Consider the following 922,746-nt stretch of genomic DNA (forward strand, 5'->3'; position numbering starts at 1 on the left):
CACTGCGGCGCAGGGCGGCTTCGAGCCGGGTGGTGCCTTCGGTGATCGCCGCGGTGTCCCAGCGGGCGCGGTCCTGTTCGTCGAGCGGGACCAGGTCGCCGCCGGGGGTGACGCGGGTGTCGCGGCGGGCGTGTTGCAGCAACATCAGCGCCAGCAGCCCGGCGGCTTCGGGCTCGTCCGGCATGAGGGTGGCGAGCACCCGGGCGAGGCGGATGGCCTCGGCGGCGAGGTCGGGGCGCTGCAGGTCCGGGCCGGCGCTGGCCGAGTAGCCCTCGTTGAACAGCAGGTAGAGCACGCCGAGGACGGCGGCCAACCGCTCGGGCAGCAGATGCGCGGGCGGGACGCGGTAGGGGATGCCCGCGGAGCGGATCTTGCGTTTCACCCGGACCAGCCGCTGCGACATGGTGGACTCGGGCACGAGGAACGCGCGGGCGATCTCCGCCGTGCTGAGCCCGGCGAGGGTCCGCAGCGCGAGCGCGACCTGGGCCTCGACGGCGAGCGCGGAGTGGCAGCAGGTGAAGATCAGCCGCAGCCGGTCGTCCGGTACGCCGCTCTCGTCGGTGCTCTCGTCGGAAGGTCCCGGCTCGTCGGGGACGATCATGCGCGCGGCCTCCCGGAGCTTGCCCGCGCCCACTGTTTCGCGCCGGATCCGGTCGATGGCGCGGTTACGGGCGGTGGTGGTGAGCCACGCCCCGGGACGGGCGGGGACGCCGTCGCGCGGCCAGGTGCGCACGGCGAGGGCAAAGGTGTCCTGGACGCACTCCTCGGCGAGGTCCCAGTCGCCGGTGACCCGGATGAGCGTGGCCACGACCAGGGCCCGCTCCTCCCGGAACGCCAGTGCGACGGCGGCCTCGGCCGTGCGTCTGTCCGCTTCCACCACGGCTTCCACCACGGCTCCCCTCGGTGCCGGCTCATGCCTGCTCGACCAGCGGCACGACGGGAAACCGACACCCACAGTGAACTTAGCCCGGGGGACCGACAGTTTCCGGCTCGTCAGCTCCGGCCGACGAGCTGTTCGACGCCGTCGAGGATGCGGGCGAGGCCGAACCGGAAGTGGTGCTCGGGGTTGTCCGCAGCGCCGTGGGCCTGGCCGGCGGAGGTGCCGACGCGGCTCGCGCGCGGGTAGTTCGCGGGGGCGGCGGCGGGGATTCCGGCCAGGACCGGGGCGCTGCGCTCCCACCACTGGAGGTCGGTGAGGCCGCTGCGGCGGACCACGCGCGCAGCGTCGACCGAACCGCGCGCGGTGCCGCGGACGAACCCGGTGAGCAGGCTGACCACGGCGTCGAGTTCGAGGTCGGTGAGGCCGAGCCCGTCGAGGGCGGTCAGCTCGCGTTCGTACTTGGCGAAGGTGTTCGGCCCGAGCGGCGGGCGGCCGGTGGTGACGTGCAGCAGCCACGGGTGCCGGTGGTAGAGCCGCCAGAGGTCCTCGGCGACGGCGGTGGCCGCGTCCCTCCAGCCGGTGGCGGGCAGCTCGTCGGCCAGCTCGCCGTGGGCGCGGTCGAGCATCAGGTCGACCAGCTCGGCGTGGCTGGGCACGTAGGTGTAGAGCGACATCGGGGCGACGCCGAGGTCTTCGGCGACCCGGCGCATGGTGACCGCCTCCAGGTCGTCGGCGTCGGCCAGCCGGATCGCGGCCGTGACGACGTCGTCGACCGTGAGCTTGGGCTTCGGGCCGCGCCGCGGCGGTCCGGGCACGCCCCAGAGCAGCTCGATCGTCCGCCTCGGTTCGCCGGCGCCGGTGTACTCCGTGCTCATCCCGGACATTCTGCCCGTCACTTCCTCGTACGTCGTACAGAGTTCTGGTATCTTCATGGTACAACGTACGGAAATCATGGGGGTGGGCAGCTGAAGGCCGTGATCGTGGAGCCTGGCCAGGTCGTTTTCTGGGGCCCGGACGGTGGGGACCCCGGTGGGCCCGGTGCCGCCGGGATGGTGCGGCTGGTGCTGGCGGACGGGGTCCGTGAGGTGCCCGCGCGCCGGATGGCCGTCGAGGAGGCGGTGCCGGTACTGCTGGGGCTGCCGCCGGACGGCGACCCGTCGGCCGCCTTCTGGGCGCTGGCGGCGGAAGCCGGCACGCGGCTGCGCGAGGCCGGGTGGACGGGTCCGCTGGAGCCGGCCGAGGAGAGCTGGCTGCGCCGGCTGGCCGAGGCCATGCCGCCGCACGCCCACGCCGCCCCGGTCGCGGGTGACGACACCCGCCTGCCCGAGCCGTACCCGCTGCTGCTGCGGTTCCTCAGCGAAGTCGCGGGCCTGGCGGTCCGGGTGTCGCTGCGCGTGGAGGCAGACGACCTGGCCGGCGGCCGTTTCCGCGCGGTCGTGCAGGTGCACGGCGGGGCGGAGCCGCTGGTGGACGCCGCGCGGTTGTGGCAGTCCGGCGATCAGGAGGCGCGCCACGAGGTGGTGCTCGCGCTGCGCCGGGCCGCGGAGGTGTGGCCGCCGCTGGCGCCGTTGCTGTCGGCCGCGGTGCCGTCCGACCTGCCGCTCGGCGACGAGGAGGTGGGCGAGCTGCTGTCTGCCGGGGCGGGACGGCTGGCCGAAGCGGGCATCAGCGTGCACTGGCCCGCGGAGCTGACGAGCCTGACCGCGCGCGCCGTGGTGGCCGCCGGGGACGCGCCCGGCGACGTGCCGTCGTTCTTCGGCGGCGGCCGGGTGCTGGAGTTCGACTGGCAGCTCGCGCTCGGCGGCGCGGTGCTGAGCGCGGCGGAGCTGGACGAACTGGCTGAAGCACGGCGCCCGGTGGTCCGGCTGCGGGACCGCTGGGTGCTGCTCGATCAGGCGTCCGCCGACCGGGCCCGGCAGCGGACGCTGAAGCCGCTGACCGCCGTCGACGCGCTCGGCGCGGTGCTGGCCGGCACCACGGAGGTCGACGGCGAGCAGGTGGAGGTGGTGACCGGCGGCTGGCTGGAAACGCTGCGGGAACGGCTGTCCCAGGTCCCCGAGCCGGGGGAGCAGCCGCCAGGGCTGGCCGCGACGCTGCGCGACTACCAGCTGCGCGGCCTGCGCTGGCTGAGCACCGTGACCGCGCTCGGGCTGGGCGGCTGCCTCGCCGACGACATGGGGCTCGGCAAGACCGTCACGCTCATCGCGCTCCATCTGCACCGCGGTGGCGGCCCGACGCTGGTGGTCTGCCCGGCGTCGCTGCTGGGCACGTGGGAGGCGGAGATCCACCGGTTCGCGCCCGGTGTCGGCGTCCGCCGGTTCCACGGCGGCGAGCGGTCGCTGGACGACCTCGACGGGTTCGTCCTCACCACCTACGGCACCCTGCGCGCGGACCCTGAGCCGCTCGCGGCGGTCGAGTGGGACCTGCTCGTGGCCGACGAGGCCCAGCACGTGAAGAACCACCGGTCCGAGACAGCGAAAGCGTTGCGGCAGTTGAAGTCCTCGGCCCGGGTCGCGCTCACCGGGACCCCGGTGGAGAACACGCTGTCGGAGCTGTGGGCGATCCTCGACTGGACGACGCCGGGCCTGCTCGGCTCACACGCGGAATTCCGCGCCCGGTGGGCGAAACGCGTCGAGTCCGGTGCGGACCCGGCGGCGGCGGAACGGCTTTCCCGGCTGCTGCGGCCGTTCCTGCTGCGGCGGCGCAAGTCCGACCCGGGGATCGCGCCCGAGCTGCCCGCCAAGACGGAGACCGACCGGCCGGTGTCGCTGACCACCGAGCAGGCCGCGCTCTACGAAGCGGCGGTGCGGGAGCTGATGGCCGAGGTGGGCGCGAGCGACGGGATGGCGCGGCGCGGCCGGATCGTCAAGCTGCTCACCGCGCTCAAGCAGATCTGCAACCACCCCGCGCAGTACCTCGGCGAAGACGGCGAGGCGCCGCTGTCCGGCCGCTCGGGAAAGCTGGAACTGCTCGACGAACTGCTGGACACCATCCTCGCCGAGGACGGCGCGGTCCTGGTGTTCACCCAGTACGTGGTGATGGCACGCCTGCTGGAGCGTCACCTCGCCGCGCGCGGCATCGGCACCCAACTGCTGCACGGCGGCACGCCGGTGCGGCGGCGGGAGGAGCTGGTGCGCCGGTTCCAGGACGGGGCCGTGCCGGTGTTCCTGCTCTCGCTCAAGGCGGCCGGGACCGGGCTGACGCTCACCCGCGCCGACCACGTCGTGCACTACGACCGCTGGTGGAACCCGGCGGTCGAGGACCAGGCGACCGACCGGGCCTACCGGATCGGGCAGACCCGGCCGGTCCAGGTGCACCGGCTCGTCGCGGAGGGCACCGTCGAGGACCGGATCGCGTTGATGCTGCGGGAGAAACGGGCGCTGGCCGACGCGGTGCTCACTGGGGGCGAGGCGGCGTTCACGGAGCTGTCCGACGCCGAGCTGTCGGAGCTCGTCCAGCTGAGGAGGCACGGATGACCGAGCGGGTGCGGGGCTTCCCCGCGTTTCCGGCGCGCGCCGGACGGGGCCCGTTCGCGCGCTCCTGGTGGGGCCGCGCGTGGCTGCAGGCGATGGAGGACACGGCGCTGGACCAGCGGCAGCTGCGCCGCGGGCGGGGGTACGCGGTGGCGGGCCTGGTCGGCCCGATCGCGGTGAGCCCCGGCCGGATCGCGGCGACCGTGGACGACACCGACGGCGGCCCGTACCGCACCGCACTGCGGCTGGCCGAACTGTCCACAACGGACTGGGAGCTGCTGCTCGGCCGCGCCGCGGACCGGGCGGCCCACCTGGCCGCGCTGCTGGACCGGGACCTGCCGCCGGAACTGGCCGACGACGTCGGGCTGCTGCCCGGCATCGGCGACCTCGACCCGGAGTGCGACTGCCCCGGCTGGGAACTGCCGTGCCGGCACGCCGCGGCGCTGTCGTTCCAGGTGTCGTGGCTGCTCGACGCCGACCCGTTCGTGCTGCTGCTGATGCGCGGCCGCACCGAGCGGGAGGTGCTCGACGAGCTGGGCCGGCGCACGTCGCGCCCACCGGAGGGGGTGCTCGCCGCGGACGCCTACGCTCGCCCGCTGCCGCCGTTGCCGGATCTCGCGGAGTTCACCCCGGTGCCGCGGCGCTGATCAGGCACGGGCAGCCCGACCCTGCTCACCGATGCACCGCGACGAGGCCGACGCTGCCGATGTGTCCGAAATGGACAGTCCGCGGCTGCACCTGGACCTCGACGACGCCGCCCCCGCTCAGGTGTGGGTGCCGCCGTCGATGCGGATTTCGGTGCCGGTGATGAACTCGCCGTCGTCCGACACCAGCATCGCGACGACGCCCGCGACCGCCTCCGGCCTGGCCATCGGTGCGCCGATCTCGGCGGTGACGTCGGTGGGCAGGATCGGCAGCAGGCGGCCGAACAGCGTCCAGTCGACGTCCTGGGGCATCCAGGTGGCGGCGCTGTCGGTGATGCCGCTCTTGACGCTGCCCGGCGCGACGCTGACCACGCGCACGCCCTGCTTGGCGTACTCCAGCGCCAGTGAGTGCGTGAGCGCCTGGATGCCGCCCTTGCTGGCGGAGTAGGCGGCCATGTAGGGGTGGGCGAAGGTGGCCGAGGTGGAGCTGAAGTTCACCACCACGCTCTTGCCGGTGGCGATCAGCGCGGGCAGCGCCTCCCTCGTGACGAGGAACGTGCCGGTCAGGTTGACGGCGAGGATCCGGTTCCAGAACTCCAGCGACGTCTCGTGGGTGTGCGCGGCCCGCAGGATGCCGGCGGCGTTGACGAGCACGTCGAGCCCGCCGAGGCGCGCGATCGCCTCGGCGGTGCCGGCGACGACGGACTGCTCGTCGCCGACGTCCATCGGCAAGGTCGTCAGGTCCGTCTCGGCGTCGGCGAGCTCGGCGGTGCCCGCGAGGCCGTCGGCATTGATGTCGGTGGCGACGACGCGCGCGCCCTCCGACAGCAGCCGCAGCGTCGTGGCCCGGCCGATGCCCGAACCCGCGCCGGTGACCAGGATCCGGCGATCGCGCAAGCGTGTCATCGTCCTCCTTCAGCCGTTCTGATCACCGTAGGAGACTTCACCACTGCTGACCATGCCCCAACGCGGCCAGTTCCGGCGCCGACACGTGCCCGACGCGGTAGCGCACCGGGTCCTCGGCCGGCGCGGTGTCCTGCCACAGCGTGTACCGCACCAGCTCCCACGTCCGCGGGTCGATGACCAGGGCCGCGGAGTGCACGCCGTCGCGCCGCGCGTGGTCCCGCAGCGCCTCAAGCTGCGGCCGGACGACGTCGGCGGGCCGCGTCTCGTGGGGGATCAGGTCCGTGCGCTTCCCGGCCGCGCGCGGCGCTTTGCCGAAGGCGGGCCCGGGCTCGAACGCCAGCACAGTCCAGTGCTGCACCGGCGGACGGCCGAAGTCGTCGATGATGCCGCGGAACCCGCCGTCCCACAGGAAGGAGTGCATGCCCGCCGGGTCGTGCCAGAGGTAGAAGGGGGAGTACTGGTTCAGCTCCGACCCGTCGACGCCGCGCTCACGCACCCCGTACGCCTTGAGCCCGAGGCCCGGCAGATCGTCCAGCAGCGGCCCCGGGTCCGCACCCGGCGGTGGATCACCTCCATGTCGTAGTCCGCGGGCAGGGTGATCTCGTAGTGCATGGCGTGCACGGCGGCCCTCCGTTCGTCGCGTACATACTAGTAGGTACAGAGAGCGTCGACCCTGCCGCAGCCGGAACGCGCCCGCGGACCTTGACGAAGGTCCGCGGGCGCTGGTGACCCTGCTGGAGGAATCCGGCCGGGACGCGGTTGTGCTGGGCCCGGTTGAGTGAGATCGCGCCGATCGGCTCGCTCCGCGGTGGCCGGCGCGGGCTACCGGGGCTTTAACGGGTAGTCGGGCAAGGTCAGCGCGTCCGCCGGCGGGGTGGACCAGGCGGCGGCCTGGCCCTCCTGCGGGAGGGTCTGTCCCCGAAGTTCGGCCCACAGCTGCGCCCGCTGTTCCTTGGTGTCGGGGTAGAGCCGGCCCGGACGCCCTGGCGCGAGTTGCTGCGCCCGCTCGGCGAACGGGCGCATGACTTCCTCGTAGCGGGCGAACGCGGCGCGCGGATCGGCGTGGCCGAGGAGCTCGCCTGCCAGCACATAGGCTCCGGTGAGGGCCAGGGTCGTGCCCAGGCCACTGATCGGCGACGCGCAGTAGGCGGCGTCTCCGAGCAGCGCGACCCGGCCGCTGCTCCAGCGCGGGAGTCGTGCTTGGCCCAGCGCTTCGAAGTACAGGGGCGCGTCCTCGAGGGCGGCGAGAATTCGGGGCGTCTCCCAGCCCACGTCGGCGAAGGTCTCGCGCAGGACAACAGCGAGGTCGGCGCGGTCGAGCCGGTCGAGCCCGCGCACCGGGCTGTACATGCTCAGCGAGGCCCGTGTGGTGCCCACATTGTCCGGCCGCAGCCACGCCGCCCGTCCGCGATCGGAGATCAGCCATCGCCATCGGGTGTCGTCGGTATCGATGCGCGGAATCGTCAGGTAGGCCAGATAGAGGCCGAGCTCGTGCACCGGGGCGTCCTCCAGGATGAGCGACCGGGTGCGGGAACGCAGTCCCTCGGCGATGACCACCGCGTCGAACCGGCGCGCCGGGCCGCTGTGGAACTCGACGTCCACGCCGTGCCCGTCGTCGTGCAGCGTGGCGATCTGGTCCCCGAACACATAGCCGGCGCCGGGGGAGGAGATGTCGTAGAGGATGCGCCCCAGCTGCCCGCGCAGAATCTCCACCTCGGCGGTGCCACCCGAGCTGTCGTCGGTACCGGCGGCGTACGACACGACCAGCTGACCCTGCTCATCGACGAAATCCATCCCGGTTTCCCGCGTGTGGGCGGCGAGGACGGCCTGCTCGAGCCCCATCCGGCGCAGCACTTCGCGCCCGACGCCGCGGACATCGATGTTCTGGCCCTCGTCGCGGAGCTGGTCGAAGCGCTCCACGACGGTGACCTCCCACCCGGCCCGGGTGAGCCAGAAGGCGAGGGCCGGGCCCGCGATGCTGGCGCCGGAAATGAGGATGCTCGGACTGCTCATGGCGAGGACGGCCTTTCTGTCGCGATCACACTCAGGAAGACAGGCTCGACCAGTCTTCAAGAGGATCCGATGATCGTCCATGCCGCCTTTTGCCACGGGTCTTTCCGCGTAGCCGCTTCGTGGACGACGCCGACCTCAACCTGCTCGGGTTCAGACGACGGCCACCTGCAGCAGCAGGGCCTCGGCGAGCCGGCGCCAGTGCGGCATCGCGGACTGGCCGGGCTCGATGCCGATCACCTGGATGCCGACGTGGTCGGCGCCGGCGTCGAGGTGCTCGTTCAGCTTGCGGGTGATCGTGTCGAGGTCGCCCCAGAAGACGAGGTCGTCGACGAGCCGGTCGCTGCCGCGGCCGCCGTCGAGGTCGGCCTCGGTGTAGCCCAGGCGCAGGAACTTGGCGACGTTGTACCGCTGGGTGAGGTACACGTGCAGGTGCTCCCGCGCGATCGCGCGCGCCCGGTCCGGGTCGGTTTCGAACAGCACGGCGTGCTCGACGCCGAGGAAAGCCTTGCCGCCCAGCACTTCCCGGGCCTGGGCGGTATGCCCGACCGTCACGTGGTACGTGTGCGCGCCGTCGGCCCGGTCTGCGGCCAGCCGCAGCATCTTCGGCCCGTACGCCGCGAGCAGCCGCCGCATCGGGGTCTCCGGACGTGGGTTGGCGCTGGTCGTGGCGTCCAGCTCGTCGAGGTACCCGGCCATCGCCTCCAGCGGTTTGACCCCGGGGCGCGCGCCGCCGAAGCCGAGGCCGAGCAGGTGCCGGCCGGGGTAGGCGTCAGCGAGCAGCACGGCGGCGCCCTGGGCCCAGCGCGGCTCGCGGGACCAGATCTTCGCGATGCCGTTGACGATCCTGATCCGCTCGGTGGCGGACAGCAGGAACCCGGCGTGGGTCATCGCCTCGCGCCCGTCGCGCTCCGGGATCCAGAACGCCGGCCAGCCGAGGCCCTCCAGCTCCTGGATCGAGTCCCGCATCCGGCTCGCCGGCTGGTCCTCGAAGTCGAACGTCCAGATCCCGAAGCGCCCCAGGTCCATTCCGTCGATCGCGCCCATGTGTCCTCCAGCCGGATGGGTGACTCGAACGTATCGAAGTATCGCAGAACTTCGATATGAGTCAACCGCCCAGGTCAGAGCGAACGGCCGAGCGCGCCGACGATCCAGGAGATCCGCTCCTCGTCGCGCCGGTAGTGCGTCCACTTCCCGACGCGGGTGGAGCGGACCAGGCCGGCCCGCTGCAGCACCGCCATGTAGGCGGAGACCGTGGACTGCGCGAGCCCGGTCTTGGCCTGGATGTGGCTGACGCACACGCCGACCTCGTACGGGTCCGCGATCCGGTCCTCGGCGGGGAAGTGGCGCTCGGGCTCGCGCAGCCACTGGAGCAGCTGGAGGCGCACGGGATTGGCGAGCGCCTTGAACACGTCAAGCAGCTCGTCCGGCGAGGGTTCGGCTGAGGTCGTCATAGCTGATCACGGCCGAGTATAGGACCGTCCCGACGATTCGCGGAATGTCGATGCCGCGCCGGCGAGGGGGGTCCGGTCCATCGGGGAACACCCGGGCCAAGTCTTACCCGTCCTGACCAGGGCGTTCGCAATAGTCGATTTCGACTGGTAGATTTCGACCATGCCTCGTCGGACCCTGGACAACCCCTTGGTGCTCGCCGTGCTCGGACTCCTGCTGGAGGCGCCGAAGCACCCGTATCAGATGCACGCCGAACTGCGGGCCCGCAGTGAGGACCAGGCGGCCGTGGTCAACCGCGGCTCGCTCTACGACGTCGTGGAGAAGCTCGCCGACGCCGGCTGGATCGCCCCGCAGGAGCGCGAACGCAGCGGGAACCGGCCCGAACGCACCGTCTACGCGCTCACCCCGGCCGGCCACGAAGAACTCGTCACCCGCCTCGACCACCAGATCCGCACCCCGAAACGGGAACTCCCGCAGTTCCTCGGCGCGATCGGCTACCTCGGCGCCCTCGGGCCCACCGGCGCCGCCGACGCGCTGACCGAACGCGCCGGCCACCTCCGCGACCGCATCACCACCGACGAACACCGGCTGGGGGAGGCCCGCGAATCCGGCGTCCCGCGCCTGTTCGTGATCGAAGCCGAGTACGCGCTCTCACAAGTCCGCGCCGAACTCGACTGGGTCACCGCCATCACCGGCGAAATCCGCCAGGGCACCCTGCCCTGGCCCACCACCACTGGGGGACAACGATGAACCGCCTGCTCTTCGGCGTCTATCCGGGCGGTGCCACCGGCGACGACACCGGCGGCCTCGCCACCGGACCCGGCGACCGCCCGGACGAGATCACCGCCGCACTCGACCGTCTGCAGGGCGACCCGGCCCGCCCGTTCCTGGTCCGCGCCTACCTCGGCTTCGACGACGGCACCCACCTCGGCGGACCCCACCCGACCGCCACCCCGGCCGACGCCGCGCGGTACACCACCGGCACCCGGCGGCTCGACCTCGTGGCGCAGTACCAATCCCGCTCGGGCGACGTGGCCGGCTACGCCACCTTCGTCCGCGAGCTCGTCGCCCAGTACGGCGCCGTCACCGAAACCCTCCAGATCACCGAAGAACCCAACGTCGCGGGCAACGCCACCCTCGACGGCGACTACCCCCACGTGGCCGAAGCACTCGTCGCCGGGGTGTCCGCCGCCAAGGACGAGGCCCGCCGGCTCGGCCACGACCACCTGAAGACCGGCTTCAACTTCACCCCGCTCTTCGGCCCCGCCACCGGATTCGTCCGCGCACTCACCGATCTCGGCGGCCCGCGGTTCGTCAACGACCTCGACTACGCCGGCCTCGACTTCTTCCCCGACGTCTTCCGCCCCGTCAGCCAGGACGACCTCGCCGACGCCGTCGCCGGGCTGCTGGGCCACCACCGCACCGCCGTCCTCGAACCGGCCGGGCTCGGCCACCTGCCCCTGCACGTCACCGAACACGGCTGGCCCACCGGCCCCGACCGGACACCCCAGCGACAGGCCGAAGTCGTCGACACCGTCGTCCGCGCCATCGCCGCCCACGCCGAGCAACTCCGGCTCAGCGGCTACACCCACTTCGCCCTCCGCGACGCCGACAGCGCGAAACCCGGCCTGTTCCACCAGTTCGGCCTCACCACCGACGACTACCGGCCCAAGCCCGCGTTCGACGTCTACCGCAGCTTGATCCAGGAGCTCAGCCCTTGCGTGCCATCAAATACGCCTGCGGCGTCTTCTCGTGCGGCGGCTCCGGCTCCCGGACCAGGCGGGACTCGACCGTGAACCCGGCGTCCACCAGCAGCTGCCCGACCAGCTCCGGCCGCAGGCGGTACGCGTCGAGGGAAAGCCCGTCGTGGCCATACCCCTGCTCGATGTGCCGCACCTCGTCACCCACCTGGAAGGCCAGCAACAGCCGGCCGCCCGGCACCAGCACCCGCGCCAGCTCCGCGAACACCTCCGGCAGCCGGGCCGGCGGCGTGTGGATGATCGAGTACCACGCCAGCGCGCCCGCGAGCGACTCGTCCGCCAGCGCCAGCGCCAGCAGCGAACCCACCTCGAACTTCAGCCCCGGGTACGCCCGCCGCGCGACCTCCACCATGCCGGGGGAGAGGTCCACCCCGAACACGTCCAGCCCCAGCGACGCGAGGTACCCCGCGATCCGCCCCGGCCCGCACCCCAGGTCACCCACCGGACCGGCCGGGCCCACCAGCTCGGCGAACGCGTTCAACATCGCCCGATCCCAAACGCTCTCCGCGAGCAAGCCGTCCAGCACCTCCGCATAACTCGCGGCGACGGTGTCGTAGGCGGTCCGCGTCGCGGACACGAAACTGGGCTGGGCATCGGGGGAGCAGGTCATGACCGACGACCCTAAACCCTTGCCCCGCAACGTGTCCGCGAAACGCCGGAACTACACCCGAGCCCGGTCGACGATCGCCGACGTGTCCGTGCCGACCGGCAGCGTGCCGAACGCGATACCCCAGTCACCGGCGAACCGCGACGCGCAGAACGCGTCCGCCACCGCCTGGTCCCCGTCCCGCACCAGCAGCGAACCCTGCAGCACCAGCGCCATCGACTCCACCACCCGCCGCGCCCGGAACTCCAGACCATCCACATCGGACAGTTCCTTCTTCAGCCGGTCCACCGCGTCGTCCAGCCGCGCGTCCCCGCCCGAAGCCAGCTCGACCTCCGCGAAGTACGCCGCCACCGACTCCGGCTGCCGCCCCATCGCCCGCAGCGCGTCCAGCGCCGCCACGTTCCCCGAACCCTCCCAGATCGACATCAGCGGCGCCTCCCGGTACAGCCGCGGCATCCCCGACTCCTCGACGTACCCGTTGCCGCCAAAGCACTCCAGCGCCTCCGCCGCGTGCGCCGGCGCCCGCTTGCACACCCAGTACTTCGTCACCGCCAGCCCGAGCCGCCGGAACGCCTGCTCCTGCTCGTCACCCGTCCGGTCGCCCGCCGCCGCCAGCCGCATCGCCACCGTGGCCGCCGCGTCCGACTCCACCACCAGGTCGGCCAGCACGTTCGCCATCAACGGCTGGTCCACCAGCGTCTTCCCGAACGCCTGCCGGTGCGACGCGTGGTGCACCGCCCGCACCGCGCCCAGCCGCATCCCCGAAGCACTGCCCAGCGCGCAGTCCAGCCGCGTGTTGTTCACCATCTCGATGATCGTGCGGACCCCGCGGCCCTCCTCGCCGACCAGCCAGCCCACCGCGTCCTCGTACTCGATCTCCGACGACGCGTTCGACCGGTTGCCCAGCTTGTCCTTCAGCCGCTGCAGCCGGATCGGGTTCCGGCTGCCGTCCGGCAGCACGCGGGGGAGCAGGAAACACGACAACCCGCCCGGCGCCTGCGCCAGCGTCAGGAACACATCCGACATCGGCGCCGACGTGAACCACTTGTGGCCCACCAGCCGGTAGCTGCCGTCACCCGCCGGCCTCGCCGTCGTGGTGTTCGCACGGACGTCCGAGCCACCCTGCTTCTCGGTCATCGACATGCCCGCGATCAGCCCGCGCTTCGTGCTCGGCTCCCGCAACCCGAAGTCGTACTCCGTCGACGCCAGCAACGGCTCGTACCGCTCCGCCAGCTCCGGCGTCGCCCGCAGCGCCGGAACCGCGGCGTAAGTCATCGAGATCGGACACGTGTGCCCGGCCTCCACCTGACCCCACACGTACAGCTTCGCCGCCCGCGCCGCATGCGCCCCCACCCGGCTGTCCCGCCACGGCGCGGCCTGCAAACCGTGCGACACCGCCACACGCATCAGGTCATGCCAGTGCGGATGGAACTCGACCTCGTCGATCCGGTGCCCGTACCGGTCGTGCGTGCGCAGCACCGGCTCGTTCTCGTTGACGATCCGGCCCCACTCCTGCGCCTGCTCACCACCGGCCAGCCGGCCCAGCTCGTGCAGCTCGTCCACGGCCCAGCCGGCGTCCGCACGGCCCACCGCCGCCAGCAGCGCCGGATCGTCCGCGACGTCGTAAACCAACGGCGGCACCTGGTTGGTGACTTCATGCGTGACGGACATCCGAACCTCCCAAGGACCGCACGACAAACGTGCGCAACTCGACGACATCAGCAGTCCCGCCACTGGTCAGCGGGCCGATCAGCACCTCGGCCGCCGCACCCACCAGCGCGGCGGCGGTGATCTTCGCGTCCTGCGCGGGCAGCACCCCGGCCCGCACACCATCGGCGACGTGCCCCGCCACGACATCCCGGAACGCCCGCCGAAACTCCAGACGCTCCGCATCGATCAGCGCGTCTACCGGCTCGGCCAGCAGTGCGTACGCCAGCCGCGGCGCCTTCAACGCCCGCGCCGCGAACGTCTCGAACACCGCGACGACCCGGCCGGTGGCGTCCCCGGGCTGCTCCGACGCCGCGCGCACCGCCTCGACCTCGCGTGACACGACCTGCCGGAACACCCGAACGACCAGCTCGGCCTTGGTGGGGAAGTGGCGGTACACCGTCCCCACCGCGATCCCGGCCCGCTCCGCGACAGCGGCGACGGAACACCCCGCATACCCGTGCTCGGCCAGCTGCTCCATCGCGGCGACGACGATCGCGTCGCGCAACGCGTCCAGCCGTTCCTGCACCTTCGGGGTCCGTCGGTAGGGCATGTCAAGAAGTGAACCATCGATTCACATCTTCAGTCAACCGGCGTACTGGGCTCAACCAGCACCGTGAGGTGGGGCCCGAAATCGGCCTTGCCCAGCTCACACACCGGCAGCAGGGCGGGGTCGGGCAGGAAGTGGACGGTCGTCCCGGTCGGGCCGACAGCCGGGATTGACGCGAGGCCCGTGACGGGCGCACCCCGTTCGTACCGCTGCGTCCACGCGCCTCCGTCACGGCGATTCGTGTGCTCCAGCCACACACTCAGCGCGGCGACCACCGACATGCCGCGGCGCGGATGACCGTCGGGAAGGAGCGGCGGCGCGGGGGAGTCGAAGAACCGGAGATCCCGGGTTGCCATCACAGGTTTCCGGACGGCCCGGCCTTCCTCGTCGACCTGGGTGACGGTGCCACGACCTTCGTCGGTCACCGAGACGGAGCCGTCCGGGTGGAAGGTGACGAACGCGCGTCCCGAACCGAGGTCTTCGGCCTCTTCGGACGGATAAGCGAGCACTTCCAGCAACAGGTGCCGCGCACCGCCAGGAGCGAAGACGTCCGGGCGCCGGCGGATCGACTCGAGGTGCTCGACGTCCACCGTCCGGGACCAGTCATGGGAGCTGTTCATCGGAGGAGTCTCTCCAGAACGGCCCCAGCGTTCAACTTGACATAATGTACATTATCGGCGCTTGGATAACGTCCTGAAGGGAGCACTGGAGAGGGGCTCCAGGAAGCGATCTGAGCGGGTTTCTCCACCAAAGGCTTACGACGGTGGCGCCCACGCCGCCCTGAGTCCGGTCCCGTATCGCAGCCGCGCGCCCGCTGGCTGTCGCCCGCGTCGGCCGGCCCTGAGGCTGTGCGCCGAGAGATCTTCCGGGAAGAGATCCCCGAGTTCGGCACCTCCGACGTGCGATTACCCCGATTCATTTCGTCACCGTGACGAATTGGAGCTGAGTGGCTGGACGTACAGGCAGACCACCGGCAGAACACGTTGCGAAGTCGATCAACGTAGTTCGGCCAGACTCCAGGCACCCGGAAGGCCGTCAGCGACCGACTCGAACAGATGAACGCATGTCACCCACGGCGTCTCGATGTCACCAGAACGGCCTCAGCGAGCCGTTCGCGACGAGGTAGCCGGATCGAGAGTCCCCCGGAGTCGTGGGCCGCCCGATATCGCCGTTTCATGCATAATTGCTATTATGCATGAGTATGGATAGTCATCCGGGTGGCTGGATTGTCGGTGCCGTACGGTACAAGATCCAGATGCAGGTTTCCGAGGCGCAGCAAGCCTTCTTCGCGGCGCGGCGGCCGCGCAAGGATTCGCCGCACACCACTGCCGCTTATCGGCGCGACCTCGCCGGGATCACCACTCTCCTGCTGGCCGAGGCTGGCCGGTCCGAGGACGAGCTGGACGTCGAGCACCTGACTGCCCCGGTGCTGCGGGCGGCGTTCGGCGCGTTCGCCGACGGGCACGCGAAAAGCTCCGTGCTGCGGGCCTGGTCGACCTGGAACCAGTTCCTCACCTTCTGCGTGTCGGACGGGCTGCTGGCCGGCAACCCGATGGGCGCCGTGGCCCGGCCCAAGACTCCCCCTCTGACGCCGAAACCGTTGCGGGGTGAGGAAACCCCGGAGCGTCTGCTCGCCGCGGCGGCCGACGGTGCGCGGCGGGCGCGGGATCCGTGGCCGGAGCGGGACGTGCTGGTGCTCGCCCTCGGGCTGGTCGCCGGTCTGCGGGCGGCGGAGATGCGGGCGCTGGCACCGCGATCGGTCGTGGGCCGTGCGGGTGAGCTGCGGCTGCACGTCCACGGGAAGGGCAGCCGGGACCGGTCGATCCCGGTGCAGCCGGTGCTGGCGAAGCTGATCGAGGCGTACGTCGAGTCGTGCCGGCGGAGGTTTCCCCGGCAGCGGTTCTCGTCGTCGGAGCCGTTGCTGCGGGATCGCGCGGGTGAGCCGATCGGGCGCGGGGCGCTGGAGTACCTGGTGAAGTCGTGTTACCGCTGGGCCGGTCTGCACGACCGGGTGCCCACGGGGGCGAACCTGCACGCTCTGCGGCACACCTTCGCGACCCGGCTGGCGGAGGACGGCGCGACGGCGTCGGAGATCATGAACCTGCTGGGCCACGCGAGCCTGGCGACGAGCCAGAACTACATCGAGGCGACCGGGCGCGAGCAGCGGGCGGCCGCGGCGAGCAACCGGACCTACCGCGCGCTGGACGGGCTGGGCGCGCCGGAATGACCCGCTTGGTGAGCAAGCTGCAGTGGGGCCGTTCTGAGGACCGAGTCGCGAGCAGGCTGTCATGGGCCCGTTCCAGAGCTGGCTCCCGAGCGGGTCAGCGGAGTTGCTCGAGGTCCTTGGCCGCGTGCGCGATCTCTTCGGCGAGCTTCCGCAGTTCCCCCGCGGCGGCGCCGTCCTCGGCGGCCGTGACGATGTCCTCGGCGGCGCAGCGGAGCTGGAAGAGGCGGTCCTGCAGCGCGGCGATCTCGGTGTCGGACAGCACGACGGCGTCTTCGGGGAGGCCGCTGCGCTGCAGGGCGGTGCGGCGTTCGTACGCGCGCTGGCGGCAGGACTGCCCGCAGTAGCGGCGGCGCCGGCCGACGTTGCCGCCTTCGGGGAGGCGGCGGCCGCACCAGCCGCAGTGCTTGGGCGCGCTGGGGCGTCGCGGGACGACGAGCTCGTCTCCGGTCAGCGGGGCGTGTTCGGCCAGATCCCTCACCCGGCAGACCATAGCTGGCCATGGCTCGCTCATGCCGGGGCCATGCCGGAAGCGCACACTGGTTGGATGCGCCCACCGTTTCCGTACCTGGCCGGCCCGCTCCCCCGTGCGTTCGCCCACCGGGGCTGGCACCTCGGTGAGCTGGCCGGGATGGAGAACTCGCTGCCGGCGTTCCGGCAGGCGGTGGCCGAGGGTTACCGGTACGTGGAGACGGATGTGCACGCGACGTCGGACGGCGTGGTCGTGGTGCACCACGACGGCACGCTGGACCGGACCACGGACGGCGGTGGGGAGATCGCGTCGCAGACGTGGGCGCAGCTGAAGAACGTGAAGGTCGGCGGGCGGGAGCCGTTGTCGCGGCTGGAGGACGTGCTGGAGGAGCTGCCCGAGGCGCGGTTCAACATCGACGTGAAGGCGAACAACGCGGTGGAGCCGTTCGTGCGGGTGCTGGAGCGGACGGGGGCGCGCGGCCGGGTGGCGGCGGCGTCGTTCTCGGACGCGCGGCTGGCGCGGCTGCGGCGGCTGGCGGGGCCGGAGCTGCTGACGGCGATGGGTCCGCGGTCGGTGCTGGCGTTGTGGGCTCAGGGGTGGGTGCCGGTGCTGCCGGTCGGACGGCTGGCGAGTGGCTGGCTGGCGCAGGTGCCGGTGCGGCAGGGGCCGTTGACGGTGGTGGACCGGTCGTTCGTGAAAGCGGCGGAGCGCGCGGGGGCCGAGGTGCACACGTGGACGATCGACGATCCGGCGCAGATGCGGGAGCTGCTGGACCTGGGTGTGCACGGGATCGTGACGGATCGGCCGGACCTGCTGCGTGACGTGCTGGTTGAGCGGGGTGCGTGGCAGCAGGCCGAGTGAGCGCCGGCTGCGCTGACGGCTGACCAGCGCGCCGCGGCTGGCTCGCGCACGCCGTTAAGGACTCCTTACCGGCGTCCCACGCGGGTAAGGAGTCCTTAACGGCGGTTCTGCGCGCGGACCGGCAGCAGGCGGGTCAGCGGGGCGGTTTGCCCTGCCAGGCGGCTTTCCAGGTCTTGGGGCCGAGGCGGCCGGAGTCGTTGATGCCGTTGGCGCGCTGGAGGGCGAGGACGGCGTCGCGGGTCTTGTCGTAGTAGCAGCCGGTGCCGGTGAAGCCGTAGCCGAAGGCGTTCATGCGGAGCTGGAAGGTCTTGAGGGCGGGCGCGCAGTCGCCGTAGGCGTAGACGAGGCCGGGCCAGTCGGGCATCGCGCCGGAGGGCGGTGCCGGGGCGGGCTGGGGTTTCGGCGCGGGTGGGGCGGGGAGGCCGCCGCCGCCCATGTAGGCGGATTCGTCGTAGGAGGGGACGCGTTTGCTGCGGGCGTCGCCGTCGGCGGCGAGGCTGAGCATGCCGGCGCACTGCCAGGGCTGCCAGCCGCGCATGCGGTACAGGTAGAGCGCGCGGTAGTCCTGTTCGCGGGGGCTGGCCTGGTCGGGGCGGCCCTGTCCGCCGACGCTGCGCCAGGTGTCGAGGTTGAACTGGTAGGCGCCGAAGTAGCCGTTGCCGGTGTTGGTGTTGTAGCGGCCGCTGGCCTCGCACATGCGGAGTTTGGCCCAGGAGCTGGAACTGGGGTCCGCGGACGCGGCGCCGGTGACGGCGAGCTGCAAGCCCAGTACGGCCAGGGCGAGGATCAGGCATCTCGCCGCGAGCCGGTGAGCAGTGCGAACGCGGTTGGTCATGGGTGCACAGTAAGCAGGAGCCCCACTGTCCACAAGAGTCACACGACGAACACCAGTCTCACATGAACCATTGAAAAACCGGGTCAACGACACGCGCGAAACGCGATTCCGGCGACCATTCGGAGTAGTGCCGATGATCTTCGGCGACGAACCGGACACGGTTTCGCTCATTCGGCGGTGTCGCCGGTCGCCACCCCAGTAGTGTGCCGCCTGACCTGGAGGTTCGTGACCGACGAGGAGCCTGGATGACGCTGGCCGACACCCGTGACAGGAAGCGGGAACGGTGGGGCTGGTACTTCTACGACTGGGCGAATTCCCCGTTCTATTCATCGGTCACGACGGTGTTCGGCGCGCTCTACATGAGCACGATCGCGGCCGCGGACGCGAAGCAGAACATCACCCTTAACGGGGACAGGCCTTGTGTCGACGCCACGGGTGCGGACGACAAGCTGCAGAACTGCGACGTGTCGCTGTTCGGGCTCCATTTCCCCGCCGGTTCGATGTGGGGTTACCTGCTGTCGGCGGCGACGGTGGTGCAGGTGCTGGTGCTGCCGATCGCGGGCGCGGTGGCGGACCGGAGCCGGCACAAGCGGCGGATCCTGGGCGGGTTCGCGCTGCTGGGCGCGGTGGCGTCGGCGCTGATGTTCTTCATGGCCGGCTCGGACTGGCAGCTGGGCGCGGTGTTGTTCATCGTCGCGAACATCGGGTACGGCGGTTCGCTGGTCGTCTACTACTCGTTCCTGGTGGACATCGCGGAGCCGGACGAGCGGGACGACGTGTCGGCGAAGGGGTGGGCGTTCGGTTACCTGGGTGGCGGGGTGGCGCTGGCGTTGCAGCTGGTCTTCTACCTGAGCCGGGACTCGCTGGGGGTCAGCACGGAGACGGCGGTGCGGATCTGCTTCCTGACGTCGGGGCTGTGGTGGGCGGTGTTCACGGTGCCGACGTTGCGGGCGCTCCCCCGCGTCCACGTGCCGGTGGCGGTCGAGCGCGGGGTGTCGGTGCTGCGGGCGGGGTTCCGGGAGCTGCGGCAGACGCTGGGTGAGGCCCGGAAGTTCCCGCTGACGCTGGCGTTCCTGGGCAGTTACCTGCTGTACGCGGACGGGATCAACACGGTGGTGAGCGTGTCGGCGCAGTACGGGAAGGACGAGCTGCGGTTCTCCGACGAGGTGCTGATCGTGACGGTGCTGGTGATCCAGTTCCTCGCGTACGCGGGCGGGGTGCTGCACGGGCTGGTGGCGCGGCGGCTCGGCGCGAAGCGGACGATCCTGGGCAGCCTGGTGCTGTGGGTGGTGGTGCTGGTGGCCGCGTATTTCGTGCAGCCGGCGCAGCCGTTGCAGTTCTACGCGCTGGCGGTGGGGATCGGGCTGGTGCTGGGCGGCACGAACGCGCTGTCGCGGTCGTTGTTCAGCCAGCTGATCCCGGCCGGGAAGGACGCGCAGTACTACTCGCTCTACGTCGTCGGGGAGAAGGGCACGTCGTGGCTGGGGCCGCTGGTGTTCGCGGGTGTGGGGCAGGCGACGGGGTCGTTCCGGCTGGCGATCGTGGCGCTGGTGGTGTTCTTCGTGCTCGGGCTGGTCTTCGTGGCGCTGGTGCCGGTGCGGCGCGCGATCGTCGCCGCGGGGAACCGTCCGCCGGAGGTGCTGTGAGCCCCGATAGGGTCGAACGTCGTGACTGCGCTCAACGACAGCGGGCTCGACGCTCCCCCGCCCGCGGAAGACCCCACCGACGCCCTGTCCCCGGTTCCCCCGGCGGGCGCGCGGCGGAGCGCTGTCCCCGGTGGCCGGCTGAAGTTCTGTTACGGCCCGATGGACTGCGGGAAGTCGACGCTCGCGCTGCAGATCGACCACAACCACGCGCGGCAGGGCCGTCGCGGGCTGGTGCTGGTGCGCCACGACCGGTCGGGGGTGCCGCAGATCACCAGCCGGATCGGGATCACGCGGCGGGCGACGGAGGTCGGCACGGACACGGATGTGCGGGAGCTGGTGCGCGCGCAGTGGGCGCGGGGGCAGCACGTCGACTACATCATCGTGGACGAGGCGCAGTTCCTCTCCCCCGCGCAGGTGGACCAGCTGGCGGAGCTGGCCGACGAGGTGCGTATCGACGTGTACTGCTTCGGCATCGCTACCGATTTCCGGAGCCGGCTGTTCCCGGGGGCGGCGCGGCTGTTCGAAGTGGCCGACGACCTGCAGCCGGTGCAGGTGGAGGTGCTGTGCTGGTGTGGGCTGCCGGGCCGCTTCAACGCCCGGGTAAGAGATGACAAAATCCTCCGCGAGGGCGACACTGTTGTAGTAGCAGATACCGAACAATCCGTAGTTGAAACTTCAGCTTCGGTACGATCTGATGCCGAATCGGCTACGGTCCGTTATCAGGTACTCTGCCGCCGACACTTCCGTTCGGGCGACCTGGGTCCCGCGACCGAGCACCACGGTCAGTTACGGTTGTCGTGAACACAGGGTCAGTAGCCCAACTGGGGGATATCCGCACTAAGAAGGCGGTGACCGCGTCATGCCAGAGCGCGAAACGTCTCCTAGTAGTGGAAGCTGACGCCGAGGGGTGACACAGCTCATCGTGAGCAACGACATGATGTCCCGGGAATCCCTCGGACGCCAAGTTCGTTGCATAGGGTAAGCACCACCCCGGCTCCACCCGGAGCTGACTGAAAGGACTCCATCATGGCCGACCGTGTTCTCCGTGGAAGCCGGCTGGGAGCGGTCAGCTACGAGACCGACCGCAACCACGATCTCGCCCCGCGCCGCACCGTGCGCTACGCCTGCCCCAAGAACCACGAGTTCGAGGTGCCGTTCTCCGACGACGCCGAGATTCCGACGGTGTGGGAGTGCAGGCTGCACGGCAGCGAGTCCGAGATCGTCGATGGCGGGCAGCCCGAGCAGAAGAAGACCAAGCCCCCCAGGACGCACTGGGACATGTTGCTGGAGCGCCGCTCCATTCCTGAGCTCGAGGATCTGCTGAACGAACGTCTCGCCGAGCTCAAGGGACGTCGGACCAGCCGGTCCGCGTGAGTCTCGGCCAGTAGCTGGCTCCCACCACAGGAAAGCCCCCGTGACCTCCCCCCACGGGGGCTTTTCGCTGTCCTGGCCCGGTCGCCGGGGTGGCGGAAGCAGGCCCGATGACCCCGGTTCGGCAGCGGCCGCCGGGGTGGGAAAGTGGGGTGATGACCTCCCTGCCCGAACAGCTGGCCCGCACGCGGCGGTTCACCCTCGGCGCGCCGGACCGGTTCGCCCTGGCCCGGGGCGGGGCGGCGGTGCTGTTCGTGCGCGGCCGTGACGGTGAAGACCCGCTGGACTGTCTGTGGGCGCTGGACCTTGATTCGGGGACCGAGAGGCTGCTGGCGGATCCCGCCGAGCTGTCCGGCCCGACGTCTGTGGGTATCGGCGCCTTCGCGACGGGCGGCTCGCTGGTGGCGTTCGCCCACGGCGGGAGCTTGTGGACGGTCGACGTCGGCGGCGGGCCCGTGCGACGGCTTCCGGTCGAAGGCCCGGTCACCGACCCGCGGCCCGACCCGAGCGGCACGCGCGTCGCGTACGTCCGTGACGGCGCCCTGCGGGTGGTCGAGGCCGACGGGACCGGCGACCGGGCGATCCTGGTGCCCGGCTCCCCCGGCGTCGCGTTCGGCGTCGGCGAGCACACGGACGACGGCTACTGGTGGTCGCCGGACGGGTCGCGGCTACTGGTCACCCGCGTGGACGCCGGCGAGGTGGCGCTCTGGCACACCACCGACCCGACACGGCCGGACCTGCCCGCGCGAGCGTTCCGCTACGCCGCGGTCGGCCAGGCCAACGCCGACGTCGCGCTGTGGATCGCGGGACTGGACGGCACGCGCGCCGAGGTGCAGTGGGACCGGGGCGCGTTCGAGTACCTGGTCGACGCTTCCTGGACTACCCACGGGCCCAGCGCCCTCGTGCAGTCGCGAGACCAGCAGACCGTCCGGTTCCTCGGCATCGACGCGGTCAGCGGGGCGACGACCGTCCGGCACGAGCAACGGGACGCGTGCTGGGTGCAGGTCGTGCCCGGCCTGCCCGCGCGGACGGGCGCCGGTGCCGTCGTGGCGCACGCCGATGAACCCGGCACGCGGCGGCTGACGGTGGACGGTGTGGCCGTCACGCCGCCGGGGCTGCAGCTTCGGGCCGTGCTGGACGTCGACGGCGACGACGTGCTGTTCACCGCGTCCGACGAGCCCACCGAAACCCACCTCTGGCGCTGGCGGGCCGCGGACGGTCTCCGGCGGCTCAGCTCCGGGCCGGGCGTCCACTCCGGGGTACGGCGCAGCGGCACGCTGGTTCAGGTCGCCCACGGCCCGGAGTCCCCCGGCGGCCGCGTGACGGTCGTGCGTGAGGGGAAGCCGCCGGTGCCGCTCGCGTCGCTGGTGGCGCGGCCGGTGCTGGACGTCCACGCGACCCAGCTCGTACTCGGGCCGCGCGAGCTGCGTGCGGCGCTGTACCTGCCGTCGTGGCACCGCTCAGGTGACCGCTTGCCCGTGCTGCTCGACCCGTACGGCGGAGCGGCACGGCAGCGCGTCACGACTGAGCTGGATTGGCGTTCGCTGGTGGCCCAGTGGTTCGCGGAGCAGGGTTTCGCCGTCCTGGTCGCCGACGGCGCCGGCACCCCCGGGCGCGGGCCCGCCTGGGAGCGCGAGGTGCGCGGTGACCTGCTCGGCCCGGTGCTGGACGACCAGGTCACCGCGCTGCACGAGGCCGCGCGCCGGTATCCCGAGCTCGACCTGGACCGCGTCGGCATCCGCGGCTGGTCCTTCGGCGGCTCGCTCGCGATGTTCGCCGTCCTGCGGCGGCCGGACGTCTTCCACGCGGCGGTCGCCGGCGCGGGCGTCACCGATCAGCGGCTGTACAACGCCCGCTGGCGTGAACGGTTCCTCGGCCACCCCGCCGGCTTCCCCGATCGGTACGACGCGCTGTCGCTGGTGAGTGCCGCGCCGTCGCTGACCCGGCCGCTGCTGCTGATGCACGGGCTCGCGGACGACAACGTGCACCCGGCGAACACCGTGCGCCTGTCCGCCGCGCTACTGGCTGCCGGGCGTCCGTACGAGGTGGTGTTCCTGCCCGGCGCCGGGCATCAGGTGATGGGGTCGCCGTTCACCGTGGGCGTGCTGCGGCGTCAGCTCGGGTTTCTTCAGCACCATCTGGCGTCACCGGCCAGGTCCGGAGATATCGACCGATTCGCGGCGAATCCGCATATTGTGGGGCGATGACTGAGCCCAGACGTGGCGGTTCCCGGAACTCCGACGGGCCCGACCGGACTCCGGAGGAACTGGCCCGCCTGCTGCGGGCCAAGGCCAGGAGTGCCGCGGCCTCGGCGTTGCGCGAGGGGCTGGAGGAGATCGAGGACCGCTACGGCCAGCACGTCGCGGACGACGTGGCCGGCCTGGCCGACGTCGACGAGGTGTTCGCCGGGCTGGCGGACCGCGAAGCCGAGGCGCGCCGGGACGACGATGGGCCGTGGGAGTTCAAATCGCTGCCCGCGGTGTGACCGGGGATCCGTTCCGGCGACCGGAAGGCCCGTGGGTCACTTCCGCCAGTCGTAGCTGAGCACGGGCGGGTGGTCGGATCCTTTTGTGACCTTGAGGTTCTCCTCGGGGTGCGCGGCGGCGTAGCGGGTCATCTCGTCGTACATCCGGTCGCGCATGGCCGGGTCCCGCACCTCGATCGTCGCCCGCTGGCCCAGCTGGTCGGGGTGCACGCCGGCTTCGGTGCGGATCCCCAGGTTCCAGAAATGCCGCTTGTCGGTGCCGTCGGCGCCCTGGCCGTCGTTGGTGAAGTAGACCTTGCCGCTTTCCTTGTCGTAGATCTGCTGGGTCACCTTGATCTGGTCGTCGCCCTGGGCCGCGGAGAAGTAACCGGAATTGTTCTTGGAGTCGCTGGTGTAGAAACCGACCTCGCCACCGAACGCCCCGCCGAATCCGTAACTGCCCTTCCACAGTTCCAGCCGGTACTGTTTCCCGGTTTTCGGGTCGGTGAACTCCATGTTGTCGCCCTGGGCGCTGGTGCGGTCGAGATCCGCGCCGATGACCTTTTCCAGCTTGTCGTAGATGTCGTGCCAGCCGAGGTAACTCTGCACTGAATGCTCGCCGGTGGTGTAGAAGTCGCCGTCCTTGACGTACTTGAAGCCGAAATAGTCGTAGATCTTCTGCGCGACCTGGCGGTCCTGCATGATCTTGTCCCAATCGCCCGTGGCCAGGGCGAGCCGGAGTTTCGGGTTCTTCGCGACCAGCGCGGCGATACCGGGGATTTCACGGAGGATGATCGCGCCAATTTCGGCGATATTGCGTTTTTCGGAGCCCGCCAGCTCCCACACCCGGCCCGTTTTGCTGCGGATCTTCAGGCCCTCGGCGAGCAGAATCGCGTCGTAGGTCTTGATCACCAGCTCCAGGTCGGCCAGCAGGGCCAGCCCCTCGGCCTTGGCGATCTTGTCCTTCGCCCAGGCGAACACGACGTTGCCCTTGCCGTTCCCGAGGTCTTTCCAGACGTTGTCGAGCTTCTCCTGCAAAGCCTTGGCGTCCGCGCGCTTGTTCCTGGCCTCCTGCTGGGCCTTCGCCAGCGCGTCGCGAACCACCTCGAACGACCGTGCCGACTCTTCGAGGTCCTCGGCCTGTTCGTCGCGGTTCTTCTTGAAGTCTTCCAGCGAAGACAGCGCCGCCTCTCCGGCCCCGCCGTGCCAGCCTTCGCCCAGCTCGGTTCGGACGCTCTCCACCAGGGACTTGGCGTCCTTGACCGCCTCCTTGGCGGTCCGGCAGGCCCGGGCCCGGTCCTCGAGCTCGGCCGGGTTGCCCTTCTCGACCTTGTCGGCGAGCTGGTAGATCTTGTCGAACACCGCGGTCACCGATCGATCCGCTCGAAGTCGCCGTCCAGGGCTTTCAGGAAGACATCGCGCGCGTCGTCATCGGAACGGTCGTAGCCCTTCGCGGCGAGCCTGATGCCCTCCACCAGGCTCGCGGCCTGTTCCTGCGCGGCCTGCAGGTCTTCCTGCCGGGTCAGGAGCCAAACGTCGTAGTCGCCGGCGTAACCGCCGGCCCGATCCGTGCCGCCGACGTTCGGCGCCCCCGCGGCGGCCAGCGCCGGCGGCTTCCCCGCAGCGAGCCTGGTCGCCGCCTTGCCGATGTTCTCGACATTGACCTCGAAGCCCACAGAACTTCCTCCCCCAGCAGTCCCGAGTGACACTCCTCACCGGGAATGTAACACTCGTGTCGCTTTGGGACGTCGAAGTTCTACTTTTCACTCCCTGTCCGATTCACCGGGCGAGCCCGGACAGCCGTCGGCCCGGTCGTGCGGGACACGACCGGGCCGACGGTTTGCTCTATCGGACTCGCTCAGCCGCGCCCGAGCAGCCGCTTCACCTGGTCCACCCGGCGCTTCGCGCCCCAGGCCGCCACGCGGAAGAACGCTTCGCGCATGATGTCGCTGCTCATCTTCGACTGGCCGATCTCGCGGTCGGTGAAGGTGATCGGGACCTCGACGATCTCGAAGCCGGCGTCGGCGGTACGGCGGGTCAGGTCGATCTGGAAGCAGTAGCCGTGCGAGGCGATCTCGTCGAGCTCCAGCTTCTCCAGCACCGGGCGGCGGTACGCGCGGAAGCCCGCCGTCATGTCCGCCACCTTCAGGCCCATCGCGATCCGCGAGTACAGGTTCGCGCCGCGGGAGAGGACCTTGCGGCTCATCGGCCAGTTCACCGTGCTGCCGCCGGGGACGTACCGGGAGCCGATGGACAGGTCGGCGTCACCGACGGCGTCCAGCAGGCGCGGGAGGTCCTCCGGGGCGTGCGAGCCGTCCGCGTCCATCTCCACGAACGTCGCGTAGCCCTTCGCGAGGCCCCAGCGGAACCCGGCGATGTAGGCCTTGCCGAGGCCGGCCTTCTCACTGCGGTGCAGCACGTGGACGCGCTCGTCGCCGTCCGCGCGCTCGTCGGCCAACTCACCGGTGCCGTCCGGGCTGCCGTCGTCGACGACGAGCACGTGAACGTCCGGGAGTACCTTGTGCAGGCGGTCCAGAACCGGGCCGAGGTTTTCCCGCTCGTTGTAGGTCGGGATCACCACCAGCACCGGCTCGATTCCTTCGGCCCCCCGCGGCGCCTGCGCCATCCGTTCTCCTCCGAATCCGCGGGATTCAGCCCGCCGCTTCCCCTGCTGTCGTGCCGGCGCTCGCGCGCCGGGTGCGAAAACGGAGCACGAACCCGCCGGCGACACCGGCGATCGCCAGTGTCAGCAGTCCGTACTCCGTCCATGCACCGAGTCGATCCGACAGCGTAGTCTGCGTCCGCAGCGGGACGCGGCCGACCAGGGCATCTGCCGTGAAAAGGCCGGTTGAGCTGGTGATCGTCCCGTCGGGGGCCACGATCGCGCTCACCCCGGCCGTGGCGGTCACCACCACGGCGCGGCCGTGCTCGACCGCCCGCAGCCGCGACATCGCGAGCTGCTGGTAGCTCATCTCGCTGCGCCCGTACCACGCGTTGTTGGTCGGCACCACGAGCAGCTCGCCGCCGGCGTCGGTGGCCTCGCGGGCCGGGTAGTCGAACGCCGTCTCGTAGCAGATGAAGATGCCGACCTTGGTGCCCGCGACCGACAGCGCGGTGTTGCTGCCGTCGCCGGTGGTCATGTCGCGGGTGTCGTCGACGAACGGGGTGACCAGCCGGGCGATGGCGCGGGCGGGCACGTACTCGCCGAACGGGACCAGCTGCTGCTTGGCGTAACGCTGGCCGGGGCCGGTGCGCGGGTCCCAGACGACCGCCGAGTTCTGCGCGTTGCCGTCGGGCAGGCGCACCAGCGCGCCGATGATCGCGGGGACGCCGTACGCGGACACCATCTGGTCGATGCCGGGGTCGTCGCCGTCGTAGGAGGTCGCGGTCTCGGGCCACAGCAGCAGGTCGGGCTTCGGGACCTGGCCGGACTGGATCTGGCCAAGCAGTTTGGCGCTCTCGGCGAGGTGGTTGTCGCGCAGCACGTAACGCTGGTCCTGCAGCGCGATCCCGATGTCGGGGGCGTTGCCCTGCACGGCGGCGACGGTCAGGGAGCCGTCCTGTGCGGCGGTGCCGATCGTCGGCCACAGCGCCAGCCCGGCGACGACGGGCACCACGGTGAACACGGCGGGCCACACGAGCCGGGCGTCCCGCGCCTTCCGCGCGGACCACAGCCGGGCGAGCAGCGCGGCGAGGCCGAAACCGGTCAGCACCACGGCCAGCCCGACCAGCGGGGCGCCGCCGATCGACGCGAGCGGCAGGAACGCCCCCTCGGGCTGGCTGAACGCCACCCGCCCCCACGGGAAGCCGCCGAGCGGGAACCACGCCCGCGGCGTCTCCAGCGCGACGAACACCAGCGCGCCCCACAGCGGCGCCAGCGGCAGCCGCGAGACGACCGTGATCAACCAGCCCGCGAGTCCGAAGTAGAGCGCCAGCACGACCGACAGGCCCAGCCACGGCCACGGGCCGAAGTCGCGGCCGAGGAAGTCCTGCAGCCACAGCAGCTGGGTGAGGAAGAAGACGACCCCGAACACGAAGCCGTAGCCGAACCCGCCGCGGAACGTCCGTCCACGAAGGACCAGCGCGAAGGCGGCGAACGCGATCGGCGCGAGCCACCACAGCGGGCGCGGCGCGAAGCTCAGCTCGTAGCCGTAGCCCGCCACCGCGGCGGCAGCGAGCCGCAGCAGCCCGGCCCGCGTGAATCGGCGTTTTTTCGCGGTATTTCCCTCGGAGGTCGCTTCATCCGGGACGCCCGGTTCGGGGTCTGCGACTTTCACTGGCACGCGTCGAACTCTAGGCGGCGGGTGTGAACTCGTCGTGGATGACCGCCCCGTCGCGGACCGTGCGCAGGCAGCGCGGCAGCGGCGTCTCCCCGTCCAGGCGCGGCAGCGGGGGCACGCCGGAGCGCGGGTCGGTGGACCAGCGCTGCACGCGGGCGTCGGCAGTGGCGACGACGAGCTCGGCCGCGTCCCAGATCGCGTAGTGCGCCGGGGCGCCCGGGACAAGGCTGCCGGTGACGCCGTCGTGCACGCCGGCGGCGCGGTGCCCGGCGCGGGTGTGCGCGGTGAACGCGGCCCGCGCGGACAGCCGCGCGCCCTGGGTGTGATGGTGCGCCGCGGCCCGCACGGAGGCCCACGGGTCGAGCGCGGTCACCGGTGAGTCGGAGCCGAACGCGAGCACGACGCCTTCCGCGGCGAGAGTGGCGAACGGGTTGAGGTCCGCGGCCCGGGCAGCGCCGAGGCGGTCGGCGTACATCCCGGCTTCGCCGCCCCAGGCCGCGTCGAACAACGGCTGCGCGGACGCGACGACGCCCCAGCCGGCGAGCGCGCGGGCCTGGTCGGCGGTGACCATCTCCAGGTGCTCGAGCCGGTGGTGGCGCGCGGCGAGCGCGCGCTGGCCGACCTCCTTCTCAGCGAGCCGGAAGCCCTCCACGACCGCGGCCGTCGCCGCGTCGCCGATCACGTGGAAACCCGCCTGCAGCCCGGCTTCGGTGCAGGCGGCAAGGTGATCGGCGATGGCGGTGGCGTCGAGGTAGAGCGAGCCGGACGTGCCGGGGTCGTCGGTGTACGGCGCGGTGAGCGCGGCGGTGCGGGAGCCGAGGGCGCCGTCGACGAACAGGTCGCCGCCCACGCCGTGCGCGCCGAGTGCGCGGGCGGCGTCGAGGCCCGCCTGACCGGGCTCGCCCCAGTAGCCGACGACCTCCGGGGACCCGGGCTCGGCCGCGAGCGCGAGGAGACCGGCGAAGTCTTCGCGGCCGGCGATGTCCGGGCCGCCGCACTCGTGCACGGAGACGATCCCGCGGGCGGCGGCCGTGGCGAGGAAGGCGCGCTGCGCGGCCGTGCGCTGCTCCGGCGTGATCGCCGCCTGGGCGGCCGAACGGACCTCGTGGTGGGCGTCGCGGGTGAGCGGGCCGTCGGCGGACCAGCCGACGGCGTCACGGGCCGCGGGTGCCAGCTCGACCAGCGCGGTCGACACGAGCGCCGAGTGGACGTCGACCCGGCTCAGGTACACCGGCGTCGCGCCGGCGGCCGCGTCCAGCTCCGCGCGGCTGGGCAGGCGGGGCTCGGCCCAGCTCGACTCGTCCCAGCCGTGCGCGAGCAGCACGCGCCCGGGGACCGCGGCCGCACGCACGGCGGCGAGCAGGGCGGCGGCGCTGCGGACGCCGGTGAGGTCCAGCCCGGTCAGGTGCAGGCCGGTCGCGGTGGCGTGGACGTGCGCGTCGACGAAGGCGGGGGCGACGAACGCGCCACCGAGGTCCACGACCCGGGCGTCCGGGTGCAGCGCGCGGGCGGGGGCGTCCTGGCCGGCCCAGACGACCGTGCCGCCGGACACCGCCATCGCGGTCGCGTCCGGCGAGGAAGGGGTGTAGATCCGGCCGCCGAGCAGGAGCGTGGTGCTGTCGTTCGTCACGGTGTACGAGTCTCCCCCGGCGTTCCGAGTCCGCTTTGCCGGGGTGCGGGCACCCGGATCCCGCCTGGTCGCCGTAATCGCCCCCCTGTCACTGTGCAGGAAGATTTACGCTGTGAGAATGTTATGACAGGATATTTTAACGCGATACCGACGACTAGGAGTACAAGTGACTGCGATCCAGGAACCTGTGACGCCTGCCGCCGCCCAGGATCAGCCCTATGACTACGCCCGCGCCGAGCTGGTCGAACCCGACTGGCGCAGGTTCCCCGGCTGGCAGGACGTCACCGACGCCGAGTGGCGCGACGCGCAGTGGCAGCGAGTGCACTGCATCCGCAACGTCAAGCAGCTGCGGGCCCTGATGGGCGACCTGCTGGAAGATCGTTTCTACGAAGACCTGCTCGCCGACCAGCGCGAGATGGCCACGATGTCGATGCTGCTGCCCCCGCAGATGCTCAACACCATGGCGCCGACGGCCGGCACCGACCCGGCGAAGGTCACCGAGGCGTTCTACGCCGACCCGATCCGCCGCTACATGGTGCCGGTGCGCAGCGACCGTGACGAGGTGTGGCCGAGCCACCCGCACTCCGAGCGCGACTCGCTGCACGAGGCGGAGATGTGGGTCGTCGAGGGCCTCACCCACCGGTACCCGACGAAGGTGCTGGCCGAGATGATCTCGACCTGCCCCCAGTACTGCGGGCACTGCACCCGGATGGACCTGGTCGGGAACTCGACCGAGCAGGTGGAGAAGCACAAGCTCGCCCTCAAGCCGGTCGACCGCCAGGACGCGATGATCGACTACCTCAAGCGCACCCCCGGCGTCCGCGACGTCGTGGTCTCCGGCGGCGACGTGGCCAACGTGCCGTGGCCGCAGCTGGAGTCGTTCCTGATGCGCCTGATGGACATCGAGACCGTGCGCGACGTCCGGCTGGCCACCAAGGCGCTCGCGGCGCTGCCCCAGCACTGGCTCCAGCCGAAGGTCGTCGAGGGCCTCGAGCGCGTCGCCGTCACCGCGCAGCGCCGCGGGGTGAACCTGGCCATCCACACGCACGTCAACCACGCCCAGTCGGTGACCCCGCTGGTCGCGGAGGCCGCGCGGACCGCGCTGGAGGTCGGCGTCCGCGACGTGCGCAACCAGGGCGTCCTCATGCGCGGGGTGAACGCGACCCCGGCCGCGCTGCTGGACCTGTGCTTCGCCCTCCAGGGCGAGGCGAACATCCTGCCGTACTACTTCTACATGTGCGACATGATCCCGAACGCCGAGCACTGGCGGGTTTCGGTGCACGAGGCGCAGGAGCTGCAGCACTCGATCATGGGGTACCTGCCGGGCTACGCGACGCCGCGGATCGTGTGCGACGTGCCGTACGTCGGGAAGCGCTGGGTGCACCAGCTCGCGGAGTACGACCGTGAGAAGGGCATCTCGTACTGGACCAAGAACTACCGCACGGGCATCGAGCTGGACGACCCGGAGGCCTTGCAGCGGAAGTACCCGTACTACGACCCGATCCAGACGCTGCCCGAAGCCGGCCGTCGTTGGTGGGCGAACCAGTCCGACTGACGTCGACGCGCCGGCCTTCGAGAGGCGTACAGAGGGGGTGCCCGGGGCCTGATCGGGGCTGCGGGCACCCCCTCAGCCGCCTGTTTTCGTCATCGCCGCGTACTCCCGGCTGAAGAAGAACTCCCGTTCGCCGAAGGCCGGCCGCAGGGCGTCGAACCAGGTGGCGTCGGGGTCGTAGGCCGCGAAGAAGGGCTGTTGTGTCCAGCGGGGGTTGCGGGCCTGGATGAACCGCAGGACGAACACCCGTTCGCCGTGGGCCTCGGCGACTCCCTGGATCTCCACCTTGCCCGGACCGCAGCTCATGCTGGGGCCGCGCGCGGTGCGAGCCAGGCCGGACACCGCGCTGACGGCGTCGGCGTAGATCCGCCACGTGCGCACCAACGGGACCTCGAAGTGGTTGCGTGCTCCGGTGTCGCGCTCGACGAACATGTAGTACGGCACGATGCCCAGTGCCACCTGCCGTTTCCACATCCGGGACCACACCCGCGGATCGTCGTTGACGTGCGCGAGAACCGGTGCCTGGCTGCGGATCACGGCCCCGGTCTCCCGGATCCGCCGGACGGCTTCGGTGAACAGCGGGTTCTCCATTTCCCGCCAGTGGTCGAGGTGGGCCATCACCGCGAGGTGCCGGCCGCCGTCGACGATCCGCCGGAACAGGGCCAGGAGCTCGTCGGCGTCGTCGTCCAGCACGAAGCGGTGCGGCCAGAAGGTGAGCGCCTTGGTGCCGATCCGGATGGTCCGCACGTGCTCCAGCCCCGGGTCCGACAGGAGCGGGTCCAGGTACCCGGCCAGCCGGTGGGTCCGCATGACCATCGGGTCGCCGCCGGTCACCAGGACGTCGGACACCTCGGGGTGCGCGCGCAGGTAGGCGCGCAACGCGGTGCTGTCCGACGCGGAAAACCGGTCTTCGGCGCCGACGAACTGCGGCCAGCGGAAGCAGAAGGCGCAGTACGAGTGGCACGTCTGGCCCGCGGAGGGGAAGAACAGCACGGTGTCGGCGTACTTGTGCTGCATCCCGGGCAGCGCGTCGCCGTCGAGCGACGGCACGTTCAGGGTCTGCTGCCCGGCGGGGTGCGGGTTGAGGTCGTCCCGGATCTTCCGCGCCAGCGCCTGGATCTCCGCGGGCGGCGCGCCCAGCCGCACCAGTCCGGACATCGCGTCGTAGTGCTCGGGGGAAAGCATGTCCCGGTGCGGGAACAGCAGCCGGAACAGGGGGTCGGCGGACGGGTCCGCCCAGTCGATCAGTTCGTTGAGGACGAAGTCGTTGATCCGGAAGGGCAGGATGTGCGACACGACCTCCATTTCGAAGCGCAGTTCCGCCGGCAGCTTCGCCAGCAGCTCGAGCCGGCTCGCCTGGCTGAACCGGTAGGCCTTGAACCGCGCCGGGCCCGCCGGTCCGGGCCGGACGCGCGAGCTCGTCAAGGTCGCGCCCGGGAGAAGTGCTGCGCGAGCGTGATCAGCGGCGGGAGCCCGGCGAGGATCCGCTCCGCGCCCAAGCCGAAATCGACCAGGCACGCGATTTCATCCACGCCCGCCGCCGCGAAGCGCTCGACCACGTTGCGGCAGCTTTCCGGGGAGCCGATCAGCGATCCGTCGCGCAGGTAGCGGTCGCAGGTCAGGTCGAGCAGGTCTTCGACGACGTCGTCCGGCAGATCCTCCCCCGGCATGCGGTGACCGCCGCTGATGGTGCCGCCGCCCTTCGCCGCCTTGGTTTCCAAGGAAACCGCAGACCGGAGGTACTCGCGGAACGGTGTTCTCGTCGTCGCTTTCGCTTCGGCTTCATCGTCGGCCAGGTGGGTGTGCAGCATCAACGAGACGACACCGGTAGCGGGATCGAGCCCGGTCCCGGCCCGTGCCTCGCGGTACAGCTTGATCTTCTCCGTGAGCTGATCGACGTCCTGCCCGATCAGGTGCGTCAGGACGTTCGTGCCGCGGGCGCCGGCGTCCACGAACGTCTGCGGGTTGCCCGACGAGGTCAGCCAGATCGGCAGCTCCGGCTGGACCGGCCTGGGGAACAGGCTCACCGGTACCGGGCGCCCCAGCCCGTTGGGCAGTTCGAGCGCCTCGCCGCGCCACAGCCGCCGCAGGTCGTCGAGCTGCGCCAGCATGACGTTCCGGCGATCGGCGTAGGCCTCCGGGCTCAGCACGAAGTCGTTGACGTTCCAGCCCGCGCCGAAGGACACCGCGGCCCGGCCGCCGGAGAGATTGTCCACAACGGACCACTCTTCGGCCATCCGGACCGTGTTGTGCAGCGGCGAGATCAGGCTGCCGGCGCGCAACTGCAGCGAGTCCGTCTTCATGGCGAGCGCCGCGCTCGTCAGCGCTGGGTTCGGGAAGACCCCGCCGAACTGGTCGAAGTGCCGTTCCGGCGTCCAGACGGCGCTCAGGCCGCCCTGGTCGGCCAGCTTCGCGGCGGCGAACATGGTGTCGAAGGTTTCGGAGGCGGCCGCACCATCGGGAGCGGCGAAGAACATGATGCCGAAGCGCATCGGGATTTCCCTTCGTGGTGGGCGGGGGCCGGTCAGGCGGCGACCGGGTCGGACGGCTGCTTGCCGTCGCCGGGCAGCACCGGCGGGTGACGCAGCGCGGGCACGATGGTGCCCACCAGCGCGACCAGCACCAGCCAGCCGAGCATCACCAGCACGGTCGTCGTGCTGCCGTAGAACTGCAGGAGCAGCCCGGCCAGCAGCGGGCTGAGCGGGGTGGCCGACTGGCTGATGAACCGGCAGGCGCTGTCGACCCGGCCCAGCAGCTCGTCGGGGACGAGCACGATGCGGTAGGTGGAGAGCACCGAGTTCCACAGGGGCGCGGCCGCGAGCATGAGCCCGAACACGACACCCATCACGACGATGTTGCCCGCGACCAGCAGGATCGGCAGCAGTGCCGCCCACACCCACGGGAACCCGATGACGATCCAGGACGCGGGTATCCGGTCGGCCGCCCACGCCGCGGCGAACGACCCGAGCAGCCCGCCCACCGCGGCCACCGTCAGCACGGTGCCGACCAGCGCGGCCGGCGTGCCGGACTCGTGGCCGATCACGACGAGCAGCGTGGGCATGCCGTTCCCGACGAGGTTCGTGGCCGCGACCATGAGGGCGCTGCCGCGCAGGAAGGGCTGGCGGACAAGCCAGCGAAGCCCGTCACGCACCCCCGAAATCAGCGACAGCGCCTTCGTGTCCGACACCGGCGCCGACCGGAACCGGGTCTTGATCATCGACACGGTGACGTAGGAGACCAGGTACGACAGCGCGTCACCGAGGAACGGCAGCAGCGAGGCGATCGAGAAGAGCGTCCCGCCGATGGGCGGGCCGGCCAGCATCGCGCCGTATTCACGGCTTTCGTTGCGCGCGGTCGCAGCGCGCAGCTGGGACGCGGGCACGACGTGCCGCAACGCCCCCACCTCCGCCGGTGAGAACAGCACGGTGGCCGAGCCTTCGATGAGCGCCACGATGATGATGTGCGGGTACGTCAGCCAGCCCGTCGCGAGCCCGCCGACGATGCTGGTGAGAGCGACGAACCGGACGAGGTCGCACGTCAGCATGAGGCGCCGGCGGTCCCACCGGTCCGCGAAGAACCCGGCCGGGAGACCGAGCAGCCACTGCGGCACGCCCCGCGCCGTCGCGACCAGGCCGGCGAGCACGGGCGACCCCGTCAGCGACAGCACCAGCAGCGGGTAGGCGACGTAGGACATCCGGCTGCCCAGCACGGACGCCAGCTGGCTCACCCAGAGCAGCCTGAAGTCGCGGTTGCGGCTCAGCGGCACCGGGATCTCCGCCGGGCCGGCCGCCTCGGGCGCGGCCGCCGCGGGTTCTTCGCGAGCGGTCATTCCGCCGCCTCCAGCCCGGCCCGGAACACCGAAACCACCTGGGCGAGCTGGGGTTCTTCGAGCACCGACAGGTGCGTGCCCGGCACCTCCAGCAGCTCGGTGCGCGGCGCGTGCTCGCGCCACGCTTCGAACCAGGGCCACGACCAGTTGCCTTCGGTCGCCTTGAGCACGGTGAGCGGGACGTCGGCGGGCCGCGGCCGGTAGTTGCGCTTGGCCATGCGGAAGAACCGGTTGCGGCGCAGCACGCTCTCCAGCGCGTCCTTCCCGAGCCCGATCTGCTCCTCCCGGAAACCGGCCTGCCGCAGCAGTTCCGTCAGCCGGCGCGGGGCGAGGCCGGTCCAATCCGCTTCGGAGATGTCCTCGGCCACGGCGATCATCTCGTCGAGCAGCCCGTCGAGGAGATGCCGCTGGCGCGTCTCCGGTGCCTGGACGACGGAGTCGACCAAGCCGACCCAGCTCACCTCGGCGCCCCCGCGGATCAGCTGGGCCGCGGCTTCGTAGGCGACGATCCCGCCGAACGACCAGCCGCACAGCCGGTACGGGCCCGCGGGCTGCCACCGCCGGATCCGCTCGACGTAGACCTCGGCCATCGCCACCACCTGGTCGGGCGCGGAGGCCGTCACGAGGGACTCGTCGAAGTCGAGCCCGACGAGCGCGAAGTCCGGCTCCAGCGCCCGCGCCAGCGCGTAGTACCCGGTGACGCTGCCGGTCCCCTCGTGCACGCAGAACAGGGTGCGGTCCCGGGGGCCGGTGTTCAGCGGTACCAGGCCCGGCTCGGCCACCGCCGGCCGCTCGGCCGCGGCCGGCCCGGCCAATTCGGCCAGCCGGGCGACGGTCCGCGCCTCGAAGACCGCCCGCAGCGGCACCTTGACGTCGTGCCGGGCGCGCAGGCGGGCGACGACGTGCGCGGCGAGCAGCGAATGCCCGCCGAGGTCGAAGAAGTCGTCGAACACCCCGACCCGGTCGACCCCGAGCACCTCGTGCCAGATCCCGGCGATGACCGTTTCCAGCTCGGTGCGCGGGGCCGAGAAGCCCGACCCGAGTTCCGGGCGCGCCGAGTCGGGATCCGGCAGCGCCAGCCGGTCGATCTTCCCGTTCGCCGTCTTCGGCAACGCGGGCACGAGCACGAACCGGGACGGGATCATGTACTCCGGCAAGGATTCTTCGAGCGACGCGCGCAGTTGCGAGACCGCGGTGCCGGTGCCGGTGGGTACGACGTAGGCGACCAGCCGCTGGTCTCCCGGCTCGTCTTCCCTCGCCACGACGACGGCTTCGGCCACGGCCTCCAGCGCCCGCAGGTGCGTCCCGATCTCGTCGAGCTCGACCCGGAACCCGCGGATCTTGACCTGGTGGTCCGTGCGGCCCAGGTGTTCGAGCACCTGGTGCGGTCCCCAGCGGCAGAGGTCCCCGGTGCGGTACAGCCGGCCGCCGCCGAAGGGGTTGGGCAGGAAGCGCTCGGCCGTCAGCCCGGGCCGGTGCCAGTAGCCGCGGCTGACCCCGGCACCGCCGATGTAGAGCTCGCCGGGGACACCCGCCGGGCAGGGCGACATCGCCTCGTCCAGGACGTAGACCTCGGTGCCGGCCATGGGGCCGCCGACGGGGTAGGTCCACGACGACCCGCCGCCGGCCGGGACCCGGATCCGCGTCGCGGTCATCGTGGTTTCGGTCGGGCCGAACTGGTTGACCACCTTGCCCGCGAGCCAGGCGCAATCCGCCAGCCGCTCGGCGTAGAGGTGCTCGCCGCTGCACAGGACGAGGCGGACCGCGGCCAGGCCGGCCTCGGGCACCGGCTGCGCGGCCAGCTCGTAGAGCAGGGTGGGCACCACGCTGAGGATCGTGGTCACGCGGTGCCCGGCGAGCAGGGCCACGACCGAGGCCGGGTCCTTGGCGGCGTCCGGGTCGGTCACCACCAGCTTCGCGCCCGCCGACAGGGCGACGAAGATCTCGCGCACGGAGGCGTCGAAACCCCAGCCGGACAGCGTGATCCCGGTGTCGGCCGGTCCGATGCCGTACTCGTCCCGCAGGTAGCCGATCCGGGCCAGCGCGTTGCCGTGGGTGGCGACGACACCCTTGGGACGCCCGGTCGAGCCGGAGGTGTAGACGACGTACGCGGCGTTGCCGGGGTCGATCGCGGCGGGCAGGACCGGCCGTGGCTCCGCCGCGGCGTCGTCCTGGTCGATCAGGAGCACTTCGCCCCGGAACCCGGTGAGCACCCCGGCCGCGGTGGCGGCGTCGGTGAGGACCAGCTCGGTGCCGGTGTCGTCGAGGATGAACGACACCCGGTCCTGCGGCTGGTGCCCGTCGATCGGGACGAACGCCGCCCCGGTCTTCGCCACGGCGAGCGCGCAGATCACGGCTTCCGCACTGCGCGGCAGGCAGATCCCGACGAACACCTCCGGGCCGGCACCGCGCTCGCGCAGCCGTGCGGCCAAGGCGTTCGCCCGCCGGTCGACCTCCGCGTACGTCAGCTCGGCTGCGCCCGCCAGCGCGACGGCATCCGGGCGGGCGGCCGCCTGCTGCTCGAAGAGCCGGTGCAGCCCGGTCACCCCGGCGGGCACGTGGCTGGTCCGGTCGGCGTTGCGGCCGTGCACCAGGCTTTCGTATTCCGCCTCGGACAACGGGGACAGCTCCGAGAGCCGGGCTTTCGGAGCGGCGACGACGGCCGCGAAGATCCGCTGCACGTGCTCGCTCAGCCGGTGCACGCGCTCGGCGTCGAACAGGGCCGTGCTGTACCGGATGCCGGCGAGCAGGCCGCCGGGGGTGTCGGCGAAGGCCAGCGTGAGGTCGAACTTCGCCTGGTTGGTGGTGAAGCCGTGCTCTTCGGCGTGCACGCCCGGCAGCTCCCACTCGCCGGAGGGCACGTTGTTGACCGACAGCATCACCTGGAACAGCGGGGTCCTGGCGAAGTCCCGCTCGGGCTGGAGTTCTTCGACGAGCCGTTCGAAGGGCAGGTCCTGGTGCTCGTAGGCGCCCATCGTCACTTCGCGCACCCGGTCGAGCAGCTCGGCGAACCGCGGATCACCGCCGAGGTCGGTGCGCAGCACCAGGGTGTTGACGAAGAAGCCGATCATCCCCTCGACCTCACGCCGGTTGCGCCCGGCGATCGGCGTGCCGACGGCGACGTCGTTCTGGCCCGCATAACGGCCGAGGACGAGCTGGACGCAGGCGAGGATGACCATGAACAGGGTCGTCCGGTGTTCCCGGGCGAGTCCGCGCAGACCCGCGGCGAGTTCGGCGGGCACGCTGAATTCCAGTGACGCGCCTTCGGTCGAGCGGACCGCGGCGCGTGGCCGGTCCGTCGGCAGCTGCAGCGGCGGGACGCCGGTGAGCTGGTCGCGCCAGTAGCCGAGCTGCTCGTCGAGTACGTCGCCGCGCAGCCAGTTCCGTTGCCAGACGGCGAAGTCCGCGTACCGGACCGCGGGAGCGGGTGTTTCGGGCTCGACGCCGTGCAGCGCGGCCCGGTACCCCTCCCCCAGTTCCCGGACGAGGTTCCGCGCGGACCACGCGTCCATCGCGATGTGGTGGGTGGCGAACAGCAGGACGTGGTCGTCCGCCGCGACCCGGAACAACGCGGTGCGCCAGACCGGGCCCGCCACCAGGTCGAACGGCTTCGTGGCCAGCGCGCGGATGACGTCGTCGAGTGCTTCGCCGCCGACGTCGATGATCGGGATCCCGACCGGGCCGGCGGGGTGGATCCGTTGTCCCGCTTCGGTTTCCCCGCCGGCGAACGTGGTCCGCAGCACCTCGTGCCGGGCGATCACCCCGCCGAGCGCGGTTTCCAGGGCCGCGACGTCGAGGGCGCCGGTCAGCCGCCAGGCCAGCGGGACGATGTATTCGGTACTGCCCGGTTCGAGCTGGTCGAGCAGCCACAGCCGTTGCTGGGCGAACGACAGCGGGAAGAGGTCGCCGTCCCCGGCCACCCGCTCGATGGGCGGGATCCGCCGGCCGGTCCGCCGTTCGTCGAGCAGCCGGGCCAGATCCGCCACCGTCGGGTTCGCGAACAACGCCCGCAACGGCACCTCGGCGCCACCGAGGCGGCTCAGCCGGGACACGACCTGGGTCGCCAGCAGGGAATGCCCGCCCAGCGCGAAGAAATCGTCGAGCACGCCGATCTCGTCGATCCCGAGCACGTCGGACCAGACGCCGGCGACGAGCTCCTCGGACGGCGTCCGGGGCCGGACCGGACCGGCCGCCAGGCCGGGCCGGGCACCGCCGGGCGCGGGCAGGCCACGCCGGTCGACCTTGCCGTTGCCGGACAACGGCAACGCCGGCAGGAACACGAACGCGGCGGGCAGCATGTAGGCGGGCAGCACCGCCGCGACCCACTCGCGGACGTCGGGCTCGGTGAGGTCGCCGTCCGCGACGAGGTAGGCGACCAGCCGGCGGTCCCCTGGGGTGTCCTCACGCGCGACGACCACCGCTTCGGACACCGCGTCGAGCAACAGCAGGCGCGCCTCGATCTCGCCGAGCTCGACGCGGTACCCGCGGATCTTCACCTGGTGGTCGGTGCGGCCGAGGAACTCCAGGTCGCCGTCGGGCCGGAAGCGGGCCAGGTCACCGGTGCGGTAGAGCCGCCCGGGACCGAAGGGGTCGGGCACGAACCGCTCGGCCGTGATACCCGGGCGCCCCAGGTACCCGCGGGCGACGCCGTCACCGCCGATGCAGAGTTCCCCCACGACGCCCACCGGCACCGGGTTGAGCGCCTCGTCGAGCACGTACATCCGGGTGTTCGCGATCGGGCGCCCGATCGGCACGGGCACCGAGGGGTCGAACCGTTCGTCCGCGACGTAGATCGAGCAGCCGACGACGGTCTCGGTCGGGCCGTACTCGTTGATCACCCGGGACTTGGGGGCGATCCGCTGCCAGGCCGCGAGGGTCTCCGGCTTGACCTCGTCGGCGCCGACCACGTAGGTCCGGACGGACCCGAGCTGCTCGTCCTCGCCGATCATGCCGCGCAGCAGGTCGAGGTGCCCGGGGGTGATCTTGAGCAGGCTGAAGTCACCGGGGGCGGCCAGCAGCTCCCGCAGGGAGTCGTGCCCGCGATCGGGCGCGAGCAGGGTGACGTCCTTGCCGCCGATGAGCGGCAGGAAGAAGTTGGGCATCGAGAGGTCGAAGGCGATCGACCCGAGCATGGGGGCACCGGACGCACCGCCCAGCCCGTAGCCGTCGATGGCCCACCACAGGTAGTTGACCAGGCCCCGGTGCGCCACCAGGACACCCTTCGGCCGGCCGGTGGAGCCGGAGGTGTACATCACGTAGGCGAGGTTGTCCGCGCGGACGGGCGCGCCCGGGTCGGTCTCCGGCAGCCCGGCCGCCACGGAGACGTCCGCGTCGAGCACGATGGCCCGGTCCGCGTACTCCGCCGGCAGGTCCGGCCGCGTCCGCGGTTCCACCAGGACCCGCTCGGCGCCGGTGTCGTCCAGCATGAAGCGCATCCGTTCGGCCGGGTGCCCCGGGTCCAGCGGCACGTAGGCGGCGCCGGACTTGAGGATGCCGAAGATCCCCACCAGCGCGTTCACCGACGGGCTGACGCAGATCCCGATCCGCTGCTCCGGCCCGGCCCCGAGCCCGCGCAGGTGGTGAGCCAGCCGGTTGGCCCTGGCGTTCAGCTCGCCGTAGGTCAGCCGCGTGCCGTCGGTGTCCACCACGGCGACCGCGTCCGGAGTACGGGCCGCGCACGCCGCGAACAGCTCGTGCACGCAACGGTCGGCGGGGTACTCGGCGTCGGTGGCGTTCCACTCGGTGACGATCCGCCGCCGCTCCTCCGGGGTGAGGATGCCGAGGTCGCCGACCGCGGTGGCGGGATCCGCGGACAGCCCGAGCAGCAGGGTGCGCAGGTGCCCGGCGAGCAGGGCGGCCCGATGGCTGTCGAACCGCGCCCGGTCGTAGGTGATCTCCACGCGCAGGAAGTCGCGGACCGCGGCGACGACGCTGAGCGGGTAGCCGTTGCGTTCGCGCGCGCCGACCGGCACGAGTTCCAGGCCGCCCGCCGACTGGTCGGCCGTGGTCGCGGCGGGGTAGTTCTCGAACACGAGCAGGCTTTCGAACAGCGGCGTGCCCTGCGGTACCCCGCTGCTGGTCTGCGCGAGCACGAGCGGTGTGTAGTCGTACTGGCGCAGGCGGAGCTGGGCGTCCTGGACCGACCTCAGCCACTCGCCGACCGGTTTCGCCGGCTCGACGCGCACCCGCAGCGGCAGCGTGTTGATCATCAGCCCGACCATGGACTCGACCCGTTCGGCTTCCGGCGGCCGGGTGCTCATGGTGGCGCCGAAGACGACGTCACGTTCGCCGGTGTAGCGGGACAACACCAGCGCCCACGCGCCCTGCAGCACGGTGTTGACGGTGATCCGCTGCGTCCGGGCGAACTCCCGCACCCGGGCGGACTCCCCGGCGTCGAGCTCCAGTTCGGCCACGTCGAAGCCGGAATCGGTACCCGGCCGGTCCGCGGTGATCTTCGTCGGGGCGGTGAAGTCGGCCAGCTCCCCCTTCCAGTACCGCTCGGCGGCGGCGGTGTCCTGGGCGCCGAGCCAGCGCAGGAACGAGCGGTACTGCGGCGCGGGCTCCAGCACCACGTGCCGGCCTTCGCTTTCGGCGCGGTAGAACGTCATGAGGTCGCGCAGCACCAGCCGCACGCTCCAGCCGTCCAGCAGCACGTGGTGGAAGCTGAGCACCATCAGGTGCGCCCGGTCCGCCTCCCGGAACAGCGTGACCCGCAGCAGCGGCGCCTTGGCCAGCGAGATGCCTTCGCGCCGGTCCTGCGCCAGCCACTCTTCGAGGCCGCCGGACGGCAACCGGCCGAGCACGGCGAACGGCACCGTCACCGACCGCTCGATCAGCTGGAGCGGACGGTCGACGCCCTGCCAGCGCAGCCGGGCGCGCAGCGCGGTGTGCCGGGCCACCACCGCCTGCCACGCCCGTTCGAGCGCGGCGGTATCGAGCGTCCCGTCGAACCGGTACAGCAGCTGCTCGAAGTCCACGCCGCCGTCGGGGTCCAGCAAGCTGTGGAACAGCATCCCCTCCTGCATCGGTGACAGCGGCAGGATGTCTTCCAGCGGCGAGGCCTCCATCAGACGTCCCTTCGGTATTCGTCGATGATCAGGTCGAGGGTCTGCTGGTCGAGACCCGCGAGCGGGAAGTCCGCGGGGACCGCGCCGGTGGTGCCCGGGGCGGTGCAGTGGGCGATGACCGCGGCGAGTTCGGCGACGAAGGCGTCGGCGAGCCGGTCCACGGTTTCCGCGCGGTGCAGGTTCCGGGAGTAGCCGACCGTGATCCGGAAGCGGCCGCCGCTGACCTCGGAGTTGAGCTCCAGCACGTGCGAGCGACGTCCGCTCGGGGCCTGCCCGCTTCCCCGCGCTTCCTCGGCGCCGCCGAACGTCCGGTCGGCCGCGAGCACGTTGTCGAACTGCCCGAGGTAGTTGAACAGCACCTGCCCGCCGGAGTCCGTGAGGCCGGCGCCGTCGGGCGTGAGGTGCCGCAGGATCCCGTGGCCGACGCCGTTGCGCGGGATCTCGCGCAACGCCTGCTTGGTTTCCTTGAGCACCTCGGCGATGCCGGTGCCGCCCCCGGTGTTCAGCGCCACCGGGTAGATCGAGGTGAACCAGCCGACCGTCCGGGACAGGTCCACCCCCGCCACGATCTCCTCGCGGCCGTGCCCCTCCAAGTCGATCACGACGTCCGAGGCGGTCGCGTACGGCCGGATCGCCAGGGCGAGCGCCGTCAGCAGGACGTCGTTGATCTGCGTCCGGTACGCAGCAGGCACCTCGACGAGCAACGCGCGGGTCAGGTCCGCGCTCAGCTCACGCGAGACCCGCGCCGCGGACTCGACGGTGTTGTCGCCGCCGGGGTGGTCGACCGCGATCACGGCGCCGGGGCCCGTTCTCTTCCGCCAGAAGCCGCTTTCCTCCGCGGCGGCGGGCGAAACCGCGTACTCCGGCAGCATCCTCGCCCACTGCAGGAACGACGTCGTCTTGGCGGGCAACGTGATCGGCAGGCCCGCCCGCACCTGCCGGTAGCCCGTCTCCAGGTCTTCGAGCAGCACCCGCCAGGAGACGCCGTCGACGACGAGGTGGTGAGCCACCAGCAGTAGCCGCCGCCCGCGGGGGCCGAGATCGGCCAGCAGTGCGCCGAACACCCGCCCGGCCCGGATGTCCAGGCTCGCCTGCAACCGGTCCGCCTCGGCGGTGAGCGCGGATTCGGTCTCGCACCGCACTGTCCACAGTAGATCGCCGGGGACTTCGGCCGTGCCGGACTGCGTCCAGCCGTCCGGTCCCGGGGTGAACCGCGCACGCAGCATGTCGTGCTGCCCGGCGAGCCGCGCCAAGACCAGCCGGAGGTCCTGTTCGGTCGCCGCCGGCGGCACGGTGACGATCATCGACTGGTTGTAGTGGTCGAGCCGGGGCAGGTCCCGGGCGAAGAACCAGTGCTGGATCGGCGTGAGCGGGGCGTCGCCCGTCACCGCGCCCTGCTCGGCCCGTACGACCGGCGCCGTCTCGGCGGCCGCGGCCAGCGCTGCGATGGTCTGGTGCTCGAACACCATCCGGGGCGTGATCCGGATCCCGCCGGCCACGGCCCTGGCGACGATCTGGATGCTCAGGATGGAGTCCCCGCCGAGGTCGAAGAAGTTGTCGAACACCCCGGCCCGGTCGAGCCCGAGGACCTGGGCCCAGACGCCGGCCAGCAGTTCCTCCGCGGGGGTGCGTGGTTCGGCGAAACCGGAGGCGAGTTCGGGCCGTGCCGCACCGGGAGCGGGCAGGGCACGGCGGTCGACCTTGCCCGTGGCCGTCAGCGGCAGCGCCGGCAGGAAGACGAAGGCGCCGGGCACCTGGTGGGCGGGCAGAGTCCGCTCCAGCCAGGCCCGCAACTCCGAGACCGACGGCGTCCGCCCGGCGGGCACGACGTAGCCGACCAGACGGCGTTCGCCCGGCTTGTCCTCCCGCGCGGTGACCACGGCCGCGGCGACGTCGGCGGATTCCAGCAGCCTCGCCTCGATCTCGCCGAGCTCGATCCGGAACCCGCGGATCTTCACCTGGCGGTCGGTCCGGCCGAGGTACTCCAGGACCCCGTCCGCCGACCACCGGCCGACGTCGCCGGTCCGGTAGAGCCGGCCGGTGCCGAAGGGGTCCGGAACGAACCGCTCCGCGGTCAGCCCGGGGCGGCCCAGATAGCCGCGGGTCACGCCGGCGCCGCCGACGTACAGCTCGCCGGGCACGCCGATCGGGCAGGGCGCCAGGTCCGCGTCCAGCACGTAGGTGCGCAGGTCACTCAGGGCCCGGCCGATCGGGCCGGCCGCGGCGTCGCCCCGGGTCGACGGCGACAGCACGAGCGACGTCGTGTGCACCGTCGTCTCGGTGATGCCGTACATGTTGACGAGCGCGACGTCCCGGGTCCGGTCGTCGTCGAACCAGGGACGCAGCGTGGTCAGGTCGAGTGCCTCGCCGCCGAAGACGACGAACCGCAGGTGTCCCGGTCCCCCGGCGAGCAGCGGTGCCATCAGGGTCCGGAACGCCGTCGGCGTCTGGCTCAGCATGGTGACGCGCTGTTCGGCGACGACCGCGGCCAGCCGCCCGGGGTCACGCGCCACCGCGTTCGACGCGATCACGGTCCGCCCGCCGGTGGTCAGCGCGCCCCAGATCTCCCAGACGGAGAAGTCGAACGCGTAGCTGTGCGTCGAGAGCCACACCTGTTCTTCGTCGAAGCCGAAGGTCTCCCGGGTCGCCTCGAACAGCCGGGTGGCGTTCGCGTGGGTGACCTGCACCCCCTTGGGTTTGCCGGTGGAGCCCGAGGTGTAGATGACGTAGGCCAGGTTCTGCGGGCTCATGGCGGGCCGCGGATCCGTGCCGGGCAGGCCGTCGAGCACCGCGGTGAGCGCCTCGTCGTCGAGGTTCACGACCTCGGCCGTCCAGTCCCGGGTGGCGGTGGACGCGTCGGTGACGACGAGCGCGGTCCGGGCGTCCTCGATGATGAACGCGAGGCGTTCCGCCGGGTAGGCGGGATCGAGGGGCAGGTACCCGGCACCGGACTTGAGCACGGCGAGCAGGCTCACGACAGTCCGGACCGAGCGCTCCAGGCACAACCCGACGAGCTGTTCCGGGCCGGCTCCGCGCCGGCGCAGGTGGTGGGCCAGCCGGTTCGCCCGGCGGTTGAGTTCGGCGTAGGTCAGGACCGCGCCGTCGGTGTCGGTGACCGCGACGGCGTCCGGGCGCTCGGCGGCGTGCCGCTCGACCAGCTCGTGGAGCAACGCGGATCCGGTCGGCAGGCCACCGGCGGGGTTCCACTCATCGACCACCTGGGCGTGTTCCCGCTCGGTGAGCAGGGGCAGGTCCGACAGGCGCCGGCCCGCGTCCCGAGCGACCGCGCCCAGCACACGCTGGACGTGCTCGCCCAGCCGGATCACCCGGCCGGCGTCGAACAACGCCGTGCTGTAGCGGATGACGCCCTCGAGCCCGTCCGGGGTATCGGTGAAGGCGAAGGTGAGGTCGAACTTGGCGTGGCGCGCGCCGAGCGGGAACTCCGTGACCGCGACCCCGGGCAGCGCCCATTCCCCGGGCGGGGTGTTGTCGAGGGTGAGCATGACCTGGAAGAGCGGGGTGCGCGCCAGGTCGCGCTCGGGCCGGAGTTCGTCCACCAGCCGTTCGAAGGGCAGGTCCTGGTGCTCGTAGGCGTCCAGGGTGACCGTGCGGACGCGCTCCAGCAGCTCGGTGAACGCCGGGTCGCCGGACAGGTCCGCGCGCAGGACGAGCGTGTTGACGAAGAACCCGACCAGGTCTTCGACCTCGGTCCGGTTGCGCCCGGCGATCGGGGTGCCGATCGCCACGTCGTGCTGCCCGGAGTGCCGCGCGAGCACGGCCTGCACCCCGGCGAGGACCACCATGAAGAGCGTCGCCCGGTGGTCCCGCGCCAGGCGCCGCAGTCCGGCGGCGGCCTCGGCGGGCACGGTGAATTCGATCGCGGCGCCGTTGGTCGAGCGGACGGCTTCGCGGGGGCGGTCGGCCGGCAGCTCGAGCGGCGTGAGGCCGGCCAGCCGGTCGCGCCAGTGGCCGAGCTGGGCGTCCAGCACCGGCCCGGTGAGCCAGTTCCGTTGCCAGGCCGAGAAGTCCGCGTACTGCGTCGCGAGCGGCGGAAGCGCGGGGGCGCCCTGCCGGTAGTGGTGGCTGAGTTCCCGCACGAGCACGCCGGACGACCAGGCGTCGGCGACGATGTGGTGCATGGCCAGGACGAGCACGTGCTCCCGCGGGCCGAGCCGGACGGCGGCGGCGCGCCACAGCGGTCCGGTACCCAGGTCGAACGGGCGGTACACGAAGTCGGTGACGACCTGCTCGGCCGAGCGGTCGCCGGCCTCCAGGACCGGCAGGGTCACCGCCACCGCGGCCGAAATGTGCTGGGACGGCTTGCCTTCCACGGTCGGGAACGCCGTCCGCAGGACCTCGTGCCGCGCCACGACCGCGGCCAGCGCCGCTTCCAGCGCGGCCGGGTCGAGGTCGCCGGTCAGCCGCCAGGCCATCGGCGCGATGTACTCGGTGCTGCCGGGCTCGAACTGGTCGAGGAACCACAACCGTTGCTGCGCAAAGGAAAGCGGGAGCCCGGCCGCGCGGTCGGCGTGCGGGATCGGGCTGAGCGCGGTCCCGCCACCCGCTCCGGACAGCCGCTGGGCCATCCCGGCCACCGTGGGTGCTTCGAACAGCAGCCGGAGCGGCACCTCGCGGCCGCTCGTCCGCGCGAGGCGGGACACGACCTGGGTCGCCAGCAGGGAATGCCCGCCCAGCGCGAAGAAGTCGTCGAAGACCCCGACCACGTCGACGCCGAGGACGTCGCTCCAGATGTCGGCGACCAGCTCCTCCAGCAGGCCGCGCGGCGGGACCGGGCCGCTGCCGAGGTCGGGCCGCGCGGTGTCCGGCGCGGGCAGCGCCCGCCGGTCCACCTTGCCGCTGCCGGACAGCGGGAGGGCGGGCAGCACCACGAAGGCCGACGGGATCAGGTAACCGGGCAGGGACGACGTCAGGCGGGCGCGCAACGCCGGCAGGTCGAGCTGGTCCGCGCCGGGCACCAGGTAGGCCACGAGCCGGCGGTCGTCCGGGGTGTCCTCCCTGGCCACCACGACCGCCTCGGCGACGCCGGGCTGCTGCAGCAGCTTCGCCTCGATTTCGCCGGGTTCGACGCGGTGGCCGCGGATCTTCACCTGGAAGTCGGTGCGGCCCAGGTATTCGAGGTGCCCGTCGGGCGACCAGCGGCAGGAGTCGCCGGTCCGGTAGAGCCGGCCGGGCCCGAAGGGGTCGGGGACGAACCGTTCCGCGGTCAGCCCGGGCCGGTCCCGGTACCCGCGGGCCACGCCGGCACCGCCGATGTACAGCTCACCCGCCACGCCGATCGGGCACGGCGACATCGCCGCGTCGAGCACGTGGACCCGGGTGCCGGCGATCGGCCGGCCGATCGGGACGCTGCCCGGCCCGGCGATGGCCCCCGCGGGCAGCGTGTGCACGCAGCACCCGACGACTGTCTCGGTGGGGCCGTACTCGTTGACCAGGTAACCGCCGGGAGGCAGCGCGGCGAGCACCTCACTGGCCGCCGCGGCCGGGAGGTCCTCACCGCCGACGATGACGGCGGGCGGGAACACGACACCGGCCGGCGAGGTGCCCGCCAGTACCCGGAGGTGGGTGGGCGTCAGCTTCACCAGGGCGGCGCCGGGCGCGGGCAGCAGCCCGGCCGGGTCGGCGCCTTCCTCTGTCAGCTGCACCGGACGGCCGGCCAGTAGCGGCAGGAAGATCGACGTGACGGTCATGTCGAAGGCGGGCGAAGAGTGCAGGACCGCCCCGCCGGCCCGCGGGAAGGGGTACGCGCCGGCGGCCCAGGCGAGGTAGTTCGCCAGCCCCCGGTGGGTGATCTGCACGCCCTTGGGCGTGCCGGTGGAGCCGGAGGTGTAGATGACGTAGGCGAGGCTCTCCGGGTGGCCACCGGGGTCCCCGGCGGGGGCGTGCCCGGCGACGGCCAGTGCGGTGGCCGGATCGTCGACGTCGACGACGTGCGCGTGGACCCGGGAGCCGAGTTCGGTGGCGTGCGCGGTGTCGGTGAGCAGGATTTCCGCGTGCGCGTCCGCCAGGGTGGCGGCCAGGCGCTCGGCCGGGTGCTGCGGATCCAGCGGGAGGTAGGCCGCTCCGGCGCGGTGCACGGCGAGCAGGGCCACGATCGTTTCCGGGCGGCGGGCCAGGCAGATCCCGACGACCCGCTCCGGCCCGGCACCACACTCCAGCAGGTGGCTCGCGAGGCGTTCGGCGCGGTCCACCAGCTCGCGGAAGCCCAGGGTGCCGCCGTCGGCGGCCCGGACCGCGACCGCGTCCGGCTGCTCCTGTGCGTGCCGCGAAAGCACGCGGTGGATCCATCCCGGCCGCTCGGCCGCCTCGGGGCGTTCGGCGGGGCCGGCGCCCCACTGCTCGACGACCGTCCGGCGTTCGTCCTCGGTCAGCATCGGGATCGCGGACAGCCGAGCGCCGGGATTCGCGACGACACCGGCGAAGAACGTCCGCAGGTGCTCGCCCAGCCGCTCGATCCGGCGCTCGTCGAACAGCGCCGTGCGGTAGGAGATCACGCCCGAGAACTCCTCGGCGTTGTCCGTGAACGCGAGGGCGAGGTCGTACTTGGCGCGCTCGGTGGACAGCGGGTGGTCGGCCAGGGCCAGGCCGGGCAGGCGCAGCCGCAGCGCCGGGGTGTTGTTCACCGACAACGAAACCTGGAACAGCGGCGTCCGCGTGAGGTCCCGGTCCGGGCGCAGTTCCTCGACGAGCCGCTCGAACGGCACGTCCTGGTGCTCGTAGGCGCCGAGCGTGGTGTCCCGCACCCGGCCGAGCAGGCCGGTGAAGGCGGGGTCCCCGCCGACGTCGGTCCGCAGCACGAGGGTGTTGACGAACATCCCGATGAGCGGCTCGGTCTCCGGCCGGGCGCGCCGCGCCACCGGGGTGCCGACGGCGATGTCGTCCTGGCCGGTGTACCGGGCGAGCACGGCCTGCAGCCCGGCGAGGACGACCATGAACAGGGTCGCGCCCTCGGCGCGGGCGAGTTCCCGCAGCCCGGCGGCGGTCCCGGCAGGCAAGGTGAAGTCGAGCCAGGCACCGGCCGTCTCGGCCGCGGCCGGACGGGACCGGTCGGCGGGCAGGTCCAGGACCTCGGTCCCGGCGAGCCGGTCGCGCCAGTACGCCAGCGGCTCGTCGAGCGCGGGACCGCTCAGCCGGTCCCGTTCCCACCTGGCGAAGTCGGTGTACTGGATCGGCAGGTCCGCCGGCGCGGAACCGCGCCCTTCGACCGCGGCCTGGTAGGCGCGGCCGATCTCCTCGGCGAAGACCGCGGCCGACCAGGCGTCCGCGACGATGTGGTGGATCGTCAGCGCGAACACCGAGCGGCGCGGGCCGGTCCGGACCAGCAGCGCGCGCCAGATCGGCCCGGTGCTCAGGTCGAACGGCTCGGCCACGAAGCCGGTCAGCAGGCCGTCGAGTTCCTCGTCCCCTGCTTCGAGCACGGAGAACGGCACCGGTCCCGGCGGGGAGACGACCTGGACGGGCTCGCCGTCGACGGTCGTGAACGTGGTCCGGAGCGTGTGGTGCCGGTTCGCCACTTCGGTCAGCGCCACGCGCAACGCCCCGGCGTCGACCACCCCGGACAGCTCCCAGCCCAGGGGGATGACGTAGTCGGTGCTGCCCGGTTCGAGCTGGTCGAGGAACCACAGCCGGTGCTGGGCGAAGGACAGCGGCGCCGGGCCGCGCCGTCCGGACCGCGCGATGGGTGCCTCCGCCGCGGACTCGCCCGTCTCCGCGGGATCAACGGCGGAGACGAGGGCGGCGAGCTTCGCGACGGTCCGCGCCGCGAAGAGGTCGCGCAGGGATACGGCGAAACCGTGCCGGCTGCGCAGCCGGGCGACGACGTGCGTGGCGAGCAGGGAATGCCCGCCCAGTGCGAAGAAGTCGTCGAGGACCCCGACCTCGTCCAGCCCGAGCACCTCTCGCCAGACGTCGGCCACGGCGGTCTCGGCCGGTGTCCGCGGCCGCACGGGCTCCGCGCCCAGCTCCGGTCGTTCGGTCCCGGGTGCGGGCAGGGCGTTGCGGTCGGTCTTCCCGTTCACCGTCCGCGGCAGGGCCGGGAGGGCCACGAAGACCGACGGCACCAGCGACGCGGGCAGGACCCGCTCGAGTTCGGCGTGCAGCCACGAAGTGGCGGGCGGCGCGCCGGACGTCGTGAAGTAGGCGGTCAGCCGCTGGTCTCCCGGGATGTCCTCGCGCAGGATCACCACCGCGTCGCCGACCGGCTCGAGCGCGCGCAGGGCGGCTTCGATCTCCGCGGGCTCGACACGCAGTCCTCGTACCTTCAGCTGGTTGTCGAGCCGTCCGAGGTGCTCGAGCGTGTGCTCGGGCGACCAGCGGCAGCGGTCACCGGTGCGGTAGAGCCGGCCGCCGCCGAACGGGTCGGGCACGAAGCGCTCGGCGGTCAGGCCGGGCTGGCCCAGGTAGCCGCGGGCGAGGCCGGGGCCGCCGATGTACAGCTCGCCGGGCACGCCGACGGGGCAGGGGTTCAGCGCGTCGTCGAGGACGTACAGCGTCGTGTCGCCGACCGCGGGACCCACGTCGTAGCGCCACGACGGCCCGGCGCCCGCCGGCATGCGCGTCCAGGTGACCGTGATCGTGGTTTCGGTCGGGCCGAACTGGTTCAGCACCTTCCCGGCCAGCCAGGAGCAGCCGGCCAGCCGTTCGGCGTGCAGCCGTTCACCACTGCACAGCACCAGCCGGACCGCGGTGGGCGAACCGGCGGTGACCGGCTGGGCGGCGAGTTCGTACAGCACCGACGGCACGGTGCTCGCGATCACCGTCACCTGTGCCGAGGCGACCAGGCCGACCACCCCGGCCGGGTCCTTGGCCGCGTCCGGTCCGGCCAGCACCAGCCGGGCCCCCGACGTGAGCGTCCCGAGGATTTCGCGCGCCGACGCGTCGAACCCGAACCCCGCGATCGCGAGGACGACATCGGCCGGGCCGAGTTCGTAGTCGGCCCGGATGTGCCGGATCCGCGTCGACACCGCCTCGTGGGTCGCGACGACGCCCTTCGGCCGCCCGGTCGAGCCGGAGGTGTACGCGACGTAGGCGATGGAGAGCGGATGCACCGGCAGGGCGAGATCGTGCCCGGGACGGCCGTCGATCGCCGGGTCCCGCGGATCCACCGTCCGGCCGGCGAACCCCGGCGGGAGCGCGGCCGCGGTGTCGCGGTCGGCGAGCACCAGGTCGATCCCGCTGTCGGCCAGGAGGTATTCGAGCCGGGCCGGCGGGTACCCGGGGTCCAGGGCGACGTACCCGGTTCCCGTCTTGAGCGCGGCGACGATGCCCACGATCGCTTCGGCCGACCGGCGCAGGCAGATACCGATCGGACCCCCGGCGCCCGCCTCGATCAGGTGCCGGGCGAGCCGGTTGGCCCGGGCGTTGAGTTCGCCGTAGGTGAGGCTTCCGCCGTCCGGTTCGCTGAGCGCGACGACGTCCGGGGACGTTTTCGCGTGCTCCTCGAACAACGCGTGCGCGGGCTCCGTCTGTTCGGACGCCGACGAGCCGCCGGGCACGAGTTCGGCGCGCTCGGCGTCGGTGAGCAGCGGCAGGCCGGACAGCCGAAGTTCGGGATCGCGGGCGACGGCGGCGAGAACCTGCAGCAGGTGCCCGCACATGCGGGTCATCCGGGCGGCGTCGAACAGCTCGGTCCGGTAGCGCACCCAGCCGGACAGGCTGTCCGGGCTGTCGACGAAACCGACCGTCAGGTCGAACTTCGAGTGCAGGAACTCCACCGGGAACGCCTCGGCGCGCAGGCCGTCCAGCTCCAGGTGGTCGAAGGTGGTGTTCAGCACCAGCAACGCCTGGATCAGCGGGGTGCTGGTCCGGTCCCGATCCGGGTGCAGCTCCTCGACCAGCCGCTCGAACGGCAGTTCCTCGTGGTCGTAGGCGTCGAGAGCGACCTCGCGGACCCTGGCCAGCAGTTCGGCGAACGTCGGATCGCCGGAGAGGTCCGTTCTCAGCACGAGGGTGTTGACGAAGAACCCGATGAGCGCCTCGGCCTCTTCCCGGCCGCGGCTGGCGATGGGGGTGCCGACGGCGACGTCGTCCTGCCCGCAGTAGCGGCCGAGCACCACCTGGACCGCGGCGAGCACGGTCATGAACAAGGTCACCCGGTGCTCGCCGGCCAGTTTCGCCAGCCCGTCGGCCACCTCCGGCGGCACGGTGAATTCGACGGCGGTGCCCTCGGCCGAGGCGAGCGCGCCGCGCGGGCGGTCCGTCGGCAGGTCGAGCGGCCGGATCCCGTCGAGCCGCCGTCGCCAGTGCGCCAGCAGCCTGGACGCGACCGCGCCGTCGAGCCGGTCCCGTTGCCAGCGCGCGAAATCCGCGTACTGCATGGTCAGTTCCGGCAGCACCGGCTGCCGCCCGGCCAGTGCCGCCCGGTAGCACTCGCCCAGTTCGTCCACGAGGTTCCGCGCCGACCAGGCGTCCATCACGATGTGGTGCGCGGCGAAGACGAACACGTGGTCGCGCTCGCCCGCCCGGACCAGCCCGGCGCGCCACAAGGGACCGCGGGCCAGGTCGAACGGCTCGGCGGCGAACCCGGCGACCACCTGGCCGAGGTCAGCCCCGGAGTCGAGCAGCGGCAGCCGGGCCGGTTCCGCTGCCGTCACGACCTGCGCGGGCTCGCCGTCTTCGGCGACGAAGCGGGCGCGGAGCACCTCGTGGCGGGACACGACCCTGGTGATCGCGTCCTCGAGGGCGGGGACGACGAGCTCGCCGGTGAGCCGCCAGGCGAACGGAACGACGTACTCGGCGCTCCCCGGTTCGAGCTGATCCAGGAACCACAACCGTTGCTGCGAAAAGGACAGCGGCATGGGCCGCGGTGCGCCGGACATCGGCTTCCTCCGAAACACGTGACGATCAGGGACGGGCGGGGTACCGGCTGGCTCCGGTGAGCCGGCGGAACTCGGCCGGCTCGACGTTCCCGCCGCTGACGACGGCGACCGTGCCCGCCGCGGCCGGCAGCGTGCGGGCCGCGGCGAAGGCGAGGGCACCGGTCGGTTCGACGGTCAGGCCGAGCAGGGCGAGTTCCCGCATCGCCGCGAGGACTTCGTCCTCACCGACCTCGACGACCTCGTCGACCAGCCGGCGGATGAGCGGGAAGGTGAACTCCCCCGGCGACTGGGCGAGCACGCCGTCGCAGAGGGAAACCGGCGGGTCGATCACGATCCGCCGGCCGGCCGCGAGCGACAGCGCGGTGTCGTTGGCCGAGCGTGGCTCGGCGGCGACCACGCGGACCCGCCTGCCGGAGACCTCCACCGCGGAGGCCACCCCGGCGAGCAGCCCGCCGCCGCCGACCGGGACCACGATCGTCGTGGCCCCGGCCAGCTGCTCGAGGATCTCGAAGCCCACCGAGGCCTGCCCGGCCACCACCAGCGGGTGGTCGTAGGACGACACGGGGACCGCGCCGGTCGCGGCCGCGATCTCGGCCACCCGGTCCCCGCGGGCGTTGTTGCCGCCGGCGCACGTGACCACCCGCGCCCCCAGCCGCCGGATCCGGTGCTGCTTGTACGCGCTCGCCGCGTCGGTCATCACCACCGTGGCGCCGGCCCCCATCCGGGAGGCGGCCCACGCGGTGGCGATGCCGTGGTTTCCGGACGAGCCCACGACGACGGCGTCCGGCGCGAGGGCGGTGAGCGCGTTGAGCGCGCCGCGCGCCTTGAACGAGCCGGTGACCTGCTCGTTCTCGCATTTGAGGTGGATCCCGGTGTCCGGGTCGGTCAGGATCGGGGTGCGCCGGACCAGGGGTCCGATGCGGTCACGCGCCGCCAGGCACTGCCGGGCGAACGGCGTTCTCGGTGCGGGCATGCTTCCTCGGATGGCCTCGTGCCGGGGTGATCTGGTCAGTTCCCGGCCGCCTGCCGGTCCATGAACGTGCGCAGGCTCAGCGGGCGCATGTCGGCCCAGACGCGCTCGATGTGCGTCAGGCAGTCCTTTTTGGACCCGCGGGTCCCGTCGGGCCGCCAGCCCTGCGGGATGTCCTTGCCCACGCGCCAGATGGAGTACTGCTCCTCTTCGTTCACGACGACCTGGTACTCGAATTCGTCTTCCACGGTGTCATTCGGCATGGTTGTTCCCCGTTTCGGTCGATGGCGCCGGTTCGTCAGGCGCGAAGGGTGGCGTGGAGGAGGACGTTGGCGCCGTCGACGAGCTGTCCCGGCGCGGTGTGTTCTTCGGGTGCGTGGCTGATCCCGTCGCGGCTGGGGACGAAGATCATCCCGACCGGCGCGACGGCGGCGATCATCTGCGCGTCGTGGCCGGCGCCGCTGTGCAGGGCCACGGCGGGCAGCGCGAGGTCCGCCGCGGCCGCTTCGATCGCCGCCTGCAGCGGCGCGGCGGTCCGGACCGGCGCCGAGCGCATGGTCGTCACGCACGTGACGTCGACCCCGGATTGGCGTGCGGAGCGCGCGGTTTCCTCGCGCAGCAACGCTTCGACGACTTCGAGCCGGGTCGGGTCGAGGTCCCTGATCTCGGCCGTCAGCCGGGCCCGGCCCGGTACCACGTTCGCCTGTCCCGGCTCGACGGCGAGGTCGCCCACGGTGCTGACCGCGCACAGCTTCCGGTCGGCCGAGAGCGCTTCGACTCGCAGCACCAGCTTCGCCGCCGCCACGAGGGCGTCGCGGCGCTGGTCCATCGGGGTGGTTCCCGCGTGGTTCTGCTTGCCCCGCACCTCGAATTCCATGATGGTGCGCCCGACGATGCCGGTCACCACGCCGATCGGGATCCCCCGGGATTCGAGCACGGGCCCCTGCTCGATGTGCAGTTCGAGGTAGGCCGCCACCGTGCCGGGCGGCCAGACGGCCTCCCCGATCGCGTCCAGGTCGCCGCCGGCGCGGGCCAGCGGCTCCCGGATCGAGCGCCCCGTCCGGTCGACGGCGGCCGCGGGCGCCTCCAGCTGCCCGGTGACCGCCAGCGAACCCCAGAAAGGATAGGGGAAAAGGGCGCCTTCTTCATTGGAGAACGCCACGGCAACCGGGGTGTGCCGCATCGGCAGGTCGTGTTCGGTCAGCGTCCGCAGCACTTCCAGCCCGGCGACGACGCCGTAGGTACCGTCGAAGCGGCCACCTCGCCGCACCGTGTCGACGTGGGACCCCATCAGCACGACCGGGCCGTCCGGAAGCGTTTCCCCGGGGTGCAGGAAGAGATTGCCCGCTTGATCCACAGTACTGCCGAGGCCGGCGCGCCCGGCGGCCTCGCGCAAAAACGCACGCGCAGAATCTTCCGCGGAAGTGAATCCGAGCCTGGACAAACCACCCTCGGGATCGACACCGTAAGTAGCCAATTTATCGAGATCGGCCAGCATTCGTGTTCCATTCACCCGTACGGCGGATCGATTCGAATCGAAGACCGCTACTGAACGGGCCGATTCCACGGCCGCCAGAAATGACATGAAACTACCTCTCACCTGCCCGCACCTTTGCGGGCAACCCGGACACCGAGCACATCCCGTACTGATTTCCGCCCTGTTCAGCGAGGACTGACGCTCGCCGGGCTCGACGTTCCTCCGGACTATAGCTCGCATTTTCCCAACGAAGGAAGGGGATTCCCCACCGCATCCGAGTCGGTAAAATTACCGACAGGCCACAAATTGATCACTGCTAGCTTGAATCGCTACGAAGATCTCCAAGATCAGCACATACCGGAGACACGTGAATGGAAAAATCACTCAAGACCGATTTGCCGGTGGATACGAATGCGGACTCGGTCGGCAGCACCGTCATCCAGGCCTGGACCGAGGTGCTCGGCAGTCCGCCCGCCGGCCCGGAAACGAACTTCTTCGACTTCGGCGGCCATTCGACCGCCGCCATGAGGATGATCACCCGGCTGCGCGCCCGGTGGGACGCCGAGGTGCCGGTCAGGCTCATCTTCGAGCACCCGGTGCTGGCCGACTTCATCACGGCCGCGCAGCGCCTGCTGGCGGCCGCGCCACCGGAAGAACCGGCGTGACCACGTTCGCCGTCGCCTACGACCGCGGCGCGGTCAATGCGGCCGAGGTCGCGCTCAGCCTCGGCGCGCTCGGCGACCTGGTCTTCGTGGGCCACGAAGCGGGGCCCGCGGGACCGCTCGTGCCGTTGCTGCGCGAGCTGGGCGAGGTCCTCTTCCTGGACGACGGTCTCGAACCCGTGCTCACCCGCCTGACCGCGATCGGGATCGACGCCGTGGTGACCTTCAGCGACACCATGATGCCGGTCGCCGCGCGGATCGCCGACCGGCTCGGTCTCCGGTTCCACCCGGCCCCGGCCGTGGCGCTGCTCACCGACAAGCTGCGTCAGCGCGACGAACTGCGCGCCCACGGCGTCGACGAGGTGCGGGTGCACCCGGTCCGCCACGCCGGCGACTGGCCGGCCGCGGTGGCCGCGGTCGGCGTGCCCGCGGTGCTCAAACCGTTGCGGGGACAGGGAAGCCGGGACACACACCTGATCACCGACGCCGAAACGGGCGCCCGGCTGAGCGCGGACCTGCTGGCGGGCCCCGACCCGGTGGCCGGCCTCGTGCTCGAAGAATTCCTGGCCGGGCGGCCCAGCGAGCCGTTCGGCGACTACGTCTCGGTCGAGAGCATGACGACCCCGCGCGGGGTCCGGCACCTCGCGGTGACCGGGAAGTTCCCGACCCTGCCGCCCTTTCGCGAAGTGGGCCAGTTCTGGCCTTCCCCGCTGACGCCGGCGGAAGAGCAGGAGGCCGAGGAGCTGACCGGGCGCGCGCTGACCGCGCTCGGGGTGCGTTTCGGAGTGAGCCACACCGAGCTCAAGCTGACCGCGGCCGGCCCGCGGATCATCGAGGTCAACGGCCGGATGGGCGGGCACATCAACGACCTCGCCCGCAGGGCCCACGGCCTGGACATGGTCCAGCTGACCGCGCGGCTGGCGCTGGGGGCCGAGCCGCCCGAAAGGCCGCCCCGGCCCGGGCAGGTCTACTTCCAGTACAACACCCCGGCCCCGGTCGGCGCCTTCACGCTGCTCGAGACCCTCGGCGTCGACGACGTCCGGCGTGTCCCGGGCGTCACCGGGTACCGGCCGTACTTCGAACCCGGCACCGCGCTGCCGGCTTCGGTGATGACGAGGCCGCTCGACCTGATCAGCGGGGTCGCCGCGGACCACGACGAGATGCTGGCCCGGCTGGCGCAAGTGCTCGAGCGCCTCACGTTCGCGATCGACACCGGCAGCGGCCGGCAGCTGGTCACCGCGGCGGAACTCGGCCGAACGCGGACACCGGTGTGGTGACGCCGTCCCGGACGGCAGCGGAGAAGGGAAGCCAGTGCACGAAACCGCGGTGATCTGCCTGCCGTTCGCGGGCGCGGGCGCGTCGTTCTTCCGGGCCTGGCAGCCCTTGGCGCCGGAGTCGCTGGACGTGGTCGCGGTCCAGCTCGCCGGCCGCGAGGAGCGGTTCGTCGACGAACCGCACACCGACGTCGCCAGCGCGCTCGACGACGTCCTGCCCGCCGTCGTCGAACGGATCGAGGGCGCCGGGCGGATCGCGCTGTTCGGGCACAGCCTGGGCGCGGTGCTCGCGTTCGAGCTGGCCCGGCGCCTCGACCGGCTCGGCGCGCCCCTCACCCGGCTCTTCGTGAGCGGCTCGCCCGGGCCGTGGAGCGGCCGGGAAAGCCGCGCGACCGGCCTGCCCGACGACGCCTTCCTCGCCCAGGTCGAGCGGTTCTCCGGCTACGCCCACCCGACGCTGCAGCACCCGGAGATGCGTTCGATGCTGCTGCCGATGCTGCGTGCCGACGTCGAAATGCACGAGAACTACCGCCCGGCCGACGGGCAGGCCCTGCCGATCCCGGTGACCGCGCTGCGCGGGCGCGACGACGAGCTGGTGAGTGCCGCCCGGATCGCCGAGTGGGCGGGCGCGAGCACCGCCGGCTTCCGCCCGGTCGAGCTGGCCGGCGGCCACATGTACCTGGTGGACCGGGCCGAAGAGGTGCTCGGCCTGCTCGCCGGCGAACTCGCCGTGGCGGGTGAAAGCGCGCCATGAGGCTGCGCGACAAGGTCATCGTGGTCACCGGGGCCGCCCGGGGCGTCGGACGCGCTTGTGCGACCGCCTTCGCGCGCGAAGGCGCGGATCTGGTGCTGCTGGACATCGCCGGGGACCTCGACGGCGTCCCGTACCCCCTCGGCTCGGCGAGCCAGCTGGCCCTCACCGCCGACCTGTGCCGCGAACAGGGCGTCGCCGTGCGGACGCACCACGTCGACGTCCGGAGCGCGCCCCGGATCGCGGCCGCGGTGGCCGACACCGTCGAGCGGTTCGGCCGGATCGACGTGCTGGTCAACAACGCCGGCATCGCCGCGCCCTCGGGCAAGGCGGTGCACGAAATCGCCGAGGACGAGTGGCAGCTGATGATCGACGTCGACCTGTCCGGCGCGTGGCGGGCCATCCGCGCGGTCGCCGGCGGGATGGTCGGCCGGCGGTCGGGCAGCATCGTCAACATCGCGTCGACGGCGGGACTGGTCGGGTACCGGTACTTCGCCGGCTACGTCGCGGCCAAGCACGGGCTGATCGGGCTCACCAAGGCCGCCGCACTCGACTACGCCCCCGCGAAAGTGCGGGTCAACGCGCTGTGCCCGGGGTCCATCCGCGACGACGACGCCGTCGAAGGCCGCATGCTCTCGGAGATCGCCCGTTCGCTGGCGGTCCCCGTCACCGAGCACGAGGCGACCTTCCTCCAGGCGCAGCCGATGAACGCGCTGATCGAACCGGAGGATGTCGCAGCCGCCGCGGTGTGGCTGGCCTCCGACGAGTCCCGGCAGGTGACCGGCAGCGTCCTGACCGTGGACGGCGGCTTCACCGCTCGATGACCCCGGCGTCCGACGCCGTGCATTCCCAGGAGGATTTCCTTGTCCAGTCCGGCACCCCGGTCGAACCCGGCCCGCCGCGCGGGCGCTTCCGGCCACGCCCTGCGGGTTCGCCTCCCCCGCCCGCCGGCCGAGGCCGCGTTCCGGGCCGCCGTGACCGCGTGGTGGCCGGCCCGCCCGCCCCGGCTGTGGCTGGACCCGGTCCCCGCGGCCGCCGGTTCTCCCACGGCGGAACGCCGGCTCCGCGCCGAACTGCACCGGCCGATCGAGCCGGGCGGCCCGGTGCTCCGGGCCGTGTGCCTGGTCTACCCGGACGGATCGGCCGACCTGGTGCTCGTGGCCCGCCGGTCGGCGCTGGACCTGACGTCCTTGCGTCTCATCGCCGACGTCGTCACGGGAACCCTCGCGGCTGCGGCAATCCCGCCGCCGGCGTCTTCCGCCGACGCGGAAGCGGACTGGAGCGACAGCGCCGAGATCGGCTGGGCCACCTCGGATCCGCGGGCGGGTGACCGCTACGGCCTGGTGGACGTCACGCTCGGCGAGGCGGGCTCCGGCGCGGTACCGGCATTGGTCGTCGCGGCGGGCCTGGTGCTCAGCCGGTACACCGGGCGGACGACGCAGGAAATCCTGGTGTGCGCCCCGGAACCGGACCGGCCGGCCGCGGCTCTCGGCTCGTTCGACCGCCTGTCGGTGCCGTCTCTGGACTTCTCGGGCGAGTCGAACCTCGGCCGGCTGGCCGACCAGGTCACCCGAGCCGCCCCGGCAGCCCGGCCCGCCGGTCAGGCCGTCGCGATCCTCGCGAACGGGGAGACCGCCGAAGACTACGTCGCCTGCCAGGCCCCGGTGTGCCCCTTGACGCTCGTCCCCCACATAACCGCAGGCCAGCTGACCGTGACCATCCACCACCGGCTCGCGGACGTCGACGACGCCTCGGCCGAGCGGTTCGCCGCCCACCTCGCGCGGGTGTACGCCCAGGCGCTCGCGAGTGCTCCGGAGCGCGATCCTCGGGACCTCGACCTCGTCGACGACGCGGAGGCCGCCGCACTCGCCGAACTCGGCCGTTCGCCCCGCCATTCGCCCCGCGAGCCCGGTCGGCATCCGGAACGCATCGAGCGGGTCTTCGCCCGCCAGGCGGCTGAACGGCCGGACGCGACCGCCGTATCCTGCGACGCCGAAACCCTTACCTACCAACAACTCGACGACCGGTCCACCCGGCTCGCCGCGGGCCTCGTCGAGCACGGCGTGCGCCCCGGCGACCGAGTCGGCGTCTGCCTCGACCGGGGACTGGACCTGGTGGTCACGCTGCTCGCCGTGCTCAAGGCGGACGCGGTCTACGTGCCGATGGATCCGGCCCACCCTCGCGATCGCCTCGCCTACACCGTCGCGGACGCGGATCTGCGGCTTGTGGTGGCCGAGGAGGCGGAGCTGCCGGAGGCGAGCGTCATCAAGGTGACGCCCAAGGCGCTTTCCCTTGGCACGTCGGCACTTCCGGCTCCCTCACGAAGTGCCGACGACGCCGCGTACGTGATCTACACGTCCGGCTCCACCGGCCGCCCGAAAGGCGTGGTGGTGCCGCACCGCAACGTGCCGGCGCTCCTGGCCGCCACCACCGGCGACTTCGGGCTCGGCCCGGACGACGTCTGGACGCTGTTCCACTCGAGCGCGTTCGACTTCTCCGTGTGGGAGATCTGGGGTGCGCTGCTCACCGGCGGGCACCTCGTCGTGGTGCCGTACTGGGTCTCCCGGTCCCCGGCCGAGTTTCGCGCACTGCTCGCGTCCCGGGGTGTCACCGTCCTCAGCCAGACGCCATCGGCGTTCGCCCAGCTGGTGGCCGCAGACCGGGCTCCGCTCACGCCGTTGCCGCTGCGCCTGATCGTGTTCGGCGGCGAAGCGCTGGATCCGGCCCCGCTGCGCGGCTGGTTCGACCGCTACCCCGAGACCCGGTGCCGGCTGGTGAACATGTTCGGCATCACCGAAACGACCGTGCACGTCACGGCGCAGACGATCACCCGCCGCGAAGCGCTTTCCGGCTCCCGGTCGGTCGGCTCCGCGCTGCCGGGCTGGCACCTGTACGTGCTCGACGAACGCGGCCGTCCCCTGCCGGCCGGCGTGCCCGGCGAGATCCACGTGGGTGGCGCCGGGGTCGCCATGGGCTACCTGGGCCGGCCGGGTCTCACGGCGGCGCGGTTCCTGCCCGACCCGGTCACCGGCGGCCGCATGTACCGCAGCGGCGACCGGGGCCGCCTCCTGCCCGACGGCCGGCTGGAGCACCTCGGCCGGCTGGACGACCAGGTCAAGATCCGCGGGTTCCGCATCGAACCCGGGGAGGTCCGCGGCGTGCTCCGGCAGTGCCCCGGCGTGCGGGACGCCGCGGTCGTGGTCGGCGGCCGCGGTGCGGGTGACACCGCGGCGCTGCGCCTCGACGCCTACGTCGTGGTCGACGGGACCACGACGACCGCGATCAGGCAGTGGGCGGCGAAGCTCCTCCCGGAGCACATGCTCCCGGCCACGGTCACGGTGCTGCCCCGGCTGCCGCTCACGGCGAACGGCAAGTTCGACGTGGCGGCCGTCCCCGAACCGGAATTCGACCACGGCACCGCAACCGTGGACGGCGTGGACGGCGTGGACGGCGTGGACCCGACGATGCTGAAGATCTGGGCGGAGGTACTGGGCAAACCGGTGGACCCGGACGACAACTTCTTCAGCCTGGGCGGCAACTCGCTCTACGCGGTCCGCCTCGACGCCGCGATGCAGCAACACGGCCTGCCCGCGCTGCCTTTGCGCCAGCTGTACCTGAACCCGACCATCCGCAAGCTGACAAGCGCTCTCAAGGACACTCGCGGCCCTTGACGTCCTCAGGGCCGCTGGCGGTCGCTCCGGCGCTGGACCCAGCTGCGGCATCCGGCCTGGCCGCTTGGTCGGCCACTGGTAGGTATGGCGGGGTGCCCAGTGCGCGCCGCGCCCTCGAACATCGTCGCCCACACCGCGGCCACGAAGCCGTCCGGCACCTCGTCATGCCACAGGTCCGACATGCTGTTCACAACGACCCGCAACCCGAGCCGGTCCGGCCACCGCGAACATCGAAGCCCTGCGCGAACGGATGCCCCGGCACCCCGCGCCAGCGCTCGGCGAAGATCCGGGCATAGCAGTTGTCGCAGCCTCGGAAACCTCGCGGCAGCCGGTCACCGGGTTCCAGGTCGCGCCTGCGTGGCCCGCGGCCGACTCCGCGCCGGGAACTCGCCTCGGCCACCGGACGTTGTTCAGGTTAGTCGCGGCGACGAGCGAAGCCGCGCCGCCCATCTCAGAGCGGGGCCTCACAACGAGGCCCCGTTGGCCATTTCGAGGGCTGGAAAACTTCCAACCCAGAGGCTGGCTGGAGAATTGAGGTGGGCGCCGTGGACGAAACAGTGGCATGGCAGATCGTGCTGACCCTGTTGCGAGTAGTGATCGCCTGGTTGGTGCAACGGACAAGGCCACTGCACGCGATCGCTCGGCCGGAACGCCGATCAACGCGGCGGAAGAGCCGCTGAGGTCCGGGAACGTCGGGTTGGGCACCGTCGGTGGGACACCCAACCCGACGTTCCCTGTTGCGGAGAAGGCGACTCCGCAACAGGATTCACCGAGCCGCTGACCATGCTCGCTGGCGACAGCGCGACCGATCCGATCCCCGCCGCGATCGAGACTCCCCGCGAGCTGCTCGTGGCGGCACTGCGCCAGACCGGTCGCCGGGTCTACGCGATCAACCCGATGGCGGTGGCCCGCTACCGCGAGCGCCACTCCGTTGCGCGCAAGAAGTCCGACCACATCGACGCCATGACGCCGGCGAGCATCCTGCGCACCGACGCCCACGTCCATCGGCCGTTACCGCCGACAGCGACCTCGTCTCTGGGCCGTGGCGGTGCTGTCGCGGGCCACCCATGACGCCACCTGGCGGCGCACCCGGGCCGGCCAGGACGGTGGTGAGGGCGGTGCACAGATCACGGACCAGGTCGTCCTGCTCCAGCTGGTCGGCGGAGGTGACAGCGTGGCGCGTCACCCCTACAGGCCAGGCGTTGCTGGCATAGCGACGGCGGCCGAGGAGGCTGCCCGGATCCTCGACTATTCGGAGATGGCAGCGCGGAATCGTGGCGTGACGTCGATGCCGAGCCTGGCGCCGGCGGTGATCGTGACCCGATGGCCGTTGACGTGGGAGGAGTGCCGGCCGGCCGCTTCGATGTCGGCGGCCGTGACTTCGCGGGCCAAGCGCAGCGCGTAGCTGGAGCTGTCGAAGGTGATCAGAACGGCGACGTCGAAGTCGAAGGAGCGGAAGACCGAGAAGATCGCGCCCGACCGGGTGTCCGAGCCCACGGCTCTGGCCTTCACCTGGATCCGGCGCCCGTCCGCGGCGAGCAGGTCGTAGGACTTGACCGAGTTCGCTACCAGCTCCCCGCCGTAGACCCGCGCGGCGAGGTACTCCGCGTAGTCGCCCACTGGCGCGTTTCGGGTCCGCACGACGTTCCGGTCGCGTAACTCCTGCAGGATCGCGGCGTACCCGCCCAGCAAGTCCGGAATGGACAGTTCACTCAGATTGTCGCGCGCGGGTTCCACGTGGTGTTCCTTCCGCAGACGAATCCGGTAGCCGGGTCGGTCCTTCATGGTGATAAACCCGGGCGGGTGCCGAAGCGTACCTCCGCCAAGGTCCGCGCCCGTCCCGCATCGAGCGGCCAGGAACCACCGGTCGGTCTTCTGGTGGCGCAATTCAAGGGCCTCCATGACCATCTGCCCGACCGTCAACGCGCTCGTCTACTGGGCCGAACGCGGCGACGGCGAGCCACCAGACGATCGCGCCGCCAAAGCTGCAGGGGAGAGCCCCGCAGTACCGGCGGCATGGGTGTTTGGTCTTCCAACATCACCCACCGGCACCCGTGGCAAGTACATGCAATAATAACTACACTTACAGATAGCAAAAACCGGCCATGCTCACCGGGAGGGATCCGACTCGTGGACGTGGTCGAAGCGGGGCACGCCGGGTTCGTCCGCACGCATCGGCACGTCCAGGCCCAGCATCCGCGCCTGCTCTCGCTCGCCGATTCCGCCATCCCCGCCGGGTGGCGCGGCCACGACGTGCCGATGCTGACCAGGCCGGGCTGGATCCCGCCCCGGCCGCTGCCGCTGCGCGCCGTCCAGCTGGACTGGCACGACGACCACGAGCCGCCCCGCGACCAGCCGGAGGCACGACTGCTGATGCCCCAGCTGACGACCTACAGCGGCGCCCTCACCGAACTCGCGGGCATGTCACACCTCTACGACGGCACCATTTACCGCCCGGTGCGCGTCGAGGCGACAGCGGACGGGCTGCGGCTCGGGTTCACCACGGGGAGCTACTTCGGGCACCTCGACCACAGCGAGGTGCTGGCGTACGAGGCCGCGGCACTGGACCTGGCGGGCAAGGACCTGGCCGACGGTCCGTACCGGCGCGCCCTCGGCGATCCGTTCGACCTGTCCAACCGGGTGGCTTGCCTCGGCATGGTGGTGCTGACCCTGCGGGTCGCCGACGGGCGGGCCGGCTTCTACCTGCACCAGCGAAACGGCGACCAGGTGGTATCCGCGCCCAACGTCACGCACGTGGTCCCGGCGGGCGAGTTCGCGCCCGCCCGGCCCGGGAGCGCGGCCCGCGCCGCCGGGTTCGACCTGTGGCAGGCCATCCTGCGTGAGTACGCCGAGGAGTTCCTCGACGTCGACGAGGCGTACACGGCCGGCGGCGCGCCACCGGACTACGACCACGACCCGCCGTTCCGCGAGATCACCGCCGCCTACCGGTCGGGCCGGCTCCGGCTGCACGTTCTGGGTGTCGGGCTGGACCCGCTCACCTGGACGCCGGAACTGCTGCTGGCCTGCGCGATCGATGACAGCGTCTTCGACACGCTGTTCGCCGGGATCGTCCGGCACGGCAAAGAGGGCACGATCCTCGCGGGCCCGCACGGGCACGGCCTGCCGTTCGACGCGTCCACAGTGGACCGGTACGCGCACGACCCCGCGACCCGCAACGCGGCCAGGGCCAGTCTGAAACTGGCCTGGTTACACCGGGAAACTATATGTAACTCAAGGGTGGAGTGAGCGTGAAAGGGATCGTCCTGGCCACCGGCACCGATCCCCGGTTGCACCCGATCACGCTCGCGGTCCCCCAGCACCTGCTCCCCGTGGGCGACAAGCCGATGATCTACTACCCCCTGTCCGTGCTGATGCTCGCCGGCATCCGGGACATCCTGGTCATCGCGAGCCCGTCGGACGCGTACCAGCGCCTGCTCGGCGACGGCAGCCAGCTCGGCCTGCGCGTCGACTACGCCGAGCAGCCGGAACGCGACGGCGTCGCCGAGGCGTTGCTGACCGGCGCGGACCACATCGGCACCGACCAGGTCGCCCTGATCCTCGGGGACACCCTCCTCCCCGGCCCCGCCATCCTGCGCGACGCGGCCAGGAACGTCGACGGCTGTGTGCTGTTCGGGGAGCCGAGCACCGGCCTGTACCTCTACGACGGCGACGTGGTCGACATCGTGAAGAACCTGCGGCGCCCGGCCCACGGCCAACCGGAGATCACCGACGTCAACCAGGTGTACCGGCGCCAGGGACGAGCGCGGCTCATCCGCGGATTCGCCCGGCTGGACGCCAGTACACCGGATTCCCTCATCCGGGCCGGGCAGTACGTGCGGGCCGTCGAGCAGCGCCACGGCCAGCGGATCGCGTGCGTCGAGGAGGTCGCCCTGCGGATGGGGTTCATCACCGCCGCACAGTGCTACCGGCTGGGCGCCCGCCAGTCGAATTCCCCGTACGGCCAGTACGTCATGCGCGCCGCCGCGATCACACCGCCCAGGCGTCCGGCGCGGACCCACCTCGCCCGATCGGCGGGAACAGCTTCTCCAGCCGGTCAACGTCCTCATCGGACAGTGGCCGCTCCGCCGCCCTGATCGCCCCGTCCAGCTGCGCGGGTGTCCGCGGCCCGATGACCGCCGCGGTGACGGGCGCGCGGCCCAGCACCCAGGCCAGGCCGACCTCGGCCGGGTCACGCCCGATGTCCGCGCAGAGCCGTTCGTACTCGCCGACCACCTCACGATGGGTTTCCAGCGCGAGCGCGGCCCGTCCCTGGGCCGACTTGACCGCGGTCCCGTCCGCGAGCTTGCGCAGCACGCCACCCAGCAGGCCGCCGTGCAGGGGCGACCAGACGAGCACCCCCATCCGGTACGCCTCGGCCGCCGGCAGCACCTCCAGCTCGGCGTGGCGGGTCAGCAGGTTGTAGAGGCACTGTTCGGACACGATGCCCAGCCGGGACCCGCGGTTCGCGGCCTCCTGGGCCATGGCGAGGTCCCAGCCGGCGAAGTTGGACGAGCCGACGTAACGGACCTTTCCCTGCCGTACCAGCAGTTCCATCGCCTCCCAGATCTCCTCCCACCCGACCGTGCGGTCGACGTGGTGCATCTGGAACAGGTCGATCCGGTCGGTTCGCAGGCGCCGCAGGGACGCCTCGCAGCCGGCGACGATGTGGTGGGCGGACAGGCCCTCGTCGTTCGGCCCGTCGCCGGTCCGGTTGCCGACCTTCGTCGCCAGCACGACCTGGTCCCGTTTGCCGGGCAGCCAGCGGCCGAGCAGTTCCTCGGTGTAGCCGCGGTGCACGCGCCACCCGTACATGTCGGCGGTGTCGACGAGGTTGATCCCGCTGGCGAGCGCGTGGTCCAGCAGCAGCCGCGCCTCGGGCTCCTCGACCCGGCCGCCGAAGTTCACGGTGCCCAGCCCGAGACGGCTCACGCGCAGGCCGGACCGCCCGAGACGAACGTACGGTGCGGACATCCGCTTACCTCCTGGAGTCGAACGGGGTCACTGCACGGTGAACTGGGCAGAGTGCCAGCCGGTGGCGCCGTCCGGGATCGGCGGGACCCGGTCGGCGGTCTGGGTGGCGCCGGTCCGGTCGGTGGCCCGGCATTCCACAGTGTGCGGGCCGGGCGCGAGGTCCACCTCGGCGCGCCACATCCGCCAAGTGTCCAGGTTGACCTCGGTGGCCAGTTCGGCGGTCAGCCACGGCCCCTCGTCGACGCGCACCTCGACCTTGGCGATGCCCCGATGCTGGGCGTACGCGATGCCGGCGACGCTCACCCCGCCGGCCGGGACGGTGGCGAACGCGGCCGGCACGTCGATCCGGGACTGGGTCTTGATCGGCGCGAACTTCGCCCAGCCCCGGGTGAGCCAGTAGGACTGCTTGTCCGTGAAGCGGTTGAGTTCCAGGTCGACGACCCACTTGGCGGCCGAGGCGTACCCGTAGATCCCGGGGACGACCAGCCGGGCCGGGAACCCGTGCTCGCTGGGCAGCGGCTGGCCGTTCATCCCGATCGCCAGCAGGCCCCGGTCGAGCACGTCGGCCACCGGGGTACCGCTGGTCCAGCCGTCCACACTGGTGGCGAACAGCTGGTCCGCGCCGGCCTTCACTCCGGCCCGGCCCAGCAGCTCCCGCAGCGGGACGCCGATGAAGTTCGAGGTGGACACGTACGTGCCACCGACCTCATTGGACACACAGGTGAGCGTCACGGTCCGCTCCACCAACGGCATCCGCCGCACGTCGGCGTAACGCAGCACCACCTCGTCGTCCACGGCGCCGTGGACGCGCAACGCCCAGTCCTCGGCCCGTACCCGCGGTACCGACAACGCCGTGTCCACCCGGTAGAAGTCCCGGTTGGCCGTGATGAACCGGGGCGTGCCGAGTGACGCGAAGTCCGCTCCGGCCGCGATCGGCGGCGCCGGCGTGACCGGGGTGAGCGGGCCCAGCACGGCGCGGGAGTCCTCCCGGCCCGCCAGCAGCTGGCCCCCGGCCCCGGCGACACCCGCCCCGGCCGCGAGCCCGGCCGACATGACCAGGAACCGCCGCCGGTCGGCGCTGGTGCCCTCGCCTCCCGCACGTCCGCCTCCCGCCCCTCGGCGAACGGCCGACGCGTGCAGCCACCGGAACGCCACGGCCCCGACGACCAGGCTGGCCGCCGGGGCGAGCAGGTCGACCGGCCCGAGGTCGGGCCGGGCCAGCACGGCACCGGCGCCCAGGCCGCCGAGCACCACCGCGAACACCGTGCCCGGCCACGGCCCGCGCCGCGAGAGCAGCCCGGCGACCACCGCGAACCCCAGCAGCACCACACCCATCCCGCCGATCAGCACCAGCTTGTCGGCGGGGCCGAAGGCGCGGATCGCGAACTCTTTCACCGGGGCCGGGGCCAGGTCGATCGCGGTGTTGCCGACCGCCACGAACGGTGACGCGTTGGGGTTGAGCACACCCGCCACCAGGTGGCCGGCGGCCAGCGCGGCGGCCACCCCCAGCACACCGACGAGCACCGCCACGCCCGACGGCAGTCGCGCGCGGCTAGGCGGGGGTGGCGAGGTAGCCAAGGTTGGCGCCACTGCTGTCATTGAAGTCGCCGACCACGACCCCGGACTCGTTCACGCCACACGCGGACATCCCCGCAGTGGCCGGCGGGTACCGCAGCGCGACGAAAGTGCTCTGATCGGTCCGCAGGTAGGCGTGGGTTCCCTTGGTGTCCAGGTAGAACCCGGCGACCACACCCGAGTCACTGATCGCCATCGCGCCCGTCCCACCCTCGTTCTCGCGCAGGTTCGGGTAGCCGAAGGAGGACGCCACGAAGGTTCGGCGTGTGCTGTCGCGGATGAAGACGCGGGTCGACTTGTCCGGCCCGATCAGCTGGCCGACCACCAGTCCGGCACCGTTGACACCCGTGGCGAACGTGCCGCCGCCGGTGTCGTCCGGGTGCCGGAACGTGTCCACGTGCCGACGCTCCTTTCCGGACCACACGAATCCCTTGGCGACGGCCTCGGACTGGCCGGACGGGTCCCGCGCGAAGTACCACCCGGACACCAGGCCCGAGTCGTTCACGCCGAACGCGACCACGGTCCCGGTGCCGTCCTCGGGTGGCGCTATCGGCTCGAACCGCTGAGCCGCCGCGGAATAGACGAACGCGGAGACACCCGTCGGGGGCAGCGAAGTCGTTCCGGGATAGCCGCCCTTGTCCGACTTGGCGTGGTAGTAGCCGACCGCGTCCCCGGCGCCGTTCACGCCGAACAACGCCGTTGTGGTCCCCGCTTCCGGATGGTCGAGGGCCGCGGAGATGGCGCCGTCGGCCGAGCGCAGGAAGCCGTGCGTCCCACGGCCGTCGGAGAAGTAGCCCGCGGTGTTCCCCTTGTTGTTGATGCCGTACAGGGTGGTCTTGACCGACTTCGGGTACTGGACGGTCACGTACGAGTAGTTCCGCTCCGCGACGGTCGCCCGGACCGTGGGCGTGGGCGGTTGAGTGGGAGTTGCCGGGACCGAACTGGTCGCGGGGTCGCCTTTCGCGCTGCACGAGGCGAGGACCGCGCCGCCGAACGCCAGCCCGGTGAGCCTCAGGAAGTCACGCCGATGAACCGTTGCCGATGGGTGAATGTGGTTGCGTCGCACCATGAATCACACCTGCCATGACGGGTCGCTCCATCTAGCCAGTTCGCTATAGGTTTGTCAATCGTCAGAGTCAGCCGCCGGCCAGCGGCGGCACGATGTGCACGGTGGTTTCCTCGCCGACCAGCACGGCGTCCCGGCCTCGGCGCGGGACGGCCTGGCCGTCAAGGTAAACGTTGTAGTAGCGGAACGGCTCGCCGTCCTTGCCGATGATCCGGTGCCGGTAGCGGGGTTCGGCCGCGGCGAACCGCTTCAGCACGTCCCCGAGGGGGCCGCCGGTGCACACGAAAGTCGATCCCGAGCCCTGGGTCCAGGCCGTCGACAGCACAATCGTCGCCATTCCACTCCCCTTGTCCTTAAACGCATTCAGGCGTCCGTCGCGCAGCGGAACCCGAGCGCGAAGTTCGACCAGCCGTCCGGATCGCCGTACATCCGCTCGGTACACCGGACCTGGTAACGGAAGTTCATCCACGAGCCACCGCGGATGGCGCGGTAGCGGCCCATTACCGAGCGGATGGTCGCGTCGCACTCCTGCGCGCCCCGGTAGAGGCTGGCGGTCGTCGCGGTCCACTCGTAGACGTTGCCGGCCATGTCGTGGCACCCCGCCGGGCTCACGCCCCCGGGGAACGAGCCGACCGGTGTGGTCAGCGGTACCGGCCCGGACCGCGCGTGAATCCCGCGCCACCACCGCTTCCACTGCTCCAGCGAGGTCAGCTCACCGGCGTGGAACTCCGCGGTGTTGGCCCGGGTCCGGTCCCACGTGTCGCCCCACGGCCAGAGCCGGCCGGTCAGCCCCCGGGCCGCCAGCTCCCACTCGGTCTCGGTGGGCAGCCGCTTGCCCGCGTACGACGCGTACGCGTGCGCGTCCGGCCAGGAGATGTGCACAACGGGATGGTCATCGCGGTTCCCCACGGCCACACCGGGTCCCGCGGGCGCCGACCAGCAGGCCCCGTCGAGCTCCGACCAGTAGCTGTCGGTGTAGACCAGGCCGTAGCCGTTGTGCTCCGCGTCGGTGACGTACCCGGTCGCGCGCACGAACTCGCGGAACCGCGCCACCGTCACCGTGACCGCGTCAATCCGGAACGGCGGCACGGTGACGGCGCCGGCGGCGGTCTCGTCGGCGAACCACTCCCGAGGGAACGCCTGGCCCTCGGCCTGCAGCCAGTCGAGCTGGCCGGGTTCGGCGCCGGGCACGAACTCGGCGCCGGGCACCACGATCATGTCGGCCACGCCCCTCGGGTCGCCCAGGCCAGTCACGTCGGTCATGTCCGCTCCAGTCAGCCGGGCCGCCGGACGGCGACGAACAGGCCCCGCCCGGTCAGCCAGCCGGGGCGGTAGTGCGCGTCGCAGCCGGCCAGGTCGAACGCGGTGAGGTACTGCTCGCGGGTGAACAGGCTCATCACTTCGAGCTCGGTGAAGCGGCGGATCCCCGTCGCGTCGGCCACGGTCCACTCCACGTGCAGCTGGGTCGCGTCGGCCACGCGCACCGACCGCGACACCCGGGACACGACCCGGTCGGGCAGCCGGACGAGGTCACCGCCGAGGTAGCCGTCGAGGAAGGTCTCCGGGAAATACCACGGCTCCACGACCAGCACGCCGCCCGGCACCAGGTGCGCGGCCATCCGGCGGATCGCGGTGGTCAGGTCGGCGGGGGTGGGCAGGAAGGCCGCGGCGGTGAACAGGCAGGTGACGGCGTCGAACCGGCGGCCGAGCTCGAACGTCCTCATGTCGCCGTCGTGCACCGCCGTCGTGGCCGGCAGACGGCTCAGGGCCCGCTCGCGCATCGCCGGCGCGATCTCGAGGCCTTCGGTGTGGCCGAAGTGGCGGGCGAACTCCGCCAGATGCGCGCCGGTGCCACAGGCCACGTCGAGCAGCGCGGTCGCGTCCGCGCGCAGGCCGCGCACGATCGCGGTGACGTCCCGCGCCTCGTCCTCCCAGCTCTTGCCGCGGTGGCGGTAGGTGAGTTCGTAGACCTCGACGTGGTCGGCGCCGAACGCCGCCGGTTCGGTGGGGATGCTCATCCCTGGGTTCCTTCGCAGGTTGCCGGAGAATGGCCGTTACCGAAGATCACTGCCCCGGAACACTATAAACTCACTTAGTAATATTGACCAGCCTGCCGGGATCAGCCCGGCCACACCAGGTACGCCGGCGCCGGCCGGCCCGCCAGCAGCCGCAGGGCCACCCGGTCCAGGCCCAGCGCCTCGCGCACCGCGAGGTTTTCCCCAGGCCACTTCGGATGGTCGATCTCGTCGAACGCCAGCACGCTGCCCTGGGTGAGGTACGGCCGCACGGCCCGCAACGCGGCGACGGTGGGCTCGTAGATGTCCAAGTCGAAGTAGGCCAGCGCGATCACCGTGTGCGGGTTGTCGGCGAGGTAGCGCGGCAGGGTCTCGCGGATGTCGCCCGCCACCACCAGTGTGCGGTCGGTGATGTGCGCGATGGCGTCGCCCTCGGCGTGCGCGTCGAGCACCTGCCGCAGATAGTCGGGGTACCCCTCGGGCAGCGCGAACCGGCCCTCGACGGCCGACGGGCTCACGCGGTCGATCTCGGCGACGTCCGGGAACCCGGTGAAGGTGTCGAAACCGACGATCCGCCGGAACGGGTTGTGCGGCTCGCGAAACCCGCGCATCGCGGTGAACGCGGCCAGGTGCCGGCCGTGCCGGACGCCGAACTCCATGATCACCCCCGGCACGTCGAGCACCATCCGGTACAGCTCGTCCATGGACAGCAGGTCGGCCATCTGCTGGCGCCGCATGAACAGCGTGAGCGCGTCGACCAGGTCCGACGCGGGCAGCGGGCTCCGCTCGAGCAGTTCGGCCAGCCGCGCCTTCATCGACAACTCGGCCGTGGAGTCGTGCGGGAAGACCTGGGGATCGCGCCCGGCCCAAGGGTCTGCGGGTGAGCTGTACAGGGTCATGGCGTCCCTCTCTTCAGCGGGCAAACTCGCCGCCCGACACTATCAAATTCTTAACCGACCACCTCTATACACATTCTCTTATATTAGCGAAGCATGTATGATTGCCGCGTGCACGGGCTACAAGTTGTCAGCGACCCGGTACGCCGTCGCATCATCGAGCTCCTAGCGGAGGGCGAGGCGTCCGCGGGCGAGATCGGCAAGATCATCGCCGAGGAGTTCCAGTTGTCCCAGCCGGGCGTCTCCCAGCACCTCAAGGTGCTCCGGGAGAACGGCTTCGTCTCGGTCCGGGTGGACGGGACCCGCAGGCTCTACCGGATCACGCCCGGACCCCTGCAGGAGATCGACAGCTGGCTGAACCGCTACCGGGCGCTGTGGGAGGAGCCGCTGTCAGCTCTCGAGAAGGAGCTGCGCCGGCCCCGCCCACAGTCCAACGGCCACGATCCGGATCAGCCCACCACGTAGTCGTTGCCCGCGTACCAGTCGCCACGGCCCTGCGGCAGCAGGTCGAGCACCTGCCACACCGGCGAGAGCAGGTCGATGCCGCGCTCGGCGCCGTCCGGCGGGAAGCTGGCGTGCATGGTGTGGTGGAACCGTACGTCCGACCCGTCCAGGCGCAGCACCGAGAACGCCGGCCGCGGGTCGCCCGCGTCGGTCTCGGCCCCGAGGTCGCGGTTGAACGTGTTCTCCCCGCAGGAAAGCAGGCGCAGGTCGTGCCATCCCCGGGTCCGGCCCCACGCCCGCAGGGCCGCGGGCTCGGCGCCCGCGATCACCGCGAGCGCGGTGTGCCGCGCCAGGTGCCGGTGGACGCCCTGCAGGCCATCCACCCACATCGAGCACATTGGACACGCCTCGCCGGCGCCGCGCTTGAACATCAGGTGGTACACGACAAGCGTCCGGTGCTCGCCGAACAGCTCCGTCAGCCTGGATCGGCGGAGCGTGCCGTCGGCGGTCTCCTCGGTGAACTCGTAGTCGTCCAGCACGGGCCCCGGCGGCAACGCGCGCCGCGCGGCGGCCACCTCCTCCGCCTGCTCACTCAATGCCCGCTCCTGGCGCAGCAGGTCGAGCCGAGCCGCGCGGTACTTCTCGTCGGCGCGGGCGGGAACCAGAACCTCCGGCGGAATCCTGGGCATGACAACCTCTCTGGCCGCGCGCGCATCCCAAGTGAGTACGCGACTTCGTAGCGAATTTACCGTACGCTGACCACCGACACGAGGCACAACTGGGCGGTACGGCCGAAACCTCGGTGCGCGGCCGAACCGCGAGGCGACCGATGAGCTGACTTAACAGATAGTTTCCTGCGAGCAGTGCACCCGCCGACCCCGGGAGGATTGTGATGTCCACGTCCGGCCGAAGCCCCCACCACCCGCCGACCGTCGTCGACGGCGGCCTGGCCACGGGACTGGAGCACGAGGGTGAACCGGTCGTCGCGCCCTGGTGGTCGGCGAAGTGCCTGCTCGCGGGACCGCGCCGGGAACTCGTCCGGCGGGTGCATGCCGCACACGTCGATGCGGGCGCGGCGATCATCACGGCGAACACGTTCCGCTGCAACCTCCGCACCCTGCGCGGGGTCGACCTGGACCCCGGCTCCGGCTACGCCTGGATGGTGCACGCGGCCGTCGGGGTCGCGCAGCGCGCGGCCGGGCCACGGGCGCGGGTGGCGGGCTCGGTCGGCCCGGCGGCCGACGCGTACCGGCCCGATCTCGTCCCGAGCGACGACGAGCTGCGCGAGGAACACCGGTGGCTCGCCGTGGAGCTGTCCCGGTCCGGTCTCGACCTGGTGTTCGTCGAGACGATGAACACCGCGCGCGAGGCCGTCATCGCGACCGAGGCGGTGCTCTCGACCGGCCTCGAACCGTGGGTGTCGTTCGTCTGCGGCGACGACGGCCGGCTGCTGTCCGGCGAGCCCGTCGCGGAGGCCGCACGAGCGGTGAGCGGTCTCGGCGCGACGGCGCTCGGGGTGAACTGCACAACGCCCGAACGCACCGGCCCGGCGCTGCGGGCGCTGCGCGAGGCGTACGACGGCCCGTTGTTCGCTCAGCCGAATGTGGAGGACCGCACCGCCGCCCCCACTGCCGAGGGGTTCCCGGTCGGCGTGAGCCCGGAGGCACTGGCCGAGGCCTTCGCCGGCTGGCACGACGAGGTCGGGCTGGCCGCGGTCGGCGGATGCTGCGGCGCGACGGCCGAACACGTCGCGGCGCTCGCCGCGCGGTTCGCGGCACACCCGGTCGGTTCAGACGCGTGACGGCGCCGCCGTCGGCCGGGAGGGCCGCACCTGCCCCGTGACGAGAATGCAGCCGCTCAGCGATGAGGAGACTGTCGCCATGTTCGAGCCGCACGACTCACCTCGTGTCGGCGCTCATCCAACTTCTGCACGCTGGGCTCACGAGAAGTTCAGAGCGTGGCGGGATGTGCCGCGACGGCGCGGTGCACGTCCTCGTTGACCAGGTCGATGTTCATCATCGCCCCGGTCAGCCCACCCTGTGCGGCAGCGTCGATGACCTGCGCCCGGTGGCCTCGCACGTTGCCGGCCGCCCACACCCCGGGCACAGCGGTCGCACCCGTCTGGGGGTCGGCGGGCAGGGTCTCGCCGATGAGCTGGCCGTCCATGTCCTTGGCCTCGGCCGTCAGGCCCAGGCCGGCGAGCAGAGTGTCCACTTTGGCCACCGACACGGGGAAGACGACGACGGCCTGGACTTCGGTCACGCTGTCACCGACCCGGACGCCGCTGAGTGCGTCGTCGGTGAACTCGACGCCGGTGACCCGGCCGGGCACCACGCTGATCTGGCGCGCGGCGAGCTCGGTGCGTTGCGGCGCGGTCAGTTCCACGGACTCGTTGGTGAACAGAGTGACCTTCTCGCTCCACTGACGCCACAGCTGCGCCTGGTGGAGGGAGGCGACGCCGCCGGCGATCAGCCCGATCGCCTTGTCTCGGACCTCGTAGCCGTGGCAGTAGGCGCAGTGCAGCACGTCCACGCCCCAGCGGCCGGCGACGCCGGGAATGTCGGGCAGCTCGTCGACGACACCAGTGGCCACCAGTACCCGCCTGGCGCCAACAGTGCTCTCGTCGGCAAGGGTGACCCGCAGGGCATCCTCGCCGACCCGTTCCACGCCGATCACGGTGCCGTCGCGGACGGTGCCACCGTACTGCTCGACCTCCGATCGGCCGATGGCCAGCAGTTCGCGCGGATCAACACCTTCGCGTCCGAGGTAGCTGTGGACCTGGGTGGCCGGCGCGTTGCGGGGCGTGCCCGCGTCGATGACCAGTACGTCACGCCGGGCCCGGCCCAGCGTCACAGCCGCCGCCAGGCCCGCTGGTCCACCACCGATGATGACTACGTCGTGAGTGCTCATGCGAGCAACGGTGCCGAGGCCGGTCGCCTGCCGCCAATTTCCTTGCCGGAACAGCAAACTGCGAAGCCGGTGCGCGACGGGAAGGTCAGCTGTGCGGGGCTGACCAGAGGCCGCGGTTGATCACCGGTTTGGCGAGCTCCTGGAAGTCGATGCCCGGGTGCAGTTCGCGGACCGTGCCCTCGATCACCAGCAACGACAGCAGCGGGAAGATCAGTTCCGGGGCGGCGTGCACACCGTGCGCCCGTTGCAGGTCGAACATCTCCGTGGCGAAGCCCATCAGGCTGAACTCGCGGGCGGGCAGCCCGTGGTTGCGCCGGACCAGGTCGGCCATCCGGTCCAGGAACCCGGTGACGTCGGCGGTGGGGCTGACCCCGGCCGCGCTCTCCACCACGATCTCGGCGCACCTCGGCCCGCGGCCCACGGCCATGTTCAGGAAGAACTCCGCGAACAGCCGGCGCAGCCGGTCGGTCAGCTGCACGCTGAAGCCGGCGTCCAGCACGACCACCTGGCCGCGGGGCGTGAAGTTCAGGTTGCCGGGGTGCAGGTCGCAGTGCACGAACCCGTCCACGAACAGCATCTGGTAGATCGAGATCAGCGCCGACTCGGCGAACTTCTTGCGCAGCACGGGCGCGACCGAGCGGGTGGCGCCGTCGAGGTCCTCGATGAACTCCATCGCGATCACGTTGTCCCGGCACAGTTCGTGGCGCACCAACGGAACCCAGACCCGGTCCACCACGGACAGGTTGCGCCGCAGGCGATGCAGCGCGTCCGCCTCGGCGCGGAAGTCCACCTGGCCGGCCACCGCGTCGCCCATGTGCCCGACGATCTCGCTCACCGGGAGCCCGGCGAACGCGGGCAGGCGGGCGGCCAGCGCCGCGCCCCGGCGGATCAGCCTCAGGTCACGGGCCATCAGCCCGCTGATGCCCGGCCGGCGGATCTTGAGCGCCACCACGCGGCCCTCCAGGTCGGTCGCCCGGTGCACGCAGGCGACGCTCCCGGCCGCGACCGGGACCAGCTCGACGTGGGTGAACAGCGTGCTCAGGTCGCCGCCGTAGGCGCGGCGCAGCTCCCCGGCGGTGCCGGCGGCACCGGTCGCGGGGACGTCGTCGTGCAGGACCCCCAGCTCGTCGCACAGCCGCGCCGGCAGGATGTCGCGCCGGGTGGCGAGCACCTGCCCTGCCTTGACGAACGTGGGCCCCAGCCGGGTGAGCAGCACCGGCGCGGCCTGGTGGAACACCACCGCCGCCGGGCGCCCGGTCACCCGGCGCCACAGCGCGACGCCGCACGCGGGCGCGGCCACGCGGAGCAGGACCAGGAACACCTGGAGCACCCGGAGCGCGTCACGCCCGATCGCGGTCATGCCGGCCTCTTTCCGACGCGGTCGTGATGCCGGGCAGCTCGATCGCCCGCAGCTGCAGGGTGGCGTGGTCGCAGTACCAGAACAGGCGGCCGTCCCAGGTGACCGCCGTGGGCCGGCCCCAGACCATCACCGGGAGGCGCTGCTGGCCGGTGGCCGGGTCGGTCAGGCGGACCCGGGACGCGTCACGGTCGCTGTGCACGAGGAACCCGTCGGACACCGTCACGCCGGTCACCGGGTGCCCCACCTCGACGCACTCGAGAAGGCGGAACCGGTCCGGGTCGCGCAGCTCGACGATGCTCAGGTCCGCGTAGCCGATCCACACGCCGTCGCGGCACGCCTCCAGGCCGGAGATCAGGTGCCCGGGCCGCGGGCTGGGCCACTCGTCCATCTCGCCGCCGGTGGCCGGGTCGAGCAGGCGCAGGTGCCGGTCCTCGCCGACCACCTGCAGCAGCGCGCCGCGCAGGGTGGTGAGGTCGCCGGCGACGTCCGGGCACGGGATGCGCCGCACCACTTCCCCGCTGGCCGGGTCGACGGCGCCGATCTGCTGGGAGAAGATCTCGGCGAAGTACAGGTACTCCCCGCTCCACGTGACCCCGCAGAGGTCCAGCGCGCGGACGGGGAGGTCGTGGACGATGCCCGCGGCGATGGTCACGGCCGCGTCCCGCCCCGGGCCAGCCCCACGGCCATCGTCCAGGTCTCGGCGAACCGGGCGGTGTCCCGCGGGCGTTCGAGCGCGACCTTCAGCGTGTCGCCCGGTTCGACCTGGCTGTGGCGGACCGGCCAGACCCAGCAGGCCCAGTTGCAGCCGGGGTAGCCGGGGAAGTTCGCCAATTCGACACCGGGGGCCAGGACGGCCTGGAACGAGCCGACGACGGCGTGCAAGGTCCCGGCCGTGGTGATCGGCAGTGCGTGGTGTTCGCCGCTGATCGGCCGCGCGCGGTGCCCGAGCAGGCTGTCGGCGGCCACCACGGGCTCGCCGAGCAACCCCGGCGAACGCTGGAAGAAGTGCAGCTGGGCGGTGGGCTCGGCGTGGTCGAGCACTGCCGCGAAGCTCAGGCCGTGGAACTCCTGTGACCACACTCCCCAGCCCTCGCCGTCGAACTCGACCGGGGCGAGCACGGTGCGCAGCCGCTCGGGCACCACCCGGCCGCCGTCGGCGAGGTTGTGCCGGACGAACGCGGCGAGGATCTCGGCCATCTCCTCCTCCGGGCCGAGGTTGCCCATCAGCTCGGCCACCACCACGTCGGCCTTGCGGGCGAGCCTGGCCACCCGGGCGTCGCCCTGGATGACCGTCACCCGGTCCGAGACCTGGTTGTCCCGCGCGATCCGGGTCGCCAGCTCGGCGGTCTCCGGGTCGCCCTCGATCGCGAACACGTGCCCGGCGCCGTGCCGCAACGCCATAAGCCCCAGTACCAGGGTCCCCGCGCCCACGTCGGCCACGACGTCACCAGGCCGGACGGTGGCGGCGAGCGCCCGGTCGTAGGCGTCGAGCCGGGTGCGGTCGGACAGCATGATCTGGTGCATCAGCAGGGTTCGTGGGTTCACGGCGTCCCTCTCTGGAAGAGCAGCCACCCGGGACACCGCCTGTGGCAGGTGTCCCGGGTGGGGTGACTGAGACGTTGACCGCTCAGACGTTGACCGCGGCGTGCTCGCCGACGATCGACTCCCGCATCACGAGCTTGGCCCCGGTGAGCCGGGCCTTGACCGTGTTGTCCTCGGTCACCAGGGCGGCGTCCGGGCCCTCCAGGGCCAGGTCGGTGCCCAGCGGGTCGAGGTCGTTGAGCCGGCCGGTCACGTGCACCGTGTTGGCGGCGTACAGCGTGCCGTGCGGCGTGACGATCTCGAACTGCGCGTCCAGGTGCAGGTCACTCGGGAACCGCACCCGGCTGAGGCTGTCCTCGGTGCCCTCGCCCAGCGAGCCGCCGGACGGACGGGCCCAGCTGGCGCGCAGCATGACCCGGCCACCGAGTTCGGCGCACTCGCCGACCATCGCGACGCGGGCCAGCTGAGCCAGCACGCCCGCACCCTCGTCGTGCTTCTCCGGGCCGAACAGCAGGATCTCCGCACCCCCGGCGAGGGAGTGGTCGCCGGCGAGGTCGACCTTCACGGTGCGACCGTCGACCTCCAGGGTCAGCTGGCCTTCCATCGAGATCTGCATGATCATCGACGGGTCGGTCAGCATCGACATGCAGGCGGCCGGCGCGGCGGCGAAGAACACCGTCGGCGTGATGCCGATCGCGTTGTTCTCGTCGTCGGACGGGTACCACGCCTCGGGCAGGGTCGTGCCGCGCACCACGTTCGGCGCCTGCACGAGCTCCTGGTGGTGGTCACCCCGCGGGTAGCCCAGGTACGGGCTGCTCAACGGCTTCTTGAACGGCGGGACGTTGTCCACGATGCCGTAGATGGGGATGACGTTGCGGTGGACCAGCCGCATGGTGCTGGTCTCCAGGATGCCGAAGCGGCGGATGTGGAACTCGGCCGGGAAGTTCCGGCCCGGCGCGATCTGCTTGACGTGCCCGGTGTTCGGCAGCTTCGGGTTGGACAGGATCTGGATCCGGTCGTTCAGCTCGTAGCTGTAGCCCTTGATGCCGACCTCGGGCGCGCTGATCAGCTCGGTGTCGAAGTGGGCGTGCCCGTCCGCGTCGACATGGTGCTCGAAGCCCGGCATCGGCCACTTGTTCATCTGAACGAAGCCGGACAGGTTGATCGTCTCTCGCTTGCCGTTGTAGTAGTCATCTCCGAAGACGACGGTGGCGGCGGCGAGAATGTGCGGACGGATCGGTTTGGGCGCCAAGCCCAACGATTCGTAGGTTTCCCTGCTCACGTGCTGACCTCCAGCGGAGTCGGGTGGGATATAGGACAACCTTCGAACCCCGAGGGTGCCGATGTGTCCTGCCGAACAAGACTACGATTTTATATAGCAATCCACAAGAGCCTAGGCCGGATCGCCCGGCCGGGCGCGCAGCACGACAGCGGGCTGGGCCGCGTCCAGCGCGGCGGCGCAGTCCTCGGGCGTGCCCGCGACGGCGACCAAAGCGGCGTACCGGCCCCACACGTGCCCCGCCGGGGGCGGCGAGATCGTGGTGCCGGGTCGCACGAGCCCGACCGCGAAGCCGACCTCGGCGGGCAGCGCGGCGGTGGTGATCTCGACCCCGTCCACTTCGCACACGGCGGGCGGGTACAGGAACCGGACGGCCGCGGCCAGCGCGCGGTCGGGTCGCGGATCCGGTGGGAGGCCACAGGCCAGCTGGGTCGCGACGGCACCGGCGTCCACCCCGGTCGCGGCGCGGCCGAGCATGGGGATGAGGTCCCCGCCGAGCCGGCAGTTGACCTCGATGACCCGCCACCCGTCGCGGGCCAGGCGCAGTTCGACGTGCGTCATCCCGTGGTCGAAGCCCAGTGCCTCGTGCGCGGCGGCCACCACGCGGTGCAGGTCGGGGTCCGGGCGCGCGCGGCCGTCGACCACGTGCCCGGTCTCCTCGAAGTAGGGCGGGTACCCGGTTGTCTTGCGGGCCGTGATCACCGGGTGGGTCCGGCCGGCCAGTACCCAGGAGTCGACGCTGACCTCGGGGCCGTCGACGTACTCCTCGACCAGGACGCCGTCCGGCCGGTACGGGACCGGGCCGACCTCGGCGGCCCGGGCGTGGGCGTAGCCGGCCGCGAGGTCCCCGGGCGCGTCGACCCGGATGACGCCCATGCTCGCGCCCAGGTCCCGCGGCTTGAGCACCACCGGGTACCCGATCCGGTCCGCCGCCGCGGCCGCCTCCTCGGCGGTGGAGACCACTTCGGACGCGGGCTGGGGCACCCCCGAGACGGCGAGGAGCGCGCGGGTGCGGTGCTTGTCGCGGCAGCGGTCCACGACGTCCGGCCCCACCCCCGGCAGCCCCAGCGCTTGGGCGATGTGGGCGGTGCCGGACATCTTCAGCTCGTCCCACGACAGCACCCCGGACACCGGTCGCCCCGCGGCGACCTCCTTGGCGGCGGAGACCAGCGCCGGGACGTCGAAGACGTTCACCACGGTGTGCCCCACCAGTTTCTCGGCCACCGAGGGGGCCGGCTCGGCCTCGGCGAGCAGCCACACGTCGGCGACCGAGCCCACGCTGTCGAGCAGATAGCTCCGGTAGCCCTCGAACACGATCCCGACCAGCAGCACCAGCGGCCTCACCGCCGCCCTCCTCGATCCAGCGGGGCGATCGCCCGCAGCGCGCGGCCCGGGAAGTCGCAGTACCACAGGTACCGGCCGTCGTAGGTGAGGCCGGTGGGGCTGCCGGTCGCGGGCTGGGCGAACACCTGCTCCTCGGTCGCGACGTCGTAGCCACGGATCACGACGTCCTCGAAGTCCGTGTAGTACACGACCCCGTCGGCCTCGGTGAGCCCGGACGGGTTGCCCGCCACCGGGAACTCGCGGAGGACCTCCACGGTCCCGGTCGACCGGAGCTGGACCACCGGCGGCTGCCGCAGGCAGACCCACACCCCCTCGGGCCGGGCCTCGGCCCCGCAGATCCGTCCGCTGGACGGCCGGACGGCCCGCCGTTCCACCGTCTCCCCGGTGCCGGGGTCGAGTACGAGGAACCGTTTGGGCCGCTCCCCGATCTGCCACAGCTGTCCATCGTGGACAGTCAGGTCGGCCCGCGCGCCGGGGCACGGAATTGTGCGCAGCACGGCGCCGGTGTCCGGGTCCAGCTCGTACACCTCGCCGGCCTGCTGGTCGGAGTGCCACAGGGACCGCCCGTCCCAGGTGAGACCGCAGAGGTAGGCGCCGGGCGCGGGCAGCGACCGGATCACGGACACACCGGGGTTGGTCATGGGCATGGGCACGGTTCCACACCTCTCCTTCATGCTCGGATCGATAAGTGTTACTAAAGTTAGATTCCAGGTCAATCGTGGCGATCACCTTGAGTACCACCCACCAAGCCCCTAAAGTCACTATCAGATACTTTTTCGAACTTGAGGTGAGCCATGACAGACCACGAGTCCGCTCTCGCCCTCTTCGACGAAGCCATGGCCTTCGTCAAGTCGGCGGCGCTGCGCGCGTTCGCCCGGCTGGACGTGGCCAGCCACCTCGATGACAACGTCCCCGCGTCCGTCCCCGCACTGGCCGAGGCGACCGGGGCCCGCCCGGACGGTCTGGCCCGGCTCCTGCGCTTCCTCGCCACCCGTGGGGTCGTGCGCCGCCACGACGGTGACCAGTACACCCTCGGGCCACTGGGCCGGGCGCTGCGCGAGAACTCCGGGTCGCCGGCCCGCCCGGGGGTCCTGATGTTCACCGACCCGCTCTTCTGGACCACCTGCCACCGGCTGGAGACCAGCCTGACCGACCCCGAGCCGGCCTTCGCCCGGTACTTCGGCCAGCCGATCGGCGACTACTTCACCGCCCACCCCGAGACCGACGAGCTGTTCTACGAGGGGATGGCCACCGTCTCCGACGCGGAGAACGCCCTCATCGCCGCCGCCGCCGACCTGCCGGCCACCGGCACGGTCGTGGATGTGGGCGGCCGCAACGGAAGCCTGCTGCTCGACGCGTTGCGGGCCCGGCCGGGCCTGGAGGGTGTGCTGTTCGACCGGCCGGACGCGCTGGACACCCGCAGGCTGGACGACGCCGGCCAAGACGGCCGCTGGAAGGCCGTCGGCGGCGACTTCTTCGCCGAGATCCCCCGCGGTGACGTGCTGGTGCTCAAGCGGATCCTGCACAACTGGGACGACGAGGACTCCACGCGCATCCTCGGCAACTGCCGCCGGGCGCTGGAGCCGGGCGGCCGGGTGCTGGTGGTCGACGCGATCGTCCCCGAGGACGGCCGCGAGCACCAGAGCCACCTGATGGACCTGATGATGCTCGGCGCGTTCACCGGGCAGGAACGGACCGCCACTCAACTGCGGCCGCTGTTCGAAGCCGCGGGCCTGCGGGTCACCCGGGAGATCCCGACCCCGTCGGTGATGTCCATTGTGGAGGCTGTGGCATGAGCGTCGAGCTGCACCGGCCCGGCGTGGCGGCCCGGCTCGCCGTGTCGGCCGCCGCCCCCACCGGCGGGGCCCGCGCCGCGATGACGTGGCTGCGCGAGCGCCGGCGCCGGGGCAGCTTCCGGGTGACGCCCGTGCCGTTCTCGCGGCTCGACGGGTGGTCGTTCCGCCCCGGGGACGGCGACCTGGTGCACCGCAGCGGCCGGTTCTTCACCGTCGAAGGAGCACAGGTCACCACCCCGGACGGCACGGGCCGCTGGCGTCAGCCGATCATCCGCCAGGACGACGTGGCCGTGCTGGGCATCCTGGCCCTCGAGATCAACGGCGTGCTGCACTTCCTCATGCAGGCCAAGATGGAGCCCGGCAACATCGGCCTGGTCCAGCTGTCCCCCACCGTCCAGTCCACCCCGAGCAACTACTCCCGGGCGCACCAGGGCACCACCTCCCGGTACGTCGAGTACTTCCTCGGCGGCCACCCCGGGCGGCCGCTGGTCGACATCCTGCAGTCCGAGCAGGGCTCGTGGTTCCGCGGCAAGCGCAACCGCAACGTCGTGGTCGAGGTGGACGAGCCGGTCGAGGAGCACGAGGACTACCGCTGGCTCACCCTCGCCGAGATCCTCTACCTGCTGCGCTACCCCGACGTGGTCAACATGGACACCCGGACCGTGCTGTCCTGCCTGCCACTGCCCATGGACGACTCGGCGCCCACGCCGGCCCGGTCGCTCGGCATGCACGGCCAGGAACCACGGCACGACACCGCCGAGGTCCACCGCTGGCTCCGGGAATCGCGCGAGCAGCGAGCCCTGTCCGTGGAACGCATCCCGCTCACCGCCACCGCCGCGGACGGCTGGGTCCAGGACGAAGCGCGGATCGCACACCCGAGCGGTCGCTGGTTCCGGATCATCGGCGTCGACGTCGACGCGGACAGCCGCGAGGTGACCGCGTGGTCCCAGCCACTGCTGGAACCGTGCGGGGTCGGGCTGGTCGCGTTGGTGACCCGCCGGATCGGCGACACCCTGCACCTGCTGGTGAAGGCGGACGTGCGCCTCGGCTACCAGGACGGGGTGGAGCTCGGGCCGACCGTGCAGTGCACGCCGTCGAACTTCCCGCCCGGCACACCCGGCCGGCCGGAGTTCCTGGACGCGGTGCTGGCCACCCCGCCCGAGCGCGTGCTGCACGAGTCCCGGCAGTCCGAGGAGGGCGGCCGGTTCCACCACGCCACCACCCGGCACCTCGTGGTCGGGCAGGACCCGGCGGCGCCCCTGGATCCCCCGCCCGGATACCTCTGGATCACCGCCCACCAGCTGGCGGAGCTGATGGTGACCAGCTGCCAGGTCAACATCGAGGCCCGCAGCCTGCTGCTCACCCTGCTCTCGGTCCTCCACTCACCGTCCGAAGGAGCCCAGTGACCTCCACCGCGACCCGACCGCTGCGGGGCGAGCGCCGCCTGCACGACGCCTCGTGGGACACCATCCGCGAGCTGTTCGCCCTCGACCGGGCGGTGACCCACCTCAACACCGGCACCGTCGGCGCCCTGCCGCACGAGGTGCTGGAGGTCAACGACCGGGTGACCCGGGAGTGGACCGGCGGGCTGATGAACGTCTACCCGCCGGGGATGTACACCGGCCACCGCGAGACCCTGGCCCGCGGCCTTGGCGTCGACCAGGACGAGATCGTCATCTGCCACAACGCCACCGAGGGTGTCTCCCGGGTGATCAACGGGCTGGACCTGCGGGCCGGCGACGAGGTGATCGCCACCAGCCACGAGTGCTACTCGGTGCTGTCCAACTTCAACCTCGTCCGCAACCGGCACGGGATCACCCTGAAGACGATCACGCCGCCGTCCGGGTGGGACGTGCGGGCCGAGGAGATCGTCGAGCTGTTCGAACGGGCGATCACCCCGCGTACCAAGGTGCTCGCGTTCTCCGGGATCACCCTGTTCACCGGGACGCTGATGCCGATCCGCGCGTTGTGCGAACTGGCGCAACGGCACGGCCTGACCACGGTGGTCGACGGCGCGCTGCTGCCCGGCATGCTCGACTGCGACTTCCGGGCGTACGGCGCCGACTTCATCTCCTGCTCGGGGTCGAAGTTCCAGTGCGGTCCACTCGGGACCGGGATCCTGTACGTCCGCAACAAGATCTTCCCCGAGCACAACCCGCTGCCGCTGCCGACGATCTGGCCGATCATCTCGACCTGGTACCCGATGGCGGGCGAGCCGCCGCCCCGCACCACCACGTCCGTCGCCAGCTGCAACATCGCCGACTACCTGCAGAGCGCGGGCAGCGCCAGCATCGCCCGCGGCGCCGCGCTGGCCGCCGCGGCCGAGCTGTGGGACGAGATCGGCCGGGCCCGGATCGAGCGGCGGATCTTCGACCTGGCCGAGCACGCGCGGGCCGCGCTGGTCGAAGCCTTCGGCCGCGACAACATCCACTCCCCGGGCGCCGACCAGCGGCTGCGGTCGCCGCTGATCGCGTTCCACCCGTTCCGACGGCCGGAGGACGCCTGGAACGTCAAGAAGTTCATGGCGTTCGTCGACCGGCTCGAGCACGAGCACCGGATCTGGGTCCGGTGGACCGAGTTCGACGTTCCCTCCTCGCCCCACCAGCACTACGCGGCCCGGGTCTGCACGCACCTGTTCAACGACCACGGCGAGATCGACCGCGCCGTGGCGATCATGCGCGACCTGGGACGGGAGATGTCATGACCGCGGACCTGCGACTGCCCGCGCCGCTCGCGCCCGGCGACCTCGATCCGGCCCGGGCCCGGCCGGCGGCGGAGCTGGTCCACCGGCTGACCACCAGGACGTTGTTCGGCTACCGGGCCGGGCCCGGCCTGCGGGACTGGCAGGCGGTCGAGCCGGTCGGGGATCTGGCCGCGATGGTGCCGTCCACGTACAACGCGGGTCTCGGCGCGAGCCTGCGGTCCTATGTGGTCCATCTGCGCCAGGGAGTCCGTTGGGACACCACACCTCCACGGCCGGTGACCGCGCACGACGTCGTGCGCGGCTTCACCCGCGTGTGCGCTCCGACCGCGCGGCCCGCCGGGATCGAGTCGCTGTTGTCGCTGGTCCGGGGGATGCGGGCGTACGCGGAGCGCTACGCCGAAGCCGTCGCGGGCCATGAGCACGACGTGGAATGGCACTGGGCCTTCCAAGCGGCGGACTCGATCCCGGGTGTGTTCGCCCTCGACGCGGAGAGCCTGGTGGTCGAGCTGGAACAGCCGGCCCAGGACGCCGTCGACGTCCTCGCCCTGCCGTGCGTCGCGCCCGCGCCCGTCGAGTACGACGACTTCGTGCCCGGCACCGCCGACTTCCTGCGGCACGCCCGCGCGACCGGTCCGTACCGGATCGCCGAGGTGGCCCCGGACGGCGGGATACGCCTGGAGCCCAACCCCGTCTGGGATCCCGCCACGGATCCCTTGCGCCAGCGCGTTTTCGGCACCGTGACCCTGCGAACCGACGCCCCGGCCCCGGACCTGCGACCCGAGGCGGACGTCCCCGAGGTCCTGCGCGCCTGTCTGCTGCCCAACGCCGCCCCGGGCCGCCCTCTCGCCGACCCGGCCCGTCGTCGCCTGGTCGCCTCGGCCGTCGACCCCGAGGTGGTCGCCGCGCACCTGCCCGGTGCCCGCGCCGCGACCCGGGTGATCCCCCCTGGCAACAGCGCCGGTCCCGCCCCGGCCCGCCCGGGCTTCCGGCCGGCCGACGTGACCGCCGGGGATCTCGTCCTGGTGCACCTGAATGACGCCGTCGTGGCGGAGGCGGTGGCCGGCTGTCTCTCGCGTGCCGGTTTCCAGGTCACGGTTCGCGAGGTGACCGCGGCGCAGCACGCCGAACTGCTGTACGGCCGCAGCGACCTCGAGCCCGACCTCGTGCTGACGTCCTGGGCCGCCCGGTGGCGACACCACAACTACCGCGCCTACCTGCAACCGCTGCTCACCCGCAGCGTCGACAGGCCGGTCTTCGACGTGCTGATCGAACAGGCGCTGCGGGCCGACTCCGATCCGAACGCCACCCGGGCCGCGTGGGCGGCGGTGGAGCGCGAGGCGCTGGAACGGGCGGCGGTGATCCCCCTGCTGCACGGCCCGCCGTCGGCCGCGCGGGCGCTGCCGGGGATGGGCCCGGTCACGCCCCTGTACTCGCTCGGCCTGGCCGCCGACCCGGCGAACCTGGCGCTCCCGGTGTGACCGGGTGACTGGGTGACCGCTCAGCCGGCCAGCCACAGGTTGGCCGCGTCGTACCACCGGTCGACGTGCGGCATCGGGATGGCGTTGCGCACGCGTGGGCTCGTGACGTGCAGGATCGTGGGCTCGCAGACCAGCAGCGGCACCACCACGGCCGCGTCGCACACGGTCCGGTCGACGGCGTGCCACAGCTCGCCCGACCGGGCCGGGTCCGGCTCCGAGAGGGCCTCGGCGATCATCTTGTCCACGGCGGGATCGCTGTACCCGCCGTAATTGCAGCTGCCGGCCCCGGACGGGGACTCGAACAGCGGCTGCACACACGTGCGGCCGTTGTTGCCGAACCAGTCAGGGGTCCAGGACGGGGCCGTGACGTCCCAGTCGCCGGCGAGGGACCGGGCCGGGTCCTGGAGGATCCGGTAGTACTCGTCGGCGTGCTCGATCCGGATCATCTCGACCTCCGCACCGGCCGCGCGGAGGTCGCCGGCGTAGCTGTGCGCGAGGTCGTCGTGCGGTGTTTCCATCCGGTAGAGCACCCGCAGCCGTATCCCGTTGTGGCCCAAGGCTTTCAGCAGCGCCCGGGCCCGATCCGGGTCACCTTGGCCGGCCGTGGCGCGTGCGGGCCGGTGGCCGACGTTGCCGGGCGGGATGACGCCGTACGCGGTCTCGGTGACCGTGCCGAGGTCCATCCGATCCAGCACGCCGACCAGCGCGGACCGGTCGACGGCGACGGCGAGGGCTCGCCGGACCGCCGGGTCCCGCAGCTCCGGCCGGGGTCCGCGCAGGTTGAACACGAGGTACGGGTTGAGCGCGTACCCCACGTGCCGGTCGATGTCCGGGGACACGCGGTCGTGGCTGATCACGGGCGCGCCCCAGGACAGGTCCGCCCGGCCGCTCTCCACCTCGGCGCGCACGACGTCGTCACCGACCCGGGCCATCCGCACCTCGATCCCGTCGATCCAGGCCGCGCGCAGCGGGTCGGCCGCCGGGTTCCACGCGGGATGGCGCCGCATCGCCAGGTGTTCGCCGTGCCGGTACCCGGTCAGCCGGTAGGGGCCGCAGGAGCGGACCACGTCGGCGAACCCGGGCCCGCCGGGGACAACGGCGTCGTACTCGACGGGCGCGGGTGACGCGTAGAGCGTGGCGAGGATGTTGACGATGTCGTTCGCGGGCCGGACCAGCTCGATCTCCAGCCGCCGCTCGTCGAGCACCCGCAGCCCGCTGACCTCGTGGCTGTTCTGGTAGGCGGCGGCGGTCGACGGGGTGGCGCCATCCCGCTCGATCGCGGCCCGGTAGCCGTCGGCGAACTCGGCCATCCCCCGCACGGTGCTGGTGAAGTAGCCCAGCGCGCCGGTTCCCGTCACCGGGCAGGCCAGCCGCTTCAAGCCGCGGACCACGTCGGCGGCGGTGACCTCACGCGGCGGGTCGGTGTCCCAGTACACCCCGGGCCGCAGCTCGACGCGGCGCACCAGCCCCGGTCCCGGCACGGCCACCGCCAGGTCCGGCACGGGCGTGAGGGCGTCGTCGCCGGCGGTGGTCGGATAGGTGAACAGCTGCCGGGTGAACAGTCTCAGGATCTGGTGGGAGAACGCGTAACTGGCGCACGCCGGGTCGATGTGGTCCATCCCGCCGGGCCCGAAGTACCGCAGTACCCCGCCCCGGCGGGGCACACCCGCGTCGGGCAAAACCAGCCCGTCGATCATCGGGCGGCTCCGCGCTCGTTCCGCTCACCCGCGCTCTGGCCGGTCCACCAGTCGTTGGCACGCGCCCACGCGACCGTCTCCGCCAGGCCCTGCTCGACCGTCGTGGTCGCCCGCCACCCGAGCAGCCCGGCGATCCGGGACGTGTCCGGGACCCGGCGCGGGATGTCCTCGTACACGGCCCCGAACGCCGCGCCGGTGTTCACCCGCACAGGCTCCACAGTGGACCCGACGGCGGCCGCGACCGCGCGGACGATCTCCGCGACGGTGGTTTCCCGTTCACTGCCGACGTTGAGGACCATCCCCTCCGTCTCCGGTGACGCCGCGACGGCGAGAGTGGCGGCGATGGTGTCGCGGACGTAGGTGAAACAACGCGTCTGTTCACCGCCGTCGTAGAGCAGCGGGGCGTCACCGCGAAGCAGTCGGTGCACGGTGTTGCTCACGACGTAGGCGGGCCGTTGCCGCGGGCCGTAGACGTTGAAGTAACGCAACGCGGTGACGCGCGTGCCGTAGCGACGGGCGTGGGCGAACGTCATGTGCTCGGCCGTGGCCTTGCTGGTGGAGTACGACCACCGGTCGGCCGTGGTCGGGCCCAGGACCCGGTCGGAGTCCTCGGCCCACGGGACGTTCGGGTTGCGGCCGTAGACCTCGCTCGTGCTGGCCAGGACCAGCCGCGCGCCCGCGTCCCGCGTGGCGTCCAGGACAGCGCGCGTGCCCATGACCGCGATGTCGATGACGTCAAGCGGGTCGTACAGGTACTGGTCGACCCCGACCAGCGACGAGAGGTGCACGATCAGGCTGGTGTCGGCGGTGATCTCACGGCGGACGAGGCCGGCGTCGCGCACGTCGGCGCGCACATGGCGGACGGCGCCGGCCGGGACGGCGAGGTCCGGGGGCGGGTCGGCCGGGTCCAGGACGGTGATCCGCCACCCGGCCGCGGCGAGCGCTTCGACCAGGTGGCTGCCGATGAAGCCGTGCCCGCCGGTCACCAGGACGTGGCGGCCGCGTCGGCCGAGCGGAATGGGTGTCTGGGTCATGTCACCGGCCGATCCCTCGGTAGCGCAGGTCATGGTCGTGCAGTGCGGTGATCTCGTCGCGGGTGTAGTAGCGGCGGCCGTCGAAGACGAGGCAGCCCGCCCGGGTGGCGGCGCGCAGGTCGCCAGGGGTGAGTTCGCGGTACTCCCGGTGCGCGGCGAGGACCGCGACCGCGTCGGCCCCGGCCAGCGCCGCGCCGATCGACGGCTCCGGGTCCTGCCCGAACCGGGCGCGGACCTGGTCGGGCTCGGCCAGCCCGTCGTGCAGCCGGACGGTGCAGCCGGCCCGGCGCAGTCCCTCCACGAACGGGACGACCGGGGTCTCGCGCAGGTCGCCGACGTCGTTCTTGAACGCCAGCCCCAGCACGGCGACCGTCGCGCCGGCGGGGTCCGTGCCGAGCTTGCGCAGCTCGTCGGTCAGGCTGCGGGCCGCGTGGCCGGGCATGGCGTCGTTGACGGCCCGCCCGGTCGTGATCGTGCGCAGCTCCACCCCGCGGTCGGCCGCCGCCCGCGCCGCCATCACGGGGTCCTTGGTCAGGCACGAGCCGCCCACGCCGACGCTGGGCAGCAGCACGTTCAGCCGGCCCGCGCCCTTGGGCAGCGTGTTGGCCGCGGTCACCACGTCCAGCACGTCGATGCCGAACGCGTCGCAGAACAGCGCCAGTTCGTTGGCCATCGCGATGTTGTGGTCGATCCACCAGTTGCTCGCGAGCTTGACCGCCTCGGCCACGTCGGCATCGGCCACCGGGTGGACCGGGACCCCGAGGTGACGCTCCCACAGCGCGGCCGCCGCGGCGGCGGACTCCGCGTCGATCCCGCCGACGATGACGGCGAGCTCCCGCAGCTGCTCGAGCGCCTGCCCCTCGGCGAGCCGCTCCGGGCAGTGCGCGAGGCCGAGGTCGATGCCAGGCCGCAACCCGTGGCCCGCCAGCAAGGGCGCGACCACGGTACGGGTGGTTCCGGGCGACACCGTGGACTTGACCACGACGAGCTGGCCCGGGCGCAGCCGGGGGGCGAGGTCGCGGCAGGCCGCCTCCAGCTGGGACGAGTCGAGGCGGCCGTCGGCGTCGACCGGCGTGCCCGGGGCGAGCAGGACGACGTCGACGGCCGCGGCCGCGGACAGGTCCGCCGACACGGTCAGGCACCCGCTCGCCAGCCCTTCGCGCAGCAGCTGCTCCAGCCCGGGTTCGGCGATCGTGCACCGGCCGGCCCGCAGCCGTTCGACGTGATCGCGATCGACGTCGTACGCCACGACTTTCAAGCCGCGCCGCGCGAACACCGCGGCCAGGCACAGCCCGACGTAGCCCGCGCCGACAACAAGCACGGACGGGTCGCGGTCATCGGGAAGGAAGCGCATGGGGTCGTCCTCCGATCGTGGATGGACGGTGCGTGGTCACCATCCGGCGCGGACGGTGTCGACGATGTGCCCGCGCTGCTCGTCGGTCAGCCACCAGCCGACGGGCAGGTAGCAGACGCGCTCGGCCACGGAATCCAGACCGGGCAAGGGTTCGCGGGCGGCCGCGACGGCGGTGTGCTCGTCGTTGCGCCGCGCGACGATCGTCGTCATGATCCCGGCCTCGGCGAGCCGGCGCATGAACCCCGGCCGGTCGTCGACCTTCACCGGGTACGCCCAGAAACTGGGCTCCCGGTCGTCGGGGCGGTCGGTGTGCTCCAGGCCGGGCACGCCCTGGAGTTCCTTGTCGAAGCGGTCGGCGTTGGCGCGCTGGCGGACCAGCAACTCCCCGGCCAGGTCCAGGTTGGCCAGGCCGATCTCGGCGTTGACCTCGTTCATCGGGAACCGGTAGCCCCACTCGGCGACGTCGTACGCGCCCACGGTCCGGTCGTCGTGGCGGTCGATGCCGAACCAGCGGGTCCGCAGCGCCCGCCGGTGCGACTCGTCGTCCGGGAAGACCATCAGGCCGCCACCACCGGTGGTCAGCAGCTTGATCGTCTGGAAGCTGTAGACGGCGGTGTTGCCGTGGTTGCCCAGCGGACGGCCGTGGCAGGTCGCCCCCCACGCCTGGGCGCAGTCCTCCACGACCGGCGGCCGGAAGCCGAGGCGGCGCTCGGCCCGGTCGAGCACCTGGTCGAGCCGGTGCAGGTCAAGGGGAAAACCGAGCCAGTGCACCACGACGATCGCGCGGGTGCGGGGCGAGATCCGCCGTTCCAGGTCGTCGAGGTCGATGTTCAGCGTCGCCGGGTCGGTGTCGACCCAGCGGATCCGCAGGCCGTTGCCCAGGATCGGCCAGTTGGACCCCTCGAAGGTGAGCGGGGTGGTGAGCACCTCGTCGCGTTCGGGGGCGGGGTCGGGCCGGTACGGGTCGCGTCCCGCCAGCAGGTGCAGGGCGAGGTGCATACCGGAGGTCGCGCAGTTGACGGTGGCGACCCGAGGGTTGCCGATCCGGCGCCCGAGTTCGGCTTCGAACGCGTCCGCGCGGGGCCCGTGTTCCAGCCGGCCGCTGCGCAGGACCTCGGCCACGCGTTCCGGGACGTCGGGCGCCATCGCCACCTTGAACACCGGGATCATCAAAACCTTCCCCTTGGTCGCGTTTCGCGGACTGGTCTCATGGGTCCCTAGAGCTGGGCGACGATCCGCCGCACCGTCTCCGCCGGGGACGGCAGTGCCTGGATCTCGTCCCGCACCACGGACATCCGCTGCCGCAGCCCCTCGTCCTGGATCAGCCGGGTCAGCAGCTGGGGGCTGACCTCGTCGGCCGTGCTCACCAGGCCGGTGCCGAGCTTGCGGACGGCGTCGCGCCCGGAGTGCTGGAACATGTCCCTGGCGTCCGGCGCGAGCAGTTGCGGCGTACACGACTCGGTCGCGGTCATGATCATCCCGCCGCTGCCGTGGTGCACCACCGCGGTGCACTGGCGCAGCAGCCGATGCAGCGCCGTCCACTCGACCGCGCGCACGTTGGCCGGCAACGGCCGCAGCGGGGCGACGTCGAGATCACCGAGGGCCAGCACGAACTCGGCGTCCACGTCGGCGGCCGCGGCCACAATGGACTCCACGGCCCCGAGCCCGAACGCCTGCAGTTCGATGGTGCCCATCGACACCGCGACCCGGGGCCGGCCCCCACGCCGCGGGCTGGGCCAGCGGTCGCCGTGCACCTCTCCCCCGCCGTAGGGGACCCACCGCATGAACCAGCCCTCCGGCGCCCGGTCGAGGATCATGCTCGGCGGGAACGACTCGATGATCACCTCCGGTTTCGGCAACGGCCGGGCGAGCTCGTACTTGTCGAAGAAGTCGCCGAGGAAGGCGGCGACGGCGTCGTGCATGCCGCCGGTCGCGAACGCGCCGTGGTTGCGTTGCACCGCAGGCACTCCGGCCCGCGCGGCCGCGAACAGGCCCGCCGTCGCCCCCTGCTCGTAGACCACCAGATCGGGTCCGAAATCGTCGGTGAGGGTGATCAGGCCGTCGATCAGCGGCCGGTTCACCGCCGCGATCTGGACTCCCCAGTCGGCCAGGTCGACGGCCGGGCGGGTGGCCACGGTCGTGATGAAGTCCGGACGATCCTTGGCCACCTGTTCGAAGGCCGCGACGGAGCTGAAGCGCGGCGCGATGTCCACCACTTCGAGGCCGGACCGGGCCGCGCGTTCGGCGTGCTCGGCCGTGGCGATGACCACGTCGTGGCCGTCCGCGCGGAACGCCCACGCCAGCGGGACCAACGGGAACAGATGACCGAGGCCGGGCGACGAGACGAACAGGACCTTCATCGGCTTGCTCCCAACGTGGGCCCTGAGCGCCCGATCAAAGACTATATAAGTCGATAGTCGCAGCGACGGCCGTCCTGGTCAACCTTGCCATCTCCGGCCAAATCACTATACAGTTCTTAATGCTTATTATGGATAGGGGCGGCGATGGCGACCTATGACGAGGCGACGCTCAGCGACGTCGGGACCGCCGGATCCGTCCTGGTCAGCGGCGCCGCGCTGTGGCTCGGATCGCCGGAGTGGGTGATCGATTGGCTGGCGAAGCAGGAGCAGTCGCTGCCCGCACCGTGGTTCCGCGACGAAACCCCCCAGACGCTCGTGGAGGTCGCCCCGTTCCTGATGGACCGCCACCCCGTCACCGTCGGCCGGTACACCGCTTTCACCGAGGCCACCGGCTACCGCACGGTCGCCGAGCGCCGCGGCTGGAGCCTCGTCTACGGCGCGGACTACTGGCACCAGGCGCCCGGCGCGTCCTGGCGGCGGCCCGCGGGCCAGGACGTCGGCTACACGCCGCCGCCGGACCACCCCGTCGTCCACATCGCGGTCGAGGACGCCGACGCCTACGCCGCCTGGGCCGGCCAGCGGCTGCCGACCGAGGCGGAGTGGGAACTGGCCGCCCGCGGCGGCGCGTATCGGATGTGGCCGTGGGGCGACCAGTGGTCGCGCGAGCGGGCCAACACCACGGAACTGTGGCTGGGCAACGCCGGCAACGGCCTGCCGGACTGGCGCACGTGGTGGAAGGCCCGCACCCACGACCGCGGCCCGATCCCGCTGACCACCCCGGTCGGCACCTTCAGCCCGCACGGCGACAGCCCGTTCGGCGTGGCCGACATGGCGGGCAACGTCTACGAGTGGACGGCGTCGCCGAGCCGCCTCTACGGCCCGCCGTCCCCCGACTGCGACCCGACCCTGCTGAGCGTGATGGGCCGGTTCCGGGTCATCCGCGGCGGATCGTGGATGAACCTGCGCTTCCAGACCCGTACCAGCGAACGGCTGCACGGTGATCCCACCGGGTGGGCCTGCTTCGCCACCGGGTTCCGCTGCGTCCAGGACTACTGAGGTCCAAGACTACTGAGGAGGGATGTCCCATGCCCCAGCTCATCGTCCCCGGCAGCTGGCACAACGCGACCTCGGGCAAGGCCCGCCTGGAGCTGCCGGCGACCACCCTGCGGGAACTGCTGGACGCGTTCGTGCACTCGCACCCCGACGCCGGCTACCGGCTCTACGACTCGGCCGGAAAGCTGTTGAACTACCACATGTTCGTCCTCGACGACGAACAGGTGCCCCGGATGACCGCGGCCGAGGACGTCGGGCTCACGTCGACCAGCCGCGTGGAGGTCATCCCACCGCTCGTCGGCGGCTAGCCGCGGACTCAGTCCACAGCAGACGGTCCACAGCAGACAGTCCACGCCGAACGCCACAGCCAGGGAGCGCAGCCCGAATGTCGATGAGCCCGCGGCACATCCTCGTCGTCAACGTCCAGGGACACGGCCACGTCTACCCGTCACTCGGCCTGGTCGGGGAACTCGCCCGGCGCGGGCACCGCGTCTCGTACCTGACCGGTCCGGCCTTCGCCCCGGAGGTCACCGCGGCGGGTGCCACGCCGGTGCTCTACAAGTCGGAGTTCGACGACTTCCACGTGCCCGACGTCGTCGGCGAGGACGACGCCGAGACGCAGCTGCACCTGGTGTACGTCCGGGAGAACGTGGCGATCCTGCGCGCGGCCCAGGAGGCGCTGCGCGACGACCCGCCCGACCTCGTGGCCTACGACATCATGCCGTTCCTGGCCGGACGGCTGCTGGCCAAGCACTGGGACCGCCCCGCGGTGCGCCTCAACGGCGGCTTCGCCGAGAACGAGCACTACTCGATGTTCGAGGCGCTGTGGGCCAGCCACGGCCACCGTCACCCGGCCGAGGTCGAAGCGGTGAACACGGTACTGGTCGACCTGCTCGCCGAGTACGGCATCAGCACGCCGGTGAAGGAGTTCTGGCGGGAGATCGAGGAGCTCAACATCATCTTCCTGCCCCGGTCGTACCAGATCGCGCCGGACACGTTCGACCATCGGTTCTTCTTCGCCGGGCCGAACTTCACCGGCCGGTCGCAGGGCGCGCACTGGCAGCCGCCGCGACCCGGCGTCCCGGTTGTGCTCGTGTCACTGGGGAACACGTTCAACGAGCACCCGGAGTTCTTCAAGGCGTGCGCGGAGGCGTTCGCGGACAGCCCGTGGCACGTGGTGATGGCGATCGGCCGGTTCCTGGACCCCGAGACGCTGGGGCCGTTGCCGCCCAACGTCGAGACCCACGCGTGGATCCCGTTCCACGCCGTCCTCGAGCACGCCACGGTGTGCCTGATCCAGGGCACGACCGGCGCCACGATGGAGGCCATGGACCTGGGCGTGCCGCTGGTCCTGATGCCCCACTTCGCGACCGAGGCGGCCCCGTTCGCGCACCGGACCGTCGAACTGGGGCTGGGCTACGAGCTGCCCGCCGACCAGATCGACCCGGCCGGCATCCGGGCCGTCGTGGACCGCCTCGCCGCCGACACCGTGGTCCGGCAACGGGTCCTGCGCATGCAGCGGGACGTCCAGGCGTCCGGCGGCGCGGCCGGCGCCGCCGACGAGGTCGAGACCTACATCAGGCGCCACGGACGCTTTTCACCCGATGGAGACGAGGGCTTTCCACCATGACGCTTCGCGACGTCAGCGTGCTGCTGCTGTACCCGCCGAACCAGAACCTGCCCGGCACCGTGTGCAAGCCGAACGGCTCGCTCGCCTATCCACACCTGGGCGGGGCGCTGCGGCATCACGGCGTGCCCGTGACCATCTTCGACGCCTGTGTGGGCGACGGCCCGGACGACCTGGACGCCATCTTCGCCAACCCCGTGGCGATCCCGAGCGGGCTGGTGCGGACCGGCGTGACCGACGAGCGCATCCTCCAGGTCGTGGCCGACCACGACATCGTCGGCATCACGTCGATCTTCACCGACCAGGAGTCGATGGTCCTGCACTGCGCCCGGCTGATCAAGGCGGCCTACCCGGAGAAGATCCTGGTTTCCGGCGGGGTCAACGCGCGCTCGCGGATGCCGCTGTTCTTCGCCGCCGGGTTCGACGTGGTGTGCCTGTCGGAGGCCGAGCACACCCTCATCGAGATCGTGGAGGCCGTCCGGCGTTCGGCGCGGCCGAGCTTCGCCGACATCCACGGCGTCGCGTTCCCCGACGGCAACCGCATCCGGGTCAACCCGGCCCGCTCGCGCGACATCGTGCAGGACCTCGACACCCTGCCCATGCCGGCCTGGGACCTGCTGCCCAACCAGCGGTACTGGACCCTGGCCCGGCCGCACTCGGGGATGTTCGAGCCCGGCGCCGAACTGCGCTACGGCACGATGATGACCTCGCTCGGCTGCCCGTTCCACTGCGCGTACTGCCACATCGCCGGCGAGGTGGAGGACAGCCTCCCCGGCCCGATCGGGGCGTTCCGGGTGAAGTCCGACGAGCGGGTGCTCGCCGAGATCGAGACCCTCAAGGGCCTCGGCGTGACGGACGTGTTCATCGAGGACGATTCGCTGCTGGGCAACAAGAAGCGCGGCCTGCGGCTGCTGGAGAAGATCCGCGGCGCCGGCGTGACCGTGTGCGACCTCAACGGCATCAACATCATCCACATGCTCAAGCGGTGGAAACCTGACCACGAGGTGCTCGAAGCGCTGGCGCTGGCCGGTTTCGCCCAGATCAACATGCCGTTCGAGACGGGCAACCTGCGCATCATGCGCAAGTACGCGAGCAACAAGCTCAACGTGGAGAAGGCCGACCTGCGCGGGCTGATCATCGCGATGAAGGAGTACGGGTTCCAGCTGTACGGCAACTACATGATGGGTTACCCGGACGAGACGATGGAGGAGATCCAGACGACCATCGACCTGGCCCGTGAGCACGTCTCCTACGGCCTGGACGCGGCGAACTTCTTCCTGGTCGTGCCGATGCCCGGCTCGCCGCTGTTCGACATGGCGATCGCGGGCGGCCACATCAGCCCGGACTTCGACCCGGACAAGATGAACATCTACAACGCCACGATGGCCAACACGCTGGTCCCCGGGCCGGTCCTGGAGGAGATGCGCGCACGCGCGTGGGAAGAGGTCAACTCCACGACGTGGAAGTCCGCCAAGAAGGCGTGGGCCACCCCCGCTTCGTTGTGACCACTACAGCCCGACGGCGCGCGCGTATCTCGCGCGCCGCCCCGGGTCGTGGCCGAGCCAGTCCACCAGGGCACGGAACCCCTCGGCCAGGCCCCGAGCCGGGCGCCAGCCGAGTTGGCGGCGGCTCAGGGTGCAGTCCGCCACACACAGCCTGGTGTCCCACTCCCGGGACGCCATCGTCGACCACCGTGGCCGTTCGCGGATCGCGAGCTCGCCCCGTACCAGCTCGACCAGTTCGGCCAGGGACGTCGGCGTGCCGCTGCCCACGTTGAGCACGCTGCCGCGCTCCAGGTGAGTCGCCTGCGCGGCCAGCACGAACGCCTCGCAGACGTCGGCGACATACACGAAGTCGCGGACCGTCCGTGGCGTGGTGAGCGTGGGCAACCGACCTCGCATGCCGGACATCGCGAGGGCCGGCATCAGGCGAGACGGGTCCTCCCAGGGGCCGTACGCCGTGCTGAGGCGCAGCGTGACCAGGTGGGCGTCGCGGTCCCGTGACACGGTTCGCGCGTACTGCGTCGCCGCCGCCTTGCTGGTGGCGTAGCAGCCGTGCGGCTCGGCCGGCTCGTGTTCCCGCGCCGGGTGGCCCTTGACGCCGTACTCGGCCGTGGAACCCGCCTGGACAAACGCCTCGAACGCGCCGGCGCCGGCCAGGTCGACGAGCCCGGCCGTCGCCCGCGTGTTGGTCGTGCGGATCAACGCCGGGTCGGTCTGCCACGAGTACGCGCCGTGCGCGGCGAGGTGGAACACCCAGTCCGCCCCGTCGAGCGCGGCCCGCGCCGCTGGGGTGTCGCGCAGGTCGATCCGGTGGATCGTGATGTCCCGGCCGATCCCGTCGAGCCGCCACGGGTCGCCGCCCGGCCGCACGACAGCGTGGACCTCATGGCCGTCGCGCAGCAGCCACCGGCAGAGGTTCGCGCCGACGAAACCGCCCGCGCCGGTGACGAACACCCTCCGGGTCACTGGCGGGTCACCGGCGGGCGGAGGCCACCAGTGACGTGGCGGTGCCCGCGATCGCGCTGGGCGAGAGCCCGAACTCCTCCTTGAGGAACGCCAGGGACCCGGTGGTGCCACGCGGCAGGTCGGCAAGCCCGCATCGCCGCAACCGGGTCGGCAGGCCGTGTTCGGCGATCACCTCGGACACGAGCGTGCCCAGGCCGCCGTCCACCAGGTGCGACTCGACGCTGACCGCGTACGGGACACCGGCCAGTACCTCCGCGAGGTCCGCGACGGGTGACGGGTTGAAGCTCTCGACCACCGCGACGGTCGCCTCGACGCCCTGCGCGCTGAGCTGTTCGGCCGCGGCGAGCGCGTCGGAGGCGGTCGGGCCCAAGGCGATGAGCGCGATGTCGCCGCCGGACCGCGGTGTCGTCAGCCGGCCGAGTTCGAAATCGCCGGGGATCTGCTGGCTGCCCTTGGAAAGGCGGTAGTAGATCGGCCGCGGCAGGGCGTAGGTCTGCTCGAACGCGTCGCGCGCGTGGGCGTCGTCAGCGGGGACGATGACCGTCAGCCCTCGTTGCATGCGGAGGATTCCGACGTCCTCGAGGCTGTAGTGGGTCGCGCCGTTGTTGCCGTACTCGAACCCGCCGCCCATGCCGACGATCCGCACCGGCAGCTGGTGCAGGACCGGGCCGTTGCGGATGAACTCGTACGGCCGCATCGTCGCGAACGTCGCGATCGAGTAGACGTACGGGATCAGGCCGGACTCGGCCAGGCCGGTCGCCACCCCCACCATGTTCTGTTCCGCGACGCCGACGTTGAAGAACCGGTCCGGGAACCGCTCGGCGAACGGCTCCAGCATGTTGAACCCGAGGTCGCCGGTCATCAGGACGACCCGGGGGTCCCGCTCGGCCAGCGCGGTGAGCGTCTCGACGAACGCGGCCCTCATCGGGGCTCCCCCGCGGCGGTGACCTCCGCGGCGGCGGCCGCGTACTGCTCGTCTGTCAGCGGGAAGTAGCGCCACGCGACCTGGTGCTCCATGAAGGAGACACCGCTGCCCGCCGTGGTGCGGGCGATCAGCACGTGCGGCTGGGGCGACGTGGGGTCGATCGCGTCGATCGTGGCGCGCAGCGTGTCCACGTCGTGGCCGTCGACCTCGTGGACGGACCACCCGAACGCCTGCCAGCGGGCCGCGAGGGGCTCCAGGTCCAGGATGCGCTGGGTCGGTCCGCACGCCTGCTGGCCGTTGGCGTCGATGATCGCGACGAGTGAGCCGAGCTGGTGGTGCGCGGCGAACATGGTCGCCTCCCACACCGATCCCTCGTTCAGCTCCGCGTCGCTGATCAGCACGAACGTGCGCCGGTCCTGCCCGAGCAGGCGGGCCGCCAGCGCGCTGCCGGCCCCGTAGGACAGGCCGTGCCCGAGGGAGCCGGTGGAGAAGTCGATCGGGTCGAGCACGTGCTCGGGATGCGCGCCGAGCACGCTCCCGTCCGCGCAGTAGGTGTTGAGCGTCGCCCGGTCGATCCGGCCGGACTCGTACAACGCGGCGTAGAGCGCGAGCACCGCGTGGCCCTTGGAGAGGATGAACCGCTCGCGGTCCTCGCCCGTGCCGCGCAGCACCCCGCCGTACAGCACCGCCACGATGTCCGCGATCGACAGGGCGGAGCCGATGTGCCCGAACCGGGCGCGGTGGGACTGTTCCAGGATGTGCAGCCGAATCCGGTGCCGCAGCGGGAGGTTCGCGGCCGGTGTTCCGGTGTGCGGTTGGCGGAACGACGTAGTTGGCATCGAGATGGTCTCCGTTCTCGACGCGACCACCGACGCCGCCGCGCGGCGGGGTCACCGCCGCGCGGCCGAACAGACACGGGGTCGCCGGTTATTCGGGGGTGTAGAACTTCAGCGTTTCGTCGGCGGCCTTGTGCACGTCCTTCGCGGGCGCCACCTTGGCCTTCTCCAGCACGTCGGCCCAGGCGCGCACGGACAGCTTGGTGAACTCGATGGCCTCCTCGGACTCCATCCACCACGCCTTGTCGACCTCCTCGCCGGCCAGGTACTGGCCGAACCCGACCAGCGCGGGGTCCCAGCCCACACCCACGGCCAGCACGTGGCTGATCGCGTCGTCGCCCTCACCGGGTCCGACGTGCTCGAGCTCCAGCGTGGTGCGGGACTTCCCGTCGGCCGTCAGGGTCATGATGAGCTCCTGGGCCGGGTGACCCTCGGCCACCCAGGTCAGGTGAATCCGGCGCGGCTTGTCGCACTCGATGATGTCGCCGCCGGCGTGGTTCTCCAGCTGGAACTTCCCGCCCTCCTTGAGGTCACCGGTGACCGGCAGGAAGAACCGGGCGATCCGGTCCGGGGTGGTGAGCGCGTCCCAGACCTCCTCGGGGCTCGAGTCGTACGTGCGCGCGATCACCGCGGAGTACCCGGGACCATCGGAAATCTTCCGGGACCGCACCTCACGCGAGGTCTCCTTGATCCAGCCATTGATGGTCATAAAGAAATTCATCCCCTTCGATTCGGTTCGACGTGAACTTCTGCGAGATCAATACTCACATATCACGTAGCGATCGACATCTCGGGGGTGTGGTCGACGCGGGCCAGTATCGCCGCGGCGGCACGGGCCGCGCCACCGGAATCCTGGATCCGCTGCCGCATTTCCCGGATTCTGTTGAGCGTTTCACTGTCAACAGCCAGTTGATCTACCGTCTGGCGCAGGGTTTTCGCGTCGAACTGGTCGGCGAGCACGCGTCGGCCGAGCCCCAGCTCCACGATCCGCCGGGCCATCGGCTCGACCTCGAACGCGTAGTGCGGAACGGTCACTATCGGGGTACCCCAATGGAGGGCTTGCATCACCGTGCCCATTCCGCCGTGGGTCACGCAGATACTCGCGTGTTCCAGTACCGCGAAGTGCGACAGCCAGTTGTGGACTTCGATGTTGTCCGGCAACGGACCCAGCTCATCGGAGTCGACCCGGCTACCCAAGGTCATGACCACATGCCAGCGTGTGTCGGCGAACGCCTCCACGCAGGTTCGGAACCACTCGGGATGGTCGTTGAAACTGGTGCCCAGGGAGATCAACAGAACCGGACGGTCGTCCGGCGGCGTCCAGCGCTCACCACGTTCCTCGAGCGCCGGTCCGACAAACAGGAACCGGTTGTCGAAGGTGTCCCCGGCGAACTGGAACGCCTGGGGGATGAAAACCAGGTTGAAATCCGAGATCCCGTACCAGAAATCCTCCAGATCGGACAGTTCGTCACCGGAACTCAGCACTTCGGCCAGCTCCGTGCGGAACCGCTCGAACGTCAGCGGCGCGGGAATGCCCGAAGCGTCCACCATTTCCTGATAGTAGGAGTACTTGTCATTGGTCGCGAAGCCGACGCTGATCCGCACCGCCGGCTTGTGCCAGCGGTGGGTCAGCAGTTTCCCGGCGATGAACGGCGCGTCCTCGTACAGGATCACGTCCGGCGGAGCGTCGTCGAACGCCGCCGCCGCGGCCTCGAGTATCCGCACGTTTTCCTTGAGGTACAACAGATGCGGCACCGTCGGGTCGTCGGACGCGAACACCTCGGCCGGATCCAGCCCCGCGAGCGCCGACTCGTAGGTCACCACCGACGCCCCGAACGAGGCCGTGGCCTCGGCGAACTCGGGGGTGGTCAGGTGGATGACCCGGTGCCCGCCGCGGGTCAGTTCGCCGACCAGCGACAAGGTGGGATGCACGTTGCCGGCATGGGGTCCGGTGAGGAGCAGCGCCGTGATCATACTTCCGTAATATATACTTAGTTTCCGGCACTGGCTACCACCGTCAGCGGTTGGTCGTGCGGCCGTACTGGCGGATCGCCAGCGGCACGAAAACGACCAGGATGCCCACGATCCACAGCAGGCTGTAGGTCACCGGGTGGCTCAGCGGCCACGACGGCGGCACCGGGGTCGCGGGGCTGATGTTGCCGAACAGCTCCCGGGACGCCTGCGCGATGGCCGACACCGGGTTCCACTCGGCGAAGGTCCGCACCACCACCGGCAGCGGCTCGGCGGGCACGAACGTGGTCGCCAGGAACGTCAGCGGGAAGATGACCACGGCCGTGGCGCTGTTGAACACCTCCACACTCGGCACGAGCAGCCCGAAGTACGCCATCACCCAGGAGAACGCGTACGCGAACAGCAGCAGAAGCAGCACCCCGAGGATCGCTTCGCCCACCGAGGACCCGATCCGCCAGCCGACCACGAGGCCGGCCAGCATCATCACGCCGATCGACAGCAGGTTGTAGACGATGTCGCTGGTCGTGCGGCCGACCAGCAGCGCCGAGCGGGCCGCGGGCAGGGACCGGTACCGGTCGATGATGCCCTTCTGCACGTCCTCGGCGACGCCCAGGCCGGTGAAGGTGGCACCGAACAGGATGGTCTGGGCGAAGATCCCGCCGAGCAGGAACTGGCGGTAGTCGCCGCCGGGGATGTTGATGACGTTGCCGAACACGAACGCGAACAGCAGGATGAACATGAACGGCGAGATCAGCATCATCACGATGACCTCGGGCATGCGCTTGACCTTGATCAGGTTGCGCTGCGCGATGATCGCGCCGTCGGAAAGGGCCTTGATCGCCGTGGTCACGACTTGACCTCCTGCTTGGGACGGGCGGCGGCGTCCGCGCCCGGTTCGGTCGGCTCGGGCGGATCGGACGACTCGGCGGCGTGCCCGGTCAGGGAGAGGAACACGTCGTCGAGAGTGGGCCGCCGCAGGGAGAAGTCCAGCAGCGGCACCTTGGCGTCGCCCAGCGACCGCAGCAGGTGCGACAGCTCCTCGGGCCCGCCGGTGTTGGGGGCGGTCAGCCGGCCCGAGTCGCGGTCGACCCGCACGTCGTCCAGGCCGACCCCGCGCAGCGCCCGCTCGGCGGCCTCGAGGTCGCGGTTGTGCTCGACCACGACCTCCACCCGGTCACCGCCGACCGTCCGCTTCAGCTCGTCGGGCGTGCCGTGCGCGATCTCCTTGCCCTGCGCGACCACCACGACGTCGTCGCACAGCCGGTCGGCCTCCTCCATGTACTGGGTGGTCAGCAGCACGGTGGAGCCGTTGTCCACCAGCGCGCGGATGGTCTCCCACAACTTGTTGCGGCTGAAGGGGTCCAGGCCGGTGGTCGGCTCGTCGAGGAACAGCACCATCGGCTCGGCGACGATCGCCGCCGCGAGGTCCAGCCGCCTGCGCATCCCGCCGGAGTACGTCTTGACGCGCCGGTTGCCCGCGTCGGTCAGGCCGAAGTCGTCGATCAGCGTCTTGGCCCGCGCGCGGGCGGTCGCCGACTTGAGGCCGTAGAGCCGGCCGACGATGTAGAGGTTCTCGTAACCGGTCAGGTATTCGTCAACGGCCGCGTTCTGCCCGGACAGGCCGATGTGCTCCCGGGCCCGGCTGGGGTCGGCCCGCACGTCGACGCCCGCGATCGTCGCCTGTCCCTCGTCGGGTTCGAGCAGGGTGGTCAGGATGCGGACGGCGGTGGTCTTGCCGGCGCCGTTGGGGCCCAGCAGCCCGAGCACGGTGCCGTCCGGGACCTCCAGGTCGAGACCGTCGAGCGCGACGACATCGCCGTAACGCTTGACGAGCCCCGACGCCGTGATGGTTGCGTTCATGCTCTGCACCTGTCGTCGTTGGTGGTCGCTAACGCTGCTGCACCATTCGTTAGCGATTTCTTCAGGCCGGCGTGCGGCAGATCAGCTGCCAGAACCGCGCGATGTCGCGGTACGGGGCACGGGAGCACAGGGCCAGTTCCAGTTGTGTCGTCCGGCGGAGCCACTCCGGATCGTGTTTCACCTCGTCGTCGGACACCAGGTCGATGACCGTGCGCAGGCCCAGCGAGGCGGTCACGGCCGCGCCGGCGGCCTGGACGGCGGTGGTCACGGCCGCGCGTTCCAGCCGGCGCATCGGCACGCCGACCGTCTCGGACCGGCGCGTCGGCGCGTCGAGCATCTCCAGTCCCCGCACCGGGTCCCGGTCGCGGATCGCCGCGGCGAGGACGTCCATCGCGGGGTTGGGGGCGATGAGCGACAGCGTTCCGCCGGGTCGCGCCGCCGCGACGAGCCGGGCGACCAGTTCCGCCGGATCGTCGCGGTAATGCAGGACGTTGTGGCACAGCACCAGATCCCAGCCGGTCGAGTGGTCGGGGACGGGAAGGGGGCGCGGGTCGTCGAGGTCCACACGCTCGACCCGTAACCGCCCGCGGTCCAGGCCGTCGCGGTCAGCCGCCGCGACCGCCTCGGCCAGCAGCACCGCGGAGCCGTCGAGGATCGTCACCCGATGGCCGGATGCCAGCAACGGCAAGGAATCGGCACCGTTCGCACCGCCCACGTCGAGCACGTTCCAGGTCGCCGACGCTTCCGGCAGCTGGTCCAGGACGTGCCGGACCAGTGCGTAGTAGACGCGGGCCCACGGGGATCGCTGCCAGGCGAGCCAGTCCTCGGCCGCGTGGTCGAACGCCGCGCCGGCGTCCGGGGAAAGGGTGTCGCTCATGGCGTCACCACGGTCCGGGCCCGGTCAGGACTTCTGCTGGAGCAACCGGACGTAGGCCGCCTCGATCACCTGCGACCAGGCCATTCCGGCGTCCCGGCTGAGCGCCGCGTCCTCCTCGTTCGGCTCGTACCACTCCATCGACGGCTTGTTCGGCAGTTCGCCCGCGAGGTAGCGGCCCAGGTACTTCAGCGGCGGCTCCCAGCCGGCGCCGACGCCCCAGTCACCGGTCTTGGGGTCGCTGGACACGAGCACGTCCCGGACCGAGGCGTGCTCCAGCTCCAGCTGGGTCCCGCCGTCGACCGTCGTCAGGCGGATCTCGACCTCGTCGGGCACCGCGCCCTCGAACGACCAGGTCAGCCGGAGCAGGTGCGGCGCCTCGCACTTGAGGATCTCGCCGTCGGCGTTCATCTCCAGCGCGAACGTGCCGCCTTCGCGCAGGTCGCCGCTCACCGGGAGGAAGAACCGGTTGATCCGGTCGGGTTCGGTGATCGCGGACCAGACCTCGTCGATCGGGGCCGGGTAGACGCGGCGCATGATCGCCGAATGGGCGTCACCGGCGCCGATCTTGCGCTGCCCGATCTCGCGTTCGGTCAGGTCCACCGGGTGCGGGGTCTCGCCGCCACTCATGTCTCTCCATCCGGTCCCGCCGGCCTCGTCCCGCCAGCGCCTGCAGCGGACTGTATCACAACAGGCCTATATAAGGACACAGTGATTGTGGCGGGTCGCTGCCGAAGCGTATAGCGGTGCAGTGTCGGAGCCCGGCTCCCGTGACACCCTTCGCTCAGACGTAACCGTGCTCGACGATCGCCTGCGCACGGTCGGTGTACGCCTCGGGCGAGCCGGGGAGTTCGGTGGCCAGGCCGTCGACGTAGCGGTTGAACAGGCAGAAAGTGGCCGCGATCAGGACCGTGTCGTGGATCTCGGTTTCGGTCGCGCCCGCGGCTTTCGCGGCCTTGACGCTGGCCGCGTCCACCTTGCGGCCGTCCTCGCGGGTCAGGAGGGCGATCGTCAGCAACGCCTTGAGCTTGGCGGAGATCGGTGCCGACTCGTGGTCCCGGGTAGCTTGCTCCACAAGGGATATACCGCCGTCGATCTGGGCGGCCGCGAACGCTTCGTGGGCCGAGGCGCAGAAGACGCACTCGTTGCCCCGGGACACCGCCGCCGCGATCAGCTCCCGCTCGCCCCTCGACAGGGTGCTCGGCCCGCGCAGCAGGACGTCGGCCAGCTCGGACAGCGGCTTGGCGGTCTCCGGCCGGTAGTCGAAGAGTCCGATGATGCCCGGCAGGGTGGGGTCCACCTCGATGTGCGGCACGCGAGCCTCCTGAAGGCAGAGTGTCGGGTGATCTCGATGTTATCAGCGCGGCCCGGCCGCTCGGTACGTCTTCTTGAACCAATCTCAGCAGCCGGTGATCGAACCCGCGCAGTCGTCCGGCGCGTTGCCGGTGATCTGGCCGCCGGTGACCGTCATGGTTCCACCGGACACGTTGACGATCCCCCCGCCGGGAGCGCCGGCAGTGTTGCCCCGGACGGTGCTGTCGACGACCCGGAACAGGCCGCCGGCCCCGTTCGCCAGCCCGCCACCCGGTCCCCCGGCCTTGTTGCCGGTGACCTCGGTGCGTTCCACGATCACGGTGGCGCCGCTGCCGTTCAGCACGGCCGCGCCCGAGCCGCCGGACGTGTTGCCCGAGATCCGGCTGTCGGACACCGTGACGGGACCGCCCGCGACCACCACCACGGCGCCGCCCTCGTTGTCCGCGACGGTGGAGCCGATGATGTGCACGGTGCCGGTGTTGGTGATCGCGCCCGCCGACAACGGCGACACGTTGCCGCTGACCTCGCTGCCGTCGAACGTCATCTCCCCCGCGCTGTTGACCACGGCGGAGCCGCCGTCGGCGTGGTTGCCGGTGAGCTTCGTGTTCTTCAGCAGCACCGTCCCGTTGCTGCTGCCGATCCCGCCGCCGTAGAGCGAGGTGTTGTCCCGGACCACGCAGTCGATCAGGGTGAGCGTCGCGTCGACTCCGGAACTGCTGATGCCGCCGCCGTTGCCGGTCGACGTGTTCCCGGCGAGCTCGGTGCGGACCAGCCGCATGGCGCCGCCGCTGTTGTCCACCCCGCCGCCGAACCGTGAGCTGTTGCCGATGATCCGGCTGTCGGTCACGTCGACCGATCCACCCCACGCGTTGAGGATCGCGCTCTTCGTGCTGCCGGTCAGGGTGACCCCGGACAGCGTCAGCGTGCCGCGGTAGCGGACGTCGAAGATGGAGTCACCGCCGCTGAGCACCACTCCCGCGGCCGCCAGGCTGAACTTGCCGGTCAGCGGCTCCAGGCCGGCGGGCCCGATCGGCACCACGCACCCGGCCGGGCTCGCCACGACCTGCTTGGTCACCACGGCACCGGCGTTCGCCTGCTCGATCCAGCCGTTCAGGTCCGTCTCGGTCACCGTCGTGCAAGACACCGCCGCTCCGTCCGATGTGGACTCCGCCCACGCCGGTGGAGCTGCCACGATGACAACGGCCGCGACAGTGAGCGCCATCCACCCGCGTAACGCCTGCATGAGCACTCCCACGGTTCGCTCGTGAACTCGCCGGCCGCCCCGCAGACTACTATGTTAAATGAAAGTGATGCTAGCTCCACCGGTGGGAACGCACCGCGACCGCCGCCAGCGCGGCGACGGCCGCCAGCACGGCGGTCGCCACGCCGAAGGCGGTCCCCGAGGTGTCCTGACCGGCCAGGGTCACCAGCACCGCGACACACAGCGCCGTACCCACCTGGGTTGTCATGTTGAGCAGCCCGGAGACGAAACCCTGGTGCTCGTCGGGGACGCCCTCGGTGCCAGTGATGGTCACCGACGTGTAGACCGCACCGCCCCCGACGGCGACGACAACCACGCCGGACATCAGCGCCGCCCAGGCGTTCGCCTGGCTGAGGAACGCGGTTCCCGCCGCCATGACGATCGCACCGCTCACCAGGACGCGTTTCGCGCCGTAGCGTGCGACAAGCCGCGGGGTCGTGGTGGCCGAGACCGCGACGGCCACGCCGAAGGGAACGAAGCACAGCCCCGCGACCAGCGGCGTGAGTCCCGAGGAGTCCTGTAGTTCCAACGACAGCAACGACGTCGTCGCGCCGAACACCCCGTTGCCGAACAGGCCGATCACGTTCGCGGCCGCGACGTTCCGCAGCCGCAGAACCCGTAACGGAAGCAGCGGCCGGCGAAGGCGACGGTCCACCGCGAGGAAAACGCCAACGCAGCCGCAGCCGAGCCCGACGAGCCCCACCGCGGACAACGCCTTCACGCCAGACTCGAGCACAGTGAAGCCGTAGATGACCAGGATCAGCCCGACGATCCCAAGGACCGCGCCGAGCACCTCCGCACCTGGGCGCCGCACCCGGCGCTGGGGCGCGACGAGCACCCGAAGCGCGACAATCACAGCCACGGCGACCAGCGGCACGTTCACCAACAGCACCGCGCGCCAGCCAAAGCCCTCGGTGAGCACGCCACCGAGCAACGCGCCGAGCCCGAACCCGCTCGCCGAAGCGGCCACGAACCACCCGATCATGCGATTGCGCTGCGAGCCCTCGGGAAACGCCATGGTGAGCAACGCGAGCACCGCGGGAGCGATCAACGCCGCCCCGATCCCCTGAACCGCGCGCATGGCCACCAGCACCACCGGAACCGGCGCGCACCCCCCAGCCAGCGAAGCCGCCCCGAAGACGACGAGCCCGACCACCAGCAGCCGACGCCCACCCAGCAAATCGACCATCCGGCCGCCCAGCAGAAGGAAGCCGCCGAACGTCACCGCGTACGCACTGGCCACCCACTGCACACCCGAGGTGCTGAAGCCCAGCGCGTGCCGCATGTCCGGCAGGGCCAGGTTGACGATGGAAAAGTCGAGCAGCAGCAATAGCTGCGTGCCGCACAACAACACCATGACCATGGCGGGTCGCAGCGCCGCCGGACTACGTGGAGGAGGCACTGGGCCGGGCGGTGGGGGCGCCGGGTCACGCGCAGGAGGCACCGGACCGGGCCGGGGTGCGGTACCGCTCTGAGGCGTTGCCGTATCAGGCGGCGCCATCGCCGGGCTGTGCCGAGGTGTTGCCGTGTCGGGCCGAGGTGCCGCCGGATCGGAACCGTGTGCCGTTGGGCCAAGCGGGGGTGCCACCGTGTCAGGCGGCGCCATCGCCGGGCCGTGCCGAGGTGTTGCCGTGTCGGGCCGAGGTGCCGTCTCGGGGCCGTGTGCCATTGGGCCAAGCGGGGGTGCCACCGGGTCAGGCTGAGGCGTTGCCGCGTCAGGCCCGGGTGTCACCGGATCGGACCCGCGTGCCACTGGGCCAAGCGAGGGTGCGTCCGGGCCAGGCGGGGCCGTCAGCGCGCCATCGCGAAGTGGCGGCGGGGCGTTGGATGTGTGGTTGCCCGGTGGGGACCGGCGGGGTAACCGCCGTCGGCCGGTGGGCCTTCCCGGTTTCCGACGTGGCACCTGACCTCCGTGTCGCGCCTACCCGGCGAAGGTGATCGGGGCGCCGGTGCCGCCGTGGGCGTTGGCAACGGCGACGAAACAGTTGACTTCGGCGTCGGCGCAGTCGATGTTGCCCATCAGGTCACCGTTGGCGGAGTGCGCTTCGAACACGCGGTGCACACGCACCGTGGCCGTGCCGGCACCGTGCTTGTTCAGGTCCAGCGTTTCGGTGCCGTTGTAGTCGCAACCGACCACGCCCTCCGCCACCTGCGCGCACTGCTGCACGAAAACCCCCACGCCCGGGGTGTACCCGGTCGCGGTGACGTGCACGGTGGCCACTGAGTGCAAGTGATCCGCTGGGTCGACCGTCACCCGGGGCCCTTCGGCCGCTGCCGTTGCCACTGGGGCGATCGCGATGGACGCGGCGAGGGCGGCTGCGGCGGCCAGTCCGATCCTGAGCGACTTCATGGGTTCCTCCACATCAGAGAAGTTAGTTAGTTTTTATATAAGTACCCGCTAACAGAACTACTCTGTTCGGCCTAGCTTGGCAAGGCCACCGATAGGGCGTGGTGGAACACGTTCAGGGGATCCCACCGGCGTTTGACCTCCTGCAAACGCCGGTAATTCCCCTGGTAGTACAAGGTCGACCACGGCACGCCGGAGGAGTTCCAGGCCGGATCGGCCAGGTCGGTGTCCGCGTAGTTGATGTACGCGCCCTCGCTGTCCTCCCCCGGCACCGGGACACCGCCGGTGGACACGTAAAGCGAGCGGTACAGCTCGCGCACCCAGGCGAGGTTGGCGGCGTCCTCGGCCGGGGTCCGCCAGCACGCGCCGCAGATCATCTTGAGCACGGAACCGCGGTGCGACATCGCCGTCTCGGCCGGTGGCACGGCGTTGAGCCGGCCGCCGGCCGGGAGCATGATCACCAGCCCGCCGGGATTCGCGGGTCCGTTGAGGTACCGGTAGAGCGTGGCGATCTGGGCATCGGAGTAACGCCTGCGCAGGAACGCCGACTTCGCCTTGTACCGCCGGGTATCGCGGTCGCCCCACTTGCCGGCGCCGGGGTACGTCATCCGGTAGAGCCATGGCGCCACCTGCGACCGGTCCGTCACCGGTCGCACACCCATCCACGCGGTGACCGCGTCGACGTGCGCGGCCAGCAGCCCTTCGGCGTCCGGCAGCGCGTCGTCGATCATCGCGGTCAGCGTGACGAGGTTGCCGAGCACCAGCCAGCCCGTCAGGTTCTCGCTGTCACCAGAACTGTGCTGCTCGAACCATGCGCCATATTCTCCGACAAGCGCGTGAAAAGCGTCGTGTGTGAGGTCTTCCCAGCGCCACGAGAGGTCGCGGATCAACCATCGCGCGGGCGGCTTCGGCAACAGGGCCGCCGGGTCCGCCGACCGTACGGCGGGGTCACGCAGCCAGTACCGGGTCACCACGCCGAAGTTCCCGCCGCCCCCGCCGGTGTGCGCCCACCAGAGGTCCCGGTTCGGGTCGCCGGGATCCCGCGACGCGACCACCGCGCGGGCCCGCCCATTTCGGTCGGCCACAACCACTTCCACCGCGTGCAGGTAGTCCACAGTGGCGCCGAACCGGCGGGACAGCGGACCGTGACCGCCGCCGACGATGTGGCCGCCGACGCCCACTTCCGGGCAGTCCCCACCCGGAAAGGCCACTCCCCACCGGGTGTAGAGCGCCTGGTACGCCTCGCCGAGCGTCGCGCCTGGCCCGATCGCGAACGCCCGCCGGGACCGGTCGAAGGTCACCTGGTTCATCGGCGAGAGGTCCAGCAGGACCTTGATGTCCGGCGAGGTCGTGAAGTCCTCCCAGCCGTGACCGCCGCTGCGTACCGCGATCCGCTTGCGCGCGGCGACGGCTTCGGCCACCGCGTCGACGACCTGGCTGGTGGCCGACGCCATCCGCACGTACTCCGGCCGCCCGACGAACCGGTGGTTATCGCCGCGCAGGAACGCGTCGTAGCGGGGATCACCTGCGGCGATGGTGATCGCGGGGTCGTCGGTGACGGCCGCGGCGGACTCCGAGCCGGCGAGCAAGGTCCCGGCCGCGAGGGACCCGGCGAGGAAGCCACGCCGGTTCAGCACGGTCATGGGCCACTCCCCCTCGGACGCTATCTGGAACTTAACCAACATGCCCCAAGACTGTCCAGGCGACCGGACAAGCCGATAGCATCGCTTGACTATTCGGTACCTTGCCTGGAGGAGTGATCATGCGACGACGTGTCCTGACCACAGCGCTGGTCGTCGTTTCCTGCCTGGCCGCGTTGCCCTCCGGCGCCGAAGCCGCGCCAGGCGCGGTCACGTGCGCGCGAGTCACCGCTCCCATGCTCAACGACTGGATCCGCGCGGCGAACGCGGGCACGGCCGTGGCCGAGAGGATCAGCACCGGCAGGCAGGGCTGCGCGGTGGCCGTCGGGACGGCCGGCCTGGAGCCGTTGACGGGGACGTTCTCACTCACGGCCGTCGGCGCCAACCTCACCCTGAGCGGCGGGGGCTCGGTGTTCGACGTACGCAACGGCGGCGTGCTGACGATCGACCACCTGACGCTCACCGGGGCCACGTCGGGCGCCGTGGTGAGCAACTACGGCGGCACGGCGACGGTGAACCACAGCGTCGTCCGTGGCAACAAGGCGTTCTTCGGCGGCGGCCTGGTCAACAGCGGCGGCCGGATGACCGTCGACGACACCACCATCACCGGCAACGAGTCGCAGGGCCAGGGCGGCGGCGTCGGCAACAGCGGGGTCAGCGGGTACCTGCTGGTGACCAACTCGCGGATCACCGGCAACAACGGGCTCTACGGCGCCGGCCTGACCAACGCGGGCGCGACCACGGTGGTGGTCGGGAGCGAGGTCACCGACAACCATTCCAACGGTGCCGCCGCCGGGATCGTCAACAGCTCGGGCTCGTTGACGGTCATCGGCAGCACGATCGCCCGCAACCTGGTGTCGAACTGCCCGGGCCCGTCGCTGTGCGGGGGCGGGTTCACCAACGCCGGCATCTTGACCATCGTGCGCAGCCGGGTGCTGGACCACAACGACTCGGGCATCGGCAACCTGGGTGGCGGCCGCCTGGAGGTGACCGACACGGTGATCGCGGGCAACTCCGCGCCCGGGCCCGGCGCCGGGGTCATCAACGGGCTCGGCGGGCTCGTGACCATCAAGGACAGCGTGCTCACCCGCAACCACACCGACGACTCGGGCGGGGCCGTGGCCAACACCGGCGGGGGCGTCATCACGGTGGAGCACAGCCGGGTCACCGGCAACAGCGCCACAGTGGACGGCGGCGGCCTGGCCAACCTCGCCAACGGCCTGGTGCGAGTCACCAACGGCACCTTCGTCGGCGACAACGCACCGGACAACTGCACCGGCGCGGTCGACGGGTGCGTCGGATGAACCGTTCGGCAGGGTGCCCGACCTGCTGCCGTCGGGCCGGGGCGACTGGTACGCGGCCAACTCCTACCTCAGCTGAACGGCCGCGACACCTTGGACATCGCCGGTAACAATTCCTATAGCGCCACGAGAATTTGTCACGCCCAGGTGGAATTCCCGCACAGAAAACGTCCGTGTTGACGCGTCATTGTCGTGCCGGTTCCGGAAGCGCAAGCCACCAGGCCCACTATCGCATAGCAGTCTGATGATCCTATTCCAAGGCCGCGGCGAAAACGCTCAACCGCAGAAACCGATACTTCCCGACCCGGGGTGTTTCAGGTCAGCCCGAGCATCCGGCTACACCGGTGAATAGCTTCCACCGGGCCTTCGATCTTGATACTGCCCGTGGCGAGCGCTTCGAAAGGGGTGAGCATCTGCGCGCCGATGCACACGAATGTCTCCGGGTCGCTGGTGATCACCAGCTCGGGCGCGGTCGTGGCGCCCCGCGAGAAGCCCACCTTGCCCTGTCGCACCTCAACGCAGAAAACCTGGTCGCCCACGCGAAACTCGTACGTCTCATCCACGTCGGGGATCCGGTCCTCGATCACCATCGCCTGCATGGCGAGAAAGCCCCACTCGGCCCGGACCACCCCGGAGCGGTCCGTTTCCCCGAGGAATCCCAGGCCCCATTTGCACAGTTCCAGCACGGGCGCGCGAAGCTGCTCGCCCAATTCCGACAGCCGGTACTGCTTTCCCCGGCCGTCACCCTCGACCGGCAGTTGTTCGATGACCCCGTGCTCATTCAGCGTCCGCAGCCGCTCGGCGAGCAGGTTCGGGCCGACTCCCGGCAGGTTTTCGACGAGTTCGTTGAAGCGCACCGGCCCGATGAGCAGTTCCCGGACAATGAGGAACGTCCACCGCTCACCGATGACGTTCAACCCGGCCGCCAGCCCACAGAACTGCCCGTAGTCTCGTCGGCTCGCCATGGCCACCTCACTTGGATAGGAACTAATATAATAGTAACATCCGGTCGTGATGCCAGCACGACACGCTGGCCCGCCCAGCCACTGGGCGCGCACCACGCCGAGCAGGCGCTGTCGGTCAGCGAGGCCGTCGGCCAATCACGGCTGTCGGCGCGGGGATGGTCCACGGCGCGTCACGGCCAGCGCCAGCGCATCCCGTGGATCCCGGGGGCCGCGCCGGTGGTGATCACGTGCGCGGGCACCGCCGGGGACAACGGCACCTCGGCCACCTCGCGCTCGGGGCCGTCCGGGGCGTCCTGCCGGTAGGAGTGGCAGCTCGCCGGCATCGTGGCCGGGTCGAAGTGGACCTCCAGCAGGTGGTCGGCGACGGGGTGGCGGAAGCGGCGGTCGTAGCTGGTGTCCGGGATCTCGTCGGTGTACTCGAACTCGTACTCGAGGATCGCGGTCTCGCCCTCGGCCAGTGAGCGGCCCAGCACCAGCTCGCAGATCGTGAACGGCTGGCCGGGCACCGCCTCCACTCGGCCGGGCGCGCAGTAGCGCGTCGAGATCAGCCGCGGGCGCCGGTCCGGCATCAGGCCGCGTAACGTGACCACCTTGGTCTGCACCTGCTCCTCCGCGGCCCGCACCACCTCCCGCACACACAGCCGCCGCAGCATCCGGTCCGCCCCGATGTGCAGTGACTCGTGCAGGCTGAGCACCACCAGCGACGCGTCGTGCGAGGCCTCGAACGAGTTCAGCACCGGCAGCATCCGGTTTCCCTGTCCCCACAACCGCTCCCAGCGCACCACGCTCACCGGCCGGTCGCCCTCCGGGCGGGCCAGCAGCTCGGTCAGCGACCGGTCCGGCAGGCCGAGCTCCCGCTCCAGCAGCGCCACCGCGCGCAGCGACTCGGGCCGCTCCGGCCGGGTGCGCCCGGTCCGCCAATAGCTGAGTGTCGTCGTGCTGACCGACGCGCCCGCAGCGTCGAGCCGTCCCTTCAGCCGGACCAGGCCGAGCCCGCTGAGGTCGATCGCCAGCGACAGTGCCCGGCTGAACGGGCCGCACGCGAGAGCCAGCTCCAGCTGCTCCCGCGGCCCCGGCCGGGACGGTTTCAACGCGAACAACGGTATCCGTGTCCTTCACGTGCGTTCCGGGCGACAGTGACCGGTCGTGCTGTGCTGTTACGGGAGGGGGAAGGCGGATCGCGCCTGGTCCCCGGATCCGTGCCGAACCGGACGATCGAGGCCCGGCGCGATCATCGGTCTAACACCCGCGGACACGCCCTGTCACGCGACGAACGTCGGAACCTGGCCGGCCGGGAGAGCACAACCCGCCGAACGATCCGACTTTTTCCGTTGACCGGCTCAGGTCTTCCAGCGGATTACCGGGCCCGGCCCGGCCGCTTACGTTCGATCGGTCCCCACCGAATCGCCAAGGAGTACCGATGCGTGAATCCCACGGCCGGCTCGTCCGGGCCGCCGCCCTGCTCACCGGTTCCTGTGCCGTCCTCGGCGCCCTCGCGGTCAGCCCCGCCGCCGCGAGCGTCCCCGCCACGCCGTCCGCGCCCGCCGCGTCGCCCTCCATCATCGGCGGCAGCACCGCCCAGAACCCCGGTTACATCACCCGGTTCAACGGCCACGCCAACGGCTACACGTTCTTCTGCACCAGCACCCTCGTCGGCACGCGCTGGGTGCTGACCGCCAAGCACTGCATGTACGACAACAACGGGCAGCGCCTCACCGACATCGACCTCTACATCGGCTCCAACAGCGCGTCCGGCGGTGTGCACGCCAAGGCCGCGCAGACCTACCTCGAGAGCAGCGGCGACCTCGCGCTGATCAAGCTCGACACCGACGGCGGCAGCACCTTCGCCCGGCTCGCGAGCAGCGCGTCGGACGCGGAGGTGGGCGACGCCGCCACGGTCTACGGCTGGGGCGCGACCCAGGCCGACGACGAGGGCCACCACCAGTCGAGCGTGCTGAAGAAGGCCGCCGTCACCATCTCCGACACCAACGCCACCGACAACGCCGGCGGGCCCGCGATCAGCGCCCGCACCCCCAACGGCGCCGTGGCCGGCGGCGACTCCGGCGGCCCGATGGTCGACGGCGGCGTGCAGGTCGGCGTGTGCTCCACCAGCGACCGCTCCAGCGTCACCACCTACGGCAGCGTGGCCGCGGGCCGCGACTGGATCACGCAGGTCAGCGGCGTCTGACCCGCGCCCCCGGGAGGGGAGGCCGGCCGTGTCCCGTCCGCCGCGGGCACGGCCGGTCCCCCGGCGCTGAGGATGCCCTGAAGGCCACCATCAGAGTCAGTGATGCCCTCAAGGTGGCCTTCAGGGCATCACTAGCTCGTCGGCGTTCAGGCCGGGGACCGCGAACCGCGGCGGAGCCGATCGAGGCCGGACAGGCACCGGCCGAGAGCCTTGCTCAGGACGCGGACGAACCCCTCCTCCGAGACTCCCCGCTGGGCCACGTTCCACACCTGGCAGAACACGGCGATCACCACGTCGTCGGCCAGCGCGCCGTCCCCGACCCGCGAGCGCACGATCCACAGGACCGCCGAGCTGTACCGGGAGACCAGGACTTCGAACGAGTCCAGGTCTCCCGTCGCGGCTCTCGCGAACAGCGTGTCGTCGTCCTGCACCCGGCGAACGGTGCGCGCGCCCTCCGGCGGGCGGAGGACTCTTTTCACGACCAGGTTCACGTGCTCACCCCTCATGCGGAATCGGCTACAACGTGAATGCCGCCCAGAGCATCACCCACGCGACGACGCAGACGACAACAACCACACCCACGATGTCGGCGGCGTTGCGGAGTACCTTCCGAAATGCCGGCGCACTGCGAACATTCATTTCAACTCCCCTTCCTCCCGGGTAGTGATGATCGAACGTTACCTTGCGCTCGCGCAATGTCACCGCTCTTACGGGGGTCACCCGCGGAGGGGACCCGGGGCCACAATCTGCCGGTGAAACGCGGAAAAACGCACCGAAAACCGGTCTCATTGTGACGCGATAGACTCCCGTAAAGTGTTCCGCGAATCCCTCACGAAATAGTAAAAGCGCCGCCAAACCGGATTCGGCCGGTCCGCCCGCCGCGTGGTCTGCCGCATGGTCCACACAGCGGCGTGGTCTACTGCCCGTCGTGTCGCTGACTTCGGAACTGGCCGATCCCGCGAGCGCGCTCACCTCCTGGTGTGCGCGCGTTTTCACCGGTACCCCGGCCGTCGCCGCGGAGGTCGCGCGGGCGGTGCGGGACGTCAAACCGGTGCGACCGGCCGGACGCGACCTCCCGCGGCGGCACTGGGCGGAGATCGGCGGGGCGTTCGGGCAGCGGGTGGCCGACCTCGTACAGCCCGCGCCGCCGTACTACGCGCTCCTCGGCCTGGTCGGCGCGCAGTGGGTGACCGGTGCGTGGGCGCACCGGCAGGCCGCCGCCTACCCGACCCACCGCGACCTGCCCGGGGAGTACCGCGCGCGGGCGCTGTTCGTCCGGCCCGCGGCGACCACGTGGCTCGACCTCGGCGACCCGTTCCCTGCCGCCGGCACCGTGCCCGACGCGGAAGCGGTCTGGAGCGAGCTGCTGGAACGCTCGCGCGGCTACCTCGCCGAGCACGCGCCGCCCGGCACGCTCGCGCAACCGGGCGCCGAGGCCGGGCTGGCACGCACGAACTGGGTGCTCTCGGCGTGCGAGGACGTGTACCGCTCTGGCGGAATCGACCCCCGCCTCGCCCGTGCGGTCGACGGCGGCGCGCCCACCGTGGACCTCTTGCGAGGGCTGGCCGGCGAGCACCAGGTGACCGAGCTGGTGCAGCTCGCCCAGCGGCTGCACGAGAGCGGCGCGCTGTGGGAACTGCGCTCACTCGCCGGGAACCCGCCCGAAGGCCGTCAGCTCGGCATCGCCGGGCCGACCATCGTGCCCGGCTGGGCCGACGGCGACATCCTGCTCGGCGCCATCGACCCGGAGACCGGGGTCGACGAACGCGGCACCACGCTGGTGGACGTCAAGACCGTCGCCGCCGTCCGCGATCCGGACCGCGTCGGGCGCTGGCTGTGGCAGATCCTGCTGTACGCGTGGCTCGACACCGGCGGCCTGTACGACATCCGCCGCGCCGGTCTGCTGCTCGCCCGCCACGGCACCCTGATCACCTGGCCGGTCGACGAGCTGGCCGGAAAGCTGCTGGGCGGCCCGGAAACCACGGACTACCGGCGCGACGAGGCCCGGGAGATCGTCGGCCGGATCCTGGCGTCGGCCGGCCTGGAACTGCCGTCGGATTAGACACGGGGATTAGACAGCCAGCTGAACAGTCTGCTGGCCACCTGATAGCGTTTCGGCATGCGTGGAAAGGCGCGGACGCCCGCGGTGGCGAGCGAGCTGCGGGTCGTGCTCGGGCAGCTGGTCCGGCGGCTCCGGGAACAGGCCGAGGGCGCCGACCTCACGCGGTCGCAGTCCGCGGTGCTGGTCCGGCTGGAGCGGGACGGGCCTTCGACCGCGACGGCGCTCGCCCGTGCCGAGGGCGTCCGGCCGCAGTCGATGGCCAAGATCGTCGACGTCCTCCAGGACGCCGGGCTCGTCGGCGGCTCCCCCGACCCGAAGGACGGCCGCAAGACGGTCCTGAGCCTCACCGACGCCGCGCGTGAGCAGTTCCGCACCGGGCGGCTGGCGAAGGAGGACTGGCTGACCGGCGCGATCGACACCACGCTCACCGCCGCCGAGGTCGACCAGCTCGCCGCGGCCACCCGCCTGCTCAAGCGCCTGACGAACACCCCCTGACCCCGAGCGCCTGACGAACACCCCCTGACCCGAGGAAACCCATGCCTGTCACCACCCTCGACCCGAAGACCGCGCTGATCGTGGTGGACCTCCAGCGCGGCATCGTCGAGCTGCCCCTCGCGCACTCGGTCGCCGACGTGGTCGAGCGCGCCACCACCCTCGTGCGCGCCTTCCGCGCCCACGGGCTGCCGGTCGTGCTGGTCAACGTCGCCGGCACCCCGGCGGGCCGGACCGACGCGGGCGCCGTGCGCGCCACTTTCCCAGACGGCTGGACCGACCTGATCCCCGAGCTGGACCAGCAGCCCGACGACATCCTCGTCACCAAGCACACCCGCAGCGCCTTCACCGGCACCCGCCTGGAGGAGCACCTGCGCGCGCTCGACGTCAGCCAGGTGGTGATCGCCGGCATCGCCACCAGCAGCGGCGTCGAGTCCACCGCCCGCGACGCGCACGAGCACGGCTTCCACGTCACCCTGCCCGCCGACGCGATGACGGACCGGACGACGGCCCGGCACGAGCACAGCTTCGCGGAGGTCTTCCCGCGCATCGCCGAGACCGGAACCACCAAGGACGTGCTCGACGTGCTCGCGCTGGGGCGCCGCGCCTGATTCAGGCGCCCGGCTTGCCGAACAGCCCGGAGAACTGCCGCTCGACCTCGTCGAACTGCTGCTGGGTGAGCCGGCCGTCGCGGACCATCCCGCGCAGCTGGTCCAGCGCCGTGCCCAGGCCGCGGGCGCTCGCCTCGTGGATGTGGGACGCGAGGTCGCTCGGCACGCCGTCGGACCCGGACACCGTGACCGTGCGGGTGGTGAACACCGACGGGCCGTCCTGGCGGAACGTCGTCGACGAGCTTTTCCCCTGCTGCCGGAACATCTCGTCGATCCGGGCCTGCCGCTTCCGGTCCGCGCGCCCGGCCAGGTCGGCGGCGAGCGCGATGAGGTCGTCGGCCACCACGGCCTTCGCCGGGTCGGCCAGGTCGTAGGCGATCGTGGCGGGGGTGCCCTCGGGCAACGCCGCCGTGGTGCGCTCGACCGCGCGGATCGGCGTGCCGGTGGACCTCGACTCGAAGGTCAGCTTCCGCACCGTGCGCCCGTTCACCCTGGTCCCGGTGTAGGCCACGTCCACCAGCAGGGCGGGCACCCGCAAGCCGGTGTCCAGCAGCCGCCTGCGCGTCCGGGCCACGACCTGCCAGCGCACGAGCAACGTCGCCGTCACGGCCACGATCCCTACCGCGATGGCGCCGAAGACGACCGCCAGCACGAGAAGTCCCGGCTCCGGCGTGATCAGGTACGCGCGGCCGAACACCAGCGACAACGGCGCCGACCACACCAATTGGGCAAGCAGGACCACAACCAGGATCCAGCGGGTGCTACGCGGCATGCAGTGAACTTAGCCAGCCCAGCGCCGGAGTCAATCGTCCGGTCGGACGCCGTGCCCGACGCCTCGTCAGGCAGCTCGTCAGGCAGCGGCGGACGGGCCCGCGGCCAGCGACTCGACCCGGCCCATCGGGCCGTTGTAGTAGTTCTGGTCGCCGGGCAGGCTGCCGGAGCGCGAGAACTGCCAGATGCTCTGCTTGTCCCAGCCCGCGGGCAGCTCCCCCACCTCGGTCGCGTAGCGGGCGAGCCACAGCGGGTCGGTGTTCCCGAAGCGGTTCGCGTTGCCGGTGCAGAGCTTCCACCACGTGGTGCTGGTGTAGATCAGCGCGCTGCGTTTCTCTTTCGCCAGGTAGGTGCTGGTGAAGTCGGCGATCCAGTTCGTCATGTCCGCCGGGCTCTTGCCGTAACAGGCGTCGCCGTAAGGGTTGTACTCGATGTCGAGCGCGCCGGGCAGCGTTTTGCCGTCCGCGTTCCAGGCACCGCCGTTCGCGATGAAGTACTCGGCCTGCTGCGCGCCGCTGGAGACGTCCGGGCGGGCGAAGTGGTAGGCGCCGCGGATGATCCCGGCCCCGTGCGCGCCGTCGTACTGCCCGCCGAACTGCGGGTTGACGAACCCGGTGCCCTCGGTGGCCTTGACGTAGGTGAACCGCGCGCCCGATCCGCTGGCCGCCGCCCAGTCGACCGCGCCCTGGTGGCCGCTGACGTCGTGGCCCAGGGTCTGGTCGGCAGCGTCCGCGCGCGAGGTGCCCGGGCTGCCGTGCACCCCTTCGTGCGCCTCGATCTGCGAGCCCGCGTAGTTGTCCGCGGCACGGGAATAGTCGGCGGCGGCCGCTGGCCCCGCGGTGATCAATCCCCAGGGCAGGGTCGCGCCGACAGCGAGCAGCAACCCTGTCCGCCACCGTCCGCCACGCTCGTTTCCCGGCACTTCGCGCATTCCGGCTCCGATCTCGGCATTGGCAGGTCCGGTGATCATGGTGCCTGCGCCGTCCCGGCCCCGCGAGCCATCTGTCACTCGTTCGTGGCCGGCGGAACGAGACGGGCCGCCGGACCAGGTGATTGCCTGGCCCGGCGGCCCCTTAGAAACCCTTACGCTCAGCCGATCTGCTGCGCCAGCGCCGGGACGAACTTGGCCGCGTCGAGGGTGCCCCAGCCGGACACGATGTCGAAGCCCTTGGCCGCTTCGTAGCCGTCCACGCCGCCGGTGGCGTTGCTGCCCGAGGTCACGTCCACGAGGCCGTTGGCCGTCGCGTCGGCGCCGATCTTGTACAGCGCCGGGTTGATGAAGCCCAGTCCCTTGCCCGCCTTCTGCGACGCGAGCGCGACGACCGCCGCGAACAGCGGCGAGGACTGCGAGGTGCCCGACGTGCCGAGCAGCGAGATGTCCGGCAGCGAACGGCCGGTGGCCTTGGTGGTCTGGTCCACGTCGGCCTGCCAGTCCGGCGCGGGGTACTCGTGCGACACGCCGCCGCCCGACTCCGGCCACACCGTGTCGGGCGAGGTCCGGGTGCCGCTGGAGTCCAGGTGCAGCACGGTGCCGCCGACGGCGGTCACGTAGGAGTTCGCGGCCGGGAAGCTCACGACCTTCTTGCCCCAGGGCGTGTTGTCCTTCTTCGTGCCGGTCGAGCCGTCGTCTCCGGTGGACGCGGTGACCGTGATGCCGGCGTCGGTCGCCTTCTTGAAGTGCGCGTCGAGGCCGTGCAGCTGCGCGGAGTTGTCGAAGTCGTCCTCCGGCGTGCCGAGGCTCATCGAGATGACGTTCGCGGAGTGGTGGTCGGCCAGGTAGTCGATGGCCGTCATCATGTCCGGGAACCCGTCGATGCCCTGGGTTTCCGAGGTCGGCGTGGCGACGACGAGGATCTTCGCCTTCGGCGCCAGCGTGTGGAACATGGCGACGTCGAGGTCGGTCTCACCACCCCAGCTCGAGCAGTCGGCCGGCGTGCCGGGGTCGCCGCACGCCGGGACCTTGCCCGCGGGCTCGACGATCTGGACGTCCGCGGCGGGCAGGCCGTGCGACTTCGAGTAACTGTCTATGTAGGACTGGATGTCCTTGTCCCCGTACGAGACGACCGTCGCCAGCGTGGTGCCGGTGCCGTCGATTCCCTGGTCGTACAACGGTTTTGTGTTGTACGCGGTCTGGAGGCTGTTGCCGGTCGCCGCGAGCGCGCGGTCGGTCAGCGCCGCGCGTTCCTGCGGGGACTTCGCCCCGGCCAGCAGCGAAGCCGCCGAGCTGAACTGGTGATGCTTGGCCACCGGCGCCGCGGTCGCCGGTGCCCCGGCGGCGCACAACGACAGGGCGGCAGCAGCCCCCACGGTCAGCGCCAGTGTCCGGCGCGGGCGAGAGGTCTTGCCGAGCTGAGCAGCCATTCTGTTCCTTCCGGCGGCTCCCGCTGGTGCGGGATTTTCGGGGTGTGCCACCGGATTAAAACTCTCCCACCCCAGCGCTGCCACGGCCATTGGTCGCGGATGCCCCCAAGCGATCAGCAAGCGGACGAAGCGGACAGCGGGCCGGGCGCGACGCTCAAGCCCCGCTGAACGCCGTCGCGAACACGTGCAGCTGCTTGGCCACCGGCAAGGTCACGAAGGCGACCGGTTTCCCGGCGGTCAGCGGCACCGACGCCGCGTACAGGCTCACCTTCTGGTCGTGCGGATACGTGCTGCCCGCCGGCCGGTTCCAGTACGGCGTGGTGGCCACCAGGACGCAGCCGTCGACGGCCTGGTTGGCGTACCAGTCCGCGACGGTGAGCGTCGAGGTGGACGTGGTGCCGTCGGTGTAGGTCACGGTGACCGGGCCGCTCTGGGTGCCGTTGGTGCCGGCCGCGAGGAAGGACAGCGCCGAGCCCGAGCCGGGCAGGGTGATGCTCTGGCCGGCGGCGGTGACGGTGTCGGCCTGGCCCGCCGGGACGTCCGGCCAGGTGAACGTCGCCGGGCCGGATTTCACCGGCCCGCCCGGGTTCACGCCGGCGGAAGCGAGCGCCTGCGCGGAAAAGCTGAAGCCCGCGCCGTCGAGGTTGCCCGGGGCCGGGTTCGCGTCGTCGGTCACGCCGACGTCGGTGTACGCGGCGGCCAGGCTCGGGTAGGACACCTGCACGGTCGCCGAGCCGGCGCCGGTCGATCCGCCCGCGTACCGCGTGGTGGCCGCGAGGTTCGCCGGGCCGGGAGCGGCGGCGGGCGCGGCGGTCACCGACCAGGTCGTCGACACCGTCTGTCCCGGTCGGACAGTCCGGAACAGCGCCGGTGTACGCGGGGTCGCGGTCCAGCCCTTCGGGAGCGACAGGCCGGTGACAGCGTCACGCACCGGCTCGGTGGCGCCGTTGGTGAACGCGGTGGTCACCGAGAGCGTCTTGCCGCCGGTCGCGATCGCGGGCGCGGTCACCTTCGTGAACCGCGGCCCGGACGTCCGGTCGACGCGGAAACCGCCTGACAGCGGCAGGTTCCGCGAGGAGTCGCCGACGCGGACGGTGTACTGGCCGACGCCGAGTTCCCACGCGTGCGCGTCGCTGCTCCAGTAGGACGCGTCCTGCGCGGTGAGGTCGAGCTGCACCCGTTTCGTCTGGTGCGGCTGGAGGTCGACCTTCTGGAAGCCCTTGAGCTGGCTGGCCGGCTCGCCGGTGGCCGCGGGGTCGCTCAGGTACAGCTGTGCCACCTCCGAGCCCGGCCGCGCGCCGGTATTGGTGACGTCGGCGCTGACCTGGAGCCGCCCGTTCTCACCCAGGGTGGAGCCGTCGACCTTCAGGTTCGAGAACTGGAAGCTGGTGTAGGAAAGCCCATAGCCGAACGGGTAGAGCGGGGCGAGGTTCTGCTTGTCGTACCAGCGATAGCCGACGTCGAGCCCCTCCGAGTACTGGACCTTGCCGTCCACGCCGGGCCACTGCTGCGGTGTCGAGGCGGGCACCTGCTCCAGCGAGGCGGGGAAGGTGACCGGCAGCTTGCCGGACGGCGTGGTGTCGCCGAAGAGCAGCGAGGCGATCGCGTTGCCCGACTCCTGGCCCGGATACCACGCCTCGAAGACGCCCTTGACCTTCGCCAGCCACGGCATCGTCACGGCGGAGCCGGTGTTGAGCACGACGACGGTGTTCGGGTTGGCCGCGGCGACGGCGTCGATCAGCTTGTTCTGGTCGGCGGGCAGGTCGATGTCGGCGAGGTCGCTGCCCTCGGACTCGAAGTCGTTGGCGTAGACGACCGCGACGTCGGACTTCGCGGCCAGCGCGGCCGCCTGCCCCGGCAGGTCCTGGCCCGGGGGCAGCCAGCCCAGCGTGACGGTCGAGTCGCCGCCGCCCTGGTAGTAGTCGACCTCGACCTGCACCGGTTTGCCCGCGGTGAGCGGGACCTGCGCGGTTTTCGTGGCCGCCGCGTGGTCGCCCCAGTTGTCGATCACCTGTTGCCCGTCGACCCGCAGCCTGCTGCCGTCGTCGCTGGTCAGCCCGAGGGTGTACGTGCCGGTCGCGGGCGGGGTGAGCGTGCCGGTCCACTTGGCCGAGAAGTTCGTCGCGGGCAGGCCGGGCGCGGGCGTCGTCCCGGTCCAGGTGAAGGCGACCTGCGGGTCGGTGCGCGTCGCGGCGGGCGGGCCGGAGGAGTCCGTGTTCGGGTAGTAGTCGCCTTGCAGGCCGTGGCCGGTGCCGGACGGCGGCGTCAGGTAGTCGCTCTCGATCGCGGGCAGCGCGCTACCTTGGCCGAGGTTGCCCTGCGCGTAGTCCACCGTGACGCCGGATCCGGCGCGCGCCTTGATCCCGTCGAACGGCGTGACGGTGCCAGTGCCGGCGATGTGCGCGCTGCCGCCGCCGGAGCTGAGCGTGTTCTTGCCCGCGCCGTCGCCGATCACCGCGACGGAGTGCACCTTCGCCGGGTCCAGTGGCAGCAGGCCGCCGTCGTTCTTCAGCAGGACCGTGCCGTCCTCGGCGGCCTTCTTCGCCACCGCGAGGTGGGCCGGGGTCGTCGCGGGCGCGCCCGGGGTGTCCGGCGACGGGTGCTCGAACAGCCCGAACCGGAACTCCTCACGCAGGATCCGGCCGGCCATGTCGTCCAGCCGGGACTGCGGCACCTGTCCATTCTGGACGGCCGTCTTCAGCGCGGTGCCGAAGAAGTCCTGGCCGGGCATCTCCATGTCCATCCCGGCGTTCGCCGAGCCGGCCGCGCTGTGCGTGCCGCCCCAGTCCGAGGTGATGAAGCCGTCGAAGCCGAAGTCCTGCTCCAGGATCGCGTTGAGATAAGAGTTCTCGCACGCGTACGTGCCGTTGATCGAGGAGTAGGAGCACATGGCCGAGGACGGCTTCGCCTGGTCGACGATCGTGCCGAACGCGCTGGCGTAGATCTCGTGCACGGTGCGGTCGTCGATCACGGCGTCGTCGGCGGTGGTGTTGCGGTTGGTCTCCTGGTTGTAGACCGCCCAGTGCTTCACCTGCGCCATCACGCCCTGGGACTGGACGCCTTCGATGTCGGCGGCGCCCATCTGCCCGGCGAGGTACGGGTCCTCGCTGTAGGACTCGAACGCGCGGCCCCAGCGCGGGTCCCGGACGATGTTGACGGTCGGGCCGAGGTCGACGTCGACCCCCTTGGCCTTGTCCTCGGCGCCGATCACCGAGCCGTAGGTCCTCGCCAGCGAGGAGTCGAACGACGCGGCGACGGCGGACGCGGCGGGCAGCTGCGTGGTGCCGCCGAGGTTCACCCCGAGCGGGCCGTCCTCCATCTTCAGCGAGGGCACGCACAGCCGGTCGTTGCCCGCGACGCGGCCGGTGTAACCCGCGGCCGCCGTCCCGTGCACCATGGTGATCTTCTCGTCGAGCGTCATCTGCCCGAGGACCTGCGCGACCCGGGTGCCGATCGGCGCCGTCGAGCCCACCCAGGGGCAGTCGGCGGACCTCGGCGCCGCGGGGGCGGCCTCGGCTGTGGCGGGGACCGCGGTGCCGGCGATCAGCACGGCCGCGATCAGGGCTGCTCCACGCATGAACCGACTCCCGCCGTCGCGACATTGCTTTCCCCGGCCGGATCTGTCTACAACCGCGGCCGGGCGGAAAACAACGAACGGGGCCGAACCTGTCCGGATACGGTCAGGGGAACCACCGCATCCGCCGCTTGACAGGGTCCGGCACTGCGCCGAACGGCGCAGTGCCGGACCGTTGATCCATTGTGGACGCTCCCGGGGTCAGCCCGTGACCAGGGACCGGCCGTAGGTCTGCAGGATCTCGTTCACCGGCTGGAACCAGGTGTTGCCGCCGGCGGTGCAGTCGCCGTAGCCGCCCGAGGTGACGCCCTGGGCCTGGTCACCGGTGATGAACGAGCCGCCGGAGTCGCCGGGCTCGGCGCACACGCTCGTGCGGGTGACCTCGTAGACCGAGCCCTGGGAGTAGTTGACCGTGTCGTTCAGGGTCAGCACGCTGCCGCAGTGCCAGTGCGAGGTCGAGCCGGAGCGGCAGATCGAAGAGCCGACCGGGGCGACCGAGGAGCCGCGGACGATCACGTCGCTGACCGTGCCCCAGCCGAGCACGACCGGCGCGGTCCACCAGCCGTTGCCGATGTTGATGATCGAGTAGTCGTTGCCGGGGAACGAGGAGCCGCCGAACGTGCCCATCGCCGAGCCGTCCCAGCCGACCACCGAGCTGCCCGCGCCGCCGCAGTGGCCGGCGCTGACGAACCCGCCGTTCACCGAGAACCCGATCGAGCAGCGCGTGTTCCCGTTGATGTAGTAGGGATCCCCGCCGACGGTGCCGGCCGAGAACGTCTGCGGCTTGGGTCCGGTCACCACGGCCACCGGGCCGGCTTCGCGGGCCTGGGCGAGGAAGGCGTCGACGTCCGCGCCGTGCGCGCCCGGCTGGAGGGTGACGACCACGCTGCCGGTGCGCGGGTCCGCGCCCCAGCCGCTGACCGCGGCCGGGGCGGGCTTCGCCTTGGCCGAGGCGTCGACGGCCGTTTTCGCCGCGTCGAGCGCGGCCGCGCTGATCCGGGCGGGGGCGGTCTCGGCGCCCGTGCGGTGGACCGCGTCGGCCGCGGCCGGGTCCGTCACACCGACGACCAGTTTGCCCAGCGCCGGGTCGAACCAGGCGCCGCCGTACGCCGCGCCGGCCGCCTGCTGCGCGACCGGCATCAGCTTCGACGCCGCCAGCTCCTGCCCGAGCCGGGCCTGCGCCTGGCCGGCGCTCAAGCCCAGGTCCCGCTGCATGGCCGCGAGCAATCCGGGTGACGCCTGCGCGGCGGCGGGTGCCACCACGGCGGCGAGGCCCGCCGTGAGCGCGACCGCACCGGCAAGCCGTAGGGTGATTCTTCGACGCATCGGAACTCCTCCAAGGTCGGGGGAAAGAAACCCACTGCCCGCAGAGTGTGAGAAGCCGATCGGAACCGGTCCAGCGTTGGCCCGCGTTTTGTCTGAAACCTGTCGCTGTGACTACTCCGTCCGTCCACACCGGAAGGCACTTCCGGGCAACCGGCGCGCGGAATCAGCTGCCGGCGTGGTCCGAACGGGGACGCAGCGCCCGCACGATCGGCGTCAGGTAGAGCTCGGCGAGACGCTGGCGTTCGGCGGGGGAATCGAGCGGCAGCACGGTGTCGGGCGTGAGCACCAGTGACAGCACGACGCGGACCAGGAGTTCGGCGGCGCTGTCGACGTCACGGTCGGGCAGGTCGAGGTGGTCCGCGGCGATCTCGGCCCGGACGAGGCCGGCGATCCACGTCCTGGCCGCGGCCAGCAGGCCACCGCCCTGAGTCGTCAGGTGCGGCAGGATCAGCTCCGGCTCCGTGCGCAGCAGCCGGTTGAGCAACCGGTGCCCGCGCAGGAACTCGAGGCAGAACAACAGCCCCTCGATGAGCTTGTCCTCGGGGCGCGGGTGTTTCGCCACGACCTCGTCGACCTTGGTCAGGAACCGGCGCAGCTCGTGCGTGAGCAGGGCGTTGAGCAGCTGGTCCTTTTTGGGAAAGTACCGGTAGATCGTCACCCGGGACAGCCCGACCCGGCGGGCGACGTCGTCGATGGTGAACCGGCGCAGGCCGAAGTCCTCCGCCTGCTCCAGCGCGGCGCCGAGGATGCGTTCGGACCCTTCGTCCGGCAGCTCGCTGGCCAGCGCGCGGCGCAGCAGGTCCTCGCCCGTCCCGTCGACCGTCATGCGGGAAAGCCTAACGCCTTTACAGCTTGACTAAAGTTGTTACATGCGTTCTCCTGTGTGAGCGCCAGAGCGGGCGCAGCGACCGGACTGTCAGCAGGAGGGCGTCGGAGATGGTGCGAACCGATCGGGAGACCACCGCGCACAGGCTCCTGAAGGCCAGTGCGAACCTGTCCTACGACCCCCACGTCGACATCGACTGGGAAGCCCCGCTGGTCGACGGCAGTTTTTTCATCCCGGAGCGCACCGTTTCGCTGTACGGCACCGCGCTGTGGGACCGGATGAGCCACGAGCAGCGGGTGGAGCTCTCGCGCCAGGAGCTGATCAACTCCGTCAGCGTCGGGATCTGGTTCGAGATCATCCTCATGCAGATGCTGCTGCGGATGTCGTACAACACCGACCCGACCACCGCCCACGTGCGGTACGCGCTGACCGAGATCGCGGACGAATGCCGCCACTCGACGATGTTCTCCATGCTGATCGAGAAGGTCGGCGGCCGGCCGTACCGCAACCCGAGGCCGTTGCAGCTCACCGCCCAGGCCCTGCCGCTGATCCTGCGCGGCCCGTCGATGTGGGTCGCGACGCTGATCGGCGAGGAGGTGTTCGACGCGCTCCAGCGTGAGCACCTGAAGGACGAAACCGTGCAGCCGCTGGTCCGTGCGGTGATGCGGATCCACGTCACCGAGGAAGCCCGGCACGTCCGCTACGCCCGCGAAGACCTGCTGCGCCTGCTGGAGAATTCCCCTTGGCCCGTCCGGGAATTCACCCGGGACGTCGTGGCGGTCGGCGCCCTGATGCTGGCGCGGATCCTGGCCCGGCCCAGGCAGTACGCCCGAGCCGGGTTGCCCGACCCGAAGCAGGCCGCGGACCTCGCCTGGGCCAACCCCCAACGCCGCGAAACGCTCGCGGCGGGTGCCTCCAGGCTCGTGCGTTTCCTCGAAGAAGCCGACCTCATCGGAGGTCCGAGCAAGAAGCTGTGGCGCGACTCCGGGCTGCTGGCTTGACGTCGCCTGTCGAAGGAGTACCGCGATGACCCCACCTCCGAGCCACGGTGCCCCGCCGCAGTACGAGGTCCTCGTCATCGGCGCCGGGTTCGCCGGGATCTGCATGGCCATCCGGCTCAGCACGGCGGGCATCCGCGATTTCGTGATCCTGGAACGCGCCGACGACATCGGCGGCACCTGGCGCGACAACCGGTATCCCGGGGTGGCAGTGGACATCCCGTCCGTGACGTATCAGTTCTCCTTCGCCCAGAACGGGAACTGGCGACGGGTGTTCGCCAAGGGCGCCGAAGTGAAGGAGTACGCCGACAGCCTGGTCGCCGAGCACGGCCTGCGCCCGCACGTCCGGCTCGGCCAGGACGTGGTCTCCGCCGGCTTCGACACCGACCGGCACTGCTGGGTGATCCGGACGGCGGCCGGCGACACGTTCACTTCCCGGTTCGTGGTGTCCGCCCACGGGGTGTTCGGCAAGGCCAACACCCCGGACATCGAGGGCGTCGGCCAGTTCGCCGGCCGGACCATCCACACGCTGCACTGGGATCAGGACTACGCACCCCAGGGCGAGCGGGTCGCGGTGATCGGCACCGGCGCCTCCTCGGTGCAGCTGGTGCCGGAGCTCGCCAGGGAGGTCGAACGGCTGGACGTCTACCAGCGCACGCCCATCTGGGTGATGCCGAGGACCGACGTGAAGCTGTCACCGCGGGTGCGGAAGGTGCTGGACCGGTTCGCCCCGGCGCGCTGGGCGAGCCGGGGGCTGATCAGCACCGGCATCGAGCTGGCGATGTGGCTCGGCGTCACGAACTACGCGCGGCTGCCGTTCCTGACCAAGGGCATCGAGAAGCTGTCGCTGCGGCACCTGCGGCAGCAGGTTTCCGATCCGGGCATCCGGGAACGCCTGAAGCCCGACTACGATTTCGGCTGCAAACGACCGGCGCTGTCCAACCATTACTGGAGTTCGTTCGGGAAGCGAAACGTCGAGCTGGTGACGGACAGCATCAAACGCGTTCACCCGCACGCCATCGAAACCGCGGACGGCACGGTCCGTGAAATCGACACACTCGTGCTGGCGACCGGGTTCAAGTTCTTCGAGTACGACAGCGTCCCCGGCTACGCAGTGCGCGGCGAAGGCGGTGTCGACCTGCGTGACTGGTGGCTGGAGAACCGTTTCCAGGCGTACGAGGGCATCACGGTGCCCGGTTTCCCGAATCTGTTCCTCATTCCCGGCCCGCATTTCGCGACCAGCTGGTCCTGGCTGGTGATGGCCGAAAACCAGACCGCGCACGCGTTGCGCTGCATCACCCAAGCCCGCGATCGCGGCGCGACGTACGTGGGCATCCGCCGGCCCGCGCACGACCGGTTTTACCGGGCGATGCTGCGGGGCCACCGGAAGTCGTTGTTCACCAGTGCTTCCTGCGCGAACTCGAACACCTACTACCTCGATCGCAACGGCGAGCCGTCGATCGTGCGGCCCCAGTCCAGCGCGAAGGTGTGGTGGCGGGCCCGCCACTTCCCGCTGGACGATTACGAATGGCGCCGGCCGGGTACCGCGCCGCACTGACGGAACTGCCGGACAGTTTCCGGCACCGGCGCTAAAGTGACCGCGGTGAACTTCAAGGCGCACCCGTACCGCTCCGTTTCCTTGCTCATCGTCGCCGTGATGGCTTTCTGGGCGCTGGTCGGATACGGCCTGTTTTTGGTGTGGGACAAGGTATTCGGCCCGCAGGCGCCGACGAGCCTGCCCTCGCCGTGGCCGTCGGCGGGCGGGTCGGCCGTGCGGACGGTGCCGATGCCGACCGGCGAGATGGTGGCGGCGCTGCCGGCCCGGACGGCGGCCGACGTGCTCTGCACCGCGGTCCCGGAGCAGAGCTGGTCGAAGCTGCTCGGCGGTCCGATCGCGCGGGAGATCGACGGGCTCGGCTACTGCCACGTCGTCACCGCCACCCTCAGCCTCGAGGTGCACCCCGACGATGCCAAGCCCTTCACCACCGGCGCCACCAAGCCGGTGCGGGTGGGCGGGCACGACGCCACCCTGGCCGGCGACGAGGGCAAGACCATAGCGAACCTGTTCGTCACGGTCGCCCGCACCAGCCCGGTCCCGGGGATGGTGTACCCGATGCTGGACTTCGACCTGACCGAGGACTTCCGTGCCGATTCCGGCCGCGACCTGCCCGCCATCGTCCAGGCCATCGGGGACGCCGTCGTGCCGGCGGTAACGGCCCCCGGGCTGCCACTCCCCCCGGTCACCGGGACCGGCAACGAGCTGCCCCCACGTGAGGTCGGTGGTGTTCCCGGGTTCGGCATCGCCGACAGCGCCTACCCGATGGCCGCCTGGCAGCTGTGCACCCAGCTCGCCAAGGCGCTCAGCGTGCCGATCGCCGAAACGAAACCCAAGATGGACGGCAGCTGCGGCAACGTCAGCACCCAAGCCGCCTTCGCGACCGCCTCTTACGTCCCGCCCACGTTCCGGGAGCAGGAGAAGAGCTGGCCGGACACCGTCGCCGGCCGCCCGGCCCGGCTCGACAGCGACCGCAGCATCGAAGTCAAGCTCCGCGACGACTCGAACCAGTCGGTGCGGATTTTCTCCAGCGCCGGCCGCTCAACCGACCGGCGGCGGGACTTGCAGGAATTCGCCGAGCTGGTGATGCCGCCGTTGCTGGGCCGCTGACCCGGCAACGGCGGCATCACCGGACTCAGAACGCTGCCGTGCCGTGCGGGCTGCCGAGCCCGGTCGGCCCGTCGTAGCCGGCGCCCGCGGTGCACAGGTACGAGCCGCTGCAGCTGCCGTTGTTGCCGGAGGTCACGTCGTACAGGCCGTCGGGGTGCGCGTACGGGGCGGACCCCGCGGTGACGGAGTTCCCGGCCAGCGCGTAGACGCTCGCGATCACCGGTGACGACAGGCTGGTGCCGCCGACCTGCACCCAGCCGTCCGCGCCCTGCGCGAGGCCGAGCGAGAGCAGCAGGTCGCACAAAGCCGAGCTGCCGCAACTGTTGTACGTGTCGTAGACGCCCAGCCCGGTGTTCGGGTCGGCCACCGCGGCGACGTCCGCGACGGTCCGCTTCGCGCAGCCGGTGTCGTGCTGCCACGCGGGTTTCGGCTCGATCGTGGAGCAGCCGCTGCCGCTGCCCGACCACGTCGTTTCCGACCAGCCGCGGGTGGTGCCCGCCGCCTTGCTCAGCGTGGTGCCGCCGACCGCGGTGACGTACGGCGAGGACGCCGGCCAGCTGACGCCGTAGCCGGAGTCGCCCGACGACGCGGTGACGGCGATGCCCGGGTGGTTCAGGTGCGCGTCGGCGGCGGTGATGGTCGGGTCCTCGGTGCCGCCGTAGCTGTTGGAGATGGCCACGACGCCCGGGGTCGCGGCGGCGGTGTCGACGGCCGTCATCAGCGGGTCGGTGTCCGCCGAATTCGCCTCGACGAGCAGGATGTGGCAGTCCGGGCAGGTCGACGACACCGCGTCGAGGTCGAGGCTGATCTCCTCGGCCCAGCCGTAGTCCCCGGCGGGCAGCGGGCTCGCCGCGCCGTCCTGGTTCACCTTCTTGAAGCAGCCGTTCGCCGTGGTGCACGGCGAAAGCCCGCGCGCGGTCCGGAACTGCGCGAGGTCGGCCTCGGCGGTCGGCGCGTCCATCGCGTCGACGATCGCGACGGTGCGGCCGTCCCCGTGCAGCCCGCCGAGGTTGTACGCGGCCTGGATCTCGGCCGGTCCGTAGCCGACGGGCGTCGACGTGAGCAGCGGGCCGGCGCCGTCGGGCGACTTGACCGCCTTGCCGAGGCAGTGCAGGTGCCCGGAAGCCGCGCAGCCGAAGTTCACCAGGCCGCCGCGCAGGAGCGGGGCCGCCTCGGCGCTCGTCGCGGTGACCAGGGAGAGCGGGACGACGGCGGCCGCGGCCAGCACGGCCGCCGCGAGCGCACGGAGCAGGGTTTTGGCGCGAGAGGGTGACATGCTGCCTCCTCGGAAACGCGAACACGCTGAGACAGAAGATGGTCGCACGTCACCCAGTCGCGGATCACCCTTCCGAAGGAGGGTCTTCGCGGTCCGTGACACCGGCTCCGTTCGTTCTCGATCATTGGTCCAGACAAGCGTTACCCACTCGTGACGGTGACCTTGCAGGCCGGGAGCTACTTTGTTGTGACTCGCAACAAAACAGTTCGTGGATCCCCAACGGCGGAGGTGTCACGGCGTGAACCGGACCTTTGTGTTGTCTCGAAGACCTCGGCGAGGTCCCCTCGCCGCCGTCGCGCTCGCCGCGGCGGGCCTGCTGGCCGGGGCGGGACTCGTCGCCCCCGCCGCCTCGGCCGCGGCCGACTACACCCAGAGCGCGACCCAGCTCAGCAGCAGCCAGGCGCAGATCTCCTTCACCCCGGCCACCGCGTCGCTCTACGTCGACGTGCACTACTCCGGCGTCCCCGGGGCCGGCCAGCAGAACGTCCGGATGACCAACGGCTCCGGCACCTGGCGCTACACCGTCAGCGGCCTGAGCACCGGCACCGTGCTGGACTACTGGTTCACCTACGAAAAGAGCGGGCCGCAGTACGACACCCCGCACTTCAGCTACACCCAGGGCGGCGCGACCGGAACGGCCGCCGCACCCGCCTTCAGCCCCGCGGGCGGCAACTACGCCGGCGCCCAGACGGTGACCCTCACGACGGCGACGTCCGGCGCGAGCATCCGGTACACCACCGACGGCTCGACCCCCACGGCGTCGTCGGCTTTGTACAGCGCCCCGATCAGCGTGCCGACCTCGCGCACGATCTCCGCGATCGCGGTCAAGTCCGGCTCGGCGAACTCCCCCGTCACCAGCGCGACCTACACGATCGGCGCGCAGGCGGGCTGCACCACGCAGCCGAACGTGCCGGACTTCGGGCCGAATGTGCGGATCTTCGACCCGGGCATGTCCGCCGCGACCATCCAGTCGCAGCTCGACGCCGACTTCAACGCCCAGAAGGACACGCTCACCGCGCAGTTCGCCGACCGGCGGGTCGCGCACCTGTTCAAGCCGGGCACCTACAACGTGCACGACAACGTCGGCTTCTACACCTCCGTCGCCGGCCTCGGGCAGAACCCGGACGACGTGCAGATCAACGGTGACATCACCGTGGACGCGTTCAACGCCTCCGACCAGGGCGTCGCGCTGCAGAACTTCTGGCGCTCCGCGGAGAACATGGCGGTCACGCCCAGCAGCGGCAACGACCGGTGGGCGGTGGCGCAGGCCGCGCCGTTCCGCCGGATGGACGTGCGCGGCGGGCTGCAGCTGTACCCGGCGAGTTACGGCTACGCCAGCGGCGGCTACATCGCCGACACCCGCGTGTCCGGCCAGACCGCGTCGATTTCGCAGCAGCAGTGGTACACCCGCGACTCCGCGCTCGGCAGCTGGGACGGCGGCGTCTGGAACATGGTCTTCTCCGGCACCACAGGCGCCCCGGCGAACACCTTCCCCAACCCGCCGGAGACGACGCTCGCGACCACGCCGGTCTCGCGCGACGTGCCGTACCTCTACGTCGACGGCGGTGGCAACTACCGCGTTTTCCTGCCTTCGCTGCGCACCAACGCATCCGGGCCGAGCTGGGCCGGCGGCAGCACACCGGGCTCGTCGCTGCCGATGAGCCAGTTCTACGTGGTCAAGGCGGGCGACACCGCCTCGACGATCAACAGCGCGCTCGCTTCGGGCTGCAACCTGTTCTTCACCCCGGGCATCTACCACCTGAACCAGACGCTCAACGTCACCCGGGCCGACACGGTGGTGCTCGGGGTCGGTTACCCGACGCTGGTGCCGGACAACGGCGTCAACGCCATGCAGGTCGCCGACGTCGACGGGGTCCGGGTCAAGGGCCTGCTGTTCGACGCCGGCACCACGAACTCGCAGGCGCTGCTGACCGTGGGCGCGGCCGGGTCCACCGGCAACCACGCGGCGAACCCGGCCACCCTGCAGGACGTGTTCTTCCGGATCGGCGGCCAGATCGCCGGCAAGGCCACGAACAGCCTCGTCGTGAACAGCAACAACACGATCATCGACCACACCTGGGCCTGGCGCGCCGACCACGGCAACGGCGGCACCGTCGGCTGGACCACCAACACCGCCGACACCGGCGTGCTCGTCAACGGCAACAACGTGCTCGCCACGGGCCTGTTCGTCGAGCACTACCAGAAGTACCAGGTGATCTGGAACGGCCAGGGCGGGAAGACGATCTTCTTCCAGAACGAGATGCCCTACGACGTGCCGGACCAGGCGTCGTGGAACGCGCCATCGGGCGTCGCCGGGTACGCCGCGTACAAGGTGGGCGCGAACGTGACCTCGCACGAGGCCTGGGGGTTGGGGAGCTACTGCTTCTTCGACACCAACCCCGCGGTCTCCAGTTACCACGCGTTCGAGGTGCCGAACAACTCCGGCGTGCGGTTCCACAGCCTGCTCACGGTGTCGCTGAACTACCGGGGCACGATCACCCATGTGATCAACGACGCGGGCGGGACCACCCCATCGGGGACGGTCCCGGTCGACGTGGTGAGCTACCCGTAGCCGCCGTGATGGGGTAGAAAGCAGATGGCCTCCTTGCCGGTCCCCCGACCCGGCAAGGAGGCCATCCCCGTCTCCGGCCCTGGTCAGCCGGCCCGGCTCAGCTGGTGCTGGTCTTGACGGTGAACGAGTCGATGCTCATCCCCGCGCCCGGGGTGATGTCGGCCGAGGGCGAGGTGCAGCCGCAGACCTTGTTCGGGTACGAGCCGCCGATGGCGACGTCGAAGATGGCGAAGAAGCCGTGGTCGACCGCGGCCTTCCAGGTGGCGTCGGAGACCTGGTTCTGCTTGACCGAGTAGGTCTGCACGCCGTCGAGGGAGAAGCGCAGCTCCTCGGCGGCGGCGTCGCGGCGGTCGACGACCACCGAGTAGGTGTGGTAGCCGGTCTGGCAGCCGGCGCAGTCCTGCAGGTCGCTGGTGATGCCGTCCGGGTCGTGGCACTCGCCCGCCCACTGTCCACAGTGGAACGTGGTGGAGTGCTTGCTCAGCGCGTTGACGTCCTCCATGATGTCGATCTCGCCGATGCTGGGCCAGTTCGTGGCGCCGACCGGGCGCGCGTCGGCGCCCATCGCCCAGAACGCGGGCCAGTAGCCGAGGCCGCTCGCCGGGTTGGGCTGCTGCAGGGTCGCGCTCATCTCCATCTGGCCGCCGGCGGGCGCGCCGAAGTCGGTGCGCTGGGTCTCGATCCGGCCGGACGTCCAGTTGCCCGCACCGTCGCGCAGCGGCTTGATGACCAGGTGGCCGCTGCCGTCGTGGTAGACGTTGCCGGTGGAGTCGGTGGCCGTCTCGATCTCACCGGTGCCCCAGTTCGCGGCGCCGCCGGGGTAGCTCGTCCCCTTGTCGTAGAGCCAGTCCTGCGCGTTCAGCCCGGTCCCGGCCGACCCGTCGAAGTTGTCCTGGAAGACCGTCGTCCAGGTTTCGGCCGCCTGGGCCGGGGCGCCCGCCATCGCCGTGGCGAGCGGGAAGGCCAACGTGGTCAGGAGGATGGAGAGACGCTTGGTGGTCCTGCGCGCCGAGCCGCGTCGATGCATGAGTCCGCCTTCTCGTCGTTGAGATCCGGGGTCGGGATCGGAGTGGATCGGAATCGATTCCGATCCACTGTCGGCGACGGTTCGGGCGGGGGTCAAAGAACACTGCCCGGCCAGGAAGACCTCCCGGTACGCGGGGGCACGTCGCGCGGCGCCGGGTTTGACCGGGCGGCCCGCCGGGAACGGGGCGCGCCGGTGTGAACGCGGTGCGTGATCTGCCGTGGCCGAAGCGTGACTATTCCAGTGCCCGCTGAGCGCGCAGCGGGCCGGATGCCTGTCGTACGCTGGACTTTCCCGGTGAAGCCGCGGTTGGAGGCCAGGATGAGCCTGCTGAGCGTCTTTCTTGACGGAGAAGTCCTGCTGACCGTGGACGGCGTGCTCGACGGTGACACCGCCCCGGCCTACCACCGCCTCATCGAAGAAGCGTTCGAGCAGGAGGCCCGCCGCGTGGTGGTCGACCTGACCCGGACGACCGCGGTCGACGCCGAAGGTTCCGCGGTGCTGGCCGAGACGGCCGCGGCCTGCGTCGCGCGGGACACGCACCTGATCATCGCACTGCCGAACGGCGTCGAGGCCGAGATCACCGATCCCGACCAGGTGCGGGTGCTGCTGCGCAGCGTCGACCCGTGGCAGGACGCGGGCTGACACCTGCTCAGGCCAGATCGCGCAGTGCTTCGTCCGCGGGGCTGCCGGGCTGGGGGAAGTACACGTACAGGACGTGGCCCTCGGGTCCGGTGAGCGCGAAGGTCTCGAACTTGAGACCGACGATGCCGACGCCGTCGACGAGCAGTTGTTTCTCGCCCATCGTGCGCTCGTACACGTCGTGGGAGTCCCAGAGCGCCCGGAACGTTTCGCTGCGCTCGCGCATGCCCGCCACGAAGCCGTCGAGTTCCCCGCGGCGCGCGGCGGCGGTGGCGCGCAGGCCGGCGACCGCCTGGAGGGCGATCTCCTCCCACTCGGGATAAACCGTGCGGGCCTGGGGATCGAGGAAGGTGAACTCGATCAGGTTGTGGCCCGGGCTCCAGGCGGGGTTGACCCGGGCCGCGAGCGCGGTGCCGGCCAGGACGTCGCGGCTGGGGCCGACGATGAACGCGGGCAGGTCGGCCCACCGCTCCAGCAGCTGCAGCACCCCGGGCCGCACGGTGCGGGCGGGCTCCCGGTCGTTTTCCGCCGGTGCCAGCGACGGGATCGCCAGGGACCACAGGTAGGACCGCTCGGTGTCGTCGAGGCGCAGCACCCCGGCCAGCGCCTGCAGGATCTCGCGGGAGGGACGCCGGTCGCGGCCCTGTTCGAGCCGGGTGTAGTAGGAGGGACTGAGCCCGGCGAGCAGCGCCAGCTCCTCGCGGCGCAGCCCCTTCACCCGCCGTCGCGTGTTGTCGACGACCCCGGCGGAGGCGGCGTCGACCTTCTCCCGGCGGCTGCGCAGGAAGGAACCGAGCTGGTTGTCGTCACTGGCCATCCCGGTCAACGCTACCGCCGCGCCGCGAAGCTGACCCTGGGAGAGCCACCCTCAAGGGGGCGTGGCACGTTCGCCGGCCCGCCGCTGTCATGGAGGCATGCCGAACGACAACGACAAAACGCAGGTATGGCTGATCACCGGATGCTCCAAGGGCCTGGGCCGCGCACTGGCGCTGCACGCCCTGGAGCGAGGTGACCGGGTGGCGGTCACGGCCCGGGACCGCGCGGCCGTGGCCGAGCTCGCCGCCGGGTACGGCGATCGCGCGCTGCCGCTGGCGCTGGATGTCACCGACCCCGGGTCGGTGACCGAGGCGGTCCAGGAGTGCGAGCGGGCCTTCGGACGCATCGACGTCCTGGTCAACAACGCCGGGTACGGCTACCTCGCCGCGATCGAAGAGGGCGAGGACACCGCTGTCCGCGCGCTGTACGACACCAATGTGCACGGCGTGGTGACGGTCCTCAAGGCCGTGCTGCCCGGTATGCGGGCGCGCCGCTCGGGGCGCGTCGTCAACATCTCCTCCTTCGGCGGCCTGGCCGCCTTCGCCGCGACCGGTTACTACCACGCCACGAAGTTCGCGTTGGAGGGCCTTTCCGAGTCACTGGCCGCGGAGCTCGCGCCGCTGGGGATCGCCGTGACGATCGCCGAGCCGGGTGGCCTGCGCACCCAGTGGGCGGGGGAATCCATGCAGCAGTCGCCGGTACGGCTGGACGACTACGAGCAGACCGCCGGCAAGCGCCGTGACTCCACGCTGGCCGTCTCCGGCAGCCAGCCCGGTGACCCGGCCCGCGCCGCCGCGGCCATCGCCGCGACCGTGGACGCCGAAGTACCACCGCTGCGTCTGCTCCTCGGTTCCGACGCGCTCGCCGGGGCCCGCGCCCGGCTGGAACGGCTGCGCGGCGAGATCGAGGCGAACGAGGCGCTGACCGTGAGCGTGGACCTGGTGCGGAAGTAAGCGGCGCGTTCGTCGTGCTGTTCAGCCCGCGCAGCTCACGGTCGTCGGCCCGATCGCCCCCGGCGCTGAGCAGCGCGGTGGTGCGTTCCTCATTCCCCCGAAAACGCGGTGGCGCGGCTGACGTCCTCCCACGCGGCGAGGTCCGCGGCGACGGCCTCGTGGTGGGCGCGGATCGACTCCACCGCGTCGGCGCCGAGGGCGAGCCGTAGTGGTGCGGCCGGGTCGCCGACCGCGCGGACGATCGCGGCGGCGGCCTTGGCCGGGTCGCCGGGCTGGGTGCCGTCCATGGTGTTGATGGCGGCGCGGGTGTCGCCGGTCGACGCGGCGTAGGCGTCGAGCACCCGGGAGCGGTGCATCGCGCCGCCGCCGAAGGACGTGCGGAAGGCGCCCGGCTCGACGATCAGCACCCGTACCCCGAACGGCGCGACCTCCGCCGCCAGCGACTCCGAGATGCCCTCCACCGCGAACTTCGCGGCGCAGTACGCGCCGAAGCCCGGCGGCGCGGTCTGCCCGCCCATGGAACTCATCTGCACGACCACGCCGCTCCCCTGCTCGCGCAGGTACGGCAGCACCGCCTTGGTGACCTCGACGGCGCCGAAGAACATCACGTCCATCAGTGCCCGCAGATCGGCGACGCTCAGCTCCTCGACGGCGCCGACCGAGCCGTGGCCGGCGTTGTTCACCACCACGTCGATACGGCCGAACTCGTCCAGAGCGGTCTTCACTGCGGCCTGTACCTGTGCGGAGTCGGTGACGTCCAGCGCCGCCGCGCGCAGCCGTCCCGCGCCGAGTTCGACCAGCTCGTCCAACGCCTCCGGGCGGCGCGCGGTCGCGAGCACCCGGTCGCCCGCCGCCAGCGCGGCGAGCGCCAGCTCACGGCCGAAGCCGGTCGAGCAGCCGGTGATCAGCCAGACGCGGCCGTCGGTGTCCGTCATGGGTTTCCCTCCAGATGTGGTTCCGGTAGCCGATCATGGCGGCGCTCGGCCGCCGTCGCCAACACCGGTTTTCTGGCGGGGCTACAGTCTGAGCCTGTGACCCCGGAGCTTCGGCAGTTGCGGTACTTCGTCGCCGTCGCCGACGAAACGAGCTTTACGCGCGCCGCGGCCGGGCTGCACATCGCGCAGCAGTCGCTTTCGCAGCAGATCACGGTCCTGGAGCGGATCCTCGGCGCGAAGCTGTTCGACCGCGACGGCCGGGGCGCGCGGCTCACGGCCGCCGGGGAGGTGTTCCTGCCCGAGGCCCGCGCCGTGCTGGACCGGGCCGACGAGGCGGTCGCGACGCTCGCGCGCGCCGTACGGGGCGAGATCGGCACGCTGCGGCTGGCTTTCCTGGCCTCCACGGCGAACTACCTGCTGCCACCGGTCGTCCGGGCGGCGCGCGAACGGCTCCCCGGGCTCACGCTCAGCACGGCGGAGGTGCCGATCGCGGAGCTCGTCGACGGCCTGCGCGCCGGCCGCTTCGACGCCGCCTTCACCCGTCCGCCACTGGTCGAAGACCTGACCGGACGGACGCTGATCACCGAGCAGGTGTGCGCGGTGCTGCCGGACGGGCACCCGCTCGCGGACCGGGCCGGGCTCACGCTGTCGGACCTCGCCGCCGAGCCGTGGGTGCTGACGCCGCGCGCGAGCTGGGAGCCGTGGCACCGCAAGTACGACGCCGACTTCGCGGCCGCCGGCTTCACCCCGCGGGTCGTGCAGCGCACCGCCACCGTGCAGGGGCTGCTCGGGCTGGTCGCCGCGGGGGTGGGCGTCACACGGCTGGCGCGCTCGGCCCACAGCCTGCGCCGCACCGGTGTGGTTTTCGTGCCGCTCGCCGGGGACTCCGCCCGCGCCGAAATGGTGTGGCGGCCCGGCCGCCGGTCGTCCGCGCTGGACGCCCTCGCCGACGTCGTGACCACGCTGGCCGCCACCACCGATCTCACCGGATCCGGCTGAGCGCTGTCGAAACGGCCGGGTCCCGTTCGTGTAAGGGGTGACCGCCGAGGAGAAGGAGTTCCCATGAAGCAGTACCTGCTGAGCGTCTACCAGCCCGACGGCCCCGTGCCCGCCGCCGAAGTCCTCGCCGGGATCGCCGGCCAGCTCGACGCGCTCAACGCGGAGCTGAAGGCCGCCGGCGCCTGGGTGTTCTCCGGTGGCCTGCACGCACCCGGCTCGGCCACCGTCGTCCGCGCGAAGGACGGCGACGTGCTGATGACCGACGGCCCGTTCGCCGAGGGCAAGGAACACCTGGGCGGGTTCACGATCGTCGCGGCGCCGGACCTCGACGCCGCGCTCGGCTGGGCGGGCCGGATGGCCGCGATCACCACCCTGCCGGTGGAGGTCCGGCCGTTCCAGGGCGAGGCCTGAGCGTGTCCACTGTGGACGCCGAGACGCTGGATCGGGTGTTCCGGGCCGAATACGGCCGCACGGTCGCCGTGCTGACCCGGGTACTCGGCGATCTCGACCTCGCCGAGGAGGCGGTGCAGGAGGCGTTCACCGTGGCCGCGGACCGCTGGCCGTCCGCCGGGCTCCCGCCGAGCCCGGCGGGCTGGCTGGTGATCACGGCGCGGAACCGGGCGCTCGACCGGCTGCGCCGCGAGTCCTCCCGCGACGACCGGCACGCGCAGGCCGCGCTGCTGCACGCCCGCGACGAACCCGTCGAGGAGGGACCCGTGCGTGACGAGCGGCTGCGCCTGATCTTCACCTGCTGCCACCCCGCGCTGGGCACCGCGGCGCGCATCGCGCTGACCTTGAGGCTGCTCGGCGGGCTCACCACCGGGGAGATCGCGCGCGCGTTCCTCGTGCCGGAAACGACGATGGCACAACGGCTGGTGCGCGCCAAGGCGAAGATCCGCGACGCGCGCATCCCGTACCGGGTGCCCCGCGACGCCGATCTGCCGGACCGGCTGACCGCCGTGCTCGCCGTCGTCTACCTGATCTTCACCGAGGGCCACACCGCGGGCGCGGGCCCGGCGCTGGACCGGCCGGACCTGGCGGCGGAGGCGATCCGGCTCAGCCGGCTGCTGGCCGGGCTGATGCCGGACGAGCCGGAGGTGCTCGGCCTGCTCGCACTGATGCTGCTGGCCGAGTCCCGCCGCCCCGCGCGCACGGGCCCGGACGGCGCCGTCGTGCTGCTCGCCGCCCAGGACCGCACCCGCTGGGACGCCGCGCTGATCGCCGAGGGGCAGGACCTGGTCCGCCGGTGCCTGCGCCGCGACCGGCCGGGCCCGTACCAGCTGCAGGCCGCGATCAACGCCGTGCACAGCGACGCCCCGGCCGTCGCGGACACCGACTGGGGCCAGATCGTGCAGCTCTACGACCACCTGCTCGCCCTCACCCCGACGCCGGTGGTCGCGCTCAACCGGGCGGTGGCCGTCGCGGAGGTCGACGGCCCGGGCCCGGCGCTGGCCCTGGTCGACGCCCTCGACCTCCGCGGCTACCACCTGTTCCACGCCATCCGCGCCGACCTGCTCGCCCGGCTGGGACACCCCGCCGAGGCCGCGGCCGCCTACGCCGAGGCGATCGAACTCAGCGGGAACGATGCCGAGCGGGAACTGCTGGAACGCAAGCGTGCCGTGCTTTAAGGGCCAGCGGTAAGGGAAGGGGTCAAACGGCGGTGGTGTCGGCGGTCAGGCGGTGCCCCCGGCGCCACACCGCGCGGGTGTTCAGCGTCGCGGAGAGCTGTGAGGTCGGGTCACCGTCCACGAGCACCAGGTCCGCCGTGGCGCCGGGCTCGATCCGCCCGCGGTCGGTGAGGCCGAACCGGTCAGCGGTGCGCCGTGTTGCCGCGGTGAGCGCTTCGATCGGGCTCAGCCCGCCGGCCTCGAGCAGGCGCAGCTCGTCGTGCAGGCTGGCGCCGTGCGCGAGGCCCGGGGCGCCGAGGTGAGCCGCGTCGGTACCGGCCAGGATCTCGACACCGGCGGCGTGGAGCAGCCCGACCGAGCGCAGGGCATTGGACAGGCTGGCATTCCAGCCGAACTCGTGCCCCAGGTTGTCGCGCCACGCCGAGTCCAGGCGGGAGGCCACGCGCAGGTCGGCGGCCAGGCGTGGGCCGGCGCCGTCGGAGGCGCCGGAGGCAGTGACGGCCAGGGTGGTGATGACGAACATGCCCTGTTCGCGCATCCGGGCGATCAGGTCGTCGCTGACGACCTCGTCGTAGTGCAGGTGGGTCACGCCGTCCGCGCCCGCTTCGACCGCCGCCCGGGTCGCCTTGGCGCTGAGCGCGTGGACCAGGGCCATCACCCCGCGCTTGTGCGCCGCCTCGACCACCGCGGCGACGACCTCGGGCGGTACGAGAGGCAGCGACGTGCCGAACGCGCCGCCGTCCTCGACCATGATCTTGATGTAGTCCGCGCCCTCGGACAGCCGCCCGTCAACGAAATCGGCCGCCTCGCCAGGGACGGTGGCGGTGGGCCACACCGGGTCGTTCAGGCCGCGCCGCAGCTGGTGGGGATGCCCGTCGGGGTGGGCGAGGCCCCATGAGGCGGTGCGGACGTCGGCCAGGTCGAACTCGGTCTGCACCTTCTTCCGCAGCGGGTCCATCACCTCCGGCACCGACATCATGTCCAGCTCGGTGGTCACGCCGAAGCGCAGGGCCGTGCGCAGACCGTCCTCGTCGGTGTGGGTGTGGGCGTCGATCAGGCCCGGCAGCAGGGTCCCGCCCTCGCCGTCGACCTCCTCCACCCCCGCGGGGACCTCGTGGCCGACAGCGGTGATCGTCCCGTCCTCGACGACGACCACCGACGCATCGGCCAGGTGCGTCCCGGTGAAGACCCGGGTATTCGTAACCGCGAACCGGCTCATGACTCCTCCTCGACTCAGCCAACAGAATGTATCGCACGGTACAGAAACTCTGTACTGTAGGGTACAGAACAGGGAGGACGCCATGGGACACACACCGACCACCGCGCGCGGTCGCGCGACCCGGGGGCGCATCCTCGATGCGGCCGCGGACCTCATCCAGCGGCACGGCGTCGCGGCGGTGACGCTGGACGATGTCGAACGCGCCGCCGGGGTCGGCCGCAGCCAGCTCTACCACTACTTCGACGACCGGGACGACCTCGTCCGCTCCGTCGTTCATTCCACCGTGGACACGGTGCTGGCCGCGCAGGAACCGCTGCTCCTGGACGTCGATTCGCTGGCCGGCATCAACCGCTGGTTCGACGCGATCGTGGCGAACGGGACGCGGCAGGACGCGGTCGGCGGCTGCGCGATCGGCTCATTGGCCGCCCAGCTCAGCGGCCAGGACGACCTCACCCGGGAGGCGTTCGTGGACGCGTTCGCGCGCTGGGAGGCCCCGGTCATCGCGGGTCTGCGGCGGATGCAGGAGTCGGGCGAGCTGCTCCCGGACGTGGACGTGACGGAACTGGCCGACCTCACCATGGCCGCGATCCAGGGCGGGCTCCTGCTGGCCCAGATCCGCCGTACACCGGACCAGCTCCGCCTCGCCCTGCGCGGCGCGCGGGCGGCGTTGGAGGACGCGCTCACTCCCCCGCCGTGAACGGTTCTCAGTGGCCGTCAAGGACTCCTTGCCTACCCTCAAGGTAGGCAAGGAGTCCTTGACGGCGTTCCCTTGCCAACCCGTCGACGCGGAAGCCGGTGCCGCCGCTCGCTAGACTCGGGCGGCGATGCGACGATTCAGGTGGTGGTGGGGGGCACTGGTCCTCGTCTGCGTGGCCGTGCTGGCGGGGTTCTTCCTTTTCTTCGGTGCCGCGAGCCGGTCCGGGCAGCCGTTGCCGCGGCAGGGGCCGCCGGGCACGGGCCCGCTGACCGTGGTCGCTTTCGGTGACAGCACGGTGTCCGGCGAGGGCGCGGGCAGCTACACCGCGGACACCGACGGCCGGGGCGGCGACTGGTGCCACCGCTCGGCGGACGCGTTTGTGCAGAAGGTGCGGATCCCCGGCGTCACCGCGCGGGTGAACCTCGCGTGCTCCGGGGCGCCGGCCGGGCAGGTCGCGCTGGGCGACGTGCGGCAGTGGGGCGAGCCGTCGCAGGCGCAGCAGCTGGCGAACGTCGTGAAGGACCACCGGGTGGCGGCCGTGGTGATCGCCGTGGGCGCGAACGACGACCCGCAGTTCTCCGCGCAGGTGACCAACTGCTTCAAGGCGTGGTTCAGCCTCGGCGGCCCGTCGTGCAACGTGGCGCTGCAGCAGACCTGGAAGTCCAAAGTGGACGCGATGGTGCCGAAGGTGGTCAACGCCGTCGGTGACGTGAAGAAGGTGCTGGCGCAGGCGGGCTACGTGCCGGCGGACTACCAGCTGGTGCTGCAGTCGTACGCCACCCCGGTCGGCCCGGGCATCCCGGCGAGCCTGCAGAGCCTCGACGGCTGCCCGTTCCGCACCGACGACCTGAGCTGGATCGCGAGCACGGGCATCACGACGCTTTCGGCGGGCCTCAAGCAGGCCTCCGTCCAGAGCGGCGCGCGGTTCCTGGACCTGGCGCGCGCGGGCGCGAACCACGAAGCGTGCAGCGGCGGCGCGAACCCGGCCAAGGAGTGGTTCACCCGGCTGACGCTGCACCTGAGCGACCTCGGGCAGACCGACCGCGCGCAGCACGCGCTGCAGGAATCCTTCCACCCCAACGCCGCGGGCCACGCCGCGATCGCCGACTGCCTCACCGAGTTCCTCGCCGTGCGCGAAGGCAACGCCGCCTGTCTGAGCGGCCAGGACGGCAAGCTCCACGCGGTCCCGGAGACCACCGCCCGCTGACCGGAGCCGGCACGCGCGGCGGTCAGAGGTCGAGGGCCGCGCGGAGGGCGACGTCGATGTTCTCCTGCACTTCGCCGTCGATCTCGGCGATGCGCTCGTGGAACCAGGGGCGGTACAGGCGCGTGAGGTTGAGCGTCGAGACCCAGTAACGGGCGTCCACGGCGACGCCGAGGATGTCCTGGGGGTCGCGGTCGAGCAGTTCGGTGCCGAGCAGCCAGGGCCGCTCGGATTCGTTCACCCCGTCCGAGGACAGCAGGACCACGGTGCGGGCCCTGGCCGGATCGGTCGGGGGGTGGTACGTCCAGACTTCACCCCTGCGCACGCATGTCCTTTTCCGCCGCGCTCCGCTCGGCCTCGTCCGACTCCGCGGCCGGCGCGACGGGCGCCTGCTGCGGGGTGTAACCCGTGCGTACCGCCTCACGCCTGGCTGCCTTGGACAGCCAGGAGGAGACCGAAATCCCGTGTGCCTTCGCGGCCCGCTCGGCGAACTCGAGCGCCCCGCTGTCGAGGGAAAGTGTCACCTTACGTGTTGCCATACCTTTTATCGTACCAGTGACCGCACCAAGACTCGTGAGTGTTCATGACGGTTAGAACCGTCATGAACACTCACGAGTGTCTTCAGAGCGTCGGCGACCGGCCCTCGAACGGCGTCGAGAGCACCACCGTGGTCCGCGTCGAGACCTTCGCCGCCTCACGGATGCGGCGCAGCAGGTCCTCCAGGCCGAGCGGCGACGCGACCCGCACGAGCAGGATGTAGGACTCGTCGCCGGCGACCGAGTAGCAGGACTCGATCTCGGTGATGTGCTGGATCCGCTGCGGGTAGTCGTCGGGGGCGGCGGGGTCGTTGGGCGTCAGCGAGATCAGCGCGGTGAGCGGCAGGCCGATCTGCTCGCCGTCGAGCCGCGCGGTGTAGCCGAGGATGACCCCGCGCTGCTCGAGGCGCCGGACGCGCTGGTGCACGGCCGAAACCGACAGCCCCACCCGCTCGGCCAGGTCGGTGAAGCTGCGCCGCCCGTCGGCGGCCAGCTCCTGCACGATCGACTGGTCGAGCGGCTCCAGCCCGGGCACGGTCATGCGTCCAGCACGACTAGCTCGTGCGGCCGGGTGTTGAAGGACTCGACGCCGTTCTCGGTGACGACCACGATGTCCTCGATCCGGGCGCCCCAGCGGCCCGCCTGGTAGATGCCGGGCTCGACGCTGAAGGCCATGCCCGCCTCGAGCGGCAGCTGGTTGCCGGCGATGATGTAGGGCTCCTCGTGCACGTCGAGGCCGATGCCGTGGCCGGTGCGGTGGATGAAGAACTCGCCGAACCCGGCGGCGTCGATCACCTCGCGGGCGGCGGCGTCGATCCGCTCGGCGGTGACGCCGGGGCGCACCGCGTCGACCGCGGCCTGCTGCGCGCGCTGCAGCACCGCGTAGGTCTCGGCGACGTCGGCGTCGCGCGGCTCGCCGACGGAGTAGGTGCGGGTGCTGTCGGAGTTGTAGCCCTCGGGCAGCGGGCCGCCGATGTCGACGACCACGACGTCGCCGCGCTGGATCACGCGGTCGGAGACGTCGTGGTGCGGGCTGGCGCCGTTCGGGCCGGAGCCGACGATGACGAAGTCGGCGTGGCTGTGGCCCTCCTCGACGATGGCGGCGGTGATGTCCGCGCCCACCTCGGCCTCGGTGCGGCCCGCGCGGAGCCACTCGCCGACGCGCGCGTGCACGCGGTCGATGGCGGCGCCGGCGGCGCGCAGGGCGGCGATCTCGGCGGCGTCCTTGCGCATCCGCAGCTCGCGGACGACCGGGCCGGCGAGGGTCTGCTCGGCGTCGCCGAGGGCCGCTCGCAGGGCGAGCACGTGCAGGGCCGGGGTGAAGTCGCTGACGGCGACGCGGCCGGGCTTGCCGAGCCGGTCGGCCACCAGCCGGTACGGGTCGTCGCCGTCGACCCAGGTGAGCACCTCGATGCCGAGGTCGGCGGTGGGCACGTCGGCGTAGCCGGGGGCTTCGAGCTTGGGCACGACCAGCGCCGGGGCGCCGTCGGCGGGCACCACGAGGGTCGTCAGCCGCTCGAACGAGCCGCCCGCCTGGCCGAGCAGGTACCGCAGGTCGGAACCGGGGGCGATGAGCAGGGCGTCGGTGTCCGCCTTCGCGGCCGCGGCGGCGGCGCGGTCGAGGCGGGCGCGGAGCGCGCCGGTGTCGGGGGCAGGCGTGTGGAGGGATCGGCTCGACATGCGATGGAGCCTAGTACCGGCGCCCGCGGTGGTCCGTCACCCGGGCGGGACCGGAGTTTCGAACAGCGGCGGGAGGTACCGGAGCATCAGCGCGGACCACACGACGTGGGTCAGCAGCGGTGCCTGGACGCCGCCGGTCGCGCGCCGCTGGAGCCCGAACACCGTGCCCATCACGATCGAGGCGAGCACCAGCGCGGGGTTGCGGGTGGCGACCGTGGACAGCGCGTACACGGCTGTCGAGGTCACGACCGAGGTGCCGGGCTCCTGCAGGACGCCGCGGAAGAAGACCTCCTCGGCCGCGCCGGTCGCGAGGGTGGTCGCGAACACCGCCGGCCCGGAGCCGCGGTGGGCGTAGGCGAGGACGCCGCTGATCGCGCGGGACAGCACCGGGATCCGGCGGGCGACCAGCGCCGTGGCGTAGAACCCGCCGAACGCGCCCACTCCGATCAGCACCGGGGTCACGACGGGGTGGCGGGACCGGCCGCGCGGTGGCGGCCCGGCGGCCAGCCCGCCCGCGAGCCAGGTGGCGGCGACGGCGTTGGTGAGGACGTAGAAGCGGCCGGAACCGGGCCGGGTGGACAGCGACAGGCCGAGCAGTCCGGTGCCCGCGGCCGTGACGGCGGTGAGCAGGCCGCGCCGCCGTCGTGACGCCGTCAAGCCGCCCGCCGTTCGCGGGCCCGCTCGCCGAGCGCTTCCAGCGCCGCGGTGTCGTAGTCCATCGGCTCGAACGGGACCACCTTCCGGATGCTGTCGTCGCGGACCACGACCTCGTTCGCCATCGAGTCGATCAGGGTGCGGCCGGTGGTGACGTCGACGTCGGTGATCAGCGACAGCCAGTACGACGAGAGCCGCGGGCTGAGCAGCGGCACCGGCACGATCAGCGGGCTGCGGCCCTCCAGCCGCGCGAGGCGGCGCAGCATGTCCACGTACGCGAGCTGTTCGGTGCCGCCGATGTCGAACGTGCGTCCCTCGGCCTCAGCGGGTTCGAGGACGCCGAGGAGGTAGCGGACCACGTCGGCGATCGCGATCGGCTGGGTGCGGGTGGCGGCCCAGCGCGGGGTGACCATGGCCGGCAGGTGCTCGACGAGCTGGCGGGTGATCTCCCAGGAGATGCCGCCGTGGCCGACGACGATGCCGGCCCGCAGCACCGTGACGGGCACGCCCGTGGAACCGAGCAGGTGCTCCACCAGCCGTCGGCTGCGCAGGTGGGCGGACAGGTCGTCGGCGTCGTCGCCAAGACCGCCGAGGTAGACGATCCGGCCCACGCCCGTGTCCTTGGCGGCGAGGGCGAAGGCCCGGGCGTGCGCGGCGTCCTGGCGTTCGAAGTCGACGGTGTCGAGGGAGTGGATCAGGTAGTAGGCGGCGTCCGTTCCGTCCAGCGCGGCGCGCAGTGAGTCCGGTTCGGACACGTCGCCACGGACGGCGGTGCCCGCGCCCGTGTAGCGCTCGGGCTTTCGGGTCATCGCGCGGACTTCGTGGCCGGCCTCGGCGAGTGCGGGCGCGAGCCTGCTCCCGACGAAGCCGGACGCGCCGGTCACGAGCACCTTCACGGCTGTTCCCCCGTCGTCGATCGTCCCACTCCCCCACACGAATACCCGAAACCGCGACGCGACAACCGGCTAGCGTCGGGACCCGTGAACCGGACCGACCGTCTCTACGCGCTCGTCGAGGAACTGCGGGCCGTCGCTCCCCTGCCGCGCAGCGCCCGGTGGCTGGCGCGGCACTTCGAGGTGAGCAGCCGCACGGTCGAGCGCGACCTCGCGGCGTTGCAGCAATCCGGCGTGCCGATCTACGCCGAACCCGGCCGCAGCGGCGGGTACGTGCTCGACCGCGACCGGACCCTGCCGCCGCTGGCCATCACCCCGGCGGAGGCGACCGCGCTCGCCGTCGGGCTGCATGCGCTGGCCGGCACGCCGTTCGCCGACGACGCGCGGGGCGCGTTGCAGAAGGTGCTCGCCGTGCTGCCTGAAGCGGCTCGCGCCGAGACCGCGCGAGAAGCCGGGCGGATCCGGATGCTGGCGCCCGCCGCGCCGCCGCTGTCCCGTCGGCTGCGGGAGGCGCTGGGCACCGGCCGGGTGCTGCGGCTCGGCTACGCCGACCGGGCGGGCGTGACCAGCGAACGGGTGGTGGAGCCGCTGGGGTTCTTCGGCGGCGACCACTGGTACCTGGTGGCGTGGTGCCGCCTGCGCGACGGCGTGCGCGGCTTCCGGCTGGACCGCGTCACCTCCGTCGTGGTGCTCGACGAGCCGGTGCCGGACCGGCGCGTGGACCTCGACGAGGTGGGCGCGGCCGGGGCGGAGCTGATCGGCCTGGACGTGATCGTGAACACAGACGCCGGCGGTGTCGCGGTAGGCCCGGAAAGTGGTCGCCGACCCGGAAGCCCACGGAAAGGAACGACCATGCACCTCGGCGACAAGTGGACCGCGCTGTGGAACGGCGAGCTGGAGCTCGCGCAGGAGATCATCGACCCGGACTTCCGCATCCGGTTCGGCTCGGGCCCCGGCGCCGACGGGCTGCGCGGGCCGGAGGACTTCACCGCGTACCTCAAGGACTTTCACGACGCCCGCCCCGGGCTGGCGTTCGAGCTGGAGATCCCCCCGCTGGAGGCCGGCCCCGAGGTGGTGCTGCGGTGGCGGGTGACCTTCGACGACGTGCCGGAGGGGCGCAGCGGCATCGACCAGCTCACCGTCGTCGACGGGCGGGTCACCCGGGCGTGGTCGGTGACCGCGGCGCGCACGTTCACCCCGATGGGCTAACGCAGGGCGGCACTGACGTCCGGTACGCGGAGCGTGCGACGGTCCGGCACCCGGCATGGCAGGCTGTGCGGGGTGACCGGACCACTCGCCCTGCTCGACTCCGCCAGCCTGTACTTCCGCTCGTTCTACGCGCTGCCCGACTCGATGACCGCGCCGGACGGGACGCCGGTGAACGCGGTGCGCGGCTTCACCGACACGATCGCGCGCATCCTCACCGACCGCCGCCCGTCGCGGCTGGTGGCGTGCCTCGACGCGGACTGGCGGCCGAAGTTCCGCACCGACCTGCTGCCCAGTTACAAGGCGCACCGGGTCGCGGTGCCGGGCCACGGCGAGAGCGCGGCGGACGTCGAGGAGGTGCCGGACACGCTCACCCCGCAGGTGCCGGTGATCCTCGACGTGCTGGCCGCGTTCGGCTTCGCCACCGCCGAGGCCGCGGGGTACGAGGCCGACGACGTCATCGGCGCGCTCGCCACCCGCGAACGGGACGCGGCGGTGGAGGTCATCACCGGCGACCGCGACCTGTTCCAGCTGGTGCGCGAGGAGCCGACACCCACGTCCGTGGTGTACGTCGGCAAGGGCTGGGCGAAGGCGGAAGTGTTGGGCCGCAAGGAGATCGCCGAGCGTTACGGCGTGCCGGTGGAGCACGCGGGCCCGGCTTACGCGGACATGTCCGCCCTGCGCGGCGACCCGTCCGACGGCCTGCCCGGCGTCGCCGGCATCGGCGAGAAGACGGCGGCGAAGCTGATCACGCAGTTCGGCTCACTGGAGGAGCTGATCGCGGCGTCGTCCGCGAACGACGCGCGGGTGCCGCTCAAGACGCGCCTGCGGCTTTCCGACGCCGCCGGCTACCTCGCGGTCGCCCCCACCGTCGTGCGGGTCGCCGTGGACGCCCCGGTCGAGGTGTCCGGCCCCGACGCGGTGCCCTCGCGCCCGGCCGACCCCGAGCGGGTCGCGGAGCTGGCCGAGCGGTGGAACCTGGGCCGGTCGGTGGACCGGCTGCTCGCAGCGTTGCCGAAGGACTGAATCCCGGCGTAGAGCCCGCTCGCATTTTGTGTGAGCGAGATTTTATCCAGCCATGGTAGAGTTTATTCATGCGAATAAACGAGGGCCCGGCGGACGCGGCCACCGTCACGAACACTGCACGCCGGGCGCAGATCGTCGCGGCCGCGATCGAGACGATCGCCGAAGTGGGCTACGCCAAAGCGTCGTTCGCGCGGATCACCGCCGCGGCCGCGCTCAGCAGCCCGAGGATGATCTCGTACCACTTCGCCGGCAAGGACGACCTGATGCGGCAGATCGTCGAAGACGTGCTCGGGACCGCGGTGGTCTTCATGCGGGAGCGGATCGAGGCCGAGGAGTCCGCGGGCGGGCGGCTGCGGGCCTACCTGGAGTCGAACCTCGAATTCCTGCGCGACCACCCGCGCGAGATGGCCGCGCTGACCGAGATCGGCCCGCACTTCGACACCGGCGCGGGCGCGCCCGCCACCTCGGTCTCGGTCCAGGAGCCGAGTGTGCTGGGCTTGGAGGTGCTGCTGCGCGGCGGGCAGGCGGCCGGGGAGTTCCGGGACTTCGACATCCGGTCCATGGCCGTGATGATCCGCGGTGCCGTCGACGCCGCGGCCCAGCGGCTGCGGGCCGAGCCGGGCTTCGACTTCGACGCCTACAGCCGCGAGGTCGTCGCTTCCTTCACCCTCGCCACCGACCGCCCCGCCCCGAAAGGAGCCCGCCGTGCCCGTAACCCGTGAGCGTCCGTCGCGGAAAGCCATGCTGCGCACGCTGTCCGTCGAGGTGGCTGCCCCGCTCGTGGTGTTCTACGGGCTGCGCGCGCTGGGCGCGGACCAGGTGGTCGCGCTGCTGGTCGCCGCGATCCTGCCCGCCGCGCGCACGGCCTACCGGGCCGTCACCGCGCGGCGGCTCGACGGGATCGCCGTGTTCATGCTGGGCGCGCTGGTGCTGACCGTGGTGATGTCCTCGATCACGGGCGAGCCGCGGGTGCTGCTCGTCCGCAACGCGTGGGGGACGGCGGCGCTGGGCCTGTGGATCCTGGGCACGCTGTTCGCGCGGAAGCCGTTCCTGTTCACCGGCGCCCGGCTGGTGTTCGACGACGCGCAGCGGCTGGCCTGGGACGGCAACTGGCAGCGGCACCCGGCGTTCCGGCACGTCCTGACGGTGTGCACCGCGGTGTGGGGAGCCGGGTTCCTCGGTGACGCGGCGCTTCGGGTCTTGCTCGCGATGACGCTGCCGATCGACGTGGTCCCGGTCCTCGACGACGTGCTCCTGGTCGTCACGCTCGTGGCACTGCTGGTTTTCCAGCGCTGGTACGGCCGTCCGTACCTGCGCCGCCGCGGGCTGCGGCTGCGGGGTGTCCACGTCACCGCGGACGAGCAGGTGCGATGAGTGCGCTGATCACCGGCGGGGCGAGCGGAATCGGCGCGGCGGTCGCCCGGCGGCTGGCCGCCCGGGGGCATCAGGTGGTGGTCGCCGACGTGGACGCCGAACGCGGCCGCGAGGTCGCCCGCGCGATCGGCGGGGTATTCGTCCGCGCCGACGTCGGCTCGGCGCGCGACAACGAGCGGGCCGTCGCGGCCGCGGTCGAGGCTTCCGGCCGGCTCGACGTCGTCGTCCTGAACGCCGGGGTGCCGGGCCGCTGCGGTTTCGACGATTTCAGCGCCGAGCGCTACCGCGCCGTGCTGGGCGTCAACCTCGACGGGGTCGTGCACGGCATCCGGGCGAGCCTGGCGCCGATGCGCGCCCAGGCCGCGGGCTCGATCGTCGTCACCTCCAGCATGGCCGGGCTCGCCCCCTCCCCCGACATCTTCTACTCGACCGCCAAACACGCGCAGATCGGGCTCGTCCGGTCGGCCGCGATGCTGCTGGCCGCCGACGGGATCCGGGTCAACGCGGTGTGCCCGGGGCTGACCGACACCGCGCTGATCGCGTCTTTCCGCCCGCGCCTGGTCGAAGCGGGGCTCGCCATCGCCGAACCGGACCAGGTCGCGGCCGCCGTCGAGGCGGTCCTCGACGGCCAGGGCACCGGCGAGGCGTGGATCGTCCAGAGTGGACAGACACCGGTGGCGGTGTCCTTTCCCGACACCACCCCGGCCATTGTGAGTTAGAAGTGCGGCGCTAGAAGTGCGTGCCGCACCACGGGCTGCGCTCGGTGGTGAACAGGGTGTCGGCGCGGGCGGCGGCGGACGGGTCGGTCGCGGTGAGACGGCCGGCCTGCAGCAGCGTCGTCGCGCGCCACTCGCCGAGGTAGAGCATCGCGAGGGTCTCGGAGTCGAGCTGAAGATCAGCGGGCGCGTCGGTGCGGTGGGCGCCGTCGGGGCCGACCGCGTAGTGGCCGGTGTTGGCGGGCAGTTGCGGATCGGTGAGGGCGAGGACCACCGGGTCGGCGGCGCCGTAGGTTCGGGCGGCCAGCGCGTCGGACACGTCGACCAGCCGTACCCACAGCTGGTCCCCCAGCTCCGCGGTGTGGGCGCGGCGCGGGTCGGTGAGCAGGACGCCGACAGGCTCGTCCACCGGCCGGTCACGGGCGACGACCGTGCCGACCAGGTCGATCGACAGCAGGAACCGCCACAGCCCGGCGATCGCCGCGGGGTTCGCGCCGTTGAGGTCCCGCACGTCCAGCAGCGAGCGCTTCTCCGGGTCGTCGGTGCTGGTCCGGTCCACGCTGCGGAAGACGGCGAACCCGTCGTCCTCGCCGTTCAGTCCGGTGTGGACGGCCACGCGGTACCCGCCGCCGCGCCGGACTTGGCGGTTGTGCTCGTTCGGCCACCAGTAGGCGGGGCGCGCGAGCAGGCCCGGCCGGGGGGCGCGGCTGATGATCCGCTGGTACAGCGTGGGGATCTGCACCACCGCCGCGTCTTCGTCCAACAGCCGGACAGTGCCGGTGACCGGGGCGCTGTCACGGAACCGGGCCGGGTGCTCGACCCGGATCGAGCGGCCGAGCGTGGCGGCGCCGTAGCCGAAGCGGCCGTAGATGACCGCTTCGCTGGCGTACAGCGCGGCGAGGGTGACGCCGCGGGCGACGAAGTCTTCGAGCTGGGTACGCATCAGCGCGCTGACGACGCCGCGGCGGGTCCAGTCCGCGCGGACCCCGACGCCGTCGACCGCGCCCGTGCTCAGGCGCGCGCCGCCGGGCACGATCGTCTCGGTGTCGAACGAGCCGGTGATCCCGATCGGCCGGTTTTCGGCGAACGCGCCGAACTTCCGCTCCGCGGCCCAGGATTGGGCGTACTCACGCCAGGACTCGTCACTCGGTGCGTGCGCGTGCAGGGACTGCATCAGGAGGGCGAAGGTGGGCCGGCGCTCGTCGTCGGTGATGGGCCGTACCGCGAAGTCCGTCATGCCCCGATCAAACCAAGCCGGCCGGTCCGGGGCCACGCGATTTACCGGGGCGCGTCCACCCGGTACTGGCCGCTGGTGCCGGTCACGGTGATGGGCACGTGTTTCCGCTCCCCCGCGACGTCCACTGTGCACTGGAACTGGTTGCCGTCGGCGACGGGCTGCCGGTCGGGGCAGGTGACCTCGCCGAGGCCGTGCAGCCCGTAGTTCTCGGTGAGGACCTTCGCGACGCCGGCGCTCATGGCCTTGGCGTCGAACACCCGGACCGGCGGTGCGGACGAGGAAGCGGTGGCCGGGTGGCCGAAGGTCATCGTCCACTCGGGCCGGTCCGGCTTCGAACCGGAATCGCAGCCCGCGGCGGCCAGTAGCCCGACGACGCACCAGCCCAGCACCCGCACCGCGCGCATGCCCACGATCCTCCGCCCCGAAGCCCGCCCGGAGGCCTTTGGTCAAGGTCAGAAGAAACTACCGCACCACGCCGCGGTGCGCGTCCCGAACAGGGTGTCCGCGCTCGCCGGGGCGGCCGCGTCGAGCACCTCGATCCGGCCGACGGCCGCGAGGGCCGAGGCTGGCCAGGCGCCGAAGTACAGCATTGCGAGGGTGGCGACGTCGAGGCGCAGCGTGGGCTCGGCGTCCGTGCGCTCGGCGCCTTCGGGGCCGACGCGGTAGCGGCCGGTGTTGGCCGGCAGCAGCGGGTCGCGCACCTCGAGGACTACCGGCGAGCCGGGGCCGTAGGCGCGGGCCGTCAGCGCGGTGGGCACGTCGACGAGCCGGAGCCAGCTCTCGTCCTCCGTCCGCGGCACCGAAACGACGCGGTAGTCCTCGAACAGCAGCTCCACCGGTTCGTCGAGCGGCCGTTCGAGGGCTCGGATTTCGTCGACGAGGTCCACCGACAACAGGAATCGCCACAGTCCCGCGAACGCGCCGGGGCTGGCGTAGTGGAACGCGAAGACCTCCAGCCGGCTCGGCCGCTCGTAGTCGTGGTCCACGTGGTACGTCGCGTAGCCGTCCGGCCCGTCGGGGCCTTGGTGCACAACGGTCTGCATGCCTTCCGAGATCCGGTACGCCAGGCTCTCGTAGCCGGCCCAGCAGGCGTCGGGGCGCGTGATCATGGCTGGGCGGGGCAGGCCCGTCGCGCGGTACAGCTCGGGCCAGCGGGGCACGGAGTCCTCGAGGCCGTACACGGTGACCTCGCCGCCGGCCGGGGTCTCGGGCCGCAGCCGGGCGCGGTGGCGGTCCACGTGGAGGTCCCGGCAGAGGGTCGTGACGCCGTAGCCGAACCGGCCGTAAATGGCGCCTTCGGTGGCGTGCAGGCTCGCGGCCACCACTCCGCGCTCGGCGAGCTCCCGCAGCTGCGCGGTCTGCAGCGCGGTCAGGACGCCACGGCGGGTGCGGCCGGCGCGGACGCCGATCCCGGTGACGGCCGCCATCGGGACGAGGTTTCCGCCGGGCAGCGCCATTTCCGCGTCGAACGAGCGGGCGGCGCCGATCAGCTCGGGGTCGGACGCGCCCCAGACGCGGCCGGCCAGGTAGGCCCCGCGGACGCGGTCCCAGTCCTCGTCCTTGCCGGGCGGCGAGTGCATCGTGCCGCGGAACAGGTCCCAGGCGGCCCGGTGCTCTTCGGTGTCCAGCAACCGAACCGGGTAGTCGCGCATGGCCCGATCATCGCGGGCCGGGACCGGGCCGGGCCACCGGTTTTCCCGGCGGCCCGGCGGTGGTCACTGCGAGGTGGGCGGTGAGACCTCGTAGTTGCCGTCGGTGCCCTTGACCGTGATCGGGATCTGCTGCGGCTTGCCGCTGATGGTGGCGGTGCACTCGAACTTCGCGCCGTCGGCCACCTTCTGCTCGGCCGGGCAGGTGACCCCGGTGACGCCGTCGATCTTGTACGTGTCGGTGAGCAGCTTCGCCACGTCGGTCTGCATCTGCGTGTTGTTGAAGACCTCGGTCCGGAAGAACCCGGGGGCGACGAAGCCGAGGATCGCGACCACGGCGACCACGACCACCAGCGCGCCGATGCCGATGAACAGGCCCTTCTTCGAGCCGCCCGGCTCCTTCTCCCCCGCCCCGGGCGCGGCTCCGGGCTGGCCGTAGTCGTACTGGCCCTGCGGCTGCTGCTGCCCGTACTGCGGCTGGGCCTGGGGACCGCTCTGCGGCTGGCCGTACTGGGGTTGTTCCTGCGGCCCGCTCTGCGGGTAGCCGCCGGGCTGCTGCCCGTACTGGGGCTGGTTCGGGTCGTAGGGCTGCCCGTACTGCTGCGGTGGCGGCTGCTGGCCCCACTGGTTCTGCTGCGGCGGGGTGTAGCCGCCGGGCTGCTGGCCGTACTGGGGCTGCTGGGGTGACGGCTGGACCCACTGGGTGGGCTGCGACGGGTCGTAGGGCTGCTGCTGGGGTGGCTGCTGCCCGTACTGCTGCGGGTTGTAGGGCTGCTCCTGCGGCCCGCTCGGCGGGTAAGCGCCGCCCGGCTGCTGCCCGTACTGCGGCTGCTGCCCGTAAGGGGGCTGCTGCTGCGGGTCGTTGCCGCCATACGGCGTGCTCATCGTTCGCCTCCGCCTCGCTTCGCCTGGTCTCGAGCGCGATCCAACCACAGGTCGGGGCCGAGCACACGCGCCCACGCACACGCTGTCCGCCGGGTGCGCCACAGATGCCCCCGAACGCTCCCGGGTAACGCGGAATTCACGCCGGCCTGATTCATACTGCCCCGATTCACGCGGCCCCGGCCGCGACGACGCCGCGGCGCAGCGCGCGGACGGCCTCCGCCGCGGTCGCGCCGACCGGGTCGGCCTTGCCCAGCACGTCACGGACCTGGTCGAGCAGGTCGATCACCTGGCGGCACCAGCGGACGAAGTCGCCTGCGGACAGCTCCTGCCCGTTGGTCTCCGCGGCGGTGAGCACCTTCTCCAGCGATTCGCCGCGCGCCCACCGGTAGACCGGCCAGGCGAACCCGGCGTCGGGCTCGCGGGTGCGGTCGAGGCGGTGGCGGCGCTCGTCCTCGGTCAGCTCGACCCACAGCCGGGAGGTCTCCTGCCAGGCCTCGGGCACGCCGCCGCCGGGCAGCCGCGGCTCCCCCGCGGTGTCTCGGCGGGCTTCGAACACCAGCGTCGAGACCACGGCGGCCAGCTCGGCCGGGCCGAGGCCGGCCCACACGTCGTGGCGGATGCACTCGGCGGCCAGCAGGTCGGACTCGCTGTAGAGCCGGGTGAGCCGCTGCCCGTGCTCGGTGACGCGGTCCTCGCCGTCGCCCGCCGTCGCCGGGCCGAGGTAACCGCGCTCGCCGAGCAGCGCGAGGATCCGGTCGAACGCCCGCGCGAGCGAGTGGGTGGTCGCGGCGACCTTGCGTTCCAGCTGCGCGGTCTCCTCGGTGAGCCGCTGGTAGCGCTCGGCCCAGCGCAGGTTCGCCTCCCGCTCGGCCAGTCCGTGGCAGGGGTGTGAACGCAGGGCGCGGCGCAGTGTGGCCAGCTCGGCGTCGTCGTCGGCCCCGCCGCGGCGGCGCTGACGGCCGGGCAGCGCGATCCCGGCGTTGCGCAGGGACGACGCGATGTCGCGGCGGGTCCGCGGCGAGCGCAGCTCGATGTGCTTGGGCAGCCGGATATGGCCGAGTGGTTCGACCGGCGCCGGGAAGTCGGCCACCGACAGCGGGCCGGACCAGCGGTCTTCGGTGACGACCACGGGCCGCGGCTCGCGGATCGGGTCGAGCCCGGGGTCGACGACCACGGCGAGCCCGGCGCGGCGGCCGGCCGGGACCGCGATCACGTCGCCCTTGCGCAGCTTCTCCAGCGATTCCGCGGTGCCCGCGCGCCGGGACGCGGTGTTCTGCCGGGCCAGCACCTTCTCGCGGGCGGAGATCTTGGCGCGCAGCTCGACGTACTCCAGCGTCTGCTCGAAGTCGCCGGTGACGGCGGTCGCGTAGCCCTTGAGGGCCTCTTTGTTGCGCTCGATGCGGCGCGCGGTGCCGACGACCGAGCGATCGGCCTGGAACTGGGCGAACGACTGTTCCAGCAGGTCGCGGGCGGCGTCGGAGCCGACCTGCGCGACCAGGTTCACGGCCATGTTGTAGCCGGGGCGGAACGAGGAGCGCAGCGGGTACGTGCGGGTGGAGGCGAGGCCGGCGACCTGCTTGGGGTCGACGCCGGGCTGCCAGGACACGACGGCATGGCCCTCGATGTCGATGCCGCGGCGCCCGGCGCGGCCGGTGAGCTGGGTGTACTCGCCGGGGGTGAGGTCGACGTGCGCCTCGCCGTTGTACTTGACCAGCCGTTCGAGCACGACGGTGCGGGCGGGCATGTTGATGCCGAGCGCGAGCGTTTCGGTGGCGAACACGACCTTCACCAGGCCGCGGACGAACAGCTCTTCGACGGTCTCCTTGAAGGCGGGCAGCAGTCCGGCGTGGTGCCCGGCGATGCCGCGTTCCAGCGCCTCGCGCCACTCCCAGTAGCCGAGCACGCCGAGGTCGCCTTCGGGCAGGTCCTTCGTGCGCTCCTCGACGATGCGGCGGACCTCGTCGACCTGCTCGGGGCCGTTGAGGCGCAGGCCGGAGCGGACGCACTGGGTGACGGCGGCGTCGCAGCCGGCGCGGGAGAAGATGAACACGATCGCGGGCAGCAGCCCCGCGTGGTCGAGCCGGTCGACGACGTCCACGCGGGAGGGCGGCCGGAACCGGGGCCCGCGCTGGGGAGCGCCCCGCCGTCCGCCGCGAGGCCCGCGGAAGCCGCTGGGGCCGGCGAACCGGCCCATTTCCTCGGTGCGGCGCAGCAGGCTGGGGTTGATCCGCAGCTCGGCGCCGGGGTCGGCCTCGTCCTGGCCGGCGAACAGGTCGAGCAGCTGGTTGCCGACCTGCATGTGCTGCCACAGCGGCACGGGCCGGTGCTCGTCGACGACGACGGTGGTGTCGCCGCGGACCTCCACCAGCCATTCGCCGAACTCCTCGGCGTTGCTGACCGTGGCGGAGAGCCCGACCACGCGCACGTGCTCGGGCAGGTGCAGGATCACCTCTTCCCAGACGGCGCCGCGGAACCGGTCGGCGAGGTAGTGCACCTCGTCCATCACGACGTAGCCGAGCTCGGGAATGGCGGAGCTGCCGGCGTAGAGCATGTTGCGCAGCACCTCGGTGGTCATGACGACCACCTGGGCATTGCCGTTGATGGAGGTGTCGCCGGTGAGCAGGCCGACCGCGTCGGCGCCGTACCGGGCGACGAGGTCGGCGTACTTCTGGTTCGACAGCGCCTTGATGGGCGTTGTGTAGAAGCACTTGCGGCCCTCGGCCAGCGCCAGGTGCACGGCGAACTCGCCGACCACGGTCTTGCCGGCGCCGGTGGGCGCGCAGACCAGCACGCCGTGGCCGTTTTCCAGCGCCTCGCACCCGCGGACCTGGAAATCGTCGAACTCGAAGGACACCTCGCCGGCGAACCGCGTCAGCTGGGGGTGCTTCCCGCGGCGCCGCGAGACCGCATAGGCCTCGGCCGGGGACTGAGAAGGGCTACTGGCCACTACGTCAGGGTTCCACACGACACCGACAGTCCGCACGCCGCGTGACGATCGACGCGCCGCGGTCAGGCGACGACGGTCAGCGCGTCGGGCACGCAGGTGACCGTGAACGGCGCTGTGCCCTGGGATTCGCCGTCGGCGTAGGCGGGCCAGTCGGGGCCGGTGAGGGTGAGTTCGCGGGCGCGCAGGGTGCGGACGGCGGGGTGGGCGACGTGGCCGCCGGTGCGCAGTCCGGGGAGCAGGCGCAGGAGCTGGAGGCGGGTGGCGGCGCCGATGACGGTGACGTCGAAGAGGCCGTCGTCCGGGGTGGCGGCGGGGCAGATGGGGACGCCGCCGCCGTAGAACGGGGTGTTGCCGATCGCGACCAGGGTGGCGTCGAGGTCGAGGGCGGTGCCGTCGGCGGTCAGGGTGAGCGGGCTGGGGCGGAACGCGGCCAGCTCGGCGAGGATCGCGACGTCGTAGCGGTGGGGGCCGGACGGCCAGCGGAGCCGGTTGGCGCGGGCGTTGACGCTGGCGTCGAAGCCGGAGCAGAGCACGGTGGCGAACCAGGTGCCGTCGCCGGTGCGGCCGAGGTCCATGCGGCGGCGGGTGCCCTGTTCCAGCGCCGCGACGAGGGCGGTGACGGCGGATTCCGCGTCCGGCGGGCTGCCGAGCGCGCGGGCGAAGTCGTTGCCGGTGCCGGAGGGGACGAGGCCGAGGGCGACGTCGTTCTCGGCGCAGAACTGCACGCCCTGGTGGGCGGCGCCGTCGCCGCCGAGGACGATCAGCACGTCGAGGCCCGCGTCGTGCGAGGCGCGCATCAGGGCGCGGGACTCCTCGACGGTGTTGGCCACCAGTACGTCGAGGCGGTCGACGCAGGGCCGTAGCCGGTCAGCGACGGTGCCCGCGATGCGGGCGGCGGCGCCGTGCCCGGAGGCGGGGTGCACGGCCAGCGCCGCGTGCAGGCCCATCCGGGGCTCAGGTGATGTCGTCGGTGCGGTTGCCGCCACCGCTGGCGACGGGTCCGTCGTCGGCGGTGCTCGGGGTGTAGTCGAACGGCGCGGCCTCGTCGTCGGCCAGCTTGTCCCAGCCCTCGTCCGCACGGACCTTGTCGCGCTTGCGGTCGTGGAACCGCGCGATCTGGATGGAGATCTCGAACAGCACCGTCAGCGCGCCGGCCAGGCCGAGCATGGAGAACGGGTCCGAGCCGGGGGTGGCGAACGCGGCGAAGACGAACAGCGCGAACACCAGCCCGCGTCGCCATTTCTTCAGCTGCTGGTACTTGACCACGCCGACGCGGTTGAGCATCACCACGAGCAGGGGCAGCTCGAAGCTGACGCCGAAGATCAACAACAGCGACAGGATGAACGAGATGTACTTGTCCGCGGTGAGCGCGGTGACGAACTGCTCCTGGCCGAAGCCGGCGAGCAGGGCCAGCGCGTGCGGCACGAGGTAGTAGGCGAGCACGGCGCCGGCGGCGAACAGGACAGAGGCGAACGCGACGAAGGTCAGCGCGTACTTGCGCTCCTTGGAGTACAGGCCCGGGGCGATGAACGCCCAGAACTGGTACAGCCAGAACGGCGAGAGCAGCACGGCGCCCGCGGCGACACCGACCTTCAGGCGGACCATGAAGATCTCGAACGGAACGGTCTGCAGCAGCTTGCAGCCGCCATGGTCACTGCCGAACCGCTGCGAGGGCGGGATGGCGCAGTACGGCTGGGTCATGATGTTGCCGAGCGACGGGATCGGGCCGAGGTGCTGCTCGAACCAGATCCAGCCGAAGATGCCGCCGATGACGACGAACAGCAGGGCGAAGCCGAGCCTGCGGCGGAACTCGTAGATGTGCTCGATGAGCGTCATCGTGCCGTCGGGGTTGACCCGCCGGCTGCGGCGCCGACGGTTGCTCCGGCTGCCGTTGCCGTTGACGGCTTCCGCCACTGGTCGTTCCGTTCTCGTCGTCGGCCGCGGCAGCGCGCCGGGTGGTCAGCGCGCTGCGCGGCAGGGGGACCGGGTGGGGCCGGCTGGGCTCAGCTGGCGTTTTTCTGCGGCTGGTCGGCGACCTGCTGCTTCTTCAGCTCGTCGAGCTGGCGCTGGAGGTCGGCGACCTGCTGGTCCTGGGCCGAGGTGACGCCGGCGGCGGCGACCGGCGTGGTGCTCGCGGCGGTGGCAGGCGGGATCTGCTTGGTCTCGACCGGCTCGGCGTCGTCGGCGTTCTTCTCGCCGGACAGGTCCTTGGTCTCGGCCTTGAAGATCTTCATGGACTTGCCGATGGCGCGGGCCGTGTCCGGAAGCCTCTTGGCACCGAACAGCAGAACCACGAGTAGCACCAGGACGATGATGTGCCACGGCTGCAGCGCGTTCATGGTCGGTGGCCTCCTTCTTTCCGTCTCAGGGAGATGTTACTGGTTTTCCGGTGCCTCGCGGCGCTGCGCCACAGCCACGCGAAGTGCGGCGGAGCGGGCGCGGAGCAGTCCAGTCCGGTCCTGGGTGTTCGTAGCCACCATGCTCATGGTGCGACGGAAACCGCGCAAGACCCTGAGCGTCCGCACAAGCAGGACAATCAGGACAAGAAGACCCGCCGCGAGGAGCACGACGGTGGGCAGGTACGGCACGGAAGTTACCTTAACGGTCGTAGGTTGACGGTAGGTGACGGGCTCGGGCCACTGCGTCGGCCGCGCGCCGACGGACCGCGTCACCGAGGGCGGCGGGGCTCTCCACCAGCGCGTCCCCGGCGAGGCTGAGGACCAGCCGGACCATCCAGGACTCGTCGGCGTAGCGCATCCGGATCCGCAGCCGGCCGCCGTCCAGCTCGGCCAGCTCCTGGCACGGGTAGTACTCGGCGACCCAGCGGGCGTCCGGGCCGAGGACCAGCTCGGCCTCCTGCTGGTCCGGGCGCGGGGAGAACAGGCCGTCGGACAGGTCGGTGGGCTGGGCGTGCGCGGGCGGCGCGGCGGGCTCGTCGAGCACGGTCAGCTCGTCGATCCGGTCCAGGCGGAAGAGCCGGACGCCCTCGACGCGGCGGCACCAGGCTTCGAGGTAGCCGACGGCCTGCACGATGAGCAGCCGCATCGGGTCCACGGTGCGCTCGGTGACCTGGTCCTTGGACGCGGTGTAGTAGCGGATCCGCAGGGCGCGCCCGGCCTGCAGGGCGCCCGCGACGGCCTCGCGGGTCTCGGCGGTGCGCTTGCCCTCGCGGACCCCGCCGCCGACGACCACGCCGGCGGGCTGGGCCTGGCCGGCGGCGACCTCGATCTTGGCGATGGAGCGGCGCACGGCGTCGGCGTCGACCACTCCGGGCGTTTCCGCCAGCGCGCGGAGCGCGACCAGCAGGGCGGTGGCCTCGCTGCCGGTCAGCCGCAGCGGCCGGTTCATGCCGGCGTCGTGGGTGACGACGATGGTGTCGCCTTCGAAGGACAGGTCGATCAGGTCGCCGGGGCCGTAGCCGGGCAGCCCGCACATCCAGAGCAGCTCGAGGTCCTTGCGCAGCTGCTTGGGCGTGACGTCGAAGTCCTGCGCGGCCTCGTCGACCCGGATGCCGGGCCGGGCCAGCAGGTAGGGCACGAGCGCGAGCAGCCGGGGCATGCGCTCGGTGGAGCTGCTCATCGGCCGCTCCCCGCGGCGGTGCGGGCGAGGACGTCCTCGAGCCGGTGCTGCACGGCCTTCGCGAGCACGTCGGGCTCCAGCACCAGCACGTCGGGGCCCTGGGCGGCGATCCAGTCGGCGGCGGACTCGGGGAAGTTCAGGCCGATCTCGACCAGGTCGCCCGCTTCCCCGCCGACGGTTTCGCGCCCGACGACCTCGCCGCGGCGGCGGACCCCGGCCGCGCGGCCGTCGGCGACCCAGAGCCGGGCGGTGGTCACGGGCGAGGCCTCTTCGCTGCTGCCGGTGACCGACACCAGCTGCAGCAGGTTGACGCCTTCGGGCCGGGTGACCGCGCCGGCCGGGCCGACCGCGGTGACCTGGCCGGTGACGCGGGAGAGCCGGAAGCAGCGGGTGGCGCCGCGGTCGCGGTCGTGCCCGACGACGTACCAGCGGGCGCGCCAGGACACCACGCCCCACGGTTCGAGGGTGCGCATGATCCGCTCCGGCGAGCCGACGCGCCGGTACTCGAAGCGGACGGCGCGGCCGTTCTGGACGGCGGCGAGCAGCGGCCCGAACGCCGGCTCGGCGCGTACCCGCGGCTCGATCACGGTGGGGGCCTGGTCGTCCACCTCGACGCCGGCCGCGCGCAGCTTGACCAGCGCGCCCTGGGCCTGGCCGGTCAGCTCGGGCGAGTCCCAGAGCCGCACGGCGAGGCCGACGGCCGCGGCCTCGTCGGGGGCCAGGTCGATCTCGCCGAGCTCGTAGTCGCGGCGGGCGATGCGGTAGCCCTCGACGGCGTCGAAGGCGGAGTTGCGGCCGGTCTCCAGCGGGATGCCGAGCTCGCGCAGCTCGGTCTTGTCGCGTTCGAAGGTGCGGAAGAACGCCTCGTCGCTGGCCGCGTCGGTGTACCCGGGCACGATCCCGCGGATCCGCTCGGCAGTGAGGTACTGCCGGGTGGAGAGCAGGGCGAGCACGAGGTTGACCAGCCGTTCGGCGCGTGCGGTGGACACCCGACAACACTAGCCCGCGCCGTTGTTCCCGATCGTGAGGTCCGGCGTTCGCGCGTCGTGACAGCCGGCGATGCGGCGCGAGAGGTGACTGTGGCGCCACGGGCCGTCACCGAGCGCGACGAGGTGGCCGTGGCGCCGGCGGGTCGATCTTCGGGTGATCCGTCCCTAGCCTGGGTGCATGACTGAACGTGTGCTTCTGGTGACCGGGGCGTCCCGGGGAATCGGCGAGGCGACGGCGCGGCGGGCGGCCGGGGCGGGCTTCCGCGTGGCGCTGGTGGCCCGCAGGCAGGAGTCCGTCGCCGGGCTCGCCGCCGAGCTGGGCGAGGACCGGGCGCTCGCGCTGGGCGCCGACGTCGCCGACTGGGCGGCCGTGTCCGGCGCGGTCGAGGAGACGGTGCGGCGGTTCGGCCGGCTCGACGCCGCGTTCGCCAACGCGGGCATCGGCATGGGTGTGTCGTTCTTCGGCGACGGCGGCACCGATCCCGAGCAGTGGCGGGACATGGTGCTGACCAACGTCTACGGCGCCGCGCTGACCGCCCGCGCCACACTCCCCGCGCTGGCCGGTTCGGGCGGGCACCTGGTCCTCACCGGCTCGGTCGCCGGCCGCTACATCCGCAAGGGAAGCCTGTATTCGGCGACGAAGTGGGCGGTGACCGGGATGGCCGGGGCGATCCGCGAGGAGGCGGTCGGCACCGGCGTGCGGGTCACGCTCGTGCAGCCCGGCGTCACCGACACCGACATCCTCGACAGCGAGCTGCGCAAGAAGCCGAAGCTGGAGCCGGACGACGTCGCCCGCGCCGTGCTGTACGCGCTGGACCAGCCGCCGACGGTGGACGTCAACGAGATCATGGTCCGCCCGACCGGGCAGGAGCGTTAGCGCCGCGCCGGAGGCCCTGAAGGCCACCATGAGGGCGTATATGTCCCTCATGGTGGCCTTCAGGGCATCACGAATGCTCAAGGTAGGCAAGGAGTCCTTGACGGCGTTCCGGCGCAGGGCGCTAACGGCCGAGCCGGGCGACGCGGCCCTGGACGCCGCTGGCCCAGCAGCTGCCGAACGCGGTGCAGTCGACCGTGTCGAAGCTGCCGGTGTCGAAGGAGGTCCAGTGCCGTCCGCCGTCGGGGCTGAGGTCGCTGCCGCCGGGGCCGACGGCGAGCACCGTGCCGCCGAGCCAGGCCAGCCCGGAGCGGTAGCCGGCCGGGTACTGCGGCGGGGTGCGCCAGGTGCGGCCGCGGTCGCCGCTCAAGGCCACCGCCGGCCCGGGCGCGGTGGGGTTCGCGAAGTCGCCGCCGATGGCGACGCCCTGCCACGGCGTGCGGAACGCGAGGGCGAAGACGCCGGCGGAGGCGCTGCTGGGCAGCGGGGTGGTGGCGGCGGTCCAGTGCCGTCCGCCGTCGCCGGAGTGCAGGACCCGGGCCTGCGGGCCGCCGCCGGTGGCGAGCCAGGCGTCGGCCGGGCCGGAGGTGGTGACGCACTGGCCGCTGGCGGCGAAGCCGGCCTCGCCGGGCAGCGCGGGCGGGAACGCGGCGTCGGGGATCTGGTGCCAGCTGCGGCCGCCGTCGGAGGTGGCCTGCATCCGGAATCGGCCGTCGACGGGGTCGCTCATCGCGAGGCCGCGCCACGGGTCGAAAAAGGCCAGGCAGTCGTAGAAGGCTTTCGCGTCGGGGTTCTGGAACGTCTGGCGCCAGTGCCGTCCGCCGTCGTCGGTCCGGTAGACGCGGGAGTCCGAGCCGGGCCCGATCGACAGGGTCACGGCGTGGTCGGCGTCGAACGCCTCGATGTCGCGGAATTCCAGCGTGCCGGTCCCGGGCGGGCCGACGGACAACCAGCTGCGCCCGCCGTCGACAGTCCGGAGCACGGTCCCCTGTGTCCCGCTGGCCCACGCGACGCGGTCGCTCACCGCCGACAGGCCGCGGAACTGCGCGGTCACCCCGGTCGCCTTGAGCTGCCACGACGGCAGCCGCCCCGCTGACGACGCCGCCGACGCCGTCACCGGGGCCAGCAGCGGAAGGACCACACCGAGCAGGACGAGCACCGCACGCACCAGACGCATGCGCCAGATCCTGCCGCACCGCGCCGGCGACTTTCGTAGGAAACGCCGAAGGGGCCGTCCCGAGCGGGACGGCCCCTTCGGCAAACGGGCTCACAGCGAGCTGATCAGCCGTTCCACGCGCTCGTCGACCGAGCGGAACGGGTCCTTGCACAGCACGGTCCGCTGCGCCTGGTCGTTGAGCTTCAGGTGCACCCAGTCCACGGTGAAGTCCCGGCCCGCGGCCTGCGCGGCGGCGATGAAGTCGCCCCGCAGCTTCGCGCGGGTCGTCTGCGGCGGGGTGTCCTTGGCGACCTCGATCTCGCCGTCGTCGGTGACCCGGCGGACCAGGGCCTTGCGCTGCAGCAGGTCGAAGATGCCCCGGCCGCGGCGGATGTCGTGGTAGGCCAGGTCGATCTGCGCCACCCGCGGGCTGGACAGGTCCAGGTCGTGCTTCGCGCGGTACCGCTCGACCAGGCGGTGCTTGATGGCCCAGTCGATCTCGGTGTCGATCTTGCTGAAGTCCTGCTGCTCGACCGCTTCCAGCGCGCGGCCCCACAGCTCGATCACGCGCTCGTTCGCCGGGGTGGTGCCGTTTTCCTTGAGGTGCTGCACGGCGCGGGCGTGGTACTCGCGCTGGATGTCCAGCGCCGAGGCCTCGCGCCCGCCCGCGAGCCGGACCTGCCGGCGCCCGGTCAGGTCATGGCTGATCTCGCGGATCGCGCGGATCGGGTTGTCCAGCGTGAAGTCCCGGAACTGGACGCCGGCCTCGATCATCTCCAGCACCAGGTTCGCCGACCCGATCTTGAGCATCGTGGTGGGCTCGGCCATGTTCGAGTCGCCGACGATGACGTGCAGGCGCCGGTAGCGCTCGGCGTCGGCGTGCGGCTCGTCGCGGGTGTTGATGATGGGCCGCGAGCGCGTGGTCGCGCTCGACACGCCTTCCCAGATGTGCTCCGCCCGCTGGGACAGGCAGTACACCGCGCCGCGCGGGGTCTGCAGGACCTTGCCCGCGCCGCAGATGAGCTGGCGCGTGACCAGGAACGGCAGCAGCACGTCGGCGATCCGGGAGAACTCCCCCGCGCGCGTCACCAGGTAGTTCTCGTGGCAGCCGTAGGAGTTGCCCGCCGAGTCGGTGTTGTTCTTGAACAGGAAGATGTCGCCGCCGATGCCCTCGTCCGCCAGCCGCCGCTCGGCGTCGACGAGCAGGTCCTCCAGGATCCGCTCCCCCGCCTTGTCATGGGTGACCAGCTGGACCAGGTCGTCGCACTCCGCCGTCGCGTATTCCGGGTGCGAGCCCACGTCCAGGTAGAGCCGGGAGCCGTTGGACAGGAACACGTTCGACGAGCGTCCCCAGGAAACGACCCGCCGGAAGAGATAGCGCGCCACCTCGTCGGGCGAGAGCCTGCGCTGGCCGTGGAAGGTGCACGTGACCCCGAACTCGGTCTCGATGCCAAAGATCCGCCGCTGCATGCCACCAGAGTAGGCGCTGGACCCCCTCCGACGGTGCGCCGTTCGGGCGGCGACACGCGGTCGGTACGTTGCGTTCGGTGAAAAAACGCGCGAATCCGGCGCCCGCCGGCCCCGCGCCCTGCCCGACGGACCGGAGGTCCCCCAGCGTGTTATCGCAGCTCAGCCGGACGTTCCGGCGGGTCGGCCGCACCGATCGCGCGCTGATCCGGCGCAGCGCGGCCCTGCCGAAGACCCGCGCCGACCAAGTGCTGGGATCGCTGTCGAAGTCGGCTAACCAGTCGCGGCTGTGGTGGGTCGTCGCGGCGGTGCTGGCGACGCGCAAGGGCCCGGCCCGCCGGGGCGCGCTGCGCGGGGTCGCCGCGATCGCCGGGGCCAGCGCGGCCGCGAACCTGATCGGCAAGCCGCTGTTCCCGCGCCGCCGCCCGGCCGAGGAAGAGGTGCCCGAGCACCGGCGCCTGCGCAAGCGCCCGACCTCCTCGTCGTTCCCCTCCGGCCACGCCGCCTCGGCCGCCGCGTTCGTCACGGCGGTGGCAATGGAGTCGCCGCGCACCGGCCTCGCCCTCGTCCCGCTCGCCGGCGCGGTCGCGTACTCGCGCGTGCACACCGGGGTGCACTGGCCCAGCGACGTCGGCGCGGGCATCACGATCGGCGTCGGCGTCGCCGCGCTGACCCGGCACTGGTGGCCACTGGGGGCCGACCTTCCCGCCCGCACCGCGCATTCCGCCGAAGCCCCCGAGATGCGCGACGGCGAGGACATGCTGGCCCTGGTCAACCCCCACTCCGGCGTCGACGGGCAGGACCCCACCGAGGACGTCCGCTACGCCTGGCCGAAGGCGACGATCCTCTACCCGGACCCGTCGCAGGACCTGCGCGACCAGCTCAACGCCGAGATCGACGCCCGGATCGGCGGCGTCCGCGCCCTGGGCGTCGCGGGCGGCGACGGGACGGTGGCCGCCGTCGCCTCGGTCGCCGCCGAGCGGAACCTGCCGCTGGCGCTGATCCCCGCGGGCACCCTCAACCACTTCGCCCGCGACGTCGGGGTCCGCTCGATGCCGGACGCCGACGCCGCGACCGAGGCCGGCGAAGCCGTCGGGATCGACCTCGGCGAGGTCGAGGTCACCGGGACCGGCGAGCCCGGGCACCGCTGGTTCGTCAACACCGCGAGCCTCGGCGGTTACCCGGAAATGGTGCGGTTGCGCGAAAAACTGCAGCAGCGGCACCCGAAATGGCCCTCGGCGGCAATCGCGCTCGCCCGGGTGCTGCGCCGCGCCAAGCCGTTGCGGATCCTGCTCGACGGCGAGCCCGCCGAGGTCTGGCTGATCTTCGTCGGCAACGGCACCTATTCGCCGAAGGGGTTCGCCCCGTCCCGCCGCCCGGCGCTCGACACCGGCCTGCTCGACGTCCGGTACCTGCGCGCCGACCTGCCGTACTCCCGGGCCCGCTTCCTGCTCGCGATGGTCACCAACAGCCTCAACGCCAGCCACGTCTACCAGCAGCTCGACCGGCCCGAACTGCACGTGCGGCTGCTCGACGGCAACCGCCGCGTCGCCACCGACGGCGAGGTCGGCCCGCTCGGCAACGAGTTCCGCTTCCGCGCCAGGCCGAGCGCCCTCACGATCTACCGCAGCCACGATCAGGGGATTTGAGGCACTCTTTACCCGTTCTCAACGAATCCACAGCGACCGGTCCCTAAAATGATCTTTCGAAGTGCGGGCGACCCTTGCCCGTACCGGCTCATGGCAGGGATTCACAGGTGCGTTTCCATTCCCGCGGCGGCTCGTGCTGCGCCCGACCGGCGGTGCGCCGGTGATCATCCCGCAGGCCGCCGTAGACCCGGTGCTGCCCCCCGACGTCACCGAGCAGGCCCGTGACCTGGGGCCGCTGGAGTCACCGCTGATCTGGCTCACCGCCGCCGGCGCCGCGGTCGCCATCCTCGCCGTCACCATCGCGCTGGCGCACAACCGGCGCGCCCGGCGCTGGGGAACCTCGGGCGCGGTGGCGTTCTTCCTCGTCGCCGCGGTCACCGCGGTCAACAGTTACGTCGGCTACGTGCGCACGCCCGACGACCTGGGCCGCCTCTTCGAACGCGGCTCCGGCGCCGCCAGCGCGGTGGGCCAGCTCCTCACCGACGGCGGCGGCGAGTCGGACGCCATCACCCCGGCCAGCCAGGCCACCCCCGCGCACCAGCAGTCGAGCAGCGGCCAGGCGACCGAGGTGTTCAGCGTCGCCGACCCCGCCCACAACGTCCCTTCCGGCGACAATTACGTGATCCTCCCGCCCGGGTACTCCGACCCGGCGAACGCACAGCACCGTTACCCCGTCGTCTATCTGATCCACGGCTACCCGTACGGCGGCCCGCGCGACTGGCTCACCTCCGGCGCCGCGCCCGACACCCTCCGCAGCCTGGAATCGGCCAAGGTGATCGAGCCGATGATCGTGGTCAGCGTGGACATGACCGCGGGCCAGCCCAGCAAGGACTGGGAGTGCCTCGACGTCCCCGGCGGCCCGCAGCTCGAAACCTATCTGGCGAAGACCGTCGTCCCCGCCGTCGACCACCGCTACCGCACCGTGGCCGACCGCCGCCACCGCGCGCTCGGCGGCATGTCCGGCGGCGGCTTCGGCGCGCTCAACATCGGCCTCCACCACGTCGACGAGTTCGCCACCCTGATCATTGCGCTGCCCTACGACGACCTGAACGACTCCGTCGGCGTCCTCAACGGCAACCAGGCCGCGATCGCCGCCAACACCCCGCGCCGCTACCTGCCCACCATGACGTTCAGCGCGCCGATCTCGGTGATGCTCGCCGTCGGCACCGGCGCCCCCACGGACGTCGCCACCGCCCGCCGCATCGCCGCCGCGTTCCACGAGCGGGGCCAGGAAGCCGTCGTCCACTCCGAACACGGCTTCAACCACACCTGGCACACCGCCCGCGCGACCCTGCCCTACCTGCTCGCCTTCGCCGACCAGAACTTCCGCGGTTCCGGCCCGGCGTCCTGAGCCCGTACGTGCTCATCTACACCGATGACCAACACGTTTCCAGCCGCGACTACACCCCAGTCCCTGGAGGCAGGTCATCGGTCACGGCCGATGGCGGAAGCTGATGCGCATCAGCCGGCTGTCAGCCCAGTCTTCGAGCCGAGTCGGCCGGATGGTGCCGGGGTCGTGGGGCTGATTGAGATCCGCCACGATCTCCGCCAGCACGGCCTGACGTTCAGCTGGGTCGGTGACAGGCGTGGCCCGTGCAGGCAGATCGGCACGGATCCCGTTCTTGAGGTGGAAGGTGAAGGCGGGATTGGCGAGAAGGTTCGCATGCCAGTCGGTCGCGGCACCGCCGGCGCCGCTGCACAGGTAGGTGGTGCCCGCGGCTCGGTAGAAGAAGATCTCGATGCGGCGTGCCCGGCCGGTGCGGCGCCCCAGCGTCGTGATGTCGATGATCCGTTCTCCGGTGCCCGCGGCGGGGGTGATCTCGATGGCTCGTCGGATGTGGTCGGGCAGGTGGGACAAAAACGCGTCCCGTGCGGAGTCGTTCGGCCCGGTCGTGTCCGGAGTGCTCATGCGGTCTCGGCCTGAAGGGCGGGGCCGAGGAGGAGTCCACCGTCGATGACGTACTCCGACCCCGTGATGAACGACGCGTCCGATGACGTGAGGAACAGGAGAAGCCGGGTGACCTCGGCCGGTTCTCCGAGCCGGGGGATGGCGAACGGCTCGGGTGAGTAGAAGTCGGCGATTGCCGCGACTGCGCCGGCTGCTGGTTCGTGGATGAAGGGGGTCGCGATCACGCCGGGGTGGATGGTGTTCACCCGGATGTGGTCGCGGCCGAGCTCGAGTGCTGCCGTTTGCGTGAGGCCTCGCACGGCCCACTTACTGGCGACGTACGGCGCGTAGTGAGCCGTGCCGCCCAGGCCCATGATCGAGGCGATGTTGACGATGGCTCCCCCTGCCGCGCGGCGCAGAGCGGGGGCTGCGACCTTGATGCCGAGGAAGGTCCCGGTGAGGTTGACGTCGAGGATGCGCGACCACGTGGCCTGGTCCGTGTTTTCGATTGTTGCCGGCGGGTTCTGCACGCCCGCGTTGTTGACGAGCACATTCAGGGCGCCGAAGGCGCTCTCGGCGGCTAGCACAGCGGCGGACCACGAGCTCTCGTCGGTAACGTCGAGGCGGGCGAAGCGAGCGCGGGTCCCGAGCTCATCGGCGAGCGCGGCGCCGCGTTCCGCGTCGATGCCGCCGATCACCACGTTCGCTCCTTCCGCGTGAAAGGCGCGCACGTGGCTCGAGCCCTGGCCGCCGGTTCCACCGGTCACGAGCACGGTCTGGTTGTCGAAGCGGGACATCAGATGTTCCTTCGGTATGTGGGGAGCTGACCGGGATCATCAGTGATGAACGGCGGCCGATGGTGAGCCGAGCGACTCACCACTGCTCTGACCTTAGGCCGGTGGCAGTGGTGAGTCAAGCCACTCACCTCGTATACTCGGCCCATGAGCAGGGTCGTGACGACGTATCACCAGCGCGTCGCCCAGGAGAAGCGCGCGCTGATCGTGGCGGCCGCGACCGCACTGTTTCTCGAGTTGGGCTACGACCGGACGTCGCTGGCGCGGATCGCAGAGCGCTCGGGCGTTTCGCGGGCTACCTTGTTCAAGCAGTTTCCGAGCAAGGCTGCCCTGTTCGACGCCATCGTGACCGAGTCATGGTCGACCGCTGACGAGCAGGATCCTCCGCCGGCGGGCAACGTCGTCGACGGGCTCAGCGTCATCGGTCGCCGTTACGCCGAGCTGCTGGGCCGTGCCCAGATGACCGACCTGTTCAGGATCGTCATCGCCGAGCTGCCGCGGTTCCCCGAGCTGGCCCATGCGCAGTTCTCGCACGGGAAGATGCCCTACTTCGAGTCCGTGCGCAGCTACCTCCTGGCCGAGCACGAGGCGGGAACGGTGCGGGTCGAGGACGTGGACCTCGCAGCCACCCAGTTCCTGGGCATGATCTCCAACTACGTCTTCTGGCCGACGCTCCTGGTGCCGGGCTGGGAGGTGAGCGCCGAACGCGTCGCTCAGGTAGTCGACGAGGCCGTCCGCACCACCGCCGCCCGGTACGCCGCGACTGGACCAGGGGCGTCCACCAACGACTGAGTCCCGCCGCCACCAAAAGAGCTGATGCCTAAGCAATGAAGAGCCCCTTATGAGGCCTGCGCGTCCCGGGTGAAGAAGGTGATCGCGTCCTCGATGGAGGGGATGTTGGCAGCATCGGCGGCGGCCGCTGCCGATGCTGCGGCGCTGCGGGGGAACAGCGCTTGCTCGTATTCGGTGAGGGCGGCTTCGACGTCGTCGGGGTGCGCGGCGATCGCCTGGCCGAGTTCCGCGCCGTCCTCCATGGCCCAGTTGGCGCCTTCGCCGTTGGGGGCCGCGAGATGGGCGGCGTCGCCGAGCAGGGTCACGCCCGGCAGCCGGTCCCACTGGTGGCCGATCGGCAGCGCGTAGTGCGGGCGCAGGACCGGCGCAGTGTCGGTTTCGGTGATCAGTGCGGTGAGTTCCGGGGCCCAGCCGTCGAATTCCTGCGCGATTCGCGCGGTGGCCGCGGCGGCATCGGTGAAGTCGATGCCGGCGAACCAGTCCTGTGGTTCGGGGAGCACCACGTAGGTGTGCAGGGTGTCGCTGCTTTCCCGGTGAGCATGGATCTCCCGGCCCGGCGCGGACGCCACCAGCATTCCGCCGCCGACGGCTTTCGCGGCGGCGGGGTGACGAGTGTCGGCGTCGAACAGATAGGTCTCGACGAACGACGTGCCGACGTATTCGGGCGTGGCGTTGGAAAGCAGCGGCCGGACGCGTGACCACGCGCCGTCCGCGCCAACTAGCAGGCTCGCGACGACGGTGGTTCCGTCGGCAAAGGTCACCTCGTGGCGGCTCTCACCGACGGTACGAACGCTGCCGGCTTTGTGTCCCCAGTGGACAGTGCCGGCCGGGAGCGAGTCGAGCAGCATCTGTCGCAGATCGGCGCGCTGTACCTCGGGGCGTCCGCCGGTGCCGTCGTCGGGCTGGCCGAACAGGACGGTCCCGTTCGGGTCGAGGATCCGCATGGCTTGGCGGCCCTCCAGGATGAGGCTCCGGAACTCGTCCATCAGGCCCGCCGCCTGGACGGCGAGTTGTCCGTTGTAGTCGTGGATGTCGAGCATCCCGCCCTGCGAACGCGCCGACGGGGAGGCTTCGGCCTCGTAGACGGTGACCGGGATGTCGTGGACGTGCAGGACACGGGCCAGCGTGAGGCCGCCCAGTCCGGCGCCGATGATCGTGACAGGGGCAGGCATGGTGACTCCTTCGGTACGGGGGCAGGACGAATCCGGGCAGCACACCGGTCCCCCGGGACCCGGCGAGTTCGTGGCCGTCGAATCGGGTGTGGTGATCGAGGACTACGCGGTACTCGCGTTGTGGAAGCTCTGGAAGTGGCGGTCGAGGTCGTCGAACACGGCCTCGACCGCGGGTGCCAGTTCGTCGGCCACCGCGTCGAGGGGTGTCCCGTCCACGACGGCGCGGCCGATGCGTTCGAAGACCAGCTGGAAGACCGAGACCAGCGCGGCCGCGTGCGCTCGGGCCACGGCGGGATGGACGGCGGGGCAGGTCTCGGTGATCGCGGCGGCGATGACCTCGGCGTGCTGGTCGTACGCCTCGAGGGTCAGCCGGCGGATCGTCGGGCTGCCGACGCACAGCACCGGGAGCGAACCGCGCACCAGGTCGAGATCGGCGCCGCGGTGCCGATCGAGGTGTTCGAGGGCCAAGGTGCGCAGGGCAGCGGCCGGGCTCGTCCCGCCCGGCCGCTCGAGGACGGTTCGCGCGTACCGCTCGCGGATCTCCTCGGCCCGGTCGAACGCGAGGTCCTGCTTGGCCGGGAAGTAGTTGTAAACGGTCTGGTCGGACACCTCCGCCGCCCGCGCGACGTCGACGATCGAGACCTGGTCATAGCCGTGCGCGGCGAACAGGCGCGCGGCGGTGTCGGCGATGTGCCGGCGCGTCTTCGCCTTCTTGCGCTCCCTCAGCCCTGCTTCCCTGACCATGAATTTATGCTAGCACAAAACTTTGTCTTCACCAACGTTTCCGCACCGAGGTCAGACGGCCTCCAGGACGAAGAACAGGAAGCACAGGAAGGCGTGCCTGTCCCCGAACTCCTCGGGGAACCGCTCACGGGCACCCGGTGCCGGATACGGCTCACTGATGACGGCGGTGCGGAAGCCGGCTGCGGTGAACGCGTCGGTCATCGCGTGCAGCGGCCGGTGCCAGTACGTGAGCACGGCTTTCTGACCACTGAAGGTGTACTCGTCGGACCACTGGACGGTCTCGAAATAGCGGCCTTCGGGATGGAGGATCTTGTAGATGATGGGGTGGTTGACGGCCATGATCAGCCGGCCGCCGGGTTTCAGCACACGCCGCAGCTCGGCCAGCGGCGCGGTCCAGTCCTCCAGGTAGTGCAGGACCAGGGCCGCGACGACGTCGTCGAACGCGCCGTCGGAAAACGGCAGCGGGCGGCTGATGTCGGCGACCTGCAGGGCCGCGTCCTCGCCGAGCCGCCGCCGGGCCAGCTTCACCATCGTGGTGCTGAAGTCGAAGCCGGTCACGGTGGCGCCCCGGTCGCGCAGCTGCGCGAACAACGGCCCGGAACCGCAGCCGGCGTCGAGGATCTGCCGGCCGGTCACCTCCCCGGCCAGGTCCAGGATCGCCGGCCGCGTGTAGTAGGCGTTGATCAGGCTGGTCTCGTTTTCGTTCGAGTACGCCTCGCCGAAGGTGTCGTAATCGTTGACCGGCCCGGCGGGACTCTCGGAAGCAGAAGGCATGCCGCCCATACTGCCCACATCCCGCCGGGCCGGGGGCTCAGGCGAAACCGGGCGGCGGGGTGAACCCGCCGAACTCCTGCTCGATCAGCTCCGCGAACCGCAACGTGGTGCGGTCTTCGAGATACGGGCCGACGATCTGCATGCCGTACGGCAGCCCTTCCGGCGTGCGCCCGATCGGCACCGCGGTCGCCGGCAGCCCGGTCAACGTGGCGGCACTCGGCCAGAGCACGTGGCTCCCGTAGGGGTACGCCGTGCCGTCGATCTCGAGTCTGCGCTCGCCCTGCTCCGCATGGTCGTGGGGGAACGCCGGGGTCGGCGTGACCGGGAACAGCACCACGTCGAATTCCCGGAACAGGCGCCGCCACTGGTCGGCGAGGCCGATCCGGACCCGGTCCGCCTTGACCCAGTCGGCGTGGCTGGCCACGAACCCCCGTTGCATGATGGCCTCCGCCGTGTCGGTGCCCGGCGGAATCTCGGCGACAGTGGACTGGAGCGCCCGGTAGGCCTCGGGCGGCATATCCGCGCCGAAGCGCGACGCCAGCAGCGTCAGGTAGGTCATCGCCGTCAGCGCGAGGTCGGGCAGCAGCTCGCTGTGCCGGGTGACCGCGGCACCGGCCTTTTCGAGCCCTCGCGTAATCCGGTCGAACCCCTCGCGAATGACCGCCGCCGTCGGCACCAGCGGATGGCTGTCGACGACCAGCACCCGGAAGTCGCCGAGCCCGGCGCCGCGCGACGGTTGCAGCGCCAGCTTGTACGCGACCGCGTCCACCTCGTCGGGACCGGCGAGCAGCAGGGTCGCCAGTGTCAGGTCGGCCGCACTGCGGGTCATCGGCCCGACCACGGCGAGGTCCGGCGGAGCCGCCAGCGCGGGCACCCGCGGCGGCACGTTTCCGCGACCCGGCAACAGCGGCAGTGACGGCTTGTGCGCGAAGACGCCGCAGAAATGCGCCGGCACCCGCAGCGACCCCGCGATGTCGGAGCCGAGCGCGAGCGAGACATACCCCGCCGCGAGCGCGGCCGACGAGCCACCGGAGGAGCCACCGGGCGAGCGCGTCAGATCCCACGGATTGCTGGTGGTGCCGTAGACGTCGTTGTAGGACTGCCAGTCGTGCAGGGAGTGCGGCACATTGGTCTTGCCGATGACGACGCCGCCCGCGTCCTTGACCCGCGTCACCAGCGCCGCGTCCTCGGCCGGCTCCCAGCCCTTGGCCTCGGGCATCCCCCAGGTGGTCGGCAGGCCGGCGACGTTGAAGGATTCCTTCACCGCCACCGGAACGCCGAGCAGCGGCGCGCGCTCACCACGCGCCAGCGCCGCGTCGGCCTGCTTCGCGGCGACCCGGGCGCGGTCGAAATCCCGCACCACCACGGCGTTGACCTTGCCGTCGAACTCTTCGATCCGCGCGATGGTCAGCTCGAGCAGTTCGGTGGCCGAGATGCTGTTGTCCTGCAACGCGGCCACCTGCTCACGCAGCGTCGCAAATTCCAGTCCAGACATGAGGTCCCCTCGATCCCCCGGGATTTCGTACTACTCAATGCTAGGGAGAGGGCAAGCGGTTTTCCGCGCCTTCGGCGAACCCCGCGGAAACGCAAGATGGGCCGCGCCCGGGAAACCCCCGGCGCGGCCCATCCGGGCACAACCCAAGGTCACTCCTTCGCGGAGTCACCCTTCGCGTCAGAGCCCTTGTCCTTGCCGTCCTTGTCCTTCTCGTCCGCGTCTTCCTTCGCGTCGTCCTTCTTCTCCGGCGGAGCCGGCAGCAACGCGTCCAGCGCCGCACCGGTCAGCCGGCGGAAAGCCCGCCGCGGACGGTCACGGTCCAGGACCGCGACCTCCAGCTTGATCTGGTCCGGCACCCCGCCGTTGCCGTTCGACGAAGCCGCGACCGTCGCCTTCAACGCCTCCACCGCCGTGCCCAGCGCGGTCTCGAGGTCGTGGTCCGGGTCGACCGTGTCCTTCAGCTTCGTGCTGATCGGCTCGGTCTGCCCGCCCATCACCACATACGGCGACTCGTCGAAGATCGAACCGTCGTAGGTCAGCCGGAACAGCTGGTCGTCGGCCTGGCTCGCCCCCACCTCCGCCACACAGACCTCCACCTCGAACGGCTTCAGCTGCTCGGTGAAGATGCTGCCCAACGTCGCGGCGTACGCGTTCGCCAACGCCCGCGCGGTCACGTCCCGCCGGTCGTACTGGTAGCCCTTCAGGTCCGCGTGCCGGATCCCGGCCACCCGCAGGTTCTCGAACTCCGAGTACCGGCCGACCGCGGCGAACCCGATCCGGTCGTAGATCTCGGAGACCTTGTGCAACGTCGCCGACGGGTTCTCGGCCACGAACAGGATCCCGCCCCGGTACTTCATCACCACGACGCTCCGGCCACGCGCGATGCCCTTGCGCGCCAGCTCGGAACGCTCCCGCATCAGCTGCTCGGGAGAGGCATACAACGGCATCGTCACGGTGTCGGCTCCACGTTCTTCGCTGTAATGGCGTTCGATGGTCCAGTGCTGAGCACGATCACAGGCCTCAGCTCGCCCGGTGGTGCGTCCGCTCGGCGCGCCCGGCCACCACGGCCTCCGCCACCGCAGCCGTCTGCTCCGCCGGCAACTGCACCGCACCGTGCTCCGCGGTGATCGTCACCACGGTCGGGAAGATCCGCCGCACCATATCCGGCATACCACTCGCCGTGTCGTCGTCCGCCGCGTCGTACAACGCCTCCACGGCCGACCGCACAGCCGCCTCGGCGTCCGCATCAGGGTCGTAGAGCTTCTTCAGCGCCGACTTCGCGAACAGCGAACCCGAACCCACCCCGGCGTACCCGGCGTTCTCCTCATACCGGCCGCCCGCGGCGTCGTACGACACGATCCGGCCGGCGTGCTTCGCGTCCGCCGCCTCCAGGTCGTACCCGACGAACAACGGCACCACCGCCAGGCCCGCCATCGCCATGTCCAGGTTGGCCTTCACCATCCCGGCCAGCTTGTTCGTCTTGCCGTCCAGCGACAGCGTGACGCCCTCGATCTTCTCGTAGTGCGCCAGCTCCACCGCGTACAGCCGCACCATCTCCACGGCCAGCCCGGCCGTGCCCGCGATGCCCACCGCCGAGTACTCGTCGGTGACGTGCACCTTCTCCATGTCCCGGCTCGCGATCAGGTTCCCCGACGTCGCCCGCCGGTCACCCGCGATCAGCACGCCACCGGCGAAGGTCAGCGCCACGATCGTCGTCCCGTGCGGCACACCCAGCTCGCCCAACCCGGACGGCACCCGTCGCGCCGGCAACAGCTCAGGCGCCTGGTCCCGCAGGAAGTCCGCGAACGAGGAAGACGCCGGCGAGAAGTACGCGGCGGGCAGACCCGGACCGGAAAGCCCCGCGCGAGGGGAGGTGTTGTCCATACGTGCTCTTGGTTCCCATCTGTGCTGTGGTTGTCCCGACGAACGCATCGCGCACCCGTGACCACCGCCCCGCGACACCGTGACATCCCGGGGACGGCGACCACGGGAGACGACTACTCGCCGCCCTTCTGCACGTAGGCGCGCACGAAGTCCTCGGCGTTCTCCTCAAGCACGTCATCGATCTCGTCGAGGATGGTGTCGACGTCCTCGCCGAGCTTCTCGCGCCGTTCCTGGCCCGCCGCTCCGGCCGCCTCGAACTCCTCGTCGGAGTCGCCGCCGCCGTGCTTCTCGACCTTCTCCTGCGCCATCTCGCCTCCCGGTGTGGCTGATGATTCCTAGCCTACCCAGCGGCCCCGACATTCGGGGCAACGCCGCGATCGCGATCCCCCGGTCGTTCTAGTCCGAACCGGTGATGGCCTCGACCAGCTCCTCCGCCGTCGCCGAAGCGTCCAGCAGCTTCCCGACGTGCGCCTTCGTCCCCCGCAACGGCTCCAGCGTCGGGATCCGCACCAGCGATTCCCGGCCTACGTCGAAGATCACCGAATCCCACGACGCCGCCGCGATCGACGACGCGTACTTCTCCAGCGCCCGGCCCCGGAAGTACGCCCGGGTGTCCGAAGGCGGCGTCGTGATCGCCGCCTGGACCTCCTCCTCCGTCACCAGCCGCTTCATGGAACCCCGCGTGACCAGCCGGTTGTACAGGCCCTTGCCCAGCCGCACGTCCGAGTACTGCAGGTCCACCAGCCGCAGCCGCGGCGCGCCCCACGCCAGCTGGTCCCGCTCCCGGTACCCCTCCAGCAGCCGCAGCTTCGCCGGCCAGTCCAGCCGGTCCGCGCACTCCTGCGGATCCCGCGCCAGCGCGTCCAGCGTCTCGCCCCAGACCCGCAGCACCTCCTTCGAGGCCTCGTCCGCGCTCGTCCGCTCCAGATTCGCCGCCGCGATCTCGTGATACGCGAACTGCAGGTCCAATCCGGTGAACTTCTTCCCGTTCGCCAGCTCGACCTGAACCTTCAACGTCGGGTCGTGGCTGATCTGGTGCACCGCGCGCACCGGCTCGTCCAGCTTCAGCTCGTCGAACCGGATCCCCGACTCGATCAGGTCCAGCACCAGCGCCGTCGTCCCGACCTTCAGATACGTCGAGTACTCCGCCAGGTTCGCGTCACCCACGATCACGTGCAGCCGCCGGTACTTGTCCGCGTCCGCGTGCGGCTCGTCCCGGGTGTTGATGATCCCGCGCTTCAGCGTCGTCTCCAGGCCGACCTCGACCTCGATGTAGTCCGCGCGCTGCGAGAGCTGGAACCCGGCCTCCTCGCTCTGCTGCCCGATCCCCACCCGGCCCGAGCCCGTGATCACCTGCCGCGACGCGAAGAACGGCGTCAGCCCCGCGATCACCGCGGTGAACGGCGTCGACCGCGCCATCAGGTAGTTCTCGTGCGTGCCGTAGCTCGCGCCCTTGCCGTCCACGTTGTTCTTGTACAGCTGCAACGGCGGCTGCCCGGGCACGGACGCCGCCTTCAGCGCGGCCTCCTCCATCACCCGTTCGCCCGCCTTGTCCCAGATCACCGCGTCCCGCGCGTTCGTGACCTCGGGCGCCGAGTACTCCGGGTGCGCGTGGTCCACGTACAACCGCGCCCCGTTGGTCAGGATGACGTTCGCCGCCCCCAGGTCCTCCACGTCCGGATCGTGCCCCGGACCCCCCGGACCTGTCAGGTCGAACCCGCGCGCGTCCCGCAGCGGGGACTCCACCTCGTAGTCCCAGCGAGCCCGCCGGGCCCGCGGAATGTCCGCCGCCGCCGCGTAAGCGAGCACGACCTGAGTCGAGGTGAGCACCGGGTTCGCCGTGGCGTCCCCGGGCACGGCGATGCCGTACTCGACTTCGGTTCCCATGATCCGACGCATGCCACACACCCTACGGGGTACACCCGTGCGACGATGCCCCCATGCCAGGCAGTGACGAACTCGTTGCGCTCTATGACCGGACCGGCCGGGTCACCGGGGAAGGACTCCGCTCCCGCGTCCGCGCGGAAGGGCTCTGGCACGCGGCGGGCGTCGTACTGGTCCGTTCGGGCGACGGAAGCATGGTCTACGTCCACCTCCGCACCCCCGGCAAGGACATCTTCCCGTCCACCTGGGACTGCTGGGCCGGCGGCGTCGTCGCCGCGGGCGAGACCCCCGCCGAATGCGCCCGCCGTGAACTCGCCGAAGAACTCGGCGTCCACGGAGTGGAACCGGAACCGCTGTTCACCATCGTCTACGACCAGGGCACCCTCCACTGCCACAACTTCGCCTTCGAAGTCCGCTGGGACGGCCCCATCCGCCACCAGCCCGAGGAGATCGCCGAAGGCCGCTGGCTACCGATCGAGCAACTGCGCGCCTGGGTCGAAGACCCCGCCCGGCCGTTCATCCCCGACGGCCGCGCCGGCGTCCTCGAATGGTTCCGCCGCTACGGCTGAGTGACCAGCTTCGCCACGAGCTTCGGCAACAACCGCTTCGCCGCGTCCGCCGCCCGCGTCGGCGTACTCGCCGCGACACTCAGCGCCGACACCAAGTTCCCCTTCGCCACCAGCACCGTGCACGTCGAGCCCTCGCACCACGCCCGCAGCCCGGTCACACCCTCCTGTGCCGGCAGCGAAAGCGCCGTCCCCGCACACTCCGCCCCGGACACCACGTCCGCACCGGACCGGTCCGGATAAGCCGTCACCTGATGGTCCAGCACCGAACCACTCGGATACATCCAGCTCGCCGACCGCCGCTCCCCCGCCGCCAGGCCCGTCAGACAGCCCAAGACCTTGCCCGCACCCGGGTGCACACCCTCTTCGGCAACGTCCTCATCGGACAGCAGCGCTCCCGCCACCGCCGCGACCGCCACCGCCACCGCCCGCGGATCCGGCCTCGGCTTCACCGGCGCGCTCGGCGCGGTCTGCGGACGCGGCACCGGCGCCGCGGCAGCCGACGGCGTATCGCTCACCGGCGCCGGATCGTCGTAGTACGTCTCGAGGTTGTTGGGCCGATTGCCGCACCCGGCCAGCCCGACGAACGCGACCGCGGCCACGGCGAGCACCTGCCGATGACGCACTTGCTGCCCCCCCGGAAGATCCGCGCCCCGCCCAGCCGGGACGCGATGCAGCGAGGGTAGTGCAGCCCCTCAGTCCCACCCGAGCCGGGACCGGTGCCGCCAATACGCCTCCGGCTCCTCCGCGACCGCGGCCAGCCCGGCCAGATCGTCCGCGCCCAGCGAGACCTCCGCGGCGGCCAGGTTCGCCGCCAGCTGAGCCGGGCTCGACGGCCCGATCACCGCCGCCGACACCCACTCCTGCGCCAGCACCGCCGCGACCGCCACCGCGTCCGGCCCCACTCCGTGCGCCGCGGCGATCCGCGCCACCACCGGCGGGGCCTCGACCGCCAGCCGCCCGTTCGCCAGCGTCTCCTTGACCAGCACGCGTTTCCCCGCCGCCCGCGCCTCCTCGAGCGCGGCGCCGGCCGAGGTCTCCAGCACGTTCCAAGTGGACTGCACCGCCGTGAACACCGGCCGCCCCGCCACTTCCAGCCCGAACGCGCGCCGCACCGCGTCCGCCTGCGCCGGCCCGGACGTCGAGAACCCCACCTCGACCCCGGACGCGGAAAGCCCCGCCAGCGCGTCGATCAGCGGCTCGTCCGAGAACAGTGGACTGTCCACAGTGAGCGAATGCACCTGGTAGAGATTCACCCGGTCGCCCAGCAGCGCCCGCGTCCGCGCCCACTGCTCGTGGAACCGCGCCGCCGTGTGCTCCTTGACCTCGTGGACCTCGGCGTCCAGCCGCCACTCGCCGACGTAGCGATAGCCCCACTTGCTCGACACCGTCACGTCCGTGTGGCCGCGTTCGTCGAGCCAGCCGGCCAGGAACTCCTCCGACAGCCCGTACGAGCGCGCGACGTCGACCCACCGGACGCCCGCGCGGTACGCGTCGTCCAGCACGGCGTGGGTGGCGGCCCGCATCGCCGCGACATCCCGCGACGCCGGCAGGTCCCGGCCCAGGTTGATGTACGCGGGCCGGCCCAATGCGGCGAGACCCACCGCGATGCGCTCCATGGATTTCCTTGTCGTTGCTGGGTTTTACGGGTGGTTGACCCGAGCTGGTTTTTCTACGAAGCCAGGCCGTATAGGGCGTTATACATCTTGTTTGTGTCGAAGGATGGCCAGCCATTGGCCGGAGTTCTGGGCCTGGCGGTGGAGCTTCTCGAGCCGTGCCGCCGGCGCCCGGACGTAGCCCTTTCCGAAGACCGGCGCGATCTGGCGGAGGCTCGCCCCCTCCTCACGAGCGGCCAGCAGCGCCCAGTCGGACGCGTCGGCGCACGCCGCCGACGCGCGGCGCAGCTCCCCCAGCAGCTCGATCAGCTCCGGGGCGCCCACCTCCCCCGCCTGGACGGCGGCCGCCGTCGTCTCCAGCCAGGCCATGACGTCGGCCTCGGTGATCGGCGCGCGCGGCCGACCCGTGTCGTCTGTGCTCACGGCCGGAAGTATAGGGCGTTATACAGCTAGCTCGGGCACGACGTCCGAAAACCGCTGGCCCCTCGGCGCGGCGAACCCGTTGACTGGGCGGGAGTTCACGACGACCAGGAGGATCATTGTTCGGGCAGTTCGGGGTCACGGCGCGGTTCGTCGCGCTGGCGACGGTGTGGGGTGCCAGTTTCCTGTTCATCAAGGTGGGGCTCGAAGGCCTCTCCCCCGCGCAGGTCGCGCTGGCCCGAGCCGGCTTCGGCGCACTCGGGCTGGCCGTGATCCTGGTGGTGCGACGGCGGCCGCTCCCCCGCGATCCGGCGCTGTGGGGCCATCTCGCGGTCGTCTCGGTGCTGCTGTGCGTGGGGCCGTTCCTGTTGTTCTCGTGGGCCGAGCAGTACATCTCCTCCGGGCTGGCCAGCATCTTCAACGCGACCACGCCCCTGCTGACGATGCTCTTCACCGCCGCCACCCTCCCCGCGGAGCGCCTCACCCGGCCCCGGTCAGTGGGCCTGCTGCTCGGTTTCGCGGGTGTGCTGACCCTCGTCGGGGTGTGGCAGGGCATCGACCTCACCCACGAGCTGACCGCACAGTTGGCCTGCCTGGGCGCCACGACGTGTTACGGCGCGGCGTTCGTCTACCTGCGCCGTTTCGTGTCACCGCGCGGCGCCGACCCCGTCACCGTCGCGTTCGGACAGGTCGGCTTCGCCACGGTGATCCTGGGCCTGCTGGCGCCCGCGGCGGCCACCGCGCCCGTCCATCTCAGCCCCGCAGTGGTCTTCAGCATGCTCGCGCTCGGCGTGTTCGGAACGGGGGTCGCGTACGCGTGGAACACCGCCATCGTCGCCGCCTGGGGCGCCGCCAACGCGTCTGCCGTGACTTACCTCACACCGGTGGTCGGTGTGGTGCTCGGCGTGGTCGTGCTGCACGAGCCGGTGCACTGGAACGAACCCGTCGGCGCGGTCTTGGTGGTGCTCGGGATCCTGGCCTCGCACGGCCGGCTCCGGCCGCGCCGGAAAGCCGCGCTCGCCGCCGAACCGGCCTGACGGCACAACCTGGGCGTAACGACAGGTGGGGCCGCCGGCGAACCGGCGGCCCCACCTGCTCCGTGCGTCCTACAGGTACTGACCCGTGTTGGTGGCGGTGTCGATCGCCCGCCCCGAGTCCTGGTTCTTACCGGTGACGAGGGTGCGGATGTAGACGATCCGCTCCCCCTTCTTGCCGGAGATCCGGGCCCAGTCATCCGGGTTCGTGGTGTTCGGCAGGTCTTCGTTCTCCGCGAACTCGTCGACGATCGCGTCCAGCAGGTGCTGCACGCGCAGGCCGGGCTGGTTGGTCTCCAGCACGGACTTGATCGCCGACTTCTTCGCCCGGTCCACGATGTTCTGGATCATCGCGCCCGAGTTGAAGTCACGGAAGAACAGGACCTCCTTGTCCCCGTTGGCGTAGGTCACCTCGAGGAACCGGTTCTCGTCGCTCTCCTCGTACATCCGCTCGACCGTGTGCTGGATCATCGCGTCGAACGTCGCCTTGTGGTCACCGCCGAACTCCGCCAGGTCATCGGCGTGGATCGGCAGGCCCTCGGCCAGGTACTTGGAGAAGATGTCCTTCGCGCCTTCGGCGTCCGGACGCTCGATCTTGATCTTGACGTCGAGCCGGCCCGGCCGCAGGATCGCCGGGTCGATCATGTCCTCGCGGTTGGAGGCGCCGATGACGATGACGTTCTCCAGTCCTTCGACACCGTCGATCTCCGAGAGCAGCTGCGGCACGATCGTGGTCTCCACATCGGAGGACACGCCCGAGCCACGGGTGCGGAAGATCGAATCCATCTCGTCGAAGAACACGATGACCGGGGTGCCCTCGGACGCCTTCTCGCGAGCCCGCTGGAAGATCAAGCGGATGGACCGCTCGGTCTCGCCGACGAACTTGTTGAGCAGCTCGGGACCCTTGATGTTCAGGAAGTAGGACTTCCCGTCCTCGTTGTCGCCCCGGGCCAGCGCCACCTTCTTGGCCAGGGAGTTCGCCACCGCCTTGGCGATGAGCGTCTTCCCGCAGCCCGGAGGGCCGTACAGCAGCACGCCCTTCGGCGGCCGCAGCTGGTACTCCTGGTAGAGGTCGGCGTGCAGGAACGGCAGCTCCACCGCGTCGCGGATCTGCTCGATCTGCCTGCCGAGGCCGCCGATGTCCTCGTAGCGGACGTCCGGCACCTCCTCCAGCACGAGGTCCTCCACCTCCGCCTTCGGCACGCGCTCGTACGCGTACCCGGCCTTGGAGTCGACGAGCAGTGAGTCCCCCGGCTTCAGGGGCTGCTCGGCCAGCAGATCGGAGAGCAGGACGACCCGCTCCTCGTCCGCGTGCCCGACGACGAGCGCGCGAAGGCTTTCGCCCTCCACGTCCGCCGCGAGCACCTCACGCAGGGAACACACCTCACCGGTGCGCTCGAAGCCGCCGCCTTCGACGACGGTGAGCGCCTCGTTGAGGCGCAGTGCCTGGCCACGTTGCAGCGACGAGACCTCCACGGCCGGCGACACCGAGACCCGCATCTTGCGGCCCGAGGTGAAGACGTCCACCGTGTTGTCCTCGTACGCCGCCACGAACACCCCGTAGCCACTGGGCGGCTGGGCCAGGCGGTCGACCTCCTCACGGAGGGCGAGCAGCTGTCCCCGTGCTTCACGCAGGGTCTCGACCAGCTTGGTGTTGCGTTCAGTGAGCTGGCTCACCCGTTCCGACGCCTCGGCGAGGCGCTGTTCGAGAACCCGGTTCTGTCGCGGCGAATCGGTCAGTTTGCGGCGCAACAGCGCCACTTCCTCCTCGAGAAAACGAATCTGCCGGGCTTCCTCGTTCGATGGCTGCCCCGCTCCGCTCGTTGCTGAAGGGTCGGCCTCCTCGCGCCGACCTCCGGGAAGGTCATGATGCATCGGGCACCTCCTCGGAGTGCTTTTCATTCCACGGTACCGGCGATCACCGACAAGAAAAGGCCTTTCCGCATTACAAGATCGGCGCGTCGCATCTTCTTCGCCTGCCCAGCACGGTGGCCACCGCAGCGCAAGCGGCCATTTCGGTGCCCGGGCACCGAACCGCGACACGCCGTGTTCCACCAGGCGAAAGCAGGCAGCACGGAGATACCCCCCGCGCTGCCCGTCGAACCCTGTTTTCGCCCCAGATCCGGCCTCGGCGCACGGATCCGGCCGGTGATGGCTAGCATCGGCCGCGACCCTCACCACACCTGGTGGCGGGGTCTTTACGCGCAGGAGCTAGGGGGCACAGACATGACCTACCCGCCGCAGCAGCCCGGCGGCTACGGCCAGCAGGGCGGCGGTTACGGGCAGCAGCCGGAGCCTTACGGCCAGCCGCAGCAGCCCGGCTTCCCCCAGTCGGGCCCGCAGCAGCAGCCCGGCTACCCCGGGGCCGGCCCGCAGTACGGCCAGCAGCCCGGCGGGTACCAGGGCGGTTATCCCCAGCAGGGCGGCGGTTACGGGCAGCAGCAGCCGGGCTACCCCCAGTCCGGGGCGCAGCAGCAGCCGGGCTACCCGGGCGGGACACAGCAGTTCCCGCAGCCGGACGGCTACCAGCAGGGCGGATTCGGCGACCAGTACGGCCAACCGGGTGGTTATCCGCAGGGCGGCTACGGTGAGCAGCCCCCGCCGAAAAAAGAGAAAACCGGCCTGATCATCGGCATCGCGATCGGCGCCGTGGTCGTCATCGGCGGGGCGACGGCGCTCGTCATCGGCCTGTCCGGCAACGACGACAAGAACAACACCGCCGCTCCGCCGGCCTCCAGCGCGCCGAACACCCCCGCGCCGAGCCACTCGAAGAGCAGCTCGCCGAGCGCGCCGTCCACTTCGGGGTCCGCTCCGACGACCGGCGGCACCGGATCCGGTCCCGCCCCCGGCGGCAAGGCGTCCTCGCAGGAGCTGTTCCAGGCGGCCGCGGCGGACTTCAGCGCCGGTGACGGCAAGGCCCTCTCGACGCTCGCCTGCCGCAGCCTGTACTCCGGCGGCTCCGTGGACATCCAGACCATCCAGGTCGAGCTCACGGGCAGCCCGCAGGAGAACGGCGACAACTCCACCGTGCGGTACAAGGCCACGCAGGGGACGAAGACCGCGAACGGGACCATGACGTCCAAGCGCGAGTCCGGCGTCTGGTGCCTCGTGGACGCCCAAGCGGACAAGAAGTGAAACCCCGGCGGTGAGCGGACGGCTCACCGCCGGGCTCGCCCTGCTCGGCGCCCTGGTGGCCGGCGTGGTGATCGGGCTGCTCCTGGTCGCCCCCGCCGGCCCGGACGAGGCTGCCGTGCCCCCGGCCCCGCCGCCGTCGACCACCGCGCGCCCGTCCTCGGCGACCCCCGCGCCGGACGCCGACATCGCCGCGGTCACCGTCCTCTCGCACGCCATCGCCGACGCGATCGAACGGCGGGACGCCCGGGAGTTCGGCACCCTGACCTGCAGTCCGCAGACCGCGGACGCGCTGTCGGCGCTGCAGAAGCGCTGGGACGCGGCCGGGCCGATGGCCGTCACGCTGCCCGAGGCGCCGATCGTCGACGGCGATTCGGCCAGTGTGAACATCCACGTCGAGGGCACCGGCGGCCGCAAGCAGACCCCGTTCCCGATGCGCCGGGAGAACGGCCGCTGGTGCGTGCCGGGCTGAGTCTCAGCCCTTGCCCTTGCTGGGCCGCCGCGAGACCCGCGGGGACACCGTGCCGTCCGCCAGCCGCCGCGCGGTGAGCAGGAACGCGGTGTGCGCGACCATCCGGTGGTCCGGCCGCACCGCGAGGCCGACCACGTGCCACGGGCGCACCAGCGACTCCCACGACTCCGGCTCGGTCCAGCACTGCTGCTCCCGCAACGACTCCGTCACCCGGGACAGCTGGGTGACCGTCGCCACGTACACGGTCAGCACGCCGCCCGGCACCAGGTGCGCGGCGACGTTCGGCAGCTGGTCCCACGGCGCCAGCATGTCCAGCACGACGCGGTCCACCTCGCCCGTGTGCGTGGCGAGGTCGGCGACGGTGAGCGTCCAGTTGTCCGGCTTCTCGCCGAAGAACTTCACCACGTTGCGCTCGGCGTGCTCGGCGTGGTCGTCGCGGATCTCGTACGACGACAGCCGCCCGGCCGGGCCGACCGCGCGCAGCAGCGAGCAGGTCAGCGCGCCGGACCCGGCACCGGCCTCCAGCACGCGCGCGCCGGGGAAGATGTCGCCGAACATGACGATCTGCGCGGCGTCCTTCGGGTAGATCACCTGGGCGCCGCGCGGCATCGACAGCACGTAGTCCGGCAGCAGCGGGCGAAGCGCGAGGTAGGTGCTGCCGCCCGCGGACGTCACCACCGAGCCCTCGGGCAGCCCGATCAGGTCGTCGTGGGCGAGGGCGCCGCGATGCGTGTGGTACTCCCCGCCGTCGGCGAGAGTCAGGGTGTAGTGGCGGCCCTTCGAGTCCGTCAACTGAACCCGGTCACCCACACTGAACGGTCCGCTGACCGACAACTTCGTCCTCCACCCTCACGCGAAACGCTGGCGTCAGATCTTCCCAGGTCGCCCGCGCGGGCCGCGGCTGGGGTCAGTACCCGCGGCGGTCGCGGACGAGCGCGGCCCGGAGATCGTCCCGGCGCAGCACCCCGGCCGGGCGGCCTTCGTCGTCGACCACGAGGAACTGCCACGCCGGGGTCTCGCGGACGCGCTCGGCGATCTCCTCCCCCGGTTCGGAGGCCAGGAGCACGGTCTCGGCACGGATCGGCTCGGCCGCCAGTTCCGCGGGCGCGTGCGGATGGGTCGCGGCGAGCTGTTCGGCGGCCTGCTCGTCGAGCAGCCCCGCGGCGACGCCGTCGGCCCGCACGAGCACGACGCCGCGGCCGGCGGACGCGGCGAGCGCGTCGGACACCGGGCTCTCCGCGGGCAGCTGCAGCACGGGCCGCACCAGCTCGGTGATCTCCAGCCCGACGGGCCAGCTCCGCCGGGCTTCCGCGACGAGTTCGGCGCGGGCGCCCAGGATCACGAACCACGCCGTGACGACGCAGACGCCGAGGCGGAGCCAGCGGTCCTCGCTCGCGGTCGCCAGGCCCCACAGCGCCCACACGATCAGCGCGGTGGCGACCAGCGCGCCGCCGGCCACCGCGGCGCGGGTGCCCTTGGCGCGCGTCCCGGTCGCCGCCCACACCCCGGCGCGCACCAGGCGGCCGCCGTCCAGCGGCAGTCCCGGGAGCAGGTTGAACAGGCCGACCGCGAAGTTCGCCACGGCGCACTCGGCGACCAGCAGCCACACCGCGCCGTCGGGCGGCACCGCGAGCAGCAGCAGCGCGCAGAACCCGCCGAGCAGCAGCGACACCGCCGGGCCGGCCGCGGCGACCAGCCCCTCCTGCCCCGGCTTGCGCGGGGTTCGCGCCACTTCGGACAGTCCGCCGAGCAGGAACAGCCGCAGCCGCCGCACCGGGATCCCCAGCCGCAACGCGACCAGGCAGTGCCCCAGCTCGTGGGCAAGCACCGAGAGCCCGAGCAGCACCGCGAACGCGGCCGCCAGCAGCCACGAGGTCGGCGTCGAAGCATCCGGCAGCAACCGGCCGACCAGCGGCGCGTAGAGCACGACGATGATCGCCGAGCCGATCCACCAGGACGGCGCGAGCAGCACCGGCACCCCGCCCACACGGAACAGCAGCAGCCCGCCGTCACCGGTGGCGGCCCGCCGGGACGGCCCGGCACCGTGCTGACTGGTCGCGGCCATGCGGGCAAGAGTAAAGGGCAAGGTGTGGGGAGGGGGTGATCCGCCCTGCCCGGACGAGTGGTGTCGCCCGTCCACGGCCCGCCGGGGCAGCGGTTTTCCGCTCGCTGCACGGATCTGCTGGCTCGGGTTTTCCGCTCGCTGCACGGGTCTGCTGGCTCGGGTTTTCTGCCCGCTGCACGAGTCCACTGCCTCGGCTTTCCGGCCTGCGGCACGGGTCTGCCGCCTCGGTTTCCGGCTCGCGGCCCGGATCTTCTGGCTCGGGTTTCCGGCTCGCTGCACGGATCTCCTGCCACGGGTTTCCGGCTCGTTCTCGCTGCCTGCCGCACCCACCGGCCACCGGTCCCGGCTGGTCCGCCTCGGTCCGCCGCTGCCCGCCACGCCGGTCGCCGTGCCCGATTCCCGCCGCCGCGCGAGCGGTCCCGCCAGGCCGCCAGGTGCGGGGGTGGCGGTGCTCATGCCGCGCTCCGCGAGTCGCGTGAGCAGAACTGTCGGTGCCCGGCGTTACGCTCTGGCCATGCCCGACACCGCTACGGTCACCACTCCTCCCGAGGCCGGTGGCGCGCCCGTCCGCAGGCGGCCCGCGCTGTCGCCGTCTCGTGCGAGCGACTTCAAGCAGTGCCCGCTGCTGTACCGCTTCCGGGCCGTCGACCGGCTGCCGGAGGTGCCCACGCGGGCACAGCTGCGCGGCACGCTCGTCCATGCCGTGCTGGAGCGGCTCTTCGCGCTGCCCGCGGCCGAACGCGTCGCGCCGCGCGCCAAGGAGCTGATCGAGCCCACCTGGACGGAGCTGTCCGCGGGCAGTCCGGAGTGGACGGACCTGTTCGCGGGCGAAGACCAGGACGAGACCGGCAAGTGGTTGCAGTCCGCGGAAAAGCTGCTCGATTCGTACTTCGGGCTGGAGGACCCGCGCCGGCTGGAACCGGAGGCCTGTGAGCTGCACGTGGAGATCGAGCTGGGCTCCGGGGTGCTGCTGCGCGGCTACATCGACCGGGTCGACGTCGCGCCCACCGGCGAGATCCGGGTGGTGGACTACAAGACCGGGGCCGCGCCGCGCGAAATCGGCGAGGCCAAGGCGATGTTCCAGATGAAGTTCTACGCCGTGGTGCTCTGGCGGCTGCGCGGCGTGGTGCCGCGGCAGCTGAAGCTGATGTACCTGACCGACGGCCAATCCCTCGCGTACACACCGGACGAGGCGGAGCTGGTCCGCTTCGAGCGGACGCTGGAGGCGATCTGGCAGGCCATCCTCAAGGCGGGCAAGACCGGCGACTTCCGGCCCAACCCGGGCAAGCTGTGCTCGTGGTGCGACCACCAGGCGCACTGCCCGGAGTTCGGCGGCACACCCCCGGAGTACCCGGGCTGGCCCGAGCCGGACGCGGGCGAGGAGACGGCATTGGACCGGGCCGACTGATGGCCGACGCCTTCTACGCCCCGCTCGGCGAAGAGCGGTACGCCGCCACCGAGCACACCAGCGGCCCGTGGGCCCCCGGCGCGCAGCACTTCGGCCCGCCGTCGGCGCTGCTCGTGCGCGGGCTGGAGCGGATCGAGGCGCCGCACCCGTCGCTGCTCGCGCGGGTGACCGTCGAGATCCTCGGCCCGGCGCCAATCGCGGAGCTGGACCAGCGGTCCTGGGTCGAGCGGCCGGGCCGTTCGGTCGAGCTGCTGCAGTCGGAGCTGTCCGCTGCGGGCCGGGTCGTCGCCAGGGCGTCCGCGTGGCGGATCGCGACCACCGACACCGAGGCCGTGGCCACCGACGCCGGTCCGCTGCTGCCCTCAGCCGAGGCGGGCACCGCGACGGCGTTCCCGGACGACTGGCGCGGCGGATACCTGCAGGCCATCGAGTGGCGCGCGGTGCGCGGCGGGATCTCCGCGCCCGGGCCCGCCGCCGTCTGGGGCCGGCAGCGGATCCCGCTCGTCGACGGCGAGGAGCCGACCGGGCTGCAGCGGCTGTTCGCGATCGCCGACTCCGCCAGCGGCGTTTCGCACTTCCTGTCGGCCCATGATTGGTGGTTCATCAACTCCGAGCTGACCGTCCACCTGCGGCGCGAGCCCGAGGGCGAATGGGTGGGACTCGACGCGGTTACGCTGGTCGGCCCATACGGGATCGGCACCGCCACGAGTACCCTGCACGACGGTTCCGGTCCGGTCGGCACGGGGGCGCAGGCCCTGCTCGTCCGTCCGCGACAGGCCGAAGGCGAATAACCGCGCGGACCCGCCCTGGATCCAATAGCCTTCGCGGAACGACCGACAAGGGAGCGCTCCGGCATGCAGATCACCTCGGTGGTCAACCAGAAGGGTGGGGTCGGCAAGACCTCGCTGAGCGTCGGCACCGCCGCGGCTCTGGCCGAGCGCGGCCGGCGGGTGCTGCTGATCGACCTCGACCCGCAGGGGCACGCCACCACGGAGATGCTCGGCCTGGACGAGGTCCCCTCGGACCGGCCCAGCCTCGCGAAGGCGCTGACCAAGCTGTGGAAGGGCTCGATCGAGGATCTGGCCGTCCCGCATCCGCGCAGCAACATCGGCCGCGGCGGCGCGTTCGACGTCATCCCGACCTCGCCGGGGATGTTCGACCTGATCCGGCGGCTGGACCAGTTCCGCGTGCCCGGCTGGCAACTCGCCCGGGTGGTCCAGTTCGCCAACTACGACCACGTGGTGATCGACTGCCCGCCGGCGCTCGACGTGCTGACCAACAACGCGCTCGCGGCGTCGCACGGGATCCTGGTGCCGGTGCAGCCGGACAAGACCAGTATCCGCGCGATGCGGCTGCTGGCCGACCAGGTGCGCTACGTGGAGCAGACCACCGGCCGCTCGCCGATCGCGTGGTACGGCATCGTGCCCGGCCTCTACCGCCGGCCCATCTCGCACTACGCGGCCGCGGCGCTGCAGGAGATGTACAGCTTCGGCGTGCCGATGCTCTCGCACGTCCCGCTCGGCGTGGTGATGAACGAGGCGGCGGCCCACGGCGTCCCGGTCACCACGTACGCGCCGGAAACGCTGCAAGCCCTGTCGTTCCGCGAGATCGCCGACACGCTCGACGGCTACCTCGCGCAGAACCCCGGCCCCACCGAGGTCCCGGCCGACGACGAGTTCGTCTTCGAGGACTTCATCTCCGAGGTCGCGGTGGCCCGCAACGCCAACGACAACGGCGCGCGCAAGAAGCTCTACGACCTGATGCCCAAGCGCCCCGGCCGGCCCCGCTGACCGGACCGTCCACTCGGGAATCCGGCCGCGCCGGAAAGTCCGGGGGGAAAAAATCCGCGGGCGGTGTCGGATCGGGGAAGCCGGGTTCGTAGCAGGGGTGAGAGGCCGCCCGAGAGGGGCGCCCCTGAGGGACAGGAACCGCGATCATGAAGCTGACGACCATCACCCAGGTCACTGTCGACGGAGTGGTGCAGGGCAACGGCGGCGCGTCGGACGAGGACCGCCGGAACGGATTCGAGCGCGGCGGCTGGGCGAAGGGCGCGGGCGACGACGAGACCAGGGCATTCATCACCCGGACCTACCAGCGGGCCGGCGCGTTCCTGTTCGGACGGCGGACCTACGAGCTCTTCGCCGGTTCCTGGGGCACGAACGAAGCGATGCGCGCCCACCCCATCGGCCTGGCGTTGGACGCGGCCCCGAAGTACGTCGCGTCGACCACGCTCACCGCACCGCGCTGGGACGGCACGACCGTCCTCGACGGTGACCTCGCAGCGGCCGTCCGCGAGCTGAAGGCCCGGCCGGGGGGCGAGCTGCAGGTGCACGGCAGCGGTGGCCTGGTCCGCTGGCTGCTCGAAAACGACCTGGTCGACGAGCTGACGCTGCTCGTCATCCCGGTGGTCCTCGGCCAGGGCAAGCGGCTGTTTCCCGGCACCGGCCCGGACCTCGCGCTCGACCTGGCCGGCTCGCGGACCGACTCGAAGGGCGTCACGATCCAGGTCTACCGGCCGGCCGGGCGCCCGCGGTACGCCGCCGCCTGAACCCTCTGCCCAGCCACCGCACAGGAGATGAGCTTCAGATGCAGTATCTGTTTTCCGTGGTCCACGACCAGGCCGGCCTCGCCACTCCGGAGGAGGACGCCGCGATCGACGTGTTCAACGACCGGCTCCAGGCCGAGGGCCACTGGGTGTTCGCCGGTGGGCTCGGGGCGCCGCTCTCGGCCACCGTCATCGACAACCGGGGCGGGGAGGCGTTGTTCACCGACGGACCCTTCCTGGAGTCGAAGGAGTACCTCGCCGGCTTCTGGGTGATCGAGGCCGCCGACCTCGACGTCGCGCTCAAGCTCGCCACCGAGGGGTCGAAGGCCTGCAATCGCAAGATCGAGGTCCGCCCGTTCCTGTGAGCGGCGCCGACGTCCGGGAAGCGATCATCCGGGCCCACCGTGAGGAATGGGCCCGGGTGGTCGCCGCGCTGACCAAGCGTTTCCGGGACCTCGACATCGCCGAAGAGGCAGCGGCCGAGGCGTTCGCGACCGCGGTCGACCGGTGGCCGGCCGACGGCACGCCGCCCAACCCCGGCGCCTGGCTGACCACCACCGCCACCCGCAAGGCCATCGACCGGATCCGGCGCGAGAGCAAGCGCGACGAGAAGCAGAAGGAGGCTCAGCTCGTGTACGACGACGACCCGCCCGAGCCTCCCGACGCCATCGACGACAACCGGCTCCGGCTGATCTTCACCTGCTGTCACCCGGCGCTCGCGCCCCAGACCCGGGTGGCGCTGACGCTGCGGATGGTCGCCGGCCTGACCATGCCCGAGATCGCGCGGGCCTTCCTGGTGCCGGAAAGCACCATGGGACAACGGATCACCCGCGCGAAGGCCAAGATCAAGGCGGCGCGCATCCCTTACCGGGTGCCGTCCGCGGCGGACCTCCCGGCCCGGGTCTCCGGCGTGCTCACCGTCCTCTTCCTCGTCTTCAACGAGGGCTACCTCGCGACCGGCCCCGGCACCGGCCCCGTACGCCACGATCTGACCGCCGAGGCGATCCGGCTCACGCGCCTGATCCGCGCCCTCCTGCCGGACGACGGTGAGGTGACGGGGCTGCTGGCGCTGATGCTGCTCATCGAGGCCCGCCGCACCGCCCGGCTTTCGGCGAGCGGCGAACTGGTCACCCTCGACGAGCAGGACCGCGGTTCCTGGGACGCGGCGCTGATCGCCGAGGGGCACCGGCTGGTGCGCGAGCGCCTGGCCGCTGCCGCCGCCGGGGTGGCTCCGGGCCGCTACCAGATCCTCGCCGCGATCAACGCCGTGCACACCTCCGCCCGCGACGGGCGGGACACGGACTGGTCGCAGGTCGTCGCGCTCTACGACCAGCTCGTCCGCCTCGATCCCTCACCGATCGTCGCCCTCAACCGGGCCATCGCGGTCGCCGAGATCGACGGCCCGCAGGTGGCGCTGGCGGCCGTCGACCGGCTCGAGGACAAGCTGGCCGGGTATCACGCCTACCACGCGACCCGCGCCGACCTCCTGCGCCGGCTGGGCCACAGTCGGCAGTCGCGCGCGGCGTACGACAAAGCCATCGAGCTGGCGGGCAACACCGCCGAAACGGCCCACCTGACCCGCCGCCGCGATCAGCTCGGATAGCCGAAGGGCGCCTCCCCCATGGGAAGACGCCCTTCGGATGTCAGCTCAGAGACCGGTCAAGCTCAAAGGCGGCAGGACCGGATGTCCGAGGCGAGGATGGCCTTCGCGCCGACGTCCGCGAGCTCGTCCATCACCTGGTTGACCGCCTTGCGCGCCACCATCGCCCGGACGGCGACCCAGTTGTCGTCCGCGAGCGGGGCGACGGTGGGCGACTCGAGGCCCGGGGTGATGGCGATGGCCTGCTCCAGGATCCCGCGCGGGCAGTCGTAGTCCAGCATCAGGTACTGCTGCGCGAACACGACCCCGCGCAGCCGGGCGGCCACCTGCGACTTCGCCTTCGACGCGGCGCTGCCCTCGCGCTCCAGCAGGACCGCTTCGGACACGCAGATCGGGTCGCCGAAGGCCACCAGGTTGTTCTGGCGCAGCGAGCGGCCGGACTCGACCACGTCCGCGATCGCGTCGGCGACGCCGAGCTGGATCGAGATCTCCACCGCGCCGTCGAGGCGGATCACCTCGGCCTCGACGCCGTGGCGCTTGAGGTCCTCGCGGACCAGCCGCGGGTACGACGTCGCCAGGCGCTTGCCGTGCAGGTCGGCCGGCTTCCAGTCCTGGCCGGCCGGGCCCGCGTAGCGGAAGGTCGAGCCGCCGAAGCCCAGTCCGAGCACCTCGGTCACCGGCGCGCCCGAGTCGAGCGCGAGGTCCCGGCCGGTGATGCCGAGGTCCAGGTCGCCGGACCCGACGTAGATGGCGATGTCCTTGGGGCGCAAGAAGAAGAACTCGACCTCGTTGACGGTGTCGAGCACCGTCAGGTCACGCTGCTCATGCCGCCTGCGGTACCCCGCCTCGCCGAGCATCTCCGACGCGGTGGCGGCGAGGGCTCCCTTGTTCGGCACGGCAACACGCAGCATTTCGCTCTCTCCTCGATCTCCGGTGCGCGAGCGCGTCACAGGTAGCGGTAGACGTCCTCGGCCGAGATTCCCCGGCCGAGCATCAGCACCTGGACCCGGTACAGCAGTTGCGAGATCTCCTCGGCCAGGCGGTCGTCGGACTCGTGCTCGGCGGCGATCCACACCTCGCCCGCCTCTTCGAGCACCTTCTTGCCCTGGGCATGCACTCCGGCGTCCAGGGCGAGGACGGTGCCGGACCCGTCGGGACGGGTACGCGCGCGCTCGGCAAGCTCCGCGAACAGCTCATCGAAGGTCTTCACGGTCTGCAGATCCTTCCACCCCGCGCTCGCGTCCGCCGCTCCGGGTGACCCGGCTGACGCCCGCGTCACACCAGGCTCCGCAGCCCGGCGAGCGCGCCGGCGTCGATGCCCACGAGCGAGCCGCGGAACACCCGCCGCTCCCCCTCCGGCACGTCGACGTCGTTGGGCACGACGAGCACGGTGCAGCCCGCCGACTCGGCCGACTCCGCGCCCGGCGGCGAGTCCTCCACCGCGACGCACCGCTCCGCCGGCACGCCGAGCAGCTCGGCGGCCTTCAGGTACGGGCGCGGGTGCGGCTTGTTCAGCCCGTCCACCTCGTCGCCACAGACGGTGACGGTGAAGAACTCGCGGCCGATCGTGTTCAGCGCCAGCTCGGTCAGGGCCCGCTCGGTGGACGTGACCAGCGCGGACGGCACGCCCGCCGCCTTCACCGCGGCCAGTGCCTCGCGGGCGCCCGGCCGCCACGGCAGCGCGTCGTCGAACAGGCCCGCGGTGCGCCGGCGGATCCATTCGCCGGTCTCGGCCACCGCCTCGGGGGTGACCGGACGCCCGGTCGCCTCGAGCAGCACGGTCGAGGTGGCGTCCATGTTGGACCCCACCAGCGTCAGCCGGGTTTCTTCGCTCAGCCGCCCGCCGAGCATCTCCGCGGCCTCGTACAGCGCGACGTCCCAGAGCTTCTCGGAATCGACGAGGGTGCCGTCCATATCCCACAGCACGGCAGCCAATCCGTCCGAAGAGGACGGTGCAGTCACGGTTTTCTCCTTGTCGGTTCGGGCGCCGCGGACGAGCACGACGGCGCCACGCCGGACGGAACCCGCCCGGAAAGTGTGGTCTTCGGTCCGGCCGTCCCCCGCTCCGGCGACGGGTAGGCCGACGGTGACGGCATGTGGTCGGACATGCTGCACAGGGTACGGGCGAAGGGTCGTAGGCTGGTCAGGTGAGTGAGCCCGTCGACGAGACCCAGCGACCGCCAGATCCGGATCGCCCCCGCCCGGAACCGAACCGCCCGCTGATGGTGGTGGCCTTCGAAGGCTGGAACGACGCTGGTGACGCGGCCAGCCGCGCGGTGGAGCACCTGCAGCTCAACTGGGACGCCACACCGCTGGCCGAGCTGGAGCCGGACGACTACTACGACTTCCAGGTGAGCAGGCCCACAGTGCGCATGGTGGACGGTGTCACCCGCCGGGTGGACTGGCCGACCACCCGGTTGTCGGTCTGCCGCCCCGAGGGCCTCGACCACGACGTCGTGCTCGTGCAGGGCCCGGAGCCCAACATGCGCTGGCGCGCGTTCTGCGCGGAGCTGCTGGAGCACATCATGCAGCTCGACGTGGCCACCGTCGTCACGCTCGGTGCCCTGCTGGCGGACACCGCGCACACGCGGCCCGTCCCGGTCACCGGGACGGCCTACGACAAGGACACCGCGAGCCAGTTCCGGATGGAGCTGAACAACTACCAGGGCCCGACCGGCATCGTCGGCGTGCTGCAGGACTACTGCGTGCAGGCCGGCATCCCGGCGGTGTCCATCTGGGCCGCGGTGCCGCACTACGTCTCGCACCCGCCGTCCCCGAAGGCGACGCTGGCGCTGCTGCACAAGCTGGAGGACGTCCTGGACGTCGAGATCCCGCTGGGCGCGCTGCCGGAGCAGTCCGAGGAGTGGGAGCGCACGGTCACCGAGATGGCCGACGAGGACGAGGAGATCGCCGAGTACGTCCGCGGCCTCGAAGAGCGTGGCGACGCCGAAACCGACGTCACCATGGAGGAGGTCTCCGGCGACAAGATCGCCGCGGAGTTCGAACGGTACCTGCGACGGCGCCGTCCGGGGCAGGAGGGCGGCGGCTTCGGCCTGCGCTGAGGGGCCGTCAGCGACGCCAGCGGGCGGCGAACGCGCGGGCCGGGTTCGCCACCAGCATCGCGTCGGTCACCTCTTCGCCCAGTGCCTGGGCGAGCCGGGGCCGCAGCGTGGTGAGCAGGTACGGGATGCCGGGACCGCCGCCGGAGGACAGCCGGGCCGCCGCGGTGGTCGTGTCGCCACCGAGCAGCAGCTGCCCGGTGTGCCCGGCCGCCGACAGCTCCAGCAGCAGGTCGGCGAGCCGCCAGTCGGTCGCGTGGTTGGCGCGCGAAGGGCCGTCGAAGCCGAGGTAGACGCCGGTGTCGGCGACCTCGCGCAGCACGCGCAGGTCCGGATTGCGGTTCAGGTGGCCGAGGATGACCCGGGACGGCGGCACGGCCAGCTCCCCACACAGCAGGTCCGCCGTCTCGCGCGCGGCGGTGCCCAGCTCCAGGTGCACGGCGATCGGCGCGCCGGTCTCGTGGTGGGCCTGCGCGGCGGCGACCATCGTCCAGTGCGCGTGCCGGTCCAGGACGTGGAACGCGCCGGCCACCTTGATCAGGCCCGCCTTCGGGCCGCTCCGCTCGCCGTCCGGGTCGTCGCCCGCCGGGGTGCCCGCGGTCAGGTCGGCCACGAACACCTCGGCCAGCCGGTCCGCGACCCGGTCGAGCAGCTCGGCCGGGTAGTGCTCGGCCCGGTGCAGCCCGGTGGCCGCGACCAGCGCGACGCCGGTGGCCCGCGACAGCCCCACCAGGTCCGCCGTTCGCCGGTTCAGCCCGAACGGCGTCCACTGGACCACCGTCCGCCCGCCGGCCGCGGCGAACGCCCGCAGCTCGGCCCCGGCCGCCGCGAGGTCGTCCAGCTCCTGGCCGGGCAGCTGCCGGGAGGCGAAGAACAGGTGGTCGTGCGCGTCGGTGACCCCGAGCGCGGCCGGGTCGACGTCGCCGAGCACCGTCCGCACCAAGGGTTCCCCAGTCACGTCCGGCAGCCTAGCCGTCAGGCCGTGAGCAGCTTCCGGATCGGGACCGCGCCGCGGGCCCGGCGGCTCCACTCACGCGGGTAGCCGAGCGAGACCTCCTCGAACCGGACGCCGTCGGCCGAGGTGGTGCGCGGGATGTGCAGGTGGCCGTACACGGCCAGCTCGGCTCGGTAACGCAGGTGCCAGTCCTCGGTTTCCGTGGTACCGCACCAAAGTGCGAACTCCGGGTAGTAGAGCGGCGCCGTGGGATGGCGGTGCAGCGGCCAGTGCGACATCAGGATCGTGCCGTGGCCGGCCGGGATCGCGTCGAGCCGGTCGGTGCTGACCTTCAGCCGCTCGGCGCACCACGCCTGACGGCTCGGGTACGGGTCCGGGTGCAGGAAGTACTCGTCGGTGCAGACCACGCCGGCCTCGCGCGCCTGCTCCAGCGCGACCTCGCGCGACTTCCCCTCGGCGGCGGGGGTGCGCCAGCTGTAGTCGTAGAGCACGAACAGCGGCGCGATGGTCAGCGGCCGCGCGCCGTGCTCCCACACCGGGTACTCGTCCTCCGGGGTGAGCACGTCGATCGAGCGGCACAGCTCGACGAGGTGCTCGTAGCGGGCCTGCCCGCGCAGCTGGACCTCGTCCTTCGGGGTGGTCCACAGCTCGTGGTTCCCGGGCACCCAGACGACTTTCGCGAACCGCTCCCGCAGCGTGGCGAGCGTGTCGCGGATCGCCGACGCGCGTTCGGCGACGTCGCCCACGACCAGCAGCCAGTCTTCCGGCGAATCGGGCACGACCCGGTCGACGATCGGCGCGTTGCCCTCGTGGGTCACATGGAGGTCACTGGTGGCGAAGAGAGACGGCACTCCTCCACCGTAACCACTTCCCGGCCGGCGGACCGCCACCACCGCCCCTTACCCCACCCCAGCAGCACCAGCCCGGCCAGCACGTAGATCCCGGACTGGACGTCCAGCAGCACCGCGGGCCCGGTGACGGCGACGAGTGTGCCCGCGAGCAGCGCCCCGGCGGCCGTGCCCGCCGCCATCACCGCGAACACCGTGCTCAGCACCCGCCCGGCCCGTTCCGGCGAGGCCACGCCCTGCAAATGCGAGAGCAGCCCCGCGCCGGTCACCACCGCGGGCGCGCCGACGACCATGAACAGCCCGACGTAAACGCCCAGCGCCGTGGTCGCGAAGGCCAGGTTCCAGATCAGCGCGGACAGCACCCCGGTCACCAGCGAGCCCCAGGCGAGCAGCGTCACCGGCGCGACCCGGCGGGCGACCGTCGCCACCGCGAACCCCGCGGCCAGCCCGCCGATCGCCTGCACCCCGCGCAGCAGCCCGGCGTCGGCCTCGCTGCCGCCCAGCACGTCGAGCACGAACACCACGAACAGCACCAGGAACATGCCCTGCGCGACGGCGGCGAGCACCGTCGCGACGCCCGTCGCGCGCAGCCGCGGGTCACCCGTCAGCTCGCGCAGGCCCGCCAGCCACGCCGCGAGCACCGGTTCCTTCACCGGCGCCGCGGCGGTCGCGGAGCCGACGCGCTTGAACGGCCGCACCAGCAGCAGTCCGGCCAGCGCGAGCGCCCCGAGGTAGCCGAGCACCACGCTTTCCAGCCCGCCCCAGCCGAGCAGCACGCCGCCGGCCCAGCCGCCCGCGAGCCGGGCGACGCTGCCGTTCACGCTCATCAGCCCGTTCGCGCCGGTGACCTCGCCCGCGCCGACCAGCTCCGGCACCAGGGCGTTGCGGGCCGGCTCGAAGACCGACGAGAGCCCGGCCTGCACGGCCATCACGACGTAGACCAGCGCGACCGGGATCGCCGAGCCCGCCAGCAGCGGCAGCACCACCACGGCCTGGCCCGCGCACACCGCGGCGAGCACCGCGCGGCGGTTCCACCGGTCGGCCACCACCCCCGCGACCGGGCTGAGCAGCACGGTCGGCAGCAGGCCCAGCACGATGCTCAGCGCGGTCGCCGCGGCCGAGCCGGTGCTCGTGAACAGGAACAGCGGCAGCGCGACCTGCAGTATCCACTCGGCCGTTTCGCCGAAGAAGGCCGCCACCCACAGCCGCACGAACGCGGGGATCGCCAGCAGCTGTCTCACGCGCTCGGCTTCCCGTCGTGCTCGATCCGCAGGAACGCGCGCACGCCCAGGTGCACCGGCCGCGCGTCGGCGGGCGTGTCCTGCCGGATCGGGCGCGCGTACGGGCGCACCAGCGCGTCGATGGCCTTGACCAGGCGTTCCAGCTCCGCGGGCGTGACCCGCAGCGTGTAGTTGCTCATCCCGCCGGCGTCCCGCCACTCCGGGTCGAGCCCGTCAAAGGAGTCCAGGTACCGCTGCGTCAGCTCCTGCTCCTGGCCCAGCTGCGTGCCGACGACGGCGAGCTGCGCGCTGGTCAGCACCGGGTCGTCGCTGAAGTCCCCCAGGTCGAGGCCGACCTGCCGGGCCTGCCACGGGCGCTCGCGGCCGTCACCGCCCTCGGAGCGCTCGACCAGGCCGTACTGCGCGAGCTGGCGCAGGTGCCAGCTGCAGTTCGACGCCGTGGACCCGACCGCCTCCGCGCACTCGCTCGCGGTCCGCGGCCCGATGGCGGTGAGGTACTGCAGCAGCGCCATCCGCAGCGGGTGCGCCAGCGCTCGGAGCAGCTCGGCGTCGTCGACGCGCTTGCGCGGGGGCAGCTCGGCCATGGTTCGCTCCGATATCTGAAAGGATTCTTTCGAAAGACTTCCTTCAGATTCGCAGCCGCCTGACCCGCTGTCAACCAGCTCCGCTACCCTCACGGACAGTTACTGCGCGAAGCAGCGACTGCGCCCGCGAGCCTTGAGGACGGTCCCTTGCCCCACCAGCGAGAACTCGCCACCGCCGCCGCTCTCGCGCTGCCCCGCTTCGTCAGCTCCACCGTGCGCTTCCACACCGCGGTCGCCGACCGGCTCGGCGTCACGCCGGCGGAGCTGCACTGCCTCCAGCTCGTGCACAGCGGCGCGACCGACTCCCCCACCGAGCTGGCCCGGCTGCTGGGGATGACCACCGGCGCGTTCACCCGGATGCTCGACCGGATGGAGCACGCCCGGCTCGTCGAGCGCGCCACCGACACGGCCGACCGGCGGCGGCTGCGCGTGCGCCCGCTGCCCGACCGGATGGCGGAGCTGACCGACCTCTACGCCCCGCTCGCCCAGCGGCTCGGCGAGCGGATGGCGTCGTTCGACCGGCGTCAGCTGACCGCGCTGGTGGCGTTCCTGACCGAAGGCGAAACGGCCGCCGACCAGGAGGCCGCCACGCTGCTCGCCGGCGACGAAGAGACGGCCCGCGAAATAACGGGTTGACTAATCCGACAGTCGTCGCGTTAGGATCTCCGCACTATGAACAGCTGAGCCGAGCCCTTCCCCGTATCGAGGCCGCTCCGGTCGAGCACCGCTCCCGTGAGCCGCGAGTCCCGTCGGGGAACCGTTTCCACTTCAGGCCCGGTGATCGCTCATGTCTCTTTTCCTGCAGGCCAAGGACGTCGTCTTCGGCTACGGCACCCACACCGTCCTCGACGGGGTCTCGCTGACGGCCTCGGCCGGCCAGCGGCTCGGCCTCGTCGGCGAGAACGGCTCAGGCAAGTCCACGCTGCTGCGCCTGCTCGCCGGCCTCGAAGTGCCGCGCTCGGGCGAGGTGGTCCGCGGCGACGACCTGGGGTTCCTGCTCCAGGAGCTGCCGTTCCCGGGCACCGCGACCTTCGCCGACGTCGTCGACAGCGCACTGGCCGAGATCCGCTCGGCCGCTGACCGGCTGGAGCGGCTCACCTCCGCGATGGCCGACCGGCCCGAGGACCCGGCGCTGCTCGACGAGTACGGCCGGGTGCTGGAGTGGGCCCAGGCCCACGACCTCTGGGACGCCGACCGGCGCGCCGAGCTGGTCACCGACGGGCTCGGGCTCGGCGGCGTCGAGCCCGGACGGCGGCTGGCCACGCTGTCCGGCGGCCAGCGCTCCCGCCTCGGGCTGGCCGCGCTGCTGATCCGGCGGCCGGCCACGATGCTGCTCGACGAGCCGACCAACCACCTCGACGACGCCGGGATGGAGTTCCTCGAAGCCCACCTCGCCGAGCTGACCGGGGTGGTCGTGCTGTCCTCGCACGACCGGGTGTTCCTCGACGCGGTCTGCACCGGCATCGTCGACCTCGACCCGGCGCCGGCCGACCGGCTCACCGGGGGCGCGACCCGCTACGGCGGCGCGTACACCGACTACCTGAAGCAGAAACGCGCCGAACGCGCGCGCTGGGAACAGCGCTACGCCGAGGAGCAGGACGAGCTGAAGGAGCTACGTGAGTCGGTCGCGGTGACCGCCCGCCGGGTCGCGCACAACCGGCCGCAGCCGGACAACGCGAAGACGCTGTACGACCGCAAGGGCGGGCGGGTCGAGAAGCAGGTCTCCCGCCGCGTCCGCAATGCCCGGCTGCGACTGGAAGAGCTGCAACGCGACCAGGTGCGGAAACCACCCGCTCCCCTGCGTTTCCAGGGCGCGCTCACCGCGCGGGCCACCGGCGACGGCCCCGCGATCTCGGTGCGCGGGATCGAGGTGCCGGGGCGGCTGAGCCTGCCCCGGCTGGACGTCACGGGTTCGGCGAGGCTGCTCGTCACCGGCGGCAACGGCGCGGGCAAGTCCACGCTGCTGTCGGTGCTGGCGGGCCGGATCGCGCCACCGGCCGGCACCGTCCACTTCGGACCCGGGGTGCGGGTCGGGATGCTGGACCAGGACGTGGTGTTCGACGAGCCGGAACGCTCGGCGCACGAGGTCTACCGCGCCGCGCTGGGCGAGCAGGCCCCGCCGATGTCCCGGCTGGGCCTGCTCGGTCCCCGCGACCTGGGCCGTCCGGTGGGCGAGCTGTCCGTCGGGCAGCGGCGGCGGGTCGCGCTCGCCGTGCTGCTCGCTGACCCGCCGGACGTGCTGCTGCTCGACGAGCCGACGAACCACATCTCGCTGGTACTGGCCGAAGAGATGTTCGCCGCGCTCGGCAGCGCGCCGGGCGCGGTGGTCATCGCGTCTCATGATCGGTGGCTGCGCCGGGACTGGACGGGTGACCACCTGGAACTGGTGGCGCGCCAGCCGGTCGCCGTATAGGGCGTTATACGGTTCGGTGGGCCGGGTGAGCCCGGCCCACCGAACCGGAGCTCAGAGCTGGATGCCGAGCAGCGCGTCGACGGCGTTGCGGATCAGTCCGGGCGCGACGGTGTCGGTGCCGTCGCGCCGCAGTGCCCCGGTCGCCCATGAGTCCACCGCGGACAGTGCCTTCGGCGTGTCGAGGTCGTCGGAGAGGTGGTCGCGCAGGCGGGCGACCACGTCGGTGGCGTCGGGGCCGCCCGGCAGCGCGACGGCCTCCCGCCAGCGGGCGAGCCGCTCCTGCGCCTCGGTCAGCAGCTCCGCCGTCCACGGCCGGTTCTCGCGGTAGTGCCCGGCGAACAGCGCCAGCCGGATCGCGCCGGAGTCGACGCCGTCGGCGCGCAGCCGCGAGACGAACACCAGGTTCCCGCGGGACTTCGACATCTTCTCGCCGTCGAGGCCGATCATCCCGGCGTGCACGTAGTGCCGGGCGAACGGGTGGTCCCCCGCGACCGCCTCGGCGTGCGCCGCGCTGTACTCGTGGTGCGGGAAGATCAGGTCGGAGCCGCCGCCCTGCAGGTCGAAGCCGAGGCCGAGGCGGTTCACCGCGATCGCGCTGCACTCGATGTGCCAGCCCGGCCGGCCGGCGCCCAGCTCGGACTCCCACGACGGCTCGCCCTCGCGCGCCACCCGCCACAGCAGCGCGTCGAGCGGGTCGCGCTTGCCGCGGCGGTCCGGGTCGCCGCCGCGCTCGGCGAAGAACTTGTTCATCGTCTCGGCGTCGTAGTTCGACTCGTAACCGAAGCGGCCGGTGGCGTTCCGGTCGAAGTAGATGTCCGGGAACTCCGGGTCGTCCGCGCGGTAGGCGCTGCCGTTGGCCAGCAGCTTCGCGATCACCTCGACGATCTCCGGGATGCTCTCGACCGCGCCCACGAACTGGCGCGGCGGCAGCACGCGCAGCGCCGTCATGTCCTCGCGGAACAGCGCCGTCTCGCGCATCCCGAGCACCACCCAGTCGTCGGAGTCGCGCTGGGCGCGCTCCAGCAGCGGCTCGTCGATGTCGGTCACGTTCTGGACGTAGTGCACTTCGTGGCCGTTGTCCCGCCACACCCGGTTGACCAGGTCGAACGCCAGGTACGTGGCCGCGTGGCCGAGGTGCGTGGCGTCGTACGGGGTGATGCCGCAGACGTACATCCGGGCCGTGGCACCGGGAGCCGTCGGGCGGACCTGCCCGGTCGCCGTGTCGTGGAGCCGGAGGGGGCGGGGGGTGCCCGGAAGCCGGGGCACGTCGACGGATGACCAAGTCTGCATACTCCGACTGTAAGCGTGACGGCCGTACGCTTTCCCACCCGGTGGGAGCCATCGAGGTCCGCGGGGTTGACCCTGACGCAGGGGCAACCTTTTAGCGTGCCCGCCATGACCACCGAAACCGATGCGGCCGACGACGCCGGAAGCCTCAAGCAGTTCGAGGTCCACCACGACGGCGTCACGATCGCGGTGTCCCGCGGCGGCCGGGGACGGCCGCTGGTCCTGTGCCCGGGGCTCCTCTCGACGCAGGCCGCCCTGCGCGAGCTGATCTCGCTGCTGCGCCGCGACTACGACGTGGTGACCTTCGACCTCAGGGGCCACGGCCTGTCCTCGGCCGCCGGGGACTACACCTTCGACGCGTTCCTGAGCGATCTCACCGCCGTGCTGGCGGAGCTGACGCGCCGCGGCCTGTCCTCGCCGCCCCTGCTCATGGGCTACTCGCTGGGCGCGGACCTGGCCGTGCACTACGCCGCGGCGCACCCCGGCGCACTGGCCGGGCTGGTCCTCGTCGACGGGGCGAACCCGGTGCCCGAGCCGTTCGTGACCGAGGCCGACCTGGCGGAATTCACCGGGATGGCGGAAGCGTTCGCGGAGCAGGCCGAAACGGCCGTGGGCACGCCGCACCAGGTGCTGCTCGCCCCGCCGGACATCGTCGGCCTGAACGTGGCGATCGACGGCGTGCGGTCCGAGATCCTCGGCCGGTACCGGGAAATCGGCGGCCCGGTCAGGATGATCATGTCCACCGCGATGGCCGGTACCGGCGGCGAAGGCCGCGGGCCGTGGCGCAACCGGAACTGGCGGGCGGGCATCAACCGGCTCCTCGGCGAGCGGCCGGACATCGCCGTGTCCTGGCTCGAAGCCGATCACCGGCTGGTCATGACCCACGCCGCGGAGATCGCCCGGATCGTCCGGGCCGCTTCCTGAACGGCTCCCCCGGCCAGGAGACTGGGCCGATGGTGACGATCGGCGAGCTGGCGTCGTACGCCGGGGTGACGGTGCGCGCGGTGCGGCACTACCACGCCAAGGGCCTGCTGCCCGAGCCCGAACGCGACCATTCCGGCTACCGGAGGTACGACGCCGCCGCCGTGGTCGAGCTGGTCAAGATCCGGGCCCTCGCCGAGGCCGGGGTCCCGCTGGCGCGCGTGCGGGAGCTGATCCGGGCCGGCGAGGAGGAGTTCGCCGCGGCCGTCGCGGACATCGACCGGCGGCTGCGCGCGGAGATCCGGCAACGGCAGCGGCACCGCGAGCGGATCGCCCGCCTCGCCTCCGGGGACAGCCTGGCGCTGTCCCCCGAAGTGGCCGGGCTGCTCGACCGGCTACGGGCCCTCGGCGTCGACGAACGGCTCGTCGGACTTGAGCGCGACGGCTGGATCCTGCTCGCCGCCCACGCACCCGGGCGGGCCGCGGAATGGGCCGCCCGCAAGCACAAGCAGCTCGCCGACCCGGAGCTGATCGGGTTCTACCGCGCCCTGGGCCGGGCCCTCGACCGGTCCGGCGACGACCCGGAGCTGGTCGAGCTGGCCGATCGGCTGGCCGTCCACCTCACGCGGATGACCGGTGGGCCGGGCGAGGACGACGCCGGCGTCGAGCCGCCGCTCGCCCGGCTGCTGGACGCGCTGGCGTCCGGCACCGCGCCGCCCGCCCGCCGGCTGATCGAGCTGCTGCGGGCCCGGGGCTGGACTACCTGGGCGAAAGTCGAGCGCGGGGGCCCGGCACCGGACGGGCAGCGGTGACGGGCCCGGGACCACACGCCGGTCCCGGGCCCGTCACTGCTGAATCGTCGCGCTACCGGCGCCGCGTGCGGAGGTAGTCGTTGACCACCGCGGCGCCGAGCCCGTCGACGTCCGGCGCCACCACCCGGCCGCCGGAGCGGCGGGCGATGACGTCGACGAACGCCTCCAGGCGCGGGTCGTCGCCGAGCCGGAACACCGTGACCGACGCGCCCAGCTTGGCCAGACGGTCCACTTCGGACAGTGTCTTGTGGATGGTCCGCGGGTCCGGCGGATAGTCGAAAACCGCTTCACCGTCGGGTTCCAGGTGGGCCGTGGGCTCGCCGTCAGTGACCATCAGGACCACCGGCTGGGCGTCCGGGTGCCGGCGCAGGTGCCGTCCCGCGAGCAGCAGCGCGTGGTGCGCGTTGGTGCCCTGCTCCCAGGTGCCCTCCAGGCCGACCAGCTCCGGCAGGTCCACCGGCATCGCGTAGCGGCCGAAGGTGATCAGCTGCAGCGCGTCGTTGCGGAACCGGGTGCTGATCAGCTGGTGCAGCGCGAGCGCCGTCCGCTTCATCGGCAGCCAGCGGCCCTCCTGGACCATCGACCACGACGTGTCCACCAGCAGCGCGACCGCCGCCCGCGAGCGGTGCTCGGTCTCCACCACCTCGACGTCCTCGACGTCGAGCGTGGCCGCGCCCGAGCCCAGCGACGTCGAGCGCAGCACGGCGTTGCGCACCGTGCGCGGCACGTCCCACGGCTGCATGTCCCCGAACCGCCACGGCCGGCTGGCCCCGGTCGGCTCGCCCGCCGCGCCGGCCGACTCGGTCTCCCGGTCGCCCGTCTTGCCGCGCAACGCGTTCACGATGTCCGACAGCGCCGTCTCGCCCAGGCGCCGCAATGCCTTGGGCGACAACCGGAGCGAGCCGTCGGCGGCCCGTTCGAACAGGCCCTGGCGACGCAGCTCCCGTTCCAGCTCGGACAGCCGCCGCGCGTCGACGCCGGCGTCCTTGCCCAGCTGGCGCTCCAGCGACTCGAGGTCGATGTCCTCCAGCCGCGCGCCGGGGTAAGACTGGCCCAGCTGCTCGGCGAGCCCGTCCAGCTCGGCCAGGTCGGCCATTGCCTGCGCGCCCTCCCCCATGCCGAGCGGGTCCTGGCCGCGGAAGCGCTCCGAGGACGTCCAGTCCTCCCCCGGCCGCAACGACTGCAGTTGCGCGTCGAGCGCCGACAGCTGCTGAGCCAGGCGCGGGTCGCCGAACGCCTGCTGGGTCAGCTCCGCCAGCTCGGCGCGCTGCTCGGCGGACATCGAGTTCATCATCCGCTGCGCGGCGGCCGCGCGGGCGGCGAGCACGTCGATCAGCTCGTCGACCGTCCGCGGGTTCTCCGGAAAGAACTCGCCGTGGCGGTTCATGAACTCGGCGAACCGCTCCTCGATGTCGTCGGCCCCCTGCGCGTGGGCGGCGAGCAGCGCGTTGAGGTCACTGAGCATCTGGTTGATCTGCTCGACGTCCTCGGGCCCGGCGTTCTGCAACGCCTCCTTCATGCCCTGGAACCGCGAGTCGAGCAGCTCCCGGCCGAGCAGGTCGCGGATCTGGCCGTACTTCTGCCGCCCCTCCTCGGAACGCCAGTCGTACTCGTTCAGCTCCCGCACGGCCGCGGCGGTGCCGGGCGGGAGCGCGTCCAGCTGGGCCTCGCGGAACCGGGCGTCGTCGTCGGGGTCCGGGAACAGCTCCCGGCGCTCGGCGGTCAGCGCCTCGCTCAGCAGCTGCTGGACTTCCTGCAGCGTGCCGTCGAGCCGGTGCCGCCGCTGGATTTCGGAACGGCGCTGCCACAGCCGCCGCGACAGCTCGTCCAGCCCCGCGGTGCGCTCGGTGCCGCGCCGCAGCAGTTCCTCCAGCGCCGAACGCGGCGACGAGCCGGCCATCACCTCGCGGCCGATCTCGTCCATCGCGTCCCGCAGGTCCGCCGGCGGCGCCAGCGGATCCGGCCCGTCGTGCCACGGCCCGTACGCGTATCCCTCCGGGATGAGGGGCATTACTGGCCGTACACCGTCGTGTTTTCGTCGGAGTCCTTGGCCAGCCGCCTGGCCAGGAACAGCGACTCCAGCGCCAGCTCCACCGCCGCGGCGATCCGGCCCGCGGGCTCGTCGGAGGACACCCCGGCGCGCTGGGCGACCTCGTGCAGCACCGGCAGCTCCGGCAGGGCGGCGAGCACGTCCTTGCCCGGCACGCGCTCGCCGGTGGCGACCAGGTGCCCGTCGGCGACGGCGTCGGCCAGCGGGCGCAGGTCGAGCCCGGCGAACCGCTCGCGCGCGGTCTCCGCGACGGCCCGGCGCATCAGGTGCACCAGGTGCTCGACCTCGCGCCCCTCCTCCCCCGGTTCGAACTCGATCTTGCCGCGCAGCACGGCGGGCACCGCGTCCAGGTCGACCGGGCGCGCGACGGCCGGCTCCTCGCCGATGAGCGCGGACCGGCGCAGCGCGGCGGCGGCCACGGTCTCGGCGGCGGCCACCGCGAACCGCGCGGACACCCCGGAGCGCTGGTCGATCACCGGCGACTCGCGCAGGTTGCGCACGAACCGGGCCAGTACCTCCAGCAGCGGCTCGCCGACCTCTGCGACGAGGTTCGCCTCCTGCCGCACCACGGCGACCTCGGACTCGACGTCCAGCGGGTAGTGCGTGCGGATCTCGGCGCCGAAGCGGTCCTTCAGCGGCGTGATGATCCGGCCGCGGTTGGTGTAGTCCTCGGGGTTCGCCGTCGCGACGAGCAGCACGTCCAGTGGCAGCCGCAGCGTGTAGCCGCGGACCTGGATGTCGCGCTCCTCCATCACGTTCAGCAGCGCGACCTGGATGCGCTCGGCGAGGTCGGGCAGCTCGTTGATCGCCACGATCCCGCGGTGGGCGCGCGGCACCAGGCCGAAGTGGATCGTCTCGGGGTCGCCGAGGCTGCGGCCCTCGGCCACCTTGACCGGGTCGACGTCGCCGATCAGGTCGCCGACGGAGGTGTCCGGCGTCGCCAGCTTCTCGGTGTAGCGCTCGCTGCGGTGGCGCCAGGCCACCGGCAGGTCGTCGCCCAGCTCGGCGGCCCGGCGGATCGACGCGGGCGTGATCGGGTCGAGGGGGTGCTCGCCGAGCTCGGCGCCCTCGATCACCGGCGTCCACTCGTCGAGCAGGCCGGCCAGGGTGCGCAGCAGGCGCGTCTTGCCCTGGCCGCGCTCGCCGAGCAGGACGACGTCGTGGCCGGCGAGCAGCGCGCGCTCGAGCTGTGGCAGGACAGTGCGGGAGAAGCCGACGATGCCGGGCCACGCGTCGCGGCCGTCACGGAGGGCTTCGAGGAGGTTGTCGTGGATCTCGCGCGCGATGGGGCGCGGGGTGTGGCCGGCGGCGCGAAGCTCGCCGGCGGTACGGGGAAGACCGTCTGGAACAGCGTTCACCCCCTCGACGCTACTTACCGTTCGCGTGTACGTCGACGTGGAGCGACTCCAGCGTGGGCGATCGGCGGGCCCGGCCGGGCGACCGGTAAAATAGGGCGTCGTGTGCCGTCCCAGTGCGACCCTCGCCGTCTGGTCCTCCGCGTGGCTGAACGGAGCCGCGGCTTCCGACGATGTGCTCGACTCCCTCGAAGCCTGGGGTGAGGCGCACGACGTCGTGGCGGCCGACGCGCCCGCGGCGGAGGCCTTCGAGCTGCCGCTGGCGTTCAACCGCGCGGCCACCCCGGTCCAGCTGATGATGGCGTTGCGCGCGCAGGGCGCGAAGAGCGCCCAGCTGGTGCTCCCCGTCCCCGGCGACGTCCGCGGCCTGGGCGGCGGCGGCCCGTTCACCGAAGCGGCGCTGCGCTGCGGCGACGCGGTGGTGCTCACCGAGCTGGGCTTCGGCCTGGTCCCGGAGCCGATCGCCGAGGGCCTGATGCGCTGGACCGTTTACTCGCTGAGCACGCCGGCTCCGCTGGAGTACCAGTCCCTGCCCGACGCCGAGCACGGCCTCACCGACGCCATCCGCGCGAGCGCCGGCGCGCTGCAGAGCCTCGACGTGGCCAGCGACCGGCCGAGCGTGCGCGCCGAGCTGTCGGCCCACCTGCGCGCCCGGCCCCAGGTCGAGTGGCCGGCCGGCATGCCCGCGCGCTCGCTGCGGGTGCTGCAGCGTGCGGAGGAGGTCTCGGCCATCCTGGCCATCGCCCGCACCGACGACCCGGGCGGCGCGTTGTCCGCCTCGGCGGCGGTCCAGCGGGCGGAAGCGTTGCGCCCGTTGGCCGACGCCGTCCGCACCGCCCGCGCCGCCGCCGTCAACGAGGCGGTCCGCGTCTTCGCCGATCAAGGCGACCGGCACCCCTGACCCGGGCCTGGCCCCGTGGCCATGCGCCCCAATGTGGCGTTCGGTGCGTTGGACGCACCCAATGTGGCGTTCGGTGCGTCCAACGCAACCAACGCCACATTGGGGCGCTTCGGGCCTAGCCGGAGGCGGAGCACAGCAACAGCCGGGTGACGGGATCCTGGGGTCGTCAGGCGGGGCGGGCGGACGGGCGTTTCGCCGGTTCGCAGCAGCCGATCGCACACGGGGCGCCGTTCAGCGTGCAGCCCGCGGCCGGGAACTCCGAAAGCTTCCGGGCCGGAGCGTCCTCGACGTGTTCGCGGATCAGCTCGACCACCAGTTCCGCGAAGCGGGGGTCCGAGTCGGGTGTCGCGGCGCGGGCGAAGGCCATGCCGTGCTCGGCGGCCCGCTCCGCGGCCTCGTTGTCGAGGTCCCAGACCACCTCGAGGTGGTCGGAGACGAAGCCGATCGGGCTGACCACCACGGACTCGACGCCGCGCTCGTGCAGCGCGTCGATGTGGTCGACGATGTCCGGCTCCAGCCACGGCACCTGCGGCGGCCCCGAACGCGACTGCCACACCACGTCGTACTCCGCGATGCCCGCCTCCGCGGCGACCAGCCGGGCCGCCTCCGCGATCTGCCGCGAGTAGCGGTAACCGCCCTCCGACGGCGGGCCGGCGGCCTGGTCCGCGCTCACCGGCACGGAGTGGGCGGTGAACACCGTCCGGGTGCCCGGCCGGTCGCCGAGCCCCGCGTGGGCCGCGCGCACCGCGTCCGCGATCGCCGAGACGAACAGCGGGTGGTCGAAGAACTGGCGCAGCTTCACCAGGTCCGGCGCGCCGTCCCCGACCGCGGCCCGGGCGCGCTCGATGTCCTCGTCGTACTGACGGCAGGCCGAGTAGCCGCCGTACGCACTGGTCGGGAACACCAGCGCGCGCCGCACGCCGTCGGCCTTCATCTCGGCCAGCGTCCGCTCGACCATCGGGTGCCAGTTGCGGTTGCCGAAGCGCACGGGCAGCTCGACGCCCTCGGCCGCGAGCTGCTTCTCGACCGCCGCGATCGCGCTTCGGTTGAGCCGGTTGATCGGCGAGACCCCGCCGAAGTGCTGGTAGTGCTCGGCGACCTCGAGCAGCCGCTCGCGCGGGACTCCCCGGCCCCGGGTGACGTTCTCCAGGAACGGCATCACCTCGTCGGGTCCCTCCGGACCGCCGAACGAAAGCCATAACAACGCGTCGTAACCCACCAGCCCATCTTGCCGCTGTGGCCGTCCCCACGGCGAGCCGGGTTTGTTGTGTACTGATCTATCCAAAACGTGCTACGGTCGCCGCATGCCCAGGCCACGGGAGTTCGACGAAACAGTCGCGCTGGAAGGCGCCATGAACGCCTTCTGGGCGCACGGTTACGAAGCGACCTCGACCCAGGACCTGTGCGACGCGACCGGACTCGGCCGCAGCAGCGTCTACAACACCTTCACCAGCAAGCACGTTCTGTTCCAACGCGCGCTGGAGCACTACACCGAGCGCGGCGTCCGCTACCGCGCCAAGGCCCTCGAACCGGCCGAGGACGGACTCGACGCGATCCGCCTGCTCCTCACCGACTTGATCGACGACGAACTCGGCAACGGCCGCCGCGGCTGCCTGATCGTCAACACCGTCGCGGAGTTCGGCACGACGGACGCGGAGATCACCACGAGGGTCGACGCGGACACCGCGGCGTTCCTCACCGCCCTCGCGGACTACGCCCGCCTCGGCCAGGCCGACGGCAGCGTCACCCGCGACCGGGACCCGGCGGACATCGCGCAGTTCGTGCACAGCACCATCGGCGGGCTGCGGCTGATGTCGCGGCGCGGCGCGTTGCGCCCGGCGATGGCGTCGGTGGCCGACATCGCCGTCTCAGCCATCGCCCGCCGCTGACCCCAGCCTTTACCCGACCCCGCTTTTTCGTCCAGCCCAGCCCTTTCATCAGCGTTGATGGCACCCGGGTTCATTTTGTATCAATCAATCCAAAAGGAGGAAGACCCGTGCCCCTGGCCGTCTTCGTGCTCGGGCTCAGCATCTTCGCCCTCGGCACCTCGGAGTTCATGATCACCGGCCTGCTGCCCGGGATGGCGACCGACCTCGGCGTCAGCATCCCCGACGCCGGCCTGCTGATCTCGGCCTTCGCCGTCGGCATGGTGGTCGGCGCGCCGCTGCTCGCCGTGGGGACACTGAAGCTGCCGCGCCGCACGACCCTGCTGGCGCTGCTGGTGGTCTTCGGCGTCTCGCACGTCGTCGGCGCGCTCGCCCCCGGCTACGCCCTGCTCTTCGTGACCCGCGTCGTGAGTGCCTTGGCCTGCGCCGGGTTCTGGGCGGTCGCCGCGGCGACCGCCATCTCGCTGGTGCCCGCGGCCCGGCGCGGGCGGGCGCTCGCGGTGCTGGTCGGCGGCCTGACCGTGGCGAACATCGGGGGCGTCCCGGCCGGCACGCTGCTGGGCCAGCACGCGGGCTGGCGCACGGCGTTCTGGGCGGTCGCGGCCCTCACCGTGGTGGCGGTGGCCGGCGTGCTCGCCTTCGTGCCGCACACCGCCGCGGACGCCTCGGCCGTGCGCGTGCGGACCGAGCTGAGCGTGTTCCGCAGCGGCCGGGTCTGGCTGGCGCTGGGCGTGATCGCGTTGTCGCAGGCCATGCTGTTCGCGACGTTCAGCTACCTCGCCCCGCTGCTCACGACCACCGACGGCCTGCCATCGGCCCAGGTCCCGCTCGTGCTCGGGCTGTTCGGCGCCGGCGCGCTGATCGGCATCACCGCGGGCGGCAAGCTCGCGGACACCCACCCGTTCGCGACGCTGTACGGCAGCTTCGCGCTCGCCCTCGTCGCACTCACCACGCTGGCGCTCACTTCGGACGCGGTGGTCGCCGTCGTCGCGGTCCTCGTGCTCGGCGCGGCGGGCTTCGCCGCCAACCCGGCCCTGAACGTCCGCGCGTACTCGGTGGCCGGCGGCACCTCCACCATGGTCGGCGCCAGCACGACCGCCGGTTTCAACGTCGGCAACACAGCCGGCCCGTGGCTCGGCGGCGTCGCCATCAACGCGGGCCTCGGGCTGCCGAGCGTGGCCTGGGTGAGCGCGGCCCTCGGCGTGCTGTCACTGGCTGCCTTGACGTTCGCCCTGCGGGTCCAGCGCTCGGACGACGCGCGCGCCGCCCGCGTTTCGCCGCTGCCCCAACCACCCCTGACCGTCCACTGAGGACCTGAGGCCCTGAAGACGGCGAGAGGCCCCCGCGCGGACAACACGCGGGGGCCTCTCCCTGGGGCCACGGCTCAGATGCCGAGCGCGTGCACCCCGCCGTCGACCATGATCATCGAGCCCGTGGTGGCGGGCAGCCAGTCCGAAAGCGCGACGCAGACGGTCTTGGCCGTCGCGGTCGGGTCGGAGCTGTCCCAGCCGAGCGGGGCGCGGTCGCCCCAGCCGTCTTCCAGCTCGCTGAAGCCGGGGATGGACTTCGCGGCCATCGTCTTCATCGGGCCGGCGCTGACCAGGTTCACGCGGATGCCGCGCGGGCCCAGTTCCTTGGCCAGGTACCGGTTCACCGACTCCAGCGCGGCCTTCGCCACGCCCATCCAGTTGTAGACCGGCCACGCCACGCGCGCGTCGAAGTCCATGCCCACGATCGACGAGCCCGGCGCCAGCAGCGGCAGGGTCGCGACGGCCAGCGACTTGAACGAGAACGCCGAGACGTCCACTGCCACCTTCACGTCCTCGCTCGGCGCGTCGAGGAACGGCGCGCCCAGGCAGGTCTGCGGCGCGAAGCCGATCGAGTGCAGCACGCCGTCGAGGCCGTCGACGTGCTCACGCACGCGGTCGGCCAGGCTGTCGAGGTGCTCCTGGTTGGTGATGTCCAGCTCCAGGACCGGCGCCTCCTCCGGCAGCCGCTTGGCGATGCGCTCGACCAGCGACAGCCGGCCGAAGCCGGTGAGCACCACCTTCGCGCCCTCCTGCTGCGCGATCTTGGCCGCGTGGAACGCGAGGGAGGCGTCGGTGATGACGCCGGTGATCAGCAGCCGCTTGCCTTCGAGCAGTCCGGGCAACGGGGGTTCCTCCAGGTCGTGGTGGGTTCGCTCGGAAAAGGGTCGGAACGTCAGTGGCCGAGGCCGAGGCCGCCGTCCACGGGCAGGACGGCGCCGTTGACGTAGCCGGCGTCGTCGGAGGCCAGGTAGCGCACGGCGGCGGCGATCTCCGCGGGCTCGGCGTAGCGGCCCGAGGGCACCACGCCGAGGATCTCCTTCTTGCGGTCCTCGCTCAGCGCGTCGGTCATGTCGGTGCGCACGAAGCCGGGCGCGATGACGTTCGAGGTGATGTTGCGCGAGCCCAGCTCCCGGGCCAGCGACCGTGCGAACCCGACGAGGCCCGCCTTCGAGGCCGCGTAGTTCGCCTGGCCGGCCGAGCCGGAGAGGCCCACCACCGAAGAGATGAAGATGAACCGGCCCCACTTGCCGCGCAGCATCCCGCGGGACGCGCGCTTGGCCACGCGGAACGCGCCGGTGAGGTTCGCGTTCACCACGCGCTCGAACTGCTCCTCGCTCATCCGCATCAGCAGCGTGTCGTCGGTCAGCCCGGCGTTCGACACCAGCACCTCGACCGGTCCCTGGTGCTCCTCGACCTGCTTGAACGCGGCGTCGATCTGCTCGGAGTCCGTGACGTCGGCCTCCACGCCGAAGAGGCCTTCGGGCGCGCCGGAGCCGCGGTGGGTGACCGCCACCTGGTGGCCCTGCAGGGCGAGGTCCTGAGCGATCGCCAGACCGATCCCCCGGTTGCCGCCGGTGACCAAGACCGACCGTCCCACTGCTGCACTCCTCTGTTCGACCGAACTGTCCCGGCACGAGGCTATCGGCCGGACCGGGCGGCTCCGCACCCGGCGCCACCTCAGCGTCCCGACGCGCGGCGGGTGTCCTAAGGACAGGTTAGGAACCGCGTCTCGACCTTGATGGTTACCCGCCGGTTGGTCACCGTGAGTCGCAACACAGGAGGTCAAAGATGACTACCCGGATCCACGGCGAGGCCGGTCCCGCGAGCGAACGGCGGGTCGTGGCGAACGTGCTGCGCGGCTCGATCGGCAACCTCGTCGAGTGGTACGACTGGTACGCCTACTCGGCGTTCACCATCTATTTCGCCAAGTCGTTCTTCCCCGGCGGGGACGCGACGGCCCAGTTCCTCAACACCGCGGCCGTGTTCGCCGTGGGGTTCCTCATGCGCCCGCTGGGCGGCTGGATGCTCGGCCGGTTCGCCGACCGGTTCGGCCGCCGCTCGGCGCTGGTGCTGTCGGTGTCGATGATGGCGTTCGGCTCGCTGATGATCGCCGCGACGCCCGGCTACCAGACCATCGGCGTGGCCGCGCCGATCCTGCTGGTGCTCGCGCGGCTGTTGCAGGGCCTTTCCGTCGGCGGTGAGTATTCGACCTCCGCGACGTACCTGTCCGAGGTCGCCACGCCGGGCAAACGCGGCTTCTACTCCAGCTTCCAGTACGTGACGCTGGTCGGCGGGCAGCTGCTCGCGCTCGGCCTGCAGCTGATCCTGCAGAGCGTGCTGACCGAGGCCCAGATGGGCGACTGGGGCTGGCGCATCGCGTTTGTCGTCGGCGCCATCGCGGCCGTCGTGGTGATGGCCCTGCGGCGCGGGATGGACGAGTCCGCGAGCTACCAGCGCGTCTCGGCCGAGACGGGTTCGGGCAAGGACGCCGGGGAACGCGGCACGTTGCGCGCGCTCGTGAAGTACCCGAAGGAGATCGCGCTCGTCGTCGGCCTGACGCTCGGCGGCACAGTCGCCTTCTACACGTACGCGACGTACACGCAGAAGTTCCTCGAGAACACCGCCGGCATCCCCCGCCGGACGGTGACCGTGATCCTGTTCGTCGCGCTGCTGGTGTTCGCCCTCGTCCAGCCGCTCGCGGGACGGCTGTCGGACCGGATCGGGCGCCGGAAGCTGCTGATGTTCTTCGGCATCGCGGGCACCGTGCTCACCGTGCCGATCATGACCACGATGGCGCACACGAAACAGCCGGTGGTCGCGTTCCTGCTGCTGCTCGCCGCGCTGGTCATCGTCACCGGCTACACCTCGATCAACGCGATCGTGAAGGCCGAGCTGTTCCCGACGAAGATCCGCGCGATCGGCGTCGGCCTGCCCTACGCGCTGACCGTGGCGATCTTCGGCGGCACGGCGGAGCTGATCGCGCAGGCGCTGAAGAAGGCGGGCCACGAGTCGCTGTTCTTCTGGTACGTCGCGGCCTGCATCCTCGTGTCGCTGGTGGTGTACGGGACAATGCGCGAAACGTCGCGTTCGTCCGCCCTCGAACGCGAAGAAGCCTGAGGCGGGGGGATGGCCGTGCGCGTGCTGCTCGTGGAGGACGACGCCGGGGTCGCCGGCGCGCTCGCCGAGACGCTGCACACGCACGGCCACACCGTGACCAGCGTCGGCCGGGGCGCCGACGCGCTGCACCGGCACCGCGGCGCCGACCTGCTGCTGCTCGACCTGGGCCTGCCCGACCTGGACGGGCTCGACGTGCTGCGCAAGATCCGGCAGGTCTCGGGCGTGCCCGTCATCGTGCTCACCGCGCGCGGTGACGAGCGGTCCGTGGTCCGCGGGCTGCGCTTCGGCGCCGACGACTACTTGACGAAGCCCGTCCGCCTGGCCGAGTTGCTGGCGCGGATGGACGCCGTGGTCCGCCGCGCCCGGGCCCGCACCACCACCCCGGACGAGGGCGCGGTGGTGCGGGTCGAGGACGTCGAGATCGACCTGGGCGGGCGGCAGGTGCTCGTCGCCGGCCACGACATCGGGCTCACCACCAAGGAGTTCGACGTGCTCGCGGTGCTGGCCGCGCGGGCGGGCACGGCGGTCAGCCGCCAGCAGCTGATGGACGAGGTGTGGGGCGACGCCCACCTGGCCGTGTCCCGTTCGCTGGACGTGCACATGACGCAGGTGCGCGCGAAGCTCGACCGGCCCGGCCTGCTCACCACGATCCGGGGCTTCGGCTACCGCCTCGGCCGGGGCTGAGGCGTGCGCGCCCGGCTCCTGGCCGTGCTGGTGACGCTGGCGCTGCTGGTCGTCGCCGCGTTCGCCGGGCCGCTGCTGTCCTCCACCGCCGAGCAGCGGACGCAGGAGCTGGTGATCTCGCGCAGCAGTGACGTCGACCGCTTCGTGGTGCTCGCGCAACAGGCGGTCGATTCGCGCGACCCGGCCGCGCTGGCGGCCGACGCGCAGCGGTATTCGTCGTTATACAGCGAGGCCGTGGTGGTGGTCGACGCGCAGCGGACGCCGTTGGTGCAGGCGGGCGGGATGTCCGCGGCGGAGCCCGCCGTGCACGCACTGGTGGAGGCGACGATGCGCAATGAGCCCCCGCCCCAGGTCGAGACGCTGAGCCCGTGGTCGGCCACGCCGGTGCTGTTCGCGCGCCCGGTCGGCACCGGCACGCGGGTCTCCGGCGTGGTCGTGCTGCGGGCCTCGGTGACGAAGGCCGCCGCGGACGTGACGGCGGCGTGGAGCGCGATCGCGGCGGGCGCGCTGCTGGTGGCGGCGTTGTTCGTGCTGCTCGCCGTCCTGCTGGCGCGGTGGATGGTGCGGCCGCTGCTGGAGCTGGAGACGGGCGTGCTCGCCGTCGCGGGCGGGCACCGGGCGCAGGTGCCCGAGCGCTCCGGCCCCCGGGAGCTGCGGACGCTCGCGGCGTCGGTGAACCGGATGTCGGACGCCGTGGTGGAGGCCGCCGACCAGCAGCACCGGCTCGTCGCCGACACCTCCCACCAGCTGCGCAACCCGATGGCGGCGCTGCGGCTGCGCGTCGACTCGCTCGGCGCCGAGCTGGACGACCGGCACGCCTACCACGCGGCCGTCGCCGAAGTGGAGCGCCTGGAACGGATCCTCGACGGGCTGCTCGCGCTCGCGACCGCGGAGAGCACCGCGACCCGGCTCGCCGCGGGCGGCTCGGACGAGCCTGCCGACCTCGCCACCGTGATCGCCGAGCGCGTCGACGCCTGGCGCCCGGCCGCGGACCAGGCGGGCGCGAAGCTGGTGCCCTGCCCCGGCCACGCCGAGCCGGTCCTGGTGCACGCGCCGGAGGGCGAGCTGGCGCAGATCCTCGACGTGCTGCTGGACAACGCCGTCCACTACGCCGGGCGCGGCGCCACGATCGCCGCCGGCTGGGAAACGCACGGCAGCACGACCACGCTCGTGGTCACCGACGACGGACCCGGACTGTCCACAACGGACCGGGCCCGCGCGACGGAGCGCTTCTGGCGCGCGGGCGGCGAAGGCGCGCCCCGCGGCACCGGGCTGGGCCTGGCCATCGTCCGCGAGCAGACCCGTGCCCGCGGCGGCACGCTGGAGCTGCGGGCCGCCGAGCCGCGCGGGCTGGAAGTCCGGGTCACGCTGCCCGCGGAGGTGACGCCGTGAGCATCACCCGCCGGACAGCGCTGCTCGGTGGACTCGGCCTGGCCCTCGCCGGCTGCGCCACCGGTTACCGCGGGCCGGGGCGGGCCGTGACCATCGCCGCGGGCGAGCAGGGCGGCTTCTACCTCGCGTTCGCGGAGGTGCTGGCGGCCGAGGTGACCCGGGCGGAGCCGTTGCTGCGCTGCACCGCCGTCCCGACGGAGGCGAGCGTCGCCAACGTCGAGCTGGTGCGTGACGGGAAGGCCGACCTCGGGCTGGTGCTCGCGGACGTCGCGCAGGCGGCACTCGCGGGCGCGGCGCCGTTCCCCGCCCCGGTGCCGCTTCAGGCGCTGGGCCGGGTGTACGAGAACTACCTCCAGCTCGTCGTCCGGGCGGCCGACGGCTTCACCAGCCTGCGGGCGCTCGAAGGACGGCCCGTTTCGCTCGGCGCGGGCGGGTCCGGGGCGGCACAGCTGGGCGAGCGGGTGTTCACCGCGGCGGGCGTGCGCGTCGAGACGGAGCACCTGCAGCTCGCCGACGCCGTCGCGGCGCTCGCCGGCGGCCGCGTCGACGCGCTGCTGTGGTCCGGCGGCGTGCCCACCCCCGCGCTCGCCGAGCTGAACCGCCGGACCCCGCTGGCGCTGCTGCCGTTGAACGCCGTCATCCCCCAGCTGCGGGCGGCGCACGGGCCTGTCTACGAGCAGGTCCAGGTGCCGGCCGACGCGTACCGCGGGGTCGGCGCGCTGGCCACCATCGGCGTCGCGAACCTGCTGGTCTGCTCCCCCGCCCTGCCCGACGACGTCGCCGCCGCCGTGGTCCGGGTGCTCGCCGGCCGGGCGGCCGACCTGGTGCCCGCGCAGGCCGTCGGCACGCAGTTCCTCGACGTCCGCACGCTGATCGGCACCCAGCCCGTGCCGCTGCAGCCGGGCGCGGCCGAGACCTACCGGGCGCTGCACGGCTGATCCGGCGCTCGCTAGATTGGACGGATGAGCGCTGCCCGCCGCCTGATCGCCGAGATGCCCCTGCGCGTGCGTTACCACGAGTGCGACGGCCAGGGCATCGTGTTCAACGCGCACTACCTGGCCTATGTGGACATGGCCGCGTTCGAGGCGGAGAAGGCGATTTTCGGCTCGCACCAAGCGTTCCTGGACACCGGCATCGACATGGTGGTGGCCGAGTCGAACCTGCGCTACCGCGCGCCGTGCCGGTTCGACGACGAGCTGGTGGTCTCGGTCTTCCTCGGCCACTTCGGCACCACGTCGATCAGCTACGAGTCGGAGATCCGCCGCGACGGCGAGCTGACCACCGAGGCCACCCTCCGCTACGTCTTCGTCGACCCCGCGACGCTGCGCAAGTCCCCGCCGCCGCCGGAGGTCCGCGAGGCCTACGCGGCGTACCTGCCCGCCTCCGCCACCTCGTAAGGCCAGCCATGTTCCGCGTGCTCTTCTACCACCCCGAGATCCCGCCGAACACCGGCAACGCGATCCGGCTGGCCGCCAACACCGGCTGCGAGCTGCACCTGGTCGAGCCACTCGGCTTCACCTTGGAGGACAAGCAGCTCCGCCGGGCGGGCCTCGACTACCACGACCTCGCGCGCGTCCACGTGCACGCCGACATCGAGGCCGCGTGGCACGCGCTGCTGCCGGCCAAGGTGTACGCCTTCAGCGCGTCGGCCACCCGCCTGCACACCGATGTCGCGTACGAGCCCGGCGACGTGCTGATGTTCGGCCCGGAGTCCAGCGGCCTGCCCGCCGAGGTCCAGCACGCCCCCGAGGTCACCGACCGCGTTCGGCTGCCGATGCTGCCGACCAGCCGCTCGCTCAACCTCGCCAACACCGCGGCGATCAGCATCTACGAAGCCTGGCGCCAGAACGGTTTCGCCGTACCCGGCACGCCGTGAACGCCTGGGCCCGGATGCCCTGAAGGCCACCATGAGGGCATCCAGGTCCCTCATGGTGGCCTTCAGGGCACGCTCGTCGGAGCGCTAGGGGATTCTCTGGCCGATCAGCAGTGAGGCCGCCGCGCCGATCATCAGCATCAGGGTGCCGATCACGACCCACGGCTTGCTCGCGTCGGCGTCCTTCAGCTCGTAGCCGATCTGCTCGCCGAGGTCGGCGTAGACCTTCTTCAGCTCGTCCGCGCTGGCCGCCTTGTAGAACTCCCCGCCGGAGAGCTGGGCGATCTCGTGCAGCGAGTTGTCGTCCACCTGGACGTCCTGGGGCCGGCCCTCGATCTCGACCGAGCCGTGGCTGGTGCCGAACGAGATCGACGAGATCGGCATGTGCGCCGTTTTCGCCGCCTGCGCCGCGGTGTACGCGCCGCGCGGGGCGTACAGGTCCTCGGGCACGGTCTGCTTGCCGTCGCTCATCAGCACGATCCGCGCCGGTGGCGGCCCGTCCGCGCCGCCGACCACCGCGGAGAAGCTCTCGATCGACTGCAGGGCCGCGAAAATGCCCTCACCGGTGGCAGTGGACTGCGCGAGCTTCAGGTCGCTGATCGCCTTCACCACGCCGGCGCGGTCGGTGGTCGGGTTGACCAGCACCGTCGCCGTGCCCGCGAACGAGATCAGGCCCAGGTTGACGCCCGGGGTCATGTTCTTCGCGAACTGCGTCGCCGCGTCCTGCGCCGCCTTGAGCCGGGTCGGCGCGACGTCGGTGGCCTCCATCGACAGCGAAACGTCGATCACCAGCATCACCGTGGCGCGGTTGCGCGGCACCTTCTGCTCGGCGGTCGGCCCGGCCAGCGCGACGGTGAGCACCAGCAGCGACAGCACGATCAGCACCGCGGGCAGGTGCCGGATCCAGCCCTGCGTCTTGGGCGCGACCTTGTCGAGCAGCTCCAGGTTGGCGAACCGCATCACGCGCTTGCGCCGCGCGCGCTGGGCGAGCACGTACGCCACGGCGACCGCGGCCACCAGGATCAGCAGCAGGAACCACCAGGGCGCGGTGAAACCGGTCAAACTCATGCGCCCGCCTCGCTAACGCTCGGCGCGGCCTGAGCCGAAAACGCAGCGCCGAATGGTTCCCTCGCAAGCTCGGTCACGCGACACCCCCCGACCAGCGGCGCTTGCGCGCGACGACGAACCGGACCATGTCGGCGATCCAGTCCTGGTCGGTGCGCAGCACCAGGTGGGCGGCACCGGCGCGCCGCAGCGCGCCCGCGACCTCCTGCCGGTGAGCGTGCGCCGCGGCGCCGAACTCCTTGCGCAGCAAGGCGGAAGCGTGCACTTCGCGCTGTTTCCCTGTCTCCGGGTCGGCCAGTACGACGGTGCCCACGTCGGGCAGGTCGATGTCACGCGGGTCGAGGACTTCGATGGCGATGAGCTCGTGGTGCCCGCCGAGCGCGCGCAGCGGCCGCTGCCAGTCCGTGGGCCCGAGGAAGTCGGAGATCACCACGGCCAGCCCCCGCCGCCGGGGCGGGCGGCGCAGCTGTTCCAGCGCGTCGGCGAGGTCCCCGCGGACGCCCTCCGGCGCGCGCGGCGTCTCGGCCAGCCGCCGGATCAGCCCGCGGGCGTGGGCGAGCCCGCCGCGCGCCGGGATCCGGTCGGTGCGCTCGCCGTTCGACACCAGCGCGCCGATCCGGTTGCCGCCCCCGCCGGTCAGGTGCGCGACGGCGGCCGTCGCGCACACCACCAGGTCGCGTTTCTCGCACAGGGCCGTGCCGAAGTCGAGGCTCGCCGACAGGTCGGCGACCAGCCAGGTCTCCAGCTCGCGGTCGGCCACGGTCTCACGGATGTGCGGGGTGGTCGTGCGGGCGGTCACCGCCCAGTCCATCCGGCGCACGTCGTCGCCCGGCTGGTACGTCCGCGCCTCGCCCGGCTCCGAGCCCGGACCCGGCACGAGGCCGAGGTGGTTGCCCTGCAACAGGCCGTCGAGCCGGCGGCGCACGTCGAGCTCCAGGGTGCGCAGGCCGGCCTCCAGCCGGTCGCCCCGCAGCACCGGCGGCGCCCAGCCGGGGCGCTCGCGCTGCTCCTTCTTCGCCACCGGCCTACCTGACGGGCGCGCCGGCGGGGACCGGGCTGCCCGGCCCGTTCCCGCCCTGCGGCCGGGCGGAGACCTGCGGCAGCGGCACGGTCTGCAGCACCCGCGTGATGATGTGCTCCACCGGGACGCCGTCGGCCAGCGCGTCGTAGGACAGCACGAGGCGGTGGCGCAGCACGTCCGGCACGACGTCCACGACGTCCTGGGGCAGCACGTAGTCACGGCCGCGGACGAGCGCGAGCGCGCGGGCGGCGGCGATGATGCCGAGGCTCGCGCGCGGCGAGGCGCCGTAGGACACCCAGCCGGCGACGTCGGCGAGGCCGTGGTCGTTCGGCGTGCGGGTGGTCAGCACCAGGCGCACCACGTAGTCGACCAGGGCGTGGTGCACGAACACCTGCGCGGCGACGCCCTGCAGCCGGACCAGCTCGCCCGGGCTGAGCACCTCGTGCGGCACCGGCGGCGTGACGCCCATCCGGTAGATGATCTCGCGCTCTTCCTCGGCGGTGGGGTACTCGACCAGAATCTTGAACAGGAACCGGTCGCGCTGGGCCTCCGGCAGCGGGTAGACGCCCTCGTTCTCGATCGGGTTCTGCGTGGCCAGCACCAGGAACGGGTCGGGCATCGGGAAGGTCTGGCCGCCGATCGACACGTGCCGCTCGGCCATCACCTCCAGCATCGCCGACTGCACCTTGGCGGGCGCGCGGTTGATCTCGTCCGCGAGCACGAAGTTCGCGACCACCGGGCCGAGCTCGACGTCGAACACCTCGGCGCCCTGGCGGTAGATGCGGGTGCCGAGGATGTCGGCGGGCACCAGGTCGGGGGTGAACTGCACCCGCGAGAACGAGCCGCCGACCACCCGCGCGAAGGTCTCCACGGCCAGCGTCTTCGCGACGCCGGGCACGCCTTCGAGCAACAGGTGGCCCTTGGCCAGCAGTCCGACGAGCACGCGCTCCACCAGCCGGTCCTGGCCGACGATGATGCGCTTGACCTCGAACACGGTCCGTTCCAGCAACTGGGCGTCCCGCGCCGGCGTGCCGGGCTGCTGCCCGTTCGCGCCCTCGGCGTAGCCGGGCTCGGTCACTCTGCCTCCTGTGGTTCTGTGCTTGCGGCTCGCCCCGCGACCGTACTGCCTCGCGGGGACCGTCGTCCGTCCGGCACGCTCACCCCAGCCGGCACACGACGATCCGTCCGACCATGCAAGCGCACCACCGGTATGACAGCTGTGAAGACGCCCTAACGGTGGCGCTCCAGGTCGGCCGGTGTGTCGATATCGTCGCTCTCGCCGCGCTCCGCCGGGACGTCCACGAGGGACAGGCCGCCGAGCGTCCGCCGCAGCGACGCGTTCTCCGGCCGTTCGGGGATCGCCGCCCGCAACGACGGCAGTCGCCAGGCGCCGAGCAGCCACTGCCGCTCCCCCGCCGCGTCGACGAGCACGGCGCCGTCGGCGTCCGCGAGCACCGCGCGCAGGCGGTCCACTGTGGACTTCCGTACGCCGGGCAGGTCGGCGGCCAGCACCACCACGACGCCGTCGCCGGGTACCAGCGCCAGGCCCGCCGCCAGCGCGGCCACCGGGCCGGTGCCGGGCACAGGCTCCCGCGTCCACACCACCCCGTCGTGGCCGGGCCGCTCCGGGCCGACCACGACCACCGGGTCCGCGCCGCGGACGGCGGCCACCGCCCGCGAGAGCAGCGACGAGCCGCCCACCACCAGCCCCGGCTTGTCCACACCGGACAGCCGGCGCGCGGCCCCGCCGGCGAGCACGATCCCCGCGTACTGCACTGTGCCCCCTGCCCCTCGGAAAACGACCGCACGGAAAACCGTTCCCCGGACGGGCCGGGTCCACGCTAGCGTCCGGGGATGCCCGACGCCGCGCGGTTGCTCGCCGCCTACGACGACCAGGTCCGCCACGCCGAGCTGACCGCCCCGGAGCCGGGACTGCGGCTGGCCCCCGACGGCCCGGTGGTCCGCGTGACCGGCGGCCGCCGCGGGTTCGTCACCGGCCGGCGCGACCTCGGCGTCGCCGGTCCCGCGCTGGACGAGCTGATCACGCGGCAGCGGGACCACTTCGCCGACCGCGGGGAATGCGTCGAATGGAAGACGCGCGGCCACGACCGGCCGGCGTCGCTGCCGGACCGGCTCGTCGCGGCGGGGTTCGAGGCGGAACCGCGGGAGACCGTCGTGATCGCGGCGATCGCCGGCCTGCGGCTGGAGTCCGTGCCGCCGGACGGCGTGCTGGTGCGCGAGGTCAGCGGCGAGGCGGACCTGCGGCGGATCGCCGCGCTGAGCGCCGAGGTGTTCGGCACCGACGAGGCCGCGCTGGCCGCCGACCTGGTCAGCCGCCCGGACGCCGCGACGCACGTGGTCGCCGAGGCGGACGGGCGGTTCGTGTCGGCGGCGCGGCTGGAGTTCGTGCCCGGCACCGAGTTCGCCGGCCTCTGGGGCGGCGGCACCCTGCCCGCGTGGCGCGGCCGGGGGCTGTACCGGGCGCTCGTCGCGCACCGCGCCCGGCTGGCCGCGGCCCGCGGCGTCCGTTACCTGCAGGTGGACGCCTCCGACGACAGCCGCCCGATCCTCGAACGGCTCGGCTTCACGGCCGTGACCACGACCACGCCGTACGTCTGGAGCCCCTCGGCCAAGGAGATCCGATGAGCCCGTCGCGCCGCGCGCCCGAGCCCACCGCGAGGCTCGCGTTCCGCGAAATGACCCCGGACGACCTCGACGAGATGGCGGCGCTCCTCGGCGACCCGGACGTAATGCGGCACTACCCGCGCCCCCAGGACCGGGACGAGGCCCGGGCCTGGATCGACTGGAACCAGCGCCTCTACCGGCGCGAGGGGTTCGGGCTCTGGCTGGTCACGCTCCGGGCCACCGGCGAGTTCGCCGGCGACTGCGGCCTGACCCCCCAGGAGATCGACGGGGTCACCGAGATCGAAGTCGGCTACCACGTCCGCAAGGACCTCCAGGGCCACGGCTACGCCACCGAAGCGGCGGCCGCCTGCCGCGACCACGCCCGCGACGTGCTCGGCGCGAACCGCCTGATCGCGATCATCCGCCCGGACAACACGCCCTCCCGGCGCGTCGCCGAGAAGATCGGCCTCCCCCATGAACGGGACACCGTGTCCCGCTCGGGCCTGCCGGTGAGCGTGCACGCGGCGGCCCTGTGAACGGCGCCTTCCACTGACGCCGGCCCGCCGGGCAGGCACAATGGCGGCATGAGCCCCGACCTCGACGAGCTGCGACGGCTGCGGCGGGCCCGCGACCGGATGGACCGCGAGTACGCGCAGCCGCTCGACGTGGCCGCGCTCGCCCGCACGGCGCTGATGTCGGCCGGGCACTTCAGCCGCCGCTTCCGCGACGCGTACGGCGAGACGCCGTACGCCTACCTCATGACCCGCCGCATCGAGCGGGCGAAGGCGCTGCTGCGCCGCGGCGACCTGAGCGTGACGGACGTCTGTTTCGCCGTCGGCTGTACCAGCTTGGGCTCGTTCAGCGCCCGCTTCACCGAGCTCGTCGGCCAGACGCCCAGCTCGTACCGCGCGGGCGACCACCAGGACCTGCGCGTGGTGCCGGGCTGCCAGGCGATGGTGCTGACCCGGCCCCGGCGAGTGAAGCCCGGCGCGAAGGAGCCCGGAGGCACGCCCGCCGTCGCGCCCGCTTGACCTCCCGGGCAGCTACGCGCCGGACTACGACTGTCCAGCCTGCAGCCGCCGGTCGTATCCCCGCTGGGAGTCCTGGATCTCGCCGGTGTGGGCGACCGTCCAGTCGTAGAGCCGGCCGAACGGCTCCCGCAGGGATTCGCCGAGCGGGGTGAGCGAGTACTCGACGCCGACCGGCGAGGTGGGCAGCACGCGGCGCTCGATCATCCCGTTGCGCTCCAGGCGCCGCAGGGTCTGGGTCAGCACCCGTTGGGTCACGCCCTCCAGGCGGCGCTTGATGTCGTTGAACCGCCGGGGTTTCTCGAGCACAGCCATCACCATCATCGACCACTTGTCGGCGATCTGGTCGAGGATCGGGCGGCTGGGGCAGTCCGCCCGATAGACAAGGCCGTCGACGCCGAAATCCGTGCCGGGTAAGGCCATCTCGGTATCCTCCAGGATCCTTGCGATGCCGAAAGTGCGTTATTGACGCCGGTCGCCCGCCGTCCCAGGCTAGGTATACATCAGGAACCTAGATGCCCGCCAGGGACGAATCGGAGATCTTCATGCCCCACGACGCCTACGCGACCCTGCGAGTGAGCCGCGAGGCCGGCCTCGTCCGCGTCACCCTCGACAACCCGCCCGTCAACGTGCTGGACGTCGCCCTCATGGCCGACCTCCGGCACCTGCTGACCTCGGTGCGGGACGACGGCTCGGTCCGGGTGATCGTGTTCGACAGCGCCGACCCGGACTTCTTCATCGCCCACGTGGACATGTCCCTCGTCGACGCCCCCGACGCGTTCGACGAAATCGCGGCCGGCATCCCCGACGGCGTCAACGTCTTCCAGGCCCTCGGGGAGCTGCTCCGGCACCAGCCCCAGGTGACGATCGTCAAGCTGGCCGGGCTGGCACGCGGCGGCGGGGCGGAGTTCGTCGCGGCGGCGGACATGGCCTTCGCGGCGATCGGCCGCGCCGGGATCGGCCAGATCGAGGCCCTGATGGGGATCGTCCCCGGCGGTGGCGGCACCCAGTACCTGGCCGACCGGGTCGGCCGCAATCGCGCGCTGGAGGCGGTGCTGGGCGCCGAGCTGTTCGACGCCGAAACCGCCGAACGCTACGGCTGGGTCAACCGGGCCGTCCCCGCCGACCGGCTCGACGAGGTGGTCGACCGGCTCGCCCGCAACATCGCCGCACTGCCCGAAGGCGTGGTCGCGGCGGCCAAACGCGCCATCGTCCCAGCCGACCTGGCCGGCGGACTCCAGCGCGAACACGACGCTTGGGCGAGCCAGTTCGTCCGGCCCGCCGCCGAGCGGCTGATCCGCGGCGGACTCGCCCACGGCGCCCAGACTCGCGACGGCGAGCGCGATCTGGAAGGCCTGCTCCGCGGCCTGGCCAGCTGATCCGCGGGGACGGCGCATGGCCGGTCGCCGTGCCCGGCGCGTTCCGGCAGCGGCGTGGCCGCGTCTTGACGGAGCACGCTCCAACCGGGAGTGGCTATCACCCGCGCCGGCGAACCCGCTCCTCCTGGAGGAGCCGGATATCCTCGCCGGCGCGGCGCAGGGCGGTGACCACGGCGGCGGCTTCGGCGCTGGGGGCCGGTGCGGTGACGGCCACGGTCATCCGGCCGAGCCAGCCCGGGTCGTCGACGGCGATGGTGACCACACCGTCCGGAATGGACAGTGCGGCGACCTCGGGCATGAGGCACAGGCCCAGTCCCGCGGCCACCAGGCCCAGCCGCGCCGGCCAGCCGCGCACGGCGTGGCCGATGACCGGATCGGCGAGCGTGGGCCAGGCCCGGAACTGGGGGTCGCCGCCCCCGCCCGCGCCGGCGACCCAGGTCTCGCCGGCCAGCTCCGCCACCGGGACGACATCCGCACCGGCCAGCCGGTGGTCCGCGGGCACCGCCACGCACAGGCCACCGGCGGACACGACCTCCTGGCCGAGCCCGCCCAGGTCGTAATCCGGCAACCCGGCGCCGACGCCGATGACGGCGACCTCCAGCTGCCGCGCCCGCAGCTGCCGCAGCAGGGTGGGCGTGGGCTTCTCGGCCAGGGCCACTTCCAGGCCCGGGTGCCCGGCGCGCAGCCGCGCCAGCGCCCGGGGCACCAGCACGGCGGCCGCGGCCGGGAACGCGCCCAGCCTGATCCGCCCGGCCAGCCGGTCCTCCAGCCCGGCCAGGTCGTGGCGCAGCGCCTCTGCCCCGGCCAGGATCCGGCCCGCGTGCTCCACCACGACGGCGCCGGCCGGGCTGACCCGCACGCCCCGGCCCTCACGGATGAACAGCGGGTACCCGGCCGCCGCCTCCATCGCGGCCACCTGACGCGAGATCGCCGGCTGCGAATAGCCGAGCAGCCGCGCCGCCGCGGTGAACGACCCGCTCAGCGCGATTTCCCGGACGACCCTCAGCCCGGCCATGGTCAGCTCACTCATCCCCCGAGCCTACCCATACGCAGACCGTATGACTGCGATCCGGAACTGTCATCGTCCGCATGGATTTTTCTTGACAGCACAGGAGTTTCCGACAACGAGAGCAAAAAACGCAGGAACAACGAGGAGAACACGATCATGACGAAGACCTGGTTCGTGACCGGAGCTTCCCGCGGCATGGGCCGCGAACTCGTCGAGCAGGCGCTGACCCGCGGCGACCGGGTCGCGGCCACGCTGCGCCGCCCGGAGCAGCTCGACGACCTCGCGGCGCGCTACGGCGACCGCCTGTGGGTGGGGGCGATGGACATCACCGACACCGCGCGGATGCGCACCGTGGTCGACGACGCGTTCGCCGCGCACGAGCGCATCGACGTCGTCGTGTCCAATGCCGGCTACGGAGTTTTCGCCACCGCCGAGGACCTCACCGATGCCCAGATCGACCAGATGATCGCGACCAACCTGACCGGCTCGATCCAGCTCGCCCGCGCGGTACTGCCGCACCTGCGCGCGCAGGGCGGCGGGCGGCTGATGCAGATGTCGAGCATGGGCGGCCAGCTGACCTTCCCCGCGTTCTCGCTCTACCACGTCACCAAGTGGGGCATCGAAGGCTTCTTCGACGCGCTGGCCACCGAGGTCGAGCCGTTCGGCATCCGCACCACGCTGATCGAGCCGGGCATGGTCCGCACCGGTTTCTTCGACGCGGCCCCGCGCGTGCCGGTCAGTGCGCCGTACCGGGGCGGGCCCGCCGACCTGGAGCCGATCCCGGCCGCGGAGATGACCGACAGTCAGGAGAACACGATCGCGGCCGTCATCCGCGCCGCGGATTCGGCGAACCCGCCGCGCCGCCTCGTGCTGGGCTCGGACGCCTGGCAGCTGATCACCGGCGCGCTGCGGCAGCGGCTGGCCGAGGCCGAGTCCCAAAAGGACAACGCCGCCACCGCGGACGCCGAGGACATGCGCGCCCCCGCACGGAGTTGACGCCTCAGCCGATCAGCCGGGTGGCGTACGGCATGATGCCGCCGTAGCGGACCGAGGTCACGCGGACGTACGAGCCGGACTGCGGGGCCTCCACCATCTGCCCGCCCCCGAGGTACAGGGCGACGTGGTGGATGCCGCCGGAGCCGCCGTAGAAGAGCATGTCGCCGCGGCGCATCTGGGACAGCGGCACGCGGCGGCCGGACGTGTACTGGTAGCCGCTGTAGTGCGAAAGGGACTGGACGCCGGCGAAGGCGTAGATCATCAGGCCCGAGCAGTCGAAGCCGATCTTGCGGTAGTCGCCGTACATGTCGGCCACGCCGCCGTCGCGGATGCCGCGCGTCGGGCCGCTCGCGTTGCCGCCACCCCACGCGTACGGGAGGCCCACCTGGGACAGCGCCCGCGCGATCACCGCTTCGATCGACGAACCCGCCGCGGGTGAAGGACGGGCGCCGCCACCGGACGGGCGGCCCCCGCCACCACTGTTGTTGCTGCTGGCCAGCGCGGCCTGGCGGGCGCGCTCCTCGTCCTCACGCTGCTTCTGCGCGACCCAGTCCTGGTAACGCTGCCGCTGGCCCTGCAGGCCGTTCACCTTCGACTGCGCCGCGTAAAGCTGTTGCTCCACCGAAGACTTGTTCGCCTCCAGCTGCGTGTTCTGCGCCGCCTGCGCCTGCTGTGCCTCGACGGCGGCGGACTGCGCCGAGTCCGCGCCGCTCTTCGCCTGCCGCGCGGCTTCCTGCTTCTGCTGCGCGACGTCGAGGGCCTTGCGCGCGGCCGAGTCCTTGTTGGACTTGTCCGTCTGCGCCTGCTGCAGCCGGTCCAGCGCGTTCAGCCGCGAGCCGCCGATGGAGTCCAGCAGCTGGGCGCGCGCCAGCAGGTCCTGCGGGCTGTCGGCGGTGAGGTACGCGGAGATCGAGCCGATCGTGCTGCCCTGCTCGAAGCTGGCCGCGGCGAACTTCTTCAGGTCGTCGCGGGACTTCTCGATGGCGGCCGCGGCCGCGTCGGCCTGCGTCCGCGCGGACTGGGCGTCCTGCTCGGCCTGGGTGGCCGCGTCCTGCGCCGTCTGCAGGTCGACCAGCGCCTTGTTGGCCTGCTCCTGCTTCAGCTCGAGGTCGTCCTGCAGGGAGCTGAGCTTCCCCTCCGCCTGCGCGAGCTGGTTGGTCAGCCGGCCGACCTCGCCGGCCTTGTCGTTGGCCGCCGCCTTCGACGAGTTCAGGTCGGAGTCGCTCGGGTTCGGCGGTGGCGGCGGCACCGCGAGGCCCGTGCCCGTCGCGCCGAACAGCACCACCAGGGCGAACGTGCCGACCGTCAAGCCACGCCGGACTCCGGGCCGGGCACCGCGTCCACTCCGGATCGCCACGACCCGCCACCTCCGCTCGCCAGGGACAACGCCCACCAGGGAAAACACCGCAGCGTTCACACCCCGTGCCACTGCAGTCACACCACTATCACAAGCCTCAGGCGGAACTCACACACCGTAGGCATCAATTCCCCTCATCGGGGGACCCCCATCGCCCGGCGTGTCCGGATGGCCCAGCTCACTCCGCGTGTCGTCTTGAGGTTTATACAGGACACGCGTACTGTTTGGGGCGACGGACGAGGTGTGCCATCCCGATTCCGGTCTTACGGTGGGGGTGCGCAAGACTCGGTCGTGGTCGGCCCGACGACCCCGTTACACACACCGAACTGACCCGGGACCCATCGCCCGCGAGGGCGCGGGTCCACGCCACTGGAGTTAGACGTGACTGCACCTGCCAGCAAGGACAGCTTCGGCGCCAAAGACACGCTGAAGGTGGGAGACGCCTCGTACGAGGTCTTCCGCCTGAACAAGGTCGAGGGCTCCGAGCGCCTGCCCTACAGCCTGAAGATCCTGCTCGAGAACCTGCTGCGCACCGAGGACGGCGCGAACATCACCGCCGGCCACATCCGCGCGCTCGGCAGCTGGGATCCCAGCGCCGACCCGTCGATCGAGATCCAGTTCACGCCCGCCCGCGTGATCATGCAGGACTTCACCGGCGTGCCGTGCGTCGTGGACCTCGCCACCATGCGCGAGGCCGTCACCGATCTCGGTGGCGACCCGGACAAGGTCAACCCGCTGGCGCCCGCCGAGCTGGTGATCGACCACTCCGTGATCATCGACGTGTTCGGCCGCCCCGACGCCTTCGAGCGCAACGTCGAGATCGAGTACGAGCGCAACCGCGAGCGCTACCAGTTCCTGCGCTGGGGCCAGGGCGCGTTCGACGAGTTCAAGGTCGTCCCGCCGGGCACCGGCATCGTGCACCAGGTCAACATCGAGCACCTCGCACGCACGGTGATGTCCCGCAACGGGCAGGCCTACCCCGACTCCTGCGTCGGCACCGACTCGCACACCACCATGGTCAACGGCTTGGGCGTGCTGGGCTGGGGCGTCGGCGGCATCGAGGCCGAGGCGGCCATGCTGGGCCAGCCCGTGTCGATGCTGATCCCGCGCGTGGTCGGCTTCAAGCTGACCGGCGAGATCCCGACCGGCGTCACCGCGACCGACGTCGTGCTGACCATCACCGAGATGCTGCGCAAGCACGGCGTGGTCTCGAAGTTCGTCGAGTTCTACGGCGACGGCGTCGCCTCGGTGCCGCTGGCCAACCGCGCCACCATCGGCAACATGAGCCCGGAGTTCGGCTCCACCGCGGCGATCTTCCCGATCGACGAGGAGACGGTCCGCTACCTGAAGCTGACCGGCCGCTCGGCCGAGCAGGTCGCGCTGGTCGAGACCTACGCCAAGGAGCAGGGCCTCTGGCACGACGCGGCGCACGAGCCGCAGTACTCCGAGTACATCGAGCTGGACCTCTCCACGGTCGTCCCGTCGATCGCCGGCCCGAAGCGCCCGCAGGACCGCATCGAGCTGTCCGACGCGAAGTCCTCGTTCCGCAAGTCGGTGCACGACTACGTGGACGACGACCAGCGCACCCCGCACACCAAGGTCGACGAGGCCGTCGAGGAGTCCTTCCCGGCCAGCGACCCGGCCTCGCTGTCGTTCAAGGACGAGGACGCGGTCGACGTGCAGTCCGCCGCGAACGGCGCGTCGGGCCGCCCGTCCAAGCCGGTCACGGTCAAGACGAGCGACCGCGGCGAGTTCGTGCTGGACCACGGCGCCGTGGTGATCGCCTCGATCACCTCCTGCACCAACACCTCCAACCCGTCGGTGATGCTCGGTGCCGCGCTGCTGGCGCGCAACGCCGTCGACAAGGGCCTCGCGGTGAAGCCGTGGGTCAAGACCTCGATGGCGCCGGGCTCGCAGGTCGTCACCGACTACTACAACAAGGCCGGCCTCTGGCCGTACCTGGAGAAGCTGGGCTACCACCTGGTCGGCTACGGCTGCACCACCTGCATCGGCAACTCGGGCCCGCTCTCGGACGAGATCTCCGCGGCGATCCAGGAGAACGACCTCACGGCCGTCTCCGTGCTCTCGGGCAACCGCAACTTCGAGGGCCGGATCAACCCGGACGTCAAGATGAACTACCTGGCGTCGCCGCCGCTGGTCATCGCCTACGCGCTGGCCGGCACGATGGACTTCGACTTCGAGCACCAGCCGCTCGGGCAGGACACGGACGGCAACGACGTGTTCCTGAAGGACCTCTGGCCGACACCGCAGGAGATCCAGGAGACCATCGACTCCTCGATCACGCAGGAGATGTTCACCAAGGACTACGCGGACGTCTTCGACGGCGGCGAGCGCTGGAAGGCGCTGCCGACGCCGGAGGGCAAGACCTTCGAGTGGGAGGCCGAGTCCACCTACGTGCGCAAGCCGCCGTACTTCGACGGCATGCAGGCGGAGCCGGCGCCGGTCACCGACATCTCCGGCGCGCGTGTGCTGGCGAAGCTGGGCGACTCGGTCACCACCGACCACATCTCCCCCGCCGGCGCGATCAAGGCCGACACCCCGGCCGGCCAGTACCTGACCGAGCACGGCATCGGCCGGAAGGACTTCAACTCCTACGGCTCGCGCCGCGGCAACCACGAGGTGATGATCCGCGGCACCTTCGCGAACATCCGGCTGCGCAACCAGCTGCTGGACGACGTGCAGGGCGGCTACACCCGCGACTTCACCGTCGACGGCGCCCCGCAGGCGTTCATCTACGACGCGGCGCAGAACTACGCGGCGCAGGGCACCCCGCTGGTGGTGCTGGGCGGCAAGGAGTACGGCTCGGGCTCGTCGCGTGACTGGGCGGCCAAGGGCACCTCGCTGCTGGGCGTCCGCGCGGTGATCACGGAGTCGTTCGAGCGCATCCACCGGTCGAACCTGATCGGCATGGGCGTCATCCCGCTGCAGTTCCCGGCCGGCGAGTCGGCCGCGTCGCTGAAGCTGGACGGCACCGAGACGTTCGACATCGCCGGCATCACCAAGCTGAACGACGGCGAGACCCCGCGCACCGTGCACGTCACCGCCACGAAGCAGGACGGTACGAAGGTGGAGTTCGAAGCGGACGTCCGCATCGACACCCCGGGCGAGGCCGACTACTACCGCAACGGCGGCATCCTGCAGTACGTGCTGCGCAAGATGACGCGCAGCTGATTTCCGTTACACCGCAAGCGAAGGCCGTCCCGGGTTCTCCCGGGGCGGCCTTCGCCGTTGCATCAGGCCGGCCGGTAGCGCAGTTCGACGGCCAGCGCGGGATCACCGTCGTGGATCCGAGCCCACCGCACCGGGTCGATCCCCGGCGCGTCGAACAGCCGCACCCCGGAGCCGAGCATGACCGGCGCCAGGTACACGTGGAACTCCTCGACCAGGCCCTGTTCCACGCATTGCCGGGCGATGTCCTGGCCGTGGAGCTCCAGGTCCTTGCCCGCCGCCGCGGCCAGCCCGATCTCGACCGCCTCGGCCACGTCGCAGTCGAGGAACGTGATGCCGGGGTCCGGGATCGCGTCTTCGGGGTGGTGGGTCAGCACGAACACCGGCCCGCTCCACGCGCCGCCGTAGGGCTGCCTGCTCGCCTGGCCCGGATGCTGCGCGGCGACCGCGTCGTAACCACGGCGGCCGCCCAGCACCGCGCCGAGACTGCCAATCGCTTCCTCGTGGACACCCGGGGTGACCTTCATCCCGGCCATCCAGTCCATCGAATGGCCGGGACCGGCCACGAACCCGTCCAGCGACATCGTCAAATGCCAGCGCACCTTGCCTGTTCGAACACTGCCGGTTCCCACACTGCCCATCAGGGCCTCCCGTCGTTTCGTCTCGACCGAGTAGACCGGACCGGGCGCGGAAACTCATCGGTGCGCGGGAAACTCCGCCGGCGCGGGCGCGGCGTCCCAGCGGACGCGGGAGACCGAAGGCTCCAGCGACAGCCGGGAGACGGCCGACTCCATCTGGGCGTCGTCGCGCTGGTCGCCCGCGAGCTCGGCGCGGACCTCGACCGTGCCGTCGGCCGCGCCGGCGTCTCGTCACCCGTCTCCGGGCGGCGGTCGACGACGCGGCCCAGGGCCCGCAGCAGCACGTTCACCGCCACGACGACGGCGGTCCCGGCCACCGCCACCTGGTACAGCCCGGCGCCCGCCAGTGATCCGACGGCGGCGGCGCACCAGAGCGTGGCTGCCGCATTGCCAATCCGACCAAAAGCAGGCGGTCGATCGGCGACCGCCTGTGCCAGGCCGATTCCGCCGTGACTGTGGTCGGATTGGCAATGACCAGCGCAGTGAGGCCGCGGACGTTCAGGCCGTCGCGCAGGATGACGCCGGCCCCGAGGAACCCGATGCCGGACACGATCTGCGCGGCCACCCGGGTCGGGTCGGCGTCACCGCTGCCGGAGAGGCCGCCGAAGCCGTGGGCGGAAAGCAGGACGAACAGCGTGGCCCCGACGGCGACCAGCGCGTTGGTGCGCAGGCCCGCCATCCGGGCGCGGTACTGGCGCTCGAACCCGATGACGGCGCCCAGCCCGACGCCCGTGCCGACGCGCAGCAGCATTTCGAAAGTGGTCATTTCCGGCTCTTTTCCGGCGTGCGTACACAGCCGGACAGGGGGCGGCCGGACGCCCCCGCCGCGATCAGCGCCCGCGCGAGCCGCGGGTGAGGGCGATTCCGGTCCGCACAGGACTGTCTTCCGGCATGTGCCGCTCACCTCGCTTCCGTGCTCGTGGAGTGATCAGCTCGGCCACTGTACGCGCCGGACCCCGCTCCGGCCGGCCCCGTTGTGACCACCGCCTCGTCGCGGGGTCGCCCCCGCGACGAGGGGTTCAGTGGACGACCGCGCCGGTTTTCGGGTCCAGCTTCAGGGTTTTCGCCTTCGGGTACGAGAAGTCGAACATCCCGTTCAACGGCGCGGCGAGCGCGTCGTAGGAGCCGTCGCCGATCCGGCCGAGGTGCCAGTTGTCCTCGATGAACCGCAGCACCGAGGTCTGGTCGGTCATCGTGTGGTCCACGTGGTTGACCCTGCTGTAGGGCGAGATCACCAGCAGCGGCAGGCGCGGGCCGTAGCCGCAGCGGTCGGCGTAGCCGCCCAGCTTCACCGGGTGCGAGGTGCAGATCGACGAGTCCTGCGCGGAGTCGTGCGAGCCGTTCACGATCTTCGGCGCCTGGTGGTCGTACCAGCCGTCGGAGTCGTCGTAGGCGAGCACGATCGCGGTGTCGCGCCAATGCGGCGAAGCCTGGATCCTGTTCACCTCGGCGGCCACGAACGCCTGCTCGTCGAGCGGGTCCGAGTAGCCGGCGTGACCGTCCTGATAGGACGGTGCTTTGAGGAAGCTCACGGCCGGCATGGTGCCCGCGCCCAGCGCGGCGTCGAAGTCGCTCACGTCGTACTGGTGGTTGGCCTGGTCGGCCTGGCCGACGGCGTGCAGCGAGCTGGGCGGAAGGTGCTTCGGGTTCGCCGTCGACTTGTAGTACTGGAACGGCTGGTGGTGCGGGCTGTAGTCCACCGACGCCTGGCCGCCGACGTTCGGGTGCTGGGTGCCGCAGACCGCGTAGCCGCCTGCGGCGCCGGTCGGCTTGAACCCGCCTTCGAACCAGCCCCAGGTGACTTTGCGGGCGTTGAGCAGGTCGCCGACGTTGCGCCCCTGGAACGCGCCGAGGTTGTCGGTGGCGGTGTGGTTGTTGTCGGAGCAGTCGTCGAACGCCGGGTCCGGGTCGGTGATCATGGTGCCGACGCCCTTGGCGTCCGGCGACGCGGCGGTCTTCGGGTCCACCTTGGGCTCGCCGGTCACCGAGTCCACCGGCTGGAGGCCGTGGGTCTGGCCGGAGACCAGGTTGATCGCGCCGGGGCTGGACGGGCCGAAGACGGCGTCGAACGAGTTGTCGTTCAGCGAGTAGTGCTGGGCGTAGTTCCACATCGCGGTGACGGTGTTGCCGTCGAAGTAGTCCATCACCAGGCCGGGTTCACCGAACAGCACCGGCTGGCCCGTGCACTTGTCCTTCTCGGTGTGCTCGACGAACTTGTCCATCTTCCCGCCGTTGAAGGCGGCCTGCTCCTTGTTGTAGTCGTGCGCCTGGTCGCAGGTCAGCGCCTGGTCCGGGCTGAGCCGCTTCGGGTTGTAGGCGTTGGGGTTGTCGTTGAGGAGCTGCGGCGACAGCCCGTTGACCTTCGGGGTGCCGGGCGCGGCCCGGAACGGCGTGCCGTTCTCGTTGGTGGCGTTCGGGTAGGTGCCGAAGTAGTGGTCGAACGCGATGTTCTCGCCGAAGATCACCACCACGTGTTTGATCGGCGTCGCGGTGGCGAAGCCCGCCGCGTCCACCGCGTGGTCCGGCACCGCCGGGGACGCCTCGCTGCTCGCGCACGCCGACGCCAGCAGCGCCGCCGTGGCCAGCGCGCCCGCCGCGAGCGCGGTCCTCCTCTTGCTCCTGCCCACAACCTGCCCCTTTCCGCTCCACCCAGTGGTTCCCGAACCGGTCGCCCGGCCTGTAGTACTCAGCTCAGTAGTGCCCGGCCGTAGTGGTCGGCCGCGTCCGTCACGCCGGGCAGCAGGTAGAAGTACCCGCCCCCGAACGGGGAGATGTAGTCGGTGAGCGGCTCGTCGGCGAGCCGCTTCTGCACGGCCTCGAACTGGCGCTCGAGGTCACGCTGGTAGCAGGTGAACACCAGCCCCATGTCGAGGTTGCCGTTCGAGTCCACCCCACGGTCGTAGTTCACCGCGCGCCGCAGGATGCGCTCGCCGTCGGTCTGCGGCGTGCGCGGGTTGGCGCGGCGGATGTGGCTGGTCAGCGGGATCACCGTGCCCACGGGGTCCTGGCCGTACCGCGGCACGTCGAGCTCGCCGTCGCCGTCGAGCGGCGCGCCGGTGTCACGGCGGCGGCCGATCATGTTCTCCTGCTCCGAAAGCGAGACCCGGTCCCAGAACTCGACCAGCATCCGGATCAGCCGGACCACCTGGTAGCTGCCGCCGTCGTCCGTCCACACCAGACTGTCCAGTTCGGGCGGCTCCGGGTTGGCCGTGCCGTCCTTGAAGCCCATCAGGTTGCGCGGCGCGCCCGACGGACGGGGCGGCGAGGCGAAGCCGTCGATCTTCCAGCGCAGCTGCATGCCGCCGCGGGTGGCGCGGGTGAGGTCGCGCAGGGCGTGCAGCACGGTGTCCGGTTCCTCGGCGCTGAGGGTGAGGCTCAGGTCGCCGTGGCACCAGGCCTCCTCGAGCGCGTCGTTCGGGAACATCGTCATCGGCTTGAGCTTCGCGGGCTTGCGCGGCGCGAGGCCGTAACGGTCGTCGAACAGCGACGAGCCGGCGCCGAGCAGCACCGACAGCTCCGCCGGCGGCACCTCGGGCCCGAGCACACCGGAGTCGGCGGGCGGGCCGGTGATGCCGAGCGCGGCGGGCGCTCCCCCGCCGGTGAGGAACCGCGCCCGGTCCGTCAGCTCCTTGAACAGGCCGGCCAGCTCGGCGCGGTCCTCGGCGACGACGTCGAAGGCCGCGACGACCGAGTGCCGCGGCGGGTCCGAGAGGACCGCCGCCTGCCGCGGCCCGTGGAACGGGACCCACGAAGGGTTGCCGCTGTTGCTCGCCGCCGCGCTGCCGGCCATCCCGGCCAGGCCCGCCCCGGCGCCCGCGGCCGCCGCCCCGCGCAGGAACGCGCGCCGCCCGAGGGTCACGACACCCTCCGGGGCTCGGCGATCGCGGCGATGGGCGCGAGGCGCTCGGTGAGTTCCGCGACGTCGGCGTTGACGCGTTCTCGTTGCGGCTGCGTCAGTTCCGCCAGCGAACTGCCTTCAACGGCCTTGAGGTCGCGTTCGGTCCGGTCCAGCCAGGCGTCGAGGTCCTTCAGCCCGGGGAAGCGGGTGGCCAGCAGCGGCCTGAGCACGTCGAGCACGGCGCGCGTGCCCGTGACGTTCGCGCCGGCGGTGGCGAGGTTGCTGCCGCTGCCGTAGTCGGTGCGGCCGGTCAGCTCGAACTGCAGCGTGTTCTCCATGATCTCGTGCGCGCGCAGGCCGAGGTCGTTCTGGTCGATCTGGGCGTCGGCGAACGCGGTCTGGAGGGCTCGGGCGTCGGCGTCGAGCTGGTCCGCGACCGGCGCCAGGGCGCCGAGGCTTTCGTTGTGCCACAAGCCGTTCTCGAGGCGGTGGAAGCCGGTGAAGCCCGGGTCCGCCGCGCCGCCGGGCAGGCCGTCGGTGGTGCCGTTGAGCGCGCCGTCGGAGTCGCCGAACGCGTCGTACGCGGCGCCGAGGCGCTCGTAGGTCAGGTGCGCGGTGAGCCAGGCGCGCCGGCTCACCTCGCGGTTTCCACTGTGGACGGACTGCTTGAGCGCGGCGGTCTGGCCGGCGAGCGTGCCGAGCCCGTCGGCGACGTAGGCGTGGTACTGCTTGAGCGGTTCGAGCAGGTCGGCGTTCGTCACGGGCACCACGGCCGGACCAGGCCGGGCCGCGCCGCCGGTGACCTGCACCGTGGCGCCGACGAACGGGGTGCCGTCGTCGGGGATGCAGCGCAGGGCGTACCCGCCGTTGCCGAGGTTGACCGGGAGCGAGCGCGTGGTGCCGGCCCCGACGCCGTCCAGCTCGCCGAACACCGTGCCGGTGGCGGGGTCGATGACCTCGACCTCCATGGTGACCGCGGCGTTGTTGCGCACCTGCAGCGTCTGCGAACCGGACTGTGGCGCGGTCCAGCCGTCGCCGCACACGGACCGCGACACCCCGATCGGGCCGGCCCGGTCCGTGTCGTCCCGCGGCATCAGCGTCACGGCGACCGTCGTGCCCACCACGACGACCACGAACCCGGCAGCGCAGAGCAAGCCCACCGAGCGCCGCACGTCAACTCCCCTCAGGTGAACTTCTGGCGGCCACTTTCGCGGGTCGGTGTCCTGCTGACAAGAGCGTCGTCCCGTTATGCCCGATTTTCGAGCCGAAACTACCCCAGCGCCCGGCCAGGACGCGAAACCGGGCCGCCGCGACCCGATCGGTCGCCGACGGCCCGGTTCGCGCCGCGATCAGCCGCCGGTCAGCCCCGCGCGGCCGCCGGGGCCTCGAACGGCTGAGTGTTGGGCTGGAACACCTGGCCTTCCGCCGGCACCTTGAGGTCGATCAGGTAGTCGGCCGCGGCCTGGTCCACGCCGAGGGCGTCGCCGAGGATGCAGTGGCCGAAGGAGTCGACCGAGAGCAGCCGGGAGTTGCCCAGTTCGGCGGCCATGCTCTTGCCGAACGCGTACTGCGTGGCCGGGTCGTAGAAGTTGCTGACCACGAGCACGGGCACGTCGGTGTTCGCGTGCCACGGGCCGGAGTACCGGTCCGACTTCTTCGCGGACGGCCAGACCGGGCACGCGGCGATGTCGGAGAACACCTGGTAGCGCCCGAACGTCGGCGACTGCCGGTCCGCCTTCCCCGCGATCCCGGGCACCTGCGCCTGGCTGATCGCCATCGGCTTGTCCGCGCAGTTCACGCCGAAGTACGAGTCGTCACTGGTGTACGGGCTGTCCGGGGCGAGGTCGGCCAGGCCGCTCTTGCCCGAGGCCAGCGTCTTCAGCCCGTGGCTCACTGCGGCATGGGACTGCGGGGACTGCGGCTGCGCGCCCGCCGGGTGGATGGCGTCGTACAGCGTCTGCAGGTCCTCGGCCAGGTAGCCGAACCCGGCCGGCGAGTACAGCGCACTCGAAACCGACCCGGTGAAGCCGTTGATGTCGAGCGACTGGCCGCCGGGCAGCTTGACGGGCTGGTCCTTGAGGTAGGCGCGCAGCTCGTCGAACTTGGCACGCGGGTCGCCGGAGCTGAACGCGCACCGGTCGCCGGCCTGGTCGCAGCGCTTGAGGAAGCCGTCGAGCGAGATCTCGAAGCCCTGCGCGCGCTGGAGGTCGTAGGTGACGCCGTCGGTGGTCCGCAGCTGCGGGTCGACGTTGCCGTCGATCACGATCGCCCGGGCCTGCTTCGGGAACATCGCGGCGTACGTCGAGCCGATCAGCGTCCCGTAGGAAAAGCCGACGTAGGTCAGCTTCTGGTCGCCGACGGCGGCGCGGAGCTGGTCCAGGTCTCGCACCACGTCCTTGGTGGACATGTGGTTCAGCAGCGCGCCCGCGTTGTTCTTGCAGAACTGGCCGTAGTCCTTGTACGCCGAGAGCGTCGTGGAAATCTCGCCGCGCGACAGCGGGACGGGCGTCATCGCGCCGAAGACCTCGTTGGCGTCCTCGGCGGTGGTGAAGCAGCGCAGGGGGTTGCTGTCGCCGACCCCGCGCGGGTCGAACCCGATCAGGTCGAACCGGTCCAGCACCTGCGGCTGGAAGTAGGCGGAGCCGGCGATCGGCATCCGCAGCCCGGACCCGCCCGGCCCACCGGGGTTGAGGAACAACGACCCGATCCGCTGCGCGGGCACCTTCGCCGCCCGCTTGAGCAGCGCGATGTCGATGGTCCCCAGCGCCGCGTTGTCATGGTCGACCGGCACCCGGTAGCGGGCACAGCTGTACAGCTTCAGCTGGTCGGCGGGCACCCCGGTCAGCGTCCCGTCGGGGCAGGTCCCCCAGGCGACGCCGGCCACTCTCCCCACCTGCGCTGCCCCGGCCTGCGTTGCCCCGGCCTGCGCTGCCCCGATCTGCGCTGCCCCGGCCTGCGCTGCCTGCACTCCCCCGGCCGCCGCCGCTGGGGTCGCCGCCGCCGAGCCCGCTCCCGCGAGCGCCGTCCCCGCGCCGAGCGCGACCACCAGCGCGGCCGCCCGCACTCTTCTGGATCCCCGCAAGACCTCACACCCTCCCGTTTCACGTCCGCACCCACTCAGGCACGGTCCGTCACCACGGGCGAGACTCGCACAACCGGCCAAACCGGGGCACCGGCCGAAAGGAGGAGATCGCGCTACAAAAACCCCACTCAAGGCACCCCCTCGCCCCATCCAGGGCACCCCGCCAAAGGCACCCCCGGCACCCACCCAAGGCACCCCTTGGAGCACCCGCCGCTACCGAGGCGAGAGGCGCCCTCGCCGTTACCGAGGCGAAGGCGCCTCCACCGCTACCGGAGCGAAAGGCACCTCCGCCGTTACCGGGGCGCAAGGCACCTCGCCGCTACCGAGGCGAGAGCACGAACACCGGCAACGGCCTCCCCGCCGCCACCCGCTCCATCTCGTAGCCCGGCCAGAACTCCAGCAGCTCCCCCCACATCCGGTCGTACTCCTCCCCTTCCAGCTCCCGCACCTTGACCGCCACCTCCCGCCCGCGGATGGCCACCTCGGCCTCCGAAAGCGCGCGCAGGTTGAACGTCCAGGCCGGATTCTGCGGCCGCCCCCAGTTCGACCCGGTGAGCACGAAGTCCGCGCCGTGCGGGAAGTACAGGAGGTTCGTGGAGCGGGGCAGCCCGCTCTTGCGCCCCACCGTGGTCAGCCGCAGTGAGGGCAGCCCGGCGATCCCCACCAGGCTCACCTTCCCGCCGAACCACCGGTGGAGCTTCTTGTCCGCCCAGATGATTCCGCGGGAGGCCTCCATCACCCAGGGCTGGGTGCCGAGCTTGCGGGCGAGGTTCGCGAGAGGGTTAGCCACGGACAGATCTTGCCAAACTCACCCCGAACCGCTGCCGGGAGTCGGTCCACCAGCGTTCGAGGCCGAACCCGGCGGCCTTCAGCTCCGCCTCGACGCCGCCGGGCCGGAACTTCGCCGAGATCTCGGTGCGGATGTGCTCGCCCTCGGCGAACCGCACCTCCAGGCCGGCGCCCGGGATGTCGACGGTCAGCGCCCGCCGCGCGCGCAGCCGCATCTCGATCCACTCATTCTCGCTGTCCCAATGGGAAACGTGCTCGAACGCGTCGACGTCGAAGTTCCCGCCCAGCCGGGTGTTGATCACGCGCAGCACGTTGCGGTTGAACGCCGCCGTGACCCCGGCCGCGTCGTCGTACGCGCGCTCCAGCGTTTCGCGGTCCTTCACCAGGTCCGTGCCGAGCAGCAGCCACTCGCCCTCGTCGAGCACCTCGCGTACCGACTGCAGGAACGTCGCGCGGTCTTCGGGCAGGAAGTTGCCGATCGTGCCGCCGAGGAAGGCGACCAGCCGCGGCCGTCCCCCGGGCAGCAGGCCCAGGTGCCGGGTGAAGTCGCCGACGACGCCGCGGACGGCCAGCTTCGGGTAGTCGGCGGCGATCGCTTCGGTGGCCTCGGCGAGCGCGGACTCCGAGACGTCGAGCGGCACGAACGACTCGAGCGTGCCGTGCCCGGTCAGCGCGTCGAGCAGCAGCCGGGTCTTCTCACTCGACCCGGATCCCAGCTCGACGAGCGTGTGCGCGCCGGTGAGCTGCGCGACGTCGCCGGCCCGCGCGGCGAGCACCTCGCGCTCGCTGCGCGTCGGGTAGTACTCCGGCAGCGCGGTGATCTTCTCGAACAGCTCGCTGCCGTCCGCGTCGTAGAACCACTTGGGCGGCAACCACTTCTGCTCCGCGGTGAGCCCGGCGCGGACGTCGGCGCGCAGCTCGCCGGTCACGTCGCTGCGATGGCTCTCCAGGTCGGCCTCGGTCATCAGGGGGTACTCCGATCGAAAGTCAGGGGGAACAGTTCGGCGCCGTCCGCGGTGACCCGCACGGCGTGGCGGTCCGGGACGGCGGTCCAGCCCGGGTCCGGGTCGCACGGCTCCGACGCCAGCACCACCCCGCCGGGGGTGCGGAGCATCGACAGCGCGTGCGTCCACGTGGTCCCGACGAGCGTTTCGCCGTCGGTGAGCAGGAAGTTCAGCCGCGAGCCCGGCGCGGCCGCTTCGACCTCGCCGACGAGCGCGGTCACGGCGGCCAGCGGGTCCTGCCCCGCGTGCAGCCGCTCCCGCAGCAACGCCCACAGCAGGGCCGAGTCCGTCGGCGCCTCCAGCGTGAGCAGCTCGGTGACGTCGAGCCCCGTGGCGAGCCCGGCCATCGAGCCGGGCCAGCCGCGGACGACGCCGTTGTGGCTGAACAGCCACCGGCCGGAGACGAAGGGCGCGGCCGCCGCCTCGGTGACCGGCATCCCGGTGGTGCCGTTGCGGGCCGCGGCGACGAACGCCGTGGTCCGCGCCGAGGCGGCCAGCGCCGGCAGCGCCTGATCCGTCCACAGTGGAGCCTGGCGCCGGTAGCGCAAGGGCTCCGCACCCGGTTCCGGGTACCAGCCGAGGCCGAAGCCGTCGGCGTTGACCGACCCGCCGCCGCGCATGTCCCGCGGCGCGTAGGACTGCACGAGCAGCGCGTGCGGGGCGGCGAACATCAGCTCGGCGGGCGACGTGGGCGCGCCGAGGTAAGCGAGGTGCCGGCACATGCCGCCTACGTCACCTCGCCGGGACGCGGGTCGCGGGCGCAGCGGAAGCCGGCGAAGATCTGCCGCCGGATCGGGTAGTCCCAGTTGCGGAACGTGCCCCGGATCGCCGCCGGGTCGGTGCCGAACGAGCCGCCGCGCAGCACCTTGTACTCCGGCCCGAAGAACACCTCCGAGTACTCCCGGTACGGGAACGCCGAGAACCCCGGATAGCCGTAGAAGCCCGTGCTCGTCCACTCCCAGACGTCACCGATCAGCTGGTGCACGCCCAGCGGCGACGCGCCGGCCGGGTACGCGCCCGCCGCGGCCGGGCGCAGGTGGCGCTGGCCGAGGTTGGCGTGCTCGGCCGTGGGCTCCTCGTCACCCCACGGGAACCGGCGGGACCGGCCGGACGCCGGGTCGTGCCGGGCCGCCTTCTCCCACTCGGGCTCGGTGGGCAGCCGCTTGCCCGCCCACCGCGCGTACGCCTCGGCCTCGTGGAACGACACGTGCACCACGGGCTCGTCGGACGGCACCGGCTCGTGCACGCCGAACCGGGTCCGCCACCAGCCGCCCGGCTCGCGCCGCCAGAACCGCGGCGCGGTGATGTCGTGGTCCTTCAGATAGGCCCAGCCGTCCTCGCTCCAGAACCGCCGGTCCTGGTAACCACCGGAATCGAGGAACTCGACGTACGCGCCGCAGGTGACCAGCGCGGTGTCGAGGACAAACGCCGGCACGTCGACCTCGTGCGCCGGGCGCTCGTTGTCCAGCGCCCACGGCTCGGCCGTGGTGCCCATGGTGAACCGGCCGCCGGGGATCAGGACCTCGGCGGGCAGCCGGGCCATGGGCGGGCGCGGCGGCTCCGGCGCGTGCAGCACCGGCTCGCCCCGGCGCAGCTGGTGGGTGGCCAGCATGGTCTCGTCGTGCTGCTGCTCGTGCTGGGTGATCATGCCGAAGGCGAACGCGCTTTCGGTGAGCCTGCTGCCTTCCAGCGGCGCCTTCTCCAGCACGTCGAACGCCTTCTCGCGGACCTCCCGCACGTAGGCGCGGGCCTCGGCCGGCCCGAGCAGCGGCAGGGACGGCCGGTCGGCGCGCGCGTGCTGGAACGCGTCGTACAGGTCGTCGATCTCCGGGCGCAGCGGCTCCCGGCCGCCGACGTCGCGGACCAGCCACAGCTCTTCCTGGCTGCCGATGTGCGCGAGGTCCCAGACCAGCGGCGACATCAGCTTCGAGTGCTGCCGCACGAGGTCTTCGTCGTCGACCGCGTCGGTGAGGGCGATACTGCGGGCCCTGGCCCGGGTGAGGGCCTCGGCCGCGTGCGCCCGCAGGTCCTGCGGGCTCAGTTCGAGCAGCGGGTTGTGCTCCGGGGTGACACTCATCGTTCCTGACTCCTGGATCCGTTCACGCGTGCGCGCACGCTCCCGGTGATCTCCGTGATGGTCTCGTCGGGCAGGCCGGTGGTGCCCAGCTCGGCGATCCCGAGCTCGGCCAGCTCCCGCGCGACGGCGGCGAGGCCGGCGTCGGCCAGTCCCAGCCGGGCCGCGTCGGCCCAGCGCCCCGCCACCGGCGCGCACAGCTCCACTACCCGGTCCACTGTGGACGGACGGGCGAACAGGGCCGTGACGAGCGCGACGGGGGGCAGCCACTCGCCGGGCGGCTGGGCGTCGAGGTACCGGATCTCCAGGTACCCCTGCGGCCGCACCGGCGTGAACATCGTGGTGAGGTGGTAGTCGAGGTCCTCGGCCGTCGGGCGGCGCAGCATCCCGGCCGCGCCGCGGCCGCCGATCCAGTCCGCGAAGGTGAGGCCCTCCGGCGCGTCCCACGGCCGTTCGCCGCGGGGCAGCACCATCAGCGGGGTGTCCATCATCCGCCGCGCCCACTCCGCCGCCGGGTCCGGCCCCGGCTCGGCCGAGACGGTGCGCACCGGCTCGGTTCCGAGCACGGCGAGCCAGCGCGCGGACGCGTGGCCGGTGTCCCGGCCGGCGTGCACGGCGGAGTTGGCGAAGGTGGCGAGCAGCGGCGGGCCCATCGAGTGGGCCGCCGCCCAGCGGGCCGCGTACTGGTCGGCCTCACCGGCGTCGACGCAGATCTGCAGGCCCGCGGTGCTGCACATCATGGTGATGCCGCCCTCGCCCAGCGGAGCGAACCGCCGCTCCATGGCCGCGTACCGCGGGGTGCGCAGCGCGCGCCGCGGCGGCCGGTGGGCGTCGATCGCCGACTCGCCGAGCACGAGGCCGTGCCGGGCGAGGAGGGTGATGAGGGAGGACAGATCGGCCGAGACGACTGCGTGCAGCTCGCGCAGTGAGGCCTGGGGAAGGGTGGAGATCTCCACCTGGCAGCCGGGCTCGAGGCTCAGGAGCGAACCGGCCGGGAGCGGGGCCGCGGGACTGTCGGGGCGCAACGTCCGCGGGGTGTGCGGGCCGAGCGCCGTGGCCAGGAGGTCGGGGTCGAGGGGGCGGGCCGGGTCCCCGGTGTGGTGCACCGTGAACTCCAGTTCCACGCCGAGCAGTCTCGGTGGGCCGTGTTTGAAACACACCGAGGCGACGTACGCCTCCCCCGCCGCGCGGTCCGAAAGGACCCGCGCGGTCAGGTTCGACGCACTCCCGGATTTCTCCGGAAAATCGTGCACCGTAGTCATCGATCGCCGTCCATTGAAGGGGGTCCGCGGGGTGGGACCACTTGTCTTCGGACGCTACACGCGGGGTCCGACAAAAACAGCGCCGCGAAGCCGCCGCGAGGATCCATAAGGAGCTCGTAATGCGCTCTTGGCCTGGCATTTCACCGCGCCGGACGGACTCGCTGCGCCAACCGGATGATCAGGGCAGCGCGGGCTCCGTGCCCAGCCCCAGCTCGGCCGCGGCGGCCTGCACGGCGCCGATCACCAGGTGCAGCGACGGCCGCCGGATCTCGGTGCGGCGGTAGGCGATCGAGACGGTGCGCAGCAGCGGCGTGGTCAGCGTCACGACGTCGATCCCGGGCGGGCGCAGCAGGCGCAGGCCGAGGTCCGAGACGAGCGTGACGCCCAGCCCGGCGCCGACCATCGCCATCGCCGTCGACTGCTCCTCCACCTCGTGGTTGATCTTGGGCGAGAACCCGTGCCGCTGACACGCCATCCGCATCGCGCGGCCGAAGTGCGACTTCGGGCTGGCCAGGATCCACGGGTGCTCGGCCAGCTCGTCCAGCGACGCGGTCCCGGCCGGCACCGCGCCCGCGGGCACCGCCGCGTGCAGCCGCTCCACCGCCACGACCGCGCGCTCGAGCCCGGCGTCCCACTGCATCGGGGCGTCGGAGTAGTCGATCACGAACGACAGGTCCAGCGTGCCGTCGCGGACCGCCTCGGCGGTGTCCTCGGGGGCGAGCTCCCGCGTGCGGACCTGGATGCCCGGGTACTCGGCGGCGAGCGCGGTCAGCGCCGTCGGCAGCAGCCCGGACGCCACCGACGCCCACACCCCGGCGGTCAGCCGCACGGACATCGTGCCCTGCGCCTCTTCCAAGGCGAGCGTCGCGCGCTCGACCGACCCCAGTATCTCCTCGGCGTGCTCGGTGAGCAGCACGCCGAGCTCGGTGAGCTGGACCCGGCGGCCGAGCCGCTCGAACAGCTTCGCGCCCACGTCCCGTTCCAGCTGCGCAAGCTGCTGCGATACCGCCGAAGCGGTGTAGTGCAGGGACACCGCGGCCGCCGTCACCGTGCCCCGGCGGTGCAGCTCGCGGAGCATCCGCAAGCGGTGCAACGAAAGCTCCATGCAGCAACCCTAAACAACTTCGTGCAATTTCGTTAAATAGACGCGGGACCACTTGCACGCGCACCCTCGGGGGTGGCGGCCGTGACGGGCCGCCCCGAACTCTTGGAGGTGAGTGGCCTGATGATCCCGCAGAGCGCTGAACCGCTGATGAGGCTCACGTGGACCGATCCCGTGACCGGCGCGCACGGATACCTCGTCGTGCACAGCCTGGTCTCCGGCGTCGCCACCGGCGGCACGCGGATGCGGGCGGGCTGCACCATGGGCGAGGTCGAGGACCTCGCCCGCGGCATGGCCAACAAGACGGCCACGTTCAACCTCCCCGTCGGCGGCGCCAAGGGCGGCGTCGACTTCGACCCCAAGGACCCGCGCGCGTTCGGCGTGCTCACGCGGTTCTGCGAGTTCCTGCGCCCGTGGCTGGACTCGCGCTGGGTGACCGCCGAAGACCTCGGCGTGCCGCAGCACCTGATCGACTCCGTCTTCGAGAAGCTCGGCCTGGAGCAGTCGTACCACGCCGCGATCGGCCGTTCGGCGGACCCGGCGCGCACCCTGCGCCGCGTCCAGGCCGGGCTCAACGCGCCGGTGCCCGGCGGGCTGCTGCTCGGCGACGTCATCGGCGGCTACGGCGTCGCGCAGGCCTGCCTCGGCGCGGCCAGTGCCTGGGGCTGGACGGCGCCGGAGACCACCGTCGCGATCCAGGGCATCGGCACCATGGGCGGCGGGGCCGCCTGGTACCTGCACGAGGCGGGCGTGAAGGTCGTCGCCGTCGCGGACGCCGCCGGCACGCTGTACGACCCCGAAGGCCTCGACGTCCCGGCGCTGCTCGAACTGCGCGACCGGTTCGGCGAGGTGGACCGGTCGCAGCTGCCCGAGGGCGTGCGGACGCTGCCGCGTGAAGCCGTCGTTTCCACCGACTGCGACATCCTCGTGCCGGCCGCGATCTCGTACGCGCTGCGCGTGGACAACGAGAACCTGGTGAAGGCGAAGGTCGTCGTCGAAGCGGCCAACGCCGCCACGACGCCGGAGGCCGAGGCGTCGCTGTCGGCGCGCGGGGTCGCGGTGATCCCGGACTTCGTCGCGAACGCGGGCGCCGCCGCGTGGGCCTGGTGGCTGCTGCTCGGCGAGGTGGGCGCCGACCCGGCCGACTCGTTCCTGCGGCTGCGCACCGAAATGCAGGCGAAGGTGGCGCTGCTGCTGGCCGAGTGGAACCTCGACCGGGTGCCGCCGCGCGTCACCGGGATGCGCCTGGCCGAGACGACGCGGGCGGCGCGGACCGAGGAAGCGCTGGCGGAAGAGGGCGCGCCGGCGCTGCTGATCCCCTGAGGGCGGGAGGTCGTGCGGTGCCCCGGAGCGCCGGGGCACCGCACGCGGCCGTCCCTTCCGTCAGTGGACGGGAGGACCGGTGTAGCGGGCCCGCCCGAAGCCGAGGATCAGGTAACCGATGACGGAGAACAGGAACAGCCCGAAGAACCCGAAGACCCCGCCCTTGCCGAACGCCTTCGCGACGTCGAGCGAGACGATGATCGCGACGACCAGGTTGACCAGCGGGATCAGCAGCAGGATCAGCCACCACCCGGAGCGCCCGGCGATCTTCAGCAGGACGTAGACGTTGTAGATCGGGATGATCGCCGCCCAGCCCGGCCGTCCGGCCTTGGTGAACACCCGCCACAGCGCGATGATCACGAGCACCGTGAAGACCAGCCCCGAGCCGCCCCACCCCAGGCTGAAGACGGACGTCGAACTGTCGTTGTTCATGGAGCGGGTGTCCTTCCGAGAGCGGCAGCTTGGCGGGTGACCCTAGCGTCGGCCGGAAGGGTGCGGCTAACCGGCCGCGAACCGGTCGGTCGCCCCGACGAGCACCTCCCGCATGCCGTCCGTCGACGTGGTGTGCCCGGAGTCGCCGACCAGCACCAGCTCGGCGTCCGGGTACGCCCGCTCCAGCAGCCACGGCGTGCCGGTGAGGCTGCCGAGGTCGAGCAGTCCCTGGGCCAGCACGGCGGGAATCCCGGTGAGCTTCCCGGCGTCGCGCAGGACGGCGCCGTCCTCCAGGAAGCAGCCGTTCGAGAAGTAATGCGTGACGAGGCGCGCGAAGGCGAGCCGGTGGGCCCGGTCGTCGAACCGCGGCGACGCCGGCACCCCCGGCAGCATCGCGTCCTCCCACTCGCACCAGGCGCGCGCGGCGCGATCGTGGACGGCGGGATCGGGGTCCATCAGCAGGCGGTGGTAGGCCGCCGCGAGGTCGCCGTCGCGCTCCGCTTCCGGGACCCCGTCACGGAACCGCGCGAACTCCGCCGGGAACATCCCGCCGAGTCCGCGGGTGAGCAGGTCGATCTCCCGGTGCCGGTCGGTGGCCAGGCCCATCAGGACCAGCTCGGTGACGCGCTCCGGATGCCGCTCGGCGTAGGTCAGCGACAGCACCGAGCCCCACGAGCCGCCGAAGAGCAGCCACCGCTCGATGCCGAGGGTCGTGCGCAGCAGTTCCATGTCGGCCAGCAGGTGCCCGGCGGTGTTGGCCGAGAGGTCCGCGACGGGCTCGCCGGCGTGGGGCGTGCTGCGCCCGCAGCCCCGCTGGTCGAACAGCACCACGCGGTACCGGTCCGGGTCGAAGTAGCGGCGCAGGCCCGTCGAACAGCCGGAGCCGGGGCCGCCGTGCACCACCAGCGCGGGCTTGCCCGCCGGGTTACCACAGGCCTCCCAGTAGACGGAGTGGCCGTCGCCGACGTCGAGTTTTCCGTGGTCGTACGGTTCGAGCTCGGGGTAGAGGCCGGGCACGGCGGTGTCCTTCCGGTCGAGTCATGACAGTGCCGTTATATTAGCGCTGTTATAACTCGCCGGGTTCGAATTACCGGGGAATCGTCAGTGCCCGGCCGGCGGGCTGCTCTCTTTGCCGGCGACCAGTTCGGCCAGCCGGTCCAGGCCGTCGACGGCCTCGCGCAGCTCGCTCGCGGAGGCGGCGATGCCACTGAGATCGCCGCTGCGCTGCGCCTCGGCGAGCTGAACGGCGACCTTGTTCACTTCGAAGATCGACAGGTTGAGCAGGGCGGCTGGCTGGGAACTCTCGGCGGCGTCCACGCCGAGCACTCTAGCCTTTTCCGCGGTGGGCGCAGGATGCTCAGCCGGGCAGGTCGGCGGCCAGCTCCCGCAGCACGCGGCACAGCTCCGCCGGACCGGCCGGGCCGATGTGGATCACCGCGTCGGCGCCCTCGCCGGCGGTGTAGCTCAGGTAGCGGCCCCAGTCCGTGTCGGCGTAGTGCAACGGCTCCTCCAGCTGGACGTGCCGGCCGACCTCGTCGCGACGGCCGGCGTACAGCTCGCCGCTGCCGTGGACCGGCCGCTGCACGAGGCTGACGACGTCGGCCAGCGCCGGGTCCAGCGGGTACGCGTCCTCGCCGCGGCGGGCGGCCTCGTCGAGGTCGGAAACCCTTACCGTGCGCGGGTTCCCGCCGCCCGCGGCCACGGCGGGGAGCTGCTCGACGAGCGTCTCCACCAGCCGTTGCCGGTCGATCTCCTGGACGCCGACGTGCTCGCCGTCGGACACCGCGAGCACCGCCTGCAGCCCGCTCGACGCGGCGAGGACCCCGTAGGTCGTGTCGCCGACACCGACCCAGCCGTAGTACTCCAGCGACGGCTTGACGAGCAGCGGCAGCCAGTCGAGGAAGTCGACGGTGGAGCGGCCCCGGCCGTCGACGAGCCCGGCCACCGCCAGCGCGTCGTCGACGCGTTTGGCCGCCTCGTCACGATCGGTGTCCGACAGCCAGACCGGCTCCGGGCGCAGGGTCACGTGCAGCCGGCCGACCTGCTCACGCTCGGCGAGCGCCGCCAGCGCTTCGATCGGAACGTCGACCCGTCCCGCCACCGCGGTCACCGCCTACTCTCCGATGACCGGCGGGCTGGTCCGCTGGTCGGTGCCGAAAATCGCGTCCGGGTCCGCTTCGATGAGGTAGTCCGGGCGCTGGTGCTCCCCGTCTTCGTCGCCTTCACCGCGGCGCCCGCCCGCGCCCATCGGGCCGCCCGCCGCCCCGGCGCGGCCCTGCGCGGCCCGAGCCGCCGCGGCCTCCTGCGCCGCGGCACTGCCGATGCCACCGACGCCCGAACGCGAGCCCGCACCACGCTCGGCCGAGGTGCCGCGGCCGCCGGCTGCGCCTTCGGGATTGTCTGCGCCGGAAGGATTCCGGCCACCCGCGCCGCCGGGCACGAACGCGGTCCCGCCACCGGGACCGCTCGGCAGGCCACTGCCCACGTCCACGCCGTGTGACGGCGGCGCACCGGGCGGGACCAGAGCCGGGCCGGTCTTGGTGCCCTGTGACGTCGTGGTGTCGCCGGTCCCGCCGCTGCCAGTGGTGTCGATGCCAGTGGTGCCGCTGCCCGTCGTACCGGTCGTGCCGCCGGTCGCGCCAGGGTGACCGCCGCCGTGGACACTGCTGGTCACGGTGTGGCTGCCCGAGTCCCCGCCACCCGGCACAACGCTGCTGTCCGTGGGCGTCGTGCCCTGGCCGCTGACGCCGCCTCCGTGCTGCGCCGGCTTCCCGGTACCGGGCGGAACGACGTGCCCGGGCGTCGCCGGAGTCTTCAGCCGGATCGCCGCGCCGTCGGACTCGAGCGTGCCGTATCCGGTCGGCAGCACGGACTTCGTGCTGGTGGTGACGCCGTTGTACTGGTCCATCACGCGGACGTTGGTCTCGTTCGCGGTGTTGTAGCGATTCAGGCTGTCCTGATAGGACTTCTCGTCGCCGGCCGCCATGAACGGCCCGGCGATCGGGATGGCCGCCTTGAGCCCCGTCGTCCACGGGTTCGGCTTGTCCGGCTTGGGCGGCACCTCGACCACCGAGTGGCTGGAGTCCTCGAAGCTGCTGGCCTGCATGTCCACCGACGCGGTGGTCATGTCGAGCGGGTCGGCCGTGTCGTGGAACGCCAGCTCCAGCGGCCCCGCCCCGGCCTTCGCGGCGTCCGCGGCGCCACCGGTCCAGGACTTCGCCATGCGGTTCTGGAGGTCGCGGATGCCCTGCGCGCGCTCCAGGTAAGCGGCCGAGAGCTGCCGCACCTGGGTGGCCGCGCCGCGCAGGCCCGCGGTGTCGCCGTTTCTGAAGTTGTCGTAGATCTGCTTGCCGTCCACCGCTAAGCCCCCTTGAGCGTGCTGACCACCGCGGCCGCGACCTTCTCCGCGACCTGGCAGGAATCCTGGTTCCCCTGGTACCCCATCGAGGCGGCGGCGAACGCGAGGTCGTCGGCCAGGCCCACCCAGAGGGTGCAGTTCCCCTGGGCCCGCCGGTCCAGGCGATCGCCGAACACCGCCGGATAGCCCTCGACGGCGGGCGCCGGCTCGGCGAACGCGTACTGGCCGCTGTCCTTGGCGCGGTAGATCCCCGCGATGCCGCCGATGCCCTTGTCCCGGTTGGCCGTGCCGAAGATGATCTGGACGCTCAGGCCTTCCGCGCCGATGTCCCAGCCGCAGCCCGGACCGGCCGTCGCCCGCGGCGAGCCGGCCAGGGTCGCCTCGCCCGGCGTGGTGTAGCGCAGGGCGGCGAGCACGTCCGGGGGCACCGCGGCGCAGGGATCGGCCAGATACCGGGCGGGGTCGAGCGGATTCGGCACCGCGGGCCCCGCAGCGGAAGAATTCGCAGCGGAAGACGAGACCGGCGAGGGCTCGGCGGCACCCTCCGTGGCCGAGGAACACCCAGCGGCCGCGAAGGCGGCGACAGCGACAGCCGCCGCGGCCCGGTTCCTGGGGCCGGCCACGGTCACCGCGCCCGGCCGAGGTCGGCGTTCGCCTGATCGGCCGCCACGGTCTTGTCCTTGGCCGCCTGCAGCTTCTTGAGGTAGTCCTGCACATACTGCTTCATCGACAGGTTCTGGCTCTGCAACGCGACGAGCGAGTCCGTGCCCATGGTGACGTAACCGCTGCTCGCCGGGTCCGGGCCCGGCGCGGTGAGACCGGCGAGGATCTCCTCGATCACCCGGGCGTCGGCGGTGATCTTCTCCAGCTGGTCCTGCCACAGCCCGATGACCGACTCCAGCTCGGCGGCGTCCATCTCGAACCGCCCGCCGCCCCCGCCGGGGCCGCCGTAGACCGGGCCGCCGGGCAGGACGTCGCCGAAGACTGTTTGGGCCGCGCGGCCCGCTTCGCCGATGATCAAGGCCGATCCTTTCCCCAGTCTCACTCACCGTGATGGTGCACAGAGTAGTCACGGCTCTGGCCCGTGTCAGCAGTACACACGCACTACACAGCGGCTATGGGACGGCGAAAGGAGCGGATCGGTTCCAGCGACTCCACGTCACAGTACGTACGTACGGATTGCGAGAACCCTGTCGCGGATGTCAGGATTTCAGGATGCCACGGGTCAGCCAGGATCACCTCGACGCACGCCGGCGCCAGATCCTTGACGGCTCGCGCGTCTGCTTCGCCCGCTACGGGTACGAGGGTGCCACAGTACGCCGCCTCGAGGAGGCGACGGGTCTCTCCCGCGGCGCCATCTTCCACCACTTCCGCGACAAGGAGTCGCTCTTCCTCGCCCTCGCGGAGGACGACGCCGTGCGGATGGCCGACGTCGTCGCCGAACAGGGCCTCGTGCAGGTGATGCGCGAGCTGCTGGCCGGCGACAGCGAGCACCCCGCCGACTGGCTCGGCACCCGGCTGGAGGTGTCGCGCCGGCTGCGCACCGACCCCGAGTTCCGCGCGCGCTGGGCCGAGCGCTCCGAGCAGCTGACCATCGCGACCCGCGAGCGGCTCAAGCGCCAGCGCGACGCCGGCAACCTGCGTGACGACGTCGACGTGGACGTCCTCACCGCGTTCCTGGAGCTGGTCCTCGAAGGCCTGGTCTCGCACCTGGCCATGGGCCTGCCCGGGGACGACCTGGGCCCGGTGCTCGACCTGGTCGAGGAAACCGTGCGGCGGCACCGGCCCGGCGCCACCCGATAGGTTCCCCGCGCTGCGCCGTCCGCGCATTCGTGTTGAATGTGCCCGTGGACCTCCTCGACGCACACGGCCGGGCCCTCGACGTGTTCGACCGGGCCGTCCGCGAGACCGGCCCCGGCGACTGGCGCCGCGGCACCCCCTGCACCGAATGGTCCGTCCGCGACCTGGTCAACCACCTCGTCGCCGAGCAGCTGTGGGTCCCGCACCTGCTCGCGGGCGCGACACTGGACGACGTCGGCGACCGGTTCGAGGGCGACGTGCTCGGCGACGACCCGGTGGCCGCCTGGGCCGAGGCGTCGGCAGCGGCCCGTGAAGCGTGGCTCTCCCCCGGCGCCGTCCAGCGCACGGTGCACGTCTCGTTCGGCCTCATCCCGGCCGAGGAGTACGGCTGGCAGATGACGCTCGACCTCGCCGTGCACGGCTGGGACGTGGCCACCGCGCTGGGCTCGCCCAACCCCGTGCCGGGCGAGCTGGCGGCGCGGCTGCTGGACATGCTGCGCCCGATGGTCGAGCAGTGGCAGGGCCTCGGCGTGTTCGACCCGCCGGTCGCGGTCAGCCGCACCGCGAGCGCGCCCACCCGCCTCGTCGCGCTGCTCGGCCGCCACCCGCGCTGAGCCGCCCGACACACCCCGGTCGCGCTCACCCGGCGTGGGGAACACGTTAAGATTGTCGGCATCGTCGCAGTACAAGCCGATTTTCCACGAGGAGTGACTCCATAAGTGCGCGCTGCGCAGTCGCCCGGTGACAGTACCGGGCCGGGTGAGCAACCCGGCTTCCCGATAGCCGTTCCCCCCGCCACGAAGGGCGGCGCGGCATGACCCACGCCCTGCTTTCCGTCCTCGGCGTGTTCCTGTTCCTCCTGCTGACCGTCGGCACCGGCCTGGCCGTGGCGGCGGAGTTCTCCCTCACCGCGCTGGAGCGCAGCACGGTCGACACCGACGTCCGCCAGGTCGGCGACCGCCGCTCGCTCTCGGTGCAGAAGGCCCACCGCACGCTGAGCTTCCAGCTCTCCGGCGCCCAGGTCGCGATCACCCTGACCACGCTGATCACCGGTTACCTGGCCGAGCCGCTGATCGGCGACCTGGTCCGCCCGCTGTTCGACGGCCTGTCCGACGCGGTCGCCGAGGGCGTTTCCATCGCCGTCGCGCTGGTGGTGGCGACCTTCCTGTCGATGATCCTCGGCGAGATGGTGCCGAAGAACCTCGCGATCGCGCGCCCGCTGGCCACCGCCCGCGCGGTGACCGGCTACCACTCGCGGTTCTCCGCGCTGTTCCGCTGGCTCATCACGCTGATGAACAACAGCGCCAACTTCCTGGTGCGCAAGTTCGGCGTCGAGCCGCAGGAGGAGCTGCGCTCGGCGCGCTCGCCGCAGGAGCTGGGCTCGATCGTGCGCTCCAGCGCCGAAAGCGGCACGCTCGACACGTCCACCGCAGAGCTGCTCGACCGCTCGCTGCGCTTCGGCGAGCGCACCGCGGAGGAGCTGATGACCCCGCGCGTGCAGGTCGAGTCGCTGACCGTGGACGACACCGTGGACGACCTCATCGAGCTCTCGCGCCGCACCGGCTTCTCGAGGTTCCCCGTGTACACCGAGGACCTCGACGACGTCCAGGGCGCGGTGCACGTCAAGCAGGCCTTCGCCATCACCGCGGAGGAGCGGGCGACGATGCGGATCGGCTCGGCGATGCGGCCGGTGCCGACCGTGCCCGAGTCCCTGTCCGGCGACGCGCTGCTCAACCGCCTGCGCGACTCCCGCTACCAGCTCGCCATCGTCGTCGACGAGTACGGCGGCACGGCCGGGCTGGTCACGCTGGAGGACGTGGTCGAGGAGATCATCGGCGACGTCCGCGACGAGCACGACGACCGCGAGGCCCCGGCCTCGCAGCAGCTCGGCACCGACAGCTGGCTGGTCTCCGGGCAGCTGCGCGCCGACGAGGTCACCGACGTCACCGGTTTCCGGATGCCCGACGGCGACTACGAGACCATCGCGGGCCTGGTGCTGGAGCGGCTCGGCCGCATCCCCGCCGAGGGTGACGCCGCCGAGGTCGACGGCTGGCGGCTCACCGTCACCAGCATGGACCGGCACCGGATCGCCGAGATCCAGGTGCGGCCGGTCGACCAGCCGGCCGACGGGCAGCCGGCGGCCGCGGGCCGGGAGGTGACCGCGTGAACGACTGGCTGAACATCGCGCTCGTCGCGGTCCTCCTGCTCACCAACGCGTTTTTCGTCGGCGCCGAGTTCACCCTGATCTCCTCGCGGCGCGACCGGCTGGAAGCGTTGCTGGAGCAGGGAAAGACGCGCGCGCAGATCGTCATCAACGCGAGCCGGCACGTGTCGCGGATGCTCGCGGGCGCGCAGCTGGGCATCACCATCTGCTCGCTGCTGCTGGGCCGCCTCGGCGAGCCCGCCGTCGCGCACCAGCTGTCCGGGTTCTTCGACCTGCTCGGCCTGCCCGAGCAGCTGCTGCACCCGATCTCGTTCGCCATCGCGCTGGCCTTCATCACGATGCTGCACGTGCTGATCGGCGAGATGGTGCCGAAGAACCTCGCCATCGCCGAACCGGAGCGGCTCGCGCTGTGGCTGGTGCCGGTGCACGTGGGCTGGGTAAAGCTGGCCAACCCGATCATCTGGTTCCTGAACTTCGTCTCGAACTCGCTGCTGCGCGCGTTCAAGGTGGAGCCGAAGGACGAGCTGGAGACGGCGTACACCTCCGACGAGCTGGCGGAGCTGCTGAGCGAGTCGCGCCGCGAGGGACTGCTGGACCAGTCGGAGCACCAGCGGCTTTCGCAGACGCTGTCGTCGGTCGCGAAGACCGTCGCCGACGTGCTGGTGCCCACCGCCGAGCTGACCACCCTCCCTTGTGGACCGACGCTCGGCGACGTCGAGCGCGCCGTGTCCTCCACCGGGTTCTCGCGATTCCCGGTGTGCACCGACGACGGCACGCTCACCGGCTACATCCACGTGAAGGACGTGCTCGACCTGGTCGGCCAGAACCCGTCGACGTCCGTGCCGGACTCCAAGACGCGCGCGCTCACCGAGCTGCCCGTCGACGCGCGGCTCGACGTCGCGCTTTCGGCGATGCGCAACGAAGGCAGCCACCTGGCGCGGGCGCTGGACGCCGCGGGCCGGGCGGTCGGCGTGGTCACGCTGGAGGACCTGGTCGAGGAGTACGTGGGGACCGTGCGCGACGGCACCCACGTGACGGCATGACCGGGCCGGTCGTGCTCGCCGAGCCCGAGTGGCTGGCCCGCGAGCGCGCGCACGCCGAGCGGATGCGGGCCTGGACCGGGCCGCACCAGGAGCGCCGGGCCCGCGGCGAGAAGCACCCGGTGCTGGACTTCCTGTTCACCTACTACTCGCACCGGCCCGGGCACGTGGAGCGCTGGCAGCCGGGCCCGGGCGTCGTGCTCGCCGGCCCGGCCGCCCGGCGGTTCCTCGACCGACCGGCCTTCATCGAAACCAAAGGCGGCGTGACGCTCGACCCGGGCGCGTTCACCGAGCGGCGGGTGCGGACCGCGGAGTTCGTGCTGCGCCTGCTGTCCGCGACGGCGTCGCGCGCGCCGCGGCTGAGCTGCTTCGGGCTGCACGAGTGGGCCATGGTCTACCGCGAGCCCGCGGACTCGGTGCGGCACGCGCAGGTGCCGCTGCGGCTGGGCTCGGCGGGCACCGACACCGTCGTCGAGTCGCTGGACATCCGGTGCGGGCACTACGACGCGTTCCGCTTCTTCACCGATCCCGCCCGGCCGCGCAACGGCCTGGCGCCCAGCCGCGAGAACCAGGCCGAGCTGGAGCAGCCGGGCTGCCTGCACGCGAACATGGACCTGTTCAAGTGGGCCTACAAGCTGGACCCGTTCGTGCCCGCCGAACTGGTCGGCGACTGCTTCGAGCTGGCCGCCGACGTCCGTGAACTGGACATGCGCGCGAGCCCGTACGACCTCGCCGCGTATGGTTACCCCGCGGTCCGCATCGAGACGGCCGAGGGACGGGCGGAGTACGCCCGGTCCCAGGCCGAGTTCGCCCGCCGGGCCGAGCCACTCCGCGCACGGCTGATCTCCCTGTGCCGGCACCTGCTGGGCCGTGAGGCCTGAGTTGTACAGCGAAAGCCACGCTGGGTAACGATATTCACGCAGGGTCGCTGGCCTGTTAGAGTGATAACGATGTGATTGCGTAGCTGTGCGTGTGCGCACATACCGAAAGGACAACGATGGGGCGACACAGCCTGGCCGAGGAGCCGGTGCCGCACCCTCTCGACCCCCCGAAACCCCAGCAGGGGCGCGGGGAGACGACCGGCTCGCACCGGATCGTCGCCAAGAAGGCCCCCCGCCGCCGGATCGCCGGCTGGCCGATCGCCGTGGCGGGCCTGGTGGTCCTCATCGCGCTCGGCGTGTTCGGCTGGAACTGGGCCGACAGCGTGCTGAACAACCGCGCGGAGGCCCAGGCGGCGAGCTGCACGGGCGGCCGGTCGCAGATCCGGGTCCTGGTGACCCCGCAGATCGCCAAGCCGGTGCAGACGGCCGCGGCGCGCTGGAACCAGGACCTCACCGTGGTGCACGGCAGCTGCGTCCAGGTCGACGTCGAAACCAAGGACTCGTCCGACGTGCTGAGCGCGCTCACCGGGAAGACCGCGCTGGACAGCATCGGCGGGCTTCCCGACGGCTGGATCCCCGAGTCCTCGTCCTGGTCCCAGCAGCTCTCCGCCGCCAAGCCGGAGCTGATCGGCTCGCCGTCGATGAGCGTCGCCTCCTTCGCGCAGTCCGACTACCCGTTCATCGGGCTCGCGGGCGCGTCCATCGACGACACCCAGCAGCGCGGCACGCAGAGCTTCCGCGCCTATCTCAAGGAACCCACCCAGCAGGCCGACTTCACGGCGGCGGGCATCCGGCCGTACTGAGCCCCGGCTTCGACTGAAGCGCCGGCTCCCCTTTCGCGGGAGCCGGCGCTTCTTTCGACTATACCGCCGTTTCAGCCCACGGTCTCCGGGTCGAGCCCGGTGCGCGTGCCATTGTCCAGTTCGGACAGTGCGGCCAGGTCGTCGTCCGCCAGCTCGAAATCGAAGACGTCGAAGTTCTCGCGGATGCGCGACGGCGTGGCGGACTTCGGGATCGCGATCGTGCCCAGCTGCAGGTGCCAGCGCAGCACGAGCTGGGCGGGCGTCTTGCCGTACTTCGCCGCCAGCGCGGTGATCACGCGCTCCCCGAGCAGCCGTCCCTGCGCCAGCGGGGCCCAGGCCTCCGTGGCGATACCGTGCTTGGCGTGGAACGCGCGCAGCTCCGTCTGCTGGAGCCACGGGTGCAGCTCCACCTGGTTCACCGCGGGCACGACGCCGGTCTCGTCGAGCAACCGGCGCAGGTGCGTCACCCCGAAGTTGGACACGCCGATCGCGCGCACCCGCCCCTCGCGCTGCAGCTCCCCCAGCGCACGCCAGGTCTCGACGTAGCGGTCCAGCCGCGGCTGCGGCCAGTGGATCAGGTACAGGTCGAGCTGCCCGAGCCCGAGTGCGTCGGCGCTGCGGTCGAACGCCCGCAGCGCCCGATCCCGGCCGTGGTCGGTGTTCCACAGCTTGGTGGTGACGAAGAACTCCTCGCGCGGCACGCCGGAAGCCCTGACCGCGGCGCCCACTTCCGCCTCGTTGCCGTACAGCGTGGCGGTGTCGATGCTCCGGTAGCCGGCCTGGATCGCCGCGGCGACCACTTTCTCCGTCTGGGCCGCGTGGACCTGGTAGACGCCGAAGCCGAGCTGCGGCACGGTCACCGCGTTGTTCAGGGTGAGCAGGGGCGGCATGGCCATGGAGGCGGGTCCTCACTGCGGTTTCCTGGGCTGACCCTGCCGATCCTGCCACCCCGCGCCCGGGCCCACCATCGCACCGTCGCCATGCTCGAGCGCGGCGACGGTGCGCCGGCCTCGGTGCGGACGGATGGCCTTCCCTGCGGCTCGCGATAGCGCAGCAGCCCCTCTCCGCCGCATTCAGGCTCGGTTACGGGCTGTCACGGGCTGGGCCTCAGCCCACCGCGTGCTCGTGCAGGTACGCCGCCGTGGCCGGGTCCGCCGGGTAGAACGACTCGATCACCAGCTCGGCCACGGTCACGTCGAGCGGGGTGCCGAACGTCGCCACCGTGCTGAAGAACGTCAGCTCCGTGCCCTGGTGGAGGTAGCGCAGCGGGACGAAGATGTCGCCGGGGCCGGGCAGCTCGACCTCCGGCACCGGCTGGTCGCACGGGTAGCCGCGCAGCTCGGCCAGCAGCTCGGCGAGCCCGGCGTCGGCGGTCGCCTCGACCTGGCGGCGGAGGCGGCCGAGCAGGTGGGCGCGCCACTCCCCCAGGTTCAGCACGTTCGGCGCCATGCCGTCCGGGTGCAGGGTGACGCGCAGGACGTTCGACGGTGGCGCGAGCAGCTCCGGCGCGACGCCGTCGACGAGCAACTGCAGGCTTGCGTTGGCGTCGACCAGGTTCCAGGCCCGGTCGACGACGGCGGCCGGGTACGGTTCGTGCCCGGTGAGCAGCAGGCGCACCGCGTCCCGCACGGCCTTCAGCTCCGGCGCGGCGAGTTCGCTTTCGCCGTACGCCGGCGCGTACCCGGCGGCGAGCAGGAGCTGGTTGCGCTCCCGCAGCGGCACGTCGAGGTGCTCGCCGAGGCGCAGCACCATCTCGCGGCTCGGCCGGGAGCGGCCCGTCTCCACGAAGCTCAGGTGCCGGGTCGAGATGTCCGCGGAGATCGCCAGGTCGAGCTGGCTGATCCGCCGCCGGTCGCGCCATTCGCGCAGCAGCACGCCGACCGCGCTGCGCCGCGCGGGGGCCTTCACCGAAGTCGTCACCCCGAGGACGCTACGGCCCACGGGGAACCGGTGCCATTACCTTTCGGGTAATGGCCCGCTGCCGAGGCTCGGCCCGGCGGTGGGCGGTGGCGTTACCTCCGGCGTAATCGACGCCGTGCCGCGGCCCCGGCAGTCTTGGCGGCAACGAGGACAGCGAACCCGTTGTCCCCCAGGAGGAACAGGAGCAGCACAGTGTCCGATGTGCACAACACGGTCGAGCAGTACATCGCCGTCTGGAACGAGACCGGCGCCGAGCGCCGGCTGGCCCTCATCGCCGAGCTGTTCACCCCCGAGGCGACCTACACCGACCCGCTGGGCGCGGTCAGCGGCCACGACGGGATCGACGGCTTCATCGCCGGCGCGCAGGCGCAGTTCGCGGGCCTGTCCTTCAGCCTGCCCGCGGCCCCGGACGCCCACCACGACCTGGCGCGGTTCCAGTGGTACCTCAGCGCCCCGGGCGTGACGGAACCGATCGCGATCGGGTTCGACGTGGTGGAGCTGGACGGCGGCCGGATCACCAAGGTGCACGGGTTCCTGGACAAGATCCCGGGCTGACGCCGGATCGCCTCCGGGTGGTGGGCCCGCGTTCCCGCCGGGTCCACCACCTCACGGCGTCCGAGATCAGAGGGGAGCGGGGGCCACATGGTCCAGACCTGCGGGAACGAGCAGCCGGGTGGCCCAGACCGGTGAGAACGAGAGGCCGGGTGGTCCAGACCTGAGACGACCGTATGGTCCAGACCGGCGCCAGCCAAAGGGGCCGGACCACCCCGCGCCGCCGCGTGGTCATCAGGATCAGCCGCGCGGAATCCCGCGTGCCACAAGAAAACCCGGCGAGCCGAGGTGCTCGAGCCGGGGGCCTCCCCACTCTGTCCGTACCCCGAGGGGCGCCTGAGAGTTTCACCCGCGTGGTGAGCCGGGTTTGCACCGTCGGCGGGAGCGGCGGGTGGTTACCTGCCGATCCGCTTTCCAGAGGCGTCTAGTCCGCGCGGTCCGGGGTGCCTGAGAGGTTCCGGGGAGGACTTGCTCCTTCGGCGCCGAGCTCGTGGATGCCGGCTCGGTCTCTCCCGCGCGGGTTCGTCGACCGCGCTTGCTACTTTACCCCCGGCCCGCGGCCGGTGATCACCCGGTGCGGCGGGCGTTGCGGCGCTGGGTGAGCTCGTCCGGCTCGACCGACTCGACGATCCCGCCGTCGGCGCGCTCGGCCTGGAACTCGTGGATCGTGCCGCTGATCTCCTGCATGGCGCCGCTGACCGCGATGCCGAACACGCCCTGCCCGCCTTGGAGCAGATCGACGATCTCCTCCGGCGAGGTGCACTCGTACACCGTGGTGCCGTCGGAGAACAGGGTCACGCGCGCGAGGTCACGCACGCCCCGCAGCCGCAGGTGCTCCACCGCGACGCGGATGTTCTGCAGCGAGACCCCGGTGTCCAGCAGCCGCTTGACCACCTTGAGCACCAGGATGTCCTTGAACGAGTACAGCCGCTGCGAGCCCGAGCCGTGCGCGGTCCGGATGCTCGGGGCCACCAGTTTCGTCCGGGCCCAGTAATCGAGCTGCCGGTAGGTGATCCCCGCGATCTGGCACGCGGCGGGGCCGCGGTAGCCGACCAGCTCGTCCGGCAACGAGGCGTCGGGGAACAGCTCGCCCTGCTCGCCGTCGGCGGCACGAACAGGCGGCCTCTCCGGACTACCAGCCTCGACCACGCAAGCCTCCCCTCGCCCGACCTGGCGGCCGGCGAATGACAGCCGGTCGAGCCCAGGAGCGGGATCGGCCGGGGAGAACCACCACGATCGCGCCCCAGTCAGCGAATCACATCGCGGCGATTTACCGCCTTCGACGGTAAGCCCGCACCGCGGGGCGGTCAACGCGACGCGCGGCGCACCTCAAGCCCGTCTTGAGCCTTTGGTCCGTTCGCCGTACGGATTTGCCCATTTTTACTCAGCCGTGTTACTTTTTACTCATGCGAGTAAACTTCGACACGCAAGCCGAACTCGGGCTGAGCGTCACGGAGGCGACGACCCGGGCGCAGATCATCAGCGCCACCATCGCGACGATCGCCGGCCACGGGTACACCCGGACCACGTTCTCGAAGATCAAGGAGCGCGCGGGCCTGAGCAGCACGCGGATGATCTCCTACCACTTCACGAACAAGGCGGGCCTGATGCAGGCCGTGCTGAGCACGGTCTCCGAGACCAAGGCGATGTTCCTGCGGCAGCGCAGCGCCGGGGTCGACCCCGGCGACCGGCCGGGCAACCTGCGCGCGCACATCGAGACGTCGGTGGCGTTCCTGCGCGACTACCCCGAATGCGTCCGGGTGCTGGTCGAGTTCGGCGCCAACGCCGAGGACGCGGACGGCTGGGCGATGACCCCGGTGCTGGTCACGGAGCTGCGCGTCGGCGCCGTGCACCGGCAGCTCAAGCAGGGCCAGGCGGAGGGGGCGTTCGGCGAGTTCGCGCCGGAGGTGATGGCGATGTCCATCGCCCAGGCCATCGACGGCGTGGCGGCGGCGTACGCGGCGGACCCGTCGACCGACCTCGATCGCTACGGCCGGGAACTCGCGGACCTGTTCGAGCGCGCGACCGCGCCGACCGGAAAGAGCTGATCCCGCCGAAGTCCCTGAAGGCCACCATGAGGGCATATCCGACCCTCATGGTGGCCTTCAGGGATCCTTGGGGATCAGAGCTGACGCCGACGGGAAAGCACGCCGGGAGTCAGGTGGCGAACGCGTCCGTGCTCCGGCCGCGTTCGCCCGCACGGCTCAGGTGTCGGCGCCGCGGAAGTCTTCGGGTGAGACGGAGTCGAGGAACTCGCGGAACTTCTCGACCTCGTCCTCCTGCTCGTCCGGGATGATCAGGCCGGCCTCTTCCAGCACCGCGTCCACGGCGTGGATGGGCACGCCGATCCGCAGCGCCAGCGCGACCGAGTCGCTCGGGCGGGCGGAGACCCGGATGTCGCCGTCGAAGACGAGCTCGGCGAAGAAGGTGCCTTCCTTCAGGTCGGTGATCACGACCTGCTCCAGCTCGCGGCCGAGCGCCCCGATGACCTCTTTGAGGAGGTCGTGGGTCAGTGGCCGGGCCGGGCGGACTCCCTGCTGCTCCAAGGCGATGGCGGTGGCTTCGACCGAGCCGATCCAGATCGGCAGGTACCGCTCGCCCTCGGTCTCCCGCAGCAACAAGATCGGCTGATTCGCGGGCAGCTCCACCCGCACGCCGACGACGCGCATCTCGCTCATCGGGCTTCGCCTCCCTCTCGTGCACACGGGCTGCAGCGCTTGCGACGTACTAGCGCCGATGGTTCCGACGCTACCCGTCATCCGGGCGCTGTGCTCGCTAGTGGCGGACTTTCACAGTTCGCGGCGCCGCAAACCGTTCCCCTCACGGTACGGCATACGGACGCGAACATTCAGTCATTGACATTCGACAGGAAAAGGGTTTCACGGCATAACAGCCGGTTCAACCCCCGGTGACGCCCCGGATCCCGGCTTTGACGAGGAGCGTGTGCAGCGTCACGGACAGCGCCGCCAGCTCCCGGACGACTTCGTCGGCCCGGGCTTTGGCATCCGCGTCACGGTGGCGATACACGGGCGTCACAATCTGTTCCAGCAAACCGACTTCACGGTCGGCCGAGGCGCGGAAGGCACGCAGATGTCTCGGCTCGATACCGAATTCGGTCATCGCCTTCACGGTGCGCGCGACGTGCACCGCGTCGGGATCGAAGAAGCCGGCCGCGCCGGGCCGCACGAGTCCGTACTGCTGCAGCTCGGCCAGCATCGCGGCGTCGATGCCGGCTTGCGCCAGCAGCTCCTCCTGGGTCAGCCGGACCTCGCGGTCGGTCTCGAAGTCCGCCGGCCCCGGGAGGCCGCCGGGCTCCGCCGGCGCGTCGAGCGGGACCAGCTTCCGCGGCAGCCGCGGCGCGGGCGCGGCGGGCTCCATCCCGGAGTCCGCCGCGTCCAGCTGTTCCTTGATGACCTTGAGCGGGAGGTAGTGGTCCCGCTGCGCGGACAGCACGAATCGGAGGCGCTCCACGTCCGCCACGGCGAACTGCCGGTACCCCGAAGCGGTCCGACCCGGCTGGACCAGGCCTTCCGCTTCGAGGAACCGGATCTTGGAGATGGTGACATCGGGGAAGTCGCCGCGCAGCTGCGCCAGCACCGCCCCGATGCTCAACCCGTCGCGCCGGGCCTCCGAACGACCGGGCTGCCCGGCCGCCGTCACTGCGCCCCCTGGCCCCCGTGCCCCGGGCCGGTCAGGAAGACCAGGCGGAACTTCCCGATCTGCACCTCGTCGCCACCGGCCAGCACGGCCTGGTCGACCGGCTCCCGGTTGACGTAGGTGCCGTTCAGGCTGCCGACGTCGATCACCACGAACTCGCCGCCCTCACGCCGGAACTCGGCGTGGCGGCGGGAGACGGTGACGTCGTCGAGGAAGATGTCGCTGTCCGGGTGCCGCCCGGCACTGGTCGTGTCCCGGTCGAGCAGGAACCGCGAACCCGCGTTGGGGCCGCGCTTCACCACCAGAAGCGCGGAACCCGGCGGCAGGGCGTCGACGCCCTGGACCGGTGCCTCGGCAGCCGGGGCGGACTCGTGGCCTTCGACGTCGGCCAGGAAGTCGGCCCGGAAGACAGAGGTCCGCTCCGGAGACTGCTCCGGGGGAACGCCGGGCCCGTCGTTCGTGCTCACCTGAGCTCTCCTCTACACAAGATAAAACCATTGACCAAGAACGTGTGGCTGCCAACGTACCGTGCCTGATCGGTTCCGGACCCCGGGGCTCCCTCTTCCGCGATCCGGCGCCCCGGGCCAGGCCGAACCCGCCTCAGCCGGCGATGAGCGCCTGGTAGGCCTCGGCTTCGAGCAGGGCGTCGAGGCCCGCCGGGTCGTCGAGCCGGATCTCCACGAGCCAGCCCTCGCCGTACGGGTCGGAGTTGATCAGCTCGGGCGACTCCGCGACCGCGCCGTTCACCGCGACGATCTCGCCGTCGACGGGCGCGAACAGCTCGGAGACGCTCTTGGTCGACTCCACCTCGCCGAAGCCGTCGCCCGCGCCCACCTGCCTGCCCACCTCGGGCAGGTCCACGAACACGACGTCGCCGAGCTGGTCCTGCGCGTACTCGGTGATACCCACCCGGACCACTGAGCCCTCGCGCGTGGCGACCCACTCGTGTTCCTCGGTGTAGCGGAGTTCTTCCGGAGTGGACAAGACCGCTCCCCTTCCTGATGCCGTTTGCCGCGCTCAGTCTTCCATCACCGGGCACGCAGCGCGCGCACGACCTGCACGACGTACAGCACCCCGGACCAGAGGTAGAGCACCCCGCCCCAGATCGTGAACGCGTACGCGATCGGCCGGGCGACCGCGGCCAGGTCCGAGCCGCCCTGGGTGAGCAGCAGGAACGGGAAGGCGTACATCAGCACGAAGGTCGCGCCCTTGCCGATGTAGGTGACCTCGGGCGGGGCGAAGCCGCGGCGGCGCAGCACCAGCACGCAGACGGCGAGGACCAGCTCGCGCAGCACCAGCGGCACCACCACCCACCACGGGATGATCCCGCGCAGCAGGAACGCGACCAGCGTGGCGAGGATGTACAGCCGGTCCGCGGCCGGGTCGAGCAGCTGCCCGAGGCGCGACATCTGGTCGAGCCAGCGGGCGAGCTTGCCGTCGAGCCAGTCGGTCAGCGCGGAGAAGACGAGCACCGCCAGCGCCCAGCCGTCCTCCTTCGGGCCGAGCAGCAGCCACAGGAACACGGGCACGCCGGCCAGCCGCAGCAGGGACAGCATGTTGGGGACGTTGAACGCCTGCCGCAGCAGGGAAGGCTCCGTCTTGGGCTCGGGGACCGTCGTCACCCGCCCAGCCTAGAGGGGCGTCCGGCCGGGGGAACCGATGGTCACGCGACCGGGCGCGTCGCCGGGGCCTGGGCTTTTCGGGACGGCGGGCACGCGCACCGGGATGGCGGCGGCGCGGCTTTCACGGAAGCGATGGTCACGCGGCCGGGCGCGGGCCTCGAAGGCGCCGCGTCCCGGCCGCGGGGTTCGGGGGCCTCAGCAGGCCCGGCGGCGGCTGTGGGTCCAGCCGCGGCGCTGGACCTCGGCGCTGCTGAGCGCCTCGGGGCGGCCGCGGTAGTCGGTGCCGACCCAGCGGGCGCGGCCCGGGCGGCCTTCGAGGACGTAGGGGCGCCCGTCGCACCACACGACGCTGCACGGGACGGTCGGCGGGGTGGTCGGGGTGGCTGGCGGCGGGGTGCTGGGCTCGCTGGCTGCTGAGGTAGTCATCGCTCTCAGGGTTCGGACGGTGGGTTTCGGGGACGAAGAACGCTTCGGGCGTCCACCTTGTTCTTCGGCAACCAGGGGGCGGGTGTTAACCGCGCCGGCCCTGATTCGTCCGATCGATTCGGGATGACAGCCCGATGTTTCACTGTGTGAACGCGAGATTAACCGTCCACAATGGACATATTTTCGGCGGGACCGGTTCAGCGAGACCACTCGGTCGGCGGTATCTTCGCACCCGCCGCGCCGGGTGTCGGTGCGCGTCGCGCGTACTCGCGGGGGTCAGAATGGCCCGCACGACCCCCTTGGCCGAAAGGACCGCCGGTGCCCCAGTCGCAGCCCGTGTGGCGGCCGCTGCTCGCGGCGTGGCTCGTCCTGCCGGCGCTGGCCGCCTGTTCGGGCGATCCCTCGCCGCAGGCCCCGCCACCGTCCGTGCCCGCGCCCGCGACGACGTCGTCCGCGGCCCCGTCGACGACCGCCGCTCCCCCGCCGCTGCCGGACACCGCGAAGCCGTCCTCGAGCGCGCCGAAGAAGCCGCCCGCCTCGGCCGCGGCCAAGGCCCCCGGCGCCTGCGGCACGGTGACCGCCGCCAGCGGCCTCACCCTCAACGTGTTCGACAGCCAGGCCGGCGGCGTGCCGTGCGCCGAGGCGATGCGGCTGGTCAAGGAGTTCCACGCGAAGATCGCCGGCCGTCAGGGCTCGGGGTCGAACGACGCGGTGAACGACACCGTCGAGGGCTGGCTGTGCACCTCCGGCCCGCCCGCCGCCCAGGGCGGCACCACCTGCGGCAAGGGCGAGCAGACCGTGTTCGCCGCCGTGGTCCCGTCGGAATAGGCCCGGCGGCCGGTCAGGACTTCAGGTCCGGGAAGTCCTCCTCGCGGAACTCGCCCTCGGGCCGGACGTCGGCGTGCTCGCGGCCACGCAGCTCGACGCGGCGGATCTTGCCGGAGATCGTCTTCGGCAGCTCCGCGAACTCCAGCCGGCGGATCCGCTTGTACGGCGCCAGGTGCTCGCGCGCGTACGCCAGCACCGCCTTCGCGGTGTCCGCCGTCGGCTCGTGGCCGGCGGCGAGCACGACGTAGGCCTTGGGCACGGCGAGGCGGATCGGGTCCGGGGCCGGCACCACGGCGGCCTCGGCGACGGCCTCGTGCTCCAGCAGCACGCTCTCCAGTTCGAACGGCGAGATCCGGTAGTCCGAGGCCTTGAACACGTCGTCGGTGCGGCCGACGTAGGTGATGTAACCGCGTTCGTCGACCGAGCCGACGTCACCGGTGTGGTAGTAGCCGCCGGCGAACGCCGCCGACGTCCGCTCGTCGTCGCCGGTGTAGCCCACCATCAGCCCGACCGGGCGGTGCGCCAGGTCCAGGCAGATCTCGCCCTCGGCCGCGCGCTCGCCGGTCACCGGGTCGACCAGCGCGACCACGAACCCGGGCAGCGGGCGGCCCATCGAGCCGGGCACGACGTCCTGGCCGGGGGTGTTGGCGATCTGGACGCTGCTCTCGGTCTGGCCGAAGCCGTCCCGGATCGTGACGCCCCAGGCCCGCTCGACCTGCTCGATCACCTCGGGGTTCAGCGGCTCCCCCGCGCCGACGACCTTCTCCGGCGGGGTCCGCAGCGCGCTCAGGTCGGCCTGGATCAGCATCCGCCAGACCGTGGGCGGCGCGCAGAAGCTGGTCACGCCGCAGCGGTCCATCTGCGCCATCAGGGCCGGCGCGTCGAACCGGTTGTAGTTGTACAGGAACACCGTCGCCTCGGCGTTCCACGGCGCGAACACGTTGCTCCACGCGTGTTTCGCCCAGCCGGGCGAGGAGATGTTCAGGTGGACGTCGCCCGGCTCCAGGCCGATCCAGTACATTGTGGACAGATGGCCGACCGGGTACGACACCTGCGTGTGCTGCACCAGCTTCGGCTTCGCCGTGGTGCCGGAGGTGAAGTACAGCAGCAGCGGGTCGCCCGCGGCGGTGACGCCGTCCGGGGTGAACTCCGCGGGCTCGGCGTACGCGGTGGAGTACGAGTGCCAGCCCTCCACCGGCGCGCCGACCGCGATCCGCGTGTAGCCGCCCTCGATGCCGGCGAACTTCGGCGCGTCGGCGGCGCGGACCACGACGTGCTTGGCCTGGCCGCGCTCGACGCGGTCGACCAGGTCGATCGGGCCGAGCAGGGTGGACGCCGGGATGATCACCGCGCCCAGCTTGATCGCCGCGAGGATCGTCTCCCACAGCTCGCCCTGGTTGCCCAGCATCAGGATCAGCCGGTCGCCGCGCGCGACGCCGAGGCGGCGCAGCCAGTTCGCGACCTGGTCCGAGCGGGCGGCCATCTCCGGGTAGGTCCACCGGTTCTCGGTGCCGTCCTCTTCGACGATCCACAGCGCGTACCGCTCGGCGTTCGCCGGGTCGCGGGCCACCACGTCGAACCAGTCGAGCGCCCAGTTGAACCCGGTCAGCTCGGGCCAGGCGAACTCGCGGACCGCGGTGTCGTAGTCCTCGCGGTGCGCCTGCAGGTAGTCCCGCGCCGCGCGGAACACCCGATAGCTCTCCGAAGCGCCATTGCTCACGTCGTACTCCCTCGTGCTCGCGGGTCGCCCCCGTTTCTACTCGCCCTTGAACTCCGGCGCCCGCCGCTCCATGAACGCCTGCACGGCTTCGGCGAGGTCCTTGCTGGGCAGGAAGGCGGCGTTCCACGCCGCGACGTACCGCAGCCCTTCGGCGACCTGGCGCTCGGTGTTGGCCGACAGCACCTCCTTGGTGCCCTGGACGACCAGCGGCGGGTTCGCGGCGATCTCGGCGGCCAGCTTGCGCGCCTCGGCCAGCAGCGTCTCCTGGTCCGCGTAGACGTCGTTCACCAGACCGATCTTCTCGGCGCGCGCGGCGTCGATGTCCTTGCCGGTCAGCGCCAGCTCGCGCACGTTGCCCTCGCCGATGATCGGGGCGAGCCGCTGCAGGCTGCCGATGTCGGCGACGATGGCGACCTTCACCTCGCGCACGCTGAACTTCGCCTCGGCGCTGGCCAGCCGGATGTCGGCGGCGGTGACCACGTCGATGCCGCCGCCGATGCACCAGCCCGAGATCGCGGCGACGACCGGCTTGCGGCACTCGGCGATGGAGCTGACCGCCTGCTGCAGCCGCCGGACCTCGGTGTGGAACTCGGTGCGCGGCCCGGCCAGCGCGTCGCCGGCCAGCAGCGGCGCCCAGCCGCCCATCATGGCGGGCAGGTCCAGGCCATAGGAGAAGTGCTTGCCGCTGCCCGTCAGCACGACGGCGCGGACCCGCGGGTCGGCGTCGAGGGCGGCGAAGACCAGCGGCAGCTCACGCCAGAAGTCGGGCCCCATGGCGTTGCCCTTCGACGGGCCGAGCAGGGTGACCTCGGCGACGTGGCCGTCGAGGGCGACCTTCAGGGAGACGAGGTCGGGCAGGCTGTCCACGGGTGCGCTCATGATGGTCATCTTGGCTCATCCGCTTGACACTGTGCCAACGCGGCCGGGAGATGCTTTCCTGGACAGGGTGAACCCGGCCCACACCAGCGGAGGAAGGTGACCACATGAGCCCGGCCCACGCGAGTGCCGTCGACGACCTGCCTCCCGAGCCCCAGCCGGTCCGGCGCACGCGCCCCATCGAGCTGTCCGGCTCGTTCACGCACGAGGGGCAGCGGCTCTGCTACACCGAGTTCGGCGCCGGCGACCGGGTCGTGGTGCTGATGCACGGGATCATGCTGACGCGCCGGATGCACGCGCCGCTGGCCCGGCGGCTGACCCGGTCCGGGTTCCGCGTCGTCACGCTCGACCTGCTCGGCCACGGCGACTCCGACCGGCCCGCCGAGTCCTGGCGGTACTCGATGCCCGCGTTCGCGCAGCAGGCCGTGGCGCTGCTGGACCACCTGGAGATCGACCGCGCGGTGATCGGCGGGACTTCACTGGGCGCGAACGTGGCGCTGGAGATCGCCGTCTCGCAGCCCGAACGCGCGCGGGGGCTGGTGGTGGAGATGCCGGTGCTGGACAACGCGATCGTCGCCGGGCTGCTGACCTTCGCCCCGCTGCTGTTCGCGGCGCGCTTCCTGCCGGTGTCGGTGCGCGGCGTCGCGCTGGCGGCCCACCTGGTCCCGCACGGCAGCCAGTGGGTGGACGTCGTGACGGACACGCTTTCGCAGGAGCCCGCGTCGATGGCCGCACTGCTGCACGGCGTGCTGTTCGGCCGCATCGCGCCGCCGAAGTCGGTCCGGCGGCAGATCGCCGCGCCCGCCCTGGTGATCGGCCACGAGGGCGACCCGATCCACCCGTTCGGCGACGCGGACACCCTGGCCGTGGACATGCCGCACGCGCGGTTCGTCCAGGCTCGCAGCCCGGTGGAGCTGCGCTTCGACCCGAAGCGCCTGACCACCGCGATCAGCGAGTTCGCCGAGGAGTGCTACCCGGACTCGTGACGGACGGCACGTGGCGGCGGAAAGCGTGCGACACCGCAGTAACGAGGAATTTGTTGGCAAAGGACACAGCCGGACCGGGGCCGGCACAGGGTTCCCGCGGCATGGCGGGAACCCTGTACGCCGCGATCTACGGTGAGCTGACGCCCCGCCCCGACCGGGAACATCCCCTGGCCGCGCCAGGGTCGTCGCCGGCCACCTGGTTCCAGGTCACTGCCGGTGCGGCCGTTCCTGAGCTGCGCCGGCGACGTCACGGCACGGCTGGGTACGCTGCGATGCAGGCCGCACAGGTACTGCTGCCGGCCCAGAGCCTGGACATCCCGGCGCGCCCCGACCCCGTCATTGTGGGCCGCGGCGTGGTTTGACCTGGACGACGGTGCACCTCACCGTGGACAGCGGACAGGACCCGGTCGTTCACCATCTGCCCGACGGAGTCTGGTCCGGCCCGCCACGGTATCGCGTGAGTTTTCGGGGAACGCTGATCGAATGGTCGCTGGACGCCATCGGCTGGCTCGGTGAGTTCATCGCCGACCTGGCCGCCCGCGAAGGTGCCGGCGTCCCGCTGCTGCTGACGGTGAGCCGTCCGGCACCCGCCGGCGCGGCGATCTGAGCAGCCGATACCGAGGTCACAACACTCACGAGCCCGCACTCACGAGGCCGGCGACCGGGCCGACCACGATCACCGCCGGTGGCCGCACCCCGGCGGCCGCCGCGTCGTCCGCCACGGTGGCCAGCGTGGAGCGCAGGACCCGCTGGGTGCGCATCGTGCCGTCCTCGACGACGGCGACCGGGGTTTCGGCCGGGCGGCCGCCTTCCAGCAGCGCCTTGGCGAACTGCGGCAGCCGCTCGACGCCCATCATCAGCACGATCGTGCCGCGCATCCGCGCGAGCAGGGACCAGTCGACGAGCGAGCGCTCGTCCCCCGGGGCGACGTGGCCCGAGACGACCACGACCTCGTGCGCGACGCCGCGGTGGGTGACCGGGACGTCGGCGACCGCCGGCACCGCGAAGGCGCTGGTGATGCCCGGGACCATGGTCACCGGCACGCCCGCTTCGGCGCAGGCGAGGACCTCCTCGAAGCCGCGGCCGAACACGTACGGGTCGCCGCCCTTGAGCCGGACGACGAACTTGCCCGCTTTGGCCTTTTCGATCAGGGTCCGGTTGATCACGTCCTGGCTCGCCGCGCGGCCGTACGGGATCTTCGCCGCGTCGACGATCTCGACCTCCGGTGCCAGCTCGTCCAGCAGCTCCCGCGGCGCGAGGCGGTCGACGACCACCACGTCGGCGCGCGAGAGCAGCCGCCGGCCGCGGACCGTGATCAGGTCCGGGTCGCCCGGCCCGCCGCCGACCAGCGCGACGCCCGGCAGCTCGGCCTCGTCGCGACGCGGGGCGCGGCCGTCGGCGACCGTGCCCGAGTGGAGGCCGTCCAGCACGCTGTCGCGCACCGCCGCCGAGCGCAGCGGCTCACCGCCCGACAGCACGCCGAACAGCAGCCCGCCGTGACGTCCGGACGCGGGGGTCACGGCGCTGCCGGACTCGCCCTCGTCGGCGCGGACGCAGAACACGCGCGAGCGCTCGGCCTCGGCGCAGACCGCGGCGTTGACCTCCGGGTCGTCGGTGCAGGCCAGCGCGTACCAGGCGTCGGCCAGGTCGCCCTCGGCGTACCGGCGCTGGTGCCAGACGATCTCGCCCGCGTCCGCCATGCCGCTCACCGATGGGGTCGTGTGCGGTGACACCAGTTCCACCCGCGCGCCCGCGCGCACGAGGCGCGGCAGCCGTCGCTGGGCGACCGTGCCGCCGCCGACCATCACGACGCGGCGGCCGGCGAGCTGGAGTCCGGAGAGGTAGTGCGGGTCGTCCATGCCGGGCAGTCTGCCTGGCCGCGCTCGTCAGCGCTCGAGCAGGGCCAGCAGCTCGGCGTTGCCGAACATGGTGGCCGCCTCGATCGCCGACGGGGTGCCCGCCTTCGGGTCGGCACCCCCGTCGATCAGGGCTTTCACCACGTCCGGCTCGTTCTTGAACACCGCGCCCGCCAGTGGGCTCTGGCCGCGGTCGTTGACCCGGCCCGGGTCCGCGCCGCGCTCGATCAGGGCCGCGACGGCCTCGGCGTGGCCGTGGTAAGCGGCCAACATCACCAGCGTGTCGCCGCGGTCGTTGGTCAGGTTCGCCGGGATCCCGGCCTCGATGTAGGCGACCAGGCTCTTCGTGTCGCCCGAGCGCGCCATGCCGAACACGCGGGCCCAGAGGTCGAGCAGCTGCGGGTCGATTTCCTCGTCCGAAGGCGTGCCTGAGGTCATGGCCGCCAGTTTCCCACAGCCGGGGCCGACCCTCCCGGCGTTTCGGGAGGGCTGGTGGCAGGAACTTGATGCCCTGAAGGCCACCTTGAGGGACACAGCGACCCTCAAGGTGGCCTTCAGGGCCTCGCCGAGGCCGCTTCAGCCCCGCGATGACGACGGGTACGGCAGCAGCGCCATCTCGCGCGCGTTCTTGATGGCCGTGGCCACCTGCTTCTGCTGCTTCGGCGTCAGCCCGGTGACGCGACGGGCGCGGATCTTGCCGCGGTCGGAGACGAACTTCCGCAGCAGGTCGACGTCCTTCCAGTCGACCGTCCTGATCTTGTTGGCGTGCAACGGGTTCGCCTTGCGCCGGAAGACGCGCTCACGGTTCGGCACGCGGCTCACCAGCTGGACTTCGTGATGCCGGGCAGCTCGCCGTTGTGCGCCATCTGCCGCATGCGCACGCGCGAAAGGCCGAACTTGCGGAGGTAGCCGCGCGGGCGGCCGTCGGCGGTGTCGCGGTTGCGGACGCGCGTGGCGCTCGCGTCGCGCGGCATCTTCTGCAACGCCACCACGGCGTCCCCCTTCTCCTCCGGCGACGACGCGGGCGAGGCGATCACCGCCTTGAGCGCCCGGCGGCGTTCGACGTAACGCGCGGCGATGACCTTGCGCTGCTCGTTCTTCGCGATCTTCGACTTCTTCGCCATCAGCGCTCTTCCTTGAACTCGACGTGCTTGCGCGCCACGGGGTCGTACTTGCGCAGGACCATCCGGTCCGGGTCGTTGCGGCGGTTCTTCTTCGTGACGTACGTGTATCCGGTGCCGGCGGTGGACCGCAGCTTGATGATCGGCCGGATGTCGGTGCTCTTCGCCATCTAGAGCTTCACCCCCTTCGCCTTCAGCTCGGCCACGACGGACTCGATGCCGCGCTTGTCGATCGTCTTCATGCCCTTGGCCGAAACCTTGAGCCGCACGACGCGGCCGAGGCTCGCCACGTAGTAGCGGCGGGTCTGCAGATTCGGCTCCCAGCGCCGCGACGTCCGGCGGTGCGAGTGCGAGACCTGCTTGCCGTAGCCCGGCTTGCGGCCGGTGACCTGGCACACGGCTGACACGGACCCTCCCGAGTTGATAGTGACATTCGTTTTCAATTACGCTGCCACCGTACCCCGACCCGTCACCTGGAGCTTCAGTGACCCAACACCCGCGTGTCCCGCTCGTCCTCGTCAGCGGGCTCGCCCCGGAACCGAACGACGAGCTCGCCGAACTGCTGCGCCGCGACCGCCCCGGCGTCGCCGTGGTCCACCACGACCTGCGCCAGATCGGCGCCGGCGTCGTCCGCAGGCGGATCCGCCTCGGCCCGCGCGACGAGCTCACCGCCCTCGAACTCGCCCACGGCTGCGTCAACTGCACCCTGCGCGAAGACCTGCTGCCGCTGCTGCGCCGGCTCGCCCGGATGCCGGAGGTGAACCGGATCGTCGTGCGGCTCGACGAGGCCATGGAGCCCGAGCCGGTGAGCTGGGCGATCCAGCACGTGCTCGTCGGCGACCGGCCGGTGAGCGACGACGTCGAGGTCGAGGCGGTGTTCGCCGTCGTCGACTGCGCCACCTGGCTCGCCGACGCCACCGGCGACGAGCTGCTCGCCGAGCGCGCCCTGCAGGGCAGCCCCGAAGACGAGCGCACCGTCGCGCAGGTCGCGCTCGCCCAAGCCGAGTTCGCCGACGTGCTGGTGCTCGCCGGCGCGGCGGAGGACGCGTGGAGCGCGGCGAAGTCGGCGGCGGTGCTCGACCGGGTCGCCCCGTCGGTGCCGCGCGTCGAGCTGAGCCGCACCGACGTCGCCGCGCTGTTCGCCGCCGTCCCCGCCGACGCGCGCTGCGGCGAGGTCGGTGACATGCACGGCGCGCTGTTGCGTGGCCAGCCGCCGCTGCACCCGGACTGCGGCATCGAGCTGCTCGCTTTCACCGCGCAGCGGCCGTTCCACCCGGAGCGCCTGCACGACGCGATCGACCTGCTGCTCGACGGCGTCATCCGGACCCGCGGCCGGGCATGGGTGGCCAGCCAGCCGGACGTGGCGTTCTGGATCGAGTCGGCGGGCGGCGGCCTCGGGATCGGGCACGCCGGGCCGTGGCTCGCCTCCCCCGGCGGCCCGGACTGGGCCGAGGTCTCCCCCGAACGCCGCACACTCGCGTCGCTGCGCTGGGACCCGGTGCACGGCGACCGCGCGCAGGAACTCGTGGTGGTCACCGACCAGGCGGCGCCCGGGGAGATCGAGCACGCACTGCGCGGGGCGCTGCTGACCGACGAGGAGCTGGCCGCGGGCGAGGCGGCCTGGCGGGACTACCCCGATCCCTTCGGGGAATGGCACGAAGACCCGTGCGAAGACGACGACACCGAAGCGGACCGGCACGCGACGGCCGCCCACCGAAAGGACGAAACCCAGTGAAACCCGGCATCCACCCCGACTACCACCCCGTGGTCTTCAAGGACACCTCCACCGGGGACGCGTTCCTGACGCGGTCCACCGCCACCTCGGACCAGACCGTCGAATGGTCCGACGGGCACACCTACCCGCTCGTGACCGTCGACATCAGCTCGTGGTCGCACCCGTTCTGGACCGGGAACCAGCGGATCATGGACTCCGCGGGCCAGGTCGAGAAGTTCCACCGCCGGTACGGGCGGCGCACGCCGGGCGGCGCCCGCTGATGGCCGTCCCGAAGCGCAAGAAGTCACGCAGCAACACCCGTTCCCGGCGCGCGCAGTGGAAGGCGGCCGTGCCCGACCTGGTGCCGATCACTGTGGACGGTGAGCGGAAACTGGTGCCGCGTAAGCTGATCAAGCACTTCCACCGGTCGGGTCAGTGAACGTCACCGTCCTTTCCGGATTCCTCGGCGCCGGGAAGACCACCCTGCTCAACCACATCCTCGCCAACCGCGAGGGGCTGCGGGTGGCGGTGATCGTCAACGACATGAGCGAGGTGAACATCGACGCCGCGCTGGTGCGCGACGGCTTCTCCCGCACCGAGGAGCGGCTCGTGGAGCTGACGAACGGCTGCATCTGCTGCACCCTGCGGGAGGACCTGCTCGACGAGGTGGCCCGGCTGGGCGCGGACGGGCGGTTCGACCACCTGCTCATCGAGTCGAGCGGGATCTCCGAGCCGATGCCCGTGGCGGCCACATTCTCCTTCACGGGTGACGACGGCGCGCCCGTGCTGCAGAACGCCCGGCTGGACACCATGGTCACCGTCGTCGACGCGGTGAACTTCGGCCGCGAGCTGGCGGGCGGCGACTCTCTGGTCGAGCGCCACCTCGACCAGTACGAGGACGACGAGCGCACGGTCAGCGACCTGCTCATGGACCAGGTCGAGTTCGCGGACGTGCTGCTGCTGAACAAGACCGACCTCGTCCCGCCCGGCGAGCGGGACCGGCTGGTGGCCGCGCTGCGGCGGCTCAACCCGGCGGCCGACGTGGTCACGTCCAGCTTCGGCCGGGTCCCGCTGGACCGCGTGTTCGGCACCGGGCGCTACGACGCCGAGCGCGCGCAGGAGGCGCCCGGCTGGGTCGCCGAGCTGAACGGCGACCACGTGCCGGAGACCGAGGAGTACGGCATCTCCAGCGTCGTGTTCCGCGCCGGGCGCGCGTTCGACCCGTGGCGGCTGTGGGACTTCGTGACCGAACGGCTCGGGCCGGGCGAGTCCGGCCCGGGTGAGTTCGGCACCGTGCTCCGGTCGAAGGGGTTCTTCACGCTCGCGTCCCGGCCGGGCACGCTCGGGCTGTGGTCGCAGGCGGGCAGCGTCGCGCGGTTCGAGCCCCACGGCGTCGCCGACGGGCACCGGCAGGAGCTGGTGTTCATCGGCGTCGACCTGGACGGCGACGCCCTGCTGGCCGCGCTCGGCCGCTGCCTCACCGACGAGCCGGTGGCCGGTGACCCGTTCCCGGAGTGGGCGCCGGTGCACGCCCACTGAGACAAGGGAACACCGGCGCCCACTCCGGCAAACCGGGCGAAGTGTCACATTCCGCGGGGCTGTCTCGTCCCTGGGCGGACAGCCCCGTGGAAAGGAAGTCCATGTTCGCCGCCTACCTCACCGTCACCCTGCTCACCTCGGTCTTCACCGGCACCGCCGCCACGTTCTACCTGATCCGGCACGACTACCCGCTGGCGCAGGCCGACATGAAGGGCGTTCCGCGGTCGTGGGTACCGCTGCTGGGCGCGGCGCTGGCGGCGGGTTCGCTGGGGTTGCTGGCCGGGCTCGCCGTGCCGCTGCTGGGCGTCCTCGCCGCCGCCGGGCTCGTGCTGTACTTCCTCGGCGCGCTCGGTGCCCACCTGCGGGTGGGCTCCCGTCAGCTCGTCGGCGGGGTTGTGTTCCTGGCCCTTGCGGTGGCTTCCCTGGTGCTGAACCTCGGCTACCACACCCCCTGACCGAACTGCGCTTTTCAGTGCTGTCAGGGCGTTTCGCGAAGGTTGATCAACCCAGGTTTATCAGTCTAGGTTGACGATCGTGACGGACCGGATCAGCAAGGAACTGCTCCAGGCCGGGACCGACCTGCGGGTGGTGCTCGGCCGGCTGGTGCGGCGGATGCGGCAGGGGTACGTCGTCGGCGAGGCGACGCTGTCGGAAACCTCGGTGCTGTCCCGGCTCGACCGCGACGGCCCGGCCACGCCCGGCTGCCTGGCCGAGCTCGAGCGGGTCAAGCCGCAGGCCATGGGCGTGACGCTGGCCGGGCTGGTCGACCGCGGCCTGGTCACCCGCAGCCCCGACGCGGCCGACGGGCGGCGCGTGGTCATGTCCGTCACCGGGCCCGGCCGGAAGCTCCTGACCGACCGGCGCTCCCACAACGCCCGGCGGCTCACCCAGGCGCTGGCCGGGAAGTTCAGCGCCGACGAGCGCCGCAGGCTCATCGAGGTGATCCCGTTGCTCGAACGGCTGGCGGACGAACTGTGACCACCACGGCGACCGCGCCGGGCGGGCGCTACAAGTGGGTCGCGCTCTCCAACACCACCCTCGGCGTGCTGATGTCGGCCCTCGACGGGTCGATCGTGATCATCTCGCTGCCCGCCATCTTCCGCGGCATCGGGCTGGACCCGCTGGCGCCGGGCAACATCGGCTACCTGCTCTGGATGATCCTGGGCTACCTGCTGGTGTCCGCCGTGCTGGTGGTGACGCTCGGCCGGCTCGGGGACATGTTCGGCCGGGTGAAGATGTACAACGTCGGGTTCGTGATCTTCAGCGTCGCTTCGGTGGCGCTGTCGTTCGACCCGTTCCACGCGGCCGGCGGCGCGATGTGGCTGATCGGCTGGCGCATCGTGCAGGCCGTGGGCGGGTCGATGCTGACCGCGAACTCGGCGGCGATCCTCACCGACGCGTTCCCGCGCGAGCAGCGCGGCATGGCGCTCGGCATCAACCAGATCACCGCGCTGGCCGGGCAGTTCCTCGGCCTGGTGGCCGGCGGGCTGCTCGCCGAGATCGACTGGCGCGCGGTGTTCTGGGTGAGCGTGCCGTTCGGCATCCTCGGCACGGTGTGGTCGATCCGCAGCCTGCGGGAGATCGGCGAGCCGCGCCGGGCCCGGATCGACTGGGGCGGCAACCTCACCTTCGCACTGGGCACCGGGCTGCTGCTCGCCGCGATCACCTACGGCATCCAGCCCTACGGCGGCGCGGCCACCGGCTGGGGCAGCCCGTGGGTGCTCGGCGGGATCGGCGCCGGCGTGCTGCTGCTGATCGGCTTCTGCGTGATCGAGACGCGGGTGAAGGCGCCGATGTTCCAGCTCTCGCTGTTCCGGATCCGCGCGTTCAGCGCGGGCAACCTGGCCGCGCTGCTCACCGCGATCGCGCGCGGCGGGCTGCAGTTCATGCTGATCATCTGGCTGCAGGGGATCTGGCTACCGCTGCACGGTTACGCCTACGAGAAGACGCCGCTGTGGGCGGGCATCTACCTGCTGCCGCTGACGGTCGGGTTCCTCATCGCCGGGCCGGTGTCGGGCTACCTCTCCGACCGGTTCGGCGCGCGGCTGTTCTCCACCAGCGGGCTGGCGCTGGTCGCCGGGTCGTTCCTCGGGCTGCTCGCGCTGCCGGTGGACTTCAGCTATCCGGCGTTCGCCGCGCTGCTGGTGATCAGCGGGATCGGGCAGGGCATGTTCTCCGCGCCCAACACCTCCGCGATCATGAGCAGCGTGCCCGACCACCAGCGCGGCGTCGCCTCGGGCATGCGCGCGACCTTCCAGAACTCCGGCACCGCGCTGTCGATCGGCGTGTTCTTCTCGCTGATGATCGCCGGGCTGGCCGGCTCGCTGCCGCAGACGCTGACCGGCGGCCTGCTGGCGCACGGCGTGCCGGGCCCGGTCGCCGCGAACGTCGCGCAGCTGCCGCCGGTGAGCACGCTGTTCGCGGCGTTCCTCGGCAGCAACCCGATGGCACACCTGCTCGGCCCGGGTGTCCTTTCCGGACTGTCACCGGCCGGCGCGGCCGCGCTGACCGGCAAGGAGTTCTTCCCCAGCCTGATCTCCGGCCCGTTCCACCACGGGCTGGTCATCGTCTTCACGGCGGCCGCCGTGATGGCGCTGGTCGCCGGGATCGCCTCGGTGTCCCGCGGCAAGCGCTACTTCCACACCGAACCGGACAGTTCCGGCCCCGTCCAGGACAGTTCTGTCCAGGACAAGGAGAACGGATGAACGACACGCTCACCGCGGGCACCGTCACGATCACCGGGCACGGCGGCGACGAGATCGAGGCGTGCTGCGCCGTCAGGTACTAATCCGACGGCAGCCACGGCGGAAAGAGTCGCTACGAGCAAGTCAGCTGCAGCCCGTATCCGCCTGCTTTCGGTCGGATTAGTACCTGGCCCGGCCGCTGGACCCCGCGCCGCGCGGCGGCGTCGTGGTGATCCACCACATGCCGAGATGGTGCGCCGCTTCGCCGCCGAGGGTTACGCCGCGCTGTGCCCGAACCTGTACTCGCGGGAGGCGCCGGGCGCGAGCCCGGACGACGCCGCCGCCGCGGCCGTCCGCGCCGCCGGCGGGGTGCCGGACGAGCGGCTGGTCGGCGACGTCGAAGGCGCGGCCGCGTACCTCAAGTCGCTGGACAACGCGAACGGCAAGGTCGGCGTGATCGGCCACTGCTCCGGCGGCTGCCAGACGTTCCTGGCCGGCTGCTCGCTGCCCGTCGACGCGGCGGTGGACTGCTACGGCGCGTTCGTGGTCAACGAGCCGCCCGCCGGGATGCCGGCCACGATGAAACCGCTGCTCGGCCTCGCGCCGCGGCTGCCCGCCCCGCTGCTGGGCATCTTCGGCGCCGAGGACAAGTTCCCCGCGCCCGAGGAGACCGCGGTGCTCGCCGCCGAACTCGACCGGCTCGGCAAGGAGCACGAGTTCCACACCTACGACGGCGCCGGGCACGCGTTCTTCGCCGTCGACAGGCCGAGCTACCGCCCCGAGGCGGCCAAGGACGGCTGGGAGAAGATCCTGGAGTTCTACGGCCGCCACCTGGCCGCCTGACCGCCCCCGCCGTCCGACCGTCCAGAAGGGACAAAGCGCATGTGCACCTACCTGACCGAGAAGATCGCCGTCGAGGGCAGCGGCAAGGGCGCCCAGGGCTGGTTCGGCCTCAGCGAGGCGACGGTGTACGTCGACCACCCGACGCACGCCCGCTACGCGCACACGGTGAACATCGACTTCCTCAACCCGTCGAAAGGCCCGTCCGCGCGGGTGGCGCTGGAGCTGACCGAAGAGGACGCGCTGGCGCTGGCCGACGCGATCCACACCGCGCTGGGCGCCGCGCCCGCCGGGCTCGCCTCGCGTAACCAGTGACCGCCGGACCGGCCGACTTCCGTCAAGGCCTCCTTACCCGCGTCGGACGCGGGTAAGGAGGCCTTGACGGACTTTCAGCGGGACTGGTGCGGGCTGGGCGTGTAGAGCGCGCCCAGGAACTCCAGCAGCAGCCGCTCCCGCAGGGGTTCCGCGGCGGTGGCCAGCAGGGCGTTGATCGGGGCCATCCGGCCGGGCAGGCTGTCGCCGCCGGTCAGGCCCGCCGCGGCGAGCAGGCCGCCGAACTGTTCCGCCGTAAGGGTTTCCGGATCGAGCGCGGCAACGAACGCGGCCACGTCCGGGTCGACCGTGACGGGGCCCGCCGCCCGGGAAGCGGTGACCGAGCCGGTCAGATCGGCCAGGAACTCCGCCTCGCTGCCGTGGTTCGCGGCGGTCACGGTGAGGTGCAGGTTCAGCGGCGAGGACCCGTGCGCGAACTGCGGCTGCACGTACCAGCCGCGCGCCTTCATCTCGTCGGCGACGGTGAACAGGTCGAACCCCGCGCCGGCGGCGGTGAAGGCGATCAGCGTCGAGTCCGGGTCGCCGAGGATCCGCAGTCCGTCGATCCCGGAGACGCCCTCACGGATCCGCGCGACGGCCTCACGCGTCACCTCCGCCAGGCGCAGGTAACCCTCGTCGCCGAGGTGGCGGACCACCGCCCACGCCGCGGCGAGCGGGCCGCCGGAGCGGGTGCTCTGCAGCGTCGGGTTCAGCATCGTGTACCCCGGCCAGTCCGCGCTGGCGAAGTAGTGCGTCCGCCGCAGCCCGGCGTTCGCGTGCAGCAGCACGGAGACGCCCTTCGCGCAGTAGGCGTACTTGTGCAGGTCCACGGACAGGCTCGTCACCCCGGGCACGCGGAAGTCGAACGGCGGCACGGCGGCGCCGAGCCGCGCGAGGTAGGGCAGCACCCAGCCGCCGATGCAGCCGTCCACGTGCATCCGCACGCCGCGCGCGGCCGCCGCGGCCGCGATCTCCGGGACCGGGTCCACCACGCCGTGCGCGTAGGACGGCGCGCTGGCCACCACGAGCACAGTGGACTCGTCGATCGCCGCCGCCATCGCCGCGGGGTCCGCGCGGAAGGTCGCCGGGTCCACCGGCACGACGACCTTGCGCACGCCGAACAGGTGCGCCGCCTTGTGGAACGCCGCGTGCGCGGTCTCCGGCAGGACCAGGTTCGGCGCCGCGAGGTCCGGCCGGGCGTCGCGCGCGGCGAGCACCGCGAGCAGACAGGACTCGGTGCCGCCGGAGGTCACCGTGCCGACCGTCTCCGCGTCGCCGCCGAGGAGACCGGCCGTGGTGGCGACGAGGTCGTTCTCCATCCGCAGCAGGCTCGGGAACGCGGTCGGGTCCAGGCCGTTCGCCGAAGAGGCCAGCGCGTGCGCCGCCGCGGCGATCTCGTCCACTTCGGACAGACCGCTGTCGTAGACGTAGGCCAGCGTGCGCCCGCCGTGGGTCGGGAGGTCACCGGCGCGCAGCTCCCGCAGCTGGGCCAGCACGTCGGTCACGGCTGCGCGGCCGGCTTCGGCTCCAGCACCTTGCGGCGCAGCAGCGGGGCGGCGAGCGCGATCAGCACGGCCGGCAGCACGGACGAGCCGAGCAGGATCGCGGTGACCGCCGAGCCCGGCTGCGCGGCCGTGGCGTCCGTGCTGGACACGTACCCGCCCAGCTGCAGCACGATCCCGAACAGGCCGGGGCCCAGTGCCAGCCCGAGTGTCTCCGACGCCGTCCACACCCCCGCCGTGATGCCCGCGCGGGTCTCCCCCGTGCGCTCCTCCTCGGCGGTGATCAGGTCCGGCAGGATCGCCAGCGGGAACACCGAGATCCCGGCGTAGCCCACGCCCGAGAGCGCCACGAAGACCAGGGTGAGCGCGAACGGCAGCTCCTTGGCCAGGATCAGCCCGAGCAGGCCGACGGTGAACACCGCGGTCGCGATCCGGAAGCCGTTGAGCTTGCCGTAGCGACGGCCCAGCCGCGGCCACAGCGGCATCGTCACCAGCGCCGGGCCGACGAACCCGACGAACAGCGCCGTGCGGTAGCTCGGGTCGCCGAGCACGTGCTGCGCGAAGTACGGGATCGCCGCCAGCACCGTGCCGATGCCGAGCGCCTGGATGAAGTAGGTGCCCATCAGCCACCGGAACGGGCGCCACTGCGCGATGGTGCGCAGCTGCTGCTTGAAGCTGAGCGCGTTCGGCCGCAGCGAACCGACCGGCGCGCCCTTCAGGCCGGTGTAGACGGCGATCGTGGCGGCCAGGATGATCACGGCCATCACGACGCCCATCACCCGGTAGCCCGCGACACCGTCGAGCACGTCGGTGATCGCCGGCGCCGCGCCGCCCGAGACCAGGATGGCGACGGCGAGCACGCCGATCCGCACACTGGTGAGCTTCGTGCGCTCCTCGGCCGACTCGGTCAGCTCCGCGGGCAGCGCGTTGAACGGCACCTGGAAGAACGCGTACGCGGTGGCGCACAGGAAGAACGCGATCACCACGTACGTCGCGTCCGGGCCCGGGCTGCCGAAGCCGGGGTGGGCGAACAGCACGGCGAACAGGATCGCCACGCCGATGCCGCCGCGCAGCAGGAACCGCCGCCGGCTGCCGGTCTTCACCAGGTCCGCGTCCGACAGCCGGCCCGCGATCGGGTTGAACAGCACGTCCCACGCCTTGGGCACGAACACGATCACGCCGGCCACCGCGGCGGGCACCGCCATGGTGTCGGTCAGGTACGGCAGGAGGAGCAGGCCGGGCACCGTGCCGAAGGCGCCGGTGACGAACGAGCCGAGCGAGTAGCGGAATCTCGTCCGGCGGGGCAGCGGCGCCAATGGTCCTCCTCGAGGGCGGTCCGACGAACGCCATGACTAGTCGATCTTCGCCGGTCCCCGGTAGTGGTCGGGAGGAATCGTGCCACCGTCGTAATGCACTGCGTGTACCGGGCCGACCCCGCACCGTCCGCCGCCGGGACGCACCGGGCCGCACCGGGCCGCCGCCGCCCGGTCTTCGCCGGTCAGGACAGCGCGTCGGCCACCTTCGCCAGCGAGCCGGAGTCGCCGCGCAGCAGCAGCGTGGTCACCACGGTCTCCTCCCACGCGGCCAGCTCCTCACGGATCTTCGCGGCCGGGCCGATCAGCGACGTGTCCTCGACCAGCGAGGTCGGGATCGCGGCGACGGCCTCGGCCTTGCGCCCGGCCAGGTACAGCTCCTGCACCTTGTCGGAGACGTCGGCGTAGCCGAGCCGGGCGAACACGTCGTGGTGGAAGTTGACGCTCTTCGCGCCCATGCCGCCGATGTAGAGCGCGAGCGCCGGCTTGATCCAGCTCGCCGCCTCCTCGACGTCGTCGTGCACGATCACCGGGACCGACGCCGGCACCTCGAAGTCGGCCGCCGTCCGCCGGGCGCCCGGCCGCGCGAAGCCCTCGGCGAGCGCGGCGCGGTAGAACGCGTCCGCCTTGGGCGAGAAGAACAACGGCAGCCAGCCGTCGCAGATCTCCGCCGACAGCGCGACGTTCTTCGGCCCTTCGGCGGCGAGGTAGATCGGCAGGTCCTCGCGCAGCGGGTGCACGGTGGGCTTGAGCGCCTTGCCCAGCCCCGCGCCGCCGCGCAGCGGCAGCTGGTAGAACTGCCCGTCGAGCGTCACCGGCTCCTCGCGCGCCAGCACCTTCCGCACGATCTCCACGTACTCGCGCGTGCGCGCCAGCGGCTTCGGGTACGGCTGCCCGTACCAGCCCTCCACCACCTGCGGGCCGGACGCGCCCAGCCCGAGCACGAACCGGCCGCCCGAGAGGTGGTCGAGCGTCAGCGCGCTCATCGCCGTGGCCGTCGGGGTGCGCGCGGACATCTGCACGATGTTGGTGCCGAGCTTCACCGTGCTCGTGGACGCGCCGAGCCAGGCGAGCGGGGTGAACGCGTCCGAGCCGTACGCCTCGGCTGTCCACACCGAGTCGAACCCGAGCCGTTCGGCTTCGAGCACGGACTCCAGCGCCCCCGGGATCGGCCCGCTGCCCCAGTACCCGAGGTGGTAGCCCAGCTTCATGCGCGTTCCTCTCAGACGTTCGGCGAATAGTGCTCCGGCTTGCCCCGCTCGGCGAGCGGCGGCAGGTTCCTCCGTGGAGTCTCGACCAACGGCGCGCCCGCGGCCACCTCCCCGCGTGCGCGGCGCCAGCCGGCGCGGGCCCTCGGGTGGTAACGGCGGTCGCGCGGAACGAGCTTGAACAGCGCGTTGACCAGCTGCCCGGCCCGGCGGTGGCGGCGGGCGTCGCGGTCGGACCAGCTGAACCCGAGCAGCGCGCGCACCTCCGGGTCGTACATGCCGACGGTGAGCCACACGAAGTTCCGCGCGACCAGCACGGCGAGCGGGCGCCACAGCGCGTCCGGCAGCCACGGCAGGAACGGCGGCTTCGCCAGGCCCCGGAGGTCGAGCACGTCGCGGGTGGCCTTGTTGTCCTCCAGCACCTCGGCGCACATGTGCTTCCAGTAGCGCTGGAAGTCCTCCCAGGACTCCGGCACCGGGCGCATCGTCATGTCGTACATCCGCCACCAGCGGACGTGCTCGTCGAACAGCTGCCGCTTCTCCTCTTCGCCGATGCCGCCCATGAAATTGTCGGCGATCAGGATGGTGCTGACGAAAAACGTGGAGTGCGCCCAGTAGAAGGTGTCCGGGTCGAGCGCGTGGTAGCGGCGTCCCCGCGCGTCGACCCCCTTGATCCGGTCGTGGTACCCCCGCACCTCGAGCGCGGTGCGGTGCGCGGCCGGGCCGTCGTAGACCACGCCGCCGATCGGGTAGAGCGAGCGGAACAGCCGCTGCCAGCGTTCCTCGAAGAACCGCGAGTGCTGCTCGACGCCGGCACCGAGGCCCGGGTGCATGTTCTGCATCGAGCCGGCCCACAGCCCGATCAGCAGGCCGCGCCAGTCGCCGAAGTACTTCCACGTCAGCGAGTCCGGGCCCAGGGGCTCCGGTTCGTCCTTGCTCATCAGCGGCTCCTCGCCACGTCGGACAACTGACCACGGCCGTTGTCAGGTTAGGATGTGACAACGTACGTAGTCAACAGAGGAGCGCACATGCCGGGCCGGACGTGGGCGGGCACGACCCTGGACGACCGCCGGGCGGCGCGGCGGGAGCAGCTGGTCTCCGCCGGGCTCGACCTGCTCGGCACCGAGGGCAGCGCGGCGGTGAGCGTCCGCGCCGTGTGCCGGCACGCGAAGCTGACCGAGCGGTACTTCTACGAGAGCTTCGCCGACCGCGAGGAGCTGGTCGCGGCCGTCTACGAGCATGTTGGCGAGCAGGCCCGCGAGGCACTCACCGCCGCCGTCCGCGACGCGCCGGATGCCCGGCATCGGGCCGAGCGAGCCGTGACGGCGTTCGTGGAGCTGGTCCTCGACGACCCGCGACTGGGCCGGGTGCTGCTGCTCGCGCCGTTGACCGACCCGGCGCTGACCCGTCGCGGGCTGCACCTGATGCCGGTGTTCGCCGCGCTCGTCGGCGAGCAGCTCACCCGCGGCGACGAAACCGGCCGCCAGCTGGTGGCGGTCGGCCTCGTCGGCGCGCTGAGCAACGTCTTCATCGCCTACCTCGACGGCACCCTGCGCGTCGGCCGCGAACGCCTGGTGGCGCACTGCGTCCGGCTGGTGCTCGAGGCTGACGCGTTCGATCACGGCCGCCACTGACTCGTGAGTGTTTATGACGGTTCTAACCGTCATAAACACTCACGAGTCCTTTTCCTTCTGCAGCCGCAACGCGATGTCGATGATCATGTCCTCCTGGCCGCCGACGTACCGTTCGGCGCCCACGCGGTAGAGGATCTCGTGCGCCGGCACGCCGTAGCGCTCCGCCGCGCGCTCGGCGTGCAGCAGGAAACTGGAGTAGACGCCGGCGAAGCCCTGCACGATCGACGACCGGTCCATCACCGGCAGCCGCGTGAGGTACTTCTTCACCACGTTCTCGGCCGCGTCCATCAGCACGTCCTTGTCGACGCCGGTGCTCACGCCGAGCCGTTCGAACGTCGCCGCGAGCACCTCCGTCGGCGAGTTGCCCGCGCCCGCGCCGAGCGCCGCCAGCGAGCCGTCGATCTGCTTCGCGCCCGCGCGCTGGGCGAGCACGGAGTTGGCCACGCCGAAGCTCAGGTTCTGGTGCCCGTGGTAGCCCACCTGCGCGTCGCCGCCGAGCTCCGCGACGAGCGCCGCGACCCGGTCGCCCGCCTCCTCCAGGATCAGCGCGCCCGCGGAGTCGACCACGTACACGCACTGGCAGCCCGCGTCGACCATGATCCGGGCCTGCTTGGCCAGGTCGTCGGGCGCCGACATGTGCGCCAGCATCAGGAATCCGACCGTCTCCAGCCCGAGGTCGCGCGCGGCGCCGAAGTGCTGCACCGAAACGTCGGCCTCGGTGCAGTGCGTGGCGATCCGCACCGCGCCGGCGCCGAGGTCCGCGGCCGCGCGCAGGTCGGTGACGGTGCCGAGGCCGGGCAGCAGCAGGACGGCGATCTTCGCCCGCTTCGCCTCGTCGACCGCGGCCTCGATCAGCTTGCGCTCGTCGGTGAGCGAGAAGCCGTAGTTGAAGGTCGAGCCGCCGAGGCCGTCGCCGTGGGTCACCTCGATCAGCGAGATGCCGGCGTCGTCCAGCGCCCGCACGGTTTCGCGCACCTGCACTTCGGTGAACTGGTGCGCCATCGCGTGGCTGCCGTCGCGCAGCGTCGTGTCGACCAGCCTCACGTCCACAGTGGTCATGCCGCAGCCACCATTTCCGCCGCGAAGAGGTCTCCGACGCGGGCGGCGGCGGCCGTCATGATGTCGAGGTTGCCCGCGTACGTCGGCAGGTAGTCGCCGTTGCCCGCGACCTCCAGGAAGACGCCGATGCGCGCTTGTCCCCGCCACTCCGGCCGCGGCGGGTCGAACTGCGGGTCGGCTTTGAGCGCGTAACCCGGCACGTAACGCCGGACTTCCTCGGCCATCCGGTGGATCGACTCGGTGACCGCCGCGAAGTCCACGTCCGGGCCGACCGCGCAGAACACGGTGTCCCGCATGATCATCGGCGGCTCCATCGGGTTGATGATGATGATCGCCTTGCCCTTCGCGGCGCCGCCGACGCGCTCCAGGCCGAGCGCGGTGGTCTCGGTGAACTCGTCGATGTTGGCGCGGGTGCCCGGCCCGGCCGAGCGCGAGGACACCGAGGCGACGATCTCCGCGTACGGCACCGGTGTCACGCGCGAGATCGCGGCCACCATCGGGATGGTGGCCTGGCCGCCGCAGGTGATCAGGTTGACGTTGGGCACGTCCAGCCGCTCCGGCGGGTTGACCGCGGGACAGGTGAACGGGCCGATCGCCGCCGGGGTCAGGTCGACCGCGCGGATGCCCGCCTCCGCGTACCGCGGCGCGTTCGCCAGGTGCGCCTTGGCCGAGGTCGCCTCGAAGACGATCTCCGGCGGCTCCGCGCGCGCCAGCAGCCAGTCCACGCCCTCCGCCGATGTCTCCAGCCCGAGCTTCGCCGCCCGCGCCAGACCGTCGGACGCCGGGTCGACGCCCACCATGTACCGCACTTCGACCCGCTCGCTGCGCCGGAGCTTCGCCAGCAGGTCGGTGCCGATGTTGCCCGGGCCGACGATCGCGGCCGTGACCTTCCGTTCCGCCATGGTTCCCGACAGTCCTCGCCCCGATGGGGCACACTCAACCTGTGCGTACCACTGGGCGGAACGACGGCGAACGGGGTGACGGACTCGTCGCGGCCCGGATCGCGACGGTGCTGGGCGCGTTCCGGCCGGGTGACGACACCCTCGGGGTGTCCGAGCTGGCGCGGCGCACCGGGCTGGCCAAGACGACCGTGCACCGGCTGGCCGGGCACCTCGCCGACGCCGGCCTGCTGGAGCGGGAAGGGACCGCGCTACGGCTCGGGCTGCGGCTGTTCGAAATCGGGCAGCTCGCCATGCGCCGCCGTGGGCTGGTCGAGGCCGCGCGGCCGTACCTGGCCGACCTGCGCGAGGCGACGCGCAACACCGTGCACCTCGCCGTGCTGGAGGGCACCGAGGTGGTCTACCTCGACGTCCTGCGCGGGCCGGACGCGCCCGACCTGCCCTCGCGCATCGGCGGCCGGTTCCCCGCGCACGCCACCGGGGTGGGCAAGGCGATCCTCGCGTACTCGCCGGAATCCGTGGTGGCGCAAGTGATCGAGGCCGGGCTGCCGCGCGTCAGCAGCCGCACGATCACCGCGCCCGGCCTGCTGCGCCGCCAGCTCGCGCGCATCCACGACGACGGTATCGCGTTCGAGCGCGAGGAATCCGGCGTCGGTGTGGTGTGCGCGGCCAGCCCGCTTGTGGCCCCGGACGGGCATGCTGTTGCCGCCGTCTCGATCTCGGGGTGGGCTACGCGGATGCGCACGGAACGCGTGGCTCCGGCGGTCCGGACCGTGGCACTCGCGCTGTCTCGGACGCTCTCCGACAGCTGAACCGCTACAACGCCGCTGCGTCACGCTCCGCGTTGCCGTCCCGGCGGAGCAACGGGACATCGGCGAGCAGCCCGCGCCGCGCGAGTTCCGGACGGACGCCCTCGCCGAACCAGTAAGCCTCCTCCAGATGCGGATAGCCGGACAGCACGAACTCCGAGACGCCCGCCGCGTGGTACTCCTCGATCAGGTCCGCGACCTCCTCGTGGCTGCCGACCAGCGCCGTGCCCGCGCCGCCGCGGACCAGGCCGACGCCCGCCCACAGGCCGGGGTGGATCTCCAGGCCTCGCACGCCCGAGCCGAGGCGGCCGCCGTGCAGGGCGACCATGCGCTGCTGGCCGACGGATTCGCTGGCGGACAGCACCGCCTGTGACTTCGCCACCTGCTCCGGGCTCAGCGCGTCCAGCAGTTTCTGCGCCTCCGCCCACGCTTCCGCCGACGTGTCGCGCGTGATGGTGTGCAGCCGCACGCCGAAGCGCACCGTGCGGCCCGCCGCCTCGGCCAGCTCCCTGACCTTGCCGATCTTCTCCGCCACCTGCGCGGGCGGCTCGCCCCAGGTCAGGTAGACGTCGGCGTGCCGGGCCGCGACCGGGAGCGCGGCCGGGGACGAGCCGCCGAAGTAGATCGGCGGCACCGGGTCCGGCGCGGCCAGCGTGGTCGCGCCCTCGACCTTCAGATGCTCGCCCGCGAAGTCGAACGGCTGGCCCGACCACACGCCGCGCACGATGGTCAGGAACTCGTCGGTCCGCGCGTACCGGGCGTCGTGGTCGTGCCAGTCGCCGAACCGGCGCTGCTCCACCGCGTCCCCGCCGGTGACGATGTTCAGCAGCACCCGCCCCTGCGACAGCCGCTGGAAGGTGCCCGCCATCTGCGCGGCCAGCGTCGGCGAGATGACCCCGGGCCGGAACGCGACCAGGAACTTCAGCTTCCGCGTCTCCTGGATCAGCGCCGCTGTGGTCAGCCACGCGTCCTCGCACCAGGTGCCCGTCGGCGTCAGCACGCCTTCGAAACCCTGCTGTTCGGCGGCGCGCGCGACCTGCGCGAGGTACTCGAGGTCAGCCGGGCGCTGCGCCCGCGGGCCGGAGGACTTGCTGGCGTGGAAGCGTTCCACGATCGTCCGGCCGTCCCCCGTGGTCGGCAGGAACCAGTGCAGCTTGACGCTCATCCGTTGCTCCTCGCGGCTTCGATCTCCGGGCCGTAACGACGGTCGGCGAACTGGGCGAAGTCCACCTTCCCGGGGAGGGTCTTGTCTTCGGTGAAGGCGTCCGCCAGCTGTTGCTCGGACGCGATGACGGAGTCGTCCAGCGGCGCCGGCACGTCGCGCCCGGCGTCCACTGACTTCTGCGCGACCGGCAGCGAGAGCCCGGTTTCGGTGGCCCACACCTTCGACCACTCGTCGTGGTGGGTGCCGGACCACAGCTGCGCCTTGACCACCCGCGTCACGAAGTCCTTGATCGCGGCGTTCTTGCCGGGGTCGGCCAGCGCCGCCGTGCTCGCGGTCTCGAACGCCAGCCCGTTGGAGCTGCCTCGGCCGTCCGCGAGCACGCGGGCGTGCGCGTCGAGCTGCGCCTGCGCGGTGTAGGGATCCCAGATCGCCCACGCGTCCACCTGGTGCTGGGTGAACGCGGCGCAGGCCTCCGAGGGCTGCAGGAACGAAAGCTTGACGTCCTTGGTCGTCAGCCCGGCGTTCTTCAGCGTGTTGAGCAGCTGCCCGTGCGCGGAGCTGCCCTTCGCCACGGCGATGGTCTTTCCCTTGAGCGCCTGGACGTTCTGCAGCGGCGAGTCCGGCGGCACCAGGACCGCCTCGCGCTCCACGTTGCTCTTCGCGACGCTGACCACGGAGATCTTCGCCTTCGAGGCGGCCGCGAAGATCGGCGGTGTGTTGCCCACGCGGCCGATGTCGATCGCGCCGGCCGAGGCGGCCTCCAGCAGCGGCGGGCCGGAGGTGAACGTCGACCATTCGATCCGGTACGGCAGGTTGCCGAGCTGGTTCGCGGCCGTGAGCAAGGACTTCACGCCGCCCTTCTGATCGCCGACGCGCAGGGTCACCTTCGCCAGATCGGCCGGCGAAACGGCGGCGGGCACGGGCACGGGCCCGGTCGCCGTGCTGGTGGACGAGCACGCGGTCAGCCCGCCCAGCATCAGGGCCGCGGCCGCCACGGCCTTCGCGCTACGCAGGTGCACCTTCGGTCACTCCCAGGTCGGCCAGCACGCGCGTGCGCACGTCGGCGTGGTCGGTCAGCGTCCGCGGCCGGGCCTGGCCGAGGACGTGTTCGGCGACGATCCGGCCCTCGTCGAGGACGAGGATCCGGTCGGCGAGCAGCAGCGCCTCGTCGACGTCGTGGGTCACCAGCAGCACGGCCGGAGCGTGCTTGCGCCAGAGGTCTTCGACGAGCCGGTGCATCGCGATCCGGGTGAGCGCGTCCAGTGCGCCGAACGGCTCGTCGAGCAGCAGCAGGTCCGGCTCGCGCACCAGCGCCCGGGCGAGCGAGAGGCGCTGGGCCTCGCCGCCGGACAGGGTCAGCGGCCAGTCGTCGGCGTGGGCGGCCAGGCGCACCTCGTCGAGCGCGCGTTCGGCGACGGCGCGGTTGCGCGCCTGGGACCGGCCGTCACGGCGCAGCCCCAGCACGACGTTGCGCCACACTTTCCGCCACGGCAGCAGGCGCGGCTGCTGGAACGCGACGGACACCGTGCCGTCCACGCCCGCGGTGCCCTCGATCTCGCCGTCCAGCCCGGCGAGGACCCGCAGCAGCGTGGACTTGCCGGAGCCGCTTCGGCCCAGCAGAGCCACGAACTCGCCACGGCCGATCTCCAGGTTCAGTCCACTCAGGACGGTCCGGTCGCCGAAGCGCTTGGTCAGGCCGCGGACCTCGACCACGGGTGCGGTCAGCTCGCGCGCCATCGCAGGGCCCTCCGTTCCAGCAGGCGCACCAGCGCGTCGGTGACCAGGCCGAGCACCGCGTACACGATGAGGCCGACCACCACCACGTCGGTGCGGAGGAATTCGCGGGCGTTGTTGATCAGGTAGCCGATGCCGGCGTCGGCGTTCACGGTCTCGCCGACGATCAGCGCGAGCCACGCGAGGCCGAGCGACTGCCGCAGCCCCACCAGCGTCTGCGGCAGCGCACCGGGCAGGACCACGTGCCACAGCCGTTCGGCCCGGGTGAAGCCGAGCGCCCGCGAGGCCTCGACCAGCCGCTCGTCCGCGGTGCGGATTCCCGAGTGGACGTTGAGGTAGAGCGGGAAGGCGACGCCGAGCGCGACGAGCACGATCTTCGTCTCCTCGCCGATGCCGAACCACAGGATGAACAACGGGATCAGCCCGAGGAACGGCAGTGTGCGCAGCATCTGCACGGGCGGGTCGACGAGCGCCTCGCCCCAGCGGGACAGGCCGGCGACGATCCCGAGGAGCACGCCGACCGCGGCGCCGAGCGCGAACCCCGCGCCCACCCGGCCCAGCGACACGACGAACGCGTCGCCCAGCTCGCCGGTGCGCGCGACTTCGATGCCGCTCTGCAGGACTGTCCACGGTGAACTCAGCTTGTCCGGCGACAGCACGCCGGTGGCGCTGGCGACCTGCCAGGCCACCAGCAGCGCGACCGGGCTGATCCAGCGGCGGAACGACGGCAGCCGCCGCCGGGCCCGCCGCGGCGGTGCTCCGGACGCGGCCGGATCGGCGCGCGTCAGCACGCCCGTGGTGGAAATCGACACGGATTTCTCCCGGGTTTTCGGTGCGGGGAAAGAGGATTCGCGCTCAGGGGCGACGACAGGCCGCGCTCGCCTGCTGCCGGAGATCGACGAACAGGCGCCTGACGAGCAGCGCGGCGCGGTTCATGCCCCGAGCATCAAGTCACCGGGTGGCGAAGTCAATGCACGACGGCAGGCTCCCACGCAGTGAAACCCCGCACCCGCTTGTGCCGCGTTTGTTCGGCAGCGCAGGCGGGAAAACCGGGCCGGGTGTCTCAGCCGCCGAACATCCGGTGCCATTCGGCGAGCGAACGCGGCCGGAAGACGAAGTTCGTCTGCTTCACCGAAGACAGCGTCGCCGACGGTTCGGCCGAGTACTGGTGCCCCGGGTAGACCACCGGGTCGCCCGGCAGCGCCGCCAGCCACTGGAGGCTGCGGTAGATCGCGTCGGCGTCGCCGCCCGGGAAGTCGGTGCGGCCGCAGCCTTCGAGGAACAGCGTGTCGCCGGAGACGAGGCGGTCGCCGACCAGGAAGCACTGGCTGCCGGGCGTGTGGCCGGGGGTGTGCAGCAGGCGGATGCCGATCGAGCCGACCGTCAGCACGTCGTCGTGGTCGTGGGCGGTCAGGTCGGTGGCCGAGACGCCGGTGGCGCGGCGGACCCATTCGGCTTCGTCCGCGTTCACGTGGATCGGCACCGGGTCGACCGCGAGCAGCTCGGCGATGCCGGGCAGCGGCAGGCCCATCATCTCCCCGCCGACGTGGTCGGCGTGGTGGTGCGTGGCGAGCACGCCGGTGAGCCGCATGTCGTCGGCGGCGAGCACGTCCAGCAGGTCCCGCACCGCGTAGGCGGGGTCGACGAGCACCGCTTCCCCGGTCTCGCGGTCGCCGATCAGGTAGGCGAAGTTGACCATCTGCGTCGCGAGGGGGTCTCCCACCGCGAAGTCCCGGCCGGCGAGCAGTTGGCGGAAGTACAGCTGGTCTGCCATGCGGGGCAGCCTATCCGCCGCCGGTCACTCCCCCACTTCGCCGTCGGCCAGCTCGCGCAGCGCGTCGAGGTGGCCGACGTGCCGGGCGGTCTCCTGGACGACGTGGGCCAGCACCCAGCGCACCGTGAACTCCCCCGACCGCCTCGTCCGGTCGTCGGCGGCCAGCCCGGCCAGCGAGGCCGCCGAGTGCGCCCACTCCTCTTGGTAGGCGGCGACCACCGAGGCCGGGTCGTCTTCGGCCGCGACGTCCCAGCTCGGGTCCGGCGAGCCCATCCACAGCGAGGGCAGCGCCGCGCCGCCGGCCTCGACCGAGAGCCACCAGCGCTCGACCGCGATGAGGTGCTTCACCACCCCCAGCGCGCTCGTCCGGGGTGACGCCGGCAGCGGCGTCGCCACCGCCTGCTCGCGGGACAGCCCGGCGAGCTTGTTCACGGCCGTGGCCCTCAGGAAGTCCAGGAACCGCGTCTGGACGGTGAGCTCGTCGCCGCTCAGGGGGTCGGGCCAGGCCCGCTCGACACTCGAACTGCTGTTCGACATGGCGAGGAGCGTACCGCAGGCCGCCCGGCATAGGGTGGGGATCATGGTGTGGGGACTTCTATGCGCGTTGCTTTCCGCGGTGGCGTACGGCGTCGCGTCCGTGATGCAGGCCGTCGCGGCCAAGGCGGCGCCGGACGCGGGGGCGGGCGTGGACCCGCGGCTGCTGCTTCGCGTGCTGCGGCAGTGGAAGTTCGTGCTCGGCCTCGGCCTCGACGTCCTGGGCTTCGTCGCGCAGATCGCCGCGCTGCACGTACTGCCGCTGTTCGTCGTGCAGGCGGCGCAGGCCGCCAGCCTGGCCGTGACGGCGGTGGCCGCGCGGGTGTTCGGCGTGCGGCTCGGGGCTCGCGAGTGGACGGCCGTCGCCGTGGTGTGCGCGGGGCTGGCGCTACTCGGCGGTTCGGCCGCGAGTGAGGGCTCGAACGAGGTGGGGCTGGGCTTCCGGCTCGTGCTCGCGGGCGCCGTCGTGGTGCTCGGGCTGGCCGGCGTCGCCGCGGGCCGGGCGAGCCGGCGCGTGCGGACGCCGGCGCTGGGCCTGGTCGCGGGGCTGTGCTTCGGGGTCGTCGCGATCTCCGGCCGGGTCATGCCCAGCCTGGCGCCGCTGGACCTGCTCACCGACCCGGCGCTCTACATCGTCGCCGTCGCCGGCGGCCTGGCGATGCTGTTCTACGCCACGGCCCTGCAACGCGGCAGCGTCACCACGTCCACCGCGATGATGGTGCTCGGCGAAACCGTGCTGCCGTCGCTGATCGGCATCGTCCTGCTCGGCGACCGCACCCGGCCCGGCTTCGTCCTCGTCGCCGTCGCGGGCTTCGTCCTCGCCGTCACCGCGGCACTCGCACTCGCCCGGTTCGGCGAACCCGCACCGATCGAACAGCAGGCCACCGTCCACTGAGGCCGCGCCCGCGGCTCGCTCAGCCCGGATTCCGGCGGTGCGGCCCGCTCAGGCCGCCAGGCTTGCGGGCCGATCACCGGACCATCGCCCGGCTTCGTCCCCATCGCCGTCGCGGGCTTCGTCCTCGCCGTCACCGCGGCACTCGCACTCGCCCGGTTCGGCGAACCCGCACCGATCGAACCGCAGGCCGCCATCCACTGAGGCCGCGCCGCGCCGTCAGCCCCGGTTGCGCCGCCACTGGCTCGACAGCAGCCACATCAGGTACAGCCCGCCGATGGCGCCGGTCGCGATGCCGACCGGCAGGCCCTCCTCGCCGAAGACCAGCCGGGTCACCAGGTCGCTCGCCACGAGCAGCAGCGCGCCCATCAGCGCCGCCGACACCAGGGTGGGCCGCGCCGAGCGGGCCAGCCGCTTCGCCAGCTGCGGGGCCGCGAGCGCGACGAACGCGATCGGCCCGGCAGCCGCGGTGGCGACCGCGCACAGCGTGACGCTGACCGCGATCAGCACCATGCGGGTGCGTTCGACCGGCACCCCGAGGCCCTTCGCCGAGTCGTCGCCCATCTCCAGCAGCGAAAGCCGCCGGCCGTAACCGAAGGCGATCGGCAGCAGGATCACCACCGCGATCCCGACCGGCACGACCTCTTCCCAGCCGCGCCCGTTGAGCCCGCCGACCAGCCAGGCCTGCGCCGAGTACGCGTCCTGCAGGGACGCGCGCGTGATCAGGTACGAGTTGAACGCGGTCAGCATGGCGGCCACGCCGATGCCGACCAGGATCAGCCGGAACCCTTGCACCCCACGGCGGAACGCGAGCAGCCCGACCACCAGCGCGGTCAGCAGGCCACCGGCCAGCGCGCCGAGCGCCACCGACGAAGACCCGCCGTGCGCCAGCACGATCACCAGCAGCGCGCCGGTCGCCGAACCCTCGGTGAAGCCGATCACGTCCGGGCTGCCCAGCGGATTCCCGGACAAGCTCTGCAGCACCCCGCCGCTGACCCCGAGCGCGCCGCCGACCAGCAGCGCCACCAGCAGCCGCGGCAGGCGCAGCGTCGTCACGATGAACTCGGTCCCGGCGTCGCCGAAGCCGAACAGCGTCTTCACCACGTCGCCGAACGACAGCGGGTAGTCCCCGGTCGTCATACTCACCGCGCTCAGCAGGAAGACCAGTACGAACAGCACGATCCCGACGACCAGCGCGCGCGGCGCCACCCGGACCGAAACCCGGCCCGTACCAATCGGTTTTTCCTTCACCGCGTTCACAGGCGCGCCAGCTTCCGGCGACGGCACAGCGCGATGAACACCGGGGCGCCGAGGAACGCCGTCACGATGCCCACCTGCAGCTCTTCCGGCGGGTTGAGGATGCGCCCGAGCACGTCGGCGCCGATCAGCAGCACCGGCGAGAGCACCATCGAATACGGCAGCACCCACCGCTGGTCCGGGCCGACCATGATCCGCACGGCCTGCGGCACGGCCAGCCCGATGAACGCGACCGGCCCGATCGCCGCCGTCGACGCGCCGCACAGCAGCGTCACCGCGATCGCGCCGAGCACCCGCGTGCGGCCGATGTGCGCGCCGAGCGCCTTGCCGGTCTGCTCGCCGAGCGCCAGCACGTTCAGTGGCCGCGCGAGCAGCAGCGCCAGGATGATGCCGACCGCGATGAACGGCGAGACCTGCAGCAGCACGTCGCCGCGGCGGCCGCTGAGCGAGCCGACGTTCCAGAACCGGAACTGGTTGAAGGTGTCCGGGTCGATCAGCAGCACCGCGCCGATGTAGGCCTGCAGCACGGCGGTCAGCGCCGCACCCGACATCACCAGCCGGTCCGGCGTCGCGCCGGCCCGCCCCGCGGTGCCGAGCAGGTAGACGGCCACCGAAGCGATGGCCGCGCCGAGGAACGCGAACCAGACGTAGCCCAGTACCCCGGTCACCCCGGCGAACGCGATGGCCGAGACCACCGCCGCCGCCGCGCCGTTGTTGACGCCCAGCAGGCCGGGATCGGCGAGCGGGTTGCGCGTCAGCGCCTGCATCACCGCGCCGGCCAGGCCGAGCGCGGCGCCGACGAGCGCGCCCAGCAGCGTCCGCGGGATCCGCTGGTCGTGGATGATCACCGCGTCGGCCGAGCCGTCGTTGTGCCACAGCACCGACCAGGTGGACGCGAACGGGATGCCCTTCGAGCCGACCCAGATGCTGAGCAGCATGACCAGCACGAGCACGCCGGCCGCGCACAACAGGCCGGCGCCGCGCAGGGCCCGGGCTCGCGCGCGTGGTGCGGGCGGCGGATCCGCCCGCGGCACGGGCGGACTGGCGCTCACGACCACGAAACCTCCTGGGGACCGGGACCTCATCGGGAGCCGTTCTTAGACTAGCCTTACCTATCAAGACAGAGCGCAGGCGGGACTGATTGGAGGGCGCCGGTGACGACGGCTGCAGCGACCACCGGGCGGGACGTGCTGCGGAGCGCGATCGCCGGGCAGCGGAAGCCGGTGGTGCTCGCCTCCGTGCTGGCCGCCACCCACCAGGGCGGCGAGGCACTGGTGCCGGTCGTGATCGGCGTGGTGATCGACCGCGCCGTCGCGGACAGCTCCGTGCTCACGCTCGTGCAATGGCTGGGTGTGCTCGGCGTGGTGTTCCTGGTCCTGTCGTACAGCTACCGCTTCGGCGCGCGGGCGGCCGAACGGGCTTCGGAACTCGCCGCGCACGACATCCGGCTGCGGCTCAGCCGCCGGGTGCTGCACCCGCGCGGTGGCGCCGAAAACGGCGCGCTGGCGGGTGAGCTCGCGAGCGTCGGCACCTCCGACGCGCGCCGCGTCGGCATGGTCGACGCCGTGCTGCCGTTCGGGTTCTCCGCGCTCGCCGGGCTCGTGGTGAGCGCGGTGGTGCTGCTGCGGATGTCCGTGCCGCTCGGGCTGCTCGTGCTGCTGGGCACGCCGCCGCTGCTGTTGCTGGCGCACCTGATCGGCAAGCCACTGGAACGGCGCAGCGAGGTGGAACAGGAGCGCGCGGCCCACGCTTCGGGCGTCGCGACCGACCTCGTCGCGGGCCTGCGCGTGCTCAAGGGCATCGGCGCGGAGCCCGCCGCGGTCGCGCGGTACCGCCGGACCAGCCAGGACTCGTTGCTGGCCACGGTGAAGGCGGCCCGCGCGCAGGCCTGGCACAACGGCGCGCTGCTCGCGCTGACCGGCATCTTCATCGCCCTGGTCGCCCTCGTCGGCGGCAACCTCGCCGCGAACGGCGACATCACCATCGGCGACCTCGTCGCGGCGGTCGGGCTCGCCCAGTTCCTGCAGACGCCGTTCTCGATTTTCGCCTGGGTCAACGGGCAGCTGGCCCAGGGCCGCGCCTCGGCCGGCCGGGTCGCGGCCGTGCTGAACGCGCCGCTCGCCGTGCCGGACGGCGAGGCCGGCCTGCCCGCGCCCGCCGGCGGCCGGGTCGAGCTTTCCGGTGTCACCCAAGGAAAGCTGCGCGGGCTCGACCTCGCCGTGCCACCCGGCCAGCTGCTCGGCGTGGTCACCACCGACCCCGCCGCGGCCACCGACCTGCTCGACTGCCTCGGCCGGTTCACCGACCCGGCGGCGGGCACCGTGCGGGTCGACGCCGCCGACCTGTCCACAGTGGACCCGGACCGGGTCCGCGAGGTCGTGCTCGTCGCCGCGCACGACGCCGACCTGTTCGAGGGAACCCTGGAGGAGAACGTGCGAGCGGGAGCGACCGGACTGTCCGACGGCGTGCTGTCCGCCGCGGCCGCCGACGAGGTGGCGAGCACGCTGCCCTCGGGCACGGCCACGGCGGTCACCGAGCGCGGGCGGTCGCTCTCGGGCGGGCAGCGGCAGCGCGTCGCGCTCGCCCGCGCGCTCGCCAGGGACGCCCCGGTGCTCGTGCTGCACGACCCGACCACGGCGGTGGACACGGTGACCGAGGCCCGCATCGCCGACGGGGTCGCCCGGCTCCGCCGCGGCCGCACCACGATCGTCGTCACCACCAGCCCGGCGCTGCTCGCGGCCACCGACCGAGTGGTGCTGCTCGAGGACGGCCGGGTGGTCGCCGACAGCGACCACGCCGGGCTGGTCCGAGAGCGCGCCGACTACCGCGCGGCGGTGCTGTCATGAACGACGCTGTCACGACCGGCCGTGAGCTCCTGCCGACGGCCGGCGGCCCCCGGATCCGCGCCGTGCTCGGCGACCTGATTCGCCGTTCGAAGGGCCGCGCGCTCGGCTCGTTCGCCTTCATCGTCGGCGCCACGGCGGTCGGCCTGCTCACCGCGCCGCTGCTGGGCCGGGTCGTCGACCTGGTCGCGCAGCACCGGCCGGCGACGGACCTGGTCACCCCTGTGGTGTCGCTGGTGCTGGTCGCGGTGGTGTCGGCGATCGCGACGGCGCTGGGCGTGTCGATGCTCGCCCGGCTCGGCGAGACGATGCTGGCCGACCTGCGCGAGCGGTTCGTCGACCGCGCCCTGAGCCTGCCGCTGGAACAGGTCGAGAAGGCCGGCTCCGGCGACCTGACCACCCGCGTCACCAACGACGTCTCAGTGGTCGCCGAAGCCGTGCGCGAGGCGCTGCCGGAGCTGGGCCGCTCAGTGCTGACGATCGTGCTGACACTCGGCGCGATGGCCTTGCTCGACTGGCGGTTCCTGGTCGCCGCGCTGCTGTCCGTGCCGATCCAGCTGCACACCGTCCGCTGGTACGTGCGGCAGGCGAAGCCGCTCTACGCCGCGCAGCGCGCCGCTGTCGGCTCGCAGCAGCAGCAGTTGCTGGACACCATCGGCGGCGCCAAGACCGTGCGCGCGTTCCGGCTGGCCGACCAGCACGTGGAGCGCGTCCGGGCCCGGTCCGAGGGCGCGGTGGAGCTGGCGTTGCGCGGGATCCGGCTGGTGACACGGTTCTTCGGGCGGCTGAACCTGGCCGAGTTCATCGGCCTGTCCGCCGTGCTCGCCGCGGGTTACCTGCTGGTGGGCGCGAACCTGGCGACGGTCGGCGTCGCGACCGCCGCCGCGCTCTACTTCCACAGCCTGTTCGGCCCGATCAACACCGCCCTCGCACTGGTCGACGACGCGCAGGCGGCGGCCGCGAGCCTGGCCCGGCTGATCGGCGTCGCCGACCTGCCCGCACCGGCCGAACCGCAGCGGCCCGGGCGGCCGGTGGACTCCTCGGTCAAGGCGACCGCGGTCGGTCACTCCTATGTGGACGGTCACCCGGTGCTGCGGGAGGTCGACCTCGACCTCTCCCCCGGCGAGCGCGTCGCGCTGGTCGGCGCGAGCGGCGCCGGGAAGACGACGCTGGCGAAGCTCGTCGCCGGCATCCACCGGGCCAGTTCCGGCGCGGTGTCGCTCGGCGGCGTCCCGCTCGACGAGCTGGGCCCGGCCCAGACCCGGCGCACGGTCGCGCTCATCAGCCAGGAGGTGCACGTCTTCAGCGGCACCCTGGCCGACGACCTGCGCCTCGCCCGCCCCGAGGCGAGCGACGAGGAGCTGCGGGCCGCGTTGACGGCCGTCGGCGCGCTCGGCTGGGCCGAGGCCCTGCCGGACGGGCTCGCGACCGTCGTCGGCGAGGGCGGGCACCAGCTCACCGTCACGCAGGCGCAGCAGCTCGCCCTGGTCCGCCTGGTGCTGGCCGACCCGCCGGTGGCGATCCTGGACGAGGCCACCGCCGAGGCGGGCAGCGCGGGCGCGAAGACGCTCGAAGCGGCCGCGGCGGCGGCGCTGTCCGGACGGACCGGGCTGGTCGTGGCGCACCGGCTCACCCAGGCGGCGGCGTCGGACCGGATCGTGGTCCTCGACGCGGGCGCCGTGGTCGAGACCGGAACGCACGACGAGCTGGTGGCCGCGGGTGGTGCGTACGCGACGTTGTGGGCCGCCTGGTCGGGGCAGCGCGAAGTCACGACGTGAGCGCTGTACGCGACGTTGTCGCCGCTTGGTCTGGGTAGCGAGCCGCAACGTGAGCCGTACGCGACGTTGTGGCCGCTTGGCCGGGGTAGCGAGCCACAACGTGAGCGGCGCCGCAGCCGTCATCCTTGCGTCGGCGGCCGAGAACGTCTTAGGTTAGCCAAACCTGATTAATCGAGATCGACCGCAAAGGACCGATGATGGCCCGCTTCCCCCTTCTGTCCGCCGTGCGCGGGCGCGCCCGGATCGCCGGGGCGCTGACCTCGGCGCTCCTGCTGGCCGGCGTGCTCACGGCCTGCGGTTCCGGCTCCGACACCGCGGCCGCGCCGGGCGGGTCGTCCGGCGCCACGGACCCGGGCGCGTTCCCGGTCACCATCGACCACAAGTACGGCTCGACGAAGATCGAGAAGGCGCCGCAGCGGGTGGTCACCGTCGGCCTCACCGAGCAGGACGCGCTGCTGGCCCTCGGCGTGGTCCCGGTCGGCACCACGGAGTGGCTGGGCAACTTCCCCGGCGCGGTCGGCCCGTGGGCCAAGGACAAGCTCGGCAACGCGCCGCTGCCGACCGTGCTGAAGGACTCCGACGGCCCGCAGTTCGAGAAGATCGCCGCGCTGAAGCCGGACCTGATCATCGGGCTGTACTCCGCGCTGACGCAGGAGCAGTACTCGACGCTGTCGAAGATCGCGCCGACGATCGCGCAGCCCAAGCAGTACAACGACTACGGCATCCCGTGGCAGGAGGCGACGAAGACGGTCGGCAAGGCGGTCGGCAAGGCCAAGGAGGCCGACCAGCTGGTGCAGGGCGTCGAGGACCAGTTCGCCAAGGCGCGCTCGGCGCACCCGGAGTTCGCCGGCAAGACGGCCCTGATGGCCACGCAGTACGACGGCTACTTCGTCTACGGCAGCGAGGACCCGCGCTCCCGCATCCTGACCGACCTCGGTTTCAAGCTGCCCGCGAACCTCGACCAGGCCATCGGCGACAAGTTCGGCGCGAACATCAGCGCCGAGCGCACCGACCTGCTGAACGTCGACGCGCTGGTCTGGATCGTCGACACGATCGCCAACGGCCAGGCCACCCTGGCGAAGGACAAGCTGTACTCGGGCCTGAACGTCGCGAAGCAGAAGCGCGAGGTCTTCATCGAAGACTCGAGCACCTACGGCAGCACGACGTCGTTCGTCAGCGTGCTGAGCCTGCCCTACCAGCTGGAGCGCCTCGTGCCCCAGCTCGCTGCGGCCGTGGACGGGAACCCGGCCACCGAGGTGAAGCCCGCCGGCTGATCCGTCCACACTGGACAGTTCGGCTGCTTCGACCAGCCGGGCCTCGGCGTCCTCGAGATTTCACCGGTCGGCCCCTGCCAGGCAAGCTCTCCGCCCGCCCGGCAGGGGCCGACCGGTGTTTCGCGGGAGGTACGGGGTGGCGCCGGGGTGCGGCCGTCAGCGGAGCCTTGACGTGTAGCCATGTGGGTGACGACCATACGTTCGATTCGCCGGTATTCTTGCTGGGTGAGTACCACCACGGGCACCCGCGAGGCATGGCAGCTTCCGGATGCGGAACTGGCCACGCTTCTCCTGGCGTGCGAGGAAAAACTGCGCCGCGGTCAGGCGGAAATGCTCGGCCTCGTCGGCGAGGCCGGGCGGCGAGGGCTGGGCAAGACGCTGGGATTCAAGGACACCACCGCGCTGCTGCGCGAGACGCTGCGGATCTCGTCCCGCGAGGCCGCCACCCGGATCGCCCACGCACACGCGACCACACCATCCACCTCACCAACCGGGGCGCCACAACCAGCATCGCTGGCAGCGACCGGACAGGCCCTCGCCGACGGCGTGATCAACCGCGAACACGTCCAGATCATCGTGACCCTGTTCGCCACCTGCCCGGCCGCGATCAACGCCGAAACCCGCGCCACCGACGAAGCCACCCTGATCGCACTGGCCACCCACGCAGCCCCCGAAGCCCTGCGCACCGCCGGACGGCGCCTGCTGGCCTACTGGGACGACCACACCACCCCACCCGACGACCGGCAACGCCGCGACCTGCACCCGACGCGACGACTGCACATCACCCACCGCCCCGACGGCAGCGCCCGCTTCACCGGCGAACTCGACCCCGACACCACCGCCGTCCTCGACGGACTGCTCGGCCCCCTGGCCAAACCCCGCCCCCACCCCGACACCCACGATCCCGGCACCCACGGCCCCGGCACCCACGGCCCCGACCCGCGCAGCACGGCCGAACGCCGCGGCGACGCCCTCGCCGACATCCTCGAACTCGCCGCCCGCTGCGACGACCTGACCGTGCAAGGCGGCGAACGAGCCGTGATGATCGTGACCGTCACCCTGGCCGACCTCGAAAGCCGCCTCACCCACACCCTGTCCACCACCCCCGGCATCGGCACCCCCGACGCACTACGCCGACACGCCTGCGAAGCAAAAGTCGTACCCGCCATCTTCGGCACCGACGGCCAGCCCTTGCACCTCGGCCGCACCACCCGACTGGCCACCCCCACCCAACGCCACGCCCTGACCCTGCGCGACAAAGGATGCGCCCACCCCGGCTGTGATCGCAGCCCGAAATGGTGCACCGTCCACCACGTGATCCCCTGGGCACAGGGCGGACCCACCAACCTCACCAACCTCGTCCTGCTCTGCCCCACCCACCACCGGCTCATCCACCACAGCGGCTGGACCATCCAGATGCGCCACGGAATCCCCGAATTCCTCCCACCACCCTGGCTCGACCCCCACCGCACACCCCGACGCAACCACATCCACGACACCACACCACCACGCCACCGACCGGCCCAGCACACCTGGCACCGGCGACTCCACTACGGACGGACAACCGACCCCTCGCAGACACCCACGAGGACGCAATGAACCGCCGAGCCAACCCCACCGGGAGCCAACCCCACCACCGGCAGCCAGGACGTCCGCGGCGACCTGCCGCCGTTCACCGGCGCCCTCAGCACCCTGCCTACTGCCCACAGCGACAGGAAAGGCTCAACGTGACGCCACCATGCATGCCACTCCAAGGCCACACCGCGGAAGTGCCCGAACAACGGGCCCTCCCGGGCTGATCCGGCCCGTTCTTCGACGCTACGTAGCTCAGGCGAACCGCCTCAGGACTCGATCAGCGACTTCGGCCGCAGGCCGGTCCAGTTCTGCTCGCCCTCTCGTGGGTCCGTCCGGCGATCAAGGGCGGCCGAGCTGGTCGTCCAGGAGGCGGAAGACGTCGTCGTCCGTGGCCGAGTCGAAGTCGAATTCGGGTTCCTGCCCAGCGGCCGGGCCGGTGCGGCGAGCCGCCCACTGGGTGCGGAGCACTTCGAGCCGGCCTTCGATCTGCTTGAACATCTCCTCGTCGACGGTGGCTGTCGCGAAGCTGCCCTCCAGCTGGTCGAGTTCGTCGAGGATGGACGCCGGGCCCGGACCCGCCGCGACCAGTTCGCCGCGGAGGTGGTCCACGAGCCCGGCCGGGGTCGGGTAGTCGAACAGCAGGGTGGCCGGGAGCCGGAGACCGGTCGCGGTGTTCATCCGGTTCCGGAATTCGACCGCGGTCAGTGAGTCGAAGCCCAGGTTCTGGAACTCGCGGTCCGGCTCGATCCCGCCGGCGTCGGCATGTCCGAGCACCAGCGCGACCTCGCCGCGGACGAGGTCCAGGAGCACCTCGTACCGGCCGTCGTCGTTCAGGCCGGCCAAACGGCTCACGAGCGAGTCCACCGGGACCGGACCGCCGGCCGCCGCTCGCCGCGGTGCCCGGATCAGGCCGCGCAGCAGCGCCGGGACCTCACCCCGGGCCCGCAGCGCGGCGAGGTCCAGCCGGGCCGGGACGACCGCCGGGTCACCGCTGCCCGTGCCCGCACTGCCCGTTGCCGCGTCGAACAGCGCCAGTCCCTCTTCCGGCGACAGCGCGGGCATGCCCGATCGCTCGAGCCGTTCGAGGTCGGCCTCGCTCAACGTGCCGGTCATTCCGGCGCCCTGAGCCCACGGGCCCCACGCCAGCGAAACGCCCGCGAGTCCCTCGGCGTGGCGCCGCCGGGCGAGCGCGTCGAGGAACGCGTTGCCCGCCGCGTAGTTCGCCTGGCCCGCGCCGCCGAACGTCCCGGCGACGGACGAGAACACCACAAACGCCTCCAGTGGCAGTTCGCGGGTGAGTTCGTGCAGGTGCCAGGCGGCGTCGGCCTTCGGCCGCAGCACGGCGGAGACCCGGTCCGGGGTAAGCGATTCGACGACCCCGTCGTCCAGCACCCCCGCGGTGTGCACGACCGCCGTCAGCGGGTGGGCGGCGGGCACGGCGGCCAGCAGGCCGGACACCGCGGACCGATCGGTCACGTCGCAGGCCACGACCGTGACCTCGGCACCCTGCTCACCGAGTTCCCGCACCAGCCGCTCGGCGTTCCCGGCGGCGAGACCGCTGCGGCTGGCCAGCAGCAGGTGACGGACGCCCCGCCCGGCCACGAGATGCCGGGCCAGCAGCGCGCCGAGCCCGCCGGTGCCACCGGTGACGAGCACCGTGCCTTCGGGATCCCAGTCCGCCGGTTCGCCGGCGGGGACCCGGACCAGCCGTCCCGCGAGGACCGTTCCGCCGCGGACCACCACCTGCGGTTCGCCGCTCGCGAGCGCGGCAGGCAGGACCGCGGCGATACTGCCGGTCCCGAGCGCGGCCGGCAGCGCCGCAGCAGTACCTCCAGTCCCGGGCGCGGCCGGCAGCACCGTCGTGTCCGGGCCGGTGTCCACCAGGCCGAACCGGCCCGGGTGCTCCGACTGCGCCGAGCGCACCAGCCCCCAGACCGCCGCTGCGGCGACGTCGTCGCCGTCGACCGCTCCGCGGGTCACGAATACGAGGCGGGAGGCGGCGAACCGTTCGTCCGCGAGCCATTCCTGCGCCAGGCCCAGCGCCCACGCCGACAGCCGGTGCGCCGAACCCGGCACGTCGGCCGGATCCCCGGGCAACGGATCCCCGGACACCGGGGCGCCGGACACCGGGACCACGACGACGTCCGGCACCTCGGTCAGCGCCGCCAGGTCCGCGGCGGCCGGCACGTCCAGTGTTTCGGCGAGTGCGGAATCCCCGCCCAGTATGGCGATCGAACCGGGGGGAACAGCGGATTCGGCGGGGACCGCGACCCAGTCCAGCCGGAACAGCGAGTCGCTTTCGGGCCCGGCGTCCCGCAGCTGTCCCGGGGCGACCGCGCGGACGAGCAGCGAATCCACCGAGACGACCGGTTGCCCGGAGCTGTCGGCGACTGCGATGGACATCGACTCGCCCGAGGTGCGCGTCAGCTTCACGCGGACTGCGGAGGCACCGGAGGCGTGGAGGGTCACGCCTTCCCAGGAGAACGGCAGTCCCCCGCCCTCGCCGTCGCCGGTGGCGAGCATCGAAGCGTGCAAGGCGGCGTCGAGCAGGGCCGGGTGGACGCCGAACGCCGCAGCGCCGGAACCCACAGTGCCGGAACCCGTGGCGCCGGAACCAGCGGCATCGGAACCAGCGGCGTCGGGCAGGACGACTTCGGCGAAGACCTCGTCGCCGCGCTGCCAGGCCGCCCGCAGCCCCTGGAACGCCGGCCCATAAGCGAACCCGGCGTCCGCGAACTCCTCGTAGCAGTTCTCCAGCGGCAGTGCCTCCGCGTCGGCGGGTGGCCACACCGCGGCGTCGAAGTCCACGGCTCGGCCCTCGACGACGAGCGTCCCGCTCGCGTTCTGGGTCCACGGGCGCTCGCCCGCCCCGTCGGCCCGCGAATGGATGGTGACGGCCCGCCGGCCGGACTCGTCGGCGTCGCCGACCCACAGCTGCAGCTGCACCGCGCCTTCGTCCGGCAGCACGAGCGGCGCGGCCAGGGTCAGCTCCTCGACGCTGGCGCAGCCTGCCTCGTCGGCGGCCCGCAGGGCGAGCTCGACGAGCGCGGTCCCGGGCACCATCGCCCGGCCCAGCACCACATGGTCGGCGAACCACGGGTGGGTCCGCAGCGAAAGCCGGCTGGTGAACAGCAGGCCGGCCGAACCGGCCAGCTCGACCGCCGCGCCCAGCAGCGGGTGGCCGGTGGCGCCGAGCCCGGCTGACGTCACGTCGCCGGCCGAGAAGTCCGGGGCCGGCCAGAACCGCTCGTGCTGGAAGGGGTAGGTCGGCAGGTCGACGCGCCGCCCGCCGGGGAAGAACGCGGAGAAGTCGACCTCCGTCCCGCGGACGTGCAGTCCGGCGAGCGCCGAAACCAGCGCCGTCGTTTCGGGCTTGTCCTTGCGCAGCAACGGAAGCGTGGCCTCGGTACCGGATAGGGTCTCGCGGGCCAGCCCGGTCAGCACCCCATCCGGGCCGAGTTCCACGAAGACGGTGACCCCGTCCGCGGCCAGCGTTTTGACGCCGTCGGCGAACCGCACGGCCTCGCGCACGTGCCGGACCCAGTACTCCGGGGTGCACAGCTCGCCGGGCGCCGCGAGCCGTCCGGTCAGGTTCGACACCACCGGCACGGCCGGTTCCGCGAACGAAACCCCGTCCAGCACCGACCGGAACTCCGCCAGCATCGGCTCCATCAGCGGGGAGTGGAACGCGTGGCTCACCGGCAGGCGCTTGGTCCGGCGGCCTTCGCCCGCGAACTGACGCGCGATCTCCTCGACGGCCCGCGTTTCACCCGAGACCACGACCGACATCGGCCCGTTGACCGCGGCGATCCCGGCTTCGGCCTCCCGGCCGTCCAGCGCGGACACGACCTCGGCTTCGTTGGCTTGCAAGGAGATCATGGCCCCGGCCGGCGGGAGCGCCCGCATCAGCCGGGCCCGGGCGGCGACCACCGTGCAGGCGTCTTCGAGGGTGAAGACCCCTGCGGCATACGCGGCGGCGAGCTCGCCGATCGAGTGGCCGGCGAACCGGTCCGCGGTGATCCCGAAGGACTCGGCCAGCCGGAACAGCGCCACTTCGACGGCGAACAACGCCGGCTGGGTCCATCCGGTGTCGTCGAGCGCTTCGGCGTCCTCCCCCCAGACGACCTCCCGCAGCGGCCGGTCCAGCCGGCGGTCGAACTCGGCGGCGACCGTGTCGAAGGCCTGCGCGAACACGGGGAACCGTTCGTGGAGTTCCCGGCCCATGCCGAGCCGCTGGGCGCCCTGGCCCGAGAACAGGAACGCGGTCCGGCCCGCGGTGACCGAGCCTTCGACCAGGCCCGCGTCCGGTTCGCCGGACGCCAGCGCGGTGAGGCTCCGCACGGTTTCGTCGTGGTCCCCGGCGAGCACCACCGCCCGGTGATCGAACCGGGACCGGCCCCGGGTGAGCGAGAGCCCGACGTCGACCGCGCGGCCCAGGTCCAAGCCCACGCCCACGCCCTCGGCCTCGGCCCGGTCGGTGCCGGAGACCCGGGCGAGCAGGCGGGCGGCCTGTGACCGCAGCGCGGCCGGGGTCTTCGCCGACAGCGTCCACGGCACGACCCCGGCCGGAGCGGGGCCGCCGGTCGTGTCCCCGGCCGTCGGGGCGGGCTGTTCGATGATCGTGTGGACGTTCGTGCCGCTGATCCCGAACGAGGAGATCCCGGCCCGGCGCGGGTGCTCGCGCTCGGGCCACCGCACCGGCTCGGTGACGAGGGCGACGTCACCGGCGGCCCAGTCGACCTCGCCCGACGGCGCGTCGACGTGCAGGGTGCGCGGGACGATCCCGTGCCGCATGGCCATGATCATCTTGATCACGCCCGCGGCACCGGCCGCGGCCTGGGTGTGGCCGAGGTTCGACTTCACCGAGCCGAGCAGCAGCGGGGTTTCGCGGTCCTGGCCGTAGGTCGCCAGCAGGGCCTGGGCCTCGATCGGGTCGCCGAGGCTGGTGCCGGTGCCGTGGGCTTCGACGACGTCGACGTCCGAAGTGGACAGACCGGCACTCGCCAGCGCCTGGCGGATCACGCGTTGCTGCGAGGGGCCGTTCGGCGCGGTGAGGCCGTTCGACGCGCCGTCCTGGTTGACCGCGGACCCGCGGAGCACCGCGAGCACCTCGTGCCCGGCCCGCTTCGCGTCCGAGAGCCGTTCGAGCACCAGCATGCCGATGCCCTCGGCCCAGCCGACCCCGTCGGCCGAGTCCGAGAACGCCTTGCACCGGCCGTCGGGCGACATGCCCTTCTGCCGGGAGAACTCGACGAAGGTGCCCGGCGTCGACATCACCGTGACGCCACCGGCCAGCGCCAGCGAGCACTCACCACTGCGCAGCGCCTGCGCCGCCCAATGCATCGCAACCAGCGAGGACGAGCACGCCGTGTCCACAGTGACCGCGGGCCCCTCCAACCCGAGCGTGTAAGACACCCGGCCCGACGCCACACTCGGAGCGCTCCCGTGGCCCTGGTAGCCCTCATACTCGCCGGCCGTGAGGGTGGCGCTGTAGTCGTTGTACATGACCCCGGCGAACACCCCGGTCTGGCTGCCCCGCAAGGACACCGGGTCGATCCCGGTGCGTTCGAGCGCCTCCCAGGACACTTCCAGCAGCAGCCGCTGCTGGGTGTCGGTGGTCATCGCTTCGCGGGGGCTCATCCCGAAGAACGCGGGATCGAACTCACCCGCGTCGTGCAGGAACCCACCGGAGCGGGTGTAGGAGGTGCCGTGGTGGTCGGGATCGGCGTGGTACAGCGCGGGCACGTCCCAGCCGCGGTCCTCGGGGAAGCCGGTGATCGCGTCGACGCCTTCGGCGACCAGCTGCCACAGGCTCTCCGGCGAATCCACCCCGCCCGGGTAGCGGCAGCTCATACCGACGATGACGATCGGGTCGTCGTCCGCCGGTGCGCTCGCCCGCGCCGGGGCCGGGACGACGGCGCCGGCTCCGAACAGCTCGTCGAGCAGGTGCTCGGCCAGCGCGCGCGGGGTCGGGTAGTCGAATACCAGTGTCGCGGGCAGCCGGAGCCCGGCGCCGGTGTTCAGCCGGTTGCGCAGTTCGACCGAGGTCAGGGAGTCGAAGCCGAGGTCGCGGAAAGCACGTCCCGGGTCGACCTCGTCCGAGCCGGTGTGCCCGAGCACCAGCGCGACCTGGGTGCGCACCAGGTCCAGCACGGCCGCCTGCCGCTCGGCCCCGTCGAGCGCGGCCAGCCGCCGGACCAGCCCGGCCGCGGTGGCCGAGCCTCCGGCGCGACGGCCCGGCACGCGGATCAGGCCGTGCAGCAGCGCCGGGACCTCGTCCTGGGCCCGCAGCACCGGCAGGGCGAGCCGGACCGGCAGGACGACCGGCTCACCGCTGTCCAGCGCCTGGTCGAACAGCGCGACACCCTGTTCGGGGGTGAGCGGCGGGATGCCGGAGCGCGCGATGCGGTCCAGCTCGGCGTCGCTCAGCTCCGCCGTCATCCCGCCGGTGCCGGCCCAAGGGCCCCAGGCGAGCGAGACGCCCGGCAGGCCGTCGTCGTGGCGTTGCCGCATCAGGGCGTCGAGGAACGCATTGCCCGCGGCGTAACTGCCCTGACCCGCGCTGCCGAAAACGCCTGCGATGGAGGAATACACGACGAACGCCGACAGCGGGAGGTCACGCGTGAGCTCGTGCAGGTTCCAGACGGCGTCCACCTTCGGCCGCAGGACCGGGTCCAGCCGCTCGGGGGTCAGCGAGCCGATCACGCCGTCGTCGAGGACTCCGGCCGTGTGCACCACGGCCGCCACGGAAACACCCGCCAATGCGGTGGCCAAGGACGCGCGATCCGAGACGTCACACGCCGAAACGCCGACTTCGGCGCCGAGGGCGGTCAGGTCCGCCACCAGGGCGGCCGCGCCGGGCGCCGTCGGGCCGCGCCGGCTGAGCAGGAGCAGACGCCGTACGCCACGCTCGGCTACGAGGTGGCGGGCCAGGATCGCGCCCAGGCCGCCGGTGCCGCCGGTCAGGACAACCGTGCCGTCGGGATCCCAGCTCGCAGTATCCCAGCTCCGAGTGGGCGTTGCGGTGGTGTCGACCCGGGCCAGCCGTCCAGCGCGGGCCACGCCGTCGCGCAGCACGAGCTGCGGCTCGGCGGAGCACAGCGCCGGGGCCAGTGCCCCGGCGGAGGCGTCGTCGAAGTCGATCAGGCCGAAGCGGCCCGGGTTCTCCGTCTGGGCCGAGCGCACGAGTCCCTGCGCGGCGGCCACGGCGAGGTCGGCACCCTGGCTGACGAAGACCAGCCGGGAGCCGGCGAACCGTTCCTCGGCGAGCCATTCCTGCAGCAGCCCCAGAACCCGGGAGGTCGTCGCGCGCACCGACTCGGGAACGCCGGCGGTCTCGCCCACCAGCGACACCAGCACCGGCCCGGCCGGGGTGCCGGCCGAAGCCAGGTCGGCGCAGACGTCGGTGGACAACGCGTCGGCGAGCCGGAAGGGGTCGGGACCGAGCACGACCGGGGTGCCGAGATCGGCGGTGACCGCGGTGGCCACCGGGACCCAGTCGAGCCGGAAGAGCGAATCACGGTCCACCGCGGTCCCGCCCAGCTGCTCGGGCGACAGTGCGCGGGCCCGCAGCGCGCCGATCGAGGCGAGCGGTGCGCCGGCGCTGTCGGCCACGGTGATCGACATCGCGCCCGCGGCGTCCCAGCCCAGTTTGACGCGGACCTGCGCGGCTCCCCTTGTGTGCAGTGAGACGTCCGTCCACGAGAACGGCACCGACTGCCTCGACGGATCGTCCGCCGGCCGGCCGTCGAACGCCCCCGCGTGCAGGCTCGCGTCGAGCAGGGCCGGATGCAGGCCGAACGCGCCGGCCTCGGCGTCCTCGGGCAGCGCCAGCTCGGCGAACACCTCGCCGTCGCGCCGCCAGACCGCTTGCAGGCCCTGGAACATCGGGCCGTACTCGAAACCGTCCGCGGCCCGCTGCTCGTAGAAGCCGGCCACCTCGACCGGCACCGCGCCCTCGGGCGGCCAGACTCCGCCGAGCGCGTCGAACCGCGCGGTGTACTCGCCGATCGCGAGGACGCCGGTGGCATGGCAGGCCCAGGGCCCGTCTTCGGCGCCTTCCGGCCGGGAGTACACCTTGACCGCGCGGCGGCCCGATTCGTCGGGCGCCGCGACCGTGACCTGGAGCTGGACGGCGCCCTGCTGCGGCAGGACCAGTGGGGCGTCGAGCGTCAGCTCTTCCAGGAGGCCGCAGCCGACCTCGTCTCCGGCGCGGACGGCCAGTTCGAGCAACGCGGCACCGGGAACGAGAGCCGAGCCGAACACCACGTGGTCGGCCAGCCACGGTTGCGTCCGCAGCGACAGGAGGCCGGAGAACAGGACCGCGTCCGAGCCGGCGACCCGCACGGCCGCCCCGAGCAGCGGGTGATCGGTGGCACCGAGGCCGGCCGCCCGGACGTCGGTGGCCTGGGCCCCGGACGGCCAGAAACGGCGACGCTGGAAGGCGTAGGTCGGCAGCTCGACGCGGCGGCCACCGGGGAAGGCCCACTCCACCGGTACACCGTGGACATACAACCGGGCCACTGCCGACAGCGCCGAGACTTCTTCCGGACGATCCTTACGCAGGACCGGGACCACCACGGCGTCGTCGGGCAGCTCCACCATCGCCGACAGCACACCGTCCGGACCCAGCTCCAAGAACTTCCTGGCACCCGCACCGACCAGCGCCGTGACCCCATCGGCGAACCGGACCGGCTCGCGCACATGCCGCACCCAGTAGCCCGGATCCCGCACCTCACCGGCGGCCAGGGCGCCCGTCACATTCGACACCACCGGAATCCGCGGCTCAGCAAAGGAAAGACCCTCCACCACCCTGCGGAAATCCTCCAGCATCGGATCCATCAACGGCGAATGGAACGCATGACTCACCCGCAACCGCGACGACTTCCGACCTTCGAACCGCTCCACCACCGCCAGCACAGCCGCTTCATCACCCGAGACGACCACCGAGTCCGGCCCGTTGATTGCCGCGATCGACGCACCATCAGACAGCCACGACGCCACCTCGGCTTCGGTGGCCTGAAGCGCGACCATCGCACCACCAGCAGGCAACTCACCCATCAACCGAGCCCTCGCCGACACCAGAGCACAAGCGTCGGGCAGCGAGAGAACTCCGGCCACATGTGCGGCCGAGATCTCCCCGACCGAATGTCCACCCACGAAATCCGGGCGCACACCCCATGACTCGACCAACCGGTAGAGCGCCACCTCGACCGCGAACAACCCACACTGTGCCCACCGGGTCTCGTTCAGTGCCTCGGCTTCCGCACCCCACACCACTTCACGTACCGGCTCGCCGAGATGCTCCACCACCGCGTCAAAAGCCTCGGCGAAAACCGGGAACCGGGCATGGAGTTCACGGCCCATACCCAAGCGCTGCGAACCCTGACCGGAGAACAGGAACGCCGTCTTACCCTCCAGCACCGAACCCTCGGTCACGGCCGGGTCCGGCTCCCCCGCGGCCAGCGCCGGCAGGCCGTCGGTCAGCTCCGGGGAGACCAGGACCACGGCACGGTGCTCGAAGGCCGAACGCGTCGTCGCCAGCGAGAAGCCCACGTCGAGCGGGCTGGCCGCCACCCCGGACTGCTGGAGCCGGGCGGCCTGGGCGCGCAGGGCGTCCGGGGTCCGGCCGGACAGGATCCACGGCACCAGCGCCGGTTCGGCGGGACCGGGCTCCGGGGCGGAAGCGGGTGGGGCCTGCTCGAGGATGACGTGCACGTTGGTTCCGCTGATCCCGAACGACGAGACCCCAGCACGCCGCGGGCGGTCCACCGACGGCCACGGAGCCGGCTCGGCCAGCAACTCGACCGCGCCACTCTCCCAGTCCACATGGGACGACGGGGTGTCCACGTGCAGGGTCTTCGGCAGCATGCCGTGCCGCAGCGCCATGACCATCTTGATCACGCCCGCGACGCCCGCCGCGGCCTGGGTGTGGCCGATGTTGGACTTGAGCGAGCCGAGCAGCAGCGGGGTTTCGCGGTCCTGGCCGTAGGTCGCGAGCAGTGCTTGCGCCTCGATCGGGTCACCCAGTGTGGTTCCGGTGCCGTGCGCCTCGACCGCGTCCACGTCCGAAGTGGACAGGCCGGAACTCGCCAGCGCCTGGCGGATCACGCGTTGCTGCGAGGGGCCGTTCGGCGCCGTCAGACCGTTCGAAGCGCCATCCTGATTGATCGCCGAACCACGCAGCACCGCGTGGATCTCATGGCCGTTCCGGCGGGCGTCCGAAAGCCGCTCCAGCACGAGCATTCCGACGCCCTCGGCCCAGCCGACCCCGTCGGCGTCGTCGGAGAAGGACCGGCAGCGGCCGTCGGCGGAAAGACCGCGCTGACGGGAGAACTCGACGAAGGTGCCCGGCGTCGACATCACTGTCACCCCGCCGGCCAGCGCGAGCGAGCACTCACCGGAGCGCAGGGCCTGCGCGGCGAGGTGCAGCCCGACCAGCGAAGACGAGCACGCCGTGTCGACGGTGACCGCGGGCCCCTCGAAGCCGAACGTGTAGGAGACCCGGCCCGAGGCCAGGCTGCCCGCGCTGCCGCTGCCCTGGTAACCCTCGAAGGACGCGTCGCCGAGCAGTGAGCTGTAGTCGTTGTACATGACGCCGGCGAAAACGCCGGTCTGGCTGCCCCGCAAGGACTTCGGGTCGATCCCGGCGCGTTCGAGGGCCTCCCAGGTCGTTTCCAGCAGCAGCCGCTGCTGGGAGTCGGTGGTCGTGGCTTCACGCGGGCTCATGCCGAAGAAGCCGGGGTCGAATTCGGCGGCGTCGTGCAGGAAGCCGCCCGAGCGGGTGTAGGAGGTGCCGAGGTGCCCGGGATCGGCGTGGTAGAGGTTCTCGAGGTCCCAGCCGCGGTCGGCCGGGAACGGCGAGATCGCGTCGGTTCCGTCGGTGACCAGCTGCCACAGGCCCTCCGGCGAATCGACGCCGCCGGGATAACGGCAGCCCATCCCGACGACCACGATCGGGTCGTCGGACACCGGCGGCAGCGACCGCGCGGGGACGGCCGGGGCGTCGGCGCCGAACAGTTCGTCGAGCAGGTGGCCGGCCAGCGCGGACGCCGTCGGATAGTCGAAGACCAGGGTCGGGGACAGCCGCAGGCCGGCGGCGGCGCTCAGCCGGTTCCGCAGTTCGACCGCGGTGAGCGAGTCGAAGCCGAGTTCCCGGAACGCGCGTGACGGGTCGACCTCCGCGACCGTGGCATGTCCGAGTACCAGCGCGACCTGGGTGCGGACCAGGTCGAGCAGGGCCTCGGCCCGAGCCTCGACGGCGAGCCCGGACAGCCGGCGCGCGAGGTCCCCGGCCGCACCCGAGCCGGACCCGGCCGCCCGGCGGGAGGCCCCGCGGATCAGGCCGCGCAGCAACTCCGGGACGTCGCCCTGAGCGCGCAGCGCGGCGAGGTCGAGCCGGGTCGGCAGGAGGACGGCGTCGGCACCGCCCAAGGCGGCGTCGAACAGTGCCAAACCCTGCTCGACGGTCAGCGGCGGCATCCCGGAACGCGCGATCCGGTCCAGCTCGGCGTCGGTGAGCGTGCCGGTCATGCCCGTCAGGCCGGTCCACGGTCCCCAGGCCAGCGACAGGCCGGGCAGCCCCTGGGCCTGCCGATGCCGGGCCAGCGCGTCGAGGAACGCGTTGGCGGCGGCGTAGTTGCCCTGCCCGGCCGCGCCGAACGTCGCGGCGGCCGAGGAGTAGGTCACGAACGCCGTCAGGCCCAGGTCGCGGGTCAGCTCGTGCAGGTTCCAGGCTGCGTCCACTTTGGACTTCAGGACGGCGTTGAGCCGTTCGGGGCTCAACGAGGCGATCAGCCCGTCGTCGAGCACGCCGGCGGTGTGCACGACGGCCGAGACGGTGTGCCGGGCCAGCAGCTCCGCGAGCGCGTCCCGGTCGGCGACGTCACACGCGGCGACCTGGGCGTCGGTGCCCTGCGCGGCCAGCTCGGCGACGAGCTCCCCCACACCTTCCGCGGTGTGGCCGCGGCGGCTGACGAGCAGGAGCGAGCGGACACCGTGCTCGGCGGCCAGGTGCCGGGCGAGCACGCGGCCGAGGCCGCCGGTGCCACCGGTGATCAGGACCGTGCCGTCGGCAGCCCAGGTGTGCCGGCCCTCGGGGGCCGGGGACCGGGTCAGCCGGGCGGCCGAGATCTCGCCGCCGCGGATCACCAGGCCCGGCTCGGCCGAGGCGAGGGCGCGGGGCAGGGCCGCGAGCGAACGCTCGTCCTCGTCGAGGTCGATCAGGCCGAAGCGGCCGGGGTTCTCGGTCTGCGCGGAGCGCACGAGCCCGGCGGCGGCCGCGGCGGCCGGGTCGGTCCCCGTGGTGGCGCCCCTGGTCACGAAAACCAGCCGCGAGTCCTCGTCGGCCCAATGCTGAAGGTGACCGAGCACGGCAGCAGTGACTTCGTGGGCCGCGCTCACCATGGCCGATGGGTTGCCCACGACCGGGACGAGCACGACGTCCGCTTCCGTGGAGAGCGAGACATCGTTGGCGCGCAAGGCGTCTTCGAGCCCGAGCGGGTCGGGGCCGAGGATCGACACCAAGTCCACGGCGGCGGACAGGCCCGGCGCGGGCGTCCAGTCCAGCCGGAACAGCGCTTCGGCGGCGATGCCGGCGGCCCCGGCCAGCTGCTCCCCCGGCAACGCGCGGAGCAGCAGGCCGCCGATGGAGGCGACCGGTCCGCCGGTGGTGTCCGCCACCGCGATCGACACGGTGGTGGTCCCGGTGCGCACGAGCCGTACCCGGATCGACGAGGCGCCGGTGGCGTGCAGTGAGACCTCGTCCCAGGAGAACGGCAGCGCGCCGGCCTCGATGTCCAGCCCCGCCTGGGAAATCGCGTGCAACGCGGCATCGAGCAGGGCGGGGTGCAGGCCGAACCCGGCGGTGTCGGTGCCCTCGGGCAGGCTCACCTCCGCGAAGGCCTCTTCGCCGCGCCGCCAGACCGCCCGCAGACCCTGGAACACCGGGCCGTAGGCGAAGCCGCCGTCGGCGAACTGCTCGTAACAGCCGGAGACATCCACCGCCACGGCACCGGCCGGGGGCCACGCGGTCGCGTCGAACTCGAGCGCCGGCGTCTCCGCCTCGCCGAGCAGACCGGCCGCATTCCGGGTCCAGGTGCCGGTGTGCTCCGGCCGCGAGTGGACCACGATCCGGCGCAGGCCCTCGTCGTCGGGGGCGGACACGGACAGCTGCAGCTGGAGCGCGCCGCGCTCGGGCAGGACCATCGGCGCGGCCAGGGTCAGCTCGACGACCCGGCCGCAGCCGACCTCGTCGCCCGCGCGGATCGCGAGGTCGAGCACCGCGGTCCCCGGCACGAGCACCTGCCCGAGCACCGAGTGCCCAGCCAGCCACGGATGGGTACGGACCGACAGGCTGCTGGTGAACAGCATCCCGTCGTCGTCAGCGAGCTCCACCGACCCGGTGAGCAGCGGATGGCCCGTGGCGCTGAGGCCGAAAGCGGCGGCGTCACCGGTTTCCGGGAGCGCGTCCGGCCAGAACCAGCTGTGCTGGAAGGCGTAGGTGGGCAATTCGACCCGGCGAGCACCGGGGAACAACGGCGCCCAATCCACGTCCACACCGTGAACGTGTAGCCGCGCCAACGCGGACAGCGCCGAGATCTCCTCCGGACGATCCTTACGCAGCACCGGAACCATCACAGCGTCATCCGGCAGCTCCGCCATCGCCGACAGCACACCGTCCGGACCCAGCTCCAGGAACTTCCGCGCACCCTCACCGAGCAGCGTGGTTACCCCATCAGCGAACCGGACCGGCTCCCGCACATGCCGCACCCAATATTCCGGGTCCCCACTGACCATCAAGGCGCCCGTCACATTCGACACCACCGGAATCCGCGGCGCCGCAAACGAAAGACCCTCCACCACCGCACGGAACTCATCCAGCATCGGATCCATCAACACCGAATGGAACGCATGCGACACCCGCAACCGCGACGACTTCCGTCCCTCAAACCGCTCCACCACCCCCAACACAGCCGATTCAGCACCCGAGACGACCACCGACTCCGGTCCGTTCACCGCTGCGATCGACACGCCATCACCCAGTAGCGGCAGCACCTCGGCCTCGGTCGCCTGAAGCGCGACCATCGCACCACCGGTCGGCAGCTCCCCCATCAAGCGGGCCCGCGCCGACACCAAAGCACAAGCGTCGGGCAGCGAAAGCACCCCGGCCACATGCGCAGCCGCGATCTCACCCACTGAATGCCCGCCCACAAAATCCGGCCGCACACCCCACGACTCCACCAACCGGAACAACGCCACCTCAACCGCGAACAACCCACACTGAGCCCACCGAGTCCCATTCAGTACCCCGGCATCCTCGCCCCACACCACCTCACGCACCGTCTCACCAAGATGCCCCACCACCGCATCAAACGCATCAGCGAAAACACCAAACCGGCCATAAAGCTCACGACCCATACCCACACGCTGCGAACCCTGACCAGAGAACAAGAACGCCGTCTTACCCGCCACCACCGAACCCTCGATGATCTGCGGCCCGCCCGACCGAAGGCTTTCCAGCGCGCTGTCACGGTCTTCGGCGAGGACCACCGCACGGTGTTCGAAGGCCGAACGCGTCGTCGCCAGCGAGAACCCGACGTCGCCGGTGCTCTGCTCCGGATTCGCCTCGAGGTGGGAAACGAGCCGGGCGGTCTGGGAAAGCACGGCCTCCGGCGTCTTGCCCGAGAGCACCCAGGGCACCGTCCCGGCGCTCGCGACACGCTCGACGGGGGCCGCGGGGGCCGCTTCCAGGATGACGTGGGCGTTGGTTCCGCTGATCCCGAACGACGAGACCCCAGCACGCCGCGGCCGGTCCACCGACGGCCACTGAGCCGGCTCGGCCAGCAACTCGACCGCACCACTCTCCCAGTCCACATGAGACGACGGGGTGTCTGCATGCAGGGTCTTCGGCAGCACACCGTGTCGCATGGCCAGCACCATCTTGATCACACCCGCGACACCCGCCGCCGCCTGGGTGTGACCGAGATTCGACTTCACCGAACCCACCAGCAGCGGCACTTCCCGGTCCTGTCCATAGGTCGCCAGGAGTGCCTGCGCCTCGATCGGGTCACCCAGTGTGGTTCCGGTGCCGTGCGCCTCGACCGCGTCCACGTCCGAAGTGGACAGACCGGCACTCGCCAACGCCTGACGGATCACGCGTTGCTGCGAGGGGCCGTTCGGCGCCGTCAGACCGTTCGACGCACCATCCTGATTCACCGCCGAACCACGCAACACCGCATGAACCTCATGGCCGTTCCGGCGAGCGTCCGAAAGCCGCTCCAACACGAGAATCCCGACACCCTCGGCCCAGCCGACCCCGTCGGCCGAGTCCGAGAACGCCTTGCAACGGCCGTCGACGGCCATGCCGCGCTGACGGGAGAACTCGACGAAGACGTCCGGGCTCGACAGCACGGTCGCGCCACCGGCCAGCGCCAGCGAGCACTCACCACTGCGCAGGGCCTGCGCCGCCCAGTGCATCGCGACCAGCGAAGACGAGCACGCCGTGTCGACGGTGACCGCGGGCCCTTCCAAACCGAGAGTGTAGGAAACCCGGCCCGACGCCACGCTCGGAGCGCTGCCGTTGCCGCGGAAGCCTTCGAATTCCTTGCTGGACAGCAGGTGGCTGTAATCGCTGTACATGATCCCGGCGAACACGCCGGTCCGGCTGCCGCGGAGGGAGACCGGGTCGATCCCGGCCCGCTCGATCGCCTCCCAGGACGTCTCCAGCAGCAGCCGCTGCTGCGAGTCGGTCGCGAGTGCTTCGCGCGGGCTCATGCCGAAGAACCCGGCGTCGAACGCACCCGCGTCGTGCAGGAACCCGCCGGAGCGGGTGTAGGAGGTGCCGAAGTGGTCGAGATCGGGGTGGTAAAGCCCATCGACGTCCCAGCCGCGGTTCTCCGGGAAACCCGAGATCGCGTCGGAGCCGCCGACGACGAGCCGCCACAGGTCGTCGGGCGAACCCACCTCGCCGGGGTAGCGGCAGGCCATGCCGACGATCGCGATGGGATCGTCGGCCACCGGCGCAGCGGCCTGGGCCGGGGTGAGGCCGCCGGTGTCCTCGCCGGCCAGCTCTTCGAGCAGGTGCTCGGCCAGCGCCAGCGGGGTCGGGTAGTCGAACACCAGCGTCGCAGGCAGGCGCAGCTCGGCGGTCCCGTTCAGGCGGTTCCGGAGGTCCACCGCGGTCAGGGAGTCGAAGCCGAGGTCCTGGAAGGAGCGGGCGGCGTCGACCGCGCCGGCGCCGGCGTGGCCGAGCACCAGCGCGACGCGGCTGAGGACCAGGTCGAGCAGGACCTCGCGCCGGTCCGCGGGCGGCAGTGCGGCCAGCCGCCGGGCGAGACCGCCACCGCTGCCCGCCTTCGCCGCCGCCCGGCGGCGGCGCGCCGGCACGAGCCCGCGGAGCACCACCGGAACGTCGTCCTGCCCGCCCAGCACCGGCAGGTCCAGCCGGGCCGGGAGCACCACGGCCTCGCCGGTCGCCAGTGCGGCGTCGAACAGGGCGACGCCTTCCTCCGCCGACAGCGGCGGCACGCCGGAACTGATCATCCGCTCGATGTCGGCGCCGGTCAGGCCGCCGGTCATCCCGGCGTCCGGCGTCCACGGTCCCCATTGGAGGGACACGGCGGGCAGGCCGAGGGCGCGGCGCTGCTGCGCGAGTGCGTCGAGGAAGGCGTTGGCCGCGGCGTAGTTGCCCTGCCCGGCTCCGCCGAAGGGGCTCGCCAGCGACGAGAACAGGACAAACGCCGAGAGGTCCAAGTCGCGGGTCAGCTCGTGCAGGTTCCAGGCCGCGTCCACCTTCGGGCGCAACACAGTCTCGACCTGTTGCGGAGTCAGCGAAGTGAGGACGCCGTCGTCGAGCACACCGGCGGTGTGCACCACCGCGGTGACCGGGTGCCGGGCGAGCAGCCCGGCCAGCGACTCGCGATCGGCGACGTCGCAGGCAGCGATCGTGACCTCGGCCCCCTGCGCGGTCAGCTCGTCGCGGAGCGCTTCGGCCCCGTCCGCGGCCAAACCGCGGCGGCCGGCGAGCACGAGCTTGCGCACGCCGTGCGCGGCGACCAGGTGCCGGGCGAGCACCCGGCCGAGACCGCCGGTGCCACCGGTGATCAGGACCGTGCCGCCGGCGGGCCAGGCGATCGGGTCCGGCCCGGCCGGCGCCCGCTCGAGACGAGCGGCGAGCACAGTTCCCTGCCGGACGGCGACATGCGGTTCGCCCGACGCGAGGGCCGGCCGCAGGGCAGCGGCCGACGCCGGGTCGGCGTCCAGGTCGATCAGGCCGAAGCGGCCGGGGTTTTCGGTCTGCGCGGTGCGCACCAGACCCTGCACCGCGGCGGCCGCGGCGTCCTCGCCGGTGGTCGCGCCCCTCGTCACGAACACCAGCCGTGAGCCGGTCAAACGTTCCTCGGTGAGCCAGCGCTGCAAGGTGCCCAGTGCCCGGACGGTCTCCGTGTGCACAGCCTCGACTGTCGAGCCCTCGCCGGTCACCGGGACCAGCACGACGGACGGGACGCCGTCTGCCAGCAGCGCCTCGAAATCTTCGTACGCGGCCACGCCGAGTCCCCAGGGATCGGAGCCCAGCAGCGCGAGCGGCTCGTCGGGGACCTCGGCGGGCGGCACCGGGACCCAGCCGGTCCGGAACAGGGAGTTCGACGAGGCACTGGCCGGGGAATCAACCGGGATCGTGCGCAGGAGCAAGGAATCGACGGTCGCGATCGGCGCGCCCGTGGCGTCCGCGACCGCCATGGACACGGCGTCGTCGCCGAGCCGGCGCAGGCGGACGCGGGCCGCGGACGCGCCGGTGGCGTGCAACGACACGCCCTCCCACGAGAACGGCATCGCGCTGCGGCCGCCTTCTGCCCGGTCTGCCAGAGCCGCGGCCTGCAGCGCCGCGTCGAGCAGCGCGGGATGCAGCCCGAACGCTTCCGCGTCGCCCTCGACGGCTTCGGGCAGGCGCACGTCGGCGAACACGTCGTCGCCGCGGCGCCACACCGCGCGCACGCCCTGGAACGCCGGGCCGTACTCGAAACCGCCCTCGGCGAACCACTCGTAACCGCTCTCGATGTCGACCGGTACCGCGCCTTCGGGCGGCCAGGCCGCGAACTCCTCGCCCGCCGGGGCGCCGCTCGTCAGCGTCCCGGAGGCGTGCTGGGTCCACGGCCCGGCGGTGTCCCCTTCGGGCCGCGAGTGGATCGTGACGGCGCAGCGCCCGGACTCTTCGTCTGCGACGCGCAGCTGCACCTGGACCCCGCCCTGGGCCGGGAGCACCAGCGGGGCGGCGAGCGTCAGTTCTTCGAGGCGGTCGCAGCCGACCTCGTCGCCGGCGCGGACGGCCAGTTCGACGAAGGCCGTGCCGGGCAGCAGCACGCGGCCCATGACCCGGTGATCGGCCAGCCACGGCTGGCTCCGGACGGACAGCCGGCTGGTCAGCACCACCCCGTCGGAACCGGCCAGCACCACGGCCGCGCCGAGCAGGGGGTGCGCGGTGACGTCGAGCCCCGCGGCGGTGACGTCACCCGCTCCGCCGGAAGGCCCGGCGAGCCAGAACTCCTCGTGCTGGAAGGCATAAGTGGGAAGGTCGACCTGGCGGCCACCGGCTCCGAAGCCGGTCCAGTCCACGTTCGCGCCCAGTACGTGCACCTGGGCCAGCGCGCCGAGCGCGGCGGCCTCCTCCGGCCGGTCCTTGCGCAGCATCGGCACCAGCGCGGCGTCGTCCGCCGCGGACTCGCGCGCCGCGGCGGACAGCACCCCGTCGGGACCGAGTTCCAGGAACGTGCGGACGCCTTCGGCCGCCAGCGTCGTGACCCCGTCGGCGAACCGGACGGTCTCCCGGACATGGCGCACCCAGTACTCCGGCGAACCCAGCTCGGCCGCGGTGGCGAGCTGGCCGGTCAGGTTCGACACGACCGGGATTTCCGGCTGGTGATAGGAAAGCGCCGACGCGACCGCGCGGAACTCGTCGAGCATCGGGTCCATCAGCGGGGAGTGGAACGCGTGGGACACGCGCAGCCGCGAGGTCTTGCGGCCCAGTTCCCCGAAGTGCGCGGTCAGCGCGGCGACCGCCGCTTCCTCCCCGGACAGGACCACCGAACCGGGGCCGTTGATCGCGGCGATCGAGACGGTCCCGTCGAGCCGGGGCGTCACCTCGTCCTCGGTCGCCTGGACCGCGGCCATGACCCCGGTCGAGGGCAGGGCCTGCATCAGCCGCGCCCGGGCGGCGACCAGCCGGGCCGCGTCGGCCAGGGAGAACACACCAGCGCAGTACGCGGCCGCGACCTCGCCGATGGAATGGCCCGCCAGGAAATCGGGGGTCACGCCCCAGGAGCGGACGAGCCGGTAGAGCGCGACCTCGACCGCGAACAGCGCGGGCTGGGTCCACCCGGTTTCGTTCAGGGTCCCGGCATCCTCACCCCAGACGATCTCGCGCAGCGGCTGAGGCAGCAGCGGGTCCAGCTCCGCGGCGACGGTGTCGAATGCCTCGGCGAAGACGGGGAACCGGTCGTAGAGCTCACGGCCCATGCCCAGCCGCTGGCTGCCCTGGCCGGCGAAGAGGAACGCGGTCTTGCCGGAGGTGACCGCGCCCTCGGTGACCACGACGTCGGGTTCGCCCAGGGACAGGGCGGCCAAACCCCGCAGGGCGCTTTCGCGGTCATCGGCGACGACCACGGCCCGGCAGGAGAACCGGGAACGGCCCGCCGCCAGCGAAACGGCGATGTCGGCGGTGGGCACCTCCGGGCGGGTCCGCAGGTGGGAAAGCAGCCGGTCCGCCTGGGCGTGGAGCGCGTCGGGGGTCTTGGCCGACAGGATCCACGGCACCAGGGCGGTTCCGGCGGAAATCCCCGGGCGGCCGGTTTCCGAGGACTCAGCGGGGTTCGCCGGGTCAGCGCGGTTCGCAGGGCCAGCGGGGTTCGCGGGGGCCTGTTCGAGGATGACGTGGGCGTTGGTTCCGCTGATCCCGAACGCCGACACCGCGGCCCGGCGCGGCCGGTCCACCGACGGCCAGCTCCGCTGCTCCGTCGCCAGCTCCACCGCACCCGAGTCCCAGTCCACAGTGGACGCCGGGGTCTCGGCGTGCAGTGTCTTCGGCACGATCCCCGCGCCGAGCGCGAGCACCGTCTTGATCACCCCGGCGACGCCGGCCGCGGCCTGGGCGTGCCCGAGGTTCGACTTCACCGAGCCGAGCAGCAGCGGGGTTTCGCGGTCCTGGCCGTAGGTGGCCAGCAGTGCCTGCGCTTCGATGGGGTCGCCCAGGCTGGTCCCGGTCCCGTGCGCCTCCACCACGTCGATCTGGCCGGGGGTGAGGTGTGCGGCCGCCAGCGCCGCGCGGATGACCCGCTGCTGCGACGGCCCGTGCGGCGCGGTCAGCCCGCTGCTCGCGCCGTCCTGGTTCACCGCGGAGCCGCGGACCACGGCCAGCACCCGGTGGCCGTTGCGCTGGGCGTCGGACAGGCGCTCCAGCAGCAGCAGGCCGGCGCCCTCGCCCCAGGCCATCCCGTCGGCGTCGTCCGCGAACGCCTTGCACCGCCCGTCACGCGACATCCCGCGCTGGCGCGCGAATTCCACGAACGCGCTCGTGGTCGCCATCACCGTCGCACCGCCGACGAGCGCCATCGAGCAGTCTCCGCCGCGCAGCGCCTGCTCCGCCCAGTGCAGGGCCACCAGCGACGAAGAGCAGGCGGTGTTGACGGTGACCGCCGGGCCCTCCAGGCCGAGGAAGTAGGAGATCCGTCCGGAAAGGACACTCGCGGCGGTCCCGGTCAGCAAGTGCCCCTCGGACGTCTCGGGCAGGTCGGCCCCCGAGCCGTAGGTCGACTCGACCGCGCCCACGAACGTCCCGGTCGCGCTTCCGCGCAGCGACAGCGGGTCGATCCCGGCGTGCTCGATCGTCTCCCACGCCACCTCGAGCAGCAGCCGCTGCTGCGGGTCCATCGCCAGCGCCTCGCGTGGCGAGATCCCGAAGAAGCCCGGGTCGAATTCGGCCGCCGAGTGGAGGAAGCCGCCTTCGACGACGTAGGTCTTGCCGGGCTGGTCCGGGTCCGGGTCGTAGATCGAGGCGGCGTCCCACCCGCGTCCCTCCGGGAAGCCGGAGATCGCGTCCCCGCCGTCGAGCAGCAGCTGCCACAGCTCGCCGGGAGAGTTCGCGCCCCCCGCGTACCGGCACCCCATGCCCACGATCGCGATCGGCTCGGTGTGCCGGTCCTCGACGGACTGCAACCGCCGCCGGGTCTGCCGCAGGTCGGAGGTGACCAGCTTGAGGTAGTCGCGGAGCTTGTCTTCGTTGCTCGTCATGCGGGTGGTGCCTCCCAGGTGAGGGAACGCGGGCGTGTCCGCCGACCGTGCCGGTCTCCCGCCACAACCTTGCCGGACATGGCACTAGTGCTGTCACTAGTTGCTCGCGCCGTCGCCACGCCGGTGCTATCCGCGCCCGAGTTCCTTGTCGATGAAGGCGAACATCTCGTCGTCGCTGGCCGCGGTGAGTTCGCCGGTCTCCCCGCTGTCCTGCTCGCCGGCCGCCTCCAGCCGCCACTGGAGCGAGGCAAGCCGCTTCACCAGCAGGGAACGGGTATCGGCATCCAGTTCCGACGCCGACACCGCCGTTTCGAGCTTTTCGAGTTCCGCCAGCAGCGGAGCCGGTCCGGCGTCCACCCCCAGCTCCCCGCGGACGTGCCGGACCAGCGCGGCCGGGGTCGGGTGGTCGAAGATCAGCGTGATCGGCAGCCGGACGCCGAGGTCGGCGGCCAGCCGGTTGCGCAGCTCCACCGCGGTCAGCGAGGTCATGCCCAGTTCGAGGAAGCCGCGCTCGGGCTCGACGTCGCCCGCCGAGCCGTACCCCAGTACCGCCGCGACGTGGCGGTGGACCAGGTCCAGCACCAGCTTCTCCTGCTCGGCCGGGCTCCGGCCCGCGAGCCGGTCCAGGATTCCGGGCCCTGCGGTGGCGGCCGCTTCGTTCCCGGCGAGCCGCCGCGCGGGGGCCGGCACCAGCTTGCGCAGCAGCGCGGGGACGATCTCGCTTCGGCCGATGGCCCGCACGTCCAGCGGAGCGGTGACCATCAGGGAGTCGTCGACGGTGGCCGCCCGATCGAACAGGCCGAGGCCCTGTTCGGCAGTCATCGCCAGGACGCCGTCGCGGCGGAACCGGGCGAGGTCGGTCGCGTCCAGCCGTCCGGTCAATTCACTGCGCTGCTCCCAGAAGCCCCACGCCAGCGACGCCGCGGGAAGGCCGTCGGCCCGGCGATGCTGGGCCAGTGCGTCGAGGAAGGTGTTCGCCGCGGCGTAGCCGGCCTGCCCGGCCGCGCCGGAAACCCCGGAGAACGACGAGAACAGGACGAACGCCGAAAGGTCCGCGCTCCGGGTGAGCTCGTGCAGGTTGAGCGCGGCGTCGACCTTGGGCCGCAGGACCTTCTCCACCCGCTCTCCGGTCAGCGCGTCGAGTACCCCGTCGTCGAGCACCCCGGCCAGGTGCACCACCCCGGACAGCGGATGCCCGGCGGGAATCCGCGCCAGCACCGCGGCCAGTTCGCCGTAGTCCGCGGCGTCACAGGCTTCGACGACGACCTCGGCCCCCATCCCGGTCAGCTCGTCGCGCAGTTCCCTCGCTCCGGCAGCATTGAGACCGCGGCGGCTGGTGATCAGCAGCCGGCGTACCCCATGTTGTCCGACCAGGTGACGGCACAGCAGCGCGCCCAGGGTGCCGGTGCCGCCGGTGACGAGCACGGTGCCCGAGCCGGTGGGGTCCAGCTGCCAACCTGACGGGCCGGCTGGATCTGTTGGCTCTGCTGGGTTTGCTGGGTCTTTGACGGCCTTCGCGCGGACGAGCCGGGCGGCGGTGATAGTGCCGCGGCGCAGCGCGATCTGTGGTTCACCGGCGGCGACGGCGCCGGTGATCGCGGTGACCAGCGCCTTACCGGAGCTGTCCTCGTCGTCGAGGTCGACCAGGGTGATCCGGCCGGGGTTCTCGGACTGGGCCGACCGCACCAGTCCCCACACGCCCGCTTCGGCGAGTCCGGGCACGTGCTCGTCCGGTGCGGCGGCGACCGCCTGGCGGGTGAGCACGACCAGGTGCGCGTCGTCGAACCTGCGGTCGCGCAGGAATTCCTGGACTGCTTCCAGTACGTCGCGGACCGCCTGGTGCGCGGCCTCCGCGACGTCGGCACCGGTCGACGGCGCCACAGGCAGCAACAGCAGGCTCGGGACGGCGTCATCAGCGGTCCCGAGTTCGCCGAGGTCCGCGAAACCGGTCGCCGGTACACCGGAACGCTCCACAATGGACAGAATCGGCCCGTCGCCGAGCACGGCCCAGTGACCGGTCGGTTCACGGCCGTCACCGCCGGGCACGGGGACCCACTCGACCTGGAACAGCGAGTCCCGGTGGGACGGCCCCGCGGGCGCGAAACCGCCGGCCGGGATCGTGCCCCGCCGGACCGAACCGGCTTTCAGCACCGGGGCGCCGGTCAGATCGGCCGCCGTGACCGACCATCCGCCGGGCGCGGCCGGGGCGAGGCTGATCCGCAACGCGGTCGCGCCGGTGGCGTGCACCTCGACGTCCTGCCAGACCGAGGGCAGGCCCGGACCGCCGTCGGGCCCGGCGTCCGGCGCGAGGGCCGCGGCGAGAGCGGTCTGCAGCAGCGCCGGGTGCACGGCGAACCGGGATCCGGCCGCGCGGACGGCTTCGGGCAGCGCGGTCTCCACGAAGACTTCCTCGCCGCGGCGCCACACGGCGACGAGGTTGTGGAACACCGGTCCCGGGTCATGTCCGGCGGCGAACGCGGCGCCGAGGAAATCGTCGATCTCCACCGGCTGCGCGCCTTCCGGCGGCCAGCTCGCCTCGACGGGGGCCGGGATGCCGGCGGAGGCCGCCGACAGCGTCGCAGTGGCGTGGCAGGTCCACGGCCGGTCGCTTCCGGGGTCTTCGGCCCGGGAGTAGACCGCGACCGCGCAGCGGCCGTCGTCCTGGGCGGCCTCGGTGTCGGCGGTGGCGTCCACGACCACCTGCAGCTGGACCGACTCCCCCTCGCCGAGGACCAGCGGCCGGTGCACGGCCAGTTCGTCGAGCACGCGGCGGCCGGCCTCGTCACCGGCGCGGACGGCCCATTCGACGAAAGCGGTGTCGGGGACGACAACCGAGCCGAGGACCACGTGGTCGGCCAGCCAGGAATGCGACGCGAGCCCGATCCGGCCGGTCAGCACGACACCATCGCTGCCGGCCCGGCCGAGCGTGGCACCCAGCATGGGGTGGTCGGCCAGGTCCAGGCCGAGGTCCGCCGGGTTCGCCGAGCCCTCCCGCGGTTCCAGCCAGTGCCGCTCGCGCTGGAAGGCGTAGGTCGGGAGGTCGGCCCGGCGGCCACCGGCCACGAGGTCGCGCCAGTCGAGCGGGACGCCGTGCACGTGCGCCTCGGCGAGTGCGGTGAGCAAACGGGTCCGGCCACCGTCGTCGCGGCGCAGCGAGCCGAGCACCACGGCGCCGGTGGCGCCCGCGGAGTCGATGGTGTCCTGCAGGCCGGTGGCGAGCACCGGATGGGGCGAGCACTCGATGAACACCTCGTGCCCGGCGTCGAGCAGGGACCGGACCGAGGCCTCCAGCTGCACGGTGGTGCGCAGGTTGGTGAACCAGTAAGCGGCGCCGAGCTCGGCGGTGTCGATCCAGTCGCCGGTCACCGTGGAGAAGAACGGCACTTCGGAGCTGCGCGGCGTGATCGCGGACAGGCTCGAGGCGAGCTCCTCGCGCAGCTCGTCGACCTGAGCCGAATGCGACGCGTAGTCCACGGCGATCTTCTTCGCCCGCACGCCTTCGCCCGCGTACGAGGCAATCAGCTCGTCCAGTGCCTCGGGCTCCCCGGAAACGACCACTGTGGACGGTCCGTTGACCGCGGCGACCGAGACCCGGCCCGCCCAGCGCTCCAGCCGGCTCAGCACCTCCTCGTGGTTCGCCGCGACCGACACCATGCCGCCCCGGCTGGACAGTCCGCGCGCGATGGCCTGGCTGCGGACCGCGACGATCCGGGCGCCGTCGGCGAGCGACAGTCCACCCGCGACACACGCGGCCGCGATCTCGCCCTGTGAGTGGCCGATGACCGCGGCGGCCTCCACCCCGTGGGCCAGCCAGACCGCGGCCAGCGAAACCATCATCGCCCAGAGCGCGGGCTGCGCGACGTCGACCCGGGAGAGGTCTGCCGAGCCCTCGTCGCCGCGCAGCACCGAGGCCAGCGACCAGTCGGTGAAGGGCCGCAAGGCCTCCTCGCACTCGGCGATCCGGGCCGCGAACGCGGGGGACGCCCGCAGCAGTTCGGCGCCCATCCCGATCCATTGGGAACCCTGGCCGGGGAAGACCAGCACGGCGCCGCGGGCGTGGGCGGCGCCGCCGGAGACGAGGCCGGCCGCCGGCTCCCCCGCGGCGATCGCCCGCAAGCCGGCGAGCAGCTCGTCCTGGCCGGTCCCGACGACGACCGCCCGCCGTTCGAGCGAGGCGCGCGTGGTGGCCAGGGAGAACGCCGTGTCGGCGGGAGCCTGCGGTGCTTCGGTGAGGAATCCGAGCAGGTTGCGGGCCTGGGCCCGCAGGCCGCGCTCGGTTCGAGCCGACAGCAGCCACGGCACGATCGGGTCCGGGGTGCCGGGCTCCGGCGCCGGGGTGGCCGCGGTGGCCCGGGTGCCCGGGGTAGTGGCGGCCGGGGTGGCCGAGGTAGCGGCGGCGTCCGGGATGTCCCGGATGCCCGGGGTAGCGGTGGCCGGGGTAGCCGGGGTATCGGCAGCCGGGGTGGCCGAGGTAGCGGCGACGTCCGGGGTCGCCGGAATGTCTGCGGGGGCCTGTTCGAGGATGACGTGGGCGTTGGTGCCGCTGATCCCGAACGAAGAGACCCCGGCGCGGCGCGGGCGGCCGGTCTCCGGCCAGGGCATCCGCTCGGTGGTCACCGCCACCCCGCCGGCGGACCAGTCGACGTGGGAGCTGGGGGCGTCGACGTGGATCGTCGGCGGCAGCACCCCGTGCCGCATGGCCATGATCATCTTGATCACGCCCGCGGCGCCGGCCGCGCCCTGGGTGTGGGCGAGGTTCGACTTGACCGAACCGATCCACAGTGGACGGTCGCGGCCGGGGCCGTAGGCGGCGAGCAGGGCCTGCGCCTCGATCGGGTCGCCGAGGGTGGTCCCGGTGCCATGCCCTTCGACCGCGTCGATGTCGGCCGGGGTGAGCCCGGAGGCGGCCAGCGCGGCCTTGATCACCCGCTGCTGGGACAGGCCGTTCGGCGCGGTCAGGCCGTTCGACGCGCCGTCGGAGTTCACCGCGCCGCCGCGCACCACGGCCAGCACCTCGTGGCCGTGGCGCCGGGCGTCGGACAACCGCTCCACCACCAGGACGCCGGCGCCTTCCGACCAGCCGGTGCCGTCGGCGGCCTCGGCGAACGACTTGCAGCGCCCGTCGGGCGCGAGCCCGCCCTGCCGGGTGAACTCGACGAACCCCGACGGCGTCGCCATCACCGTCACGCCGCCGGCCAGCGCCAGCGAGCATTCACCGTTGCGCAGGGCCTGCGCGGCCAGCTGCAGCGAGACCAGCGACGACGAACAGCCGGTGTCGATGGTTACCGAAGGGCCTTCGAAGCCGAACGAGTAGGACACCCGGCCCGAAAGGACACTCGCGAGCAGCCCGGTGGCCGCGTGGGCGTCCGCTTCGGCACCCGCCTTCGCCACCAGCTCGGCGTAGTCCTGCCCGGTCGTGCCGATGAACACCCCCGTCCGGCTGCCGTGCAGCGACAGCGGGTCGATCCCGGCGCGCTCGAGCGCCTCCCACGCCGTCTCCAGCAGGACCCGCTGCTGCGGATCCATCGCCGCGGCCTCGCGGGGCGAGATCCCGAAGAACGCGGCGTCGAAATCGGCCACGTGGTCCAGGAAGCCGCCCTCACGGGCGCCGCTGCGGTCGCGGCCCTCGCCGCGGAGCGCGTCGAAGTCCCAGCCCCGGTCGGTGGGGAACGGCCCGACGGCGTCGCGCCCTTCTTCGACCAGCTGCCACAGCGCCTCGGGCGAGCTCACCCCGCCGGGGAACCGGCAGCCGATCCCGACCACGGCCATCGGCTCGACCGTCGCGGCGACGAGCTGCTCGTTCTGCCGGCGCAGGCGCTCGACCTCCTTGAGCGACTTGCGCAGGGCCTCGACATACGGCTCGGGCGAATTCGTCATCAGTTCCACTCCAGCATCAGTTCGTCGTGCCCTCGGCGGCGAGCCGCAGCAGGCTTTCGGCGTCCATGTCGTCGATCGAGCCGCCATCGCCGGGCAGCTCCCCGAACTCACCAGGCCCGTCGGAAAGCGGCCGGTCGGAAAGCTGCAGCAGCATGTCCAGCAGGCCCGACTGCCGGAGGCGGCCGATCGGGATGGCGGCCAGCGCGGCCCGCACCCCGGCCTCCTCGCCGTCGGCCGGGGCCGCCGCGCCGTCCGGCAGGAGTTCGGCGAGCAGGTGCCGGGTCAGCGCGTCCGGCGTCGGGTAGTCGAAGACGAGCGCCCCGGGCAGGGCCAGCCCGGTCACCGAGCCGAGCCGGTTGCGCAGCGCCACCGCGACCACCGAGTTCAGCCCGAGGTCGCGGAACGGCCGGTCCGCCGGCACGGTTTCGGCCGAGTCGTGCCCGAGCGCGGCCGCCACCTCGGCGCGGACGACCCCGAGCAGGGCGCGGCCGCGTTCGGCGTTCGGCAGGCCGAGCAGGCGCTGCTTGAGCGCCGGCTCCTCGGTGTCGGCCGGGACCTCAAGTGCGGCAAGGACTTCGGGGAGTGTGGACAGCAGCGGGCTCGGCCGCATCGCGGTGAACGGCGGGGCGAACCGCGCCCAGTCGACGTCCGCGACCGTCAGGGTGGCCCGGCCCTCGTCGAGGGCGCGGCCCAGCGCGGAGATCGCCAGTTCCGGGTCCATCGGGCCGACCCCGGCCCGCTGCAGCGCGGCGCGGACGCCGGCTTCGGCGGCCATGCCGGTCTCCCCCCACGAGCCCCAGGACACCGAGGTCGCGGCGAGTCCCCGGCTCACGCGGAGTTCGGCCAGCGCGTCGAGGTAGGCGTTCGCCGCGGCGTAACCGGGCTGCCCGCCACTGCCCCAGATCGCCGCGCCCGAGGAGAACAACACGAACTGCTCGAGGTCACCGGTCAGCTCGTGGAGGTTCCGCGCGCCGGCCAGCTTGGAGCGGAGAACGGCCGCGAGCCCCTCGGGGGTCAGTGCCGCCACCGGGTCGTCGTCGGGCACCCCGGCGGCGTGGAACACCGCGGTCAACGGGAACTCCGCCGGGATCCGGCCCAGCAGCGCGGCGAGTGCCGCGCGATCGCCGACGTCGCAGGCTTCCACCGTCACCCGGGCGCCAGTGTCCTCCAGTTCGGCGCGCAGGGTGTCGGCGCCGGGGGCGGCAGGCCCGCGCCGGCCGGCCAGCACCACGTGGCCGGCCCCGTTCGCGGCGACCCATCGGGCCACCCGAGCCCCGACCCCACCGGTGCCGCCGGTGACCAGCACCGTCCCATGTGGACGGTACGGGGACCCCGTGCGCCCACCGGCGGCCGGCGCGCGCACCAGACGGCGGCCGAACACGCCCGACGAGCGGACCGCCACCTGGTCTTCGCGGTACGCGCCGGCCAGTACCCCGGTGAGGTGGGCCGCCGCGCGGGCGTCGAGCACCTCGGGCAGGTCGACCAGGCCGCCCCAGCGGGGCGGGTGTTCCAGCGCCGCCACGCGGCCGAAGCCCCACAGCGCGGCCTGCACCGGGCGAAGCGTCCCGTCGCCGGAACCGGCGGCCACCGCGCCGCGGGTCAGGCACCACAGCGGTGCTTCGAGACCCAGCTCGCCCAAGGCCTGGACCAGCGCCACCGTGCCGGCCAGCCCACCTGGGACGTCCTCCGCGCACGGCTCTTCGTCGAGACCGAGCAGCGAGACGATCCCGGCCGGGGTCACGCCGTCGAGCGCGGATTTCACCTGCTCGGCCACGCGTTCGCGGCCGGCGGCGGTGATCACCTGGCACCGGACCGAAGCACCGGCCGCGTGCAGGGCGGCGGCGACCTCGTCCGAGAGCGGGCCGTCCTCGGCGGTGACGAGCAGCCAGGTGCCATCCGGTTCCGCGTCGGCCGCGGTCACCGGGTGCCACTCGACGCGGTAGCGCCAGCCGTCGACGACCGAATCACGGCGGGACCGGGCGTGCCATTCCGACAGGGCCGGGAGTACCGCCTCCAGGGGCCCGAACTCGCCGTCGAGCCCCAGCTCCCCGGCCAGCGACTTCACATCGCCGCTCCGGACCAGCTGCCAGAACTCGGTGTCCGGCGCCGGGCCGGGCTGGGCCGCCGGCTCGCGTTCGGCGTCGGCCCAGAAACGGCGGCGCTGGAAGGCGTACGTGGGCAGGGTGACCGTTCGCGGGTCGCCGTCGGCGAACACGCTGCTCCAGTCCACCGGCACGCCGTGCGTGTGCGCTTCGGCGAGCGAGGTGAGGAAACGCCTCGTGCCGCCTTCGTCCCGACGCAACGAGCCGAGCACCGCGCTCGAGTCACCGCCCTCGGATTCGACGGTCTCCTGCACGCCGCCCAGCAGCACCGGATGCGGGCTCGCTTCGACGAACACCCCGTGTCCGCCGGTCACCAGCGCGCGGGTCGCCCGCTCCAGCTGAACGGTCTGCCGCAGGTTCGTGTACCAGTAGCCCGCGTCGAGTCCGGTGGTGTCGATCAGCGCGCCGGTCACCGTCGAGCAGAACGGCACCTGGGCCGCCCGGGGCCGGACCGGGGCGAGGACCCGGAGCAGCTCCTCGCGCACGGTCTCGACCTGAGGGCCGTGCGAGGCGTAGTCCACGGCGATCCGGCGGGCGCGGACGTCCTGGCTCACGCACTCCGCCAGCAGCCCGTCGAGCGCGGCGGGCGTGCCGGACACCGCCACCGACGACGGGCCGTTGACCGCGGCCAGCGAAACGCTTTCGCCGAACGGCAGCAGCAGGTCCGAAACCCGCTCGGCCGACGCGGCGATCGAGACCATCCCGCCGAGGCCCGAGAGCCCCAGCAAAGCCTTACTGCGCAAGGCGACCACCCGCGCGGCGTCTTCGAGGGAAAGGGCGCCGGCCACGTGGGCCGCCGCGATCTCGCCCTGCGAGTGGCCGATCACGGCGGCGGGCTCGACGCCGTGGGATCGCCACACCTGCGCCAGCCCGACCATCACCGTGAACAGCGCGGGCTGGACGACGTCGACGCGCTCCAGCCGGGCCGGGTCCCCGATACCGGCGACGACGTCCTCGACCGGCCAGTCCACGAACGGGGCGAGGGCCTCGGCGCAGGATCGCACGCTGTCGCGGAACACCGCCGAGGTGGCGAGGAGTTCCCGGCCCATCCCCCACCATTGGGAACCCTGTCCGGGGAACACGAACACCGGCAGGCCCGCACCGGCGGCCTGGCCGGTCACGACCGACGGCGACGGCCCGTCTTCGGCCAGCGCGGCCAAGCCGTCGAGGAAGTCCTGCCGGGTCTCGCCGAGCACCGCGCCGCGGTACGGCAGGGGCGCGCGGGTGCTGACCAGCGACCAGCCGACGTCGACCGGGGGCAGTTCGGGGTTCCGGTCCGCGAAGGCCCGGAGCCGGGCCGCCTGCTCGCGCAGCGCCCGGTCCGACGCCGCCGAGAGCACCCACGGCCGGGTGCCGGTGCCGGGCTCGCGCGGCGCGGGCTCCGCCGGGACCGGTGCCTGTTCGAGGATCACGTGGGCGTTGGTGCCGCTGATGCCGAACGACGAGACCGCCGCGCGGCGCGGCCGGTCCAGCTCCGGCCAGGGCGCCCCTTCGGTCAGCAGCTCGACGGCGCCGGCCGACCAGTCCACTTGCGACGACGGCTCCTCGGCGTGCAGGGTCGCGGGCATCACGCCGTGCCGCAGCGACTGCACCATCTTGATCACGCCCCCGACGCCCGAGGCCGCCTGCGCGTGGCCGAGGTTCGACTTCAGCGAGCCCAGCCGCACCGGCCGCGCGCGGTCCTGGCCATAGGTGGCCAGCAAGGCCTGCGCCTCGATCGGATCGCCGAGCCGGGTGCCCGTCCCGTGGGCCTCGACCAGGTCGACGTCCGAAGTGGACAGACCGGCGTCGGCCAGCGCCGCCCGGATCACCCGCTGCTGGGACGGACCGTTGGGCGCGGTCAAGCCGTTCGACGCGCCGTCGGAGTTGACCGCGGCACCGCGCACCACCGCCAGCACCTCGTGGCCTTGGCGCTGGGCCTCGGAAAGCCGCTCCAGCACGAGCATGCCGACGCCCTCGGACCAGCCGGTGCCGTTGGCGTGGTCGGAGAACGCGCGGCACCGCCCGTCGGGGGAAAGCCCGCCCGCGCGGGCGAACTCGCTGAAGCTGTCCGAGGTCGCCATCACCGTCACGCCGCCGGCGAGCGCGAGCGCGCACTCTCCGCTGCGCAGCGATCGCACGGCCATGTGCAGTGCCACCAGCGAAGACGAGCACGCGGTGTCCACAGTGACCGACGGGCCCTCGAGACCGAGCGTGTACGACAGGCGGCCCGACATCACGCTGGAGGTGTTGCCGGTGAGGATCAACCCCTCCAAGCCTTCGGCCGCGCGGCCCAGTGTCTCGGTGTAGTGGGTGTGGCTGGCGCCGACGAACACGCCCGCCTGGCGGCCGCGCAGGGTGTTCGGCGCGATGCCCGCGCTTTCGACGGCCTGCCAGGTGCTTTCGAGCAGCAGCCGCTGCTGCGGGTCCATCGCCAGCGCCTCGCGCGGGGCGATCCCGAAGAACTCGGCGTCGAAGTCGGCGACGTCGTAGAGGAAACCGCCTTCGCGCGTTTCGCTGCTGCCGGGCCCGCCGCCGGCGAGCATCTCGAGATCCCAGCCGCGGTCGGTCGGGAATCCCCCGATGGCGTCCGAGCCGGTCCGGACGAGCTGCCAGAGGTCCTCCGGGGAGCGGACCCCGCCGGGGAAGCGGCAGCTCATGCCCACGATGACCACCGGGTCTTCGGCCGAGCCCGAACCAGCAGCGTCCGAACCAGCAGAGCCCGGCCCGGCGACACTCGCCGGGACGGCCGGCTGGGGGGCGTCGGCGCCGTCCAGCTCACCGAGCAGGAACTCCGCGAGGCCCTCGGGCGTCGGGTAGTCGAACACCAGCGTCGAGGGCAGCCGGAGGCCGGCCGCCTCGGCCAGCCGGTTCCGCAGCTCCACGGCGGTCAGCGAATCGAAGCCGTGCTGGCGGAAGCTCTCCCGGGCGTCGATCGAGGCGGACGACGTGTGCCCGAGCACCGCCGCCGCGTCGGAGCGCACCAGGTCGGTCAGGAAGCGCAGGCGTTCCGCGGCGGCGAAACCCGCGAGCTGCTGGGCGAGGTTCGCCGCCGTGCCACTCGGCGAGGTCTTCGCGGCCGTGCGGCGGACTCCGCCGGCCAGGCCCTGCATCAGCGGCTGCACGTGGGCCCGGGACCGCAGGGCGCCCGCGTTGACCCGCATCGCGACCACCAGTGCCTCGTCGGCGGCGACCGCGGCGTCGAACAGGGCCAGGCCCTGCTCCGCGGTGACCGGCGGGAGCCCGGCGTTGTCCATGCGGCGGACGTCCACCTCGCTCAGCCCGTCGGTCATCCCGCTGCTGTGCGCCCACGGCCCCCAGGCCACCGAGGTCGCCGGCAGGCCCGCACGCCGGCGTCGCTGGGCGAGGGCGTCGAGGAAGGTGTTCGCGGCCGCGTAGTTGCCCTGGCCCGGGCTGCCCAGCACCCCGGCGACCGAGGAGAACACGACAAACGCGGCGAGGCCGAGGTCACGGGTCGCTTCGTGCAGATGCCAGGCGGCGTCGACCTTCGGCCGCAGGACCCCGTCCAGGCGTTCGGGGGTCAGCGATTCGACGAGGCCGTCGTCGAGCACACCCGCGGTGTGCACCACCGCGGTCAGCGGGTGCGCGGTGGGAATCCCGGCGAGCAGTGCGGTGACGGCGTCCGCGTCGGAGGTGTCGCACGCGGCGATCGTGACCTCGGCACCGGCGGCGGCCAGCGTGTCGCGGAGTTCGGCCGCGCCCGGGGAATCCGGGCCCCGGCGGCTGGCCAGCAGCAGGTGCCGGACCCCGCGCGTGGTGGCCAGGTGCCGGGCGAGCAGGCGGCCCAGCCCGCCCGTGCCGCCGGTGACGAGCACGGTGCCTTCGGCGTCCCAGACCGGCGGCATGGTCAGGACGATCTTGCCGACGTGGCGCGCCTGGCTCATGTGGCGGAAGGCGTCCTTCGCGCGCCGGACGTCCCAAGTGGACACCGGCAGCGGCGTCAGCGCGCCGGTGGCGAACAGCGCCGAGAGCTCCGAAAGCATTCCGCTCGTGCGGTCCGGGCCCGCGTCGGCGATGTCGAACACCCGGTACGTCACGGCCGGGAGGTCAGCCGCGTCGCGCAGGTCGGTCTTGCCCATCTCCAGGAACCGCCCGCCCGGGGCGAGCAGCCGCAGTGAGGCGTCCAGCAGCTCGCCGGTGAGCGCGTTGAGCACGACGTCGACCCCGCGGCCGCCGCGGGCCTCGCCGAAGCGCTGCTCGAAGTCGGTGGTCCGGGAGGAGGCGATGTGGTCGTCGGGCAGGCCGAGTCCGCGCAGGACGTCCCACTTGCCTTCACTGGCGGTCGCGTAGACCTCGGCACCGAGGTGCTTCGCCAGCTGGATCGCGGCCATGCCGACCCCGCCCGCGCCGGCGTGGATCAGGACCGACTCGCCCGGCCGCAGCCCGGCAAGATCGGTGAGGCCGTAATACGCGGTCAGGAACACCAGCGGCACCGAGGCCGCCTCCGCGTCCGACCAGGCGCCCGGGACCCTGGTCAGCAAACGCTCGTCGGCGACCGCGAGCGGGCCGAACCCGCCGGCGACCATGCCCATGACGCGGTCGCCGGGCCGCAGGTCCGAGGCGTCCGGACCGGCCTCGACCACCACGCCCACCGCCTCGGCGCCGAGCGGGCCGGGATCACCGGGGTACATGCCGAGCGCGTTGAGGACGTCCCGGAAGTTCAGGCCCGCGGCGGTGACGCCGACCCGGACTTCCCTGCCGCTCAACGGTTCCGCTCCGGTCGAGGGCAGCAGCACGAGGTTGTCGACGCTGCCCCGCCGGTGGGTGCCGAGCCGCCACGGTGCGTCGCCCGCCGGAACGGTCAGTGCCGGGCCGGTCGCGAGACGCGCCAGCCGGGCGCGGAGGACGGCGTCGCCGCGCAGCGCGAACTGCTGCTCGCCGGAAGCGAGCAGATTCGGCAGTGCAGCGGCGATTCCGGTGCCTGCGTCGAGGTCTGTATCGAGGTCGACGAGCAGGAACCGGCCGGGGTTCTCCGCCTGCGCCGAGCGGATCAGGCCCCAGATCGCCGCAGCCGCGAGATCCGGTGCGTCCTCACCGGCGGTGGAGACCGCCCCGCGGGTGACGACCACGAGCCGGGATTCGGCGAACCGGTTGTCGGCCAGCCAGGACTGCACCAGGCCGAGCACCTGGGCGGTCAGCTCGTGCACTTCGGCCGGGCCACCGCCGTCGAGGTCTCCGGCGATCGGCATCAGGACCGCGTCGGGGACCTCGGCCAGTTGGGCCAGCGTCGGCGCGATCGGGGCCGAAAGTGCCGGCGCCAGGCCGAAAACGTCCGGTCCCAGAACCGCGCAGGTGACACCCGGCGACCGGGGCTCGGCGGGCGCGGGGATCCAGTCGACCCGGAAGAGCGAGTCCGGCGCACCGTCCGAGGGGGCGGCGGGGGCGTCGTTCGAGGCCTCGCGCAGGACCAGCGACTCCACGGTGATCACCGGTGCGCCTTCGACGTCGGCGACGGCGAGCGCGACGGTGTCGTCGGCGGTTCGGCTCAGCCGGACGCGCAGCTGCTCGGCGCCACCGGCGTGCAGGGACACGCCGGTCCAGGTGAACGGGAGCAGACGCTGCCCGTCCGTGCCGAGCCCGGCGAAACTCGTCGCGTGCAGGGCCGCGTCCAGCAGCGCCGGGTGCAGGCCGAACCGTTCGCCGCCGCCGGCTTCCTCCGGCAAGGCGATGTCGGCGAAGACCTCGTCACCTCGACGCCACACCGCGCGCAGCCCCTGGAACGCCGGGCCGTAAGCGAATCCGGCCTCCGCGGTCTCCTCGTAGAACCCGTCCAGGCCGACCGCGGTCGCGCCCTCGGGCGGCCAGACGGTGGTGTCGAACGCCGCCGCCTGCCCTCCGGTGGCGAGTGTGCCCATCGCGTGCCGTACCCACGGCTGGTCGGGGGCGCCGGCCGGGCGGGAGTAGACGGTGACCGCGCGCCGGCCCGATGCGTCCGGGCTACCGACGGACACCTGCAGCACGACGGCGTCTTCCGTGCCCAGCACCAGCGGCGCGGCCAGGGTCAGTTCCTCCACCAGGTCGCAGCCGGCCTCGTCGCCCGCGCGTACGGCCAGCTCGAGGAAACCGGTGCCGGGAAAAAGCACGACGTCGCCGACCGCGTGGTCGGCGAGCCACGGATGGGTCGCCACCGAGAGGCGCCCGGTGAACAGTTCGCCGTCGCTGCCGGCCGGCGAGACCGACGCGCCGAGCAGCGGGTGCGCCGCCGGGACCAGGCCGGCCGCGGAGAGGTCGCCCACCGCCGGAAACGGCGCCGGCCACAGGGTTTCGTGCTGGAAGGCGTAGGTCGGGAGGTCGACCCGGCGGGCGTGGGCGCCGGCGAAGAACTGCTTCCAGCCGACGACGGTCCCGGTGACGTGCAGCCGGGCGAGCGCGGTGAGGACGGCGTCCTCCTCGCCGCGGTCCTTGCGCAGCAACGGAACCGCCACCACGCTCCCGGGGTCGTCGGCCAGGGTTTCCAGTGCCATCGCCGACAGCACCCCGTCCGGGCCCAGCTCGGTGAAACAGGTGACGCCGGCCCCGCGCAGCGTCCGGATGCCGTCGGCGAACCGCACCGCTTCCCGGACATGACGGACCCAGTAATCCGGGGAGCACAACTCATCCGTGGCCAGCTGGCCAGTGACGTTGGAAATCACCGGGATCCGGGGCGCGGTGAACGTGACGCCCTCGATCGCGCGACGGAACTCCGCCAGCATCGGATCCATCAACGGTGAATGGAACGCGTGCGACACCGTGAGCCGCTTCGTTTTCCGGCCCTGCGCCGAAAAGACCGCGACAATCCGCTCAACCGCGTCGACCGCACCGGACACCACCACCGCGGCCGGACCGTTCACACCGGCGATCGCCACCTGGCCGTCAAGCAACGGGGTGACTTCGTCTTCGCTCGCTTGCACCGACGCCATCGCGCCACCGGCGGGCAACGCCTCCATCAATCGAGCACGCGCGGCAACCAGCGCACACGCGTCCGGCAAGGAGAAAACACCCGCGGCATGAGCGGCGGTGACCTCGCCGATCGAGTGCCCGGCGGTGAACTCGGGCTCAATCCCCCACGACCGCGCCAACCGGAACAGTGCCACCTCGACCGCGAACAACGCCGGTTGAGCCCAGCCGGTGCGGTTCAACACCTCCGCGTCATCGCCCCACATGACGTCACGCAACGACCCGTCCAACCGGACGTCGAACTCGGCGAACACCTCGTCGATCGCCTCCGCGAACACCGGAAACCGCTCGTACAGCTCGCGGCCCATACCCAGCCGCTGGCTGCCCTGGCCGGAGAAGAGCATCGCGACCGAACGCTCTTCGGCCACCCCCCGGACGACCTCGTCACCCAGGAGCACGGCCCGGTGTTCGAAGACGGAGCGGCTGGTGGCCAGCGAGTACCCGAGGTCCAGCGAGGTGAGGCCCGGGTTCGCGGCCACGAAGGACGTGAGGGTGGCGAGCTGGGAGTCCAGCGCGGCCGCCGACCGCCCGGAGACCAGCCAGGGCACGACCGACGGCGAGTAAGCGGGCTCGGCTCCGGCAGTCTCCGGCTCGGGGCCGGCTTCGGCGATCTCCGGCGCCTGCTCCAGGATCACGTGCGCGTTCGTGCCGCTGATCCCGAACGAGGACACGCCCGCCCGGCGCGGGCGGTCCGCCACCGGCCACGCGGCCGGCTCGGCCAGCAGCGCGACCGCGCCCTCGGTCCAGTCCACCTGGGTGGACGGCGTGCCCAGGTGCAACGTCCTCGGCGCCTGGCCCGCCCGCATCGCGAGCACCATCTTGATCACGCCCGCGACGCCGGCGGCGGCCTGGGTGTGGCCGATATTGGACTTGAGCGAACCGAGCAGCAGCGGAGTTTCCCGGTCCTGTCCGTAAGTCGCCAGCAGCGCCTGCGCCTCGATCGGGTCGCCCAGCGCGGTGCCGGTACCGTGCGCCTCGACCACGTCGACGTCCGAAGTGGACAGACCGGCGTCGGCCAGCGCGGCCCGGATCACGCGCTGCTGCGAAGGACCGTTCGGCGCGGTCAGGCCGTTCGAGGCGCCGTCGGAGTTCACCGCGCTGCCGCGCAGCACCGCCAGCACCGGGTGGCCGAGCCGCTGGGCGTCGGAAAGCTTTTCCAGGACCAGCACGCCCACGCCTTCGGCCCAGCCGACCCCGTCGGCGTCGTCGGAGAAGGACTTGCAGCGGCCGTCTTCGGCGAGCCCGCGCTGGCGGGACATCTCGACGAACACCTCCGGCGTCGACATCACCGCGACCCCGCCCGCGAGCGCCAGGGTGCACTCGCCGCCGCGCAGGGCCTGCGCGGCGAGGTGCAGGGTCACCAGCGAGGACGAGCAGGCCGTGTCCACGGTGACGACCGGGCCTTCGAGGCCGAGGGTGTAGGCCACCCGCCCGGAGACGACGCTCGGCGCGCTGCCGTTGCCGCGGAACCCGTCGAACTCGTCGCCGGCGAGGATCGAGGCGTAGTCGCTGTACATGACGCCGGCGAACACCCCCGTCCGGCTCCCGCGCAGGGCGACCGGGTCCAGGCCCGCCCGCTCGATCGCCTCCCACGACACTTCGAGCAGCAGCCGCTGCTGGGCGTCGGTCGCCAGTGCCTCGCGGGGGGCGATGCCGAAGAACCCCGGGTCGAATTCGCCCGCGCTGTGCAGGAATCCACCGGAGCGGGTGTAGGAGGTCCCCGGGTGCCCGGGGTCCGGGTCGTAGAGGCCGGCCAGGTCCCAGCCGCGGTTGCCCGGGAACCCGGTGATGGCGTCGATACCGTCGGCGACGACCTGCCACAGGTCCTCCGGGGAGGCGATCCCGCCCGGGTAGCGGCAGCCCATCCCCACGATGGCGATCGGCTCGTGCCCCCGGGATTCGAGCTCCTCGACCCGCTCCCGCGCACCACGGAGATCAGCCGTCACGCGTCGCAGGTAGTCGACGATCTTGTCCTGCTGGTCTTCCTGCACTGGCTTGTCCTCAATCGTGTCGTGGCGGTGGGCGGCCGGTCGTCAGCCCCGGCTGAACTCCTCGTCGATGATTCCGAACAGCTGGTCGAGCGAGGCCGATTCGATGTCTTCCTTGGCCTCCTTGGGTTTCGCGTCCGCGGACGGCGCCGGCCGCCGCAGCCGCTCGACGAGCTCGCCGAGCCGCCGCGCGACCGTTTCGTGCTCGCTGGGATCGGATTCCAGCGCTGCCTCGAGCCGGTCGAGCTCCTCGAGCGCCGAACCGGCCGGACGGCCGCCCTCGTCCGGGAGCCGGGCCGAGAGGAAGCCCGCCACCGCCGCGGGGGTCGGGTAGTCGAAGACGAGGGTCGCCGGCAGCCGCAGCCCCGTCGCGGAGTTGAGCTGGTTGCGCAGCTCGACCGAGGTCAGCGAGTCGAAGCCCAGCTCGCGGAAGTCCCGGCCGGCCCCGATCGCGGCCGGGGCCGCGTGGCCGAGCACCGCGGCCACCTCGGTCCGGACCAGGTCCAGGAGGAACTTCGCCCGCTCGTCGCCGTGCAGCGCGGCGACCCGCTGGGCGACGGTGCCCGCCTCGGCCGGAGCCGCCGTCCGCGCCACCTCACGACGAACGGTCGGCACCAGCGCCCGAAGGAGCGGCGGTACCTCGCGGCGCGCACGCAGCGCCGCGGTGTCGAGACCGGCAGCCACGACCAGCGGGTCTTCGGCGGCGAGGGCGGCGTCGAACAGCGCCAGCCCGTGCGGCACGGACAGCGGCGCGATCCCGTCACGGGCCATCCGGGCGATGTCGGCGTCCGACAGCGTCGAGGTCATCCCCGTTTCCTGCGTCCATGGGCCCCACGCGAGCGACACCGCGGGCAGGCCCTGGCTCCGGCGCTGCCGGGCCAGTGCGTCGAGGAAGGTGTTCGCCGCGGCGTAGCTGCCCTGCCCGGGGCTGCCCATCACCCCGGCGATCGAGGAGAACAGCACGAACGCGGCCGGCCCGAGGTCCGCGGTGGCTTCGTGGAGGTTCCAGGCGGCGTCGGCCTTGGGCCGCAGCACGGCGTCCACCCGCTCCGGGGTGAGGCTGTCGAGCACACCGTCGTCGAGGACTCCGGCGGTGTGCACCACCGCGGTGAGCGGGTGCGCCGCGGGGATGGCGGCCAGCAGACCGCGTACCGCATCGAGGTCGGCGATGTCGCAGGCCGCCACCGAGACGTCGGCGCCCAGCCCGGCCAGTTCGGTGACCAGCTCCCCGGCACCGGGGGCCGCCACGCCGGACCGGCTGGCCAGTACCAGGCGGCGCACGCCGTGGCTCGTCACCAGGTGCCGGGCCAGGATCCGGCCCAGGCCGCCGGTGCCGCCGGTGATCAGGACCGTGCCGTCGGCGGTCCAGCCGCTGAAGGCCCGTGGTGCGGCCGTTCTGCGGACGAGGCGGGCGGCCGAAACCTCGGCCCCGCGGACGGTCAGCTCCGGCTCTTCCGAGCGCACCGCGCCGGCGAGCGCGGCCGCCTCGGGCGTGTCGAGGTCCACCAAGGCGAACCGGCCCGGGTGCTCCGACTGCGCGGCGCGCACCAGGCCCCACACCGACGCCGCCGCGAGGTCCTCACCGGTCGTCGCGCCACGGGTGACGAACACCAGCCGGGACCGCGCGAAACGCTCCTGGCCGAGCCAGTCCTGGAGCAGCGCGAGGGTGCTCGCGGTGAGCTCGTGCGTGCTGCGCACCGGATCGGTTCCGGAACCACCGACGCCGAAGAGGACCACGTCCGGCACCTCGTCGGGCAGGTCGGCGAGCGCGGCGTACCGGGTCACGGGCACGCCGGATGCCTCCAGGTCGCGGAGGCCGGCGCCCAGGACCGCGAGCGCACCCGGCTCGGCCGGGTCCCCGGTCGCGACCGGGGACCAGTCGAGTCCGTACAGGGTGTCGCTGCCCGGTTCGCGGACCTGTTCCCTCGACAGGGCCCGGGAAACGAGCGAGCCGACCGAAGCGACCGGCGCCCCCGTGGGGTCGGAGATCGTGATCGACACGGTCCTCGGGCCGGTGGCCGCCAGCCGCACGCGCACCGACGAGGCGCCCGTGGCGTGCAGCGAGACGCCCTCCCACGAGAACGGGACGACTCCCGTGTGGTCGGTGTCCTCGGTGCTTTCGAAGAACAGCGGATGCAGCGCGGCGTCGAGCAGGGCCGGGTGCAGGCCGAACGCGCCCGCACTATCGCGGACCGGCTCAGGCAGGGCCACTTCGGCGAACAGCTCGTCCCCGCGACGCCACGCGGCGCGCAGTCCGCGGAAGGCCGGGCCGTAGTCGAAGCCGGCGTCGAGGAACGCTTCGTAGCAGCCGTCCACCGCGACCGGTTCCGCGTCCGCAGGCGGCCAGACAGAGTCGTCTGCGGCGGGTGTGGGGATTTCCGGGACCAGGCTGCCCGACGCGTGCTGAACCCAGGACGCATCGGGCTCACCGTCGGGGCGGGAGTGGATCTCGATCGCGCGGCGGCCGGTTTCGCCCGGGGCGCCGACCGAAACCCGCACCTGGACCGCGCCCCGGTCCGCCACGACGAGCGGGGCGGCCAGCGTCAGCTCTTCGATCCGCGCGCAGCCGGTCTCGTCCCCCGCGCGCAGCGCCAGCTCGGCGAAAGCCGTGCCGGGCAACAGGATCCGGCCCAGCACGACGTGGTCGGCCAGCCACGGGTGCGAACGGGCCGAGAGCCGGCTGGTGAACACCACCCCGGCGTCTCCGGCCAGCGCGACGAAACCGTCGAGCAGCGGGTGCCGCACCGGCGTGAGGCCGACCGAAGCGGCGTCCCCGGCGCGGTCGCCGCCCGGCGGGTGGTCCGGCCAGAACCGCCGGTGCTGGAAGGCGTAGGTCGGCAGGTCGATCCGGTCGGCACCGGTCGCGGCGAAGAACCCGGCCCAGTCCACCGGGACGCCCGAGACGTGCAGCCCGCTCAGCGCGGTGACGATCGAGGACTCCTCGCCGCGGTCCTTGCGCAGCGCCGGGATCACCACCACGCCGTTGGGAAGCGCCGGCCGGGCCATGGCCGACAGCACGCCGTCCGGGCCCAGTTCGAGGAAGCCGCCCGCACCCGCCTCGGTCAGGGCGGCGATCCCGTCGGCGAACCGCACGGCCGCGCTGACGTGCGTGACCCAGTAGTCCGGCGAGCACAGGACTTCTTCGCCGGCGAGCGCACCGGTCACCGTCGACACGAACGCGATCCGCGGCGGGTGGAACTCCAGGGTTTCGACCACGGCCCGGAAGTCGTCGAGCATCGGCCGCATCAGCGGCGAGTGGAAGGCATGGGAGACCGGCAGCCGCTTGGTTCTCCGGCCCTGGGCGGAGAACACGGCCGCCAGGGCGGAGACCGCCTGCTCTTCTCCGGAGACGACAACCGCGCCGGGCCCGTTGACCGCGGCGATGGACACGTCCGCCGTCAGCAGCGGCCGGACCTCGGCTTCGCCCGCCTGCACCGAAACCATCGCCCCACCGGGCGGCAGCGCCTGCATCAGCCGCCCGCGCGCCAGCACCAGTGCGCCGGCATCGCGCACCGACAGCACTCCGGCGACCTGCGCGGCGGCGATCTCGCCGACCGAATGACCGGCGACGAAACCGGGCACGACCCCCCAGGACTCCATGAGCCGGAACAGCGCGACCTCGATCGCGAACAGCGCCGGTTGGGCCCAGCCGGTCTCGTTCAGCAGATCCTGGTCGTCGCCCCACAGCACGTCCCGCAGCGGGCGGTCGAGGCCCGCGTCGAGGTGTTCGGCCACGGCGTCGAAAGCCGCGGTGAACGCCGGGAAGCGGGTGTAGAGCTCCCGGCCCGTCCCCAGGCGCTGGGAGCCCTGACCGGTGAACAGCATCGCGAGCGGGGCCGCGGTGGCGTGCCCCCTGGCCACTTCGTGGATCGCTCCGCCGGACGGGAGCAGCGCCGCCCGGTGCTCGAACAGCGAACGTCCGGACACGAGCGAGAAGCCGATATGCTCAGCGGGCAGAGCGGGGTTCTTCCGCGCGAAGGAACGGATCCGGCCGAGCTGGTCCTCCAGCGCGGTCTCGGTCTTCGCCGACACCAGCCACGGCACGACCGCGGACGGCACGGCGTTGGACGGCTCAGCGTCGGACAGCACGGCGTTGGACAGCACGGCGGCGGGCGGGGATTCGATGATCACGTGGGCGTTGGTGCCGCTGATCCCGAACGCGGAGATGCCGGCCCGGCGCGGGCCGGCGCTTTCCCAGGCCACCCGGTCCGAGAGCAGCTCGACCGAACCCGCCGACCAGTCCACCCGGGACGAGGGCGGATCGGCGTGCAGCGTCGGCGGCAGTTCGCCGTGGCGCATCGCCAGGATCATCTTGATCACCCCGGCCACGCCGGCGGCGGCCTGGGTGTGGCCGACGTTCGACTTGATCGAACCCAGCCACAGCGGGGTTTCCCGGTCCTGGCCGTAGGTCGCCAGCAGCGCCTCGGCCTCGATCGGATCACCCAGCTCGGTGCCGGTCCCGTGCGCCTCGACCACGTCCACATCGGACGGCACCAGACCGGCCGAGTCGAGCGCGGCCCGGATGACGCGTTGCTGCGAAGACCCGTTCGGCGCGGTCAGCCCGTTCGACGTGCCATCCGAGTTCACGGCACTGCCCCGCACCGTGGCCAGGACCCGATGACCGTTGCGGCGCGCGTCGGAAAGCCGTTCCAGCACGAGCATTCCGGCGCCCTCGGCCCAGCTCGTGCCATCCGCGTTCTCCGAGAACGACTTGCACCGGCCGTCCGCGGCCAGCCCGCCCTGCTTGCTGAACTCCACGAACAGCGAAGGCTCCGGCACGACCGTGACCCCGCCGGCGAGGGCGAGTGAGCACTCCCCCGCCCGCAGCGACTGCGCCGCCGTGTGCAGTGCGACCAGCGACGAGGAACACGCGGTGTCCACGGTCATCGACGGGCCTTCGAGACCGAACGTGTAGGAGATCCGGCCCGACATCACGCTGCCGGTGTTCCCGGTCATGACAAAGCCTTCAGCGCGGTTGGCCTCCGACAGCAAGGTCGCGTAGTCGCTGTTCGATCCGCCGACGAACACCCCCGTCGAGCTTCCGGTGAGTGATCCCGGGGCGATGCCGGCGGCTTCGAAGGCCTCCCAGGAGACCTCCAGCAGGATCCGCTGCTGCGGGTCGGCGGCGTGGGCCTCCCGCGGGCTCATCCGGAAGAACTCCGCGTCGAAGCCCGCCGCCCCGTCAAGGAAACCGCCCGAACGCGTCGTCGAGGTACCGGGCCGGAGGCCGTCGGGATCGTAAAGGCCTTCGAGGTCCCAGCCGCGGTCCGACGGGAATCCGGCGATGGCGTCGCCCCCGGTGGACACCAGCTCCCACAGGTCTTCGGGCGAGCGCACCCCGCCCGGGTAACGGCAGCTCATCCCGACGACGACGATCGGGTCCCCGCCGGCCACCGCGGGCGAGCCGGGCGCCGCCATCCGGTTGGGGCCTTCGCCGGACAGTTCCGCCGAGAGGTGCGAGGCGAGCGCGAGCGGGGTCGGGTGGCTGAAGATCATGGTGGACCCGAGTTTCAGCCCGGTCGCCGCCGCCAGCCGGTTGCTCAGCTCCACCGAGGTCAGCGAGTCGAAGCCGAAGTCCTTGAACGCGCGGCCCGCCTCGACCGCGCCGGCGTCCCCGTGTCCCAGCACGGCCGCCGCGGCGGTCCGCACCAAGTCGAGCAGTGCCTCGCGCCGGTCCGGTCCGGGCAGCTCGCGAAGGCTCCGCGCCAGGGAGGTCGAGCCGGTTCCGGCGACCGGTACCCGGCGCACCGGCGCCCGCAGCAGCCCCCGGAACACGTGCGGCACCAGGCCGTGGTCCCGCAGGGCCCGGAAGTCGAGCTCGGCCGGGACGATGACCGGCGAGGTAGAACCGAGCGCGGCGTCGAACAACGCGAGGCCGGTCGCCACGCTCAGGACCGGAGTGCCTTCCCTGGCCATCCGGGTCAGGTCCGCTTCGCCCAGCGCGGCGGTCATCCCGCGCTCCGGCGCCCACGCGCTCCACGCCAAGGCCGTGGCGGGCAGCCCCAGATCGCGGCGACGGCAGGCGAGGGCGTCGATCCCGGCGTTGGCCGCCGCGTAGTTGCCCTGGCCGGCGCTGCCGAGTACCCCGACGATCGAAGAGAACATCACAAACGCGGCGAGGTCGTGGCCGGTGGTGAGCTCGTGCAGATGCCACGCGGCAGCCAGCTTCGGGGCGAAGACCTTGTCCACGCTGCCCGGCGTGAGCGAAGCCGTCATGCGGTCGTCGACGACGCCGGCGGCATGGATCACCGCGGTCAGCGGGTGCTCGGCGGGCACCGCGGCCAGCAGGTCCGCCACCGCCGCCCGGTCGGCGACATCGCAGGCGACGACCGAAACCCGGGCGCCCAGCCCGCTGAGCTCGGCCACGAGTTCCGCCGCGCCCGGCGCGGCCAGGCCGCGCCGGCCGGCGAGCAGGAGCTCGCGCACGCCGTGCTCGGCCACCAGGTGCCGCGCGAGGATTCCGCCCAGCCCGCCCGTTCCCCCGGTGATCAGGACCGTGCCCGCCGGGTTCCACGCCCGCGGCCGGCCGGCCCCGTCGGCCAGCCGCGCCAGCCGCGCGACCCGGGCCGCGCCACCGCGAGCCGCCGCTTCCGGCTCGTCCGAGGCGAGCACCCCGGCCAGCGGCGCCACCGAATCGGCCACGGGCGCCGCAGCGTCGAGGTCGACCAGGACGAACCGGCCCGGATTCTCCGCCTGGGCCGTCCGGACCAGACCGCGCGCCGCGGCCGCCGCCGGGTCCGCGATCGGCTCGCCGCCCACGGAAACCGCGCCGCGGGTGACCACGACCAGCCGGGCGGCGGTGAACCGGTCCTCGGCCAGCCAGTCCTGGAGCGCGGAAAGGGTGTCCAGCACCAGTCCGCGGCCGGCCGGTTCGGCCACGTCGCCGGCGACGCCGAGCACCACCAGGTCCGGCAGCGGGTCCGGCACCGACGCCGGACCCGGGACGGCCTCCACCCGAGCCCCGCAGGAGCGCAGGGCCGAGGCGAGACCGAGGGGGTCCGGGCCCAGCACGGCCGCCGTCCCCGGACCGGAAGCCGCGCTCGTCAGCGCACTCCACGTCAGCTCGTACAGGCCGCCGCGGCCGGTCGCCGCTTCGACGGCGGCGTTCTCGGCCGGTTCGCGGGAAACCAGTGATTCGACCGTGGCGACGAGGCCGCCGGCCGCGTCGGTGATCGTGATCGCCACCGTGTCTTCACCGGACGGTGCCAGCCGCACCCGCACCGCGGAAGCCCCGGTGGCGTGCAGCGACAGACCCGCCCAGGAGAACGGGATCGCCGGGCTGCCGGGCCGCCGGATCGACAGCGCGTGCAGCGCGGCGTCGAAGAGGGCCGGGTGCAGCCCGAACCCACCCGCCTCGTCGAGGAGGTCCGCGGGCAGCTCGGCCTCCGCGAACAGCTCGCCATCCCGGTGCCAGGCCGCCCGCAGGCACTGGAACGCCGGCCCGTAGCCCAGGCCGAGCCCGGCCAGCTCCGCATAACCGGCGGCGACGTCGATCGGCTCCGCACCTGCCGGTGGCCAGGCCTCGTCGCCGGGCGCGACCGGCCCGCCGGCGACGGCGAGGCTGCCGGTCGCGTGCTGCGTCCACGAGGCGTCGGGCCGGCCGTCCGGCCGGGAGTGGATCTGGATGGCGCGGTGGCCGGTCGGATCCGGCTGCCCCACCGACACCAGGACCTGGACCGCGCCCTGGGCGGGCAGGACGAGCGGCGCGACCAGGGTCAGCTCCGCCACCTGCGCGCAGCCGACCTCGTCGCCCGCCCGGATCGCGATCTCCGCGAAAGCCGTGCCGGGCAGGAGAACCCGGTCCTGGACGACGTAGCCGGCGAGCCAGGGGTGCGTGCGCAGCGAAATCCGGCTCGTGAAGACCACACCGCCGTGATCGGCCAGCGTGACGAAACCGTCGAGCAGCGGATGGTCCACCGGCGAGAGGCCGACCGCGCCGGCGTCCACCGGGACGACCGCCTGGACCGTCGGCCAGTGCCGCTCGCGCTTGAACGGATAGGTCGGCAGTTCGACGCTCGTGACCGTGTCCGGGAACAACGGCATCCAGTCGACCCGTACGCCGACGACGTGCAGGCCGGCCAGCGCGGTCACCCACGAGGCTTCCTCGCCGCGGTCCCTGCGCAGCGCCGCGAGCACCGTCACCCGCCGGGAGTCCGGCTCGGCGCCGAGCGTTTCCATGGCCATGGCCGTGAGCACACCGCTCGGGCCGAGTTCGAGGATCGTGTCGGCCCCTTCGGCGACCAGCGTGCGGACGCCGTCGGCGAACCGCACCGCTTCCCGGACATGACGAACCCAATAACCCGGCGAGCACAACTCGTCCGTGGCCACCCTGCCGGTCAGGTTGGAGACCACCGGGACTCGCGGCTCGGCAAACGTGATGCCCTCGATCGCCTGACGGAACTCGTCCAGCATCGGATCCATCAACGGCGAATGGAACGCGTGCGACACCGTGAGCCGCTTCGTTTTCCTTCCCTGCGCCGAAAAAACCGCGACAATCCGCTCAACCGCGTCAACCGCTCCCGACACCACCACCGACGCCGGACCATTCACCGCAGCGATCGCCACGTCGCCCTCAAGCAGCGCAGCGACCTCGTCCTCACTCGCCTCCACCGACGCCATCGCGCCACCAGCGGGCAACGCCTCCATCAACCGAGCACGCGCGGCAACCAGCACACACGCGTCCGGCAAAGAGAAAACACCCGCCACATGAGCGGCCGTCACCTCACCGATCGAATGCCCCGCCACAAAACCCGGCTCGACCCCCCACGACCGCGCCAACCGGAACAGTGCCACCTCAACCGCGAACAACGCCGGCTGCGCCCAACCAGTCCGGTCCAGCGCCTCCGCGTCATCGCCCCACATGACGTCACGCAACGATCCGTCCAACCGGACGTCGAACTCGGCGAACACCTCGTCGATCGCGTTCGCGAAAACCGGATACCGCTCGTAAAGCCCACGGCCCATACCCAGCCGCTGGCTGCCCTGCCCGGAGAACACCACGGCGAGCGACCGGTCGCCGGCCCGGCCGGTGATCAGGGAGACCTCGCCTTCGCCCCCGGTCACCAGCACGGCCCGGTGCTCGAACAGGGCGCGGCCGGTCACCAGCGCGCCGCCGACGTCGGCGGCCGGGAGGTCGGAGTTCCGCTCCGCGAACGTCCGGAGCCGCTGGATCTGCTCCGCCAGCGCCGTTTCCGACCGTGCCGAGAGCGCCCACGGCACCACACCCGAGCCGGGCTCGGCCCGTCGCGGCGGCTCCGGGGCCTGCTCGATGATCACGTGGGCGTTGGTGCCGCTGAGCCCGAACGAGGACACCCCCGCCCGGCGCAGGCGGTCCGCCTCGGGCCACGGCATCCGCTCCGTCAGCAGGGACACCTCGCCGGCGGTCCAGTCCACCCGGGACGACGGCGTGCCGACGTGCAGGGTCTGCGGCATCGTCGCGTGACGCATCGCGAGGATCATCTTGATCACCCCGGCCACGCCCGCGGCGGCCTGGGTGTGGCCGAGGTTCGACTTGACCGAACCCAGCCACAGTGGACGCTCGCGGTCCTGGCCGTAGGTCGCCAGCAGCGCCTGCGCCTCGATCGGGTCACCCAGGGCGGTGCCGGTACCGTGCGCCTCGACCACATCGACGTCCGATGTGGACAGACCGGCCGAGTCGAGCGCCGCACGGATCACGCGTTGCTGAGAGGAACCGTTCGGCGCGGTCAGCCCGTTCGACGTGCCATCCGAGTTCACGGCGCTGCCTCGCACCGTGGCCAGGACCCGGTGACCGCTGCGACGGGCTTCGGAAAGCCGTTCCAGCACCAGCATTCCCGCGCCCTCGGCCCAGCTCGTGCCATCCGCGTTCTCCGAGAACGACTTGCACCGGCCGTCGGAGGCCAGGCCGCCCTGTTTGCTGAACTCCACGAACAGCGAAGGCTCGGAGAGGACCGCGACTCCGCCGACCAGCGCGAGCGAGCACTCCCCCGCCCGCAGCGACTGCACGGCCGAATGCAGCGCGACCAGCGACGAGGAACACGCGGTGTCCACGGTCATCGAGGGGCCTTCGAGACCGAACGTGTAGGAGATCCGGCCCGACATCACGCTCCCGGTGTTCCCGGTGAGGACAAAGCCTTCGGCGCGATTGCTCTCCGACAGCAGGGTCGCGTAGTCACTGCTCGACGCACCGATGAACACCCCGGTCGGCGAACCGGACAACGAGTCCGGCGCGATGCCCGCGGCTTCGAAGGCCTCCCAGGAGACTTCGAGCAAGATCCGCTGCTGCGGGTCGGCGGCCTGCGCCTCCCGCGGGCTCATCCGGAAGAACTCCGCGTCGAACTCCGCCGCCTCCTCCAGGAAACCGCCCGAACGCGTCGTCGAGGTACCGGGCCGGAGCCCATCGGGATCGTAGAGGCCGTCCAGATCCCAGCCGCGATCTTCGGGGAAGGCGCCGATGACGTCCCGTCCGGAAACCAGGACCTCCCACAGGTCCTCCGGCGAACGCACCCCGCCCGGGTAACGGCAGCTCATCCCGACCACGACGATCGGGTCCCCGTCGGCCACCGCCACCGGGACCGGCTTCGCCGTTTCGACAGGTGCTTCACCCAGCTCGCCGAGCAGGTGCGCGGCGAGCGCCAGCGGCGTCGGGTGGCTGAACACCGCGGTGGGCGCGAGCCGCAGGCCGGTCAGCGCGGTGAGGCGGTTCCGCAGTTCCACCGAGGTCAGCGAGTCGAAGCCGATTTCCTGGAAGGCACGTCCGGCCTCGACCTCGCTCGCGGAGCCGTGGCCGAGCACCGCCGCGGCCTCGGTCTGGACCAGGGTGACGAGAGCCCGCCGGCGGTCCTCGCCGGACAACCCGCGCAGCCGCTCGGCCAGCCCGGCCTCGCCGGCGCCGCCCGACGCGACCGAGCGGCGCACCGTCGCTCGCACGAGGCCGCGGAAGACGTGCGGCACCGGCTCCCGGCCGCGCAGTGCGCGAATGTCCACAGTGGCCGGTACGAGGACCGGGTCGGCCGAGGCCGAGGCGAGGTCGAACAGCGCGAGTGCGCGTTCGGCCGTCAGCGCGGGCAGGCCTTCCCTGGCCATCCGGGCGAGGTCCGCGTCGGTGAGGGCGGCGGTCATCCCGCGGCCCGGGGCCCAGGCGCTCCAGGCCAGCGCGGTGGCTGGCAGCCCGCGGTCGCGGCGGTGGTGCGCGAGCGCGTCCAGCCCGGCGTTCGCCGCCGCGTAGTTGCCCTGGCCGGCGCTGCCGAGCAGGCCCGCGACCGACGAGAACAGCACGAACGCGGCGAGGTCCAGGCCCGCGGTGAGCTCGTGCAGGTGCCAGGCAGCGTCGAGTTTCGGCCGCAGAACGGTGTCGAGGCTTTCGCCGGTGATCGAGTCGAGCACACCGTCGTCCACCACGCCCGCGGCGTGCACGACAGCGGTCAGCGGATGCCCGGCGGGGATGGCGGACAGCAGTGCCCCGGCTTCGGCCCGGTCGGACACGTCGCAGGCCCGGACCGTCACGTCGGCGCCCAGCTCGCCGAGCTCACGGACGAGCTCGGCGGCCCCCGCCGCGGCCGGGCCGCTCCGGCCGGCCAGCACCAGGTGCCGGACGTTCCGCTCGGTCACCAGGTGCCGCGCGAGGAGCCCGCCGAGCCCGCCGGTGCCGCCGGTGATCAGGACCGTGCCGCAGGGGTTCCACGCCTTCGGCATGGTCAGCACGATCTTGCCGATGTGCTTGGCCTGGCTCATGAACCGGAACGCGTCGCGCGCGCGGCGGACGTCCCAGGCCCGCACCGGCAGCGGCGTCAGCGAGCCGTCGTCGAACCGGTCCAGCAGCGCGGCCAGCATCTCCTGGATCCGGTCCGGTCCGGCCTCGGCCAGGTCGAAGGCCCGGTAACGGAGCCCCGGCAGCGCCGCGGCGTCCCGGATGTCGGTCTTGCCCATCTCAAGGAACACCCCGCCCGGCGCCAGTGCCCGCAGGGACGCGTCTACGAACTCGCCCGCCAGCGAGTTCAGCACGACGTCGACGCCACGGCCGCCGGTGACCTCGAGGAAGCGGTCCGCGAACCCGGTCGTCCGGGAAGAGGCGAGGTGGTCCTCGGCGATCCCGAGTGACCGGAGGGTGTCCCACTTGCCTTCACTCGCCGTCGCGAAGACCTCGGCGCCGAGGTGCTTCGCCAGCTGGATCGCGGCCATGCCGACCCCGCCCGCGCCGGCGTGCACCAGGACCGACTGCCCCGGCCGGAGATCGGCCAGGTCCCTCAGCGCGTAGCAGGCGGTCAAGAAGACCAGGGGCACGGACGCGGCCTCGGTCTCGGACCAGTCCGCCGGAACCCGGGCCAGGAAGCGCTCGTCGACCACGGCGGCCGGGCCGAAGGCGCCGTCGATCATGCCCATGACCCGGTCGCCAGGGCGGAGGTCACGGGCGTCCGGCCCGGTCTCCACGACCACGCCCGCCGCTTCGGCGCCGAGCGGCCCGGCTTCGCCCGGGTACATGCCCAGTGCGTTGAGCACGTCACGGAAGTTGACGCCGGCGGCGGTGACCCGCAGGCGCACCTCGCGGCCGGTCAGCGGCGCCGCGGCCGCGGGAAACGGCGCCAGCGTCAGCTCGTCCAGGCTGCCCCGGCGAACGCTGTCCAGCCGCCACGGTGCCGCACCGGCGGGCGGCAGCAGGCCCGCGTCCGGCGCGTCGGCGAGCCGCGCCAGCCGGGCGACCCGGACCGCGCCCGCGCGGATCACGGCCTGCGGCTCGTCCGACGCGAGCAGGCCCGCGATCACCGCGGCGGAGTCGTCCACGGGGGTTTCGGCGTCGAGGTCGATCAGGACGAAGCGGCCCGGGTTCTCGGCCTGGGCGGACCTGATGAGGCCCCACACCGCAGCGGCGGCGGGATCCGTGACCGGCTCACCGGCGGCGGAGACGGCCCCGCGGGTAACCACGGCCAGCCGTGTGCCGGAGAACCGGTCGTCGGCCAGCCAGTCCCGGGCGGTGTCCAGCGTGCCGGCGAGCGCCGCGCGGACGCCGGCGCTGGCGTCGACCGGCAGGACGAGGAGCCCGGCGCCGTCCGCGGCCTCCGCGCACAGCCTCGGGTGGCCCTCGACGGAGTTCGCGGACTCGCGCAGGCCGTTGGCCAGGTCTTCGGGGTCGGGGCCGAGCACCGTGAAGCAGTCCTGCGCGTCCGCGTCGACGGCCAGCGGAATCCAGTCCAGCCGCCAGAGCCGGTCCAGGTTCTCGCCGGCGTCGCCGGGCGCGAACACCGGTGACCGCAGGACCAGTGACTCCGCGGAGAACACCGGCGCGCCGTCGGGGTCGGTGGCGAGGATCTGCACCGAGTCGCCGTCACCGGCGCTGATCCGGACACGCAGCGCGACGGCGTCCGTGGCGTGGAGGACGACCTCGCCCCAGGAGAACGGCACCGTCGTCTGCTCGGAACGGTGCGGGCCGACCAGGGCCGGCGCGTGCAGGGCGGCGTCCAGCAGCGCGGGGTGCAGGCCGAAGGCACCGGAACCGGCGGACTCGGGCAGGCCGACCTCGGCGAAGACCTCGTCACCCCGGCGCCAGACCGCCGACAGGCCGTGGAAGGCGGGCCCGTACTCGAAACCGGCCGTCTCGAGCCGGTCGTAGCAGCCGTCCAGATCCACCGCGGTGGCCCCGGCCGGGGGCCAGACGTCCTCGAACTCGAACGCCCGCGGGCCCGGCGCGAGCATGCCGATCGCGTGCCGGGTCCAGCCGTGATCGGCGTTGTCTTCTTTCGCGTGGATGGTGACCGACCGGAAGCCGTCGGCGTCCGGCGCGCCGACCGCGACCTGCAGCCGGACCGCGTCGCGTTCGCCGAGCACCAGCGGTGCCTCCAGCACCAGCTCGGACACGCGCTCGCAGCCGACCTCGTCGCCGGCGCGGACGGCCAGCTCCAGCAGCGCGGTGCCCGGCACCAGCACCCGGCCCAGGATCCGGTGGTCGCCGAGCCAGGGGTGGGTGTGGCGGGAGACCCGGCCGGTGAAGACGGCCTCGCCGGTCCCGGCCAGCTCGAACACCGACTCCAGGATCGGGTGGTCCACAGTGGACCCGGCGGGGACGCCGGCGCGGTCGAGCCAGAACCGCCGGTGCTGGAAGGCGTACGTCGGCAGGTCGACGCGCCGCGCGCCGCGCCCGGCGAAGAACCGCGACCAGTCCGGCCCGGCCCCCCGCGTGTGCAGGGCGGCCAGGGTCGCGACGAGCGACGAGGCCTCGTCCGGTCCGCTGCCGTCCGGTGCACTGCGCACGGCCGGTGCCGCGAACGTGTCTTCCGCTCCGAGCACCTCCGCCACCAGCCCGGAAAGCACGGCGCCGGAACCGAGTTCGAGGACCGAGGTGACGCCCTCGTCCCGCAGTGCGGAGACCGCGTCGGCGAACCGCACGGGCTCGCAGACCTGGCGGACCCAGTACTCCGGCGTGCCGAACTCCTCCGCGGTGATCAGCGCGCCGGTCACGGTGGAGACGACCGGCAGTTTCGGCTCCCGGTAGGCGAGCACGTCGGCGACCCAGCGGAGCCCGTCCAGCGCGGGTTCCATCAGCGGGGAGTGGAACGCGTGACTCACCTTCAGCGGCGTGCACTTGATTCCCTCGCCGGCCAGGTCCGCGGCCAGCGCCAGCACGGCGGCCTCCGGTCCGGACAGGACCACCGCCTCGGGGCCGTTGACCGCGGCGACGCCCACCGCGCCCGAGCGCCCGGACAGCAGGTCCAGGACTCGTTCTTCGGTCGCGCGCACGGCGACCATCGCGCCGCCCTCGGGGAGCGCTTGCAGGAGCCGCCCGCGGTGCGCGGCGAAGGCGGCGGCGTCCGGAAGCGACCAGATCCCGGCGACGTGCGCGGCGGCGACCTCGCCGATCGAATGACCGGTCACCACGTCCGGGCGCAGTCCCCAGGATTCGAGCAGCCGGAACAGCGCGACCTGGAACACGAACAGGGCGGGCTGGGTGTAGGCGGTCTGGACCAGCAGCCCGGCGTCGGCCGAACCGGGCTCGGCGAACAGCACGGACCTGAGTGGACGGTCCAGGTACAGGTCCACTTCGGCGCACGCGGCGTCGAAAGCCCGCGCGAACGCCGGGAACCGGGCGTGCAGCTCCCGGCCCATGGCGGGCTTCTGCGCGCCCTGGCCGGGAAAAACGAACGCGAGCCGTCCATGCTGGACGGTTCCTGTCGCGAGGTTCGGCCGGGGCTCGCCCTCGGCCAGCGCGTCGAGGCCGGCGAGCAGCTCCTCGCGGTCCTCACCGGTGACCGCGGCGCGGTACTGCAACGCCGCGCGAGTGGTGGCGGCGGAGAACGCCACATCGAGCGGGGCGGCGTCCGACGCCAGCACTTCCCGCAGCCGGGCGGCCTGCGCCCGCAACGCCTCCTGGCCGCGGGCGGACACCACGAGCGGCAGCCGGACGCCGGGCTCGACCGGTTCTTCGGGGGCCGCTTCGATCGCGGGGGCCTGTTCGAGCACCACGTGGGCATTGGTCCCGCTGAACCCGAACGACGACACCGCGCAGCGCCGCGGCTCGCCGCGATCCGGCCACTCCTGCTGCCGGGTCAGCAGTTCGACGCCGCCGCCGGCCCACTCCAGGTGCGGGGTGGCCGGTTCCGCGTGGAGGGTCCGGGGCAGCACGCCGGCGCCCATGGCGGCGATCATCTTGATCACCCCGACGACGCCGGCCGCGGCCTGGGTGTGGCCGAGGTTCGACTTGACGGACCCGAGCAGCAGCGGCCGGCCGTCGGCCCGCCCGGGGCCGTAAACGGCCTGCAGGGCGGCGCCCTCGATCGGGTCGCCGAGCGCGGTGCCGGTGCCGTGGGCCTCGACCGCGTCCACCCCGTCCGGGCCGAGCCCGGCGTCCGCCAGTGCCTGCCGGATGACCCGCTGCTGGGCGACCCCGTTGGGAGCGGTCAGCCCGGCGCTGGCGCCGTCGGAGTTCACCGCGGAGCCCCGGAGCACCGCCAGCACGTTGTGCCCGCGTTCGCGAGCCGTGGAAAGGCGTTCGGCCAGCAGCATGCCGACGCCTTCGCTCCAGCCGGTGCCGTCCGCGTCCGCGCCGAACGCCTTGCAGCGCCCGTCGCGGGCGAGGCCCCGCACCCGGCTGAACGCCATGAAGGAGCCGGGGGTGGCCATGATCGCGACGCCGCCCACGATCGCCTGGTCGCACTCGCCCGCGCGCAGCGACTGGGCGGCGACGTGCAGCGCCACCAGCGACGCGGAGCAGGCGGTGTCGATCGTCAGCGCGGGGCCGTGCAGGCCCAGTTCGTAGGCGATCCGGCCGGACGCGATACTGCCGGCGGTCCCGGTGATCAGGTGGCCTTCCGCGCCGTCGCGGGCGTCCTGCAGCCCGGGCCCGTATTCGTGGTTCTCCGCGCCGATGAACACCCCGGTGGAGCTCCCCCGCACCGACAGCGGGTCGATCCCCGCGCGTTCCAGTACCTCCCAGGCGACTTCCAGCAGCTGCCGCTGCTGCGGGTCCATCGCCTGGGCCTCGCGCGGGGAGATGCCGAAGAACTCGGCGTCGAATTCGGCGGCGCCGTCGAGGAAACCGCCCGAGCGCGCATACGTCCGCCCGGTACGGTCCGGATCGGGGTCGTACGCGCCTTCGACGTCCCAGCCCCGGTCCTCGGGGAACGGCCCGATCAGGTCCCGGCCCTCGAGCAGCGCCTGCCACAGCTGTTCGGGCGCGGTGATCCCGCCCGGAAGACGGCACGCGGTACCGACGATCACCACCGGATCGTCGGTGTGCGGCCGATCGGCGGGCGCAGGCGGCGTTGCCGCTTCCTCGCCCACGATCCTGTCCGCCAGGCTTTCGGCGAGGCCGAGCGCGGTGGGATGGTCGTAGACATCGGTCAGTGGCAGCGAAAAACCGAGTTCGGCACGCAGCCTCCGGTGCAGTTCGACCGCGGACAGGGAGCTGAGACCCAGGTCGGCGAAGCGGCGTCGCGGATCGGCGGTCTCGGACGGATCGGCCCCCAGCGCCGTGGCCGCGTGCCGGGAGACGATGCCGACGAGCGTGCGGACGGCCTCCTCCCGGGTCCCGGCAGCCAGCAGTTCACGGAGTGCTTGCGGCGAAGCGGAAAGCCGGCCGGCGGGCTCGCCGGCTGCCGATGGCACCTTGCTGGCTTCACTCGTCATGACGACGCGCCACCATCCTTCAGACCGCAGGATCGACCGGACTTCGCCGTTGGATCGTAGGAGCGCGAACGCTGTACTTTCCCTTAGAGGATCGGCCCATTCGTGATCAGCCCAGTGCGCCGGTGCGTCTCTGGTGTTTTCCCGCGATCGCCTGCCCCAGTCTGGGCAGCACCAGGACCGGTGAAGAGGTAACCAGATGACATTGGCCACCCCGAAACCCATGACGATGTTCGGACCGGACTTCCCGTTCGCCTATGACGACTGGGTCCGGCACCCGGCCGGGCTCGGGCACCTGCCGGAGCACCGGCTCGGCACCCCGGTCGCCGTGGTCGGCGGCGGGATCTCCGGCCTGGTCGCCGCGTACGAGCTGATGAAACTGGGCCTGCGCCCGATTCTCTACGAAGCCGGCGAGCTGGGCGGGCGGATGCGTTCGATCGCCTTCGCCGGCCACCCGGACTCGCTGGCGGAGCTGGGGGCGATGCGCTTCCCGCCGTCGGCCAGCACTTTGTTCCACTACATCGGCGAACTCGGCCTGCGGACCCGCCCCTTCCCCAACCCGCTGGCCGCCTGCACCCCGAGCACGGTGATCGACCTCGGCGGGGTGGTCCACCACGTGCGGACCCCCGGGGAACTGCCGAGCGTCTACCAGGAGGTCGCCGACGCCTGGGACAAGGCCCTCCAGGACCGGGCCGAGCTTTCGTCCATGGAGGACGCCATCCGGCGCCGCGACGTCCGGGCGATCAAGTCCATCTGGAACCGGCTGGTGACCGAAATGGACGATCAGTCGTTCTACGGCTTCCTGGCCGGCTCTTCGGCTTTCGAGTCCTTCCACACCCGCGAGATCTTCGGCCAGGTCGGCTTCGGCACCGGCGGCTGGGACACCGACTTCCCCAATTCGATCCTGGAGATCCTGCGGGTGATCTACACCCACGCGGACGACGACCAGGTGAGCATCGTCGGTGGCGCGCAACAGATTCCTTCGGGCCTGTGGACGCGTGAACCGGCGGACCTGAAGCACTGGCCGGCCGGGACTTCCCTGGCCTCGCTCAACTCCGGGGCCCCGCGGCCCTCGGTCACGAAGATCGCGCGCCGCGGCGGGATCGTCATCGAGGACAGCGCCGGGGTGACGCGCGAGTTCCCGGCGGCCGTGTTCACCCCCCACGTCTGGACCTTGCTCAGCCAGATCGACTGTGCCCCGGAGCTGCTCAGCACTCCACAATGGACCGCGGTCGAGCGTACGCACTACATGAACTCCTCGAAGGTGTTCGTCCTCACCGACCGGCCGTTCTGGCTGGACACCGATCCGCGCACCGGCCACGACGTGATGGGCATGACGCTCACCGACCGCTCCCCGCGCGGGGTCTACCTGTTCGACGACGGACCGGACCGGCCGGGCGTGATGTGCCTGTCCTACACCTGGAACGACGACTCGTCGAAGCTGCTCACCCTCGACGACCACCGGCGGGTGTCCGTCCTGCTGCGACGGCTGGCGGACATCTACCCGGGCGTGGACATCGCCTCGCACGTGATCGGCGACCCGATCAGCATCACCTGGGAGCGCGAGCCGCACTTCATGGGCGCCTTCCGGGCCAGCCTGCCCGGCCACTACCGCTACCAGCGCCGCCTGTTCACCCAGTTCGTCCAGGACGGCGCGGCCGGGGCCCAGCGGGGGTTCTTCCTCTGCGGTGACGACATCTCCTGGACCGCGGGCTTCGCCGAAGGCGCGGTGACCACCGCGCTCAACGCCGTCTGGGGCGTGCTCGACCACCTCGGCGGCCGGACCGACCCGGCCAATCCCGGCCCCGGCGACCGCTTCCACGACCTCGCCCCCATCGACCTGCCCCGCTGACTCCCCGCACCCGGGGCACGGCGAAAAGGCGGGTTCCCCGCGGGGAACCCGCCTTTTTCGCAGGCCGGTCAGGAAACGAGCACGGGTTTCGCGGCGGACTTCGGGGTCACCGGGACCACGTGGAAGTTCGCGGTGGTCACGTCCAGGCGATGGAACAGCAGGTCCGGGCCCGTCACGCAGACCGTGCCGACGTCGTGGGCGGTGAGCCCGCGGACCACGGCCGGCCAGTCGATCGGGCGGTCGAAGGTGTCGGCCAGCAGGGTGCGCAGCCCGGCGGCCGAGCCGATCCGGCGGCCGTCCTGGTCGGCGATGACCGGGATCGACGGATCGGCGAGCGGGAAGCGGGAGAGCACCTCGGTTTCGGCGCGGGCGCGCAGCGGCGCGAACCGCCGCGCGTGCACCGGCGGCCGCATCGTCTGCATCGAGTAGCCGCCGAGCGCGCGGACCCCGGCGACCAGTTCGCCGAGCACGTCCGCGCGCACCGAAACCAGGTAGGCGCCCTCGTCGAGGTGGCCGGAGAGCTCGGCCCATTCACCCCGCGCGGACAGTGCGCCGACGAGTTCGCGGAACGGCGCGTCCGGGACCCGCACGAAGCAGTGCGTCACCAGGTCGTCGGGCTGCTCGGCGAAGTACTCGGCTTCGCAGCGGGCGAGCTCGACGGTGAGCCGGATCCCCGCGGCGAAGTCCAGCGAGCCGACGTACACCGCGGCCGCGCGCTGCCCGAAGCTGACTCCCGCGCAGAAGTCCGGTCGCAGCCCCTGCTCCTGCTCGGCCCGGTCCGCCAGCGCGAGCGAATTGACCAGGAAGGCCACCTGGGCGAAGGCGTCGTAGACCCCTTCGGCGGCCCGGAAACGCGCGAGCAGCGACTCACCGAGCACCTCGTCGGCCACCTCGACCCGGCGGCGGGCGTAGCGGTCGAGCACCATGAACCGCCCGACCTCGCCGAAGGTCGACGAGCCCATGCCCGGGAAGACGACGGCGCTCGCCTCCCCCGCCGGGCTCACGCCGAGACCGCCAGTTCCTCGAGCCGCTTGTTGTCGGGCTTTCCGTTGCGGTTGAGCGGGAAGCTCTCGATGACGACCATCCGGTCCGGTACCTCGTACCCGGGCAGCGCCGCCGCGGCGACCGCGCGCCAGTGCTCGATCCCCAGGTCCTGGTCGTCCTCGACGAAGGCGATCAGCTGCGAACCCCGGCGTTCACAAGGGATCGCCACGATCTTGGCCCGGCAGCCCGCCTCGCTCATCCGCCGCTCGATCATGTCGGGGTAGAGGGTGTAGCCCATCCGGTGGACGGCGCGCTTGCGGCCCAGGATGTGGAGGCTGCCGTCCTCGGTGAGCCGGCCGAAGTCGCCGCTGGCGAACCAGCCGCGCTCGATCGGCGAGATCTCACCGTGCTCGTCGAGGTATCCGGCCATGACGTCCGGCGTGAGCACCATGACCTCACCGACCTCGCCGGGGGCCAGCTCGTCGCCGTTGTCGTCGACCACCTTCAGGCGCACCCCCTCGACCGCGCGGCCGCACGCGACCGGGTTGTCGAGCGTGGCGAAGGCGACGTTGCCGAGTTCGGTGCTGCCGTAGCTGTCGAGCAGGTAATGCCCGACCTGGTCGAGGTACTGCCCGACCAGTCCTTGATCGAGCGGGGCCGCGCCGGCGCAGAGCATCCGGGCCTCGGCGAGCACTCGCATCAGGGCGGGCCGGCGGGCGCCGATCTGGAGCATGCTGCGGTAAGTAGCGGGGGTGGCGTCGAACACCGTGGCGCCGCAGAGGCCGGCCATCCGCAGCGCGTGGTCGAGCCGCCGGTACGGCGCCACCACCAGCGAGCACCGGGTGAGCCAGGCGATCAGCACCATGGAAAGCCCGTACTGGTGGGAAAACGGCAGCAGCGGCACCAGCACGTCGTCCTCGACGTGCCCGACCTGGTTGAGGTTGCGGCGCAGGTTCTCCAGGAACGACCCGCCGGTCTTGACGATCGCCTTCGGGATGCCCGTCGAGCCGGAGGAGAACATGAGCAGGCCGTCGGGAAGGTCGCACCACCGCTTGACGTTCAGGTCGGCCGACGTGGCGGGGCGGCCCGCCCCGGCGAGCTGCAGTTCGTACAGGGAGAAGCACGGGACGCCGGTTTCCGGCAGCACGGTGTCGTCATCGGTGACGCAGAACTTGACCCGTGCCTGTGTGATGAGGTGCCCGGTGGTCTCGGCCCGCTCCTGGTGGTCGATCAGCACGAGCGAGGCGCCGACGTGCATCAGCGCCAGCAGCGCGGTCAGGTAGGCCGGTGAGTTCCCGGCCTTCAGCAGCACCCGGTCCGACCTCCTCACCCCCCGGTCCAGGAGCTCGTCGGCCATCCGGACCGCGTCCGCTTCCCACTCCTCGAGAGTGCGGACGCTGTCGATGCCGCAAATCTTCGCCATGGTCGGACCTCTTCCTTCGACTTCAAGCCAACGCGGCCCTTCTCCCCGATCTGCCGCCGGCGTCCAGTGTCACCAGCCGGGTTCCTGGAAATGGCCAGAAACCCGCGGGCCCGCTCCGCTGGAAGGCGCGAAGACGGGGAAAGACTAGGAATTTGCCGGGGCGGGCCGTGGGACAAAGGGACGGTCGCGCACCGGAGCACCGGCGTCGCGACACCCGGCGTCACCACCCGCGAAGCGCGGAAAGGTTGTCTTCATGGACTCGACCCGACGGCCGATCCTGTTCGTCAGCTCACCCGAGAGCGGGCTGCTCAACCCGCTGCTGACCCTGGCCGGGGAACTGTCCCGTCGCGGGGTCGAAGACCTCTGGTTCGCCACCGACGAGCCCCGGCGCCCTGACATCGAAGCCATCGCCGAGCGGACGCCGGTGGAGTTCGCCTCCCTCGGCGAGGTCGTCCCGGAGATGTCGGCGGTGACCTGGGACGACGAGACCTACCGGGCGGTCACCCAGTCCTCGCGGTTCAAGGCCCACCGCGCGGTCCTGCGGCACACCGTGGACCCGGCGCTGCGCGTGGCGAAGTACCGCGCGCTCGAGACCGCGGTGGACAAGATCGAGCCGGCGCTGATGATCGTCGAGAGCATGAGCCTGTTCGCGGTCGAGCTGGCGATCACCAGGAATATCCCGTTCATCCTCAGTGTGCCGTTCATGCCCAGCAACGTGCTGACCTCGCACACCCCGTTCTCCCGGAGCCACACCCCGCCCGGCTTCCCGGTGCCGCACTCCGGTCTGCCCTACCGGATGACCCTGGCCCAGCGGATCACGAACCGGATCTTCAGGCTGCGCACGCTGGCCATGTTCCTGAACCCCTCGTTGTCCAAGGTGATGGCCCAGGACGGGCCGATCCGCAAGGAGCTCGGCATCTCCGACGCGGCGCGCGGGCAGATGGCCCGCATCGACGCCGCCGAGTCGATCCTGTCCTATTCGGTCACCGGGCTCGACTATCCGTTCCCGGTGCCGGAAAAAATGCGGCTGGTGGGCGCGATGGTGCCCCCGCTGCCCCAGTCCCCCGGCGACCACCGCGTGTCCGACTGGCTCGACCGGCAGGGCTCCGTGGTCTACATGGGATTCGGCACGATCACCCGGCTGACCCGCGAGCAGGTCGAGTCCCTCGTGGAGGTCGCGCGCCGCCTCGACGGCCGGCACCAGATCCTCTGGAAGCTGCCTGCGGACCAGCAGGAGTTCCTCCCGCCGGCCGAGGAGCGGCCCGGCAACCTGCGCATCGAGACCTGGGTCCCGTCCCAGTTCGACGTGCTCGCCCATCCGAGCGTGAAGGTGTTCTTCACCCACGCCGGCGGGAACGGCTACCACGAAGGGCTCTACTTCGGGAAGCCGCTCGTCGTGCGGCCGCTGTGGGTGGACTGCTACGACCAGGCGGTGCGGGGCGAGGACTTCGGGGTCAGCCTCACGCTGGACCGGCCCGAAACGATCGATCCCGACGACGTCGTCGACAAGCTCACCCGGGTCATCGAAGAAGACTCCTTCCGTGCGCGGGCCGAGTTCTTCGCCCGGCAGCAGCGGGCGGCCGGTGGCCGTGAAGCCGCCGCCGACCTGGTGCTCGTTTCCCCGTCCCTGAAGTGACCGGCCCGAACCCGACCGATCGAGGAGCCGATGGCGATCCAATACCCGGTTTCCCAGCCCTGGCTCGAAGGGCGCGAACTGGAATACGTGACCGAGACGATCACCGACGGCTGGATCTCTTCCCAGGGACCGTTCGTCAAGAGGTTCGAGCAGGCTTTCGCCGATTACCACGGCATCGCCCACGGTGTCGCCTGCTCGTCGGGGACCACCGCGCTCACCCTGGCCCTGCGGGCGCTGGGCGTCGGGCCCGGCGACGAGGTGATCGTGCCGGAGTTCACCATGATCGCGTCGGCGTGGGCGGTGACCTACACCGGCGCCACCCCGGTCTTCGTCGACTGTGGTGACGACCTCAACATCGACGTTTCGCTCATCGAAGCCAAGATCACCCCGCGCACGAAGGTCATCATGCCCGTCCACATCTACGGCCGGCGCTGCGACATGGACGCGATCATGACCCTGGCCTACGAGTACAACCTCCGGGTGGTCGAGGACTCGGCCGAGGCGCACGGCGTGCGCCCGGTGGGCGACATCGCCTGTTTCTCGCTGTTCGGCAACAAGATCATCACCTCGGGCGAGGGCGGCATCTGCCTGACCGAAGACCCGAGGCTGGCCGGCCAGATGGCGCACCTGCGTGCGATGGCCTTCGATTCCGACCACACCTTCCTGCACAAGAAGGTCGGCTACAACTTCCGCATGACCAGCATGCAGGCCGCCGTCGCGCTCGCGCAGACCGAGCAGCTGGACGAGATCCTGGCCCTGCGCAGGGGAATCGAGAAGCGGTACGACGACTTCCTCGCCGGGATCGACGGGATCACCCTGATGCCGCCCCGGGACGTGCTGTGGATGTACGACCTGCGCGCCGAACGCCGCGACGAGCTGCGCGCGTTCCTGGCCGACGCGGGCATCGAGACCCGGTTGTTCTTCAAGCCCATGAGCCGGCAGCCCGGTTACCTCGACCCCGGCTGGCCTTCGCTGAACGCCAGCCGGTTCAGCGAGGACGGGTTCTACCTGCCCACCCACACCGGGCTCACCGAAGCCGGCCAGGAGTTCATCTGCGGGCGGATCCGCGCGTTCCACCACGCCTGAAAACCAACCAGGGAACAGGAAATGACGAGCGTCGAACCGAACATCGTCGACTTTCCGGCTCGCCGGGCGGGGCGTCCGTTCCCGCCGCCGGAATACGCCGAGATCCGCGCCCGGGACGGGCTGGTCAAGGCCACCCTGTCGGAGGGCCGGACGGTCTGGCTGGCCACCCGCCACGAGGACGTGCGCACGGTGCTCACCGACCGCCGCATCAGCTCCAACCCGGCCCACGACGGGTTCCCGAACTTCGGGCGCACCGGCGGGGTGCCGGCCGCCGACCAGGTCCCGGGCTGGTTCGTCGGGATGGACCCACCGGAGCACGGCCGGTTCCGCAAGGCCCTGATCCCCGAGTTCACCGTGCGCAAGATCAAGGAGCTGCGCCCGGAGATCCAGCGGGTCGTCGACGGGCGCGTCGACGCCATGCTCGCCGCGGGGAACTCGGCCGACCTCGTGGCCGGCTTCGCGCTTCCCGTGCCCTCGCTGGTGATCACGGCGCTGCTGGGCGTGCCCTACGCCGATCACGACTTCTTCGAGGCGAAGACCCGGACCCTGGTCAGCTTCGCCTCGACCGACGAGGAGCGCGAGGCCGCGGGCAAGCACATCCTGCGCTACATCACCCGTCTCATCACGCTCAAGCAGCAGCGGCCCGCCGACGACCTGCTGAGCCGGCTGCTGGCCTCGGGCGCCATGACACCCCAGGAGCTGTCCGGCGTCGCGATGCTGCTGCTGATCGCCGGCCACGAGACCACCGCGAACAACATCTCGCTCGGCGTGGTCACCCTGCTGTCGCACCGGGAATGGATCGGCGACCCCCGCGTCGTCGAAGAGCTGCTGAGGCTCCACTCCGTGGCCGACCTGGTCGCGCTCCGCGTGGCGGTCGAAGACGTCGAGATCGGCGGCCGGCTGGTCAAGGCGGGCGAAGGCATCGTCCCGCTGGTGGCCGCGGCCAACCACGACGCCGACGCGTTCGCCGGGCCCACCCGGTTCGACCCCGCCCGCGCCGCCCGCCACCACGTGGCGTTCGGCTACGGCGTCCACCAGTGCCTCGGCCAGAACCTCGTCCGGGCCGAGATGGAGATCGCCTACCGGACCCTGTTCGCCCGGATCCCGGCCCTGGAGATCGCGGCACCGATCGAGGACCTGCCGTTCAAGTACGACGGCATCCTGTTCGGGCTGCACGCTTTGCCGGTCAAGTGGTGACCCCGCACTGACCTCCCGCGAGAACGCCCCCGTGCTCCAGCACGGGGGCGTTTCCATGTCACCGCCCGGTCATCCCCGGGCCAGGACCAGCGAGCCGAGCCAGTCCTCCATGACCTCGGCGGTGACCGCCGAATCCTCCATGGCGAGCGAGAAGTGGTCGGCTTCGACGATGCGCACGGTGTCGGCGGGCACGGTGGACTCGGTGACCGCGTCCGCCCGGGTTTCCGCGAACGGCACCGCGCACTTGACCAGCAGGGTCGGCACGGTGAGCGGGGGGAACTCCATGCCCGCCACCATGGTGAAGTAGTGGCTCATCGCGGACAGCCGCGCGACGTTCGGGACGACCGCCGACGTTTCCAGGCTGCCCAGGTAGTCCTGGGCGATCTTGTCGAAGTCGACGCTCTCGTCGCCGCGGTGGTGCAGGCTCAGCGCGTCGAGCATGATCACCGCCTCGGGCTTGATGCCCCAGGTGTTTTCCAGCACGCCGGCGGCCGCGTACGCGAGCGCGCCGGCCGAGGAGTGCCCGACGAGCACGAACGGCTTCCCGTCGCTGGCCTGCAGCGCGCTCTCGGCGATCATCCTCGCCGTCGCCGCCGGGGTGGCTGGCAGCGCCTCCCCGGTCGCGAAACCGATCAGGGGCAGCGCCGACACCGTGCGCCGGCCGCGGAACTGGGCCGCGATCCGCGCGTACTGGTGGACCCCGCCGGTGACCACCGGGGCGCTGACGCAGATCAGCCGCGGCTCCTCCGGCCCGTCGGACAGGGTGGCCGGTACCGGCAGCTCGTCCAGCTCGGCCGGGGCCTCGAAGGTCGGCCGCAGCGCGACGACGGCCTTGAGCAGCAGCATGGCCTCCTTGGTCTTGCCGGCGTCGAGCGCGCCGAAGTACAGCTTCTCCAGCGTCTCGTCCGATTCGCGCGGCCGGGTCTTCGCTGCCCGCACGGGAGCAGCCCCGAGGTCGCCGGTGATCTCACCGCACAGCCAGGAAGCCAGCTGCGAGGGGGTCTTGCGGTCGAACACGATCGTCGAAGGCAGCCGCAGCCCGGCCGTCTCGGCGAGCTTGTTGCGCAGCTCCACCGCGATCAGGGAGTCGAAACCCGATTCGAGGAACGCCCGGTCCGGGTCGAGGGCCGAAGCGTCGCGATGCCCGAGCAGCCCGGCGGCGTAGTCCACCACCAGGTTCCGGACCAGCTCCTCCTGCTCGGCCGGGCCGAGCCCCCGGAGCCGGTCCCGCAGGCTCTCCGTCGAGACGGCCTCGGCGCCGGACGCGGCCGCCCGCCGTCCCGCCGGCACCAGTCCCCGCAGCAGCGCCGGGACCTCGCCCCGGCGGCCCATCCCGGCGGCGCCGACCTTCAGCGCCGCGATGAGCGCCTCGTCGGAAACCGTGGCGGCGTCGTACATCGCCATGCCCTGGCGGGTGCCGATGGCGGGCAGCCCGGCCGAGGAGATCCGCTTGACGTCGTTGCCGGTGAGCGCGCCGGTCATCTCGCTCGCCTGCTCCCACAGGCCCCACGCCAGCGAGGTCGCCGGCAGGCCGTGGGCCCGGCGGTGCTGGGCCAGCGCGTCGAGGAAGACGTTCGCCGCCGCGTAGTTGGCTTGTCCCGGGCTGCCGGTCACACCGGAGACCGAGGAGTACAGCACGAACGCGGCGAGCGGGAGGCCCGCGGTGAGCTCGTGCAGGTGCCACGCGGCGTCGACCTTCGGCCGCAGGACGGTGTCCAGCCGCTCCGGGGTCAGAGACGCGACGACGCCGTCGTCGAGCACCCCGGCCGTGTGCACCACCGCGGTCAGCGGGTGGGCCGCCGGGATCGACGCGAGCAGCTCGGCGGTCGCGGCGCGGTCGGCGGTGTCGCAGGCGGCGATCGTGACTTCGGCGCCGTGCGCGATGAGCTCGGCCCGCAGCTCCAGCGCCCCCGGCGCGTCCGGGCCGCGGCGGCTCGCGAGCAGCAGGTGCCGCACCCCGCGTTCGGCGGCCAGGTGCCGGGCGAGCTGCCCGGCGAGCGCCCCGGTGCCCCCGGTGATCAGGACGGTTCCACCGGGGTCCCACGCCCTCGGCATCCTCAGCACGATCTTGCCGATGTGCCGGGCGAGGCTCATGTACCGGAACGCCTCCGGGGCCCGGCGCACGTCCCAGGCGGTCACCGGCAGCGGCTCGAGCACACCCGCGGAGAACAGCTCCAGCAGTTCTCCCAGCATCTCCTGGATCCGCTCCGGCGTGACCGTGCCGAGGTCGAACGCCCGGTAGTCCACGTCCGTGAGACCTTCGCGGATGTCGGTCTTGCCCATCTCGACGAACCGGCCCCCCGGCGCGAGCACCGCCAGCGAGGCGTCGACGAACTCCCCGGCGAGGGCGTTGAGCACGACGTCGACGCCGCGTCCCCCGGTGGCCTCCAGGAACCGCGGGCCGAACTCGGTCGTGCGTGAGGACGCGATGTGATCGTCGGCGACGCCGAGGGCGCGCAGCCGGTCCCCTTTGCCTTCGCTCGCGGTGGCGAAGACCTCGGCGCCGAGGTGCCGGGCGAGCTGGATCGCGGCCATGCCGACGCCGCCCGCGCCGGCATGCACGAGAACGGTTTCGCCGCGGCGCAGCCCGGCCAGGTCGACGAACGCGTGGTACGCGGTCAGGAACACCAGCGCCACCGAGGCGGCGCTTTCGTCAGACCAGCCCTCGGGCACCAGGCCGAGGTAACGCTCGTCGGCCACGGCGACCGGACCGAACCCGCCGTCGATCATGCCCAGCACCCGGTCGCCCGGTTTGACCGACGTGACGTCGGGGCCGATCTCGGTCACCACCCCGGTGGCCTCGGCGCCCATCAGCCCGTCACGGCCCGGGTACATGCCCAGAGCCTTGAGGACGTCGCGGAAGTTGACCCCGGCGGCGGCGACCCGGATCCGGACCTGACGTCCGGTGAGCGGCTCCAGCACCTCGGGGCAGGCGAGCAGGGTCAGGTTTTCGAGGCTGCCGCGGTGGCTGCTGTCAAGGCGCCACGGACTGTCGGACGGCGGCAGGAGGCCGTCACCCGGCACCAGTGGGGCGAGCCGCCCCGCGCTGACCACGCCTTCGCGCACCACGACCTGCGACTCGCCGTCTTCGAAAGCGCCGAGCAACGCCGGAACGGCATCGGCTGATTCTTCCGTGTCGTCGAGGTCCGCCAGCAGGAACCGCCCCGGGTTCTCGGTCTGCGCCGAGCGCACCAGGCCCCACACCGCGGCGGCCGCGAGGTCAGTGACGTCTTCGCCGCCGGCGGCCATCGCGCCCCGGGTCACCACGACCATGCGGGAGCCGGCGAAGCGGTCGTCGGCGAGGAACTGCTGGATCCGGCCGAGGGCCCGGGCGGTCAGCGCGTGCACCGAAGCCGGGCCGCCCGCGGTGAGGTCACCCTTGACCGGCAGCAGGAACACCTCCGGCACCGCGCCGGCGACCTCGTCCGGAGAGTCCACAAAGGACGTCACAACGTCACCGGCGAGGCTGGCTGCAGCGGCGAAGCCGAACTCGTCGCCGCCGACGATCGCCCAGCGCGTGCCGGGGGCCGAGGCGGCCGGGACGGGCGTCCACTCCACCCGGAACAGCGGCTGCCGGTCCGCACGCGCCCCGGTGGCGAGTGCCGTGGACGCGGACCGCAGGACCAAGGAGTCCGCCGACAGCACCGGCTCCCCCTCGATGTCCGCTGCCGCGAGCGAGACCGTGTCGGTGCCGATCCCGGCGAGGCGCACGCGCAGCGTCGAGGCGCCGCCGGCATGCAGGGACACACCGGTCCACGCGAACGGCAGCAGGAGTTTGCCCGCCGTCTCGGGATCGACGAACGACACCGCGTGCAGCGCCGCGTCCAGCAGCGCGGGGTGCATCCCGAACGCCTCGGCGTCTTCGGCAGTCGGCGGCAGGGTGACTTCGGCGTAGACCGCGGTGTCGTCCCGCCAGGCCGCGCGCAGGCCCTGGAAGACCGGGCCGAAGGTGCCGCCGTCGTAGAAGCCGTCGAGGTCGATGGGCACCGCGTCCGCGGGCGGCCAGGCACTCACGTCGAACCCGGTCGCCCGCTCGGCCGAAGAGAGCACACCGGTGGCGTGTTCGGTCCACTCCTGGTCCGCCGGAGCGTCCACGGGACGCGAGAAGATCTGGAGGTCACGGCGGTCCTGGTCGCCGGGGGCGCCGACCCGCACCTGGATCGCCACCGCTTCCTCCGGCGGCAGCACCAGGGGTATCGACAGCGTCAGCTCGTCGATCCGGCCGCAGCCGGCCTGGTCCGCGGCGCGGATGGCCAGCTCCAGGAAACCCGTGCCGGGCAACAGCACCAGGCCGCCGACGCGGTGGTCGGCGAGCCAGGGGTGGGTCGCCAGCGACAGCCGCCCGGTCAGCAGCAGCCCGTCCGACCCGGCGAGCGACACCGCGGCGCCGAGCAGCGGGTGGTCCGCGGAGACCAGTCCGAGGCCGTGCGCGTCGGACTGCGGCGGCACCGCCCGCGGCCAGTGCCGCTCGTGCTGGAAGGCGTAGGTCGGCAGGCCGGCCGGGCGGGCGCCGGCGGGGAACGCGGGCGCCCAGTCGACGCCGACCCCGCGGACGAACACCTCCGCCATCGAGGTCAGGAATCGCCGCAGGTCACCGGCGTCACGGCGCAGGGTCCCGGCGACCACGGCCGGTCCGCCGGTCTCGTCGAGCGTCTCGTGGATGCTGCCGGTGAGCACCGGGTGCGCGCTCACCTCGACGAACGCGCGGTGGCCCTGCCCGAGCAGGGCGCGGACGGCCGGCTCGAACCCGACGGCCTGGCGCAGGTTGCGGTACCAGTACCCGGCGTCCATCGTCGTGGTGTCGAGCCAGTCACCGGTCACTGTGGAGAAGAAGGGGATCTCGGCCTCGCGCGGAGTCACCGTGGCCAGCAGCGACGCCAGATCCGCTTCGAGGTCTTCGACCTGGGCGGAATGGGACGCGTAGTCCACTGCGATCCGGCGGACCCGGACCTCCTCGGCCGTCAGCTCTTCGAACAGCGTGTCGAGCGCGCCGGGCTCGCCGGACACGACCACGGACTTCGGCCCGTTGACCGCCGCGACCGAGATCGCCCGGCCGTCCAGCCGGGCTTCGACGTCGGCCGGCGGCAGAGGGATCGACATCATCCCGCCGCGGCCGGCCAGGGTGTCCCGGATCGCCTTGCTGCGCAGGGAGACGACCCGCGCACCGTCCTCAAGCGACAGTGCGCCGGACACCACCGCCGCGGCGATCTCCCCCTGTGAATGCCCCACCACCGCGTCCGGCTCGACTCCCCGAGAGCGCCACAACGCGGCCAGGGAGACCATGATCGCCCACGACGCCGGCTGGACCACGTCCACCCGGTCCAGCGACGGCGCGCCCTCGACCTCGTGCAGCACATCAAGCAGCGACCAGTCCACGAAGGACGACAGCGCGGCCGCGCACTCCTGGAGGCGCTCGGCGAACTCGGGCGACTCCTCGGCGAGGCGGGCGCCCATCCCGGCCCACTGCGAGCCTTGGCCGGGGAAGACGAACACCGTGCGGCCCTCGACGTCGGCCGTACCGGTGACCACGCCGGTCAGATCGGCCAGCCCGGCGAGCAGCTCGTCCCGGGTCTCCCCCAGCACGACCGCACGCCGGTCGAACGCGGTGCGCGTAGTGGCGAGGGAGAGACCCATGTCCGCCGCGGCGATCCCCGGGTTCTCCTTCGCGTAGGCCAGCAGCCGGTCGGCCTGGTCGCGCAGGGCCGGTATGCCCTTGCCCGAAACCACCCACGGGAGCACACCGCTGGTCACAACCGTGCTCACGGTGCTTTCCGACTCGGAGGCCTGCTCCAGGATGATGTGCGCATTGGTCCCGCTGATCCCGAACGAGGACACTCCAGCGCGGCGCGGGCGGCCGACCTCCGGCCACTCCACTCGCTCAGTCAGCAACGACACCGCACCCGCGGACCAGTCCACATGCGACGACGGCTCCGTGACGTGCAACGTCTCCGGCAGCACACCGTGCCGGATCGCCATCACCATCTTGATCACCCCGGCCACCCCGGCCGCGGCCTGGGTGTGACCGATGTTGGACTTGATCCCGCCCAGCCACAACGGGATCTCCCGATCCTGCCCATACGTCGCGATAATCGCCTGAGCCTCGATCGGATCACCCAGCACCGTGCCGGTGCCATGCGCCTCCACCGCATCAACATCCAAAGTGGACAGACCTGCGCCCGCCAGCGCCGCCCGGATCACCCGCTGCTGCGACGGGCCGTTGGGGGCGGTGAGGCCGTTGGACGCGCCGTCCTGGTTCACCGCGGAACCCCGCACCACCGCCAAGACCTGGTGGCCGAGACGCTCCGCGTCCGACAGCTTCTCCACCAGCAGCATGCCGATCCCTTCGGACCAGCCAGTGCCGTCGGCGTCGTCGGAGAACGCCTTGCACCGCCCGTCGGTGGCGAGCCCGCCCTGGCGCGTGAACCCGGCGAAGCCCAGTGCGGTCGACATCACCGTCACTCCGCCGGCCAGCGCCATCGAGCACTCACCGGAACGCAACGCCTGCGCCGCCAGATGCAAGGCCACCAGAGACGACGAGCACGCCGTGTCGATCGTAACGGCCGGGCCTTCCAAGCCGAACGTGTAAGAAATGCGACCCGAGACGACGCTCGCCGCCAGACCGGTGCCCGCGTGGCCTTCCACGTCCTCGCCCGAAGCGAGGACGAGGTTCGCGTAGTCCTGGCCGTTGGTGCCGACGAACACACCGGTCCGGCTGCCGCGCAAAGTGCCCGGATCGAGGCCCGCGCGCTCCATCGCCTCCCACGAAGTCTCCAGCAGCAACCGCTGCTGCGGATCCATCGCCAGCGCCTCCCGCGGCGAAATCCCGAAGAACCCCGCATCGAAACCGCTGATGTCGTCGAGGAAACCGCCCTCGGTGGTCGCGCTGCGGCCCTGGCCGTCACCGGCGAGCGTGGCGAGGTCCCAGCCGCGGTCCACCGGGAACTCCGTGATCCCGTCCGAAGAGGACGCGACGAGGTCCCAGAGTCCCTCCGGTGAGCCGACGCCGCCGGGGAACCGGCACGCCATCCCGACGATCGCGACGGGCTCCTGCTTCCCGGACTCGGCCTCTTCCAGGCGCCGGCGCGTCTGGTGCAGGTCGGCGGTGACCCACTTCAGGTATTCGACGAGCTTCTGGTCGTCCGGCATCGTGCTCTACCTTCCTGTCCGTGATCGGCCACGGGTCAGCCCTTCAGCCGGCCGAGTTCCCGGTCGATGAAGTCGAAGACCTCGTCGGTGCTGGCCGACTGGATCCTCTCGGTGACGTCGAGCGCTTCGGTCTCGCCCGCGGTTGCGCTCCAGGCGGCCACCAGCGCCCGCAGGCGCAGTGCCACCCCGCCGCGGGTGACGTCGTCGGGGTCGCTCGCGGCCAGCGCCGCTTCGAACCGGTCGAGCTCGGTGAACAGCGACGGCCCGGGGGCGGCGCCGGTGAGCACCTCGGCGCCGAGGTGCTCCGCGAGCACCGTCGGGGTGGGGTAGTCGAAGACCAGCGTCGCGGGCAGCCGGAGCCCGGTGGCGACGGTCAGGCGGTTGCGGAGTTCGACCGCGGTGAGCGAGTCGAAGCCCAGTTCGCGGAACTCGCGGCCCGCGCCGATCGCCTCGGGCGAACCGTGGCCGAGGACCGCGGCGGCTTCGGTGCGCACCAGGTCCACGAGGTGACGCTGCCGGTCGCCCTCGCGCATCTCCCCGAGCCGCGCGGCGAACCCGGCCTGGGACACCGCCGCCTCGGCGGCCGCGGTGCGGCGCGTCGTCTTCACCAGGCTCCGCAACACCGCCGGGACCTCACGCTGCGCCCGCATCGAGCCCGCGCCGATCGCCAAGGGCACCAGAAGCGCTTGACCGGACCCCGTCGCCTCGTCGAACAACGCCATCCCTTGTGCGGCGGACAGCTGCGGGAGACCCGCGCCCGCCATCCGGCGCAGGTCGGTGCCACTGAGGGTGCTGGTCATCCCGCTGTCCTGCGCCCACGGCCCCCAAGCCAGCGACGTCGCTGCGAGGCCCTGGCTCGCGCGGTACTGCGCCAGCGCGTCGAGGAAGGCGTTGCCCGCGGCGTAGTTGCCCTGCCCGGGGCTGCCCATCACGCCGGCGACCGAGGAGAACAACACGAACCCCGCGAGGTCGCTGTCCCGGGTGAGCTCGTGGAGGTGCCAGGCGCCGCCGGACTTCGGCCGGGTGACGGTGGCCAGGCGCTCCGGGGTCAGCGAGCCGATGACGCCGTCGTCGAGCACCCCGGCGGTGTGCACCACCGCCGTCAGCGGGTGTCCGGTGTGGACGGTGCCGAGCAGCTTCGCGAGGGCTTCGCGGTCGGCGGTGTCGCAGGCGGCGATCGTGACTTCGGCGCCGTGGGCCCGCAGGTCCGCGCCCAGCTCGGTGGCACCGGGCGCGTCCGGGCCGCGGCGGCCGGCCAGCACGAGGTGCCGGAACCCCCGCTCGGCCACCAGGTGCCGGGCGAGCTGCCCGCCCAGCCCACCGGTGCCGCCGGTGATCAGCACCGTGCCGTCGGGGTCCCACGGCCGGCCGCCGGTTCCGGCGGCCGCGCGCTGGAGCCGTCCCACCAGTACCACGCCGTCGCGGACGATCGCCTGGGTCTCGGTGGCGGCGAACAGCCCGGCCAGGCGCGGGACCAGTGCGGTCGAGGCGTCTTCGCCGTCGAGGTCGGCGAGCAGGAACGAACCGGGGTTTTCCTGCTGCGCGGCCCGGACGAGGCCCCACACCGGAGCCGACGCGAGGTCGGTGGCGGACTCGCCCACGGCGTTGCGGGTGACGAAGAGCAACCGCGAAGCGGCGAACCGATCGTCGGCCGCCCAGTCCTGCAGGATGGCCAGCACCCGGGACGTCGTCGCGTGCGCGGCCGAGGCAGCGTCGCCGCCTTCGGGGCCGGAGACCGGCACGATGACGAAGTCCGGCGCGGCGGCCCCGTACAGCTCAGCGAACGTCCCGCCCGACACGGCAACGGTGTGTCCGGCGGCCTTCACCGCGGCCCCGAGGCCGAGTTCGTCCGCGCCCAGCACCGCCCAGGTGGTCTCCGGAGCAACGGGGGCCAGCTCAGTCACGGCCGGGATCCAGCCCAGCTGGAACAGCGAACCCGGTTCCGCCGCCGGGGTATCGGCTGGTTCGGCGCTGAGCGGCTTGAGTTCGATCGAGTCCACCGTCAGCACCGGTGCGCCTTCCGCGTCCACCGCGGCCAGTGACAGCGTGTTGTCACCGATAGAGGTGAGGCGGACGCGCAACACCGAAGCCGCTCCCGCCTGCAACGACAGCCCGTTCCAGCTCACCGCCTCGAGACCCGCTTCGGCGCCGGTGAAGGGCACCGCGTGCAGGACCGCGTCGAGCAACGCGGGGTGCAGGCCGAAAGCGTCGGCGTCGGTGCCGTCGGGCAGTCTCACCTCGGCGAAGACATCCTCGCCGCGTTGCCAGACCGCGCGCAGGCCCTGGAACACCGGGCCGTACTGGCGGCCGTCCTCGGCGAATTCGGCATACAGGCCGTCGAGCTCGAGCGCGGTGGCGCCGTCCGGTGGCCAGGTCGCGAAGTCTGCATCGCCGAGTGCGGCCGGACCACTGCCGAGGATTCCGCTCGCATGTAGGGTCCACTCCGGCTCGGCGGAGTCCGCCGGTCCTGAGTGGACGGTGACCTCGCGGCGGCCCGTCTCGTCCGGCGCACCGACCCACACCTGGAGGGCGACGGCGTCCTCGGCGCCGAGGACCAGCGGGGCGACGACGGTCAGTTCCTCGACCCGATCGCAGCCCGCCTGGTCGGCCGCGCGGATCGCGAGCTCGGCGAATCCGGCGGAGGGAAGGGAAATCACGCCGTCCACGACGTGCTCGGCCAGCCAGGGCAGGGCCGGCACCGAGAGCCGTCCGGTCAGCAGCACCCGGTCCGAACCCGCCACCGCGGTGGCGGCGCCGAGAATCGGGTGCCCGGCCGCGAGCAGGCCCAGGCCGGCCGCGTCGGCCGAGGGAGTGGCGAGGGTGGGCCAGTAGCGCTCGCGCTGGAACGGGTAGGTCGGGAGGTCGACGTCCGCCTCGGTGCCGGTGAACGCCGGCGTCCAGTCGACGTCGATGCCGGTGACATGCAACTCGGCGAGGGCGGCGAGCAGCGCGGCCGCCTCACCGCGGCCCTTGCGGAGCGCTGGGACCACCGCCACGGCCCCGGGATCGACGAGGTCGAGCGCCATCCCGGCGAGCACGCCGCCGGGGCCGAGTTCGAGCACGGTGTCCGCGCCCTCGGCGACCAGTGCGCGCACGCCGTCGGCGAACCGGACCGTCTCCCGCACGTGCCGCACCCAGTACTCCGGCGTGCACAGCTCATCGGCGCTCGCCGGTGCCCCGGTCACGGCCGACACGACCGCGATCCGCGGCGGCTCGAAGGACAGCCCCTCGATCGCGCGGGCGAACTCGGTCAGCATCGGGTCCATCAGCGGCGAGTGGAAGGCGTGCGACACCGTCAGCCGTTTGGTCTTGCGGCCGGAGCCCGCCAACCGGCCGGCGATTTCGAGCACGGCGACTTCGGCACCGGCCAGCACCACCGAGTCCGGGCCGTTCACCGCGGCGATCGACACGGTGTCCTCGCACCCGGCCAGCAGCGGAAGGACTTCGGCCTCGGGCGCGCGGACTGCGACCATGGCCCCGGCGGCCGGCGGGAGTGCCTGCATGAGCCGCGCGCGGGCCGTCACCAGGGTGCAGGCGTCCGCCAGCGAGAAGACCCCGGCGACATGGGCCGCGGCGATCTCGCCGATGGAGTGGCCCGCCACCCGCGACGGCCGCACCCCGAACGCTTCGAGCAGGCGGAACAGGGCGACCTCGATCGCGAACAGCGCGGGCTGGGTGTAGCCGGTCTGGTCCAGCGATCCGGCGTCGGTGCCCCACACGACCTCGCGCAGCGGACGGCCGGTTCCGCGGTCCAGCTCGGCGGCCACCGCGTCGAAGGCGTCGGCGAACACCGGGAACCGGTCGTAGAGCTCCCGGCCCATGCCCAGTTCCTGGCTGCCCTGACCGGAGAAGACCACGGCCAAGGATCGTTCGCCCGCCGCACCGCGGATGACCTGCGTTCCGCCGTCCAGCAGCACGGCCCGGTGGCCGAACAGCGCGCGTCCGGTGGCCAGTGACCGGCCCAGCGCGGCCGCGGAGACCTCGGGATGATGCTCGGCGAAGGAGCCGATCCGGCGGATCTGCTCGTCCAGCGCGGCGTCCGATTTGGCCGACAGCGGCCACGGAACGACTCCGCTGCTCGTTTCCTCCGGGATGACGGCTGGGGCCGCCTGTTCGAGGATGACGTGGGCGTTGGTGCCGCTCAGTCCGAAGGAAGACACCCCGGCACGGCGCGGGCGGCCGACCTCCGGCCACTCCGTCCGCTCAGTCAGCAACGACACCGCACCCGCGGACCAGTCCACATGCGACGACGGATCCGTGACATGCAACGTCTCCGGCAGCACACCATGCCGGATCGCCATCACCATCTTGATCACACCAGCAACCCCCGCAGCCGCCTGGGTGTGACCGATATTCGACTTGATCCCGCCCAACCACAACGGAACCTCCCGACCCTGCCCATACGTCGCGATAATCGCCTGAGCCTCGATCGGATCACCCAGCACCGTGCCGGTACCGTGCGCCTCCACCGCATCAACATCCAAAGTGGACAAACCTGAATTAGCCAACGCCGCCCGGATCACCCGCTGCTGCGACGGACCATTCGGCGCGGTCAGACCATTCGACGCACCATCCTGATTCACCGCCGAACCCCGCACCACCGCCAAAACCCGGTGCCCCAGCCGCTCCGCGTCCGACAACCGTTCGACGACCAGGACTCCAGCCCCTTCAGCCCAGCCGGTGCCGTCCGCATCGTCGGAGAACGCCTTGCACCGCGCGTCCGGGGCGAGCCCGCCCTGACGGCTGAACCCGGCGAAACCCATCGCCGTGGACATCACCGTCACCCCACCGGCCAACGCCATCGAGCACTCACCAGAACGCAACGCCTGCGCCGCCAGATGCAACGCCACCAAAGACGACGAGCACGCCGTATCGATCGTGACCGCCGGGCCCTCAAGCCCGAACACGTAAGAAATGCGACCCGAGACGACGCTGGCCGCCAGGCCCGTGCTGGCGTGCCCCTCGACGTCCTCGCGGGAACTCATCACCAGGCTCGAATAGTCCTGGCCATTCGTGCCGACGAACACGCCGGTCCGGCTCCCCCACAACGTCCCCGGGTCAATGCCCGCGCGCTCCACCGCCTCCCACGAAGTCTCCAACAGCAACCGCTGCTGCGGATCCATCGCCAGCGCCTCCCGCGGCGAAATCCCGAAGAACCCCGCATCGAATTCAGCGGCGTCGTAAAGGAATCCGCCCCGGCCGGTCACGCTGGTGCCGCGCCCTTCGCCCGCGAGGGCTTCGAGCGCCCAGCCTCGGTCGGCCGGGAAGTCCGACATCGCGTCGCGGCCTTCGGCCAGCAGCTGCCAGAGGTCTTCCGGTGAGCTCACGCCACCGGGGAACCGGCAGCCCATGCCGACGATCGCGATCGGCTCGTCGACCGCGTGCGGGTCCCGGACGGGCTCCCGGTCCGCTTCGAGGCCGAGCAGCTCACCGAGCAGGTGGCCGGCCAGCACGGCGGGCGTGGGGTAGTCGAAGACCAGGGTGGACGGCAGGTTCAGCCCGGTGGCGGTGGCGAGCTGGTTGCGGACCTCGATCGCGGTCAGCGAGTCGAAACCCAGGTCCCGGAACGCTTTTTCGGCGCCGATGGCCGTCGCGCCGGAGTGGCCGAGCACCGCCGCGGCCTGCGTGCGGACGATCTCCAGCACCACACCGGCCCGCTCCGCTTCGGGCAGCTCCACGAGGCGTTCGCGAAGCCCCGGGCCGGTGGCGCCGGTGTCCGCGGACGGTGCGGCCACCGACCGGAGGCGCCGTGCTTCGGGCAGGTCGGCGAGCAGCGGGCTCGGCCGCAGGCTCAGCAGCGCCGACAGCAGCGCCGGGTGCTGCAGGTCGGCGATCACCACGGTGGCCGCCGGTTCGGTGACGGCGTGCCCGAGCGCGGCGAGCGCGGCACCGGGTTCCAGCACCGAGGTGCCGACCCGGCGGGAGCGTTCCTCCACGCGGGCCGAGTCCGCCATCCCGCCGCCGCCCCACGCCGCCCAGGCGATCGAGGTGCCCGCGAGGCCGTCGGCGCGCCGGCGTTCGGCGAGGGCGTCGAGCACGGCGTTGGCCGCCGCGTAGTTGCCCTGGCCCGGGTTGCCGACGGAGCCCGCGACCGAGGAGAACAGCGCGAACACTTCGAGCCCGAGATCGCGGGTCAGTTCGTCGAGGACCAGCGCCGAGGTGACCTTCGAGCGGAACACCGCGTCGAACCGGTCGGGGCCGAGTCCGTCGAGGACACCGTCGTCGAGCACACCGGCGGTGTGCACGACCGCGGTCAGCGGGAGCCCGTCGGGCAATTCCGCCAGCAGGGCCCGGACGGACTCCCGGTCCGAGACGTCGCAGGCGCGCACCGTGACCCGGGCGCCCAGCGCCGTGAGCTCGTCACGCAGGCCAGCCGCGCCAGGGGCTTCGAGGCCGCGGCGGCTCGCCAGCACCAGGTGCGGCGCGCCCTTCGCAGCCAGGTCCCGCGCGACGTGGGCGCCGAGCGCGCCCGTGCCCCCGGTGATCAGCACGGTTCCGGTGGGTTCCCAGGTCTTCAGGTCGTCACCCGCGGGCGCGGGCACCAGCCGGCGGCCGAACACCCCCGACGCGCGGACGGCGACCTGGTCCTCTTCGCCGGCGAGCACCCCGGCGAACCGGCGGGCCGCCCGCTCGTCGAGGATCTCGGGGAGGTCGACCAGGCCGCCCCAAGCCTGCGGGAATTCCAGTGCCGCCACGCGCCCGAGGCCCCATACGGCGGCCTGGCCGACATCACCGAGCCGGTCGCCACGGCCCGTCGAGACCGCACCTCGCGTCACCGCCCAGACGGGCGCGGTGATCCCGGCGTCGCCCAATGCCTGTAACAGTTCCGTGGTGGCGGCCGCGCCTGACTCGGCGAAAGCGAGCAGGGACACGACTCCCGCGAGCCCGTCGGGGGCGGCGTCCCGCAGCACGCTCGCCAGCTCGGCCCGGCCGGTAGTAGCGACGTCGAGCCGGACCGCGCCGGGCCCGACGGCGTCGGCCACGGACGCGATCCAGGCGTCCCCGGCGTGGGCCTGCGGAACGACGACCAGCCAAGACCCGTTGCCCTTACCGGATTTCGTGCCACTGAGCGGCACCCAGCTCTCCCGGTACCGCCAGGAGTCCATAGTGGACTGCTCTTGGCGCTTGCGGCGCCAAGCCGAGAGCGCGGGCAGCACCGCACCGAGCGACGGTCCGTCAACACCGAGGTCCGCGGCGAGCCCATCGAGGTCTTCGCGCTCGACGGCGTCCCAGAACCGGTCGTCCGTCACGTTTACGACCGGCTCTGGCTCGCGGGCCTCGGGCCAGAACCGTTCGTGCTGGAAGGCGTAGGTGGGCAAGCCGACCCGGCGGGCCCCGGTGCCGGCGTAGAACTCCGCCCAGCCGACCCGGACCCCGGCCACGTGCAGCCGGGCCAGCGCGGCGACGAGGGCCGCTTGCTCGCCGCGGTCCTTGCGCAGGGCCGGAACGGCCACCACGTCCGGCGCGGCGTCGCCGAGACTGTCCTGCGCCATGGCCGAAGCGACCCCGTCCGGGCCGAGTTCGAAGAAGGCGGTGGCGCCCGCGGCGTGCGCGGCCAGCACGCCATCGGCGAACCGGACCGGCTCGCGGACGTGCCGGACCCAGTACTCCGGAGCGCAGACCTCCTCGGCGGTCACGATCCGGCCGGTGAGGTTCGAGACCAGCGGGACGGCGGGAGCGTGGAAGCTCAGGCCCTCGACCACGCGGCGGAACTCGTCCAGCATCGGGTCCATCAAGGGCGAGTGGAAGGCATGGGACACGGTGAGGCGCCGGGTCTTGCGCCCGAGCCCCTCGAATCGCGCCGCGATCCCGGCCACGGCCGCGTCGTCACCGGCGATCACCACCGAGTCCGGCCCGTTGATCGCGGCGAGGGACACCGCGCCGGTCAGCAGCGGCAGCACCTCGTCTTCCGAGGCCTGCAGCGAAACCATGGCCCCGGTCCCGGGCAGGGCCTCCATCAGCCGGGCCCGCGCGGCGACGAGCGTGCACGCGTCCTCCAGCGACAGCACCCCCGCGACATGGGCCGCGGCGAGCTCGCCGATCGAGTGACCGGCCACGAAATCCGGGACGACGCCCCAGGACTCGATCAAGCGGAACAGCGCGACCTCGAGCGCGAACAGCGCGGGCTGCGTATAACCGGTCTGGTCGAGCAGCGCCGCGTCGGCGGTACCGGGCTCGGCGAAAGCCACCTCGCGGACGGGCCGGTCGAACCGGCCGTCCCACTGCCCCACCACCTCGTCGAATGCCCGCGCGAAGGCGGGAAACCGGCCGTACAGTTCCTTGCCCGTTCCCGCGCGCTGCGCCCCCTGCCCGGAGAACACCGCGCAGAGCTTGGTCCGCCGGGTGACCTCGCCCGAGACGGCTCCCGGGGCGGCCCCGTCCGCGGTCCACGCCGTCAGCCGGTCGCGCAGCTCGTCCGAGCGGCCGGTCAGGGCCAGGCGGTGTTCGAACACGGCCCGGGTCGTCGCGAGGGAAAAGGCAACGTCGGCTGGGCGGATCCCGGGTTCTCGTTCCAAAGTGGACAGCATCGCCGCCGCCTGGTCCCGCAGCGCGCTTTCGGTCCGGCCGGAGAGCAGCCAGGGCACCACTTCCGGAAGCGGAGCTGTGTCCTCTTCGGACTCGACGGCCGGTGCCTGTTCGAGAATTGTGTGGGCGTTGGTGCCGCTGACGCCGAAGGAGGAGACCGCGGCCCGGCGGGGGCGGCCCGTCTCCGGCCAGTCCTGCCGTTCGGTGAGCAGCTCCACCCGGCCCCGCGTCCAGTCCACATGGGACGACGGCCGGTCCGCGTGCAAGGTGCGGGGCAGCACCCCGTGCCGCAGGGCGAGGACCATCTTGATCACGCCCGCGACCCCGGCGGCGGCCTGGGTGTGGCCGAAGTTCGACTTGATCGAGCCGAGCAGCAGGGGCCGGCGGCGTTCGCTGTCGCTGCCGTAGGTCGCCAGCAGGCTCTCGGCTTCGATCGGGTCGCCGAGCGGGGTTCCGGTGCCGTGGGCCTCCACCGCGTCGACCTCGGCGGCGGTCAGTTTGGCGCTGGCCAGCGCCTGCCGGATCACCCGCCGCTGCGCGCGGCCACTCGGCGCGGTGAACCCGTTGGACGCGCCGTCGGAGTTGACCGCCGAGCCGCGGACCACCGCCAGCACCTCGCGGCCGTGGCGCCGGGCGTCGGAAAGCCGTTCCAGGACGAGGATCCCGGCGCCTTCGGCCCAGCCGGTGCCGTCGGCGTCGTCGGAGAACGCCTTGCAGCGGCCGTCCGGGGCGAGCCCGCCCTGACGGCTGAACTCGACCAGCGAGCCGGGTGTGGACATCACGTTGACCCCGCCGGCCAGCGCCAGCGAGCACTCCCCCGCCCGGAGGGACTGCGCGGCCAGGTGGAGCGCGACCAGCGACGAGGAGCACGCCGTGTCGACCGTGACCGCGGGCCCCTCCAGCCCGAGCGTGTAGGACAGGCGCCCCGAAGTGGCGCTCGCGGCGATGCCGGTACCGACGTCGCCGGTGGATTCGGCGGGCGCGGAGACCATCAGATAGGCGTAGTCCTGCCCGTTGGTGCCGACGAACACCCCGGTCCGGGTGCCGCGCAGGGCGGTCGCGTCGATACCGGCCCGCTCGATCGCCTCCCAGGACGTCTCCAGCAGCAACCGCTGCTGGGGGTCCATGGAAAGCGCCTCGCGCGGCGAGATCCCGAAGAAGCCGGGATCGAAGTCCGCCACCCCGCTCAGGAAACCGCCCTGCCGGCTGATCCCGTGGCCGCGCTCGTCGACGCCCGCGCCGTCGAGCGCGTCCAGCTCCCAGCCGCGGTCGGCCGGGAAGCCGGAGATCGCGTCGGACCCGGACCCGACCAGCTCCCACAGGTCCTCCGGCGAGTTCACCCCACCGGGGAACCGGCAGCCCATCGCGACGATCGCGATCGGGTCGGCCGCGCTCGCGAGGAGCTGCTGGTTCTGCCGCCGCAGCCGGTCCGCCTCCTTCAGGGAAGCTCTGAGCGCTGCGACTACCTTCTCGCTGGGCGATGTCATCATCAACTCCGTCAGTCGTACGACCGGTCGGACTGGCCGTTGAGCGCCGCCTGCACGAGGTCGTCGACCGCCATCGTGTCGATCGAGTCCCCGGTTCCCGGCTCGGTGCCGCCGGTGCCGTCTCCGGTGGCGCGGCCGGCCAGCCGCAGCAGTGGTTCCAGGACACCGATTTCCCGCAGCTGCTCCAGTGACACCGAACCCAGCAGGGCCCGGACGTCGATCCCGTCCCCGAGCAGGTTCCCGTCTCCCGCTTCGTCTTCGCCCTCGCCGCCCGGCAGCAGGCCCGCCAGGATGTGCTCGGCGAGCGCCACCGGCGTCGGGTGGTCGAAGACCAGCGTGGAGCCCAGGCTCAGCCCGGTCGCGGCGTTGAGCTGGTTGCGCAGTTCCACCGCGCCCAGCGAATCGAAGCCGAGGTCCCGGAACGCCTTCTCCTCGCCGACCAGCTCGACGTCGGGGTAGCCGAGCACTTCGGCCGCGCGGGCCCGGACCAGGTCGAGCACGGTCTCGAACCGGCGGCCGGCGGTGAGCTCGGCCAGCGTGGCCCGCAACGCGATCCCGGCGTCGGGCGCGGCCGCCGCCGAGGCGGCCAGCTCGGCGTAGCCCGGCATTTCCCGCAGCAGCGCGCTCGGCCGGGCCGTGGTGGTGAAGCGTCCCGCGTCGACGTCGGCGACCAGCACGGTCGGCTCGTCCTCCGTGACGACCTGCTTGAGCGCGGTGAACGCCAGTTCCGGGTCCATCGCGCCGATCCCGGTGCGCCGCGCCGCGTCCTCGGCCTTGCCACCGGCGGCCATTCCGCCGCCGCCCCAGGGCCCCCAGGCGATCGAGGTCCCGGGAAGACCGTGGGAACGCCGTCCTTCGGCGAGCGCGTCGAGCACGGCGTTCGCCGCGGCGTAGTTGGCCTGGCCGGGGTTGCCGACCGCGGCCGACGCCGAGGAGAACAGCGCGAACACCTTGAGGTCCAGTCCACGGGTCAGCTCGTCGAGCAGGCGGGCCGAGTCCACCTTCGAGCGGAAGACCGCCTCGAACCGGTCCGGGGTCAGCCCGTCGAGCACGCCGTCGTCGAGCACCCCGGCCGCGTGGACGACGCCGGTCAGCGGGTACTCCGCCGGGACGTCCGCAAGCAGGGCCTCGAGTTCGGCGCGATCGGCGACGTCGCAGGCGGCGACCGTGACCCGCACCCCGGTGGCGGCGAGTTCGTCCCGCAGCTCGTCGGCGCCGGGAGCGGCGGGGCCGCTGCGGCTGGCGAGCAGCAGATGCTCCGCGCCGTCACGGGCGAGTTTGCGGGCGAGGTGCGCGCCCAGCGCACCGGTGCCGCCGGTGACCAGGACCGTGCCGCCGGGCTCCCAGACCGGGGCGGGACCGTGGGCCGGGGCCGGCACCAGGCGTCGGCCGAACAGCGCCGACGGCCGGATGGCGACCTCGTCCTCACCGTCGAGCCCGGCGAGCACACCGGCGAACCGCTGCGCCATCCGCGCGTCGGGGACCTCGGGGAGGTCGACGAGACCGCCCCAGCGCTCCGGGTACTCCAGCGCGGCGACGTGGCCGAGACCCCATACGCCGGCCTGCTCCGGCCGCAGCGGGGATTCGTCGCGGCCCACCGAAATCGCACCCCGCGTGACGCACCAGAGCGGGGCGCCGATCCCGGCGTCGCCCAGTGCCTGGAGTGCGACGGCGGTCTGGGTGACCCCGGACGGCACGCCGCCACCGGGTTCCCGCAAGGCCAGCAGGGAGACCACACCGGTGAAGGCCCGGCCGGAAAGCCCGGCCAGCGCCTCGGCCAGTGTTGCCCGGTCCGATTCGGCCGGGACGTCGATCCGGACCACGTCCTCGCCCAGCGCACCGGCCGCGGCCGGAACCCACTCGTCGTCGCTCCCGGCGGGCACGAGCGCGAGCCAGCTGCCGGTGAGGCCGCCGGAAGCGACCGCGGTGACCGGCTTCCAGACGATGCGGTGGCGCCAGCCGTCGACGAGCGACTGGTCCTCGCGCTTGCGCCGCCAGTCCATCAGCGCCGGGAGCACCTTCGAGAGCGCGTCGCCTTCGACGTTCAAAGCCGTTTCCAGCGAAGAGAAGTCCTCGTTCGCCACGGCCGCCCAGAAGTCGCGGTCGCCGTCGGTGGCGGTGGGAGCGGCGGCGGTCTGGGCCACGGTCCAGAACCGCTGGTGCTGGAAGGCGTAGGTCGGCAGGTCCACCCGGCGGGAGCCGGTGCCGTCGAAGAAGCCGGTCCGCTCTTGCTTGCCAGTCCACTGTGGCTTGACGCCGTCGACGAACAGCCGGGCCAGCGCGCCGACCGCGGTCGTCTCCTCGTCCCGGTCCTTGCGCAGCAAGGAGATCACCTGCGCACCGGCGTCGCCGAGGCACTCGCGGGCCATCGCGGACAGCACCGCGTCCGGGCCGATCTCGAGGTACCGGGTCACGCCGTGGCCGGCGAGGGCTCGGACGCCGTCGGCGAACCGGACCGTCTCGCGGACGTGCTCGACCCAGTAGCCCGGGTCGCACACCCGCTCCGCGGCGGCCACTTCCCCGGTGAGGCCGGAGACGAGCGGCACCACGGGCGCGGCGTACGAGACACTCCGGGCGACCCGGTCGAAGTCCTGCAGCATGGCGTCCATATGAGGTGAGTGAAACGCATGGCTGACTCGTAAACGCCTAGTCTTTCGCCCCTCGGCGGCGAAGCGGGCGGCGAGCGCGGTCACCGCGCCGGTGTCACCGGCGATCACCACCGCGCGGGGCCCGTTGACCGCGGCGATCGCGACCCCGGCCGTAAGCAGCGGCGCGACCTCCTCCTCGGTGGCCTGCAGCGAGACCATGGCCCCGGTGCCGGGCAGCGCCTCCATCAGCCGGCCCCGCGCCGCGACCAGCGTGCAGGCGTCGGCCAGCGAGAGCACCCCGGCGGCGTGGGCCGCGGCGAGCTCGCCGATCGAGTGCCCGGCGACGAAGTCCGGCTCGAGGCCCCACGACCGCACCAGGCGGTAGAGGGCGACTTCGACGGCGAACAGCGCGGGCTGGGTGTAGCCGGTCCGGTCGAGCAGCTCGGCTTCCTCGGTCGCCGGCCCGGCGAACACGAGGTCGCGCAGCGGCCGGTCCAGTTCGGACTCCAGGTGCGCCAGCACCGCGTCGAAGGCGTCGGCGAAGACCGGGAACCGGCGGTACAGCGCCGCGCCCATCCCGGGCAGCTGGGAACCCTGGCCGGAGAACAGGAAGGCGGTCTTCCCGGCGCGCCCGGCGGTGCCGCGCAGCGCGAGCGACGAGGTGTCGCCCCCGGCCAGCGTCGCCAGCCCGCTGAGCAGCTGATCACGATCGCCGGCGACGACCGCGGCCCGGTGCTCGAACACCGAGCGCGTGGTCGCCAGTGAGAACGCCACGTCCGCCGGGGTCAGCTCCGGTTGGGCCCGGAGCCGGGCGAGCAGCGCGCCCGCCTGCTCCCCCAGCGCGGCCGGCGTCTTGCCGGACAGCACCACCGGGACCACCCCGGTTTCGGCGGGTTCCGCTGCTTCGGCGAGGTCCGGCGCCTGCTCCAGGATGAGGTGCGCGTTGGTCCCGCTGGCGCCGAACGACGACACCGCGGCGCGGCGCGCCCGCCCGGAATCGGGCCACCGGACGGCTTCGGTGAGCAGCTCGACCGCGCCGGCCGTCCAGTCCACATGGGACGACGGCGCGTCGACGTGCAGGGTGCGGGGCAGGACGCCGTGCCGCATGGCGAGCACCATCTTGATCACGCCCGCGACGCCGGAAGCGGCTTGGGTGTGGCCGATGTTGGACTTGACCGAGCCGAGCCGCAGCGGGGTCTCCCGATGCTGCCCGTAGGTCGCGAGCAGTGCCTGCGCCTCGATCGGGTCGCCCAGCGCGGTGCCGGTGCCGTGCGCCTCGACCGCGTCGACGTCGGCGGCGGCGAACCCGGCGTTGGCCAGCGCCCGCCGGATCACCCGCTGCTGCGAGGGCCCGCTCGGGGCGGTCAGGCCGTTGGACGCGCCGTCGGAGTTGATCGCCGAACCGCGGACCACGGCCAGCACGTGGTGGCCGTGGCGCCGGGCGTCGGAGAGCCGTTCGACGACGAGCATGCCGACGCCCTCGGACCAGCCCGTGCCGTCCGCGCTGTCGGCGAAGGCTTTGCAGCGGCCGTCCGCCGAAAGCGCGCCCAGGTCGCCGAACTCGATGAAGTTCGTCGGGGTGGACATCACCGTGACCCCGCCGGCGATCGCGATCGAGCACTCCCCCGTCCGCAGCGCCTGGGACGCGAGGTGCAGCGCCACCAAGGAGGACGAGCAGGCGGTGTCGACCGAGACCGTCGGCCCTTCCAGGCCGAAGGTGTACGCCAGCCGTCCGGACAGGAGGCTCGCGGACTGGGCGGTCTGCCACTGCCCGAACTCCTCGGCGTCCGGCCGGTAGTCGCCGCTGCCGCCGCCGATGAACACGCCGGCGTCAGTGCCGCGGAGCCCGGCCGGGTCGATCCCGGAACGCTCCAGCGCCTCCCACGCCGCTTCGAGCACCAGCCGCTGCTGCGGGTCCATCACCATGGCCTCGCGCGGCGAGATGCCGAAGAAGGCCGGGTCGAAGTCTCCGGCGTCGTAAAGGAAACCACCGCCGGTCGCGACCGTGCTGCCTTCACCGTCGCCAGCGAGGGCTTCGAGAGCCCAGCCGCGGTCGGCGGGCAGCGAGCCGACCGCGTCGACCGCGTCGTCCACCAGCCGCCAGAGGTCCTCCGGCGAGCGGACCCCGCCGGGGTAACGGCAGCTCATGCCGACGATGACGACCGGATCGTCTTCGGCGGCGCGAAGGTCGGCCACCGGGACGTCGGCGGCGGTCTGCTCGTCGAGCAGTTCGGACCGCAGGTACGCGGCGAGCACGGCCGGGGTCGGGTGGTCGAAGGCCAGCGTCGCGGGGAGCGTGAGCCCGGTCGCGGTGGTGAGCTGGTCTCGCAGATCGACCGCGGTCAGCGAGTCGAAGCCGAGGTCCTTGAACGCCGCGTCGACCTCGACGGCGCCGGCACCGGCGTGTCCCAGTACGGCCGCGACCCGGTCCCGCACCAGGCCGAGCACTTCGGCCTCGCGCCCGGCCTCGGACAGGCCGCGCAGCTTCTGCCGGAGCGGGGTTTCGGACTCGGCGTCCTTCGCCGGTACGAGCACCACGCGGGCCTCGGGCAGCTCGTCGAGCAGGGCGCTCGGCCGGTGCGTGGTGAAGGCCGGCGCGAACTTGTCCCACTCGACGTCGGCGATGACCACCGCGGAATCGCCCGGGTCGGCGAGCGCGTGGCCGAGCGCGGTGAGCGCCAGGTCCGGGTCGATGGCCGGGACACCGTTGAGGCGCAGGTGCCCGGCCAAGCCTTCGGGAACGCCGTCGGCCCAAGCGCCCCAGGCGATCGAGAGCGCCGGGGCGCCGCGGTCGCGCCGGTGCCCGGCGAGGGCGTCCAGGCGGGCGCCGACGGCGGCCTCGGTGCCGCGCCCGGCGGAGCCCCACACCCCGGCGACCGTGGTGAACAGGACAAACGCGTCGAGCGGACGGTCGCCGAGGAGCGCGTCCAGGTTGACCGCCCCGGCGACCGCCGCGTCGATGTCGGCGGCCTGGTCCCCGGTGAGGGCGCCGGGCTCGCCGTCGGCGTGGATCACCGCGCTGAGTCCATCGATCGATTCCAGCACCGCGGCGAGCGCGTCGCGGTCGGCCGGGTCGCACTGGGCGAAGTTCACTGTGGCGCCAAGCGCTTCCAGGTCTCCGGCCAGTTCGGGCGCGAGACTGCCGTGCTTCGCGGTGAGGACGAGATGGTCGGCACCTTCGGCCGCCAGCCAGCGGGCCACGCGGGCGCCGACGGCCCCCGTGCCGCCGATCACCAGGACGGTGCCCTCCGGCGCCCACGAGCCCGTCGCCTCGCCCGCCGCCCGGACCAGGCGACGGCCGAAGATCCCGGAAGCCCGGACGGCCACCTGGTCCTCGGGCCCGGCCAGCGCCGCGGCGAACCGTTCGGCCGTGCGGGCGTCGAGCGAGCCGGGCAGGTCGACGAGGCCGCCCCAGAGCCGCGGGTTTTCCAGCGCCAGCACCCGGCCGAGTCCCCAGATCGCGGCCTGGTCCGGATGGACGGCGTGGTCGGCGCGGCCGATCGCGACCGCGCCGCGGGTGACGCACCGGAGCGGGGCGTCGATGCCCGCGTCGGACAGCGCCCGCAGCAGCACGGCCGGCCAGGCCTGCGGGACGAACGACACGACTCCGGCGAACCCGCCGGAACCCTCGTGCGCCTCGATGAGCCGAGCGGTGATCGCGGAGGCATCGGTACCGATTTCGATCCGGACCACGTCGCCACCGAGCGCCCCGAGGGCGGTGGTGAGCCACGGGTCGGTGTCCTCGGGTGCGGTGTTCTCGGGCAAGAGGGCGAGCCACCTTCCCGGCCCGGCCTGCGCCGCAGCGGTCAGCGGCTTCCAGCTCACCCGGTAGCGCCAGCCGTCCACAACGGACCGATCCTGGCGCTTACGCCGCCAGGCCGACAGCGCCGGCACCACAGTGGACAGTGAGTCGTCGTCGAGGTCGAGCGCCGTCGACAGCGAAGAAAGGTCCTCCCGCTCCACGGCCGACCAGAACTCGGCGTCGGCCGGATCCCCGGCCACCGGCCCCGTGACCAGCGGGACCTCCGGCCAGAACCGTTCGTGCTGGAAGGCGTAGGTCGGCAAGGTGACACGCCGGGCACCGGTGCCGTCGAAGAACGCGCTCCAGTCCACCGGCACGCCGCGGACGTGGAGTGCGCCGAGCGCGGCGGAGATCGTGGCCTCCTCGTCGCGGTTCGCCCGCAGCAGCGGCACGGCCGGGAACTCCGCGCCGTCGTCGTGGACCTGCGCGGCCATCGCGGCCAGGATCCCGTCCGGCCCGACCTCGACGAGCGTGCTGACCCCGGCCTCGCGCAGGGCCAGGACCCCGTCGGCGAACCGGACCGTCTCCCGGACGTGGCGCACCCAGTACTCCGGCGAGCAGAGCTGCTCGGCGGTGGCCGTGGCGCCGATCAGGTTCGACACCACCGGGATCTTGGGCGCTGCGAAGGAAAGTCCTTCGACCACGTGGCGGAAGCCGTCGAGCATCGGGTCCATCAGCGGCGAGTGGAAGGCGTGGCTGACCCGCAGGCGCTTGGTCTTGCGGCCGTCCGCGGCGAAGCGCTCCGCGATCGCGAGCACTTCGTCGGCGTCCCCGGCGAGGACCACCGCGCCGGGCCCGTTGACGGCAGCGATCGAGACCCGCTCGGTCAGGTGCCCGGCGACCTCGGCTTCGCCGGCCTGGACGGACACCATGGCCCCGCCGGCGGGCAGCGCCTGCATCAGGCGTCCCCGGGCGGCGACGAGCTGCACCGCGTCGGCCAGGGAGAGCACCCCGGCGACGTGCGCCGCGGTGATTTCGCCGATTGAATGCCCGGCGACGTGGCCGGGCCGGACGCCCCAGGACTCCAGGAGCCGGTACAGCGCGACCTCGATCGCGAACAGTGCGGGCTGGGTGTACCCGGTCTCGTCGAGCAGCTCGGCGTCGGCGCCCCAGACGACTTCGCGCAGGGGCCGGTCGAGCTCAACGGCGAAGTGCGCGAAGACCTCGTCCAGTGCCGCGGCGAAGACCGGGAACCGTGCATACAGCTCGCGCCCCATCCCCGGCCGCTGGGAACCCTGGCCGGAGAACAGAAACGCTGTCCTGCCCTCGGCTACCCGGCCCCGCGCGGATTCGACCAGGCCGTCCGGGCCCGCCAGCAGCACCGCGCGGTGCCCGAAGGCGGCGCGGCCGGTCGCGAGCGAGTACCCGACGTCCACAGTGGACACATCAGCGCCCGCGGCGAAGGCGGTGAGCCGGGTGATCTGCGCTTCCAGCGCGTCGCGGCTCTTGCCGGAGACGACCCACGGCACGACCGACGGGGTGACCGGGGCTTCGGCCGCCACCACCGGCTCCACCGCCGGGGCCTGCTCGATGATCACGTGGGCGTTGGTGCCGCTCACGCCGAACGCGGAGATCCCGGCCCGCCGGGGCCGCCCGGTCTCCGGCCAGTCCTCCCGCTCGCGCACCAGGGAAACCGCGCCGGCCGCCCAGTCGACGTGCGAGGTCGGCGCGTCGAGGTGGAGGGTCTTCGGCAGCACGCCGTGGCGCATCGCCATGACCATCTTGACGATCCCGGCGACGCCGGCGGCGGCCTGGGTGTGCCCGAGGTTCGACTTGACCGCGCCCAGGCGCAGCGGCTCCTCGCGGTCGCGGCCATAGGTCACCAGCAGCGCGTGGGCCTCGATCGGGTCGCCCAGTGTGGTGCCGGTCCCGTGCGCCTCGACCGCGTCGATCTCGGCCGGGGCCAGCCCGGCGTCGGCGAGCGCGCCGCGGATGACCCGCTGCTGTGACGGGCCGTTGGGCGCGGTGAGGCCGTTGGACGCGCCGTCGGAGTTGATCGCGGAGCCGCGGACCACGCCCCAGACCTCGTGCCCGTGGGCGACGGCGGCGGAAAGCCGCTCCAGCACCAGAACCCCGACGCCTTCGGACCACGACGTGCCGTCGGCCCCGTCGGCGAAGGGCTTGCAGCGCCCGTCGGGGGCGAGGCCGCTCTGGGCGCTGAACTCGACGAACGAATCGGGGCTGGCCATCACCGACACGCCGCCGGCCAGCGCCAGCGAGGCGTCGCCGTCGCGCAGCGCCCGGGACGCCCAGTGCAGGGCGACGAGAGCGGACGAGCAGGCGGTGTCGACGGTGACCGCCGGGCCTTCCAGGCCCAGTGCGTAGGAGAGCCGGCCGGACATCACGCTGGCGGTGTTCCCGGTGGCGACATGGCCTTGGACGTCGGCGGCGGCTTCCCGCAGCAGGCTCGGGTAGTCCTGGCCGTTGGTGCCGATGAAGACCCCGGTGTCGCTGCCGCGCAGCGCGGCCGGGTCGATCCCGGCGCGCTCCAGCGCTTCCCAGCTCGTCTCGAGCAGGAGCCGCTGCTGCGGGTCCATCGCCAGCGCTTCCCGCGGCGAGATGCCGAAGAACCCGGCGTCGAAGTCGGCCACCCCGGTGAGGAAACCGCCTTCGCGGGTGTCGGACGCCCCGGCGGCGAGCGCGTCGAGGTCCCAGCCGCGGTCGGCCGGGAACGAGGAGATGCCGTCGCGGCCCTCGGCGAGCATGAGCCAGAGGTCTTCCGGTGAGCCGACCCCGCCCGGGAAGCGGCAGCCGATGCCGACGATGACGACCGGGTCGTCGGCGGCCGCCCGGGAGACCGCGGCCGGGACGACCGGCTCGCTGATCGAGCCGAGCAGCTCCGCGAGCAGGAACTCCGCCAGTTCGGCGGCGGTCGGGTAGTCGTAGATCATCGACGCGGGCAGGCTCAGCCCGGTGGCCGCGGCCAGTGCGTTGCGCAGTTCGATCGTGGTCAGCGAATCGAACCCGAGGTCCTTGAACGCCCGGTCGGCTTCGATGGCACCCGCGTCGGTGTGGCCGAGCACCCCGGCGATCCGGGCCCGCAGCAGGTCGAGCACGAACGGGCCGCGTTCGGCGGCGGGCAGGGTGCCCAGGTGACGGCTCAGCGCCGGTTCGCCCGGGTCTTCGGCCGTCTGGAGCCGCTTGACCTCAGGCAGATCGGAGACGAACGGGTTCGCGCGCAGAGTCGTGAACGCCTCGGCGAACCGGGCCCATTCGATGTCCACCACGGCGACGGTCGCGTCACCGAGCTCGATCGCCCGCGCCATCGACGAGATCGCGAGGTCCGGCGCCAGCAGGCCGAATCCGCCGCGCCGCATCCGGCTTTCGAGGGAGGGACCGTCGGTGACCATGCCGCCGTCGGCCCACGGGCCCCAGGCGATCGACGTCGCGGCGAGCCCGAGGAAGCCGCGGTGCTCGGCCAGCGCGTCCAGCGCGGCGTTGGCCGCGGCGTAGTTGCCTTGCCCGGCCGCGCCGAGAGTGCCGGCGGTGGAGGAGAACAACACAAACGCCGACAGCTCGGTCTCCCGGGTCAGCTCGTCCAACGCCTGGGCCGAAGCGACCTTCGACCGCCAGACGCCGGTGAACTTCTCCGGCGTCAGCGCGTCGACGACGCTGTCTTCGACCACACCGGCGGTGTGGAAGACGGCGGTGATCGGGAAGCGGTCGAACACCGAAGCCAGCGCGTCCCGGTCCGCCGCGTCGCCCGCGACGATCGTGACCTCGGCGCCGAGGCCGCTCAGCTCCTCGTGGAGGGCGGCGGCGCCCGGGGCGTCCGGGCCGCGGCGGCTGAGCAGCACGACGTGGTCGGCGCCGCCGCCGGCGAGCCAGCGGGCGACGTGCGCGCCGAGCCCGCCGGTGCCGCCGGTGACCAGCGCGGTGCCCGAAGGCGTGAACGTCGCCGCCTGGTCGTCGCCGGCCGGCCGGTGGGCCAGGCGGCGGGCGAAGACGCCCGAGGCCCGGACCGCCACCTGGTCCTCGGTGCCGCCCAATACGATCGCTAGGCGGTGCGCGGTGGCCGGGTCGAGCTCGGCCGGGAGGTCGGCCAGGCCGCCCCAACGGTCGGGGTGCTCCAGCGCGACCACACGGCCGAGGCCCCACACCCCGGCCTGGACCGGATCGGCGATCCGGTCGGACCGGCCGATGGAGACCGCGCCGCGGGTGACGCACCACAGCGGGGCAGTGATCCCGGCGTCGCCGAGCGCCTGCACGAGGAGCGTGGTCAGCGTCAGTGCCGCGGGTGCCTCGGCACTGCCGGAATTACCCAGCGCCGCAAAGGAAAGCACGCCGGCGAACCCGGTGCCGAGTCCACGCAACCGGTCGGCGAGCGTGCCCCGGTCCCCGTCCAGCTCGAACCGGACCGTCTCGGCGCCCGACCCGGTGACGGCGGTGTCGACCCAGCCGGCGTCGGCGCCGGGGGCGGTGACGACCAGCCAGGTGCCGGTTGGGCGGCTCGCGGCGTCGGCGGGCAGCGGCTTCCAGCCGACCCGGTAGCACCATTCGTCCACTGTGGACTGTTCACGGCGGCGCCGGCGCCAGGCGGACAGCGCGGGCACCATCGCGGTGATCGTGGTGTCGTCGAGGCCGAGGGTGGCCGCCAGCGAAGCGAAGTCCTCCCGTTCGATCGCGGCCCAGAACCCGGCGTCGGCCGGGTCGGCCTGGCCGGCGGCTTCGGTCTCGCCGGGCTCGGGCCAGAAGCGCTCGTGCTGGAACGGGTAGGTCGGCAGGTCCACCCGCCGCGCCCGCGAACCGGCGAAGAACGCGGCCCAGTCCACCGTGACGCCGTGGACGTGCAGGCGGGTCAGTGCCGCGGTGAGCGCGGCGACCTCGGCCCGGCCGCGGCGCAGCGCCGGCGCCAGCACGGCGCCGGGCTCCTCGCCGAGCACCGGCTGGGCCATGCCGGACAGCACGCCGTCGGGACCGAGTTCGGCGAACGCGGTGACGCCCTCGGCGGCCAGCCGGCCCACGGCGTCGGCGAACCGCACGGTGCCGCGGACCTGCCCGGCCCAGTAACCGGGGTCGGCGAGCTGCTCGGCGGTGGCGAGCGTGCCGGTCACGGTGGACACCAGCGGGATCACCGGCGCGTGATAGGTGACCCGCTCGGCGGCCCGGGTGAACTCGGCCAGCATCGCGTCCATGCGGTGCGAATGGAAGGCGTGGCTGACGGTGAGCCGCTTGGTCTTGCGGCCGTCGGCTTCGAACCGCGCGGCGAGGGCGAGCACGTCCTGCTCGTCGCCCGAGACGACCAGCGAAGCCGGGCCGTTGATCGCCGCGATCGAAACACCGCCGGTCAGCTGCGGAATGACCTCGTCCTCGCTCGCCTCCAGCGAAACCATCGCCCCGCCCTCGGGCAGGGCCTGCATCAACCGGCCCCGGGCGGCCACCAGCGCGCAGGCGTCTTCGAGGGAGAAGACGCCGGCGGCGTGGGCGGCGGCCAGCTCGCCGATGGAGTGCCCGGCCAGGTAGTCCGGCCGGATGCCCCAGGATTCGACGAGCCGGAACAGCGCTACTTCGAGGGCGAACAAGGCCGGCTGGGTGTAAGCGGTGGTGTCGAGCAGCCCGGCCTCGGGCGTGCCTTCCGCGGCGAAGACGATCTCGCGCAGCGGCCGTTCGAGGTCCCGGTCGAAGCAGGCCAGCACGGCGTCGAAGGCTTCGGCGAAGACCTCGAACCGCTCGTAGAGCTCACGGCCCATGCCCGGCCGCTGGCTGCCCTGCCCGGTGCACAGGAACGCGATCCGGCCGCGGGCCGGGGTCCCCTGGACGAGGCCGCCGTCGGGGGCCTGGTCGCGCAGCGCGGTCAGGCCGCGGACGAGGTCTTCGCGGTCGAGGGCGATCAGCGCGGCGCGGCGTTCGAAGCTCGACCGCGCGGTGGCCAGCGAGAACGCGAGGTCGGCCGGCTCGGTGTCGGGCCGGTCCCGCAGCAGGTCGAGCACTCGCGCGGCCTGATCGCGCAGGGCCCGGTCGGTCCGCCCGGACAGCAGCACCGGCACGGGGCCCGTGACCGGATCGCGCGCCGGGACGTCGACCGCGGGGGCCTGTTCGAGCAGGGTGTGGACGTTGGTGCCGCTCAGCCCGAAGGAGGAGACGCCCGCCCGGCGCGGACGGCCGGAGCCGGGCCACTCGACCGGCTCGGTGAGCAGCCGGACGGCGCCGGAAGACCAGTCCACATGCGACGACGGCTCGTCGATGTGCAGGGTCTTCGGCACCACACCGTGGCGCATCGCCAGGACGGCCTTGATCACGCTGGCGACACCCGAAGCCATCTGCGTGTGCCCGATGTTCGTCTTGACCGAGCCCAGCAGCAGGGGGCGTTCGCGGTCCTGCCCGTAGGTCGCGAGGATCGCCTGCGCCTCGATGGGATCACCGAGCGCGGTGCCGGTGCCGTGGCCTTCGAGCACGTCGACGTCCGAAGTGGACAGACCGGCTTCGGCCAGCGCCTGGCGGATGACCCGCTGCTGCGAAGGACCGTTCGGGGCGGTGAGGCCGTTCGACGCGCCGTCGGAGTTGACCGCCGAACCGCGGACCACCGCCAGGACCTCGTGCCCGTTGCGCACCGCGTCGGACAGGCGCTCGACGAGGACGAGGCCGACGCCCTCGGCGAGGCTCATCCCGTCGGCCGCTTCGGCGTAGGCCTTGCAACGGCCGTCCGCGGCCATCGCGCGCTGCCGGCTGAACCCGACGAACGCGTTCGGGGTGGACATCACGCTGACCCCGCCGGCCAGCGCGACCGAGCTCTCCCCGCTGCGCACCGACTGGCAGGCCAGGTGCAGCGCCACCAGGGACGACGAGCACGCGGTGTCGAGGGTGACCGCCGGGCCCTCCAGCCCGAACAGGTAGGCGATCCGCCCGGACAGGATGCTGGACAGCGTGCCGGTGACCATGTGGCCCTCGGAGCCGTCCGCGCCGCTGTCCCCGGCGGAGCTGTAGTCCTGGTAGCTGGCGCCGATGAAGGTGCCCGCCCGGCTGCCGCGCAGGGTGGCCGGGTCGATTCCGGCCCGCTCGAAGGCTTCCCACGCCGTCTCCAGCAGGAGCCGCTGCTGCGGGTCCATCGCCAGCGCCTCGCGCGGGGAGATCCCGAAGAACCCGGGGTCGAACTCGGCGACGTCGTGCAGGAACCCGCCTTGGGTCGAGTAGGTCTTGCCGGAGCTGTCCGGATCCGCGTCGAAAAGGCTGTCGCCGTCCCAGCCGCGGTCGGCAGGGAAGCCGGAGATGGCGTCCCCGCCGCGGACGACCAGGTCCCAGAGGTCTTCCGGGGAGCTCACGCCGCCCGGGTAGCGGCAGCTCATCCCGATGATGACGATCGGGTCGTCGAGGCCGGACCCCGGTGCCGCCGGGGCGGCCGTCACGACCTGGGTCCCGGCGATCCCCGAGCGGAGGAACGCGGCGAGCGCCAGCGGGCTCGGGTAGTCGAACACCATCGTGCTCGGCAGGCTCAGCCCGGTGGCGGCGGCGAGCCGGTTGCGCAGGTCCACGGCGGTGAGCGAGTCGAAACCGACGTCACGGAAGGCCCGCTGCTCCGAGAGCTCCGCACCGGAGTCGTGTCCCAGCACCGTCGCCGCTTCGCCGCGGACGAGGTCGAGCAGCAGGCGGTCCTGTTCGGCGGCCGGGAGCGAACGCAGCCGGGCGGCGAACTCTCCTTCGCCGGCCCCGCCGGCGCCCTGCGCGGTCTCGGCGACTTCGGTGAGCCGCCGCACCTCGGGTACCTCGGCGAACAGCTCCGTCGGCCGCACCGAGGTGTAGACCGGGTGATACCGCGCCCAGTCGACGTCGGCGATCGCGATCGCGGTGTCGTTCTCGTCCAGCGCGCGGCGCAGGGCGGCGAGGGCGAGGGCCGGATCCATGAACTCCAGTCCGCTGCGGCGGATCTGCGCCGGGTCGACGCGGCCGAGTTCGAGGTCGTCGGCCCAGATGCCCCAGGAGACCGAGATCGCGGGCAGGCCGCGGCCCCGGCGGTTCTCCGCCAGCGCGGCCAGGTAGGCGTTGCCCGCCACGTAGGCGGCGTGCAGCCCGCTGCCCCACAGGCCGGCGGTCGAGGAGTAGAGCACGAACGCGTCGAGTTCGGTGTCGTCGAGCAGTTCGTCGAGGTGCCGGGCGCCGAGGACCTTGGCCCGGATCACCCGGGCGAAAGCGGGCAGATCGGTGGCGTCGAGCGAACTCAGCTCGATCACGGCGGCGGTGTGCACCACCGTGCGCACGGTCCGCCCGGCCTCCTTGAGCCCGGCCAGCAGCCGCGCGACCGAGTCGCGGTCGGCGACGTCGCAGGACCGCATCTCCGCGTCCGAACCCAGCTCGGTCAGCTCCGCCAGCAGTTCCGGCGCGCCGGGCGCCTCGATACCGCGGCGGCTGGTCAGCACGATGTGCTCGGCGCCCTGCGCGGCGAGCCACCGGGCGAGGTGCTTGGCGAGCGTGCCGGTGCCGCCGGTGATCAGCGTGGTCCCGCGCGGGGACCAGGTGCGCTCCGGGTCGCCGGCGCCGGCCGGGGCCGGGACCACGCGCCGGGCGAGCACGCCGGAGGAGCGGATGGCGAGCTGGTCCTCGGCGCCTCCGCCGGCCAGCAGCCCGGCCAGGCGTCCGGCGCCGCGCTCGTCGAGGGTCTCGGGCAGGTCGACGACGCCGCCCCAGCGCTGCGGGTGCTCCAGCGCGGCGGTCCAGCCGAGGCCGAGCACCTGGGCCTGCCCGGGGTTCGGCACCCGGTCGGACCGGCCGGTCGAAACCGCGCCGCGGGTGAGGCTCCACATGGGAGCGCCGAGGCCCGCGTCACCGAGCGCCTGGATCAGGGACACGGTCAGGGCCAGACCGGTGGCGAGTTCGGGGTGCGCTTCGCTCGGCTGCTCGGCGAAGGCCAGCAACGAGAGCACCCCGGAAAGGCCCTCGATGCCGGTCAGGCGCGAGGCAAGGACTTCGCGGTCCACAGCGGACTCGTCCAGCACGAGCCGTTCGGCCCGGGCGCCGTGGCCCTCCAGCAGCGCCGTGAACTCGCTGTCGTCGGTGCCTTCGGCGGTCACGACCAGCCAGGTCCCGGACAAGGCCGCCGGGGACGGGCTCTTGACCGGCTTCCACGTGGCCCGGTAGCGCCAGGAGTCCACAGTGGACTTATCCTGACGCCGGCGCCGCCACGAAGACAGCGCGGGCAGCACGGTGGCCAGCGAGGCGCCGTCGACGTCGAGGCTCGCGCTGAGCGAGTCGAAGTCCGCCTCCTCGACGGCGTTCCAGAACTCCGCGTCGGCCGCGTCCACCACCGAGGGCAGCGCCGGTTCGACGGGCACGGCGTAGAAGTTCTCGTGCTGGAAGGCGTAAGTGGGCAGGGCGACGCGCCGCGCGCCCTCGAACAGGCCCGCCCAGTCGACCCGGGCCCCGCGCACGAAGACCTCGGCGAGCGAGGTCAGGAACCGGCCCGCGCCGCCCTGGCCGCGGCGCAGGGTGCCGGCGGCGACGGCCGGAGTCCCGGCGGCTTCCGCGGTGTCCTGCACCGCGGTGGTCAGCACCGGATGCGGGCTGGACTCGACGAACACGCGGTGGCCCTGGGCCACCAGCTCGGCGATCGCGGGTTCGAACCCGACGGTCCGGCGCAGGTTGCGGTACCAGTACCCGGCGTCCATCGTCGTGGTGTCGAGCCAGTCGCCGGTCACCGTGGAGAAGAACGGGACCGCGGACTCCTGCGGCCGGACCGCCGACAGCACCGAGGCCAGCTCGGTTTCGAGCAGTTCGACCTGGGCGGAATGGGACGCGTAGTCCACCGCGATCCGGCGGACCCGGACCTCCTCGGCCGACAGCTGCTCGAACAGCGTGTCGAGCAGCCCGGGCTCACCGGAGACGACCACGGACCTCGGCCCGTTGACCGCCGCGATGGAGATTCCCTCGCCACGCCCGGCCAGCCGGGTCTCGACGTCGGCGACCGGCAGCCCGATCGACATCATGCCGCCGAGCCCGGCCAGCGTGCGGCCGATCGCCTGGCTGCGCAGGGATACGACCCGCGCACCGTCCTCAAGCGACAGTGCGCCGGACACCACCGCCGCGGCGATCTCCCCCTGAGAGTGCCCCACCACGGCGTCCGGCTCGACTCCCCGGGAACGCCACAGCGCGGCCAGGGAAACCATCACCGCCCAGGTGACGGGCTGGACCACGTCCACCCGGTCCAGCGACGGCGCGCCCTCGACCTCGTGCAGCACATCAAGCAGCGACCAGTCCACAAACAACGACAGCGCGGCCGCGCACTCCTGGAGGCGCTCGGCGAACACCGGTGATTGGCCAGCTAGCTCCGCGCCCATCCCGGCCCACTGCGAGCCCTGGCCGGGGAACACGAAGACCGTGCGGCCGTCGATGTCGGCCGTGCCGGTGACCACCTCGGCCGAGGAACCGTTGCCGCTCAACGCGGTCAGCCCGGCCAGCAGGTCGGCCTGGTCGGTGCCGAGCACCACGGCCCGGTGTTCGAACAGCGCCCGTGAGGTGACCAGCGAGTGGGCGAGGTCGGCGGGGACCAGCTCCGGTGAACTGTCCACAACGGACTTCAGCCGCCCCGCCTGCCCGCGCAGGCCGGCCGCGGACTTGCCCGACAGCACCAGCGGGACGATCCCGGCCGGCTCCGCGGGCCGGACGGCGGGCGTCTCCGCCGGGACGTGCTCGAGGATGGTGTGCGCGTTGGTGCCGCTGATCCCGAACGAGGACACCGCCGCCCGCCGCGGGCGGCCGGTCTCCGGCCACGGCGTCGCCGAGTTCAGCAGCAAGACCGTGCCGGGCGACCAGTCGATGTGCGGTGACGGGGTCGCCGAGTTCAGCGTGCCCGGCAGCACCCCGTGGTGCATCGCCATGACCATCTTGATCACGCTGGCGACCCCGGCGGCCGACTGCGTGTGCCCGATGTTCGTCTTGACCGAGCCGAGCAGCAGCGGGCCGGCCGGATCGCGGTCACGGCCGTAGGTGGCCTGCAGCGCCTGCGCCTCGATCGGGTCGCCGAGCGCGGTGCCGGTGCCGTGACCGTCCACGGCGTCGACCTCGGCCGCGGTCAGGCCGGAGTTGGCCAGCGCCTGCCGGATCACCCGCTGCTGCGACGGGCCGTTGGGCGCGGTCATGCCGTTGGACGCGCCGTCCTGGTTGATCGCCGAACCCCGCACCACGGCCAGCACCGGGTGCCCGTGGCGGCGCGCGTCGGACAGCCGCTCGACCAGCACGAGCCCGACCCCTTCGGCGAGGACCATGCCATCCGCGCCGTCGCCGAACGCCTTGGTGCGGCCGTCGGCGGCGAGCGCGCGCTGGCGGCTGAAGGCGACGAACGGCCCGGGGTTGGCCATCACGTGCGCGCCGCCGGCCAGCGCGAGCGAGCTTTCGCCGTTGCGCAGCGACTGGCAGGCCAGGTGCAGGGCGACCAGCGAGGACGAGCAGGCGGTGTCGACGGTGACGGCCGGGCCTTCCAGCCCGAACAGGTAGGCCACCCGGCCGGACAGCACGCTGGGACTGGTGCCGGTGACCATCATGCCTTCGGAGCCGCCGAGGTCGGCCCCGGCGCCGTAGTCCTGATAGCTGGCGCCGATGAACGTGCCGGTGAGGCTGCCGTGGACGGTACCGGGATCGATCCCCGCCCGCTCGAACACCTCCCACGCCGACTCCAGCAGGAGCCGCTGCTGCGGGTCCATCGCGAGCGCCTCACGCGGCGAGATCCCGAAGAATCCCGGGTCGAACTCGGCCGCCTGGTGCAGGAAGCCGCCCTGGGTGGTGTAGGTGCCGCCGGGCCGGTCCGGGTCCGGGTCGTACAGGCCCTCGCCGTCCCAGCCGCGGTCGGCCGGGAAGTCGGTGACGGCCTCGGCGCCCTGGGCGACGAGGTCCCAGAGCTGCTCCGGCGACCCGACGCCACCGGGGAAGCGGCAGCTCATGCCGATGATGGCGATGGGGTCGTCGTCCACCGCGGTCCCAGTGGCCACCGGGACAAGGTCGTCGGGACGGCCGAGCACCTCGGTGCGCAGGAACGCGGCGAGCGCGCCCGGGTTCGGGTAGTCGAAGGCCAAGGTGGCCGGCAGGTTCAGGCCGGTCGTCTTGGCCAGCCGTTTGCGCAGTTCGACCGCGGTCATCGAGTCGAATCCGGCGTCGCGGAACGACTGGCGCTCGGTGACCGCCTCGGCGGAGGCGTGGCCGAGCACGACGGCGGCTTCCGCGCGGACGAGGTCGAGCACCAGCCGTCGCTGGTCGTCTTCGGCCAGGCCCCGCAGGCGTGCGGCGAACTCGGACCCGCCGCCGCCGTCCGGCCCGGAGCCGAGGGCCGCGCGGGCTTCGGGCAGGTCGCCGAGCAGCGGGCTGGGCCGCAGCGAGGTGAAGATCGGGAAGTAGCGCTCCCAGTCGACGTCGGCGACGGTCACCGTCACGTCCTGCTGCACCACCGCGCGGCGCAGCTCCGCGATCGCGGGCCCGGGGCTGAGGAACGCGAGGCCGCGGCGCGCGAGATCGCCGGAGACGGCGTCGTCGGCAGCCATTCCGGCCTCCGCCCACGGCCCCCAGGCGATCGACGTCGCGGTCAGGCCCCGGGCGCGCCGCTGTCCGGCGAGCGCGTCGAGGTAGGCGTTGCCCGCGCCGTACGCGCTCTGGCCACCACTGCCCCACACCCCCGCGATGGAGGAGAACAGCACGAAGAAGCCGAGCTCGGTGTCAGCGAGCAGGGCGTCGAGGTTGACCGCGCCGGACACCTTCGCCGACATGATCCCGGCGAACGCGTCCATGCCGGTCTCGTGGATCGGGGACGCCTGCCCGGTGCCGGCCGCGTGCACCACACCGGTGAGCGGGTACCCGTCCGGGACCCGCGCCAGTACCTCCGCCAGCGCGTCGCGATCGGCGACGTCGCAGGAAACGATGTCGACCCGCGCGCCGAGTGCTTCCAGCTCGGTGCGCAGTCCGTCCGCGCCGGGCGCGTCCGGGCCGCGACGGCTGGTCAGGATCAGGTTTCCGGCGCCGCTGCGGGCCAGCCAGCGGGCGACCTCGGCGCCGAGCGCCCCGGTGCCGCCGGTGACCAGCACGCTGCCGGAGGCGGTGAACTCGCCGGGCAGTTCGTCGACGGGGTAGCGCGCGAGCCGCCGCCCGGAGGCCCCGGCGGACCGCACGGCGACCTGGTCCTCACCGTCGAGCCCGGCGAGGACGGTGGCCAGGGTCCGGGCGGCGGGCTCGTCGAGGGTGGCCGGCAGGTCGATCAGGCCGCCCCACTGCCGCGGGTACTCCAGTGCCGCCACGCGGCCGAGCCCCCACACCGCGGCCTGGGCCGGGCTGGTGACCGGGTCCCAGTGGCCGGTCGAGACCGCGCCGCCGGTCAAGGTCCACAGTGGAGCGTCGAGCCCGGCCTCGCCCACCGCCTGGATCAGCGCGACGGTCAGGGCCAGTCCGACGGACAGCACCGGGCCGGCGGCGTACTCCCGCTCGTCCGAGGCGAGCAGCGAGACGATTCCTGCGAACTGATCCCCGGCATCAGCGAGCCGCGCGGCGAGCACGGTCCGGTCGGCACAGGATTCGTCGAGCGTGACCCGGCGAACGGTCGCACCATGCCCGGCAAGCGCGGCTTCGACAGCGTCGGCGCCATCGTTCTCGGCGGTGGTCACGAGCAGCCAGGTGCCGCTCAACGTCGGGGAATCCGGCAGGCGCAACGGCTTCCACTCGACGCGGTAGCGCCACGAGTCGAGCAGCGAGCGTTCCTGCCGTCCGTGGCGCCACGACGTCAGCGCCGGAAGCAGCGAGCCGAGTGAGGAGAACTGCTCCTCACGCAGACCCAGCAGGGCGGCGAGCTGTTCGGCGTCGCCGCGCTCGACGGCAGCCCACAACCGCTCGTCGGCCGGGTCGGCGGCGGTGGGCAGCGGCACGGTCTCGGGCCAGTAGAATTCGTGCTGGAAGGCGTAAGTCGGCAGGCCCACCCAGCGCGCGCCGGTGCCCTCGAAGAACGCGGGCCAGCCGACGGCCACGCCGCGCACGTGGAGCCGGGCCAGCGCGCCGGTGATCGCCGCCTCCTCGGGACGGTCACCACGCAGGGCCGGGATGGCTTCGGCGGCCGGTTCGGCAGTGTCCCCGGAATCCCCGGCGAGGATGTCCTCGGCCATCGCCGAGAGCACGCCGTCGGGTCCGAGTTCGAAGAAGGTGGTCAGGCCCGAATCGCGCAGGGTCCGCACCCCGTCGGCGAACCGGACCGTGCCGCGGACGTGCTCGACCCAGTAGTCCGCGAAGCAGACCTGCTCCGCGGTGGCGAACCCGCCGGTGAGGTTGGAGATCAGCGGGAGCACGGGTTCGGCGTAAGTGAGGGTCTGCGCCACCGCGCGGAACTCGTCGAGCATCGCGTCCATGTGCGGCGAATGGAAGGCATGGCTCACCCGCAGGCGCTTGATCTTGCGGCCCAGCCCGCTGAAGTGCTCCGCGATCGCGGCGGCCGCGGCTTCGTCGCCGGCGACGACGACCGAGGCCGGCCCGTTGACCGCGGCGAGGGAAACCCCGTCGGTCAGGAGCGGGGTGACCTCGTCCTCGGTGGCCTGCAAGGAGATCATCGCCGCGGCTTCGGACGGGAGCGCGTCCATCAGCCTCGCGCGAGCGGTCACCAATGTGCAGGCGTCGGCCAGGGAAAACACTCCGGCGACGTGCGCCGCGGCCAGTTCGCCGATCGAGTGCCCGGCGACCGCGGCCGGCTTGACCCCCCAGGACTCGACCAGCCGGAACAGCGCGACTTCGAGCGCGAACAGCGCGGGCTGGGTGTACCCGGTCCGGTCCAGCAGCCCGGCCTCGGCGGTGCCGGCGTCGGCGAACAGGATCTCGCGCAGGGGCCGGTCGAGCCCGGCGTCGAGCTGCGTGACGACCTCGTCGAGCGCCTCGGCGAACACCGGGAACCGCTCCGCCAGCTCACGCCCCATGCCGGGACGCTGGCTGCCCTGCCCGGCGAAGAGCATCGCCGCCTTGGCCCCGCCGCCGCTCTCGCCCTCGGCCAGGCCAGGCGCCGGGGCGTCGCCGGCGAGCGCGCCCAGCGCGGCCAGCAGTTCGGCGCGGTCCGCGCCGACCACCGCCGCACGGCGGTCGAAGGCCGAACGCGTGGTGGCCAGTGACAGCGCGACGTCGGCGGGAGTCAGGCCGGGGTCCGACTCCACGAATGCCTTCAGCGCGGCGGCCTGCGCGCGCAGCGCCGCCCGGGTCCGGCCGGACACCAGCCACGGTACAACCTGGCCTGCCCCCGCCCCCGCCCCCGCCCCGGGCTCGGCCACGGCGGTCACCACGACCGGGGCCGGGGCGGGCGCCTGCTCGATGATCGTGTGGGCGTTGGTGCCGCTGATCCCGAACGACGAGATCCCCGCGCGGCGCGGGCGGCCGGTGGCCGGCCACTCGGTCTCCTCGGCGAGCAGCTCGACCGCGCCGGCTGTCCAGTCCACTTCGGACGAAGGCCGCGCGGCGTGCAGGGTCCGCGGGAGCACGCCGTGGCGCATCGCCATGACCATCTTGATCACCCCGGCGACCCCGGCCGCGGCCTGGGTGTGGCCGAGGTTGGACTTCACCGAGCCCAGCAGCAGCGGACGGTCCTCGTCGCGGTCCCGGCCGTAGGTGGCGAGCAGGGCCTGGGCTTCGATCGGGTCGCCGAGCCTGGTCCCGGTGCCGTGGGCCTCGACGACGTCGACGTCCGATGTGGACAGACCGGCGCCCGCCAGCGCCTGCCGGATGACCCGCTGCTGAGAGGGGCCGTTGGGGGCGGTGAGGCCGTTGGACGCGCCGTCGGAGTTGACCGCGGACCCGCGGACGACGGCGAGCACCTCGTGCCCGTTGCGCCGCGCGTCGGAAAGCCGCTCCAGCACCAGGATGCCGACGCCCTCGGACCAGCCGACGCCGTCCGCGGTGTCGGAGAAGGACTTGCAGCGGCCGTCGGGGGAAAGTCCGCGCTGGCGCGCGAATTCGATGAGTGAGGCGGGCGTGGACATGACCGTCACCCCGCCGGCCAGCGCGAGCGAGCACTCCCCCGCCCGCAGCGCCTGCATCGCCCAGTGCATCGCGACGAGCGACGACGAGCACGCGGTGTCGACCGTGACCGCGGGACCCTCCAGGCCGAGGGTGTAGGAGACCCGCCCCGAAGCCACGCTCGGCGCGGTCCCGCTGCCCTGGAAACCCTCGAAGTCGCCACCGGCGAGGACCGCGCCGTAGTCGTTGTACATCACGCCGGCGAACACCCCGGTCCGGCTGCCGCGCAGCGAGACCGGGTCGATCCCGGCGCGCTCGACGGCCTCCCACGAGGCCTCCAGCAGCAACCGCTGCTGCGAGTCCGTCGACATCGCTTCACGCGGGCTCATGCCGAAGAAGGCCGGGTCGAACTCGCCCGCGTCGTGCAGGAAGCCACCGGCCCGGGTGTAGGTCGTGCCCGGGTGGTCCGGGTCGGGGTCGTACAGCCCGTCCAGGTCCCAGCCGCGGTTGACCGGGAAGCCTGAAATGGCGTCGGCGCCTTCGCGGACGAGCCGCCACAGGTCCTCCGGCGAACCGACGCCACCGGGATAGCGGCAGCTCATGCCGACGATGACCACGGGGTCGTCACCGGCCGAGGCGCGCGAGGGAGCTTCGGCGGGCACTGCTTCGGAGTCCATCAGCTCACCGAGCACGTGCGCGGCCAGCGCGTTCGCGGTCGGGTAGTCGAAGATCACCGTGGCCGAGGTGCGCAGCCCGGTGACGCGGCTGAGCCGGTTGCGCAGTTCGACCGCGGTGAGCGAGTCGAAACCGAGATCGGTGAACGCCCGCGCGGGGTCGACGGACTCGCTCCCGGCGTGCCCGAGCGTCGCGGCGACCTCGGCGCGCACCAGGTCCAGCACGGTGTCCGCGCGGTCCGCCCCGTCGAGCCGGAGCAGCCGCTGCACCAGCCCGGTCGCCACCGAGGCGCCGGAGGCCCCGGCGATCACCGAGCGGCGCGCCGAGGTCCTGACCAGCCCCCGCAGCAGGTGCGGGACCTCGCCGAGCGCGCGCAGCGCGGCCAGGTCGAGCCGGACCGGCAGCACCAGCGCCTCCGGTGCCGAAACCGCCGCGTCGAACAGTTCGATCCCCTGCTCGACGGTGATCGGCGGGGTGCCCGCACGGGCCAGCCGGTCGAGGTCGGCTTCGGTAAGGCCGCTCGTCATGCCGCCTTCCCCGGCTCCGCCCCACGGCCCCCAGGCGAGCGACGATCCGGGAAGGCCTTCCGCCCGGCGGCGGCGGGCGAGCGCGTCGACGAACGCGTTGGCCGCAGCGTAGTTCGCCTGCCCGGCGGCACCGAACGTGCCGGCCACCGAGGAGAAGGCGACGAACGCGGTCAGCGGGAGCACCCGGGTGAGTTCGTGCAGGTTCCAGAGCGCGTCGACTTTCGGCGTGAGCACGGCGTCCAGGCGCTCGGGAGTCAACGAGGACACGACACCGTCGTCGAGCACCCCGGCGGTGTGCACGATCCCGCGCAGCGGGTGCTCGACCGGGATCAGCGCCAGCGCCTCCGCGAGCGCGCCGCGGTCGGCGACGTCGCAGGCGGAGACGGTGACCTCGGCCCCCTGCTCGGCGAGTTCGGCGACCAGTTCCGTGGCGCCTTCCGCCGCCAGGCCCCGGCGGCTGAGCACCAGCAGGTGCCGGACGCCGTGCCCGGTGACCAGGTGCCGGGCGAACACCCCGCCCAGACCGCTGAGACCACCGGTGAGCAGCACGGTTCCGTCCGTGCTCCACACCGGTTCTTGCGGTGTGGTACGGGAAACGCGCGTGAGCCGTCCCTGCAGCAGCACACCGTCGCGGATGACGAGCTGAGGTTCGGCCACCACGAGCGCGGGGACGAGCCCGGTGACCGACGCTGCCGCCGGGTCGAGGTCGAGCAGCCCGAAGCGGCCGGGGTGCTCGTTCTGGGCCGCCCGGACCAGGCCCCAGACCGTGGCCGCCGGGAGGTCACCGCCTTCGGCGCCGCGGGTGACGAAAACCAGCCGGGATCCGGCCGCCCGCTCGTCGGCCAGCCAGCTCTGAACCTGGGCCAGCGCTTCGGCCGCCAGCCGGTGCGCCGCGGCGGCGACATCTTCGTCCGGGTCGCCGTGCACCGGGGTCAGGACGATCTCGGGGACGGCATCACCGGGCCAGTTCGGGCCGGACTGGGCCTCGGCACCGGATTCGCGGATCGCCGCGGCCAGGCCGAAAACGTCCTCGCCGAGCACTCCGATCGACCCAGTCACGGCCCCGCGGGTGGTGCGGACCTTCTTCCAGCCGACGGTGAACAGCGAGTCCCGCCCGATCGCGGCGGTCGCCCCGGCGCCGGTCACCGCGCGCAGCACGAGCGAGTCGATCGACGCGATCGGCTGACCGTCGGTGTCGGCGACCGAAATGGCGACGGCGTCCTCGGCGGTCTTGGTGATCTTCACCCGGGCGGCCGCGGCGCCGGTCGCGTGGAGCGCGGCACCCTCCCAGGAGAACGGGAGCCCGCCCTCGCCCAGATCGGCGAAGACCACGGCGTGCAGGGCGGAGTCGAGCAGCGCGGGGTGGAGGCCGAACGCCTCGGCGTCGGCGCCCTCGGGCAGCCGCAGCTCGGCGAAGACGTCGTCGCCGCGCCGCCAGGCGGCGGTGAGACCCCGGAACGCCGGGCCGTACTCGAAGCCGCCGTCGGCCAGGCGGTCGTAGTGCCCGTCGAGGTCGAGGGCTTCCGCACCGGCGGGCGGCCATTCGGCGAAGTCCACATCGGACACCGGATCGGCCGCGCCCGCGTCCTCACCGGCGGCGAGGGTCCCGGCCGCGTGCTGGGTCCAGGGCAGGTCGGTGCCGGTGTCCGCGCTGTCGGGGCGGGAGTAGAGGCTCAGCGAGCGCCGGCCGTTCCCGTCGGGCGGGCCGACCCACACCTGGACCTGGACACCGCCCTCGGCCGGCAGGACGAGCGGCGAGGCGAGGGTGAGCTCCTCGACGCGGTCGCAGCCGACCTCGTCACCGGCGCGGACGGCCAGCTCCAGGAACGCCGTGCCGGGGAGCAGGAGGGCACCGTGGACGGCGTGGTCGGCCAGCCACGGGTGCGATTGCGGCGACAGCCGCCCGGTCAGCAGGAAACCGTCCGAGCCGGCCAGTGCGACGGCCGCGGTGAGCAGCGGGTGCCGGGCCGCGCCGAGCCCGGCCGCGCGGAGGTCGGCGGCTTCGGTGAACATCGCCTTCGGCCAGAAGCGGCGCCGCTGGAACGCGTAGGTCGGCAGGTCGACGCGGCGGGCGCCGGTCCCGGCGAAGAAGGCGTCCCAATGGATCCGGACGCCGTGGACGTGCAGGTTCCCGGCCGCCGCCGCGATCGCGTCGGCCTCGGGCCGGTCCGCCCGCAGCGCCGGGAACGCGACGGCCCCGTCGGCGTCTTCGAGCGAGCTCTCGGCCATGGCGGACAGCACACCGCCGGGCCCGAGCTCCAGGAACACCCCGGCCCCGTGCTCGCGCAGCCAGCCGACGCTGCCGGCGAACCGGACGGCGTGCCGGACGTGCCCGGCCCAGTAGTCCGGCGCGGTCGCCTGCTCGGCGGTCAGCGGCTCACCGGTCGAAGTGGACACGACCGGGATCAGCGGCGCCTGCGGGGAAAGCCCCGCGACCACCGCGCGGAACTCGTCGAGCATCGCGTCCATGTGCGGCGAGTGGAAGGCGTGCGACACCCGCAGCTTCTTGGTCCGGCGGCCGAGCGCCCTGAAATGCGCCGCGATCTCTTCGACCGCGTCGCCGTCCCCGGCGACGACGACCGCGGCCGGGCCGTTGACCGCGGCGAGGGAGACCTGGTCCTCCTTGCCTTCCAGTAACGGCAGGAGCTCGGCCTCCGTGGCCTGCACCGACACCATCGAGCCCGTGGCGGGCAGCGCCTGCATCAGCCGGCCCCGGGCGGCGACCAGCGAGGCGGCGTCTTCGAGCGAGAACACCCCGGCGACGTGGGCGGCGGCGAGTTCCCCGATCGAGTGCCCGGTCAGGAAGTCCGCCTTGACGCCCCAGGATTCCATCAACCGGAACAGGGCGACCTCGACGGCGAACAACGCCGGCTGCGCGTACTCGGTGCGCTCCAGCGTCTCGGCGTGCTCGCCCCACATGACGTCCTTCAGCGGACGCTCGAGGTGGACGTCGAGCGCGGCGGCCACTGCGTCCAGCGCGGCGGCGAACGCGGGGAACCGGGCGTGCAGTTCCCGGCCCATGCCGAGCCGCTGCGAGCCCTGGCCGGTGAACAGGAACGCGAGTTTCGGCCGGCCCTGGACGGTTCCCCGGGTCAGGCCGGGCGCGGACGCGTCACCGGCGAGCGCCGTCAGCCCCGCGATCGCGGTGTCACGATCAGCGGCGCCGAGGACGGCGCGGTGCTCGAACCCGACGCGCGAAGTCGCCAGGGAGAACGCGAGGTCGCCCAGCCCGACGCCAGGGTTCTCCTCCACAAAGGACAGCAGCGTGCGGGCCTGTGCCCGGAGGGCCTCGGCGGTCTTGCCCGAGACGGGCAGCGGGACCACTCCGAGTTCGGCCCGCCGAGCGTCCTGCGGGGCCGGCTCGGCCGGCGGCGCCTGCTCGATCAGGGTGTGCGCGTTGGTGCCGCTGATCCCGAACGAGGAGATGCCGGCGCGGCGCGGCCGCCCGGTCTCCGGCCACTCGACGGGCTCGGTCAGCAGCTCGACGGCACCGGCGGTCCAGTCCACATGCGACGAAGGAGTGCCGGCGTTCAGCGTGCGCGGGACCACGCCGTGGCGGATCGCCAGCACCATCTTGATCACCCCCGCCACCCCGGCGGCGGCCTGGGTGTGGCTGAGGTTCGACTTGACCGAGCCCAGCAGCAGCGGGGCGCCCCCGTCGCGGTCGCGGCCGTACGTCGCCAGCAGCGCCTGCGCCTCCACCGGGTCGCCCAGCGTCGTGCCGGTGCCGTGGGCCTCGACGACGTCGACCTCGCGGGCCGAGAGCCGCGCGTTGACCAGGGCCTGTTCGATCACCCGCTGCTGCGACGGGCCGTTGGGGGCGGTGAGGCCGTTGGACGCGCCGTCCTGGTTGACCGCCGAACCGCGGACCACCGCGAGCACCTCGTGCCCGTTGCGGCGCGCGTCGGACAGTTTTTCCAGCACCAGGACGCCGACGCCCTCCGACCAGCCGGTGCCGTCGGCGTCGTCGGAGAAGGACCGGCAGTGCCCGTCGACGGCGAGGCCGCCCTGGCGGTTCATCTCGATGAAGGTGGCGGGGCTGGACATCACGGTGACGCCGCCGGCCAGCGCCAGCGAGCACTCCCCCGCGCGCAGCGACTGGGCGGCGAGGTGCATGGCGACCAAGGACGAGGAGCACGCCGTGTCGACCGTGACCGCGGGGCCGACGATGCCGAAGGTGTAGGACAGGCGGCCGGACATGACGCTGGTGGTGCTTCCGGTCAGCTGGAAGCCTTCGACGCCCTCCCCCGGCCCGACGCGGTAGTCCTGTGCCATGGCGCCGACGAACACCCCGGTCCGGGTGCCGCGGACGACGGCGGGGTCGATCCCGGCGCGTTCGAAGGCCTCCCAGGCGGTTTCGAGCAGCACCCGCTGCTGGGGGTCCATCGCCAGCGCTTCCCGCGGGGAGATGCCGAAGAAGTCGGCGTCGAATTCGGTGGCACCGCTCAGGAAGCCGCCGGCGTCGTCGGCGGGCGCGAGGGACGCGCCGGTGCCCCGGAGTTCTTCGAGGTCCCAGCCGCGGTCGACCGGGAAGCCCGAGATGCCGTCTTCACCGGCGGAGACCAAACGCCACAGGTCTTCGGGGCTCGAGACGTTCCCGGGGAAGCGGCAGCTCATGCCGACGATGGCGATCGGCTCGGTCGCGGCCTCCTCGAGTTCGGTCACCCGCTGCCGCGACCGCTGGAGGTCGGCGCTCGCCCGCTTGAGGTAGTCCCGGAGCTTCTGTTCGTTGTCCATACAGCTCAACCCATCTCAGCCGCAGTCGGGCGAATCCGTGCCCGCGTCGCACATCGCATGCCGGTCCCGGCACAGCAAAGAAGCCACGTATCCGGTGCGGGGCCGGCTACCAGACCCCGGCCGGCGAAAGGTCGCCGAACTCCAGTTCGCGCGAGGCCTGGCGCAGATCGGACTCCACCATCATGCGCATCAGCTCGGCGAAGTCGATCGAAGGCTTCCAGCCCAGTTCCCGGCGGGCGAGGCTGAAGTCCGCGCACAGCGTCTCGACCTCGGCGGGGCGCACCAGCGACGGATCGACGACCACGTAGTCCTCCCAGTCGAGGTCCACACAGCCGAACGCGATCCGCACCGCGTCGCGCACCGAGTTCATCACGCCGGTCCCGATCACGTAGTCGCCCGGCTCGTCCTGCTGGAGCATCAGGTGCATCGCGCGGACGTAGTCGCCGGCGAAACCCCAGTCGCGGATCGCGTCGAGGTTCCCGAGATACAGCTTCTCCTGCAGCCCCAGCTTGATCTGGGCCACCGCCAGGGAGATCTTCCGCGTCACGAACTCGGCGCCGCGGCGCGGGGACTCGTGGTTGAACAACATCCCGGAGACGCCGTAGACGCCGTAGGACTCGCGGTAGTTGCGGGTGATGTAGTGCCCGTACGCCTTCGCGACCCCATACGGGCTGCGCGGGTGGAAAGTGGTCGTCTCGCACTGCGGCGTCTCGAACACCTTGCCGAACATCTCGGAGGAGGACGCCTGGTAGAAGCGGATCTGGCCGGTGGTGCTGGGCCGCGAGGCGACCGACAGCCCGCTCACCATCCGGATCGCTTCGAGCATGCGCAGCACGCCCATGCCGTTGACCTCGGTGACCAGCTCGGCCTGCTCCCAGGACATCGGCACGAACGAGATGGCGCCCAGGTTGTACACCTCGTCGGGCTGGATCTTGTCGACGGCCGAGACCAGGCTGGCCTGGTCCATCAGGTCACCGTTGACGAAGTTGAGCTCCGAGGCGAGTTTGCTGACCCGGGATTTCCGCGGGTTCGCCTGGCCCCGGATAAGGCCCCAGACCTGATAGCCCTGCGAAAGCAGGTGCTCGGCCATGTATGAGCCGTCCTGACCGGTGATACCGGTGATCAATGCGCGCCTGGACATACCAGACTCCTTTTCTCCACCACTGACGAATGGTCCTGAACGCGGCGTCGCACCATTGTGGAAAATCCGGGACCGCCCGACGACAGTCGCAGGACCGCCGGAAGGGTGTCAACGAATTGCCGAGATGCTAAGAGATCTCCGAGACTTCGCGAGTCCGAACTCCACCGCGGCCACGGCCGTGCCGTCGGCGTCCGGCGCGGCCACCACCCGGCCGTCGCGGTCGACGATCACCGTGCCCTCGGCCCACGGCCGGGTGCCGGCGCGGTCGCAGCAGGCCACGAAGAACCGGTTGGTGCGGGCGGCGGCCCTCGCGATCATCGTTCCCGCAGAGGGCGCGCCGGGAAGCGGCCAGTCGCCCGGCACCGCGAGTAAGTCCGCGCCGGCCAGCGCCACCAGCCCGGTCAGCTGAGGGAATTCGAGGTCGTGGCCGACGAGCACGCCCAGTCTTCCCGCCGCGGTCGGCACCACCGGCGGCGGCTCCGATCCCGCGGTGAAGAACCGCTTCTCGGCATTCGACAGGTGAGCCTTGCGGTACACCGCGAAGCCGCCGTCGGCGTCCATGACCGCCGCGCTGTTGTACAGCCGGCCGTGCTCGCCACGCTCGCAGAAGCCGACCACGGCCACCGCGGCCGAGCCCCACAGCGCCACGGAACCCAGGGCGAAGACCTCGCCCGCGGTGAGCGCCGCCGAGGCCGCCTCCCGGCCGGACTCGAAGACGTGACCCGAGGTGGCCAGCTCCGGCAGGACGATCACGTCCGCGCCCGCGTCGGCGGCCGAGGACAGCGTGTCGGCCACCCGCTCGCAATTGCCACGGAGATCTCCGGCGGCCGGGGCGAGCCGGTGGCAGCTCACCCGCACCGCGCTCATTCGGCTATCCGCGTCTGCCCGCACCATTGGAACACGGGAAATCGATAACCGTCGATCTCGGCGGTTTCACCGCTGTGCGCGAAATGCTCGTATCCGGAGGCGAACGACACTTTCACCGTCTCGGCCAGGTCACCGACCTCCCGGACGCGAGCGGTTTCGCCCAAGTCCTCCGGACCACCGGCGAGCACGACCCTGAGTCTGGACATGGCGGACTTCCTTCCGATTCACCCGAGGAGACCGGGAATATGACGCACTTCACAGTAGGTAGGCCCGACTACGGATTCCCTTAGTCTCGACCGGACCGCGCTCAGCGAATCGCAGCGCGCATCTACGGGTAACCCGGGAATTTCGCTGTTACGCGGGCTGGCCCCGTGACACCGTTTCTCGCATGCTCGCCCCGTGCCGCCCACCCACCGAACCCGCCGCGGGGAGACCATTCATGACCGCGCTCCTGCCCGACCGGACCACCAGCCGGCAGCCGATGATCGAAGCGATCGGCGTCTCCAAGTCGTTCGGGCCGGTGTGCGCGCTGGATTCGGTGACGCTCTCCGTGCCCCGGGGCACGGTCCTCGGCCTGCTGGGGCACAACGGCGCCGGCAAGACCACGCTCGTCAACATCCTCACCGCGATGACGCCGCCGAGTTCGGGAACCGCCCGCGTCGCCGGGTTCGACGTGGTCCGGCAGCCGCGCCGGATGCGTGAGGTCATCGGCCTCACCGGCCAGTACGCCTCGGTGGACGAGCTGCTGAGCGGGCGCGACAACCTCGTCCTGATCGCCCGGCTGCTCGGCGCCGGCCGCAAGGCCGCCAAACAGCGCGCCGACGCCCTGCTCGAGGTCTTCGACCTGACCGGGGCCGCCCGGCGGCCGGCCAAGACGTACTCCGGGGGGATGCGGCGGCGCCTCGACCTCGCGGTGTGCCTCGTCGGCAGCCCCGACGTGATCTTCCTCGACGAGCCCACCACCGGTCTCGACCCGTCGAGCCGGATCAACCTCTGGGAGATCGTCGAGACCCTCGTCGGTGAAGGCACCACGGTCCTGCTCACGACCCAGTACCTCGACGAAGCCGACCGGCTCGCCGACACGATCGCGGTGCTCTCCGGCGGATCGGTGGTCGCCTCCGGCCCCGCCGCCGAGCTCAAGGCCCAGGTCGGCGAGCGGTCGGTCACCGTCACCCTCGAACCCGGCAGCGACCCGCACATCGCCTGTGCGGCACTGCGGCGGGCGGGGATGGCACCCACCATCGGGCCGGGCGAGCTCAGCGTCACCGCGCCGGTCCGGGCCTCGAAGGACCTCGCGGCCGTGATCCGGGCTCTCGACGACGAAGGGCTGGAAGCCGCCGAACTCGCCTTCAAGGAACCGACCCTGGACGACGTTTACCTGGCGCTGGCCACCAAACCCGTCCGCCAGCCGGCCTGAGACCGTGGAGCAGCCCATGACTTCGACCCTCGCCCGCGCCCAGGGGACCACCACCGCGGCCCGGTGGCCCGGCAGCTCACTGTGGTCCCAGATCTTCATCCTCACCCAGCGCTCGCTGGCCGCGGTCGTCCGCGACCCCCAGATCGTCCTCTTCGGACTCCTGCAACCGGTCGTCATGCTGTTCCTGCTCACCCCGGTGTTCGCCAACCTCGGTTCCGCGCCCCACTTCCCGCACGGGATCACCTACATCGACTACCTGGTCCCGGCGATCCTGGTGGACAACGCGGTGCAGTCCTCGTTGCAGAGCGGGGTCGGGCTCGTGGAGGACCTCAAGAACGGCATCGTGCTGCGGCTGCGGTCCCTGCCGATCCGACCGGCCTCGATGCTGTTCGCCCGCAGCCTTTCGGACCTGGCCCGCGGCGCGGTCCAGGTGGTCGTCATCCTGCTGATCTCGCTGACGGTGCTCGGCTATTCCCCCGACGGCGGTCTCACCGGCATGGTGGGCTCGGTGCTCGTCGCACTGATGGTCGGCTGGGCGTTCGGCTGGGTCTTCCTGGCGTTCGGAACCTGGTTGCGCCGCGCCGAGCCGATGCAGAACATCAGCTTCATCGCGCTCTTCCCGCTCATGTTCGCTTCGAGCGCCTACGTCCCGGTCGCCGACCTCCCGACGTGGCTCCAGATCCTCGCCAAGATCAACCCGCTGACCTACGCGGTGGACGCCACCCGCACCATCGCGCTGGGCATCGGCGACACCACGGCCCTGCTGCCCGCGATCCTGATCTGCGGCGTGATCACCGTCGGCGGGATCATCCTCGCCATCGTCGGCTTCCGGCGCCCGCTGTAACCCGCCGCGGTGGTCTCAGATCCCCTGCCACAGCAAGAAATCGGGCTGAACCGGTGATCCGGTTCAGCCCGATTCCGTGCCCGGGTCAGCTCCGCTTGGCGTGTCCGGCCAGCTCGGCGACGTGCCGGACGGTGGCGTCGCGGATGATCTCCGGCATCCGCACGGTGAAGTCACGCTCCCCGGCCGGCCCGACGACCTGCCGGGCCACCATCGCCACCATCGTGATCAGCGAAACCGAGTCCCCGCCCATCCGGTGGAAGTCGCTCGCGCCCTCGATCGTCTCCGTGCCGACCCCGAGGACCTGCGACCAGATCTTGGCGACCGCGCCCTCCACGTCGTCGAGCGGGCCCCGGCTCGCCGCCGCCGGGGTTTCCCCGGTGGCAAAGGGATCCGGCAGCGCGGCGACCGAGACCTTGCCGTTGACCGACCGCGGGATCTCGTCCACCTCCAGCAGCACCGCCGGCACCATGTAGTGCGGCAGCCGCTTTTCCAGGTACTCCAACAGGTCCGGCAGCTCGACGTCCTCGACCGTCAGCAGGTAACCGCACAACGCCTTGTCCTTGCCACCCGGCCGGGACCGGGCCACCACGACCGCGCTCGCGACGGCCGGGTGCGTCTCGAGCGTCTGCGCGATCTCCGCCGGTTCGATCCGGTGGCCGTGCAGCTTGAGCTGGTCGTCGATCCGCCCGCAGAACTCGACCGCCCCGGATTCCAAGCGCCGCGCGAGGTCACCGGTGCGGTAGACGCGGCGGCCGTCGGCCAGCCGCACGAACCGCCGGCGTGTGAGGTCGGGCCGCCCGCGGTAACCCCGGGCGAGCTGGACGCCGCCGATGTACAGCTCGCCGGTCTCACCCGGCTCGACGAACTGCCGGTCCGGTGAGAGCAGGTGGAAGGTGACGCCGTCCAGTGGTTCGCCGATCGGCACGGCGGCGCCGGTGTCGCGCGCGAGGTCGAAGAAGTGGTGGCTGACGCCGATCGTCGCTTCGGCCGGACCGTAGAGGTTGATGATCCGGCACCGCGGGCCGAACAGCTCCTGGGCGCGGACGGCCACCGAGCGGGGGAACTGCTCGCCGATGACGATCAGGGTCCGCACGTCGCGCGGTTCGAGGTCGAGCCGGGTGATCAGGTCCAGATGGGACGGGGTCAGCGAAAGCATGGTGGCGCCGTTGTCCAGTACCTCCTGGATCGCGACGTGGCTGAGCTCGTCCTTCATCAGCAACAGCGTGCCGCCGACCAGGAACGGCAGGATCAGCGAGATCTCGGCGACGTCGAACGAGAGCGAGCAGAGCAGCGGCAGGCGCGTCGAGGAGTCGATCCCGTGCTCCCGCACCGCCCAGCTCGCGTAGTTGCTCAGGCTGCGGTGCTCGATCTCGACGCCCTTGGGCTTGCCCGTCGACCCCGAGGTGTAGACGACGTAAGCGAGGTCGCCGGGTTCAGGCGAGGGGTGGACCTCGTCCGGCTCCGAGAACTCCGCGGAGAAAGGCAGGTCGTCCAGCACGATCTTCGCGCAGCCGGCCGGCAGGAGGTCCCGGCCGTCCTGCGGCTTCCCGACCAGGCAGACCGGCGACCGGGCGTCGTCGAGCAGGGTGCGGATCCGGCCGTCGGGGTGTTTCGTGTCCATCGGCAGGTAAGCCGCGCCGGCCAGCAGCACGCCCCAGGCCCCGGCGACCGCGGCGATCGTGCGGTCGGCCAGCAGCCCGACCACGGTGTCACGCCCGATCCCGCGGGCCCGCAGCGCACCGGCGACCACCCGGGCCCGGCGCGCCAGCTCGGCGTAGGTGAACTCACCTTCCGGGCCACTGACGGCGATCGCGCCGGGCGTCGCCTCGACCTGCGCGCGGAACCGGTCGACCACCCCCTGGTCCGCGGCCAGTTCGCCGGGCTTCGCCGGCGGCACCGGGTGGATCTCGCTGTACGCACGGTTTTCGGCGGGTGACAGCGTTTCGCAGAGGTCGTCGAGCAGGGCGTCGGCGCGCTCGCCGATCCCGGGCCCGTCCCACCACGCCAGGGTCAGCTCGGTGCGTCCGTCCATTTCGCACAGGACGATGCTCTGCGGGCTGGCCGGCTCCCGGCTCTCCAGCAGGTACGCCCCCGAGGCTTCGAAGGCGTCCGTGGTGAAGGCCGCGGGATCGAGCCGCCCGAGGTTGTTCACGTTGGCCAGCCCGGTCAGCCGGTCCCGGCGCCGCGCCCGGCGGTCGGCGGTCCGGATCACCAGGTTCAGCAGCGGCAGCGGAGCACGCAGGACCTCCGCGCCGGGAGCGGGCACCGCGCCCCGGCGCTCGGACAGCACGGTGAGCAGCTGCCGGTAGGTCTCTTCCCAGTGCTGCCCGGCGGGAATGTCGAGGGCGACGGTCAGCGACAGGTTCGAGGTCGACCGTTCGGTCAGGACCTCGGGGTGGAACGGGCGCAGGTCGACCGGGAAGCTGACCGTCGCGGCCGGCATCCCCGAGTTCCCGGCGATCCGGGTCGCCACCCGGGCGGCCAGCGCGGCGGCGGTGCCGTCGACCGTCCGGCGGCGCCAGAGCAGGTCGCGGGCGCGCGGTTTGCCGGGCATGCCGAGCAACGACGGCGTGGTGAACTCCTGTTCCGCGGCCTCGGCCTCGGTGCGGAGCGGGTCGTCGAGGTCGCCGATGGTGACCTCGGAGCGTGCGCCGACCGGTTCTTCACCCCGCAACGCCCGGAAGACGTCGGCCACCCAGAGCAGCAGCCCGCGGGCGTCCATCACGATGTGGGCGGCCCGGAAGACCACTGTGGACGGTTCACCGTCGAACAGCAGTACGTCGCAGTTCGCGCCCGACGGGTGCGGCAGCGCGGTCCGCAGATCGGGTACCTCGTGCAGCGCGGACGGGACGAGGGCGCGGCCACGCACCAGTTCGACGGGCGGGGTGACCCCGCTGTCCACCCACCTCGTGCGGTCGCGCCGAAGCCGGGAACCCGGGCAGGCCGCCGAAGCCACCGCCACCGCGGCCCGCAGCTCCGCGACGTCGATACCGCCGATGCCTTCGACGCAGAACGTCATCACCGGCGCGATCGGCTTCGGGAACGCCAGGTACCACCGCTCGAACGGCACCACCGGGCGGCTGAACGGGGCCTGCCGGCGTTCGGGTCTTTCCCTGTTGTCATTCATCCGACTGTCAACTCCTCGGTCTCTGAGGTGCAGTCCGCGGCCGGACGGCGCCGATCGACGCGACGCTCGCGCGCGCCCGGCAACTATGTGCCCGGACCTACTGTGCTTCTCACCAAAGTCGTCGCACCGGGCCGCCGATACTGGCCGTTTCCCCAGAGCTTCGGCCGCGCACACTGCAGCCGGCCCGGTGCCACGCAAGACGGTGCCACGCAAGACAAGGCGGGCCCCGAACCATCTTCCGATGGCCCGGGGCCCGCCTTTTCGGGCGACCCGCTGGGGGACGGGTCGGCTCTGGGGCCTAGCCGGAGACGCGGCCGGGCTCGATGGTCACCTTGATGGCCTCACCGCTGCTGACGATCTGGATCGCGTCGAGGACGCCGTCCAGGGGCAGTCGATGGGTGATCAGGTCGTCGACCGGGACCGCGCCGGTGGCGATGAGCTCGAGGGCCTGCTTGTTGTGGTCCGGGCTGGAGCCGTTGGCACCGACGATGGTCAGCTCCCGGTAGTGCACCAGGTTCGAATCGCACGCGATGATCGGGTTGTCCTTCGGCAGGCCGCCGAAGAAGCTGATGCGCCCGCCGCGCGCGGCCATCTTGAGGCCGTCTTCCTGCGCCTGGCCCGAGGCCGCAGCCGTGATGACGACATCGGCTCCGCGGCCTTCGGTCAGCCGCAGCACCTCTTCGACCGGGTCGAGCTCGGAGCCGCAGATGGCCGCGTCGGGCTTGACCAGGTCGGCCGCCATTTCGAGCCGGGACTTGGTGAGCTCGACGAGGTAGACCGTGTCGGCACCACGGGCGCGGGCCAGCCGGGCGTGCAGGCAGCCGATCGGGCCGGCGCCGATCACGACCACGACGTCGCCGTCACCGACGCCCGCCAATGTCTGTCCATTGAGGACACAGGCGAACGGCTCCGCGACGGAGGCCTCGGCGTAGCTCAGGGTCCCAGGGATCCGGTTGACCCCGTCGACCTCCAGGACGTTCCGCGGGATGATCATGTACTCGGCGAAGCCGCCGTCGAAGTGGTAGCCCATGGAGAGCTGGTGGGGGCACACGGTCATCCGGCCGCGCCGGCATTCGGCGCAGGCGCCGCAGGGGATCGCGGCGATGACCTGGACGCGGGCGCCTTCCTCCCAGCCGGTGACGCCTTCGCCGGCCTCGACGACCTCGCCGGCGATCTCGTGGCCGATCACGCGCGGCGGGTCGATGTGGTGGTGGCCGTGGCGGAAGATCTTCAGGTCGGTCCCGCAGGTCGAGGTGTTGTGCACCCGGATCTTCAGCTCGCCGGCCTTCGGTGAGGGCTCCGGCGCCTCTTCGATGCGGATGTCCCCCGGTGCGTAAAAGCGCGCAACCTTCACTGATCTGACTCCTCACCCGTCGACTGGAGAATGCGGATCACCGTCTCGGTGTCCTTCGCTTCGCGGAGCTGGGCGGCGCGTCCGGCGTCCAGCAGGACCCGGGCGAGCGACGAGAGGATGCCCACCTGCTCGTTGCCGGACGCGGCGATCCCGACGCACATCCGCACGTCGTGACCGCCCCAGTCCACGCCTTCGGGGAATTGCAGCACGACCAGCGAGGTACGCCGGACGTACTTCCGGGCTTCGCCGGTGCCGTGCGGGATCGCGACGCCCTCGCCGATGAACGTCGAGACCGACCGCTCGCGCACGTGCATGGCGGGCAGGTAGCCCGCCTCCACGGCGCCGATGTCGAGCAGCGCCCGGCCGACCTGGACGACGGCGTCGGACCGGCTCGCCGCCGTCTGCCCGAGCCGGACGCCGGCGGCGTCCAGCAGCGAGGTCTCAGCCGGCAAGGGACCCACCGTCCCGGATGGCCGCCTCGACCTGGTCGAACACCGGGTCGCCGAGGAAGCTCTGGAAGCCCAGGATCACCGCGTCCGCGGCGCCCTTGCGCGCGCTGGCGACCAGGAAGTCCTGGCACAGCACCAGCGCGGCGTCGCCGGGGATCTCGTTGACCGGTGTGTGCTCGACCTTGACCCGGTACGGCTTGAGCCGCTTCGCGAGCTGGGCCGCGACCATCACACTGCTGCCCATCCCGGCGTCGCAGGCGATGATGACCTTCTTGATGTCGGATCCTTGAATCGTGTTCATCGGCTCACTCCTCGTGGGTTCGGACGGTCCTTCACGCTCACGCGGGCACTGGCCCGCCGCCGGCCACCTGCGTCTCCTTCTCGGACTTCTCCTTGCCCTGGCCGAACTTCAGCAGCGCCGATGCGACGGCGAAGGACACCACCGCGGCGATCACCACCCCGAGGATCACACCGGCGTAGTTGCCGCTCGGGGTCAGCGCCAGGATGGCGATGATGCTGCCCGGCGACGGCGTGGCGGCCAGGCCGGCACCGGTGACGCTGAAGACCAGGACACCGGAGGCGCCGCCGGCGATCGCCGCGAGCACGAGCCGCGGCTGGGCCAGCACGTACGGGAAGTAGATCTCGTGGATCCCGCCGAAGAACTGGATGACGGCGGCGGCGGGCGCGGTGGCGCGGGCGGCCCTGGTGCCGCCGAACAGCGTGATCGCCAGCAGGATGCCCACGCCGGGGCCGGGGTTCGGCTCGATCAGGAACTCGACGGCCTTGCCGGCGTGCGCGGCCTGCGAGATCCCCAGCGGGCCCAGGATGCCGTGGTTGACCGCGTTGTTGAGGAAGAGGATCTTCGCGGGCTCGACGATGACCGACACCAGGGGCAGCAGGTGCGCGTTGATCAGGGCCTGCACCCCGTGGCCGAGGCCCGTGGTGATCGACTGCACGACCGGGCCGATGCCCAGCAGGCCGAGGACGGCCATCAGCCCGCCGATGATGCCGGCGCTGAAGTTGTCCACCAGCATCTTGAAGGCCGGGGCGGTGCGGTGGCCGATGTTCTGGTCGAACAGCTTGAGCAGATAGCCGGCCAGCGGGCCGACGATCATCGCCCCGAGGAACATCGGGATCGACGCGCCCACCGCGATCCCGATCGTCGCGACGGCACCGACCACGGCACCGCGCTGACCGTGGACGAGCCGTCCGCCGGTGTACCCGATCAGCACCGGCAGCAGGTAGTTGATCGTCGGGTCGACGAGCTGCGCGATGTGCGCGTTCGGCGTCCACCCGGACGGGATGAACAGGGCGGTGATCAGGCCCCACGCGATGAACGCGCCGATGTTGGGCATGACCATCCCGGCGAGCTTGCCGCCGAACCGCTGCACCGCCACTCGCGTCTGGTTCGACTTCGTCGGTGCGACATCCGTCTTCGTCATCATTGACACTTCCCAGCGTTCAGTTCGGGTGATCTGCGTCAGTGCCGTCCCGCGGGCGAGGCGGCGGCGTGAGACCGGACGCGGCCGGCTGGTGGCCAGCTGACGCGCCCCGGGTGAACCGTGAAGGCGCTCTGAAGGTCTTCGTCGGCGGAGCGGCCGCCGCTGAGCGAGGTCTCTCGCGGATCGCGTGCTCCCAGCCCGGTCGCTCGTGCACGTGGGCCGGATGGGACCGCACGTCGTCCGGGCCGGGCATCAGGCTGCCGGGCAGCGAAACGGCCGCGGCTCCCCAGGCGACCCCGGCCCGGAGCGCGCTCACGCCTTCCCCACCGGCGGAAAGGAACCCGGCGAGCATCGCGTCCCCGGCGCCGACCGTGCTGCGCGCGTCGGCCGGGGCTTCGGCGTGCCAGACCCCGCCGGCTTCGACGAGTACCGCGCCCTTGCCGCCGAGGCTGGCCAGCACGGCGCCGGCACCGAGCATCCGGAGCTCCCGGGCGGCGCCGACCACGTCGCGCAGTGTCCACAATGGCCGGCCGACCGCTTCCTCGAGCTCCTCGAGGTTCGGTTTGACCAGGGTGGGGCCGGCTTCCACCGCGGCCCGCAACGCGGGCCCGCTGGTGTCGACGACGACCTTCGCGCCGCTCGGGCCGAGCAGGCCGATCAAGCGCGCGTAGAAGTCGTCGGCCACGCCCGGGGGAAGACTGCCCGCGACCACCACCCACGAGGCGTCGGAAACGTTGTCCAGCACGGCATCGCAGAACGCCTGGGCTTCTCCCGCGCTGAGCCGCGCGCCGGCCTCGTTGAGCTTGGTCACGGTCGCGTCCGGTTCGATGACGCTGATGTTGCTGCGGACCGGGCCCAGCGCCGGCACCCGGACCACGTCGATGCGGTACTCGCCGAGCAGCGTGAGGAGGCGCTCGCCTTCGGCTCCGCCGGCCGGCACCACGGCGCGCGCCTCGAATCCGTTGCGCACCAGCGCTCTTGCCACATTGATGCCCTTGCCGCCGGGGTGCAGGTACACCGCGGACACCCGATGGAGGCGGCCCCGGACCAGCTCGGGGACCTCGACGGTCCGGTCGACGCTCGGGTTCGCCGTCACGGTTACGAACACATCCACCACCTTTTGCCTGAGCGGGCGCCGTGTGGTCCGGCGCTCCGCGTCGTGGGCTCCGGATCGGACGCCCGGCAGGCGGCTCGACACTGAGCCATATTGGCTTTGGGTGATTTTGCCTGTGTTCATGTTGTGTTGCAACAACCTTCGCGGTTTGCTTCCGCACACAACATCTACGGATGTCCTTGAAGAACAAGAGGAATCTGAAGTCCTGGCAGAGGCACTTTGTTGCCTACCCCGGGAACACCACATAACCTCACATCCAAGGCCGCTCCGCGCGGAAGGAGCCGACTCGTGTATGCCGAGGAACGGCAGCAGGTGATCCTGGACCGGGCTCGCACCCGGGGCCGGGTCGACGTCGCGGCGCTCGCCGAAGACTTCGCCGTGACCGGTGAGACGATCCGCCGGGACCTGATCATGCTGGAACGCCACGGAGTGCTGCGACGCGTGCACGGTGGCGCGATCCCGGTGGAGCGGCGCGGCTTCGAGCCGGCCGTCTCGACCCGCGAAACCCTGATGCCCCAAGAGAAGGCGCTGATCGCGAAGGCCGCGCTGGCGGAGCTTCCGGCCGAGGGCACCATCATGCTCGACGCCGGCACCACCACCGCGCGGCTCGCCGGCGAGCTGCCGGGCGACCGCGAGCTCACCGTCGTGACCCATTCGGTCGCCATCGCCCTCATGCTCACCGCGCGCCGGAACCTCACCGTGATGCTGGTGGGCGGGCGCCTGCGCAGCCGGACGCTGGCGACGGTCGACGGGTGGGCGCTGCGCGCACTGAGCGAAACCTTCATCGACGTGGCTTTCATGGCGACCAACGGGGTTTCGCCGGAGCACGGCCTCACCACGCCCGACGCGGCGGAGGCGATGGTCAAGCGGGCCGCGATCGCGAGCAGCCGGCGCTGCGTCCTGCTCGCCGACCACACGAAGGTCGGCAACGACTACTTCACCCGGTTCGCCGGCTTGAAGGACATCGACACCTTCATCACCGACGCCGGCGTCGACCGTTCGATAGCGGTCGAGATCGCCGAAGCGGGCCCCCGCGTGATCACCGTCTGAGGCACCGCCCAGCTCGCGAACCCTTGTCCAGCCCCATATCTCGACAGCGGTGGGTGCGCTGGCACAGTTCGGGACCACGAGGCCGCCCCCCGCTACTTGACGTATTCGGTCAGGACCCGCGGCGGCCAGGACCCGACCGCGAAAACGCCCATCGAGTAGGCCTTGGACACCAGGGCGGGCCGGTTCGCCACCTTCAGCTTCCGCAGCAGCGTGCTGACGTGGTACTCCACGCCGCCGCGGCTGAGGTACAGCGTCGCCGCGAGCTGCACCGTCGACACCCCCGAGGCGACGCCTTCCAGGATGCGGGCGTCCATCTCGGTCAGCAGTTTCTTACGACCGCTCAGCAGTTGCGGGTCGTGCTCGGACTTCTCCGGGCGCACGAGCACCATGATGCTGTCGACCTGACCGCCGTGGCGATGCACGGCGATCCCGGTCAGCTCGCCGCTGAACGCCGGCTCGCCCGGCCGCACCGCGACCATCCGCTCGGCGAATCGTGCGCGCCCGCCCTCGGTCAACCGCGCGAACTGCTGCTCCACCCGCTCCCGCACACTCGGATGCAGGAGGTCGTAGAAGCTGTGGCCGCACACCTCGGCGGACGACCGGCCGAACTGGCGGAAGAAGTCCGCGTTGGCCTCCAGCACCCGCGCCCGCGGGTCCAGGCTCGCCAGGCATATCCCCGACCGGTCGAAGAACGAACGAAAGACATCGGTGAAACCGCCAGGCCGACGCCCCGAATCAGCACTGCTCGTTCGATGTGCCAGGCTGGTGGCAGTGTCGATACTCATTCGACGACCATTCCTCTCTGCACTGAACTGAAGATCTGTCGGGCCGGATGAACTCGCCCGATGTTGTTCTTCCACACTATGAGCGCCGACATCAAAGAGAGTCAACATTAGACCAAGCGCAGAACCAAAGACTGTGGTCATAAGCCCTCATGGTTCGGGCCCGGGGGGTGGGGTTCGGTGCGGTTCGGTACCCCCGAAGACCCGCGCCACGCCAGCCCTGCCAAGCTTTGTACCAGGCCTTCTCCAGTTAACAGGAGGACAGCCCGGTGTTCACCGCACGGACAGCCGGCGCGGGCAGGCGCAGGCCGTCCACCGCGGAGGGCGATGCGGCGAATTGCGCTCGCAGCACTCCGCGGGGCACTTAAGATGGATTTAACCTTTGCCACCAAAGGACAGACAAGACAATAAGACAACAGCGGAGTGGAATCCGCCGATAAATGAGGAACTTATCAGGAAGTCGGCCCGGAGGTGAACACGGGCTCCGCACGCAGAATGGCGAACCGTCGATACCGCGCGAAATCTCTCCGATCACGCGGGCTTCACTCGAATACGGCAGTGCCAACTGGGACACCGGCCGTCCGGTTCACTCCCCTCCCGGCCTCGGCTGCACTGAGCACCCGACTGACTCTCGTACGTCACCTGTCGGCCGACGATAGTGAGCTTCATGTTGGTTCGCAAGCCCTGTGCATGGTTTTGCCTTTGTTTGCCCGGCCCCAACACCGACCATGCCCTGAAGTACTCACCCGGATGGCGCAAGCCCGGCCGTCCGGATGGTGGAGAGTTCGACCACCAGCCGATCCGAGAGCCGGGCCGGGCACCGGGCCCGGCGCGGAGGCAGCGGCGTGCCCGGGGCCGCAGGGGGCGTTGATTGCGGGCGTTGACCGGCGACGCCCGGCCTCGAACTGGCCTACCCACAAGGGGAACCCCGCGGGGGGCCGACGGCAGAGCGGCCGCGACGGGTTCCGTGGGGCGGCGTGCCCAGCCGGGCGGCACCCCCGGAAACCAGTCATACCAACGGTTCCTCGTCCGCCCGGTGTACGTTGCGGACATACCGCCGCCAGAGCCGTGAGCCCGCACAGCCGCACAGCCGCACAGCCGCACAGCCGCACAGCCGCACGCGAGAGGCTGACCGGTCGGCTGCCCCGGGTCACCACCAGCGCCCGGACTCTGGTGGTTTCCCCACCCGGCCGAGCGCGAAAGTCTGGTCGTTCCCCGGCCACCGGCCCGCTTTACTCGGCACGAGCGACCGGGCCCGCCCGATGCCGTCCGGCCGCGCGCGCCCTCTCGCGGCATCCCCGACCACCCGAAGGATGATGAAGCGTGATCACCGAGGACATCGATCCAGGCTTGTGGATCCGCCGCTACGCCAAGACGTCCGGCCCGGGCCGGCGGCTGGTCTGCTTCCCGCACGCGGGCGGGTCCGCCAGTTTCTTCCATCCCCTCGCGCAGCGGTTCGCCGCGGACACCGACGTCGTGTCCCTGCAGTACCCCGGGCGGCAGGACCGCCGCCGCGAGCCGCTCATCACCGACATCGGGACCTACGCCGACCGGCTCGCCTCCGTGCTCATGTCGATGCCCGGCCTGCCGACGGTGTTCTTCGGCCACAGTATGGGCGCGGTGCTCGCGTTCGAAGTGGCCCGCCGGCTTCAGGACCGGGAGCCGGCCGTCCCGCGGTCGCTGATCGTGTCCGGGCGGCGGGCGCCGTCGACCTGTCGCGACGAGCAGGTCCACCGGCGCGACGACCAGGGCATCATCGCGGAACTGAAGCTGCTCAACGGAACCGGCGCCCAGTTGTTCGGCGACGACGAGGTGATGCGGATGGCGCTGCCCGCGATCAGGGGTGACTACCGGGCGATCGAAACCTACGCCTGCGCCCCCGGCGCCACCGTGCGCTGCGCGACCACCGTGCTCGTCGGCCGGGCGGACCCCAAAGCCACCCTCGAGGAGTCGGAGGCCTGGCGGGACCACACCACCGGGGATTTCCGGCTGAAGTCCTTCCCCGGCGGCCACTTCTACCTCAGCGAGCACCAGTCCGCCGTGAACGCCGAGATCGCGGCCGAACTCGAAAAAGTTTCACCACTGCCCGGCCAAGCTTGAGGACACCCGGGCGAAGGCCTCGGAGAGATCACTCCGCGCAAGGGCAACACCCCGATCGGTCGAGGCTGCCCCGTTCGGCGCCGGCCGGCAAACCTTCCCTTCCGCACCAGTCCGCAAGTAAACACAGGCGAGAAACCCGGACATACGGGCATTAACCCCCTCTTCGCGGGTTGCAAACCCACATTGCCGTCACTACAGTGCGGAGCGATCCGTTCACTCGAACGAACTATGCCCCACCCGGCCGACCCGCCGGGATACGCAGGGAAGGACGTGATCACGTCACCACCACTGATCAGGTCCGGGCCGTCCCGGCAAGCGGTGCACCCGGGTGTGGCCCGCCCCGATAGCCGCTTTCCGCGTCCCTGTTGGGTTTTTTCCCCGCGTGGACGGCACCTCCCGGAGATCGGAACCCGGCGCGGGAGCGGTGCCGCCGCGTGATCGAGGTCCCGGGCGCCGGAGTCCGGGCAAGCGACGTCCGGCCTGAGCCGAGGTGTTCCCCTTTCGGGCCCGTGGTGCGCCGAGTACCCGCGACCGGCGCCTGCGGCGGTCCGACAATTCCAGGACGGGAGCCGATCATGTCCGAGCCACGGGTGTTCGACCGCCCTGCCCTGACGGTCGTGATCCCGTCCGCGAACCGCGCGGCCCCGGTGCCGCCGAGCCGGCCGGACGGCCTCCCCGGCGAGGTGCTGGTCGAGCGTTCCACCGAAGAACAGGTCATCGGCGACGCCCTCGTCGCCCTGAGCGCGGGGCGTTCGTCGGTCCTGACCCTCACCGGGCGGCCGGGGACCGGCCGCACGACGCTCGTGCGAAGAACCGTGGCACTGGCCAAGCGGTCCGGGATACGGACGCTGCACATGCGGTGCTCGCTCGCCGAGGCGGACGTCCCCTACGGCCTCGTCTCCCAGCTGACTGCCGCGCTGGCGCCGGGCCGCCGCCCGGCACCGTCGGCGCGCTCCGGCGACATCGCCGCCTGTTGTGACGAATTCCTTGCCCTGGCCCGGAAACAGCCCCTGCTGATCGCGGTGGACGACGCCCAGTGGGCCGACCCCGCGTCCCGGTCGTGGATCAGCTCGCTCGTCCGGCGGCTGCACTCCACCCGCGCCGTGCTGGTGTGCGCCATCCGGGGCGACGCGCCCGAGCTCGACGACGAACAAGGCGACGGGCCGTGGCCGGCCGACGGCGGCCAAGTCGTTCCGGCGCACGTGCTGAACTTGGGGCCGCTGGGCATCGCCGGAGTCCGCGGCCTCATCGCCGCCTGCTGTCCCGGCCCGGTCGACGACGAGTTCGCCGAGCACGCGCTGGCCGTCACCGGCGGCCTGCCTGCCGTCCTCAAGGCGACGATGGGCCGGTTCGCCCGGACCGGCCTGCCCGCCACCGCCGACCAGCTGCCCGCCTTGTCCCACCGTGGCGCGGAAGCCACCGGCCAGTACCTCGAAAGCCTCACCCTGGAACTGCCCGCCGACGCCCTCGCCCTGCTGCGCGCGATGGCCGTCGGCGGCGAAGGGCTCGGCTTCGACCTCGTGCGCAGGCTGGCCGAGCCGCGGACCACCTCGACGACGACGTCGCTCGGGCTCCTGGTCAGCCACGGCCTGGCGACCACGTCCGGCGGCCCGCGCCCGGCCACCGCGCAGATCGCGGCGACCGCGCTGGCGGGCATGCCGGCCACCGCCCGCCAGGATCTCTGGACCCGGGCCGCGCACCTCGGGCACCACGCGGCGATCGCCGACGTGGAGCTGGGCCGGCTCCTGCTCGGCACCCCGCCGATCGGCCGGCCCTGGGTGGTCGAAACGCTCTGCCGAGCCGTCGCGAACCATCGCGCCGACGGCCGCCACGCGACCACGCTCGCGCTGCTCCACCGGGCGTTGCGCGAACCGCTGGACGCCGGCCGCCGGCGGCGGCTGCTGGTCGAACTGGCCGCGGCCGAGCTGCGGGACTCGCCGGACGGCAGTGATCGCCGGCTGGAGCAGGTGCTGCTCGACCCGGACGGCGATGCCGACGGTGCGCTCCTCGTCCACGCCGCCGACCTGCTTTTTTCCCGCGGCGACGCCCCGAGCAGCGGCCGGGTGATCACCGCCGTCTGCGCGCGGCCGAACCTCGACCCGGCCGCGCTGGCCCCGCTGATCGCGCTGGGCAAAATGGCCGAAGACGACAGCGTCGGCGAAGCGGCCTTCCCCTCGGATTCGCTGCCGGCGCTGCCCGAGCTGCCCACCGACCCCGTCCAGGCCGCGGTCGTCGCGTGGCAGCTGGCGTGCCGCGGCCGTGACCGGGCCCGCGCGCGGGCGCTGGCCCGGATCGCGCTGAGCCGGGAGGGCAGGCGGGATCGCCCGCTCATCCCGCAGGTGGCCGCGTGCATGGCGCTGATGTACGCCGGCGACGTCGACGAAGCCCGGGCCGGGCTGGACCATGCGCTGGCTGACGCCGGCCGCCGCAACGCGAGGGCGGCGGCGAGCCAGGCGCTCATCGCCCGCGCGGCACTGGCCCGGCAGGAGGGCCGGCTGAACGACGCCGCCGAAGACGCCGTCGCCGCCCGGGCGCGGCTTCCGCTCAGCTGCTGGTCGCCCCGGGCCCGGACCGGTCTGCTCGCGCTCGAAATCGTGCTGAACCTCGAACGCGGACAGCTCGACCTCGCCGCGCGCGCCGCCGCGGTGGAGTTGTTCCCCGACGCCGAACACGGTGTCGGGTGGGCGGCCCTGCTGTGCGCGCGGGGGGCGGTGGACCTCGCCTGCCACAAGCCGGACGCCGCGTTGCGGACCTTCCAGGAGTCCGGCCGCGTCCTGTCGACCAGGCAGTGGCTGAACCCCGCTATCGCGGGCTGGCGGACTCTCGCCGCGACGGCCTACCTCGGGACCGGTCAGCCTGAGGCCGCGCGCCGCCTGGTCGCCGAGGAACTCCGGCTCGCCAAGGAATGGGGCTCGCCCGGAGCGCTCGGTTCGGTCCACCTCGAAGCCTGGCGGGCGCTCGGCGGCACGCAGGTCACGAACGACCTCGAGGAAGCCGTACGGCTGCTGCGCGATTCGCCCCTGCGGTTGAGTTTCGTAGACGCGGCAACCGAATTGGCGGCGCTGCGCATCGGCACCGGCGAGCTCGACGCCGCCGCCGAGCTCCTGGGCAGTGTCCAAAGCGTGGCGACGCTGCATTGGTCGGACCGCCGGCGGGCCAGGGTCGCGGACCTGTCCGGGCTGCTGGCCTCCCGCCGGACCGCGCTCGCCACGGCTTCCCCGGTCCCCCGGCACACGATGCTTTCCCGGCCCGAAGCACAGCTCGCCGGGCTGGCGGCCACCGGCTGGTCCAACGCGGACATCGCGAGATCGTTCTCGGTCACCACGCGCACCGTGGAACTGCGCCTCACCAAGATCTACCGCAAGCTCGACGTCACCGGACGGACCGAGTTGCGCGCGGCGCTCGACCGCGAACCCCGGCAGCACTGAGGCGAACGCAGTGGTCTCCGCGGCCGAACCGGGCAACACTGGTGTTTTGTGGGCGGGCCCTGCGCTTGACTGGATTCCTCCCCAAGCTGCCCTGACCGCCGTCGAATTCCGTGAGGAGTCTGGACCACGTGCTTCTCGAGCGGGAATCCGAAATCGAGTCGGTGGCCGCGTGCCTGCGGCGGGCGCGAGCCGGCCGCGGCCGGCTCGTCGTGATCGGCGGACCGCTCGGAGCGGGCAAGTCCCAGCTGGTCCACGCGGTGCGGGAACGCGCCCTCGGTGAAGGCGTGACGATCCTGCAGGCCAGTTGCGCGCTGTCCGAACGGGATTTCGCCTACGGCCTGGTCCATCAGCTCCTCGATTCGGCGCTGCCGCTCGCGCTTTCCGAGCAACGCGGCCGCGTGTTCTCCGCGGCGACCGAAGACCAGGTGCGGGAGAACCTGCACGAGCTGGTGCGGGAAATGAGCGGGCACAACCCGCTTCTGCTCCTCGTCGACGACGCGCACTGGGCCGACGCCGCTTCGCTCAGCTGGCTGAACCGGCTGACCGAACGGCTCAGCGATCTCTCGGTCGTCGTCGTGATCACCGTGCGCGAGGGCGATCCGCTGAGCGGCCAGTCCGCCCTCCGCGAGCTGGCCGGGGGCGCGGCCAGGAACCTCACTCTCGGGCCATTGTCCGCCGGGGCCACGAAAATCGCGGTCGCCGAGGCGTTCGGTGTGCCCGGCGACGACAGTTTCGTCCGGTCCTGCCACGAAACCTCGGCCGGGCGCCCGCTGTTCCTGATGGCGATCCTGACCGATCTGCGCCTGCTGGGCTACCACCCGATCGCCGAACACGCCGAAGCCGTACGCCTGCTCCTGCCCGCCGCACTGCGCCAGCGCGTCCTGGCCTGCCTGCGGTCGCAGTCCGGCCCGGTCCGGCGATTCGCGCAGGCGCTGGCGGTGCTCGGCGAGCAGGACAGCCGTCAGCTGCTCGGCCCGCTGGCCGGGCTCGAACCGGCCGATTGTGCCGAGGCAGCGGACACGCTGGTCCGGCTCGGGCTGCTGAACCCCGTGCCGCCACACCGCTTCTTCCACCACGCGGTCCGTGACGCGGCCGAGCAGTCGATGCCGGCGGATCAGTGGGCGGTGCTGCACTCGAGGCTCGCCGAGCTGCTGCACGACGGCGGGTCCCCGGCCGAAGACGTCGCCGCGCACCTGGTTCACGCCGATCACCACCCGGCGCCCTGGACCGTCGAGGTGCTGCGGACGGCGGCCCGGTCGGCGGCCGCGCGAGGCGAGGTCGGGCCCGCCACCCGGTATCTCCGGCGCGCCCTGCTGAGCTGCCCGCCCGAAGACGCCGGCCGGGCCGCGCTGCTGGTCGACCTGGCCACCGCGGAACGTCGTTTCGACCCGTTGCTGTCCGCCCAGCACCTGTCCGAAGCGCTGCCCCTGTTCCCCTCCGCGATCGAGCGCTGCAACGCCGCCGTCCGGATCGAGCCGCTGCCCCTCGGCCAGCATCCGGGGCAGGCGCTGGAACTGCTGGAAGGACTGCGGGCCGAGCTCGGCGGCCCGGGCGGGCTGTCCGGCGAATCCCGCGAGATCTCGCTCCGGCTCGAGGCCAGGGTGCGCCACGCCCGCCACCGCGACCCGGCCGAGCTCGCCGATGCCGTCGACCGGCTGGCCGGGCTCGGCGAACACCCGCCGCTCACCACGGTCGGCGAGCGCGAGCTCGTCGGCTCGCTCCTGTTCGCCGTGACGATGTCGGGCACGGGCTCGGCGCGGGTGACCGAACTGGGCGAACGGATCCTCCGGTCCGAACCGGCCGCGCTGGAGCAGGTGCACTCCGTGGCCCCGCTGGTCGTCCGCTCGCTGATCCTCGCCGACGCGCTGGAGCCGGCCGCCACCTGGCTGGACCTCGTCTCCGTCGGGGAACGCCGGGCCGGCGCACCGGCGACCCGCGTGTTCGTCACCGTGCAGCGGGCACTGATCGCCGTGCGCCGGGGGGAGCCCGAAGAGGCCGCCGGTCTCGCCGGGCTGGCGCTGGATCTGGCGAACCCCGCGTTCCCCATCGCGGCGGAAGGCTGCACGCACGCGCTGGTGCTCGCCGCGATGGGCACCGGTGACGCCGCGACGGCCGCGCGGCTGCTGGGCCGCTGCCGCGAATACGACACCAGTGGCGCGTCGTGGCTGGGCAAGCTGGTCCGCGGCGGGCTCGCCGCGACGGCCGGGAACCATCCCGTCGCACTGGAGTACTTCCACGCCTGCGGCCGGGAACTCGACGCCGCCGGGTGGCGCAACCCCGAGCTGGTGCCGTGGCGCAGCTGGGCGGCGCTGCTGCACCACCGGCTCGGCCAGCAGGCCGCCGCCGAGGAGCTGATCGAGGAGGAGCACACCCGCGCAGTCGAGTGGGGCACGCCGCAGGGCCAGGGCCGCGCGCTCCGGGTGTGGGGCACCATCACCGGCGGCGCCGGCGGGATCGAGCTGCTCCGCCGGTCGGCCGCCGTGCTCAGCGGTTCGGTCAACCGGCTGGAACGGGAGAAAACGGCTCTGCTGCTGAGAAAAGCCACCGAGCGGCCGGACCCGGCCGTGCCCCGCCACCGGCCCGGCCCCGACCTCGACGAGCAGTGGTTCCTCCCGGCTACGGGCGCGGCGCCCCGGGCGGCGACGGCCGGCGGCGAGCTGACCGGCTCCGAGCGCAGGATCGCCGAGCTCGCCGCGAGCGGGTTGACCAACCAGCTGATCGCCGAGGAGGTCGACGTCACCGTGCGCACGGTGGAGAAGCACCTCACCAGCGTCTACCGCAAGCTCGGGGTGCCCGGCCGCGGCGCGTTGCCGGCCGCGATGGACCAGCTGCCGCCGTCGTCCACAGTGGACTGATCAGCCGGTCCGCAGCAGGCGCCCGCCGTCGATCCGGGCGCGGACGCGAACGGACTCCGGGCGGATGTCACCGGGGCGTGGCATCGTGCTTCCCGGCAGCGACACCGCCGCCGCGCCCCACGCCACCCCCTGGCGCAGCGCGGAAACCCCGTGCGCCCCGGCCGCGAGGAAACCGGCGAGCGTCGCGTCGCCGGCGCCGACGGTACTGCGGACGACGGCGGGCGCCTCCGCGTGCCACATGCCATCGACGTCGACCAGGAGCGCGCCGTCCCCGCCGAGGCTGGCCAGCACCGTGCCCACGCCGAGGTCACGGAGTTCGCGGGCGGCCTCGCCGGTGTCGGCGACCGTGGGCAGCTTCCGGCCGACGACCTCTTCCAGCTCCTCGAGGTTCGGCTTGATCAGCGCGGGCCCCGCGGCGATCGCCTCACGCAGAGCGGGGCCGCTGGTGTCCACCGCGACCCGGATCCCGCGACCGGACAGGCTGCGGACCACCTCGCCGTAGAACCCGGGGGCGATACCGGGCGGCAGGCTGCCGGCCAGCACCACCCACGAGGCGTCGGCGACGTTCCCGAGGATCACCGCGAGCAGGTCGCCGACCTCGATCTCACTGAACGCGGCACCGGGCTCGTTGAGCTTGGTGACCGTCGCGTCGGGCTCGACCACGCTGACGTTGATCCGCACCGGACCGGCGGAGGCGACCTGACGGACATCGATGTCATAGTCCGTGAGCAGGGCGATCAGCTGCTGTCCCTCGACCCCGCCCGCCGGGATGATCGCGCGCGCCGGGATGCCGTTGGACACCAGGGCCCGCGCGACGTTGACCCCTTTGCCGCCGGGCTGGACGTGCACGGCGGAGATGCGGTTCACGTGCCCCCGCACCAGCCCGGCCACCTCGAGGGTCCGATCGAGGCTGGGGTTCGCGGTCACGGTGACGATCACTTCGTACCCCCGGTCGGGATGTCCTTCGACGCCTCGGCACGGCCAGTGGTGCGGGCTTGGCTTTCCTCGATATTGTAGGTGATTTTGCATGGGTTTACGTTGTTTTTCAAGCGCCGGGAGCGATTTCCTGCACTAAAGACCCTCCGTAGCCCCTCCGTCGCCACCATGTTGCCATCAGGCAAAAAACCACATAAACTCACACAACCGAACCGTGGGGCCGGAGGTGGCGGAGATGTACGCCGAAGAACGACAGCAGGTGATCCTCGAACGCGCCCGGGCCAAGGGCCGGGTCGACGTGACGGCGCTGGCGGACGAGTTCACCGTCACCACGGAAACGATCCGCCGGGACCTCACCGTCCTGGAACGCCACGGGGTGCTCCGGCGCGTCCACGGCGGGGCCATCCCGGTGGAGCGGCTCGGCTTCGAGCCGGCCTTGGCCGCCCGTGAAGGCGTGATGACCGCCGAAAAGGAGCGCATCGCCAAGGCCGCGCTGGCGGAGCTCCCCGACGAGGGCACCATCCTGCTCGACGCCGGCACGACCACCGCGCGCCTGGCCGAGATCCTGCCGGCCGACCGCGAGCTCACCGTGGTCACCCACTCCGTCAGCATCGCGCTGACCCTGTCCACCCGGCCCAACCTGACCGTCATGCTGGTCGGCGGCCGGCTGCGCAGCCGCACCCTCGCCTCGGTCGACGCGTGGGCCCTCCAGTCCCTTCAGGACACTTTCGTCGAAGTCGCCTTCATGGCGTCCAACGGCTTGTCGGTCGACCGTGGCCTGACCACCCCCGACTCCGCCGAGGCGATGGTCAAGCGCGCCGCCATCGCCAGCGCGCGACGCACCGTGCTGCTCGCGGACCACACGAAGGTCGGCAACGACCACTTCGCCCGCTTCGCCAACCTCAGCGACATCGACACGTTCATCACCGACACCGGCATCGACGCCGCTGTCGGCGCCGAGATCGCCGCCGCCGGCCCCATTCTCATCACCGCTTGAGCGCCACCCGACACCGGCGATCCGCCGCCGGGTAGAACCGTCCTCATCGGACCGATCACCGCGTTTCACCGGTTCCGCCGACGTCGCCACGGCGGGCCGGATCCCCGCGCGCCCGGACGGCGCGGCCGCCGGCTTCCCCAGGATATTGGTGCTTTTCCCACCCTTTCCCCGGAAGCTTTGACAGCCCCTCCACGGCACTGCGATGTTCGAAAGCGACCGACGTTACGTCGCCCCTTTTGTTATGGAGCCGGAAAATGCCCAGTTCTGCCGAGGACCCGCCCAGCTTGGCCACGCTGTCCGCGCCGGTGCTCCAGCCCGCCCCGGACTGGCGGTCGCTGCAAGAATCCCGTGCGGTCGTAAGGGTCCGGACCTACGCCGATGACGACGCGTGGCTGATCACCCGGTACGCCGAAATCAAGGACCTGCTGACGGGCGCGAAGCTCGGGCGGGCGCATCCGGATCCGCCGAACGCGCCCCAGTTCATCGACTCCCCGATCCTCGACGAGGCCACCGGCCAGACCGACTACGCGAACGAGATCGCCGACCACCGCCTGATGCGGTCGGTGCTCACGCCGCACTTCTCCCGCTCGCGGATGGCCGAGCTCGAACCCCGCGTCGCAGGGATCGTCGACGAACTGGTGGCCGATCTGGCGTCCCACGGCCCGCCGGCCGATCTGCTGGAGCTGTTCGCGAACCCCGTGTCGATGGCCGTCGTGTGCGAGATGATCGGCATTCCCGCCGAAGAGCGCGACCAGGTGGGGCAGCTGCTCGCCGAGGTGAGCATGCTCGGCGGTGACACCGACGGGCTCGGCCCGCTCGCGGCCGCGCTCGGGCGGCTGATCACCCTCCGGCGGCAGGAGCCGCGCGACGACCTCATTTCCGGCGCCTGTGCCGCCGGGCTGCCCGATGACGAGATCGCCGACCTGGTCGCCGGGGTGATCTTCGGGTCCCGCGGCGTCGTGAACCATCTCGCCTTCGGTGTCGCGCGGCTGTGCAGCGACGACCAGCTCCGCGCCGCGGTGACCGCGGATCCCGGGCTGATGCCCGCCGCCGTCGAGGAACTGCTACGCACCGCCAGCGCGGGCGGCGTGATCATGCCGCACTACGCGCGGCAGGACCTCGACGTCGACGGAGTCCGCATCCGGACCGGTGATCTGGTGCTGCTCGACCTGGCGCTGGCGAACACCGATCTGCGCGCCTTCGACGAGCCCGACCGGATCGACCTCACCCGCCCGTCGAACCCGCACCTGACCTTTTCGCACGGCATGTGGCACTGCGTCGGCGCGCCGCTCGCGCGGATGGAGCTGCGGCTGGCGTTTTCCGCGCTGCTACGGCGTTTCCCCGGTCTGCGCCTGGTTCGGCCGGTGTCGGAGCTCATCGCGCCGGACGACGAACTCGCGGCCGGGCTGACAGAACTGCTCGTCGCGTGGTGAGCCGAGGCGCGAAACACTAGAGGTTTCACCGTTCGCCTTCTGCGAGGGTCAGTGGCGGGCGTACTCCGCGCCTGCCCTCGAAGGGAGTGGGTAACATGTGCGGTATCACCGGGTGGCTGTCCTTTCAGCGGGACCTGAGGACCGACCGGGCAGCGGTGGACGCCATGACCCGCACGATGGTCTGCCGCGGCCCCGACGCCGAAGGTGTCTGGGTGGACCAGCACATCGCGCTCGGCCACCGCCGGCTGGCGGTGATCGACCTCGACGGTGGCGCGCAGCCGATGACCGTCGAGACACCGCACGGACCCGTGGCGATGACCTACAGCGGCGAGGCCTACAACTTCACCGAGTTGCGCGAAGAACTGCGCGGGCGGGGCCATCGGTTCCGGACCGCGAGCGACACGGAGGTCGTGCTGCGCGCCTATCTCGAGTGGGGCGAGGCCGTCGTCGACCGGCTCGACGGCATGTACGCGTTCGCGATCTGGGACTCCCGTGACGAGAAACTGGTCCTGGTCCGGGACCGGCTGGGCATCAAGCCGTTCTTCTTCCACCCCACCGACGACGGCGTGCTCTTCGGCTCGGAGCCGAAGGCGATCCTGGCCCACCCGATGGTGAAGCGGGTGATCAAGACCGACGGGCTCCGCGAGATGCTGAACGGCTGGAACACCCCCGGGGTCGCGATCTGGGCCGGGATGCGGGAGGTCCGCCCGGGCGGCCTGGTCGTGGTCGACCACTCCGGCGTGCGTGAGCGGACTTACTGGACCCTCGAGCCGCACGAGCACACCGACGACCTCGACACGACCATCGCGAACACCCGTGATCTGTTCGACGACATAGTGGGACATCAGCTCGTCGCGGACGTGCAGCAGTGCGTCCTGCTGTCCGGCGGGCTGGATTCCAGTTCCCTCACCGTCGTGGCGGCCCGGCAGCTGGCCGCCCAGGGCGAGCGGGTGCACACGTACTCCGTGGACTTCGTCGGCCGCAACGAATCCTTCCGGCCCGACCTGATGCGGGCCACCCCCGACTCGCCGTTCGTCCACGCCGTCGCCGGCCACATCGGCTCGGTCCATCAGGACATCGTGCTGCCGTACACCTCCATGGCCGATTGGGAGAACCGCAGGGCGGTCATCGCGGCGCGCGATTTCCCGGTCGGCATGGCGGACGTCGATGTGCCGCTGTACATGTTGTTCAAGGCCATCCGGGAGCACTCCACGGTCGCGCTGTCCGGCGAGGGCGCGGACGAGGTGTTCGCCGGGTACCCGTGGTTCCACATCCCCGAGTTCGCGGACGCCGACGTCTACCCGTGGATGGTCCCGGTCCTGGCCGCCTGGGACGATGCGAACGCGACGGGCTCGATGAATCCGGACCTGGTGGCCGCGCTCGACCTGGAGTCCTACTTCAAGGACTCCTACCGCGACGCGGCGGCCGCGGTCGAGTCGCTGCCCGGGGAAGACGAGCACGAGCGCCGGATGCGGATCATGTGCCACCTGCACCTCACCCGGTTCCTGCCCATGCTGCTCGACCGCAAGGACCGGATCAGCATGGCGGTCGGCCTGGAGGTGCGGGTGCCGTACTGCGATCACCGCCTGGTGGACTACGTCTACAACGCCCCCTGGGCGATGAAGACCTTCGACGGCCGCGAAAAGAGCCTTCTTCGCGCGGCGGCGGGCGAGCTGCTGCCGGGCTCGGTCCGGGACCGGGTGAAGAGCCCGTTCCCGGCCACCCAGGACGACCGCTACGCCGGCGAGCTCCAGCAGATGGCCAAGGAACTGGTCCACGACGCGGACCACCCCGTCTTCCAGTTCGCGAACCGCGCCTGGATGGACGAGGTCGTGCGGATGGACCCGGCGGAGATCCCGGACAGCACCCGCGAAGCCCTCGACCGCACGATCGACATCGCGACGTGGGTCGACATCTATCAGCCGGAGATCCAGCTCGACTGAGACCCCGCGGGCCCCGGCCGGAAGGCGGTGCTGCCTGCGGTGGGCCCGGACCCGAGTCCGTCAAGGACTCCTTACCCGCGTCGGACGCGGGTAAGGAGTCCTTGACGGCCCTTCACCCAGCTCCCGTCGTCCGGCCCGCCCTAGCCCGGCGAGGCCGGTGCGTCGTGGGCGGCGCCGAGTGAGTCGACCAGCCCGGCCCGGCCGTCGACACCCAGCTTCCGGTACGAATTCGTCAGGTGCTTTTCCACCGCGCGCCGCGACACTCCGAGCTGCTCCGCGATTTCCGCGTTGGTCAGGCTGCGCAGCGCCATCCCCGCCACGGTGTTCTCGGCCGGGGTCAGCGCCGCCCGCCCCCCGGTCGCGGGCCCTGGCGACGGTCCGTTGTCGGGTGCCCCCACGTCTTCGGCCGGCTCGCTCATCCCGCAGGCCTTGGCCAGTTCCTGGCCCTGCCAAAGGTGTTTCGGCCCGTCCGGCGCACCGGCATCGACCAGCCGGCGGCCGAGGGTGACCAGCGCCTTGGCCAGTTCGAGCCGGTCCGCCGACCGCCCGAGGACCTCGACGGACTCGCGCAGCAGGCTGATCCCCCCGCCGCCGGGGGTGACCATCCCCCGGATCCGCAGCGCTTGGCCCACCGTGGACGGCGCTCCCCACGATTCGGCGAGGGCCTGGTGTTCTTCGGCCAGCGCCACCGCCTCCGGGCCACGGTCCAGCCGGTGCTGGGCCATCGCGGCGCCGGCTCGCCAGCCGTACAACGCGGGGTTGGACCAGCCGATGCGCTCCAGCTGCCGCCCGCATCCGGCGAAGTGGTCCAGACCGATCTCCGGCCGGCCGTGCGAAAGGGCCAGGAAGCCTTGCAGCAGCCGCAAAACCGCGCTGCCACGCGCGTCCGCCTGGTCGTATTGCCGCGCCGCGAGCACCTGTTCCCCCAGCGCCGTGTCGGCCGTCGTGATCGCGACGGACGCCTGCGCGATCATCACCGGCCCGGTGGTCTCCTCGCCGTCGGCCTCGGCCTGCTCGGCCGCCCGGGCGGCGCTCGCGCGGGCTTCGGCCGCCTGCCCGGTGGCCAGGAAGACCAGGGCCCGCTCGGCCTCGATCAGCGACTCGGCCGCGACCGCCTGCTGACGTTGGGCCTGCGCCAGCGCGAGGTCGAGCCAGCCGGCCACGTCCCCGGTCGAATCCGTCGCGACCAGGATCGGCACCAGGCAGGCCAGCGCCGTGGAGACGTGCGTGAAAGAGGCCGGTTCCCGCTCGAGGATCCGGTGCCCCAGCCAGGACGCCTCGGCCGCGGGCAGCGCCGCGGAAACCGTGCCCGCGTGAAGGAGCACAACGGCCTGTTCGCGCTCGGCGCCGGTCGACAGCGGCAGGTCCCGGCCGTGTCCCAGCAGCAGCCCGGTCGCGACGGAGACCTCCCGGGGGCTTTCCAGCCGCGTGTAACGCAGGCGCGCGGCGAGCCGTACCGCGGTCTCCCGGGTCGGCCCGCCGGCGCGCGCCGGGTCGCCGAGCTCGGCCGCGACCTCGGTGACGATCCGGGCGACCGGCGGGCTGGCCCGGATCGTCGCCGGCGAGATCAGCGCCGCCGCGGCCGCGCGTTCGCCGAGTGTGCCCAGCGACGGCATGGCCTGGCACAGATGCCGGACCGACCACGCCGAGTCGAACGCCCGCTCCGCGACGGCCAGCCCGACGAGCAGCGCGGCCCGCTCGGCGGTATCACCGGAGACGGTGAGCAGCGCCCGGCGCAGGTAGCGCGCGGCGTCCTTCGGGCTGCCGCGCCGCAGGCTCATCTCCGCGCCCTGGCGCAGGACGTCGATCTCCCAGCGGTCCAGCTCCCCCGCCATCGCCCGCACGTGGTCGGCCGCGACCTCGGCCGAGGCCCCGGCGGCGTGCAGCGCGCGGGCCGCCGCCCGATGCAGCCGGTCGTGCCGATCGGTCGGCAGGGAGCTCGCGACGGCCTGCCCGAGGCCGCGGCTCACGAACCGCGGCGGCCTCCCCCCGGTCGTCAAGCCGAGACCCTCCAGCGTCAGCAACGCCTCCTCGACCTCGGCGGAGCCGAGCCCGGTGAGCCGGCCGAGCAGGTCCGCCTCGGCCTGGTCCCCGAGCACGACCATCGCCCCGGCCAGTTCGCGCGCCGGGCCGGGGGCTTCCTCCAGCCGCGCCAGCCGCGGCGCCAGCAGCACTTCCTCGCTCAGCGGACGGACCTGGCCCGCGGCGGCCGTCCACGGCCGGACCCCGGCCGCGGCGAGGCCGCCCATCAGCACGGTCAGCAGCTCCGGGTTCCCGTCCGTGGCCTGCCGGCACGCGGCCGCGAACTCGGGATCGCAGGTTTCCCGGAGCCGGCCGGTGACGAACCGCGCGGTGCCGCCCAGCGAGAGGTTCGCCGCGCCCACGTCGTAGGTCGCGGCCGTGAGCCCCCCTCGGAGCGCCGGGCCCGAGTCGTGCCCGTGGGCGCCGGCTGTGCCGGCGAACACCACCGGCAGTCCGTCCAAGTGCTTGCCCAGCCGGCCGAGCAGCTCCACGGATTCCGGGTCGCCCCAGTGCAAGTCGTCGATCAGCAGCAGCGTGACGTGGTCGTCGTCGAGGGTTTCCAGCAGCGAGTCCAGCCCGATCCGCTCGTCCCGCTCGGGCAGCCGGGCCCCGAAGAGCTGGCGCACGATCCCGAACGGGAAGGTCCGTTCCGCCTCGGCGCCCACGGCCCGCAGCACCCGGGTCCCCGGCGAAGCCACCGCCATCCGGGCGAGTGCGTCCAGCAGCGCGGTCTTCCCGGATCCCCGCGGACCGCTGATCAGGACCACCGAGCCGGACCCGGCCTGTGCCTCGCCGAACGCCCGGCTCAGCACCGCCAGCTCGGCTTCCCGTTCCAGCATGGCCGCCTCAGCCTTCCGCCGGGGCTCTGCCGGACTCGAACAACGGCGCCAGCTCGGCCCGGCTCACCACGCCCAGTTTCCGGTAGACACTGGTCAGGTGGAGCTCCACGGTGCGCAGGCTGATCGACAGCTCATCGGCGATCTCGGCGTTGCTCGCCCCGCGCGCGACGATTCCGGCGACTTTCCGCTCCCGTCCGGTGAGCAGGTCGACCCGGTCGCCGACGACCCGCGACATCCGGCCGCCGGCGGCGACGAGAAGATCCCGCGCGGTCTTCGCCGACGCCCAGCCGCCGCGCTGGACCGAAAGGTCGACGGAACGGCGGAGGTGCTCCCGGGCCGCGACCGGGTCCTCGGCCCGGAGCAACGCCATGCCGAGCAGCGCTTCGGCCCGCGCGTGATCGGATTTCGCCGCGGTGCCGGTCAGCAGTTCGGTGGCCTCGGTGAGCGCGTCGAGCGCCTGCGGGCCGCGGATGACGGTCCCCTTGGCCATCAACACGAGTGCGGACGCCCGCGCGGTGCCCCAGCGCTTCGCCAGCTCTTCGCCCCGTTCGACGAGCGCCGCGGCCTCGCCCGCCCGTCCCATCCGGGCCAGCAGGCTGGCCGCGTGCAGCCACCACGGGGCGTACACCGGATTCCTGATCCCGCCTTCGTCGAGGAGCTCGCCGCAGCGCAGGGCGCAGGCCAGCGCCGTGTCCAGATCCTGACGGAACCACGCCACCGCCGACTTCGCCAGCAGGAAGTAGTGCTCGTCCGGTGAAACGCCGTGACGGTGGGCCGCTTCGAGCGCCTCCTCCGCCCCGTCGACGTCACCCTGGTTGAACAGCACCAGCGCCTGGACCGGCCGGTGCAGCGTCACCTCGGCGCCCCACGGCGCGCGGTCGGTGACCTCGACGGCGTCGGTGACCGCGAGCGCGGCCTCGGTGATCTCCCCCGCGCTCGCCAGGATCCAGGCCTTCGTGGTCAACGCGAGCAGCTCGGTCCACGGTGCCCGGCGCCGCACGCCGCCCCGGTGGGCCTTGCCGACCCCGGCGATCGCCTCGTCGAATTCGTCCGCGAGGAACAGCACGACCGAGGCGGCCGACGCGGTCCAGCCCGTCCTCGGCTGCGGACCGCTCAACGCCCGGCGCGCGAGATCGGCCGCGATGGTCGCGGAGGTCCCGCGCATCGTGGCCAGCAAGGCCTGCGCCACCAGCGCCTGACGCTCGGCGGGGGTGTCACCGGGCACGTCGAGGGGGCGCTCACGGAGCACGGCGGCCGGGGCGGGCTGCCTCAGCCGGACCAATGCCTCCAGCCGCACGCGGGCCTCGAACTCCTCTGCCGTCTCCGCTCCGTCTCCGGTTCCCAGCGCCACCAGTGCCTCGGAGAGAACGGCCGGTCGCGGCCGGACCCCCGGCACGGTCAGGGAGATCGCGGCGAGCAGCTCGGCGACCACCGCCCGGGCGTGGGGCTCCATGACCCGCGGCAGGACTTCTTCGAGCAGGGGCGCGGCCCGCCAGGGGTCGACTTCGACCAGTGCCGCGGCGAGGTCGATCCGCTCGTCCGTGCCCTCGGCATCGGTCTCGACCAGCCGGGCCAGGCAGCGCAGCACGAACCCGGAGTTCCAGCCGAAGCCGCCCGCCCGCGCGAGCAGCTCGCGCATCCAGGGCTCGTCCAGCGTGTCCAGGGCGAGGAGCTGATCGGCGACGCGCCACGGCGGCGCCCCCGCGTCGTTGAGGATGCGCGCCGCACGCCGTCTCAGATCCGCTCGCTCGTCCTCGCCGAGTTCGTCGAGCACGGCCGAGAGGACGTCGAGCCGACGGTCCTCGTCACCGCTTCCGGGAACGGCATAGCCCTTCAGCAGATCGAAAGCGGCGACGACAGCCGGGACCGGCAGGGCCGCGAGACTCGACACCAGATCCGCGTCGAAAGCCTTGAGCACCGCCGCCGCGCACGCGACCCGCCGCAGTGGTTCGGGCCACCGGGCCAGTCGCTCCCGCACCGCGACGCGGACCAGGCCGCGGCTGAGCTCGGCGACGCGGAGCGCCCCCGCCTCGTCCGGTCGCCCGCCTTGCTCCCGGACCGCGCCGAGCAGCCGGAGCAGGAATCGCGGGTTGCCTTCGGAGGCCTTGGCACAGGCCAGGGCGAAGTCCGGTGCCGGTGACCGGTGCAGCTCCCGGCGGATCACCTCGGCGACCTCGGCTTGACCGAGCGGAGCCGGTTCGATCACCCGCGCGCGACCCGCGGCGGCGACCCCGGCCAGCCGCCGGTCGTACGGGACGGGACCGTCGGCGCACTCGGCCAGCACCACCAGCAACGGCAGCTCCGCACCCCGGCGCAGCAGGAATTCGAGCCACCGCAAGGACTTGTCGTCGCACGAGTCGGCGTTGTCCAGCACCAGCACGAGCGGGGCTTCACGGACCAGGTCGAGCGCGACCCGGCTGAGCTCCCGCAACGCCCGGTGCTCGTCGTCCGGCAGCGGGTGCCCGGGACCGAGCCCCAGCAGGCTCCGGGCCGTCGCGTAGGGGGCCCGGTCGCCGGAGGCCCGCAGCACGGTTCCTTCGTCGCCGATCCGGCCCAGCACCGCGGTTTTCCCGATCCCCGAGGGACCCCGCACGATGACCAGCCGCGCCGAACCCGCCCGCGCGGCCGTGCCCGAGGCGGCCAGTGCCGCGAGTTCCGCCGACCGTCCGACCAGGCCCGGGCCGGCTTCCGTGAGATGACGCGACACGACAGCCCTCCGTCCCGCCGGTACGCTCGGTCTACCAGCAAGAAGTGGGCGGAAAACCAAACTCGGCGCCAAGAGGCAAGGACCTTGCACTGATGTACACGGCCCCGGACCGGGCGCTGGACTACGATCTGCGATGCGGTTTTTGTCCGCTTAGCCGCGTTTACCCGGCGTAACGCCTTCCGTCGCAGGTGTCCGCAATGGACCGTCGGGCCGGGTCAGGATTCCATCGCCTCGATCAGCGACTTCGGCCGCAGGTCGGTCCAGTTCTGTTCGACGTGGTCAAGGCACTCCTGACGGGCGGCGGGGCCGAAGGCCGTGGTCCAGCCGGCCGGGACGGCGACGAACTCGGGCCACAGGCTGTGCTGGCCCTCGTCGTTGACCAGGACCAGGTAGCTGCCATCGGGGTTCTCAAAGGGGTTGGTCATTCTTCTTTTCCTTTCCCTGCTTCAGTTCTCGTCCAGTGTGGCCGCGCGGCGGATCAGTGCCTCCAGCGCGCGGAACCAGGTTTCGGCCAGGTCGTGGACCGCCTCCGGGGAGGTCACGGCCGCGGGCCATGACCAGTAGGCCGCCAGTGACGGGCCGGCCGGCTTGTCCTCCGTCAGCGCGTTGACGGTCAGCGCGTGCGAGACGCGCTTGCCCGGGTCCGCGCCGAGGTCCGCCGCGTCCGCCTCCGGCGCGTACGCCCAGTCCGCCGAGTCGGCGTGCCCGAACCGGCCCATGTAGTTGAACTCGATCTCCGGCCGCGGGAGCGCCGCCAGCTCGGGGCCGGTGACCGGGTTCAGGTGCCGCAGCAGGCCGAACCCGGTCCCGCCCACGGGTGGCGCGTCCAGCTCCGCCCGCACCCGCTCCAGCGCGGCCCCGGCCGCCGGGCCGCCGGCCAGCGCGTCGGCCACGTCGACGTCACCGAGGTCCAGGCACACCGGCACCACACTGGTGAACCAGCCGACGGTCTGGGCCAGGTCGGCCCCGCCCGCCAGCTCGTCCTCGCGGCCGTGGCCCTCGAGGTCGACCAGCGTCGCGGCGCCGACCGACCCGTCCCGGCGGCGGCGCCAGTCGGCGACCGCCAGCGCCAGGCCGGTGAGCAGGACGTCGTTCACCGTCGCCCGGAACGCCGCGGGCACGCGGCCCAGCAGCGGCCCGGTCAGCTCCGGCGGCAGGGTGAGCGAAAGACTGTCCAGAGTGGACTCGACGTCGCGGGCCGGGTCGAGCGGACGGTCCAGCGGCAACGGCACGCCGCTCGCCAGCACCGCGTGCCACCGGTCCAGCTCCGCCTCGCGCTCCGGCGAAGTCGCCCGCGCGGCCAGCTCCTCCGACCAGCGCCGGAACGACGTGTCCACGCCCGCCAGCGAAGCCTTCTGCCCCGCCGAAACCGCCTCCCACGCGGCCGCGAAGTCCGGCAGCAGCACCCGCCAGGAGACGCCGTCGATCACGAGGTGGTGGATCAGCACCAGCAGACGGCCGGCGCCGTCGCCCGCGTCGAACCACGTCGCGCGCAGCATCGCGCCGGCGTCCGGGTCGAGCCGCGCTCGCGTCGCCAGCGCCTCGGCCGCGATCACCGGCTCCAGATCCGCCACCCCTCGGACGTCCACTGTGGACACCCAGTCCGCGACGTCCACCGGCCCCGGCACCCGCAGCGCCCACCGGGCAGCGGACCGGTCCAGCCGCGCGCGCAGCATCGGGTGACGGTCGACGACAGCGCGGAGCACCGCCGTCAGCTGGTCGCCGGTCATGCCCGCGGGCGTCAGCAGCAGCGCCGCCTGGTGGTACCCGGCGATCGGGCCACCCAGCTCCCGCATCGCGTGCATGATCGGCGTGAGCCCGACCGTGCCCGTGCCGTCGTCGGAGACCGCCTGGGCGACCACCTCGGAAGCGGCCTCCGCGAGCCCGGCCACCGTGCGGTGCCGGAACACGTCACGCGGTGAAATCCGCAGCCCGGCGGTGCGGGCGCGGCTGACCAGCTGCATCGCGACGATGCTGTCCCCGCCCAGCGCGAAGAAGTCGTCGTCGACACCGAGGCCCGGCACGCCGAGGACGTCACCGAACATCGCGCACAGCGTCCGCTCCCGCTCGGTCGAAGGCGCGCGGCCGCCGACCAGCTCCGTGAAGTCCGGCGCGGGCAGCGCGGCCCGGTCGAGCTTCCCGTTCGCCAGCACCGGCAGGGTCTCCAGCACCACGAACGCGGCGGGCACGAGGTAGTCCGGCAGCGTCTCGGCCGCGTGCCGCCGCAGCTCGGCGGCGTCCACCCCGGCCGAGGGCACGACGTAGGCCACCAGCTGCTTGACGCGGTCCTCCCGCACCACGACCACGCTCTGCGCGACCGCCGGGTGCCGGTCCAGCGCGGCCTCGACCTCCGCGGGCTCAACCCGGAAGCCGCGGATCTTCGCCTGGTCGTCGGCGCGGCCGCCGAAGTCGAGCCGTCCGTCGGCCGTCCACCGCGCGAGGTCGCCGGTGCGGTACATCCGGGCGCCGGGCGGGCCGAACGGGTCGGCGACGAACCGCTCCGCCGTCAGCTCCGGCCGGCCGAGGTAACCCCGCGCCAGGCCGCCGCCGGCGAGGTACAGCTCACCCGTGACGCCCGGCGCGACCGGGCGCAGAGCCCCGTCCAGCACGTACGCGCGGGTGTTCGCGACCGGCCGGCCGACGAGCGGGCGCTCGCTGTCGCCGATCCGCGCCACCAGCGCGTCCACAGTGGACTCCGTGGGCCCGTAAAGGTTGAACGCCTCGGTGCCCGGCAACGCCGCGAGCCGCCGCCAGAGCGCGTCCGGCACCGCCTCGCCGCCGACGCCGACCACGGCGAGCGGGCAGCGGTCGCCGTGGTCGGCGTCCAGCAGCCCGGCGTCGGCCATCTGCGCGAAGAACGACGGCGTGACCTCGATGAAGTCGAACCCGTCGCGGCGGATCTGCCCGGCCAGCAGCTCCGGGTCCCGCCTCGCCTCGTCGTCCACGACGTGCACGGCGTGCCCGTCGAGCAGCCACAGCTGCGGCTGCCAGGACGCGTCGAAGGAGAACGACCAGGCGTGCCCCACCCGCAGGTGCTCGCGCCCGGTCCGTTCGACGGCCGGCCGGTAAAGCGTCTCGCGGTGGCTGTGGAACAGGTTCACCACGCTCGCGTGAGTCACCACCACGCCCTTCGGCGTGCCGGTTGACCCGGACGTGTAGATCACGTACGCCGGGTGACCGGGCCGCAGCGGCCGGAGCCGGTCGTGCTGGCCGAGGTCGGTGCCGGGCAGGTCGACGGCCAGCAGGTCCGGCAGCAGCACGGTGTCGGTGATCTCGGGCAGCGCGCCGGTCAGCTCCGGCACGGTGAGCAGGAGCCCGGGCTGGGCGTCGATGAGCATCGCGGCCAGCCGCTCGGCCGGGTAGTCGGGGTCCAGCGGCAGGTACGCGGCCCCGGCCTTGTGCACGGCCAGGATCGCCAGCAGCATGTCGGCCGAGCGCGGCAGCGCCAGCGCGACCAGGCTCTCCGGGCCGGCGTCCAGTTCCACCAGGGACCGCGCGAGCCGGTTGGCGCGCGCGTTCAGCTCGCGGTACGTCCACGACGCGCCGCCGACAACGGCCACGGCATCCGGTGTCCGGCGGACCTGGTCCTCGAACAGTCCCGCCACAGTGGACGGCGCGACGTCGAGTGCCGTGTCGTTCCAGTCGCGCAGGATCCGGTCCCGGTCGGGTGCCGGCAGCACCTCCACCGTCCCGGCCGGACGGTCTACATCGGACACCATCGCGGCCAGCAGCAGCTCCATCCCGGCGAGCAGCCGGGCGGGGACGTCCTCGGTGAACAGGTCGGCGCGGTACTCGGCGGTCAGCCGCAGCCGCTCCCCCGGCTCGACGGCCCAGGTCAGCGGGTAGTGCGTGGAGTCGCGGTGGTCGACGATCCCCGCGCGCAGGCCGTCACCGTCCGGCTCGTCCGCACCGGGGTAGCTCTCGAACACCATCAGCGTGTCGAACAGCTCGCCCAGCCCGGCCTCGCGCTGGATGTCGGCGAGCCCGACGTGCTGGTGCGGCAGCAGCGCGGACTGTTCCTCCTGCACCCGGTCCAGCAGCGCGCCAAGCGGTTCGGCCGGGTCGAACCGCACCCGCACGGGCACGGTGTTGATGAACAGGCCGAGCATCCGCTCCACGCCGGGCAGCTCCGGCGGCCGTCCGGCGACCGTCGCGCCGAACACCACGTCGGTGCGCCCGGTCTGCGCGGCGAGCAGCAGTCCCCACGCCGTCTGGACCAGTGTGTTCACCGTCAGCCCACGCTCGCGGGCGAACGCGGTGAGCGCGGCGGTCCCCTCGGCGGGAAGCTCCACAATGGCCTTGATAGGCAATGCCGGCGCACGGTCCGGGTCGACCGGGGCGAGGTGGGTCGGCTCGGCGAGACCGGCCAACGCCGTCCGCCACGCGCCCGTCGCCGTCTCACGATCCTGGTCGCGCAGCCAGCCGAGGTAGTCCCGGTACGGCAGCGCGGACGGCACCGCGCGGCCCGCATACAGCGCGGACAGTTCGGCCAGCAGCTGCGGCACGGACCAGCCGTCGAGCAGCAGGTGCTGGTGTGAAACGACCAGCCGGTGCCGGTCGTCGCCGAACCGCACCAGCAGGAACCGCAGCAGCGGCCCGGCCCCGACGTCGAATCGGCGCCGTTCGTGGGCCAGCTCGTCCTCAAGCGCCTCGCCGGTCGTTTCCCGCCATGGGGGTTCGGCCGAGCGGGCGACAAGCGCGACCAGGCGGCCGGAGCCGAGGTAGCGATAGCTGGTGCGCAGGTTCGGATGCCGCGCCAGCAACTCGCGCACAGCGTCGTGCAGCCGCGCCGGGTCGAGCGGGCCGGTGAAGTCGAAGCCGAACTGGACGGTGTAGACGTCCGGCCCCTCGGTGTCCACAGTGGCCAGGAACAGCAGGCCGGACTGCAGCGGGGTGAGCGGCCAGACCTCGGCCGCGTCGGGCGCCACCGAACGCAGCTCGGCGCGCTCGGCCTCGTCCAGCTCCAGCAGCGGCCGCCCGTCGCCGGTCGCCGGGGTGGCGAGCTGCGCCCCCGCGACCTCGGCGAGGCCGGTGACGGTGCGGTGCCGGAACACGTCCCGCGGGCTGAGCACCAGTCCGGCCGCGCGGGCGCGGGCCACCAGCTGCATCGCGACGATGCTGTCCCCGCCAAGGCGGAAGAAATCGTCGCGCACACCGACCTTCGGCAGGCCGAGCACCCCGGCCATCAGCCCGGCCAGGGTCGCCTCGGCGTCGGTGGCCGGGGTGTCGTCGGTGACCTCGAACTCCGGCGCGGGCAGCGCCCGGCGGTCCAGCTTGCCGCTCGGGCCGAGCGGCAGCCGCGCCAGCGGGACCACCGCCGCGGGCACCATGTGCTCCGGCAAGGTCCGCGCAACATGCGCCCGCAGCTCTTCGGCGTCCACGGTGCTATCGGCGGGCACTGTGCTATCAGCGGGCACCACGTAGGCGACCAACTGGCGTCCATCGTGGACGATCACCCGGGCCTGTGCGACCGCCGGGTGCGCGGCGAGCGCTGCGTCGATCTCACCCAGCTCCACCCGGAACCCGCGGATCTTGACCTGATCGTCGGCGCGGCCAAGGAACTCCAGCTCGCCGTCCACGGTCCAGCGCGCAAGGTCGCCCGTGCGGTACATCCGCTCACCGTCACCGAATGGGCTCGCGACGAACCGCTCGGCAGTCAGACCGGGCCGTGCAAGGTAACCCCGAGCCAGCTGGACACCGGACAGGTACAGCTCCCCCGTGACACCCGGCGGGACCGGGCGCAGGTGTGCGTCGAGCACGTGCGTGCCGGTATTCCACACCGGACGTCCGATCGGGACCCGTCCGGACGGCGCCACCCGGGCCGGCGCCGCCGTGACGTCAACCGACGCTTCCGTGGGGCCGTACAGGTTGTGCAGTTCGGCAGGCAGCACCGCACCGAACCTGGTCACCACTTCGGCAGGCAGCGCCTCACCACTGCACAGCACCCGGCGCAGGCCGGTACAGTCCGCGGCCTTCGGCTCGGCGAGCCAGACCTCCAGCATCGACGGGACGAAGTGGACAGTCGTCACGCCCGCGGTCCGGATCAGCTCCGCGAGATAAGCCGGGTCCTTGTGCCCCTCCGGCTTCGCCACCACCAGCGTCGCCCCGGTGATGAGCGGCCAGAAGAACTCCCACACCGAAACGTCAAAACTCGACGGCGTCTTCTGCAACACCCGGTCGTCGGCCGTCAAGCCGTACTCGTCCTGCATCCACAGCAGACGGTTGACGATGCCCTTCTGCGGCACAACAACACCCTTGGGGCGGCCAGTCGAGCCCGACGTGTAGATGACGTACGCCGGAGCCTCCGGCGAGACCCGGACACCAAGGTCCACATCGGAGTACCCACTCACATCGACCGGCGCGTCCAGCACCACGGCCGGAGCGGCGTCCGCGAGCATGAACTCCCGGCGCTCCACCGGATAGTCCGGATCCAGCGGCAAGTACGCCGCCCCCGCCTTGTGAATGGCGTACAACGCAACAATCAGATCGAGAGAACGCGGCAGCGACACCGCCACCACCGACTCCGGACCAGCCCCCTGTTCACGGAGCCACCGCGCGAGACGGTTAGCCCTCGCGTTCAGCTCCACATAGGACATAACGGTGTCCTCGAACACCACCGCCGGAGCGTCCGGCGTCCGCGCGACCTGAGCCTCGAACAACTCCGGCAACGTCACCCGCGGCACCTCATGCGCAGTGACGTTCCACAACGCCAGCCGCGAGGACTCCCCGTCACCCAGCACGTCCAGGGAACCGACCGTCGCGGCCGGATCGGCGGTGACCTGCTCCAGCACCCGCACGAGCCGACGGCCCAACGCCTCGGCCGTGCCGGGGTCGAACCGGTCGGCGCTGTACTCGATCGCGCCGGCGATGCCGCCGTCCGACTGCTCCAGGAACCCGAACTCGAGGTCGAACTTAGCCGCCGCGGACGTCACGTCCTCGCGGGTCACGGTGAGGCCCGGCAGGTCCGGGGTGCCGCCCGTCTGGGGCAGGTACACCACCATGACCTGGAACAACGGGTGCCGCGCCAGCGACCGTTCCGGGTCGGCCAGCTCGACCACGCGGTCGAACGGCAGGTCCTGGTGGTCGAACGCGGCGAGGTCGGCCGTGCGCACCCGGCGCAGCAGCTCGCCGAACGCCGGGTCGCCGGACAGGTCCGTGCGCAGCACCAGCGAGTTCACGAAGAAGCCGACCAGGTCGGCCAGCCGCTCGTCGGAGCGCCCGGACACCGGCGCGCCGAGCGGGATGTCCGTGCCCGCGCCGAGCCGGTGCAACAGCACGGCGACCGCAGCCTGGGTGAGCATGAACAAACTGACGTCGTGCCGCCGCGCGAGCGCCCGCAGGTCCGCCGCGAGCCCGGCGGGCACCGGGAACGTGACGGTGCCGCCGCGATGACTCGCTTCCGCCGGCCGCGGCCGGTCCGCGGGCAGCTCCAGCTCGTCCGGCAGCCCGGCCAGACTGTCACGCCAGAACGCGGCCTGTCGTCCCTCCACATCGGACAGCAGATCCTGGTGCCACAGCGCGTAGTCCGCGTACTGGACAGGCATCGGTGTCCACTTCGGATCATCACCGTCGAGCCGGGCGCGATAGGCCACCGCCAGATCGGCCAGCAGCGGGCCCTCCGACCATTCGTCGGTGACGACGTGGTGCAGCAGCACCAGCAGCACGTGCTCCTCGGCACCCAGCTCGTACAGGCGAACTCGGACGGGCGGCTCCGCACCGAGCTGGAACGGAATGTCCACTTCGGCCCGGATCCGCGCGTCGACGTCGTCCGTGCGTGCCACGGCGAAGTCCGCCGCGAAGTCGTCCAGGATTAGCTGCACGGGGACGCCGTCCTGCTCGGTGAACACCGTGCGCAGCACCTCGTGCCGCGCGACCACGTCGCCGAACGCGGCCGCCAACGCCTCGGTGTCGAGCGGGCCGGTCAGCCGCCAGACGTACGGGATCGAGTACGTCGTGGTCGGGCCCTCCAGCTGGTGCAGGAACCACAGCCGCTGCTGCGCGGCCGAAAGCGGCAGCACCTCCGGCCGTTCCCGCGACTCCAGCTCGGGCCGTGACGCGAGCCCGCCGAAGCGTTCGACGAGCCGGGCGACGGTCGGCGCCTCGAAGACGTCGCGCACGGTCACCTCGGCGCCCAGCACCGACCGGATCCGCGAGACGAGCCGCATCACCAGCAGCGAGTGACCGCCGAGGGCGAAGAAGTCGTCGTCGATCGACGGCGCGGGCACGTCGAGCAGGTCCGCGAACAACCCGGTCAGCGTGCGCTCGCGGTCGTCGCGGGCTGTGCGGCCGCCACCCGCGGCGAACTCCGGGTCCGGCAGCGCCGCGCGGTCCAGCTTGCCGCTGGGGCTGAGCGGCAGTGCGCCGAGCACCACGATCGCCGCGGGCACCATGTGCTCCGGCAGCCGCCGCGCGACCTGCGCCCGCAGCGCGTCCACGACGACGTCCACACCGGTCACGTACGCGATCAACCGGTCGTCCCGGGCGATCACCGCGGCGGTCCCGACGGCGCCGTCCACCGTCAGGGCCGCGGTCAGCGCCGCCTCGATCTCACCCAGCTCCACCCGGAACCCGCGCACCTTGACCTGATCGTCGGCGCGGCCAAGGAACTCCAGCACGCCGTCCACCGTCCAACGCGCAAGATCACCCGTGCGATACATCCGCTCACCGTCACCGAACGGGCTCGCCACGAACCGCTCAGCGGTCAGACCGGGTCGCGCGAGGTAACCCCGAGCCAGCTGAACACCCGACAGATACAGCTCACCGGAAACTCCCGGCGGCACCGGGCGCAAGTGCGCGTCCAGCACGTGCGTGCCGGTATTCCACACCGGACGTCCGATCGGGACGCCTGGGCCGGTGAACGGGCCGATAGCCGGGAACGCCGTGACGTCCACCGACGCCTCGGTCGGCCCGTAAAGGTTGTGCAGTCCGGCAGGCAGTACGTCCGCGAAACGCGACGCCAGCTCCGACGGCAGTGCCTCACCACTGCAGATCACCCGGCGCAGTCCGGTGCACCCGGCCGCGGCGGGCTCCTCCAGGAACAGCCGTAACATCGACGGGACGAAGTGGACGGTCGTCACGCCTGCCGTCCGGATCAGCTCCGCGAGATAAGCGGGATCCTTGTGCCCGTCCGGCGTCGCCACCACCAGCGTCGCCCCGGCGATCAACGGCCAAAAGAACTCCCACACCGAAACGTCAAAACTCGACGGCGTCTTCTGCAACACCCGATCATCGGCCGCCAAACCGTACTCGTCCTGCATCCACAACAGACGGTTGACGATGCCCGCATGCGGCACCACCACCCCCTTCGGACGCCCCGTCGAACCCGACGTATAGATCACGTACGCCGGATCCTCCGGCGACACCCGGACACCAAGGTCCACATCGGAGTACCCACTCACGTCCACCGGCGCATCCAGCACGACCGCCGGAGCCGCGTCCGCGAGCATGAACTCCCGGCGCTCCGCCGGATAGTCCGGGTCCAACGGCAGATACGCCGCACCCGCCTTGTGGATCGCATACAACGCCACAACGAGGTCGAGCGAACGTGGCAAGGAGACCGCCACCACCGACTCCGGACCAGCACCCCGCTCCCGCAGCCACCGCGCCAGCCGGTTCGCCCGCGCGTTCAGATCCGCATAGGACACAACGGTGTCCTCGAACACCACCGCCGCAGCATCCGGCGTCCGCGCAACCTGAGCCTCGAACAACTCCGGCAACGTCACCCGCGGCACCTCGTGCGCGGTGGCATTCCACGACGCCAGCCGCGTGGGCTCGTCGTCGCCGAGCACGTCCAAAGCGCCCACCCGGACCGCCGGATCAGCCGTGACCTGAGCCAGCACCGAGCCCAGCCGGGTCAGCAACCGCTGTGCGGTGTCCGCCGAGCACCGGTCCTCGGCGTACTCCAGCATCAGCGTCAGCGGGCCGGACGGGGCCTCGTCGACAAGCGTGAAGTGCAGGTCGAACTTCGCCGTCGCCTGGCCGGGGTCGAGCCATTCGGTGGGCAGGCCGAGCACGTCCGGGTCGCCGTCGGGCCGGTAGTGGTAGCCGACCATGACCTGGAACAGCGGGTTCCGGCCCGGCAGCCGCGGCGGGTTCAGCGCCTCGACCACACGCTCGAACGGCAGGTCCTGCTGGGAGAACGCCGTCAGGTCTGCGGTCTTCACGCGGTCGAGCAGTTCCCGGTAGGCCGGGTCGCCGGACACGTCGGTCCGCAGCACCAGCGTGTTCACGAAGAAGCCCACGAGGTCGTCCACCGCCGCGTCGGTGCGGCCCGCGATGGGCGCGCCGAGCGGGATGTCCTCTCCCGCGCCCATCCGGTTCAGCAGCGCCGCGACAGCCGACTGCAGCACCATGAACAGGCTCGCGCCGGCCGTTCCGGACAGCTCGCGCACAGCGGCCGTCAGCCCGTCCGGCAACGCGACGCGCACCTTGCCGCCGCGGCCGCTGGGCCGGGCGGGACGCGGGTGATCCAGCGGCAGCGGGACCTCGTCGGGCAGCCCGCGCAGGACCCCCGTCCAGTAGGCCAGCTGCTCGTCCCCCGCGGACGCGAGGAAGTCGCGTTGCCACAGCGTGTAATCCGCGTACTGCACGGGCAGCGGTGTCCACACGGGAGCCTCGCCGCCGAGCCGGGCGCGGTAGGCCGTGGCCAGGTCGTCCAGGAACGGCCGGTCCGACCACTCGTCCGTGACACCGTGGTGCAGCAGGATCGCGACCACGTGGTCGTCGGCCGCCACGCGCAGCACGTCGATGCGCACCGGCAGCTCACGGGTGAGGTCGAAGCGCCGTTCCGCGAGGCCCGCCACATCCGCCGTCGACCCATCAGTCACGGTGAACGGGATCTCCGGCGATGCCTGGATGTCCTGATACGCCGTGCCTTCGTGGTCGCCGATCACCGTGCGCAAGACCTCGTGACGCTGCAGCACGTCGCCGAACGCCGCCCGCAGCGCGTCGACATCGAGCGGCCCGCGCAGCCGCACGAACAGCGGGTACGTGTACGCCGCGGCAGTGGTACCCAGCTGGTCGAGCAGCCACATCCGCTGCTGCGCGAACGACAGCGGAATCCGCTCCGGCCGTTCGACCGGCACGACGGACGGCCGGGCCGGCGCACCGGTGCCCGCCCGCTCGGCCAGCAGGGCCGGGGTCGGTGCCTCGAACAGGTCCTTGATCGCCAGCTCGGCGTCCAGCTCGGTGCGGGCCCGGCTGATCAGGCGCGTGGCCAGCAGCGAGTGCCCGCCGAGGTCGAAGAAGCTGTCCTCGACCCCCACCCGGTCCAGGCCGAGCACCTCGGCGAAGAGCGCGCAGAGCGTCTCCTCCTCCGCGGTCTCCGCGTCCCGGCTCTCCCCCAGCGAGACGGCGGGCTCGGCGTCGGGCAGCGCGCGCACGTTCAGCTTGCCGTTATCGGTCAGCGGCAGGACGGCGAGCGTGACGAACGCGGCCGGGACCATGTAGTCCGGCAGCTGCCGCTTCAGCTCTTCGCGCAGCACCTGCACCAGCTCGCTACCGCCCCGCGCGGCCGTCGGGCTGTTCGCGAACCGCGTGAGGTCGGCGCCGGTGGCCGCGGGCACATACAGACCCGACACCGGCGCCGTTAAGGCCTCCTTACCCGCGTCGGACGCGGGTAAGGAGGCCTTAACGGCATGCGGCACGAAGACCGCGTCGAAAACCCCGTCCACCCCGCTCGACCACGTGGTGTGCACGCGGAAGCCGAGCCGTTCACCGAGCTGGTGCACGGCCTCGGGCTCGATCCCCTCGGCGCGGTCGTGGAACCGCCCCAGGACGTCGAGCAGCGGCACGTCCGAGTCGAGCGCGCGCATCGCGGCGAACTCCGCCGCGAGCCGCGCGTCCGGAATCCGGCTCACCCGCAGCGTCCCCGCGTCCCCGATGAGGCGCTGTTCCAGCTCGGCGAGCGAGCCCACCTCGTCCCAGAGCACCCGCGGCGCCTGCGCCACCGGCGCGACGTCCGCGGCGTCCTTGGTCAGGACGACGTCGTAGCGATACCGGCTCAGCTCGTTGTGCAGCACGGCCCGCTTCACCCGGACCAGCGCCTCGACCCCAGGCAGCTCGCGGGCGAGCGCGACGAAGTAGTCCGGGTCGAGCAGCAGTTCCTTCTCCAGCGCCGCACCGCGTTCGACGGCCCGGCGCACCTGGGCGACGTCGGACGTCGCGTCGGCGCGGGTCAGCTGGATCGCGGTGTGGAACGAGCGGGCCAGCCGCAGGTTCCGGACGTCGCCGACGAACAGCGAGCCGCCCGGCGCGAGCAGCTCGAGCGCCTGGCGCAGCACGCCGCTCAGGTAGTCGACACTCGGGAAGTACTGGATGACCGAGTTGATCACCACGGTGTCGAAGTGCTTGCGCGGCAGGCCGTCGAACACGTGCGCGGGCTGAGCCCGCAGCGTCACCTTGGCGGCCAGCGCCGGGTCCTGCGCCAGTTCGCGTGTCAGCTTGCCGATCACCGGCGCGGCGAGATCGGTGCCCCAGTACTCCTCGGCGGCGGGCGCGAGCTGCCCCATCAGCAGCCCGGTGCCGACGCCGATCTCCAGGATCCGCCGCGGCGCCAGCTCGCCGATCCGCGCGACGGTCGCCGAACGCCACTCCCGCATGTGCTCCAGCGGGATCGGCTCGCCGTCGTAGCTGGAGTCCCAGCCGGCGAAGTCCTCAGTGAACAGCGCGGTCGGGATCTCGGTGTACTCGTCGGAGTAGATCTGCTCCCACTCGCCGACCTGGTCGGCTTCGGCCGCGTCCCGCGCGTCACCGCTCAGCTCGGCGGGCACGACGTAGCCGACGAGCCGCTGCAGCCCGGGCGCCGACGGGTCCGGCCGCGCGATCACCGCGGCCTGCGCGACCTGCGGGTGCCGGCTCAGCGCCGTTTCGATCTCACCCAGTTCCACACGGTAGCCCCGGATCTTGACCTGGTCGTCGGTCCGGCCGAGGAAGTCCAGGTTGCCATCCGGGCGGCGGCGCACCAGGTCGCCGGTGCGGTACATCCGCGAGCCGGGGGCGCCGAACGGGTCGGCCACGAACCGCTCCGCGCTCAGGCCCGGCCGGCCGAGGTAACCGCGGGCCAGCCCGGTCCCGGCGATGTACAGCTCACCGGGCACGCCGTCGGGCACCGGCCGCAGCCAATCGTCCACAATGTACGCGCGGGTGTTCCAGATCGGCCTCCCGACGGTCGGCGCCGCGCTGTCGGTGGTGCCGCCGCCGAGGGTGTTGATCGTGTACTCGGTGGGGCCATAGAGGTTGTAGCCGTACGTGCCGTCGGTGTCGCGCAGGCGGTGCCACACGGACTCGGACACCGCCTCACCGCCCAGCAGCACCAACGCGGGCCGATGACTGCCAGCCCCCTGGTCGAGCAGCCCCTCCTCGATCAGCAGGTGCGCGTACGTCGGCGTCACGTTGACCACGTCGACCTGCTGACGGTCGCAGTACTCGACCAGCGCGCGGGCGTCGCGGCGCAGCTCTTCGTCACAGACGTGCACTTCGTGGCCCTCGACCAGCCACAGCAGCTCTTCCCAGGACATGTCGAAGGCGAACGACACGGTGTGCGCGATCCGCAGCCGCCGCCCGCCGGCCGACGCGATCGCCGGGCCGAAAATCGCCTCCTGGTGGTTGAGCTGCATGTTCGTCAGGCCGCGGTACGGCGTGACCACACCCTTGGGCTTACCCGTGGAGCCAGACGTGTAGATCACGTACGCCGGGTGCTCCAGCCGTCCCGCGCGGTCGCGGGCGAACAGCGGGCGCTCGGCATCAGACGGCTCCACACTGGACATGGCGGCCAGCTCGGCCCGCGTCTCGCCGGTGTCTACCAGCACCCGCGGCAGGTCCGAGGGCAGTGAACCGGCGACCGCCGTGGTCGTGACGAGGCAGAGCGGGCCGGCGTCGTCGAGCATCATCGCGAGCCGGTCGGCCGGGTAGTCCAGCTCCAGCGGCAGGTACGCCGCGCCGGTGCGCAGCACCGCGAACAGCGCCACGACCATGTCGATCGACCGCGGCAGGCCGAGCGCGATTACCTGCTCCGGCTCGGCGCCGCGCGAAAGCAGCAGCCGCGCCATCCGGTTGATGCGCGCGTCCAGCTCCGCGTAGGTGAGGCGTTGCTCGCCAAAAACGAGCGCGGTCGCGTCCGGCGTCGCCGCGGCCTGCGTCGCGAGCAGATCGGCGATCGTGTCCTCGACCATCGGGTGCTCGCTCGCCGACCAGACCTCCGCCAGCTCCGCGCGACGCTCGGGCGACAGCGTCTCCAACGCGCCCACGGGTGCCGAGAAATCGCCGACCAGCTGTTCGACCAGCGAGGTGAACCGGCCCAGCAGCTCACCGGCCGTGGCCGCGTCGACGATGTCGTCGCGATAGGACAGGGTGACGCGCATCGAGCTGCCCGGCGTGACCACGAGCGTCAGCGGGTAGTGCGTGGCGTCCACATTGACCAGTCCGGTGATGCCGTGGCGGTGCTCCAGGCCGGCGGTCCGCTCGTCCCCGTCGTTGCCGCGCAGCACGAACAGCGTGTCGAACAGGACGCGGTGCCCGGACTCGCGCTGGAGCACGCCGAGGCTCATGAACTCGTACGGCGTCAGGTCCATCCGCTCGGACTGGACGCGCCGCAGCAGGTCCAGCACCGGCTCGTCCGGCACCAGCCGAACGCGGGTGGGCACGGTGTTGAGGAACAGCCCGATCGTCGTCTCGATGTCCGGCACCGCGGCCGGGCGGCCCGCGACGGCGGCGCCGAACACCACGTCCTGGCGTCCGACCACAGTGGACAGCACGAGCGCCCACGCGGCGTTCAGCACGGAGTTCACGGTCAGCCCGTGCCGCCGCGCCTCCTCACGCACCCGGCCGGTCAGCTCCGGCGAAAGGTGCGCGTCGAGGTTGACCGGCGTGACCGGCTCGAGGCCGCGGGTGTCCGGGCCGATCAGCGTCGGCTCGGCGAGCCCGGCCAGCGCCGCACGCCAGGCGGCGGCCGCCACCTCGGTGTCCTGTCCGGACAGCCACTCCAGATAGTCCGCATAGGACCCCGAAGACCGCAGTCCGCGATCGTCGCCACCCAGCTCGTACAGAGCGAACAGCTGCTCGATGAACAGCCACGCCGACCAGCCGTCCCACAGCAGCAGGTGCCGATTCAGCACCACGCGATCGCGCCGTTCGCCCAGGCGCACCAGCGTGATCCGGAACAGCGGCGGCGACGCCAGGTCGTGCCGGGCCGCCCGGTCCTCGGCCATCAGCTCGGCCAGCTTCGCTTCACGGTCCTCTTCGGACAGTTCACGCAGGTCGATCTCGGTGACCGGCGGAGTCGGCCCCGCGGCGACGAACTGGACCGGGCCGCGCAGGCCCTCGCTGGTGAAGCCGGCCCCGAGGCTCGGCGTCCGCCGGACCAGGGCCGCGCAGGCCGCGCGCAGCCGGTCGGCGTCCAGGTGCCGGTCGAGGTCGATCGCCTCCTGGATGGTGTAGATGTCCACTCGCGACTGGTCGTAGCTGGAGTGGAAGAACAGGCCTTCCTGCAACGGCGAGAGCGGCCAGATGTCGGCGAGCGGCAGCGGGCTCAGCCGTTCCACCTGCTCGATCTCGTCCTGGGCCAGCTCGATCAGCTTCAGGTCCGAAGTGGTCAGCCCGGAGGCCGACGGGACGGCCCCGGCCAGCGTCTCCAACCCGGCCTGCCACGCGCTCGCCAGCTCGGTGCCGCGCCCGGCGAACGTGGCGACCAGGCGCGGTCCCTCGTCGGTCTCCTCGCAGGTGACGCCGATGCGCAGCGGGTGAGCCCCAGCGGGCGCACCCGGCCCCTCGGCGAACGTCCACGCGGAAGTTCCGGCCGGGGTCCGGCCCGCATACCGCAGTAGCACGCCGGGCGTCGCCAGCTGGGCGAACAGCGGCGCGGCCTGCGGGTTCAGGTACCGCAGCAGGCCGTAACCCGCCGCGTCCGGCGCCGCGCGGACCAGCTCCTTGACCTGCTTGAGCACGTCGAGTGGCGCGCCGGTGCCGGACAGCCGCACCGGCCGTACGGCGTGCAGCGCACCGATGGCGACGGGCCCAGTCGCGGGCCGCTCCTGGACGTCGACGATCAGCTCGCCGCCCGCGATCGCCAGCGCGGCCAGCAGCACGTCGGTGACCTCGCCGTGGACCGCGGCCGGGAGCCGGTCGACCAGTACCCGTGTGTCCTCAATGGACAGCGTCACGGTGCGCTCAGCGGTCTCACCGCCCGCGACCGTGTCGGCGCCGGGGGCGAGCAAGGAAGCCCAATGCGCCAGACTCGCCAGCAGCTCCGGGCTCTGCGCGCCCTCAGTGACCTGCCGCGCGTGCGTGCGCAGCGACGTCTCGACGACACCGAACACCGGGCGTCGCCCAGCCTGCACGGCAGTCCACGCCGTCGCGAGATCCGCGGCCAGCGTGTGCCACGAAGGCGCGTCGACGAGCAGCGGGTGCGCGACCAGCAGCAGCCGTTCCTTGTCCTCGAACCACACAGCCTGCAGCAGGACGCCGGAATCCGGGTCGAGCCGGGAAACGGCAGCGGCGAGTTCGTCGGTCCCCTCGGCGCGGCGCAGTACGTCGGCCGCCGCCAGTGTGCCGGGCGGCCGCGTTTCCAACGACCACAACAGATCCGGCAGCCCTGGCACCGACGCGACTCGGCTTCGCTTCAGCCGCAGCCCATCATGGTGGTCCAGGACGGCCTGCAGTGCGGCGGCCAGCGCCTCGACGTCGGCGCCCGCGGGCGTCCGCACCAGCACGGACTCGGCCGTTACGGCGTCGCCCAGCTCGCGCAGGCGATGCACTTCGGGCAGCAGCGGCACGTCGCCGACCCCGTCCGGGTCCGCCTCCGGCCCTCCGGTGAGCACCGGTTCGCCGCCGAGCGCGGCCAGCGCCGCGGGCGTCCGGTGCGTGAAGACGTCCTTCGGGCTCAGCTCGAACCCGGCGCGCCGCGCGCGGCTGGACACGCTGATCGACGAGATGCTGTCGCCGCCCAGCAGGAAGAAGTCGCCCTCGGCGCCGACCTCGGCGAGGCCGAGCACGTCGGCGAAGATCGCGGCGAGCGCGCGTTCCCGGTCGTCACCCGGCGTCGCCGCGGAGTCTAATGTGGACGATGTGGACGGCTCCGGCCGGGCGGGCGCGGGCAGCGCGCGAGTGTCCAGCTTGCCGCTCGGGCTCAGCGGGAACTCCTCCAGCACCACCAGCGAGTTCGGCACCGTCGGCGCCGGAAGGGCCTCGGCCAGCGCGGCCCGCAGGGTGCCGACGTCCGCGATGCCCGCCGCGTAGCCGACCAGCGCACCGTCGCGCACCAGCACCGCGGCGGCCGTGACGCCCGGTTGCGCGGCCAGCACGGCCTCGATCTCCCCCAGCTCGATCCGGTTGCCGCGGATCTTGACCTGACGGTCGGTGCGGCCGAGGTACTCGACCTCCCCGTCCGCGCGCCGGCGCACCAAGTCGCCGGTGCGGTACATCCGCGCGCCCGGCTCGCCGAACGGATCGGCGACGAACCGTTCGGCCGTCAGCCCCCGCTGCCCGTGGTACCCCCGCGCCAGCTGCACGCCCGCGAGGTACAGCTCACCCGCGACCCCGTCCGGCACCGGCCGCAAACAGGTGTCCAGCACGTGCAGCCGGGTGTTCCACACCGGACGTCCGATGGGGACAGTCCGATCCGGACCACCGCGGAAGGCGAAGGAGGACACGTCGACGGCGGCTTCGGTGGGGCCGTACAGGTTGTGCAACGGCACGCCGGTCAGCGCGCGCCACCGGGCCGCGACGTCACCGGGCAGGCCCTCGCCGCTGGCGAACACGCGGCGCAGGCTTTCCGCCCACCGCGGGTCTTCGGTGACCTCGTCCACGGAGAGGAACGCGCTGAGCATCGACGGGACGAAGTGCAGGGTGGTGATCCGCTGCTCCCGGATCACCTGCGCGAGGTAGGCCGGGTCGCGGTGCCCGTCCGGGCGCGCGAAGACCACCGTCGCGCCCTCGGTCAGGGCCCAGAAGAACTCCCACACCGACACGTCGAAGCTCGACGGCGTCTTCTGCAGCACGCGGTCGCCGCCGTCGAGCCGGTACTCGTGCTGCATCCACGCCAGCCGGTTAACGATCGCGCGGTGGCTGACCAGCACGCCCTTCGGACGGCCGGTCGAGCCGGAGGTGTAGATCAGGTACGCCGCGTCGTCCGGCCGGGCGGCCGCACCGGGCGTCTCCGCGACGTCCGGACCGTCGACCGGCACCCGCACCGGTCCCGGCGGGAGCCGCGTATCCGGCCCGGTCACGACCAGCCCGGCGCCGGACGCGGTGAGCATGTACTCCAGCCGCTCGGCCGGGTAGTCGAGGTCGAGCGGCAGGTACGCTGCCCCCGACTTCAGCACGCCGAGCAGCGCGACCATCAGCTCGATCGACCGCGGCACGGCGACGGCCACGACCGCACCGGGCCGGGCGCCCTGGGCCCGCAGCCGCCGCGCGAGCGCCTCGGCCCGCGCGTCAAGCTCCACATAGGACAAAGACTCGTCCTCGAACACGACAGCGGCGGCGTCCGGCGTCTTCACCACCTGCTCGGCGAGCGCGACAGCCAGCGTCCGCTCCGGCACGGCGACGGCGGTGGCGTTCACCTCGCCGAGGCGTTCCAGCTCCGCGGGCGAGACGAGGTCCACTTGGGACAGCCGACCGTCCGGCGCCGCCGCGAACGCGTCCAGCACCCGCACGAACCGCTCGGCCAGCTGCTCGGCCGTCCGCGCGTCGACCCGGGCGGCGTCGAACTTGAGGCTGAACTCCAGCGCGTCCCCCGGCGTTGCGATCAGCGCCACCGGGTAGTGCACCGCGTCGACAACCTCGACACCGGTGACCCGCAGTCCCCCGGCGCCCTCGTTCTCCCGCGGGTAGTTCTCGATCACCACGAGGGTGTCGAACAGCTCATCGGTGCTGGACAAATCGGGCCCGGCGCCCGCAAGCCGCTGCAGTTCGGCGAGCCCGAGATGCTGATGGTCCAGCAACGCGGCCTGCTCGTCCTGCAGCCGCCGCAGCAGCCCGGCGACGGTGTCGCCACCGGACCAGCGCACGCGCACCGGCAGGGTGTTGATGTAGAGCCCGACCGCGTCCTCGATGCCGGGGACGCCGGGGTCGCGGCCGGACACGGTGCTGCCGAACAGCAGGTCGCCGCGGCCGGTGAGCCGCCCGAGCAGCAGGCCCCACGCGCCGTGCAGCACGGTGCCCAGCGTCAGCCCGTGCTCCCGCGCGACGGCCCGCACGCGCGCCGTCGCCGCCTCGTCCATCGCGAAGTGCACCTTCGACGGCCGGCGCTCCTCGATCCCCGCCGGCTTCTCGACCAGGCGGGTCGGCTCGCCGAGGTCCGCCAGCGCGTTCCGCCAGGCCTGCCGGGCCGCGTCGGCGTCGCGCCCGGCGAGGCGGCGCAGGTGGGCCGAACGCGGGCTCGGCTCCGGGGCCACCGGTTCGGCCGAGCCGTAACGCGCCAGGATCTCCCGCACCATCACCACCACGGACCAGCCGTCGGCGACGATGTGGTGGAACGTCAGGGCCAGCCGGTTCCGGGTCCCGCGCACGAGCGTGGCCCGCAGCAGGGGCGGCCGGTCGAGCGCGAACCGCCGGGTGCGGTCGGCCTCCAGCGCGTCCGCCGCGTCAGGGGCGTCGACCTCACGCCACGGCAGTTCGGCGCGCGACGCGACGACCTGGACCACCCGGCCGTCGTCGAGCTGGCGGAAGCCGGAGCGCAGCGAGCTGTGCCGGTCCAGCAGGTCCTGCACCGAGCGGCGCAGCTTCGCCGGGTCCAGCGGACCGTCGAGGTCGAAGATCTCCTGGACGGTGTAGACGTCGTCGTCCTCGTACGCGGCGTGGAAAAAGAAGCCCTGCTGCAACGGCGTCACCGGCAGCACTTCGGCGTACGGCGCGAGGGCGGCGGAGTCCGCTTCGGACAGTTCCAGCAGCGGCACGCCGGAATCGTCCACAGTGGTCACTTCACCGGCGCAGGCGGCGAGCGCCTCGGCGGTGCGGTGCTGGAAGACCTGCCGCGGCGTGATCGCGAGGCCGTGTTCGGCGGCGCCGAGCACCAGCCGGATCGAGGAGATGCTGTCGCCGCCGAGGGTGAAGAAGTCGTCGTCGGCGCCGACCGTGGGCACGCCGAGCACGTCGGCGAGGACACCGCACAACACGACCTCACGCCGCGTGCGGGGTGCGCGGCCCTTCGCGAGCGCGCCGAAGTCCGGCATCGGCAGCGCGGTACGGTCGAGCTTGCCGTTGGTCATCACCGGCAACTGGTCCATCGCCACGAAGGCGGACGGCACCATATAGTGCGGCAGTGCCTCCTCCACGAGGCCGCGCAGCTCCTTCATCAGCGACGCCGGATCACGGTAGACCACCGGCACGTTCGCGAGTGGACTGTCCACATCGGAGAGAAAGTCCGCCACCGGCTCGTCACGGGACAGCACGAGGTCGAACGCCGTCGCCGCCTCTCCCGACCAGGTGGCGGCGGCGCGGTAGCCCGCCGCGCCGGCCAGCTCGGCCAGCACGTCCGGGTCCATTGCCGCCCCCGGCACGTCCGTGACTTCACCGCCCAGCGCGCGCAACGCGGTCAGGTCGGGGATCAGCCGCTCGTTCGGGATCGCCGTCACACGCAGGGTTTCCGGCGTGCCGGTGCGGAGGTGCCCGGCGAACGCGCGGGCCGAACCCAGCTCGGTCCATGCCACAGAAGCGGGTCGCCCGGCCGCCGTCGCGCTCGTACGCAGGACCACGTCGTAGCGGTAACGGCTCAGCTCGTTCGCGTAACCCGCCCGCTTGAGCCGGATGTCCACCTCGGCGATGCCGGGGATCACCTCCGGCAGCGCCGCGAAGAAGCGCGGGTCCAGCAGCAGCTCGTCCTCCCGCGCGACGGCCGTGTCCACCGCCGCCAGCGACGCGTCACCCGACGCGGACTCGACGCCCGCGCGCAGCACCCGCAGCAGCCCGAGGTTCCGCACGTCGCCGACGAACACCGTGCCGCCGGGCGCGAGCAGGCCGATCGCCTGCCGCAGCACGTCGACGAGGTACTCGGTGCCCGGGAAGTACTGGACGACCGAGTTGACCACCACGGTGTCAAAACCCCCGGTGCCGAACACACTGGGCAGCCCGGCCAGCTCGTGCGCCGGCCGGGCGGACAGATGCACCTTCCCGGCCAGCGCGGGCCGCTCGGCGACCCGCGCCGAGAGCAGGCCCACCACCTCCTCGGACAGGTCAAGGCCCCAGTACTCCTCGGTTTCCGGCGCCAGCTTCGACATCAGCAGCCCGCTGCCGACGCCGATCTCCAGCACCCGGCGCGGCGCCTGTCCCCGGCTTCCCAGCGCCCGGATCGCGTCGACAGTGGCGGTCCGCCACGCGCGCATCTCCTCCAGCGGCAGCGGACGGCCGTCGTAGCTGGAGTTCCAGCCGGTGAAGCCCTCGTCGAACGGGTCGCGGTCGGCGACCGAGTAGAGCAGCTCGTGCACGTCCTTCCAGCGGCCGACCTGCGCGGCCTCGCGACCGGTGTCCCGACTGGCCTCGGCCCCCGGGCCTGCGGCTTCGGGCACCACGTACGCGACCAGCCGCCGATCCCCCTGCTTCACCTCGCGCGGCACCACGGCCACCCGCGAAACGGCGTGGTGCGCGGCGATGACCGACTCGACCTCACCCGGCTCGATCCGGAAGCCGCGGATCTTCACCTGGTGGTCGGCACGGCCGAGGAAGTCCAGGTTCCCGTCGGCCCGCCAGCGCACCCGGTCACCGGTGCGGTACATGCGTTCGCCCGGCCCGGCGAACGGGTCGGCGACGAACCGCTCCGCCGTCAGCCCGGCCCGCCCGACATACCCGCGCGCCAGCCCGCGCCCGCCGACGTACAGCTCGCCCTCGACGCCGGCGGGCACCGGGTTGAGCGCGGTGTCCAGCACGTAACAGCGGGTGTTGGGGTCGGGCCGGCCGATCGGGATCGGCCCGGTCCAGCCGGGCTCGGCCGCCCAGAGCGTGGAGTTGACGGTCGCCTCGGTGAGGCCGTACGCCGCGACGACGCGCAGGTCCTCCGCCCAGCGCGCGATCAGCTCCGGCGGCACGGTCTCGGTGCCGACGATCAGCACGGCGCCCTTCGGCAGCTCGCACTCCGGCGGCAGCGCGGCGACCAGCGACGGCGGCAGGATCATGTGCGTCGCGGCGTTCGCGGTGATGTACCCGGTCAGCTCGACGCCGGCGACGCGGCGGTGCGCGGGCACCACGATCACGCGCCCGCCCACGCACAGCGACATGACCAGGTCCCACACCGTCACGTCGAACCCGACGGAGGCGAACTGCACCACGCGGCTGTCGGCGGTGATGCCGATCCGCTCGGTCGCCGTCGCGATCAGGCTGCCGACGCCGTCGTGGGACAGCACCACGCCCTTCGGCTGGCCGGTGGAGCCCGAGGTGTAGATCACGTACGCGGCGCGGTCCAGCCGCAGCTCGCTGGCGTCCACAGTGGACTCGTCTAGTGTAGACAGCTCCGCCCGAACGTCCGGATCGTCGAGCAGCACGTGCCCGACTGCGTCCAAATCCGGCAGCTGCCCGGATAGCTCCACAGTGGACATAACAGCGCGCGCACCGGCGTCGGAAAGCATGTATGCCAGCCGGTCTTCGGGGTGGTCGAGGTCCAGCGGCAAGTACGCCGCACCGGCCTTCATCACGCCGAGCAACGCCACGACCAGATCGATCGAACGCGGCAGCGCGACCCCGACCACGTCCTCAGCCCCGACCCCGCGGGCGGCGAGCAGCCGCGCCAGGCGGTTCGCGGCCGCGTCCAGCTCCGCGTAGGTGAGCTGCTCGTCCTCGCACACGGCGGCGACGGCTTCGGGCCGCTGCGCCACCACCCGGTCGAACGCCGCGGGCCAGGACAGCTCGGGCGAATCAGCGGGCGAAGTGCCGAATTCGACGAGCACGCGCTCGCGTTCGGCCGCGGTGAGCAGGTCGATCGAGGCGATCGGCCGGTCGGGCTGCGCCGCCAGCGCGTCGAGGACCGCGGTCAGCCGGCCTTCGTGCTCGGCCAGCGCATCGACGGTGCCCGGCCCGGCCAGCTCGATCCGCAGCGGCCCGCCCGCGCCGGCGTCGTGCGCCGTGATGGCGAGGTCGGTGACCGGGCCCAGCGCGAGGCTGCGCACGGACGCCGTCGCGCCGCCGAACGTCAGCGGCGCGTCCGGCAGGAAGTTCAGGCTCAGCCCGGTCAGCTCCAGCACACCGCCGGGCAGTCCCAGCTCGCGCGCGAGGTCTTCGCCCCGGTAACGCCCGTGCTCCAGCAGCTCCGCGACGGTGGCCGTCACCGAGGCCAGCAGCTCCGCCGGGGTGGTCTCCGGCCGCACGGCCAGCCGCAGCGGCAGCACGTTCGACACCATGGCGGGCCGGTCCCGCAGCACAGCCTCGGGCCGCGCGGCCACAGGCAGGCCGAACACCAGATCCTCGGCCCCGGTCACGCGGTGCGCGTACGCCGCGACGGCCGCGAGCGCCACGCGTGAGAGCCGGGTCCCGTGGTTGCCCGCGAACTTGCGCAGTCCGTCGGCCCGCGCGGACGAGAGGGTGAACGAGTGCCGGGCCACGGCGCCGTCGCCGGACAGCAGCCGGACGGGGTCCGGGCGTCCGGCCAGTTTCTCCCGCCAGTACGCCTGATCCGCCTCGTACTGCGCCGATTCCCGGTACGCCGCCTCAGCGGCGAGGACCGGCGCCGTCGACCAGTCCACAGTGGATTTTTCGCCGCCGTAGACCGCGGCGGCGCGGCGGGTGAGCGCCGCCTGGCCGTGCGCGTCGATGACCAGGTGGTGGTACCGCTGCGACCAGAGCACCCGCTCCGGGCCCAGCACCAGCAGCGCGTGCGCGGTGAGCGGGCCCCGGGCGAGGTCCGGGACCCCGGCCAGCCCGGCGCGCATCCATTCGTGCGCCGCGTGGTCGGGGTCCGGCTCGCTCGAAAAGTCCACCACCGGGACCTCGGCCGCGACGGCAGCCGGATACAGCCGGGGCACCCCGGTCCGGTCGACATCCGCCGTCACGTGCAGGCCCTCGGCCTCGCCGAGCACCTGGCGCACGGCGGCGCCGAGTCGCGTGAGGTCGACCGCGCCGGTCACCTCGGCGTACCAGCCGATCTGATACGACGGGTCCGCCGGCGCGATCCGCTGGGCGAAGAAGACCCCGGCCTGCGCCGCGGTCAGGGGGGAACCGGGCACGACGCCGGTCATCTGCGAGCCTCCACCGTTCACTGAAGCTGGTCACCTGGGCACCAGGCTCGTGAGTGTTGATGCCGGTTAGAACCGTCATCAACACTCACGAGTCAGCGGGTGCCGCTCACCGCGTACTCGGGCCGGTCGGCCACCGCCGCCCGGCGGTCCACAATGGACGCCAGGATCTCGCCGACGCGCACGGCCGTGTTCGACAGCAGCGAAGACGTGATGCCGTGCGTGTGCTCAGTACCGCCCTGCAGGTACAGCCCGCCGCGCACGGTGGCGTCGGTGGTGATCCGGTAGTCGCGCTCGACGCGCAGCCGGCCCTCGCCGTCGCGCAGGCAGCCGGCAGCCAGGTCGCCGAGCAGCGGCGTCGGGTCGGCGGGCAGGTAACCCGTGGCGTACACGACGGCGTCGGCGTCCAGCTCCGTGCGCTCGCCCGTGGTCAGCGACTCGACCGTCGCGCGCACGTGCGTGCCGTGGTCGGTCACCTCCACCGGACGCGAGACGTTGAGCAGCCGCAGCCGTTCGACGCCCAGCACCTTTTCGCGGTAGACGCGCCGGTACAGCTCGTCGATCAGGTCGAGGTCGACCGCGGAGTAGTTGGTCGCGCCGTGGTAGCGCATCAGGCGCTCCTTGACCGGCTCGCTCGCCGCGTAGAACTGGTCCACCGCCTCGGGATCGAAGATCCGGTTGGCGAACGAGCTGTCGTCGGCCGGGCTGTAGCCGTAACGCGAGAAGACCGCGCACACCTCGGCGCGCGGGAACTGGTCGTGCAGCAGCGCCGCGACCTCGGCCGCGCTCTGCCCGGCGCCGACCACCACGAACCGGCGGGGGTCGGCCTCGCGCAGGCCTTCGACACGGTGCAGCAGCCCGCTGTTGTGCCAGATCCGCTCACCCGCGGTGATCCCCGCGGGCAGGTTCGGCCGCAGGCCGGTGCCCAGCACCAGGTTCCGCGCGCGCAGCTCCGTCGTCTCGCCGCCGGAGCGGGCGACCACGTCGAAGTACACGACCTCGTCGCCGTCGAGCACCGGCTTCACCGACAGCACCTCGGTGCCGTAGGAGACCAGGTCGTCCACCTTCGCCGCGGCCCACTCGAAGTAGTCGTGGAACTCGATGCGCAGCGGGAACAGGTTCTTGTGGTTGATGAAGTCGACCAGCCTGCCCTTGGCGTGCAGGTAGTTCAGGAAGCTGAACTCACTGGTCGGGTTGCGCATCGTCGCCAGGTCCTTGAGGAAGGAGACCTGCATAGTCGCGTTGTCGATCAACATCCCGCGGTGCCAGCCGAAACCCGCCTGCCGCTCCAGGAAGTGCGCGGTCACCGTGTCCGCGCCACTCGCGTTGTGCTCGGTCAGGGCGATCGCGAGGGCCAGGTTCGACGGGCCGAAGCCCACCCCGACCACGTCGTAAACCGGCACCTGGCCACCGACCACTGCTCGTGACATGAAAGTCCCCTAGCGCGGCACTGCCGCATCTCGGTTCTCGACGACGAAAAGACCAGGAAACCCTAACCTAACTTAGGCGAGGCTCAGCTAGTACCTTGTGGGTGATGTTCATCCCTCGACGATGAAAGGGCACAGCCGATGCGCGTGGCCATGTTCGGCTACCAGACCTGGGGGCACCGCACCCTGCGAGCGCTGATCGACGCGGGCCACGAGGTCGCCCTCGTCGTCACACACCCGAAGAGCGACCACGCCTACGAGAAGATCTGGTCCGACTCCGTCGCCGACCTGGCCGAGGCGAACGGCATCCGCGCGCTGCTGCGCACGCGGCCCGACGACGCCGAGCTGCTGGCCGAGCTGAAGGCGGCCGACCTGGACCTGATCGTGGCCAACAACTGGCGCACCTGGCTGCCGCCGGAGATCTTCGCCCTGCCCCGGCACGGCACGCTGAACGTGCACGACTCGCTGCTGCCCGCCTACGCCGGCTTCTCGCCGCTGATCTGGGCGCTGGTCAACGGCGAGCCCGAGGTCGGCGTGACCGCCCACATGATGAACGCCGAGCTGGACGCGGGCGACATCGTCGTGCAGCGCGCGGTGCCGGTCGGCCCGAAGGACACGACCACGGACCTGTTCCACCGCACCGTGGACCTGATCGAGCCGATCACCACCGAGGCCATCTCACTCATCGAGACGGGCACCGTGGTGCCGATCGCCCAGGACCGGTCGAAAGCGAGCTTCTTCCACAAGCGGGCGGCGCGCGACAGCCTGATCGACTGGACGTGGCCGGCCGAGGACATCGAGCGCCTGGTGCGCGCCCAGTCCGACCCGTACCCCAACGCGTTCGCCTATCACCGCGGCGAGCAGCTGCGGATCGCCGCCGCCTCGGTCTCGGCGGGGCACTACGGCGGCACGCCGGGCCGCATCTTCATCAAGGAGGGCGACGGCGTGGTGATCGTCGCCGGCCCCGAGGCCCGGCGCGGGCACTCCCCCGGGCTGCTCGTCGAGCGCGTCCGCACCGCCGACGGCACCGAGCTGGCCGCAGCCGACTACTTCACCACGATGGGCGGGTACCTGACCGACCGCCCCTGAGCCCCTTGTGAGTGTTTATGACGGTTCTAACCGGCATAAACACTCACAAGGCCGTCAGGCCTCGGTCACCTTGCCGCCGGCCACTTCGAGGCGGCGGGTGACCGCGACGGCGTCGAGCATGCGGCGGTCGTGGGTCACCAGGAGCAGGGTGCCCGGGTAACGGTCCAAAGCGGACTCCAGCTGCTCGATCGCCGGCAGGTCGAGGTGGTTCGTCGGCTCGTCGAGCACCAGCAAGTTGACGCCGCGGGCCTGCAGCAGGGCCAAGGCGGCGCGCGTGCGCTCACCCGGCGAGAGCGTCTCCGCGGGGCGCAGCACGTGCGCCGCCTTCAAGCCGAACTTCGCCAGCAGGGTGCGGACCTCCGCGTCGGGCAGCGACGGGACTTCGCGGGCGAAGGCGTCCGACAACGGTTCGTCGCCGAGGAACAGCCGCCGCGCCTGGTCGACCTCGCCGACGACGACGCCTGGGCCGAGCGCCGCGCTGCCCTCGTCGAGCGGCAGCCGGCCGAGCAGCGCGGCCAGCAGCGTCGACTTGCCCGCGCCGTTCGCACCGGTGATGGCGACCTTGTCCGCCCAGTCCACCTGCAGGTCCACCGGGCCGAGGGTGAAGCCGTCCCGCCGGACGACGGCGCCCCGCAACGTCGCCACGACCGCCCCGGCGCGCGGGGCCGCGGCGATCTCCATCCGCAGCTCCCACTCCTTGCGGGGCTCCTCCACCACGTCGAGCCGCTCGATCATCCGGTCGGTCTGGCGCGCCTTCGACGCCTGCTTTTCCGTGGCCTCACTGCGGAACTTGCGCCCGACCTTGTCGTTGTCGGGCGCCTTGCGCCGCGCGTTCTTGACGCCCTTCTCCATCCACGAACGCTGCATGCCCGCGCGGGCCTCCAGCGCGGCGCGGGTGCCGGCGTACTCCTCGTAGTCCTCACGCGCGTGCCGGCGCGCCACCTCGCGTTCCTCCAGGTACGACTCGTAACCGCCGCCGTACGCGCGGACCTGCTGCTGCGCCAGGTCCAGCTCGACGACCCGGTCCACGGTGCGGGCCAGGAACTCGCGGTCGTGGCTGACCAGCACGGTCGCCGCGCGCAGGCCGGTGACGAACCGCTCCAGCCGGGCGAGGCCGTCGAGGTCAAGGTCGTTGGTCGGCTCGTCGAGCAGGAAGACGTCGTAACGGCTCAGCAGCAGCGACGCCAGCCCGGCGCGCGCGGCCTGCCCGCCGGACAGCGACACCATCGGCTGATCGAGGTCGACGGCCAGGCCGAGGTCGGCGGCGACCTCGGCCGCGCGCTCGTCGAGGTCGGCGCCGCCGAGGGCGAGCCAGCGGTCCAGCGCCGTGGCGTAGGTGTCGTCCGAGCCGTCGGCACCCGCGGTGAGCGCCTCCGTCGCGGAGTCCAGCTCGGCCTGCGCGGCGGCGACTCCGGTGCGGCGCGCCAGGAACTCCCGGACCGACTCCCCCGGCCGCCGCTCGGGCTCCTGCGGCAGATGGCCGACGGTGGCCGTGGGCGGGTTCAGCCGGACCGCGCCCGACTCCGGGCGCTCCAGCCCGGCGAGCGTGCGCAGCAGGGTGGACTTCCCGGCGCCGTTCACGCCGACGAGCCCGACCACGTCGCCAGGGGCGACAACCAGGTCGAGACCGGAAAACAGGGTGCGGTCACCGTGGCCCGAGGCCAGGTCCTTCGCGACGATCGTTGCGCTCATTTGAGGCCCGAGTCTACGGGTGCCCGGTTCCGCCGCCGCCAGGCCCGGACCCGACCCTGTGTGTGTCGAGTGTCGTCTCGGTCACTCGGAGTGGGTACCCTGGGCGGGTTGTCGATCCTAGGGAGCAGTGAGGTCGGTGAAACTCATGGCGGAACCCGCCACCCCGGTCGCCTTCGGCCATCGGGCGCCGCAGCCGCGGGACCCCCGCGCCGCGGCGCCCCGGCCGACGGTCAGCAGGAGGCGCGAGGTCAGCCACGCGAGCGCCCGCTCCCTGCTGATGACGGTGCTCGGCGAGTACGTGCTGCCGCGCGACCGGCCGGTGTGGACCTCCATGCTCGTCGACGTGCTGGGCGTGCTCGACGTCGAGGAGAAGTCCGCGCGCCAGGCGCTCGCGCGCTCCTCGGCCGAGGGCTGGCTGGTGTCCGAGCGCGTCGGCCGGCGCGTGCGCTGGTCGCTCACCCCGCCCGGGCGGCGGCTGCTCACCGAGGGCGCCGAGCGGATCTACGAGTTCGGCCGCGCCGGCCTGAGCTGGGACGGCCGGTGGCTGATGCTGATCGTCTCGGTGCCGGAGGCGAAGCGCGACCTGCGCCACCGCCTGCGCACACGGCTCACCTGGGCCGGCTTCGGCTCGCCGGTGGCCGGTGTCTGGGTCAGCCCGGACCCGAGCCGTCAGCGCGAGGCGCAGCAGATCGTCGCCGAGCTGGGCCTCGACGCGCAGGCCATGTCGTTCACCGCGGCGTACGGCGAAGTCGGCGAGCAGGAGAGCATGGTCGCCCGCTCCTGGGACCTGTCCGAGCTGACCGACCGCTACGAGGACTTCATCGACCGGTTCACCGGCCTGCGGCCCGCCGGCGGCCGCCCGGCGCTGCGCGCGCAGACCGAGCTGGTGCACGAGTGGCGCCGCTTCCCGTTCCTCGACCCGCGGCTGCCCGCCGAGCTGCTGCCCACCGAGTGGAGCGGTGCGAAGGCCGCGGAACTGTTCCACCGCAAGCACGTCGACTGGCGGCCGGAGGCCCAGCGGTACTGGGACGGGCTGCTCGAGAAAGAGGAGAAGGCATGACCCGCCTGGATCGTGACGAGAGCGGCTTGGCCGTGCTGACCATCGACGCGCCCCCGCTCAACCTCTACACCACCGAGCTGCAGGACGACCTCCTCACGGCGATCTCGTCGCTGGAAGCCGAGCCCGCGCGGGCGCTGCTGATCCGCGCCGAGGGCAAGATCGTCAGCGGCGGCGTCGACGTGTCCCTGTTCGACGCCCAGGGCTCCCCCGCCGAGGCGAAGGTGCTCTTCGACCGGTTGCTCACCGTGCCGGACCGCATCGCCGCGCTGCCGTTCCCGACGGTGTTCGCCGCGCACGGCCTGTGCCTCACCTGGGCGTTCGAGGTGGCCGTGGCGTGCGACCTGCTGCTCGCGGCGTCGCGCGCGAGGTTCGGGCTGGTGGAGAAGGTGGTCGGGCTGACGCCGACGATGGGCGGGACCCAGCGCCTCGCCGCGCGGGCGGGCGTCGCGCGCGCCAAGGAGTTCGTCTACACCGGCGACACCTACGACGCGACCACGCTCGAGCGCTGGAACGTGATCAACCGCGTGCTCCCGGACGACGGCTTCGACGCCGCCGCGCGGAAGTTCGCCACGGACCTGGCGGCGGGCCCGACCCGGGCGCACGCGGCCACCAAGCGCGTGCTCGCGCACTTCGAGCACGGCGGCGTGCCGGAGGCCAACGCCCATGTCACGTCCATCGCCGCCGAGCTGTTCGACACCGAGGACCTGCGCGCCGCGGTGAAGTCGTTCCTCTCCGACGGCCCCGGCAAGGCGACCTTCACCGGCCGCTGACGCCTTCCTGCTTGACGTCTTCCTGCTTGATGACGTCGCAGTCGTTCACAACACCCGCGAATTGTTCAGCCCGCTGAATGGAAATAGCCATTCCGTTCAGCGGGCTGAATTCGTCGGGAACTGTTCCTTCGGAACGCGAAGAAAGTCTATGTCCGGTCTTGACGATTCTGGTCTGGACCATGAAACTGGGACACAGCGCTCACCGGTGACACAAATCACTATCCCCTCCGCCCCCCACCGAGGAGAGCCATGTCCGCACGACGTTCCGGGGTGAGGAAACTCCTCACCCTTGTTGCGATGCTGCCTGTCTGCCTGGGATTGGCCGTCACACCGGCGCCGGCCGCGCCCGCTCCGGCCACCGCCGCCGCACCCGCGGCGTTCACCCATCCCGGCGTGCTGGTGAGCCGCGCACAACTGGATTTCGTCCACACCAAGGTCGATTCCGGCGCCCAGCCGTGGAAGAGCGCGTACGACCAGATGATGGGCAGCGCCTACGCCTCGCTTTCCCGCACGGCGAAACCGCGTTCCGTCGTCGAATGCGGCCCCTATTCGAACCCGAACCTGGGTTGCACCGATGAGCGGGAAGACGCGATCGCCGCGTATACCGACGCTCTCGCTTGGTATCTGACGCAAGACGATCGTTACGCGAAGAAGGCGATCGAGCTGATGGACGCGTGGTCGGCCACGATCACCAATCACACCAACAGCAACGCGCCGCTGCAGACCGGCTGGGCGGGCTCGTCGTGGTCGCGGGCGGCGGAGCTGATCAAGTCGACGTACACGAGCTGGCCGAACGCCGGCCGCTTCGGGACGATGCTGCGCAACGTCTACCTGTCGAAGATCATCGGCGGCAGCAACAGCAACGGAAACTGGGAGCTGGTGATGATGGAGGCGGCCGTCGGCATCTCGGTGTTCCTCGACGACAAGACCAGCTACGACTCGGCGATGGCCCGCTACCGCAACCGCGTGGCGGCGTACGTCTACCTGTCCAGCGACGGCTCCCTGCCGAAGACGGTGCCGGGCAGCGGCCTGAACACGCGCGACCAGATCGTCGGCTACTGGCAGGGCCAGGGCACCTTCATGACCGGCCTGACCCAGGAAACCTGCCGCGACTTCGTCCACACCGGCTACGGCATCGCCTCGATCGCCGACGTCGCGGAGACCTCCCGCATCCAGGGCCAGGACCTGTACGGCACGGACGTCGGCGAGCGGCTCCGCCAGGCCCTGGGCTTCCAGTCGAAGTACCAGCTGGGCGCCGCCGTCCCGAGCAACCTCTGCGGCGGCAAGCTCACCCTGGGCCTCGGCCCGGTCACCGAGGTGGGCTTCAACGCCCTGAACACCCGTCTGGGCATCGCGATGGCCAACACCCAGACCCTGACCGAGCAGCAGCGCCCGGCGGGCACCAACAACCTGTTCGTGGAGTGGCAGACCCTCACCCACGCCGCCAACCCCAACTGACAACCCTCCCGGATCCCGCTCCGGCGCGCAGGTCGCTCCGGAGCGGGTTTCCGCAGGTCAGCGGGAAACGGTGACCTCCCTGCAAGCGTCTGATCGCGACCCGCTAAAGTACTCACATCGCACTCCACGGAGCGCGGGTCCGGGCTGTGGCGCAGTTTGGTAGCGCACTTGACTGGGGGTCAAGGGGTCGCAGGTTCGAATCCTGTCAGCCCGACCGGACAGGCCACGTTCACGCAGGTGAACGTGGCTTTTTTCATTTCCAAGGTTGCTCCGGAACGGCGGAAACCCCGGAGCATGCCACATTCATGTCACATGCTCCGGGGCTTCCCCGTCAGGCCGCCACGCTCTCCAGTGCCCTCGTGCGACGCAGGTCGAGCACGTCGACCACCTCATCGAGGCGTCCTTGTGCCCGAGCATCTGCTGGATCACCTTCACATTCGGCCCCGGCGGCGATCGCGAGCGACGCGGCAGTGTGGCGGAGCTTGTGCGGCGTCAGGTCTGCCACCTGCTACCACTGCCAGGCCGAGTTCACCCCCGCGTACTTGCTGCCACCTCGCGCCGGCTGACCACTGGGTCCGGCTGACCACTGTGTTCAGAGTTTCTTCGCTTGTTCAAGGCGGGCCCCTGCGGGGCCGCGCTGCTTTCGGGCCGGGCACGCGGGGCCGCCTCCGGCACCAAGTACCCGGCCCCAGCGGCTGCACCACGGGGCCACGGAACAAGAAAAAGAGAAGGTCCTCGCCGGACGGACCGGTCTCCGAGATTGGCGGGAGGACGCGCACGTCGAGTTCGTGAGTGACCTGTCGCCAGGTCGACGAGATGGCGAAGAGGCTACCCACTTGTAGTTGGTCAACTACTCGTGACTGAGCAGTTCGCTCCGGATAGCCTCAATCACTCCTGTCCGTTTTCGGCCGGCCTCGTGTGTTCTCTGATTTACCTGAGACTCACACTGTTCGAGGGCCTGCGGATCAAGTGGATCCCTGGGTACGATCTGATGCTCACCCCTCAAAAACTGGGCCTGGAAGCGCCCAACGTCGGCAGTGTGGTCGGCTTCTTCCATCTCCTTCCAGAGCGCCCGTATCGACGGCGAGGCCCACGCCACAATCCGAGCTTCGATATCGGCGTGTTCCTCGCGCGTGATCTCGGGCTCCTGTAGCGCATAGCCGCTCTTCTCCGACCAAAAGTTGTAGTTTTCCGGGCGAAGGCGCGCCAACCTGAGGAGATACTTCACCGCGTCCTCGTACACAGCGAATCGTCGCTCGGAGAGCGCCTGTTGGCGCTGCCCCTTCAGCGTTGTATCGGCCAGTGTTCGCGCATGCCTGAACCCCGCAACCGCCACAAACGCTGTCCCCGCGATACCGACCAACGTTGCCGTCGCCGAGACAGCTGCGCCCTGAACCTGCGGGTTCAGGGCGGCGACCCAGGTCACGAGGTTGGCCGTCACAGTCCAGCTCATTACGTGATCCTATGGCCCATGGAGAGCAGGAACGGGAGTATGCACTGGCGTGCACCGGCTGTCCAAACCGAGCACTCGCCGACCTCGGGTTCCAGTAACGCCCGCAAGGCCCACGACGACCGTCTCGGGTATGCCCCAGATCGCTAATCTTGCGGGCACTCGAACGCCAACGGCTGGATCCCCATCGACCGCGATGGCAATAATCAGCGGGACGCCTACGTCCCCAGCGCCTGCGTCGCGGACGAGTAGCCGCTGGCTCGTCGGCGCCATGAATCTGTGCGGCTGTGGGCCGTCCGCGAGAACGGCCCACAGCCGTGCTTTCGCCGAGGCGGAACCATCACCGGGCGTGGGCAGTGATCCACGGGCCGATCTGCTCGGCCCCCGTGGTGAGGATGCCGAGGTGGTTGGCGTGCGGGACGGTGGCGAAGGTGCCGCCGCTCCCGGCCTGGCGGGCGTAGGCGACGACCTTGGCGGCGTCGAAGACCTCGTCCTGGGCGCCGATCCACACGCCCAGCGGCTTGGTCATCCCGCGGAGGATCGCGGCGCTGTCGTTCGCGTTCTGCGCGAGGGCCATGTTCACGGTGTAGGTGGAGACCAGGTTCGCCGACTTCGCTTGTTCTGTGGTGTAAGCGAAGTTCAACGCCGGGGCGTGCCCGTCGAGGACGCCGTTGGTGACGGCGTTGGCGATGAGCACGCGCTGGCAGACGGTGGCGAAGTTCGACGCGTCCGCCACCGCTTCGGTGCCGGAGTGCAGGCCGAAATCGGGCGCCAGGAACACATATCCGGCCACGAGGGCGTTGACGCGGTCCATGCTGTTGAGCACCAGGCCCGCACCGGCCGAGTGCCCGCCGACGAACTCGGGCAGCTTCGGCTGCAGGCGACGCACCTGCTCGACGACGGTGTCGGTGTCCTGCCACACCTGTTCCGGCGTCGGCGCGTCACCCCGCGGGCCGCCGGAAGTGCCGTGGCCGCGGATGTCCACCAGGTACGTCGCGACGTGGTATCGCGCGGCGAGTTCGGTTCCGAGCTGCAGGTAGCCGGCGGCGCTGTTGGCGCCGGAACCGTGGTAGAAGACCAGCGACGCCACCGGGTTCGCCGGAACGCTCGCGTAGTAGGCCAGTGGCACGCCGTCCGTGGCCGTGAACTGCCCGCTGGGGGCCACGTGCGACTCGGCGGCGTTGTTCTGGTCCTGTTCCAGCCCGCCCGTCTGCGCTTGCGGGAACGAGCACGGCCACACCGCGACGGCCGTACCCGCGCCGGTCACCACCACCAGCGCGGCGACGGTGATCCCGACGGCCCCGAACGCGGCGACGGTCCGCCGCACCGGGCCGCCCGGCCTGATCCGCGGCGGCATCGGGCCGTCTTGGGCGAGCCATTCGCGCACCAAGGGTTTGCGCATCCGCCAGTAGACCAGCAGCGGCAGGACCAGCCCAGCCGCCGGCGCGAGCGTGCCGAACCGGACGACCTGGTAGATCCGGATCGCCACCAGCAGCAGCACCACGGCCACCACCAGCGCGGCCACTCGCCGCCCCGGCCGGCGCAACCGGACGGTCACCCCCCAGCACCCGACCCCGAACGCCACCAGCAGCCAGCCGAAGACGCGGGTCGACACCGGGTACGCCGGGTTCTGCTCGAGCAGACCGTTGACGACGTTGCCGAACCCGGTGAGCACCAGCAGCACCCGCACGACGGTGACGTCACGGGGGCGCGGACTGTCCTGAGTCATCAGCCGTCCTGCCCATCGAAATGCTCGGCGATGGTGGCCTCGGCCTGATCGCACCACGCGAGTTCCGCATCGGCCATGGCGACGGTGTGGGCGCGCACCAGCCAGGCGGCCATCGCGGTTTCGGTGCTCTTCTCCGCCCCTTCGGGCCAATGGGCGCCGGGGATCGTCTCCTCGGCCCGAGTACGCCGCGCCCGGGCCTCGACCCGGCGTTCTTCGATGAGACGGCGCATGACCGCGGGCCCGGCGTGGTCGCTGAACAACAGCTTGACCAGGCCTTCGTCGCGTCGCTGGGCCGGCTCGGCCGGGGTGGCCAGCCAGCCGGCCAACGCCTCCGCGCCGGTCTCCGTCAGGCGCCACACGGTCTGCCGCCCGCCGTCGCCCTCCGGCTCGGCGGGGGCGATGAACCCGTTCTCGGCCAGGAGTTTCAGCTGGGGATACAGCTGCCCGTAGCTGACCCCCCAGTAGTGCCCGACCGAGCGCTGCACCGCCTGCCGCAGCTGGTAGCCGTTGCGTGGCTGAAACGACAGGAACCCCAGGACCGTCCACCCGGTCGGCGTCATCTTCACCCCGCCACCATATCTGCCAGATACAGTGGCGGCACGCGCGGAGACCGTCAGAGTTCGGTGGATTCACCGTGCTCTAGTGCTGTGAACCGGGTGTCGGACGGTGCCAGGTCCTCCAACAGCGGGTACTGCCACTCGGGGTTGCCCAGGATCGCCTCGTGGATCGGCACACTGACGCGGGGTGCGATCGCGCGCTGGAAGTCGACGATTTCCGACGCCTTGAGCCAGGGCGCCGCGATCGGCAGGCCGAGGACATCGACCTTCTGCTCGGGCACGAACAGACCACGCTGCCGCCGGCCTCGATCCGCTCGCCCGGATGGACGACCCGGAACTGGACGCCGAGCCCGTCCACGATCGCGGCGGAGCCCGGGTCCACGAACAGTCGCGCGCCCGGGTTCGCTTCGAGGACGGTGCGCAGGCGTTCCGGCTCGAGGTGATCGGGGTGCTCGTGGGTGATGAGGACGGCGTCCAGTTCGCGTTCGCCTTCGAAGCCGGCCGAGAACATGCCCGGGTCGATGAGGAAACGCGCGCTTTCGGTCTCCAGCAGCACGCAGGCGTGTCCGAAGTGGATGATCCGCATCAAACTGCTCCTTCGGCAGGTGGGCCCTGAGCGGGCGTGGTGAGCCGCATCAGTTCGCCGACGTCGCCGAGCTGGTCCAGGCCGGCGGCGAGTTCGACGATCTTCTGCGCCGCGGACGAGCTGACGAGACCTTCGACGTTGCCGAGGAACTTGGTTTCGAGGTCGTGATCATCGGTGTCCGGAGAGGACGGATGGCCCCGGAAACCCCTTTGGGTATGGGAAAGCACGCGACCGTCCTTGAGCGACACTTCGAGCCGGCAGCTCAACGTGGGCTCCTCGGGCTCGAAGACCTCCGCGTACGGCACGATCCGGTCGACGATCGAAAGCAGATCGGGGTCGGTCCACAGGTCCGGGTTCGCGTAGTCCTCGGGCCGGTTCCCGCCGCGGACCAGCATCAGCGCGACGCTGAACGCGGTGCTGAACTGGGCCGAGACCGTGTTCGCCGGCCGGGTGACCGACGCCCCGTGGGCGATCGCGTACGCGGGCAGCCCGACCCGCATCTCCTCGATCTCCCGCCACCGCAGGCCGGCTTCCCCGACCAGGTGGCGGACCGCCTCCAGCACGGGCACCGCCGTCCCGACCACGGGATAGAGCCGGAACATCGTGTCGACGAGGTGGAAACGGCTCCACAGCGAGTCGATGCCGGAGACGTCCTCGGTGTTGCCGAACAGGCGGAACAGGCCGCGCTCGCCCTCGAAGATCGTGAGCGGCCCGGTGAACCCGTCCTTCGCGAGCAACGCCGCCTGGGATCCGTTACGACCGGCCGAACCGGCGTGCAGCCGCTTGACCTCGCCACCGCTCGTTTCGTACTCCATGGTGCCGGCGGCGTCGCTGCCGGCGATGCCGAACGCGTTCGCGAGCTGCTCGGCGGTCAGGCCGAGTAGTTTGCCCGCGACGGCGGCCGCGCCGAACGTGCCGAGGATCTTCGCGCCGTGCCAGCCGTCGTGCACCATGTTCGGCCGGGTTTCCGCCCCCAGCAACGACATCACCTGCGCACCGGCGGCGATCGCGGTGATCACCCCGCGGCCGGACGCGCCCGTCAGCTCACCGAAAGCGAGCGCCGCGGGTACCACGTACGAGCCGGTGTGCCACGCGGACATGTGCGCGTCGTCGAATTCGAGGCTGCCGGCCAGCGTCCCGTTGACGTAGGCGGCGTAGGGCGCGGTCGTCCGCGCGGTGGAGGCCACGAGAGTGCTCTCCGGTGCGGCTTTCATCGCCTCGACGAGCCGGCGCGGCGGCTGCATCGCGGGCAGCGACGCGCCGCGCACCTGCAGCCCCAGCTGATCCAGGACCAGCAGCTTCGCCACTTCGACCGCGCGCGGCGGCAGCTCTTCGCAGTCCAGGGCGACGACCCACTCCGCGAGCCGCGTCGCCAGTGTTTTCCCGGCCATCAAACGGCAATCGTCTTGTGCTCGACATACTCGGTCAGGCCGACCGCGCCGTTTTCCCGGCCGATTCCGCTGTCCTTGTAGCCGCCGAAGGGGCCGTCGAAAACCGGTGGCGCGGCGTTGATCCGGACCCCGCCGGTCTCCATCCGGCGCGCGATCTCCATCCCGCGTTCGGGATCGGTGGTCCAGACACCGCCACCGAGCCCGTACGGGGAGTCGTTCGCGATCCGCACCGCGTCGTCCTCGTCGTCATACGGGATCACCACGAGGACCGGGCCGAAGATCTCCTCCTGCGCGATGCGCATGCTGTTGTCGACGTCGGCGAACAACGTGGGCTTGACGTAGAAGCCGCCTTCGAGGCCTTCCGGGGTTTCGGGGCCGCCGGTGACCAGCCGAGCGCCTTCGGCGATGCCGATCCGGATGTAGTCCTGGACGCGCTTCTGCTGATCAGCGCGGATCATCGGCCCGATGAACGTCTCGGGGTCGGCGGGGTCGCCGACCTGGAAGCCTTCGACCAGGGTCTTCAGCGCGTCGACGACCTCGTCGTAACGACTGCGGGGCGCGAGGATGCGCGTGTGGGCCTGGCAGTTCTCGGAGTTGTTCGCGAACGACGCGAACTTCAGGCCCTCGCTGACCTGAGCGAGGTCGGCGTCGGCGAGGATGATCGAGGCGGATTTCCCGCCCAGCTCCAGGCTGACGCGCTTGAGCTGTTCCCCGGCGATCGAGGCGATCCGGCGTCCGGCGGCGGTGGAGCCGGTGAAGGAGATCTTGTCGACGCCCGGGTGGGCCACCAGGTATTCACTGGTTTCGCGGTCCGCCGGGATGATGCTGACGACGCCTTCGGGGAAGCCCGCGGCGGTGAAGACCTCGCCCAGGAGCAGGAGGCTCAGCGAGTTCTCCGGCGACGCCTTGAGCACGACCGTGCAGCCGGCGAGCAGCGCGGGGATCATCTTGACCAGCGCGGCCGAGTACGGCGAGTTCCAGGGGATGATCGCGGCGACGACCCCGATCGGTTCGCGGCGCACCACGGTCTTGGACGCCCCGGCCGGGTCGAGGCGCTCTTCCCAGCCGAAGTTCTTCGCGGCTCGCAGATAGGCCTCGGCGGCCCGGTCCAGGGCGGGGGCGCCCCAGCTGGTGAACCACAGCGGCGCGCCGTTCTCCGCGCTGATGAGCGCCGCCGACTCTTGGGCGCGTTCCCCGCGGAGCTTGGTGAACCGGGCGACGACTTCTTGGCGCGCTTCGGGTGTCATGCGAGGCCAGGGGCCGTGGTCAAACGCTTCGCGGGCGGCTGACACCGCCTTGTCGATGTCGGCGGGGGTGCCTTGGGCGGCGAGGCCGAGCAGGCGCCGGTCGTGCGGGGAGCGGATTTCGAGCAGGCCGGGGCCGGCCGGGGCGACCCAGTGGCCGCCGAGGTAGAGCTTGTCGTAGGTGATCATCGGGTCCTCACTCGTCAGCCTCCGTCGTTCTGCCTCATTAATGTAGCACTTAGAACGATCCGTGCCACGGTGATGTGGAGGACGTGCCTCTATGTGCCGCACTCGGCTAAGGTGGGCGGACTATGAGAGCCGACGCCGCACGCAACATCGAGAAGGTGCTGAGCACCGGGGCCCGCCTGCTCGCGCAGGACCCCACGACGACCATCGCGGCCATCGCCGCCGCGGCCGAAGTGGATCGCCGGACCGTCTATCGCCGGTTCGAATCCCGCGAGGCCCTGCTGGCAGCGGTGTATGAAGCCCGGCTCGACGCGGTGGAGGCGGCCATCCGCGAAGCCCGGCTGACCGAGGCGCCCGTCGCGGTCGCGCTGCACCGCTACGCCGAGGGCATCATCAGGGTGAACCGCGACTGGCCCGTCGAGCTTCAGCGCATGCGCGCGGACCTGACCATCCGGGACCGGCGGGCGGAGTTCAGCGCCCAGGTCGCCGCGTTCGTCCAGCGCGCCACCGACGAAGGCCTGTTCCGCGACGACCTCCCCGAGGGCTGGGTCGATTCGCTCCTGCGGAACATCGTGCACCTCGCCTCGCTCGAGTTCCCCGGCATCGAGCCCGCTCAGGCCGCCGACTTCGCCGTCGAAAGCCTGTTGCGAGGAGCCGGACGGGAGTAGGTGCGGCTCAACGGGTCAGGACGTCTTGCGTGCGACCACTCGATAGGCGTTGGACATCCCGCGTTTGCGGCCGAGCGGCGCGCTGATCCGGTCCACGAGCGTGGCGATCACGAAGAACGGGATGCTCAGGATGAAGCCGAGCTTGCGCAGCAGCACGCGCGGGCGTGAAGGACGATTCCGCCGCCAGGCCAGGTCTTCGCCGCCGATCGTGGCCGCGTTCACGGCCAGCATGGTGGCGGCCACCAGATCCATGGCGGAGTGCGGCTCGGCCCGTTGTTCCGCGACCACGGTGAACCCCAGCGCGGCGAGCTCGTCACGCAGGTTCGCGATCGGGATCAGGTTCAGGTGCTGCGGCTGCAGCCAGGGCAGCCACCACCGGCCCAGCAGCCGGCCCCAGCGGGACTCGGGATCGGGCAGCTCGATGGCGAGGTGCCCACCCGGGGGCAGCGCCGCCGCGGCGGCGGCCAGCTCCTTCTTCGGATAGGGCGTGTGTTCCAGGTAGTGGTACATGCTGATCACGTCGTACCGGCCGGACAGTTCTTCGGCCAGGTCGACGAAGTTGCCGCGGTAAGCACGACGGATGCGGTCGTCCTTCTGCGCCAGCTCCACGCCGTCGGTCATGTCCAGACCGTCGAACTCGGTGTCCGGCAGCACTTTCTTGGCGTCGCGGGGGAAGTGACCGTGCCCCGTGCCGACGTCAAGCCACTGTCCGGGCGAACAGATCGAGGCGACCAGCCGGGCCCGGCCCGCGTAGCCGGCGCTATTGCCCTCGAACATCGAATTCATGGTCTTCTCGCCGAGGCCGTCATAGCAGTCCCGGTAATAGAAGTCGAGGCCTTCGGCGGTCAGCCGCGGGTTCTGGAAGACATGGCCGCAGTCCTGACAGGACTCCAGGACGAAGTTCCCGGGCTTGTGCTGGAGCAGGTCCGTCGTCCGCAGCCGGACGTCGAGCCGCTTCGACTCGCACCACGCACAGGTCTCGCGGCGCTCTTCGAAGAACCGCTCGGTCCCGGCGGCGAGATCGGACAGGTAGGCGGGCCTGCGTTCGGCAACCGCGTCGGTCTCCGTCATGGGCGTGGAGTGTATCGCCGACACCCGCCGAGGTCGTCAATTCGCGGCAACATCTCCGAATCACCCGCGAATCGCTCACCGGCCGGACACTCAGGGGGTGGTCAGGGCAGTAGTACCGCTCAGCCCGAGACTGGTCTCCCGCGACTGCCGAGGGTTGGAAACCGATCCGGCGGGAGCGGCGCCGGCAGCGTGGCCGAGCACCCTGACGACACTGCCCGGGGACCGGTCCCGGCCACCGGACCGGATCGAACCGTGCCCGAATGCCGATTTGCCCTCGCGTCACCCGGTAAACGACAGATCGCCCAGTTTTCCGGCCACATATCCGGGACGCCCGGTTGGCATTCGGGGGATTGTCCGGCACCCGCCTGATTGTGAATAATTAACCGCCACAACGTCGATCATGTTTCCTTATATCGAATATCGCGGGGGTTGTCTGCTATGTCTCCTGTTCAGGTTCGTGGCCGGGCAATCAGGGCGCTGTCCGGCGCGGTCGCCGTGCTCACCGTCGCCGCCCTGCCGGCCTGCGCCGCCACGGCACACGCCGGAACAGCACGGACGCTCACCGCGCCGGCCGCGGGGTCCGGGCTGGTCACCGAGCCGGACGACCAGTGGAAGTCGGTGCTCGCCTTCATCTCCGGGGCGAAGACGACACTCGACATGACCATGTACGAGCTGGCCGACACCACCGCCGAACAAGACCTGGCCACCGACGCGCAGCGCGGGGTGAAAGTGCGCGTGATCCTGGACCAGAACCGGGAGAAGACCCACAACCAGCCCGCCTTCGACTTCCTCAGCGGCCACGGCGTCCAGGTCGAGTGGGCACCCCCGGGATTCAAGGCCACCCACCAGAAAACCATCACCGACGACGACACGACGTCGCTGGTCCTCTCCGGCAACCTCACCTCCCGCTATTACCCGACCGGCCGGGACTTCGGCGTGACCGACCACGACTCCGCCGACGTGTCCGCGATCGAAAAGGTCTTCAACGCCGACTTCGCCGACACCACCATCACCCCGCCCACCGGGTCCGACCTGGTGTGGTCGCCGACCAACTCCCAGACCTCCCTGCTCGCCCTGATCAACGGCGCCAAGACCAGCCTCGCCATCGAGAACGAGGAAATGGCCGACCCCGCCGTGGTCGATGCCCTGGCCGCCGCCGCCCAACGCGGAGTCGACGTCACCATCACCATGACCGACAGCTCCAGCTGGACCAAGAACTTCGACACCCTCGCCGCCGACGGCGCCCACATCGGCGTCTACGCCCAGTCCGCGAAGCTCTACATCCACGCGAAAGTCATCATCACCGACACCGGAAAACCCGGCGCCAGCGCCTTCATCGGCTCCGAGAACTTCTCCGACGCCTCCCTCAACGGCAACCGTGAACTCGGCCTCACCACCACCGACCCCGCCATCCTCACGCCCCTGACCACCACCCTCGACTCCGACCACACCGGCGCGACACCCTGGAAATCCTGACCCGGCGCAGCAAAGCGGCGGCGGCGACGTCTCGCCGACGGAGTACCGCCTGCTCCCCTCCCCCGGACGGCCTGCTCCAGCGCGGCCGACATCAGCGTCACCAAGCGCGACCCGTTGCACCACTCTTGTGGTCGTGTTCCTCTTCGACGCAGCGGTTCTAGAATGATTGCCTGCGCCCCAAACCCCGGCGACTCCTGTGATGTCCGAGCGGATCGGGGCACCCATGGCACCTCCAGCGAGCCTCCATGACTCATACCCCATCGGCTGGATCCTGACCTACCGGCACCGCAATGGCGCCACCGCACGCAGCGGCCTGCGGCTGATCGGCGTCGTGGCCGGGGCACCGGTTCTCGATCCCGACACCGGCGTCGAACTGATCCCCCTCGCCGAACCCGGCGACACCCAGTACACGCCCACCAGATGGATCAGCGACAACGACGTCATCGGAATCGAACCCCGTGGAGCCGGTCTTGACCGATGACAGAGCCGGGACCTCGCCGACCTCGCGGCTCCGCGTGGCCCCGGCCCAAGCAGGCCCGCAACCAGGCCAAGAACGGCAACCCCCGGCCCCGCAGCAAGGCAGCGGACACCCGCCAGGATGGCACGTGCGTTACCGCCGCCGCACCGGCACTCACGACTCACTCGTGAACGAACCGGGCTGGCAGGAACTCACCGGCACCGTCGCCGGCCCCAGCCTGCACGACGTCCATGCCAACACGACCTGGACCCCGATACGGCCCAGCGACAACACCGCCATCCAGCTGATCCGGGCACAGGACATCCTTGACGCCAAGGAAACACCGGACGCCACCTGAAGCAACGGGACCGCGCCTCGACACCGGGTAGCCGACGATGAACCGGGACTCCGTCGCCTCTGCACCCGAGTCCGCGCAAGAAGGCCATTCCGCGAATGCGGCCGTCCAGGACGAGTCCCCCGCCGACGCCTCCGTCGAAGACCGCGGCAACCACCAGGTCGAATCCGGCCACTAATGGCCGGTTCATGGCCTGGCCTCCCCGGCCGTCCTGCCCCACCCTCGGGTTGTACGCAAAGGCCGGATATTTCCCAACCTCTTCGGGAGCCTTCATGCGCAAGAAACCCGTGTCCACCGCCATCGCCGTCGCAACCGCCTGCGCACTGGTCTTCCCTGCAGCCGCCCAGGCCGCGTCCGCCCCGCAGGCCCTGTCCGTGTCCGTGCTCGCCCACGGCACGAAGTCCGGCACCTCCGTCGTCAGCGGGGAGATCAAGCCGGGCACCGAAGTGCACGTCGACGCCTCGCCGGCCGGCGCCGCACAGCCCAACGGCAGCCCGCGCTGGCTGAACATCGACTACCAGGTCCAGGAGACCGGCTACTGGTGCGCCCCGGCGGCCACCCGCATCGCGCTGTCCGCGCGGATGGCCCCGCCCAGCCAGGGCGACCTGGCCGCGCAGCTGGGCACCACCGTCGACGGCACCGACTGGATCGGCCAGGTCACCGGGGTGCTCAACAACAACCTCGGCGGAGGGTGGTACGAGACCAAGGAGATGCCGAGCGACCCGCCCACCCAGGAGCAGCGGGACCGGCTGTGGAACGACATCGTCTACGACATCGACCGCAACTACCCACTGGTGGCCAACATCGTCGCCCCGGCCGGCAACCACCCGCCCGGCTACCCGGACTACACGATCTACCACTACTTCACCGTCTTCGGCTACGACCCCGTGGACCGCACCGTCACCATCGCCGACCCCGCCAACTTCGGCGGCAACCAGATCTACTGGATCTCCTTCGACCAGCTCGCCTCGCTGATCCCGCCCAAGGGCTACGCCGCCTGAAACCATCGCGGTTCTTTCAGCCAACCGAATGGAGATGTCCGAATGAGGAAGAGCAAGATCGCGATTCTTTCAGCCAGTCTTCTCGCGACAGCAGGGCTTTCGATCGTGACCGGACCGGCCGCACACGCAACGGCTCCGTGCGATGGCACGTACTCGATCGCGGTCGGCGGGTGGCAGAGCCACTGGGACACTGACCGCTTCTTCAACGTCACGCAGCACGTCGGGTACCCGACCGACATACCCAACGGCGCGAGCACCCAGGCCGGCGTCAACGAGCTGAACCGGCTGGTCCGGGAACAACGCGCCGCGTGCCCGGGCCAGCACGTCAAGATGATGGGCTACTCCATGGGCGCCGCGGTGGTGCACGTCTGGGTCACCGACAACTGGACCTCGTTCGACAACGTGAACGCCATCCTCGTCGCCGATCCCAAGCGCCAGGGGCCGCCGGGAGCCGACGGTGGGACCGCACCGTTCGGCGGTGCCGTCGGACCTCCGCTCGCCGGCGTCGACCGGTTCTTCGGCAACGTGCCCGTCAAGTCGATCTGCGACCGCGACTACGTCTGCGACACCTCCGCCAACCCCTTGGGGTACCCGGCCGACCACATCAGCCACTACGACATCGACTTCGACGGTAACCACCACACCGACGACGCCAACGAGCAGTGGTACAACGGCGTCTGGTCCCCCTGGTAAGCCGAACGCCACCGATCAGCCGGTGCCCTCGGCCACGCGCCGGGGGCACCCGGACCGGAACGTGGCCGGACCCGCGTCAGCTTGAACGTCAGCCGGCGGAGAACGAGCGCCACTCCTCTTCCGGCACGGGTTCGAACGCGGCGAGCCGGGCCGGGCCGGGCTGGTCGGGGCCTTCGGGGTTGAGCACCCGGCTGGTGATCCGGCCGGTGACCAGGCCGATCAGGAAGTCCACCGCACCGACGGGGAACTCCTCCAGCACCGCGGAGTCCTCGCTGTACCGCCAGATTCCGCCGTTGGAGATCGCCACGGCCCACCGGTCCGGGTCCGCGGAGTCGCGAGTCCACAAGAGACACTCCCGGCTCGCCCGCGCCCACGGGATCATGCCTTCCGGCTCGGGGAAGACCGGCCGGGCGACATCGGCGGGATGCCCGGCCCGCCAGTCCCGCAGCTCATCCATTTCGGTCTCGAACTGGTGCAGCTGATCCGGGACACCGCCCACCGGGTACGGCGGGTGCACGATCACGCTGCCGTCACCCAGAAACGGGGCGTTGAACGTGCCCGGCGGAAACACCGCCAGCAGCTCCTTGTACTCCGCGGGCAGGGAAACGCCGAGCGCCCGCTCGACGGCGTCCCAGTCCGGCGAGACATACGAACGGCCGGTCCAGCCGGTCGTCCGCGCCAGTTCGGCTACCGTGCCCATGCTATTTCCCGAAAGACTGGAACGTCGGAGGACCGGCGATCGCGGGGAGGATCCGGCTCGGGATCTCGCCCTGCACCATTCTGGTGAGGAACTCCACCGCGCCGACTTCGAACTGCTCCCACTGCGGCTTGGTCCGGCCGGACAGCACCACCGGCCATTCGCCCGGGTCGCCCTCGTCGGCCAGCCAGAACAGTTCGGCCGCATTCCCGGCATAACAGTTCGCCCAGGGGATCAGGCCCGGCCGGTCCGGATAAACGGCGTACGGGCTGCTCTTCTTCTTTCGCAGATCCCGGAGCACCTGCTCGAAGAGGTAGAGGAGATCACCCTCGTGCCCGGTCGCGCGGGGCGGCTGCACCAGGACGGTCCCGCCGAACTCGCCCGCCGGGAACACGTCGAGCAGTTCCTTGAAGTCCGCGGGCAGGGGGTTGCCCAGCAGTCTCTCGGTAACCGCCCAGTCCGGCCGGTACGCGGCGCGGCCGGTCCAGCCGACCAGCCGCGCCAATTCGTCAACAGCCTTGGAATCGGTTGCCAATGGAGCTCGCCTGTCCTTGCGTGACGTTGGGGATGAACGTGGTGCAGGCCCAGCCGTTGTTGCTCCGGGCGTAGCCCATGATACCGACGGGCAGCGGATCCTGGCCTTGGTAGACCGGCCGCACCATGAGGTACACCGGGTCGCCGCTTCTCACCTGTTTGGCGACGACGTACTCGAATCTCCAGTACATCCAGGAGTTGTTCGTCGGATTCTGGTAGCAGGGAACAAAATTCCGCAGGTCGCTGTCGGATCCGTTCAGGCTGTGCCCGATCAGGTGACAGCGCGCCATGCCCTGGCTGGTGTCGAGGCCGAACAAGTTGAAGTCGAGTTTGGCGCGGGGAGCCGCGTTGACCGTGACCACGCACGCTTCCGCGCCGGTCGCGCGTTTGCCGATGACGTTCTGGAAGGTCGTGCCCTGCAACGGGCCGTAGTCCTGCCAGTCGGAAGTGCACTGGCCGGGGCGTTTCCTGGGCGTGTTGCCGGGGTCCACATTGGTGTCGTCCCAGGGCGTGGGGCGGGCCAGTTCGGTGCCGGCCGGCAGCTTGGCCTTGACCTGGTGCTCAGCGGTGCCCGGTTCGCCGTTGGCCAGGATCTGCCCGTTGTCGTGGAGGAGCGCCAGCACCGCCGGGGCGGGAGCCGGCACCACCGGCGGTTCCGGGCCGGGCCACCCGCCCGGCACGGTCTGGACCCTGGTGATGACGAGCGGCCGCCCGTTGACCTCGACGGTGGCCTGGCCGCCCTGGTTGATCGCCTGGTCGAACGGGTCGGGCCGGGCTCCGGGAGCGACCACCTCCAGCGCCGTGTACGTCTGGTCCGGGTTCGGGACCAGACCGTCATAGGAGTGGTACGGCGAAAGCGCGGCGGCCGCGCCCGGCGAGAGCCGGGTCACCGTGCCGGGTGTGAGCAGCACCCGGGCCGGGTGCTTGTAGACCGTGACGTCGTTGTCCTGGCCGTACTTGTCCAGAGCATCGTCGGTCGCCTTCGGGGAACTGGGGTCACCGCCGTCGTTCCCGGCCTGCCCGTTGTCCGTGGCCGCGTCCACGGGGCGCCCCGGGTCGCCGCCGGCCGCCTGGTCGCCGCCGGCCCCGTCCCCAGGCTGGGCCGCGGCGGTGGACTGGAGCGTGGAAACGACCTGCTGGAGCAGCTGCTGAAGCTGGGATTCCAGCATCGCGCACGCCTGGTTGAAAGCGGTGATCTGCTGCTCGATCTGCTGCTTCTCCCGGTCGAGCTGCCGGCCCTCGCTGTCCACCTGGTCCTGCTCGCCGTCGATGGCGGACTTCTCGTTGTCGAGCTCGTTCTGCTGCGACTGGATCCGGTCCTTCTCGGACTGGAGTTCGTCCACTTCGGCCTGGTACGCGTCGGCCTCCGCTTGCTGCCGGGGCAGTTCGAAGGTGTTCGGCTTGGCGTTGTGCGCGTCGATCCGTTCGCCGAGGGCCGCGGCCTGCTCCTCCAGCGGTTCGGCCTTCGCGTTCCAGTCGGTCACCTTCTGCCGCACCGCGGCGGATTTCTGGTTGTTGGCCTGGATCTTCGTGTTCTCCTGCTCCTCCTGCTGCTGCAACTGCCGCCCTTGCTGCTGCTCCTGGAGCACCCGTTCCTCGATGGCCTCGAGCTCGGCCAGGAGCTGGGGATCGAGCTGCCTGCTGAAGGCCAGCCCGGCGGGGGCCGGCGGCGCCAGCACCGCGGTGTCCGCAGCGGCCACGCCGGGCGCGAACAGCAGCACTGCGACGGACAAGACGGCCACGGTACGCCGGAGACGCAGCGATCTCGTGCGCTTCATCGTCACCCGCTCACCCGGCTCGCGAGCTGGTCCGCGGTCGTCGCCGCGGCCTCGCTGCCGTCACCGGCCTCGCAGACGGCCACCTGCAGCACGGCTCGTCCCTTCAGCCGCGCCTGGCGGTAGCAGGCCCAGCCGTCGCCCGCGTCCTGAGTCGCCTTCCAGCTCACCGTGTCCGCGGTGTTCTTGGTGACCGCGTAGAGCCATTTCGAGGCACGCCCGCCGCCCCCGTCCGCCCGCACCGCGGACTGGCAGCTCTTCACGCCGTCGGACAACGTGCCGAACACCTGGCGGGCCTGGTCGCCGGTCGGGTACACGCCGATCACCTGGGTCACCGTGTGGTCGGCCGTCGAGTCGGAATCCTGGTAGGTCACCGAGCCGAAGGTCGTCCACCCGGGCGTGTAGACCGCCTGGGTCGCCGGGCCGACCGCCACCGCGCAGTTGGCCGGGCTGGACGGCAACGCCGGCGGTGGCTCGCTGATCCCGTGCTGCGACTGCAGGGTCTGGCCGAGCGCCTTGCCGGCGTCGTCGGCGGAGAGCACGCTGGCCTGCACCGTTCCCGGCACCACGTGCGGGTCCGATGGCCACAGCCACCAGGTGACCCCGGCCCCGGCGGCCAACACCACGACGACGCCGAAGATCCACCAGCGCCTGCGTCGGGGATGGGCAGCGGGAGACCCGGTCGGGTCCGGCCCCCGTGGCGCCTCACCGGGCGGCGGCTGGCTCATCGGCTCCCCGTTCCGGCGGCCGCGTCGCCGCCGGCCCAGGCGGCCTTCGGCACCAACGATCACTGACACCAGCTCTGGTCACACGCTGATGTGACCACCCGACGATGAAATTCTGATGACAGCGGGAAACTCCGGTCAGGGTTCGGGCGCCTGCACATCCGTTCCCTGCGGGGCTCGCAAGCGAGTGCGTGAGCTAGTTCGGCGGGCAGCTGTCGAGGGTCGGGACCGGGTACTTCGGGTCGTAGTAACCAGGCGCGTCCAGGTGTTCGCCCGTCGGCGAGGCGGCAGGCGGGTTGGCGTAGCCGGGGGCGAGGAAGCCCTCTTTCGCCGCGGCGCAGCCGACCGACGAGAAGCCGCTGTGGCCGTTTTCGACCCAGAGCCCGTGGCTGGCCTCGGCGAAGCTCGGGCCGCTGCGGACCACGTAGGTCTCGTCCACGCGCAGGAAGCTGACGATCTCGGCCGGGCTGGTCAGGCCGCCGGGGTGGACGTTGTCGAAGGCGTAGGCGACCACGTAGTTCGCGTCCACCGCCAGCTCGCCCGCCTTGCCGGGGTGCGCGGTCAGCGTGCCGGACGTCCGCGGGCCCGCGTCGAGCAGGTGGTAACCGTCGGCGATTTCGGTCAGGTAGCCGGAAAAAGCGCTCTTGCCCTTCGCCGGCTTGCCGGTGAGCAACGGCGTGAGCTGGTCGCGCTCGTCCGGCGCGAGCAGCGCCGCGAACGCCTTCGGATCGTGCCCGAACAACGCGGCGGGATCCAGCCGGCCCGCGACGATGGCGCGCCTGGCCTGCGCGTACGCATCCGTCACCGCCTCCGCCTTGAACGGCCCGACGGCAGCCGCGGCGGGTGAGCTGATGCCGTCCATGCCCTTGGGCCAGAGCTCGGCGGGGGTATGCGCGTACGGCCGGGCCAGGTCGACAGGCGCGAGGATCGGCACCGCCGTCGGGTTGGGCGCGGCCACCTCGGCAGCGGGCCGCCGACCGGCCAGCACGACCAGCGCACCCGTCACGGCCAGGATCGTCAGCACCGCGGCGAAAATCCACCAGCGCCGCCGCGGCCGCCGGTGACCCCGTGACCGGTTGGCCGCGCGCTGCCGCCGGCGGTCTTTCCTGGCCCCCAGCCGGGCATCCGCCTGGGCGTGCTTGCGCCACTCCGGGTCCACCAGGTCCGGGTGTGAGTCGAGCAGGTCGTCCTCGTCCACGTGCGCTCCCCAAAGTCGTCGCCTGATCATCGACAGCAAGGGGACGGCGTTACAGCCGATCGTGAGGGCGGTCATCGCGCAGCACCCGGAGTCCGAAAAGGACATTCACGCCGCGGCCGCGCGATCCGCCGCACCGGCGTCCCGGTCACCCGTGGCAAGCTGAGGTGGTGATCGACGAGACGGCGGCCCGGCCGGTGATGGTCCTGCTGGCCCACCCACGGCCGGGCAGCTTCAACCACGCGGTGGCCGCGCGAGTCCGTGACACGCTGACCCGCGCCGGGCAGCCGGTGCACTTCCACGACCTGTACGCCGAACGCTTCGACCCGGTGCTGACCGCCGAAGAGGCCTACACCAGCGGGACCCGGGCGGAAGATTTCCTCGCCGCCGAAACGGATCCGCTGATCCGGCGGCATCGCGAGGAGCTGCGGGAAGCGGGCGGGCTCGTCGCCGTTCACCCGAACTGGTGGGGCAAGCCGCCCGCCATCCTCAGCGGGTGGCTCGACCGGGTCCTCGTCCCCGGCGTCGCGTACCGGCTCGCCGACGCCGGCGGCGCACCGGAGTCGCTACTGGCGCTGCGGCGGCTGCTGGTCGTGAACACGTCCGACACGGCTGAGGAGCGCGAGCGGACGCTCTTCGGCGACCCGCTCGACGCGATCTGGCGGCGCTGCCTCGCGCCCTACCTCGGCGAGCCGGAGGTTCGCCGGCTGGTGCTGCGGGTGGTGGCCGACGCCGGTGACCGGCAGCGGGCCGCGTGGCTCGACGACGTGTCCGGGGAGGTTCAGCGCCTGTTCGGCGAGCGCTGACCCGTTCCCCGGAAACCGTTCAGAGCCGGTTTCGCCGCCCGGCGATCAGCCGGTCGTCGGTGGCAAACCGATCATCGTGCGCTTTCCCGGCGGGTCAGCGCTTCCCGCCGACGCCGGGGAGCGCACCCATCGTCAGCCGGGCGGGGCGGACGAGGTCGCGCTCCGGGCGGATCAGCTTGTGCCCCACCGCCCAGGCGAGTGCGCCCAAAACGAACCCGTAGACCGAGACGAGGCCGTGGCCGTTCTCCTGGACGAACCACATCGCCAGGCCGAGCCCGACCACGGCGGCCGCGATCAGTCGTTCCTTCGGGACCCGGGTGCGCACCAGGAGCGGGCCGGCGAGGGTCGCGCCGAGGAAGTAGGTCGCGCCCGAGCTGCCCGCGAAGTTGCGGGGATCGACGGGGCCGGCGGCGAGCCCGAGCAGCGCGTCGATGTGCTGCGGCAGCAGGATTCCCGCCAGGAACAGGACGAGGGCCAGCGGACGGCCCCAGAACCATTCGGCGAGGGCGGCGACGAGCGCGAGGGTCACGATGTTCCACGCGGCCCCGGCCACGCCACCGTTCTGCATGAACACCGACGTGAGCACCCGCCACCACCCCGGCCGGGCGGGGTCGCTGTCGAGTGCGTCCATCGCGCCGGGCCAGCACAGCTGGAGCACTACGCCGGCCAGCGCCAGCACGGTCAGGGCGATCGCGAGCCAGGGCAGTCGCCGGCGGGGAATGGTGTCCCGGCCGACCAGCGCCAGGCCCCCGGCGGCGATCAGGATCAGCAGCAGCGCCGTGGTCAGGTTGAAAACGATCGCATCCATCGGAGAACCCCAGTTTGAACAGTGTTCGAATCAGTCGAGGCCGAGCCTAGCGGCACCCGGGGCAAATTCAAACAGCGTTCGAATCACGGTAGGCTTTCATGATGAAGCTCACCACCGCTCGCATCGTGGAGGCGAGCATGGCGGTGTTCCATGAGGTCGGCTACGCGGGCCTGTCGATGCGCCAGGTGGCCGACCGGCTCGGGGTGCACGCCGGAAGCCTCTACTACCACGTCCGTGACAAGAACACCCTGCTCTGCCTGATGGCCGACCGGGTCGCCCAGCAAGCCTACGACGACGGCACCGCGGCACTGGACGCCCTGCCCGGGGAGGCGGCCTGGCCGGATCGGATCGTCGCGCAGGCCGAGGCGTTGCGACGGGCGCTCCTGCGCCATCCCGGCGGCGCGGTGCTGCTGGCGGGCAGTCCGCGCACGCTCAGCCCCGCCGCATTGGGCCTGATGGAACGGCTGCTGCACACGCTGAGCGGCGCGGGGGTCCCCGTCGCGCATCGCGGTGTCGCGGCGGACACGATTTTGAGCCACATCACCGGTTTCGTTCTCCAGGAGCAGGCCGAACCGGGTACGCCGGACGTGCGCGCGGCGGATGTCGCGGAGCTGGCCGAGCGGTTCCCCCTGACCTTCGCCGAAGCCGGAACCGCTGCGCAGGACGAGAAGTTCGGCCACGCGGTCCGGTTCCTGTGCGCGGCGATCCAGGCCGTCATCGAGGACTGAGCAATCCGGCCAGTTTCATCCTCGAGATCGTGTCGGGCCACCGAGGGGCACGTCCTCGACACTGGGCGCGGCCCGTCGCAGGGGCGGACGGTGTGCCCAGGTTGCCCAGCGCCAGAGCCATTCGAGGGGGCCTTGGCGGTATCGGCGCAGCCTGTTGACGCAACCGATGAGTTGCCATAATGTGGCAACTCGTCGGTTGCTACTTGATAAGGGGGCGTCATGGGATTTCCTGATCGCATCGAGCGGACTGTGCAGCTCGCGCAGCCGCCGGCCACGGTGTGGGCGGCGCTGACCACCGCCGAGGGCTTGGCCGCGTGGTTCGGCCAGGAGGCGGCCATCGATCTGCGATCGGGTGGTGCCGCCCGGATGAGCTGGGACAACGGGTTCACCCAGCACATGCGGGTGGAGCGGGTGGAGGGACCGGCCGTGTTCGGGTTCACCTGGCAGATCTACGGGTTGCCCGAGGACGATCCACGCCGGACCTACGTCGAGTTCACGCTCGAACCCGCCGGCACCGGCACCCGGCTGACGGTGGTCGAGACCGGGTTCGCCCAGTTGCCGGACGACGCCCACCGGGCCGCCTTCGACGGCAACGTTCGCGGCTGGGTCAGCGAACTCGACGAGCTGATCGCCCACCTCGATGCCGCCTGAGCCCGATATCGAGGCGGTCGCCGAGCAGGTCTTCGCCGCGCTGGCCGACCCGACCCGGCGCGCCATCCTGGCCGCGCTGGCTGCCGACGGCCCGGCCACCGCGACCGACCTGGCCGACCGGCTGCCGATCACCCGGCAGGCGATCGCCAAACACTTGGCCCTGCTGACCGAGGCCGGCCTGGTGACGGCCGAACCGGGCGAGCGGCGCCGCATCCGCTACCGGCTGCGCTCCGCACCGATGCGCGTCGCGCAGCAGTTCCTGGCCGCGCTGGCCCGTGACTGGGACGGCCGGCTGGACGCGCTGCAGGCGCACTTGAACCGCACCCATCCCACCCCCGGCACGACAAGAGGAGACGACGATGACGGTTGAGACGAACGAAAACGCGGCACCGGCGCGGCCGACAGTGGTGGACCGGGCGAGCTGGCAGGCCGAGATCGACCAGCTGCGGGTCCGGGAGAAGGCGCACACCCACGAGGGCGACGCGATCGCGGCCGCCCGGCGGCGGCTGCCGATGGTGGAGCTGGACCCCGCGATCACCCTGACCGGCCCGGACGGCCCGGTGCCGCTGCTGGACGTGTTCGAGGACCGCCGGCAGCTGATCGCGTATTACCACATGTGGCGCGACGACCGGCCCGCCGCCGAGCAGTGCGAAGGCTGCACGTTCTTCAACAGCCAGGTCCGCGAACTGTCCTATCTGCACTCCCGCGACATCACGTACGCCACGTTCTGCCAGGGGCCGTTCGACGAGAGCGTGCGCTACCGCGACTTCATGGGCTGGGACGTGCCGTGGTACTCGGTCCGGGACTGCGCGGACGAGCTGCTGGCCGGTCGGCCGTTCTTCCTGATGGCCTGCTATCTGAGGGACGGCGACCGGGTCTACGAGACGTACGCGACCACCATTCGCGGCTTCGAGGCCATGTCGCCCAGCCACGGGCTGATGGACATGACCGTCTACGGGCGGCAGGAAGCCTGGGAGGACTCGCCCGACGGCTGGCCCCGGCGGTGGGAGGCCAACAGCCCCAGCGTGTGGCGCACCGGCGAGCGGCCTACCGCGCACTGGTCCCGGCTGGCCGCCGGTCACTCCGACGACCTTCGCCCCGCCCGGCGATAACCGGAACGGAGCGGGTCGAAGGGAACGAGTTCGGGCACCCGCCCACCCCGGATCGCGATTGCGGTCCGCGGGTTGCGGCGGATCGAACAGGTCACCGGCCTCGGCTCAGCGCACGCGCCGGCCGGCCAAGGCGACGGCGCCGAACCCGAGGGTGCCCAGACCGCCGACGACGATCATGATCCACGCCAGCCCGTTGTTCTCCGACTGCTGCGCGTCCGGGCTCCGGGTGACGCCCCGGGACTCGCACGTGTCACCGGGCCGCATCGTCTCCCCGCCGCAGCTGACCGTGCCCGAGCTCAGCGACATGATGCCCAGCACCAGCATGGCGAAGCACACCAGCCCGGCCAGCACGAGTTTCACCGGTGAGCCGGTCGACCGCATCGGACCTGCTTTCGCTCGGCGGGGTTCCCCGCGGTTCAGGCGCCGCGCGGACCGCCCGGCAGCGAAGATCGAAACACGGCTCCCATCGCTGCCCCACGGTGGAATTGCCGCCAGGACGCGGTTGCGGAACGGGGAGAATCACCATGATTGACCGACCCAGTCCATCGCCGTCACCCGGCGCGCTCCTTAACGTCAAAGGGATTCCCGAAGCCCCCCACGAGGAGCAGGCATGGACGAACCAACCCAGCTGAGCCGCAAGACCGTGCTGCGGGCCGCGCTGGCCGCCGGCATCGCGGCGCCGATCGCGCTGATCGGCGGCCCCGCGCTCGCCCGCACCACGATGACGGCGAACGGCCCGGCCCCGGAGCTGACGCCATCGTGCGACGACGGCGACGAACCGACGCCCGAGCAGATCGAAGGCCCGTACTTCAAACCGGACTCGCCGGAGCGGACGTCGCTGGTCACCCCCGAAACCCAGGGCACACGGCTGCACGTCAGCGGTTACGTCTTCGGGCTCGCGTGCCTGCCGGTCGACCGGGCGCTGCTCGACTTCTGGCAGGCCGACGTCAACGGCGCCTACGACAACGTCGGCTACACCTTCCGCGGCCACCAGTACACCAACGCGCAGGGCGAGTTCACGCTGTCGACGATCGTGCCCGGGCTCTACCCCGGCCGCACCCGGCACATCCACGTGAAGGTCCAGGCGCCCGGGCAGCCGATCCTGACGACCCAGCTGTACTTCCCGAACGAGCCGCGCAACAACACCGACCCGATTTTCGACGCCCGCCTGCTGATGACCGTGCGGGACAACGGAACCGCGAAGGAAGCCGCGTTCGACTTCGTCCTGGACGTGCCGCAGGCGCCGACCAGCACCACCCCGCCGACCTCCACCCCGCCCGGCGGGACGACGTGGGCGTTGGGCACCGCGTACCCGGCGGGCACCCGTGTCACCCACGGCGGCAAGGGTTACGTGTGCTTGCAGGCGCACACCGCCCAGCCCGGCTGGGAGCCCCCGAACGTGCCCGCGCTGTGGCGGGCGGGCTGACCTTCCGGCAGGGAGAACGTCAACGCCCACGGCCCAGCGGGGAGCTGGCCGTGGGCGTAGACGTTCCAGCGGTTAATGGGTTCAGCGGTAGATGTGCCGGGGAACCGCGACGGCGCGCGCGAACCCGTTGGCGAAGTTCTGGTCCACCTGGGCGCTTTCCTGAGCGTCGGGCATCGCGTTCTTGCACGAGATTCCCGGGCCGTGCCCGGACATGATCTCCGAGCAGGGGCCGCTGTAATCGTCGGGCAGGCCGAGGTTGTGGCCGAATTCGTGGGCCAGGATCCGGGTCGGGTCATTGCCTTCGGCGACCTGGTCCGTGTCGATGTAGATGTCGCCGTTGCCGTGGCCGTCGGTCTGGGTGTACGAACCGCCGCCGGTCACCTCGTGGAGGATGATCGTGGCGCTGCCACCGGAATCCAGGTGGACGTTCTGCTCCACGCTGTTCCAGTTCGCGGCGGCCTGAGTGGCCTCCGCCTGGTAGTCGGGCACACCCGAGGCGTCGTAGTGCAGGTCCACCACGTCGGCCGACGCGCCGGCGGTGGCGGCCGTGGCCACCTGGACGCCGGACAGCGGGAGCAGGATCGCGGCGACGCCGACGGCGAGCCGGCCGAAACGTTGAAGGGTCATGTCTTTCCTCTCTGAAAAGGTTACGGGGCAAGGAATGCACAGACCGAGGTCAGCTGCCGATCTGCTGGTTGATCCACGTCAGGTACTGCGCGATGCCGGTGTAGAGGGTGCTGGTGGCGCATTCGCCCCCGTTGTCGCCGGGCCCGTGGGTCTCGCCGACCAGCGTCCACTTGCCGGAGGAGCCGATGACGGCGGGCCCGCCGGAATCACCGTGGCACGCGGAATGCGCCTGGTCACCGGAAATGCAGACGTCGCCCGCTCCCCCGCCGCCGTCCGCGCACTCCGCGCTGTCGAGGACGGTGAGGTCGATCTGCTGCAGGGTCGACGGAGTCTGGCAGTCGGGCCAGCTGACACAGCCCCAGCCGAGCAGCCGGGCGCTCGTTCCCGCGGCCGGGTTGTCCTGCGCCAGCGAAACCGGCGCCGCCTGGACCGGCTGGCTCAGGTGCATCATGGTGAGATCGGTGCCCGGATCGGTGGTCACGTCGTCGATCTGGCCGACTTCACCGCCGGAATTGATGTCGGTGGACCCGATCCTCCCCTGCGACGCGTCGCCGCAGTGGTGTGCGGTGACGATCCACTGCGGCGAGACCAGGCTGCCACCGCAGCCGTTGTCCAGCGACACCATGAACGAATACGTCTCGGTGGCGTCGCCGCCGCCGATGATGTACGGCTGCGCCGCGGACGCCGGCGCCGCGAGCGCGAACAGCAGGCCGGCCGCACCCAGTATGGCCAGCAGGATCTTACGCATCGATTTCCCTTCCGTAGCAGGAAACCCCAGAGTCCCAGGGCGGAAGAATCCCGTACACCGTCGAAAGGAGGGATACGCGCACGAATTCCGGACAAGGCCGCCGCGAGCACCGGGGTGGAAATACCCGGCAGTTCACGACTTTCGTGGGTGCACATTTTTCGCGTGCTTCCCTAAGCTTTTAATTGCGCGCAGCCGCCGGCACCGGTGTCTCATCGTCCCATTCGACAGAGACGGAGATGGCCATGATCCCAGCACGTAATCGAAGAGAACGCAGTCGCGGCGGTATCGCCTGCGCCGCGGTGGTTCTGGCCGCCGGAGCCGTATTCGCCTCCTCCGGCTCCGCGGAGGCCGCGCCTTCGGCGAGCCCGCTCAATGTCCGTGCCGCGACCGCCGTGGCCGCCAGGATGGCGACGCTGCTCGGTGACCGCACGGTGGGCTCCTTCTACGACCAGGCCGGTTCACGGCTGGTGGTCACGGTCACCGACCCGGCGGCCGCCGATCAGGTTCGCGCGGCCGGGGTCACCCCGAAACTCGTCAGCTACCGGGCCTCCCAGCTGAAAGCGGTCACGGCGGAACTGGGCCGCTCGGCCCGGATCGCCGGCACGGCGTGGCGCGTGGACCCGCGAACCGGGCAGGTGCTGGTCACCGCCGACTCGTCGGTCTCCGGGACCGACCTCGCGAAGCTGGACAGCGTGGTGCGCGGCTTCGGCGCCAAGGCCAGGCTGGCCCGCACCACCACCCGGCTGCGCCCGCTGATCAGCGGCGGCGACGCGATCTGGGGACAGGGCCTGCGCTGTTCGCTGGGCTTCAACGTGCACGACGCGAACGGGAACCCTGCGATGATCACCGCCGGGCACTGCGGCGTCGCCACCAACGACTGGTGGGCCGACTCCGGCAACTCCCAGCACATCGCGACCACCCAGGCGGCCGACTTCCCCGGCACCGATTATTCCTGGGCCGCTTACGATTCCGGCGTCGACTCCCCCAGCGCCGTGAACACCGGGCAGGAGATCACCGGCGCCGGCGACGCGACGGTCGGCGAAAACGTCACCCGCAGCGGCTCGACCAGCGGCGTGCACACCGGCACCGTCACCGCGCTCGACGCCACCGTGAACTACGAGGAAGGCAGTGTCAGCGGCCTGATCGACACCGACGTCTGCGCCGAACCCGGCGACAGCGGCGGCGCCATGTTCGACGGGTCGACCGCACTCGGGCTGACCTCCGGCGGCAGCGGCGACTGCGAATCCGGCGGCGAAACCTTCTTCCAGCCCGTGCCCGCCGCGCTCAGCGCCTACGGCCTGACCCTGCCGTGACCGCTCCACTCCCTCCCGGCTGACGCCGCACGCCGTCAAGGACTCCTTACCCGCGTCCGACGCGGGTAAGGAGTCCTTGACGGCCAACTTCGGTATTACGGGATCAGGCCGGCCGGACCCGGCGCTGGTCGAGCCGGGTGAGGCGCTCGCTGAGCCGCCAGAGCTTCCCGACCGCCTCGGGTTCCACTGCCGCGGCCGCGGCCTTGTCGGGCAGCCGCCCGTCGTAGAAGCAGCCGTTGAGGACCTTCGCGCCGGGGTCGGCGAGGCGGGCGACCACTTCCGCGCCCTCGCTCACCGGGCGGCCGCGGAAGCTGTAGTGGGTGAGCATGCCGGTGGCGATGATGCCGGGATGCACGCTGACGGCCTCGTGGACCCGGGGCTCCAGCTCGGTGAGCGCGGCGGTGAACATGGTCAGCGCGAGCTTCGACTGCGCGTAGGCGGCGCCCCGGTTGTACCGCCGCTTCCAGCTCGGATCGGTCCAGTTGATCCGGCCGCCGCGGTGCAGCGACGAGCTCACGTTCACGACCCGGCCGACCGGCGACGCGCCGATCAGGTCCGCCAGCAGCCGGGTCAGCAGGTACGGGGCGAGGTAGTTGACCTGGAAGGTCAGCTCGTGGCCGTCCTTGGTGAGCACGCGGTGGCCGGTGCCCCCGGTGCCCGCGTTGTTGACCAGGACGTCGAGCCGCGGGTAGGCGTCGCCGATCGCGGCGGCGAGGTCGGCCACCTGGCGCAGGTCGGCGAAGTCGGCGACGGCGGGCTGCAGCCGCCGCGGGTCGGCACCGGAGTTGACGAGGCGCTGGAAGGCCGCGGCGCCTTCTTCCTCGGTCCGGGCGTGCACCACCACGGTGGTGTCGCCGGCGGCGAGCAGCCGCGCGGTTTCGTAGCCGATGCCGTCGGTGCTGCCGGTGAGCAGGATGAGGGGTTTTTCGGGCATGGTCCGTCCACAAAGGATCAGGGGCGCCAGTGCGCCGGTCCGGGGATGATCCGCTGGCCGGCCGTGATCGCGGCGGAACGCTCGCGCTCAGGCCGGCGCCGGATCAGGCGGCCGGTCGTCGTGGCGCACCGCCCGAGGGTGCCCGTCGACGCCGCCTCTGACCATGCCGTCGAGCGAAGACCCCCGGCGGGGCCCGCGCAAGGACGGCGGCACCGGACTTACGGATTCCTTGCGATATCAGGCATCCGGTTTGACGCGGTGGGCTCAGGCGCGACGGACGACCGGGCGCATGGCCAGGTAGTAGAGGGCGCCCCCGACGATCGTGCCGAGGATCCAGGAGATGTCGGCGCCACCCACGTCGGCGACGAAGGGGCCGGTGTAGAACGTGGTGCTCATGAACGGCACTTCCACGGCGATGGCGAGCAGGTACGGGATCAGCGCGCGCCAGTTCGCCCGGCCGTATTCGCCGTCCGGGTCGAAGATCGCCTTGATGTCGTAGCGTTCCTTGCGGACCGCGTAGAAATCGACGAGGTTGATCGCGGTCCATGGGATCAGGAAGTACGCGAGGAACAGGATGAAGTTCTCGTAGTTGGCCAGGAAGTCGCCCCGGCCGGCGATGGCGACCGCGGTCGACAGGACCGCGGCGGCGACGATGTAGCCGATCCGGGTGCGCCGGGTGATGGCGTGCCGGCGCAACGCGGTCAGCGTGGTCGCGGTGGACATGAAGCAGCCGTACAGGTTGAGCACGTTGATCGCGATGATGCCCAGGACGATGATCACCGCGAACAGTCCGTGCGCGCCGGGGGCGAGGTCGACGACGAACTGGATGGAGCCCCCGTCGAAGGCCCGCTCGGCGACCGAAACCGCGATCGCGCCGAACAGCATCATCCAGACCGCGCCGAGCACCGAACCCGCGTAGGTCCACCAGAACGTCGAGGAGATCGGCGTGCTGGTCGGCAGGTAGCGCGAGTAGTCGGCGACGTAGGGCGCGTAGGTGATCTGCCAGGTCGCGGCGACCGCCACCACGAGCAGGAAAACGCCGGCCGAGTCGCCGCCGCCGTGCCAGGCCTGCGCGACGTCGCCGGTCTGGAACAACCGGACCGTGAGGTAGCCGAAGCCGAGCGCGCTGAGCAGGCTGATCCACCGGTCCGCGCGGTGGATCAGCCGGTAGCCGAGCACAGCGAGCACCGTGCACACCGCCGCGACGAGCACGATCGCCACGTCCACGTTCAGGCCCGTCGCGCCGGCCAGCGCCTGGCCGCCGAGCACCGCGCTGGTCGCGAAGAAGCCGACGTACATCACCATCACCAGCAGCAACGGCAGCACCGCGCCGTGGAAGCCGAACTGGGCGCGGCTCTGGATCATCTGCGGGATGCCGAGTTTCGGGCCCTGCGCGGAGTGCAGCGCCATGAACACGCCGCCGACCAGGTTGCCGGCGACCAGCGCGAGCACCGCGGCCGGCAGCGACAGCCCGAGCACCACGCCCAGCGCGCCGGTGACGATCGTGGTCACCTGCATGTTGGCCGCGAACCACACCGCGAACAGGCCGATCGCCCGGCCGTGCCGTTCGGACTCCGGAATGAACTCGATCGAGCGGTGTTCGGCCTGGAGCGCACCGCCATACTCAGCCATGGCGATCATTGAAGGCAGGACCGGTCCCTGACGCCAGAACCGATCCGGAAGGTGTGTCTGGGATCCCAGACCCCAGCGCAGTCAGTCCCCGGCCGGCTCCGGTCCGGTGAGGTGGGCCTGCGCGTACTTGCGGAACGCCGCCAGCAGGCGGCTGTTGTCTCCCGCCCGAGTAGCGAGCACGACGTGGCACGGCTCGACGCCTTCGAGCGGGATGGTGGTCAGGTCGGGGCGCAGCGCACTGGCCGGAGCGCCCGCCGAGATCGCCACGGCCTGGCCGGCGGCGATCACCTCGAGCTTGTCCTCGATGGCTTCGATGAAGGGGCCGCCGGGGGCCCGGCGGCCGTCCGGGCGGGGGTCGATGCGCCAGAACGCGTTCAAGGCCGGGTCGGACTCCCGCAGCCGGGGCATCGGCTCGTCGGCGATGTCGTCCAGGGTGACGGATTCCTTGCCGGCCAGGCGATGCGTCCGCGGCACCAGGAGCACCCGCGGCTCCTCGTAGAGGATCGTCACGTGCAGCCGGTCGGTCGGGAACGGCAGCCGGGTCACGGCCGCGTCCACCCGGTGGTCGAGCAGAGCCGTGTGGGCCTCGTTCCAGTTCAGGTACGAGACGACCACTTCGGCGTCCGGGTGCCGGTGCCGCAGCTCCCGCACCGCCGGGGTGACGATCATGCCCATCGAGTACCCGACGGTGAGCCGGCTGGGCTGGGCCGCGGCCCGGGCGCGCGCCGCGGCCTGCGCGGACGACCGCAGCACCGCCTTGGCCAGCGGCAGGAAGACCTCTCCGGCCCCGGTCAGCCGGCTGCCCTGCGGCGTGCGGTCGAGCAGGCGGGCGCCCAGCTGCTGTTCGAGCCGGCTCATCTGCCGGCTCAGTGACGGCTGGGTGGTGTGCAGCGCCGCGGCCGCCCGGCCGAAGTGCCGGTGCTCGGCCAGCACGAGGAAGCACCGCACCAGCCGCAGGTCGAGGTCGGCCGGGGGCAGGGGGGCGGTCATACGCTCATCGTAGCCCGGCTTTTCGCCGCCTGAACCGTAGCTATGGCTCTCACCATTGGTGATACGGGAATCGTAATACCAGATGCAGAACATTCATTGGCCCTGCGACCCGGCCGGCGCGCAGGCTGGAGTCACCGGTCCGGCTTCGTCGCGGACATCCCACGGCCGCCCGCTGACCCTGTTTCCGAGGAGAATTCCCATGAACACCACTGAAATCGAAGCGGCCCGCAAGGCACTGGGCCCGGTCGGCGTGTGCCTGCCGGTCGAGTTCACCACCGCGCTCGACATCGGCGCCCAGCGCGACGCCGTCCGCCGGCTGGAACGCGCGGGCTACGGCGCGGTCTGGACCAACGAGGTCGTCGGCGGCAAGGACGCCCTGGTGCAGCTGGCCGTGCTGCTCGCGGCCACCGAGCGGATGGTGTTCGGCACCAGCATCGCCAACATCTGGGCCCGGGAGCCGCAGACGGCGCACGGCGGGGCGGCGGTGCTGGCCCAGGCCTATCCCGGCCGGATCGTGCTCGGGCTGGGCGTCGGCTACCCGGAGCAGGCGGCGGGCACCGGCCGGGAGTTCGGCCGCCCGCTGGGCACGATGCGCGATTACGTGACCCGGATGGACGCCGAGACCTGGCCGCCCGCGCCCGACGCCGGCTATCCCCGGATCATCGCCGCGAACGGCCCGAAGATGCTGGCGCTGGCGGGTGAGATCGCCGACGGGGCGTTGCCCGCGATGCTGCCGGTGGAGCTGACCACGCAGGCCAGGCAGGCGCTCGGCCCGGACAAGCTCCTCGTGGTCGGCCTGTCCGTGGTCGCCGACAGCACCCGCGACCGGTCGCGGGAAAAGGCCCGCGAGCGCGCGACGGCCTTTCTCGCCCGTCCGGGCACCGGGGCGGGCCTGGTCCGGCTCGGTTACTCCGAACAGGACGTCACCGAGGTGAGCGACCGGCTGGTCGACGCGCTCATCGCCCACGGCGAGCCGGCCGCCATCGCGGCCAAGGCGCGCGAGCACCTGGCGGCGGGCGCGGACCACGTGACGGTACTGCTCGAGCCGGGCACCGGGTTCGCGCTCGGTCTGGACCAGCTGGAGCAGCTCGCCCCGGCGTTGACCGAGGTCACCCGGCCGGCCTGACCGGGAGCCGACTGTCCACAGCAGACCCCAGCCCGCCCGGAATGCCCCTGGCTCCGCCCCAATGTGGCGTTGGTTGCGTTGGACGCACCGAACGCCACATTGGGTGCGTTGAGCGCACCGAACGCCACATTGGGGCGCATGGCCCGGTGCCGCCCGCCGCCGGTTGACCGGCGAGATCGGCGTTTCATCGGGATTTCATCGGTCCCCGCTAACTTCGGCCCCCGGGCCGGAAGTCGGCCCGCAGGGGCGCGAAGGTGAGGCTATGGCCAGCGGAACCGGTGGGGGAACGATGATCGAGGCGGCGTCGTCCGGGGTGGAGGGACTGGCCGACGCCGTCACCTCCGGGCTGGACCGCGCGGGCCCGGCGGGCGCGGTCGCGCGGCCGGTGGTGAGCGCGCTGCGCAATGTGTGGGAGGGCTACTTCGGCGCCCCCGTCCCGCCCGGCGGGACCAACTGGAACGCCTACACCCACCAGCAGCTTTACCAGATGTTGTGGGACAACGCCGATGTCGGCGACGTCAGCACGGTGGCCGCGGAGTGGCAGCGGCACGGCTCGGAGATGTCCTCCCACGCCGAAACCCTGCGCGGTCAGCAGGGCTCCCTGCGGGAGAACTGGAGCGGCGAGGCCGCCGACCACGCCTCCGGGCGGCTGGGCCAGCTCGGCGAGCGCGCCGACGGGGCCGGCACCCGGGCGGGCACCGTCGGGCACGCCGCGCAGCAGGCCGGCGACTCGCTCGCCGTCGCCCGCAACACGATGCCCAAACCGCCCGGGGACCCGACCGGGCAGGCGGTCGCCGCCGCGGCGGCCGGCGGCGCGGCGGGCGCTGTGATCGGCGGGGTGCTCGGCGCGGGTGCTGGGGGTATCGGCGCCGGGCCGGGCGCGCTGATGGGGGCCGCGATCGGCGCGGTCGCCGGTGGCGGCGCGAGCCTGCTCGCTTCCAGCGTCCAGGCCTCCGAGCAGAAGGCCGAGGCGGTGCACGTGATGCAGCGCTACGAAACCGGCCTCAACGCCAGCTCCCGCGCCATCACGAAGGGCGGGGGAACCAGCGTCGATTCCTACAGCGCCGACGACAGCACCACCGCGTCGAGCTACATCGGCGCCACCGCCGGCAGCACCACCGGCGGAATGCCGTGGCCCCAGTCGGCCGCCACGGCCGCACTCGACCCGAGCCTGAGCTCCGGGCTGCGCTCGGGCCTCGCCATGGAGAGCACGATGCTCGCCCGCAACGCCGCGATGGCGGAAATGGCCGCGATGCGCGCGGCGTCGGGCAACGGCATGATCCCGCCCGGCGGCCGCTCGACCGGCACGGGCGAAGAAGAGGAAGAGCACCACAACAAGATGCCGGTGCTCGACCAGCCGCTGCTCGGCCCCGACGAACTGACCAGCAGCCCGGTGATCGGGCTGTGAACGACAGGAGTAACCGATGACCCCGCCCGGCCACCAGGTCGCGCCCCAGGAGCTGGCCCACCAGGTCACCGCGCTCACCCAGCTCGGCAAGCAGACCGGCGAGCTGGTCGGCTCGGCCGGACGGCTGGCCGAGCGGACCCCGCAGCTCGGCACCGCGCCGCCCGCGCTGCACCTGGCGCAGCGGCTGCGCGAAGCCGCCGGGGAAACCGGCCTCACCGGTGAAATCGGCGCCGCCGACACCGAGCTGACCGGCTTCCACGACGCGCTGCAGACCACCGTCCGGCGTTACCTGGACCAGGAGTCCGAAGCCGAGCACGCGCTCAAGCAGGTCGGGCGGTCCGCCGAATGACCGCGGTGCTGCCCCGGACCGAGCCGGAGACCGTCCGGATCGGACTCGTCGAAGCCGACCTGCTGGCCGCGCACGCGGGCGCGGGCTGGCCGTTCCCGTTGCGGGTGCCCGCTTTCGGCCGGATCGCCGGCGAACGCGAGATCCTGCTGGACGTCGCCGCGCAGACGCTGCAGGCCCGGCGGCTCGCCGACGACGCCGGTCCCGAGGGGCTGGCCGCCGAAGCGGTCACCGCGCTGCGCGAGAACCGCGGTGTCGTCCATCTGGTGGTCAACGGTAAAGACGGCGCCACCGGCGTCGCCGCGATCGTCTACCGGTCCGCCGCGCTGATCTGCCGTCAAACGCTGGACGACGACCCGGCCGGCACGCTGGCCCTCCGGCGGGTGCCCGAGACCGCGCTGATCGACGCCCTGCTCACCGAGATCCCGGCGGTGGACCCGGCCCGCACGCTGCCGGTCACGGTGCCCGCGGGCGCCGTCGACGCGGCCATGGCGCTCGAAGACGACGAGGACGACACCGCCCGCGTCCACCGCCTGCGAGCGCTGGTGCGCGACCACGGCGGCGACCCCGACGCGCTGGACCACCTCGTCGGCCTGCTGGTGCCGATGACCGGGCGCGGCCAGCTCGGCGCCACGCGCGACGGGCGCACCCCGGCCGGCCCCGAACTGTCCTGGGTGGACGGTCCGAGGGGGCGGGTCCGGGTGAACCGGCCCGGCGACGGGTGGCTGAGCGTCAACCCGTTGCGCGCCAACGATCTGCGGTTCGCCCTCGGCGAGCTGGCCACCCTCGCCCGGCGGCCCCGATGACCGCGGCCGAACGATCAGGAAGGAATCCCGTGGACCCAGCACAATGGCTGGCCGGCTACGACCGGACCCTCGCCCGCGCCGCGGCGAACGCGCAGGCGGCGAGCGAGAGCCTCAGCCGCGCCGGCGGCCGGGCGACGTCCCCGCGCGGCGAGGTCGAGGTGGAGGTCGGGCCCAGCGGCGCGCTGACCGGCCTGCGGCTGAGCCCCGCGGCCCGCGCGCTCGAAGCCGACACGCTCGCCCGGCTCATCCTGAGCACCGTCCAGGACGCCCACCGCGCGGCGGGCGCGCAGGTCGTGGAGATCATGACCGAGTACGTCGGCGACGGCCCCGCGCTGCAGCTCGTCCGGGACAACATTCCGGTCGCCCCGGCCGCCGCCCCGGCCCGCGCCCGGGACGAGGACTACTTCACCAACCCGCCGGGGATAGTCGGATGACCGCCGGATTCGGGGTCGACCCCGCCCAGCTGCGCCGGCACGCGGCCACCGTCGGCGACCTCGCCGACCGGCTCGGCACGCTGTCCCGCGGCGCGCCGGCCGGGCTCGGCGACCAGTCGCTCGGCGCGTTCGTCCAGTTCCTCACCGCCGGGCTGCAGAGCGCGGCCACCAGCACCACCGGCGCCGTGGCGCACGCTTCGTCCACAGTGGACAAGGTGAGCGCGAACCTGACGCAGGCCGCCGAAGGCTACGAACGCCGCGAGCAGCACAACGGGGCCGCGCTGCCCGGGGAGGGCCTCCGATGACCACCGCCACCAGTAGCAGCAGCAGTTCGAACGCCGGACAGCTGCTCGCCGACCTGAAGTCGACCACCCAGGCGGTGCAGAACAAGGACTGGCTCTCGGCCGGGCTCGGCGGGGCGAGCACCGCGATGGACCTGCTCGGTGCCTCGTCGGACCCGCTGGCCGCGCTCACTTCCGCCGGGTTCGGCATGATCACCGAGCTGGTGCGGTTCCTCGAAGAACCGCTGAAGCAGCTGCAGGGCGACCCGGACTCGGTGTCCTCGCACTCGCAGGGGCTCAGCGACACCGGCCAGCAGGTCTCCTCGGTCGCCGACGACTACCGCCAGTCCGCCGGCCCGGAGACCTCCGACTGGTCCGGCCCGGCGGCGTCGGGTTACCAGGACACCAGCTCCCAGCACGCCGACGGCGTCGAGGCGGTCGGCACGGCGAGCACCGCGCTGGCCAGTGCCGTTTCGGGCGCCGGGGAGGTGGTCGGGAAGGCACAGGCGGCGGTCGGCGGGCTGATCTCCGAGGCCGTCGGGAAGATCATCACGCTGATGACGCAGGCGCTGGCGGCCGCGCAGGCCACCTTCGGCGCCAGCATCGCCGCGGCGATCCCGCAGGCGGTCGCGATCGCCACCGAGTACGGCGGGCAGATCGCGCAGAAGCTCGGCGTGCTGCTGTCGGACTCGAAGAACCTGTTGCAGCTCATCACTTCCGTGACGAAGGGCCTCGAAGCGGTCACGCAGCTGATGACCCAGCTCAGCGAGCAGGGCTCGAGCCAGGACGACGGGTCTTCGGCCGATTCCAGCTCGAGCCCGAGCTACGCGACCTCGGCCGGCCTCGGCTCCAGCCAGAGCGGCTCGGACCAGAGCGGCACCAAGCCGGACGGCACGACCACGTCGGACCTCGGCACGGCCCCGGACCGGCGCAGCGGCACCAGCCCGGCGGTCAGCGTCGCGAGTCCGGCGTAAGGGCGGTCCGCAGCTCGCGGTCGAGGTCGGGGCCGGGCTCGACTTCGAGGTCGAGCCGCAGCCGGTCGCGGACGCGCCGGTACACGGCCAGCGCGTCGGCGCGCCGGCCCGCCGCGCGCAGCGCCCGCATCAGCAGAACTGCCAGCGGTTCCCGGTGCGGGTGCACCGCGAGCAGCGCGGACAGCTCGGCGATGGCGTCGTCGGTGCGCTCCAGCCGCAGCTGCAGGACCGCCTTGTCCTGGACCAGGGTGAGCCGCCGCTCGGTCAGCCGCAGCCGTTCCCCCTCCGCGAACGGCCCGGGCAGGCCGGCCAGCGGCTCGCCCCGGAACAGCCCGAGCGCGCCGGCGTACGCGTCCACCGAGGCGGCGACGTCGCCGGCCCGCGCCGCCGTGCCCGCGTCGGCGATCCTCGCTTCGAGTTCCTTCAGGTCCAGCGACACGCCTTCGCCGTCGAACCGGTAACCACCGCGGTCGCTGCCGATCACCGAGTCCTGGGTATGTTCGCCGGCCGCGCGCAGGCACTTGCGCAGCCGGTGCACGTACACCGGCACGACCCGGCCGCCGGTGCCCGGCGGCTCCAGTCCCCACACGCCGTCGAGCAGCTCCGCCGTGCTGACCGTGACGCCCGGCCGCAGCACCAGCCCGGCGAGCAGCGCCTGCTGGCGCACCGGCCCGAGGTCGAGCGCCCGCGGGCCGCGCCAGGCCCGCAGCGGGCCGAGCACGCTGAATCGCAGCCCGGACAAGGGTTCCGGCTCCGCGGAGCGCGGAGGCTCCGGCTCGGCGCCGCACCGGCCGGGCACGACGAGGCCGTGGTCGAACGCGTAGACGATCGCCGCGGCCCGGTCCCGCACTCCCAGCTTGGGGTACATCGCGGCGAGGTCGCCGCGTACGGTGGCCTCGGAAACCGTGCAGTTCAAAGCGATCTCGGCGTCGCTCAGCCCGCGGCCGACGGCGGTGAGCACGTCCAGCTCGCGCGGGGTGAGCAGCCCGGGCGGCGGGCCCGTGAGGTCCCCGGACGCGCGGCGGTAGGTGGTGAGCACCCGCCCGGTGACCGCGACGTCCAGCCACGCCTCGCCCGCCGCGACCGCGCGCACCGCGCGGATCAGGTCTTCGGCCGGGGAATCCTTGAGCACGTAGCCGACCGCGCCCGCGCGTAACGCGGCGGCGAGCAGCTCGTCGTCGTCGAACGTGGTCAGCGCGAGCACCGGCGGGCGCGGCCCCGTCGCGCGCAGCCGCCGCGTCGCCTCGATCCCGTCCACCTCGCGCATCCGCAGGTCCATCACGACGACGTCGACCTCACCCGCGGCGGCCAGCGCGGCCGGCACCCCGGCGCCGTCGGCGCACTCCCCCGCGATGACGAACCCGTCGCGGCGGCGCAGGATGGTGCGCAGCCCGGAGCGCACCAGCTCCTGGTCGTCGACGAGCAGCACCCGCACCGGCGGGACGGCAGCGGTCACGACTCGGCCCCGGGGGCCAGCGGCACGGTGACGTCGACGACCCAGTCCCCGCCCTCGGGCCCGGCGAGCAGCCGCGCGCCGAGCTGGTCCGCGCGGGCGGACATGCCGGCCAGGCCGGACCCGTCCCCGGCGGGCCGGGCGTCGGTGGACAGTCTATTTCGGACAGTCAGGCGGGCCTCACCCGGATCGATCCGCAGCCACACCGCCACGGCTGCCGCCGGGGCGTGTTTTACCGCATTGGCCAAGGACTCCTGTGCGATGCGGTAGAGCCCGAGCCCCACCGCGGGGCCGACCGCGCCCACGTCACCCTCCTCTTTGTACCGCGTGTCCAGCCCGGCCGCGCGGGTGTCCGCCACCAGTTCCGCGATGTCACCCGCGTCCGGCAGCGGCCGGGTGCCGGCGGGTTCGCGGGCGAGCAGCCCGACCGTCCGCCGGATGTCGGCCATGGCCGCCCGGCCGACCCGCTCGGCCTCGGTGAGCGCTGCCACCGCCTCGTCGATGTCACGGTCGGTCCGCAGCCCGTGCCGCGCGCCGGTCAGGTGCAGCAGGGTGATGCTCAGCGAGTGCGCGACGACGTCGTGCACCTCGCGCGCGATCCGCTGCCGCTCGGCCAGCATCGCCTGGTCGCGCACCGCGTCCTGCTTGCCGCGCTCGGCGTCCAGCGCCCGCACGTACCAGCGGAGCATGAACCCGGCGCACAGCCCGAGCAGGACGGCGAGCGTGTAGACGGAGAAGCCGACCAGCCCGACCGTCGCCCAGGCGACTCCGAGCACCCCGATCCCGGCGGCGGCCACCACGAACGCCAGCCAGCCCGCCGCGATCGCCGCCACCTCGGCGGTCAGCACGGCCAGCATCACCGGCGCGAAGTCCGGTACCACCGGGTGCGTGAGCAGCACCGTGACCGAAGCGAGCACCGTCAGCGATTTCGCCCAGGACGGCGCGATCCGCCCGGTCACCACCCACAGCAGCGCCGACGCCGCGGCGAGCAGCACGGCCGCCGTCATCGCCACCGGCGGGCGGCCGTCGCGCTCGGCGATCGCGACCACCAGGGGCAGCGCCGTGAACGCGCTGATGCCCAGAGGCGCCCACCAGGGCAGCGTGATCCCCGACCGGCTCAGGCCGTCGCCCAGCCGGACGCGGAACGCGTCCATGGCCTTCCCCCACATTCGGATCAGCCTAGTGGCGCGTGATTCCGCTTTGGTTACCTGGTTGCGGTGCGCCGGCCCCGGCTCCCAGCGCGGAATCCAGGAGGACTTCGGCCGCCGCCCGGGCGTGGCGGCCGTAACGGGGGTCGTCCAGGACCATGGCGCGGACGGCGGCGCCGTCGGCGAGGCTGACCAGTTGCTCGGCCAGCGGCTCCGCGTCCTCGACGCCCAGCTCGGCCACCAGCTCCGTGACCAGGCGGAGCATCACCAATTTCTGGGCGCGCGCGTACGCGTGCACCGCGTTGTCCGGGTCGGGGTACTCCGCCGCGGCGTCGAGGAACGGGCAGCCGCGCACCGGGCCGCCGGTCGGCTCCGGCAGGTCGAACAGGGCGAGGATCCGCTCGCGCGGCGGCAGGCCCGCGTGGGTCAGCACGTCGTGCAGCGTGCCGCCCGAGTCGGACAGGTCCGTCAGCTGGGCGACGACCAGCTCGTCTTTCGTCGGGAAATGGCTGTACAGCGTGCGTTTCGACACCGGCGCCGCGGCCGCGACCTGTTCCATGCTCGTGCCGGCGATGCCGTGGCGCGCGAACAACGCGCCCGCGGCGGCCAGCACCCGCTCGCGCCCGCCGCGCCCCGCCCGGCGGACCACGCCCGTCTTCTCAGCCATGCGTTAAGTGTACAGCAGCGTTTACCTAAGGCCTGGACAGCTGCTACGGTTTAAGTACACGCGATCGTTTACCTAAGCGCAGGAGGACTCCCCATGACCACAGCTGCCGGCACCGACCTGGTCACCGCCGCCGAGACGCTGATCCGTGGCCGGCGGGCGATCCGCTCGTTCCGGCCGACGCCCGTGCCCGAGGAGACGCAACGGGCGATCTTCGCGCTGGCGGCCACCGCCCCGTCCAACTCGAACGCCCAGCCCTGGCAGGTCGAGGTGGTCAGCGGGCGGACGCGGGACGCCCTCGCCGACGCCCTCCAGGCCGCGCACGCCCGCGGCCGCCGTTCGGTCGATTTCCCGTACAGCGAGGACATCTACACCGAGGTGCACCAGAAACGGCGTGCGGCCGCGGGCGGTGCCCTTTACGGCGCACTGGAAATCGGCCGCGACGACCACGACGCGCGCGACGCCTACAACGCGGAGAGCCTGCGTTTCTACGGCGCCCCGCACGTCGCGTTGCTCTTCGCGCCCGACACGGCGGAGGCCCGGCTCGCGGCGGATGTCGGGATGTACGGCCAAACCCTGCTGCTGGCGATGCAGGCGCACGGCGTGGCGAGCTGTCCGCAAGGACTGCTGAGCTTCTACGCGGACACGGTGCGGGACACGCTCGGCGTCCGCGGCGGGAAGCTGCTCTTCGGGATCTCCTTCGGTTACGCCGACGACCACGCCCCGGTCAACCGGATCGAGGTGACACGGGCGCCGCTCGACGAGACCACGCGCTTCCACCGCTGAGTCCACTGCTGGTGAATCCACTGCTGTTGAATCCACTGTGGAATGTTCACAGCTCGATCCCGTCGTGGGAAGACCGGCTAGGACCGGTGCGCAGGTGCGCCCGCATTCCCTGCGGCCCGAACAGGATCAGCAGTTCGACCGCGCCGCCGTCGGCACTGCCCAGCCAGTGCGGCAGGGCCGTGTCGAACTCGGCCGCCTCCCCGGGCGCCACGATCAGGTCGCGCTCGCCGAGCACCAGCCGCAGCCGGCCGTTGAGGACGTACAGCCATTCGAAGCCCTCGTGTGTCTGCAGCGTCGGTTCGAGCGGTTCCGGCCGGGCGGGGATGATCATCTTGAACGACTGCATCCCGCCCGGCCGCCGGGTCAACGGCACGAAGACCATCCCGAACCGCCGGATCGGCTTCAGGTGGATCCTCGGGTCGCCGGTGCGCGGGGCGCCGACGAGGTCGTCCAGCGGGACGCCGTAGGTACCGGCCAGCGGCAGCAGCAGTTCCAGGGTCGCCCGGCGCTGCCCGCTCTCCAGCCGGGACAGGGTGCTCTCCGACACCCCGGTCGTCGCCGCGAGGTCGGCGAGGGTGATGCCGCGTTCGCGGCGCAGGGCGCGCAGCCGGGGCCCGACCGCGTCGAGCACGTCGTCCATTCGATGGTCCACGGGCCCATCTTGCCGGAACCGCAAGTTCTCGTGCCAGAACCGGGCGAGCCTGGCAACACTGACCGCATGACCGAACGAGTCCTGAAGAGCACCACCGCCCGCCGCCGCGGGGACACCCCGCCGCCCCGGCCCGGAGGCAGCGAGGCCGAAACCCTGCGCGGCTTCCTCGACTACCTGCGGGCTTCGATGGCCGCGAAGGTCGACGGCGCCCCCGAACCGCAGGTCCGCACCGCCGGGGTGCCGTCGGGCACGAACCTGCTGGGCCTGCTCAACCACCTCACCTTCGTCGAGCGCGCGACCTTCCTCGGCGAGAAGGTGACCAGCTGGCCGGCGACGTTCCAGGCCGCGCCCGCCGACAGCGTGGCCGACGTCGTCGCCCGCTACCAGGAGACGGTCGAGCGTGCGAACGCCGTCCTCGACGGCTGCACCGACCTCGGCGCGCCGATCCCCCGGCCGGGAAGTCCCGCTCCCAGCGTCCGCTGGGCGCTGACGCACCTGATCGAGGAGACCGGCCGTCACGCGGGCCACGCGGACATCCTCCGCGAGCTGATCGACGGCGCCACCGGGCGCTGAAACCCGTAACGAGAAAAGGACTTCATGATCACCGCACCACGCCGGCCCGCGCCGGCGACCGTCATGCTCGCCTTCCTGCTGGCGATCGGCACCGCGGCCTGCTCCACGCCTGCCGCCGACGTGCCCCCGTACGCCGCCGCGACCCAGAACGACCCGAAGTTCACGAGCACCTTCCGGCACGAGTTCGCCGACGTCGACGGTGTCAAGATGCACTACGTGACCGGCGGCAAGGGCTCGCCCGTGGTGCTGCTGCACGGCTGGCCGCAGACCTGGTACGGCTGGTGGCCGGTCATGCCGGCGCTGGCCGAGCACCACACCGTCTACGCCGTGGACCTCCCCGGGCTGGGCGACAGCGCCGGTTCCCCGACCGGCTACGACAAAGCGACCCTGGCGCGGTACGTGCACACCCTGATCGCCGGCCGGCTCGGGGTGCGGGACGCCACCGTCGTCGGGCACGACCTCGGCGCCGCGGTGGCCTTCCAGTACGCCGACCAATTCCCCGCCGACACCACCCGGCTCGGCTACCTCGACCTGCCGCTGCCCGGGCCCGCGATCAACGCCGCCACGTACCGGACCTTGAGCTGGCACATCGCCTTCCACTCCCAGCCCCGGGTGCCGGAGGCGGTGGTCGGCGACGACGTCCGCGCGTACCTGGCACTGTTCTACCCCCAGGTTTCCTTCGGTGGCACGGCGTTCGGCGGAAGCGCGGACCGTTCCCCGTTCACCGGCGCCGAGATCGACGAGTACGCGCGAACCTACAGCCGGCCCGAGGTCCTTTCGGGCGGCTTCGACCTTTACCGCTCCCTCGACAAGGACGTCCGCGACACCGTGGCGGCGCCACCGACCCAGGTGCCGACCCTGCTCATGACCGCGCAGGGGCAGCTCGACGCGATCCGCGCCACCGTGGCCCCGCGCGTCACCGACATCGTGCGCGCGGTGGACGTGCCGCACGCGGGACATTGGCTCGTCGAAGAAAACCCCCAGTTCGTCACCGCGGAGCTGCTGCGCTTCCTCGGCGGCTGACCGGGTCCAGCGTGGCGACCAGCGGCTGGACGGAGGCCGTCAGGTGGTCGCGCAGCCAGCGGGAGGCGGGGTCGCCGTCGAGCCGGCGGTGCCAGCCCAGCTCGACGTGGACCGTGGGCAGGTCCAGCGGAACCTCGTGCCACCGCACGGGAACGCCCCGTTCGACCAGGTGCTGGGCCATCACCCGGGACACCAGGCAGATGGCGTCCTCCTCCAGCGCGATCAGGGACGCCACAGCGTAAGAGGGGACGACCGCGACGACCCGGCGGGAGCGGCCCACGCGGTCCAGCGCCTCGTCCAGCGGACCGCGGGCGAGGCCACGGCGGGAGGCGGAGATGTGCGGGTACGCGCACAGGTCGTCCACCGTCAGCGCCGGGGCCCGGCCCAGGGCCGAGTGCGCCGCCACCAGCGCGACGAAGTGGTCCGAGAACAGCGGCCGGGTCACCAGGTCCGGCGGGGTCGGCCCGGTCAGCCCGATTTCGAGGTCGAGCGAGCCGTCGCGGAGCTGATCGGGTTCCTTCGAGTCCTGGGTGACGAACCGCAGGCGGACCTCCGGCGCCTCGGCCGAGATCCGCTGGATCAGGCGCGGCGCGAGCACCGGGACGAGCCCGTCGTTGACCCGGATGGCGAAGGTGCGCTGCCAGGTCCGCGGGTCGGGCCCCGCGGGGTCGGCCCGGAGGGTGGCCGCGGCCTCCAGCAGCGCCTTGACCTTGGCCGCCGAGGCCAGGGCGAACGGCGTGGGCACGAGGCCGCGGCCGGCGCGCACCAGGATCTGGTCGTTCATCGCCTCCCGCAGCCGGCCCAGCGCCCGGCTGGTGGCCGGGACGGACAGGTGGAGCCGGGCCGCGGCCGCCGACACGCTGGCGGTGTCCATCAGCACGTCGAACACCCGCAACAGGTTGAGGTCGAGCTGGTCGGCCATGGGCGCCTCCGTTCGGGTTTGCGTCAGACGCAAAGTATACGTGTCAAGCATGCATTGGACATCAAGCCAGATCGGCCAGAGACTGGATCCATGATCAGCGCAGCAACGAAAACCACGGCCCGCATCGTCCGGCCGTCCGCCTACGGCACCCCCGACGTGCTCGCCGTCTTCGACACCCCGGTGCCGCGGCCGGCCGCCGACGGCGTGGTCGTCGAGGTCCGGGCCGCCGGGGTCAACCCCATCGACTGGAAGCTCTACAGCGGCGCCTTCCACGCCGTCGACAAGAAGAACGAGGACGCCGCCGGGGTCGCCGGCGAGGCCCTGCCCGCCATCGGCCTGGAGTGCGCGGGCGTGATCACCGCGATCGGCCCGGAGGCGGCCGGGTTCGGGATCGGCGACGAGGTGATCGTCTTCCCCGTCACCGCCGCCTACGCCGACTACGTCACCGCGCCCGTCTCCTCCCTGACCCCCAAGCCCGCGGGCCTGGGCTGGGCCGAGGCCGGGGCGCTGATGCTCGTCGGCACCACCGCCGTGCACACCCTGCACGCGGCCGGCGTGGGCGAGGGCGACACCGTGCTCGTCCACGGCGGGTCCGGCGGGGTCGGGCTGATGGCTGTGCAGCTGGCGGCCGCCCGGGGCGCGACCGTGATCGCCACGGCCGCGGAACGCAACCACGGCCTGCTGCGTGAGCTCGGCGCCATCCCCGTGGCCTACGGGGATGGGTTGCTCGACCGCGTGCGCGCCGTCGCGCCGGGCGGGGTCACCGCCGCCGTCGATCTCGCCGGCACCGCCGAAGCGCTCGACACCTCGCTGGAACTCGTCGCCGACCGGCAGCGGATCGCCTCGATCGCCGGCACCGACCGGCGCGCCACCGCCGGGATCAAGGTGCTCGGCTACGGGCCCGGCCAGGACGCGGGCGCCGAAGTCCGCAACGCCGCCCGCGCCGAGCTGGCCGCTCTCGCGGGCACGGGCGAGCTGCGGGTCGTCGTCGACGCCGTCTACCCGCTGCACGAGGCGGCGAAGGCGCATCAGGCCGGGATCGACGGGCACGCCCCCGGAAAGCTCGTGCTGATCCCCTGAAACCGTTCCCTGCAAACGAAAAGACAGGAGGGCAGAACGATGAAGCACACGGAGGAGGCGCCGCTTTTCGACGTCGCCGTGGTCGGGTGCGGCCCGGTGGGCCTGATGCTCGCGGCCCTGTTGGGAAAGGCGGGGCATTCCGTCGTGGCGCTCGAGCGGTATCCGGGCCCCTACGGCCTGCCCCGGGCCGCGAGCTTCGACGGCGAGATCATGCGCGCGCTGGCCGGCCTGGGGATCGCCGCCGAGCTGGCGCCCTCCCTGTATCCGCAGAAGGCTTACGAATGGCGCAACGGCGCGGGTGAGCTCCTGATCAAGATGGACTGTCGGGAGGTCGGCGACAGCGGCTGGCCGGACATGACCATGTTCCACCAGCCGGACCTGGAGCACGCGCTGTACTCGCGGTGCGCCGCGCTGCCGAGCGTCGACATCCGTTACGGCACCACGGTTACCGGCCTGACGCAGGCCCGCGACCACGTCACCTTGCAGTCCGCGGACGGTGACACGGTCTCGGCCCGTTACGTGGTCGGTTGCGACGGCGGGAACAGCTTCGTCCGGGAAGCCCTGGCCGTCGAGCAGGACGATCTCGGCTTCGCCGAGCCCTGGCTGGTCTGCGATTTCGCGCTCCGGCGCCCGGCGGCGGAGCTGGGACTGCCGTCGTGCGTGCAGATCGGCGATCCCGAGGAGCCGACCACCATCCTGACCACGGGGGTGGACCGCCAGCGGTTCTGCTTCATGCTCGACGACGCCGGGGAACACGAAACCCACCGCACCCCGGACGCCGCTTGGGCCCGGGTGAGCCGCTACCTTTCCCCGGACGACGCCGAGATCGTGCGGGTCGCCACCTACGTCTTCCGGTCGCTGGTCGCGCGGCGGTGGCGTGACGGCCGGGTCCTGCTCGCCGGGGACGCCGCGCACCAGATGCCGCCGTTTCTGGGCCAGGGCATGTGTTCGGGCCTGCGGGACGTGCTGAACATCGCGTTCAAGCTGGATCTCGTGCTGCGGGGAGTCCAGGACGCCGACGTGCTCGACACGTACCAGAGCGAACGGGAACCGCACGTGCGCGGGGTGATGGCCACGAGTGTGGAGCTGGGCCGTCAGCACACGGTGCGGGATCCGGCGCTGGCCCGCGAACGCGACGCGAAGCTGGTAGCGCGCCACGCCTCGCTCGAGGAGCCGGAGCGCATCGTGCTGCCGGACCTCGGCCCCGGTCTGCTCGGCCGGGGCGGCGGCCGGCTGTCGGTCCAGGGCCGGGTCAGCAACGGGCGGAGGACCGGCCGGCTCGACGACGTCGTCGGCGGGGGTTTCCGCCTGCTGGTCACCGAGGAGGCCCTGCCCACGCTCGACCTGGCCGCGCTCGGTGCGGCCGGCGTCAAGGTCGCCGGGTTCGGCTCGTCCGCCGGAGGGTCCGTCGTGATCGACTCGGACGGCACGCACCGGCGCTGGCTTTCCGGCCTCGGCGCTGTCGCGGCGGCCGTGCGCCCCGACAACTACGTCTTCGCCGCCGGGGCGGACGCGCGGGAGGTGGCGGGAGAACTGCTGGCGATCCTCGTTCCCGGAAGCCGGAACTGATCCGGTTTCCGGGAACGAGGGCCTGCTTCGAGAAGGCCGCCTACTCGGACGGCAGTTTCCCGGCCCACGCCGTCAGGACCGCGGCGTAGCGGGCCGGTTCGGTCGTGTGCATCACGTGCGCCGCGTCGGGGAACGACTGGTAGTCCACGGGAACGCCGGCCGCGCGGATGATCGCCTGGGCCTGGCCGGCCTGCAGGTCCGACACCGCGCCGGCGGATTCACCGGTCTCCGGGTCGGTGGCGCGCGCGTGGTGGGTCAGCAGCATCGGCGCCTTCACCTGCGACAGCATCCGGTCGTGCGGGCAGTGGAGCCCGACCGTTCCCTCGAAGAACACACGAGCCCACTCCGGGTCGTACTCCTTCAGGTTCTGCGGCGGCTCGGCTGTGCCCGACTGCCGGCTCGCCATCTCGGACGGCGACGCCTGGGCGGCGGCGGTGAATCCGGCCCAGTCGCCCACGGACCACTGGTCGCCGAGGTGGTCGCGGTACAGCTCGAACACCGGGCCCGCCCCCTGGCGGATGCCGGTCCCGTGGGCCGGGGCGAGTTCGGACGAGAACAACGGCGCGTCCTCGCAGAGCGCGCCGCGGATCTGGCCGGGCATCGCGTAGGCGGAGAGCCAGGCCGCGAGCACTCCGCCCGAAGAGCAGCCCGCCACGACGACCGGCCGCCGGACGACCAGCGCGAGGAACCGCACCAGGTCGTTGCCGAAGTTGTCGAGGCTGTAGCGCTTCGGCGTCCAGGTGCTGCGGCCCTGGCCCCGGAGGTCGACCGCGAACACGTGGAAGTCCTTTGCCAGCAACGCCATGGCGGCCTCCTAACTCCACCACGACCCGGTCTGCTCCGGCAGCAGGAGCAGCGCGGGCTTGTCCGGCGTGCCGGCCTCGGCGTAGTTGAGGACAACCTCGCCGAGGTCGGCCTGCTGCTCCGGGAACGCGTGCGGGACGAAGACGTTTCGTGCCGAAGGCGTCACCTGTACCGACATCGCATTTCTCCTTCTGGGGTGAGGCGCTCCGCCGCTACTTCCCCGCAGAGGAATCCGGCCGGCGGGCTGTTGATCACCAACCCCACTCTAGGCCGCCGGACCGGACGTGCCAGGAAGTGTGACACCCAGGCTCGGCCCGGCGCCGGCGTCAAGCGCCGTACGTGGCCTGCTTCACGGCGAACACGTTGCGGCTCCCGACGGTCTCCTGCAGGCTCCACAGCAGGTCCGCGTTGGCCGTGTCTTCCCAGTAGGAAAGGCTTTCCCCGCCGCCGACCCAGGCGTGGGTGGCGGCGCCGGTGGCCGGCGTCCAGTAGTAGAGCTTCTTGTCGCCCGAGGAGTTGAACCACCACCGCCCGTTGTGCGACGCGACGCCGTTCAGCTTGTACCAGGGCAACTGCAGGGCTTCGCTGGCCGTGGTCGAGGCGGCGAACGTCGTGGCCCCCGGGCCGAACGGGAAGCGGATCGCGCGCGGCGGGCGGTTCGGGTAGTCCTCGCAGCCGGACGGGCAGGTGTACTCCGCCATCACGATCGACTTGCTGACGCGGTCCAGTGAGATCGACGACCAGGCCAGGGCGGCGTTCGACGTCGTGCTCGCGGTGATGGTGCCGACCTGCGGCAGGGCGTACGCATAGTTGTGGGCGTAGTAGGTGCTGCCGGTCTGGTGGCCGATCTGGTCCGCGGTCCCGCCGGTGTTCGTCTTGAGGATCTTGCGCATGTCGAACACGCGCATGCCGTGCCCGGTGTCGGCGACGTACAGGTAGTCGCCGTACCAGGAGACGCCGCCGGCGTGGATCGGGATGTCCTTGAAGTCCGGCGCGGCCGCGGTGCCGGTCGGCTGCACGAGCAGGATCTTGCGGTACTTGTCGGGATAGGTCGCGTCCCAGTCGGCCAGGATGATCCGGCTGCGCTGCTGGGCGCCGCCGCACGCGGTGTCGGTGTACCAGCTGGTGACCACGAGCTGGTGGCCGTCGTAGTTGCCGCTGTTGGCCGTGCCCACCGCGTCACGGCTGGTGGTGATGCCCTGCGGGTAGCTCTTGCAGTCGGAGTTGTCCCCGGAATCGAACCGGAAACCACCGGACAGCCCGGCGACGGAGAAGGACGACGGCAGCGCGGTCCGGTCGAGGTTCGCGTTGTCCATCACCGTGTGGACGGGCGCGGTCCCCACCTTCGAGACCAGCGCCGAGTTGATCGCGTCGAACTGGGTGTAGTTCGCGCTGAGCGTGAACTGGCCGGTGGGCAGGGTCGTCGGGCCGGCCGCGGCGAAGGCCGGCGCGGTGAGCACCCCGGCGGCCAGCGTTCCGGCGGCTGCCAGTGCCGATACAAGCAGGGCCGACGCGAGCAGGGCAGAACGACGTACTGACATGAATCCCCCAGGAGTCGAGTCAACCCCGCCACGCTAGGGCTCCCCTGGGCAGCCGCGCAAGAGCCCGCCGGATTACGGCGCGGGCTCCGCGAGCGTCAGCACGGCGCGCGCCTGCTCGACCATCGCGACATCGAGGAACGTCCCGTCGGCGAGGGCGATCGCGCCGACGCCCGCCGCCGTGGCACCGGCGACGCGCGCCATGACCTCCTTGGCGCGCAAGACTTCCCGCGGCGTCGGCAGGAACGCGGACCGGATCGTCTCCAGCTGCGCCGGGTGGATCGCCGTGCGGCCGCGGAACCCGAGCGCGCGGCCCACCCGGCACGAAGCCGCCAGTCCTTCGAGGTCACGGACGTTCGGGTACACCGACATCGCGGGCGGCGGCAGGCGCGCCGCCCGGGCCGCGACGATCACCCGGCTGCGCGGCCACGCCAGCGCGGCCTCGTCCTCGACCTGCAGGTCCGAGCGCAGATCCGCCTCCCCGAGGGCGATCGAGGCGATCGCGGGCGAGGCCGTCGCGATCTGCAACGCCCGCTCGACACCCAGCGCGGACTCGATCAGCGCGTGCACTTCACGGCCCGGCAACGCGGCCGCCAGCGCCAGGATCTCTTCCGGCGACTCGACTTTCGGGACCCGCACGCCCACCGTGAGCGGAAGACCGGCGACCGCCACGAGGTCGGCTTCGTGCCACGGCGTGCCCGGGTGGTTCACGCGCACCTGCGCCGGGCAGGCGACGGAGGCGAGCAGCCGGACCGCGTTCGCGCGGGCCTCGTCCTTGTGCGCGGGCGCGACCGCGTCCTCAAGATCGACGAGCACCACGTCGGCCGCGGACTCCAGCGCCTTGCGCACCCGGTCCGGCCGGTCGGCGGGGGTGTAGAGGAAGGTCAGCGGCGGGGTCATACCGCTCCCCCGTCCCGGAGTTCGGCGACGCGCTCGGCCGAGAACCCCAATTCACGGAGCACGGCGTCGGTGTCCGCGCCGTGCGGGCGCCCGGTGAACCGGATGACGCCGTCGTTGCCCGACAGCCGGAACAGCGGTCCCTGCATCAGCATCGGCCCGAGTTCGGGGTCCTCGATCTCGTGGATCGTGCCCAGCGCCCGGAACTGCGGGTCTTCGACGATGTCGGCGGCGTCGTAGATCGGGGCGACCGCGGCCTGGGCCTGTTCGAACGCGGCGACGACCTCGTCCCGGGTGCGCTGAGCGATCCAGCCGCCGACGGCCTCGTCCAGTTCGTCGGCGTGCTTCGCCCGGTCGGCTCCGCGCGCGAACCACGGCTCGTCCACGAGATCGGGCCGGCCGACCAGGCGGACGACGCGCTCGGCCACCGACTGCGCCGAGGTGGAAACCGCGACCCACTGCCCGTCCACGGTCCGGTAAGTGTTGCGCGGGGCGTTGTTGATCGAACGGTTGCCCGTGCGCGGCTGAACGCTCCGTAGCTGGTCCCAGCGGGTGATCTGGGGTCCGAGCATGGCCAGGATCGGTTCGATGATGGCGGTGTCGACGACCTGCCCCAGCCCGGTGGTGCCGCGCGCGGCGAGCGCCACCATCACCGCGTACGCCGTGGCCAGGGACGCGACCCCGTCCGCGAGCCCGAACGGCGGCAGCGTCGGCGGGCCGTCCGGCTCACCGGTCGTCGCCGCGAAACCGCTCATCGCCTCGGCCAGGGTGCCGAACCCGGGCCGCGAGCTGTACGGGCCGAACTGCCCGAACCCGGTGACCCGCGCGAGCACGAGCCGCGGGTTCCGCGCCGACAGCACGTCGTAGGACAGTCCCCACCGTTCCAGCGTGCCGGGCCGGAAGTTCTCGATCACCACGTCCGCGGTGGCGGCGAGCGCGAGGAACACCTCACGGCCGCCGTCACTGCCGAGGTCGATGGTGACGGCGCGCTTGTTCCGGCCGAGCGTCTTCCACCACAGGTTGACGCCGTCCTTGGCCGCCCCGTGGCCGCGCGAAGGGTCGGGACGGCGCGGGTGCTCGACCTTGATCACGTCGGCCCCCATGTCGCCCAGGTGCATCGCGGCCATCGGGCCGGCGAACAGGGTGGACGCGTCGACGACACGGAGCCCGGCCAGCGCGCCGGCGGCGGGATCACGGGAGACGGTCACGCCGTCACCTCCGCCGGGAGGTCCCAGGCGCAACGGAAGCCGACCGTCGCGCCGCGCGCCAGGCCGAGCCCGGGCAGCAGCAGCTTCACGCTGTAGTCCGGCGCGTGCCGGCCGCCCTCGACGTACCACTCCGAGCCCTCGGCCCGGTAGTCGCTGCCGCCCTTCAGCATCACGAACCGCGTGCGCCCGTCGGAGTGCTCGCTCTCGGTCCAGTTCCACACCGCGGGTTCGCCGCGACGCAGGCCGCCGGTCTCCCCCGCCAGCTGCCATTCGTCCTCGGTCGGCAGCCGCCCGCCACGCCACGCGCAGTACGCCCGCGCGTCGTCGAGATCGACGTACGTCACCGGCGCATCGCCGTCACCCCCGGGGCAGAACCGGTGCGGCTGGGCGGGCCGATAGCCGGTGGCGGCCACGAATTCGGCGAACTGCGCGTTCGTCACCTCGGTCACCGCGACCGCCACGGGTGCAGTCAGCTCGCCGTCGCGCTGCAGCGTCCGCGCGTCGTGCAGCCGGGGCGGCAGCGGCTTCCACTCGTCGACGTACGGCGCGCCCTGGTACATCCCGGTCTCGCGGGCGCGGTACCGGACCGTCAGCACGTACGGCCCGGCCGGGACGACCACGGCGTCCGCTTCCGGCGCGCCCGACGTCCTTTGTGGACGCACGCGGGTGGCCAGGCGGTGCGGGAAGCGGGCGTCCGGATCGTGCCGCAGCCCGGCGAGCGCGTCACGGAGTTCCGGCAGCCACGCGGGTTCTTCCGCGAAGCCGAGGGCCGCACCGATCCCCCGGGCCGGTACCCCGTCCAGGAGGTCGACGCCCGGCAGCGGGCCGTGGTAGTCGGTCTCACCACGGTTGACCAGCGTCCACAGCGTCACGCCGTCCAGCTCCCAGCTCGACGCGTAGATCCCGGCCGCTTCGGGGGCCGGCTCGGCGAGCGGGGTCCACGAACCGTGCAGCAGCAGCTCGCTCGCCGCGCGCTGGATCGTGACCATCCGCCGCACGGTCGCCGCGTCCCGGCGCGACCAGCCGACCCAGACGCCGAAGACGACCTCCCAGACCATCACCCCGACGCCGTTGAGCCACGCCGACTGCAGCTCCTCCGAGTGGTCGCGGTGCCAGCGCCGGACGTGGTGCTGCATGTGCCGCCGCTCGTACCAGTGCGAGCGCAGGACGCCGGGCACGGGTGAGTCGGCGAAGAACTGGGCCCACGACGCGGCGTGGTCCTCGATCCGCTCGACCGCGAGCTTGGACTCGCCCTCCAGCACGAGGCCGGGACGGGCCGCCTCCAGCCGCGCGACGAACTCCGGCTCGGCTTTTTTGAGGGTGTCGAGGAAAACCCCGTCCACGCCGAAGCCGGCGACGAGCGCGGCCAGCTCGGTGCGGTCGTCGCCGGCGCGGCGGGTGCCGACGTCCCACGGGTTGTAGTCGGCGAAAACGTGCAGCCCAGCGTCGTGCAACGCGGTGATCAGGTCCGCCAGGCCGGGCACGTCGCGGTAGAAGTCCCACTGGTTACGGTCGTCGAGGCCGATCACCGGGTAGGCGTGCCACAGCACCACCGCGTCCAGGCCGCCGAAGCGCGCCCGGGCGTCGGCCAGGAACCGATCGGGCGTGAACTCGCCTTTTTCGAAGGAGTAGAGCAGTTCGTCCCACAGCCACACTTGCGCGACGGCGTAGCAAGTCGCCGCCCACGCACTGGCCGGACGCTCGTAGGCCGCGCCCGTGTAGCCGTGGCGCCGCCGCGCGTCTTCGCGCCACACGCGCAAGTTCTCACGCCACGCGGGCCAGTCGGCCGGGTCGGCGGGCGCAGCGAAGATCTTCGCCTCGTCCAGCGCGAGCAGCGCTTCGGCGGTGAGCGCGGCCGGCACCTCCGCCGGCCGGTCGATCGGACGCGGGACAAGCGGGTCGAACGGGACGGTCATCGCACCTTTTCTCCGGCCGCCGCCTCGGCGACCTCTTCGGCAGTCGGGACGGCGGACTGCGCGCCCGGGCGCGTCACCGCCAGCGCGCCCGCCACGCAGGCCTCTCGGGCGGCTTCGGCGAGGCCGACGCCCCGGGCCAGCGCCGCGGCCAGCACACCGCAGAACGTGTCCCCGGCGCCGGTCGTGTCGACGGCGTCCACGCGGATTCCCTTGACCCGCGATGGTTCCCGGCCTCGTTCCAGGACGAGGCAGCCGTCTGACCCGAGGGTGACCACGGCCGACGGCACCCGCTTCAGCAGCTCCTCCGGAGCGCCCGCGAGATCGGCGGCTTCATGCTCGTTCACCACGAGCACGTCGACCGCGGCCCACACGTCGGAGGGCAGCACGCGTGACGGCGCCGCGTTCAGCACCAGCGGCGCGCCCGGCCGGCGGGCCGCCGCGGCCGCCGTCACCACTTCCAGCGGGATCTCCAGCTGGGTCAGGACCACGTCGGCGTCGGCGATCCGCTTGACCTGCGCGGCACCGAGCCGGAGCCGGTCGTTCGCGCCCGGCGCGACGACGATCGCGTTCTCGCCGTCCGGAGCCACGCTGACGAAAGCCGTCCCGGTGGGTGCGCCGACCCGTTCGACGAGGTCGGTCCGCACCCCGGCCCCGCTCAGCGACGCGAGCAGCAGGTCCGCGGCCTCGTCCTCGCCGAGGGCGCCGATGAACGTCGTGTCCGCTCCCCCGGCCCGCGCGGCGGCGACAGCCTGGTTCGCGCCCTTGCCGCCGGGATGACGGCGCAGCCCGCCGCCGAGGATCGTCTCCCCGCCGCGCGGCGGGCGCGGCACGTCGACCACGAGGTCGGCGTTCGCCGAGCCGACCACGACCACCCGCCCGGTCACGACGGGCCCCGGTCCGCGAGCGCGGCCGTGCGGGCGGCGAGGTCCACTATGGACTGCTCGCCGCCAGGCAGCGAAGTCGCGATCCGCCCGTCCAGCGGTTTCGTCCAGTACTCGCCGATGCCGTCCGGCCCGCGCAGCGCGCCGGCCACACCCCCGACGGTCGCCGCCGCGGAATCGGTGTCCCAGCCGGCCGTGACCGCGATCGAGACGCTCGGGCCGAACTCTCCCCCGCCCTTGGCCAGCGCGTACGCGATGACGGCCGCGTTGTTGAGCACGTGCACCCAGTGCAGGTCCCCGTAAGCCGCGTGCAGCCGGTCGAGCCCAGCGCGGACATCGCCTTCCGAAGCCGCTTCCCGCCCGAGCCGCGCCGCGGTGGCGAGGCGGCTGCGCGGCGGGATCACGGTGGCAGCGGCGTCGAGGACCTCGTCGACGGAGCCGCACACCATCGCCGCCGACGCGAGCGCCGCGGCCCACATCGCGCCGTAAACGCCATTGCGCGTGTGGCTGAGCCGGGCGTCGGCCCACGCCAGCCGCGCGGCGCCCCGCACGTCGCCCGGACTGACCCAGCCGAAGACGTCCGCGCGGATCAGCGCGCCGATCCACTCCCGGAACGGGTTCTGGTGGGTCGCGGTCTCCGGCACCGGCCGGGCGTCGAGGATGTTGCGGTAGGCCGCGCGCTCCGCGGTGAACACGCGGCCCGCCGGGAGGTGGTCGAGCCACAGCTGCGCGACGTCGTCGGTGCCGAAGCCGCGGCCATGGGTTTCGAGCAGGGTGAGCGCGAGGATCGGGTAGTTGAGGTCGTCGTCCTCGGGCATCCCGTGGATGTTCTCTTCCAGCGAGGTCGGGGCCGAGCGCCGGTTCCACGGCCACCGCGCGGCCACGTCGGCGGGCAGCCCGGCCGCGGTGAACCACCGGTCGAGCGGCCAGCGCCCGGTGGCGCGCAGGATCTCCTCGATGCCCTCGCGCGGGATCTTCTCCACCGGCTTGCCGAGCAGGCACCCGGCGGCCCGGCCGGTCCAGGCCCCGAGCAGCCGGTCACCACTGCCGCCGACAGCACTGCCGCCGCCCGGCAGCTCCGGTGCGGGTGGCAGCGAGGCGAGGATCGCCTCCCAGCCGTCCGGCTCGTCCGGCGCCGGGGCGGCGGGCAGCGAGTCCAGCTGGTCGAGCAGTTCCCGCGCCAGCGCCCGCAGCCGCGGTGACGCCGGACGCGGGCCCGCGCCGCTCACCGCGGGCACGGGGTCACCGCCCGCCGCGGCCCACCGCGCGCGGACCCCGAAGGTGTCCTTGCCCTCCACAGTGGACTGGACCAGCTCGTGCGCGAGCAGGTCCTCGGGCTGGGCCCAGGTCAGCCTCACGCCGGCTCTCCCACGATGACGGCGTCGAGCGTGTCGAGCGCGCTGAGCCGGGCCAGCGCCCGCTCGCGGTCGGCGCGGAGGATGTCGGCCGCGGCCGAGCCCAGGAGCCGTCCGGTCTCCCGCAGGTCCATCCGGCTGGCGTCGCCGATCGCGTCGACCCACTCCGCGGGCACGGCCTCGGTCCCGCCGAGGCCCGCGCAGACCGCGCCCGCCATCACGGCGATCGAGTCCGCGTCCCGGCCGTAGTTGACGGCGGCGAGCACCGCGCCCCGGAAGCCGCCCCGGTGCGCCAGCACGAACGCCAGCGCGGCGGGCAGCTCCTCGATCGACTTCGTGCGCGACGGGCGCCGCGCGTCCATCGACATCTGCCGGTACTCCGGGCCCACCGAGTCGAACGGGGCGACCGTCTCCCGGACCAGCCGGGCGAGCGCGCGCTCCTCGTCGTCGCCGGCCGGCGGGGTGGTCCAGCCGCCGAACACGTCGACGACCGCCTGGAGCGCCGCTGCGGTGCCGTCGTGCGCGACGTCGAGCGCGGCCTTCACCACGTCGTCGAGGCTCGCGCCCGGGGCGGCGGCGGCCGCGACCATCGCGGCCAGCACCCCGGCCGCCTCACGCCCGTAACTCGACTGGTGCGCGCCGGTGAGGTCGATCGCCTCGGCGTACGCGCCGCGCGGGTCGCCCGCGTTCACGATCCCGACCGGGGCGACGTACATCGCCGCGCCGCAGTTGACCACGTTGCCCACGCCGGCCTCACGCGGGTCGACGTGCCCGTAGTGCAGCCTCGCGACGATCCACTTCTCCGCGAGGAACACCCGCTGCAGCAGCAACGCCGTCGACTCCAGCTCGGGCACCCACCGCGGCTCGCCGATCATCAGCGGCACCACGTCCTCGGCCATCGCGTACGCGTCGAGGTGCGCGCGGCGCTTCGCGTACACCTCGACCAGCGCCCGCGTCATGAGGGTGTCGTCGGTGATGTGCCCGTCGCCCTTGTGGTACGGCGCGATCGGGCGGGCGTCCTGCCAGTTCGGGTACCAGGGGCCGACGATGCCGGTCACCCGCCCGCCGTGGCGCTGTTCGATCTGCTCGGGGGTCCAGCCCTCGACGGCGCCGCCGAGCGCGTCGCCCACCGCCGCGCCGGTGATCACCGCGACGGCCCGGTTTTCCAGCCAGGTCAAGAATCCGCTCCTGTCCGCTTCACTTGGTGACGCTCTTCCAGCCGTCTTCGAGCTGGCTCTTGAGCCCGTTCGCGTCGACCTGCCGCGCGAGGAACCGCTGGTACGCCGGCGTCGCGACGGTGTCCTTCCACTGCGCGTACTTGCCGGCGAACAGGTACGGCGCCGACGTCAGGTACTGGCCCGAGGCGAGGATGGTGCCCCAGCCGTTCTTCGAGCCGAGCTTGGTGGTCAGCGCCTGGCGCGCCGAGGTGGTCGGCGGGATCAGCGCGTCGGCCTCGTTCATCGCGGCGAGGTTTTCCGTGCTGGTGAAGAAGTCCACGAACTGCGCGGCCTCCTTGACGTGCCCGGAGTCCTTGTTCACCGACAGCGTCTGCGGGTTCGCGGCCTGGTCCGGCCCGGCCGGGCCCGCCAGCGGCGGCAGCACGATCCAGTCGAAGCCCTTCGGCGCGTCCTTCTCGATGTTCACCGCCTGGTAGGAACCCTGGACGGTCATGGCGGTCTGGCCCGCGTAGAACGGCGCGAGCGCCTTCGTGCCGGACTGCGTCAGCGTGACCGGGAGGATCGAGTTGTCCTGGTGGGCCATCGCGTCCACGAGCTGGGGCAGCCCCATCTCACCCGGCCCGACCGACAGCGTCGCGTTGTCCCCGGTGCCCTGGAAGTACTTGCCGCCGAAGCCCGGCGCGAGCGCCACGAACGCCGCGGTGGGGCTCGAAAGGCCCCAGCCGAGGCCGTACTTGCCGTCCTTGGTGGTGGCCTTGGCGATCTGGCGCAGCTGGTCCCAGGTCATCGTGGCGCCGGCCGGGATCGCCACGCCCGCCTGCTGCAGCTGGGTCTTGTTCGCGAAGACCACATAGGACTGCAGCTCGGTCGGGTAGGCGATCACCTTGCCGTCGACCGTCACCGAGTCGAGGACGCCCTTCGGGATGTCCGCGCGCTTCTCCGGCGACAGGTACGGGGTCAGGTCCGCGAGGTAGCCGTCGGTGGCGAACGGCGCGATCCCGGCCGCCTCGTAGTGCACGATGTCCGGCGCCGAGCCCGCGTTGAACTGGGTGACCAGCTTGTCGTAGACGCCGTCCCAGCCCGCCGGCACGATCTTGACCTGCACGTCGGGGTGAGCCTTGTTCCAGTCGCCGACGATCTTCTGCGTCTGCGCGATCGCCGCCGGCTGGTCGGACAGGGACTGGAAGGTGAGGGTGACCGGCCCGCCGCTGTCCCCGCTGCCGCCGCCGCACGCGGCGAGCAGCAGGCTGGTGACCAGGAGGCAGGCGGCGACCACCGCGCGTCGTGTCTTCATCGACCGACCTTTCGAGCGTTTTCCATCGGGGTAACGGGTCATCCCTTCACCGCCCCGGCCATCAGGCCGCTGGTCAGCTTCCGGCGCAGGATGCTGAAGAAGACGATGCTGGGCACGGCGGCGAGCACGGCGCCCGCCGCGAGCGGGCCGAGGGCGACCTTGCCCTCGCCGCCGACGAACATGTTCAAGGTGATCGGCAGGGTGTAGTTCTCCGGCGACTGCAGCAAGACCAGCGCGAAGAAGAACTCGTTCCACGAAGACACGAAGCTGAACATCGCGGTCGCCACGACGCCGGGGGCCAGCAGCGGGAACACGATGGTGCGCAACACGGTCAGCCGGTTCGCGCCGTCCATCGCCCCGGCCTCTTCCAGCTCCACCGGGATCGCGGCCACGTAACCCTGCAGCATCCACAACGCGAACGGCAGCATGTACGTGGTGTGCACCAGCGTCAGCCCGGCCAGGTTGTCCGCCAGCCCGAGGGCCCGCAGGATGAGGAACAGCGGCAGGATGATCAGCACCACCGGGAACACCTGGCTGACCAGGATCCAGCCGACGCCGGCCACCCGCACCCGGCCCCGCAGCCGGGCCAGCACGTAGGCCGCCGGCACCGCGATGAGCACCGACAGCGCGGTGGAGGCCAGCGCGACGATCAGGCTGTTCCACGCCGAGTGCAGCAGGCCCTGTTTGGTGAGCGCCTCCGCGTAGTTCTCCCAGTGCCACTCGTGCGGCAGGATGCTCGCCGACAGCGAGTTCAGCTCACCGGACGACTTCACCGACGCGGAAATCAGCCACAGCAAGGGAAAACCGAGGAACAGCAGGTACAGCACGAGGGCCGCGTACTGGGCCGGGCGCGTGAGCAGGCGCACGGTTCACCGCCCCTTTCGGAGGTCGGCGGCGCGGTCGTCGCGGAACTGCGACCGCAGGTAGACGGCGAGGATCAGCACGACCACCACGACCAGGACCAGGCCCATCGCCGCGGCGTAGCCGATTTCGCGGTTCTTGAACGCTTCCAGGTAGATGAACAGCACCGGGACCATCGTCTTGCCGCCCGGGCCGCCCGCGGTGAGCACGTAGACCAGCGAGAACGAGTTGAAGTTCCAGATGAAGTTCAGCGAGGTGATCGACGTGACGATCGGCCGCAGCGTCGGCCAGGTCACCGCGGTGAACCGCCGCCACGCGCCCGCGCCGTCGACCGCCGCGGCCTCGTGCAGCTCGGCCGGGATCTGCTGCAGGCCGGCCAGCAGCGTCACCGTCGTCTGCGGCATGCCGACCCACACCCCGACGACGATCACGGCGGGCAGCGCGGTGGAGAAGTCGCCCAGCCAGTTGATGTCCGAGGGCAGGCCGACGCTGCCGAGCACCGCGTTGAGCGGACCGCCGTTGGCCGAATAGATCATCTGCCACATCACCGCGACGACCACCGGCGGCATCGCCCACGGCACCAGCGCGAGCACCCGGGTCAGGCCCTGCAGTTTCAGCCCCGAGTTCAACAGCAGCGCCAGGCCCATCGCGGCGGCGAGCTGGAGCACGGTCACGCCGACCGTCCAGATCAGGCCGATCCGCAGCGAGTCCCAGAACAGCGTGTTGCCGGCTAGGCGGGTGAAGTTGTCCACCCCGGCGAAGCCGTAGTCCGGGTGGCGCACCAGCCGCGCGTTGGTGAAGGCGAGGAAGATGCCGACCAGCAACGGCGCGACGCTGAGCACGAGGATCGGGATCAGCGACGGCATCACCAGCCCGATCGCCTCGCGCCGCCGGGTCCGCGCCGCTTGGCCCCGGGGCGCCGGCTTCCGTCGTGGCGGCTTTCGCGGCGCCGTTTCCCGGGGCAGCGTTTCCGTGCTCATCACTCGCCCCCTTCGGTGGCCGTGGATTCGCGCACCTGCAGCGCCGGGCCGACGCTCACCTGCCGCGCCGGCTGGTCCGGGTCGTCGGCCAGCTCCAGCATCAGCCGCGCCGCCGCGCGCCCGCGTTCGGCCGAGCCCAGCGACACGCTGGTGAGGCTGGGCTGGAAAACGCGGCCGATCTCGGTGTCGTCCATGCCGGTCACGGCCACGTCCCCGGGCACGGACAGGCCCAGCTCGCGCACCGCGCGGATGGCGCCGATCGCGAGCAGGTCGTTGGCCGCCACCAGCGCGTCGAGCCGCTGTTCCGGCGCACGGGCCAGCAGCCGGCGCGCGGCCTCGAGCCCGGCCGCGACGGTGAAGTCCCCGGCGATCTCCTGGTCGACCCGCTCGGCTTCGCCGTGGTCCACGGCGTCGAAGCCGCGCTGGCGGGCGGAGCCAGGGGTCGTGTCGAGCGGGCCGTTGAGGAAGCCGATGCGGCGGCGGCCGATCCCGTACAGGTGCCGGACCGCCTCGCCGATGCCGCCGGCCGAGTCCGTGGAGACCGAGCTGATGCCGCGGTCGTCCATCGCCCGGCCGATCACCACGACCGGCACCGGGGCCTGCTGGATCTCGGCGATCAGCCGGTCGTCGGTGCGCAGCGGGCTGACGACCAGCCCGTCGACGAACCCGCTGTGCAGGCTGCGCACCAGCTCGGCCGTCGAGGTCGCGGTGTCCCCTGTGGACATCACCACCACCCGATACCCTTTTGGGGCAAGGACTTCGTGGATCGCCCGCATCATGTCGACGTAGACCGGGTTGCCGATGTCCGCCACCGCGAACGCGACCTGGAACGTCTTTTTCATCCGCAGCGAGCGCCCGGTCGCATCGACGCTGTACCCCAGCTCCGCGGCGGCGGCCTCGACCCGCTCCACCATCGCCTTGCTCGCGCCGCTCCCGTGCAGGGCGCGCGAAGTGGACGCCAGGGAGACCCCGGCCCGCTCGGCCACCTGCATCAGCGTGGCGCGTGTTGACGTCATCGTCGTGGGTACCTCGGGGCTCGGGAAGGTTTCGGCAGGTTGGAAACGTTTACAGTTGCCGATTCACTGGTTGAAAACGTTTCCAACGGGGTGTTTCTGATACTGGCATCAGGGGTGGCAGCGTGTCAACAACACCCTCTGCGCAGCCGGACGGCCACCGTGCGTGGCCGGTCACCCGGCCGCGACGGTGGCCGTCAAGGACTCCTTACCCGCGTCCCACGCCGGTAGGGAGTCCTTGACCGCGTCGCTTCCCGTTCGACCGATTCGCCGTGCCCCTGAAGGCCACCATGAGGGCATACACGTCCCTGAAGGTGGCCTTCAGGGCATCAACACCCACCTGCTGCGCGCACCCGGACGCACCGGGACACCGTTGCGGCGCAACAACTCCACCAGCAAAAGACCCCGGCGACGGGAAAGCCTTGGGGCCGTCGCCGGGGCCGTCCGGTCAGGCAGTCAGGCGGTGGCCGCCTCCGCGTTGTTCAGCAGCGCCGACGGCGGCTGCAGCAAAGCGTCCGACGCCAGCGCCCGGCGGCGAGCCGCGCTGATGCCGCCGAAGCTCTCGGCGATGGCGGTCAGCCGCGCGGAGTGGTGGCCGACCTCGGACTCGTAGGTCATGCCGATCCCGCCGTGGAGCTGGACGATCTCCTCGGCCGCCGTCGTGGCCGCGTCGGCCACGAAGACGAACGCGTCGTCGGCCACCACGGCGAGGTCGACGTCCGCGCCGTTGTCGCGGGCCTCGACGGCCGCGGTCGCCCACAGCGCCATCGAACGCGCCAGCTCGACCTTCGCGTACAGGTCCGCGGCGCGGTGCACGAGCGCCTGGAACGTCGCGAGCGGGACGCCGAACTGCTTGCGCGTCTTGAGGTATTCGACGGTCAGCGCGAGGCCGGTCTCCATCAGCCCGACCGCTTCGCCGGTCACCGCGACCCGCGCGCGGGCGAAGGCGGTGCGGAGCGCGGCCGCGGCGTCGGCGTCACCGGCGCCGAGCAGCACCGCGGGCGTGCCGGCGAACTCGACCTGCGACGCGTGGCTCCAGTCGGCGGAACGGCCGTCGGTGCGGGTGATCCCCTCGGCCGCGGCGTCGACCAGGTACACCTGCGTCCGGCCGCCCTCGCCGGCGGCGGTGACCAGGAACCGGCCGGCCTGGTCGGCGTGGCGCACCGGCGACTTCACGCCCGTGAGCACCACCGCGCCCGAAGCGCCCGATGCGCTGACGGCCCGGGCAGTGCCCCAAGGACGGCCCGGCTCGGCGTGCGCGACCGCGATCGTCGTGCCGCCGGACGCCAGCTCGGGCAGCAGCTGCTTGGCCTGCTCGGCGGTGCCGAGCCCGGCGATCAGCCACGACGGCAGGAAAACGCCGTCGAGCAGCGGTTCGGCCGCGGCGTGCTTGCCCATCGCCTCCAGCGTCGCGTAGACCTCCACCGGCCCGGCGCCGACGCCGTCCAGGTCCTCGGAGATGGTCAGCCCGGTCAGCCCCAGTTCGCCCAGGGTCGACCAGACCTTGTCGTTCCAGCCCAGCTCGGTGCTGGTCGCCGCCGCGCGCCCGCCCGCCGGGTAGCCCCGGCCGACGGCCGCGTCCACGGTCTCGAACAGCAGCCGCTGATCTTCGTTGAATTCGAGGTTCATGGTCCTGCCTTGTCCTTAGAGCCCGAGGATCGTCTTGGCGATGACGCCGCGCTGGATTTCGTTGGAGCCGCCGAAGATCGACAGCTTGCGCAGGTTCAGGTACTGCTCCGCGGCGACCGACGCCGCGTCGTCGGCCTGCAGCGGCGCGTCGGCGTCCAGCAGCAGCCCGTCCGGGCCCGCGGCGCGCATCCGCAGCTGGCTCAGTGCCTGGAGCGCCTGCGTGCCCTCCATCTTGAGCAGGGAGGACACCGGGCTGGCCGCGCCGTTTTCGGACGCGCCGGTCACCCGCATCTGCGTGGCTTCGAGCGCCAGCAGCGTGGTCTTCGCGGTGTGCATGGAGGCGCGGAACTGCGGATCCTGGGCGAGCGTGCCGTCCTCGGTCGCCAGGCCCGCGGCCACCTTCGCGAGGTCGCTGAAGACCCGCTGGCTGGTGCCGACCTGGGCGATGCCGTTGCGCTCGTTGCCGAGCAGGAACTTGGCGTAGGTCCAGCCCTTGTTCTCCTCCCCGACCAGGTTCTCCGCCGGGATCTCGACGTTGTCGAAGAAGAACTCGTTGACCTCGGAGCTGCCGTCGACCAGCTTGATCGGGCGCCGCTCGATGCCCGGCGTGGCCAGGTCCAGCAGCAGGAACGACAGGCCCTGCTGCTTGCGCGGCGCGTCCGGGTTCGTCCGCGCGAGCACGAACATCCACTCGCCGAACTGGCCCAGCGTGGTCCAGGTCTTCTGGCCGTTGAGGACGTAGGTGTCGCCCTCACGGCGGGCGGTGGTGCGCAGCGAGGCCAGGTCCGACCCGGCCTCCGGCTCGGAGAAGCCCTGCGACCACCAGATGTCCAGGTTCGCGGTGGCGGGCAGGAACTTCTGCTGCTGCGCCTCACTGCCGAACTCGGCGATGATCGGGCCGACCATGCTCACGTTGAACGCGAGCGGCGTGGGCACCGCGTTGCGCTGCAGCTCGGCGGCGTAGATGTGCGACTGGGTCGGGGTCCAGCCCCGGCCGCCCCACTTCTCCGGCCAGTGCGGCACCGCGAGCCCGTGCTCGTTGAGGATGCGCTGGCTGGCCACGATGTCGTCGCGCGAGATCCGGTTCAACGCGGTGCGCCGGCGGACGTCCTCGGGAATGGCGCCGAGGAACACCTCCCGCAGCCCGTCCCGGAACGCGACGTCCCCTTCGGAGAGTTCCAGATCCATGTCCTTCGGTTCCCTTTCGGCGAGGGGTTCATTCGTTCGTGATCACCCGGCCACCCGAACATAAGGGGCGGCGGACGGATCCGCGCAGCCGGTACCCGGACGAGCAGTGGTGCACCACCGACGCTAAGGAATCACCGCGGCCAAGGGAATGACCGAGTGCCTCGGATCGGTGTGACCATGGCGATCACACCGGGCTCACGCCGTCGGCGTGTCGGCGAAGAAGGTGCAGGCGAGGCCGTCGAGCAGATAGCCCAGACGCCGTTCGAAGACCTCCCGCGGGTCGGCGGCCGAGCCTTCCTCGCGCAGGGCCCGGACGGTCAGCGGGTACTCCCCGGACTCGGCGACCCGGTCCAGGTAGGACGGTGTCTCCCCGGGCTCCGGCGTGGCCGCGCGGTTCCCGGCCTCCAGCCGCCGGGCCTCGGCGAAGGCGTAGCCCTGGACGAAGGCCAGCACGGTCCGCCAGACGTCGAGCATCTCGCCGGTGCCGAGGCCGTACCCGTCGAGGAGGGCGAAGGTGGATTCGGTCATCGCGACGGTGTTGGGGCCGAAACCCCCGGCGGTGAGGGAGTGGCGGGACATCCACGGGTGACGCAGGGTGACCGCCCGCACGGTGCGCGCGGCGCCGGTGAGATCGGCCCGCCAGTCGCCGGTGCGCGCCGGCGCGAAGGCCTCGGCGCTGACCCGGTCGGCCATCAGGTCCAGCAGGTCCTCGCGGCTGTCCACGTAGCGGTAGAGGGACATCGCCCCGGCGCCCAGCTGGTCGGCGACCCGGCGCATGGTCACCGCGTCCAGCCCCTGGGCGTCGGCGAGCTCGACGGCGGCGGCCGCGATCGCTTCGTACGACAGGGTGGCGCGCGCCGCTCGCGCCGGCTTCCCGGCCTTTTCCCAATTCACCATTGCGTCACCATTGCGGCCGATCTTAACCAGTGCGTACCTTGTACGCAAGAGTCCAACATACGCACACCAGGAGTGAGCATGAACCACGACGTCCTCGTGGTGGGAGCCGGTCCCACCGGCCTCACCGCCGCCGCCGAACTGGCCCGGCGCGGCGTGCCCGTCCGCATCGTCGACCAGGCCGGAGCCCCGTTCACCGGCTCGCGCGGCAAGGGCTTGCAGCCCCGGACGCTGGAGGTGCTGGACCACCTCGGCGTCACCGGGCGCCTGGTCTCCCACGGCCGGTTCCGGCTGCCGCTGCGCTTCCACCACGCCACCGGCGGGCACCGGGACGCCGACCTCAGCGCCGGGGCCGAGCCGTCGCCGGACAGTCCCTACGCCCGCACGCTGCTCATCCCGCAGTGGCGCGTGGAGCAGGTCCTGCGCGAGCACCTCGCCACGCTCGGCACCCGGGTCGGCTGGGGCAGCGCCGTCACCGGCCTGACCCAGCACGACGACCACGTCACCGCCCGGTTCGCCGACGGCACCAGCACCACCGCCCGCTACCTCATCGGCTGCGACGGCGGCGCCAGCACCGTCCGCAAGCTGCTCGGCGTCGGCTTCCTCGGCAGCACCGACGAGGACGAGCGCATGCTCCTCGGCGACATCCGCGTCGACGGGCTCGACCGCGACCACTGGCACTTCTGGACCGGCGACGACGGCGCCTCGGTCGCGCTGTGCCCGCTGCCCGCCACCGACACCTTCCAGGTCCAGGCCCCGCTCGCGCCCGGGGACACCGCCGAGGCCACGGTGGAGAACTTCCAGGCCATCGTCGACCGCCTCGTGGGCGAGGGCACGGTGCGCGTGCGCGACGCGAGCTGGCTCTCCCGCTGGCGGCTGAACGTCCGCATGGTCGACCGCTACCGCGACGGCCGCGTCTTCCTCGCTGGCGACGCCGCGCACGTCCACTCACCCGCCGGCGGCCAGGGGATGAACACCGGGATCCAGGACGCGGTCAACCTCGGCTGGAAACTCGCCGCCGTCCTCCGGGGCGCGGCACCTGGTCTGCTCGACACCTATCAGGCCGAGCGCCTGCCGGTCGCCGCCGCCGTGCTGGGCCTGTCCTCGCGGCTGATGGACGAGGGCATCGGCACCCACGACGCCGGGGACATGTTCCAGCTGGGCCACACCTACCGCGGCGGGCCCCTCGCCCCGCCCGCGCCCGGCCCCGTCGCCGGCCCGCGGGCCGGCGACCGCGGTCCCGACGCGCCCGGCCATCGGCCCAACGGCCGGCCGGTGCGCCTGTTCGACCTCCAGCGCGGCGGCCACTGGACCCTCTACGGCTTCGGCGTCCGCCCCGAAAAGCCGCACCACGACGTGAAAACCGTCGCGATCGGGACGGACTTCGCCGACACCGGCGGCTATGCGGGCGACGCCTACCGAGCCACCCTGGGCGAACTCGTCCTCGTCCGCCCCGACGGCCACATCGCGCTCCGGACGCACGACGCGGCCGCCGTTTCCCGTTACCTCACAACGACACTGGGCGAGGCCGTTACCGCGCCGGGAGCGCCTTCGTAGCCCAGGCAAGGAGGTCCGCGATCACCTCGGCGCGGTTGGTCTCGTTGAGGATCTCGTGGCGCGCGCCCGGGTACACGTGGGTGGTGACGTCGGTGAGGCCCGCGTCGCGGTACCGCTGGACGAGGGCGTCGAAGAGCGCGAGCCCGCCGTTCACCGGGTCCTGCTCCCCCACCGCGATGCAGAGCGGCAGGTCGGCACGCATGCGGGCGACCGCCGCCGGGTCGGCGAGCCGGCGGGCGCCCGCGAACATGGCCTTCCCCGCGGCCTGGTCCAGCCCGAAGCCGCAGAGCGGGTCCGCGACGTAGGCGTCGACCTGGGCCTCGTCGCGGCTGAGCCAGTCGAAATCGGTGCGCGTGGGCGCGAAGGGCGCGTTGAACATCGACAGGTCGAGCGGCTGGTCGAGGTCCAGCGCCGGCTCGAGCACGTCCAGTGCGGCCGTCCCGGTCAGGATCACCGCGTCGACGTCGTGGCCGTGGTCGAGCAGGAACTGCTGCGCGGCGAAGGAGCCCATGCTGTGGGCCAGCAGCACCAGCGGGAGGCCCGGCTGCTCCGCCCGGACCACGGCGGCCAGCCGGCCGATGTCGTCGACCAGCCCGGGCCAGCCGCCTTCGCCCAGGTGCCCGAGTTCCGCGGCCGACCTGGCGGTCGCGCCGTGCCCGCGGTGGTCCTGCCCGTACACGACGAACCCCCGCGCGGCGAAGGCCTGGGCGACCTCCTCGTAACGCCGGACATGCTCCCCCATCCCGTGGGTCAGCTGCACGGCCCCGACCGGCGCCCCCACCGCCTCCCACCTATACGCGACGACGGCCAGCCCGTCCGCGGCCTCGTAGGTGAACGTGGCACTGGGCATCGTGGTGGCTCCCTCGCTCTGGCGATCCGGCAGCCCACCGTCCCCCATGGACACGGCGGGCGTCAACGTGGGCGGCGGCCCGGCAGAATGGCGGGATGCCTCAAGCAGTCCCGACCGACCTGCTGGAAATCGCCGAAGCACTGGTCCCCGACGCTCCCCTCGGCTCCGCACGCCTTGCCGAGGAAGGGAACATGCACCACGTCGTGCTGTTCCCCGGCGTCGCCGCGGTGCGCATCAGCAAGCGCCCCAACGCCGCCGCCGAGTTGCCGCGCCGGGTCGAGGTTCTGCGAGCCGTCGCGGCAGCCGGCCTGCCTTTCGCCGTACCGGAGCCGCTGACCGCGGTGACCACGTTCGGAGAACGCGCGGCCGTCGCGATTTCATGGATCGACGGCGAGGGGCTGCCGGAAGGCATCGGGGACCCGGCGGCGTTCGGCCCGCTCTTGGAGACACTGCGCGAGGTCGAGATCTCCCCGGAACTCAAGGCCGTGCTCCACACGCCGCGCCGGTACGCCGACGGCCTGGGATGGGCCGACATCCTGAACGACGAGGTCGTTCCGCGCCTGCCGGCGAAGTGGCGTGACGGAGTCCGGCAACGGCTGGACACACTGCTGGCGCTCGAAGACGTCCCGCCCAGGCTCGTCCACGGCGACCTCGGCGGCAGCAACGTCCACTTCGGCGAGGACGGCAAGCTGACCGGCGTCCTCGACTGGGACCTGGCGATCCTGTCCGACCCCGCCATCGACGCCGCACTCATCGCGACCTGGCACGGCTGGGACGTCCTCCGCACCACCGACGAGAAAACCCGCCGACGCGCCCGGGCCTGGAACGACCCCGTCGGGATCGAGCACCTCCACGCGGTGTTCACCGGCAAACCCCTGGCGCACGTCGACGGTTTCGTCCGCGCCGTCGTCGCTTGGCTGGCTATCCACCCGGTTTCAGCATGACCGTTGACCGTTTATTGGCCGAGTGGTCAGACGTGCCTGCGATCCCGCATTTTCTCGGTGCTTCGAGCTGATCGAGCGGCCGGGGGTGGTGGTGTCGAGGTTCTCGTGCAGTGAGGTGAAGCCGATCTCGCGCGCGCAGTTCGGCGACCCTGTTGATGAGGTCCTGGAGGCTGCGGCCGTAGCGGTCCAGACTCGGGACGACGAGGGTGCCGCCGGGGTCGAGGAAGGCGTGGCACGCCTTCAGTTCGGGTCGGAGGCGTTCTTGCCGGACTTCTTGTCCGCGAAGATCTTCCGGCTCCCGGCGGCGGTGAGCGCGTCGAGCTGCCGCTCCAGCTTCTGCACGCTGGTCGAGCCTCGGGCGTATCCGATCTTGACCTCGGTGCGGATGAGCGGTTCGGCGACGAGGAGGCCCGGCTCACCGAGCCCTGGCGGGCCGGACATGCTGGCCCGCCAGGGAAAGACGGCGTTCGCTGGTTCAGTGGCGGGCCGGAGCGGAGACGCCGGTCCCGCCTGGGAGGTCGGCGCCGAATTGTGCGGTGACCGAGTCCAGGTCGAGCGGCGTGAAAGCCTCGCGTTCCAACCCGCCGCTCCTGTCGGCGGGCACCAGCCAGCACACTTCGAACTCCAGGCCGTCCGGGTCGCTGACATACAGCGACTTGGTGGTGCCGTGGTCGATCTCGTTGGCCAGCGCACCCGCCCGCACCAGCTTGCCGCGGATCCGCTGAAGCTCGGCCAGGGTGTCCACCTCCCACGCCAGGTGCGCGAGCCCGGGGCGCCGGCCCGGGCCCTGCGGGGAATCCGGGCCCTCGATCTGGAGGAAGGCCAGATCGTGGTCGTTGGCCGACTCCTCAGCCTGCAGGAACGCGCCCTCGGGCACCTTGTCGCCGTCGGCGTGGAGACGGAAGACGGTGCGGAAGCCCAACAGGTCGGCGTAGAAGGCGACGCTGCGTTCGACGTCGCGGACGTAGAGCACGGCGTGGTTGAGACGCTGGACCGGCATGTCACTCCTTGCTTAGTTACGATCAGTACGTAACCCCACCGTAGGGATGCAGCGATGACCTCACAAAAGGCACTTTGATGTACGCAAAGCACACCACTGATCCTGACCACGCCACCGCCCCGCACCCAGGCGACACCTGGCCCGCCGATGCCCCCCACCCGTGCGAGAGCTGGCCGGACAACGGCCAAAGGTTCCGGGAAACCCTCGACCGAATCGGCGACAAATGGTCAGTCCTGGCCATCGGCATCCTCAGCCACGGCCCCTTGCGGTTCGGCGCCCTGCAACAGCGAGTTCCAGGCGTCTCCCAGCGCATGCTCACCCTCACCCTGCGCCACCTGGAACGCGACGGAGTCGTCTCCCGCACCGTCTACGCCGAAGTGCCCCCACGCGTCGAATACCAACTCACGCCACTGGGCCAGAGCCTGCGCACCATCGTCCACGCACTCGCCCAGTGGGTCACCGACCACCACGAAGAGATCGAAAGCGCCCGCCACCGCTACGACGCCGAATGACACCCGTGCCCCAGCTCGCCAAGACGCTGAGCGTGCCCACGCCCGCTGTGCGCAAGCCAGGCGCGGTGCGGACGGAGCTGACCCGGCCTGGCCTGCGCGCAGCGATCGTTGACCTCGGCGAACATCTTCTTCCAGCGGTGCGGCGACAGCGGCAAGCCGTGCTCGCCCAGCCAGAGCAACGCCGGCTCCAGCCCCCTTAACCAGCAGCTCCCGCCACTCCCGCGGAACCAGCTGCGCGACCTTCACCCACCTGCCGGCGCCGTCCCCGGTGACCTGCACCGCGACCGGCCTCGCCCGATCGGCACCACCAGCGGATGACGCAGGCGGCGCCTGTTCGACCATCTCCACCCGGTCGATCTCGGCGTAGGCGACCAGGCCGGCCACCACCGGCCCCGGGGCGTAGACCCCACGTGCCGAACTGCCTTTCACGATCGCGATCGACAGCCAGAACCGTTGATAGCTAATGGTTTCCCGAACACGAGGAACCTCGAAGACGCTCAGCGCCGCCTGCTCGGACGCCCGCAGGCCAGTCCGGACCATCAGATCGCAGAAGTGAACCCGCGGACTCCGACGTCACGCCGGCGCCGGTAATCCGCCGCCGTCAACTACTCGATCCGCGCACTCGCCGCGTCGTGCGAATACGTCGCGGACCGCTGCTCGTCGAGCGTCCCGCGGTGCGCCCAGCCGGCGCTCATCGGCGCCGGGCGCCGCTGGTCACTGACCGGCTATGCCCAAGTACGGAGCAGCGCGGCTAGCGGCCTGCCTATCAAGGTTCTGCCTCGCTGGTGAACCGGTCCGGTCCACCAGCGAGGCAGCTACCGCTTCTGGCGTTGCCACGCCAACTCGGCCGGTGTGCTCAGTAGCGAATCGGTGCCTGGGGCTTCGCCTGGCTGTGGCGCGTGTGCGCCTGGGCGAATCCGCCGGTCATGGAGAACGCGCCGTTCGACAGCTGGCTCGGCTGGTAGCCGCCGCTGTCGAGTCCCTGCGGGGAGTAGGTGTCGAAAACCTGGCCGTTGACCGTGATTCCGGAGAAGTCCAGTGAGGAAAAGGACGGATAGCTCTGCGACGGCGATTCGATGACCGCTTCGGCGCTCACGTCGGACGCGCCCAGGTTCTGCGTCGTGTGTTCCGTCCAGCCCGCGGTGTCGTCGGTGAGCGTGATGTCGTAGTTTCCGCCGCCGGTGTCCTCGACCTTGCCGGTGAAGTGGTCGCCGGCGCTGACGGCGTCGTCCCAGTAGACCGGCGCGGCGGGGTACATTTCGTACCACGCGCGGTACTGCGGCGAGCCGTTTTCGCAGTTGGTTTCGACGCCGGTCTGCTCGACGGTCTGCGAGCCGTAGCCGTCGACGCCGACCCAGGGGGCGAACACGTCGTTCTGGGAGTTGCAGGTGACTTCGGGCTCCACCCAGGAGCCCGAGATCGTGGTGAAGTTCGAGCCGGTCGCCACGTAACCGCCCCAGACATTGTCCTGGGGCGAGTACGGGCCGAAACCGCCGGCCGACGCTGTCGTCGGCGCGGCCAGGAAAACAACCGCGAATGCGGCGGCGAGCGTGATCGTACCCCGTCTTCTCGTCGAACTGATTCTCATGAAATCGCTCCTGTGAACGGTTTGGCAGAAAAGGTCGGCCTTTACTGCGTGATTCGTTCACGGTATCGGGATATCAAGATCAGCTGCACCTACGGAAGTGCTGAACCGAAAGCGAATTCGCCCTCGAAAGACGTATGGGTGGAGCACCGGCTGGTGCTCCACCCATACGTCTGTCATTCCTTACCGCGGACGCGGGACTTCGTCGCGCCGCAGTTTGTTTTCACGCCCCGGCGAAAGCCGCCGTGCCGTTCGGGGTGCCCAGCCCGGTCGGGCCGTCCCATCCGGTGCCGGCGTTGCACTGCTGGCTGGCGTCGCAGGAACCGTTGCTGCCAGTGGTGACGTCGAACAGACCGTCGGCGTGGGCGTACGGGTAGGAGTTCGGGCTGTCCGAAGCCCCCGGCGCGCCCGCCAGTGCGTAAACGCTGGCGATGATCGGCGAAGAAGCGCTGGTGCCACCGTAAACGGCCCAGCCCGAGCCACCGTAGGTCTGGTAGACCGCGACACCGGTGTTCGGGTCGGCGACCGCCGAGACGTCGGCCTCGCCGCGCTTGTCGCAGCCGGTGTCGACGCTCGACTGGAAGGACGGCTTGGCGACGGAGCTGGAGCAACCGCTCCCGGCACCGCTCCACGCCGACTCGCTCCAGCCGCGGCTGGAACCGTCCGCGGTCAGCGAAGTGCCGCCGACCGCGGTGACGCCGGCGCCGGTCGCCGGGTAGCTGGCGCCGTAACCGCTGTCACCGGTGCTCGCGGTGACCGCGACACCGGGGTGGCTGTAGTACTGCGAGTCGTAGCTGGCTTCCGACCCGTCCTCGCCGCCGCCGTAGCTGTTCGAGACGTACTTCGCCCCGAGCGACACCGCGGTGTTGACCGACTGGCCGAGGTTTTCGATGGTCGCGCTGTCGGCTTCCACCAGCAGGATCTTGCAGGCGGGGCAGGTGGCGGAGACCATGTCGACGTCGAGCGAGATCTCGCCGGCCCAGCCGCTGTCCGCGGTCGGCAGCGGGCTCGCCTTGCCGTTCTGGTTGACCTTGCTGAAGCAGCCGTTCGCCGTCGAGCACTCGGGCAGCCCGAACTGCGAACGGTAGGCCGCCAGGTCCGACTCCGCGTTCGGGTCGTCGTTGGCGTCCACAATGGCCACGGTCTGGCCGGACCCGCCGTCACCGAGCTTGTAGGCGGACTTGATGTCCGACGGCCCCAGCCCGGACGGGGCCGCGTTCGGAGCGAGAGCCGCTTCCTTGATGTCGGTCCGCTTGAGCGCGAAGCAAGTCACGTGACCAGGCTGCACGTTCTGGTTGCAGGCATGGGTTGTGTCGGGCTGCAGGGGTGCCGCGGCCGGGCTTGCCTGAGCCGGCAGCGATCCCCCCAACACCAAGACGAACGACGCGAATCCGACAATTGCGGACAGGCCTCGCATAGTTCTGCGCATTGCGCCTCCAAGGTTTTCGCTCGATCCTTGAGGGATTCAACTCAGGCGGTGGAAAGTAATCAACCCTTCGTAAGTCGGGAATGTTTCTGCCGGAAGATCCACTGTTACCGCCAAATGGATCAGCGTAATAGTCCATTCGACAACCCCGAATCACCTTGCACGGCAAGGCCGCCCCATGGCCTCACGCAGGCAAAACGCCCGAAATCACCCAAACTGACCCGGCGGGACCGCGCCCGGAAATCAATTCAGCGCGCCGATGTCCTGGCGATGGACTTTTGAGGGTGTCGCCCAGGCGGTAAACGCGGTATACCCGTCCGCCGCGGCGTCTGACTGTAATTCTCCAACCATACTGATCATGTCCCGCTGGTACCGCGGTACTACCCCGTGCCCGCGGTTACCCCTGCGGTACCACCGATCCCGGCCGCCCCGCTCCTAGCGTGAGAGGGGAGACGAGCCGGGGAGTCCGGCGCGCGGAGCAGGGGGCAGGCGATGATCGACGCACACCAGCTGACCAAGCGGTACGGGGAGAAGACGGCGGTGGACCGGCTGGACTTCACCGTCCGGCCCGGCATCGTCACCGGGTTCCTCGGGCCCAACGGCGCGGGCAAGTCCACCACGATGCGGATGATCCTCGGCCTGGACGCCCCGACCAGCGGGTCCGTGACCGTCAACGGCCGCCGTTACGCCGAGCACAGCGCACCGCTGCAGGAAGTCGGCGCGCTGCTGGAAGCCAAGTCCGTCCACCCTGGACGGTCCGCCGTGGACCACCTGCTGGCGCAGGCCTACACCCACGGGATCCCGCGCCGCCGCGTCGACGAGGTGATCGAGCTGGCCGGGCTGCAGTCCGTGGCGAAGCAGCGGGCCGGCAAGTTCTCCCTCGGCATGGGCCAGCGCCTCGGCATCGCCGCGGCGCTGCTGGGTGATCCGGCGACGGTCATGCTCGACGAGCCGGTGAACGGGCTGGACCCCGAGGGCGTGCTCTGGATCCGCAACCTGCTCCTCGGGCTCGCCGCCGAGGGACGCACCGTTTTCGTGTCCTCGCACCTGATGAGCGAGATGGCCCTCGTCGCGGAGCACCTCATCATCGTGGGGCGCGGCCGTTTGCTCGCCGACACCACCGTGGACGAGCTGGTCCGCGACGCCGGCGGTGACACCGTCCAGGTCGCCACCGCGGACCCGGCCCGGCTGCGCGAGGTCCTGGCCGGACCCGGCGTCGGGATCACCGGCCACGCCGGCTCCGAAGAGCTGCAGGTGACCGGGATGACCGCCCGCGCCATCGGCTTGAAGGCGGCCGAGCACGGCATCGCCCTGTTCGAACTCACCGCGAGGACCGTCTCCCTGGAGGAGGCGTTCATGGACCTGACCCGGGATTCCGTGGAGTACCACGGCACCACCGCCGGCCTCGAGACGCTCGGGAGGGCGGCATGACCACCACGACTCCGGCCCCGCCGGCCCCGGCCGCACAGTCCGCCCGCCCGGTCTACAAGGTGACCGGACGGCGCGTGCTGCGCTCGGAATGGGCGAAGCTCTGGTCGCTGCGCTCCACCTGGATCACCCTCGGCATCGCCCTGGTCCTCATGGTCGCCATCGGCCTGATCGCCGCGGCCCAGTACCACTCCCGGATCAGTTCCGGCGAGCGCATGGACCGGGATTTCGCCCAGGCCACCGCCGTGAGCCTCTCGCTGTTCGGCATCACTTTCGCGCAGCTGGCCTTGGGCGTGCTCGGCGTGCTGGTCAGCGCGGGCGAGTATTCGACCGGCATGATCCGCTCCACGCTGGCCGGCGTACCCCGCCGTCTTCCGGTGCTGTGGTCCAAGGCGGCGGTGTTCGGCCTGGTCGCACTGGTGGTCGCGGTCGTCGGCGTGTTCGTCACGTTCGTCTTCGACAGCGGCATCCTGTCCGACACCCACGCGGCGATGACGCTCTCGGGGTCCGGTGTGGTGCGGAGCCTGCTGGGCGCGGGCCTCTATCTCGGACTGGTCGGTGTCCTCGGCGTCGCGCTGGGCGCCCTGCTGCGGTCGGTCGCGGGCGGCATCGCGGTGCTGGTCGGCGTGCTGATGCTGATCCCCGGACTGATCTCGCTGCTCCCGACGAGCTGGCAGGGCGACATCAGCCCGTACCTGCCGAGCAACGCCGGCCAGTCGATGTTCGCGCTGACCCACGATTCGACCACGCTGTCCCCGACGGCCGGGTTGCTCGTCTTCCTCGGCTGGACGGTGCTGGCACTGGCCGGGGCCGCCTACCGGCTGAAGCGGACCGACGCCTGACCCGGAGCCCTCGTGTACCGCCGGCGCGGTGCCGAAGCGCCGCGCCGGCCCCACTCGTCCACAATGAGCAGGTGACAGCCGTGAGCAGCGACGCCGCCGGGCCGGGGACCGGGCCCGCCCCGGTGCCGACGCACCCGCTGCTCACCCGGCTGGCGCAGGCGGGCCAGCGCCTGCGGCAGGCGGACGGCAAGCATCCGTGGGTGCTCGACACGGCCGTGGTGATCGCCGTCTTCCTGGTGTCCTGCCTGCCGGACCTGGTCCGTGGCGACGAAACCGGCGATCAGCACGGTGAACGCCAGCTGGCGTTCACCCTCACGCACCTGCCCCTGGCCGGCACGCTCGCGGTGCAGCTCGCGCTCGTGCTGCCGCTGCTGTGGCGGCGCCGGGCCCCCGTCCTCTCGTTCGCCGTGATCGCGGCGGTGTTCCTCGTCCAGTGGTCGATGGGCGTGTTCCTGCGCGCCGACGTCGCGCTGCTGATCGCGCTCTACAGCGTCGCGCTGCACGGACGGCTCCGGCAGCTGCCGTGGGCCTGCGCCGCCACCGTCGGCGTGATGGTGCCGCTCGCGATCAAGGTCTCCGCGGTGTTCTCCATCTGGGAGGCCCTGTTCGTCCTGCTCTCCGCGGCGACCGCGGCCGCCGCGCTCGGCCTCGCGGTGCGGATCCGCCGCACCCAGCTCGCCAGCCTGCGCGAGCGCACCGCCATCCTCGAACTCGAACGCGACCAGCGCAGCAAGCTCGCCGCCGCGACCGAACGCGCCCGGGTGGCCCGGGAAATGCACGACATCATCGGCCACAGCCTGTCGGTCATCATCACCTTGGCCGACGGCGGCGGGTACGCGGCCGAAACCCGGCCCGAGCGGGCCAAGGAGGCGCTGCGGCTGGTCGGGGACGCCGGCCGCCAGGCGCTCGGCGAAATGCGGCGCATGCTCGGCGTCCTGCGCGAGCAGTCCGACACCCCGGAGCTCAACCCGCAGCCCTGTATCGCCGACCTCGACGCGCTGTGCGCCCGGATCCGGGCGGCCGGCCCCGACGTCGTCTACCAGTCCGGCGGCGACCTCGACGCGCTGGACCGCGGCGTGCAGCTGATGGCCTACCGCATCGTCCAGGAAGCACTGACCAACACGCTCAAGCACGCCGGTCCCCGCACCCGCGCGCACGTCCAGCTCACCGCGGAGGGCACGCAGCTGAGCATCCGCGTCCACGACACCGGCGCGCCCGACCACCGCAGGCCGCCCGAACAGTCACCCGTGGAAGGGCACGGGCTGGCCGGCATCCGCGAACGCGCGGCGCTGTACGACGGCACCGTCACCGCGGGCCCCGGATCCGGCGGCGGCTGGACCGTGCAGACCGTCCTCGACCTCGCCTCGGCCCCCGGCGCCTCGGGCGGTGCGGCGTGACCACCGTCCTCATCGTCGACGACCAGCCGTTGCAGCGCTTCGGTTTCCGCATGCTGCTGGAGGCGGCGCCCGACACCGAGGTGGCCGGCGAAGCCGCGCACGGGGCCGAAGCCGTGCGCCGGACGGCCGAGCTGCGTCCCGACGTGGTCCTCATGGACATCCGCATGCCCGGCATGGACGGGATCGAGGCGACCCGGCACATCGTCGCCACCGGCGGACGGTCGCGGGTCCTCGTGCTGACCACGTTCGACCTGGACGAGTACGCCTACGCCGCACTCCGCGCGGGCGCCAGCGGCTTCCTGCTCAAGGACGCCCAGCCGGAGGAGCTGCTCGCCGGAATCCGGGCCGTCGCCATCGGTGACGCCGTGATCGCGCCCGCCCTCACCCGCCGTCTGCTCGACACGTACGCCCACCGTCTCCCCGACGGCACCGACGCGCGGGGAAGCCTCGGCGATCCCCGTTGGCTGGCCCTGAGCGAACGCGAGCGGGAGATCCTGGTCGCCATCGGGCAGGGCTGGACCAACGGCGAGATCGCCGGGCGCCTGGTGCTCTCGGAGTCCACGGTCAAGACCCACGTCGGCCGGGTACTGGCGAAAATCGGGGCCCGCGACCGGATCCAGGCCGTCATCGTCGCCTACGACCTCGGCCTGACCCGGCCCCGCGGGCCTGCCTGACCTCGGCCGCGTCCGTCCTCATCGGAGGAGACGACGCCAGTTCGCCGAAACGGCGCAGCAGCGGATCGCTCGTGCGCCGGGCCGGCCACAACAGCCGCAGCGAAACCGTGGGCGCGCCCCGCAGCGGCAGGTACGTCACGCGGGCGTGGGTGTGCGCCCGCGCCGCCGAGGCCGTGGTGGACCCGATCCCCCGGCCCGCCGCGATGATGGTCAGCCACTCGTCGTAGCTGCCGCATTCGACGACGTCGCGGGGCCGGTTCCCCGGCGGCCAGTCTTCCGGGCCCGTCGCCCCGCTGACCGTGTTGAAGACCAGCGTGTGCCCGGCCAGCTCCGCCCATTCCAGCTCCGCGCGGGCCGTCAGCTCCGATCCGGTCGCGACCGCGGCGAGGCGCTCCTCCTCGAACAGCACCGTGCCGGTGATGCCGGAGGCGTCAACGTTCCCGCGCACCAAGGCGGCGTCGACCTCACCCGACTGCAGGGCGGCCACGATGTCGTCCCGCCGCAGCAGAGTCGCCCGCGCGGCCGTCGCCGACTCGAACGCCGAAAGCAGGTCACCGATCCACGGGTCCGGCAACGCCCACTGGAACCCGATCCGCAGTCCCGCGTGCCCTCCGGCGGCGGCCAGGGCCGCGTCCAGGTCACCCAGCACCACGCGCAGCCGGGCGAGCAGCTCGCCGCCGGCCTCCGTCGGCTCGACCCCGTGCGGGGTGCGTTCCAGCAGACGCGTCCCGACCGCCTCCTCCAGCTGCTGGATCGTGCGGGTCAGCGCCGGCTGGGTGATCAGCAGCTCCCGGCCGGCGGCCGTGAACGTGCGCCGCGTCGCGACCGTGACGAACGCGCGCAAGTGCCGCAGCTCCACCTCCATGCCCCGCAGCCTACCCAGCCATGCCGCGCGCGCATGGGCTCGCCACGACAAGCATTTCCCCGCCGTCTTCCGGATCCCTACCGTGGAAACCACCAGGGAAAGCTCCGAAAAGGACGGTCGGCATGAGCACCACCACCAGGAACCTCAGCGCGTTCGACGAACTCATGGCCCTGCGCGACGGCGCCGGCCCCGTCGCCGGCGAGGTGACGATCACCGGCTCGGACCCGCTGTTCACGTCGCCGTTGCGCATCGGGGCGACGCTCGCCGACGCACTCGCGGCGCGCGCCGTCGCGGCCAACGACCTCTGGGAGCTGCGCACCGGCCGCCGTCAGCGGATCAGCGTCGACGTCCGGGCCGCCGCGGCGACCGCGCTCGGCGGCGAGGACATGACCCTCGTCCGCGGCGCCGACGGCGAGTACCGTCCCGCGCCGCTCTCCCCCGCCGTGGAGCACATGGTCTCGCTCACCCAGCCCTGGCCGACCGCGGACGGCCGCTTCTTCCTCCCGCACTTCAACCTCCCGCACCTCGAACGCCGGGTGCTGGACGTACTGCGCTGCGACCCCACGCCCGAATCGGTGCGGGCCGCGGTGCGGAAGTGGAAGGCGGACGACCTCGAAGACGCCATCGCCGCGGCCGGCGCGTGCGGCGGGGTCGTCCGCACCCCCGGGGAATGGCTGGCCCATCCACACGGCGCCCACCTCGCCACCCGCCCCGTCGTGCAGATCACCAAGATCGGGGACAGCGAGCCCGAGCCCCTGCCCGGTGGCGAGCGCGGCACCCATCCGCTGTCCGGCGTCCGCGTGCTCGACCTGACCCGCATCCTCGCCGGTCCCACCGCGGCGCTGAGCCTGGCCGAGCACGGCGCCGACGTGCTGATGGTGACCGCGCCGCAGCTGCCCCAGGTGCCGCCGTTCGTGCGTGACACCAGCCATGGCAAGCGCAGCACCTACCTCGACTACACCCAGCCGGACGAGGCGGCGCGGCTGCGGGAACTGGCCGGGGACGCCGACGTGTTCGTCGAGGGCTACCGTCCGCACCGCATGGCGGCACACGGCTTCGGCCCGGCTGACCTCGCCCAGCAACGACCGGGCATCGTGTACGTGACCGTGAACTGTTTCGGCTCCGGCGGCCCGTTCGGCTCCCGCGCCGGCTGGGACCAGGTCGCGCAGGCCGTCACCGGCGTCTGCGACATCCAGGGCAGCGCGGCGAACGGCGGCAAGCCCCAGCTGACGCCGGTGTACCTGTGCGATTTCCTCACCGGGTTCCTGGCCGGCTACGGCGCCATGCTCGCTCTCTCCCGCCGCGCCCGCGAAGGCGGCTCGTACCACGTGCAGGTCTCGCTCTGCCAATCCGCGATGCTCTTGCAGCGCCAGGGTTTGCTCGACGATTTCACCGCCGCCCCCGGACAGCTGCGCCCGGACGAGTTCGACCGCTACGCGATCCGCGACGACCAGACGAGCTACGGCGACCTCAAGAGCCTCGGCCCGGTGATCCGGATGGACGAGACGCAGCCGCGCTGGTCGCGAACCACGCCGGAACTCGGGAGCTCACGTCCGGAGTGGCTCGGCCGCTGAGCACGCGGTGCGCCGGGCGTTCCGATCCCGGCGCACCCCAGCGGAACACGCGAAAGTCACTCGGTGGACACGGTGCTGAGCGCGGACGCGAGCCCGGCGGCCGCGCCTTTCACCGGCCGGGAAACGTACAGCTGCGCGTACAGCCAGCCTTCGGACTCGAGCCCGGTGGGGTCGACTCCGGCGCCGGCCAGTGCGTCCAGGATATGAGCCTGCTCCTCGCCGGAGGCGAATCGCCGCTGCCGGAACACCTCGTCGACGCTCGCCGTTTCGTAGCCCAGCTCGGCCAGGCGCTCCGCGACCGGCTCGTACGAGAACATCCGCAGCACGAAATGCGCCATCCACGGCCGTGAACCGCGGGCGATCCGGTCGATCGTGCGCTCGGTGACGTAGCCGACGCAGCCGGTCGACACGACGAGGTCCACCTGGTCCAGCAGCGCCTGCTGCGCCGGGTCCGGGTCATCCTGTTCGAAGTCCGCGCGGATCGTGTTGTCGAGGAACCCCGCGGACCGCGCGTACGCCAAGGCCGGTCCCGACGCGTCGAGGCCGAAGAACCGGGCCCCGTCGGGGATCGAGTGGGTGCGCACCAGCCGCCGGTCGCGGTCGAGCAGCGCTTCGCGATCGAGGTCTCCGACGCCGGGTTCGGTGTACTGCGCGTAGAGCTCGTCCAAGCTCGTTTCGCAGCGCAGCAACGCGGCGTTGACGCCGTACGAACAACCGACATCCAGCACCGTCGGCTGCGGATTTCCGCGCTCTGCCTGATATTCCTCGATCAGTTTCGTGAAGTACGGCTTCGCGAGCTGCGGAATCTGGTAATCCACGCGACGCAGCGTCCCGTAGTACGGGCGCGGGTCGGGTGCGGTGTAGATGTGGTCGAACGAGATCTTGCCGGTCGAGTCGAAAGGCACGGGCCAGGCTCCTAGATCTGATCGAGCAGGGCGTCGCCCCACACAGCGTGACCAGCTGGATTCCGGGCCCGGACCCGGCCGAAAGAGCTGCCTGGCCCGCTCCGGACTGCCGATGACACCGGGGCGCTCGCTGGAAGCGGCGGTCGCGGGGACTGGGCGATCCGTCCCCTACCGTACTGACCCGGTGCAAGCCCCTCGGCCGATCGCAGCCGAGGTCGGCCCCCTATTCAGCCGCCTGAGCGCAGGGTGGCTGGTAAGCCCGCTCGGGGAAGAACTGGTGCCAGTCCGCGGTGCTGATGGCGGGCGTCGTCTGGCAGATGTAGCGAGCGGCGGAAGCGAGGTCGGTTTCGCGCAGGAGCGTGGTTCCGTCGTCGCCGGCGGTGGCCGCCGTGTGGCCGTCCGGGCTGAACGCGACGGACCAGACGCGGTTGGTGTGGCCCGTCAGGGCGGCCAGGAACTGTGGCTGCCGCAGGTCGGCGATGTCCCAGAGCCGCACGGTGTGGTCGTCGCTGGCGGTGGCCACGGTGTGGCCGTCGGGGCTGAACGCGACGGAGTAGAGGTGGCCGGCGTGCCCGGTGAGGGTGCCCAGTGCCCGCGGGTGGGCGGCATCGGTGATGTCCCAGAGCCGGCCGGTGCGGTCGTCTCCCCCGGTGGCCATCGTGCGCCCGTCCGGGCTGATCGCGACCGACCAGACGGGGCCGGCGTGCCCGGTGACCGCGGCCAGCTGACGGGGCCGGCCGGGATCGGTGATGTCCCACAGGCGGATCGTCGCGTCCCAGCCCGCCGTGGCCATGGTGCGCCCGTCCGGGCTGACGGCCGCGGCGTAGACCGGGCCGACGTGACTGGTCAGGGTGGCCAGCGGGCGGGGGTGCACGGGGTCGGCGATGCCCCAGAGCCGGACGGTGGCGTCGCTGCTGGCAGTGATCACGAAACGCCGGTCCGGGCTGAACACCACCGAGTTGACGATGTTGCTGTAGCCGGCCAGGGTCGCGAGCGCTCGCGGGTGGGCCAGGTCGGTGAGGTCCCACAGCCGGGCGGTGCCGTCGGCGCTGCCGGTGGCGAGCAGACGGCCGTCCGCGCTGAAGGCGACGGACTGCACCTGGCCGGCGTGGCCGGTGAGGATGGCGATTTCCCAGGGATGGGCCGGGTCGGCGACATTCCACAGCCGCGCGGTGCCGTCGGCGCCGCCGGTGGCGGCCGTGCGCCGGTCCAGGCTGAACGCCGCCGAGTAGACCGCGCCGGCGGGACCGGCCAGCGCGAAGGCGGGACCGGGGTGGTGCGGGTCGGCGATGTCCCAGAGCCGGACCGTGCGGTCCCAGCTGGAGCTGGCGAGCGTGCGCCCATCGGGGCTGAAGGCCGCGTACCAGACGATTTCGGTGTGGCCGGTGAACACGGCGCCGGGGCGTGGGTTCCGCGGGTCGGTGACGTCCCAGGTCCGGACGGTGCGGTCCTGGCCCGCCGTGGCCAGGGTGTGCCCGTCCGGGCTGAACGCCGCCGAATAGACCTTGTCCGTGTGGCCGGTGAGCGTGGCCAGCCAGTGCGGCTGCGCCGGGTCGGCGACGTCCCAGAGCCGGGCGGTCCGGTCCTGGCCGGCGGTGGCGAGCGTGCGCCCGTCCGGGCTGAACGCCACGGCCCGGACCCGGTCCGTGTGCCCGGTGAGTATGGCGAGCGCGTGCGAATGGGGCGGGTCGGCGACGTCCCACAGCCGGGCGGTGCCGTCGCCGCCGGCGCCGGCCAGGGTGCGGCCGTCGGGGCTGAAAACGACCTGGTACACGCGATCCCGGTGGTCGGCGAGGGTGATCAGCTGCTGCGGCCGGCGCAGGTCGGCCACGTTCCACAGCCGGATCGTGTGGTCCTCGCCCGCGGTCGCGATGAGGCGCCCGTCCGGGCTGAAGGCCACCGAGTAGACGCGGTCGGTGTGGCCGATGAGCTCGGCCACTTCGTGCGGGTGGGCCGGGTCGGTGATGTCCCACAGGCGGACCAGGTGATCGCGGGCGGCGGTGGCGAGGATGTGCTCGTCCGGGCTGAACGCGACCGAGTACACCTCCTCGCGGCCGTCGAGCGTGGCCAGCTCGCGCGGGTGATGCGGATCGGCGACGTCCCACAGCCGCGCGGTGCGGTCGTCACTGGCGGTCGCCAGCAGATGCCGGGTGGGGCTGAAGGTCAGCGAGTTGACGCCGTCGGTGTGGCTGGTGAGCTGGGTGGCATACGGCGCCGCGAAAGTGCTGAGCACGGTGCCGCGGGCTTCCGCGGTCGGGGCGAGGTCATAGGCGGCGAGGCCGAGCTGCGCGGCGAGCCCGGGGTTGGCGGTGCGCAGCGCATCGCTTTGGCCGGCGACCTTCTGGGAGATCGCGATGTCGCGTTCCCCGGAGGCCTGGTCCTGCGCGTGGACGGCGTACCCGGTCGCGACGGTGGCCAGCAGGAGCAGGGCCGCGAGGAGGGCGACCAGCTGACGGAGACGGCGATTGCGGCGGCGGGCCACCGCCTGATCGGCCTCGTCGGCGGTGATGCTCGCCTGCAGGAACTCGCGTTCCCTGGCGGTGAGCGACACGTCGCCGGCCGCGGCCCAGTCCTTCGCGATGCCCAGCCGGGTGCCCCGGTAGAGCACTCCGGCATCGCGGCGCAGTGACTCCCAGACCGCGGTGGCTTCGGTGAGCTGGCGGTGGATGCGCAGGCTCTCCTGGTCTCCGGCGAGCCACTCGCGCAGTCGCGGCCACGCGGTGACGAGGGATTCGTGGGTGATGTCGATCGTGTCGGCGTCGATGGTGACGAGGCGCGCCCCGGCCAGGCGGGCGAGAACGGCGCCGGTGGCCTCGTCGGCCGGCTCGAGTTCACTGCGGTGGAGGCGGCGTTTTGTGTTCCCGGTGCCGTCGCCGATTGTGGTCAGGCGCAGGAACAACTGCTTGACGAGCCGCTGCTGCCCGGGGCCGAAAGCCGCGTAGATGTCTTCGGCGGTCTGCGCGAGCGCGCCCTGAATCCCGCCCGCGGCAAGGTATCCGGCCAGGGTCAGGGTGTTTCCCCGTCTTCGGCGCCAGGTCTCCAGCAGCACGTGGGACAGCAGGGGCAGCACTCCCGGCCGTCCGCCGGCCTCCGCCACCAGTTCCGCCAGCAGCGCGCCTTCCACCGCGCAGTCGGCGTGGACCGCGGGCTGGACGATCACGTCCCGGAGCTCGGCGGTGGTCATCGGCCCGACGAGCACCTGCGCGGAGGAAACGGCGGCCGCGAGTTCGGCGTGCTCCGCGCAGTGCAGGTAGAAATCCGCGCGCATGCCCACGACGATCCGCAGCCGGCTGTCCGCGGCCGCCGTGGTGAGCAGCAGCGCGTCGAGGAAACGGTCCCGTTCGGCCGGATCGGCGCACAGCGTGAACACTTCCTCGAACTGATCCACGATGAGGACGAGCTCGGCGCGCTCCGCCCGGCCGGCCAGCGCTTGGCGAGCGAGCCGGTGCAGGTTCCGGGGATCGGCCTCCAGCTCGGCGAGCACGGCCGCGACGGTCGACCGCACCAGCGGCGCGAACCGGATCGCGCACTCCTCCAACGGATGCGCCCCAGGCGACACCAGCACGACGTCGGCGTCATCGCGGAGCCGCGGGACCAGCCCGGCGCGCAACAGCGAGGACTTCCCGGCCCCGGAAGCGCCGACCACAGCCACAAACCGGAACTCGGCGAGTTTCGCGCTCAGCTCGTCCACGAGCCGGTCCCGCCCGAAGAACCGGTCCACATCCGCGGACTGCAGGGCCACCAATCCGACGTACGGCGCCCCTTCGCTTGCGGTCTCCTGCGCGGGCGCCTCCGAGCCGCCGCTCGCCAGCTCGGCCGCGACGGCATGCCACTGCTGTTCCCATTCGCCGACGTCACCGTGACAAGCCCGCACGTACGCCAGCGTCACCGGCAACGTCGGCAACTTCCGGCCGCCGGCGGCGTCGGACAGCGTCCCCGCCGCGTAGTGCGCCCGCTGCCCGAGCTCCCGGTAAGTCGGGCAGCCCGCTTCTTCCCGCAGCCGCCGCAACGCCCCCGCAAACCGCGACAGCACATCCCCGTCCGGGTCCAGCGGACGCTCCCGACGTGGCATCCGCCCCGCCCCCTCACCTCGGCCCTCATTGTTCGGACCTTGTTGTTCCGGAGCCAGCCATCGACACAGAACAACCCGGAAGCACTACACCGGGTCCCGGCTCACTACGGGCATCACACGTGTCGACCTCCGTGGCGGTAGCCGACCGGCCCGCCGTGGATCACAAGGGAGCGAATCATGAAGGCCGTTCGAAACAGATACAGATTCCTGCTATTGGGATTGATGGCGATCTCGGCACTGCTGGTGCCGGTCACCACGGCATCGGCTCGCCCTGCTGCCGGGGCGGCCCCGGCCACGGGGGCGACGATCCTGGACTTCAGCACGGAGCCATGCAAGGGACAGGCCGTCCCCCGTCCTCCGCAAACCGGGTACTGCAAGCCCGGCACCACCATCGTCAACCTCCTTCCGCCGGACGGCCGGGAAGTGACTGTCCTGCTGGGAACCCTCGGCCCGTCCTCGCCTCCGGGAGCGGCGTGGGTCTACTGGACCCGCAAGGTCCCGGGCAGCGGCAATGTCTGGAGCCCGTGGCTGCAACTGGGCTCCGGGTGGGGAATCCGCGGAATCTCGGTCACCGACTACTTCAACGGCTGGTGGACCGTCGGGGTGACGGACGCGAACAATGCCTCGTGGTGCAACAAATACAACAGTGACCGATGGTTCGGGTGGTATTCGGAGAACTGCAGCTTCTAGACAACCCGGCCCGGCGAATGACCACACCTTCCCGGCGACGTTTCCGTAGAACCGGACCGCCAGGCGCATCGGCGCCTGGCGGTCCTGCGTCATGCCGGGCGCAGCCCACCCGGAGCGTCATCCGCACCCCCGGCTTGCCCCCGCCTGGTACACACCTCTAGTGTACTAGTTCTCTAGCACTTTGAAGAAGGTGACATGGTCGAGTTCCGGGTGGACCGCAGTGCCGGCATGCCGCCGTACCGGCAGCTCGTCGTGCAGATCCGGGACGCGGTGCGGCTCGGGTGGCTCAAGCCCGGCGATCGCGTGCCGACTGTGCGGGAGGTCGTGACGAGCAGCGGGGTGAACCAGAACACCGTGCTCAAGGCCTACCGCGAGCTCGAGCTCGCCGGGGTCCTGGAGATCCGCCAGGGCTCGGGCACCTTCGTGAAGAGCTCGGTCGGCTCCGCGGACGCGGGCGCGCTGACCGAGCTGCAGCGGCAGCTCGAGGACTGGGTGCGGATCGCGCAAGCGGCCGGACTGGACGACGAAGACATGCAGGCCCTGCTCAGCGCGGCGCTTGCACGGAAGGCAGGCAACCGATGACCACCGGCACAGAGATGCGGCCGCCGGGCGACGACGACGGCCTCGCGGTCGACGTCCGCGGGCTCGGCGTCCGCTACCGGCGGCCGTGGCGCCGCGAGACGAACTGGGCGTTGCGGGACTGCACCTTCCAGATCCCGGCCGGCCGGGTGGCCGCGCTGGTCGGCCTCAACGGGGCCGGCAAGTCCACTTTGCTCGGTGCGCTGGCCGGGTTGCTGGCCCCGGCCGAGGGGGTGGCGCTGGTGGGTGGCGCGCCGGCCGTCGCGGCCACTGGCGAGGAGGGCTGCCGGATGCAGTACGTCGCCCAGGACAAGCCGCTGTACCGGCACCTGGACGCGGCGGCGATGCTGCAGATCGCCGCCCGGTCCAACCGGGTCTGGGACTCCCAGCGCGCACTGCGCTGGCTGCAGCGGTTCGAAATCCCGCTGGACCGGCCGTGCGGGCGGCTTTCCGGGGGCCAGCAGGCGCAGGTGTCGTTCGCGCTCGCGCTCGGTGCCTGCCCGTCGGTCCTGCTGCTGGACGAGCCGCTGGCCGACCTCGATCCGCTGGCCCGCGACGGAGTCATGCGCGAGCTGCTGGCCGAGGCCGCCGACACCGGGATCACCGTGCTGCTGTCCACGCACGTGGTCGCCGAAATCGGCGGGGTGGCCGATCACCTCCTGGTGCTGGGCCGGGGCGCGCTGCTCGTCGAGGGCGCGATCGACGACATCCTCGAGAGCCACCGGTTCTACGTCGGCCCGCGCGCGGACGCCCCGCCCGTCGCCGGGGAGGTGCTCCAGGCCCGGCACACCGAGGGCCAGTCCACCTTCCTGGTCCGCGGCACGCCCGGCCAGCCGCCTCCCCCGGCGAGCCCGCCCTGGATCCGGCGCGAGGTGACCCTGGCGGACTTCGTGCTCGCCCACCTGAACAACAGCACCACCACCAGTGGTCAGGAGGCTTCGGCATGACCACCACCGTGCAGCGCGTCCGGTCCGGCGCCCGGTTGCGGGACCTGGTCTGGGTGGCCTGGCGGCAACGCCGCCTGCTGATCCTCACCACCGCGGCACTGGCGGCGGTGCTCGTCGCGTGGAGCCTGTGGCTCTACGCGCAGGCGGGGGATCCCCCCACCTGCGTTCCCGGCCGGCCCTGCAATGGCAACATCACCGGCCAGTGGATTGACGGGATAAACAGCCAGGCCCGATTGCTGTTCGGCGCGCTCGCGGCGTTTTCCGGGCTGCTCCCGGCATTCTGGGGAGCGCCGGTCGTCGCTCGTGAATTCGAACAGCGCACCTACCTGTGGGCCTGGACCCAGGACGTGCCCCTTCGCCGCTGGCTGGGTATCAGGGTCCTTTTCTTCGGCGGGGTCATCGCCCTGTCCAGCGCGCTGGCGGGGACGGCGGCCTCGCTGCTGTGGGAACGGATCAACGCCAGCGGGTGGCGTGGGAGCCTGATCGACGACCGGCTCGGGTTCGAATTCTCGCCGACGGTTCAGCTCGGATACGCCGTGTTCGGTTTCGCGCTCGGCCTGGCTCTCGGCGCACTCACCCGCCGCACCCAGATCGCACTGGGCCTCACCACGCTGGTGTTCGCCGCGACGCGACTGCTGATCGGGCAGTTCGCCCGGCCATTCCCCTTCTTCACCCCTCTTCGCGAAGTGTGGCCGGTGACCGGCACTCGTACCGGGCTGCCCCGGGTTTCCTTCAACGACACGTTGTTCCACAGCCCAGGCCTGCTCGACCGAGCGGGAAATGCCGTCTCCTACGACTCCCCCATCAGCAATGCGTGTTTCAGCGCGGCCACCGCACCCAACGCCACGGACCTGCAGGGCGTCGAGGATCGATGTTTTCTCGATCACGGGATCGTCCAACGGTTCTTCGACTACCAGCCGATCGATCGGCTCGCCGCTTTACGTCTCACCGAAACCGCCGTTTACCTCGCACTCGCCGCGGCACTGTTCACCGTGACCTGGCGGCGCATGAGGAAAGCCGTCGCCACGATCTGACCGGCTCCGCGCCGGACCCGAATAGATTCACTTTCGACTTGCGGACAATGCTGCCATTTTGGCGCCGTAATTGGCCGCGTAATGCACAGGAAAGAATTCCTCCATGGATACCCTTGTACCCGTAGCCCGGCGCGCCAATGTTCCCCTTCGTGGTCCGGAGCCGGCGAGAGTCCGCTGGAATCTGGTCGTCGTCGTGGGCGCGGCGTTGCTCATCGGGCTCTTCGGCTACCTGACCCGCTGGGTCTGCGACGACGGCTTGATCTTCACCCGGGCCGTCGAGCAGATCCTCGCCGGGAACGGCCCCGTGTTCAACGCCGGCGAGCGGGCGGAGTCGTCGACCAGCGCGCTCTGGCAGTGGCTGCTCGTGCTGGCCGGGTTCCTCTTCGGGCAGCCGGACACCTCGACGATCTCGTGGGTGCTCGGCCTGCTGCTCACCGCGGGCGGGTTCGCCCTCGCGGTCGACGCCACGTGGCGGCTCCACGACCCCCGGCGCACCGCGGTGCTGGTGCCCTGCGGTGTCCTGGTGCTGCTGGGGTCGCGGCCCGTCTGGGAATACGCGACCTCCGGGCTGGAAACCGGGCTCACTACGTTCTGGATGGCGGCCTGCTGGTGGCTGCTCGTCCGCCTGCGTTCGGGGGGCTCGGCGAAGGCGATCCTGGCCGCCGCGTTCACGATCGGCCTCGGCCCGCTGGTCCGGCCGGACCTGGCGCTCGTCGCCGCGGTGTTCCTCGCCGCTTTATGGCTGACCGTCCGGCCCGGCTGGCGCCTGACCCTGGGCGCCGCCGGTGCCGCGGCCGGGTTGCCGATCGCCTATGAGATCTTCCGCATGGGCTTCTACGGCATCGTCGTTCCGATGCCCGCGCTCACGAAGAACGCCGACGCGTCGATGTGGGGACGCGGCTTTGCCTACCTCGCGGATTTCGCCGGCCCCACTCTGCTGGTGCTGCCGCTGGCGCTGGTCATCGCCGTGTCCGTCCCCCTGCTGCGCCGCCTGCGCGGCCGGCGGACCGACCTGGTGGTGACGCTCGCCCCGGTCACGGCCGGCTTGCTGCACCTGGTGTACGTGGTGAAGGTCGGCGGGGACTACATGCACGCGCGCATGGCGTTGCCGGCCCTTTTCCTGATCCTGCTGCCGATCCTCGTCGTCCCCCGGTCGAAGCGCGCGGGTGCGGCGGCTCTGGTCGTGGTGGTGTGGGCGGCCGTCTTCGCGGGCTTCGTCCGGTACCCCGGGGTGGGCGGGTCCGCGCCCGGCGTCGACGACGAGCGCGCCTACTACACCGGGTGGACCGGCAACGCGCATCCGGCGGACTCCTCGGACTACATTCCGCGGCTCCACGGCCTGAAGGACGCCGTGACGGCCGAGGTGGGTTCGGGGCAGCGGTCACTGATCTACCAGGGAACGGCCCCGGGCCTCAACAACGTCATCACCACGCCGTTGCGCGCGGACGTGCCGGGGAAGGTGATGATCGTCGGGGTCTACCTCGGCACGGTCGGGATGCTCGCCCCCACCGACGTCGGAGTCGTCGACTTCTGGGGACTGGCTAACCCGATCGGGGCCCGGTTCAGCTTCCCCACGGTCAAGCCGGGCCACTCGAAGCCGCTCGGCAACGCCTGGCTGCTCGCCGGCTACGCCGATCCGGCCGCACCGCTGGATCCCTCGGGCAACTTCATGATCCGCGACGACGTCACCCCGCAGCAGGTGGCCGCGGCCCGGCACGCGCTCAGCTGCGGGGACCTCGCCGAAATCCAGCGCTCGACCCGGGAACCCCTGTCGTTCAAGCGGTTCTGGGACAACCTGACCGGCGCCTGGCACCGGACCCAGGTCACCATCCCCCCGGACCCGTTCGAAGCCGAGCGCACTTTCTGCGGACGACCGTAAGCCAGGAACGCCTCCCCCGGCCCAACGCTCCCCGTCAGCCGTCCCCCCGCCAGCGGAGGACCTCAAGGGCGACACCGACTTCGAGCGGATGCTCGGCGAGCGGGCGGGGCAGCAGCCGGTCCGCCCGGTTGAGCCGCCGGAGCAGGGTGTTGCGGTGGGTGAACAGGCGGGCGGCGGCCTTCGAACTGTTGCCCTGCTCGGCGAGGAAGGTGCGCACCGCCTCGGTGATCTCCGACGGCGCGCCTTCGAGACCGCCCAGAGTCCGCTTGACGAAGCGGTCGGCGCGGTCCGGCGCGCTGGTGATGAGCGCGACCAGCTCGACCTCGTCGTGCGACGCCAGCCGCTGGACGGAGGTCAGCCGCGCCAGCATCTGCTGGGTGGTGAGGGCGTCGAGGTGGCTGCGGCGGAAGCCGTCGACCCCGGGCGCGGCCGGGCCGAGGGCGATGCGCACGGCCGGCAGCTGATCCAGCGCGGCCCGCACGTCGCCGGTGTCCGGACGGCCGTGCACCCACACCCAGCGGGTCGCGGCACTCGCGAGCACGCTCAACGGGCGCACTTCGCCCGCCGCCGCGGCCAGGGCGTCGGCGGCGCGGTCGAGCTGGCGAAGGTCGGCGTCGGGATCATCGGTCCAGATGACCGCGGCGGTGTGCGTCCGTTCCAAGGCGTGCCCCAGCCGTGTCTCGGCGCGCACGCGGGTGATCGGCGCGCCGTCCAGCAGCAGGGCCACGATCTCGCGGCGCTCGGCGTGGGTCCCGCGGGTCAGCTCGCCCCGTTCGGCCCGCATCCGGGCGGAGATCGCGGCGACGGTGGCGTCGACGAAGGCGGCGATGGAGCGGAGGGAAACGTCGAGCAGGACGCGCAGCTCCTCGGTATCCGTGGTGAGCGAGCAGGCGATCTGGGTCCAGAACCGCTCCGCGACACCCTGGCCGATCCGGTAGGCGTCAAGCGAGGATTCGTCGAGCCCGCGCCGGACGAGGTCCCGGGCCACGCCCAGCGGCGCCTCGCCGTCATTCGCACGGACCGGCACACCCGGAGCGCGGAGGTTGGCGGCGGCCCAGAACACCAGGTTGGACCGGTTGGTCCGCCGCGTCCCGGCCGCAAGCACCGGGTCACTGGCGATCGGCTGCATCGCCGCACTGGAGAGCGTGGCCTGGTCCAGCTCGTCAAGCCACTCCTGCGGCGGTTGGAGGGCGATCTCGGCCCCCCGGCGGATCAACTCCTGCACCCGGGGCGACGGCGGATCCCACGACATGGGGTGAGCATAGCGGTGCACTGTGCACCATGGGGTGGTCGATTCGGTGCACAGCGCTCTTGGTCGCCGGCTGGATGGGGAGGCTGATCCTCGATGGTGAGGCTGATCGTCGTCGTGGCGGGCTTCCGCCGGTGTCCCTTTGTCTGCGCCCGCTGCCGGATCTCACGATCGGCGACTGGTGCCGGGGTCGAGTGGTCCGGTTTGCCACATCGGTCAGTCGCCGGTCCGGTCCGCCGAGCCGGTCGGTCGGTCGGTCGCCGGATCGGTCAGTCGTCGGATCGGTCGGTCGCCCACCGGATCGGTCGGCCACCGGACCGCTCGCCCACCGGACTGGTCGGTCGCCGGGTCGGTCGGTCGTAGGCTGGCGGCATGCAGATCGGATTCGGCGCCCCGGCTTCCGGCGCGTGGGCCACCGCGGACAATCTGGCCCGCTTCGCCGAGCAGGCGGAGGAACTGGGCTACGCGTCGTTGTGGACGTTTCAGCGTCTGCTCGTCGGCGCTGACCAGGAACTCGCGCCGGTGTATCAGAGCGTGCTCGACCCGCTGGTCGCGTTGAGCTTCGCCGCGGCGCGCACCTCGCGGATCCGGCTCGGCGTCGCGGTGCTGAATCTGCCGTTCGTGTCGCCGGCCTACCTCGCCAAACAGGCCGCGACCCTGGACATCCTCTCCGGCGGACGGCTGGACCTCGGCCTCGGCGTCGGCTGGTCGAGCGCCGAGTTCACCGCGACCGGCGCCTCGACCGCCCGGCGCGCCGCGCGCACCGAGGAGTACTTGCGGGTGCTGCACACCCTCTGGGCGGACGAGGTCAGCGAGTTCGCGGGTGAGTTCTACACCGTGCCGCCGAGCCGGATGATGCCCAAACCGGTGCAGCGGCCCGGTCCGCCCGTGCTCCTCGGCGGAATCGTGCCGGCGGCGGTGGCCAGGGCCGGCCGGATCGCCGACGGCTGGCTCAGCAGCAGCGGGACGGACCTCACCCGGATCGGCGCGCAGATCGAGACCGTCCGCGAAGCCGCCGCCGAAGCCGGCAAGGACCCGGCCGGGCTGCGGTTCGTCTGCCGGGGCGTGGTCCGGGCCGGCGAACCGGACGGCCTCACCCCGGACGGCACCCGCCAGCGCCTCACCGGCAGCTACGAGCAGATCCGCCAGGACGCGGCCTGGCTCGGCGAGCAGGGCGTCACCGAACTGTTCTACGACCTGAACTGGGACCCGCTGATCGGCAACCCCACGGCCGACCCGGCCGCGGCCGCCGAGCGAGCCGAGGAGATCCTGCGCGAACTCGCCCCCGGCACCCACTGAGTCACCGCTCGACGCCCTTCGGCCTCCTCGCGGCTTCAACCGGCCGTCGCGGGTCCCAGCCGCGTGCCCTGAAGGCCACCTTCAGGGACCTGCATGCCCTCATGGTGGCCTTCAGGGCAAAAACGTCTGGCACAGAGCACTATGCACCACATCACCTCCATTCCGGTGCAGATTGCCCTTGGCCACGAGCGATCCGCACCGCACGATAGAAGCGTCGACCATCACTGTTGGGAGTTGCCGCCGATGTCCTCTGCCTCCGCGCCGCCCGCTGTCGAGCACCTCGACGTCCTGATCGTCGGCGCCGGGATCTCCGGCATCGGCGCGGCGTACTACCTGCAGCGGGATCATCCGCACCGCTCGTTCGCGCTGCTCGAAGCGCGCGGGGCGACCGGCGGGACCTGGGACCTGTTCCGCTACCCCGGAATCCGGTCGGACTCCGACCTCTACACGTTCGGCTACGAGTTCAAGCCGTGGCGGGACGAGGACTCGATCGCCGACGCCCACAAGATCCTCGCCTACCTGCGGGAGACCACCGCCGAGCACGACCTCGACCGCCGGATCCGGCTCCACCACAAGGTTGTGGGCGCGGCCTGGTCCTCGGAGCAGGCGCGGTGGACGGTCGACATCGAGCGCACGGACACCGGCGAACGCACGACGCTCACCTGCGACTGGCTGTTCAGCGCCGGCGGGTACTACCGCTACGACGAGGGGTTCACCCCGCGCTTCGAGGGCCGGGAGCGCTTCGCCGGGACGATCGTCCACCCGCAGCAGTGGCCCGAGGACCTCGACTACGCGGGCAAGCGCGTCGTGGTCATCGGCAGCGGCGCCACCGCCGTCACCCTCGTGCCGGCGATGGCGGCGACCGCCGGCCACGTCACCATGCTGCAGCGGACCCCGAGCTACATCCTGCCGATCTCGAAGAGCGACGCCACCGCCCGCCGGCTCAAGAAGGTCTTCGGGGACGAGCGCGGGCACGCCATGGCCCGCCGGCTGGGCGCCTTCCGGCAACGGGCGATCTGGCGGTTCAGCCGGAAGTTCCCGAAGGCCGCGCGGCGGCTGATCCGCTGGATCACCACCAAGCAGCTGCCCGCGGGCTATCCGGTCGACGAGCACTTCAACCCGCCGTACGACCCGTGGGACCAGCGGCTGTGCCTGGTCCCGGACGGCGACCTGTTCCAGTCCATCCGCACCGGCGAAGCCGAAATCGTGACCGACCGGATCGCCACCTTCACCGAGAAGGGCCTGCTGCTGGAATCCGGCCGCGAACTCGAGGCGGACGTCATCGTGACCGCCACCGGGCTGAACCTGCAACCCTTCGGCGGCATCCCGCTGACCGTCGACGGCGCCGAGGTGCGCTTGGCCGATACCGTGACCTACAAGGGAATGATGCTCTCGGGCGTGCCGAACCTGGCCTTCTCCATCGGCTACACCACCTCGTCCTGGACGTTGAAGGTCGGCCTGCTCTGTGAGCACTTCTGCCGGCTGCTCGCGCACATGGACGCGCACGGCCACACCGTGTGCCGCCCCGAGCCCGCCGATCCGGCCATGCCGACCCGGCCGTTCCTGAACTTCGGCGCCGGCTACGTCCAGCGCGTCGTGGACCAGCTGCCCCGCCAAGGCGACCGGCTGCCGTGGCTGACCTCGATGAACTACCACTCCGACATCAAGCTGCTGCGCAAGGGCAGCGTGCTCGACCCCGAGCTGCACTTCTCCCGCGCGGCGCTGCCCACGCCCGTCGCACACCCGGCGGAAACGGTGACCGGCTGATGCCCGCCGGCACCGACGACCGATTCGCCGATCTCCCAGCCGGACCCCGCATCTGCTATCGCGTCGAGGGTCCCGAGGACGGGCCGCCGCTGCTGCTGATCGCCGGGCTGGGCCTCGACCTCACCTCGTGGCCGCAACGGATGGTCGACGGGTTCACCGGCCACGGCTTCCGGGTGATCCGCTTCGACAACCGCGACGCCGGCCGGTCGAGCCGGATCGGCACCCCGGCCCCGGGACGGCTGCGGCAGCTGTTCGCCCGGCCGCGGCCCGACGCCTACGACCTCGGTGACCTGGCGGCCGACACGATCGGGCTGCTCGACCACCTCGGCGTCGAGCGCGCCCACCTGGCCGGGATGTCGATGGGCGGGATGATCGCCCAGACCGTCGCGGCCCGGCACCCCGCCCGCGTCGCCACGCTCACCTCGATCTTCTCCACCACCGGGCACCCGCGGGTCGGCCAGCCCGCCCGGTCGACGGTCCTGCGCCTGGCCCGGCGCCCGGCCCGGACCGCCGAGGAATCGGCCGCGCGGCACCTGGCGCTGCTCTCGCACATCGGCTCGAAGACGTTCCCGCCGGACAGCGCCCTGGAACGGGCCTGGGCCACGGCCCTGTGGGACCGCAGCGGCGGAGCCCGCGACGGGGTGCCGCGCCAGATCAGCGCCATCCAGTCCTCCGGTGACCGCACCGCGGAGCTGCGCCGCATCACCGTCCCGGCCCTCGTCGTGCACGGCGACGCCGACCGCATGGTCCACCCCAGTGGCGGCCGGGCCACCGCCCAGGCCATCCCCGGCGCCCGCCACGTCGAGATCCCCGGGATGGGCCACCATCTCGCGCCGGGTGTGCTCGACCGCCTGGTGGACCTCACCACCGATCTGGCGCGCACCGCCGACGCGCCGGCGACCCGTCCAGGAGGCACCCGATGAGCAGTGTGCGCGGCAAGGTCGCCGTCGTGACCGGCGCCGGTTCCGGCATCGGCCGGCAGCTGGCGTTCGAATTGGCGCGAAGGGGCGCGCGCCTCGCCGTCTCCGACGTCGACGACCTCGGCCTCACCGAGACCGCCGACCGCGTCAAAGCCCTCGGTGCCGAAGTCCACGCGGGGCACCTCGACGTCAGCGACCGCGCGGCCGTCGAGGCCTACGCCGCGACCGTCGCGGAGCATTTCGGTGTGGTGCACCAGATCTACAACAACGCCGGGGTCAGCGGCGGCCGCGGCGGGGTGCTCGACAACGACTGGGACGACTACGAACGCGTCCTCGGGATCAACCTCTTCGGCGTCATCCACGGCACGAAGGCCTTCCTGCCGCACCTCATCGCTTCCGGCGACGGGCACGTGGTGAATGTCTCCAGCCTCAACGGGATCATGGCGCAGCCCTCGCTCAGCGACTACTGCGCCGCCAAGTTCGGCGTCCGCGGCTTCACCGAAAGCCTGCGCGGCGAGATGCTGCTGGCCCGCCAGCCGGTCCAGGTCAGCGTGGTCCACCCCGGCGGGGTCAAGACCAACATCGCGAGCGCCGGGCTCGACCGGGCGCGAAAGCTGGGCACCCTGACGCCGCGCGCGGAGGCGCGGGCGCGCGTCTACAACGAGAAGCTGCTGAAGATGCCCGCCGAACAGGCCGCGCGCATCGTGCTCGACGGCGTGGAAGCGGGCCGGCCGCGCATCCTGGTCGGCACCGACGCCAAGGTCGTGGACCTGCTCGTCCGGCTGTTCCCCCGCCTGTACCCCAAGGTCGCCGTCCGGTTCGAGCGGCGGACGATGGCGTCTTAGCTTGTAGATGTCATCGTTTGTAAATGTCATAGTGGGGTGGTGCACGAACTCCTGCTGGACCACCCGGTCGTCGCGAGCGTCAAGGACGAGGCCGGGCTGCGCGCGGTCACCGAAGTGGAAGCACCGGTGGTGTTCCTGCTCTTCGGGTCGATCCTGACGCTGCCCGGGCTGCTCGAGCGGCTGCGGGCCGCCGGGAAAACCGTGCTGGTGAACGTGGACCTGATCGAAGGGCTGGTCAGCCGCGACATCGCCGTGGACTTCGTGGCCGAGCGGACGCAGGCCGACGGCGTGCTGAGCAGCAAGGCCGCCATCGTGAAGGCCGCGAAGGCGCGCGGGCTGCTCGCGGTGCACCGCTTCTTCCTCGTCGACTCGTTCTCCTACCACAACCTCGGCAAGCAGCTGGCCATCTCCCGGCCCGACTACATCGAGATCCTGCCCGGGTGCGTGCCCCGCGTGATCACCTGGCTGCGCGCCGACACCGAGGTGCCGATCATCGCGGGCGGCCTGGTGTGCGACAAGGACGACGTCCTGGCCGCGCTCGGCGCGGGCGCGACCGCGATCGCTTCGTCCAATGTGGACGTCTGGTCGATGTAGCGCCCCGACGGTGCCCCCAAAACGGCCGCCTCATTCCCCCTTCGACGCCAGCCAGGTGAACAGCGGGTCGGTGTGGCCGGGCAGCTCCCGGTACACCTCGCCCAGCCGGCGGTAGCGCTCGTGGGTCACCGGGTCCGGCACGAACTCCGCGCCCGGTGACACCAGCGCCGCCACCGCCTCGTCGAAGCCGCCGAACAGGCCGAGTCCGACGCCCGCGCAGATCGCCGCGCCCAGCTCCGCCCCGCCCTGCGCACGCCGCGCGGGCCGGTCGAACGCGTCGGCGACGATCTGCATCAGCACGTCCGACCCGGCGCCGCCGCCGGAGACCAGGACCCGCGAGAACTCCGTGCCCAGCTCCGCCGCCATGGCGTTCCCGTTGCCCTGCAAGGTAAGCGCGATCGCCTCCAGCACGGCCCGGTAGAGGTGGAACGGTCCCTGCCGCCCGTCGAACCCGAGGAACGCGCCGCGGCGAAACGGCGCCTCGACGGGCGCGAGCCAGTCGAGGACCGCGATGAGGCCGTCGGAACCGGCGGGCACGGTTGCCGCTCCCGCGTTCAGCCACTTCTCTTCGCCCAGCAGGTCGCGCAGCCAGCTGACCGTCCACATGCCACGCCGGATGCCTTCGCTCTCATACAGGTACTCGTGCGGGCGGCAGGCGAAGTTCGTCCAGAACGCCTTGGCGTCACGGACGTTGCGCGCACCGGTGGTCATGCCGGCGATGTAGGTGCCGAGCGACAGCAGCAGGGTGCGGTCGTCGGCGAGCCCGCTGCCCAGCGCCTCGACCGCCTTGTCGTTGGCGGTGGCGAACACCGGCAGCCCCGCCGGCAGCCCGGTGTGCGCCGCCGCCTCCGCCGTCACGGTGCCGAGCCGGTCTCCCGGCTGCACCAGCTCGAACAGCATTCCGCGCGGGACGTCCGGCTCGGCCACCCACTCCCAGCTGTCCGTGTCGATCGGCCACACGCCCTGGTAGTTCGCCGCGGTGTCACGGAACTGCCCCGTCATCCGCGCGGTGATGTAGCCCGAAGACGTGGTGACGTAGCGGACGTCCGGGTTCGTGTGCTCGTACGGCCGCGACACGCGCTCGTCCATCCAGCTCAGCACGGGCTGGGCGAGCGTGCCGTCGGCGCGCAGCATCGCGCGGCAGAACCGGATCGTGCACAGGCCCACGCCGAGGATTTCCCCGGGCCGCCCGTCGAACGCGTCCAGCGCCGCGCGGGTGGCCGCGCCGATCGAGTCCCACAGGTCGTCGTCCGGGTGCTCGACGACGCCTGGGCGCGGCGTGTCGTTGGGCCGCAACGGAACGCGGGCCCGGGCGTGCACCTTGCCGTGCTCGTCGAAGACGGTGACCTTGGTGCTCTGCGAGCCGTTGTCGATCCCGAGGAGGTAACCCGTCATCACCGGTCCCCGGCGGGGAAGATGGTGCCCGGGTTCATGATCCCGTTCGGGTCGTAGGCCTCCTTGAGCCTGCGCAGCACCGGGTACGCGCTGCCGTGCTCCTGCTCGGTCCACGGCGCGCGGTACTTGCCGATGCCGTGGTGGTGGACCATCGAGCCGCCGCGGGCCAGCGTCTCCTCGACGATGATCGCGTTCAGCGGGATGTGGTACTTCGTGATCTCCTCGCGCGGCTCGCAGTTGATCCGGTAGTCGTAGACGAAGTACATGTTGGTGCCGGTCTGGTAGCTGTGCGAGGAGTGCCCGCCCAGCATCGTGAGGTCCTCGAAGTGCGGGTACTCCTTGGTGATCCGGGAGATCACCGCGTCGTAGACGTCGCCGACCACCGACCAGTTCGCCGACACCTCGGTGGTGTAGCCCAGCCGGTGCTCGGCGAGCATGGCCTCCTGCTCGGCCCGGATCTTGTCCGGGCCCCAGTTGAGGTTGTCGAACCACGCGCGGATCAGCTCCGGATCCACCCGCTCGTGCTGGTACCGCCCCACGATCTGCTCGATCGCCGTGCTCGTCGCGTCGGCGAGCGGGGCGGGCCCCTCGGCAAGGAAAACGGCCACGCACTTGCCGTTCGCGAAGTGGGAGAAGTGCTGCGCGGCGTCCTGCTCGGAGTAGACCCGCGCGACCGACGGGTGATAGCCCTCGGTCACGACCTCGCGCAGGATCTCGATGCCGGTCCGCACGTCGTCGACCAGGTAGCCGTGGAACCGGTTGTTCTCCGGCTGGTACTTGAACAGCTTCACCGTGACCTCGGTGACGAAGCACAGCGCGCCCTCGTTGCCGATCACGACGTGGCGGATGTCCGGCCCGGCCGCGCGGCGCGGCACGTTCTTCACGCGGCTGACCGTGCCGTCCGGGAAGACCGCCTCCAGGCCGACCACCATGTCCTCGATCCCGCCGTAGAGCGTGGAGAACTGGCCGATCGAGCGCGTGGCGACCAGGCCGCCCATCTGGGCCAGCGGCTTGGACTGGGGCGAGTGGCCGGTGGTGAGCCCGAGCTCGCGCACGCGGTCCTCCAGCACCTGCAGCGGGACGCCGCACTGCGCGGTGACCTGCATGTCGACCGGGTCGACCTGCACGATTTCGTCCATTTCGGACCCGTCGAGCACTACGGTGCGCTCGAAGCTGGTCTCGAGCCCGCCCTCGGTGCCGGTGCGGCCGGTGCGCGGGACGATGTTGACGCCGTGCTCGTTCGCGAAGGCCAGCACGGCGGCGACCTGGCCGGTGCTGCCCGCGCGCACGATGGCGAGCGGGAACGGGCCGTCGTAGATGTCGTGGACGGCGGTGTACTTCTTGAACCGGTCGACGCTCGCCTCGCGCAGCAGCCGCTCGTCGGTGTCCACGCGCTCGGGGCCGGCGATCTCGCGCAGCCGGTCGATGATGGCGGTCGTGTCCATGGTTTTCTGTGCTCCGTTCGTGGTTCGGTTCATCGGGTGAGGTAGCCGCCGTCGACGGTGAGGACGTGCCCGTTGACGTAGTCCGAGGCCCGGCTCGCCAGGAACACCACCGCGCCCATGAGGTCGCCCAGCTCGCCCCAGCGGCCGGCCGGGATGTGGTCGAGGACGCGCTGATTGGCCGCCTGGTCCGCGCGGGTCTGCTCGGTGATCGCGGTGGCGAAGTAGCCGGGTGCGATGGCGTTGCACTGGACGTTGCTCGCGCCCAGCTCGTCGCAGTACGCCTTGGTGAAGCCGACGATGCCGTGTTTGGTCGCCGCGTACGCCGGGGACATCTGCCCGCCGAGGAAGGAGAACAGCGACGCGATGTTGACGATCTTGCCGTGTCCCTGCTCCGCCATGTGCCGCCCCACGTGCCAGCCGAGTTCGAACGGAGCGGTCAGGTTCAGCGCGACCATCGGGTCCCACTGCTCCCGGCCGAACTCCGCCACGGGCGCCAGGTTGGCGATACCGGCGGAGTTGACCAGGATGTCGACCGAGCCGAACGCGTCCACACAGGACTCGACGACGCGGGCGGGCGCGCCCGGCTCGGTGAGGTCGGCCTTCATCGTCTCCAGCTGGGAACCCGCCGCGGCGACCAGGCGCCCGGTCTCGCCGCCGTCGTCGACCACCGTCGGCGCGAACACGTTCGCACCGGCCTTGGCCAGCGCCACGGTGAACGCGCGCCCCAGCCCGGTGTTGCCGCCGGTCACGATCGCGTTTCGGCCGCGCAGCGAGAACAGGTCGAGGGAGAAGTCCTGGATTTCCAACGGAAGGGCCTTTCTTCAGGTACGGGTCTTCAGGCGAGTGCGGGGGTCCGTGGTTGCGGCTCGGCAGCCGGTTCACGGCGCTGCACCCATAGCGTCAGCGAGGTCAGCGCGATCCCGATCAGGCCGGCGGCGGTGAGGACGCCGAAGAGCGCGCCGTAGCCGCCGTGCGGGGCGGTGTTCGTGGACGGGTCCCCGATCCACCAGGCGACGAGGCCGGGCAGGAACGCGTCGGGCAGGTAAGCGAGCCCCGAGGCCAGGCCGATCACGCCGCCGCGCTGGCCGGCCGGGATGCGCGCCTCGGTGATGCTCGCCCAGTAGACCCCGCGGCTGGCGAAGACCATGAGCGACAGCACGAACATCAGCGTCAGCGCGGCCCACTGCAGCGCGGGCGCGCCCGGCAGGAACAGCAGCACCGCCACGCACAGCGTCGCGCCGACGAAGGCGAGCCGCAGGAAACGCGGCGTCGAGTGCGTCACCTTGTCCACGCCGAACCCGCCGAGCGGTCCGGCGACGAACTGGAAGACGTAACTGCGCACCACGCCGAGCACCCCGATCAGCCCGGCGGTGACGCCGAAGTTGTGCTGCAGCAACGGGGAGAAGTAGCCGAGCGTGGTGTAGAAGCAGTACATCAGCATGATCGAGCCGCCGAGCAGCCAGGTGTACTTGTTCCGCGCGGCCGCGAGCAGCTGGCGTACCGACAGCGCCGAGCGCTCACCGGCCGGGGCCTCGCCGGCCTGGCCCCGCAGCGCGAACCAGATCAGCCCGGCCAGCCCGAGGCAGAGGCCGCCGTAGATCGCGATGAGCGTGAGCACGCCGGCCGTCGGCGCCAGCAGGGTGCCGACCAGCAGCGCGCCCACGCCGCTGATCACCGTCGAGGTGACGCCGCGGATCGCTTCCAGGAAGCCGAAAAGCCGGCCCTGCTGCTCGGTGGGGCCGAACGAGCCGATCGCCTTGACCAGTGCGGGCCAGTACAGCGCCATGCCCGCGAACGCCATGGCGATGTGCGCCAGCAGCACCGTCGCATAACCGGGCGAAACCGTGAGCGAAAGATCGGCGACGCCGGTGATGGCCAGCGCGGCCACGACCAGCGTGCGCGGGGCGAAGCGATCGGCGAACCAGCCGCCGGCGAAGTACATGACCGCGGCCACGGCGCCGAACACCGACATGATGTCGCCGTATTCCTGCGCCGTGAGGCCGAGGGCGTGGTACGTCGGTTCCAGGAAGACGAACCGGATGTAGGCGACCTGGAAGATCACCCCGCCGGACGTGCACAGCAGCAGATAACTCAGCCGCCTCCGCGCACCGCTCACTTTCGACCACCTCACTGTGGGGATAACGCTCTGGGGGAATCCGGGCATAAAAAAAGAGAACAGTGATCCCCTACGACGAATGGGGTTACTGTTCTCTGAGGTCTCTAGTAACTGAGGTATTCAGTTGTGGCGACAGCAACGTAACCACAGCTCTCCCCCGGCTGTCAAGCGCGGTCCCCCCACGGAAAGCAGGATCCATGCCGGACACTCCGGTCGTGCTGATCCACGGCTCGTACCACCGGCCCGCCCATTACGAACCGCTGGTCAGCCGTCTCACGCAGGTCGCCGGCAGGGTGAGCGTGCCGGACATCGGCATGCTGCCGTTGCCGGAGAGCATCAGGCTCGTCCAGGACATCGTCGACCAGGCCGCGTCGCCGCCGGTGGTCGTGGGGCACTCGTTCGGCGGCGCGGTCGCCGGTTCCCTGCACGGGGCCCGGCGGCTCGTCTTCCTGTCCGGGTGGGTGCTCGACGTCGACGAGACGGCCGCCGGATGGCTCGCCGAGGATCCCTCCGGCGACTCGGAATTCGCGCGGGCACTGCGTTTTTCCGAGGACGGGTCACAAGCGTGGATCGACCCCGCCGCGGCGGCGAGCCTCTTTTATGCCGATTGCGCACCTGACGCGGCGGCGCGCGCGGTCGAGCTGCTGCGGCCCGACACCCCGCTCAACTTCCAGCTGAGCCCGACCGCCGCCGAGTGGAAACACACCCCGTCGCTTTATGTCGCGACGCGCCACGACCGCACCTGGCCACCGGCCCTGGTCACGGAATTCTCCAGCCGCTGCACCGAAACCGTGACCGTCGACACCGGGCACTCGCCGTATCTCAGCGCCCCGGACCGCGTCGCCGGCATCATCGGCGGCTGCCTGGGATGAGACGATCGGGGGACCTTGACAGGGTCCCCCACGTCGTCGTTCCCGCCTTTAGCATCGGACTCGAAATCGTGCGGCTTTCTCACGACGCGCCCTCACGAAACGAGACCTTCATGCGAATTCTCGCGCTGACCACCGCCGCCGGCCTCAGCCTGATCACCGCCTGTTCCCCCACCCCGACCGAATCGGCTCCGGCCGGCCCGGCGCAGCTCATCCAGCCGATGACCCAGGTGACCGCGCAGCCGCGCCAGGGCTACTACTCCGATCCGTATCCCCTTCACATCGCCAAGCCGGGCACGGTGCCGCAGACGTTCTCCGGGACCACCAGCGAACTGCTGAGCTGCGGGGGAACCCCGACGGCGGGCTGTTTCAAAGCCACCCCGATGACGGTGGCCGCCGGGCCGGCCCTCACCGCCCAGCTGGCCGGCTCCACCCTGAAAGCCCGGATCAACAACAACATCTTCCAGGACGATTCGGGCGCCTGGCAGATGGCCGTGACCTATTACGTGTCCAACCCCCGCTTTCCCGGCGCGAAGGCGTGGACCGCCGTCGTGCACGCCCGTCCCGCCGGCGCGCCCGCGGCCACCGCGGTGCCCACGGACTGGGTCGCCGACGCCCTGGTGGCCGGCGATTTCACCAAGCCCACCAAGGCGAACTACGACGGGAAGTACTTCGAGGACGCCGGAAAGCTGTACCTCGTCTACAGCGAGCGGCTCACCGACAAGCCCGCGCGAGACGGGATCGTCGCGCAGGCCATGACCACGGCCGCCATTCCCGGCCCGGGCAAGCCGGCCGTGCTGCTGGCCCCCGGCGACTTCCCGTCCGAGCTGTTCTTCGGGCTGAACCAGCCCAATACGTTCAAGCTGATCGAAACCGGGAACATCACCAAGGTCGACGGCAAGTACGTGATGGCGTACTCCACCGGCGCCTACGACGATCCGTCCTACAAGATCGGGCTCGCCTGGTCGGACACGTTCCTGCCCGCCGCCGGGGCCGGCTACCGGAAGATCACCATGCCCGACCCCACCGGGGTCTGGGGTGATCCGGGCCGGCCCGAAGTCCGGTACCTCCTGCAGACGCAGGAATCGAAGTGGCCGAACTACATCGCCAAGACGGTGGTCGCGCCGGGCGTGCCGGCGGTGGTCCAGGACAGCGACCACTGGTACCTGACGTTCGCGGGATACCTGCCGGCGGAAGCGAAGGTGGACCCGAAGACCGGGCACTACCCACCGTCTTCGCGCCGGCCGTACTTCGCGCCGGTGTCGGTGCACATCCCTCCCCACGCGACAGTGGCGCACACCTCCGAGGCCGATCTGGCGAACTGGATTACGATCAGCGCGGCTTCCTGAGGCCGCCGGAGAAGGAGAACCAGGTGCTAATCCGACCGAAAGCAGGCGGACACGGGCTGCAGCCGATCTGCTCGGAGCAACCCGTTTCCGCCGTGGCTGCCGTCGGATCAGCGACGAACGGCACAGTATGAGGCGACGGCACTCCGCCGCACGTCGCACGGCGGCGATCCTGCTCGCCGCCACCGGGGTCCTGTCCGCGTGCTCGACCGGCCCGCCGCCGGTCCCGTCCGCGGACGCCTGCGGGACGGCGGCGCCGGCCGGGCCGGTCGACTCCTGGACCGCGGCGCCCGCCCGGCTCAGCGGCCCCTACCAGGACAAGACGATCCGCGACGTCGTGCACACGTCGATCGGCGGCACGTCCGTCCGATTGCGACTGTCGAACGCCTTCGGCACCACCGCGGTGAAGTTCGGCTCGGTGTGGGTCGGCGCGCAGTCGGACGGGGCCGGCCTGGTCGCGGGTTCGAACCAGCGCGTGCGCTTCACCGGGGCGGAGACGACCACGGTCGCGGCCGGGGCCGAGGTCGTCAGCGACCCGGTGGACCTGACCGTCCGGCCCGGCGAAAACCTGTCGGTGAGCATCCACGTGGACGGCGACACCGGCGACGTCACCGGGCACCTCAAAACCGAGCAGCACGGGTGGTACGCCGACGGAGACGCCGGCGCCGACACCTCCGCGGCGCCCTACACCCACCAGATCGACCGCTGGTTCTGGCTCGACGCCGTCACCGTGCAGCCGAGCCGGCCGGCGCGCACCGTCGTCGCCCTCGGCGATTCGATCACCGACGGATATCACTCCACAGTGGACGCCAACCACCGCTGGCCGGACTACCTGGCCGGCCGGCTGGGGCCGTGCGGCCGATTCGGCATCGCCAACGAGGGCATCGCGGGCAACCGGGTGACCGCCAACGGCTCGGGGGTCAGCGCCGAAGCCCGCCTCCAGCGCGACGTCCTGGCGCAACCGAACGCCGGCACGGTGATCTACCTCGAAGGCATCAACGACATCGACAGCACGGTGAAGGCCGCCGGCCAGCTGATCCAGGCCGACCAGAAGATCGTCGACCGCGCGCACGCGGCCGGGTTGCGGATCATCGGTGGCACGATCACACCGTTCGAAGGCTTCCACACGTATTCGCCCGCCACCGAGGGAATACGGGCGAGCGTCAACGCCTGGATCCGCGACAGCGGGACGTTCGACGGCGTGGCCGACTTCGACGCGGCCCTGCGGGATCCCGCGGACCCGCACCGCCTGCTCGGCCGGTACGACTCCGGCGATCACCTGCACCCCGGCGACGACGGCTATCAGGCGATGGCCAACGCGGTGCCGCTGGGCGCTCTCGGTTAGTTTCCGCTGGTCGATGGAGACCCTGCCAAGGTCCCTCTGACAAGGACTCCCAGCCCCCGGCCGATGCGTGTTCCACTTTGACCGGAATTCGGTATCACCCACTCCGGAGGGGAAGAAGAATGAACAATCCCGTGCTGAAAATAGGCCGCTATCTGATCGGCGGACTGGTGATCGGCGGATTCTGGTATCTCAACAAGAGCAGGCCGGCCTGGGAGGAGGCCCTGCGCACGATCGTGGTTTTCGCCATCGTGATGACCCTGGTCAAGGCCCGGCTCAAGAGCAAGCCCGTGACCATTCACCTGGTCCCGCTGATCGCGTCGAAGGCGACGCTGGTCCTGATCGCCGCGGGGGTCGAAGAAGTGCTCCGGACCTCGCACGCCGTCAGCGACCCGGCGCTGGTGGTCTCCATCGGGCTGGGCCTCGCCGTGATCCTCGTCGGGAGCCTGTTCCACCGGTTCTTCTTCACCATCAACGCGCCCCGCCGCTCCTACGAAGGCCAGCCGCGATGACCGGGACCACGTACCACCTCAAGGACAACTACGCACCGGTCGCCGACGAGCTGATCGCGTTCGACCTGCCGGTCACCGGCGCCATCCCGCCCGAGCTGACCGGCTGGTACCTGCGCAACGGCCCGAACCCGCGCACGGAGACCCGGCACTGGTTCCTCGGCGACGGCATGCTGCACGGCGTCCGGCTCGAGAACGGGCGGGCCGAGTGGTACCGCAACCGCTGGGTCCGGACCGGCAGTTTCGACGCGCCCCTGCCGCCCGGCCCCGGCGGGAACCGGGATCTGCGTGATTCCACGGCCAACACCCATATCGTCAACCACGCGGGGAAAACGCTCGCCCTCGTCGAAACGGCACTACCCTACGAGGTCACCACCGACCTGGAAACCGTCGGCCCCCACGATTTCGACGGCAAGCTCACCACCCCGATGACCGCGCATCCCAAGATCTGCCCGGAAACCGGGGAGCTGCATTTCTTCGGATACGCGCGCGAACAGCCGTATCTGACCTACCACCGCGCGGACGCCCACGGCGTGCTGCGGCTGAGCCGCCCGGTCGAGGTGTCCGGGCCGACCATGATGCACGACTTCGCCCTCACCAGCCGGCATGTCGTGTTCCTGGACCTGCCGCTCGTGTTCGTGCCGGGCAGCGCGGGGATGCCGTACAGCTGGGACCCGGACTACCCGGCCCGGATCGGGCTGCTGCGGCGCAACGATCCACAAGGGACGGTCCACTGGTTCCCGATCGACCCGTGTTACGTCTTCCACACGCTCAACGCGCACGAGGCCGGTGACGAGGTGGTGCTGTACGCCGTGCGGTACGGGCATCTGTGGTGGGAGGGCCACGAGGGCGTCCCGGGCACGTTGTGGCGGTGGCGGATCGACACCCGCACCGGCGCCGTCCACGAGGAGCAGCTGGACGACCGGGACTGCGAGTTCCCGCGGATCGACGACCGGCTCGCGGGGCTCGACGCCCGATACGGGCACGTCACCTCGGGCACCTCGCTGATCCGGTACGACCTGCACACCGGCTCGGCGGCGGAGCACGCGTTCGGGCCGGACCGGACCCCCGGCGAGGCGGTGTTCGCGTCCCCGCAGTGGCTGATCACCTACGTCTACGACCGCACCCGCGACGCCTCCGACCTGGTGATCCTGGACGCGACCGCCCCGTCCGCCGCCCCGGTCGCGACGGTCGCGCTGCCCGTACGCGTGCCCGAGGGCTTTCACGGCAACTGGATCGCCGACTCGTAGCCGCACTGCACTGCACTGCACTGCTGCGCGGAGGCGGGGCCCGCTGCCTCGAAGGCAGCCGGCCCCGCTTTCGCGCACCCGGCCAGTTGACATAGTCGCCACTATCCGAATAGTCTCGACTATGTGAGTACCGAAGAGCCCGGCACTGAGGGGACACAGCCCCGCCGCCTGACCCGGGCCGAGACGAAGGCACGCACCCGGGTGCTCCTCCTGGAGGCCGCCGCGTACGTCTTCGCGCGCAAGGGTTTCGCCGGAGCTTCGGTCGACGACATCGCCGAGCGGGCCGGCTTCACCACCGGCGCCCTGTATGCGCACTTCTCCGGCAAAGAGGAAGTGTTCGTCGAACTCCTCGCCGGCCGGACCCACAGCCGGCTCGCCGAGGCCGCCGAGATCGTGTCCGATGTGGACAGCAGCCTGGACGAGACCCGGTCCGCGATGTCCCGGCTGGTGGTCGACGTCGCGGACAACGACGACGACTTCGCCCTGCTGCAGGCGGAATTCTGGCTGTACGCCATCCGCCGGCCCGAATTCCAGCAGCACCTCGCCGGGCAGTTCCGCACCAACCGGGACGCGCTGGCCGCCGTCCTCACCGCCCGCGCCGAGAAGCGGGGCCAGGGCGGCGACGTCCCGTTCGAAGAGCTGGCGACCGTGCTGGTGGCGTTGTTCCAGGGCCTGGTGCAGCTCCGTCGCACGGACCCGGACCTGGTGCCGGAATCGCTCTACGGCGAGGCTTCCCGCTGGCTCTTCTCCGGCATCACCCCCCGACCCTGACCCGGGAACCCAGATGGATATTCGGTCCGAGCTCAAGGATTTCCTCACCGCCCGGCGGGCCCGCATCAGCCCGGCGGAAGCCGGTCTGCCGACTTACGGCGCGCGGCGGGTCCCGGGGTTGCGGCGCGAGGAGGTCGCCGTGCTGGCGGGGGTGAGCGTGCCCTATTACAAGCGGCTGGAACGGGGCCAGGTCGGCGGGGTCTCCGACAGTGTCCTCAACGCGCTGGCCCGCGCACTCCAGCTGGACAAGACCGAGCGTTCACACCTGTTCGCGCTGATGCGGGCGGCGGCCGGCCCGGCGGCCCGCCCGCCGCGGCCGCGAGTGCGCACCGTCGGCCCGGAACTGCAGTCCGTCCTCGACTCCATCACCACCGCGCCGGCCTTCGTGCGCACCCGTCATCTCGACGTCATCGGCGCCAACGCCCTGGCCCGCGCACTGTTCTTCCCGGCTTTCTCCCACGCCGACGGCCCGGTGAACTCGGCACGGTTCATCTTCCTGGACCACCGGTCCCGCACCTTCTACGGCGACTGGGACGAGATGGCGAACGAGGCCGTCTCCGCCCTGCACCTCGCGACCGCGCAGGATCCCGGCGATCCCGGGCTGAGTGCGCTGGTCGACGAGTTCTCTTTGCTCAGCGAGGAGTTCCGCACCCGATGGTCCCGCCAGGACGTCCGTCAGCCCGGCCGCGGGACCAAAGTGCTGCAGCACCCCGAAGTCGGCGCGATCGCGCTCAGCTTCGAACCGCTGGAAGTCATCTGCGACGACGGCGTCACCCTGTTCACCTGCACCCCGCGGCCCGGCACCTCCGCGGCCCGGGCGCTCCGGCGGCTCGGCGACTGGGCCGAGGCCAGGGACTTGGAGTACCCGCGCTCACCGGCGCGGCTCGTCACCGCTTGACGGCACGCGCTCGACGGCACGTCAGCGGCGCTTGGGCGCGTTGGGGATGATGAACCACAGCAGGATGTAGAGCAGGAACTGCGGGCCGGGGATGATGCACGAAAGCACGAACGCCAGCCGCACCACGTACGGGGTCCAGCCGTAGAATTCGGCCAGCCCGCCGCACACCCCGCCGAAGACGAAGTGGTCGCGGGACCGGGTGAGCTTGGGCCGCGCGGGGACGGCCGGGGGCGGGTTTTCCGGCTGGGTCATGGGAAATCCTCTCTCAGGCCGGACCGCACTCGACGGCCCGGCGACTCGATGTTCGGTGGCCCGAAGGCCATGGGGTGGCCCGCGGGCCGGTCAGGGCAGGCGGCGCGCAGCAGGACGGTGAACTCCGCGACCGGACCGGTCAAGCCCGCCGCCGGGCCGCCGCACACAGCAGGGTCGCGAACCCGCGGCCTGACCGGTAGGGGCCGCCACCGGGCCGCGGCACGCCGCAGGATCGTGAACCCTGCAACCAGACCAGGCAGAGCCGCGGCGCGCAGTAAGACAGCGAACCCGCGACCCGACCAGTCACGGCCGCCGCCAGACCGCGGCACGCCGCAGAATCGTGAACCCCGCAACCAGACCAGTCAGGCCCGCCGCCGCGCCGCCGCACGCAGCAAAACCGCGAACCCCGCGACCAAACCAGCCAGCACGACGATCGCGCCGAGCAGCAGTACCACCGGGCCCACCCCGCCCGCCAGCGCGTGGGCGAGCCCCAGCACCATTCCGGTCACCACGATCGCGGCGGGCCAGATCAGCGTGCCCGCCCATTTTTCGCCCGTGCTCCAGCGCGGCCCGTTCCACAGCATCACCACTCCGGCGATCCAGCCCAGCACCGGGACCACGAACCCGGCGAGCAGCAGCACCAGCACCGTGCCCACGTCGTAGGCCAGCTCACCGCCGCCGGCGCGGGCCGGACCGCCAGCCGGACCGCCGGCCGAGGCACCGGCCGGAGCGCCGGATTCGGCGGCAGCGGCGGCGGCGATCTCCTCGGGTGTGCCCAGTTCGTCGAGGACCTGGCGGGCCCGGGCTTCGTCCGCGCCCGGCCCGACCAGCTCGGCCAGGTGTGCGGCGATGTCGTCGAGCAGCTCGGCGCGGGTGGCGGCGGGCAGTCCGGCGCCGGCCCGGCGCAACCGGTCCAGGTAGTCGGTGATCAGCGCATCGGTGGTGGACAACGGCTCGCTCCTCACCAGGCTCGTGGTGGTCGGTTCGGCATTCATGACGCTCCCTTCGTCAAAAGCAGGTCGACCGCGTCGCGGAACTGCGCCCATTCGCCGCGGAAGGTTTCCAGGGATCGGCGCCCGGCCGGGGTCAGCCGGTAGTACCGCCGCGGCGGCCCCGCCGGGGACTCCTTCCAGGTCGTGACGACCAGGTCGTCGTCGCGCAGCCGGGACAGCAACGGGTAGATCGTCCCCGCCCCGGCCGCCAGCGCCTGGCTGTCGGTCAGCGCGCCGACCAGCTCCACCGCGTACCGCTCCCGCTCGTCGAGCAGCGCGAGCACGCAGAACGCGATGGTGCCGCGCCGCAGTTCGGTCATCGGCTTCCTGCTCGCGCCAGCTACCATGCCACGCATAGTACCTGGTGCCGCCAGACTGTGCTCACCGGTGGGCGATCTGTCCCGTCTTGTCAGTGACAGTCGGAAAATAACCCCATATCCTCACTTTTGGTTCGGACCAATGCCCATCCCCGAGGACACCCCGAGGCGATCATGCGCAGAGTCCTGATGCTGGTGTGCGCCCTGGCGCTCGCCGCGACCATCCCGTCCACCGCCCAGGCGCGCCCGGCGGCTCTGGCCGACCCGCCGGCGACCTGGCAGGAACACTGGTTCGAGCACAACCAGCTCCTGCAGCGCGTCGCGTTCAACGACACCGTCGCGCTGTACTTCGACGACGACGTCGACCGGAACGCCCAGAACTGGCTGATGCCCTACCTGACGAACCTGTGGCAGTACGCCCAGCGCACGTACGGCAACTCGGGCAACAAGATGACCGCCGACCGGCTGTACTCGATCCACCACGAGGGCAAGTACTCCGGCGGCCACCCGTCGACCGTCTACGACGCCTCCCACGACTTCCGCAACGTCAGCGACGTCGGCGGGAACGACTGGACGACCCCGCAGTACGAGGTCGCCACCCACGAGACCGGGCACATCGTGGAGTCCATCGCCGCGGGCAAGCACGGCTCCCCCGCGTTCGGGCTGTGGGGTGACAGCAAGTGGATGGAGTTCTACATCTACGACGCCTACACCGCGCTCGGCATGAACGCCGAGGCCCAGGACTTCTACGACCGGATGATGGCCGACAGCCACGCCGACGACTTCCCGCGCGCGGGCACGCACTGGTTCCGCGACTGGTTCTACCCGCTGTGGCGCGACCACGGCCACGCCCAGGTGATGGTCCGGTACTTCGCCCTGCTGGGCCAGTACTTCCCGAACAACGGCACGGACTTCACCCGCGACCTGAACTGGGGCGAGTTCGTGCACTTCATGAGCGGCGCGGCCGGGGTGAACCTCAAGTCACTGGCCACCACCGCGTTCGGCTGGCCCGCCGACTGGGACGCCCAGTTCAACCAGGCCCGCGCCGACTTCCCCGGGATCACCTACAACTGAACGGCCGGTCAGCTGACCGGCGCGCCGATCAGCTGGCCGATCCCGTAGGTGACCGCGACGGCGAGCGCGCCGAGGACGAGCTGTCGCAGGCCGGAGTGCAGCAGGGGCCGTCCGGTGAGCTTGCCGACGACCATGCCGCCGGCCAGCAGCGCGAGCGCGGTGAGCACCAGCGACACCACGAGAGTGCTGGCACCGAACAGGTACGGCAGCAGCGGCAGCAACGCGCCGAGGGAGAACGCGGCGAACGACGCGCCGCCGGCGAGGAGCGCGGACGGCAGGTCCTGCGGGTCGACGCCCAGCTCTTCACGGGTGTGCAGCCGCAGCGCCTGGTCCGGGTCGCGGGAGACGGCCTCGGCCATCCGCCGGGCGGTCTCGGGATCGGCGCCGTAGGAGGCGAACCGGTCGACCAGCTCGTCGTGCTCCTGCTGCGGGTAGCGGGCGTGCATGTCGGCCTCGAGGGCGACCTCGGCGTGCACCAGCTCGTTCTGGTTGGTGACCGACACGTACTCGCCGGCGCCCATGGAGAACGCGCCGGCGACCAGCCCGGCCAGGCCGGTCAGCACGATCGTGTGCGGGGCGACACCACCGCCGCCGACGCCCGCGATCAGCGCCGCGTTCGTGACCAGGCCGTCGACCGCCCCGAACACGGTGGGGCGCAGCCAGCCGCCCGAGACGTCGCGGTGCCGGTGCGCCCAGCCGGCCGGGCGGGTGCGTTCGGCGCCGGGCGGGTCTTCTTCTGCGTTCACGCGGTCATTGTTCCCCGGCCGCACCGATCCCGCTGCCGGATGCGCCCCAATGTGGCGTTGGTTGCGTGGGACGCACCGAACGCCACATTGGGTGCGTTGAGCGCACCGAACGCCACATTGGGGCGCATTCCCCGGGCCGGCCCGATCAGGCGGCGCGGCCCCAGCCCTTCGCCGCCAACTGCTCGGCGACGGCGGTCATTTCCTCGTTCACCCGGAGATTGCCGGCCTGGGCCATGGCGGTGATCTCGGGCCCGGCGGTCTCCGGCGTGCCGGCGTCGAACGGCGGCGCCGGGGCGTACTCGAGCATCAGCTGGGTCACCTTGGCGACGTCCTCCCCCAGCAGCCGCGCGAGCACGACGAGGCCGAAGTCGAGGCCGGCGGTGACGCCGCCGCCGGTGATCCGGTTGCGGTCGACCACCACGCGGCCCTCGGCGTATTCCGCGCCGAACAGCGCCAGCGCTTCGATCCCGCTCCAGTGGGTGGTCGCCTGGTAGCCGCGCAGCAGCCCGGCCGCGCCGAGGATCAGCGAGCCGCCGCAGACGGAGGTGACGTACCGGGCCCGCGCGCCGCGGTCGGCGAGGAATTCCAGGACCTCCTCGTCCGCGGCGACGGGCGCCTGGCCGAGGCCGCCGGGCACGAACAGGACGTCGAGATCCGCCGGGCAGTCCGCGAAGGTGGTCGTCGGGTGGAGGACGACGCCGGAGTCGGACGCCACCGGATCGGCCGTCTTCCACACCAGGTGGGTCTCCATGGCGCCGGAGAACGCGGCGTGCGGCGCGATCAGGTCGAGCGGCGTGAGCCCGGGGTAGAGCAGCATCGCCACCTTCGGGCGGACTGGGTCGGTCATCGCGATTCCTTTCCTACGACGGGTTTTCCCGCGCCGTGCTGGACGAAATCCACGCTAACGATCACCAGGGCCGGTCGAAAGTGGCCTTAATGCCAGTAGTGCGCGCTTTCTCGCCAGGCGATTTCCGGGCCGCTGTTCCGGTTTCGGTTCACCGCGATTTCTTGCCGAGCGCGCCATCGAGCAGGGCGCCGAGATAACGATCGGGGAGGCCGGGGTCGTCGCGGTCGGGAGAATGCCGGACAGCGAAGCCGACCCCGCACAACAGGGCCATCACGTCGGCCGCCGTGAGATCGGGGCGGAGCCCGCCGTCGGCGGCGGTCCGGGCCAGCAGCCCGCGGAGCCCGTCCTGCAGCCGTTCACGCAGGTCCCGGATGTCGGGCGTGGCCGGGTCAGGCTCCATGACCGCGGAAGCGAAAGTGTCATCCTGCAGATAAGCGGTGACAGCCGCCTTCAGGAAGACCCGCAACGCCTGCTCGGCGTCCCGTGCCCCGGCGGCCTCTTCCGCTTGCCGGATCAAGGAAACGAACCGGTCCGACGCCACGGCTTCGACCAGGGCCTCCGGGGTCGGGAAATGGCGATAGACGGTGCCGACGCCGACGTCGGCCGCCTTGGCGACCGCGTTCAGCTGGATCGGCTTCCCCTCGCGCGCGAGGGCCCGCGCCGCGTCCACGATGTACCGCCGATTGCGCGCGGCGTCCTTGCGGAGCACGGGTTGCGGACCGGCGGGCACATCCTTCATGAGCTCATCCTACCAGGCGAACCGGATAGGCGAACCATTCGGATACCTCATCCACTTAACCGGCCAGGTCGCTCCGCCCAAGCCGTCAGCCCTGGAGTCGTCCGGGGACGCGACCGAGTGGCGGTGTTCCTTGACACACTCATTGATCTCCTCAATCATTGAACCGGGCCGGCCGGATCCGAGGCCCGCTCGATTTCGTCCGCGGAAAGAGCAATGAAGTGCCTTCCGCCGTTTTGTCGACTACCACACCCGAGGAGCCGATCATGACCCGACCGGACAATTCATCGCTACTGCCGACCGGCCGGCGGTCCGGCCCGTTCGAACCCGCGCCGGAGCTGGACGCGCTGCGCGAACGGGAGGACCTCCCCCGTTTCTCGGGCGAGCACCCGATGTTCGGCCCCTTCGAAGTCCGCGCGGTCACCCGTTATGCCGACGTCCGGGCCGCGTTCGGGCACGAGCACGCCGAGACCGGGCCCGGGGGCGACCCGGATCCCGACGCTCCGCGAACCTTGTTCAACCAGCCGGGATTCCTGCTCAGCTACAACGGCCCCGAGCACGCGCGGCTGCGGCGGATGCTGACCAGCGCGTTCACCGTCCGCCGCCTCCAGCAGCTGCGGCCGTGGATCGAGCAGATCGTCGACGACCGCCTCACCGAAATCGCCCAGGCCGGCCCGACGGTCGACCTGGTGCCGGAATTCGCCCTGCCGATCCCGTCGCTCGTGATCTGCGAGCTGCTCGGCGTGCCCTACGCCGACCGCGCCCAGTTCCAGCACCAGAGCGCGGTCCTGCTCGACCTCACCAAGACCGCGCAGGAACAATTCGACAACTACGCCGCGATGCACGCGTACATGGCGGACCTGATCGCCACGCTGCGCGCCGAACCCGGCGACAGCCTGCTCGGCTCGGTGATCCGCGAGCAAGGCGACGAGCTCACCGACGAGGAGCTGGTCGGCTTCGGCAACATCCTCCTGGTCGCCGGGCACGAGACCACCTCGAACATGATCGGCCTCGGCACCCTGGCCCTGCTGCAGAACCCCGACCAGCTCGCCGCCGTCCGCGACGACGACACCGTGACCACCAGCGCGGTCGAAGAACTCCTGCGGTACCTGTCCATCGTCACCCAGCTCAACCGCCGGGCCGCGGAAGACCTCGACCTCAACGGCCGGCCGGTCAAGGCCGGCGAACGGCTGCTGCTCTCGGTGCTGGCCGCCAACCAGGACCGCGAGCTCATCGGCGACGAGACGAGCTTGAACGTCCGCCGCAAGCCCGTCGCCCACCTGGCCTTCGGCTTCGGTCCCCACCAGTGCCTCGGCCAGCAACTCGCCCGGATCGAACTGCGGGTCGCCCTCCCGGCCCTGCTCCGCCGGTTTCCTTCCCTGCGGCTGGCCGTGCCGCTCGAGGACGTCGGCTTCCGGGTCCTCTCCCCCGTCTACGGCCTGAAATCCCTGCCCCTGACCTGGTGACTCAACCGGATCGAGTGTCCATTCGGATAACTGATCCGATTAGCGCTACAGTGGAGAACATGAGTACAACGTCCGAGGTCACGGTGTCACCCGAGTCGGTCGAGGTCGCCGGCCGGACCCGCACGCTGACCGTGGTGCACCATCCGCAAGCCGGCCCGAGCCCGGTCCCGATCGTCCTGGTCTTCCACGGCTCGATGCAGACCGCGGCGGTGATCCGCTCGTTCACCGCGAACACCTTCGACCACATCGGGGCGCAGTCCGGGGCGGCCGTCGCCTATCTGGACGGCCACAAGAAGCACTGGAACGACGCCAGGATCGTCAACACCTCGGCCGCGCGCACCGACGGCGCCGACGACGTCGCCTTCGCCAAGGCCGCCATCGACCTCCTGGTACGCCGCTATCACGGTGACAGCACCCAGGTCCGCGCCGTCGGCTTCTCCAACGGCGGCCAGATGGTCATCCGCCTGATCCACGAAATGCCCACCGCGCTGGCCGGCGCAGCTGTCCTCTCCGCCACCCAGTCCGTCCCGGAGAACTTCGCCCCGGACTCCCCGCAGCAGGAGCCCCTGCCGGTCATGTTCCTGCACGGCACCCGGGACCCGATCGTCCCGTACGCCGGCGGAATGGCCAAGATGTACCGGCTCCAGCCCCGGGGACTCGGGCTTTCGGCCCAGGAGACGGCCGCCTATTACGCACAGCGCAACGGCATCACCGCGGCACCCGTGACCACGCCCGCGGGCCCGCCGTCGGCCGGGCCGACACGAGTGGACCGCACCGACTACCGTGAGCCGGGCCACCAGCCGGTTACCCTCTACACCGTCCACGAAGGCGGCCACACCATCCCCGGCCCCAAGACCGCCCGCCCCCGCATCGTCCTGGGCCGGACCGACCACACCTTCGACACCGCCGGGGCGATCAACGATTTCTTCGGTTTCCCCGCCCGCTGAACAGAACCGGCGACCCGCACACCCATCCTCGAAGGGACGGAGCAGAGATGCCCACCGACTTCACCGCGAAGACCATGAACGCCATCCACCGCGGCATCCTCAAGATCAGCGGAGGCAAGGCCGGGTGGCAGGTCTCGGACATGCCCGTGCTGAAGCTGACCACGATCGGCCGCAAGTCCGGTGAGCCGCGCTCGGTGATGCTCACCTCGCCGCTGCAGGAGGGCACGACGCTGATCGTCGTGGCTTCCCGCGGCGGAGACGACATCCACCCGGCCTGGTTCCTCAACCTCCGCGACAATCCCCAGGTGGACGTGAGCTACCGGGGCGAGCCGACCCGGCCGATGCACGCCAGGGTCGCCACCGAGGAGGAACGGCGCCGGCTGTGGCCGCTGGTCGTGGCCGACCACAAGAACTACGCCGAGTACCAGACCAAGACCACGCGGGAGATCCCGCTGGTGCTGCTTGAAGAACCGGCGAGCTGACCGGCGGGCGCACCCTGGGCGACGCGCTCGGCTCGGTTACTCCGGCCGCCGCTAGACCACCGCCACCAGTGCGGCCACCAGGAGCGCGACGTAGGCCACCGCGTGGACCCGGTCCGGCAGCCGCCCGGCGAAGCGCCGGACGATCGCGATGGTCGGCAGCGAGCCGGCCAGCAGTGCCGCGGCCGCGAGGGGATCGACGTAACCGACGGGCCCCGGCCCGGTGACGGCGTACACCGCGGTGGCGACCAGGGCGACCGGCAGGCTGAGCGGGTTGGCCAGCGCCACCGCGTCCGTCATCGGGAGGCCCTTGCGGCGCAGCAGCGGCACCGTCATCACGCTGCCGCCGACGCCGAGGAAGCTCGCCACCGCGCCGATGCCGAGCCCGCCCGCCGTCGCCGTCACCGGTCCCAGCGGGCTGCGGTCTTCCGGCGGGCGGAGGAAACCCTTGCGCAGCAAGCTGTCCAGGATCGTCACCGCGAGGTACGCGGCGAACAGCAGGCGCAGCAGGCCGTCCGGCGCTCAGGTCGCGGCCAGCGCGCCCAGCACCGCGCCGAGCCCGACGAACACGGCCAGCGGCCACAGGTACTCCCGCCGCACCCGTCCGGCCCGCAGCCCGGCGGCGGTCGCGCCGGCCGAGTTGACGGCCATCACCACGGCGGAGGTGGCGACCGCGACGTGCAGCGGGTCAGTGCCACCCGAGCCACCGGCGACCGCCGCGATCACCGGCACGGTCACGAACCCGCCGCCGAATCCGAAGAGGACAGTGGTGACGCCGCTGAGGCACCCGAACGCGAACAGGATCGGCAGTGAGGTGAGCACACCCCGAACCTAGGAGACCGGCGTACGGCGCGCATTCGAAAGTACGCCAGGTTCTTTCGCGGATCGGACAGGCTTCGGTTAGGCTCGGGACCGTGCGCAACGTCCCGCTCGACGAGGTCGACGGCCTCGACCGCGCCGTGCTGGCGATCAGCACCGACTACCCGCCCGACCACCTGCTGCCCCGGCACCGGCACCGCCGCGCCCAGTTCCTCTACGGCGCCACCGGGTCCATGCGCGTCGAGACCGCGGACGGGACCTGGACCGTGCCGACCCGGCGGGCGGTGCTCATCCCGCCGGGCACCGACCACGCCGTCACGATGATGAACGTCAGCACCTGCAGCCTCTACCTCGAACCGTCCTCGGTGCCGTGGTTCCCGCGGCGCTGCCGGGCCGTGGAGGTCACCCCGCTGCTGCGGGAGCTGCTGCTGGCGGCCGTCGACATCGAACCCGAATACCCGGCCCGTGGCCGCGACGCGGCGCTCGCCGCATTGCTGCTGCACGAAGTTTCGCGGTGCGCGCCGTTGCCGCTGGAGCTGCCACTCCCCCGTGACCAACGGCTACGCGACCTCTGCGAGTCCTTCGCGCGTTCGCCGGACGTGCACGACCCGCCTGCCCGCTGGGCGGCCCGGCTGCACCTGAGCGAGCGGACCTTGAACCGGCTGTTCCGCGCGGAGACGGGATTGAGCTTCCTCCAGTGGCGCCAACGGGCCTGTGTGCTGCACGCGCTGCCGCTGCTGGCCGCGGACCGTCCCGTGGCCGACGTCGCGGCGACGCTCGGGTACGAAAGCCCGGCCGCGTTCTCCACCATGTTCACCCGGCTGCTCGGGGCCCCGCCGAAGGACTACCGCGACCCGATCCGCTGAGCCCGTCGGCGCTGGTCAGACCGCCTGAACTCGGTGGCGCACAAGCGAAATCCCGGCGCGCGCGTGCGGCGCGACTCTTTCGGGTGGACGTCCGGCGGGCCGCCGGGTTGCCCGGTTGCGGGTGATCTCACCGGGACGCATCGCCGGCACCCCCGTGGGCATCTCTCCTGGTGAGTCCGATCGACGACAGCCGATCACCGAACCGGAGGAGATGACCCGATGGGCAAGCTGACCCAGCGAGTGGCCGCGACCGTGACGGCCGGCGGCGTGGTGGCGGGCGGGCTCCTGCTGGCCGCCGGGGCCGCCAGCGCCAATCCGTCGGACACCCCGTGCGGCACGGCCGACGTGCACGTCACCGTCACGGCGGACCCGGCGCACGCCGCGGGCCACGAGGCCTACGTGCTCACCTACACCGCCGCGGCGCCGACCACGAACTGCAAGCTGGAAGGCACCCCGGCCGCGCTGGCGTTCACCGCCGGCGGCCAGCGCGTCCCGGACGTCACCGCGACGCCGGACGGCGCCACCGGCGGTCCGGTGAACCTGCGGGCCGGGCACCCGGCCGAGTCCCGGATCGTGCAGCAGGCGGACGCGCGGCCGAGCGCGGTCCCGCCCACCTCGGTCTCGTTCGGCCTGCCGGCCGGTCCCGCCGGCCAGCCGGTCAGCGCGGACTGGCCCGCGGGCGCGCCGCTGAAGGGCGACACCGTGCAGGTCACCGCAGTGAGCGCCGCCGACGGCAGCTGAGCGGTACCGGCCGCGCTCTCAGGCCACCCAGAACAGTCCACAGTGCTCAGTCCACAGTGCCCAGTCCACAGTGCCCAGTCCATAGTGCACAGTCCAGGAGGATATGTCATGGTCAACGTCCAGGTGAAGCGGGTTTCGATCGGCGCGGCGGCGGTGGCGGGGGCGTTCGCGCTCGCGGCCTGCGGTTCCGGCGCGAGCCAGACGGGCGCCGCGCCGGCCTCGTCCACCAGCGCGGCGGCCGCGGGGAACGGCGCCGCGGGCGGTTCCGGCGGCGGGAACCTTTCGGACGTCTCGAAGAAGTCGGACGGCTCGAAGAAGAACGCCGACACCGCCCGGGAATCCACGGGCGGCACCACTCCGCGCTGCACCACCGCCGACCTCTCGGCGTCGCTCGGCACCCCGAAGGAGCACGAGGACGCGGCGGGCCAGTTCGACGTGCCGCTGAAGTACACCAACACCTCGTCCCACTCGTGCGCGCTGCACGGCGTCCCGGGCGTCGACCTGGTCGGCCCGGCCGACCCGAACGGCACCACCTACCACCTGACGCGCACCGACAACGGCGTGGCGATGAACGTGGTCACCCCGGGCCAGTCGGCGACCGCGACCGTCACCGTGCTGACCCAGGCCCCCGGCGCCGTCGGCAGTTCCGGCTCCACCGACTGGACGCCGACCAGGCTGGTGACCATCCCGCCCGGCCAGACCCAGCCGCTGACCGTCGCCTGGCCCTCGTCCCTGACGGTCATGCGCCAGGACAGCGCCACCCACCCGGGCAGCTTCGTCAACGGCATCCTCGCCGACCCGCCGGCCTGACCACAGCCCGGCCACCCGGACCGAAGGCGGCCGGCGCGCAAGTGCGCCGGCCGCCGTTTCACTGTGCGGCAGGGATTTCAAAGCTGCGACGCCCCACCGTCCACCGGAAGCTCCGCGCCCGTCGTGTAAGTGGCCTCAAACGCGAGGAACGCGACCGCACGGGCGACTTCGGCCGGGTCGCCGAACCGCAGCATCGGGTTGGCCGCCGTCATCTGCGCCTGCGTCTGCTCCGCGGCCTCCCGGGGCAGGGATTTCGCCAGGATGCCCGTGTCGATGGGCCCGGGACTGACGGCGTTGACGCGGATCCGCCGCGGCAGCAGCTCGCGCGCGAGACTCCGGGTCATCGAGCGCAGCGCCGCCTTGGCAGCCGCGTACGCGCTGCTGCCCGGAAGGCCCTTGACGTTCGCGACCGAGGTGGTCAGTACCACGCCGCTGCCCGCGTTCAACAGCGGCGCGAGCTTCTGCACGGTGAAGTACGGCCCCTTGGCGTTCACCGCGAGCAGTTCGTCGTACACCTCTTCCGTCATCGACTCGAACGGCACGAAGCGGGTGATGCCGGCGTTGACGAACAGCGCGTCGAACGTGCCGAACTCGGCCTTGACGCGGTCCGCCAGCGCGTCCGTCTCAGGCAGCGACGCCGCGTCGCTGAGGACGGCCACCGCGTTGCTGCCAAGCCGTTCGCGGGCGGCGTCGAGCGTGGCGCGGGTGCGCCCGGTGATCAGCACGCGCGCCCCGCCGTCCGCGAGTTGCTTCGCCGTCTCGAAGCCGAGCCCGCTGCTGCCGCCGGTGATGACCGCGCTCTTCCCGGTGTACTCGCCCATCGTGATTCCTTTCTCGCCTGATCTGATCAAGTCAAGAGCCCCGCGGGCCGGGCGTCCAAGACCGGTTCCGCACGTCGTCATGCGGCCGCGGCATGACGCGTAAGCTGGGCCTGTGCCCGAAGACCCCGACCTCGACCTCCGCCTGGTGCGGTACTTCGCGGTGGTGGCGGAGCACCTGAACTTCGGCCGGGCCGCGGCCGCGCTGCACGTCGCCCAGCCGGCGCTGAGCCGGCAGATCCAGCGCCTGGAGCACCAGCTGGGCGCGCGGCTGTTCGACCGCACGCCGCAGGGCAGCCGGCTGACCGACGCGGGCCGGGTCTTCCTGCCACGGGCCCACGACCTGCTGCACACGGCCCGCGAGGCCGCGCTCGCCACCCGGGCCGCCGCCACCTCCGGCGCGCTCACCATCGGGTACGTCGGTGACCTGGTCGTCACCCCGGCGGTGCGGGAGCTGCGCCGCCGGCACCCGGACGCCGAGATCACCACCCGGCACCTGGGCTGGCAGGAGGCCCACGCGTTGCCGGAGCGCCGGGTGGACGCGCTGGTCACCCGGATGCCGCTGCCGTTCCCGGACGGCCGCTTCCGCGTCGACACGCTCTACGACGAGCCGCGGGTGCTGGTCGTGCCGGCGTCACATCCCTGGGCGGGCAAGGAATCCGTCACGCTCGACGACCTCGGCGGGGCCGAGCTGGCCGCCTGCACCAGCACTGCGACGATCTGGGCTGCCACCCCCGGCTCCGCAGCGCGGCCCAGTGCCGACGACAGCTTCGAGGACAAGCTCGAACTCATCGCCGACGGGCACGGCGTCGCGATCCTGCCCGCGGGCGACCGGCGCCCCACCCTGCGCGAAGACCTGGCCACGATCCCGTTGGAGGGCATCGATCCCTGCCGGGTCGTGGTCGCCACCCGCGGCACCGACCACAACCCGCTGGCCGGCGACTTCCGCGAGATCGCCCGGGTCTGGCTCGCGCCGGCGGCCTAGGCACGGCCGGCCGGTCAAGCAGTCTGGTAGATATCGACGTATGGCTGACTTCATCGATCTGGCCGGCAAAACGGTCATCGTCACCGGCGCCTCCTCCGGAATCGGCGCGGCGACCGCCCGCGCCCTGCACGCCGCCGGGGCGCATCCGGTACTGGCCGCGCGGCGGGCCGACCGGCTGGCCGCGCTCAGCGAGGAACTCGACGGTGCGCTGGCCGTGCCGACCGACGTGACCGACCACGCGCAGGTGCGTGACCTGGTGGCGGCCACCCTCGACCGGCACGGGCGGATCGACGGTCTGGTCAACAACGCGGGCGCCAGCCTCAACGGGCCGCTCGACCAGGTGGACCCGGCCGAGTTCGGCCGGATCCTGGAGCTCAACCTGGCCGCCCTGCTGGCGATGACGCAGGCGGTGCTGCCGGCCATGCGCCGGCAGGGTTTCGGCCGCATCGTGAACATCAGCTCGGGCAGCACGCGACGGGTCGCGGTCGGCCTCGGCGCCTACGCGTCCACCAAGTCCGCGGTCAACATGCTCAGCGGCGTGCTGACCGCGGAACTCGCCGGCGACGGCGTCGCCGTGTCCCTGCTGCTGCCTTCGATCACCGCCACCGAGTTCGGCGACAACATGTTCACCCTCGGCACGTCGCCGGCGCCGGGCATGGTGGTGCACCGCCCGGAGTACGTGGCCGGCGCCGTCCTGCGGCTGCTGCGCACCGGCGAGGAGACCTTCGACATCCCCCACGGCCCCGAGCAGCCCAGCCTCGACCGTCTGCCCTGATCCGGCGCGTCAGCTCGGCAGGAGCCGGTTCGGCAGCAGGCTCGCCCGCCGCAGGTACAGCGTCCCGCCGACCAGCACGGCGGCGATCAGGTAGCCCACGACCAGTGCGACCGCACCGCCGCCCGCCGGGGGCAGCACCAGGGCGAGCACCGCGCTGACCCCGGCGAGGATCCAGCGGGCGCGCTCGGTCGTCAGGCTCACCGCGAGCAGCGCAATCATCCACAGGAGGTACCACGGCTGCACGACCGGGCCCAGCACGAGCATCGCCGCGAAGGCCAGGCCGGTGCCGAGCAGCGGGTGCAGCTTTCCCTGGTAGGTCAGCCACAACAGCCTCGCCCCGACGACGAGGCCGGCCACCGCGCCGACGGCCGAGAAGAGCTTGATCGCACCGTCGGTGAGGTCCAGCCCGGCCAGCGCGCCGAGGCCGCCGGCCAGGAAGCCCAGCTCGTTGGTCGGCGCCAGCCAGCTGTGCACCTGCCCGGAGGAGACCCCGGCCAGCGCCCGTACCCAGCCGAAGCCCAGCCCGCTGCCCAGCGTGATCGCGACGGTGACCAGCGCGAATCCCGCGGGCAGCCCCAGCAGCACCGCGACCTTCCCAGCGGGGCGCGCGCGGCGGGCCAGGTCGATCCCGACGAAACACAGCGCCGCGACAGCCACGATCTTCACGTTCGCCCCGGCACTGACCAGCACCACGCCCGCCGCGATCAGCGCGGGCCGCGCGACGCCGGTCCTGGCCGCCCCGAGGTAGACGAGTTCCAGCCCGGCCACGGTCAGCCCGATCATCAGGCCGTCGTTGTGCACGCCGACGACGACGTGCCACAGCACCAGGGGGTTCAGCAGCCCCAGCCACACCGCGACGGACGGCGGGGCCCCGGCCCGGCGGGCCAGGCGCGGCAGCGCCCACGCGAGCAGCACCACGCCGATCAGCTCCAGGAGCCGGTGCAGCAGCACGGTCCCGATCACGTTCTCGCCGACGAGGTGCGCGATCGCGCGCGACAGCCCGACGAACGCCGGCCCGTACGGCGCGGGCGTGTCCTGCCAGTAGTGGCTGACCTGCAGGGTCACCGGCGACGCGGCGCCCAGCGCCGCCGCCGGGCCGAGCGCGTACGGATCGAGCCCCTTGGCCGCGATCACGCCCTGCGCCAGGTAGCTGTAGACGTCGCCGCTGAACAGCGGGCGCGCCGCCAGCAGCGGCAGGCTGCAGAGACCGGTGATCGTGTACAGCCTTCGCACGGAGACGTCGGCGGCGCGGCGCCCGAGCAGCAGCCAGGCCACGACGAACGCGGCCATCCCGATCACGCCCAGCGCCACCACGAGCACCGCGGGCAACGGCAGCCAGGTCGCGAGCACCAGCACCGCGACCCCGGCGAATCCCGCCCAGTGCAGACCGGGCGCCCTGACCTCGACCTTCGCCGGGCCGAGCTTGACGTTCTGCATGAACCGGTTTCTCCCCCTCGACGAAAACGAAGCTACCAAACGGAAAAATCGGGCTCCGCACGGGATGGGCACCGACGGTCCCGGGGCGGGAAAGCTGCCCGAAAGGCCCCTGTACCGGCCTGATCACTCCCCTGTGGACCGTCCTGAGTAGTCACCCGGCGGCCGGTCGGGCGCGGTCTGGCCGGGGAAGGACGCATACCGGAATCCTGGCGGTCACACCCGTGGGACCGGATCGGTAATCCGGCCGGGGTATCTCGGCCGATCGGCCGAGGCGCCGCGCCGATCGGCGGGCCGCACGCCCTGGCCTGGGACCACGACGTGGTCAGGCGGAGGCCCCAGCCGTCTTGTGCCCCTGGCTGGTTTGCGCCCCAATGTGGCGTTCGGTGCGTCCAACGCACCGAACGCCACATTGGGTGCGTCCAACGCAACCAATGTGGCGTTGGGGCGCTGCAGGCCAAGCCGGAGCCGGCGGGCCGCACGTCCCGGCCTGGGGTCACGATGTGGTCAGGCGGAGGCCCTAGCCGTCTTCTCCGAACAGGACGGACAGCTCCGCGCACGTCTTGAGCAGCCGGGAGACGCAGGCGCGCATCCGGTCGTCGGTCCAGCGGTCCGCCGGGCCGGAGACCGCGACGGACATGCCGCGGCCGCCGGTGAAGGCCGCGTGGACCGGGGCCGCGACGCCGTGCACGCCGGGGTGGTTGGCGCCGTACGACAAGGTGTAACCGGCCGAACGGGCTTGGGCCAGCTCGGCCCGCACGGCGTCCGCGTCGGCGGCCTGGGCGATGATCGGCGCGGCGTCCGCCTCGGGCAGGTGCGCCAGGATCGCCTGGCCGCTGGAGCCGCGGCCCAGCCAAGCCGTCTCGCCGACCGTCGCGGCGCGGCGGAGGACCTGGTCGGCGCTCTCGGCGCCCAGCACCAGCACACTCCGGTTGCCGCTGCGGACGTGCAGGGTGGCCGTCTCGCCCGTCGCGTCCGCGAGCAGCCGCAGCGCCGGCCGCGCCGCCTGGTACAGCGCGGCCTGCGGCAGCACGGCCGCGGCGACGCCGACGAGCCGGCTGCCGACCGAGTAGCCGCCGGACTCGGCGCGGTCCAGGTACCGCTCGTCCTGCAGCACCCGCACCAGGCGGTAACACGTGCTCTTGGACAGCCCGACCAGCTCGACGAGGTCGCCCAGCGCGACCGGCTCCCCGGCCGTCACCACGGCCTCGATCAGCCGCAATGCCCGCCGCGCGGTCTCGCCGCCCTCGGTGTGCGCCGAGGCCGGCGGTTGCTCCTCCGTCATGCGCTCACAATCCACGGTCACATTCACAACGGCACATTTCACCGGCCCATTCCGACGTCCGGACGGCGGGTGCCAAGTATGGAAACCGGCCGAAGCCGCGTCAAACCGCCCCGCCGAGCCAATCCGCGTACACCGAGACGCCGTCGCCGGTCAGCGGCGAGCCGTGGGCGAACCCGACCGCGGCGACGTCGGCCGGGAGGCGGCGGAGGCTGGCGTCACGGGCCGCCGCGTCCGCCGCCAGCGCCGCCGGGCCGAGGCCGGGCCGGGCGGATCGGTGGAACACCGCGTCGCCGGTCAGCAGCGTCCGGGTCGGGCCGTGCAGCAGGACGACGTGACCGGGACTGTGGCCGGGCGTGTGGATGACCTGCAGCCCGCCGACGACCTCGCCGTCCACGAGCGTGCCGTCCTCGGCGACCGGGGCCCAGTGCAGCCGCGGCAGCTTGTCGACCAGCCGTCCCAGCGCGCCCTGACGCCCGGAAGGCGGGACCCGGCCCGCCCGCAGCCAGGCGGCGTCACCGGCGTGGATCAGCAGCTCGGCGCCGGTGCGGGCGCGCATCTCCGCCGCCCCCTGCACGTGGTCCGGGTGGGCGTGGGTGACGACGATCCGGCGGATGTCCGTGACCCGGCCGCCGAGCCCCGCCACCGCGTCGGCGATCCGCGCGGGCGCCTGGGCCCAGCCGACGTCGACGAGCGTCCAGCCGTCGTCGGCCTCGACCAGGAAGGCGTTGTCCCGGGCCGTGGTCGGGATCCGCCAGATCCCCGGTACGAGCGGTTCCGCCGTCATGCGCCACCGCGCAGGGTGTCCAGCAGCTCGATCGGCAGGTACCCCTGCTCGGCCAGCCGCGGCAGGACTCCCCCGCTGGCCAGGATCTCCAGCACCAGCTCCGGCAACGGCGGGAACTCGCCGGCGGTCCCCTTCGTCTCGTTGGCGTACTGCCCGGCCGCGATGTCGAACGTCCCGAGGTCACCGTCGTCGAACACCGCCGTGACGCCCGGGACGGTCACCGCGGGCAGCCCGGCGTTGACGGCGTTGCGCAGGAACAGCGAGTTGAACTCCTCCGCGACCAGCGCCGCCACGCCCAGCTGCCGGAACAGCGCCGCGACCGGCCGCGAGGAGCCGACGCCGAAGTTCCGCCCTGCCACCACGAGGTCGCCCCGCGCCACCTCGTCCGTCCACCCTGGACGGACGTCGTGGAAGACAAACCGGGCCGCCTCGGGGAGGTCCAGCTTCATCGCGAAGGCCGGGTACATCGCGTCGGTGTTCAGCGAGTCGCCGAACACCCAGACCCGTCCGGAGACAGTGGTGCTCATGCGGTGGCCTTCCTCGGGTCGGTGATCACGCCCGCGACCGCGGACGCGGCGACGGTGGCGGGCGACGCCATGTAGATCTCCGCCTCGGTGCTGCCCATCCGCCCGGTGAAGTTGCGGGTGCTGGAGGTCAGGCACACTTCGCCGGGCCCGACCACGCCCATGTGGTAGCCGAAGCAGGCGCCGCAGGTCGAGTTCGTCACCACGCCGCCGGCGTCGGCGATGTCCTGCAGGTAGCCCAGGCGCAGCGCGTCGCGGTACACACGCTGGGACGCCGGGGTGACGAGCAGCCGGACGCCGGGGGCGACGGTCCGGCCGCGCAGGATCCCCGCGGCGATGCGGAGGTCCTCGAGCTGGCCGTTCGCGCACGAGCCGATGAACGCCTGGTCGATCCGCCGGTTTTCGATGGCGGAGACCGGAACCCCGTTGTGGCTCACCGTCCCCGGCCGCGCGACGTAGGGCTCCAGCCGGGACAGGTCGATCCGCCGTACGTCTGCATAGGACGCGTCCGGGTCGGCGTCCGCGGCCTCGAAGCCGGTGACGCCGTGCTCGTCCAGGTACTCGCGCAGCACGTCATCGACGCCGAAGGTGCTGAAGTCGGCGGAGACCTCCGCGCCCTGCGTGGCGATGGTCCGCCGGTCGTGGACCGGCACACTCGCCAGCCCGGGGCCGCCGAACTCCAGGTTCGTGTTCGCCGCGTCGCCGAACTCGTTCGCGAGGTGCAGGAAAACGTCCTTCCCGCTGACGCCCTCGGGTTTCTCGCCGGTCAGCTCGTACCGGATCGTCGGCGCGACCTGGAACCAGGTGCGGCCGGTGCACAGGATGGAGAACACCTCGGCCGGGCCGAGGCCGCGCGCGGCGGTGTTGTACGCGCCGGCCGCGCAGGTGTGCGAGTCCGTGCAGGCGAGCACCTCACCCGGGCGGGCCAGCCCGTTCTCGGCGATCACCTGGTGGCAGATCCCGTGCCGGCCCACGTCGTAGAACCGCTTGATGCCGAAGTCCGCCACGAACTTCCGGGCGAGCGGGCCGCCGGCCGCGTCCTTTATGGACGGCGCGGGCACCGCGTGGTCCATCACCACGGCGACCTTGTCCGGGTCGTGGATGCGCGTGGGCTGCAGCCACCGCGTGGCGAACTGCAGGTCGATCAGCACGCACAGGTCGACGTCCACGGTCACCGTGTCGCCGGGGCGCACCCGTTCGACGCCTGCCTTGCGGGCCAGGAGCTTCTCGATCATCGTCAGGCCCACGGTTCAGGCTCCCTTCGCGGTGCGGTGGCGCTCGCCCAGCTCGGCCCACTCGGCGAGCCCGACGAGGTCGAAGAATTCGGCGGGAGAGCCCGGGACCAGCGCCTTCGGGTCGGTGCCCGCCAGCTCCGCGAGGCCGGTCAGCATCGCGAACGCGGCGGCGCCGAGCGGCAGCGACGGGTGGATGGCGATCGCGTATCCCAGCTCCTGCAGGCGTTCTGCCGATTCGATCGGGGTCAGGCCGCCGAGCACCAGGTTGATCAGCAACGGCGCCTCGACCTCCGCGGCGATCCGCTCGATCTCGTCCACGCCCTGGGGCGCCTCGACGAAGATCACGTCCGCTCCCGCGCGGGCGTAGGCGTTCGCGCGTTCGATGGCGGCGTCCAGGCCGAGCGGCCCGCGGGCGTCGGTGCGCGCGATCAGCACCAAGTCCGGGTCGGTCCGCGCGTCGAGCGCCGCCCCGAGCCGGGCGGCGAAGTCCGCGGCCGGGATCAGCTCCTTGTCCGGCAGGTGCCCGCACTTCTTCGGGAACGCCTGGTCCTCCAGCTGGATCGCCGCGACGCCCGCCGCCTCGTACTCCCGCACGGTGCGGACCACGTTCAGCTCCGCGCCGTACCCGGTGTCCGCGTCGGCGATCAGCGGGACGTCACCGAGCACCCGCGTGGCCATCCGCGCCCGCTCGGCCATCTCGGTCTGGGTCACCAGCCCGATGTCCGGCAGCCCGAACCCGGACGCCGCGACCCCGCCGCCGGTCAGGTACCCGGCCGCGAAACCCAGGCGGGCCACCAGATGGGCGGAGATGCCGTCGAAAACACCGGGCGCGACCACCAGCTCGCCGTCCGCCAGCCGTTGCCGTAACGCTTTGCGCGCGTTCATGCCCACCTCCGTTCAGTCGAGGACGCCGGTCACGGCCGGTGCCAGCAGATCGACGAGCCCGGTCACGTCGTCGGCCTCGTCCAGACCGAGGACGGCGTCCTCGATCGCCTGCCGCCGGGCGGCGGGCAGCACGGGTTCGGTGAGCTGCCGGTACTTCGCGACGATCTCCTCGGCCGTGACCGGGTCCAACGGCGAACCGTGCGGCGTCACGACCTGCCGTGACAGCACCGTTCCGTCGCGCATCGTGATCCGGACGTCGGTGGCGAACCTGCGGTCCGGCTCGCCGTCGTCGTACTCGGTCGCGTGCCGGACGCGGGTCCGGTCGATCAGCCGCCAGACGTCGTCGGCGTCCAGCCGCGCGGGAGTGAACTGCCGGGCCAGCACTTGCCCGTCGCACAGGGCCGCGGCGACCGCGTAGGCGATGTTCATCTGCGCGCCGATCGGCGTGAGCGGGCGCTCGGGCTCCCACCAGCCGTGGTGGTAGACGGTGTGTCCCACGGCCAGGTCGATCCGCTCGACCAGCGCCGGGTCGATGCCGTGCTCCGCCCGCAACGCCAGCGCGCCGTCGATCGCGCCGTGCAGCCCGCCCATCGCGGCGTACGACTTGACCATGATCAGCTCGGTCTCCCACCGCTCGCCCAGCCCGGCGGCGATCTCCCCGGGCACCGGGTCGTGGCCTTCGCCGAACACGGCGAGGAAGCCGCCGTACTCCCGTTCGAACACGGCCTTGATCCCGGTGTAGCCGGCCGCGGCCAGGCGGGCGGCGTAGAAACCGTTGCGGGCGGCGAAACCGTGCTGCATCCGCTTGGACATGGCCTCGTACTGCGCGGCCATCAGCCCGCCGGACTGCGTGCCCGCCATCCCGAGCGCGTCCTCCAGTTGTGCGGCGTCCAGCCCGGCGAGCTTGCCGGTGGTCATCGCGGCCGCGTGGGTGCCGAACACCGGGCCGGAGTGCCAGCCGCGCGAGAGCATCTGCGCGCCGTGCAGCGCCCGGCCGACGCGCGGGCCCACCTCGAACCCGGCGACCGCCGCCGTCACCGCGTCCGCGCCGCTGACCGGTCGCGCCGCGGCCAGGATCGCCGGGATCACCAGCGAGCAGCTGTGCAGCGGCGCGATCGGGTGAAAATCGTCGAGTTCGAAGCCCTGGACGAACGTGCTGTTCAGCAGCACGGCCGCGGGGGCGCTGGTGGTGCGGCCGGTCCCGGCGACCACCGAGTCCCCCGCGCCCTCGATCCCGAGCACCGCCTCGGTCGCGACCCGTGACCACGGCAGCTGCGCGCCCACGAGCGCCGCGCCGACGCCGTCGAGCAGCAGGTGCTTCGCCCGGTCCCGGACCCGGCCGGGCACGTCGCCGGGCTTCAGCCCGTGCACCCACTCGGCGAGCTGCGTGGTGACCCCGGGCTGCGGGGCGGACGTGACCGGAGGGTTCATCCTCGTCCTCGGTTTCATTATATGATGTTCGAGTCTTATTTAATGAAACCGAGGCTAGCTCCGACGCGGCCGGGCGGTCAACCCGGGTACGGCCGTGACGCTTCCGCCACCCGAGCGGTGCGCCGACACCGGGAGGGGAAGCGCTGTCAGGCCTTTTCCCTGTCTCCGGCGAGGAAATCGCCGAGCAGCGGGAGCAGCGCGGCCGGCCGGTCGAGCGGGACGAGGTGGCCGCAGTCCGGGATGACGTGGCCGGTGAGGTCGTCGGCGACCGGCCGCAGCTGCCGTTCGAGGGTGTCGCCCACCGGGTGCGCGCCGACGGCCAAGGCCGGCACCCGCAGGCGCGCGCCCTGGGTGGCCGCGACGATCTGCCGCCCGGTTTCCGGCAACGCGCGGTAGTGCGCGAACGCGGCGCGCAGGGCGTCGGATCCGGTGTACGCCTTGAGGAACTCGGCCCGGACCTCAGGCGGGACGCCGTCGGCGCGGGTGCCGGCGTCGAGGAACCAGCCGATGTACTCGGCCTCGTGGCCGGCCACGACGGTCTCCGCCAGCCCGGGCACGGCGTGGAAGCCGAACCACCAGGGCGCGGCGAAGCCCTCCGCGCCGGGCAGCGCGCCCAGCACGGCCTCCATCAGCACCAGCCGCCGCACCCGCTCGGGACGGCGCATCGCCAGCAGGAAAGCGGGCGCGGCACCGAGGTCCATCCCGGCGACCGTGGCGGACGGCTCCCCCAGCGCGTCGAGCAGCGCGGCCGCGTCGTCGGCGAGAGTGCCCGCGTCGTAACGCTCGCCGGGACGGCTGGTCGCGCCGAGCCCGCGCAGGTCGGGGGCGATCACCCGGTGGTCGCGGGCGAGCCGCGGGATGACGTGCGCCCACAGCCGCCAGGTGTGCGGGAACCCGTGCAGCAGCAGGACGGCCGGCCCGCGCCCGGCGATGGCGACGTTCACCTCGAGCCCGTTCGCCGGAACCTGGTGCAGCGTGATCGTGGACATGGCGCCTCCGTGGTGGTTACCTTTGGTTACCTCATGAACATAGGTAACCTGAAGACGCCCGCCAAGAAGGCACTTCGACGAAAGGGGGTGACCCGCAGGTGACCCCCTCCCGCGGCACCCGGGGCGACGTGTTCGACCCCGCCTGCCCGACCCGCCGCCTGCTCGACCGGATCGGCACGAAATGGTTCTCCATGGCGGTCAAGGTGCTCGCCGAGGCCGAGCCGGACGAGGTCGGCTTCGCCGAGCTGTGCCGGCGGATCCCCGGTATATCGCCGAAAATGGCGGCCTCGACCCTGCAGGGCATGGCCGCGGACGGCCTGCTCACCCGCCGCGTCGAGGCGACGAACCCGCCCCGCGTGCACTACCGCCTCACGGAACTCGGGCTGTCACTGGACGCCCCGCTCGCCGTCGTCCGCGACTGGGCCGAGGAGCACATGGCCGAAATCGACGGCGCCAACACCGCCCGCTGAAGGCTCAGGCGGCCGGCAGCCGCGTGGCGACGACCCCGGCGAGCGCTTCGGCGTGCGCGCAGATGACGTCGAGGTGCCCGCGGTTCGCGTCGTCGGTGAACTCCAGCAGGACCACCTCGTCACGCTGGCCCGGAGTGCCTTCGACGGTGGGCACCACCGGCGTGTAGGTGCGGTACCGGACGGTCACCCCGCAGGTGTCGGCGCCGTCGGACTCGTGCGGGTCGACGTACGCGAGGCGGCCGCCGACGGTGGTGCGCGTCTGGCCGTCCGGCGGGTCGGTGGCCAGCGGCCACTGCCGGTCGTAGTACAGGTCCACCGATTCCGCGTCGTGGCCCCAGGAACAGGCCCAGTTCCCGAAGTACCGGTCGACCGGGTAGTCCGGGCCGACGGCCTGGTGGAGGGTGGCGTCGTCGACGAGCGTGCAGGCGTCGATCCTCGCGAGCGAGGCGGCGGGGAAAGCCTGCAGGCGCCGGGCGATCGGGCCGCGGACCACCCTCGCGTAGACGTCGCCGACGACCGCGTCCGCCATCGCGCAGAGCTGCGGGGCGTCGGCCCCGTCGGCGCGGACCGAGCTGACGCTGACCACCTTCAGGTCGGGCAGGACGAAATAGCGCCGGCACTTGCCGGGATCGGCGTTGGGGCGCTGGATCTCGCCGAGCCGGCCGGGCACCGGCGGCACCGGCGGGTACTCCTCCGGCGCCGCCAGCTCCAGGCTGGTCACGATCGTGCCGCCGTCGGCGGGCAGGGTGGTGTTCAGGTCGCAGCGGGCGAAGGTGCCGTAGTTCGGTTCGAGGAAGACTTTCCCGTACGGGCTCAGGGAATTCACCGTCAGCAGCGAGCACGGGTCGGCGGTGCGCGGGTCGCCGACGAGGTCCGGGGCGGCGTTCGCGGGCTGCTGGTCGTTCCGGGTGAGCACCAGGAACCCGGCGATCAGCAGGACCACGGCGACGAGCACCCCGGCGGCCAGGATCTTCTGCCGCCGCTCGGGCCGTCTCCGCCAGGTGGGCCCCTTCGCGACCGGCCCGTTCGCGGCAAGCCCGGTCGTGGCGCGTCCGTCCGTGGTTGGCCCGGCCGTGACGGGCGCGCCGCCCAGCAGCGCCTCCGCTTCCGCGGCGCTGGGCCGTTGCGCCGGCCGGCTGCTCAGCATCGCCTCCAGCACGGGGGCCAGCGACCCGGCGTTCCGCGCCGGCTCGAGGGTGCCGTCCGCCGCGCGCCGCAGCTGCGCGAACGGCCCGCGTTCCCCGCTGCCCCAAGGGGAAACGCCCTCGACGGCGGCGAACAGCGTCGCGCCGAGGGAGAACACGTCGGCGGCGGAACCGGCCTCGTACCCGTTCGCGACCTCCGGCGCGAGGTACCCCGCCGTGCCGCCGACCTGGGCGCTGCCGGTCAGCGTGACCTCCGCCCAGCGGGCGATGCCGAGGTCCGCGAGCTTGGCCGTGCCGTCCTCGGCGACCAGGACGTTGCCGGGGGTGATGTCGCGGTGCACCATGTCGCGGGCGTGCATCGCGGCGAGCGCCGAGGCGATCTGCGCCCCGACGGCCGCGGCCCGCTCCGGCGGCAGCACGCCGTCGGCGCGCACGATCTCCTCCAGGCTGCGGGCCGGCAGGTACTCCATCACCAGCCAGCGGTCGTCGCCGTCGGCGACGGAGTCGAACACGGCCACGACGTGCGGGTGGTGCAGCGACGCGCCGAGCCGCGCCTCACGCCGGATCTGGCCGCCGTCGCCGTCCAGCGACCGCTTGAGCGCGACGGTCCGCCGCAGCTCCAGGTCCGTCGCCCGCCAGACGACGCCCATTCCCCCGGCGCCGAGGCGCTCCTCCAGCCGATAACGCTCGGCGATCACGTGCGGGCCGGTCACCGGGGCAGCATAGCGGCCGAAGCCGGCGCCGTTGGCCGGTTCGAGCGGGAGCGGCTAGCCCTTGAGCGACCAGGCCTGGTTTGCGTCGTCGTTGCAGCTCCACAGTTCGAGCGGCGTGCCGTTGACGTTGCCCGCCGGCTTGTCTCCGCCGGTCACGTCCACGCACAGCCCGGACTGGACACCGGTGATCGAGCCGTCCGCGTTGAGCCGCCACTGCTGGTTGGCGGCGCCGCTGCAGGGCCAGATGATCAGCTTCGTGCCGGCCGCCGTGCCGTTGCCGGTGGCGTCGAGGCACTGGGTCCCGCCGAAGGCGCGCAGTTCTCCCGCGTTCGTGAAGGTCCAGCCCTGGTTGCTCCCGCCGTTGCAGTCCCAGAGGTTCACCGCCGTCCCCGCGGTGGTCGAGCCGCCGTTGACGTCGACGCATCGGCCGGACGACGAGCCGAGCAGCGGATGCGTGGTGCCGGTGCTGCTGCCCGAACCCGGCGCGACCCGGTACATCACCACGCCGTGTGCGGGCACGGACGCGCTGATCGCGCCGGAACTGGTGGTGACCTCCTTCGTCCAGAGGTTGGTCAGCTTGTAGCTCGAGGCAGCCGGGAGGCCGGCCGCCGACGCCGTGGTCGAGATGGTCTGCCGGCTGCCGCCTTCGTTGAACAGCGTCACCGCGGCGCCGCCGTCGGACAGCGGTTTCGCCAGGACGTCGAGCCCGCCGGCGGCGGAGACCTCGGTGGCCTGCTTGCCGAGGGTGTCCTGGTCGACCGCGATCACGTCGGAGTTCAGGTAGAGGGAGAAGGTGGCGGGGCTCGCGGTGCGGAGGTCGGCGCCGGACAGCAGGGGCGCGGCCATCGCCGACCACAGGCTGAACTGGGCGCGGTCCTCCGTGAAGCGCATGCCGTTGCCGACTTCCAGCATGTCCGGGTCGTTCCAGGCACCGGGCCCGGCCGCCGCGGCCAGTCCGGCGTTCGCGTGGAAGATCGAGAGCATGCTGCCGTAGTTCGCTTCGATGTCGCCGGTGGTGCGCCACAGGTTGCCGACCGCCGGGGCCCAGGTCGCCGGGTCGAAGTAGCCCCACTCGCAGATGCTGTAGACGATCGGCCGCCCGGTGGCGAGCAGGGCGTCGCGCATCGCGGTGTAGCGCTGGATGTACTGCTCCTTGGTGCTGCTGCCGTTCGCGCAGTTGTCGTACTTCAAATAGTCCACGCCCCACGCGGCGAAGCTGTTCGCGTCCGCCCGCTCGTGGCCGAGGCTGCCCGGGAGGTTCTGGCAGGTGGTGGTGCCGCCGCTCTCGTAGATGCCGAACTTCAGGCCGCGGGCGTGCACGTAGTCGGCGAGGCTCTTCATCCCGCTCGGGAACTTCACCGGATCCGCGACCAGGTTCCCGTTGCCGTCCCGGTTCGGTGCCATCCAGCAGTCGTCGACGTTGACGTAGGTGTAGCCGGCGGCCTTCAGACCGGAGCTGACGAACAGGTCCGCGGTCTGCTTGATCAGCGTCTCGTCGACGTTGCAGGCGAAGGTGTTCCAGTCGTTCCACCCCATCGGGGGCGTGCGCGCGAGGCCGTTGTCCTGCGCCAGCGCGTGGGGCGGGGCGACGACAACGAGGGCGGCGGCGACCACTGACCCCGCGACAGCGGTGAGCAGACGGCGGGCAAGGCTGCGCTGGTGCATGGCGGCTCCGTCCGTACGGCGTTGTGGGATGGAGGTCTAGACCATGGAAAAGCATGCGGGCCGGTTGGTGTTGAGTCAAGCGCCATCTTGAGCAATCTTGTTGAATTCCGCTCAAGGTGGTCCGGGTACGCACAACAATCACCAACGCGGGCCGGCACCGACGTTCCTGGACACCACGACCGTCGCCCCTTACCGGAGCCGGACGTCCCGGCTAGCCGAGCCGGGCGGCGAACTTCGCGGCGAAGGTGTGGACGTCTCCGGGCCAGCGCGCCGAGACGTAGCTGCCGTCCTCGACCACGAAGGCCGGGCCGTCGTCGCCGATGCGGTCGCGGTGCCGGCCGCTGGTCTTGCGCGCGTCGCCGGGCGGGGCGTCGAGGAAGTCCTCCGGGGCCGCGAGCGCCCGGGTGACCTCCTGCTGCACGGACATGTACCCCTCGGGCTGCCCCGGTTCCTCCCGGTAGGTCCGGTAGTAGTCCGGGTCCCAGAACCGGCTGCGGCGCGCAACCCGCCACGCGGTGCGCTCGAGCGACCAGGTCAGCGCCGTCGTCCTGCGGCCGTGCAGCACGGAACAACCCGTCGCCGGGTCGACGCTGCGCGCGGCGAGCAGCACGCCGTGGCAGATCGCCGCGACGGGCAGGTCCCGGCGGAACGCGTCGACGACCAGCCCCTGCAGCACCGGGCTCTCCAGGTACTCGCGCATCCCCCGGGCCCGGTGGCCGCCCGGCAGGACCAGCCCGTCCACCTCGTCGAGGGTGATTTCGTTCCACACCAACGGTTTCCGCCACGCGGGGTCGGCGAGCAGCGCGCGGTGTGCCGCCCGGGCCGCGCCGTCCGCGCGCAGGACCCGGCCGAGCGCGACGAGCCGGCGCAGGCCCGGCACCCGGCCCCACGGGTCGAGGCCCCGGCCGGTCACCATCAGCTCGTCGCAGGCGGCCTGCTCGCCCGCAGGCGTCGCGAACCGCACCGTGTGCCCGGCCTCCGTGAGGACCCGCCAGGTGACGGCGACCTCCGAAGGGTCCGAGTCCCGGGCCGGCACCGGGATCAGCACTTTCGCCACTACGTCCTCCTCGCGCTCGCCACCGAGGATGCCAGCAGGCGGCCGCCGCCCGGCCCTCGGGGCTCGTGACCACTGTGGACGGACGAGCGAACACCGGATGGTCAGGACTGCGCCATTTGGCGGACATCGTCGCCACTTGGAGTACATTGACTCTGACTCAGCGCGACCGTAGTGTCCCCAAGCGCACCCCACTGATCGGCCGGGCCGGTGCTCCGCAGCAGATTTACAACGTTGTAAATCTGTCCGGCGCCGGAGGAGCAGGACCACAGCCGCTACGAGAAACGCCCTCCGCGCGCCCGCCGGCCCGCGGCGGTGGGAGGACGCCGTGTTCACCGATCGTCGTGCCGCCAGCACGCCCGCGTCAGGCCGCTTCGCCTCGCTGAGGCCGAGTCCCGCCGTGCCAGGCCGATTCGCCCCACTCAAGCCGAGTCCCGCCGTGTCAGGCCGATTCGCCCCACTCAGGCCGAGTCCCGCCGCGTCAGGCCGATTCGCCCACTGCGGCCGAGTCCCACCGTCACCCGGGCAATTCAACGTCCGCAACGCGCACAGCGGCCTGCTGCTGGGCGTCACCGGAATGTCCACCCAGGACAGTGCGGCCGTGGTGCAGTTCCACGACAACGGCACTGCCGATCACCTCTGGCAGGTGCTGCCGGCGGCTTGACCCACCCCGATAATCCCCACCCGTGAAAGGGGCTCCAGCGTGCTCTCCCGACCAGTCCCCCGCCGGCGAAGAGTCCTCCTCGCCGTCATCGCCGCCCTCGCGCTGATCTTCGGCGTGCTCAGCGGCCAGCCCGGCACGGCGCAGGCCGCCGGCTCGCTCCCGTGCGACATCTACGGCTCCGCCGGCACGTCGTGCGTCGCCGCGCACAGCACCGTGCGGGCGCTCTACAGCTCCTACAACGGGCGCCTGTACCAAGTTCAACGCGCCTCCGACAACGCGACGACCGACATCGGCCTGCTCGCCGCGGGCGGTTACGCCAACGCGGCCGCGCAGGATTCCTTCTGTGCCGGGACGAGCTGCATCATCACCGTGATCTACGACCAGTCCCCGCGGCACAACGACCTCACCATCGAGGGGCCGGGCAGCGCCGGCGGGCAGGACGTCGGCGCGAACGCGACGGCGCTGCCCGTCACCGCGGGCGGGCACAAGGTCTACGGCGTCTACATCTCGCCCGGCACCGGCTACCGGCACTACGTCGGCGACGGCGTGGCCCGCGACGGCCAGCCCGAGGGCATGTACATGGTCGCCAGCGGCACCCACGTGAACGGCGGCTGCTGCTTCGACTACGGCAACGTCGAGGCCACCATCAACGACACCGGCAACGGCCACATGGACGCGGTCAACCTCGGCACCACCTGTTATTTCCAGCCGTGCAGCGGGATCGGCCCGTGGGTCGCGGGCGACCTGGAAAACGGGCTGTTCCAAGGCAAGGCCTCCAACACCGCCAACCACGGCAACGCCACGCCGTACGTCACGGCGATGCTGAAGAACAACGGCCAGACCACCTTCGCGCTCAAGGGCGGCAATTCCCAGTCGGGCAGCCTCAGCACCTGGTACAACGGCGCGCTGCCGTCGGGCGGGTACACCCCGATGCAGCAGGAGGGCTCCATCGTGCTCGGCACGGGCGGTGACAACAGCAATCGCTCGGTCGGCTCCTTCTTCGAAGGCGTGATGACGGCGGGCTATCCCAGCGACGCGGCGGACAACGCGGTGCAGGCCAACGTCGTCTCCGTCGGCTACACGGGTGCCACCGGCACCGCGCCGGTCGGGGGCCGGGTGCTCGGCGCCAACGGCAAGTGCATGGACGTCAACGGCAATGACAACGGCGGCGACAGCACCCCGGTCCAGCTGTGGGACTGCCAGGCCAACGCCGCGGACCAGTCCTGGACGCACAATCCGAACGGCTCACTGTCGACCTTGGGCCGGTGCCTGGACGTCGATGGCAACGACACCGCCCAGGGCGCGAAACTGGAGCTGTGGGACTGCAACGGCGTCGGCGGCCAGAAGTGGATCCAGCAGGGCGACGGCTCCCTGCTCAACCCGCAGTCCGGCCGCTGCCTGGATTCGCCGGACAGCGGGGCGGCGAACGGCACCCGCCTGCAGCTGTCGGACTGCGACGGCTCCGCGGCGGAGAAGTTCTCCGTGACCGGCGGCGGCCCGATCGTCGGCGTCGGCGGCAAATGCGTCGACGTAGCGGGTGACGACAACGGCGGGAACGGCACCGCCGTCCAGCTGTGGGACTGCCAGTCGTACGCGGTGGACCAGCACTGGTTCCACCATCCGAACGGCTCGCTGAGCACGCGGGGCCGGTGCCTGGACATCGTGGGCAACGGCACCGGCCAGGGCGACAAGGTGGAGCTGTACGACTGCAACGGCGTCGGCGGCCAGAACTGGGTGCAGCAGGCGAACGGCTCCCTGCTCAACCCGCAGTCCGGCCGCTGCCTCGACTCCCCCAAGGGCGCCACCGACAACGGCACCCGGCTGGAGATCTGGGAGTGCAACGGAAGTGCCGCCCAGCACTTCCCGCTGAGCTGACCCGGACCGGACGAGCCAGTGCGGTGACGGCGGCCCAGCCGTCGTCACCGCACTCCGGCGGGCCCTCCCGACGCCGGGTCCGCCCCGTCCGGATCTCAAGCCCCCGCAGGCACGGCCGGTCGAGTTCGCCTTGCGCGGCAAGGCATACAGGACGGGTGGCTCAAGCCCCACGCGGCCGCGAACCGACGTCAGCGGGGGCGGATCCCGTCGAGCACCGTCCGCACCAGCCGGGCCCGCCGGTCCGGGTCGGGCGGCAGCTGCCCGTCGACCCAGGCGATGGCCACGGCCAGGTGCCGCACGTCGTTCGCGTCGGTGTCCGTGCGGAGGGCGCCGGCCTCGGCCGCACCGCTGATCAGCTTCATGCCCACCTCGATCGCGCGCCAGCAGATGCTCTGCTCATCGGCGGCCGCCGGCGGATTGGCCAGAGTCCGGGCCAGGCCCTCGTACGTGCCGCTCTGCTCGACGTAAGCGTCCAGCCAGCGATGGACCGCCTTCAACCGATCCGGCTCGTCGAGCAGCTCGACACCGAGCCGGTGCAACTCGGTCAGGCCGTCGTCCATCACCGCCAGGACCAGCTCGTCCCGGCTCGGGAAATGGCGGTACAGCGTGCCGGGGCCGACCCCGGCCGCGCGCGCGACGTCGTCCAGCGACGCGGTGACGCCGTGCCGGGCGAACGCGTCGCGGGCAGCTTCGATCACCGAACTCCGGTTGCGGGCCGCGTCGGCACGCATCCGGCGCCCACCTGATCCGGTAGTCAATACACCCTCCTCGAGCCCCAGCTTGACAAGCGGAGACAGTCTCCGCCTATAGTTACCGGAGACAGCCTCCGCATACTACCCGAGGAGCTTCCCCATGCGAATCCGTCTCTTCTCCGGCCACAACCGGGCCAGCGGGGTGACCTCATGACGGCGCCGCGGCCGTTGAGGCCGACCGGCGTCGGCCTGTGGAGTGCGCAATTGCGTTACGGCGATCCGGGCCGGACGGCCGACGCCGCCGCCGAACTCGACGAGCTCGGCTTCACCGCCCTGTGGGTCCCCGACATGGGCGGGCCGGTGCTCGAATCGGTCGAAAACCTGTTGAAGGCCACCGACCGCACGCTGATCGCCACCGGCGTCCTCAACCTCTGGATGCACGACCCCGCCCAGATCGCCGCCGGTTACGCCGAGCTTCGCGCGGCCTACTCCGACCGGTTCCTGCTCGGTATCGGCGTGAGCCAGGCGGCGGTGGTCGACTCGGCGGAACCCGGCCGGTACCGGAAACCGCTGGCCGCGATGCGCGCGTTCCTCGACGACCTCGACGCCGCACCGGACCCGGTGCCGGGCGACCACCGGGTACTCGCCGCGATCGGCCCCAAAATGCTGAGCCTGTCGGCCGAACGGGCCGGCGGCGCGCATCCCTATCTGGTCTTGCCCGAAGCCACCCGCGAGGCCCGCGAGGTCCTCGGCACCGGACCGCTGCTGCTGCCGGAACAGACGGTCGTCCTCAGCGACGACGCCGACGAGGCACGCACCCTCGGCCGGCAATTCCTGAGCAATTACCTGAGTTTCGCCACCTACGCCAACAAAATGCTGCAGGCGGGGTTCACCGCCGACGACGTCGCCACCGTCAGCGACCGGCTCGTCGACGCGGCGATCGCCTGGGGCGACGAAGACGCCATCCTCCGCCGCGTCGACGAGCACCTGGCCGCCGGCGCCGATCATGTCGCCGTCCAGTTCCTGACCAGTGACCCGGAGAAGATCCCGCTGCCGCAGTGGCGCCGGCTGGCCGCCGCACTCGGTGACCGGAACCGGGCGTGACGGATCAGGCCGGCTCGAGGACGGCCGTGACGAGATGCTCGAGGAAGCGGCCGGCGGCGGGTGAGAGCGGTGGTGACCGTCGGCTGTGCACGGCCAGTTTCCGGGTCACCGCCGGGGAATCCAGCGGCCGGGCGACGACCGGGGCGAACGACGCCAGCGGCAGCACGAGTTCGGGCATGGCGCTGATGCCGAGCCCGGCGGCGATCATGCCGGCCGCGGTGGCGACGGTGCGGGTCTCGACCACCGAAGTGGGGACGGCTTCGGCCTGGGTGAAGGCGAGGTCGGTGAGGCGGCGGATGCTGCTGTCCGAGGTGAAGGCGATGAAGGTTTCCCGAGCGAGGTCGGCCCAGGTCAGGCGGGATCGCGCGGCCAGGTGGTGGCCGGCGGGCAGGACCGCGAGCATCGGTTCCTCCCGCAGCGGCCGGGTGACCAGGCCGGGGTCCGGGACGGCGGTCTCGGTGAAGGCGAGGTCGGCGGTCCCGGCGCGGACGTGGTCCAGCACCTCCTGGGTGGTGCCGTCGAGGATGGTGAACCGGACGGCGGGATGCCCGGCCAGGAACGCGGACACGACCGGGGGCAGCAGGGTCGCGGCGATCGAGGGCAGCGCGGACAGCGTGATGGTGCCGCGGTCCCCGGCGCGGTAGCCGGCGAACCGGTTCATCCCGGCGCGGTACCCGGTGAGGATGTCCTCGGCGACGGCCAGGAACTCCCGGCCTTCGGCGGTCAGCTCGACCGATCGGGTGGTCCGCTCGAACAGCGTCGTCGCCAGGACGCGTTCGACGTCGCGGACCGTGCGGCTGAGCACCGGCTGGCTGAGCAGCAGCTCACGAGCCGCTTGGGTGAACGACCCCGAACGCGCCACCCGCGTGAAGATCTCCAGCTGGTGCAAGGTCAGATCCATGTTCTGATGATATAGATCGATGTCCGATTGATATTGGCGATGCCTCAATCACGGGTGCAGTCTCGGGGTGAGGAGGCATCCGATGGAGACAGTCAGGATCGGTTCCGGCGCCGGGTTCGCCGACGACCGCATCGAGCCCGCCGCCGAGCTGGCGGAGCGGGGGCGGCTGGACTACCTCGTGTTCGAGTGCCTGGCGGAACGGACGGTGGCGCTGGCGCAGCTGGCCAAGCTCCGCGATCCGGACGCCGGGTACAACGAGTGGCTGGCCGACCGGATGGCCGCCGTGCTCCCCGCCTGCGTGCGCCACGGCACCACGATCATCACCAACATGGGCGCGGCCCATCCGCCGGCCGCCGCCCGCGCGGTCGCCCGCCTCGCCCGCGACCTGGGCATCCGCGGGCTGAAGATCGCCGCCGTCACCGGCGACGACGTGCTCACCCTGGTCCAGGGCCGGGATCTGCCGCTGCAGCACCGCGACGACACCCTCGCGTCGCTGGGCGCCGCGGTCGTGTCCGCGAACGCCTATCTGGGGTGCGCGCCGATCGTGGCCGCGTTGCGGCAGGGCGCCGACGTCGTGATCACCGGGCGGGTCGCGGACCCGTCGCTGTTCCTCGCCCCGGCGGTGCACGAGTTCGGCTGGTCCACTGTGGACTGGGACGTGCTGGGCAAGGGAACCGCGGCCGGGCACCTGCTGGAGTGCGCGGGGCAGGTGACCGGGGGCTACTTCGCCGATCCCGGCGTCAAGGACGTGCCCGATCTGGCGCGGCTCGGCTTCCCGATCGCGGAGGTGGCGAGTGACGGCTCGTGCACGATCACCAAACTGCCCGGATCCGGGGGCCGGGTTACCGTACGCACCGTGACCGAGCAGCTGCTCTACGAAGTGCACGATCCGGCCGCCTACCTGACCCCGGACGTGGTCGCGGACTTCTCCGGCGCCCGGCTGGAGCAGACCGGCCACGACGCGGTGGCCCTGTCCGGGATCACCGGCCGGGAACGCCCCCGCACCCTGAAGGTGTCGGTCGGCTACCGCGACGGCTTCGTCGGCGAGGGCGAGATCTCCTACACCGGGCCCAACGCGTCGGCCCGCGGGCGACTGGCACTGGACGTCGTGGCCGAGCGCCTGCGGCTGACCGGGCTGCCGGCCACCGAAACCCGATTCGAACTGCTCGGCATCGACTCGGTGCACCGCGGCGCGGGCGGCCCGCACCCGGTCGAGCCCGTCGAGGTGCGGGCCCGCGTCGCCGGCCGCACCGACACCCTGGCCCGGGCCCGGCGCATCGGCCACGAGGTGAGTGCGTTGTGGCTCAACGGCCCGGCCGGGGGCGGTGGCGTCCGGCGGTCCGCGCACGAGGTCATCGGCATCGTGTCCACGTTCCTGCCGCGCGAGGACATCACCGCCGGCATCACGATGCTGGAGTCCTGAGATGCTGGAGTCCTGAACGGTGAAGCTGCACGACATCGCCCACGCCCGGGCCGGCGACAAGGGTGACATCAGCGACCTGTCGGTCATCGCCTACCGGCCCGGTGACTACCCGTTCCTGTGCGAGCACCTGACCGCCGAGCGCGTACGGCGCCACTTCGCCGACATCGTCCGCGGCCGGGTCGACCGCTACGAGCTGCCAGGGCTGCACGCGCTGAAGTTCGTCCTGCACGACGCGCTGGACGGCGGAGTCACCCGCACCCTGAACCTCGACGCCCACGGCAAGACCCTCAGCTCCTCGCTGCTGGAGCTGGACCTTCCCGAACACCCGGAGGATGATCGACGATGACCGGCCCTGATCTTATGTACACAGTGGACATTAATGACGGCCGGTTGCGCGGTGGTCCGCTGCCCGGCGGGGGCGCGCTGTTCGCCGGTATCCCGTTCGCCGCGCCGCCGGTCGGGCCGCTCCGGCTGCGCCCGCCGCAGCCGCCGCAGCCGTGGTCCGATGTCCGCGACGCCACCGAGTTCCGCCCGGCACCGCCGCAGCGCCTGCCCGCCCTGCTGGCCGGAACCGGATCCGGAGCGGGATCCGGAGAGGGAGACAGTGCCACCACCTCGATGGTCGAAGCCGTCGCGGGCGGGGCCGGTGCCCACGACGAGGACTGCCTCTACCTCAACGTCTGGACCCCGGAGCTCTCCGGCCGCCGCCCGGTCCTGGTCTGGATCTACGGCGGGGGTTTCGACAGTGGCTCGGCCGGTCTCCCGTCGACCGACGGCGCCGCCCTGTCCCGGCTGACCGGCGCGGTGGTGGTCGCGGCGAACTACCGCGTCGGCGCGCTGGGCTTCCTGCACCTGGCCGAGCTCGGCGGTCCCGGCTGGGCCGGTTCGAGCAACCTCGGCCTGCAGGACCAGGCGATGGCACTGCGGTGGGTGCGGGACAACATCGCGGCCTTCGGCGGCGACCCGGGCAACATCACCGTCGCCGGGGAGTCCGCGGGCGCGTTCTCCATCGGCTCGCTGCTCGCCGCCCCGGCCGCCGGAGGCACCTTCCACCGGGCGATCCTGAGCAGCGGCAGCACCGGCCGGGTGTTCGCCGCGGACACCGGCACCGCCATCGCCGCCGACCTGCTCGCCAAGCTGGGACTGGACACAGTGGACGAACTGGCCGACGTGCCGGTCGAGCGGATCCTGGACGTGCAGACCTCGGTCATCGACACCGACATCGGCCGCCGCAACCTGCCCGGCGGCCGCTCCTGGGGCGTCGTGCTGGACGGCACCGTCCTGCCGCGGGACCCGCAGGCCGCGGTCGCCGACGGCGCCGCCGCCGGAATCGGGCTGCTGGTCGGGGCCAACCGGGACGAGATGCGCATGTTCCAGGCCATGCAGGGCGCCGCTTACGTTCCCACGGACGAGCCGGCGCTGCTGGCGGAGATGGAACAGGCCGGTGTCACCGAACCCGCGCGGCTGCTGGCCGGCTACCGGCAACGGTCACCGGAGGCCGACCTGGCCACGCTGCGCACACTGTTCCTGACCGACGCCGTCTACCGGCGGCCGGCCTCCGCGCTGGCCGCCGCCCAGACCGCGGCCGGGGGCAGCGCGCACACCTACCTGTTCGCCGCCGAACCGCTCGGCCCCGACCTCGGTGCCTTCCACGGCGCCGACCTCGTCCTGGTGTTCGACGCACTGGAACGCACCGGTAACGCCACCCCCGAACTCATCAAGGTCCGCGACGACCTCGCCGGAGCGTGGGCCCGCTTCGCCGCCACCGGCGACCCCGGCTGGGCACCCTACGACCCCGATGCGCGTCAGAACACCCGGCAATTCGGCGGCGCCGGGGAAATGGTCACCGAACCACCGGCCGACGAGGCAGCCGCCGCGTGGGCGACCGCGAGCGAGGCGGTCAAGCCCTAGGGCCAAGCCGTAGGGGCGAATCCTGCGCGGGGACGGCTGATTTCGGCGGCCCTAAGGTATTTCCGGCGCTATGGATCAGTGGATTTCGGCCGCCTGGTCCGAATCGGACTGGCGCCAGTTTCCCGCCGCCGCCGCGATGGCGATGGCGATGGCGATGGCGATGGCGGTCTTCTACCTCGATCCGCAGCAACGATCGGCACCGTCTCCTCGGCCCGCCGCCACCTCGAAGGCAGCTGTCCCCCGGTGCGGACCGTGCCGTCGCGACTGTCCCCCGGTGCGGGCCGCCGCCGTAGCAGCTGTCCCCTCGCCGCAGGCCGCTGGTCGCGACTGTCCCCGATGCAGGCCGGTGCCGTCAGTCCGATATGGACTCAGCCGCGCCATCCCACCGGAACTCGCAGCACGCGCTGCGGCCGCGGGCCGCTGGTCTCGGACGGCTGCCCGTTCGTGGCCGGGAGTCTGCGGTGCCGGCCGGCCCGGCCGAGCCCGCGCAGCAAGGTGCGCCACCGACGGCCGCCGCGATGCCGGTTGCCGCCGGTCTCCGGGAACCGGCCGATCAGGTCGGCGACCGCGACGAGCCGGGCACCGCCGAGGCGTGGCGCGTCGCCCTCGGCGAGCGGCACGAGCCCGCCGCCGACGTCTTCGCCCACGACCACCCCGATGCGGACCGTCACCCGGCCCGGCGCGCCGGCGGCGCGGTCGAGGTACGCGAATCTCGGACCGTCCACAAAGGCACGGTTTTCCCGGCTCTCGCGCGGCAACGGCAAAGTTGTCATTTTTCGTCCAGTTTCTCGTGCCGGCAGTGGGACCACACCGCCGGGGGCCAGGACGGGGAACTCCGAAAAGCCGGCAGCGTCGCCAGCTGCCGACAACGCTACTCGGACGCCGTACGGAAGCCCCTTCGAATGCCAACGTTCACCCGATCGTTCGGCGCACCGCGGCCATGATCGCCCCGGACGGTGTCCAAACGCCACCCCAGTCACCCGTTCGCGGCGAGCTCGCTCACCGGAAGCGTGACCGTCCGGAGTAGGACACTTCCCTTGACCGCCCACGGCTGCGGCCTTATGGTCCTGAAACGTTTCATGTTCTCACCGAGGAGACCAGGAAATGACCCCCGCGCTCGCCGTTCTCGTGCTGCTCGCGAACCTGCTGCTCGGCTCCCCGGCCCATGCCGCCGTGACCGTGGTGAACTCCGACGCGACCGGGCCGGTGAGCCGGTTCGACGTCGACGGCAACGCCCTGGACGCGCACGACGGGTCGATCCTCCAGGTGGGCAACACCTTCTACCTCTACGGCACCAGCTACGCCTGCGGTTACGGCTACCAGCGGAACAGCACCTTCTGCGGGTTCAAGGCCTACAGCTCGCCGGACCTGGTGCACTGGACCGATCGCGGCCACATCGTCCCGCCCGGCTCGTGCGCGTACTGCTTCCGGCCGCACGTGGTCTTCAACGCCCGCACCGGCCAGTACGTGCTGTGGGCCGACGGCGGCGGCCGCTACCTGGTCGCCACCAGCCCCACGCCCACCGGGCTGTTCACCGCGCAGCCGGACCCGAAGCTGGCCGTCGGCGGCGCCGTGGACGAGTCGCTGTTCGTCGACACCGACGGCACCGGTTACGTCATCCACAACACCACCCAGGTCGGCGCCGGGCTGACCGCGGACATGGTGGTCGAGCGGCTCACCCCGGACTACCTCGGCACCACCGGCGAGTACGTCCGCCTGGGACTGGGCGACGTCGAGGCGTTCACCGTCTTCAAGCGCGACGGCGTTTACCACGCCCTGATGTCCGACCCGTCGTGCGCCTACTGCGCGGGCGGGACCGGTGAGATGACCGCGACGTCGATGCTCGGCGCGTGGTCGGGCGCCTGGTACGACCCGGACGGCGTCCACCAGAGCGGCCGGGCCGAACCCCGCTGGCGCGCCCGGATCGTCAACGCCGACAACTGCGGCGGGCAGCCGCTCGCCACCCTGCCGGTCGTCGGCGCGGACGGGAAAACCGGCTACTACTTCGTGTCCGACCGCTGGGACCACCGCGCGCCCAACGAGTCGCTCGCCGACTTCTTCCTCGGCCCGATGAGCTTCGACCACGACGGGACTCTGCGGGACATCTCCTGCGTCGACCGGTTCTCCTTCACCCCGGCCGCTCCCCCTGGGCACTACACCACCCCGCCGGACCTCGACCAGAACAGCGGCTTCGACGGCTTCCACCATTACTGCGACATCGGCGGGAACGTCGTGCGGCAGCAGGGTTTCACGCCGTCGCGCACCGGCACGCTCACCGCCGCGTCGATCACCACGTTCCAGCGCGGGAACCCGGACGCGCCGGTGACGCTGGACGTCGTCGACGGGGCCGACGGCACCGTGCTGAGCCGGACCGGCTTCGCCGTCGTGGACGTGCCGTGGGCGCCGGCCGCGCTGACCGCCCACCCGGGCATCCCGGTGACCGCGGGCCACCCGTACCTGCTGCGGCTGGAATCCGCCACCACCACCGGCTGCTACGGCTGGGAGTACAACGACACCGGCCCGTACCCGTCCGGCGCGGAGTCCTACAGCACCGACCACAGTGGATCATTCACCGCCGAGCCGGGCCGGGACCTGAAGTTCGGCACCGGCGTCCACCCCGCGTAAACGATTCGGGCCAAAACGGTTCGGCCGAACGCCCTCTTGCGCGTTTCTTGCGACTACTGGCGTATTGCGATCCTGTGACCGGCTGATTACAGTCACAAGACAGCGTAGTTGAAACGTTTAAATCCCCGTTGTCCCCAGCCCGTCGTTAGGGAGCCCGCATGCTGCCCTCGCACCTCTGGCGAACGACCGCCGCCGCGCTCGCCGCGGTACTGGCCCTCTCCGCCGCCTCCGCCCCACCGGCCGGCGCCGCGCCGCCGGTCCAGCTCACCGGCGCGCACTGGGTCTGGTACCCGGAGGGCTCGCCCGCCGTCGCCGCGCCCGCCGCGAACCGGTACTTCCGCAAGACGTTCACCGTGCCCGCGGGCGCGGTCAGCGACGCCCGGTTCGTGGTGACCGGCGACGACCTGGTGGACGTCTGGCTGAACGGCAGTCCGCTGGCCTCCTCGGCCCGCACCGCGGGCGCGTGGCGGACCGCGCTGTCGGTCGACCTGCGGCCCGCGCTTCGCCCTGGTGCCAACACGATCGCCGTCTCCGTGCGCAACACCGCCGGGACGGCCGGGCTGCTCGGGCACCTGCGGGTGACCACCGGCGCGGGCGCGACGGACCTGATCACCGACGGCAGCTGGAAGACCGCGAAGACCGTGCCCGAGGGCTGGGAGCAGCCCGCCTTCGCCGACGGCGGCTGGGCGAGCGCCCGGGACCTCGGCGCCTACGGCACCGGTCCGTGGGGCCGCGCGATCGCGATCCCCGACGCGAACGCGGCGTCACCGCTGATGGTCGCGAACGGGACCGTCAACCGGCAGAGCAGCCCGCTGGGCATCGATCCCGCGCAGGCGCGGTTCGGCTGGCAGCTGGGGTCCGGCGCGGCGGCGCAGGAACGGCAGTCCGCCTACCAGCTCGTGGTGTCCGCCAAGGGCCACGACGTCTGGGACAGCGGCCGGGTCGAGTCCGGGCAGCAGGCCGACGTGGCCTACGGCGGGCCCGCGCTCGCGTCGCTGACCGCCTACACCTGGCGGGTGCGGGCGTGGGACAGCCAGGGCCGCGCCGGCCGCTGGAGCACGACGCAGCGGTTCGAGACCGGTCTGGCCGCCCCCGCCACGGAGTGGACGGGTGACTTCATCGGCCGCGCCGGCACCGGCCCGGACCTCGCCGGGGCGAGCTGGATCTGGTACCCGGAAGGCGACCCGGCGGGCGGGATCCCGCCCGCGACACGGTTCTTCCGGCGCACCCTCGACCTGGCCGCGGCGCCGGCGAAGGCCACCCTCGTGGTGACCGGCGACGACAGCGCCGCGGTCTGGGTCAACGGCGCACTGGTGAGCACGTCGCCCCGGGCCACGGACTCGTGGAAGCAGGCGGCCGTGGTGGACCTCGGCGGGAAGCTGACCGCCGGGACCAACACCATCGCCGTGCAGAGCGAGAACACCACGCAGAGCCCGGCCGGGCTGATCGCCAAGCTGACCGTGCCGGGCGGGCCCACCGTGGTCACCGACGGCGGCTGGAAGGCGAACCAGACCGGCCCGGCCGGCTGGGAGAAGTCCGGCTTCGACGACAGCGCGTGGGCCGCGGCTCGGGCGGTGGCCGCGTACGGCACCGGCCCGTGGGGCACGAACGTGACCATCAGCTCCCCCGCTCCCCTGCTGCGCAAGGGTTTCACCGTCACCAAGCCCGTCGCCACCGCGCGGCTGCTGACCACCGCGCTGGGGCTGCAGGAGACCCGGCTCAACGGTGCGAAGGTCGGCGACGACGTGCTCGCCCCGGGCTGGACCGACTACACGAAACGCCTGCAGTACAAGGTCTACGACGTGACCGGGCGGATCCGCCAGGGCGAGAACGCGCTCGGCGCGTCACTCGGCAACGGCTGGTACTCCGGCAGCCTCGGCATCGCCGGCTCCCAGCGCTACGGCACCCAGCCGTGGTACTCGGCGCAGCTGGAGCTGACCTACGCCGACGGCACCGGCTCCGTCGTCGCCACCGACGGCAGCTGGAAGACGATCGACGGGCCGATCCGCGCCGACGACCTCTACCAGGGCGAGACCTACGACGCCCGCCAGGCCGTCGCGGGCTGGGACAGCCCCGGCTTCGACGACCGGGCCTGGCCCGACGCCGGGGTGCGGACGGGCGCGAAGCCGAACCTGGTGTCCCAAGTGGACAATGGCGTGACCGTGCAGCAGGACTTCCACCCGGTCGCGATCACCCAGCCCAAGCCGGGCGTCTGGGTGCTGGACATGGGCCAGAACTTCAGCGGCTGGAACCGGCTCTCGGTGACCGGGCCGGCGGGCACGACCATGACCATGCGCCACGCCGAGGTGCTCAACCCGGACGGCACGATCTACACCGCCAACCTGCGCGCGGCGCAGGCGACCGACCGGTTCACCTTGGCGGGCACCGGGAAACCGGAGACCTACGAGCCCCGGTTCACCGTGCACGGCTACCGGTACGTCGAGCTGACCGGCCTGCCCTCGGCGCCCACCGCGGACACCGTCACCGGGCGGGCGATGTGGACGGCCGGCGCGCAGACCGGCACGTTCACCTCGTCGAACCCGATGGTGAACCAGTTGCAGCACAACATCCTCTGGGGTGAGCGCTCGAACATGCTGTCCATCCCGAGCGACTGCCCGCAGCGCGACGAGCGGCTGGGCTGGACCGGCGACATCGGCATCTTCGCCGGCACCTCGACGTTCAACCTCGACGTGCACAACTTCCTCGGCAAGTTCGCCGGCGACCTGGTCGACGCGCAGCGCGACGACGGCTCGTTCACCGACGTGGCGCCGGACGTGCTGAGCGGCTCCGGCACGGCGGGCTGGGGCGACGCGGGCGTCATCGTGCCGTACACCCTGTGGCAGCGCTACGGCGACACCGGCGTGATCACCGAGCACTTCGACGCGATGGTCAAGTGGGTCGAGTACCTGCGCGCCACGTCGGGCAGCGACCTGATCCGCGACCACCAGACCTACGGCGACTGGCTCAACGTCAACGACAACACCGCGCAGGACGTCGTCTCCACCGCGTTCTTCGCGTGGTCGGCGCGGCTGGTTTCGCGAATGGCGGCCGCCACCGGGCACACTGCCGAGGCGACCAAGTACGGCACGCTGGCCGACCAGGTCGGCGCGGCGTTCACCGCGAAGTTCGTCGCCGCGGACGGGACGGTCGGGGCCAGCACCCAGACCGCGTACGTGCTGGCGCTGGCGTTCGGCCTGCTCCCGGCGGACCGCGTCCAGGCCTCGGCGGACAAGCTGGCGGCGAAGGTCGCGGCCACCGGCGGGCACCTGAGCGTCGGGTTCCTCGGCGTGGAGAACCTGCTGCCGGTGCTGGCCGACCACGGCCACGCCGACGTCGCGTACCAGGTGCTGCTGCAGCCGGACTTCCCCGGCTGGGGCTACATGATCGGCCACGGCGCGACCACGATCTGGGAGCGCTGGGACGGCATCAAGCCGGACGGCTCGTTCAACGACCCGGGCATGAACTCGTTCAACCACTACGGCCTCGGCTCGGTGGGCGACTTCCTCTACCGCGAGGTGGGCGGCCTGTCCGCGGCCGGCCCGGGCTACTCGTCGCTGCTGGTGGCACCCCGCCCCGGCGGCGGCCTCACCTCGGCGAAGTCGGCGTACCAGACGCCGTACGGCGGCGCGGTCAGCGACTGGTCGGTCTCGGGAGGGAAGCTCACCCTGCGCGTGACCGTGCCGGCCGGGACCTCGGCCACGGTGAAGGTGCCGACCAACCGGCCGGACGCGATCAGCGCCCCGGCCTCGGCGGTGCCCTCGGCGCCCGGCACGTTCTTCGTGCCCGGCGGGTCGTACGTGTTCAGCGCCCCGGCGTGAGCCGGCGACGCCAGTGAAGTCCGTCAAGGACTCCTTACCCGCGTAGGACGCGGGTAAGGAGTCCTTGACGGACCTTGCCCGAACCGTGTGACCTGAGTCACTAAGCGATCATGCAACCCGCCGGAGCCCCCGACGCCTGTACCCGGTGTGGAGCAAGACGCGGGCGCCTCGGCCGGGGCGTGGTGGGAGGACGAGTTCGTCGCGTACGTCGCGGCGTCCTCGGCGTACCTGCGCTCGACCGCGTTTGTCCTGTGCGGGGACTGGCACCGGGCCGACGACCTGCTGCAGGTCACCTTCCTCAAGCTCTACCGGGTCTGGCCGCGGCTCGTCCGGCGGGGTGAGCTGGACGGGTACGTGCGGCGGATGGTCGTGCGCGCGTTCCTGAGCGAGAACCGGCGGAAGTGGCGTTCGCGCGAGCACCTGCCCGGCGAGCTGCCGGACGTGACGGCGTCGCCGGAATCCGACCACGCCCAGCGGCTCTCCGTGCGCGCGGCGCTGGGCGGCGTTCCCCCGAAACAGCGCGCGGTCCTCGTGCTGCGCTACTGGGACGACCTCAGCGTCGACGAGACCGCCGCCGCGCTCGGCTGCACGGCCGGCACCGTCAAGAGCCAGTCCTCGCGGGGCCTGGCGACGCTGCGCAAGCTCCTCGACCCCCATCAGCTCGGGCACTTCCCCGGCCTCGCACCCCAGGAGGAGCGGGCATGAACGACGAAGAAGCACGCGCCGTGATCCTGCTCGCCGGTCCGGTGGACGACCCGCCGCCCGGCGTCGACCCCGAGGACCTGCTGGCCGCGGGCCGGAGACGACGCCGGCGGCGCAATCTCGCCGTGGTCGGCGGCAGCGCGCTCGCCACGGCGCTGTTCGTGGTCCTGGTCGTGTCGGCGACGGCCGGCCGGGCCGGCCCGGCGACCGCTCCGCCCGCCGTCCAGCCGGCCGCCACGACGACCGTCCCGGCGACGGGGGCCCCGGCGACCAGCGGAACGCCGGGCACCACCGGCAACGCGCCCACCTCCGGGACGACCGCCGGCGCGCCGGTGTCGAGCCCCACCGGCTCAGCTCGGACGACCACCACCACCGGCCGGAACACCACCGGCGCCGCCTCGACCCACCCGACGACCACCGGTGCCCAGGGACCGCCGACCTCCACCGGCGGCAAGCCCACCGGCACCGCCTCGACCCACGCGAAGATCACCGACCGCCGCTGACCCGACCCCACCGGAGTCCCGGCCGTAGATCGTCCGCCGGTATCTTCGGGGTGCCCGGACCACGAGGAAGAACCACCTTGACGACATTCGCAGAACCCGCCGCCCCCGCCCGGGCGGCGATCCACTGGCACCAGCGCCCGTACGTCCGGGCGATCGGCGTGTACCTTCTCGTGCGCGCTTTCGGCGTCGCCGTGCTCGCGCTGTTCGCCGCGAAAACCGGCCAGCCGCTGATGGACCGGCTCACTTCGTGGGACGGGCAGTGGTACCTGGACCTCGCCAACCACGGCTACTTCGGCATCACGCGCGGCCTGTACGACGCGGCGGGCAACTACGAGCCGAACACCCCGCTCGCGTTCTTCCCCGCCTACCCGATGCTGCTCCGGGCCGTCGCGCCGGTGACGTTGTCGAGCACGGTGCTGGCCGGGCTGCTGGTGAGCGCGATCGCCGGGTGCCTGGCCGCGGCCGCGATCTTCCGGCTGGCCCGGCTCGTCGACGGCCGGGACCGGACCGGGGTGCTGCTGGTGGCGCTGTGGGCCGGCGCGCCTATGGCCATCACGCTGTCCATGACCTACACCGAGGCGCTGTTCACCGCGTTCGCCGCCTGGGCGCTGGTCGGGGTGGTCGAGCGCCGGTGGCTGCTGGCCGCGCTGTGCTGCGTGGCCGCGGGCCTCACCCGGCCGACGGCGACGGTGCTCGTCTGCGTGGTCGGGCTCGCCGCGCTGATCGCCTTCTTCCGCACGCGCGACCGCTGGCAGACGCTGGCCTGCGTCGTGCTGTGCCCGCTCGGCCTGTTCGGCTTCTGGGCCTGGGTCGCGATCACTATCGGCAAGCCCACCGGCTGGTGGGACCTCGAGCGGAACAACTGGTGGACCCGCTTCGACGGCGGCCGCGAGGCGGCGGAGTTCGCCTGGGCCAAGCTGGTCCCCGGCGCCTCGGTGATGGAGACGATGACCGTCTTCATCCTGCTGGCGGCGGCCGTGCTCGCCGTGCTGCTGTTCCGGACGATGCGCCCGCTGGCTCAGTGGTGGCCGCTCGCCGCGTACGGCGCCGGGATGGTGGTGCTGGTCGCCGGCACCGCGGGCCTCCCGTCCGCGAAGGTGCGGTTCCTGCTCCCCGGGTTCATCCTGCTGTTCCCGATCGCCCGCGGCCTCGCCTCCCGCCGCCCGGGCACCGCGGTCGCCACGGTCGCGGGCTTCGTGGTCCTCGGCAGCTGGTTCAGCGCCTACGCCCTCACCGGGTGGCACTACACGATCTGAGCGCCGCACCGGCGGAAACGGGTGGGGCGACCGGGAATCCGGCCGCCCCACCCGTTTTCGCGTTACCGGGTCAGCTCAGGGTCACCGCCAGGTCGTCGAGGACGAAGGAGGTCTGCAGGGACGCGTCCTCCACGCCGGTGAACTTGAGGGCGAGCGTCTGGCCGGCGAACGACGACACGTCGACGGTCTTCGCGGCGTACCCGCTGACCTTGTCGAGGTTCGAGTAGCTGGCCAGGGTGGAGGTGCCGCCGGCGACGGTGAGCTTGTCGTAGGCGACGGCCTCCGTTTCAGCGGTGTCGATGTGCAGGGAGTACGTCAGGGTGGCGTGGCAGCCGGCCGGGATGCTGACGGACTGGGCCAGGGTGTCGGTGTGCGTCTGGCCGTACCCGTCGAGCCAGGCGTTCCAGGTGCCGCCGTGAGCCGGCTGCTGGGTGCCGTTCTGCGCGATCACGCCGCTGGACGCCGTCCAGCCGGTGGCGCCGGATTCGAAGCCGGGGTTGGCCAGCTTCTGGCCGGAGCAGCCGCCGGTGGTGCCGACCGTCCAGGTGAACGTCGCGGTGCCGCTGTGGCTGGCGCTGTCGGTCGCGGTCACCGTGACGTTCGACGTCGCCGCCGTGGTCGGGGTGCCCGAGATGGTGCCGGTGGAGGCGTTGATCGACAGGCCGGCCGGCAGGCCGCTCGCGGTCCAGCTGTACGGCGCGGTGCCGCCACTGGCCGTGAGGGGCAGGTTGACGGCGGTGCCGGTGGCCGTGGACTGGTTGCCCGGGCTGGACACCGTGACCGTGCCGGTCGCGCTGCACGTCGGGTCACCCGACTGCGCCGGCACGCTGATCGCGTCCCACGCCGCCTTCACGGTGTTGAACTGGGTGCAGCTGCCCGGGAACAGGTTCTTCGCCGCGGTCAGCGTCCAGGTGCGGTACTTCAGGTACGAGCTGGCCGTGGTCTTCAGCAGCATCGCGTTGTAGAAGATCTTCACCGCGTCCTGGACACCGAGGCCGGTGACCGAGGAGCTGTTGCAGGTCGTGCTGGTCGGCTGGCCGTTGGTCGGGTTGGTGCCTTCGGCCAGGAGGTAGAACCAGTGGTTGCCGGGGCCGGCCGAGGCGTGCACCTCACCGCCAGGGACGGAGCTGTCGTAGCAGTTCTTGTCCCCGAGCGCGGACGGGTTGTACATGTTGCGGATCGGGCCGCTGCCGACGAGGTTGATCTGCTCGCCGACGAGGAAGTCCGGCACGTCGTAGGGCGAGGGCTCATTGGCGAACCACTCGGTCGAGGCGCCGAAGACGTCGGCGACGAACTCCTGGGTGCCGTTGCCGGAGATGCCGCCGGGGGTGTGGTCGTCCACGCCGTGGCCGTGCTCGTGGGCGACGACGTCGATCGAGCCGATCCACTGGTTCGCGGTGTTGTGCCCGATCTGGACCTGGGACCCGTCGTAGTAGGCGTTCTCGTCGTTCAGGCCGACGCGGATCGGCCAGCCGCCGCCGTTGCCGTCGAAGCTGTTGCGCCCCAGCCACTGGGACAGCATCTTGTTCTCGGTCTGCGCGGCGAACAGCGCGTCGACGCAGCCGGTCTCACGGCTGGTCGCGTTGCCGGTGCCCCACTGGTCGTCGGGGCCGCTGAACGTGGTGTTGTTCGCGGCGTCCTGGCAGCTGACGTTGGTCAGCGTCGGGTCCTTCAAGCTGTACGTGCTGCCCGAGTGCGTGGTGTTCAGGTTGACCGGGTTCGGCCCGTTCCACGCGCTGGTGCCGTCGCCGTGCAGGACGTGCTCCTGGGTGTGCAGGACCTTGCCGGTGACGGCGTCGACGACCACGTCCAGCCGGCTGGGGCCCTCGGCGTCACGGCCGGCGACGGTGCTCTGCCAGGCGAGCCGGGGCGTGCCCAGCGCGTAGGTGACGAGCTGCGCGGCGCCGACGCTGTCCACTGTGGGCAGCTGCTGCCGGGCGGTCCCCTCGGCCTGTGCCTTGGGCACGGACGGGGTGGTGCTCGGCAAGTCGATGGTGGCGTCCTGCGCGACCGACGTGCCGACGACCTGGCCGGTCGAGTCGGTGGCGACCACGAAGTCACCGCCCACGACGGGCAGGCCCCGGTAGGTCCGGTCGTACGGGACGTACTTGAGCCCGTTGGTGGAGGAGATCACGGCGTGCGGCACGAAGACGTCGTTCGCGCTGGCGTGCAGGGCGGCCGGCCGGGAGGCCACCAGCCCGGCCGCGGCGCTGACGGCCATCGCGTCGGCGGTCTGGGCGGCGGCGGGCGCCGCCGGTTGTGCTTGAGCGGTCGGGGTGACGGCCAGCGCGGCCGCCAGTACACCAGTGGAACCGAGGACGGTCAGCCGTCTCAGTTTGTTCATCGATGAGCTCCTCCGGGCAGGACGGCACGGCCCGGGGTCACCAGGCCGTGCACTGTCGGGGTGGGAAGACCTGTCGGGGTGTGTGCCTCGCCGTGTGAAACTCGGGTGAAGTGGAGCGAGGAACGGAAATCAGGATCCGGCTCGGACACCGGGGAAACAAGCGACGAAGGTAGTGATCTCATCAACTGGCGGCAATAAGCCCCATACGGAACATTTCGGACAGGTGCCGTTCAGCGGAAAGTGTTGGCACGCCTGAAGATCAGGCCGCGCGGGACTACTCCGAATGGCCCCGCGCCGGAATCAGGCCGCGGAAAACGGCCCCCTCGGGACTCCTGGCGATTCCGGGGCGCGGCCGGTCGGTTTCCGTTGGCGTAGAAACGTTTCAACGGTGCCCGCCGCGGCGACGTCCACTGTGGACTCGAACGGCCGGGCCGCCGTCCGGGCCGCGCGCCGCGGCCGGCCGTTTCACCTGGCGAGATGATCGGCATCCAGGGCCATCGGCCGGCGCTCATCTGAGCGGCCGGGCTCCCCGGCGCTCCCTAAATCTGACTCAAGTCCATTTCGCTCACGCGGCCGTAGTGCTAGACCTTGCCTGCCAAGTTCGCGAGGTGCCGCGGCCGGCGGGGTTCCCCGGCGGGCGCGGACGGACCAGCCGGGCCGGCCGCCTCGTCCCGGGAAGGGATGCTCCATGCGTACCAGCAGGAACTTCAGAGCCGCGGTGTCGATCGGCCTGGTCGCCGGTCTCGCCCTGGTCTCCGCCGCGGCGCCGGGCTCGGCCCAGCCCGCGCGGCCGCTGCCCGCCAAACAGCCGGTCGCCGAGGGCTCGGGCGGCGCGGTCGTGTCCGACACCGCCGAGTCGACGCAGGCCGGCATCGACGTCCTGCGCCGGGGCGGGACCGCCGCCGACGCCGCCGTCGCGGTGGCGTCCACGCTCGGCGTCACCGACCCGTACGTCGCCGGGCTGGGCGGTGGCGGCTACTTCGTCTACTACGACGCGAAGACGAAGAAGATCTCCACCATCGACGGCCGCGAGACCACCCCCGCCGCCGACAGCCCGACGATGTTCATCGACCCGGCCACCGGCAAGCCCTACGCCTTCGAAACGGCCGTGGAGAGCGGCCGCTCGGTCGGCGTGCCCGGCATGCTCGCGACCTGGGAGCGCGCCCTGCAGCGGTGGGGCCGGTTCAGCCTCGCCGACAACCTGCGCCCCGCCGAGGCGGTCGCCGACCGCGGGTTCGTGGTCAACTCCGCCTTCGCCCAGCAGACCCAGCAGAACGCCGCGAAGCTCGGCCACTTCAGCTCCAGCGCGAAGCTGTTCCTGCCCGGCGGCAAGGTCCCGGAGGTCGGCTCCGTCCTGCGCAACCCCGACCTCGCCGACACCTACCGGCAGATCGCCCGCCAGGGCACCGGCGCGTTCTACGGCGGCTCGATCGGCCGGGACGTGGTGAGCACCGTCCAGAACCCGCCGCTGGCGCCGAACGCCCCGATCCAGCGGATCACCGGGCCGATGCAGCTCTCCGACCTGCGGGCGTACCAGGCGCTCGACGGGACGCCGACGCACCTCAACTACCGCGGTTACGACGTCTACAGCATGGCGCCGTCGTCCAGCGGCGGCATCACCGTCGGCGAATCACTCAACATCCTCGGCAACTTCGACCTCGCGAAGATGGACCGGGTCCAGGCCCTGCACCACTACCTGGAAGCCAGCCGGCTCGCCTTCGCCGACCGCAACCGCTACATCGGCGACGCGCGCTACGTGAACGTGCCGCAGCAGCAGCTGCTGTCGAAGTCCTTCGCGGCGACGCGGGCGTGCCAGATCGACCCGGCGAAGGCGGGCAAGAGCCCGGTCGCGCCCGGTGACCCGTACGCGCCGGGCGGTGGCTGCACGACCGTGCCCGCCGCTTCGTCGGACAGCAACGAGCAGCACACCAACCACTTCGTGGTCTCCGACCGCTGGGGCAACGTCGTGTCCTACACGAACACGATCGAGCAGTCGGCCGGCAGCGGCATCACCGTGCCGGGGCGCGGGTTCCTGCTCAACAACGAGCTGACCGACTTCAACTTCGCCCCGACGCAGGGCAGCGCGCCCGACCCGAACCTGCCCGAGGGCGGGAAGCGGCCGCGGTCGAGCATGTCGCCCACGATCGTGCTGCAGGACGGGAAGCCGTTCCTCGCCGTCGGCTCGCCGGGCGGCGCGACCATCATCACCACGGTCCTGCAGGTGCTGGTGAACCGGCTCGACCTCGGCATGACCCTGCCGCAGGCGATCGCCGCGCCGCGGGCGTCCCAGCGCAACGCCGCGTCCAGCGACGCCGAGCCGGCGTTCATCGCCCAGTCCACGACTCCCGGGCTGCAGGCGCTCGGCCAGAGCTTCACCGACGTCGGCAGCATCGGCGTCGCGGCCGGGCTGGAGTTCCTGCCCCACGGCAAGATCCTCGCGGCGGGCGAGCCCTCCCGCCGCGGCGGCACGGCGGCGGCGGTGGTCTCCCGCCACTGACCCACAGGCCCGCCGTCCGGCCCGTAGCCCCGACCGGGCCGGACGGCGACCCGGCCCCGTCCGCCCGTGCGCCTCACCGGCCGCGGGCGGGCGGGGCCTTCCACGTCCGGCCCAGGTCGGGGGCGGTGCGGGAATAACCCGGCGGCACGCGGAGATTGCACCCCGCATGAGAGCCGTCACTTACCGGACGCCCGGTGGCCCCGAAGTCCTTGCACTGTCCACCCGCGAGCCCGCCGAACCCGGCGCCGGCGAGGTCCGGGTCCGCGTGGTGGTCTCCGCCGTGAACCCGACCGACTGGAAGCAGCGCCGGGGCTCGGGCGTGGTCACTGTGGACGAATCCGTGGAGACCGTGCCGAACCAGGACGGCGCGGGTGTCGTCGACGCGATCGGGCCCGAGGTCACCGGCCTCGCCGTGGGCGACCGGGTCTGGGTGGTCCTCGCCGCCGCCCACGGCCCCGCGTCCGGCACCGCGCAGGAGTACACGGTGCTGCCCGCCGAGCGTGTGGTGCCGCTGCCCGACAGCGTCGGGTTCGACGAGGGCGCGAGCTTCGGCATCCCGGGTCTCACCGCGCACCGCGCCCTGACCGTCGCCGAGGACGGCCCGGACCGGCTCGCGCCAGGTGCGCTCGAAGGCACCACGGTCCTGGTCGCCGGCGGCGCCGGCGCGGTGGGCAACTCCGCCATCCAGCTGGCGCGCTGGGCCGGGGCGACGGTGATCACCACGGTGAGCACCGAGGCGAAGGCCGAGCTCGCGCGGGCGGCCGGCGCCCACCACGTCCTGCGGTACACCGAGCCCGGCCTCGAGGACGCCATCAAGCGGCTCGCGCAGGGTGGAGTGGACCTGATCGTCGAGGTCGCCGCCGGGGCCAACGCCGAGCTGCACCCGCGGGTGCTGCGGCCCCGCGGCACCGTCGCGGTCTACGGGGACGACGGCGGGAACGGGACGGTGAGCCTTCCGTTCGGCCCCAACGTGTGGGCCAACACGCGTTACCAGTTCCTGGTGCTCTACTCCGTGGGGACCGGGAAACTCCGCCTCGGCGCCGGAGCCGTCTCGGCCGCCATGGCCGACGGCGCCCTCGCCATCGGGGAGAAGACCGGGCTGCCGATCCACCGTTTCCCGTTGGAGGACACCGCGAAGGCCCACGCGGCGTCGGAGCAGGGCGCCGTCGGGAAGGTCCTGATCGACGTCACCCCAGCCGGCTGAGGGGCACCTCTGCCCCGGGTGGCCGGTACGAGGGGTGCCGGCCACCCGGAACCCGCTCCCGCGAAAAAGCCGCCTCCCCGGCAGCAGTTCCGGGGAGGCGGCTTGGGTTTTCGCGACGGATACGGTCAGCGGGTCACGGGTAGCTCGTGACGTTCACCGGCGTCGTGCCCGACGGCGTGACGTCGCCCGTGTCGTTGACGACGTGGGTGATCGTGCCCCGGTAGTTGAGCGAGACCGTGAGCAGGCTGTGCAGCTTCACCCCGGCGTTCTGCGGGACCTCGAACGCGTGGGCGCTGGCCACCGCGGGGTTGGTGTCGAAGAAGCAGTAGCTGCCCAGGCCCCAGGCCTCGTGCGAGGTCACGTCCGGGCCGACCTTGTACGCCGCGTAGCCCGTGACCCCGGGCGCGGAATTCCACGAAGCCTGGTCCGGCACGTCGTAGGGCATCTCGTTCTGGAAGAAGATCGTCTTGCCGCCCTGGCCGTTCCAGACCACCTGGAACTTCTGGTAGTGCTCGACGAACAGCCCGGTCGCCTCGACGTTGTCGCCGTTGACGAGCACACCGGTGTCGGCGGTGTTGGTGGTCCAGCCGACCGTGCCCGGGTTGCCGTGGTCGGCGCGCCAGGCCCAGACGTGGTCGATGATCGTGTTGTTGCTGTTGACCACCAGGCTGGTGGTCGCCTTGCCGGCGATCTGCCCGCCGACGCGGAAGAACACGTCCTGCAGCGTGGTCGGGTCCTTCGAGTGGTCCGCGGACGCGCCCTCGTCGCCGACGGTCAGCAGGGACTTGGAGTTGGCCGTGCCCGCGTCGAACAGCAGGCCCTTGACGCGGACGCCGTCGACGTCGGCGACGTGCATGGCGTCCACGCCGTTGTCCGGCACCAGCGTCGGGTAGCCGACGCCGAGCACCACGGTGTCGGGCCGGGTCACGTTCAGCGTCTTGTCCAGGTGGTAGGTGCCCGGGGTGAAGAACAGGTTGCAGCCCGAGGAAAGCGCGTTGTTGATCGTGTCCGCGGTGTCGCCGGACTTGACCACGTAGAACTGGGTCATCGGCACCGAGTCGCCGGGCGTGCCGCCGTTCGCCCAGCTCGGGCCGGAGGCATTGGTGCGCAGCGCGGAGCGGAACACCTGATAGTTGCCGCTGTCATCGACGTAGAGATACGGCACGTCGCGCGAGACCGGTGTGGTGTCCAATGTGGTCTCCGGCGGGCTCGGGAAAGTGTTCGCCGGCGCGCCTGTGGTGCCGGAGAAGACCATGTTCCAGACACCGCCGTCCCAGCTGCCCAGCGCCGAATCCCGCGTGTACCACTGCTGCTGCGAAATCGACGCGGCCTGGCCGGACACGCGCGTGTCGGCGATGTAGCCGCCGCTGGCGTAGCCGTAGCTCGCCGGGAAGAGCTGGAGCCCGCCCTTGATGTCCATCCGGCGGAACGGCGCCGCCTGCGAAACTGCCCACCGGTCGTTGCCGCTGCTGGGCGTGACCGCCATGTTCTCGGCCGAGCGCCAGAAGTTCTGCAGCGCGGAACCCTGGTCGGAGTCGTTGAACGCGTCCACGGTGATGTCACCGTTGATCTGCACGTCATCCGGGTTCTTGCCCAGGCCCGCGACCGAGGTGTAGTAGCCGACGTTGTCGTGCACGCCGTAGGTGCCCGGCTTGAACAGGTGCGCCACGCGGCCCTCGGAGAACTGCGCGGTCTGGGTGTCCTTCTGGGCGTTGAAGTCCTTGTCGAGCTGCGCCTGGATCGTCGCGGCGGGCATGCTCGGGTCGAAGACGTGCACGTTCGGGCCGAAGTCCGGCTGCGCGGGCTGACCGGAGCAGTCCGCCTGCGTAGCGTCGGCAGCCGGAGGCCGGTCGGCATCGGCCGCGGCGCCCGGGATGCCCAGTCCCGCCGCGGCCAGCAGCGCCGTGGCGGTCAGGGCGACCGCGGCGATCGGGCCGCGCCGTCCGCGTAGTAACTGTCCAAAGGTCCGGTCCACGCCGTGACACCTCCGCCGTTGGGGATTCACCGACCACATATTTGTTGTTCGCGACAACAAAGTAGCTTCCAGGCCGAGATCCAACAGTCACGGTTGGGTAACATTTGTCTGGACCAATGATCGAAAACGGACTCGCCTGAGGCGGGCGGGGCGGCTCGGTCGCGGCGGCAGGGTCAGGGCAGCGCCGAGGAGACGTACGCCGCGGCGGCGGAGATGATCGGGTACCGCGCTTCGCGCGTCGTAGCCCACGCGGTCGGTCAGGATCGCGATGACCAGCGGCTTCCCCGGACGGCCAGGCGATCGCGACGTCGCCGGCCCGGCATGCCGGCCGCGCGGAGATCGCGTTCACCCGGCCCGGCGGGAATAGTCACCGTCCGCATGGGGTTGACTGCGGGCATGGCCGATGAGAAAGCCGAGTTCAGCCCCATGGGCTGGGTTCAGGACCAGACGAAAACGATCCTCGAGACCGGCACCACGGAGGGCCTGCACGTGGCCGGGTCGCCGATCGTGCTGCTGACCTTGCGGGGCGCGAAGTCCGGCAAGCTGCGCTACACCCCGGTGATGCGCGTGGAGCACGACGGCAGCTACGCCGTGGTCGCCTCCAAGGGCGGCGCGGACGAGCACCCGGTCTGGTACCACAACATCAAGGCGTACCCCGAGTTCCCGCTGCAGGACGGGACCGTGACCAAGGACTACGTGGCCCGCGAAGTCGAGGGTGACGAGCGCGCCGCGTGGTGGGAGCGCTCCGTCGCGGCGTACCCCCCGTACGCCGATTACCAGAAGAAGACCGATCGTCAGATCCCGGTCTTCGTGCTCGAGCCCAAGGCCTGATCCCGGCCGCGGCCCCGCCGCCCCTGACCGGGGCCGGCGGGGTTCGCCGTACCGGCCCGTGAACCGGGCGCCCCCGAAGTCACCGCGCGGCCGCTAGGACGAGCCGAACCAGCCGCTGTAGTGGTTCGCGTGCCGTGGCCTCGGTGCCGGCGCCTGCCGGGGGATGCGCTTCGGCAGGCTGTGCCGCGGGATGACCAGCGTGTCCTGGTCGAGCCACCGCGGGAAGCACTTCGCGCACCGTTGGCAGCCGGGGCCGTCGGCGTCCAATGTGCACACCGCGCCGCACGCGGCGATGCCGAACACCTTGCCGTCCACCCGCAACTGGTCCGAGCCGCCGTAGACGTCGTGCAGCACGCCGCAGTGCAATACCGCGCGCCACACCCCGCTTTCGACCCGCTCTCTGGTTTTCCCCATTTCCCTGCCTGCAATCAACGGCGCGACCCGGCGGCGGCGTGATATTGGAATAATCGCCGTGCCCGCGCGCTACGGTCCTTGTCCGATAACCGTTGGTGAACGGCGGCCTAAATCCCCGGGAAAACTGTGGTTTCCGGAACTGGCCTGCAAAGATCATCGTTCACGCGGTTACCCCCTCAACGGTCGATACCGCCCCAGAATCGCCCATGAGCAGGACCGTGGGTACCTCCTAATGGGGCTCTCTTCGCTGGTCGGCGCCATTTATTCCGATAGCACGAACCCGGGCCGAGAGACAGGGGCTTTACTCCGTTCGCGAATGAGTGAACGGGCCCGGAAGTCGCGGTCAGAGCGCGACCGGCGCGGCCTGGACGGTGCAGCCGCCGATGCCGCCGGCGTCCAGCTCGGCGCGGCGGCGTTCGGCCTCATCGCGGGTGAGGTGGACGCTGAAGACGGACGGCTCGGGGTGCTCGCCGACCACGACGTAGACGTACCGGTACCGCGCCCGGTCCACGACCGGCCGCTCCCCCGCGGCGAGCACGGCGGCCAGCTCCTCGACGCCGGCCATGGGCGTGCCGAAGCCCCCGTTCACCCCGAACAGCGCGGTATCCGCCCACGGCGCCGCGGCCGGGGGCACCCGCGACGGGCCGGCGAAGTGACTCGGCTCGCCGAGGTCGGTGTCCTCATGCCAGCCGACGGCCTCGGCGAAGACGTAGTCGGTGGCCCCGCCACCCGGCTCCAGGACCAGGCACCGGGCGGTGTCACGGATCCCGGGCGTCCCGGCCCGGATCGCGGTCTCCTCGGCCACGGTGGCGCAGCGGATCCGCAGCCCGTCGTACCGGCTGCGCACCTTCATCAGGTCGACCGGCTTGAACAGCACGTCGACCCGGGTGGGCCGGTCCGGGGCCACGGTGCCGCGCAGGAGCAGCTGCCGGTGGCTGCTGGTGTAGTCCCACACCTCGAAAACCCGGTCCGAGCGGTACAGCTCCGCCCCGGGGAGGAACTCCCCGTCCTGATTCAGCCACGCGTCGACGGTCATAAGTGTCCATAGTAGACACCCGACCGCGGCGGAACCGGGACAGCCCGGCTCATCTGAGCCGTCCGCCGCCTGGCACAAACGTTCCAGGCGGCGGACCCCGGTCTCAGACGCCCCAGTCCGGCCGCAGCGGCACGTGCGCTTCGCCGCCCGGCTCGACCTTCACGCCGAGGACCTGGTGCAGCTCGATCTCCCGGCGTTCGAAGGCGAGCCGGCAGGCGGCCATGTACAGCGCCCACACCCGGCTGCGGCCCGCGCCCGCCTCGGCCACGGCCTCGTCCCAGTGCTCGTCGAGGTTCGCGCACCAGCCGGCGAGCGTGGACGCGTAGTGCTCGCGGAGGTTCTCCGAGTGCCGGACCTCCAAGCCGCTGTCGTGCATGGCCGTGACGATCTCGCCGACGGCCTCCAGCTCGCCGTCGGGGAAGACGTAGCGGTCGATGAACCCGCGCGAGTGGTGCGCGACGCTCGTGTCCGGGTTCGTGATGCAGTGGTTCAGCAGCCGGCCGCCCGGCTTCAGCCGCTTGGCCAGGAACGCGAAGTACGAGTCCAGGTTCCGCGCGCCGATGTGCTCGGTCAGCCCGATCGAGGAGATCGCGTCGAAGTCCGTCTCGGTGATGTCGCGGTAGTCGGAGTGGCGGACCTCGGCGCGGTCGGACAGCCCCTTGGCGACGATGTCCTCCTGCGCCCAGCTCGCCTGCTCCCGCGACAGCGTCACGCCGAGGACGGTGACGCCGTAGTGCTCCGCCGCGTGCTCGGCCATGCCGCCCCAGCCGCAGCCGACGTCGAGCACCCGCATGCCCGGCTTCAGCGCGAGCTTGCGGCAGACGAGGTCGAACTTGTTCGCCTGCGCCTCTTCCAGCGACGCCTCCGCCTTGGGGAAAACGGCGCAGGTGTAGGCCATCGACGGGCCGAGCACCAGCTCGTAGAACCGGTTGGACACGTCGTAGTGGTTCGCGATCGCGCTGCTGTCGCGCGCCTTCGAGTGCCGAAGTCCTTGCACAGTACGGCGAAGCCGGCTCGGCAGCTCCTCGACGGGCGGCGGCACGCGGCGCAGGTGCGTCGAGCCGAGCTTGCGCAGCAGCCAGACGCGGTCGGCCGTGGTCAGCTGGTCGACCTGGGCGGCCAGCGCGTGCAACGCCGTGTACAAGTCGCCCTTGACGTCCAGCGCGCCCGCCACGTACGCGCGGGCGAGGCCGAGGTCCCCCGGCGAGGACATCAGGTACGTCAGCGCCAGCGGGGAGCGCACCTCGATCGCCACCGGGGCGTCCTCGGGACCGCTGCGGCTGCCGTCGTAGGCCGTGATCGACACCCCGGCGCTCGGGCCGAGCAGCCGGGTGAAGACCTCGCCGACCGGGGTCGTGACCTTGTTCATGTTCGTTCTCTCTCTTCTCAGGCCGGTGGGGTCAGCGCCGCCGGACGCACTTCTCGTGCAGGTCCAGCAGCCGGCTGTCCGGGTCGTAGGCTCCCTTGAGCTTCCGGTAGGCGTCGCCGTTGTAGAGCCGCCAGAACTCGTCGGCTTCGTAGAAACTGTCCGAGTACAGCGACTTCCGGCCGCCCAGCGCGGTGACCTCTGCCTCGATCATCCGGTTGTGCGTGTCCCCCGCCTCGCCCGGCTCCAGCGGCACGGACGACCAGAACCCGAAGTTGACGTACAGCGCGTCCGGGTTCATCTCGTACAGCGGCCAGCTCACGCCGCCCGGGCGCCCCTTCAGCGGGCACACCCAGACCGGGCTGATCGGGATCTCGCGCTCGAAGAACTCCAGGAAGTCCGCGGCCCGCTCCAGCGGCACCTCGATGTCCTGGACCACCGTCTCCTCCGGCGGCAGGCCGCGGAGCTTGAGCAGCCGCTCCGCGAACCGGAACCGGCGGTCCAGCGCGACCAGCTTCCAGTACACCGACGAGCGCAGCCGCTTCCGGCCGAGCAGCAGCCGCGGCAGCCGGCTCTGGACGCCGAACGCGCGTGAGCACCAGAACCAGTCGGTGTCCCAGCGCCACAGGTAGTCGCGCACGGTGAGGTGGTCGGTGCGGCGGCTCTGGATGGAGCGGTAGTAGATGCCGAGCCAGGTGTAGTCGCTGGTCGCGGGCGCGGTGTCGGTGAAGGTGCCCAGCGTCAGGTACATCTCGTCCGGCCCGAACACGGTGCCGTCCACGAAGTCGGCGGCCTCGCCCTCGTGCGCGCCGGCGCGGCAGGCCTCGCCGAGCGCGGTGAAGTAGCTGTCCCGGTCGTGGTAGCGGACGTGGCGCAGCCGGACGTACGGCTTCACCGGCTCCAGCTCGATCCGCAGCCGCAGCGCGTAGCCGAGCGTGCCGTAGGAGTTGGGGAAACCGTGGAACAGCTCGCTGTGCTCGTTGTCCGGCCGGGCCACGACCACCCGGCCGTCGCCGGTGAGCAGCTCCATCTCCAGCACCGACTCGTGCGGCATGCCGTTGCGGAACGACGAGGACTCGATGCCGAGCCCGGTCACCGCGCCGCCGAGGGTGATGGTCTTCAGCTGCGGGACGACCAGCGGCATCAGACCGTGCGCCAGGGTGGCGTCGACCAGCTGCTCGTAGGTGACCATGCCCTCGACCTCGGCGGTGCGGGTCTCGGGGTCGACGCGCAGCACGTGGGTGAAGCCCGAAACGTCCAGGCCCGGTGTCTTCGTCACCGCCCGGGACCGGAACAGGTTGGAAGTCCGTTTCGCCAGCCGGACCGTGCCATGGCGCGGGATCGCCGCCAGCTGCTTCAGCAGCTCCGCGACGCGCAGCTCGTGCGCCGGGAAGTCCGGGCGCACGGGCCGGGTGGTGGGGTCACTCGTCATGCTTGATCGCCATCACTCCATCGTGCCCCACGGGCGGCGCGGGCGCAGCTACGGCTTCGTCTCATAACGGCCCCACGCTGCTGTCCCACGCCGCTATCCGCCGCTGAGAGCGCCCGCGCCGGGCCATTCCTCTCCGCGGGGGTCACCCTGCGGAGCCGGGCGCGTTCATCACCGCGAGGTGACGCTCCCAGCTGCCGCTCAGGTGGTGTTCCATCGCTTCGGCCGCGCGGTCCGGGTTGCGGCGGAGCACGGCCCGCAGCACGCGGTCGTGTTCGTCCACTGTGGTCAGTGCGTCGCCGGGGGCGGTGTTGAGGCGGAACATGTGCAGGTGCGCGTGGAGCCGCTGCACCGCCTGGGCCAGCAGCGGCCGCCCGGACGCGTCGGCGAGCGTGTCGTGGAACTCCTGGTCCAGCGCCGCGAACCGGCGGTAGACCAGGTACCGCTCACCGGTGACGGGATGGCTGCGCATGCCCTCGACGGTCGTCTCCAGGTGGTCCAGCTGCTGGTCGGTGGCGTGGGTGGCGGCCAGCGCCGCGGCCCGCGGCTCCAGCAGGCGCCGCATCTCGAACAGGTCCACCAGGCCGTCGACCGACAGCAGCTCGGTCGCGCGGTAGCCGGCCTGCGAACGCTTCGTCACCAGGCCGTCGGACTCCAGGCGGGCGAGCGCCTCGCGCACCGGCGTCGGCGAAACCTCCAGGCGCCGCGCCAGGCTTTCGATGCCCACCCGCGCGCCCGGCTCGATCGCGTGGTCCATCACCAGGGCCTTGATCTCCTCGTAGACCCGGTCGGTGAGCCCCCGGCGGCCGCTGTCCTCCACGGGACGGGACTCTAGCGGCTCGGCCGCGCCGTGACCCGGAACCGACGACCCTATAGGTTTCTCCGACGTCGTCACTCGCACCTCCCGCGGCCACTCCGGGAACCCGTCCCGGAAACCCAGGTCTTGACACTACCAAGGCCCCTCTGGCTAAAGTCCTCTCGTCGCAGATCCTATAGGAAATTCTGCGGCGTGTATCCCCAGCGTCCCCAACCGCTTCGCACCGTCGCGAGACCGGAGGCCGATCGCCCGTGCCGGACCGGACCAGCCTGCAGCCCGCCCCAGCCACCGCCCGCATGCCCCGCTTCGTCGCTGTCGTGGCGGTGCTCGGGGGCATGGCCGGGCTGCTCTACGGCTACGACTCGGGCGCGATCTCGACCGCGCTCCCCTTTGTCACCCAGCAGTTCGGCCTCAGCTCCACCGCGCAGGGCCTCGTCACGAGCCTGATCCTGCTGGGCGCGCTGCCCTCGATCGTCGCGGGCACGCTCGTCGCCCGCCGGTACGACCGGCGCGCGCTGCTGCTGGTGGCCGGCGTCATCTTCGTCGTCGGCTCGGTGGGCTGCGCGGTCGCGCCGACCGTCGGCTGGCTGCTGCTCGCGCGGTTCGTGCTCGGGCTGGCGGTGGGCCTGGCCAACATGTTCGGCCTGATCTACCTGACCGAGCTGGCCCCGAAACGCACCCGCGGCATGATCAGCGCGCTGTACCAGCTGGGCGTGAACGTCGGCATCCTGTGCGCGTACGCCGCGGGCGACGCGCTGGCGGGATCCGGGTCGTGGCAGTGGATGCTGGGGCTCGGCGCCGCTCCGGCCGCGCTGTTCTTCGCCGGCATGCTGGTCAGCCCGCGCAGTCCCCGCTGGCTGATCCTGCGCGGGCGCGAAGCCGAGGCGGTCGGCGTGCTGACCCGGCTGCGGCCCACGAAGGCCGACGCCACCCGGGAAGCCGACGAGGTCACCGCCAGCCTGTCGGTCCAGGAGGCCCGGCTGGGCGACCTGTTCCGCCGCTACCGGCCCGCGCTCACGATCACCCTCGTCCTCACCTTCTTCCAGGTGTTCACCGGCATCAACGCGGTCGTCTACTACGCGCCGACGGTGTTCCAGGGCCTGGCCGAGCACACCAGCGACACCGGCATCATCGCGAACTACAGCGTCGGCGGCGCCCTCGTGCTCTCCACCGCGCTGTCGCTGCCGTTCATCGACCGGCTGGGGCGGGTGAAGCTGCTGGCGATCAGCCTCGGCGTCCAGGTGGTGCCGCTGCTGCTGCTCGCGCTGTTCCCGCACCAGAGCACGCTGGACGTCGTCTGCGTGTTCGTCTACACGTTCGCGTTCGGGTTCGGCCTGGGGCCGGTGTTCTGGCTCTACGTCCCGGAAGTACTGCCGCTGCGCGCGCGGGCGATCGGCATGGGCGTGGTGACCTTCACCCAGTACGTGTTCAACTTCCTGTTCTCGCTGACCTTCCCCGACCTGCTGAACGCCATCGGCTTCTGGGTGTTCGGCATCTACGCGGTGCTCTCGCTGATCGGCCTGGTCTTCGTGCTGAAGAAGGTGCCCGAGACCTCGGGCCGCTCGCTCGAGGAGATCGAGGCGAACTGGCGCGCCCGCGGCTGAGCTGCCGGGCCGCGACCGCGCGCCCGGAGTGACTCGAAACGGAGGATCGATGCGGATTTCTTCGAGGCGGATTTCGCCAAGACGACCGGCGGCCGCCGCGCTCGCCGTCGCCGCGCTGTTCGCGAGCGGCGTCGCGGGCGCGCCGGCGGCGTCGGCAGTCCCGGCGCGGCCACCCGCCGCGCAGGCCGAACCGTTGGACCTGGCCTTCGGGACCCCGGCCACGCAGAGCAGCACCGGCTACGGCGGCACCGCCGACCGCGCGGTCGACGACGGCACCAGCGGCGTCTTCTCCGGCAACTCCGTCAGCCACACCACCGAAGAAGCCCAGCCCTGGTGGCAGACCGACCTCGGCTCCGTGCGGGACACCCAGCGGGTGGTGGTCTGGAACCGCACCGACTGCTGCGCCGAGCGGCTCTCGGACTTCTGGGTGCTGACCGCGGACCGCCCGATCACCGCGAAGACCGTCGACGAGGCCCGCGCGCAGCCGGGGGTCGAGGCCCAGCACGTCGGCTCGCTCACCGGGCCGTCGGTCACGCTTGCCGTCAAGCGGCCCGCGCGCTACGTCCGGGTGCAGCTGGCCGGCACGGGTTACCTCTCCCTCGCCGAGGTGCAGGTGTTCGGGCGCGAGACGATCAGCCCGTCGCCGCAGGCCCAGCGCTGGGTGAAGCAGAACCCGTTCGGCCTGTTCCTGCACTACAACATGTCCACTTACGACAACGAGCAGTGGGCCGACCCGCAGGCACCGGAATCGGAGTTCGCGCCGACCGGGAAGGTCGACCCCGATCAGTGGGCGGCCGCGATGAAGTCGGCCGGCATGACGTTCGGCGTGCTCACCGCCAAGCACCACGACGGCTTCGCGCTCTGGGACACCGCGGCGTCCACGCACGACATCGCCGCCAGCCCGTACCGGCAGGACCTGGTGCGCCAGTACGTCGATGCCATGCACCGCAACGGTTTGAAGGTCGGCCTCTACTTCTCCATCTGGGACCGGCACAGCGGCGACAGCCTGCAGCTCGTCCAGCAGCAGCTCACCGAACTGCTCACCCATTACGGCACCGTGGACTACCTGTGGTTCGACGGCTGGGGCTGGCAGGTCCCGTACTCCGTCGTGCCGTACGCCCCGGTCCGCGACCTGATCCACCAGCTGTCGCCGGACACCGTGGTGGCCAACAACGACCACAACGGCACCCTGCAGACGAGCGACGTCGTCGTCTACGAAGTCCCGGTGCAGGGCACTCCGCCGGCCACCAATACCCGGCCCGTGGACGCCAGTGACACCCTGGACACGAACTCCACCTGGTTCCACACCACGGCCACCGGGGCGCCCCGGCCGGCGGCGGAGATCACCGACATCCTCAAGAAGGTCAACGCCGGCAACGGTCTCTACCTGCTCGACGCCGGACCGGACCTGGCCGGCCGGATCCCCCAGGACTACCTCGACCGGCTCCAGGAGATCGGCCGGTTGCGGAAGTCCTAGTGCCGTATCTCCGGGCGGAGTCCGTCAAGGCCTCCTTACCCGCGTGGGACGCGGGTAAGGAGGCCTTGACGGCGTTCGGCCGACGCGGGGGCAGCGGGGCTCCCTTGTGGACGATCGGCTACCAGGTGAAGGTCGCCGAGGTGTGGCCGGGCAGGCTGTAGGTGAAGGACTGCCCACCCCAGTTGACCCGCACGCTCTGGGCGCTGGTGCTGGAGTTGTAGGCGATCAGCGCCTTGGACCCGTCGGGGTTCTTCCACGCGACGTTGCGGACGGTGGAGTTGTCGTTCGAGTCGATCCGGACCGCGCCGGGCTTCACGAACTTCGTCAGGTGGCCCATGGTGTAGTACTCGACGGTGTAGTCGACCTGGCCACTGCGCGAGTCTCCGTTGTGGACGGTGATGAACCCGGTGCAGGTGCCGCAGCCGCCGTTGTGCGGGCCCATGTTCTGGTCCACCGCGAGGCTCCACTTGGTGACGGTGCGGCTCCAGTTCCGCGTGTAGTCGACGATGTTGTTCATGTCCTCGGCCTGCTGGTTGCCGACCCAGGTACCGCCGGAGTGCTCGGTGGAGTAGGCGTTCACGTTCGGGTACTGGTTGTGCACGGTCGTCTGCTGGCCGACGTTCCCGCCGTAACCGTGCCAGGCCATGCCGCCGAAGTTGGGATCGGTGCGGATCGCGGCGTCGTCCATCGTCGGAGCGGCGAAGGACTGGTACTGGTCCCAGTTCCAGTCCAGCGCCAGCACCTTGGTCGACAGCCCCGCACCGTGCAACGCCGGGAGCAGGCTGTTCTTGGTGAAGTAGGCCAGGCCGGAGCCGTTCCAGTTGGTGGAGGGGTAGCCGTCGCAGCACGTCGGCTCGTTCTGCACCGTGACGTAGTCGACCGGCACCCCGGCGTTTTTGTACGCCTGCAGGTACTTCACGAAGTACTGGGCGTACGCGTTGTAGTACTGGGACTGGACCCAGCCCAGGTTGTAGCTGTCGTTGTCCTTCATCCACGGCGGCGCGCTCCACGGCGACGCCATGAGCTTCAGCTGCGGGTTCAGCTGCTTGGCCTGCTGGGTCAGCGGCAGCACGTCGGCCTGGTCGTGCGCGATGGAGAAGTGCGCGAGGCCGGCGTCGGTCTGCCCGGCGGGCATGTCGTCGAAGGTGTAGCTGTTGCGCGCCAGGTCGGACGCGCCGATCGGGTTGCGCACGAAGCTCAGCCCGATCCCGGAGTTGGGGTCGAACAGCTTCTGCATCACGTCGTTGCGCGTGGTCTGCGAAAGCGCGCCGGACGAGTTCATCAGCCACGCCGCGGTGTCGGTGAACGACGCGCCGCCACCCTCGAACTGCTGGTAGGTGGTGTTGTCGTTGACCGTGATGGTCTGCTGCCCGGTCCCGGTGCCGGCGGAGAACGCGATCGGGGCCTGCTTCTGGAGGCCCCGCGTCACGGTACGGCCGCCGGAGTCGCTGGTCGTGGTCAGCCAGATGTTCACCGGCTCGTTCGCCGCCTGCGCGACCGGCACCATCATCGTCGAAACAGCCACGGCCGCGACGCCGAGCAACGGCAGGAAGTGTCGTCTTCTCATGCGGGGACACCGCCCGCGGCCAGGGGGAAGGGGGAGATGGACACCATTGTCACCTCTCTGCCGGGGCGCACCACGCGCGCCCGCACGGATCGACCGGAACGGGCGCCGGAGGCCGTCGAGAGGGGGCGAGGACGGTGAATAACCGACGACTTCGCTGTGCCCGCGAGAAAGTATGCATGCTCCGCACCGGCCGGGCAATCCTTCACGGGCATTTTCTTCTCGACTCGAATTAAGGTGCGAACCTCGGCGGCGGCCCGCTCCTGCGTGCCGGGGGAATCCGACGGGGCGGCGATCCCGAGCCGGGATAACCGCTCACCGGAACCCGTGCACGACCTCGATCAAGCCGACCAGGTCGGCGTTGAACTCGTCGAGCTCCTCGGCCAGCACCCACCGAGGTCTCCCCGGACACGAAGAAACCGGGGCACCGCGTCCTTTGTGGACACGACACCCCGGTTCCGGCTACCTCGAGCCCACGTTCCGGTGAGCGGGGAACACCCTCAGCCGTTGACCCGCTCCAGCAGCGCGAACAGGTTCTCCCAGTGCCGCCGCTCGCCCTCTTCGTGGTACGCCGCCGTGTCGGTCATGGTGTAACCGTGGGGCGCGCCCTCGTAGACCTCCGAGCGGTAGCGCACGCCGGCCTCGTCCAGCGCGGACTCCAGCGTCTTGATCTGCTCGACCGTCATCGCGTGGTCCTGGTCGGCGTGGCCGAAGTACACCTCGCCGGTGATCCGGCCGACGCTCAGGTGCGGGCTGTCGGGCTCGTCGGTGGCGAGCCGGCCGCCGTGGAAGCTGCCGATCGCCTTCACGCGGTCCGGGAACGCCTCGATCACGCGCAGCGCGTTGGTGCCGCCCATGCAGTAACCGGTGATCACCACCGGGCCCGGGTCGACACCCTCCTGCGCGGCGAAGAAGTCGAGGTAGGCCCGCGCGTCACGGGTGATCGCAGCGGTGTCGAGCGCCTGGATCAGCGGCATGATCTTCCCGAAGATCGCGCCGCGCTTCTCCGGGTCCTCGAGGCCGGCCAGGTCGATGTCCCCCGCCGGGCCGCCGCGGTAGAGCAGGTTCGGCACGAGCACGGCGTACCCGGCCTCGGCGATCCGGTTCGCCATCTCCTCGATCCGGGGGCGCAGCCCGAACGCGTCCGGGAACAGCAGCACCCCGGGGTGCGGGCCGCCGTCCGGCACGGCCAGGTACGAGTCGGCGGTGCCGTCCTCGGTCGGGACGTCCACCTTCGCAGTGCGCATCCGTTGTCACTCCCATCGCTTCACAGCTTGGCTTTCGCTCGCCAACCTACTCGCGTCAGGACGACGGCGGCCGGGGCGGTCAGGCAGTGCGGCGGCGCCGGCGGGTGATCCAGTCCCGCCGGCGCCGCCGGTCCCCCGCCCCCGGGGGTCAGGTGCGGTAGACGCCGAACTCGTAGAGCGAGTAGCCGTACGTCGTGCCGCGTTGGGTGGCGGACATCCGGACATAACGCCCGGTGCCGCTGATCGCCAGGTCGTCCACGCCGCCGTCGCCGGTCGTGGTGGTGTAGACGCTGTGCCAGTTCGTACCGTCGTCGCTGACCTGGATCTCGTACGCCTTGCCGTAGGCCGATTCCCAGATCAGCTGCACGTGGTCGAAGGACTGCGAGTGGCCGAGGTCCACCTGGAGCCACTGCGGGTCGCTCCAGTCGCTGGCCCAGCGCGTTGCCGGGTCACCGTCGGTCGCGGCCTGCGGCGGGTACGGCGCGCCGGGGCCGTCGGCCTGGTAGCTCGACGCGGTGGTGACGGCGCCGCGCGCGATGTTCGTGCCGTTCACCGGCGGCGGGACCACCCGCAGGGAACGGGTCTCGATGCCGACGTTGCCGTGGCCGTCACGGGCGTAGAGGTAGATCTTCCACACCCCGAGCGTCGACGGCGCGGTGACGGTGAACGGGCCGCTGCCGGTGAACTGCGCGGGGATCAGCCCGCCCGCGCCGTTGATGTACTTGCTGTTGTAGCCCATGGTGTAGGCGATCGGGTCCCCGTCGGGATCGGCTACGGCCGCGGTCAGGGTAAAGGTGCCGCCCGCGGGCACGTCGGTGGTTCGGCTCAGGTTCATCGAGCTGATCACCGGCGGGGTGTTGCCATCGGTCCGTCCACTGTAGAGCTTGCGGACGGCGTACCAGGAGAGCCGCTTCTCGTTGCCGGTGGTGATGTTGAACCACACGCCGCCGAAGTCGCCCTCGCTGCCGTAGTGGAACAGCGTCGCGCCCAGCGCCACGCCGGGGTGGGCGAGGATGCAGTTCCACGCGTTCACGTAGCCGTCGCGCTTCTGCACGTCGGTGGGCTCCGCGGGCACGCCGTTCGCGTCGTTCGGCACCTCCCACTCACCCGCCGGGCCGGTCTCGGTGACGATGTAGGGCTTGGTGTAACCGCCGGCGTTCCAGTCCTGCTTCACCTGGCAGACCTGCTTGTAGGCGTTGACCGAGTACAGGTCCAGGCTCGGCGTGTACGCCTTGTAGTACGGCCAGGCCCCGGTCCACGCGTCGGTGGAGGTGACCGGGTGGTCCGCGTCGATCGCGTGGATCGCCTGCGCGGCCTGCTCGACGAACTGGGCGTAGGCGACGCGCTCCTGCTCCAGCTGGGTGCCGGAGTAGCAGTTCTGCATGCCGAGGAGCGACTCGTTGCCGACGTTCCACATCAGCACACCCGCGTTGCCGCGGTACTCGGTCACCCAGCGCTGGATCTCGCCGAGCATGGTGTTCTTGTAGTTCGTGTCGGTGAGGTAGTCGACGCAGCCGCCGCTGCCCGGCCCGCCGCCGGGCTGCAGCCAGAAGCCGCTGATCACCTTGAGGCCGTTGGCCGCCGCGGCGTCGAGCAGCGGCTTGGTGGTGCCGTCGGTGCCCCAGGTGCGGACGGTGTTCACGCCGGCTTCGTGCAGCTCCGGCATCCTCGCGGCGGCCTCGCTGACCGGCGGGCCCCAGGTGAGGCCCTTGACCACGTACGGGGCGCCGTCGACGGTCAGCTGCCAGTTGCCCTGCGAGCCGGTCACCTTCGTGACGCCCGGGCCGGCCGGCGTCGTGCCGCCGAAGCTGCCGGAGACCTGGAACTCCCAGAGCGAGTAGCCGTACCCGCCGACGCGGTGGGTGCCGTACATCCGGACGTACCGGCCGGAGCCGCCGACGGCCAGCGTCTGCACTCCCCCGGCGCCGGCGGTGGTGCGGTAGACCGAATGCCAATTCGTGGCGTCGTCGGAGACCTGGATCTCGTACGCCGTGGCGTAGGCCGATTCCCAGTTCAGCGTGACCTGGGTGATCGAAGCGGTGGCGCCGAGGTCGACCTGCAGCCACTGCGGATCGGCGTGGGCGGGATCGGCGAACGCGCTCGACCAGCGGGTGCCGGCGTCTCCGTCGACCGCGGCGGAGGCGGGAGTGCTTGCGCCTTCGCTGGACGACGCGGTCGCCGCCTTCCCTTGGGACAGCGGAGTTTCCTGGGGCAGGAGGCCCGCGGCCCGCACGGCGGGCGGGACGGCGAGCCAGCAGAGGACGAGCAGGACGGCCAGCGCCAGTGCGGAACGGGGGCGCACGGTGACGGGCAACGGTCGGTCCACGATGACTCCCGCGGCAGGGGACGATTGGAGAGCGCTCTCCAGTGCGGAGGGAAGATTCGCGCCGCCGCCGGGCCGTGTCAAGAGTTTCCCCGAAACCAGGCCGAAAATGGACAGAAACCGACCAGAGCTGACACCCGGGTGCTTCTTGACAGGAGCCCGGCTCGGTCACATGCTTTCTGGAGAGCGCTCTCCCACACCGGCCCCCTCACCGTGGAGGACTCTTGTCTTCGAAACTCGCGCTCCTCGCCTGCGCTGCCGCCGCGGCACTCGCCGCCGCGTTCTTCACCACCCCCGCCGGCGCGGACGACGTCGTGACCCACCACGAGTTCCAGGTCAACTGCTCGCCGAGCCACCACCAGCCCGACGACCCCATCGTGTACCCGGGCCTGCCCGGCGCCTCACACGACCACACCTTCCTGGGCAACAACACCACCAACGCGAACACCACCACGGAGTCGCTGCTCGCCGCGGGCACCGGCAACACCACCTGCCTCGCGCCGGACGACCTCTCCGCGTACTGGTTCCCGACCGTGCTCAACGGCGACCAGGTCGTGCTGCCGAACTTCGCTCAGGTCGTCTACTACAAGTCCGGTGTGCTGGACTACAAGAGCGTCAAGCCGTTCCCGCAGGGGCTGCGGTACCTCGCGGGCAACATGAACGCGACGCAGGACGAGTTCCAGCACGCGGCCGGCGCCATCGAGGGCTGGGAATGCGGGGAGAGCTTCCACAACTGGGACATCCCGGTGACCTGCACGCCCGGCAGCCAGCTCAACATCCGTTACCAGGCCCCCAGTTGCTGGGACGGCGTGCACCTGGACTCGGCCGACCACCGCAGCCACATGGCCTACCCGGACCCGGTTTCGCTGACCTGCCCGGCCGACCACCCGGTGCCGGTGCCGATGCTGGAGTTCAAGATGGCGTTCCCGGTCTCCGGTGACATGTCCGGCGTGCACCTGGCCAGCGGGCGCGGGTACTCGTGGCACTACGACTTCTTCAACGCCTGGGACCCGGAGACGCTCGCCGCGCTCGTCACCCACTGCATCAACGGTGGCCTGCAGTGCGACCCGCGCGGGTTCGACGTGTACAAGCCGGACCGCGGCGGCGTGCTCGGCACGAACTACCGGCTCCCCGGCCGGCCGTGAAAGGCGCCGTCGCGCTCGTGGTGGTGGCGCTGCTCGCCGCCGGCTGCGCCACCACCACCGCGGCGGCCCCGACCGCCGTCCCCTCGGTCGCTGCCGCGTCCGCGACCGCGTTCAACCAGACCGACGTCGCGTGGATCGAGCTGACCGTCCCGATGACGGAGAACGCCGTGGCCGCGCTGGACCTCGCCGCCTCCCACGGCGCCGCGACCGCCGTCACCGGGCAGCTGCTGGACGGGCAGCGCAAGCTGCTGGACCGGCTGCAAACGGTGCGCACGCGGGCGGGACTGCCCGACGTGAACATCCACAGTGGACACCGGCTGCCGGGCCTGATCACCGAGGCCGACCTGGTGGCGTTGCGCGACGCGCACGGCGAGGACTTCAGCCGCCGCTTGCTGCCGCTGGTCGGCGCCCACCTGGCCCAGCTCATCGTGCTCTCCCGCGGCGAGCAGCAGTCCGGCGCCGAACCGTCGACCCGCGCGCTGGCCGGCGACATCACGAAGGCGGCCCAGGAGCAACAGGGTCTGGTACGCGGCTGACCCGCTGAAAGCGCCCCAATGTGGCGTTCGGTGCGTTGGACGCACCGAACGCCACATTGGGTGCGCTCAACGCAACCAACGCCACATTGGGGCGCTCCGGCCGGGCCAAGCGCGGCGTCAGCCCGAGTCTCGGACCACCAGTACCGGGTCGAACACGCGGGACACCGCGCGCAGGTCCGGGTCCGCCATCCGGTCGAGGACCATCCGCACCATCGCCGCGCCCATGTCCTCGACCGGCTGGCGGACGGTGGTCAGCCGGGGGCGGCAGGTGAGCGCGGCCGGGCTGTCGTCGAAGCCGATCACCGCGACGTCGTCCGGGACGCGGCGGCCGCGGTCGCGCAGCACCGACAGGGCGCCGTAGGCCATCAGGTCGTTGGCGACGAACAGCCCGTCCAGCCCGGGTTCCTCGGCGAGCAGCCGTTCCATCGCCTGCTCGCCGCCGAGCTGGGTGAAGTTGGCCTCGGCGACGGCGACGTAGGCGTGCCCGTGCCGCGCCATCGCGTCGCGGAAGCCGGCCAGCCGGTCCTGGCCCGCGGCGGTGTCGGCCGGGCCCGCGATCGTCGCCACGTGCCGGCAGCCGCGGGCGACCAGGCGGTCGGCCGCGAGGCGCGCGCCGTCCTGGTGCGCGACGTCGACCCAGCACACCGGCGCGGGCCGCGTCGGCCGGGCGAACACGGCCGTGGGCATGCCCGCCGCGGTGAGCATCCGGGGCAGCGGATCGGTGCCGTGCAAGGAGATCATCAGCACCCCGCCGACGTTCTCCTGCCGCAGCTTGCCGACGAGCTTCTCCCGCTCGTCGTCGCTGTCGACGACCATCAGCAGCGGGTGCAGGCCGTGCGGGCGCAGCTCGGCGAGCGCGCCGTCGAGCACCCGGCCGAAAAACGGGTCGCCGAACACCCCGCCGCCGAACTCTTCCTGGCCGACGTGCCGCGCGGGCTCGGAGACGACCACCGCGACCGTCGCCGTCCGGCGGTTCACCAGCGACCGCGCGGCCTGGTTCGGCACGTACCCGGTCTCGGCGATGGCGCGCTCCACCGTCTCCCGCAGCCGCGGGTCGACGTTGCGCACCCCGTTCACCACTCGCGAAACGGTGGCGCGCGAGACGCCGGCCACGCGCGCCACGTCCTCCAACGTCGGTGGCTGCTGCGTGGTCACCTGTTCTTTCTAGCATGCGTGAGAGCGCTCTCCCACTCGGCGTACCTGGCCCGATCGGGGATTTCTCCCGTCGTGGCGGTGGTCATCGGCGCCGCGGGCGTGGTGGTGACCTGACCGCCTTAATTCAGGTCGAGAATTAACAGACTTACGTCGGGCCCGAAACCCTTGACGTCATCCGGTTTGCCCGGTCAGGATCGCCTGGGCCCACCGGGCCTTCCCCTCCCCTCCCCCGCCGCCCCTGCCGAACGGACTGTCGATGGCCAGAAGATCCCCCGGGTGGTCCCGGGCCCGCCGGACCACGTTCGCCGCACTCACCAGCCTCACGCTGCTCGGCGGTGTCGCCCACGCGACGCCCGCCGCCGAGACCCCGCCCGCCCCCGCCGCCCAGCCCGAGGTCGGGGCGCCCGCCCTGGACAAGAACGGCTGCGCCCGCATCGAGCAGAACCTGCCGACCCTCTCGGACTGGCCGAAGGTCGACAGCCAGATCGCCAAGAACCCGAAGGACGAGCAGCGCATCGCCCAGATCGTCGCCGGCATGACGCTGGAGGAGAAGGTCGGGCAGATGACGCAGCCCGAGATCTCCGCGATCACGCCCGACGAGGTGAAGCAGTACGCCATCGGCTCGGTGCTCAACGGCGGCGGCTCGTGGCCGGCCGGCAACAAGCACGCCACCCAGCAGGACTGGCTGAACCTGGCCGACTCCTACTGGGCCGCCTCGAAGTCCACCCGCACCAAGATCCCGGTGATCTGGGGCATCGACGCCGTGCACGGCAACAACAACGTCTACGGCGCCACCGTCTTCCCGCAGAACATCGCGCTCGGCGCGGCCCACGACTCGTGCCTGGTCCGCGACGTCGAGAACGCGACCGCGCGCCAGATCCGCGCCACCGGCCAGGACTGGGCGTTCGCGCCGACGCTGGCCGTGGTCCAGGACGACCGCTGGGGCCGCACCTACGAGGGCTTCTCCGAGGACCCGCGCATCACCCGCGCCTACGGGTACGAGGCCATCAACGGCCTGCAGGACGGCGCGACCAAGCGCATCGGCTACAACGGCGTCATCGCCACCGCCAAGCACTTCATCGGCGACGGCGGCACGACCAACGGCCAGGACCAGGGCGTGAACGCCTCGTCCGAAGCCGACATGATCAACCTCCACGGCCAGGGCTACTACGGCGCGCTCGCCGCCGGCAGCCAGACCGTGATGGCGTCGTTCAACAGCTGGACCAACCCCGACCTCGGCATCAACGAGGGCAAGATCCACGGCAGCGACAAGGCGCTCAACCAGATCCTCAAGGGCAAGATGGGCTTCGACGGCCTGGTCGTGTCCGACTGGAACGGCATCGGCCAGGTCACCGGCTGCACCAACTCGAGCTGCCCGCGCGCGATCAACGCCGGCATCGACCTGGTGATGGTCCCGAACGACTGGAAGGCGTTCATCACCACCACCATCGCCCAGGTGCGCGACGGCGAGATCGCGCAGTCACGCATCGACGACGCGGTCACCCGCATCCTGCGTGTGAAGCTGCGCGCCGGGATCCTGGACGAGCAGAAGCCGTCGGACCGCTCGTACGCCAACTCCGACGAGGCGCTGAAGGACAACTGGCTCGCCCGCGACGCCGTGCGCGAGTCGCAGACTCTGTTGAAGAACAACAACAACGTGCTGCCGCTGAAGCCGAAGTCGAAGGTGCTGGTGGTCGGCAAGAGCGCCGACAGCATCTCGAACCAGACCGGCGGCTGGACGCTGTCGTGGCAGGGCACCGGCAACACCAACGCCGACTTCCCCAACGCCACCTCGATCCTCGGCGGCCTGCAACAGGACCTCGGCACCGCGAACGTCACCTACGATCCCACCGGCACCGTGGACCCGAAGGGCTACGACGCCGTCATCGCGGTGCTCGGCGAGACGCCGTACGCCGAGGGTGTCGGCGACTTGCAGCGCAAGACGCTGGAGGCGGCGAAGCTGTACCCCGAGGACCTCGCGACGCTGGACAAGGTCAGCGGCAAGGGCACCCCGGTCGTCACGGTCTACGTCAGCGGCCGTCCGTTGTACGTGAACAAGGAGATCAACCGCTCCGACGCGTTCGTCGAAGCCTGGCTGCCCGGCACCGAAGGCGGCGGCGTCGCCGACATGCTGGTCAAGGGCAAGGACGGCACCGGGTTCCAGGCCAAGCTGTCGTACTCCTGGCCGAAGAGCGCGTGCCAGACGCCGCTGAACCCGTGGAGCCCGAACTACGACCCGCTGTTCCCGCTCGGCTACGGCCTCAAGACCGGGCAGCGCGTCACCGTCGGGCCGCTCGACGAGACCGAGGGCCCGGCGACCTGCGGGTCCACCGGTGGCGGCGGCACCGCGACCGAGGACCTGCCGATCTTCGACCGCACCGCGGTGGCCCCGTACAAAGCCTTCATCGGCTCGGCGGAGAACTGGGGCGGCACCGAGATCGGCCCGGACGGCACCGCGGCGCACTCGGAGATCACCGTCACCCCGGCCGACGTCAACGTGCAGGCCGACGGGCTGAAGACGACCTGGACCGGCACCGGCGCGGCCCAGGTGTACCTGCAGAACCCCAGTGGCACCAACGATCTGCGCGGCTACCTGAACGCGGACTCGGCGCTGGAGTTCGACGTGATCGTGAACTCGCCACCGGTGAACCGCACGGTGGTGAGCATGCACTGCGTCTACCCGTGCTCCTCGGAGGTCACCGCCACCAAGCTGTTCACGGACCTGCCCGCGGGCCAGAAGTCGACGGTGAAGATCCCGCTGTCGTGCTTCGCGAGCGGGCTGGACTTCCAGAACATCAACACCCCGTTCCTGGTCTACACCGACGGCGCGTTCTCGGCCTCGTTCGCGAACGTGCGGTGGTCGCCCGGCGCGGCCAAGGATCCGGACGCGAAAGCGTGTTCGGATCTGACCTAGCTCCAGTGCACTGAGGGTCCGTTAAGGCCTCCTTACCCGCGTCCCACGCGGGTAAGGAGGCCTTAACGGACAACGCAAGCGGCGGGCGTCAGATGTTCGCCTGCAGTTTCCCGGCCAGCTCGGTCACCTCCGCGGTCGCGGTGGCCAACGACTCGGCGGCGAGGGCGTCCAGGCCCGCGAGCGCCGGGATCTCGCGTACGCGCGTCAGCTCCGCCTTCACGACCGAAAGTCGCTCCGGCGTCACCCCGAGGTTCGTCAGGTATGCGCGCAGGTACGGCAGCTGGAAGTCGAAGGCCTCACGCGGGGCGCCCGGTCCGTAACCACCGCCCCGCGCGGCGACCACCACGAAGTTCTTGTCGCGCAGCACCCGCTCCCCCGTCACCGGGTCGGTGAACGCGCCCGGGAACGTGAGCCGGTCGATCCACGCCTTCAGCGAGGCCGGCACGGTGAAGTTGTACATCGGCAGGCCCAGCAGGACCGTGTGCGCGGCCCGGAGCTGGTCGATCAACGGGCGGGTCAGCGCCCACTCGCGCAGCTCGGCGTCGTCGGCGGCCAGCGCGGCGACGTCGTCGAGCGCGGTCGCCCCGTGCCGTTCCACGCGGCGGCCGAGCGTCGCGTACGGCGCGCGGATCAGCGGCACCGGCTCCTCGGCCAGGTCACGTCGCCGCACCGGCCCGCGCCAGGCCGACGCGAACAGCGCGGTCAGCCGCCGGCTCACGGACTCGGCCCCGTCGGCACTGGAGTCGAGGTGCAGCAGCAGCGCCTCGGTTAGCATGTCGGTCATCCGGTTCGGTTCCCCTTTTCCGGTCTGTCGTCGGTTGTTGGTCTCCCTGCCGAACCCGACGAAGCAGGACGAGGAAAGGTGACCGATGCCCGAGGACAAGACACTGGCGCTGCGGTTCGAGGCGGAGCGGCCCCGGCTGCGCGCGCTCGCCCACCGGTTGCTGGGCTCCGCCGCCGAGGCCGAGGACGCCGTGCAGGAGGCCTGGCTGCGGCTCGGCCGGCAATCCGGGACCTCAGGAATCACCGGAGTCTCCGGAACCGCCGAGAATTCCGGAACCGCCGGGATCGCCAACCTCGCCGCCTGGCTGACCACGGTCGTCTCGCGGGTGTGCCTCGACGTGCTGCGCGCCCGCCGCGAGACGCCTGTCGAGCAGGTGCCGGAGCGCGGCGTCCAGGCCGGGCCGGAGGACGAGGTCGTGCGCGCGGGCGAGGTCGGCCGCGCGCTGCTGGTGGTGCTGGCCACCCTCGCGCCCACCGAGCGGGTCGCCTTCGTGCTGCACGACCTGTTCGCCATGCCGTTCGACGCCATCGCGCCGATCGTGGACCGCACGCCCGTCGCGGCGAAGAAGCTCGCCAGCCGGGCCCGGTTGCGGGTGCGCGGCACGCCCGCCCTCCCGGACGCCGACCTGGCCCGGCACACGCAGGTGGTCGAGGCCTTCCTCGCGGCCGCCCGCGGCGGCGACCTGACCGAACTACTGCGGGTGCTGGCCCCGGACGTCGTCCGGCACGCCGATCCGGCCGCCCTGCCCGCGGGCGCGCCGGTGGTGCTGCGCGGCGCCGACGCCGTCGCCCGCGGTACGCGGTTCTTCAGCGGCCGGGCCGCGCTGGCCGAACTCGCGCTCGTCGACGGGCGGCCCGGACTGGTGCTCGCGCCGGACGGCCGGCTCACCGGCGTCCTCCGGATCACCGTGGCCGACAGCCGGGTCACGGCTTACGAGGTCATTGCCGGTCCCGACCGGCTGACTGGGGTGACAGTCGCGATGCTGCCCGAGCGCCGACGAGCCGCTGTATAGGACGTTATACAGTCGGCTGGGATGCCCTGAAGGCCACCTTCATACACCGATATGGCGCCGACCTGGGCGGACGTCCATTAGTTGATCTTCCTGGACAACTTTGGGACAGCTCGGGAACGGGTCGCACCGCCGGGTCAGCCGTCTGTGCCAGTCGCATCACTGTCGCCGCCCGGCACGATCGGCAGGCCGACCATGCGGGCGTTCACGCGCTCCGCCGCCCGGTCCTCCTGGTCCTCGAACAGGTGGTGATACGTCTCGACCGTCGTTCGCAGGTTCTTGTGACCGAGCCGCTTCTGGACCTCGGTCGCGGCCACCCCGTCGGCGATCTCCGCCGACGCGTAGAAGTGCCGCAACTGGTGCTGACCGGGTTTGAGGTCGACCGACGGCAGGTGGGAGGGGGTCACGCGTCGCGCCACGGCACCGTTTCGGGGAGCGTGCCGGCTCGCACGAACTCCCGGACTGCGGTGATCACCTGCGCGACGGGTAGGCCGGTCCCGGGGGGGAAGTCCACTTCGGACGGTATGGCGGGTGAGGCGGGGTCGCCGTTGGTGATGAGGTATCCGGCGTCACCGGCGTATTGCATGTATCCCCATCCGTCGTGAATGTGGACGTCGAGCGCCGTGTCGGCGGTTTGCAGCGATCCGGTGTCGGCCCACGGCTGGGCCAGCAACTCGACCAGCCGTGTCACGTCCGCGTCGGTGGCGAGGGTGATGGACTCGCCGCCCTGTACGCCGTCGCGGAAGGTGGGGACGCTCGCGGTCACGGTCATTGCTGCTGCTCCGTTTCGGTGCCGGTGTACTCGGATACGGTGCCATCGGGTTGCACGACGCGCAGACGCGCCCCCGGCGGCAGGAACCGGGACAGGTACTTGTCGCAGGTGAACGGCGCTTCCCGGTCGAACTCGCGGGTGCCGCACACCTGCCGGTCGATCACCACGGTTTCGTCCCGCAATCCCTGTTCCCGCATGGCCATCGCTATCTTCACCTCGACGTGCGTGGCCAGCCGGGTCGCCGGGCGCGGCGCGTTGCTCTCCGCGACGAACCGGGCGGCCGCCTCGTACTGCGGATCTCCCCGGCCGCTGGCGACCGCGACCGACGTGCCGTCCGAGCGCACCCATTCGCCTTGCGCCTGCCCGCCCGCGACCTCCGCACGCCCGACCCGGGCGCGTGCTTGCGCGACCCGTTCCGCGCGGGTCGGCGGGTCCGGCGCGGGCTTGCCGGTCGGCTTGTCCACCCCGAGCGTGCCGAGATAGCCCGCAAGCAACTGTTCGGCGTGCGTGGTGGCGGCGTGGCATCGCCCGACGCCGGTGGCCACAGACTCGGCGAGCGCGGCCAACTGCCCGGCGTCGGGATCGTTCGTGCCCTCGACCGACTGCCCCCATATCGGCCCCGCCCCGCCGATGAGTCCGTGCGCGGCGGCGAGCGCGGTCTGTGCGGTCGCGATCAACGCGAGACCGTGCCGGACGCGGTCGGCTAGTTCCTCGACCGACGCCACGCAACCCCCTGACACGCCCCATGGAAACCCGGCCGGTGCGGAGCGTGTCGGGGAACGTCCGCGCCGGCCGGGCAGTCTATGACAGGGCGCGCGGCAACGGCACCGCAGCGAGACACGCTGTGCACGGCATCCAGGCCGGGCGGTCGAACCATTCGAGGTCGCCGGACCAGTACGTCACGCCGCAGTAAGCCGTGATGTGCCACGGGTACTGCTCCGGTTCGGGGAACACGTGCAGCACGCGTTGCGACTCGCCGACCGTGCCCGGCCACGGTCGGCCCAGCATGATTCGCGCGGTCATCGTCTGCCCCTCGTGTTCGCACCGGCCCACGCCTCTACCTTCGGCGACCAGCGGCACCAATGACAGACGTTGCCCGTCTACCGTCGTCTACAGTCGGATGCTCGGAGAGGGGCGACGGATGGACCTCGGGGCACGGCTACGGCGTGCGCGCACCGACGCGGGAGTGAGCCTTGCCGCGTTGGCGACCCGCACCCACTACAGCAAGCCGCTGCTCGGGCTGCTGGAGACCGGGAAACGCACGATTAGCCCGGACCACGTCTCGCCTATTCCCGCGCCCTGTGCGTTCCCGTGACGGCCCTGTACGGCCCGCCGGACGACCCGCTGCGGGTCGCGCACGAATGGTTGGTATCCGAGACCACCCCCGTGCAGCGCCACACGGCTGCTGGGCGGCGCGTCGGCGCCACCCTCGCCACCGAGCTAGAGGCGAGGGTGGTCCAGCTGCGCCACCTCGACGACGTGATCGGCGGGGGTGACCTCATCCCGCTGGTGCGCCGGGAACTCGCCGACGCCGAACAGGTGGTGAATGAGTCCAGCTACAGCGACGCCACCGGCCGCCGCTTGCTGACCGCCGTCGGCGAACTCGCTCAGCTGGCCGGGTGGGTGGCCAGCGACGCCGGGCAATACGCCGAAGCCCAGCACGTGTACCTCTCCGGCGTGTCCGCTGCCCGGGACGCCGGTGACCGGGCGTTGGCCCGGCAACTGCTGTCCAGCCTCGCCTACCAGATAGCGAACGTGGGCGACCCGGCCGACGCGGCGCTACTGGCCCGCTCCGCCGCTACCGGCGCCCGCGACGCCACCCCCGTCGTCCGTGCGCTGCTGCTGGAACGGGTCGCGTGGGCGAGTGCCCGTTCCCGCGACACCGACGCCACCCGCCGCACCCTCGACGCCGTGGACGACACCTACGCCGCGCGCACACCTGGTGTCGAAGAGCCGGAGTGGGTGTATTGGCTCGACCGCAACGAAATCGACGTGATGGCCGGACGCTGCCTGATCGAGCTGGGCGAGCCGGCCCGCGCGGAACCCCTCATCTCCCACGCCGTCGCCGCCTACACACCCGAGCACACCCGGGAAGTCGCGCTCTACCGGACGTGGATCGCCGAGGCCTACGCCCGCTCCGGCGAACTCGACGCCGCCCGCTCCGCCCTACAGGCCGCCCGCGAGGCCGGGGACGGGGTCAACTCGACCCGCCTCGCCACCCGCGTCGACCACGTCGCCCGGCTCGTCGGCGCGGACGCCTGACCACGGTTGTCCCGGCCCATCGGCCGGGACAACCGTGGGACAACCGAGAGTGCTCAGCGTCCCCCGACGACGACAGCCAGCCGAGGGACGTTTTCGCACGTCAAACGTTACGCGAGAGGTGTTCCCGCTGGTCACGGAAAGGCCCGTGAATGAAGGCCACCTTCAGGGCATCAACGTCCCTGAAGGTGGCCTTCAGGGCGTGCCCATGTGGTCAGTGCCCGTCCGGGAACGGCCACTCGTTCGTCACGCAGGTGAGGTGGTCGGCGGGCACCGCGCCCTGGTCGCCGCCCGGCACGTTGTTGAGCCGGGCCACGTAGTCGTCGGCGACGCCGAACGACTGCTGCATCATCACCGGCGCGGGCTGCCCGTTGCCGCCGCAGCCGACGTGCGAGTGGCCCAGCGCGTGGCCGACCTCGTGGTTGATCGCGTACACCCGGTAGCCGCTCAGGTTCGGGCCGTAGGCCTTCGCGCCGCGGACCCAGCGGGCCAGGTTGATCAGCACGCGGTGCTTGCTGCTGCGGAAGCAGGACGCCTCGTAGGTGATGGAGAACCCGCAGGTGTCCGGGCGGTGGGTGGTGTCCGGCGTGGTCAGGCTGACCCGGAAGTCCGGTCGCGCCGAGCTGCCGTCCACCCGTTGCAGCGCGAGCTTCCCGTCGGCGGTCCAGCTCTTGGCGTCCGACAGGATGCCCTGAACCGCGCTCGCGAAGCTGTCGTCGCCGGCGTAGCTCGACGGGTCGATGCCGTCCTCGACCTCGACCGTGTAGCGGTAGACCCGCCCGGTGCCGATCTTCTCGCCGGAGCCGGGCACGACGTGCCAGTTCCCGGTGCCGGACGGGGTGAAGTCGCCGCCGTTCGGCAGGACCGCGGTCTCCCCGTTCAGGTCCACCGGGGCGGCCGGGTTCTCCCGGACGCCGGGCCCGGCCGCTTCCGAGGCCGGAGCGCCACCGGCCGGCGGCGGGCCCGCCGCGGACTGCTCCGCCGGCTGCGCCGATGGCGCCGGGGCCGTCACGGACTGGACCACGACCAGGACCGTGACCACCGCCAGCACCGGCAGCGCGTACACCCGCCAGCCGTAGGTGCCCAGGAACCCCTTGCGCTGAGCGGGTTTCCGCTCCTCGAGCGGATTGCGCGCCGCGCGCAGCGGTTCGCGTGCGTCGATCTGTGGCACGTACTTCCCCAGTTTCTCCGGTGACGGATACCCCCATCATGGACGGTCCGGGCCCCGGAAAGGTTGAGACCACGGACCTTCGCCGGTTCCCGGGCCCGCCGCAACGCACCGGCGGCCCGGAGCGGAAAGCCGCGGAGCAGGACTTTCGACGGTTCCGCACTGTGCGTGCGAGTGATCATGATGGGCCGGTGTCCCCATCTCACCCCGCCTCGTTCGCGGTCACGCTGGACGCCGCGATCGAGGAGTCCGGGCTCTCGCTCGACCGGCTCCGGCACCACCTCGCCGCCCGCGGCGTGACGCTGTCGCGCTCGGCCCTGTCCTACTGGCGCCGCGGCCGCTCCCAGCCGGAACGGTCCACGTCGCTGGAAGCCGTGACGCACCTCGAAGCCGTGCTCAGCCTGTCCCCCGGCACGCTGACCTCGCAGCTCGGCCCACGCGCGCCGCGCGGGCGGTGGCTCGGCCGGCCGGCGGACTGCGTCGAGCGCCGCCGGCTCTGGCCCGAGCTGCGCCCGTTCTCGGCCGAGCTGAAGCCGCCGCCGGACGGCCAGCTCGCGTTCTGGTCGATCCACGACCGCGTGGTCGTCGACGCCGACGGCAGCGAACGCGCGCTGCGGGTGCACCTGGTCGCCGAGGCCACGATGGACGGCGTCGACCGGCTGATGACCTACCACCAGTCCGACCACCCGCTGTCCGGCGAGCCGCGCTATCAGGGTGTGCGGTTCGCGCGGACCGGCCGGGTGCGGGTCGACCGCGCGACCGGCATGACCGTCGGCGAGCTGCACCTCGACCGCGTGCTCGCGGCGGGTGAGGTGACGGCCGTGGAGTACGAGGTCGTGTTCCCGCCCGGTGAGCGGATCGACCACTACCACCGGCGGTTCACCCGGCCGGTGCCCGAGTACGTGTGCCAGGTGCAGTTCGGGCTGAACCTGCCGCGGCGCGTGCGGGCCTACGAGCAGCGCGGGCTGTCCGGCCCGCGGCACCCGGGCGCGCCGCTGCGGATCGGCACCTCCCACGCGGTCACCTTCGCCGCCCGCGACGTGCGCCCCGGCCTCTGCGGGCCCCGGTGGGAATGGTGACGCAATTCTGTGGACAAGGGACGCCGACCTGCGGACTCACCCCGCGTCAGTGCTTCTGTCCACTTCCTCCTGGTACGCGCCGTGGACACCCGGTTACGGTCCGCGGCACTTCTCCCCGTCCCCGTCGCAGAAAGGCACCCGCCATGCGCCGTCTCACCCGGGCAGTGACGACCCTCGCCGCCGCTGCCGTGCTCGTCGCCACCGGCACGGCGACCGCCACCGCCGCACCGGCCAGACCGCTGTCGATGGCGGCCCAGTTCGGCACCGCGGCGGCGTCGACGTCGCAGGACACCATCGGCGACACCTACCCCGCGAAGTGGCGCGACATCCCGCAGGACTCGGTCGTCGACGACTGGAACATGTACAACCGCGAGTGCGTCTCGTGGGCGGCGTTCAATGTCGCCGGCCACGGCGAGAGCGCCTCGAACTACGGCGACGCCAAGTACTGGGACGACAACGCGCGCCAGAACGGCTACCGCGTCGACAGCTCGCCCACCCCTGGCTCGATTGCGCAGACCGACAACGGCACGTACGGCCACGTGGCCATTGTGGACAGTGTGCACGGCGGCACCGCGACCGTCGAGGACTACAACTGGGCCGGCGACGGACACTACCTCCGGCACGACGTGAACGTCGGCGACTTCCGCTACATCCACTTCTACAACTGACCCCTCGCCGCTGACCGGGGCCCGGCGCGGGGTCCCGGTCAGCGCGTGGCGGCGGATTCGGTCCACAGTGGACCGTCAGCAGTGCGCCATCAGGTCCCGCCCCAGCGCGGCGGTCTCCGACGAGACGAACGCCGAGGCGAGCCGCAGCGTGGTCCGGTCCCGGGCGGCGAGCGCGACGCCGAAGGTGGGGTCGTCGGCGTAGCTGGAGGACAGGATCGTCGGGACGAGCACCGCTCCCCACGAGGCGCACGCGCGGGTCAGCCGGCTCAGGTGGCCGTGCAGCAGGTCCTCGGAGACGCGCGTCCCCAGTGGAAGCCGGTCGAACGTGCGGACCAGCCACCGGCCGCCGTGCACCTGCTCCAGCCGGGCCTGGATGGTGAAGGCGACTGCCGGGCCGGTGACCCGGCAGTTGACCTCGGTGGGGGCGAGCCGGCCGGTCGGGCCGGCGACCAGGTCGACGTCGAACCAGCCCCGGTGGCCGTCCGCGGCGAGCGCGCGGCCGACCCGCAGGCAGAACCCGGCGGCCGCCCGCTCCAGCCCGGCCGGCAGCACGCCCGGGCCGACCAGCGCGCCCGCGTAGGACGTGCCCTCCACGTCCATCACGCCGACGCCGACGAGGAACACCGCGCCGGAGCTGTCGACCACCGCGTCCGCGGTCACGTCCCGGTACGGCCCGGACGCGGGGGCCAGATCCTCGACCAGCGTTTCCCCGGCGCCGGACAGCCGTCGACGCAGCGCCCGCGCGCCGCCCCGGGCTGAGCGCGGGGTGACGACCACAGCCCCGGATCCGCCCACGCCGTACTCGGTCTTGAGCACGACGCTCTCACCCCGCCGCGCCCGCCGGATCGCGGCGCGGACGGCCTCGCCGGGTGAGCGGTACCGCTGCTGGGCCGGTACGGCGATCGCCGGGTCGCCGTCGGCGAGTTCGTGGAACAGGGCGTTCGCGGCGGCCTTCGACTCCCAGGTGCGCACCGCGCGCAGGGCAGCGCCACCGCTTCCCGAAGCACACCCGGTGGCTTCGAGGAGACGGTCGAGGCCCGCGGTGCGGCCCCAGCCCAGCACCGGGCCGTCCAGCGCGGCGAGCCGGTTCAGCAGGCTCGGCCGGCCGAGCACGGCGTCGGCGAGGTCCGGCGCGCCGGACAGACCGCCGTACACCTCGACCGGATCCCAGTGCAGGGCCTGGCGCTGGAGGTCGAGCCAGCCGGGATCGGGCTCCCCCGGCAGCACCACGACCTCGGGATGCGGGCTGTAGAACAGCGCCAGGTCGGCGTAACGGTGGCCGGCCCGCACCGATTCCGCGTCCGGCTCGGCGAACTGCCCGTTGTAGCCGGCGACGTTGCCGAGGTGGGCCGCTCGCCGGCCGCCGGTCCACGCGTGACGCCAGTCCCCGGTCATCGGGAGCGGTCGGCTCGCGCGGCGGCGCGGGCCGCCGCGCAGAAGAACAGGACCACGACCGCGGCCGCCAGCATCAAGGCGACGTTGAAGACGAACACGAGCACGCCCTGGCGCGGCCAGTCCTGCGGCGAGCTCAGCCGGTAGAGGTTGTCCTGGGGCCACCAGGCGAGCAGCAGCCAGGCGATCGCCAGGTGCGTCAGCACGGTCAGCCACCGCGGGCAGCCCCAGCCGGACAGCAGGGAGTAGCCCATGAACAGGTACGCCACCCCGAGCCCGAGCGAAGCGGCCTCCGCGGCGTAGAGCACCTGGAAGAACGCCGCCCACGGCTGGGGCACCGCCGCGGTGTTCGTGGAGCCGGGCCAGATCACGCTCGTGAGGAAGTACAGCGGCAGCGCGACCGGCACGGCGATGAGGAGCATCGCCCCTAAGTAGTGCGGAAGCCGGTCCCCCGGCACCGCGCCTCCCGGCCGCGTGCCCTTGCCCCCGGACCGCGAGTACTTCGGCTTGGGCGCCCGGGGCAGCCGGTCGCGGTCGACGGCACCGCGGCGGTCCCGCGGCAGGGCCGGCACGGCGACGATCGTCCGCGGCGCCGGAGCGCCGCCCCGCAGCTGGACCAGCACCGCGATGAGCAAGTGCGGGAAGAGCACCTGCTCGGGATCCGTGACGACGTAGGCGACTGCCTCGTCTTCAGTGTCCTGATAGGACTCACCCCGCCGCACGGGCGCACCGGCGACCACGGCGTCACTCACCCCCGGCAGCGACCTCAGCGCGGCCTCGCACTCGGCGACGTCGGACGGGGACAGCCCCGGCACCCGGACGTCGGCGCGGCCGACGTACTGCAGCAGCCCGTCGGATCGCCGGATGCCCAGGTCACGGGTCTGCTTCACAGCGCCGTCGACCTTCACCGCCAGCGTTCCGACGCCCGGCACCTCCTTACGACGCCGCCGTCGCCGGGCATCGGTCACGCTCACCCTGGCCCCGGTGACGGGACGGCCGATCAGCGAGACGTCGTCCGGCCCGCCCAGTTCGGTGGGTTCCAGGCGGCAGATGTCCCGGGGCGACTCGGGAATCCGGTACACGTGCAGGACGCGGGCGTCCGGCCCGAGGATCCGCTGGGCCTCCCGGTGCTCGCGCACGAACCAGCTCTCGCCGCTCACGGCGAGCAATCGGACCGACGTCGCCGGTTCCCCGGCCAACCGGCGCAGCAGCCGGCGGACCACGGGCGTCTCGCACTCCAGCACGGTGATCCGCTCGTCGGCCAGCACCACGGCGAGTTCGTCCACGTCGGCGGTGCGGTCGGAGGTGAAGTTCCGTTCGAGGACGACCAGGGTGGCGCCCGTGCCCAGCGCCCGTACCCAGTCGCCGGTGAACACGACGGATTCCACGGAGGCGGTCTGCAGCACCCGGTCTCCGGGAGTTAGTCCATAGTGGACTTTCCAGTCCCGCAGGGCGCCGGCCAGGTGACTGTGCTCGACCACCGACGTCGCCGGGCTCCGCGCGGTGTGGGCGAGGAAAGCCGGTGCGCTGCCGGTGATCTGGACGTCCGGCCCGGCCGCGCTCTCCCCGGCGATCGCGCCCGCCTCGGTGTCCAGGCAGACGATGCCGGCGTCGACCGCGTCGGCCAGCCGGATGCGGTGGCTTTCCCGCGTGAGCACGGCCGACGGGGCGACCGCGCGCAGAACCTCACGCAGGACGCCGTCGGGCGCGGACGGTTCGAGCATGACGTAGGCGGCGCCGGCCCGGAGCACGGCGAGCACCGACACCGGCAGGTCGGCGGACCGGTCGAGGCAGATCACCACCACGTCGTGGCCCCGCACACCGCGGCGGATCAGATGGTTCGCCAGCCTCGCCGACGCGTCGTCCAGCTCGCGGTAGGTGAGCGCGCGCTCGCCGCACACCACGGCGACGGCGTCCGGCGTGGCCCGCGCGTGCGCTTCGACCCGTCGGTGCACCAGCTCGGTTCCGCCGCCACGGTTCTTGTCAGGCATCACCGCAGATTCGCACAGGGCGGTGGGACCCCTCCCGGCCCGGACCAGGGCCCGGCGGACGGGCCGGGCCGTACCCGGCGGAATGGTACGTTCGGCGTTCGCCGGCGCTGTCCACTCCGGACCGGTTGGGGTGCCGGCGGTGAAGGCAAGGAGGGAACGCTCGTGTCCAGCTGCTGCCCGCCCGGCCGCTCCGGCACGGATTCCTTCCCCCGCACCACACCCGGCCCGGCGGCCGCCACTCGCGCAGCCGACGGCATGATCGTGCTGCCCGGCGGCACGTTCCGCATGGGCACCGACGACGCGGACGGTTTCCCCGACGACCACGAGGGCCCGGTCCGCGCGGTCACCGTGGCCCCGTTCGCGATCGACCCCCGCGCCGTGACGAACGAGCGGTTCGCCGCGTTCGCCGACGCCACCGGGTACCGCACCGAGGCCGAGTCGTTCGGCTGGACGTACGTGTTCGCGAAGTTCCTGCCCGGCGAACTGCGCAAGAGCTCCCCGCGACCGGCGGCGGCGCCGTGGTGGTGCGGGGTGTCCGGGGCGAGCTGGCGCCACCCCGAGGGCCCCGCCAGCTCCGTGGCGGACCGCGGCGACCACCCCGTCGTCCACGTGTCGTGGAACGACGCGACGGCCTACTGCGCGTGGGCGCGACTCCGGCTGCCGACCGAGGCCGAGTGGGAGTACGCCGCGCGCGGCGGCCTGGACCAGGCGCGCTACCCGTGGGGCGACGAGCTGACCCCGGACGGGCGGCACCGGTGCAACATCTGGCAGGGCCGCTTCCCGGTCCGTGACACCGCCGAGGACGGCTACTCGGGCACCGCACCGGCGGATGCCTTCCCGCCCAACGGTTTCGGCCTGTACAACGTCTCCGGCAACGTCTGGGAATGGTGCGCCGACTGGTTCGACACGACCCAGGCGAACCGCTCGATGCGCGGCGGCTCGTATCTGTGCCACGAGTCGTACTGCAACCGCTACCGGGTCGCCGCGCGCACCTCCAACAGCCCCGACAGCTCCAGCGGCAACACCGGCTTTCGCTGCGTGGCCGACGTCGCCGACATCGGCCGCTAGGGGCTTGCCGCGGCTGTTCGGCAACGTCGGTCGCTGGGGACTGGCCTCAGACCGCGCTCGCGGGGCGGAAGCTGCATTCGGCTGCGGGCTGGCGGCTGGCGGCGCTCGGCAACGCCGCTCGCCGAGGGGCTGCCCTTTAGCGCGGGGCCGCAGGGCCGAGGCGGCGTAGGACTGCGTTGTGGCACTTGCCTTTTGCGTGTCGCCCAGGCCCGCGGCCTCACCGAGTCGCGACCGCCCGGCGCTGCCTGCACCCTCACCCCGTCGCAACCGCCCGCCGCCTCACCGCGCGGCGACCGGCACCACGGCCTCACCTCGGCGGGACTGTTGCGCGTGGGCCGTGAGCGTGGCCATCACCTCGGCCGGCGCCGGGGCGTGCGCGATTTCCGCCGCGACCTCGGCGGCCCGGGCGTGCAGCGCGTCGTCGTGCAGCGCGCGGGTCACGGCGCCGGTGACCTCGGCGGCCGAGCCCACCACGATCGCCACGCCCGCGGCGGCGGCGAGGGCCGCATTGACCGGCTGGTCGGCGCCCTGGGGCCACAGCACCATCGGCTTGCCCCGGCTCAGCGCGCCCAGCACCGTGCCGGAACCACCGGCGGCGACCACCAGGCGCACCCCGTCGAGCAGCTGGTCCATCGGCGCGAACGACACGTACCGCAGCTCGCCGCGGCCGGTGGACTCAGGCGGGCGCGAAATCGCCAGGCCGAGGGTGGCCAGCACGTTCACGTCCGCATCGGCGACGGCCGAACCGAGCGCGGCCAGCATCTCCTCCTCGGTGAACACCGTGCCCAGGGTGAGCAGCACCGTCGGCCGGCCCGGGTCGCTGAAACGAGGCAGCACGGCGGGCTCACCGCGCGGACGGCGGTGAGCCCTGGCCCGGACCGGCAGCCGCGGCGCGGGGCTGACCCAGCCCGGGTCCTGCAGCGCGGGCGGACACGGATCGACGTAACTGGACGCCGGAACCGGCTCGATCCCGGCCCGCCGGTAGTACGGGACCACGGCCCGCTCGATCACCTCGGCCGGCATCGGGGCCAGCCCCGGGCCGATTCCCACCTGGTGCCAAGGAATCCCGAGCCCGGCGGCCACCAGGGGACCAACCGTGTCGAAGGCTTCGGCGACGACCAGGTCCGGCGCCCAGCCACGGGCGTGCCGCAGCGCCTGCTCACCGTCGAGGTCCAGCCGGGCTGCCCCGAAGATCTCCCCGAGCATCGCCGGGTCCGGCCGTGTGGGGTCACCGCCGGTCCGGCGGGCCGCCTCGGCCAGGAATTCCTGCACCGCGGCGCCGTCGCCGAGAAGCTGCACCCCGGGGTCGAGCTCCCCGACGGCCAGCGGCCGCACCCCCGGACCACCCAGCAGGCCGACGACATGGCCGCCCGCGATCGCGGCCTCCATCAACGGGGCCAAGGGAAACAGGTGCCCGTGGGCAGGCAGGGCACTGAACAGAATCCTCATCGCGCTTCCCCTGATCCGAGAACTTCGACCGGTCCGGCGATCGCCGGACCACACCGCACCGACAGCCACGCCACCAACAACCCGGCCACCGACAGCCACGCCGCTGACCATCCGGCCACCCGCAGCCCGGCCACCAGCAACCCGGCCACCAGCAACCCGGCCGCTGACCGCCCGGCGACCGAAGGACCGAACACCGAAAGACCCGGCCCGCCGGCTGCGTGGCGCGCGGCCTCCCCTCGTCCGGCGACTCCCGTCCGGGACAGGCAACTCGCGGGCGCCAATTCAGGTTAGCGTATCTGTAATGAATGCTCCCGTCACGTAACCAAGGTAATCTGCCCGGATGCCGGCTTCACCCCGCTCGTACCACTCGCCCCGGCGGGCACAGGCCGCGAGCGAAACCCAGCGAGACATCCTGCGGACCGCCCGGCGGCTGTTCATCGCGCACGGCTACGGCCAGGTGACGATGGCCGACATCGCGCGCGCGGCCGGAACCGCCGTGAAGACGGTGTACGCGAGCGTGGGCACGAAAACCGACGTCCTGCACACGCTGTTCGCCACCGACATAGCCGAGTCCTGCGCCGCCCGGACCAACGCCGAAGTGCGGGCCAGCAGCGACCTCGAATCCGCCGTCGAGGCGCTGGCCCGCGGCACCCGCGAGGACAACGAGCAGTTCAAGCCCTCGGTCGACCTGCTGTACTCGTCGATGGCAAGCGATGACGGCGCGCGCGAGGCGTGGCAGCACGTGGTGAAGGAGTACCGCGACGCGCTCCGGGACGCCGCCGCCCACCTCGTCACCGCCGGTTTCGTCGCGCCGCACCTCGACGTGGACGGGACCTCGGACCGCCTGTGGTTCTGCTTCGGGCTGGGCGCTTGGCGGACCCTCACCGTCGACTGCGACTGGAGTTACGACGACGCCGAGCGCTCACTCCGGCGCCAAGCCGTCACCATGCTCACCGATCCCGGCTGATCCGGCGAAGACTGTACTTCCGAGGGGCCTGACGGCCAGATCGCCACCGCCGTGGGAATCCCGCCAGGAGACCCGCCGCCGGCGCGGCCGCACGACTACCGTCGATCCCATGATCGAACCCTTCACCTCGCGGGCCGATCCCGCCGCTCTCGACGACCTCCGCACCCGGCTGCACCTGACGCGCTGGCCGGACGCCCCGCAGGACGCGGGCTGGTCCCTCGGCGCCGACGTCGGCTACCTCCGCGGCCTCGTGGAGTACTGGGCCGACGGCTTCGACTGGCCGGCGCAGGAGGCGGCGCTCGCGCGGCTGCCGCGGTTCCGCACCACGCTCGGCGGCCTCGGGATCCACTTCGTCCACGCCCGCGCCGCCGCCCCGGGCGCGCTGCCGCTGCTGCTCAGCCACGGCTGGCCCGACTCGTTCTGGCGCTACAGCAAGGTCATCCCGCTGCTGACCGACCCCGAGGACCCCGCCGACGCATTCGACGTGATCGTCCCCGACATGCCCGGTTACGGCTTCTCCGAACCGCCCACGGGCGCGCCGCTGGACTCGATCGCGGTCGCCGGGCTCTGGGCGCAGCTCATGACCGACCTCGGTTACCCGCGCTTCGCCGCCGCGGGCGGTGACATCGGCAGCAGCGTCAGCCGGTTCCTCGCCCTGGACCACCCGGACCGCGTCGCGGCCGTGCACCGGATGGACGCCGGCCTGCCCGTTTTCACCGGCGACCCCGCCGACCTGACGCCCGAGGAACGCGACTGGCTCGCCGGCACGGCGGCCTGGGGCCGGGACGAAGGCGCGTACGCCGCCATGCACCGCACCAAACCCCAGACCGCCGCGACAGGCCTCACCGACTCCCCCGCCGGGCTCGCCGCGTGGATCGTGGAGAAGCTCCGGTCGTGGAGCGACAACGACGGTGACGTCGAGCGCAGCTTCACCCGGGACGAGATCCTCACGAACATCACGCTCTACTGGCTCACCGGCACCATCGGCTCGTCGATGCGCATGTACCACGCGAACGCCGCGATCCCGCCCGAGCAGCACGCCCGCCGCGTCGAGGTCCCGTCCGGCTTCTCGCGGTTCCCCGGCGACATCGCCTTCCCGCCGCGCACATGGCTGGACCGCATCGCGAACGTCCAGCGCGTCACCGACCATCCGCGCGGCGGGCACTTCGCGCCGTTCGAGGAGCCCGAGGCCTACGCCGCGGAGCTGCGCGAGTTCTTCCGGCCCTACCGGAAGGCCTCCCGCCCAGCTATCTCCTGAACCACAGAGAAGGACGTCATGACCTCGAACCGGCGCTTCCCAGGGCTTCGGTCGCGAATGGACGATCGCCGCGCTCGACCGGGGCGACTCGGTCGCCGCCGTCAGGACCGCCCACGACCGCTTCGGCCGGCTCGACGTCGTGGTCAACAACGCCGGCTACGGCCAGTTCGGCCTGGTCGAGGAGCTGAGCGAGGCGGACCTGCGCGACCAGCTGGAGACCAACCTGTTCGGCGCGCTCTGGGTCACCCAGGCCGCGCTGCCGTTCCTGCGTGAGCAGGGATCCGGGCACATCCTGCAGGTCTCCTCGATCGGCGGGATCAGCGCGTTCCCGAACGTCGGCGCGTACCACGCGTCCAAGTGGGCGCTGGAGGGCATCAGCGAGTCACTGGCGCAGGAGGTCGCGGGCTTCGGCATCAAGGTCACGCTGATCGAGCCCGCGGGCTACTCCACCGACTGGGCCGGCCCGTCGCGCGGAAGCCCTGCCCGCCTACGACGCGTTCCGGGAGGCGCGGAAATCCGCTCCCCGGCGTCAATCCTCGCCCGGCGACCCCGAAGGCCACCCGCGCGGCGGTCCTGCAACTCATCGACTCTCCGGAGCCCCCGCTGCGTATCTTCTTCGGCGACGGCCCGCTCGCCGTGGCCTAGCGGAGAGCTCCGGGATTGTTCAGACGTCGGCGAGGTGGCGACGATCGGGCTGGTCCTCGAGCTCCTCGTCACGGCCGGACCGGCGGCCCGGCCGGAAGTGCTGGGTGGCCACCACGATCCAGCCGATCAGCACCACGCTGCCGGTGGAGAGCACGCGGTACAGCAGGACACTCGCCAGCGCCGAACCCGCTCCTCCCGAGACCGTCAGCGAAAGGGCCATCGCGGCCTCCACCGCGCCGAGCCCGGACGGCACCGGGAGCAGGCTGCCCGCGGCCATTCCGGCGGTGTAGGTGAGCAGGAGCACCGGCAGCCCGACGTGCATGCCGACGGCGGCGCAGCAGGCCGCGAGGCAGGCCAGGTCGAGCACCCAGTTGACGACGGCCAGCAGCAGCGCGCCGACCCAGTGGTAACCCGCCGGCCGGATGATGTAGAGGTCCTCGACGATCGAGTCGAGCCGGGCGTGGCCGGTCCCGGCCGGACGCCGGCGGAGCCGGTTGTACCAGGCCAGCAGCCGGTGTCCCAGCCGTACCAGCGGCTGCGGCTTCCGGACCAGCCGGACCACCAGCGCGAACACCGCGACGGACGCCAGCACCTTCACCGCCAGGCCGGGCGCCGAGCCCAGGGCCCCGCCGCTCAGCGCGACGCCGACCAGTCCCACCGCGCCCAGCGTGAGCGCCGACAGCAGCCCGGTGATGGTCAGCGACCAGGTGATGGCCGAGGACGACGCGCCCTGTCTACGCAGGGACCGGAAGGCGTAAGTGGTGGAGAAGACCGCGCCGGCCGGGAGCGTGGCGTGGACCGCGCCGGCGCCGTAGCTGATCGCGACGTTGCGCAGGATCGACACCCGGGAGCCGGCCGCGGCCAGGGTCAGCGCCCGCATCACCGCGAACGCGACCATCGAGCCCATCGTGGCGGCCAGGCCGATCAGCAGCCACCGCGGCGAAGCGTCGGCCACGCCCCGGAACGCCTCGGTGATCGTGTGTCCCTCGACGACCGCGTAGGTCACCACGACCCCGGCCAAGATCGCCGCGATCACGGTCCGCCGAGTCACCGCCACGCGGCTGAGCGGCTTCTTTCCCACCTCGGCAGGCAGTTCGGTCATGGCAGTCCTCCTCTCGGGCGTCCGGATCGCCGGGTCAAGGCATCGGTCACCTCAACGCTAGCGCGTCGCCCGGATCTGGAGACGGAGGTCCGGTGTCAACGGGATCACGACGGCCGGCCCGATGCCCGGGCTTCCGCCGGGTCGTGCCCTCTTGTCCCCTCGGCAGAGGCTCTCTGCCAGGTAATTCCCTCGACCCGGTCCACCGCCGTCGCCCGACGGTGGGCCGGGCTCAGTACCGTCCCGGTCACCCGGCCGAGTTCACTCGACAGGGGTCCGGCGAGTTCACTCGGCTGCCCGGAGCACGGCCGCCGCGGCCGCGAACCCGCCGGGGAGGTCGGCGGCGAGGCCGGTCACGGCGCCGTCGAGCGGACGCAGGCCCGCGCGCTCCAGCAGCGTCTTCTCGTTCGTCACCCATTGCCCGCGGCCGGCGAGCACGGCGTGCGCGGTCTGCAGCGCGGCGACTCCGATCGAAGCGGCCGCCTCGGTCAGCCGGCCGTGCGCGGCGTAGCCGGCTTCGGCGTAGTCCAGCGTCCGGCCGGCCGCGGCCCGCCAGAACTCCGGCGCCGTCCGGCGCAGCTCGTCCGGGTAGTCCGGGCGCGGCAGGCTTCCCCGCAGGACGCGGTTGATCGCCAGCTCCCCGACCACGAGGTAACTCGGGATCCCGGCCAGGTGGAAGGCCAGCGGCTCCCAGTGGAAACGGCCCGCGCGGGCCTCCGCCAGCTCGTGCTCCACGGACACCAGGTCGCGGTAGTGGACGTCGACGCTGCGGTCGTCGACCGTCAGCCACGCGCCGCCGTTGAACACGCCGCCGCCCCAGGCGCCGATTTCCGAGACCTCGCCCGGGAAACCGAGGGCGCGCAGGTCGGCGGGGTCGAACCCACCGCGGTAGTAGACCGACACGTCCCAGTCGCTGTCCGGCCGGTGCGTGCCCTGGGCCCGCGAGCCGCCCAGCGCCACCGCCTCCACCCCCGGCAGCGCGCCCAGCAGGTCCCCGAGGTGGTCGGCAAAGGTTTCCACGGTGTTGTCCGGCATCATCCGAAGATGCCATGGACGGCCCGGAAGATCGCTACGATTTTCCTGCCTTCCCGCACCCGACCTGGGGGTCCCATGCTCCGCTTCCGCACTCCCGCTTTGGCCGCGCTGGCCGGCGCGGCCCTGCTCACCGCCGGTGCGGCCCCCGCGGCCGCCGCCGCGCAGCCGTTCACCACGACCGTGTTCAAGGCCACCCACAACAGCTACTCGGGCAACGTCGACGGGGCCAAGGGCGCCATCTCCTACCAGCTCGACCACGGCGTCCGCTTCATCGAGTTCGACGTGCACGACAACGGCTACGCGACCAGCCACGACTACGGCGTCGGCCACGGCAGCCCCGGCGACCTGGTGGACCACGCGGGCAACCCGGCGTCGAACAACCTGCGCGACTGGCTGGCCGTGGTGAACACCTGGTCCGCCGCGCACCCGGCGGCCGCGCCGATCGTCGTCATGCTGGACCTCAAGGACGACCTCACGGACAACCCGTCGTTCGCCGCCGGGAACCTGACCGCGGTGAACCAGGAGATCCGGTCGGCGTTCGGCAGCCGGCTGCTGGCCGCGAAGGACTACCCGGCCGGCGCGAGCACGGATTCCTTGCGTGGCAAGGTACTCACGCTGCTCTCGGGTGACAGCGGCACGCGCGCTTCGTACCGCCGCGACGTCGGCTACCACCCGGCGATCGCGCTCAACGGGCACGGCCAGGTCGTCGAGCTGCACGATTCCGGCGCGGGCGCGCTCTGGTACTGGACCGGGACCTACGGGGCCGACGGCCGCGTCACCTGGAACCGGCACGGCCGCTACGACAGCGGCCAGACCCCGGCCGTCGCGCTGGACGACGCCGGCCGGATCGTCGAGGTGCACCAGTCGTCGACCGCCGCCACGCTCTGGTACCACACCGGCCAGCTCGGCGCGGACGGCGAGATCACCTGGTCGCCGAGCCACCAGTACGACAACGGCGTGCTCCCGACGGTCGCCTTCACCGGCACCGGCGTCCGCGAGATCCACCGCAGCCAGTCGGGCGAGCAGAACTGGCAGTGGACCGGCGCGCTGTCCGGCGCCACCGTGACCTGGACCGGCAACGCCAAGACGTCCGACCCGCGCTACGACACGACCACCGCTGTCTCCGGCACCGCCCGCGTCTCGGTGACGACCGGCGCCGACGGCCCCACCCCCGCGCAGACCCTGCGCTACTCCACCGACCGCGTCACCGGCGCCCGCGTCCAGTACCCGCAGATCGCCTTCGACGAGTACCAGAAGGGCGACCCGGCCGAGCTCCAGCCGGACGCGCTGTTCTACGGCGCCCCGGCGACGGAGTCGGCGTTCATCATCGCGGCCCGCCAGTCCGGCCACCTGGTCCGCGGCTGGGACTTCGACTCGGCCGGCCTCGCCACCACCCCGCCCGCCAGCTACGCGGCGACCAACCACCCGTGGGACGCCTGGTACCAGACGCTGACCAGCGGGGCCGCGGAGTAGCCACCGGAAGCTGACTCCGGCCCAAGGACTCGTGAGTGTTGGTGACGGTTAGAACCGGCATAAACACTCACGAGTCAACGTGGCTCGCGTAGCCCGGCGATGAGCACCCCGACCAGCCGGCGCGCGTCGTAGCGGGAGTCGGTCTCGGCGCCGATGCAGAGGTTGCCGACGCCGCGCATCACCTCGATGGCCTGCAGGTCGGACCGGATCTCGCCGGCCGCGGCCGCGGCGTCGAGCAGCTCGGCGCACACCGGCACCAGGCGGTCGAGGAAGTACGCGTGCAGCGTCTCGAAACCGGCGTTGTCGGACCGCAGCACGGCGGCCAGCCCGTGTTTGGTGACCAGGAAGTCGACGAACTGGTCGATCCACCGCCCCAGCGCGGCGTGCGGGGTTTCGCTGCTCTTCAGCAGGGCCGGGCCGGCCTCGGCGAGCGCCTCGACCTGGTGCCGGTAAACGGCGATGATCAGGTCCGCCCGCGTCGGGAAGTGGCGATAGATCGTGCCCATCCCGACGCCCGCCTTGGCCGCGATGTCACGGACCGGCGCTTCCACACCGGACGCGACGAACACCGCCGCGGCCGCGTCCAGCAGGGTCTCCTCGTTGCGCCGCGCGTCCGCCCGCTTGGGCTTGGCCGCCGGCTCCCCGCCTTCACTCACCACGTGACTCCTTCCACTACCTGCCTTGCCACCACCCGCTTTGCTCCGCAGGCCCTGAACACAGGCATCCAACCCCAGGCGTCGCCCAGCAGAACGTGCCCAGCAACCCTTGCGAAACGGAACATCGCTCCGTATGGTTATCGGAGCAAGGTTCCGCTTGCTCATCATGCCAGAGCGCGGGACCGGCCGCCAAACCCCGTCACGGAGGACCACGCTCATGCAGTACCGCACTTTGGGCCGCACCGGTGTGCAGGTCAGCACCCTCGCGCTCGGCGCGATGAACTTCGGCGCCATCGGGCACACCACCCAGGAAGAGGTCACCGCCATCGTCGACGGCGCCCTCGAAGCCGGGATCAACCTGATCGACACGGCCGACGCGTACAGCCGCGGCCAGTCGGAGGAGATGGTCGGCCGGGCCATCGCCGGGCGCCGGGACGACCTCGTGCTGGCCACGAAGGCGAACAACCCGATGGGCGACGACCGGAACCAGCAGGGCAGCTCGCGCCGCTGGCTGGTCACCGAGCTGGACCACAGCCTGCGCCGCCTCGGGGTCGACCACGTCGACCTATACCAGATCCACCGGTGGGACCCGAGCACCAGCGACGAGGAGACCCTCTCGGCGCTGACCGACCTGCAGCGCGCCGGGAAGATCCGCTACTTCGGCTCCTCGACCTTCCCCGCGTACCGCCTCGTGCAGGCCCAGTGGGCCGCCCGCGAGCACCACCTGAGCCGGTACGTCACCGAGCAGCCCGGTTACTCCATCCTGCAGCGCGGGATCGAGACCCACGTGCTGCCGGTGACCGAGGAGTACGGGCTCGGCGTGCTGGTGTGGAGCCCGCTGGCCTCGGGCTGGCTGTCCGGCGCCGTCCGCGAGGGCCGGGAGGTCACCACCAACCGCTCGGCCTTCCTGCCGGAGCGCTTCGACACCGCCATCCCCTCGAACCGGGCCAAGCTCGACGCCGTCGAGCAGCTGGCCAAGATCGCCGACGAGGCCGGGCTGAGCCTGATCCAGCTCGCGCTCGGGTTCGTCACCGCGCACCCCGCCGTGACCAGCGCGATCATCGGCCCCCGCACCACCGGCCACCTGGACTCGCAGCTCGCCGCCGCGGACACCGTGCTCTCCGCCGACGTGCTCGACGCGATCGACGCCGTGGTCGCCCCCGGCGCCGACCTGGCCGCGCACGAGAAGTTCGACACCCCGCCCGCGTTGCTCGACCCGGCCCTGCGCCGCCGCTGACGTCCGAGGAAGGACCACGAACCCATGTCCCCCATCAGTTTCGGCCTCATGACCGCCCCTCAGCAGGTCGGCTACCCCGACGTGCTGCGGGTCTGGCGCGAGGCGGACCAGATCCCCGAGATCGAGCACGCCTGGCTGTTCGACCACCTCATGCCGATCGGCGGTGACCCGGACGGGCCGATCTTCGAAGGCTGGACGCTGCTCTCGGCCCTCGCCGCGTCGACCGAGCGGCTGCGGCTCGGCCTGATGGTCACCAGCAACCGCTTCCGGCCGCCCGCGATCCTGGCCAAGATCGCCACGACCGTCGACGTCGTCTCCGGCGGGCGGCTCGAGTTCGGCATCGGCGCGGGCTCACGGCCCAGCGTTCCCATGGCCCGGCGGGAATACGACGCGCACGGCCTGCCCTATCACGACGCCGCGCACGCCGTGGAAAGCCTCGCCGAGGCCTGCACCGTGATCCGGCGGCTGTGGACCGAGGACAAGCCATTCGACTTCGCCGGCACCCATCACCAGCTCACCGGCGCGTTCGCCAACCCCAAGCCGGTCCAGCACCCCCACCCGCCGATCGTCATCGGCGGGCGCGCCGCCGCGACGTTGCGCGTGGCCGCCGAGCACGCCGACCGGTGGAACATCCCGGGCGGCGACCTCGAGGACGCGGTCAGCCGCAGCGCCATGCTGGACCGCTACTGCGAGGACATCGGCCGCGACCCGGCCGAGATCACCCGCTCGATCTTCCTGTCCGTCTCCTACGACCAGCCCGAAACCACCCGTGAGGCGATCCGCGAGGCGACCGGCGCCGGCTTCTCGCACGTCATCCTCGGCCTGTCCTCGCCCTACCCCGCCGGCGTCGCCCGGTGGCTCGCCGACGAGCTGATCGGCAAGTCGGTCTAGCGCGGTCCAGTCCGGCCGGGCCTCGAAAAGGCAATCCTCGAAAAGGCGATCCTCGACCAGAGAACCGGCCAGGAACGCGAACGGGCCGGGCTACCTCACCCCGACGGAGGAAGCCCGGCCCTGTCCCCGCAGATGCGCGCACCGGCCATCGTCCCTGGCCGTTGACCGGCCATGCCCGGCGCCGCACCAACGTTCCCGCCGCCCGTGCGGCGTTCCCAGGCGCCGTACGAAAAACAGGAAGTGCGTTGTGGTCCGCGGATCAGCTCCACACTGCGGCGCCGCCCACGACCACCAACGGCCGCGGCGCCTCCCGCTCCGGCACGGGTTCCATCACGCGAACCCGAGCTCTCGCCGGGGCCTCGGCGCAGTGCTGCTCGACCCGTTCCATCAGAACGGCGCCGACCATCAAGAACACCGGAGTACCCAACGCCAACCACATGATCGCTGGGTACCCAGTGATCCCGGAACTGAATCACCCCGGTCCCAAAATCACATGATTTCCTTGACCCACACCGAAAATCGCGCCTCGTCCTGCGAATGTTCCGTGACCGGGCCATGATCACCAGGTGAACGGACACCGGAAATCGAACTTCGGCATCTGGTTCTTCGGCGCGCTCGGCGGAATCCTCTGGGGCTACGACACCGGCGTGATCTCCGGCGCGCTGCTCTACATCGACCGCGACATCCCGCTCAGCCCGATCGTGCAGGGCCTGGTCGTCTCCGGCCTGCTCGCCGGGTCGATGGCGGGCGCGGGGCTGGCCGGACGGCTGGCCGATTCGCTGGGCCGGCGCAAGATGATCCTCGCCTCCGGCGCGGTGTTCACCGTCGGCACCCTGGGCGCCGCGCTGGCGGGCGGCGCGCCGCTGCTGGTGGCGTTCCGGTTCGTGATGGGCATCGGCGTCGGCATCGCGTCGGTGGTGGTGCCGATGTACCTGTCCGAGCTGGCGCCGAAAGAGGTCCGCGGCAAGCTCACGTCGCTGATGCAGCTCCTGGTCACGATCGGGATCCTGGTCGCCTACATCACCGACTACGCGCTGTCCGGCGCGGGCGCCTGGCGGTGGATGATCGGGCTGGGCGTGGTGCCCGCCGTGCTGCTCATGGCCGGGATCTACACCCAGCCGGAGAGCCCGCGCTGGCTGGCCGTCAACAAACACGACGAAACGGGCGCCAAGCAGGTCCTCGCCGGGCTGCGCGGCAGCGAGTCCGTCGCCGAGGCCGAGCTGGCCGATATCCGCGCCGGCGCCCGCGCCCAGGCCGAGAACGAAGAGCCGCTGCGGCTGCGCATGCTCACCGGCGGCCGGCTGCGGAAGGTGTTCACCGTCGGCATGCTGCTGGTGTTCTTCCAGAACTTCGTCGGGATCAACACGATCATCTACTACGCCCCGACGCTGCTGACCAACGTCGGTTTCGGCTCCTCCGGCGCGATCCTCGCGAACGTCGGCATCGGCGCCGTCAACATGCTCATGACGCTGCCCGCGATGCGCCTGATCGACCGCGCCGGGCGGCGGCCGCTGCTGCTCGTCGGCGCGCTGGGCATGTGCGGCGCGATGATCCTGCTGGCGGCGGCCAACCTCGCCGGGATGACCAAGGGCCCGCTGCTGCTCGGCCTGACGCTGTCGGGCATCGCGATCTACGTCGCGTCGTTCTCCGTGTCCTGGGGCCCGGTCCAGTGGGTCGCGCTGCCGGAGCTGTTCCCCCTGCGGGTCCGAGCGGCCGCAGTGGGGCTGTGCGTGGTGTTCAACTGGCTGTTCAACCTGGTCGTCGCGCTGGTCTTCCCGCCGCTGCTGGCCAAGTTCGGCGCCGGGCTGAACTTCCTGTTCTTCGCCGTGATGACGGCGCTGGCGTTCGTGTTCGTCAAGAAGCTGATGCCGGAGACGAAGGGCCGCAGCCTGGAGGACCTCGAGCGCGAGCTGGCCGAGCCGAGCCGGACGTAAACTGGCCGAGTGCGCACACGACCGACGTTGACCTGGGCCGGCACCGGGGAGCCACTCCCGCGCACCGGCACCCTCGACGAGGTGGCCGGGGTACTGGCCGGCGGCCGGGTAGTGGCGCTCAGCGGCGCCGGGATCTCCACCGAGTCCGGCATCCCGGACTACCGCGGCGAGTCCGGCAGCCTGCGCCGGCACACCCCGATGACCTACGGCGAGTTCGTCGCGGGCGAGGACGGCCGCCGCCGCTACTGGGCGCGCAGCCACCTGGGCTGGCGGACCATCGCGCGGGCGGCGCCGAACGCCGGCCACCGCGCCGTCGCCGCCCTGCGCGCCGCCGGGCACCTGTCCGGGGTGATCACACAGAACGTCGACGGCCTGCACCGCGCGGCCGGCACCCCCGGCGTCGTCGAGCTGCACGGCAACCTCGACCGTGTGGTCTGCCTCGGCTGCCGCCGGTCCAGCGCCCGCGAGGAGCTGGACGCCCGGCTGCGCGCCGCCAACCCCGGTTTCGGCGGCACCGCCACCCGGATCAACCCGGACGGCGACGCCGAGCTCGCCGAGGACGCCGTCCGCTCGTTCCGCCTGGTCCCCTGCACGGCCTGCTCCGGCGTGCTGAAGCCGGACGTGGTCTTCTTCGGCGAGAACGTGCCGCGGGCACGGGTGGAGCGCTGTTACCGCCTGGTCGACGAGGCCGCCGCGCTGCTGGTCCTCGGCTCTTCCCTCACGGTGATGTCCGGCCTGCGCTTCGTCCGCCACGCCGCGAAAACCGGCAAGCCCGTGCTGATCGTCAACCGCGGCGAGACCCGCGGCGACAGCCACGCGGACGTGCGCGTGGACCAGCCACTGGGCCTCGCGCTGACCGGGCTGCTCACTCGGCTGGCGGTCCCAGCAGCCGCTCCACCAGTGCCGTGACCAGTGCGGCCGCCTGATCCTCGGTGATCAGCTCCGGCAGGGTCAGGCGCTCGACGACCAGCCAGTTCAGCGCCAGGTAGAGCAGCATGGCCGCGGTCGCGTCGCCGGGCCGGGTCCCGTCTTCGCGAAAGGTGGCGTTCGCGTCCAGGTCTTCCTGCAGCCGGTCGGTCAGCACCGAGCGCAGCTCCGGCCGCCGCACCGCCTCGAGCCGCAGCTCCAGGAGCGCCAGGCAGACCGAGCGCGACTGCGTGAGCCGCTCGACGAAGACCCGCACCAGCCGCGCCGCGATAGTCCGGTCCTGCCCGACTTCGAGCAGCGACCCGGCCGTCCAGGGGTCCGGGGTCAGCCGGTCGTACGCCCGCATGCCGGCCTGGGTGAGCAGGACGTCCCGGCTGCTGAAGTAGTTCGAGGCGGTGCCCAGCGGCAATCGCGCCTCCGCGTCCACCGCCCGGAAGGTCAGGCCGCGGGCGCCGTCGCGGGCCAGCACCTCCAGCGCCGCGTCGACGAGGTTGATCCGGCGTCGCAGGTTCTGCCTCACGCGGCCCACACCCTATGTCCTTTTTACTCCGCTTGTAGTGGTATGACCTTGATACCACTACAAACGCAGTAAATGGGGCCTAGGATGCGCAAGCTGATCTATTACGTCGGAATATCACTCGACGGTTACCTGGCCGCGCCGGACGGGACGGCCGACTTCTACCCGGTCACGCCCGACGTGGTCGAGTTCATCACCACCGAGTACCCGGACACGCTGCCCACGCACATCCGGGCGCAGCTGGGCATCGACGCGCCGAACCGGCACTTCGCCGTCGGCATCCAGGGCCGGCGCACCTACGAGCCGGCCCTGGAGGCCGGCGTGACCAGCCCGTTCACGCACCTGCGCCAGTACGTCGTGTCGCGCAGCATCACCGAAAGCCCGGACCCCGCGGTCGAACTGGTGGACGGCGACCCGCTCGCCAAGGTCCGCGAGCTCAAGGCCGAGGCGAGCGAGGAGCCGGCCGGGGACATCTACCTGATCGGCGGCAGCGAGCTCGCCGGGCAACTGCTGCCGGAGATCGACGAGCTGGTGCTCAAGGTGTACCCGATCGTCGCGGGCGCCGGGATTCCCTTGTTCCGTACGGACTTCTCGCCGGTCGCGTTCGAGCTGACCGGCACGCGGACGCTGGAGCACGGCACGGTGGTGCTGAACTACCGGCGGAAGTGACGCAGGCCGGGGCTGGGGCGGCGGTGCTGGCGTTTCGGCGGAGGTGACGCGAGCCCGGGCCGGGGCGGCAGTGCCGACGGAAGTGACGCTGGCCCAGGCCGGGGTGGCAATACCGGCATTCCAGCGGAAGTGACGCGAGCCGGAGCCGGCCCGGGCCCGCGTGCGCCAGGTGGGCGACCAGGACCGCTCGCACCCGGCCGGGACCGCCCGCACCAGGTGCGCGACTCGAATCGTGCGCGCACGGCGGGCAGTCCGAACCATGCGCACAAAGCGGGTGGTGGTCCGAACCCACAAACACAAGGCAGCCGGTCCCCACCGCGCGCACAAACCAAGGCAGTGGCCCGAACCCGCGCGCGCAAAGCGGCGGCCCGCACCGCGCGCGCACGGCACACGGTCCCCACCGCGCGGCACACAGTCCGCACCGCATGCACAAAACGGCCGGTCCGGACCGCGTACACAGGCACAAGGTCCGGACCGCGTGCACACCACGCTCCGCATACAGGAAAGCGGCCGGTCCAGCCCACCCGCGCTAGGGGCGGATCTGGCGCAGACCGTGCGCGTCGGCCCAGTTCGTGAGTGAGGCGGCGAGCGCGGTGGGCCGGTCCTCGGGAGTGTGGTGCCCGGCGGGTACCGGGTGGTGGGCCACTTCGAGGCTCGCGTAGGTCTCGGCGCACCACGCATGCAGGCGCGGCCCCAGCATCGCGCCCGGGCCGGGTTCGAAAGTGACCAGCAGCTTGGGCACCTCCGGGCTGGCCGCCAGCCAGGCGACGTACCGGTCCACCCGGGCGACGACGTCCGCGGGCTCGCCGCCCAGCGGCATCGAACGGGCCCAGCTCAGCAGGGGCCGACGGGTTTCGGGCGTCGGGTACGGGTGGAGGTAGGCCTCGAGGTCGGTGGCGGTCAGGCCGGTCAGCGTCGAGGCCGGCAGCGAGTCGCGGAGGAAGCTGTTGTCGTCGAGGACCAGTTGTTCGCCGCGGCCCGGGGTCTTGAGCGCGCGGAACAGCTCCTGGCCGCCGGCCGGGAACTCTTGCCACGCCATGGCTTTCACGATCGTCTCGGTGAACGCGAGCCCGCGGACGCGGCCGGGGTGGCGGGCGGCGAAGTCGAACGCGAGCGCGCCGCCCCAGTCGTGGCCGACGAGCACGACCTGGTCGAGGCCGAGTGCGTCGAACCAGGCGTCGAGGTACCGGGCGTGGTCGTCGAAGGTGTAGGCGAGCGGCGGTTTTCCCGACGCGCCCATGCCGATCAGGTCCGGTGCGAGCAACCGGCCGGGCTCGCCGACGGCGGGCAGCACGTGCCGCCAGAGGTACGACGAGGTCGGGTTCCCGTGCAGGAACACCATCGGCGCGCCGGCTCCGGTCTCGCGGTGGAACATCGTCGAATCGAGTACGCGGGTCGTCGGCACGTCGCGCCCCCTACGCGAAGGCCGCGGCGGAACGCGCGGCCCACTCGGAGAACGGCCGCGCCGGGCGGCCCAGGATCCGCTCGACGTCGGGGCTGACGCGCTGTTCCGCGAGCAGCGGGTCACCGAGCAAGGCGAGCGTCGCGTCGGCGATCGGGCCGGTCGCCTGCGTCAGCATCCCGGCACGCGCGTCAGCCGGGCTCTGCTCGAGGAAGCGCACAGCCGTGCCCAGTGCATCGCCGATGGCGTGCGCGCGCTGCCGCGGCGTGAGCGGCGCCGGGCCGGTCAGCTCGTAGACGCGGCCCGCGTGCCCGTTGCCGAGCAGCACCTCCGCCGCCACTTCGGCCACGTCGGCCGGGTCGACGAACGGGAGGGCGACGTCCCCGAAGGGTGCGGCGGCCGTCCGCACGGCCCGCTCGAACCCGGTGAAACAGGCGTCAGGCCTGGTGCCGGCGCCCTGCGAGGACAGCAGCACGATCCTTCGCACTCCCCCGGCCTTCGCGACGGCGACCAGCGCGTCGGCCGGGCCATGTGGGAAGAGGAACAGCGTGTCCGCGCCGTCCAGGACCGGCCGGAGGCTCTCCGGCTCGGCCAAGTCCGCGCGCCGGCGCGCGATGCCGGCGGTCGCCCCTGTCACCACGATCATCTTCCCGTTCTCCTCCGTCGGTTCCGCATTGGCCACGACGTTAGGAAGCGCGTGACCGGACGGTAAGGACGCACTTCGAAGTAAGCTCACGACATGGAGGAATGGACGCAGTTCACGGGGCGCTCCGAAGCGGACGGCTATGAGGTGTTTCACACCGACTGCCCGGCGCGCACGGTGCTCGACCACGTCACCAGCCGCTGGGGAGTGTGGGTGCTGATCGCCTTGCGGGACAAGGAACTGCGGTTCTTCGAGCTGCGCCGTGCGATCGACGGGGTCAGCGAAAAGATGCTGTCGCAGACGCTGCGCACCCTGGTCCGCGACGGGCTGGTGTGGCGCGCGGTCGAGGCCACCACCCCGCCGCAGGTGAGCTACGGGCTGACCCCGCTCGGGCGTGGCACCGGCGAGTCGCTGTCGACGCTTTTCTACTGGCTCCGCGACAACGCCACCGACATCCTCGCCACGCAAGCCCGGTTCGACGAGGACGGCCGCCGGCAGAGCGCGTAGGGACTTCTCAGCGCAGGGACGGATGGAGTTCGGGCGGCCCGCCCAGTTCGTAACGCAGCGAGAGCGGGGCGCCACCGTCCACATCGGTCACGCCGAGGCGCGCGCCGATCTCGGCGCCGATGAGCGCGCGGCCGGAGTAGTGCATGACGTCGCCCGCGTACAGCGCGGCGATGACCCGGCCGGTGAACTGCGGCGACTCGCGGCGGGCGGTGGGGCGCTGCTCGGGTGGCAGCGACGCGATGTACTCGCGTGAGCGCTCCGTGTCGAGGCCGCCCATCCAGATCGAGACGGCGGCGACGTTGTGCGGCCGCAGCTCCTTCGCCATGTCCGCGGCCATCTTGTCGGCGCCTGCTTTCTGCGCGCCGTACGCGGGGTTCTGGTAGTAGGCGACCGCGCCGTAGTGGCCGGTGTTGACGATCAGCCCGCGGCCGTTGGCGATCAGCAGCGGCGCGGCGTGGTAACTCGCGACGTAGTGCGAGCGCAGGCCGACGGTGATCAGGTCCGCCGTCGCGAGCGGCTTCTCCCAGAACCCGCCTGGCCGCGGCGAGCCGGCGAAGTTCGCGGCGTTGTTGACCAGGATGTCCAGCCGGCCCTGCTCTTCGGCGACGCGCGCGAACAACGCGGCCACGGCGTCGTCGTCCCCGTGGTCCACCGCGACCGGGATGCCCTTCCCGCCGGCCTCGGTGACGAGCGCGGCGGTCTCGGCGATCGTCCCGCCGTGCGGCGAGTCGCCGGCCGACTGGCTGCGCCCGGTGACGTACACGGTCGCGCCCGCCTCCCCCAGCGCGATCGCGATCCCCTTGCCCGCCCCGCGGCTGGCCCCGGTGACGACGGCGATTTCCGGCATGACACCACTCCTAAACTGTTAGATGATTCTCGAACACTGCCCAGTGTACGATCAGGGTCGAACATGTCGAGCGGAGGGAGCCGCGATGGCCCGGACGCTGGTCCACACGGAGCCGGCCGACGTCACGCTGCAGCAGGCGCTCGAGGCCCTCTCGGATCCGGTGCGCCGTTCGATCCTGCGCGAGGTGTCGGGCGAGCCGGATTTCACGCGCGCCTGCGGCACGTTCGACCTGCCGGTGTCCAAGGCGACGGCCAGCCACCACTTCTCCGTGCTGCGCGCCGCGGGCCTGCTCGAACAGCTCGACCGCGGCCCCCGCCGCTACAACCGCCTGCGCCGCAAGGAGTTCGACGCCCGCTTTCCCGGCCTGCTCGACCTCGTACTGGCGGAGGACTAGCGCCGATCAGTTTCGGAGAAGCGCCCGGGCCCCCTTCCGGCTAGCGTCGGTGCCCATGACCGTTTCCATCAGCCACGTGCACGTCCTCGTCGACGACCCCGACGCCGCGCTCGCCTTCTACCGCGACACGCTCGGGCTCACCGTGCGCAACGAGGTCTCCCAGGGCGGGTTCCGCTGGATCACCCTCACGACCATCAGTCAGCCCGAAATCCAGATCGTGCTGTCCCAGCCGCACGCCGGCCGTTCGAAGGAGGACGGCGACGCCCTCGCCGCGCTGCTCGCGAAGGGCGAGCTGCGCCCGCTCCAGTTCAGCAGCGACAACCTCGACGAGACCTTCGAGAAGGCCGCCGGCGCGCCCGGCGCCGACGTGGTGCAGGAGCCCGTCAGCCAGCCGTGGGGCGCTCGCGACGCCGCCGTGCGCGACCCCGCGGGCAACATGGTCCGGATCGAGCAGAGCTAGCCCGGTCCCGGTCACGGCTCAGCGCGCGGGGCCGGTCGCCTCGGGCGAGTCAGCCTTCCGCCCGGCCCTCGCGGGGAATGCGGTAGCGGATCAGCCGCGAACTGTTGCCCACCACCGCGACCGACGACGCGTTGTGCAGGATCGCCGCGACCACCGGGGACAGCGCGCCCGCGGCCGAGACCAGCAGGCCCACGGTGTTGACCGCGATGGACAGCCCGTAGTTCTGCCGGATCAGGGTGACGCCGCGGCGGCCGAGGTCGCGCAGGGCGAGCAGCGCGCGCAGGTCGTCGGCGGCGAGGGCGACGTCCGCGGTCTCGACGGCGACGTCGGTGCCGCCGACGCCCATCGCGATGCCGATGTCGGCCAGCGCGAGCGCGGGGGCGTCGTTGGTGCCGTCGCCGACCACCGCGACCACGTGCCCCTCGGCCTGCAGCTGCCGCACGACGTCCTGCTTGTCCTCCGGCATCACCTGCGCGCGGAACTCGCTGATGCCCAGCTCCGCGGCGACGGCGGCGGCCGTCTCCGGATGGTCGCCGGTGAGCAGGACGACGCGCCGGACGCCGTCGGCCCGCAGGGCGGCCAGCACCTCCCGCGCCTCGGGCCGGACGGTGTCGCGCAGGGAGACCAGGCCGGTCAGCCGGCCGTCGACCGCGAGCAGCAACGGCGTCTCGGCGGCCTGGCGGAGCCGTCCGACCCACTGGGTCGCGGCCTCGGGCAGCTCGACGCCCTCGCCGCGCAGCAGGCCGGCGCTGCCGATGAGCAGCACCCGGCCGTCGCTCGCGACGCGCATGCCCTGGCCCAGCAGGACTTCGCACTGCTCGTGCGGCGGGATGCGGATCCGGCGCTCCTCGGTGGAGCGGATCACGGCCTGCGCCAGCGGGTGCCGCGAGTGGATCTCCGAGCTGGCCGCGTGGGCCAGCACGTCCTCGGGCGTCCAGGCCTCGTCGAAGGAGATCACGTTGGTGACGACCGGGCGGCCGAGGGTCAGCGTGCCGGTTTTGTCGAACACGATCGCGTCGACGCGGCCGGCGGCCTCGAGGTGCGCGCCGCCCTTGACCAGGATGCCGCGGCGGGCGCCGTTGCCGATCGCCGCGCTGATCGCGGTCGGCGTGGCGAGCCCGACCGCGCACGGGCAGGCGACCAGCAGCATCGTCATGGCGCGCCGGATGTCGCGGGTCACCAGCAAGGTCAACGCGGACAAGGCGAACGACGCCGGGACGAAGCGGCGCGAGAAGGTGTCGGCGACCGTCTGGATCGGCGCGCGGTCCTCCTGGGCCTGCTCGACCCGGCGGATGATCCGCCCGATCGCGGTGTCGGCGCCGACCGCCGTCGCGCGCACCACGAGGCGGCCGCGCAGCAGCACCGACCCGGCGTGCAGGGCGGTGCCCACGGTGACCGTGACCGGCAGCTGCTCACCCGTGACGGCGGCCTGGTCCACGATCCCGTCACCGTCGACGACCACGCCGTCCACCGGCAGCACCACGTGCTCGTGCAGCACGACCTCGTCCCCCAGCACCAGGTCCGCGATGTCCACTTGCGACTCGACGGCACCGGCGTGGCGCACCCAGACCCGCGTGCGCGCACCGGTCAGCAGCTCGGAGACGGCGCGGCGGCTGCGGCGGAGGGTGAGGTCCTGCAGGTACTCGCCGATGTTCAGCAGCCACAGCACGGTCAGCGCGACGACGTTCTCGCGCAGCACCAGGCTCGCCACGGTCGCGGCGGACACCAGCGCGTCGGTGCCCGCGCCGCGGCCGCCCGCGAGGGAGCGCAAGGCGCCGCGGAGGAAGGGGTAACCGGTGAAGACCGTGACGCCGGTGGCCGCCGCGCGCCCGGCCGCACCGAGCATCGGCGGACGGCGCAGGCCGTAGCGGCGCAACCCCAGCACAGCGAGCGCGACGCCACCGGCGACCAAACGCACCAGGTCGGCGTTGCGCACGTCCGCCGACCGCGGCGTGCGCGCCGGCGCCGGGAACGGATCCGCGGCCAGCCCGCCCCGGACCGCCGCGACGAGCCCGGCCCGGTCACACCGCTCGGCGTCGTACCAGACGACCACGCTGCCGGTCCGCGGGTACGCGTGCACCTGCCGCACCCCGGCGACGTGATCGGCGGCGTCCTCGACCGCGACCGCCCGCGCCGCCGAGCCCCGCAGCGCGGGGGCCCGCAACCGCACCCGCCCGGCCGCGTCGGAGAGGACCCACAGGTCGCTGTCTCGCGGCTCGCTGTCTCGCCGCTCGCCGTGTCGCGTCTCGCGCGGCCCGGTGGAGTCCACTTGCGACAGTGCCGTCCCGGCCGCTGCCCCTGCTGCCGTGACGGCTGTTGTCACGGCAGCATTTCCGGCCGCTGCCACCGCGGTTTTCCCGCCAGTCGTCGCAGCGGCTTTCCCGCCAGTCGTCACGGCGCCAGTTGCCACGGTCGTCGCGGCGGCTTTCCCAGCTGCCCCCGCGGCGCCGTTCCCAGCCGCCCCCGCAGCGCCGTTCCCAGCTGCCGTCGCGGCAGCTTTCCCGCCGGTCGTCACTGCGGCACTTCCGGCTACCGTCGCGACGGCTTTCCCATCGGTTGCCGCAGCCGCCTTCCCAGCGCTCGTCGCGGCAGTTGTCCCGGCCGCCACGTCCGCAGTCGTGCAAGCCGCGCTCTCGGTACCCGTCACTGCGGCAGCCCCCAGCGGCGTCGCGGCGGCTTTCCCAGCGCTCGTCGCGGCACTTGCCCCGGCAGCTCCCTCTGCGGTCATGCAAGCCGCCGGAGCACCCGTCGCAGCGGCTGCCACGGAGGCTTTCCCCGCAGTCGTCCCGGCTACCCCGGCATCCGTCGTGGCGGCTGCCCCGGCAGGCGTCGCAGCAGTTGCCCCAGCCCCAGCCCCAGCCGCAGCCCCAGCGCTCGCCGCGGCAGCTCCCCCGCAGCTGGTCGCACCGCCCATCCCAGCCGCAGTCCCGGCGCCCATCGCACCAACTCCCCCACCGCCAGTCCCGGCGAAGCCGTTCGCGGCGGGCATCTCAGTGCTCGTGGCCGTGGCCGGCGGGGGTGCCGGGGATCGGGGCCTGCTCGCCGGCGCGGCCGCGGGCCTCGCTGACGATGTCGGCCGTGGCGAGGCGGACCTTTTCCGCGCCGGTCTCCGCGGCGCGGGCGCCCTTGAGCCCCCACGCGGTGACCGAGACCGTGGCGGAGCGGAAAGCACCCGACCGGGCGATCCGCTTGACGCCGTCGTACGCGGCGGCCCCGGCGAGACCGGTCACCACCAGTCCCGCCGCCTTGCCCGCGATGCCGCTCTTCATGACCAGACCTCCACAGCTCAGGGTCCACGCCGCGACGCGCACCGGCCCGGGACCGGGCGGCGCTACGCGGCGTTTCCGTCGAGCCGCGCAGCGTAGCCGCCGGAGCGGCGGCTGTCCGCGCGTGACACGACCACTTTCGTGGAGCCTACCTGATAACGATTGTCACTTCCCTGAAGGTGTGGCCAGGCTTTCGAGCCACTTCAGCAACAGCTGCGTCTCCTGCTCCCCCAACGCAGTCGGCTCGGTGCGCAGCAGCGCGACGAGCTGCAACGCGGCACCGGACAGCGGCGCGTCGGCCGGCTTCGCGGCGCCCTTGCCGACAGGGATCAGCAGGCTGTCGTGGATCGCGTCGCGCACGCGGGGCGAAAGGTCGGGGTCCGTGTAAGTGCCCGGCTGGCTGACCAGGCTGAGCGCGACGCCGATGTTCGCCGCCATGATCCGCTGGGCCGCGACGTCCGGGTCGATCCGCAGGCGCCCCACCGCGGCGCAGCGCACCAGCACCTCGCGCAGCAACCGCAGGGCCTCCTGCGCCGCGCTTGGCACGTCGACAAAGCTCGGCGAGTACATCAGCCGGTAGACGGCGGGGTGCGCCTTCGCGAAGGCGACGTGCGTGTCCCAGCCCGCCTTCAGGTCGGCCACCGGGTCCGCGGACGGCTCCGCGGCCCGCTTGGTGGCGAGGTAACGGTCGAATCCATGGTCGACGACCGCGCTGAGCAGGCCGTTCTTGTCCCCGAACAACCGGTACAGCATCGGCGCGCCGACCCCGACGGCCTCGCAGACGGCCCGCGTGGAGATGTCGCGGTCCGGCGAGGCGTCGAGCAGCTTCTCCGCCGCCTCCAGCATCTGCAATCGCACGTCCATGGCCGCCAGACTAGCGCAGATATCCACTCAGCGTAGCGATGTTACGTAGATCATAGCGCTGATACGCAGAACCACTAGCGCGAATACGGCCCAGGACGTAACTTCGCTATCAGAAGAACGAAACGCCGATACGGCGTTCGGAAGGAGAACAGGCCATGAGCAGCACCGAGAACACCCGCGTCGCGATCGTCACCGGTGGGTCCGGCGGGATCGGCCGCGCGGTCGCGCAGCGGCTGGCCGCCGACGGGATGAGCGTGCTCGTCCACTACGCCGGCAACCCGGCCCGCGCCGAGGAGGTCGTCGAGGCCATCACCGGTGCGGGCGGCACGGCGAGCGCCGCGCAGGCGGACGTCGCCGACGAGACGCAGGTCGCGGCCCTGTTCGACACGGCGGAGCAGCGTTACGGCGGCGTCGACGTGGTCGTGCACACCGCGGGTGTGATGATCCTGGCCCCGCTGGCCGAGCTGGACCTCGACGACTTCGACCGCATGCACCGCACCAACGTCCGCGGCACGTTCGTGGTCGACCAGCAGGCCGCGCGACGCCTGCGCGGCGGGGGCGCGCTGATCAACTTCTCGTCCTCGGTGGTGAAGATCGGCCTGGTCGATTACACCGGCTACGCGGCCACCAAGGGCGCGGTCGACGCGATCACCCTGATCCTGGCCCGCGAACTGCGCGGCCGCGACATCACCGTGAACGCCGTGGCGCCCGGCCCGACCGCCACCCCGCTGTTCCTCGACGGCAAGGTCGAGGCGACCGTCGAGCGCCTCGCGAAGATGGCGCCGCTGGAGCGCCTCGGCGTGCCCGAGGACGTCGCGGAGACCGTCGCGTTCCTCGCCGGCCCGGCGCGCTGGGTCAACGGCCAGGTGCTCTACACCAACGGCGGCGTCATCTGATTTCCCGGGAAAACCCTTTCAGGTAAGGAGAAACGTCATGTCGAAGACCATCGTGATCACCGGGGCGTCGAGCGGGTTCGGCGCCATGACCGCCCGCGCCCTGGCCGACGCCGGCCACACCGTCTACGCCGGGATGCGGGCCACCGCCGGCCGCAACGCGCCCGCCGTCACCGAGCTGGCGGACTACGCCCGTGAGCACTCGGTTTCCTTGCACGCCTTGGAGATGGACGTCTCCGACCAGTCCTCGGTGGACGCCGCGATCCGCCGGCTGCTGGACGAGGCGGGCCGGCTGGACGTGATCATCCACAACGCCGGGCACATGGTGCTCGGCCCGGCCGAGGCCTTCACCGTGGAGCAGCTCGCGCAGGTGTACGACACCAACGTGCTGTCCACCCAGCGGGTCAACCGCGCCGCTCTCCCCCATCTGCGGGGCCAGCGCGACGGGCTCGTGGTGTGGGTCGGCTCGAGCAGCAGCCGCGGCGGCGTGCCGCCGCACCTCGCCCCGTACTTCGCCGCGAAAGCCGCCGAAGACGCGCTCGCCGTGAGCTACGCGGCCGAGCTGGCGCGGTTCGGCGTGGACACCAGCATCATCGTGCCGGGTGCGTTCACCACGGGCACCAATCACTACGCGCACGCCGGCCACGCCGCCGACGCCGAGGTGGAGCGGGCCTACGACGAGCTGTACGCCGGGATCATGGAGGAAATCCCGGCGCGCCAGGCCGAACTCGCCCCGCCCGACGCCGACCCGGCCGAGGTCGCCCGCGAGATCGTGCGCGTCGTCGACGTGGGCGAAGGGCCGCCGCCCGTTCCGCGTGCACGTCGACCCGATGCACGACGGCGCGGAGCCGGTCTTCGACCTCGGCGACCGTGTCCGCGCGGACTTCTTCCGCCGCCTCGGCTTCGAGGACCTGCTGACCCCGGCCGGAGCCGAATGACCGTGACCACAGTGGACACTCAGCCGGAGCGTCCACTGTGGTCACGGCCGGAGTGGCTCACCAGATGACGGGCACGCTCGCGACGCCGCCGGTCAGCCGGTTCGACCGGACGTCCAGCTCCTCGGCGGGCACGGCCAGGCGCATGCCGGGGAAACGCCGGAACAGGCTGCTGAACACGACCCGCAGCTCGGTGCGGGCCAGGCTGGCGCCGATGCAGAAGAACCCGCCGTAGCCGAAGGAAATGTGGGAGTTGGGCTTGCGGTCCGCGTCGAACTCGTCGGGGTTGGCGAACACCGAGTCGTCACGGTTCGCCGACGCGGTGGAGATGATCACGGCGTCGCCGGCCAGGATGGTGACGCCGCCGATCTCGACGTCGTCGTGGGCGTAGCGGAGCAGGCCGAGCCCGCCCGGCGCGGACACCCGCAGGATCTCCTCGACGGTGTTGTGCACGCGCCCTTCGGGGTCGGCGACGAGCGCGTCGCGCCGGCTCAGGTCCGTGAGCAGGAGCAGCGCGCCGAGGTCGATGCGGTTCGACGTCGTCTCGTGGCCGGCGAAGAGCAGGCCCGCGGCGAGGCGCGCGAGGTCGTCGTCGGTGAACGTCGGGTCGTCGGCCTGCGCGGCCACCATGTCGGAGACGACGTCCTGGCCCGGCTCGGCGCGCTTCGCGTCGGCCAGCTCGCCCATGTACGCGGCGAACTCGTCCATCGCCACCTGCGCGTCGCCGCCGCTGTCGAGCACGCCGACGCGGTCGGACAGGTCGCGGAACTTGGCCCGGTCCTCGTACGGCACGCCGAGCAGTTCGCAGATCACCAGCACCGGCAACGGGAACGACAGGTACTCGTGCAGGTTCACCGGCTCGCCCGGCGCCGCGTCGTGCGCCGCCGCCAGGTCGTCGAGGCAGCGGTCGGCCAGCTCCTGGATGTGGTCGCCGAGGCGGCGCATGCGGTTCGCGGAGAAGGCGGGCACGAGGATCTTCCGCAGCCGCGCGTGGCTCGCCTGCTCGGTTTCGTACTCGCCCTGCGGGCCGGCCAGCACCGCGGCGTCCGAAATCATCGAAGCCTGCTCCGGCGCCGGGTGCGAGCGGCCGAAGCGCGCGTCGGCAAAGATTTCCCGCGCCTGTTCGAAGGCGGTCACCAGCCAGGCCGGGTCGCCGGCCGGCGTGGTCACGCGCACGAGCGGGCCCTCCCGCCGCAGCACCCGGTACAGCGGCGCGATGTCCAGCACGTTCGGCCGCTCGAACGGCAACTGCGGCGCGCGCTCCGTGGTCGTCATCGAAGTTCCTCCTCCGGTAAGGGTTTCCGGGCCCGCGCACGCAGCGTGGCGAGCCAGTCCTGTTCGTCGGCCAGGCGGCGGCCGACCTCGTCGAGCACCAGCCGGCTCCACGGGTCCTGCTGCGCCGCGGCCAGCTTGGCCATCCGGTCCCCCTGCGCGACCAGCGCGGCCACGCGGGCGTCGAGCACCGCGGCCCGCTCGTCCGGCGCCAGCCAGCGGAAGCTGGCCAGCCGCGCCAGGAACTCGGCGGAATCGGCGGCCAGGTCGGGGGGAAGGTCGGCGAGCATGTCGTGCAGCAGTTCCCGCCCGACGTCGGTGATCGTGTAGATGTGCCGCGGCGGCTTGCCCTCCTGCGGCTCGGCGGCCCGGGTGACCGCGCCGGCCTCGGCGAACCGGCGCAGCGCCGGGTAGAGCGAGTTGTTGGACAGCGCCCGCCCACTCGACTCCTCGACCTGTTTGCGCAGCTCATAGCCGTGCAACGGCTGCTTGGCCAGTTTGGCGAGCAGCAAGACCTCGATCCACACGTAGGTCACCGTAACCTAGGTCTTGGTGACTCAGCAACGGGTTGCGGGTGGACCTCGGGTGGAGATTCCCCGTGCGCGGCTCAGCGGCCGCCCCACTGGAACGTCACGGTCGCGCCCGCGGGCACGGTCGCGTCGAACGACCGGTTCCCCGAGACGACGGTGAACGTCTGCGCCGTCTTCGCCGTGTTCAGCGCGACGAGCGCGGTCGAGCGGTCGGGGTTCGTGAACGCGACCGCCTGGATCGGCGTGCTGGTGCCGCTCGTGTAGACCACCGACGCGGCGATGTGCACCGCGCCCGGCGGGACGAACTTCGAGAAGTGCTCGATGTCGCGGTACTGGTCGTTGTAGCTCACAGCCTCGGTCTGCGAGTTCACCGTGACGGTGCCGTTGCAGGTGCCGCAGCCGCCGAGGTGCGGGCCGTGGTTCTCGTCCAGCGCGATGTTCCAGTCGATCGAGCTGCGGCCCCAGTTCTGCATCACGCCGATGATCGTGGACGAGTCGCCGCCCTCGCACTCGGTCATGAAGACGTCCTTGCCCGGGTACGAGGCCTTCAGCGGCGTCTGGGCGTCCGGCGAGCCGTAGTAGCAGTGGTAGGCGGTGCCCGCCATCCATTTCGCGGCGTCCGTGGCCAGCAGGTCGTACGGGTACTCCGGCTGCGGGTCCTCCCCCGCGCGCTGGTGCGACGCGATGTCACCGGGGTGCTCGGTCCAGTTGTGGTCGAAGCCGAGGATCTTCGTGTCGAGCCCGGCCGCGCGGATGGCCGGGCCGAGCGCCTCGATCACCTTCGCCTCCTGCTGCCAGGACAGGTCGGTGCCCGGGTAGTTCTTGCGCTCCAGCGCCTGCGGCTCGTTCTGCACGGTCAGGTAGTCCACGTGCACGCCGGCCCTCTGGTACGCCTGCAGGAACTTCACCAGGTACAGCGCGTAGGCCCGGTAGATCCGCGGCGAGTCGATCAGCTTCCCGTCGATCATCGAGCCGCCGGTTTTCATCCAGCCCGGCATGCTCCACGGGCTCGCGACGATCCGCAGCTGAGGATTCAGCTTCTCCGCCTGGCGCACCAGCGGCAGGATCTGGGCCTCGTCGTGGGCGATGGAGAAGTGCTTCATCGAATAGTCGGCCTGGCCGGCGGGCACGTCGTCGAAGCTGTAGTCCTGGCCCACGGCGAAGTCGGACGCGCCGATGGGCTGGCGCAGGAAGCTGATGCCCGCCCCGGCCACGGGGTCGAACAGGTTCTTCATCACCTCGTCGCGGGCGGCCGGCGCGAGGCCGTACAGCACGTGGGCGGCGGAGTCGGTGATGGCCGCGCCGAAGCCGGACACGGTCTGGAACTTGACGTTCGGGTCCAGCCGGATCGTCGTCGCCCCCGAAGCCGCCGGGGTCTGCCAGCTCAGCTGCGTGTCCGCAGGCGTGGTGACGCCCGGCTGGGTGAGCCACTCGCGCACGGTCGGTGGCGCGGCCGTCGCCGGGCCGGTCACCATCGTGACGGCCGCCGCCGCGGCCGTCACGGTATACAGCACTCTTCTCAAGCGCGGCATGGTTTTCCTTCGTTTCGCTCGGGGATGGGGCGGGAAACAGCGCCGTCCCGGGCCACGCTGGCGGCCGTGACCGGGGGTCGCTCCCGACACAAACAGACCACCCCGCCGGTGACAAGATCCTTTTGTTACCCCCCAAGCGTTTCGCGTCGTTCAGGCGCTTTGTCCGCGAACTCGGTCGCCGCTCACCGGGACGAGCTCGAAGATCAGTACCCGGCCGGGCGGTTGTTGATCACGACGAGGCTGACGATCTTCCCGTCCCGCACGCTGAAGTAGTTGGACAGGATCACCTCGTCCGGCAGGTTCGTCTTGTCGTAGGTGCCGTCGTAGGCGCCGCGGACGATGGTGTCGCCGTAGTGGCCGGCCACCTCTCGCACGTCGATGGTGACCTTGTCCCCCACCATCTCCCGCTCCACCCAGCGGCGGATCGCGGCCCGGCCGGTGAATTCGCGGTGGTTGTCGTTGACGTAGGCGTCCTCGGCGAACGTGGCGACGATCGCGTCGGTGTCGAAGGCGTTGACGGCGGCGATGTGCTCGGCGATCACGCCGGTGAGCTCGGTGGCCACGGTGGTGTTCCCTTCTCTCACGGCCGGCCCGGGCGGCCGGCGGCGAAGACCACGTTCGGGCGTCCCGCGCGGGGAGGCGCAACCCGCGTTCCGGGACGGGACTCTCCCCCAGGGGGAGGCGGCAGACTGGCGGTATGCGGTCCTCCCTCGTGATCGGCGACTTCGCCCGGGCGACACACCTGAGCGTGAAGACGCTGCGCCATTACCACCGGATCGGCCTGCTCGTGCCCGCCGACGTCGACGAGCGCACCGGCTACCGGTACTACGGCACCGAGCAGATCCCCACCGCACAGGTGATCCGCCGGTTCCGCGGCCTCGACATGCCGCTGGAGCAGGTCCAGGCGGTGCTCGCCGCGCCCGACGTCGCGGCCCGCAACACCCTGATCGCCGCGCACCTCGACCGGCTGGAGGGCAACCTCGCCCGTACCCGGGACGCCGTCGCGTCCCTGCGCGACCTGCTGCGCGACCCGGCCGGGACGGCGCCGATCGAGATCACGCTCCGGACCGTGCCCGCCACCCCCGCGGCGGCCGTGCGCGCGGAGATCGACCTCGCGGACGCCACGCCGTGGTTCCAGGGCGCGATCGGCGAGCTGCGGGCGACGCTGGCCGCGCAGGGCCTGGCCGAGGCCGGCCCCGCGGGCGGGATCTACGCCACCGAGCTGTTCGCGGACGAGCACGGCGCGAGCACGGTGTTCGTCCCGTGCCGCGGCCCGGTGCGCCCGACCGGCCGGGTGGTGCCGTTCACCGTGCCCGCCGCCGAGCTGGCCGTAACGGTGCACACCGGCGGCCACGAGGACATCGACCGGGCCTACGGCGCCCTCGGCGGGTACGTCGCCGAACACGCGCTGGGCCTCGACGGCCCGATCCGCGAGTACTACCTGACCGGCCGCCATGACACGCCGGACGAGACGCGGTGGCGGACGGAGATCGGCTGGCCCGTGTTCGGGACCGGGGAGGTCACTCGATGACGTGCACGCCGGACCCGGCGATCCAGGGCTGCGGAGATCCCGAGGCTGCGGGGCACGGCGGGGCACGGTCCCACCTCGTCTGGCCGGACCCGGCGCGAGAACGGCAACGCCATCACCGGCGCCTGACACTCGATCGGACTTCGGCGACACACCAAGGAGAACTCCCCACCCGGCGCCTCCGCAGTCTTCACGCGCCGCGCGACTGTGGCCCGGGTTCGCGTACTCAAGTCCTTTGAGGATAGTTGGCAGACGGACCGGCGGCGGGCCCCAGCGAGGGGCCAATTCAGCTCCCCCGCGCCACCGCGGTTATCTTCGCTCGCACCCACCACGAGGAGGAGACCAGTGAGCGTTGTGCGCCACGGCGTGTACCTGCCGCCGTTCGGGCCGTTCGGGGAGCCGTCGGTGCTCGTCGACCTGGCGGTACGGGCCGAGGCGGCCGGGTGGGACGGGGTGTTCCTGTGGGACCACCTCGTCGCCGACGCGATGCCGATCGCCGATACGTGGACCACACTCGCCGCCATCGCGCAGGCGACCACGACGCTGCGGCTCGGCCCGATGGTCACGCCGCTGGCACGACGGCGGCCGTGGGGCGTCGCGCGGCAGGCGGCCACCGTCAGCCGACTCTCCGGCGGGCGGCTGGTCCTCGGCACCGGGCTCGGGTCCGACGAGTCCGGTGACTTCAGCCGGTTCGGCGAACCCGGCGGGCTCGCCGAGCGCTCGTCGCGGTTCGACGAAGGCCTCGAAGTGCTGCGCGCCATGTTGTCCGGCGACGAGGTGCGCCATCACGGCGAGCACTACCAGGTGACGCTGGAACCGGCGGCGCCACAACCGATCCCGGTCTGGACGGCCGCGTCCACCACCCATCCGCACGTGCTGGACCGAGCCGCCGCGAGCGACGGCTTCTTCCCCAACTCCGGCCCGCACCCGCCCGCGCCGGAAGAGCTGGCACGGCTGGTCACCCGGGTCCGTCCGGCCGGCCGCCCGTTCGACGTCGCCGTGGCCGGCAACGCGAGCCCGGCCTGGGACGAGCCCCCGACCATCGATTTGAGTGCGCTGGCCGAGGCGGGGATGACCTGGTGGATGGAGTCGCTCATCCACTTCGACCCGCTGGAGCTGTCGCTGGAAGTCGTCGACGCCGGGCCGCCCCGGGTTTGAAGAGCAGGGTCTGAAGAACGCTCACGCTGCCCGCGCCGCGCGTGCCTGTTAACGTCAGGGCACCGCGGTTAAGAGAATAGCCGTCACAATCCCGTGTCCCCCACCGTTTTCGCGCCGGGGACCAGGGCCCGTGCCGGCGTGCGACGCGGCCGGGCCCGCACTCTTTCCGAAAGGGCCCCTGTGACCGAAGACCTCGGAACACCCGCGACGACCGGAGCGGGCCGGCCGCCGGCGCTCGCGGTGAACGTGGCCACCACCCCCGGCGCGACGATCGTCTCGGTCTCCGGCGACATCGACGCCGCCGTCTCCGGCCTGCTGCGCGACCGGCTCGCGGTGGAACTCGGCCTCGGGCCGAAGGCACTTGTCGCGGACCTCGCCGAGGTGCCGTTCTGCGACTCCAGCGGGCTGGCGGTGCTGCTCGAGATCCGCACCCGCGCCGAGGAGTCCGGGATCCCGTTCCGCGTCGTCACCGAGCAGCGCGGGCTGCTGCGCCCGATCAGCCTGCTGCACCTCGACACCGTGCTGGAAGTCCACCCGGCGCTGGAATCGGCGCTGGACAGCGTCCGCCCGGCTTAGCGGCCGCGGCCTGATCTCCCGCGGCGGCACGGGGCGGCTGGCCGGGCAGCTCGCGATCGGGAGTCAGCCGGGTCCGTCGCTCGCGGACGCCAGCAGCGGCACCACCACGTCGCTGATCGGCATCGGGAGGCCATGGGCCCGGCCGCGCCGCAGGACAACACCGTTGCGGATATCCCATTCGAGCGGCCGGCCGGCTTCCCGGTCGGCGAGGATGGAGGTTCCCATGTCGGCCGGGTAGGCCTGGAAACCGTCGACGATCTCTTGCGGCACCTCGTCACCGAGGACCGCGCCTTCGGCCCGGGCGACCGCAAGGCACTCCCGCAGGTAGGCCAGGGCCAGCCGGGCGATGTCGGCGCGGCCGAACATGCCGGTCCGGCGGCCGCTGAGAACCATCAACCCGGCGACCGCGTTCTGGAGCAGCTTGCGCCACGCCACGGACGTGAAGTCCACGGCCAGGTCGACCGAGCACCGGGTGCCGCGCAGGGCCTCGAGCACCACGCGGGCCGCCGGCACGTCCGGCAGGGTCAGGCGGGCTTCGCCGCGCAGCCACACCGAACCGCCGGGCTGGACCTGCGCCGGGAACCACACGACCGCGGGCAGCACCGGGCCGCCGGGGACGTGGGGCGCGACGGTCGATTCCTGCTCGACGCCGTTCTGCAGAACGCAGACGACGGTGCCCGGATGGCACAACGCCGCCAGCCACGGCGCCGCCGCGCCGGCTTGTGTCGATTTGACGGCAAGGAAGACCAGATCGACTTTCTCTTCGGTCCGCGCCGGATCGATCCGCACCGGACCCGGCACGACGACAAGACCGTCGGCGTCCTGCAGCTCCAGGCGCTCGCGAGCCGTGCGGCCACAGAGCACCGGGGTGCGGCCGGCCTCGTGCAGCGCCGCCGCGACCGTGGTGCCGATCGCCCCCGGGCCCACAACTGCGACGGTGGGATTCATCGACGTCGTCCTCTTTCCGGATAGCGGATCTGGACCATGGCGGCCAGGTTACTGAGTCACGCGGGCCGACGCCGCCGAGCCGGACTCCGGCAATCCATCAACACCGAAACCAGGGCGTTGAGGATCCTGCTGCTCGTAGCATGGGGCGATGCGATCAACCGGGCGCGAGGATGACGCTGTTGCCGTGTGGGATGTCGCGCGGTCGTCGCGGCCCATGCCGGTCAGTGCCGTCCGCCAGTAGGCGCCGTCCGCGCGCAGCTTGACGATCTGCCGCCCGAGCAGGTCGTCCGGTGGGTTCTTTTCCTTCTCCGCGATGAGGCCGGCCATGTAGCCCTGGATGGCCGTCATGGCCGCCCACCGCTCCTCGGGCGGCGTCGACTGCTTGACCACCTTCACCGTGTGCTCCTGGAAGAACACATGGTCGGCGTAGGGCACACCCGGCATCTCGCAGATCACCAGCGACGGAACCGGCAGCGACACCGAGTCGGGCGGGTCCATGGCGATCAGGAAGCGCTCCTCGTCCGGCCGCCGGGACGCCGAACCCGCGAGACTGGCTCTTCTTCGCGGATCTCTTCGTACGCCGGCGGCGGCGCGAACGGGCACGTACGGGCCATGGGGAACTCGTGCTTCTCGGCGGTAGTCATGACGTTTTCCTTCCACGACGTCACGGACAGGCGATAGCGGCAGGACAGCGAAAAGCCGTGTGTGAACGGCAGAAGGAGCCGCGACGGACCACCGGGACCGGCAACACCGGCGGATTCAGCCTCGACCCGTCCCCTCGCGGGCGAAGTGCGGTTCCGCCGCTTCCAGTCGCGGTACCGAGATGCCCAGCCGTCGTGCTTCGGCCAGGGTGTCCCGGCAGACCTCGCGCGGCTCCTCGGCGTCGGGGTCGGAGTGCGCCGTGAAGCTCACGCGCGCGAGCGCGACATGAGCGGTCAGCCAGGCGAGCACGGGTGCCGTCAGCCAGACGGGCGCCCGGAACAGCAGCACACCGCCCCGGTGCCGTCGCAGGTCAAGGCCGCGCGCCTGGAGGAGCGGCAGCAGCTCCCGGCCGGCCAACAGCCCCTCGCGCAGGTCGCCCCTCGCCCCGGCCAGTTTGGACAGGGAACCCAGCCGCAGGCCCTGCGACAACAGGCCGGCATCCGACACGAAATGGACCCACAGCCAGCCGCGGAAGTCAGGCCGCTCCTTGATCCGGAGCCCGGCCTCGCGAAACGCCTGGCGCACGGCCTGCTCCCGGTCGGTCGGGGGCCGGCCGAGGGTGCCGAAGATGACCGACGGCAGCAGTGCCCCACGGAGCACGCCGTCCGCGCCGAAACCGCCACCGGCCTGGGGAAAGCCCCAGGCGATCCGGTCGGCGGGGAGGTCACCGATCGCGGCCGGCGGCTCGGTCCAGACGTTGCCGAAGACCAGCACCGTGGCCTGGCCGACACGCGGGGCCAGGAAGGCCGTCGCCTCCGCGAGGCGGTGGTGCGGCACGCTCAGCACGATCAGGTCGAAGTCGTGGTCCGGCTCCAGCGCCTCGCGGTAGCGCACCGGCCACTTCTCGACGACGCGCTGCCCCCACACCCGGCGCCGCGTATCGATCAGGTCGAGGTCCACCGCGTCCCCGTACGCCGCCGCGCGGCCCGGCCGGACGTAGAACTCGACGTCATGCCCGGCCTGTTCCAGGGCCCAGCCGTACACCGTGGCGATCACGCCGCGGCCGAACATCAGGATCTTCACGCTGCACCTCGTGGGATACGATCGATCTGGAGGAAATCTCCACTTTCAAAAAGAATATGGAGGTCATCTCCACTTGTCAACGCGAGGTAGCGCATGACCGCCCCCAAGCCGCTGCGGGCCGACGCCCAGCGCAAGCGTGACGCCCTGCTCGCCACGGCCCGGGAAGTCTTCGACGCCGGCGGCTTCTTCGACCTGCGCTTTGATGACTTCGCCCGCCTGGCCGGGGTGGGCACGGGCACGCTGTACCGCCACTTCCCCACCCGGGAGGCACTGGCCGAGGCGGTCTACCACGGCGAGATCGCCGCGCTGTGCGACCGTGTCCGCCAGTTGCGGACCGCGCTGCCGGCGGCGGAGGCTTTGGCGACCTTCCTACGCGGCATGGTCGACCACATAGCCACCCACGAAGGCCTGGCCCGGACGCTGGCCACGCTCATGGCCACCCGCTCGGGTGCCCTCGCCGAAGGCAGCCGGGCACTGGAGCAGGCTGTCACCGACCTGGTGGCCGCCGCCGTGCGGGACGGCACCGTTCGCGACGACGTGAATGCCGGGGCCGTGATGATGGCCCTGCACGGCATCGGCGCGGCCCATGACCGCCCCGATTGGCGGGCCGAGGCCGACGATGTCATCACCCTCGTGCTGGACGGGCTGCGCCGCCCGCTGTGACAAAGTGCGACACGAGGTCGCAGGCTGATGCCGGATCACACAGAACACTGGGGAACGCTTATGCAGTGGGGATTGAAGAGTCTCATCAACACGGAGCTCGCGGCGCACGTCGAAGAATCCCGGGCGGCCAACGCCGCGTCGGGGGGCGCGAGAGGCCCGAGCACCTTCGACGAGCTGCTGGAGGCACGAGCCAAGCGGGCCGCAGCCTCTTCACCTTCTGACTCGTCGGCTGTCGAGCAGGTAGTCGAAGCCGGCGGCCGGCGAGTGCCCGTGAGGATCCTCGCTCCCGGTGGCACCGTGCCGCGCGGCGTCTACCTGGACATCTCCGGCGGTGGCTTCTATCTGGGGATGGCGGCGCACGGAGACGCGCGTAACCAGCAGCTCGCGGACGCTCTCGGAATCGTCGTCGTGAGCGTGGACTACCGGCTCGCTCCGGAACATCCCTGGCCGGCCGCGCCCGACGACTGCGAAACAGCGGCACTGTGGCTCCTGGAGCACGCCGAGGCTCGCTTCGGCACGAAACGGCTGGCGCTCGGCGGTTTTTCGGCGGGAGCCACGCTTGCCATGACGACGCTGCTGCGCCTGCGCGAGCGCGGGGTCGTCGGCTCGTTCGCCGGTGCCGTGCTGCAGTTCGGCACGTACGACCTGAGCGGCCTGACCCCGGCGGGCCGGTTGATCGCCGACGAGTACTTCATCCAGGCCTACGCCGGTCAGGTGGCCGACCGCACCGCCCCGGACATCTCCCCGGTCTACGGCGACCTGCGCGGCCTGCCTCCACTGCTGATGGTCGTCGGCAGCGTCGACATCCTGCTGGAGGACAACATGGCCATGGCGGCCCGGGTGTCGGCCGCCGGCGGCGAAATCGACCTCCGGGTCTACCCGGAAGCACGGCACGGCTTCACCTCCCGTTCGACCGGCATGGCCAAAGCCGCGCTGCGCGACATCGAAGGTTGGCTCGCGGGCCGCTTCTCCGAGGCGTCCACTGCGACCGACTATCGCGCCCAACTGTCCAATTGAAACGCCTGCGACAACAGAGACGCGCATTCGAGGGGCCCACGTTGTGCATTTATCGCAGCAACAGCGGGACTATCTGTCTCCAAAAATCGTACAAAAGGGAAACCCCGGGAGCCGACTATTCCGACCGGTCCAGAACCACCCGATCGGCGGTCATCGCCACAAGATCAAGGTGATGTTCTTGATTGGTTCGCGGGCGAGGATCGCCCGGGATAAGGGGAGGAATACCAATGAAATTCGTTCATATCGCGGCGGCAGTAGCCGCGACAACCGTGGCGTTCGCGATGGCTGCCGGACCCGCATCCGCGGCCACGACGGCCGGGTCCGCGCCGCTGGCACAACAGCTGACCGCCCGGGGTGGAACGGTCGGCGCGGATGGCCAGTGGGTGCACATGCCCGACGGCACCGACGTCTCGGTGACGCCGATGTCGTTCTCCCAGTGCCCGTCCGGCTGGGTCTGCCTGTGGCAGGACGGCAACTACGGCGGCCGCATGCTGAAGTGGAGCTCTCCCGGCACGTCGATCGCGCACCTGTCGGACTACGGCTTCAATGACGAGATGTCGTCCTGGGCCAACCGGGGCACCCGCCTGGCCCGTTGGTGGGTGGACGCGAATTACAAGGGCACCAGCCACAACATGCCCGCGGACAGTTCCTCCGCCCACGGCGGCGACGACCAGGCGAGTTCACTCAAGATCTACTGACCATGGCCATGGTCGCAGCCCGGTGAAAAGGGCTGCGGCCATGGCAGTATCGCGTCCGAGAACGCCCGCCGCCGCCGATTTCCGTTCCGGCCGAGGGGAATGGGCGTCCACGCGCACGTCCACCGCGAGAATGCGGGTACATTCGTGAAATCGACGGCGGCGGGTGAGTTTTCCGCAATCGGCTTTTTTCCGAACGCAAGGCCCGGAAAATCGACGCCACCACACCCGGCCCCGGTCGGCCCGCCGAGTTCACCTGCGCGCTTTCAGTGCACTGGTGCCCCGACGGGCCTAGTGTCCTTCTATGAGTGATTCGACGGATCTGCCCAGGTTCCCCCAGGACGTCTCCCCCGGGCCCGCCGGCGCCGCGACGCCGCGGCCCGGCACCATCAACGGCGCCTTCTGGGCGTTCCTGGCCGCGACGGTGATCAGCATCGTCAGCGGCCTGCTGGTGCTCACCCAGCGCGACACGCTGGCCGACGCCTTGCGCAAGTCCGACACGGGGCTGACCGCCCAGCAGGTCGACCAGGCCACGACCGTCGCGCTGGTGGCGGCGGTCGTGATCGCGGTGATCATCGCGTTGCTGTACCTGCTGTTCGCGGTCAAGCTGCGAGCCGGCCGCAACTGGGCGCGGATCGTGCTCACCGTGCTCACCGCGCTCCAGGTGCTCTCCCTGCTGGCCGGCAGCGGCGGCAGCTGGATCGGGTATCTCAGCTGCCTCGCCGCGGTGATCGGTGTGGTGCTGTCGTTCCTGCCCGAATCGAGCGCCTACATCACCGCGGCGAGGACGGTCCGGCGGTAACCCACCCGGGACGGCGGCTGGCGACCCTAGTGCAGATGCACTAGGCTGAATCGTGGTTAAGCCACCAGCCGCCGAGTTTCTTCCCGCGTGCCGGGAGGGCCGGTGCCGCTCGGCCGGAGCCCCGGGTTCCGGCCGGCCACCGCCCGGTGTGTGGCCGACGAGAGGCAGGCCGCGATGAGCGCCCTACGCCGAACTGCCAGCAAGGCCAGACCGCTGCCCGCCGACGCGGTCGGCGGGCTCGAGCTGCACGTCCACCGCCCGATGCCGGGCGCCGCCGTGATCGAGGTGATCGGCGAGGTGGACCTGTGCACGGCCCCACGGCTCGCCGAAGTCGTGGAGTCACGGATCCGCAGCACGGTCGGCATCGTGATCGTCGACCTGGGAAAGACCACGTTCCTGGCCGTCAGCGGCCTGCGGACGCTGCACCACCTGCAAACGCTGGCCCACGACCGCGACGTCGACTTCTACGTCGACCCCGGCGACTCGCACCCCGTGCGACGGCTCCTGGAACGGCTGCCCCTGGGCTGCGAACGCCCGGGCATCGCCGCGAGCCTCGGCCGGACGAGCCGCCTGCCTTCGCCGCGCGGTATCACTACCTGACCCGCTCGCCGCCGTCTGTCCACTTCGGATAGACGGCGGTGTCGTGCAGCGGTGAAGGGGCGCATCCCGCTGGACCGCCGGGCCCGGACATGAGGATGGCCCCCGGCCGGAGCCAGGTCGGGGGCCATCGTCGCGGGGTCGGTGTGGAAGGCTCGCGGTTCGCCACGCGGAGAACCGGGCTTTTCCGTAGCCACGACCACCCATGTCAACACGGCCGGTGGTGATCGGTATTCCCGCTCACCCGGCGCCGAGGCCAAGGCAGGTGGACGCCGAAGACCGTGCCCGGCGCCGCCCAGTTCTACCCCGGAAAGCTCCGGACGCTCAGCTGGGCCCGGGGTCGCGGAAGTCGTCGGGGCTGACCTCGTCGAGCAGGTCCCGGAACTGGCGGATCTGGTCCTCGCTGGTTTCCGGGGGGCCGTCGAGCGGGTCGGCCGCCAGGCCGGCGCCGAGGACGTCCGCCGCCTCGTCGGCGTTGGCCACCGTGACGTCGACGGCGGCCTCCTCCAGCACCGCCTCGGCCACCTCGATGGGCGCGTTCGCGCGCAGCCCGACGGCGATCGCGTCGCTCGGGCGGGCCGAGACGCGCACGCCGTCGTCCAGCACCAGGTCGGCGTGGAAGATGCTGTCGCGCAGCTCGGTCACCTCGATCTGCACGACCCGCTGCCCCAGCGCCGAGACCACGTCGAGGATCAGCTCCACCGTGCCCGGCCGGGGCGACGCGGTCCGTTCCTGCGCCGCGGCCAGCTCCTGCGCCTCGGGCGCGCCGATCGTGATGGCCAGCCAGCGGCGCAGACCGGCCTCCTCCCGCAGCAGTACAACCGGCGCCACTTCCTGCGCGACGACGGCCAAGCCCTGGACCCGCACCTGCACCATGTGGTTCACCCGCTTCCGAATGAGGTCTCCCCGGGGTTGGACTACCCAGCGGCCCCTGCTCGTATCCCCCAGCTTATTCGCTCAGTGGGACTGCCGCGCCGGGCTCGGCCACTCGGCAGCTCCGACTGCGCCGACAGGCCTGATCCCGACGGGCCGCCGGCTCAGCGCTTGTCCTTCAAACTGCCGATGCCGAGCGACGTGTCCGGCTTCGTCCGGTCCTCGATCTCGGCGACGTAACTCTCCGGGTCGACGTCGCTGGTGTCGAGGTCGCGGGCGCCCTCATGGTTCTTCTTGAACTCCAGGAACCGCCGGCCCAGCTCGTCCCGCAGGGCGGGGCCGGCGTTGCGGCGGAAGTCGGCGAGCGCGTCGTCCTCCTCCTCGGCCATGTGCTCGCTGTTGGCCTCGCGGGCCCGCCGGACGGCGGCCAGCCACGGGGCGCTGCCGACCGGGTGCAGCCCGGCGTCGCGGACGCCGTCCCGGATGTCGTTGTGGTCGCCGACGGCGTCGAGGGTCTCGTCCTCCGCGTTGTCCCCGCGCGGGATCAGCTCGGGGTAGAAGATCTCCTCCTCGGCGGCGGCGTGCACGTCGAGCAGGTCCGCCAGCGGCTGCCACACCTCGGCGAGCCGCGCGGGGTCGTCGAGGTCGTCGAGCGCGGCGAACTGCCGCCGGAACCAGTCGTGGTCGTCGAGGATCAGGCTCGTGATGTCCGGCATGCCCCTGTCTTACCCCGGGCCGGGGCCGCGGGAAACCAGGACGCGCGAAAGCCGTCACGCCGCATTTTCACCGACCACCGTTCAGGTGAACTGCGAGACCGCCGCGACGAACTCGGCCGCCACGTCGTAGAGCTTCTTGTTGCCGTCCTGGGAGCGTTTCACCAAGCGCCGGAAGGCTTCCTCGGCGTCGATCCGGTGCGCGGCCATCAGGATGCCCTTCGCCTGGTCGATCACCGCCCGGGTCTCCAGCGCGCGGTTGAGCTGCGCGACAAGCTCCTTCGCGTCGAAGTAACGGCGCGCGCTGCGAAGCCCGAACACGACTGTCGCCGTGTACAGCTCCAGGATTTTCACCTCCAGCTCGCTGAACCCGTGCTCGCCGAAGCCGAACAGGTTCATCGCGCCGCTCATGTCCTCGTCCACGGTGAGCGGCGCGGCCAGGAAACTCGCGACGCCGAGGTCCCCCGCCGAGGACGCGAACCGCGGCCACTGGTCCGCCACCGCGCCGACCCCGACGCGCACCGGCGCGCCCGTCTCGGCCGCGCGGAGGCAGGGCCCGTCGCCGATGCGGTACTGCTCGCGGTCGAAGTTCACCGCGCGCTGGTCGGTGCTCGCGACGGTCTCGGCGACGCCGTCACGCACCAGGGTGATGCTGGCCATGTCGGCCCCCACGACCACCTGGACGACGTGCTCGCAGACCGCCTGCAGCATCTGTCCGAGGTCGAGTTCCCGCTGGTCCAGCATCGCGGTCAGTGACTCCATCGCCACGGTGACCTCGTCGAGCCGCGCGGATAGCCGTTCCCGGCCGCCGGTCATGGATTCGCCGCCCCTTCGTTTGGTAGCTGAAGGGCGCTGCAGACCAGGCAAGACCCGGGCGCGCGCCAGTACTGGCCGCTAGCGCTTTAACGGGTCCGCGAGGACATTACTGCATCCCGGTGTCCCGGCCGCCGGGCGGTGGTCCCGCGCTCCGGACGCCGTTTCCCCGCCCGTCCGCCCGGGTAGCCGGGTAGGTCCGCCCCGAACGCCGATGCCCGCGAAGGAGACACGATGAGCCAGCCTGACCGGGACACCCTCGCCCACCACCTGGCCGAGGTCGAATACCCCTGCGGCCGCGAAGAGCTCCTGCGCCGGGCCGCGGCCGCCGGTGGCGGCGACGCCCTGCTCGGCCCGCTCGGCGCCCTGCCGCCCGGCGTCGACTACGCCGGCTTGGACGCGGTGTGGGGCGCGGTCAGCTCGGCCCACCCGGCCTGACCCGCCCGGCAACGGCTCTTTCCGGCTGAAGACCGGTGAAAGCGCGGGCCGAGGTGTCAGGCACCGGCCGAGTGGGTAAACGGGTCGCATGGACAACGAGGGACCCGGCAGCGCGCCCCGCGGCGGGCTGCCCGCGGTGGACCGGCTGCTCGACGAACTGATCGAGCTGCGAGTGCCCGCGGACACGAGCCAGATACCCCTGGTGCGGATGCTCGCGCAGGCCGTGGTGGTGCGCGCGGACTACGGCCTGGACGCCATCGCCGACGCGAAGATGGCGGTCGACGAGGCCTGCGCGCAACTGGTGGAACTGGCGGACCTCGGCGCGACGATGACCTGCCGGTTCCTGGTGGCGCCCGAGGGCGTCCACCTCACCGTGGAGACGCAGTCGCGGCACACCCAGCCGCCGAGTGACCGGTCCTTCGGCTGGCACGTGCTCACCACCCTGGCGCACTCGGTGCGGGCGCGGTGCGTCCCGGTGCCCGGCGACACCCTCAACACCCTCTCCATCGACCTCGACCTGGGCGCCGGGACGGCGACGGGGTGACCGGGAACCAGCCGGCCACCCGCCGCCGGGACGAATACGCCCACACCGCGCCGCTGTTCGAAGAGCTGGCGGGGCTCGACGCGGACGACCCGCGCCGGCCCGGGCTGCGGGATCGGCTCGTGACCGAGTTCCTGCCCGTGGCCGAGCACATCGCCACCCGGTTCACCGGCCGCGGCGAGCCGCGGGAGGACCTCGTGCAGGTCGGCCGGATCGGGCTGATCAACGCGATCGACCGGTTCACCCCCGACCGCGGCCCGGACTTCCTGTCCTTCGCCGTGCCGACGATCATGGGCGAGATCCGCAGGCACTTCCGGGACACCGGCTGGTCGGTGCGCGTGCCGCGCCGGCTCAAGGAGCTGCACCTGGCGCTCAGCCGCGGCTCCAGCACGCTTTCGCAGACGCTCGGCCGCGCGCCGACGCCGACCGAGCTGGCCCAGCACCTGGACCTCGACATCGCGGAAGTCCACGAAGGACTGATCGCGGGCAACGCGTACCAGACCCTCTCGGTCGACAAGCCGGTCCACGACGACGCCGAGCCCCTGTCGCTGGCCGACACCCTCGGCGAGGAGGACTCGGAGCTGGAGCAGATCGAGAACCACGAGGCGCTGCAACCACTTCTGCGGGAGCTGCCGAAGCGCGAGCGCACCATCCTCGTGATGCGCTTCTTCGGCGGGCTGACCCAGACGCAGATCGCCGACCGCGTCGGCATCTCGCAGATGCACGTGTCCCGCCTGCTCGCCCAGACCCTCGAACAGCTGCGCGGCAAGCTGACCGGCGAGCCGTGAGCCGCCGCGCACGCAGTCACGGGGACGCTCGCAGTCACGGGGACGCAGTGCGCGGCACCCCGGTCCCGGTCTTCGCCGCGCTGCTCGGGCTGCTGGTCGCCGTCCGCCTCGTGGTGCGGCGGCGCTCGCGCGGCCACCGTGCCCGACGGTAAAAAGCCCGTTCCCCCGGTGGGGGCGGGATCGTTGTCGCCCTACCGCTGATCTGCGAGGATGCGGTTCCGTCCCAGACTCTAGGAGCACCCGGTGGCCACTCGACTGAACCCGTACATCTCCTTCCGCGACAACGCCCGGCAGGCCCTCGAGTTCTACCGCGACGCGCTCGGCGGCGAGTTCACCGTGAGCACGTTCGGTGAGTCCGGGATGCCGGACTCCCCCGAGGCCGGCTTGATCATGCACGGCCAGCTCGAGACCGATTCCGGCTTCACGCTGATGGTGGCCGACACGCCGTCGGGCATGGAGTACAGCCCGGGCACGAACATCTCGGTCAGCCTCAGCGGCGACAGCGGCGACGAACTGCGCGGCTACTGGGCCAAGCTCTCCGACGGCGGCACCGTGTCCGTGCCGCTGGAGAAGCAGATGTGGGGCGACGAGTTCGGCATGTGCGTCGACCGGTTCGGCATCTCCTGGATGGTCAACATCGGGCAGCCGCAGGCCTGAGCCGGGGACGGTTCCCGGCCGCCGCCCCCGGGTACCCGTGGGGTCGAGCCCTGTCCCAACCGGAGGAGACGCGATGCGGGTCGTGATCGTCGGCGGCGGGTTCGCCGGTTACCACGCGGCGAAGACGCTGCTGAAGACCGCCGGCGACGGCACCGAGGTCGTCGTCCTGAACCCCACCGACTACTTCCTCTACCTGCCCCTGCTGCCGGAGGTCTCGGCCGGGATCCTGGACCCGCGGGCCATCACCGTGTCGATCCCGGACACGCTGCCGGGGGTGCGGCTCGCGCTCGGCAAGGCGACGGCCGTCGACCTCGACGGGCACGCCGTCACCTACACCGATCCCGAGGACCACGAGCACCGGCTGTCCTACGACCGGCTGATCCTCGCCGCCGGCAGTGTGAACAAGCTGCTGCCGATCCCCGGCGTCGCCGAGTACGCGCACGGGTTCCGCGGGGTGCCGGAGGCGCTGTACCTGCGCGACCACGTCACACGCCAGATCGAGCTGGCCGCGGCTGCCGAGGACCAGGCGGAGCGCGACGCCCGCTGCACGTTCGTGGTCGTCGGCGCGGGCTACACCGGCACGGAGGTCGCCGCGCAGGGCCCGGACTTCACGACGGCGCTCGCCGCCCGGCACCCCGAGCTGAAGGGCCAGCGGGTCCGCTGGCTGCTGCTGGACGTCGCGGACAAGGTGCTGCCCGAGCTGAACCCGCGGCTCGGCCGGACCGCCGACCAGGTGCTGCGCGCACGCGGCGTCGAAGTCCTCATGGGCACGTCCGTCGACCACGCCGGACCGGACGGCGTCAAGCTCACGAACGGCGACACCGTGCCGACCCGGACGCTCGTGTGGTGCGTCGGCGTGCGACCGGATCCGTTCGTCTCCGACCTGGGCCTGACCACGGCGAAGGGCCGGATCGTCGTCACGGCGCAGCTGAACGTGCCCGGGCGCAAGGAGGTGTTCGCCTGCGGCGACGCCGCCGCGGTGCCCGACCTGACGCAGCCCGGCGCGTACACCGCGATGACCGCGCAGCACGCCGAACGGCAGGGCAGGCTCGCCGGCCGCAACGTCGCCGCGTCGCTCGGGCACGGGCGCGCGGGCACGTACCGCCACCACGACCTCGGGTTCGTCGTCGACCTCGGCGCCGGCCGCGCCGCGGCGAACCCGCTGCACGTCCCGTTGTCCGGCTGGCCCGCGAAGCTCGTCACCCGCGCCTATCACCTGTTCGCCATGCCGGGCAACCGGCTGCGCACGGCCACCGGCTGGGCGCTGGCGGCGGTGAGCCGGCGCCCGACCGTCCAATGGGGACTGGTGCGCGGGGCCGCCGTGCCGCTGGACACGGACTCGCCCGAGCTGCCGAGCCTGCGCCGCTGAATCATTGACAGCGGAGTCATTTACCGCCGAGTCATTGACCGCCGGACGTTTAGCACCACCGCGGCGGCGGTACCCGTGGCCAAGAGAAGAAACCGTTGCCGGGCAAGGAAGACCCGCCTCGGTGACGGAGGCCACCGAAAGGACTGCTCCATTATGGACACCCAGGCGATCGGCGACCTCACCGCGGCCCGCGGGCCGTTCGCGTCGGTCCACTTCGACGATTCGCACCACACGGAGGACGCGGCCAAGCGGCTGCGGCTCCGGGTCAAGGAGATCACCGTCGCGCTCGCCGACCAGGGCGCGGACGAGCCGACCGTCGAGGCGCTCGTCCGCGCGATCGAGGACGCCCCGCCGCCCGTCGGCGAAAGCGGCCGCAGCCTGATCGCCGCGCACGGCGCGGTGCTGCTCGACGAGCATCTGGCCGGGCCGCCGGCCACGCAGGTGGTGCGCTACTCCGACCTGCCGTACCTCGTGCCGCTGGCGAGCCACGCGGCCGGGCGCCCGCCGTACCTCGTGGTGGTGGCCGACCGGGTCGGCGCCGAGATCACCACCTACGGCGAGGGGGCGCCGCGCGCCGAGAGCGTGAACGGGCACCCGCTGAGCGCCGGTGACACCGCGCACAAGGATCTGCAGAGCCGCGCCGAGGAGACGGCGAAGCAGAACCTCGAAGAGGTCGCCCGGCGCGTCGCGAAGACGGCCGAGCGCGCCGGCGCCGAGCTGGTCGTGCTGGCCGGCGAGGTGCAGGCCCGGACCGCGCTGCACGACCTGCTGCCCGAACGCGTCCGGCGGGTCAGCACCGCCGTCGAAGGCGGCAGCCGGGCCCCGGGCTCGTCACGAGACGAACTCGACCGCCGGGTGGCGGAACTGCTGATGAGCCGGCGGCTCTCGGCACTGGACGACGTCGCCGAGCGCTTCCGCGCGGAGACGGGCCGCGGCTCGGGCCTCGCGGTGAGCGGGCTGGCGGGCGTGACGGCCGCGCTGGCCGAGGCGAACGTCGAGACGCTGCTGGTGGGCGAGCCCGGCAACGCGGTCGTGTACACCGGCCCGGAGCCCGTGCAGGTCGGCACCGCCAAGCCCCGGCTGGACGCCCTCGGCGTGCCCGACCCGAGCCGGCACCGCGCCGACGAGGCCGTGCCCTACGCCGCCTTCGCCACCGGCGCCGAGCTGGTGGTGATGGACGAGCGGCTGCGCCTGGCCGACGGGTTCGGCGCACTGCTGCGCCATTCCTGACGGCTCAGGCCGTCACTTCGACCACAGCACCGACCGGCAGGCTGTCGAAGAACACCGCCGAGTCGGCGTCGGTCAGGTGGATGCAGCCGTGGGAGGGCTGGTCCAGTGCGCCGGCGTGGAAGGCGATGCCGCCGGCCGCGAAGAACACCGAGTTGGGCATGGGGTCGCCGTACTCGCTGCTGGTGTGGACCTTGTCCTTCCACGCGACGCGGAAGGTGCCGACCGGCGTCGGCTGGGTGGCGTCGCCCGGCTCCATCGGCACCGGGCCGTGCACGATCGCGCCGTCCTTCAGCAGCCAGGCCAGCCGCAGCGAAAGGCTCGCGCACGCCCCCGTCTTCACCGCGCACGGCGGCGGTGGCGGCGCCGGGGTGGTCGAGCTGGGTGTCGCCGGGAAAGTGTTCGGCGGCGCGGCGCTCGGCGGCGCGGGCAGGCTCGACGCCGGGGGCGACGGCTCGGTCGCCGCTTGCGCCGAGCACCCCGTCACGGCGGCGGCCACGGCCACCAGCAGCCCGGCCGCGTAGCTCTTCGCCCGCATCGAAACCCGCCTCCTCGTCTTTGTCCATGGTGATCGACGGGCCGGGGTTCCGGAAGGTTGAGTCCGTGACCACGAACACTGCCCGCGGAAGATGTTGACGCATCAGCAACCGTGCTATTTTCGAGGGCAGGACCAACGAGGAAGTGGACATGGAACTCGGTATCTACAGTTTCGGCGACCGGCCCCCGGACCCGCTGACCGGCGAGCAGGTGCCGGTCGCGCAGCGGCTCGCGGAGACCGTCGAGCGGATCAAGCTCGCTGACGAACTCGGCCTCGGCTTCTACGGCCTGGGCGAGCACCACCTGGAGAACTACGCCATCTCCAACCCGGCCACGGTGCTGGCCGCGGCGGCGAGCGTCACCGAGCACATCACGCTGTCGAGCGCCGTCACCGTGCTCTCGACCGAGGACCCGGTGCGCGTCTACCAGCAGTTCACCACGCTCGACCAGCTGAGCAAGGGCCGCGCCGAACTGCTGGCCGGCCGCGGCTCGTTCACCGAGTCGTTCCCCCTGTTCGGCGCCGACCTCGGCGACTACGACGCGCTGTACGAGGAGAAGCTGGCGCTGCTCCTGCGCATCGACCGCGAGGACCCGATCACGTGGTCGGGCCGGTTCCGCCCGCCGCTGGAGAACGCGCACGTCTACCCCCGGCCGTACGGCCGCCGGCTGCGCATCTCCGTCGGCACCGGCGGCAACCCGGAGTCCTCGATCCGCGCCGGCCTGCTGGGCCTGCCCGTGGTGTACGCGGTCATCGGCGGCCAGCCGGAGCGTTTCGCCCCGCTCGTGGACCTCTACCGCCGCGCGGGCGAGGCCGGCGAGCACGCCCCCGAAGACCTCGGCGTGACCATGAGCGCGATCGGCCTGATCGCCGAAAACTCCCAGGACGCCAAGGAAAGCTTCTACCCGTACTGGCTGGAAACGATGAAGTACGGCGCCAAGGCCCGCGGCTGGTCGATCCCGTCGAGGGCCGAGTACGACTCGTACACCCACAACGCGCAGTCGCTGTTCACCGGCAGCCCCGCGGAAATCGCCGAGCGGCTCATCACTGTGGGCAAACTGACCGGCGCCGACCGGTACGCGATGCAGATGGACTGGTCCGGGGTGCCGCACGCCAAGATCATGAAGGCCATCGAACTGCTGGGCACCGAGGTACTTCCCGCCGTACGCAAGGAACTCCCCGCACTGCCGTAAAGGGCTCGTGAGTGTTTATGACGGTTAGAACCGTCATAAACACTCACGAGTCTTTCAGCAGAACTGCCGGGTAGGCCCGGCCAGCAGCGCCGCCCGCTCCACCGCCACGCGCACCACCTCGCCCGGTGCGCAGCACGCCTCCACCAGCCCGGCGACGCGGGCCGCCTCCGCTCCGAATGTCTTCTCCCCCACCGAAACCGCCCGCCAGGCCGGCCCCGCGTGCCGTCGCAGCACCGCTTCGACTTCCGGGGTCAGCACCGCCGCCGCGGCCAGCCCGAGCTGTCCCTCCGACATCACCCGGGCATCGGCCGCCGCGGCCAGCGCGTACCCCGCCCCCAGCGCATCGCCGCCGATGGCCGCCACCACCGGCGTCGGATGGTGGGCCACCGCCAGCACGGCGCGCTCCAGCAGCTCCGGGTCCCCGCCGGCCCAGCCCCGCGAGAACACGTCGTCCCAGCCGGTCAGCACCACCGCGTACGAGTCACCCACATAGCGCAGCGCGGCGACCACTCTGTCCAAAGTAGACGGAGTGAGCGCCCCGCACCGGTGCTCGTGCATCCGCACCACGGCCACCCCGTGGGCATGCTCCAGCTCGATCATGCCCCGCCTCTCCGAACGCCCGTCACCAGCGGATTCTCACGACGGGATGTCGATGCCGTAATCGCGGATCTTGCGGTAGATCGTGGCCCGGGACATGCCGAGCGCGTGCGCGGCGCGGGACTTGTTGCCGTCCGCGTCGAGCAGGGCCCGCACGATCGCGTCCCGTTCCAGTGACTCCAGCGGGTTCAGCACGCGCTTGACCACGGTCCGGCACTCCGGCGGCAGGTCCTCCGGCTCGATCACGCCGGCGCGGCGCGTGTGCACCACGGTCCGCAGCACCCGGCGCAGCTGGGCGACGTTGCCCGGCCATTCGTTGCGCAGCAGCAACTGCAGCGCGCCCGGCGAGCAGTGCAGCAGCGGGCCCTTGCCCAGCTGGGCCAGCAGGAACGGCACCAGCGCCCGGACGTCCTCGATGTGGTGACGCAGCGGCGGCGCCGAAACCGACGTCGGGAAGTGGCGCATCAGGTCGGCGTCGAGGCCGTCCTGGCGGCCCTCCGAAACCGTGGCGACGCCCCAGACCCGAGCGTCCAGCCGGGCCTCGTCGAGCACCTCGGCCAGCGCCCGCTGTTGTTTGGCCGGCAACGCATCCAGGTGCCGGAAGACGATCGAGCCGAGCCCCTTCCGCAGCGCCTCGCGCACCCGCGTCTCCCACTCGCCGCCACCGGCCAGCTCGACGACCTCGCACGGCGCGCCGGCCGTCGCGGCCGAGTGCGCGGCCCGCGAGAGGGCGAGCTTGCCGCTGCCGGCCTCACCCTCGACGACGGTCCACTTCCGGTCCCGCGCGAAGCGGCCGATCGAGTGACACGCGCGCGCCCACAGCGCGCCGGTCCCGACGATCCCGGGCAGCACGGGCTGCCGGGAGTCGGCGCGCGCGGCGACGACCTCCGGCTCCTGCAGCAGCCGGGCCCGCACCACGCCGCCGGCCGGGCCGACGTCGCTGGAGACCGGGGTGTACGAAAGCCGCGCGCGGGCGCCGCTCGGCAGGTCCATCGACAGCGAGCGGTCGGACTGCGTGTTGAGCGCCTCCACCGCCCGCGCGAGCAGCGCGGCCTGGTCCTCGGGCACGAGCAGCTGCCGCGCGTGGTCGTTGAGCATCACCAGGTCGTTGTTGACCGCGAGCACGATGCCCTGCCCGCGCCGGCACGCCCGCAGGTACGCCGAAAACAGGCTCAGCTCGCGAAGGCCGACCTGGTTCGTCATCTCCGTCTCGATGTCGTGCGCGGTCGCCTTCGCCAATGCCAGCAGCAACGGCCCGGCGTCCTTGCGCCAGCACGTCAGGTCGAGCAGCCCGAGCACCTGCCCGGAGATCGGGTGCCGGATCGGGACGCCGGCGCAGGCGAGCGTGTCCAGGTTCTCCGCGTAGTGCTCGTGGCCGAACACCGCGGTCGCCTGCCGCCCTTCGAGGGCCGTGCCGATCCCGTTCGTACCAACGAACTCCTCGGCGTAACTGAAACCACGGGCCAGCTGCACCCGGTCGAGGTACCGCTCGAGCGGCCGGTCCTCCGTCCGGCGGTCGAGCACCAGCGCCTGGTCGTCGGTCAGGATGACGCTGACCGCGAGATCGCTGAGCTTGTCCTGGAGGCCGTCGAGCACCGCGCTCGCGCTCTGCAGCAGCGGCGTCTCGAGATCGGGGTCCTCGACGAAGGGCGTCACGACGTGGTCCGCGGCCACCTGGTGGGTCCGCGAACGCGACCAGGAAGCCAGGATCGTCTTGCGGACCGACCCTGAATCCACCTCTTCGGTGCACAGGAACTGTTCCCTGGCCGTCGCGAGCCTGTCCGGCGACGCGAGGGAGCCGGTGGAGTCGGTCAATGCCTCACCTCCCGGCGCTTGGGCGTCGTACGGCCCGGCCGGCGCACGACGTCGTGTTCTGGCCACCATAACCGCAGGGCCGAAGGCCGCCTGTCTCAAATTGAGACCGCCATCACATGCTACTCGCGATGTAGTCCTCTCATCCGGACGGCGACGTGCGAGCCGCATCCGGTGCCCGGCGGCGCACACCGCTGTCACGGGGACCGGATCACGACCGCGAGTGGCGCGAACGAGCCAGCCAGGAACTGCCGACGACCGATCCCAACGGAGGTACGGCGTGAGTCGACAAAGTCTGAGCAAGGCCCACAAGAAGATCACGGAACTGTCGTGGGAACCGACCTTCGCGACCCCCGCGAAGCGCTTCGGCACCGACTACAAGTTCGACAAGGCACCCAAGAAGGACCCGCTGAAGCAGATCCTCCGCTCGTACTTCCCGATGGAGGAGGAAAAGGACAACCGCGTCTTCGGCGCCATGGACGGTGCTATCCGCGGCAACATGTTCCGCCAGGTCCAGGAGCGGTGGATGGAATGGCAGAAGCTGTTCCTTTCGATCATCCCGTTCCCGGAGATCTCCGCGGCCCGCGCGATGCCGATGGCGATCGACGCGGTGCCCAACCCGGAGGTGCACAACGGCCTCGCGGTGCAGATGATCGACGAGGTCCGGCACTCGACGATCCAGATGAACCTCAAGCGCCTGTACATGAACCACTACATCGACCCGGCCGGGTTCGACATCACGGAGAAGGCGTTCTCCAACAACTACGCGGGCACGATCGGGCGGCAGTTCGGCGAGGGGTTCATCACCGGTGACGCGATCACCGCGGCCAACATCTACCTGACCGTGGTCGCCGAGACCGCGTTCACCAACACGCTGTTCGTCGCGATGCCCTCGGAGGCGGCGGCCAACGGCGACTACCTGCTGCCGACGGTGTTCCACTCGGTGCAGTCCGACGAGTCGCGCCACATCAGCAACGGTTACTCCATCCTGCTGATGGCGCTGGCCGACGAGGACAACCGGCAGCTGCTGGAGCGGGACCTGCGCTACGCCTGGTGGAACAACCACTGCGTCGTGGACGCCGCGATCGGCACCTTCATCGAGTACGGCACGAAGGACCGCCGCAAGGACCGCGACAGCTACGCCGAGATGTGGCGCCGGTGGATCTACGACGACTACTACCGCAGCTACCTGATCCCGCTGGAGAAGTACGGCCTGAAGATCCCGCACGACCTGGTCGAAAAGGCCTGGGACCGGATCATCAACGGGTTCTACGTGCACCGCGTGGCGCAGTTCTTCGCCACCGGCTGGCCGGTCAACTACTGGCGCATCGACCCGATGACCGACACCGACTTCGAGTGGTTCGAGGCCAAGTACCCGGGCTGGTACAACCAGTTCGGCAAGTGGTGGGAGGCCTACAGCCGGCTCCGTTACCCGGGCAAGAACAAGCCGATCGCCTTCGAGGACGTCGGCTACGAGTACCCGCACCGCTGCTGGACCTGCATGGTCCCCGCGCTGATCCGCGAGGACATGGTGGTGGAGAAGGTCGACGGCCAGTGGCGCACCTACTGCTCGGAGACCTGCGCCTGGACCGACACGACCGCGTTCCGCGGCGAGTACGAGGGCCGGGAGACGCCGAACATGGGCCGGCTCACGGGCAAGCGCGAGTGGGAGACGCTGTACGACGGGATGGACCTCGCCGACATCATCTCCGACCTCGGCTACGTCCGCGACGACGGGAAGACCCTGATCCCGCAGCCGCACCTGAACCTCGACGACGCGAAGAAGCTCTGGACGCTCGACGACGTCCGCGGCATTCCCTTCGGCAGCCCCAACATCGCGCTCAACAAGATGTCGGACGCCGAGCGCGAGGCGCACGTCGCCGCGTACAAGGCGAACCCGAACGTCACGGTCGCCTGAGATACCGCACCCCGACCGGTTCCCGCCGGGGTGCCCGGGTTCGAGTCCCGGGCACCCCGGTGGGTGCCCCCACCCCAGGAAGGCCGTCCATGGGCGAGAAGCACAAGATCCGGTTCGAACCCGTCGGCATCGACATCGAGGCCGACGAGGACGAGACGATCCTCAACGCGGCCTTCCGGCAGGGCGTCATGCTCATGCACGGCTGCAAGGAGGGGCAGTGCTCGGCGTGCAAGTCCTTCCTGCTCGAAGGCGACCTGCAGATGGACCGGTACTCCACGTTCGCGCTGGCCGACTACGAGAACGAAGAGGGCTACGTGCTGCTCTGCCGCGGGCACGCGTACTCCGACCTCGAAATCGAGCTGGTCAACTACGACGAGGACATGATCCGGTCCGGCCTGCCGGTCGTCACGGCGGGGACCACGGTGGAGTCGATCGCCGGCCTCACCCACGACATCTCGCTCGTGCGGCTGAAGCTGGATCCCGAGGCCGGCCTGCGGTTCCACCCGGGGCAGTACGTCGACATCGCCATCCCCGGCACCGAGGAGCACCGGTCGTTCTCGATGGCCAACACCTCCGTCGTGGACGGGGTGCTCGAGTTCATCATCAAGCGCTACCCCGGCGGGAAGTTCTCCGGGCTGCTGGAAGGAACCCTGACCGCGGGCGACCCGCTTTCGGTGACCGGGCCGTACGGCACGTTCACCCTGCGGGTCAGCTCGGACCGGCGGCTGGTGTTCGTCGGCGGCGGGGCGGGCATGTCGCCCATCCTGTCGCTGCTGCAGCAGATGGCGGACAGCGGCAACGAGAGGGAGGCCGTCTACTACTACGGCGCCCGCACCGAGCGGGACCTCTTCCACCTCGAGCAGATGGCGGAACTCGCGCGGCAGCTGCCGAACTTCACCTTCGTGCCGTGCCTTTCCGAGAGCGCGCCCGAGGGCTGGCCGGGTGACGGCGAGGGCGAAACCGGGCTCGTCACCGAAGTGCTGGAACGCCGGGAGGCGAACCTCGCGGACTGCGACGTCTACCTGTGCGGCCCGCCGCCCATGGTCGACGCGGCGCTGCCCCTGCTGGAAAGTCTGGGCGTGCCGGGCGAGCAGGTCTTCTACGACAAGTTCACGATCACCGCCGCCGCGGACGACTGACCTTCGGCGGCACCACCCGAAAGCAGGCCGACACACACAGAGAGGTGTGCTCATGGTCAGTACGGAAAAGGCCCCGCAGAGCTTCCCGAAGCCGGAATTCACCGGCGCCGAGGCCGGGCTACTGGAGTTCCCCAGCTCGACGAGCCGCAGCTACAACTACTTCAAGCCGCGCAAGCTCCGCGCGACGATGTACGAGGACGTCACCATGGACGTCCAGCCCGACCCGGAGCGGCACCTCTCGCAGGGCTGGATCTACGGCTTCGCGGACGGCCCCGGCGGTTACCCGAAGGAGTGGACCGCGCTCAAGTCGTCGGACTGGCACCAATTCCTCGACCCCAACGAGGAGTGGGAGCAGACGATCTACCGGAACAACTCGAACGTGGTCCGGCAGATCCAGCTCAACCTGGAGAACGCCAAGAAGGCCGGCGCCTACCACAACTGGACGCCGACCTGGGCCCGCTTCGTCGAGCGGCACCTGGGCGCGTGGATGCACGCCGAGCACGGCCTCGGCATGCACGTGTTCTGCTCGGAGCAGCGGTCCGCGCCGACCAACATGATCAACAACGCCATCGCGGTCAACACCGCGCACAAGCTGCGCTTCGCCCAGGACCTGGCGCTCTACAACCTGGACCTGAGCGAGTCCGACATCCCCTTCGACGGCGCGGTGCACCGGGCGGTCTGGCAGGAGGACCCGGTGTGGCAGGGCGTGCGCGAGACCGTCGAGCGGCTCACCGCGATCGGTGACTGGGCCGAATCGCTGTTCGCCGCCAACGTGGTGTTCGAGCAGCTGGTGGGCGTGCTGTTCCGCAGCCACCTGGTGATGCAGGTGGCTGCCCGCAACGGCGACTACGTGACGCCGACGCTGGTCGGCGCGGGCGAGCACGACTACGAGCGGGACCGCAGCTACACCCGCGTCCTGTTCGCCATGCTCACCAACGACGCGACGCACTCCGCGCACAACAAGGAGGTGCTCGCCTCCTGGCTGGAGAAGTGGGTGCCGGTGGCCACCGCCGCGGCCAAGACGCTGCAGCCGATCTGGTCGCAGCCGCACGAGAAGGTCGTCACCTTCGCCGACTCCTGGGACGCGTCGGTGACCGGTCTGCGCACCCTGCTGGACGAGCTGTCCCTCGACGAGCCGAAAGGACTGCTTTCATGACCGCGAGCAGGCAGTACACCGTTGACCGCACGGCCTCGAACATGTGCGGCGTGACGCTGATGAACAACCAGAACGGCTACGTGGTGGCCGACGTGATGCGGCGGAAGGTTGGCGTCACGGTCGCCGAGTACCCGTCGATGATCCGCGTCGACGGCAAGAACAAGGTCGTCTTCAACTGGGACGAGATCTCCGACGCGATCGGCTTCGACTTCGGCCAGCCCGACTTCGAGGAGATCATGTCCACCCACTACGGGCGCATGGTCCACCTCGACGACGAGACGGTCCTGTTCGCCAACCCGGAGGACGCCGCCGAGTACATCGATTTCGATCTCGAACCGGTCGAGTAGCCCGCGCCCGACACCGGTTCACCGAGGGGGCCGGGGCGGGGCGGTGTGGCGCGACGCGCCCCCGCCCCGGCACCGGCCCCTGCACCACCCCGAGAAAGGGATCCCCATGTATCGCAAGGACGGCGAAAGCTACTTCATCGTCGACAGCCACGTGCACTTCTGGGACGGCAGCCCGGCCAACCAGGCCAACCGGTACGGCAAGGGCTTCATCGAGTGCTTCTACGACTACCACCGCAACCTCAGCCCGTCGGAATGGGTGTGGACGCTGGAGAAGTTCGGCAAGTACTCCGAGGAGACCATGCTGAACGACCTGTTCACCGTGGGCTACGTGGACAAGGCCATCTTCCAGCCGACCTACCTCAGCGACTTCTACGTCAACGGCTTCAATACCACGGAGCAGGACGGCGCGGTCTCGGAGAACAACCCCGGCAAGTTCCTGGTCAACGGCGCCTTCGACCCGCGTGACGGCGAGGCCGGCCTGGACAAGCTCGAAGCGCTCTCGGAACGCTGGAACCTCAAGGGCGTCAAGCTCTACACCGCCGAGTGGAAGGGCGACTCGAAGGGCTGGAAGCTGTCCGACCCGTGGGCCTACCGCTACCTGGAGAAGTGCGAGCAGCTGGGGATCCGCAACGTCCACGTCCACAAGGGACCGACGATCTACCCGCTCAACCGCGACGCCTTCGACGTGGCCGACGTGGACGACGCGGCCAGCGCGTTCCCGAACCTGAACTTCATCATCGAGCACGTCGGCCTGCCGCGGCTGGAGGACTTCTGCTGGATCGCCACGCAGGAGCCGAACGTCTACGGCGGCCTGGCCGTCGCGATGCCGTTCATCCACAGCCGCCCGCGCTACTTCGCGCAGATCATCGGCGAGCTGCTCTACTGGCTGGACGAGAACCGGATCACCTTCGCCAGCGACTACGCGATCTGGCAGCCGAAGTGGCTGGTGGAATCCTTTGTGGACTTCCAGATCCCCGAGGACATGCAGAGCGAGTACGGCACGCTCACGCCCGAGATCAAGAAGAAGATCCTGGGCCTGAACGCCGCCAAGCTGTACGACATCGAAGTGCCCGCGGAAGTCACCGCCGGCCTCGCGGGCGCCCCCGCGGACTCCGGTGAGGCGGTCGGCTCGGCTCCCAAGGTGCCGGCATGACCGCAGCGACGAGCGAGACACTGACCGGCCGGGTCTGGCGGGCGCTCGCCACCGTGGTGGACCCGGAGCTCGACGAGCCCATCACCGGCCTCGGGTTCGTCTCGGACGTCCAGGTGCGGCTGCACGACGACGGTGGTCACGCCGTCGCCGTGCGGCTGCGGCTGCCGACCTCCTTACCAAAAAGGCCGGAAGCAAGCCGACCGGGAACAGCGACCGGCCCGGAGAACTGCTTGCTTCCGGCCGGTTTGGTATCTACCGGCACAGTGTGCGCGCCCAACTTCGCCTACCTGATGGTGGCGGACGCGCACGACGCGGTGCTGGCGCTGCCGAGCGTCGGCACAGTCGAGGTCGTGCTGGAGGACCACTTCGCGGCCGAGGAGATCAACGCCGGCGTCGCGGCGTCGTCCGGCTTCAGCGGTTCGTTCCCCGGGCAGGCGAACGGTGAGCTGGCCGAACTGCGGCTGACCTTCCGCCGCAAGGCGCACCTGGCCTGCCTGGAGCGGGCGGTGCGCCGGCTGGTCGGCGAGGGCTGGCAGATCGACGCGCTGACGGCGGGCCGGCTCGGCGACGTCCCGGAATCGCCGGAGCGCAGCAGCCTGCTGCGGCGCCGGGCCGAGCTGGGCCTGCCCACCGACCCCGGTTCGCCGTTGCTGGTGGAGGACACCGGCGAGGCGATCGCGCCCGACCGGGTCGCCGCCCGGCTGCGGTTCGCCAAGGCGGTGCGGGTCAGCATCGAGGGCAACGCCGGGCTGTGCCGCGGCCTGCTGCACACGCGTTACCCCCACATCGCCGAAGAGGCGCGCATCGCCGGAACGGCGCGCGAGGAGGTGTCGCCGTGAAAGCGGTCCAGCTCCGCGGTTACGACCGCACGCCGGAGCTCACCGACGTCCCGGACCCGCACGCGAGGAGTCCGCTCGACGTCGTGGTGAAGATCGGCGGCGCCGGCGTGTGCCGCACCGACCTGCACATCATCGAGGGCCAGTGGGCGGAGAAGTCCGGCGTCACGCTGCCGTACACCCTCGGCCACGAGAACGCGGGCTGGGTGGCGGAGGTCGGCGAGGCGGTTTCTTCGGTGGCCGTCGGCGACCCGGTGATCCTGCACCCGCTCGCCACCTGCGGGCTGTGCAAGGCCTGCCGGGCGGGTGACGACGTCCACTGTGTCCAGTCGCTGTTCCCCGGCATCGACAGCGACGGCGGGTACGCGGAATACCTGCGTACCAACGCGCGTGCCGTGGTCAAGCTGGACGCGTCACTGGCCCCGGCGGACGTGGCGGCGCTCGCCGACGCGGGCCTGACGGCGTACCACGCGGCCCGCAAGGCGGCCGCGCAGCTGCGGCCCGGCGAGCGCGTGGTGTCGATCGGCGCGGGCGGGCTCGGGCACATCGGCATCCAGGTGCTCAAGGCGATCTCGCCGGCCGAGCTGATCGTGGTCGACCGGTCGCCGGAGGCGCTGAAGCTCGCGGGCGAGCTGGGCGCGGACCACCTCGTGGTGGCCGACGGCTCGGAGGCCGAGGCGGTACTGGAGCTCACCGGGGGCGAGGGCGCCGAAGCCGTCGTCGACTTCGTGGGCGAAGGCGGCGCGATCGAAGCCGGGGTGGCGATGCTGCGGCGCGCCGGCAGTTACTACGTGGTCGGCTACGGCGGGACGCTGGCGGTGCCGACGATCGACATCATCTCCACCGAAATCAACTTCGTGGGCAACCTCGTCGGTTCCTACAACGACCTCGCCGAGCTGATGGTGCTCGCGGCGCGCGGGAAGGTCTCGCTGCACACCAGCACGTACCCCCTGGCCGATTTCGCCCGGGCGCTCGACGATCTGGACAACGGGCTAGTGCGCGGCCGGGCCATCCTCGTGCCCTGACCGCGGAAGGTTAAACCGCGACCACAACCTCTCCACGGAAGGGACAGCCATGGCCAAGGACCTGCGGTTCAACGTCGAAGCGCGGCAGCTGCTCGAATCGGGCGTGAACGCGCTCGCCGACGCGGTGAAGGTCACGCTCGGCCCCAAGGGCCGCAACGCCGTCATCGAAAAGCTCACCGGGGCGCCGACGATCACCAACGACGGCGTCACCATCGCCAAGGAGATCCAGCTGCGCAACCCGTTCGCCAACATGGGCGCGCAGCTGGTGAAGGAGGTGGCGATGAAGACCAACGGGGTCGCGGGCGACGGCACCACCACCGCCACCGTGCTGGCCCAGGCGATCGTGCGGGAGGGCCTGCTCGCCGTCGACGACGGCGCGAACCCGCAGCTGCTCAAGGCGGGCATCCAGAAGGCCGTCAGCCGGGTCGTCGAGGTGCTGCAGGAGCGCGCCCGCGCGGTGACCGAGAGCGCCGACCTCGCGCACGTCGCCACCCTCTCGGCCAACAACGACCCGGAGATCGGCGACATCATCGCCGAGGCGATGGGCCGCGTCGGGCTCGGCGGCGTGGTGACCGTCGAGGAGTCGCACGCGTTCGGGCTGGAGGTCAACTTCGCCGACGGCGTGGAGTTCGACAACGGCTACATCTCGCCCTACATGGCCACCGACAAGGACCGGATGGAAACGGTCTTCGAGAACCCGTACATCCTGTTCACCAACGAGAAGATCTCGAAGGTGCAGACGCTGATGCCGGTGCTCGAGCAGGTGACCAGGACGCAGCAGCCGCTGGTGATCATCGCCGAGACCGTGGACGGGCCGGCGCTGGGCATGCTGGTGGCGAACAACGTGCACAACACCTTCCGCTCGGTCGTGGTGCGGGCGCCCGGCTTCGGCCACCGGCGGCTCGCGGAGCTGGCTGACCTGGCCGTGTACACCGGCGGCGAGGTGATCACCGGGGACGCGGGCCAGAGCGTCGACGCGGTGCGGCTCGACCAGCTGGGCCGCTGCCACCGGATCACCATCACCGAGGGCACCACCACGATGGTCGGCGGCGCGGGCGACGAAACCACGGTGTCCAACCGGATCGAGCAGATCAAGCGGGAGCTGGAGCGCGCCGAGAACGAGCACGACCAGGACAACCTGCAGGCGCGGATCGCGCGCCTTTCCGGCAGTGTCGCGGTGATCCACGTCGGCGCGGCCACCGAGGTCGAGCTGCGCGAGAAGCAGCACCGCGTGGAGGACTCGCTGTCGGCCACCGGCGCGGCGATCGAAGAGGGCATCGTCGCGGGCGGCGGCACCGCACTGGTGCAGGCCCGGTCCGAATTGGACGGTCTGGACCTCAGCGGCGACGCGGCGATCGGCCGCGACATCGTCCGCCGCGCCCTGGTGGAACCGCTGCGCTGGATCGCGATCAACGCCGGCTACGACGGCGACGAGGTACTGGCGCAGGTCGGGAAGTCCGAGCCGGGCCACGGGTTCAACGCGCTGACCGGCGAGTACTGCGACATGTTCGAGGCCGGCGTGATCGACCCGCTGAAGGTGACCCGCTCGGCCCTGCAGAGCGCGGCGTCCATCGCGGCCCTGCTGCTGACCACCGAGACCCTGGTGGTCGAGGAGATCCTGGGGAACCCGGGCGCGATCATGGCCCCCGGCTTCGGCGACCTGGCCGAGGGCATGGTGCGGCCGTCGAATATCTACTGAGCGGTTCGGGGCCTGCTTGGTGCGGGCCTGCCGGTTCGGGTCCCGCTTGGTGTGGCCCCACCGGATCGGGTCTCGCCTGGCGCGGCCCGAACCGGCCGGGGCCCGCCTGGTGCGGGCCCACGCCCGGACATCGGACTCGGTACCCGGCGCGGGACGCCCGCCGGGTGCCGGCCGGTCGTGGGCACGGGTGGTCGCGGCGCCCGGCCCACGCCCGGAACTGTTTCCCGCCGGTCACTTCCTGGGTTTCTTCGGAGGGCACCCATGATCTTCATCGTCGTCAAGTTCACGATCCGCCCCGAACGGGGTGAGGACTGGCTCGGCCTGGTCGAGGAGTTCACCCTCGCCACCCGCCGCGAGCCGGGCAACCTGTTCTTCGAATGGTCCCGCAGCGTCGACGTGCCGAACCAGTTCGTGCTGGTCGAGGCCTTCGCCTCGCCCGAGGCCGGCTCCGCGCACGTCGGCTCGGCCCACTTCAAGACGGCGATGGGCTGGATGCCCGGCGTCATCGCCCGCACCCCGGAGATCGTCAGCGTCGACACTCCTGGCACGGGCTGGGGCCCGATGGGCGAGCTGCGGATCGACTGAGCCCGGCGGGCCGGGCCGGACTCCGCGAAGTCCGGCCCGGCTCGGTCTGGTCCGGTCTGGTCCGGTGCCGGGATGACAACGATGCCAGCTTTTTCACCGGGCCGGCTCGGTTCAGTCCCATGTGGTCACTCCCGCGCCCCGCGTTCCCCTGACCGGACGAGGAAGCTGCTCCCCCGCCGTTGCGACGTCCGAGTGAAGGCCCTGGCGGGACCGGCTGACGTTGCTAGCGTTGAGGTCGTTGTGCCGCGGCATGACTGGACGGGATCTCCCCAGAACGGCCACGAGGCGACACGACGGACGGTGATCCATGACCGCACCAGTGAAGGACATCCCGGTCGCACCCGGACGAAGAACCACGGAAGGAGCACATCTGTTGTCCCGCAAGGAAGAGCCGGGCCTCGTCCTGAGCATCGCACTGACGACCGCCCTCGGCGTCGCGTGGGCGGCCGAGGTGGGAGTCGGCGTCGGGGTGAGCCTGGGGAACATGGTGACCGGCAACACCCGCAAACCGGCGCCCCGGTAGGAAATCACCCATCCGGCACCGGATCGTGAGGAGCAGGGGCGCCACACGATCCGGGGACGCCCGATGGACGGCAACGCACGCGGGACCCCGGACCCCGGCCCGCGACGTCACTTCGCCTGGTCCACGTCGGCCGGCCCCACCCATTCGCTTGGCCCGCCGCCTTGCCCTGCATTCGCCTGGCCCGCAGCGCCGCGGCCCGCACATTCCGCCTGTCCCGTGCCGCATCGCCACCTATTCGCCGGGCCCGCCGCCTCGCCCCGCATTCGCCGGGCCCGCAGCGCCGCGGCCCTCATTCGCCCGGCCGCGTCACCTCGGCCGCACAGCCGGGCACCAGCCCGTCAGCTCCAGATCGTCACGTACACCGGCGGCCGGAACCGGGACGGCGGCACCCCGCTGCCCGGCGCGCGCATCACGTGCATCGCCGCGGGGGTGCTGAGGAAGTGGCGCAGCGAGTTGGCCGCGCCGGTGCGGCGGTCGGTGGGCAAGGTGGTCACGAACCAGCACACGGACATCGGTGTGTGACGCGTCGGGACGACCGTCAGTTCGTGGCGGCGCAGCTGCGGCGCCACGAGGTGCTCCAGCGCCACCGAAACCCCGCCCCCGCTGGCGGCCGCCGACCACGCGGCCGTCTGGTTCGGGAAGACCTGGATGGCGTCGTCCGGGACGCCCAGCCGGCGCAGCAGCCGCCCGGTGTCGCTGCCCGCGTCGGCGCCCGCCGGATCGAGCAGCCACGGCCAGTGCGCCGGGCTGCCCTGGTGACGGCAGTGCGGCGAGCCGACCACCACCAGCGACGCGCGGAAGATCGGCACGCTGTCGAGGTCCTGGCCCGGGTCGCCGGAAAGGCTCGGGCCGAGCGCGACGTCCGCGAGCCGGTTCGCGACCAGCACCGGCAGCTCCGACGTGCGCGCCAGGCCCGCCGACGCGTCGATCTGGTTCCCCGATCTCCTGGTGAACGCCTCCAGCAGCGGGTTGGCGACGAACTCGGCGATCTCGCTGGTCACCGCCAGCTGCAGGCGGGCCGCGACGCCGTTGGCCTGCCGGACGGCGGCGTCGGCCTCCGCGCCGAGCGCTACCATCTGCGACGCGATCGGGAGCAGTCTGCTGCCGCCCGCGGTGAGCGTCATCCCGCCTGAGCGTTTGATCAGCAGCTTGTCGCCGTGGTGCTGACGCAGCGCGGCCAGCGCCTGTGACACCGCGGGCTCGCTCACGCCCAGCGCCTTGGCCGCGTCGGTGACCGAGCCGAGCCTGGCGACCAGGACGAACGCGTTGAGCTGGCCCAGTGTCATCCGTAGATACTCTCTGTCACCCCGGAGACTGGACCATACTCCTTAAGCAAAGGGTTAATCCAGCGATGACCGGGCGCCGCGACGGGCCTACCGTCGCCGCCATGGACGACGACGCACTGCAAGTCCTGCGCGAGGTCTGGAGCGCCCGGGACCAGAGCAGCGAAGACCTGGAAGCGGCGTGCGGCCCGCAGCGGACGTGCAAGAGCATGTCGGCGGTCGGCTTCGAGGGGCTGGCCGGGGGCGGCGACCTGCGCGACGCCTGGAAGACGCAGCTGGCCAAGGAGGGCAAGCTCAAGCCCGGCACCGGCACGGTCCGCGACCTGGTGCTCGGCACGGACGAGAACGCGTAGCGCGCGGGGATGGACTACCCGGACACCGTCGCCGGCCTCACCGGCTCACTGCGCGACGGCGGCTACCTCGCCGACCGCGGCCTCGCCACCGCGCTGCTCGTCGCGCTGTCGCTGCACCGCCCGATCCTGCTGGAGGGTGAGGTCGGCGTCGGCAAGACCGAGGTGGCGAAGACGATCGCGGCGGTCTTCGAACGACGGCTGATCCGGCTGCAGTGCTACGAGGGCATCGACACCGCGCAGGCGCTCTACGAATGGGACTACGCCCGTCAGCTGCTGCAGATCCGCGCGCTGCAGGACCGCGAGGCCGCTGCGGACGACGTGGTGGAGCAGTTGTTCGGGCCGAAGTTCCTCCTCGAGCGCCCGCTGCTGGCCGCCGTCCGCGCCGGTGACCGCGCGGTGCTGCTGGTCGACGAGATCGACCGCGCCGACGACGAGTTCGAGGCCTTCCTGCTGGAGCTGCTGTCGGACTTCCAGGTGACCGTGCCGGAGGTCGGCACCATCGTCGCGCCGAGCCCGCCGCTGGTGGTGCTCACGTCGAACCGCACGCGGGAGCTGCACGACGCGCTCAAGCGCCGCTGCCTGTACCACTGGCTCGGCTACCCGCCCGCCGAACGCGAGGTGGAGATCGTGCTGGTGCGCGAGCCCGGGGTGTCCGCGGCGCTCGCACACAAGGTGGTCGCCGCCGTGCGGCGGCTGCGCGAGCTGGACCTCGCCAAGCCGCCCGGCGTGGCCGAGACGATCGACTGGGCCCGCATGCTCCGGTTCCTCGGCGAGGACGACCTGGACGAGCGCTCGGCCGCCGACACGCTCGGCGCCGTGGTCAAGGACCGCGACGACCTCGACGTGGTGCGCGAGCACCTCGCGGAGGTCGCTTCCGGTGCCTGAGCGGGCCGCACTGGTGCGTGTGCTCGTCGGCTTCGCCCGCGCGCTGCGTGAAGCCGGGCTGCCCGTCGGCTCCGGTGACGCGCTCACGTACTGCCGCGCGATGACCGCGCTCGACCCGAGCGACCTCGTCGACCTCTACTGGGCCGGGCACGCCGCGCTGCTCAAGCGGCACGAGGACCTGCTTCGGTACGACGAGGTGTTCCGCCGTTACTTCCTGGCCGCCGACGGCCCGGCGGCCGAGCTGCTGCAGCTCACCGCCCAGGCCGCGGACGACGCGGCCCTCGCGCTGCCGGAGCCGGAGCGCACCGGCGAGGAGCGGGAGACCGACACCGTGCTCGGCCTGGCCGCGTCCGATGTGGACACCTTGAAGCACAAGGCTTTCGGCGCCTGCACCGCCGAAGAGCTGGCGGCGATCCGGCGGATGATGGCGCGGATCCGGCTGACCCCGCCGCGCCGGCGCACCCGCCGCACGCGCCCGGCCCGCTCCGGCCGGGCGCCGGACCTGCGCCGCACGGTCCGCGATTCGCTGCGCAGCTTCGGCGAGCCCGGCGAGCTGCGCTGGCGCCAACGCCGGACGCGATTACGCCCGTTGATCCTCATCCTCGACATCTCCGGCTCGATGGCCGACTACTCGCGCAACCTATTGCAGTTCGCCTACTCCGCGCGCCACGCCGCGGCGACGGCCGAGGTGTTCTGCTTCGGCACCCGCCTGAGCCGGATCACCGACCGCCTGCGGACGCGCGACGTCGACGAGGCGCTGGCGCGCGCGGCCGAGGCGGTCGTCGACTGGGAGGGCGGGACGCGGATCGGCGCGGCGCTGGACGAGTTCGTCCGCACCTGGGGACGGCGCGGGCTGTGCCGTGGCGGCGTGGTGGTGATCTGCTCGGACGGGCTGGACCGCGGTGACCCGGACGTGCTGGCGAACGCGATGGCAAGACTCGCCCGGTTGAGCCACCGTCTCGTGTGGACGAACCCGCACGGCGGCTCGGCCGGGTCCGGCCCGGTCGGCTTGATGGTGGCCGCCCCGCACGTGGACCTGCTCGTGTCCGGGCACGACCTGCACAGTCTCGAAGAGCTCGCGGCGCTGCTGCCGGGGCTCGGTTAGGAGCCCGGTGTGAAACGGTGGAGTGTGGGCATCGAGGCGGACGGCGACCGCGTGTTCACCCTCGAGGAGATCGTGGAGCTGGCCGACGCGGTCGCGCCCGCGGGCGGCATCGCCAGCGGGATCGGCACCAGCCGTTACGGCGCGCGGCTGCTCGTCGACGCGCCGGACCGCGAGAAGGCCGTCGCGCTGGCGACGGAAGAGTTCCGCCGTGCCGCCGCGGCGGCCGGGCTGCCACCGTGCCCGGTCGGCCGGGTGGAGGCCGTCGGCGAGGACGAGTGATCCGCCTCGGCCCGGCCGCCGGCTACCCCTTCGACGGCCCCCGCCTCCTCGGCGGCTGGACCCCGCCGCCCGTCGCCGCGGTGTATGCCGTGCTGTACAAACCGGACCCGGACACCCGGCCCGAGCGTTACGCCGTGATCTACGTCGGACAGGGCGAAGACCTTTCGCGCGAGCACTTCCCGTTCCGCCACCCGCGCGCCGCCTGCTGGGTCGCGCGCGCCGGCTCGCGCTGGAAGGTGCACATCTGCACCTACGAGGTCCCGGGCGGCCTGCCCGCCCACCGCGAGCAGATCGTCCGCGAGCTGACGGCGGTCTACCACCCGCGTTGCAACGCCCCCACCCGCCGACCCGTTCCAGGCTCGTGAGTGTTTATGACGGTTAGAACCGTCATAAACACTCACGAGTCCTCAGCGGGGCACGAACCCCACCGCGTCGTGCAACCGCGAACGCCGGGTTCCGGAAGCGGGCCGCGCCGGGGGCCGGGCCTCCGTCGGCGGGGTGTAGGTCGCGCCGACCACGATCTCTTCCGCCATCCCGTAAAGCAACGGCAGCGCGCCGGCGACCACGCCGCCGGTGCGGTTGATGTGCGAGACGCCCGGGACGATCGCCGCGGCGTGGACATTGATGCGGCGGACCGTTTCCGCGCAGTCCTCCAGGTTCGCCGCGATACGGGCGAGCAGCGTGCCCACCCAGAACAGGTAGACCGCGAGCCCCGCGATCAGCAGCACTATGTCGACCACGGTCAGGACGACCAGCGTGGTGGTCATGACTTCACCTTTCCGAGCACCCGGCCGAGGAACAGGTGGTGCTGCAGGCCTTCGGCGAGGACGGCGTCGACGCGGCCGGCCGTTTCGGGGATCAGCGCGGTGTGTTGCGTGTTTTCCGCGGCGTCGTGCAGGGTCTCGCGGATGCCCGCCACGCGGCGGTCGATGATCTTCACGAAGTAGATCAGCAGGCTCAGCAGCGCGGCCACCGCCAGCACCACCACGAAGCCGGCGATGATCGCGACCCACCACAGGGTCTCGTCCGTCGAGGACATGGCCTAGCCTCCCAACCGCGCGCGGCCGCGCCGCAGCCCGGCCACGATCACCTCGGCGTGGTCGATGGTGGTGCGCAGCCCGGTCAGCGCCGCGGTGTTCGCCTCGGCCGCCTTCAGCTGCTCGTCGATCAGCGGGGCCGCGCGGCCGATCGAGCGGGCCAGCGCCAGGATCGGCACCACCAGCGCCACCACGACCAGCACGATCACGGCCCCGATCGCGAACCCCACGATCCAGCCCGCCGTCATGACGCGCTCCTCTCCCGGTCACTGTCCATTGTGGTCACACCGTCTCGCAGAAGTCGCGCACCGGCTTGAGGCTCGCGTTCACCGAGCCGAGTGCGGCGGGCACGGGCGCGGTGCGCTCCGCGACCAGCGTGACCCCGCCCAGCACCGAGCCGAGCGTCCGCCGGACCGCCCGCAGGTGCAGGATGACCCGCAGCAGGCCGACGGCGGCGAACAGGATGATCAACGCGGCCACGGCGAGGGTGGCCCAGGCGGCAGCAGGCATGGCGGGATTCCTTTCAGCCCAGCAGCTTCGCGACGCTGCCCGCGTACCGGGTCGCGCCGACGGCCACTTCGTCGATGGTGCGGCCGGTGCGGGCGAGCGCCGCGGGCACCGGTTCCAGCCGCCCGGCGAGCTCACCGCCGCCCGCGAGGATGTCGTCGGCCGCGGCGCGGATCCGCTCCACCGCGGCCAGGACCCGGTTGAGCAGGGCGATCACGACGGGCAGCACGACGAACAGCAGCACGGCGTTGCCGATCCACCACAGGACCATGGTCGCCTCCTCAGGCCGGGGTACTCGGATAGGGCAGGAAGAACCGGCGGAACACGCGTTTCAGCGCCATCAGCGCCGCCTGCAGCCCGATCCGGAAACCGCGGGCCGGGGCCGCGTGCCGGGTCGCCGGCCCCTCGCCGCGCTCGGCGCGCGCGATGCCGTTCTGCATGTTCACGGCGAAGTCGCGCATCAGCACCGAGGTGACGTCGGCGATCATGCCGCGCCCGTACTGCGCCGCGGCGCCGGAGATCTGCAGGTCCTGGTCGACGTCCACGCGGGTGCCGGCCCCGGAGCGGACCAGGGTCGCGGTGACCACCATGCTCGCCTCGCCGCGGCCCTTCTCCTCCGAGCCGGCGGCGTCGACGACGATCCGCTTGGCCGCGTCGTCGCGCTCGGTGATCGCAGCCGTGCCGCCGAACCTCAGCGACACCGGCCCCATCCGCACGCTCACGCGGCCCTTGTACCGCTCGCCGCCGAGGTCTTCGGTCAGCTCCGCGCCGGGCAGGCAGGCCGCGACCTGCGGCACGTCGTCGAAGAACCGCCACACCTTCTCGACCGGCTGCGCGACCTCGAACTGGTTCCGGATCAGCATCGGGTCTCCTTCTTCGCGTAAACGGCCGGGTCGCGCAGGAACTCGGCGCGGCAGCCGGAGCAGCAGAAGCTGTACCCGGCCCCCTCGTACTCGACCGCGTCCACCGCGGGCACGGTCATGCCGCACACCGGGTCCACGGCCTCGGGCGTCGGTGCGACCCCGGCAAAGGACGGCGTCTCACGGGCCGCCCGGGCCCGCACCAGCTCGGCCAGGATCGCGACGGCGATCTCCCGGTGCGAAACGCTGCCGAGGTCCAGCCCGGCCGGCACCTGCACACGGGCCAGGTCCTCGGCGGGCACGCCGCGGTCGGCCAGGTAACCGAGCACCGCCTGGCCGCGACGGAGCGACGCGACCAGGCCGACGTAGGCTGGCCGCGCGGCCAGCGCGCGCTCCACCGACTCTTCGTCGTTGTGCCCCTGCGTCGCGATGACCACAAAGGACTGTGCGGTCACGCCCGCCAGCTCCGGCGTCTCCAGCCGCTCCGCGCGCCAGCCGAGCGTCGCGGCCAGCTCGACGAGCGTGTGGACCATCGGCGAACGCCCGACCACCACCAGGTGCGGCGCCGGCTCCACCGGCTCGATGTACACCTCCAGCGCCCCCTCGCTCTGGCACGAGATCGGCACCACGGTCATGCCGTCCGGCACCGCGGCGCCGAACTGGTCCGGGGTGCCGAGCAGCAGCAGCCGGGGCGTGCCCTCGGCGAGCGCCTGCCGGGCCTCGCGGACCACCGTCGGCTCGGCGCAGGCCCCGCCGATCCAGCCGCGCAGCTCGCCGGCGGCGGTGATGATCGCGCGGCAACCCTCCTTGCCCGAGGACGGGCCCTGCCGCCACACCACCGTGGCCAGCGCGAACGCCTCGCCGCGGCGGGCCAGCTCCCCCGCCTGCTCCAGCACGCCCCGGCTGTCCGGCACCGCCATGCCCGTCACCTCAGTCCGTCCGCACCGGCGGCGCGCCGGAGACGTCGCGCCGGTAGCGCAGCGCCTCCCACACCCGGTCCGGCAGCAGCGGCATGTCGATGTTGCGCACGCCGGTGTCGCCGATCGCGTCCATCACGGCGTTCACGAACGCCGCCGGCCCGCCGACCGCCGCGCACTCCCCCACGCCCTTGGCGCCGATCGGGTGATGCGGCGAGGGCGTGACGACCTCGCTGTGCAGCTCGAAACCCGGCGTCTCCCATGCGGTGGGCAGCAAGTAGTCCATGTAGTTCGAGCCGACGCAGTTGCCCTCGGCGTCGAAGGTGATGAACTGCATGTTCGACATCGCGTAGGCCTCGGTGAGCCCGCCCATGATCTGGCCCTCGACGATCATCGGGTTGATCCGCACGCCGCAGTCGTCGACCGCGACCAGGTTCAGCACGTCCCACACCCCGGTCTCGGGGTCGACCTCGACCGTCACGATGTAGACGGCGAACGGCCAGGTCAGGTTCGGCGGGTCGTAGTAGGCGTTGTTCTCCAGGCCCGGCTCCATGCCGTCGGGCATGTTGCCGTACGCGGCCATCGCGCACTCCTGGATCGTCACGCCGCGGTCCGGCGCGCTGCGCACGAAGAACCGGCCCAGCTCCCACTCGACGTCCTCTTCGGACACTTCCAGCAGGTGCGCGGCCAGCTTGCGCGCCTTGGCCCGGATCTTGCGCGACACCATGGAAATCGCCGCGCCCGCGACCGGCGTGCTGCGCGAGGCGTAGGTGCCCATGCCGAACGGCGCGGTGTCGGTGTCGCCCTCCTCCACCGTGACGTCGTCGGCCGGGATGCCCAGCTCGTGGCTGACGATCTGGGCCCAGGTGGTTTCGTGGCCCTGGCCCTGGCTTTTCGCGCCGACCCGCAGCAGTGCCTTGCCGGTCATGTGCACCCGCAGCTCGGCGGAGTCGAACATCTTGATGCCGAGGATGTCGTACTCGCGGCTGTTGCCGGCGCCGAGCGGCTCGGTCATGGTGGAGATGCCGATGCCGAGGCGCCGTCCGCGCGAGCGTGCTTCCTCCTTCTGCCGCAGGAAGTCCTCGTAGCCCACCGCCTTCAGCCCGACGTCGAGACAGGCCTCGGGCTGGCCGGAGTCGACCAGGAAGCCGAACGGCGTGCGGTGCGGGAAGGCGCCGGCCTTGACGAAGTTGAGCCGGCGGAACTCCGCCTGGTCCATCCCGAGGTCGCACGCGGCCTGGTGGACCATGCGCTCCTGGAAGAACATCGCCTCGGTGACGCGGAACGAGCAGCGGTACGCGACCCCGCCCGGCGCCTTGTTGCTGTACGTGCCGCGCGCGGTCAGGTGCGCCGCCGGGATGTCGTAACAGGCGAACGCCGAGTGCAGGAGCCCGATCTTGAACTTGCTGGGCTGGGCGTCGGCGAAGAACGCGCCGTGGTCGGCGTCGGCGTGGATGCGGACGCCGAGGATCTTGCCGTCCTCGCGCAGCGCCATCTCGCTGTCGAGGTACATGTCTCGGGCGAAGCCGGTGGAGATCAGGTTGCCGGTCTTGTCCTCGATCCACTTCACCGGCCGCTCCAGCAGGATGGAGCACAGGATCGCGCACACGTAGCCCGGGTACACCGGCACCTTGTTGCCGAAGCCGCCGCCGATGTCCGGCGAGATTATCCGGATCAGGTGCTCGGGCAGCTCCGCCACCATCGACACGGCGGCGCGGATGATGTGCGGCGCCTGCGTGGTCATGTACACGGTGAGCTTGCCCGTCGCCCGGTCGAAGTCCGCGACGGAGCCGCAGCACTCGATCGGCGACGGGTGCGAGCGCGGATAATGCAGGCGCAGCTGGGAAATCCGGTCGGCCTGGGCGAACGCGCGGTCGGTGCCGGCCTTGTCCCCGACCTCCCAGTCGTAGATGACGTTGCCGGTCTGGCCCGCCTTGTCGTCGCGGATCACCGGCGCGCCCTCCGCTACGGCCTGCAGCGGGTTGACGATCACCGGCAGCGGCTCGTACTCGACGTCGATGGCCTCGCAGGCGTCCTTCGCGATGTACGGGTCGTCGGCGACCACGCAGGCGACCTCCTGGCCCTGGAAGCGCACCTTGTCGGTGGCGAGCACGGCCTGGGTGTCGTAGGAGAGCGTGGGCATCCACGCCAGGTTGCGCGTCGCGGCCATCTCGCCGGTCAGCACCAGCCGCACGCCCGGGATCGCCCAGGCCCGGCTGGTGTCGATCGACTTGATCCGCGCGTGCGCGAGCGGGCTGCGGAGGATCTCCAGGTGCAGCATGCCGGGCAGCACGATGTCGTCGGTGTAGTTGCCGCGGCCGCGGATGAACCGGTTGTCCTCGACCCGCTTGCGGCTCGCGCCGAGCCCGCCGATCTTGTTCTCGTCCAACGCCTGTGACACGTCGATCCTCCTATTCGGACCGCAGCTTGGCGGCGGCCCACAGCACCGACTTCACGATGTTCTGGTAGCCCGTGCACCGGCAGAGGTTGCCTGACAACGCCCAGCGGACGTCCTCTTCGGACGGTTCCGGGTTCTCGTCCAGCAGCGCCTTGGCGGACAGCATCATCCCCGGCGTGCAGAAGCCGCACTGCAGGCCGTGCTCCTCACGGAAGCCCTCCTGCAGCGGGTGCAGCTCGCTCGCGCCGGCCAGCCCCTCGACGGTGGTGACCTCGTGCCCGTCGGCCTGCACGCCGAGCATGGTGCACGACTTCACCGCACGGCCGTCGACGAGCACGGTGCAGGCGCCGCAGTTCGTGGTGTCGCAGCCCATGTGCGTGCCGGTGAGTCGTAAGCCCTGGCGCAGCAGGTGGACCAGCAGCAGCCGCGGCTCGCACTCGACCACGCGGCGCTCGCCGTTCACGGTCACCGTCACGCGCCGCACCGGCACGTCACCGGCGGCCTCTTCCCGGATTTCGTGGACACTGGTCATCTCACGCCGCCCTCTCCGTCGTGCGGCCCAGCGCGCGCACCACGAAGGTGCGCACCATGTGCCGTTTGAACTCGGCCGTGCCGCGGTGGTCGGACTTCGGCCGGGCCGCTTCGGCGGCCAGCTGCGCGGCGTGCTCCACGGACTCCTCCGTGAGCGGCCCGCCGACCAGCGCGTGCCCGGCTTCGACGGCCTCGATGGTCGCGCCGCCCACGCCGGTGAGCGCGATGCCGGCCCGGGTCACCGTCTCGCCGGTCGTCTCGATCGCGACCGCGACGCCGACCGTGGCGAAGTCGCCGACCCGGCGTTCCAGCTTCAGGTAGCCGCCGCCGGGAAGGCCGCGGGGCGCGGGAATCACCGCCTCCACGGCGATTTCCTCAGGGGTGAGCGCGTTCTGGAACGGCCCGGTCACGAACTCGCGGGCCGGGATCGTCCGGCGCCCGCCGGGGCCGGCGGCGACGATCGAGCCGCCGAGCGCGAGCACCACGGCCGCCCAGTCGCCCTGCGGGTCGGCGTGGCACAGCGAGCCGACGAGCGTGCCGCGGTTGCGCACGATCGGGTCGGCGATCAGCGGCGCGGCCGCCGCCATCGTCGGCTGGGTGCTCTTCAGCAGCGCCGAGCGCTCCAGGTCGGCGTGCCGGCACAGCGCCCCGACGTGGAGCGCGCCCGAGGCGTCCAGCTCATGGTGCGCCAGCCCCGGCAGGTTGTTGATGTCGACCAGCAGCCCGGGCGAGGCGAAGCGGAGTTTCATCAACGGCACCAGGCTCTGCCCGCCGGCCAGGACTTTCGCCTCGTCGCCGTGCTGGTGCAGCAGGTCGAGCGCCTCCGCCAGCGAGCGGGGCGCTTCGTAGCGGAACCGGGACGGGTACACGCGCGGCCCCCTTCAGTCTCGGCCGGGAGGTTCGGCGACGGCCGTGGGGAGGGTGTCCTCCTCCGGCTCCGGGCGCGGCCGCTGGTGCGGGGGCCACGGCCCGGCGACCGGGCGGCCCGCCACCTTCAGGAAGTCCATCAGCTCGGGCCAAGCCCACACCGTCGGGCTCTTGCCCTCCTTCGGAGCGTCCTCGACGAGCTCGTACAGCCGCGGGTTGCCCCGGCTGTGCCCGTCGGACTCGATCCGCATGACGCGCACCTGCTTCCACCGTTGGTCAGGTGCGCTGATGCTCCACCCGGGCGAACACCGGGACAACGCGCGATTAACCCTTTGCTTAACCCCGCTATTGCGGGCGGCCGCGGCGGCGGGGACGATCGCCTTCATGCAGGTGCCGGCGCAGTTCGAGTACGAGCGGGCCTCGAGTGTCGAGCACGCACTCGCGCTGCTGGCCAAGTACGGCCCGGAAAGCCGCGTGATCGCGGGCGGGCACAGCCTGATCCCGATGATGAAGCTGCGGCTGGCGCGGCCGGAGGCGCTGATCGACGTCAACGAGCTGGCCGAGCTGGCCACGATCGAGGCGGCCGGGGGCGAGCTGCGGATCGGCGCGCTGGTGCGCCACGCCCAGCTGCTCGCGTCCGGCGTCGCGGGCGAGCTGTTCCCGATCCTGCACGACGCGGAGCGCGTGATCGCCGACCCGATCGTGCGCAACCGCGGCACGATCGGCGGCTCGCTGTGCCAGGCCGACCCTTCGGAGGACCTCTCGGCCGCGTTCGCCGCGGTCCGCGCGACCGCCGTGATCCGTAGTGAAGAGGGCGAGCGGACGGTGCCAGTGCGGGACTTCTTCGCCGGCCCGTACGACACGGTCGTCGGCCCGGCCGAGCTGCTCGTGGAGCTGCGGCTGCCGATCCGGGCCGGCCTCGGCAGCGCGTACGCGAAGGTCGGCCGGCGCGCGGGCGACTGGGCGGTGGCCGCGGCCGGCGCGGCGCTGGCCCTCGACGGGCCGGACGTCGCCGAGGCCGGGATCGGGCTCACCGCCGTGGGCGCGCCCCGCTTCGTCGCCGCCGAGGCCGAGGACTTCCTGCGCGGCGGCGCCGCGACGCCGGACCGCTTCGAGAAGGCCGGGGTGATCGCCGCCGGGCACTGCTCCCCCGCCGCCGACCAGCGCGGCCCGGTCGACTACAAACGCCACCTCGTGGCCACGCTGACCACGCGCGCGCTGCACCTGGCCCAGGCGCGGGCGGAGGGCTGACGGCGTGGAGATCACCGTGACGGTGAACGACGAGCAGTACCGCCGCTCGGTCGAGCCCCGGCTGCTGCTGGTGCACTTCCTGCGCGACGACCTCGGCCTCACGGGCACCCACTGGGGCTGCGACACGTCCAACTGCGGCGCCTGCGTGGTGTGGCTCGACGACGTGCCGGTGAAGTCGTGCACGGTGCTCGCCGCGATGGCGGACGGCAAGCGCGTCCGCACCGTCGAAGACCTCGCCTTCGGCGCGGCGCTCGACCCCGTGCAGCAGGGTTTCGTGCAGTGCCACGGGATCCAGTGCGGGTTCTGCACCCCGGGCCTCCTGATGACCGCGCGCTGGCTGCTCGACCACGACCCCGACCCGGGCGAGGGCACCATCCGCGAGGCCATCTCCGGGCAGCTGTGCCGCTGCACGGGGTACGAGAACATCGTGCGCTCGATCCGCTGGGCGGCCGAGCACCCGGACGGAGCCGGGTCATGACCAGCACGATGGGCTACGGTTCCTTGCCCCGTAAGGAAGACGCGCGGTTCGTGCGCGGGCGTGGCACGTTCGTCGACGACGTCGTGTTGCCCGGGATGCTGCACGGTGCGGTGCTGCGCAGCCCGCACGCGCACGCGCGGCTGCTCTCGGTCGACACCAGCGCGGCGGAGGCGCACCCGAAGGTGCGCGCGGTGCTCACCGGCGCGATGCTCGCGGAGCGCGGCATGGCGTGGATGCCGACGCTCTCCCACGACGTCCAGGCCGTGCTCGCCACCGACAAGGTCCGGTTCCAGGGCCAGGAAGTGGCGTTTGTCGTCGCGGAGGACCGGTACGCCGCCCGGGACGCGCTCGAGCTGATCGACGTCGAGTACGAGCCGCTGCCGGCCGTGATCGACGGGCTCGCCGCGCTGGACCCCGGCGCCGAAGTGATCCGCGACGACCTCGGCCGCACCGACAACCACATATTCGACTGGTCCTCCGGCGACGCCGACGCGACCGAGGCGGCCATCGCCGGTGCGGAAGTCGTGGTCCGCCAGGACATGCTCTACCCGCGCGTGCACCCGGCGCCGCTGGAAACCTGCGGCGCGGTGGCGGACATCGACGCCGTCACCGGCAAGCTCACGGTCTGGGTCACCGCGCAGGCCCCGCACGCGCACCGGCTGATGTACTCGCGCATCACCGGCCTGCCCGAGCACCGGATCCGGATCATCGCGCCGGACATCGGCGGCGGCTTCGGCAACAAAGTCGGGCTGTACCCCGGTTATCTGTGCGCGGTGGTCGGCTCGATGCTCACCGGGCGGCCGGTGAAGTGGACCGAAGACCGTTCCGAGAACCTGATGAGCACGTCGTTCGCCCGCGATTACCACATGAGCGGCGAGATCGCGGCCACGCGCGAGGGGAAGCTGCTGGGCCTGCGCGTGCACGTGGTGGCCGACCACGGCGCGTTCAACGGCACCGCGCAGCCGTCGAAGTTCCCGGCCGGGTTCTTCCACGTGTTCACCGGCTCCTACGACCTGCCGGTGGCGCACTGCGCGGTCACCGGCGTGTACACGAACAAGGCGCCCGGCGGCGTAGCGTACGCGTGCTCGTTCCGGATCACCGAAGCGGTGTACGTCGTCGAGCGGATGATGGACCTGCTCGCGCGCGAGCTGGGCCTGGACCCGGCCGAGCTGCGGATGCGGAACCTGTTGCGCCCCGAGCAGTTCCCGTACACCTGCGCGACCGGCTGGGAGTACGACTCGGGCGACTACCCGCGCGCGCTGGAGCTGGCCAAGGAAATCGCGGGCTACGACGAGTTGCGCCGCGAGCAGGCGGACAAACGCACGCGGGGCGAGCTGATGGGCGTGGGGCTGAGCTTCTTCACCGAGGCCGTCGGCGCCGGCCCGCGCGAGCACATGGACATCCTCGGCTTCGGCATGGCCGACGGCGCCGAGCTGCGCGTGCACCCGACCGGCTCGGCCGTGCTGCGGCTGTCCTGCATGTCCCAGGGGCAGGGCCACGAGACGACGTTCGCGCAGCTGGTTTCCGAGGAGCTGGGCATCGCGCCGGACGAGGTCGAGGTGGTGCAGGGCGACACCGACAACACGCCGTTCGGGCTGGGCACCTACGGCTCCCGCTCGACGCCGGTCTCCGGCGCGGCCGCGGTCACCGTCGCGCGCAAGGTCCGCGAGCGGGCGCGGCAGGTGGCGTCGGCGATGCTGGAGGTGAGCCCGGACGACCTGGAGTGGGAGCGCGGGCGCTGGTTCGTGCGCGGCGTGCCGGGCCGCGGGGCCACGATCCGTGAGATCGCGCTGGCGGCGCACTCGGACCTCGCGCTGCCCGACGGCGTCGAGGGGCACTTGGACGCGACCACGGTGTACAGCCCGCCGAACCTGACCTATCCGTTCGGCGCGTACATCTGCGTAGTGGATGTGGACCCCGGCACCGGGCAGGTGACGGTGCGCCGGTTCGTCGCCGTGGACGACTGCGGCGTGCGGATCAACCCGATGATCGTCGCCGGCCAGGTGCACCGCGGCCTCGCGGACGGCATCGGGATGGCCCTGATGGAGCTGATGGCCTTCGACTCCGACGGCAACCACCTGGGCGGCTCGTTCATGGACTACCTGCTGCCGACGGCCCTGGAGTGCCCGTCGTGGGAACTGGGCGAGACCGTCACGCCGTCGCCGCACCACCCGATCGGCGCCAAGGGCGTCGGCGAATCCGCGACGGTCGGCTCCCCCGCCGCGGTGGTGAACGCGGTGCTGGACGCGCTCGCCCCGTTCGGCGTCCGGCACGCCGACATGCCGCTGACCCCGGCGGCCGTGTGGCGCGCGATGCAGGGCAGTCCACTTCGGACAGACCTGGCGATCACCTGAGCCCGGCTGGTTGTTCCGCCCCAATGTGGCGTTGGTGAGTCGCTAGATCTGGACATACGTTCCGATCATGCCTACTCTTAATGACGACATGCCCACCTCTAGCGACGGAAGGATCCCGGTCTACGACTCGTACGCGCGGCTTTCGCGAGTACCGGAGACGGGCGAGCTAGAGAAGATCGAGACCCAGCACGAGGATAACGCGGCCGCTATCGAGCGGCGCGGCGGGATCGTGGGCGAAACCCTGGACGACGGCCTCTCAGCGTGGAAGCCGGGCGTGCGTCGCCCAGGGTGGGAAAAGCTCTTGGAACGGATTCAGGCAGAGGTAGTCGACGGGCTCTGCGTCTGGCACTTGGATCGGTTGTTCCGTAAGCCGGGGGACCTGGCCAGGCTGGTGGAGCTGGCTAAGGCCGGGTTCAAGATCATGTCAGCGCACGGAACCCGCGATATCTCCAATCCTGACGATCTGTTCATTCTGTGGATCGAGGTTGCCCACGCGGCCCGGTCCAGCGCGGATACCTCCCGCCGGATTAAGCGGCGGTTCGAAAAGTTCCGCTCTCAGGGCCGGATCGCCGGCGGTATGCGTCGGCTTGGTTTCGGCGGGTGGGATCTTCACGCGCGGGGCGAGAACGGCGAACGGGTCCCGGTGGCTGAGTCGGTGGTAGAGCATGAACGCGCGATGCTGCGGGACGCGGCTTACGCGATGCTCGCGGGCGCGTCTCAGACCGACATCACGAAGAAGTGGAATGAGGCGGGGTTCTATCAGGTGACGGGTAAGCCGTGGATCCCGGCAACGGTGGCGGCGACGATGCGCCGGGAATCGCTCGGCGGGCACATCGTTCACGAGGGTGTGATTGTGGGCCGTCTGGAGGGTGACCCGATCCTAGACACCGACACCTACGACCGGTTGCAGGCGCTGTTTAAGGGCCGTAAGCGGGGCCGCCAGGCGGGCAAGGTGGGGCGGCGCTACGTGGGCACGGGGATTCTTCGGTGCGTGTGCGGGGTGAAGATGTCCGCGCACGCGCAAGGCCCGAAGAAATACCGGGACGGCACGACGCGCGCGTCGTACTACTGCGCGACCGCCCGCCGGGGGTGCGGGAAGGTGTATGCGGACGTGGCGAGGGTGGACCACGAACTCATGCTGTTCACCGCTAAGCGGTTGTCCAACCCCGGTTGGGCGGCGGCGATCGCCTCAGCCCGCGCGCAAGTGTGCGAAGAGCTCGACCACGTGGAAAAAGAACTCACCGCATGCCGGGAACTTCAAGAGGCGTTGGCGAACAAGCTAGGGCGACGGAAGATGACTCTTGCACAGTGGGAAGCGGCGTCCGAACCGCTCGACGAGCAAATCACCAAGCTGGACAAGCGGCGCGCCCAGCTGTCCGGGGGCGCGGGCGAGGGTGAGCCGATCAAGCCGGAAAGTAAGGCCGTGCTCATGCGCCGGTGGCTCGGTGGCACTCCTGACATTCGGCGCGGCATGCTCACTCAGGCGTTGGAGCGGTCGCAGGTGGTGATCTTCCCGAACAGCAAGCCGGGTAAGCGGGTGTTCGACCGGGACCGGGTGCGGGTCATCCCACCGGAAGACGCCACACCAGCCGCCGCGACCCCTGAGAGCATCGGGGAGCCGGAAACCGCCATCGGGGAACCGGGCGACGCCGCCCCTGGCCGCCTAACACCCCCCAGCGACGCCACGGGGCCTCTCCCAGCTTGGGAGAGGCCCCGTGGCGTTCGGTGCCGGGGTTAGGCGGTGTCGGTGTGGCGGTCTTGCTCGCGGAAGATCAGACCAAGCGCCGCGATAGCGTCCGCTGACATCGGCGGCATTCTCGCGCACTGGCGTTCCCAGTAGGCCCACGCTTCCGGCTCGATCACCGGTAGCCCGTCATCCTCGACCGGCGCGCGCGGCGCGGGAATGTCCGGTGCATCGCCATCAGCGCCGGGGGTGTTCTCGTTCTCCTTTCTCTCGTTGCTTGTCAGGGTTCATGCATCTCCTTTCTGTCGTTGGTGTCGGTGTTTGGTTGTGCCGCTCCCGGATGGGGGAGCGGGGTCAGCTGCTCCCCCACCGGCGGGGGAGGGTGTAACCCCTGTCGAGGCGACACACCGAAACCGGCGGAAAACCGGGTTTTCGCCGGTTTTCGGGTGTGGCCCGCCGTGCGGGGTTACACGGGTTACAGTCCTGGTCAATACCGGTTTTCGGGGTCTGCTCCAGGGGTTACCTGTAGGCCCTCGCGGGGTTACAGGTAACCGCCGGTGTAACCCGGCGCGGCTAGATTTTCCTCACCCGCCAGGCCCGCCACGCGTTCGCGATCTCGGGCGGCGTGTAGCCCTTGGCGACCCGCTGCCCGATCCGCACCGGACCCGGCGCGATCCCCAGCGGGCGCAACGCGCCCGCGAGGGTTTCCCCGGTCCAGCGGCTGTAGCGGGTGTCGAGCGTTGCCAGGCGTGCCAGCAGGTCCGCCGTCGTGATCTTGGGCAGCCCGTCGCACGCGATCAAGATGTCGATGACCGTCTCCGGGTCGACCCCGCGCCGGTCCCGGCCCGGCTCGGCCGGGTCGCGGGGACGGGGCACGAACGGCCCGCCCGCCATGCCTGGGTGGCCGGTCTCGCGGGGGTGGCCGGCACCCCCGGATGGAGCAGCCGCCGCCAGGGTCACCCCGGCGGCGGTGAGGGTGTCCGCGTCGATCACCGGCCGGGTGGCGGCGCGGGCGTCCCCGTCGCTGGTGACTTGTTCGGGATCGGGCGGGGTGATCATCGAGACCACCGGGTCGCGATTCCCGGCGGCGTGGACGTAGCCGCGCCCCGCGTCCTCGATCGACCCGCCTTCCTCAGCGTGCAGGCGGTGCGGGTGCCAGCCTTCCTCAAGCTTGGACGGGCCCAACGCCAACCGGACGTCCACATGTCGGCACGCGAGCATGACTTTCGCCCTGGCCATCTCCGCGACCGCCTCACCCAGCGCGTCGCTGGTGGCTTCGCTGGTGGCCATCACCAGGGTCACCCGCGCTTTACGCCCGGCCCGCAAAATCCCGATAGCGAGGTCCTTAGCACGCGGGGTCAGGCGCGGGTACTCGTCGATGACCACCACCAGCGCCGGACGCGCCCGCGACGCCCGCCAGGACGCGCCCATCCCCAACCGGGCGAGCAACCGGGGCCGGGTTTCGGCCATCGCGAGCGCGTCCGCAAGCGCTCGTTCGATCCCGGCGGGGGTGCGCTCGCGGCGCGACACCGCCCCGCCCAACAGGTCGAGGCCGGACCCGATCGGGTCCAGGTCCCACACCACCGCATCCGGGCAGGCGGTGAGCGCGTCCCCGATCGCCGCCAGGGTCACGGTTTTACCGGCACCGGTCACACCGACCACGAGCACGTGCACCCCGTCGAGGCTCACCGCGAGGGGGTCGCCGTCCATCCGCCGGCCGATCACCACCGGCTCACGAATCGTGCCGCTGCCCGGTTCCCGATGCGGCGCGAACCGGTGCGGGACAAAGGGATCACGCGCCAGGATGCGCAGCACCACCCGCGCCCGCCGTTGTCGGTCCGGCGCGGCCAGCACCGCCCCGGCCGCCACATCCAACCGGCCTTCGATCGCCGCGAGCTTGCCGACGACGGCGGCGGGGGTGCCGCCGTTCAAGATGACCGGGACCCGCCAGCCCCACGCTTCCCGCCGCACGTCCTCGCCGCCGTCCGCGCTGATCCCCTCCGCCGCCAGGGCCGCGAGCACCGCCCCGGCGGCTTCGGCGCGGGTGTGCGCGTCGGCCATCGGGAACCGGTCCGCCACCCCTTCCCCCGCCAGGGCGGCGGGGGCGGTGTCGGTGAGGGTCCCGGCGCGGCGGACACCACGCCCCACCGCCGCGAACGGGGCGAGGATGAGCGCGACCGCGAGCGGCCACACCCACCAGCCGCCCCACGCCGCCGCCACCGCTCCCACAAACCCGTAGGCCACGGCGGGCAGCACGGCCGCAGCGCCCGCCGTGATGACCAACCGGGTGTAGACGGTGCGGCGGCGGGCCAGCAGAAAACGGCGCTCGGCGTAGGGGTGGTCGTGGTCGCGGGCATGGTCGATGACTCGCCCGTACTCCCGCGACGCGACCAGATACGGCCCTAACCGGCGCAGCCACCACCGAAGGCCCCGCCCGGCGTCACACAGAACCCGCACACCGGCGACCACCACCCACCGGGCGATCCGCCACAGCAGCCGAGCCACCCACCCGGCGGACCGGTACCGCAACCAGCCCACCGCATCCAGCACCATAGGTCGTATGTGGACAGTCCACACGCGACACGCAAGACGCCGCATCCACCGCGTCACAGGGGCGAACATCGTTGCTGCGCAACCGATAGCGGCCCGCGCCGCGCGACAAGTGGCGCGGGCCGTGGTGGCGGCGACGCGAGCCGAACCCCGCGCCACCACCACCAACCGCGCCCCGGTCCGCGCCCGCCGGGGGTCAGCCGGGACGGGTGCGGGCGTGGCCGGCCGAACCGGCCACCCGGCCGGGTCTCGCCGCACCAGGCGCGCACAGAACACGCGCACCCACCACAGGAAAAGCCTGACATAATAGGAAAACTTCACTCATGATCGCCACGCTCTCCACCCCGGCGGGGGTCGCGCGGCTTGGGGACCGGCCGGAACCCGTCCGGCTCGTCCTTCTCCGCCAACAGGGCCTCTGCCCGCCAGGCCTGCGGGTCCTGAGGGGCTCCTGCGGCGTGCCAGCGGGCCGCTGCCTCGGCCTGCTGGCGGTAATACCCGGTGCGGCGGGCGAACGCCCGCGCCTCCCGGTCCAACTCCCGCCACAACCACGTCGTCGACGCGGGTTCGAGCACGAATTCCGGGATGACCTCGATGAGATCGGCCATCAGCAGGAACCGCGCCGTGATCTCCTCCCACCCCTCGAACGGGGAGGAGTCGCCGTGCCTATCGTCATTACTCGTCAAAATGCATCAAATCCTTTCGTAGTAGTGTTTTTGTGTTGATCACCTGCTTTGCTGCTTGCCCATTCCGGCCCCGTGGGGCGTGATGGGGGTTTCACTCTGTTGTCACGGTGCGCACAGCGAGGATCGCTCACTGTTGACACCGGGATAACAGACGGGAGTTACGCGGTCACGGTTCCACCCGTGAAGCGCTGAGCTGCCCGGTGAGAGATGCGGCACAACACCCTCACCCGCCCCGGACATGCCGGGGGTGGGGGCGGTCCGCGATTAATGCGTGGCGGGTTTCCGCCGCCACGCCACAGGGCGGGGTGAGCGCCGTGTGCTCTGTTGAGTTGTCACATCCGCTCACCTGCCTTTCCTGGGTCGGCCGGGGTGTCCTGGTCTGGACCTGTCGGCCTGACACCAGAGTGCACGCCGGAAAATCGGCACGCCACAACCGCTAACCGACACAACTCGATCAAGCTACTGGCGCTCCCGGTGAGAGGCGTTCACCTCACCGTGCGGTGAGCACCGAACGCGGGCCGGCCTACCGAATCGGAGCAACGCTTGCGGCATTCGGGCAGGAAGACATGACGGCGAGTGTTGGTGATTAATCGCGTAACCCGTTCGCGCGGCGGGACCGTAGCGCGGTGATCATCACCGCGCACACCGTTAGGCCAAACGGGCGCGGCGCGGGCGGATTCCTGAGCGGCGGCTGTGATTGCGCGTCGTTAGTGTCGATCACGGATCACCATGAGTAGCGGTGCACGCGCGTTCGCACGGCTGCACGCTCCGTGCACACGCTCAACCGCGACCGGCGGCGGCGGTGATGGCGCGGGCCAGCTCGGCCGCGTCCCGGTGCCGGGGCAGCCGCACCGCTTCCGCTCGCACGGTGTCGAGGTGATCGGTTAGCCGCCGCGACCGCACCGACGCCGCCAGCTCTAGCGCGGTGTGTCCCGTCCTCACCGCGTCGGCGGGCTGCCCGGCGCGGAACAACACCGCCGCGAGTTGGGCGCTGCTGACCGCGCGGCGTTTGACCCGCACCGGGTCCGCAGTCGACGTGTACGCGGTCAGCGCGTCGATGGCGCGGGGGGCGTAGCTCGCGTCGTGGGTGGCGGCGATCGAGAGCACCCGCCCGGACTCCGACCCCAACGCGGCGGTGTCGAACCCGCGCGGCTGCGAGATCTCCCCCGAGCCGTTTTCCAGCGCGGCGCGGGCAACGGTGAGCGTGTCCAACGCTTGGCGAAGGTTGCCCATGTCCGCGTGCGCACGGGCGGTGGTCGAGTGCACCAGGGCGTCGACCTGTCCGACGCGCGCACGGCTCGCCGCGACGCTGGCGAGCTGACACATTTTCAGCGCCTCGCCGGGATCGCCCTGTCCGAGATACACCCGCGCGATCTGCTCCGCCGCGAGCGCGGTCCGCATAGGGTCGTCGATCTCAGCGGCGGCCGACATGGAATGCGTCAGATACCCCACCGCCGCCCCCGGCAAGCCGACGTCGTGGGAGGCCCAGCCGGCCAAGCTCCACAGATCCGCGACCACCCCGTAGAGCTCGCGGCTGGTGGTGTCGGTGCGCGCCGCGCGCAGGAGCCCGCGCGCCCACCCGAGTTGGGCGATCACCGCGTCCCGCACCGCGTGACCGCCGAATCGCTTTTCCCGTACCCATAGGGCCGTGGTGATCTCCCGCAGCGCGTCCACCTCGGTGGTGTCGATCGCGGCCGGGGCGGGGGTGGCCACGGCGGGCACCGCCAACGCGGCGAGCTCGGCCGAGGTGAGCGCCGCACCCACAGCCAACTTGGCGGCGATCCCTAGAACATGGCGGCGGTCGGGCATGGTGTCCACCTCCCGCGCGGCCATCGGGACAGCGGTCAAAGCCGCGCTGGTCTCAGTGTCCGGGGTGTAGGCCAGGCCCATCAACCCAGGCGGGACACCCAGCCCCGCGCCGATCCTGGCGAGCACGTCATAGGCCATGACCTGCCTGCCGTTGCAGATCTCCGAGACTTCGGATTGGCCTTGTCCGGTCAGGGCTGAGATGCGCCGTTGAGAGACGCCGTGGCGTCTGAGCAGCACAAACACCCCGCCGATGTCGCGGTCACGGAGCGCGGCGCGCATCAGCGGGTCATCCCACACGGCCGCCGGGATCGCCCGATCGCCCGCCCCGGCCGTGTTCACCGGGTCGCCTGATTGCGGCTTATAAGCCTTGTCACGCGTCCCAGAGTAGCCGCGATGAGACGCGGTGTAGAGCACCTGTGCGGGTGGTGATCGGCCAAGCCGATCGGCCCCGCCGATCGGCGATTACGCCGTTCGGGGGGTTCGCCGGGGCTGATCAGCCCCGGCGCGGACGCCGCGCGGGCTCGCCCTCGCCGCCGCCGTCGTCGTCTTGCTCTGGCGGGGCCGGCAGACCGCGCACCAACTCCCCAAGGTCGATGTCCAGCCCGGCCGCGATCCTCAACAGGTTCCGCAAGGACGGGTTTCGCTGCCCGCGTTCGACCTGCCCGAGGTAGGACCAGTGAACCCCGCTCCTGGCATCGAGGTTTTCTTGCGAGATGCCCAGCTCGGCACGTCGCGCGCGGATGCGCTCACCCAAGATCCGGGCGGCCTCAAAGATTGGGTCAGCCATGGCTTACAGCCGATCGGCCCCAGGGATCGCACACCAGAGACGATCAACCTTAGGCCTATCCACTTACACCTTATGAGCTGTAGCGTGCGTCCCACCGCGCCCCGCCGCACAGAGGCAGGGCGCACGGTTGCGGGGAGGAGGTGACGGCTCGTGACTCGTGACGGCAGCCTCGGCACTGGCGGCAACACCCACACCAGCAGCGGCACCGGAACGAAGAAATAGACCTCAACCACAGCGCGATGGCGTGAACCCCGGAAATCCTAGTTCCGGGGTTCACGCCATCACTATTTTCATACTCGCATTAACCGCCGCTGATTTTCCGCGTATTCTCCCGCATTATGAGCGGCGGCACACCCCGAAACCTTCTCCAACAGATCTACCGTTTACGCCTGGCGCTAAGCGGGGTCATTTTCCTTGCCGCCGGCATCATCATGTTCATCGTGTCCCACTCCGACAAGCTCGACAGCATCGCGCTCGCGATAGGCGGAATAGGAACCGTGTCGCTGATCTTTGAGTACGCCAGCCGCCAGGTTATCGACATCAAACAACGAGACACCGTGCGCGAGGAGATCGCCGCGCAGATACCCGCCATCCGCGACGCGGTACTGTCCGGATTCGCGGTGAGCCCGGACGTTCTACTGTCCCATGGCCGCGAATTGCACCACGACACCCGTGTTTCTATCGCCCTGTCGCCAGCGGGCACACGCACCGAGGGAAAGACACTATATATTGCTGTTGTTCGATGGTCACATCGAACAACAGCACCCCTAGTACTCCAGTCGGACTTCGTGATGTCGCTGGTGGGCTGCCTGAAGACAGGTGCGGCCACCAGTTGATCATGGTCGGTTGTGTGGACTAACCCTGATCGGCTGGTGGCCGCGGGTCCCAGCGTAAACCCTGACCGATGGGCGGTGATGTTCGAGGAGATGATCAGCCGGATCGCCGGCCGGTTCACCCGCGTCGAACCCCGCCGACGAGCACGGGCCCTGCTGCTCGGGCTGCTGTCGGACCTGCCGGACAGGAACTGCTGGACCATCTCCGAACACGCCGGCGACGACACCCCCGGCGGGATACAACACCTGCTGCGCAAAGCAGTCTGGGACGCCGACGAGGTCCGCGACGACCTGCGCGACTACGTCACCGAACACCTCGGCGACACCGGCGCCGTGCTGGTCGTCGACGAAACCGGCGACCTCAAGAAAGGCGTCCACACCGTCGGAGTGCAACGCCAATACACCGGCACCGCGGGCCGTATCGAGAACGCCCAGGTCGCGGTCTACCTCACCTACGCCACCGACACCGGCCACGCATTCATCGACCGGGCCCTCTACCTCCCGAAATCCTGGACCGCCGATCCCGGCCGCCGCACCGACGCCGGAATCCCCGACGACACCGCGTTCGCGACGAAACCCGCGCTGGCGACCACCATGATCGGGCGCGCCCTCGACGCCGGCGTCCGCGCACAGTGGGTCGCCGGGGACGAGGTTTACGGAGCCGACCCCAGCCTGCGCAAGAACCTGGAAAAGCGCGGTGTTGGCTACGTTCTCGCCATCGGCCGCGACCGCCGGGTCAGCACCCCCGCAGGCGTGCTGCGCGCTGACGGTGTCGCCGCCAGGCTGCCCAAGCACGTCTGGCAACGCCTCTCCGCCGGCACTGGAGCGAAAGGACACCGCTACTACGACTGGGCTTTCGCCGACATCGACACCGACGAGACCGACGGGCACCGGTGGCTGCTGATCCGCCGCCACCGCACCACCGGCGAGCTGGCGTTCTACCGATGCTACGCACCCGAACCCGTGCCGCTACAGGTTCTGGTTCACGTCGCGGGCCGCAGATGGACGATCGAGGAATCCTTCCAGACCAGCAAAGGCCTCACCGGACTCGACCAGCACCAGGTCCGACGCTGGACCTCCTGGCACCGCTGGACGGTCATGGCGATGCTCGCCTACGCCTTCCTCGCCGTTGTCGCATCCACCGAACGAACCCCCAAGCCCTCGACCGCCGGGTGGATCTCATTGACCTGCAACGAAATCCACCACCTGTTCACCACACTCATCAGCCGACCCGTTCTCGATGCCGCGCACCGGATCCGCCGCTCAACATGGCGCAGACGCCACCAATACCGCGCCCAACAAGCCCACTACCAGCGACAATCGACCCACGAACCATGACCATCACGAACTACGACTGGAGTACTAGGGGTGCGAAAATTTGTGAGCACCACCAACCCCGACCACTACCGCCAAGCACTCACCGACCCCGCCGCCAAAGTCTGGCTGTTCAGTGACAACGCGCCGCTCGACGCGCAAGCATTCACCTTGCTGGACTACAGCGTCAACGGAACACCGCAACCGATTACCAAGACCGACCACCCAGACGGCCGCGCCTACCAAGCGACACCCTCGTCGAACGCGGCGAACTCCGGACAGGATTATCTCGTCTCCTACAGCTACAGCACGCTGATCGAGCCGCGCGGGCACGCGATGTGGATAGACATCGACAAACCCACCAACGGGGTCAGCGTCGAACTGACCCACACCGGCACGGGGATAGAACGCATTACACCGCTTGACTTCCTCACCACCACACCGCGAATCCACCGCAGCGAACGCGGATCAGCCGCACCGATCTCCATCAGCGCCGACGGCTGGATACAACCTAAATCGGGCGTGGTGTTCATCTGGACACTGACCAGCGAGCTCAACGAGCTACCGCAGACGTGACAGACCACTCGTTCATGGTTCTCTGTTCCGCCGCTCGTTGAGTTTGTAGGTGGCGTTCCACAGTTTATCGATGGCTTCGTTCGCTTGGTGTTCAAGGAAACTCACTCTCGCCCGCTGTGCGGGGTCATCGTCTGAATAGACCGTGAGCACGACTTGCTGCGATGTTATGTCAACGTTGATGGTCAGGTCTGACGCTGCGAGGTTCGTTTCTTCTGGACCCACCCCGCTGTTCGTGGTCGCCGCTAAGCCGGCGAGGGGGCACAGCGCCAAAGGGACACGGTAGGTGTTGTCCACGAATACTGATGCCCCTTCGATTTTCGCCGCGTGCAGCACACAGCCATCAACAAAGTTATGCATACGCCGCGCGGAAAAATAGAAATCCTCCGCCGACAGAGCACCGGTTTCATACTTGGTGAAAAGACTCGAAACAATGCCACCCAGCATAATTTGGTGCCGGCTGAGGTCGATCAAAAACCGCTCGACGTCTTCCGGTATGTCTAACCCTGGTTCCGACACCATCATGCCGCGCTTCCTTGCTGGGTTGCGTCTACGAATGACAGACATTGCGGGCACTCAGGAAACGCGGCCATATAAGCGGCGTCAGACTGCATCGCGATAGCCCCGCACACCGCACGATGTCCGACAGGGAACCAATCACCGCTATGGGGATTGTAGGCAAGGTTGGAGAGGTTCTCGACGTAATGACGCAAACGGCGCGGGGGGCCAAGCTCCTCAGCCATCCATTGCCCCCGCGAGCCGGTGCGCCGCAATCGTTGGAGCGCCGATGGGGTACGGGTCGTCATAGCTTCCTCCTGGGGTTGTCCGTAGGTTCGCCGGGCTGCGCCCTGAGTTCTCGTGCGGGCCGGTCGTGGTTACTGCCTTGTCGGGGCAAAGCAGTAACCACGACTGTAAAAATTGCTGGGGCGCACACCCGAGTCATGTGCACCCCAGCAAGGGAACCCACTTGCGCGCCCTCAGTTGCGCGCCTTTCCCGTAACCAACCGATGCCCGAGCAACTGCGAATTGCATGCATCGGCGGGGCTATTTGGTGAGAGCGACCACGCCAATCGTGTTTCTTACGTTTGGTAGTCTTTCCCTCGCCGAATGCAATGAAAGCAAAAAGTGCATATTATGCACAAGTGAAACGCGTCTATTTCTTATAAATTAGCTCGAATGGGGTATAGCCGATGGTTGCGGTATCTCTTCGCCGTCGTCGGCTTGCTGCGGCAATACACCAAATTCGCGAGGATGCCGGGCTGACCTTGGTTCAGGCTGCCAAGATATCCGGCTTTTCTCAGCCGAAATTGTCACGCATCGAAGCCATGGCCATTGGCATTAGCGGCGACGACACCCTTACCTACTGCACAAATTTGGGAGTTCCGGAAGAAGTCACCGAAGCCTTAGTGCAGCTAGCCCGCCGAGCGAAGAGCCGCGACTGGTGGCGACCTTACAGCGACGTTCTCGGCAGATCCGCCGGATTCTTTGAACTCGAAGCGGACGCGGTGAGCGTCCGATCCTTCACCCTTGACGTTATCCCCGGACTTGTTCAAACGCCCGAATACTGTCACGCAATGATTCGCGATGGCCTCAACGGAGAGCCCGAAGAGGCCATACGGCAGCGGGTTGAAGCCCGCATGCAACGCCAAGCAAAACTAGATGACCCCAAATTGACATTCTGGGCAATCATTGACGAGTCGGCCTTGATGCGTAACTACGGTGGCGCGGCCGTCATGGCGGACCAACTGGAAAAGCTGACACGCAATGCACAGCAAGGAAATATCTCCATCCAAGTTCTGCCGCTAGACGCCGGCGTGCACGGGGCCGTCGGCACTCCGTTTGACGCCTACACACTCACCGATGGTTTGGGGGTCATCGCACGCGATGACATCACCGGCGGCTACTACATCGAAAATGAAGAGGAAGTGCAAGCCTATAACCGCGCTTGGTCGGAGCTAATCGCCGCCGCGCTACCCTTCGGGGACTCGATCGAGCGACTGCGACGCCGATCAATGGAGCACAGGAGTAGAGCGCGTGGAATATCTGGGGAGATGGCGGAAAAGCACGCGAAGCGGCAGTAATCCAAGCTGTGTCGAGGTGCGCCTCGGATACGACAAAGTAGAAATCCGAGATTCAAAAAACCCAGATGGCCCGCACCACGTTGTCTCCCTTGAGATATGGCGCGAATTCGTCCACTTCGTCCAGAAAAGTGCGCTACATGAGGCTGCCACGGATGTAGCCAGCAGTGACCCGAAACCTGACTATGTTGACACGACAAATTCCGTTTGGCTCAAGGGCGAGTCTGCTTGTCCGGACTGGCTAGAGTACACCTTTGCCACTAGCGGAAAAATCGAATATGCCGTACTTCGACGAGGTTTAGGAGAAAACTATCTCGTTTTTACCCTTGCCGAGTGGTCCGCCTTCGTAGAAGGCGCGCGTGGCGGAGAATTTAACGTACCACGACGCCTCGCCGCTGCCATGTAACCGAAATTCGTAGCGATAGGCCGCAAAAACGGTTACCAAGTCGGCCGTGACAACAGACAATCCAGGAATCCGTGTCCTTGCTACCGAGCCGATCAGCCGGGCCAACCCTCGCATGATCAGCCCGACCGAATCGTAAGCCGATCTCCTCGCGCCTCTCTCGCCGATCCCGCCAGCGCGGGCACTCTCACCCCGGCGCACCGGGTAGGCGTGGATCTCCCGCTCTCCCCGGTGCTCGGCTTGGGTGGGCCTGTGCAGCCCCACGCGTTCCCGCATCGTGCCGGTGAGCGCCGGACCCGCCCAAGCCTTCCACCGCGACAGGGAAGGGGCAGGGATGGACGGCGGGCGGCTGGCGCTGTGCGCGGGGGTGATCCTCGCGCCGCCGCTGGCATGGGTCGTGGTGGTCATCGTCTACACCCGCCGCAGGCGGGCGCGGCTACGTACCGGGCGTGTCCCGGCGGCTGAGGTGATTGAACGCGTCAGGCGGGATCACAGGTCGCAGGATGCCGGCCGAGCCACGCCCAAGGATGAGCAGGCGGCGGGGTTGCCGCCTGGGTGGCACTGGCCCACCCGCGACCCAGACCCACCCGGCTCCACACGTGGTGGTCGGTGATCGTCAAGCCCAGCACCGCGACCGACCGGATACCCCCGTGACCGCCAGACGCAAAGAAGGGCCCCACCCTTGGGTGGGACCCTTCAAACCCTGCTACCGCAGGGAAAAAAATCAACATCCAGTTAGGTGCTTCGACAAAACATCAACCGGATCATCCCCGCCGAGGCGGGGAAAACGTACCAAATCCAACCAGAAAACAACTTCCCGGCCGGAAATACCCTCACCAAAGGCGGGGGAACTGAGGTACACGAGAAAGTTAGCAGAACTATTTCCAGCTGTCCATATCCCCCATTATTTAATTGGACGAAAAGACAACCGCTTCAAAGCGCGCGCGGTTCGCGCAAGTTCCGCGCTGAGTGCCGGGCGTGTCTCGGCGGCCAAGGTGATCGAGCGCGCCACGGCAGGATCACCGCAGGCCCGCAGGAAGGCCGGCCGAACCACGCCCGAGGGCGGATCACGCGGCGGGTTTGACACTGGCCCACCCGCGACCCGGACTAGCGCGCTCGCCGCACCAGAAGAGCCAGGGCCGCCCCTGACCGCCCGCGTAGCTACTGATGCTCCCTGGCGGTCAGTCGTCGTCGAGTCCGTTCATGGTGTTGTTCAAGGTCTGCACGACCCCGCGCGGGGTGCCAGGCTCCATGACGATCTGCTCGTCCCCGGTGGCATACGTCAGCACCCGGCCGCCGTCCTCGGCCAAATCGATGGCGGTGATCGGCGAGCTGCGCACCCTGTGCCGGTCCTCGCGGCGGGCGGTGTAGAGCTGGTGCACCGCCGCCCGGTCACGGCGCATCACCTCGACCAGGTGGTCACGGTCGCGGGTGTCGACCGGATCAGCGAAAATATCGCGCGGCCCCGCGTGCGGATCCTCATAGAACCCCTTCGCCATCGTGACCGGCCGCACGGCCGCGCCGGGCACATCGGGCAGCACGTCCACCAACGCGGTGGCATGCCATCGGTCCTCCAGCGGTTCCAGCGCTATCACGTCATCGCTGATGATCGCCCGGAGCGCGTCACCGCCGCCGCTGGCCACCAACACCGAACAACTCTCCCCGCCCGGAAAGTTGGTGAACGCGTAATACTCCCGATCCGGGCACCCCAGAAGCGCAAGAGTGTTGCGCCACAACGTATTCAACCGACCGTTACGCGCCAACCCTAGCGAGGTGAGCGTGTCCAGCACACGCGTTTCCAGTGTGCGCCGGGCTTCGGGGGTGGTCCAGTAGTGGAGGTTCGTGCCCATCGCCGGGGGCAGGTCACCCACTTCGACCATGCCCCACGCGGACAGAAACGCCATTTTCGGTAAGACAACTGGTCTGTCGAGGACAGTCACAGCGCACACGCTCCGACACGAGAAGGAACACCAGACAACAACGGGCGGAAACCGAGACAGGGCACCAAAAATGGCCGATAGGGGCCGGGGTTACCCGCCGATCACGGGCGGCACCGGTGGCAGTCCCGTGGTCGGGTCCGGGAGTTTGCGGTCCTCATCGGTGAACAGCGTCTCGGCGTCCTGCACATACTTGCGTTGGTGCTCTGCGTCTTCTTCCTTCTTGCCGCCGCGCCCGCCGGGACCCATGCCGCCGGGGCCGCCCGCCGCGCCGCTGCCCCCAGCCCGGCCCACACCGCCGCCAGGACCGCGCACCGACTCCTCGGTGAAACCGCGCCCGGCACCGGTTTGCCGACCGCCACCGGCCACACCGCCGCCCGGCCCGCCACCGGCCGAGTTCCCACCGCTGAAACCACCCACGCCGCCAGGGCCGCCGAGATAGTCCAGACCACCGGACCCCGGACCAAAACCCCCGGCACCGCTACCAGGGCCGGGCGTGAACGACGTTCCACCGGGCAGGTTGCCACCCGGAGGGAATGCCGGCGGCGGCACGTAGCCCGCCGTGGAAGTGCCACCCCCGCCTAGGTCCGAACCGGGACCACCGCCGGGCGGGTGGTATCCGGCGGCGGGAACATCCACGCCGTGCCCACCGGACGGCATCCCACCCGGCGGCGGGGATGCTGCGGGCGGCGTCACCATCGGGGTCACGCTGTGCGCGCCTCCGCCCGGCGTGCCCATGCTGTGTGTGGTGTCGCGGCGCGACTGCCCGCCGCTGCCCGTGTCGGTGGAGGAGTCCGAGGAATCCCCGAACACCGGGGAGATTTGGCCATAGTCGGTGCGCAACCCGCTAGCTTGCCCGTCCAAGTGCGCGGCATACGTGTTGTAGATACCGAGGTTCTTCTCGGCCTTCTGGTTATAGGTGTTGATCGCGTCCTCGGTGTCGGTGTCCCACGGGGTCACGATGTCGAAGAAACTTTTATCGGGCGGTGACCCCATCGGGTCCATCGACCCTTTTGCCCTGTCAAACCCGTGCGCCGCGTCCGCAACATTGCCGCCGTTGGCGTTGAACGCGGAACTCGCCGAATCGATCGCGGCGGTAAACACCGTCGTTCGCTGCCGCGCGCCTTCAGCTGCTTTGCCGGTCCATGCTGGTTCCAGCTTGTTGAGCATGGTCGACAGGTTCGCCGCGACCTCGCTATGTTTACTGGCCGCGCTGGTGGAGGTGCCGCCGCTTTCCGACCAACTGGAACTGTTCCCGCCCATCATCTGTGCCACGACTTCAGGCACCGGCGCGGCCTGCGTTCCGAGGTCCCCGCTGAACAGGTCCCCAGCCCAGTGGACCGCATCCTCAGCAGTGTGGACCACGGCAGTGCCAAGGTTTTCCGCTCCGTGCCACAACGCTTTCGCGGCATGCCCTAACTGATCAAACGGGAACATGATCAGGAACCCGCCTTAGCCTTCAACGTGGTGACCACCGCGTCAGCGGCCTGCCCGGCCACATCGCACGGATCCACCGAACCGATCTTGGCGCGACCAAGGGAAACGGACACATCGATGGAGGTATCGTCAGCAAGCCCGACACTGACAGCGCAGAAATCTTTCAGCGCAGGCTGACCCTTGTTGCCCGCGTGGGCGACGGCGGGGAAACCCTGAATATCGGGCAGCGGTTTCCACACGGCTGATTTTGGTTGCGTGTTCTGGTAGTTGCCACTCAAACCGGTATGAGTGGTGGTGTCGTAGCCAACGCCGATTTGCGAACCCTTGTCTAGGTTCGACCATCCGCAGTCAGGTCCAACGCCGGATGTCTCGCCTTGTTTGGTTTGCACCGGAGAGCCGAGAAGGGTGTCGATTTGCGCGGCGGTAAGCGCATCAGCACACGGATTTCCGCTCAACACCGAAACGGGAAGGGGATTGGGCACCTTCGGGGCACCCGCGTACGGCAAGCCGCCAGCGGCCGACGTCGGGGGCGAAGTGGTTGCGGACGGAGAACTACCACCGTCCGGGGTTTTCCCGGTGCACGCGGTTGCGAGCAAACCCGCCGCGATTAGCACGCCCACGAACAATGAACGGCGGCTCATCCGGCTGCCCCTCCCTTACTTGGCTGTTGCTCTGGTTTTTCTTGATTAATTCCGGCTTTGTTTACCTCGGCGGCTACGGGTGCCTCGTGGCCGGTAATCTTCTTGAATGCTTCGTCGATCTTGCTGATTAATTCATTCAAGTACGCGATTTCAGTGTCGATCTGCGTGACACCGTGATCGAATGCGCCCGACCCGTTAGCTAACCTAGCGTTGTACGCCTTACTAGCCGGGTCCTGCGCAGGTGGCTGCACTTTTGTCAGGACTTCAGTTCGACGCTGTAGGTCTTGAAGGTCTGCTAATGCTTGTTTGGCTTGTCCAAGCATGTCGTTAGCGGCTGCCGGGGCCAGGCTGTAACCCCCACCCGATGCCGCGCCGCCTCCCGGCGGGCTGGACGAGTTCGTCCAGTCAGTGCCAGCTGGCTGGATCGCGAAATCCACACCGCTGAGCCACGAGCCTATTTGTCCGCTTGGTTGTGACACGGCCCCTCGTAGTCCCCTCTGCCCCGTCCACCCGTCCGACGCCGACCGTGATCGGCTAGGCCGATCAGTCGCACCGATCACCGTAGCCGATCGCTCACCCGCAGTGGAACAACTCCGGTAAACCCGCAGGCAACAAGCCCGCCCCCGTACGTGTGAGGCTGCGGAGGTAGCTGGATACTGCCACCGAGCCCGCTAGCGAGTGCGTACGCACTCGCTAGCGGGCATGCTCTGTGACCTGCACAGACGCAACTGGCGGCCATCTGTGCAGGTTACAAGTATGTCTCAATACGGCGTGTCCCCTTGGTTGCGTTGGACGCACCGAACGCCACATTGGGGCGCATTCCTCGCCGCGGCCCAGCGGCGGCTCCGCCGGATTGGTCTGCACCTTTACGCCGGGCGGTGCCCCACGCGCCGTGAGCGGTCGGCGAGCACCGTTCGGCGCAGCCGGCCGGGTGCTGGGCGTTCCCGGTGAACCATCCGCGCGTGGCGTCCGTTTTCCCTGGTAGAACGGTGGAAGCAGTCCCAGGAGGAAGACTTCATGCCCACGATCCTGCTCACGTCCCGCTCACTCGCCATGCTCCGCGCGGTCGCCGCCGGCCGGGCCGACCTGGGCGCGGGCAGCGAACCCGACCTCCGCGTCGACGGCCTGCCCTGCTGCGACCAGCCGGCCGCCCACCAGCTCTTCCACGACGGCCTGGTCCGCCCCGCCCACCCGGCCCGCCCCGGCCACTGGTCCCCGGCCGAGCTGACCCCGGAGGGCGAACTGGCCCTCGGACTGCCCGCAGCCGCCTGACCAGCCACCCGCCCGCCGGGCCGGTTCGCCCAGCTCACCGGCTGCCCGGCTGAGCGGCTCTCCCGCCTGACTGGCCGACCAGCCGTCCGCCTGAGCGGCCCTCCCGCCTGACCGGGCCCGCCTGACCGGTCTTCCCGGCCGCCCGGTCTTCCCGCTGGGCCGGTCCTCCCGGCCGACCAGCCGTCCGCCTGAGCGGCCCTCCCGCCTGCTCAGGCGCGCCGCCGACACTGTGCCAGTCTTGGCCCCGTGCTCACCGTGCGGATGAACGACCTGGCAGCCGACCTGCTCGCCGCCACCCCCGGCCCGCCACCGGCCGACCTGGCCCCCGGCCTGCAGGACCTGGCCCCCGCCCTGCGAAACCTGGTCACCGCCGGTCTGGTCGTCTGCGAAGGCAACGGCGTCCTCACCTTCGCCCGGCACGCCCCCGCCGCGGCAAGCGCACCGGGGAACAGCGGGACCCTCACCGGCTGGGAAACCGACACCAGCAGCTTCCACCTCGACGAAACAGTCCCCGTGACCGTCGATCTCACCGGCGACGGCGAGCCCGTCATCTCCCCCGCCGACCAGGCGCTGATGCTGCGCCACGGCCTCGGCTTCGCCTGGCAGCTCGCCCGGCTCGCGGCGGAGCTCCCGGAACCGGTCGACCTCCGCTGCATCATCAGTGCCAACAGCACCAACGGGACCTTCCGCCTCCACCGCCTCCGCGACGGCGAGCCGTGGCTCTCCGAGGACCTCGACGGATACCGGCTCGAAGAGATCATCGTGCTCGACGCCCCGGCCCGCGGACGGGACTGACCGGTGTCGCTTGTCCGGCGTTCTGTCCGTTCTCTCACCTGATCAGCGGTCACCGGGCGCCCCGGCCCGCCAGCACTGTGATCCCCATGAGACGGCTACTGGCGGTGGGTACGGCGGTCCTGGTCACCTTCGGCGCGCTTACGGCGTCGAGTACCGCGCAGGTCGTGCAGACGCCCGGCGGCTGGGTCGGCAGCTGGGCGGCCGCTCCCGCCGCCGGGGTGCCGAACACCCCGCAGGGCTATCCGAACTACTCGATCCGCAACGTCGTGCACACCAGCATCGGCGGCAGCAAGGCCCGGGTGCGCCTGTCCAACACCTTCGGCACCGGGCCGCTGGTCTTCGGGCACGTGACCGTCGCCGTCGCGGCGGCGCCCGGCAGCCCGCGCGCGGTGCCCGGCTCCCTGCGGACGCTGACGTTCGGCGGAATGTCCACTGTGGTCGTCCCGGCCGGCGCCGAGGTGCTGAGCGACCCCGCGCCGGTGCGGGTGCCCGCGGACGCCGACCTGCTGGTCACCACGTTCGTGCCCACGCCGTCCGGACCGGTGACGTACCACCCGGCCGCCCAGCAGACGTCGTTCTTCACCCGCAACGGCGACTTCGCCGCGGAGGAGTCCGGCGGGTCCTTCACCGAGCAGACCACCGTCTGGCACTACGTGAGCGAAGTCGACGTCCAGGGTGTCGCGCCCGGCGCCGTTGTCACGCTCGGCGACTCCATCACCGACGGCGTCGGCTCGACCTCCGGCGCCAACCACCGCTGGCCCGACTACCTCAGCGACCGCCTGCACGGCCGCCTCGGCGTGCTCAACGCCGGCATCAGCGCCAACCGGCTGCTCCTCGACGTGCCCGGCAGCAGCGCCGGCCGCAACGCGCTCGCCCGGTTCGCCGACGACGTGCTGAGCGTCGGCGGCGTGCGCACGCTGATCGTGCTCGAAGGCATCAACGACATCCAGCAGGACCCGCACCAGACCGACCCGGCGATGATCATCTCGGCGCAGCGGCAGCTCGTCGCACAGGCGAAGGCGCGTGGCATCCGTGTGATCGGCGCGACGCTGACGCCGTTCAAGGGCTGGCAGGTCTACGACGAGACGCTGGAGCGCACCCGCGAGGCCGTGAACACGTTCATCCGCACCAGCGGGGTGTACGACGGCGTGGCCGACTTCGACGCCGCCATCCGCAACCCGGCCGACCCGCTGGCGATGCAGCCCGCGTACGACTCCGGCGACCACCTGCACCCCAACGACGCGGGGTACGCGCGGATGGCCGCCGCGGTCGACCTCAGCCGGCTGTGAATCCGGCTGTGACCGGTGTCCGGCGGAACGCCAGCACGGCCACGAGGCTGATCAGCCCGACGCCCACCATGTACAGCGAGACCGAGAACGACGTACCGGTGGAGGTCTGCAGCGCCGTCGCGATCAATGGGGCGAAGCTGCCGCCAAGCACGGCGCCGACGGCGTAGGAGAACGACGCGCCGCTGTAGCGGAACCGCGGCTCGAACATCTCCGAGAACAGCGCCGACTGCGGCCCGTAGGTGGCGCCGAGGCCGAGGTTCAGCACGACCACCGCGACGATCAGCAGCCACGGCTGGCGGGTGTCGACGAGCAGGAAGAACGGCACCGGCCACACCACCAGCAGCACCGACCCGAGGAGGTACACCGGTTTGCGGCCGACCTGGTCGGACCAGATCGCCGACGCGATGATGCTCAGCAGCCACGTCACGCTGCCGACGATCACCACCACGAGCATGGTGTCACTGCTCAGCTTCAGCACCGATGTGCCGTAGGACAGCAGGTAGGCGAAGAAGACGTAGCCGATCGCGGTGTTCGCGATGAAGCTCGCCGCGGCCACCAGCACCTCGCGCGGCCGCTGCCGCAGCACGTCCACGATCGGCACCCGGCTGCGCTCGCCCGATTCCCGCAGCCGCGCGAACACCGGGCTTTCCTCGACCCGCAGCCGGATCACCAGGCCGACGGCCACCAGCACCAGACTGGCTAGGAACGGCACCCGCCAGCCCCACGACCGGAAGTCCTCGGCCGAAAGCGAGTTGTTCACGGCGAAGAACACCAGCTGCGCCAGGATCAGCCCGGCCGGCACCCCGATCTGCGAGAACGCCCCGTACCGCCCGCGGCGGCCCGCCGGCGCGTGCTCGACGGCCATCAGCGCGGCCCCGCCCCACTCGCCGCCGGCGGAAATGCCCTGCAGCAGCCGGAGCACGACCAGCAGCACCGGCGCGAGGACACCGGCCTGCCCGAACGTCGGCAGGACCCCGACCCCGGCCGTCGCGAGGCCCATCAGAACCAGCGAGAGCACCAGCATCGTCTTGCGCCCCACCCGGTCCCCGAAGTGACCCCAGACGATCCCGCCGATCGGCCGGGCGACGAAGCCCACCCCGAGCGTCGCGAACGCGGCGAGCGTGCCCGCCGACGGTGACAGCGACGGGAAGAACGCCTTGTTGAACACCAGCGCGGTCGCGGTGCTGTAGATGAAATAGTCGTACCACTCGATGGTCGTGCCGATCGCGCTCGCCAGCGCGACCCGCCGCACCTGCCCGGACTGCCCCAGCACCTGCTCCGCCATCCCCGTCTCCCCCGCTCCGTCCGACCGGCGGATCATGATGCCACGACCGATCGGACGGGTCGAGCGCCGGAAGTAGCCCGATTCGCGCGGCCGGGCAATCGTAGAATCCAGACGAGGGGTGGTGGACCCATGGGGGAAATCGCGCATTATGTGATCGTCACCGAGGACGGCCCGGATCTGCGGTACTCCCATTGGGGCGCGACGTCGTTGCTGCGGGACATGTTCTGGGGTCCGGAGCACGCCCTACGGTTCGCCACCGCTCAGGAGCCGTGCGACCGCTGGCGCTCGCAGGTGTGGTGCGAGGGTGCCGCCTGCATCGACACTGTCCGGCGCCAGCTGGTGTTGTACACCGGGTATGACAACATCCCGGTCCGGCGGACCTATCTGGCGATGCTCGCCGCGACCTGGGCGGGATGGTCGGTGCGGTGGGCCGGCCATGGGCTGTTCGACATCATCGGCCATCTCGGGCTCGACCCGGATCTGGTCCGTGACCACGTCGACGCGGACCCGCTGGAGCCGGATTGGGACCGGACCGCGGATGACTCGATCACCACGGTGCTCAGCGTTCGCGGCACCTCGGGATCGCTCACCTTCCACGCCCTCGGCGGCGGCCTGCTCGAGGACCTGGTGGCCGCCGGTCCTGACGAGATTCTCGCCGGCGCCCATCCACGCGCCCGCCTGACGCCGACCACGTTCCCGATGTCCGGGCTGCATCTGGACCTCGCGCGCCGGGAGGCCGGGTACTGGACCGGCGACGGCCTCCCCGATCCGCGCACCCCGCCGCATTGGCCAGGATGGACGTTCACCTGCTGGTTCGACCGGTACGAGGACCAGCTCGCCCGCACCGACGGCAAACTGGCCTTCCCTATTCCGTCCCAAACCGAGAGCACCGCCCAGATCCTCGGCTTCCTCGCGCCTCGCGACCCGATGGACACGGCCGCGATGGCCACCCAGCTCAGCGAACTAGCGGGTCCCGGCGCACAGATCAGCACCTCTTTCCACGCGCACCACCCGCTCGAGCCGGACGAGGAACTCCGCAGCCGGATGTTGGCCACCGGCCTCGCGACGCTCCCGCAGACCCCGGAACCCACTGGGAGCGCGAGATGAATGGCCGACGTCCGTCAGCCACGCCGGAGGACCTCACACCAGTCCGCCGGGCTCGTGCTGGGGCCAGTTCGACAGGAAGATCCAATCGAGGCCGTCGAACCCCCGGTCGTCGAGGTGTTCGGCGCGGATGAGGCCGGTGCGAGCGGCGACGCGCTGGGAGGCGAGGTTGCCGGGGCGGACCCTGGCGATCACCGGGTGGCCGGGAAGCCGGGTGGCGGCCCACTGCACGACTTCGGTCGCGGCCTCGGTGGCGATTCCTTGTCCCCAGCTGGATGGGGCGAAGCGGTAGAACAGGTTCAGGATTCGCCGTTGCCGGAACTGGATGAACTTCAGGCCGCAGAATCCCAGCTGAGTTTCCGAAACACGGCGTCGGACAACCCAATAGCCGAACCCGAAGCACTGCCAATGCTCATCCCACCGCTGGAAGAGGTTCTCCGCCTCGGTGCGGGCCGTCAGCATGTCGGACGGGTTGTGAGCACACGCTTGCGAATCACTGTGGACAGCGAAGATCGCATCGATGTCGCCCGGCTGAGGACGACGCAACGACAACCGCCCGGTCAGCATCTCCTCATCGCCCACCCGCGTAACTGTACCGAGCCGGCGAAAATCCGTTCGTTGTCTTCCGGGCGACCTGGCGCCGGAGCGGCACCAGCTGGGTGCCGGCGATCCGGCCAGTCCGATGTGGAGGTTCCGAGCGGGCACTGCAGGTAGAACCGGCTGACGTTCGCGCCGCGGGCGAACTGCCCCGCGAACCCGCGGGTGCATCGCCATCATGGACTGGTGGTTTACTCGCAGCCGATCCCGCTCCTACGATCACTACGGCGCTGTTCTCGTCCACGGCGCGGCGTCGAGGCAGCGGACCTGATCGAGGCCACCGCCGTGCGCTGCCTCGGGAAGCTGGAGGATGGCCCTGCTGCCCACCGGCGGCTACGAGTCGCCCGGGCCGGTCAGCGCGGCGGCCCACAGCTTCCTCGACGCGATCCGGCTGGTGCTCGAGGGCGAGCCGGTCCATGACACGACGAAGGCCCGCGCCGACCGGGCGCGGGCCTTCGATGCAAGTGAGAGCTAAAGGCTCACCAGGGGTTGTTGTCCTGCTCGTCCGGGTCGATGCCGCCGGGACGGCGGGCGGGCGGGGACGCCGGCGGGGTGGCGGCCGACGGCGGGGTCGCCGCGCCTCCCGCGGACGGGGACGGCGGAACGGGCTCCGGGTCCGGGTCGTCGGGCTCGTCCGGGTCGGCCTCGGGCTCGTCCGGGTCCGGGAACCGGCCGCGCAGGGAGTCGAGCAGCACGCCGCGCGTCTCCTCGTCCTCGTCGCCGAGGTTCTCGGTCATCACCTCGGCCACGCGCTCGGTGATGCCGGACTGCGCGCGGCGCATGGTTTCCAGCACCATCCGCGAAAGCTCCTCCGGCGGCATCGTCCGCGTCTTCGAGCTGAAGACCAGGTCCGACACCACACCATCGGCGCCGACGGTCACCTTCACGGTGCCGTCCGGGCTCGACGCCGTCAGCCGCAGCCGCTCGGTCTCCTCCTGCGCCGCCGCGTACCGCTCCGCTTTGCGGGCGAACCCCGCCGCCCACTCGTCCATCCGCCGGATCGCCTCGTCGGGGTCCCTCATCAGGTCGCCCAGGCCGCCGCCAGCACTAGTCATGCTCGTCGTTCTCCTCGAATCCTCGTCACTGCAACGCGCGGGTCACGAATCCGCGACCCGCGCAGTCGTCCAGCCGGGCAGTGGCGCGCGGCGCGTCGTCCTCACGGTAGGACGTCGCAGCGGTGCGTACGTTGTCCGCCGTCATCGCCCGCTCACTTCCAGTCCGTGTTCTTCCAGTCACCGATCACCGGCGGCGCGACAACCTCGTCCGGCGAGAAGAACGACGGGTCGTCCGACTCCACGAAGTCCGCGACCTTGTGCTCCTTGTCCTCCGGGCCCTTGCCGCCCTTGGCACCGGCGCCCATACCGCCCATGCCCGGCGAACCGGCCGCGCCCTTGCCGCCCGCACCGCCCGCGGCGCCGCGCCCGGCCGTCTCCTCCCCGGCCGCCGAGCCGCTGCCCGCGCCGGTGGAGCTGCCCGGGCCGCCAAGGCCGGAGCCCTTGCCGCCGGAGCCACCGGTACCGCCGCCCAGACTGCCACTGCCGCCACCGCTGCCGCCACCGAGGCGGCTGCTGATGCTCTCGCCGTTGACCCCGCCGCCGCGGCCGATGGTCGGGATCTTGCCGCCCGTCCCCCCGGGGCCGGAACCACCGCCCGGGCCCAGGTTCGCGCCGGGGTTGATGCCGGGCGGGGTGAACGAGGGCGGGGTGTAGCCGGGGCCGGTTCCGCCGCCGGGGTTACCACCACCGGGAATGGCGGGAATGCCGCCACCGGGAACGGAACCCGGGCCGCCGCCCGGGGGCAGGTTCACCGGCGGCGGGTTGTACCCCTGGATGTGCGTGCCGTCGCCGGGATCTCCGGAGGTGCCGCCCGGGACACCGCCGGGAGGCAGGTTCACCGGCGGGTTGCCGCCGCCGCCCGGACCCGAGCCGCCCGGATTCGTGCCACCGGGACCGCCGCCCGAGCCGCCGCCCGGGCCGCCGCCGGGAGAGTTGCCGCCACCGCCCGGGTCACCCGGGATCGGGCCACCGGGGCCGGATCCGGAAGGACCGTTCTGGGTGGTGAACGCCGGATTGTTCTCGCCGCCGGGCCCGGCGCCGCCCGGGCCGTTACCCGGGCCGTTCGCCGGCAGGCCCGGTCCCCTCGGCGAAAGAAGCGGCGACGCGGGCCGGCCCGGCGAACCGGCGCCGCCGCCGGCCGAGCCGGCCAGCTTGGGCGGGGCCGGGAACTGCGGCGTCACGACGGCCGAGCCGATCGTCTGGTCGAACCGCGTCATGGTCTGCGCGGCCTGCTCGCGCGCGGCCTGCTGCTCGCGGTAGGTCGACATCGCCTGCCCGGCCTGCTCCGCGTAGACGACCGGGTCCTTGATCTGCTGCAGGCGCGCGTTCGACTCCTGCACCGAGAACTGGACCGGCGGGTTGGCCGCCATCGCCTTCTGCGTCTCGTTCAGCGTCTGCGAGTGGATCTCCTGCTGCCGCCCGGAAAGGGTCGCGCCCTGCGCGGTGACGCCGAGCCACTTGCCGACGTTCGCCAGGTGCTCGCGCGCGGCGTCACCGCCGCCGCCGGACCAGTTGGCCGTGCTCGCGTTGATCGCCTGCGCCAGGTTCTGCTGGTGCCCGGCCAGGTCGTTGCCGACGCTCACCCACTCCTCCGAGGACGCGGCGACCGTGGCGGAGTCGGCGTCCTGCGAGATCGCCTGCTGCATCTGCTCGTGGGAGGCGTTCGACCAGACGGTGTGCGGCGCGCCGCCGGTCTGGCGGATCTCCAGGCCGTCGCCGAGGCTGTGCTTGGCCTCGTCCAGCCGGTGCTCGTACTCCTCCTGGATCTTCTGGTCCCGGACCTTCGGGTCCACGACCGGGCCGAGCCAGCCGTCCTTGATCTCCTGGTCGATCTGCTCGGTGGCGTCCGCCCGGATCTGGTCGCCGGAGAGCACGTCGTCGGGCTTGATCGGGCCCACGTAGTACTTGGACGAGGGATCGGCGGTCGCGTCGTACATCGGGCTGTGCGGGTTGTAGTCCGGCGACGAGGGGTCGGAGACCGATGAGGCGGGCAACGTCGGGTCGGTGAGAGACACGGGGGCTCCCTTCAGCTCTGGTCGCCGGCAGCGGGCCGCCGCGCGAACGCCTCGCGCGAGCCCTCCTCCCGGTTCCGGTAGTTCCGCTTCGCGCCCGGATTCGGCAGCGCGTCCCGGCGCTGCCGGCCGTCGGGCCCGACCCGGGACCGGGTCTTCGTGGCCGGCGCCAGCGGCGCCAGGACCGTCTCCTCGCTCATCGGGGCACCTCCCTCCTCAGTCGCCGGTCGCGGCGTCAGTAGACGGCGGCGATGGCGTTGCGGACGGCGCGGGCCACCTCGGCCCGGCCCGCGGGCACGTACTTCGCGCTCAGGTCACCGGAATCGCCGGTGGTGGTGTGCACCAGGTAACGGCCGTCCTCGGTGTCCAGCCAGCTGATCGGGTCGCCGGCGAGGCGCTCGCCGTGGCGGCTCCAGGCCGTCACGGCCAGGTGGCCGCCACCGAGCCGCGGCGCCGCCAGCACGCGCTCCAGCACCTCGACGCCACCGGTGGAGGACGGCGCCGGACGCCGCTCGCCGCGGTGCGGCTGGACCGTGCCGCTGACCTCGATCATCCCGAAGGCGTCGGTCTCTTCCTCGTCCTCCGCGGCCTCGGCGCGCCGCCGCGCGGTCATCTTCGACACCGCCTCGGTCGCCTTGCGGTGCACCGTGTGCGCGCCGGTGGTCGCCGCCCGCGCGGGCGGCAGCACCCCGGTGACGACCTCCACCAGGTCCTCGTCGTCGAACAGCGAGAACAGCAGCTCGTCCGAACGCGGGTTCTGGGTGATGCCGAGCGCCTGGCGGCCGTCGGTGAGGGTGAGCACGGCGATGTCGGCGCCGAGGCCGTCCATGCCCGCCACCGAGACCGAGACCCGGTGCTTCGCCAGCAGCCCGAACGCGGCGCGCACCTGCGGGTGCAGCTCACCGTTGACCGACAACCTGCGGTCCTCGAGCGCCTGGTAGACCTGGGTGGCCACGCGGATGAAGCGCACCGGGTCGGAGGGCACCGTGCCGATCCGCAACGGGTACTGCCGGATGTCACCGCCCGTCGCCTGGCCGACCACAAGAGCTTCGACGACGTCGAGCACGAACTCGAACCTGTCCGCCATACCCGAAAGCATCCTTCCCCACGGCGGTTCACGCCCGGTCTGAACCGGGCATGACACCCGCGCGCACAGCACGTCGACTGGCACCACTACAGAGCGTATCAGTCCTGGTGTGGCAGAAGATCACCACTCGAACTGGTGCGCTCCCCGGACCATCCGTCCGTGTCACGGCGGGCGGCCCGCCCCTGTCGGCGGGCGCCCTCGCCCTTGTCACGGCGCCCGGCCCGATCCGGTTCACCGGGAACCGCCGCCCAGCCCCGGATCAGGCCCGGCGCGCCCGGTAGACCCGCAGGTTCAGCCGGACCAGCTCCAGCAGCGGCACCGCGACGCCGAGCTTGCGCGCCCGGTCCACCAGGTCGCCGAAGATCTGCTCGCCCTCGACGTCGAGGCCGGCCGTCAGGTCGCGGTACAGCGACGGCGCGCGCGGCGAGCCGGGCTCGGTGACGGCGGCGCGGGTGTTCGCCAGCGCCGCCGCGGGCACCGGGTAGCCCGCCGCCTCGGCCACGGCCGCGCACTCAGCGACGACGGCCTCGGCGAATTCGATCCCGCCGGGCTGGTCGGCGACCTCGCCGACGGTGCCGCGCATGAGCGAGGTGACCGCGCCGAGCGAGGCGATGAAGACCCATTTGCCCCACATGTCCGCCGTGATACCGGTCGAGAGGGTGGTGTCGAAGCCGGCGCCCGAGAGCGCGGCGTGCACCTCCGCCAACGCGGTGGGCGCGGGCTCGGACCGGGCTCCGTAGGTCAGCGACTGGAGGTCGAACAGCCGGCGGATGTCGCCGTCACCGTCCACTGTGGTCATCACGATCGCGACGCCGCCGAGCACGCGCTCCTCGCCGAAGCGGGCCACCAGCTCGTCGATGTGGTGCAGGCCGTTGAGCACGGGCAGGATCAGCGTCTCCGGCCCCACGGCGGGCGCCGCGTCCTCGATCGCCGCCGCCAGCCCCGCCGCCTTGACCGTGAACAGCACGAGGTCGTACGGCCCGGTCAGTTCGCCGGGCCGGACCAGCTTCGGGCTGAGCACGGTGTTCTCGCCGAGGCCGGTGATCCGCAGCCCGCGCTCCTCGATCAGCCGCGCCCGCCCGGGGCGCACCAGGAAGGTCACGTCCCGGCCGGCCTGGACCAGCCTGCCGCCGAACAGCCCGCCGGTCGCGCCGGCGCCGACCACCAGTATCCGCATTCCACTCGTCACCCCGCCGACCGTAGGCCTCTGGCTTGCACCTGGCAAGGCAGAGCGGGGAGGCGCGCCGCACAGTGCGGTCGGGCGCCGGCGCGGTCAGGCGCCGACGACGCCGTCGATGCCCTCGCGGAGGAAGTCGGCGTGGCCGTTGTGGCGGGCGTACTCGTGGATGAGGTGCAGCATCACCAGCCGCAGGGAGACGTCCTCGCCGCCGCGGTGGTTGCGCGCGACCACATCGAGCGATTCCGCCTGCCGCTCGATGAGACGCGCCCGTTCGACCTCGGCCTCCCACGCGGTGAACGCCTCGGACCGCGTGGAGTCCGTGGCGTCGTAGGCGACCTGGAAGTCGCCCTCGGCCGACCAGACCAGCGGGACGTCTTCCTGGTCGATCACGCGGCGGAACCACGCGCGCTCGACCTCGGCCATGTGCCGCACGAGCCCCAGCAGCGACAGCGCCGAGGGCGGCATCGACTGCCGCCGCAGGTCCTCGTCGGACAGGCCGTCGCACTTCATCGCCAGGGTGGCGCGGTGGTAGTCGAGGAACGCGCGCAGCGTCTCGCGCTCGCCCGCGGTCGTCGGCGGGCCGATCCGTTCCGTGGTCATCTGCCGTCCTTCCCCAGGTGGTACGAGGTCAGGCTACCGGCGCGCCGAGGTGTGCCAGCAGGGCCGCGACCTTGTCGTCCAGCTCCCGGCCGACGGCCGTGACCGCCGGGTCGCCGAAGCTGCCGAAGCGGCTGCTGGGCAGGTCGACGGTGAACCAGGCCGCGCCGTCGCCGTCCTCGTGGATGGTGGTGCGCAGCGGCGCGTACAGCATCACGCCGGGGTCGTGGGCGAACATCCGCTGGGCGATGGTGTGGTTGCCCATCAAGTACGTGACGGTCGGCCGCGCCGGGCCGGCCAGCCCCATGATCGCCGCGACGTCGGTCTCCCAGTACCGCATGAAGCCTTGGGGCGCACCGGCTTCCGCGGCCGCCTCGACCTCCGGCCAGCCCGCGCCGCGGGCGACGAGCCGGCCCAGAGCCTCGAGGTCCACCCGCGGCACGGCCTCCTCGTACCGGGCGCGGAAGTCGGCGAACGACGCCCTCGCGGGCACTTCCAGCCGTACTGCCTCGTGGGTGATCCGGCGTGTGGTCACGGTCTCCTCCAGCTCACTGTGGACGGTTGCGGCGGCGGATCTCCAGGAACACCAACGGGGCCAGCAGCAGGCAGCAGCCGCCGATCACGGCGGCGGCCAGCACCGTGGCGGACGGCAGCCCGTGCGCGATCGCGAGCAGGCCGACGCCGATCACCGGACCGCCGAGCCCGACGTAACTCACCACGTAGTAGGTGCCGATCACCGAGCCGCGCTCCGCGGGCGGCGTGACGACGCCCAGCTCCGCGAGCGCGCCGGTGAACACCAGCCCGTGGCCGGCGCCCGTGCCGAGCATCGCGGGGACCACCAGCCACGGCAGGTGCGCCCCGTTCGCGAGCACCAGCACGGCCAGCCCGGCGGCGAGCACCACCAGGCCGCTCGCCTGCGCCGCGGTGGGCAGCAGCCGGCGCCCGCCGAACTGGACGAACCCTGAGGTGGCGATCATCAGCGCGAGCGCCGCCGCGGCGACGGCGAGGTTCGCCGAGCCCAGCAGCGTGCCGACCAGCGACGGCACCACGGCGGAGAACATCCCGAGCACCGCCCAGGCCAGGAACGACGACGCGGCCACGATCACGAACGTCCGCCGGATCGCGGGCGGGACCCCGAGCCGCGGCGGCCGCCAGCCGCGCACCTTCACCGGCGCCGGCCGGGGCGTGCGCAGCACCAGCAGCGCGACGGCGAGCACCACGGCCGCGTGCACGACAAACGAAAGGTGCCGCGGCGCCGGGCCGTACTGGGCGAGCAATCCACCGGCCAGCGGGCCGAGCGCGAGGCCGAAGGTGACGCACGCGGTCGCCGTCATCGCGGCCCGGCGCTGGCCGCGCTGACCCTCCCCCGCGCTGTCGCCGAGCATCGCCTGCGCCGCCGCCGCACCCGCGCCCATGCCGAGCCCCTGCGCGACCCGCGCCACGAACAGCCAGCCGGTGCCAGGCGCCAGCGCGAACACCACGTCACCGGCCAGGAACGCGCCCAGCGCGAAGAGCATCGGCCCGCGCCGCCCGACGAGGTCCGACAACGGCCCGGACACCAGCAGCGCGGGCACGATCACCGCCACGGCGGTCGCGTACAGCAGTGTCTGCACGAGTGCGGAGAAGCCGAAAGTGCCGCGCAGCAACGCATACAGCGCGCTCGGCAGGTTGTTGCCGGAGTAGAGCGCCGCCAGCGTCGCCGCCGGGGCCACGAACGCCCGGCGTCCGGTGGCGGCGGGCGCGGTCACGAGCGCGGGTTCCGGCATGACCGCACCGTAGGCCGTTGGCTTTCTTATCGCAAGTCAGCTGGCTCGTGAGTGTTTGTGACGGTTAGAACCGTCATAAACACTCACGAGTCCTGGGTCAGGAAACCGGATCGACGAGCGGGACCGGCTCGCGGGAACGCCACGGCCGATACCACAGCTGTTCCTCCCGCGGCATCGGCTCACCGCAGTGCGCGCAGTGCTCGGCGGGGCGGGTCTTCGCGCCGCAGGCCCGGTGGATGACGCGCATGCGCCCGGCCGGCGGGTCGGCGCGGGTGTGCTCGTCGCCCCAGGCGGCGAGGGCCAGCAGGACCGGCAGGGCGTCCGCGCCCGCCTTCGTGAGCCGGTACTCGTCGCGGGTGCGGCCGCCGTCGCGGTAGGGCACGCGGGCGAGCAGGCCCGCTTCGGTGAGCTTGCCGAGCCGGGTGGAGAGCACGTTGTCCGCGATGCCGAGCTCGCCGCGGAATTCGTCGAAGCGGGTGGTGCCGGTGTTGGCGTTGCGCAGGATCAGCAGCGTCCACGGCTCGCCGAGGACGTCGACCGCGCGGGCGATGGGGCAGGCCTGCCCGGCCCACTCGATCCGTCGTGCCATTGCCGCCGCTCCCTCTGCCTTGCGCCGTGCAAGCCGTTGCCGACGTTAGCACGCACCCTCGACCACAGCCTCTCCACAGCAAGACACAGGAAACGGACAGGCGGAATCGGCTGCCGATCGGAACTCCCGGCGCGTTGTCGGGATATGGCAGAACGGCTGAGATGGGTCCTCGCGGGCGCCGGGCTCACGGCGGCGGCTGTGACGGCCGTCGTCGCGCTCACCGCGGGCAGCACCACGGTGACGCCGGCCGCGGTCACCGAAACGCCTTCTCCGACACCGTCTACCCCGGCGTCGTCTTCGAGCAGTCCCCCACCGTCCACAAGTGAATCCCCCACCACTGCGCCGGAGGTCGCGTTGCCGGATCCCGCCGCGGTGGCCGAAGAAGTGACGGACGCGGTGACCGCGGCGTCGAAGGGCACGCACGTGGGCCTCGTGGTGCTCGACCGCAAAACCGGCGACACACTCGCCTCCACCGGCGCGGATACGCCGTACTACACCGCGTCCGTGGTCAAGCTCCTGATCGCGCTGGACTCGCTGTACGACGCCGGCGCCTGGCAGGTGCCGGCCGACGGCGACGAAACCGACCTCACCGACATGCTCGCCGGGAGCGACGACGCCATCGCGTCGCGGCTGTGGGAGGAGGACGGCGGGACCACGATCGTCGGGCGGATGGCCGATCTCATGGGTCTGGACCACACCGTCGCGCCGGCCGACCCCGGGCAGTGGGGCATGACGAAGATGAGCCCCGACGACGTCGTCACCACCTACCAGTACCTGGAAGACACCGTGCCCGACGACACGGCACAGCCGCTGCTCACCGCGATGGCCGACGCGCGCCAGCCGGCCGACGACGGGTATCCGCAGTACTTCGGCATCCCCGACGGGCTGCCGGGCTCGACGTGGGAGATCAAGCAGGGCTGGATGATCCTGCGCTCGGCGCTGGTGCTGAACACCACGGGCATCGTCGACTCGCGGTACGTCGTAGTGCTGCTCACGCAGCAGCCCGCCGCCACCTCCTCGGCGAAGGGGCGCGCCGCCGTCACCGCCGGCATCAAGGCACTGGCCCCGACGCTCACGGCGGCGGCCGCCGACTGATAAATCGCTGGCGTGGCAGTGGATACTGGTGATCATGAGTGGGGAGATGAAGCTCGCGGAGGCGCTCGCGCTGCGCTCCGACGCCACGAAGCGGGTCGAGCAGCTGCGCACGCGCATCGTCGCGAACGCGCGTTACCAGGAGGGCGAGACGCCGGCCGAGGACGCGGCGGAGCTGCTGGCCGACGCCGGCTCCACATTGGACGAACTGGAGTCGCTGATCCGCCGGATCAACCGCACCAACTCGGCCACGCCGCTGGGCTCCGGCACGATGACCGACGCCCTCGCCCGCCGCGACGTGCTCCGCCTGCGGCACAGCGTGCTCACCGCGGCCGCCGACGCCGCGGCCGGGCGTGCTCAGGGCGTCGGCCGGCAGCTGCGTTCGGAGCTGCGGTACCTGGCCGCCCTGCCGGTCGCCGAGCTGCGCGAGCGGGCCGACCGCGTGGCCGTGGAGCTGCGCCAGGTGGACGTGGACATCCAGCGCACCAACTGGGAGGCCGACCTCCTGGACTGAACGGCTTCGGCACGGAAAGTTGTTAACCCGCCCCGGGAAAGCGAGCACAAGCCGAGAGCCGGCGGTCTTTCCGGCTCCCTCCTGGCGCACGGTGGGCAGTGCAGGGGTTCGATTCCCCCTCGACAGTGCAGCCCAGCACCAGGCACAGGTGATCGCGCACGCGGCACACCTCACCACCACGTGCTGATTCCCGGAGCGGGTGAGGGCGGGTCAGGGGATTTTCCGTGCCGTCGAGCGGCGTCTCCCGGTTTCACGATCGGGAGACGCCGCTTTTTTCGTCCGCTTACACGGACGCCGACCGGGCCCGGTCGATGTCCGGGCCGCGGTAGAGGCGCTCCGAGATCCGGGCCAGCGTCGACTCGTGGACCTGCGGGCCCAGGCCGTACAGCTGCTGGAAGCTCATGATCAGCGGGCGCCAGCGGTCGGGGTCGATGCGGTCGGCCGTGCCGGGGACGCGGATGTCCTCGTGCACGAAGACGCGCTGGACGCGGACCTCCAGGCCGACCACGCCGCCGCGCTGGGCCTCGTCCTCGTCGGCGAACGGATGAACCGCCTCCAGCACGGCCTCCATGGCGACCGGGCACTCGGCGACGCGCGGCGGCGCCACCGTCTCGGACGGGACCGGAGTGAGGCCCGCGCGCCCGAACTTGTCCGCGACGTGGAAGTAGCCGCGCTTCAGCTTGCCCGGCGGCACCGGGTCGGACCCCGTGGTCAGCGCGAGCCGGTCCACCGCCGCGGCCAGCGCGTCGGACGGCAGGTTCAGCACGCATTCGCGGGTGCGCCGCAGGTTCACGGTCGTCTTCGAGCGCGCGCCGAGCCCCAGCATGCCGCGCCAGCCCAGCCAGAACGCCGACGACATCGGCGCCAGGTTCGGTGAACCGTCCTCATTGGACGTGGAGATCAGCACCACCGGCGTGCCGAAGTACAGGATGCCCGGCTCGATGGCCGTGTGGGCGGGAAAAGTGGTGTTCACGGCTCCAGTCTGCGAACCCCGCCGCCCCGGGGCTGGCGGGAAACGGACGTGACGATCGCGGGTCCGCCTCAGCCCGCGAACGCGGCCCGGCCGAGCACCACCGCGAGCGCCAGCCCGCCGATCCCGATCGCGATCCGCAACGGGGTCGCGGGCAGGTACCGCACGATCACCGAGCCCAGCCACGAGCCCGCCACCGAGCCCACGCACAACGCGAGCGCGGCGGGCCAGACGACGTCGCCGGTGAAGCAGAAGATGACCGCGGCGATCAGGTTCGCGGTGCCGGTGGCGATGTTCTTCGCGGCGTTCGTGCGGGCCAGTGGCTGGCTCCAGACCGTGGTGAGCAACGCGAGCATCAGCACGCCCGCCGCCGCGCCGAAGTAACCGCCGTAGACGCCGACCAGGAACGCGGCGACACCCGTCACCGGGCCGATCCCCCGGTGCTCCGCGTGTTCGGCCAGCCGGCGCAGCCGCGGCCCGGCCATCAGCACCAGCGACGCGCCCCCGATCAGCCAGGGCACCACCTTCGTGAACGCGCCGGACGGGGTCAGCAGCAGCACCAGGCTCCCGCAGCCGCCGCCGGCCGTGGTGATCAGGCACAACGGCAGCAGCCGCCGGCCCTGGCCCTTCAGCTCCGGCCGCGCGCCGGCCGCCGCACCGACCGTGGTGCCGAGCATCGCGACGGTGTTGGTCATGTTCGCGGCCAGCGGCGGCAGCCCGGCCGCCAGCAGCGCGGGGTACGACACGAGCGAGGCCAGCCCCGCCGTCGCGCCGGTGAGCCCCGCGCCTGCCCCGGCCAGCACCAACAGGGCGAGTTCGCCCGCGTCCATGATCACCCGCCCATCAGACCATGCCGGGCCGTCCCCGCCGGCGGCGTCCCGCTGTCCGAAATCGGACGGGTTCGGCCCCGGCCCTTGCCCGGGGCCGGACGCCGCCGCCACAATCGCGCCGACACGATGACAAGGTTGTCAGCGAGGTGACGGTGGTGCACGGACCGGATGGGCTGAACCGGCGGCAGGCCCTGCGCGTACTGGGCGCGGGCGGGGTGGCGGTGTTCGCCGCGGGCCTGGTGACACCGATGGCAGCGGCGGCCGGGAGCGCGCCCGCCGGAAGCACGGGAAGCGCCGGGAGCGCCGCGGGTGGTCCACCCGACGACGTCGCCGCGACGTACCTCCGGGTCCTGCTGCGGCACACCCGCTGGGCCGAGGCGCAGTTCGACGCCGCGAAGGGGATCTACCCGGCCACGGACTTCACCTTCGCCGTGGTGCTGGGCAACGCCGTGCTGCTGACCCGCGACGGCTACGACGCGTCGGTGACCGGTGTGCCGCGCGACGTGCTGCACACGCACACCGTCGGCACCATCCGGCACTTCGCGGCGTCCAACCTGCTCACCGGCGGCACCGAATGGGGCCGGCGGCTGTTCTTCGACACCACTTTCCAGTCCTACTTCCAGCTCGCCGCGCGTCTACTGTGGACGGACCTGGACGACGCGACCCGCGCGAACGTCACGAAGATCGCCACCGGCCAGGCCGCGTACACCACCGCGCTCGGCACGGGCAACGACCCGATGTCCGGTGACTGGACCCCGCACGGTTTGAGCGGCGGTTACGTCGGTGACACGAAGCTCGAGGAGATGGGCGTCTACGCCCAGTCGCTGGCGCCCGGGCTGGCGTGGGCGCCCGGCGACCCGCGCGCGGGCGCGTGGCGCGCCTCCTTCGGCGCCTGGAGCCGGAACGAGGGCGGCCTGCCCGCCGCGGACCTGGCCAATCCCCGGCTGGTCGACGGGATCGCCGTCTCCGCGAACACCGCGACCAACCTGTACGACACGTTCCTGGTGGAGAACCACGGCTCGTTCGGGCCGCACTACCAGGAAGAGCTGTGGCGGACCTCGGGCCGCAACGCGATGCACTTCCTGCTTTCCGGCCAGCCGCTGCCCGAAGTGCTCACCGCACAGCCGAACGGGGAACTGCTGTGGCGCACCATGTTGCTGATGACCAGCGACGCGGGCGAGCCGCTGATGCCGATGGTGAACGACCGTGAGCACCTCTACGGCCGGGACGTCATCCCGCTCGCCTTCCGCGCGCAGGTGCTCGGCGACCGGTACGCGGCGCGGGCCGAAGCGGACCTCGCCGCGCGGCTGGAGCCGTACCAGGCCTACCCGCCGGCCGACCGCGTCACGAAGTTCTCCGGCGAGCCGAAGTACGAGCCGGAGGCGCGCGCGGAGATCGCGATCAGCTACCTGCTGCACGAATGGCGCGCCCGTCACGGCGGGACGGTGCGGCCGGTGAGCGTGGCGGAGTTCGACGCGCACGCCGTGGGCGCCGCCGACTTCGGCACCGGCCCCGGCCTGCTCGCGCACCGCTCCCCCGCGGCGTGGGCGGCGACGGTCACCAAGCCCGGGTTCGTCAAGTTCGCCTGGCAGCCGCACCACGACGACTGGCTTTTCGCCCTCAGCGGCGCGACGCCGATGTTCCTGCCGTCGACCGCGCTCTCCGTACGCGAGCGCCACACCGCGACGTGGACGAAGGTCCGTGACGGCTTCGACGGCAGCGTCGGCGTGCTGAAGTTCGACACCGGGTACGCGGGCTTCGCGACCCTGCCGACCGGCGCCGCCGTGTACGCGAGCACGGGCGTGGCGGACGGCGAAGGCGTCGTGTCCGTCTACAACCTCGACATGCCCGGCATGCCCGGTCTGGACGGCGGCCGTACTTACCGCGCCGCCGAAGGCACCGTGACCGTCCCGGTCGCGAAGGCGCCTCCCGCGGGCGGCCGGGTCGACAACCTCGTGTTCCCGGCCGTGACCGCCCGGTACGTCCGGATGCTCGGTGTGCAGCCGGATCCGGCCTACGGCTATTCGTTGTGGGCGTTCGAGGTCCGCGACGGCGCGGCCGGTGCCGACCTCGCGCGGGCCGGGACCGCGTCAGCGTCGTCCGCCGCGCCGGGCAAAGAGGCGAAGTTCACCACCGACGGCGACGCGGCGACGCGCTGGGCGGTGTCGACGGCCGACCGGCCGCGCGCGGACAGCTGGCTCGCGGTGGACCTCGGCGCGCCGCACGCGTTCGACCGCGTCAGGCTCAGCTGGGAGGCTGCGGCGGGGCGAAAGTACAGCGTGGAGACTTCGGCCGACGGCGTCACGTGGGCTCCGGCGGCGACCTACCCGAAGCCCGCGCTCAGCACCACGGGCGGCTGGCTGGACGTCGACGGCCGGGCCGGCTTCGTCGTCACCGGCGCCGGGCGGCCGATCACCGTGTCCGGCGACCGGGTCGTGCTCGCGGACGGGCCGGTCGCGCCGATGCTGGTGGAGTGCTACCCGGACCCGCGCGGTCTCGCCGACACCGCCCGCCGGGCGCGGCCAGCGAGCAGCGCACCGTCCGTGCGTGCGTCCGTTGTGGACGGTCACCTGGTGCTGCTCAACCTCGCCGGCGCTGCGGCGACAGCGGTGGTCTCGCTGCCGCAGACCGGCGGGACCGTCGCGCTGTACCGGGGCGAGCAGGTGGTGACGCCTCGCGGATCCGACCTGACGGTTGCGCTGGCCCCCGCGGAAGGACGGATCGAGCCCGCGTGGTTCACCCTGCGTGGCACCTTCGGCCGCGCGGTACCGCCCCGGCTGCGAGCGACGGTGTCCCACGCGGCCGAGCTGAAGCTCACCGCTCCGGCCGGCGCGCCGGTGCTGCTGACCGTCGAGCCGGCGGGGGAACCCGCGCGCTCGGTCATGGTCCCCGGTGGCCGCACGGTCACCGTCGCCGCGCGGCAGACCCGCCCGTACCCGCTGGACGACCTGGCGCTCGGCGCCGTCACCTTCCCGGCGGAGCCGCTGCCGCAAGGGATGTCGTCCCCCGGAGCCGCCGTCGACGACAACCCGGCGACCGCGTGGCGTCCCGGGTCTGACGGCCGGATGGTGGTCGACCTCGGCTCCGTCGTGACGGTCGCCGCCGCCGAGCTGGCGTGGGCACCGGGCCGGATTCCTGCCGCCGCGGTGGAGTACAGCACCGACGGCCGGACTTACACCACGGCGGCCACGCCCGGCCGTGACCGTGGCCGCACGGTTTCGGTGCCGCTGAAGGCACAAGCGCGTTACGTCGCGGTCCGCGTCACCGGCTCGCGAACTGGCGACGCGGGACTGACGCGGCTGAGTGTCCACGGCTGACCAAAGGGGACGACTCAGCTGGCGATATGCCCAAGCCCCGCAGGCAAAGCAAGACTGTGCCCCGTGTGCTCGACCTTCGCGCGCAAGTACCGCACATTCGTCTCGGTCGCGAACACCCCGGTACGCACGCGCTCACGCACGTCGATGCCGCCCGCGGTCAGCTGGGCGGCCTTGTCCGGGTTGTTCGACAGCAGGTCGACCCGGTCGACGCCGAGGGCCTGCAGCATCTGCGCGGCGGCGGTGTAGTCGCGGGCGTCCTCGGGCAGGCCGAGGGCGGCGTTGGCCGCGTAGGTGTCGAGGCCGTCGTCCTGCAGCGCGTACGCGTCGAGCTTGTTGTAGAGGCCGATGCCGCGGCCCTCCTGGCGCAGGTACAGCAGGTAGCCGCCGGCCTCGGAGATGCGGGCGACCGACTCGCGCAGTTGCGGGCCGCAGTCGCAGCGGGCCGAGCCGAAGACGTCGCCGGTCAGGCACTCGGAGTGCATGCGCACCAGCGGCACCGGGCCGGGTTCGCCGAGCACGAACGCGAGGTGCTCCAGCCCGTCGGCGAGCCCGCGGAACGTGACGGCCTCCGCCTCGACGGCCAGACCCTCACCGAAGACGTCCGGGCCACCGTCGAACCGCAGCGGGATCCGCACCCGCGTACGCACCTCCGCCGCTGCCACCGTGGTCATCGACCAGCTCCGTTCACCCCTGGTGGTTCAAATTCGAACCATGCCTTGATCGACCCTACAACATGGTTCAAATTGGAACAACCTGCGTTACCCTTGGTCCTATGGCCGAACCCCGATGGCTCACCGAGCGCCAGCTGCAGACCTGGCAGGCCTTCCTGGCGGTGAGCTCGCAGCTCAACCGGCGCGTCGAACAGCAGCTGCGGGACGACGCGGGTCTTTCGCACCCACAGTACGAAGTTCTGGCCCGCCTCGCCGCCGCCGGCGGCGCGCTGCGGATGACCGACCTCGCGGGCGCGGCGCTGACGTCGAAGAGCGGGCTGAGCTATCAGGTCGGCCAGCTGGAGAAGGCGGGCCTGGTCGGCCGCCGCTCGTGCGAGTCCGACGACCGCGGCGTGATCGCCTTCCTCACCGAACACGGCTGGTCGGAGCTGCGGGCCGCCGCCGCGGGCCACGCCGGGCTGGTCGGCGAACTGCTCGTCGACGCGCTGAGCCCGGACCAGTTCGCCGCCTTCAGCGCGGCACTGGAGACCCTCGCGACGCACCTGAACCAAGGGGCGCGGAAAACCACTGTGTGACGCTCTTCACGGACCACGCCTCAGCCGGACCGCGGAGGGAAAGTCACCGGCCGGTCGTCGCCTGAGTCCAATCGACACCGCTGTCCCCCGAGGACCCGCCCAGCAGCGCCAGGTCCGGCGGCACCAGCACCGCCGCGGCGAGCAGGGCTTCGAGCAGCGGCCCGTCCGCGGAGCCCGGCTGGAAGCGGGCACGCACCTGCTCCACGACCACCCCCACCGCCGCCGCGCTCCAGGCACCCGCCGGGTCCAGGCGCAGCAGCTGGTCCGCCGCGCGCAGCAGCGGCAGTGGGCGCGGATGGGCCTCCCAGCGCAGGAAACTCTGGCCCAGCACGGCGAAAGCGAGCCGTTCGCGCGCCCGCAGCACCCCTGCGGCCGCGGGCGGCACGACCGGGCTCCCGTCGGCGACACGGACCTCCAGCACGTGCTCGCGCCCCCGCGAGCCATGCACGTACAACGGCAGGTAACCCGCCGGGAGCGGCACGGGGGCGGCGCCGGTGAACAACAGCCGCGACTCCGGCAGCCGCAGCGGTACCTTGCCCGTGGCCCGCACCCACCAGCGGTCGCGATCGTGCTCGAGCACGCCGTGACGACGGCTGACGCGCCGGTCGTCCTCCCCCACCGGCACCGAGACCTCGGCCGTGTTGCGCCCGAACGTCACCGGCACCGGCGCCGAGGGCGGCACCAGCACTCCCCCGGCCGGCCCGAGCACCACCAGCGTCCCGGCCGGCGACGGGAACCCGTGCGCCAGACTGGGGTGCCCGGCGGGCAGTGTGCGCACCACCTCACCTGCCACGCCCTACCCCCAACCCGATCCGCGCGCCGGCCAACCCCACCGCACGCCGCGAGGCTAGCCGGGACCGCCGGGACCCCTCCCGGACCGACGAGCGCGGCTCAGCCGTCCTCGGCCACGTCCAGCAGCACCAGGTCCGGCGGCACGAGCGAGGTCGACAGCAGCAGCTCTTTCACGAGGTTGTCGTTGAGGGAATTGCCCACCGGCTCACCGACTTCTTCACGCGTCAGGCCCGCGACGCCCGCGCGCGCCAACCGCGCGCGGACCGCGACCACGAGGTGCTCCACGCGCTTCGAAGTCCAGCCGGCGGACGGTTCGAGTTCCGCGAGCTGCTCGGCGACCTGCCGCCACGCCATGGGCTGCGGGTAGGGCTGCTGCAGCAGGTACCGCTGCGCCAGCGACACCAGCGCCAGCCGCTCTTCCGGGCTGAGCCGCCACATCCGCGGGGGCTCCGTGACGTCCTGGGGCCGTGACTCCGGCCGTCGCCCGTCCGCGCCCGCGACGTACAGCTCCAGCAGGTGCTCGCGGTCGGACGAGCCGCGGACGAACACCGCGGTGTAGCCCTCCGGCAACGGCACCGGCTCCTCCTCGGGGAAGAGCAGGCGCGAGCCGGGCAGCCGGATCGGCAGCCGGCCGGTGTTGTGCATCCACCACGCGTCGCCGCGGCACAGCAGGAAACCCTGGTGACGGCTGACTTTCCGGTCGTCCTCGCCGACGCACACGTGCACGTCCTCGCGGTTGCGTCCGAAAAGGACTTTCCGGCCGTCGCGCGGCGGCATCCGGACGCCGCCGGTGACGGCGAGGGCGAACACCGTGCCGGGCGCCGCCGAGGGCACCCCGTAGGCGAGGCTGCCGTGGTCGGCGCCCAGCGGCTCGGCGCCCTTGGCGCGCATCGAAGTCACGGCTTCGGCAGCTTCGCGACGACGTCGCCGGCCAGTGCCGTGGCGGGGGTGCAGAGCCGGTCCGACGGCGGGTCGCCGTGCACCACGACCTTGATCTGCTCGACGGCCGCCTCCCCCGCGGCGTCGGTGTACTGCCGGTACACCAGCAGAGCCTGGCAGGTCTTGGGCGCGAAGTCGTCGGTCAGGGTGTAGACGTCGTGCCCCGCGACGTCGACCAGCTGGCCCGACTTCGGCCCGGGCGGCTGGTCCCGGTCGAACATCACGGTGACCGCGCGAGTGGTCGCGTCGCTGTCCCAGTCACAGCCCCAGTTGCCGAACCCGGGCTGCACCCGCACCGGCGCCGTGACCCCCGCGGTGCTCGAGAGCGCGGCCTGGTCCAGCAGCGTGCACGCGTTGAGCTGGGCGAGCGAAGCCGCCGGGTACGGCGTCGTGCGCGCCGGCACGCCCGCGGTGGTGAGCACCTTCGTGGCCGAGGCGACGGCGAGGTCGGCCGCCTTGCAGACGTCGAGGTTGTCGCCCTGGTCGTCGCTGACGTCGACGCGCACCAGGTACTGGTCCTGCAGCTGCACCAGCCGGGTGCAGTCACCGTCCTGCGCGGGGTCGCCGAACACAGCGAACGGGCCCGAGCGGGTGCGCTGCCCGGCGGGCGCGCCGTCGCCGGGCGGGTCCAGCAGCTCCACCTTGACGTCGGCCTGCCTGGCCTCGCCGTCGCTGTCCTGGCCGCGCTGGATGATCACGTCGCAGCGGTCGAAGTTGCCGTAGTCCGGGTCGACCGCGGCGTCGCCGAACGTCTTCAGCGGCGCCGCGTCGACCAGGCGGCACGGGTCGGCCCCGGCCGGGTTCGCGCCGATGCCCAGCACCGCCGGCTTCACCGGGACGGCGGGCGGGCCCTGCGCGGCCGGCTCGGCCGGGTCGCGCACGAACACCAGGAACGCGGCCACGACCACCACCACGGCGGCCAGCACCGCCCCGCTGACCATGAGCCGACGGCGCCGCGCACTGTGCCGGCGACGGTGCGGCGGCGCGGCCGGAAGACCGTCGAGACTGCCGGCCAGCAGGTCGCGCGCCGCGGCCGCGGTGGGGCGCTCGGCGGGCGCGAACCGCATCAGGCCGGTCAGCGCCGGGGCCAGGCCGCCGGCGTTGCGGGGCTCCGGGACCGGGCCCTCGGCGGCCTGCCGGATGGTCGCGTACTCGTTGCCCCCGCCGAACGGGGGCGAGCCCTCGACCGCGGAGAAAAGCGTGGCGCCCAAGGAAAAGATGTCGGAGGCGGCGGTCGGCGGATGGCCCTGCGCGACTTCCGGCGCGAGGTAGCCGGGAGTGCCGCCGATGAGCGGCGAGTCGGTGATCGTCTCGTCGGTGCGGACCGAGCGCGAGATGCCGAAGTCGGTGAGCTTCGCCAGGCCCTGCTCGGTGATCAGCACGTTGCCGGGCTTGACATCACGGTGCACGATGCCGCGGTCGTGCACCGCCGCGAGCGCGTCGGCGAGCTGCACGCCGATCTCGGCCACGGTGCGTACCGGCAAGGCGCCTTCGGCCGCGAGGATTTCGGCGAGGCTGCGCGAGGGCACGTACTCCATCACGATCCACAGCTCGTCGCCCTCGGCGACGACGTCGTAGAAGGTGACCACGTTCGGGTGCTGCAGCCCGGCGGCGAGCCGGGCCTCGCGACGCAGCGTGCGGCCGCTCACCGCGTCGGAAAGACGGGCCTGCTTGAGCGCCACCACGCGGTCGAGGCGCTCGTCCCGCGCCCGCCAGACCACACCCATGCCCCCGGTGCCGGCCCGGCCCAGCAACCGATAACGCTCAGCGATCAGCTGGTCACCCTGCACCGACCGCTCCCCTCGGCGTGGCCCGACCTCCGTGACGTAACTCGCAGTAACGATACTGCATCCGCCTGTGTGGCGAACACCCGCCCGGGCGGGCCGTCACCGCCGGGTCGCCCGACCGGCCGATCAAGCGTCCACAGTGCACAGCCCTGGGCCCCGGCCGGCAACAGAGCCGCGGTATAGGCCGTTATACATCTTGCGACGGCCGGGTGAATCGCCCGTGGGGCGGTTGGCGGAACCCGGGCCTGGGTATTTGCGGGAGGTGCCGGCAGGCGGGCCGCCGAAGGAGACTTCCATGCTCAGTCACCATGATCGCAGCGAGCTGGAGAAGATCGAGCGCTGGTTCGAGGCCAGCGACCCGGAGCTGGTGGCCGCGCTGCGGGACGGCCGGCCCGCCCGGTCCCGCCGGCTGGTCACCGTGCTGCTGGTCTCGCTCGACGTGGCGGCCGTCGCGCTGCTCGTCGCCGGCATCGCGACCACCAGCCCCGCGCTCACGCTGTGCGCGCTGCTCGCCGCGGCGGGCGGGGTGACCGCGCACCTCGTCCGGCGGCACAATCGGTTCTGACGCTGGCTCGTTCCAAGCCGCCCGACCGCGCCTGACGTGCGGGAACGGGCCCGTCGCGCGCACACTGGGGGCGTGTCCGCCACGGCCTGGGTCCTGCACGTCGATCTCGACCAGTTCATCGCCGCGGTCGAGGTCGCGCGGCACCCGGAGCTGCGCGGCCGTCCCGTGGTGGTGGGCGGCAACGGCGATCCCGCCGAGCGCGCGGTCGTGGCCACCGCGTCGTACGAGGCCCGCGAGTTCGGGGTGCGGTCCGGCCTGCCGCTGCGGCTGGCCGCGAAACGCTGTCCCGGCGCGGTTTTCCTGCCCAGCGACCCGCCCGCCTACCAGGAGGTCTCCGACCGCGTGATGGCGCGGCTGCGCGAGTTCCCGGTGGTGGTCGAGGTGCTCGGCTGGGACGAGGCGTTCCTCGGCGTGGCCACGGACGACCAGGAGGGGCTCGCGGCCGAGGTCCGCCGCGGCGTCGCCGAGGAGACCGGGTTGTCCTGCTCGGTCGGCATCGGTGACAACAAGCTGCGCGCCAAGCTCGCCACCGGGTTCGCCAAACCGGCCGGGGTTTTCCGGCTGACGCGGGAGAACTGGTGGGACGTGATGGCCGAGCGGCCCGCGGACGCGCTGTGGGGCATCGGCCGCAAGACCGCGAAAAAGCTCGAAGAAGCGGGCTGGACGACCGTGCTGGAGCTGGCCGGCTCCGACCCGGCCGACCTCGCCACGCGGTTCGGCCCCCGGCTCGGCCCGTGGTACCGGCTGCTCGCCGGCGGGATCGGCGACGCCGAGGTCAGCGCCACGCCCTACGTCGCCCGCTCGCGCGGCCGTGAGACGACCTTCCAGCAGGACCTCACCGACGCGGGCGCGATCGCCGACCAGGTCGGCGTGCTGGCCGGCCGCGTCGCCCAGGACGTCGTGGCCGAGGGACGCCCGGCGGCGCGCGTCGAGGTGAAGGTCCGCTTCGCCCCGTTCCTCACCCACACCCACAGCGTCACGCTGCCCGAGCCGACGTCGGACGCCGGCGCCATCGGGCGGGCCGCGCGCGAGGTGCTCGGCCGGTTCGAGCTGACCCGGCCCGTGCGGCTGCTGGGCGTGCGGGCCGAGTTCCCGCGGTGACGCGCGTTTCGTTTCGCCACGGTCCGCGGCGGGGTATTCGCCGGAGTGACCATCGACGAGCGAGATTCCACGCTGCCCACCGGGCCGGATGACCGGCTCGCGGCGCTGGGCGACGAGTTCGCCCGGCTGACCAGGACGCTCCTGGCCGCGACCACGGTGGGCGAGGCGCTGCGGCAGCTCGTCACCGCCGCCGCCCAGCTCATCCCGTCCGCGTCGGTCGTCAGCATCACGCTGCGCGGGCCGGACGGCGCCTTCTCCACCCCGGTCGAGACCGACGAGGTCGCGATCGAGCTGGACCGGATCCAGTACCGGACCGGCGAGGGCCCGTGTGTCAGCGCGGCCCGCCCGGACGGCCCCGCGTATGCCGAAAGCCAGGACCTCGTTCGTGACACCGAGTGGCCGCGCTTCGGGCCGGCCGCGGCGGAGCACGGCGTCGGTTCAGTGCTCGCCACCGCGCTGCTGCCCGACGCCCGCCCGCCGGAGCTTTCCGGCGCCCTCAACGTGTACGCCCGCGGGCGCGCCGTCCTGACCCCGGAGGACCGCAACATCGCGCTGCTGCTGGCCACCCACGGCTCGCTCGCGCTGGCCACCACCCGGGCGCGGGCCCTGGCCGAGATGCAGACAGCCCAGCTGCGCCAGGCGATCGACTCACGTGACGTGATCGGCCAGGCGAAGGGCATCCTGATGCAGCGCCGCGGCGTGACCGCCGACGAAGCGTTCGATATCCTGCGCCGCACTTCGCAGGACCTGAACGTGAAGCTGGCCGAGCTGGCCGGCACGCTCGCGCGGCGGCACACCGAGATCGACCTGCCCGCGTCGTAACCCGCCTGCCCGCTTGACAGCGCCGCGGGCCGCTTGCCAAGGTGGAACCCGAAAACCACCTGCGCCGTCCTGCGGCGCGTTCCGGGCCGAGAGGCGCTGCGACGGGGTCAGGGGACCTCGCCACGCTCGGCCTGTGATCACCGGAAGAAGGGCGCCTCCTGCGAAGGAGGCGCTTTTTTGTCGTCCGCCAAGGAACTCCCCGCGCCGGACCCCGTCCGCGCCTCCTGAAACCCGGGCCCGCCCCCGGTGCCACCGCCGGTGTCGCCGTGTTCTGTCGTGCCCGGAAACCGTTGTGCCCCTTTGACTACCGAGGAAGTGAACAGCAGACATGAGTCCCACCCTGCGAAACCTCAACGGCGTCGAGTTCGCCGTGGCCGACCTGGCGCTGGCCGACGCGGGCCGCACGCAGCTGCGGCTGGCCGAGCACGAGATGCCCGGCCTGATGGCGATCCGCCGCGAGTTCGCCGCGACGCAGCCGCTCAAGGGCGCGCGCGTCGCCGGCTCGCTGCACATGACCGTGCAGACCGCCGTGCTGATCGAAACCCTGGTAGCGCTCGGCGCCGACGTGCGCTGGGTGTCCTGCAACATCTTCTCGACGCAGGACGAGGCCGCGGCCGCCGTCGTGGTCGGCCCCGGCGGCACGCCCGAGCGGCCCGAGGGCACACCCGTGTTCGCCTGGAAGGGCGAGACGCTCGACGAGTACTGGTGGTGCACCGACCTCCTGTTCCGGTTCGCCGGCGGGCAGTCGCCGAACATGCTCCTCGACGACGGCGGTGACGCGACCCTGCTCGTCCACAAGGGAGCCCAGTTCGAGGCGGCGGGCGCGGTGCCGCGGCCGGCCGCGGACGACCCGGACGAGTACGCGATCGTCCTGCGGACGCTCGCCGAGAGCCTCACGCAAGACCCGAAGCGGTTCACCCGCATCGCGGCCGAGGTCCGCGGCGTCACCGAGGAGACCACCAACGGCGTCAAGCGGCTCTACAAGCTCGCCACCGACGGGGAGCTGCTGTTCCCGGCGATGAACGTCAACGACTCGGTGACGAAGTCCAAGTTCGACAACAAGTACGGCATCCGGCACTCCCTCGTGGACGGCCTGAACCGCGCCACGGACGTGATGATCGGCGGCAAGCTCGCCGTGGTCTGCGGTTACGGCGACGTCGGCAAGGGCGCCGTCGAAGCGCTGCGCGGGCAGGGCGCGCGTGTGGTGGTCACGGAGATCGACCCGATCTGCGCGCTCCAGGCGGCGATGGAGGGCCTGGACGTGGTCGAGCTGGACGACGTGGTCGAGCGCGGCGACATCTTCCTCACCACCACGGGCAATTTCGGCATCATCTCCGCCGCCCAGATGGCACGGATGAAGCACAACGCGATCGTCGCGAACGTCGGCCACTTCGACAACGAGATCGACATGGCGGGGCTGGCGAAGACGCCGGGCATCACCAAGATCGAGATCAAGCCGCAAGTGCACGAGTGGCGCTTCCCGGCTACCGCGACCGGGGCGGCGCACTCGATCCTGGTGCTGTCCGAGGGCCGGCTGATGAACCTCGGCAACGCGACCGGGCACCCGTCGTTCGTCATGTCGAACTCGTTCTCGAACCAGGCGATCGCGCAGATCGAGCTGTTCACGAAGCCGGGCCAGTACCCGGTGGCCGTGCACCGCCTGCCGAAGCACCTCGACGAGAAGGTCGCGCGCCTGCACCTGGCCGCCCTCGGCGTCCGGCTGACGAAGCTCACCAAGGCCCAGGCCGATTACGTCGGCGTGGACGTGGAGGGCCCGTACAAGCTGGACCACTACCGGTACTGAGCCCCGCGAGCCGGTGCCAGGCCTGGCACTGGGCCGAACGCGAGCCGCGCTGCTCCGATCGTCCCCGTTTCGGGGCGGGTGAGAGCGGCGATCCTCCTGGGGTGCGCACCGAAAGCCCGGCAGCTCGCCGGGCCGCAGGGACGCGAAGGAGAGTGCGAACCGTGATTGTTCTCGGGATCATCCTGCTCGTCATCGGTTTCATCGTGGGCATCCCGGTCCTCTGGACCATCGGGATCATCCTCGCCGTGGCGGGAGCCGTGCTGGCCGTGGTCGGCAGCTCCGGCCGCCGCATCGGCGGCCGGGCGCACTGGTACTGAGCCGGCGCCTTGACAGGAATACCGGTCAAGGAAACGGAAAAATAAAGGGTCCTCCGGCTCCGAGGGGGAGGGAGAGCCGAAGGACCCCGTTAGTGTTAGCACACCGCTAAGCCGAATGTACACAGCTGCATACACGATCGGGTAAGGATCACCGGCTGCACCGGCAACCGGCCCCGGAAACCGTCAAGGCCTCCTTACCCGCGCCGGACGCGGGTAAGGAGGCCTTGACGGCCACTGGGCCGCGGGAGGGCTCAGGAAGCCTGCTGAAGCACCGTCTCCCGTTCGGCGGGCAGCGTGCACTCGCAGCCGCCGTCGACGGTGTGACAGTCGATGATCAGGGCGTGCCGGACCCGGTCCAGGTCCGTGCAGCCGGCGTCGGCGCACTCGGCGAACCCGCCGTCCGGGTGAACGATCAAGGTGCCGTGACAGTGGTCGATGCCGCTGGTGCAGAACGCGCACTCCATGCTCATGCCGCCTTCCGCGCTGATACTGGGGTTCTCGCCGGACGCTTTTCCTGGTACCCGGTTTTCTTGGTACCCGCTTTTCTTGGTACCACTGCTTTCTTGGTACCACTGCGGAGCGTCGGAGTCTGGCATACCGGCGGCGTGTCGCCGTCGCCCGGTCCGGTGGCCTGGCCCGAGACGCAGCTCAGCCCCGGTGCCGGCGACCGTCGAGACAGGACTCCGGGCGCGGTCCAGGCCGTCAGGCGCTCTTCGGCCGCCGGGTGCGGGTGGCGGGCTTCTTCGCGGCCGCCTTGCTTTCGCCGGTGCCTTCGCCCTCGCCGGTATCAGCGGCTTTCACGGGCTTGCGGGTCTTCTTGGCGGCCGAAACGCTCGCCTCCAGCGCGGCCATCAGGTCGAGCACGTCGGCCTTCGCGCCGACCGCGCCGGGCTTCGCCGTCTCGTTCCCGGCCACCTTCGCCTCGATCATCGCCTCGAGGGTCTCGCGGTAGTGGTCGGAGTACTTCTCGGACTCGAAGACCGGCTCGGCGAGCGAGTCGATCAGGGAGCCGGCCATGGTCAGCTCCTGCGGGCGCACCTGGGGCGGGTCCTCGCGCAGGAACGGGAAGTCCGGGGTGCGCACCTCGTCCGGCCACAGCATCGTGGTCATCACCAGCACGTCGCCGTGCACACGCAGCAGCGCGAGGCTCTCCCGCTGCCGCACCGCCACCTTGGCGACCGCCACGTGGCTCGCCTTCTGCAGCGCGTCGCGCAGCACCAGGTACGGCTTCACCGCGTTCTTCTGCGGCTCCAGGTAATAGGTCTTGTCGAACTGGATCGGGTCGATCGACTCCAGCGGCACGAACTCGAGCACGTCGATCGTGCGCTGCGTGGACAGCGGCAGCTCGGCGAGGTCGGCGTCGGTGAGCACCACCATCTCGCCGTCGGGCAGCTCGTAGCCCTTGGCGATCTCGGCGTACGGCACCTCCTGGCCGTCGACCGTGCAGAACCGCTTGTACTGGATCCGCCCGCCGTCGGCCTCGTGCACCTGGCGCAGCGAGACGTTCTTGTTCTCGGTGGCCGCGTACAGCTGGATCGGGATGCTCACCAGCCCGAACGAGACCGAGCCCTTCCACATCGCCCGCATGCCGCGCACCTCCGCCGTTGGCCGGAACGTACTCACGCTCGGTAACAACCGTAGCCCGAATCGTCCGGTCACGACAGTCGCCCGGGCGCCGATCGGCCGTTCGCCCGCGCCCGCCGCGTCCGGACCGGGTCCGAAACCATGCCCGAAAAGTGCGTGGCGCGCAGATTTTTGCGCGCCACGCAACTTTTGCTAAGCTCACGCGCATGTCCCCCGATTCCACTCCTGTCATGGGCCTGCGCGAGCGCAAGAAGCGCGCCGCGCGGAAAGCGCTCGCGAGCACGGCCCTGCGCCTGGCGATGGAGCGTGGCATGGACCAGCTGCGGGTCGAGGACATCGCGAACGAAGTGGGGGTTTCGCCGCGCACCTTCAACAACTACTTCTCGAGCAAGGAGCAAGCGGTCTGCTCGTTCATCGTCGAGCGACAGGAGCGCGTCCGTGACGCGCTGCGCGCCCGCCCGGCCGGCGAGCCGATCTGGGACGCCATCATCAACTCCGCCGTCGACCAGTCCGCGCGGGAGGAGCAGCCGCGGCGGGAGGACGTGCACCGGGTCCGCGACATGATGCACAACCACGGCCTGTTCGGGGAGATGCTGCGCGCCCACGCGGATGCCGAACGCATGCTGGCCGACGCGCTGGCCGAGCGCGCGGGCGAGGGGGCAAACCCGTTGCACGCGCGCATGCTGGCGGGGATCGTACAGAGCGCGTCCCGGATCGCCTTCCAGACCTGGCTGCAGAACAATGACGACCGGTCGTTCCTGCCACTGTTCGCGGAGCTCCTGCGCGAGGCCGCGGCCGGGATGCCCGAACTGACCGCGATGGCCGCCCGGGCCACCGCCGCGGCGCCGTAGCGGGGGCGAACACCCGGCGCCCGAAGCGAACACCAGAGTTGCCGAACCGAACCACCACCACTTGGGGGAGAACACGCCCGTGTTAGTCCGTCTGCTGCGCACTCATCTGCGCCCCTATCAAGCCACCCTGTGGCTCGTCGTCCTCTTACAGCTGGTGCAGACCCTCGCGGCGCTGTACCTCCCGACGCTGAACGCCGACATCGTCGACAACGGTCTCGTGAAGGGCGACACCGGCTACATCATCAGGATCGGCGGCGTGATGCTGCTGATCACCCTCGTGCAGATCGCCGCGTCGGTCGGCGCCGTCTACTTCGGCGCGCGCACCGCCATGGCCCTCGGCCGCGACGTCCGCGCGGCGGTGTTCCACCGTGTGCAGGACTTCTCCGCGCGCGAGGTCGGGCACTTCGGCACGCCGTCGCTGATCACCCGCACCACCAACGACGTCCAGCAGGTCCAGATGCTGGTGCTGATGACGCTGACGCTGATGGTGACCGCGCCGATCATGTGCGTCGGCGGCATCGTGCTGGCGCTGAACCAGAACGTGCCGCTCTCCAGCCTGCTGCTGGTCGCCGTGCCGGTCCTCGCCGTCTCGGTCGGCATCATCATCGCCCGGATGCGCCCGGCGTTCCGGCAGATGCAGACGCGCATCGACAAGATCAACCAGGTGATGCGCGAGCAGATCATGGGCATCCGCGTGATCCGCGCGTTCGTGCGCGACAAGCACGAGCGCGAGCGCTTCGGCCGCGCGAACGACGAGCTGCTCACCGTGTCGCTGCGGGTCGGCCGGCTGATGGCGATCATGTTCCCGACCGTGATGCTGGTGGTGAACGTCTCGAGCGTCGCCGTGCTGTGGTTCGGCGGGCACCTGATCGAGAGCGGCTCCATGACGATCGGCGCGCTGACCGCGTTCCTGGCCTACCTGCTGCAGATCCTGATGTCGATCATGATGGCCACCTTCATGTTCATGATGGTGCCGCGCGCCGAGGTCAGCGCCGAGCGGATCAGCGAGGTGCTGGACACCGAGTCCAGCGTCCGCCTGCCGCTCAAGCCCGTCTCCCCCGGCGCCGTGCACGGCCACCTGGAGCTGAGCGGCGTGGAGTTCCGCTACCCCGGCGCGGAGAAGCCGGTGCTGCAGGACATCTCGCTGCTGGCCCGGCCCGGTGAGACCACGGCAGTGATCGGCAGTACCGGCAGCGGCAAGACCACGCTGCTCAACCTGATCCCGCGGCTGATGGACGCCACCGAAGGCGCCGTGCGCGTGGACGGCGTCGACGTGCGCGAGCTCGACGCCGGTGTGCTCGCCTCAGCGGTCGGCATGGTGCCGCAGAAGCCGTACCTGTTCGCCGGGACGGTGGCGAGCAATCTGCGCTACGGCAAGCCGGACGCCACCGACGAAGAACTGTGGCACGCGCTGGAAGTGGCTCAGGGCAAGGACTTCGTCGAGCGGATGTCCGAGGGGCTCGACTCGCCGATCTCCCAGGGTGGCACGAACGTGTCCGGCGGCCAGCGCCAGCGCCTCGCCATCGCGCGGATGCTGGTGCACAAGCCGGGCATCTACCTGTTCGACGACTCGTTCAGCGCGCTGGACTACGCCACCGACGCGGCCCTGCGCCGGGCGCTGGCCGACGAGACGCGCGAGGCGACGGTGGTCATCGTCGCGCAGCGGGTCAGCACCATCCGGAACGCCGACCGCATCATCGTGGTCGACGAAGGCCGCGTCGTCGGCACCGGCACCCACCACGAACTGATGGACGGCAACGAAACGTACCGGGAGATCGTGCTTTCGCAGCTGACTGAGGCGGAGGCAGCGTGAGTACACCATGGCGAAGCACCACTCGCGATGCCGACTGGGTGCGGGTATCCCGCAAGGCACAGGAGGCAGCGTGATGAACGACAAACAACCTACTGAAGGGGACGCGTCCGCCGAGGGCAGCGTGGCCACCGAGGTCGGCGAGCGGCCCACGGCGGCGCGCAGCAACCGGCCCGGCGCGGCGGCGGGCCCGGGGCGGTTCATGGCGGGCGGCGCGCCGCCCGAGAAGGCGCTGGACTTCATGGGCTCCATGCGCCGGCTGCTGCGGCTGCTGCGGCCCCAGCGGGCGGCGCTGGCCGGGGTGCTGGTGCTCGGCGCGCTGAGCGTGGCGCTGACCGTGGTCGGGCCGAAGGTGCTCGCCCGCGCCACCGACCTCATCTTCGCCGGCGTGATCGGCAAGGGGCTGCCCGCGGGCGCCACCAAGGACGGGGTGATCGCGGGGCTGCGGGCGCAGGGCAACACCACGCTCGCGGACATCTTCACGCGCGTCGACCTGGTTCCCGGCCAGGGCATCGACTTCGACGCGGTCGGCCAGGTGCTGATGATCGTGCTGGCGCTGTACGTGATCTCGGCGTTCTTCGGCCTGATCCAGGCCCGGCTGACCACCAGCCTGGTGCAGAACGCGGTGTACTCGCTGCGCCGCGACGTCGAGGAGAAGTTCGCCCGGCTGCCGTTGCGCTACTTCGACCGCCAGCCGCGCGGCGAGGTGCTCAGCCGCGTCACGAACGACATCGACAACCTGGCGCAGTCGCTGCAGCAGACGCTCTCGCAGATCGTCAGCTCGCTGCTCACGGTGATCGGCGTGCTGGTGATGATGTTCCTGATCTCGCCGCTGCTGGCGCTGATCGCGCTGCTGACCGTGCCCGCGTCGGTGTTCGTCGCGGCCAAGGTCGGCAAGCGCGCGCAGCCGCAGTTCATCAAGCAGTGGTCGACCACCGGGCGGCTCAACGCGCACATCGAGGAGATGTACACCGGCCACTCGCTGGTGAAGGTCTTCGGCCGGCGCGCGGAGGCCGAGCAGGTGTTCAAGGAGCACAACGACACGCTGTTCAACGCCAGCTTCCGGGCGCAGTTCATCTCCGGCACGATCCAGCCGGCGATGATGTTCATCGGCAACCTGAACTACGTGCTGGTGGCGGTCATCGGCGCGCTGCGCGTCACGTCCGGCAGCCTCTCGCTGGGCGACGTGCAGGCGTTCATCCAGTACTCGCGGCAGTTCAGCCAGCCGGTGACGCAGATCGCCAGCATGGCGAACCTGCTGCAGTCCGGCGTGGCCTCGGCCGAGCGCGTGTTCGCGCTGCTGGACGCCGAGGAGCAGGCGCCCGAGCCCGCCGAGCCGGCCCGCCCGGACGTGGTGCGCGGCCAGGTCGAGTTCCACGACGTGTCGTTCCGCTACCTGGCGGACACGCCGCTGATCGACGACCTGTCGCTCACCGTGGAGCCCGGCCAGACCGTGGCGATCGTCGGGCCGACCGGCGCCGGCAAGACCACGCTGGTCAACCTGCTCATGCGGTTCTACGAGCTCGACGGCGGCCGGATCACCCTCGACGGCGTCGACATCGCCAAGATGGACCGCGAGGAGCTGCGCGACAAGACCGGCATGGTGCTGCAGGACGCGTGGCTGTTCGGCGGCACGATCGCGGAGAACATCGCCTACGGCGCCGACGACGTCACCCACGAGCAGATCGTCGAGGCGGCCAAGGCCACCCACGTCGACCGGTTCGTGCGGACGCTGCCGGACGGCTACGACACGGTGATCGACGACGAGGGCGGCACGGTCAGCGCGGGTGAGAAGCAGCTGATCACGGTCGCGCGGGCGTTCCTGGCGAAGCCGGTGATCCTCATCCTCGACGAGGCCACCAGCTCCGTCGACACGCGCACCGAGGTGCTCATCCAGCGCGCGATGAACACCCTGCGCTCCGGGCGCACCAGCTTCGTCATCGCGCACCGGCTGTCCACCATCCGCGACGCGGACGTCATCCTCGTGATGGAGTCCGGGCACATCGTGGAACAGGGCGACCACGAGACGCTGCTGCACTCGGGCGGCGCCTACTCCCGGCTGTACGCGGCGCAGTTCGCCGAGGCGATGGCCGAGACGGACTGAAACGCCGTCAAGGCCTCCTTACCCGCGTGCCACGCGGGTAAGGAGGCCTTGACGGACATCCGGCGCCAAGGGACTCGTGAGTGGCGATGACGGTTCTAACCGTCCTAAACACTCACGAGCGGGTCAGGGCAGCGGGATGTTGCGCAGGTTGGACTTGGCCAGCTGCAGCATCTTCCCCACCCCGCCGCCGAGCACCGTCCGGCTGGCGGCGAGCGCGAAGCCGCGCACCTGCGAGGCGGTGATGTTCGGCGGGATGGACAGCGCGTTCGGGTCGGTTACCACGTCGAGCAGCGCGGGGCCGTCGTGGGCGAGGATCTCGCGGATGCCGTCGCGGACGTCGGCGGGCTTCTCGACGCGGCGGGAGTGCAGCCCGGCGGCCTTCGCCAGCGCCGCGAAGTCCACCTGGTCGTGGTCGGTGCCGAAGTCCGGCAGGCCGTCCACGAGCATCTCCAGCTTCACCATGCCGAGCGAGGAGTTGTTGAACACCACGGCTTTCACCGGCAGCGCGTGCGTCTTGAGCGTGAGCAGCTCGCCCAGCAGCATCGCCAGCCCGCCGTCGCCGCACATCGCGACGACCTGGCGGCCAGGATCGGCCGTCTGCGCGCCGATGGCGTGCGGCAGCGCGTTGGCCATGCTGCCGTGGACGAACGAGCCGATCAGCCGGCGCCGTCCGTTCGGCGTGACGTAGCGGGCGGCCCACACGTTGCACATCCCGGTGTCCACAGTGAACACCGCGTCGTCGGCCGCCTCCTCGTCGAGGATGTCGGCGACGTACTCCGGGTGCAGCGGGACCTGCTGGGAGACGTCGCTGATGTAGGCGTCGACGGTGCGCTGCAGGCCGCGCTCGTGCTTGTGCAGCATCGCGTTCAGGAACGAGCGGTCCTCGCGCCGGGTGAGCCGCGGCAGCACCGCGCGGATCGTCTCGCCGACGTCGCCGAGCACGCCGAACTCGAGCACCGACCGGCGGCCGATGCGCGCGGCGTCGATGTCCACCTGCACCGTGTTGCGCTGCGGCAGGAAGGTGTCGTACGGGAAGTCGGTGCCGAGCAGCAGGACGAGGTCGGCCTCGTGCATGGCCTCGTAACAGGCGCCGTAGCCGAGCAGGCCGCTCATGCCGACGTCGAACGGGTTGTCGTACTGCACGAACTCCTTGCCCCGCAAGGAATGCCCGACCGGCGCGCCCACCGCTTCGGCGAGCGCGAGCACGTCGGCGTGCGCGTCACGGCAGCCCGCGCCGGCCATGATCATCACCTTTTCGGCGCGGTTCACCCGCTCCACCAGCCGGTCGACGTCGGCGCCGGCGGGCAGGACGGCCGGCGGGCTGGGCAGCGACCAGCACTCACCGGTCGGGTGCGCCGCGGACTCGTGCGAGACGTCCCCGGGCAGCACGAGCACCGCGGCGCCGCGGCGGCCCACGGCGTTCTGCACGGCGATGCGCGCGAGCCGCGGCATCTGCTCGGGTGAGCTGACCATCTCGCAGTAGTGCGAACAGTCGGCGAACAGCCGTTCCGGGTGCGTCTCCTGGAAGAACCCGGTGCCGATCTGCGCCGACGGGATGTGCGACGCGATCGCGAGCACCGGCGCGCCCGAGCGGTGCGCGTCGTAGACCCCCTGCAGCAGGTGCAGGTTGCCCGGTCCGCAGCTGCCCGCGCACACGGCGAGCGTGCCGGTCACTTGCGCCTCGGCGGCCGCGGCGAAGGCCCCGGCCTCCTCGTTGCGCACGTGGACCCAGTCGATGCCGCCCCGCGCCGAGCCGCCGGTGCGGCGGACGGCGTCGACCACGGGGTTGAGGCTGTCGCCCACCACCCCGTAGATCCGGCGCACCCCGGACTGGACCAGGACGTCGATGAGCTGCTCGGCGACGGTCGGCATGGTGAGTGGTCCCCTTCTCCTCGGTCGGGCGCCAGTCTGGCACCGATCCGGAGGCGCCGCCGATCCCTTGATGGTTATTGTTGTCAATGGCACGGTGGTGGTTCCGGCGAACGAGGAGGAAGCGGTCATGGCACGCGAGTTCGAAGTGGACAAGGAGGTCCGGCTCCCCGCGGGACCGGAACGGGTGTGGGACGCGGTGGCCACCGGGCCCGGGATCGACTCCTGGTTCATGGGCAAGCACGAGGTGGACGGCGGGGCGCGGAAGATCCGGGCCTCGCTGGGCGGCTTCGACAGCGAGGCCGAGATCACCACGTGGGAGCCGCCGCACCGGCTCGCCTATCACGGCCTCCCGGACGGCGACGGGCACTTCGACTCCTTCGAGTACCTGATCGAGGCCGCGGACGGCGGCACTTCCGTGCTCCGCTTCACCCACCACGGCTTCGCCGCCGACAGCTGGGGCGACGAGTACCGCGAGAGCTTCGACCTGGGCTGGGGCATGTACCTGTCCACCCTCGGCGACTACCTCGCGCACTTCCCCGGCCGCACCGCGGAGTACGTGACCGCGGACGGTCCCGAGGCCTCCGCCGACGCCGGGGCCTGGCCCCACCTGCTCGGCGCGCTGGGCCTGCCCGCGGAACCGGTCCTGGGACAGCCGGTGCGGTTCACCGTCGACGGGCTCCCGCCGGTCGAGGGCGTCCTGGACTACACGACGCCGAACTTCGCCGGCGTCCGCACGCCGGACGCGCTGCTGCGCTTCCACGGCCGCTGGAAGCTGGGCCTGCCGATCGCCGTCGGCCACCACCTGTTCGGCGGCCACGGCTCCGGCGGCCACCTCTCCGGCGGCACCGACGCGGGCCAGCAGGCCAAGGCGTGGCAGGGCTGGCTGGAGCAGGTGCCCAGCGTGCCCGCGGCGGGCTAGGCTGGCGGCTCCCGAACGTGGACGGGGGTGCCTCGCGGTGGCCGACGAGCTGGCCGAGTACCGGCGACGGCGCGGGCTGGGGGCGTCTCCCGAACCATCCGAGGCGCCACCGGAAAAGCCCGCGGCGCGCGGAGACCGGTTTGTCGTCCACGAACAGCGAACCCCGCAGCTGCACTGGAATCTCCGCCTGGAGCGCGACGGCGTGCTCGCCTCCTGGACCGTGCCGCGCGGGGTGCCGCGGTCGCCCGAGGGCGTCCGGCTCGCGGTGCGGATCGACGACCAGCCGCGGGGTTACACCGGTGACGCGGAGGTCTGGGACCACGGCAGTTACGAGACGCTGCACTGGAACGACCACCGCGTCGAGGTCGTCCTGCACGGTGAACGGCTGCGTGGGCGCTACGCCCTCGTCCACCGTCACGACCCCACCGCCGAGAACGCCTGGAAGCTGACCCGGCTCGACCCGGCCGAGGACGGGCACGAGGCCACGCCCCGTTTCCTCGCGCCGATGCCCGCGCGGCCGGGCCCGCTGCCGGACGCGGCCGAGGACGGCGAGTGGGCGTACGAGTTCGCGTGGTCCGGCCTCCGCACGATCCTGCGCGCGGCCGGCGGCCGGGTCACGGCGTTCGACGAGACGGGCGAGGACGTCACCTCCCGCTACCCCGAACTGCGCGGCCTGGGCACCCAGCTCGGCTCGACGGAAGTGGTGCTGGACGGGGAGATCGTCGTCTTCGCGGCCGGACGGCCGGACCCGGACGGGCTCCGGCGCCGAGCGGCCGCCGACGGCGCCGAGGCCCGCGGGCTGGTGCACCGGCACCCCGCGTTCTACCTCGTCACGGACGTGCTGCACCTGGATTTCCGGTCACGGCTGCAGTCGCCCCACCACGAGCGGCGGGCGCTGCTCGACGGGCTCGGCCTGGCCGGCCCGCATTGGCAGACACCGCCCAGTCACCCGGGTGATGGCGCCGCCGTCGCCCGGGCGAGCCGTGACCACGGGCTGGCGGGGATCATCGCGAAACGCCGCGACAGCCCGTACCGTCCGGGTTCGGCCAATGAGGACTGGATCGACGTCCGCCACGGGACGGCCTAGCCGATCGCTTCCGTGGCGCGGTATCCGCTCAGCGCGTGGCGAGCGCGTCGATCTCCACCCGGAACCGGGGGTCCACCAGGCCGCTCACCCGGACCAGCGAACAGGCCGGGAGCCGGGCGGAGTCCAAGTATTCGTCGCGGACTTCGCGGAACGCGCCGAGGTCGGCCAGATCCGTGAGGTACACGGTCAGCTTGACGAGCCGGTCGAGTCCCGATCCCGCGGCGGCCAGCGCGACCGCCAGGTTCCCGAAGACCTGCCGCATCTGGGCGGCCGCGTCGTCCCCGGCGAACTCCCCGGCGGCGGTGAGCGGCACCTGACCGGACACCGCGACCAGCGGGCCGTCGAAGGCCACCACGTGGCTGTAGCCGTTGACCGGCGGCAACCCGTCCGGCCGGCCCAGATACTCCGTAACCACCACAGTCCCCCTTGTCCGCATCGAGTGACTCACCCTAACGCCGCAGATCGGCCATGAGGACGCCGCACCGGTACGGGCTAAGCCTCCCGGCGGCGGCGCAGCAGGGCGAAACCGGCCAGCACCACCACAACGCCCGCGATCACGTTGCCCGCGAACGCCCCCGCCGACGGAGACGTCTCGTCGCCGTAGTGCAGAACCAGTGGCGACACCGCCGCCCACAAACCCAGCACCGGCAGGACCCACGTGAGCGCCTGTGGCCCGGTGTCCCGCGTGCGCACGGCGGCGAGCGCGATGATCGCCAGCCCGGCGACGGTGTTGCTGACGGCGAGTTCGGCCGCGCCGCCGAAGCGCGCGACCCACGGCCCGATGATCAGGTAGAGGCCGGCCAGCACGGTCAGCCCGGCCGCGCCCCCGACGAGCGGACCGGCCCGGCCGGTCACGGCGCTGCTCCCGGTGGACATCTCGGATCACCTCGAATCCTCGGCTTCCCCTTCTCCGAGGTACCCAGGATCCGGGCCCGCCCCCCATTCCCGGGCGATCACCACTCGTCCGGCCGACAGTGGCGGAGAGTCACGCCCGGGCGAACGCGCAGGCCTCGGTGAGCCGCGGGCGGACGTCCACGGCCTCGCCGACCCCGGAGACGTCGAACGCGCGCAGCACCAAGCGGCCGGTGGCGACGACGGACAGCGCGGGCCGCGCCCGGCTCGTCTCTTCCAGCGCGCGAAGCCCGGCACAGCTGAGGAACCGGACGCGGGAGAGGTCGACCACCAGCTTGTCCCCCACCCCGCAGGCCTGCGCCAGCACCGTCCGGAAATCATGGACCGAGGCAGCGTCGATCTCGCCCGCGGCGGTCACCAGCACCAGTGCATCGTCACGGACGGTGGTCAGGAGGGTGAGGCCGGCGCCCCCACCGGACTGCAGCATCCCACTGACGGTACGCGTTCACCCGAACCGGTCAACCCCCTCCCGGTCCGGTCGTGGGCGACCTCACCCGGCACACGCGGTAGCCGGGCGCATACCGTGAGGTCACCAGGGCTGTGCCGTGCCGGCCGTGTCCCTGCGTGCAGCGACAATCTAGAATTGCTGCACGCACAGTCAAGTCGCGGGCGCCCGCGGGCCGCCCCGGCGTCGCATCCACTGTGGACGGTGCCGGATCGCGGTGCGCCGCGGAGCGGAGGACGGGACGGGATGAACACCACCGGAAGAACAGGCGAACCCGAAGTAGCGAACGGGCAGCTCGTGGTGCGCGCGGCCGGGCCCTGCTCCGAGACCGGGTCCGCCGGGATCCAGTTGCTGCTGCGCTGCCCCGTCCCGCGTGCGGTCGCCGACAACGGCGCGCGGCTGACGTTCGCCGACTGCACGCTCCAACTGCTGCCCGCCGAGCGCGGCCAAGTCCTGCTGACGGTCACCACGGCGAAGCTCTCGCTCACCTCTGCCGAATTGCAGCCGCTGATGCTCCGCCCAGTGAATGTCGACGCGCCGTTACGCGCGCTCGTCGCCGGTGCGGTGGCGCACGTGGTGTCCGCCGGGCCACGACTGGACCCGTGCGGGCTCGCGCACCATCTGCTGGGGCTCGCCGAGTTGGTGCTGCGCACGGCACTTCGGGTGGAGCTGGACCGCGCCGGCTCACTCGCCGGCCGCCGTCGCGAGGCGCTCGGGTACATGTGCGCGCACCTGCCCGAGCCGGCGCTGAACGCCGACCAGGTGGCCGACGCGCTGTTCATCTCACGCCGCCGGCTCTACCAGCTCTTCGACGACGGCCGCGGCGTCGCCGAGCGGATCAAGGGCCTGCGCGTGGACCGGGCGAAGGCCCTGCTCGCCGACCCGGCCCAGGCGGCGCTGGGCATCGCGGAGGTCGCGCGCGCCTGCGGGTTCACCAGCGCGGCCCACTTCTCCCGGACCTTCCGCGCGGCGACGGGGGTCTCACCGCGGGATTTCCGTGACCACGCACTGGGCCAATGACCGTCCATTTCGGACAATCCAGCGACGGGCGTCCACCGGCCGGGTCTGCCCGCCGCCCTCAAGAGCGGGCAGGCCCGGCCGGGCCACCGCTCAGCCGCCGCTGGTGTAATACGTGATGTCCCAGTGGTTGCCCTCGTCGCAGTAGAGGTTTCCGGACGCGGCTTTCCACTGTGGATAGCCGTCGCCGCGAAGCCCGATGTAGCTGAAGGTGTTCTTCACGTAGCCGTCGAGACAGCTGTTGTGCGCAGTGTCCACTTTGTACCCGTTGTAATGCGAGTAAGTGCCTGACGCGTGGCCCACCTCGGCGCCGCCGGTGATGTTGATGGCGCAGCCGCTCGCGTGCTTGAGCGTGATCACCCCGCTGACCGTGGTCTGGTTGATCTGCTCGTACGACGTGCAGGTGGAGTTGGACCTCGTGGTGCACCCGCCGCTGGACGAGTGGGTGACCCCGGCCGCCGACAGCTGCGAAGCCGCCTGCGCCTGGGTCAGCTTGGTGACCGCGGGCGCGGCGGACGCTGTGCCGGCGGTGCCCAGCAGCACGGTCGCCGCGGCGGCGGTCAGTCCGAGGGCCGCACGGGGCAGCATCGGGGGAACACGCATGAATTGCCTCCTGGTGGGGAGTTCCGACGAGCGGCAGCCAAGACGCGGGCGCCATAACTTCGCCAAACGCGCGCCGCGGGAACGGGCGAGCGGGCGGGGTCAGGTCCTGATCTTCGTCAAGACTTCACGGGCCCGGGCGCGCGCGGGTGAATCACTGGACACGGCGTTCAGCTCCCCCAGCGCGCGCAGCTCCCACAGCGGGAAGCCCAGTCCCTTGAACACCCCCGCGGCGTCGGCCAGCACCAGCCGGGCGTCGTCGTCCGCGCCCGCCCCAGCGTGTAGCCGGCCCAAGCTGAGCAGCGCGTACCCGGTGCCGCGGCGGTCCCGCAGCTCGCGGAACACGCCCATCGCGGCGCGCAGGTGCCGCTCGGCGCCGTCGTGGTCGGCGGCCCGCAACCGCGCCTCGGCCAGGCTGCGGTGGGTGTACGCGGCGGCGTGCCGGTGCCCGATCTGCTCGAACAGCGCGAGCGAACGCGACAAGTAGCGCTCGCCTTCGCCGACTTCGCCCGCTTCGGCGTGCAGGTCGCCGAGGCTGCGCAGGACGTGCGCCTCCCAGTGCCGCGCGCGGCTCCGGACCGCGCCGCCGAGCGCGTCCGTCAGCAGGTCGGCGGCGCGGTCGGCGTGGCCGTGGCGGCGCAGTACGTCGGCGTAGCGCTTGGCCACCTGGTCGTGGCCGCGCCCCTCGGCGAGCAGCAGGCCGGCCTCGAAGCTCTCCAACGCGCGCCGGACGTCCCCGAGGTCCTCCGACAGCGCGCCGAACTGGGCCGCCGCGGTCGCCTGGCCCCGGCTGTCCCCGCACTCCCGCAACAGGTCCAGCGCCTCGCGCAGCTCTTCGACGGCGAACGCGGCCTGCCCGGCGTCGGCGTCGATGTCGGCGAGCACGACCAGCGCCGCGCCCGTGCCGCGCGGGTCGCCGAGCGCGCGGAACCGCCCGCCGGCCATGGCGAAGTACGTCCGGGCCTGGCGCCAGCGGCCCTGCTGCCAGTGCACCGAGCCGAGGGTGAACAGCTTGCCGGCCTCGGCCGGGCGGTCGCCGAGGCGGCGGGCCGCGACCAGGCCGGCCACCGACACCGCCCGCGCGGCCCCGCTGACCCACGGCGAACCGGCCAGCGCGAGGCAGGCGTCCGAAAGCCGGGCGGCGAGGTCGGGCCAGCCGTGCGCGCCGGCCAGCCGGACCGCGGCGGCGACCAGGTCGGTCTCGGCGTTCCGCCACGCCCGCGGGTCCGCGGTCGCCGCCCGCGCCGTGGCCACGTCCGGCCGCGCGAAGGGCGGACCGGACGGGGTGAAACCCTTGTCCAGCACGGAGAGCACCCGCTCGGCCAGCGCCAGCACGGCCTCCAGCGCCCGGCGCAGCGCGGCCCGGTCCGGCTCCCGGCCGGGCAGCCGGGCCAGGCCGAGCCGGACGAACCTCGGCACGGCGTGGCGGCCGCGCTCGTCCACGGTGAGCAAGTGAGCGTCCACCAGGGACTCCAGCCGTTCCCCGGCGTCGGCGACGCGGCTGCCCAGCAGCGCCGCGGCGCACCAGTCCGGCACCGGGCGGCCGAAAACGCCCAGCTGCCGCACCAGGTCCCGGTCCGCGGGCGGGCACTCGTGCAGCGCCGGCAGCACCGCGCCGCGCACGCTCAGGTCCCCGGCGACCAGCTCGTCCAGCGCCCGGCGCTCGTCGGTGAGCCGCCGGGCCAGCTCGGCGACGCGGTGGTGCGGCCGCGCGGCCAGCCGCAGCCCGGCGATCCGCACCGCGAGCGGCAACCCGGCGCAGCGGGTGACGACGACGTCGGCGGCGGCGGGCTCGGCCGCCAGCCGGTCCTCCCCCGCCACCGCGGCGAGCAGCGCCCGTGCGTCCACTGTGGACATCTCACCGACCGCGATCGGACGGGCGGCGGCCAGCCCCGGCAGTGGGGTGCGCGCCGTCACCAGCACGGCGCAGCCGGACCCGCTCGGCAGCAGCGGCCGGACCTGCGCCTCGGCGCGCGCGTCCTCCAGCACGACCAGCAGGCGCCGGTCCACGGTGTGGCTGCGCCAAAGCCCGACCAGCCCGGGCAAGTCGGCCGTCAGCTCGGCCGCCGACGCGCCCAGCGCGCGCAGGAACCCGGCGAGCACGTCACGAGGGTCGGCCGTGCTGAGGTCGGCGAAGAGCTGGCCGTCCGGGAAGCGGCGCCGGGCCCGCCACGCGGCCTGCACGGCGAGCACGCTCTTGCCCGCCCCCGGCGCGCCGTGCACGACCACGGGCGCGGGTGAACGCAGGCCGCGCGCGATCTCCGCCAGCTCGGCGGCCCGTCCGGTGAAGTCCGGCGCCGGCGCGGGCAGCTGCGCGGGCGGCCCCGCCGTCGTCCACTCGGTGCCGGCGACGCGGCGGTAGACGGCGTCCAGCTCCGGGCCCGGCGTCACGCCCGCCTCGTCCCAGAGCGCACGGCGGGTCCGGCGGAGCAGGTCGAGCGCCGAGTCGCGGCGGCCGAGGCCGGCCAGCGCGTCGGCCAGCCGGGCGGCGAGCCGCTCGTCGGCGGGCCGGGCCGCGACGACCGGGGCGAGCCGGTGGACCACGGCCTGGCGGTCCCCGCCGGCCAGCTGCAGCTCCACCAGCTGCAGCAGCACCGTGCGGCGCCGGTCCTCCAGCCACAGCTCGTGCGCCTCCACCAGCGGGCCGGTCTCGACGTCGCAGAACGCCCCGCCGCGCCAGCAGGCGAGCGCGCGCTCGAGCAGCCCGCGCTTGGCCACGGCGTCCTCGGCGGCCAGCCCGGCCGAAGCGAGGGCGACGAACTCGGCGGCGTCCAGCTCGTCCTCGCCGACGGTCAGGGCGTAACCGCGCGGGCCGGAGCGCAGCCGCTGCGCCGGGGCGTCCGAAGCCAGCCCCGGCGACAGCGTCTTGCGCAGCTTGGACACGGTGACCTGGACGATCGCGGCCGCGCTCGGCGGGGCGCCGTCCGGCCACAGCTCGTCGACGATCGTGGCGCGGCCGACGAACTCGTTCGGCCGGGCCAGCAGGAGCGCGAGCAGGCGCCGGGGCTGGGCCGCCGAGGGCAGCGTCACCGGGGTCTTCACCACCGTGGCCGCCAACGGGCCGAGGACCTGGAACCGCACCGCGAAGCTCCCAGCCGCTGGATGTCACCTGTCCCGAGTGGCCCGAATGTAACCGCGGCCCCCTGGCCCCTCGGCGCTTCCGAGGGCGGTCACCCGGATGGCCCACCCCGTTGGTGGGGTGGCGGCTCCCGGGCAGGATCAGGTGCGGGCGAGCAGCTTCGCCACCAGCTCCGGGTGGCCGGCGAGGCCGTCGCGAAGGATGTGCTCACGCAGCGGCGCCATGGCCTCGTGTGGGGCGTTCGCCCAGTCCAGCGGGCCAAGCGGCGGCTGCGGGTCGTACTCGATGCCGAACTGGACGGCCCGCGCCGTCTCCGCCCCGGCGAGCCGTTCGACCAGGTGCAGGGCCAGGTCGATGCCCGCCGAGACGCCGGCCGCGGTGATCACCGGGCCGTCCTCCACCCAGCGCTTCGCCACCGGCGTCGCCCCGAAAGCGCGGAGCAGGTCGCGGAACATCCAGTGCGTGGTGGCCTCGCGGCCGTTCAGCAGGCCGGCCTCGCCGAGCAGCAGCGAGCCGGTGCAGACGGACGTGACGAGTTCGGCCGACTCCGCCGCCCGGGCCAGGTAGCCGATCAGCGTCCGGTTCGCGAGCGCCTGCAGCGTCAGGGCGGCGCCGCCGGGCACGAGGATCGCGTACGGGTCCGGAACCGCGTCGAACGTGTGGCTCGGCGCGATCCGCAGCGGCGAGTCCGTGTCGATCGGGTCGAGCGTCTCCCCGACGACCACCACCCGAAACGCCGGGTCGGCCTCGGCCAGCCCGCTCAGCACCTGCAGCGGGCCGACGAGGTCGAGCGCGGTCAGGCCGGGGTAAACGACGAAGGCAAACGTCTTCTGCTTCTCGGTCATGGCGCCCACCGTGGCCCGCGCCGCCCGCGCGCGAGGCGGCGGTGTCCGGATCCCTGCGAACCATGTCCGTCGGCCGGTCGAGCTGGTAGCTTCCCGATCATGCCCGGTCCCCCGCGGCAGGTCGTGATCGTCGCCTACCCCGACGCCGAGCTGCTGGACGTCGCCTGCGTGTCCGACGCGCTCGACGCCGCGAACCGGCTCGGCGCCCGCCCGGCGTACGCGATCCGTCTGGCCACTGTGGACGGATACCCGTTCCGCTGCCAGTCCGGCCTCACCCTCACCCCGCACGCCCGGCTCGACCAGGTGCCGGGCGACCTCGACACCGTGATCGTCTCGGGCGGCGTCGGCCACACGGCGGCCGCGGGCGACGAGCGCCTGCTGGAACACCTGCGGCGGCTGTCGCGGACCAGCCGGCGCACGGCGTCGGTCTGCACCGGCTCCACCGTGCTCGCCGCGGCCGGGCTGCTGAGCGGCCGCCGCGCGACCACGCACTGGGCGTACGCGTCCCGGTTCGCCGAGAAGTACCCGGCGGTGACGGTGGACCCGGTCCCGCTGTTCATCCGCCACGGCGACGTCTACACCTCCGCCGGCGTCACCAGCGGCCTCGACCTCACGCTGGCGTTCGTCGAGGAGGACCACGGGCCGGCGCTGGCGCGCGAGGTGGCCCGCGCGCTCGTCACCTATCTGCAGCGGCCGGGGAACCAGGCGCAGGTGAGCATGTTCCTGTCCGGGCCGCCGCCGGAGCACGGGCAGGTCCGCGACCTCACCGCGTACGTGAGCGAGCACCTCGCCGACGACCTCGGCACGCCGGTCCTGGCCGGCCACGCCGGGATCAGCACCCGCCAGCTCACCCGGCTGTTCGACGCGCACCTGGGCACCACACCGGGCAAGTACGTGCGGACCGTCCGCGCCGAGCACGCCGCGAGGCTGCTGTCCGGCACGGACCTGCCGCTCACCGCCATCGCCCGCCGCTGCGGCTTCGGCTCCACCGAGACGCTGCGCCAGGCGTTCCTCGACCACTTCGACACGCCGCCGTCGGCCTACCGGCGCGTGCACCTCCGCCAGGCGTACAGCTGAGGCCGAAACGCCGGATACGACCGGCTCCTCCCCCACCCGATACGGGTGACGGAGGAGCGGGGAGTGCAGGATGTGCGCCGTGGCACCGCGCGACTACCCCCACTACCCCGACGGCGGCACCGGCGACACCGGCCCGATCCGCCGCGTGACCGGCGACCCCTCGGCCGCGGCGCCCGGCCCGTCCCGCCCCCGGCGGCCCCGTGCCGCGCCCTCGCCCACGAGCGACGACGCCGGGTGGCCCGCTTCCGAGGCTCCGGGCGGCGCTTCTTCGGGCAGCTCCTCTTCCGGCGGCTCGTCTTCGGCTGGCTCCTCCCCGGGCGACGCCTGGCCGAGCGCCGACGCCCCGGGCACGGACGCTTCGTGGCCGGACCCCCACGCCGCCTGGCCCGCCGCGGAGGACGACCGCCCGCGCCGCGCCCCCATGGACCGCCGCCGGACCGGCGAAACCCCGCTGCCGCAAGGCACCCGCCGCCACCGCACCCCCGACGGCCAGCCGAGCAGCGATGACCCCCGCACCCGCACTTCCGACAGCCAGCCAAGTAGCGGCGACCCCCGCACCCGCGCTTCCGACGGCCAACCCGGCAGCGGCGACCCCCGCCCCCGCCGCCCACGCCCCGACGGCGAGCCCGCCCGCCCAAGACGGGGCGAACTTCCCGGCGGCACAACAGGTTCCCGCCGAATCCCCCGCACCGAAACCGGCGCCGACCCCACCGGTGCCCGCCAGGCAGCCGACGCCGAGACACCCGCCGAGACGACCGGCGGCCGCCGCGCACCCCGCAGCGAAACCACCGGCACCCGCCGCGTGCCCCGCGCCGAGTCCCCCGCCGAACCCACCGACGCCCGTCGCGCATCCGCATCACGCGCCGAGCCAACCGCCGAAACCACCGGCGCCCGCCGCGTACCCCGTACCGAAACCTCAGCCGAAACCACCGGCACCCGCCGCGTGCCCCGCGCCGAATCACCCGCCGAAACCACCGGCCCCCGCCGCGCCGGAGCCGAGCCGCCGGCCGGGACCCGCCGCGCCGGGCGGTCGCGAGGGGGACCCCCGGTCGAGCCCCCGGATCCCGTCGCCGGCGCCGCCGTCGGGCATGGCCACGGTCATGGGCACGGCCCCGCGGCACCGGCGTCGCGGCGGGTGCGGAACCTGCTGATCTGGCTGCTCACCCCGCTGGCGCTGGCGACGGTCGTCGGGATGATCGTGTTGTACCCGTGGGGCAAGCCGACGCCGAAAAGCGCTGTGCAGCAAGGGACACCGGTGCAGGCGTCGATCACCGCGACCGCCACCGGGCCGTGCCTCGCCTCGGGCCAGGTCCAGGTCGGGGCGCAGCCGGACCCCGACCAGAAGCCGTGCCTGACCGTCGACCTGACCATGACCAGCGGGCCGGGGAACGGGAAGCCGCTCAAGCTGACCGTGCCGATCGAGCCCAGCACCCCGCGTTTCTCCACCGGCGACGCCGTGGTGCTGGCCTACAACGGCGGCGACGCGGCCGACCCGTCGTCGTTCCAGCTCGTCGACTTCCAGCGCGGCACGCCGCTGGTGCTCTTGGCCGCGCTGTTCGCCGTCGCGGTGCTGGTGCTCGGCCGGTGGCAGGGGCTGGCCGCGCTCGTCGCGCTGGTGCTGAGCTTCGTGGTGATCGTGCTGTTCGTGCTGCCCGCGATCCTCGCCGGGGAGAACCCGCTGGTGGTCGCGATCGCGGGCGCGGGGGCGATCATGTTCGTCGCGCTCTACCTGACTCACGGGCTGTCCGCGAGAACCTCGGTCGCGGTGCTCGGCACGCTGGTCAGCCTCGCGCTCATCGGCGTGCTGTCGATGATCTTCTCCGCCACCGCGTCGCTGACCGGCCTCGACGACGCCACGTCCACGCTCATCGGCTCGCTCGGCCACGGCATCGACGCCCGCGGCCTGCTGCTGGCCGGGATCGTGATCGGCGCGCTCGGTGTGCTCGACGACGTCACCATCACGCAGACCAGCGCCGTCTGGGAGCTGCGGCGGGCGAACCCGTCGCTCGGCTGGCGCGAGCTGTACCGCTCCGGCCTGCGCATCGGCCGCGACCACGTCGGCTCGGCGGTGAACACGCTCGTGATGGCCTACGCCGGCGCCGCGCTTCCAGTGCTGCTGTACTCCTCGATCTCCGGCGTCGGGCTCGGCGCGCTGCTCGGCAGCGAGGACATCGCGTCGGAGATCATCCGCACGCTGGCGGGCTCGGTCGGCATCGTCGCGGCCGTCCCGGTCACCACCGTGCTGGCCGCGCTGATCGCCGCCCGCGAGCCGGTCGACCACCTCGTGAGCACCACAAATACCCCTTCGTCACACCAGTAACGCGATCCCGCCCCGGCCGGTCCGGCGGCCCGCGCGTGCGGTACGAAGACCGCACCGAGCGCTGCCGGGTTCGTCAGGAGGGGCCGTGTTCAACGTCGTACTGGCCGGGCCGCGGCTCGCCCTGCACCTCACCCGGCGGATCTTCGCCGCGGGTCTCGGCGCGGCCGAGGCGGTCCCCCGCATCGCCGCCGCCCTCGACGAAATGCGCGCCACGCTCCGGCAGCTCGAACGCCTGCTGGCCTACGTCGCCGAGGAAGTGCCGGAGCTGGCCTACCAGGTGGAGCAGATCCGGGCCCGCCTGGACGCCGAGCCGGAGACAGACCGCCCGGAGCCCGCCGCCCCGGCCACGGCACGGCGGGGCTGACCGCGCCCGGTTCACCCGCCCAGACCCGAAACGCCGAAAGCGCTCAGCCCACGACCCAGGCCCGCGACGCCGTTCAGTCCAGCGTCGCGACGAAGCGGCTGACCGCCTCCATCGGGAAACGCTGGACGTAGCGCCCGGCCGGGGCGGCGGCGGCCAGCCGGTACAGCGGCCGCTCCGCCGCGGCGCCGCCACGGGCCTCCGAGCGGAGTTCGGCCACCAGCAGCTCCGAGAAGACCAGGCCGTTGGCCTCGGTGTTGTTCAGCAGAGCGTCGGCCAGGCGGCGCAGCTGCAGGGCGCTCAGCTCGCGCCCGCCGGCGCCGGAGAACACGGCCAGGTCGACCTTCACGACCTTGCGCCGCCGTCCCGCGTTCACGAGCAGGCTCACCGTGCGCGTGCCCCGCACGTCGCTGATCACGATGTCCAGCCGCTCCGCCGCGACGAGGTCGATGCGCCGCACGCCCCACGTGCGCACGAGCAGCGTGGTGCCCTCGATCCAGATGCGGCGGCGGACGCTGAACAGCACCACGTAGACCAGCGGCAGCGCGATCACCACCGCCACGATCAGGCCGGGCAGCTGCCCGGCGATCAGCCCGGTGATGCCGCCGGCCGCCGCGCCGATGATCACCGCGCCGAGCATCCCGGACCAGCCACGCCGTCGCCGCAGCTTCGGGTCGTCGGCGAACAGCGGCAGCCGCTCCGGCGGCACTTCGGCGCCCTTCGCGCCACCCTGCTCGGTCATCCCGGTCACGCCCCCGCTCCGGTCAGGAACGGGTTCCCGGCGCGTTCCCGGCCGATGGTGGTGGCCGGTCCGTGGCCCGGCAGCACCACGGTTTCGTCGGCCAGGGTGAGCAGCTTCGTGCGCAACGATCTCTCCAGTTCGGCGCCGGCTTCGCGGTCGCCGGAGCGGCCGATCGACCCGGCGAACAGCGTGTCCCCAGTCAGCACCAGCCTGCCACCTTCGCCCGCCGTCACGGTGAACGCCACCGAACCCGGCGTGTGGCCGGGCACGCCGAGCACGGTGACGTCGAGTCCGGCCACCCTCAGCGGGCCGTCGGAGAGCGCCTCGAACGGGCCGTCGTGCCAGCCCGCGTCGGCCGGGTGCAGGTGCAGCGGGACGTCGTGGGCCCGCGCCAGCGCCGCCGCCGAGCCGATGTGGTCGGGGTGGCCGTGGGTGGCCAGCAGCGCGACCGGGACCAGCCCGTGCTCCGCGAGGGCCGCGGTGAGGGGTTCACCCACCTCCTCGCCGGGGTCCACCACCACACACTCGCCGCCGGCGGACGGCGCGAGCAGGTAGCAGTTGGCCCGCAGCGGCCCCGCGGCAAACCCGGCGACAAGCACAAAACCCTCCCCGGGAAGCGGCTCTGATCACGATCGGGTCGAGACTAGCCGCCCCTGTACAGAGTCCTCACAGGCTGTGCCCATACACTGCCGCTACCTCAGACGTGTGACATCGAGCGGAAACTGGAGGGCGGGTGGCGACCAACCAGCAGCGCCGTGAAGCCGCGAAGCGCAAACTCGAGCGGCAGCTCGTGCGCCGGGCGGAGCGGGCGAAGCGACGCAAGATCGTTGGCGCTGGTGTGGTCGGCGGTGTCGTCCTCATCGTGGCAGGTGTCGTGGTGTGGGTCGTGAACAGCGGCGGCAGCAGCGGCGACACGGCGGCCGCCTCGCCGCCGCCTTCGTCGAGTTCGGCGCCTCCGGTGCCGACGCTCACGAACATCCCGACCCAGCGCACGGCGATGCCGGCCCGGCCGAAGGCCCTGCCGAACCCGACCTCGTGCACCTACGCGGCGGACGCGCAGAGCCCGACGGGCGCGAAGAAGCCGACGGTGCCGGACGGCAAGAACGTGTCGTCCACCGGGACGGTCAACGCCACCTTCAAGAGCACCGCGGGCGACATCCCCGTCACGCTCGACCGGGCGCTGGCGCCGTGCACCGTGCAGGCCTTCAAGAGCCTGATCGAGCAGGGCTTCTACACCAACACGATCTGCCACCGGCTCGGCGTCACCGACCTGCAGATGCTGCAGTGCGGCGACCCGAACGCCAAGGGCAACGTGGACACCGACGGCCAGGGCGGCCCCGGGTTCACCGTGCCGGACGAGTACTTCGCCGGCGAGAAGTACGGCCGCGGGATCCTCGCGATGGCCAACACCGGGCAGCCGAACACCGGCGGCAGCCAGTTCTTCATGGTCTACGGCACCGCCGAGCTGCCCGCGAACTACACCATCTTCGGCAGCATCTCGGACGAGGGCCTGAAGGTGCTCGACCAGATCGCGAAGACCGGTATCGGGGCTGTGGGCCAGGACGGCGCGACCGGCGAGCCCAAGAATCCGGTGAAGTTCACCGCGGTCACCGTCGCCGCGTGAGGTGGGCTTCCCGCTCGAGCTGAACGGCGCCCCGCCCGACGTGCCGGGCCTCGCGTCCGCGATGGGTGGCTACGGCCACTTCACCGCGATGCAGGTCCGCGACGGGCGGGTGCGCGGTCTCGGCTTGCACCTGAGCCGGCTGGCGGCGAGCACCCGGCTGCTGTTCGGCAGCGAGCTCGACACCGGTCTGGTCCGTTCGCACCTGCGTCACGCCGTCGCCGGGCACGGCGCGCTGTCGGCGCGGGTGGTGGTCTTCTCCCGCTCCGGCAGCGACGAACCGGTGATGGCGCCGGAGATCCTGGTCCGGACCGGGCCGCCGCACGAGCCCGTCGCGGATCCGATCCGGCTCAAGTCCGTGCGGTACCAACGGGATCTGCCGCAGGTGAAGCACCTCGGCACGTTCGGGCTGATCCACCACTCCCGTCAGGCGCGCCTCGCGGGGTACGACGACGCGCTGTTCGTCGACGACGCCGGGCGGGTCAGCGAGGCGTCGATCTGGAACGTCGGCTTCCTGTCCGGCGGCACGGTGGTGTGGCCCGAGGCGGCGGTGCTGCCGGGCATCACGTACCTGGTGCTGGAAGAGCAGCTGCGCGCGGCGGGCGTCCCGCAGGAGGTCCGCCCGGTGTACCCGGGTGAGCTGCCGGAGTTCGACGCCGTGTTCCTGACCAACTCCGAGACGATCGGCCGCCCCGTGGCTTCGGTGGACGGCGTGCCGCTGCGCTCGGATCCGGCCGCCGCGCGCCTGCTGGGCGACGCCTACGAAAGCGCGGCCTGGGACGAGATCTGAGCCGCCGCGCCGTCAGCGGTAGGTGAACTTCGGCGGCCGCCGGTTGAGAAAGGCGTCGACGCCCTCCGCGTAGTCCTCGCCGTGCAGGGCCGCGAGCCGGATGTCCTCGACCTCGGCGTCGGTGGTCTCCTGGCCGGCCACGATCTTCTCGATGATCCGGTTCATCCCGCGGACCGAGGCCTGCGAACGCGAGCAGAGCGTCGCGACGAACGCCGCCGTCGCCCCCGCCAGCTCCTCGGCCTCGAAGACGTCGTTGACCAGGCCCACCTCCCGCGCCCGCACGGCGCCGACCAGCTCGCCCGACAGCAGGAAGTACTTGGCGTGGGCCGGGCCGACGAGCGAGACGAGCTGCCGCGTCGAGTCGAAGTGGTAGACGATGCCGAGCTTCGCCGGCGTGATGCCGAACCGCGCGCCGGCCGCGGCGAACCGGAAGTCGCACGCCACCGACACCTGGCAGCCGCCGCCGATGCAGTTGCCCTGGATCATCGCCACCGACGGCTTGCGCATCGCGGTCAGCGCGCTCACGGCGCCGTCCACCGCCTTGTCGTACGTCGCCGCGCCGTCGGCGGTGGAACGCAGCTCGCGGAACTCGCTGATGTCCGCGCCGGCCGAGAAGTGCTGGCCCGCGCCGTCGAGCACCAGCACCTTGAGCGCCGGGTCGTCCTCGACCCGCGCCACGACGTCCGGGATCGCCGACCACATGCCGTAGGTGATGGCGTTCATCTTCTCCGGCCGGGCGAACGTCAGCCGGGCGACCTCGCCGTCGCGGGTGAACTCGAATCCGTCGGTCATGTCCAGCACCTTAATGGGATCGCCCTGCGCGAAACCCATGGCTGTGACCGGTCCGTCGCACTAGCGTCGGCCGCATGGGGATGATCGAGGCAGACGGAGTCCGGTTCGGCTACGACGAAGCCGGCGAGGGGCCCGCGGTCGTGCTGCTGCACGCCGGGCTCGCGGACCGGCGGATGTGGGACCACCAGTTCACCGCGCTGGCCGAACGCCACCGCGTGATCCGCTACGACCGGCGCGGCCACGGCGATTCGGCTGCCGCCGAGGGAAGCGTTTCGCACCACCGTGACCTGCTCGCGGTGATGGACGCCCTCGGCGTGGACCAGGCGGCGCTGGTCGGCTCGTCGATGGGCGGCGCGTACTCGCTGGACGCCGCGCTGGCCGCGCCCGGGCGCGTCAGCCGGATCGCGCTCGTCGGCGCCGGCCTGTCCGGGCACGAGTGGCCGGCGGACATGGCCGCCGAGATGTGGGCGACGCTCCGGGCCGCGGTCCCGCCGGAGCGGCTGGAGCGGTACCAGGCGCACACGGCGGAGCGGATCGACGAGGCCGACGTCGCCGCCGCCGCGGAGGCCAACGCGCGTTACTTCGTCGTCGGTCCACATCGGACCCCCGACGCACTGGACGAGCAGACGTGGCTGGCGGCCAGGGAAATGTGCGAGCTGGTCTACCGTCGCGCGTGGAACGGTCCGGAGTGGACGGAGGACATCCCGGACACCCGCCACCACCTCGCCGAGATCTCGGCGCCGACACTGGTCCTCATCGGCCTGGCCGACGCCTCCGGCCTGCTCGACCTCGCGGATCTGTTCACCACCACGATCCCCGGCGCCCGCCGGCTCGACCTGCCGGACACCGGGCACCTGCCGCCGATGGAACGCCCGGCCGAGACGACGAAGGCCCTGCTGGACTTCCTGGCTTAATGTCCGGCCCGAAGCGCCCCAATGTGGCGTTGGTTGCGTTGAACGCACCCAATGTGGCGTTCGGTGCGTTGGACGCACCGAACGCCACATTGGGGCGCAAAACCGGGCAGAAGCGCGAGCCGCTAGGAAGCCGAAGTCACCCGGTACACGTCGTACACGCCTTCCACGCCCCGGACCACCTTCAGCACGTGGCCGAGGTGCTTAGGGTCGCCCATTTCGAACGAGAAGCGGCTGACCGCGACGCGGTCGCGCGAGGTGGTGACCGACGCGGAGAGGATGTTGACCTTCTCGTCGGCCAGCACCTTCGTCACGTCCGACAGCAGGCGGTGCCGGTCGAGGGCCTCGACCTGGATCGCGACCAGGAAGACCGACGACGCGGACGGCGCCCACTCGACCTCGACCAGGCGTTCCGGCTGGGCGCGCAGGTCGTCGGCGTTCGTGCAGTCGGTGCGGTGCACGCTGACGCCGCCGCCGCGCGTGACGAAGCCGAGGATCTCGTCGCCCGGGACCGGGGTGCAGCAGCGCGCCAGCTTGGCCCAGATGTCGCCGGCGCCCTTGACCACCACGCCGACGTCGTTGGAGCCGCGGCGCCGGGTGACGGTGGACGGCGTGGCCCGCTCGGCCAGCTCCTCCTCCGCCTCGTCGACGCCGCCGAGCAGCGCCACCAGCCGCTGCACCACGTGCTTGGCGCTGGTGTGCCCCTCCCCCACGGCCGCGTACAGCGACGAGATGTCGGCGTGGCGCAGCTCCTTGGCGACCGAGCCCATGGACTCCGCGGAGACGAGCCGCTGGATCGGCAGCCCGACCTTGCGGACCTCCTTGGTGATCGCCTCCTTGCCCGCGTCGATCGCCTCGTCGCGGCGCTCCTTGGCGAACCACTGGCGGATCTTCGCCCGCGCCTTCGGCGAGCCGGCGAACTGCAGCCAGTCGCGGCTCGGCCCGGCGCTCTCCGCCTTGGAGGTGAAGATCTCGACGACCTCGCCGTTCTCCAGCTTCCGCTCGAGCGCGACCAGGCGGCCGTTCACGCGGGCGCCGATGCAACGGTGGCCCACCTCGGTGTGCACGGCGTAGGCGAAGTCGACCGGCGTGGACTCGGCCGGCAGCGTGATCACGTCGCCCTTCGGCGTGAACACGAAGATCTCGCGCGCGGCCAGCTCGTAACGCAGCGATTCGAGGAAGTCGCCCGGGTCGGCCGCCTCCCGCTGCCAGTCGAGCAGCTGGCGCATCCAGGCGATCTCGTCGACGTCGACCGAGTTGCCGGCCCCCCCATTTCCGCCGTGGGTGCCCTTGGTCTCCTTGTACCGCCAGTGCGCGGCGATGCCGTACTCGGCGGTGCGGTGCATCTCGTAGGTGCGGATCTGCACTTCGAGCGGCTTGCCGTCCGGCCCGATCACGGTGGTGTGCAACGACTGGTAGACGCCGAACCGCGGCTGCGCGATGTAGTCCTTGAACCGGCCGGGCACCGGCTGCCAGAGCGCGTGCACCACGCCCATGGCCGCGTAGCAGTCGCGCACGTCCTCGACCAGGATCCGCACGCCGACCAGGTCGTGGATGTCGTCCAGGTCGCGGCCGCGGACGATCATCTTCTGGTGGATCGAGTAGTAGTGCTTCGGCCGGCCCTCGACCTTCGCGGTGATCCGCGAGGACACCAGGTTGCTGGTCAGGTCCGCGATCACCGAGCGCAGGTAGGTGTCGCGCGACGGCGCGCGGTCGGCCACCAGCCGCACGATCTCGTCGTACTTCTTCGGCTGCAGGATGGCGAACGCGAGGTCCTCCAGCTCCCACTTCACCGTGGCCATGCCGAGCCGGTGCGCCAGCGGGGCGAGCACTTCGAGCGTCTCGCGCGCCTTGCGGGCCTGCTTCTCCGGCGGCAGGAACCGCATGGTGCGCATGTTGTGCAGCCGGTCGGCCAGCTTGATGACGAGCACCCGCGGGTCCTTGGCCATCGCGATGACCATCTTGCGGATGGTCTCCGCCTCGGCCGACGTGCCGAGCTTGACCTTGTCCAGCTTGGTCACGCCGTCGACCAGCTCGCCGACCTTCTCGCCGAAGTCGGCCTTCAGCTCGTCGAGCGAGTAGCCGGTGTCCTCCACGGTGTCGTGCAGCAGCGCCGCGACCAGCGTGGTGGTGTCCATGCCCAGCTCGGCCAGGATCGTGGCGACGGCGAGCGGGTGCGTGATGTACGGGTCGCCCGACTTGCGCCGCTGCTCGCGGTGCAGCTCCTCGGCGACGTCGTAGGCGCGCTGCAGCAGCGCCAGGTCCGCGTTCGGGTGCAGCTCGCGGTGGATGACGGCGAGCGGCTCGAGGACCTGCTTGACCGGGGCGGCACGCTGGGCGGTGATGCGGCGCGCGAGCCTGGCCCGGACGCGGCGTGTCGCCGACGGGGTGGGCGCCGCGCCGTTGGGCTTCGGCGGTGGCACGGCCTGCGCGCCCCGCCCTCCGGCGGCGTCCTTGGCGGGCGACGCTGCGTCGAGCTCCTGGCTCACCCGCACCTCCTGCTGCTCGTGCGGCCTTCGAACCCCCAGGGTAGCCGCTGGGCCGCCCGGCCTCTCGGCCCACGCCCATTCGGAGGGTCACCCAGCCTTCCGAACAGTGCCGACGATGCCCTGAAGGCCACCTTGAGGGCTGATACGACCCTCAAGGTGGCCTTCAGGGGCAACGATGGCGATTCAGCAGGTCTGGAGCGAGTGCACCGAGCGTCCGCCGAGCACTTCACGGCCGCCGAGCGCGGCGAGTTCGAGCACCACGGAAATACCCGTGACCTCGGCGCCCGCGTCCTCCAGCAGCTTGCCGGTGGCCGCGACGGTCCCGCCGGTGGCGAGCACGTCGTCGAGCACGGCGATCCGCTGGCCGGGCCGGACGATGCCGGCGGGCAGCTCCACGCTCGCGGTGCCGTACTCGAGCGCGTAGTCGACCCGGCCGGCCACCAACGGCAGCTTGCCGGGCTTGCGCACGAGCACCACACCGAGGCCGCGGGCGTACCCGACGGCTGCGGCGAGCAGGAACCCGCGCGCTTCGACACCGGCCAGCAGCTCGGCCCGCGGGTCGAGCGTGGCGGCCAGCGCGCCGGTCACCGCGGCGAACCCGGCGGCGTCCGCGAAGAGCGGGCTCAGGTCGCGGAACAGCACGCCGGGCTCGGGAAAGTCCGGCACCTCGGCGATCAGGCCGAGGGCCTTCTCCAGGTCCATCCGGCTCAGCGCTTCCGCTTCGCCGAGGACACGCCGCCACGGCGCGGCTTCGACTTCGGCGTGCGCGCCGAGACGCTGGCCGCCGCCGCGTAGGCCTTCTCCTTGCGGAGCTCGGCCTCCAGCGCTTCGTCGTCGCCCGCGTCGAACTCTTCCCCACCGGCCTCGCGCGCGGCCGCCTTCTTGTCCTGGCTGGCCCGGCGGGCGCGGACGCGATCGGCCTGCTGCCGGTACTTCGGGTCGCGCATCTTGAAGTCGACCAGCAGCGGCGTCGCCAGCGCGACCGAGGACAGCACGCCGACCAGGGTGCCGGTGAGCTGCACCAGCGCCAGGTCCTGCAGCGTGCCGGAGCCGAGCAGGATGTACCCGACGATCAGCAGGCCCAGGATCGGCAGCAGCGCGATGAACGCGGTGTTGAACGACCGCATCAGGGTCTGGTTCAGCGCCAGGTTCGCCGCCTCCGAGTACGTGCGGCGGGTCAGGCCGAGCAGGCCGCGGGTGTTCTCGCGGACCTTGTCGAACACCACCACCGTGTCGTACAGCGAGAAGCCGAGGATGGTGAGCAGGCCGATCACCGTCGCCGGGGTGACTTCGAAGCCCGCCAGCGAGTACACGCCCGCGGTGACCACGATGTCGTGCAGCAGCGAGATCAGCGCGGCCAGCGCCATCCTGGTGTCGAAGTAGATCGCCAGGAAGATGCCCACGGCCACCAGGAACACCAGCAGCGCGATCACCGCCTGCCGGGAGATCTCCCCGCCCCAGGACGCGCTCACCGCGCTGTCGCTGATCGCCTGGGCGCTCGGCTGCCCGTTGCTGCCGATCGGCGCGAAGTCGGTGAACAGCTGCTGCTTGACCTTGTCGACCTTGGCCGCGTCGAGCGTCTCCGAGCGGATCTGGATGGTCGAGGCGTTGCCGGTGCCGACCTTCTGCGTCTCCGACGGCTGCTCGCCGAGCGCCTTGGAGAACGACCCGATGACCTGCTGGGTGGTCACCTCGCCGTGCGCGCCGTGGGCCGGCATCTGGATCTGCGTGCCGCCCTCGAACTCGATGCCCCAGGTGAACCCGCGGAACACCATCGAGCCGATGCACACCAGCACCAGCGCCGTGAAGAAGATGTACCAGCGCTTGCGCACACCGATGATGTCGAACGCGCCCGTGCCGACGTAGAGCCGGTGGAACACGCTTTCCTTCTTGGCCTTGCCGCCCTTGACCGCCGTGGCTTCGGCGTCGGTGCCCTGGTCCTCGACGCCCACGTCAGGCCTCCTTCACGTTCGAGCGGCCGACGGAAGGACGCGCGGCCTTGCGCTGCGAGCCCAGCTGCTGCACGGCGCCGAGGCCGAGGTGCCGGGGGTTGGACAGGAACGCCGACTTCGACGTGGAGAACAGCGACACCAGCGGGTGCGTGACCAGGTAGACGACCACCAGGTCGAGCACCGTCGACATGCCGAGGGTGAACGCGAAGCCCTGCACGTCGCCGACCGCGATCACGTACAGGATCGCCGCGGCCAGGAAGCTGACCGCGTCCGAGGCCAGAATGGTGCGCCGGGCGCGGACCCAGCCCCGGCCCACCGCGGACCGGAACGTCCGGCCCTCCCGGATTTCGTCCTTTAGCCGTTCGAAATAGATGACGAACGAGTCGGCCGTGATGCCGATGGCGATGATCAGGCCGGCGATGCCCGCGAGGTCGAGCGTGTAGCCGATCCAGCGCCCGAGCAGCACCAGCACCGCGTAGATCAGCAGGCCGGACAGGACCAGCGAGAAGATCGTCAGGATGCCCAGCAGCCGGTAGTAGAACAGGCAGTAGACGAACACCACGATCAGGCCGATCGCGCCGGCGATCAGGCCGGCTTCCAGCGAAGCCAGGCCGAGCGTGGCCGACACCGTGGTCGCGTCCGAGGAGCTGAACGACAGCGGCAGCGAGCCGTACTTCAGGATGTCGGCGAGGTTCTTCGCGTCGGACTGGGTGAACTGCCCGGTGATCTGCGTGTTGCCGCCGAGGATCGCCGACTGGATGGTCGGCGCGGAGACGACCTGCGTGTCCAGCACGAACGCGGCCTGCGACTGCACGTTGGCCGAGGTGAAGTCACCCCAGATCTTGCTGCCGGCCGAGTTGAACGTCATGTCGACGGTCCACTGGCCGCGCGTCTGGTCGTAGCCCGAGGAGGCGGTGGAGATGTCCGTGCCGGGCAGGAACTCCGGGCCCAGCACGTACTTCGTCGCGTCCTTGTCCCCGCAGGCGACGAGCGGCTTCTTCGAGTCGTCGTTGCCCTCCAGCGGGTCCTTGACGTTCGGCGCGCAGGTCAGGGAGGCCAGCGCCGCCTGCTGCGCGGCCTGCGCCTTCGCCTGGTCGGTCGAGGCCAGGTCGGCGTTCTGCCGGATGGCCTGGGCCTGTTCGATCGGGGTCAGCTGCTTCTGGTCGCCGGACGGCGGGGCCGGCGAGGTGCTCGGCGTCTGCGCGGGCGCGCCCGCGGCACCGCCGCCACCGCTGGCCGGGGGCGAGGAAGGGGCCCCGGAGGACGGCGGCGTGGACGGCGTGCCCGACGGCGGCGTCGACGGGGTGCCCGAGGCGGGCGGCGGCGTGGCGCCGGCCGGGGTGTTCGGCTGCGAGGTGATCACCTTGCGGAAGCCGAGCTTCGCGGTCTGGCCGAGGCTCTTCGCCTGGTCGCCCTGCTCACCCGGGACCGTGATGACGACGTTGCTGCCGTCGAGCACGACCTCGGCGCCGGCCACACCGATCCCGTTGACGCGGGTTTCGATGATCTGGCGCGCCTGGTTGAGCTGATCGCGGTTGGGCTGGCTGCCGTCGGGCGTGCGCGCGGTGAGCGTGACCCGGGTGCCGCCCTGCAGGTCGATGCCGAGCTTCGGTGCCGGCTTGCCGCCACCGGTGAAGAACACCAGTGCGTACAGCACGATCACGATCAGGGCGAAGAAGGCGAGATAACGTCCCGGGCGCAGGTGCCCGGCCGATGGTGCCACGGTGCTTCGGTCTCCTCGGACTGGGTGTGCCCCACTGGTTACGGTGAGCGAGCCGGAAGGGGTCTCCCGGACGCTGCTGGGCATGACTATGACGGCGGACACGCACGCAGCACCGAGACAGTACTCGGTGCTGCGTGAGCCCGGCGTTCACCCGTACCGACTTTCGTCGGCCGCGGGCGAGTCACTGCCTGACCAGCGGGAGGTTACTTCTTCCCGTGCTCCAGCGGGGGCGCCACCTGGGCACCGGACTTCTCGCCCTCGTCCGCGGAGATGGACTCCTGGGCCGGGGCCTCCGAGGAGGTCGACGCCACGCCGCCGACGAGGGCGGTCTCGGTGTCGGTGTCCTCGACCGAGTCCTCGTCGGTCTCGACGACCGGCTGGACCTTCTCGCGGACCGCCTGGCGCAGCCAGGTGGTGATGACGCCCGGCGCGATCTCGATGTCGATCGTGCTCTCGCCGGAGGCGTCGGCCACGTTGCCGTAGAGGCCCGACGTGGTCATCACGCGGTCGCCGGGGGCCAGGTTCTCCAGCAGGTCCTTCTGGGCCGCCTGCTGCTTCTTCTGCTTGCGGGTACCCATGATGAGCGGCACGGCCACCACGAGCAGCAGCAGCAACGGCAGCAGTAACTGGTTCATGACTCTCCATTCGACGGACGCCGCTGGGTTGCCGTTACGTCCGGTTTTAGCGGATGTGCTGTCTTCGAGTGTGCCAGGTGCCAGCGGAAACTCCAGCACCCACCGTCCGTTACCCTCCCGGACCCTGGTGCCGGGCGGCCCCGTCAGCCCTGGTCGAACAGGCTGGGACCACCTTGATCGGGCCGTCCGGAATCGGGCGGGGGGACCAGGCCGAGATGCTCCCACGCACCCGCGGTCGCGACCCGGCCGCGCGGAGTCCGGGCGAGCATACCCGCGCGCACCAGGTAGGGCTCGCACACCTCTTCCACGGTGGTCGGCTCCTCCCCCACGGCGACCGCGAGCGTCGAGACGCCGACCGGGCCGCCGCCGAACGAGCGGACGAGCGCGTTCAGCACGGCCCGGTCCAGCCGGTCCAGCCCCAGCTCGTCGACGTCGTACACCTCGAGCGCGGCGCGGGCGACCTCGCGGTTCACGGTGCCGTCGGCGCGCACCTCGGCGTAGTCGCGGACGCGCCGGAGCAGGCGGTTCGCGATCCGGGGCGTGCCGCGCGAACGGCGGGCGATCTCCTCGCAGCCGTCGCGGTCGATCGGGATGTCGAGGATCGTCGCGGCGCGCCGGACGACCAGCTCCAGCTCGCTGTCGGTGTAGAACTCCATCTGGCCGGTGAAGCCGAACCGGTCGCGCAGCGGGCCGGTCAGCGAGCCGGACCGGGTGGTGGCGCCGACCAGGGTGAACGGCGCGATCTCCAGCGGGATGCTGGTGGCGCCCGGCCCCTTGCCGACCACCACGTCGACCCGGAAGTCCTCCATCGCCAGGTACAGCATCTCCTCGGCGGGCCGGGCGATGCGGTGGATCTCGTCGATGAACAGCACGTCGCCGGGGGCCAGGTTGGACAGCATGGCGGCGAGGTCGCCCGCCCGCTCCAGCGCCGGCCCGGAGGTGATCCGGATGGCCGCGCCCAGCTCCGCGGCGACGATCATCGCCATGCTCGTCTTGCCGAGGCCGGGCGGGCCGGACAGCAGCACGTGGTCGGGCGGGACGCCGCGGCGCCGCGCGCTCTCCAGCACCAGCTCCAGCTGCTCGCGCACGCGGGGCTGGCCCACGAACTCGTCCAGCTTGCGGGGTCGCAGCGTGGTCTCGACGTCGCCGTCGCCGTTCTGCGGCAGGGCCGACAGCGTCTCGTCGTCCGCCTCGAACTCGGTCACTTCGTGGTCCATCGGCTACTGCTTGCGGCCGAGGGTGGCGAGTGCCGCGCGCAGCACCGTGGCCGTGGTGTGCCCGTCGCCGTCGGCGAGGACCCGGTCGACCGCCTGCTCGGCCTGTTTCGCCGGGAAACCCAGACCCGCCAGCGCTTCCACCACTTCGGCGCGCAGCGCGCCGGGCGCGGACACGACCGGCGCGTCGCCCGTCCCGCCGAGTGCGGTGACCTTGTCACGCAGCTCCAGGCTGAGCCGTTCCGCGCCCTTGCGGCCGATGCCGGGCACCTGCGTCAGCACGGTGATGTTGCCTTCGACGAGCGCGGCGCGCAGCTTGTCGGGCTCCAGCACGGCGAGGGTGGCGAGCGCGAGCCGCGGGCCGATCCCGGACACCGTCTGCAGCAGGCCGAACAGCTCGCGCGCGTCCACGTCGGCGAAACCGAACAGGGTCAGCGAGTCCTCGCGGACTATCAATGCGGTGTGCAGCCGCACCTTTTCCCCGCGCCGCAGCGTCGAGAGCGTCGCGGGGGTGGCCTGCACGGCGAAGCCGACGCCGCCGACCTCGACCACCGCGTGGTCCAGGCCGACCGACAGCACTTCGCCGTGTACGGAGGAGATCATCGCGGGGCTCCTGTGTTGTCCTGCTTGGTCATCTCTTGCTGGGAGGCTGCTTGCTTGGACGCTGCCTGCACGGGCACGGCCTTGGGCGCCGCTTGTTTGGGGGCCGTCCGGGCGCGCCGGGCGGCTGGTGCGGAAGCGCCGCCGGCCTGCTTCGCCGCGGCGGCGAGCCGTGCCTTGTGAGTGCGGGCCAGCTCGGCCGCGCGGGCCTCGGCTTCGGCGAGGCGGACCCGCATCGGCTCGCGCCAGAGGTGGCAGATCGCCAGGGCCAGCGCGTCCGCCGCGTCGGCCGGGTGCGGTTTCACCTCGAGGTTGAGCAAGCGCATCACCATACCGGTGACCTGCGCCTTGTCCGCGCGGCCCGACCCGGTGACGGCGGCCTTGACCTCGCTGGGCGTGTGGAACACGACCGGCAGGCCCCGGCGGGCCGCGGCGAGCGCGACGACCCCGCCCGCCTGCGCCGTGCCCATGGCGGTGCGGACGTTGTGCTGGGCGAACACGCGCTCCACGGCGACGGCCTCCGGGCGGTACCGGTCCAGCCAGACCTCGACCTCGTCGGCGATGCCGAGCAGCCGGTTCGCGAGGTCGGCGTCCGGCGGCGTGCGCACCACCCCGACCGCGACCGCGCGGACGGCGCGGCCCTGACCGCCGTCGACCACCCCCAGGCCGCACCTGGTCAGACCGGGGTCGACCCCGAGCACCCGCACACGCTCTCCTTCACCGGACGCGAACATTCGTTCGAGGTGCAGGCTACTGGGCGGGACCTGCGGCACGATGGAAGCCATGCCGGAGCCGGAGGAATTCATCAGCCACCTGGGTCTCGAGCCCCTGCCCGTGGAAGGCGGCCGGTTCGCGCCGAGCTGGCGGTCCGAGGCGGGCTCGGCGATCTACTACCTGCTGGTCGCGCCGGAGTTCTCCGCGCCGCACCGGCTGGACCGGACCGAGGTGTTCCTGCATCACGCGGGGGCGCCGGCGCGGATGCTCCTGCTGCACCCGGACGGCTCGGTGACCCGGCCGGTGCTCGGCACCGAGGTCGCCGAGGGCCAGCGGCCGCAGGTGGTGGTGCCCGCGGGCACCTGGCAGGCGACGGTCACGCTCGGCCGGTGGAGCCTGCTCGGCACCGTTGTGGTGCCGCCCTACACCGACGACTGCGTGGAGTTCGCGGACGCGGCCACACTCGCCGCGCAATTCCCGGCCGCCGCCGAGGACCTGCGTGCCCTGCCCCGCCCGTAAAGCTCGTGAGTGTTTATGACGGTTCTAACCGTCATAAACACTCACAAGGAAGCAGCGGCTCAGGGACCGTCGACGCCCGGGGTCCAGCTCTCCGGGAGGCCGGACTCGGTGAGCACCGGCTGCCACTCGCCGAAGCCCTCGGGCGCGTCGGCGTGCCAGGGGAACTGCCCGTCCGGCGTGGCGACGAGGATCTGCAGCGCCGGGAAGTCGCCGTCCGGGTAGACCAGGAACGCGGAGCCGAAGTACTCGGGATAGTGCCCCTTGGCCACCCGCTCGAAGACGACCTGACCGCCGTCGAAGAAGTCGTCGTAGCGCTTGCCGACCTCGAAGATCTCGCCGTTGGCGGCGCGGTCGACGTACGCGTCAAGCAGCGTCGGGCCCATGTCGCCGGGCAGGCCGACGACCACGGCCTCCGGCACGCTGTGCAGCGCCCACGCGCAGGCGGTGAAGCTGTAGCCGGCCCCGCTGTCGTCGTCGGGAACCGCGATGACGGCGTTGCCCCGTTCCTTCGCCTGGGCTTCGATCCATTCGATCAGGCGCTGCTCTTCGGAGACGGGGGCTGGGGAGGCGGGGGCTCGGGTCGTCACGGCGCACATTGTGCCGTACCCGCGCGGCTGAGCCCAGGGCCGACGCGCGCCAATTTTCCCGGGCACACCAAGGGATCCGGCTACTCACGAGTTCGATCTCGGCGGAAGCCCAGCCACAGGCACGAAAAAACCGCGCGGTCCGGCAAAGCGGTCCACGCGGTTTTTTCCGTTCAGAACGAACGTCAGTCGATCTCGGCCATGACCTCGTCCGACACATCGAAGTTCGCGTAGACGTTCTGCACGTCGTCGCAATCCTCGAGCGCGTCGATGAGCCGGAAGACCTTCTTCGCGCCCTCGGCGTCCAGCTCCACGCTGACCGACGGGAGGAAGGTGAGCTCCGCCGACTCGTACTCGAACCCGGCTTCCTGCAGCGCCTTGCGCACCGGCACCAGGTCGCCGCCCTCGGAGACGATCTCGAAGTTCTCGTCGAGGTCGTTGACCTCCTCGGCGCCGGCGTCGAGGACCGCCATCAGGACGTCGTCCTCGCTGGTGCCGCTCTTGGGCATGATCACGACGCCCTTGCGGTTGAACATGTACGCCACCGAGCCCGGGTCGGCCAGCGACCCGTTGTTGCGGGTGAGCGCGGTCCGGACCTCCATCGCGGCGCGGTTCTTGTTGTCGGTCAGGCACTCGATCAGCACCGCCACGCCGTTGGGGCCGTAGCCCTCGTACGTGATGTTCTGCCAGTCGGCGCCGCCGGCCTCCTCACCGCCGCCGCGCTTGCGCGCGCGCTCGATGTTGTCCTGCGGGACCGAGTTCTTCTTCGCCTTCTGGATGGCGTCGTAGAGCGTGGGGTTGCCCTCGGGATCACCACCGCCGGTGCCGGTCCGCGCGGCCACCTCGATGTTCTTGATCAACCGGGCGAAGAGCTTGCCACGCTTCGCGTCGATGTTGGCCTTCTTGTGCTTCGTCGTCGCCCACTTGGAGTGGCCGCTCATCTCTCCTCCATCTGTTCCGCGTCCGCCCGGTGCTCACGCCACGGACGCCGCCATTCCCGCTCAGGCTTCCCGCACGAGCTCGACGAACAACCGGTGCACGCGCTCGTCCCCGGTGATCTCCGGGTGGAACGCCGTGGCCAGCACTGCCCCCTGCCGGACGGCGACGATCCTAGCCGCCGGCTCGCCGCCCGCCGGGTCCTCGGGCACCAGCCCGGGCGGGACGGTGGCCAGCACCTCGACCCCCGCACCCGCCTTCTCGACCCAGGGGGCGCGGATGAACACGGCGTGCACCGGCCCGCCCGCCACGCCGGCGAAGTCCAGGTCCACCTCGAACGAGTCGACCTGCCTGCCGAACGCGTTGCGCCGGACGACCACGTCGAGCCCGCCGAGCTGCTGCTGGTCCGGGCGCCCGTCGAGCGCCTGGCGGGCCAGCAGGATCATCCCGGCGCACGAGCCGAAGGCGGGCATCCCGTCCGCGATCCGCGCGCGCAGCGGCTCGAGCAGCTCGAAGCTCTCCAGCAGCCGCGACATCGTGGTGGACTCGCCGCCGGGCAGCACCAGTCCGTCCACTTCGGACAGCTCGGCGGCGCGGCGGACCGGGACGGCCCGCGCGCCGGCGCGCTCCAGCATCGCGACGTGCTCGCGCACGGCACCCTGCAGGGCGAGCACGCCGACCACCGGCCGCGCTCCCGAAGCTGTCGCCACCCGACCTCCCGAAAAACGTTCCGCCCAGCTTAGGGGGACGGCCCCCGGGCGGTCCCGCCAGGTCAGAACGCCGGACGGCGGGCCGCCGCGCCGTCACCCGCACGAGCGGCGTCAGGGGCTGCCCTACAGCACCAGATGCACATCACCGGCGAAGTGGACTGCCGAAATCGCCGCCGAGTGGCCACCTGTGAGGTGATCTTCCGGCCGGGCCTCCCCGGGCACGGCCACCCGGACGGGTCACCGAAAGTGGCCTGGCGAGGGGGCTACCTCTAGTTTACGCCGCTGGTGACGACGCTGGTCAGTGCCGTTTTCACCGGACGTGACACGACCGACACCGGGGCGCGGGCCACGGATCCCCTGGTCGCGGCGGACGCGGAAGTGGACTGCCGAGATACCCGTCCACTGGCCTGCCTCAGCGGTCCACCTCGGACCTACGCTCGAAGGTGTCCAGCGAGCTTCGTGAGAAAGGCCCCGAGTTGTCCGAGCAGCAGCCCAGCCCCGCACCCCAGTCCGCCACCGGCACCGCCAAGGTGAAGCGCGGCATGGCGGAGATGCTCAAGGGCGGCGTGATCATGGACGTGGTCACCGCCGAGCAGGCCAAGATCGCCGAGGACGCCGGCGCGGTCGCGGTCATGGCGCTCGAGCGCGTGCCCGCCGACATCCGCGCACAGGGCGGCGTCGCGCGGATGAGCGACCCGGACCTGATCGACGGCATCATCGAGACCGTCTCGATCCCGGTCATGGCGAAGGCCCGCATCGGCCACTTCGTCGAGGCGCAGGTGCTCCAGTCGCTCGGCGTCGACTACATCGACGAGTCCGAGGTGCTCACCCCCGCCGACTACGCCAACCACATCGACAAGTGGGCGTTCACCGTGCCCTTCGTCTGCGGCGCGACCAATCTGGGCGAGGCGCTGCGGCGGATCACCGAGGGCGCGGCGATGATCCGCTCCAAGGGCGAGGCCGGCACCGGCGACGTCTCCAACGCCACCACGCACATGCGCAAGATCCGCGGCGAGATCCGCAAGCTGGGCTCGCTGCCCGAGGACGAGCTGTTCGTCGCGGCGAAGGAGCTGCAGGCGCCGTACGAGCTGGTCAAGGAGGTCGCGGAGAAGGGCAAGCTGCCGGTGGTGCTGTTCACCGCGGGCGGCATCGCGACCCCGGCCGACGCGGCGATGATGATGCAGCTCGGCGCCGAGGGCGTGTTCGTCGGCTCCGGCATCTTCAAGTCGGGCAACCCGGCCCAGCGCGCCGAGGCGATCGTCAAGGCGACCACCTTCTACGACGACCCGGACGTGCTGGCGAAGGTCTCGCGTGGCCTGGGCGAAGCGATGGTCGGCATCAACGTCGAGGAGCTGGCCGAGCCGCACCGTCTCGCCGAGCGCGGCTGGTAAGCCTTAGGAGTACTCGGAAATCTCCACGCCGAACGTGCCCGGCTCCAGCGCCTCGAAGATGTGCTGGACGTCGCCGGGGTAGGAGATGTAGTCGCCGGGCAGCAGCTCGACCGGGTCGTCGGCCACGCCGACGCGGGCCCACCCGGCGCAGATCACGATGTGCTCGACCACGCCGTTCATGTGCGGGTCCGACCGCCGCGGGGTACCCGGCTCCGCGCGGATCACGTACATGTCCCGGCGCGCCGAAGGCGGGCACGCCGACAGCAGCGTGCACGCGTAGTCGGCGTGTTCGGCGAACACCGTCGGCCCCTTGCCCGCGCGGATCACGCGGACCTGGGGCCGTTCGGGTTCCACCAGACGGGAGAACGGCACGTCGAGTGCGACGCCGAGCGCCCACAGCGTCTCGACGCTGGGATTGCCCGAACCGGATTCCAGCTGCGACAACGTGGATTTCGCCAGCCCGGCGAGCCGCGCCAGCTCGGTCAGGGAGAGGCCGGCGCGGGTGCGCTCGCGGCGCAGCGACGACGCGATGATGTCAAGCGGGGCGCTCCCGGTGTCGTGCGGCATACGTGTTCGCTCCATCAGTCTTCTCGTTCGACTTGACGAACGAGCGCGGTCGTGTTCAGTATAAAGCACTATGCGTTCGATATGGCGAACACTCGATCGGGGCCTGGCGCGCGACATCGGCCTGGTCTGTCTGGCCGACGCCCTGGTGGGAGTGTCCTACGGGGCCATCTCGGTGAGCTCCGGCTTCCCGCTGTGGGCGCCGATGCTGCTGTCCCTGCTGGTCTTCGCCGGCGCGTCGCAGTTCATGTTCGTCGGCATCATCGCGGCCGGCGGCAATCCGCTGGCCGCCGTCGTGGCCGGCCTGCTGGTGAACATGCGGCACGTGCCGTTCGGCTTCGCGATCGGCGACGTGCTCGGCACCCGCTGGGCGAGCCGGATCGCGGGCAGTCACCTGATGATCGACGAGTCGGTGGCGTTCGCGCTGGCGCAGAAGGACTCCGACCGCAAGCGCGCCGCGTACTGGGCCTGTGGCCTCGGCCTGTTCGTGTCCTGGAACGTCGGCGTGGTGCTGGGCGCCTTCGCGGGCACGGCGATCAGCAACACCGACGCGTTCGGCCTGGACGCCGCCTTCCCCGCCGTGCTGCTGGCCCTGGTGCTGCCGTCCCTGCGCGACCGGGCCACCCGGCTGCCCGTGCTGCTCGGCGTGGTGGCCGCGCTGGTCGCGACGCCGTTCCTGCCCGCCGGGCTGCCCGTGCTGTTCGCCCTGGTGGGCGTGGTCGCGGGCGTCGCGACGAAGGAGCCGAAGGCCCGTGAACCCGAGGGGGTGCACTGATGGACGCCGTCGAACTGATCATCGCGGCCGCGGTGCTGGGCGCGGGGACGTTCGCGTTCCGCTTCGCCGGGCCGGTGCTGCGAACGCGGGTGAAGCTGTCCGCGCGCGCGGAACGGCTGATGGCACTGGCCGCGATCGTCCTGCTGGCCGCGCTCGTCGCCACCAGCGCGCTGACCGAGGGCAACTCGTTCGCCGGGATCGCCCGGCCGGCCGGGGTACTGGTCGGCGGCGTGCTCGCCTGGCGCAAGGCCCCGTTCGTCGCCGTGGTGGTCGCCGCCGCGGCCACCGCCGCCCTGCTCCGCCTGGTCGGTGTGCCGTGACTGTCCCCCTGGCGGCTCGGGTGTGACGGTCCGGTGCTCGCCTGGTAGTCCCGCTCCACGCGGGCACTCAGCCCGGCAGCCCCGCCTCACCCCGTGGCCGCGACCAGCTCGTCCGCCGCGGCCGTGCGGACATGCACCCCGTCCGGTGTGGTCGTGAGCAGGCCGGCGGTGGCCAGCAGCTCCAGGTGCTTGGCGACGACGGCCGCCTTCAGCCCGGTCCGCCGGGCCAGCGCGGCCGAGTCGGCGGGCGTCGCGAGTGCGGCGAGCAGGATGCTGCGGCTGCGTCCGAGCACCCCGCGCAACGCGGCGGGCGCCTGCGTGCCGCCGGCCTCCCACAGGCCGGCGAGCCCGCGCGCCGGATACCGCAGCACGGGCTGCGAGCCGGCGTGCGTGCGGGAAACCACGCGCGGCCAGACGAATACCGACGGCGCCAGCACCAGCCCTCGCCCGTGCGACGCGCCCGGCGCGTTCACCCGGCGACCGGCGACGGTCAGCGCGCCGTCCGCCCACTGGACGGCGGGCGCCAGGTCGGCGAAGAGGTCCTGCACCGCACCGTCCGCGAGCAGCCGGGAACGGTGCAGGACATCGCCTTCCAGCAGCGCGCGCATGCGCGGCCACGCGGGCGCGAGCGCCACCGCCCAGTAGCGCTCCATCAGGTTCGCCAGCCGCTCCAGCCCGGCCTCCGGATCGCGGTGCAGCCGGGTGAGCGCGGCCGGCCACGGCGGGTCCATCCGCTCCAGCTCGCGCCGGACCGCGCGGGCCGGGACGTCGCGCAGGTCCGCCAGCTCGTCGGCCAGCTCCGGCACCGGCGACGCGGGCGCGGGCGCCAGGAACCGCGGCACGTGCCGTCCGGCCATCAAGCCGGCCAGCGGGGTGACGTCCACCCCGGCCTCGTCCAGCGCCGCGGACGCCTGCTTCACCCAGGGCAGGTGCAGCGCGTGCTCCCCCGGATGCTGCAGCACACCGGCGCTGGCCACGATCTCCCACAACGGCGAGAACGCCAGCCGCGTCCGCGCGAGCTCGTCCACGGACCAGGCCACGTCCAGCACGCGCCACCTCCTCGGCTGCGGGGAATCCGTCGAGTGTAGACGGTCCGTTGTGGACAGTCAGGACCGGGTTAGCGCCTGGGGGAACGAGAACACCCCGTCCGGGTCGTACCGGCGGGCGACGGCGCGCAGCCGGGGCAGGTTCGCGCCGTAGTAGGCCCGGCCCCAGTCGGGCATCTCCGGGTCGAGGTAGTTGACGTAGCCGGTGGTGCCGAACTCCGGCCCGAGCCCGTCGCGCAGCCGGCCGATCTCCCGTCGCGCCGCCGCCTCCCCCGCCGGCGCGACGTCGTGCAGGAACTGGAAACTCGCCAGCGCGCGCCGGTGCGGGAACGCGGAGTCGCCACGCGCGATCGCGCCGCCACCGCCGTCCACGATCGTGTAGTTCACCGGGTCCTCGCTCACCATGGCGACGACCGCGGCCGGATCCGCGGCGGGCCGCATCAGCATCCGCGAAGTGGCGACGTACCCGCCGGGTTGCACCCCTCCCCCGCCGCCGCCCCAGCCCGGCCCGCACGACGGGCCGGACAGGTCGCCGCAGCCGGCGAAGTACCGCATGGCGCCGAGGAAGTCCGTCTCCGGCTCCTCGCGTCCGACCGGCGCCGACCCCACCCGCCGGACGAAGTCGTCGAGGATCGGCGTCAGCCGGCTGCGCGGTCCGACGAAACAGCCGCCGAAGTTCGCCGCCGTGGCCCCGAGGCCGAGGTCGGACCAGAGCTCGTCGGGCATCCGCGGCTGCCAGTCCTGCCACGCGGCGAACAGGGCCGCGCCCGCCGCGGGCGGGAACTGCAGGCTGAACGACGTCAGGTCCGGCGCCGGCACCGTGCGGAAGGTGAACGAGGTGACGATGCCGAAGTTGCCGCCGCCCCCGCCGCGCAGCGCCCACAGCAGCTCCGGTTCGCTGAGCGCCGAAACGGTGCGCAGCCGCCCGTCCGCCGTCACCACCCGGGCCGACTCGAGGTGGTCGCACGTCAGCCCGTACGCGCGGCCGAGCACCCCGATCCCGCCGCCGAGCGTGAGCCCGGCGATGCCGACGGTCGGGCAGGTCCCCGCGGGCAGCGCGCGCCCGGCCGCGCCGAGCGCCTCGTAGACCGGGCCCAGCCGCGCGCCGGCGCCGACGACCGCGCGCCCGTCCGGCCGGACCTCGACCCCCGCGAGCCGGCCGAGGTCCACCACCAGCCCACCGTCCACAGTGGAGTAACCGGCATAGCTGTGACCACCGGAACGGGCCGCCACCGGAATGCCGTAACGGGCCGCGAAGTCCACACAGGCCTGAACGTCCTCGGCCCGCGCGCAGCCCGCGATCGCGGCCGGGTGATGGTCGTACAAGCTGAAGAAGCCGTGTCGCGCGTCCTCGTACCCCGCGTCGCCGGGGCGCAGCAACGGCCCGGTCAACCGCCGCCGGAGCTGCTCCCAGCGGTCGGGTCCCGGCCCCGCGCCGAGCCCGGTGGCCGCCGCCCCGGACAGCACCAGGAACGTCCGTCTGCTGATCGTCATCGTTTCCCCCTCGCCGGCCCGCGGGCCGTCTTCCCTGCGCGGGACGGGGAGCAAACGGCTGGTCCCCCCGGCCTCGCCTTGCCCTGCCCAGGGTAGCGGGTGTGTGATCGAGGACACATCGCGTACACCCGCCGTTCGCCGAGGAGCCGTCATGGCCGACAAACAGAGCAGGAGCACCGACACCGGGGCCGCCGTCGCTGTGGCCGACCCCGCCAAGGTCCGCAACGTCGTGCTCGTCGGGCCCTCGGGATCGGGGAAGACCACGCTCACCGAAGCCCTGCTGGCCGCGTCCGGCACGGTGCCACGGGCCGGCACCGTGATCGACGGGACCACGGTCTGCGACCACGACCCGGCCGCGGTCCGCCAGCAGCGCTCGGTCGGCCTGTCCGTCGCCCCGGTCCTGCACCGGGGTTACAAGATCAACCTCATCGACACCCCGGGTTACGCCGATTTCGTGGGCGAGCTGCGCGCCGGGCTGCGCGCCGCCGACGCGGCCCTGTTCGTAGTGTGCGCCGCCGAAGGCGTCGATGCCGCCACGGTCGCGGTGTGGGAGGAATGCGCCTCGGTCGGCATGCCCCGCGCCGTCATCGTCTCCCGCCTCGACCATCACCGCGCGGACGCGCTGGCCGAGATCGCCGCGTGCCAGGCCGCGTTCGGCGCCGGCGTGCTGCCCCTTTACTTGCCGACGCGCAACGGCCTGGCCGGCCTGATCACCCAACGCTACTTCGATTACTCCGCCGGTCATCCGCCGCGCGTCGGCGAACTCGACGCCGCCGATCTGGCCGAACTCGCCGACGCCCGTAACGAACTGATCGAGGGCATCATCGCCGAGAGCGAGGACGAAACCCTGATGGAGCGGTACCTCGGCGGCGAGGAGATCGCTGAGGAAACGCTGATCGCCGACCTCGAGACGGCGGTCGCGCGCGGCTCGTTCCACCCGGTCATCCCCGTCTGCGCCACCAGCGGGACCGGCCTGGCCGAGGTGCTCGACGGCATCGTCCGCGCCTTCCCCTCACCGCTGGAGCACCGGCCGCCCGAGGTGACCACCCCCGACGGCGGCGCGCACGGCGCGCTGTCGGCCGACCCGGAGGGGCCGCTCGCCGCGGAGGTCGTGCGCACCGCCGTCGACTCCTACGTCGGGCGCGTTTCGCTGGTCCGCGTGTTCTCCGGGACGCTGCGGCCGGAGAACGCCGTGCACGTCTCCGGCCACGGGCTCGCCGAGCGCGGGCACGAGGACCACGACGCCGACGAACGCGTCGCACACCTCTACTCCCCGCTCGGCGCGAACCTGCGCGAGGTGCCGTACTGCGTGGCCGGCGACCTGTGCGCGCTGACGAAGGTCGGCTCCGCCGAAACCGGCGACACGGTGTCGTCCCCGGAGGACCCGCTGGTGATGAAACCCTGGCGGATGCCCGAGCCGCTGCTGCCGGTCGCCGTCGTCGCGAAGACCCGCAGCGACGAGGACACGTTGTCGCGCAACCTTTCCCGGCTCGTCGCGGGCGATCCGACGCTGCGGCTGGACCGCAACGCCGAGACCGGCCAGCTCGTGCTGTGGTGCATGGGCGAGGCGCACGCCGACGTGGTGCTGTCCCGGCTGCGGGCGGGGGGCGCGGACGTCGGCACCGAGCCGGTGCGGATCAGCCTGCGCGCCACGTTCGCGAAACCCGCGCGCGGGCACGGCCGGCACGTCAAGCAGTCCGGCGGCCACGGCCAGTTCGCGGTGTGCGACCTCGAAGTTGAGCCGCTGCCGCGGGGCGGCGGGTTCGAGTTCGTCGACAAGGTGGTCGGCGGATCCGTGCCGCACCAGTTCATCCCGAGTGTGGAGAAGGGTGTGCGGGCGCAGTTGCGGCGCGGGCTCGGCGACGGGCACCCGGTGGTGGACGTGCGCGTGACCCTCGTCGACGGCAAGGCCCACAGCGTCGACTCCTCCGACGCCGCCTTCCAGACCGCCGGCGCGCTCGGCCTGCGCGAGGCCGCGGCCGCCGCCGGGGTCACGCTGCTGGAACCGCTGGACGAAGTCGCTGTCACGCTGCCGGACGAACACCTCGGCACGGTGCTGGGCGACCTGTCGTCGCGCCGTGGCCGCGTGCTCGGCACCGAGGCCGGCGACGGCGGGTCCACGGTGATCCGCGCGGAGGTCCCGGCCGCCGAGCTGCTGCGCTACGCCGTCGACCTGCGTTCGCTGTCCTCCGGCACGGCCAGCTTCACCCGCCGTCCCGCCCGCTTCGAGCCGGTGCCGGAAGGAGCCGCCGTCCCGGGCTGACGCGCCAAGGCTTGTGAGTGTTTATGACGGTTCTAACCGTCATAAACACTCACGAGCCGGTTCAGAACTCGAAGCCGCCCGGCCGGTCGTTGCGGTCGGCGAGCAGGCCGGCCAGGGTGGCGATGGCGATCTCCGGCGGGGTGCGCGAGCCGATGTTCAGCCCGACCGGCCGGTGCACCCGCGCGATGTCGGGTTCCGGCACGCCGAGCGCGGTCAGCGCCGCGACGTGCGGGCCCGGGTGGCGCGGGTTGCCGAGCACGCCGATCCAGCGCGGGTCGCCGGCCAGCGCCGTCCGCAGCACCTCGCCCAGCTCGGGCCGGTGGTGGTCGGTGACCACGACGTCGGTGCCGCGGTCCAGCTCCGGCGGCGTGGTGCGGACGTCGAAATCGCCGGTGGCACGCGCGGCATCGGGCTCGAACAGCACGGTGCGATAGCCGGCGTCGGCGGCGTAGGCCAGCAGGTACCGCGAGACGGGCGACGCGAACACGGCGACCAGCGTCCGCTCGGCCGGCTGTTCCTCGGCTTCGCCGTGCGCGACCGCGCAGGCATCCGGTTCAGCGGTCATGCCGTCAGTCTGCCACCGCTACAGGTCCGGCTCGGCGAACTCGAAGTACTCCGGCAACGGCGCGGTGCCGGCGAGCTTGAAGTACCGCACCTTCCGCCGGCGGCGCAGCGCCAGCGTGTCGCGGACCGCGTCGTTGTGCACCCGCCGCGCGATCACGACGCGGTGCTCGGCGTCGGTCAGCTCCTCGGCCAGCACCACGGGCAGCCGGGACCGGTCGACGCGCGCGAGCACCAGCGTCAGCTCGTTCTCCTCGGCCTCCCGGTCGGCGCGGGCCGCGCCTTCGGCCCGCTCGGCCGCGGCGTGCAGCCCGGCCCCGTCGCCGTCGAGCAGCGCCGCGGCGGCCCGTGCAACGACCGCGCGCCGGGCGAGCGCCGCGTCGAGCGCCGCCCAGCCCGCGTCGGTGCGCACGTGGAGACGGTCGAGCCGGTTCGCCGTCGCCACCAGGAAAAGCCCGCCCAGCAACACAATCGCGGCCAGCACGGGCGGCAGCCAGGCCAGCACGCTCATGCGCCCGCCTCGCCCGGCGCGACCTGACTACCCGGCCGTTCACGGGCCGGCCCGCTCACTGGGCCAGCTCCCGCTCCGCGGCGACGACGCGGCGCGGGTCGGCGGCGATGGCCGTCTCGTACACCCGCAGCACCTGCGTGACCACCACCGACCAGTCGTACGCGATCACCCGCTCCCCCGCCGCCGCGGCGAGCGACGCGCGCCGCGCGGGGTCGCCGAGCAGCTCGCGCAGCCCGTCGGCGAGCGACGCGGGATCGGCGGTCTCGGTGAGCATCCCGGCCTTGCCGTCGTCGAGCACCCGGCGGAACGAGTCGAGGCCGCTGGCCAGCACCGGGGTGCCCGCGGCCATCGCCTCGGTCAGGATCATGCCGAAGCTCTCGCCGCCGGTGTTCGGCGCGCAGTAGACGTCGACGCTGCGCAGGGCGCGCGCCTTGGTCGCGTCGTCCACCTGGCCGAGCAGCTCGATGTGCGGCCACAACCGCGGCCCGGCCATCCGGCGCAGCTGGTCCGGCTCGCCGCGGCCGACCACGAGCAGCCGCAGGTCCTCGAAGTCCGGCAGCAGCTGCCGCAACGCCTCGAGCAGCACCTCCATGCCCTTGCGCGGCTCGGTGAACCGGCCGACGAACCCGACCGTGCCGCCGGCGCGGGGATAGCCCTCCAGCGCCACGGCGCGGCTGAAGAACTCGGCGTCGACGCCGTTCGGGATCTCGACCGCGTCGCCGCCCGCGTGCTCGACCTGGACCCGGCGGGCCAGCGCGGACACCGCGATCCGCGCGGTGATCTTCTCCAGCAGCGGCCGCAGCACCGGCTGGAACGCCGAAAGCGTGCGCGAGCGCGTGGTCGCCGTGTGGAAGGTGGCGACGATCGGCCCGTCGGCGATCTTCAGCGCCAGCAGCGACAGGCTCGGCGCGGCCGGCTCGTGCAGGTGCAGCACGTCGAAGCCGTTGTCCCGGATCCACCGGCGCACCCGGGCATAGGACACGGGCCCGAACTGCAGCCGCGCCACCGAGCCGTTGTAGCGGACGCCGAGCGCTTTCCCGGCCGGGTGCACGAAGTCCGGCAGCACGGCGTCCTCGTCGGCCGGCGCCAGCACCGACACCTGGTGCCCGCGCTCGATCAACGCCCGCGCCAGGTCGATCACATGCCCCTGCACCCCGCCGGGCACGTCGAAGGAGTACGGGCACACGATGCCGATCTTCAGCCCGTGTGCCTGGCGCGGCGCCACCGGTTCAGCTCGCTTCTTTGAGGCCGGCGCTTTCGCCCGCCTCGAGGTCGGAAAGCCAGAACTTCTGCAGCATGTGCCAGTCCGCGGGGTGCGCGGCGATGTCGCCGGCGAAGACGTCGGCCAGCGCCTGCGTGGCCGCCGGCACCTCCGCGCGGGCGGTGACCCGGATGCGCGGGTGCACCCGCATCTGCCAGCCGTCCTCGGTGAACCACGAGCCGACCGGCAGCAGCGCCGCGCCGGTCGTGGCCGCGAGCCGCGCCGGGCCGGCCGGCATCCGCGCGCGGTCGCCGAAGAACTTCACCGGCAGGCCGCTCGCGGTCAGGTCGCGGTCGCCGACCAGGCACACCACCTTGTTCTCCCGCAACCGTTTGAGCAGCACGCGCATCGCGGCGCTGTCCCCGGTCAGCGGGACGATCTCGAACCCCAGCGACTCGCGGAAGGAGACGAACTTGCGGTAGACCGACTCCGGCTCCAGCCGCTCGACCACCGTGGTGAAGCTGCCCAGGTGGTCCGCGAGCCAGACGCCCGCGGCGTCCCAGTTGCCGCTGTGCGGCAGCGCGCACACGGCGCCGTTGCCCTCGGCCAGCGCGGCGTCGATGTTCTCGACGCCGGTGATCTTGGCGCCCACCTTGCCGATCACCATGTCCCGGTCCATCGCGGGCAGGCGGAAGGTCTCGTACCAGTAGCGCGCGTACGAGCGCATGGCCTGGCGGACCAGCTCGTCCAGCTCCGTCTCGTCGGCCTGCGGCACCACGCGCGCGAGGTTGGCGCGCAGCTGGCGCACCCCGCCGCCGCCCCGGCGCACGGCGACGTCCGCGCCGAGCCCGAACAGCATCGCCCCCAGCGACTCCGGCAGCCGGCGGGTGAGGCTCCAGCCCGCCGTGTAGCCGAGCTCGCCGAGCCGCCGGGACAGCCCGCTCACGGCTGCGCCCCGCCCGGCCGCACGTCGCCGGCCAGCGGCGCCTGCCCTCCGCCGTCCGGCTCCACGGCTGGTCCGGCCGCTGGTCCGGCTGCTGATTCCGCTGATTCCGCGGCCTGGCGGGCGGCGACGGCGCGGGCGGCCTTCGCGACCGCGGCGGCCCGCTGGATCAGCGTGACCGCCGACAGCACGGCGAGCAGCCAGAGCGTGATCTCCACGGTCCACGGCACGCCGAGCCCGTGCAGGCCGGTGCCGACGAGCGCGATGATCAGCCGCTCGGCGCGTTCGATGAGGCCGCCGTCGGCCTCCAGCCCGGACGCCTCGGCGCGCGCCTTGACGTAGGAGATCACCTGGGCGAGCACCAGGCAGATCAGCGCGGCGGCCGCGGCCCGGTTGTTGTGGTCCTGCACGAAGCACCACCAGGCGATGGCGGCGAACAGCGCGCCGTCCACCAGCCGGTCGCAGGTGGCGTCGAGCACGGCGCCGAACGGGGTGCCGTAGCCGCGGGCCCTGGCCATCGCGCCGTCGAGGAGGTCCAGCATGGCGAACCCCCACACGGTGAACGTCCCCCACAGCAGGAGTCCCTGCGGGAAGAAGGCCAGCGCGCACGCGACAGCACCCGCGGTGCCGATCACGGTCATCGCGTTGGGGGTCAGTCCGGCCCGGACCAGCGTCCGGCCGATGGGATCGGTGACGCGGGAGACTGAGGCACGGGCGAAAATGTTGAGCATCTCGTCGTCTGGTGCACCTGGCTCGGGGGCGGGTGGGCTCCGAAAGCCTATCGACCCACCCCGCGGGCGCTGACGTCCCGCCCCGCGACCCGCCGGGCGATCAGCCGGATTTCGGCAGTTCGACGACCGGCGCCGAGGAGGCGGCCGCCTCCTCGGCGGCCGCTGCGGCCGCGCAGCGCGGCCGCAGCTGCTTCAGGATCGCGGCGCTGATCTCGCCCAGCGCGGCCACCTGCCCGGGCGCCAGCGGGTCGAACAGGCTCTCGCGCACGGCCTGGACGTGACCCGGCGCGGCCTCCTCCAGCGCGGCGAAACCCTCGTCCGTGAGCACCGCCCATGCCCCGCGCTTGTCCGTCGGGCAGGACTCGCGCCGCACCCAGCCCTTGGCCTCCAGCCGGGCGACGGCGTGCGAGAGCCGGCTGCGCGACGAACTCCGCACGGCGGCCAGCTCGCTCATCCGCAGCCGACGGCCCTCGGCCTCGGACAGCGAGACAAGCACCTCGTAATAGGTGTGCGGCATGCCCGACTCGTGCTGGAGCTGTCCCTCGAGGTGCGCCTGGAGCATGGCGGTCGCCAGGGAGAAGTCACGCCAGACTTGCTGCTCGTCGTCGGAAAGCCATCGAGGTTCGGACATAACTCCATCGTACCCCTGATTGAGGACTCAATTACCTGCTCGTGGATGGAGTCCGTCAAGGCCTTTGAGCCGAGCGGGAGGTCACCAGGCGTCGGCGAGCAGCTTCCGGGTCTCGCCCAGCAGCTGCGGAAGCACCTTCGTGTGCCCGATCACCGGCATGAAGTTCGCGTCCCCGCCCCACCGCGGCACCACGTGCTGGTGCAGGTGCGCCGCGATGCCCGCGCCGGCGATCACGCCCTGGTTCATGCCGATGTTGAACCCGTGCGCCGCCGAGACCACGCGCACCACGCGCATGGCGTGCTGGGTGAACTCGGCCAGCTCACGGGTCTCGTCGACGGTCAGCTCCGTGTAGTCCGCCACGTGCCGGTACGGCACCACCATCAGGTGACCGGGGTTGTACGGGTACAGGTTCAGCAGCGCGTACACCGTTTCGCCGCGCGCCAGCACCAGCCCCGTCTCGTCGTCGAGGCCCGGGATGCGGCAGAACGGGCAGCCGTCCGCCTCGTCGTCATCCGGCTTGTCCTGGCCCTTGATGTAGGCCATCCGGTGCGGGGTCCACAGGCGCTGCAGCGCGTCCGGGACCCCTGCCCCGTCCTGCTCGACGAGCTCCGGGCCGTCCGGGCCGCTCACCGCAGGATCGCCTCCACGGCGTCAGTGCTCGGCGAGGCGTTCTCGCGGCGGGTCACCCATTCGGCGATCGCCTCGACGGCGGTGTCCACCGCGACGCCGTTGATCTGGCCGCCGTCGCGGAACCGGAACGACACCGCGCCGGCCTCCGCGTCCTTGGCGCCGGCCAGCAGCATGAACGGCACCTTCTGCGTGGTGTGCGTGCGGATCTTCTTCTGCATCCGGTCGTCGCTCGCGTCGATCTCCACGCGGATCCCCTTGGCGCGCAACGCCTTCTCCACGCCCTGGAGGAACTCGACCTGATCGGCGGTGATCGGGATGCCGACCACCTGCACCGGCGAGAGCCACGCCGGGAACGCGCCCGCGTAGTGCTCGGTCAGCACGCCGAAGAACCGCTCGATCGAGCCGAACAGCGCGCGGTGGATCATCACCGGCCGCTGGCGCGAGCCGTCCGGGGCGGTGTACTCCAGCTCGAACCGCTTGTTCTGGTTGAAGTCCAGCTGGATCGTGGACATCTGCCAGGTGCGGCCGATCGCGTCCTTGGCCTGCACGGAGATCTTCGGGCCGTAGAACGCCGCGCCGCCCGGGTCCGGCACCAGCTCGAGGCCGGAGTCGACGGCGGCCTGCCGCAGCGTCTCGGTGGCCTCCTCCCACTCCCAGTCCTCGCCGATGAACTTCTCCGAGTCGCCGCGGGTGGACAGCTCGAGGTAGAAGTCCGAGAGGCCGTAGTCGGCCAGCAGGTCGAGCACGAACTTGAGCAGCGACCGCAGCTCGCCCGGCATCTGCTCCTTGGTGCAGTAGATGTGCGAGTCGTCCATCGTCAGGCCGCGCACACGGGTGAGGCCGTGCACCACACCCGACTTCTCGTACCGGTACACCGTGCCGAACTCGAACAGCCGCAGCGGCAGCTCCCGGTAGGACCGGCCGCGCGAGCGGTAGATCAGGTTGTGCATCGGGCAGTTCATGGCCTTGAGGTAGTAGTCCTCGTCGTCGAACTTGACCGGCGGGAACATGGTGTCCGCGTAGTACGGCAGGTGGCCCGAGGTGTGGAACAGCTCGCCCTTGCTGATGTGCGGGGTGTTCACGAACTCGTAGCCGGCCTCCTCGTGGCGGCGGCGCGAGTAGGTCTCCAGCTCCCGGCGGATGATGCCGCCCTTGGGGTGGAACACCGGCAGGCCCGAGCCGATCTCCTCCGGGAAGGAGAACAGGTCCAGCTCGGCGCCGAGGCGGCGGTGGTCGCGGCGCTCGGCCTCGGCGATCCGCTCCAGGTAGGCGTCCTGCGCCTCGCCCGACTCCCACGCCGTGCCGTAGATCCGCTGCAGCTGCGGGTTCTTCTCGCTGCCGCGCCAGTACGCGGCGGCCACCCGGGTCAGCTTGAACGCGGGGATGAACTTGGTGGTGGGCACGTGCGGGCCGCGGCAGAGGTCACTCCACACGCGCTCCTTGGTGCGCGGGTCGAGGTTGTCGTAGATGGTCAGCTCGCCGCCGCCGACCTCCATCACCTCGCTGGTGTCCACTTCGGACTTGAGGTCGACCAGCTCGAGCTTGAACGGCTCGTCGGCCAGCTCCTTCTTCGCCTCGTCGACCGAGTCGAAGACCCGGCGCGAGAACTGCTGGGCGCCCTTGACGATCTGCTTCATCCGCTTCTCGAGCGCCTGCAGGTCCTCCGGCGTGAACGGCCTGTCGACCGCGAAGTCGTAGTAGAAACCGTCCCGCACCGGCGGCCCGATGCCGAGCTTCGCGTCCGGGAACTCCTGCTGCACGGCCTGGGCGAGCACGTGCGCGGCCGAGTGGCGGATCACGCTGCGGCCGTCGTCGGTGCTGGCGGCGACCGCCTCCACCTGGGCGTCGGCGTCCGGGATCCAGGCGAGGTCGCGCAGTTTGCCGTCCACGTCGCGGACCACCACGACGGTGTCCGGGCCCTTGGTCGGCAGGCCCGCTTCGCGGACCGCGGCTCCCGCCGTAGTGCCCGCCGGTACCACCACGCGCGGGGCGGGTACTGAGGCGGCTGACGGCGGATGCGACACGATCGTGCTCCTTCTCGGGCGGGGGTTTTCCAGCGTGACGAGGATGACTTTCGTCGATGCTAGCCGTCGGCCTCCGGCGGCCTGACAGGCGTCGGCGCAAAACGCAGTGGAGGCCGCCTCGCCGGAGCGAGGCGGCCTCCACGGGCCGGGCGGTGGTTCAGAGGGTCTCGACGACCTGCTCGAAGTCGAGCCGCGGCAGGCGGTCGAACCACGGGTTCTCGCCGGGCTTGCCGACGTTCACCACGACCAGCGAGCGCCAGTTGTTCCCGCCGAAGAACTCCTTGTCGACACCGGCGGCGTCGAACCCGGTCATCGGGCCGGCGGCCAGGCCCGCGGCGCGGACGCCGATGATGAAGTAGCCGACCTGCAGCAGCGAGTTCAGCTTCGAGAACTCCACCCGGCCGGACTCGTCGGAGAAGATGTCCTTCACGCCGGGGTTGTGCGGGAACACCTGCGGGATGTTCTCGTGGAAGTCCACGTCGGCGGCGAGGACCACGGTCAGCGGCGCGCTCGCGGTCTTGGCGCGGTTACCCTCGGCCATGTACGGCAGCAGGCGGCCGCGCGCCTCCTCGGTACGGATCACCAGCGCGCGCAGCGGCTGGGTGTTCATGGAGGTCGGGGCCCACTTGACGAGGTCGTAGATCGCGCGGACCTGCTCGTCGGTCACCGGCTCGTCGCTGAAGCTGTTGGCCGTGCGCGCCTCGCGGAACAGGAGGTCCTGGACCTCGGCGGGCAGCTGGAGGTCCTTGGCGGGGTCAGCGAATGTGGTCATCGGTCGTGGTTCCTTCCCGTGCTTTACACCTTCCCCGCGTCCAACCTCGTTGAGCGTTTGACTATTTCCGATGATGACCATGTCGTGGCTCACAGTGCTTGCCCACACCCGGAAAACGGCCGCCGACCCGGAGGTCGGCGGCCGTGGGAAGGGCTTCGCGGCGCGGCTCAGTAGGCGCCCTGCCCGGCGACGACGGCGCGGAAGGTCTTCCAGAGGATCACCAGGTCGAGCGCCAGCGACCAGTCCTCCACGTAGCGCAGGTCGAGCCGGATGCTCTCGGCCCAGGTGAGGTCGCTGCGGCCGGAGACCTGCCACAGCCCGGTCAGCCCCGGCTTCACGAGCAGGCGGCGGCGCGCGTCCGGCGCGTACTTCTTCGTCTCCTCCGGCAGCGGCGGCCGGGGCCCGACGAGCGACATGCGCCCGCCCAGGACGTTGAACAGCTGCGGCAGCTCGTCCAGCGAGTACCGGCGCAGCAGGCCGCCCACCCGGGTGACGCGGGGGTCGCGCTTCATCTTGAACAGCGGGCCGGCGCCTTCGTTGTCCCGCTCCAGCTGCTGCCGGATCCGGTCGGCGTCCGGGACCATGGTGCGGAACTTCAGCATGGTGAAGCTCTCGCCGTCCTTGCCGATGCGGCGCTGCTGGTAGACGACGGGCCCGCGGTCACCCAGCTTCACGGCCAGCGCGATCACCAGCAGCAGCGGGGAGAACAGCGTCAGCAGGAAGGCCGCGCCGCAGCGGTCGACGATTTCCTTCACGAAGCGGTGTCCGCCGGTGAACACCGGCGCGGTGACCCGCAGCAGCGGCATGCCGAGCACCCCGGTGACGTTCAGCCGCGGCCCGGCCACCTCCATCAGCACCGGCGCCACGACCATCTCCGCCGACGTGCCCTCCAGGTCCCAGGCAAGGCGCTGCAACCGCTGCGGCGTCCAGTACTGGTCGCCGGTGATGGCGACGACGCGGTAGCCGCCGCGGCGCACGTGGCGGGACAGCTCTTCGAGCCGTCCGACCACCGGGACGCCGTCGACTTCCCCGCTGTCGCGGTCGGCGCCGGTGCCGGTGAACGTGCAGACCGCCTCGACCCGCCAGCCGACGTGCGCCTCGGACTTCGTGCGCGCGATCAGGTCGGCCACCGTCGCGGGGCTGCCCGCCGCCATCACCGGCAGCAGGCAGAGCCCGCGCCTGCGTCGGCGGTGCAGCACCTGACGGAGCAGATACCGTTGGGGGAAGGCGAAAAGCGCGATCACCGGGACGACGATGAAGACCCACGGCTGCACGTCGAGGGCCCTGAAGAGCAGCCCGCCGAGCGCCACCAGGACGGCGGCGGTGATGAGGCCGCGCCCGAGCGTCCGGTACTCCTCGGGTCCTTCGCCCAGCACGCGCTGGCTCCAGGCCCGGCTGACCGGCAGCGAGCAGAGCACCGCCAGCGCCGTGCCGAATGCGTGCATGTCCTGGGGCGCCACGCGGCCGATGACAAACGCGCTCACGCCGATCACCACGAACGCGGCGATCACGTCGCTGGCGATCACCCAGGTCCGGTACCGCTTCTCCCAGGCCGCCGGGTGCGTTTTCGACGTGGCCGGCTCGACGGATTCCGCGACGGGCGCCGGCGATGGCCCCGGGATCGCGCGGAGGTCGATGTGCGGCGGCGGTTCACTGACCGTGGACGAGGGCCGCACCGACTCTTCCATCAGACCTCCCGGAGCAGGGTTCGAGGACCACCGGCGACACGCTGAGTTAAGACGGATGATCGCGGAGAGTGACCGCTATCCCCACCCGATTCAGCCACCGCAGGAGTGACACACGCCAAGGTATCGGTCACTCTCTGGGCATCGTTACAAGGATTTCCAGCCACAACCTTGGCGTCTTCCCCGCAAATGAATGCCGTGTTGATAACGGGACGATGACGATGCGTAATAAGGCGTATCCCACTCACAACTACGGAATGTAGTCAAAATTCCACCGCCGTCAGGCCTCGGCGCAAGGGTCGCCCGAACGGCCGATCGGGACCGCGAGTTCTACAGTGGACATACGACGGCGCAGTGGTCCACTGTGGATTGAACGGCCCCTCGTGCGAGCCCCTGGAATCCGGCCGCCCGCCGGGTGACATTCACCGTCGGCGTGTCACGAGTGCGGGTTTTCGTCAAACCTGGAGGCCGCCGTCACTCCCCCGCTCCAGGGCCGCCTCAGTGCCGCCGTCCGGCCCCGGCGAGCACGGAAGGAAACACTCCGCTTACCACTTCGGCCACCTCGCGCCCGCGGTCCAGCGCTGCCCCGTACGGCCGTTCGGGTGGTCTGAACCTCAACATGATCGAAAAAGTGGTCAGGATCACATCCGGTGCGATTCCGGGGGCCGATAACTACGAAATCGACGCCCATCGCGCCGGAAATGTCGAGCGTCCGCACACCCCCGCGGACCCCTCTCGCAGACCGGGTCCCCGGCTCTTGTTACCGGCCCGTAACCCCGCCTCGGGGCACCCCGCCGAATGGACCTGCGGCCCGACCTGGGGAGATCACCGGATCGGCCCAGCCGGCCCCGGCGGACCCCGGAAAACACTCAAGGCCCCGGACCAGGTGGTCCGGGGCCTTGAGTGGCAGTGGGCGATACTGGGATCGAACCAGTGACCTCTTCGGTGTGAACGAAGCGCTCTCCCCCTGAGCTAATCGCCCCTTGCGGTGTTGAGAAGAACTCTACAACACGACTTTCGGGGGCCTGCAAACGGGTGGTTCACCGCGACCACACTCCGTCTACCAGCGGATACGGAACGAACAACCCCGAGCTAGCCAGGGTTGTGGCACGACAGGGGTGCTCGCGACCCGGTTCGACATCCGTGCGACGGTGCTATCGCGCGACGGCTGAACCGCGCAGTATGTACGGGTGGCCGCCCAGTGGGCGCGCGCGTAGGGCTGCGCGGCGCGGGCGACGACGGACAAGCAGGGCTGCCTGCCCCCGGACGGGTGATCTCAGGAGAACCCGCGATCGGATCGGCGGCCTCGTGCGTCTCATCGTCGTCCTCGGTCGTCCGGGCCGGGAAGGGAGACGAAGGGTAGGACGATGCGCAACGATCACGTGACGCTCCGCTCGACGGCGGTCTTCGACCTGCTGGCGCCGCGAACCCCGGCGGTTCCGGTGAAGGTCGAGCTGCGCTACGACACTCGCGACCCGTACGCGGTCGTCGCCGCCTTCCGCACCGGCCGCGCCGGCTGGGTCGAATGGGTCTACGCACGCGACCTCCTCGCCGACGGCCTCCTGGCCGACGCGGGTGACGGCGACGTGCGCATCCGCCCCTCGGTCGAGGACCCCGAGTCCGTCCTCATCGAACTCAACTCTCCTTCGGGTCACGCCATGTTCGAAGCGTCGGCCCAAGAACTGGCCGACTTCCTCGACCGGACCTACGACGTCGTCCTCCCGGGCAACGAACACCTGTGGGTCGACGTCGATGACGCCCTGACCCACCTCATCCCGAACGATCTCGCCTGATCACAGCCTTGCGACGGGAAGGTGACCCCCCGGTGACGGGACAGTTTTCGAGGTCCGATATGGTTCTCTCACACCACGGCGACGGGGTCAGGAACAGAGCCGAAAGGCCCTGAACCGGACAACCGGAACCGAGGAGAGTGCGGACGTAGCGCAGCTGGTAGCGCATCACCTTGCCAAGGTGAGGGTCGCGGGTTCGAATCCCGTCGTCCGCTCGGTGGGCTCTCGAGCCTTACACGGTGGAGTGGCCGAGAGGCGAGGCAACGGCCTGCAAAGCCGTGTACACGGGTTCGAATCCCGTCTCCACCTCGCGCGATTAGCTCAGCGGGAGAGCGCTTCCCTGACACGGAAGAGGTCACTGGTTCAATCCCAGTATCGCGCACAGTAGAGAAATGCAGGTCAGAAGCCCTGTCCCTCTTCGGAGGGGCGGGGCTTCAATCGTTCGAGGGCAATGGAAGGCGATGACCGCGGGGCGGCATCGAGGTGGCGCTGACTCGTCGCGTCACGCAGGTGCGGGAACCACTCCCCCAGCTCGGCCCTGTGCGTGCCGAAGGTGCGCTTCGTTCCAGATCAGCGTGCGGCCCAGTAGTTGCCGTGCGGAGCCTCAACGCCACGCAATCGTCGGCGGTACCCGGACTTCGTGCCGGCGGGACGGCCTTTCCACCATGAGAGGCCCGCCGGGTTGTTCCGCGGTGCTTCGCTCACGCGTCGAAGCGGAAATACACCGTTCGGTGGTAGTCGCCGGCGCCCGCGTTCGGGCGGCTCTCCGGGCCCAGCGACGCGACGCCGTGGAACTTGTTGCCCATCGGCGCGATGCCGTCGAGCAGGGAGAGGTTGCCGGCCGGGTAGGTGACGACCGCGTTCTGCGGGTCAGGTCCCACCGCCGGGGTGAACAGCCGCAGGAACAGGCCCTCTTCCGCGGCGACCATCGTGACCGCGCCTTCGGTGGTGTCCAGCACCGCCCAGCAGGTCCGGGCGTGGTAGCCCTTGAACTCCGGGTAGGCGAACCCGCTCGCCCCGGTCGCGGTGTTGTTGTACGGCTTGCCCCAGACGTCCGGCTGCACGCCGCGAAGCCGGTTTTTGTAGACACGGTACGGCCCGTCCCCGAGCCAGGTGAGGCCCCGGACGTTCGCCTCGGGGTAGTCGAAGTTCACGCCGAGGTGGTCGTGATCGCCGGTGGCGCGGTAGCGGTACTCCAGCCGCAGCCAGCCGTTGGCGTCCAGGCGCCAGCGCACGGACGTCAGATCGCCGCTGTAGTCGCATTGCACGACCCAGCCGGTGCCGTCGTGGAAGTGGCTGAACGCGGTGAGGGTGGCCGCCCCGCCGGCCGGGGCGGGACCGTTGGCCAGCGACACCGGAGTGCTGCCGCGGCGCACGCCGATCAGCCGTCCGTCGGCCTTGGCGATGGTGACCCGGGTGGCGCCGGCGACGAGCGTGACGTCGGCGGCGGTCTCGGCCGCGGTGACACTGCCGGTGGTCGCCGGCTTGACCAGGCGCGCGGCGAAGTCGGGCGCCTTGCGGACGCGCCACGTCCAGGCGGTGACGTCCCGGCCGGTCGAGTCGGTCACGCTCAACCGCAGCGCGTCGGCGGCGGTCCAGCCGGCGGGCAGGCCGAGCGTGACCGCGCCGGTGGCTCCCGGTGCGACGTCCGGCGCCTCGGCCCGGCCCTGGGACAGGACCTGGTGGCCGGTGCCCGCGCCGGGCGCGGGGAAGGCCAGCAGCTGCCAGGCGAACCGGCACTCACGGAGGTTCGTGAAGTCGTACCGGTTGACGAGTTTCACCGTCTTGTCGAACGACGCCGGGAAAACCGAGTCGTAGTAGGCGGGACTGGCCAGCTGGACCGGCGACCAGATGTCCTTGATCGTGAAGAAGCTGCCTTCCTTCTCCCGGTACGGGCCGAGAATCCCGTCGGGGGCGCGGCTGCCGTTGGTGTCGAGGGCGCCGCCGCGGTCGTCCCGCGCGACGCTTTCGTCGATGAGCGCCCAGATGAACCCGCCCGCCGAGCGCTGGGTGCCGCCCATGAGCTTCCAGTAGTCGTTCAGGCCCGCCCCGGCGCCGCCGTCGTAGAGGCCGTGCAGGAACTCGGTCGGCATGAAGACCGTGCCCGCGGCGGCCTTGCTCGCGGTGCTGCTGTAGGTCTGGTAGTGACTCGTGTCGACGCCGCCGAACGTCGTCCACGGGTGCAGCACCGCCCGCCGCTGCGGGTCGTACTGCCCGAAGTCGTCGTCCAGCGCGGTGTTCCAGCCGCCTTCGTTGCCGTTGTCCCAGAACAGGATCGACGGGTGGTTGACGTCGCGCTCCACCAGGGCCTTGACCAGCGGGGCGCCGACGCCCTCGTCGTAGTGGTGCTGCCAGCCGGTCAGCTCGTCCAGGACGTAGAGCCCGAGCTCGTCGCAGAGGTCGAGGAAGAACGCGTCCGGCGGGTAGTGCGACATCCGGACGGCGTTCATGTTCATGTCCTTCATCAGCCCGATGTCGAGCCGGGCGAGGCGAGGACTGGACGCCCGGCCGGACGTCGGCCAGAACGTGTGCCGGCTCGCTCCTTTGAGGACGATCCGGTTCCCGTTGACGTAGACGCCGTCACCGGCCCGGACCTCGATCGTGCGGAAGCCGAAGCGCTCGACGGTGCTGTGCAACGGCACGCCGGCAGCCCTCGCGAGGGTCAGCTCAACCTGATGGAGGTTCGGCGTTTCGGCCGTCCACAGCGGCGGCCGGTCCGCGGTGGTGGTCAGCGTCGCGCTCGTCGCTCCGCTCGCGACGGCAACCGAAAAGGCCCCGCCGACGGCCGTGCCGTCGAGGCGGCGCAGCTGCGCGGTCAGCCGGGCCGCCGAGGTCACCCCGGCGAGCCTGACGTGGGCGGCGAAGGTCCCGTCCGCGCGGGCGTCGATCGCGACGTGGTCGATCCGGGCGGCCGGGTACGCCTGCAGTGACACCGGCCGGAAGAGGCCGCCGAAGTTCCAGAAGTCGCCGCGGCGCTCGGCGTCGTTCACCGAGTTGTCGGCTGACTCCTTGCTGACGGTCGCCTCGAGCAGGTTCGGCTCGCCGAGCCGCAGCAAGGCCGTCACGTCGTAGCGGAAGCGGTAGAAGCCGCCCTGGTGGACCGGCCCCGCCGAGACGCCGTTGACCCGCACGTCGGCGTCGGTCATGGCGGCCTCGAACGCCAGGAAGATCCGGCGGCCGGCCCAGGACGCCGGCGGCGTGAACGAATGCCGGTAGTCGCCCTTCTCCGCGGGGACGAGATCCCCGCCGTAGTGATAACTGCCGAAGCCGTGGCACTCCCAGTTCGACGGCGTCGGGATCGTGGCCCGCTCCCCCGCGCGCCGGCCGGCCGTGACCTGGAAGTCCCAGTCGACGGTGTGGTCGGCGTCGCTGCCGGTGAGGAGCATCGTCTCGGTTACCGGACCGGGCGGAGCCGCGTCGGCCCTACCCGCCGAAGGGACCCCGAGGGCGGACAACCCCGCGGTGGCAACGCCTACTGTGCCGATCGTCAATGTCGTGCGGCGATTGATCTCCACGAAGCCCCCCGATCCTGGATCTAATATATGACATACGATACAAGCCCAGGGAGTACGCGAGCGGACAAGCAGCCGGACAAGTCTTGACGTCCGGTCGCGCGCCCACGACAGTGGTGCCGCATTCCCCGCGTTGCCTCTGGCCAATCCCCTTGAAAGGTAGAGGAATGTTCTCCTCGGACTCCTGGCGGCGGTTTCGGCTGCTGGTCCTGACAGTGGTGGTCACGGCCGCGACGGCGGTAGTGGTGCCCGTCGCCACCGCGGCCGCCGGCTCGACCGTGGTCGGCGTGGCCTCCGGACGGTGCCTGGACGTCGTCGGCGACAACACCGCGCCGAAGACGCGCGTCAACATCTACGACTGCAACGGGCAAGCCAACCAGGCGTGGACGTTCACGTCCGCGGGTGAACTGCGGGTGTACGACGCCACGATGTGCCTGGACGTCGCCGGCCAGAGCATCACCGCCCCGGCCGACGTCCAGGTCTACACCTGCAACGGAGGCGCCAACCAGCGCTGGCGGGTCAACACCGACGGCACCATCACCGGCGTGCAGTCGGGCCTCTGCCTCGACGTCACCGCGGCGGGCACCGCGAACAGCACCCTGGTCGGGTTGTGGACCTGCGACGGGCAGGGCAACCAGAAGTGGCGGACCGGCCTCGGCGCCGACACCCAGCCGCCGAGCGTGCCGGGCAACCCGCGGGTGAGCGGCCTGGTCTGCGACGCCGTCACCTTCGCGTGGAACGCGTCCACCGACAACGTGGGCGTCGCGTTCTACGACGTCTACCACGACGGCCAGCTGATGAAGTCGGTGAGCGGGAGCACCCTGTCGACGAGCCTCACCGTGGTCGGCGGCGTGCCCTGGGGCCTGTACGTCAACGCCCGCGACGCCGCGGGCAACGTCTCGCAGGCCAGCGCCACGGTGCCGATCACCCCGCCGCCGTGCCAGCCCGACACCCAGGCGCCGACCGCTCCCGCAAACCCGGCCGGCAGCGCATCCGGCACGACGGTGACCCTGACCTGGACCGCGGCCACGGACAACATCGGCGTCCGGGCCTACGACGTCTACCGCGGCGGCGCCAAGGCCGGCACTGTCACCGGGACCGCCACCGCGCCGCCCGCGACCACCTTCGTCGACAGTGGACTGGCGCCGAACACGAGCTACTCGTACTACATCGTCGCGCGGGACGCCCAGGCGAACGTCTCGGCGCCCAGCGCGTCCACGACCGTGACCACCGGCGCGGCCTGCGGCGCCTCCGTGTGCGCGGTGACGCAGATCGCCACCGACACCGACATCCCGTGGGGTCTGGTGACCCTGCCGGACGGCACGATCCTCTACACCCGGCGCGACGCCCACGACATCGTCCATCTGAACCCCGCCACCGGGGCCAAGACCACCGTCGGCACGGTCCCCGGCGTCGATGACACCGACGGCGAAGGCGGCCTGCTCGGCCTGGCCGTCTCGACCGGTTTCGCCGGCGACCACTGGCTCTACATCATGCATACCTCGCCGTCCGACAACCGGATCGTGCGGATCAAACTGGCGAACGACAAGCTCGACACGGCGTCGGAACAAGTTCTGCTCAGCGGGTTGCTGCGCAACAAGTTCCACAACGGCGGCCGGCTGCGCTTCGGCCCCGACGGCAAGCTCTACGCCAGCGCCGGCGACGCCCAGAACGGGGACAACGCGCAGAACAAGGCCAGCCTCAACGGCAAGATCCTGCGGCTGAACCCGGACGGCAGCGTGCCCTCGGACAACCCGTTCGGCAACGCCGTGTGGAGCTACGGCCACCGCAACCCGCAGGGCCTGGCGTTCGACTCCCAGGGCCGGCTGTGGGAGCAGGAGTTCGGCAACGCGATCATGGACGAGACCAACCTGATCACCAAGGGCGGCAACTACGGCTGGCCGTCCTGTGAAGGCACCTCCGGAACGTGCGGCACCGCAGGCTTCATCGCCCCCAAGCGCACCTACCCCACCGCGGACGGCTCCTGCTCCGGCGTCACCATCGTCCGCGACGTGCTCTACGTCGCCTGCGAACGCGGCACCCGGATGTACCGCGAGGTGATCAGCGGCAGCGACCTGACCGACGTCCAGGCCTACTTCAACGGCACCTACGGGCGGCTGCGCACCGTGGAACCCGCACCCGACGGCGGCCTGTGGCTGACGACGTCCAACAACGGCGACAAGGACAGCATCCCCGACAACAGTGACGAAAAGATCTTCCACGTCGCGCTGGGAGGGTAGCCGGTCCTCAACGGTCGCCGGAACCCCGCAAGCTGGGACCACCTCTCGCGGCGTTCCGGTGTTCCCGCCGGCTCGCGGGTGCCCTCGAGGTGCGTGCAGTGGTCACCGTCCTGCTCGGCGCCGCCCTGCGACGAACCGTACGCGTCCGGCCGCCGGCCGCGAGAGCTGAGCAACACCTTTATTTCCTCGGCTTCGAAGACAGCCGAAGGAGCCGGTCAGTGTCGGCCGCGTCGGGTCGGTCCCATCCGGGGTGAACTCAGGGGCGCGTACGTTTCGCAGCACGCATTTGCCGGACGTCGTCCGCGCAGTTCGAACCGCCTGATTGCCAGGGCCGTCGTCACGAGTCACCCCTCACCCGTCAAACCCCTGCATCCCGCCGCCCCCAGAGCTTGCCGGAGACTCTCCGCCGAAATCGGACGCTGATACCGCTCTCGATGACAACGATCCTCATGCCGGGCGCTCCCGCAACCCGGTGTCAAACCCATCGAGCTCAAGGCCATCAGCAGAGTTGCCCGCTGAGGCAGCCACCCGGGCTCGTGGCATCAGACTCAACACCTCGCGCACCGGCTGCGCTGGGGGCGACACGGCCGCGAGTTCCTGCAGCACCGCGTCGAACAACGCCCTCCCGCCATCCCCAGCGATCAGCGGCTCAGGCTGGCACACCCAGCCGCAGCGCCAAGGCCAAGACGTTGCCGAAACCGAACAAAGATGAATCGGCGGCATCGCTTCCTGCGTCGCCAGGCCACCCGCGCCGACCTCTCGCCCCAGCCGCAACAGCTAAAAGGCCCCACACACCCTTTCGCCCGGATGCCGCCACAGGCGCACCCCATCCACGCCCGCCGAGTGGCCAGACGGTGCCCCGCCGACGACCACCTCCGGCGCACTGTCCCGAGGTGGCCCCATCGAAGTTCTTGTCAACTTGACCTGAACGATTCAGAACGCTAACCTCTACAGACCTAGCCCGCTTGTCATTGTGACCATAAGTCACCCTAATTTAGTCCAGGTGGACGTTCGATTGCAAAAAACGAGGAGCGCCATGACTGCAGACAGGGTCACACCCACAGCGGTGGCCGTGGTCCGACACGCCTTCCGACTGTTGGTCGAGCACTCACCGGTCACCCTTGACGGTTGGGCCTTATCCCCAGATCTTCCTCAACAAGTACTCTCATTGGACGAAGTCGTCGATCTTATCGGCAGCCGAGCGACAGACCACGCAGTCAAGGACGCAATCTGGGCCGAACTGGTCCGGCTAGCTCAGACGGACACGGAAACCTGGCAGATTATCGCTGCGGGTCTACTCGCTCCTAGCCTCGCGGCGACGGCACGCCGCGTCGTCGTTGAACGCGGCGGGGATCCCGCCGAAATCGAATCGGAGGTCATGCTCGGCTTCATAGAGGCGCTGCGAGTGGTCGATCCTTCAATGCGACGCTTGGTCCCTCACCTCAAGCGAGTCGCATACGACCGAGCAATGAGTGCGTTCCAGCATCCGTCCGCCTACTGCGCTAAGACTACAGCATTCTGCGTAGTGCCGATCGTGGCTCGCCGGGGACACATCGACCTCGTTCTCGCCGAGGCCATCGGCTACCACATCCTGACCCGCGCCGAAGCTGAGCTGATCGGGAGAACCAGAATTGAGGGCTTAAGCTTGACCGCTGCGGCGAGACAGCTCGGCTTTCCGGCTGAGCAATGCCGAGAAGTTCGCGCGAACGCCGAGTTCAAACTTCACGAGTTCCTCCAATCGCCTACCTATCGAGGCCACCACGTTGGCGCCACACCGACTCCCACAAGCCCGCATGACTACGCTCAACAGGCAAGAACCTAGCTCCCTAGAATTCTTGTCCGTTGGACCATAAGTCCGTAGGGTGCAGCTCGTGAACAAGTGGGACATCCCCCGCAGTGCTGTCGCGGTCGACCTGACAGTGCTGACCGTTCGGGAGCGCAGCCTTCAAGTCCTCGTGGTCACGCGAGCCAACCCTCCCTTTCAGGACCGCGTCGCCCTACCCGGCGGCTTCCTGGAAGACGGCGAGGACCTCGACCAGGCCGCACACCGTGAACTCGCCGAGGAGACCGGATTGAACGGAGCTGATCTGGCCATTCGCCAGCTGAGAAGTTACGGAGCACCTGATCGTGATCCACGCGGGCGTGTCGTGTCCGTGAGCTATGTAGCGCTGATGCCTGATCTCCCATTGCCCGTTGCCGGCGGGGACGCCAAAGCCGCGCATTGGGTACCCGTTAAGAACATTATCTCCGATCCGGACCAGCTCGCGTTCGATCACCACAAATTACTCGTCGACGCAGTCGAGTACGCCCGCAGCCAGCTGTCTGACACGACTCTCGCAACGAAGTTCTGCCCTCAGGAGTTCACTATTGCTCAGCTACGCGAGGTGTATGAGATCGTCTGGGGCGTCGAGCTCGATCCGTCGAATTTTCACCGCAAGGTCACCAGCTCACCCGGATTCCTCGTGCCGACAGGGACCCGAGCGGAAGGGACCGGAGGACGCCCGGCCAAGCTCTACCGCGCCGGAACCGGGATTCGACTGCACCCGGCCCTTTTGCGCGACTCGGTGGCCGACGAGCCGCATGACACCCATGCCCCATCACGCAGAGCAGGAAAGGCGCCGAATCGCCGATGAACACCGCTCACGACACTGCGCTGGGCACGGTGGTCATTTGCACCGCCGTGGCCGACGAGTACCGAGCCGTACGCGAGCACCTGGTCGAGCCGCTCGACGAACGCCAGGAACGGGGCACCCTCTACCAAGTTGGCGCCTTCCCCACCGATCGCGGCTCCTGGACCGTGGTACTGACCCAGACCAACGCTGGCAACACCGAGGCCGGCGTCCAGCTCGACCGCGCTATCGGCGCGTTCCGCCCGCAGATCGTGTTCTTCGTCGGTGTGGCGGGGGGCATCAAAGATCTCAAGCTCGGGGACGTCGTTGCGGCCGACACTGTCTACGGCTACGAGTCCGGTAAGGACACCGCAACCGGATATAGGCCACGTATCAAGACCTACCCGAGTACCTACCAGCTCGTCGAACGCGCAAACCAAATCGCCCGGGACGACGCCTGGCAGCACCGGATCTTGCCTGCTACGCCTACACCCCTGCCGACAGCGCTGGTCAGGCCGATCGCGGCCGGCAGCAAGGTCGTCGCCGACCAGCGGTCGGCCACTGCAGACTTTCTACGTGAGCACTGCGGCGATGCCGTCGCTGTCGAGATGGAGGGGCACGGCTTCCTCTACGGCGCTCATCTGAACAGCGATGTTGTCGCACTGGTCGTACGCGGTGTTTCCGATCTGCTCAGCGATAAGACCGGGGAAGCTGATCGCGAATGGCAGCCGATCGCCTCCCGGCACGCCGCCGCGTTCGCCCTCGAACTGCTGAGTCGGGTGCCAAAGACCGGCACTGAACGCGAGCGGGCCCGAGACAAAGACTGTAAGGCGCTACGCGAGGTCACAGAATCGAACCTCCGCGCCCTCGCCACCCACACGACGTTGCCGGGAGCGGCCGAGGGTTCCGCCATCGATCGCGCGGAGCTCCCCGCATTGCTCGCAACAGCCGACACCTTCGTCCTGACCGGCGAACCGGGTTGCGGCAAGACAGGTTTGCTGAACCAACTGGCCCACAAGATGATCGACCGTGGCGATGACGTCGTCCTTCTGACCGTCGATAGCATCGGGTCGGAAGCAGGCTCGATTCGCGATGACGTTCAGCTGAGCCAGTCGTTACTCGCCGTACTCCGCGAATGGGTCGGCGAATCACACGCCACCTTGTTCATCGACGGGTTGGACGCCTCCCGAGGTGGTCCTCTCCCCTGGCTGGTCAGGCTGATCCACGGACTCGTCGGTTCGCGATGGCAAGTGATCGCGACGATGCGGCAGTTCGACCTCCGCCACAGTCCGGTATGGACCGACGTATTCTCCGGACCACCGGTCTCGGATCAGCGGGAGCACGTCGACGAAACGCTTAGGGGCGTCCGCCACTTCCTGCTCGGGAACATCTCGCCCGATGAGCTCACCGCGCTCGCAGGTAAGCATGCCAGTGTCGCGCAACTGACCTCCAGCGCGAGCGAGCACATGCTCGACCTCATTCGCAACCCCTTCAACCTCCGGCTCGCCTGTGAACTGCTGATCGCCGGAGTCAGCCAGGCTTCGCTGGCCGAGGCACGCGACCAGCTCGAGCTATTGCAGGGGTACTGGCGTGTCCGCGTAACCCAGGACACTGACAGCGAGGCACGCCTGCGGGCGCTGGAATGTCTCAGCGGGACGATGCTGGAACGGCGAACTCTCGGCGCGAGCGGCCGCTGCGTACCCCATGCACTCCTCGATGCGAGAACCGCTCTCGTCCAGGACGGAGTACTCCATGAGCTTCCGGGCCGTCTGAAAGCCAGCGGGTCACCGTTCCTCGCCTACTCACACCACATCCTCTTCGACTACAGCGTCGCCGCGCTCATCTTCGCCGTCGATGACGAATCACAGCTGGTAGCACGGCTGCAAGATGATCCCAATCTCGTGATTGTGGCACGACCGAGCATCGACCTGCACCTGGCTGATCTCTGGCACGTCGATCAAGACCGCTCCACCTTCGCAGCCACGATCGCAGCGCTGGCGCGACATGGCGACAGCCTCGCAGGGGTCGCCGCGGTGCGGATTCTCGTTTCCGAGGCCTCAGCAGACGATGACCTGCGATGGCTCATAGACCTCTCGCACAGCGACACTGTGACGTTCTCGACGATCATCGGGTGGATCGCAGGTGTTCTGGACGCAGAGGACGAAGCAGCTCGTGAACGCGCCGGCAGCAAGGTCGGGTTGTGGACCAAGGTGCTTGCCAGCGCCACCGCACAGGTGCCAATCAACTTCGAGATCGCACTGGTGAACCAGACGTTTCGCCTACTGAAGCAGATCGACAAACTATCGACGATGCATCCCGGGACAGTAGCGGCTTACGTGTGGGCGGAATGCGTGGCCAACTTGATGTCCGTAGCGCTCGAGGAACCGGCCGAACGTGAACGGCTCGCCACCGCAGCGGCGAGATTTCTCCCCCGTGTGATCGCGATCGAGCCCTCACACAACCATCTCCTCAAAGCGACACTTGAGCCGGAGATCATGGAGCTCTGGTCACCTCGCTATCTCTACCACTATGTGGAGGCCGTCGACGCGATCGCCGCCGCAGACCCTGACCTGGCCCGTGACTTGCTCGTGCAAGTACTTCGATGGAGCGACGACAGCGACGACGTCAGTCCTTTGATCCAGGGCATAGTGACGATGACCACGACTCGGCGGCAGGACCTCGAGACGGCGAAGTACGAGATCGGGCGGAAAATGGCCGCATTCATTTCCGCCGCGGACATCGCGCGCTCCATCGAAGTCCTTGCCGAGGCCCTCCGCCCGGACTCCGATGAGCTGACCACGGAAGTCGGCGGCTATATGATCTCCGTGCGGGCCGCCCAGGGCCAAGTCGACCGCTACGGCTCCTGGCTCCAATACGGCCCGGGCCACGGCGCCGCGAAAGGCATCCTCACCGCGTTCGTCACTGCCTTGCTCGAAGTATCCACCGGAGATGCCGACCTCGACGCACTCGTCGACGACCTGGTCCGTCGGATCCGGCACCCCGAGGCCTGGCAGGCACTGCTGGCCACCGCCGCGGAGAGCCCCGCCGACTTGGGGCACGCATTCCTGCCCGTGTTGAAGAGCGGAGGACTGATCGCGCACTCGCAGACCCGTGCCGCCGCCGGCAAGTTGATCCGGGCAGTCGGTCCCTCGATCTCCACAGCCGAGGAGCACGATCTTGAACAAGCCATCCTGACTGGCCCTACCCATTTTCGACACCCGTCGGACGAAGTAACGGAACACTTCTTGGACCAGCTGTGCGGTTGCCTCGACATCGACAAGATCCAAGATTCCGCACTCGCCGAGCGAACACGTCTGCAGGCCGAAGCCGACGGACCACCCCCCATCCCCCAACCTCACGGGCCCGTTACGAGCATCGACCCCCTCACCTTGCAGGATTACCTTGGGAAACAGGACGCCGAACTCAGTGACCTCCAGCAACGTGAGGCGCTCGATACGCTCCGAAACCTGGTCGACACGCTGCCTACCACCCCGTCTCCGGATCAGAAGACAGCTCTCGAGCAGGCACTCCGGCAGGCGCTTGCCGTCGGAATAGGCGGCCCCGGCCACCGCCTGCCAGGCGCTGAAATGATCTTCCGAGCCATCGAAGCTCTAGTCCGCGCAGAACCACCGGAGCCGGACTCCGACTTGGCCAAATTGATCGTTCCCCTACTGCTCTCCGCAGCTGGCCCGGACAACGAACCGGACGAGGAAGGTCCCAAGTCATGATGTCCTGGACACCAACCCCTAAGCGTACAGCTATCAACACGCTGGCAACCCTTTGGTGTCAACCCGCCTGGCAGTCGTCGCAGCACGCGGACTCGATCCGTGAGATTCTCCGGGACAAGGCCGACGATGCCGACGACGTCATCCGGCTCCACGTCGCTCAGGTGGCGCGGCGGCTTTCCATCGAACCAGAAGCTGGGTTTGGGCTCGTGCGCGACCGTCTTCTCGTCGAAAAGCAGTCTCTTGTCGCCACTGTCCTCCTCTGGGAGCTTTGGGACTGCGGCTCAGATCGGCCCGAGGAGGTCGATGTTGTCCTAGCAAGCCTCGTGAAACAGGAACCTTGGACGCTGCTGCTCAACGAGACCCAATCCAATTCGGATCACCTCGAACCACTCGACATCATCACCTCACTCGCCTTGGTGCTCGCCATCCGACATCAGACGCCCGCCGCCCAAGAACTGGTCAGAACCTGGCTCTCCGATCCCATCGCGACGGCGGCCGCCCAGCACGCTGTCGGCAATCTGCGCGCATGGACTGAACTGCCATCTGGACAAGCCACGGAGCGCGCACGTGCATTCGACATGCTGGAAGCTGCGACCGCTGCATTGGCTCAACTTCGCCATTCAGCAGCTGACTCCCCAGATCAACTGGACAGAATCTTTGCCACGGCAGACCTCATTTCCCGCAACATCAACTTCGCCTCCGAAGCGGTTCTAAGGAGCGGCGGCCATCCCACCGAAGATCGCGAATTTGCCGCGAGAGCCCTCGCCGTGTTGGATGGGATTGCTCAGTTCAAGCATCCCTCGATCACACACTTCTTGATCGAAGCACTAAGCCATCTTGCCGCCGCCGACCCGTCTCAAGCCTTCCACACAGCAGCAACAGCGGTGGACACAGGCGATGAATACACGTATGACTCAGTCGCAGCCGCCGAAACGACCAAATTCATAGAGCGCTACCTGGCCGAGTTCCGCGAAGCTGTGATCGCTGACGACAAGCTGCTGACGGCGATCCGGTCGGTACTCCACGCTTTCGTCGACGCTGGCTGGCCTTCGGCCATTTCCCTCGCCTATCGGCTGAGTGAGGCGTTTCGATGAGGACTACTAACGGCGAACCACGGTGTCAACCTGATACCCGTGTCTGTGCCCCGGGTCAGGCAACACTTCTCCCCATGTACAGAGCAATCTGCCCACCGTGAACTGCGCCGAGCGGGCAGGAATCGTCTGAAGATCAGGGCTGCAGGTCGCGTGACGTAGGTACCTGCCCAACTTGCGGTGGGCAGTCGAGCTTGCGGAACTCGGCCCATTGGCGGCTCACCTCGGCCCAGATGACCTGCTGTTCAGCATAGAAGCTGTCCAGTTTCTCTCGCTTGAGGTCGATGGCCGGCGTCGTGACGAGGTAGTAGTCCAGGTCGTCGCGTACCCGGTTCATGCGGCACTGAGACTCTTCCATCAACAGCTGACGCGAGCGCCAGTTGCAGAAGGCTTCGAGGCCGCCCAGCAACGCTACCGCAGCACAAGCGGCAGCGCCCATGAAGCACGATCCGGGATCTGCGGTATCCCGAGCACGACCGTCGAAGCAGCCGTCACAATGAGCGTCGCGACTCGTACCCGACCCGCGGGCACCCGGTAGCGCTTCTTGCGGGAGTTCAGCCATTCCATGTCAGCCGATACAAGATCGCGAAACCTAACATCGCCTCGCGCAAGGAAACTTCAGGCATCCGCCCCATCAGCGCCAGATAACCCTTCTCAGATAACAGTTCTCCGGTGTCACGGTCCTTCGCTCTCATCGCACAAGCCTTTCCGTCCCGGATCCTTCTGGCAGGTCAGCAACCACCTGCAGAGCCGACTGCACGCGCACAGACAGCTGGCTCCGCTAGGTCAAGTCGAACGCGATGCGGCACGCTCCGGTCGTTTCGCTGCAGCTTCATCTGTCGGGTGTGTCCTGCATCCGGCACTGTCCGGTTCGCGCCCGATTGCTGCGATCCGGCGGTATCGCCCCTCGCGCACATCAGATCGTGCGTGGTCCCGTGACACCGGCAAGACGGCGGCGGGCCCAAGACAGCGTGCACGGGTCCCACACGGCGTCACGCTCCAGCAGCAGTCGCAGCAGACGAAATTCACCCGGCACTTGTTGCATCTCCTTCCACACAGTGGCGAACGGCCATCGCTGCAGTTGAGCTCGCATCCCCTCGGCCCAGATCTGCCATGTGGAGTCACCAATCCAGCCCTTCTCGCGAAGTTCCAGCTGGTCCTCGCACAACCGCACGTACGCCCGCATCACTCTCTCGTCATCTTCACCGACGTCCCGCATCGGCACCCCACGCAGCGCATCAAGCGACAGCTTGTCCATCAACGCCCAGTAGCGTTGAACGTAGAGCGTCTCGAACTGACGGCGACGTTGCTGCTGCGATGCCCGCAGCGACAGCATCGCCAGGAACACGCTCACCGTCGTGATGACGCTGGCGATGTTCTGGATCACACGTCCACCTCACCCGAAGCAGAGCCACCGTCGAGAAGGCAGCCCCATCTCACGGGTTGCTTACACGGCGGCCGTGCCTGGAGCGCAGACCACGCGAAGGCGCCGAGGCCACCACCGCGCCGGGTAAAGGTGTGCCACGTCGTCATCGCCATTTCAATCACGCCAGTGCTGTCGATCCCGGCACGAGAAACGTCACCACGACCGCGGCTGATGTGACCAAACTGAAATGGTCATCTGCTGCTCTGGCAGGCGGCCACAGCCACCACGGGTTCCGCACAAATGCGCGGCGCAGACGGCCCAGTCCAGCTCGTCGACAGCCCGGCTGACACATGGCGCACTGGAGCGTGGTTTCGATCAGCACCAGTTGCTCACCGACCGCGACGGCCAGCGACGCTCGGCCTTCGGCACCGGCCTCGGCCGCGGCGACCTGCTGGCCGCACGCTCCCGCCGCCCACTACGCTTCGGGCGACCGGACCGCCCGTGGATCACAGGTGGTGCGTACCGACTGCGGCTTCCGACGGAAGTTCGACAACCTGTTCCACCTCCGCCTCAGACCGCGGACTCGACAACTCAATCGAGCTGGCCAAAGCCAGCTCGCGCGATAGCGCTGGACCGACGTCCGCCCAGCCGATCAACAGCAGCGGGCCTACGGCGTCAAACAACGCTCGCCCGACGTCACCCGCGATGAGTGGCTCAGCAACGTTCAGCGCGGGTGACGATGCTCGACGCCACCAGCAACCGCTGCGCTGGCCGGACCGCTTCCGCCCCGGCGCCGCGAGTCGCCGGATGGCGGATAGCGATCAACAGGCCGAGCACGGAAATTGAACCTTCTCGAAACACACCTTCGCTTTCCGTTCCATGCGCTGTCCCAGGAGCCACTCGGTCATGACGACCGACCTCGGACATCGCCCAAGCCTGGTAGACACCTCATTCCGAGACACAGCGCGCCTACGCTGATTGCATATGCGAACACCATGAGCATCTCGCGATCAGCCCGCCGGAGCTCAGGCTGTCATCAAGGGCGACCTGGCCAAGCTGCCGGATCACGCCGACCAGCTCGTGCGCGACGAGGTTCGACCGCCACTCGTTGTCCGCAGCCTGGAAGTCACGGGCCCGATCACACCCGCGCCGTCCGGCGGCACCGGTTCGGGACGACCGGGCTCCCGCCGCGGCATGATCGGTTACGATCGGCTGCCAGCCAGCGGAAACCACTCACGATGGATGCACACAGTGACCGGCGGACCACACGTCTCAGTACCCATCGGGCTCCATGCATCCCGCTGGACCACCATGGCTCCGCAACGGTCGGTCCTGCTCGTAGCCCACAACGTGACCACGGTGAACCGATTGCTGGACGTGCTCCCCGCGTTCGAGAACGACCCCCGCATCCAGCTCGTGGTCACCGCGATCGACGCCGACCCCTTCCAGGATGGCCTCGCGAAAGCGCTCATCGGCACCGGCCTCATCACCATCCCCTGGGAACAGGCGAAAAACACCCCGTTCGACCTGGCCATCAGCGCCAGCAACCACGGCGACCTGGCCGACATCCCGGCGCGCCGAGTGATCTTGTCCCACGGAATTGGATATACTAAATACCCTCCGACCAGGGACCAGGGACCAGGGACCAGGGACCAGGGACCAGGGACCAGGGACCAGGGACCAGGGACCAGGGACCAGGGACCATTCGGCCTCTCGCCGGAATGGCTGCTCAGCGGTGGCGTACCGATAGCGGACGCGTTCGTGCTGTCGCATACCGATCAGCTCCGCCTCCTCGAAGAAACCGTCCCCGCCGCCGCACCGACGGGTGTGGTGGCCGGAGATCCGTGCCTGGACCGGATTCAGGCCAGCCTGCCGTTGCGGCAGCGGTACCGGGCCGCGCTCGGCATCGGTGACCGCGCACTGGTCCTGCTGACCTCGACCTGGTCCCGGCGTTCGCTGCTGGGCGCGAGGCCCAACCTCCCCCGGGAGCTGCTCTCCGAGCTGTCCCCGGACTCCCACGTCGTGGCCCTGGTACTGCACCCGAACATCACGCACGGCCAGGGAGCAGCCTCCGTCCGGCAGTGGTACGCCGACTGCCTCCGCTCCGGCATGCTGATTCTCGACGAAGTGGACGGCTGGCGGGCCGGTCTCGTCGCCGCGGACGTGGTCATCGGCGACGTCGGCTCGGTGAGCGGGTATGGCGCGGCCATCGGACGACCGACTCTGATCGGCGCGTTCGACAAGGTGCCGCCGAACACAGCGATCGCCGCGCTCGGCGCCATCGCACCTCGGTTACCACTCCACGGCCCCTACATGCCGGCCATCGCGACCGCTAGCGCTACCTCGGCGTCAGAGCTGTTCGCACCAGTGACGGAACTCGCGACCTCCGCCCCGGGAGAGTCGCTTTCCTTGCTGCGCACATGTTTCTACGAACTGATGGACCTGACGGAGCCGAAGCACGAAGTCGCGATCGCGCCGGTCTCTTCCATCGACATCGCCACCCGCTACGACGGGGCCGGTGCTCACTTCGTGCACCACGAGGTCGACGTCGAACGACGGCTCGTGCGGTTGTCCCGCCGGCCGGCCGAGGTTCAGCGGTCGGGCCGGGACGACGACACCGACCTCCACCTCAGCAGCTCCGTCGACTACCCGATCAGGTCGCTTCGCACCGGCTCGGCGGTGCTCACCTGCCGGCCGGAGGATCCGGGCACCGACCGCGAAGGCTGGCACCAGAACGTCTTCGCCCGGCATCCCCGATGTTCGGTCAGCGCAGTCCCCGCCGGGGAGACGGTGATCGCCCAGCTCAGGTCCGGGCCCACGCTCACGCTCACGGCACCGGCGGTCCCGCCGGAGGTGCTCGCCTCCATCCCGCACGCGTGGCGAGCAGCCGGACTCGATCCACTCGAACTCGCCCCCGGCGTCCTGCTCGTGCTGTCCGGCAACGAGCACCAGGTCGCGGTGACGGCCGGCCCCCGATAGGAGCCGGGTTACCCCTCGGCCTGGCCGCGCAGCTCCTTCGCACGATCGCGATAGGCACGGGCTTCCCCCGGCCGCTGCTGCGAGCCAGCCAGGTCGCCGAGCTTGTCGAGCACGTCGGCCGCGTTCTTCGGCATCGCCCGCCGTTCGTAGATGGTGCCGGCTGTCAGCCATCGTGCCTCCGCTGCGGGCTCATCACCGGCTTTCAGCTCCAGGTCGCCGAGCAGCTCTTCGCAACGGGCGAGGTTCGGTGCATCCCGATCCTGCTGGGCGAAGTACTCCTTCGCTTGGCTCAGCGCGAGTTCGGCGTCGTCGAAGGACTCCAGTTTCCACGCCACCCGGGCCAGGTGCATCCGCAGCAGCGCGGCGGCCCGTTGTTCCTGGACGGGGTCATCCATGAGGTCCACTGTGGACAATGCCAGAGTCAGCGAATCCCGTGCTTCCGTGAGGCGGCCGAGGCCTTCGTAACCAAGCCCCATCCACTCGTGCGCGCTCGAAGTTCCCGGCGCGTACCCGGTGCCGAGGGCGGCGGCCGCGAACCGCACCGCGGCTTCGCCCTCGCCGAGCTGCTCGTGCAGGCCGGCCAGGTCCCGGTTGAGCTGCCACTGCACCGGTGCCGTCCGAGCGAAGTCCAGCGCACGGACGTAAAGGTCGATCAGCGCGGCGGTCCGGCGGGTCTGGTAAGCAAACGAGTAGAGCGCAGCGGGAACCGCCACGGCGAGATCGAACCAGCCGAATTCCGTGCAGCTGTGTGCTGCGGTGAGCAGGTTCAGCCATTCGACCGTGTACTCCTGGGACGCCTTATCGGCATCGTCGTATGCCGACTCGATCGACGCGTAGAGCGCTTCGGACCCCTGCGGTACCGGTCGCGGGGCGTAGGCGCGGTCCAATGCGATCGCACGCCGGGCCAGCCAAGTGGTCGCGCGCTCGGCCACCTCCTGGGCCTGCTCGGGCGACTTCTCCGCGGCGCATTTCGCCGCGTGCTCGCGGAGAAGGTAATGGAAGCGGTAACGCCCGGCGCCGCAGTCCTCGATCAAGAACCGCCGGACCAGCTTCGCCAGCCGGCGCCGCGCTTCCCGCTGGGTACAGCCGAGCACCTCCGCCGAAATCGCCAGGCCGAAGTCGGCCACCGGCATCGCGCCCCACGCCCGGTAGTCGGTCTGCTCATCGTCGGGAAGGTCGCGGTAGATGGCGTCGAAGACCCGCTCGACCGACACCTCCTCATCCTGTTCGAGGTCGGCCAGGCCCAGCGTCGCGACCAGTTCGTGCGGGTCCTCCTCGCCGCTGATGATGCGCCCGGCGCCGACTTTCAGCGCCAAGGGCAGGCCTGTGCACTTCGCGCACAGCATCCTGATGACCTCGTCCGGCACCGCGCCCGCGCCGCCCATCGCCGTGATCAGCTCACCCACCGCGGCGACGTCGAAACCGGTGAGCACGATCCGGGTGAACCCGGCGGCCGCGAGCTCGTCGTGCCGGCTCCGGCTGGTGACGATCACCAGGGCGTTGGAGACGTCGCCGAGCAGCTCCTCGACCTGCCCGGACAGGCTCACGTCGTCGATCACCAGCACCATCCGCTTGCGGGCGAGCAGGCGGCGGGCGACCGCGAGCAGGTCTTCCGGCGCCGCGGGGATCTCCGCCGCCGGTGTGCCGAACTGGACCAGCACCTGCCGGGCGAGATCCTCCGGTGGCACGACCATCCGGGCCGCCGACCCGTGCGCGTCGAGGAACAGCCCACCGTCCGGGTAGTCCCTCAGCAGCAAGTACGCCAGGTGGACCGCCAGGGTAGTCTTGCCGATCGCCGGAGGGCCTGTCACGTGCAGCAGTGTGGGCCGCCCGTCGGCGCGCGCGGTTGCCTGCCCCGCCGTCGCGAGCGCGATCGGGGCGGCCCGGTCCACGCACAACGGATCCCGGGGCAGTGTCCACGGCGCAGCTGGCTGTTCGGTCACGCGTGTCCCTCCTTCGAGCGTGCGGCCGACTTTATCGAGAATGTCGACGTTCCGTAGCGGATTCAGCACATGCGGCGTACAGCCCACAGGTCCAGCAACTGCTCCGCCGCAGCCGCGGCACCGGGCGCGGACGACACCAGCTCCCGCAACCGGCGGACATCGGCAGCCACCCGGGCGGTGCCCACCAGCCGCTCCACCCGCTCGCGCACCTCATGCGCGCCTCCGGCCGGCGCCGCGACCCCCAGCGCGATCAGTCTGGCGGCCGTCCGGCTCTGTTCACGGCTGCGGGGCGCGAGCAGCATGGGCACCCCCGCCGACGCGGCTTCCAGGACCGAGTTCATCCCGCCGTGGGTGACGAGGACGTCGGCGCGGCGGACGAGGTCCGCCTGGGGAATCGACCGCGAGGCAAACACGTTGCCGGGCAAGCGCCCGAGGGCCCCGACCGGCACCGCGCCCGTGGCCAGCACCACCAGCCAGTCGGTGCCGCGGAACGACCGGATGACCGCGGTGAGCTCGGCGGCCCGGCGCGCGAAGACCGTTCCGTAGGACACCACGGCCAGCCGTCGCGCCGGCCGTTCATGGACGATAGGCGGGACCGCTTCCCGAAGCCCGCCCAGCAACGGACCGAGGAACCGGACCGGACCGGCGTTCCGGCGGTTCCCGGGCGTCAGCTCGGCCAATCCGTTGACCAATGCCGGTTCCGCGCCGAGGAACCGCGGCGACGTGGTCCACAGCCACGCGGCGGGCGCCCCGGAGCAGAGCGAGCGCAACCACCGCGCATGCGGGTCGAGCACCACCAGCGAGGGCGGGCCCGCCCTCAACTCTTGCTGCCACACCAGCCGGAACTCTTCGGCGATGCGGCGCCGCTCGGTCGCTGACCGGTACCGGTCAGCGAGGTCCGCGGGTCGCCAGCCCGGCGCCACCCGTGCCCCGCCCGCGGGACCCGTGACAACCGGGACCGCACCCGCCGCACGTACCGCGCCGGCGTATTCGGCGGCCACGACCACCCGCACCGACGCTCCCCGCCGCACCAACTCCGCGGCGACCGCCAGGAACGGGCTCACATGGCCCCGAGCCGGATACGGCACCAGCAGGATCCCCACCGACGAAAGGATACCGGGCCGAGCCGTCCGGGCGCGGTCGTCACTGCATCGGCAGGGTGATGGTCGAGCCGGGCAGGATCTCGTAGTCGATCCTGGTGAGCCGGGACGCCGTGGCGAGGGGTTCACCTGTGCCGGTGTTGCGGGCGTACTGCGGGAACGAGCCGCCGGAGACCTGGACCCGCAGCCGGTGTCCCGGCTTGAACCGCCACGCCGTCGGCCACATCGTCACCTCGGCCGAGCGGACACCGTCTTCGCCGGCCGGGTGGTCCTGCGGGGTGAGGCGCCGCAGCCCGTCGCACACGTTGATCGAGCGGCCCTCCGGGTCGACGTCGCAGAGCCGGACGAACACGTCGGCGTGTTCCGTGCTCGTGCGCAGGCTGATCCGGGCGGACACCGGGCCGATCGCCTCGAGTGGCCGGGTCAGCACCTCGCCGGTGTGGACGAGCACGTCCGGCCGGGCCTCCAGCTTCGTGTTGTCCTTGCGGCCGGCGGATTTCGGGTCCAGGGTCGGCCCGCCGGTGGTGGGTGTCGGGTCCGCCGGGTCGTAGGTGAACCGGCCTGCCCCCTCGCGGGCCGGTTCACCCGCCAGGCCGCCGTCCGGCCGGAGGTACCACGACTGGCCGGTGGTGCCCGGTGGCGGGTACTCGGGATAGTCACGCCACTCGTCCGCGCCGCCGACGTGGAGGCGCACCGGCAGCTCACGCAACGCGCTGGTGTCCCCCGTGACGTGCGCCTTGAACCAGGCGATCGCTTCCGGGATCGCGGTGCCCGCCTGCTTGAACTCGACGTGCGCCCAAGGGCCGACGGTCAGCCGGGGATTACGGCCGGCGGCGCGCATCGCGGCGTAGTCGGCCAGCATGCCGGGGACCAGGATGTCCAGCCAGCCACCGAAAAACGTGGTCGGGGCGGTGATCTCCCCGATCCGGTGCCGGTGGCCGCGCTCGGTCCGCCAGTAGGGCTTCTCCGGGTCGTTGTTGACCAGCCAGTCCCCGAAGAAGCCGACGTCCTTGCCCGTCCCCCGTTCGGCGGCTTCGGACAACGGGAGGTGGCTCATCGCTTTCTGCGCCCGTTTGTCGCCGAGGATCTCGCCGAGGTCGGCGCGCAGCGGGCTCTTGCGTTCGAGGGTGACGGTCCGCGCGGTCCAGCCGAGGGCCGCGCCCAGCAGGAACGACCCGCCGCTGTAGAGGACATCGGCGGAGTTCGAGCCGATGATCATCGGGTACAGGGCGGTGATCCGGTCACCGGCGTCCGGCGCGATGGCCAGCTGCACGTACCCCAGGTAGCTGGCGCCGAAGGTCACCACTTTCCCGTTGTGCCACGGCTGTTTCTCCAGCCAGTCGAGCGTGGCCAGCCCGTCGCGCTTGTCGTCGGCGAACGGAGAGAACTCTCCTCCCGCGCCGTCGGTTCCCCGGACGGTCGCCATCAGGACGATGAAACCGCGCTCCGCGAAACTCTGGTGGATCAGGCGGCTGAGCAATCCGTTTCGCCCGTACGGTGTGCGCACCAGCAACGTCGGCGCGTTCGGCACCCCACGTGGTTCGTACAGGTCCGCGACCAGCTCCACGCCGTCATAGGCGGGAATCCGGAGATCCTTGGTGACCTTGAGCTTCCGGGTGACCGGCGGCGGCAGTTTCAGTGCCCGTTCGAAGATCCGGCTCTGCAACGACATGGTTCCTCCGGTTCAGGGCTGGATGGTGATGCGCTGCTGGCTGGTGTCGTCCAGCCAGTACGCCCGGCCCTCGTCGACGATGAGCAGTTCCTCGAACTTGCAGCCGAATTCGCCGACCCGCAGGTGCGGCTCGACCGCCCACACCCCGGTCTTCGGGCCGTGGTGCAGCGGGCCGAGTTCCTCCGGGAAGACCAGGCGGCGCAGGACGTTCAGCAGGAAACCCGGTCCGTGCCAGCTGGCCATGTAGCCGAAGATCCTGGCGGGCGGGAAGTAGGGGAACCGGGTGAAGAACCTGCCGTGCCGGTAGACGCGGTGGCCCATGACGTGACCGACGTAGCCGTTGACCGCGTTTTCGAAACCGGCGGCCCGGATCTCGCCGTCCACCCAGGCGAAGACATCGCGTGCCTGCTCGGGGTCGGCGAACCGCTCCGGCAGCCGGGTGCGGAGTTCGGACAGGAAGTCCTGCGCGCGTTCGAGTTCGGGGTTCTCGCCCACGCCGACGGTGTAGGCGATATCTCCGGTGTAACCGTCCAGCACGGGAGCGCAGTCGAGGATCGCGACGTCGTTCTCACGCAGGGTGCGGCCCTCGTCGCGGGCGGGTTCCCACTGCGAGTCCGGCGCCAGGGTGCGCGGGCCGAACGCGGCGATGGGCTTGTGCAAGTGCGCGCGGATACCGTGGTCGCGCAACCAGTCCGTCATCCAGCGCTGGGTACGGCCCTCGGTCCAGCCGGGCCGCAGCTCGGAGGCCGCCGCCTGGGCACAGCGGAACGAGAGCCCCTGCGCGGTCCTGAATCCGTCCACTTCGGACGGTGTCGGGGTGGTGGACGACGCCGTGCGCCGGCCGGAGAGCCAGTGCGCGACTCGGCCGCCCTCGGTGTTCTGCTGGATATCGGTCATGGTCGTCCTCGCCGGGCGGGGGTCCGCTGTCCCCCAGCACCGTAAGCGCGCGAGGTGCGCCACCGGAAACACCGAATCGGCCCCGGATGCACAGCCAAAAGCTGTCAATGACGGTTAGGGCGTGTCTGATAAAGGTTTCGGTTGGTGGCTGGGATGCTGCCGGTTGTGTCACGGTTTCGGTTGCTTTCAGACGATGAGTGGGCGTTGATCGAGGGTTTGCTGCCGGTCCGTACCGGTAAACAAGGCAGGCCGTTCTCCGATGCGCGGGCGATGGTCGAGGGGATCATCTACCGGTATCGGTGCGGGATCGCGTGGCGGGACGTGCCCGAGGTGTTCGGTCCGTGGCAGACGATCTAGACCTGGCACCGCCGGATGGCCGGCGACGGTACGTGGGACACCGTGTTGCAGCGCCTGCTGAGTACCGCGGACGCGGCCGGGCAGATCGACTGGGCAGTATCGGTCGACTCGACGATCGCGCGGGCGCATCAGCACGCCACCAACGTCAGCCGTCCCACAGGGGGCTGGGTCGAACTACACGGATCTGCTCACCGAGCCGCCTGATCATGCGATCGGCCGCTCCCGCGGCGGCTGGAGCACGAAAGTGCACCACCGGGCTGGGCACGGTCGGGCACGTACTCGTCCCGACCGTGTCCGGGGCGACAAGGCCTATTCCTCCCGCGCGATCCGTGGACATCTGCGCGCTCGTGGCATCGTCGCGGTGATCCCCGAACCTGCCGATCAGGCCGGGCACCGCAAACGCCGGGGCTCAAGCGGTGGTCGTCCACCGGCGTTCGACTCGGTGGACTACCGCGGCCGCAACGTTGTCGAGCGCCGGTTCAACGAGCTCAAACAATGGCGTGGCCTGGCCACCCGCTACGACAAGCTAGCCATCGTCTACCGGTCCGCGGTCGTCCTCCACACAGTGATCACCTGGACAAAGGCATTGTCAGACACGCCCTAGCTGCTCGGCCACGCCTCGAACGGGTGCTCGATCTTCGCGATCAACTCGGTTTCGGTGTCGCGAACCGCGCGTGCGGCGGCGATCAGGCTGTCGATCACGGCGTTGCGGCGGTCGGCGTGCCAGGCGATCGCCAGCGGGGAGCCGCGGAGCTCCGGGATGGCGACATAACGGACGCCCGAGTGGGGCGTGTACCGCCGGATCGAGCCGACCGTGATCGCGCACGCGGCGCCGGCGGCCACGATCTCGTTCTCCTCGGTCTGCGAGTGGGTCTCGATCAGGCGCGGCCGAGCCTGGCCCGCCCGGTGTTCGACGAGCGTCCAGTAGTCCTGCCAGGCGGTGTCCGCGGTGATGCCGACCGCGAAGGGCTGGTCGAGCGCGAGGACGTCGCTGAGGCTGACCTCGTCGTGGGCGGCCAGGGGATGTCTCGCCGAGAGCGCGATGACGCGGGGTTCGACGAAGAGGGTCTCGTATTCGACGCGCGGGGCCGAAACCGGCGGCCGGATGATGGCGATGTCGGCCCAGCCGTCCATCAGCCCGGCCGAGGTGTCACTGAAGTCGAATTCGCGCAGCTCGAACTTGACGGCGGGGAACCGCTCGCGGAACTCGGCCAGCAGCGGCGCGGTGAGTTCGAGCGCGGCGGCGACCACGAAGCCGATCTTGATGGTGCCGATCTCGCCCCGCGCCGCCTGCCGGGCGTCTTCGACGGCCTGGTCGAGGATCGTCAGCGCGGTCTTCGCGGCGGCGAGGAAGGCCTCGCCGGCCGTGGTGAGCTCGACCTTGCGGGTGGTGCGGCGGAGCAGCTCGACCCCGATCTCGTCCTCGAGCTGCCGGATCTGCGCGCTCAGCGACTGCTGCGCGATGTACAGCCGGTTCGCCGCGCGCCCGAAATGGAGCTCTTCGGCCACGGCGATGAAGTACCGGAGCTTGCGCGAGGACAGATCCACAGCCGGGGACTGTAACTCAAGCCGGAAAGCACTGTTTCAGTTCGAGGCGGTCGGCGTGTCACCGTGGTGGCCGGCCCGCCGCGGCTCCGGACCTGGAGAAACCGTCGTGCCGGACCCGGCGGCCGGTGCCACGCCCGTGGCCCGCCCGGGCCCCCGCGACCTCGGAAGGTTCGTCATGACCACCATCGCCCAGGCCCTCACCCGCGGCGCGGCCCGGCATCCCGAGCGGATCGCGGTCACGCTCGACGACCACGAACTGAGCTACCGGGCCCTCGACGAGGCGAGTGCCCGCGTGGCCGCGCTGCTGCGGGCGCGGGGAGTCCGCCCCGGCGACCGGGTCGGCATCATGCTGCCCAACGTGCCGTTCTTCGCCGCCGCCTACTTCGGCGTGCTGCGGGCCGGTGCGATCGCGGTGCCGATGAACATCCTGCTGAAGCCCCGCGAAGTGGCCTACTACCTCGCAGACTCCCAGGCTGCGCTGCTGTTCGCCTGGCACGAGGCCGACACCGGCGCGCCGGGAACGGACTGTGTCGAGGTCGGGCCCGACGCGTGGGAGACGCTGCTGGCGGGGTTCGGCCCCGTCGACGGCGTCGTCGAGCGCGACGGCACGGGCACCGCGGTCATCCTCTACACCTCGGGCACGACCGGACGCCCCAAAGGCGCCGAGCTGACCCACGACAACCTGCGCCCCAACACCGACGCCGCGATCGAGCTGATGTCACTGGACCAGGACTCGGTGGTGCTCGGCGCGCTGCCGCTGTTCCACGTGTTCGGCCTGACCTGCGGGCTCAACGCCACCATCACCGCGGGTGCCAAGCTCACCCTGGTCCCCCGGTTCGCCCCGGCCGCGGTACTGGGCGTGGTGGCCCGCGACCGCGTGACCTGTTTCCAAGGCGTGCCGACGATGTACTCCGCGCTGCTGGCCGTCCCGGACCGGGAACGCTACGACGTCTCGAGCCTGGACGTCTGCGTGTCGGGTGGATCAGCGCTGCCCGGGGAGGTCCTGCGCCGGTTCGAGCAGACATTCGGCTGTCCGATTCTCGAAGGCTACGGCTTGTCGGAGACGTCACCGATCGCGTCGTTCAACTTCTCCGACCGGCGCAAGGCCGGGTCCATCGGAACGCCGATCGCCGGGGTGCGGATGCGGATCGTCGACGACGCCGGGGCCGACGTCCCGCCCGGCGAACCGGGCGAGATCGTCATCAGCGGCCACAACGTGATGAAGGGCTACTGGAACAAGCCCGCCGAGACCGCGGCGTCCATCCGGGACGGCTGGTTCCACTCCGGTGACATCGGCCGGATCGACGAGGACGGCTACTTCTTCATCGTCGACCGCAAGAAGGACCTGATCATCCGAGGCGGGTACAACGTCTATCCCCGCGAGATCGAGGAGGTGCTCTACGAACGCCCGGCCGTGCAGGAGGCGGCCGTCGTGGGCGTCGAGCACGCTGAACTCGGCGAGGAGGTCGGCGCGGCCGTGGCGCTCAAAGCGGGCACGCGGGTGACCGCCGATGAGCTGCGCGAGTTCGTCAAGGACCAGGTCGCCGCCTACAAATACCCCAGGGTGATCTGGTTCGTCGACCGGTTGCCCAAGGGCGCGACCGGCAAGATCCTCAAACGCGCCATCGAGAAGCCGGCGACGGTGCCGTCATGACCTGGACGAACTGGGCGGGCGACCAGCACTGCGCGCCGGCACGGACAGCGCGCCCCGCGAGTGAAGAGGAGGTGCCCGGATCGTCACGGACGCCGCCGCACGCGGGCTGAAGGTGCGCGCGGCCGGTTCCGGGCATTCGTTCACCGACGCGGTCTGCACCGACGGCGTGCTCGTGGACACCTCGGGGCTGCGGCGCGTGCTCGCCGCCGATCCCGGCAGCGGCCTGGTGACGGTCGAGGCGGGAATCAAGCTGCATGAGCTGGGCAAGCACCTCGCCCGGCTCGGGCTCGCGCTGGAGAACCAGGGCGACATCGACGCACAGGCGCTGGCGGGCGCGCTGGCGACCGCGACCCACGGCACCGGCGCGCGGTTCGGCAACCTGTCCTCGCGGGTGGCCGGGATGCGGGTGGTGACCGCATCCGGCGAGGTCGTCGAGCTGACCGCGGACACCGACCCGGACGGGCTGCGCGCGGCCCGGGTGTCCGTCGGCGCGCTCGGCGTGGTGACCGCGGTGACGCTCAGGACCGTGCCGCAGTACACCCTGCACCGCCACGACCGGCCGCTGCCGCTCGGGGAAACCCTTGCGCGGCTGGACGAACTCGCCGGCGCCAACGACCACTTCGAGTTCTTCCTCTGGCCCTACACCCGGACCGCGGCGACCAAGACCACCAGGCGCGGCCAGGAGCCGGCCCGGCCACAGGCGTCCTGGAAACGCCGGCTCAGCGAAGACCTGATCGAGAACAGGCTGCTGGAGACGATCTCCCGCGTCGGGCGTGCCCGGAATTCACTGGTACCGCGGCTGAACCGGCTCCTGGCCTCGTCCATGGGGGAAGGCCGCCTGCAGGACCACGCTTACCGCGTCTACGCCACGAAGCGGACGGTCCGGTTCAACGAACTGGAGTACGCGATCCCCCGCGTCCACGCGCGGGAGGCGCTCGAGCGGGTGCTCGACCTGGTGGAGCGGCGGAAGCTGCCGATCCTGTTCCCGTTCGAGACGCGGTTCGCCGCCGCCGACGACGCTTTCCTCTCCCCCGCCTACGGCCGCGACACCTGCTATCTCGCCGTCCACCAGTACACCGGCATGGAGTTCGAATCGTTCTTCCGCGGTGTGGAAACGATCATGGACGACTACGACGGCCGCCCGCACTGGGGCAAACGGCACTACCAGACCGCCGCGACGCTCCGCGGGCGCTACCCGGGGTGGGACCGGTTCCAGGCCGTACGAGCCCGGCTCGACCCCCACGGCCTGTTCACCAACGACTACGTCCTCCGTACGCTCGGACCGGTAGACCACACCGCCGTTCAGTCCATTATGGACGAGCAAGGGCGGTCGAGCGCCCTGGAGGCCGACGATGCTTGACGTGCTCGTGATCGGTGCCGGCCCGGGTGGCCTGGCGGCCGCGGCGGAGCTCGGCCGGCGAGGCCTGCGGGCCACTGTCGCCGACAAGGCCGACGCGGTGGGCTCCGCCTGGCGCCGGCACTACGAACGGCTGCACCTGCACACGATCCGCTGGAACTCCCACCTGCCGGGCCTGAAGATCCCGCGCGCGTACGGCCGCTGGGTCGCCCGCGCGGATGTGGTGCGCTACCTCGGCGACTACGCCGCGTACCACCGCCTCGACGTCCGGCTCGGGGTCACGGTCAGCGGGCTGGAGCGGGACGGCGGCGGCTGGATCGCCCGCAGCCCTCAGGGCGACGTCCGGGCCCGGTTCGTCGTGGTCGCGACCGGCTACAACCACACCCCCGACATCCCCGCGTGGCCTGGGCGCGAGACCTTCGACGGCGAGTTGCTGCACTCCGCCGGCTATCGCGCTCCCCAGCCGTACGCGGGGCGTGACGTGCTCGTCGTCGGGAGCGGGAACACCGGCGCCGAGATCGCCGTCGACCTCGTCGAAGGCGGCGCGGCGTCAGTCCGGCTCGCCGTGCGGACAGTGCCGACCTTCGTCCGGCGCCAAGCCGGTCCGCTGCTCGACAACAGCACCATCGGCATCGTGCTGCGCAGGCTCCCGGTCCGGCTCGTCGACCACGTCATCGCGCTGTCGAGCCGGCTGACCACGCCCGACCTGTCGGCGCACGGCCTGGCGCGGCCGGGAGCCGGGGCCTACACCCGGCTGCTGGCCGACGGCGCGGTCCCGATCATCGACGTCGGGCTCATCGACGCCCTGCGGGCGGGCCAGGTCGAGGTCGTCGCGGCGGTCAGCGGTTTCGACGGAGACAAGGTCATACTCGCCGACGGCACCGCGATCGCGCCGGACACCGTGATCGCGGCGACCGGCTTCCGGCAGGGCCTCGACGAGCTGGTCGGCCGGTTCGTCCTGCTCGACGAGCGGGGCCGGCCGGCCGTCCACGGGGCGCGGACCCACCCGAACGCCCCGGGCCTGTACTTCACCGGCTACACCAACCCCATCAGCGGCATGTTCCACGAACTCGCGCTCGACGCCCGCCGCATCGCGCGGGCGGTCCGGCGCGAGGCCGGATGACCGCGACCACGGAGGTGCTGATGAACACCGAGCAGCCAGTCGGCTCGGTCGCCGAGCTGTGGCGGTTCCCGGTCAAATCGATGCTGGGCGAACGGCTCGACACCGTCGAGCTGACCGGCACCGGCATCGCGGGCGACCGCGCCTACGCGATCTTCGACCCGGCCACCGGCAAGGTCGCCAGCGCCAAGCACCCCCGGCTGTGGCCGGACATGTTCGGCTGCCGGGCCACGTTCGTCGCGCCACCCCGCCCCGGCGAGCCACCGCCCCCGGCCCGCATCGAACTCGCCGACGGCACCGTCGTGCGCACCGACGCCCCCGGCGCCGACGACGTGCTGTCCCGGTTCTTCGGCCGCGAGGTACGCCTGATCAGCGCTTCGCCCGAGAAGTACCTGATCGACGAATACCACCCCGACCTCGAACACCTGAACCCGCAAGGGGATCGCGACGTGGTCGTCGACCAGCCGCTGGGCGCCGCCCTGTTCGGCGCGCTCGGCCGTCCCTCGGTGGTCCCGCCGGGCGCGCTGGTCGACCTGTTCCCGCTGTCGGTGCTGGCGACCTCCAGCCTGCGGCGCTTCGCCGAACTGGAGCCGGACGGCGAATGGGACACCCGCCGCTTCCGTATGAACGTGATCGTGGAAACCCCCGGCACCACCTTCGCCGACAACGCTTGGGTGGGCGGGAACCTCGCTTTCGGCACCGGTGCGGCACTCGACGTCGCCGTCCCGACACCCCGATGCGTGATGACCAACCTCGCCCTCGACGAACTGCCGCGCAACCCGCGGATGCTCAAAGCGGCCGCCGCACACAACCGCCTCGACATCCTCGGCCTCGGGCTCTACCCGTGCGCCGGCGTGTACGCCGTGCCCACCGCGCCGGGCCCGATCCACATCGGAGACCAGGTCCGGCTGACCTCCGGCGGTAGAACACCGGGCACCGACCGCGAACTCACACCAGACGAGGCGCCGTCGTGATGTCCTCGGCGGTGAGGCGGAACTCGACCGGGTAGGCGTCGGGATCGGTCGCGGTCGCCGGTTCGGTCGAGCGCCACGCGTACCAGCACACGGAACAGGAATTCATCGTCCAGTGGCCGGCGACGGGCGAGTGCGCGACCGTGCCGGCTTCGGTGGACCGGCAACGTGGGCAGATCATCGGGTCAGCTCCCGGAAAAGGCTTTCCCACCCGGCGGATTCCGGATAGGCGCTGACGGGCTGGCTGTATTCGCCGCGCCGGTCCGGGTGCCGCGGGGTGGTGGCGTCGAGGATGAGCCTGCCGGTGACTCCCTGCGGATGCCCCGACGGATCCAGCGGGATCTCGTACATCCTCGGCACGGTGATCGCGTCGAACTCCGGGTTGACCTTGACCGACAGCGCCCACATCACCTGTTCCAGGTTGAACGGGTCGACCGTCTCGTCCACCACGATGACGATCTTCGAGTAGCCGATCCCGTGCGGCGTGGTCAACGCGCGCAACGCGACCACCCGGCCGAACCCGCCGTGCCGCACCCGGGTGGAGATGATGGTGACCAGGCCGTGCGTGTACATCGCGTTGACTGCCTCGACCTCCGGGAAGTCGGCCTTGAGCTGGCGGTGGATCGGCACGGAGGTGTTCAGGGCGAGCAGGTAGTCGATCTCGGTCCACGGCCGGCCGAGGTAGAGGTGCTCGAAGATCGGGTTCCGTCGCATGTGGACGCGCTTGACCGTGACGACCGGCAGCTCGCGACCGCCGGAGTAAGTGCCGGTGAACTCGCCGAACGGCCCCTCGTACTCGCGTTCGGCGTAGTGGACCTCGCCCTCGATCACGATCTCCGAGCCCCACGGCACGTCCAGGCCGGTGTAGGGCGCCCGCACGATCGGGTAAGGCGTCCCGCCCCGCCACGCGCCCGCCATTTCGTACTCCGACTGGTCGTACTCCAGCGGGGTGCTCGCGGCCAGGGTCAGGATGGGGTCGTTGCCGATCGCGATGGCGATGGGCAGGCCCTGGCGCAGCTGCTCGGCGTTGACGATGTGCCGGCCGAAGTCGTGCGGCGGCCCGGACTGGATCCCGAGGTGATCAGGCCCTTTGACCTGCAGCCGGTAGATTCCGACGTTCTGCTTGCCGAAGTTCTCCGGATCCGCGGAATCCCGGGTGACGACGGCGGCCTTGTCGAGGTAGGGCCCGCCATCGGCGGGATTGAGCCGGAAAACCGGCAGCAGCTCGAACAGGTTGATGTCGTCGGCCACCGTGATCTCCTGCCACGGCGCGTCCTCGCGGCGGTCGACCGGCACCGGGAACTTCAGCCAGCGCTCGCCCAGTTCGAAGAACTGCTCCTTGATCGAACTGTTCTTGTCCATCCCGAGCATCAGCGCGTGGTTGGCCCACGAGCCGTGCACGTTGAGCGCGACGCGTGCGTCGCTGAAGCCGTCGATGTTGTCGAACAGCAGCGCGGGCGCGGTCTTGCCGTCGAGATTCGCGACGGCCCGTCCGGCCGCGCCGAGATCCGGTTCCGGTTTGACGGGCCGGTCGATGTGCAGAAGCTGCTTCTCGGCGTCCAGCGCGGCCAGAAAGCCGCGCAGGTCGTCAAAGGGCGGAGGCATGGATCTCCTTTCGGATGGCGCGGGTGCCTTCCCAGCGGAGGGCCCCCGGCACGTCGAGCCCGACCTGGTCGAGGATCCGGGCGACCGTCTGGTCGACGAGGTCCGCGATGCTGGTGGGCCGGTGGTAGAACGCGGGCATGGGCGGCACGATCTGGACGCCCATCCGGGCCAGCGCGAGCAGGTTGTCCAGGTGGATCTCGGACAGCGGCGTCTCCCGGGGAACCAGGACCAGCTTGCGGCGCTCCTTGATGGTGACGTCGGCCGCGCGGGCGATGAGCCCTTCACCGTAGCCGGTCCGGATCGCCGCGACGGTTTTCATGCTGGCCGGCACGACGATCATCCCGTCGGCCCGGAACGAACCGCTGGAGATCGGCGCGGCCTGGTCGTTGGCGGCATGGACCCGGGTGGCGAGCTCCCGGACCTCGGGCACCGAGCGGCCGGTCTCCAGTTCGATGGTGGCCCGCGCCCAGTGGCTCAGCACCAGGTGGGTCTCGACCTCCAGGTCCCGCAACACTTCCAGCACCCGGATGCCGAGGATCGCGCCGGTGGCCCCGGTCATCCCGATCACCAATCGCATGAAGACGCTCCCTGCTGCTCGGCGAGGACCAACATTCCGTACACAGACAGTCCGTATACGGATGATGTTAGAGTGGCGCCGTGAGCACGTCAACGGGTGTGACCGCGGGAACCGCCGACTCGCTCCCCGGCTGGGAGCAACCGGAACTCGCCCTGCGCGGATCAGCCGGCCATCTCCTGCGCCGGGCGATGCAGGTGTACACGGCGCTGTGGACGAGCACTGTTTCCGACAAGCTCACGTCGCCGCAGTTCGCCGTGCTCGCCGTGCTGTCCACTGAGGAATCGCTGGACCAGCAGACCATCGGCGCCCGGGCCGGGCTGGACAAGTCCACCTGCGGCCACATCGTCGACCACCTGGGCAAGCTCGAACTCGTGAGCGCCACCGTCGACCCGGCCAACCGGCGCCGCAAACTGGTGGCGCTCACCGAGCGCGGACGCGACACGCTGCGCACCGCGACACCACTGCGAGCGCAGGTGGAGGAAACCGCGCTCGCGGCCCTCACCGGCAAGGAGAAACGCGAACTGAGCCGGTTGCTCGGCAAGATGACCGGGCTCAACCAGCCGGACTAGCGGCCAGCCAGTGCCTCGCCGACGATTACGGCCGGCACCCGGTCGCCGAGCTCTGACTGTCCTTTGTAGACCAAGTCGCGCGGATTCGCTCCGCGGTGGTGACGGCTTGCCTGAGCCCGGCCTGGCGTGCCGGTTGCCAGGCCGCCCAATTGCCCAGGTCCGGACCGAAGGCCTCCAGTGCGGTGGCTCGCGAGGGAACAGGTGCGCCAGCGGTTCGATGAGGACCAGGACATCGGCGCCGGTGGCGACGTCGGCGTTGGTCCCGGACACGATGCGCGCGAAGAACAACTTGCCGAGCTCCTTGCCGAGGGTCTGGCCGTGGACAAAACCCGGCAGTCACTTGAAACTCGCGTCGATCGCCCACACGACGCCGTAACCGATCCTGACCACAGCGGCGCCGCGGAGCCGGCGACGGTCCGACCGGAACGGCCCGGCGGTCGCCGCGGCCGGCGCAGCGCTGGTCACAGTGCTCATAAGTGATCCTTTTCGTCGTCGGTATCCACAAAGGACCCATGCTCGGGTTTGCGGCAGACCGGAACCGGACGGCAGCGAAGGACACCGCGGCGACCTCCGGCGCCTGCGCGCCGGACGTCCGTAGCGGTGAGGAGCCGGCCAACCACCAACCTCTGACCGACACCATTCCTGCGTTCCGTGCCGATACGTCCAGATCGAAGGTTATCCGCCGGTTAAATCTCCCGGATCGGCTGCGCAGTCCGGGTGGTGTTGCTTATTTCCCACCTTTAGTCGCATTGGGTAAATGGCACAGTACTGACTCGTCCCCCACTTCGAGGAGTGCGCACATGCCCATGCCTTCCGCTCAGCGGACGATCCCGTGTGGCAAGACGAAGCTCCGGCCCGTCGTGGCCGGCCTGTGCACCGCGGTCGCCACCGCGGCGCTGGCGACCGCACCCGCGTCGGCAGCCCCCGCGGTGGCAGCGATCCCCCGCCCGGACCACATCGTCGTCGTGATCGACGAGAACCACGCCCAGGGTGAGATCGTCGGCAGCGCGGACGCGCCCTACATCACCGGGCTTTCCCGCCAGGGCGCGAATCTCACGGCCTCGCACGCCATCACCCACCCCAGCCAGCCGAACTACCTGGCCCTGTTCTCCGGTGGCACCCAAGGCGCCACCAGCGACACCTGTCCCAAGAAAGCCTTCACCACAGCCAACCTCGGCGGTGAGGCGCTCGCGGCGAACCTGACCTTCGCCGGGTATTCGGAAAGCATGCCCAGCGACGGGTACACCGGCTGCACTTCGGGCGACTACGCCCGCAAGCACAACCCCTGGGTGGACTTCGCCGACGTCCCCGCCACGAGCAACCTGACGTACACCAGCTTCCCGACCGACTACACGAAGCTGCCGGCGATCTCCTTCGTGGTCCCCGACCTCCAAGACGACATGCACGACGGCACCGTCGCCCAAGGCGACACGTGGCTGCACGACAACCTCGACGGTTACGTGCAATGGGCCAAGACCCACAACAGCGTCTTCCTGCTCACCTTCGACGAAGACGACAACGGGCCGGACAACCTGATCCCCACCATCATCACCGGCGCCGGGGTGACGACCGGCACCTACACCGAGGATGTCAACCACTACAACGTCCTGCGCACCATCGAGGACGCCTACGGGCTGCCTCACGCGGGCCAAAGCGCCTCGGCCACACCGATCACCGACATCTGGTCCTGACCGGTCTCGCATTCCCCGCCGGCCATCCCGCGACTGTGCGCACCTGGCCGTCGACACCGATCAGACGGGCCGGCAAGCGGCGCGTCCTCCACCGTCCACTACGGAACCGGCGGCCGGGCCCAGGCTCAGCGCGTCACCCAGGTGCTCGGCGGGCTGCCCGGCCGACAGCACGCTCTCGGGGCTGCGTTCACCCGGCCCCTCGCCGCCGGGCCGTCACTCGAGTCCCGGCAGCACCCGAGTGCCCTCGGCCCGTACCGCGGCGAGGGACCGCGGGTCGAGGTCCAGCAGCCGCAGGATCGTCGGGGCGATCTGGGTGGTCTCGACCGCGCCGGTCACCACGGTGCCCCGGCCGGCGCCGCCGACCACCAGCGGGACGGCGCGGTCGTCGGCCGACGCGCCGCCGTGCTCGGCGATCTTCTTGCGCCCGCCGGTGAACACGACGCCGGGCAGGGTCAGGCCGACGAGGTCGGGGACGCGGGCGTCGCCGGGCCGGACGCCGAAGTACCGGGCGGCGCCGGCTCCCGCGTGGACGGTCGTCAGTCCTGAGTGGACGAACGGCTTCGCCGCGCCCGTGGCGCCGTTGCCGGTGCCGGACTGGGCGAGCAGATAGTCCTTCGCGAACGACGTCGCCGAGGGCGAGCGGTCCGAGAGCCACAGCAGCATCGCGTCGTCGTCGGTCGACTGCGCCACGAGGTCCGGCGCGCCCGGGTGGGCCGCGCGCCAGGCGGCGTTCAGCCCGTCGAGGAGGGCGCCGTCGTCGATCCGGGTCAGTGCGGCCGGGTCGACCGGCGACTGGCCGTGCTTGGCGGACAGCACGATCGTGGTGCTGCGGTCGAGGTGGCGGCGCTTCAGCTCGTCGGCGAACGCCCCGACCTGACGGTCGACGAAGTCCAGCGCGGAGCGCAGCACCGGTCCCGGCGCGGCGCCGCCGGGCAGGTACCCGCCGGCCTGCCCGCCCGACACCGGGAGCTTCTGCGCGGTGGACACCGACTGGAAGTTCAGCCCGAACACCGCCGGCGTGCCGGCCCGCGTGGTCCGGCTGTGGTCGTAGCCGTCGATCTCGTTGAGCACCGCGTCGGCCTTGTAGGCGTCGTAGCGCTGGGTCGCGGCGTTGTCCGTGGTCCAGTCCCCGCTGCCGGCCACGCTGTTGATCTCGGGGGTGAACAGGTCCTGGACACCGGTGCCGGACGGGCCGTCCAGCATTTCGTAGGCAGGGTGCTTGTCGGACCACGCGGTGCGCAAACCGGCCTGGCGCGCCACCTCGAACACCGTGTTGACCCGCAGGTACTGGTGCGGGTAAACGGGTTCGCAGGTCCGCGGGTCGACGGGCAGCTTCGCCGGGTCGATCAGCGTGCGCGGGTCCCCGGTCATCTTCAGCACCCCGTCGGGCAAGTTCGCGAGACCCTGCCCGGCGTCGAGGGCGTCCTTGTTCCGGTCGAGGTCCTCGGTGTAGTCGACGACGACGCCCGGCTGCACGCCCGCGCACTTCGTCGTGCCCGCAGGCAGCAGCGCGTGGTTGTAGGTGGCGTCGTAGTACACGCCGGTCGTGGCCGGGTTGCCGCCGGTGACCTGCGCGACCATGCCGGGGAACGAGTCCGAGGGCACCGGCGTGCTCGCGTGGGTGTACTGCGTGCCGTGCGCCACCAGGGCCGCCAGCGCCGAGTGCGGGTGCGCCGCGGTGTACCAGGCGAGGTCCGACTGGTGGAGTCCGTCGACCGAGACGAGCAGCACGTGCCGCTGCTCCGGCTGTGCCGCCGCCGGCACGGCCGTGGCGAACAGCCCCGCCGCGGCGAGCAGAGCGAACAAGGGTGCGCGGTTTCTCGACACGATCTTTCCTCCTGCGGTTCCGGCGTCCGGAACGGAGCGCCCGACGTATTCCAGGCGGTGGAGAAGGACCTCGGGAAACGCCGGGGCGAACATCGAATGAACGCCGGTCCCGCCGGAAAACCGGCATGATACGAGCCCGAAGGTTAGCCACAGGTTCACTGCGGGCAATTTTTCCGCCCTGGCGAAACCGGCAAAAAGAGCAACGAGAACACCGGCGTGATAATCATTCCGGTGGCCGGCCGGAGCACCCCGCCTGGCAGGATTTCCCCATGACAGCTGCAGAACTGCGCGGTGGCGAGCTCCGGGCCGGCCGCCTCGCCGCGAGCAAGGTCCCGGAGGTCACCGCGCTCTTCTGGGTCGTCAAGGTGCTGACGACCGGGATGGGCGAGACGACGAGCGATTTCCTCGCCCACGTCATGGATCCCGTGATCGCCGTGGCGCTGGCCGGGCTGGCGTTCGCCGCGGCCCTCGTCGCGCAGCTCCGCGCCCGCGTCTACGTTCCGTGGCTGTACTGGACGACCGTCGTGCTGGTCAGCGTGTTCGGGACCATGGCGGCCGACGTGCTGCACGTCGGCCTCGGTGTGCCGTACGCGGTTTCGACGGCCTTTTTCATGGTCGCGCTGGCCGCGGTTTTCCTGCTGTGGCAACGACTTGAGAAGACCCTGTCGATCCACAGCATCACCACCCCGCGCCGTGAGCTGTTCTACTGGCTCACCGTCGTCACGACGTTCGCGCTCGGCACCGCCGTCGGCGACCTGACCGCCACGACGCTGCACCTGGGCTACCTCGGTTCCGGTGTGGCGTTCGCGGTCCTCATCGCGCTGCCGCCGCTCGCCCGGCGATTCGCCGGGCTCGGCCCGGTCGCGACCTTCTGGGCCGCCTACGTCCTGACCCGGCCACTGGGCGCTTCGTTCGCGGACTGGCTCGGGGTGCCGCCCGTGCGCGGCGGGCTGGACCTGGGCACCGGCCCGGTCAGCCTGGTCCTGCTGCTGGTGATCGCCGCGCTCGTGGCTTGCCTGACCGTGGCGCGGCGGGAACCCGGCCGGTAGCGGGCCCGAGACCGACCGTGCCGAAGGCAAAATCCGGCTGACCCGCGCCGAACCGCCCGCTGGTCCGCCCGGTCCTAGAGTCGGCTCCGTGCCCGAACCCGAGGGACCACCGGCCGACGCGGCGCTCGGCCCCGTGATCGCGGCGACGGTGGCAGCGCCGGCCTTCCTGCTCCTCGCAGCGTCCGCGACCGAGGTGCTGCCGTGGGCGTCGGGCTTCGACCTGGGCCTGCACACGTGGCTGGCCGGGAACCGCTCCCCCGCCGTGGTGTCCTTCGCCGCGGGGCTCACCGCCACGGCATCGTCGGCGTTCACCGCGCCGCTCGTCTTCGCCGTCACGGCGGCGCTCGCCCCGGCGCCGCTGGGCCGCCGCCTCGCCCGCGCCGCGCTGGTCACCGCCGTCATGCTGCTCGCCGTGCTCTGCCGCTTCGGCCTGTCGGCCCTGATCGCACGCCCCCGCCCACCCGAGGCCGGCTGGGCCGTCCAGGCCTCCGGCCTCGCGTTCCCCTCGGGCCACACGTCCGACGCGTTCCTCACCGCCGGCCTGCTCGCCTGGCTCGCGGGGCAGCGGCTGGCCGCCCACCCCCGTATCCGCGCGGTGCTGTGGGTCGCCGCCGCCGGGTACGTGGTGGCGATCGCCTGGACCCGCGCGTACCTCGGCGTGCACTGGCCCACCGACACCCTCGGCAGCATGGCTTTCGGCACGGCGTGGCTGTCCGGCGCGCTCGCTGTCCGCGGGGTGCTGCTGCCCTCCGCCGTCCCCGGACCGGTGCGTTCGGGCAACCGGTCCGCCTAGCACAGCCGCGGTCACTCCACAGTGGACCCACATGACGCCGCAGTGGGAAATTGTTTTACCGCCCGCTTGCCCGCGTCCGGCCGACGTCTAATCAGGTCTCCCCTAGCGTCTGACGGGTCCTGCTGCCCGGCGAACCGAAAGAGCACATGACTTCGCACCGCACACTCGCCCCGCCCCACCGGCTCCTGAACAAGGTCCCGGAGGTCACCCTCTACTTCTGGGTCGTCAAGGTCCTCTGCACCACGGTCGGTGAGTCCGCGGCCGACTTCCTGAACGTGAACCTGGACTTCGGCCTGACCGGGGTCTCGCTGCTCACCGGCGCCCTGCTGGTCGCCGCCCTGATCGTCCAGTTCACCGCGAAACGGTACGTGCCGGCCAAGTACTGGCTCACGGTGGCGCTGGTCAGCGTTTTCGGCACGCTGGTGACCGACAACCTCACCGACAGCGCCGGCGTGCCGCTGGAGACGAGCACCCTCGTTTTCGCCGTTCTGCTCGCCGCCACCTTCGCGACCTGGTACGCGAGCGAGAAGACGCTGTCCATCCACTCCATCGTGACCAGGCGGCGGGAAGCGTTCTACTGGCTGGCGATCCTCTTCACGTTCGCGCTCGGCACGGCGACCGGTGACCTGATGGCGGAGGTGCTCGGGCTCGGCTACCTGGTGACGGGCGGGATCGTCGCGGCGCTGATCGCGGTCCTCGCGATCGGCTGGCGGGCCGGGCTGCACCCGGTGCTGGCGTTCTGGTTCATCTACGTCCTGACCCGGCCGCTGGGCGCGTCGATCGGCGACTACCTGTCCCAGTCGCCCGGCCAAGGCGGCCTGGGCCTCGGCACGACGGTGACCAGCCTGATCTTCGTCGTCGGCATCCTCGCGGTCGTCACCTACCTCTCGCTGACGAAGACCGACGTCACTCCGGGCGACGCGCCGGCCGAGGCGGAGACCGCGCGGGGCGGCTTGTGGCAGACGGTCGTGGTGGTCGCTCTGGTCCTCGTCGCCGCGGGAATCGGCTACACCGTGCGAAAATCCGCACTCCAGGACGACACCCCGGCACCCGTCGCGCAGCCGGGGGCACCCGCCGGCCAGCCGAACGCACCGGCCGGCCGGGCAGCCGGCCCACTGGGCGACCTCTCGGAGTTCCGGACCATCACGCAGGACACGCTGGGCAAGCTCGACGCCGGTGACCAGTCCGGCGCCACCAGCCGCGTCGACGACCTCGAAACCGGCTGGGACAACGCGGAAGCCCGGCTGAAGCCGAAAGACGACACCGCGTGGAGCACCATCGACGGCAAGATCGACACCGTCCTGCGTCAGCTGCGGGCGACGAGCCCGAACCCGGCCACCGAGAAGCCCGCGCTCACGGCGTTACTCGCGTCGCTCGGATAAGCGGCGCTCATCACCCAGCTGCTGGAGCTGAAACCGGTGGTGCGGCGTCAGTCGTGGCCGAGATCGTGGTGTTCGGGGGCACCGTCGGTGATGCCGTGGAACGCGAGCATCAGCATGGCGACGAAAACGAGCACCAGCACCACGATCAGCACCACCTGCCGACGGCGATTCGGCACCGCGCCGCCGCGGCCGGTGAGGGTCATCAGGTCCGCGGCGAGCTGGCGGCCCGCACCGGCGAGCACCGGTCGCCATCCGACGGTAGGCACCTCGGCGGTCGGCAGGTCGGCGACGACGGCGTCGAGTTCGTGGCGGTACCGGGCGGCGTAGATCGCCGCGGTGCGCTCCTCGACCTCGGTCAGGAACAGCCGGCCTTCGCCGACGGCCTGGTGCAGCGCGTCAGCCGCCCGTTCGCGTTCGGCGTCGGAACAGCGCACACCCTCCGGAGCGGACGTGGTCGCCGGGTCGTCTGCGGTCATGAGTTACCTCCGCGCTGGTTGGGAACGGAATTCGGTGAAACGCTCCACGAGCTTGGCCAACCGGGGTGTGACGGCGAGGCCCAGCAGCCCCACCGCCATCCCGAGCGCGAAGCCCGCCACGACGTCATGCGGGTAGTGCGCGCCGATATACACCCGCGAAATCCCCACCAGCACCGCGAAACCGACCGCCCACCAGCCCCAGCGCCGGTTCACCAGCAACACCGCGGCGGCGAACGCGGCCACAATCACCGTGTGATTACTGGGAAACGCGTAATCCGTCGGCGCGTCACACGGCAGCAAAGTATGCACACCAGCGACAACCCGGCACGGGCGGACCTCGGCGAAAGCCGACTTCAGCACCGTATCGAATACCAGCGCCACCCCGACCGCGACCGGCACCCACACCGCCGCCGCCAGCTCCGCCGCACCCCGGCGGCGCGCCCGCCACACCAGCGCCAGGATCACCGGCACCACCAGGAAAACCCCGTACTCACTAAACGCCACCACCGGCCCCGCCAGCCAGCCCACCGACCCTGCGAAATCCGTCACGTCCTTGTACAACCCCGCGTCGAAGAACATCAGACACGCTCCCGCTTGGCCCGACGGCTCCGGATTACCTCGACGAGCAGCGGGCTCAACGACAACAGCACGACCACGGCGATGATCGGCAGCAGATAGGTGTCGACATTCGGCACCGACGCGCCCAGCACGTACCCCGCCAATGTCACCCCGACCGTCCACACCAGACCACCGACCACCTGCCATAACGCGAACTGCCGCGCCGGCATCCCGGTGACCCCCGCCAGCGGGTTCAGCACCGTGCGGACTACGGGGATGAACCGGGCCAGCACCACGGCTTTCCCATAGCCGTAACGGGAAAGCATCGCCGAACCCCGTGCGACACCATCGTGCACATGTCGGCTCTTCACCCGCACCAGCAACGCACTACCCCCACGACGGCCGATCAAGAACCCGACCTGCGCACCAGTGACGGCCCCGAGCGCGGCCGCGACCATCACCACCGGCAGGGACACATGCAGGGCCGAACCCGCACCCGTCGCCGCCAGCACCCCGGCCGTGAACAACAGCGAGTCGCCGGGCAGGAAGAACCCGACCAGCAACCCCGTCTCGGCGAACATCACCACGAACACCCCGACCGGCCCGAACGTGGCGAGCAACGACTTCGGGTCGAGCAGGCTGCCGCCCAGCGACTCCCGCACCGCGACAGCGGCGTGCACAGCGAACCCCACGGGCCACTCCTCCAGTTACTACTACGTCGATGTCGAAATTCTACACCAACGTAGTAGCAAGCCGGTTCACTGCTCCAGCGGCAGCAACAACGTGAAGACGGCGGGGCGGAGCCGGCCCAAACGAAGGCGGCCGCCTTCGGCCTCGGCGAGCCGGCGCGCCAGCGCGAGCCCGATCCCGGTCCCGTGGGCGCCCGGCGAGCGGCGGCTGAACACGTCGGTGCCGCTCTCGACCCCGTCGCCCTCGTCGCCGACGTCGACCGCGAGGGCGCCGCCCGCGTCGCGGACCGTGATGGTCACCGTGCCCGCGCCGTGGCGGACGGCGTTGTCGAGCAATACCGTCATGATCTGCCGCAGCACCGGGCCGGACAGCCTCGCCTCCGCGACCACGGGCTCGACCCTCAGGACCAGGCCACGGCCGGCGAGCACCGGGGCCCACTCCTGTTCGAGGCCGGCCAGCTCTTCGCCGACCGCGGCCGCGTCCCGGACCGGCGGGGTGTCGCGGGCCAGTGCGAGCAGATCGGTGACGGTCCGGTCGAGCCGGCCCGTGGTGCCGATCCCGGCCAGGATCACCTCGCGCAGATCGGCGTCCGGGTTCTCCAGCGCCGCTTCCAGCTGCAGCTGCAGCCCGGCGAGCGGTGTCCGCAGCTGGTGCGACGCGTCGGCCGAGAAAGCGCGCTCGCGGGCCAGGAGGTCGTCCAGCCGCACTGCCGTCGAGTCGAGCGATTCGCCGACCGAGTCGATCTCCGGGATCCCGGCGCGGCCGGCCCGGATGGTGAAGTCGCCGTCGCCGAGGTCACGGGCCGTCGCGGAGAGCTGCTCCAGCGGCCGGGCCAGCCGCCGCGCCTGGCGGCGGGCCACGGCGTAGGCCGACAGCAGGGCGACGACGGCGAGACCGGCCATGGCCAGCCAGGTCAGCAGCGTGTGCTGGTACACCTCGGTCCGCGCGGTCGCGGCCCGGACGAGCGCCACCACCGTCCCGTCGTCGCTGATCGGCACGACGACAACGAGTTCGTCATCTGTGTCCGCGACCACGACCCCGCCCGTCCGCACCGCATCGTCCGCGTTGTCGAGCGTCTGAGGCCCAGCACCGGCCAGCTGCGCGCCCGCCGGGGTGTAGACGGCGACGAACGTGGGGTCCTCGGTGGCAGGCATCCGGTCCGGGGCGCGGTGGCGCAGGATGTCGGCGGAGACGTCGAGCGCGTACGCGTCAGCGGCACGCTCAAGCTCCGCGCGCTCGGCGGTCACGTAATACTGCGCGACGGCGACGGCCAGCGGGATGCCGAACAGGCCGATCGCGACGAGCGCGGCGAGCAGGGTGGTCAGGACGATGCGGCGGCGCACCCGCTCACCCCTCCGGGGCCTCGAGCCGGTAGCCGTGCCGCCGCAGCGTGGCGATCTCCGGCATCAGGCCCGTGCCGCCCGCGTCGGCGAGCTTGCGCCGCAGCGCGGCGATGTGCACGTCGAGGGTCTTGGTCGAGCCGAACCAGTGCGCGTCCCACACGTCGGCCATCAGTGTCTCGCGGCTGACCGCGGTGCCCGGATCCGCCGCGAGCCGGTGCAGCAGCTCGAACTCCTTGGCCCGTAAGGACAGTTCGGCACCGTCCACAGTGACCCGTCGCGCGGCCGAGTCGATCCGCAGCCGCCCCAGGCTGATCTCCGCGGGCCCGCGGGCGACCGAATGCCGCCGCAGGTGGGCGCGCAGCCGTGCGTGCAGCTCGCCGAGCGGCACCGGCTTGACCAGGTAGTCGTCCGCGCCGGCCTCCAAGCCCACGACCACGTCCATCTCGTCGCCGCGCGCGGTGAGCATGACGATCACGCACGCGGGCTGGGCGCCCCGCAGCTCGCGGCACACCTCGGCGCCGTCGAGGTCCGGCAGGCCGAGGTCGAGCAGCACCAGGTCGCACGGCTGCTTCGCGGCGTCACGCAACGCCGGGCGGCCCTCGGTGAACCAGGCGACCTCGTGCCCGTGCTGGGTCAGGCTCGCGTGCAGGATCTCACCGATGGTGCGGTCGTCTTCGACGAGGAGGACTCGGGCCATGAACCGAGAGTATCCGGCGTTTCCGGGATTTCCCGCGGCCCGGCGACGGCCACGGTCATTTTGCCTTCCGCTAACCGGAAATCACCCGCTTTCTGACCGCTGCCGATTCGCTTCGGGAGCCAGAACGCGTTTTTCCCGGGCCCTAACCCCTTCCTTCCCGGGCGTGCACCGGGAGCGGAATAGCTTTCGGCCATGTCCGTCGATCAGGTCGTCCCCGCTGCGGTCACCTCGCGCCCGAAGCCCCACCGCCGGATCGTCGTGCTGCTGATCGCGGCCCTGTTCTGCTACCCGGCCGGCACGTACGGCTACGCCCTCGCCTATCCCGGCGACGCGAGCTTCACCGTCCGGTCGGTCGACTGGCTGCGCGACCTCGGCCTCGGCGGCGTGGTCAACTCGGTGGAGAACTGGTGGTACACCCGGCATCCGCCGTCCACCGCCCCGCCCGCGCCCCGCGACCTGCCCGCGACGGGCGGCAGCGCCGGGGCCGGGGCCGGGCCCCGGCCACCGGACCTCCCGGTGAGCCGCTTCTCTCCCCCGGGCGAGGGCGTGTGGACTCCCGGCGCCCGCAGCGGCACGCAGGTCGCCGAGTACACCACTTTCGTGCAGCCCGACCCGGCACACGCCGGTGTGGTCGCCGGGGTCGCGTGGCTGAACCAGTCGCTCGTGCGCACGCGATTGTTCTCGGGCACAAAGGATCCCGGCGGCCCCGGCCCGGAGGCGATCCCCGGCGCGCTGCGCGGCACGCTCGTCGCCGCGTTCAATTCCGGCTTCAAGCTCAAGGACTGCCAGTGCGGCTACTACCTCGACGGCACCACCGTCGCACCACTGCGCGACGGCAAGGCGTCGGTCGTGATCGACGACACCGGCCGCGTTTCGGTAGCCCAATGGGGCCGCGACGCCTCGATGGGCCCGCACATCGCCGCCGTGCGGCAGAACCTGGACCTGGTGCTCGACCACGGCGCCCCGGTGCCCGGCCTCGACCAGAACCCGGCCGGGCACTGGGGCAGCGCGTCCAACCAGTTCCAGTACACCTGGCGCTCGGGCCTGGGCACCGACCGCGAAGGCAACCTGATCTTCGTCGGCGGCGGCGGGCTGACCCTGCACACGCTCGCCGCCGCCATGGTGCAGGCGGGCATCCAGCAGGGCATGGAACTCGACATCCACTCCCCGATGGTCACGTTCGACAGCTACCGGCCCGACCTCACGGGCTCGGCGCCGCGGAAGCTGCTGCCCGCCATGCCCGGCCGGGTGAACCGCTACCTGACCGCCGACCAGCGGGACTTCTTCGCGACGACCCTGCGCTTCCCACCTCCGGTCACGTCGTGAACTACGACAACAGTGTAGATTCACAGCATGCGCAGAGGACCCGGTGAGCTGGAGGCCGAGGTGCTCGCCGTGCTCTGGCGGCGCCGCGAACCGGCGTCCGCCGAGCAGGTGCGGCGACGGCTCGACGGCCCGCTCGCCTACACCACCGTGGTGACGATCCTTTCGCGGCTGCATGAGAAAGGCGTGGTCACCCGGGAGAAACGGGGCCGCTTGTTCACTTACAGCCCGGTGGACGACGAACCCGGGCTGGCCGCCCGGAGGATGCGCGCGGTGCTCGACCGGGAGCCCGACCGCGACAGCGTGCTGGCCCGCTTCGTGTCCAATCTGCCGGCCAGGGACGAACAAGCGCTGCTGGAGTTGCTGCGGCACGACCCGGCGGAGGGCTGAGGGCATGGGGCCGGACTTCCTCGTGCCGCTCCTGCTGCCGCCCGCCTCCTGGCCGGTCGCCCGCTGGCTCGCGCCCCGGCTGGCCCCTCGGCTCGCGAGCCGGCTGTTCACCGCCGTCGCGCTGGTGCTCGCCGCCGGGAGTACAGCGGCGCTACTGCTGACGGCCGCGGCCGGGCTGTCCCGGGTGCCGGTGATCGCGCGGCTCGGCGACTTCTCCCCTACCGCTTTCAGCGCGGCCACCGCGGTGCCCGTCCCCGTCGCGGTGGCCAGCGGCGCCTTGCTGGCCACCGCGACGGTCGCGGTCGGCCGCGCGGCGCTCCGTTACCGGCGCTGGTACCGGCGGGTGCACGCGGAACTCGACGGGCAGACCCGCTCGGGAGGCGTGGTGGTGCTGCCCGGCGCGGAGCCGATCGCCTTCGCCATCGCCGGCCGCGGCGGCCGGATCGCCCTCTCCAGCGGCATGCTCGCCGTGCTCGGGCCCGAGGAGCGCGTCGCCCTGCTGGCCCACGAGCGCGCACATCTCAGGCTCCGGCACCCGGTGTACGCCGGGGTCGCCGTTCTCGCGGGCGCGCTCAACCCGTTCGTCCGTCCACTCGGGACCGCCGCGCGGTTCGCGATGGAGCGCTGGGCCGACGAGGCCGCGGCGGAGTGCGTGGGCGACCGTCGCTTGGTGGCGACCGCCGTCGCGAAGGCAGCACTGGCGGGCCGGAACGAGGCCGCGTACGCGCTCGCCGCCGGCAGCGGTCCGGTGCCACAACGGGTTCACGCCCTGCTGGCGGCGCCGTCAACCCGGTCGGGCCGGGGCCTGCTCGCCGCGCTGGCGGTGACCTTCGTGCTGGGCTGCTCCGCGTGGTCGGCCGTCGCCAGCCTGCAGGCCGCGGTCGACCTGCACGCCGGGATCGAGTCCGCCCAGCGGGCCGAGTGCCATCCCGTGCTCACGCAGGAAACCCACGGTCAGGCTCCGCTCCTGGTGACCGGTGAGCATCGCCGGGAGTGCACCGAGCGCTGAGCGCTGAGCTCACCGCGGCGGCGGACTTCTGCGGTATGCCCTGAAGGCCACCTTCAGGGCATCTACGACCCTGAAGGTGGCCTTCAGGGCGCGGCCGCAACCCCGTCGGATCAGGAGTGGGCCGGCTCCAGACCCGAGCCGAGTGTGGCCGGCCGGCGCTGTCCCGACGCCTGCCGGTAGAGGTCCTCGAAGTCGCCGAGAGTGCGAGTCAAGTCGTGGCGGGCGACCAAAGCCCGTCCGGCCGCGCCCATCGCGGTGCGCCGGTCCTCGTCCCCGGCCAGCTCGCCGAGCCGGGCGGCCAGTGCGGCGACGTCGCCCGGCGGGTAGAGGTGGCCGGTGTGCCCGGAGTGCACGAGGTGGGGCAGGGCCATCGCGTCGGCCGCCACCACCGGCAGGCCCGCGGCCATCGCCTCCATCGTGGCGAGGCTCTGCAGCTCGGCGGTGCCCGGCATACAGAACACCTGGCAGCGGGCGTAGATCCGGACCAGCTCGGCGTCCGGGACGAAGCCGTGGAAGCGGACCCGGTCCGCCACGCCGAGTTCAGTGGCCAGTGCGGTGAGCGCGCTCCGGCAGGAGCCGCCGCCGACGATCTCGGCGCGGAGCCGCGGCACCCGTGCGACGGCGCGGACCAGCTCGTCGACGTTCTTCTCGGCGTCCAGCCGGCCGACGAACAGCACCGCCACGTCCCCGCTCGCCGGGGTGGCCCGCGCGGCGTAGTGCTCGAGGTCGATACCGCAGGAGATGACCGTGACCGTACGCCCGAGTCCGTTGCGCGCCAACAGGTCCGCGGCCCGCGGCGTCGGGGTGGTGACCGTGCCCGCGGTGCCGTAGACACGGACCAGGTCACGCCAGGCGAAGCGGATCAGCGCCTGCCGGACCGCCTGCGGCAGGCGGACGTAGCCGAGCAGGTTCTCGGGCATGAAGTGGTTCGTCGCGACCGTCGGCACGCCCCGGCGACGTGCGGCCGACAGCAGCGCGCGGCCGACGGAGAAGTGCGACTGGACGTGCACGACGTCCGGGCGGAGCCGGTCCAGCAGTTCCTCCGCGGCCCGGCGGGCGCCACCCGGCGTGCCGACCCGGAAGGTCGGGTGGAACGGCGTGCCCAGCGAAGGGGCGTCGTGCACGGTGAACGGGGCTTGGTCCAGACCGTCGGCCACGCCGGCGCGCGGGCGGGGCCGGAGGACGTGCACGTCGTGGCCGAGGCCGACCAGTCCGTGGGCGAGCCGGGCGGTGAAGTGGGCCGCCCCGTTGATGTCGGGCGGGAACGTGTCGGCACCGAGCAGGATCCGGAGTCCGGAGGTGGGGCGCGGTTCGGCCATCATGGGTTCCTTGTCAGGGTCGGGCGGATCGCTGAGCGAACCGGCCAGCACCAGCACGCCGGTCACGGCGAGCAGCGCCAGGACCAGGCAGGCGGCGGCCATGGCCGGCACGAGGTGGGGTGTTTCGCCGTAGAGCAACTGGTCCGCGGTCACGGCGGTGAGCGGGTCGAGCACCGTCGTGGCGCCGACGACCACCGCGGTGGGCCCGGCGGCGTGGGCCTGCTGGAGCAGCCAGCCCCCGGCCGCGAGCAGCGCCGCGCCGGCCACGGCGAACCCGGCCGCGGTGACCACAGTGGACAGTTCGAGGGCGGCCGCGCGCAGCACGGCCGAGCCGAGCCCGAACAGCACCGCGGCCGCGGCGGCCAGGCCGAGGCATCTCCCCCGGCCCCGGCAACTGAGCCCGGCCGCGGCGACCACCGGCCCGGCGAGCACGGCCACCAGGACGGCTGTAGTCGTCACGTGCGGCGGCGCCGAGCCCGCGGACGCCGAGACGAGGACGAAGCCGCCGACCCCGGCGCACACGGCGAGCGCCGCGACCCGGGCCTGGCGTGACGCCGTCGCCCGGCCCGCGAGCACCGTCAGCACCAGGCTCAGCACCCCGAGCGGCTGGACAACCGCCAGCGGCGCCAGCGACAGCGCGGTCAGGTGCAGCGCACTGCCCGCGAAGCCCAGCAAAGCGCCCGCCTGCCAAGTCCGTGACCGGGCCAGCCGGCGCAAGCGGGGGACGCCGTCTCGCTGCGCCCGGACGGCGTCGTGCTGCAGCGCAACAGATCCGGCGAAAAAACAGGCGCCGAGCAGAGCCAAGGCGATCGCGAGGACGGTCATCGCGCGCCCGCCCGCACGACCAGGGCGGTAGTCATGAGCGCGCCCACCTCGACCGTCAGCGCCAGCCGTTCCAGCAGCCCCTCCGGCAGTTCGGGCACGAACTGCGCGAGCCCGAACGCCGCCGCGGTCGCCAGCGCCAGCCCCGCGCACCAGCGGAGCCGCCCGGCATGCGCCGACCACCGGGGGTCGGCGCGCAGGGCCCGGGCCAGCGCGCGGCACGCGAACGGGAGGCAGCCGAACAGCACGGCGCCGCCGAAGCGGTGGATCTCGCCGTGCACGGTGATCTCGGTGGCGCTCGCGTTCTCCCGGAACAGAACGACGACGAGCAGGCCCGCCGCCCACAGTACGAAAAGGACATTCACGCCGCGGCTGCGCGGAAGGCCGGCCAGCCGCGCGGCCACCGCCAGCGCGATTCCCCCGGCGAGCAGCAGCACGATCGCGACCGTGAACGGCACCCGGCCCCAGCGCTGCAGCGCGTAGTCGCTGACCGGGTCCCGCCACGGGTCGACCCGCTGCGCGAGCCCGACCGCCAGCCCGCCGATCAGCAGCTGCACAACGCCCCACAGCCCGATCGCCGTCCACACGAGCAGTGCGGCCCGCGGGGGCCGCGGCAAGGTCGTCGTCACCTCGCCCACGATCGTGCGCCCGGATGAGGACTCGATGAAGATCCAGCCGGGTTTGGCTAAGAAACCCCGTCCTGCGGCAGGGTCACCTCGAACCGGGCACCGCCGTGTTCCCCGTTCGCCGCGGTGACGCGGCCGGCGTGCTGGAGCACCACCTGCTCGACGATCGCCAAGCCCAGCCCCGAACCCGGCAGCGCGCGGGCGGACTCCGCCCGGTAGAACCGCTCGAACACGTGCGGCAGGTCCTCTTCGGCGATGCCCGGGCCTTCGTCGGCCACCGCGAGGCGGGCGAACCCGGCTTCGGCGGCCAGCGTCACGGTCACCATGCCGCCGGGCGGGCTCCACTTGGCCGCGTTGCCCAGGATGTTCAGGACCGCCCGTTCCAGCGCCGCGGGACGGCCACGGACCACGGCTTCGTCCGCCGACAGCTCGAAGCGGACGCCCGGCGCGCGCGGCCGGGCCCGTTCCACCGCGGCCCGCACGACCTCGCCCAGCTCCACCGGCTCGACGGTTTCGGGCGACCGGTCCCCCGTCGCCAGTTCCACCAGCTCGCCGACCAGGTCGGTCAGCTCCGCGGACTGCGCGTCGAGGTCGGCCAGCAGGCGGGTGTGGTCGTCGGCGGGCAGGCCGGAGCGGGTCTGCGCGTGGATCAGCAGCTCGATGTTGTTGCGCAGGCTGGCCAACGGCGTCCGCAGCTCGTGGCCGGCGTCCTCCACCAGGCGGCGCTGGTCGTCGCGCGAGGTCGCGAGCGCGGTCAGCATCTCGTTGAAGGACTCGGCCAGCCGGGCGAGTTCGCCGCGGCCCGTCACGGTGATCTCGGCCGACAGGGCCTGGGTGCGGGCCACCTCCCCCGCCGCGGCGGTCAGCGTCTCCACCGGCCGCAACGCCGTCCTCGCCACCGCGCGCCCGGCCAGCGCCGCGGCGAGCACCACGCCGAGACCGACCAGCAGCTCCCAGAAACCCAGCTCCGCCAAGGTGCGCTCGACCCCTTCGGAGTCGCGGGCGACCTGCACCGCGCCGCCGCCCGCCCGGGCGGCGATCCAGACGCGGTAACGGTCCGAGCCGATCTTGTCCACCTCCGACCCGACCGCGACGGCACCGGCCGCGACCTGGAGCGCTTCGGCGCCGACCGGGATCGCCGACGCTTCGCCGCCGACGGCAGTGGGCACGCCGGCGGCGTCGAGAAACTGGACGGTGAGGCCGATGCCGTGCCCCGTATCCGCGCTGTCGCCGTCGTGGTCGGTCGATCGCAGGGCGGCCAGCGCTTCGGCCGGGGACGCGGATTTGGCCGCCACCTGTGCGTACGCCTGCAGCTGCGCGTCGAACTGGCGGTACAGGTTCGCGCGCGTCACCAGCCACGACGTGAGCGAGACCGCGACCACGGCGACGGCCACCGCGGCGACCACCAGCACGGTCAGCCGGGCCCGCAGCGTCAGGTCCCGGATCCGTGGTCTCACAACGGATCCTCGCGCAGCACGTACCCGACGCCACGAACCGTGTGCAGCAGCCGGGGCTCCCCGCCCGCTTCGAGCTTGCGGCGCAGCGAGCCCACGTACACGTCCAGGCCATTGGACGCCGCGCCGAAGTCGTAACCCCAGACCTGTTCGAACATCACCGCCCGGGTCAGCACCAGCCGCGGGTGGCGCAGGAACGTCTCGAGCATCGAGAACTCGGTCCGGGTGAGCCGCACCGGGCGGTCCCCGCGAGTCACCTCGCGGGTGCCGGGATCGAGGACCAGGTCGGCGAACTCCAGCGGCTGCGGCCCTTCCGGCTCGGCCGCGGAGCCGTACTCGGTGCGGCGCAGCAGCGCCCGGACGCGGGCCAGCAGTTCCTGCAACGCGAACGGTTTCACCAGGTAGTCGTCGGCGCCCGCGTCCAGCCCCGCCACGCGGTCGCCGACCGCGGTCCGGGCGGTGAGCATCAGGATCGGGACGTGATTGCCCTCCGCGCGCAGGAGCCGGCAGCTGTCGAGCCCGCCGAGCACCGGCATGGTGACGTCGAGGATCACCCCGTCCGGCCGTTCCGAGCGGATCAGCTCCAGCCCGCTCGCGCCGTCCGTCGCGACCGAAACCGCGTAGCCCTCGAAGCGCAGCGTGCGCGACAGCGAATCCCGCAGCGCGGCCTCGTCATCGACGATCACGACGTGCACCCGAATCCTCCGCGTCTCCCCAGCCGGAAGCTATCAACGCCAAGCTGAGAGTCCGGTTAACGCACGGCCAGCGCACGGTTAAACCGGCCCGCAGGCAGCGGTGGGACCCCACCATGGGCGGCATGACTGCCGACGACTGCCCGCCGCCGGAACCCGCCGGACCGGCCCGCCCCGGGCTCGTGCGACGGCTGGGCACCGGCGACGCCGTGGTGATCGGGCTCGGCTCGATGGTCGGTGCCGGCGTGTACGCGGCGTTCGGTCCGGCCGCGAAAGCAGCCGGCAGTGGCCTGCTCGTCGCGCTCCTGGTCGCCGCGGCCGTCGCTTATTGCAACGCGGCGTCCTCCGCTCAGCTGGCGGCGCAGTACCCGACCTCAGGCGGCACCTACGCCTACGGACGCGAACGGCTGGGCCCGTGGTGGGGATTCACCGCGGGGTGGGGATTCGTCGTCGGCAAGACCGCCTCGTGCGCCGCGATGGCGCTGACGTTCGCCACCTACGCGGTCCCCGGCCCGTGGTGGCTGCAGCGCCTCGTCGCCGTAACCGCGGTGGTGGCGCTCGCCGTGCTCAACAGCCGGGGCGTGACCCGGACCGCGCAACTGACTCGCGTGCTGGTGGCGGTCACCCTGACCGCACTCGCCGTGGTGGTGCTGGGCATCGTGTTCGGCGGCTCGGCCACCCCGGCGCGCCTCGGTGGCTGGCCGGCGTGGACCTCCGGCGGCCTCTACGGCATCCTCCAGGCCGCGGGGCTGCTGTTCTTCGCCTTCGCCGGCTACGCCCGGATCGCCACGATGGGCGAGGAGGTACGCGAACCCGCGCGGACGATCCCGCGCGCCATCCCGATCGCCCTCGGGATCGCGGTGGGCGTGTACCTCCTGGTCGGCACCGCGGCGCTGCTGGCGTCCGGGCCGGGCCACCTCGCCGGTTCGGCCGCGCCGCTGGCCACCGCGGTCACCGACGCGGGCGCCGGGGTCCTGGTTCCCGTGGTGCGGATCGGCGCCGCGGTGGCCAGTCTCGGTGCGTTGCTCGCCTTGATCGCGGGTGTCGGGCGGACCGTACTGGCCATGGCGCGCAACCGGGATCTGCACGGCCGGCTCGCGGCGATCCACCCGCGGTTCCGGGTGCCCCACCACGCCGAACTGGTGCTCGCGGTCGTCGTCTCCGTGCTCGTGCTCACGGTCGACCTGCGCGCGGTGATCGGGTTTTCCTCCTTCGGCGTGCTGGTCTACTACGCCATCGCCAACCTCGCCGCGCTCACCCAGGAACAGCGGCATCGGCGGTGGCCGCGTTCGCTGTCCGTCATGGGCCTCGCCGGGTGCCTCGCGCTGGCCACCACCCTGCCGTGGATCTCGATCGCCGCGGGGGCCGCCGTGTTTCTCGCCGGGCTCATCGGCCGCGGCACCATCCTGCGCCTTCGCCGGTCGGACGCCGCGAATTCGCCGTAGCGGAGCCGGCAGTGAGCCGCGCCGGGATCAGCCGATGCCGAGCACGGACTCGGCGGTGGTCCAGTCGGTCAGCATCGCGTGCTGGGCGTCGGAGAGATTCGCCTGGCCGGCGCAGACCGCTTTCTTCACCGCGTTTTCGACGGAATCCTTGCTGTAGGAGTTCTTGTCCCCGGAGTGCGGCTCCGGCCACAGGTTCTTGGGGTCTCGGGGCGCACCACCGAGCTCGAGTGGCAGGAAGTGGTCCTCTTCGTAGTCGGCGAGGCTGGTGTCGCTGTAGCCGTAGTCCTTGATCCCCTGCACCTTCAAGGGGTTGGTGTACGACGTGGGCGGGCGGATCGTGGAGGTCCAGCCGGACACGCAGATCGTCGAGTCGATGGTGGACTGGGTGACGTCCGGATTGGTCGCGCCCGGCGTGCAAGCGGGATCGGGCAGCGGCAGGTAGGACTGTGAGCAGGACGCCGCCGGCGACGCAGATACGGCGACCGGCGCCGCCGCATGCGCGGCCGGGGCGGTCAGGACCACGGCGACGGCGAGGCCCGCGACCGGGGCGGCAGCGCGCAGCAGGGAGATCGACATCGGAACTCCTTCCGAGCCGGCCGCTTCCGGACCCGGAGGACCGGCGCCGGACTCGACGGTGGGGACGGACGTCTCGGGTGCGGACAGCAGGGTCCGGACCCGAGGTGCGCAAAGGATCAGCCCCGACCGCGAGTGATCACCACCTACTACCGTAGGAATATGTCGGAAATTTACCGATGGATAACCTTCACCGTGACGAAAAGACGAAATCGGGCAGACGCGCTACCGCGTCCCGGGCGGCGAGGTCAGCGTGGCAGCGCTGGCCGGTTCATGGCTGTTGTCCGTTGCAGGGCAACCGTTCCGCCTGCGCCAGTTGTCCGGCTGGCAAGCCTGAGACCGGCCGGGACGATCTACTTGGGAATTACGAAAAGGGCCGAATATACTATTGTTCGTACTCGCGATTTCCTTGTCCCGGAGAAATGCCCGGGCGGGCATCGGCAAGGAAAGCGAGTGAAGGGTCGTCGATTACCAGGTGTCGTGCACCAGGTCCTCGACGCGTCCCTATCGCCCGGACGGGGCGGAGCCGCGGGCCCATGCGCTGAACTCCTCGTCCGCCACCGGCTCCGTCTCGGGGAAGCCCGGCGTCGAGCGAGCCCGCCGGCGCGAAGCCGGCCCCTCGGCCGGACCCGTCAACGAGCGCGACCGGGTCGGACGGACAGGCCCCCGGCACCGCGGCGCATCGCACCCCAAGATTCTCGGCCTGGCAGCAAGCCCCCCACCTGCTCCGGGCCGCCAAGCAGTGATCTTCCCCACCGCTGTCCGGCACCCCGCCCGCACCGGCGGCGCGACCGGCCGGTCACTCCCCGCACGCACAGCTCACACACAGGCTTTCTCCGGCCGAACACGGGAAATCGCGCTTACCTGCTTTAACGCCGTTTTCCGAACGCTTCCACACCTGTTTTCCCGGCAACAGAATCTGTCCCCGAGGCTAACTCCCGGCAAAATTGTCACCTAACGCGATCGGATTCGCGGAGGCGGCGGAGGCCGTCGAACCGGTGACAACCACGCGTAACGACCGACCTCACCTGTTCGGATGAAGTTGGCGACGATCCGGGTGGTCCCTATGCTCAGGCCGACGACTTCACGAGATCTTCCCCGGCATGTAACACCGACGAATGAATCCTCGATGGTGACTGTCGTCGACCGAATTCCACCGACGAGGGGCATGGGTTTCGTGTATCAGGGAATCGCCGGGCTCGGGCTGGACCCGAATTCGGAGCTCGACCTACCGGAGTTTGTTCCCGATACCTCCGTTATTCCCGATTTTCCCGGAGACTCGCACCGAAGACGCCTGCATCACGTCTTCGAGACCACCGCGGACCGGGTTCCGGAATCGACCGCGGTGGACTGCGAAGGCGTCACCCTCACCTACGCCGAACTGGACGCCCGCGCGAACCGGCTCGCGCATCACCTCCGCGGACGGCTCGGCACCGGCGCCCGGATCGCGATCCTCGTGCGGCGTTCGCTCGACACGTACGTTTCGCTGCTCGCGGCCGGGAAAGCCGGCGGCACCTTCGTGCCGATCGACCCGGCCTCGCCACCGGACCGGATCGCCTACATCACCGAGGACGCCGGTGTCGACCTGCTGCTGACCACCGCCGATCTGGCCGCCGATTCGGTGCGCGCGGCCGAAGTCGGTTGCGCAGTACTGGAACTGGACACCGCGGCCGCCGTCCTCGGCGCGGCACCGGCGCACCGGCCCGAACGCGACGAAGCCGACGACCCGGTCGCCTACGTGATCTACACGTCCGGTTCCAGCGGCCGGCCCAAGGGCGTCGAGGTCGGGCAGTCCAGCATCACGAACTTCCTCGACGTCGTCCCGCGGATCTACGACGTGCGCGAGACCGACCGCGTCTACCAGGGCATGACGATCTCCTTCGATTTCTCCATCGAGGAGATCTGGCCGACCTGGTCGGTCGGCGCCACGCTGGTGGCCGGCCCGAACGACTCGCGCCGGCTCGGCGGCGAACTGGCCGACTTCCTCGAGCACGCCCGGGTCACGATGCTCTACTGCGTGCCGACGCTGCTCGCCACGATCCCGCGCGAACTCCCGCTCCTGCGCGGGATACTGGTCGGCGGCGAGGCGTGCCCGGGCCAGCTGGTCGACCGCTGGAGCCGCCCGGGCCGGCGGATCCTCAACACCTACGGCCCGACCGAGGCCACCGTCACCGCGACCTGGTGCGAGCTGCTGCCCGGCCGGCCGGTGACGATCGGCAAGCCGCTGCCGACGTACGCGGTCGTGCTGCTGGACGAAGACCGCCGGCCGGTCCCCGACGGCGAAGTCGGCGAGATCTGCCTCGGCGGCCCCGGGGTCGCGCGCGGCTACGTCGGGCGGCCGGAGCTGACCGCGGACCGGTTCATCGAGCACGCCCTCGCCCCGGCCGGCGGGCGGCTGTACCGGACCGGCGACCTGGGCCGCTGGACCGCCGACGGGGAGATCGAGTACCTCGGCCGATCCGACGCGGAGGTCAAGATCCGCGGTCACCGCGTCGACCTCGGCGAGATCGAGAGCGTCCTGATGGAGGACCCGGACATCACCGAGGCGGTCGCCGCGATGAAGCCGGTGACCGAGGACGGCGAGCCGGAGCTGGTCGCGTATGTCGTGTGCGGTAACGGAAACCGGGGTGACGAACTGGTCCGGCGGCTGCACGCGGCGGCGCGTGACCGGCTGCCCGGCTACATGGTCCCCGGCTACGTCGACTTCCTCGGCTCGCTCCCGGTCATGCCCAGCGGCAAGGTGGACCGGCCGCGGCTCCCGGCACCGACCGGACGGCGGCTGGCGCTCACCAGCGGCCCGGTCGTGCCGCCCGCGAACGAACTGGAAACGCAGGTGCGCGCGGTCTGGGCCCAGGTGTTCGGCATCGAGGAGGACAGCCTGTCGGTAGAGGCGGACTTCTTCGACGAACTCGACGGTCACTCGCTGCTGGCCGCGCGGGTCGTCTCGGCACTGCGGCAGCAGCCGGCCGGGGCGAACACCGCCGTGCGAGACCTCTACTCGCACCCGACCGTCCGCGGGATGGCTGCGCTGCTCGCGGACACCGGACGCGCCACTGCCGAAGTGCCCGAGCGCCCGGCCGCGATCCGCCACCGCGGCCGCCGGATCGCCGGCGCCGGGGCATTCCAGCTCGTCGCGATCTACCTGCTGCTGCTGGTGATCACCTTGCCGGTGTCCTATGTGTACACCCAGAACGACGGCGACGTGTCGGTGGCGGTGCTGGTGCAGCTGCTGATCGCGATCCTGATCAGCTACCTGGGCGTGCGCTGGCTGGTGCCGCTGCTGCTGGCCCGGCCGCTGGCCGCCGGGATCCGGCCGGGCCGGTACCGGCTGTGGGGGCCGACCTACCTGCGGCTGTGGCTGCTAGACCTGATCCTCGCGATCGGCCCGATGCCGGTGGTCAGCGGCTCCCCGCTGATGCCGGCGTACCTGCGGCTGCTCGGCGCCCGCGTCGGCGGCCGCAGCACGATCGCGACCAGCTCGATCACCATGCCGCAGCTGGTGCGCATCGGCCGGAACGCCTCGATCGGCTACGGCGTGGTGCTGCGGCCGTGGCGGGTCGCCGACGGCTGGGTGACCGTCGCGCCGATCACCGTCGGGGACAACGCTTTCATCGGGGCGAACGCCGTCCTCGAACCCGGGGCGACGCTGGAGGCGGGCGCCGCCCTCGGCGAGCAGTCCGTGCTCGGCGAGGGCGGCACGATCCACGCCGGGCAACGCTGGAGCGGTTCGCCCGCCGCGCCGGCGCCGAAGCTCGAACAGGCCGCGGAAACCATGCTGGCCGCCGAAAGCCGGATGCGCGGCTGGCGCGTCGACCACTACTTCGCCGCGTTCGCCGGGCTGCTCGGCTTGGAGGTCGGCGCGATCGCGATGATCATCCCCGGCGTCGCGCTGGTCTGGTGGGCGCTGCTGAGCTACGGCGTCCTCGCCGGGATCGTCGCCACGCTGGCCGCGGGGCCGGTCTTCGTGGTCACCGTGTGCGTGGTCGTCGCGGTCGGGAAGCGGCTGGTGCTCGCCCGCGTCCCGGTCGGCGTCCATCCGGTGCGGACCTGGCTGGGCGTGCGCAAGTGGATCTCCGACAAGCTGCTGGAGTTCAGCCTGCAGTTCACGAACTCGTTGTACGCCACGCTCTACACGACGCCGTGGCTGCGCCTGCTCGGCGCCCGCATCGGCCGGCGCGCCGAGGTCTCGACGGCCGCGCACCTCGACCCGGACCTGCTGACGCTGGGCGAGGAAAGCTTCGTCGCGGACATGGCCAGCGTCGGCTGCGCGACGTTCGCCAACGGGCGGATGGCGTTCCTGCCGACCGTGGTGGGAAGCCGGGCGTTCATCGGCAACGCCGCGTTCGTCCCGGCCGGCTCCCGGCTCGGTGACGGCTCCCTCGTCGGCGTCAGCACGGTCCCGCCGCACGACGGGGTGCCGGACGGCACGTCGTGGCTCGGCGCCCCGGCCATGCACCTGCCGCAGCGCCAGGACAGCGGCTCGTTCCCGGAGGAGCAGACGTTCCGGCCACCGCGCCAGGTCGTGGCGCACCGGCTGGCGATCGAATTCTGCCGCGCCACGCTGCCGGCCGCGCTGCTCGGCGTGAGCTTCTACCTGTACCTCCTCACGCTGTCCGGGCTCGCCGAGGGCAACGGCCTGCCCATCCCGGCGTTCGTCTCGCCGGTCGTCGCGATCGCCGCGAGCCTCGCGGTGATCGGGTTCTGCGCGGCCACGAAGCGGAATCTCGTCGGCAGCTACCGCCCGCGAGTGGAGCCGCTGTGGAGCAAGTTCGTGCGCCGCGCCGAGCTCGTCACCGGGCTCTACGAGGCCGCCGCGGTGCCCGCCGGGATGGAGATGCTTGTCGGAACGCCGTTCCTGCCGCCGCTGCTGCGCTGGTTCGGCGTGTCGGTGGGGCGGCGAACGTGGATCGGCACCACCTACCTGACCGAGTTCGACCTGGTCCGGATCGGCGACGACGCCTGTGTCGGCACCGAGTCCTCCCTGCAGACCCACCTCTTCGAGGACCGCGTGATGAAGATGTCCTACGTGATCGTGGAGCCCGGTGCGACGGTCGGCACCCGCGCGATCGTGCTGTACGACGCTGTGGTCGGCGAGGAGGTTTCGCTGGGTTCGCTGTCGCTGCTGATGAAGGGCGAGCACCTCCCGCCCGGCACCCGCTGGCACGGTATCCCCGCGCAGGGCCTGAGCACCGTGGGAGCCGCCTCGTGAACCGTCCGCTCGCCCTCGTCTACCGCGGGCCGGCCACGATCGAAGGCTGCCCGGAGGCCGTCGCCGGATTCCTCCGGGAAAGCCCGTGGGAATTCGACGTCCGGTACGTCGGGCCGCGTGAGCGGATCCCGTTGGGACAGTCCGCTTTGGACACCGCGACGCTGTACGCGCAACCGGGCGGCGGGACGTTGAAGAAGGCGTTCAAGCACCTGCGCAAGCACTCCGACGACGTGCGTTCCTTCGTCCGAGGGGGTGGGCGGTACCTCGGGTTCTGCCTCGGCGGCTACCTCGCCGGCGCGACGCCCGGATTCGACCTGCTGCCCGGGGACACCGACCAGTACATCGGCTCCGAGGACGCCGAGCTGGACACCGACGGCAACGCGCTGATCGACGTCCGCTGGCGCGGCCGGCGCCGGACGCTGTTCTTCCAGGACGGCCCGTACTTCTGGCTGCGCGAGGGCGCCGAGGCGGACGTCGTCGCGACCTATCGCAACGGGCTGATCGCCGCGATGGCCGTGCCGTTCGGTGCCGGCCGGGTCGGCGTCGCGGGCCCGCATCCGGAGGCCACTGAGGACTGGTTCACCGACGCCGGTCTCAAAGTGCCCGCGCCCGGACGGGCCGCGGCGCACGAGCTGGTCGACGCCGTGATGGCGAGCGGCCGGTGAAGACACGGCTCGCCGGGGTCGACGCCACCCGAGGGGTCGCCCTGCTCGGCATGATGGCGGTGCATTCGCTGTACGAGTCCGACGCCCAGGGTCACCCGACCTGGTCGTTCGCCGTCTTCGGCGGCCGCGCGGCGGCGACGTTCGCGGTACTGGCCGGGGTCGGCATCGCGTTCATGACCGGCCGCCGCCGGGTGCGCGCCGCCGACGGGCTGCCGACCGTCGCCGCGCTGGCCGCCCGCGCGCTGGCGATCCTCGCGATCGGGCTCGCGCTGGGCTACACCGACGCCTCGCTGGGCGCGGTGATCCTGCCGTACTACGCGGTGATGTTCCTGCTGGCGATCCCGGTGGTGTTCCTGCCGACCTGGGCGGTCGCGGTGACCGGCGCCATCGTCGCCGTCGGGGCGCCGGTGCTCAGCCACTTCGCGCTCGCGCGGCTGCCGCAGGCCACGCTGCTGAACCCGACGCTCGGCTATCTGCTGCAGCATCCGCTGAGCCTGCTTTCCGAACTGTCCATCACCGGCGAATACCCCGCGCTGCCGTGGATGGCCTACCTGTGCGCCGGCATCCTCCTCGGCCGGCTGACGCTCTCCCGGGTCAAGGTGGCGACCTGGCTGCTGGCCGGCGGGACCGCGCTCGCGGTCGCCGCGACCACCGTGTCCTGGTTGCTGCTCAACCATTACGGCGGGCTCACGCAGATCCTGGCGACCATCCCGCAGAGCACCCTGACCGCGCCGGAGACGCAGGAGATGCTGGCCCTCGGCGGCGACGGGACCGTCCCCACGGTCACCTGGTGGTGGCTGGCCGTCGACGCGCCGCACACCAGCACCACTCCGGACCTGCTGGGCACCATCGGCGCCGCCGTCGCGCTGCTCGGGCTGATGCTGCTGGCCGGGCACGTCACCGCGAAGTGGCCGCGGCGGATCATCGCCGTCTTCCAGAAACCCCTTGCCGCGGCGGGCGGTATGACGCTCACGCTCTACACCGCGCACATCATGTTCCTCAACTCCGACTACGACGTCTACAGCGCGGGCACCGGGTACCTGGTGCAGGTCGCCGCGGTGCTGCTGATCGGGCTGAGCTGGCGGGCCACCGCCGGCCGCGGGCCGCTCGAAGCGCTGGTCGCCACCCTGTCGTCGTGGGCGCGGCGGTGGGCCGAGAGCGGGTGGCGGCTGCCGCGGCTTCGGCTGCGGCGGGAACCGGCCGGGGAAGGAGCCTGATGGACCGGAGGCGGTTCCTCCTCGGCGCCGGGATCCTGACCGGCGCGGCCGGCCTGACCGCGATCGGGATCGCGGTGTTCGAGCCCGATTCGCGGCCGCTCGCGCTGGTCTACCGAGGCCCGGCGTCGACGGAAGGCTGCCCCGAAGCGGTCGCCGCCCTGCTCGGCTCCCAGTACCACGTCGCCTACACCGGTCCCGACGAGGAATACCCGCTCACCGCGCAATCCCTGGCGAAAGCCACCCTCTACGCGCAACCGGGCGGAGGCAGCCTCGGCCCCGCGTGGCGGAAAATGCGCGACCACGCCGACGACATCCGCGCGTACGTCCGAGGCGGCGGAAACTACCTCGGGTTCTGCCTAGGCGGATACCTCGCCGGCGCGTCCCCCGGCTTCGCCCTCCTGCCCGGCGACACCGACCAGTACGTCGGCTCGCAAGGCGCGCACCTGCGCTCGACCAGCGACACCGTCCTGACGGTGACCTGGCGCGGCGTCCGGCAGGAGCTGTACTTCCAGGACGGCCCGGTGTTCACCCTGAACACCGGCGCCCCGGCCACCATCCTCGCGACCTACCCGACCGGCGCCATCGCCGCCGCAGTCACCCCCTACGGCAAAGGCAAAGTCGGCGTCGTCGGCCCCCACCCGGAAGCCGACCAGACCTGGTTCCACGACGCCCACCTCGACAGCACCAACGCCCTGCACCCGGAACTGGGCCACGACCTCATCACCACCACGGTCGCCCGCTGAAAGGCAATCAGGCAGTTCCTCCGACGGGCGAACGGCCCCGACCGTGATTTCGATCGGGGCCGTACCGATTATCCCTACAGCGGCAGGACCACACCGCCGGTCAGCGAGGCCAGGACGGCATTGGTCGCGCCGGCGATTCCGTGGACGGTACCGATGACGATGCCGGTGATGGAATCAATGAGGCCGCCGAAGATGACGATTCCCATAATCGAATTCCTTTCATCAAACGCAAGGTAGTTCCGACCCTCGGGTGAAGACTGGCTTTTGGCGCGGCGTACTGGCAGAAAAAGCACCCAAGCCTTGGCCGTGGTGCCGCCGACACGATCCACCTCGCCGTCGGCGAGAGCGTTTTCACTCCAGGCCAACGGAATGACGGCGTCCACTCGAAGGGGTGAACGTCGCGCCGCTCGAACAAAATCGGCTCGTGCTCTCTTTTCGCAATCTTCGCGAAGTGCCACGCCACCGAAGTCCGGGGTAACAAATCACAGCCTACTACCCCGACCGGTTTGACGGGTAGCACAACCCCCAAATGGCCCAATTTCGCTTAGGCACTTCGGGTCCATCCGCCGACCTGCACAGAGGACAGCTACGGCGGTCCACACAAAACCGCAGACTCGGGATTACCACAATTAATCCTCCGGGCCCGTCGTCTCGGCCACGGTCAGCAGACCTTTCAGCGCAATGCCCCCATTCCGGCACCGCATTCCGCGCCAAGCCGCAAACCCGGCCTGCCCTACGGCGCAGCGCGAGCCGATCCGCCGACGTCGCCTGGCAGGTCTTCGTCGGCGACCTCGCCCAGCCCCTTGCCGAACCTATCGAAATTCGATAGATTCCCATCGTAACTCGATGGGAGGCCGGACCATGGGAAAGCTGACAGTGCACGCGCTGCGGGCCGTGCTCGTGCTGGTGCTCGCCGGCACCGTGTTCGTGCAGGCGATGATGGTGCTGGCGATGATCACCAAAACGGAGGACGGGTCGCTCCCGCTGACCCCGCTGCGCGTGATCGCGATCCTGGGCATGGTGTCGGCGCAGTTCGCCCTGGTCTGCGTGTGGCGGCTGGTGACGATGGTGCGACGCGGCACCGTGTTCTCGCCCGTCGCCTTCCGGTATGTGGACATCATCATCGGCGCGATCGTGGCCGCCGCCCTCCTGTGGTTCGCGGTCACGATCATCAACGCGCCGGGCCAGCGCGACGACCCGGGCGTCTCCCTCATCATGGGCGGCATCGGCGTGGCCATGCTGGGGGTCGCGCTCATCGTGCTGGTGCTGCGGATGCTGCTCGCCCAGGCCGTCGCGCGCGACGGCGAAGCGACCAAGATGCAGGCCGAGCTGGACGAGGTCATCTGATGCCGATCACCGTCGACATCGACGTGATGCTGGCCAAGCGGAAGATGTCCGTGGGCGAGCTCGCGGACCGCGTGGGGATCACGCCCGCCAACCTGGCGGTACTCAAGAACGGCCGCGCCAAGGCAGTGCGTTTCACAACCCTCGCCGCCCTCTGCGAAGTACTCGAATGCCAGCCGGGCGACCTGCTCCGCTGGGAGACCGAGAACGGCGCAGGCGGATGACGCTCGGGCAAGAACCCGGTCTCACGGGCGGGTCAGCTGGTTGGCCAGTCCGTCGACGATGAGCTGAAGCCCGCGGCCCCGTTCCTGCCGGTCTCGCTGGCCGAGGAGTTCCGGTTCGGGAGCTGGACGGCGAAGCCGACCACGTAATGCCCGACGGCGGTGTACATCCTGCTCGCCGGCGGGTTTTCCGCCGAGGTGGCCGCCAGGCGAGGGACGTGGCGGGGCACGTCGTCGGTGGCATCGTCCGAACCGTGCTCGCGGCCGTCCTGCTCACCCTGGTCGCGCTGCTCGTCGGATTCCGCCCAGCGGCAACGCGCTCGCGTGGCTCGCCGCGGCCGGGATCATCCTCTCCAGCGCGTTCGTGCCCACCGAGTCCATGGGCGCCGACAGCGTCCGGGCGCTCCTCACCGGCACCCCGGTCGGCAACAACGTGATCTTCGCGCTCGCCTGGTGCGCGGCCATCGCCGTCGGCGGCTACGTGTGGGGACTGCGCTCCTTCCGCGCCAGCAGCGCATAACCTCACTCGTCACGGTCGCCCAGACTAGCCTCATCCGCCGTCCGTCAGGTCCCCACGTCGTCGCCCGCCGGGGTGTCCGCGGGCCCGCCCGGGCGGGCCCAGGTGATCGGCGCCAGGTACAGGCCGCCCTGGCCCCAGCCGGCGTGCGAGGCGTACCAGCCGGTGTGGTCCCGCACGACTTCCGCCGCGTGTGCCGGGAAATGCGTCACCAGGTCGGCGTTGTCGAAGTGGAACGGGCTGTCGCTGCGGTGGACGTCGGTGCCCGCGTAGCCCAGGCGGGGTCCGGTGAACAGGTACCAGTACCGGCCGTGCCGCAGCACGAACGGGGATTCGGTGGGGCCGCCCCAGGTTCCCGACTCCGGCGAGACGTAGGCGATGTCGCGGTCGCTCCAGTGCCGGAGATCGTGGCTCGTGCGGTAGAGCACCACGTGGTTCCCGCCGGACGGCTCGGTGTTGCCGGTGTAGAACAGCACCCAGCGCCCGTCGATCCGGATGACATAAGGATCCCGCGCGTCGTAGCCGTCGTGGAAAAGGGTGCCGCCCGGGTCCCGCGTCCAGTGGAACAGGTCCTTCGAAGTCGCCAGGTTGATCGCGGACACGGCGCTTTCGGCCCCGCCACCGCAGTAGAACATGTGGTACGTCGCCCCGACGCGGATCACGTGCGGGGCCCACAGATGGGTTTCCCCGTAGGCCGGGTCCACGGTGAGCGCGAACGGCTGCTTCGTCCACGGCCCGTGCAGGTCCGGCGCGGTGGCGTGCGCGAAGCTGATTTCGTTGTCCGGATCGGCCGGCTCGGCGTGCGTGATGCCGAAAACATGCCAGGTGCCGTCGAGATCCCGGATGAACGTGTGGTCGTTGAGGTACCACGGCCCGCTTTCCCCGACGCTCGGATCGTAGATCTTCGCGAACGTCCCCACCGTCAAGTCCGCCTCCGCCGCGGAGCCGGTTCCGGCTAGGCCGAGCGTGACACCCAGAGCCAGGCAACCCGCCAAAGCCGTGCGTCTGTTGACTTCCATCGGGTTCAGCCTCTCGTCGGGGTCAGCGCATCCAGCCGGTACTGCGCGGCCGACCAGGCCGGTGCGCCGTCCACGGGCACGATCCGCACGTCGATCGCGGACTGTCCACTGGTGACACTCGCGGGCAGCGCGAAGGTGTCCTCGAGCCAGCGGTGGGTGGTGTTCTTCAGTGGCTGTGTCCAGGTGCCGACCTGGACGCCGTCGATGAACACCGCGGCCTGCTGGTAACCGTCGTCCTGGTCGCCGATCCGCAGCAGCCGGGCGCCCGCGTTGCGGGGATCCAGCGCCAGGGCGAAGTGCGCCGCGCCGGTCGCGGCGGCGACCGTCCTGCTCACCGGTCCTGCGACCTGGGTCCCTTCGAAGGTCGAAGTCAGGGTGTCTCGTGTCTCGCCTTCGGCGGTGTAGCCGTGCGCGGCCCGGCTGGCCTCGTCGCCGACGTCGATCAGATCGGTCTGCCGCATACCCGCGTCGGGTTGCCCGTACCAATACGCGGTGGTGCTGTACTCGGCGGGCGCGTCGTCGGCGGGGCCGTGTTCGATGCCGAACGTCAGCGCCGAGGAGAACGGCACCGCGTCGCCGGCCATCAGGCGGACGGCGCCGGTGCAGTCGTACTGGCAGCCGTCACTGGCCACTTTGTACGCGGGGTTCCCGGTGAGCGGCATCGCGAAGTTCGTGCCGTCCCGGAAATACCAGCCGGACTCGAAGAAGTCCTCCGTCCCGGTGCCGTGCCATAACGGGCTGGCGGACCCGTCGACGTAGACGCGCTCGTCACCTTCGAGATAAGCCCGCTGGTTCCCGGTCGGGATACGCCCGGTCATGGTCTGCGTCTCGCCGTAGAACACGCCGCGTCCGGCGGCCCCGAGGATGGTCCAGTCGGCGCCGTTCCGCGTCAGTCCTTTGTGGCTGGTCGCGGTGAAGTAGCCCAGGTCGCCACCGGGCCGCAGCCCGGCGTCGACCTCTGGTGTCGGAGCCGAGGTGACCTCCACGCGGGCGCCGGTGATCGGCTCGCCACTCGCGTTCACCAGTTCGACGACAGCGCTCCGGCGGTACGGCATCGGCCACCACGCGGTGAGCGCGCCGCCGTCCGTGGCGTCGATCGAGGACAGCATCGTGCGGCTGTCGAAACGCCCGAGTCCCGAGCCGAAGAACTCACCGAGCGGGGAGTCCACTGTGGTCTTCCCGTCGAAGGTGATCCGGAGCCGGGCCCCGCTCAGCACCGCCTGGGACGCGGCGAGCTGCGCCGGATCGCGCTGGTACCGGTAGACCTGGTAGCCGTTCCAGGTCTGCAGGACCAGCTGGTAGTCGTGCGCCTTCTCCTCACCGGGGTGATCGGGGCCGAGGTCGAGCACGTCGGTGCGCCGCCATTGGCCGTCGACCCGGGAGTGCACGTCGTAGCGGAACTCGTTGACGTCGGCGTCGGAGGAGACGAACGTGTTGGTGATCCGCAGTTCGGAATGGCCGGCGGTGAGGCTGGCCGGCAGGTCGAGCACCTGGTCGGCCCAGGTGCCGCGCGGCAGCGGGGCGCCGGTCGTCCACCGGCCGGCCGGCTTGCCGTCCACGGTGACGTCGGCGACCTGGTGCCCGATCACGGGATCCGGCCGCCGGGTGAGCCGGACACCGGTGTTGCCCGGATCGATCGCGACGCGGAACGAGCTGTGCCCGCCCGCGCCGAACGCCCGGCCGTCGTCCCGGACCCGGGGTTCGGACACGAGCTGGGGCAGGGTGACGCGCAGCTGGCTGATCGTGCCCGCCCCGCGGAGCGCGGCGAACCGCCCGGTCGAGCCGTCCGGCACGTCCGCGGTGACCGAGGTCGTCTTCGCCCGCGGCGCGGCCGGTTTGGGATCCCGGATGCCGAAGCCGCGCAGGCGATCCACCACGTCGAGCGCGCGGTCCCGCGGGTCGAAGGTCGGCACCCCGGCCGAGTCGGGGAACTCGCGGTAGGTGACGTGGTAGAAGAGCGGGTTGTGCTGGACGGTCACCCGCATCGAATGCTGGTACGGCATCGGCACCTTGATCACCGAGCCGCCGGAGGTGTCGTCGCCGTCGCCGACCAGCGGCCACACGAACGGCGCGCCGAGCCGTCCGTCCACAATGTCCTGAAGCGAGCTGTTCAGCACGGTGCGGCCGTCGAGTTCGACCTTCAGCCTGCCGTTGTTGACCATGCTGCCCTCGTCGCGGGTGAACCACATGCTCTCGATCTCGCCGGCCCCGCTCTTCTCGGCGATCACGCAGCCCTCGGCAGTGGTGCGCAGGCAGCTGTACGTCCCGTTGAAGCCGTCGTCGTTGCCGCCGGTGCGGTCGAAGCTGGAGAACTGCTTGGTCTGCGACCCCGGCCGCAACGCCGCCATCGCGTCGAGCGAGCGGTAGACGTCCCAGCCCACCGGCCCCACCGAGGCGGCTCCTGGTGGCCGGTCCGCCTGGGCATCGGCGGGCGCGGCCACGAATCCCATCACCACCAGTGCGGACGCCATCGCTATCAGTAGCGACCGGCAGGCATGACGAACTCTTCGGCTGTGCATCGCGGCACTCCGATCAAGGGGACGGGGAGGAACGGGGAAAGCCGCCGGCGGGGACCGGCGCGGGACTCGGTCAGATCTGGGCGAAGGCAGGGCGGTGGGGCACCGTGCGATGGGGGTCGACGGAAAACGGGTAATCGATTACCCATCTGACGTTAGGGGCGCCCGGGAGAATGTGTCAAGGGTCACATTGCGGGTGTTTGCCCAGGTTAGGCGGAACGGCCTAATGCGCCTGGGGGTCGTCCGGGGCGACTCGGGAGCGGGTTCGCTCGCCCCTGGGCGTGGGGTTCCTCGCCGGGGCGAAGCGGATCCGGGGGGTGGCAACGGGGCCGGGCGACCGTCTTCTCCGGACTGGACGGGCGTGCGGGAATCAGCGGAAGCGCGGCATCGCAGTCGTCTCTTCGCGGCTTGCGCGGGAGACCGGGCTCCGTCGACCAGACTGCCTCGGGATGGTCTCCGCGCGACCGCCCTCGTCGCCGAACACCACGACATCCACGTCGGCATGGGCCAGTTCGCCTCTTTGCCGCAGTACCGCTGCCGGTCCCTTGCCCGGAAAGGCTTAGCTCGCGGTCACTGCCGCTCGCCGGCTCGCCCGCACCCGCGAAAGCCGCTCTGCGTCACTTCAGCTGCGGGATCACTTCCGCGACGATGAGCTCGACCAGGTCGGCGAACTCCCCGGCGGGGCAGCCGCCCATGGTGGGGGAGACCAAGTGGGTGTCGGCGGCGAGCATTTCGGCGGCGCGGTTCAGCCGGTCGGCGACCTCGGCCGGGCTTCCCACCATCGCCGGTCCGTGGGTCGTGACGTGGTCGAAGTCGAGCGGTGGCCCGGGGAACGGCGTGGACTGGGCCCGGTTGCCCCGCTGCGTCATGAGGTCGAAGCAGGCGCGGTACCGCGGCTCCCGTGCCCCCTGGCTGGTCTTGCCGACGTTGACGTGCCAAGCGGCCCCGACCCGTGACTCCCGGCCGTGCCCGTACGAGGCAAACTTCGCGCGGTAATCCTCCGCCACGCGGACCGGGTCGAGGTTCGCCGCGAGGATCACCGGCGGGCGCCGAGTAGATGTACTCGAGTCCGTGGTGTGCGGGGCCAGCCGGCCGGTGCCGCCGGAACGGGCCGGCGCGCCGCTGCCCATGCCCCGATCCTGGCCGGTGGCCGGTGGGCCCGGCCACCGATAAGCTGACGTCCGATGCAGGAAAACCGCCAGCCTGTCCCCCATCCCCGGAAATGGGGGCAGGCGACGCCGCACGGCGCCGGCTGGCTCCCGCACGGCTATCACCTCGACACCCACTCCCACGCCCAAGGCCAGCTGGTCTACGCGGCCGCCGGCGCCATGGTCACCACGACCTTGCACGGGACCTGGGTGGCCCCCGCCAACCGGGTCACCTGGACTCCCCCGGGCTTCGAGCATTCCCACCGCTTCTACGGCAGAACCGACGCCCGCATCGTCGCCGTCCCCGCCGGCGAGTGTCACGGACTCGCGCCACAGCCCAGCGTTTTCGCGGTCAGCGCGCTGGTGCGCGAGGCGCTGCTGGCCCTCACGAACCCGAGCGGCCGGTCCGCCGACGCCGAACGGCGGCTGCGCGCCGTGGTGATCGACGAGCTCGTCGAGACCCCCGAACAGTCCCTGCACCTGCCCGAGCCGCACGACGACCGGCTGCGCGCCGCCACGGAACTGCTGCGCGCCGATCCCGGCCGGACCATCACGCTGGCCGAGCTGGGGCGGGCCGCGGGGGCGAGCGAACGCACCTTGAGCCGGCTGTTCCACACCGACCTCGGCATGAGCTTTCACCGCTGGCGCACGATCCTCCGGATCCACCAGGCCGTGTTCCACCTGACCGGCGGCCAGTCGGTCACCGATACCGCGATCGCGTGCGGGTGGTCCAACCCGTCCACCTTCATCGAGGCGTTCACCGCCGTCGTCGGCCAGACGCCGGGCCGGTACCAAGCCGAGCTGAACGTTCGCGGCGAATAGCGGCACCCTCCGCCAGGTTGGCGGGTTTCCTTTATCGGCTGACAGGTTACCGGTGGTCGACGCCCGGCTCGAGGGGCCACAGTGGTGATCAGCGGCGATCACGCCGTTCTGGAAACCTTCCCGAAAGCGGAGAAAATGACCCAGCAGAACGAAACCGCCAGCGTGGTCATCGTGGGCGGCGGAGTCGCCGGTCTCACGCTCGGCACGTTCCTCCTGCGCAGCGGAATCCACTGCACGATTCTGGAGAAACACAGCCGCGAACACGTCGAAAACCGGCAGCGGGCGGGCTCTCTCGATGCCAGTGGCGTGCGCACGCTCCGGCAGTGGGGAATCGAAGAGGTCGTGGAGGAAATCAGCACCGGCGATTCCGCCGATCCGGGGATGCCGCTTCTGGTCGACGGGCAGAAGCGGCTGTGGAAGATGGACGGGCACGGGGAGGACGAGGCGGACTCGGCCTTCTGCCCGCAGCAGGTCCTCGTCCGCAACCTCATCAAGCTGTTCCTCCGCGACGGCGGCGACCTCCGGTTCGAGTCCGAGGACATTTCCCTGGAGGGCGTCGAAACGGACTCTCCCACGGTGCGATACCGGGCTCCCGACGGCTCGGCGAAAGTGATCAGCTGCGATTTCATCGCCGGCAGCGACGGCTATCACGGCGTCAGCCGGACGGTGATCCCCGAAGACGTCCTCAAGTGCGACACGCACGAGTTCGGTTACGCCTGGCTGACCATTCTCGCGGAGGTGCCGGCGGATCCCCTCGCGGTGATGGCGGTGCACTCCCGCGGTTTCGCGGCGCAGATCACCCGCGGCCCCAACGCCAGCCGGCTCTACCTGCAGTGCCCGCTCACCGATTCGGTCGGCCAGTGGCCGGACGAGCGCATCTGGGCCGAGCTGGAGACCCGGTTCGGCGCCCCGCCCGCGGTCCGGGGACCGATCGTGAGCAAGCAGGTCGTGCCGCTTCGCGGGGTGGTGTTCAGCCCCATGAGCCACGGCCGGCTGTACCTCGTCGGGGACGCCGCCCACCTCATTTCGCCGATGAGCGCCGAGGGGATGAGCCTGGCCCTGCACGACGCCGAGGCGCTCGCCCGCGCGGTCGTCAAGCACGTCGACGAAGGTGATTCGAGCCTGCTCAAGAGCTACTCCGACACCTGCCTGGACTACATCTGGGAGCGTCAGGCCGCCGCGGTCTGGATGACCGACACGATGCACGACTCCGGTGACGCCTCCTACCGGGGCGAGTTCCTCAGGAAGGTCGCCCGGGCGAACCTGGAAACCCTGACACAGCAACGCACCGCCGCGCAGAGCTGACCCAGAGCTGACCCAGCGGGGAGCCGGGCGGCCCGCCGATGGCCCGGCTCACGCGTCGGCGGAGAGAACTCCTTCGAGCACGGCGGCGGTGGCCTCCCACAGTTCGGCCTGGATTTTCTCGCTCCGTCCGGGTTCCGGGCACAGGAGGGGTTTCGCGTCCTTGACGGAGAAATAGCCACTGGTGGTTTCGGCGAAGGCGGGATCGGTCGCGAGTCGCGTGATGATCCCGGCGCCGCGGCGGGGATCCCCGATCCGCAAGGTCTTCAGGATTCGCTCGAGTGCTCCGGCGAAGGGCAGCTCACGGCCGAGGCCGCTGACGTTGAAACCGGGATCGCAGCAGTTCGCCGTGACCCCCGTGCCGGCCAGGCGCCGGCCGAGTTCCTGGCTGAACATGATGTCCATCAGTTTCGACCGGCCATAGTGGACCATGGATTCCCGCCTCGTGTATTCGGCGGTGCGCGTCACGTCGCGGGCCGGGTCGAGGTGGCCGGCCTGCCGGGCGGCCTCGGAGGCGACCGTGACGACCCGCGCCGGGGCCGAAGCCACCAGTTTGCCGCGCAGGGTCTCGGTGAGCACCCACGGGGCGAGATAGTTCACTGCGGTCATCTCGGCGAACCCTTCGGCGGTCACGCGCTGGGAGAACGCGTGCAGTCCGGCGTTGTTGACCAGTACGTCGATGCTGTCGTAGTGGGCGTCGATCTCCTGCCCGGCCCGGCGGACGTCGCG

Annotated in this window: 755 protein-coding genes, 5 tRNA genes, 10 pseudogenes and 1 riboswitch (2 of these 771 only partly in view); of the genes and pseudogenes, 336 read left to right on the forward strand and 434 right to left on the reverse strand. The window is 71.7% G+C overall.

What is annotated here, in order from left to right:
- A pseudogene (locus OG943_RS12470) lies at nt 1-877 on the reverse strand (RNA polymerase sigma factor); its annotated part reaches 362 nt to the left of the window's first position; the annotation flags it as partial.
- A 116-nt stretch (nt 878-993) separates the two neighbouring features.
- Nucleotides 994-1,764, reverse strand: coding sequence for a TetR/AcrR family transcriptional regulator (locus OG943_RS12475; protein WP_328612054.1), 771 nt, complete (start codon nt 1,762-1,764; stop codon nt 994-996).
- 165 nt (nt 1,765-1,929) lie between these two features.
- Between OG943_RS12475 and OG943_RS12480 the strand changes: the two genes are divergently transcribed.
- Together OG943_RS12480 and OG943_RS12485 are read left to right on the forward strand one after the other, a co-directional pair.
- Entirely contained in the window at nt 1,930-4,356 is a 2,427-nt protein-coding gene (locus tag OG943_RS12480; protein ID WP_442874783.1) for a DEAD/DEAH box helicase, read from the forward strand.
- Complete coding sequence (locus OG943_RS12485; protein WP_328609901.1) at nt 4,353-5,000, forward strand: SWIM zinc finger family protein; 648 nt, start codon at nt 4,353-4,355, stop codon at nt 4,998-5,000. The genes OG943_RS12480 and OG943_RS12485 overlap by 4 nt, the downstream gene beginning before the upstream one ends.
- Nucleotides 5,001-5,117: 117 nt before the next feature.
- Here the strand turns inward: OG943_RS12485 and OG943_RS12490 are convergent, their stop codons facing one another.
- The 5 genes and pseudogenes from OG943_RS12490 to OG943_RS12510 form a co-directional block, all read right to left on the reverse strand.
- Nucleotides 5,118-5,903: an SDR family NAD(P)-dependent oxidoreductase gene (locus OG943_RS12490; RefSeq protein ID WP_328609902.1), complete on the reverse strand. Its 786-nt coding sequence runs from the start codon at nt 5,901-5,903 to the stop codon at nt 5,118-5,120.
- Nucleotides 5,904-5,940: 37 nt separating this feature from the next.
- Nucleotides 5,941-6,515, reverse strand: a pseudogene (locus OG943_RS12495) (DUF4865 family protein).
- Nucleotides 6,516-6,725: 210 nt separating this feature from the next.
- Nucleotides 6,726-7,916, reverse strand: coding sequence for an FAD-dependent monooxygenase (locus tag OG943_RS12500; RefSeq protein ID WP_328609904.1), 1,191 nt, complete (start codon nt 7,914-7,916; stop codon nt 6,726-6,728).
- 150 nt (nt 7,917-8,066) lie between these two features.
- Entirely contained in the window at nt 8,067-8,942 is an 876-nt protein-coding gene (locus OG943_RS12505; RefSeq protein ID WP_328612056.1) for a TIGR03620 family F420-dependent LLM class oxidoreductase, read from the reverse strand.
- Nucleotides 8,943-9,034: 92 nt separating this feature from the next.
- On the reverse strand, nt 9,035-9,367 hold the full coding sequence (locus OG943_RS12510) for an ArsR/SmtB family transcription factor (protein ID WP_328609905.1): 333 nt from the start codon (nt 9,365-9,367) through the stop codon (nt 9,035-9,037).
- A 160-nt stretch (nt 9,368-9,527) separates the two neighbouring features.
- Between OG943_RS12510 and OG943_RS12515 the strand changes: the two genes are divergently transcribed.
- Together OG943_RS12515 and OG943_RS12520 are read left to right on the forward strand one after the other, a co-directional pair.
- Nucleotides 9,528-10,115 carry a PadR family transcriptional regulator gene (locus OG943_RS12515; RefSeq protein ID WP_328609906.1) on the forward strand — a complete coding sequence of 196 codons (588 nt, stop codon included), beginning with the start codon at nt 9,528-9,530 and terminating at the stop codon, nt 10,113-10,115.
- Nucleotides 10,112-11,161, forward strand: a complete 1,050-nt coding sequence (locus OG943_RS12520; protein ID WP_328609907.1) for a hypothetical protein — start codon at nt 10,112-10,114, stop codon at nt 11,159-11,161. The genes OG943_RS12515 and OG943_RS12520 overlap by 4 nt, the downstream gene beginning before the upstream one ends.
- Here OG943_RS12520 and OG943_RS12525 read toward each other — a convergent pair.
- Genes OG943_RS12525 through OG943_RS12540 form a run of 4 tightly spaced genes read right to left on the reverse strand, consistent with a single transcriptional unit; the run spans nt 11,076 to nt 14,609 of the window.
- Entirely contained in the window at nt 11,076-11,735 is a 660-nt protein-coding gene (locus OG943_RS12525; protein ID WP_328609908.1) for a class I SAM-dependent DNA methyltransferase, read from the reverse strand. The genes OG943_RS12520 and OG943_RS12525 overlap by 86 nt on opposite strands.
- 51 nt (nt 11,736-11,786) lie before the next feature.
- Nucleotides 11,787-13,403 carry an acyl-CoA dehydrogenase family protein gene (locus OG943_RS12530; RefSeq protein ID WP_328609909.1) on the reverse strand — a complete coding sequence of 539 codons (1,617 nt, stop codon included), beginning with the start codon at nt 13,401-13,403 and terminating at the stop codon, nt 11,787-11,789.
- Nucleotides 13,387-13,992 carry a TetR/AcrR family transcriptional regulator gene (locus OG943_RS12535; RefSeq protein ID WP_328609910.1) on the reverse strand — a complete coding sequence of 202 codons (606 nt, stop codon included), beginning with the start codon at nt 13,990-13,992 and terminating at the stop codon, nt 13,387-13,389. The genes OG943_RS12530 and OG943_RS12535 overlap by 17 nt, the downstream gene beginning before the upstream one ends.
- Nucleotides 13,993-14,021: 29 nt before the next feature.
- Nucleotides 14,022-14,609, reverse strand: coding sequence for an ATP-binding protein (locus OG943_RS12540; protein WP_328609911.1), 588 nt, complete (start codon nt 14,607-14,609; stop codon nt 14,022-14,024).
- Nucleotides 14,610-15,244: 635 nt separating this feature from the next.
- Between OG943_RS12540 and OG943_RS12545 the strand changes: the two genes are divergently transcribed.
- Nucleotides 15,245-16,216 (forward strand): tyrosine-type recombinase/integrase, encoded by a 972-nt coding sequence (locus OG943_RS12545; protein WP_328609912.1) that lies wholly within the window; start codon nt 15,245-15,247, stop codon nt 16,214-16,216.
- Between the two features lie 94 nt (nt 16,217-16,310).
- Here OG943_RS12545 and OG943_RS12550 read toward each other — a convergent pair whose 3' ends face one another.
- The gene (locus OG943_RS12550) at nt 16,311-16,694 is read right to left on the reverse strand and encodes a hypothetical protein (protein WP_442874709.1); all 384 of its coding nucleotides are present in this window, start codon (nt 16,692-16,694) and stop codon (nt 16,311-16,313) included.
- A 66-nt stretch (nt 16,695-16,760) separates the two neighbouring features.
- Here OG943_RS12550 and OG943_RS12555 point away from each other — a divergent pair, with 66 nt between their 5' ends.
- Nucleotides 16,761-17,546: a glycerophosphodiester phosphodiesterase gene (locus tag OG943_RS12555; protein WP_328609913.1), complete on the forward strand. Its 786-nt coding sequence runs from the start codon at nt 16,761-16,763 to the stop codon at nt 17,544-17,546.
- Between the two features lie 133 nt (nt 17,547-17,679).
- Here the strand turns inward: OG943_RS12555 and OG943_RS12560 are convergent, their stop codons facing one another.
- Nucleotides 17,680-18,381: a transglycosylase family protein gene (locus OG943_RS12560; protein WP_328609914.1), complete on the reverse strand. Its 702-nt coding sequence runs from the start codon at nt 18,379-18,381 to the stop codon at nt 17,680-17,682.
- Between the two features lie 245 nt (nt 18,382-18,626).
- Between OG943_RS12560 and OG943_RS12565 the strand changes: the two genes are divergently transcribed.
- From OG943_RS12565 to OG943_RS12585, 5 genes are all read left to right on the forward strand, one after another.
- Nucleotides 18,627-20,027, forward strand: a complete 1,401-nt coding sequence (locus OG943_RS12565) for an MFS transporter (protein WP_328609915.1) — start codon at nt 18,627-18,629, stop codon at nt 20,025-20,027.
- A gap of 21 nt (nt 20,028-20,048) precedes the next feature.
- Complete coding sequence (locus OG943_RS12570; RefSeq protein ID WP_328609916.1) at nt 20,049-20,828, forward strand: thymidine kinase; 780 nt, start codon at nt 20,049-20,051, stop codon at nt 20,826-20,828.
- A 225-nt stretch (nt 20,829-21,053) separates the two neighbouring features.
- On the forward strand, nt 21,054-21,401 hold the full coding sequence (locus OG943_RS12575; protein ID WP_091613651.1) for an RNA polymerase-binding protein RbpA: 348 nt from the start codon (nt 21,054-21,056) through the stop codon (nt 21,399-21,401).
- A 152-nt stretch (nt 21,402-21,553) separates the two neighbouring features.
- Nucleotides 21,554-23,605 (forward strand): S9 family peptidase, encoded by a 2,052-nt coding sequence (locus tag OG943_RS12580; protein ID WP_328609917.1) that lies wholly within the window; start codon nt 21,554-21,556, stop codon nt 23,603-23,605.
- Nucleotides 23,602-23,883, forward strand: coding sequence for a hypothetical protein (locus OG943_RS12585; protein WP_328609918.1), 282 nt, complete (start codon nt 23,602-23,604; stop codon nt 23,881-23,883). Before OG943_RS12580 ends, OG943_RS12585 begins: the two co-directional genes overlap by 4 nt.
- A 36-nt stretch (nt 23,884-23,919) precedes the next feature.
- Here the strand turns inward: OG943_RS12585 and OG943_RS12590 are convergent, their stop codons facing one another.
- The 5 genes from OG943_RS12590 to OG943_RS12610 all read right to left on the reverse strand — a co-directional run bounded on the left by OG943_RS12590 (nt 23,920) and on the right by OG943_RS12610 (nt 29,772).
- A complete protein-coding gene (locus OG943_RS12590; protein WP_328609919.1) occupies nt 23,920-25,233 on the reverse strand; it encodes a DUF4474 domain-containing protein in 1,314 nt (437 codons plus the stop codon).
- Nucleotides 25,230-25,538, reverse strand: coding sequence for a hypothetical protein (locus tag OG943_RS12595; protein ID WP_328609920.1), 309 nt, complete (start codon nt 25,536-25,538; stop codon nt 25,230-25,232). Before OG943_RS12595 ends, OG943_RS12590 begins: the two co-directional genes overlap by 4 nt.
- A gap of 182 nt (nt 25,539-25,720) precedes the next feature.
- Complete coding sequence (locus tag OG943_RS12600; protein WP_328609921.1) at nt 25,721-26,488, reverse strand: polyprenol monophosphomannose synthase; 768 nt, start codon at nt 26,486-26,488, stop codon at nt 25,721-25,723.
- A 25-nt stretch (nt 26,489-26,513) separates the two neighbouring features.
- A complete protein-coding gene (gene lnt / locus OG943_RS12605) occupies nt 26,514-28,145 on the reverse strand; it encodes an apolipoprotein N-acyltransferase (protein WP_442874710.1) in 1,632 nt (543 codons plus the stop codon).
- A 10-nt stretch (nt 28,146-28,155) separates the two neighbouring features.
- Nucleotides 28,156-29,772: an amidohydrolase gene (locus OG943_RS12610; protein ID WP_328609922.1), complete on the reverse strand. Its 1,617-nt coding sequence runs from the start codon at nt 29,770-29,772 to the stop codon at nt 28,156-28,158.
- Nucleotides 29,773-29,938: 166 nt separating this feature from the next.
- Between OG943_RS12610 and OG943_RS12615 the strand changes: the two genes are divergently transcribed.
- Nucleotides 29,939-31,327, forward strand: coding sequence for a KamA family radical SAM protein (locus OG943_RS12615; protein ID WP_328609923.1), 1,389 nt, complete (start codon nt 29,939-29,941; stop codon nt 31,325-31,327).
- A gap of 72 nt (nt 31,328-31,399) precedes the next feature.
- On the opposite strand, the gene OG943_RS12620 is transcribed toward OG943_RS12615, so the two are convergent.
- From OG943_RS12620 to OG943_RS12655, 8 genes are read right to left on the reverse strand one after another with little or no spacing between them, the layout of a single operon-like run.
- Nucleotides 31,400-32,749, reverse strand: coding sequence for a KamA family radical SAM protein (locus OG943_RS12620; RefSeq protein ID WP_328609924.1), 1,350 nt, complete (start codon nt 32,747-32,749; stop codon nt 31,400-31,402).
- Nucleotides 32,746-33,816: a MupA/Atu3671 family FMN-dependent luciferase-like monooxygenase gene (locus OG943_RS12625; RefSeq protein WP_328609925.1), complete on the reverse strand. Its 1,071-nt coding sequence runs from the start codon at nt 33,814-33,816 to the stop codon at nt 32,746-32,748. The genes OG943_RS12620 and OG943_RS12625 overlap by 4 nt, the downstream gene beginning before the upstream one ends.
- A 32-nt stretch (nt 33,817-33,848) precedes the next feature.
- Entirely contained in the window at nt 33,849-35,153 is a 1,305-nt protein-coding gene (locus OG943_RS12630; RefSeq protein ID WP_328609926.1) for an MFS transporter, read from the reverse strand.
- Entirely contained in the window at nt 35,150-42,220 is a 7,071-nt protein-coding gene (locus OG943_RS12635) for a non-ribosomal peptide synthetase (protein ID WP_328609927.1), read from the reverse strand. Before OG943_RS12635 ends, OG943_RS12630 begins: the two co-directional genes overlap by 4 nt.
- The gene (locus tag OG943_RS12640) at nt 42,220-53,055 is read right to left on the reverse strand and encodes a non-ribosomal peptide synthetase (RefSeq protein WP_328609928.1); all 10,836 of its coding nucleotides are present in this window, start codon (nt 53,053-53,055) and stop codon (nt 42,220-42,222) included. The genes OG943_RS12635 and OG943_RS12640 overlap by 1 nt, the downstream gene beginning before the upstream one ends.
- Before the next feature lie 25 nt (nt 53,056-53,080).
- Nucleotides 53,081-54,028 (reverse strand): pyridoxal-phosphate dependent enzyme, encoded by a 948-nt coding sequence (locus tag OG943_RS12645; protein ID WP_328609929.1) that lies wholly within the window; start codon nt 54,026-54,028, stop codon nt 53,081-53,083.
- A gap of 35 nt (nt 54,029-54,063) precedes the next feature.
- Nucleotides 54,064-54,288: an MbtH family protein gene (locus OG943_RS12650; protein ID WP_328609930.1), complete on the reverse strand. Its 225-nt coding sequence runs from the start codon at nt 54,286-54,288 to the stop codon at nt 54,064-54,066.
- Nucleotides 54,289-54,323: 35 nt separating this feature from the next.
- The gene (locus tag OG943_RS12655; protein WP_328609931.1) at nt 54,324-55,625 is read right to left on the reverse strand and encodes a Zn-dependent hydrolase; all 1,302 of its coding nucleotides are present in this window, start codon (nt 55,623-55,625) and stop codon (nt 54,324-54,326) included.
- A 278-nt stretch (nt 55,626-55,903) separates the two neighbouring features.
- On the opposite strand from OG943_RS12655, the gene OG943_RS12660 reads away from it, so the two are divergent.
- The 6 genes from OG943_RS12660 (at nt 55,904) to OG943_RS12685 (ending at nt 62,931) form a co-directional block, all read left to right on the forward strand.
- Nucleotides 55,904-56,167 (forward strand): phosphopantetheine-binding protein, encoded by a 264-nt coding sequence (locus tag OG943_RS12660; RefSeq protein WP_328609932.1) that lies wholly within the window; start codon nt 55,904-55,906, stop codon nt 56,165-56,167.
- Nucleotides 56,164-57,441 carry a hypothetical protein gene (locus tag OG943_RS12665; RefSeq protein WP_328609933.1) on the forward strand — a complete coding sequence of 426 codons (1,278 nt, stop codon included), beginning with the start codon at nt 56,164-56,166 and terminating at the stop codon, nt 57,439-57,441. Before OG943_RS12660 ends, OG943_RS12665 begins: the two co-directional genes overlap by 4 nt.
- Nucleotides 57,442-57,475: 34 nt before the next feature.
- Nucleotides 57,476-58,192 carry a thioesterase II family protein gene (locus OG943_RS12670; protein WP_328609934.1) on the forward strand — a complete coding sequence of 239 codons (717 nt, stop codon included), beginning with the start codon at nt 57,476-57,478 and terminating at the stop codon, nt 58,190-58,192.
- Nucleotides 58,189-59,013: an SDR family oxidoreductase gene (locus OG943_RS12675; RefSeq protein WP_328609935.1), complete on the forward strand. Its 825-nt coding sequence runs from the start codon at nt 58,189-58,191 to the stop codon at nt 59,011-59,013. Before OG943_RS12670 ends, OG943_RS12675 begins: the two co-directional genes overlap by 4 nt.
- Before the next feature lie 39 nt (nt 59,014-59,052).
- A complete protein-coding gene (locus OG943_RS12680; RefSeq protein ID WP_328609936.1) occupies nt 59,053-61,860 on the forward strand; it encodes an amino acid adenylation domain-containing protein in 2,808 nt (935 codons plus the stop codon).
- A 783-nt stretch (nt 61,861-62,643) separates the two neighbouring features.
- Nucleotides 62,644-62,931 carry an IS110 family transposase gene (locus OG943_RS12685; protein WP_442874711.1) on the forward strand — a complete coding sequence of 96 codons (288 nt, stop codon included), beginning with the start codon at nt 62,644-62,646 and terminating at the stop codon, nt 62,929-62,931.
- Nucleotides 62,932-63,108: 177 nt separating this feature from the next.
- On the opposite strand, the gene OG943_RS12690 is transcribed toward OG943_RS12685, so the two are convergent.
- Entirely contained in the window at nt 63,109-63,597 is a 489-nt protein-coding gene (locus tag OG943_RS12690; protein WP_328609937.1) for a DUF6998 domain-containing protein, read from the reverse strand.
- Between the two features lie 393 nt (nt 63,598-63,990).
- Between OG943_RS12690 and OG943_RS12695 the strand changes: the two genes are divergently transcribed.
- Together OG943_RS12695 and OG943_RS12700 are read left to right on the forward strand one after the other, a co-directional pair.
- On the forward strand, nt 63,991-65,106 hold the full coding sequence (locus tag OG943_RS12695; protein WP_328609938.1) for a hypothetical protein: 1,116 nt from the start codon (nt 63,991-63,993) through the stop codon (nt 65,104-65,106).
- Between the two features lie 2 nt (nt 65,107-65,108).
- On the forward strand, nt 65,109-65,954 hold the full coding sequence (locus OG943_RS12700; RefSeq protein WP_328609939.1) for a sugar nucleotidyltransferase: 846 nt from the start codon (nt 65,109-65,111) through the stop codon (nt 65,952-65,954).
- Here OG943_RS12700 and OG943_RS12705 read toward each other — a convergent pair.
- The 7 genes from OG943_RS12705 to OG943_RS12735 form a co-directional block, all read right to left on the reverse strand.
- Nucleotides 65,848-66,831 carry an aldo/keto reductase gene (locus OG943_RS12705; protein ID WP_328609940.1) on the reverse strand — a complete coding sequence of 328 codons (984 nt, stop codon included), beginning with the start codon at nt 66,829-66,831 and terminating at the stop codon, nt 65,848-65,850. The genes OG943_RS12700 and OG943_RS12705 overlap by 107 nt on opposite strands.
- Nucleotides 66,832-66,858: 27 nt before the next feature.
- The gene (locus tag OG943_RS12710) at nt 66,859-68,430 is read right to left on the reverse strand and encodes a molybdopterin-dependent oxidoreductase (protein WP_328609941.1); all 1,572 of its coding nucleotides are present in this window, start codon (nt 68,428-68,430) and stop codon (nt 66,859-66,861) included.
- Nucleotides 68,384-69,475, reverse strand: a complete 1,092-nt coding sequence (locus OG943_RS12715; RefSeq protein ID WP_328609942.1) for a hypothetical protein — start codon at nt 69,473-69,475, stop codon at nt 68,384-68,386. The genes OG943_RS12710 and OG943_RS12715 overlap by 47 nt, the downstream gene beginning before the upstream one ends.
- A 67-nt stretch (nt 69,476-69,542) precedes the next feature.
- Nucleotides 69,543-69,809, reverse strand: coding sequence for a MoaD/ThiS family protein (locus OG943_RS12720; RefSeq protein ID WP_328609943.1), 267 nt, complete (start codon nt 69,807-69,809; stop codon nt 69,543-69,545).
- Between the two features lie 26 nt (nt 69,810-69,835).
- The gene (locus tag OG943_RS12725; RefSeq protein WP_328609944.1) at nt 69,836-70,735 is read right to left on the reverse strand and encodes a formylglycine-generating enzyme family protein; all 900 of its coding nucleotides are present in this window, start codon (nt 70,733-70,735) and stop codon (nt 69,836-69,838) included.
- Nucleotides 70,736-70,746: 11 nt separating this feature from the next.
- Entirely contained in the window at nt 70,747-71,490 is a 744-nt protein-coding gene (locus OG943_RS12730) for a class I SAM-dependent methyltransferase (RefSeq protein ID WP_328609945.1), read from the reverse strand.
- A 101-nt stretch (nt 71,491-71,591) separates the two neighbouring features.
- A complete protein-coding gene (locus tag OG943_RS12735) occupies nt 71,592-72,386 on the reverse strand; it encodes a class I SAM-dependent methyltransferase (RefSeq protein ID WP_328609946.1) in 795 nt (264 codons plus the stop codon).
- 108 nt (nt 72,387-72,494) lie between these two features.
- Here OG943_RS12735 and OG943_RS12740 point away from each other — a divergent pair, with 108 nt between their 5' ends.
- The gene (locus tag OG943_RS12740) at nt 72,495-72,848 is read left to right on the forward strand and encodes an ArsR/SmtB family transcription factor (protein ID WP_328609947.1); all 354 of its coding nucleotides are present in this window, start codon (nt 72,495-72,497) and stop codon (nt 72,846-72,848) included.
- On the opposite strand, the gene OG943_RS12745 is transcribed toward OG943_RS12740, so the two are convergent.
- Complete coding sequence (locus tag OG943_RS12745; protein ID WP_328609948.1) at nt 72,833-73,516, reverse strand: DUF899 family protein; 684 nt, start codon at nt 73,514-73,516, stop codon at nt 72,833-72,835. The genes OG943_RS12740 and OG943_RS12745 overlap by 16 nt on opposite strands.
- A gap of 203 nt (nt 73,517-73,719) precedes the next feature.
- Here OG943_RS12745 and OG943_RS12750 point away from each other — a divergent pair, with 203 nt between their 5' ends.
- Complete coding sequence (locus tag OG943_RS12750) at nt 73,720-74,628, forward strand: homocysteine S-methyltransferase family protein (RefSeq protein WP_328609949.1); 909 nt, start codon at nt 73,720-73,722, stop codon at nt 74,626-74,628.
- Nucleotides 74,629-74,777: 149 nt separating this feature from the next.
- Here OG943_RS12750 and OG943_RS12755 read toward each other — a convergent pair whose 3' ends face one another.
- The 7 genes from OG943_RS12755 to OG943_RS12785 all read right to left on the reverse strand — a co-directional run bounded on the left by OG943_RS12755 (nt 74,778) and on the right by OG943_RS12785 (nt 81,909).
- Complete coding sequence (locus OG943_RS12755) at nt 74,778-75,737, reverse strand: NAD(P)/FAD-dependent oxidoreductase (RefSeq protein WP_328609950.1); 960 nt, start codon at nt 75,735-75,737, stop codon at nt 74,778-74,780.
- Nucleotides 75,738-75,822: 85 nt separating this feature from the next.
- Nucleotides 75,823-77,097, reverse strand: coding sequence for an ABC1 kinase family protein (locus tag OG943_RS12760; RefSeq protein ID WP_328609951.1), 1,275 nt, complete (start codon nt 77,095-77,097; stop codon nt 75,823-75,825).
- Nucleotides 77,078-77,749: a hypothetical protein gene (locus tag OG943_RS12765; RefSeq protein WP_328609952.1), complete on the reverse strand. Its 672-nt coding sequence runs from the start codon at nt 77,747-77,749 to the stop codon at nt 77,078-77,080. The genes OG943_RS12760 and OG943_RS12765 overlap by 20 nt, the downstream gene beginning before the upstream one ends.
- Nucleotides 77,746-78,642 carry a 50S ribosomal protein L11 methyltransferase gene (locus tag OG943_RS12770; RefSeq protein WP_328609953.1) on the reverse strand — a complete coding sequence of 299 codons (897 nt, stop codon included), beginning with the start codon at nt 78,640-78,642 and terminating at the stop codon, nt 77,746-77,748. The genes OG943_RS12765 and OG943_RS12770 overlap by 4 nt, the downstream gene beginning before the upstream one ends.
- 82 nt (nt 78,643-78,724) lie before the next feature.
- Nucleotides 78,725-79,921 carry a DUF6004 family protein gene (locus OG943_RS12775; protein ID WP_328609954.1) on the reverse strand — a complete coding sequence of 399 codons (1,197 nt, stop codon included), beginning with the start codon at nt 79,919-79,921 and terminating at the stop codon, nt 78,725-78,727.
- Between the two features lie 111 nt (nt 79,922-80,032).
- A complete protein-coding gene (locus OG943_RS12780; RefSeq protein ID WP_328609955.1) occupies nt 80,033-81,262 on the reverse strand; it encodes an ATP-grasp domain-containing protein in 1,230 nt (409 codons plus the stop codon).
- Nucleotides 81,259-81,909: a hypothetical protein gene (locus tag OG943_RS12785; RefSeq protein WP_328612059.1), complete on the reverse strand. Its 651-nt coding sequence runs from the start codon at nt 81,907-81,909 to the stop codon at nt 81,259-81,261. The genes OG943_RS12780 and OG943_RS12785 overlap by 4 nt, the downstream gene beginning before the upstream one ends.
- A gap of 147 nt (nt 81,910-82,056) precedes the next feature.
- Between OG943_RS12785 and OG943_RS12790 the strand changes: the two genes are divergently transcribed.
- Genes OG943_RS12790 through OG943_RS12805 form a run of 4 tightly spaced genes read left to right on the forward strand, consistent with a single transcriptional unit; the run spans nt 82,057 to nt 87,240 of the window.
- Entirely contained in the window at nt 82,057-83,058 is a 1,002-nt protein-coding gene (locus OG943_RS12790; RefSeq protein WP_328609956.1) for a methyltransferase, read from the forward strand.
- Nucleotides 83,055-84,464, forward strand: a complete 1,410-nt coding sequence (locus OG943_RS12795) for an NDP-hexose 2,3-dehydratase family protein (RefSeq protein WP_328609957.1) — start codon at nt 83,055-83,057, stop codon at nt 84,462-84,464. The genes OG943_RS12790 and OG943_RS12795 overlap by 4 nt, the downstream gene beginning before the upstream one ends.
- Nucleotides 84,461-85,762 (forward strand): aminotransferase class V-fold PLP-dependent enzyme, encoded by a 1,302-nt coding sequence (locus OG943_RS12800; RefSeq protein WP_328609958.1) that lies wholly within the window; start codon nt 84,461-84,463, stop codon nt 85,760-85,762. Before OG943_RS12795 ends, OG943_RS12800 begins: the two co-directional genes overlap by 4 nt.
- Nucleotides 85,759-87,240 carry an ABC transporter substrate-binding protein gene (locus tag OG943_RS12805; protein WP_328609959.1) on the forward strand — a complete coding sequence of 494 codons (1,482 nt, stop codon included), beginning with the start codon at nt 85,759-85,761 and terminating at the stop codon, nt 87,238-87,240. Before OG943_RS12800 ends, OG943_RS12805 begins: the two co-directional genes overlap by 4 nt.
- A gap of 20 nt (nt 87,241-87,260) precedes the next feature.
- Here the strand turns inward: OG943_RS12805 and OG943_RS12810 are convergent, their stop codons facing one another.
- The 5 genes from OG943_RS12810 to OG943_RS12830 are packed head-to-tail and all read right to left on the reverse strand — an operon-like array spanning nt 87,261 to nt 93,685.
- The gene (locus tag OG943_RS12810; RefSeq protein ID WP_328609960.1) at nt 87,261-88,937 is read right to left on the reverse strand and encodes an ABC transporter substrate-binding protein; all 1,677 of its coding nucleotides are present in this window, start codon (nt 88,935-88,937) and stop codon (nt 87,261-87,263) included.
- Nucleotides 88,934-89,971, reverse strand: a complete 1,038-nt coding sequence (locus OG943_RS12815; RefSeq protein WP_328609961.1) for an NAD-dependent epimerase/dehydratase family protein — start codon at nt 89,969-89,971, stop codon at nt 88,934-88,936. Before OG943_RS12815 ends, OG943_RS12810 begins: the two co-directional genes overlap by 4 nt.
- Nucleotide 89,972: 1 nt before the next feature.
- Nucleotides 89,973-91,325 (reverse strand): nucleotide sugar dehydrogenase, encoded by a 1,353-nt coding sequence (locus OG943_RS12820; RefSeq protein WP_328609962.1) that lies wholly within the window; start codon nt 91,323-91,325, stop codon nt 89,973-89,975.
- A gap of 36 nt (nt 91,326-91,361) precedes the next feature.
- Nucleotides 91,362-92,495, reverse strand: coding sequence for a DegT/DnrJ/EryC1/StrS family aminotransferase (locus OG943_RS12825; protein ID WP_328609963.1), 1,134 nt, complete (start codon nt 92,493-92,495; stop codon nt 91,362-91,364).
- A 47-nt stretch (nt 92,496-92,542) separates the two neighbouring features.
- Complete coding sequence (locus OG943_RS12830; protein ID WP_328609964.1) at nt 92,543-93,685, reverse strand: glycosyltransferase; 1,143 nt, start codon at nt 93,683-93,685, stop codon at nt 92,543-92,545.
- Nucleotides 93,686-93,829: 144 nt separating this feature from the next.
- Between OG943_RS12830 and OG943_RS12835 the strand changes: the two genes are divergently transcribed.
- From OG943_RS12835 to OG943_RS12850, 4 genes are all read left to right on the forward strand, one after another.
- Entirely contained in the window at nt 93,830-94,741 is a 912-nt protein-coding gene (locus OG943_RS12835) for an SUMF1/EgtB/PvdO family nonheme iron enzyme (protein ID WP_328609965.1), read from the forward strand.
- Nucleotides 94,742-94,770: 29 nt separating this feature from the next.
- Entirely contained in the window at nt 94,771-95,046 is a 276-nt protein-coding gene (locus OG943_RS12840) for a MoaD/ThiS family protein (protein WP_328609966.1), read from the forward strand.
- A 77-nt stretch (nt 95,047-95,123) separates the two neighbouring features.
- On the forward strand, nt 95,124-96,368 hold the full coding sequence (locus tag OG943_RS12845) for a macrolide family glycosyltransferase (RefSeq protein WP_328609967.1): 1,245 nt from the start codon (nt 95,124-95,126) through the stop codon (nt 96,366-96,368).
- On the forward strand, nt 96,365-97,870 hold the full coding sequence (locus tag OG943_RS12850; RefSeq protein WP_328609968.1) for a B12-binding domain-containing radical SAM protein: 1,506 nt from the start codon (nt 96,365-96,367) through the stop codon (nt 97,868-97,870). The genes OG943_RS12845 and OG943_RS12850 overlap by 4 nt, the downstream gene beginning before the upstream one ends.
- 3 nt (nt 97,871-97,873) lie before the next feature.
- Here OG943_RS12850 and OG943_RS12855 read toward each other — a convergent pair whose 3' ends face one another.
- The 14 genes from OG943_RS12855 to OG943_RS12920 all read right to left on the reverse strand — a co-directional run bounded on the left by OG943_RS12855 (nt 97,874) and on the right by OG943_RS12920 (nt 111,864).
- Nucleotides 97,874-98,833: an NAD-dependent epimerase/dehydratase family protein gene (locus tag OG943_RS12855; protein WP_328609969.1), complete on the reverse strand. Its 960-nt coding sequence runs from the start codon at nt 98,831-98,833 to the stop codon at nt 97,874-97,876.
- A gap of 7 nt (nt 98,834-98,840) precedes the next feature.
- Complete coding sequence (locus OG943_RS12860; RefSeq protein ID WP_328609970.1) at nt 98,841-99,758, reverse strand: transketolase family protein; 918 nt, start codon at nt 99,756-99,758, stop codon at nt 98,841-98,843.
- Complete coding sequence (locus tag OG943_RS12865; protein WP_328609971.1) at nt 99,755-100,597, reverse strand: transketolase; 843 nt, start codon at nt 100,595-100,597, stop codon at nt 99,755-99,757. Before OG943_RS12865 ends, OG943_RS12860 begins: the two co-directional genes overlap by 4 nt.
- Nucleotides 100,598-100,685: 88 nt before the next feature.
- Nucleotides 100,686-101,303 (reverse strand): SRPBCC family protein, encoded by a 618-nt coding sequence (locus tag OG943_RS12870; RefSeq protein WP_328609972.1) that lies wholly within the window; start codon nt 101,301-101,303, stop codon nt 100,686-100,688.
- 62 nt (nt 101,304-101,365) lie between these two features.
- Nucleotides 101,366-102,568 (reverse strand): macrolide family glycosyltransferase, encoded by a 1,203-nt coding sequence (locus OG943_RS12875; protein ID WP_328609973.1) that lies wholly within the window; start codon nt 102,566-102,568, stop codon nt 101,366-101,368.
- 43 nt (nt 102,569-102,611) lie between these two features.
- Nucleotides 102,612-103,415, reverse strand: coding sequence for an ABC transporter permease (locus OG943_RS12880; RefSeq protein WP_328609974.1), 804 nt, complete (start codon nt 103,413-103,415; stop codon nt 102,612-102,614).
- A complete protein-coding gene (locus OG943_RS12885; RefSeq protein ID WP_328609975.1) occupies nt 103,412-104,425 on the reverse strand; it encodes an ATP-binding cassette domain-containing protein in 1,014 nt (337 codons plus the stop codon). The genes OG943_RS12880 and OG943_RS12885 overlap by 4 nt, the downstream gene beginning before the upstream one ends.
- A 61-nt stretch (nt 104,426-104,486) precedes the next feature.
- On the reverse strand, nt 104,487-105,302 hold the full coding sequence (locus OG943_RS12890; protein ID WP_328609976.1) for a class I SAM-dependent methyltransferase: 816 nt from the start codon (nt 105,300-105,302) through the stop codon (nt 104,487-104,489).
- 24 nt (nt 105,303-105,326) lie between these two features.
- Nucleotides 105,327-105,929, reverse strand: a complete 603-nt coding sequence (locus OG943_RS12895; RefSeq protein ID WP_328609977.1) for an SRPBCC family protein — start codon at nt 105,927-105,929, stop codon at nt 105,327-105,329.
- Nucleotides 105,930-106,083: 154 nt separating this feature from the next.
- Nucleotides 106,084-106,614 (reverse strand): carboxymuconolactone decarboxylase family protein, encoded by a 531-nt coding sequence (locus OG943_RS12900; RefSeq protein ID WP_328609978.1) that lies wholly within the window; start codon nt 106,612-106,614, stop codon nt 106,084-106,086.
- Nucleotides 106,615-106,698: 84 nt separating this feature from the next.
- Nucleotides 106,699-107,742 carry a right-handed parallel beta-helix repeat-containing protein gene (locus OG943_RS12905; protein WP_328609979.1) on the reverse strand — a complete coding sequence of 348 codons (1,044 nt, stop codon included), beginning with the start codon at nt 107,740-107,742 and terminating at the stop codon, nt 106,699-106,701.
- A gap of 184 nt (nt 107,743-107,926) precedes the next feature.
- Nucleotides 107,927-109,237, reverse strand: coding sequence for an MFS transporter (locus OG943_RS12910; RefSeq protein ID WP_328609980.1), 1,311 nt, complete (start codon nt 109,235-109,237; stop codon nt 107,927-107,929).
- A gap of 558 nt (nt 109,238-109,795) precedes the next feature.
- A complete protein-coding gene (locus tag OG943_RS12915; protein ID WP_328609981.1) occupies nt 109,796-110,224 on the reverse strand; it encodes an enediyne antibiotic chromoprotein in 429 nt (142 codons plus the stop codon).
- A gap of 71 nt (nt 110,225-110,295) precedes the next feature.
- Nucleotides 110,296-111,864 (reverse strand): FAD-binding oxidoreductase, encoded by a 1,569-nt coding sequence (locus tag OG943_RS12920; protein ID WP_328609982.1) that lies wholly within the window; start codon nt 111,862-111,864, stop codon nt 110,296-110,298.
- A 119-nt stretch (nt 111,865-111,983) separates the two neighbouring features.
- On the opposite strand from OG943_RS12920, the gene OG943_RS12925 reads away from it, so the two are divergent.
- Nucleotides 111,984-113,165, forward strand: coding sequence for a right-handed parallel beta-helix repeat-containing protein (locus tag OG943_RS12925; RefSeq protein WP_328609983.1), 1,182 nt, complete (start codon nt 111,984-111,986; stop codon nt 113,163-113,165).
- Nucleotides 113,166-113,476: 311 nt separating this feature from the next.
- Here the strand turns inward: OG943_RS12925 and OG943_RS12930 are convergent, their stop codons facing one another.
- Nucleotides 113,477-114,127 (reverse strand): winged helix-turn-helix transcriptional regulator, encoded by a 651-nt coding sequence (locus OG943_RS12930; protein ID WP_328612060.1) that lies wholly within the window; start codon nt 114,125-114,127, stop codon nt 113,477-113,479.
- A 170-nt stretch (nt 114,128-114,297) separates the two neighbouring features.
- The gene (locus OG943_RS12935) at nt 114,298-115,218 is read right to left on the reverse strand and encodes a hypothetical protein (protein ID WP_328609984.1); all 921 of its coding nucleotides are present in this window, start codon (nt 115,216-115,218) and stop codon (nt 114,298-114,300) included.
- Nucleotides 115,219-115,547: 329 nt separating this feature from the next.
- Between OG943_RS12935 and OG943_RS12940 the strand changes: the two genes are divergently transcribed.
- A complete protein-coding gene (locus OG943_RS12940; RefSeq protein WP_328609985.1) occupies nt 115,548-116,315 on the forward strand; it encodes a S1 family peptidase in 768 nt (255 codons plus the stop codon).
- Nucleotides 116,316-116,461: 146 nt separating this feature from the next.
- Here OG943_RS12940 and OG943_RS12945 read toward each other — a convergent pair whose 3' ends face one another.
- Entirely contained in the window at nt 116,462-116,746 is a 285-nt protein-coding gene (locus OG943_RS12945) for an RNA polymerase sigma factor (protein WP_328609986.1), read from the reverse strand.
- A gap of 497 nt (nt 116,747-117,243) precedes the next feature.
- On the opposite strand from OG943_RS12945, the gene OG943_RS12950 reads away from it, so the two are divergent.
- Genes OG943_RS12950 through OG943_RS12960 form a run of 3 tightly spaced genes read left to right on the forward strand, consistent with a single transcriptional unit; the run spans nt 117,244 to nt 119,480 of the window.
- A complete protein-coding gene (locus OG943_RS12950) occupies nt 117,244-118,377 on the forward strand; it encodes a hypothetical protein (protein WP_328609987.1) in 1,134 nt (377 codons plus the stop codon).
- Nucleotides 118,378-118,434: 57 nt separating this feature from the next.
- Nucleotides 118,435-118,872 (forward strand): MarR family winged helix-turn-helix transcriptional regulator, encoded by a 438-nt coding sequence (locus OG943_RS12955; protein ID WP_328609988.1) that lies wholly within the window; start codon nt 118,435-118,437, stop codon nt 118,870-118,872.
- 41 nt (nt 118,873-118,913) lie between these two features.
- Nucleotides 118,914-119,480, forward strand: coding sequence for an isochorismatase family protein (locus OG943_RS12960; RefSeq protein ID WP_328609989.1), 567 nt, complete (start codon nt 118,914-118,916; stop codon nt 119,478-119,480).
- A gap of 1 nt (nt 119,481) precedes the next feature.
- On the opposite strand, the gene OG943_RS12965 is transcribed toward OG943_RS12960, so the two are convergent.
- The 6 genes from OG943_RS12965 to OG943_RS12990 form a co-directional block, all read right to left on the reverse strand.
- On the reverse strand, nt 119,482-120,252 hold the full coding sequence (locus OG943_RS12965; protein WP_328609990.1) for a DUF3592 domain-containing protein: 771 nt from the start codon (nt 120,250-120,252) through the stop codon (nt 119,482-119,484).
- Nucleotides 120,253-120,330: 78 nt separating this feature from the next.
- Complete coding sequence (locus tag OG943_RS12970) at nt 120,331-121,182, reverse strand: lysozyme (RefSeq protein ID WP_328609991.1); 852 nt, start codon at nt 121,180-121,182, stop codon at nt 120,331-120,333.
- Between the two features lie 158 nt (nt 121,183-121,340).
- Nucleotides 121,341-122,612, reverse strand: coding sequence for a S53 family peptidase (locus OG943_RS12975; RefSeq protein WP_328609992.1), 1,272 nt, complete (start codon nt 122,610-122,612; stop codon nt 121,341-121,343).
- Nucleotides 122,613-122,766: 154 nt separating this feature from the next.
- Nucleotides 122,767-126,189 (reverse strand): glycoside hydrolase family 3 C-terminal domain-containing protein, encoded by a 3,423-nt coding sequence (locus OG943_RS12980; protein WP_328609993.1) that lies wholly within the window; start codon nt 126,187-126,189, stop codon nt 122,767-122,769.
- Between the two features lie 198 nt (nt 126,190-126,387).
- Nucleotides 126,388-127,512: a S1 family peptidase gene (locus tag OG943_RS12985; RefSeq protein ID WP_328609994.1), complete on the reverse strand. Its 1,125-nt coding sequence runs from the start codon at nt 127,510-127,512 to the stop codon at nt 126,388-126,390.
- 163 nt (nt 127,513-127,675) lie between these two features.
- A complete protein-coding gene (locus OG943_RS12990) occupies nt 127,676-128,338 on the reverse strand; it encodes a TetR/AcrR family transcriptional regulator (protein ID WP_328609995.1) in 663 nt (220 codons plus the stop codon).
- A gap of 110 nt (nt 128,339-128,448) precedes the next feature.
- Here OG943_RS12990 and OG943_RS12995 point away from each other — a divergent pair, with 110 nt between their 5' ends.
- The 3 genes from OG943_RS12995 to OG943_RS13005 are packed head-to-tail and all read left to right on the forward strand — an operon-like array spanning nt 128,449 to nt 132,001.
- Nucleotides 128,449-129,339, forward strand: a complete 891-nt coding sequence (locus tag OG943_RS12995) for an AurF N-oxygenase family protein (RefSeq protein WP_328609996.1) — start codon at nt 128,449-128,451, stop codon at nt 129,337-129,339.
- A 25-nt stretch (nt 129,340-129,364) separates the two neighbouring features.
- Complete coding sequence (locus tag OG943_RS13000; RefSeq protein ID WP_328609997.1) at nt 129,365-130,894, forward strand: flavin-containing monooxygenase; 1,530 nt, start codon at nt 129,365-129,367, stop codon at nt 130,892-130,894.
- A 45-nt stretch (nt 130,895-130,939) separates the two neighbouring features.
- Nucleotides 130,940-132,001, forward strand: coding sequence for a hypothetical protein (locus tag OG943_RS13005; RefSeq protein ID WP_328609998.1), 1,062 nt, complete (start codon nt 130,940-130,942; stop codon nt 131,999-132,001).
- 25 nt (nt 132,002-132,026) lie between these two features.
- Here the strand turns inward: OG943_RS13005 and OG943_RS13010 are convergent, their stop codons facing one another.
- Nucleotides 132,027-133,277, reverse strand: a complete 1,251-nt coding sequence (locus tag OG943_RS13010; protein ID WP_328609999.1) for a S53 family peptidase — start codon at nt 133,275-133,277, stop codon at nt 132,027-132,029.
- A 238-nt stretch (nt 133,278-133,515) separates the two neighbouring features.
- On the opposite strand from OG943_RS13010, the gene OG943_RS13015 reads away from it, so the two are divergent.
- Nucleotides 133,516-135,849, forward strand: coding sequence for a chitobiase/beta-hexosaminidase C-terminal domain-containing protein (locus tag OG943_RS13015; RefSeq protein WP_328610000.1), 2,334 nt, complete (start codon nt 133,516-133,518; stop codon nt 135,847-135,849).
- Nucleotides 135,850-135,946: 97 nt separating this feature from the next.
- Here the strand turns inward: OG943_RS13015 and OG943_RS13020 are convergent, their stop codons facing one another.
- Nucleotides 135,947-136,876: a glycoside hydrolase family 16 protein gene (locus OG943_RS13020; RefSeq protein WP_328610001.1), complete on the reverse strand. Its 930-nt coding sequence runs from the start codon at nt 136,874-136,876 to the stop codon at nt 135,947-135,949.
- Nucleotides 136,877-137,194: 318 nt separating this feature from the next.
- Between OG943_RS13020 and OG943_RS13025 the strand changes: the two genes are divergently transcribed.
- Nucleotides 137,195-137,518 carry an STAS domain-containing protein gene (locus OG943_RS13025; protein WP_328610002.1) on the forward strand — a complete coding sequence of 108 codons (324 nt, stop codon included), beginning with the start codon at nt 137,195-137,197 and terminating at the stop codon, nt 137,516-137,518.
- Nucleotides 137,519-137,525: 7 nt separating this feature from the next.
- Here the strand turns inward: OG943_RS13025 and OG943_RS13030 are convergent, their stop codons facing one another.
- Nucleotides 137,526-138,332 carry a helix-turn-helix domain-containing protein gene (locus OG943_RS13030; RefSeq protein ID WP_328610003.1) on the reverse strand — a complete coding sequence of 269 codons (807 nt, stop codon included), beginning with the start codon at nt 138,330-138,332 and terminating at the stop codon, nt 137,526-137,528.
- Between the two features lie 97 nt (nt 138,333-138,429).
- Here OG943_RS13030 and OG943_RS13035 point away from each other — a divergent pair, with 97 nt between their 5' ends.
- Nucleotides 138,430-139,284: an oxidoreductase gene (locus OG943_RS13035; protein WP_328610004.1), complete on the forward strand. Its 855-nt coding sequence runs from the start codon at nt 138,430-138,432 to the stop codon at nt 139,282-139,284.
- 89 nt (nt 139,285-139,373) lie between these two features.
- Here OG943_RS13035 and OG943_RS13040 read toward each other — a convergent pair whose 3' ends face one another.
- Entirely contained in the window at nt 139,374-140,219 is an 846-nt protein-coding gene (locus OG943_RS13040) for an oxidoreductase (RefSeq protein WP_328610005.1), read from the reverse strand.
- Between the two features lie 96 nt (nt 140,220-140,315).
- Here OG943_RS13040 and OG943_RS13045 point away from each other — a divergent pair, with 96 nt between their 5' ends.
- The 3 genes from OG943_RS13045 (at nt 140,316) to OG943_RS13055 (ending at nt 142,846) form a co-directional block, all read left to right on the forward strand.
- A complete protein-coding gene (locus OG943_RS13045; RefSeq protein ID WP_328610006.1) occupies nt 140,316-141,218 on the forward strand; it encodes a LysR family transcriptional regulator in 903 nt (300 codons plus the stop codon).
- A gap of 63 nt (nt 141,219-141,281) precedes the next feature.
- Complete coding sequence (locus tag OG943_RS13050) at nt 141,282-141,629, forward strand: YciI family protein (protein WP_328610007.1); 348 nt, start codon at nt 141,282-141,284, stop codon at nt 141,627-141,629.
- A gap of 2 nt (nt 141,630-141,631) precedes the next feature.
- The gene (locus OG943_RS13055) at nt 141,632-142,846 is read left to right on the forward strand and encodes an RNA polymerase sigma factor (protein ID WP_328610008.1); all 1,215 of its coding nucleotides are present in this window, start codon (nt 141,632-141,634) and stop codon (nt 142,844-142,846) included.
- 22 nt (nt 142,847-142,868) lie between these two features.
- Here OG943_RS13055 and OG943_RS13060 read toward each other — a convergent pair whose 3' ends face one another.
- The gene (locus tag OG943_RS13060) at nt 142,869-144,065 is read right to left on the reverse strand and encodes an amidohydrolase family protein (RefSeq protein WP_328610009.1); all 1,197 of its coding nucleotides are present in this window, start codon (nt 144,063-144,065) and stop codon (nt 142,869-142,871) included.
- Nucleotides 144,066-144,147: 82 nt separating this feature from the next.
- Between OG943_RS13060 and OG943_RS13065 the strand changes: the two genes are divergently transcribed.
- Together OG943_RS13065 and OG943_RS13070 are read left to right on the forward strand one after the other, a co-directional pair.
- The gene (locus tag OG943_RS13065) at nt 144,148-144,762 is read left to right on the forward strand and encodes a TetR/AcrR family transcriptional regulator (protein ID WP_328610010.1); all 615 of its coding nucleotides are present in this window, start codon (nt 144,148-144,150) and stop codon (nt 144,760-144,762) included.
- Between the two features lie 127 nt (nt 144,763-144,889).
- Complete coding sequence (locus OG943_RS13070) at nt 144,890-145,969, forward strand: GDSL-type esterase/lipase family protein (RefSeq protein WP_328610011.1); 1,080 nt, start codon at nt 144,890-144,892, stop codon at nt 145,967-145,969.
- 22 nt (nt 145,970-145,991) lie between these two features.
- On the opposite strand, the gene OG943_RS13075 is transcribed toward OG943_RS13070, so the two are convergent.
- From OG943_RS13075 to OG943_RS13100, 6 genes are all read right to left on the reverse strand, one after another.
- Nucleotides 145,992-146,291 (reverse strand): hypothetical protein, encoded by a 300-nt coding sequence (locus tag OG943_RS13075; RefSeq protein WP_328610012.1) that lies wholly within the window; start codon nt 146,289-146,291, stop codon nt 145,992-145,994.
- On the reverse strand, nt 146,278-146,505 hold the full coding sequence (locus OG943_RS13080; protein WP_328610013.1) for a hypothetical protein: 228 nt from the start codon (nt 146,503-146,505) through the stop codon (nt 146,278-146,280). The genes OG943_RS13075 and OG943_RS13080 overlap by 14 nt, the downstream gene beginning before the upstream one ends.
- An 82-nt stretch (nt 146,506-146,587) precedes the next feature.
- A complete protein-coding gene (locus OG943_RS13085; protein ID WP_091613539.1) occupies nt 146,588-147,043 on the reverse strand; it encodes an Lrp/AsnC family transcriptional regulator in 456 nt (151 codons plus the stop codon).
- Nucleotides 147,040-148,182: a M24 family metallopeptidase gene (locus tag OG943_RS13090; protein ID WP_328610014.1), complete on the reverse strand. Its 1,143-nt coding sequence runs from the start codon at nt 148,180-148,182 to the stop codon at nt 147,040-147,042. Before OG943_RS13090 ends, OG943_RS13085 begins: the two co-directional genes overlap by 4 nt.
- Before the next feature lie 36 nt (nt 148,183-148,218).
- On the reverse strand, nt 148,219-148,839 hold the full coding sequence (locus OG943_RS13095; RefSeq protein WP_328610015.1) for a CPBP family intramembrane glutamic endopeptidase: 621 nt from the start codon (nt 148,837-148,839) through the stop codon (nt 148,219-148,221).
- Entirely contained in the window at nt 148,836-149,732 is an 897-nt protein-coding gene (locus OG943_RS13100; RefSeq protein ID WP_328610016.1) for an NAD(P)H-binding protein, read from the reverse strand. Before OG943_RS13100 ends, OG943_RS13095 begins: the two co-directional genes overlap by 4 nt.
- Nucleotides 149,733-149,816: 84 nt before the next feature.
- Here OG943_RS13100 and OG943_RS13105 point away from each other — a divergent pair, with 84 nt between their 5' ends.
- From OG943_RS13105 to OG943_RS13125, 5 genes are all read left to right on the forward strand, one after another.
- On the forward strand, nt 149,817-150,938 hold the full coding sequence (locus OG943_RS13105) for a WYL domain-containing protein (protein WP_328610017.1): 1,122 nt from the start codon (nt 149,817-149,819) through the stop codon (nt 150,936-150,938).
- A 72-nt stretch (nt 150,939-151,010) separates the two neighbouring features.
- Nucleotides 151,011-151,961: a 5'-3' exonuclease gene (locus OG943_RS13110; RefSeq protein WP_328610018.1), complete on the forward strand. Its 951-nt coding sequence runs from the start codon at nt 151,011-151,013 to the stop codon at nt 151,959-151,961.
- Between the two features lie 68 nt (nt 151,962-152,029).
- Nucleotides 152,030-152,683: a TetR/AcrR family transcriptional regulator gene (locus OG943_RS13115; RefSeq protein ID WP_328610019.1), complete on the forward strand. Its 654-nt coding sequence runs from the start codon at nt 152,030-152,032 to the stop codon at nt 152,681-152,683.
- Nucleotides 152,667-153,335: a VC0807 family protein gene (locus tag OG943_RS13120; RefSeq protein WP_328610020.1), complete on the forward strand. Its 669-nt coding sequence runs from the start codon at nt 152,667-152,669 to the stop codon at nt 153,333-153,335. The genes OG943_RS13115 and OG943_RS13120 overlap by 17 nt, the downstream gene beginning before the upstream one ends.
- Nucleotides 153,332-154,054, forward strand: a complete 723-nt coding sequence (locus tag OG943_RS13125) for an SDR family NAD(P)-dependent oxidoreductase (protein ID WP_328610021.1) — start codon at nt 153,332-153,334, stop codon at nt 154,052-154,054. Before OG943_RS13120 ends, OG943_RS13125 begins: the two co-directional genes overlap by 4 nt.
- A gap of 10 nt (nt 154,055-154,064) precedes the next feature.
- Here the strand turns inward: OG943_RS13125 and OG943_RS13130 are convergent, their stop codons facing one another.
- From OG943_RS13130 to OG943_RS13180, 11 genes are all read right to left on the reverse strand, one after another.
- Nucleotides 154,065-155,288, reverse strand: a complete 1,224-nt coding sequence (locus OG943_RS13130; protein WP_328610022.1) for a GNAT family N-acetyltransferase — start codon at nt 155,286-155,288, stop codon at nt 154,065-154,067.
- A gap of 41 nt (nt 155,289-155,329) precedes the next feature.
- Nucleotides 155,330-155,692, reverse strand: a complete 363-nt coding sequence (locus tag OG943_RS13135) for a DUF4333 domain-containing protein (RefSeq protein WP_328610023.1) — start codon at nt 155,690-155,692, stop codon at nt 155,330-155,332.
- A gap of 48 nt (nt 155,693-155,740) precedes the next feature.
- Nucleotides 155,741-156,940 carry a GNAT family N-acetyltransferase gene (locus OG943_RS13140; protein WP_328610024.1) on the reverse strand — a complete coding sequence of 400 codons (1,200 nt, stop codon included), beginning with the start codon at nt 156,938-156,940 and terminating at the stop codon, nt 155,741-155,743.
- A gap of 63 nt (nt 156,941-157,003) precedes the next feature.
- Nucleotides 157,004-157,822: a DUF4333 domain-containing protein gene (locus OG943_RS13145; protein WP_328610025.1), complete on the reverse strand. Its 819-nt coding sequence runs from the start codon at nt 157,820-157,822 to the stop codon at nt 157,004-157,006.
- A gap of 166 nt (nt 157,823-157,988) precedes the next feature.
- Nucleotides 157,989-160,769, reverse strand: coding sequence for a DEAD/DEAH box helicase (locus tag OG943_RS13150; protein ID WP_328610026.1), 2,781 nt, complete (start codon nt 160,767-160,769; stop codon nt 157,989-157,991).
- Between the two features lie 62 nt (nt 160,770-160,831).
- A complete protein-coding gene (locus tag OG943_RS13155) occupies nt 160,832-161,716 on the reverse strand; it encodes a diacylglycerol/lipid kinase family protein (protein ID WP_328610027.1) in 885 nt (294 codons plus the stop codon).
- A gap of 7 nt (nt 161,717-161,723) precedes the next feature.
- Entirely contained in the window at nt 161,724-162,683 is a 960-nt protein-coding gene (gene tatC / locus OG943_RS13160) for a twin-arginine translocase subunit TatC (RefSeq protein ID WP_328610028.1), read from the reverse strand.
- A gap of 89 nt (nt 162,684-162,772) precedes the next feature.
- On the reverse strand, nt 162,773-163,108 hold the full coding sequence (gene tatA / locus OG943_RS13165; RefSeq protein WP_328610029.1) for a Sec-independent protein translocase subunit TatA: 336 nt from the start codon (nt 163,106-163,108) through the stop codon (nt 162,773-162,775).
- Nucleotides 163,109-163,144: 36 nt separating this feature from the next.
- Complete coding sequence (locus OG943_RS13170; RefSeq protein ID WP_328610030.1) at nt 163,145-163,357, reverse strand: bacteriophage holin; 213 nt, start codon at nt 163,355-163,357, stop codon at nt 163,145-163,147.
- 10 nt (nt 163,358-163,367) lie between these two features.
- Nucleotides 163,368-164,348: a helix-turn-helix transcriptional regulator gene (locus tag OG943_RS13175; RefSeq protein ID WP_328610031.1), complete on the reverse strand. Its 981-nt coding sequence runs from the start codon at nt 164,346-164,348 to the stop codon at nt 163,368-163,370.
- Complete coding sequence (locus OG943_RS13180; RefSeq protein ID WP_328610032.1) at nt 164,345-165,337, reverse strand: helix-turn-helix transcriptional regulator; 993 nt, start codon at nt 165,335-165,337, stop codon at nt 164,345-164,347. Before OG943_RS13180 ends, OG943_RS13175 begins: the two co-directional genes overlap by 4 nt.
- Before the next feature lie 178 nt (nt 165,338-165,515).
- On the opposite strand from OG943_RS13180, the gene OG943_RS13185 reads away from it, so the two are divergent.
- Complete coding sequence (locus OG943_RS13185; protein ID WP_328610033.1) at nt 165,516-166,214, forward strand: SDR family oxidoreductase; 699 nt, start codon at nt 165,516-165,518, stop codon at nt 166,212-166,214.
- Nucleotides 166,215-166,335: 121 nt separating this feature from the next.
- Here OG943_RS13185 and OG943_RS13190 read toward each other — a convergent pair whose 3' ends face one another.
- Entirely contained in the window at nt 166,336-167,379 is a 1,044-nt protein-coding gene (locus OG943_RS13190) for a WD40/YVTN/BNR-like repeat-containing protein (RefSeq protein WP_328612061.1), read from the reverse strand.
- Between the two features lie 99 nt (nt 167,380-167,478).
- Nucleotides 167,479-168,837 (reverse strand): Pup--protein ligase, encoded by a 1,359-nt coding sequence (gene pafA / locus OG943_RS13195; RefSeq protein WP_328610034.1) that lies wholly within the window; start codon nt 168,835-168,837, stop codon nt 167,479-167,481.
- Nucleotides 168,838-168,983: 146 nt separating this feature from the next.
- Between pafA and OG943_RS13200 the strand changes: the two genes are divergently transcribed.
- Complete coding sequence (locus OG943_RS13200; RefSeq protein ID WP_328610035.1) at nt 168,984-170,483, forward strand: bifunctional phosphatase PAP2/diacylglycerol kinase family protein; 1,500 nt, start codon at nt 168,984-168,986, stop codon at nt 170,481-170,483.
- A gap of 160 nt (nt 170,484-170,643) precedes the next feature.
- Nucleotides 170,644-171,834, forward strand: a complete 1,191-nt coding sequence (locus tag OG943_RS13205; RefSeq protein WP_328610036.1) for an alpha/beta hydrolase — start codon at nt 170,644-170,646, stop codon at nt 171,832-171,834.
- An 81-nt stretch (nt 171,835-171,915) separates the two neighbouring features.
- On the opposite strand, the gene OG943_RS13210 is transcribed toward OG943_RS13205, so the two are convergent.
- Together OG943_RS13210 and OG943_RS13215 are read right to left on the reverse strand one after the other, a co-directional pair.
- On the reverse strand, nt 171,916-172,392 hold the full coding sequence (locus OG943_RS13210; RefSeq protein ID WP_328610037.1) for a nitroreductase/quinone reductase family protein: 477 nt from the start codon (nt 172,390-172,392) through the stop codon (nt 171,916-171,918).
- Nucleotides 172,389-173,168: an SDR family oxidoreductase gene (locus OG943_RS13215; RefSeq protein ID WP_328610038.1), complete on the reverse strand. Its 780-nt coding sequence runs from the start codon at nt 173,166-173,168 to the stop codon at nt 172,389-172,391. The genes OG943_RS13210 and OG943_RS13215 overlap by 4 nt, the downstream gene beginning before the upstream one ends.
- Before the next feature lie 144 nt (nt 173,169-173,312).
- Between OG943_RS13215 and OG943_RS13220 the strand changes: the two genes are divergently transcribed.
- The gene (locus tag OG943_RS13220; protein ID WP_328610039.1) at nt 173,313-173,957 is read left to right on the forward strand and encodes a TetR/AcrR family transcriptional regulator; all 645 of its coding nucleotides are present in this window, start codon (nt 173,313-173,315) and stop codon (nt 173,955-173,957) included.
- Between the two features lie 47 nt (nt 173,958-174,004).
- Here the strand turns inward: OG943_RS13220 and OG943_RS13225 are convergent, their stop codons facing one another.
- The 8 genes from OG943_RS13225 to dop all read right to left on the reverse strand — a co-directional run bounded on the left by OG943_RS13225 (nt 174,005) and on the right by dop (nt 181,925).
- Complete coding sequence (locus tag OG943_RS13225; RefSeq protein WP_328610040.1) at nt 174,005-175,129, reverse strand: FAD-dependent oxidoreductase; 1,125 nt, start codon at nt 175,127-175,129, stop codon at nt 174,005-174,007.
- A gap of 102 nt (nt 175,130-175,231) precedes the next feature.
- Nucleotides 175,232-175,873 (reverse strand): TetR/AcrR family transcriptional regulator, encoded by a 642-nt coding sequence (locus OG943_RS13230; protein ID WP_328610041.1) that lies wholly within the window; start codon nt 175,871-175,873, stop codon nt 175,232-175,234.
- Between the two features lie 51 nt (nt 175,874-175,924).
- Nucleotides 175,925-176,647, reverse strand: a complete 723-nt coding sequence (locus OG943_RS13235; RefSeq protein ID WP_328610042.1) for a class I SAM-dependent methyltransferase — start codon at nt 176,645-176,647, stop codon at nt 175,925-175,927.
- Nucleotides 176,648-176,684: 37 nt separating this feature from the next.
- A complete protein-coding gene (locus OG943_RS13240) occupies nt 176,685-178,142 on the reverse strand; it encodes an amidase (protein ID WP_328610043.1) in 1,458 nt (485 codons plus the stop codon).
- A gap of 149 nt (nt 178,143-178,291) precedes the next feature.
- Complete coding sequence (gene prcA, locus OG943_RS13245) at nt 178,292-179,095, reverse strand: proteasome subunit alpha (protein WP_328610044.1); 804 nt, start codon at nt 179,093-179,095, stop codon at nt 178,292-178,294.
- A 67-nt stretch (nt 179,096-179,162) separates the two neighbouring features.
- A complete protein-coding gene (gene prcB, locus OG943_RS13250; protein WP_328610045.1) occupies nt 179,163-180,026 on the reverse strand; it encodes a proteasome subunit beta in 864 nt (287 codons plus the stop codon).
- Between the two features lie 113 nt (nt 180,027-180,139).
- Nucleotides 180,140-180,334, reverse strand: coding sequence for a ubiquitin-like protein Pup (locus OG943_RS13255; RefSeq protein ID WP_091613477.1), 195 nt, complete (start codon nt 180,332-180,334; stop codon nt 180,140-180,142).
- Between the two features lie 88 nt (nt 180,335-180,422).
- On the reverse strand, nt 180,423-181,925 hold the full coding sequence (gene dop, locus OG943_RS13260; protein ID WP_328610046.1) for a depupylase/deamidase Dop: 1,503 nt from the start codon (nt 181,923-181,925) through the stop codon (nt 180,423-180,425).
- A gap of 41 nt (nt 181,926-181,966) precedes the next feature.
- Between dop and OG943_RS13265 the strand changes: the two genes are divergently transcribed.
- Entirely contained in the window at nt 181,967-182,479 is a 513-nt protein-coding gene (locus OG943_RS13265) for an NUDIX hydrolase (RefSeq protein ID WP_328610047.1), read from the forward strand.
- On the opposite strand, the gene OG943_RS13270 is transcribed toward OG943_RS13265, so the two are convergent.
- The 3 genes from OG943_RS13270 to OG943_RS13280 all read right to left on the reverse strand — a co-directional run bounded on the left by OG943_RS13270 (nt 182,470) and on the right by OG943_RS13280 (nt 184,461).
- Entirely contained in the window at nt 182,470-183,102 is a 633-nt protein-coding gene (locus tag OG943_RS13270; protein WP_328610048.1) for a hypothetical protein, read from the reverse strand. The two genes, OG943_RS13265 and OG943_RS13270, sit on opposite strands and share 10 nt — an antisense overlap.
- Nucleotides 183,103-183,171: 69 nt before the next feature.
- Entirely contained in the window at nt 183,172-184,095 is a 924-nt protein-coding gene (locus OG943_RS13275; protein ID WP_328610049.1) for an aldo/keto reductase, read from the reverse strand.
- Nucleotides 184,096-184,173: 78 nt separating this feature from the next.
- Nucleotides 184,174-184,461: a hypothetical protein gene (locus tag OG943_RS13280; RefSeq protein ID WP_328612062.1), complete on the reverse strand. Its 288-nt coding sequence runs from the start codon at nt 184,459-184,461 to the stop codon at nt 184,174-184,176.
- A 170-nt stretch (nt 184,462-184,631) separates the two neighbouring features.
- Here OG943_RS13280 and OG943_RS13285 point away from each other — a divergent pair, with 170 nt between their 5' ends.
- Entirely contained in the window at nt 184,632-185,549 is a 918-nt protein-coding gene (locus tag OG943_RS13285) for a DMT family transporter (RefSeq protein ID WP_328610050.1), read from the forward strand.
- 69 nt (nt 185,550-185,618) lie between these two features.
- Here the strand turns inward: OG943_RS13285 and arc are convergent, their stop codons facing one another.
- Nucleotides 185,619-187,421: a proteasome ATPase gene (gene arc, locus OG943_RS13290; RefSeq protein ID WP_328610051.1), complete on the reverse strand. Its 1,803-nt coding sequence runs from the start codon at nt 187,419-187,421 to the stop codon at nt 185,619-185,621.
- A gap of 351 nt (nt 187,422-187,772) precedes the next feature.
- Between arc and OG943_RS13295 the strand changes: the two genes are divergently transcribed.
- Together OG943_RS13295 and OG943_RS13300 are read left to right on the forward strand one after the other, a co-directional pair.
- A complete protein-coding gene (locus tag OG943_RS13295) occupies nt 187,773-188,681 on the forward strand; it encodes a hypothetical protein (RefSeq protein ID WP_328610052.1) in 909 nt (302 codons plus the stop codon).
- Between the two features lie 10 nt (nt 188,682-188,691).
- Nucleotides 188,692-189,150 (forward strand): hypothetical protein, encoded by a 459-nt coding sequence (locus OG943_RS13300; RefSeq protein WP_328610053.1) that lies wholly within the window; start codon nt 188,692-188,694, stop codon nt 189,148-189,150.
- 3 nt (nt 189,151-189,153) lie between these two features.
- Here OG943_RS13300 and OG943_RS13305 read toward each other — a convergent pair whose 3' ends face one another.
- The gene (locus OG943_RS13305) at nt 189,154-189,984 is read right to left on the reverse strand and encodes a tRNA (adenine-N1)-methyltransferase (protein ID WP_328610054.1); all 831 of its coding nucleotides are present in this window, start codon (nt 189,982-189,984) and stop codon (nt 189,154-189,156) included.
- Nucleotides 189,985-190,057: 73 nt separating this feature from the next.
- On the reverse strand, nt 190,058-191,215 hold the full coding sequence (locus OG943_RS13310; RefSeq protein WP_328610055.1) for a M50 family metallopeptidase: 1,158 nt from the start codon (nt 191,213-191,215) through the stop codon (nt 190,058-190,060).
- Nucleotides 191,216-191,729: 514 nt separating this feature from the next.
- Between OG943_RS13310 and OG943_RS13315 the strand changes: the two genes are divergently transcribed.
- From OG943_RS13315 to OG943_RS13340, 6 genes are all read left to right on the forward strand, one after another.
- Nucleotides 191,730-192,623: a RecB family exonuclease gene (locus OG943_RS13315; protein WP_328610056.1), complete on the forward strand. Its 894-nt coding sequence runs from the start codon at nt 191,730-191,732 to the stop codon at nt 192,621-192,623.
- Nucleotides 192,623-193,414, forward strand: coding sequence for a thioesterase family protein (locus OG943_RS13320; RefSeq protein WP_328610057.1), 792 nt, complete (start codon nt 192,623-192,625; stop codon nt 193,412-193,414). Before OG943_RS13315 ends, OG943_RS13320 begins: the two co-directional genes overlap by 1 nt.
- A 63-nt stretch (nt 193,415-193,477) precedes the next feature.
- Complete coding sequence (locus tag OG943_RS13325) at nt 193,478-194,413, forward strand: ParA family protein (RefSeq protein WP_328610058.1); 936 nt, start codon at nt 193,478-193,480, stop codon at nt 194,411-194,413.
- A gap of 146 nt (nt 194,414-194,559) precedes the next feature.
- On the forward strand, nt 194,560-195,171 hold the full coding sequence (locus OG943_RS13330; RefSeq protein WP_328610059.1) for a dihydrofolate reductase family protein: 612 nt from the start codon (nt 194,560-194,562) through the stop codon (nt 195,169-195,171).
- Nucleotides 195,172-195,209: 38 nt separating this feature from the next.
- Nucleotides 195,210-195,533 (forward strand): YciI family protein, encoded by a 324-nt coding sequence (locus OG943_RS13335; RefSeq protein ID WP_328610060.1) that lies wholly within the window; start codon nt 195,210-195,212, stop codon nt 195,531-195,533.
- On the forward strand, nt 195,530-196,771 hold the full coding sequence (locus OG943_RS13340; protein WP_328610061.1) for an RNA polymerase sigma factor: 1,242 nt from the start codon (nt 195,530-195,532) through the stop codon (nt 196,769-196,771). The genes OG943_RS13335 and OG943_RS13340 overlap by 4 nt, the downstream gene beginning before the upstream one ends.
- 62 nt (nt 196,772-196,833) lie before the next feature.
- On the opposite strand, the gene hisG is transcribed toward OG943_RS13340, so the two are convergent.
- From hisG to OG943_RS13355, 3 genes are all read right to left on the reverse strand, one after another.
- Nucleotides 196,834-197,679, reverse strand: a complete 846-nt coding sequence (gene hisG, locus OG943_RS13345; RefSeq protein ID WP_328610062.1) for an ATP phosphoribosyltransferase — start codon at nt 197,677-197,679, stop codon at nt 196,834-196,836.
- Between the two features lie 35 nt (nt 197,680-197,714).
- Nucleotides 197,715-197,978: a phosphoribosyl-ATP diphosphatase gene (locus tag OG943_RS13350; protein ID WP_091614552.1), complete on the reverse strand. Its 264-nt coding sequence runs from the start codon at nt 197,976-197,978 to the stop codon at nt 197,715-197,717.
- A gap of 65 nt (nt 197,979-198,043) precedes the next feature.
- On the reverse strand, nt 198,044-198,730 hold the full coding sequence (locus tag OG943_RS13355; protein ID WP_328610063.1) for an HAD family hydrolase: 687 nt from the start codon (nt 198,728-198,730) through the stop codon (nt 198,044-198,046).
- A gap of 185 nt (nt 198,731-198,915) precedes the next feature.
- Between OG943_RS13355 and OG943_RS13360 the strand changes: the two genes are divergently transcribed.
- Nucleotides 198,916-199,830, forward strand: a complete 915-nt coding sequence (locus OG943_RS13360; protein ID WP_328610064.1) for a PAC2 family protein — start codon at nt 198,916-198,918, stop codon at nt 199,828-199,830.
- A 7-nt stretch (nt 199,831-199,837) separates the two neighbouring features.
- On the opposite strand, the gene OG943_RS13365 is transcribed toward OG943_RS13360, so the two are convergent.
- Genes OG943_RS13365 through OG943_RS13380 form a run of 4 tightly spaced genes read right to left on the reverse strand, consistent with a single transcriptional unit; the run spans nt 199,838 to nt 203,455 of the window.
- Entirely contained in the window at nt 199,838-200,785 is a 948-nt protein-coding gene (locus tag OG943_RS13365; RefSeq protein WP_328610065.1) for a phosphotriesterase family protein, read from the reverse strand.
- A 17-nt stretch (nt 200,786-200,802) separates the two neighbouring features.
- Nucleotides 200,803-201,633 carry a metallophosphoesterase family protein gene (locus tag OG943_RS13370; protein ID WP_328610066.1) on the reverse strand — a complete coding sequence of 277 codons (831 nt, stop codon included), beginning with the start codon at nt 201,631-201,633 and terminating at the stop codon, nt 200,803-200,805.
- A complete protein-coding gene (locus OG943_RS13375; protein WP_328610067.1) occupies nt 201,597-202,871 on the reverse strand; it encodes an MFS transporter in 1,275 nt (424 codons plus the stop codon). The genes OG943_RS13370 and OG943_RS13375 overlap by 37 nt, the downstream gene beginning before the upstream one ends.
- The gene (locus tag OG943_RS13380; RefSeq protein ID WP_328610068.1) at nt 202,868-203,455 is read right to left on the reverse strand and encodes an ArsR/SmtB family transcription factor; all 588 of its coding nucleotides are present in this window, start codon (nt 203,453-203,455) and stop codon (nt 202,868-202,870) included. Before OG943_RS13380 ends, OG943_RS13375 begins: the two co-directional genes overlap by 4 nt.
- Before the next feature lie 147 nt (nt 203,456-203,602).
- Here OG943_RS13380 and OG943_RS13385 point away from each other — a divergent pair, with 147 nt between their 5' ends.
- On the forward strand, nt 203,603-204,091 hold the full coding sequence (locus OG943_RS13385) for a MarR family winged helix-turn-helix transcriptional regulator (RefSeq protein ID WP_328610069.1): 489 nt from the start codon (nt 203,603-203,605) through the stop codon (nt 204,089-204,091).
- Nucleotides 204,092-204,242: 151 nt separating this feature from the next.
- Nucleotides 204,243-205,868, forward strand: coding sequence for an ABC-F family ATP-binding cassette domain-containing protein (locus OG943_RS13390; protein WP_328610070.1), 1,626 nt, complete (start codon nt 204,243-204,245; stop codon nt 205,866-205,868).
- A 51-nt stretch (nt 205,869-205,919) separates the two neighbouring features.
- Here the strand turns inward: OG943_RS13390 and mshC are convergent, their stop codons facing one another.
- Complete coding sequence (mshC, locus tag OG943_RS13395; RefSeq protein WP_328610071.1) at nt 205,920-207,158, reverse strand: cysteine--1-D-myo-inosityl 2-amino-2-deoxy-alpha-D-glucopyranoside ligase; 1,239 nt, start codon at nt 207,156-207,158, stop codon at nt 205,920-205,922.
- A 105-nt stretch (nt 207,159-207,263) separates the two neighbouring features.
- On the opposite strand from mshC, the gene OG943_RS13400 reads away from it, so the two are divergent.
- Both OG943_RS13400 and OG943_RS13405 read left to right on the forward strand, forming a co-directional pair.
- Nucleotides 207,264-208,079: an alpha/beta hydrolase gene (locus tag OG943_RS13400; protein ID WP_328610072.1), complete on the forward strand. Its 816-nt coding sequence runs from the start codon at nt 207,264-207,266 to the stop codon at nt 208,077-208,079.
- 29 nt (nt 208,080-208,108) lie between these two features.
- A complete protein-coding gene (locus OG943_RS13405; RefSeq protein WP_328610073.1) occupies nt 208,109-208,888 on the forward strand; it encodes a MerR family transcriptional regulator in 780 nt (259 codons plus the stop codon).
- A gap of 52 nt (nt 208,889-208,940) precedes the next feature.
- On the opposite strand, the gene OG943_RS13410 is transcribed toward OG943_RS13405, so the two are convergent.
- Both OG943_RS13410 and OG943_RS13415 read right to left on the reverse strand, forming a co-directional pair.
- A complete protein-coding gene (locus OG943_RS13410) occupies nt 208,941-210,899 on the reverse strand; it encodes a VWA domain-containing protein (RefSeq protein ID WP_328610074.1) in 1,959 nt (652 codons plus the stop codon).
- A complete protein-coding gene (locus OG943_RS13415; protein ID WP_328610075.1) occupies nt 210,899-212,296 on the reverse strand; it encodes an ATP-binding protein in 1,398 nt (465 codons plus the stop codon). The genes OG943_RS13410 and OG943_RS13415 overlap by 1 nt, the downstream gene beginning before the upstream one ends.
- Before the next feature lie 100 nt (nt 212,297-212,396).
- Between OG943_RS13415 and OG943_RS13420 the strand changes: the two genes are divergently transcribed.
- Entirely contained in the window at nt 212,397-213,194 is a 798-nt protein-coding gene (locus OG943_RS13420) for a hypothetical protein (protein ID WP_328610076.1), read from the forward strand.
- Between the two features lie 166 nt (nt 213,195-213,360).
- Here OG943_RS13420 and OG943_RS13425 read toward each other — a convergent pair whose 3' ends face one another.
- Nucleotides 213,361-214,413, reverse strand: a complete 1,053-nt coding sequence (locus tag OG943_RS13425; protein WP_328610077.1) for a ferrochelatase — start codon at nt 214,411-214,413, stop codon at nt 213,361-213,363.
- Nucleotides 214,414-214,498: 85 nt separating this feature from the next.
- Between OG943_RS13425 and OG943_RS13430 the strand changes: the two genes are divergently transcribed.
- Nucleotides 214,499-215,083, forward strand: a complete 585-nt coding sequence (locus tag OG943_RS13430; RefSeq protein ID WP_328610078.1) for a TetR/AcrR family transcriptional regulator — start codon at nt 214,499-214,501, stop codon at nt 215,081-215,083.
- Nucleotides 215,084-215,190: 107 nt separating this feature from the next.
- Nucleotides 215,191-216,390 (forward strand): Cmx/CmrA family chloramphenicol efflux MFS transporter, encoded by a 1,200-nt coding sequence (locus tag OG943_RS13435; RefSeq protein ID WP_328610079.1) that lies wholly within the window; start codon nt 215,191-215,193, stop codon nt 216,388-216,390.
- Nucleotides 216,391-216,464: 74 nt separating this feature from the next.
- Here OG943_RS13435 and fabI read toward each other — a convergent pair whose 3' ends face one another.
- Both fabI and OG943_RS13445 read right to left on the reverse strand, forming a co-directional pair.
- Entirely contained in the window at nt 216,465-217,232 is a 768-nt protein-coding gene (gene fabI, locus OG943_RS13440) for an enoyl-ACP reductase FabI (protein ID WP_328610080.1), read from the reverse strand.
- 50 nt (nt 217,233-217,282) lie between these two features.
- Nucleotides 217,283-217,987: a beta-ketoacyl-ACP reductase gene (locus OG943_RS13445; protein ID WP_328610081.1), complete on the reverse strand. Its 705-nt coding sequence runs from the start codon at nt 217,985-217,987 to the stop codon at nt 217,283-217,285.
- A 191-nt stretch (nt 217,988-218,178) separates the two neighbouring features.
- Between OG943_RS13445 and OG943_RS13450 the strand changes: the two genes are divergently transcribed.
- The 6 genes from OG943_RS13450 to OG943_RS13475 are packed head-to-tail and all read left to right on the forward strand — an operon-like array spanning nt 218,179 to nt 223,459.
- A complete protein-coding gene (locus tag OG943_RS13450; RefSeq protein WP_328610082.1) occupies nt 218,179-219,507 on the forward strand; it encodes an MFS transporter in 1,329 nt (442 codons plus the stop codon).
- 9 nt (nt 219,508-219,516) lie between these two features.
- Nucleotides 219,517-220,191 (forward strand): response regulator transcription factor, encoded by a 675-nt coding sequence (locus OG943_RS13455; RefSeq protein ID WP_328610083.1) that lies wholly within the window; start codon nt 219,517-219,519, stop codon nt 220,189-220,191.
- 3 nt (nt 220,192-220,194) lie between these two features.
- Nucleotides 220,195-221,583 (forward strand): sensor histidine kinase, encoded by a 1,389-nt coding sequence (locus OG943_RS13460; RefSeq protein WP_328610084.1) that lies wholly within the window; start codon nt 220,195-220,197, stop codon nt 221,581-221,583.
- Entirely contained in the window at nt 221,580-222,521 is a 942-nt protein-coding gene (locus OG943_RS13465; RefSeq protein ID WP_328610085.1) for a TAXI family TRAP transporter solute-binding subunit, read from the forward strand. The genes OG943_RS13460 and OG943_RS13465 overlap by 4 nt, the downstream gene beginning before the upstream one ends.
- A 24-nt stretch (nt 222,522-222,545) precedes the next feature.
- Entirely contained in the window at nt 222,546-222,980 is a 435-nt protein-coding gene (locus OG943_RS13470; protein WP_328610086.1) for an acyl-CoA thioesterase, read from the forward strand.
- 8 nt (nt 222,981-222,988) lie between these two features.
- Nucleotides 222,989-223,459 carry a tRNA (cytidine(34)-2'-O)-methyltransferase gene (locus tag OG943_RS13475; RefSeq protein WP_328610087.1) on the forward strand — a complete coding sequence of 157 codons (471 nt, stop codon included), beginning with the start codon at nt 222,989-222,991 and terminating at the stop codon, nt 223,457-223,459.
- 84 nt (nt 223,460-223,543) lie between these two features.
- Here the strand turns inward: OG943_RS13475 and OG943_RS13480 are convergent, their stop codons facing one another.
- From OG943_RS13480 to mobA, 4 genes are all read right to left on the reverse strand, one after another.
- Nucleotides 223,544-224,524 (reverse strand): VWA domain-containing protein, encoded by a 981-nt coding sequence (locus OG943_RS13480; protein ID WP_328610088.1) that lies wholly within the window; start codon nt 224,522-224,524, stop codon nt 223,544-223,546.
- Between the two features lie 73 nt (nt 224,525-224,597).
- Entirely contained in the window at nt 224,598-225,542 is a 945-nt protein-coding gene (locus OG943_RS13485; RefSeq protein WP_328610089.1) for a DUF58 domain-containing protein, read from the reverse strand.
- Nucleotides 225,543-225,546: 4 nt separating this feature from the next.
- Entirely contained in the window at nt 225,547-226,620 is a 1,074-nt protein-coding gene (locus OG943_RS13490) for an AAA family ATPase (RefSeq protein WP_328610090.1), read from the reverse strand.
- A 152-nt stretch (nt 226,621-226,772) separates the two neighbouring features.
- On the reverse strand, nt 226,773-227,318 hold the full coding sequence (mobA, locus tag OG943_RS13495) for a molybdenum cofactor guanylyltransferase (RefSeq protein ID WP_328610091.1): 546 nt from the start codon (nt 227,316-227,318) through the stop codon (nt 226,773-226,775).
- Nucleotides 227,319-227,396: 78 nt separating this feature from the next.
- Between mobA and OG943_RS13500 the strand changes: the two genes are divergently transcribed.
- Genes OG943_RS13500 through OG943_RS13510 form a run of 3 tightly spaced genes read left to right on the forward strand, consistent with a single transcriptional unit; the run spans nt 227,397 to nt 229,198 of the window.
- Nucleotides 227,397-228,188 (forward strand): GNAT family N-acetyltransferase, encoded by a 792-nt coding sequence (locus OG943_RS13500; protein WP_328610092.1) that lies wholly within the window; start codon nt 227,397-227,399, stop codon nt 228,186-228,188.
- Nucleotides 228,185-228,703, forward strand: coding sequence for a GNAT family N-acetyltransferase (locus OG943_RS13505; RefSeq protein ID WP_328610093.1), 519 nt, complete (start codon nt 228,185-228,187; stop codon nt 228,701-228,703). The genes OG943_RS13500 and OG943_RS13505 overlap by 4 nt, the downstream gene beginning before the upstream one ends.
- 48 nt (nt 228,704-228,751) lie before the next feature.
- Entirely contained in the window at nt 228,752-229,198 is a 447-nt protein-coding gene (locus OG943_RS13510; protein ID WP_328610094.1) for a helix-turn-helix transcriptional regulator, read from the forward strand.
- 24 nt (nt 229,199-229,222) lie between these two features.
- Here OG943_RS13510 and OG943_RS13515 read toward each other — a convergent pair whose 3' ends face one another.
- Nucleotides 229,223-229,618, reverse strand: a complete 396-nt coding sequence (locus tag OG943_RS13515) for a winged helix-turn-helix transcriptional regulator (protein WP_328610095.1) — start codon at nt 229,616-229,618, stop codon at nt 229,223-229,225.
- 92 nt (nt 229,619-229,710) lie between these two features.
- Here OG943_RS13515 and OG943_RS13520 point away from each other — a divergent pair, with 92 nt between their 5' ends.
- A complete protein-coding gene (locus OG943_RS13520) occupies nt 229,711-230,574 on the forward strand; it encodes an enoyl-CoA hydratase/isomerase family protein (protein WP_328610096.1) in 864 nt (287 codons plus the stop codon).
- Between the two features lie 97 nt (nt 230,575-230,671).
- Here the strand turns inward: OG943_RS13520 and OG943_RS13525 are convergent, their stop codons facing one another.
- Entirely contained in the window at nt 230,672-231,604 is a 933-nt protein-coding gene (locus OG943_RS13525; protein ID WP_328610097.1) for a LysR family transcriptional regulator, read from the reverse strand.
- 135 nt (nt 231,605-231,739) lie between these two features.
- On the opposite strand from OG943_RS13525, the gene OG943_RS13530 reads away from it, so the two are divergent.
- Nucleotides 231,740-232,579 (forward strand): SDR family oxidoreductase, encoded by an 840-nt coding sequence (locus tag OG943_RS13530; RefSeq protein ID WP_328610098.1) that lies wholly within the window; start codon nt 231,740-231,742, stop codon nt 232,577-232,579.
- Nucleotides 232,580-232,583: 4 nt separating this feature from the next.
- Here the strand turns inward: OG943_RS13530 and OG943_RS13535 are convergent, their stop codons facing one another.
- On the reverse strand, nt 232,584-233,936 hold the full coding sequence (locus tag OG943_RS13535) for an NlpC/P60 family protein (RefSeq protein WP_442874712.1): 1,353 nt from the start codon (nt 233,934-233,936) through the stop codon (nt 232,584-232,586).
- 381 nt (nt 233,937-234,317) lie between these two features.
- Between OG943_RS13535 and acnA the strand changes: the two genes are divergently transcribed.
- A complete protein-coding gene (gene acnA / locus OG943_RS13540; protein WP_328610099.1) occupies nt 234,318-237,128 on the forward strand; it encodes an aconitate hydratase AcnA in 2,811 nt (936 codons plus the stop codon).
- A 62-nt stretch (nt 237,129-237,190) separates the two neighbouring features.
- On the opposite strand, the gene OG943_RS13545 is transcribed toward acnA, so the two are convergent.
- The 12 genes and pseudogenes from OG943_RS13545 to OG943_RS13600 all read right to left on the reverse strand — a co-directional run bounded on the left by OG943_RS13545 (nt 237,191) and on the right by OG943_RS13600 (nt 250,917).
- Nucleotides 237,191-237,766 carry a dihydrofolate reductase family protein gene (locus tag OG943_RS13545; protein ID WP_328610100.1) on the reverse strand — a complete coding sequence of 192 codons (576 nt, stop codon included), beginning with the start codon at nt 237,764-237,766 and terminating at the stop codon, nt 237,191-237,193.
- Nucleotides 237,767-237,820: 54 nt separating this feature from the next.
- Nucleotides 237,821-238,529: pseudogene (locus OG943_RS13550) on the reverse strand (MgtC/SapB family protein).
- 253 nt (nt 238,530-238,782) lie between these two features.
- Nucleotides 238,783-240,390 carry a phospholipase C gene (locus OG943_RS13555; RefSeq protein WP_328610101.1) on the reverse strand — a complete coding sequence of 536 codons (1,608 nt, stop codon included), beginning with the start codon at nt 240,388-240,390 and terminating at the stop codon, nt 238,783-238,785.
- A 59-nt stretch (nt 240,391-240,449) separates the two neighbouring features.
- Entirely contained in the window at nt 240,450-241,622 is a 1,173-nt protein-coding gene (locus tag OG943_RS13560) for a Dyp-type peroxidase (RefSeq protein ID WP_328610102.1), read from the reverse strand.
- On the reverse strand, nt 241,619-242,773 hold the full coding sequence (locus OG943_RS13565; protein WP_328610103.1) for an EfeM/EfeO family lipoprotein: 1,155 nt from the start codon (nt 242,771-242,773) through the stop codon (nt 241,619-241,621). The genes OG943_RS13560 and OG943_RS13565 overlap by 4 nt, the downstream gene beginning before the upstream one ends.
- Nucleotides 242,774-242,961: 188 nt before the next feature.
- The gene (locus OG943_RS13570) at nt 242,962-244,665 is read right to left on the reverse strand and encodes an alpha/beta hydrolase (protein ID WP_328610104.1); all 1,704 of its coding nucleotides are present in this window, start codon (nt 244,663-244,665) and stop codon (nt 242,962-242,964) included.
- A 337-nt stretch (nt 244,666-245,002) separates the two neighbouring features.
- The gene (locus OG943_RS13575; protein WP_328610105.1) at nt 245,003-245,473 is read right to left on the reverse strand and encodes a nitroreductase family deazaflavin-dependent oxidoreductase; all 471 of its coding nucleotides are present in this window, start codon (nt 245,471-245,473) and stop codon (nt 245,003-245,005) included.
- Entirely contained in the window at nt 245,466-246,437 is a 972-nt protein-coding gene (gene egtD / locus OG943_RS13580) for an L-histidine N(alpha)-methyltransferase (protein WP_328610106.1), read from the reverse strand. The genes OG943_RS13575 and egtD overlap by 8 nt, the downstream gene beginning before the upstream one ends.
- The gene (egtC, locus tag OG943_RS13585; RefSeq protein ID WP_328610107.1) at nt 246,437-247,198 is read right to left on the reverse strand and encodes an ergothioneine biosynthesis protein EgtC; all 762 of its coding nucleotides are present in this window, start codon (nt 247,196-247,198) and stop codon (nt 246,437-246,439) included. The genes egtD and egtC overlap by 1 nt, the downstream gene beginning before the upstream one ends.
- 5 nt (nt 247,199-247,203) lie before the next feature.
- Nucleotides 247,204-248,553 (reverse strand): ergothioneine biosynthesis protein EgtB, encoded by a 1,350-nt coding sequence (gene egtB, locus OG943_RS13590; protein WP_328610108.1) that lies wholly within the window; start codon nt 248,551-248,553, stop codon nt 247,204-247,206.
- A complete protein-coding gene (locus OG943_RS13595; protein ID WP_328610109.1) occupies nt 248,550-249,812 on the reverse strand; it encodes a glutamate-cysteine ligase family protein in 1,263 nt (420 codons plus the stop codon). The genes egtB and OG943_RS13595 overlap by 4 nt, the downstream gene beginning before the upstream one ends.
- Before the next feature lie 178 nt (nt 249,813-249,990).
- Nucleotides 249,991-250,917 (reverse strand): LysR family transcriptional regulator, encoded by a 927-nt coding sequence (locus OG943_RS13600; protein ID WP_328610110.1) that lies wholly within the window; start codon nt 250,915-250,917, stop codon nt 249,991-249,993.
- A gap of 120 nt (nt 250,918-251,037) precedes the next feature.
- Between OG943_RS13600 and OG943_RS13605 the strand changes: the two genes are divergently transcribed.
- A complete protein-coding gene (locus OG943_RS13605) occupies nt 251,038-252,237 on the forward strand; it encodes a Glu/Leu/Phe/Val dehydrogenase dimerization domain-containing protein (protein ID WP_328610111.1) in 1,200 nt (399 codons plus the stop codon).
- A gap of 60 nt (nt 252,238-252,297) precedes the next feature.
- On the opposite strand, the gene OG943_RS13610 is transcribed toward OG943_RS13605, so the two are convergent.
- The 7 genes from OG943_RS13610 to OG943_RS13640 form a co-directional block, all read right to left on the reverse strand.
- Nucleotides 252,298-252,669 (reverse strand): DUF5684 domain-containing protein, encoded by a 372-nt coding sequence (locus tag OG943_RS13610; RefSeq protein WP_328610112.1) that lies wholly within the window; start codon nt 252,667-252,669, stop codon nt 252,298-252,300.
- A 66-nt stretch (nt 252,670-252,735) separates the two neighbouring features.
- On the reverse strand, nt 252,736-253,686 hold the full coding sequence (gene pip / locus OG943_RS13615; RefSeq protein WP_328610113.1) for a prolyl aminopeptidase: 951 nt from the start codon (nt 253,684-253,686) through the stop codon (nt 252,736-252,738).
- An 84-nt stretch (nt 253,687-253,770) separates the two neighbouring features.
- The gene (locus OG943_RS13620) at nt 253,771-253,986 is read right to left on the reverse strand and encodes a hypothetical protein (RefSeq protein WP_328610114.1); all 216 of its coding nucleotides are present in this window, start codon (nt 253,984-253,986) and stop codon (nt 253,771-253,773) included.
- Nucleotides 253,987-254,026: 40 nt separating this feature from the next.
- Nucleotides 254,027-254,779 (reverse strand): ESX secretion-associated protein EspG, encoded by a 753-nt coding sequence (locus OG943_RS13625; RefSeq protein WP_328610115.1) that lies wholly within the window; start codon nt 254,777-254,779, stop codon nt 254,027-254,029.
- Nucleotides 254,780-254,782: 3 nt separating this feature from the next.
- Nucleotides 254,783-256,027 carry a hypothetical protein gene (locus OG943_RS13630; RefSeq protein ID WP_328610116.1) on the reverse strand — a complete coding sequence of 415 codons (1,245 nt, stop codon included), beginning with the start codon at nt 256,025-256,027 and terminating at the stop codon, nt 254,783-254,785.
- A 2-nt stretch (nt 256,028-256,029) separates the two neighbouring features.
- The gene (locus tag OG943_RS13635; protein WP_328610117.1) at nt 256,030-256,656 is read right to left on the reverse strand and encodes a DUF3558 family protein; all 627 of its coding nucleotides are present in this window, start codon (nt 256,654-256,656) and stop codon (nt 256,030-256,032) included.
- A complete protein-coding gene (locus OG943_RS13640; protein WP_328610118.1) occupies nt 256,653-257,048 on the reverse strand; it encodes a hypothetical protein in 396 nt (131 codons plus the stop codon). The genes OG943_RS13635 and OG943_RS13640 overlap by 4 nt, the downstream gene beginning before the upstream one ends.
- A gap of 194 nt (nt 257,049-257,242) precedes the next feature.
- Here OG943_RS13640 and OG943_RS13645 point away from each other — a divergent pair, with 194 nt between their 5' ends.
- The 6 genes from OG943_RS13645 to OG943_RS13670 all read left to right on the forward strand — a co-directional run bounded on the left by OG943_RS13645 (nt 257,243) and on the right by OG943_RS13670 (nt 262,715).
- Nucleotides 257,243-257,830 carry a TetR/AcrR family transcriptional regulator gene (locus OG943_RS13645; protein WP_328610119.1) on the forward strand — a complete coding sequence of 196 codons (588 nt, stop codon included), beginning with the start codon at nt 257,243-257,245 and terminating at the stop codon, nt 257,828-257,830.
- Between the two features lie 44 nt (nt 257,831-257,874).
- A complete protein-coding gene (locus tag OG943_RS13650; protein ID WP_328610120.1) occupies nt 257,875-258,441 on the forward strand; it encodes a TIGR03086 family metal-binding protein in 567 nt (188 codons plus the stop codon).
- Between the two features lie 200 nt (nt 258,442-258,641).
- Nucleotides 258,642-259,994, forward strand: coding sequence for a hemolysin family protein (locus tag OG943_RS13655; protein WP_328610121.1), 1,353 nt, complete (start codon nt 258,642-258,644; stop codon nt 259,992-259,994).
- Entirely contained in the window at nt 259,991-261,034 is a 1,044-nt protein-coding gene (locus tag OG943_RS13660) for a hemolysin family protein (RefSeq protein ID WP_328610122.1), read from the forward strand. Before OG943_RS13655 ends, OG943_RS13660 begins: the two co-directional genes overlap by 4 nt.
- On the forward strand, nt 261,031-261,912 hold the full coding sequence (locus tag OG943_RS13665; protein WP_328610123.1) for a 3-methyladenine DNA glycosylase: 882 nt from the start codon (nt 261,031-261,033) through the stop codon (nt 261,910-261,912). Before OG943_RS13660 ends, OG943_RS13665 begins: the two co-directional genes overlap by 4 nt.
- Nucleotides 261,913-262,028: 116 nt before the next feature.
- Nucleotides 262,029-262,715, forward strand: coding sequence for a hypothetical protein (locus tag OG943_RS13670; RefSeq protein ID WP_328610124.1), 687 nt, complete (start codon nt 262,029-262,031; stop codon nt 262,713-262,715).
- Nucleotides 262,716-262,786: 71 nt separating this feature from the next.
- On the opposite strand, the gene OG943_RS13675 is transcribed toward OG943_RS13670, so the two are convergent.
- Together OG943_RS13675 and OG943_RS13680 are read right to left on the reverse strand one after the other, a co-directional pair.
- Complete coding sequence (locus OG943_RS13675; RefSeq protein ID WP_328610125.1) at nt 262,787-263,611, reverse strand: aldo/keto reductase; 825 nt, start codon at nt 263,609-263,611, stop codon at nt 262,787-262,789.
- 211 nt (nt 263,612-263,822) lie between these two features.
- A complete protein-coding gene (locus OG943_RS13680) occupies nt 263,823-264,635 on the reverse strand; it encodes a helix-turn-helix domain-containing protein (RefSeq protein ID WP_328610126.1) in 813 nt (270 codons plus the stop codon).
- Nucleotides 264,636-264,827: 192 nt separating this feature from the next.
- Here OG943_RS13680 and OG943_RS13685 point away from each other — a divergent pair, with 192 nt between their 5' ends.
- The gene (locus tag OG943_RS13685) at nt 264,828-265,190 is read left to right on the forward strand and encodes a nuclear transport factor 2 family protein (protein ID WP_328610127.1); all 363 of its coding nucleotides are present in this window, start codon (nt 264,828-264,830) and stop codon (nt 265,188-265,190) included.
- 421 nt (nt 265,191-265,611) lie between these two features.
- Nucleotides 265,612-265,712: riboswitch (glycine riboswitch) on the reverse strand.
- A 42-nt stretch (nt 265,713-265,754) separates the two neighbouring features.
- Here the strand turns inward: OG943_RS13685 and OG943_RS13690 are convergent.
- The gene (locus tag OG943_RS13690) at nt 265,755-266,336 is read right to left on the reverse strand and encodes a MerR family transcriptional regulator (protein WP_328610128.1); all 582 of its coding nucleotides are present in this window, start codon (nt 266,334-266,336) and stop codon (nt 265,755-265,757) included.
- 257 nt (nt 266,337-266,593) lie between these two features.
- On the opposite strand from OG943_RS13690, the gene OG943_RS13695 reads away from it, so the two are divergent.
- The gene (locus OG943_RS13695) at nt 266,594-267,235 is read left to right on the forward strand and encodes a TetR/AcrR family transcriptional regulator (protein ID WP_328610129.1); all 642 of its coding nucleotides are present in this window, start codon (nt 266,594-266,596) and stop codon (nt 267,233-267,235) included.
- Nucleotides 267,236-267,391: 156 nt separating this feature from the next.
- Here OG943_RS13695 and OG943_RS13700 read toward each other — a convergent pair whose 3' ends face one another.
- The 6 genes from OG943_RS13700 to OG943_RS13725 all read right to left on the reverse strand — a co-directional run bounded on the left by OG943_RS13700 (nt 267,392) and on the right by OG943_RS13725 (nt 270,892).
- A complete protein-coding gene (locus OG943_RS13700) occupies nt 267,392-267,865 on the reverse strand; it encodes a bifunctional nuclease family protein (protein ID WP_009078856.1) in 474 nt (157 codons plus the stop codon).
- 220 nt (nt 267,866-268,085) lie between these two features.
- Complete coding sequence (gene ftsR, locus OG943_RS13705) at nt 268,086-268,847, reverse strand: transcriptional regulator FtsR (RefSeq protein ID WP_328610130.1); 762 nt, start codon at nt 268,845-268,847, stop codon at nt 268,086-268,088.
- Nucleotides 268,844-269,311: a glycogen accumulation regulator GarA gene (gene garA, locus OG943_RS13710; RefSeq protein ID WP_091613262.1), complete on the reverse strand. Its 468-nt coding sequence runs from the start codon at nt 269,309-269,311 to the stop codon at nt 268,844-268,846. The genes ftsR and garA overlap by 4 nt, the downstream gene beginning before the upstream one ends.
- Before the next feature lie 133 nt (nt 269,312-269,444).
- Complete coding sequence (gene gcvH, locus OG943_RS13715; RefSeq protein WP_328610131.1) at nt 269,445-269,828, reverse strand: glycine cleavage system protein GcvH; 384 nt, start codon at nt 269,826-269,828, stop codon at nt 269,445-269,447.
- A gap of 44 nt (nt 269,829-269,872) precedes the next feature.
- On the reverse strand, nt 269,873-270,466 hold the full coding sequence (locus OG943_RS13720) for a CDP-alcohol phosphatidyltransferase family protein (RefSeq protein ID WP_328610132.1): 594 nt from the start codon (nt 270,464-270,466) through the stop codon (nt 269,873-269,875).
- A 195-nt stretch (nt 270,467-270,661) separates the two neighbouring features.
- Entirely contained in the window at nt 270,662-270,892 is a 231-nt protein-coding gene (locus tag OG943_RS13725; RefSeq protein ID WP_328610133.1) for a hypothetical protein, read from the reverse strand.
- Between the two features lie 318 nt (nt 270,893-271,210).
- On the opposite strand from OG943_RS13725, the gene OG943_RS13730 reads away from it, so the two are divergent.
- Entirely contained in the window at nt 271,211-271,720 is a 510-nt protein-coding gene (locus OG943_RS13730) for a hypothetical protein (RefSeq protein WP_328610134.1), read from the forward strand.
- Nucleotides 271,721-271,733: 13 nt separating this feature from the next.
- Here OG943_RS13730 and OG943_RS13735 read toward each other — a convergent pair whose 3' ends face one another.
- Complete coding sequence (locus OG943_RS13735) at nt 271,734-273,440, reverse strand: AMP-binding protein (RefSeq protein ID WP_328610135.1); 1,707 nt, start codon at nt 273,438-273,440, stop codon at nt 271,734-271,736.
- A 36-nt stretch (nt 273,441-273,476) separates the two neighbouring features.
- Nucleotides 273,477-274,319, reverse strand: coding sequence for a crotonase/enoyl-CoA hydratase family protein (locus tag OG943_RS13740; protein WP_328610136.1), 843 nt, complete (start codon nt 274,317-274,319; stop codon nt 273,477-273,479).
- 104 nt (nt 274,320-274,423) lie between these two features.
- Here OG943_RS13740 and OG943_RS13745 point away from each other — a divergent pair, with 104 nt between their 5' ends.
- From OG943_RS13745 to OG943_RS13755, 3 genes are all read left to right on the forward strand, one after another.
- Nucleotides 274,424-275,302 (forward strand): alpha/beta fold hydrolase, encoded by an 879-nt coding sequence (locus OG943_RS13745; RefSeq protein WP_328610137.1) that lies wholly within the window; start codon nt 274,424-274,426, stop codon nt 275,300-275,302.
- A gap of 101 nt (nt 275,303-275,403) precedes the next feature.
- Nucleotides 275,404-275,664, forward strand: a complete 261-nt coding sequence (locus tag OG943_RS13750) for a hypothetical protein (protein WP_328610138.1) — start codon at nt 275,404-275,406, stop codon at nt 275,662-275,664.
- Between the two features lie 11 nt (nt 275,665-275,675).
- Nucleotides 275,676-275,909, forward strand: a complete 234-nt coding sequence (locus OG943_RS13755; protein WP_328610139.1) for a hypothetical protein — start codon at nt 275,676-275,678, stop codon at nt 275,907-275,909.
- Between the two features lie 25 nt (nt 275,910-275,934).
- Here OG943_RS13755 and cobA read toward each other — a convergent pair whose 3' ends face one another.
- The 6 genes from cobA to rpmB form a co-directional block, all read right to left on the reverse strand.
- The gene (gene cobA, locus OG943_RS13760) at nt 275,935-277,161 is read right to left on the reverse strand and encodes a uroporphyrinogen-III C-methyltransferase (protein WP_328610140.1); all 1,227 of its coding nucleotides are present in this window, start codon (nt 277,159-277,161) and stop codon (nt 275,935-275,937) included.
- A gap of 27 nt (nt 277,162-277,188) precedes the next feature.
- A complete protein-coding gene (locus OG943_RS13765) occupies nt 277,189-277,596 on the reverse strand; it encodes an ankyrin repeat domain-containing protein (protein WP_328610141.1) in 408 nt (135 codons plus the stop codon).
- Nucleotides 277,597-277,734: 138 nt separating this feature from the next.
- A complete protein-coding gene (rpsR, locus tag OG943_RS13770) occupies nt 277,735-277,980 on the reverse strand; it encodes a 30S ribosomal protein S18 (protein ID WP_328610142.1) in 246 nt (81 codons plus the stop codon).
- Complete coding sequence (gene rpsN / locus OG943_RS13775) at nt 277,977-278,282, reverse strand: 30S ribosomal protein S14 (RefSeq protein ID WP_328610143.1); 306 nt, start codon at nt 278,280-278,282, stop codon at nt 277,977-277,979. Before rpsN ends, rpsR begins: the two co-directional genes overlap by 4 nt.
- Nucleotides 278,282-278,449, reverse strand: a complete 168-nt coding sequence (rpmG, locus tag OG943_RS13780) for a 50S ribosomal protein L33 (protein ID WP_005149953.1) — start codon at nt 278,447-278,449, stop codon at nt 278,282-278,284. The genes rpsN and rpmG overlap by 1 nt, the downstream gene beginning before the upstream one ends.
- The gene (gene rpmB, locus OG943_RS13785; RefSeq protein ID WP_328610144.1) at nt 278,450-278,686 is read right to left on the reverse strand and encodes a 50S ribosomal protein L28; all 237 of its coding nucleotides are present in this window, start codon (nt 278,684-278,686) and stop codon (nt 278,450-278,452) included.
- Between the two features lie 77 nt (nt 278,687-278,763).
- Between rpmB and mrf the strand changes: the two genes are divergently transcribed.
- The 9 genes and pseudogenes from mrf to OG943_RS13830 all read left to right on the forward strand — a co-directional run bounded on the left by mrf (nt 278,764) and on the right by OG943_RS13830 (nt 285,371).
- Nucleotides 278,764-280,014, forward strand: coding sequence for a ribosome hibernation factor-recruiting GTPase MRF (gene mrf / locus OG943_RS13790; RefSeq protein ID WP_328610145.1), 1,251 nt, complete (start codon nt 278,764-278,766; stop codon nt 280,012-280,014).
- Nucleotides 280,011-280,274, forward strand: a complete 264-nt coding sequence (locus OG943_RS13795; RefSeq protein WP_328610146.1) for a type B 50S ribosomal protein L31 — start codon at nt 280,011-280,013, stop codon at nt 280,272-280,274. Before mrf ends, OG943_RS13795 begins: the two co-directional genes overlap by 4 nt.
- Nucleotides 280,274-280,432, forward strand: coding sequence for a 50S ribosomal protein L32 (gene rpmF / locus OG943_RS13800; protein WP_328610147.1), 159 nt, complete (start codon nt 280,274-280,276; stop codon nt 280,430-280,432). Before OG943_RS13795 ends, rpmF begins: the two co-directional genes overlap by 1 nt.
- Nucleotides 280,429-281,532 (forward strand): GTP-binding protein, encoded by a 1,104-nt coding sequence (locus OG943_RS13805; protein WP_328610148.1) that lies wholly within the window; start codon nt 280,429-280,431, stop codon nt 281,530-281,532. The genes rpmF and OG943_RS13805 overlap by 4 nt, the downstream gene beginning before the upstream one ends.
- Nucleotides 281,533-281,618: 86 nt before the next feature.
- Nucleotides 281,619-281,987, forward strand: coding sequence for a DoxX family protein (locus tag OG943_RS13810; protein ID WP_328610149.1), 369 nt, complete (start codon nt 281,619-281,621; stop codon nt 281,985-281,987).
- A gap of 79 nt (nt 281,988-282,066) precedes the next feature.
- Entirely contained in the window at nt 282,067-282,510 is a 444-nt protein-coding gene (locus OG943_RS13815) for a MarR family winged helix-turn-helix transcriptional regulator (protein ID WP_328610150.1), read from the forward strand.
- Between the two features lie 71 nt (nt 282,511-282,581).
- The gene (locus OG943_RS13820) at nt 282,582-284,237 is read left to right on the forward strand and encodes an MFS transporter (protein ID WP_442874784.1); all 1,656 of its coding nucleotides are present in this window, start codon (nt 282,582-282,584) and stop codon (nt 284,235-284,237) included.
- Nucleotides 284,234-285,059 (forward strand): annotated as a pseudogene (locus OG943_RS13825) (dienelactone hydrolase family protein). The gene OG943_RS13820 and the pseudogene OG943_RS13825 overlap by 4 nt, the downstream one beginning before the upstream one ends.
- A gap of 39 nt (nt 285,060-285,098) precedes the next feature.
- Nucleotides 285,099-285,371: a DUF6295 family protein gene (locus OG943_RS13830; RefSeq protein WP_328610152.1), complete on the forward strand. Its 273-nt coding sequence runs from the start codon at nt 285,099-285,101 to the stop codon at nt 285,369-285,371.
- Nucleotides 285,372-285,445: 74 nt separating this feature from the next.
- Here OG943_RS13830 and OG943_RS13835 read toward each other — a convergent pair whose 3' ends face one another.
- The 4 genes from OG943_RS13835 to OG943_RS13850 all read right to left on the reverse strand — a co-directional run bounded on the left by OG943_RS13835 (nt 285,446) and on the right by OG943_RS13850 (nt 290,332).
- Nucleotides 285,446-286,873 (reverse strand): pyridoxal phosphate-dependent decarboxylase family protein, encoded by a 1,428-nt coding sequence (locus OG943_RS13835; RefSeq protein ID WP_328610153.1) that lies wholly within the window; start codon nt 286,871-286,873, stop codon nt 285,446-285,448.
- Nucleotides 286,870-288,186 carry an MFS transporter gene (locus OG943_RS13840; protein ID WP_328610154.1) on the reverse strand — a complete coding sequence of 439 codons (1,317 nt, stop codon included), beginning with the start codon at nt 288,184-288,186 and terminating at the stop codon, nt 286,870-286,872. The genes OG943_RS13835 and OG943_RS13840 overlap by 4 nt, the downstream gene beginning before the upstream one ends.
- Nucleotides 288,187-288,368: 182 nt before the next feature.
- Nucleotides 288,369-289,394 carry an LLM class F420-dependent oxidoreductase gene (locus tag OG943_RS13845; protein ID WP_328610155.1) on the reverse strand — a complete coding sequence of 342 codons (1,026 nt, stop codon included), beginning with the start codon at nt 289,392-289,394 and terminating at the stop codon, nt 288,369-288,371.
- Between the two features lie 11 nt (nt 289,395-289,405).
- Nucleotides 289,406-290,332, reverse strand: a complete 927-nt coding sequence (locus OG943_RS13850; protein WP_328610156.1) for an oxygenase MpaB family protein — start codon at nt 290,330-290,332, stop codon at nt 289,406-289,408.
- Between the two features lie 87 nt (nt 290,333-290,419).
- Here OG943_RS13850 and OG943_RS13855 point away from each other — a divergent pair, with 87 nt between their 5' ends.
- The gene (locus tag OG943_RS13855; RefSeq protein WP_328610157.1) at nt 290,420-291,025 is read left to right on the forward strand and encodes a TetR/AcrR family transcriptional regulator; all 606 of its coding nucleotides are present in this window, start codon (nt 290,420-290,422) and stop codon (nt 291,023-291,025) included.
- A 39-nt stretch (nt 291,026-291,064) separates the two neighbouring features.
- Here the strand turns inward: OG943_RS13855 and dmpG are convergent, their stop codons facing one another.
- Together dmpG and OG943_RS13865 are read right to left on the reverse strand one after the other, a co-directional pair.
- Entirely contained in the window at nt 291,065-292,084 is a 1,020-nt protein-coding gene (gene dmpG, locus OG943_RS13860) for a 4-hydroxy-2-oxovalerate aldolase (protein WP_328610158.1), read from the reverse strand.
- On the reverse strand, nt 292,081-292,986 hold the full coding sequence (locus OG943_RS13865) for an acetaldehyde dehydrogenase (acetylating) (RefSeq protein ID WP_328610159.1): 906 nt from the start codon (nt 292,984-292,986) through the stop codon (nt 292,081-292,083). Before OG943_RS13865 ends, dmpG begins: the two co-directional genes overlap by 4 nt.
- Nucleotides 292,987-293,027: 41 nt before the next feature.
- Here OG943_RS13865 and OG943_RS13870 point away from each other — a divergent pair, with 41 nt between their 5' ends.
- Nucleotides 293,028-293,795, forward strand: a complete 768-nt coding sequence (locus OG943_RS13870) for an IclR family transcriptional regulator (RefSeq protein ID WP_328610160.1) — start codon at nt 293,028-293,030, stop codon at nt 293,793-293,795.
- A 4-nt stretch (nt 293,796-293,799) separates the two neighbouring features.
- Here the strand turns inward: OG943_RS13870 and OG943_RS13875 are convergent, their stop codons facing one another.
- Genes OG943_RS13875 through OG943_RS13890 form a run of 4 tightly spaced genes read right to left on the reverse strand, consistent with a single transcriptional unit; the run spans nt 293,800 to nt 297,503 of the window.
- Nucleotides 293,800-294,957 (reverse strand): LLM class flavin-dependent oxidoreductase, encoded by a 1,158-nt coding sequence (locus OG943_RS13875; protein ID WP_328610161.1) that lies wholly within the window; start codon nt 294,955-294,957, stop codon nt 293,800-293,802.
- Complete coding sequence (locus OG943_RS13880) at nt 294,954-295,976, reverse strand: ABC transporter substrate-binding protein (RefSeq protein WP_442874713.1); 1,023 nt, start codon at nt 295,974-295,976, stop codon at nt 294,954-294,956. Before OG943_RS13880 ends, OG943_RS13875 begins: the two co-directional genes overlap by 4 nt.
- Nucleotides 295,963-296,694: an ABC transporter ATP-binding protein gene (locus OG943_RS13885; protein WP_328610162.1), complete on the reverse strand. Its 732-nt coding sequence runs from the start codon at nt 296,692-296,694 to the stop codon at nt 295,963-295,965. Before OG943_RS13885 ends, OG943_RS13880 begins: the two co-directional genes overlap by 14 nt.
- The gene (locus OG943_RS13890) at nt 296,679-297,503 is read right to left on the reverse strand and encodes an ABC transporter permease (protein ID WP_328610163.1); all 825 of its coding nucleotides are present in this window, start codon (nt 297,501-297,503) and stop codon (nt 296,679-296,681) included. Before OG943_RS13890 ends, OG943_RS13885 begins: the two co-directional genes overlap by 16 nt.
- Here OG943_RS13890 and OG943_RS13895 point away from each other — a divergent pair.
- Nucleotides 297,490-297,690, forward strand: a complete 201-nt coding sequence (locus OG943_RS13895) for a hypothetical protein (protein ID WP_328610164.1) — start codon at nt 297,490-297,492, stop codon at nt 297,688-297,690. The two genes, OG943_RS13890 and OG943_RS13895, sit on opposite strands and share 14 nt — an antisense overlap.
- Nucleotides 297,691-297,754: 64 nt before the next feature.
- Here OG943_RS13895 and OG943_RS13900 read toward each other — a convergent pair whose 3' ends face one another.
- Complete coding sequence (locus tag OG943_RS13900) at nt 297,755-298,465, reverse strand: MBL fold metallo-hydrolase (protein ID WP_328610165.1); 711 nt, start codon at nt 298,463-298,465, stop codon at nt 297,755-297,757.
- A gap of 24 nt (nt 298,466-298,489) precedes the next feature.
- Nucleotides 298,490-299,002, reverse strand: a complete 513-nt coding sequence (locus OG943_RS13905; protein WP_328610166.1) for a DinB family protein — start codon at nt 299,000-299,002, stop codon at nt 298,490-298,492.
- A 43-nt stretch (nt 299,003-299,045) separates the two neighbouring features.
- On the opposite strand from OG943_RS13905, the gene OG943_RS13910 reads away from it, so the two are divergent.
- Nucleotides 299,046-299,894, forward strand: a complete 849-nt coding sequence (locus tag OG943_RS13910) for a hypothetical protein (protein WP_328610167.1) — start codon at nt 299,046-299,048, stop codon at nt 299,892-299,894.
- Between the two features lie 216 nt (nt 299,895-300,110).
- Here OG943_RS13910 and OG943_RS13915 read toward each other — a convergent pair whose 3' ends face one another.
- Entirely contained in the window at nt 300,111-301,151 is a 1,041-nt protein-coding gene (locus OG943_RS13915; RefSeq protein ID WP_328610168.1) for a FecCD family ABC transporter permease, read from the reverse strand.
- Nucleotides 301,148-302,233, reverse strand: coding sequence for a FecCD family ABC transporter permease (locus OG943_RS13920; protein ID WP_442874714.1), 1,086 nt, complete (start codon nt 302,231-302,233; stop codon nt 301,148-301,150). The genes OG943_RS13915 and OG943_RS13920 overlap by 4 nt, the downstream gene beginning before the upstream one ends.
- A 69-nt stretch (nt 302,234-302,302) precedes the next feature.
- Here OG943_RS13920 and OG943_RS13925 point away from each other — a divergent pair, with 69 nt between their 5' ends.
- The 4 genes from OG943_RS13925 to OG943_RS13940 all read left to right on the forward strand — a co-directional run bounded on the left by OG943_RS13925 (nt 302,303) and on the right by OG943_RS13940 (nt 308,642).
- Entirely contained in the window at nt 302,303-303,994 is a 1,692-nt protein-coding gene (locus OG943_RS13925) for an ABC transporter ATP-binding protein (RefSeq protein WP_328610170.1), read from the forward strand.
- Nucleotides 303,991-305,769, forward strand: a complete 1,779-nt coding sequence (locus tag OG943_RS13930; RefSeq protein ID WP_328610171.1) for an ABC transporter ATP-binding protein — start codon at nt 303,991-303,993, stop codon at nt 305,767-305,769. The genes OG943_RS13925 and OG943_RS13930 overlap by 4 nt, the downstream gene beginning before the upstream one ends.
- Nucleotides 305,770-305,966: 197 nt before the next feature.
- Nucleotides 305,967-307,043, forward strand: a complete 1,077-nt coding sequence (locus OG943_RS13935; protein WP_328610172.1) for an iron-siderophore ABC transporter substrate-binding protein — start codon at nt 305,967-305,969, stop codon at nt 307,041-307,043.
- A gap of 225 nt (nt 307,044-307,268) precedes the next feature.
- Nucleotides 307,269-308,642 (forward strand): HNH endonuclease signature motif containing protein, encoded by a 1,374-nt coding sequence (locus OG943_RS13940; RefSeq protein WP_328610173.1) that lies wholly within the window; start codon nt 307,269-307,271, stop codon nt 308,640-308,642.
- 315 nt (nt 308,643-308,957) lie between these two features.
- Here OG943_RS13940 and OG943_RS13945 read toward each other — a convergent pair whose 3' ends face one another.
- The 5 genes and pseudogenes from OG943_RS13945 to OG943_RS13960 form a co-directional block, all read right to left on the reverse strand.
- Entirely contained in the window at nt 308,958-329,900 is a 20,943-nt protein-coding gene (locus OG943_RS13945) for an SDR family NAD(P)-dependent oxidoreductase (RefSeq protein WP_328610174.1), read from the reverse strand.
- A 126-nt stretch (nt 329,901-330,026) separates the two neighbouring features.
- Nucleotides 330,027-335,780 carry an SDR family NAD(P)-dependent oxidoreductase gene (locus tag OG943_RS13950; protein WP_442874785.1) on the reverse strand — a complete coding sequence of 1,918 codons (5,754 nt, stop codon included), beginning with the start codon at nt 335,778-335,780 and terminating at the stop codon, nt 330,027-330,029.
- A 13-nt stretch (nt 335,781-335,793) separates the two neighbouring features.
- The gene (locus OG943_RS13955; protein ID WP_442874786.1) at nt 335,794-346,686 is read right to left on the reverse strand and encodes a type I polyketide synthase; all 10,893 of its coding nucleotides are present in this window, start codon (nt 346,684-346,686) and stop codon (nt 335,794-335,796) included.
- A gap of 60 nt (nt 346,687-346,746) precedes the next feature.
- Nucleotides 346,747-346,806 (reverse strand): annotated as a pseudogene (locus tag OG943_RS48335) (polyketide synthase docking domain-containing protein); the annotation flags it as partial.
- Nucleotides 346,807-346,848: 42 nt separating this feature from the next.
- Entirely contained in the window at nt 346,849-363,897 is a 17,049-nt protein-coding gene (locus OG943_RS13960; protein ID WP_328610177.1) for an SDR family NAD(P)-dependent oxidoreductase, read from the reverse strand.
- Nucleotides 363,898-364,093: 196 nt separating this feature from the next.
- On the opposite strand from OG943_RS13960, the gene OG943_RS13965 reads away from it, so the two are divergent.
- On the forward strand, nt 364,094-365,746 hold the full coding sequence (locus OG943_RS13965) for a flavin monoamine oxidase family protein (protein WP_328610178.1): 1,653 nt from the start codon (nt 364,094-364,096) through the stop codon (nt 365,744-365,746).
- Nucleotides 365,747-365,814: 68 nt separating this feature from the next.
- On the opposite strand, the gene OG943_RS13970 is transcribed toward OG943_RS13965, so the two are convergent.
- Nucleotides 365,815-366,750, reverse strand: coding sequence for an ACP S-malonyltransferase (locus OG943_RS13970; RefSeq protein WP_328610179.1), 936 nt, complete (start codon nt 366,748-366,750; stop codon nt 365,815-365,817).
- Nucleotides 366,747-368,153 carry a class I adenylate-forming enzyme family protein gene (locus OG943_RS13975; protein WP_328610180.1) on the reverse strand — a complete coding sequence of 469 codons (1,407 nt, stop codon included), beginning with the start codon at nt 368,151-368,153 and terminating at the stop codon, nt 366,747-366,749. The genes OG943_RS13970 and OG943_RS13975 overlap by 4 nt, the downstream gene beginning before the upstream one ends.
- 253 nt (nt 368,154-368,406) lie before the next feature.
- On the opposite strand from OG943_RS13975, the gene OG943_RS13980 reads away from it, so the two are divergent.
- The 3 genes from OG943_RS13980 to OG943_RS13990 are packed head-to-tail and all read left to right on the forward strand — an operon-like array spanning nt 368,407 to nt 372,072.
- Nucleotides 368,407-369,789, forward strand: a complete 1,383-nt coding sequence (locus tag OG943_RS13980) for a glycosyltransferase (protein WP_328610181.1) — start codon at nt 368,407-368,409, stop codon at nt 369,787-369,789.
- Between the two features lie 30 nt (nt 369,790-369,819).
- The gene (locus tag OG943_RS13985; RefSeq protein WP_328610182.1) at nt 369,820-370,875 is read left to right on the forward strand and encodes a DegT/DnrJ/EryC1/StrS family aminotransferase; all 1,056 of its coding nucleotides are present in this window, start codon (nt 369,820-369,822) and stop codon (nt 370,873-370,875) included.
- Nucleotides 370,876-370,896: 21 nt separating this feature from the next.
- Nucleotides 370,897-372,072: a cytochrome P450 gene (locus OG943_RS13990; RefSeq protein ID WP_328610183.1), complete on the forward strand. Its 1,176-nt coding sequence runs from the start codon at nt 370,897-370,899 to the stop codon at nt 372,070-372,072.
- A 69-nt stretch (nt 372,073-372,141) separates the two neighbouring features.
- Here the strand turns inward: OG943_RS13990 and OG943_RS13995 are convergent, their stop codons facing one another.
- The 6 genes from OG943_RS13995 to OG943_RS14020 form a co-directional block, all read right to left on the reverse strand.
- Nucleotides 372,142-379,218 carry an SDR family NAD(P)-dependent oxidoreductase gene (locus tag OG943_RS13995; RefSeq protein ID WP_328610184.1) on the reverse strand — a complete coding sequence of 2,359 codons (7,077 nt, stop codon included), beginning with the start codon at nt 379,216-379,218 and terminating at the stop codon, nt 372,142-372,144.
- Nucleotides 379,219-379,253: 35 nt separating this feature from the next.
- A complete protein-coding gene (locus tag OG943_RS14000) occupies nt 379,254-389,237 on the reverse strand; it encodes a type I polyketide synthase (RefSeq protein ID WP_442874715.1) in 9,984 nt (3,327 codons plus the stop codon).
- A gap of 5 nt (nt 389,238-389,242) precedes the next feature.
- Nucleotides 389,243-417,445: a type I polyketide synthase gene (locus OG943_RS14005; RefSeq protein ID WP_328610186.1), complete on the reverse strand. Its 28,203-nt coding sequence runs from the start codon at nt 417,443-417,445 to the stop codon at nt 389,243-389,245.
- Nucleotides 417,446-417,551: 106 nt separating this feature from the next.
- Complete coding sequence (locus tag OG943_RS14010; protein WP_328610187.1) at nt 417,552-418,586, reverse strand: GDP-mannose 4,6-dehydratase; 1,035 nt, start codon at nt 418,584-418,586, stop codon at nt 417,552-417,554.
- A gap of 108 nt (nt 418,587-418,694) precedes the next feature.
- Nucleotides 418,695-419,453 (reverse strand): nitrilase-related carbon-nitrogen hydrolase, encoded by a 759-nt coding sequence (locus OG943_RS14015; RefSeq protein ID WP_328610188.1) that lies wholly within the window; start codon nt 419,451-419,453, stop codon nt 418,695-418,697.
- Nucleotides 419,450-419,641 carry a DUF5988 family protein gene (locus tag OG943_RS14020; RefSeq protein WP_328610189.1) on the reverse strand — a complete coding sequence of 64 codons (192 nt, stop codon included), beginning with the start codon at nt 419,639-419,641 and terminating at the stop codon, nt 419,450-419,452. Before OG943_RS14020 ends, OG943_RS14015 begins: the two co-directional genes overlap by 4 nt.
- A 251-nt stretch (nt 419,642-419,892) precedes the next feature.
- Between OG943_RS14020 and OG943_RS14025 the strand changes: the two genes are divergently transcribed.
- Nucleotides 419,893-420,870, forward strand: coding sequence for an ATP-binding cassette domain-containing protein (locus OG943_RS14025; protein WP_328610190.1), 978 nt, complete (start codon nt 419,893-419,895; stop codon nt 420,868-420,870).
- Nucleotides 420,871-420,886: 16 nt separating this feature from the next.
- Nucleotides 420,887-421,714 (forward strand): ABC transporter permease, encoded by an 828-nt coding sequence (locus OG943_RS14030; RefSeq protein ID WP_328610191.1) that lies wholly within the window; start codon nt 420,887-420,889, stop codon nt 421,712-421,714.
- A gap of 85 nt (nt 421,715-421,799) precedes the next feature.
- Here OG943_RS14030 and OG943_RS14035 read toward each other — a convergent pair whose 3' ends face one another.
- The 6 genes from OG943_RS14035 to pfkB (OG943_RS14060) all read right to left on the reverse strand — a co-directional run bounded on the left by OG943_RS14035 (nt 421,800) and on the right by pfkB (OG943_RS14060) (nt 429,194).
- Nucleotides 421,800-424,841 carry a non-ribosomal peptide synthetase gene (locus OG943_RS14035; protein ID WP_328610192.1) on the reverse strand — a complete coding sequence of 1,014 codons (3,042 nt, stop codon included), beginning with the start codon at nt 424,839-424,841 and terminating at the stop codon, nt 421,800-421,802.
- Nucleotides 424,842-425,139: 298 nt separating this feature from the next.
- Entirely contained in the window at nt 425,140-426,195 is a 1,056-nt protein-coding gene (locus OG943_RS14040; protein WP_328610193.1) for a zinc-dependent dehydrogenase, read from the reverse strand.
- Nucleotides 426,192-426,656 (reverse strand): PTS sugar transporter subunit IIA, encoded by a 465-nt coding sequence (locus OG943_RS14045; protein ID WP_442874716.1) that lies wholly within the window; start codon nt 426,654-426,656, stop codon nt 426,192-426,194. Before OG943_RS14045 ends, OG943_RS14040 begins: the two co-directional genes overlap by 4 nt.
- Complete coding sequence (locus OG943_RS14050; RefSeq protein WP_328610195.1) at nt 426,637-426,945, reverse strand: PTS lactose transporter subunit IIB; 309 nt, start codon at nt 426,943-426,945, stop codon at nt 426,637-426,639. The genes OG943_RS14045 and OG943_RS14050 overlap by 20 nt, the downstream gene beginning before the upstream one ends.
- Before the next feature lie 37 nt (nt 426,946-426,982).
- Entirely contained in the window at nt 426,983-428,086 is a 1,104-nt protein-coding gene (locus OG943_RS14055; protein WP_328610196.1) for a PTS mannitol transporter subunit IICB, read from the reverse strand.
- Between the two features lie 19 nt (nt 428,087-428,105).
- Nucleotides 428,106-429,194, reverse strand: coding sequence for a 1-phosphofructokinase (gene pfkB, locus OG943_RS14060; RefSeq protein ID WP_328610197.1), 1,089 nt, complete (start codon nt 429,192-429,194; stop codon nt 428,106-428,108).
- Between the two features lie 294 nt (nt 429,195-429,488).
- Here pfkB (OG943_RS14060) and OG943_RS14065 point away from each other — a divergent pair, with 294 nt between their 5' ends.
- Entirely contained in the window at nt 429,489-430,250 is a 762-nt protein-coding gene (locus OG943_RS14065) for a DeoR/GlpR family DNA-binding transcription regulator (RefSeq protein ID WP_328610198.1), read from the forward strand.
- 92 nt (nt 430,251-430,342) lie between these two features.
- Here the strand turns inward: OG943_RS14065 and OG943_RS14070 are convergent, their stop codons facing one another.
- Nucleotides 430,343-431,035 (reverse strand): helix-turn-helix transcriptional regulator, encoded by a 693-nt coding sequence (locus tag OG943_RS14070; RefSeq protein ID WP_328610199.1) that lies wholly within the window; start codon nt 431,033-431,035, stop codon nt 430,343-430,345.
- 1,320 nt (nt 431,036-432,355) lie between these two features.
- Between OG943_RS14070 and OG943_RS14075 the strand changes: the two genes are divergently transcribed.
- The 3 genes from OG943_RS14075 (at nt 432,356) to OG943_RS14085 (ending at nt 439,415) form a co-directional block, all read left to right on the forward strand.
- Entirely contained in the window at nt 432,356-433,132 is a 777-nt protein-coding gene (locus OG943_RS14075; RefSeq protein ID WP_328610200.1) for a thioesterase II family protein, read from the forward strand.
- A 575-nt stretch (nt 433,133-433,707) separates the two neighbouring features.
- Entirely contained in the window at nt 433,708-436,560 is a 2,853-nt protein-coding gene (locus tag OG943_RS14080) for an AAA family ATPase (RefSeq protein ID WP_328610201.1), read from the forward strand.
- A 128-nt stretch (nt 436,561-436,688) separates the two neighbouring features.
- Nucleotides 436,689-439,415 carry an AAA family ATPase gene (locus OG943_RS14085; protein WP_328610202.1) on the forward strand — a complete coding sequence of 909 codons (2,727 nt, stop codon included), beginning with the start codon at nt 436,689-436,691 and terminating at the stop codon, nt 439,413-439,415.
- On the opposite strand, the gene pfkB (OG943_RS14090) is transcribed toward OG943_RS14085, so the two are convergent.
- On the reverse strand, nt 439,416-440,354 hold the full coding sequence (gene pfkB, locus OG943_RS14090) for a 1-phosphofructokinase (protein ID WP_328610203.1): 939 nt from the start codon (nt 440,352-440,354) through the stop codon (nt 439,416-439,418). It abuts the gene before it with no gap.
- A gap of 232 nt (nt 440,355-440,586) precedes the next feature.
- Between pfkB (OG943_RS14090) and OG943_RS14095 the strand changes: the two genes are divergently transcribed.
- The 3 genes from OG943_RS14095 (at nt 440,587) to asnB (ending at nt 444,724) form a co-directional block, all read left to right on the forward strand.
- On the forward strand, nt 440,587-441,348 hold the full coding sequence (locus OG943_RS14095; protein WP_328610204.1) for a DeoR/GlpR family DNA-binding transcription regulator: 762 nt from the start codon (nt 440,587-440,589) through the stop codon (nt 441,346-441,348).
- A gap of 254 nt (nt 441,349-441,602) precedes the next feature.
- On the forward strand, nt 441,603-442,781 hold the full coding sequence (locus OG943_RS14100) for a cytochrome P450 (RefSeq protein ID WP_328610205.1): 1,179 nt from the start codon (nt 441,603-441,605) through the stop codon (nt 442,779-442,781).
- 95 nt (nt 442,782-442,876) lie between these two features.
- On the forward strand, nt 442,877-444,724 hold the full coding sequence (gene asnB, locus OG943_RS14105; RefSeq protein ID WP_328610206.1) for an asparagine synthase (glutamine-hydrolyzing): 1,848 nt from the start codon (nt 442,877-442,879) through the stop codon (nt 444,722-444,724).
- 140 nt (nt 444,725-444,864) lie between these two features.
- On the opposite strand, the gene OG943_RS14110 is transcribed toward asnB, so the two are convergent.
- The 5 genes from OG943_RS14110 to OG943_RS14130 form a co-directional block, all read right to left on the reverse strand.
- Nucleotides 444,865-447,585, reverse strand: a complete 2,721-nt coding sequence (locus OG943_RS14110) for an AAA family ATPase (RefSeq protein ID WP_328610207.1) — start codon at nt 447,583-447,585, stop codon at nt 444,865-444,867.
- Nucleotides 447,586-447,592: 7 nt separating this feature from the next.
- Entirely contained in the window at nt 447,593-450,292 is a 2,700-nt protein-coding gene (locus OG943_RS14115; protein WP_328610208.1) for a helix-turn-helix transcriptional regulator, read from the reverse strand.
- A 215-nt stretch (nt 450,293-450,507) separates the two neighbouring features.
- Nucleotides 450,508-450,717 (reverse strand): MbtH family protein, encoded by a 210-nt coding sequence (locus OG943_RS14120; RefSeq protein WP_328610209.1) that lies wholly within the window; start codon nt 450,715-450,717, stop codon nt 450,508-450,510.
- 21 nt (nt 450,718-450,738) lie between these two features.
- Nucleotides 450,739-474,447, reverse strand: a complete 23,709-nt coding sequence (locus tag OG943_RS14125) for a non-ribosomal peptide synthase/polyketide synthase (protein WP_328610210.1) — start codon at nt 474,445-474,447, stop codon at nt 450,739-450,741.
- A gap of 92 nt (nt 474,448-474,539) precedes the next feature.
- Nucleotides 474,540-475,874, reverse strand: a complete 1,335-nt coding sequence (locus OG943_RS14130) for a lysine N(6)-hydroxylase/L-ornithine N(5)-oxygenase family protein (protein ID WP_328610211.1) — start codon at nt 475,872-475,874, stop codon at nt 474,540-474,542.
- A gap of 138 nt (nt 475,875-476,012) precedes the next feature.
- On the opposite strand from OG943_RS14130, the gene OG943_RS14135 reads away from it, so the two are divergent.
- Nucleotides 476,013-476,960 (forward strand): methionyl-tRNA formyltransferase, encoded by a 948-nt coding sequence (locus tag OG943_RS14135; RefSeq protein WP_328610212.1) that lies wholly within the window; start codon nt 476,013-476,015, stop codon nt 476,958-476,960.
- 54 nt (nt 476,961-477,014) lie between these two features.
- On the opposite strand, the gene OG943_RS14140 is transcribed toward OG943_RS14135, so the two are convergent.
- Entirely contained in the window at nt 477,015-478,652 is a 1,638-nt protein-coding gene (locus tag OG943_RS14140; RefSeq protein WP_328610213.1) for an ABC-F family ATP-binding cassette domain-containing protein, read from the reverse strand.
- Between the two features lie 145 nt (nt 478,653-478,797).
- Between OG943_RS14140 and OG943_RS14145 the strand changes: the two genes are divergently transcribed.
- On the forward strand, nt 478,798-479,712 hold the full coding sequence (locus tag OG943_RS14145) for a PaaX family transcriptional regulator (protein WP_328610214.1): 915 nt from the start codon (nt 478,798-478,800) through the stop codon (nt 479,710-479,712).
- Nucleotides 479,709-480,482 carry an enoyl-CoA hydratase/isomerase family protein gene (locus OG943_RS14150; protein WP_328610215.1) on the forward strand — a complete coding sequence of 258 codons (774 nt, stop codon included), beginning with the start codon at nt 479,709-479,711 and terminating at the stop codon, nt 480,480-480,482. The genes OG943_RS14145 and OG943_RS14150 overlap by 4 nt, the downstream gene beginning before the upstream one ends.
- Here OG943_RS14150 and OG943_RS14155 read toward each other — a convergent pair.
- Entirely contained in the window at nt 480,469-480,663 is a 195-nt protein-coding gene (locus OG943_RS14155) for a hypothetical protein (RefSeq protein ID WP_328610216.1), read from the reverse strand. The two genes, OG943_RS14150 and OG943_RS14155, sit on opposite strands and share 14 nt — an antisense overlap.
- Before the next feature lie 116 nt (nt 480,664-480,779).
- Between OG943_RS14155 and OG943_RS14160 the strand changes: the two genes are divergently transcribed.
- Nucleotides 480,780-481,940, forward strand: a complete 1,161-nt coding sequence (locus OG943_RS14160; protein ID WP_328610217.1) for an alginate lyase family protein — start codon at nt 480,780-480,782, stop codon at nt 481,938-481,940.
- Between the two features lie 140 nt (nt 481,941-482,080).
- Nucleotides 482,081-482,154, forward strand: a tRNA-Pro gene (locus tag OG943_RS14165).
- Nucleotides 482,155-482,790: 636 nt separating this feature from the next.
- Here OG943_RS14165 and OG943_RS14170 read toward each other — a convergent pair.
- From OG943_RS14170 to OG943_RS14195, 6 genes and pseudogenes are all read right to left on the reverse strand, one after another.
- Nucleotides 482,791-483,393: a hypothetical protein gene (locus OG943_RS14170; RefSeq protein ID WP_328610218.1), complete on the reverse strand. Its 603-nt coding sequence runs from the start codon at nt 483,391-483,393 to the stop codon at nt 482,791-482,793.
- 337 nt (nt 483,394-483,730) lie between these two features.
- Nucleotides 483,731-485,119, reverse strand: coding sequence for an alpha/beta fold hydrolase (locus OG943_RS14175; RefSeq protein ID WP_328610219.1), 1,389 nt, complete (start codon nt 485,117-485,119; stop codon nt 483,731-483,733).
- Nucleotides 485,119-485,679, reverse strand: a complete 561-nt coding sequence (locus tag OG943_RS14180; RefSeq protein WP_328612065.1) for a PadR family transcriptional regulator — start codon at nt 485,677-485,679, stop codon at nt 485,119-485,121. The genes OG943_RS14175 and OG943_RS14180 overlap by 1 nt, the downstream gene beginning before the upstream one ends.
- 53 nt (nt 485,680-485,732) lie before the next feature.
- Nucleotides 485,733-486,262, reverse strand: a pseudogene (locus OG943_RS14185) (MBL fold metallo-hydrolase).
- Nucleotides 486,262-487,653 carry an MmgE/PrpD family protein gene (locus OG943_RS14190; protein ID WP_328610220.1) on the reverse strand — a complete coding sequence of 464 codons (1,392 nt, stop codon included), beginning with the start codon at nt 487,651-487,653 and terminating at the stop codon, nt 486,262-486,264. Before OG943_RS14190 ends, OG943_RS14185 begins: the two are co-directional and overlap by 1 nt.
- The gene (locus tag OG943_RS14195; protein ID WP_328610221.1) at nt 487,653-489,086 is read right to left on the reverse strand and encodes an aldehyde dehydrogenase; all 1,434 of its coding nucleotides are present in this window, start codon (nt 489,084-489,086) and stop codon (nt 487,653-487,655) included. Before OG943_RS14195 ends, OG943_RS14190 begins: the two co-directional genes overlap by 1 nt.
- A gap of 122 nt (nt 489,087-489,208) precedes the next feature.
- Between OG943_RS14195 and OG943_RS14200 the strand changes: the two genes are divergently transcribed.
- Nucleotides 489,209-489,751, forward strand: a complete 543-nt coding sequence (locus OG943_RS14200; RefSeq protein ID WP_328610222.1) for a TetR family transcriptional regulator — start codon at nt 489,209-489,211, stop codon at nt 489,749-489,751.
- 15 nt (nt 489,752-489,766) lie between these two features.
- Here OG943_RS14200 and OG943_RS14205 read toward each other — a convergent pair whose 3' ends face one another.
- Nucleotides 489,767-490,822 (reverse strand): class I SAM-dependent methyltransferase, encoded by a 1,056-nt coding sequence (locus OG943_RS14205; protein ID WP_328610223.1) that lies wholly within the window; start codon nt 490,820-490,822, stop codon nt 489,767-489,769.
- 438 nt (nt 490,823-491,260) lie between these two features.
- Between OG943_RS14205 and OG943_RS14210 the strand changes: the two genes are divergently transcribed.
- The 5 genes from OG943_RS14210 to OG943_RS14230 all read left to right on the forward strand — a co-directional run bounded on the left by OG943_RS14210 (nt 491,261) and on the right by OG943_RS14230 (nt 494,804).
- The gene (locus OG943_RS14210) at nt 491,261-492,298 is read left to right on the forward strand and encodes a phospholipase D-like domain-containing protein (RefSeq protein ID WP_328610224.1); all 1,038 of its coding nucleotides are present in this window, start codon (nt 491,261-491,263) and stop codon (nt 492,296-492,298) included.
- Between the two features lie 199 nt (nt 492,299-492,497).
- The gene (locus OG943_RS14215; protein WP_328610225.1) at nt 492,498-492,779 is read left to right on the forward strand and encodes a hypothetical protein; all 282 of its coding nucleotides are present in this window, start codon (nt 492,498-492,500) and stop codon (nt 492,777-492,779) included.
- A gap of 124 nt (nt 492,780-492,903) precedes the next feature.
- The gene (locus tag OG943_RS14220) at nt 492,904-493,113 is read left to right on the forward strand and encodes a hypothetical protein (protein WP_328610226.1); all 210 of its coding nucleotides are present in this window, start codon (nt 492,904-492,906) and stop codon (nt 493,111-493,113) included.
- A gap of 269 nt (nt 493,114-493,382) precedes the next feature.
- Nucleotides 493,383-494,111: a C39 family peptidase gene (locus OG943_RS14225; RefSeq protein WP_328610227.1), complete on the forward strand. Its 729-nt coding sequence runs from the start codon at nt 493,383-493,385 to the stop codon at nt 494,109-494,111.
- Nucleotides 494,112-494,153: 42 nt separating this feature from the next.
- Nucleotides 494,154-494,804: a cutinase family protein gene (locus OG943_RS14230; RefSeq protein ID WP_328610228.1), complete on the forward strand. Its 651-nt coding sequence runs from the start codon at nt 494,154-494,156 to the stop codon at nt 494,802-494,804.
- 88 nt (nt 494,805-494,892) lie between these two features.
- Here the strand turns inward: OG943_RS14230 and OG943_RS14235 are convergent, their stop codons facing one another.
- The 5 genes from OG943_RS14235 to OG943_RS14255 form a co-directional block, all read right to left on the reverse strand.
- Entirely contained in the window at nt 494,893-495,504 is a 612-nt protein-coding gene (locus OG943_RS14235) for a hypothetical protein (protein ID WP_328610229.1), read from the reverse strand.
- A 1-nt stretch (nt 495,505) separates the two neighbouring features.
- A complete protein-coding gene (locus OG943_RS14240) occupies nt 495,506-496,036 on the reverse strand; it encodes a hypothetical protein (RefSeq protein ID WP_328610230.1) in 531 nt (176 codons plus the stop codon).
- A complete protein-coding gene (locus OG943_RS14245; RefSeq protein ID WP_328610231.1) occupies nt 496,011-497,768 on the reverse strand; it encodes a DNA/RNA non-specific endonuclease in 1,758 nt (585 codons plus the stop codon). Before OG943_RS14245 ends, OG943_RS14240 begins: the two co-directional genes overlap by 26 nt.
- A gap of 47 nt (nt 497,769-497,815) precedes the next feature.
- Entirely contained in the window at nt 497,816-498,538 is a 723-nt protein-coding gene (locus OG943_RS14250) for a sensor domain-containing protein (RefSeq protein ID WP_328610232.1), read from the reverse strand.
- Between the two features lie 193 nt (nt 498,539-498,731).
- Complete coding sequence (locus OG943_RS14255; RefSeq protein ID WP_328610233.1) at nt 498,732-499,733, reverse strand: hypothetical protein; 1,002 nt, start codon at nt 499,731-499,733, stop codon at nt 498,732-498,734.
- Between the two features lie 167 nt (nt 499,734-499,900).
- Between OG943_RS14255 and OG943_RS14260 the strand changes: the two genes are divergently transcribed.
- On the forward strand, nt 499,901-500,536 hold the full coding sequence (locus OG943_RS14260) for an NAD(P)H-dependent oxidoreductase (protein WP_328610234.1): 636 nt from the start codon (nt 499,901-499,903) through the stop codon (nt 500,534-500,536).
- Between the two features lie 94 nt (nt 500,537-500,630).
- Here OG943_RS14260 and OG943_RS14265 read toward each other — a convergent pair whose 3' ends face one another.
- Nucleotides 500,631-501,344 carry a hypothetical protein gene (locus OG943_RS14265; RefSeq protein WP_328610235.1) on the reverse strand — a complete coding sequence of 238 codons (714 nt, stop codon included), beginning with the start codon at nt 501,342-501,344 and terminating at the stop codon, nt 500,631-500,633.
- A gap of 101 nt (nt 501,345-501,445) precedes the next feature.
- On the opposite strand from OG943_RS14265, the gene OG943_RS14270 reads away from it, so the two are divergent.
- Entirely contained in the window at nt 501,446-502,072 is a 627-nt protein-coding gene (locus tag OG943_RS14270; protein ID WP_328610236.1) for a TetR/AcrR family transcriptional regulator C-terminal domain-containing protein, read from the forward strand.
- A 15-nt stretch (nt 502,073-502,087) separates the two neighbouring features.
- On the opposite strand, the gene OG943_RS48340 is transcribed toward OG943_RS14270, so the two are convergent.
- Nucleotides 502,088-502,399: a DUF418 domain-containing protein gene (locus tag OG943_RS48340; protein WP_442874787.1), complete on the reverse strand. Its 312-nt coding sequence runs from the start codon at nt 502,397-502,399 to the stop codon at nt 502,088-502,090.
- On the opposite strand from OG943_RS48340, the gene OG943_RS14275 reads away from it, so the two are divergent.
- From OG943_RS14275 to OG943_RS14285, 3 genes are read left to right on the forward strand one after another with little or no spacing between them, the layout of a single operon-like run.
- Entirely contained in the window at nt 502,292-502,723 is a 432-nt protein-coding gene (locus OG943_RS14275) for an SRPBCC domain-containing protein (RefSeq protein ID WP_328610237.1), read from the forward strand. The genes OG943_RS48340 and OG943_RS14275 overlap by 108 nt on opposite strands.
- Nucleotides 502,713-503,093 carry a metalloregulator ArsR/SmtB family transcription factor gene (locus OG943_RS14280; protein ID WP_328610238.1) on the forward strand — a complete coding sequence of 127 codons (381 nt, stop codon included), beginning with the start codon at nt 502,713-502,715 and terminating at the stop codon, nt 503,091-503,093. Before OG943_RS14275 ends, OG943_RS14280 begins: the two co-directional genes overlap by 11 nt.
- Entirely contained in the window at nt 503,083-503,835 is a 753-nt protein-coding gene (locus OG943_RS14285) for a DUF899 family protein (RefSeq protein WP_328610239.1), read from the forward strand. The genes OG943_RS14280 and OG943_RS14285 overlap by 11 nt, the downstream gene beginning before the upstream one ends.
- Nucleotides 503,836-503,940: 105 nt before the next feature.
- On the opposite strand, the gene OG943_RS14290 is transcribed toward OG943_RS14285, so the two are convergent.
- A complete protein-coding gene (locus OG943_RS14290) occupies nt 503,941-504,216 on the reverse strand; it encodes a hypothetical protein (RefSeq protein WP_328610240.1) in 276 nt (91 codons plus the stop codon).
- Nucleotides 504,217-504,445: 229 nt separating this feature from the next.
- On the opposite strand from OG943_RS14290, the gene OG943_RS14295 reads away from it, so the two are divergent.
- Nucleotides 504,446-505,261 carry a dioxygenase family protein gene (locus tag OG943_RS14295; RefSeq protein ID WP_328610241.1) on the forward strand — a complete coding sequence of 272 codons (816 nt, stop codon included), beginning with the start codon at nt 504,446-504,448 and terminating at the stop codon, nt 505,259-505,261.
- 81 nt (nt 505,262-505,342) lie between these two features.
- Here the strand turns inward: OG943_RS14295 and OG943_RS14300 are convergent, their stop codons facing one another.
- Nucleotides 505,343-505,888 carry a snapalysin family zinc-dependent metalloprotease gene (locus OG943_RS14300; RefSeq protein ID WP_328610242.1) on the reverse strand — a complete coding sequence of 182 codons (546 nt, stop codon included), beginning with the start codon at nt 505,886-505,888 and terminating at the stop codon, nt 505,343-505,345.
- A gap of 49 nt (nt 505,889-505,937) precedes the next feature.
- Nucleotides 505,938-506,636 carry a S1 family peptidase gene (locus tag OG943_RS14305; protein ID WP_328610243.1) on the reverse strand — a complete coding sequence of 233 codons (699 nt, stop codon included), beginning with the start codon at nt 506,634-506,636 and terminating at the stop codon, nt 505,938-505,940.
- Nucleotides 506,637-506,935: 299 nt separating this feature from the next.
- Here OG943_RS14305 and OG943_RS14310 point away from each other — a divergent pair, with 299 nt between their 5' ends.
- Complete coding sequence (locus OG943_RS14310; protein WP_328610244.1) at nt 506,936-507,949, forward strand: S1 family peptidase; 1,014 nt, start codon at nt 506,936-506,938, stop codon at nt 507,947-507,949.
- Between the two features lie 103 nt (nt 507,950-508,052).
- Here the strand turns inward: OG943_RS14310 and OG943_RS14315 are convergent, their stop codons facing one another.
- The 3 genes from OG943_RS14315 to OG943_RS14325 form a co-directional block, all read right to left on the reverse strand.
- Entirely contained in the window at nt 508,053-508,883 is an 831-nt protein-coding gene (locus OG943_RS14315; RefSeq protein WP_328610245.1) for an SDR family NAD(P)-dependent oxidoreductase, read from the reverse strand.
- 264 nt (nt 508,884-509,147) lie between these two features.
- The gene (locus tag OG943_RS14320; RefSeq protein ID WP_328610246.1) at nt 509,148-510,515 is read right to left on the reverse strand and encodes a purine-cytosine permease family protein; all 1,368 of its coding nucleotides are present in this window, start codon (nt 510,513-510,515) and stop codon (nt 509,148-509,150) included.
- An 81-nt stretch (nt 510,516-510,596) separates the two neighbouring features.
- Nucleotides 510,597-511,505 (reverse strand): LysR family transcriptional regulator, encoded by a 909-nt coding sequence (locus tag OG943_RS14325; protein ID WP_328610247.1) that lies wholly within the window; start codon nt 511,503-511,505, stop codon nt 510,597-510,599.
- A 199-nt stretch (nt 511,506-511,704) separates the two neighbouring features.
- On the opposite strand from OG943_RS14325, the gene OG943_RS14330 reads away from it, so the two are divergent.
- From OG943_RS14330 to OG943_RS14360, 7 genes are all read left to right on the forward strand, one after another.
- The gene (locus OG943_RS14330) at nt 511,705-512,631 is read left to right on the forward strand and encodes a TIGR03620 family F420-dependent LLM class oxidoreductase (RefSeq protein WP_328610248.1); all 927 of its coding nucleotides are present in this window, start codon (nt 511,705-511,707) and stop codon (nt 512,629-512,631) included.
- 262 nt (nt 512,632-512,893) lie between these two features.
- Nucleotides 512,894-514,039, forward strand: a complete 1,146-nt coding sequence (locus OG943_RS14335) for a WXG100 family type VII secretion target (RefSeq protein WP_328610249.1) — start codon at nt 512,894-512,896, stop codon at nt 514,037-514,039.
- 16 nt (nt 514,040-514,055) lie between these two features.
- On the forward strand, nt 514,056-514,388 hold the full coding sequence (locus OG943_RS14340) for a hypothetical protein (RefSeq protein ID WP_328610250.1): 333 nt from the start codon (nt 514,056-514,058) through the stop codon (nt 514,386-514,388).
- Complete coding sequence (locus OG943_RS14345; RefSeq protein WP_328610251.1) at nt 514,385-515,191, forward strand: ESX secretion-associated protein EspG; 807 nt, start codon at nt 514,385-514,387, stop codon at nt 515,189-515,191. The genes OG943_RS14340 and OG943_RS14345 overlap by 4 nt, the downstream gene beginning before the upstream one ends.
- A gap of 29 nt (nt 515,192-515,220) precedes the next feature.
- A complete protein-coding gene (locus OG943_RS14350; RefSeq protein ID WP_328610252.1) occupies nt 515,221-515,625 on the forward strand; it encodes a YbaB/EbfC family nucleoid-associated protein in 405 nt (134 codons plus the stop codon).
- Nucleotides 515,622-515,930 (forward strand): type VII secretion target, encoded by a 309-nt coding sequence (locus OG943_RS14355; protein ID WP_328610253.1) that lies wholly within the window; start codon nt 515,622-515,624, stop codon nt 515,928-515,930. Before OG943_RS14350 ends, OG943_RS14355 begins: the two co-directional genes overlap by 4 nt.
- Nucleotides 515,927-516,880: a WXG100 family type VII secretion target gene (locus OG943_RS14360; protein ID WP_328610254.1), complete on the forward strand. Its 954-nt coding sequence runs from the start codon at nt 515,927-515,929 to the stop codon at nt 516,878-516,880. Before OG943_RS14355 ends, OG943_RS14360 begins: the two co-directional genes overlap by 4 nt.
- Here the strand turns inward: OG943_RS14360 and OG943_RS14365 are convergent.
- Genes OG943_RS14365 through OG943_RS14375 form a run of 3 tightly spaced genes read right to left on the reverse strand, consistent with a single transcriptional unit; the run spans nt 516,858 to nt 520,148 of the window.
- Complete coding sequence (locus tag OG943_RS14365; protein ID WP_328610255.1) at nt 516,858-518,336, reverse strand: BTAD domain-containing putative transcriptional regulator; 1,479 nt, start codon at nt 518,334-518,336, stop codon at nt 516,858-516,860. The genes OG943_RS14360 and OG943_RS14365 overlap by 23 nt on opposite strands.
- A complete protein-coding gene (locus tag OG943_RS14370) occupies nt 518,333-519,487 on the reverse strand; it encodes a sensor histidine kinase (protein WP_328610256.1) in 1,155 nt (384 codons plus the stop codon). The genes OG943_RS14365 and OG943_RS14370 overlap by 4 nt, the downstream gene beginning before the upstream one ends.
- A 25-nt stretch (nt 519,488-519,512) precedes the next feature.
- Nucleotides 519,513-520,148: a TetR/AcrR family transcriptional regulator gene (locus OG943_RS14375; RefSeq protein WP_328610257.1), complete on the reverse strand. Its 636-nt coding sequence runs from the start codon at nt 520,146-520,148 to the stop codon at nt 519,513-519,515.
- A gap of 93 nt (nt 520,149-520,241) precedes the next feature.
- Here OG943_RS14375 and OG943_RS14380 point away from each other — a divergent pair, with 93 nt between their 5' ends.
- Nucleotides 520,242-520,931: a nitroreductase gene (locus OG943_RS14380; RefSeq protein ID WP_328610258.1), complete on the forward strand. Its 690-nt coding sequence runs from the start codon at nt 520,242-520,244 to the stop codon at nt 520,929-520,931.
- Nucleotides 520,932-520,977: 46 nt separating this feature from the next.
- Here OG943_RS14380 and OG943_RS14385 read toward each other — a convergent pair whose 3' ends face one another.
- A complete protein-coding gene (locus OG943_RS14385; RefSeq protein WP_442874788.1) occupies nt 520,978-521,571 on the reverse strand; it encodes a helix-turn-helix domain-containing protein in 594 nt (197 codons plus the stop codon).
- A gap of 78 nt (nt 521,572-521,649) precedes the next feature.
- On the opposite strand from OG943_RS14385, the gene OG943_RS14390 reads away from it, so the two are divergent.
- Nucleotides 521,650-522,156 carry a DinB family protein gene (locus OG943_RS14390; protein ID WP_328610260.1) on the forward strand — a complete coding sequence of 169 codons (507 nt, stop codon included), beginning with the start codon at nt 521,650-521,652 and terminating at the stop codon, nt 522,154-522,156.
- 24 nt (nt 522,157-522,180) lie between these two features.
- Nucleotides 522,181-523,179: an alpha/beta fold hydrolase gene (locus tag OG943_RS14395; RefSeq protein ID WP_328610261.1), complete on the forward strand. Its 999-nt coding sequence runs from the start codon at nt 522,181-522,183 to the stop codon at nt 523,177-523,179.
- Here OG943_RS14395 and OG943_RS14400 read toward each other — a convergent pair.
- Entirely contained in the window at nt 523,145-524,101 is a 957-nt protein-coding gene (locus tag OG943_RS14400; RefSeq protein WP_328610262.1) for a LysR family transcriptional regulator, read from the reverse strand. The two genes, OG943_RS14395 and OG943_RS14400, sit on opposite strands and share 35 nt — an antisense overlap.
- A 90-nt stretch (nt 524,102-524,191) precedes the next feature.
- Here OG943_RS14400 and OG943_RS14405 point away from each other — a divergent pair, with 90 nt between their 5' ends.
- The gene (locus OG943_RS14405; RefSeq protein ID WP_328610263.1) at nt 524,192-525,181 is read left to right on the forward strand and encodes an NADP-dependent oxidoreductase; all 990 of its coding nucleotides are present in this window, start codon (nt 524,192-524,194) and stop codon (nt 525,179-525,181) included.
- Nucleotides 525,182-525,220: 39 nt separating this feature from the next.
- The gene (locus tag OG943_RS14410) at nt 525,221-526,750 is read left to right on the forward strand and encodes a bifunctional 3-(3-hydroxy-phenyl)propionate/3-hydroxycinnamic acid hydroxylase (RefSeq protein ID WP_328610264.1); all 1,530 of its coding nucleotides are present in this window, start codon (nt 525,221-525,223) and stop codon (nt 526,748-526,750) included.
- A gap of 40 nt (nt 526,751-526,790) precedes the next feature.
- On the opposite strand, the gene OG943_RS14415 is transcribed toward OG943_RS14410, so the two are convergent.
- The 16 genes from OG943_RS14415 to OG943_RS14490 all read right to left on the reverse strand — a co-directional run bounded on the left by OG943_RS14415 (nt 526,791) and on the right by OG943_RS14490 (nt 544,389).
- Nucleotides 526,791-527,555: an alpha/beta hydrolase gene (locus tag OG943_RS14415; protein WP_328610265.1), complete on the reverse strand. Its 765-nt coding sequence runs from the start codon at nt 527,553-527,555 to the stop codon at nt 526,791-526,793.
- A gap of 9 nt (nt 527,556-527,564) precedes the next feature.
- Nucleotides 527,565-527,732, reverse strand: coding sequence for a hypothetical protein (locus OG943_RS14420; protein WP_328610266.1), 168 nt, complete (start codon nt 527,730-527,732; stop codon nt 527,565-527,567).
- 148 nt (nt 527,733-527,880) lie between these two features.
- Complete coding sequence (locus OG943_RS14425; RefSeq protein ID WP_328610267.1) at nt 527,881-529,095, reverse strand: hypothetical protein; 1,215 nt, start codon at nt 529,093-529,095, stop codon at nt 527,881-527,883.
- Between the two features lie 72 nt (nt 529,096-529,167).
- A complete protein-coding gene (locus tag OG943_RS14430; RefSeq protein WP_328610268.1) occupies nt 529,168-529,992 on the reverse strand; it encodes an HpcH/HpaI aldolase/citrate lyase family protein in 825 nt (274 codons plus the stop codon).
- Nucleotides 529,989-531,197, reverse strand: a complete 1,209-nt coding sequence (locus tag OG943_RS14435) for a CaiB/BaiF CoA transferase family protein (RefSeq protein WP_328610269.1) — start codon at nt 531,195-531,197, stop codon at nt 529,989-529,991. Before OG943_RS14435 ends, OG943_RS14430 begins: the two co-directional genes overlap by 4 nt.
- Nucleotides 531,194-533,113, reverse strand: a complete 1,920-nt coding sequence (locus tag OG943_RS14440) for an SUMF1/EgtB/PvdO family nonheme iron enzyme (protein WP_328610270.1) — start codon at nt 533,111-533,113, stop codon at nt 531,194-531,196. Before OG943_RS14440 ends, OG943_RS14435 begins: the two co-directional genes overlap by 4 nt.
- The gene (locus OG943_RS14445; protein WP_328610271.1) at nt 533,110-533,997 is read right to left on the reverse strand and encodes a ribokinase; all 888 of its coding nucleotides are present in this window, start codon (nt 533,995-533,997) and stop codon (nt 533,110-533,112) included. Before OG943_RS14445 ends, OG943_RS14440 begins: the two co-directional genes overlap by 4 nt.
- Nucleotides 533,994-535,352 (reverse strand): ADP-ribosylglycohydrolase family protein, encoded by a 1,359-nt coding sequence (locus tag OG943_RS14450; RefSeq protein ID WP_328610272.1) that lies wholly within the window; start codon nt 535,350-535,352, stop codon nt 533,994-533,996. Before OG943_RS14450 ends, OG943_RS14445 begins: the two co-directional genes overlap by 4 nt.
- Nucleotides 535,349-536,527, reverse strand: a complete 1,179-nt coding sequence (locus OG943_RS14455; protein ID WP_328610273.1) for an ADP-ribosylglycohydrolase family protein — start codon at nt 536,525-536,527, stop codon at nt 535,349-535,351. Before OG943_RS14455 ends, OG943_RS14450 begins: the two co-directional genes overlap by 4 nt.
- Nucleotides 536,528-536,546: 19 nt before the next feature.
- Entirely contained in the window at nt 536,547-537,821 is a 1,275-nt protein-coding gene (locus tag OG943_RS14460; RefSeq protein ID WP_328610274.1) for an ABC transporter substrate-binding protein, read from the reverse strand.
- 38 nt (nt 537,822-537,859) lie between these two features.
- A complete protein-coding gene (locus OG943_RS14465) occupies nt 537,860-538,687 on the reverse strand; it encodes a carbohydrate ABC transporter permease (protein ID WP_328610275.1) in 828 nt (275 codons plus the stop codon).
- A 3-nt stretch (nt 538,688-538,690) separates the two neighbouring features.
- The gene (locus tag OG943_RS14470) at nt 538,691-539,662 is read right to left on the reverse strand and encodes a carbohydrate ABC transporter permease (RefSeq protein ID WP_328610276.1); all 972 of its coding nucleotides are present in this window, start codon (nt 539,660-539,662) and stop codon (nt 538,691-538,693) included.
- The gene (locus OG943_RS14475; protein WP_328610277.1) at nt 539,662-540,678 is read right to left on the reverse strand and encodes a LacI family DNA-binding transcriptional regulator; all 1,017 of its coding nucleotides are present in this window, start codon (nt 540,676-540,678) and stop codon (nt 539,662-539,664) included. The genes OG943_RS14470 and OG943_RS14475 overlap by 1 nt, the downstream gene beginning before the upstream one ends.
- Nucleotides 540,679-541,131: 453 nt before the next feature.
- Entirely contained in the window at nt 541,132-542,304 is a 1,173-nt protein-coding gene (locus OG943_RS14480; protein WP_328610278.1) for an acyl-CoA dehydrogenase family protein, read from the reverse strand.
- A 15-nt stretch (nt 542,305-542,319) separates the two neighbouring features.
- Nucleotides 542,320-543,492, reverse strand: a complete 1,173-nt coding sequence (locus OG943_RS14485) for an acyl-CoA dehydrogenase family protein (protein WP_328610279.1) — start codon at nt 543,490-543,492, stop codon at nt 542,320-542,322.
- A gap of 195 nt (nt 543,493-543,687) precedes the next feature.
- A complete protein-coding gene (locus tag OG943_RS14490; protein ID WP_328610280.1) occupies nt 543,688-544,389 on the reverse strand; it encodes a TetR/AcrR family transcriptional regulator in 702 nt (233 codons plus the stop codon).
- A 78-nt stretch (nt 544,390-544,467) separates the two neighbouring features.
- On the opposite strand from OG943_RS14490, the gene OG943_RS14495 reads away from it, so the two are divergent.
- The gene (locus OG943_RS14495; protein ID WP_328610281.1) at nt 544,468-545,943 is read left to right on the forward strand and encodes an FAD-dependent monooxygenase; all 1,476 of its coding nucleotides are present in this window, start codon (nt 544,468-544,470) and stop codon (nt 545,941-545,943) included.
- Here the strand turns inward: OG943_RS14495 and OG943_RS14500 are convergent.
- Nucleotides 545,918-546,724 carry an alpha/beta hydrolase gene (locus OG943_RS14500; protein WP_328610282.1) on the reverse strand — a complete coding sequence of 269 codons (807 nt, stop codon included), beginning with the start codon at nt 546,722-546,724 and terminating at the stop codon, nt 545,918-545,920. The genes OG943_RS14495 and OG943_RS14500 overlap by 26 nt on opposite strands.
- A gap of 164 nt (nt 546,725-546,888) precedes the next feature.
- On the opposite strand from OG943_RS14500, the gene OG943_RS14505 reads away from it, so the two are divergent.
- Nucleotides 546,889-547,737, forward strand: a complete 849-nt coding sequence (locus tag OG943_RS14505) for an aminoglycoside phosphotransferase family protein (RefSeq protein ID WP_328610283.1) — start codon at nt 546,889-546,891, stop codon at nt 547,735-547,737.
- Here OG943_RS14505 and OG943_RS48345 read toward each other — a convergent pair.
- Together OG943_RS48345 and OG943_RS14520 are read right to left on the reverse strand one after the other, a co-directional pair.
- Nucleotides 547,715-548,178, reverse strand: a pseudogene (locus OG943_RS48345) (recombinase family protein). The gene OG943_RS14505 and the pseudogene OG943_RS48345 sit on opposite strands and share 23 nt — an antisense overlap.
- A 34-nt stretch (nt 548,179-548,212) precedes the next feature.
- Nucleotides 548,213-548,737 carry a VOC family protein gene (locus tag OG943_RS14520; protein ID WP_328610285.1) on the reverse strand — a complete coding sequence of 175 codons (525 nt, stop codon included), beginning with the start codon at nt 548,735-548,737 and terminating at the stop codon, nt 548,213-548,215.
- Between the two features lie 77 nt (nt 548,738-548,814).
- Here OG943_RS14520 and OG943_RS14525 point away from each other — a divergent pair, with 77 nt between their 5' ends.
- Nucleotides 548,815-549,249 (forward strand): winged helix-turn-helix transcriptional regulator, encoded by a 435-nt coding sequence (locus tag OG943_RS14525; protein ID WP_328610286.1) that lies wholly within the window; start codon nt 548,815-548,817, stop codon nt 549,247-549,249.
- A gap of 856 nt (nt 549,250-550,105) precedes the next feature.
- Here OG943_RS14525 and OG943_RS14530 read toward each other — a convergent pair.
- Nucleotides 550,106-550,837 carry a G1 family glutamic endopeptidase gene (locus tag OG943_RS14530; protein ID WP_328610287.1) on the reverse strand — a complete coding sequence of 244 codons (732 nt, stop codon included), beginning with the start codon at nt 550,835-550,837 and terminating at the stop codon, nt 550,106-550,108.
- Between the two features lie 220 nt (nt 550,838-551,057).
- On the reverse strand, nt 551,058-552,107 hold the full coding sequence (locus tag OG943_RS14535; RefSeq protein ID WP_328610288.1) for a S53 family peptidase: 1,050 nt from the start codon (nt 552,105-552,107) through the stop codon (nt 551,058-551,060).
- A gap of 645 nt (nt 552,108-552,752) precedes the next feature.
- Between OG943_RS14535 and OG943_RS14540 the strand changes: the two genes are divergently transcribed.
- From OG943_RS14540 to OG943_RS14555, 4 genes are all read left to right on the forward strand, one after another.
- Nucleotides 552,753-553,691 (forward strand): ABC transporter ATP-binding protein, encoded by a 939-nt coding sequence (locus tag OG943_RS14540; protein ID WP_328610289.1) that lies wholly within the window; start codon nt 552,753-552,755, stop codon nt 553,689-553,691.
- Nucleotides 553,688-554,530 carry an ABC transporter permease gene (locus OG943_RS14545; RefSeq protein ID WP_328610290.1) on the forward strand — a complete coding sequence of 281 codons (843 nt, stop codon included), beginning with the start codon at nt 553,688-553,690 and terminating at the stop codon, nt 554,528-554,530. The genes OG943_RS14540 and OG943_RS14545 overlap by 4 nt, the downstream gene beginning before the upstream one ends.
- Nucleotides 554,531-554,610: 80 nt before the next feature.
- Complete coding sequence (locus OG943_RS14550; protein WP_328610291.1) at nt 554,611-555,927, forward strand: sensor histidine kinase; 1,317 nt, start codon at nt 554,611-554,613, stop codon at nt 555,925-555,927.
- Complete coding sequence (locus tag OG943_RS14555) at nt 555,924-556,601, forward strand: response regulator transcription factor (RefSeq protein WP_328610292.1); 678 nt, start codon at nt 555,924-555,926, stop codon at nt 556,599-556,601. Before OG943_RS14550 ends, OG943_RS14555 begins: the two co-directional genes overlap by 4 nt.
- On the opposite strand, the gene OG943_RS14560 is transcribed toward OG943_RS14555, so the two are convergent.
- Nucleotides 556,552-557,466 (reverse strand): LysR family transcriptional regulator, encoded by a 915-nt coding sequence (locus OG943_RS14560; protein WP_328610293.1) that lies wholly within the window; start codon nt 557,464-557,466, stop codon nt 556,552-556,554. The genes OG943_RS14555 and OG943_RS14560 overlap by 50 nt on opposite strands.
- A 122-nt stretch (nt 557,467-557,588) precedes the next feature.
- Between OG943_RS14560 and OG943_RS14565 the strand changes: the two genes are divergently transcribed.
- The gene (locus OG943_RS14565) at nt 557,589-559,040 is read left to right on the forward strand and encodes a CoA transferase (RefSeq protein ID WP_328610294.1); all 1,452 of its coding nucleotides are present in this window, start codon (nt 557,589-557,591) and stop codon (nt 559,038-559,040) included.
- Between the two features lie 56 nt (nt 559,041-559,096).
- On the opposite strand, the gene OG943_RS14570 is transcribed toward OG943_RS14565, so the two are convergent.
- Together OG943_RS14570 and OG943_RS14575 are read right to left on the reverse strand one after the other, a co-directional pair.
- Entirely contained in the window at nt 559,097-559,945 is an 849-nt protein-coding gene (locus OG943_RS14570) for a class I SAM-dependent methyltransferase (RefSeq protein WP_328610295.1), read from the reverse strand.
- Nucleotides 559,946-560,168: 223 nt separating this feature from the next.
- Nucleotides 560,169-564,017 carry an nSTAND1 domain-containing NTPase gene (locus OG943_RS14575; protein WP_328610296.1) on the reverse strand — a complete coding sequence of 1,283 codons (3,849 nt, stop codon included), beginning with the start codon at nt 564,015-564,017 and terminating at the stop codon, nt 560,169-560,171.
- 177 nt (nt 564,018-564,194) lie between these two features.
- Here OG943_RS14575 and OG943_RS14580 point away from each other — a divergent pair, with 177 nt between their 5' ends.
- From OG943_RS14580 to OG943_RS14600, 5 genes are all read left to right on the forward strand, one after another.
- Nucleotides 564,195-564,707 (forward strand): hypothetical protein, encoded by a 513-nt coding sequence (locus OG943_RS14580; protein WP_328610297.1) that lies wholly within the window; start codon nt 564,195-564,197, stop codon nt 564,705-564,707.
- Nucleotides 564,708-564,902: 195 nt separating this feature from the next.
- Nucleotides 564,903-565,289: a GntR family transcriptional regulator gene (locus tag OG943_RS14585; protein ID WP_328610298.1), complete on the forward strand. Its 387-nt coding sequence runs from the start codon at nt 564,903-564,905 to the stop codon at nt 565,287-565,289.
- Nucleotides 565,286-566,233, forward strand: coding sequence for an ABC transporter ATP-binding protein (locus OG943_RS14590; protein ID WP_328610299.1), 948 nt, complete (start codon nt 565,286-565,288; stop codon nt 566,231-566,233). The genes OG943_RS14585 and OG943_RS14590 overlap by 4 nt, the downstream gene beginning before the upstream one ends.
- Entirely contained in the window at nt 566,230-567,267 is a 1,038-nt protein-coding gene (locus OG943_RS14595) for a hypothetical protein (protein ID WP_328610300.1), read from the forward strand. The genes OG943_RS14590 and OG943_RS14595 overlap by 4 nt, the downstream gene beginning before the upstream one ends.
- Before the next feature lie 103 nt (nt 567,268-567,370).
- Nucleotides 567,371-569,146, forward strand: a complete 1,776-nt coding sequence (locus OG943_RS14600; RefSeq protein WP_328610301.1) for a hypothetical protein — start codon at nt 567,371-567,373, stop codon at nt 569,144-569,146.
- 34 nt (nt 569,147-569,180) lie between these two features.
- On the opposite strand, the gene OG943_RS14605 is transcribed toward OG943_RS14600, so the two are convergent.
- On the reverse strand, nt 569,181-570,398 hold the full coding sequence (locus OG943_RS14605) for a PucR family transcriptional regulator (RefSeq protein ID WP_328610302.1): 1,218 nt from the start codon (nt 570,396-570,398) through the stop codon (nt 569,181-569,183).
- Nucleotides 570,399-570,767: 369 nt separating this feature from the next.
- On the opposite strand from OG943_RS14605, the gene OG943_RS14610 reads away from it, so the two are divergent.
- From OG943_RS14610 to OG943_RS14630, 5 genes are all read left to right on the forward strand, one after another.
- A complete protein-coding gene (locus OG943_RS14610) occupies nt 570,768-571,694 on the forward strand; it encodes a TIGR03619 family F420-dependent LLM class oxidoreductase (RefSeq protein WP_328610303.1) in 927 nt (308 codons plus the stop codon).
- A 243-nt stretch (nt 571,695-571,937) separates the two neighbouring features.
- Entirely contained in the window at nt 571,938-573,461 is a 1,524-nt protein-coding gene (locus OG943_RS14615) for a flavin-containing monooxygenase (RefSeq protein ID WP_328610304.1), read from the forward strand.
- Nucleotides 573,461-574,384 carry an alpha/beta fold hydrolase gene (locus tag OG943_RS14620; RefSeq protein ID WP_328610305.1) on the forward strand — a complete coding sequence of 308 codons (924 nt, stop codon included), beginning with the start codon at nt 573,461-573,463 and terminating at the stop codon, nt 574,382-574,384. The genes OG943_RS14615 and OG943_RS14620 overlap by 1 nt, the downstream gene beginning before the upstream one ends.
- Nucleotides 574,381-575,226: an SDR family NAD(P)-dependent oxidoreductase gene (locus OG943_RS14625; protein ID WP_328610306.1), complete on the forward strand. Its 846-nt coding sequence runs from the start codon at nt 574,381-574,383 to the stop codon at nt 575,224-575,226. The genes OG943_RS14620 and OG943_RS14625 overlap by 4 nt, the downstream gene beginning before the upstream one ends.
- Nucleotides 575,227-575,265: 39 nt before the next feature.
- Nucleotides 575,266-575,820: a glycerol-3-phosphate responsive antiterminator gene (locus tag OG943_RS14630; RefSeq protein WP_328610307.1), complete on the forward strand. Its 555-nt coding sequence runs from the start codon at nt 575,266-575,268 to the stop codon at nt 575,818-575,820.
- A gap of 30 nt (nt 575,821-575,850) precedes the next feature.
- Here the strand turns inward: OG943_RS14630 and OG943_RS14635 are convergent, their stop codons facing one another.
- From OG943_RS14635 to OG943_RS14650, 4 genes are read right to left on the reverse strand one after another with little or no spacing between them, the layout of a single operon-like run.
- Nucleotides 575,851-577,215, reverse strand: coding sequence for an FGGY-family carbohydrate kinase (locus OG943_RS14635; protein WP_328610308.1), 1,365 nt, complete (start codon nt 577,213-577,215; stop codon nt 575,851-575,853).
- Entirely contained in the window at nt 577,215-578,660 is a 1,446-nt protein-coding gene (locus OG943_RS14640; RefSeq protein WP_328610309.1) for an FAD-binding oxidoreductase, read from the reverse strand. The genes OG943_RS14635 and OG943_RS14640 overlap by 1 nt, the downstream gene beginning before the upstream one ends.
- 29 nt (nt 578,661-578,689) lie before the next feature.
- Nucleotides 578,690-579,466: an SDR family oxidoreductase gene (locus tag OG943_RS14645; RefSeq protein WP_328610310.1), complete on the reverse strand. Its 777-nt coding sequence runs from the start codon at nt 579,464-579,466 to the stop codon at nt 578,690-578,692.
- Between the two features lie 29 nt (nt 579,467-579,495).
- Nucleotides 579,496-580,776, reverse strand: coding sequence for an MFS transporter (locus tag OG943_RS14650; RefSeq protein WP_328610311.1), 1,281 nt, complete (start codon nt 580,774-580,776; stop codon nt 579,496-579,498).
- Between the two features lie 197 nt (nt 580,777-580,973).
- On the opposite strand from OG943_RS14650, the gene OG943_RS14655 reads away from it, so the two are divergent.
- The 7 genes from OG943_RS14655 (at nt 580,974) to OG943_RS14685 (ending at nt 587,761) form a co-directional block, all read left to right on the forward strand.
- Nucleotides 580,974-581,648, forward strand: a complete 675-nt coding sequence (locus OG943_RS14655; RefSeq protein ID WP_328610312.1) for an alpha/beta hydrolase — start codon at nt 580,974-580,976, stop codon at nt 581,646-581,648.
- Between the two features lie 110 nt (nt 581,649-581,758).
- Nucleotides 581,759-582,994 carry a hypothetical protein gene (locus OG943_RS14660; protein ID WP_328610313.1) on the forward strand — a complete coding sequence of 412 codons (1,236 nt, stop codon included), beginning with the start codon at nt 581,759-581,761 and terminating at the stop codon, nt 582,992-582,994.
- A gap of 127 nt (nt 582,995-583,121) precedes the next feature.
- Nucleotides 583,122-584,336, forward strand: a complete 1,215-nt coding sequence (locus OG943_RS14665) for an SGNH/GDSL hydrolase family protein (protein WP_328610314.1) — start codon at nt 583,122-583,124, stop codon at nt 584,334-584,336.
- 119 nt (nt 584,337-584,455) lie between these two features.
- Nucleotides 584,456-584,845: a hypothetical protein gene (locus tag OG943_RS14670; RefSeq protein WP_328610315.1), complete on the forward strand. Its 390-nt coding sequence runs from the start codon at nt 584,456-584,458 to the stop codon at nt 584,843-584,845.
- Entirely contained in the window at nt 584,842-586,092 is a 1,251-nt protein-coding gene (locus OG943_RS14675; RefSeq protein WP_328610316.1) for a carotenoid oxygenase family protein, read from the forward strand. The genes OG943_RS14670 and OG943_RS14675 overlap by 4 nt, the downstream gene beginning before the upstream one ends.
- Before the next feature lie 123 nt (nt 586,093-586,215).
- Nucleotides 586,216-586,863, forward strand: a complete 648-nt coding sequence (locus OG943_RS14680; protein ID WP_328610317.1) for a TetR/AcrR family transcriptional regulator — start codon at nt 586,216-586,218, stop codon at nt 586,861-586,863.
- 13 nt (nt 586,864-586,876) lie between these two features.
- Nucleotides 586,877-587,761: a helix-turn-helix transcriptional regulator gene (locus OG943_RS14685; protein ID WP_328610318.1), complete on the forward strand. Its 885-nt coding sequence runs from the start codon at nt 586,877-586,879 to the stop codon at nt 587,759-587,761.
- A gap of 21 nt (nt 587,762-587,782) precedes the next feature.
- On the opposite strand, the gene OG943_RS14690 is transcribed toward OG943_RS14685, so the two are convergent.
- The 3 genes from OG943_RS14690 to OG943_RS14700 all read right to left on the reverse strand — a co-directional run bounded on the left by OG943_RS14690 (nt 587,783) and on the right by OG943_RS14700 (nt 589,325).
- Nucleotides 587,783-588,013 (reverse strand): PspC domain-containing protein, encoded by a 231-nt coding sequence (locus OG943_RS14690; RefSeq protein WP_328610319.1) that lies wholly within the window; start codon nt 588,011-588,013, stop codon nt 587,783-587,785.
- 362 nt (nt 588,014-588,375) lie between these two features.
- A complete protein-coding gene (locus tag OG943_RS14695) occupies nt 588,376-589,008 on the reverse strand; it encodes an HAAS signaling domain-containing protein (protein WP_328610320.1) in 633 nt (210 codons plus the stop codon).
- Nucleotides 589,005-589,325, reverse strand: a complete 321-nt coding sequence (locus OG943_RS14700; protein ID WP_328610321.1) for a PadR family transcriptional regulator — start codon at nt 589,323-589,325, stop codon at nt 589,005-589,007. The genes OG943_RS14695 and OG943_RS14700 overlap by 4 nt, the downstream gene beginning before the upstream one ends.
- 171 nt (nt 589,326-589,496) lie before the next feature.
- On the opposite strand from OG943_RS14700, the gene OG943_RS14705 reads away from it, so the two are divergent.
- On the forward strand, nt 589,497-590,396 hold the full coding sequence (locus tag OG943_RS14705) for a hypothetical protein (RefSeq protein WP_328610322.1): 900 nt from the start codon (nt 589,497-589,499) through the stop codon (nt 590,394-590,396).
- A gap of 8 nt (nt 590,397-590,404) precedes the next feature.
- Here the strand turns inward: OG943_RS14705 and OG943_RS14710 are convergent, their stop codons facing one another.
- The 3 genes from OG943_RS14710 to OG943_RS14720 form a co-directional block, all read right to left on the reverse strand.
- Entirely contained in the window at nt 590,405-591,142 is a 738-nt protein-coding gene (locus tag OG943_RS14710) for a VIT1/CCC1 transporter family protein (RefSeq protein WP_328610323.1), read from the reverse strand.
- A gap of 145 nt (nt 591,143-591,287) precedes the next feature.
- On the reverse strand, nt 591,288-591,989 hold the full coding sequence (locus OG943_RS14715) for a DJ-1/PfpI family protein (protein WP_328610324.1): 702 nt from the start codon (nt 591,987-591,989) through the stop codon (nt 591,288-591,290).
- Nucleotides 591,990-592,137: 148 nt separating this feature from the next.
- On the reverse strand, nt 592,138-592,728 hold the full coding sequence (locus tag OG943_RS14720) for a TetR/AcrR family transcriptional regulator (RefSeq protein WP_328610325.1): 591 nt from the start codon (nt 592,726-592,728) through the stop codon (nt 592,138-592,140).
- Between the two features lie 263 nt (nt 592,729-592,991).
- Here OG943_RS14720 and OG943_RS14725 point away from each other — a divergent pair, with 263 nt between their 5' ends.
- Genes OG943_RS14725 through OG943_RS14735 form a run of 3 tightly spaced genes read left to right on the forward strand, consistent with a single transcriptional unit; the run spans nt 592,992 to nt 595,620 of the window.
- Nucleotides 592,992-594,191, forward strand: coding sequence for a cytochrome P450 (locus tag OG943_RS14725; RefSeq protein ID WP_328610326.1), 1,200 nt, complete (start codon nt 592,992-592,994; stop codon nt 594,189-594,191).
- Between the two features lie 59 nt (nt 594,192-594,250).
- Nucleotides 594,251-595,138 carry an alpha/beta hydrolase family esterase gene (locus OG943_RS14730; protein WP_328610327.1) on the forward strand — a complete coding sequence of 296 codons (888 nt, stop codon included), beginning with the start codon at nt 594,251-594,253 and terminating at the stop codon, nt 595,136-595,138.
- Between the two features lie 47 nt (nt 595,139-595,185).
- Nucleotides 595,186-595,620, forward strand: a complete 435-nt coding sequence (locus OG943_RS14735; RefSeq protein WP_328610328.1) for a nitroreductase/quinone reductase family protein — start codon at nt 595,186-595,188, stop codon at nt 595,618-595,620.
- 51 nt (nt 595,621-595,671) lie between these two features.
- On the opposite strand, the pseudogene OG943_RS14740 reads toward OG943_RS14735, so the two are convergent.
- A pseudogene (locus OG943_RS14740) lies at nt 595,672-596,439 on the reverse strand (sulfite exporter TauE/SafE family protein).
- Between the two features lie 92 nt (nt 596,440-596,531).
- Here OG943_RS14740 and OG943_RS14745 point away from each other — a divergent pair.
- From OG943_RS14745 to OG943_RS14755, 3 genes are all read left to right on the forward strand, one after another.
- Entirely contained in the window at nt 596,532-597,302 is a 771-nt protein-coding gene (locus tag OG943_RS14745; RefSeq protein WP_328610329.1) for an AraC family transcriptional regulator, read from the forward strand.
- A 219-nt stretch (nt 597,303-597,521) separates the two neighbouring features.
- Nucleotides 597,522-598,043 (forward strand): DUF4232 domain-containing protein, encoded by a 522-nt coding sequence (locus OG943_RS14750; RefSeq protein ID WP_328610330.1) that lies wholly within the window; start codon nt 597,522-597,524, stop codon nt 598,041-598,043.
- A 108-nt stretch (nt 598,044-598,151) separates the two neighbouring features.
- Nucleotides 598,152-598,853, forward strand: coding sequence for a DUF4232 domain-containing protein (locus OG943_RS14755; RefSeq protein ID WP_328610331.1), 702 nt, complete (start codon nt 598,152-598,154; stop codon nt 598,851-598,853).
- Between the two features lie 77 nt (nt 598,854-598,930).
- On the opposite strand, the gene OG943_RS14760 is transcribed toward OG943_RS14755, so the two are convergent.
- Nucleotides 598,931-599,674: an SDR family oxidoreductase gene (locus OG943_RS14760; protein ID WP_328610332.1), complete on the reverse strand. Its 744-nt coding sequence runs from the start codon at nt 599,672-599,674 to the stop codon at nt 598,931-598,933.
- Nucleotides 599,675-599,786: 112 nt separating this feature from the next.
- Here OG943_RS14760 and OG943_RS14765 point away from each other — a divergent pair, with 112 nt between their 5' ends.
- Both OG943_RS14765 and OG943_RS14770 read left to right on the forward strand, forming a co-directional pair.
- Nucleotides 599,787-600,656, forward strand: coding sequence for a LysR family transcriptional regulator (locus tag OG943_RS14765; protein ID WP_328610333.1), 870 nt, complete (start codon nt 599,787-599,789; stop codon nt 600,654-600,656).
- Nucleotides 600,657-600,696: 40 nt separating this feature from the next.
- Nucleotides 600,697-601,431, forward strand: a complete 735-nt coding sequence (locus OG943_RS14770) for an SDR family NAD(P)-dependent oxidoreductase (protein WP_328610334.1) — start codon at nt 600,697-600,699, stop codon at nt 601,429-601,431.
- Nucleotides 601,432-601,440: 9 nt separating this feature from the next.
- Here OG943_RS14770 and mptB read toward each other — a convergent pair whose 3' ends face one another.
- The 8 genes from mptB to OG943_RS14810 form a co-directional block, all read right to left on the reverse strand.
- Nucleotides 601,441-602,868 (reverse strand): polyprenol phosphomannose-dependent alpha 1,6 mannosyltransferase MptB, encoded by a 1,428-nt coding sequence (gene mptB / locus OG943_RS14775; protein WP_328610335.1) that lies wholly within the window; start codon nt 602,866-602,868, stop codon nt 601,441-601,443.
- Nucleotides 602,869-603,385: 517 nt separating this feature from the next.
- The gene (locus OG943_RS14780; protein ID WP_328610336.1) at nt 603,386-604,150 is read right to left on the reverse strand and encodes an IclR family transcriptional regulator; all 765 of its coding nucleotides are present in this window, start codon (nt 604,148-604,150) and stop codon (nt 603,386-603,388) included.
- A 100-nt stretch (nt 604,151-604,250) separates the two neighbouring features.
- Complete coding sequence (locus tag OG943_RS14785) at nt 604,251-604,934, reverse strand: MBL fold metallo-hydrolase (RefSeq protein ID WP_328610337.1); 684 nt, start codon at nt 604,932-604,934, stop codon at nt 604,251-604,253.
- On the reverse strand, nt 604,931-605,461 hold the full coding sequence (locus OG943_RS14790) for a LeuD/DmdB family oxidoreductase small subunit (RefSeq protein ID WP_328610338.1): 531 nt from the start codon (nt 605,459-605,461) through the stop codon (nt 604,931-604,933). Before OG943_RS14790 ends, OG943_RS14785 begins: the two co-directional genes overlap by 4 nt.
- Nucleotides 605,458-606,705 carry a 3-isopropylmalate dehydratase large subunit gene (locus OG943_RS14795; protein ID WP_328610339.1) on the reverse strand — a complete coding sequence of 416 codons (1,248 nt, stop codon included), beginning with the start codon at nt 606,703-606,705 and terminating at the stop codon, nt 605,458-605,460. Before OG943_RS14795 ends, OG943_RS14790 begins: the two co-directional genes overlap by 4 nt.
- A 3-nt stretch (nt 606,706-606,708) precedes the next feature.
- Nucleotides 606,709-607,578, reverse strand: a complete 870-nt coding sequence (locus OG943_RS14800; RefSeq protein WP_328610340.1) for an isocitrate lyase/PEP mutase family protein — start codon at nt 607,576-607,578, stop codon at nt 606,709-606,711.
- Nucleotides 607,579-607,590: 12 nt separating this feature from the next.
- Nucleotides 607,591-609,009 (reverse strand): MmgE/PrpD family protein, encoded by a 1,419-nt coding sequence (locus tag OG943_RS14805; RefSeq protein WP_328610341.1) that lies wholly within the window; start codon nt 609,007-609,009, stop codon nt 607,591-607,593.
- 146 nt (nt 609,010-609,155) lie between these two features.
- A complete protein-coding gene (locus OG943_RS14810; protein WP_328610342.1) occupies nt 609,156-609,998 on the reverse strand; it encodes an alpha/beta fold hydrolase in 843 nt (280 codons plus the stop codon).
- Nucleotides 609,999-610,096: 98 nt separating this feature from the next.
- Here OG943_RS14810 and OG943_RS14815 point away from each other — a divergent pair, with 98 nt between their 5' ends.
- Complete coding sequence (locus OG943_RS14815) at nt 610,097-610,468, forward strand: winged helix-turn-helix transcriptional regulator (protein WP_328610343.1); 372 nt, start codon at nt 610,097-610,099, stop codon at nt 610,466-610,468.
- Between the two features lie 4 nt (nt 610,469-610,472).
- On the opposite strand, the gene OG943_RS14820 is transcribed toward OG943_RS14815, so the two are convergent.
- From OG943_RS14820 to OG943_RS14830, 3 genes are all read right to left on the reverse strand, one after another.
- A complete protein-coding gene (locus tag OG943_RS14820) occupies nt 610,473-612,326 on the reverse strand; it encodes a serine/threonine-protein kinase (protein ID WP_328610344.1) in 1,854 nt (617 codons plus the stop codon).
- A 54-nt stretch (nt 612,327-612,380) separates the two neighbouring features.
- Nucleotides 612,381-613,991, reverse strand: coding sequence for a glycoside hydrolase family 27 protein (locus OG943_RS14825; protein ID WP_328610345.1), 1,611 nt, complete (start codon nt 613,989-613,991; stop codon nt 612,381-612,383).
- A gap of 211 nt (nt 613,992-614,202) precedes the next feature.
- On the reverse strand, nt 614,203-615,048 hold the full coding sequence (locus tag OG943_RS14830; RefSeq protein WP_328610346.1) for a type 1 glutamine amidotransferase domain-containing protein: 846 nt from the start codon (nt 615,046-615,048) through the stop codon (nt 614,203-614,205).
- A gap of 436 nt (nt 615,049-615,484) precedes the next feature.
- Between OG943_RS14830 and OG943_RS14835 the strand changes: the two genes are divergently transcribed.
- Both OG943_RS14835 and OG943_RS14840 read left to right on the forward strand, forming a co-directional pair.
- Entirely contained in the window at nt 615,485-615,709 is a 225-nt protein-coding gene (locus OG943_RS14835; RefSeq protein WP_328610347.1) for an RICIN domain-containing protein, read from the forward strand.
- Between the two features lie 39 nt (nt 615,710-615,748).
- Nucleotides 615,749-617,584, forward strand: a complete 1,836-nt coding sequence (locus OG943_RS14840; RefSeq protein WP_442874718.1) for an arabinofuranosidase catalytic domain-containing protein — start codon at nt 615,749-615,751, stop codon at nt 617,582-617,584.
- Between the two features lie 188 nt (nt 617,585-617,772).
- Here OG943_RS14840 and OG943_RS14845 read toward each other — a convergent pair whose 3' ends face one another.
- On the reverse strand, nt 617,773-618,315 hold the full coding sequence (locus OG943_RS14845) for a TetR/AcrR family transcriptional regulator (RefSeq protein WP_328610348.1): 543 nt from the start codon (nt 618,313-618,315) through the stop codon (nt 617,773-617,775).
- 171 nt (nt 618,316-618,486) lie between these two features.
- On the opposite strand from OG943_RS14845, the gene OG943_RS14850 reads away from it, so the two are divergent.
- Entirely contained in the window at nt 618,487-619,380 is an 894-nt protein-coding gene (locus OG943_RS14850) for an LLM class F420-dependent oxidoreductase (RefSeq protein ID WP_328610349.1), read from the forward strand.
- 4 nt (nt 619,381-619,384) lie between these two features.
- Here OG943_RS14850 and OG943_RS14855 read toward each other — a convergent pair whose 3' ends face one another.
- Entirely contained in the window at nt 619,385-620,281 is an 897-nt protein-coding gene (locus OG943_RS14855; RefSeq protein ID WP_328610350.1) for a LysR family transcriptional regulator, read from the reverse strand.
- An 82-nt stretch (nt 620,282-620,363) separates the two neighbouring features.
- Between OG943_RS14855 and OG943_RS14860 the strand changes: the two genes are divergently transcribed.
- Genes OG943_RS14860 through OG943_RS14870 form a run of 3 tightly spaced genes read left to right on the forward strand, consistent with a single transcriptional unit; the run spans nt 620,364 to nt 623,615 of the window.
- Complete coding sequence (locus OG943_RS14860; RefSeq protein WP_328610351.1) at nt 620,364-621,704, forward strand: acyclic terpene utilization AtuA family protein; 1,341 nt, start codon at nt 620,364-620,366, stop codon at nt 621,702-621,704.
- Nucleotides 621,705-621,723: 19 nt separating this feature from the next.
- A complete protein-coding gene (locus OG943_RS14865; protein ID WP_328610352.1) occupies nt 621,724-622,050 on the forward strand; it encodes an AtuA-related protein in 327 nt (108 codons plus the stop codon).
- Nucleotides 622,047-623,615, forward strand: coding sequence for a carboxylesterase/lipase family protein (locus OG943_RS14870; protein ID WP_328610353.1), 1,569 nt, complete (start codon nt 622,047-622,049; stop codon nt 623,613-623,615). Before OG943_RS14865 ends, OG943_RS14870 begins: the two co-directional genes overlap by 4 nt.
- Nucleotides 623,616-623,983: 368 nt before the next feature.
- Here OG943_RS14870 and OG943_RS14875 read toward each other — a convergent pair whose 3' ends face one another.
- Nucleotides 623,984-624,340, reverse strand: coding sequence for a hypothetical protein (locus OG943_RS14875; RefSeq protein WP_328610354.1), 357 nt, complete (start codon nt 624,338-624,340; stop codon nt 623,984-623,986).
- 379 nt (nt 624,341-624,719) lie between these two features.
- On the opposite strand from OG943_RS14875, the gene OG943_RS14880 reads away from it, so the two are divergent.
- The 5 genes from OG943_RS14880 (at nt 624,720) to OG943_RS14900 (ending at nt 632,519) form a co-directional block, all read left to right on the forward strand.
- Nucleotides 624,720-626,240 carry a family 43 glycosylhydrolase gene (locus OG943_RS14880; RefSeq protein WP_328610355.1) on the forward strand — a complete coding sequence of 507 codons (1,521 nt, stop codon included), beginning with the start codon at nt 624,720-624,722 and terminating at the stop codon, nt 626,238-626,240.
- A 158-nt stretch (nt 626,241-626,398) separates the two neighbouring features.
- Entirely contained in the window at nt 626,399-630,058 is a 3,660-nt protein-coding gene (locus tag OG943_RS14885) for a family 78 glycoside hydrolase catalytic domain (RefSeq protein ID WP_328610356.1), read from the forward strand.
- A 147-nt stretch (nt 630,059-630,205) separates the two neighbouring features.
- Nucleotides 630,206-630,763 carry a SigE family RNA polymerase sigma factor gene (locus OG943_RS14890; protein ID WP_328610357.1) on the forward strand — a complete coding sequence of 186 codons (558 nt, stop codon included), beginning with the start codon at nt 630,206-630,208 and terminating at the stop codon, nt 630,761-630,763.
- Entirely contained in the window at nt 630,760-631,263 is a 504-nt protein-coding gene (locus OG943_RS14895) for a hypothetical protein (RefSeq protein ID WP_328610358.1), read from the forward strand. The genes OG943_RS14890 and OG943_RS14895 overlap by 4 nt, the downstream gene beginning before the upstream one ends.
- A 77-nt stretch (nt 631,264-631,340) precedes the next feature.
- Entirely contained in the window at nt 631,341-632,519 is a 1,179-nt protein-coding gene (locus OG943_RS14900) for a hypothetical protein (RefSeq protein WP_328610359.1), read from the forward strand.
- A 70-nt stretch (nt 632,520-632,589) separates the two neighbouring features.
- Here the strand turns inward: OG943_RS14900 and OG943_RS14905 are convergent, their stop codons facing one another.
- The gene (locus OG943_RS14905) at nt 632,590-634,863 is read right to left on the reverse strand and encodes a M4 family metallopeptidase (protein ID WP_328610360.1); all 2,274 of its coding nucleotides are present in this window, start codon (nt 634,861-634,863) and stop codon (nt 632,590-632,592) included.
- 688 nt (nt 634,864-635,551) lie between these two features.
- Between OG943_RS14905 and ggt the strand changes: the two genes are divergently transcribed.
- Complete coding sequence (gene ggt, locus OG943_RS14910) at nt 635,552-637,360, forward strand: gamma-glutamyltransferase (RefSeq protein ID WP_328610361.1); 1,809 nt, start codon at nt 635,552-635,554, stop codon at nt 637,358-637,360.
- Between the two features lie 166 nt (nt 637,361-637,526).
- Nucleotides 637,527-638,564: an NADPH:quinone reductase gene (locus OG943_RS14915; protein WP_328610362.1), complete on the forward strand. Its 1,038-nt coding sequence runs from the start codon at nt 637,527-637,529 to the stop codon at nt 638,562-638,564.
- Between the two features lie 133 nt (nt 638,565-638,697).
- On the opposite strand, the gene OG943_RS14920 is transcribed toward OG943_RS14915, so the two are convergent.
- Entirely contained in the window at nt 638,698-640,341 is a 1,644-nt protein-coding gene (locus OG943_RS14920) for a hypothetical protein (RefSeq protein ID WP_328610363.1), read from the reverse strand.
- 594 nt (nt 640,342-640,935) lie between these two features.
- Here OG943_RS14920 and OG943_RS14925 point away from each other — a divergent pair.
- The gene (locus tag OG943_RS14925; RefSeq protein WP_328610364.1) at nt 640,936-641,370 is read left to right on the forward strand and encodes a nitroreductase family deazaflavin-dependent oxidoreductase; all 435 of its coding nucleotides are present in this window, start codon (nt 640,936-640,938) and stop codon (nt 641,368-641,370) included.
- A 93-nt stretch (nt 641,371-641,463) separates the two neighbouring features.
- Here OG943_RS14925 and OG943_RS14930 read toward each other — a convergent pair whose 3' ends face one another.
- The 5 genes from OG943_RS14930 to OG943_RS14950 form a co-directional block, all read right to left on the reverse strand.
- On the reverse strand, nt 641,464-641,784 hold the full coding sequence (locus tag OG943_RS14930; RefSeq protein ID WP_328610365.1) for a hypothetical protein: 321 nt from the start codon (nt 641,782-641,784) through the stop codon (nt 641,464-641,466).
- Between the two features lie 343 nt (nt 641,785-642,127).
- Nucleotides 642,128-642,820: a hypothetical protein gene (locus OG943_RS14935; RefSeq protein ID WP_328610366.1), complete on the reverse strand. Its 693-nt coding sequence runs from the start codon at nt 642,818-642,820 to the stop codon at nt 642,128-642,130.
- Between the two features lie 103 nt (nt 642,821-642,923).
- Nucleotides 642,924-644,189 (reverse strand): cyclopropane-fatty-acyl-phospholipid synthase family protein, encoded by a 1,266-nt coding sequence (locus OG943_RS14940; RefSeq protein WP_328610367.1) that lies wholly within the window; start codon nt 644,187-644,189, stop codon nt 642,924-642,926.
- A 31-nt stretch (nt 644,190-644,220) separates the two neighbouring features.
- Nucleotides 644,221-645,618: an FAD-binding oxidoreductase gene (locus OG943_RS14945; protein WP_328610368.1), complete on the reverse strand. Its 1,398-nt coding sequence runs from the start codon at nt 645,616-645,618 to the stop codon at nt 644,221-644,223.
- Nucleotides 645,619-645,760: 142 nt separating this feature from the next.
- Nucleotides 645,761-646,435 carry a GntR family transcriptional regulator gene (locus OG943_RS14950; RefSeq protein WP_328610369.1) on the reverse strand — a complete coding sequence of 225 codons (675 nt, stop codon included), beginning with the start codon at nt 646,433-646,435 and terminating at the stop codon, nt 645,761-645,763.
- Nucleotides 646,436-646,728: 293 nt separating this feature from the next.
- Here OG943_RS14950 and OG943_RS14955 point away from each other — a divergent pair, with 293 nt between their 5' ends.
- Nucleotides 646,729-648,036, forward strand: coding sequence for a sugar porter family MFS transporter (locus OG943_RS14955; RefSeq protein ID WP_328610370.1), 1,308 nt, complete (start codon nt 646,729-646,731; stop codon nt 648,034-648,036).
- A 49-nt stretch (nt 648,037-648,085) separates the two neighbouring features.
- Nucleotides 648,086-649,513: an alpha-L-fucosidase gene (locus OG943_RS14960; protein WP_328610371.1), complete on the forward strand. Its 1,428-nt coding sequence runs from the start codon at nt 648,086-648,088 to the stop codon at nt 649,511-649,513.
- A 118-nt stretch (nt 649,514-649,631) separates the two neighbouring features.
- Here OG943_RS14960 and OG943_RS14965 read toward each other — a convergent pair whose 3' ends face one another.
- The 3 genes from OG943_RS14965 to OG943_RS14975 form a co-directional block, all read right to left on the reverse strand.
- Nucleotides 649,632-651,080: a glycoside hydrolase family 30 protein gene (locus OG943_RS14965; protein WP_328610372.1), complete on the reverse strand. Its 1,449-nt coding sequence runs from the start codon at nt 651,078-651,080 to the stop codon at nt 649,632-649,634.
- 497 nt (nt 651,081-651,577) lie between these two features.
- Entirely contained in the window at nt 651,578-652,324 is a 747-nt protein-coding gene (locus OG943_RS14970) for a dienelactone hydrolase family protein (protein ID WP_328610373.1), read from the reverse strand.
- A 148-nt stretch (nt 652,325-652,472) separates the two neighbouring features.
- Nucleotides 652,473-654,650 carry a discoidin domain-containing protein gene (locus tag OG943_RS14975; RefSeq protein ID WP_442874721.1) on the reverse strand — a complete coding sequence of 726 codons (2,178 nt, stop codon included), beginning with the start codon at nt 654,648-654,650 and terminating at the stop codon, nt 652,473-652,475.
- Between the two features lie 221 nt (nt 654,651-654,871).
- Between OG943_RS14975 and OG943_RS14980 the strand changes: the two genes are divergently transcribed.
- Nucleotides 654,872-655,792, forward strand: a complete 921-nt coding sequence (locus OG943_RS14980; RefSeq protein ID WP_328610374.1) for a DUF1996 domain-containing protein — start codon at nt 654,872-654,874, stop codon at nt 655,790-655,792.
- Nucleotides 655,789-656,328, forward strand: coding sequence for a DUF305 domain-containing protein (locus OG943_RS14985; protein WP_328610375.1), 540 nt, complete (start codon nt 655,789-655,791; stop codon nt 656,326-656,328). Before OG943_RS14980 ends, OG943_RS14985 begins: the two co-directional genes overlap by 4 nt.
- 117 nt (nt 656,329-656,445) lie before the next feature.
- On the opposite strand, the gene OG943_RS14990 is transcribed toward OG943_RS14985, so the two are convergent.
- A complete protein-coding gene (locus OG943_RS14990; RefSeq protein ID WP_328610376.1) occupies nt 656,446-657,483 on the reverse strand; it encodes a LacI family DNA-binding transcriptional regulator in 1,038 nt (345 codons plus the stop codon).
- A 256-nt stretch (nt 657,484-657,739) separates the two neighbouring features.
- Here OG943_RS14990 and OG943_RS14995 point away from each other — a divergent pair, with 256 nt between their 5' ends.
- Nucleotides 657,740-660,397 (forward strand): glycoside hydrolase family 3 protein, encoded by a 2,658-nt coding sequence (locus OG943_RS14995; RefSeq protein WP_328610377.1) that lies wholly within the window; start codon nt 657,740-657,742, stop codon nt 660,395-660,397.
- A gap of 88 nt (nt 660,398-660,485) precedes the next feature.
- On the opposite strand, the gene OG943_RS15000 is transcribed toward OG943_RS14995, so the two are convergent.
- The gene (locus OG943_RS15000) at nt 660,486-661,181 is read right to left on the reverse strand and encodes an FMN-dependent NADH-azoreductase (RefSeq protein ID WP_328610378.1); all 696 of its coding nucleotides are present in this window, start codon (nt 661,179-661,181) and stop codon (nt 660,486-660,488) included.
- 85 nt (nt 661,182-661,266) lie between these two features.
- Between OG943_RS15000 and OG943_RS15005 the strand changes: the two genes are divergently transcribed.
- Nucleotides 661,267-662,193, forward strand: a complete 927-nt coding sequence (locus OG943_RS15005; protein ID WP_328610379.1) for a sigma factor — start codon at nt 661,267-661,269, stop codon at nt 662,191-662,193.
- A 134-nt stretch (nt 662,194-662,327) separates the two neighbouring features.
- Here OG943_RS15005 and OG943_RS15010 read toward each other — a convergent pair whose 3' ends face one another.
- The 4 genes from OG943_RS15010 to OG943_RS15025 all read right to left on the reverse strand — a co-directional run bounded on the left by OG943_RS15010 (nt 662,328) and on the right by OG943_RS15025 (nt 663,985).
- Complete coding sequence (locus OG943_RS15010; RefSeq protein WP_328610380.1) at nt 662,328-662,597, reverse strand: tyrosine-type recombinase/integrase; 270 nt, start codon at nt 662,595-662,597, stop codon at nt 662,328-662,330.
- Nucleotides 662,594-662,962, reverse strand: a complete 369-nt coding sequence (locus OG943_RS15015; RefSeq protein ID WP_328610381.1) for an Imm1 family immunity protein — start codon at nt 662,960-662,962, stop codon at nt 662,594-662,596. Before OG943_RS15015 ends, OG943_RS15010 begins: the two co-directional genes overlap by 4 nt.
- The gene (locus OG943_RS15020) at nt 662,959-663,687 is read right to left on the reverse strand and encodes a DddA-like double-stranded DNA deaminase toxin (RefSeq protein WP_328610382.1); all 729 of its coding nucleotides are present in this window, start codon (nt 663,685-663,687) and stop codon (nt 662,959-662,961) included. The genes OG943_RS15015 and OG943_RS15020 overlap by 4 nt, the downstream gene beginning before the upstream one ends.
- A gap of 76 nt (nt 663,688-663,763) precedes the next feature.
- Complete coding sequence (locus tag OG943_RS15025; protein WP_328610383.1) at nt 663,764-663,985, reverse strand: hypothetical protein; 222 nt, start codon at nt 663,983-663,985, stop codon at nt 663,764-663,766.
- A 118-nt stretch (nt 663,986-664,103) separates the two neighbouring features.
- On the opposite strand from OG943_RS15025, the gene OG943_RS15030 reads away from it, so the two are divergent.
- Nucleotides 664,104-664,277: a helix-turn-helix domain-containing protein gene (locus OG943_RS15030; protein WP_328610384.1), complete on the forward strand. Its 174-nt coding sequence runs from the start codon at nt 664,104-664,106 to the stop codon at nt 664,275-664,277.
- Nucleotides 664,274-665,224: a transcriptional regulator gene (locus OG943_RS15035; RefSeq protein ID WP_328610385.1), complete on the forward strand. Its 951-nt coding sequence runs from the start codon at nt 664,274-664,276 to the stop codon at nt 665,222-665,224. The genes OG943_RS15030 and OG943_RS15035 overlap by 4 nt, the downstream gene beginning before the upstream one ends.
- A gap of 211 nt (nt 665,225-665,435) precedes the next feature.
- Here the strand turns inward: OG943_RS15035 and OG943_RS15040 are convergent, their stop codons facing one another.
- Nucleotides 665,436-666,392 carry a DUF3152 domain-containing protein gene (locus OG943_RS15040; protein WP_328610386.1) on the reverse strand — a complete coding sequence of 319 codons (957 nt, stop codon included), beginning with the start codon at nt 666,390-666,392 and terminating at the stop codon, nt 665,436-665,438.
- A 188-nt stretch (nt 666,393-666,580) separates the two neighbouring features.
- On the opposite strand from OG943_RS15040, the gene OG943_RS15045 reads away from it, so the two are divergent.
- Both OG943_RS15045 and OG943_RS15050 read left to right on the forward strand, forming a co-directional pair.
- On the forward strand, nt 666,581-667,468 hold the full coding sequence (locus OG943_RS15045) for an XRE family transcriptional regulator (RefSeq protein WP_328610387.1): 888 nt from the start codon (nt 666,581-666,583) through the stop codon (nt 667,466-667,468).
- Between the two features lie 143 nt (nt 667,469-667,611).
- Complete coding sequence (locus OG943_RS15050) at nt 667,612-668,136, forward strand: CHAP domain-containing protein (protein ID WP_328610388.1); 525 nt, start codon at nt 667,612-667,614, stop codon at nt 668,134-668,136.
- Nucleotides 668,137-668,211: 75 nt separating this feature from the next.
- On the opposite strand, the gene OG943_RS15055 is transcribed toward OG943_RS15050, so the two are convergent.
- Entirely contained in the window at nt 668,212-669,531 is a 1,320-nt protein-coding gene (locus OG943_RS15055) for a hypothetical protein (protein ID WP_328610389.1), read from the reverse strand.
- Entirely contained in the window at nt 669,528-671,519 is a 1,992-nt protein-coding gene (locus tag OG943_RS15060) for an AMP-binding protein (protein ID WP_328610390.1), read from the reverse strand. Before OG943_RS15060 ends, OG943_RS15055 begins: the two co-directional genes overlap by 4 nt.
- Nucleotides 671,520-671,774: 255 nt before the next feature.
- Between OG943_RS15060 and OG943_RS15065 the strand changes: the two genes are divergently transcribed.
- The gene (locus OG943_RS15065) at nt 671,775-672,587 is read left to right on the forward strand and encodes a formylglycine-generating enzyme family protein (protein ID WP_328612069.1); all 813 of its coding nucleotides are present in this window, start codon (nt 671,775-671,777) and stop codon (nt 672,585-672,587) included.
- Between the two features lie 279 nt (nt 672,588-672,866).
- Here OG943_RS15065 and OG943_RS15070 read toward each other — a convergent pair whose 3' ends face one another.
- Nucleotides 672,867-674,036, reverse strand: a complete 1,170-nt coding sequence (locus tag OG943_RS15070; RefSeq protein WP_328610391.1) for a glycosyltransferase — start codon at nt 674,034-674,036, stop codon at nt 672,867-672,869.
- 340 nt (nt 674,037-674,376) lie between these two features.
- Between OG943_RS15070 and OG943_RS15075 the strand changes: the two genes are divergently transcribed.
- From OG943_RS15075 to OG943_RS48350, 3 genes and pseudogenes are all read left to right on the forward strand, one after another.
- Complete coding sequence (locus OG943_RS15075) at nt 674,377-675,003, forward strand: TetR/AcrR family transcriptional regulator (RefSeq protein WP_328610392.1); 627 nt, start codon at nt 674,377-674,379, stop codon at nt 675,001-675,003.
- 109 nt (nt 675,004-675,112) lie between these two features.
- On the forward strand, nt 675,113-676,261 hold the full coding sequence (locus tag OG943_RS15080; protein ID WP_328610393.1) for an epoxide hydrolase family protein: 1,149 nt from the start codon (nt 675,113-675,115) through the stop codon (nt 676,259-676,261).
- 139 nt (nt 676,262-676,400) lie between these two features.
- Nucleotides 676,401-676,676: pseudogene (locus OG943_RS48350) on the forward strand (SDR family NAD(P)-dependent oxidoreductase); the annotation flags it as partial.
- Between the two features lie 249 nt (nt 676,677-676,925).
- On the opposite strand, the gene OG943_RS15090 reads toward OG943_RS48350, so the two are convergent.
- Complete coding sequence (locus OG943_RS15090; protein ID WP_328610394.1) at nt 676,926-678,008, reverse strand: lysylphosphatidylglycerol synthase transmembrane domain-containing protein; 1,083 nt, start codon at nt 678,006-678,008, stop codon at nt 676,926-676,928.
- A 282-nt stretch (nt 678,009-678,290) separates the two neighbouring features.
- On the reverse strand, nt 678,291-679,040 hold the full coding sequence (locus OG943_RS15095; RefSeq protein WP_328610395.1) for a nucleotidyltransferase domain-containing protein: 750 nt from the start codon (nt 679,038-679,040) through the stop codon (nt 678,291-678,293).
- Between the two features lie 75 nt (nt 679,041-679,115).
- Between OG943_RS15095 and OG943_RS15100 the strand changes: the two genes are divergently transcribed.
- Nucleotides 679,116-680,513: a hypothetical protein gene (locus tag OG943_RS15100; RefSeq protein ID WP_328610396.1), complete on the forward strand. Its 1,398-nt coding sequence runs from the start codon at nt 679,116-679,118 to the stop codon at nt 680,511-680,513.
- Nucleotides 680,514-680,587: 74 nt separating this feature from the next.
- On the opposite strand, the gene OG943_RS15105 is transcribed toward OG943_RS15100, so the two are convergent.
- Entirely contained in the window at nt 680,588-681,169 is a 582-nt protein-coding gene (locus OG943_RS15105) for a TetR/AcrR family transcriptional regulator (protein WP_328610397.1), read from the reverse strand.
- A 217-nt stretch (nt 681,170-681,386) separates the two neighbouring features.
- Between OG943_RS15105 and OG943_RS15110 the strand changes: the two genes are divergently transcribed.
- The 4 genes from OG943_RS15110 to OG943_RS15125 all read left to right on the forward strand — a co-directional run bounded on the left by OG943_RS15110 (nt 681,387) and on the right by OG943_RS15125 (nt 686,140).
- Nucleotides 681,387-682,406, forward strand: a complete 1,020-nt coding sequence (locus OG943_RS15110) for an aldo/keto reductase (protein WP_328610398.1) — start codon at nt 681,387-681,389, stop codon at nt 682,404-682,406.
- A 48-nt stretch (nt 682,407-682,454) separates the two neighbouring features.
- Nucleotides 682,455-683,297, forward strand: a complete 843-nt coding sequence (locus tag OG943_RS15115) for an LLM class flavin-dependent oxidoreductase (RefSeq protein WP_442874722.1) — start codon at nt 682,455-682,457, stop codon at nt 683,295-683,297.
- Between the two features lie 566 nt (nt 683,298-683,863).
- Complete coding sequence (locus OG943_RS15120) at nt 683,864-685,231, forward strand: sugar porter family MFS transporter (RefSeq protein ID WP_328610400.1); 1,368 nt, start codon at nt 683,864-683,866, stop codon at nt 685,229-685,231.
- A gap of 9 nt (nt 685,232-685,240) precedes the next feature.
- Nucleotides 685,241-686,140, forward strand: a complete 900-nt coding sequence (locus OG943_RS15125; RefSeq protein WP_328610401.1) for an NAD-dependent protein deacetylase — start codon at nt 685,241-685,243, stop codon at nt 686,138-686,140.
- Here OG943_RS15125 and OG943_RS15130 read toward each other — a convergent pair.
- A complete protein-coding gene (locus OG943_RS15130; protein ID WP_328610402.1) occupies nt 686,097-686,678 on the reverse strand; it encodes a TetR/AcrR family transcriptional regulator in 582 nt (193 codons plus the stop codon). The two genes, OG943_RS15125 and OG943_RS15130, sit on opposite strands and share 44 nt — an antisense overlap.
- A gap of 84 nt (nt 686,679-686,762) precedes the next feature.
- Between OG943_RS15130 and OG943_RS15135 the strand changes: the two genes are divergently transcribed.
- Complete coding sequence (locus OG943_RS15135; protein ID WP_328610403.1) at nt 686,763-687,344, forward strand: dihydrofolate reductase family protein; 582 nt, start codon at nt 686,763-686,765, stop codon at nt 687,342-687,344.
- 529 nt (nt 687,345-687,873) lie between these two features.
- Here OG943_RS15135 and OG943_RS15140 read toward each other — a convergent pair.
- Nucleotides 687,874-688,749 (reverse strand): haloalkane dehalogenase, encoded by an 876-nt coding sequence (locus OG943_RS15140; RefSeq protein WP_328610404.1) that lies wholly within the window; start codon nt 688,747-688,749, stop codon nt 687,874-687,876.
- A 10-nt stretch (nt 688,750-688,759) separates the two neighbouring features.
- Nucleotides 688,760-689,392, reverse strand: a complete 633-nt coding sequence (locus OG943_RS15145; protein ID WP_328610405.1) for an NmrA family transcriptional regulator — start codon at nt 689,390-689,392, stop codon at nt 688,760-688,762.
- Nucleotides 689,393-689,485: 93 nt separating this feature from the next.
- Here OG943_RS15145 and OG943_RS15150 point away from each other — a divergent pair, with 93 nt between their 5' ends.
- Complete coding sequence (locus tag OG943_RS15150; protein ID WP_328610406.1) at nt 689,486-689,896, forward strand: winged helix-turn-helix transcriptional regulator; 411 nt, start codon at nt 689,486-689,488, stop codon at nt 689,894-689,896.
- A gap of 7 nt (nt 689,897-689,903) precedes the next feature.
- Here the strand turns inward: OG943_RS15150 and OG943_RS15155 are convergent, their stop codons facing one another.
- Nucleotides 689,904-690,743, reverse strand: a complete 840-nt coding sequence (locus OG943_RS15155; protein WP_328610407.1) for an SDR family NAD(P)-dependent oxidoreductase — start codon at nt 690,741-690,743, stop codon at nt 689,904-689,906.
- An 85-nt stretch (nt 690,744-690,828) separates the two neighbouring features.
- Here OG943_RS15155 and OG943_RS15160 point away from each other — a divergent pair, with 85 nt between their 5' ends.
- Nucleotides 690,829-691,137 carry an ArsR/SmtB family transcription factor gene (locus OG943_RS15160; protein WP_328610408.1) on the forward strand — a complete coding sequence of 103 codons (309 nt, stop codon included), beginning with the start codon at nt 690,829-690,831 and terminating at the stop codon, nt 691,135-691,137.
- Nucleotides 691,138-691,192: 55 nt separating this feature from the next.
- Entirely contained in the window at nt 691,193-691,597 is a 405-nt protein-coding gene (locus tag OG943_RS15165) for a VOC family protein (RefSeq protein WP_328610409.1), read from the forward strand.
- A gap of 49 nt (nt 691,598-691,646) precedes the next feature.
- Here the strand turns inward: OG943_RS15165 and OG943_RS15170 are convergent, their stop codons facing one another.
- The 3 genes from OG943_RS15170 to OG943_RS15180 form a co-directional block, all read right to left on the reverse strand.
- Nucleotides 691,647-693,866 carry a heavy metal translocating P-type ATPase gene (locus OG943_RS15170; protein ID WP_328610410.1) on the reverse strand — a complete coding sequence of 740 codons (2,220 nt, stop codon included), beginning with the start codon at nt 693,864-693,866 and terminating at the stop codon, nt 691,647-691,649.
- A gap of 721 nt (nt 693,867-694,587) precedes the next feature.
- On the reverse strand, nt 694,588-694,866 hold the full coding sequence (locus OG943_RS15175; RefSeq protein ID WP_328610411.1) for a DUF1490 family protein: 279 nt from the start codon (nt 694,864-694,866) through the stop codon (nt 694,588-694,590).
- Nucleotides 694,867-695,028: 162 nt separating this feature from the next.
- On the reverse strand, nt 695,029-695,727 hold the full coding sequence (locus OG943_RS15180; RefSeq protein WP_328610412.1) for a TetR/AcrR family transcriptional regulator: 699 nt from the start codon (nt 695,725-695,727) through the stop codon (nt 695,029-695,031).
- Nucleotides 695,728-695,882: 155 nt separating this feature from the next.
- Between OG943_RS15180 and OG943_RS15185 the strand changes: the two genes are divergently transcribed.
- Both OG943_RS15185 and OG943_RS15190 read left to right on the forward strand, forming a co-directional pair.
- Nucleotides 695,883-696,623 (forward strand): SDR family oxidoreductase, encoded by a 741-nt coding sequence (locus tag OG943_RS15185; protein ID WP_328610413.1) that lies wholly within the window; start codon nt 695,883-695,885, stop codon nt 696,621-696,623.
- Nucleotides 696,624-696,660: 37 nt separating this feature from the next.
- A complete protein-coding gene (locus tag OG943_RS15190; RefSeq protein WP_328610414.1) occupies nt 696,661-697,626 on the forward strand; it encodes an SDR family oxidoreductase in 966 nt (321 codons plus the stop codon).
- Here the strand turns inward: OG943_RS15190 and OG943_RS15195 are convergent.
- The 4 genes from OG943_RS15195 to OG943_RS15210 form a co-directional block, all read right to left on the reverse strand.
- A complete protein-coding gene (locus OG943_RS15195; RefSeq protein WP_328610415.1) occupies nt 697,616-698,830 on the reverse strand; it encodes a cytochrome P450 in 1,215 nt (404 codons plus the stop codon). The genes OG943_RS15190 and OG943_RS15195 overlap by 11 nt on opposite strands.
- Entirely contained in the window at nt 698,827-699,354 is a 528-nt protein-coding gene (locus OG943_RS15200; RefSeq protein ID WP_328610416.1) for a PadR family transcriptional regulator, read from the reverse strand. Before OG943_RS15200 ends, OG943_RS15195 begins: the two co-directional genes overlap by 4 nt.
- An 80-nt stretch (nt 699,355-699,434) precedes the next feature.
- Nucleotides 699,435-700,871 (reverse strand): glycoside hydrolase family 30 protein, encoded by a 1,437-nt coding sequence (locus OG943_RS15205; protein ID WP_328612070.1) that lies wholly within the window; start codon nt 700,869-700,871, stop codon nt 699,435-699,437.
- A gap of 221 nt (nt 700,872-701,092) precedes the next feature.
- Nucleotides 701,093-701,452, reverse strand: coding sequence for a nuclear transport factor 2 family protein (locus OG943_RS15210; RefSeq protein WP_328610417.1), 360 nt, complete (start codon nt 701,450-701,452; stop codon nt 701,093-701,095).
- Nucleotides 701,453-701,586: 134 nt separating this feature from the next.
- On the opposite strand from OG943_RS15210, the gene OG943_RS15215 reads away from it, so the two are divergent.
- From OG943_RS15215 to OG943_RS15225, 3 genes are all read left to right on the forward strand, one after another.
- The gene (locus OG943_RS15215) at nt 701,587-702,420 is read left to right on the forward strand and encodes a MerR family transcriptional regulator (RefSeq protein ID WP_328610418.1); all 834 of its coding nucleotides are present in this window, start codon (nt 701,587-701,589) and stop codon (nt 702,418-702,420) included.
- A gap of 342 nt (nt 702,421-702,762) precedes the next feature.
- On the forward strand, nt 702,763-703,575 hold the full coding sequence (locus OG943_RS15220) for an LLM class flavin-dependent oxidoreductase (RefSeq protein WP_328610419.1): 813 nt from the start codon (nt 702,763-702,765) through the stop codon (nt 703,573-703,575).
- Nucleotides 703,576-703,755: 180 nt separating this feature from the next.
- A complete protein-coding gene (locus OG943_RS15225) occupies nt 703,756-704,151 on the forward strand; it encodes an STAS domain-containing protein (protein ID WP_328610420.1) in 396 nt (131 codons plus the stop codon).
- Between the two features lie 63 nt (nt 704,152-704,214).
- On the opposite strand, the gene OG943_RS15230 is transcribed toward OG943_RS15225, so the two are convergent.
- The 3 genes from OG943_RS15230 to OG943_RS15240 form a co-directional block, all read right to left on the reverse strand.
- Complete coding sequence (locus tag OG943_RS15230) at nt 704,215-705,099, reverse strand: oxidoreductase (RefSeq protein ID WP_328610421.1); 885 nt, start codon at nt 705,097-705,099, stop codon at nt 704,215-704,217.
- A 48-nt stretch (nt 705,100-705,147) separates the two neighbouring features.
- The gene (locus OG943_RS15235) at nt 705,148-705,597 is read right to left on the reverse strand and encodes a hypothetical protein (RefSeq protein WP_328610422.1); all 450 of its coding nucleotides are present in this window, start codon (nt 705,595-705,597) and stop codon (nt 705,148-705,150) included.
- A 261-nt stretch (nt 705,598-705,858) separates the two neighbouring features.
- Nucleotides 705,859-706,824, reverse strand: a complete 966-nt coding sequence (locus OG943_RS15240) for a ketopantoate reductase family protein (protein ID WP_328610423.1) — start codon at nt 706,822-706,824, stop codon at nt 705,859-705,861.
- A 93-nt stretch (nt 706,825-706,917) separates the two neighbouring features.
- On the opposite strand from OG943_RS15240, the gene OG943_RS15245 reads away from it, so the two are divergent.
- The 5 genes from OG943_RS15245 to OG943_RS15265 all read left to right on the forward strand — a co-directional run bounded on the left by OG943_RS15245 (nt 706,918) and on the right by OG943_RS15265 (nt 710,601).
- Nucleotides 706,918-707,487: a TetR/AcrR family transcriptional regulator gene (locus OG943_RS15245; protein WP_328610424.1), complete on the forward strand. Its 570-nt coding sequence runs from the start codon at nt 706,918-706,920 to the stop codon at nt 707,485-707,487.
- Between the two features lie 270 nt (nt 707,488-707,757).
- Complete coding sequence (locus OG943_RS15250; protein WP_328610425.1) at nt 707,758-708,504, forward strand: alpha/beta hydrolase; 747 nt, start codon at nt 707,758-707,760, stop codon at nt 708,502-708,504.
- Between the two features lie 227 nt (nt 708,505-708,731).
- On the forward strand, nt 708,732-709,202 hold the full coding sequence (locus tag OG943_RS15255; RefSeq protein WP_328610426.1) for a peptidase inhibitor family I36 protein: 471 nt from the start codon (nt 708,732-708,734) through the stop codon (nt 709,200-709,202).
- A gap of 301 nt (nt 709,203-709,503) precedes the next feature.
- Entirely contained in the window at nt 709,504-710,001 is a 498-nt protein-coding gene (locus OG943_RS15260) for a hypothetical protein (protein WP_328610427.1), read from the forward strand.
- A gap of 174 nt (nt 710,002-710,175) precedes the next feature.
- Nucleotides 710,176-710,601 (forward strand): STAS domain-containing protein, encoded by a 426-nt coding sequence (locus OG943_RS15265; RefSeq protein WP_328610428.1) that lies wholly within the window; start codon nt 710,176-710,178, stop codon nt 710,599-710,601.
- A 321-nt stretch (nt 710,602-710,922) separates the two neighbouring features.
- Here the strand turns inward: OG943_RS15265 and OG943_RS15270 are convergent, their stop codons facing one another.
- The 3 genes from OG943_RS15270 to OG943_RS15280 form a co-directional block, all read right to left on the reverse strand.
- Nucleotides 710,923-711,474: a bifunctional nuclease family protein gene (locus OG943_RS15270; RefSeq protein WP_328610429.1), complete on the reverse strand. Its 552-nt coding sequence runs from the start codon at nt 711,472-711,474 to the stop codon at nt 710,923-710,925.
- A gap of 161 nt (nt 711,475-711,635) precedes the next feature.
- Nucleotides 711,636-712,187 (reverse strand): hemerythrin domain-containing protein, encoded by a 552-nt coding sequence (locus OG943_RS15275; RefSeq protein WP_328610430.1) that lies wholly within the window; start codon nt 712,185-712,187, stop codon nt 711,636-711,638.
- An 81-nt stretch (nt 712,188-712,268) separates the two neighbouring features.
- Nucleotides 712,269-713,000, reverse strand: a complete 732-nt coding sequence (locus OG943_RS15280) for an ANTAR domain-containing response regulator (protein WP_328610431.1) — start codon at nt 712,998-713,000, stop codon at nt 712,269-712,271.
- A gap of 231 nt (nt 713,001-713,231) precedes the next feature.
- Between OG943_RS15280 and OG943_RS15285 the strand changes: the two genes are divergently transcribed.
- The 6 genes from OG943_RS15285 (at nt 713,232) to OG943_RS15310 (ending at nt 718,020) form a co-directional block, all read left to right on the forward strand.
- A complete protein-coding gene (locus OG943_RS15285; protein WP_328610432.1) occupies nt 713,232-713,435 on the forward strand; it encodes a DUF2795 domain-containing protein in 204 nt (67 codons plus the stop codon).
- Between the two features lie 88 nt (nt 713,436-713,523).
- A complete protein-coding gene (locus OG943_RS15290) occupies nt 713,524-713,979 on the forward strand; it encodes an ATP-binding protein (protein WP_328610433.1) in 456 nt (151 codons plus the stop codon).
- Nucleotides 713,976-714,764, forward strand: coding sequence for a SigB/SigF/SigG family RNA polymerase sigma factor (locus OG943_RS15295; protein WP_328610434.1), 789 nt, complete (start codon nt 713,976-713,978; stop codon nt 714,762-714,764). The genes OG943_RS15290 and OG943_RS15295 overlap by 4 nt, the downstream gene beginning before the upstream one ends.
- Nucleotides 714,765-715,007: 243 nt before the next feature.
- Nucleotides 715,008-715,421, forward strand: a complete 414-nt coding sequence (locus tag OG943_RS15300; RefSeq protein WP_328610435.1) for a VOC family protein — start codon at nt 715,008-715,010, stop codon at nt 715,419-715,421.
- 73 nt (nt 715,422-715,494) lie between these two features.
- A complete protein-coding gene (locus OG943_RS15305) occupies nt 715,495-716,790 on the forward strand; it encodes an NAD(P)/FAD-dependent oxidoreductase (protein WP_328610436.1) in 1,296 nt (431 codons plus the stop codon).
- A 153-nt stretch (nt 716,791-716,943) separates the two neighbouring features.
- Entirely contained in the window at nt 716,944-718,020 is a 1,077-nt protein-coding gene (locus OG943_RS15310; RefSeq protein WP_328610437.1) for an Rv2629 family ribosome hibernation factor, read from the forward strand.
- Between the two features lie 4 nt (nt 718,021-718,024).
- Here the strand turns inward: OG943_RS15310 and OG943_RS15315 are convergent, their stop codons facing one another.
- Nucleotides 718,025-718,555 (reverse strand): L,D-transpeptidase, encoded by a 531-nt coding sequence (locus OG943_RS15315; protein WP_328610438.1) that lies wholly within the window; start codon nt 718,553-718,555, stop codon nt 718,025-718,027.
- A gap of 149 nt (nt 718,556-718,704) precedes the next feature.
- Here OG943_RS15315 and OG943_RS15320 point away from each other — a divergent pair, with 149 nt between their 5' ends.
- Entirely contained in the window at nt 718,705-719,745 is a 1,041-nt protein-coding gene (locus tag OG943_RS15320; protein ID WP_328610439.1) for an LLM class flavin-dependent oxidoreductase, read from the forward strand.
- 54 nt (nt 719,746-719,799) lie between these two features.
- Here the strand turns inward: OG943_RS15320 and OG943_RS15325 are convergent, their stop codons facing one another.
- Both OG943_RS15325 and OG943_RS15330 read right to left on the reverse strand, forming a co-directional pair.
- A complete protein-coding gene (locus OG943_RS15325; protein WP_328610440.1) occupies nt 719,800-720,345 on the reverse strand; it encodes an enoyl-CoA hydratase-related protein in 546 nt (181 codons plus the stop codon).
- Nucleotides 720,346-720,381: 36 nt separating this feature from the next.
- Nucleotides 720,382-722,157 carry a sigma-54-dependent Fis family transcriptional regulator gene (locus OG943_RS15330; RefSeq protein WP_328610441.1) on the reverse strand — a complete coding sequence of 592 codons (1,776 nt, stop codon included), beginning with the start codon at nt 722,155-722,157 and terminating at the stop codon, nt 720,382-720,384.
- Between the two features lie 277 nt (nt 722,158-722,434).
- Between OG943_RS15330 and OG943_RS15335 the strand changes: the two genes are divergently transcribed.
- The 10 genes from OG943_RS15335 (at nt 722,435) to OG943_RS15380 (ending at nt 732,535) form a co-directional block, all read left to right on the forward strand.
- Nucleotides 722,435-724,072 carry a methane monooxygenase gene (locus OG943_RS15335; protein ID WP_328610442.1) on the forward strand — a complete coding sequence of 546 codons (1,638 nt, stop codon included), beginning with the start codon at nt 722,435-722,437 and terminating at the stop codon, nt 724,070-724,072.
- An 89-nt stretch (nt 724,073-724,161) separates the two neighbouring features.
- Nucleotides 724,162-725,211: an FAD-binding oxidoreductase gene (locus tag OG943_RS15340; protein ID WP_328610443.1), complete on the forward strand. Its 1,050-nt coding sequence runs from the start codon at nt 724,162-724,164 to the stop codon at nt 725,209-725,211.
- A gap of 52 nt (nt 725,212-725,263) precedes the next feature.
- Complete coding sequence (locus tag OG943_RS15345; RefSeq protein WP_328610444.1) at nt 725,264-726,367, forward strand: aromatic/alkene monooxygenase hydroxylase subunit beta; 1,104 nt, start codon at nt 725,264-725,266, stop codon at nt 726,365-726,367.
- On the forward strand, nt 726,364-726,714 hold the full coding sequence (gene mimD / locus OG943_RS15350) for a propane 2-monooxygenase effector subunit MimD (protein WP_328610445.1): 351 nt from the start codon (nt 726,364-726,366) through the stop codon (nt 726,712-726,714). Before OG943_RS15345 ends, mimD begins: the two co-directional genes overlap by 4 nt.
- Before the next feature lie 106 nt (nt 726,715-726,820).
- A complete protein-coding gene (locus tag OG943_RS15355) occupies nt 726,821-727,867 on the forward strand; it encodes an amidohydrolase family protein (RefSeq protein WP_328610446.1) in 1,047 nt (348 codons plus the stop codon).
- On the forward strand, nt 727,864-728,706 hold the full coding sequence (locus OG943_RS15360) for a metal-sulfur cluster biosynthetic enzyme (RefSeq protein ID WP_328610447.1): 843 nt from the start codon (nt 727,864-727,866) through the stop codon (nt 728,704-728,706). The genes OG943_RS15355 and OG943_RS15360 overlap by 4 nt, the downstream gene beginning before the upstream one ends.
- Entirely contained in the window at nt 728,703-729,728 is a 1,026-nt protein-coding gene (locus tag OG943_RS15365; RefSeq protein ID WP_328610448.1) for an NAD(P)-dependent alcohol dehydrogenase, read from the forward strand. Before OG943_RS15360 ends, OG943_RS15365 begins: the two co-directional genes overlap by 4 nt.
- Nucleotides 729,729-729,777: 49 nt before the next feature.
- Nucleotides 729,778-731,427, forward strand: a complete 1,650-nt coding sequence (groL, locus tag OG943_RS15370; protein WP_328610449.1) for a chaperonin GroEL — start codon at nt 729,778-729,780, stop codon at nt 731,425-731,427.
- Between the two features lie 261 nt (nt 731,428-731,688).
- Nucleotides 731,689-732,012 (forward strand): putative quinol monooxygenase, encoded by a 324-nt coding sequence (locus OG943_RS15375; protein ID WP_091622646.1) that lies wholly within the window; start codon nt 731,689-731,691, stop codon nt 732,010-732,012.
- 373 nt (nt 732,013-732,385) lie between these two features.
- On the forward strand, nt 732,386-732,535 hold the full coding sequence (locus OG943_RS15380; RefSeq protein ID WP_328610450.1) for a hypothetical protein: 150 nt from the start codon (nt 732,386-732,388) through the stop codon (nt 732,533-732,535).
- A 338-nt stretch (nt 732,536-732,873) separates the two neighbouring features.
- Here OG943_RS15380 and OG943_RS15385 read toward each other — a convergent pair whose 3' ends face one another.
- Complete coding sequence (locus OG943_RS15385; protein ID WP_328610451.1) at nt 732,874-733,821, reverse strand: LysR family transcriptional regulator; 948 nt, start codon at nt 733,819-733,821, stop codon at nt 732,874-732,876.
- Between the two features lie 101 nt (nt 733,822-733,922).
- Between OG943_RS15385 and OG943_RS15390 the strand changes: the two genes are divergently transcribed.
- From OG943_RS15390 to OG943_RS15410, 5 genes are read left to right on the forward strand one after another with little or no spacing between them, the layout of a single operon-like run.
- Nucleotides 733,923-734,171 (forward strand): hypothetical protein, encoded by a 249-nt coding sequence (locus OG943_RS15390; protein ID WP_328610452.1) that lies wholly within the window; start codon nt 733,923-733,925, stop codon nt 734,169-734,171.
- Nucleotides 734,172-734,180: 9 nt separating this feature from the next.
- The gene (locus tag OG943_RS15395) at nt 734,181-735,056 is read left to right on the forward strand and encodes an AAA family ATPase (RefSeq protein WP_328610453.1); all 876 of its coding nucleotides are present in this window, start codon (nt 734,181-734,183) and stop codon (nt 735,054-735,056) included.
- Complete coding sequence (locus OG943_RS15400) at nt 735,049-736,161, forward strand: vWA domain-containing protein (protein ID WP_328610454.1); 1,113 nt, start codon at nt 735,049-735,051, stop codon at nt 736,159-736,161. The genes OG943_RS15395 and OG943_RS15400 overlap by 8 nt, the downstream gene beginning before the upstream one ends.
- 9 nt (nt 736,162-736,170) lie before the next feature.
- Nucleotides 736,171-736,440: a hypothetical protein gene (locus OG943_RS15405; protein WP_328610455.1), complete on the forward strand. Its 270-nt coding sequence runs from the start codon at nt 736,171-736,173 to the stop codon at nt 736,438-736,440.
- Entirely contained in the window at nt 736,437-736,805 is a 369-nt protein-coding gene (locus OG943_RS15410) for a hypothetical protein (protein WP_328610456.1), read from the forward strand. The genes OG943_RS15405 and OG943_RS15410 overlap by 4 nt, the downstream gene beginning before the upstream one ends.
- A 42-nt stretch (nt 736,806-736,847) precedes the next feature.
- Here the strand turns inward: OG943_RS15410 and OG943_RS15415 are convergent, their stop codons facing one another.
- The 11 genes from OG943_RS15415 to OG943_RS15465 are packed head-to-tail and all read right to left on the reverse strand — an operon-like array spanning nt 736,848 to nt 743,808.
- Entirely contained in the window at nt 736,848-737,207 is a 360-nt protein-coding gene (locus OG943_RS15415; RefSeq protein ID WP_328610457.1) for a hypothetical protein, read from the reverse strand.
- The gene (locus OG943_RS15420) at nt 737,204-737,479 is read right to left on the reverse strand and encodes a hypothetical protein (protein WP_328610458.1); all 276 of its coding nucleotides are present in this window, start codon (nt 737,477-737,479) and stop codon (nt 737,204-737,206) included. Before OG943_RS15420 ends, OG943_RS15415 begins: the two co-directional genes overlap by 4 nt.
- Before the next feature lie 3 nt (nt 737,480-737,482).
- A complete protein-coding gene (locus tag OG943_RS15425; protein WP_328610459.1) occupies nt 737,483-737,725 on the reverse strand; it encodes a hypothetical protein in 243 nt (80 codons plus the stop codon).
- A 34-nt stretch (nt 737,726-737,759) separates the two neighbouring features.
- The gene (locus tag OG943_RS15430; protein WP_328610460.1) at nt 737,760-737,987 is read right to left on the reverse strand and encodes a hypothetical protein; all 228 of its coding nucleotides are present in this window, start codon (nt 737,985-737,987) and stop codon (nt 737,760-737,762) included.
- 13 nt (nt 737,988-738,000) lie between these two features.
- The gene (locus tag OG943_RS15435) at nt 738,001-738,255 is read right to left on the reverse strand and encodes a hypothetical protein (protein WP_328610461.1); all 255 of its coding nucleotides are present in this window, start codon (nt 738,253-738,255) and stop codon (nt 738,001-738,003) included.
- Nucleotides 738,256-738,265: 10 nt separating this feature from the next.
- A complete protein-coding gene (locus tag OG943_RS15440) occupies nt 738,266-738,847 on the reverse strand; it encodes an SRPBCC family protein (protein ID WP_328610462.1) in 582 nt (193 codons plus the stop codon).
- The gene (locus tag OG943_RS15445) at nt 738,841-739,764 is read right to left on the reverse strand and encodes an XdhC family protein (RefSeq protein WP_328610463.1); all 924 of its coding nucleotides are present in this window, start codon (nt 739,762-739,764) and stop codon (nt 738,841-738,843) included. Before OG943_RS15445 ends, OG943_RS15440 begins: the two co-directional genes overlap by 7 nt.
- Before the next feature lie 10 nt (nt 739,765-739,774).
- Complete coding sequence (locus OG943_RS15450; protein WP_328610464.1) at nt 739,775-742,162, reverse strand: aerobic carbon-monoxide dehydrogenase large subunit; 2,388 nt, start codon at nt 742,160-742,162, stop codon at nt 739,775-739,777.
- A 10-nt stretch (nt 742,163-742,172) separates the two neighbouring features.
- Nucleotides 742,173-742,691, reverse strand: coding sequence for a (2Fe-2S)-binding protein (locus OG943_RS15455; RefSeq protein ID WP_328610465.1), 519 nt, complete (start codon nt 742,689-742,691; stop codon nt 742,173-742,175).
- 1 nt (nt 742,692) lies between these two features.
- Nucleotides 742,693-743,559, reverse strand: a complete 867-nt coding sequence (locus OG943_RS15460; RefSeq protein ID WP_328610466.1) for an FAD binding domain-containing protein — start codon at nt 743,557-743,559, stop codon at nt 742,693-742,695.
- Between the two features lie 12 nt (nt 743,560-743,571).
- On the reverse strand, nt 743,572-743,808 hold the full coding sequence (locus OG943_RS15465; protein ID WP_328610467.1) for a hypothetical protein: 237 nt from the start codon (nt 743,806-743,808) through the stop codon (nt 743,572-743,574).
- A gap of 133 nt (nt 743,809-743,941) precedes the next feature.
- Here OG943_RS15465 and OG943_RS15470 point away from each other — a divergent pair, with 133 nt between their 5' ends.
- From OG943_RS15470 to OG943_RS15485, 4 genes are all read left to right on the forward strand, one after another.
- The gene (locus OG943_RS15470; RefSeq protein ID WP_328610468.1) at nt 743,942-744,808 is read left to right on the forward strand and encodes an FAD binding domain-containing protein; all 867 of its coding nucleotides are present in this window, start codon (nt 743,942-743,944) and stop codon (nt 744,806-744,808) included.
- Nucleotides 744,809-744,812: 4 nt separating this feature from the next.
- The gene (locus OG943_RS15475) at nt 744,813-745,286 is read left to right on the forward strand and encodes a (2Fe-2S)-binding protein (protein WP_328610469.1); all 474 of its coding nucleotides are present in this window, start codon (nt 744,813-744,815) and stop codon (nt 745,284-745,286) included.
- Nucleotides 745,283-747,640: an aerobic carbon-monoxide dehydrogenase large subunit gene (locus OG943_RS15480; protein WP_328610470.1), complete on the forward strand. Its 2,358-nt coding sequence runs from the start codon at nt 745,283-745,285 to the stop codon at nt 747,638-747,640. The genes OG943_RS15475 and OG943_RS15480 overlap by 4 nt, the downstream gene beginning before the upstream one ends.
- 67 nt (nt 747,641-747,707) lie before the next feature.
- Nucleotides 747,708-749,378 carry a recombinase family protein gene (locus OG943_RS15485; RefSeq protein ID WP_328610471.1) on the forward strand — a complete coding sequence of 557 codons (1,671 nt, stop codon included), beginning with the start codon at nt 747,708-747,710 and terminating at the stop codon, nt 749,376-749,378.
- Between the two features lie 519 nt (nt 749,379-749,897).
- On the opposite strand, the gene OG943_RS15490 is transcribed toward OG943_RS15485, so the two are convergent.
- The 4 genes from OG943_RS15490 to OG943_RS15505 all read right to left on the reverse strand — a co-directional run bounded on the left by OG943_RS15490 (nt 749,898) and on the right by OG943_RS15505 (nt 755,153).
- Nucleotides 749,898-751,877, reverse strand: coding sequence for a hypothetical protein (locus OG943_RS15490; protein ID WP_328610472.1), 1,980 nt, complete (start codon nt 751,875-751,877; stop codon nt 749,898-749,900).
- A 314-nt stretch (nt 751,878-752,191) separates the two neighbouring features.
- Nucleotides 752,192-752,557, reverse strand: a complete 366-nt coding sequence (locus OG943_RS15495) for a hypothetical protein (protein ID WP_328610473.1) — start codon at nt 752,555-752,557, stop codon at nt 752,192-752,194.
- A 780-nt stretch (nt 752,558-753,337) separates the two neighbouring features.
- Nucleotides 753,338-754,780, reverse strand: a complete 1,443-nt coding sequence (locus OG943_RS15500; RefSeq protein ID WP_328610474.1) for a helix-turn-helix domain-containing protein — start codon at nt 754,778-754,780, stop codon at nt 753,338-753,340.
- A gap of 79 nt (nt 754,781-754,859) precedes the next feature.
- Nucleotides 754,860-755,153 carry a helix-turn-helix domain-containing protein gene (locus OG943_RS15505; RefSeq protein WP_328610475.1) on the reverse strand — a complete coding sequence of 98 codons (294 nt, stop codon included), beginning with the start codon at nt 755,151-755,153 and terminating at the stop codon, nt 754,860-754,862.
- Between the two features lie 338 nt (nt 755,154-755,491).
- Here OG943_RS15505 and OG943_RS15510 point away from each other — a divergent pair, with 338 nt between their 5' ends.
- The 3 genes from OG943_RS15510 to OG943_RS15520 all read left to right on the forward strand — a co-directional run bounded on the left by OG943_RS15510 (nt 755,492) and on the right by OG943_RS15520 (nt 757,876).
- Entirely contained in the window at nt 755,492-755,989 is a 498-nt protein-coding gene (locus tag OG943_RS15510; RefSeq protein WP_328610476.1) for a hypothetical protein, read from the forward strand.
- Between the two features lie 78 nt (nt 755,990-756,067).
- On the forward strand, nt 756,068-757,324 hold the full coding sequence (locus OG943_RS15515) for an IS701 family transposase (protein ID WP_328609589.1): 1,257 nt from the start codon (nt 756,068-756,070) through the stop codon (nt 757,322-757,324).
- A 42-nt stretch (nt 757,325-757,366) separates the two neighbouring features.
- Nucleotides 757,367-757,876, forward strand: coding sequence for a hypothetical protein (locus OG943_RS15520; RefSeq protein WP_328610477.1), 510 nt, complete (start codon nt 757,367-757,369; stop codon nt 757,874-757,876).
- Nucleotides 757,877-757,888: 12 nt separating this feature from the next.
- On the opposite strand, the gene OG943_RS15525 is transcribed toward OG943_RS15520, so the two are convergent.
- A complete protein-coding gene (locus OG943_RS15525) occupies nt 757,889-758,398 on the reverse strand; it encodes a hypothetical protein (RefSeq protein WP_328610478.1) in 510 nt (169 codons plus the stop codon).
- 665 nt (nt 758,399-759,063) lie between these two features.
- Here OG943_RS15525 and OG943_RS15530 point away from each other — a divergent pair.
- Both OG943_RS15530 and OG943_RS15535 read left to right on the forward strand, forming a co-directional pair.
- Entirely contained in the window at nt 759,064-759,954 is an 891-nt protein-coding gene (locus OG943_RS15530) for a helix-turn-helix domain-containing protein (protein ID WP_328610479.1), read from the forward strand.
- 16 nt (nt 759,955-759,970) lie between these two features.
- Nucleotides 759,971-760,357 (forward strand): DUF397 domain-containing protein, encoded by a 387-nt coding sequence (locus tag OG943_RS15535; RefSeq protein WP_328610480.1) that lies wholly within the window; start codon nt 759,971-759,973, stop codon nt 760,355-760,357.
- On the opposite strand, the gene OG943_RS15540 is transcribed toward OG943_RS15535, so the two are convergent.
- From OG943_RS15540 to OG943_RS15560, 5 genes are all read right to left on the reverse strand, one after another.
- Nucleotides 760,250-760,762, reverse strand: a complete 513-nt coding sequence (locus OG943_RS15540; protein ID WP_328612381.1) for a hypothetical protein — start codon at nt 760,760-760,762, stop codon at nt 760,250-760,252. The two genes, OG943_RS15535 and OG943_RS15540, sit on opposite strands and share 108 nt — an antisense overlap.
- Before the next feature lie 773 nt (nt 760,763-761,535).
- Nucleotides 761,536-762,294: an ESX secretion-associated protein EspG gene (locus tag OG943_RS15545; RefSeq protein ID WP_328610481.1), complete on the reverse strand. Its 759-nt coding sequence runs from the start codon at nt 762,292-762,294 to the stop codon at nt 761,536-761,538.
- A gap of 90 nt (nt 762,295-762,384) precedes the next feature.
- Entirely contained in the window at nt 762,385-763,728 is a 1,344-nt protein-coding gene (locus OG943_RS15550; protein ID WP_328610482.1) for a hypothetical protein, read from the reverse strand.
- A gap of 2 nt (nt 763,729-763,730) precedes the next feature.
- The gene (locus tag OG943_RS15555) at nt 763,731-764,369 is read right to left on the reverse strand and encodes a DUF3558 domain-containing protein (RefSeq protein ID WP_328610483.1); all 639 of its coding nucleotides are present in this window, start codon (nt 764,367-764,369) and stop codon (nt 763,731-763,733) included.
- A complete protein-coding gene (locus OG943_RS15560) occupies nt 764,366-764,806 on the reverse strand; it encodes a hypothetical protein (protein ID WP_328610484.1) in 441 nt (146 codons plus the stop codon). The genes OG943_RS15555 and OG943_RS15560 overlap by 4 nt, the downstream gene beginning before the upstream one ends.
- Nucleotides 764,807-765,386: 580 nt before the next feature.
- Between OG943_RS15560 and OG943_RS15565 the strand changes: the two genes are divergently transcribed.
- The 3 genes from OG943_RS15565 to OG943_RS15575 all read left to right on the forward strand — a co-directional run bounded on the left by OG943_RS15565 (nt 765,387) and on the right by OG943_RS15575 (nt 767,725).
- Nucleotides 765,387-765,641, forward strand: a complete 255-nt coding sequence (locus tag OG943_RS15565; protein ID WP_328610485.1) for a hypothetical protein — start codon at nt 765,387-765,389, stop codon at nt 765,639-765,641.
- 246 nt (nt 765,642-765,887) lie between these two features.
- Nucleotides 765,888-766,436, forward strand: a complete 549-nt coding sequence (locus OG943_RS15570; RefSeq protein ID WP_328610486.1) for a hypothetical protein — start codon at nt 765,888-765,890, stop codon at nt 766,434-766,436.
- An 86-nt stretch (nt 766,437-766,522) separates the two neighbouring features.
- Complete coding sequence (locus OG943_RS15575; protein WP_328610487.1) at nt 766,523-767,725, forward strand: SGNH/GDSL hydrolase family protein; 1,203 nt, start codon at nt 766,523-766,525, stop codon at nt 767,723-767,725.
- Here OG943_RS15575 and OG943_RS15580 read toward each other — a convergent pair.
- A complete protein-coding gene (locus OG943_RS15580; RefSeq protein ID WP_328610488.1) occupies nt 767,712-769,010 on the reverse strand; it encodes an MFS transporter in 1,299 nt (432 codons plus the stop codon). The genes OG943_RS15575 and OG943_RS15580 overlap by 14 nt on opposite strands.
- A 129-nt stretch (nt 769,011-769,139) precedes the next feature.
- Between OG943_RS15580 and OG943_RS15585 the strand changes: the two genes are divergently transcribed.
- Nucleotides 769,140-770,117: a hypothetical protein gene (locus tag OG943_RS15585; RefSeq protein ID WP_328610489.1), complete on the forward strand. Its 978-nt coding sequence runs from the start codon at nt 769,140-769,142 to the stop codon at nt 770,115-770,117.
- Nucleotides 770,118-770,150: 33 nt separating this feature from the next.
- Here the strand turns inward: OG943_RS15585 and OG943_RS15590 are convergent, their stop codons facing one another.
- Nucleotides 770,151-770,696 carry a GNAT family N-acetyltransferase gene (locus tag OG943_RS15590; protein ID WP_328610490.1) on the reverse strand — a complete coding sequence of 182 codons (546 nt, stop codon included), beginning with the start codon at nt 770,694-770,696 and terminating at the stop codon, nt 770,151-770,153.
- Between the two features lie 325 nt (nt 770,697-771,021).
- Here OG943_RS15590 and OG943_RS15595 point away from each other — a divergent pair, with 325 nt between their 5' ends.
- Nucleotides 771,022-771,186 carry a hypothetical protein gene (locus tag OG943_RS15595; protein WP_328610491.1) on the forward strand — a complete coding sequence of 55 codons (165 nt, stop codon included), beginning with the start codon at nt 771,022-771,024 and terminating at the stop codon, nt 771,184-771,186.
- Nucleotides 771,187-771,190: 4 nt separating this feature from the next.
- Here the strand turns inward: OG943_RS15595 and OG943_RS15600 are convergent, their stop codons facing one another.
- The 9 genes from OG943_RS15600 to OG943_RS15640 all read right to left on the reverse strand — a co-directional run bounded on the left by OG943_RS15600 (nt 771,191) and on the right by OG943_RS15640 (nt 778,997).
- Nucleotides 771,191-771,766, reverse strand: coding sequence for a YbaB/EbfC family nucleoid-associated protein (locus OG943_RS15600; RefSeq protein ID WP_328610492.1), 576 nt, complete (start codon nt 771,764-771,766; stop codon nt 771,191-771,193).
- Nucleotides 771,767-771,918: 152 nt separating this feature from the next.
- A complete protein-coding gene (locus OG943_RS15605; RefSeq protein ID WP_328610493.1) occupies nt 771,919-773,781 on the reverse strand; it encodes a hypothetical protein in 1,863 nt (620 codons plus the stop codon).
- A gap of 11 nt (nt 773,782-773,792) precedes the next feature.
- The gene (locus OG943_RS15610; protein WP_328610494.1) at nt 773,793-773,978 is read right to left on the reverse strand and encodes a hypothetical protein; all 186 of its coding nucleotides are present in this window, start codon (nt 773,976-773,978) and stop codon (nt 773,793-773,795) included.
- Nucleotides 773,979-774,013: 35 nt separating this feature from the next.
- Complete coding sequence (locus OG943_RS15615) at nt 774,014-774,865, reverse strand: ESX secretion-associated protein EspG (protein WP_328610495.1); 852 nt, start codon at nt 774,863-774,865, stop codon at nt 774,014-774,016.
- A gap of 259 nt (nt 774,866-775,124) precedes the next feature.
- Nucleotides 775,125-776,054 (reverse strand): ketopantoate reductase family protein, encoded by a 930-nt coding sequence (locus OG943_RS15620; RefSeq protein WP_328610496.1) that lies wholly within the window; start codon nt 776,052-776,054, stop codon nt 775,125-775,127.
- 84 nt (nt 776,055-776,138) lie between these two features.
- Nucleotides 776,139-776,645 (reverse strand): DinB family protein, encoded by a 507-nt coding sequence (locus OG943_RS15625; protein WP_328610497.1) that lies wholly within the window; start codon nt 776,643-776,645, stop codon nt 776,139-776,141.
- A 28-nt stretch (nt 776,646-776,673) separates the two neighbouring features.
- The gene (locus OG943_RS15630) at nt 776,674-777,177 is read right to left on the reverse strand and encodes a DUF302 domain-containing protein (RefSeq protein WP_328610498.1); all 504 of its coding nucleotides are present in this window, start codon (nt 777,175-777,177) and stop codon (nt 776,674-776,676) included.
- Nucleotides 777,178-777,190: 13 nt separating this feature from the next.
- A complete protein-coding gene (locus tag OG943_RS15635; RefSeq protein ID WP_328610499.1) occupies nt 777,191-778,408 on the reverse strand; it encodes an MFS transporter in 1,218 nt (405 codons plus the stop codon).
- A 97-nt stretch (nt 778,409-778,505) separates the two neighbouring features.
- A complete protein-coding gene (locus tag OG943_RS15640; protein ID WP_328610500.1) occupies nt 778,506-778,997 on the reverse strand; it encodes a winged helix-turn-helix transcriptional regulator in 492 nt (163 codons plus the stop codon).
- Nucleotides 778,998-779,141: 144 nt separating this feature from the next.
- On the opposite strand from OG943_RS15640, the gene OG943_RS15645 reads away from it, so the two are divergent.
- Together OG943_RS15645 and OG943_RS15650 are read left to right on the forward strand one after the other, a co-directional pair.
- On the forward strand, nt 779,142-780,092 hold the full coding sequence (locus OG943_RS15645; RefSeq protein WP_328610501.1) for a hypothetical protein: 951 nt from the start codon (nt 779,142-779,144) through the stop codon (nt 780,090-780,092).
- Nucleotides 780,093-780,126: 34 nt separating this feature from the next.
- Entirely contained in the window at nt 780,127-780,603 is a 477-nt protein-coding gene (locus OG943_RS15650; RefSeq protein WP_328610502.1) for a DIP1984 family protein, read from the forward strand.
- A 283-nt stretch (nt 780,604-780,886) separates the two neighbouring features.
- On the opposite strand, the gene OG943_RS15655 is transcribed toward OG943_RS15650, so the two are convergent.
- Nucleotides 780,887-781,576, reverse strand: coding sequence for a flavin reductase family protein (locus tag OG943_RS15655; protein ID WP_328610503.1), 690 nt, complete (start codon nt 781,574-781,576; stop codon nt 780,887-780,889).
- Between the two features lie 68 nt (nt 781,577-781,644).
- A complete protein-coding gene (locus OG943_RS15660) occupies nt 781,645-782,403 on the reverse strand; it encodes a sulfite exporter TauE/SafE family protein (protein WP_442874789.1) in 759 nt (252 codons plus the stop codon).
- A 155-nt stretch (nt 782,404-782,558) separates the two neighbouring features.
- On the opposite strand from OG943_RS15660, the gene OG943_RS15665 reads away from it, so the two are divergent.
- Entirely contained in the window at nt 782,559-785,720 is a 3,162-nt protein-coding gene (locus OG943_RS15665) for a discoidin domain-containing protein (RefSeq protein WP_442874724.1), read from the forward strand.
- Nucleotides 785,721-785,734: 14 nt separating this feature from the next.
- Here the strand turns inward: OG943_RS15665 and OG943_RS15670 are convergent, their stop codons facing one another.
- Complete coding sequence (locus tag OG943_RS15670; RefSeq protein ID WP_328610505.1) at nt 785,735-786,391, reverse strand: GTP cyclohydrolase II; 657 nt, start codon at nt 786,389-786,391, stop codon at nt 785,735-785,737.
- A gap of 101 nt (nt 786,392-786,492) precedes the next feature.
- Here OG943_RS15670 and OG943_RS15675 point away from each other — a divergent pair, with 101 nt between their 5' ends.
- Nucleotides 786,493-786,966 carry a MarR family winged helix-turn-helix transcriptional regulator gene (locus OG943_RS15675; RefSeq protein WP_328610506.1) on the forward strand — a complete coding sequence of 158 codons (474 nt, stop codon included), beginning with the start codon at nt 786,493-786,495 and terminating at the stop codon, nt 786,964-786,966.
- 43 nt (nt 786,967-787,009) lie between these two features.
- Here the strand turns inward: OG943_RS15675 and OG943_RS15680 are convergent, their stop codons facing one another.
- The 3 genes from OG943_RS15680 to OG943_RS15690 form a co-directional block, all read right to left on the reverse strand.
- Nucleotides 787,010-787,744 carry an FHA domain-containing protein gene (locus tag OG943_RS15680; protein ID WP_328610507.1) on the reverse strand — a complete coding sequence of 245 codons (735 nt, stop codon included), beginning with the start codon at nt 787,742-787,744 and terminating at the stop codon, nt 787,010-787,012.
- A gap of 113 nt (nt 787,745-787,857) precedes the next feature.
- Nucleotides 787,858-788,649, reverse strand: coding sequence for an FHA domain-containing protein (locus OG943_RS15685; RefSeq protein WP_328612072.1), 792 nt, complete (start codon nt 788,647-788,649; stop codon nt 787,858-787,860).
- A gap of 5 nt (nt 788,650-788,654) precedes the next feature.
- The gene (locus OG943_RS15690; RefSeq protein WP_328610508.1) at nt 788,655-790,487 is read right to left on the reverse strand and encodes a serine/threonine-protein kinase; all 1,833 of its coding nucleotides are present in this window, start codon (nt 790,485-790,487) and stop codon (nt 788,655-788,657) included.
- 292 nt (nt 790,488-790,779) lie between these two features.
- On the opposite strand from OG943_RS15690, the gene OG943_RS15695 reads away from it, so the two are divergent.
- From OG943_RS15695 to OG943_RS15715, 5 genes are all read left to right on the forward strand, one after another.
- Nucleotides 790,780-791,049, forward strand: coding sequence for a DUF3040 domain-containing protein (locus OG943_RS15695; RefSeq protein ID WP_328610509.1), 270 nt, complete (start codon nt 790,780-790,782; stop codon nt 791,047-791,049).
- A gap of 72 nt (nt 791,050-791,121) precedes the next feature.
- On the forward strand, nt 791,122-792,150 hold the full coding sequence (locus OG943_RS15700) for a DNA polymerase IV (RefSeq protein WP_328610510.1): 1,029 nt from the start codon (nt 791,122-791,124) through the stop codon (nt 792,148-792,150).
- Between the two features lie 45 nt (nt 792,151-792,195).
- On the forward strand, nt 792,196-792,972 hold the full coding sequence (locus OG943_RS15705) for a GAF and ANTAR domain-containing protein (protein ID WP_442874725.1): 777 nt from the start codon (nt 792,196-792,198) through the stop codon (nt 792,970-792,972).
- Nucleotides 792,973-793,300: 328 nt separating this feature from the next.
- A complete protein-coding gene (gene ahcY, locus OG943_RS15710) occupies nt 793,301-794,776 on the forward strand; it encodes an adenosylhomocysteinase (protein ID WP_328610511.1) in 1,476 nt (491 codons plus the stop codon).
- Between the two features lie 161 nt (nt 794,777-794,937).
- Nucleotides 794,938-795,093, forward strand: a complete 156-nt coding sequence (locus tag OG943_RS15715) for a hypothetical protein (RefSeq protein WP_328610512.1) — start codon at nt 794,938-794,940, stop codon at nt 795,091-795,093.
- Nucleotides 795,094-795,344: 251 nt separating this feature from the next.
- Here the strand turns inward: OG943_RS15715 and OG943_RS15720 are convergent, their stop codons facing one another.
- Complete coding sequence (locus OG943_RS15720; protein ID WP_328612074.1) at nt 795,345-795,557, reverse strand: hypothetical protein; 213 nt, start codon at nt 795,555-795,557, stop codon at nt 795,345-795,347.
- Nucleotides 795,558-795,795: 238 nt separating this feature from the next.
- Nucleotides 795,796-796,680, reverse strand: a complete 885-nt coding sequence (gene ku, locus OG943_RS15725; RefSeq protein WP_328610513.1) for a non-homologous end joining protein Ku — start codon at nt 796,678-796,680, stop codon at nt 795,796-795,798.
- A 203-nt stretch (nt 796,681-796,883) separates the two neighbouring features.
- Between ku and OG943_RS15730 the strand changes: the two genes are divergently transcribed.
- The 3 genes from OG943_RS15730 to OG943_RS15740 all read left to right on the forward strand — a co-directional run bounded on the left by OG943_RS15730 (nt 796,884) and on the right by OG943_RS15740 (nt 801,442).
- On the forward strand, nt 796,884-797,528 hold the full coding sequence (locus tag OG943_RS15730; RefSeq protein ID WP_328610514.1) for a TetR/AcrR family transcriptional regulator: 645 nt from the start codon (nt 796,884-796,886) through the stop codon (nt 797,526-797,528).
- Nucleotides 797,529-797,607: 79 nt separating this feature from the next.
- Nucleotides 797,608-799,341, forward strand: a complete 1,734-nt coding sequence (locus tag OG943_RS15735) for an ABC transporter ATP-binding protein (RefSeq protein ID WP_328610515.1) — start codon at nt 797,608-797,610, stop codon at nt 799,339-799,341.
- Nucleotides 799,342-799,414: 73 nt separating this feature from the next.
- Nucleotides 799,415-801,442, forward strand: coding sequence for an ABC transporter ATP-binding protein (locus tag OG943_RS15740; protein WP_328610516.1), 2,028 nt, complete (start codon nt 799,415-799,417; stop codon nt 801,440-801,442).
- Between the two features lie 123 nt (nt 801,443-801,565).
- On the opposite strand, the gene OG943_RS15745 is transcribed toward OG943_RS15740, so the two are convergent.
- Nucleotides 801,566-803,314, reverse strand: a complete 1,749-nt coding sequence (locus OG943_RS15745) for a pyruvate dehydrogenase (protein WP_328610517.1) — start codon at nt 803,312-803,314, stop codon at nt 801,566-801,568.
- A gap of 127 nt (nt 803,315-803,441) precedes the next feature.
- Here OG943_RS15745 and OG943_RS15750 point away from each other — a divergent pair, with 127 nt between their 5' ends.
- Nucleotides 803,442-804,233, forward strand: a complete 792-nt coding sequence (locus tag OG943_RS15750; protein ID WP_328610518.1) for an SRPBCC family protein — start codon at nt 803,442-803,444, stop codon at nt 804,231-804,233.
- 37 nt (nt 804,234-804,270) lie between these two features.
- Nucleotides 804,271-805,320, forward strand: coding sequence for a DNA polymerase ligase N-terminal domain-containing protein (locus tag OG943_RS15755; RefSeq protein WP_328610519.1), 1,050 nt, complete (start codon nt 804,271-804,273; stop codon nt 805,318-805,320).
- A gap of 28 nt (nt 805,321-805,348) precedes the next feature.
- Here OG943_RS15755 and OG943_RS15760 read toward each other — a convergent pair whose 3' ends face one another.
- From OG943_RS15760 to OG943_RS15770, 3 genes are all read right to left on the reverse strand, one after another.
- Nucleotides 805,349-805,735 (reverse strand): RidA family protein, encoded by a 387-nt coding sequence (locus tag OG943_RS15760; protein WP_328610520.1) that lies wholly within the window; start codon nt 805,733-805,735, stop codon nt 805,349-805,351.
- Nucleotides 805,736-805,812: 77 nt separating this feature from the next.
- Nucleotides 805,813-806,196: an SPW repeat protein gene (locus OG943_RS15765; protein ID WP_328610521.1), complete on the reverse strand. Its 384-nt coding sequence runs from the start codon at nt 806,194-806,196 to the stop codon at nt 805,813-805,815.
- Between the two features lie 109 nt (nt 806,197-806,305).
- Nucleotides 806,306-806,659, reverse strand: a complete 354-nt coding sequence (locus OG943_RS15770; RefSeq protein WP_328610522.1) for an STAS domain-containing protein — start codon at nt 806,657-806,659, stop codon at nt 806,306-806,308.
- Nucleotides 806,660-806,923: 264 nt separating this feature from the next.
- On the opposite strand from OG943_RS15770, the gene OG943_RS15775 reads away from it, so the two are divergent.
- Nucleotides 806,924-807,697, forward strand: coding sequence for a helix-turn-helix transcriptional regulator (locus tag OG943_RS15775; protein WP_328610523.1), 774 nt, complete (start codon nt 806,924-806,926; stop codon nt 807,695-807,697).
- Between the two features lie 90 nt (nt 807,698-807,787).
- On the opposite strand, the gene OG943_RS15780 is transcribed toward OG943_RS15775, so the two are convergent.
- The 3 genes from OG943_RS15780 to OG943_RS15790 all read right to left on the reverse strand — a co-directional run bounded on the left by OG943_RS15780 (nt 807,788) and on the right by OG943_RS15790 (nt 812,218).
- Nucleotides 807,788-808,297 (reverse strand): hypothetical protein, encoded by a 510-nt coding sequence (locus tag OG943_RS15780; RefSeq protein ID WP_328610524.1) that lies wholly within the window; start codon nt 808,295-808,297, stop codon nt 807,788-807,790.
- Between the two features lie 99 nt (nt 808,298-808,396).
- Complete coding sequence (locus OG943_RS15785; protein ID WP_328610525.1) at nt 808,397-811,375, reverse strand: ATP-binding protein; 2,979 nt, start codon at nt 811,373-811,375, stop codon at nt 808,397-808,399.
- A gap of 138 nt (nt 811,376-811,513) precedes the next feature.
- Nucleotides 811,514-812,218, reverse strand: a complete 705-nt coding sequence (locus OG943_RS15790; protein ID WP_328610526.1) for a DJ-1/PfpI family protein — start codon at nt 812,216-812,218, stop codon at nt 811,514-811,516.
- A 99-nt stretch (nt 812,219-812,317) separates the two neighbouring features.
- On the opposite strand from OG943_RS15790, the gene OG943_RS15795 reads away from it, so the two are divergent.
- Nucleotides 812,318-813,295: a GlxA family transcriptional regulator gene (locus OG943_RS15795; protein WP_328610527.1), complete on the forward strand. Its 978-nt coding sequence runs from the start codon at nt 812,318-812,320 to the stop codon at nt 813,293-813,295.
- Between the two features lie 102 nt (nt 813,296-813,397).
- On the opposite strand, the gene OG943_RS15800 is transcribed toward OG943_RS15795, so the two are convergent.
- Both OG943_RS15800 and OG943_RS48355 read right to left on the reverse strand, forming a co-directional pair.
- Complete coding sequence (locus OG943_RS15800; protein WP_328612382.1) at nt 813,398-813,646, reverse strand: hypothetical protein; 249 nt, start codon at nt 813,644-813,646, stop codon at nt 813,398-813,400.
- 607 nt (nt 813,647-814,253) lie between these two features.
- Entirely contained in the window at nt 814,254-814,397 is a 144-nt protein-coding gene (locus OG943_RS48355) for a hypothetical protein (protein ID WP_442874726.1), read from the reverse strand.
- Between the two features lie 33 nt (nt 814,398-814,430).
- Between OG943_RS48355 and OG943_RS15805 the strand changes: the two genes are divergently transcribed.
- Together OG943_RS15805 and OG943_RS15810 are read left to right on the forward strand one after the other, a co-directional pair.
- The gene (locus OG943_RS15805) at nt 814,431-815,615 is read left to right on the forward strand and encodes a YibE/F family protein (RefSeq protein WP_442874727.1); all 1,185 of its coding nucleotides are present in this window, start codon (nt 814,431-814,433) and stop codon (nt 815,613-815,615) included.
- A gap of 85 nt (nt 815,616-815,700) precedes the next feature.
- Complete coding sequence (locus tag OG943_RS15810; protein WP_328610528.1) at nt 815,701-815,979, forward strand: hypothetical protein; 279 nt, start codon at nt 815,701-815,703, stop codon at nt 815,977-815,979.
- A 73-nt stretch (nt 815,980-816,052) separates the two neighbouring features.
- Here OG943_RS15810 and OG943_RS15815 read toward each other — a convergent pair whose 3' ends face one another.
- Together OG943_RS15815 and OG943_RS15820 are read right to left on the reverse strand one after the other, a co-directional pair.
- On the reverse strand, nt 816,053-816,718 hold the full coding sequence (locus OG943_RS15815) for a hypothetical protein (protein ID WP_328612076.1): 666 nt from the start codon (nt 816,716-816,718) through the stop codon (nt 816,053-816,055).
- 5 nt (nt 816,719-816,723) lie between these two features.
- Nucleotides 816,724-817,317: an MBL fold metallo-hydrolase gene (locus OG943_RS15820; protein ID WP_328610529.1), complete on the reverse strand. Its 594-nt coding sequence runs from the start codon at nt 817,315-817,317 to the stop codon at nt 816,724-816,726.
- Nucleotides 817,318-817,451: 134 nt separating this feature from the next.
- Between OG943_RS15820 and OG943_RS15825 the strand changes: the two genes are divergently transcribed.
- Nucleotides 817,452-818,342 carry a peptidylprolyl isomerase gene (locus tag OG943_RS15825; RefSeq protein WP_328610530.1) on the forward strand — a complete coding sequence of 297 codons (891 nt, stop codon included), beginning with the start codon at nt 817,452-817,454 and terminating at the stop codon, nt 818,340-818,342.
- Nucleotide 818,343: 1 nt separating this feature from the next.
- Nucleotides 818,344-819,129 (forward strand): aminotransferase class IV family protein, encoded by a 786-nt coding sequence (locus OG943_RS15830; protein ID WP_328610531.1) that lies wholly within the window; start codon nt 818,344-818,346, stop codon nt 819,127-819,129.
- 12 nt (nt 819,130-819,141) lie between these two features.
- Here OG943_RS15830 and OG943_RS15835 read toward each other — a convergent pair whose 3' ends face one another.
- The gene (locus tag OG943_RS15835; RefSeq protein ID WP_328610532.1) at nt 819,142-819,921 is read right to left on the reverse strand and encodes an enoyl-CoA hydratase/isomerase family protein; all 780 of its coding nucleotides are present in this window, start codon (nt 819,919-819,921) and stop codon (nt 819,142-819,144) included.
- 74 nt (nt 819,922-819,995) lie between these two features.
- On the opposite strand from OG943_RS15835, the gene OG943_RS15840 reads away from it, so the two are divergent.
- Complete coding sequence (locus OG943_RS15840; protein WP_328610533.1) at nt 819,996-820,835, forward strand: alpha/beta fold hydrolase; 840 nt, start codon at nt 819,996-819,998, stop codon at nt 820,833-820,835.
- A 122-nt stretch (nt 820,836-820,957) separates the two neighbouring features.
- On the opposite strand, the gene OG943_RS15845 is transcribed toward OG943_RS15840, so the two are convergent.
- The 8 genes and pseudogenes from OG943_RS15845 to ruvC form a co-directional block, all read right to left on the reverse strand.
- Nucleotides 820,958-823,321 (reverse strand): RelA/SpoT family protein, encoded by a 2,364-nt coding sequence (locus OG943_RS15845; protein WP_328610534.1) that lies wholly within the window; start codon nt 823,319-823,321, stop codon nt 820,958-820,960.
- Nucleotides 823,322-823,504: 183 nt separating this feature from the next.
- The gene (locus OG943_RS15850) at nt 823,505-824,023 is read right to left on the reverse strand and encodes an adenine phosphoribosyltransferase (RefSeq protein ID WP_328610535.1); all 519 of its coding nucleotides are present in this window, start codon (nt 824,021-824,023) and stop codon (nt 823,505-823,507) included.
- 5 nt (nt 824,024-824,028) lie between these two features.
- Complete coding sequence (gene secF / locus OG943_RS15855; protein ID WP_328610536.1) at nt 824,029-825,273, reverse strand: protein translocase subunit SecF; 1,245 nt, start codon at nt 825,271-825,273, stop codon at nt 824,029-824,031.
- Nucleotide 825,274: 1 nt separating this feature from the next.
- On the reverse strand, nt 825,275-826,996 hold the full coding sequence (gene secD, locus OG943_RS15860) for a protein translocase subunit SecD (RefSeq protein ID WP_328610537.1): 1,722 nt from the start codon (nt 826,994-826,996) through the stop codon (nt 825,275-825,277).
- Between the two features lie 203 nt (nt 826,997-827,199).
- Nucleotides 827,200-827,631 carry a preprotein translocase subunit YajC gene (gene yajC / locus OG943_RS15865; RefSeq protein WP_328610538.1) on the reverse strand — a complete coding sequence of 144 codons (432 nt, stop codon included), beginning with the start codon at nt 827,629-827,631 and terminating at the stop codon, nt 827,200-827,202.
- Between the two features lie 143 nt (nt 827,632-827,774).
- Nucleotides 827,775-828,848 carry a Holliday junction branch migration DNA helicase RuvB gene (ruvB, locus tag OG943_RS15870; protein ID WP_328610539.1) on the reverse strand — a complete coding sequence of 358 codons (1,074 nt, stop codon included), beginning with the start codon at nt 828,846-828,848 and terminating at the stop codon, nt 827,775-827,777.
- A gap of 3 nt (nt 828,849-828,851) precedes the next feature.
- A complete protein-coding gene (ruvA, locus tag OG943_RS15875; RefSeq protein WP_328610540.1) occupies nt 828,852-829,448 on the reverse strand; it encodes a Holliday junction branch migration protein RuvA in 597 nt (198 codons plus the stop codon).
- Between the two features lie 104 nt (nt 829,449-829,552).
- A pseudogene (gene ruvC / locus OG943_RS15880) lies at nt 829,553-830,152 on the reverse strand (crossover junction endodeoxyribonuclease RuvC); the annotation flags it as partial.
- A gap of 76 nt (nt 830,153-830,228) precedes the next feature.
- On the opposite strand from ruvC, the gene OG943_RS15885 reads away from it, so the two are divergent.
- Entirely contained in the window at nt 830,229-830,678 is a 450-nt protein-coding gene (locus tag OG943_RS15885) for a cupin domain-containing protein (RefSeq protein WP_328610541.1), read from the forward strand.
- Between the two features lie 59 nt (nt 830,679-830,737).
- Here the strand turns inward: OG943_RS15885 and OG943_RS15890 are convergent, their stop codons facing one another.
- The 3 genes from OG943_RS15890 to pdxT form a co-directional block, all read right to left on the reverse strand.
- Nucleotides 830,738-831,274: a DUF4262 domain-containing protein gene (locus OG943_RS15890; protein ID WP_328610542.1), complete on the reverse strand. Its 537-nt coding sequence runs from the start codon at nt 831,272-831,274 to the stop codon at nt 830,738-830,740.
- A gap of 173 nt (nt 831,275-831,447) precedes the next feature.
- Complete coding sequence (locus OG943_RS15895; protein WP_328610543.1) at nt 831,448-832,203, reverse strand: YebC/PmpR family DNA-binding transcriptional regulator; 756 nt, start codon at nt 832,201-832,203, stop codon at nt 831,448-831,450.
- Between the two features lie 60 nt (nt 832,204-832,263).
- The gene (gene pdxT / locus OG943_RS15900; protein ID WP_328610544.1) at nt 832,264-832,908 is read right to left on the reverse strand and encodes a pyridoxal 5'-phosphate synthase glutaminase subunit PdxT; all 645 of its coding nucleotides are present in this window, start codon (nt 832,906-832,908) and stop codon (nt 832,264-832,266) included.
- 476 nt (nt 832,909-833,384) lie between these two features.
- Between pdxT and pdxS the strand changes: the two genes are divergently transcribed.
- Nucleotides 833,385-834,299: a pyridoxal 5'-phosphate synthase lyase subunit PdxS gene (gene pdxS, locus OG943_RS15905; RefSeq protein ID WP_328612077.1), complete on the forward strand. Its 915-nt coding sequence runs from the start codon at nt 833,385-833,387 to the stop codon at nt 834,297-834,299.
- A 3-nt stretch (nt 834,300-834,302) separates the two neighbouring features.
- On the opposite strand, the gene OG943_RS15910 is transcribed toward pdxS, so the two are convergent.
- Complete coding sequence (locus OG943_RS15910) at nt 834,303-834,881, reverse strand: helix-turn-helix domain-containing protein (protein ID WP_328610545.1); 579 nt, start codon at nt 834,879-834,881, stop codon at nt 834,303-834,305.
- A gap of 55 nt (nt 834,882-834,936) precedes the next feature.
- Between OG943_RS15910 and OG943_RS15915 the strand changes: the two genes are divergently transcribed.
- Both OG943_RS15915 and OG943_RS15920 read left to right on the forward strand, forming a co-directional pair.
- On the forward strand, nt 834,937-835,638 hold the full coding sequence (locus tag OG943_RS15915; RefSeq protein WP_328610546.1) for an AzlC family ABC transporter permease: 702 nt from the start codon (nt 834,937-834,939) through the stop codon (nt 835,636-835,638).
- Nucleotides 835,638-835,958 carry an AzlD domain-containing protein gene (locus tag OG943_RS15920; RefSeq protein WP_328610547.1) on the forward strand — a complete coding sequence of 107 codons (321 nt, stop codon included), beginning with the start codon at nt 835,638-835,640 and terminating at the stop codon, nt 835,956-835,958. The genes OG943_RS15915 and OG943_RS15920 overlap by 1 nt, the downstream gene beginning before the upstream one ends.
- An 86-nt stretch (nt 835,959-836,044) precedes the next feature.
- Here the strand turns inward: OG943_RS15920 and OG943_RS15925 are convergent, their stop codons facing one another.
- Both OG943_RS15925 and OG943_RS15930 read right to left on the reverse strand, forming a co-directional pair.
- Entirely contained in the window at nt 836,045-837,007 is a 963-nt protein-coding gene (locus OG943_RS15925) for a DUF5937 family protein (RefSeq protein ID WP_328610548.1), read from the reverse strand.
- Nucleotides 837,008-837,064: 57 nt separating this feature from the next.
- Nucleotides 837,065-838,498, reverse strand: a complete 1,434-nt coding sequence (locus tag OG943_RS15930) for an FAD-dependent oxidoreductase (RefSeq protein ID WP_328610549.1) — start codon at nt 838,496-838,498, stop codon at nt 837,065-837,067.
- Between the two features lie 151 nt (nt 838,499-838,649).
- Between OG943_RS15930 and OG943_RS15935 the strand changes: the two genes are divergently transcribed.
- A complete protein-coding gene (locus OG943_RS15935; RefSeq protein ID WP_328610550.1) occupies nt 838,650-840,761 on the forward strand; it encodes an elongation factor G-like protein EF-G2 in 2,112 nt (703 codons plus the stop codon).
- A gap of 61 nt (nt 840,762-840,822) precedes the next feature.
- Here OG943_RS15935 and OG943_RS15940 read toward each other — a convergent pair whose 3' ends face one another.
- The 11 genes from OG943_RS15940 to OG943_RS15990 form a co-directional block, all read right to left on the reverse strand.
- Entirely contained in the window at nt 840,823-841,326 is a 504-nt protein-coding gene (locus OG943_RS15940; protein WP_328610551.1) for an XdhC family protein, read from the reverse strand.
- An 18-nt stretch (nt 841,327-841,344) separates the two neighbouring features.
- Entirely contained in the window at nt 841,345-841,833 is a 489-nt protein-coding gene (locus OG943_RS15945) for an NUDIX hydrolase (protein WP_328610552.1), read from the reverse strand.
- Between the two features lie 55 nt (nt 841,834-841,888).
- Nucleotides 841,889-843,034: a glycosyltransferase family 4 protein gene (locus tag OG943_RS15950; RefSeq protein ID WP_328612078.1), complete on the reverse strand. Its 1,146-nt coding sequence runs from the start codon at nt 843,032-843,034 to the stop codon at nt 841,889-841,891.
- 28 nt (nt 843,035-843,062) lie between these two features.
- The gene (locus tag OG943_RS15955) at nt 843,063-843,980 is read right to left on the reverse strand and encodes a phosphatidylinositol mannoside acyltransferase (RefSeq protein WP_328610553.1); all 918 of its coding nucleotides are present in this window, start codon (nt 843,978-843,980) and stop codon (nt 843,063-843,065) included.
- A complete protein-coding gene (gene pgsA, locus OG943_RS15960) occupies nt 843,977-844,708 on the reverse strand; it encodes a phosphatidylinositol phosphate synthase (protein WP_442874728.1) in 732 nt (243 codons plus the stop codon). The genes OG943_RS15955 and pgsA overlap by 4 nt, the downstream gene beginning before the upstream one ends.
- 100 nt (nt 844,709-844,808) lie before the next feature.
- Complete coding sequence (locus tag OG943_RS15965; protein WP_328610554.1) at nt 844,809-845,339, reverse strand: MarR family winged helix-turn-helix transcriptional regulator; 531 nt, start codon at nt 845,337-845,339, stop codon at nt 844,809-844,811.
- Between the two features lie 81 nt (nt 845,340-845,420).
- A complete protein-coding gene (locus OG943_RS15970; RefSeq protein ID WP_328610555.1) occupies nt 845,421-845,969 on the reverse strand; it encodes an HIT family protein in 549 nt (182 codons plus the stop codon).
- Nucleotides 845,966-847,951: a threonine--tRNA ligase gene (thrS, locus tag OG943_RS15975; RefSeq protein ID WP_328610556.1), complete on the reverse strand. Its 1,986-nt coding sequence runs from the start codon at nt 847,949-847,951 to the stop codon at nt 845,966-845,968. Before thrS ends, OG943_RS15970 begins: the two co-directional genes overlap by 4 nt.
- Before the next feature lie 199 nt (nt 847,952-848,150).
- Nucleotides 848,151-848,765, reverse strand: coding sequence for a malonic semialdehyde reductase (locus tag OG943_RS15980; RefSeq protein ID WP_328610557.1), 615 nt, complete (start codon nt 848,763-848,765; stop codon nt 848,151-848,153).
- A gap of 167 nt (nt 848,766-848,932) precedes the next feature.
- Complete coding sequence (locus tag OG943_RS15985; RefSeq protein ID WP_328610558.1) at nt 848,933-850,453, reverse strand: sugar transferase; 1,521 nt, start codon at nt 850,451-850,453, stop codon at nt 848,933-848,935.
- A gap of 907 nt (nt 850,454-851,360) precedes the next feature.
- Nucleotides 851,361-851,432: transfer RNA gene (locus OG943_RS15990), tRNA-Val, on the reverse strand.
- 385 nt (nt 851,433-851,817) lie between these two features.
- On the opposite strand from OG943_RS15990, the gene OG943_RS15995 reads away from it, so the two are divergent.
- The 4 genes from OG943_RS15995 (at nt 851,818) to OG943_RS16010 (ending at nt 852,622) form a co-directional block, all read left to right on the forward strand.
- A complete protein-coding gene (locus OG943_RS15995; protein ID WP_005159130.1) occupies nt 851,818-852,243 on the forward strand; it encodes an SsgA family sporulation/cell division regulator in 426 nt (141 codons plus the stop codon).
- 139 nt (nt 852,244-852,382) lie between these two features.
- A tRNA-Gly gene (locus tag OG943_RS16000) sits at nt 852,383-852,455 on the forward strand.
- A gap of 23 nt (nt 852,456-852,478) precedes the next feature.
- Nucleotides 852,479-852,549, forward strand: a tRNA-Cys gene (locus tag OG943_RS16005).
- 1 nt (nt 852,550) lies between these two features.
- A tRNA-Val gene (locus OG943_RS16010) sits at nt 852,551-852,622 on the forward strand.
- A gap of 319 nt (nt 852,623-852,941) precedes the next feature.
- On the opposite strand, the gene OG943_RS16015 is transcribed toward OG943_RS16010, so the two are convergent.
- Nucleotides 852,942-855,626 (reverse strand): glycoside hydrolase family 2 TIM barrel-domain containing protein, encoded by a 2,685-nt coding sequence (locus tag OG943_RS16015; protein WP_328610559.1) that lies wholly within the window; start codon nt 855,624-855,626, stop codon nt 852,942-852,944.
- Between the two features lie 293 nt (nt 855,627-855,919).
- On the opposite strand from OG943_RS16015, the gene OG943_RS16020 reads away from it, so the two are divergent.
- From OG943_RS16020 to OG943_RS16040, 5 genes are all read left to right on the forward strand, one after another.
- Complete coding sequence (locus tag OG943_RS16020) at nt 855,920-857,992, forward strand: PQQ-dependent sugar dehydrogenase (protein WP_328610560.1); 2,073 nt, start codon at nt 855,920-855,922, stop codon at nt 857,990-857,992.
- Nucleotides 857,993-859,160: 1,168 nt separating this feature from the next.
- On the forward strand, nt 859,161-859,814 hold the full coding sequence (locus tag OG943_RS16025) for a hypothetical protein (protein WP_328610561.1): 654 nt from the start codon (nt 859,161-859,163) through the stop codon (nt 859,812-859,814).
- Between the two features lie 49 nt (nt 859,815-859,863).
- Nucleotides 859,864-860,625: an NUDIX hydrolase gene (locus OG943_RS16030; protein ID WP_328610562.1), complete on the forward strand. Its 762-nt coding sequence runs from the start codon at nt 859,864-859,866 to the stop codon at nt 860,623-860,625.
- A complete protein-coding gene (locus tag OG943_RS16035) occupies nt 860,622-864,329 on the forward strand; it encodes a phosphorylase family protein (protein ID WP_328610563.1) in 3,708 nt (1,235 codons plus the stop codon). Before OG943_RS16030 ends, OG943_RS16035 begins: the two co-directional genes overlap by 4 nt.
- Nucleotides 864,326-865,423: a hypothetical protein gene (locus tag OG943_RS16040; RefSeq protein ID WP_328610564.1), complete on the forward strand. Its 1,098-nt coding sequence runs from the start codon at nt 864,326-864,328 to the stop codon at nt 865,421-865,423. The genes OG943_RS16035 and OG943_RS16040 overlap by 4 nt, the downstream gene beginning before the upstream one ends.
- Before the next feature lie 133 nt (nt 865,424-865,556).
- Here OG943_RS16040 and OG943_RS16045 read toward each other — a convergent pair whose 3' ends face one another.
- From OG943_RS16045 to OG943_RS16055, 3 genes are all read right to left on the reverse strand, one after another.
- Nucleotides 865,557-865,859: a hypothetical protein gene (locus OG943_RS16045; RefSeq protein WP_328610565.1), complete on the reverse strand. Its 303-nt coding sequence runs from the start codon at nt 865,857-865,859 to the stop codon at nt 865,557-865,559.
- Between the two features lie 115 nt (nt 865,860-865,974).
- Nucleotides 865,975-866,115, reverse strand: coding sequence for a hypothetical protein (locus OG943_RS16050; RefSeq protein ID WP_328610566.1), 141 nt, complete (start codon nt 866,113-866,115; stop codon nt 865,975-865,977).
- Nucleotides 866,116-866,336: 221 nt separating this feature from the next.
- On the reverse strand, nt 866,337-866,807 hold the full coding sequence (locus tag OG943_RS16055) for a hypothetical protein (protein ID WP_328610567.1): 471 nt from the start codon (nt 866,805-866,807) through the stop codon (nt 866,337-866,339).
- 1,338 nt (nt 866,808-868,145) lie between these two features.
- Between OG943_RS16055 and OG943_RS16060 the strand changes: the two genes are divergently transcribed.
- Complete coding sequence (locus tag OG943_RS16060) at nt 868,146-869,765, forward strand: hypothetical protein (RefSeq protein ID WP_328610568.1); 1,620 nt, start codon at nt 868,146-868,148, stop codon at nt 869,763-869,765.
- 8 nt (nt 869,766-869,773) lie between these two features.
- Here the strand turns inward: OG943_RS16060 and OG943_RS16065 are convergent, their stop codons facing one another.
- The 4 genes from OG943_RS16065 to OG943_RS16080 form a co-directional block, all read right to left on the reverse strand.
- Nucleotides 869,774-871,708, reverse strand: a complete 1,935-nt coding sequence (locus tag OG943_RS16065; protein WP_328610569.1) for an ATP-binding protein — start codon at nt 871,706-871,708, stop codon at nt 869,774-869,776.
- A 62-nt stretch (nt 871,709-871,770) separates the two neighbouring features.
- Nucleotides 871,771-872,811: a glycosyltransferase gene (locus tag OG943_RS16070; RefSeq protein ID WP_328610570.1), complete on the reverse strand. Its 1,041-nt coding sequence runs from the start codon at nt 872,809-872,811 to the stop codon at nt 871,771-871,773.
- A gap of 40 nt (nt 872,812-872,851) precedes the next feature.
- A complete protein-coding gene (locus OG943_RS16075; RefSeq protein ID WP_328610571.1) occupies nt 872,852-874,480 on the reverse strand; it encodes a CocE/NonD family hydrolase in 1,629 nt (542 codons plus the stop codon).
- A 12-nt stretch (nt 874,481-874,492) separates the two neighbouring features.
- Nucleotides 874,493-875,377 carry a M24 family metallopeptidase gene (locus tag OG943_RS16080; RefSeq protein ID WP_328610572.1) on the reverse strand — a complete coding sequence of 295 codons (885 nt, stop codon included), beginning with the start codon at nt 875,375-875,377 and terminating at the stop codon, nt 874,493-874,495.
- A 153-nt stretch (nt 875,378-875,530) separates the two neighbouring features.
- Between OG943_RS16080 and OG943_RS48360 the strand changes: the two genes are divergently transcribed.
- Together OG943_RS48360 and OG943_RS48365 are read left to right on the forward strand one after the other, a co-directional pair.
- Nucleotides 875,531-875,734 (forward strand): transposase, encoded by a 204-nt coding sequence (locus OG943_RS48360; RefSeq protein WP_442874790.1) that lies wholly within the window; start codon nt 875,531-875,533, stop codon nt 875,732-875,734.
- Nucleotides 875,735-875,978: 244 nt separating this feature from the next.
- Entirely contained in the window at nt 875,979-876,338 is a 360-nt protein-coding gene (locus tag OG943_RS48365) for a transposase (protein ID WP_442874729.1), read from the forward strand.
- On the opposite strand, the gene OG943_RS16090 is transcribed toward OG943_RS48365, so the two are convergent.
- Nucleotides 876,335-877,282: a LysR substrate-binding domain-containing protein gene (locus OG943_RS16090; RefSeq protein WP_328610573.1), complete on the reverse strand. Its 948-nt coding sequence runs from the start codon at nt 877,280-877,282 to the stop codon at nt 876,335-876,337. The genes OG943_RS48365 and OG943_RS16090 overlap by 4 nt on opposite strands.
- Before the next feature lie 175 nt (nt 877,283-877,457).
- Between OG943_RS16090 and OG943_RS16095 the strand changes: the two genes are divergently transcribed.
- The 4 genes from OG943_RS16095 (at nt 877,458) to OG943_RS16110 (ending at nt 882,387) form a co-directional block, all read left to right on the forward strand.
- Nucleotides 877,458-878,936, forward strand: coding sequence for a long-chain-fatty-acid--CoA ligase (locus OG943_RS16095; protein ID WP_328610574.1), 1,479 nt, complete (start codon nt 877,458-877,460; stop codon nt 878,934-878,936).
- A 79-nt stretch (nt 878,937-879,015) separates the two neighbouring features.
- Nucleotides 879,016-880,296: a D-arabinono-1,4-lactone oxidase gene (locus OG943_RS16100; protein ID WP_328612079.1), complete on the forward strand. Its 1,281-nt coding sequence runs from the start codon at nt 879,016-879,018 to the stop codon at nt 880,294-880,296.
- Complete coding sequence (locus OG943_RS16105; protein ID WP_328610575.1) at nt 880,289-881,416, forward strand: flavin-containing monooxygenase; 1,128 nt, start codon at nt 880,289-880,291, stop codon at nt 881,414-881,416. Before OG943_RS16100 ends, OG943_RS16105 begins: the two co-directional genes overlap by 8 nt.
- The gene (locus OG943_RS16110) at nt 881,413-882,387 is read left to right on the forward strand and encodes an MOSC domain-containing protein (protein ID WP_328610576.1); all 975 of its coding nucleotides are present in this window, start codon (nt 881,413-881,415) and stop codon (nt 882,385-882,387) included. Before OG943_RS16105 ends, OG943_RS16110 begins: the two co-directional genes overlap by 4 nt.
- On the opposite strand, the gene OG943_RS16115 is transcribed toward OG943_RS16110, so the two are convergent.
- The 3 genes from OG943_RS16115 to OG943_RS16125 are packed head-to-tail and all read right to left on the reverse strand — an operon-like array spanning nt 882,362 to nt 884,566.
- Nucleotides 882,362-882,565 (reverse strand): non-oxidative hydroxyarylic acid decarboxylases subunit D, encoded by a 204-nt coding sequence (locus tag OG943_RS16115; RefSeq protein ID WP_328610577.1) that lies wholly within the window; start codon nt 882,563-882,565, stop codon nt 882,362-882,364. The two genes, OG943_RS16110 and OG943_RS16115, sit on opposite strands and share 26 nt — an antisense overlap.
- The gene (locus OG943_RS16120; protein ID WP_328610578.1) at nt 882,562-883,989 is read right to left on the reverse strand and encodes a non-oxidative hydroxyarylic acid decarboxylases subunit C; all 1,428 of its coding nucleotides are present in this window, start codon (nt 883,987-883,989) and stop codon (nt 882,562-882,564) included. The genes OG943_RS16115 and OG943_RS16120 overlap by 4 nt, the downstream gene beginning before the upstream one ends.
- A complete protein-coding gene (locus OG943_RS16125) occupies nt 883,973-884,566 on the reverse strand; it encodes a UbiX family flavin prenyltransferase (protein ID WP_328610579.1) in 594 nt (197 codons plus the stop codon). Before OG943_RS16125 ends, OG943_RS16120 begins: the two co-directional genes overlap by 17 nt.
- 80 nt (nt 884,567-884,646) lie before the next feature.
- Between OG943_RS16125 and OG943_RS16130 the strand changes: the two genes are divergently transcribed.
- Nucleotides 884,647-885,135, forward strand: a complete 489-nt coding sequence (locus OG943_RS16130) for a MarR family winged helix-turn-helix transcriptional regulator (protein WP_328610580.1) — start codon at nt 884,647-884,649, stop codon at nt 885,133-885,135.
- A 336-nt stretch (nt 885,136-885,471) separates the two neighbouring features.
- Here OG943_RS16130 and OG943_RS16135 read toward each other — a convergent pair whose 3' ends face one another.
- A complete protein-coding gene (locus OG943_RS16135) occupies nt 885,472-885,609 on the reverse strand; it encodes a hypothetical protein (protein WP_328610581.1) in 138 nt (45 codons plus the stop codon).
- A 326-nt stretch (nt 885,610-885,935) separates the two neighbouring features.
- Between OG943_RS16135 and OG943_RS16140 the strand changes: the two genes are divergently transcribed.
- Nucleotides 885,936-886,826, forward strand: coding sequence for an alkaline phosphatase family protein (locus OG943_RS16140; protein ID WP_328610582.1), 891 nt, complete (start codon nt 885,936-885,938; stop codon nt 886,824-886,826).
- A 213-nt stretch (nt 886,827-887,039) separates the two neighbouring features.
- Here the strand turns inward: OG943_RS16140 and OG943_RS16145 are convergent, their stop codons facing one another.
- Complete coding sequence (locus tag OG943_RS16145) at nt 887,040-888,653, reverse strand: alkaline phosphatase family protein (protein WP_328610583.1); 1,614 nt, start codon at nt 888,651-888,653, stop codon at nt 887,040-887,042.
- Between the two features lie 269 nt (nt 888,654-888,922).
- Between OG943_RS16145 and OG943_RS16150 the strand changes: the two genes are divergently transcribed.
- The 3 genes from OG943_RS16150 (at nt 888,923) to OG943_RS16160 (ending at nt 891,877) form a co-directional block, all read left to right on the forward strand.
- Nucleotides 888,923-889,702 carry a COG4705 family protein gene (locus OG943_RS16150; RefSeq protein WP_328610584.1) on the forward strand — a complete coding sequence of 260 codons (780 nt, stop codon included), beginning with the start codon at nt 888,923-888,925 and terminating at the stop codon, nt 889,700-889,702.
- 88 nt (nt 889,703-889,790) lie between these two features.
- Nucleotides 889,791-890,495: a phosphatase PAP2 family protein gene (locus tag OG943_RS16155; protein WP_328610585.1), complete on the forward strand. Its 705-nt coding sequence runs from the start codon at nt 889,791-889,793 to the stop codon at nt 890,493-890,495.
- A gap of 146 nt (nt 890,496-890,641) precedes the next feature.
- The gene (locus OG943_RS16160) at nt 890,642-891,877 is read left to right on the forward strand and encodes a COG4705 family protein (protein ID WP_328610586.1); all 1,236 of its coding nucleotides are present in this window, start codon (nt 890,642-890,644) and stop codon (nt 891,875-891,877) included.
- 47 nt (nt 891,878-891,924) lie between these two features.
- Here the strand turns inward: OG943_RS16160 and OG943_RS16165 are convergent, their stop codons facing one another.
- The 5 genes from OG943_RS16165 to OG943_RS16185 all read right to left on the reverse strand — a co-directional run bounded on the left by OG943_RS16165 (nt 891,925) and on the right by OG943_RS16185 (nt 895,641).
- Nucleotides 891,925-892,353, reverse strand: coding sequence for a DUF1707 SHOCT-like domain-containing protein (locus tag OG943_RS16165; protein ID WP_328610587.1), 429 nt, complete (start codon nt 892,351-892,353; stop codon nt 891,925-891,927).
- 3 nt (nt 892,354-892,356) lie between these two features.
- Nucleotides 892,357-892,932, reverse strand: a complete 576-nt coding sequence (locus OG943_RS16170) for a phosphatase PAP2 family protein (RefSeq protein WP_328610588.1) — start codon at nt 892,930-892,932, stop codon at nt 892,357-892,359.
- Nucleotides 892,932-893,603 (reverse strand): DedA family protein, encoded by a 672-nt coding sequence (locus OG943_RS16175; RefSeq protein ID WP_442874730.1) that lies wholly within the window; start codon nt 893,601-893,603, stop codon nt 892,932-892,934. Before OG943_RS16175 ends, OG943_RS16170 begins: the two co-directional genes overlap by 1 nt.
- Nucleotides 893,604-893,669: 66 nt before the next feature.
- Nucleotides 893,670-894,944, reverse strand: a complete 1,275-nt coding sequence (locus tag OG943_RS16180) for a sensor histidine kinase (protein ID WP_328610589.1) — start codon at nt 894,942-894,944, stop codon at nt 893,670-893,672.
- Nucleotides 894,945-894,948: 4 nt separating this feature from the next.
- Nucleotides 894,949-895,641 carry a response regulator transcription factor gene (locus OG943_RS16185; RefSeq protein WP_328610590.1) on the reverse strand — a complete coding sequence of 231 codons (693 nt, stop codon included), beginning with the start codon at nt 895,639-895,641 and terminating at the stop codon, nt 894,949-894,951.
- Nucleotides 895,642-895,833: 192 nt separating this feature from the next.
- On the opposite strand from OG943_RS16185, the gene OG943_RS16190 reads away from it, so the two are divergent.
- The 3 genes from OG943_RS16190 to OG943_RS16200 are packed head-to-tail and all read left to right on the forward strand — an operon-like array spanning nt 895,834 to nt 898,363.
- Nucleotides 895,834-896,967, forward strand: coding sequence for a phosphodiester glycosidase family protein (locus tag OG943_RS16190; protein WP_328610591.1), 1,134 nt, complete (start codon nt 895,834-895,836; stop codon nt 896,965-896,967).
- Nucleotides 896,968-896,994: 27 nt separating this feature from the next.
- Nucleotides 896,995-897,354: a BlaI/MecI/CopY family transcriptional regulator gene (locus OG943_RS16195; RefSeq protein WP_328610592.1), complete on the forward strand. Its 360-nt coding sequence runs from the start codon at nt 896,995-896,997 to the stop codon at nt 897,352-897,354.
- A 4-nt stretch (nt 897,355-897,358) separates the two neighbouring features.
- Nucleotides 897,359-898,363, forward strand: a complete 1,005-nt coding sequence (locus OG943_RS16200; protein WP_328610593.1) for a M56 family metallopeptidase — start codon at nt 897,359-897,361, stop codon at nt 898,361-898,363.
- A gap of 110 nt (nt 898,364-898,473) precedes the next feature.
- On the opposite strand, the gene OG943_RS16205 is transcribed toward OG943_RS16200, so the two are convergent.
- From OG943_RS16205 to OG943_RS16220, 4 genes are read right to left on the reverse strand one after another with little or no spacing between them, the layout of a single operon-like run.
- Entirely contained in the window at nt 898,474-900,507 is a 2,034-nt protein-coding gene (locus OG943_RS16205) for a glycosyltransferase (protein ID WP_328610594.1), read from the reverse strand.
- Nucleotides 900,504-901,133: a DUF998 domain-containing protein gene (locus tag OG943_RS16210; protein WP_328610595.1), complete on the reverse strand. Its 630-nt coding sequence runs from the start codon at nt 901,131-901,133 to the stop codon at nt 900,504-900,506. The genes OG943_RS16205 and OG943_RS16210 overlap by 4 nt, the downstream gene beginning before the upstream one ends.
- 56 nt (nt 901,134-901,189) lie before the next feature.
- Nucleotides 901,190-902,587, reverse strand: coding sequence for a HAMP domain-containing sensor histidine kinase (locus tag OG943_RS16215; RefSeq protein WP_328610596.1), 1,398 nt, complete (start codon nt 902,585-902,587; stop codon nt 901,190-901,192).
- The gene (locus OG943_RS16220; protein ID WP_328610597.1) at nt 902,584-903,279 is read right to left on the reverse strand and encodes a response regulator transcription factor; all 696 of its coding nucleotides are present in this window, start codon (nt 903,277-903,279) and stop codon (nt 902,584-902,586) included. Before OG943_RS16220 ends, OG943_RS16215 begins: the two co-directional genes overlap by 4 nt.
- Nucleotides 903,280-903,401: 122 nt before the next feature.
- Between OG943_RS16220 and OG943_RS16225 the strand changes: the two genes are divergently transcribed.
- A complete protein-coding gene (locus OG943_RS16225) occupies nt 903,402-904,721 on the forward strand; it encodes an APC family permease (RefSeq protein WP_328610598.1) in 1,320 nt (439 codons plus the stop codon).
- A gap of 27 nt (nt 904,722-904,748) precedes the next feature.
- Here the strand turns inward: OG943_RS16225 and OG943_RS16230 are convergent, their stop codons facing one another.
- Nucleotides 904,749-905,297 carry a hypothetical protein gene (locus OG943_RS16230; RefSeq protein ID WP_328610599.1) on the reverse strand — a complete coding sequence of 183 codons (549 nt, stop codon included), beginning with the start codon at nt 905,295-905,297 and terminating at the stop codon, nt 904,749-904,751.
- Nucleotides 905,298-906,552: 1,255 nt separating this feature from the next.
- On the opposite strand from OG943_RS16230, the gene OG943_RS16235 reads away from it, so the two are divergent.
- From OG943_RS16235 to OG943_RS16250, 4 genes are read left to right on the forward strand one after another with little or no spacing between them, the layout of a single operon-like run.
- Nucleotides 906,553-910,503 (forward strand): Pls/PosA family non-ribosomal peptide synthetase, encoded by a 3,951-nt coding sequence (locus OG943_RS16235; protein WP_328612081.1) that lies wholly within the window; start codon nt 906,553-906,555, stop codon nt 910,501-910,503.
- The gene (locus tag OG943_RS16240; protein WP_328610600.1) at nt 910,500-911,168 is read left to right on the forward strand and encodes a BPL-N domain-containing protein; all 669 of its coding nucleotides are present in this window, start codon (nt 910,500-910,502) and stop codon (nt 911,166-911,168) included. The genes OG943_RS16235 and OG943_RS16240 overlap by 4 nt, the downstream gene beginning before the upstream one ends.
- Nucleotides 911,165-912,385, forward strand: a complete 1,221-nt coding sequence (locus OG943_RS16245; protein ID WP_328610601.1) for a heparan-alpha-glucosaminide N-acetyltransferase domain-containing protein — start codon at nt 911,165-911,167, stop codon at nt 912,383-912,385. The genes OG943_RS16240 and OG943_RS16245 overlap by 4 nt, the downstream gene beginning before the upstream one ends.
- A complete protein-coding gene (locus tag OG943_RS16250) occupies nt 912,385-913,128 on the forward strand; it encodes a BPL-N domain-containing protein (RefSeq protein WP_328610602.1) in 744 nt (247 codons plus the stop codon). The genes OG943_RS16245 and OG943_RS16250 overlap by 1 nt, the downstream gene beginning before the upstream one ends.
- A gap of 74 nt (nt 913,129-913,202) precedes the next feature.
- On the opposite strand, the gene OG943_RS16255 is transcribed toward OG943_RS16250, so the two are convergent.
- Nucleotides 913,203-913,511, reverse strand: a complete 309-nt coding sequence (locus OG943_RS16255) for a hypothetical protein (protein WP_328610603.1) — start codon at nt 913,509-913,511, stop codon at nt 913,203-913,205.
- 478 nt (nt 913,512-913,989) lie between these two features.
- On the opposite strand from OG943_RS16255, the gene OG943_RS16260 reads away from it, so the two are divergent.
- The 3 genes from OG943_RS16260 (at nt 913,990) to OG943_RS16270 (ending at nt 915,213) form a co-directional block, all read left to right on the forward strand.
- On the forward strand, nt 913,990-914,475 hold the full coding sequence (locus OG943_RS16260) for a DUF2975 domain-containing protein (RefSeq protein ID WP_328610604.1): 486 nt from the start codon (nt 913,990-913,992) through the stop codon (nt 914,473-914,475).
- Complete coding sequence (locus OG943_RS16265; protein WP_328610605.1) at nt 914,475-914,696, forward strand: helix-turn-helix domain-containing protein; 222 nt, start codon at nt 914,475-914,477, stop codon at nt 914,694-914,696. The genes OG943_RS16260 and OG943_RS16265 overlap by 1 nt, the downstream gene beginning before the upstream one ends.
- A gap of 361 nt (nt 914,697-915,057) precedes the next feature.
- On the forward strand, nt 915,058-915,213 hold the full coding sequence (locus OG943_RS16270; RefSeq protein WP_328610606.1) for a hypothetical protein: 156 nt from the start codon (nt 915,058-915,060) through the stop codon (nt 915,211-915,213).
- 44 nt (nt 915,214-915,257) lie between these two features.
- On the opposite strand, the gene OG943_RS16275 is transcribed toward OG943_RS16270, so the two are convergent.
- The 3 genes from OG943_RS16275 to OG943_RS16285 form a co-directional block, all read right to left on the reverse strand.
- Nucleotides 915,258-916,229 carry a glycosyl hydrolase family 32 gene (locus OG943_RS16275; RefSeq protein WP_328610607.1) on the reverse strand — a complete coding sequence of 324 codons (972 nt, stop codon included), beginning with the start codon at nt 916,227-916,229 and terminating at the stop codon, nt 915,258-915,260.
- A 5-nt stretch (nt 916,230-916,234) separates the two neighbouring features.
- The gene (locus tag OG943_RS16280; RefSeq protein ID WP_328610608.1) at nt 916,235-918,700 is read right to left on the reverse strand and encodes a glycoside hydrolase family 172 protein; all 2,466 of its coding nucleotides are present in this window, start codon (nt 918,698-918,700) and stop codon (nt 916,235-916,237) included.
- A gap of 662 nt (nt 918,701-919,362) precedes the next feature.
- Nucleotides 919,363-919,785, reverse strand: a complete 423-nt coding sequence (locus tag OG943_RS16285; RefSeq protein WP_328610609.1) for a hypothetical protein — start codon at nt 919,783-919,785, stop codon at nt 919,363-919,365.
- A 144-nt stretch (nt 919,786-919,929) separates the two neighbouring features.
- Between OG943_RS16285 and OG943_RS16290 the strand changes: the two genes are divergently transcribed.
- Both OG943_RS16290 and OG943_RS16295 read left to right on the forward strand, forming a co-directional pair.
- Entirely contained in the window at nt 919,930-920,715 is a 786-nt protein-coding gene (locus tag OG943_RS16290) for an AraC family transcriptional regulator (RefSeq protein WP_328610610.1), read from the forward strand.
- 135 nt (nt 920,716-920,850) lie between these two features.
- Nucleotides 920,851-922,020, forward strand: a complete 1,170-nt coding sequence (locus OG943_RS16295; RefSeq protein WP_328610611.1) for a 4-hydroxybenzoate 3-monooxygenase — start codon at nt 920,851-920,853, stop codon at nt 922,018-922,020.
- Between the two features lie 48 nt (nt 922,021-922,068).
- Here OG943_RS16295 and OG943_RS16300 read toward each other — a convergent pair whose 3' ends face one another.
- Nucleotides 922,069-922,746, reverse strand: the 3' portion of a protein-coding gene (locus tag OG943_RS16300) for an SDR family NAD(P)-dependent oxidoreductase (protein WP_328610612.1). 201 nt of this gene lie beyond the right edge of the window; 678 of the gene's 879 nt are visible here — the last part of the coding sequence; the start codon falls outside the window, past its right edge; the stop codon is at nt 922,069-922,071.

The sequence above is a fragment of the Amycolatopsis sp. NBC_00345 genome, from assembly GCF_036116635.1.
GTDB lineage: Bacteria > Actinomycetota > Actinomycetes > Mycobacteriales > Pseudonocardiaceae > Amycolatopsis.

Bases quoted from the DNA above. Each gene is read 5' to 3' on its own strand.
- OG943_RS12475 (WP_328612054.1), bottom strand. From the start codon at position 1,764: ATGTCCGGGATGAGCACGGAGTACACCGGCGCCGGCGAACCGAGGCGG.
- OG943_RS12480 (WP_442874783.1), top strand. From the start codon at position 1,930: ATGGTGCGGCTGGTGCTGGCGGACGGGGTCCGTGAGGTGCCCGCGCGC.
- OG943_RS12485 (WP_328609901.1), top strand. From the start codon at position 4,353: ATGACCGAGCGGGTGCGGGGCTTCCCCGCGTTTCCGGCGCGCGCCGGA.
- OG943_RS12490 (WP_328609902.1), bottom strand. From the start codon at position 5,903: ATGACACGCTTGCGCGATCGCCGGATCCTGGTCACCGGCGCGGGTTCG.
- OG943_RS12500 (WP_328609904.1), bottom strand. From the start codon at position 7,916: ATGAGCAGTCCGAGCATCCTCATTTCCGGCGCCAGCATCGCGGGCCCG.
- OG943_RS12505 (WP_328612056.1), bottom strand. From the start codon at position 8,942: ATGGACCTGGGGCGCTTCGGGATCTGGACGTTCGACTTCGAGGACCAG.
- OG943_RS12510 (WP_328609905.1), bottom strand. From the start codon at position 9,367: ATGACGACCTCAGCCGAACCCTCGCCGGACGAGCTGCTTGACGTGTTC.
- OG943_RS12515 (WP_328609906.1), top strand. From the start codon at position 9,528: ATGCCTCGTCGGACCCTGGACAACCCCTTGGTGCTCGCCGTGCTCGGA.
- OG943_RS12520 (WP_328609907.1), top strand. From the start codon at position 10,112: ATGAACCGCCTGCTCTTCGGCGTCTATCCGGGCGGTGCCACCGGCGAC.
- OG943_RS12525 (WP_328609908.1), bottom strand. From the start codon at position 11,735: ATGACCTGCTCCCCCGATGCCCAGCCCAGTTTCGTGTCCGCGACGCGG.
- OG943_RS12530 (WP_328609909.1), bottom strand. From the start codon at position 13,403: ATGTCCGTCACGCATGAAGTCACCAACCAGGTGCCGCCGTTGGTTTAC.
- OG943_RS12535 (WP_328609910.1), bottom strand. From the start codon at position 13,992: ATGCCCTACCGACGGACCCCGAAGGTGCAGGAACGGCTGGACGCGTTG.
- OG943_RS12540 (WP_328609911.1), bottom strand. From the start codon at position 14,609: ATGAACAGCTCCCATGACTGGTCCCGGACGGTGGACGTCGAGCACCTC.
- OG943_RS12545 (WP_328609912.1), top strand. From the start codon at position 15,245: ATGCAGGTTTCCGAGGCGCAGCAAGCCTTCTTCGCGGCGCGGCGGCCG.
- OG943_RS12555 (WP_328609913.1), top strand. From the start codon at position 16,761: ATGCGCCCACCGTTTCCGTACCTGGCCGGCCCGCTCCCCCGTGCGTTC.
- OG943_RS12560 (WP_328609914.1), bottom strand. From the start codon at position 18,381: ATGACCAACCGCGTTCGCACTGCTCACCGGCTCGCGGCGAGATGCCTG.
- OG943_RS12565 (WP_328609915.1), top strand. From the start codon at position 18,627: ATGACGCTGGCCGACACCCGTGACAGGAAGCGGGAACGGTGGGGCTGG.
- OG943_RS12575 (WP_091613651.1), top strand. From the start codon at position 21,054: ATGGCCGACCGTGTTCTCCGTGGAAGCCGGCTGGGAGCGGTCAGCTAC.
- OG943_RS12580 (WP_328609917.1), top strand. From the start codon at position 21,554: ATGACCTCCCTGCCCGAACAGCTGGCCCGCACGCGGCGGTTCACCCTC.
- OG943_RS12585 (WP_328609918.1), top strand. From the start codon at position 23,602: ATGACTGAGCCCAGACGTGGCGGTTCCCGGAACTCCGACGGGCCCGAC.
- OG943_RS12600 (WP_328609921.1), bottom strand. From the start codon at position 26,488: ATGGCGCAGGCGCCGCGGGGGGCCGAAGGAATCGAGCCGGTGCTGGTG.
- OG943_RS12625 (WP_328609925.1), bottom strand. From the start codon at position 33,816: ATGCGCTTCGGCATCATGTTCTTCGCCGCTCCCGATGGTGCGGCCGCC.
- OG943_RS12630 (WP_328609926.1), bottom strand. From the start codon at position 35,153: ATGACCGCTCGCGAAGAACCCGCGGCGGCCGCGCCCGAGGCGGCCGGC.
- OG943_RS12635 (WP_328609927.1), bottom strand. From the start codon at position 42,220: ATGGAGGCCTCGCCGCTGGAAGACATCCTGCCGCTGTCACCGATGCAG.
- OG943_RS12640 (WP_328609928.1), bottom strand. From the start codon at position 53,055: ATGTCCGGCGCACCGCGGCCCATGCCGCTGTCCTTTTCGCAGCAACGG.
- OG943_RS12645 (WP_328609929.1), bottom strand. From the start codon at position 54,028: ATGCCCGCACCGAGAACGCCGTTCGCCCGGCAGTGCCTGGCGGCGCGT.
- OG943_RS12650 (WP_328609930.1), bottom strand. From the start codon at position 54,288: ATGCCGAATGACACCGTGGAAGACGAATTCGAGTACCAGGTCGTCGTG.
- OG943_RS12675 (WP_328609935.1), top strand. From the start codon at position 58,189: ATGAGGCTGCGCGACAAGGTCATCGTGGTCACCGGGGCCGCCCGGGGC.
- OG943_RS12685 (WP_442874711.1), top strand. From the start codon at position 62,644: ATGCTCGCTGGCGACAGCGCGACCGATCCGATCCCCGCCGCGATCGAG.
- OG943_RS12705 (WP_328609940.1), bottom strand. From the start codon at position 66,831: ATGTCCGCACCGTACGTTCGTCTCGGGCGGTCCGGCCTGCGCGTGAGC.
- OG943_RS12710 (WP_328609941.1), bottom strand. From the start codon at position 68,430: ATGACAGCAGTGGCGCCAACCTTGGCTACCTCGCCACCCCCGCCTAGC.
- OG943_RS12715 (WP_328609942.1), bottom strand. From the start codon at position 69,475: ATGGTGCGACGCAACCACATTCACCCATCGGCAACGGTTCATCGGCGT.
- OG943_RS12720 (WP_328609943.1), bottom strand. From the start codon at position 69,809: ATGGCGACGATTGTGCTGTCGACGGCCTGGACCCAGGGCTCGGGATCG.
- OG943_RS12725 (WP_328609944.1), bottom strand. From the start codon at position 70,735: ATGACCGACGTGACTGGCCTGGGCGACCCGAGGGGCGTGGCCGACATG.
- OG943_RS12730 (WP_328609945.1), bottom strand. From the start codon at position 71,490: ATGAGCATCCCCACCGAACCGGCGGCGTTCGGCGCCGACCACGTCGAG.
- OG943_RS12735 (WP_328609946.1), bottom strand. From the start codon at position 72,386: ATGACCCTGTACAGCTCACCCGCAGACCCTTGGGCCGGGCGCGATCCC.
- OG943_RS12745 (WP_328609948.1), bottom strand. From the start codon at position 73,516: ATGCCCAGGATTCCGCCGGAGGTTCTGGTTCCCGCCCGCGCCGACGAG.
- OG943_RS12750 (WP_328609949.1), top strand. From the start codon at position 73,720: ATGTCCACGTCCGGCCGAAGCCCCCACCACCCGCCGACCGTCGTCGAC.
- OG943_RS12755 (WP_328609950.1), bottom strand. From the start codon at position 75,737: ATGAGCACTCACGACGTAGTCATCATCGGTGGTGGACCAGCGGGCCTG.
- OG943_RS12760 (WP_328609951.1), bottom strand. From the start codon at position 77,097: ATGACCGCGATCGGGCGTGACGCGCTCCGGGTGCTCCAGGTGTTCCTG.
- OG943_RS12785 (WP_328612059.1), bottom strand. From the start codon at position 81,909: ATGCCCATGACCAACCCCGGTGTGTCCGTGATCCGGTCGCTGCCCGCG.
- OG943_RS12790 (WP_328609956.1), top strand. From the start codon at position 82,057: ATGACAGACCACGAGTCCGCTCTCGCCCTCTTCGACGAAGCCATGGCC.
- OG943_RS12795 (WP_328609957.1), top strand. From the start codon at position 83,055: ATGAGCGTCGAGCTGCACCGGCCCGGCGTGGCGGCCCGGCTCGCCGTG.
- OG943_RS12805 (WP_328609959.1), top strand. From the start codon at position 85,759: ATGACCGCGGACCTGCGACTGCCCGCGCCGCTCGCGCCCGGCGACCTC.
- OG943_RS12810 (WP_328609960.1), bottom strand. From the start codon at position 88,937: ATGATCGACGGGCTGGTTTTGCCCGACGCGGGTGTGCCCCGCCGGGGC.
- OG943_RS12815 (WP_328609961.1), bottom strand. From the start codon at position 89,971: ATGACCCAGACACCCATTCCGCTCGGCCGACGCGGCCGCCACGTCCTG.
- OG943_RS12820 (WP_328609962.1), bottom strand. From the start codon at position 91,325: ATGCGCTTCCTTCCCGATGACCGCGACCCGTCCGTGCTTGTTGTCGGC.
- OG943_RS12825 (WP_328609963.1), bottom strand. From the start codon at position 92,495: ATGATCCCGGTGTTCAAGGTGGCGATGGCGCCCGACGTCCCGGAACGC.
- OG943_RS12830 (WP_328609964.1), bottom strand. From the start codon at position 93,685: ATGAAGGTCCTGTTCGTCTCGTCGCCCGGCCTCGGTCATCTGTTCCCG.
- OG943_RS12835 (WP_328609965.1), top strand. From the start codon at position 93,830: ATGGCGACCTATGACGAGGCGACGCTCAGCGACGTCGGGACCGCCGGA.
- OG943_RS12840 (WP_328609966.1), top strand. From the start codon at position 94,771: ATGCCCCAGCTCATCGTCCCCGGCAGCTGGCACAACGCGACCTCGGGC.
- OG943_RS12845 (WP_328609967.1), top strand. From the start codon at position 95,124: ATGTCGATGAGCCCGCGGCACATCCTCGTCGTCAACGTCCAGGGACAC.
- OG943_RS12850 (WP_328609968.1), top strand. From the start codon at position 96,365: ATGACGCTTCGCGACGTCAGCGTGCTGCTGCTGTACCCGCCGAACCAG.
- OG943_RS12860 (WP_328609970.1), bottom strand. From the start codon at position 99,758: ATGAGGGCCGCGTTCGTCGAGACGCTCACCGCGCTGGCCGAGCGGGAC.
- OG943_RS12865 (WP_328609971.1), bottom strand. From the start codon at position 100,597: ATGCCAACTACGTCGTTCCGCCAACCGCACACCGGAACACCGGCCGCG.
- OG943_RS12870 (WP_328609972.1), bottom strand. From the start codon at position 101,303: ATGACCATCAATGGCTGGATCAAGGAGACCTCGCGTGAGGTGCGGTCC.
- OG943_RS12875 (WP_328609973.1), bottom strand. From the start codon at position 102,568: ATGATCACGGCGCTGCTCCTCACCGGACCCCATGCCGGCAACGTGCAT.
- OG943_RS12885 (WP_328609975.1), bottom strand. From the start codon at position 104,425: ATGAACGCAACCATCACGGCGTCGGGGCTCGTCAAGCGTTACGGCGAT.
- OG943_RS12890 (WP_328609976.1), bottom strand. From the start codon at position 105,302: ATGAGCGACACCCTTTCCCCGGACGCCGGCGCGGCGTTCGACCACGCG.
- OG943_RS12895 (WP_328609977.1), bottom strand. From the start codon at position 105,929: ATGAGTGGCGGCGAGACCCCGCACCCGGTGGACCTGACCGAACGCGAG.
- OG943_RS12910 (WP_328609980.1), bottom strand. From the start codon at position 109,237: ATGGTCATGGTGTTGTTGTGCGGCACGCAGCTATTGCTGCTGCTCGAC.
- OG943_RS12915 (WP_328609981.1), bottom strand. From the start codon at position 110,224: ATGAAGTCGCTCAGGATCGGACTGGCCGCCGCAGCCGCCCTCGCCGCG.
- OG943_RS12920 (WP_328609982.1), bottom strand. From the start codon at position 111,864: ATGACCGTGCTGAACCGGCGTGGCTTCCTCGCCGGGTCCCTCGCGGCC.
- OG943_RS12925 (WP_328609983.1), top strand. From the start codon at position 111,984: ATGCGACGACGTGTCCTGACCACAGCGCTGGTCGTCGTTTCCTGCCTG.
- OG943_RS12930 (WP_328612060.1), bottom strand. From the start codon at position 114,127: ATGGCGAGCCGACGAGACTACGGGCAGTTCTGTGGGCTGGCGGCCGGG.
- OG943_RS12940 (WP_328609985.1), top strand. From the start codon at position 115,548: ATGCGTGAATCCCACGGCCGGCTCGTCCGGGCCGCCGCCCTGCTCACC.
- OG943_RS12955 (WP_328609988.1), top strand. From the start codon at position 118,435: ATGCGTGGAAAGGCGCGGACGCCCGCGGTGGCGAGCGAGCTGCGGGTC.
- OG943_RS12960 (WP_328609989.1), top strand. From the start codon at position 118,914: ATGCCTGTCACCACCCTCGACCCGAAGACCGCGCTGATCGTGGTGGAC.
- OG943_RS12965 (WP_328609990.1), bottom strand. From the start codon at position 120,252: ATGCCGCGTAGCACCCGCTGGATCCTGGTTGTGGTCCTGCTTGCCCAA.
- OG943_RS12970 (WP_328609991.1), bottom strand. From the start codon at position 121,182: ATGCGCGAAGTGCCGGGAAACGAGCGTGGCGGACGGTGGCGGACAGGG.
- OG943_RS12975 (WP_328609992.1), bottom strand. From the start codon at position 122,612: ATGGCTGCTCAGCTCGGCAAGACCTCTCGCCCGCGCCGGACACTGGCG.
- OG943_RS12980 (WP_328609993.1), bottom strand. From the start codon at position 126,189: ATGCGTGGAGCAGCCCTGATCGCGGCCGTGCTGATCGCCGGCACCGCG.
- OG943_RS12985 (WP_328609994.1), bottom strand. From the start codon at position 127,512: ATGCGTCGAAGAATCACCCTACGGCTTGCCGGTGCGGTCGCGCTCACG.
- OG943_RS12990 (WP_328609995.1), bottom strand. From the start codon at position 128,338: ATGACGGTCGACGGGACGGGCGAGGACCTGCTGCGCCGCGCGCTGGCC.
- OG943_RS12995 (WP_328609996.1), top strand. From the start codon at position 128,449: ATGGTGCGAACCGATCGGGAGACCACCGCGCACAGGCTCCTGAAGGCC.
- OG943_RS13000 (WP_328609997.1), top strand. From the start codon at position 129,365: ATGACCCCACCTCCGAGCCACGGTGCCCCGCCGCAGTACGAGGTCCTC.
- OG943_RS13010 (WP_328609999.1), bottom strand. From the start codon at position 133,277: ATGTCACCCTCTCGCGCCAAAACCCTGCTCCGTGCGCTCGCGGCGGCC.
- OG943_RS13020 (WP_328610001.1), bottom strand. From the start codon at position 136,876: ATGCATCGACGCGGCTCGGCGCGCAGGACCACCAAGCGTCTCTCCATC.
- OG943_RS13025 (WP_328610002.1), top strand. From the start codon at position 137,195: ATGAGCCTGCTGAGCGTCTTTCTTGACGGAGAAGTCCTGCTGACCGTG.
- OG943_RS13030 (WP_328610003.1), bottom strand. From the start codon at position 138,332: ATGGCCAGTGACGACAACCAGCTCGGTTCCTTCCTGCGCAGCCGCCGG.
- OG943_RS13035 (WP_328610004.1), top strand. From the start codon at position 138,430: ATGCCGAACGACAACGACAAAACGCAGGTATGGCTGATCACCGGATGC.
- OG943_RS13040 (WP_328610005.1), bottom strand. From the start codon at position 140,219: ATGACGGACACCGACGGCCGCGTCTGGCTGATCACCGGCTGCTCGACC.
- OG943_RS13050 (WP_328610007.1), top strand. From the start codon at position 141,282: ATGAAGCAGTACCTGCTGAGCGTCTACCAGCCCGACGGCCCCGTGCCC.
- OG943_RS13060 (WP_328610009.1), bottom strand. From the start codon at position 144,065: ATGAGCCGGTTCGCGGTTACGAATACCCGGGTCTTCACCGGGACGCAC.
- OG943_RS13065 (WP_328610010.1), top strand. From the start codon at position 144,148: ATGGGACACACACCGACCACCGCGCGCGGTCGCGCGACCCGGGGGCGC.
- OG943_RS13070 (WP_328610011.1), top strand. From the start codon at position 144,890: ATGCGACGATTCAGGTGGTGGTGGGGGGCACTGGTCCTCGTCTGCGTG.
- OG943_RS13080 (WP_328610013.1), bottom strand. From the start codon at position 146,505: ATGGCAACACGTAAGGTGACACTTTCCCTCGACAGCGGGGCGCTCGAG.
- OG943_RS13085 (WP_091613539.1), bottom strand. From the start codon at position 147,043: ATGACCGTGCCCGGGCTGGAGCCGCTCGACCAGTCGATCGTGCAGGAG.
- OG943_RS13090 (WP_328610014.1), bottom strand. From the start codon at position 148,182: ATGTCGAGCCGATCCCTCCACACGCCTGCCCCCGACACCGGCGCGCTC.
- OG943_RS13115 (WP_328610019.1), top strand. From the start codon at position 152,030: ATGCGAATAAACGAGGGCCCGGCGGACGCGGCCACCGTCACGAACACT.
- OG943_RS13125 (WP_328610021.1), top strand. From the start codon at position 153,332: ATGAGTGCGCTGATCACCGGCGGGGCGAGCGGAATCGGCGCGGCGGTC.
- OG943_RS13130 (WP_328610022.1), bottom strand. From the start codon at position 155,288: ATGACGGACTTCGCGGTACGGCCCATCACCGACGACGAGCGCCGGCCC.
- OG943_RS13135 (WP_328610023.1), bottom strand. From the start codon at position 155,692: ATGCGCGCGGTGCGGGTGCTGGGCTGGTGCGTCGTCGGGCTACTGGCC.
- OG943_RS13140 (WP_328610024.1), bottom strand. From the start codon at position 156,940: ATGCGCGACTACCCGGTTCGGTTGCTGGACACCGAAGAGCACCGGGCC.
- OG943_RS13145 (WP_328610025.1), bottom strand. From the start codon at position 157,822: ATGAGCACGCCGTATGGCGGCAACGACCCGCAGCAGCAGCCCCCTTAC.
- OG943_RS13155 (WP_328610027.1), bottom strand. From the start codon at position 161,716: ATGGGCCTGCACGCGGCGCTGGCCGTGCACCCCGCCTCCGGGCACGGC.
- tatA (WP_328610029.1), bottom strand. From the start codon at position 163,108: ATGAACGCGCTGCAGCCGTGGCACATCATCGTCCTGGTGCTACTCGTG.
- OG943_RS13175 (WP_328610031.1), bottom strand. From the start codon at position 164,348: ATGAGCAGCTCCACCGAGCGCATGCCCCGGCTGCTCGCGCTCGTGCCC.
- OG943_RS13185 (WP_328610033.1), top strand. From the start codon at position 165,516: ATGACTGAACGTGTGCTTCTGGTGACCGGGGCGTCCCGGGGAATCGGC.
- pafA (WP_328610034.1), bottom strand. From the start codon at position 168,837: ATGCAGCGGCGGATCTTTGGCATCGAGACCGAGTTCGGGGTCACGTGC.
- OG943_RS13210 (WP_328610037.1), bottom strand. From the start codon at position 172,392: ATGAGCACTCCGGACACGACCGGGCCGAACGACTCCGCACGGGACGCG.
- OG943_RS13215 (WP_328610038.1), bottom strand. From the start codon at position 173,168: ATGTCCCGCTTCGACAACCAGACCGTGCTCGTGACCGGTGGAACCGGC.
- OG943_RS13220 (WP_328610039.1), top strand. From the start codon at position 173,313: ATGAGCAGGGTCGTGACGACGTATCACCAGCGCGTCGCCCAGGAGAAG.
- OG943_RS13225 (WP_328610040.1), bottom strand. From the start codon at position 175,129: ATGCCTGCCCCTGTCACGATCATCGGCGCCGGACTGGGCGGCCTCACG.
- OG943_RS13230 (WP_328610041.1), bottom strand. From the start codon at position 175,873: ATGGTCAGGGAAGCAGGGCTGAGGGAGCGCAAGAAGGCGAAGACGCGC.
- OG943_RS13235 (WP_328610042.1), bottom strand. From the start codon at position 176,647: ATGCCTTCTGCTTCCGAGAGTCCCGCCGGGCCGGTCAACGATTACGAC.
- OG943_RS13240 (WP_328610043.1), bottom strand. From the start codon at position 178,142: ATGTCTGGACTGGAATTTGCGACGCTGCGTGAGCAGGTGGCCGCGTTG.
- prcB (WP_328610045.1), bottom strand. From the start codon at position 180,026: ATGGACAACACCTCCCCTCGCGCGGGGCTTTCCGGTCCGGGTCTGCCC.
- OG943_RS13255 (WP_091613477.1), bottom strand. From the start codon at position 180,334: ATGGCGCAGGAGAAGGTCGAGAAGCACGGCGGCGGCGACTCCGACGAG.
- dop (WP_328610046.1), bottom strand. From the start codon at position 181,925: ATGCGTCGGATCATGGGAACCGAAGTCGAGTACGGCATCGCCGTGCCC.
- OG943_RS13265 (WP_328610047.1), top strand. From the start codon at position 181,967: ATGCCAGGCAGTGACGAACTCGTTGCGCTCTATGACCGGACCGGCCGG.
- OG943_RS13275 (WP_328610049.1), bottom strand. From the start codon at position 184,095: ATGGAGCGCATCGCGGTGGGTCTCGCCGCATTGGGCCGGCCCGCGTAC.
- OG943_RS13280 (WP_328612062.1), bottom strand. From the start codon at position 184,461: ATGGCCTGGCTGGAGACGACGGCGGCCGCCGTCCAGGCGGGGGAGGTG.
- arc (WP_328610051.1), bottom strand. From the start codon at position 187,421: ATGCATCATGACCTTCCCGGAGGTCGGCGCGAGGAGGCCGACCCTTCA.
- OG943_RS13295 (WP_328610052.1), top strand. From the start codon at position 187,773: ATGACCTACCCGCCGCAGCAGCCCGGCGGCTACGGCCAGCAGGGCGGC.
- OG943_RS13310 (WP_328610055.1), bottom strand. From the start codon at position 191,215: ATGGCCGCGACCAGTCAGCACGGTGCCGGGCCGTCCCGGCGGGCCGCC.
- OG943_RS13315 (WP_328610056.1), top strand. From the start codon at position 191,730: ATGCCCGACACCGCTACGGTCACCACTCCTCCCGAGGCCGGTGGCGCG.
- OG943_RS13320 (WP_328610057.1), top strand. From the start codon at position 192,623: ATGGCCGACGCCTTCTACGCCCCGCTCGGCGAAGAGCGGTACGCCGCC.
- OG943_RS13325 (WP_328610058.1), top strand. From the start codon at position 193,478: ATGCAGATCACCTCGGTGGTCAACCAGAAGGGTGGGGTCGGCAAGACC.
- OG943_RS13330 (WP_328610059.1), top strand. From the start codon at position 194,560: ATGAAGCTGACGACCATCACCCAGGTCACTGTCGACGGAGTGGTGCAG.
- OG943_RS13335 (WP_328610060.1), top strand. From the start codon at position 195,210: ATGCAGTATCTGTTTTCCGTGGTCCACGACCAGGCCGGCCTCGCCACT.
- hisG (WP_328610062.1), bottom strand. From the start codon at position 197,679: ATGCTGCGTGTTGCCGTGCCGAACAAGGGAGCCCTCGCCGCCACCGCG.
- OG943_RS13380 (WP_328610068.1), bottom strand. From the start codon at position 203,455: ATGGCCGAGCTGCCCCCGCGCAAGCGCGTCGACGACGCCGAGCTGCTC.
- OG943_RS13390 (WP_328610070.1), top strand. From the start codon at position 204,243: ATGTCTCTTTTCCTGCAGGCCAAGGACGTCGTCTTCGGCTACGGCACC.
- mshC (WP_328610071.1), bottom strand. From the start codon at position 207,158: ATGCAGACTTGGTCATCCGTCGACGTGCCCCGGCTTCCGGGCACCCCC.
- OG943_RS13400 (WP_328610072.1), top strand. From the start codon at position 207,264: ATGACCACCGAAACCGATGCGGCCGACGACGCCGGAAGCCTCAAGCAG.
- OG943_RS13405 (WP_328610073.1), top strand. From the start codon at position 208,109: ATGGTGACGATCGGCGAGCTGGCGTCGTACGCCGGGGTGACGGTGCGC.
- OG943_RS13410 (WP_328610074.1), bottom strand. From the start codon at position 210,899: ATGCCCCTCATCCCGGAGGGATACGCGTACGGGCCGTGGCACGACGGG.
- OG943_RS13430 (WP_328610078.1), top strand. From the start codon at position 214,499: ATGCCCAGGCCACGGGAGTTCGACGAAACAGTCGCGCTGGAAGGCGCC.
- OG943_RS13450 (WP_328610082.1), top strand. From the start codon at position 218,179: ATGACTACCCGGATCCACGGCGAGGCCGGTCCCGCGAGCGAACGGCGG.
- OG943_RS13455 (WP_328610083.1), top strand. From the start codon at position 219,517: ATGGCCGTGCGCGTGCTGCTCGTGGAGGACGACGCCGGGGTCGCCGGC.
- OG943_RS13470 (WP_328610086.1), top strand. From the start codon at position 222,546: ATGAGCGCTGCCCGCCGCCTGATCGCCGAGATGCCCCTGCGCGTGCGT.
- OG943_RS13475 (WP_328610087.1), top strand. From the start codon at position 222,989: ATGTTCCGCGTGCTCTTCTACCACCCCGAGATCCCGCCGAACACCGGC.
- OG943_RS13480 (WP_328610088.1), bottom strand. From the start codon at position 224,524: ATGAGTTTGACCGGTTTCACCGCGCCCTGGTGGTTCCTGCTGCTGATC.
- OG943_RS13500 (WP_328610092.1), top strand. From the start codon at position 227,397: ATGCCCGACGCCGCGCGGTTGCTCGCCGCCTACGACGACCAGGTCCGC.
- OG943_RS13505 (WP_328610093.1), top strand. From the start codon at position 228,185: ATGAGCCCGTCGCGCCGCGCGCCCGAGCCCACCGCGAGGCTCGCGTTC.
- OG943_RS13510 (WP_328610094.1), top strand. From the start codon at position 228,752: ATGAGCCCCGACCTCGACGAGCTGCGACGGCTGCGGCGGGCCCGCGAC.
- OG943_RS13515 (WP_328610095.1), bottom strand. From the start codon at position 229,618: ATGGCCTTACCCGGCACGGATTTCGGCGTCGACGGCCTTGTCTATCGG.
- OG943_RS13520 (WP_328610096.1), top strand. From the start codon at position 229,711: ATGCCCGCCAGGGACGAATCGGAGATCTTCATGCCCCACGACGCCTAC.
- OG943_RS13525 (WP_328610097.1), bottom strand. From the start codon at position 231,604: ATGAGTGAGCTGACCATGGCCGGGCTGAGGGTCGTCCGGGAAATCGCG.
- OG943_RS13530 (WP_328610098.1), top strand. From the start codon at position 231,740: ATGACGAAGACCTGGTTCGTGACCGGAGCTTCCCGCGGCATGGGCCGC.
- OG943_RS13545 (WP_328610100.1), bottom strand. From the start codon at position 237,766: ATGGGCAGTGTGGGAACCGGCAGTGTTCGAACAGGCAAGGTGCGCTGG.
- egtD (WP_328610106.1), bottom strand. From the start codon at position 246,437: ATGACCGAGGCCGACCTGGAGAGCCATCGCAGCGACGTGACCGGCGAG.
- egtC (WP_328610107.1), bottom strand. From the start codon at position 247,198: ATGTGCCGGCACCTCGCTTACCTCGGCGCGCCCACGTCGCCCGCCGAG.
- egtB (WP_328610108.1), bottom strand. From the start codon at position 248,553: ATGAGTGTCACCCCGGAGCACAACCCGCTGCTCGAACTGAGCCCGCAG.
- OG943_RS13595 (WP_328610109.1), bottom strand. From the start codon at position 249,812: ATGACTACGGTGCACGATTTTCCGGAGAAATCCGGGAGTGCGTCGAAC.
- OG943_RS13600 (WP_328610110.1), bottom strand. From the start codon at position 250,917: ATGGAGCTTTCGTTGCACCGCTTGCGGATGCTCCGCGAGCTGCACCGC.
- OG943_RS13605 (WP_328610111.1), top strand. From the start codon at position 251,038: ATGATCCCGCAGAGCGCTGAACCGCTGATGAGGCTCACGTGGACCGAT.
- OG943_RS13610 (WP_328610112.1), bottom strand. From the start codon at position 252,669: ATGAACAACGACAGTTCGACGTCCGTCTTCAGCCTGGGGTGGGGCGGC.
- OG943_RS13645 (WP_328610119.1), top strand. From the start codon at position 257,243: ATGCCACGGGTCAGCCAGGATCACCTCGACGCACGCCGGCGCCAGATC.
- OG943_RS13655 (WP_328610121.1), top strand. From the start codon at position 258,642: ATGACCCACGCCCTGCTTTCCGTCCTCGGCGTGTTCCTGTTCCTCCTG.
- OG943_RS13665 (WP_328610123.1), top strand. From the start codon at position 261,031: ATGACCGGGCCGGTCGTGCTCGCCGAGCCCGAGTGGCTGGCCCGCGAG.
- OG943_RS13670 (WP_328610124.1), top strand. From the start codon at position 262,029: ATGGGGCGACACAGCCTGGCCGAGGAGCCGGTGCCGCACCCTCTCGAC.
- OG943_RS13675 (WP_328610125.1), bottom strand. From the start codon at position 263,611: ATGGCCATGCCGCCCCTGCTCACCCTGAACAACGCGGTGACCGTGCCG.
- OG943_RS13695 (WP_328610129.1), top strand. From the start codon at position 266,594: ATGCGAGTAAACTTCGACACGCAAGCCGAACTCGGGCTGAGCGTCACG.
- OG943_RS13700 (WP_009078856.1), bottom strand. From the start codon at position 267,865: ATGAGCGAGATGCGCGTCGTCGGCGTGCGGGTGGAGCTGCCCGCGAAT.
- OG943_RS13725 (WP_328610133.1), bottom strand. From the start codon at position 270,892: ATGACTACCTCAGCAGCCAGCGAGCCCAGCACCCCGCCGCCAGCCACC.
- OG943_RS13740 (WP_328610136.1), bottom strand. From the start codon at position 274,319: ATGAGCGCACCCGTGGACAGCCTGCCCGACCTCGTCTCCCTGAAGGTC.
- OG943_RS13745 (WP_328610137.1), top strand. From the start codon at position 274,424: ATGAGCCCGGCCCACGCGAGTGCCGTCGACGACCTGCCTCCCGAGCCC.
- OG943_RS13750 (WP_328610138.1), top strand. From the start codon at position 275,404: ATGGCGGGAACCCTGTACGCCGCGATCTACGGTGAGCTGACGCCCCGC.
- cobA (WP_328610140.1), bottom strand. From the start codon at position 277,161: ATGGACGACCCGCACTACCTCTCCGGACTCCAGCTCGCCGGCCGCCGC.
- OG943_RS13765 (WP_328610141.1), bottom strand. From the start codon at position 277,596: ATGACCTCAGGCACGCCTTCGGACGAGGAAATCGACCCGCAGCTGCTC.
- rpsN (WP_328610143.1), bottom strand. From the start codon at position 278,282: ATGGCGAAGAAGTCGAAGATCGCGAAGAACGAGCAGCGCAAGGTCATC.
- rpmG (WP_005149953.1), bottom strand. From the start codon at position 278,449: ATGGCGAAGAGCACCGACATCCGGCCGATCATCAAGCTGCGGTCCACC.
- rpmF (WP_328610147.1), top strand. From the start codon at position 280,274: ATGGCCGTCCCGAAGCGCAAGAAGTCACGCAGCAACACCCGTTCCCGG.
- OG943_RS13820 (WP_442874784.1), top strand. From the start codon at position 282,582: ATGTCGGCCCTCGACGGGTCGATCGTGATCATCTCGCTGCCCGCCATC.
- OG943_RS13830 (WP_328610152.1), top strand. From the start codon at position 285,099: ATGTGCACCTACCTGACCGAGAAGATCGCCGTCGAGGGCAGCGGCAAG.
- OG943_RS13845 (WP_328610155.1), bottom strand. From the start codon at position 289,394: ATGAAGCTGGGCTACCACCTCGGGTACTGGGGCAGCGGGCCGATCCCG.
- OG943_RS13850 (WP_328610156.1), bottom strand. From the start codon at position 290,332: ATGAGCAAGGACGAACCGGAGCCCCTGGGCCCGGACTCGCTGACGTGG.
- OG943_RS13855 (WP_328610157.1), top strand. From the start codon at position 290,420: ATGCCGGGCCGGACGTGGGCGGGCACGACCCTGGACGACCGCCGGGCG.
- dmpG (WP_328610158.1), bottom strand. From the start codon at position 292,084: ATGACCACTGTGGACGTGAGGCTGGTCGACACGACGCTGCGCGACGGC.
- OG943_RS13865 (WP_328610159.1), bottom strand. From the start codon at position 292,986: ATGGCGGAACGGAAGGTCACGGCCGCGATCGTCGGCCCGGGCAACATC.
- OG943_RS13875 (WP_328610161.1), bottom strand. From the start codon at position 294,957: ATGAGCGTCAAGCTGCACTGGTTCCTGCCGACCACGGGGGACGGCCGG.
- OG943_RS13885 (WP_328610162.1), bottom strand. From the start codon at position 296,694: ATGGCGCGCGAGCTGACCGCACCCGTGGTCGAGGTCCGCGGCCTGACC.
- OG943_RS13900 (WP_328610165.1), bottom strand. From the start codon at position 298,465: ATGGCAGACCAGCTGTACTTCCGCCAACTGCTCGCCGGCCGGGACTTC.
- OG943_RS13905 (WP_328610166.1), bottom strand. From the start codon at position 299,002: ATGTCGAACAGCAGTTCGAGTGTCGAGCGGGCCTGGCCCGACCCCCTG.
- OG943_RS13910 (WP_328610167.1), top strand. From the start codon at position 299,046: ATGGTGTGGGGACTTCTATGCGCGTTGCTTTCCGCGGTGGCGTACGGC.
- OG943_RS13920 (WP_442874714.1), bottom strand. From the start codon at position 302,233: ATGAGGTCCCGGTCCCCAGGAGGTTTCGTGGTCGTGAGCGCCAGTCCG.
- OG943_RS13930 (WP_328610171.1), top strand. From the start codon at position 303,991: ATGAACGACGCTGTCACGACCGGCCGTGAGCTCCTGCCGACGGCCGGC.
- OG943_RS13935 (WP_328610172.1), top strand. From the start codon at position 305,967: ATGGCCCGCTTCCCCCTTCTGTCCGCCGTGCGCGGGCGCGCCCGGATC.
- OG943_RS13945 (WP_328610174.1), bottom strand. From the start codon at position 329,900: ATGACGAGCAACGAAGACAAGCTCCGCGACTACCTCAAGCTGGTCACC.
- OG943_RS13960 (WP_328610177.1), bottom strand. From the start codon at position 363,897: ATGACGAGTGAAGCCAGCAAGGTGCCATCGGCAGCCGGCGAGCCCGCC.
- OG943_RS13965 (WP_328610178.1), top strand. From the start codon at position 364,094: ATGACATTGGCCACCCCGAAACCCATGACGATGTTCGGACCGGACTTC.
- OG943_RS13975 (WP_328610180.1), bottom strand. From the start codon at position 368,153: ATGGCGAAGATTTGCGGCATCGACAGCGTCCGCACTCTCGAGGAGTGG.
- OG943_RS13980 (WP_328610181.1), top strand. From the start codon at position 368,407: ATGGACTCGACCCGACGGCCGATCCTGTTCGTCAGCTCACCCGAGAGC.
- OG943_RS13985 (WP_328610182.1), top strand. From the start codon at position 369,820: ATGGCGATCCAATACCCGGTTTCCCAGCCCTGGCTCGAAGGGCGCGAA.
- OG943_RS13990 (WP_328610183.1), top strand. From the start codon at position 370,897: ATGACGAGCGTCGAACCGAACATCGTCGACTTTCCGGCTCGCCGGGCG.
- OG943_RS13995 (WP_328610184.1), bottom strand. From the start codon at position 379,218: ATGCCGGACGACCAGAAGCTCGTCGAATACCTGAAGTGGGTCACCGCC.
- OG943_RS14005 (WP_328610186.1), bottom strand. From the start codon at position 417,445: ATGGACAACGAACAGAAGCTCCGGGACTACCTCAAGCGGGCGAGCGCC.
- OG943_RS14010 (WP_328610187.1), bottom strand. From the start codon at position 418,586: ATGTCCAGGCGCGCATTGATCACCGGTATCACCGGTCAGGACGGCTCA.
- OG943_RS14015 (WP_328610188.1), bottom strand. From the start codon at position 419,453: ATGAGCGCGGTGCGGGTGAGCTGCCACCGGCTCGCCCCGGCCGCCGGA.
- OG943_RS14025 (WP_328610190.1), top strand. From the start codon at position 419,893: ATGACCGCGCTCCTGCCCGACCGGACCACCAGCCGGCAGCCGATGATC.
- OG943_RS14030 (WP_328610191.1), top strand. From the start codon at position 420,887: ATGACTTCGACCCTCGCCCGCGCCCAGGGGACCACCACCGCGGCCCGG.
- OG943_RS14035 (WP_328610192.1), bottom strand. From the start codon at position 424,841: ATGAATGACAACAGGGAAAGACCCGAACGCCGGCAGGCCCCGTTCAGC.
- OG943_RS14050 (WP_328610195.1), bottom strand. From the start codon at position 426,945: ATGAACACGATTCAAGGATCCGACATCAAGAAGGTCATCATCGCCTGC.
- OG943_RS14055 (WP_328610196.1), bottom strand. From the start codon at position 428,086: ATGACGAAGACGGATGTCGCACCGACGAAGTCGAACCAGACGCGAGTG.
- OG943_RS14070 (WP_328610199.1), bottom strand. From the start codon at position 431,035: ATGAGTATCGACACTGCCACCAGCCTGGCACATCGAACGAGCAGTGCT.
- OG943_RS14080 (WP_328610201.1), top strand. From the start codon at position 433,708: ATGTCCGAGCCACGGGTGTTCGACCGCCCTGCCCTGACGGTCGTGATC.
- OG943_RS14095 (WP_328610204.1), top strand. From the start codon at position 440,587: ATGTACGCCGAAGAACGACAGCAGGTGATCCTCGAACGCGCCCGGGCC.
- OG943_RS14100 (WP_328610205.1), top strand. From the start codon at position 441,603: ATGCCCAGTTCTGCCGAGGACCCGCCCAGCTTGGCCACGCTGTCCGCG.
- asnB (WP_328610206.1), top strand. From the start codon at position 442,877: ATGTGCGGTATCACCGGGTGGCTGTCCTTTCAGCGGGACCTGAGGACC.
- OG943_RS14110 (WP_328610207.1), bottom strand. From the start codon at position 447,585: ATGCTGGAACGGGAAGCCGAGCTGGCGGTGCTGAGCCGGGCGTTCGGC.
- OG943_RS14120 (WP_328610209.1), bottom strand. From the start codon at position 450,717: ATGACCAACCCCTTTGAGAACCCCGATGGCAGCTACCTGGTCCTGGTC.
- OG943_RS14125 (WP_328610210.1), bottom strand. From the start codon at position 474,447: ATGACCGGCGTCGTGCCCGGTTCCCCCCTGACCGCGGCGCAGGCCGGG.
- OG943_RS14130 (WP_328610211.1), bottom strand. From the start codon at position 475,874: ATGTCACGAGCAGTGGTCGGTGGCCAGGTGCCGGTTTACGACGTGGTC.
- OG943_RS14135 (WP_328610212.1), top strand. From the start codon at position 476,013: ATGCGCGTGGCCATGTTCGGCTACCAGACCTGGGGGCACCGCACCCTG.
- OG943_RS14140 (WP_328610213.1), bottom strand. From the start codon at position 478,652: ATGAGCGCAACGATCGTCGCGAAGGACCTGGCCTCGGGCCACGGTGAC.
- OG943_RS14145 (WP_328610214.1), top strand. From the start codon at position 478,798: ATGGCGGAACCCGCCACCCCGGTCGCCTTCGGCCATCGGGCGCCGCAG.
- OG943_RS14150 (WP_328610215.1), top strand. From the start codon at position 479,709: ATGACCCGCCTGGATCGTGACGAGAGCGGCTTGGCCGTGCTGACCATC.
- OG943_RS14155 (WP_328610216.1), bottom strand. From the start codon at position 480,663: ATGGTCCAGACCAGAATCGTCAAGACCGGACATAGACTTTCTTCGCGT.
- OG943_RS14160 (WP_328610217.1), top strand. From the start codon at position 480,780: ATGCTGCCTGTCTGCCTGGGATTGGCCGTCACACCGGCGCCGGCCGCG.
- OG943_RS14170 (WP_328610218.1), bottom strand. From the start codon at position 483,393: ATGAGCTGGACTGTGACGGCCAACCTCGTGACCTGGGTCGCCGCCCTG.
- OG943_RS14175 (WP_328610219.1), bottom strand. From the start codon at position 485,119: ATGACTCAGGACAGTCCGCGCCCCCGTGACGTCACCGTCGTGCGGGTG.
- OG943_RS14180 (WP_328612065.1), bottom strand. From the start codon at position 485,679: ATGACGCCGACCGGGTGGACGGTCCTGGGGTTCCTGTCGTTTCAGCCA.
- OG943_RS14190 (WP_328610220.1), bottom strand. From the start codon at position 487,653: ATGGCCGGGAAAACACTGGCGACGCGGCTCGCGGAGTGGGTCGTCGCC.
- OG943_RS14195 (WP_328610221.1), bottom strand. From the start codon at position 489,086: ATGATCACCTACGACAAGCTCTACCTCGGCGGCCACTGGGTCGCCCCG.
- OG943_RS14200 (WP_328610222.1), top strand. From the start codon at position 489,209: ATGAGAGCCGACGCCGCACGCAACATCGAGAAGGTGCTGAGCACCGGG.
- OG943_RS14205 (WP_328610223.1), bottom strand. From the start codon at position 490,822: ATGACGGAGACCGACGCGGTTGCCGAACGCAGGCCCGCCTACCTGTCC.
- OG943_RS14210 (WP_328610224.1), top strand. From the start codon at position 491,261: ATGTCTCCTGTTCAGGTTCGTGGCCGGGCAATCAGGGCGCTGTCCGGC.
- OG943_RS14215 (WP_328610225.1), top strand. From the start codon at position 492,498: ATGTCCGAGCGGATCGGGGCACCCATGGCACCTCCAGCGAGCCTCCAT.
- OG943_RS14225 (WP_328610227.1), top strand. From the start codon at position 493,383: ATGCGCAAGAAACCCGTGTCCACCGCCATCGCCGTCGCAACCGCCTGC.
- OG943_RS14230 (WP_328610228.1), top strand. From the start codon at position 494,154: ATGAGGAAGAGCAAGATCGCGATTCTTTCAGCCAGTCTTCTCGCGACA.
- OG943_RS14235 (WP_328610229.1), bottom strand. From the start codon at position 495,504: ATGGGCACGGTAGCCGAACTGGCGCGGACGACCGGCTGGACCGGCCGT.
- OG943_RS14250 (WP_328610232.1), bottom strand. From the start codon at position 498,538: ATGAGCCAGCCGCCGCCCGGTGAGGCGCCACGGGGGCCGGACCCGACC.
- OG943_RS14265 (WP_328610235.1), bottom strand. From the start codon at position 501,344: ATGGATGCGATCGTTTTCAACCTGACCACGGCGCTGCTGCTGATCCTG.
- OG943_RS14270 (WP_328610236.1), top strand. From the start codon at position 501,446: ATGAAGCTCACCACCGCTCGCATCGTGGAGGCGAGCATGGCGGTGTTC.
- OG943_RS14275 (WP_328610237.1), top strand. From the start codon at position 502,292: ATGGGATTTCCTGATCGCATCGAGCGGACTGTGCAGCTCGCGCAGCCG.
- OG943_RS14280 (WP_328610238.1), top strand. From the start codon at position 502,713: ATGCCGCCTGAGCCCGATATCGAGGCGGTCGCCGAGCAGGTCTTCGCC.
- OG943_RS14285 (WP_328610239.1), top strand. From the start codon at position 503,083: ATGACGGTTGAGACGAACGAAAACGCGGCACCGGCGCGGCCGACAGTG.
- OG943_RS14290 (WP_328610240.1), bottom strand. From the start codon at position 504,216: ATGCGGTCGACCGGCTCACCGGTGAAACTCGTGCTGGCCGGGCTGGTG.
- OG943_RS14295 (WP_328610241.1), top strand. From the start codon at position 504,446: ATGGACGAACCAACCCAGCTGAGCCGCAAGACCGTGCTGCGGGCCGCG.
- OG943_RS14300 (WP_328610242.1), bottom strand. From the start codon at position 505,888: ATGACCCTTCAACGTTTCGGCCGGCTCGCCGTCGGCGTCGCCGCGATC.
- OG943_RS14305 (WP_328610243.1), bottom strand. From the start codon at position 506,636: ATGCGTAAGATCCTGCTGGCCATACTGGGTGCGGCCGGCCTGCTGTTC.
- OG943_RS14315 (WP_328610245.1), bottom strand. From the start codon at position 508,883: ATGCCCGAAAAACCCCTCATCCTGCTCACCGGCAGCACCGACGGCATC.
- OG943_RS14320 (WP_328610246.1), bottom strand. From the start codon at position 510,515: ATGGCTGAGTATGGCGGTGCGCTCCAGGCCGAACACCGCTCGATCGAG.
- OG943_RS14325 (WP_328610247.1), bottom strand. From the start codon at position 511,505: ATGACCGCCCCCCTGCCCCCGGCCGACCTCGACCTGCGGCTGGTGCGG.
- OG943_RS14330 (WP_328610248.1), top strand. From the start codon at position 511,705: ATGAACACCACTGAAATCGAAGCGGCCCGCAAGGCACTGGGCCCGGTC.
- OG943_RS14335 (WP_328610249.1), top strand. From the start codon at position 512,894: ATGGCCAGCGGAACCGGTGGGGGAACGATGATCGAGGCGGCGTCGTCC.
- OG943_RS14340 (WP_328610250.1), top strand. From the start codon at position 514,056: ATGACCCCGCCCGGCCACCAGGTCGCGCCCCAGGAGCTGGCCCACCAG.
- OG943_RS14345 (WP_328610251.1), top strand. From the start codon at position 514,385: ATGACCGCGGTGCTGCCCCGGACCGAGCCGGAGACCGTCCGGATCGGA.
- OG943_RS14355 (WP_328610253.1), top strand. From the start codon at position 515,622: ATGACCGCCGGATTCGGGGTCGACCCCGCCCAGCTGCGCCGGCACGCG.
- OG943_RS14360 (WP_328610254.1), top strand. From the start codon at position 515,927: ATGACCACCGCCACCAGTAGCAGCAGCAGTTCGAACGCCGGACAGCTG.
- OG943_RS14370 (WP_328610256.1), bottom strand. From the start codon at position 519,487: ATGGACGCGTTCCGCGTCCGGCTGGGCGACGGCCTGAGCCGGTCGGGG.
- OG943_RS14375 (WP_328610257.1), bottom strand. From the start codon at position 520,148: ATGGCTGAGAAGACGGGCGTGGTCCGCCGGGCGGGGCGCGGCGGGCGC.
- OG943_RS14380 (WP_328610258.1), top strand. From the start codon at position 520,242: ATGACCACAGCTGCCGGCACCGACCTGGTCACCGCCGCCGAGACGCTG.
- OG943_RS14385 (WP_442874788.1), bottom strand. From the start codon at position 521,571: ATGGACGACGTGCTCGACGCGGTCGGGCCCCGGCTGCGCGCCCTGCGC.
- OG943_RS14390 (WP_328610260.1), top strand. From the start codon at position 521,650: ATGACCGAACGAGTCCTGAAGAGCACCACCGCCCGCCGCCGCGGGGAC.
- OG943_RS14395 (WP_328610261.1), top strand. From the start codon at position 522,181: ATGATCACCGCACCACGCCGGCCCGCGCCGGCGACCGTCATGCTCGCC.
- OG943_RS14400 (WP_328610262.1), bottom strand. From the start codon at position 524,101: ATGGCCGACCAGCTCGACCTCAACCTGTTGCGGGTGTTCGACGTGCTG.
- OG943_RS14405 (WP_328610263.1), top strand. From the start codon at position 524,192: ATGATCAGCGCAGCAACGAAAACCACGGCCCGCATCGTCCGGCCGTCC.
- OG943_RS14410 (WP_328610264.1), top strand. From the start codon at position 525,221: ATGAAGCACACGGAGGAGGCGCCGCTTTTCGACGTCGCCGTGGTCGGG.
- OG943_RS14415 (WP_328610265.1), bottom strand. From the start codon at position 527,555: ATGGCGTTGCTGGCAAAGGACTTCCACGTGTTCGCGGTCGACCTCCGG.
- OG943_RS14420 (WP_328610266.1), bottom strand. From the start codon at position 527,732: ATGTCGGTACAGGTGACGCCTTCGGCACGAAACGTCTTCGTCCCGCAC.
- OG943_RS14425 (WP_328610267.1), bottom strand. From the start codon at position 529,095: ATGTCAGTACGTCGTTCTGCCCTGCTCGCGTCGGCCCTGCTTGTATCG.
- OG943_RS14430 (WP_328610268.1), bottom strand. From the start codon at position 529,992: ATGACCCCGCCGCTGACCTTCCTCTACACCCCCGCCGACCGGCCGGAC.
- OG943_RS14440 (WP_328610270.1), bottom strand. From the start codon at position 533,113: ATGACCGTCCCGTTCGACCCGCTTGTCCCGCGTCCGATCGACCGGCCG.
- OG943_RS14460 (WP_328610274.1), bottom strand. From the start codon at position 537,821: ATGAAGACACGACGCGCGGTGGTCGCCGCCTGCCTCCTGGTCACCAGC.
- OG943_RS14470 (WP_328610276.1), bottom strand. From the start codon at position 539,662: ATGAGCACGGAAACGCTGCCCCGGGAAACGGCGCCGCGAAAGCCGCCA.
- OG943_RS14475 (WP_328610277.1), bottom strand. From the start codon at position 540,678: ATGACGTCAACACGCGCCACGCTGATGCAGGTGGCCGAGCGGGCCGGG.
- OG943_RS14480 (WP_328610278.1), bottom strand. From the start codon at position 542,304: ATGAACCTCGAATTCAACGAAGATCAGCGGCTGCTGTTCGAGACCGTG.
- OG943_RS14485 (WP_328610279.1), bottom strand. From the start codon at position 543,492: ATGGATCTGGAACTCTCCGAAGGGGACGTCGCGTTCCGGGACGGGCTG.
- OG943_RS14490 (WP_328610280.1), bottom strand. From the start codon at position 544,389: ATGGTGAATTGGGAAAAGGCCGGGAAGCCGGCGCGAGCGGCGCGCGCC.
- OG943_RS14495 (WP_328610281.1), top strand. From the start codon at position 544,468: ATGAACCACGACGTCCTCGTGGTGGGAGCCGGTCCCACCGGCCTCACC.
- OG943_RS14505 (WP_328610283.1), top strand. From the start codon at position 546,889: ATGCCTCAAGCAGTCCCGACCGACCTGCTGGAAATCGCCGAAGCACTG.
- OG943_RS14520 (WP_328610285.1), bottom strand. From the start codon at position 548,737: ATGCCGGTCCAGCGTCTCAACCACGCCGTGCTCTACGTCCGCGACGTC.
- OG943_RS14525 (WP_328610286.1), top strand. From the start codon at position 548,815: ATGTACGCAAAGCACACCACTGATCCTGACCACGCCACCGCCCCGCAC.
- OG943_RS14530 (WP_328610287.1), bottom strand. From the start codon at position 550,837: ATGAGAATCAGTTCGACGAGAAGACGGGGTACGATCACGCTCGCCGCC.
- OG943_RS14540 (WP_328610289.1), top strand. From the start codon at position 552,753: ATGATCGACGCACACCAGCTGACCAAGCGGTACGGGGAGAAGACGGCG.
- OG943_RS14545 (WP_328610290.1), top strand. From the start codon at position 553,688: ATGACCACCACGACTCCGGCCCCGCCGGCCCCGGCCGCACAGTCCGCC.
- OG943_RS14560 (WP_328610293.1), bottom strand. From the start codon at position 557,466: ATGGAGGTGGAGCTGCGGCACTTGCGCGCGTTCGTCACGGTCGCGACG.
- OG943_RS14565 (WP_328610294.1), top strand. From the start codon at position 557,589: ATGAGCACCACCACCAGGAACCTCAGCGCGTTCGACGAACTCATGGCC.
- OG943_RS14575 (WP_328610296.1), bottom strand. From the start codon at position 564,017: ATGCCACGTCGGGAGCGTCCGCTGGACCCGGACGGGGATGTGCTGTCG.
- OG943_RS14580 (WP_328610297.1), top strand. From the start codon at position 564,195: ATGAAGGCCGTTCGAAACAGATACAGATTCCTGCTATTGGGATTGATG.
- OG943_RS14585 (WP_328610298.1), top strand. From the start codon at position 564,903: ATGGTCGAGTTCCGGGTGGACCGCAGTGCCGGCATGCCGCCGTACCGG.
- OG943_RS14590 (WP_328610299.1), top strand. From the start codon at position 565,286: ATGACCACCGGCACAGAGATGCGGCCGCCGGGCGACGACGACGGCCTC.
- OG943_RS14595 (WP_328610300.1), top strand. From the start codon at position 566,230: ATGACCACCACCGTGCAGCGCGTCCGGTCCGGCGCCCGGTTGCGGGAC.
- OG943_RS14600 (WP_328610301.1), top strand. From the start codon at position 567,371: ATGGATACCCTTGTACCCGTAGCCCGGCGCGCCAATGTTCCCCTTCGT.
- OG943_RS14605 (WP_328610302.1), bottom strand. From the start codon at position 570,398: ATGTCGTGGGATCCGCCGTCGCCCCGGGTGCAGGAGTTGATCCGCCGG.
- OG943_RS14610 (WP_328610303.1), top strand. From the start codon at position 570,768: ATGCAGATCGGATTCGGCGCCCCGGCTTCCGGCGCGTGGGCCACCGCG.
- OG943_RS14615 (WP_328610304.1), top strand. From the start codon at position 571,938: ATGTCCTCTGCCTCCGCGCCGCCCGCTGTCGAGCACCTCGACGTCCTG.
- OG943_RS14620 (WP_328610305.1), top strand. From the start codon at position 573,461: ATGCCCGCCGGCACCGACGACCGATTCGCCGATCTCCCAGCCGGACCC.
- OG943_RS14625 (WP_328610306.1), top strand. From the start codon at position 574,381: ATGAGCAGTGTGCGCGGCAAGGTCGCCGTCGTGACCGGCGCCGGTTCC.
- OG943_RS14635 (WP_328610308.1), bottom strand. From the start codon at position 577,215: ATGACGGGTTACCTCCTCGGGATCGACAACGGCTCGCAGAGCACCAAG.
- OG943_RS14640 (WP_328610309.1), bottom strand. From the start codon at position 578,660: ATGGACACGACCGCCATCATCGACCGGCTGCGCGAGATCGCCGGCCCC.
- OG943_RS14655 (WP_328610312.1), top strand. From the start codon at position 580,974: ATGCCGGACACTCCGGTCGTGCTGATCCACGGCTCGTACCACCGGCCC.
- OG943_RS14660 (WP_328610313.1), top strand. From the start codon at position 581,759: ATGCGAATTCTCGCGCTGACCACCGCCGCCGGCCTCAGCCTGATCACC.
- OG943_RS14665 (WP_328610314.1), top strand. From the start codon at position 583,122: ATGAGGCGACGGCACTCCGCCGCACGTCGCACGGCGGCGATCCTGCTC.
- OG943_RS14670 (WP_328610315.1), top strand. From the start codon at position 584,456: ATGAACAATCCCGTGCTGAAAATAGGCCGCTATCTGATCGGCGGACTG.
- OG943_RS14675 (WP_328610316.1), top strand. From the start codon at position 584,842: ATGACCGGGACCACGTACCACCTCAAGGACAACTACGCACCGGTCGCC.
- OG943_RS14685 (WP_328610318.1), top strand. From the start codon at position 586,877: ATGGATATTCGGTCCGAGCTCAAGGATTTCCTCACCGCCCGGCGGGCC.
- OG943_RS14690 (WP_328610319.1), bottom strand. From the start codon at position 588,013: ATGACCCAGCCGGAAAACCCGCCCCCGGCCGTCCCCGCGCGGCCCAAG.
- OG943_RS14695 (WP_328610320.1), bottom strand. From the start codon at position 589,008: ATGAATGCCGAACCGACCACCACGAGCCTGGTGAGGAGCGAGCCGTTG.
- OG943_RS14700 (WP_328610321.1), bottom strand. From the start codon at position 589,325: ATGACCGAACTGCGGCGCGGCACCATCGCGTTCTGCGTGCTCGCGCTG.
- OG943_RS14705 (WP_328610322.1), top strand. From the start codon at position 589,497: ATGCGCAGAGTCCTGATGCTGGTGTGCGCCCTGGCGCTCGCCGCGACC.
- OG943_RS14715 (WP_328610324.1), bottom strand. From the start codon at position 591,989: ATGACCGACCCAGTCCGCCCGAAGGTGGCGATGCTGCTCTACCCCGGG.
- OG943_RS14720 (WP_328610325.1), bottom strand. From the start codon at position 592,728: ATGAAGGATGTGCCCGCCGGTCCGCAACCCGTGCTCCGCAAGGACGCC.
- OG943_RS14725 (WP_328610326.1), top strand. From the start codon at position 592,992: ATGACCCGACCGGACAATTCATCGCTACTGCCGACCGGCCGGCGGTCC.
- OG943_RS14730 (WP_328610327.1), top strand. From the start codon at position 594,251: ATGAGTACAACGTCCGAGGTCACGGTGTCACCCGAGTCGGTCGAGGTC.
- OG943_RS14735 (WP_328610328.1), top strand. From the start codon at position 595,186: ATGCCCACCGACTTCACCGCGAAGACCATGAACGCCATCCACCGCGGC.
- OG943_RS14750 (WP_328610330.1), top strand. From the start codon at position 597,522: ATGGGCAAGCTGACCCAGCGAGTGGCCGCGACCGTGACGGCCGGCGGC.
- OG943_RS14755 (WP_328610331.1), top strand. From the start codon at position 598,152: ATGGTCAACGTCCAGGTGAAGCGGGTTTCGATCGGCGCGGCGGCGGTG.
- OG943_RS14760 (WP_328610332.1), bottom strand. From the start codon at position 599,674: ATGGGCGAGTACACCGGGAAGAGCGCGGTCATCACCGGCGGCAGCAGC.
- OG943_RS14770 (WP_328610334.1), top strand. From the start codon at position 600,697: ATGGCTGACTTCATCGATCTGGCCGGCAAAACGGTCATCGTCACCGGC.
- mptB (WP_328610335.1), bottom strand. From the start codon at position 602,868: ATGCAGAACGTCAAGCTCGGCCCGGCGAAGGTCGAGGTCAGGGCGCCC.
- OG943_RS14780 (WP_328610336.1), bottom strand. From the start codon at position 604,150: ATGACGGAGGAGCAACCGCCGGCCTCGGCGCACACCGAGGGCGGCGAG.
- OG943_RS14785 (WP_328610337.1), bottom strand. From the start codon at position 604,934: ATGACGGCGGAACCGCTCGTACCGGGGATCTGGCGGATCCCGACCACG.
- OG943_RS14790 (WP_328610338.1), bottom strand. From the start codon at position 605,461: ATGAGCACCACTGTCTCCGGACGGGTCTGGGTGTTCGGCGACTCGCTG.
- OG943_RS14800 (WP_328610340.1), bottom strand. From the start codon at position 607,578: ATGAACGCGCGCAAAGCGTTACGGCAACGGCTGGCGGACGGCGAGCTG.
- OG943_RS14805 (WP_328610341.1), bottom strand. From the start codon at position 609,009: ATGAACCCTCCGGTCACGTCCGCCCCGCAGCCCGGGGTCACCACGCAG.
- OG943_RS14810 (WP_328610342.1), bottom strand. From the start codon at position 609,998: ATGTCCACGATCACGCTGCACCAGGTTCCGGCGAACGGGCTCGAGGTG.
- OG943_RS14825 (WP_328610345.1), bottom strand. From the start codon at position 613,991: ATGCACCAGCGCAGCCTTGCCCGCCGTCTGCTCACCGCTGTCGCGGGG.
- OG943_RS14845 (WP_328610348.1), bottom strand. From the start codon at position 618,315: ATGCGTGCCGACGCGGCCCGCAACCGGAGTTCGGTGATCGAAGCTGCC.
- OG943_RS14850 (WP_328610349.1), top strand. From the start codon at position 618,487: ATGACGGCGCCGCGGCCGTTGAGGCCGACCGGCGTCGGCCTGTGGAGT.
- OG943_RS14855 (WP_328610350.1), bottom strand. From the start codon at position 620,281: ATGGATCTGACCTTGCACCAGCTGGAGATCTTCACGCGGGTGGCGCGT.
- OG943_RS14860 (WP_328610351.1), top strand. From the start codon at position 620,364: ATGGAGACAGTCAGGATCGGTTCCGGCGCCGGGTTCGCCGACGACCGC.
- OG943_RS14870 (WP_328610353.1), top strand. From the start codon at position 622,047: ATGACCGGCCCTGATCTTATGTACACAGTGGACATTAATGACGGCCGG.
- OG943_RS14880 (WP_328610355.1), top strand. From the start codon at position 624,720: ATGACCCCCGCGCTCGCCGTTCTCGTGCTGCTCGCGAACCTGCTGCTC.
- OG943_RS14885 (WP_328610356.1), top strand. From the start codon at position 626,399: ATGCTGCCCTCGCACCTCTGGCGAACGACCGCCGCCGCGCTCGCCGCG.
- OG943_RS14895 (WP_328610358.1), top strand. From the start codon at position 630,760: ATGAACGACGAAGAAGCACGCGCCGTGATCCTGCTCGCCGGTCCGGTG.
- OG943_RS14905 (WP_328610360.1), bottom strand. From the start codon at position 634,863: ATGAACAAACTGAGACGGCTGACCGTCCTCGGTTCCACTGGTGTACTG.
- ggt (WP_328610361.1), top strand. From the start codon at position 635,552: ATGCGTACCAGCAGGAACTTCAGAGCCGCGGTGTCGATCGGCCTGGTC.
- OG943_RS14915 (WP_328610362.1), top strand. From the start codon at position 637,527: ATGAGAGCCGTCACTTACCGGACGCCCGGTGGCCCCGAAGTCCTTGCA.
- OG943_RS14925 (WP_328610364.1), top strand. From the start codon at position 640,936: ATGGCCGATGAGAAAGCCGAGTTCAGCCCCATGGGCTGGGTTCAGGAC.
- OG943_RS14930 (WP_328610365.1), bottom strand. From the start codon at position 641,784: ATGGGGAAAACCAGAGAGCGGGTCGAAAGCGGGGTGTGGCGCGCGGTA.
- OG943_RS14935 (WP_328610366.1), bottom strand. From the start codon at position 642,820: ATGACCGTCGACGCGTGGCTGAATCAGGACGGGGAGTTCCTCCCCGGG.
- OG943_RS14940 (WP_328610367.1), bottom strand. From the start codon at position 644,189: ATGAACAAGGTCACGACCCCGGTCGGCGAGGTCTTCACCCGGCTGCTC.
- OG943_RS14945 (WP_328610368.1), bottom strand. From the start codon at position 645,618: ATGACGAGTGACCCCACCACCCGGCCCGTGCGCCCGGACTTCCCGGCG.
- OG943_RS14955 (WP_328610370.1), top strand. From the start codon at position 646,729: ATGCCCCGCTTCGTCGCTGTCGTGGCGGTGCTCGGGGGCATGGCCGGG.
- OG943_RS14960 (WP_328610371.1), top strand. From the start codon at position 648,086: ATGCGGATTTCTTCGAGGCGGATTTCGCCAAGACGACCGGCGGCCGCC.
- OG943_RS14965 (WP_328610372.1), bottom strand. From the start codon at position 651,080: ATGAGAAGACGACACTTCCTGCCGTTGCTCGGCGTCGCGGCCGTGGCT.
- OG943_RS14970 (WP_328610373.1), bottom strand. From the start codon at position 652,324: ATGCGCACTGCGAAGGTGGACGTCCCGACCGAGGACGGCACCGCCGAC.
- OG943_RS14995 (WP_328610377.1), top strand. From the start codon at position 657,740: ATGGCCAGAAGATCCCCCGGGTGGTCCCGGGCCCGCCGGACCACGTTC.
- OG943_RS15000 (WP_328610378.1), bottom strand. From the start codon at position 661,181: ATGACCGACATGCTAACCGAGGCGCTGCTGCTGCACCTCGACTCCAGT.
- OG943_RS15005 (WP_328610379.1), top strand. From the start codon at position 661,267: ATGCCCGAGGACAAGACACTGGCGCTGCGGTTCGAGGCGGAGCGGCCC.
- OG943_RS15015 (WP_328610381.1), bottom strand. From the start codon at position 662,962: ATGACCGTGACCGCGAGCGTCCCCACCTTCCGCGACGGCGTACAGGGC.
- OG943_RS15025 (WP_328610383.1), bottom strand. From the start codon at position 663,985: ATGACCGCGCGAATCATGCTGGGCCGACCGTGGCCGGGCACGGTCGGC.
- OG943_RS15030 (WP_328610384.1), top strand. From the start codon at position 664,104: ATGGACCTCGGGGCACGGCTACGGCGTGCGCGCACCGACGCGGGAGTG.
- OG943_RS15050 (WP_328610388.1), top strand. From the start codon at position 667,612: ATGCGCCGTCTCACCCGGGCAGTGACGACCCTCGCCGCCGCTGCCGTG.
- OG943_RS15055 (WP_328610389.1), bottom strand. From the start codon at position 669,531: ATGACCGGGGACTGGCGTCACGCGTGGACCGGCGGCCGGCGAGCGGCC.
- OG943_RS15060 (WP_328610390.1), bottom strand. From the start codon at position 671,519: ATGCCTGACAAGAACCGTGGCGGCGGAACCGAGCTGGTGCACCGACGG.
- OG943_RS15065 (WP_328612069.1), top strand. From the start codon at position 671,775: ATGATCGTGCTGCCCGGCGGCACGTTCCGCATGGGCACCGACGACGCG.
- OG943_RS15070 (WP_328610391.1), bottom strand. From the start codon at position 674,036: ATGAGGATTCTGTTCAGTGCCCTGCCTGCCCACGGGCACCTGTTTCCC.
- OG943_RS15075 (WP_328610392.1), top strand. From the start codon at position 674,377: ATGCCGGCTTCACCCCGCTCGTACCACTCGCCCCGGCGGGCACAGGCC.
- OG943_RS15080 (WP_328610393.1), top strand. From the start codon at position 675,113: ATGATCGAACCCTTCACCTCGCGGGCCGATCCCGCCGCTCTCGACGAC.
- OG943_RS15090 (WP_328610394.1), bottom strand. From the start codon at position 678,008: ATGACCGAACTGCCTGCCGAGGTGGGAAAGAAGCCGCTCAGCCGCGTG.
- OG943_RS15095 (WP_328610395.1), bottom strand. From the start codon at position 679,040: ATGCCGGACAACACCGTGGAAACCTTTGCCGACCACCTCGGGGACCTG.
- OG943_RS15100 (WP_328610396.1), top strand. From the start codon at position 679,116: ATGCTCCGCTTCCGCACTCCCGCTTTGGCCGCGCTGGCCGGCGCGGCC.
- OG943_RS15110 (WP_328610398.1), top strand. From the start codon at position 681,387: ATGCAGTACCGCACTTTGGGCCGCACCGGTGTGCAGGTCAGCACCCTC.
- OG943_RS15115 (WP_442874722.1), top strand. From the start codon at position 682,455: ATGACCGCCCCTCAGCAGGTCGGCTACCCCGACGTGCTGCGGGTCTGG.
- OG943_RS15135 (WP_328610403.1), top strand. From the start codon at position 686,763: ATGCGCAAGCTGATCTATTACGTCGGAATATCACTCGACGGTTACCTG.
- OG943_RS15145 (WP_328610405.1), bottom strand. From the start codon at position 689,392: ATGATCGTGGTGACAGGGGCGACCGCCGGCATCGCGCGCCGGCGCGCG.
- OG943_RS15150 (WP_328610406.1), top strand. From the start codon at position 689,486: ATGGAGGAATGGACGCAGTTCACGGGGCGCTCCGAAGCGGACGGCTAT.
- OG943_RS15155 (WP_328610407.1), bottom strand. From the start codon at position 690,743: ATGCCGGAAATCGCCGTCGTCACCGGGGCCAGCCGCGGGGCGGGCAAG.
- OG943_RS15160 (WP_328610408.1), top strand. From the start codon at position 690,829: ATGGCCCGGACGCTGGTCCACACGGAGCCGGCCGACGTCACGCTGCAG.
- OG943_RS15165 (WP_328610409.1), top strand. From the start codon at position 691,193: ATGACCGTTTCCATCAGCCACGTGCACGTCCTCGTCGACGACCCCGAC.
- OG943_RS15175 (WP_328610411.1), bottom strand. From the start codon at position 694,866: ATGAAGAGCGGCATCGCGGGCAAGGCGGCGGGACTGGTGGTGACCGGT.
- OG943_RS15180 (WP_328610412.1), bottom strand. From the start codon at position 695,727: ATGGACGTGCGATTGCAGATGCTGGAGGCGGCGGAGAAGCTGCTCGAC.
- OG943_RS15185 (WP_328610413.1), top strand. From the start codon at position 695,883: ATGAGCAGCACCGAGAACACCCGCGTCGCGATCGTCACCGGTGGGTCC.
- OG943_RS15190 (WP_328610414.1), top strand. From the start codon at position 696,661: ATGTCGAAGACCATCGTGATCACCGGGGCGTCGAGCGGGTTCGGCGCC.
- OG943_RS15195 (WP_328610415.1), bottom strand. From the start codon at position 698,830: ATGACGACCACGGAGCGCGCGCCGCAGTTGCCGTTCGAGCGGCCGAAC.
- OG943_RS15215 (WP_328610418.1), top strand. From the start codon at position 701,587: ATGCGGTCCTCCCTCGTGATCGGCGACTTCGCCCGGGCGACACACCTG.
- OG943_RS15230 (WP_328610421.1), bottom strand. From the start codon at position 705,099: ATGAATCCCACCGTCGCAGTTGTGGGCCCGGGGGCGATCGGCACCACG.
- OG943_RS15235 (WP_328610422.1), bottom strand. From the start codon at position 705,597: ATGGACCCGCCCGACTCGGTGTCGCTGCCGGTTCCGTCGCTGGTGATC.
- OG943_RS15245 (WP_328610424.1), top strand. From the start codon at position 706,918: ATGACCGCCCCCAAGCCGCTGCGGGCCGACGCCCAGCGCAAGCGTGAC.
- OG943_RS15255 (WP_328610426.1), top strand. From the start codon at position 708,732: ATGAAATTCGTTCATATCGCGGCGGCAGTAGCCGCGACAACCGTGGCG.
- OG943_RS15260 (WP_328610427.1), top strand. From the start codon at position 709,504: ATGAGTGATTCGACGGATCTGCCCAGGTTCCCCCAGGACGTCTCCCCC.
- OG943_RS15265 (WP_328610428.1), top strand. From the start codon at position 710,176: ATGAGCGCCCTACGCCGAACTGCCAGCAAGGCCAGACCGCTGCCCGCC.
- OG943_RS15270 (WP_328610429.1), bottom strand. From the start codon at position 711,474: ATGGTGCAGGTGCGGGTCCAGGGCTTGGCCGTCGTCGCGCAGGAAGTG.
- OG943_RS15275 (WP_328610430.1), bottom strand. From the start codon at position 712,187: ATGCCGGACATCACGAGCCTGATCCTCGACGACCACGACTGGTTCCGG.
- OG943_RS15280 (WP_328610431.1), bottom strand. From the start codon at position 713,000: ATGACCGGCGGCCGGGAACGGCTATCCGCGCGGCTCGACGAGGTCACC.
- OG943_RS15285 (WP_328610432.1), top strand. From the start codon at position 713,232: ATGAGCCAGCCTGACCGGGACACCCTCGCCCACCACCTGGCCGAGGTC.
- OG943_RS15290 (WP_328610433.1), top strand. From the start codon at position 713,524: ATGGACAACGAGGGACCCGGCAGCGCGCCCCGCGGCGGGCTGCCCGCG.
- OG943_RS15305 (WP_328610436.1), top strand. From the start codon at position 715,495: ATGCGGGTCGTGATCGTCGGCGGCGGGTTCGCCGGTTACCACGCGGCG.
- OG943_RS15310 (WP_328610437.1), top strand. From the start codon at position 716,944: ATGGACACCCAGGCGATCGGCGACCTCACCGCGGCCCGCGGGCCGTTC.
- OG943_RS15315 (WP_328610438.1), bottom strand. From the start codon at position 718,555: ATGCGGGCGAAGAGCTACGCGGCCGGGCTGCTGGTGGCCGTGGCCGCC.
- OG943_RS15320 (WP_328610439.1), top strand. From the start codon at position 718,705: ATGGAACTCGGTATCTACAGTTTCGGCGACCGGCCCCCGGACCCGCTG.
- OG943_RS15325 (WP_328610440.1), bottom strand. From the start codon at position 720,345: ATGATCGAGCTGGAGCATGCCCACGGGGTGGCCGTGGTGCGGATGCAC.
- OG943_RS15340 (WP_328610443.1), top strand. From the start codon at position 724,162: ATGGGCGAGAAGCACAAGATCCGGTTCGAACCCGTCGGCATCGACATC.
- OG943_RS15345 (WP_328610444.1), top strand. From the start codon at position 725,264: ATGGTCAGTACGGAAAAGGCCCCGCAGAGCTTCCCGAAGCCGGAATTC.
- mimD (WP_328610445.1), top strand. From the start codon at position 726,364: ATGACCGCGAGCAGGCAGTACACCGTTGACCGCACGGCCTCGAACATG.
- OG943_RS15355 (WP_328610446.1), top strand. From the start codon at position 726,821: ATGTATCGCAAGGACGGCGAAAGCTACTTCATCGTCGACAGCCACGTG.
- OG943_RS15360 (WP_328610447.1), top strand. From the start codon at position 727,864: ATGACCGCAGCGACGAGCGAGACACTGACCGGCCGGGTCTGGCGGGCG.
- groL (WP_328610449.1), top strand. From the start codon at position 729,778: ATGGCCAAGGACCTGCGGTTCAACGTCGAAGCGCGGCAGCTGCTCGAA.
- OG943_RS15375 (WP_091622646.1), top strand. From the start codon at position 731,689: ATGATCTTCATCGTCGTCAAGTTCACGATCCGCCCCGAACGGGGTGAG.
- OG943_RS15385 (WP_328610451.1), bottom strand. From the start codon at position 733,821: ATGACACTGGGCCAGCTCAACGCGTTCGTCCTGGTCGCCAGGCTCGGC.
- OG943_RS15390 (WP_328610452.1), top strand. From the start codon at position 733,923: ATGGACGACGACGCACTGCAAGTCCTGCGCGAGGTCTGGAGCGCCCGG.
- OG943_RS15395 (WP_328610453.1), top strand. From the start codon at position 734,181: ATGGACTACCCGGACACCGTCGCCGGCCTCACCGGCTCACTGCGCGAC.
- OG943_RS15415 (WP_328610457.1), bottom strand. From the start codon at position 737,207: ATGACCACCACGCTGGTCGTCCTGACCGTGGTCGACATAGTGCTGCTG.
- OG943_RS15420 (WP_328610458.1), bottom strand. From the start codon at position 737,479: ATGTCCTCGACGGACGAGACCCTGTGGTGGGTCGCGATCATCGCCGGC.
- OG943_RS15425 (WP_328610459.1), bottom strand. From the start codon at position 737,725: ATGACGGCGGGCTGGATCGTGGGGTTCGCGATCGGGGCCGTGATCGTG.
- OG943_RS15430 (WP_328610460.1), bottom strand. From the start codon at position 737,987: ATGCCTGCTGCCGCCTGGGCCACCCTCGCCGTGGCCGCGTTGATCATC.
- OG943_RS15435 (WP_328610461.1), bottom strand. From the start codon at position 738,255: ATGGTCCTGTGGTGGATCGGCAACGCCGTGCTGCTGTTCGTCGTGCTG.
- OG943_RS15440 (WP_328610462.1), bottom strand. From the start codon at position 738,847: ATGCTGATCCGGAACCAGTTCGAGGTCGCGCAGCCGGTCGAGAAGGTG.
- OG943_RS15445 (WP_328610463.1), bottom strand. From the start codon at position 739,764: ATGGCGGTGCCGGACAGCCGGGGCGTGCTGGAGCAGGCGGGGGAGCTG.
- OG943_RS15455 (WP_328610465.1), bottom strand. From the start codon at position 742,691: ATGACCAGTGTCCACGAAATCCGGGAAGAGGCCGCCGGTGACGTGCCG.
- OG943_RS15465 (WP_328610467.1), bottom strand. From the start codon at position 743,808: ATGCGGATCGAGTCCGACGGGCACAGCCGGGGCAACCCGCGGCTGTAC.
- OG943_RS15470 (WP_328610468.1), top strand. From the start codon at position 743,942: ATGCAGGTGCCGGCGCAGTTCGAGTACGAGCGGGCCTCGAGTGTCGAG.
- OG943_RS15480 (WP_328610470.1), top strand. From the start codon at position 745,283: ATGACCAGCACGATGGGCTACGGTTCCTTGCCCCGTAAGGAAGACGCG.
- OG943_RS15485 (WP_328610471.1), top strand. From the start codon at position 747,708: ATGCCTACTCTTAATGACGACATGCCCACCTCTAGCGACGGAAGGATC.
- OG943_RS15490 (WP_328610472.1), bottom strand. From the start codon at position 751,877: ATGGTGCTGGATGCGGTGGGCTGGTTGCGGTACCGGTCCGCCGGGTGG.
- OG943_RS15505 (WP_328610475.1), bottom strand. From the start codon at position 755,153: ATGGCTGACCCAATCTTTGAGGCCGCCCGGATCTTGGGTGAGCGCATC.
- OG943_RS15510 (WP_328610476.1), top strand. From the start codon at position 755,492: ATGAGCGGCGGCACACCCCGAAACCTTCTCCAACAGATCTACCGTTTA.
- OG943_RS15515 (WP_328609589.1), top strand. From the start codon at position 756,068: ATGTTCGAGGAGATGATCAGCCGGATCGCCGGCCGGTTCACCCGCGTC.
- OG943_RS15525 (WP_328610478.1), bottom strand. From the start codon at position 758,398: ATGATGGTGTCGGAACCAGGGTTAGACATACCGGAAGACGTCGAGCGG.
- OG943_RS15530 (WP_328610479.1), top strand. From the start codon at position 759,064: ATGGTTGCGGTATCTCTTCGCCGTCGTCGGCTTGCTGCGGCAATACAC.
- OG943_RS15540 (WP_328612381.1), bottom strand. From the start codon at position 760,762: ATGACCACCACGACCCATGCCAGCGGCGGCGCGAGGATCACCCCCGCG.
- OG943_RS15550 (WP_328610482.1), bottom strand. From the start codon at position 763,728: ATGTTCCCGTTTGATCAGTTAGGGCATGCCGCGAAAGCGTTGTGGCAC.
- OG943_RS15555 (WP_328610483.1), bottom strand. From the start codon at position 764,369: ATGAGCCGCCGTTCATTGTTCGTGGGCGTGCTAATCGCGGCGGGTTTG.
- OG943_RS15565 (WP_328610485.1), top strand. From the start codon at position 765,387: ATGCCCACGATCCTGCTCACGTCCCGCTCACTCGCCATGCTCCGCGCG.
- OG943_RS15575 (WP_328610487.1), top strand. From the start codon at position 766,523: ATGAGACGGCTACTGGCGGTGGGTACGGCGGTCCTGGTCACCTTCGGC.
- OG943_RS15580 (WP_328610488.1), bottom strand. From the start codon at position 769,010: ATGGCGGAGCAGGTGCTGGGGCAGTCCGGGCAGGTGCGGCGGGTCGCG.
- OG943_RS15585 (WP_328610489.1), top strand. From the start codon at position 769,140: ATGGGGGAAATCGCGCATTATGTGATCGTCACCGAGGACGGCCCGGAT.
- OG943_RS15595 (WP_328610491.1), top strand. From the start codon at position 771,022: ATGGCCCTGCTGCCCACCGGCGGCTACGAGTCGCCCGGGCCGGTCAGC.
- OG943_RS15600 (WP_328610492.1), bottom strand. From the start codon at position 771,766: ATGACTAGTGCTGGCGGCGGCCTGGGCGACCTGATGAGGGACCCCGAC.
- OG943_RS15610 (WP_328610494.1), bottom strand. From the start codon at position 773,978: ATGAGCGAGGAGACGGTCCTGGCGCCGCTGGCGCCGGCCACGAAGACC.
- OG943_RS15615 (WP_328610495.1), bottom strand. From the start codon at position 774,865: ATGGCGGACAGGTTCGAGTTCGTGCTCGACGTCGTCGAAGCTCTTGTG.
- OG943_RS15625 (WP_328610497.1), bottom strand. From the start codon at position 776,645: ATGACCACGGAACGGATCGGCCCGCCGACGACCGCGGGCGAGCGCGAG.
- OG943_RS15635 (WP_328610499.1), bottom strand. From the start codon at position 778,408: ATGCCGGAACCCGCGCTCGTGACCGCGCCCGCCGCCACCGGACGCCGG.
- OG943_RS15640 (WP_328610500.1), bottom strand. From the start codon at position 778,997: ATGGCACGACGGATCGAGTGGGCCGGGCAGGCCTGCCCCATCGCCCGC.
- OG943_RS15645 (WP_328610501.1), top strand. From the start codon at position 779,142: ATGGCAGAACGGCTGAGATGGGTCCTCGCGGGCGCCGGGCTCACGGCG.
- OG943_RS15650 (WP_328610502.1), top strand. From the start codon at position 780,127: ATGAGTGGGGAGATGAAGCTCGCGGAGGCGCTCGCGCTGCGCTCCGAC.
- OG943_RS15660 (WP_442874789.1), bottom strand. From the start codon at position 782,403: ATGGACGCGGGCGAACTCGCCCTGTTGGTGCTGGCCGGGGCAGGCGCG.
- OG943_RS15670 (WP_328610505.1), bottom strand. From the start codon at position 786,391: ATGACCACGGTGGCAGCGGCGGAGGTGCGTACGCGGGTGCGGATCCCG.
- OG943_RS15675 (WP_328610506.1), top strand. From the start codon at position 786,493: ATGGCCGAACCCCGATGGCTCACCGAGCGCCAGCTGCAGACCTGGCAG.
- OG943_RS15685 (WP_328612072.1), bottom strand. From the start codon at position 788,649: ATGCGCGCCAAGGGCGCCGAGCCGCTGGGCGCCGACCACGGCAGCCTC.
- OG943_RS15695 (WP_328610509.1), top strand. From the start codon at position 790,780: ATGCTCAGTCACCATGATCGCAGCGAGCTGGAGAAGATCGAGCGCTGG.
- ahcY (WP_328610511.1), top strand. From the start codon at position 793,301: ATGAGTCCCACCCTGCGAAACCTCAACGGCGTCGAGTTCGCCGTGGCC.
- OG943_RS15720 (WP_328612074.1), bottom strand. From the start codon at position 795,557: ATGGAGTGCGCGTTCTGCACCAGCGGCATCGACCACTGTCACGGCACC.
- ku (WP_328610513.1), bottom strand. From the start codon at position 796,680: ATGCGGGCGATGTGGAAGGGCTCGGTCTCGTTCGGGCTGGTGAGCATC.
- OG943_RS15730 (WP_328610514.1), top strand. From the start codon at position 796,884: ATGTCCCCCGATTCCACTCCTGTCATGGGCCTGCGCGAGCGCAAGAAG.
- OG943_RS15740 (WP_328610516.1), top strand. From the start codon at position 799,415: ATGAACGACAAACAACCTACTGAAGGGGACGCGTCCGCCGAGGGCAGC.
- OG943_RS15745 (WP_328610517.1), bottom strand. From the start codon at position 803,314: ATGCCGACCGTCGCCGAGCAGCTCATCGACGTCCTGGTCCAGTCCGGG.
- OG943_RS15750 (WP_328610518.1), top strand. From the start codon at position 803,442: ATGGCACGCGAGTTCGAAGTGGACAAGGAGGTCCGGCTCCCCGCGGGA.
- OG943_RS15765 (WP_328610521.1), bottom strand. From the start codon at position 806,196: ATGTCCACCGGGAGCAGCGCCGTGACCGGCCGGGCCGGTCCGCTCGTC.
- OG943_RS15770 (WP_328610522.1), bottom strand. From the start codon at position 806,659: ATGCTGCAGTCCGGTGGGGGCGCCGGCCTCACCCTCCTGACCACCGTC.
- OG943_RS15775 (WP_328610523.1), top strand. From the start codon at position 806,924: ATGAACACCACCGGAAGAACAGGCGAACCCGAAGTAGCGAACGGGCAG.
- OG943_RS15780 (WP_328610524.1), bottom strand. From the start codon at position 808,297: ATGCGTGTTCCCCCGATGCTGCCCCGTGCGGCCCTCGGACTGACCGCC.
- OG943_RS15790 (WP_328610526.1), bottom strand. From the start codon at position 812,218: ATGACCGAGAAGCAGAAGACGTTTGCCTTCGTCGTTTACCCCGGCCTG.
- OG943_RS15795 (WP_328610527.1), top strand. From the start codon at position 812,318: ATGCCCGGTCCCCCGCGGCAGGTCGTGATCGTCGCCTACCCCGACGCC.
- OG943_RS48355 (WP_442874726.1), bottom strand. From the start codon at position 814,397: ATGACCGTGGCCATGCCCGACGGCGGCGCCGGCGACGGGATCCGGGGG.
- OG943_RS15815 (WP_328612076.1), bottom strand. From the start codon at position 816,718: ATGACCGAGCAGGGTGGCGCGAAGGGCGCCGAAGTGCCGCCGGAGCGG.
- OG943_RS15835 (WP_328610532.1), bottom strand. From the start codon at position 819,921: ATGACCGACGGATTCGAGTTCACCCGCGACGGCGAGGTCGCCCGGCTG.
- OG943_RS15840 (WP_328610533.1), top strand. From the start codon at position 819,996: ATGGGGATGATCGAGGCAGACGGAGTCCGGTTCGGCTACGACGAAGCC.
- OG943_RS15850 (WP_328610535.1), bottom strand. From the start codon at position 824,023: ATGGACCTGGAGAAGGCCCTCGGCCTGATCGCCGAGGTGCCGGACTTT.
- yajC (WP_328610538.1), bottom strand. From the start codon at position 827,631: ATGAACCAGTTACTGCTGCCGTTGCTGCTGCTGCTCGTGGTGGCCGTG.
- ruvB (WP_328610539.1), bottom strand. From the start codon at position 828,848: ATGGACCACGAAGTGACCGAGTTCGAGGCGGACGACGAGACGCTGTCG.
- ruvA (WP_328610540.1), bottom strand. From the start codon at position 829,448: ATGATCTCCTCCGTACACGGCGAAGTGCTGTCGGTCGGCCTGGACCAC.
- OG943_RS15885 (WP_328610541.1), top strand. From the start codon at position 830,229: ATGCCGGAGCCGGAGGAATTCATCAGCCACCTGGGTCTCGAGCCCCTG.
- OG943_RS15890 (WP_328610542.1), bottom strand. From the start codon at position 831,274: ATGTGCGCCGTGACGACCCGAGCCCCCGCCTCCCCAGCCCCCGTCTCC.
- OG943_RS15895 (WP_328610543.1), bottom strand. From the start codon at position 832,203: ATGAGCGGCCACTCCAAGTGGGCGACGACGAAGCACAAGAAGGCCAAC.
- OG943_RS15910 (WP_328610545.1), bottom strand. From the start codon at position 834,881: ATGGAGCGAACACGTATGCCGCACGACACCGGGAGCGCCCCGCTTGAC.
- OG943_RS15915 (WP_328610546.1), top strand. From the start codon at position 834,937: ATGCGTTCGATATGGCGAACACTCGATCGGGGCCTGGCGCGCGACATC.
- OG943_RS15920 (WP_328610547.1), top strand. From the start codon at position 835,638: ATGGACGCCGTCGAACTGATCATCGCGGCCGCGGTGCTGGGCGCGGGG.
- OG943_RS15930 (WP_328610549.1), bottom strand. From the start codon at position 838,498: ATGACGATCAGCAGACGGACGTTCCTGGTGCTGTCCGGGGCGGCGGCC.
- OG943_RS15935 (WP_328610550.1), top strand. From the start codon at position 838,650: ATGGCCGACAAACAGAGCAGGAGCACCGACACCGGGGCCGCCGTCGCT.
- OG943_RS15940 (WP_328610551.1), bottom strand. From the start codon at position 841,326: ATGACCGCTGAACCGGATGCCTGCGCGGTCGCGCACGGCGAAGCCGAG.
- OG943_RS15945 (WP_328610552.1), bottom strand. From the start codon at position 841,833: ATGAGCGTGCTGGCCTGGCTGCCGCCCGTGCTGGCCGCGATTGTGTTG.
- pgsA (WP_442874728.1), bottom strand. From the start codon at position 844,708: ATGCTCAACATTTTCGCCCGTGCCTCAGTCTCCCGCGTCACCGATCCC.
- OG943_RS15965 (WP_328610554.1), bottom strand. From the start codon at position 845,339: ATGTCCGAACCTCGATGGCTTTCCGACGACGAGCAGCAAGTCTGGCGT.
- OG943_RS15980 (WP_328610557.1), bottom strand. From the start codon at position 848,765: ATGACCACATTCGCTGACCCCGCCAAGGACCTCCAGCTGCCCGCCGAG.
- OG943_RS15985 (WP_328610558.1), bottom strand. From the start codon at position 850,453: ATGGAAGAGTCGGTGCGGCCCTCGTCCACGGTCAGTGAACCGCCGCCG.
- OG943_RS15995 (WP_005159130.1), top strand. From the start codon at position 851,818: ATGCGCAACGATCACGTGACGCTCCGCTCGACGGCGGTCTTCGACCTG.
- OG943_RS16015 (WP_328610559.1), bottom strand. From the start codon at position 855,626: ATGCTCCTCACCGGCAGCGACGCCGACCACACCGTCGACTGGGACTTC.
- OG943_RS16020 (WP_328610560.1), top strand. From the start codon at position 855,920: ATGTTCTCCTCGGACTCCTGGCGGCGGTTTCGGCTGCTGGTCCTGACA.
- OG943_RS16035 (WP_328610563.1), top strand. From the start codon at position 860,622: ATGAACACCGCTCACGACACTGCGCTGGGCACGGTGGTCATTTGCACC.
- OG943_RS16040 (WP_328610564.1), top strand. From the start codon at position 864,326: ATGATGTCCTGGACACCAACCCCTAAGCGTACAGCTATCAACACGCTG.
- OG943_RS16045 (WP_328610565.1), bottom strand. From the start codon at position 865,859: ATGGGCGCTGCCGCTTGTGCTGCGGTAGCGTTGCTGGGCGGCCTCGAA.
- OG943_RS16050 (WP_328610566.1), bottom strand. From the start codon at position 866,115: ATGAGAGCGAAGGACCGTGACACCGGAGAACTGTTATCTGAGAAGGGT.
- OG943_RS16075 (WP_328610571.1), bottom strand. From the start codon at position 874,480: ATGTCGTTGCAGAGCCGGATCTTCGAACGGGCACTGAAACTGCCGCCG.
- OG943_RS16080 (WP_328610572.1), bottom strand. From the start codon at position 875,377: ATGACCGATATCCAGCAGAACACCGAGGGCGGCCGAGTCGCGCACTGG.
- OG943_RS48360 (WP_442874790.1), top strand. From the start codon at position 875,531: ATGCTGCCGGTTGTGTCACGGTTTCGGTTGCTTTCAGACGATGAGTGG.
- OG943_RS16095 (WP_328610574.1), top strand. From the start codon at position 877,458: ATGACCACCATCGCCCAGGCCCTCACCCGCGGCGCGGCCCGGCATCCC.
- OG943_RS16105 (WP_328610575.1), top strand. From the start codon at position 880,289: ATGCTTGACGTGCTCGTGATCGGTGCCGGCCCGGGTGGCCTGGCGGCC.
- OG943_RS16110 (WP_328610576.1), top strand. From the start codon at position 881,413: ATGACCGCGACCACGGAGGTGCTGATGAACACCGAGCAGCCAGTCGGC.
- OG943_RS16115 (WP_328610577.1), bottom strand. From the start codon at position 882,565: ATGATCTGCCCACGTTGCCGGTCCACCGAAGCCGGCACGGTCGCGCAC.
- OG943_RS16120 (WP_328610578.1), bottom strand. From the start codon at position 883,989: ATGCCTCCGCCCTTTGACGACCTGCGCGGCTTTCTGGCCGCGCTGGAC.
- OG943_RS16125 (WP_328610579.1), bottom strand. From the start codon at position 884,566: ATGCGATTGGTGATCGGGATGACCGGGGCCACCGGCGCGATCCTCGGC.
- OG943_RS16135 (WP_328610581.1), bottom strand. From the start codon at position 885,609: ATGAGCACTGTGACCAGCGCTGCGCCGGCCGCGGCGACCGCCGGGCCG.
- OG943_RS16140 (WP_328610582.1), top strand. From the start codon at position 885,936: ATGCCCATGCCTTCCGCTCAGCGGACGATCCCGTGTGGCAAGACGAAG.
- OG943_RS16150 (WP_328610584.1), top strand. From the start codon at position 888,923: ATGACAGCTGCAGAACTGCGCGGTGGCGAGCTCCGGGCCGGCCGCCTC.
- OG943_RS16160 (WP_328610586.1), top strand. From the start codon at position 890,642: ATGACTTCGCACCGCACACTCGCCCCGCCCCACCGGCTCCTGAACAAG.
- OG943_RS16165 (WP_328610587.1), bottom strand. From the start codon at position 892,353: ATGACCGCAGACGACCCGGCGACCACGTCCGCTCCGGAGGGTGTGCGC.
- OG943_RS16170 (WP_328610588.1), bottom strand. From the start codon at position 892,932: ATGTTCTTCGACGCGGGGTTGTACAAGGACGTGACGGATTTCGCAGGG.
- OG943_RS16185 (WP_328610590.1), bottom strand. From the start codon at position 895,641: ATGGCCCGAGTCCTCCTCGTCGAAGACGACCGCACCATCGGTGAGATC.
- OG943_RS16190 (WP_328610591.1), top strand. From the start codon at position 895,834: ATGTCCGTCGATCAGGTCGTCCCCGCTGCGGTCACCTCGCGCCCGAAG.
- OG943_RS16195 (WP_328610592.1), top strand. From the start codon at position 896,995: ATGCGCAGAGGACCCGGTGAGCTGGAGGCCGAGGTGCTCGCCGTGCTC.
- OG943_RS16200 (WP_328610593.1), top strand. From the start codon at position 897,359: ATGGGGCCGGACTTCCTCGTGCCGCTCCTGCTGCCGCCCGCCTCCTGG.
- OG943_RS16205 (WP_328610594.1), bottom strand. From the start codon at position 900,507: ATGACCGTCCTCGCGATCGCCTTGGCTCTGCTCGGCGCCTGTTTTTTC.
- OG943_RS16225 (WP_328610598.1), top strand. From the start codon at position 903,402: ATGACTGCCGACGACTGCCCGCCGCCGGAACCCGCCGGACCGGCCCGC.
- OG943_RS16230 (WP_328610599.1), bottom strand. From the start codon at position 905,297: ATGTCGATCTCCCTGCTGCGCGCTGCCGCCCCGGTCGCGGGCCTCGCC.
- OG943_RS16250 (WP_328610602.1), top strand. From the start codon at position 912,385: ATGGACCGGAGGCGGTTCCTCCTCGGCGCCGGGATCCTGACCGGCGCG.
- OG943_RS16260 (WP_328610604.1), top strand. From the start codon at position 913,990: ATGGGAAAGCTGACAGTGCACGCGCTGCGGGCCGTGCTCGTGCTGGTG.
- OG943_RS16265 (WP_328610605.1), top strand. From the start codon at position 914,475: ATGCCGATCACCGTCGACATCGACGTGATGCTGGCCAAGCGGAAGATG.
- OG943_RS16275 (WP_328610607.1), bottom strand. From the start codon at position 916,229: ATGGAAGTCAACAGACGCACGGCTTTGGCGGGTTGCCTGGCTCTGGGT.
- OG943_RS16280 (WP_328610608.1), bottom strand. From the start codon at position 918,700: ATGGCGTCCGCACTGGTGGTGATGGGATTCGTGGCCGCGCCCGCCGAT.
- OG943_RS16290 (WP_328610610.1), top strand. From the start codon at position 919,930: ATGCAGGAAAACCGCCAGCCTGTCCCCCATCCCCGGAAATGGGGGCAG.
- OG943_RS16295 (WP_328610611.1), top strand. From the start codon at position 920,851: ATGACCCAGCAGAACGAAACCGCCAGCGTGGTCATCGTGGGCGGCGGA.